The organism is Sorangium sp. So ce385 (genome assembly GCF_051474135.1).
Classification (GTDB): Bacteria; Myxococcota_A; Polyangia; order Polyangiales; family Polyangiaceae; genus Sorangium; species Sorangium cellulosum_D.
In genome coordinates, this window is sequence record NZ_CP150337.1 from 1,842,684 (window position 1) to 2,765,429 (window position 922,746).

The 922,746-nt window shown below is 72.2% G+C and carries 710 protein-coding genes, 2 tRNA genes, 6 pseudogenes and 1 riboswitch (2 of these 719 running past the window's edge); of the genes and pseudogenes, 367 read left to right on the plus strand and 351 right to left on the minus strand.

All coding sequences use genetic code 11. The features are described 5' to 3' along the window. Positions 1 to 258, minus strand: the 5' portion of a protein-coding gene (locus tag WME83_RS06750; protein ID WP_437318423.1) for a TIGR02270 family protein. The gene continues 999 nt to the left of window position 1, outside the view; only the first 258 of its 1,257 coding nucleotides appear in the window; it begins with the start codon at positions 256 to 258; its stop codon lies beyond the left edge, outside the window. Positions 259 to 266: 8 nt separating this feature from the next. Beyond that, positions 267 to 2,429, minus strand: a complete 2,163-nt coding sequence (locus WME83_RS06755) for a type VI secretion system Vgr family protein (protein WP_437318424.1) — start codon at positions 2,427 to 2,429, stop codon at positions 267 to 269. A 139-nt stretch (positions 2,430 to 2,568) separates the two neighbouring features. Here WME83_RS06755 and WME83_RS06760 point away from each other — a divergent pair, with 139 nt between their 5' ends. The 4 genes from WME83_RS06760 to WME83_RS06775 are packed head-to-tail and all read left to right on the plus strand — an operon-like array spanning position 2,569 to position 6,775. Further along, positions 2,569 to 3,591, plus strand: a complete 1,023-nt coding sequence (locus tag WME83_RS06760; protein WP_437318425.1) for a DUF2169 family type VI secretion system accessory protein — start codon at positions 2,569 to 2,571, stop codon at positions 3,589 to 3,591. Next, positions 3,588 to 4,688 carry a 3-oxoacyl-ACP synthase gene (locus WME83_RS06765; RefSeq protein ID WP_437318426.1) on the plus strand — a complete coding sequence of 367 codons (1,101 nt, stop codon included), beginning with the start codon at positions 3,588 to 3,590 and terminating at the stop codon, positions 4,686 to 4,688. The genes WME83_RS06760 and WME83_RS06765 overlap by 4 nt, the downstream gene beginning before the upstream one ends. Further along, positions 4,685 to 6,010, plus strand: coding sequence for a PAAR-like domain-containing protein (locus WME83_RS06770; RefSeq protein ID WP_437318427.1), 1,326 nt, complete (start codon positions 4,685 to 4,687; stop codon positions 6,008 to 6,010). Before WME83_RS06765 ends, WME83_RS06770 begins: the two co-directional genes overlap by 4 nt. Before the next feature lie 3 nt (positions 6,011 to 6,013). Continuing rightward, on the plus strand, positions 6,014 to 6,775 hold the full coding sequence (locus WME83_RS06775) for a hypothetical protein (protein WP_437318428.1): 762 nt from the start codon (positions 6,014 to 6,016) through the stop codon (positions 6,773 to 6,775). A gap of 21 nt (positions 6,776 to 6,796) precedes the next feature. On the opposite strand, the gene lon is transcribed toward WME83_RS06775, so the two are convergent. Further along, on the minus strand, positions 6,797 to 9,208 hold the full coding sequence (gene lon, locus WME83_RS06780; protein WP_437318429.1) for an endopeptidase La: 2,412 nt from the start codon (positions 9,206 to 9,208) through the stop codon (positions 6,797 to 6,799). Between the two features lie 118 nt (positions 9,209 to 9,326). Here lon and WME83_RS06785 point away from each other — a divergent pair, with 118 nt between their 5' ends. Together WME83_RS06785 and WME83_RS06790 are read left to right on the plus strand one after the other, a co-directional pair. Then, a complete protein-coding gene (locus WME83_RS06785; RefSeq protein ID WP_437318430.1) occupies positions 9,327 to 10,310 on the plus strand; it encodes a lysophospholipase in 984 nt (327 codons plus the stop codon). A 16-nt stretch (positions 10,311 to 10,326) separates the two neighbouring features. Then, positions 10,327 to 10,713, plus strand: a complete 387-nt coding sequence (locus tag WME83_RS06790; protein WP_437318431.1) for an NFACT RNA binding domain-containing protein — start codon at positions 10,327 to 10,329, stop codon at positions 10,711 to 10,713. A 91-nt stretch (positions 10,714 to 10,804) separates the two neighbouring features. On the opposite strand, the gene WME83_RS06795 is transcribed toward WME83_RS06790, so the two are convergent. Both WME83_RS06795 and WME83_RS06800 read right to left on the minus strand, forming a co-directional pair. Continuing rightward, positions 10,805 to 11,272, minus strand: coding sequence for a hypothetical protein (locus WME83_RS06795; RefSeq protein WP_437318432.1), 468 nt, complete (start codon positions 11,270 to 11,272; stop codon positions 10,805 to 10,807). An 84-nt stretch (positions 11,273 to 11,356) separates the two neighbouring features. Beyond that, on the minus strand, positions 11,357 to 12,133 hold the full coding sequence (locus tag WME83_RS06800) for an RNA polymerase sigma factor (RefSeq protein ID WP_437318433.1): 777 nt from the start codon (positions 12,131 to 12,133) through the stop codon (positions 11,357 to 11,359). A 616-nt stretch (positions 12,134 to 12,749) separates the two neighbouring features. Here WME83_RS06800 and WME83_RS06805 point away from each other — a divergent pair. Next, on the plus strand, positions 12,750 to 13,961 hold the full coding sequence (locus tag WME83_RS06805; RefSeq protein WP_437318434.1) for a serine hydrolase domain-containing protein: 1,212 nt from the start codon (positions 12,750 to 12,752) through the stop codon (positions 13,959 to 13,961). 613 nt (positions 13,962 to 14,574) lie between these two features. Then, on the plus strand, positions 14,575 to 16,947 hold the full coding sequence (locus WME83_RS06810; RefSeq protein WP_437318435.1) for a LamG-like jellyroll fold domain-containing protein: 2,373 nt from the start codon (positions 14,575 to 14,577) through the stop codon (positions 16,945 to 16,947). Positions 16,948 to 17,047: 100 nt separating this feature from the next. On the opposite strand, the gene WME83_RS06815 is transcribed toward WME83_RS06810, so the two are convergent. The 3 genes from WME83_RS06815 to WME83_RS06825 all read right to left on the minus strand — a co-directional run bounded on the left by WME83_RS06815 (position 17,048) and on the right by WME83_RS06825 (position 19,905). Next, positions 17,048 to 17,533 (minus strand): SRPBCC family protein, encoded by a 486-nt coding sequence (locus tag WME83_RS06815; RefSeq protein ID WP_437318436.1) that lies wholly within the window; start codon positions 17,531 to 17,533, stop codon positions 17,048 to 17,050. After that, positions 17,530 to 17,880, minus strand: coding sequence for an ArsR/SmtB family transcription factor (locus tag WME83_RS06820; protein ID WP_437318437.1), 351 nt, complete (start codon positions 17,878 to 17,880; stop codon positions 17,530 to 17,532). The genes WME83_RS06815 and WME83_RS06820 overlap by 4 nt, the downstream gene beginning before the upstream one ends. Before the next feature lie 174 nt (positions 17,881 to 18,054). After that, entirely contained in the window at positions 18,055 to 19,905 is a 1,851-nt protein-coding gene (locus WME83_RS06825; RefSeq protein ID WP_437318438.1) for a sigma 54-interacting transcriptional regulator, read from the minus strand. Between the two features lie 111 nt (positions 19,906 to 20,016). Here WME83_RS06825 and WME83_RS06830 point away from each other — a divergent pair, with 111 nt between their 5' ends. Beyond that, positions 20,017 to 23,991: a serine/threonine-protein kinase gene (locus WME83_RS06830; protein WP_437318439.1), complete on the plus strand. Its 3,975-nt coding sequence runs from the start codon at positions 20,017 to 20,019 to the stop codon at positions 23,989 to 23,991. Here the strand turns inward: WME83_RS06830 and WME83_RS06835 are convergent. Further along, complete coding sequence (locus WME83_RS06835) at positions 23,984 to 25,657, minus strand: protein kinase domain-containing protein (RefSeq protein WP_437318440.1); 1,674 nt, start codon at positions 25,655 to 25,657, stop codon at positions 23,984 to 23,986. The two genes, WME83_RS06830 and WME83_RS06835, sit on opposite strands and share 8 nt — an antisense overlap. A 204-nt stretch (positions 25,658 to 25,861) precedes the next feature. On the opposite strand from WME83_RS06835, the gene WME83_RS06840 reads away from it, so the two are divergent. The 3 genes from WME83_RS06840 to WME83_RS06850 all read left to right on the plus strand — a co-directional run bounded on the left by WME83_RS06840 (position 25,862) and on the right by WME83_RS06850 (position 29,831). Further along, positions 25,862 to 27,655, plus strand: a complete 1,794-nt coding sequence (locus WME83_RS06840) for an AMP-dependent synthetase/ligase (RefSeq protein ID WP_437318441.1) — start codon at positions 25,862 to 25,864, stop codon at positions 27,653 to 27,655. Between the two features lie 158 nt (positions 27,656 to 27,813). After that, positions 27,814 to 28,788, plus strand: coding sequence for an MbnP family protein (locus tag WME83_RS06845; RefSeq protein ID WP_437318442.1), 975 nt, complete (start codon positions 27,814 to 27,816; stop codon positions 28,786 to 28,788). After that, on the plus strand, positions 28,785 to 29,831 hold the full coding sequence (locus tag WME83_RS06850; RefSeq protein WP_437318443.1) for a cytochrome-c peroxidase: 1,047 nt from the start codon (positions 28,785 to 28,787) through the stop codon (positions 29,829 to 29,831). Before WME83_RS06845 ends, WME83_RS06850 begins: the two co-directional genes overlap by 4 nt. A gap of 45 nt (positions 29,832 to 29,876) precedes the next feature. Here the strand turns inward: WME83_RS06850 and WME83_RS06855 are convergent, their stop codons facing one another. The 4 genes from WME83_RS06855 to WME83_RS06870 all read right to left on the minus strand — a co-directional run bounded on the left by WME83_RS06855 (position 29,877) and on the right by WME83_RS06870 (position 33,892). Then, positions 29,877 to 30,599 carry a glutathione peroxidase gene (locus WME83_RS06855; protein WP_437318444.1) on the minus strand — a complete coding sequence of 241 codons (723 nt, stop codon included), beginning with the start codon at positions 30,597 to 30,599 and terminating at the stop codon, positions 29,877 to 29,879. Positions 30,600 to 30,915: 316 nt separating this feature from the next. Continuing rightward, on the minus strand, positions 30,916 to 32,199 hold the full coding sequence (locus tag WME83_RS06860) for a methylated-DNA--[protein]-cysteine S-methyltransferase (protein WP_437318445.1): 1,284 nt from the start codon (positions 32,197 to 32,199) through the stop codon (positions 30,916 to 30,918). Between the two features lie 42 nt (positions 32,200 to 32,241). Beyond that, complete coding sequence (locus WME83_RS06865; protein WP_437318446.1) at positions 32,242 to 33,084, minus strand: helix-turn-helix domain-containing protein; 843 nt, start codon at positions 33,082 to 33,084, stop codon at positions 32,242 to 32,244. Positions 33,085 to 33,193: 109 nt separating this feature from the next. Next, positions 33,194 to 33,892 carry a class I SAM-dependent methyltransferase gene (locus tag WME83_RS06870; protein ID WP_437318447.1) on the minus strand — a complete coding sequence of 233 codons (699 nt, stop codon included), beginning with the start codon at positions 33,890 to 33,892 and terminating at the stop codon, positions 33,194 to 33,196. Between the two features lie 551 nt (positions 33,893 to 34,443). Here WME83_RS06870 and WME83_RS06875 point away from each other — a divergent pair. After that, the gene (locus tag WME83_RS06875; protein ID WP_437318448.1) at positions 34,444 to 35,562 is read left to right on the plus strand and encodes a hypothetical protein; all 1,119 of its coding nucleotides are present in this window, start codon (positions 34,444 to 34,446) and stop codon (positions 35,560 to 35,562) included. Between the two features lie 3 nt (positions 35,563 to 35,565). On the opposite strand, the gene WME83_RS06880 is transcribed toward WME83_RS06875, so the two are convergent. The 3 genes from WME83_RS06880 to WME83_RS06890 are packed head-to-tail and all read right to left on the minus strand — an operon-like array spanning position 35,566 to position 37,296. Then, positions 35,566 to 36,411 carry a nucleotide-binding enzyme gene (locus WME83_RS06880; protein WP_437318449.1) on the minus strand — a complete coding sequence of 282 codons (846 nt, stop codon included), beginning with the start codon at positions 36,409 to 36,411 and terminating at the stop codon, positions 35,566 to 35,568. Beyond that, a complete protein-coding gene (locus WME83_RS06885; RefSeq protein WP_437318450.1) occupies positions 36,408 to 36,827 on the minus strand; it encodes a sigma factor-like helix-turn-helix DNA-binding protein in 420 nt (139 codons plus the stop codon). The genes WME83_RS06880 and WME83_RS06885 overlap by 4 nt, the downstream gene beginning before the upstream one ends. Then, positions 36,799 to 37,296, minus strand: a complete 498-nt coding sequence (locus tag WME83_RS06890; RefSeq protein WP_437318451.1) for an HD domain-containing protein — start codon at positions 37,294 to 37,296, stop codon at positions 36,799 to 36,801. Before WME83_RS06890 ends, WME83_RS06885 begins: the two co-directional genes overlap by 29 nt. A gap of 276 nt (positions 37,297 to 37,572) precedes the next feature. Between WME83_RS06890 and WME83_RS06895 the strand changes: the two genes are divergently transcribed. Next, positions 37,573 to 38,055, plus strand: a complete 483-nt coding sequence (locus WME83_RS06895; protein ID WP_437318452.1) for a hypothetical protein — start codon at positions 37,573 to 37,575, stop codon at positions 38,053 to 38,055. 28 nt (positions 38,056 to 38,083) lie between these two features. Here the strand turns inward: WME83_RS06895 and WME83_RS06900 are convergent, their stop codons facing one another. The 3 genes from WME83_RS06900 to WME83_RS06910 form a co-directional block, all read right to left on the minus strand. Beyond that, positions 38,084 to 39,247, minus strand: coding sequence for a pyridoxal phosphate-dependent aminotransferase (locus WME83_RS06900; RefSeq protein WP_437318453.1), 1,164 nt, complete (start codon positions 39,245 to 39,247; stop codon positions 38,084 to 38,086). Positions 39,248 to 39,403: 156 nt separating this feature from the next. Further along, the gene (locus WME83_RS06905; protein ID WP_437318454.1) at positions 39,404 to 41,458 is read right to left on the minus strand and encodes a sodium-translocating pyrophosphatase; all 2,055 of its coding nucleotides are present in this window, start codon (positions 41,456 to 41,458) and stop codon (positions 39,404 to 39,406) included. 293 nt (positions 41,459 to 41,751) lie between these two features. Continuing rightward, complete coding sequence (locus WME83_RS06910) at positions 41,752 to 43,209, minus strand: DUF5050 domain-containing protein (protein WP_437318455.1); 1,458 nt, start codon at positions 43,207 to 43,209, stop codon at positions 41,752 to 41,754. Positions 43,210 to 43,781: 572 nt separating this feature from the next. Here WME83_RS06910 and WME83_RS06915 point away from each other — a divergent pair. Next, positions 43,782 to 45,377 (plus strand): glycoside hydrolase family 30 protein, encoded by a 1,596-nt coding sequence (locus tag WME83_RS06915; protein ID WP_437318456.1) that lies wholly within the window; start codon positions 43,782 to 43,784, stop codon positions 45,375 to 45,377. 7 nt (positions 45,378 to 45,384) lie between these two features. On the opposite strand, the gene WME83_RS06920 is transcribed toward WME83_RS06915, so the two are convergent. Further along, positions 45,385 to 46,233 (minus strand): helix-turn-helix transcriptional regulator, encoded by an 849-nt coding sequence (locus WME83_RS06920; RefSeq protein ID WP_437318457.1) that lies wholly within the window; start codon positions 46,231 to 46,233, stop codon positions 45,385 to 45,387. A 90-nt stretch (positions 46,234 to 46,323) separates the two neighbouring features. Here WME83_RS06920 and WME83_RS06925 point away from each other — a divergent pair, with 90 nt between their 5' ends. The 4 genes from WME83_RS06925 (at position 46,324) to WME83_RS06940 (ending at position 49,539) form a co-directional block, all read left to right on the plus strand. Next, positions 46,324 to 47,082, plus strand: a complete 759-nt coding sequence (locus WME83_RS06925) for an MBL fold metallo-hydrolase (RefSeq protein ID WP_437318458.1) — start codon at positions 46,324 to 46,326, stop codon at positions 47,080 to 47,082. A gap of 332 nt (positions 47,083 to 47,414) precedes the next feature. Then, the gene (locus tag WME83_RS06930; RefSeq protein WP_437318459.1) at positions 47,415 to 47,942 is read left to right on the plus strand and encodes a hypothetical protein; all 528 of its coding nucleotides are present in this window, start codon (positions 47,415 to 47,417) and stop codon (positions 47,940 to 47,942) included. A gap of 313 nt (positions 47,943 to 48,255) precedes the next feature. Further along, positions 48,256 to 48,855: a hypothetical protein gene (locus WME83_RS06935; RefSeq protein ID WP_437318460.1), complete on the plus strand. Its 600-nt coding sequence runs from the start codon at positions 48,256 to 48,258 to the stop codon at positions 48,853 to 48,855. A gap of 111 nt (positions 48,856 to 48,966) precedes the next feature. Beyond that, positions 48,967 to 49,539: a DUF3885 domain-containing protein gene (locus WME83_RS06940; protein ID WP_437318461.1), complete on the plus strand. Its 573-nt coding sequence runs from the start codon at positions 48,967 to 48,969 to the stop codon at positions 49,537 to 49,539. A 259-nt stretch (positions 49,540 to 49,798) separates the two neighbouring features. On the opposite strand, the gene WME83_RS06945 is transcribed toward WME83_RS06940, so the two are convergent. After that, positions 49,799 to 52,318, minus strand: a complete 2,520-nt coding sequence (locus tag WME83_RS06945) for a catalase (RefSeq protein WP_437318462.1) — start codon at positions 52,316 to 52,318, stop codon at positions 49,799 to 49,801. Positions 52,319 to 52,968: 650 nt separating this feature from the next. Here WME83_RS06945 and WME83_RS06950 point away from each other — a divergent pair. Further along, positions 52,969 to 54,348 (plus strand): cytochrome P450, encoded by a 1,380-nt coding sequence (locus WME83_RS06950; RefSeq protein WP_437318463.1) that lies wholly within the window; start codon positions 52,969 to 52,971, stop codon positions 54,346 to 54,348. 46 nt (positions 54,349 to 54,394) lie between these two features. Here the strand turns inward: WME83_RS06950 and WME83_RS06955 are convergent, their stop codons facing one another. Next, positions 54,395 to 55,267, minus strand: a complete 873-nt coding sequence (locus WME83_RS06955) for a 3'(2'),5'-bisphosphate nucleotidase CysQ family protein (protein ID WP_437318464.1) — start codon at positions 55,265 to 55,267, stop codon at positions 54,395 to 54,397. A 448-nt stretch (positions 55,268 to 55,715) separates the two neighbouring features. Here WME83_RS06955 and WME83_RS06960 point away from each other — a divergent pair, with 448 nt between their 5' ends. Beyond that, a complete protein-coding gene (locus WME83_RS06960) occupies positions 55,716 to 56,195 on the plus strand; it encodes a hypothetical protein (protein ID WP_437318465.1) in 480 nt (159 codons plus the stop codon). A 494-nt stretch (positions 56,196 to 56,689) separates the two neighbouring features. On the opposite strand, the gene WME83_RS06965 is transcribed toward WME83_RS06960, so the two are convergent. Beyond that, positions 56,690 to 57,310 carry a winged helix-turn-helix transcriptional regulator gene (locus WME83_RS06965; RefSeq protein ID WP_437318466.1) on the minus strand — a complete coding sequence of 207 codons (621 nt, stop codon included), beginning with the start codon at positions 57,308 to 57,310 and terminating at the stop codon, positions 56,690 to 56,692. A gap of 86 nt (positions 57,311 to 57,396) precedes the next feature. On the opposite strand from WME83_RS06965, the gene WME83_RS06970 reads away from it, so the two are divergent. Next, complete coding sequence (locus WME83_RS06970; protein WP_437318467.1) at positions 57,397 to 57,966, plus strand: dihydrofolate reductase family protein; 570 nt, start codon at positions 57,397 to 57,399, stop codon at positions 57,964 to 57,966. A 551-nt stretch (positions 57,967 to 58,517) separates the two neighbouring features. On the opposite strand, the gene WME83_RS06975 is transcribed toward WME83_RS06970, so the two are convergent. Together WME83_RS06975 and WME83_RS06980 are read right to left on the minus strand one after the other, a co-directional pair. Continuing rightward, positions 58,518 to 59,837, minus strand: coding sequence for a peptidylglycine alpha-amidating monooxygenase (locus WME83_RS06975; protein ID WP_437318468.1), 1,320 nt, complete (start codon positions 59,835 to 59,837; stop codon positions 58,518 to 58,520). 956 nt (positions 59,838 to 60,793) lie between these two features. Beyond that, positions 60,794 to 61,261: a hypothetical protein gene (locus tag WME83_RS06980; RefSeq protein ID WP_437318469.1), complete on the minus strand. Its 468-nt coding sequence runs from the start codon at positions 61,259 to 61,261 to the stop codon at positions 60,794 to 60,796. A gap of 364 nt (positions 61,262 to 61,625) precedes the next feature. Here WME83_RS06980 and WME83_RS06985 point away from each other — a divergent pair, with 364 nt between their 5' ends. Beyond that, on the plus strand, positions 61,626 to 61,811 hold the full coding sequence (locus WME83_RS06985; protein WP_437318470.1) for a hypothetical protein: 186 nt from the start codon (positions 61,626 to 61,628) through the stop codon (positions 61,809 to 61,811). On the opposite strand, the gene WME83_RS06990 is transcribed toward WME83_RS06985, so the two are convergent. The 3 genes from WME83_RS06990 to WME83_RS07000 form a co-directional block, all read right to left on the minus strand. After that, entirely contained in the window at positions 61,808 to 62,935 is a 1,128-nt protein-coding gene (locus WME83_RS06990; RefSeq protein WP_437318471.1) for a DUF3500 domain-containing protein, read from the minus strand. The two genes, WME83_RS06985 and WME83_RS06990, sit on opposite strands and share 4 nt — an antisense overlap. A gap of 770 nt (positions 62,936 to 63,705) precedes the next feature. Then, positions 63,706 to 64,536 (minus strand): alpha/beta fold hydrolase, encoded by an 831-nt coding sequence (locus WME83_RS06995; RefSeq protein WP_437318472.1) that lies wholly within the window; start codon positions 64,534 to 64,536, stop codon positions 63,706 to 63,708. A gap of 104 nt (positions 64,537 to 64,640) precedes the next feature. Beyond that, positions 64,641 to 64,931 (minus strand): hypothetical protein, encoded by a 291-nt coding sequence (locus tag WME83_RS07000; RefSeq protein WP_437318473.1) that lies wholly within the window; start codon positions 64,929 to 64,931, stop codon positions 64,641 to 64,643. 53 nt (positions 64,932 to 64,984) lie between these two features. On the opposite strand from WME83_RS07000, the gene WME83_RS07005 reads away from it, so the two are divergent. The 5 genes from WME83_RS07005 to WME83_RS07025 all read left to right on the plus strand — a co-directional run bounded on the left by WME83_RS07005 (position 64,985) and on the right by WME83_RS07025 (position 67,429). Continuing rightward, entirely contained in the window at positions 64,985 to 65,341 is a 357-nt protein-coding gene (locus WME83_RS07005; protein ID WP_437318474.1) for an ArsR/SmtB family transcription factor, read from the plus strand. Then, positions 65,328 to 65,852: an SRPBCC family protein gene (locus WME83_RS07010; RefSeq protein ID WP_437318475.1), complete on the plus strand. Its 525-nt coding sequence runs from the start codon at positions 65,328 to 65,330 to the stop codon at positions 65,850 to 65,852. The genes WME83_RS07005 and WME83_RS07010 overlap by 14 nt, the downstream gene beginning before the upstream one ends. 181 nt (positions 65,853 to 66,033) lie before the next feature. Then, the gene (locus tag WME83_RS07015) at positions 66,034 to 66,159 is read left to right on the plus strand and encodes a hypothetical protein (protein ID WP_437318476.1); all 126 of its coding nucleotides are present in this window, start codon (positions 66,034 to 66,036) and stop codon (positions 66,157 to 66,159) included. A 53-nt stretch (positions 66,160 to 66,212) separates the two neighbouring features. Then, positions 66,213 to 66,695 (plus strand): double zinc ribbon domain-containing protein, encoded by a 483-nt coding sequence (locus WME83_RS07020; RefSeq protein ID WP_437318477.1) that lies wholly within the window; start codon positions 66,213 to 66,215, stop codon positions 66,693 to 66,695. Between the two features lie 344 nt (positions 66,696 to 67,039). Next, entirely contained in the window at positions 67,040 to 67,429 is a 390-nt protein-coding gene (locus WME83_RS07025) for a hypothetical protein (protein WP_437318478.1), read from the plus strand. Between the two features lie 123 nt (positions 67,430 to 67,552). On the opposite strand, the gene WME83_RS07030 is transcribed toward WME83_RS07025, so the two are convergent. Both WME83_RS07030 and WME83_RS07035 read right to left on the minus strand, forming a co-directional pair. Next, positions 67,553 to 71,176, minus strand: a complete 3,624-nt coding sequence (locus WME83_RS07030; protein ID WP_437318479.1) for a serine/threonine-protein kinase — start codon at positions 71,174 to 71,176, stop codon at positions 67,553 to 67,555. A 50-nt stretch (positions 71,177 to 71,226) separates the two neighbouring features. Continuing rightward, the gene (locus WME83_RS07035; protein WP_437318480.1) at positions 71,227 to 72,612 is read right to left on the minus strand and encodes a sigma 54-interacting transcriptional regulator; all 1,386 of its coding nucleotides are present in this window, start codon (positions 72,610 to 72,612) and stop codon (positions 71,227 to 71,229) included. A gap of 102 nt (positions 72,613 to 72,714) precedes the next feature. Between WME83_RS07035 and WME83_RS07040 the strand changes: the two genes are divergently transcribed. From WME83_RS07040 to WME83_RS07085, 10 genes are all read left to right on the plus strand, one after another. Further along, entirely contained in the window at positions 72,715 to 75,720 is a 3,006-nt protein-coding gene (locus WME83_RS07040) for a CHAT domain-containing tetratricopeptide repeat protein (protein WP_437318481.1), read from the plus strand. Positions 75,721 to 75,921: 201 nt separating this feature from the next. Beyond that, positions 75,922 to 76,383: a hypothetical protein gene (locus tag WME83_RS07045; protein WP_437318482.1), complete on the plus strand. Its 462-nt coding sequence runs from the start codon at positions 75,922 to 75,924 to the stop codon at positions 76,381 to 76,383. 84 nt (positions 76,384 to 76,467) lie between these two features. Beyond that, positions 76,468 to 77,142, plus strand: coding sequence for a hypothetical protein (locus tag WME83_RS07050; protein ID WP_437318483.1), 675 nt, complete (start codon positions 76,468 to 76,470; stop codon positions 77,140 to 77,142). Between the two features lie 137 nt (positions 77,143 to 77,279). Further along, the gene (locus WME83_RS07055) at positions 77,280 to 77,732 is read left to right on the plus strand and encodes a M3 family metallopeptidase (RefSeq protein WP_437318484.1); all 453 of its coding nucleotides are present in this window, start codon (positions 77,280 to 77,282) and stop codon (positions 77,730 to 77,732) included. A 135-nt stretch (positions 77,733 to 77,867) separates the two neighbouring features. Beyond that, the gene (locus tag WME83_RS07060; protein WP_437318485.1) at positions 77,868 to 78,566 is read left to right on the plus strand and encodes a hypothetical protein; all 699 of its coding nucleotides are present in this window, start codon (positions 77,868 to 77,870) and stop codon (positions 78,564 to 78,566) included. Beyond that, the gene (locus WME83_RS07065; protein ID WP_437318486.1) at positions 78,563 to 79,315 is read left to right on the plus strand and encodes an N-acetylmuramoyl-L-alanine amidase family protein; all 753 of its coding nucleotides are present in this window, start codon (positions 78,563 to 78,565) and stop codon (positions 79,313 to 79,315) included. The genes WME83_RS07060 and WME83_RS07065 overlap by 4 nt, the downstream gene beginning before the upstream one ends. 85 nt (positions 79,316 to 79,400) lie before the next feature. After that, positions 79,401 to 79,631 (plus strand): hypothetical protein, encoded by a 231-nt coding sequence (locus WME83_RS07070; protein ID WP_437318487.1) that lies wholly within the window; start codon positions 79,401 to 79,403, stop codon positions 79,629 to 79,631. Positions 79,632 to 80,274: 643 nt separating this feature from the next. Beyond that, the gene (gene gdhA / locus WME83_RS07075) at positions 80,275 to 81,624 is read left to right on the plus strand and encodes an NADP-specific glutamate dehydrogenase (RefSeq protein ID WP_437318488.1); all 1,350 of its coding nucleotides are present in this window, start codon (positions 80,275 to 80,277) and stop codon (positions 81,622 to 81,624) included. A gap of 70 nt (positions 81,625 to 81,694) precedes the next feature. Further along, entirely contained in the window at positions 81,695 to 82,807 is a 1,113-nt protein-coding gene (locus WME83_RS07080) for an ABC transporter substrate-binding protein (RefSeq protein ID WP_437318489.1), read from the plus strand. A gap of 1,135 nt (positions 82,808 to 83,942) precedes the next feature. Next, positions 83,943 to 85,085 (plus strand): serpin family protein, encoded by a 1,143-nt coding sequence (locus WME83_RS07085; RefSeq protein WP_437318490.1) that lies wholly within the window; start codon positions 83,943 to 83,945, stop codon positions 85,083 to 85,085. Between the two features lie 107 nt (positions 85,086 to 85,192). Here the strand turns inward: WME83_RS07085 and WME83_RS07090 are convergent, their stop codons facing one another. Next, positions 85,193 to 87,256: a M12 family metallopeptidase gene (locus WME83_RS07090; protein ID WP_437318491.1), complete on the minus strand. Its 2,064-nt coding sequence runs from the start codon at positions 87,254 to 87,256 to the stop codon at positions 85,193 to 85,195. A gap of 378 nt (positions 87,257 to 87,634) precedes the next feature. Then, positions 87,635 to 88,483: an SDR family NAD(P)-dependent oxidoreductase gene (locus WME83_RS07095; protein WP_437318492.1), complete on the minus strand. Its 849-nt coding sequence runs from the start codon at positions 88,481 to 88,483 to the stop codon at positions 87,635 to 87,637. A 368-nt stretch (positions 88,484 to 88,851) separates the two neighbouring features. Here WME83_RS07095 and WME83_RS07100 point away from each other — a divergent pair, with 368 nt between their 5' ends. Further along, the gene (locus WME83_RS07100; protein ID WP_437318493.1) at positions 88,852 to 89,463 is read left to right on the plus strand and encodes an acyl-CoA-like ligand-binding transcription factor; all 612 of its coding nucleotides are present in this window, start codon (positions 88,852 to 88,854) and stop codon (positions 89,461 to 89,463) included. A 75-nt stretch (positions 89,464 to 89,538) separates the two neighbouring features. On the opposite strand, the gene WME83_RS07105 is transcribed toward WME83_RS07100, so the two are convergent. Beyond that, positions 89,539 to 91,053, minus strand: a complete 1,515-nt coding sequence (locus WME83_RS07105; protein ID WP_437318494.1) for an FAD-dependent oxidoreductase — start codon at positions 91,051 to 91,053, stop codon at positions 89,539 to 89,541. A 580-nt stretch (positions 91,054 to 91,633) separates the two neighbouring features. Next, positions 91,634 to 92,593 carry a GlxA family transcriptional regulator gene (locus tag WME83_RS07110; protein WP_437318495.1) on the minus strand — a complete coding sequence of 320 codons (960 nt, stop codon included), beginning with the start codon at positions 92,591 to 92,593 and terminating at the stop codon, positions 91,634 to 91,636. A gap of 296 nt (positions 92,594 to 92,889) precedes the next feature. Between WME83_RS07110 and WME83_RS07115 the strand changes: the two genes are divergently transcribed. Continuing rightward, complete coding sequence (locus tag WME83_RS07115; RefSeq protein ID WP_437318496.1) at positions 92,890 to 93,627, plus strand: DJ-1/PfpI family protein; 738 nt, start codon at positions 92,890 to 92,892, stop codon at positions 93,625 to 93,627. A 45-nt stretch (positions 93,628 to 93,672) separates the two neighbouring features. Here WME83_RS07115 and WME83_RS07120 read toward each other — a convergent pair whose 3' ends face one another. Beyond that, the gene (locus tag WME83_RS07120) at positions 93,673 to 94,389 is read right to left on the minus strand and encodes a haloacid dehalogenase type II (RefSeq protein WP_437318497.1); all 717 of its coding nucleotides are present in this window, start codon (positions 94,387 to 94,389) and stop codon (positions 93,673 to 93,675) included. Positions 94,390 to 94,743: 354 nt separating this feature from the next. Here WME83_RS07120 and WME83_RS07125 point away from each other — a divergent pair, with 354 nt between their 5' ends. Next, on the plus strand, positions 94,744 to 95,658 hold the full coding sequence (locus WME83_RS07125) for a LysR family transcriptional regulator (protein WP_437318498.1): 915 nt from the start codon (positions 94,744 to 94,746) through the stop codon (positions 95,656 to 95,658). Positions 95,659 to 95,670: 12 nt separating this feature from the next. On the opposite strand, the gene WME83_RS07130 is transcribed toward WME83_RS07125, so the two are convergent. Beyond that, the gene (locus WME83_RS07130; RefSeq protein ID WP_437318499.1) at positions 95,671 to 96,198 is read right to left on the minus strand and encodes a hypothetical protein; all 528 of its coding nucleotides are present in this window, start codon (positions 96,196 to 96,198) and stop codon (positions 95,671 to 95,673) included. Between the two features lie 88 nt (positions 96,199 to 96,286). Next, entirely contained in the window at positions 96,287 to 98,173 is a 1,887-nt protein-coding gene (typA, locus tag WME83_RS07135) for a translational GTPase TypA (RefSeq protein WP_020733377.1), read from the minus strand. 169 nt (positions 98,174 to 98,342) lie between these two features. After that, positions 98,343 to 98,550, plus strand: a riboswitch (cobalamin riboswitch). 233 nt (positions 98,551 to 98,783) lie between these two features. Here typA and WME83_RS07140 point away from each other — a divergent pair. Continuing rightward, positions 98,784 to 100,907, plus strand: a complete 2,124-nt coding sequence (locus WME83_RS07140) for a TonB-dependent receptor (RefSeq protein WP_437318500.1) — start codon at positions 98,784 to 98,786, stop codon at positions 100,905 to 100,907. Positions 100,908 to 100,916: 9 nt separating this feature from the next. Further along, positions 100,917 to 101,024 (plus strand): annotated as a pseudogene (locus WME83_RS07145) (hypothetical protein); the annotation flags it as partial. 80 nt (positions 101,025 to 101,104) lie between these two features. On the opposite strand, the gene WME83_RS07150 reads toward WME83_RS07145, so the two are convergent. Further along, positions 101,105 to 102,574 carry an IS4 family transposase gene (locus tag WME83_RS07150; protein ID WP_437314353.1) on the minus strand — a complete coding sequence of 490 codons (1,470 nt, stop codon included), beginning with the start codon at positions 102,572 to 102,574 and terminating at the stop codon, positions 101,105 to 101,107. Between the two features lie 386 nt (positions 102,575 to 102,960). Between WME83_RS07150 and WME83_RS07155 the strand changes: the two genes are divergently transcribed. Next, positions 102,961 to 103,611 (plus strand): DNA-directed RNA polymerase, encoded by a 651-nt coding sequence (locus WME83_RS07155; protein ID WP_437318501.1) that lies wholly within the window; start codon positions 102,961 to 102,963, stop codon positions 103,609 to 103,611. A 4-nt stretch (positions 103,612 to 103,615) separates the two neighbouring features. Here the strand turns inward: WME83_RS07155 and WME83_RS07160 are convergent, their stop codons facing one another. Continuing rightward, positions 103,616 to 104,545, minus strand: a complete 930-nt coding sequence (locus WME83_RS07160) for a MerR family transcriptional regulator (RefSeq protein WP_437318502.1) — start codon at positions 104,543 to 104,545, stop codon at positions 103,616 to 103,618. A gap of 131 nt (positions 104,546 to 104,676) precedes the next feature. On the opposite strand from WME83_RS07160, the gene WME83_RS07165 reads away from it, so the two are divergent. The 8 genes and pseudogenes from WME83_RS07165 (at position 104,677) to WME83_RS07200 (ending at position 118,542) form a co-directional block, all read left to right on the plus strand. Continuing rightward, positions 104,677 to 107,169 carry an ATP-binding protein gene (locus tag WME83_RS07165; protein ID WP_437318503.1) on the plus strand — a complete coding sequence of 831 codons (2,493 nt, stop codon included), beginning with the start codon at positions 104,677 to 104,679 and terminating at the stop codon, positions 107,167 to 107,169. A gap of 205 nt (positions 107,170 to 107,374) precedes the next feature. Further along, positions 107,375 to 109,126 carry a serine/threonine-protein kinase gene (locus tag WME83_RS07170; RefSeq protein WP_080682014.1) on the plus strand — a complete coding sequence of 584 codons (1,752 nt, stop codon included), beginning with the start codon at positions 107,375 to 107,377 and terminating at the stop codon, positions 109,124 to 109,126. A gap of 442 nt (positions 109,127 to 109,568) precedes the next feature. Beyond that, on the plus strand, positions 109,569 to 112,019 hold the full coding sequence (locus tag WME83_RS07175; protein WP_437318504.1) for a sodium-translocating pyrophosphatase: 2,451 nt from the start codon (positions 109,569 to 109,571) through the stop codon (positions 112,017 to 112,019). A gap of 126 nt (positions 112,020 to 112,145) precedes the next feature. Next, the gene (locus tag WME83_RS07180; RefSeq protein ID WP_020733385.1) at positions 112,146 to 112,349 is read left to right on the plus strand and encodes a hypothetical protein; all 204 of its coding nucleotides are present in this window, start codon (positions 112,146 to 112,148) and stop codon (positions 112,347 to 112,349) included. A gap of 212 nt (positions 112,350 to 112,561) precedes the next feature. Then, positions 112,562 to 114,994: an alkaline phosphatase PhoX gene (locus WME83_RS07185; protein WP_437318505.1), complete on the plus strand. Its 2,433-nt coding sequence runs from the start codon at positions 112,562 to 112,564 to the stop codon at positions 114,992 to 114,994. A gap of 35 nt (positions 114,995 to 115,029) precedes the next feature. Next, a complete protein-coding gene (locus tag WME83_RS07190; RefSeq protein WP_437318506.1) occupies positions 115,030 to 116,652 on the plus strand; it encodes a hypothetical protein in 1,623 nt (540 codons plus the stop codon). 19 nt (positions 116,653 to 116,671) lie between these two features. Then, positions 116,672 to 116,752, plus strand: a pseudogene (locus WME83_RS07195) (hypothetical protein); the annotation flags it as partial. 404 nt (positions 116,753 to 117,156) lie between these two features. After that, the gene (locus tag WME83_RS07200; protein ID WP_437318507.1) at positions 117,157 to 118,542 is read left to right on the plus strand and encodes an MATE family efflux transporter; all 1,386 of its coding nucleotides are present in this window, start codon (positions 117,157 to 117,159) and stop codon (positions 118,540 to 118,542) included. Between the two features lie 7 nt (positions 118,543 to 118,549). On the opposite strand, the gene panD is transcribed toward WME83_RS07200, so the two are convergent. From panD to WME83_RS07265, 13 genes are all read right to left on the minus strand, one after another. Further along, a complete protein-coding gene (gene panD, locus WME83_RS07205) occupies positions 118,550 to 119,008 on the minus strand; it encodes an aspartate 1-decarboxylase (protein WP_437318508.1) in 459 nt (152 codons plus the stop codon). A gap of 157 nt (positions 119,009 to 119,165) precedes the next feature. Beyond that, positions 119,166 to 120,377, minus strand: coding sequence for a hypothetical protein (locus tag WME83_RS07210; RefSeq protein ID WP_437318509.1), 1,212 nt, complete (start codon positions 120,375 to 120,377; stop codon positions 119,166 to 119,168). A gap of 556 nt (positions 120,378 to 120,933) precedes the next feature. Next, on the minus strand, positions 120,934 to 121,989 hold the full coding sequence (locus tag WME83_RS07215; protein ID WP_437318510.1) for a metallophosphoesterase: 1,056 nt from the start codon (positions 121,987 to 121,989) through the stop codon (positions 120,934 to 120,936). A gap of 113 nt (positions 121,990 to 122,102) precedes the next feature. Continuing rightward, positions 122,103 to 122,648 (minus strand): DUF1232 domain-containing protein, encoded by a 546-nt coding sequence (locus tag WME83_RS07220; RefSeq protein ID WP_437318511.1) that lies wholly within the window; start codon positions 122,646 to 122,648, stop codon positions 122,103 to 122,105. 223 nt (positions 122,649 to 122,871) lie between these two features. Continuing rightward, on the minus strand, positions 122,872 to 123,681 hold the full coding sequence (locus tag WME83_RS07225; protein WP_437318512.1) for a tachylectin-related carbohydrate-binding protein: 810 nt from the start codon (positions 123,679 to 123,681) through the stop codon (positions 122,872 to 122,874). A 267-nt stretch (positions 123,682 to 123,948) separates the two neighbouring features. Next, entirely contained in the window at positions 123,949 to 125,052 is a 1,104-nt protein-coding gene (locus WME83_RS07230) for a hypothetical protein (protein ID WP_437318513.1), read from the minus strand. A gap of 47 nt (positions 125,053 to 125,099) precedes the next feature. Then, positions 125,100 to 126,176, minus strand: a complete 1,077-nt coding sequence (locus WME83_RS07235; RefSeq protein ID WP_437318514.1) for a dipeptidase — start codon at positions 126,174 to 126,176, stop codon at positions 125,100 to 125,102. Next, on the minus strand, positions 126,173 to 127,597 hold the full coding sequence (locus tag WME83_RS07240) for a serine/threonine-protein kinase (protein ID WP_437318515.1): 1,425 nt from the start codon (positions 127,595 to 127,597) through the stop codon (positions 126,173 to 126,175). Before WME83_RS07240 ends, WME83_RS07235 begins: the two co-directional genes overlap by 4 nt. Before the next feature lie 122 nt (positions 127,598 to 127,719). Further along, complete coding sequence (locus tag WME83_RS07245) at positions 127,720 to 130,380, minus strand: transglycosylase SLT domain-containing protein (RefSeq protein ID WP_437318516.1); 2,661 nt, start codon at positions 130,378 to 130,380, stop codon at positions 127,720 to 127,722. A gap of 66 nt (positions 130,381 to 130,446) precedes the next feature. Beyond that, positions 130,447 to 130,932 carry a hypothetical protein gene (locus tag WME83_RS07250; RefSeq protein WP_437318517.1) on the minus strand — a complete coding sequence of 162 codons (486 nt, stop codon included), beginning with the start codon at positions 130,930 to 130,932 and terminating at the stop codon, positions 130,447 to 130,449. A gap of 232 nt (positions 130,933 to 131,164) precedes the next feature. Next, entirely contained in the window at positions 131,165 to 131,545 is a 381-nt protein-coding gene (locus tag WME83_RS07255; protein ID WP_437318518.1) for a hypothetical protein, read from the minus strand. 478 nt (positions 131,546 to 132,023) lie between these two features. After that, on the minus strand, positions 132,024 to 132,488 hold the full coding sequence (locus WME83_RS07260) for an SRPBCC family protein (protein WP_437318519.1): 465 nt from the start codon (positions 132,486 to 132,488) through the stop codon (positions 132,024 to 132,026). A 171-nt stretch (positions 132,489 to 132,659) separates the two neighbouring features. Beyond that, positions 132,660 to 133,922 carry a SprT-like domain-containing protein gene (locus tag WME83_RS07265; protein ID WP_437318520.1) on the minus strand — a complete coding sequence of 421 codons (1,263 nt, stop codon included), beginning with the start codon at positions 133,920 to 133,922 and terminating at the stop codon, positions 132,660 to 132,662. A 156-nt stretch (positions 133,923 to 134,078) separates the two neighbouring features. Here WME83_RS07265 and WME83_RS07270 point away from each other — a divergent pair, with 156 nt between their 5' ends. Further along, positions 134,079 to 136,121, plus strand: a complete 2,043-nt coding sequence (locus WME83_RS07270) for a sulfatase-like hydrolase/transferase (protein WP_437318521.1) — start codon at positions 134,079 to 134,081, stop codon at positions 136,119 to 136,121. Positions 136,122 to 136,126: 5 nt separating this feature from the next. Further along, positions 136,127 to 138,079: a sulfatase-like hydrolase/transferase gene (locus WME83_RS07275; RefSeq protein WP_437318522.1), complete on the plus strand. Its 1,953-nt coding sequence runs from the start codon at positions 136,127 to 136,129 to the stop codon at positions 138,077 to 138,079. 147 nt (positions 138,080 to 138,226) lie between these two features. Here WME83_RS07275 and WME83_RS07280 read toward each other — a convergent pair whose 3' ends face one another. Both WME83_RS07280 and WME83_RS07285 read right to left on the minus strand, forming a co-directional pair. Continuing rightward, complete coding sequence (locus WME83_RS07280) at positions 138,227 to 138,742, minus strand: DUF1993 domain-containing protein (RefSeq protein ID WP_437318523.1); 516 nt, start codon at positions 138,740 to 138,742, stop codon at positions 138,227 to 138,229. A 209-nt stretch (positions 138,743 to 138,951) separates the two neighbouring features. Further along, a complete protein-coding gene (locus tag WME83_RS07285) occupies positions 138,952 to 142,020 on the minus strand; it encodes a PEP/pyruvate-binding domain-containing protein (protein ID WP_437318524.1) in 3,069 nt (1,022 codons plus the stop codon). 269 nt (positions 142,021 to 142,289) lie between these two features. Here WME83_RS07285 and WME83_RS07290 point away from each other — a divergent pair, with 269 nt between their 5' ends. From WME83_RS07290 to WME83_RS07305, 4 genes are all read left to right on the plus strand, one after another. Next, positions 142,290 to 143,267 carry a YegS/Rv2252/BmrU family lipid kinase gene (locus WME83_RS07290; protein WP_437318525.1) on the plus strand — a complete coding sequence of 326 codons (978 nt, stop codon included), beginning with the start codon at positions 142,290 to 142,292 and terminating at the stop codon, positions 143,265 to 143,267. Positions 143,268 to 143,441: 174 nt separating this feature from the next. Beyond that, positions 143,442 to 144,062 (plus strand): hypothetical protein, encoded by a 621-nt coding sequence (locus tag WME83_RS07295; protein ID WP_437318526.1) that lies wholly within the window; start codon positions 143,442 to 143,444, stop codon positions 144,060 to 144,062. Positions 144,063 to 144,123: 61 nt separating this feature from the next. Then, positions 144,124 to 145,287 carry a formimidoylglutamate deiminase gene (locus WME83_RS07300; RefSeq protein ID WP_437318527.1) on the plus strand — a complete coding sequence of 388 codons (1,164 nt, stop codon included), beginning with the start codon at positions 144,124 to 144,126 and terminating at the stop codon, positions 145,285 to 145,287. A 128-nt stretch (positions 145,288 to 145,415) separates the two neighbouring features. After that, positions 145,416 to 147,341: an ATP-binding protein gene (locus WME83_RS07305; protein ID WP_437318528.1), complete on the plus strand. Its 1,926-nt coding sequence runs from the start codon at positions 145,416 to 145,418 to the stop codon at positions 147,339 to 147,341. 133 nt (positions 147,342 to 147,474) lie between these two features. Here the strand turns inward: WME83_RS07305 and WME83_RS07310 are convergent, their stop codons facing one another. The 9 genes from WME83_RS07310 to WME83_RS07350 all read right to left on the minus strand — a co-directional run bounded on the left by WME83_RS07310 (position 147,475) and on the right by WME83_RS07350 (position 157,546). Continuing rightward, positions 147,475 to 148,302, minus strand: a complete 828-nt coding sequence (locus WME83_RS07310; protein ID WP_437318529.1) for a hypothetical protein — start codon at positions 148,300 to 148,302, stop codon at positions 147,475 to 147,477. Then, positions 148,299 to 149,795 carry a DUF5924 family protein gene (locus WME83_RS07315; protein WP_437318530.1) on the minus strand — a complete coding sequence of 499 codons (1,497 nt, stop codon included), beginning with the start codon at positions 149,793 to 149,795 and terminating at the stop codon, positions 148,299 to 148,301. The genes WME83_RS07310 and WME83_RS07315 overlap by 4 nt, the downstream gene beginning before the upstream one ends. Before the next feature lie 90 nt (positions 149,796 to 149,885). After that, positions 149,886 to 150,638 (minus strand): dienelactone hydrolase family protein, encoded by a 753-nt coding sequence (locus tag WME83_RS07320; RefSeq protein WP_437318531.1) that lies wholly within the window; start codon positions 150,636 to 150,638, stop codon positions 149,886 to 149,888. A gap of 182 nt (positions 150,639 to 150,820) precedes the next feature. Then, positions 150,821 to 151,480, minus strand: coding sequence for a glutathione S-transferase family protein (locus tag WME83_RS07325; protein WP_437318532.1), 660 nt, complete (start codon positions 151,478 to 151,480; stop codon positions 150,821 to 150,823). 256 nt (positions 151,481 to 151,736) lie between these two features. Further along, a complete protein-coding gene (locus WME83_RS07330; protein ID WP_437318533.1) occupies positions 151,737 to 152,423 on the minus strand; it encodes a Vgb family protein in 687 nt (228 codons plus the stop codon). Between the two features lie 180 nt (positions 152,424 to 152,603). Beyond that, entirely contained in the window at positions 152,604 to 154,256 is a 1,653-nt protein-coding gene (locus WME83_RS07335; protein ID WP_437318534.1) for a DNRLRE domain-containing protein, read from the minus strand. 270 nt (positions 154,257 to 154,526) lie between these two features. Further along, the gene (locus WME83_RS07340; protein WP_437318535.1) at positions 154,527 to 155,183 is read right to left on the minus strand and encodes a hypothetical protein; all 657 of its coding nucleotides are present in this window, start codon (positions 155,181 to 155,183) and stop codon (positions 154,527 to 154,529) included. 465 nt (positions 155,184 to 155,648) lie between these two features. Continuing rightward, entirely contained in the window at positions 155,649 to 156,563 is a 915-nt protein-coding gene (locus WME83_RS07345; RefSeq protein WP_437318536.1) for a hypothetical protein, read from the minus strand. After that, complete coding sequence (locus WME83_RS07350; protein ID WP_437318537.1) at positions 156,536 to 157,546, minus strand: ferritin-like domain-containing protein; 1,011 nt, start codon at positions 157,544 to 157,546, stop codon at positions 156,536 to 156,538. Before WME83_RS07350 ends, WME83_RS07345 begins: the two co-directional genes overlap by 28 nt. A gap of 483 nt (positions 157,547 to 158,029) precedes the next feature. On the opposite strand from WME83_RS07350, the gene WME83_RS07355 reads away from it, so the two are divergent. Then, on the plus strand, positions 158,030 to 158,389 hold the full coding sequence (locus tag WME83_RS07355) for a DUF2325 domain-containing protein (protein WP_437318538.1): 360 nt from the start codon (positions 158,030 to 158,032) through the stop codon (positions 158,387 to 158,389). A 338-nt stretch (positions 158,390 to 158,727) separates the two neighbouring features. Beyond that, positions 158,728 to 159,105, plus strand: coding sequence for a DUF2325 domain-containing protein (locus tag WME83_RS07360; protein WP_437318539.1), 378 nt, complete (start codon positions 158,728 to 158,730; stop codon positions 159,103 to 159,105). 122 nt (positions 159,106 to 159,227) lie between these two features. Here the strand turns inward: WME83_RS07360 and WME83_RS07365 are convergent, their stop codons facing one another. Both WME83_RS07365 and WME83_RS07370 read right to left on the minus strand, forming a co-directional pair. Then, the gene (locus WME83_RS07365) at positions 159,228 to 159,446 is read right to left on the minus strand and encodes a hypothetical protein (protein ID WP_437318540.1); all 219 of its coding nucleotides are present in this window, start codon (positions 159,444 to 159,446) and stop codon (positions 159,228 to 159,230) included. A 43-nt stretch (positions 159,447 to 159,489) separates the two neighbouring features. Beyond that, positions 159,490 to 160,074, minus strand: coding sequence for a PH domain-containing protein (locus WME83_RS07370; protein ID WP_437318541.1), 585 nt, complete (start codon positions 160,072 to 160,074; stop codon positions 159,490 to 159,492). Between the two features lie 170 nt (positions 160,075 to 160,244). Here WME83_RS07370 and WME83_RS07375 point away from each other — a divergent pair, with 170 nt between their 5' ends. Continuing rightward, complete coding sequence (locus WME83_RS07375; RefSeq protein ID WP_437318542.1) at positions 160,245 to 160,817, plus strand: hypothetical protein; 573 nt, start codon at positions 160,245 to 160,247, stop codon at positions 160,815 to 160,817. Between the two features lie 46 nt (positions 160,818 to 160,863). Here the strand turns inward: WME83_RS07375 and WME83_RS07380 are convergent, their stop codons facing one another. Continuing rightward, on the minus strand, positions 160,864 to 162,345 hold the full coding sequence (locus WME83_RS07380) for a phytoene desaturase family protein (protein WP_437318543.1): 1,482 nt from the start codon (positions 162,343 to 162,345) through the stop codon (positions 160,864 to 160,866). A 441-nt stretch (positions 162,346 to 162,786) separates the two neighbouring features. Between WME83_RS07380 and WME83_RS07385 the strand changes: the two genes are divergently transcribed. From WME83_RS07385 to WME83_RS07395, 3 genes are read left to right on the plus strand one after another with little or no spacing between them, the layout of a single operon-like run. Continuing rightward, complete coding sequence (locus WME83_RS07385) at positions 162,787 to 164,595, plus strand: sensor histidine kinase (RefSeq protein WP_437318544.1); 1,809 nt, start codon at positions 162,787 to 162,789, stop codon at positions 164,593 to 164,595. Next, positions 164,592 to 165,017: a response regulator gene (locus WME83_RS07390; protein ID WP_437318545.1), complete on the plus strand. Its 426-nt coding sequence runs from the start codon at positions 164,592 to 164,594 to the stop codon at positions 165,015 to 165,017. Before WME83_RS07385 ends, WME83_RS07390 begins: the two co-directional genes overlap by 4 nt. Then, complete coding sequence (locus tag WME83_RS07395; RefSeq protein ID WP_437318546.1) at positions 165,014 to 166,666, plus strand: response regulator; 1,653 nt, start codon at positions 165,014 to 165,016, stop codon at positions 166,664 to 166,666. The genes WME83_RS07390 and WME83_RS07395 overlap by 4 nt, the downstream gene beginning before the upstream one ends. Positions 166,667 to 166,802: 136 nt before the next feature. Here the strand turns inward: WME83_RS07395 and WME83_RS07400 are convergent, their stop codons facing one another. From WME83_RS07400 to WME83_RS07410, 3 genes are read right to left on the minus strand one after another with little or no spacing between them, the layout of a single operon-like run. Beyond that, positions 166,803 to 167,066: a GIY-YIG nuclease family protein gene (locus tag WME83_RS07400; RefSeq protein WP_437318547.1), complete on the minus strand. Its 264-nt coding sequence runs from the start codon at positions 167,064 to 167,066 to the stop codon at positions 166,803 to 166,805. Positions 167,067 to 167,073: 7 nt separating this feature from the next. Then, on the minus strand, positions 167,074 to 169,413 hold the full coding sequence (locus WME83_RS07405; RefSeq protein ID WP_437318548.1) for a tetratricopeptide repeat protein: 2,340 nt from the start codon (positions 169,411 to 169,413) through the stop codon (positions 167,074 to 167,076). 11 nt (positions 169,414 to 169,424) lie between these two features. Next, the gene (locus tag WME83_RS07410) at positions 169,425 to 170,273 is read right to left on the minus strand and encodes an SDR family oxidoreductase (RefSeq protein WP_437318549.1); all 849 of its coding nucleotides are present in this window, start codon (positions 170,271 to 170,273) and stop codon (positions 169,425 to 169,427) included. Between the two features lie 353 nt (positions 170,274 to 170,626). On the opposite strand from WME83_RS07410, the gene WME83_RS07415 reads away from it, so the two are divergent. Continuing rightward, positions 170,627 to 172,444, plus strand: coding sequence for a M23 family metallopeptidase (locus WME83_RS07415; protein WP_437318550.1), 1,818 nt, complete (start codon positions 170,627 to 170,629; stop codon positions 172,442 to 172,444). 37 nt (positions 172,445 to 172,481) lie between these two features. Here the strand turns inward: WME83_RS07415 and WME83_RS07420 are convergent, their stop codons facing one another. Beyond that, positions 172,482 to 173,597, minus strand: a complete 1,116-nt coding sequence (locus WME83_RS07420; RefSeq protein ID WP_437318551.1) for a hypothetical protein — start codon at positions 173,595 to 173,597, stop codon at positions 172,482 to 172,484. Between the two features lie 619 nt (positions 173,598 to 174,216). Here WME83_RS07420 and WME83_RS07425 point away from each other — a divergent pair. Genes WME83_RS07425 through WME83_RS07460 form a run of 8 tightly spaced genes read left to right on the plus strand, consistent with a single transcriptional unit; the run spans position 174,217 to position 194,114 of the window. Then, positions 174,217 to 176,238, plus strand: a complete 2,022-nt coding sequence (locus WME83_RS07425; RefSeq protein ID WP_437318552.1) for a hypothetical protein — start codon at positions 174,217 to 174,219, stop codon at positions 176,236 to 176,238. A gap of 25 nt (positions 176,239 to 176,263) precedes the next feature. Further along, the gene (locus WME83_RS07430; protein WP_437318553.1) at positions 176,264 to 177,454 is read left to right on the plus strand and encodes a hypothetical protein; all 1,191 of its coding nucleotides are present in this window, start codon (positions 176,264 to 176,266) and stop codon (positions 177,452 to 177,454) included. Next, entirely contained in the window at positions 177,451 to 178,836 is a 1,386-nt protein-coding gene (locus tag WME83_RS07435) for a hypothetical protein (RefSeq protein WP_437318554.1), read from the plus strand. Before WME83_RS07430 ends, WME83_RS07435 begins: the two co-directional genes overlap by 4 nt. 29 nt (positions 178,837 to 178,865) lie before the next feature. Then, on the plus strand, positions 178,866 to 182,648 hold the full coding sequence (locus WME83_RS07440) for a hypothetical protein (RefSeq protein ID WP_437318555.1): 3,783 nt from the start codon (positions 178,866 to 178,868) through the stop codon (positions 182,646 to 182,648). A 59-nt stretch (positions 182,649 to 182,707) separates the two neighbouring features. Then, complete coding sequence (locus WME83_RS07445) at positions 182,708 to 184,216, plus strand: hypothetical protein (RefSeq protein ID WP_437318556.1); 1,509 nt, start codon at positions 182,708 to 182,710, stop codon at positions 184,214 to 184,216. Between the two features lie 20 nt (positions 184,217 to 184,236). Next, positions 184,237 to 186,525: a hypothetical protein gene (locus tag WME83_RS07450; protein WP_437318557.1), complete on the plus strand. Its 2,289-nt coding sequence runs from the start codon at positions 184,237 to 184,239 to the stop codon at positions 186,523 to 186,525. 13 nt (positions 186,526 to 186,538) lie between these two features. Next, positions 186,539 to 187,654, plus strand: a complete 1,116-nt coding sequence (locus tag WME83_RS07455) for a hypothetical protein (protein WP_437318558.1) — start codon at positions 186,539 to 186,541, stop codon at positions 187,652 to 187,654. 7 nt (positions 187,655 to 187,661) lie between these two features. Continuing rightward, entirely contained in the window at positions 187,662 to 194,114 is a 6,453-nt protein-coding gene (locus WME83_RS07460) for an RHS repeat-associated core domain-containing protein (protein WP_437318559.1), read from the plus strand. Between the two features lie 393 nt (positions 194,115 to 194,507). Here the strand turns inward: WME83_RS07460 and WME83_RS07465 are convergent, their stop codons facing one another. From WME83_RS07465 to WME83_RS07475, 3 genes are all read right to left on the minus strand, one after another. After that, complete coding sequence (locus WME83_RS07465; protein WP_437318560.1) at positions 194,508 to 197,021, minus strand: TIM-barrel domain-containing protein; 2,514 nt, start codon at positions 197,019 to 197,021, stop codon at positions 194,508 to 194,510. Between the two features lie 260 nt (positions 197,022 to 197,281). Further along, complete coding sequence (locus WME83_RS07470; protein ID WP_437318561.1) at positions 197,282 to 198,091, minus strand: SDR family NAD(P)-dependent oxidoreductase; 810 nt, start codon at positions 198,089 to 198,091, stop codon at positions 197,282 to 197,284. Between the two features lie 180 nt (positions 198,092 to 198,271). Further along, positions 198,272 to 198,592, minus strand: a complete 321-nt coding sequence (locus tag WME83_RS07475; RefSeq protein ID WP_437318562.1) for a hypothetical protein — start codon at positions 198,590 to 198,592, stop codon at positions 198,272 to 198,274. Positions 198,593 to 198,987: 395 nt separating this feature from the next. Between WME83_RS07475 and WME83_RS07480 the strand changes: the two genes are divergently transcribed. Continuing rightward, entirely contained in the window at positions 198,988 to 199,536 is a 549-nt protein-coding gene (locus WME83_RS07480) for a hypothetical protein (protein ID WP_437318563.1), read from the plus strand. Positions 199,537 to 199,677: 141 nt separating this feature from the next. Continuing rightward, entirely contained in the window at positions 199,678 to 202,053 is a 2,376-nt protein-coding gene (locus tag WME83_RS07485; RefSeq protein WP_437318564.1) for a DUF2169 domain-containing protein, read from the plus strand. A 321-nt stretch (positions 202,054 to 202,374) separates the two neighbouring features. Here WME83_RS07485 and WME83_RS07490 read toward each other — a convergent pair whose 3' ends face one another. From WME83_RS07490 to tssI, 5 genes are all read right to left on the minus strand, one after another. Beyond that, entirely contained in the window at positions 202,375 to 203,337 is a 963-nt protein-coding gene (locus WME83_RS07490) for a hypothetical protein (RefSeq protein ID WP_437318565.1), read from the minus strand. Between the two features lie 203 nt (positions 203,338 to 203,540). Next, positions 203,541 to 204,470 carry a DUF4123 domain-containing protein gene (locus tag WME83_RS07495; RefSeq protein ID WP_437318566.1) on the minus strand — a complete coding sequence of 310 codons (930 nt, stop codon included), beginning with the start codon at positions 204,468 to 204,470 and terminating at the stop codon, positions 203,541 to 203,543. Next, complete coding sequence (locus WME83_RS07500; RefSeq protein WP_437318567.1) at positions 204,463 to 204,843, minus strand: PAAR domain-containing protein; 381 nt, start codon at positions 204,841 to 204,843, stop codon at positions 204,463 to 204,465. The genes WME83_RS07495 and WME83_RS07500 overlap by 8 nt, the downstream gene beginning before the upstream one ends. Positions 204,844 to 204,870: 27 nt before the next feature. After that, positions 204,871 to 205,248 carry a hypothetical protein gene (locus WME83_RS07505; protein WP_437318568.1) on the minus strand — a complete coding sequence of 126 codons (378 nt, stop codon included), beginning with the start codon at positions 205,246 to 205,248 and terminating at the stop codon, positions 204,871 to 204,873. 23 nt (positions 205,249 to 205,271) lie between these two features. After that, positions 205,272 to 207,749: a type VI secretion system tip protein TssI/VgrG gene (tssI, locus tag WME83_RS07510; protein ID WP_437318569.1), complete on the minus strand. Its 2,478-nt coding sequence runs from the start codon at positions 207,747 to 207,749 to the stop codon at positions 205,272 to 205,274. 287 nt (positions 207,750 to 208,036) lie between these two features. Here tssI and WME83_RS07515 point away from each other — a divergent pair, with 287 nt between their 5' ends. From WME83_RS07515 to WME83_RS07530, 4 genes are read left to right on the plus strand one after another with little or no spacing between them, the layout of a single operon-like run. After that, a complete protein-coding gene (locus WME83_RS07515) occupies positions 208,037 to 208,813 on the plus strand; it encodes an ABC transporter ATP-binding protein (protein ID WP_437318570.1) in 777 nt (258 codons plus the stop codon). Next, complete coding sequence (locus WME83_RS07520) at positions 208,810 to 209,931, plus strand: efflux RND transporter periplasmic adaptor subunit (RefSeq protein ID WP_437318571.1); 1,122 nt, start codon at positions 208,810 to 208,812, stop codon at positions 209,929 to 209,931. Before WME83_RS07515 ends, WME83_RS07520 begins: the two co-directional genes overlap by 4 nt. Continuing rightward, positions 209,928 to 211,154: an ABC transporter permease gene (locus WME83_RS07525; RefSeq protein WP_437318572.1), complete on the plus strand. Its 1,227-nt coding sequence runs from the start codon at positions 209,928 to 209,930 to the stop codon at positions 211,152 to 211,154. Before WME83_RS07520 ends, WME83_RS07525 begins: the two co-directional genes overlap by 4 nt. Continuing rightward, entirely contained in the window at positions 211,151 to 212,398 is a 1,248-nt protein-coding gene (locus tag WME83_RS07530; protein WP_437318573.1) for an ABC transporter permease, read from the plus strand. Before WME83_RS07525 ends, WME83_RS07530 begins: the two co-directional genes overlap by 4 nt. Positions 212,399 to 212,447: 49 nt before the next feature. Here WME83_RS07530 and WME83_RS07535 read toward each other — a convergent pair whose 3' ends face one another. From WME83_RS07535 to WME83_RS07545, 3 genes are all read right to left on the minus strand, one after another. After that, complete coding sequence (locus WME83_RS07535) at positions 212,448 to 213,734, minus strand: MFS transporter (protein WP_437318574.1); 1,287 nt, start codon at positions 213,732 to 213,734, stop codon at positions 212,448 to 212,450. 274 nt (positions 213,735 to 214,008) lie between these two features. Beyond that, entirely contained in the window at positions 214,009 to 214,407 is a 399-nt protein-coding gene (locus WME83_RS07540; RefSeq protein WP_437318575.1) for a PAS domain-containing protein, read from the minus strand. A gap of 186 nt (positions 214,408 to 214,593) precedes the next feature. Beyond that, the gene (locus WME83_RS07545) at positions 214,594 to 215,064 is read right to left on the minus strand and encodes an N-acetyltransferase family protein (protein ID WP_437318576.1); all 471 of its coding nucleotides are present in this window, start codon (positions 215,062 to 215,064) and stop codon (positions 214,594 to 214,596) included. A 364-nt stretch (positions 215,065 to 215,428) separates the two neighbouring features. Here WME83_RS07545 and WME83_RS07550 point away from each other — a divergent pair, with 364 nt between their 5' ends. Continuing rightward, positions 215,429 to 216,364 (plus strand): NAD-dependent epimerase/dehydratase family protein, encoded by a 936-nt coding sequence (locus WME83_RS07550; RefSeq protein ID WP_437318577.1) that lies wholly within the window; start codon positions 215,429 to 215,431, stop codon positions 216,362 to 216,364. Between the two features lie 134 nt (positions 216,365 to 216,498). Here the strand turns inward: WME83_RS07550 and WME83_RS07555 are convergent, their stop codons facing one another. Continuing rightward, positions 216,499 to 218,406 carry an FG-GAP-like repeat-containing protein gene (locus WME83_RS07555; protein WP_437318578.1) on the minus strand — a complete coding sequence of 636 codons (1,908 nt, stop codon included), beginning with the start codon at positions 218,404 to 218,406 and terminating at the stop codon, positions 216,499 to 216,501. A gap of 549 nt (positions 218,407 to 218,955) precedes the next feature. Here WME83_RS07555 and WME83_RS07560 point away from each other — a divergent pair. The 5 genes from WME83_RS07560 (at position 218,956) to WME83_RS07580 (ending at position 223,538) form a co-directional block, all read left to right on the plus strand. Then, positions 218,956 to 219,639, plus strand: coding sequence for a YqiA/YcfP family alpha/beta fold hydrolase (locus tag WME83_RS07560; RefSeq protein WP_437318579.1), 684 nt, complete (start codon positions 218,956 to 218,958; stop codon positions 219,637 to 219,639). Positions 219,640 to 219,843: 204 nt separating this feature from the next. Next, entirely contained in the window at positions 219,844 to 220,650 is an 807-nt protein-coding gene (locus WME83_RS07565; RefSeq protein WP_437318580.1) for an alpha/beta fold hydrolase, read from the plus strand. Positions 220,651 to 220,928: 278 nt separating this feature from the next. After that, entirely contained in the window at positions 220,929 to 222,119 is a 1,191-nt protein-coding gene (locus WME83_RS07570) for a hypothetical protein (RefSeq protein WP_437318581.1), read from the plus strand. 155 nt (positions 222,120 to 222,274) lie between these two features. Beyond that, a complete protein-coding gene (locus tag WME83_RS07575; RefSeq protein WP_437318582.1) occupies positions 222,275 to 222,802 on the plus strand; it encodes a hypothetical protein in 528 nt (175 codons plus the stop codon). Positions 222,803 to 222,926: 124 nt separating this feature from the next. Further along, positions 222,927 to 223,538, plus strand: coding sequence for an HAD family hydrolase (locus WME83_RS07580; protein WP_437318583.1), 612 nt, complete (start codon positions 222,927 to 222,929; stop codon positions 223,536 to 223,538). Between the two features lie 301 nt (positions 223,539 to 223,839). Here the strand turns inward: WME83_RS07580 and WME83_RS07585 are convergent, their stop codons facing one another. The 5 genes from WME83_RS07585 to WME83_RS07605 form a co-directional block, all read right to left on the minus strand. Next, positions 223,840 to 225,285 carry a thrombospondin type 3 repeat-containing protein gene (locus WME83_RS07585; RefSeq protein ID WP_437318584.1) on the minus strand — a complete coding sequence of 482 codons (1,446 nt, stop codon included), beginning with the start codon at positions 225,283 to 225,285 and terminating at the stop codon, positions 223,840 to 223,842. A gap of 266 nt (positions 225,286 to 225,551) precedes the next feature. Further along, positions 225,552 to 226,745, minus strand: coding sequence for a thrombospondin type 3 repeat-containing protein (locus WME83_RS07590; protein WP_437318585.1), 1,194 nt, complete (start codon positions 226,743 to 226,745; stop codon positions 225,552 to 225,554). 215 nt (positions 226,746 to 226,960) lie between these two features. Further along, positions 226,961 to 228,190 (minus strand): flavin-dependent oxidoreductase, encoded by a 1,230-nt coding sequence (locus WME83_RS07595; RefSeq protein WP_437318586.1) that lies wholly within the window; start codon positions 228,188 to 228,190, stop codon positions 226,961 to 226,963. 116 nt (positions 228,191 to 228,306) lie between these two features. Beyond that, positions 228,307 to 229,242, minus strand: a complete 936-nt coding sequence (locus WME83_RS07600) for a hypothetical protein (protein ID WP_437318587.1) — start codon at positions 229,240 to 229,242, stop codon at positions 228,307 to 228,309. 2 nt (positions 229,243 to 229,244) lie between these two features. Beyond that, the gene (locus WME83_RS07605) at positions 229,245 to 230,678 is read right to left on the minus strand and encodes a vWA domain-containing protein (protein WP_437318588.1); all 1,434 of its coding nucleotides are present in this window, start codon (positions 230,676 to 230,678) and stop codon (positions 229,245 to 229,247) included. 260 nt (positions 230,679 to 230,938) lie between these two features. Here WME83_RS07605 and WME83_RS07610 point away from each other — a divergent pair, with 260 nt between their 5' ends. Continuing rightward, on the plus strand, positions 230,939 to 231,499 hold the full coding sequence (locus WME83_RS07610; RefSeq protein WP_437318589.1) for an AgmX/PglI C-terminal domain-containing protein: 561 nt from the start codon (positions 230,939 to 230,941) through the stop codon (positions 231,497 to 231,499). Between the two features lie 97 nt (positions 231,500 to 231,596). On the opposite strand, the gene WME83_RS07615 is transcribed toward WME83_RS07610, so the two are convergent. Further along, complete coding sequence (locus WME83_RS07615; protein WP_437318590.1) at positions 231,597 to 232,205, minus strand: hypothetical protein; 609 nt, start codon at positions 232,203 to 232,205, stop codon at positions 231,597 to 231,599. 133 nt (positions 232,206 to 232,338) lie between these two features. Here WME83_RS07615 and WME83_RS07620 point away from each other — a divergent pair, with 133 nt between their 5' ends. From WME83_RS07620 to WME83_RS07630, 3 genes are read left to right on the plus strand one after another with little or no spacing between them, the layout of a single operon-like run. Then, positions 232,339 to 233,784 carry a protein kinase domain-containing protein gene (locus WME83_RS07620; RefSeq protein WP_437318591.1) on the plus strand — a complete coding sequence of 482 codons (1,446 nt, stop codon included), beginning with the start codon at positions 232,339 to 232,341 and terminating at the stop codon, positions 233,782 to 233,784. Positions 233,785 to 233,837: 53 nt separating this feature from the next. Beyond that, on the plus strand, positions 233,838 to 234,857 hold the full coding sequence (locus WME83_RS07625; RefSeq protein WP_437318592.1) for a PEGA domain-containing protein: 1,020 nt from the start codon (positions 233,838 to 233,840) through the stop codon (positions 234,855 to 234,857). Further along, positions 234,854 to 236,644 (plus strand): hypothetical protein, encoded by a 1,791-nt coding sequence (locus tag WME83_RS07630; protein ID WP_437318593.1) that lies wholly within the window; start codon positions 234,854 to 234,856, stop codon positions 236,642 to 236,644. The genes WME83_RS07625 and WME83_RS07630 overlap by 4 nt, the downstream gene beginning before the upstream one ends. Here WME83_RS07630 and WME83_RS07635 read toward each other — a convergent pair. The 3 genes from WME83_RS07635 to WME83_RS07645 form a co-directional block, all read right to left on the minus strand. Then, positions 236,574 to 239,036 (minus strand): kelch repeat-containing protein, encoded by a 2,463-nt coding sequence (locus WME83_RS07635; RefSeq protein ID WP_437318594.1) that lies wholly within the window; start codon positions 239,034 to 239,036, stop codon positions 236,574 to 236,576. The two genes, WME83_RS07630 and WME83_RS07635, sit on opposite strands and share 71 nt — an antisense overlap. A gap of 123 nt (positions 239,037 to 239,159) precedes the next feature. Next, positions 239,160 to 240,545, minus strand: coding sequence for a DUF1552 domain-containing protein (locus WME83_RS07640; protein WP_437318595.1), 1,386 nt, complete (start codon positions 240,543 to 240,545; stop codon positions 239,160 to 239,162). Continuing rightward, on the minus strand, positions 240,545 to 242,251 hold the full coding sequence (locus WME83_RS07645; protein WP_437318596.1) for a DUF1592 domain-containing protein: 1,707 nt from the start codon (positions 242,249 to 242,251) through the stop codon (positions 240,545 to 240,547). Before WME83_RS07645 ends, WME83_RS07640 begins: the two co-directional genes overlap by 1 nt. A 342-nt stretch (positions 242,252 to 242,593) precedes the next feature. Between WME83_RS07645 and WME83_RS07650 the strand changes: the two genes are divergently transcribed. The 3 genes from WME83_RS07650 (at position 242,594) to WME83_RS07660 (ending at position 247,075) form a co-directional block, all read left to right on the plus strand. Then, complete coding sequence (locus tag WME83_RS07650; RefSeq protein WP_437318597.1) at positions 242,594 to 243,502, plus strand: hypothetical protein; 909 nt, start codon at positions 242,594 to 242,596, stop codon at positions 243,500 to 243,502. Further along, the gene (locus WME83_RS07655) at positions 243,492 to 245,504 is read left to right on the plus strand and encodes a nucleotide-binding protein (RefSeq protein ID WP_437318598.1); all 2,013 of its coding nucleotides are present in this window, start codon (positions 243,492 to 243,494) and stop codon (positions 245,502 to 245,504) included. The genes WME83_RS07650 and WME83_RS07655 overlap by 11 nt, the downstream gene beginning before the upstream one ends. A gap of 281 nt (positions 245,505 to 245,785) precedes the next feature. Further along, a complete protein-coding gene (locus WME83_RS07660; RefSeq protein WP_437318599.1) occupies positions 245,786 to 247,075 on the plus strand; it encodes a glycosyltransferase family 4 protein in 1,290 nt (429 codons plus the stop codon). A gap of 74 nt (positions 247,076 to 247,149) precedes the next feature. Here the strand turns inward: WME83_RS07660 and WME83_RS07665 are convergent, their stop codons facing one another. Further along, on the minus strand, positions 247,150 to 248,658 hold the full coding sequence (locus WME83_RS07665) for a serine/threonine-protein kinase (RefSeq protein WP_437318600.1): 1,509 nt from the start codon (positions 248,656 to 248,658) through the stop codon (positions 247,150 to 247,152). Positions 248,659 to 248,882: 224 nt separating this feature from the next. Here WME83_RS07665 and WME83_RS07670 point away from each other — a divergent pair, with 224 nt between their 5' ends. The 9 genes from WME83_RS07670 to WME83_RS07710 all read left to right on the plus strand — a co-directional run bounded on the left by WME83_RS07670 (position 248,883) and on the right by WME83_RS07710 (position 260,172). Then, on the plus strand, positions 248,883 to 249,488 hold the full coding sequence (locus WME83_RS07670) for a DNA-3-methyladenine glycosylase I (protein ID WP_437318601.1): 606 nt from the start codon (positions 248,883 to 248,885) through the stop codon (positions 249,486 to 249,488). Further along, positions 249,485 to 249,613 carry a hypothetical protein gene (locus tag WME83_RS07675; protein ID WP_437318602.1) on the plus strand — a complete coding sequence of 43 codons (129 nt, stop codon included), beginning with the start codon at positions 249,485 to 249,487 and terminating at the stop codon, positions 249,611 to 249,613. The genes WME83_RS07670 and WME83_RS07675 overlap by 4 nt, the downstream gene beginning before the upstream one ends. A 6-nt stretch (positions 249,614 to 249,619) precedes the next feature. Beyond that, positions 249,620 to 250,621: a glycosyltransferase family protein gene (locus WME83_RS07680; RefSeq protein ID WP_437318603.1), complete on the plus strand. Its 1,002-nt coding sequence runs from the start codon at positions 249,620 to 249,622 to the stop codon at positions 250,619 to 250,621. Between the two features lie 248 nt (positions 250,622 to 250,869). Beyond that, complete coding sequence (locus WME83_RS07685) at positions 250,870 to 252,459, plus strand: glycosyltransferase (RefSeq protein ID WP_437318604.1); 1,590 nt, start codon at positions 250,870 to 250,872, stop codon at positions 252,457 to 252,459. Positions 252,460 to 252,569: 110 nt separating this feature from the next. Beyond that, positions 252,570 to 255,215, plus strand: coding sequence for an efflux RND transporter permease subunit (locus WME83_RS07690; protein WP_437318605.1), 2,646 nt, complete (start codon positions 252,570 to 252,572; stop codon positions 255,213 to 255,215). Continuing rightward, positions 255,212 to 256,408 carry a glycosyltransferase family 4 protein gene (locus WME83_RS07695; protein ID WP_437318606.1) on the plus strand — a complete coding sequence of 399 codons (1,197 nt, stop codon included), beginning with the start codon at positions 255,212 to 255,214 and terminating at the stop codon, positions 256,406 to 256,408. Before WME83_RS07690 ends, WME83_RS07695 begins: the two co-directional genes overlap by 4 nt. A gap of 117 nt (positions 256,409 to 256,525) precedes the next feature. Next, the gene (locus tag WME83_RS07700) at positions 256,526 to 257,851 is read left to right on the plus strand and encodes a glycosyltransferase (protein ID WP_437318607.1); all 1,326 of its coding nucleotides are present in this window, start codon (positions 256,526 to 256,528) and stop codon (positions 257,849 to 257,851) included. 53 nt (positions 257,852 to 257,904) lie between these two features. Next, positions 257,905 to 259,353 carry a GuaB1 family IMP dehydrogenase-related protein gene (locus WME83_RS07705; RefSeq protein ID WP_437318608.1) on the plus strand — a complete coding sequence of 483 codons (1,449 nt, stop codon included), beginning with the start codon at positions 257,905 to 257,907 and terminating at the stop codon, positions 259,351 to 259,353. Between the two features lie 282 nt (positions 259,354 to 259,635). Next, positions 259,636 to 260,172, plus strand: a complete 537-nt coding sequence (locus tag WME83_RS07710; RefSeq protein WP_437318609.1) for a lysophospholipid acyltransferase family protein — start codon at positions 259,636 to 259,638, stop codon at positions 260,170 to 260,172. A 44-nt stretch (positions 260,173 to 260,216) separates the two neighbouring features. Here WME83_RS07710 and WME83_RS07715 read toward each other — a convergent pair whose 3' ends face one another. Then, positions 260,217 to 260,684 (minus strand): hypothetical protein, encoded by a 468-nt coding sequence (locus WME83_RS07715; protein WP_437318610.1) that lies wholly within the window; start codon positions 260,682 to 260,684, stop codon positions 260,217 to 260,219. 431 nt (positions 260,685 to 261,115) lie between these two features. On the opposite strand from WME83_RS07715, the gene WME83_RS07720 reads away from it, so the two are divergent. From WME83_RS07720 to WME83_RS07730, 3 genes are all read left to right on the plus strand, one after another. Further along, a complete protein-coding gene (locus WME83_RS07720) occupies positions 261,116 to 261,550 on the plus strand; it encodes a hypothetical protein (RefSeq protein ID WP_437318611.1) in 435 nt (144 codons plus the stop codon). A gap of 261 nt (positions 261,551 to 261,811) precedes the next feature. Then, positions 261,812 to 263,923 carry a proprotein convertase P-domain-containing protein gene (locus WME83_RS07725; RefSeq protein ID WP_437318612.1) on the plus strand — a complete coding sequence of 704 codons (2,112 nt, stop codon included), beginning with the start codon at positions 261,812 to 261,814 and terminating at the stop codon, positions 263,921 to 263,923. 471 nt (positions 263,924 to 264,394) lie between these two features. Beyond that, a complete protein-coding gene (locus WME83_RS07730) occupies positions 264,395 to 265,168 on the plus strand; it encodes a ribonuclease HI (RefSeq protein WP_437318613.1) in 774 nt (257 codons plus the stop codon). A gap of 44 nt (positions 265,169 to 265,212) precedes the next feature. Here WME83_RS07730 and WME83_RS07735 read toward each other — a convergent pair whose 3' ends face one another. Continuing rightward, on the minus strand, positions 265,213 to 267,441 hold the full coding sequence (locus tag WME83_RS07735; protein ID WP_437318614.1) for an NADP-dependent isocitrate dehydrogenase: 2,229 nt from the start codon (positions 267,439 to 267,441) through the stop codon (positions 265,213 to 265,215). Positions 267,442 to 267,845: 404 nt separating this feature from the next. Here WME83_RS07735 and WME83_RS07740 point away from each other — a divergent pair, with 404 nt between their 5' ends. Together WME83_RS07740 and WME83_RS07745 are read left to right on the plus strand one after the other, a co-directional pair. Beyond that, a complete protein-coding gene (locus WME83_RS07740; RefSeq protein ID WP_437318615.1) occupies positions 267,846 to 268,862 on the plus strand; it encodes a peptidylprolyl isomerase in 1,017 nt (338 codons plus the stop codon). A 59-nt stretch (positions 268,863 to 268,921) separates the two neighbouring features. After that, complete coding sequence (locus WME83_RS07745; RefSeq protein ID WP_437318616.1) at positions 268,922 to 269,290, plus strand: YkgJ family cysteine cluster protein; 369 nt, start codon at positions 268,922 to 268,924, stop codon at positions 269,288 to 269,290. 17 nt (positions 269,291 to 269,307) lie between these two features. On the opposite strand, the gene WME83_RS07750 is transcribed toward WME83_RS07745, so the two are convergent. Continuing rightward, entirely contained in the window at positions 269,308 to 270,762 is a 1,455-nt protein-coding gene (locus WME83_RS07750; protein WP_437318617.1) for a protein kinase domain-containing protein, read from the minus strand. Next, a complete protein-coding gene (gpmI, locus tag WME83_RS07755) occupies positions 270,763 to 272,394 on the minus strand; it encodes a 2,3-bisphosphoglycerate-independent phosphoglycerate mutase (protein ID WP_437318618.1) in 1,632 nt (543 codons plus the stop codon). It lies immediately after the preceding gene. A gap of 224 nt (positions 272,395 to 272,618) precedes the next feature. On the opposite strand from gpmI, the gene WME83_RS07760 reads away from it, so the two are divergent. The 3 genes from WME83_RS07760 (at position 272,619) to WME83_RS07770 (ending at position 275,847) form a co-directional block, all read left to right on the plus strand. After that, positions 272,619 to 273,041 (plus strand): VOC family protein, encoded by a 423-nt coding sequence (locus WME83_RS07760; protein WP_437318619.1) that lies wholly within the window; start codon positions 272,619 to 272,621, stop codon positions 273,039 to 273,041. A gap of 35 nt (positions 273,042 to 273,076) precedes the next feature. Continuing rightward, positions 273,077 to 273,640, plus strand: coding sequence for a Uma2 family endonuclease (locus WME83_RS07765; protein ID WP_020733487.1), 564 nt, complete (start codon positions 273,077 to 273,079; stop codon positions 273,638 to 273,640). Positions 273,641 to 273,705: 65 nt separating this feature from the next. Further along, complete coding sequence (locus tag WME83_RS07770) at positions 273,706 to 275,847, plus strand: DUF2169 family type VI secretion system accessory protein (protein ID WP_437318620.1); 2,142 nt, start codon at positions 273,706 to 273,708, stop codon at positions 275,845 to 275,847. Positions 275,848 to 275,856: 9 nt separating this feature from the next. Here the strand turns inward: WME83_RS07770 and WME83_RS07775 are convergent, their stop codons facing one another. Continuing rightward, on the minus strand, positions 275,857 to 276,507 hold the full coding sequence (locus tag WME83_RS07775) for a hypothetical protein (protein ID WP_437318621.1): 651 nt from the start codon (positions 276,505 to 276,507) through the stop codon (positions 275,857 to 275,859). A gap of 169 nt (positions 276,508 to 276,676) precedes the next feature. Between WME83_RS07775 and WME83_RS07780 the strand changes: the two genes are divergently transcribed. Beyond that, on the plus strand, positions 276,677 to 277,840 hold the full coding sequence (locus WME83_RS07780; RefSeq protein ID WP_437318622.1) for a DUF2169 domain-containing protein: 1,164 nt from the start codon (positions 276,677 to 276,679) through the stop codon (positions 277,838 to 277,840). 249 nt (positions 277,841 to 278,089) lie between these two features. Here the strand turns inward: WME83_RS07780 and WME83_RS07785 are convergent, their stop codons facing one another. The 5 genes from WME83_RS07785 to WME83_RS07805 all read right to left on the minus strand — a co-directional run bounded on the left by WME83_RS07785 (position 278,090) and on the right by WME83_RS07805 (position 287,337). Next, complete coding sequence (locus WME83_RS07785; protein ID WP_437318623.1) at positions 278,090 to 278,455, minus strand: hypothetical protein; 366 nt, start codon at positions 278,453 to 278,455, stop codon at positions 278,090 to 278,092. A gap of 22 nt (positions 278,456 to 278,477) precedes the next feature. Next, positions 278,478 to 282,608 (minus strand): restriction endonuclease fold toxin, encoded by a 4,131-nt coding sequence (locus tag WME83_RS07790; RefSeq protein ID WP_437318624.1) that lies wholly within the window; start codon positions 282,606 to 282,608, stop codon positions 278,478 to 278,480. Positions 282,609 to 282,626: 18 nt separating this feature from the next. Continuing rightward, positions 282,627 to 283,637: a DUF2169 domain-containing protein gene (locus tag WME83_RS07795; protein WP_437318625.1), complete on the minus strand. Its 1,011-nt coding sequence runs from the start codon at positions 283,635 to 283,637 to the stop codon at positions 282,627 to 282,629. Positions 283,638 to 283,681: 44 nt separating this feature from the next. After that, positions 283,682 to 286,102, minus strand: coding sequence for a type VI secretion system Vgr family protein (locus WME83_RS07800; protein WP_437318626.1), 2,421 nt, complete (start codon positions 286,100 to 286,102; stop codon positions 283,682 to 283,684). A 140-nt stretch (positions 286,103 to 286,242) separates the two neighbouring features. Beyond that, positions 286,243 to 287,337: a DUF1566 domain-containing protein gene (locus tag WME83_RS07805; protein WP_437318627.1), complete on the minus strand. Its 1,095-nt coding sequence runs from the start codon at positions 287,335 to 287,337 to the stop codon at positions 286,243 to 286,245. A 398-nt stretch (positions 287,338 to 287,735) separates the two neighbouring features. Between WME83_RS07805 and WME83_RS07810 the strand changes: the two genes are divergently transcribed. Both WME83_RS07810 and WME83_RS07815 read left to right on the plus strand, forming a co-directional pair. After that, the gene (locus WME83_RS07810) at positions 287,736 to 288,896 is read left to right on the plus strand and encodes a hypothetical protein (RefSeq protein ID WP_437318628.1); all 1,161 of its coding nucleotides are present in this window, start codon (positions 287,736 to 287,738) and stop codon (positions 288,894 to 288,896) included. Between the two features lie 149 nt (positions 288,897 to 289,045). Continuing rightward, positions 289,046 to 290,527, plus strand: coding sequence for a hypothetical protein (locus WME83_RS07815; RefSeq protein WP_437318629.1), 1,482 nt, complete (start codon positions 289,046 to 289,048; stop codon positions 290,525 to 290,527). A 58-nt stretch (positions 290,528 to 290,585) separates the two neighbouring features. Here the strand turns inward: WME83_RS07815 and WME83_RS07820 are convergent, their stop codons facing one another. Continuing rightward, entirely contained in the window at positions 290,586 to 291,449 is an 864-nt protein-coding gene (locus tag WME83_RS07820) for a hypothetical protein (RefSeq protein ID WP_437318630.1), read from the minus strand. 297 nt (positions 291,450 to 291,746) lie between these two features. On the opposite strand from WME83_RS07820, the gene WME83_RS07825 reads away from it, so the two are divergent. Then, the gene (locus tag WME83_RS07825; protein WP_437318631.1) at positions 291,747 to 292,640 is read left to right on the plus strand and encodes a Uma2 family endonuclease; all 894 of its coding nucleotides are present in this window, start codon (positions 291,747 to 291,749) and stop codon (positions 292,638 to 292,640) included. A 40-nt stretch (positions 292,641 to 292,680) separates the two neighbouring features. On the opposite strand, the gene WME83_RS07830 is transcribed toward WME83_RS07825, so the two are convergent. Further along, positions 292,681 to 293,634: a hypothetical protein gene (locus tag WME83_RS07830; protein WP_437318632.1), complete on the minus strand. Its 954-nt coding sequence runs from the start codon at positions 293,632 to 293,634 to the stop codon at positions 292,681 to 292,683. 771 nt (positions 293,635 to 294,405) lie between these two features. Then, positions 294,406 to 297,705 (minus strand): S8 family serine peptidase, encoded by a 3,300-nt coding sequence (locus WME83_RS07835; protein ID WP_437318633.1) that lies wholly within the window; start codon positions 297,703 to 297,705, stop codon positions 294,406 to 294,408. A 401-nt stretch (positions 297,706 to 298,106) separates the two neighbouring features. Between WME83_RS07835 and WME83_RS07840 the strand changes: the two genes are divergently transcribed. Continuing rightward, positions 298,107 to 298,577, plus strand: coding sequence for an NUDIX hydrolase (locus WME83_RS07840; RefSeq protein ID WP_437318634.1), 471 nt, complete (start codon positions 298,107 to 298,109; stop codon positions 298,575 to 298,577). Between the two features lie 99 nt (positions 298,578 to 298,676). On the opposite strand, the gene WME83_RS07845 is transcribed toward WME83_RS07840, so the two are convergent. Both WME83_RS07845 and WME83_RS07850 read right to left on the minus strand, forming a co-directional pair. Then, positions 298,677 to 299,252, minus strand: a complete 576-nt coding sequence (locus WME83_RS07845; RefSeq protein ID WP_437318635.1) for a hypothetical protein — start codon at positions 299,250 to 299,252, stop codon at positions 298,677 to 298,679. A gap of 80 nt (positions 299,253 to 299,332) precedes the next feature. Then, on the minus strand, positions 299,333 to 299,809 hold the full coding sequence (locus tag WME83_RS07850; protein ID WP_437318636.1) for a GNAT family N-acetyltransferase: 477 nt from the start codon (positions 299,807 to 299,809) through the stop codon (positions 299,333 to 299,335). Positions 299,810 to 300,310: 501 nt separating this feature from the next. Here WME83_RS07850 and WME83_RS07855 point away from each other — a divergent pair. Beyond that, positions 300,311 to 301,246, plus strand: a complete 936-nt coding sequence (locus WME83_RS07855) for a hypothetical protein (protein ID WP_437318637.1) — start codon at positions 300,311 to 300,313, stop codon at positions 301,244 to 301,246. A gap of 183 nt (positions 301,247 to 301,429) precedes the next feature. On the opposite strand, the gene mdh is transcribed toward WME83_RS07855, so the two are convergent. Then, positions 301,430 to 302,371, minus strand: coding sequence for a malate dehydrogenase (mdh, locus tag WME83_RS07860; protein ID WP_020733508.1), 942 nt, complete (start codon positions 302,369 to 302,371; stop codon positions 301,430 to 301,432). A gap of 130 nt (positions 302,372 to 302,501) precedes the next feature. Between mdh and WME83_RS07865 the strand changes: the two genes are divergently transcribed. Continuing rightward, positions 302,502 to 303,464, plus strand: coding sequence for a phosphoribosylaminoimidazolesuccinocarboxamide synthase (locus WME83_RS07865; protein WP_437318638.1), 963 nt, complete (start codon positions 302,502 to 302,504; stop codon positions 303,462 to 303,464). A gap of 62 nt (positions 303,465 to 303,526) precedes the next feature. Then, entirely contained in the window at positions 303,527 to 303,775 is a 249-nt protein-coding gene (gene purS, locus WME83_RS07870) for a phosphoribosylformylglycinamidine synthase subunit PurS (RefSeq protein WP_020733510.1), read from the plus strand. A 29-nt stretch (positions 303,776 to 303,804) separates the two neighbouring features. Here the strand turns inward: purS and WME83_RS07875 are convergent, their stop codons facing one another. Together WME83_RS07875 and WME83_RS07880 are read right to left on the minus strand one after the other, a co-directional pair. Continuing rightward, a complete protein-coding gene (locus WME83_RS07875; protein WP_437318639.1) occupies positions 303,805 to 304,719 on the minus strand; it encodes a hypothetical protein in 915 nt (304 codons plus the stop codon). A gap of 164 nt (positions 304,720 to 304,883) precedes the next feature. Then, positions 304,884 to 305,798 (minus strand): hypothetical protein, encoded by a 915-nt coding sequence (locus tag WME83_RS07880; RefSeq protein WP_437318640.1) that lies wholly within the window; start codon positions 305,796 to 305,798, stop codon positions 304,884 to 304,886. Positions 305,799 to 306,096: 298 nt separating this feature from the next. On the opposite strand from WME83_RS07880, the gene WME83_RS07885 reads away from it, so the two are divergent. Continuing rightward, the gene (locus WME83_RS07885; RefSeq protein ID WP_437318641.1) at positions 306,097 to 307,200 is read left to right on the plus strand and encodes a hypothetical protein; all 1,104 of its coding nucleotides are present in this window, start codon (positions 306,097 to 306,099) and stop codon (positions 307,198 to 307,200) included. Between the two features lie 141 nt (positions 307,201 to 307,341). Next, the gene (locus WME83_RS07890; protein ID WP_437318642.1) at positions 307,342 to 309,966 is read left to right on the plus strand and encodes a HEAT repeat domain-containing protein; all 2,625 of its coding nucleotides are present in this window, start codon (positions 307,342 to 307,344) and stop codon (positions 309,964 to 309,966) included. Positions 309,967 to 310,050: 84 nt separating this feature from the next. On the opposite strand, the gene WME83_RS07895 is transcribed toward WME83_RS07890, so the two are convergent. Continuing rightward, the gene (locus WME83_RS07895) at positions 310,051 to 310,683 is read right to left on the minus strand and encodes a hypothetical protein (RefSeq protein WP_437321973.1); all 633 of its coding nucleotides are present in this window, start codon (positions 310,681 to 310,683) and stop codon (positions 310,051 to 310,053) included. After that, positions 310,683 to 311,759: an AAA family ATPase gene (locus WME83_RS07900; protein ID WP_437318643.1), complete on the minus strand. Its 1,077-nt coding sequence runs from the start codon at positions 311,757 to 311,759 to the stop codon at positions 310,683 to 310,685. The genes WME83_RS07895 and WME83_RS07900 overlap by 1 nt, the downstream gene beginning before the upstream one ends. Positions 311,760 to 311,838: 79 nt before the next feature. Between WME83_RS07900 and WME83_RS07905 the strand changes: the two genes are divergently transcribed. Next, positions 311,839 to 312,291, plus strand: coding sequence for a hypothetical protein (locus tag WME83_RS07905; RefSeq protein WP_437318644.1), 453 nt, complete (start codon positions 311,839 to 311,841; stop codon positions 312,289 to 312,291). 60 nt (positions 312,292 to 312,351) lie between these two features. On the opposite strand, the gene boxB is transcribed toward WME83_RS07905, so the two are convergent. Further along, a complete protein-coding gene (gene boxB / locus WME83_RS07910; RefSeq protein ID WP_437318645.1) occupies positions 312,352 to 313,791 on the minus strand; it encodes a benzoyl-CoA 2,3-epoxidase subunit BoxB in 1,440 nt (479 codons plus the stop codon). Then, positions 313,788 to 315,530: a 2,3-epoxybenzoyl-CoA dihydrolase gene (gene boxC / locus WME83_RS07915; RefSeq protein WP_437318646.1), complete on the minus strand. Its 1,743-nt coding sequence runs from the start codon at positions 315,528 to 315,530 to the stop codon at positions 313,788 to 313,790. The genes boxB and boxC overlap by 4 nt, the downstream gene beginning before the upstream one ends. 88 nt (positions 315,531 to 315,618) lie before the next feature. Here boxC and WME83_RS07920 point away from each other — a divergent pair, with 88 nt between their 5' ends. Continuing rightward, a complete protein-coding gene (locus WME83_RS07920; protein WP_437318647.1) occupies positions 315,619 to 316,497 on the plus strand; it encodes a helix-turn-helix transcriptional regulator in 879 nt (292 codons plus the stop codon). A 29-nt stretch (positions 316,498 to 316,526) separates the two neighbouring features. Further along, positions 316,527 to 318,206, plus strand: a complete 1,680-nt coding sequence (locus tag WME83_RS07925; RefSeq protein ID WP_437318648.1) for a glycogen synthase — start codon at positions 316,527 to 316,529, stop codon at positions 318,204 to 318,206. A gap of 85 nt (positions 318,207 to 318,291) precedes the next feature. Here the strand turns inward: WME83_RS07925 and WME83_RS07930 are convergent, their stop codons facing one another. Further along, entirely contained in the window at positions 318,292 to 319,509 is a 1,218-nt protein-coding gene (locus WME83_RS07930) for a DUF3829 domain-containing protein (RefSeq protein ID WP_437318649.1), read from the minus strand. Positions 319,510 to 319,703: 194 nt separating this feature from the next. On the opposite strand from WME83_RS07930, the gene WME83_RS07935 reads away from it, so the two are divergent. The 3 genes from WME83_RS07935 (at position 319,704) to recN (ending at position 325,064) form a co-directional block, all read left to right on the plus strand. Beyond that, the gene (locus tag WME83_RS07935) at positions 319,704 to 320,516 is read left to right on the plus strand and encodes a hypothetical protein (protein ID WP_437318650.1); all 813 of its coding nucleotides are present in this window, start codon (positions 319,704 to 319,706) and stop codon (positions 320,514 to 320,516) included. Between the two features lie 230 nt (positions 320,517 to 320,746). Next, positions 320,747 to 323,332 (plus strand): hypothetical protein, encoded by a 2,586-nt coding sequence (locus tag WME83_RS07940; RefSeq protein ID WP_437318651.1) that lies wholly within the window; start codon positions 320,747 to 320,749, stop codon positions 323,330 to 323,332. 34 nt (positions 323,333 to 323,366) lie between these two features. Then, the gene (gene recN, locus WME83_RS07945) at positions 323,367 to 325,064 is read left to right on the plus strand and encodes a DNA repair protein RecN (protein WP_437318652.1); all 1,698 of its coding nucleotides are present in this window, start codon (positions 323,367 to 323,369) and stop codon (positions 325,062 to 325,064) included. 148 nt (positions 325,065 to 325,212) lie between these two features. On the opposite strand, the gene WME83_RS07950 is transcribed toward recN, so the two are convergent. The 3 genes from WME83_RS07950 to WME83_RS07960 all read right to left on the minus strand — a co-directional run bounded on the left by WME83_RS07950 (position 325,213) and on the right by WME83_RS07960 (position 328,320). Next, positions 325,213 to 326,703: an FAD-dependent thymidylate synthase gene (locus WME83_RS07950; RefSeq protein WP_437318653.1), complete on the minus strand. Its 1,491-nt coding sequence runs from the start codon at positions 326,701 to 326,703 to the stop codon at positions 325,213 to 325,215. Positions 326,704 to 326,911: 208 nt separating this feature from the next. Further along, entirely contained in the window at positions 326,912 to 327,730 is an 819-nt protein-coding gene (map, locus tag WME83_RS07955) for a type I methionyl aminopeptidase (RefSeq protein WP_437318654.1), read from the minus strand. Continuing rightward, a complete protein-coding gene (locus WME83_RS07960) occupies positions 327,727 to 328,320 on the minus strand; it encodes a cobalamin ABC transporter substrate-binding protein (protein ID WP_437318655.1) in 594 nt (197 codons plus the stop codon). Before WME83_RS07960 ends, map begins: the two co-directional genes overlap by 4 nt. A gap of 357 nt (positions 328,321 to 328,677) precedes the next feature. Between WME83_RS07960 and WME83_RS07965 the strand changes: the two genes are divergently transcribed. After that, positions 328,678 to 329,532: a hypothetical protein gene (locus WME83_RS07965; RefSeq protein WP_437318656.1), complete on the plus strand. Its 855-nt coding sequence runs from the start codon at positions 328,678 to 328,680 to the stop codon at positions 329,530 to 329,532. A 237-nt stretch (positions 329,533 to 329,769) separates the two neighbouring features. On the opposite strand, the gene WME83_RS07970 is transcribed toward WME83_RS07965, so the two are convergent. The 10 genes from WME83_RS07970 to WME83_RS08015 all read right to left on the minus strand — a co-directional run bounded on the left by WME83_RS07970 (position 329,770) and on the right by WME83_RS08015 (position 337,390). Next, entirely contained in the window at positions 329,770 to 330,036 is a 267-nt protein-coding gene (locus WME83_RS07970; protein ID WP_437318657.1) for a NifU family protein, read from the minus strand. Between the two features lie 130 nt (positions 330,037 to 330,166). Then, positions 330,167 to 331,003, minus strand: coding sequence for a hypothetical protein (locus tag WME83_RS07975; protein WP_437318658.1), 837 nt, complete (start codon positions 331,001 to 331,003; stop codon positions 330,167 to 330,169). A 98-nt stretch (positions 331,004 to 331,101) separates the two neighbouring features. Continuing rightward, positions 331,102 to 332,532 (minus strand): hypothetical protein, encoded by a 1,431-nt coding sequence (locus WME83_RS07980; protein WP_437318659.1) that lies wholly within the window; start codon positions 332,530 to 332,532, stop codon positions 331,102 to 331,104. Beyond that, the gene (locus WME83_RS07985; RefSeq protein WP_437318660.1) at positions 332,529 to 333,326 is read right to left on the minus strand and encodes a hypothetical protein; all 798 of its coding nucleotides are present in this window, start codon (positions 333,324 to 333,326) and stop codon (positions 332,529 to 332,531) included. Before WME83_RS07985 ends, WME83_RS07980 begins: the two co-directional genes overlap by 4 nt. 88 nt (positions 333,327 to 333,414) lie before the next feature. After that, a complete protein-coding gene (locus tag WME83_RS07990; RefSeq protein ID WP_044987738.1) occupies positions 333,415 to 333,897 on the minus strand; it encodes a hypothetical protein in 483 nt (160 codons plus the stop codon). A gap of 14 nt (positions 333,898 to 333,911) precedes the next feature. After that, positions 333,912 to 334,865, minus strand: a complete 954-nt coding sequence (locus WME83_RS07995) for a DUF4349 domain-containing protein (protein ID WP_437318661.1) — start codon at positions 334,863 to 334,865, stop codon at positions 333,912 to 333,914. 166 nt (positions 334,866 to 335,031) lie between these two features. After that, positions 335,032 to 335,613: a CDP-alcohol phosphatidyltransferase family protein gene (locus tag WME83_RS08000; protein ID WP_437318662.1), complete on the minus strand. Its 582-nt coding sequence runs from the start codon at positions 335,611 to 335,613 to the stop codon at positions 335,032 to 335,034. Between the two features lie 135 nt (positions 335,614 to 335,748). Next, positions 335,749 to 336,183 carry a universal stress protein gene (locus WME83_RS08005; protein ID WP_437318663.1) on the minus strand — a complete coding sequence of 145 codons (435 nt, stop codon included), beginning with the start codon at positions 336,181 to 336,183 and terminating at the stop codon, positions 335,749 to 335,751. Positions 336,184 to 336,548: 365 nt separating this feature from the next. Continuing rightward, the gene (locus WME83_RS08010; RefSeq protein WP_437318664.1) at positions 336,549 to 337,025 is read right to left on the minus strand and encodes a hypothetical protein; all 477 of its coding nucleotides are present in this window, start codon (positions 337,023 to 337,025) and stop codon (positions 336,549 to 336,551) included. A gap of 8 nt (positions 337,026 to 337,033) precedes the next feature. Continuing rightward, the gene (locus WME83_RS08015; protein WP_437318665.1) at positions 337,034 to 337,390 is read right to left on the minus strand and encodes a DUF4398 domain-containing protein; all 357 of its coding nucleotides are present in this window, start codon (positions 337,388 to 337,390) and stop codon (positions 337,034 to 337,036) included. Between the two features lie 1,157 nt (positions 337,391 to 338,547). Between WME83_RS08015 and WME83_RS08020 the strand changes: the two genes are divergently transcribed. The 5 genes from WME83_RS08020 to WME83_RS08040 all read left to right on the plus strand — a co-directional run bounded on the left by WME83_RS08020 (position 338,548) and on the right by WME83_RS08040 (position 345,661). Continuing rightward, positions 338,548 to 339,426: a hypothetical protein gene (locus WME83_RS08020; protein WP_437318666.1), complete on the plus strand. Its 879-nt coding sequence runs from the start codon at positions 338,548 to 338,550 to the stop codon at positions 339,424 to 339,426. 269 nt (positions 339,427 to 339,695) lie between these two features. Beyond that, positions 339,696 to 341,474 (plus strand): protein kinase domain-containing protein, encoded by a 1,779-nt coding sequence (locus tag WME83_RS08025; RefSeq protein ID WP_437318667.1) that lies wholly within the window; start codon positions 339,696 to 339,698, stop codon positions 341,472 to 341,474. Between the two features lie 102 nt (positions 341,475 to 341,576). Continuing rightward, positions 341,577 to 342,569 (plus strand): DUF362 domain-containing protein, encoded by a 993-nt coding sequence (locus tag WME83_RS08030; protein ID WP_437318668.1) that lies wholly within the window; start codon positions 341,577 to 341,579, stop codon positions 342,567 to 342,569. A gap of 4 nt (positions 342,570 to 342,573) precedes the next feature. After that, positions 342,574 to 344,466 (plus strand): 4Fe-4S binding protein, encoded by a 1,893-nt coding sequence (locus WME83_RS08035; RefSeq protein WP_437318669.1) that lies wholly within the window; start codon positions 342,574 to 342,576, stop codon positions 344,464 to 344,466. A gap of 52 nt (positions 344,467 to 344,518) precedes the next feature. Continuing rightward, complete coding sequence (locus WME83_RS08040; RefSeq protein ID WP_437318670.1) at positions 344,519 to 345,661, plus strand: hypothetical protein; 1,143 nt, start codon at positions 344,519 to 344,521, stop codon at positions 345,659 to 345,661. Positions 345,662 to 345,727: 66 nt separating this feature from the next. On the opposite strand, the gene WME83_RS08045 is transcribed toward WME83_RS08040, so the two are convergent. Next, complete coding sequence (locus WME83_RS08045; protein ID WP_437318671.1) at positions 345,728 to 347,461, minus strand: ABC transporter permease; 1,734 nt, start codon at positions 347,459 to 347,461, stop codon at positions 345,728 to 345,730. Between the two features lie 259 nt (positions 347,462 to 347,720). On the opposite strand from WME83_RS08045, the gene WME83_RS08050 reads away from it, so the two are divergent. The 4 genes from WME83_RS08050 (at position 347,721) to WME83_RS08065 (ending at position 353,134) form a co-directional block, all read left to right on the plus strand. Beyond that, on the plus strand, positions 347,721 to 349,631 hold the full coding sequence (locus WME83_RS08050; RefSeq protein WP_437318672.1) for a protein kinase domain-containing protein: 1,911 nt from the start codon (positions 347,721 to 347,723) through the stop codon (positions 349,629 to 349,631). 52 nt (positions 349,632 to 349,683) lie between these two features. Beyond that, positions 349,684 to 351,069, plus strand: a complete 1,386-nt coding sequence (locus tag WME83_RS08055) for a CCA tRNA nucleotidyltransferase (protein WP_437318673.1) — start codon at positions 349,684 to 349,686, stop codon at positions 351,067 to 351,069. A 380-nt stretch (positions 351,070 to 351,449) separates the two neighbouring features. Continuing rightward, positions 351,450 to 352,769, plus strand: coding sequence for a hypothetical protein (locus WME83_RS08060; protein WP_437318674.1), 1,320 nt, complete (start codon positions 351,450 to 351,452; stop codon positions 352,767 to 352,769). A 176-nt stretch (positions 352,770 to 352,945) separates the two neighbouring features. Then, positions 352,946 to 353,134 carry a hypothetical protein gene (locus WME83_RS08065; RefSeq protein WP_437318675.1) on the plus strand — a complete coding sequence of 63 codons (189 nt, stop codon included), beginning with the start codon at positions 352,946 to 352,948 and terminating at the stop codon, positions 353,132 to 353,134. Here the strand turns inward: WME83_RS08065 and WME83_RS08070 are convergent. The 4 genes from WME83_RS08070 to WME83_RS08085 all read right to left on the minus strand — a co-directional run bounded on the left by WME83_RS08070 (position 353,122) and on the right by WME83_RS08085 (position 358,664). Beyond that, positions 353,122 to 354,426, minus strand: coding sequence for a guanine deaminase (locus WME83_RS08070; protein WP_437318676.1), 1,305 nt, complete (start codon positions 354,424 to 354,426; stop codon positions 353,122 to 353,124). The two genes, WME83_RS08065 and WME83_RS08070, sit on opposite strands and share 13 nt — an antisense overlap. After that, positions 354,423 to 355,037, minus strand: coding sequence for an SH3 domain-containing protein (locus WME83_RS08075; RefSeq protein ID WP_437318677.1), 615 nt, complete (start codon positions 355,035 to 355,037; stop codon positions 354,423 to 354,425). Before WME83_RS08075 ends, WME83_RS08070 begins: the two co-directional genes overlap by 4 nt. 90 nt (positions 355,038 to 355,127) lie before the next feature. Continuing rightward, positions 355,128 to 356,219: a formylglycine-generating enzyme family protein gene (locus WME83_RS08080; RefSeq protein ID WP_437318678.1), complete on the minus strand. Its 1,092-nt coding sequence runs from the start codon at positions 356,217 to 356,219 to the stop codon at positions 355,128 to 355,130. 15 nt (positions 356,220 to 356,234) lie between these two features. Then, positions 356,235 to 358,664, minus strand: coding sequence for a sulfatase (locus tag WME83_RS08085; RefSeq protein ID WP_437318679.1), 2,430 nt, complete (start codon positions 358,662 to 358,664; stop codon positions 356,235 to 356,237). Positions 358,665 to 358,915: 251 nt separating this feature from the next. Here WME83_RS08085 and WME83_RS08090 point away from each other — a divergent pair, with 251 nt between their 5' ends. Continuing rightward, positions 358,916 to 359,503, plus strand: a complete 588-nt coding sequence (locus tag WME83_RS08090) for a Uma2 family endonuclease (protein WP_437318680.1) — start codon at positions 358,916 to 358,918, stop codon at positions 359,501 to 359,503. 400 nt (positions 359,504 to 359,903) lie between these two features. On the opposite strand, the gene WME83_RS08095 is transcribed toward WME83_RS08090, so the two are convergent. After that, a complete protein-coding gene (locus WME83_RS08095) occupies positions 359,904 to 360,377 on the minus strand; it encodes a response regulator (RefSeq protein ID WP_437318681.1) in 474 nt (157 codons plus the stop codon). A 285-nt stretch (positions 360,378 to 360,662) separates the two neighbouring features. Continuing rightward, positions 360,663 to 361,070: a tRNA (N6-threonylcarbamoyladenosine(37)-N6)-methyltransferase TrmO gene (tsaA, locus tag WME83_RS08100; protein ID WP_437318682.1), complete on the minus strand. Its 408-nt coding sequence runs from the start codon at positions 361,068 to 361,070 to the stop codon at positions 360,663 to 360,665. An 885-nt stretch (positions 361,071 to 361,955) separates the two neighbouring features. On the opposite strand from tsaA, the gene trpD reads away from it, so the two are divergent. From trpD to WME83_RS08125, 5 genes are all read left to right on the plus strand, one after another. Next, positions 361,956 to 362,999 carry an anthranilate phosphoribosyltransferase gene (gene trpD, locus WME83_RS08105; protein ID WP_437321974.1) on the plus strand — a complete coding sequence of 348 codons (1,044 nt, stop codon included), beginning with the start codon at positions 361,956 to 361,958 and terminating at the stop codon, positions 362,997 to 362,999. After that, the gene (gene trpCF, locus WME83_RS08110; protein WP_437318683.1) at positions 362,992 to 364,512 is read left to right on the plus strand and encodes a bifunctional indole-3-glycerol-phosphate synthase TrpC/phosphoribosylanthranilate isomerase TrpF; all 1,521 of its coding nucleotides are present in this window, start codon (positions 362,992 to 362,994) and stop codon (positions 364,510 to 364,512) included. The genes trpD and trpCF overlap by 8 nt, the downstream gene beginning before the upstream one ends. Positions 364,513 to 364,563: 51 nt before the next feature. Beyond that, complete coding sequence (gene trpB / locus WME83_RS08115; protein ID WP_437318684.1) at positions 364,564 to 365,757, plus strand: tryptophan synthase subunit beta; 1,194 nt, start codon at positions 364,564 to 364,566, stop codon at positions 365,755 to 365,757. Continuing rightward, positions 365,754 to 366,578, plus strand: coding sequence for a tryptophan synthase subunit alpha (trpA, locus tag WME83_RS08120; RefSeq protein ID WP_437318685.1), 825 nt, complete (start codon positions 365,754 to 365,756; stop codon positions 366,576 to 366,578). The genes trpB and trpA overlap by 4 nt, the downstream gene beginning before the upstream one ends. A gap of 158 nt (positions 366,579 to 366,736) precedes the next feature. Beyond that, positions 366,737 to 367,126, plus strand: coding sequence for a hypothetical protein (locus WME83_RS08125; RefSeq protein ID WP_437318686.1), 390 nt, complete (start codon positions 366,737 to 366,739; stop codon positions 367,124 to 367,126). Positions 367,127 to 367,192: 66 nt separating this feature from the next. On the opposite strand, the gene WME83_RS08130 is transcribed toward WME83_RS08125, so the two are convergent. Continuing rightward, positions 367,193 to 370,639, minus strand: a complete 3,447-nt coding sequence (locus WME83_RS08130; protein ID WP_437318687.1) for a POTRA domain-containing protein — start codon at positions 370,637 to 370,639, stop codon at positions 367,193 to 367,195. 422 nt (positions 370,640 to 371,061) lie between these two features. Between WME83_RS08130 and WME83_RS08135 the strand changes: the two genes are divergently transcribed. Next, positions 371,062 to 371,874 carry a phosphate/phosphite/phosphonate ABC transporter substrate-binding protein gene (locus WME83_RS08135; protein ID WP_437318688.1) on the plus strand — a complete coding sequence of 271 codons (813 nt, stop codon included), beginning with the start codon at positions 371,062 to 371,064 and terminating at the stop codon, positions 371,872 to 371,874. Positions 371,875 to 371,891: 17 nt separating this feature from the next. Here the strand turns inward: WME83_RS08135 and WME83_RS08140 are convergent, their stop codons facing one another. From WME83_RS08140 to WME83_RS08155, 4 genes are all read right to left on the minus strand, one after another. Next, positions 371,892 to 376,385 carry a translocation/assembly module TamB domain-containing protein gene (locus WME83_RS08140; RefSeq protein ID WP_437318689.1) on the minus strand — a complete coding sequence of 1,498 codons (4,494 nt, stop codon included), beginning with the start codon at positions 376,383 to 376,385 and terminating at the stop codon, positions 371,892 to 371,894. Positions 376,386 to 376,419: 34 nt separating this feature from the next. After that, positions 376,420 to 377,580, minus strand: a complete 1,161-nt coding sequence (locus tag WME83_RS08145; protein WP_437318690.1) for an endonuclease/exonuclease/phosphatase family protein — start codon at positions 377,578 to 377,580, stop codon at positions 376,420 to 376,422. A gap of 92 nt (positions 377,581 to 377,672) precedes the next feature. Further along, a complete protein-coding gene (gene ettA / locus WME83_RS08150; protein ID WP_437318691.1) occupies positions 377,673 to 379,346 on the minus strand; it encodes an energy-dependent translational throttle protein EttA in 1,674 nt (557 codons plus the stop codon). A gap of 203 nt (positions 379,347 to 379,549) precedes the next feature. Then, complete coding sequence (locus WME83_RS08155) at positions 379,550 to 381,256, minus strand: lipopolysaccharide biosynthesis protein (protein WP_437318692.1); 1,707 nt, start codon at positions 381,254 to 381,256, stop codon at positions 379,550 to 379,552. Positions 381,257 to 381,400: 144 nt separating this feature from the next. On the opposite strand from WME83_RS08155, the gene WME83_RS08160 reads away from it, so the two are divergent. After that, positions 381,401 to 381,476: transfer RNA gene (locus tag WME83_RS08160), tRNA-Asn, on the plus strand. Between the two features lie 494 nt (positions 381,477 to 381,970). Here WME83_RS08160 and WME83_RS08165 read toward each other — a convergent pair. The 10 genes and pseudogenes from WME83_RS08165 to WME83_RS08210 form a co-directional block, all read right to left on the minus strand. Further along, positions 381,971 to 382,540: a S24 family peptidase gene (locus tag WME83_RS08165; RefSeq protein WP_437321975.1), complete on the minus strand. Its 570-nt coding sequence runs from the start codon at positions 382,538 to 382,540 to the stop codon at positions 381,971 to 381,973. Further along, positions 382,514 to 385,522, minus strand: a pseudogene (locus WME83_RS08170) (type I restriction endonuclease subunit R); the annotation flags it as partial. The pseudogene WME83_RS08170 and the gene WME83_RS08165, both read right to left, overlap by 27 nt. Further along, positions 385,519 to 386,326, minus strand: a pseudogene (rhuM, locus tag WME83_RS08175) (RhuM family protein). The pseudogenes rhuM and WME83_RS08170, both read right to left, overlap by 4 nt. Next, the gene (locus tag WME83_RS08180; RefSeq protein ID WP_437318693.1) at positions 386,323 to 387,006 is read right to left on the minus strand and encodes an HNH endonuclease; all 684 of its coding nucleotides are present in this window, start codon (positions 387,004 to 387,006) and stop codon (positions 386,323 to 386,325) included. Before WME83_RS08180 ends, rhuM begins: the two are co-directional and overlap by 4 nt. Further along, positions 386,993 to 388,219, minus strand: coding sequence for an AAA family ATPase (locus WME83_RS08185; protein ID WP_437318694.1), 1,227 nt, complete (start codon positions 388,217 to 388,219; stop codon positions 386,993 to 386,995). The genes WME83_RS08180 and WME83_RS08185 overlap by 14 nt, the downstream gene beginning before the upstream one ends. Next, positions 388,216 to 389,409, minus strand: a complete 1,194-nt coding sequence (locus WME83_RS08190) for a restriction endonuclease subunit S (protein WP_437318695.1) — start codon at positions 389,407 to 389,409, stop codon at positions 388,216 to 388,218. The genes WME83_RS08185 and WME83_RS08190 overlap by 4 nt, the downstream gene beginning before the upstream one ends. Beyond that, positions 389,406 to 391,397 carry a type I restriction-modification system subunit M gene (locus WME83_RS08195; RefSeq protein WP_437318696.1) on the minus strand — a complete coding sequence of 664 codons (1,992 nt, stop codon included), beginning with the start codon at positions 391,395 to 391,397 and terminating at the stop codon, positions 389,406 to 389,408. Before WME83_RS08195 ends, WME83_RS08190 begins: the two co-directional genes overlap by 4 nt. Positions 391,398 to 391,441: 44 nt before the next feature. Next, complete coding sequence (locus WME83_RS08200) at positions 391,442 to 391,645, minus strand: helix-turn-helix domain-containing protein (RefSeq protein WP_437318697.1); 204 nt, start codon at positions 391,643 to 391,645, stop codon at positions 391,442 to 391,444. 77 nt (positions 391,646 to 391,722) lie between these two features. Beyond that, positions 391,723 to 392,190 carry a hypothetical protein gene (locus tag WME83_RS08205; RefSeq protein WP_437318698.1) on the minus strand — a complete coding sequence of 156 codons (468 nt, stop codon included), beginning with the start codon at positions 392,188 to 392,190 and terminating at the stop codon, positions 391,723 to 391,725. Beyond that, positions 392,187 to 392,810, minus strand: a complete 624-nt coding sequence (locus tag WME83_RS08210) for a hypothetical protein (RefSeq protein WP_437318699.1) — start codon at positions 392,808 to 392,810, stop codon at positions 392,187 to 392,189. Before WME83_RS08210 ends, WME83_RS08205 begins: the two co-directional genes overlap by 4 nt. Here WME83_RS08210 and WME83_RS08215 point away from each other — a divergent pair. From WME83_RS08215 to WME83_RS08235, 5 genes are all read left to right on the plus strand, one after another. Then, the gene (locus tag WME83_RS08215) at positions 392,809 to 393,675 is read left to right on the plus strand and encodes a hypothetical protein (RefSeq protein ID WP_437318700.1); all 867 of its coding nucleotides are present in this window, start codon (positions 392,809 to 392,811) and stop codon (positions 393,673 to 393,675) included. The genes WME83_RS08210 and WME83_RS08215 overlap by 2 nt on opposite strands. A gap of 108 nt (positions 393,676 to 393,783) precedes the next feature. Then, positions 393,784 to 394,263 carry an SRPBCC family protein gene (locus WME83_RS08220; protein WP_437318701.1) on the plus strand — a complete coding sequence of 160 codons (480 nt, stop codon included), beginning with the start codon at positions 393,784 to 393,786 and terminating at the stop codon, positions 394,261 to 394,263. Positions 394,264 to 394,506: 243 nt separating this feature from the next. Further along, complete coding sequence (locus tag WME83_RS08225; protein ID WP_437318702.1) at positions 394,507 to 395,430, plus strand: hypothetical protein; 924 nt, start codon at positions 394,507 to 394,509, stop codon at positions 395,428 to 395,430. Between the two features lie 56 nt (positions 395,431 to 395,486). Further along, positions 395,487 to 396,392 carry a hypothetical protein gene (locus WME83_RS08230; protein WP_437318703.1) on the plus strand — a complete coding sequence of 302 codons (906 nt, stop codon included), beginning with the start codon at positions 395,487 to 395,489 and terminating at the stop codon, positions 396,390 to 396,392. A gap of 350 nt (positions 396,393 to 396,742) precedes the next feature. Then, a complete protein-coding gene (locus tag WME83_RS08235; protein ID WP_437318704.1) occupies positions 396,743 to 397,810 on the plus strand; it encodes an alcohol dehydrogenase catalytic domain-containing protein in 1,068 nt (355 codons plus the stop codon). Between the two features lie 12 nt (positions 397,811 to 397,822). Here the strand turns inward: WME83_RS08235 and WME83_RS08240 are convergent, their stop codons facing one another. The 5 genes from WME83_RS08240 to WME83_RS08260 all read right to left on the minus strand — a co-directional run bounded on the left by WME83_RS08240 (position 397,823) and on the right by WME83_RS08260 (position 402,909). Then, on the minus strand, positions 397,823 to 398,749 hold the full coding sequence (locus WME83_RS08240) for a LysR family transcriptional regulator (RefSeq protein ID WP_437318705.1): 927 nt from the start codon (positions 398,747 to 398,749) through the stop codon (positions 397,823 to 397,825). Positions 398,750 to 398,896: 147 nt separating this feature from the next. Next, positions 398,897 to 399,673 (minus strand): hypothetical protein, encoded by a 777-nt coding sequence (locus WME83_RS08245; protein ID WP_437318706.1) that lies wholly within the window; start codon positions 399,671 to 399,673, stop codon positions 398,897 to 398,899. A gap of 19 nt (positions 399,674 to 399,692) precedes the next feature. Then, on the minus strand, positions 399,693 to 399,872 hold the full coding sequence (locus WME83_RS08250) for a hypothetical protein (protein ID WP_437318707.1): 180 nt from the start codon (positions 399,870 to 399,872) through the stop codon (positions 399,693 to 399,695). Positions 399,873 to 399,904: 32 nt separating this feature from the next. Next, positions 399,905 to 401,251, minus strand: coding sequence for a DUF1552 domain-containing protein (locus tag WME83_RS08255; protein ID WP_437321976.1), 1,347 nt, complete (start codon positions 401,249 to 401,251; stop codon positions 399,905 to 399,907). 35 nt (positions 401,252 to 401,286) lie between these two features. Then, the gene (locus WME83_RS08260; RefSeq protein ID WP_437318708.1) at positions 401,287 to 402,909 is read right to left on the minus strand and encodes a DUF1592 domain-containing protein; all 1,623 of its coding nucleotides are present in this window, start codon (positions 402,907 to 402,909) and stop codon (positions 401,287 to 401,289) included. A gap of 820 nt (positions 402,910 to 403,729) precedes the next feature. Between WME83_RS08260 and WME83_RS08265 the strand changes: the two genes are divergently transcribed. Genes WME83_RS08265 through WME83_RS08275 form a run of 3 tightly spaced genes read left to right on the plus strand, consistent with a single transcriptional unit; the run spans position 403,730 to position 406,717 of the window. Further along, entirely contained in the window at positions 403,730 to 404,368 is a 639-nt protein-coding gene (locus WME83_RS08265) for an RNA polymerase sigma factor (protein ID WP_437318709.1), read from the plus strand. Next, positions 404,358 to 405,662, plus strand: a complete 1,305-nt coding sequence (locus WME83_RS08270) for a FecR domain-containing protein (RefSeq protein WP_437318710.1) — start codon at positions 404,358 to 404,360, stop codon at positions 405,660 to 405,662. The genes WME83_RS08265 and WME83_RS08270 overlap by 11 nt, the downstream gene beginning before the upstream one ends. Then, the gene (locus tag WME83_RS08275; protein ID WP_437318711.1) at positions 405,659 to 406,717 is read left to right on the plus strand and encodes a hypothetical protein; all 1,059 of its coding nucleotides are present in this window, start codon (positions 405,659 to 405,661) and stop codon (positions 406,715 to 406,717) included. The genes WME83_RS08270 and WME83_RS08275 overlap by 4 nt, the downstream gene beginning before the upstream one ends. Before the next feature lie 101 nt (positions 406,718 to 406,818). On the opposite strand, the gene WME83_RS08280 is transcribed toward WME83_RS08275, so the two are convergent. Next, positions 406,819 to 408,144 carry an RICIN domain-containing protein gene (locus WME83_RS08280; RefSeq protein WP_437318712.1) on the minus strand — a complete coding sequence of 442 codons (1,326 nt, stop codon included), beginning with the start codon at positions 408,142 to 408,144 and terminating at the stop codon, positions 406,819 to 406,821. 252 nt (positions 408,145 to 408,396) lie between these two features. On the opposite strand from WME83_RS08280, the gene WME83_RS08285 reads away from it, so the two are divergent. After that, on the plus strand, positions 408,397 to 409,866 hold the full coding sequence (locus WME83_RS08285; RefSeq protein ID WP_437318713.1) for an RCC1 domain-containing protein: 1,470 nt from the start codon (positions 408,397 to 408,399) through the stop codon (positions 409,864 to 409,866). 36 nt (positions 409,867 to 409,902) lie between these two features. Here the strand turns inward: WME83_RS08285 and WME83_RS08290 are convergent, their stop codons facing one another. The 3 genes from WME83_RS08290 to WME83_RS08300 form a co-directional block, all read right to left on the minus strand. Then, positions 409,903 to 410,544: a glutathione S-transferase family protein gene (locus tag WME83_RS08290; protein WP_437318714.1), complete on the minus strand. Its 642-nt coding sequence runs from the start codon at positions 410,542 to 410,544 to the stop codon at positions 409,903 to 409,905. A gap of 181 nt (positions 410,545 to 410,725) precedes the next feature. After that, positions 410,726 to 411,508 carry a helix-turn-helix transcriptional regulator gene (locus WME83_RS08295; protein WP_437318715.1) on the minus strand — a complete coding sequence of 261 codons (783 nt, stop codon included), beginning with the start codon at positions 411,506 to 411,508 and terminating at the stop codon, positions 410,726 to 410,728. A gap of 191 nt (positions 411,509 to 411,699) precedes the next feature. Next, the gene (locus WME83_RS08300; protein WP_437318716.1) at positions 411,700 to 412,476 is read right to left on the minus strand and encodes an SDR family NAD(P)-dependent oxidoreductase; all 777 of its coding nucleotides are present in this window, start codon (positions 412,474 to 412,476) and stop codon (positions 411,700 to 411,702) included. Between the two features lie 315 nt (positions 412,477 to 412,791). Here WME83_RS08300 and WME83_RS08305 point away from each other — a divergent pair, with 315 nt between their 5' ends. Beyond that, positions 412,792 to 413,397 carry a Uma2 family endonuclease gene (locus WME83_RS08305; protein WP_437318717.1) on the plus strand — a complete coding sequence of 202 codons (606 nt, stop codon included), beginning with the start codon at positions 412,792 to 412,794 and terminating at the stop codon, positions 413,395 to 413,397. A 78-nt stretch (positions 413,398 to 413,475) separates the two neighbouring features. On the opposite strand, the gene WME83_RS08310 is transcribed toward WME83_RS08305, so the two are convergent. Both WME83_RS08310 and WME83_RS08315 read right to left on the minus strand, forming a co-directional pair. Beyond that, entirely contained in the window at positions 413,476 to 414,681 is a 1,206-nt protein-coding gene (locus WME83_RS08310; RefSeq protein WP_437318718.1) for an alpha/beta hydrolase, read from the minus strand. Positions 414,682 to 414,777: 96 nt separating this feature from the next. Next, the gene (locus tag WME83_RS08315) at positions 414,778 to 415,842 is read right to left on the minus strand and encodes an aldose epimerase family protein (RefSeq protein ID WP_437318719.1); all 1,065 of its coding nucleotides are present in this window, start codon (positions 415,840 to 415,842) and stop codon (positions 414,778 to 414,780) included. Positions 415,843 to 416,477: 635 nt separating this feature from the next. Here WME83_RS08315 and WME83_RS08320 point away from each other — a divergent pair. The 3 genes from WME83_RS08320 to WME83_RS08330 all read left to right on the plus strand — a co-directional run bounded on the left by WME83_RS08320 (position 416,478) and on the right by WME83_RS08330 (position 420,671). Beyond that, the gene (locus WME83_RS08320) at positions 416,478 to 417,200 is read left to right on the plus strand and encodes an RNA polymerase sigma factor (RefSeq protein ID WP_437318720.1); all 723 of its coding nucleotides are present in this window, start codon (positions 416,478 to 416,480) and stop codon (positions 417,198 to 417,200) included. A 239-nt stretch (positions 417,201 to 417,439) separates the two neighbouring features. Further along, positions 417,440 to 419,041 (plus strand): DUF1592 domain-containing protein, encoded by a 1,602-nt coding sequence (locus WME83_RS08325; RefSeq protein ID WP_437318721.1) that lies wholly within the window; start codon positions 417,440 to 417,442, stop codon positions 419,039 to 419,041. 52 nt (positions 419,042 to 419,093) lie between these two features. After that, complete coding sequence (locus WME83_RS08330) at positions 419,094 to 420,671, plus strand: DUF1552 domain-containing protein (protein ID WP_437318722.1); 1,578 nt, start codon at positions 419,094 to 419,096, stop codon at positions 420,669 to 420,671. Positions 420,672 to 420,728: 57 nt separating this feature from the next. On the opposite strand, the gene WME83_RS08335 is transcribed toward WME83_RS08330, so the two are convergent. Further along, entirely contained in the window at positions 420,729 to 421,574 is an 846-nt protein-coding gene (locus tag WME83_RS08335) for an AraC family transcriptional regulator (RefSeq protein ID WP_437318723.1), read from the minus strand. A 150-nt stretch (positions 421,575 to 421,724) separates the two neighbouring features. Between WME83_RS08335 and WME83_RS08340 the strand changes: the two genes are divergently transcribed. Continuing rightward, complete coding sequence (locus WME83_RS08340) at positions 421,725 to 422,423, plus strand: O-methyltransferase (RefSeq protein WP_437318724.1); 699 nt, start codon at positions 421,725 to 421,727, stop codon at positions 422,421 to 422,423. An 88-nt stretch (positions 422,424 to 422,511) separates the two neighbouring features. Here the strand turns inward: WME83_RS08340 and WME83_RS08345 are convergent, their stop codons facing one another. Beyond that, the gene (locus WME83_RS08345; protein WP_437318725.1) at positions 422,512 to 423,255 is read right to left on the minus strand and encodes an SDR family oxidoreductase; all 744 of its coding nucleotides are present in this window, start codon (positions 423,253 to 423,255) and stop codon (positions 422,512 to 422,514) included. 182 nt (positions 423,256 to 423,437) lie between these two features. Here WME83_RS08345 and WME83_RS08350 point away from each other — a divergent pair, with 182 nt between their 5' ends. From WME83_RS08350 to WME83_RS08380, 7 genes are all read left to right on the plus strand, one after another. Continuing rightward, positions 423,438 to 424,334 (plus strand): cupin domain-containing protein, encoded by an 897-nt coding sequence (locus WME83_RS08350; RefSeq protein WP_437318726.1) that lies wholly within the window; start codon positions 423,438 to 423,440, stop codon positions 424,332 to 424,334. Between the two features lie 351 nt (positions 424,335 to 424,685). Next, on the plus strand, positions 424,686 to 424,940 hold the full coding sequence (locus WME83_RS08355; protein WP_437318727.1) for a UPF0175 family protein: 255 nt from the start codon (positions 424,686 to 424,688) through the stop codon (positions 424,938 to 424,940). After that, the gene (locus WME83_RS08360) at positions 424,937 to 425,431 is read left to right on the plus strand and encodes a DUF3368 domain-containing protein (RefSeq protein WP_437318728.1); all 495 of its coding nucleotides are present in this window, start codon (positions 424,937 to 424,939) and stop codon (positions 425,429 to 425,431) included. The genes WME83_RS08355 and WME83_RS08360 overlap by 4 nt, the downstream gene beginning before the upstream one ends. Before the next feature lie 339 nt (positions 425,432 to 425,770). Continuing rightward, entirely contained in the window at positions 425,771 to 426,100 is a 330-nt protein-coding gene (locus WME83_RS08365; protein WP_020733615.1) for an ArsR/SmtB family transcription factor, read from the plus strand. Further along, entirely contained in the window at positions 426,097 to 426,537 is a 441-nt protein-coding gene (locus tag WME83_RS08370) for an SRPBCC family protein (RefSeq protein ID WP_437318729.1), read from the plus strand. Before WME83_RS08365 ends, WME83_RS08370 begins: the two co-directional genes overlap by 4 nt. Then, positions 426,534 to 426,752: a hypothetical protein gene (locus tag WME83_RS08375; protein WP_437318730.1), complete on the plus strand. Its 219-nt coding sequence runs from the start codon at positions 426,534 to 426,536 to the stop codon at positions 426,750 to 426,752. Before WME83_RS08370 ends, WME83_RS08375 begins: the two co-directional genes overlap by 4 nt. A 65-nt stretch (positions 426,753 to 426,817) precedes the next feature. Continuing rightward, positions 426,818 to 429,244, plus strand: a complete 2,427-nt coding sequence (locus tag WME83_RS08380) for an ATP-binding cassette domain-containing protein (RefSeq protein WP_437318731.1) — start codon at positions 426,818 to 426,820, stop codon at positions 429,242 to 429,244. 224 nt (positions 429,245 to 429,468) lie between these two features. Here WME83_RS08380 and WME83_RS08385 read toward each other — a convergent pair whose 3' ends face one another. The 3 genes from WME83_RS08385 to WME83_RS08395 form a co-directional block, all read right to left on the minus strand. Continuing rightward, positions 429,469 to 430,710 (minus strand): pectate lyase family protein, encoded by a 1,242-nt coding sequence (locus tag WME83_RS08385; RefSeq protein WP_437318732.1) that lies wholly within the window; start codon positions 430,708 to 430,710, stop codon positions 429,469 to 429,471. Positions 430,711 to 430,763: 53 nt separating this feature from the next. Next, positions 430,764 to 432,011 carry a pectinesterase family protein gene (locus WME83_RS08390; RefSeq protein ID WP_437318733.1) on the minus strand — a complete coding sequence of 416 codons (1,248 nt, stop codon included), beginning with the start codon at positions 432,009 to 432,011 and terminating at the stop codon, positions 430,764 to 430,766. A 352-nt stretch (positions 432,012 to 432,363) separates the two neighbouring features. Continuing rightward, positions 432,364 to 434,100, minus strand: a complete 1,737-nt coding sequence (locus WME83_RS08395; protein WP_437318734.1) for a hypothetical protein — start codon at positions 434,098 to 434,100, stop codon at positions 432,364 to 432,366. 136 nt (positions 434,101 to 434,236) lie between these two features. On the opposite strand from WME83_RS08395, the gene WME83_RS08400 reads away from it, so the two are divergent. From WME83_RS08400 to WME83_RS08410, 3 genes are read left to right on the plus strand one after another with little or no spacing between them, the layout of a single operon-like run. After that, positions 434,237 to 434,875, plus strand: a complete 639-nt coding sequence (locus WME83_RS08400) for an RNA polymerase sigma factor (RefSeq protein WP_437318735.1) — start codon at positions 434,237 to 434,239, stop codon at positions 434,873 to 434,875. Then, positions 434,872 to 436,125, plus strand: a complete 1,254-nt coding sequence (locus tag WME83_RS08405) for a FecR domain-containing protein (protein WP_437318736.1) — start codon at positions 434,872 to 434,874, stop codon at positions 436,123 to 436,125. The genes WME83_RS08400 and WME83_RS08405 overlap by 4 nt, the downstream gene beginning before the upstream one ends. Before the next feature lie 3 nt (positions 436,126 to 436,128). Beyond that, complete coding sequence (locus tag WME83_RS08410; protein WP_437318737.1) at positions 436,129 to 437,148, plus strand: hypothetical protein; 1,020 nt, start codon at positions 436,129 to 436,131, stop codon at positions 437,146 to 437,148. Here the strand turns inward: WME83_RS08410 and WME83_RS08415 are convergent. The 5 genes from WME83_RS08415 to WME83_RS08435 form a co-directional block, all read right to left on the minus strand. Then, positions 437,126 to 437,962: an ABC transporter ATP-binding protein gene (locus WME83_RS08415; RefSeq protein WP_437318738.1), complete on the minus strand. Its 837-nt coding sequence runs from the start codon at positions 437,960 to 437,962 to the stop codon at positions 437,126 to 437,128. The two genes, WME83_RS08410 and WME83_RS08415, sit on opposite strands and share 23 nt — an antisense overlap. Beyond that, a complete protein-coding gene (locus WME83_RS08420) occupies positions 437,959 to 438,768 on the minus strand; it encodes an ABC transporter permease (RefSeq protein ID WP_437318739.1) in 810 nt (269 codons plus the stop codon). Before WME83_RS08420 ends, WME83_RS08415 begins: the two co-directional genes overlap by 4 nt. Further along, entirely contained in the window at positions 438,765 to 439,595 is an 831-nt protein-coding gene (modA, locus tag WME83_RS08425) for a molybdate ABC transporter substrate-binding protein (RefSeq protein ID WP_437318740.1), read from the minus strand. The genes WME83_RS08420 and modA overlap by 4 nt, the downstream gene beginning before the upstream one ends. Positions 439,596 to 439,633: 38 nt before the next feature. After that, positions 439,634 to 440,740: a substrate-binding domain-containing protein gene (locus tag WME83_RS08430; RefSeq protein WP_437318741.1), complete on the minus strand. Its 1,107-nt coding sequence runs from the start codon at positions 440,738 to 440,740 to the stop codon at positions 439,634 to 439,636. A 179-nt stretch (positions 440,741 to 440,919) separates the two neighbouring features. Then, positions 440,920 to 441,657, minus strand: a complete 738-nt coding sequence (locus WME83_RS08435; RefSeq protein WP_437318742.1) for a helix-turn-helix transcriptional regulator — start codon at positions 441,655 to 441,657, stop codon at positions 440,920 to 440,922. Between the two features lie 42 nt (positions 441,658 to 441,699). Between WME83_RS08435 and WME83_RS08440 the strand changes: the two genes are divergently transcribed. The 3 genes from WME83_RS08440 (at position 441,700) to WME83_RS08450 (ending at position 444,982) form a co-directional block, all read left to right on the plus strand. Next, on the plus strand, positions 441,700 to 442,074 hold the full coding sequence (locus WME83_RS08440) for a hypothetical protein (RefSeq protein WP_437318743.1): 375 nt from the start codon (positions 441,700 to 441,702) through the stop codon (positions 442,072 to 442,074). Continuing rightward, the gene (locus WME83_RS08445; protein WP_437318744.1) at positions 442,067 to 443,179 is read left to right on the plus strand and encodes a DNA alkylation repair protein; all 1,113 of its coding nucleotides are present in this window, start codon (positions 442,067 to 442,069) and stop codon (positions 443,177 to 443,179) included. Before WME83_RS08440 ends, WME83_RS08445 begins: the two co-directional genes overlap by 8 nt. A 375-nt stretch (positions 443,180 to 443,554) precedes the next feature. Beyond that, on the plus strand, positions 443,555 to 444,982 hold the full coding sequence (locus WME83_RS08450; RefSeq protein WP_437318745.1) for a sensor histidine kinase: 1,428 nt from the start codon (positions 443,555 to 443,557) through the stop codon (positions 444,980 to 444,982). A 43-nt stretch (positions 444,983 to 445,025) separates the two neighbouring features. Here the strand turns inward: WME83_RS08450 and WME83_RS08455 are convergent, their stop codons facing one another. Together WME83_RS08455 and WME83_RS08460 are read right to left on the minus strand one after the other, a co-directional pair. Then, complete coding sequence (locus tag WME83_RS08455; RefSeq protein ID WP_437318746.1) at positions 445,026 to 445,568, minus strand: GNAT family N-acetyltransferase; 543 nt, start codon at positions 445,566 to 445,568, stop codon at positions 445,026 to 445,028. After that, the gene (locus WME83_RS08460) at positions 445,565 to 446,971 is read right to left on the minus strand and encodes a hypothetical protein (RefSeq protein ID WP_437318747.1); all 1,407 of its coding nucleotides are present in this window, start codon (positions 446,969 to 446,971) and stop codon (positions 445,565 to 445,567) included. The genes WME83_RS08455 and WME83_RS08460 overlap by 4 nt, the downstream gene beginning before the upstream one ends. A gap of 68 nt (positions 446,972 to 447,039) precedes the next feature. Here WME83_RS08460 and WME83_RS08465 point away from each other — a divergent pair, with 68 nt between their 5' ends. Then, complete coding sequence (locus WME83_RS08465) at positions 447,040 to 448,578, plus strand: PLP-dependent aminotransferase family protein (RefSeq protein WP_437318748.1); 1,539 nt, start codon at positions 447,040 to 447,042, stop codon at positions 448,576 to 448,578. Positions 448,579 to 448,656: 78 nt separating this feature from the next. Here WME83_RS08465 and WME83_RS08470 read toward each other — a convergent pair whose 3' ends face one another. Continuing rightward, positions 448,657 to 449,403 (minus strand): SDR family oxidoreductase, encoded by a 747-nt coding sequence (locus WME83_RS08470; RefSeq protein ID WP_437318749.1) that lies wholly within the window; start codon positions 449,401 to 449,403, stop codon positions 448,657 to 448,659. Between the two features lie 143 nt (positions 449,404 to 449,546). Between WME83_RS08470 and WME83_RS08475 the strand changes: the two genes are divergently transcribed. The 7 genes from WME83_RS08475 to WME83_RS08505 all read left to right on the plus strand — a co-directional run bounded on the left by WME83_RS08475 (position 449,547) and on the right by WME83_RS08505 (position 456,290). After that, positions 449,547 to 450,308, plus strand: a complete 762-nt coding sequence (locus WME83_RS08475; RefSeq protein WP_437318750.1) for a DUF3943 domain-containing protein — start codon at positions 449,547 to 449,549, stop codon at positions 450,306 to 450,308. A 336-nt stretch (positions 450,309 to 450,644) separates the two neighbouring features. Further along, entirely contained in the window at positions 450,645 to 451,310 is a 666-nt protein-coding gene (locus WME83_RS08480; protein WP_437318751.1) for a response regulator, read from the plus strand. Positions 451,311 to 451,683: 373 nt separating this feature from the next. Further along, positions 451,684 to 452,085, plus strand: a complete 402-nt coding sequence (locus WME83_RS08485) for a hypothetical protein (protein WP_437318752.1) — start codon at positions 451,684 to 451,686, stop codon at positions 452,083 to 452,085. An 84-nt stretch (positions 452,086 to 452,169) separates the two neighbouring features. Continuing rightward, positions 452,170 to 453,528, plus strand: a complete 1,359-nt coding sequence (locus tag WME83_RS08490; RefSeq protein ID WP_437318753.1) for a hypothetical protein — start codon at positions 452,170 to 452,172, stop codon at positions 453,526 to 453,528. A 377-nt stretch (positions 453,529 to 453,905) separates the two neighbouring features. Next, a complete protein-coding gene (locus tag WME83_RS08495; RefSeq protein WP_437318754.1) occupies positions 453,906 to 454,448 on the plus strand; it encodes a YkgJ family cysteine cluster protein in 543 nt (180 codons plus the stop codon). Between the two features lie 183 nt (positions 454,449 to 454,631). After that, on the plus strand, positions 454,632 to 455,024 hold the full coding sequence (locus tag WME83_RS08500) for a hypothetical protein (protein WP_437318755.1): 393 nt from the start codon (positions 454,632 to 454,634) through the stop codon (positions 455,022 to 455,024). A 357-nt stretch (positions 455,025 to 455,381) separates the two neighbouring features. Then, positions 455,382 to 456,290 (plus strand): trypsin-like serine peptidase, encoded by a 909-nt coding sequence (locus WME83_RS08505; protein WP_437318756.1) that lies wholly within the window; start codon positions 455,382 to 455,384, stop codon positions 456,288 to 456,290. A 110-nt stretch (positions 456,291 to 456,400) separates the two neighbouring features. Here WME83_RS08505 and WME83_RS08510 read toward each other — a convergent pair whose 3' ends face one another. Then, positions 456,401 to 456,667, minus strand: coding sequence for a hypothetical protein (locus WME83_RS08510; protein WP_437318757.1), 267 nt, complete (start codon positions 456,665 to 456,667; stop codon positions 456,401 to 456,403). Between the two features lie 301 nt (positions 456,668 to 456,968). On the opposite strand from WME83_RS08510, the gene WME83_RS08515 reads away from it, so the two are divergent. Both WME83_RS08515 and WME83_RS08520 read left to right on the plus strand, forming a co-directional pair. Then, a complete protein-coding gene (locus WME83_RS08515) occupies positions 456,969 to 458,459 on the plus strand; it encodes an isochorismatase family protein (protein WP_437318758.1) in 1,491 nt (496 codons plus the stop codon). After that, the gene (locus WME83_RS08520) at positions 458,456 to 459,172 is read left to right on the plus strand and encodes a glutathione S-transferase family protein (protein ID WP_437318759.1); all 717 of its coding nucleotides are present in this window, start codon (positions 458,456 to 458,458) and stop codon (positions 459,170 to 459,172) included. Before WME83_RS08515 ends, WME83_RS08520 begins: the two co-directional genes overlap by 4 nt. Before the next feature lie 43 nt (positions 459,173 to 459,215). Here WME83_RS08520 and WME83_RS08525 read toward each other — a convergent pair whose 3' ends face one another. Together WME83_RS08525 and WME83_RS08530 are read right to left on the minus strand one after the other, a co-directional pair. Beyond that, entirely contained in the window at positions 459,216 to 460,058 is an 843-nt protein-coding gene (locus WME83_RS08525; RefSeq protein WP_437318760.1) for a hypothetical protein, read from the minus strand. Positions 460,059 to 460,460: 402 nt separating this feature from the next. Next, positions 460,461 to 461,405: a hypothetical protein gene (locus WME83_RS08530; protein ID WP_437318761.1), complete on the minus strand. Its 945-nt coding sequence runs from the start codon at positions 461,403 to 461,405 to the stop codon at positions 460,461 to 460,463. A gap of 205 nt (positions 461,406 to 461,610) precedes the next feature. On the opposite strand from WME83_RS08530, the gene WME83_RS08535 reads away from it, so the two are divergent. From WME83_RS08535 to xylA, 3 genes are all read left to right on the plus strand, one after another. Beyond that, complete coding sequence (locus tag WME83_RS08535; RefSeq protein ID WP_437318762.1) at positions 461,611 to 462,366, plus strand: ferritin-like domain-containing protein; 756 nt, start codon at positions 461,611 to 461,613, stop codon at positions 462,364 to 462,366. A gap of 245 nt (positions 462,367 to 462,611) precedes the next feature. Further along, positions 462,612 to 463,715 carry a hypothetical protein gene (locus WME83_RS08540; protein WP_437318763.1) on the plus strand — a complete coding sequence of 368 codons (1,104 nt, stop codon included), beginning with the start codon at positions 462,612 to 462,614 and terminating at the stop codon, positions 463,713 to 463,715. A 510-nt stretch (positions 463,716 to 464,225) separates the two neighbouring features. Continuing rightward, on the plus strand, positions 464,226 to 465,557 hold the full coding sequence (xylA, locus tag WME83_RS08545) for a xylose isomerase (protein ID WP_437318764.1): 1,332 nt from the start codon (positions 464,226 to 464,228) through the stop codon (positions 465,555 to 465,557). 45 nt (positions 465,558 to 465,602) lie between these two features. Here the strand turns inward: xylA and WME83_RS08550 are convergent, their stop codons facing one another. Continuing rightward, positions 465,603 to 467,471 carry a hypothetical protein gene (locus WME83_RS08550; RefSeq protein WP_437318765.1) on the minus strand — a complete coding sequence of 623 codons (1,869 nt, stop codon included), beginning with the start codon at positions 467,469 to 467,471 and terminating at the stop codon, positions 465,603 to 465,605. 366 nt (positions 467,472 to 467,837) lie between these two features. Between WME83_RS08550 and WME83_RS08555 the strand changes: the two genes are divergently transcribed. The 5 genes from WME83_RS08555 to WME83_RS08575 all read left to right on the plus strand — a co-directional run bounded on the left by WME83_RS08555 (position 467,838) and on the right by WME83_RS08575 (position 471,652). Beyond that, positions 467,838 to 468,185: a polyhydroxyalkanoic acid system family protein gene (locus WME83_RS08555; protein WP_437318766.1), complete on the plus strand. Its 348-nt coding sequence runs from the start codon at positions 467,838 to 467,840 to the stop codon at positions 468,183 to 468,185. 12 nt (positions 468,186 to 468,197) lie between these two features. Further along, positions 468,198 to 469,679 carry a DNA topoisomerase IB gene (locus WME83_RS08560; protein ID WP_437318767.1) on the plus strand — a complete coding sequence of 494 codons (1,482 nt, stop codon included), beginning with the start codon at positions 468,198 to 468,200 and terminating at the stop codon, positions 469,677 to 469,679. Between the two features lie 253 nt (positions 469,680 to 469,932). After that, a complete protein-coding gene (locus tag WME83_RS08565) occupies positions 469,933 to 470,439 on the plus strand; it encodes a hypothetical protein (protein ID WP_437318768.1) in 507 nt (168 codons plus the stop codon). Positions 470,440 to 470,893: 454 nt separating this feature from the next. Next, a complete protein-coding gene (locus tag WME83_RS08570; protein ID WP_437318769.1) occupies positions 470,894 to 471,373 on the plus strand; it encodes a DUF2383 domain-containing protein in 480 nt (159 codons plus the stop codon). A 57-nt stretch (positions 471,374 to 471,430) separates the two neighbouring features. Then, positions 471,431 to 471,652 (plus strand): addiction module protein, encoded by a 222-nt coding sequence (locus WME83_RS08575; protein WP_437318770.1) that lies wholly within the window; start codon positions 471,431 to 471,433, stop codon positions 471,650 to 471,652. A gap of 437 nt (positions 471,653 to 472,089) precedes the next feature. Here the strand turns inward: WME83_RS08575 and WME83_RS08580 are convergent, their stop codons facing one another. From WME83_RS08580 to WME83_RS08600, 5 genes are all read right to left on the minus strand, one after another. Continuing rightward, positions 472,090 to 473,256 carry an acyl-CoA dehydrogenase gene (locus tag WME83_RS08580; RefSeq protein ID WP_437318771.1) on the minus strand — a complete coding sequence of 389 codons (1,167 nt, stop codon included), beginning with the start codon at positions 473,254 to 473,256 and terminating at the stop codon, positions 472,090 to 472,092. 252 nt (positions 473,257 to 473,508) lie between these two features. Next, positions 473,509 to 474,642: a class I SAM-dependent methyltransferase gene (locus tag WME83_RS08585; RefSeq protein ID WP_437318772.1), complete on the minus strand. Its 1,134-nt coding sequence runs from the start codon at positions 474,640 to 474,642 to the stop codon at positions 473,509 to 473,511. A gap of 72 nt (positions 474,643 to 474,714) precedes the next feature. Continuing rightward, positions 474,715 to 474,918, minus strand: coding sequence for a hypothetical protein (locus tag WME83_RS08590; RefSeq protein WP_437318773.1), 204 nt, complete (start codon positions 474,916 to 474,918; stop codon positions 474,715 to 474,717). 27 nt (positions 474,919 to 474,945) lie between these two features. Continuing rightward, positions 474,946 to 476,133, minus strand: coding sequence for an iron-containing alcohol dehydrogenase (locus WME83_RS08595; protein WP_437318774.1), 1,188 nt, complete (start codon positions 476,131 to 476,133; stop codon positions 474,946 to 474,948). A gap of 1 nt (position 476,134) precedes the next feature. After that, positions 476,135 to 476,452 (minus strand): putative quinol monooxygenase, encoded by a 318-nt coding sequence (locus WME83_RS08600; protein ID WP_437318775.1) that lies wholly within the window; start codon positions 476,450 to 476,452, stop codon positions 476,135 to 476,137. 308 nt (positions 476,453 to 476,760) lie between these two features. On the opposite strand from WME83_RS08600, the gene WME83_RS08605 reads away from it, so the two are divergent. The 6 genes from WME83_RS08605 (at position 476,761) to WME83_RS08630 (ending at position 484,300) form a co-directional block, all read left to right on the plus strand. Continuing rightward, positions 476,761 to 477,930, plus strand: a complete 1,170-nt coding sequence (locus tag WME83_RS08605; protein WP_437318776.1) for a hypothetical protein — start codon at positions 476,761 to 476,763, stop codon at positions 477,928 to 477,930. A 13-nt stretch (positions 477,931 to 477,943) separates the two neighbouring features. Further along, complete coding sequence (locus WME83_RS08610) at positions 477,944 to 478,615, plus strand: hypothetical protein (protein ID WP_437318777.1); 672 nt, start codon at positions 477,944 to 477,946, stop codon at positions 478,613 to 478,615. Positions 478,616 to 478,833: 218 nt separating this feature from the next. Then, positions 478,834 to 480,753, plus strand: coding sequence for an ATP-binding protein (locus WME83_RS08615; protein ID WP_437321977.1), 1,920 nt, complete (start codon positions 478,834 to 478,836; stop codon positions 480,751 to 480,753). Between the two features lie 268 nt (positions 480,754 to 481,021). After that, complete coding sequence (locus WME83_RS08620; protein ID WP_437318778.1) at positions 481,022 to 481,405, plus strand: response regulator; 384 nt, start codon at positions 481,022 to 481,024, stop codon at positions 481,403 to 481,405. Between the two features lie 389 nt (positions 481,406 to 481,794). Further along, positions 481,795 to 483,090 (plus strand): ABC transporter substrate-binding protein, encoded by a 1,296-nt coding sequence (locus WME83_RS08625; RefSeq protein ID WP_437318779.1) that lies wholly within the window; start codon positions 481,795 to 481,797, stop codon positions 483,088 to 483,090. 79 nt (positions 483,091 to 483,169) lie between these two features. Continuing rightward, entirely contained in the window at positions 483,170 to 484,300 is a 1,131-nt protein-coding gene (locus tag WME83_RS08630; RefSeq protein WP_437318780.1) for a substrate-binding domain-containing protein, read from the plus strand. On the opposite strand, the gene WME83_RS08635 is transcribed toward WME83_RS08630, so the two are convergent. The 8 genes from WME83_RS08635 to WME83_RS08670 all read right to left on the minus strand — a co-directional run bounded on the left by WME83_RS08635 (position 484,294) and on the right by WME83_RS08670 (position 497,297). Beyond that, complete coding sequence (locus WME83_RS08635; RefSeq protein WP_437318781.1) at positions 484,294 to 486,483, minus strand: TonB-dependent receptor plug domain-containing protein; 2,190 nt, start codon at positions 486,481 to 486,483, stop codon at positions 484,294 to 484,296. The genes WME83_RS08630 and WME83_RS08635 overlap by 7 nt on opposite strands. 51 nt (positions 486,484 to 486,534) lie before the next feature. Then, on the minus strand, positions 486,535 to 489,369 hold the full coding sequence (locus WME83_RS08640) for an ATP-binding protein (protein ID WP_437318782.1): 2,835 nt from the start codon (positions 489,367 to 489,369) through the stop codon (positions 486,535 to 486,537). Positions 489,370 to 489,372: 3 nt separating this feature from the next. Further along, positions 489,373 to 489,816 carry a response regulator gene (locus WME83_RS08645; protein WP_437318783.1) on the minus strand — a complete coding sequence of 148 codons (444 nt, stop codon included), beginning with the start codon at positions 489,814 to 489,816 and terminating at the stop codon, positions 489,373 to 489,375. 169 nt (positions 489,817 to 489,985) lie between these two features. Continuing rightward, positions 489,986 to 491,017 carry a hypothetical protein gene (locus WME83_RS08650; RefSeq protein WP_437318784.1) on the minus strand — a complete coding sequence of 344 codons (1,032 nt, stop codon included), beginning with the start codon at positions 491,015 to 491,017 and terminating at the stop codon, positions 489,986 to 489,988. Beyond that, on the minus strand, positions 491,014 to 491,808 hold the full coding sequence (locus WME83_RS08655) for a hypothetical protein (RefSeq protein ID WP_437318785.1): 795 nt from the start codon (positions 491,806 to 491,808) through the stop codon (positions 491,014 to 491,016). The genes WME83_RS08650 and WME83_RS08655 overlap by 4 nt, the downstream gene beginning before the upstream one ends. 798 nt (positions 491,809 to 492,606) lie before the next feature. After that, entirely contained in the window at positions 492,607 to 494,262 is a 1,656-nt protein-coding gene (locus tag WME83_RS08660) for a glycerol-3-phosphate dehydrogenase/oxidase (RefSeq protein WP_437318786.1), read from the minus strand. A 163-nt stretch (positions 494,263 to 494,425) separates the two neighbouring features. After that, the gene (locus WME83_RS08665) at positions 494,426 to 496,465 is read right to left on the minus strand and encodes an ABC transporter ATP-binding protein (protein WP_437318787.1); all 2,040 of its coding nucleotides are present in this window, start codon (positions 496,463 to 496,465) and stop codon (positions 494,426 to 494,428) included. 259 nt (positions 496,466 to 496,724) lie between these two features. After that, a complete protein-coding gene (locus WME83_RS08670; RefSeq protein ID WP_437318788.1) occupies positions 496,725 to 497,297 on the minus strand; it encodes an NAD(P)H-dependent oxidoreductase in 573 nt (190 codons plus the stop codon). A gap of 180 nt (positions 497,298 to 497,477) precedes the next feature. Between WME83_RS08670 and WME83_RS08675 the strand changes: the two genes are divergently transcribed. Beyond that, entirely contained in the window at positions 497,478 to 497,996 is a 519-nt protein-coding gene (locus WME83_RS08675; RefSeq protein ID WP_437318789.1) for a response regulator, read from the plus strand. On the opposite strand, the gene WME83_RS08680 is transcribed toward WME83_RS08675, so the two are convergent. Genes WME83_RS08680 through WME83_RS08690 form a run of 3 tightly spaced genes read right to left on the minus strand, consistent with a single transcriptional unit; the run spans position 497,986 to position 500,859 of the window. Further along, complete coding sequence (locus WME83_RS08680) at positions 497,986 to 499,416, minus strand: hypothetical protein (RefSeq protein ID WP_437318790.1); 1,431 nt, start codon at positions 499,414 to 499,416, stop codon at positions 497,986 to 497,988. The genes WME83_RS08675 and WME83_RS08680 overlap by 11 nt on opposite strands. Then, entirely contained in the window at positions 499,413 to 499,973 is a 561-nt protein-coding gene (locus tag WME83_RS08685) for a hypothetical protein (protein ID WP_437318791.1), read from the minus strand. The genes WME83_RS08680 and WME83_RS08685 overlap by 4 nt, the downstream gene beginning before the upstream one ends. A gap of 58 nt (positions 499,974 to 500,031) precedes the next feature. Beyond that, entirely contained in the window at positions 500,032 to 500,859 is an 828-nt protein-coding gene (locus tag WME83_RS08690; protein WP_437318792.1) for a caspase family protein, read from the minus strand. Positions 500,860 to 501,179: 320 nt separating this feature from the next. Between WME83_RS08690 and WME83_RS08695 the strand changes: the two genes are divergently transcribed. Further along, on the plus strand, positions 501,180 to 502,595 hold the full coding sequence (locus WME83_RS08695; RefSeq protein WP_437318793.1) for a multicopper oxidase family protein: 1,416 nt from the start codon (positions 501,180 to 501,182) through the stop codon (positions 502,593 to 502,595). Positions 502,596 to 502,670: 75 nt separating this feature from the next. Continuing rightward, positions 502,671 to 503,150 (plus strand): N-acetyltransferase family protein, encoded by a 480-nt coding sequence (locus tag WME83_RS08700; RefSeq protein WP_437318794.1) that lies wholly within the window; start codon positions 502,671 to 502,673, stop codon positions 503,148 to 503,150. Positions 503,151 to 503,283: 133 nt separating this feature from the next. Here WME83_RS08700 and WME83_RS08705 read toward each other — a convergent pair whose 3' ends face one another. From WME83_RS08705 to WME83_RS08720, 4 genes are all read right to left on the minus strand, one after another. Then, on the minus strand, positions 503,284 to 504,681 hold the full coding sequence (locus tag WME83_RS08705; protein WP_437318795.1) for an MATE family efflux transporter: 1,398 nt from the start codon (positions 504,679 to 504,681) through the stop codon (positions 503,284 to 503,286). A 68-nt stretch (positions 504,682 to 504,749) separates the two neighbouring features. Continuing rightward, positions 504,750 to 505,469, minus strand: a complete 720-nt coding sequence (locus WME83_RS08710; protein ID WP_437318796.1) for a CPBP family intramembrane glutamic endopeptidase — start codon at positions 505,467 to 505,469, stop codon at positions 504,750 to 504,752. Positions 505,470 to 505,497: 28 nt separating this feature from the next. Next, the gene (locus tag WME83_RS08715) at positions 505,498 to 505,896 is read right to left on the minus strand and encodes a VOC family protein (protein ID WP_437321978.1); all 399 of its coding nucleotides are present in this window, start codon (positions 505,894 to 505,896) and stop codon (positions 505,498 to 505,500) included. A gap of 95 nt (positions 505,897 to 505,991) precedes the next feature. Beyond that, positions 505,992 to 506,987, minus strand: coding sequence for a LysR family transcriptional regulator (locus tag WME83_RS08720; protein WP_437318797.1), 996 nt, complete (start codon positions 506,985 to 506,987; stop codon positions 505,992 to 505,994). Here WME83_RS08720 and WME83_RS08725 point away from each other — a divergent pair. Continuing rightward, positions 506,986 to 507,567, plus strand: a complete 582-nt coding sequence (locus WME83_RS08725; RefSeq protein ID WP_437318798.1) for an arsinothricin resistance N-acetyltransferase ArsN1 family B — start codon at positions 506,986 to 506,988, stop codon at positions 507,565 to 507,567. The genes WME83_RS08720 and WME83_RS08725 overlap by 2 nt on opposite strands. A gap of 28 nt (positions 507,568 to 507,595) precedes the next feature. Here WME83_RS08725 and WME83_RS08730 read toward each other — a convergent pair whose 3' ends face one another. The 3 genes from WME83_RS08730 to WME83_RS08740 all read right to left on the minus strand — a co-directional run bounded on the left by WME83_RS08730 (position 507,596) and on the right by WME83_RS08740 (position 510,519). Next, a complete protein-coding gene (locus tag WME83_RS08730; RefSeq protein ID WP_437318799.1) occupies positions 507,596 to 508,507 on the minus strand; it encodes an SDR family oxidoreductase in 912 nt (303 codons plus the stop codon). An 80-nt stretch (positions 508,508 to 508,587) separates the two neighbouring features. Further along, entirely contained in the window at positions 508,588 to 509,538 is a 951-nt protein-coding gene (locus WME83_RS08735; RefSeq protein WP_437318800.1) for an AraC family transcriptional regulator N-terminal domain-containing protein, read from the minus strand. Positions 509,539 to 509,577: 39 nt separating this feature from the next. After that, complete coding sequence (locus WME83_RS08740) at positions 509,578 to 510,519, minus strand: serine/threonine-protein kinase (protein ID WP_437318801.1); 942 nt, start codon at positions 510,517 to 510,519, stop codon at positions 509,578 to 509,580. 6 nt (positions 510,520 to 510,525) lie between these two features. On the opposite strand from WME83_RS08740, the gene WME83_RS08745 reads away from it, so the two are divergent. Both WME83_RS08745 and WME83_RS08750 read left to right on the plus strand, forming a co-directional pair. Continuing rightward, positions 510,526 to 511,575, plus strand: a complete 1,050-nt coding sequence (locus tag WME83_RS08745) for a lipoyl protein ligase domain-containing protein (RefSeq protein ID WP_437318802.1) — start codon at positions 510,526 to 510,528, stop codon at positions 511,573 to 511,575. Continuing rightward, a complete protein-coding gene (locus WME83_RS08750; RefSeq protein ID WP_437318803.1) occupies positions 511,572 to 512,957 on the plus strand; it encodes a DUF2403 domain-containing lipoprotein in 1,386 nt (461 codons plus the stop codon). The genes WME83_RS08745 and WME83_RS08750 overlap by 4 nt, the downstream gene beginning before the upstream one ends. Before the next feature lie 109 nt (positions 512,958 to 513,066). Here the strand turns inward: WME83_RS08750 and WME83_RS08755 are convergent, their stop codons facing one another. Continuing rightward, the gene (locus WME83_RS08755) at positions 513,067 to 513,453 is read right to left on the minus strand and encodes an aminotransferase class V-fold PLP-dependent enzyme (RefSeq protein WP_437318804.1); all 387 of its coding nucleotides are present in this window, start codon (positions 513,451 to 513,453) and stop codon (positions 513,067 to 513,069) included. A gap of 201 nt (positions 513,454 to 513,654) precedes the next feature. On the opposite strand from WME83_RS08755, the gene ggt reads away from it, so the two are divergent. After that, the gene (gene ggt / locus WME83_RS08760) at positions 513,655 to 515,562 is read left to right on the plus strand and encodes a gamma-glutamyltransferase (protein WP_437318805.1); all 1,908 of its coding nucleotides are present in this window, start codon (positions 513,655 to 513,657) and stop codon (positions 515,560 to 515,562) included. Positions 515,563 to 515,736: 174 nt separating this feature from the next. On the opposite strand, the gene WME83_RS08765 is transcribed toward ggt, so the two are convergent. The 3 genes from WME83_RS08765 to tssC form a co-directional block, all read right to left on the minus strand. Then, positions 515,737 to 516,375: a glutathione S-transferase family protein gene (locus WME83_RS08765; RefSeq protein WP_437318806.1), complete on the minus strand. Its 639-nt coding sequence runs from the start codon at positions 516,373 to 516,375 to the stop codon at positions 515,737 to 515,739. A 26-nt stretch (positions 516,376 to 516,401) separates the two neighbouring features. Further along, on the minus strand, positions 516,402 to 518,516 hold the full coding sequence (locus WME83_RS08770; protein WP_437318807.1) for a M13 family metallopeptidase: 2,115 nt from the start codon (positions 518,514 to 518,516) through the stop codon (positions 516,402 to 516,404). Positions 518,517 to 518,657: 141 nt separating this feature from the next. Next, the gene (gene tssC, locus WME83_RS08775) at positions 518,658 to 520,130 is read right to left on the minus strand and encodes a type VI secretion system contractile sheath large subunit (RefSeq protein ID WP_437318808.1); all 1,473 of its coding nucleotides are present in this window, start codon (positions 520,128 to 520,130) and stop codon (positions 518,658 to 518,660) included. 621 nt (positions 520,131 to 520,751) lie between these two features. On the opposite strand from tssC, the gene WME83_RS08780 reads away from it, so the two are divergent. From WME83_RS08780 to WME83_RS08795, 4 genes are all read left to right on the plus strand, one after another. Further along, the gene (locus WME83_RS08780) at positions 520,752 to 521,012 is read left to right on the plus strand and encodes a hypothetical protein (RefSeq protein WP_437318809.1); all 261 of its coding nucleotides are present in this window, start codon (positions 520,752 to 520,754) and stop codon (positions 521,010 to 521,012) included. 48 nt (positions 521,013 to 521,060) lie between these two features. Next, positions 521,061 to 521,651 carry a hypothetical protein gene (locus WME83_RS08785; protein ID WP_437318810.1) on the plus strand — a complete coding sequence of 197 codons (591 nt, stop codon included), beginning with the start codon at positions 521,061 to 521,063 and terminating at the stop codon, positions 521,649 to 521,651. Between the two features lie 2 nt (positions 521,652 to 521,653). Continuing rightward, positions 521,654 to 523,804, plus strand: coding sequence for a heavy metal translocating P-type ATPase (locus WME83_RS08790; RefSeq protein WP_437318811.1), 2,151 nt, complete (start codon positions 521,654 to 521,656; stop codon positions 523,802 to 523,804). Between the two features lie 99 nt (positions 523,805 to 523,903). Next, on the plus strand, positions 523,904 to 524,470 hold the full coding sequence (locus tag WME83_RS08795; protein WP_437318812.1) for a cytochrome C: 567 nt from the start codon (positions 523,904 to 523,906) through the stop codon (positions 524,468 to 524,470). 21 nt (positions 524,471 to 524,491) lie between these two features. On the opposite strand, the gene WME83_RS08800 is transcribed toward WME83_RS08795, so the two are convergent. Continuing rightward, entirely contained in the window at positions 524,492 to 529,576 is a 5,085-nt protein-coding gene (locus WME83_RS08800; protein ID WP_437318813.1) for a sensor histidine kinase, read from the minus strand. Between the two features lie 557 nt (positions 529,577 to 530,133). Here WME83_RS08800 and WME83_RS08805 point away from each other — a divergent pair. The 4 genes from WME83_RS08805 to WME83_RS08820 all read left to right on the plus strand — a co-directional run bounded on the left by WME83_RS08805 (position 530,134) and on the right by WME83_RS08820 (position 536,671). Continuing rightward, complete coding sequence (locus tag WME83_RS08805; RefSeq protein ID WP_437318814.1) at positions 530,134 to 531,267, plus strand: serine/threonine-protein kinase; 1,134 nt, start codon at positions 530,134 to 530,136, stop codon at positions 531,265 to 531,267. 188 nt (positions 531,268 to 531,455) lie between these two features. Then, positions 531,456 to 532,571, plus strand: coding sequence for a prephenate dehydrogenase/arogenate dehydrogenase family protein (locus tag WME83_RS08810; RefSeq protein WP_437318815.1), 1,116 nt, complete (start codon positions 531,456 to 531,458; stop codon positions 532,569 to 532,571). Positions 532,572 to 533,228: 657 nt separating this feature from the next. Beyond that, complete coding sequence (locus WME83_RS08815) at positions 533,229 to 535,370, plus strand: response regulator (RefSeq protein ID WP_437318816.1); 2,142 nt, start codon at positions 533,229 to 533,231, stop codon at positions 535,368 to 535,370. A 968-nt stretch (positions 535,371 to 536,338) separates the two neighbouring features. Then, positions 536,339 to 536,671: a hypothetical protein gene (locus tag WME83_RS08820; RefSeq protein WP_437318817.1), complete on the plus strand. Its 333-nt coding sequence runs from the start codon at positions 536,339 to 536,341 to the stop codon at positions 536,669 to 536,671. Positions 536,672 to 537,458: 787 nt separating this feature from the next. On the opposite strand, the gene WME83_RS08825 is transcribed toward WME83_RS08820, so the two are convergent. Together WME83_RS08825 and WME83_RS08830 are read right to left on the minus strand one after the other, a co-directional pair. Next, positions 537,459 to 539,993, minus strand: coding sequence for a GAF domain-containing protein (locus tag WME83_RS08825; RefSeq protein ID WP_437318818.1), 2,535 nt, complete (start codon positions 539,991 to 539,993; stop codon positions 537,459 to 537,461). A 226-nt stretch (positions 539,994 to 540,219) separates the two neighbouring features. Next, complete coding sequence (locus WME83_RS08830; RefSeq protein ID WP_437318819.1) at positions 540,220 to 541,464, minus strand: SDR family oxidoreductase; 1,245 nt, start codon at positions 541,462 to 541,464, stop codon at positions 540,220 to 540,222. 165 nt (positions 541,465 to 541,629) lie between these two features. On the opposite strand from WME83_RS08830, the gene WME83_RS08835 reads away from it, so the two are divergent. After that, positions 541,630 to 543,111 (plus strand): hypothetical protein, encoded by a 1,482-nt coding sequence (locus tag WME83_RS08835; RefSeq protein ID WP_437318820.1) that lies wholly within the window; start codon positions 541,630 to 541,632, stop codon positions 543,109 to 543,111. A gap of 310 nt (positions 543,112 to 543,421) precedes the next feature. Here WME83_RS08835 and WME83_RS08840 read toward each other — a convergent pair whose 3' ends face one another. Continuing rightward, complete coding sequence (locus WME83_RS08840; protein WP_437318821.1) at positions 543,422 to 543,907, minus strand: gluconokinase; 486 nt, start codon at positions 543,905 to 543,907, stop codon at positions 543,422 to 543,424. Positions 543,908 to 544,092: 185 nt separating this feature from the next. Between WME83_RS08840 and WME83_RS08845 the strand changes: the two genes are divergently transcribed. Beyond that, entirely contained in the window at positions 544,093 to 545,373 is a 1,281-nt protein-coding gene (locus tag WME83_RS08845) for a serpin family protein (protein ID WP_437318822.1), read from the plus strand. Positions 545,374 to 545,636: 263 nt separating this feature from the next. Here WME83_RS08845 and WME83_RS08850 read toward each other — a convergent pair whose 3' ends face one another. The 4 genes from WME83_RS08850 to WME83_RS08865 form a co-directional block, all read right to left on the minus strand. After that, on the minus strand, positions 545,637 to 546,299 hold the full coding sequence (locus WME83_RS08850) for a methyltransferase family protein (protein WP_437318823.1): 663 nt from the start codon (positions 546,297 to 546,299) through the stop codon (positions 545,637 to 545,639). 161 nt (positions 546,300 to 546,460) lie between these two features. Further along, positions 546,461 to 546,808 carry a Kazal domain-containing protein gene (locus tag WME83_RS08855; protein ID WP_437318824.1) on the minus strand — a complete coding sequence of 116 codons (348 nt, stop codon included), beginning with the start codon at positions 546,806 to 546,808 and terminating at the stop codon, positions 546,461 to 546,463. A 287-nt stretch (positions 546,809 to 547,095) separates the two neighbouring features. After that, positions 547,096 to 547,356, minus strand: a complete 261-nt coding sequence (locus WME83_RS08860; RefSeq protein WP_437318825.1) for a SemiSWEET transporter — start codon at positions 547,354 to 547,356, stop codon at positions 547,096 to 547,098. Between the two features lie 225 nt (positions 547,357 to 547,581). Next, positions 547,582 to 549,039, minus strand: a complete 1,458-nt coding sequence (locus WME83_RS08865; protein ID WP_437318826.1) for a PLP-dependent aminotransferase family protein — start codon at positions 549,037 to 549,039, stop codon at positions 547,582 to 547,584. Positions 549,040 to 549,130: 91 nt separating this feature from the next. Here WME83_RS08865 and WME83_RS08870 point away from each other — a divergent pair, with 91 nt between their 5' ends. Beyond that, positions 549,131 to 550,165: a GNAT family N-acetyltransferase gene (locus WME83_RS08870; RefSeq protein WP_437318827.1), complete on the plus strand. Its 1,035-nt coding sequence runs from the start codon at positions 549,131 to 549,133 to the stop codon at positions 550,163 to 550,165. On the opposite strand, the gene WME83_RS08875 is transcribed toward WME83_RS08870, so the two are convergent. Next, a complete protein-coding gene (locus WME83_RS08875) occupies positions 550,081 to 551,607 on the minus strand; it encodes a PLP-dependent aminotransferase family protein (protein ID WP_437318828.1) in 1,527 nt (508 codons plus the stop codon). The two genes, WME83_RS08870 and WME83_RS08875, sit on opposite strands and share 85 nt — an antisense overlap. Positions 551,608 to 551,675: 68 nt before the next feature. On the opposite strand from WME83_RS08875, the gene WME83_RS08880 reads away from it, so the two are divergent. Both WME83_RS08880 and WME83_RS08885 read left to right on the plus strand, forming a co-directional pair. After that, entirely contained in the window at positions 551,676 to 552,152 is a 477-nt protein-coding gene (locus tag WME83_RS08880) for a carboxymuconolactone decarboxylase family protein (protein WP_437318829.1), read from the plus strand. After that, positions 552,149 to 552,961, plus strand: a complete 813-nt coding sequence (locus WME83_RS08885) for an isocitrate lyase/PEP mutase family protein (protein WP_437318830.1) — start codon at positions 552,149 to 552,151, stop codon at positions 552,959 to 552,961. Before WME83_RS08880 ends, WME83_RS08885 begins: the two co-directional genes overlap by 4 nt. 71 nt (positions 552,962 to 553,032) lie before the next feature. On the opposite strand, the gene WME83_RS08890 is transcribed toward WME83_RS08885, so the two are convergent. Then, positions 553,033 to 553,106: transfer RNA gene (locus WME83_RS08890), tRNA-Arg, on the minus strand. A gap of 219 nt (positions 553,107 to 553,325) precedes the next feature. On the opposite strand from WME83_RS08890, the gene WME83_RS08895 reads away from it, so the two are divergent. Continuing rightward, positions 553,326 to 554,957 carry a L,D-transpeptidase gene (locus WME83_RS08895; RefSeq protein WP_437318831.1) on the plus strand — a complete coding sequence of 544 codons (1,632 nt, stop codon included), beginning with the start codon at positions 553,326 to 553,328 and terminating at the stop codon, positions 554,955 to 554,957. Between the two features lie 16 nt (positions 554,958 to 554,973). Here WME83_RS08895 and fusA read toward each other — a convergent pair whose 3' ends face one another. Then, a complete protein-coding gene (gene fusA / locus WME83_RS08900; protein WP_437318832.1) occupies positions 554,974 to 557,085 on the minus strand; it encodes an elongation factor G in 2,112 nt (703 codons plus the stop codon). A gap of 204 nt (positions 557,086 to 557,289) precedes the next feature. On the opposite strand from fusA, the gene WME83_RS08905 reads away from it, so the two are divergent. The 3 genes from WME83_RS08905 to WME83_RS08915 all read left to right on the plus strand — a co-directional run bounded on the left by WME83_RS08905 (position 557,290) and on the right by WME83_RS08915 (position 561,357). Beyond that, positions 557,290 to 557,628, plus strand: coding sequence for a transcriptional regulator (locus WME83_RS08905; protein ID WP_437318833.1), 339 nt, complete (start codon positions 557,290 to 557,292; stop codon positions 557,626 to 557,628). A 334-nt stretch (positions 557,629 to 557,962) separates the two neighbouring features. Beyond that, positions 557,963 to 559,948, plus strand: coding sequence for a protein kinase domain-containing protein (locus WME83_RS08910; protein ID WP_437318834.1), 1,986 nt, complete (start codon positions 557,963 to 557,965; stop codon positions 559,946 to 559,948). Positions 559,949 to 560,001: 53 nt separating this feature from the next. Continuing rightward, positions 560,002 to 561,357, plus strand: coding sequence for a glycoside hydrolase family 113 (locus WME83_RS08915; RefSeq protein ID WP_437318835.1), 1,356 nt, complete (start codon positions 560,002 to 560,004; stop codon positions 561,355 to 561,357). A 3-nt stretch (positions 561,358 to 561,360) separates the two neighbouring features. On the opposite strand, the gene WME83_RS08920 is transcribed toward WME83_RS08915, so the two are convergent. The 4 genes from WME83_RS08920 to WME83_RS08935 form a co-directional block, all read right to left on the minus strand. Further along, positions 561,361 to 562,773, minus strand: a complete 1,413-nt coding sequence (locus WME83_RS08920; RefSeq protein ID WP_437318836.1) for an ATP-binding protein — start codon at positions 562,771 to 562,773, stop codon at positions 561,361 to 561,363. Positions 562,774 to 562,965: 192 nt separating this feature from the next. Further along, the gene (locus tag WME83_RS08925) at positions 562,966 to 563,673 is read right to left on the minus strand and encodes a TIM barrel protein (RefSeq protein ID WP_437318837.1); all 708 of its coding nucleotides are present in this window, start codon (positions 563,671 to 563,673) and stop codon (positions 562,966 to 562,968) included. 8 nt (positions 563,674 to 563,681) lie between these two features. After that, positions 563,682 to 564,764, minus strand: a complete 1,083-nt coding sequence (locus tag WME83_RS08930; protein WP_437318838.1) for a nucleotidyltransferase domain-containing protein — start codon at positions 564,762 to 564,764, stop codon at positions 563,682 to 563,684. Positions 564,765 to 564,783: 19 nt separating this feature from the next. After that, positions 564,784 to 565,680, minus strand: a complete 897-nt coding sequence (locus WME83_RS08935; RefSeq protein WP_437318839.1) for a hypothetical protein — start codon at positions 565,678 to 565,680, stop codon at positions 564,784 to 564,786. A gap of 328 nt (positions 565,681 to 566,008) precedes the next feature. Between WME83_RS08935 and WME83_RS08940 the strand changes: the two genes are divergently transcribed. Together WME83_RS08940 and WME83_RS08945 are read left to right on the plus strand one after the other, a co-directional pair. Beyond that, positions 566,009 to 567,151 (plus strand): glycosyltransferase family 4 protein, encoded by a 1,143-nt coding sequence (locus tag WME83_RS08940; protein WP_437318840.1) that lies wholly within the window; start codon positions 566,009 to 566,011, stop codon positions 567,149 to 567,151. Between the two features lie 14 nt (positions 567,152 to 567,165). After that, complete coding sequence (locus WME83_RS08945; RefSeq protein ID WP_437318841.1) at positions 567,166 to 568,353, plus strand: glycosyltransferase family 4 protein; 1,188 nt, start codon at positions 567,166 to 567,168, stop codon at positions 568,351 to 568,353. Between the two features lie 54 nt (positions 568,354 to 568,407). Here the strand turns inward: WME83_RS08945 and WME83_RS08950 are convergent, their stop codons facing one another. Then, positions 568,408 to 569,541, minus strand: coding sequence for a hypothetical protein (locus WME83_RS08950; RefSeq protein ID WP_437318842.1), 1,134 nt, complete (start codon positions 569,539 to 569,541; stop codon positions 568,408 to 568,410). Between the two features lie 894 nt (positions 569,542 to 570,435). Between WME83_RS08950 and WME83_RS08955 the strand changes: the two genes are divergently transcribed. Then, on the plus strand, positions 570,436 to 570,570 hold the full coding sequence (locus WME83_RS08955) for a hypothetical protein (RefSeq protein WP_269084122.1): 135 nt from the start codon (positions 570,436 to 570,438) through the stop codon (positions 570,568 to 570,570). 68 nt (positions 570,571 to 570,638) lie between these two features. Beyond that, entirely contained in the window at positions 570,639 to 572,768 is a 2,130-nt protein-coding gene (gene glgX, locus WME83_RS08960; protein ID WP_437318843.1) for a glycogen debranching protein GlgX, read from the plus strand. A 15-nt stretch (positions 572,769 to 572,783) separates the two neighbouring features. Here the strand turns inward: glgX and WME83_RS08965 are convergent, their stop codons facing one another. The 5 genes from WME83_RS08965 to WME83_RS08985 all read right to left on the minus strand — a co-directional run bounded on the left by WME83_RS08965 (position 572,784) and on the right by WME83_RS08985 (position 581,470). Then, positions 572,784 to 574,103, minus strand: a complete 1,320-nt coding sequence (locus WME83_RS08965; RefSeq protein ID WP_437318844.1) for a GNAT family N-acetyltransferase — start codon at positions 574,101 to 574,103, stop codon at positions 572,784 to 572,786. A gap of 10 nt (positions 574,104 to 574,113) precedes the next feature. Then, positions 574,114 to 574,944 carry a serine/threonine-protein kinase gene (locus WME83_RS08970; RefSeq protein ID WP_437318845.1) on the minus strand — a complete coding sequence of 277 codons (831 nt, stop codon included), beginning with the start codon at positions 574,942 to 574,944 and terminating at the stop codon, positions 574,114 to 574,116. Between the two features lie 136 nt (positions 574,945 to 575,080). Then, a complete protein-coding gene (locus WME83_RS08975) occupies positions 575,081 to 576,877 on the minus strand; it encodes a Rieske 2Fe-2S domain-containing protein (protein WP_437318846.1) in 1,797 nt (598 codons plus the stop codon). Between the two features lie 145 nt (positions 576,878 to 577,022). Beyond that, the gene (locus WME83_RS08980) at positions 577,023 to 578,189 is read right to left on the minus strand and encodes an RtcB family protein (RefSeq protein ID WP_437318847.1); all 1,167 of its coding nucleotides are present in this window, start codon (positions 578,187 to 578,189) and stop codon (positions 577,023 to 577,025) included. Positions 578,190 to 578,272: 83 nt separating this feature from the next. Next, complete coding sequence (locus tag WME83_RS08985; protein ID WP_437318848.1) at positions 578,273 to 581,470, minus strand: beta-propeller domain-containing protein; 3,198 nt, start codon at positions 581,468 to 581,470, stop codon at positions 578,273 to 578,275. A 364-nt stretch (positions 581,471 to 581,834) separates the two neighbouring features. Here WME83_RS08985 and WME83_RS08990 point away from each other — a divergent pair, with 364 nt between their 5' ends. From WME83_RS08990 to WME83_RS09000, 3 genes are all read left to right on the plus strand, one after another. Next, positions 581,835 to 583,718: a D-glucuronyl C5-epimerase family protein gene (locus tag WME83_RS08990; protein ID WP_437318849.1), complete on the plus strand. Its 1,884-nt coding sequence runs from the start codon at positions 581,835 to 581,837 to the stop codon at positions 583,716 to 583,718. Between the two features lie 205 nt (positions 583,719 to 583,923). Next, the gene (locus WME83_RS08995) at positions 583,924 to 585,216 is read left to right on the plus strand and encodes an FIST signal transduction protein (protein ID WP_437318850.1); all 1,293 of its coding nucleotides are present in this window, start codon (positions 583,924 to 583,926) and stop codon (positions 585,214 to 585,216) included. 67 nt (positions 585,217 to 585,283) lie between these two features. After that, positions 585,284 to 585,673 (plus strand): tautomerase family protein, encoded by a 390-nt coding sequence (locus WME83_RS09000; RefSeq protein WP_061624068.1) that lies wholly within the window; start codon positions 585,284 to 585,286, stop codon positions 585,671 to 585,673. Between the two features lie 240 nt (positions 585,674 to 585,913). Here WME83_RS09000 and WME83_RS09005 read toward each other — a convergent pair whose 3' ends face one another. Further along, on the minus strand, positions 585,914 to 587,497 hold the full coding sequence (locus tag WME83_RS09005; protein ID WP_437318851.1) for an erythromycin esterase family protein: 1,584 nt from the start codon (positions 587,495 to 587,497) through the stop codon (positions 585,914 to 585,916). A gap of 292 nt (positions 587,498 to 587,789) precedes the next feature. Here WME83_RS09005 and WME83_RS09010 point away from each other — a divergent pair, with 292 nt between their 5' ends. Continuing rightward, positions 587,790 to 589,175, plus strand: a complete 1,386-nt coding sequence (locus WME83_RS09010) for a helix-turn-helix domain-containing protein (RefSeq protein WP_437318852.1) — start codon at positions 587,790 to 587,792, stop codon at positions 589,173 to 589,175. A gap of 49 nt (positions 589,176 to 589,224) precedes the next feature. Here WME83_RS09010 and WME83_RS09015 read toward each other — a convergent pair whose 3' ends face one another. Beyond that, positions 589,225 to 593,160, minus strand: coding sequence for a serine/threonine-protein kinase (locus WME83_RS09015; RefSeq protein ID WP_437318853.1), 3,936 nt, complete (start codon positions 593,158 to 593,160; stop codon positions 589,225 to 589,227). Between the two features lie 396 nt (positions 593,161 to 593,556). Between WME83_RS09015 and WME83_RS09020 the strand changes: the two genes are divergently transcribed. Beyond that, positions 593,557 to 593,991 carry a globin domain-containing protein gene (locus WME83_RS09020; protein WP_437318854.1) on the plus strand — a complete coding sequence of 145 codons (435 nt, stop codon included), beginning with the start codon at positions 593,557 to 593,559 and terminating at the stop codon, positions 593,989 to 593,991. A 25-nt stretch (positions 593,992 to 594,016) separates the two neighbouring features. Here WME83_RS09020 and WME83_RS09025 read toward each other — a convergent pair whose 3' ends face one another. From WME83_RS09025 to WME83_RS09045, 5 genes are all read right to left on the minus strand, one after another. Beyond that, positions 594,017 to 595,534 (minus strand): sigma 54-interacting transcriptional regulator, encoded by a 1,518-nt coding sequence (locus WME83_RS09025; protein ID WP_437318855.1) that lies wholly within the window; start codon positions 595,532 to 595,534, stop codon positions 594,017 to 594,019. A gap of 153 nt (positions 595,535 to 595,687) precedes the next feature. Further along, positions 595,688 to 596,623, minus strand: coding sequence for an alpha/beta fold hydrolase (locus tag WME83_RS09030; RefSeq protein WP_437318856.1), 936 nt, complete (start codon positions 596,621 to 596,623; stop codon positions 595,688 to 595,690). Between the two features lie 10 nt (positions 596,624 to 596,633). After that, on the minus strand, positions 596,634 to 597,719 hold the full coding sequence (locus tag WME83_RS09035) for a catalase family protein (protein WP_437318857.1): 1,086 nt from the start codon (positions 597,717 to 597,719) through the stop codon (positions 596,634 to 596,636). 29 nt (positions 597,720 to 597,748) lie between these two features. Further along, entirely contained in the window at positions 597,749 to 598,873 is a 1,125-nt protein-coding gene (locus WME83_RS09040; protein ID WP_437318858.1) for a hypothetical protein, read from the minus strand. Positions 598,874 to 598,900: 27 nt separating this feature from the next. Continuing rightward, positions 598,901 to 600,724, minus strand: a complete 1,824-nt coding sequence (locus tag WME83_RS09045; RefSeq protein ID WP_437318859.1) for a hypothetical protein — start codon at positions 600,722 to 600,724, stop codon at positions 598,901 to 598,903. Between the two features lie 548 nt (positions 600,725 to 601,272). Between WME83_RS09045 and WME83_RS09050 the strand changes: the two genes are divergently transcribed. Both WME83_RS09050 and WME83_RS09055 read left to right on the plus strand, forming a co-directional pair. After that, a complete protein-coding gene (locus tag WME83_RS09050; protein ID WP_437318860.1) occupies positions 601,273 to 601,752 on the plus strand; it encodes a hypothetical protein in 480 nt (159 codons plus the stop codon). Between the two features lie 121 nt (positions 601,753 to 601,873). Then, positions 601,874 to 602,014 carry a hypothetical protein gene (locus tag WME83_RS09055; protein ID WP_437318861.1) on the plus strand — a complete coding sequence of 47 codons (141 nt, stop codon included), beginning with the start codon at positions 601,874 to 601,876 and terminating at the stop codon, positions 602,012 to 602,014. Between the two features lie 111 nt (positions 602,015 to 602,125). On the opposite strand, the gene WME83_RS09060 is transcribed toward WME83_RS09055, so the two are convergent. From WME83_RS09060 to WME83_RS09075, 4 genes are all read right to left on the minus strand, one after another. After that, positions 602,126 to 603,499, minus strand: a complete 1,374-nt coding sequence (locus WME83_RS09060) for an LLM class flavin-dependent oxidoreductase (protein ID WP_437318862.1) — start codon at positions 603,497 to 603,499, stop codon at positions 602,126 to 602,128. Positions 603,500 to 603,850: 351 nt separating this feature from the next. After that, positions 603,851 to 604,870: an NAD(P)-dependent alcohol dehydrogenase gene (locus tag WME83_RS09065; protein ID WP_437318863.1), complete on the minus strand. Its 1,020-nt coding sequence runs from the start codon at positions 604,868 to 604,870 to the stop codon at positions 603,851 to 603,853. 251 nt (positions 604,871 to 605,121) lie between these two features. Further along, on the minus strand, positions 605,122 to 606,114 hold the full coding sequence (locus WME83_RS09070; RefSeq protein ID WP_437318864.1) for a helix-turn-helix transcriptional regulator: 993 nt from the start codon (positions 606,112 to 606,114) through the stop codon (positions 605,122 to 605,124). A 168-nt stretch (positions 606,115 to 606,282) separates the two neighbouring features. Next, entirely contained in the window at positions 606,283 to 607,362 is a 1,080-nt protein-coding gene (locus WME83_RS09075) for a hypothetical protein (protein WP_437318865.1), read from the minus strand. 516 nt (positions 607,363 to 607,878) lie between these two features. On the opposite strand from WME83_RS09075, the gene WME83_RS09080 reads away from it, so the two are divergent. Genes WME83_RS09080 through WME83_RS09090 form a run of 3 tightly spaced genes read left to right on the plus strand, consistent with a single transcriptional unit; the run spans position 607,879 to position 610,753 of the window. Next, complete coding sequence (locus tag WME83_RS09080; RefSeq protein WP_437318866.1) at positions 607,879 to 608,814, plus strand: ABC transporter ATP-binding protein; 936 nt, start codon at positions 607,879 to 607,881, stop codon at positions 608,812 to 608,814. Then, positions 608,811 to 609,647, plus strand: a complete 837-nt coding sequence (locus WME83_RS09085; RefSeq protein ID WP_437318867.1) for an ABC transporter permease subunit — start codon at positions 608,811 to 608,813, stop codon at positions 609,645 to 609,647. Before WME83_RS09080 ends, WME83_RS09085 begins: the two co-directional genes overlap by 4 nt. Positions 609,648 to 609,652: 5 nt before the next feature. Further along, the gene (locus WME83_RS09090; protein ID WP_437318868.1) at positions 609,653 to 610,753 is read left to right on the plus strand and encodes a hypothetical protein; all 1,101 of its coding nucleotides are present in this window, start codon (positions 609,653 to 609,655) and stop codon (positions 610,751 to 610,753) included. Positions 610,754 to 610,873: 120 nt separating this feature from the next. Here the strand turns inward: WME83_RS09090 and WME83_RS09095 are convergent, their stop codons facing one another. After that, positions 610,874 to 611,431, minus strand: coding sequence for an RBBP9/YdeN family alpha/beta hydrolase (locus WME83_RS09095; RefSeq protein ID WP_437318869.1), 558 nt, complete (start codon positions 611,429 to 611,431; stop codon positions 610,874 to 610,876). Between the two features lie 197 nt (positions 611,432 to 611,628). On the opposite strand from WME83_RS09095, the gene WME83_RS09100 reads away from it, so the two are divergent. From WME83_RS09100 to WME83_RS09160, 13 genes and pseudogenes are all read left to right on the plus strand, one after another. Beyond that, positions 611,629 to 612,171, plus strand: coding sequence for a hypothetical protein (locus tag WME83_RS09100; RefSeq protein WP_437318870.1), 543 nt, complete (start codon positions 611,629 to 611,631; stop codon positions 612,169 to 612,171). Beyond that, complete coding sequence (locus tag WME83_RS09105) at positions 612,168 to 613,118, plus strand: phosphotransferase (RefSeq protein WP_437318871.1); 951 nt, start codon at positions 612,168 to 612,170, stop codon at positions 613,116 to 613,118. Before WME83_RS09100 ends, WME83_RS09105 begins: the two co-directional genes overlap by 4 nt. Positions 613,119 to 613,479: 361 nt before the next feature. After that, a pseudogene (locus tag WME83_RS09110) lies at positions 613,480 to 613,770 on the plus strand (DUF1428 domain-containing protein); the annotation flags it as partial. A 21-nt stretch (positions 613,771 to 613,791) separates the two neighbouring features. Then, the gene (locus WME83_RS09115; RefSeq protein WP_437321979.1) at positions 613,792 to 614,334 is read left to right on the plus strand and encodes a VOC family protein; all 543 of its coding nucleotides are present in this window, start codon (positions 613,792 to 613,794) and stop codon (positions 614,332 to 614,334) included. Between the two features lie 208 nt (positions 614,335 to 614,542). Beyond that, the gene (locus tag WME83_RS09120) at positions 614,543 to 615,439 is read left to right on the plus strand and encodes an STAS domain-containing protein (protein ID WP_437318872.1); all 897 of its coding nucleotides are present in this window, start codon (positions 614,543 to 614,545) and stop codon (positions 615,437 to 615,439) included. Between the two features lie 410 nt (positions 615,440 to 615,849). Then, positions 615,850 to 616,098 (plus strand): hypothetical protein, encoded by a 249-nt coding sequence (locus WME83_RS09125; protein WP_437318873.1) that lies wholly within the window; start codon positions 615,850 to 615,852, stop codon positions 616,096 to 616,098. Positions 616,099 to 616,227: 129 nt separating this feature from the next. Then, positions 616,228 to 617,757, plus strand: a complete 1,530-nt coding sequence (locus tag WME83_RS09130; RefSeq protein ID WP_437318874.1) for an amidohydrolase family protein — start codon at positions 616,228 to 616,230, stop codon at positions 617,755 to 617,757. Positions 617,758 to 618,160: 403 nt separating this feature from the next. Further along, positions 618,161 to 619,444: a hypothetical protein gene (locus tag WME83_RS09135; RefSeq protein WP_437318875.1), complete on the plus strand. Its 1,284-nt coding sequence runs from the start codon at positions 618,161 to 618,163 to the stop codon at positions 619,442 to 619,444. Between the two features lie 41 nt (positions 619,445 to 619,485). Continuing rightward, positions 619,486 to 620,568 carry an ABC transporter substrate-binding protein gene (locus tag WME83_RS09140; RefSeq protein WP_437318876.1) on the plus strand — a complete coding sequence of 361 codons (1,083 nt, stop codon included), beginning with the start codon at positions 619,486 to 619,488 and terminating at the stop codon, positions 620,566 to 620,568. A gap of 49 nt (positions 620,569 to 620,617) precedes the next feature. Continuing rightward, positions 620,618 to 621,478, plus strand: a complete 861-nt coding sequence (locus WME83_RS09145) for an ABC transporter permease (protein WP_437318877.1) — start codon at positions 620,618 to 620,620, stop codon at positions 621,476 to 621,478. Between the two features lie 16 nt (positions 621,479 to 621,494). Continuing rightward, positions 621,495 to 622,277, plus strand: coding sequence for an ABC transporter permease (locus tag WME83_RS09150; protein WP_437318878.1), 783 nt, complete (start codon positions 621,495 to 621,497; stop codon positions 622,275 to 622,277). 20 nt (positions 622,278 to 622,297) lie between these two features. Next, positions 622,298 to 623,053: an ABC transporter ATP-binding protein gene (locus WME83_RS09155; protein ID WP_437318879.1), complete on the plus strand. Its 756-nt coding sequence runs from the start codon at positions 622,298 to 622,300 to the stop codon at positions 623,051 to 623,053. Between the two features lie 130 nt (positions 623,054 to 623,183). Beyond that, positions 623,184 to 624,347, plus strand: coding sequence for a sigma-54 interaction domain-containing protein (locus tag WME83_RS09160; RefSeq protein ID WP_437321980.1), 1,164 nt, complete (start codon positions 623,184 to 623,186; stop codon positions 624,345 to 624,347). Positions 624,348 to 624,498: 151 nt separating this feature from the next. Here the strand turns inward: WME83_RS09160 and WME83_RS09165 are convergent, their stop codons facing one another. Both WME83_RS09165 and WME83_RS09170 read right to left on the minus strand, forming a co-directional pair. Continuing rightward, positions 624,499 to 625,515, minus strand: a complete 1,017-nt coding sequence (locus WME83_RS09165) for a hypothetical protein (RefSeq protein WP_437318880.1) — start codon at positions 625,513 to 625,515, stop codon at positions 624,499 to 624,501. A 267-nt stretch (positions 625,516 to 625,782) separates the two neighbouring features. Continuing rightward, positions 625,783 to 626,241: a thioredoxin family protein gene (locus WME83_RS09170; RefSeq protein WP_437318881.1), complete on the minus strand. Its 459-nt coding sequence runs from the start codon at positions 626,239 to 626,241 to the stop codon at positions 625,783 to 625,785. Between the two features lie 110 nt (positions 626,242 to 626,351). Between WME83_RS09170 and WME83_RS09175 the strand changes: the two genes are divergently transcribed. Beyond that, complete coding sequence (locus tag WME83_RS09175) at positions 626,352 to 626,612, plus strand: hypothetical protein (protein ID WP_437318882.1); 261 nt, start codon at positions 626,352 to 626,354, stop codon at positions 626,610 to 626,612. Between the two features lie 134 nt (positions 626,613 to 626,746). Here WME83_RS09175 and WME83_RS09180 read toward each other — a convergent pair whose 3' ends face one another. Next, positions 626,747 to 627,205 carry an SRPBCC family protein gene (locus WME83_RS09180; protein WP_437318883.1) on the minus strand — a complete coding sequence of 153 codons (459 nt, stop codon included), beginning with the start codon at positions 627,203 to 627,205 and terminating at the stop codon, positions 626,747 to 626,749. A 298-nt stretch (positions 627,206 to 627,503) separates the two neighbouring features. Here WME83_RS09180 and WME83_RS09185 point away from each other — a divergent pair, with 298 nt between their 5' ends. After that, positions 627,504 to 628,787 carry a glycerophosphodiester phosphodiesterase family protein gene (locus WME83_RS09185; RefSeq protein WP_437318884.1) on the plus strand — a complete coding sequence of 428 codons (1,284 nt, stop codon included), beginning with the start codon at positions 627,504 to 627,506 and terminating at the stop codon, positions 628,785 to 628,787. Positions 628,788 to 628,901: 114 nt separating this feature from the next. Beyond that, positions 628,902 to 629,324, plus strand: a complete 423-nt coding sequence (locus tag WME83_RS09190; protein WP_437318885.1) for a DUF1992 domain-containing protein — start codon at positions 628,902 to 628,904, stop codon at positions 629,322 to 629,324. 22 nt (positions 629,325 to 629,346) lie between these two features. Here the strand turns inward: WME83_RS09190 and WME83_RS09195 are convergent, their stop codons facing one another. The 4 genes from WME83_RS09195 to WME83_RS09210 form a co-directional block, all read right to left on the minus strand. Further along, a complete protein-coding gene (locus tag WME83_RS09195; RefSeq protein ID WP_437318886.1) occupies positions 629,347 to 630,150 on the minus strand; it encodes a phosphatase PAP2 family protein in 804 nt (267 codons plus the stop codon). Then, complete coding sequence (locus WME83_RS09200) at positions 630,147 to 631,811, minus strand: M16 family metallopeptidase (protein WP_437318887.1); 1,665 nt, start codon at positions 631,809 to 631,811, stop codon at positions 630,147 to 630,149. The genes WME83_RS09195 and WME83_RS09200 overlap by 4 nt, the downstream gene beginning before the upstream one ends. A gap of 9 nt (positions 631,812 to 631,820) precedes the next feature. After that, entirely contained in the window at positions 631,821 to 633,674 is a 1,854-nt protein-coding gene (locus WME83_RS09205) for a M16 family metallopeptidase (RefSeq protein ID WP_437318888.1), read from the minus strand. A 100-nt stretch (positions 633,675 to 633,774) separates the two neighbouring features. Beyond that, the gene (locus tag WME83_RS09210; RefSeq protein WP_437318889.1) at positions 633,775 to 636,252 is read right to left on the minus strand and encodes a lysyl oxidase family protein; all 2,478 of its coding nucleotides are present in this window, start codon (positions 636,250 to 636,252) and stop codon (positions 633,775 to 633,777) included. Positions 636,253 to 636,572: 320 nt separating this feature from the next. Here WME83_RS09210 and WME83_RS09215 point away from each other — a divergent pair, with 320 nt between their 5' ends. Then, positions 636,573 to 637,358 carry an SDR family NAD(P)-dependent oxidoreductase gene (locus WME83_RS09215; RefSeq protein WP_437318890.1) on the plus strand — a complete coding sequence of 262 codons (786 nt, stop codon included), beginning with the start codon at positions 636,573 to 636,575 and terminating at the stop codon, positions 637,356 to 637,358. Between the two features lie 4 nt (positions 637,359 to 637,362). Here WME83_RS09215 and WME83_RS09220 read toward each other — a convergent pair whose 3' ends face one another. The 3 genes from WME83_RS09220 to WME83_RS09230 form a co-directional block, all read right to left on the minus strand. After that, entirely contained in the window at positions 637,363 to 639,660 is a 2,298-nt protein-coding gene (locus tag WME83_RS09220) for a di-heme oxidoredictase family protein (protein ID WP_437318891.1), read from the minus strand. A 77-nt stretch (positions 639,661 to 639,737) separates the two neighbouring features. Beyond that, complete coding sequence (locus tag WME83_RS09225) at positions 639,738 to 641,321, minus strand: DUF1552 domain-containing protein (RefSeq protein WP_437318892.1); 1,584 nt, start codon at positions 641,319 to 641,321, stop codon at positions 639,738 to 639,740. Between the two features lie 52 nt (positions 641,322 to 641,373). Further along, the gene (locus tag WME83_RS09230; RefSeq protein ID WP_437318893.1) at positions 641,374 to 642,981 is read right to left on the minus strand and encodes a DUF1592 domain-containing protein; all 1,608 of its coding nucleotides are present in this window, start codon (positions 642,979 to 642,981) and stop codon (positions 641,374 to 641,376) included. Positions 642,982 to 643,080: 99 nt separating this feature from the next. Here WME83_RS09230 and WME83_RS09235 point away from each other — a divergent pair, with 99 nt between their 5' ends. Further along, positions 643,081 to 643,998 carry a LamG domain-containing protein gene (locus WME83_RS09235; RefSeq protein WP_437318894.1) on the plus strand — a complete coding sequence of 306 codons (918 nt, stop codon included), beginning with the start codon at positions 643,081 to 643,083 and terminating at the stop codon, positions 643,996 to 643,998. Positions 643,999 to 644,001: 3 nt separating this feature from the next. Here WME83_RS09235 and WME83_RS09240 read toward each other — a convergent pair whose 3' ends face one another. The 4 genes from WME83_RS09240 to WME83_RS09255 are packed head-to-tail and all read right to left on the minus strand — an operon-like array spanning position 644,002 to position 647,745. Beyond that, positions 644,002 to 645,051: a hypothetical protein gene (locus tag WME83_RS09240; RefSeq protein ID WP_437318895.1), complete on the minus strand. Its 1,050-nt coding sequence runs from the start codon at positions 645,049 to 645,051 to the stop codon at positions 644,002 to 644,004. A 9-nt stretch (positions 645,052 to 645,060) separates the two neighbouring features. Next, the gene (locus tag WME83_RS09245; protein ID WP_437318896.1) at positions 645,061 to 646,053 is read right to left on the minus strand and encodes a hypothetical protein; all 993 of its coding nucleotides are present in this window, start codon (positions 646,051 to 646,053) and stop codon (positions 645,061 to 645,063) included. Continuing rightward, positions 646,046 to 646,672: an RNA polymerase sigma factor gene (locus WME83_RS09250; RefSeq protein ID WP_437318897.1), complete on the minus strand. Its 627-nt coding sequence runs from the start codon at positions 646,670 to 646,672 to the stop codon at positions 646,046 to 646,048. Before WME83_RS09250 ends, WME83_RS09245 begins: the two co-directional genes overlap by 8 nt. Continuing rightward, positions 646,669 to 647,745: a glycoside hydrolase family protein gene (locus WME83_RS09255; RefSeq protein WP_437318898.1), complete on the minus strand. Its 1,077-nt coding sequence runs from the start codon at positions 647,743 to 647,745 to the stop codon at positions 646,669 to 646,671. The genes WME83_RS09250 and WME83_RS09255 overlap by 4 nt, the downstream gene beginning before the upstream one ends. A gap of 271 nt (positions 647,746 to 648,016) precedes the next feature. On the opposite strand from WME83_RS09255, the gene WME83_RS09260 reads away from it, so the two are divergent. Then, entirely contained in the window at positions 648,017 to 649,192 is a 1,176-nt protein-coding gene (locus tag WME83_RS09260; RefSeq protein ID WP_437318899.1) for a hypothetical protein, read from the plus strand. Between the two features lie 158 nt (positions 649,193 to 649,350). Beyond that, positions 649,351 to 650,952 (plus strand): PAS domain-containing protein, encoded by a 1,602-nt coding sequence (locus tag WME83_RS09265; protein ID WP_437318900.1) that lies wholly within the window; start codon positions 649,351 to 649,353, stop codon positions 650,950 to 650,952. 61 nt (positions 650,953 to 651,013) lie between these two features. Here the strand turns inward: WME83_RS09265 and WME83_RS09270 are convergent, their stop codons facing one another. Next, positions 651,014 to 651,634: a Uma2 family endonuclease gene (locus tag WME83_RS09270; protein ID WP_437318901.1), complete on the minus strand. Its 621-nt coding sequence runs from the start codon at positions 651,632 to 651,634 to the stop codon at positions 651,014 to 651,016. Between the two features lie 258 nt (positions 651,635 to 651,892). Between WME83_RS09270 and WME83_RS09275 the strand changes: the two genes are divergently transcribed. Then, the gene (locus tag WME83_RS09275) at positions 651,893 to 653,584 is read left to right on the plus strand and encodes a hypothetical protein (protein WP_437318902.1); all 1,692 of its coding nucleotides are present in this window, start codon (positions 651,893 to 651,895) and stop codon (positions 653,582 to 653,584) included. A 105-nt stretch (positions 653,585 to 653,689) separates the two neighbouring features. Here WME83_RS09275 and WME83_RS09280 read toward each other — a convergent pair whose 3' ends face one another. Then, complete coding sequence (locus tag WME83_RS09280; protein WP_437318903.1) at positions 653,690 to 654,520, minus strand: GNAT family N-acetyltransferase; 831 nt, start codon at positions 654,518 to 654,520, stop codon at positions 653,690 to 653,692. A gap of 266 nt (positions 654,521 to 654,786) precedes the next feature. Here WME83_RS09280 and WME83_RS09285 point away from each other — a divergent pair, with 266 nt between their 5' ends. Continuing rightward, on the plus strand, positions 654,787 to 655,410 hold the full coding sequence (locus WME83_RS09285) for a hypothetical protein (RefSeq protein WP_437318904.1): 624 nt from the start codon (positions 654,787 to 654,789) through the stop codon (positions 655,408 to 655,410). Positions 655,411 to 655,492: 82 nt separating this feature from the next. Here the strand turns inward: WME83_RS09285 and WME83_RS09290 are convergent, their stop codons facing one another. Next, complete coding sequence (locus WME83_RS09290) at positions 655,493 to 657,010, minus strand: hypothetical protein (protein WP_437318905.1); 1,518 nt, start codon at positions 657,008 to 657,010, stop codon at positions 655,493 to 655,495. Between the two features lie 449 nt (positions 657,011 to 657,459). On the opposite strand from WME83_RS09290, the gene WME83_RS09295 reads away from it, so the two are divergent. Continuing rightward, complete coding sequence (locus tag WME83_RS09295) at positions 657,460 to 658,500, plus strand: FG-GAP repeat domain-containing protein (RefSeq protein WP_437318906.1); 1,041 nt, start codon at positions 657,460 to 657,462, stop codon at positions 658,498 to 658,500. 47 nt (positions 658,501 to 658,547) lie between these two features. Beyond that, positions 658,548 to 659,615: an FG-GAP repeat domain-containing protein gene (locus WME83_RS09300; RefSeq protein ID WP_437318907.1), complete on the plus strand. Its 1,068-nt coding sequence runs from the start codon at positions 658,548 to 658,550 to the stop codon at positions 659,613 to 659,615. 27 nt (positions 659,616 to 659,642) lie between these two features. Here the strand turns inward: WME83_RS09300 and WME83_RS09305 are convergent, their stop codons facing one another. Then, positions 659,643 to 662,105, minus strand: a complete 2,463-nt coding sequence (locus WME83_RS09305) for a family 43 glycosylhydrolase (protein WP_437318908.1) — start codon at positions 662,103 to 662,105, stop codon at positions 659,643 to 659,645. Between the two features lie 561 nt (positions 662,106 to 662,666). Between WME83_RS09305 and WME83_RS09310 the strand changes: the two genes are divergently transcribed. The 4 genes from WME83_RS09310 to WME83_RS09325 all read left to right on the plus strand — a co-directional run bounded on the left by WME83_RS09310 (position 662,667) and on the right by WME83_RS09325 (position 667,475). Beyond that, entirely contained in the window at positions 662,667 to 663,599 is a 933-nt protein-coding gene (locus tag WME83_RS09310; RefSeq protein ID WP_437318909.1) for an alpha/beta hydrolase family esterase, read from the plus strand. A 126-nt stretch (positions 663,600 to 663,725) separates the two neighbouring features. Beyond that, positions 663,726 to 664,865: an alpha/beta hydrolase family esterase gene (locus WME83_RS09315; RefSeq protein WP_437318910.1), complete on the plus strand. Its 1,140-nt coding sequence runs from the start codon at positions 663,726 to 663,728 to the stop codon at positions 664,863 to 664,865. 96 nt (positions 664,866 to 664,961) lie between these two features. Continuing rightward, on the plus strand, positions 664,962 to 666,200 hold the full coding sequence (locus tag WME83_RS09320; protein ID WP_437318911.1) for a DNA polymerase IV: 1,239 nt from the start codon (positions 664,962 to 664,964) through the stop codon (positions 666,198 to 666,200). Between the two features lie 90 nt (positions 666,201 to 666,290). Further along, complete coding sequence (locus WME83_RS09325; protein WP_437318912.1) at positions 666,291 to 667,475, plus strand: outer membrane protein assembly factor BamB family protein; 1,185 nt, start codon at positions 666,291 to 666,293, stop codon at positions 667,473 to 667,475. Positions 667,476 to 667,502: 27 nt separating this feature from the next. Here the strand turns inward: WME83_RS09325 and WME83_RS09330 are convergent, their stop codons facing one another. Beyond that, complete coding sequence (locus WME83_RS09330; RefSeq protein ID WP_437318913.1) at positions 667,503 to 668,528, minus strand: NADP-dependent oxidoreductase; 1,026 nt, start codon at positions 668,526 to 668,528, stop codon at positions 667,503 to 667,505. A gap of 437 nt (positions 668,529 to 668,965) precedes the next feature. On the opposite strand from WME83_RS09330, the gene WME83_RS09335 reads away from it, so the two are divergent. Further along, complete coding sequence (locus WME83_RS09335) at positions 668,966 to 669,511, plus strand: dihydrofolate reductase family protein (RefSeq protein WP_437318914.1); 546 nt, start codon at positions 668,966 to 668,968, stop codon at positions 669,509 to 669,511. A 156-nt stretch (positions 669,512 to 669,667) separates the two neighbouring features. Further along, positions 669,668 to 670,855, plus strand: coding sequence for an MFS transporter (locus WME83_RS09340; RefSeq protein WP_437318915.1), 1,188 nt, complete (start codon positions 669,668 to 669,670; stop codon positions 670,853 to 670,855). A 39-nt stretch (positions 670,856 to 670,894) separates the two neighbouring features. Here the strand turns inward: WME83_RS09340 and WME83_RS09345 are convergent, their stop codons facing one another. Beyond that, positions 670,895 to 671,392: a hypothetical protein gene (locus WME83_RS09345; protein WP_437318916.1), complete on the minus strand. Its 498-nt coding sequence runs from the start codon at positions 671,390 to 671,392 to the stop codon at positions 670,895 to 670,897. A gap of 171 nt (positions 671,393 to 671,563) precedes the next feature. On the opposite strand from WME83_RS09345, the gene WME83_RS09350 reads away from it, so the two are divergent. The 4 genes from WME83_RS09350 to WME83_RS09365 all read left to right on the plus strand — a co-directional run bounded on the left by WME83_RS09350 (position 671,564) and on the right by WME83_RS09365 (position 675,837). After that, positions 671,564 to 672,034 carry a hypothetical protein gene (locus tag WME83_RS09350; RefSeq protein ID WP_437318917.1) on the plus strand — a complete coding sequence of 157 codons (471 nt, stop codon included), beginning with the start codon at positions 671,564 to 671,566 and terminating at the stop codon, positions 672,032 to 672,034. A 292-nt stretch (positions 672,035 to 672,326) separates the two neighbouring features. Then, on the plus strand, positions 672,327 to 673,505 hold the full coding sequence (locus WME83_RS09355) for a hypothetical protein (RefSeq protein ID WP_437318918.1): 1,179 nt from the start codon (positions 672,327 to 672,329) through the stop codon (positions 673,503 to 673,505). 387 nt (positions 673,506 to 673,892) lie between these two features. Beyond that, a complete protein-coding gene (locus WME83_RS09360; protein WP_437318919.1) occupies positions 673,893 to 674,318 on the plus strand; it encodes a hypothetical protein in 426 nt (141 codons plus the stop codon). 310 nt (positions 674,319 to 674,628) lie between these two features. Further along, a complete protein-coding gene (locus WME83_RS09365) occupies positions 674,629 to 675,837 on the plus strand; it encodes a hypothetical protein (RefSeq protein WP_437318920.1) in 1,209 nt (402 codons plus the stop codon). Between the two features lie 230 nt (positions 675,838 to 676,067). Here the strand turns inward: WME83_RS09365 and WME83_RS09370 are convergent, their stop codons facing one another. After that, positions 676,068 to 676,745 carry a hypothetical protein gene (locus tag WME83_RS09370; RefSeq protein WP_437318921.1) on the minus strand — a complete coding sequence of 226 codons (678 nt, stop codon included), beginning with the start codon at positions 676,743 to 676,745 and terminating at the stop codon, positions 676,068 to 676,070. Between the two features lie 243 nt (positions 676,746 to 676,988). Between WME83_RS09370 and WME83_RS09375 the strand changes: the two genes are divergently transcribed. Then, entirely contained in the window at positions 676,989 to 677,855 is an 867-nt protein-coding gene (locus WME83_RS09375) for a HipA family kinase (RefSeq protein WP_437318922.1), read from the plus strand. Continuing rightward, positions 677,836 to 678,264 (plus strand): DUF3037 domain-containing protein, encoded by a 429-nt coding sequence (locus WME83_RS09380; RefSeq protein ID WP_437318923.1) that lies wholly within the window; start codon positions 677,836 to 677,838, stop codon positions 678,262 to 678,264. The genes WME83_RS09375 and WME83_RS09380 overlap by 20 nt, the downstream gene beginning before the upstream one ends. Before the next feature lie 80 nt (positions 678,265 to 678,344). Here WME83_RS09380 and WME83_RS09385 read toward each other — a convergent pair whose 3' ends face one another. After that, a complete protein-coding gene (locus tag WME83_RS09385) occupies positions 678,345 to 679,268 on the minus strand; it encodes a DUF808 domain-containing protein (protein WP_437318924.1) in 924 nt (307 codons plus the stop codon). Positions 679,269 to 679,614: 346 nt separating this feature from the next. Between WME83_RS09385 and WME83_RS09390 the strand changes: the two genes are divergently transcribed. Next, entirely contained in the window at positions 679,615 to 680,187 is a 573-nt protein-coding gene (locus tag WME83_RS09390) for an NADPH-dependent FMN reductase (RefSeq protein WP_437318925.1), read from the plus strand. 37 nt (positions 680,188 to 680,224) lie between these two features. Here WME83_RS09390 and ylqF read toward each other — a convergent pair whose 3' ends face one another. From ylqF to WME83_RS09415, 5 genes are all read right to left on the minus strand, one after another. Then, entirely contained in the window at positions 680,225 to 681,133 is a 909-nt protein-coding gene (gene ylqF, locus WME83_RS09395) for a ribosome biogenesis GTPase YlqF (RefSeq protein ID WP_437318926.1), read from the minus strand. Between the two features lie 32 nt (positions 681,134 to 681,165). After that, positions 681,166 to 681,888 carry a DsbA family oxidoreductase gene (locus WME83_RS09400; protein ID WP_437318927.1) on the minus strand — a complete coding sequence of 241 codons (723 nt, stop codon included), beginning with the start codon at positions 681,886 to 681,888 and terminating at the stop codon, positions 681,166 to 681,168. A gap of 127 nt (positions 681,889 to 682,015) precedes the next feature. Beyond that, complete coding sequence (locus tag WME83_RS09405; RefSeq protein ID WP_437318928.1) at positions 682,016 to 683,713, minus strand: rhomboid family intramembrane serine protease; 1,698 nt, start codon at positions 683,711 to 683,713, stop codon at positions 682,016 to 682,018. 118 nt (positions 683,714 to 683,831) lie between these two features. Next, entirely contained in the window at positions 683,832 to 685,652 is a 1,821-nt protein-coding gene (locus WME83_RS09410) for a protein kinase domain-containing protein (protein WP_437318929.1), read from the minus strand. A 250-nt stretch (positions 685,653 to 685,902) separates the two neighbouring features. Beyond that, entirely contained in the window at positions 685,903 to 686,676 is a 774-nt protein-coding gene (locus WME83_RS09415) for an endonuclease/exonuclease/phosphatase family protein (RefSeq protein ID WP_437321981.1), read from the minus strand. Between the two features lie 282 nt (positions 686,677 to 686,958). Here WME83_RS09415 and WME83_RS09420 point away from each other — a divergent pair, with 282 nt between their 5' ends. Both WME83_RS09420 and WME83_RS09425 read left to right on the plus strand, forming a co-directional pair. Beyond that, entirely contained in the window at positions 686,959 to 687,393 is a 435-nt protein-coding gene (locus tag WME83_RS09420; protein ID WP_061622845.1) for a GNAT family N-acetyltransferase, read from the plus strand. Positions 687,394 to 687,586: 193 nt separating this feature from the next. Next, a complete protein-coding gene (locus tag WME83_RS09425) occupies positions 687,587 to 688,477 on the plus strand; it encodes an SDR family oxidoreductase (protein ID WP_437318930.1) in 891 nt (296 codons plus the stop codon). A gap of 200 nt (positions 688,478 to 688,677) precedes the next feature. Here WME83_RS09425 and WME83_RS09430 read toward each other — a convergent pair whose 3' ends face one another. Both WME83_RS09430 and WME83_RS09435 read right to left on the minus strand, forming a co-directional pair. Next, a complete protein-coding gene (locus WME83_RS09430) occupies positions 688,678 to 689,598 on the minus strand; it encodes a hypothetical protein (RefSeq protein ID WP_437318931.1) in 921 nt (306 codons plus the stop codon). A gap of 42 nt (positions 689,599 to 689,640) precedes the next feature. After that, positions 689,641 to 690,477, minus strand: coding sequence for a DUF692 domain-containing protein (locus WME83_RS09435; RefSeq protein WP_437318932.1), 837 nt, complete (start codon positions 690,475 to 690,477; stop codon positions 689,641 to 689,643). A gap of 996 nt (positions 690,478 to 691,473) precedes the next feature. Between WME83_RS09435 and WME83_RS09440 the strand changes: the two genes are divergently transcribed. Further along, the gene (locus WME83_RS09440; protein ID WP_437318933.1) at positions 691,474 to 691,944 is read left to right on the plus strand and encodes a hypothetical protein; all 471 of its coding nucleotides are present in this window, start codon (positions 691,474 to 691,476) and stop codon (positions 691,942 to 691,944) included. Positions 691,945 to 691,953: 9 nt separating this feature from the next. Here the strand turns inward: WME83_RS09440 and WME83_RS09445 are convergent, their stop codons facing one another. Both WME83_RS09445 and otsB read right to left on the minus strand, forming a co-directional pair. Next, positions 691,954 to 692,799: a PPK2 family polyphosphate kinase gene (locus WME83_RS09445; protein WP_437318934.1), complete on the minus strand. Its 846-nt coding sequence runs from the start codon at positions 692,797 to 692,799 to the stop codon at positions 691,954 to 691,956. 79 nt (positions 692,800 to 692,878) lie between these two features. Then, complete coding sequence (gene otsB / locus WME83_RS09450; RefSeq protein ID WP_437318935.1) at positions 692,879 to 693,685, minus strand: trehalose-phosphatase; 807 nt, start codon at positions 693,683 to 693,685, stop codon at positions 692,879 to 692,881. Between the two features lie 237 nt (positions 693,686 to 693,922). On the opposite strand from otsB, the gene WME83_RS09455 reads away from it, so the two are divergent. Further along, positions 693,923 to 694,894 carry a D-alanine--D-alanine ligase family protein gene (locus tag WME83_RS09455; protein WP_437318936.1) on the plus strand — a complete coding sequence of 324 codons (972 nt, stop codon included), beginning with the start codon at positions 693,923 to 693,925 and terminating at the stop codon, positions 694,892 to 694,894. On the opposite strand, the gene WME83_RS09460 is transcribed toward WME83_RS09455, so the two are convergent. Further along, positions 694,882 to 695,916, minus strand: a complete 1,035-nt coding sequence (locus WME83_RS09460; protein WP_437318937.1) for a putative zinc-binding metallopeptidase — start codon at positions 695,914 to 695,916, stop codon at positions 694,882 to 694,884. The two genes, WME83_RS09455 and WME83_RS09460, sit on opposite strands and share 13 nt — an antisense overlap. Positions 695,917 to 696,238: 322 nt before the next feature. Here WME83_RS09460 and WME83_RS09465 point away from each other — a divergent pair, with 322 nt between their 5' ends. Both WME83_RS09465 and WME83_RS09470 read left to right on the plus strand, forming a co-directional pair. Then, positions 696,239 to 697,423 carry an MFS transporter gene (locus tag WME83_RS09465; protein WP_437318938.1) on the plus strand — a complete coding sequence of 395 codons (1,185 nt, stop codon included), beginning with the start codon at positions 696,239 to 696,241 and terminating at the stop codon, positions 697,421 to 697,423. A 113-nt stretch (positions 697,424 to 697,536) separates the two neighbouring features. Next, positions 697,537 to 698,601: an ABC transporter substrate-binding protein gene (locus WME83_RS09470; protein WP_437318939.1), complete on the plus strand. Its 1,065-nt coding sequence runs from the start codon at positions 697,537 to 697,539 to the stop codon at positions 698,599 to 698,601. 27 nt (positions 698,602 to 698,628) lie between these two features. On the opposite strand, the gene cynS is transcribed toward WME83_RS09470, so the two are convergent. Beyond that, positions 698,629 to 699,072, minus strand: a complete 444-nt coding sequence (gene cynS / locus WME83_RS09475; RefSeq protein WP_437318940.1) for a cyanase — start codon at positions 699,070 to 699,072, stop codon at positions 698,629 to 698,631. Between the two features lie 45 nt (positions 699,073 to 699,117). Here cynS and WME83_RS09480 point away from each other — a divergent pair, with 45 nt between their 5' ends. Both WME83_RS09480 and WME83_RS09485 read left to right on the plus strand, forming a co-directional pair. Next, the gene (locus WME83_RS09480; RefSeq protein ID WP_437318941.1) at positions 699,118 to 699,246 is read left to right on the plus strand and encodes a hypothetical protein; all 129 of its coding nucleotides are present in this window, start codon (positions 699,118 to 699,120) and stop codon (positions 699,244 to 699,246) included. A gap of 335 nt (positions 699,247 to 699,581) precedes the next feature. Next, a complete protein-coding gene (locus tag WME83_RS09485; protein WP_437318942.1) occupies positions 699,582 to 700,157 on the plus strand; it encodes a hypothetical protein in 576 nt (191 codons plus the stop codon). Between the two features lie 248 nt (positions 700,158 to 700,405). Here the strand turns inward: WME83_RS09485 and WME83_RS09490 are convergent, their stop codons facing one another. Together WME83_RS09490 and WME83_RS09495 are read right to left on the minus strand one after the other, a co-directional pair. After that, on the minus strand, positions 700,406 to 701,656 hold the full coding sequence (locus WME83_RS09490) for an efflux RND transporter periplasmic adaptor subunit (RefSeq protein ID WP_437318943.1): 1,251 nt from the start codon (positions 701,654 to 701,656) through the stop codon (positions 700,406 to 700,408). Then, positions 701,653 to 704,823: an efflux RND transporter permease subunit gene (locus WME83_RS09495; RefSeq protein WP_437318944.1), complete on the minus strand. Its 3,171-nt coding sequence runs from the start codon at positions 704,821 to 704,823 to the stop codon at positions 701,653 to 701,655. Before WME83_RS09495 ends, WME83_RS09490 begins: the two co-directional genes overlap by 4 nt. 126 nt (positions 704,824 to 704,949) lie before the next feature. Here WME83_RS09495 and WME83_RS09500 point away from each other — a divergent pair, with 126 nt between their 5' ends. Further along, positions 704,950 to 705,915 carry a LysR substrate-binding domain-containing protein gene (locus WME83_RS09500; protein ID WP_437318945.1) on the plus strand — a complete coding sequence of 322 codons (966 nt, stop codon included), beginning with the start codon at positions 704,950 to 704,952 and terminating at the stop codon, positions 705,913 to 705,915. Positions 705,916 to 705,930: 15 nt separating this feature from the next. Here WME83_RS09500 and WME83_RS09505 read toward each other — a convergent pair whose 3' ends face one another. The 4 genes from WME83_RS09505 to WME83_RS09520 form a co-directional block, all read right to left on the minus strand. Further along, positions 705,931 to 706,224: a hypothetical protein gene (locus WME83_RS09505; RefSeq protein ID WP_437318946.1), complete on the minus strand. Its 294-nt coding sequence runs from the start codon at positions 706,222 to 706,224 to the stop codon at positions 705,931 to 705,933. 151 nt (positions 706,225 to 706,375) lie between these two features. Next, positions 706,376 to 708,505, minus strand: a complete 2,130-nt coding sequence (locus WME83_RS09510; RefSeq protein WP_437318947.1) for a substrate-binding domain-containing protein — start codon at positions 708,503 to 708,505, stop codon at positions 706,376 to 706,378. Positions 708,506 to 708,769: 264 nt separating this feature from the next. Further along, entirely contained in the window at positions 708,770 to 709,369 is a 600-nt protein-coding gene (locus WME83_RS09515; RefSeq protein WP_437318948.1) for a hypothetical protein, read from the minus strand. A 183-nt stretch (positions 709,370 to 709,552) separates the two neighbouring features. Next, positions 709,553 to 714,580, minus strand: a complete 5,028-nt coding sequence (locus tag WME83_RS09520) for a sigma 54-interacting transcriptional regulator (RefSeq protein ID WP_437318949.1) — start codon at positions 714,578 to 714,580, stop codon at positions 709,553 to 709,555. A gap of 114 nt (positions 714,581 to 714,694) precedes the next feature. Here WME83_RS09520 and WME83_RS09525 point away from each other — a divergent pair, with 114 nt between their 5' ends. The 4 genes from WME83_RS09525 (at position 714,695) to speB (ending at position 719,826) form a co-directional block, all read left to right on the plus strand. Beyond that, positions 714,695 to 715,390, plus strand: a complete 696-nt coding sequence (locus WME83_RS09525) for a hypothetical protein (RefSeq protein WP_437318950.1) — start codon at positions 714,695 to 714,697, stop codon at positions 715,388 to 715,390. A 104-nt stretch (positions 715,391 to 715,494) separates the two neighbouring features. Beyond that, complete coding sequence (locus tag WME83_RS09530; RefSeq protein WP_437318951.1) at positions 715,495 to 716,316, plus strand: hypothetical protein; 822 nt, start codon at positions 715,495 to 715,497, stop codon at positions 716,314 to 716,316. A gap of 287 nt (positions 716,317 to 716,603) precedes the next feature. Continuing rightward, entirely contained in the window at positions 716,604 to 718,715 is a 2,112-nt protein-coding gene (locus tag WME83_RS09535; protein ID WP_437318952.1) for a substrate-binding domain-containing protein, read from the plus strand. 112 nt (positions 718,716 to 718,827) lie between these two features. Then, positions 718,828 to 719,826 carry an agmatinase gene (speB, locus tag WME83_RS09540; protein ID WP_437318953.1) on the plus strand — a complete coding sequence of 333 codons (999 nt, stop codon included), beginning with the start codon at positions 718,828 to 718,830 and terminating at the stop codon, positions 719,824 to 719,826. A 338-nt stretch (positions 719,827 to 720,164) separates the two neighbouring features. Here the strand turns inward: speB and WME83_RS09545 are convergent, their stop codons facing one another. The 5 genes from WME83_RS09545 to nrfH all read right to left on the minus strand — a co-directional run bounded on the left by WME83_RS09545 (position 720,165) and on the right by nrfH (position 725,748). After that, on the minus strand, positions 720,165 to 721,007 hold the full coding sequence (locus tag WME83_RS09545) for an alpha/beta fold hydrolase (RefSeq protein WP_437318954.1): 843 nt from the start codon (positions 721,005 to 721,007) through the stop codon (positions 720,165 to 720,167). Positions 721,008 to 721,149: 142 nt separating this feature from the next. Continuing rightward, positions 721,150 to 722,118: a TIGR03885 family FMN-dependent LLM class oxidoreductase gene (locus tag WME83_RS09550; RefSeq protein WP_437318955.1), complete on the minus strand. Its 969-nt coding sequence runs from the start codon at positions 722,116 to 722,118 to the stop codon at positions 721,150 to 721,152. 120 nt (positions 722,119 to 722,238) lie between these two features. After that, positions 722,239 to 723,555 carry a M28 family metallopeptidase gene (locus WME83_RS09555; RefSeq protein ID WP_437318956.1) on the minus strand — a complete coding sequence of 439 codons (1,317 nt, stop codon included), beginning with the start codon at positions 723,553 to 723,555 and terminating at the stop codon, positions 722,239 to 722,241. Positions 723,556 to 723,708: 153 nt separating this feature from the next. After that, positions 723,709 to 725,175: an ammonia-forming cytochrome c nitrite reductase subunit c552 gene (locus tag WME83_RS09560; protein ID WP_437318957.1), complete on the minus strand. Its 1,467-nt coding sequence runs from the start codon at positions 725,173 to 725,175 to the stop codon at positions 723,709 to 723,711. A 30-nt stretch (positions 725,176 to 725,205) separates the two neighbouring features. Beyond that, positions 725,206 to 725,748: a cytochrome c nitrite reductase small subunit gene (gene nrfH, locus WME83_RS09565; RefSeq protein WP_437318958.1), complete on the minus strand. Its 543-nt coding sequence runs from the start codon at positions 725,746 to 725,748 to the stop codon at positions 725,206 to 725,208. A 173-nt stretch (positions 725,749 to 725,921) separates the two neighbouring features. Between nrfH and WME83_RS09570 the strand changes: the two genes are divergently transcribed. The 5 genes from WME83_RS09570 to WME83_RS09590 all read left to right on the plus strand — a co-directional run bounded on the left by WME83_RS09570 (position 725,922) and on the right by WME83_RS09590 (position 731,464). After that, the gene (locus WME83_RS09570) at positions 725,922 to 726,809 is read left to right on the plus strand and encodes a phytanoyl-CoA dioxygenase family protein (RefSeq protein WP_437318959.1); all 888 of its coding nucleotides are present in this window, start codon (positions 725,922 to 725,924) and stop codon (positions 726,807 to 726,809) included. A gap of 8 nt (positions 726,810 to 726,817) precedes the next feature. Further along, positions 726,818 to 727,945, plus strand: a complete 1,128-nt coding sequence (locus WME83_RS09575; RefSeq protein ID WP_437318960.1) for a hypothetical protein — start codon at positions 726,818 to 726,820, stop codon at positions 727,943 to 727,945. Between the two features lie 13 nt (positions 727,946 to 727,958). Beyond that, positions 727,959 to 729,203 carry an MFS transporter gene (locus WME83_RS09580; RefSeq protein WP_437318961.1) on the plus strand — a complete coding sequence of 415 codons (1,245 nt, stop codon included), beginning with the start codon at positions 727,959 to 727,961 and terminating at the stop codon, positions 729,201 to 729,203. Positions 729,204 to 729,741: 538 nt separating this feature from the next. Beyond that, positions 729,742 to 730,884, plus strand: a complete 1,143-nt coding sequence (locus WME83_RS09585; RefSeq protein ID WP_437318962.1) for a cytochrome P450 — start codon at positions 729,742 to 729,744, stop codon at positions 730,882 to 730,884. Between the two features lie 184 nt (positions 730,885 to 731,068). Then, a complete protein-coding gene (locus WME83_RS09590; protein WP_437318963.1) occupies positions 731,069 to 731,464 on the plus strand; it encodes a hypothetical protein in 396 nt (131 codons plus the stop codon). A 102-nt stretch (positions 731,465 to 731,566) separates the two neighbouring features. Here WME83_RS09590 and WME83_RS09595 read toward each other — a convergent pair whose 3' ends face one another. Next, positions 731,567 to 732,601 (minus strand): cellulose binding domain-containing protein, encoded by a 1,035-nt coding sequence (locus WME83_RS09595; protein WP_437318964.1) that lies wholly within the window; start codon positions 732,599 to 732,601, stop codon positions 731,567 to 731,569. Between the two features lie 757 nt (positions 732,602 to 733,358). Here WME83_RS09595 and WME83_RS09600 point away from each other — a divergent pair. The 3 genes from WME83_RS09600 to WME83_RS09610 are packed head-to-tail and all read left to right on the plus strand — an operon-like array spanning position 733,359 to position 735,348. After that, positions 733,359 to 733,730: a YciI family protein gene (locus tag WME83_RS09600; protein ID WP_437318965.1), complete on the plus strand. Its 372-nt coding sequence runs from the start codon at positions 733,359 to 733,361 to the stop codon at positions 733,728 to 733,730. Continuing rightward, complete coding sequence (locus WME83_RS09605) at positions 733,727 to 734,959, plus strand: RNA polymerase sigma factor (RefSeq protein WP_437318966.1); 1,233 nt, start codon at positions 733,727 to 733,729, stop codon at positions 734,957 to 734,959. The genes WME83_RS09600 and WME83_RS09605 overlap by 4 nt, the downstream gene beginning before the upstream one ends. Beyond that, positions 734,953 to 735,348, plus strand: a complete 396-nt coding sequence (locus WME83_RS09610; RefSeq protein WP_437318967.1) for a GFA family protein — start codon at positions 734,953 to 734,955, stop codon at positions 735,346 to 735,348. The genes WME83_RS09605 and WME83_RS09610 overlap by 7 nt, the downstream gene beginning before the upstream one ends. Positions 735,349 to 735,399: 51 nt before the next feature. Here WME83_RS09610 and WME83_RS09615 read toward each other — a convergent pair whose 3' ends face one another. Then, positions 735,400 to 736,545 (minus strand): peptide-N-glycosidase F-related protein, encoded by a 1,146-nt coding sequence (locus WME83_RS09615; RefSeq protein ID WP_437318968.1) that lies wholly within the window; start codon positions 736,543 to 736,545, stop codon positions 735,400 to 735,402. A 97-nt stretch (positions 736,546 to 736,642) separates the two neighbouring features. Here WME83_RS09615 and WME83_RS09620 point away from each other — a divergent pair, with 97 nt between their 5' ends. Continuing rightward, the gene (locus WME83_RS09620; protein WP_437318969.1) at positions 736,643 to 737,068 is read left to right on the plus strand and encodes a VOC family protein; all 426 of its coding nucleotides are present in this window, start codon (positions 736,643 to 736,645) and stop codon (positions 737,066 to 737,068) included. 22 nt (positions 737,069 to 737,090) lie between these two features. Here the strand turns inward: WME83_RS09620 and WME83_RS09625 are convergent, their stop codons facing one another. The 6 genes from WME83_RS09625 to WME83_RS09650 form a co-directional block, all read right to left on the minus strand. Then, positions 737,091 to 738,182, minus strand: coding sequence for an alpha/beta hydrolase (locus WME83_RS09625; RefSeq protein WP_437318970.1), 1,092 nt, complete (start codon positions 738,180 to 738,182; stop codon positions 737,091 to 737,093). Positions 738,183 to 738,322: 140 nt separating this feature from the next. After that, the gene (locus tag WME83_RS09630) at positions 738,323 to 738,973 is read right to left on the minus strand and encodes a YIP1 family protein (protein WP_437318971.1); all 651 of its coding nucleotides are present in this window, start codon (positions 738,971 to 738,973) and stop codon (positions 738,323 to 738,325) included. Then, positions 738,973 to 739,338 (minus strand): DUF2089 domain-containing protein, encoded by a 366-nt coding sequence (locus WME83_RS09635; protein ID WP_129573969.1) that lies wholly within the window; start codon positions 739,336 to 739,338, stop codon positions 738,973 to 738,975. The genes WME83_RS09630 and WME83_RS09635 overlap by 1 nt, the downstream gene beginning before the upstream one ends. Before the next feature lie 176 nt (positions 739,339 to 739,514). Continuing rightward, positions 739,515 to 740,567 carry a polysaccharide lyase gene (locus tag WME83_RS09640; protein WP_437318972.1) on the minus strand — a complete coding sequence of 351 codons (1,053 nt, stop codon included), beginning with the start codon at positions 740,565 to 740,567 and terminating at the stop codon, positions 739,515 to 739,517. 235 nt (positions 740,568 to 740,802) lie between these two features. After that, positions 740,803 to 741,684 (minus strand): galactose mutarotase, encoded by an 882-nt coding sequence (locus WME83_RS09645; protein WP_437318973.1) that lies wholly within the window; start codon positions 741,682 to 741,684, stop codon positions 740,803 to 740,805. Positions 741,685 to 741,703: 19 nt separating this feature from the next. Further along, positions 741,704 to 741,991 carry a hypothetical protein gene (locus tag WME83_RS09650; protein ID WP_437318974.1) on the minus strand — a complete coding sequence of 96 codons (288 nt, stop codon included), beginning with the start codon at positions 741,989 to 741,991 and terminating at the stop codon, positions 741,704 to 741,706. Between the two features lie 268 nt (positions 741,992 to 742,259). Between WME83_RS09650 and WME83_RS09655 the strand changes: the two genes are divergently transcribed. Further along, complete coding sequence (locus WME83_RS09655; protein ID WP_437318975.1) at positions 742,260 to 742,985, plus strand: Uma2 family endonuclease; 726 nt, start codon at positions 742,260 to 742,262, stop codon at positions 742,983 to 742,985. A gap of 26 nt (positions 742,986 to 743,011) precedes the next feature. Here the strand turns inward: WME83_RS09655 and WME83_RS09660 are convergent, their stop codons facing one another. Next, positions 743,012 to 743,503: an LEA type 2 family protein gene (locus WME83_RS09660; RefSeq protein ID WP_437318976.1), complete on the minus strand. Its 492-nt coding sequence runs from the start codon at positions 743,501 to 743,503 to the stop codon at positions 743,012 to 743,014. A gap of 133 nt (positions 743,504 to 743,636) precedes the next feature. Here WME83_RS09660 and WME83_RS09665 point away from each other — a divergent pair, with 133 nt between their 5' ends. Then, positions 743,637 to 744,620: an alpha/beta fold hydrolase gene (locus WME83_RS09665; protein ID WP_437318977.1), complete on the plus strand. Its 984-nt coding sequence runs from the start codon at positions 743,637 to 743,639 to the stop codon at positions 744,618 to 744,620. A gap of 31 nt (positions 744,621 to 744,651) precedes the next feature. Here WME83_RS09665 and WME83_RS09670 read toward each other — a convergent pair whose 3' ends face one another. After that, positions 744,652 to 746,625: a MutS-related protein gene (locus WME83_RS09670; protein WP_437318978.1), complete on the minus strand. Its 1,974-nt coding sequence runs from the start codon at positions 746,623 to 746,625 to the stop codon at positions 744,652 to 744,654. 117 nt (positions 746,626 to 746,742) lie between these two features. Here WME83_RS09670 and WME83_RS09675 point away from each other — a divergent pair, with 117 nt between their 5' ends. The 9 genes from WME83_RS09675 to WME83_RS09715 all read left to right on the plus strand — a co-directional run bounded on the left by WME83_RS09675 (position 746,743) and on the right by WME83_RS09715 (position 755,477). Beyond that, a complete protein-coding gene (locus WME83_RS09675) occupies positions 746,743 to 747,732 on the plus strand; it encodes a transaldolase (RefSeq protein WP_437318979.1) in 990 nt (329 codons plus the stop codon). 306 nt (positions 747,733 to 748,038) lie between these two features. Continuing rightward, complete coding sequence (locus tag WME83_RS09680) at positions 748,039 to 748,803, plus strand: class I SAM-dependent methyltransferase (RefSeq protein WP_437318980.1); 765 nt, start codon at positions 748,039 to 748,041, stop codon at positions 748,801 to 748,803. A 10-nt stretch (positions 748,804 to 748,813) separates the two neighbouring features. Continuing rightward, on the plus strand, positions 748,814 to 749,662 hold the full coding sequence (locus WME83_RS09685; protein ID WP_437318981.1) for a class I SAM-dependent methyltransferase: 849 nt from the start codon (positions 748,814 to 748,816) through the stop codon (positions 749,660 to 749,662). A 31-nt stretch (positions 749,663 to 749,693) separates the two neighbouring features. Beyond that, the gene (locus WME83_RS09690; RefSeq protein WP_437318982.1) at positions 749,694 to 750,701 is read left to right on the plus strand and encodes a polysaccharide deacetylase family protein; all 1,008 of its coding nucleotides are present in this window, start codon (positions 749,694 to 749,696) and stop codon (positions 750,699 to 750,701) included. Positions 750,702 to 750,845: 144 nt separating this feature from the next. Beyond that, a complete protein-coding gene (locus WME83_RS09695; RefSeq protein WP_437318983.1) occupies positions 750,846 to 751,865 on the plus strand; it encodes a hypothetical protein in 1,020 nt (339 codons plus the stop codon). Between the two features lie 244 nt (positions 751,866 to 752,109). Then, a complete protein-coding gene (locus tag WME83_RS09700; RefSeq protein WP_437318984.1) occupies positions 752,110 to 752,436 on the plus strand; it encodes an acyl carrier protein in 327 nt (108 codons plus the stop codon). Further along, the gene (locus WME83_RS09705) at positions 752,433 to 753,377 is read left to right on the plus strand and encodes an SAM-dependent methyltransferase (RefSeq protein ID WP_437318985.1); all 945 of its coding nucleotides are present in this window, start codon (positions 752,433 to 752,435) and stop codon (positions 753,375 to 753,377) included. Before WME83_RS09700 ends, WME83_RS09705 begins: the two co-directional genes overlap by 4 nt. Beyond that, entirely contained in the window at positions 753,374 to 755,056 is a 1,683-nt protein-coding gene (locus WME83_RS09710) for an AMP-binding protein (protein ID WP_437318986.1), read from the plus strand. Before WME83_RS09705 ends, WME83_RS09710 begins: the two co-directional genes overlap by 4 nt. A gap of 235 nt (positions 755,057 to 755,291) precedes the next feature. Beyond that, on the plus strand, positions 755,292 to 755,477 hold the full coding sequence (locus tag WME83_RS09715) for a hypothetical protein (protein ID WP_437318987.1): 186 nt from the start codon (positions 755,292 to 755,294) through the stop codon (positions 755,475 to 755,477). Positions 755,478 to 755,515: 38 nt separating this feature from the next. On the opposite strand, the gene WME83_RS09720 is transcribed toward WME83_RS09715, so the two are convergent. Together WME83_RS09720 and WME83_RS09725 are read right to left on the minus strand one after the other, a co-directional pair. After that, positions 755,516 to 756,223, minus strand: coding sequence for a hypothetical protein (locus tag WME83_RS09720; protein WP_437318988.1), 708 nt, complete (start codon positions 756,221 to 756,223; stop codon positions 755,516 to 755,518). Positions 756,224 to 756,511: 288 nt separating this feature from the next. Continuing rightward, on the minus strand, positions 756,512 to 757,417 hold the full coding sequence (locus tag WME83_RS09725) for a glycoside hydrolase family 5 protein (RefSeq protein WP_437318989.1): 906 nt from the start codon (positions 757,415 to 757,417) through the stop codon (positions 756,512 to 756,514). Between WME83_RS09725 and WME83_RS09730 the strand changes: the two genes are divergently transcribed. Then, the gene (locus WME83_RS09730) at positions 757,407 to 757,757 is read left to right on the plus strand and encodes a hypothetical protein (RefSeq protein WP_437318990.1); all 351 of its coding nucleotides are present in this window, start codon (positions 757,407 to 757,409) and stop codon (positions 757,755 to 757,757) included. The two genes, WME83_RS09725 and WME83_RS09730, sit on opposite strands and share 11 nt — an antisense overlap. Positions 757,758 to 758,312: 555 nt before the next feature. On the opposite strand, the gene WME83_RS09735 is transcribed toward WME83_RS09730, so the two are convergent. Continuing rightward, positions 758,313 to 759,809, minus strand: coding sequence for a carboxypeptidase regulatory-like domain-containing protein (locus WME83_RS09735; RefSeq protein ID WP_437318991.1), 1,497 nt, complete (start codon positions 759,807 to 759,809; stop codon positions 758,313 to 758,315). A gap of 398 nt (positions 759,810 to 760,207) precedes the next feature. On the opposite strand from WME83_RS09735, the gene WME83_RS09740 reads away from it, so the two are divergent. Both WME83_RS09740 and WME83_RS09745 read left to right on the plus strand, forming a co-directional pair. Continuing rightward, positions 760,208 to 761,593, plus strand: a complete 1,386-nt coding sequence (locus tag WME83_RS09740) for an MATE family efflux transporter (protein WP_437318992.1) — start codon at positions 760,208 to 760,210, stop codon at positions 761,591 to 761,593. Between the two features lie 105 nt (positions 761,594 to 761,698). Further along, positions 761,699 to 762,079, plus strand: coding sequence for a hypothetical protein (locus tag WME83_RS09745; RefSeq protein WP_437318993.1), 381 nt, complete (start codon positions 761,699 to 761,701; stop codon positions 762,077 to 762,079). Positions 762,080 to 762,109: 30 nt separating this feature from the next. Here WME83_RS09745 and WME83_RS09750 read toward each other — a convergent pair whose 3' ends face one another. The 3 genes from WME83_RS09750 to WME83_RS09760 form a co-directional block, all read right to left on the minus strand. After that, entirely contained in the window at positions 762,110 to 762,706 is a 597-nt protein-coding gene (locus tag WME83_RS09750; RefSeq protein ID WP_437318994.1) for a hypothetical protein, read from the minus strand. A gap of 186 nt (positions 762,707 to 762,892) precedes the next feature. Beyond that, entirely contained in the window at positions 762,893 to 764,338 is a 1,446-nt protein-coding gene (locus WME83_RS09755) for a sigma 54-interacting transcriptional regulator (protein ID WP_437318995.1), read from the minus strand. A 54-nt stretch (positions 764,339 to 764,392) separates the two neighbouring features. Beyond that, complete coding sequence (locus WME83_RS09760; protein WP_437318996.1) at positions 764,393 to 764,800, minus strand: Smr/MutS family protein; 408 nt, start codon at positions 764,798 to 764,800, stop codon at positions 764,393 to 764,395. A 122-nt stretch (positions 764,801 to 764,922) separates the two neighbouring features. Here WME83_RS09760 and WME83_RS09765 point away from each other — a divergent pair, with 122 nt between their 5' ends. Beyond that, positions 764,923 to 765,498, plus strand: coding sequence for a PadR family transcriptional regulator (locus WME83_RS09765; protein WP_437318997.1), 576 nt, complete (start codon positions 764,923 to 764,925; stop codon positions 765,496 to 765,498). Next, entirely contained in the window at positions 765,477 to 766,280 is an 804-nt protein-coding gene (locus WME83_RS09770; RefSeq protein WP_437318998.1) for an SDR family NAD(P)-dependent oxidoreductase, read from the plus strand. The genes WME83_RS09765 and WME83_RS09770 overlap by 22 nt, the downstream gene beginning before the upstream one ends. A gap of 60 nt (positions 766,281 to 766,340) precedes the next feature. Here WME83_RS09770 and WME83_RS09775 read toward each other — a convergent pair whose 3' ends face one another. After that, entirely contained in the window at positions 766,341 to 767,555 is a 1,215-nt protein-coding gene (locus tag WME83_RS09775; RefSeq protein ID WP_437318999.1) for an ATP-binding protein, read from the minus strand. A 152-nt stretch (positions 767,556 to 767,707) separates the two neighbouring features. On the opposite strand from WME83_RS09775, the gene ligD reads away from it, so the two are divergent. The 8 genes from ligD to WME83_RS09815 all read left to right on the plus strand — a co-directional run bounded on the left by ligD (position 767,708) and on the right by WME83_RS09815 (position 779,227). After that, positions 767,708 to 770,167: a non-homologous end-joining DNA ligase gene (gene ligD, locus WME83_RS09780; RefSeq protein WP_437319000.1), complete on the plus strand. Its 2,460-nt coding sequence runs from the start codon at positions 767,708 to 767,710 to the stop codon at positions 770,165 to 770,167. Between the two features lie 153 nt (positions 770,168 to 770,320). Beyond that, positions 770,321 to 771,808 carry an MDR family MFS transporter gene (locus WME83_RS09785; protein ID WP_437319001.1) on the plus strand — a complete coding sequence of 496 codons (1,488 nt, stop codon included), beginning with the start codon at positions 770,321 to 770,323 and terminating at the stop codon, positions 771,806 to 771,808. Positions 771,809 to 771,915: 107 nt separating this feature from the next. Beyond that, entirely contained in the window at positions 771,916 to 772,830 is a 915-nt protein-coding gene (locus WME83_RS09790; RefSeq protein WP_437319002.1) for a hypothetical protein, read from the plus strand. Positions 772,831 to 773,091: 261 nt separating this feature from the next. Beyond that, positions 773,092 to 774,324, plus strand: a complete 1,233-nt coding sequence (locus WME83_RS09795; protein ID WP_437319003.1) for an arabinan endo-1,5-alpha-L-arabinosidase — start codon at positions 773,092 to 773,094, stop codon at positions 774,322 to 774,324. A gap of 241 nt (positions 774,325 to 774,565) precedes the next feature. Then, positions 774,566 to 775,228, plus strand: coding sequence for an RNA polymerase sigma factor (locus WME83_RS09800; protein ID WP_437319004.1), 663 nt, complete (start codon positions 774,566 to 774,568; stop codon positions 775,226 to 775,228). Continuing rightward, complete coding sequence (locus WME83_RS09805) at positions 775,225 to 776,292, plus strand: tetratricopeptide repeat protein (protein ID WP_437319005.1); 1,068 nt, start codon at positions 775,225 to 775,227, stop codon at positions 776,290 to 776,292. The genes WME83_RS09800 and WME83_RS09805 overlap by 4 nt, the downstream gene beginning before the upstream one ends. Continuing rightward, complete coding sequence (locus tag WME83_RS09810) at positions 776,289 to 777,467, plus strand: hypothetical protein (RefSeq protein WP_437319006.1); 1,179 nt, start codon at positions 776,289 to 776,291, stop codon at positions 777,465 to 777,467. Before WME83_RS09805 ends, WME83_RS09810 begins: the two co-directional genes overlap by 4 nt. Before the next feature lie 764 nt (positions 777,468 to 778,231). Further along, on the plus strand, positions 778,232 to 779,227 hold the full coding sequence (locus tag WME83_RS09815) for a rhamnogalacturonan acetylesterase (protein ID WP_437319007.1): 996 nt from the start codon (positions 778,232 to 778,234) through the stop codon (positions 779,225 to 779,227). 173 nt (positions 779,228 to 779,400) lie between these two features. Here WME83_RS09815 and WME83_RS09820 read toward each other — a convergent pair whose 3' ends face one another. The 7 genes from WME83_RS09820 to WME83_RS09850 all read right to left on the minus strand — a co-directional run bounded on the left by WME83_RS09820 (position 779,401) and on the right by WME83_RS09850 (position 789,219). Next, positions 779,401 to 781,833 (minus strand): cellulose binding domain-containing protein, encoded by a 2,433-nt coding sequence (locus WME83_RS09820; protein WP_437319008.1) that lies wholly within the window; start codon positions 781,831 to 781,833, stop codon positions 779,401 to 779,403. A gap of 606 nt (positions 781,834 to 782,439) precedes the next feature. After that, positions 782,440 to 783,159 (minus strand): YciI family protein, encoded by a 720-nt coding sequence (locus WME83_RS09825; RefSeq protein WP_437319009.1) that lies wholly within the window; start codon positions 783,157 to 783,159, stop codon positions 782,440 to 782,442. 221 nt (positions 783,160 to 783,380) lie between these two features. After that, entirely contained in the window at positions 783,381 to 784,694 is a 1,314-nt protein-coding gene (gene mgtE, locus WME83_RS09830) for a magnesium transporter (RefSeq protein ID WP_437319010.1), read from the minus strand. Between the two features lie 135 nt (positions 784,695 to 784,829). Then, on the minus strand, positions 784,830 to 785,420 hold the full coding sequence (locus WME83_RS09835; RefSeq protein ID WP_437319011.1) for a GTP-binding protein: 591 nt from the start codon (positions 785,418 to 785,420) through the stop codon (positions 784,830 to 784,832). 325 nt (positions 785,421 to 785,745) lie between these two features. After that, on the minus strand, positions 785,746 to 786,984 hold the full coding sequence (locus WME83_RS09840) for a hypothetical protein (RefSeq protein WP_437319012.1): 1,239 nt from the start codon (positions 786,982 to 786,984) through the stop codon (positions 785,746 to 785,748). 309 nt (positions 786,985 to 787,293) lie between these two features. Continuing rightward, complete coding sequence (locus tag WME83_RS09845; protein ID WP_437319013.1) at positions 787,294 to 788,484, minus strand: cytochrome P450; 1,191 nt, start codon at positions 788,482 to 788,484, stop codon at positions 787,294 to 787,296. Positions 788,485 to 788,757: 273 nt separating this feature from the next. After that, positions 788,758 to 789,219, minus strand: coding sequence for a hypothetical protein (locus WME83_RS09850; RefSeq protein WP_437319014.1), 462 nt, complete (start codon positions 789,217 to 789,219; stop codon positions 788,758 to 788,760). A 1,917-nt stretch (positions 789,220 to 791,136) separates the two neighbouring features. On the opposite strand from WME83_RS09850, the gene WME83_RS09855 reads away from it, so the two are divergent. After that, positions 791,137 to 792,417 (plus strand): serine hydrolase domain-containing protein, encoded by a 1,281-nt coding sequence (locus WME83_RS09855; RefSeq protein WP_437319015.1) that lies wholly within the window; start codon positions 791,137 to 791,139, stop codon positions 792,415 to 792,417. A 27-nt stretch (positions 792,418 to 792,444) separates the two neighbouring features. On the opposite strand, the gene WME83_RS09860 is transcribed toward WME83_RS09855, so the two are convergent. Continuing rightward, positions 792,445 to 794,232, minus strand: coding sequence for an adenylate/guanylate cyclase domain-containing protein (locus WME83_RS09860; protein WP_437319016.1), 1,788 nt, complete (start codon positions 794,230 to 794,232; stop codon positions 792,445 to 792,447). 48 nt (positions 794,233 to 794,280) lie between these two features. Beyond that, positions 794,281 to 796,047: an OmpA family protein gene (locus tag WME83_RS09865; protein WP_437319017.1), complete on the minus strand. Its 1,767-nt coding sequence runs from the start codon at positions 796,045 to 796,047 to the stop codon at positions 794,281 to 794,283. 266 nt (positions 796,048 to 796,313) lie between these two features. On the opposite strand from WME83_RS09865, the gene WME83_RS09870 reads away from it, so the two are divergent. From WME83_RS09870 to WME83_RS09885, 4 genes are all read left to right on the plus strand, one after another. Next, positions 796,314 to 798,590, plus strand: coding sequence for a FecR domain-containing protein (locus WME83_RS09870; RefSeq protein WP_437319018.1), 2,277 nt, complete (start codon positions 796,314 to 796,316; stop codon positions 798,588 to 798,590). Then, a complete protein-coding gene (locus WME83_RS09875) occupies positions 798,587 to 800,101 on the plus strand; it encodes a protein kinase domain-containing protein (protein WP_437319019.1) in 1,515 nt (504 codons plus the stop codon). The genes WME83_RS09870 and WME83_RS09875 overlap by 4 nt, the downstream gene beginning before the upstream one ends. Positions 800,102 to 801,192: 1,091 nt before the next feature. Then, entirely contained in the window at positions 801,193 to 802,713 is a 1,521-nt protein-coding gene (locus tag WME83_RS09880) for an RICIN domain-containing protein (protein WP_437319020.1), read from the plus strand. Positions 802,714 to 802,956: 243 nt separating this feature from the next. Next, on the plus strand, positions 802,957 to 804,378 hold the full coding sequence (locus WME83_RS09885; protein ID WP_437319021.1) for an RICIN domain-containing protein: 1,422 nt from the start codon (positions 802,957 to 802,959) through the stop codon (positions 804,376 to 804,378). A 153-nt stretch (positions 804,379 to 804,531) separates the two neighbouring features. Here WME83_RS09885 and WME83_RS09890 read toward each other — a convergent pair whose 3' ends face one another. Next, positions 804,532 to 805,290 (minus strand): helix-turn-helix domain-containing protein, encoded by a 759-nt coding sequence (locus WME83_RS09890; protein ID WP_437319022.1) that lies wholly within the window; start codon positions 805,288 to 805,290, stop codon positions 804,532 to 804,534. 175 nt (positions 805,291 to 805,465) lie between these two features. Here WME83_RS09890 and WME83_RS09895 point away from each other — a divergent pair, with 175 nt between their 5' ends. The 7 genes from WME83_RS09895 (at position 805,466) to mtnC (ending at position 810,476) form a co-directional block, all read left to right on the plus strand. Continuing rightward, positions 805,466 to 806,221: an SDR family oxidoreductase gene (locus WME83_RS09895; RefSeq protein WP_437319023.1), complete on the plus strand. Its 756-nt coding sequence runs from the start codon at positions 805,466 to 805,468 to the stop codon at positions 806,219 to 806,221. A gap of 175 nt (positions 806,222 to 806,396) precedes the next feature. Then, the gene (locus WME83_RS09900) at positions 806,397 to 806,621 is read left to right on the plus strand and encodes a hypothetical protein (protein WP_437319024.1); all 225 of its coding nucleotides are present in this window, start codon (positions 806,397 to 806,399) and stop codon (positions 806,619 to 806,621) included. 203 nt (positions 806,622 to 806,824) lie between these two features. Further along, complete coding sequence (locus WME83_RS09905) at positions 806,825 to 807,070, plus strand: hypothetical protein (protein WP_437319025.1); 246 nt, start codon at positions 806,825 to 806,827, stop codon at positions 807,068 to 807,070. Between the two features lie 333 nt (positions 807,071 to 807,403). Then, positions 807,404 to 808,468 (plus strand): glycosyltransferase family 2 protein, encoded by a 1,065-nt coding sequence (locus tag WME83_RS09910; RefSeq protein ID WP_437319026.1) that lies wholly within the window; start codon positions 807,404 to 807,406, stop codon positions 808,466 to 808,468. A gap of 114 nt (positions 808,469 to 808,582) precedes the next feature. Then, positions 808,583 to 809,221 (plus strand): methylthioribulose 1-phosphate dehydratase, encoded by a 639-nt coding sequence (locus WME83_RS09915; protein ID WP_437319027.1) that lies wholly within the window; start codon positions 808,583 to 808,585, stop codon positions 809,219 to 809,221. After that, positions 809,218 to 809,760, plus strand: coding sequence for a 1,2-dihydroxy-3-keto-5-methylthiopentene dioxygenase (locus WME83_RS09920; protein ID WP_437319028.1), 543 nt, complete (start codon positions 809,218 to 809,220; stop codon positions 809,758 to 809,760). Before WME83_RS09915 ends, WME83_RS09920 begins: the two co-directional genes overlap by 4 nt. Then, on the plus strand, positions 809,757 to 810,476 hold the full coding sequence (mtnC, locus tag WME83_RS09925; protein ID WP_437319029.1) for an acireductone synthase: 720 nt from the start codon (positions 809,757 to 809,759) through the stop codon (positions 810,474 to 810,476). The genes WME83_RS09920 and mtnC overlap by 4 nt, the downstream gene beginning before the upstream one ends. A gap of 97 nt (positions 810,477 to 810,573) precedes the next feature. Here the strand turns inward: mtnC and WME83_RS09930 are convergent, their stop codons facing one another. Next, positions 810,574 to 810,936: a DUF1330 domain-containing protein gene (locus WME83_RS09930; protein ID WP_437319030.1), complete on the minus strand. Its 363-nt coding sequence runs from the start codon at positions 810,934 to 810,936 to the stop codon at positions 810,574 to 810,576. A gap of 143 nt (positions 810,937 to 811,079) precedes the next feature. On the opposite strand from WME83_RS09930, the gene WME83_RS09935 reads away from it, so the two are divergent. Further along, positions 811,080 to 811,805 (plus strand): LysR family transcriptional regulator, encoded by a 726-nt coding sequence (locus WME83_RS09935; RefSeq protein WP_437319031.1) that lies wholly within the window; start codon positions 811,080 to 811,082, stop codon positions 811,803 to 811,805. 436 nt (positions 811,806 to 812,241) lie between these two features. Beyond that, positions 812,242 to 813,540 carry a S8 family serine peptidase gene (locus WME83_RS09940; protein ID WP_437319032.1) on the plus strand — a complete coding sequence of 433 codons (1,299 nt, stop codon included), beginning with the start codon at positions 812,242 to 812,244 and terminating at the stop codon, positions 813,538 to 813,540. Between the two features lie 1,174 nt (positions 813,541 to 814,714). On the opposite strand, the gene WME83_RS09945 is transcribed toward WME83_RS09940, so the two are convergent. After that, positions 814,715 to 815,212 carry a hypothetical protein gene (locus WME83_RS09945; protein ID WP_437319033.1) on the minus strand — a complete coding sequence of 166 codons (498 nt, stop codon included), beginning with the start codon at positions 815,210 to 815,212 and terminating at the stop codon, positions 814,715 to 814,717. 167 nt (positions 815,213 to 815,379) lie between these two features. Between WME83_RS09945 and WME83_RS09950 the strand changes: the two genes are divergently transcribed. Next, complete coding sequence (locus tag WME83_RS09950) at positions 815,380 to 816,234, plus strand: helix-turn-helix transcriptional regulator (RefSeq protein WP_437319034.1); 855 nt, start codon at positions 815,380 to 815,382, stop codon at positions 816,232 to 816,234. A 56-nt stretch (positions 816,235 to 816,290) separates the two neighbouring features. Here WME83_RS09950 and WME83_RS09955 read toward each other — a convergent pair whose 3' ends face one another. From WME83_RS09955 to WME83_RS09965, 3 genes are all read right to left on the minus strand, one after another. Then, positions 816,291 to 816,986 (minus strand): hypothetical protein, encoded by a 696-nt coding sequence (locus WME83_RS09955; protein ID WP_437319035.1) that lies wholly within the window; start codon positions 816,984 to 816,986, stop codon positions 816,291 to 816,293. A 67-nt stretch (positions 816,987 to 817,053) separates the two neighbouring features. Further along, the gene (locus tag WME83_RS09960; protein ID WP_437319036.1) at positions 817,054 to 818,124 is read right to left on the minus strand and encodes an MBL fold metallo-hydrolase; all 1,071 of its coding nucleotides are present in this window, start codon (positions 818,122 to 818,124) and stop codon (positions 817,054 to 817,056) included. Between the two features lie 157 nt (positions 818,125 to 818,281). After that, positions 818,282 to 819,106, minus strand: coding sequence for a helix-turn-helix transcriptional regulator (locus WME83_RS09965; RefSeq protein ID WP_437319037.1), 825 nt, complete (start codon positions 819,104 to 819,106; stop codon positions 818,282 to 818,284). 102 nt (positions 819,107 to 819,208) lie between these two features. Between WME83_RS09965 and WME83_RS09970 the strand changes: the two genes are divergently transcribed. Further along, a complete protein-coding gene (locus WME83_RS09970) occupies positions 819,209 to 820,102 on the plus strand; it encodes an SDR family oxidoreductase (RefSeq protein WP_437319038.1) in 894 nt (297 codons plus the stop codon). A gap of 248 nt (positions 820,103 to 820,350) precedes the next feature. Here WME83_RS09970 and WME83_RS09975 read toward each other — a convergent pair whose 3' ends face one another. Both WME83_RS09975 and WME83_RS09980 read right to left on the minus strand, forming a co-directional pair. Then, the gene (locus tag WME83_RS09975; RefSeq protein WP_437319039.1) at positions 820,351 to 821,595 is read right to left on the minus strand and encodes a serine/threonine-protein kinase; all 1,245 of its coding nucleotides are present in this window, start codon (positions 821,593 to 821,595) and stop codon (positions 820,351 to 820,353) included. A gap of 313 nt (positions 821,596 to 821,908) precedes the next feature. Beyond that, positions 821,909 to 823,402: a serine/threonine protein kinase gene (locus tag WME83_RS09980; protein ID WP_437319040.1), complete on the minus strand. Its 1,494-nt coding sequence runs from the start codon at positions 823,400 to 823,402 to the stop codon at positions 821,909 to 821,911. A gap of 801 nt (positions 823,403 to 824,203) precedes the next feature. On the opposite strand from WME83_RS09980, the gene WME83_RS09985 reads away from it, so the two are divergent. Beyond that, positions 824,204 to 824,806: a hypothetical protein gene (locus tag WME83_RS09985; protein WP_437319041.1), complete on the plus strand. Its 603-nt coding sequence runs from the start codon at positions 824,204 to 824,206 to the stop codon at positions 824,804 to 824,806. 330 nt (positions 824,807 to 825,136) lie between these two features. On the opposite strand, the gene WME83_RS09990 is transcribed toward WME83_RS09985, so the two are convergent. The 3 genes from WME83_RS09990 to WME83_RS10000 form a co-directional block, all read right to left on the minus strand. Continuing rightward, complete coding sequence (locus tag WME83_RS09990; RefSeq protein WP_437319042.1) at positions 825,137 to 826,564, minus strand: carotenoid oxygenase family protein; 1,428 nt, start codon at positions 826,562 to 826,564, stop codon at positions 825,137 to 825,139. Between the two features lie 25 nt (positions 826,565 to 826,589). Beyond that, a complete protein-coding gene (locus WME83_RS09995) occupies positions 826,590 to 827,630 on the minus strand; it encodes a MerR family transcriptional regulator (RefSeq protein ID WP_437319043.1) in 1,041 nt (346 codons plus the stop codon). A 303-nt stretch (positions 827,631 to 827,933) separates the two neighbouring features. Continuing rightward, a complete protein-coding gene (locus tag WME83_RS10000; protein ID WP_437319044.1) occupies positions 827,934 to 828,668 on the minus strand; it encodes a SanA/YdcF family protein in 735 nt (244 codons plus the stop codon). A gap of 433 nt (positions 828,669 to 829,101) precedes the next feature. On the opposite strand from WME83_RS10000, the gene WME83_RS10005 reads away from it, so the two are divergent. The 4 genes from WME83_RS10005 to WME83_RS10020 all read left to right on the plus strand — a co-directional run bounded on the left by WME83_RS10005 (position 829,102) and on the right by WME83_RS10020 (position 832,357). Further along, the gene (locus tag WME83_RS10005) at positions 829,102 to 829,704 is read left to right on the plus strand and encodes a hypothetical protein (RefSeq protein WP_437319045.1); all 603 of its coding nucleotides are present in this window, start codon (positions 829,102 to 829,104) and stop codon (positions 829,702 to 829,704) included. Between the two features lie 100 nt (positions 829,705 to 829,804). Beyond that, the gene (locus tag WME83_RS10010; RefSeq protein WP_437319046.1) at positions 829,805 to 830,737 is read left to right on the plus strand and encodes a helix-turn-helix transcriptional regulator; all 933 of its coding nucleotides are present in this window, start codon (positions 829,805 to 829,807) and stop codon (positions 830,735 to 830,737) included. 153 nt (positions 830,738 to 830,890) lie between these two features. Next, positions 830,891 to 831,280 carry a nuclear transport factor 2 family protein gene (locus WME83_RS10015; protein WP_437319047.1) on the plus strand — a complete coding sequence of 130 codons (390 nt, stop codon included), beginning with the start codon at positions 830,891 to 830,893 and terminating at the stop codon, positions 831,278 to 831,280. Between the two features lie 222 nt (positions 831,281 to 831,502). Then, positions 831,503 to 832,357 (plus strand): CPBP family intramembrane glutamic endopeptidase, encoded by an 855-nt coding sequence (locus tag WME83_RS10020; RefSeq protein ID WP_437319048.1) that lies wholly within the window; start codon positions 831,503 to 831,505, stop codon positions 832,355 to 832,357. Positions 832,358 to 832,456: 99 nt separating this feature from the next. Here WME83_RS10020 and WME83_RS10025 read toward each other — a convergent pair whose 3' ends face one another. Further along, positions 832,457 to 835,474, minus strand: coding sequence for a fibronectin type III domain-containing protein (locus WME83_RS10025; RefSeq protein WP_437319049.1), 3,018 nt, complete (start codon positions 835,472 to 835,474; stop codon positions 832,457 to 832,459). Positions 835,475 to 836,345: 871 nt separating this feature from the next. On the opposite strand from WME83_RS10025, the gene WME83_RS10030 reads away from it, so the two are divergent. Then, on the plus strand, positions 836,346 to 836,948 hold the full coding sequence (locus WME83_RS10030; protein ID WP_437319050.1) for a hypothetical protein: 603 nt from the start codon (positions 836,346 to 836,348) through the stop codon (positions 836,946 to 836,948). 263 nt (positions 836,949 to 837,211) lie between these two features. Then, complete coding sequence (locus tag WME83_RS10035) at positions 837,212 to 838,087, plus strand: ATP-grasp domain-containing protein (RefSeq protein WP_437319051.1); 876 nt, start codon at positions 837,212 to 837,214, stop codon at positions 838,085 to 838,087. A gap of 142 nt (positions 838,088 to 838,229) precedes the next feature. Here WME83_RS10035 and WME83_RS10040 read toward each other — a convergent pair whose 3' ends face one another. Next, entirely contained in the window at positions 838,230 to 840,167 is a 1,938-nt protein-coding gene (locus WME83_RS10040) for a prolipoprotein diacylglyceryl transferase (protein WP_437319052.1), read from the minus strand. Further along, positions 840,164 to 841,552 (minus strand): hypothetical protein, encoded by a 1,389-nt coding sequence (locus tag WME83_RS10045; protein WP_437319053.1) that lies wholly within the window; start codon positions 841,550 to 841,552, stop codon positions 840,164 to 840,166. The genes WME83_RS10040 and WME83_RS10045 overlap by 4 nt, the downstream gene beginning before the upstream one ends. A gap of 273 nt (positions 841,553 to 841,825) precedes the next feature. Here WME83_RS10045 and WME83_RS10050 point away from each other — a divergent pair, with 273 nt between their 5' ends. Beyond that, on the plus strand, positions 841,826 to 844,819 hold the full coding sequence (locus tag WME83_RS10050) for a ricin-type beta-trefoil lectin domain protein (protein ID WP_437319054.1): 2,994 nt from the start codon (positions 841,826 to 841,828) through the stop codon (positions 844,817 to 844,819). Between the two features lie 138 nt (positions 844,820 to 844,957). Continuing rightward, a complete protein-coding gene (locus tag WME83_RS10055) occupies positions 844,958 to 845,578 on the plus strand; it encodes an RNA polymerase sigma factor (RefSeq protein ID WP_437319055.1) in 621 nt (206 codons plus the stop codon). A gap of 19 nt (positions 845,579 to 845,597) precedes the next feature. Here the strand turns inward: WME83_RS10055 and WME83_RS10060 are convergent, their stop codons facing one another. Next, positions 845,598 to 846,860 (minus strand): NosD domain-containing protein, encoded by a 1,263-nt coding sequence (locus WME83_RS10060; protein WP_437319056.1) that lies wholly within the window; start codon positions 846,858 to 846,860, stop codon positions 845,598 to 845,600. Positions 846,861 to 847,069: 209 nt separating this feature from the next. After that, positions 847,070 to 847,732, minus strand: a complete 663-nt coding sequence (locus tag WME83_RS10065) for a glutathione S-transferase family protein (protein WP_437319057.1) — start codon at positions 847,730 to 847,732, stop codon at positions 847,070 to 847,072. Between the two features lie 99 nt (positions 847,733 to 847,831). Here WME83_RS10065 and WME83_RS10070 point away from each other — a divergent pair, with 99 nt between their 5' ends. Next, entirely contained in the window at positions 847,832 to 849,253 is a 1,422-nt protein-coding gene (locus WME83_RS10070) for an IS701 family transposase (RefSeq protein WP_437313514.1), read from the plus strand. A 160-nt stretch (positions 849,254 to 849,413) separates the two neighbouring features. On the opposite strand, the gene WME83_RS10075 is transcribed toward WME83_RS10070, so the two are convergent. The 4 genes from WME83_RS10075 to WME83_RS10090 form a co-directional block, all read right to left on the minus strand. After that, positions 849,414 to 853,319 carry a protein kinase domain-containing protein gene (locus WME83_RS10075; protein ID WP_437319058.1) on the minus strand — a complete coding sequence of 1,302 codons (3,906 nt, stop codon included), beginning with the start codon at positions 853,317 to 853,319 and terminating at the stop codon, positions 849,414 to 849,416. A 109-nt stretch (positions 853,320 to 853,428) separates the two neighbouring features. Further along, the gene (locus tag WME83_RS10080; protein WP_437319059.1) at positions 853,429 to 856,200 is read right to left on the minus strand and encodes a hypothetical protein; all 2,772 of its coding nucleotides are present in this window, start codon (positions 856,198 to 856,200) and stop codon (positions 853,429 to 853,431) included. A 252-nt stretch (positions 856,201 to 856,452) separates the two neighbouring features. Beyond that, positions 856,453 to 857,796, minus strand: a complete 1,344-nt coding sequence (locus WME83_RS10085; protein ID WP_437319060.1) for a serpin family protein — start codon at positions 857,794 to 857,796, stop codon at positions 856,453 to 856,455. A 222-nt stretch (positions 857,797 to 858,018) separates the two neighbouring features. After that, a complete protein-coding gene (locus WME83_RS10090; RefSeq protein WP_437319061.1) occupies positions 858,019 to 859,431 on the minus strand; it encodes a spondin domain-containing protein in 1,413 nt (470 codons plus the stop codon). 448 nt (positions 859,432 to 859,879) lie between these two features. Here WME83_RS10090 and WME83_RS10095 point away from each other — a divergent pair, with 448 nt between their 5' ends. The 3 genes from WME83_RS10095 to smpB all read left to right on the plus strand — a co-directional run bounded on the left by WME83_RS10095 (position 859,880) and on the right by smpB (position 862,469). Next, a complete protein-coding gene (locus WME83_RS10095) occupies positions 859,880 to 860,833 on the plus strand; it encodes a hypothetical protein (RefSeq protein WP_437319062.1) in 954 nt (317 codons plus the stop codon). Positions 860,834 to 861,222: 389 nt separating this feature from the next. Further along, entirely contained in the window at positions 861,223 to 861,588 is a 366-nt protein-coding gene (locus tag WME83_RS10100; protein WP_437319063.1) for a hypothetical protein, read from the plus strand. Positions 861,589 to 861,980: 392 nt separating this feature from the next. Next, on the plus strand, positions 861,981 to 862,469 hold the full coding sequence (smpB, locus tag WME83_RS10105) for an SsrA-binding protein SmpB (protein ID WP_437319064.1): 489 nt from the start codon (positions 861,981 to 861,983) through the stop codon (positions 862,467 to 862,469). Between the two features lie 280 nt (positions 862,470 to 862,749). On the opposite strand, the gene WME83_RS10110 is transcribed toward smpB, so the two are convergent. Together WME83_RS10110 and WME83_RS10115 are read right to left on the minus strand one after the other, a co-directional pair. Further along, complete coding sequence (locus tag WME83_RS10110; RefSeq protein ID WP_437319065.1) at positions 862,750 to 863,718, minus strand: hypothetical protein; 969 nt, start codon at positions 863,716 to 863,718, stop codon at positions 862,750 to 862,752. Positions 863,719 to 863,909: 191 nt separating this feature from the next. After that, positions 863,910 to 865,259, minus strand: a complete 1,350-nt coding sequence (locus tag WME83_RS10115; RefSeq protein ID WP_437319066.1) for a CotH kinase family protein — start codon at positions 865,257 to 865,259, stop codon at positions 863,910 to 863,912. Positions 865,260 to 866,010: 751 nt separating this feature from the next. Here WME83_RS10115 and WME83_RS10120 point away from each other — a divergent pair. Beyond that, the gene (locus tag WME83_RS10120; protein WP_437319067.1) at positions 866,011 to 867,447 is read left to right on the plus strand and encodes a serine/threonine-protein kinase; all 1,437 of its coding nucleotides are present in this window, start codon (positions 866,011 to 866,013) and stop codon (positions 867,445 to 867,447) included. Between the two features lie 80 nt (positions 867,448 to 867,527). Here the strand turns inward: WME83_RS10120 and WME83_RS10125 are convergent. After that, a pseudogene (locus WME83_RS10125) lies at positions 867,528 to 867,863 on the minus strand (hypothetical protein); the annotation flags it as partial. Here WME83_RS10125 and WME83_RS10130 point away from each other — a divergent pair. From WME83_RS10130 to WME83_RS10145, 4 genes are all read left to right on the plus strand, one after another. Continuing rightward, complete coding sequence (locus WME83_RS10130; protein WP_437319068.1) at positions 867,795 to 867,953, plus strand: hypothetical protein; 159 nt, start codon at positions 867,795 to 867,797, stop codon at positions 867,951 to 867,953. The pseudogene WME83_RS10125 and the gene WME83_RS10130 sit on opposite strands and share 69 nt — an antisense overlap. A gap of 107 nt (positions 867,954 to 868,060) precedes the next feature. Further along, entirely contained in the window at positions 868,061 to 868,426 is a 366-nt protein-coding gene (locus WME83_RS10135) for a hypothetical protein (RefSeq protein ID WP_437319069.1), read from the plus strand. A gap of 23 nt (positions 868,427 to 868,449) precedes the next feature. Then, on the plus strand, positions 868,450 to 868,926 hold the full coding sequence (locus tag WME83_RS10140; RefSeq protein ID WP_437319070.1) for a tyrosine-type recombinase/integrase: 477 nt from the start codon (positions 868,450 to 868,452) through the stop codon (positions 868,924 to 868,926). Between the two features lie 778 nt (positions 868,927 to 869,704). Next, positions 869,705 to 870,547, plus strand: coding sequence for a hypothetical protein (locus WME83_RS10145; RefSeq protein ID WP_437319071.1), 843 nt, complete (start codon positions 869,705 to 869,707; stop codon positions 870,545 to 870,547). A gap of 519 nt (positions 870,548 to 871,066) precedes the next feature. Here the strand turns inward: WME83_RS10145 and WME83_RS10150 are convergent. The 3 genes from WME83_RS10150 to WME83_RS10160 all read right to left on the minus strand — a co-directional run bounded on the left by WME83_RS10150 (position 871,067) and on the right by WME83_RS10160 (position 875,352). Next, complete coding sequence (locus tag WME83_RS10150) at positions 871,067 to 872,647, minus strand: hypothetical protein (RefSeq protein WP_437319072.1); 1,581 nt, start codon at positions 872,645 to 872,647, stop codon at positions 871,067 to 871,069. A 36-nt stretch (positions 872,648 to 872,683) separates the two neighbouring features. Then, positions 872,684 to 874,249, minus strand: coding sequence for a hypothetical protein (locus WME83_RS10155; RefSeq protein WP_437319073.1), 1,566 nt, complete (start codon positions 874,247 to 874,249; stop codon positions 872,684 to 872,686). A gap of 71 nt (positions 874,250 to 874,320) precedes the next feature. Then, complete coding sequence (locus WME83_RS10160; protein WP_437319074.1) at positions 874,321 to 875,352, minus strand: tetratricopeptide repeat protein; 1,032 nt, start codon at positions 875,350 to 875,352, stop codon at positions 874,321 to 874,323. A 489-nt stretch (positions 875,353 to 875,841) separates the two neighbouring features. Here WME83_RS10160 and WME83_RS10165 point away from each other — a divergent pair, with 489 nt between their 5' ends. From WME83_RS10165 to WME83_RS10180, 4 genes are all read left to right on the plus strand, one after another. Beyond that, complete coding sequence (locus tag WME83_RS10165) at positions 875,842 to 876,864, plus strand: RNA polymerase sigma factor (RefSeq protein WP_437319075.1); 1,023 nt, start codon at positions 875,842 to 875,844, stop codon at positions 876,862 to 876,864. A 219-nt stretch (positions 876,865 to 877,083) separates the two neighbouring features. Further along, the gene (locus WME83_RS10170; RefSeq protein WP_437319076.1) at positions 877,084 to 877,899 is read left to right on the plus strand and encodes an RNA polymerase sigma factor; all 816 of its coding nucleotides are present in this window, start codon (positions 877,084 to 877,086) and stop codon (positions 877,897 to 877,899) included. Between the two features lie 606 nt (positions 877,900 to 878,505). Next, the gene (locus tag WME83_RS10175) at positions 878,506 to 879,465 is read left to right on the plus strand and encodes a hypothetical protein (protein WP_437319077.1); all 960 of its coding nucleotides are present in this window, start codon (positions 878,506 to 878,508) and stop codon (positions 879,463 to 879,465) included. Between the two features lie 225 nt (positions 879,466 to 879,690). Further along, positions 879,691 to 880,335: a hypothetical protein gene (locus tag WME83_RS10180; protein WP_437319078.1), complete on the plus strand. Its 645-nt coding sequence runs from the start codon at positions 879,691 to 879,693 to the stop codon at positions 880,333 to 880,335. Positions 880,336 to 880,398: 63 nt separating this feature from the next. On the opposite strand, the gene WME83_RS10185 is transcribed toward WME83_RS10180, so the two are convergent. The 9 genes from WME83_RS10185 to WME83_RS10225 form a co-directional block, all read right to left on the minus strand. After that, positions 880,399 to 886,512 (minus strand): AAA family ATPase, encoded by a 6,114-nt coding sequence (locus WME83_RS10185; protein WP_437319079.1) that lies wholly within the window; start codon positions 886,510 to 886,512, stop codon positions 880,399 to 880,401. Between the two features lie 246 nt (positions 886,513 to 886,758). Continuing rightward, positions 886,759 to 888,276 (minus strand): dihydrolipoamide acetyltransferase family protein, encoded by a 1,518-nt coding sequence (locus WME83_RS10190; RefSeq protein WP_437319080.1) that lies wholly within the window; start codon positions 888,274 to 888,276, stop codon positions 886,759 to 886,761. A gap of 3 nt (positions 888,277 to 888,279) precedes the next feature. Next, complete coding sequence (locus tag WME83_RS10195; RefSeq protein ID WP_437319081.1) at positions 888,280 to 889,254, minus strand: alpha-ketoacid dehydrogenase subunit beta; 975 nt, start codon at positions 889,252 to 889,254, stop codon at positions 888,280 to 888,282. A gap of 168 nt (positions 889,255 to 889,422) precedes the next feature. Continuing rightward, positions 889,423 to 890,613 carry a thiamine pyrophosphate-dependent dehydrogenase E1 component subunit alpha gene (locus tag WME83_RS10200; protein ID WP_437319082.1) on the minus strand — a complete coding sequence of 397 codons (1,191 nt, stop codon included), beginning with the start codon at positions 890,611 to 890,613 and terminating at the stop codon, positions 889,423 to 889,425. Between the two features lie 194 nt (positions 890,614 to 890,807). Continuing rightward, positions 890,808 to 891,296, minus strand: a complete 489-nt coding sequence (locus WME83_RS10205; protein ID WP_437319083.1) for a tellurite resistance TerB family protein — start codon at positions 891,294 to 891,296, stop codon at positions 890,808 to 890,810. Positions 891,297 to 891,517: 221 nt separating this feature from the next. Beyond that, complete coding sequence (lipA, locus tag WME83_RS10210) at positions 891,518 to 892,651, minus strand: lipoyl synthase (RefSeq protein ID WP_437319084.1); 1,134 nt, start codon at positions 892,649 to 892,651, stop codon at positions 891,518 to 891,520. Positions 892,652 to 892,705: 54 nt separating this feature from the next. Next, positions 892,706 to 893,845 (minus strand): S-methyl-5-thioribose-1-phosphate isomerase, encoded by a 1,140-nt coding sequence (gene mtnA, locus WME83_RS10215; RefSeq protein WP_437319085.1) that lies wholly within the window; start codon positions 893,843 to 893,845, stop codon positions 892,706 to 892,708. Then, positions 893,846 to 894,172 (minus strand): hypothetical protein, encoded by a 327-nt coding sequence (locus WME83_RS10220; protein ID WP_437319086.1) that lies wholly within the window; start codon positions 894,170 to 894,172, stop codon positions 893,846 to 893,848. It lies immediately after the preceding gene. A gap of 10 nt (positions 894,173 to 894,182) precedes the next feature. Next, entirely contained in the window at positions 894,183 to 895,022 is an 840-nt protein-coding gene (locus WME83_RS10225) for an SDR family oxidoreductase (RefSeq protein ID WP_437319087.1), read from the minus strand. Positions 895,023 to 895,916: 894 nt separating this feature from the next. Here WME83_RS10225 and WME83_RS10230 point away from each other — a divergent pair. Together WME83_RS10230 and WME83_RS10235 are read left to right on the plus strand one after the other, a co-directional pair. Continuing rightward, on the plus strand, positions 895,917 to 896,942 hold the full coding sequence (locus WME83_RS10230) for a CAP domain-containing protein (RefSeq protein ID WP_437319088.1): 1,026 nt from the start codon (positions 895,917 to 895,919) through the stop codon (positions 896,940 to 896,942). A gap of 449 nt (positions 896,943 to 897,391) precedes the next feature. Next, a complete protein-coding gene (locus WME83_RS10235; RefSeq protein ID WP_437319089.1) occupies positions 897,392 to 898,201 on the plus strand; it encodes an alpha/beta hydrolase in 810 nt (269 codons plus the stop codon). A 704-nt stretch (positions 898,202 to 898,905) separates the two neighbouring features. On the opposite strand, the gene WME83_RS10240 is transcribed toward WME83_RS10235, so the two are convergent. Next, a complete protein-coding gene (locus WME83_RS10240; protein ID WP_437319090.1) occupies positions 898,906 to 899,889 on the minus strand; it encodes a hypothetical protein in 984 nt (327 codons plus the stop codon). Further along, complete coding sequence (locus tag WME83_RS10245) at positions 899,890 to 901,515, minus strand: hypothetical protein (RefSeq protein WP_437319091.1); 1,626 nt, start codon at positions 901,513 to 901,515, stop codon at positions 899,890 to 899,892. It lies immediately after the preceding gene. A gap of 670 nt (positions 901,516 to 902,185) precedes the next feature. Between WME83_RS10245 and rlmN the strand changes: the two genes are divergently transcribed. Beyond that, positions 902,186 to 903,391: a 23S rRNA (adenine(2503)-C(2))-methyltransferase RlmN gene (gene rlmN / locus WME83_RS10250; RefSeq protein WP_437319092.1), complete on the plus strand. Its 1,206-nt coding sequence runs from the start codon at positions 902,186 to 902,188 to the stop codon at positions 903,389 to 903,391. On the opposite strand, the gene WME83_RS10255 is transcribed toward rlmN, so the two are convergent. Then, a complete protein-coding gene (locus tag WME83_RS10255; protein ID WP_437319093.1) occupies positions 903,369 to 904,274 on the minus strand; it encodes a DUF5995 family protein in 906 nt (301 codons plus the stop codon). The two genes, rlmN and WME83_RS10255, sit on opposite strands and share 23 nt — an antisense overlap. A 589-nt stretch (positions 904,275 to 904,863) precedes the next feature. Here WME83_RS10255 and WME83_RS10260 point away from each other — a divergent pair. Next, a complete protein-coding gene (locus tag WME83_RS10260; RefSeq protein ID WP_437319094.1) occupies positions 904,864 to 908,319 on the plus strand; it encodes a nitric oxide synthase oxygenase in 3,456 nt (1,151 codons plus the stop codon). Between the two features lie 83 nt (positions 908,320 to 908,402). Further along, entirely contained in the window at positions 908,403 to 909,368 is a 966-nt protein-coding gene (locus WME83_RS10265) for a serine/threonine-protein kinase (protein WP_437319095.1), read from the plus strand. A 45-nt stretch (positions 909,369 to 909,413) separates the two neighbouring features. Here WME83_RS10265 and WME83_RS10270 read toward each other — a convergent pair whose 3' ends face one another. Further along, entirely contained in the window at positions 909,414 to 909,680 is a 267-nt protein-coding gene (locus tag WME83_RS10270; protein WP_437319096.1) for a CVNH domain-containing protein, read from the minus strand. Positions 909,681 to 910,050: 370 nt separating this feature from the next. On the opposite strand from WME83_RS10270, the gene WME83_RS10275 reads away from it, so the two are divergent. Both WME83_RS10275 and WME83_RS10280 read left to right on the plus strand, forming a co-directional pair. After that, entirely contained in the window at positions 910,051 to 910,368 is a 318-nt protein-coding gene (locus WME83_RS10275) for a GNAT family N-acetyltransferase (protein WP_437321982.1), read from the plus strand. Then, on the plus strand, positions 910,365 to 910,499 hold the full coding sequence (locus WME83_RS10280; protein WP_437319097.1) for a hypothetical protein: 135 nt from the start codon (positions 910,365 to 910,367) through the stop codon (positions 910,497 to 910,499). The genes WME83_RS10275 and WME83_RS10280 overlap by 4 nt, the downstream gene beginning before the upstream one ends. 16 nt (positions 910,500 to 910,515) lie before the next feature. Here WME83_RS10280 and WME83_RS10285 read toward each other — a convergent pair whose 3' ends face one another. From WME83_RS10285 to WME83_RS10295, 3 genes are all read right to left on the minus strand, one after another. Continuing rightward, complete coding sequence (locus tag WME83_RS10285; RefSeq protein ID WP_437319098.1) at positions 910,516 to 911,433, minus strand: hypothetical protein; 918 nt, start codon at positions 911,431 to 911,433, stop codon at positions 910,516 to 910,518. Positions 911,434 to 911,618: 185 nt separating this feature from the next. Then, positions 911,619 to 913,082, minus strand: a complete 1,464-nt coding sequence (locus tag WME83_RS10290; RefSeq protein ID WP_437319099.1) for a UdgX family uracil-DNA binding protein — start codon at positions 913,080 to 913,082, stop codon at positions 911,619 to 911,621. Continuing rightward, the gene (locus WME83_RS10295) at positions 913,079 to 914,326 is read right to left on the minus strand and encodes a putative DNA modification/repair radical SAM protein (RefSeq protein WP_437319100.1); all 1,248 of its coding nucleotides are present in this window, start codon (positions 914,324 to 914,326) and stop codon (positions 913,079 to 913,081) included. Before WME83_RS10295 ends, WME83_RS10290 begins: the two co-directional genes overlap by 4 nt. 101 nt (positions 914,327 to 914,427) lie before the next feature. Here WME83_RS10295 and WME83_RS10300 point away from each other — a divergent pair, with 101 nt between their 5' ends. The 3 genes from WME83_RS10300 to WME83_RS10310 all read left to right on the plus strand — a co-directional run bounded on the left by WME83_RS10300 (position 914,428) and on the right by WME83_RS10310 (position 917,604). Next, a complete protein-coding gene (locus WME83_RS10300) occupies positions 914,428 to 915,555 on the plus strand; it encodes a hypothetical protein (RefSeq protein ID WP_437319101.1) in 1,128 nt (375 codons plus the stop codon). 140 nt (positions 915,556 to 915,695) lie between these two features. Then, positions 915,696 to 916,550, plus strand: a complete 855-nt coding sequence (locus WME83_RS10305; RefSeq protein WP_437319102.1) for a DMT family transporter — start codon at positions 915,696 to 915,698, stop codon at positions 916,548 to 916,550. Between the two features lie 199 nt (positions 916,551 to 916,749). Further along, entirely contained in the window at positions 916,750 to 917,604 is an 855-nt protein-coding gene (locus WME83_RS10310; RefSeq protein WP_437319103.1) for a hypothetical protein, read from the plus strand. A gap of 211 nt (positions 917,605 to 917,815) precedes the next feature. Here WME83_RS10310 and WME83_RS10315 read toward each other — a convergent pair whose 3' ends face one another. Continuing rightward, positions 917,816 to 918,922: a VWA domain-containing protein gene (locus WME83_RS10315; RefSeq protein WP_437319104.1), complete on the minus strand. Its 1,107-nt coding sequence runs from the start codon at positions 918,920 to 918,922 to the stop codon at positions 917,816 to 917,818. Between the two features lie 303 nt (positions 918,923 to 919,225). Here WME83_RS10315 and WME83_RS10320 point away from each other — a divergent pair, with 303 nt between their 5' ends. The 4 genes in view from WME83_RS10320 to WME83_RS10335 are tightly spaced (at most 56 nt apart) and all read left to right on the plus strand, a layout consistent with a single transcriptional unit that may run on beyond the window. After that, complete coding sequence (locus WME83_RS10320) at positions 919,226 to 919,750, plus strand: response regulator (RefSeq protein WP_437319105.1); 525 nt, start codon at positions 919,226 to 919,228, stop codon at positions 919,748 to 919,750. Beyond that, positions 919,750 to 922,008, plus strand: coding sequence for a chemotaxis protein CheA (locus WME83_RS10325; RefSeq protein WP_020734009.1), 2,259 nt, complete (start codon positions 919,750 to 919,752; stop codon positions 922,006 to 922,008). Before WME83_RS10320 ends, WME83_RS10325 begins: the two co-directional genes overlap by 1 nt. Further along, complete coding sequence (locus WME83_RS10330) at positions 922,001 to 922,537, plus strand: chemotaxis protein CheW (protein WP_437319106.1); 537 nt, start codon at positions 922,001 to 922,003, stop codon at positions 922,535 to 922,537. The genes WME83_RS10325 and WME83_RS10330 overlap by 8 nt, the downstream gene beginning before the upstream one ends. 56 nt (positions 922,538 to 922,593) lie before the next feature. Further along, a protein-coding gene (locus tag WME83_RS10335; protein ID WP_044985687.1) for a chemotaxis protein CheW crosses the window boundary here: on the plus strand, positions 922,594 to 922,746 show its 5' end (the start). It continues 339 nt past the right edge of the window; the window shows 153 of its 492 coding nt (coding positions 1-153); the start codon lies at positions 922,594 to 922,596; the stop codon falls past the right edge of the window.

Here is a 922,746-nt window from a genome sequence, read left to right on the forward strand (position 1 = left end):
CCAGCGATGCACCGCCACGACCGCCGCGCCGAACACCTCGCCCCCCTCGGCCTGCTGGAGCAGCGCGCGGCACGCCTCCCAGCCCGCGTCCCCCGCCAGCCTGAGCCCGTCGAGGTGCGCCTCGAGCCGGTCGTCGAGCTCGGCCAGGTCCTCGAGGTCGTAGGCCGCGCTCCGGGCGGCGCGATCCCGGAGGAGCCACAGGAACGCCGCCTGGTCGGCGTGCTCCTCGCACAGCGAGGCTTGCAGGGTCGCGCTCATACTCGCCGTCAGTTCATCCCGATCTTGCCGCCCTTGACGCTCACGTTGCCCGAGGCTTGCACGCTCACGTCGCCGCCGGACTTCACCGCGAGCTTCTGCCCTTCCACCTGGATCGGGCCGTCGGCCTTCACGACGAGCTGCTTTCCCTGCAGCACGAGCTCGCCGCTCTGCTTGATCAGGATCTGCGCGTCGCCGACCTGGATGGTGAGCGCTTTGCCCACGATGATGGCCTTGTTCTCGCCGACCTCGTCCCGCGCGCTCTTGCTGACGGTGACGGTCATGTCCTTGCCGACCGTGATGGCGTAGGCCTCGTCCACGCTCACCGATTTGCTCTTGCCGACGGTCTCGTCGCTCGCCTCGCCGACGGATTCGGTCTTGCTCTTGGCGATCGAGATCGTCGCCGACGCGCCGACCGAGACGCTCTGGCCGCCGCCCACGTCGATCGACTGGTCCTTGCCGACCGACTCGGCGTGGCTGCCCGACACCGCGACGGTCCGGTCGCCGCCGACGTCGAGGCGCTCGTCCTGGCCGATGCTCTCCGTGTGCGTCTTCGTGACCTCGATGGCCTTGTGGCCGCCGACGACCTCGCGCTGATCGTTGTCCACGCGCTTCGTCCGGTCGCGGGTGACGTGGAGCGCCTCGTCGCGGCCGATGTCCTGGGTCCTGTCGTTGCGAACGACGGTGTTCCAGTCCTTCTGGGCGTGGAGGAAGACCTCCTCGGAGCCCTTGCGGTCCTCGAAGCGAAGCTCGTTGTAGCCCTCGCCGCCGGACGAGCTGTTCGATTTGAGGGCGCTCTTCGTCTTCTCGGCGGGCAGCGCGTACGGCGGCACGTTGGCGCCGTGGTAGACGCTGCCGACCACGAGCGGGCGATCCGGGTCGCCCTCGATGAAATCGACCACGACCTCGTGGCCGATGCGCGGCAGGACGACCGCGCCCCACGCGCTGCCGGCCCACATCTGGCTCACCCGGATCCAGCACGAGCTGCGCTCGTCCCGCTTGCCCTGCCGGTCCCAGTGGAACTGCACCTTGATGCGCCCGTGCTCGTCCGTGTAGATCTCCTCGCCCGCGGGGCCGGTGACGATCGCGGTCTGGACGCCCTTGATCGACGGCTTCGGCGTGACGAGCGGCGGGCGGAACGGGACGCCGGCGGGGATGGCCTGGAACCGCGTCTCACAGGGCGGCTTGCCCTCGTTCACCACGGCTTCCATGGCGGGCTCGTGGCCGCTGTGCTCGACGCGGACGAGGAGGTAGGCCTGGTTCACGTCGTCGCGCGGGTGCTCGGCGAGCGAGAACGTGCGCCCGGCGAGCATGCGGGGGCAAGCGGCCTCGCCCTCGGCGATGCGGCGCCTCGCCGCGAGCTCCTCCAGGCGGACGCGCGCGCGCTCGCGGCCCGCGCCCGGCGCGTCGTAATCGCCGGGGTGGTCGTAGATCTCGAGATCGTCGTCGCGCTCGCCCTGCTCGGAGCTCTCCAGCGAGAGCGCCGGCTTCTTGAAATTGTAATCGCGCAGCGTGACCTTGCCGGGCTGGACCTGCTCGGCGTAACGGAACCGGGAGACGTGCTCGCCGCTGATGAGCGCGCCGAGCGGCGGGCGGAACACGAGCGTCGCCTCGCCGTCGATCGGCGGGTGGGCCGAGGGGTCGTCGCAGAGCACGAGCTTGTGCGCGTCCGCGTCGTGATCGAACCAGTAGGCGATGCCCTCTTCCTCCATCAGCCGGCAGGCAAATGCCCAGTCGGTCTCGCGGTACTGCACGCAATACTCGCGGGGCGCGTAGCGCCCCCGGAGCGCGAAGCGGCAGTCGCCCGCGGCGACGCCGGCGGCGCCCAGGACCTTCTTCAGGATGTCGGGGACCGAGAGCTCCTGGAAGATGCGGCTGTCGCGCCGGTGGAGCAGGCGAAAGACGTCGGGCACCAGCACGGCCCTGTAGGTGGTGAGCTTCTTCCCCTCTTCGCCGAGCTCGAAATGGGCGATGATCCCGTGGACGCGGCGGAAGTCCTCGCCGACCCGGAAGCCGAGCGACGCGCGCTTTCCGACCGCGGCGCCGAGGGCGAGATCGCCGGCGAGGCTCACGAGCGTGATATCGAACCGGAAGAGCTCGGAGATCGCCTCCTGCCCCTCGAAATGGACGACCCGGAGATCTCCGCCGACCCCTTCGATCTGGAATGTGTGCACGGATCCCGCTCCTCCCGAGAGGCGAGCGCACGGGAGCGCGCGCGCGCGATCGCCTCGATACTACATGCTCCGCGCTGGGCGGTGTCGAGCTGCTTGTCGCGGGCCAGCGAGTCTGAAACCATCCTCGCTCACCGGCTGGATGCCCGCCCTCGACAACCTCACCCCGCTCGCCGCCGCCGATTTCCCGTCGCTCACGCGCGATGGCGTGGAATGCCTCGTCGTCGTCGCCGCCGGCAGCTTCGTCCTGCCGGCGCCGGGGCGGCCGGCCGCGGGGCCGCTGCGCCTCTGCGACGAGCAGCCCGCGCCGCGCGCGGCCGACGCGTACTGGGGCGAGCCCGGGGCGTCGAGCCTTCGCTATGAATCGGAGGCCGCGTACACGCGCCCGATGACGGACGTGCTGCTCCACGGCCACACGTGGACCGCCGGCGGGAGGCGGGCGACCACGGCCTCGGTCGCGGTCCGGGTGGGCCGGGTCGAGAAGCGGGCGCTGGTCTTCGGCGCGCGCGTCTGGCAGCGGGGCAGGGCGGGGCTCTCCCCCTCGAGCCCGGAGCCCTTCCGGTCGATGCCGCTCCGCTACGAGCAGAGCTTCGGCGGGGCGGCCGCCGGCGCGCACGACGCGCGCAACCCGGTGGGCATGGGCCTCTATGCGAGCGAGCGCGAGGCGCAGGGCCGCCCGTTGCCGTTCATCGAGGACCCCGACGCGCTCATCGAGGGCTGGTCGGACCGGCCTCCGCCGTGCGGCTTCGGCCCGGTGGCCCGGAGCTGGCAGCCGCGCCTCGGGCTCGCGGGCACGTACGACGCGGCGTGGGTCGAGCGGCGCGCCCCGCTCTGGCCTGCCGATTTCGACGAGCGCTTCTTCCAGGCGGCGCCCCGGCGCCTGGCGGCCTCGCCGCACCTCCGCGGCGGCGAGCCCGTCCTCCTCGACGGCGTGTCGCCGGACGGCCCGATCGCGTTCTCGCTGCCCGTGTGCCGGGTGGTCGCGAAGTGCGCCCTCGGGCGGCGCGTGGAGCGGCGGCTCATGGCGCTCGACGCGGTCTACCTGGAGCCGGACGAGCGGCGCGTCTCGCTCGTCTACCGCGCGACGTTCGCGGCCCACGGCGAGCTCGCCGCGCACGAGGTCACCACCGTCCGCCTGCTGGAGCCGTGGGAGAACGCGCCGTGAGCGGCGAGCGCGTCGTGGGCCTCGGGCTGTGCACGCCGATCGGGACGACCGAGGAGATGACGCTCGCGTCGATGCGGGCGGGGCTCGCCCGCTTCGCCGAGGCCGCGGCGCCGGGCGTCGGCGAGCCGGTGCGCGCGTCGCGGCTCTCGACGCTCGATCCCTCGTCCACCCGCACGGAGCGGATGATCGCGCTCGGCCGCGCCGCGCTCGACGGCCTGCGGGAGCGGCTCAAGGCGTCCCCGACCGGGCGGGTGCCGCTTTACCTCGGGCTGCCGGAGCCGTCGCTGGGCGCGCCGGTGGCGCGCGAGTCGCTCCTCGGCGCGCTCCTCTCCGCGCCGCCGGGCCAGGCGGGGGGCGCGCTCGCGCTGGTCGGGGCGTTCGAGGGCGGGCGCGCGGCCTTCTTCGAGGCGCTCTCCGCGGCGCTCGGGGACCTGCGCGCGGGCCGGGTCGGCTCGATGGCGGTGGTGGGCGCGGTCGACTCGCTCTGCGACGCGGACTCGCTCGCGGCGCTCTCGGCGGCGCGGCTGCACCTCTCCCCGCAGAACCGCGACGGGCGCATCCCGGGGGAGGCGGCGGGCTTCGTCGTCGTGGCGCGGCCCGGGGCCGCGGCGGCGATGGGCCTCGAGGCGTTGGGCGTCGTGCTGGGCGTCGCGCTCGGGGCCGAGCCCGCGCCGTTCGCGTCGCGGGTGCCGAGCGCGGCCGACGGGCTCACGGGCGTGTTCCGCGCGCTCCGGGGGGACGAGGCGGCGGGGGCGCGGCGCGTGGACGAGGTGATGAGCTGCCAGCCGGGCGAGTCGTTCTGGGCGACGGAGCTCTCGCGCGCGTACCTGCGCAACGCCGCGTGGATGCCGGAGCCGCTCGCGCTGCGCGCGGCGGGCGAGTGGCTGGGCGACGCGGGCGCGGGCGCCGCGCCGGTGATGCTGGCCGCGGCGCTCCACCGGCGGCGGAGGCGGGCGCCGGCGGCGAGGGCGGCGGGGAACGCGCCGCGCGCGCTCGTGTACGGCAGCGCGGACGGCGCGCGGGGCCGCGGGGGGCGCGTGGGGGCCTGCGTGGTGGAAGGGGCCCTCGGGGGCTCCGGCGGAGGAGAGGGGCGATGAGCAACGTCTTCGCGAACGGCCGGCTGGTCCTGCATCAGGGCGACGGCCTCACGCACGTCGCGGCGCCGCCGGACGTCTGCAAGGTGCCCACGCCGGCCGGCCCGGTGCCCACGCCGTTCGTGAACACGGCGCAGGACGCGATGCTGGCCAAGGGCAGCAAGCAGACGAGCATCGCGGGCAACCCCGTGGCCCTCGCGAGCTCGGAGCTCAGCACGAGCGCGGGCGACGAGCCGGGGACGGCGGGGGGCGTCATCTCGTCGAAGATCAAGGGCAAGCTGACCTGGGGCGGGTCGAGCATGGATGTGAAGGTGGAGGGCAAGGGCGTGGCCCGGTTCCTCGACCCGACCCTGCAGAACGGCAACACGTTCAACACGGCGTTCATCTCGAACGGGCAGACGGGGCTGGCCTATGGCGACGACGCGGCGTGCGGGGTGTGCGACAAGCCGGTCGACAGCCACCGGGTTCACGAGACGGGCGAGGTGGTGGCGACCCTGCTCGACCTCTTCAAGGAGCTCCGGGACAGGTTCCTCGTGCAAGAGGAGCGCCTGCGCAGGTATCTCGACCTCCTGGAGCAACGGCGGGCGGAGCGGGCCGTGTTCGAGCTCAAGATCGATAAGGAGAGCGCGAACTTGGAGGAGCTGGAGCAGGGCGTGGCATCTGCGAAGGCGAATCTCGACAAGGCGAGCAAGGAGCACAAGGCCAAGCTCGGCAGCGACTACAACGACGCCAAAAAGAAGGCCATGGCGAAGGAGAACGAGATCAAGGCCATCCGGCGAGATATGGATGTCGCGACCCAGGCCTTCACGCAGGAGCTCCGCGCGATCAACGACGAGCTCGGGGCGATGCGCCCTGTCCTCGGCGCGAGCGAGGGGACCGGCACGTATACCAAGCCCTATATGATCGGGGCGTGCATCTGTAAGTGCGTCCAGAACCCCAAGAGGCTCGCGGCCGCCTCCGGCGAGGTCACGCCCGGCTTCCGCGACGCCGTGGACGCCACCGGGACGTTCGCGCTCGTCGACGGCTTCACGCAGAGCGAACGGCAGAAGAGCGCCCTCGAGACGATGAACCGGAATGTCTGGGACTGCGCCGCTCCCAAGCTCCTCCAGGCAGGAGGCGCGGGCGGACACAAGGTCAAGACCCTGTCGGAGAAGTGGTACTCGCCCCTCGGCAAGGCCGTCAAGGTCACGTACACGAAGACGAAAGACGGAGAGAGCTCGAGGGGACTGGAGAAGTTCCAGCACGGAGAGTCGGTGCCTTCGTGCGAGACCTGCCAGCAGCTCACCCCGGAGATGCTCTGTGACAACCAAGCGGAGTGCCCCTGAGCCATGGAAGAGCTCCTCGCGCTGCTCGACCGCTACGCGCCGGGGTACCGCGGCCGGATCCAGGGCGTCTACGGCTGGCGGCTCGACGAGCTCGAGGAGCGCTTCGGCCGCCCTTGCCCGGGCTTCTACCGAGCCTTCGCGGCGGCGATGGGCGCCGAGGGCGGGCCGCTCCTCGAGGACCTTCACGAATACCATCCTTCCAAGATCGCAGAGCTCTACGAGCTTGCCCCGTGGATGCCGCCGCGCCGCTTCCTCTACGTCTTCGGCGACGCTTCCCCGGACGGGCACCATTACTTCCTCGATCTCGACGCCCCGTCCGAGGCCGAGGACTGCCAGGTGGTCCGCTTTCCGTTCGGCGAGCAGACGTGGAAGACGCGCCTCACCCGGCGGTTCGTGAGCCTCCGGGAGATGCTGTTCGTGCTGGCGATGAGGAATGTCCACCTCCCGACCTTCCCTCACCGCGCCGAGCACCTCGCCGCGGACGGGCCGGCGGGCGCGCCTCCGCGCGCCGAGGACGCGGCCGTGGTCTTCGAGCGGCTGGGGTTCACGCGGCTCCCGTACCCGCGGCGCTGCCTCCTGTTCGAGCGGCAGGACGCGGCCATCCTGCTCTACCGGCGGCCGGACGACCCGGGCTTCTCCATCCGCGTGGGGATGCGCGACGCCGGGCAGCTGCGGAGCTTCCAGGCCATCGTCGAGGACTCCGCCGGGTTGACCGAGTGGCGGGGGGCCGCGTCCGTCAACGCCGGCAGCGCCGACGGCCGCTGAGGCCGTCCCGGAGCGCGCGCCTCAGGACGCCCGCGCGTGCGGCATCTCCTCCGGCGCCTCCAGGCGGATCGGCCGGAGCCGCAGGCACACCGCGATCGCCTCGTCGAGCGTGCTCACCAGGGTGAACTCCAGCGAGCGCCGCACCTCCGCCGGCAGATCGTCGAGATCCGCCTCGTTGTCCGCCGGGATCAGGATCTCGAAGATCCCCGCCCGGTGGGCCCCCAGCACCTTCTCCTTGAGGCCCCCGATCGGCAGGACCGTGCCGCGCAGCGTGATCTCCCCGGTCATCGCGATGTCGCTCCGCACCGGCCTGCCCGACAGGGCGCTCACCAGCGCCACCGCGATCGTCACGCCCGCGCTCGGGCCGTCCTTGGGCACCGCCCCCGCCGGAACGTGGATGTGCACGTCGCGCCGCAGCAGCCGATCGAGCGGCACCCCGAGCTCCGCCGCGTGCGCGCGCGCGTAGCTCAGCGCCGCGCGGCCGCTCTCCTTCATGACCTCGCCGAGCTGCCCCGTCAGGACGAAATCGCCCTTGCCGGGCATCACGCTCGCCTCGACGTGCATGATGTCGCCACCCAGCTGCGTGTAATACATGCCGGTCGCGACGCCCGGCAGATCGTGCTGCAGCCTCCGCTCCAGGCGCATCTTCGCGCGACCGAGCAAATCCTTCACGTCCTCTCCCGCGCTCACCACGGCCCGCTCGATCTCGCCGCCCGCGATCCTGCGCGCGGCCTTTCTCGCCAGGGCGCCGAGCGTCCGTTCGAGCTGACGCACGCCCGCCTCGCGCGTGTAGCCGCTGATGATCTCGCCGAGCGCCGCGCCCGTCACGCGCAGCTGATCCTCGCTCAGCCCGCACTCCCGCCGCTGCCGGGGGAGCAGGTACCTCCGGGCGATCTCGTGCTTCTCCTGCTCCGTGTATCCGGCGAACAGCGCGGTCTCCATCCGGTCGAACAGCGGCGCGGGGATCGTCTCCCGGAAGTTCGCCGTGCAGATGAACAGCACCTCGGACAGGTCGAACGGCAGGCCGAGGTAGTGATCGACGAAGCCCTCGTTCTGCGCCGGATCGAGCACCTCCAGCAGCGCCGCGCCCGGATCGCCCTGGAACGAGGCGCCGAGCTTGTCGACCTCGTCGAGGACGATCACGGGGTTCTTCGAGCCCACGCGCTTGATCCCCTGGAGGATGCGGCCCGGCATCGCGCCCACGTAGGTGCGACGATGTCCCCGGATGTCCGCCTCGTCGCGCGCCCCGCCCAGCGAGACGCGGACGTACTTGCGCCCGAGCGCCCGCGCGATCGACTCCGCGATGGACGTCTTGCCGGTCCCGGGCGGACCGAGGAAGAGCAGGATCGGGCCGCGGGAGACCGCCCGGCTCCGCTCGCCCTCGCCCCGCGCCTGCTCGACGCGCAGCTTGCGGACCGCCAGGAACTCGAGCACCCGGTCCTTCACGTCGCCGAGGCCGTGGTGATCCTCGTCGAGGATCGCCCGGGCCCGATCGAGATCGACGTGGTCGTCGGTGCGCTGGCTCCAGGGCAGATCGGCCACCCACTCGAGCCAGGTCATCAGCACCTGCGCCTCGGGCGATGTCTCCCGTCCCATGCGCTTGAGCCGCGAGAGGTCGCGCCGGGCCTCCTGCAGGACGTCGACCGGGAGGCCCGCCCGCTGCAGCTTGTGCTCCAGACGTGCCGCGGCGTTCTCGTCGTCCTCCTCGCCGAGCTCCTTCTGGATCGCGCGCAGCTGCTCGCGCAGGTAGAGCTCCCGCTGCCGCTCGCCGAGCTCCTCCTCGACGGTCGTCCGGATCTTCTCCTGGGTCTCCACGATCCCGATCTGCCGGTAGAGGTGCAGCGCGAGGCTGCGCATCCGCTCTTCCGTCGAGAGGATCTCGAGCAGCGCCTGCTTCTCGGGGGTCGGGAGGTCCAGGTAGAAGGCGATGTGGTTCACGAGCTCGGCGGGCCCGTACATGCTGCCGACGAACTGCTTGAGCACGTCCTCGGGCGCGCCGCGGTGACGGCCGTACTCGACGGCGCGCTCGCGCACCTCGCGGGCGAGCGCCTCCAGGGCGCTGTCCTCCTCTGGACGGAGGGGGAGATCGGCCAGCTCGATGACCGGGGCGCGGATCACGCCGTCGACCTCGGTGTAGCGGGGCGCGGCCGCTCGCCGCTCGCAGTACAGCACGAGCTGGAGGCCTGAGCCGAACCGCTGCACCTGGGTGATGCGGGCGATCACGCCGATCGAGAAGAGGCCGCCCGTGGTGGGCTCCTCGGCGGCGTCGCGCTGGGCGACCGCGAAGATGCGCTTGTCTTCTCCCTCCATCCGGAGGGCGGCCTCCACCGCGCGGAGCGTCTTCAGCCGTCCGACCGTGATGGGCGTCGCTATCCCAGGGAAGAGCACGGTGTCGCGCAACGACAGCACGGGCAACGATCGGCGCTCGGGCATGGCCGCGTCGTCGTGCGAACCTCATGCCACGGAGGACCGTACCGAAAAGTCCTTTCGGCGCGGAAGCATCGAGAATCGTGGTCAGTCGCGCGCGGAGCGGTGGTAGGGTCCTCTCCCGATGCCCGCGGACACCTTCACGTTTCAGGCGGACGACGGTCGAGAGCTCTTCGTGTACCGCTGGCTCCCGGACGACGGGGCGCGGGGCATCTTCCACATCGCCCACGGCATGTCCGAGCACGCGGGCCGCTACGCGCGGCTCGCGCACGCGCTCTCTGCCGCCGGGTGGGCCGTCTACGCGAACGACCACCGCGGCCACGGCAGGACGGCGCGCGAGCGCGGCGAGCTCGGCTTCTTCGCGAGCCAGGGCGGCTTCCAGCGCGTCGTGCGCGATCTCGCGGCGCTCATCGCCCGCGAGCGGGAGGAGCACCCGGGCCTGCCGGTCGTGCTCTTCGGCCACAGCATGGGCTCCTCGCTCGTGCAGGAGTACCTGATCGAGCGCGGCGGCTCGATCCAGGGCGCGGTGCTCTCGGGCTCCTCGGGCAAGCCGAGCCCGCTCGTCGACGCGGGCCGGCTCCTCGCGCGCGCGGAGCGGCGGCGCCTGGGCGAGCGGGGCAAGAGCCAGCTGCTCCAGTCGATGAGCTTCGACAGCTTCAACAAGCTGTTCGCGCCGGCGCGCACGCCCTTCGACTGGCTCTCTCGCGATCGCGCCGAGGTCGACGGGTACATGGCCGACCCCCATTGCGGCTTCCCCGCGACGGTCTCGCTGTGGATCGACCTGCTCGACGCGCTGGTGGAGATCGCGCGGCCCGAGCGGCAGGCGCGGATCCCGAAGGAGCTGCCGGTCTACGTCTTCTCCGGCTCGCGCGACCCGGTCGGCGGCCCGCTCCGGGGCGTGACGCAGATGATCGAGGCGTACCGCGCCGCCGGCCTCCGCCGGGTGACGCAGCGGATCTACCCCGGCGGGCGCCACGAGATGCTGAACGAGATCAACCGCGAGGAGGTCGTGCGGGACCTGCTCGCGTGGCTCGACGCCGAGGTGAAGACCGAGGCGCCGGCGCCCGCGCGGCCCGCGCGGCCGAGCGCCGGCGCCGCGGCCGGCTGACGGCGGGGGGCAGGGGATGGGCAGCAAGGGGCGGCCGTACCGCACGCTCACGTTCGACGGCTTCGAGGTGCTCGTCGGCCGCGGCGACGACGACAACGACGCGCTCACCTTCGAGATCGCCGAGCCGCACGACCTCTGGCTGCACGTGGCCGGCGGCACGCCGGGCAGCCACGTGATCGTGCGCAACCCGGGGCGCGCGGAGGTCCCGCGCGAGGTGGTCGAGCGCGCCGCCGCGGCGGCCGCGTGGTACTCGAAGGCGCGGGGCGCGGCCAAGGTGGAGGTCCACGTCTGCCGCGTCGCCGACGTGAGCAAGCCGCGCGGCGCCCCGGCCGGGCTCGTGCAGCTCGCGCGGTGGAAGAGCGTGCGCGTGCGGCCGGAGATCCCGGGGCGCGAGCCGGGGTGAGCCGGGCGGCGGCGGGCCGGCCGCCGCGCCGCGCGGGGCTGGGGCGGCGCGCCGGCCGCCGCCGGCCGACGCGCCTGCCCCGGATCGCCGATCACTGCTCGCCCGCGAGCACGCACGCGCCGGCCTGGCAGGAGGCGGTGAGGCCGAGACAGGGCCAGACCGCACACGCCACCTCGCCTTCCACGCACTTGGGCTCGACCTCGCCCGACGGGGCGGCGCTGCAGGTGCAGTCCCCGCAATAGCTGGCGACGAGGCTGCAGTCGTCGTCGGTCTGGCACTCCGGCGGCGGGGCGGCCACGCACACGGGACTCCCGTTCTGCGCTTCGCAGACGAAGCCGTCCTTGCAGCGGACGGAAGCGCAGGCGTCGCGGCCTTTCACGGGTCCCACGAGCGCGTCGGCCTGCTCGGAGAGCGCCGCCGCCTCGCCGAGATCGAGGTCGTCCGCGGGCGGGGCGCCGCACGCGGGGAGGAGCGCCGCGAGCGCTGTCACCGCGACGCGCGTCGAGAACGAGACGAGGTTTCCCTGAACCGAGCGCAACACTGCCTTTTGAAGAGACATGAGATCTTCTTCCTTCCTTCGATGCGAGGCGCGCTGCCGCTCCCGCCCCCGCGGGGCCCGGCGCCTCCTCGCTGTCGGTGAGGTTTAGGAGCGATGCTCCACGCGGCTGACATCCAATGCCGACTTCTTCCTGGTTCGCTGCCCCGTCGGGGCGCGGCCCGCGGTTCGTGGCGCGCCGTGGGATCGCGCTGAATCGAGCGATGTCCCGCGCTCGTCGGCCGCCATCGCCCTGCGCCGTCCTCCGGGCGCGCTCCGCCCGCCCCCGGCGGCGAGCTCCGCGAGCCGCCGCTTGAGGCGGCTGCTCCAGGCCTGCACCGCGGCGGTGCTCATCCCCGTCCGCGCGCACACCGCGGCGATGGGCTCCTCCTCGATGAGGAGCGCCTCGAACAGCTCCCGCCCGAGGGGGCTGAGCTCCGCGCGGAGCAGGCCGAGGGGGCGCTCCAGCGCGTCGCGGGCGAGCACCCGCGCCTCCGGATCGTCGTCGGACCGCGCGCCCTCCTCCGGCGCGTCGTCGAGCGGCAGCGCCGCGGCCTCCGGGTGCCGCCGCCAGCGGCGGAGGGCCGCGGCCACGCGCTGGTCGGCGATGAGGCCCACCCAGTTGGCGAGGCTCAGCCCGCGGGCCGGATCCCAGGCGCGGAGCGCCCGGCTGCCGTCGCGGAACAGCTCGACGAACACGTCTTGCACGAGGTCGTCCATGCGGTCGTCCACCCCGCCCGCGGCGCGGGCAAAGCGCCGGTGGAGCGCCCGGCCGACGCGCGCGTGGATCACCGGCGTGAGCGCGGCGATCACGGATCGGAGCGACTGGATCTCTCCGCCGAGCGCGGAGGTGAGAACGGATGTCGTCAGCGGGGTGTCGGGCAAGCAGATCTCCTTGGGGCTGCCGGCGGGGAGCGTCCTCTCCTCGCTCGTCTCGCCGCTCGCAGGCCGTCCTCGCCTGCGCCCGCGCGCGTGCGCGCGAGCAAGGAAGGAAGGCGAAATGCGGTGAGGCGAGGGGCCGAAGAGGCGAACGTGACCCGCGCGACGCCCTGATGCGTCATCGGTGGCTCGAGCGTCCGGCGAGGAGCTCGGGCCCTGGCGTCCTAGCAGCCTGCGTGCCTGAGCCGTCGCCGTGGGCGCGGCGCGCTCTCCCGGGCGGGACGCGCCCTCCGGGTGGGCTCGTGCAACTCTTGCACGACCGGGCCATGTAACTCTTGCCTGATCCCGGTAGCTCTTGCACCCGGCGGAGCGCTGGGGGCCAACGTCACGTGGGCCCCATCCAGGGTGGGCGACGGCCGCGGAGCGGCCTGCCGTGAACACGTCCCCTTCGATGCGTGATTATGAGACCGCGGCGATTCGACCTTGACATCTCGAGTCGTTCTGCTTTCCCTCCCTCCTCGACCTGGGCGTCTCCACGCGCTCCGGGAGCTCGGCGCCCGCGCGGGCGCCGCCTGAGGTGACGGCGCGTGAGGACCTCGGACACGGACGGCGGAAGCAGGCGATGAGCACCGGCGGGCTCTCCAGGGCGCGGCTCGGCCGCATGCGCGACGTCATGAGCGGCCACGTCGAGCGCGGCGCCGCGCCGGGGCTCGTCACGCTGATCTGCCGGCGGGGCGAGGTGCACGTCGACGCCATCGGCGTGAAGGCGGTCGGCGGCGGCGACCCGATGCGGCGCGACACGATCTTCCGCATCACGTCGATGACCAAGCCGGTCACCGCCGTGGCCGCGATGATCCTGGTCGAGGAGTGCAAGCTGCGGCTCGACGAGCCGGTGGATCGGCTGCTGCCCGAGCTCTCGGGCCGCAGGGTCCTCCAGCGGATCGACGGGCCGCTCGACGAGACCGTGGCCGCGAGCCGGCCGATCACCGTGCGCGATCTGCTGACGTTCCGCATGGGGTTCGGCATGATCCTGGGGCCGCCGGACGGCACGCCGATCCAGAGGGCCGTGCGCGAGCAGCAGCTCGCGTGCCTGGGGCCGCCGAAGCCGTCGACGCCGCACGCGCCGGACGAGTGGATCCGCCGGCTCGGGGCGCTGCCGCTGATGCACCAGCCGGGCGAGCGGTGGATGTACAACACCGGGTCCTACGTGCTGGGCGTGCTGATCGCGCGCGCCGCGGGCCAGCCGCTGGAGGCGTTCTTCCGCGAGCGCATCTTCGAGCCGCTCGGCATGAAGGACACCGGCTTCAGCGTGCCGGCGGACAAGCTCGATCGGCTCGCGACCAGCTACTGGGCCAGCGCCGCGACCGGGGCGCTCGACCTGCACGACGGCGTCGCCGACAGCCAGTGGAGCCGCCCGCCCGTGTTCCCGGACGGCAGCGCGGGGCTCGTCTCGACGGTCGACGACTACCTGGCGTTCGGCCAGATGCTGCTGAACCAGGGCAAGCACGGGCGCGAGCGCATCCTGTCGCGGCCCTCGGTCGAGGCGATGACGACCGACCAGCTGACGCCCGAGCAGAAGGCGGCGTCCGGGTTCTTCCCCGGCTACTGGGACAGCCGCGGCTGGGGGTTTGGCGTATCGATCGTCACCCGGCGCGACGACGTGACGGCGAGCCCCGGCCGGTACGGCTGGGACGGCGGTTACGGCACGTCCTGGAGCTCGGATCCCAGGGAGGATCTGGTCGCCATCCTCATGACCCAGCGCGCGGGATTCCCGCTCTCGTCGCCGGTCTATCTCGACTTCTGGACCTCGGTCTACCAGGCGATCGACGACTGACGCGCTGTCCTCCCCGGGCGCGAGGCCGTCCGGCGGCGTGTCGATCGCGCCGAAAATCCCGCCGAGACCGGCGTTGGCCGCGTCGGGGCCCGGACCCCCGGCCAGGCGGCCCGGCTTGCCCTGCGGACCGGGCCGCCCGGCCGCCGCCGCGCGGCGCCCACCTCCGCCGCCGGCGCGGCGACGGCGGAGAGACGCCATCCCCGGGCGATGCCCCGCCCGCGCCCGCCGCGGGCGCTGCCCGGAAGATGAATTGATTGCATGAGCCACATGATGGCGATGAGTTGCGAGGTGACCTTTTCGCGACTAGACATGGGCTCGCCGGACTGGGGATATGTAAAGATACGTTAAGGATGTCAGGTTCTTGCTTCAGGCGTGCTGAAGCATTGAATTGATCAGCTCCGCTCGCTAAGGAATCGACCATCGTCGGTCGCCTGGAGCGCGAGCTGCCAGGTGGAAGCGCTCGATGCCAGCGCGGCCGTGGCGTGCCTTCGAGGCCACGGCTCGCGCGAGCGCCAAAACCCGAACAGCCCGGTCGAGTCAGACGGACACCCGCTGCAGCGCTCCGCGCTCGGTCGGCGCCCGTGCGGTCAACTCTCACCCAACGAGAACGTCAATGCGGAACCTCTCTTTCGGCTTCGCCCATCCACTTGCGACCAAAACCAGCGCGGCTGCGGTCCTCGCCCTCGTCGCCCTGGGCGCCGCCGCGTGCGGAAGCCATGATGTCGGCGAAGGCTCATCCGATGATGCGGAGCTCGCGCTCGATCAGGCCGACGAGCCGATCGGCGCGGCGATCGCGCCGCTCTCGGCGCCCCGGTCGGCGGTCGGCTTCTGGCGGTTCGACGATTGTGACAGCTCGACGACAGAGCTGTCCGACGCGTCGGGCAATGGCTCGACGGCCAGCCGCTCGGCCAGCGCGGCCTGCGCGCAGGGCAAGAGCGGCCTCGGTATCTCCTTCGACGACAGCAACGACAGCGTCACGATCGCCGACGATCCCCGCTTCACGTTCGGGCAGAACCTCGCGGTCGCCGCGTGGGTCAACCCCACCTCGGTGTCGGGGTCGACGGTGCGGACGATCGCGCAGGAGCGGAACAACAGCGGATCGAGCTTCTCGCTCGTCGTCCAGAACAGCGAGGCGAGGTTCGCCGTCACCCTGGCCAACGGGCGGACGGTCACCTCCCGCGCCCCGATCCAGGCCAACGTGTGGACGCACGTCGCGGGCATCTACGACGGCAGCCGCGTGCGGCTCTTCCTCAACGGCCAGCAGGCCGCCCAGACCAGCGCCACGGGCGCGATCCGCGATATCAACGCGCCCATCCAGATCGGCAACAACCCGCAGCGGCAGCGCTTCGCGGGCCTCATCGACGAGGTCTGGCTCTCCGCCAACCCGTTGACCGACGCCGAGCTCGCCCAGCTCACCTGCATCAGGCACCCCGCCACGGTCGTCGTCACGCCGGAGAGCAGCGGCCCCGTCGCCCCGGGCACGCCTGTGACGTACCAGGTCGCGGTCACCAACAACGATACGCAGGAGTGCAGCCCCCGGGATTTCGGCCTCAACCTCTTCGGCCGGCCGGGGATCTTCTCCACCGTGAACCCCGGGAGCATCCACGGCGTCGGGCCCGGGACCACGGCGACGTTCCCGGTCACCGTGACCGGCACCCTGGCCGTGGACCCGGGCGTCCATCAGCTCCGGTACGAAGTGATCAACCCCGACTCGCCCGATTCCTTCTTCGTCGCGTCAGGGAACCTCACCTACGAGATGGTCGCGCCGGCGGGTTGCTTCGTCCGGACGGGCCGCGAGATCTTCGTGAAAGACCTCAGCGTGATCGAAGATCCCATTCGCACCACGTTCAACGGGCCGGCCGGCGATCCCCGGACGGGCGCGTGGACGTTCGCGCGGCTCATGGAGGACATGGCGCCCACGCCGGCCGACGCGCCGGCCATGGTCGAGCAGATGTTCGAGACCTGGCTGACCGATCAGGCCGTGAACGGCTTCACGGTGCCGGCGCGCCCGTCCATTCAACAGGTCGTGCTCGACGAGTGGCCGAGGAGCCCTGACGGGTCGCTCGACCTCCGGCAGGCGCCGCTGATGCTGCTCGGCATCGTCAACCGCATCGACGTGCGCAACCTGGCCGAGGGGCACGCGGGCGAGGGGCGGTTCGTGTTCGGCGTCTTCAGCCAGGGCTTCGCGCAGCAGTTCACCCTCATCCTGGAGTACAAGCTCCCCGCGTCGACCGAGGCCGACGTGCTCGACTGGGCGAACGCGTGGCACGCGCTCGGCAGCCTGCCGTTCCCGTCCGAGGAGTACAACGCCGCCCTCCAGGCGGTCACCACGCGCTTCGCGGGCCGGAACGCCGCGCCCGGCAGGCCGAACGGGAGCGCGCTCGGGCAGCTCCGCACCAACGAGATCGCGCTCGCGAACCCGTGGGAGCTGCGCGAGTTCGTCCTCTCGCCGCAGACGGGCTTCCTGCGCCCGGCGACCGTCAAGCTGACGCCGGACATCGGCTTCGACGGCTCGGCCACGCTCGCGGCCTACGTGAACCAGAACGAGGCCGCGATCCTCCTGGAGCAGCACACGGTGCCCGACACGTTCCAGGGGAGCCCGTTCCTCGCCGGCTCGTCGTTGAACAACCTCACGGCGTGGATGGCCCCTGGCATCCTCAACAACGAGGCGCGGCACAAGTTCTCGCTCAACACCTGCAACGGGTGCCACGGGCTGGCCGAGACCGGGACGCCGTTCCTGCACGTGAATGTGAGGGCGCCCGGGAACGAGGGGACGCTGTCCGGCTTCATGACCGGCATCGAGGTCGCCGATCCCGTGACCGGCGCGCCGCGCACGCTGAACGATCTCGCGCGCCGCAACCAGGATCTGAGGGCGCTGGTCTGCGAGCCGGTCCCGGGCTTCGCAGCCGCCGCGACCGCGGAGCGGGCCGGCGCGGCGACGAGCCGCTCGGCGTTCATCCGCCGCGGCATCGGGCGCGTTCACTGAGCCGCGGCAGCCCGGGCGGGCGCGGCCGAGTCGCCGCGCTCGCCCGGGCGGCGGCCGCGGAAACGCCGCGGGGGCCTCGGGGCGCCCCGCGAGGAAACCCTCACTTCGTGTAGCGCTTGTCGAGCTTCCCGAGCTGGCTCGTGAAGCCGGCCCTCTGCATCTCCGTGAAGTGCGCGTCGTGCATCGCGTGGAGCGTCACGGCCATGTGCGCGCCGTGCGCCAGCGGGGTGAAGAGGACATCGATGTTGCTCTCGTACGCCTCGACGCCCGGGAGAAAGTCGATGACGCTCGTGATGGTGAGGGCCTTGTGGGGCGAGAAGGCGCTGAAGCGGGCGCGCACCTCGTGGGACGTCGGCTGCCCGCCGCGCTTCATGGCCTCGATCATCTTCGGGGCGTCGGCGATCATCGTGTAATGGAGGAGCCCGTCCTCCTTCGGTTCGAGCGCGTGGACCTCGACCCGGAACCCCTCCGGACCCCACCAGGACTCGAATCCTTCCTTGGTCGCCCAGAGCTCCCAGAGCTCGGAGACCGAGGCCGGATAGGTGCGTTCGATGAGGATGGTGGCTTTTTCGGCTGTCGCGTTCATTCACTTCGTCCTTTCTTGGGCCCGCTGTTTCGCGCCGTCCGTCGCGCTTCGAGCGCCTGGCCGAACCGATCCAGGCGCTTCTCCCAGAGCGACCGGTAGCGCCCCACCCAGCCGTCGAGCTCTCGGAAAGGCTCCGGGCGCAGCGAATAGAGCCGCCGGGTGCCCTCCGCCCGCACCTCCACGAACCCGGCCTCCCCGAGGATGCGCAGGTGGCGCGAGACGCCGGACTGCTGAATCGAGACGAGCTCGACGAGCTCACCGACCGCGCGCTCGCCGTCGAGCAGCGCCTCCAGGATCAGGCGCCGCGTCGGGTCGGCCAGCACTTCGAACAATTCCGAGCTGGGCATGGGCTAAGAATGCGCTGTGGTGTATATACATGCAAGTAAATATTTGATCGCTTGGCGGGGGGCCTCGTCCCCTCGGCGAGGGCCCTCGAGCGCGGCCCCGCCGGCGGAGCGCCGGAAAGGGCTCCGCTGCCCCGAGACGCGCCAGCGCAGCTCGGAGCCGCGCCCGGCGGCGCGTCACCGCCGGCGCTTCGCCAGCCCGTAGCGGTTCATCTTCAGCACGAAGGTCCGGAGCGGCATGTGGAGCGCCTCCGCCGCCTTCGTCTGCACCCCGCCCACCGCGGCGAGCGCCTCGGCGATGCGCGTGCGCTCGAGCTCCCGCACCTCCTCGGCGAGCGGCCGGAAGCTCCGGCCAGGCCCCCTCGCCGCGGCGCCCGCCGCGGGGGCGGCCGGCGCCACAGAGGGCGGCGCGCTCTCGGCGCGCGGCGGGGCCGGCGCGAGCGGCGCGGGTAGGTGCCCCCGCTCGACGATGCGCGCGCTGACCGTCGCCGCGATGTACTCGATCACGTTCTTCAGCTCGCGCACGTTGCCCGGCCACGCGTGGGTCGCGAAGAGCTCCGTCGCCTCGGTCGACAGGACCATCTCCTCGCGCCCCGCCCGCGCGCACGCGTCGGCCAGGAACGCCCGCGAGAGCGCGAGGATCTCCCGGGGGCGCTCCCGGAGCGGGGGCAAGATCACGGTGGCCGCGCCGAGGCGGTAATAGAGATCCTGCCGGAAGCGGCCCGCCTTCACCTCGCCCTGGAGATCCTTGTGCGTCGCGGCGACCAGGCGGATGTCGACCTCGCGCTCGCGCACGTCGCCCAGCCGGAGGATCTTCTTGGCCTCGATCGCGCGCAGGATCTTCGCCTGCGCGCTCGCCGAGAGCTCGCCGATCTCGTCGAGGAAGACCGTCCCGCCGCTGCCGTGCTCCAGGAGGCCGGGCTTCGGGCCCGCCGCGCCGGAGAACGCGCCGCGCTCGTAGCCGAACAGCTCGCTCTCGACCAGGCTCTCGGGCATCGCGGCGCAGTTGAGCGTGACGAGCGGCCGCTTCGCCCGCGGCGACCACTCGTGCAGCGCGCGCGCCGCGCTCTCCTTGCCGACGCCCGTCTCGCCCGTCACGAGCACCGGGAGGTCCGTCGCCGCGAGGCGCCGGATCAGGTCGAACACGCGCACCGTGGCCGCGTCGGCGAGCACCGTGCGCTGCCCGCCGATCTCCAGCGTGGTCACCGCCTCGGCGGCGGCCGCCGCCTGCCCGGGCAGGGCGACCTCCGCCGCGGCGCGCGCCGACGCGACGAGGGTGTCCGCGTCGCACCCGTCCGCGGGCGCCGTCGCCACGCCGGCCCGCGGCGCCGCGTGCGCCGGCGGGGCGGCGCACGCGGCGCGCGCCGCGTCGAGCAGCCGCTGCGCGACGTGGTCGGCCGCCGCGGCGTCCGCCTCCGGCAGGAGCACGAGCAGCCGGTCGTCGGCCTCGAAGCCCGCGAAATCGGTCACCGCGAGCTCGCGCTCCAGCGCGCCGGCCACGGCGTCGCGCGCGGCGGGCGCCCCGAGCTGGACGGCGATCACCGCCGCGGGCCGGTCGTGGCGCAGCGCCCGGTCGACCTCCGCCTCGATCCTGCGCCGCAGCTCGGTGAGCTCGAGGATCTGCCGGCTCCGCGCGGGGCGGGGGCACCGCATCACCACCACCGTGTCGCCGATCGACACGACGTCGCCCGAGCCGAGCGGCCGCGCGCCGTCGACGGGGACGCCGTTCAGCAGGGTGCCGTTCCGGCTGCCGAGATCCACGAGCTGCGCGCGCCCGTCGAGCAGCACGATCTTCGCGTGCTCCCGCGACGCCGCGGTGTTGCGGAGGCGCACGTCGGCCCGGGGCCCGCGGCCGAGGAGCACCACGCCGCTGCGCGGGAGGCGGAGCACCGACGAGGAGCCCCCCTGCACGACGAGCAGGTACGAGCCGCCCTCGCCGGCCCCGCGGGGCGCGTCATCTGTTCGGGTCGGACCCCAGGACGCCGTGGCCTCGCTCATCCCCTCGCGGTCGAATCTCTCATCCGGCACCAGCGCGCGCAAGGCGAGCGGCGCGCGCCGACGCCCGATTGCACGGGCAGGAACCGCGACACGCCGCGTGGTAGGCTCGCCGCCCGCAGGCCGGGATTGCAGAGCGATTGAATGCAGGGGCCGCTCTCCAGCACAGCGCGATTCACGATCGGCCGCCGCCTCGGCGAGGGCGCGTTCGGCGTCGTCTACGAGGCGCACGACCGCGAGCGAGGCGCGCGCGTCGCATTGAAGTCGCTCCACCGCCTCGACCCCGTCGCGCTCTATCGGTTCAAGCGTGAATTCCGCGCGCTGTCCGAGGTCGTCCACCCGAACCTCGTCGCGCTCCACGAGCTGTTCTCCGAGGAGAACCGGTGGTTTTTCACGATGGACCTCGTCGAGGGCGCCGATTTCCTCTCCGCGGTGCGCGGCCCCTCCGCGCAGCGCGCCCCGGAGCCCAGCGCCTCGATGCGCGCCCCCGCCGGCGGCGATCCGGACGAGACCGCGCCGGTCGTCTCGTCGACGTGGCCCGGGCCGGTCGCCTCCGGCGGCGCCGCGCGCGATCCGGGCGACGCCGCGCGCGATCCGGGCGACGCCGCGCGCGATCCGGGCGACGCCGCGCGCGATCCGGGCGACGCCGCGCGCGATCCGGGCGACGCCGCGCGCGGCCCGGGCGACGCCGCGCGCGATCCGGCCGCCGCCCCGCCGCCGCGCTGGGGGCCGCTCCGGAGCGCGCTCGTCCAGCTCGCCCAGGGCCTCGCGGCGCTCCACGCGGCCGGCAAGCTCCACCGCGACCTGAAGCCGTCGAACGTGCTCGTGACGCGCGAGGGCCGGGTCGTCATCCTCGACTTCGGCCTCGTCACGGAGCTCTCGACGGGCTCGATCGACCAGAGCGGCAGCCACATCGCAGGGACGCCGGCCTACATGGCGCCGGAGCAGGCGAGGCGCGGGACGCTGTCGCCCGCCTGCGACTGGTACGCGGTGGGCGTCATGCTCTACGAGGCGCTCACCGGCCGGCGGCCGTTCGAGGGCGGGGCGCTCGAGGTCATCGTGCAGAAGCAGCGGGACCGGCCGCCCCCGCCGAGCGAGCTGGCGGAGGGGATCCCGGGGGACCTCGACGCGCTCTGCGCCGAGCTCCTGCGGCCCGATCCCGGCGAGCGGCCCCCGGCGCACGAGGTGCTCCGGCGGCTCTCGCCCCCGGACGGCGACGCGGAGGGCCGCGCCCGCGGCGAGGCCGGCGCGCCCGCGCGGCCCCGGGCCCAGAGCAGCGCGACGCCGGCCCCGGGCGCGCCGTTCGTCGGGCGAGAGGGGCACCTCGACGCGCTGCGCGGCGCCTTCGCGCGCGCGAGGGGCGGCCGGGCGACCACCGTGCACATCCACGGCACCTCGGGCGCGGGCAAGACCGCCCTCGTCCGCCGCTTCCTCGACGAGCTCTCGGCCGCGGGCGAGGCGGTCGTCCTCGAAGGCCGCTGCTACGAGCGGGAGTCCGTCCCGTACAAGGCCGTCGACAGCCTCATCGACGCGCTCAGCCGCCACCTCGCGCGCCTCCCCCGCCTGGACGCCGCCGAGCTCATGCCGCGCGACGTGCACGCGGTCGTGCGGCTCTTCCCCGTGCTCGGGCAGGTCGACGCGATCGCCCGGGCGCCGCGGCGCGAGGTCGAGCCCCCGGACGCCCGGGAGCTCCGCCGGCGCGGGTTCGCCGCCCTGCGCGAGATCCTCGCGCGGATCGCGGACCGGCGGCCGCTCGTCCTGTTCATCGACGACCTGCAGTGGGGCGACGCCGACAGCGCCGCGCTCCTCACCGACCTCCTCCGCGAGCCCGACGCGCCCGCGCTGCTCTTGCTCCTCTGCTACCGGAGCGAGGACGCCGCGCGGAGCGAGCTCGTGGCGCGGCTGCTCCCGCCCGACGCGGCCGGCGCGGACGCGGGCGACGTCCGCGCCCTCGCCGTCGGCGCGCTCTCGCCCGAGGAGGGGCGCGCCCTCGCCCTGGCGCTCCTCGGCGGCGGCGACCGGGCCGCCGCGCAGGCCGACGCGATCGCGCAGGAGGCCGAGGGGAACCCGTTCTTCGTGCTCGAGCTCTCGCGCGAGGTCGAGGGGCGCGCCGCGCCCGAGTCGTCGCGCGGCGCCGGCGTCCGGCTCGGGTCGGTGCTCGCGGGCCGCCTCCAGCGCCTGCCCGCGGCGGCGCGGCGCCTGCTCGAGGTGGTCGCCGTGTCGGGCAAGCCGCTCGGCCGCCGCGACGCCCGGGAGGCCGCGGGGCTCACCCCCGACGAGGAGCAGGCCGCGCTCGCGGCGCTCCGGGCCGCGAGCGCGATCCGCACGCGGGGCCAGCGCGACGAGCAGGAGCTCGAGACGTTCCACGACCGCATCCGCGAGGCGGCGCTCGCGCAGCTCGGCGCGGCGGAGCTCGCGGCGGTCCACCTCGGGCTCGCCGCCGTCCTGGAGGCGTCGGGGCGGGCCGAGGCGGACGTGCTCGCGATGCACTTCCGGCGCGGCGGGCGCGCCGACGAGGCGGCGCGCTACGCGGTGAAGGCGGGCGATCGCGCGGCCGAGGCGCTCGCGTTCGATCGCGCCGCGGAGCACTACGCCGCCGCGCTCGAGGCGGCGCCGGCGGGCGCGGCCGACGCGCGCGCGCTCCGGGTCAAGCTCGCCCACGCCCTGCGCAACGCCGGCCGCGGCGCCGAGGCGGCCCGGGCGTACGCCGCCGCGGCCGAGGGCGCGGCGCCGCGGGAGAGCCTCGATCTGCGGCGCTGCGCCGCCGAGCAGCTGCTCGTGAGCGGCCACATCGAGGAGGGCAAGCGCGCGCTCGCGGGCGTGCTCGCCACGGTGGGGATGCGGCTCGCCGAGCGCCGGTGGGCGGTGCTGCTCTCGCTCCTGTTCTGGCGGCTCCTCCTGCGGCTGCGCGGGTTCCGCTTCCGGGAGCGTGACGCGCGCGCGCTGCCAGCCGAGACCCTGACGCGCCTCGACATCTGCTGGTCGGCCTCGGTCGGGCTCGCGATGGCCGACGTCCTCCAGGGCGCCGCGCTCCAGGCGCGGCACCTCTTCCTCGCGCTCCGCGCCGGCGAGCCCTACCGCCTCGCCCGCGCCATCGCCACCGAGATCGGGCACCTCGGCACCGACCACGTCGTGGGGCGCCGCCTCGCGCACCGGCGCTACGCCACGGCCGCGGCGCTCGCGGAGAAGGTCGGCGATCCGTACCTCGTCGCGGTCAACAAGTGCATGCTCGGGGTCGTCGAGTGCCTCTCCGGCCGCTGGGCCGAGGGCCTCGCGCTCTGCCGCGAGGCCGAGGATCTCCTGCGCGCGCGCTGCGCCGGCGTCGCGTGGGAGCTCGGCACGAGCAGCCGGTTCATGATGGTGGCCCACTACCACCGCGGGGAGCTCGACGCGCTCGCCCGGCTCGCGGCCCCGCGCATCGCCGACGCGGACGCGCGCGGCGACCTCTACGCCGCGAGCTTCTTCCGGGTGGGGCTCACGTACATCGTGCCGCTCGCCGCGGACCGGCCGGACGCCGCGCGCGACGAGGTGCTGGGCGCCATGGCGCGGTGGCCGCGCCGCTGGTTCGACCACCTCGACTGCCTGGAGACCGTGGCGCTCGGGCGCATCGATCTCTACGCCGGGGCGCCGCTCGAGGCGCGGCGGCGGATCCGGGACCGCTGGCGCAAGATCGCCTTGTCGTTCCTGCCGAGGTTCCAGTACTACCGCGTATTGATTCATCATTTGCGCGCCTCCGCGGCGCTCGAGGCCGCCGCGCGCGCGGCCTCCGGCGACGCCCGGCTCGCGCGGCGCCTCCTCGGCGAGGCGGAGCGGGACGCGCGGAGGCTCTCGCGCGAGGGCGCGCCGTGGGTCGCGCCGATGGCGACGTCGCTGCGCGCCGCGATCGCGGCGCAGCGGGGCCAGGTCGCCCAGGCGCTCTCGCTCCTCGAGGAGGCGGCGGCGGCGTTCGACGGGTGCGAGATGGCCCTGTTCGCCGCCTGCGCCCGCCGCCGCCGCGGCCAGCTCCTCGGCGGGGAGGAGGGCCGCGCCCTGATCGAGGCGGCGGACGCATGGATGGCGGGCCAGGGCATCCGGAACCCGGCCCGCATCGCGGCGATCTTCGCGCCGGGGTTCAGCTGAGGTCGATCTCGACGGTGTGCACCGCGGCCATCGCCGGCGAGGCGCGGAGCGCCGCGAGCAGCGGGCCGCGCCCCTGCGGATCGCCGCCCTCGGCCCGGTGGGCGACGATCAGCAGGAGCGCCGCCGGGTCGGGCGGGGCCATGATCTCCGCGAGCAACGCGGCGCTGTCCGCGTCGCCCCAGTGGGCGTCGGCGATGAAGACGATCACCGGGCGGCGATCGGAGAGCCGCCCGAGCAGGTCGCGGAGCGCGGCCGACGCGCGCGCCCGGAGCCGCGGCTCGCCCTCGTCGTCGGCGGGGCTCCGCGGCGAGGCGCGCACGGCCGGGACGCGCGCGAGCACGGGGAAGACGCGGGCGAGCGCGGCGGCGCCGCGGGGCATGAGCGCGGCGGCCTGCTCGGGCGGGGCCCGCACGAGGTGGCGGCTGAGCGCGTCGATCGCGCCGTCGAGCGCCTTGAACGGCACCTGCTCGCGCTCGTGGCACCTGCTTTCGAGGACGAGCGCGTCCTCGGCCCAGCCGTCGAGGAAGGCGCGCACGCGGGCGCCCGGCTCCGCCCCGGCGGCGCCCTGGACGAGGACCAGGCACGGCTGCCCCCCGCGCGCCCGCGCGAGCGCGCCGGCGAGCGCGTCGAGCGCCGGCCCGGGAGGCGGGCGCGCCGCGCGCGCGCCGCGGCCGCTCTGCGCCGGGGTCGGGGGCGCCGGGCTGTCCGCCCCGCCGAGGCGCCGGATCACCTCGGGGCCGGAGGGGCGCCGCTCCGGCGCCGTGGACAGGAGATCGGCGGCGAGGCTGGCGAGGTCGTCCGGCGCCCACGGCGCGACGTCCTGGAGCCGGCGGGGCGCGGCGCGTTGCTTCTCGGCGAGGATCTCGAGGGGCGTCCCCGCGAAGGGCGGCTCTCCTGCGAGCGCCTCGAAGAGCATCACGCCGAGGGCGTACCAGTCGGCGCTCGGCGTGACGGCGCGCGCGCTCACCTGCTCCGGCGCCATGTACCGCGGCGTCCCCACGAGCTGCTCGGCGTCGGTCGCGCTCTGCCCGCTGTGCGACAGGCGCGAGGCGATGCCGAAATCGAGCACGACGGCGCGCCCCTCGGGCGTGACGAGCACGTTCGAGGGCTTGAGGTCGCGGTGGACGAGCCGCGCCTCGTGCACGGCGAGGAGCGCCCGGGCGACCTGGACGAGCGACGACCGCACCCGCGCGACGTCGGCGCGCGCCTCCGGGCGGCCGGCGCGGACATCGATCGACGTGGGCGATGCGGGCCAGCGCACGACGGCTTCTTCCTGCGTGGCGTCGAGATCGATTCCCTCGTCCGGGGGCGCCGTGCTCGGGAGATGGGTCTCCGGGGCCGGGGCCGTGGTTGGCGCGGCGCCGCCCGCGGCGTCCTGCCCGCGCACGTAGGTGAGCCAGTCCACGCCGTGGATGAGCTCCATGGTGAAGAGCCACTCGTCTCCGCCGCCGATGAGATCGTGGAGGCGGACCAGGTTGTCGTGCGCGATGTCGGCCAGCGCCCGGAATTCCCGCTTGAAGCGGTACAGCGCCGGCGCGCTCACGCGCGCGAGGGTCTTCAGGGCGACGCGCTCGCCGCGCGCGCGATCGAGCGCCTCGTACACGATCCCGAAGCCGCCTGCCCCGAGCCGCCGGACGATCTGAAAGCGCTCGGGGACATGCGGCATGGAGGCTACGCGAGGTGAGGTCCCTGTGGAGCGACCGTATCAGGTCGTGGCGCTCGGCGGCCAGCGTCGCGCGCGGCCTCCGGAGCCTCCGGCGTTGAACCGGCGCGCCAGCGCGCTTTCGAGGCTGATTGACAATGCCCCGGCGGCTCCCGCATCCTGGGCTCCGATCACCCACCCGAGGCCCCGAGGCCGCAGGAAGATGCCATGAGCACCGTTCTCCACCGTCTGGATCAGTGGGCCAACGAATCCCCGTACGCGCCGGCCCAGCGTTACAAATCCGGGGGCGAGTGGACGACGCTGACGGCGCGAGACCTTCGCGACCGGGTTCACCACCTGGCGCTGTTCCTCGAGTCGAGGGGGTTCGACGCGAGCCAGATCGGCGCGATTCTCTCGTACAACTGCCCGCAATGGGTGCACGTCGATCTCGCGGCGCTGCTCGTCGGGGGCAAGTCGGCGGGGCTCTATCCGAACTCCACGGCGAAGGACATCCACTACATCCTGACGCACACCGAGGCGACGCTGCTCTCGGTGCAGAACCGGGAGTATTTCCAGAAGATCTCCGGCGAGAAGGGCGAATCCGCCGTCCCTGACAGCGTGCGATGGATCCTCGTCTTCGACGGCGACACGTCGATCGCTCCGAAGGCGATCTCGTACGAATCGGCGCTGGCCGAGGGCCGCGCGCTCGCGCAGCGGCCGGGCGCGAAGACGTACGCCGATTACCTGGCGAAGATCGATCCCAAAGCCGGCGCGTTCCTGATCTACACCTCGGGCACGACGGGCAACCCCAAGGGGGCGATGATCTCGCACGACAACCTGGCCTATACGTCCGACATCGTGGCGAAGTACTGGGGCCTGCCGTTCGCGCGCGGCACGATGTTCTCGTTCCTCCCGCTCTGTCATATCGCCGAGAAGCTGCAGAACGTGGGGGTCGGCATCACCCAGCGCTATGCCGTCAATTTCTGCTCGAAGTTCGAGAACGTCTCGGTCGAGCTCCCCGAGGTGCAGCCCACGCTGCTGCTCTGCGTGCCGCGCCTCTGGGAGAAGATGATGGAAGGCGTGATGGCGAAGGTGCGCGGCGGCAAGGGCGCGAAGAAGAAGCTCGCCGAGTGGGCGCTCTCGGTCGGCGCGCGCGTGGCCGAGGCGAAGTATGCGAAGCGGGCGCCGAGCCCGCTCGACGCGTTGCAGCTCAAGCTCGCGGACCGGCTCGTGCTCGGCAAGGTGCGCGCCGCCCTCGGCCTGGGCAAGGCCGAGATGCTGGCCTCGGGCGCGGCGGCGCTCGCGCCGCACATCTCGACGTGGTTCCGCGCGCTCGGCCTCGAGATCCTCGAGGATTTCGGCCAGACCGAGTCGACGGGCGTCATCTGCATGACCGAGCCGGGCGTCGAGAGCGCGGGGACCGTGGGCAAGCCCGTGCCCGGCGTGGAGTTCAAGCTGGCCGACGACGGCGAGATCCTGACGCGCGGCCGGCACGTGTTCGTCGGCTATTACAAGGACGAGGCGGCGACCGCGGCCGCCCTCGAGGATCGCTGGTTGCACACGGGCGACCTCGGCGAGTGGAACGAGCGCGGGCAGCTCAAGATCCGCGGTCGCAAGAAGGAGATCCTCAAGACCTCCGGCGGCAAGATGATCGCGCCGCTGCCCATCGAGGAGAAGCTCAAGGCGGCGGAGATCATCAGTCAGGTGTGCATGGTGGGCGACGGCCGCAAGTACGTCTCGGCGCTGATCACCCTGACCGAGGCGAAGCTCGCCGAGCTGAAGGGCCGTGGCGCCCTGAGCAGCGACGCCGCGATCACGACCCCCGAGGTGGTCGACCAGGTGAAGGCGCACATCGACGCCCTGAACGCGGGGCTCGCGAGCTTCGAGCAGATCAAGAAGTTCACCGTCCTCGGCCGCGAGTTCTCGGTGCAGGACGGCGAGATGACGCCGACGCTCAAGATGAAGCGCAACGTGATCGAGCAGCGCTTCCGCGGCGTGATCGACCAGATGTACGCCGAGTAAACCGAGTAAACCGAGTAGGCCGAGCAGGCCGAGCAGGCCGAGTACGCAGAGCAAGAAAACGCCGCGCCAGGGAGAGGACACATCGCGTCCTCTCGCCAATCCCCGCGATGCGTCACCCGTTCCCGTGGGGTGCGTCCTCGCGTACAATCGAGCCCGCCATGAAATCTCCTCGCTTGTTCGGCTTCATCGGGTTGCTCTTGGGCGTGGCTGCCGCTTGCGGCGCGCCCTCGCCTCAGCAGACGGCCTCCGGGACCGGCGGGGCGGGCGGCAGCGAGCCCGACGGGGCCGGAGGAACGAGCGACACGGGTGGAGCGGCCGGCGACGGCGGCGCGGGCGGCGCGGGCGGCGCGGCCGAGGCCACGTGGCCGGCCGGTTGCGACGAGCTGCCGGCGCCCATCAGGACCGAGGGCGCCATCGTCGAGCTCGCGTTCGAGCTCGTCCTCGGCGGCGAGCCGTTCGTGTTCGGCGAGCCGAACGCCGCGCCGGACGGCAGCACCGTCACGCCGCTCAACGCCCGCTTCTACGTCTCGCACGCGGCGCTGATCCAGGCGGGCGGCGAGCTCGTGCCCGTCGATATCGTCGGCCCGGACGGCGCCCCCGCCCCTCACGGGGTTTACTTCTACAACGCCGAGGACCCGGGCTCGGCCACGCTCCGGCTGCGCGCTCCGGCTGGCAGCTATGAAGGCGTCAGCTTCGTCTGGGGCTTGCACCAGGCCTGCAATGTCTCCCAGCCCGCGCAGAACGTCGCGCCCCTCTCGGAGGCCTCCCAGATGACGTGGCCGCACACCGGCTATCTCTGGCTGCGCTACGAGGGCAGGGTGGATCCGCCGGCCGGAGGTGATCCCGTCGATCCGGACGAAGGGGCGGTCCCGCCGGCGGTCCACATGGGCGGCAACCTCGTCATGGATCTCGTCCCCAGGGTCGAGGTACGAGGCGCCGTGTCCGTGCCCGAGAGCGGCTCGACGGGCAAGGTCGTCCGGGTCGCCATGGACGAGGTCTTCGAGGGCGCCACGGCGGACGTCGACTTGACCGGGTTCATGGGGCCGCCCGGGCCCGTGGGCGACGAGCTCCTCGCGGGTGAGCGCCTGCGGCGCAGCCTTCCCGACCTGACGGTGTTCGCCTTCGCTCCGTGACGCCGCGCTCGAGCCGTGGCGGGGCCGTCGGCCTGGCGGCGCTGCTCCTTGCGGGCGGATGCGGCGGCGACGGGCCGGCGGGCTCCGGACCTTCGCCGCCGCTCGTCACGGACGCCATCCCCGCCGGGTTTCCGGCGCGCGCCGCGGCGGCCAGAGCGCCGGCCGAAAACGCGCTCACCGAGGCGAGGGCCCAGCTCGGCAAGCGGCTCTTCTTCGACACGCGCCTCTCTCGCACCGGCGAGGTGGCGTGCGCGAGCTGCCACCGCCAGGAGCACGCCTTCGCCGAACCGGACCCCGTCTCCCGGGGGGTCGACGGCCGCCTGGGGCAGCGGAACGCGCCCGCGCTGGTGAACCTGGCCTGGGGCGAGAGCTTCCTGTGGGACGGCCGCGCGGCCACCCTGGAAGAGCAGGCGGGGATGCCCATCGAGCACCCCGACGAGATGGGTCTATCGCTCGCCGAGGCCGTCGCCCGTGTCGCCGGCGATGACGTCTATGTGAAGGCGTTCGCGGATGCCTATGGCGGCCCGCCCGGTGAGGAGTCCTTGCGCCAGGCCATCGCCAGCTTCGTCCGTTCGATCGTCAGCGCCGACAGCCCTTACGACCGGCACCTGCGCGGGGACGACACGAGCTTCGGAGACGCCGAGCGCCGCGGCGAGGCGCTGTTCCTGACCGAGCGGGCTGGCTGCTTCCATTGCCACCCGGCCGGAAGGCTCACCAACGAAGGCTTCTTCAACAACGGCACCTACCTCGACGGCGGCGACGTCGGGCGCCAAAGGATCACCGGACGGACGGGCGACCTCGGGAAATTCAAGGTGCCCGGTCTGCGGAACATCGCGGCGAGCGCCCCCTACATGCACGATGGATCGCTGGCCACGCTGGAGGCGGTGGTCGACCATTACGATCGCGGCGGTCTGGGCCATGTCTCCACCGATCCGCAGATCGAGGAGCTGGGGCTCTCGCCGGACGAGAAGGCCGATCTGGCGGCGTTCCTGCGGTCGCTGACCGATCCCGCCTTCCTCGACGATCCGCGGTACCGCCCCTGAGCGAGAAAGAGAGACCTGGCCACGAGGAGCCAGGTCTCCGTCACATCAGGCCTTCGCGAAGTACGCCTCGAGCTCGTCGGCCCCGCCGATGTACTTCCCGTCGATGAAGACCTGCGGCGTCGACGACTTCCCGCTCACCGCCCGCAGCCGGCGCGGCGAGGCCGCCACCTCCTCGTACGCGAGGCCCCGCTCCTCCAGGAGCCGCTTCGCCTTCGCGCAGTAGCCACACCCCGGCTTCGTGAACATCAGCACGTCGTTCGGCGCCTTCGACGACGGATCCAGGTGCTTCAGCATCGTGTCCGCGTCCGACACCTCGAAGGGATCGCCCTCCTTCTCGGGCTCGATGAACATCTTCTTGATGACGCCATCCTCGACCAGCATCGAGTAGCGCCACGAGCGCTTGCCGAACCCGAGGCTCGCCTTATCGACGAGCATCCCCATCTTCTCGGTGAACTCCCCGTTCCCGTCGGGCAGGAACAGGACCTTGTCCGCCTGCTGCGCCTTGCACCACTCATCCATCACGAACGCGTCGTTCACCGAGATGCACGCGATCGTGTCGACCCCGCGCCGCTTGAACTCTGCCGCGAGCTCGTTGTAGCGCGGCACATGGCTGCTCGAGCAGGTGGGCGTGAAGGCGCCCGGCAGCGCGAACACCACCACCTTCTTGCCCGCGAACACGTCCTTGGTGGTCACGTCCTTCCACTGACCGTCGACACGCGTGCGAAACGTGACATCCGGAACGCGCTGCCCTTCGAGGTTCTTCAGCATGACTGTCGTGCTCCTCCAGTGCTCTTCTGGGCGCCGTCGGGACGGCGACCTTTGTCCAACGTCGTGCGGCGCTCCACGCGGCGCTCTCGCCCTGTGGCCGGCGAGAACTTAACCCCGCGCATCGACGCCGGCCAGCCGTTGCGCGTGCTCCGGAGGTCGTGCGCGCGGCCGCGCGCGATGCGGCACAGCCCGCTGTGGCGTTTCTGCAGCTGCCAGCGTCAGAGCGTGCCTGACAGGCGACCCCCACCGCAGGCCGCGCGTCCAGGCCAGGGCCGGCCGACAGCCGCGGAGCCCCGGCCGCCGCGGGAGCGCGACGTCAGTCTTTCCGCGGCAGCTCCGCCGCGCGCCACAGGTACCAGCTCGCCACCGTGCGGTACGGCTTCCAGCGCGCCCCGCGCCGCTCGAGGTCCTTGCGCCCCGGCAGGTCGCGCTGCTTGAACGCGATCGCGAAACCTTTGCGGATGCCGTAGTCGTCCACGGGCAGCACGTCGGGGCGGCCGAGCCGGAACATGAGGAGCATCTCCGCCGTCCAGCGGCCGATGCCGCGCACTTGCGTGAGGCGCTCGATGATCGCCTCGTCGTCCATGCCGTGGACCTCGGCGAGCGTGGGGAGCTCGCCGTTTTGCGTCCTCCGCGCGAGGTCGCGCAGCGCGAGCAGCTTCGCGCGCGAGAGGCCGGCGGCGCGGAGCTGCTCGTCCGAGGCGCGCAGGACCTGCTCGGGCGTGAAGCCCTCGTGCGCCGGGGGGAAGAGCGCGCGCACGCGCGCGAAGATGGTCGCCGCGGCCTTGCCGGTGAGCTGCTGGTAGACGATCGACTCCGCGAGCGCGAGGAAGAGGCTCGACGTCCGGTCGAGCCGCATGCCGAACGGCCCGACCCGATCGATGAGCCGCCCGAGGGCCGCGTCGGACGCGCGCAGCCGCTCGACGGCGGCGGCCGGATCGAAGCCGTACGCGCCGCCGCCAGCGGCCTGAGGCGCGCTGGCCGCCGCGCCGTCGGCCTGAGGGTGAGGCGCACTGGCCGCCGCGCCGTCGGCCTGAGGGTGAGGCGCGCTGGCCGCCGCGCCGTCGGCCCGGGGCGCGCAGGCTGCCAGCGCGCGCTCGATCTCGAGGAGGCGGAGCTTGGTCGTGACGCCGCCGTCGGCGGAGAAGCCGCCGACCTTGCCGCCGGCCGCGAGCACGCGGTGGCACGGCACGAGGATCGCGAACGGGTTGCGCCCGAGCGCCTGCCCCACGGCGCGCGCCGCGCCGATCGACCCGAGCCGCGCCGCGATGTCGCCGTAGGTCAGCGTGGCGCCCGGCGGGATGGCGCGCGCGACCTCGTAGACGCGGCGGTGGAACGGCGGCACGCGCTCCATATCGAGCGGGACGCCGGACAGATCGCTCGCCTCGCCGCGGAGGAGCGCGGCGATGCCGTCGATGGCGCGCTGCACGTCGGGCGGGGGCGGCGCCTCGAGCGCGCCCGGCATGCGCTCCAGCAGGCGCGCGCGCGTGCCGTCCTCGCGCCCCTCCGGGAGCTGCAAGAGGGCGACGCCGCGCGCGCCCCACGCGATGCCGCACCGGCCGATCGCCGTATCGAAGAGGAGGAAACCGTGTGCCGTCATGAGGGCTCGGCGCGGGCCGAGCGCCCGCGTCCGGCGGCCATCCTAGGAGCGGCCGGCGAGCCGGTCTTGGAAGATCTTGCGATCCCCGCGCGCCGCCCGGCGGAAGCCGCGGGGGGAGACGCCGGCGGCGCGGTGGAAGGTGCGGACGAAGTTGGAGAGGTCGCCGAACCCGACGTCGAGCGCGATGTCGGTGATCGACCGGGCGCTGTCGGCCAGGAGGCGCGCCGCGCGGCGCAGGCGGGCGCGGACGAGGTACTGGTGCGGGGTCACGCCGACCACGCGCGCGAACAGCCGCAGGAAGTGGAACGGGCTGAGCCCGACCTCGCGCGCGGCGCCCTCGAGATCGATCGGCTCGTGCGCGTGCTCGTCGAGCCAGATCGCCGCCTCCACGGCGCGGCGGCGGTCGCGCGCGTGCGCCTCGGGCGGCGGCTGCTCCCGCCCGGAGGCGACCTCGACGAAGCGGGCGGCGAAGAGCATTCCCGCCTCGTCGACGCCGATGTCGCTCCTGCCGTCGGCGGCCGCCTGGGCGAGCTCGCCGAGCACCATCAGCTCGGGCAGCGGCGGCACGCCGCCGGTCCGGAAGGCCGCGGCCGGGGCGCCGAGCGCCTCGAGCAGCGGCGGCGCGAGGTGGATGGACAGGCACTCGTCGCCGCGGACGTGCTCGTGCGTGCACATGTACTCGTCGCCGGGGTGGCCGATGAGGAGCGACCCGGCCACGAGCTCGAACGACTCCCCCCGGACGCGGTAACCGAAGCTGCCCTTGCGCACGTAGGAGACCGAGAAGCCGCGGTGCTGCTCGACGAACGGCGCGTCGGCGGGGCCGGCGTTGCACCGGTAGTCGAGCACCGAGATGGCCCCGCGCTCCAGCACCGTCGTGACCAGCATGCCCCGCCGACTGTACCCGCGGCGGAGGGGCGGAGCAACGCGCGCCCCGGGCCGCCTCGCGCGGCCGAGGCGGCGCTCGTCGATCGCGTCGCGCGCGCCCGCGCGCCGCTCAGGCCTGCGGGGCGTCGGCGCGCTTGTGGCCCCTGACCGTCGTGATCGGCAGGATCGCGGTGCCGATCCGGTCGATCTCGGCCACGTCGCAGAACCCGGCGCCGGTGAGCACCGCGGGGAGCCGGTCCGCGAGGTTGTCGTCGAAGCGGCGCGCGAGGGCGTCGTCGTGGCGGTGCGCGATGCGGCCGAACCAGCGGAGCGCCCGCATGGCCGCCCGGCCCGGCGCGTTGCGCGGCGACCCGAAGTCGGCGAGGAGCAGCGCGCCGCCCGGGCGGAGCACGCGGAGCATCTCCTCCGCCGTGCGCCGTTTGTCGTCGGCGGCGAGGTGGTGGAACATGAGGCTCGACACCACGCGATCGAAGGTCCCGTCCGCATACGGCAGCGCCCAGGCCATGGCCCGCTCGAAGCGCACGCCCGCGCCGGCGCGCGCGGCCTTGTCGCGGGCGAGGGCGAGGACCTCGGCGTCGCCGTCGACCGCGTGCACCTCCACCCCGGGGTGGCGCTGCTGCGCGAGCACCGCGAGCGTGCCGGTGCCACAGCCCACGTCGAGCACCCGCTGGCCGGGGGCCAGCTCCAGGTTCGCGACGAGCTGGCTCCGGAAGGCCTCCTCGCGGAAGAGCAGCCGGATCGCGGGGTCGTAGAAGCGCGTCAGGGCGGCGGGGCCGAGGGCGTGGACGTATCGAGCGTTCGTCTGCATGGCGTCTCCTCGTTGGGGGTCTCGCCGGGGGACGACGCACTGGCCGCGAGCTCATTACACCTGGCTCGCTCCGAAATGAGCCGGCCAGCGGGCCGCGCCGGGGTCGGCCTGTCCTGCCGGCGACGATCGGCGGCGTCCCAAAGCGCCGGGAGGAGGGAGGGCAGGGGAGAAAAATCTGGTCGTGTTGTAACTGTTCTCCAGGGCACCTGCGCATCCTCGGGAGCATGGCGGCAGCGCCGATCGGCGGCGGTGCTCCGAGGAGGCGAGATTGAACCGCCGAGGCGGCAAGGACGGCAAGGAGACAAGAGACAAGAAGGGACGACTTCGGTTCTCCTGGCGCCCTCGGCGGCTCGGCGGTGACCTCTTCTGGAGCGCCGGCGCGGCCGAGCGCGCCAGGTGTCCTCTCGTCCATGCCGCTGATCCTGAGTTTGTCTTAAGGCTCTTCCCGAGGAAGAGCACGGGAGATCACGGGCGCAGAGAGAGCCGGCCAGAAGGCCCGCTGGAGCAAACTCCCGTGTTGCTGGGAGCGGGGGTGTCGCTATAGTCGCTCCATGCAATCGACGGTCGACTCCACGGCTGAGCTCGAGCCCCTCGACGAGATCGGCGACGCCTGGTCCATCGCGCAGCCCGGGCTGCGCGCCCGCGCGATCCGCGAGCGAGCGCCGCTCCTGCGCGCGCGCCTCCAGGCCTCTCGGCCGGTGGTCTCGGTGCGGACCTTCGATACGATGCAGCTCGCTTACCCGACCCGCTATGCGTTCTGGGGAGCGGCGATCCTGCCGTCGCCGTTCGCCATCATGACACAGCGGGTGTTCCTGGTTCAGTTCGAGCGAGCCGGCCAGCTGAAGAACCTGCTGTTCAACCCGACGGATCCCCAGGGCGCGCTGCGGGCGCCGTACCTGGAGCGGCTGCGCGCGCGCCATCCGGTGATGTCGCACCTCAGCACGCGCGTCTTCGCGCCGCTCACCTCGCAGCTCCGGAGCGCCGGCATCGCGCCGGAGGACATCGATTACATCGCCTACGACCATTTCCACCTCCAGGACCTGCGCAAGCACCTCGGCACGAAGGGGAGCCCGGCGCCCGTCACCTTCCCGTCGGCGCAGCTCATCGCCCAGCGGCGGGAGTGGGACGCCTGGGATGCGCTTCACCCGCTGCAGTCGGCCTTCTACGTGGAGGACGGCAAGCGCGACGTGCTCGAGAACCGCGTTCGCCTCATCGACGGCGACGTCCTCCTGGGCGACGGCGTGATGCTGGTGCGGACGCCGGGGCACAGCACCGGCAACCAGACGCTCTTCTTCAAGACGGAGCGGGGCATCTTCGGCGTCAGCGAGAACGGGGTCGCGGCGGACAACTGGTCGCCGCTCGAGAGCCGCCTGCCGGGCGTGGCGGCGCGGTGCAAGGACCAGCGCCTCGAGGTCCTGCTCAACCTCGATACGCCCGAGTCCGGCGCCGATCAGTACTCCTCGATGCTCCTCGAGCGCGCCGTCGTGGATCCGGTCCCGGAGCGGCCCGGGTTCGTTCAGATGGTGACCGGCTTCGAGGTGACCCGCTCGGCGCTGGCCCCCGGGGTGAGCCCGACTCACCATTTCGGCGGGCTGAGCGTGGGCTCGCTCCGTCCCAAGCCGGCGCGGGCCGCGCGTGCGCCCGCGCCGGCCCACGAAGCCCGGCCGTGATCGTCAGGCCATCCCCTCGAAGCCGGGCAGCGGATCGTACGCCTGCTCGGGGTCGTCCTCCTCGCCGGGCTCGGCCCAGGCCGGCGCGTCGTCGGTTCCGGTGCCGCCGCCGGTGTCGCTGAGCAACCCGTCGAACGGCCCCGGCAGCGGCTCGTCCTCGTCGGCCTCGAGCAGCGCGTCCATCCCCTCCACCTCGCCGGTCGCGAGGTAGCGCTCCCACGCCGTCGGGTGGTCCCGGGCGCAGAGCGCCGAGAGCGCGGCGATGCCCAGGCGCACGATCGGCTTCCCGTCGGTGCTGCTGCGGGGCCGCGCCCTCAGCTCGCGCGGGGCGTACACCGTGAGCTCGAGGGGCGCCACGTCCGCCACGTGATAGTGCACGTACTCCCGGAGCTCTCCGCCCTTCTGGATCGTCACGCGCTCGCGCTCGAAGGTCCAGCCGAGCGCCCGCACGTGCCGCTCCAGCGCCTCTTCGTCGGCGGGGAACACGTGCAGATCGACGTCGCTGCCGCGGCGGATATGGCCGGTGGAGACCGAGCCGATCAGCCGGGGCGAGAACGGCGCGAGCGCGCGCATGGCCTCCAGCGCCACGATGCGCAGCGCGAACAGCCGGCGCGTGCGCTGGCTCCCCTCGGCGCGCTCGGCGAAGAGGAGCAGCGCCTCGCGGATCTCCCCGTTCGAGGGCAGGTCCGCGGGCCGGTACCGCGCCCGCCGCCCCTCGATCTGGCCGAGGATCCGCTTCGCGGCCATGCGCTTGGCGGTGAAGTACTGGTCCACGCCCTCCTCGTACATGAGGCGCGCGGCCTCGGCGGCGATGCGGGTCCGCAGCCCGCCGGATCGCTCGGCGCTCATCGGCTCACCCGCGCCGCGCGCGCTGCCGGCGCTGCCGCCGCGCCGCGCGCTGCCGGCGCCGCGGCGAGCGCCGGCCCGAGGGCCTGCCGCAGCCGGAGCATCGCGCCGCCGACCAGGCGGCCGCCCCGCGGCGCCCCGAACAGGCGCTTCTGCACGACCTGCTGCGCCACCCCGAGACGGCGCGCGATCTCGCCCTGCGACAGCCCGTCGAAAAAGTAGGCCTCGACGACCTCGCGCTGCTTCGCCGTCAGCGCGGTCTCGACCGCATCCCGCACCGCGGCGCAGAGCCGGTCTCGGCCCGGCGACCCGGCCTCGTCGCCCCAGAGCCGGCGATCGTCGCCCCAGCGATCCACGTCGCCGCAGAGGACCTCCCGGCGCGCCTTGCGCTCACGCGAGCGGCTCCTTTCGCAGATCATGGGCGGGGGCGGGCTCGCCGCCGGTCGAGAGCAGGGAGAGGTCCGCGCCGTCGAGCAGGAGCTCCACGGCGGCCTCGGGGCTCAGCACGGACGCGGCCGGCGAGCGGCCGCCGAGGTCCCACCGGCGGAGCCGCGCGAGGTCGGCGAGGGCGCTCGTGCGCCGGAGGCGCCGCTTCGTCGGGCCGGGCGCGCGCAAGAGGTGCAGGTGGTGCCGCACGAGCCAGACCACCCGCGGGCAGACGAGCTCCGCGAGCACGTCGGCGCCCTCCTCGGCGTGATCGGCGGAGGCGAACGCCTTGCCGACGTCGTGGAGCAGGGCCGCGGCCCAGAGCGAGCGATCCGCGGTCTCGCGGCGGGCCAGGTCGAAGACCTGCAGGGAGTGGAAGAGCGCGTCGCCCTCGGGGTGCCAGCGCGGATCCTGCGGCACGCGGTCGAGGGCGATGAGGAGATCGAGGAGGTCCTGGTGCATCGGGGGAGGGCGGTTGGGCCGCCCGCGGGGCGCGGGCGAGCGGTGCCCTTCACCCTGGGGCGCGGCCACACCCACCGGGAGCCGCGCTGGCCGGGGCAGGGGAAGCATAGCGCGGCGCGCGCCGCGCGGGGCGAGGCGGCGCGGTAGACTGATCCCATGACCAACTCGCCCTGTCCCGCTCGCACGGGGCCGCGATCTCCTGGGCGCGGCCGACCGCGCTCCCTCGGCGCAGCGCTCGCGCGCGCGGCCGGCGTCCTCGGCCTGTGCGCGCTTCCGATGTGCGATTCGCTCGACAACATCGACGTGGAGGTCGGCGCCACGGCGGTCGTCCCGGCGGGCACGATCCTCGACGACGTCGTCGGCTTGCTGGATTTCGACGCCTTCCAGCGGATCGACCTCTCGGCGGAGTTCGAGAACCAGGGTGTCACCAAGGACGACGTCGACGAGGTGCACCTCGTCCACTTCACGCTGCGGGTCGAGAGCCCGGCCGACGGGAGCTTCGATTTCCTGCGCTCCGCGTCGTTCTTCGCCGAGGCCGAAGGGCAGCCGCGGGTGCTCATCGCGAAGCTGGACGAGGTCCCTCCCGGGGCGCGCGAGCTGTCGATGGACGTGATCGAGGGCGTGGATCTCAAGCCCTATGTCGTGGCGCCGAGCATGCGGATCACGACCGAGGCCCGCGTGAGCGGCCGTCCCGACGAGGAGACGACCGTCGCCGCGGACGTGCTGCTCGACGTCGATGTCTCCGTGCCCGGCTGCTGACGCCGCGCCGTCCTAGGCTCTCCGTCGGTCACCGCGCGCGCTGCCAGGCGACGATCCGCGTCACCGCCTCGTCGACCTGCTCGACCGGCGCCGCGAAGGACAGCCGGACATACCGCGCGCCGTCGACCCCGTCGAAGTCCGTGCCCGGCGTGAGCGCCACGCCCGTGTCGGCGAGCAGCCGCTCGCACCACGCGACCGAGTCGTCCGTGCCGACGTCGGCGTACAGGTAGAAGGCGCCGTCGGGCGGGGCGACCTTCCAGCCGAGCTCGGGCAGCCGCCGCAGCAGCAGGTCGCGCGCGGCCGCGTAGCCCTCCACCAGCCGGTCCGCCTCGGCGTACGCCTCCGGGGTCAGGGCCGCGAGCGCCGCGTGCTGCGCCAGCGCGGGCGGGCACAGCGCGAGGTTCCCCGCCAGCGCGTCGACCGGTGCGACGAGCTTCGGCGGGAGCACGAGCCACCCCAGGCGCCACCCCGTCATGGCCCAGTACTTCGAGAAGCTCGAGACGACCACGGCGCCCGCGTCGCCGTAGCGCGCCGCCGTCGCCTGGCGCCCGGCCCACGCGCCGTACGTGAGCCCGTGATAGATCTCGTCGCTCACGAGCCGGACGTCATGCTCCGCGCACCAGCGCGCGATCGCGTCGAGCTCCGCGGCGTCGATCATCGTGCCCGTCGGGTTCGCCGGGCTCGCCAGGATCAGGCCGTCGAGCTCTCCGCCGTCGTGCGCGGCCATGAGCTGCGCCGTGGTCGGCTGGAAGCGGCTCTCCGGGCCGCACGGCAGCTCGACCGCCTCCACCCCGAGGGAGCGGAGGATGTTCCGGTACGCCGGGTAGCCCGGGCGCGCGAGCGCCACGCGATCGCCCGGCTCGAACGCCGCGAGGAACGCGAGCAGGAACCCGCCCGACGACCCGGTGGTGAGGGCGACGCGCGACGGGTCGAGGTCGACGCCGTACCAGCGGCCGTAGTGCTCCGCGAGCGCGAGCCGCAGCGCCGGGATGCCGAGCGCCTCGGTGTACCCGAGGTCGCCGTCCGCGAGGAGCGCGGCCGCCCGCGCGCGCACGACGGCGGGCGCCCCGGAGCCCGGCTGGCCCGCGCACAGGCTGATCACCGGCTCGCCCGCCGCGCGCCGCGCGTTGGCGGCGGCGAGCACCTCCATGACCGCGAACGGCGGCACCTGCGAGCGGCGGCTGATCCTCATGAGACCTATCGAGTCGGGGCGATGAGGTTTACGCCATCATCCCGAGCGGCTCAACGGCCAATTGCAGCGCTTTCGTGATGTCGTCGGCCGAGGAGATTCGGCCCGTGAGGCGGGGCGAGGACGACGCGGATCGGCGCGTCGCGAGGGCGCGTCCGCTCAGGCGATGAGCGGGGCGATGAGGAGCGACACGACGCCCATCACCTTGATGAGGATCGAGATGCCGGGGCCGGACGTGTCCTTGAAGGGGTCGCCGACGGTGTCGCCGACGACGGCGGCCTTGTGGGCGTCGGAGCCCTTCGCGTGGCCGTCGAGGCCGCCCTTCTCGATGTGCTTCTTCGCGTTGTCCCAGGCGCCGCCGCCGTTCGCCATCATCAGCGAGAGCACCGCGCCGACGACGAGCGCGCCGGCCAGCGTGCCCGCGAGGACCTCGGGGCCGGCCACGAAGCCGACGACGACCGGCGCGAGCACCGCGATGGCGCCGGGCGCGATCATCTCGCGGATGGCGGCCGACGTGGCGATGTCGACGATGACCTTCGGCTGCGGGTCGACGCCCGGCTTGCCCTCGAGCAGGCCGGGGATCTCGCGGAACTGACGGCGGATCTCCTCGACGATCGAGCCGGCCGCGCGGCCGACGGCGGTCATCGTCAGGGCGCCGACGAGGCAGGGGAGGAGGGCGCCGAAGAGGAGCCCCATGAGGACCTTCGCGTCCGTCAGGTAGAGCACGAGCTCCGGGAGCCCCTTGGCGCGGCGGACCGCGTCGACCTCCATGTTGAAGGCGGCGAATAGCGCGACGACGGTGAGCACCGCCGAGCCGATCGCGAAGCCCTTGCCGACGGCCGCGGTGGTGTTGCCGACCGCGTCGAGCTCGTCGGTGATCGCGCGGACCTCCTTGCCGAGGCCGGCCATCTCGGAGATGCCGCCGCCGTTGTCGGCGATCGGGCCGTACGCGTCGACGGTCATGACGATCGCGGTGCCCGCGAGCATGCCGACCGCGGCGAGCGCGATGCCGTAGAGGCCGAGGTAGTGGTTCGAGATCCAGCCCACGGCGACGAGGGTCACGAGCGGGATCGCGACGCTCTCGAGGCCGACCGCGATGCCGCGGATGACGTTGGTGCCGGGGCCGGTGAGCGAGCTCTGGGCCACCTTGTGGATGGGGCCCATCGACGTGTAGTAGTCGGTCACGAGGCCGACGATGGCGCCGCCCGCCGCGCCGGCCGCGAGGGTGACGACGGCGCCGGAGCTGAAGCCGAGCCCCGGGAGGATGACGGCCGCCGCGAGCACGACCAGGAACGGCGGGACGATGAGCGCGAGGCGCAGCACCCGGGCCGGGGGCAGGTTCTTGAGCGCGCGCGTGATGAAGATGCCGACGACCGAGACCGCGAGGCCGATCGTCGCGAGGAGCAGCGGCAGCGACACGGCCATGGCGCGGAGCTCCACCTCGCTCGCCGACGGCGCGAGCTGCTGCAGCTTGGCGATCGGCATCGTGAGGCCGAGCGCGATCGCGGCGACGACCGCGGCCACGTAGCTCTCGTAGATGTCGGCGCCCATGCCCGCGATGTCGCCGACGTTGTCGCCGACGTTGTCGGCGATGACGCCCGGGTTGCGCGGGTCGTCCTCGGGGATGTTCGCCTCGACCTTGCCGACGATGTCGGCGCCGACGTCGGCGGCCTTCGTGTAGATGCCGCCGCCGATGCGGGCGAAGAGCGCGATCGAGCTCGCCCCGACCGCGAACGAGTGGACGATGGTCGCGAGGTGCTCGTGGTTGCGGAACAGGGCGTAGATGCCGCCCAGGCCGATGAGGCCGAGCCCCGCGACGCAGAGGCCCATGACGGCGCCGCCGTCGAGCGCGGTGACGAGCGCGGTGGGCTTGCCGTGCGCGCGGGCGGCCTCGGCCGTGCGGACGTTGGCGTACGTCGCGGCCTTCATGCCGAAGAAGCCGGCGATGAGCGACAGGAACGCGCCGGCGGCGAAGGCGCCCGCGGCGAGGAGCCCGAGCGTCGCGGCCAGGAGCGCGAAGACGACGGCGGCGTAGACGGCGAGCACCTTGTACTCGCGCGCGAGGAACGCCATCGCCCCCTCGCGGACGTAGCGCGCGATGCGCGCCATCGTCTCGTTGCCTTCGGGGGCCTTCTTGACACGCACGTAGAAGGTGCGTGCGACCACGAGCGCGACGGCGCCCGTCACGAGCGACTGATACGACAATGCATCCACGGGTGATGGTCCTCTCGCTCGCTCCCGGCCGGAGCGAGCGCCGGCTCCCTCTTCCGTCCATGACGGCGGATCAAGTGGGAAATGGCGGTGCCGCGGTTCCCTGGGCCGCTGTGGGCGAAATCGGGGATGACGTCAGCGGAACGTGGCGTCCGCGACGTCGTCCTGCTGGGTCCCGCGCCGGCTGATCGTGACCGTGATATTGGAATATTACAGATGGATGCGATTCGCGGGGCGCGTACGTCGGGGTCGCCCCTGCGGGCGCGCGCTCGCGGTCGCCGCCCGGACGGGGGCGATCAAGGGGCGTGATAGGACACGACTTGACCCTGGTAGCGATAATCGCCGGCGTTGGACCAGAACACGCCCTGGCCTTCCGGGGCGAGGACGCGCCAGGCGACGGGCTGTCCGAGCGCGAGCACGACGGTCCTGTGGCTCTCGAGGTCGTGCGCGTTGACGCTGCGGTTCCCGCCCGTGTCCGTCGAGAACAGCGTCGAGCCCCGGAGGGCGAGCCCCGCCATCGCGACCCCCTGATAGACCAGGGTCTTCTGCCCGCCGGCGATGCGCGCCTTGAACACGCCGCCGTCGCCGACGTTGGCCCAGTAGACGAACTCCGCGTCCACCGCGATCCCGGCCGGCTCGGCCTCGTCCTCGGCGATGACGGTCACCTCTCCGCCCGACTTCGCCACCTTGTAGACCTTGTTGGTCGCGGCGCCGCCGGTCCAGTAGATGTTCTCCGCGTCCTGCGCGAGGTGCTCGGGGTTTCCGGCGCCTTCCGCGAGGACGACGGGCTCGCCGCCGTCGAGCGGGATCGTGTAGATCTTCTCGCCGAAGCCGTCGCCGAAGTAGAGGGCCGACGCGTCGCCGAGGACGCTCACCACATAGCCGACCTCGACCAGCGTCTCCACCTCCTGGCTCGCCTTGTCGACGCGCCGGAGCGCGGAGGGGATCACCGGATCATCGTCGCCGCCGCTCGCCCAGTACACGTGGGAGTCGTTGACCCACAGCGACTTGGGATCCGGATCGGCGGGGATCATCGCCTCCGCCGCGCCGGTGCCCGGCTTCACGCGGTAGATGAAGCCGTCGTTGTTGTCCCCGGTGGCGGCGTCCTCGGTGCCGCCGCTCGCGAAGTAGAGGAAGGACCCGTCGGCGGCCAGCGCGCTCGGGTAGCGGTGCTGGCTCGCCATCGCGGCCGGCAGGGGCATCCCGGGGTAAACGCTGGAGAGGCGGTCGGTCTCCGTGATGACGCTGTCCTTGGAGACGTCGTGCCGCGCGAGCGGCGCGAAATCGTCCGAGCCCTCCTGCGCGGTGAAGCCATAGGCGCCGAGGACCGTGTCTTCGCCCAGCTCCGCCTTGAGCGCGACGGTGATCGGCAGCGTGAGCGTGATCGGCTTGTCGAACGTCTGGCCCTCCGGGCCGAGGACGTACATGGGCCCCACCGCGCCCTCGGGGGCGTCGTCGACACGCTCGACGGTGATCACCGTCTCCTCGCTCACCGCGCCCGCCGGCACCTCGATCGTGAAGCCGTCCTCCGCGGTGAAGGTCCCGCCCTGCGCGTCGACGGAGAACTGGCCGGACGCCGGCTGCGCGCCGGTGCCCGACGTGTCGCCGCCGCCCGTATCACCGCCGCCGCCCGTATCACCGCCGCCTGTATCGCCCCGGTCCGTACCCTCGTTGCCCTTGTCGGTCCCACCGCACGACGCGCTGCTCAGCGCGGCAGCCGCGCACGCCAACACCAACACCAAGTTCCTTGTCATCGCTTCGCTCCTCCGCGGGCGGCCGTCGCCGCCATGTCAGGGAAGGCCATGGTTCTGCCGAGCTCGCGATCGGCGCTGCTGCGGCATCACCATTGATCCGAGCAACATCGTAGCGCCCCATGCGCCGCTGGCGAGCTGAGCAGGAGCAAGAGACGACATACAGTGTTTGCCCGTCAGGGTTTTCCCAAGCATGCAAGTCGCTGCACCCTTTGCCCGTCAGGGCTAGCCCCATGCGTGCAGTTGCTACAGCCTTTGGCCGTCAGGGGTATCCCATGTGCGCAGCCGCACCGCGCGCCGCCGGCCGCTCATTGGGTCGTCGGGGCGGGGCGACGGTGCCGCGCCGCACAGGCTCGCCGAGACGCACGACTCGGTAAAGGCCCATTGCAATCTTGCGCCCCGAGCGCCACGCCCTCTCTGTCGGAGGCGCTTTTCGGGTGCAAAGGCGCCGCCTGTTCGACGAAACTCCGCTCATGTGCACGTCGTGAGGCCGTGGGGCTCCCGCCCGCGCCTCCCTGAAGTGGCATTGCGCCGTCATGAGCGAGACAGCACTCACCGCAACCGCACGCACCTCCATGAAACTTCAAGCTATCGTCGCGTCGTTCGCCGCGCTCGCCGTGGCCGTGTCGTGCTCCTCCAGCGATCCGAGCCCTTCCGTGGACGCCGCGGCGGGGAGCGGCGGCCAGGGGGGAAGCGGGGGCGGCGCGACCGCGGGCTCGGGGGGCGGATCGACCGTGGGCTCGGGGGGCGGATCGTCGAGCAGCGCCGGCGGCGCCGGGGCCGTGGGCGGGAGCGGGGGCGCACCGAGCGAGCCACGCCCCACGGTGACCGCCGCTCCGGGCACGGAGCTCGTCAGGATCGACACGGACGTGCTCCACCAATCGTTCGAGGGCTGGGGCACGAGCCTGTGCTGGTGGGCCCATCACGTGGGCGGCTGGGAGGAGGCCAAGCGCAATGCGGTCGTCGAAGCGGTCGTCGATCCGGTGAGCGGCCTCGGCTACAACATCTTCCGCTACAACATCGGTGGAGGGGAGAATCCGTCCCACGAGCACATGAAGGAGCACCGCGAGATGCCGGGGTTCCAGGACGCCGACGGGACCTTCCGGTGGGAGAACGACGAGAACCAGCGCGCCATCCTCCTGCGCATCGCGGAGCGCGGGACGGACCTGATCTTCGAGGCGTTCTCCAACTCTCCCCCGTACTGGATGACGAGCAGCGGCTGCGCCTCGGGCAGCAGGAGCGGCGGAGACAACCTCAAGGCCGACCACTACGACGACTTCGCCCACTACCTCACGGAGGTCGTGCGTCATTACAGGGACGAGCACGCGATCACCTTTCGCACGCTGGAGCCGCTGAACGAGCCGTACGCCAACTGGTGGAAATCGGACGGCTCCCAGGAAGGCTGCCACTTCGACCGGGCGAGCCAGGAGAAGATCCTCCGAGAGGTGGCCGCACAGCTCGCCAGCAAGGGCCTCGACGAGACGGTGGTCAGCGCATCGGACGAGAACAGCATGGATGATGCCGTCCGGAACATCGGCGCATTCGGCGTGGAGACGCTCGCCGCTTTCCAGCAGATCAACGTCCACTCCTACGCGGGCAGCCAGCGCAAGGAGCTCCGGCAGCTGGCGACGCGGCTCGGCAAGCGTCTGTGGCAATCGGAGTCGGGACCCCTCGGGCAGAACCTGAGCGACGACACGGACGCGGCGCTGTTCATGGCGGAGCGCATCATCCGGGATCTGCGCGAGCTGAGGCCGGAGGCCTGGGTGGATTGGCAGTCGGGCGACCCGTCGCGCAGCTGGGCGAGCTTCACGCTGAACGACCGCGATCAGTCCTACGCGCCCATCAAGCGCTTTTACATGCATGCCGGCTTCAGCCGTTACATCCGGCCCGGCGCGACCTTCGTCGAGGTCGACAGCGAGGACATGGTGGCCGCGGTCAGCGCCGACGGGCGCGCTCTCACGCTCGTGATCCGCAACGGCGATCGCGGCGCGAGCCGCGGTTATACGCTCGATCTCACGCGGCTCCCCACGGTCGGCCTCGCGGCGGAAGCGCACCGCACCTCGCGCACGGAGGACCTCGCGCGGCTCCCCGACATGGCGATCGAGGACTATCGCTTGGTGGTCACGGTCCCGGCCTTCTCGGTCACCACCCTGGTCATCCCGATGCCTTGACGGGGCATCATCGCCCCGGCCGCGCGTCGCCCGGCCGTCCCTGCGCCGCGCGCCGGTAGGCCGCGGGCGTCGTGGCGAAGTGCCCCCGGAACAGGCGCGTGAAGTGGCTCGTGTCGCGGAAGCCGCAGCGCGCGGCGATCTCGAACACCGCGTCGTCCGGGCGGGCCGCGAGCTCGCTCGCCGCCCGCTCGAGGCGGCGCCGCCGGATGTGCGCGGCCAGCGAGCTGCCGAGCTGCTCTGCCATCGCCCCGTCGAGGTAGCGGCGGCTCACCCCCTGCGCCCGCGCGATGTCCGCCGGCTGGAGCGCCGGGTCGCCGAGGCGCAGCTCGATCTCGGCCAGCGCCCGCTCGACCCGGGTCCGCGAGAGCTCGGGCGCGCGGCCGCACATTCCGATCGCCTCGAGCACCACGCCGACGGCCGCCGCGCAGTCGCGCTCCGACAGCGACGCGCCCTCGCGCAGGATCTGGCGCAGCAGCCCCGCCACGACCCGCTCGCCTGCGTGTTCTTCGCCGCGCGCGACGGCGGTCCGGAGGTCGACCCCGGGGTGCCGCTGCTGCACCACCGAGAGCGGCAGCCGCAGCAGCAGCCGCCGCCCCCGGCTCATCGAGAGCTCGAAGGGGGCGTCCGACTGGACCCAGGCGAACATCCCCTCGCGCAGGAGGGTCCGGCGGCCCCCCTGCGCGATGACCGCCTCGCCCTCGGCCACGGCGACGATCTTGAGCAGCCCCGTGGCCCGCGCGGGCTCGCAGCGGACCTCGAACGGCTCGGCGCCGAGCCAGAGCAGCTCGCCCGGGCCGGTCCGCACCGCGCGCTCGAGCATCGCGTCCGGAGGCGCCGCCAGGTGGGTCAGTTCCATCGTGGACCATCCGCCGCGTCGAATCCGGCCAGGCGCCGCCCGCCACGGCGCCGCACGCTGGGGCCAGACGCTCGGCCCCGGAGGAACATCATGTCTGCCGTCCAGATCATTCGCGTGCCCATTTTACCCTTTCGCATGGTCAACGCGCACCTGCTCGTCGGCGCCGCAGGCTGCGTGCTGGTCGATGCCGGCGTGCCGGAAGCGGCGCCCAAGGTGGGCGAGGCGCTGGCCCGCGCGGGCCGCGGCTGGTCCGACCTGAAGTTGATCGTGGTCACGCACGCCCACGTCGACCACGCCGGGAGCGCCGCCGCGCTGCGCGAGCGGTCCGGAGCGCTCGTCGTCGCCCACGAGGCCGAGGTCGAGCACCTCGACGGGCGCGCCCCGATGACCTTCTGCCCGACCGGCTGGTTCGGTCGCGTGTTCGTCCGGGCCCCGCTCGTGCACGAGCGCTACGCCCCCGTCGCGCCCGACCTCGTGCTGTCCGGCAACGAGACGCTCGACCTGGCTCCCTACGGGGTTGCGGGTCGCGTGCGCCACACGCCCGGGCACACCCGGGGCTCGCTCTCGGTCGTCCTCGAGTCGCGCGAGGCGCTGGTCGGGGATCTTGTCGCCTCGGGGCTGATGCTGGGCGGGCTGGCCCGGCTGGGCCATGCGATCCGGCCCCCCTTCGAGCTGGACCCGCGCGCCGTCGGCGTCGAGCTGGAGCGCCTGGTCGACGAGGGGGTGCAGACCTTCCACCTGGGTCACGGAGGGCCGCTCGGCGCCGGGGAGGTGCGGCGGCACGCCCGCGTGCTGGCCGGCTCCGTCGCGGGCGAGCCCCACCCGCAGCGGATGCTCCAGCCGCGGTGAGCGCGGTCCGACGGCGCGGTGGGCCCTCACGCCCGCGGCTGCGGCGAGCGACGCGGCCGACGCCGGTGCGAGCAGGGGCGTGCGGCAGAGCGCGCGCCTGGGCGCGCTTGTTCGGCTGGCGAACGCGCTCGGCGCGCCACCAGCGGCTCTCCTTCGACCTGCGGAGATGCCGGAGAGCATGCGCGGCCGGCCACTTCTTCGCTTCGGAGCGGCAGGGCATCGAGGGCCCCGCGGAAGATCGCGGCCCATCAGCGAATACGAAGATAGGCCACGGGGCGCCGCGACTCATCAGCATCGACCTCGGCCTGGGCCTCGGGCACGTCGAGCCGCTGGTGCTCGGCCCGGCCGTCGTCCCCGAGATCACCGAGCCGGCCGACGCGGAGGCGGAGACGGAGCTCGCCGTGCTCTCGGCGGTGGCGCACGGCAACGGGCCGAACGGGCTCGCCGTGGTCGAGGCGGCGCTCGTTGCCCTCGGCCGGCTCGACCAGGAGCACGCGATGGTCTACTTTCAGCTCATCTGGAACGCGTTGCGTGAGCCGATGCGGCAGGCTCTGGAGGCGTTGGTCATGGAACGGCAGATCGAAGGCGAGGCGACGTTTCCCCCGTTCGTGCAGAAGCTCATCGATCGCGGCAAGCTCGAGGGCGAGCTCAAGGGCATGCGTGAAGGCGAGCTCAAGGGCATGCGTGAAGGCGAGCTCAAGGGCAAGAGGGATACGCTGTTGCGGCTGCTCGCGCGTGCAGGGATGGGGCTCACCGAGGACGAGAGCGCGCGCATCCGGGCATGCACGGACGTCGCGACCCTCGACCGCTGGATCGATAACGTCCTCGGGGCGAAGACCGCCGCCGAAGTGCTCTCCTGACCGTGGGGGATGCGGCCAACAGGGCGATGGTCCAGACGGGCTTCGCCCGCGGATCATCGCGAGGGCGTTGTGCGCCAAGGGGCATGCACATGGGACACTTCAGCTGCCAGTGTGGCCACGTGTTGAGCGACGTCGGCTGCCCGAACGACAGCATGCGCGTCAACCGCGGCCGAGACATGGACAGCAATGCTCGTCACGTGTGGCGGACGTACCAGCTCTGCGACGTCGAGCGAGGCGGCATGCTTCCCGAGCCCGGTACTCAGGAGTCCGAGGACTTCCATTGCGGTGTTCGCCGGCAGGCGGCGAGGCGCCGATGGTGGTAAGCGGCATCGAGTACCTGGACGAGGGCGCGGAGTTGTTCCCCGACGGCTCGATCCACGACGTGACCCTCGCCCGCGACACCGACATCCAGGGACTTCCGTGCGCCGGCGGCTGCGACGTGGTGTTCTTCCCGAGCGGCCGGCTCCGGCTCGCCTCGCTCTCCCGGCCGGTGGTCATCGGAGGCGTGGCCTGCGCCCCCGGCATCGTATACCTTCACGAGAGCGGCGCTCTTCTGAACGCCACCCTCGCCACCGCCCACGAGTTCACGGGCGTGCCGGTCCCGGCCCGTGCGCGGGTCACGCTCGACGAGGCCGGGCGGCTGCTTGAGCGCTCGCAGCGGCTGGAGGCCGATCAACGGGTCGGTGGGCTCCCGTGCTCCGCCGAGCTTCACGCCTGGGTCTACCCTGATGGCCGTCCGAGCGTCGTGGTGCTCGCCTCGCCATCGATCGTCGGCGGGCGGGAGTACCCGCGTGGGGTCGAGCTGTTCCTCGATGAGGGCGGGCAGGTCCTCGACTGGCGGCAGGTCGACCTCGATTCGGGCCGGCGGTACAAGCAGCGCGTATTCGGAGTCCACGAGGCTCCGTTCGAGTAGGCCGCCGAACCAGGCGCTGCAGCGGACGGCGGCCGCGGTTCTGGCTCTCGGTTTCAACGCCTCGGCGCGCGGCCGCCGCCGCTGAGCTCGACGTTCGGTGCAAGAATGCAGATGTCGCGATTGAGCGAGGTGTGGCGGCGACACCTCGGTGATAGTGAGCCCGTCGCGCACCTCCTCCGTGCTCGCTTCGGCGATCGATGGGTGCGATTCCACGCGCTCCCGGGCTCGAAGCGTTATCCGGATAACGAGGAAGAGATGGCGATAGTCCTCGAGCGCCACAATAGAATCATCGGTTCGTTCGCGGGAGAAGGATGTGAGCTCTCTTTGCTCAATGCTGAATGCTCGCGCTCGGAATTGCCGGGCAAAGGCGAGCTCGCTCATCTATTCCTCGGAGCGCAGGCGTGGCGCTCGGTCGCGATGCACGAGCTGTCAGGAGATTGGGAGGAGCCCACATACTGGCATGTCTTCAGCTCCGTCGTGCCGTGGAGCCGTGGCGCGCTGGATGGCGTGCTCCGCCTTGTGGCGGAGGACCGCGCCGCCAATGTGATGCTGCTGTCGGCACGCGGATGGCTCTACCATCCCTACGATGGCGGCGCAGACGTGATTGCTCCCACTCAAGATGAACGTAGCCTGCTGGCGACCGAATTCTCCGCATGGTTGTCCAATCATCCGCTTGGGCTGTAGAACGCTTGACGAGCCCATGCGGGCGACGTGTGAGGACGCACGCGCATGCTGGGCGGGGGGTTGTTGATACACGCGCGGCGTGCGACCGCATCGGCGTCGTCGCCGAGCCTGAAGACCTGGAGCGCATCCAAGGTGATGTCGACTCCATCGGCACGGGAGCACCCCGCTTCACGAGGTCACCGACGCTGGCGAGGTGAGGTTCGGACGGCGGTATTGCCCGGTGGCGCCGAGGATGTCCTCGGCGCGGGGCGAGCCGGGGTCAGACCGCCGGTGGCTCGGTCTGGCGTTGCCACGCGCGGTGCAGGGCGATCGCCTTGATGAACGCCGGGGCCGCCTCGGCCACCGCGTCGTCGGGCAGGACGAGCAGGCCCGGGTCGTTGTCCGCGGCGGCCTTCACGCCCGCGGCCGCGGCGAGCTGCGCGGCCGACGCGGGCACGAGCAGGGGCTTGCAGTGGCGGTACTGGAGCTGGACGAACTCGACCGCGAGCCCGTCGCGCGCCAGCGCCGCCGCGTTCGCGCCGGTCGGGAGCGCCGCCGCGTCGAAGAGGACGCTCGGGGCGGTCTCGAACGTGACCTCGACCGGCAGCTCGTCGCCCTCGGCGGTGCGCACCACGCCGAGGCGCTCGCCGACGTAGCGGGGCACCGCGCCCGCCGTCAGCAGCGCGTCGTAGAGGGCGCCCGCCGCCGCGCCGCTCACGCCGTCGGCGACGAGGATCGCGATGCGGCGGCCGAGGATGCGGCCGTCGCCCGGCCGGGCGAACAGCGACAGGGGCGGCGACACCGCGACCTCGGGGGTCTCGACGGGCGGCACCACCACCGGGAGCGGCTCGGGGAGCTGCATGCCGAGGTCGGCCGCGACGCGCGCGGCCAGCGCCTCGTCGACGTTCCGCACCATCCGGACCACGCGCTCGCGGATGGCCTGCGTCTGCACGCGCGTCAGCTCGAAGCGGAAGGCGCGCGCGATGTGCTCGCGCTCGATGGGCGTCTGGCTCGCCCAGAAGAGGCGCGCCTGCGTGTAGTGGTCGGCGAACTTCTCGGGCTTGCCGCGCAGCTTCGTCGGCTCGGTCACGGCCTGCTGCGCCAGGAGCCGCTCGGCGACCGAGGCGAAGCCCCGCGCGCCGGCCTGGAAGGGGCAGCCGCCGGCGAGCGAGTTGGGCTCGTAGTTCACGCGGCCGCGGTTGATCGTCTGGCGGTGGAACCCGTCGCGCTGGTTGTTATGGATCTGGGCGACCGGCGTGTTGATCGGGATCTCGTGGAAGTTCGGCCCGCCGAGGCGCGAGAGCTGCGTGTCGAGGTACGAGAAGTTGCGCCCCTGCAGCAGGGGATCGTTCGTGAAGTCGATGCCGGGGACGACGTGCTGCGTGCAGAACGCGACCTGCTCGGTCTCGGCGAAGAAGTTGTCGGGGTTGCGGTTCAGGACGAGCCGGCCGACGGTGCGCAGGGGCACGAGCTCCTCCGGCACGATCTTGGTCGGGTCGAGCACGTCGAAGCTCCACCTCTCCGCCTCTTCCTCGGTGAACGTCTGGATCTGCAAGAGGTACTCGGGGAACGCGCCGCCCTCGATGGCCTCCCAGAGGTCGCGGCGGTGGAAGTCGGGGTCGGCGCCCGCGATCTTCACCGCCTCGTCCCAGTCGAGCGAGTGCGTGCCGAGCACGGGCGTCCAGTGGAATTTGACGAGCGTCGCCTGGCCGGCCTCGTTGACGAGCCGGAAGGTGTGCACGCCGAAGCCCTGCATCGTGCGGTAGCTGCGCGGGATCGCCCGGTCGCTCATCTGCCACATGATGTGGTGCGTCGACTCGGGCATGAGCGAGATGAAGTCCCAGAAGGTGTCGTGCGCGCTCGAGGCCTGCGGCATCTGGTGGTGCGGCTCGGGCTTCACGGCGTGAACCACGTCGGGGAACTTCATCGGGTCCTGGATGAAGAAGACCGGCATGTTGTTGCCGACCAGGTCCCAGTTGCCCTCGTCGGTGTAGAACTTCACGGCGAAGCCGCGCGTGTCGCGCACGGTGTCGGCGCTGCCGCGCTCGCCCGCCACGGTCGAGAAGCGCACGAACACCGGCGTCCGCTTGCCGACCTTCGCGAAGGGCGCGGCCTTGGTGAGCGCGGTGATGTCCTCGGTGCACTCGAAGTAGCCGTGGGCGGCCGAGCCGCGCGCGTGCACCACGCGCTCGGGGATGCGCTCGTGGTCGAAGTGCGTGATCTTCTCGCGCAGGATGAAGTCCTCGAGCAGCGTCGGGCCGCGCAGCCCCGCGCGCAGCGAGTGCTGGTTGTCGCCGACGGGCACGCCCTGGTTCGTCGTCAGCGCCCGGCCGAGCGAGTCGGCCCGGTGCTCCTGCAGCGGCCCCTGGTTCAGGTTCTCGCCGGGCGCCGCCTTGGCGCCGTTCTTCTCGGACTCGTTGCTTTCGGTGATCGTGCTCGCGGTCGCGTCGAGGTTCTCGGGTTTCGCTGTGGCACCTTGCGGCGGCTGTGGCACTTTGCCGCGTAGCGCGTACTCGGCGGGTTTGTTCACGTTCTCGGGGATCGCGGCGACGAGCGCCTCGGTGGCGTCGACCTTTGCGTCGAGGCGGTCTGCGGCCGCGAGGTTGCGCACCCCGGCGTCGTCGCTGCTGGTCCCGCTGCCGAGCGCGGTCGCCGCGCGCTCGAGGAGGCTGCGTTTGGGCCGCGCCGCCCGCGGTTTCGCGGACGGGCCGCCCATCGATTGTTTGGCGCTGCCGGCGCCTTTTTCGGCCGGCGCCGGATCTTTGGATGATGACTTCGCAGGGTCTTTGCGATCGGTCATGAGATGGCCTCCTGGGGGGACCGGGGCTTCAGCAAGGAGCGCACCAACGGTCGAGCTTGGGGCAGGCGTGCGGTCGACCGACGCGCGGCCGGGGCCGTGGCGGCGTTTCGGTTGGCCCGCCGCGGGCTCGCAGGGCGTCGACGTGCCGACGGCCGCGGCGGGCGGCTCACGGAACGAGCGGGGAGGGGAGCGAGCAGGGCGGGAGAGGCCGGAGGTGGTCGTGGCTTGGGTTAAAGCGATCTTCAGCTGGGGCTGATACATCGTTGTCCACCTTCCGTCATCCGTCATCCGTCATCCGTCTCCCGTCTCCCGTCATCCGTCTCCCGTCATCCGTGCTCGTCTTCGTGCGCGTGCGCGTGCGCGTGCGCGCGAACTCTGGGGAATCGCGCACGCGCACGCGCACGCGCACGAAGACGACAGACGAGCACGAGAGACGAGGGACGAGGACGAGGGACGAGGGACGAGGACGAGGGACGAGGGACGAGAGACGAGGGACGAGCACGAGAGACATCCGCATCAACCCCGAATGATAACCACTCTGGCTCGCTCTTCGTCGCTCTGCCCCCCTGGCACCCGGCGCGCGCTCCGCCCCGCGATTCCGGCGCCCAGCCCGCCCCAGCGCGATGCTACAACACGACCCCACCCCCGCCATGACCACCCCCCGCCTCCTCTCCTCCACCGCCCTCCCGCTCCTGCGGGGCCGCAACCCGCTCGCCCGCCGCATCGAGACCCGGCATGGCTTCCCCGTCCTCCCGGGCGGCTTTCCGGTCGTGGGCCACATGCCGGCGATCGCCGTCGACGAGCTCGGCCTGCTCCGCGAGGGCCAGCGCCGCTTCGGCTCCCTCTTCTTCTGGACCCACGGCTTCCAGGCCTGGCAGCTCATCTACGCCTCGAACGAGGCCTTCTCGCTCTTCAAGAGCAAGACCGTCGACTCCTCGTACCTGACCGAAGGCGGGGTCGGCCACCTCTTCGGCCAGACGCTGATGGCCCACGACGGCGCCTCGCACCGCCACATCCGCACCGCGATGAACGGGCCCTTCTCGCCGAAAGGGCTGGACGCCGCGGAGGTCGGCGCGATCGTCGCGACCAGCGTCGAGCGCAAGGTCCGCTCCTGGGTCGGCCGGCGCGACGTCCAGGTGCTGCGCGAGACCCGCGAGCTGGCCCTGGAGGTGATGTTCAAGATCACCGGCGTCGAGGACGACGAGCTCCCCGAGTGGCGCCGCCACTACGAGGATCTGATGCTCCTCGTCCTCAACCTGCCCTTCGACGTGCCGGGCTCGCCGAGGCGCCGCGGCCTGCGCGCCCGCGACTGGCTCGACGCGCGCATCCGCCGGATCCTCGCCGACGTGCGCGCCCGCGGCGAGGCGAAGGGGCTCCTGCCCGCGCTGCTGGAGGCGCGCGACGAGGACGGCGAGCCGCTCTCGGAGCACGATCTGGTGGGCAACATCCGCCTGCTCCTCCTCGCCGGCCACGAGACCTCGGCCTCGACCATGGCCTGGTGCGTCGCCCACCTCGCCGAGAGCCCCGCGATCTGGCGCGCGCTCCGCGAGGAGGCGTCGAGCGCGCCGGATCTCCCCCGCTCGCCCGCGGATCTCCGCCGCTTCCCCTTCGCAGAGGCCGTGTTCCGCGAGGCGCTCCGCCTCCACCCGCCGGTGCCTCACGACGCCCGCCGCGCCGTCGCCGATTTCGAGCTCGAAGGCCGCACCGTCCCCCGAGGGACCAACGTCGCGATCCCGCTGGCCCTGCTCTCGCGCGATCCCCAGCTCTACCCGGATCCGGACAGCTACCGCCCCGAGCGCTGGCTCGGCCGCAAGGAGGCGATCTCGCCGCTCGAGATCGCCCAGTTCGGCGGCGGCGCGCACTTCTGCCTCGGCTATCACCTCGCCTGGATGGAGATCGTCCAGTTCCTCGTCGCGCTCGGGCGGACGCTCCCGGCCTCGGGCCCGAGGCTCCAGGGCGGATTCCCGGCCTCGCGCTACCTCCCGGTGCTCCGCCCCGCGGCGGGCACCCGCGTCCGCTTCGACGGCTGAAGCACCGCCGGGCCCATGCTCGTGAGCCAGGCAGCGCTCGCCGCGCTCAACGCTCGTGGGCGAGCGCCGCGAGGAGCTGCTCGTGCAGGGCGGGAGAGCGGCTGAGGAGCAAGCCGTCATCGAACCGCGGCGTAGGCCGGTTGTAGCGGAGCGGGCGCCCGGCGAGGTCGGTGACCGCGCCGCCGGCCTCCCGGACGATCAGGTCGACGGCGGCGAGGTCCCATTCCCAGGCGCCGAGGCGGCGGCCTCCGGCGGGAATGCCCGCGATCGCGTCGACGGAGCCCGCGCCGGGCAGCAGCGCGCGGGCGCAGAGGTTCCGGGTCTCGACGACGACATCGGCGACGACATCGGCCGCCTCCAGCCTCGACGCGACCCGCCCGAGGCGCGCGAGGTTCTCGGGCGCGCCGAGCCACCCCTTGGTGGCGATGACGGGTCGCCCGGCGCCGACGGAGAAGCGGAGCGGACGGCGCCCTTGCTCCGGCTGCTCGATCCAGGCGCCGCGCCCGGCGACGGCGCTCAGGAGGAGCCCCGCCGTCGGCTGGTAGGACACGGCAGCGACCGGCGCGCCGCCGACGGCGAGCGCGATGAACACGTCGAAATCGCCCGTGCGGGCGACGAACTGCGCGGTCCCGTCGATGGGGTCGACGATCCAGCACCGATCCTTCGCGAGCCGCGCCGGATCGTCCGCGCCCTCCTCGGTCAGGAGGGCGTCGCCGGGGAAGGCCGATGAGAGCGCGGCGCGGATGGCGGCGTCGGAGGCGTAGTCTGCCTGGGTCACCACCGTCCCGTCGGGCTTCTCCGAGACCGCGGCGCGCCCGTAGAGCGCCAGGATCACCTCTCCGGCGGAGCGCGCGGCCGCGGTCGCGACCTCGAGCTCGCGGGCGTACGGCGCGATGGCCGCGTCGCGTGAGCTGGACATGGGCCGACCGGTTAGCGCGTCAGGCCGCCGGCACCAAGCGGGCGATCGGCCATCTCGTGGCGGTTAGTCCCGCCCGCCAGGAGTCCGGCCAGGGAGGCGCCCCCGACCCCCCGGAAAGGCCGCGGCTGCAGCGGTGTGAGACGGATCTACCCTGTGGCGGTGGACAGCATCTGGGCCTTGCGGCGCAGCGCCGAACCGTGAGATCTTCCATGCGGGGAGGTCACAAAGGCGACGATCTGGGCAGATGGTCGTCCTGCAATACGCCGCCCGGGGCTGATCGATGTGACGTGGGTGGATCGCGTCGGGCGCGTAGAGGAGCAGCGTCGGCTCGGGCCCTCCCGAGCCCGGCAGGGCGGGCTGATGCTCATCGGTCTCGAGGTCCATGGTCTGCGCGACGCTGGACGGCGGAGGACGTGCTCAGATGACTGGAGAACCCCGTAAGCACCACATGCAGATGAAGTACCTCCTCGCTCAGATGGCCATTCAGGACCCTGGGCGACTCTTCGCGACCTTCGGGCCAGGCGGCGATGCGGCTCTCCTGAAGGACCTCTGGACCGCGGTGGGCCAGAGCTTGCCCGCCGGAGAGCGTATTTCGAGTGCTGGAGCGAGGACGTGGCATCGGCCCGCTGGCCAGGGACCGGAGGTGTTGGTCCTCGCCCTGCCGCCTGCGATCCACCGAAACGAGGCGTATTTCGTCGGAGCGGCCCGGCTTCCAGGCGGAGCATGCCGGGTATTCTGCCTTGAGCGTACCATCGCGCCCGTCACCGGAGCCGAGGGGACGGTTCTCGCGGAGCTGGCCGCTGAGGGCCGGAGCAACTGGGGACCAGGGAGCGTTCCGCTGATCGAAGAGTTTGCCGAATTGGTCAGCCAGGTCGTCTCCGACGCGTCGGCCAGTCCGTTGACGTTCATCCCGATGCGACTGGGGTAGTGCTGTGCTGGGGTGATCACCTCGTCGCCCGTGATTCCCTCGCCAGGCGCTGATGACAGAGCCCCACAAATACTTGGCTGGTCTAGATCTGACAAAGCTCCCGCCGGAGGCTGGGCCGGTCTTGATCGCCCTGGGCCAATCGCAGCACGGCGAGCCTGTGGATCAGCGCTGTCCGGAGTGCAGTGGCCTGATCTCCGTCGAGCCCAGGGTTCTACCCAATGAATCTGGACCATGCGCTTGGGTCATCTCGTGCTCCTGCGGCAAATGCAACAACACCTTTCGGGGTCTCTAGCCAGATGCAGAACGCCAGGCCAGCGCGCTGCTTGGATCCAGAGCAGATCCAGAGGGCGCGCGCCTGGACCTCCCCGTGGGCGAGGGCGCCCGCTCCCGCCGGCGTTGCGGGTCAGCGACTCCGCGGCGAACAGCGACGAGCCGTTCAGCTTCGACAGCGCGCGAAGCTCGACGCCAGACCGGCGGGTCCCTCGCCGGCGCGCTCAGGCGGGCGCGGGGCGCGCGAACGCGCCGAGAAAGCGCGTCGCGAGGGCGGCGTCGCCGGCGACCTCGACCCCGCGCGGCTCGCGTCCCGCGAAGACGACGGCGCGGAGCGCGCGCGCGGTCGTGGTGATCGTCGCGTCGGGCGCCTCCGGCTCGCCGCGCGCCACCGACAGGGCGCCGCACGCGATCTCGACCGAGAACGGCTCGCCGTCGAGGACGACCGCGAGCCTCCCGCGTGAGAGCGCGCCGGGGTCGAACGTGGTGCGGAGCGCGATCATCAGCGCGCTCGGGCTGAGCTCGCCCTGCGGCAGGGGGACCGCCCGACTCCCCCAGCGGGCCAGCGACACGATCACCGGCTCGAGCTCGCGCCCCCGGGGCGTGAGCTCGTAGACCGTCGCCGCGACGGGCGGCGCGAGCGCGCGCCGCTGCACCACGCCGGCGTCCTCGAGCTCCCGCAGCCGCTGCGACAGCACGTTGGGGCTGGCGGAAGGGAGCCCGGCGCGCAGATCGGTGAAGCGCCGCGGGCCGAGGAGGAGCTCGCGCACGACGAGGAGCGCCCAGCGCTCCCCCACGCGGTCGAGAGCGCGCGCGATCCCGCACGGGTCCTGGTAGCTACGCATGCGTACACGATGGAGTTTGACTTCAGGACCGTCCAGTCCTAATTTAGGACTACGATCTTTCAACGAGGTCGCGCGGGGAGGTTGCGATGAGAAAGCTGACGGTGTTCGAGAACGTCTCGCTGGACGGCTACTTCGTCGATGCGCGGGGCGACATGAGCTGGGCTCACGCGTCCTCCGCGGGGGATCCCGAGTGGGCGCGCTTCTCCGCCGAGAACGCGAAGGGCGGCCGGGGCACGCTGCTCTTCGGCCGCAAGACCTACGAGCTGATGGCGGGCTTCTGGACCACCGAGGCCGCGCGCCAGCAGATGCCCGAGGTCGCCGAGGGCATGGCCCGCCTGGAGAAGCTCGTCGTCTCGCGCACGCTCGAGCAGGTCGGCTGGACGAACGCCTCCCTGCTCCGCGGCGACCTGGTGGAGCGGGTCGCCGCGATGAAGCAGGGCAGCGGCGAGCCGATCCTGGTGATGGGGAGCGGCACGATCGTGGCGCAGCTCGCGCGGGCCGGGCTCATCGACGGCTACACGTTCGTCATCGTGCCGATCCTGCTCGGCGCCGGCCGCACCCTCTTCGAGGGCCTCGACCGCGCCATCGCGCTCCGCCGCGTCTCCGAGCGCACCTTCCAGAACGGCAACATCGTCGCGACGTACGAGCCGAGGTGACGCGCGCCGGAAGGCCCAAAAGCTCGCCGCGCTGGTGCCGCCGCCGCGCCATCCGCTGGTGCGCTGCCACGGTGTGCTCGCGCCGCATGCGAAGCAACGCAGCGTCGTGGTACCGAAGGCGACGGGGAAGGCGTGTAAGGGCGAGCAGCGCGCCGGAGCTGATAGCCGTTTGGACGAGCTCAGCAGGGTACAGCTATACGGTAGGATGCCTTCCGCTTGGTGCTACGTCGCGGTAATCCCAGGCGTTTCAGGCGTGGAAGACCTGCCTGATCGCATAAGGCCCGTTCTGTCGATGAGCTCGTACAGTCGAACTGCACGAGTCAGGAACGGCTCCGAGAATCTTGACTTTGCGGAACGCGTTTGCTTGTCCTATCCGCTCGCTGAAAGCGAAGCGATCGACCCGGCCGTTCGGGGTGGCGCGCGGATCGAAGAGACCCTCGAAGGCGCCCGGCGGCGCGCGCGGTGCTCCTGTTCGCCAGGCTCACGAGCGCTCTCACCGAACGGCGCGCGCCTCCGCTTGGGCACAGGCCGCGCGTCTTGCACGAGCTGGTCTATTTTGTCGTCACACAGGACACGTCTTCCGTCGGAGAAGTCAAGTCCCCCACCTTTGACTCTAGCTCTTGAGACGGATAGTACATCACGAAATTATAACACATCTCATCCTGCGTCCGCTCCCCGAATTCCACGGCACTGTTGCCCGGGTTGTCCCACGCGCAACGCGTCCTCACGGTGTCGCCGCCTCGAAGGATGGTATCGTTATCGTACCAGATCTGGTTGTCGAAGTTCCACGGATCGGCGAGCCCCAGGTTGCTCGGCTCGCTGCCGTCCGTGGGCACCGTGCTGCTCGACAGGTGCTTGCCGAGGACGTGCATGTGCGGCATAACACTGATTACCGAAAGCTCCCCCATATCCCGCGGGAACTGGTAATCGCAGCTCACGTCGAGCGAGCCGTGAGGCGGGATGTTGATGTCTTCTGTGCCGAACGCGAAGATGCCGGCGTCGTTGGGGCGGAGCTCCGTCGTCGTGCAGACGTCGAAGCCGGTGCTGTCTTGCTGCCCGTCGAGGCCCTTGATGTTGCTGTAGTGCACCTGGATTGTGAAGTGTGCCGTGCCTTCCAGCGGGAAGCCCGCCTCTAGCGGCAGCTCCGTGGCCTTGCCGCCGGGCGCCCAGACGGCCAAAAGAGCCCCCATGATGTCGCCCCCATTGCACGGCGTGGGCGTCGAGGGAGACGCCTCATCCGCCTTGAAGAGCAGGATATGGTGTACAATGGTGCTGTTGTCGATGCGGGGCACGACCCCGACGAGGTGTCGTTTCTGGCCGATCTCTACATCGACCCCATAACACATATACTGGTCCTGGACGTCCTTCGGCATGACGTAAGGCGCGGACGGCGCTAGCAGGACATCCGGTGTGCAGCTCAGGGTCGGCGGGTCGATGGTTCCGCCGCCGCCCGGGTCGACGCACGTGTCTTTACCGGCCGGCATGCCGGCGGCGATCCATCGATCGAAGATCGCGAGCTCCGCGGCGGTCAGGCGCTCGGTTGGGGGCGGAGGCATGGGGCGCGCGGTGTCGCGGGCGCGTGCGGCGACGAGCTCGTAGACCTTCTTGTTGGGATCGCTCACCGCGGGCGCGACCAGATCGCTCCGGTCGACCAGCGGGAACGGCGCGCCGAACTTCGGGGACGCCCCGTGACAGGTCTGGCACTTCGTGGAGAGGATCTTGTCGACGTCGCACGGCAGCGCTTCCGCGTTGCCGTTCTCCGGCCCGGAGCCGGATGAGCCGCTGCTGCCCTTCTCGGCGTCGCTGCACGCGACGAACACGAGAGCGGATAGGAAGGACAGCGCCGAGAACAAATAACGACTACGATTCATGCGAGCTCCTCGGGAAAAAGTGCGACCTGAATCGGCGTTCGATGGTATCGAGCGCTGATCTGCAGCTTTTCGGAAGGGCGGTCGAAGACCGAGATACTGAAAAAAAACGCCGTCGAATTGGGTGGAAGAAGAACGCGCGCCGCGAGCTCCCGAGAACAGCGGGAGACTTGGCGCGTGAGAGCACCGGCGACCCAGGTCTACGGACGGGCCGGCGACCTGGCGTCGGTGCTACTTCGGTGAGTGCCCGCCCGCTCTGAGATCGTTCAACGGTGCGCTCACGCGGAAGGTATCGAGGCGCTCGCGCGCCAGGAGGCGCGGTGCCGTCTGGTCAAAGCTCGGCTGCGGACCAGGGTCGCGCGCGGGGATCCATCTACGGGGCGCGCCCGAGCCCGCTACTGAGGCTCAGCGGCGTGCTCGGGCCGAACGCGCCGTGGCGCGCCGCCGTCGTGGTGTACGGCCGCGGAGGCGTTGCGGAGGCGAAGGCAGCCCACGACGCCCCGAAGCGGAAGAGGCGCAAGGGCAAGGAGAAGGAGGACGGCAACGCGGCGGCGATCCTCGTCGATGGGGGCGCGAGGCGTGACGAGGTGCCCGAGGAGGGCGACGTGCCGCGCTCGAGCCCAGGCAGGACCAGCCTCGGCAGCGGCGTGGTGCAGGTCGTCGGCGCGCGTCTCGACTGGGCCCGTTTGCTTCGCCGCGTGTACCTCGAAGATGTCCTCGCCTGCCCTTGTGGCGGTCGGCGTCGGGTGATCGCGCGTGCGATCCCAAAGACCGCCGATCGCGTCGTCTTCTGCATGACACGGGCGGCGGTCGGAGGTTCATCGAGAACCGCCGACCGCATGTCGTCGCTCGCTCCGGGAGATGCCGTGAGATCCTCGCTCGAGCGCCTTCTGGGCCGCGTCGTCCGAGGTCTGCTGCCGATGCCGTAGCCCGCGCGAAGGTCGCGCGGGACGGAGGACTCAATCGCCGACGAGGCTCCAGCTCGGGGTAAGGGTCCCCCCCCTCATCTCGTAGTTAGCGGTGCCGCCACTCGCCTTGTAGGTAAAGTTGTCCCCGGACTCGTGGTTACTCGAGCCCCCCGAGATGTCGGCCGTGACCCAGCAGTTTGCGCCGTCCACGATCCCCAACCCGGTCAGCTCGATGGTCTTGCTAATACCAAAGCCGCCCGCGAAATTGGCCGAATATGGGCTATGCTTCCACGTGCCGTCGGGGTTGACGCAGTTGACCCGGAAAGACATGTTGAACGCGCCCCAGTGCCTCACAGTGACTTTACTATCGCCTTTGTAACTCCTCCAAGCCGAAACAGCGGTCCCGATGCTCGGGCGCTCGTCTCCAGCGGACACGGCGTCCCCCGCGAAGCACCCCGAGACGGCCGCGACGGTGATTGCCGCGAGATGAGCGAGGAGCACGCTGCGCATCGTCTTCATCGTCGTATCCATATTTCTCCCCCTATCCATCAGCAGTGCGCCGGCCGCGACGACGGGTGGTGCCCTCGGCGATGTCCTCGCCTGCCCAATCCGGCCGGCTCCAAGCGAACCATCGAGCCCGGCGCTCGTATGTCCAGCTCGGATCCCTCCTTGCGGCTCTTTTCGTCCTGCGGCGCGGCCGGTCGGGATGGATCCCGGGTCGGTCCCAGACCGCAGCGAACGACGCCTCGTCCGTGCATGCAGGCGCCTCCCTTGGTCCCCCCTGGCATGACCTCCGCTCGCCGAACGCCAGATTCTGCCGCCGCGCGAAGCGCGGTCGGCAGCAGGCGCTTGTTGGGCCGTGGTCGTGGCATCGGAACAGCACTTGCCCGAGACCGGGAAAGAGACGCCTGCGTTCCAGCTCGCCGTCAACTTCCCCCGGGTCGACGTCACCGCCGAGAACGGCCCGATCGAGATCGCCCGCGGCACGCACGTGCTAATCGCTGCTGTTTCCGGCGGCCGCGCGTCATCGACCGGTTTCTCTGGTGGGATTTCTGACGCGAGGAGCTAAGGCCGACCGCGGGCCGGGGCGCCGTGGCCCTCCTGGAGGTGCCGCGCGAGCAGGCTGTCGCCGAAGTCGTCCTGCAGGTCGCGGAACACGGTGTGGATGTGGTCGCCGCCGCGGTTGTCGTATTCGATGAGGTGGGTGGGGCCGTGGATCCGGTAATAATGCGACTGCTTCGGCGAGGCGCTGCCCGCCCAGGCGAAGTGCAGGCGCTCCACGCCGGCGCGCGCGATGCGGTCGAGGTGCCCGTCGGCGATGTCGGCCGGGAAGTTGCGGGCATAGGCCTCCAGGAGGCGCAGCAGCGCGGCGCGCTGGGCCGGGGTCATCTCGGCCGCGGGCAGGCCCTCGACGCTCGCCAGCGCGGCCCGACGGGAGGCCTCGGTCACGAGGTCGGGCGGCGCCGTGGCGGCGATCACGGCGCGCTGGCGCTGCGCGGGGGTGAGGGAGGCCAGGAAGGCGCGGCCGAGATCCTCCTCGGCCGTGAGCACGCGCAGGCCCTTCCGGGGGCCCGAGGGCACCTCGGCCGGGTTGGCGCCCAGGAACGCCGGGGTGGTGGCCACGCCGCCTCCCGCGGAGGTGAAGTTGAGCGAGATGTGGTGTCCCTCGAAGCGAAAGCCCCACGGGGCCTCGGGCCCGGGCTGGCCGAAGAGGGCGAGGTGGTAACGGCCCGGGTCGCGGAACGCCGGGTTGCCCTCGATGCCCCCGAGGATGCCCTCGAGCAGCAGGACGCCCTCCACCTTGCGGTATCCCTCCGGGCTGAGGCCGGCCCGGAGCAGCGCGTGCGCCGCGCCGCGCTCGCCGCCGTCCATGTCGCCGAGCGCGAGGCCGGCGCGGCGGCGCGGGATGTAATGCCAGTCCTCGCGCTCGCGGCTCTGGAACGCGAGCAGCGCCCGGCCGCGCGCCTCGCCGTCGAGGCCGTCCAGGAAGGCGCGCGCGGAGGCCGCGATCGCCGCGGCCGTGGCGCGCCCCGCGGCGCCGCCCGGCGGAGGCGCCGCGCCCGGAGGCCCCGCGGGCGCGGGCGGCGCGGGCAGGGCGGGCAGGGGGCCCGGCTCGGCGGCCTGCTGGGCCGGCGCGGGCGGGCTGCCCGGCGCGGCCGCGGGCTCGCCGGGCGGGGCTTCCTGGGGTCGCATGCTGTTGCAGGAGGTCGTCATCGCCAGCACGAGGGTAGCCGCAATCCGTGAGCCCGGCCCGGACAGGCGGGGGCAGGGCGACCGGAGCGCGCGCGGAGCCGCGCCGGCCCGCGCGATCGTGCCGTCGCCCGGGCTGGCGAGGCGATGTCCCGCTGCGTCCGCGCCCGCGGCGCGCCCGGCGATGCTCCGCATGCGCGTAGCCTACGTCGGCGTGTCGGAAATCCCGCCAGGAATTCCCGGTCGGAGAGGAGCGATCGCCACAAAGCACAACGATTACGTAGGCTTCCGGCCGTTTCGCCGCCGAGGGTGGCTCCGACGTGGCCCAACGCGGGCCCAACGGGCCACCCTCCGCCGCCGCGTCGGCCGCTGTCGAGCGGCCCGCGGCCGAGGGCACGATCCGGCTGGGCGACAAGTCCCGGAACCGGGGCGTGTTGACCGTGGCGAGCAGGACCTTGCGCTCGTGGTCGCTGAGCTGGTTGTGCGGCCTGCTCCTCGGCCCGAGGCGCCGGTCGTCGCCGGTCTCTTGAGCGCGCCAGCGCTGCAGGATGCGGGCGCTCAGCCCCAGCAGCGCGGCGGCCTGGGTCTCGGGCGCCCCTTGGGCGGCGGCTTCGCTCACCAAGCGGACAAACGTCGTCGAATAGGACCTGTTTTTGCCTCGACGCGGTGAACGATGGGCCGAAGCCGGATCCGAGCGGCAGCGGCCTCGGCTGTTACGACACGATGATCGAGCTCCGTTGCGTCATCTGAAAGGCCCTGCCGTCGGAGGAGGCTCAGGCGGCGCGGAGCGCCAGTTCGGCGAAGGCCGCTCGCACAGCCTGGGGATTCTCGATCCAGGGGAAGTGCCCAGCGCCCTCGATAACGCGCTCGATTACGTTGGGCGTCTGGAACCTCGGGTCGCCCCAACCGCCTTGCCAGACAATCCGATCGTCCGAGCCGGCCAATCGAAGGACCGGCATTCGAGTCGGCCACCACGAGGCCCGGTAGACGTGGTCGAAGTTCGCCTCCGACCACGCGACCGCCGCGCTGTTGTAGGGCATCCTCGCGAGGAGCTCGCGTCCCGCCGAAAGCCCGGCCGGGGTGAAGTTCCATTCCGCGGACGCCACCGCAATCGCGGCGATGTTCTCGTCACGCGGATCCGCTTCATAGATCGCAGTCGCCGCCTCGACGTCGGGCAACGGATTCGCCTGGGTCATCTCCACGAAGCGAGGATGCCAGAGGGCGTCCGGCGCGGTGTCCAGAAGCGCCAGGGCCTCGAGGTGCGGCTCCAGGTCGGGCGTCGAAAGCAGATACATGCCGCCGGTCGAATGTCCGGCGAACACGACGTTCGGGAGCGCCCTGGCAGCCTCGGCCACGACCTGGGGCCAGGCATCAAAAGGAATCGCGAGGCTCCCAGGAGGGTCGCGGTTCGAGCCGTCTCCAGGCAGATCGACGAGCCAGGTGGCCCCCGGCACATCCAGGATGTCGGCGAGCCCTTCGAGGCTTTCCGAGCCGATGCCGGGTCCTCCCGGCAGGAACAGCCAGTTGAGGTCTCCTGGGCGGCTCGAGTGACGACGCAGCCGGACGCCCGACGGGGTAAAAAAGAGGTCGGCCATGTCGGCCATGGTTAGCGCAAACGACGCTTCCGGCCAGGCTGCGGAGAGGGTTGGGGACGGAAGGGCCCGGCAGGCGGCGTGGATCGCCCTCAGCAGAGCTCGGCCACGGCACTTCAGGGAGGGGATTCGGGGCACATCCCCCCGTGGCGTCCGCAGTTCCGCCATGGCGTCGCCGTGCAGCATCGCGGCGAGAGGGTCGTCGCCTGCGCACGCCGCCCCGCCCCCCCGCCTTGGGGTGAGCCGCCCGCCCCGCCCGGGTCGGGCAGCGTGCCGCCGACGAGCGTGACGTCGGTCGTCAGCTCGGCCACGACGAACGGCGCCGCCTTGCCGGTCGCCTCCCAGGTGGCGCGCAGCTTGGCGCCGCGGTCGTTCTTGCCCGCGAAAGTCGGCTCGCGACGGAGCACGCGCTCGATCTCCTCTTGCACGACGCCGACGCGCGCGTTACATACTGAACCACATGGTTCAGTATTCGAGTGCCCGCCTCGATGCTTCCTTCGCCGCGCTTTCCGACGCGACCCGGCGCGGCGTTCTGGAGCAGCTCGGACGAGCCGACGCTTCGATCACGGACCTCGCCGAGAAGTTTCACATGACCCTCACGGGCATGAAGAAGCACGTCGGCGTCCTCGAGCGGGCCGGGCTCGTCACCACCGAGAAGGTCGGCCGCGTGCGTACCTGCAAGCTCGGCCCGCGCCAGCTCGACGAAGAGACGGCGTGGATCGAGAGTTACCGCCAGCTCTGGGCCGCACGCTTCGACGAGCTGGACAAGGTCATCGAGGAGCTGAAACGAAAGGAGAACGTCGATGGACGCAAGTAAAGAGAGTGAGCCCAAATTGACGAGTCATCGCACGACGGTGGAACCGAGGTCCGATCGCGAGATCGTCGTCACACGGACCTTCGATGCCCCGGCGCGCATCGTGTTCCAGGCGTGGACCACGCCGGAGCTGTTCAGGCGGTGGTGGATACCGAAGTCGATGCCCGTGCCTCTCCTTTCCTACGAAGCGGATATTCGCGCCGGCGGCAGCTACCGCCTGGTCTTTGGTCACGACGCCGCGCAGCCGATGGCGTTCTTCGGCACGTACCTCGAAGTGACACCGCATTCGCGCATCGTGTGGACGAACGACGAAGCGGGCGACGATGGCGCCGTCACGACCGTGACCCTCGAGGAAAAAGGCGGCAAGACGCTGCAGGTGCTGCACGAGCTCTATCGATCGAAGCAAGCGCGCGACGCCGCCCTGGCCTCGGGCGCGTACAGCGGGATGGGCGAGACGTTCGAGCAGCTCGATGAGCTTCTCGTCACGCTTGGTACGACGGCGCGATCGTCCTGAAGCCATCGCGCGGGAGGGGCGCCGGGGAGCGCGACGAGCGCGGTCCTCCTTCTCGGCGCTGCGCGTTCACGCGGGCGGCGCGAGGCGCACGAGGGCCGCCGCCTCGACACGCGCGCGAAGAGGGCGCGGAGCTCGGGCGGGATTCTCTGCAAATGCACGCGTCGTCACCGCGTTCGTTCGAGTGGATCTCAAGGGCGGCGAGCGCGCGGAGGGCGCGACGTGGCGCTGGGGCTGGACCCCGTACGGGCAGGTCGGTGACGGGACACGCGAGGACCGGCTCGTGGCCGTGGAGATCCTGGTGGCGTGAGTTCGGGCCTTCCTGCCGTTCGCTCCGCGGGAAATCGCCGGTATCCTGTCGGCATGGACTGCCCCGCGTGCGGCCGCTCGAACCCGGAGGCCCATGTCTTCTGCCCGGACTGCGGCGCCCGGCTCCCCCGCGCCGCGAGCGCGCCCGTGGCGGATCCCGTCACCGATCCCCACGCCGCGAGCGCGCCGGCGGAGCGCTCCCTCGAGGAGCGGGTGGGGCGGCTCGAGCGCGAGGTCAAGGCGCTGCTCGAGCGGCGATCCGCGTCGATGCGCGACGAGCTCCGCTGCCCCGCATGCGGCGCGAGGAAGATCCTCCACGCGCCCAAGGTCCTCGACGCGGACGCCGACGGGCGGAGCGAGCTCGCCATCGCGAAGCCGAGCGTCTGGAGCAGCCGGAGGGTCGGCAAGCTCGAGGCGTACATCTGCGCGGGCTGCATGCTGGTCGAGTGGCACGTGAAGGAGCTCGAGGGGCTCGACGAGCACGTGGACGTGTCGGTGCTCGATGGTGAGGCGCCGCGCCAGGGACCGTATCGTTGATCGATCGCGCCCGCCCGCGTTGTGAAGCCATGCAAGGTCGCCCGTGATGGGCGCCTGGACCGCCCGCTTCGCCGACAGGATGAGCTACGTCGCAGCGGGAGGGCGCCTCTCAGGCGCGGGAACCCGCAGGGGCGACGTCGCGGACGCCTCGCTGGCGTGATGCCCCCCGCCTCGCCCGCGGCCTCTCCTCGCGTCGGGGCGGCGGCGCGGGACGCCCGGTGCCCTGTCGGGCGGTGGAATGCCCGTTGCCAGGAGGGTGCCTGGTGCGACACAACGGCGACACCACCCGCGCCGGAGCCCCGGCCGCGGGCAGCCTTCCACCTGCTTATCCGCGGAGAGATCTCATGCGCCGAAGCCTGATCCCGATGCTCCTCTCGTCCCTCGCCCTCGCGGCCGCCGCTTGTTCGAGCGCACCGCCACAGCCCGTCGAGACCCCGACGGGGGCATCGTCCGCCGAGACGCCCGGGAATGCGGGGCCGGAGGCCGCGCAGAACTCCCGCGAGGCCTCCGAGGAGGAGGATCTCTGCTCGGACAAGCAGCCGACAGGCGACCCGCCGGTCTGCCCGCCGGGCTGCATCTGGAGCGGCCCCAAGCAGAAATGCATCCAGGATCGCGGCGTGATCGTCGACCAGCGCCCGGAAGAGCCGGTGCGCGACCCGCGCCCGGCGCCGACGTTCGTCCCGACGCCAGCGCCGACGTCGATCCCGACGCCACCATTGACGCCGTCGAAGTGACCCGCGCGCGCCCCGGGCAGGCCGAGATCGGCGCCGTCCGGCGCGCGGGCGAACGACAGCGCCTGCGACCGTGAGCGCCAGGGGCCGGAGAGGCCGGGCGCCGAGGGCGGCGCGGCCGCGGCCTCACCCCGACGCCGGCGCCGGCTCGGACGGGAGCGTCGGCTCCAACACCCTCCGCGTCGCAGCGACCCACGCGCGCGCCTCGTCCATCAGCCCCAGCGTGAGCGGGCGCAACGTCACGCCCGATCCAGCCGTCTCCGCGATCGCCGCCTCGATGGCCTCGGCCCCGACCTCGCCCCGCCGCGCCACGAAGAGCAGCTCCCAGAGCCGCGCCCCGAGGGCGAGGTCGCGGTCGCCTCGCGCCTCGGCGACCTCGCGGGCCGCCCGGGCGTCGGCGAGCGCCTCGGCGGAGCGGCCGGCCAGGGCCAGGATCTCCGCGCGCCGCAGCAGCGTGAGCGCCTGGCGACGGTCGCGGTGGGCGCGCTGCAGCGCCTCGGCCTCGTCGGCGGCCGAGAGCGCGCCGGCGAGATCGCCGGTGCGGCGGAGCGCGTCCGCGCGCAGCGACAGCGCGCTCGCGCGCAGCGCCGGATCCCCCGCCTCGGCCGCGAGCTCGGCCGTGCGGCCGGCCGTCTCCGCCGCCTCGGCCGCGCGACCGTCCCGCAGCAGGAAGGCGGCGAGGTTCGTGAGCACGAGGCGGAGCTGGCCGCGCATGCCCTCCGCCTCGGCCCGCGCGGCGAGGCGGCCAAGCCGGTCGATCGCGGCGCCGAGCCGGCCGCGCTCCGCCTCGAGCACCGCGAGATCAGCCTCGATGTGCAGCCGGTGCCAGCTCGACCCGAGCGCGGTCGCGATGGTGAGCGCGCGCGTGAGGTCCTCCTCGGCCAGCGCGAGGTCGCGGTGGTTCGAGGCGTAGTTCAGCTCGAAGCGCAGCACGCGCGCCCCGAACTCCAGCGCGGCGCCGGCGCGCGACGCGAGCGCCACCGCCTCGCCCGCGAGCGCGAGGGCCCGCTCCGGCGCGGCGACGCCGGCGAGCGCCATGCGCGCCTCGCAGCGGAGCGCCAGGTCGGGCTGGGCGTCGGCGTCGGCGAGCAGCACCGGATCGTCGTAGCCCTCCTCGCGCAGCCCCCGCGCCACCTCCAGCCGGCAGAGCCGGCGGAGCAGCGACACCGCCGCGCAGCGCGCGGGGAACACCGCCGCGCGCGCGTCGAGCGCGTCGAGCCGCCGCCGGGCCTCCTCGAGCTTCCTGCCGCGCAGGAGGGCGCGCACCGCCTCGATCTCGAAGGCGGCGCGATCGTCCGGGTCCTCGGCGAGCGCGGCGAGGCGGTCGCCGAACTCCACCGCCTCGACGAACAGGCCCGAGGCCAGCGCGGCCTCCATGGCCCGGCGGAGCCAGCGCCGCGCCTCCGGGGCCGCGCCCAGGCGCTCGTAGCCCGTGGCGAGGAACGCGGCGTCCGCGGCGGCGGTGGGGCCGCGCGCGATGGCGTCGAGCAGCGCGCGGTGCAGGCGGCGCAGCCAGGGCCGCGGCCGCGCGAGGTTGAGCACGGCCTGGCGCACCATCTCCTGGGCGAAGCCGTGCCCCTGCCCGTCGCTCGCGGCGACGAGGATGCCCGCATCGACGAGGGCGAGCAACGCGACCTCCAGCGCGTCATCGTCGCTGTCGATCACCTCGGCGAGCACGTCGGCGCCGAGGCCGCCGCCATAGAGCGCGACCGCGGCCAGCGCGCGCAGGGCGAGCCGCCCGGCGCCGCTCGCCGGATCGAGGTAGCCGGCGAGGCGCGCGGACACGAGGTCGGCGACGCCGGGGACGCCGCGGTCGAGGGCGTCCGGCGCCGCGACGTCCCAGACGCCGGCGCGGTGGACGAGCGCGCCCGTCTCGCGCCAGGCGACGAGCGCGTGAACGATGAAGAAGGGCACGCCGCCCGCGCCGCGCACCACCGCGCGCTCGAGCGCGGGCGCGACGGGGAGCGTGGCCTGGGCGAGGCGGGCGGCGTCCTCGTCGCCGAGCGGGCCCAGGGCGACGTGCCGGGCGCCGGGGCGGGTGCGCCCGCGCACCTCGGCGAGCAGGGCGCGCAGCGGCGGCGGAGGGTTCGGCTCGTCGCGCGCGGCCGCGAGGACGAGGAGGCGCGGCGACGCGCCGGGGCGGGCGCTCGCCGCACCTGCGCGCGCGCCGACGCGCTCGAGCACGAGCCGCAGCAGGATGAGGGTGGGCGCGTCGGCCCACTGGAGGTCGTCGATGGCGAGCAGCACCGGCGCCTCGACGCTCGCCCAGAGCAAGGCGTCCTCGACGGCTTCCATCGCGGCGGCCGCGTCCGGCGCGCCCGGGAGCACGCTCGGCGACAGCGCCCGCTCGATGGTGTCCTGCAGCAGGCCGAACGCGGAGGCGGCCTCGGGCGGGAGCGCCTCCAGGGCGCGGAGCAGCGGCCGGAGGGGGCTCTTCCGCTCCGGTGAGCAGGCGGCGCGGAGCACGCGGTCGTCGCCGATGCCGGCGCGCTCGACGGCAGCGGCGAGCAGCCGGGTGCGGCCGATGCCGAGCGGGCCTGTGATCACCGCGGCGCGGACGGCGCCCTCCCGCACCTCCGCGGCGAGGCGGGCGAGCACCTCGAGGGCGTCGCTGCGGCCGACCAGCGCGGCGTGCGGGCAGGGCTCGGGCGGGCCTCCGGCCTCGCTCGTCCGGACAGCGCCCGGCGCGGCGGGGAGGGTGACGTCGTGCGGCAGGTCGGCGGTCGGCAGGTCGCGCCGGGCGGGCTCCGCGCCCGGGGAGCCGCGCCCGACGCGGATCGTCGGCGGCGGGCGGTCGCTCGTGGACAAGGCGAGCGCCCGCTCGAGCTCGCGCGCGACCCACTCGGCGTGGCGCGGGCGCGCGCCGGGATCCGGATCGAGCAGGAGCGCGGTGAGGCGCGCGAGCGGCTCGAGCTCGGGCGCGCCGGGCGGCAAGAGCGCGTCGAGCCGGGGCGGGCGCCGCTGGTCGAGGAGGGCCTCCAGCCCGCCCACCGCGTCGACCGGGAGCATGCCGGTGCACAGGCGGAAGAGCGTGGCGCCGAGGGCGTAGAGGTCGGTGCCGGGCGAGGCGGCGCCCCCGAGGAGCCGCTCCGGCGCCATGTAACCGGGGGAGCCGAAGACCGGCCGATCGGCCGCGCCCGCGGGCACGAGGGAGGGGTCGTCGACGACGATGCCGAAGTCGATGAGCTTGTAGGCGGGGCGCGCCGCGGAGCCTCGGCCTGCGGACGGCGGCTCCGGCGCCGCCGCGCGCTCGACGATGTTGCTCGGCTTGACGTCGTGGTGCACGAGGCCAGCGCCGTGAACGGCGGAGAGCGCCCAGGCGACGGCCAGCGCGGCCTCGGCGGCGTCTCGAGGGCTCAGGCACCCGGCCTGCTCCAGGCGGCGATCGAGGCTGAGGCCGGCGACGTGCTCCATGGCGAGCCCGACCGCGCCCCAGGCGTCGTCGCGGTGCAGGGCGTAGAAGCGGACGATGTTGGGGTGCTCGACCCGGCAGAGGGCGCGCGCCTCGTCGAGGATGGCGTCGCGCCAGGACGCGGCCGCGGGCGAGGCCGGGGCGATGCCGTCCGGCAGGAAGAAGAGCTTGACCGCGGCGTCGCGGAGCTTGCGGCCGTCGTAGATCTCCTCGGCCAGCCACACGGGGGCGAAGCCGCCGCGCCCCAGCTGGCGGATCAGCCGGAAGGGGCCGAGCCAGCGCTCCGCGTCGGGGCGCTGGAGGTAAACGGACGCGGCGGAGGAGGCGGGGGACGGCATCCGGGCCGGGTGCGATGCTAGCGCGAGTCGAGCCGTCCGCGCGGGCGACCCTACCCGGCCGCGTCCCCGCCCTCGCCGCTTCCCTCTGCGTCCCCGCGCAGGCCGTGGCGCTTCATGGCGCGCTGGACGAATTTGCGGTTCACCCGCGCGAGCTCCGCCGCGCGCGACACGTTGCCGCCCGTCTGCCGGAGCGCGGCGTCCAGGTACGCCTTCTCGTACGCCTCGGCCACGCGCTCGCGGCCCGCGAGCAGCGGCTCGTTCAGGTCCACCGCGGGCTCGCCGAGCGCGCGTGAATCGAGCGCGAGCGCCGCCGCGTGCGCCGGACGACCGCCCGCGCCGCCGGCGGCGCCCAGCGAGAGCGCCCGGGCCACCGCGTTGCGCAGCTCGCGGACGTTGCCAGGCCACGAGCGCGACGCGAGCCCCGCCACCACCTCCTCGGAGAGCGGCGGGGGCGAGCCGGAACGGGGGCGCAGCTCCTGCTCGAAGTGGCGCACGAGATGCGGGATGTCGCCCTGCCGCTCGCGGAGCGGCGGCAGCGCGACCTGGATGACCGCGAGGCGGTAGTAGAGATCCTCGCGGAACTTCCCGCGCTCCACCTCGCGGGCGAGGTTCCGGTTCGTGGCGGCGACGATGCGCACGTCGACCCGCCGCGGCACGTTCGCCCCCACCCGCCTCACCTCGCGGCGCTCGAGGGCGCGCAGGAGCTTGGGCTGGAGATCGAGCGGCAGCTCGCCGATCTCGTCGAGGAACAGGGTGCCGCCGTCCGCCGCCTCGAAGGCGCCGGGGCGATCGGCGAACGCGCCCGTGAAGGCGCCCCGCACGTGGCCGAACAGCTCGCTCTCGATCAGGGTGGCGCTCACCGCCGAGCAGTCGAAGACCACGAACGCCCCGCCCTGGCGCGGGCTCTCCTCGTGCACCGCCTCGGCGACGAGCTCCTTGCCCGTGCCGGTCTCGCCCTCGACGAGCACGGTGGCGTCCGTGGCCGCGACCCGCTCCAGCACCGCGAACAGCCGGCGCATGGCCACGCTGCGCCCGAGCATGCCGCCGAAGCGCTCGCGCTGGGAGAGCGGCAGCTCGACGACGTCGCTCAGCATGCGCAGCCGCATCGTGGTGCCGCCGATCGAGATCGCCGCGTCGGGGCGGGCGTAGGCGTCCCGCACCTCCACGCCGTCGACCGCCGTGCCGTTGCGGCTGCCGGCGTCGATCACGCGGATGCGCTCGCCCTCGACGCGCACGACGAGGTGCAGGCGGCTGACCGTGGGGTCCTTGAGGACGAGATCGCATTCCCGCCCGAGGCCGACGCGCGCCTCCGGCCCCGGGAGCTCCGCGACGAGCCCCCGATCCGGACCGTGCACGACCTCGACGCGGATCTTGCGTGAGGGGAGCCTGAACGCGCTGCCGTCGCGCTCCAGCGGCTGGGTGAGCTCCTGTGCCACGGCGTGAGTATAGGCGGGAAGCGCATCCCCCAGCCTGGGGATCGCCCGCGGCCCCCGCGGCCGCGACGCGATCACAGGCAGCGGGTTATCCTCCGCAGCCTCATGGCCAGGACGCGATGGACACCGTGGCTCGCCGGCGCGCTCGCCGCGCTCTGCACGGCGGTGATGGCCCCGGCCCCGGTCGAGGCGCAGTCCCAGCCCCTGTGGGTACCGCCGAGGACGGCGCTGCCGTCGCCCGAGGACGAGCGGCTGGACGGCGCCCTGGACCACGAGCTCTGGGAGATGACGGCGCAGGGGAGGTACTTCGAGGCGCTCTCCGCCGCCGAGCGGCTCCTCGAGCTGCGCCAGCGCGCGCTCGGGCCGGAGCACCCCCAGACCTCGCTCGCCGCGATCTGGGCGGCGAGCCATTACCGGAGGGTCGCGGAGTACCACAAGGCAGCGTCCCTGCTGGAGCGCGTCCTCGCCCTCCTGGAGCGGGATCGCACCCCGGGCGATCTGCTCTTCCCCGAGCTGGGGGCCCTCGCGCTCGTGTACCGCGACATGGGCGACTTCCGGCGCGCGGAAGCGCTCTACCGGCGCCTCCTGGCCGACCACGTGCTGGTCGGGAACAGCGGCGACGACGCGCTCGGCGGGCTGGCGGCCCTGGCCAAGGCCCAGGGGGATCTCGACAGGGCCGCGTTGCTCTACGAGCGCCTCCTCGCGGCACGAGAGAAGGAGAACGCCAAGGACAGGAGCGAAGGGGCGAAGCTCGACGACCACGAGCTCGGCGTGGCGCTGGACAACCTCGCGGAGGTCTACCGGCTCCAGGGAGCCCATCCCCGAGCCGAAGCGCTCTTTCGGCGCGCCGTGGGCATCCTGGAGAGATGGAGCGGCGGGCCGGCGCTCTCCCTGGCCACGTGCCTCGACCACCAGGCGCTCCTCTACCAGGACATGGGGGACGACGCGCGCGCCGAGCCGCTCTTCCTGCGGGCGCTCGCGATCCGTGAGAAGGAGCTCGGGCCGGCGCACCCCGACGTCGCCGAGCCCCTGGCTCACCTCGCCGCGCTGTACCGGGACAGGAAGCTGTACGGCCGCGCCGAAGCGACGTTCCGGCGCGCGCTCTCCCTCCTCCAGCAGGCCCTGGGACCCGAGCACCCGCGCGTCGCCGAGTGCGCGGGCGCCCTCGAGGGGCTCGCCCTCGCCCAGGGCAAGCTGCGGGAGGCCCTGAACCTGCGGCTCGCCGCCGTCTCCGCCGAGGATCGGCACCTCACGCGCCTGCTCACCAGCGGCGCCGAGCGAGAGAAGCGCGCCTTCCTCGGCAGGCTCGAGCCCTCGACGAGCGCGGCGATCTCGCTCCACGCGATCTCCGCCCCGAAGAACGGCGAAGCGGCGGCGCTCGCGCTCACGACCGTCCTCCGCCGCAAGGCGCGCGCCCTCGACGCGACGGCGGACAGCCTGGCCAGCCTGCGCAGGAGCATGACCAGGCAGGATCAGGCCCTGCTCGACCGGCTCGGTGAGATCGACGCCGAGCTGAGCGCCCGCGCGTACCGCGACCCCGCCGGGCAGCGCGCGCGCGTGCAGGCGCTCGAGGAGGAGCGGGAGGGCGTCGAGGCCGAGGTGAGCCGGCGGAGCGCCGCCTTCCGGGCGGAGCAGCGCCCCGTGCTCCTCGCCGAGGTGCAGGCGGCGATCCCGGAGGACGCGGCGCTGATCGAGCTCTTCGCCTACCGGCCCTACCAGCCCCGGGCCACGCAACGCGACCGGCTGGGCGAGCCCCGTTACGTCGCCTACGTTCTTCGACGGAAGGGAGGGCCCGCCTTCGCCGATCTCGGCGAGGTGAAGGCGATCGACGCGGCCGTGGAGGAGCTGCGCCGCGCCCTGTCCGACCCGTCGCGGGACCCCACGCGCCTGGCGCGCGGCCTGGACGCCCAGCTCATGGCCAAGGTGCGCCCGCTCCTTGGCCCGGCCCGGAAGCTCCTGATCAGCCCCGACGGCGCGCTCGGCCTGCTGCCCTTCGGCGCGCTCATCGACGAGGATCAGAGATACCTGCTGGAGCGCTACGAGATCACGTACCTCACCACCGGACGCGATCTCCTCCGGCTCACGGCGCCCGCCGCGCCGGGGCAGGAGCTCGTCGTGATCGCCGATCCGGCCTTCGACGGCGGCGCGCCGGCGCCGCCTCCCGGCAAGGAGCCCTGCAGCTGGGATTGCCAGGCGCCGCGCGGCGTCGACCTGTCGAGGCTCAGGTTCCTGCCGCTCCCGGGCACCGCGAAGGAGGCGGCCGAGGTCGGCGCGAAGCTCACGGGCGCGCGGGTGCTCACGGGCGCGAGCGCGACCGAGGGCGCCGTGAAGGGCCTCGCCAGGCCGCGCATCCTCCACATCGCGACCCACGGCTTCTTCCTGCCCGCGGCCTCTGCGCCGGCGCAGGCGCCTGCCCGCCACGGGCTCGATGCGGTCGCTCGCGCGGCCGTGGCCGCGTCCGTGTCCGAGGTGGACAGCGCCCTCCTGCGCTCGGGGCTGGCGTTCGCGGGCGCGAACCTCCGCGAGAGCGGCGGCGACGACGGCGTGCTGACGGCGGCCGAGGTCTCCGGGCTCGACCTGTCCGGTACGCAGCTCGTCGTGCTCTCCGCGTGCGACACGGGCGTCGGTGAGCCGAGCCATGGCGAGGGGGTGCAAGGGCTCCGCCGCGCGCTGGTCATCGCGGGGGCGGAGACCCAGGTGATGAGCCTCTGGCGCATCGGCGACCAGGCCACGCGCCACCTGATGACGGCCTATTACGACCGGCTGGTCTCCGGGCGAGCGCGCAGCGGCGCGCTGCGGGAGGCCCAGCTGTCGCTGCAGGGGCAACCGGACACCGCGCACCCGTTCTACTGGGCAGCGTTCATCGTGTCCGGGAACGGCGGCCCGCTCCGCGGAGGTCCGCCCCTGAGCGCCGTCCCGAAGCCGCGAACCGACCCGGTGGAGCCGGTGCGGCCAGGACCGAGGGGGTGCGCCTGCGAGGTCCAGGGCGGAGCGGCCGGCGGCGCGCCGCGGCTCGACCTCGCCGCTGGCGTCGCCGCCGGCCTCGCCGCGGCCGCCCGTCGGCGACGCGCCGGCTCGAGGGCGGCGAGGCGCTCCGCGAAAGCCGGCTGAGCCCTGGTGCCCCCGCGCTGTCGCGCCGACGGGGGACGGCGGGGCGCGGGGTGCCCCCGAGCTGTCGCACCGCCCTGCGAATACCGCGGAGATCGGCGGACTGCGCCCTTGGCCCGGCGCGTGCTGAAGAGTTTGGCGAGTCTGTCGAGTCCGGCGTCACGACATTGCGACGGACTCGACAACCATCAAAGGAGATTCGCCATGAACCGTCTCGTGAAAAGCACCCTCGTCGTCGCCTCCGCCCTCGCCCTCGGCGCCATCACGCTGCCCGCCGCGGCCCGCAGCTCCGTCGGTTTCCTCGGGCGCGCCCAGAACCCCGCCGACGCGGGGTGCTTCGGCGAGATCTACGGCAGCACGGTCAACAACTGCAGCACCACGAAGCTCCTGATCATCCCCGTGAGCATGGATCCGGGGCCCTTCAACAACTACTTGAACGCGACCGTCACCGCGTACGCGCCCAACGCGACCGGGCTTGTGCAGTGCGCGTCGTTCGGGATCGACAGGGCGTCGGGGGGATACTGGGGAGGCCAATACCAGAACCTGCCCGCGTTCGGCTCGCGGCAGGACATCGTGCTGCCCGGCGCGTTCTTCTACCCCGACGGCGCGGCCTACGTCGCATGCTACGTCGGCCCCGGCGGGCAGGTGAACCAGGTCCGCTACTGAGATCGACGGCGTGCGCCGCGGGAGCGGGGGGCTCCCGCGGCTTTGCTCGGGCCGGCTGGCCGCGCAATGAAGGGAGTCATGGGCATGAAGCGGATAGGGCAGGTTCTCACCGCGCTCGCGGTGATCGGCGCCGTGACGATGTTCGTCCTCGAGTGGCGGCGCCAAAAGCGCCAGGAGGCCGAGCTCGCGCGCATGCGCGCCGAGGTGGGCGAGCTCTCGCGCGACCTGGAGGAGGCGCGCGGCGGCGCCGCGAGCGCCGAGTCGGTGCGGCGGCTGGAGCGCCGTCTGGAGGCCGCCGCCCGGCCGAACGACGCGCCGCGGCCTGCGTCCGGGGAGGAGGCCGAAACGGCGGGGCAGCCCGACGACGAGGAGGGCGAGAGCCCCGCGCCGGCCGAGCCGCGCCCGGTCGATATGGCCGCGGTGAGCGCGCGAATCCAGGACGTGTTCGCGCAGCAGGGGACCGACGCGCAGTGGACCGCGCGCGCGAGCCAGACGGCGCGCGAGAGGCTGAGCTCGGCCCTCCCCGAGCGATCGTCGCTGCGCACGCTGGAGTGCCGCAGCTCGATGTGCCGCATCGAGACGGAGCACGACGACATGGCGCAGATGCAGCAGTTCATGCAGGAGGCGTTCATGGATCCGCAGAAGAGGCCCTGGAACGGCGGGTTCTTCGCGATGCCCGTGAGCGATCCGGACACCGGCAAGGTGGTGGTCGTGTCCTACCTCGCGCGCGAGGACGAGGAGCTGCCGATGCCGCTGTGACCCGACCGGCGCCGCCCGCCACGTTCGCCGGCGGCGGCGCCGGCGATCGGCGCGAGATCGTGCTCGTGTCCTCCTTCGCGTCGCTCGCCGCCACCGTCGCGGTAGGCTGAGTCGCGGACACGCAGGATCCCGAGCCCGTGGATGTCTCCGAAGAGAATACCGAGAGCGCCGAGCAGGCCATGCTCTCCTTCGGCGAGGCGCTGGAAACGCAGCGGCAGCTCGTCTTCACGACGCTCGATGAGGAGTCCCACACGCGCGCGCCGGGCTTCGACACCACCAAGGTCTTCGAGGAGGTGCAGAACGCGAACGACTCGTTCGTGCACATCAGAGGCACGCACTTCCACTCGAGCTTCGGCCACCTTGTCGGCTACGACGCGGGCTACTACAGCTACCAGTGGGCGCTCGCGCTCTCCCGCGACGTGCTGACGCGCTTCAAGAAGGAGGGGCGCCTCAACCCGACGACCGCGGCGGCGCGGCGGGACGAGGTGCTTTCGAAGGGCGCCGGCGACGACGAGGAGACGATGGTCGAGCGCTTCCTCGGGCGGGCGACCAGCGCCGATCCGTACATCGCCTACATCCGCGAGGAGTGATCCTCACCGCGGGGGGAAGCCTCGACGCGCGGCGTCGTCGAGGTGAATGCGGGCGCGCGCTCCGTCAGGGGAGCGCGCGCTTGACGCCGGGAACGGGCCTGCGTCTCCTGTCCTCGGTCACGGGAAGGAGCGCGCATGTTCGTCGTTCGAGTCGCCCAGCTCAGCGCCTTCGAGAAGGCCTCGCAGGAGGAGTTCGGGGACGAGGTGGCGCGCTCCTGCCGGGCGCTCTCCCCGCACCTCTGCGAGGCGCTCGGGGCCCCTGCCCTGCGCTGCGCGATCCATCAGGCGGTGATCGACGCGGCCGCGCATGGCTTCACCCACCGCGGGCCCGTCCGGCTCTACGTCGAGCTGACGCTCCTCTTCGGGCGCGGGTTCGATACCGATCCTCAATATCCGTGGGCGGCCGAGCAGCTCGCGCGCGATGAGCTCCTCTACCAGCTCCTGCGGGCCGAGGCGCTCTTCGCGAGCGCAAGCGCGTGGCTCGAGCAGGTCCGCCCGCTCGATCCGAAGCGCGCGCGTGAGGCCGCGCTGCGCCTCGCGGCGATCGAGGGCGCGCCTGCGATCGAGCCGGACTCGGCGCTACGGCAGCGCCTCGCGGCCGAGGCGCGATCCGCGATGGTCGAGATCCATCCGGAGAAGTGCGCGCATCTCGGCGGCGAGCTGCTCGATCGCCTCGCCGCGTTCGCCGTCGCGAAGGCCTGGGACGACCACGGGCTCCGGGCGCCGCGCTCCATCCGGCGCGCGGCGCTGCTGATGTTCGCGTTCGGCCATCGCTGCGGCGAGGACCTGTTCCACCCGTGGATCGGCGAGCTGTTCGGAGGAGGTGACGCATGACCGGACTCGCGAGTCCTTCGACCACCTCGGGGGCCGACACGCCCGTGAGCGCGACGACGCAGGCCTGCGGCGTGAAGCGGGTCATCGTCATCGATCCCGGGCACGGCGGCACGCAGGACCTCGACGGCAGCAGCCACAACAATGCGGTCTCCCGATCCGGCGAGCTGGAGAAGAACCTCACGCTCGCCTTCGGCCTGAGCCTGCACGCGCAGCTCCGGACCGCGGAGGTGCAGGCGATCTTCCAAGCGAAGGGCTACTGCGAGGTCGAGGTGCTGATGACGCGGGAGACCGACGTCAACGTCGCCGGCAACGATCGCATCGCCGTGGCGACCAACGCGAAGGCCGACATCTTCCTCAGCATTCATTTCAACGGAAGCGCGGACCGCAGCCTCCGCCAGATCGAATCGTTCTACCGCGCTACCTCGAACCGCTACCAGACGAACGAGGCGGCGGACCGGCAGCTCGCGGCCGTGGTGAACGACGCCACGGCGCAAGGCATGCGCACGTTCGATTCCGGGACGCGCGGGACGGCGTCCCGGCCCGACACCACGACCCACGCGAAGAGCATCCGGGTGCTGCGCGATCCAGGCGTCGGCCTCAGCGGGGCCATGTGCCGGTCGGCGCTGCTCGAGGTGGAGTACATCTCGAATCCTCGGGTCGAGGAGTTGCTGGTGACCGGCGCCAACCGCGTGCGGAACCGGGACACCCTCATGCTCCACGTCGCGAGGGCGCTGGCTCGGGCGTTGTGAGAAGGGGCGTCGATCGCTGCATTGAACTCCGTGGCGAACGCAGAAGCCGACCTGCGCGCGCCCTTCCGAAAAGGCGTCGGCCTGAATGGGTTCGAGCGGAATGGACGTCGTTTCGTCGTGCAGGCTCGGTGTCTCCGGGTTCGTCTGGCAGCCGCAGGGGGCCTACGCGCAGGCGGTGGTCGTGACGGCGACCTTCCGGCTAGAGCCCGGGGAATCGAAGCTGGCGGAGGCGCAGGACGCGCCTAACGACGAAGAGCAGCACTGGAACGACGACGTCGCGCGGAGCCTCTCCGCGGTGAGCGACAAGGTGTCCTAGAAGCCGAGGGCCGACGTGCTGCTGGTGGGGCATGCGTACGCGCCGGGGCAGTAGCCGGTACAATCGTTGATCGCGCAACTCCTAGTGGGCGAGAACGACAAGCCCATCGAGGTCTGGTGCGCTCGCCGAGCGCCGAGAGAAGCAGGCGATGTTCCTTGGCTCGGTCACGATGGCGACGAGCTTCATCCGCCCCTTGCAAGTTGGGCACTCGAGGACATCGATCGTACATGTGCGGCGCAAGAGCTCGGCCCACGGCCGATAGCCGCCACACTTGCGTTTCGGAGCGGCGTCATCGTCCGCCTTCGCAGGCTCTTCTGACTTCGCAGGAGTCCCGACGATGGTCCCCCTTACGTGCTGTCTGCGCCTTGCGCCGCACCGTTCCTCGTTCGCCGGAGCGCTGTGAGCTCAGTTACCGGTCCCCCTTCGCCATGCTCAGCGCGATGCGACGTCAACGGCGAATCGCCACGCCGCGTCAGGGGGCACAAGGCTCCTTCCACGGTCCGCCTCACCTCCTGAAAATTACATCGTATCAACAATTTGGCGCCGATACTACACCGATGGTCGGGCTGCACACTCCGAACCATCCGGGGCGATGGCGACGACGACTGGACCGCGCGCCGCGCCGGTGTATACCCCCCGTGACATGGTGCATTTGGACGAGAAAGTTGAGCCCCTTTTCGCGCAAATCGTTCGCCGCAACCCCGGCGAATCGGAGTTCCACCAGGCGGTCCGTGAGGTCCTGGAGTCCCTCGGCCCGGTGCTCTCGAAGCACCCCGAGCTGACGCGCCAGAAGATCATCGAGCGCATCTGTGAGCCCGAGCGCCAGGTGATCTTCCGCGTGCCGTGGGTCGACGACCGCGGCGAGGTGCAGCTGAACCGCGGCTTCCGTGTGCAGGTGAACAGCGCGCTCGGCCCCTACAAGGGCGGCATCCGCTTCCACCCGACGGTCTACCTCGGGACCATCAAGTTCCTCGGCTTCGAGCAGGTCTTCAAGAACGCGCTCACCGGGATGCCGATCGGCGGCGGCAAGGGCGGCGCGGACTTCGACCCCAAGGGGAAGTCCGATGGCGAGATCATGCGCTTCTGCCAGAGCTTCATGACCGAGCTCCACCGCCACCTCGGCGAGTACACCGACGTGCCGGCGGGCGACATCGGCGTGGGCGAGCGCGAGCTCGGGTACATGTTCGGGCAGTACAAGCGCCTCACGAACCGCTACGAGTCGGGCGTGCTCACCGGCAAGGGCCTCTCGTGGGGCGGCTCGCTGGTGCGCAAGGAGGCGACCGGCTACGGCGCCGTCTACTTCGTCGCCGACATGCTGCGGGTGCGCGGCGAGAAGCTCGCGGACAAGACGTGCGTGGTGTCGGGCTCGGGCAACGTCGCGATCTACGCGATCCAGAAGCTGGAGCAGCTCGGGGCCCGCGTCATCGCGTGCTCGGACTCGAGCGGCTACGTGCACGACCCCGACGGCATCGATCTCGCGCTGCTCAAGCAGGTGAAGGAGGTCGAGCGCGCTCGCATCAGCGAGTACGCGACGCGGCGCGGCCGGCGCTCGCGCTTCGCGCCGGGCGGCAACGTCTGGGAGGTGCCGTGCCAGATCGCGCTCCCCTGCGCGACGCAGAACGAGCTGAACGCGCGCGACGCGGCGACGCTGGTGAAGAACGGCTGCCGCGCCGTCGCCGAGGGCGCGAACATGCCCACCACGCCCGACGGCGTGCGCGTCTTCCTCGAGTCGGGGGTGGCGTTCGGCCCCGGCAAGGCGGCGAACGCCGGCGGCGTGGCGACCTCGGCGCTCGAGATGCAGCAGAACGCGAGCCGCGACTCGTGGTCGTTCGAGCACACCGAAAAGCGGCTCGCCGAGATCATGACGAACATCCATCGCACGTGCTACGACACGGCGGAGGAGCTCGGCGTGTCGGGCAACTATGTGGTGGGCGCGAACGTCGCGGGGTTCCTGCGGGTCGCGCGCGCCATGATCGCGCTCGGCGTGATCTGACGGCTGGCCGCGAGGGAACGGAAACCGCGCACGAGGCGGCCAGACATCGTCCCATGGGAGACGCCAACGCGTGAATACGCCGCTGTCGCCACCTGGAGCGGAGCGGGCTGACGGATCCTCCGTCCAGATCGGCGCGCTCGTTCCGCTCACTCGGCCCGGCTGGGTCGAGGCAGGCCGGCACTTGCTCGCTGGACTCGAGCTGGCCGTTCGTGACGTCAATGACGCCGGCGGGATCGTCGGGAGACCCCTCGAGCTGGTGGTCCGAGACACCGCGGCTGATCCGAAGAGGGCCGCGGCGGCCGTCGATGAGCTGGCTCGCCTGGGCGTGGCTGCCTTGGCGGGGGAGTATCACAGCGTCGTCGCTCGCGCCGCTGCCGCCAGGGCCGACGCCCTCGGCCTGCCGTTCCTCTGCTCGTCAGCGGTCCTCGACGCGCTCACCGACCAGCCGACGGAATGGGTCGCGCGCCTCGCCCCGGCGCAGTCCCACGGCTGGCGGATCTACGCGAATTTCCTCCTTGACGCGGGCCACAGGCGCATCGCCGTAGCAGCCGATTCGAGCGTCTACTGGGCGTCTGGGGTCCGCATTCTGCGGGACTACCTCGCTCCACGCGGCGGCACCGTCATCGAGCTCGACATGCGCGCGCTCGCCCCCGCGGCCGTGTGCGACGAGCTCGTCGACCATCGCGCGACAGCCCTCCTTCTGCTGGTCGGCTACCCGGAGCCGGCGGTGTCGATCGTCACGTCGGTCCGCCGCGACCGGCGCCTCGCCGAGATCATGATGGGTGCTCCGGCCGGGCAACCGGAGTTCGCCGAATGGGCGACGTTGCTGGGCGGCGACGGCGCCGCGATCCCGTTCTTACGCTACCTGCCCGAGCGCCTCAGCCCGCTCGGTGCCCGAGTCGAGGCGGCCCTGCGCGAGCGGCTGGCCGGAGCACCCTCCTTCGTCGCCTTCGAGGGCTACGACACGGTCACCGTCCTCGCCGATGTGCTGCGTTCTCACGGCGCGGACCGGGCGCGCGCCGCCGGATCCTGGGCGCGCGTCGCGGTCGAAGGCACCCGCGGGCAGATCCAGCTCTCCCGCACGCCAGGCGTCAGCGTCTGGCAATGGGCTTGGCCGCCGGTCCAAGTCGTCGATCGAGATCCGGCGGCGCCCGATCGCTTTCGGATCCTTCACGTCGGCTGAGAGCGCGCAGGGGGCCGACGGCCCCAGATCTGAGCTCGCGAGCTGGCCGCGGTGGGTTTTGCGCGGGCTGAGCTGCCCCCGAACTCTGGGCCGCCAGGCGAGCGTGGCCTTTCTCGTTTCGCCGAACAGCGCGCGCAGGCAGCGCACGAGTCAGCCAGGTACAGCAAAACGTTACGACGGCGGCAGCGGGGAGAGGAAAATCAAAGCGCGGTAGCTGCTCCAGGCTCACAGACATGGGTATACGATCCGACCTCACTGGAAAGCGATGGCGATTCCACAGCGTATCCGTGCGCCGAGGTGCCGCCTTCGCGCCACAGCCTGCGGGGTAGTGGTCAAATTTGAACATGAAGGCAGGAAGGCGGGAAGAAAGCATGAATGATCTTCCCGCCTTCCCGCCTTCATGTGGACACTCCCTGGGCAAAGTTGACCACTACCCGACGCGGGCTGGGCAGCGACGGGCGGGGAGCTCGGCGTGGACGCCGCGAGCGAGCGAGAGGGCTTTGCGGGCTGCGTGAGCGGACGGACCGAGGCGAGCCACGGGCTGAGCCAAGCGGCGCTGGTCGAGCCGCTCTCGGAAGGCGGCCCGTTCTCGTCCTCCAGCTGGATACGCGTGGGGGGCGCCAGCGGCGAGACCGTGAACGCGGCCCTGACGATCACCGAAGAGGGGGCGAGAGCCGCGAGAGCTCACGTCCTCTTCCGCGGCCGCCCGGACCACGACGCGCGCCTCTGCGGCCGGGCCGGCGACGCCCCGCGCCGAGGGATCGCGTTGCCCGACCCTCCCCGCAAGGAGGCACCCCGCGAGCTGCGCCACAGTGGGCCAACTCTGCCTCATCGATCGCGGCCGCCGCCGCGCTGCGCCGCTGGCCAGCGGAGCGGCGCCATCCACGGGTGCCCCGGGTCGGCGGGGAGTCGGTGCCACGGGCCGCGACGCGCCTCGCGCCGCCGTGGCATAACACCTGCTCTGCCGGGGCGCATGCGCAAGCTCCAGGTCCTTTCAGCCCTCCTCCCACTCTCCCTGATCTTCGCCGGCTGCGTCTCCGACACAATGGAACCGAATCCACGGTCAGCGTGCAGCGACGGAGGCGCGCCGCCGTGCGTCGCCGCCTCCGACAAAGAGCGGATCCTCGACCCTCAGGTGTCGGACGTCGAGCGCGACGACCTCGCCGACGGCAACACGAGGTTCGCGCTCGACCTCTACCACGAGCTCGGCGCCCAGCCGGGCAACCTCTTCTACTCGCCCTACAGCATCTCGAGCGCGCTGGCGATGACGTACGCAGGGGCCCGCACCGAGACGGAAGAGCAGATGGCGAGCACGCTTCACTTCACGACGCTGTCCCAGGAGCGGCTGCACCCGACGTTCAACGTCCTCAATCGTGTGCTCGAGAGCCGCGGCGAGGGGGCGAGCGGGGCGGGCGGCGGCAAGTTCCAGCTCAACATCGCCAATGCGCTCTGGGGTCAGATCGGCCATCCGTTCCTACCTTCGTTCCTCGACGTGCTCGCGGAGCACTACGGGGCGGGGATGACCCTCCTCGATTTCGCCGGGGCGGCCGAGGCGTCGCGGAAGATCATCAATGACTGGGTGGCCGAGCGCACCGAGGACCGGATCAAGGACCTCCTTCAGCAGAACGATGTCCAGAGCACCACGCGGCTCGTGCTGACGAACGCGATCTATTTCAACGCGGCCTGGAAGTTCCCCTTCGACGAGGACGCGACGGCCCCCGGCGACTTCACGCTGGCGGACGGGTCCAAGGCGTCCGTGCCGATGATGACCAACAAGGCGCCCATGCGGTATCACGAGGACGACGGGTACCAGGCGGTCGAGGTGCCGTACCAGGAAGACCGCCTGTCGATGGTGCTCGTGCTGCCATCGGACCTCGGCGAGTTCGAGGCGGGCTTCGATTTCTCGGCTCTCAGCACCCTCCTCGTCTTCCAGGAGACGCGGGACGTCACCATCACGTTGCCGAAATTCAGGGTGGAGTCGCGGTTCGATCTCATCCCGCCCCTCAAGGAGCTGGGGATGACCGCCCCGTTCTCCAACGCGGATTTCTCGGGCATCGACGGGTCGCGAAACCTGGCCATCAGCGCCGTGGTCCACAAGGCGTTCGTGGACGTGAACGAGGCCGGGACCGAGGCCGCGGCGGCGACGGCGGTGGCGATCGACGAGCGCGCGTCCCCGGCCGCGGCCATCCGCTTCGATCGGCCGTTCGTCTTCTTCATCCGGGACAACGACGCGCGCACGATCCTCTTCGTGGGCCGCGTGGCCGACCCGTCCAGGTAGGAGCTCCGAGCCCGCCGGGGAGCGAGGCCGCTGCCCGCCCCTCGGCGCGCCCCGCCGTGAGCGACGCGGGGGGCGCGGAGGGGCGAGGCGGACGGCGCTCCCGCGCTCTACCAGGTCGCCTGGTGGTAATCGAGGTCCGAGCTGGTCCCGACGGACAGCGTGTAGTCGGAGAACCAGACGTAGACACGCGAGGTGCTGTTCGCGATGTCGATGCCCTTGATCATCGACGCCGACTTGCCAGGCGGCAAGGAGTACGCGGTCGGCGCCTGCACGGCGTCCAGATCCGACGTCGTGCCGATGCTCATCGTGCCATCGTCGTACCAGACATAGACGTTGTCCGACGGGTTGATCGCGATCTCCACGATGTCGGCGATGGTCTTGCCGGGCGGGAGCGAGTAGGCGTACGGGCCGAGGTGCGCGTCGAGATCGCTGCTCGTGCCCGCGCTCACGGTGCCGTCGTCGTACCAGGCGTACACCCAGTCGGTCGACTTCGCGATCGAGAGGGCCACGATGTCGCTCGGGAGCCGGCCGGGCGGGAGCGAGTAGCTGTACGGCGCGTTGAAGTAGTCGAGATCGTAGCTCCTGCCGGCCGCGACCTTCCCGTCCGCATACCAGGTGTACACGCGGTCAGTGCTGGCGATGCCCATCCCGACGATGCTGGCCGGCGTCCTGCCCTCCGGCGGAGAGTAGCCGTACAGCTCCCTGACGGACTGGACGTCGCCTGCGCTCAGGGCGCTCCGCTGGGCGTAGAACACGCTGCCGTCGCTCGCCTTGACCATGGTCGGGAGGTTGGGGTCCGCGGGGAAGGCGAAGGAGCCGTAGAGCATGATGGATCCGAAGTCGAACTCGTCCAGATCGCGCCCGTCATTGCCGCAGTACTTCGTGAAATTGTGCTCTTCGCCCGACAAGATGTTGCCTGAATTGACCGTCACGAACTCGTCACGATCGCATCGGCTCTGCTCGTGCCGGAGCCCCACGGCGTGCCCGATCTCGTGGACGATGTTGCCGAACCCGCACCCCCCCGGGGGCTTGTAGCCCTGCAGCCCGGTCGCCGCGTCCAGATCGACGCTGGTTCCAGAGCTCTTCCTCGCGTCGGTGAACCACGTATAGACGCGATCGTTCGCCGCGATGTCGATCTCGACGATCATGCCCGAGCTCTCTCCGGGCGGCAGCGCGTAGGCGTGGGGCGCCGAGTGCGCGTCGAAGTCCGACGACGTCCCGCTGCTGACGTTCCCGTTCGAGTACCAGACGTAGATGTGGTCCGTCGTCCCCGCGATGCCGATGCCCCGGATGCTGGCGATCGCGTAGCCCGGCGGCAACGAGTACGTCGTCGGCCCCTGGTAATAGGCGAGGTTCCGCGACGTGCCGATCGTGAACTTGCCGTCATCGTACCAGGTATACACGCGGTCGGTCGACGCGATCGACATGGCGACGATGTCGGTCGCCTGATATCCGCTCGGGAGCTCGTACTCATACGAGGCCACGCGCGAGTCGAGATCCGTGCTGGTCCCCACGGAGACGAAGCCGTCGTTGTACCAGGTATACACCCAGTCGCTCGACTTCGCGATGGCGATGCCCACGATATCGGACGGATTTTGCATCTCGGAGAGCTCGATCTTCTGTCTCCCGCCCTTCCTTCCGGCGGGCGAGCGGCACGCGTTCGAAAGGACGAACTCGACGTAGTCGGCCTGGGTCGTGCGGGGGACGAAATCGATGTCCGTGTTCGCTTCCCAGTGGGAGATGGCGCTGTTGACGTTGAGCTGCATGCTCGAGGAGAGATTGCTGTCGATCACGTACGGGATGGTGCGATTGGGCCACCGCAGCTCCCGCAGCATCACTCCAGCTCCTTTCGGCCGCGACTCTAGCTCCTCCGCCGTACCCAGGACGATGTCGCCCTCGTGGACGGCCAGCCCGTCCACCACCTCGTAGTGAAGCTCCTCGGGGCCGTTCCTGCCGTCCACGAGCATCGACCGCTTCTCGCCCTTGCTCTTGGTGTTGAGCTCGGCCGAGATCGACTGGGTGCACGCGAGATCGACGGAGTCGATGGTGCACGCATGCGCCGTGGGGCCGGGGACGTCCGGCCCGGCGTCGCCTCCGCACCCGGCGCCGGCGAGCGCTGCGCCGAGGACGAGCAACGTCGAGCAAGGAAGAGCGCACGTTCTTCTCATCATTTCCTACCTGCTTTCGAGAGACCTGCGTGTCCCGCTCTCGGCGGCTCGCCGCACGACGAGCGAGACTGCGGTCAGCATGCCGTCGACCACCGATCGGCTGGCGGCGCGTCACTACAAGCGACATGCCAGCGCCTCGAGCCGCCACGCGCCGTGAGCTCCGGCGCGTTCAGCGCGAGGATCGACGTCGGCCAGGGCGCGGCGGGGTCGCTCAGGCCTCTTCATGGAGCGGCCGGGGGCGCGCTCTCGGCGTGACATGTCACGCTCTCGCCGTGACATGTCACGCTCGCGGCGTGACATGTCACGCTCGCTCCAGATCCTCGCCAGCGACGCGCCCTCCACGCCCCAGGAGGGCGCCGCCGCCCCGAGGAAGCGGGCGCGTCAGCTGGCGGCGAACTCCCGCTCGTGGATGGAGCGCACCTTCTCCAGCACCCTCGGGCCATGCTCCCGGAACGGGAGATCCATCGCGCGGTCCTTCTTCAAGTGGACGCCCGAGAGCTCCCGGTGCGCGCCGAACGCCCCCTCGTACAGCCGGGAGGCGCCCTGGGTCGGGGGCGGGAAGAAGAGCCTCATCAGCGTCTTCACGAAGAACGGCAGCCCCGACCGCTTCCCCTTCCTCAGCGTGTTGTTGCCCCCTGGATCCACGCTCCGGATCTTGATCCCGTCCTTCTCGAGCAGCGGCGCCACCTCACGCGTCCAGAGGGAGAGCGCGAGCTTGGAGGTCGCGTAAGGGCCGAAGAGCTGCTTGAACGACGCCGGGCGCTCCAGGGCGTCGGGGTCGAAGCGCCTCGTCATGTCGAACGCGCTGGAGGAGGTGTTCACGACCGTCTTCAAGGCCCCCCTCCGCAGCAGGTCCCTGAGCTCCATCGCGATGACGTACGGCGCCACGGTCTGGAGCTCGAAGTGCAGCTCGCGGCCTTGCCTGGAGAAGGTCAGCTCCGGGACGCTGCCGCCGGCGTTGTTGAACAGCACGTCGATCCTCTCTTCGCTCGCCCTGATCGCGCCGAGCGCGCGCCTGAGGCTCTCGAAATCGGACAGATCCGCCCGGTGGACACGGAGCCTGCGGCGCTCGATGCTCTCCCGGATCAGCGCATCGTCCTCGGGGAACCCCGAGCGGTTCAGCGCGATGACCTGAAAGCCCTCCGACAGCAGGCGCCGCGTGAGCTCGAGGCCGATACCGTGGTTTGCGCCCGTGATGAGCGCGATCTTGTCGTGTTCCTTGGTGATCATCGTGGCTCCTGGGAGGGCCGCCTCTCCGCGCGTCCTCCGGCGGACGACGGCCGTGGGCGCGCCGGTCGCCCGAGCCGACCGGCGCGCGTACAACAGAAACGTCGGTGTCCGCAGCAAAGCGGCGTCCGGCGGTGCGCCCGCGCGCGAGGACCCAGGCGCGCGACGATCGCGCCGAGGCATCGGCGCCGCTCCGGGCGCGGCGATGGATGGACTCCGTACCCGTGGACCCGTGGACGCGCGCTCCCTCGCCGGAAATCGCCCGAGATCGCTCGAAGTCGGCGGGGAGCCGCGACAGGGGAAAGAATGTGCTACTGAGTAGCATTTGTCAAGGAGAGGCACCCGGATCCTGCGTGTGGTAGGCTGGCGCCATGACGGAGGGCCAGGCCCCGGGGCTCCGAGAGCGCAAGAAGGAGCGGACGCGCGCGCAGATCATCGAGACCGCGATCGACCTCTTCCTGAAACATGGCTACGAGCAGACGACGCTCGACGAGGTGCTCGGAGCTGTCGAGATCTCGCGGAGGACGTTCTTCCGCTACTTCGAGTCGAAGGAAGACCTGCTCATCGCCTGGATGGACCAGCTCATCGAGGTGGCGTGCGCGTCGATCCGCGCGCGCCCTCGGAGCGAGCCGCCGCTCGTGGCGACCCGCAACGCGGTCCGGGATACCCTCGGCCGGCTCTACGAGGGGAATCTGCCGCGCTTCGTCGCTGTCCAGCAGTTCGTCGCGAAGACGCCGGCGATCCGCGCGAGGCAGAGCGAGCGGCTCGGCCATTGCGCGGAGGCCATCAGCGAGCCGCTGGCCGCGCGCATGGGCCTGGATCCGCAGCGCGACCTCGCGCCGCGGGTGCTGGCGAGCTGCGCGGTCGCCATCATGCAGTGTGCGATCGACGCGTGGCTCGCGCGCGGCGCGACGGAGGATCTCCTCGAGCTCGCCGACGAGGGCTTCCGGGCGCTCGATCGCGAGCACGAGCGCGCCCGGTAGGGCCCGCGCGGCGGCGGCGTCCGGGGCCGACGTCGGCCGTGGACCGGGGGGCCGCCCGAGCGCGAAGGAGGGGGCTCACGCCGCGGAGGGGACAGGCCGCCCGGGCGCCGCCCGCGAGGGACGCAGCAGCCGCGCGAGCCGCGCGGGCAGGAGGCCACGAATCGGCCCGTGGGCGACCTCGCCGGCCGGCAGCCCGAAGCGCTCCAGCAGGGCATTGGCGGCGAGGAAGCCGCTCGCCGTCGCGCGCTCCATCAAGCCGCTCGGGAAAGGGAGCTTCACGTAATCGCCGGCGAGGACCACGGCGGGCACGGGCGTGCGGACGCCGGGGCGGCGCGCGTGGGAGCCCGGGCGAAAGGCCGGGCAGTCGCGCCGGAGGAGGAAGCGCTCGTCGAGGACGCGCGCCGCGGCCGTCTCGGGGTACGCCCGGTGGAGGCTCGAGAGCAGGTCGGCGCGGATCGCGCCCTCGTCCATGGCCTCGGGCAGCGCGTAGCCGTGGAGCTCGACCACGGACCCGCCCGTGGCCCCGGCGATGCGCCGGCTCTCCCCCTCGAAGCGCTCATAGAGCGAGATGTTGTCGAGCAGGCCGAGCCCCGTCGTGCCCGCGAACGGCGCCCGCTCGGGCGCGCACGGGCGATCGAGGAAGAGCCGCCACACGGCGAACGGCGGGGCGACCTCCAGGTTGGCCACGCCGCCCTCCAGCGCGGCGAGCGCGGGCGAGGCGGCGACGAGCCGACGCACCGCCGGGACGGTGACCGCGAGGACGACCCCATCACACGCGAGCCGCTCGCCGGCGCCGAGCCGCACCGCGAAGCGCCCCTCCTCCCGCTCGACGGCCCTGGCCTCGCGCCGGGAGGCGATCGCGACGCCCCGGCTGCGAAGATAACGCTCCATCGGCCGCCACACCGCGGTGCTGAAGGGCTCCTTCACGACGTCGAACACGAGCCCCTCCCGGTTGCCCAGGAAGTAGAAATGGAACATCGCGAGGAGCTCGGCCGCCGAATAGTCGCTGTCCGGATTGAAGAACGAATGCGCGAACACATCGAACAGCATCTGCCGCGCCTCCGGGGCGAGGCGCAGCCCGTCGAGGTATTCCTTCGCGGTCATCGCGTCGAGATCGAGGTACGTTTGCTCCGGATCGAAGGTGAACATCGTGAGCGCGCTCCGCAGGTCGACCCGGAGGAGGTCCGAGAGGCGCACGCTGGGAGAGCGGAGGAGCAGCGCCGCGACGTTGAGCGGCGTGCGCGTGGGGAGGCCGGAGAACGACTCGACCGCGCCGCCGGGGCCGAGCAGCGGATAGTCGGAGAGCGGCGTGAGGAGCGAGAGGTCGGGATCGATGCGCCTGAGCAGCGCCCGCACGTTGGCGTAGTGCCGGAAGAAGGCGTGAAAGCCTCGCTCCATCTCGAAGGCTGTCCCGTCCCGAAGGCGCTCGGTCCACGCCCCGGCGCGGCCCCCGAGGTGCGCCTCGCGCTCGACGAGCGTCACCTCGACGCCCCGCTCGGCGAGGAGCACGGCGGCCGCGGTCCCCGCGAGCCCTCCGCCGATCACGACCACATGGCGCTGGCCCGCACCCCTGCGCGACGTCGACTGCATGTCGTCGGAGCCCCCCGCGGCAGCCTAGGCGATCCGCAGGGCGAGGCAAGGTGCCCAGGGGATCCTCCGGGGGTCGACCGTCCTGGAGATTGATGAGGATCTCGAGGGGTGTCGAGAGGGGCCGTCCGGGGCAAACGAAACCGCGGACGGCCAGACGTCTGACCCATGGATAGCCAGACGCGGGGATCGGCTACTGGGTACAGAGGCAGCGCGTGCAGCCGGACCACCGGCAGACGCCGGTGCCCGGGCCGTCGCATCTGGCGTCGCAATCGCTGTCCTTGACGCACTCCCAACATGCCGCGGGCTGCGCCTCTTCTGCCGCGGGGGCCTCCGTGGCCGCCGCCGCAGGCGCGCCGGCGGCGCACACCCAGAGGCCCACGCCGGAAAGCAAAATCACGGAGGCCAGAGCCCGTCGAACCATCCTCATCATCGTGAGTTCCTTTCGCTCGCGCCTCGCCGGGCAAGGCCCAGAACGAGGAGGCGCTCCGGGCAGCTTATCGATTCGACGCCCCCCGGCCACCGCTATCGTCCAATGAATTGTTAAGAACTATGTTGATCCACCGCGCCCCGCGGCGTCGGCTCACGAGCGCCCGAAGCGCCGCCGGTACTCCTCGGGCGTGACCTGGAGCGTGCGCTGGAATGCGCGCCGCATCCGCTCGTCGGTGCCGAAGCCGCAGTCGCGCGCGAGCTGCTTGATCGACGCTCGCCCCCCCTCCAGACACGAGCGCGCCTGCTCCAGCCGCGCCGCCTCGACGAACTTCGCGGGCGTCGTCTGCAGCGCCCTCGTGAAGGTTCGCGCGAAGTTGCGGGGGCTCATCCCGGCTCTCTCGGCCAGCACCTCGACGCGCAGGTCGGCGTCGAGGTGCCGCAGGGCCCACGCGATCACGCTCCCGAGCGGCCCCGCGGCCGCCTCCTGCGCGCGGAGCGGGCGGCTGAACTGCGACTGTCCGCCAGGGCGCTTGAGGAACACCACCATGCCGCGCGCCACCTCGAGCGCGACGTCGTACCCGAGATCCTCCTCCACCAGCGAGAGCGCGAGATCGATGCTCGCGGTCGTGCCCGCAGAGGTGTAGAGCTTCCCGGACCGCACGAAGATCGCGTCGGGATCGACCTCGATGGCGGGAAACTGGCGCGCGAGCGCGGCCGCCTCGCGCCAGTGGGTGGCGGCGCGGTGCCCCGCGAGCAGCCCCGCGGCGGCGAGGATGAAGGTGCCCGTGCAGACCGCGCCCATGCGCCGCACCTCGGGCGTCGCCGCGCGCAGCCAGCCGAGCAGCCGGGCGTCTCGCATCGCCTCTCGAGGATCGCCCCCCGCGACGAGCACCGTATCGGCGCCGGGGGCCACGTCCTCGAGCGCCTTGTCGGCGACGATCTGCGCCCCGGAGAGCGTCCGGATCACGCCGCCCGACACCGCGGCGATCTCGACGGCGTACGCCGGCGGAGCCCCAGGGCACCTCGCGACGGCGCACGCCGAGGCCAAGGCGAAGACATCGACGGGGCCCATCACGTCGATGGCGCCCGCGCCGTCGTAGGCCACGACCACGATCCTGCGCGTCGGCGCATGCGGGCTCGCGCTCGGCGAGCCTCGCGGAGCGCGCTTCGAGGGACGGGGCCGACTCACGCGACGACGGTACCCGCCGCGCACCCGACCGCAACGACAAAGCACCCGCATTTCCTGCCAGACCGCCCGCCGCGGCGCCGCGCCGCGGGCCGGCTCGCCGCGCGGCGTGCGGCAGAAAATGCAGGTGCTCTGTCCCTCTGCCGTCCCGCGCGGGGCGCATGCTCACGAGCGCCGCTCGCGCCTGCTTCGCGTCCTCGCGAGACCAGAAAGGATTCACGATGAGCGTTCATGACGATGCCTCGTTCACCTTGCCCCTGAGCCTCCCCGTGGAGCGCAAGCTCCAGGTGGCGCTCTTCGTCTGCCCCGGCTTCTTCCTGCCCGACAACATCGGCCTGCAGACGGTGTTCGGGGTCCTGCCCAACGTGGACCTCCACCTCGTGTGGAAGAACAGGGACGAGATCGCGGGCGTCCCGCGCTTCACGACGCGGGCCACCACAGCGTTCAGCGAATGCCCGAAGGCGCTCGACGTCCTCCATGTGCCGGCGGTTCCGCCGCACGTCATGGAGGACAAGGAGTCGCTCGCGTTCCTCGCAGAGTACGGCGGCCGCGCGGCGTGGTTGTCCGGCGTCTGCGCCGGCGCCCTGATGCTGGGCGCCGCGGGCCTGCTCAAGGGTTACCGGGCCACCACGAACTTTCACCTGCACGATCAGCTCGCCTACTACGGCGCGATCCCCACCCAGGGGAACGTGGTGGAAGACCGGAATCGGCTCACCTCAGGGCCGGTGTCCGGCGGGTTCGATCTGGGGCTGCGCCTGATCGGGCGCCTGTGCGGCGACGAGGTCGCCAGGGAGTGCGAGCTGGAGATGGAGTATGCGCCGGAGCCGCCCTACGGCACGGGCAGCCCGGAGCTCGCCGGGCCAGAGCGGACGGCGAGGTCGTTCCAGCGGATGGCGCCGCTGATCGAGGAGACGCGCCAGGTGGGCATCCGCGCCTCCCGGCGGCTGGAGATCGCCTGAGCCGCGCCCCGGGCCGCGCCCCTCCGCCGCCGCGGCCGGCGGCGGTCACGCCCCCGCCGTGACGAACTCGACGAGATCGTTCAGGCTCGCTCCCGCGGCGTCGGCGCTCACGCCGAGCTCCTCGGCCGGCAGGCCCAGGCGGTTGACCCAGAACGTGGGATAGCCGAACCAGCGGGCGCCCGCGGCGTCCCAGCCGGCGAACGGGACGAACAGGATCTCCTCGCGGGCGAGGCCGAGCGCGTCGAGCGCCACCCGGTATGCGCGCGGATCCGGCTTGTAGGTCCGCGCCAGGTCGGTGCTGAGCACGCGATCGAACAGGCCTCCCAGGCCGGAGCGCTCGATCGCGGCGCCGAGCATCCTCGGCGTGAAGTTGGACAGGAACGAGAGCCGGAGGCCCGCGCGCCTCAGCGACGCGAGCGCGGGGAGCGCGTCGGGCCACGCCTTAAGCTCGAGGTACGCCCCGAGGAGCCGCGCCCGCCGCTCCTCGCCGAGATCGAGCCGCAGCGCCCGCTCGGCGAACGCCAGCGCGTCTGCGGTCACCTGCCAGAAATCGGCGTACTCGCGGGCGGCGACCCGGAGCCACGTGTACTCGAATTGACGGGTGCGCCAGGCCTCGCTCAGCAGGGCGCCCTTGCCCGGACAGAGCTCCTCCGCCAGCGCGGCGATCGGCCGCGGATCGAAGATCGGAAAGGCGTCGAAGGCGATGGCCTTGATCTTCCGATCCGGCGCGGGCCCGCGCTCCGCGGCGCACGAGGCGGTCACGGCCGGCGGGGCCGAGCTCAGAAGGCCTGTCGCGGCCGTTCCGGCCACGCGATGGAGAAACGTACGACGACTCGAATGCATGCTGGCCTCGATCGGGTCATCCGACATGAAGTGGGGTAGACGCGCGAGACGCGCGAGACGCGCGAGACGCGCGAGACGCGCGAGACGCGCGCAGCGTCGCGAAGAGAGCTCACGCAGAGAGACGCGAGCGCTGCGCCAGAGACGATCGCGCGAAGGCGTGGAGAGAGCATGCACCCTCCGCCGTTGCCCGGACATCCGCCATCGCCGTATACTCGTCATGCATCTGCGCATGGCGCGGGGCGCTCTCGCGCAGCGGCGCCCCGCGCGAAGACCATGCTCGACTGGGACGATCTGCGCTATTTCCTCGCCGTCGCCCGGCACGGCAGCCTCTCGGCCGCCGCGCGCGCGCTGAAGGTCACCCAGCCGACCGTGGGGCGGCGCATCGACGCGTTCGAGCGGCGCCTCGGGGCGAAGCTCTTCCGGCGCGCGCCGTCGGGGTTCGCGCTCTCGGCCGCGGGCGAGAGCGTGCTCGGCCACGCCGAGCGCATGGAGCAGGGCGCGCTCGCCGCCGAGCGCGCCGCCGCCGGACGCGACGCCGGCCTGACAGGCCACCTCCGCGTCACCGCGTCCGAGTGGCTCGCCGCCCGCGTCCTCGGGCCGCTGCTCGCCCCGTTCCTCGCGCGCCACCCCGGCATCTCCGTCGAGCTCGTCGCGGACGCGCGCTGGCTGAGCCTCCCGCGGCGGGAGGCGGACATCGCCTTTCGCCCCGCCGCGTTCGAGCACCGCGAGGTGTTCCAGCGCGAGGTCGCGCGCATCGGGTTCGGCCTCTACGCGTCGGAGGCGTACCTCGCCGAGCGCGGCCCGCCGGACTTCGACCGGCAGTGCGAGGGCCACGCCCTCGTCACGATGAGCGACGAGCCGCCGGCGGTCGCCGACCTCGCGTGGCTGCGCGCCGTCGCCGCGAAGGCCCGCGTCGCCGCCCGCACCAACGGCCGCGAGGCCCAGGCGACGATGGGGGCCGCCGGGGTCGGGCTCGTCTGCCTGCCGCGCTACCTGGGCGACGCGACGGCGGGCCTGCGCCTGCTCTCGCCGCCGTCGCCGCCGCCCGAGCGCACGCTGTGGCTCGGGGTGCACCGCGACACGCGCGGGGTGCCCCGCGTGAAGGCGCTCGTCGCGTTCGTCACCGACGCCCTCGGGCCGCTGCGAGGCGCCCTCCGGCCGGGCGCGCGGCCGCGCCCGGGCCGGTGACACGCGCCGCCGCTACCGGCCCTCGCTGAGCTGGCAGGCCCGGTGATCTTCGTAGAACGGCGCGCAGTCCACCTGAACGAAGTCGGGGTCGCACGCCGGGTCGCTGGAGGCCATGCACGCGAACAGCGGATCGAGCCACGCCGAGATCTGCTCGCAGCGCGTGACCGACGGGATCTGGACGAGCCCGCCCATGCAGTCGAAGAACGGCGCGGTGAGGTCGTTGCAAGGGCGCGGCGCCGAGAGCAGCTCGTCGCAGGCGTCGCGACAGCCGGGGTCCGGGCAGGCGGTGCCGTCGAAGAGGGCGCAGAAGAAATCGCACGAGGCCCGCGCTCCGCCGCCCGAGCCCGCCGCGCTGGAGCTCGCCGACCGCGGGCCCGCGCCGACGCTCGCGCGCCCGCTCGACGTCGCGCTGGCGCCGGCACCCCCGGAGCCGTCGTCGCCCCCCGGGGAGCCGTCGACCACGACGGCCCCGCCGCAAGCGCTCGACCCCGCGAGGGCGACGAGCGAAGCGAGGAGCGCCGGAAGCAGCGTCGTTCTCATGCCCGGGAGTCTACACCGGTCCCCACCGGCGCGGGCAGGGGCGGGGGGGCGCTCGTCGGGCCGCGCGCTCGCCGGGCGCCCTCGCCGCTCACTCGACGGCTTGCGCCTGCTCGATCGCGTCCTCGCGGCGCTCCCGGCGGTTGCACGCGAGCACCTTCTTGCGGACGCGCACCGCGTCGGGCGTGACCTCGACGAGCTCGTCGCCGTCGATCCACTCCATCGCCGTCTCGATCGTGAGCAGCCGCGGGCTGGCCAGGAGGACGTTCTCGTCCTTGCCGTGGTTGCGCACGTTCGACAGCTTCTTCTCCTTGATCACGTTGACGTCGGTGTCGTTCGGCCGGTTGTGCTCGCCGATGATCATCCCCTCGTAGACCTCGACGCCGGGGACGATGAAGAACATGCCGCGCGGCTGGAGGTGGTGCAGCGCGTACGGGGTCGCCACGCCGGCGCGATCGGCGACGATGGCGCCGGTCGGGCGGCGCATCATCGGGCCGCCCCAGGGCGCCCAGCCGTCGAACATCGTGTTGAGCAGGCCCGTCCCGCGCGTCGCCGTCAGGAACTCGCCCCGGAAGCCGATGAGCCCGCGCGACGGCACCCGGAACTCGAGGCGGGCGCGCCCGAAGCCGGGGTTCGTCATCTTCACCATCCGGCCGCGCCGGGTGCTGAGGCGCTCGGTCACCACGCCGACGTAGGTGTCGGGCACGTCGACGACCACGAGCTCGATCGGCTCCATCACCTCGCCGTTGATCTCGCGCGTCACGACCTCGGGGTTCGAGAGCTGCATCTCGTACCCCTCGCGCCGCATCGTCTCCACGAGGATCGCGAGCTGGAGCTCGCCGCGGCCGAGCACCACGAACGTGTCGGGCACCTCGGTCGGCTCCACCCGGATCGCGAGGTTCTTCATCGCCTCGCGCTCGAGCCGCTCCTTCAGGTGACGGCTCGTCAGGTACTTCGACTGCTTGCTCTTGCCGGCGAACGTCGACGTGTTGACGCCGATCCTCATCTTGATCGTCGGCTCCTCGACGACGATCCGCGGCAGCGCCTCGGGGGTCGCCGGGTCCGCGATCGTGTCGCCGATGGTGACCGACTCGAGCCCCGCGATGGCGATCACCTCGCCCGCGGCGGCGCTCTCGACCGGGACCCGCTTCAGCCCCTCGTAGGCGTAGAGCATCTTCACGTAGCCGCGCGACTGGCCGCCCTCGCCGAGGAGCGCGACGTCGGCGCCGGACCGGGCGGTGCCCCGGACCACGCGGCCGACCGCGAGCCGGCCCACGTAGTCGTCGTGGGTCGTGTTGCAGACGATGACCTGGAGCGGCCCGTCGGGGTCGCCGGAGGGGCCGGGCACGCGCTCGAGGATGGTCTCGAAGAGCGGCTCCAGGTCCTTGGCCTCGTGCTCGAGCTCGCGCTTCGCCTGGCCGAACTTCGCGATCGCGTAGAGCGTCGAGAAGTCCATCTGCGCGTCGCTCGCCTCGAGGTCGCAGAAGAGGTCGAACACCTCGGAGAGCACCTCGTGGGCGCGCGCGTCGCTCCGGTCGATCTTGTTGATGACCACGATGACCGGGAAGCCGCGCTGGAGGCACTTCGAGAGCACGAACCGCGTCTGCGGCAGCGGGCCCTCGGCGGCGTCGACGAGGAGCAGCGCCCCGTCGGCCATCATCAGGGTGCGCTCGACCTCGCCGCCGAAGTCGGAGTGGCCGGGCGTGTCGACGATGTTGATCTTGACCCCGCGGTACCGGATGCTCGTGTTCTTCGCGAGGATGGTGATGCCGCGCTCCCGCTCGAGGTCGTTCGAGTCCATGACGCGCTCGGCCACGACCTCGTTCTCTCGGAAGGCGCCCGACTGGCGGAGCATGTGATCGACGAGGGTCGTCTTCCCGTGGTCGACGTGGGCGACGATGGCGATGTTGCGGAGGTCGTTACGCGGCATATACGGCGGCGGCCGTGTAGCACGCGACCCACGGAGGAGCGAGCCCATCCTCGCCAGAGCCCGAACGTTCGGCCCGCGCGGACGTCGCTCGGCGAGCGCTCGGGTTCACGTGGCGCCGCGCGGGCAGGAGCCCGCGCGATGCGGGCGCGTGGCGACGGACGCGGCGCGGAGCGGGCGAGGTGAGCGGGAGCGATTGACAGCCGGAGGCGCATCCTCGTAGGGTGCGCGCCGCGCTGGTGCCTGGGCGCTCGCTCAGGCTGAATAGGGAACCCGGTGAAATTCCGGGGCTGCCCCGCAGCGGTAAGCGAGAACGACCTCCACGACACGCACTGGCCCGATGAGGGCTGGGAAGCGGTGGACAGTAGGAAGCCGGCCCAGCCGGAGCGCTCGCGAGCCCGAAGACCTGCCCGCGCCCGGCGACGGGGACACATCCGACGCCGGTTCGACCTGGGAGCCTCGAGGGAGGCGGTGAGGTCCGAGCCGGTGCAGCCCTGCGCACGTCCCGGATCCCGAGCCGCCCCCGCGTTGCCTTTCGGTCGCCCGCGGGGGCGAGAGGTCGGTCCAGGGCATCGCGCCGTGGGCGTCCTTTTTCCTCCTCGCGGAGCTCGATGCGAGCGGCCCGGCGCCGCTCCGCGCGATGGCGCGAAGGAGGACATGAATGCTGCGCGAGAACGTCACGAAGGGCCACGGACACCGCCATCGACTCCCTCGGATCGCCGCGCTGGCGATCGTGCTGTCCGCCGCGCGGCCAGCGCGGGCCCAGGGAGAGCCCATCGAGGTCACGGTGCACGCGGAGAAGCCGGGCAGCGAGGCGGCCTCGCGCGTCTCGGTCGGGCACCGCGAGCTCGAGCTCAGGCCGAGGCTCCGGCCGGGCGACCTCCTCGAGTCGGTCCCCGGGCTCTTCGCCGTGCAGCACGCCGGCGGCGGCAAGGCGAACCAGTACTTCCTGCGGGGCTTCGACGCCGACCACGGGACGGACGTCGCGTTCTTCGTCGACGGGGTGCCCGTCAACCTGGTCAGCCACGGCCACGGGCACGGCTTCACCGACCTCTATTTCATGATCCCGGAGCTCGTGATCGGGCTCGACGGTTACAAGGGGCCCTACTACGCGAGCATCGGCGATTTCGGCACGGCCGGCGCCGTCAACCTCCGCTTCGCCGAGAAGCTCGACGAGAGCTCCGCGCAGCTCGGCGTGGGGCAGTACGGCATCCTGCGCGGCCTCGTGATCGCCTCGCCGGAGCTCGGCGACGACTGGCGCGCGGTGGCCGCGGCGGAGGTCTACCGGAACGACGGGCCGTTCCAGAGCCCGGAGCGGCTCGAGCGCTTCAACGTGTTCCTGAGGGCGACGCGCGACCTCGGCAGCACCGGCAAGGTCCAGGCGACGTGGATGTCCTACGGCTCGACCTGGTACGGCTCCGGCCAGATCCCGGCGCGCGCCGTGTGCGGCGAGGGGGAGCAGGGCGGCCTGAACCCGCCGCCCTCCGCCTTCGGGCAGCCGTGCGTCGATCATTTCGGCGCGGTCGATCCGACCGAGGGCGGCTCGACCGCGCGGCACATGGCGTCGGTCTCCGCGTCGACCGCGTGGCGGGACGCCGACCTGAGCGCGATGGCGTACCTCCTGCGCTATCGCTTCACGCTGTACTCGAACTTCACGTTCTTCGCCGAGGATCCGGTCCACGGCGATCAGATCGAGCAGAACGACGACCGCACCGTGCTGGGCGCCGACTTCCGGCTCCGCAAGCAGATCGAGCACCGCGGGGCGAGGTTCACGACGTCGCTCGGCGCGCAGATCCGCGCGGACGCGATCGACAAGTCGCTCCACCACGACGAGGCGCGCGAGCGGCTCGAGGAGCGGGATCGGACCCACGTCGACGAGGGCCAGATCGGCGTGTACGTCGAGCAGGACGCCCGGCTCCGGCGCTGGCTCCGCCTCGTGCTCGGCGTGCGCGGGCAATGGATCGACGTCAACGTGGACGACCTGCGCGAGGACCTCGAGGGGACGGGGAGCAGATCGAGCGGCGCGCGGGGGCAGATGCAGCTGCTGCCGAAGCTCACGGCGGTCGTCTCGCCGGTGGGGGGGCTCGATCTCTTCGCCCACTACGGGCGCGGCTTCCACTCGAACGATGCCCGGGGCGCGGTGCTGGGCCAGGGGGCGGCGACGCTGATCACCCCGGCGAAGGGCTACGAGGTCGGCGCGAGGGTCGCGCCCGTGCGCGGGCTCTCGCTGAGCGCGGCCGGGTTCCTCCTCGACCTCGACTCCGAGCTGGTCTGGAGCGGCGACGCCGGCGAGACCGAGGCGTCGGGGGAGACGCGGCGCTACGGGATCGAGATCGGCGCGCGCTACCGGCTCGGGAGCTGGCTCTTCGCCGACGTGGACGCGACGTTCACCCGCGCGCGCTTCCGCGCGAACGCCGGCAACGGGAGCGCGGTCGCCCTCGCGCCGACGCGGACGCTGACCGCGGGCATCGGGGTGCGCAGGGCGTTCGGCGCGCTCACGCCGTTCGCGGCGCTCCGGGTGAAGGCGATCGGCGCGCGGCCCGCGACCGAGGACGAGGCGCTCACCGCCGAGGGGTTCACGGTGGTCGACGCGAACGCGGGGCTCCGGTGGAGGAACGTCGAGGCGGCCGTGGACATCCAGAACCTCTTCGACGCGACGTGGCGCGAGGTGCAGTTCGCGAGCGACTCGCGGCTGCCGTACGAGCCGGCCGCGGTCACGGGGATCCACTACTCGCCGGGGTGGCCGTTCACGGCGATCGGGCGGGCGACGCTGTACTGGGAGTAGCCAGCGGCGCCCTCCGCCGTCGTTCGTCGCCCAGCGTCTTCGTCTTTCGTCTTTCGTCTCCCGTCTTCCGTCTTCCGTCTTCCGTCTCCCGTCTCCCGTCTCCGGTCTCCGGTCTTCGTGCGCGTGCGCGTGCGCGTGCGCGTACTCGTTCCATTCGAACCATAGCGAGCACGCGCACGCGCACGCCTGAGGATTGATCACATCTTCCCCATAGTTTGGCGGGAAATCTCGGCCGCGGCATTCCAGCCGGCTTCCAACGTCAACAAGGTTTGCATGCCTCGCGCAAGCGTCTGCCATCCGGGCGCACCGTTCTGCTTGAGGTGACCTCCAAGGCCAGCGACGGCATAGAGCGCGTCGCGCACGGTGGCGCCTTCGGTGGGCATCTTCTTGGGCTGAAACTGCCGTAGCAGCGCCGTTTGCGCTGGGTTGAGCACCTCGTCGGCCGGAGCGTTGGGTCGGAGCCGCGACAGCGCGCGCAGCTGCAACATCTGCCAGGCGATCGGGACGAAGAGGGCCAGCGCGTTCGTCAGACTCTCAAAGCTCTCGAGCTGGCGCGTTTCGAAGGAGCAGCCGGTCTTCAGGGCCTTGAAAAACTCCTCGATGAGCCATCGGGCGCGGTAGTGGTCGACCACCGCTGCGATCTGCTCCTTGGTCTGGATCGGCTCGTTGGTGGCCAGCACCCAAGCTACCGGCTCCTGTCCGGCAGGCGCATCGAGCTCCCGCACGACCACGAGGTTTACCCCGAGCTCGTGGGGCATCTGCTCGGACAGGTACGGCGGGCGCCGCAGCGCCAAGCGCGTGGCGCTGATGCCCAACGTCGCCGGCCGAGCGTGGCGGTCGGGATGCGCGCGCCCCTGCCGTGGCGCAGAGCTGGCGCGGCGTTTGGAGAGCGCGACCTCGCGCTCCAGCTTGATGGGCAGCTCGCCCAGCGCCTCGCTCAGTGGCATCAGGCCGATGTCCTCGAGCGGCTCGTCCTGGTCATCCAGCTCCCACACCAGCCGGTCACGCGCAACGCGTACGACGAAGCGCCGGCCTTGTTGGCTCATCGCGCTCAAGAGCGGGTAGGCATCCGCCTCGCGATCCATCACGTGCACCAGCGAGCAGCGACCCTCGACCGTTCGCTCGACCTCCTCCACTTGCCGCGCCCAGCGGGTGGATTCCTTGTCGTCGATGCGCGCGTAGTCGCCGCCGTTCAGCTTTTTCTTGCGCTGCCCGGACCGCGGCGAGCTCGTGCGTGCCCAGCATTCCAGCCCGATCAGACCGAGCGGCAGGTTGACCGCATCCTCGGCCACCGCCAGCGTCGCGTGCGCAAAGAAGCCGCGCGCTTCGCTGCGGCCACGCAGCGGGCCGAGCCCCTTGCGCTCGACCTCGCCGTCGAACTCGAACTCGGTCGTGTCGTGCACCGCACGGACCGTCCTATGCCCGGCCATGCGTTCGACGGTCTGCTCCGCGTGCGCTCTCACGAGCGCACCATACGCGACGCGTTTGTTGCCGAGGAGGCGGTAGAGCCCCTCCAGCTCCGCGTCCGTCTTCATCGCGTCGGGAAGACTATCCCCAGGGGACTCGCTGAGCCGCGTCACGATCCGGCGGACACGCTCGTGAAGGCGAGCATCGCCCAGCTGTACCGCCTGGAACTCATCGGCGATCGACTGTGCCGCCGCTGACAAACCCGAATTTCTCATCTCCTTTCGGACGCTTGGCGCGGACGAAAAGGATCAAGATGTGCGGGATCTTCAGACGCGCACGCGCACGCGCACGCGGAGGCCAGACGAAGGACGAAAGACGAAGGACGAAAGACGAAGGACGGAAGAGGGAAGACGAAGCACGAAAGGAACGAGCCGCTCGGGTCCCTGAGCTGCCTGAGAGGGGATCACCTTTTTCGATCCCATCAAGGGCAGAGACCAACCCCTCGCAGCCAGCGTACGCCGAGGCTCAACGCCCGCTGTAAGCTCCGCCCGGTTCCCCCGTTGCGAGGAGGTGCTCCGCGGCCCGACGCCGCGGCGACCTCACGAGGGCCGCCATGCTGTCCTTCCTCCGCCCGATTGCCGATGCAATGCGTTGTCTTGCGCCCACCGCGCCCCTCCTCGCGTCCCTTGCGCTCCTCCTCCTGGGCTGCGCCCCCCGCCTCGTCCCGTTCACCCACGAGCTCCGCGTCCAGCACGGCCTCTCCGACAGGGACGTGAAGGGCCTCCAGTTCTACGTCTCGCACGAGATCGCGCTGCGCCGCGAGCTCACGGCCGAGAGCTCGCGCATCACGAGCAGCCACACGCTCCTGCTCGTCTCCGGCAAGGTCATCGAGGAGGTCGTCGTCGAGGAGCGCACCCCCGGCGTCGTCGTCGGCGCGCGCGGCGGCGTGCTCTCGGTGAGCTTCGAGCCCGGCACGTCGCTCACGTTCTCCGCAGCCCCCGACCCAGACCCCCCCGCGCCCGCGTCGCCATTCCCCGGGTTCGCGACCCCGCCCGATCCGTTCCCCGGCAACGCCGCGCCGCTCCTCGCGATCCCGAGCGCGGCGGGCGAGGCTGCGACCCTCGGCGGCAACTACTGGCTCGCGGCCGGACCGGGCGGTGAGGTCCGCTACCAGGGCAAGGCGTTCTCGGCGATCGAGGACAGCCTGCGGGCCCACCTCCTCATCGACGCCGACGCGCTCGAGGAGGTCGCCCTGCGCCGCACGGTCCTCCCCGGCGTGCGCCTCTCCGGCCGGTGACTCGTCACGGCGCCGCGAGGTGGTGCTTCATCGCCTCCGTGAGCCAGTCCCACTCCGGCGCCCGCCCCGCCTGGGCGGTCTGTCCGTTCATGATCGCGACGAGCTCCCAGTACCGCGACGCGCGCGGGTCGTGCTTGCGGTACCTGTCGCGCAGCGAGGCGCGGAACGCCTCGTCGGCCGGCTTGCCGGCCGCCGCGGCCAGCCCCGAGACGAACGCCTCGACGATCGGCGCCGCCGCGGCGGACGACGGCGCGACGCCGCGAGCGCCGGCGTCGCGCGCGGCCCGGGCCGCCTCGTCGTTCGCGCGCTTGTAGGCCGCGAGATCGAAGCCCCCGTCCCACGTGCTCGCGGCCGCCGCGCGCATGCCCTCGACGAACGTCGGATCCGACAGGATCCCGGAGAGCTCGATCCACGCGTCGAGCTGCGCGGGCGTGGGCTCGTCCGGCAGCTCCGGCGCGCTCGCCTCGATCATCCCGCGGACCCACTGCTCGTCGATGGGAATCCCGTCCGAAACGCGCGCGAAGAAGCGCTCGACGGTGGCTCTCCTCTGCTCATGCGATAACCGAGTCACGGCGCATAACCTCCCGATTTCCTGCTCGGTAGGCTCCGAGCGCAGCGCGGCGCGGAGCGCGGCGGCCACGCGGCGCAAGGCCGCCATCTGCGCCTCCACCGCGGTGAGGCGCAGCCGGAGCGCGTCGCCCAGCGCCATGTCGCGGGAGAGCACCGCCCGGATCGCCTGCAGCCCCAGCCCCGCCTCGCGCAGGGTGCGGATCAGATCGAGCCGGACGACGTCGCGCTCGGCATAGAGCCGGTAGCCGCTCCGCGACCGCGCCGACGGCGGCAGGAGCCCCTCGTCGGAGTAGAAGCGGAGCGTCTTCACCGGAATCCCCGTCCGGCGCGACAGCGCGCCGATGGTGAGCCGCTCCTTCGCCACGACCCCACCCTGAGGTCTCCAGCGGCTGGAGAGTCAAGCGCCAGCGCCCACCGTCCTCCGCCGGCGCCGCGCCCGCGCCGCCGGCCGCCGTTGCGAAGCCGCGCGCCCTGGGCTTCCATGCCGCCGGCCCCGTGAGCACCCCGCCGCCCCCCAAGCTCCGCGCGCCGCGCACCCCGCGCGCCCGCGCCGAGCTCGTCGCGACCGGCTGGGAGCTGTTCTCGGCCCTCCTGTTCCTCTCCGCCGTCGTCCCCGCGGCCCTCACCACGCCGTGGCCGGCGATCCTCCTGCTCGCCTCGATGGCCCTCTCGGCCGCGCTCTCGGGCGTGCTCGTCCGCCGCGGCGACCGCGGCTTCGCCATCGCCGCGGCGATCCGCACCCTGTCGTGGCCGCTCGCCGTCTCGCCGCTCGCCCTCCTCGGCGCCCCCGCGGCGCCCGCCTCCTGGCCCGGACCGCTCGGGATCGGCCACGCCACGCCGCCGTCGTGGCTCGGCCTCCTGGTCACGGCCGTCGCCTTCGGCGTCATGGCCGGCGGCATGCGCCTCGCCATCTACCGCAGCCTGCTCCACGCCGACGCCGCCGACGGCGGCGCCTCCGAGGCCGCCTCCGCGCGCGCCCTCGCCGCGGCGCTCCGGCCCCGCCTCGCCGAGTCGGCCACGGCCGCCGGCATCGTCGGCGGCCACGTCATGCTGCTCTTCTGCGTCGCGTTCCTCCGCACCCAGAGCCAGGTCGTGTTCCAGGCGTGGTTCGAGGTCGTCCCCCTCCTCGCGCTCTCCGGCACCCTCGGCTTCACCCTCGCCGTACGCCCCGCCACGGGCGCGATCGTCGCCGCCCTCCGGGCCGGCCCGTCCGGCGACCGCGCCCTGCTCGCCCGCGGCCTCGCCCGCGCCGAGCGGCTCCCCGACGTCCTCGCCTCCCTGAACTTCGCGCTCTGGCTCGGGTGCACCGCGATCGGCATCGCCTACGTGCGCCCCGGCGCCACCTTCCGCCCCGGCGCCCCCTTCAGCGCCGCCGACGCGCTCATGCAGCTCGGCTTCGGCGCGCTCTTCGCCTTCGGCGTCTCGTTCTACCAGCGCGCCTGGCACAGGGACTCCGTCGCGCGGGCCGTCGACCTCCTGCGCGCGTGGACCGGCACCCCCGAGCGCGGCGGCGCGCCCCCGACGCCCCTCCGGCGGCGCATGCTCCGCGACTTCGGGCTGCCGCTCCTGTTCACCGGGCTCCTCTCGCTCTTCTCCTCCATCGGCCTCTACCGCGCGCTCGCGACCGGCTCGTCGTTCAACGAGGACTTCAACGCGATCACCGCGCTCTTCGCCTCGTTCTCCCTCCTCGTGCTCGCCGCCCTCGGCGTCGTCGCGCGGGCGGCGCGCGAGCTCTCGCGGCCGATGGCGCAGCTCGCCCGCGCCGCCGACGAGGTCGCGCGCGGCGAGCTCGGCGCCGCCGTGCCGCGGCTGTCCGGGCCGAAGGAGGTCGTGGGCCTCGGCGAGAGCGTCGAGCGCATGCGGCAGGCGCTGTCCCGAACGATCGCCGAGCTCGAGGGCGAGCGCGCCGGCCTCGAGGAGAACGTCGCCGCGCGCACCGCGGAGCTCACGCGCGCCCTCTCCGAGCTGAAGCGGACGCAGGCCGCGCTCATCCAGGGCGAGCGGCTCGCCTCCATCGGCGAGCTCGTCGCCGGCGTCGCGCACGAGATCTATAACCCCCTGAACGCCATCGCCGGCGCCGCCCAGCCGATCGAGGAGCTCGCCGCGGAGCTCCGCGCCGTCCTCGACGCCTACCGCGCCGCCGAGCGCGAGCTCCCGGACGACCGCCGCCGCGCCCTCGAGGCGCTCCGCGAGCAGCTCCAGACCGAGGCGGCGCTCGACGACCTCGTCGGCATCTCCACCCTCGTCCACCGCGCGGTCGAGCGCAGCGTCCGCATCGTCACCAACCTGAAGAGCTTCTCGCGCGTCTCCGGCGAGCCGCTGCCCGTCGACCTGCACGCCGGGCTCGAGGAGACGCTGCTCCTGCTCGGCCCGCGGCTCCGCCAGGCGCGCATCGAGGTGGTCCGGCGCTACGGCGAGCTGCCGCCCGTCACCTGCCGGAGCGGAGAGATCAACCAGGTCTTCATGAACCTCCTCGTCAACGCCATCCAGGCGCTGGAGGAGGCGAGCGCCGCGCCGGCCGCGCCGGCCGGGGCGGAGGAGGCGGAGGGCGCCGGCGGCGCGGCGAAGGGCCCGCCCGGCGCGCCGGTGATCTGCGTCGAGACCTGGGTCGACGAGGACATGGCGGCCGTCGCCATCTCCGACAGCGGCCCCGGCGTGCCGCCCGACCTCGCGCAGCGCATCTTCGATCCGTTCTTCACCACGAAGCCGCGAGGGCAGGGGACCGGCCTCGGGCTCTCCATCTCGACGGACATCGTCCGGCGGCACGGCGGCACGCTCGCCCTCGCCCCCGCGGACGGCCGCGCTGGAGATCTGCGCTGCGGCGCGCCCGCCGGGGCGCGCTTCGTCTGTCGCCTGCCCCTCGATCCTCGCCCGGGGAGCGCCCGCCCGCAAGGCGATGCGCCCCCGCCTGCACGGCCGTCGTCGGACGGCGGACCGGCCCCGCGGACGGCGGAGGCGCGCCCCGCTCCGCGGACAGCGGAGGCTTGAACCAGCGCGCAATCGGCGCCGGTCTCCCACCCCACCTCCACGCGGAGCGCGCTCCAGATTCCTCCGCACCCGACCGCGGCCCCGTAGACCGGCTGTTTCAAACCGGATACGTTCAGCGAGCGATCCGACTCACCGCACAGCGCAATAAGGCCCCTGAGAGACGCGAACGGCTCTCCGGGGAGCGCTGAGGAGAAACGAAGGCACCATGGAGCGCGCGATTCAGCGACCGGCAGGTCCCAAGGCTTCGAGCACCGATCCGTTGATCGGTAAGGTCGTGGCCGGCCGGTACCGGCTCGAGGCACGGCTTGGCGAAGGCGGCATGGGCGTCGTTTACCGCGCCCGTCACGTGCTGATCGACCGGGTCGTCGCCCTGAAGCTCATCCGGCCCGATCTCCGCGGAGAGACCCATCTCCGCGCGTGGATGCTGCGCGAGGCGCGCGCCGCAAACCGCGTTGATCACGCCCACATCATCGATATCCACGACATCGGCGAGACCGAGGAGGGCGAGCTCTACCTCGTCATGGAGTACCTCGTCGGCACGCCGCTCTCGGCGGAGCTCGCGCGCGGCCCGATGCCGATCGCGCGGTCGGTGGACATCCTCGAGCAGATGTGCGCCGCGCTCGCGCGCGCCCACGACCTCGGCGTCGTGCACCGCGATCTCAAGAGCGACAACATCCTGCTCACCCACCGCGGCGGCCGGAAGGACTTCGTCAAGATCCTCGACTTCGGCCTCGCCGCCATCGCGCGCGACCCGCGCCTCGCCCCGAAGGGCGCGGTGTTCGGGACGCCCGAGTACATGTCGCCGGAGCAGGCCCGCGGCGAGGAGGCGACGGCGCAGTCGGACCTCTACGCGCTCGGCGTGCTCTTCTTCGAGATGCTCACCGGGCAGCTCCCCTTCCGCGCGAACGACCGCGACACCCTGCTGGAGATGCAGCGGACCCACGCGCCGCCGCGCCCCCGCTCGATCCGCCCCGACGCGCATTCGCAGGGCGAGGCGATCGTGCTGCGCCTGCTCGAGAAGGACATCCGCAAGCGCTACCGCGACGCCCACCACCTCCAGGAGGAGCTGAAGGCGCTCCAGCGCGGGCTCCCGGCCCACGCGTGGGAGGTCGAGGGCGGGGACGGCGTGCCGGTGCCCCCGCCGCCGCCGCCGCCGCAGAGCGCCGGCGTCATCGAGTGGGCGAGCCGCGCGGCCCTCTTCTCGCGCATGGTCTCCCGCGCCTACCCGTCCGGGCAGGTGCCGCAGGAGGTCCAGAACGGCCTGGCGCAGGCGTGGGACCTCGCCGCGCGCGCCAACAAGCTCGAGGGCGAGGTCGCGAGCCTCACCCGCAAGCTCGAGGCGCTCGAGCGCCGCGGCCGCGCGCTGCGCGCCGAGATCGGCCGCAAGGTCGAGGAGCTCGCGCACGAGGAGTCGCGCGTCATGCGCGAGGCGATGGCCGACGGCGAGGACGTCGAGAAGGTCCGCGTCGAGCTCGCCGCCGCCGAGAAGCTCGCGCTGTCCGCCCGCCAGCTCGCGGACGCGGCGGCCCGCCAGGGCAACCACGATCCGCTCGTCTACGAGCGCGCGGGCGCCGCCGGCGCGACCGCGCAGGCGAAGCGCGAGCAGCTCGGGCGCTACGAGCACAAGAAGAACGCGCGCGAGGCGAACGCGCGCGACCTGCGCCGCCAGATCGACGAGCTCCGCGCCCAGCTCGCCCGCTACGCCGAGGCGCTCGAGGAGGACCTCGCGCAGGGGCGCGAGCGCGTCGCGGCGCGCACGCGCGAGGGGCTCGCCTACGAGAAGTCGTTCAGCGAGGCCTCGAACCTGCTCCTCAGCCACCTCCGCAACAAGCCGGAATGCCGGGACCTCGTGGCGGAGCTCCTCACCTCCCACGCCAGCCCCAACGCGGACTCCGGCTCGGATCAGCGGCTCTCCGGCTCGGACCGGAGGCTGAACAACGCGACCGAGCGCAACTGAACAGGGCTGAACGCGACAATCGGTGAAGGAGCGCGCCAATGCGCGCTCCGCTCCATCCTCCACCGCGATCTCCCCGCGCTCCGCGCCATCCTCCTACGTAATCTCCCTACGTGATCTCCTGACATCGCGGCGCTGACAAGCGCTCTCGTCGTGCGCGCGCATCGCACCCTCTCGACGGCGTCTGCCACACATGGTAGCTAGCGCGCGCCTCGGCGTTCCCGGTCGAGGCGGGGGGCTTGCGAGGAAACTCTCTGGGCGCCCCGCCACCACCGGCCGCTGAGGGACGAGGCTGTGCTGAAGCGTCGGCGTTAGAGCAAGATCCCTCCGGCAGCGCGCCGGTCCTTCCCCTTTACGCAGGCGGCCAACCCCTCGGAACCACGAAGCTGCGGGCGGCGATAGCGCCGTCCCCTGCCTCGGATTTTGCGATGGAGGCACACCGTCCATGAACGTCATCCGGTCTCACAAGGCCTGGCTCGCACCGCTGCTGGCCGGGCTCGCTGCGCTCGCCCTGCTGCTCAGCGGCGGGCTCGCCAGCGCCAGCGAATCTGATCTGGTCCTCCCCGACCTAGGCACCCAGTCGTTCGGTGGCATCGACGGCCGCACGCTCCTCTTCGCGGGCATCGGCGTCTGCGCCCTCGGGTTCGTGTTCGGGCTCGTCATCTTCTCGCAGCTGAACAAGCTCCCCGTGCACCGCGCGATGCGGGAGATCTCGGAGCTCATCTACGAGACCTGCAAGACGTACCTCGTCACGCAGTTCAAGTTCATCCTGGTCCTCGAGGTCCTGATCGGCGCGGTCATGGTCCTCTACTTCGGGGTGCTGCGGCACATGGAGGCCACGAAGGTCGTGGTCATCCTGCTGAGCAGCCTGGTCGGCATCGCCGGCAGCTGCGGCGTCGCGTGGTTCGGCATGCGCATCAACACGTTCGCGAACTCGCGCGCCGCGTTCGCGAGCCTCAAGGGCAAGCCGTTCCCGACGTACGCCATCCCGCTCAAGGCGGGCATGAGCATCGGCGCGGTCCTCATCAGCACCGAGCTCATGCTCATGCTGGTGATCCTGCTCTTCATCCCCGGCGACTACGCCGGTCCGTGCTTCATCGGCTTCGCCATCGGCGAGTCGCTCGGCGCCTCCGCGCTCCGCATCGCGGGCGGCATCTTCACGAAGATCGCCGACATCGGCTCCGACCTCATGAAGATCGTCTTCAACATCAAGGAGGACGACGCGCGCAACCCGGGCGTCATCGCCGACTGCACCGGCGACAACGCCGGCGACTCGGTCGGCCCGAGCGCCGACGGCTTCGAGACCTACGGCGTCACCGGCGTCGCGCTCATCTCGTTCATCCTCCTCGCCGTCCCCGACACGGGCGTCCAGGTCCAGCTGCTCGTCTGGATCTTCGTGATGCGCATCGTGATGGTCCTGGCGAGCATCGGCTCGTACCTGCTCAACGAGGCGATCGCGAAGGCGTCCTACGGCAACGCCGACAAGATGAACTTCGAGGCCCCGCTGACGCGCCTCGTCTGGCTGACCTCGATCGTGTCGGTCGCGCTCACGTACGCCGTCTCGGCGTTCATGATCCCGAACCTCGGCGGCGACACGACGCTCTGGTGGAAGCTGTCGACGATCATCACCTGCGGCACCCTCGCGGGCGCCATCATCCCGGAGATGATCAAGATCTTCACCTCGACCGAGTCGCGCCACGTCCGCGAGGTCGTGACCGCGTCGCGCGAGGGCGGCGCCTCGCTGAACGTGCTGTCGGGCCTGACCGCCGGCAACTTCAGCGCGTACTGGATGGGCCTCGTCCTGGTCGTGCTGATGGGCATCTCGTACTACTTCTCGGCCCAGGGGCTCGAGCGGCTCATGATCGCCGAGAGCGTCTTCGCCTTCGGCCTCGTGGCGTTCGGCTTCCTCGGCATGGGCCCGGTGACCATCGCGGTCGACTCGTACGGCCCGGTGACCGACAACGCGCAGTCGGTCTACGAGCTCTCGCTCATCGAGAACGTCCCGAACGTCGAGGCCGAGCTCAAGAAGGACTTCGGCTTCACCCCGAACTTCGACAAGGCCAAGCACTACCTCGAGGAGAACGACGGCGCGGGCAACACGTTCAAGGCGACGGCGAAGCCGGTGCTCATCGGGACGGCGGTCGTCGGCGCGACGACGCTGATCTTCTCGATCATCGTCGTGCTCACGAACAAGCTGACGACGAACGTGGACAAGCTCTCGCTGCTCCACCCGCCGTTCCTGCTCGGCCTCGTGACGGGCGGCGCGGTCATCTACTGGTTCACCGGCGCGTCGACCCAGGCGGTCTCGACGGGCGCGTACCGCGCGGTCGAGTTCATCAAGGCGAACATCCGCCTCGAGGGCGTGGAGAAGGCCTCGATCACCGACAGCAAGAAGGTCGTCGAGATCTGCACGCAGTACGCGCAGCGGGGGATGTTCAACATCTTCCTCGGCGTCTTCTTCTCGACGCTCGCCTTCGCCTGCCTCGAGCCGTTCTTCTTCATCGGCTACCTCATCAGCATCGCGCTCTTCGGGCTCTACCAGGCGATCTTCATGGCGAACGCCGGCGGCGCCTGGGACAACGCGAAGAAGCTCGTCGAGGTGGAGCTCAAGGAGAAGGGCACGCCGCTCCACGCGGCGACGGTCGTCGGCGACACCGTGGGCGACCCCTTCAAGGACACCTCGTCGGTCGCGATGAACCCCATCATCAAGTTCACGACCCTGTTCGGCCTCCTCGCGGTCGAGCTGGCGATCGAGATCGACCGCACGACGAGCCTCGTGCTCGCGGCCATCTTCTTCGTGCTCTCGACGGTGTTCGTGTACCGCTCCTTCTACGGGATGCGCATCAAGTCGGACGCCGAGAAGACCGCCGCCGTCCGCGCCAACGCCACGGCCTGAGCCGGGCGTCCCTCCTCCCGGGCCCCGCGCCCCCTCTCCCCGCGCGCTGACCTCCCCCGCCGCCCGTCCACGGGCGCGCCGGGGGAGGGTCTTGCACCCAGCGCGGCCGCACTATAGTGACCCCTCATGCGAGCGCTCTGCCCCTCCTGCGGCCTCCATCACGAGGTAGTCCGGGTCCTTGACGACGGGCACGGTGAGCAGCGCAAGGACGTCTACCAGGTCGCGCCGCTCCACGGCTGCGAGCGCACCTGGATCTCCGACAAGGAGCTGCTCGAGGCGCGCGCGCGCTTCGATCAAGACGTCGTCGTTCCCGACGAAGACGACGAGTAGCGCCGCGCCGACGAGGCGCGCGGCGCCTCCGAGGGTGAGCCCGCCCCCCAACGTCCGCCGGGATCTCGCGCTTCGAGCGCCGCGCGGCGGAGCGGGCGCCGCCGCGCCCCGCGAGCCGCGCGATCGCTGACAAGAACTCGTCGCGAGCGTCGCATCGGCGCGCCACGGTGGGCAGGCATCGTCTCCGCCCATTACCCCGCGGAGAAGATGCGATGATGACGAGGCGGACCCTGAGGACGGCGTTGCTCCTGGTGCTCGCGAGCGGCCTTGCCGCGAGCGCGGGCGGTTGTGGTGAGGATGGGAAGCAGGGCCCGCCCGGCAAGGACGGCGCGCCGGGGCTGGATGGAAAGGACGGGCAAGACGGCGAGGACGGCGCGCCGGGCAAGGACGGGGAGGACGGGCAGGACGGGCAGGACGGCGAAGACGGCGCGCCCGGCCAGAACGGCGAGGATGGCGCGCCGGGCGAGGACGGCGCGCCCGGCCAGGACGGCGAGGACGGGGCGCCGGGCCAGGACGGGCCGCCCGGGCCCAAGGGCGAGGACGGCGAGGACGCGGTCCCGTGGACCAGCGCCGCGAGCATCGCGGGCTACGTCAAGGAGCGCGTGGAGATGTTCGCCGCCGGCGCCTTGCCCGCGGGCGAGCAGTTCCCGCTCCACGCGGCCGCGACCGACACCATCCGGACGCTCGCCGGGGTCCGCTCGGACATCGTGGTGACCTGGCGCGATCCGCTGACCTTCAGCGCCGCGCCGGATGCGCCGCGGTTCGGCGCCAACAACGATTACACCGCCTTCTTCGGCGAGGGGTGGTCCGCCGCCGCGGGCAACGCGCCGCAATGGAACGGCTCCGGCAGCGCGGGCTGGCTCTGGGTCAACCACGAGTACGTCTCCGGAAAGAGCCCGACGACCAGCTCCGCGCCGACCGGGCAGCACCTCACGCTGGCGCGGCACCTGAGGAAGCTCGGCGTCCTCGCGAACGACGTCGAGGCGAACGTCTGGGCGCAGGAGGACGTCGACACGTACATCCGCTGGGAGAAGAAGGAGGTCGGCGGCTCCTGGCTCCGCATCGTGCAGGACCCGGCGACCGGCGCGTGGTCGGTGGACCGGAGCGCGCGCGCCGTCCGCTACGACGCGACCAGCAAGACGCTGAGCCGGATCGCGGGGCACGAGCTCTCGGGCCCGGGCAAGGACGACGTGACGGGCGCGCCGCTCCCCGAGGGGATCGTGGCCGGCATCATGGGCGATTGCGCCGGCGGGCAGACGCCCTGGGGCACGGTGATCACCGCCGAGGAGAACGTGCAGGACTACTACGGCGATCTCGAGGCGAGCTGGTCGGGCGACCAGAAGTTCCTCACCGGCCGGGGCTTCGACCCGGGCGCGCCGGTGAGCCCGGCGTTCGAGGCGAGCGCCAGCGCGGAATTCGGGCGCATCTCCGATCCGAACGGCAGGCAGCCCCGCGATCACTACGGGTACCTCACCGAGATCGACCCCGGGAAGCCCGCGGACGAGTACGACGGCAAGACGGCGGCGGGCACGGGCCACAAGAAGTTCGGCTTCATGGGCCGCGCCCGCTGGGAGGCCGCGACGTTCGCCGTCGACGGCGACTGGAAGCTCCTGCCGGGCCAGCCGATCGTGGTCTACGGGACCGACGATCGCCGCGGCGGCCGCATCTACAAGTACGTGACGGCCGGCAGCTACACGGCCGGGATGACGCGGGCGGAGATCCGCGGGCTGCTCGACGAGGGCAAGCTCTATGCGGCGCACCTCGCGGGGCTCGACAACACGACCGGCAACACGCTGCTCGCGACCGGCGCTGCCCCGACCGAGGCGGCCCCCGGCGAGGGGCAGTGGATCGAGCTCTCGGTGGACAGCGCCGCCGTCGCGCCGAACGCGGCCGCGCTCGGCGACGCGACGAGGACCGTCGGCGCCGCGCTGCGCGACGCGAGCTGGAACGGCCTCGGCGGCTTCGCGACCGATTACGACGTGTGGCGCGCGCTGTTCACCGCGAGCAACAAGGTCGGGATCATGGAGCTGAACCGGCCCGAGGACATCGAGTGGAACCCGCGGGACCCGAGCGGCACGCCGCGGGTCTACGTGGCGTTCACCAACCACACGGGGCAGACGGCGCTCGATCAGGGGGGCAAGCTCCACGATCCGGCCACGCACGCGACGACGTCCCCGAAGCGCGCGGACGCCGTGGGCTCGATCTTCGCCCTGGAGGAGGCCGATCCTGCGCACCCGGGCGCGTCGGTCTCGTTCCGGTACTTCGAGGTGTGGCACGGCGCCAAGACGCAGGGCGACTTCGACGCCTCCTGCCCGGACAACCTGCTCCTCGACCGCGAGGGCGGCGTGTGGTTCGGCACGGACGGCAACTTCGGGGTCGCCTCCCACGCGGACGCGTTCTACTACCTCGATCTCGACCCGGCCCACCGCGAGGGCCAGCCGGGCGTGACCCAGGCGAGCTTCGGCAAGGCGTTCCGCGTGGTGGCCCTGCCGAGCGACGCGGAGGCGACCGGCCCGTCGTTCGCGCCCGACATGGGCACGATCTTCATGTCCGTGCAGCACCCCGGCGAGAACGCCTACAGCACCTGGCCGAAGGGCGACGGCGCGCTGTCGAGCGTGATCGCGGTCACCTTCCTGCCGGAGTGATCTCCGTGGGTGCTCGCCGCGAACGCCCGCTGTCCGTGCCCCTGGCCCTCGCGGCGATCGCCGCCGTCCTCGCCGCGGCCGCGCGCTGCGGCGGGGGCGGCTACGATCCGCTCGCCACCGCGGCGGCGCGCGCCGGGCACGCGGGCAACCCGGAGGCGTCGATCCCGCCGATGTGTTACGCGGCGACGGCCGGGGGCGCGAACGGCTGCTGGACGTGCCACACGATCGGGCGCGGCCCGAACACGCTCGCCGATCACGACCTCCAGCGCGCGTACAGCTTCTCGGACGCGGCGCGGAAGAACCCCTGGACCAACCTGCTCGAGGACCTCTCGGCGTCCGCCGCCCGGGTGAGCGACGCGGAGATCCTCGAGTACATCCGGGAGGACAACTACGCGCCGCTGCGGAAGGCGCTCGCCGCGCGCCCGGATTACCCGGGTTACGTGCCGGATCTCGACCTCGAGGCCGGCTTCGACGACGAGGGCTTCGCGCGCGACGGGAGCGGCTTCCGGGCGGTGCGGTACAAGCCGTTCCCGGGGAGCTTCTGGCCCACGAACGGCAGCGCCGGCGACGTGTTCCTCCGGCTGCCGGCCGCGTTTCGCGAGGACGCCTCCGGCGCGCCGTCGCGCGAGGTCTACAAGCTGAACCTCGCGCTGCTCGAGGCGGCGATCGCGTCGCCGTCGCCGCTTCCCGTGGGGGGCGCGGCGCCGCCCGCGGAGGCGCCCGCCGGGCGGGAGGTCGAGCCGGTGAGCGAGCTGCTCGCCGGCTTCGATCTCGACGGCGACGGCGCGCTCGAGCCGGCGGTGACGCGCGTCGTTCGGCTGCCCGCGCGGTACGCCGGCGGGGCGGCCGGCGTCCCGGTTCGCGCGTGGCTCTACCCGCGCGGGGCGGAGCTCTTGCACTCGGTGCGGTACCTCGATCCGGATCGCCCGACGCTGCTGTCGGCGCGGATGAAGGAGCTGCGCTATGCGCGCAAGGTCGAGGCGCCGGACGACTGGGCGATCGCGCGCGCGTACGAGCGCGAGGCGGAGGAGAAGGCGGAGGGGCAGCCGCCGTTCCACGCCGGCGGGCCCGAGGTCGGCCTTCGGAACGCGTTCGGCTGGCAGATCCAGGCGTTCATCGAGGACGAGCAGGGCCGGCTGCGGCTGCAGACGGCGGAGGAGCACCGCGCGTGCATGGGCTGCCATGGCGCCGTGGGCGTCACGGTGGACCACACCTTCTCGCTGGCGCGCAAGGTGCCCGGCGCCGCCGGCTGGCGGCACCAGGACCTGCGCGGGATGCCGGACGTGCCGCAGGCCGGCCACGCGGAGCCGGAGGTGCTGACCTACCTGCGCCGCGCGGGCGGGGCGGACGACTACCGCGGGAACGCGGAGATGCTCGCGCGCTTCTTCCCTGGCGGCGCGCTCGACGAGGCGGAGGTGCGGCGCGGCGCGCCCGGCGGCGATCGCGATCTCGCGTACCTCGTCGCGCCGTCGCGCGAGCGGGCGCTCCTGCTCGACAAGGCCTACCGCGCGCTGGTCCGGGCGCAGCGCTTCGAGGCGGGGCGCGACGTCCTGCTCGGGCCCGCGACGGGGATCCTGCGCGTGGTGGAGGTCGAGTCGACGGGGCTCGCGGAGGCGGAGCGCGTGTACCTCGACGGGCGGGCGCACCTCGCCTGGTGATGGCGAGCGTTTCGCCTGCCGCCTCTCGTCATCTCGTCTTCCGTCTTCCGTCTCCCGTCTCCCGTCTCTCGTCTCCCGTCTCCCGTCTTCCGTCTCCCGTCCTCGTCTCGCGTGCGCGTGCGCGTGCGCGTGCGCGTACTCGCTCCTCCGGCTTGCTTTGAGCTTCCCGAGCCCGTCCTTTCTCTCGACCGCAGGCTCCCTGGCGACTCGCAGACGTGATTCTTCGCGTATTTCGCGCACGCGCACGCGCACGCGCACGGAAGACGGGAGAGGAGAGACGGAAGAGGGAAGAGGGAAGAGGCAAGGGGGAAGACGGGAGACGGGAGACGGGAGACGAGAAACGAAACCCACCAAATCGCGACGGTGAACACCTGCGGCCTCATCTCCGCCCCATCGATTTATCTGCTGGAGATCGTTGATCTTTCCCCTCCTCACCCCACCTCCGGCGGGCGCTCCCACGCCGGCGCGCTAAGGTGGCGCCCCTTCTTCGCCCCCGGTGACCCCGTGAACCCCGCTTCCTCCCCGCTCGCCGCCGACAGCGCGCGGTCCGAGCTGCGCGTGCTCGCGCGCCTCGCGCTGCCGATCGCGGTAGCGCAGGCGGGGCTCGTCGCGATGTCGCTCGTCGACGTGGCGATCGTGGGGCGCGTCTCGGTCAACGAGCTCGCCGTCTGCGCCATGGGCAGGACGATCGTCCACATGTCGAACGCGCTCGGGGTCGGCGTCTCGGCCGCGGTCGAGCCGCTCGCGTCGCAGGCGATCGGCGCCGGCCGACCGGGGCAGGCCTGGGCGGCGCTGCTCGCGACCCTGCGCGCGAGCCTGCTCGTCAGCGTCGTCGCGTTCGGGGCCGCCCTCGCCGTCACCCTCGCGCTCGCGCCCATGGGCGTCGACCCCGCGCTGGTCCCGGGCGTGCGCCGGTACATCCTCGGCCACGCCCTGTGGATCTTCCTGTGGCCCGTCTTCCTCGCCAGCAAGAGCTTCCTCCAGGCCCACGGCGCGACGCGGCCCGCGCTCGTCGGCGTGATCGCGGCGAACCTCGTCAACGTCGTGGCCTGCAACCTGATGGTCCGCGGCGACGAGGCGCTGCGCTGGGTGGGCCTGCCGCCGATCGGCTTGCCGCAGCTCGGCGCGCTCGGCGCGGGGCTCGCCGCGAGCCTCGCCACCGCCGTGCTCTCGTCGATCGTGCTCTGGTCCGCGCGGCGCCGCCGCGGGCCGTCCAGGGAGGAGGGGGCCGTCGTGCCGGTCGCGGTGATCTACCGGCTCGGCATCCCGATCGGGCTGCAGCTGCTCGCCGAGATCGGCGTGTTCGGGATGACGGCGCTGCTCGCCGGCCGGCTCGGCGCCACCGTCGTCTCGGCGCACCAGGTCGCGATCGGGCTCGCCGCCTTCGCGTTCATGGGCGCGGCCGGCGTCGGCGGGGCAACCGCCGTCCGCGTGGGGCACGCCGTCGGCGCGGGCCGATCGCCGCTGCGCCCCGGCCTGCTCGGCCTCCTGCTCGGCGCCGGCGTCATGTGCGTGAGCGCCTCGACGTACGCCGCGTTCCCCCGCGCCCTCATCAGCGCGTTCACCCCGGACGCGCAGGTCATCGCCATCGGCGTCCCGCTGCTCCGCATCGCGGCGCTCTTCCAGCTCTTCGACGGCATCCAGGTGGTCGCCGCCGGGGCGCTGCGCGGCGCGGGCGACGTGCGGTTCCCCTTCTTGACCAACCTCGTGGCCCACTGGGCCTTCGGCCTGCCGCTGTCGATCGGGCTCGCCTTCGGGCTCGACCTCGGCGTCCGCGGCCTCTGGTTCGGGCTCACCGCGGGGCTCATCGCCGTCGCGGGGGTGCTCTCGATGCGCTTCGTCCGGCTGGCCCGCGGGCCGGTGGCGCGGGCGCTGCCGCACGCCGGGTGACGCGCGCTCAGTTCGGCGCGCCCGGAGCGCGGGGCGCCGGCGCCTCGGGCGAGGGGCCCGGCTGGGCCGCGAGCGGCGCCGCCGGCGCGAGCGGCCCCGGCGCCTCGGGCGGCTGGTCGGCGAGCGGCCGGTTCTGCCCGTCGACGCGGAGCACGCGCGGCGCGTGCCGCCGCGCCTCGGCCTCGTCCATGTCCGCGAACGTGGCGATGATGACGAGATCGCCGGGTTGATTGAGGTGCGCCGCGGCGCCGTTGATGCACACGACGCCGGAGCCGCGCGCCCCCGCGAGCGCGTAGGTCGTCAGCCGGGAGCCGCGCGTCACGTTCCAGATGTCGACCGCCTCGTAGGGCAGGATGTCGGCGGCCTCCAGGAGGTCCACGTCGATCGTGACGCTGCCCTCGTAGTGCAGATCCGCGTGGGTCACGGTCGCGCGGTGGATCTTGCTCTTGAACATCCGTCGATTCATGCGTGCTGACCTCTGCTCCTCCCTGCTCGGGCCGGCGCCGCGCGCGCGCAGTTGACCGCGCACCGCGCGCCGCCGGTCCGCGAGCGAGGCACGCGCGGTCACGAGCTCCGCGAGGGCCGCCGGGAAGGACAGCCTTTCTCCTTAGTCCAAGTGGCGGTCAGTCAAGGAACAATCGCTGCCGGAGGAGCCGGCCGCCCGCGAGCTGGACGGCGGCCTGGTCGGGCGGCGCCTCGACGTCGTCGACGTCGACCGCCGGCGACCCGGGCTGGCCGATCACGAAGACGAGCTCGCACGGGCCCGCCGCGGCGTCCCTGAAGAGCGCCTCGCGCGTGCCCGACACGCGCGCGCCGCCGCTGCCGTCGAGCTCGATGTGGACGGGCCACGGGCGCGCCTCCCCGCCCTGCACCAGGAAGGCCCTCACGGCGACCGGCGAGGGCACGCGCGCGTCGGGCGAGAGCGCGATCGTGATCCGGGTGCCCCGGCCGACGCGGCGCGGGACGCTCGGATCGCGATCGCCCTGCTGCGGGCCGTCGCCGAGGGTCGTCGCGATCGTGTAGTCGGGGAGCGGGGCGGCGCCGGGCGCGAACGGCGCAGGGCGCAGCGCGAGCAGCGACACGAGCGCCGCCGACACGACCCAGCCGGCCACGCCCACGGCGGTCCGCACCCGCGCCCCGATCTTCGCCCGAGGAGCGCTCCGCCGCTCGACGACCAGCTCGGGGACCAGCGGCTCCGGGCGCGGCGCCAGGGCGCCGGCGTCCGCCCCGTCCGGCGCGCGCTGGGCCGGCGGCGCCGGCGCCGGGCTCGGGCGCGCGTCGCGGGGCGGCTCCGAGGGCCCAGGGGGCACCGATTCGCCGCCGATCGCGCGGCAGACGGGCGCATCCGTGGTGGACGGCGAGCTCGTCCCGCTGAGCGAGTCGGCGTCGGCGCCGAGCGGCGGCGCGTCCGGCACGTCGCCCGGCTCGTCCGCGTCGCCGTCCCACTCGTGGGGGCTCCGGAAGCGGATCCCGGACTTCCGGTCGACCATCGGGCGCGAGAGCGACGGCGGCGCGGGCGCGTCGCCGCGCGTGTCCCGAGGCTGGCCGCGCGTGTCCCGCAGCTGGGCGATGAGCTGGTCGGAGAGCCGGGCGCGGGTCTCGTCGTCGAGGGGCACCCGCGCCCCGCGCTCCTCGCGCCCCGCGCCCGAGGTGGACGGCGCGGCGCCCGCGGGCTGCGAGGCGTCTGCGGTCTCCGCGGCGTCCGCGGCGTCTCGCTGGGCGCTCCGCGCGTCGTCCGGGCGCGCCTCCTCGCCGAGCTTCCGCCGGCGCGGATCGCCCGGCGGATCCTGCTGCGCGATGCGCTTCAAGGTGCGCAGCAGCTCGTCGTCGTCCATCAGCCGCTCCCCGCGTCGCGCCGCGCTGTACGGCGCTCGGGCGGCCGGCACCGGCGCAGCAGCGCGGGTGCGACACGAGGAGCCGGGAAGGGGAGGCGCTGCTCGCCGGACGCCAGGGGGGGCTCCCCGTTGCTCCGATTCGCCTCGTGGATCAGCGCGAGCGGACGCTCAGGCATCTGATTCCCTTCCCCTGGGGATCGAAGAGCCCCAGTTTGCCATCGACGTTATCCGGTCCGCGCGGCGCCCGTCAATGGAGCAGACGGGCGCCGCGGCGCTTCTCGCGCTTCTCGCGCTGCGCGCGTTGGTCGCGTCGGTTGCGCCGCTCGCGTCGGTCGCGTCGGTCGCGTCGGTCGCGTCGGTTGCGCCGCTCGCGTCAGTCGCGTCGGTCGCGCCGCTTGCGCCGTTCGCGCGATCCGCGTTGGTTGCCCATCCGGCGCGCGCCGCGCGCCGCGCGTTCGTTGCGCCGTTCGCGTCCCACGCGCCTCCTGCTGCGCTCGCTGCAGCCGGCGCGCGAGAACGTGTTGCAACCGGCGATGAGATTTTCTCACGAGAGCGTCTACTTTTTCTCGCCGCTCGCGCTGCTCGCGCCCGTCGCCTCGCCCGTCAAGATCCGCACGGTGTCGCCGGCAATCTCCAGCGCCGCTGGCTTTCCGCCGTAGTGCGCGGCCATGCCGACGTCGATCCGCCAGACCTTGTCGCCGCAGGCCGAGGTGATGCCGTTCTTCTGGACCGTGTGGCCGACGACCATGCGCTTCGCGGACATGGCCGCGAGGGTCTGGTCGAGCGCCGCGCACGGGCTCGAGCCCGGGGTCGGCGCCGGATCGGTGGAGTAGAGGCGCGCCCACACGGGGCTGTCCTCGGCCGCGATCACGGCCGGCGCGGACGGGCTCTTCCCCTCCATCCACGCGCGCACCTCGCGGTTGATCCGCGCGATCCCGTAGCGCGTGTGCGACGGGAGCACGCCGCCGTGCGCGAAGACGGTGTCGCCGACGGCGATGATCACCTCGCGCGCCGCGAGCTTCTTGGCGTAGACGCCGCCGGGGAAGAACGCGGCGGCGCGGGCGCGCGCGGGGGGCGGCACGGGCGCGAGGCGCGGCGACGAGGCGTCGAGCCCGGGCACGTCCTCGAAGTCCTTGAAGCCGCCCTCGGTGACGTAGCGGAAGTCCAGCTGGACGTTCATGACCTCGTGGTTGCCGTTCAGCGCGTACACGGCGCCGCCGGCCGCGCGCGCCTCGACGGCGAGGCGGTCGAACAGGTCGACGATCGCCTGCTCGCCGTCGCCGCGGTCGATCTCGTCGCCCGTCTGGACGAGCACGAGCTTGCCGCCGATCCAGCGATCCGAGCCGTCGATCGCGCCCGCGATCCGCAGGGCCGCGCGCGTGGCCGCGAGGTCGCCGTGGACGTCGCCGATGGCCACCACGCGCTCGGCGGCCGGGTAGGCGTACGAGCGATCGGCGTCGGGCGGCGCCGCGGGCGAGGCGGCGGCGCGGGCGGGCGCGGCCGAGGTGGCGGCGGGCGCGGGCCGCTGCGCCGTCGAGGCGGGGCGATCGGCGTCGCAGCCCGCGGCGAGCAGCGCGGCGAGCAGCGCGGAGAAGCAGGGAGCGGCTGACATCGGACGCGGTCCTCCGGGGGGATGAGCGTTATGTACTACGCGGGGGGTGGGCGCGCCGCGGCGAGGGCGCGCCCGCAGCGGCTCGCCGCGCGGCGGCGCGCCGCCCGGCGCGGTCAGGCCGGGAGCTTGGCGGAGAGGAACGATTTCAGCTTGATCAGGTTCTTCGCGTCGCGGCTGAAGGTCGGGGCGGTGTAGCTCGAGGCCCAGCCGGCGATCTCGTTCATGAACGAGGCGCGGACCTGCTCGTCGCCGAGGATGTCGTCCACGGTCCGGCCGCGCGCGGCGCCCTTCTCCAGCGAGCGCACGTAGCCCTTGAGCCGCGCGTAGTCGCCGCCGAGCAGCTCGGCGATGAGATCCGCGTCGCGCGCGAGCCGCGCGAGGGCCGGCGCCTGGTCGCGCAGCTCCTGGCTCTCGGCCGCGGCGAAGGAGGCCGCGACGCGCAGCACGAAGGCGTCGTCGAGGAAGCCGAGATCCTCGATGCCGTCCGGGATGAGGTCGAGCGACTTGAAGAGGTAGTTCAGGCCGGCCGCGAGCGAGCGGCGCGCCGCCTCCGGGCTGTCCGGCGAGGCGAGCAGGCCGGCCAGGTCCGTGGCGTCGGAGGCGAGGCTGCGCAGCCACTCGGGGAACGTGTCGAGACAGCGGTCGTCGAGATCGGTCATGGGATCCTCCCGGCGGGAGCGGGAGGGTAGTCCGACCGGCGCGGCGCCGTCCATGCCGTCCATGCGGACGACGCCGCGCGGCGCCTGCAGGCGCTCGGCGCGCGGCCGCCGTGAGGCCGCCGGCCATGAGGGGCACGCCCCGCCTCGTGGCGCTCCGTCGAGGACGGGACGCCGAGCTCGTGCTCTTCAGGATCGCCCGGTGAGCCAGGCTCGCGCCAGCGCTTCAGAGGAACGCGTTCCAGCCAGTACCGACCTTCTGCGGACCGGTCCAGTCGACGGCCCCCGTCTGCCAGCCGTTGTGGCGATACCAGTGGAGATCCCCGTTCGGCAGGACGCCGTAGATGACGCCGCGCCCGCCGGAGAAGACGTGCGCGAACGCGTTCCAGACCGTGCCGACCCTCTGCGGGCCGGTCCAGTCGACGGCCCCCGTCTGCCAGCCGTTGTGGCGATACCAGTGGAGATCCCCGTTCGGGAGGATGCCGTAGACGACGCCGCGCCCGCCGGAGAAGACGTGCGTGAACGCGTTCCAGCCATTGCCGACCTTCTGCGGACCGGTCCAGTCGACGGCCCCCGTCTGCCAGCCGTTGTGGCGATACCAGTGGAGATCCCCGTTCGGGAGGACGCCATAGATGACGCCGCGCCCTGCGGAGAAGACGCGCGTGAACCCGTTCCAGCCGGTCCCGACCCGCTGCGCGTCGGCCCAGTCGACGGTCCCGGTTTGCCAGCCGTTGTGGCGATGCCAGCGGAGGTCCCCGTTCGGCAGGATGCCGTAGATCACGCCGTTTTCTCCCGGAAACACGCGCGTGAACGAGCTCCAGCCGGTACCGACGCCCTGCGGGCCGGCCCAGCTCGCCTTCCCCTCTTGCCACCCTCGGTGGAGATACCACTGGAGGCTCCCGTTCTGCCGGGTGCCATAGATGACGCCGTTGCCAGCGGAGAACACGCTCTCCTGGGCGGCGGCGTCCTGGATCGCAGCGAGGGACAAGAGCCCCGCGGCTGCAGCGACCGCCCTGATGAATGCCCTTCGTATCATCGCTTCCCCCCTCGTCTCTCATGAGCTCGGCGCCCCGTCGCGCGCGCTCCGTCCCCGGATCTCATGAAGCCGCATGGCGCGGCGGGAAGCCTCGGTGGTCGGCGCCTGGTCGCAAAGCTGCGGGCGCGAACCGGCGGCCGAGGTGACGGCGAGGATCGGGAACCTGGGCAGCACCGGGCGAGCCGGGAGCCTGGGCGACGCGTGGCGTGGGGGACCGGCGGCGAAGGATCGCCTCCCTGCGCGGAGGCGAGCGCGGCGCGCGCTGGATCAGCCGCCCGTCGCCCCGACCCGCCCCGTGACGCTCGCGCTCGCGCGCACGCTCACCTGGATGCGCACCGACGCGCTCGTCGAGGCCTCGGCCGCGCCGGCGACGCACGCGAGCGCGCGCGCGCCCGCGTCGCCCACGATCCGCGGCAGCGCGGCGCCGACCTGGACCACCGTCTGGGCGTCGCCGAGGAGCCTGCGCCCGAGCGCCACCTCGGCGTGCAGCAGCGCCGGCAGGTTCGCCTGCAGCGTCGCCGCGAGCCGCGCCGCCATCTCGGCGCCGTACGACGCGCGCACCTGGACGAGCGCCGGCGTGCACGCGGCGTAGACGTCGGCGTGCGCGCGGCAGCTCGCCTCGCACTCGGCGTCGGCGCTCGGGGGCCGCACCATCCCGGCGCACTGCGGCGCCTGCCAGGTGCCCTCGCACCGCGCGTGGCAGGTCGCGTCGCAGCCGCCGTCGCACTCGCCGTTGCACAGCCCCACGCAGCGCCCCTGCGCGTCGTAGGCGGAGCACTGCCCCCGGCACTGCCCCGTGCAGCGCCCCTCGCACCGCCCCGCGCAGCGGCCCTGGCAGTAGCCGGAGAGCCGCGCGGGCTCGCACTGCGCCACGATCTGCCCCGGATCCAGCTGGACGTCGCACGCGCCGCTGCAGCGCGCCCCGGCCTGGGCGTTCGCCTGGCAGGCCGGCGGCGTCACCGCCACCTGCACCCCGGCGCCCTGGCGCAGGATGGCGTCGATCGCCGCCGAGACCGGGCCGCAGGCGCCGCTCGCCTGGCCCCCCGCCTCGTCGCGCGGCGCCATCTGCGCGGGCGGGATCCCGAGGTCCGCGCCGATCCGGCGGCAGGCGTCGGCCACCTGCGCCTCGATCGCGGCGGACACGGCGCCCATGTCCTTGGCCGCCTGCACGAACGTCCGCACCTTGGCGTTCGCCCGCGCGTCCGCGGAGAACTGGGCGCCGAGGACGTCGCCCGGCCCGCGCAGCTCGGGGCAGACGGCCTCGCCGACGCCCTCGATGTGGCCGAGCTCCGCGCAGCTCAGGCCCGGGATGCACGCCACGACCGCGAGGGCGAGGAGCCCGCGCAGCGACCGAGCGACTTCCGTGCGCATGCGTGCCCTTACCACGATCGCACCGGCGGCGCGCGGCCGGTCGACGCCTACCTGGGCGGCTGCGCGCCGCTCGCGCCCGCCGGCCGCCAGCCGAGGACGCGCAGCGCGTTCTGCGAGAAGATCTTCACCACGTCCTCGCGCGACATCCCGCGCTGCCGGAGCCGCGCGGCCAGCGCCGGCAGCGCCGACGCGTCGTCGAGCCCCTTCGTCGGGATGATGCCGCCGTCGAAATCCGAGCCGATCGCGACGTGATCGACGCCGGCCACGCGGACCATGTGGTCGACCTGCGCGAGCACGTCGTCGAGGTCCGCCTCGTTCGTGCCGTTCACGAACGGCGCGTGGAAGTTGAGCCCCGCGACCCCGCCGCTCCGCCCGATGAGCCGCAGCTGCTCGTCGGTCAGGTTGCGCGGCCGGTTCGCCACCGCGCGCGCGTTCGAGTGGGTCGCCACGATCGGCGCGCCGTGCGCGGCCGCGATCGGCACGAGGTCCGCGAACGCGGCGTCCGAGAGGTGCGAGACGTCGATGAGCGCGCCCTGCGCGTAGACGCGCTCGCAGAACCGCTTGCCGAGCTCCGTCAGCCCGTACGCGGCCGGCTCGCCGGTCGCCGACGACGAGAGCCGCGTGTTCTTCGCGTGGTTCGGGCTGATGAGCCGCACGCCGCGCGCGATGAACCGGTCGATCTGCGCGATGTCCTCCGCGAACGCGCCGGCCCCCTCGATCGAGAGGAAGGTGCTGATCTTCCCCGGCTCGGCCCGCGCCGCGCCGAGCGGCAGGAGCACCGGGCTCGCGGCGATGATCGCCTCGATCGTCGCGAGGACGGCGCTGGCGTCCTCGATCTGCGGGCCCTCGGGCCGCGCCCGGTCGGGCAGGTAGATCGGCAGCACGATGCCGAGGTAGTTGCCGGCGACGAGCGTGTCGCTGCGGGCGTGGCCCTCGCCCAGGCGAGGGTCGCGCCCCTTGAAGTGGACCTGCCAGGGCACGTCGACGTGCAGGTCGACGACGTGCACGGGGGGCTCGCGGCCGCCGCCGGCGGGCGGGTCGCCGCGCGTGGGCCGCGGCGCGCCCAGCGCGGAGGCGGCGCACGTGACGGCGAGCAGGGCGCGGACGCGGCCTCCGGCGCTCATCCGCTCACCAGCACGCCGAGCGCGAAGCCGACGCCGAGGCACACGAGGCCGATGACCGCGACGAGCCACCAGGCGGCGCCCTCCGGGGGCGACGTGTCGGCGGGGAGGGGGACCTCGACGACCCGCACGTCGTAGTGGCCGCCCGTGAGCGTCGGCACGCCCGTCGGCCGCTGCGCGCTGACGTGGGTCGGCCCGGCGGGCACCGGGGGCGCCGCGAACGCCGCCGTGGGCGCCACCTGCGAGCTCGTCTGGGGCGGCGGCGCGGTCGGGCGCGGCGGGGGCGCCGACTCCGGCCTCGGCACGACCGGCATGCTCGTCGTCGAGCCCGGCCCGTGCGGCGGCGGGGGCAGCTGCGACGGCGGCTGCGGCGCGTACAGCTGCGACGGCGGCTGCGGCGGGTGCAGCTGCGACGGCGGCTGCGGCGGGTGCAGCTGCGGCGCGTGCAGCTGCGGGTGCGGCTGCGCCGGCGGCGGCAGCGAGGGCAGGTGGTGCGGCGGCGGGAGCGACGCCTGCGGATCGGCCCACGCGCCGGGCGTCGCGATGCCGGTGCGGTGCGCGACGGCGCTCAGCGTCTGCGCCATCTCCTCGGCCGTCTGGAAGCGCCCGTTCACGTCCTTGGAGAGGGCGCGCTGGAAGAAGAGGCCCCAGGCGGCGAGGTGCGGCGCGACCTGCTCGATCGGGCGCACCTCCTTGGCGAGCACGGCGGTGAGCCGCGCGAACTCGTTCTCGGCGGGGAACGGCTGCGTCCCGGTGAGCATCTCGTAGAAGATCACGCCGACGCTCCAGAGGTCGGTGCGCGCGTCGACCCCCTGCGCGTTCTTGATCTGCTCGGGGCTCATGTAGCCGGGGGTGCCGAGGAGCGTGCCGGCGCGGGTCTTGAGGCCCATGCCGCCGGCCGCGTCCATCACCTTCGCGATGCCGAAATCGAGCACCTTCACGCGGAAGCCGCCGCGCGGATCGCGCACGAGGAACAGGTTCTCCGGCTTCAGATCGCGGTGGACCACCTTGTGGCTGTGCGCCGCCATGAGGGCCTGGAGCACCTCGTGGATGATCGGCACGGCCTGCTGCGGCGGGATGGGGTTGCCCGTGTCGATGTACGCGGCGAGCGGGACGCCCTGCAGCAGCTCCATGACGAGGTAGGGCGTGCCGTCCTCGGCGCGGGCCGCCTCGAAGACCGAGGCGATGTTCTGGTGGACGAACCCCTTCGTCGCCTCCGCCTCGGCGAAGAAGCGCAGGAGGACCTGCTCTTCCTGCGTGAACTCGGGGTGCAGCACCTTGATCGCGCGCTTGCCCTCGCCGCGCAGCCCGTCGGCCTCGTAGACGGCGCCCATGCCGCCCTCGCCGAGGAGACGCACGATCCGGAAGCGCCCGCTCAGCACGGCGCCCACGAGCTGGTGGGAAGGGCTCGAGGGGTCGACCACGCGCGGACTCTACCAAAGCTTCCGCGCCGCCCGCTCGCCGAAACCTCGGCGCGGAGCGCGCGAGCAGGCCGTCGACGCCGGGCGCCGGGGCGCGGCGAGGGCGCGGCGCGCGCCGGGGCGCGTCAGGGCGCGGCGTTCGCCACGGCCGAGCGCGCCGCCGGGCTCGCGGGCAGCGGGGTGCGCAGGGCCTCGCTCGGCTGATCGCCGGTGTAGAGGAGCTCGTAGACGGCGAGGCTCGCGAGCACGCGCTTCGTGTAGAGCCGCGTCTCCTCGTAGGGGATGCGCTCGACCCACAGGTCGAAGCTCTGCGAGGGGCGCTCCGCGATCCACCGCTTCGGCGCGCCGCCGCCCGCGTTGTAGGCGGGGATCGCGAGCAGCGGGTTGTCCGAGAACTGGCCGCGCAGCACCGAGAGGTAGCGGCAGCCGAGCGCGATGTTGACCTCGGGCCGCTTCAGCGCCTCGGCGCTCGACGGCAGCCCGAGCGGCTTGGCCATGCGCTTCGCGGTCGGCACGATGAGCTGCATGAGCCCGTAGGCCTGCGCGGGCGAGGCCACCTTCGGGTCGAAGGCCGACTCCTCGCGCATGATCGCGTAGGCGAGGGCCTCGGGGATCCCGCTGCGCTTCGCCTCCGCGGTGACGAGGGCGGCGAACGGGCGCGGGTAGGCGAGCTCCCAGGCGCTGCGCCAGCGCCCGGCCGGGTAGTGGTCGACCCAGTCGCCCGCGAGCTCGACGCGGCCGTCGCCCGCCATCGCCGTGCGCAGGATGCTGTACGACTGCGGCAGCGCGCCCGCGCGCGCGAGCAGGAACGCCGAGGCCCACATCACCTCGCGCGGGGCCGTGCGGCTCCCCACGCCGAGCGCGTCGAGCTCGCGGCGCGCGAGCTTCGCCTCCCCCTGGCGCGCGAGCTCGACCGCGCGGGTGAACGCCGGGCGCGCGAACAGGGGGCTCCGGAGCTCGGCGTACGGCGCGCTCGCGTCGCGCTCGAGGGCCGCGGACAGGGCGCGCTGGGCGGCCGCGGGATCGGCGTCGGCGAGCCGGGCGTGGGCGAGCGCCATGTAAAACGAGAGCGGGTAATCGCGGATCACCTGCTCGAGCAGCGCCTTTCCCTTGTCGGGCGAGCCGGTCTCGAGGTGGGCGCGCCCGAGGTAGTAGGGGAACCTGCCGGCGGCGTGGTACGCGCGCTCGTGGGGGAAGCGCGCGAGCCCGAGCTCGAGCGGCCTGACCGCGCCCGCCCAGCTGTCGCGCTCCATCTCGAAGAGCGCGAGCTCGAACAGGCCGTCGGCGACCATGTCGCCCGACGGGTAGTCGTCGGGCATGGCGGTGAGCATCTGGACGAACTGCGCCTGATCGCCGAGCGCGAGCAGGGCGCGCGCGCCGAGGTAGCGCGCGTCGTCCGCGAGCCGGTGATCCGGGTACTCCTTTTCGAGCAGCGCGAAGCGCGCGGCGGCCTCGGCGTGCCGATCGACGCGGAACGACGCGCGCGCGGCGTTGTAGAGCGTCTCGGGCCGCCGGGGGGCGGGCGCGCCTGCGCCTGCGGCCGCGGGCGCCGCGGGGGCGCTCGCTGCGGCGGCGGGGGCGCTCGCTGCGGCGGTCGGGGCGCTCGCTGCGGCGGCCGGGGCGCTCGCTGCGGCGGCCGGGGCGCTCGCGCCTGCGGCCACGGCGGGCGCGCTCGCCGATGCGGCGGCCGCGGGCGCGGCCGGCCCGCAGCGCTCGATCGCCGTACCGTAGATGTCGGCGGCCTCGGCCCGCCGTCGGACGCGCCCGAGCGCCTCGCCGCGCGCGGCGAACGCGTCGCAGGCGAAGGCCGAGGGCGCCTGCGCCTCGGGCAGGGCGATCAGCGCCTCGGTGACGGCGAGCGCCTCCTTGTCCTGGCGCGAGGCGAGCAGGGCGCGCGCGCGGGCGAGCAGGTCGGCGGGGCCCGGGTCGAGGAACGGCTTGCGCCGCGCGAACGGCAGCGTCGACAGGGCCTGCTCCAGGATCTCCTTCGCCTCGCCCGCGCCCGCGCCGCCCGGCGCCTCGTCGAGGACGCGCCGGGCGAGCCGGATCGCCTCCTCGGCGTGGTCTTCTTTCGGATGGCGGAGCAGCGCGCGGGCGAAGCGGAGCGCCTCGGGCACCCACGTCGACGCCGGCCAGCTCCGGGCGAGGTACGCCTGCCAGCGCGCGGCTGCGGCCCCGATGTCGCCCTTCTCGGCGAGCGCATGGGCGACCACGCGATCGAGCTCGTCGGCGATCGCGACGTCCGAGGAGACGGCGCGCGCGCGCTCGATCGCCGCGTCGGGCTGCCCCGCCCTGGCGAGGAGATCGGCCGCCGCGAACCGCGCGTGGTCGGCGAGCGGCCCGCCGGCGGCCGCCGCCGCGTCGTACTCCCTCGCGGCGCCCAGGGGGTCGCCCGCGAGCGCGCGCAGCCGCCCGAGCTGGTAGCGAAACGCCGCCGCGTCCGCGGGCGGCAGCGGCGCGGAGAGCGCCTGGGCCATGGCGGCGGCCGCGCTCGCGTACGCCTCCTCGGCGACGAGCTTCTGCACCGGCGCGAGCCTCGGGTCGTCCAGCACGAGCGTGAGGCGCTCGGGATCGAACACCGGGGCCTCGCCCGGCGTGCCCGGCACGACGGGCCCCGGCGGCGCTGGGGGCGGCGGGGTCGTCGGCTGCGGGCAGAGCGGCGGGCAGGCCGCCGTCCCGCGCTGCGCGGGGGGCGCGCCGGCGCAGGAGGCGCCGAGCGCGGCGGTCAGCGCGAGCGCGGAGGCCAGCGCGAGCGCGGCCCCGGAGCGGGCATCCAGCCTGAACATGCCTGCACCATACTCCGGATCGCGCGGTCGCACAGCGCTCGAGGCCGCGCCGGCGGCCCGCGGCGATCAGGGCGAGGCCGTCACCACGGTGGCGGCGACCGCGGCGAAGCGCAGGAGGTCCTCCGCGCGGGCCACGAGCTCGAGGTTGAAGGTGGTGCCCGCCGTGAGCTCGCCCGAGGCTCCGACCTCCAGCGCGCCGGACGCGGCGTCGGGCGGCAGCGCGAGCGGCGTGTACACGAGCCCGGCGGGAGGTGCGTTGACGATGATCTCGATCGGCTCGTCGAAGCCGTTGAATCGACGGATCGAGAGATCGACGGACGTCAGCCCGTCATAGGGGATGTCGATGGTGGCGGGGACGATGAACAGCGCGAAGTCCGGCGCTGCGGCCATGCCCCCGCCGCCGGCGCTGCCGCCGTCCCCTCCGCCGCCGGCGCTGCCGCCGTCTCCGCCGGCGCCGCTCGTCGTGGTGCTCCCGTGCCCCGCCTGTCCTCCGGCGCCCTCGCCCGCGGGGACGTCGTCGGAGCACCCGAAGGCCGAGAGGGCAATCGTCAACGCCACAACAAAGCTGAAGCTCCGCTGTAAACGCATCGGGTCAAGCCTCATGTCGAAGGGAGCCGTCGTGTTTCCGAGGTGGGATGTCCCCGGGGGGGGCCGCGGCCACGTTATCGCTGCTCTGGCCGGGCCTGCAATCGGGCCGGGCGGCTCGTGGCGGGGTCGCTGGCGCGCCGTCTCGCGAGGCGGCGCGCTGGCGGTTCGGACGAGGCGTGAGAGATGGGGCGGGGTGCTACTGCGTCTCGCAGGCGAGATAGATGCGGATGTTCTCGACCGTGGTGTCCTGGAGCCGGCCGGTCGGGGGCATCGCGCCCTCGTCGATCTCCTCGAAGATCTTCTCCGCGTTCGCGCTGACATACGCCGGATCGTCGACGTTGACGCCCTCGGGCGCGTTGGCGCGGGCAGCCGCCCCCACCTTCGTCGTCGAGTGACAGATGTCGCAGTTGCCCATCAGCGCCTCCATGCCTGCCGCCTGCTCCGCCGCGGAGTCGGGCGGGCACGCGCCGAGCGGTCCTTCTTCGCCTTTCGGGTCGGGGTCATCGCCGCCGCAGCCCTGGAGCGACCCGATGACGAAGGGCGCAAGGCAGAGGAAGAAAATCGTACGAACGGGCATCAAAGCACCTCAACAGCTTGTTAGAGGACAGGGTAGCGAGCCGGGGTCGAGCCTCCAGCCATGCAGGCCAGCCTGGCGCCGCGCGGGGATGGTGCCTGGCGCCGCGCACCGGGTCAACAAAGACGGACGGGCGCGATGCGGGGAAGATGCGATTCCGGTCGGCGCGCGCCGCCGCGCGGGGCCGCGCGGCGGCGCCGGCGCTCGCCGTGCGCCGAGTCGGGGCGCGGCGTCTCCGCTCGGCGCGGCGCGCCATCCCGTCTTGCCATTGAAGCGTCACACCGCGGGCCGCCCACGGCGCGTCCATGCCGTCGATCCCGCCGAGGCGTCATGACGCGCTGCCCTGTGCGCCGGCCCACTCGCCCCCTCCTCGCGGGGGCTCCCGCGCCGCCCCACGACCTCCCCCGTCGAGGGCCGAGCGGCTCGGCGCGCCCTCGTCGCCCCGCCCCGCGCTTCTAGCTCGCCTCCCCGCCCCGCGCTTCTAGCTCGCCCGCCGCCGCTCCAGGTGCGTCTTCATCGCCTTGAGATCCCCGTGCACGGCCTTCTTGAAGCTGCCGATGAACAGCCGCCCGAGCGTCTCCATGAACCACCCCATCCCGGCGATCTCGCCATCCATCCGGAGCAGCGTCCCGGCGCCCTGGGGCTCGAAGACGTAGCGAAAGCGGTATTCCCCGCGCCCCGTCGTGCCCTTCTTCCCGTCGACGAAGAGGTCCAGGATCTTGCCGGGCTCCGCCGCCGTGACCTCGAACAGCTCCGTCGACTCCTTGCCGAACATCTTGCGGGTCTCACGCCACATCGTGCCCTTGCCGGCGGCGTCGCCCGTGAGCCTCTCCGCCCGCACGAAATTCGGCATCCAGTCGCCGAAGGAGTCGATGTCGGTCGCGAGCCGGAAGACGTCCTCGGGCGACGCATCGAATCGCTCTTCAATGGTGAACCGGAGCGGCATCTCGTTCTTCTCCTAGGTTGGCCCGCACACCGGGCCATCGTGCCGGAACCGCTCCATCCCCGTCAACGCGCCCGTCGAGCGCGCAGCGCCGTCCAGATGCGGGCCGCGCGCCGTCGCCGACGTCCGCCCAGGCCGCGCGCGGACCGGGGCGGACGTCGGCGACCGCGGCGCTCAGCGCTTCTTGCCCGGCGGCAGCAGCATGCCCCGCTCGCCGGTCGCCCCCTGCATCGGGCGGTGCAGCACGATCTTCCGTCCCGCCTCGCGCCCGTGCGCGTGCGCCGCCGTCCGCTGGTTGCCCGCGTGACGCAGGTGCTGCACGTGCGGGTGGCGCGTCCGGTAATAGCCGTCCAGGTCGGCGTCCCTCACCCAGACGAGCCCCTGCTCCGCGGACGCCTTCCGCTCCGTGTTCAGCTTCTCGAGGAACCCGAGCATCACGCCGGCCTGGTAGGTCCGACGGTCCTTGTTGCCCTTCACGCCGTGCGTCCGCTTGTGCTCGTTCCACAGCTGCTCGGCCGTGTGGTGCAGGAACGCGTGCACGTAGGCCGCCATCTCGAGGTTCGCCGGCGTCCCGCAGACCTCGAGGACGCTGCCCCGCTTGCCCTCGAGCGGCGCGTAGACCGGCACCCAGATCGCCTCGACGAAGAAATGCTTCCCGAGGATCCCCCCGACGATCCGCTCGCTCTCGCCCACGCGCCCGCTCGGCGCGCCGAGGTGGCGGAAGCCGTACTGCCGCGCGGCGCGCGCCTTCGCGACGTCGAGGTTGTACTTCAGCATCAGCCGCTGCGCGGCGCTCATCGCCGCCTGCGCCTCGTTCGCGTTCGGGCTGTCGGCGAGCGCGAGCAGCCGCGCGATGCGGTCGAGGATCCGGGCGTCCGCGCCGTCCACGCTCCCGTCGCCGCGCGCCGCCCCGCCCGCGTTCGCCGACGGCATCCCGGACGCCGTCGCGTCGATGCCCAGGCGCTCGCACACCTCGCGGAACGCCGGCCCGTGCGCCGCCTCGTCCGTGACGCCCAGCACCTCGTGCACGTACTGGTGCGCCATCTCGTGCTTGAGCACCTCGATCACGACCCCCCACGGCTGCGTCAGCACGAGCGGCCGCGAGATCTCGATCGCGCGCGCCTCGGAGATCCAGCGCCCGAGCCGGCTCGCGGCGTCGGACAGCTCGATCGACGGAGGGCGCAGCTTCCGCCGGAAATGCGTGTAGTTGAGGCTCTGGTACGCCGCCATCAACTCGCGCACGAGCGCCGCCTCCAGCTCGGCGCTGAGCCTCGCCGCCGTCTGGCGCGGCGGCTCGGGCGCCGGCGCGCCGGGGGACGGCCGCGGCTCGGGCGGCGCGTCGGATGCGGGGGACGAAGACGGTTCGGCCGGCGGCGCGGCGGCCTCTCGGGCCTGCTGAGCGCCGCGCAACCCGTTCAGGAAGAGCTGCTCCGCCATGTCGGACGCCTCTCATGGCACGCCTCGGGCGGCTGTCGAAGGGTTTTCTCCGCCCGCCCACCCCCCCGGCCAGCCCGAACCGTCATCGGGGCTCCACCGACCCGCCGCAGAAACGTTCCCGAGTCGCCACGCCCTGGCTACACTCGCGCGCGACCCGTGCACCCGTTCAAGGCGTCGAACGATCCTCCGGCGGCCGATGCCGATGCCGCCAGCCGCTCGTCCCGCGGCCTCGCCCGCGATCTCGGCCCGGATCGCGCGGCGGCGCGCGCGCGGCTGCGTTTGCTCGCCCGCGCCCGGCGCCGCTACGGCCGCCTGTTCCTCGCGCTCCCGCTGCTCCTCGTGGTGCTCGCGGACGTCCGCATCCGCGGCGATCGCCTGCTCGACCTGAGCGCCAAGCACGCGGCCAGCTACCTCGGCGCCATGGTCGAGAGCGCCGCGCTCTGGGGGCTCCTGCTCTTCGCGGCCTCGGCGCGGCGGGGCGCGTCGCGGTGGATCGCGGCCCTGCTCTTCGTGGCGCTCGCGACGCTCTCGCTCGGCGGCCAGCTCTATTTCCACCGCCAGTACGCCACGTACCTCAACCTCGACGCCACGCTCTTCGGGACCTCGCTCTCCGCGAGCCTCTTCGGCCAGCTCCGGGCCGACGGGGAGAACTTCCTCCGCTCGGTCCTCCCGCCGCTCCTGCTCGCGGTCGCGCTCGTCTGGCTCGGCCGGCGGATCGTGCGCCCCGGCCGCACGGCGTGGGCCCGCGCCGCGCGCCTCGCCGCGCCCGCGGGCGTGGTGGCCGCCTTCGTGCTGCCCTGCTCGTACCGCACGGTGCAGGCGTCCACGCCCGACGTCATCTACTTCCACGCGATCGGCGGCCTCATCAAGGAGCTCGTCGGCGTCCAGACCACGGCGCAGGTGCGCCCCGGCCTCCGCACGCCGCCCGCGCTGCCGCCGCTGACCCCGAGGCCCGGCCCGCGGCGCAACGTGCTCTTCATCCTGACCGAGAGCGTGCGCGCCGACGCCACGTGCTCGGCGCCCGCGGCCGCAGGCGCGGCGCCCTCCGGGTGCCCCGGCACGCCGCGCATCGACGCGGCGGTGCCCGGCCGGCTGCCGCTCACGCAGATGCGCTCGAACGCCTCGACGACGGCGATCGGGCTCGCGGTGCTCTGGTCCGGCCTCCAGCCGATCGCCACGCGCGAGGAGCTCCACACCGCGCCGCTCGTCTTCGATTACGCCGACGCCGCCGGCTTCGACGGCGCCTACTGGACGAGCCACCACATGATGTTCGCCAACTCGCGCCTCTACGTGCAGGACCTGCCGGTCTCGCACCAGTGCGGCGCGACCGAGCTCGATCCGCTCGCCGACATCGATCTCGGGGCCGACGACCGGAAGCTGTCGGCGCACGTGCGGTCCGAGCTGCTCTCGCTGCGCGAGCCGTTCCTCGCGGTCGCCCACTTCGGCAACACCCACGTCCCGTACCTCGTCGACCCGGAGGACGCGCCGTTCCAGCCCGCCCTCGAGAGCAAGGCGCCGGACGACAACGAGGCGTACCGCAACTTCTACAGGAACGCCGTCTACCGGCAGGACGCGGCGATCGCCGAGCTCATCAACTTCGTCCGGCGCTCTCCGGTCGGCGAGCGCACGGTGATCGTCTTCACCTCGGATCACGGCGAGGCGTTCCGCGAGCACGGCCAGCTCGGCCACACCGGCTCCATCCTCGAGGAGGAGATCCGGGTGCCCGGCTGGATCGACGCGCCGCCGGGCACGCTGACGGCCGCGGAGGAGTCCGCGCTGCGCGCGGCGCGGGACGAGCTCGTCTTCCACACCGACGTGACGCCGACGTTGCTCGACCTGATGGGCCTGTGGGAGGAGCCGGCGCTCGCGGGCTACCGGGCGGCGATGGTCGGTCGCAGCCTGCTCCGGCCGTCGCCGGGGCCGGCGACGCTGGCGCTCACGAACTGCACCGGGATCTGGGGCTGCGCGTTCAAGAACTGGGGGATGATGCGCGGCAACATGAAGCTCGAATCCCGCGCCTGGGACACCGCCTGGCACTGCTACGACGTGCTCGCCGACCCCGGCGAGCAGCGCGACCTCGGGCCCGCCGCCTGCGGCGACCTGCCCCGGCTCGCCGACGCGATCTACGGCGGCCCCGCCGGCAGCGTCGATGTCCCGGCCCACCTCCGCGGCCTCGCGGCGGCGCCTCGCCGCGACTGATCCGGATGGCGCAGGACCTCGATCGACAGGGCGCCGCGCCCGCCGCTCGCCCGCGCGCCGCGCGCCGGGCCGCGCGCCGCCGGCGCCGCCTCCTCGGCCTCGCCCTGCTCGCGTCGCCGGCGCTCTGGTTCCTCGTCGCCGACGTGCTGCGGCGGGGCCGCCACATGACCACGTTCGATCGGCTCCACGCGGCGGGGTACGCCGCGACCGTCGCCGTGTCGCTGGGGTTCTGGGGCGTCCTGCTCTACGTCGCCTCGGGCCGCCGGGGCGCCCTGCGCGGCGTGACGGGCGGCCTGTTCGTCGCGCTCTTCACGCTCGCGTGCGGCGTCCAGGGCGGCTTCCACGCCCTCTACAACATCTACTGCTCGATCGACTCGCAGATCCACTCCCAGTCGATCCCCTGGTCGATCGTGGGCACGCTCCCGCTCGGGCACCCGCGCGTGATCGCCCACCTCGCCGTCGCGCTCGGGCTCGCCCTTGCGGCGCTCCGGCTCTCCCGCCGGTTCGTGCGCCCGCGGCGGCTCCGGCGGCGCATCGCCGCGGCGCTCGTGCCGCTCGCGCTGATCGGCGTGACGAGGATCCCGGTGAGCTACCGGGTGATCCAGTCGTCGTCCGCCGACATGATCTACTTCCACGGCATCACCGCCGTCGTCAAAGAGCACCTCGGCATCACCGACGACTCGCCGGATCTGCGGGTGCAGCGCCGCGACCCGGAGCGCGTGCCGCCGCTCGCCGCGCGGCCTGCGCGGCCGCGGAACGTCGTGCTCATTCTGCAGGAGAGCCAGCGGGCGGACGTGACGTGCGTCGAGTACGACCCGGACTGCGAGCTGGCGACGCCGTTCTCCAACGCCGCCGCGCCGGCGCGCATGCCGCTCTTGCAGATGCGGGCGCACGACTCGACGACGGCCATCTCCATCTCGAACATCTGGTCCGGCGTCTCCCCGACGGAGAGCCTCGCGGCGCTCAGCTCGGCCCCGCTGCTCTGGGATTACGCGCACGCGGCCGGGTGGGACACGGCGTACTGGACGAGCCAGAACCTCATGTTCGGGAACGCCCGGCTCTATGTGCAGGACATCCCGGTCTCGCACCGGGTCGTGGCGACCCAGCTCGATCCGGGCGCCGACCTCGATTACGGCGCCTATGACCGGCAGCTCACGGATCGCGTGATCGAGGAGTGGGGCGAGCTCGCCGAGCCGTTCTTCGCGGTCGTGCATTACTCGAACATCCATTTCCCGTACGTGAGCGATCCGCTCCATGCGCCCTTTCAGCCCAGCGAGCTGAGCAAGTCGCCCGAGAAGAACGAGCAGTTCAAGAACTACTATCGCAACGTCGTTTACCTGTCGGACATGGCGGTCGGCCGGCTCATCGAGCACATCCGGGGGACGCCGAGCGGCGAGCGCACGGTGATCGTGTACACCTCGGATCATGGCGAGTCGTTCCGGGAGCACTGGCAGCTCGGCCACACGAGCTCGCTGTGGGACGAGGAGATCCTCGTCCCCGCGTGGATCGACGCGCCGGAGGGGACGCTGACCCCGGAGGAGCGGGCGAGCATCGCGGGCGCGCGGGACGAGTTCGTGTGGCACCTCGATCTCGCGCCGACGTTCCTCGATCTGATGGGCCTCTGGGACGAGCCGCGGCTCGCGCCGTTCCGCGGTCGGATGATGGGGCACCCCTTGACGCGGCCGGAGCGCACGGTCGCGCCGGTGCCGCTCACGAACTGCACGTGGGTGTGGGGGTGTTCCTTCCGCAACTGGGGGATGATGCAGGGGCCGCTGAAGATCGAGGCGCGCGAGTGGGACGGCGAGTTCCACTGCTTCAACGTGCTGGAGGATCCGCTCGAGCTGACCAACCTGGGAGAGCAGGCGTGCGCGCCGCTGCCCGATCTCGGGCGCGCGCTCTTCCACGAGATGCCGAACGTGACGCCGCCGGGGAGGCCGAAGGTCGACTGGGGCGGTTGAGCCTGTCGGGCCAGGCCGGGATGGAGTACCGTTCCGCGCCGCCGCTCGGCTGCATGACGGTCTCGCTCGCGTACTGACCCGCTCCAGGAAGGCGAAGCGGCGGCGGCTCTCGCTGGGAGGCTGGTGGGGCGGGCAACGTCGCCGCGGTCACAGGTCGCGGAGGTCGATCGCGCCGATGAAGTCGGTCTTGCCGACGTCGACCCCGTTGTGCCGCAGGATCGAGTACGCCGTGGTGGCGTGGAAGTAGAAGTTGGGTAGCGAGAACTGGAACACGAAGTCCGCCGCCTTCATGCCCTTGCCCGGCAAAAAGAACAGCGGGATCGTGCGCTCTTCGGCGCCCTTCAGCTGCTCCGGCTTCAGCGCCTTCACCTGCTCGAGCGCCTTCCCGATGCTCGCGCGCAGATCCGCGATCGTCTCCTCCTCGGCGTTCTCGCGCGCCGGCGCCTCCTCGCCGGTGAGGAGCGCGGCCAGCCGCACCGGCCAGTGAGCGACGGTCTGGATCTGACGCCGGAGGTTCCACTGGTCGGGCGCGAGGCGCGCGGTGAGGAGATCCTCCGGGTTGAACTTCTTCTGCTCGGCGTAGGCCTGCGCCTTGTCGAGCCAGACCAGCACCTGACCGAGCATGCGAGCCATCTGCGGGAACGAGCTTTCGTAAAGGCTCATGATCTTCTCCTTGTCGACGGTAGCGACCGGCGCCTCTGGTCCATCCGCAGCCCCCGCGCGTCAACCCCCGCGCGCGCCGGCCCCGGTCCACGGCGCACGACAGGCGATCCCGGCGTGAGCGCTCGACGCGCGAGGACGAGTGACGGCCCCGGCGGAGCCCCGGGCGGCCGCGCGGCGCGCCGGGGCTCCGCGGGCCGCCCGCGAGGCGCTCAGTCGATCTGGGTGAACTCGCCCGCCGCGTCGGCGGTCCACATCTGCGGCGGGACCCCCTCGATATCGGAGGTGCGGATGTAGATCCACCGGATGCCCTTGTCCTCCAGCTCGTCGAGGAGCGCCGGGTCCAGGCCGGGCTCGAGCCGGGGCTCGAAGACGAAATCCTCCGAGAAGTTGTGGTGCGCCGGGCGGTACGTCTGCGCGTGGTAGCCCTTGAGCACGATCGGGCTGCTCGTCAGCCCCGTGATGCGCGTCTCCACCCACTTGTAGAGAGGCGCCGTGTACCCGGCCGTCGGGCCCTTCGGGTAAGGCGGCCAGTAGAACGAGGTCTCCACCTGGACGCTGGACGACGCCGACGCGAGCGAGCGCTCCTGGAGCAGCGCGCCCTCCACGGGCGGACCGTCCGCGGGGCAGGCGTCGAGCAGCACCTTCTCCGTCGACACGCTGAGCGGCGTGCCGTCCCAGTCGAGCGACGACACCGGCGTGGCGTACTCGGCGCGGACCTCGAGCCCGAAATCGCGCAGCGCGACGAGCGGCCCCACCGACGGCGGCAGCAGCTCGGGCACGGCCGAGCTGGCGAGCGCGTAGGTGACCGCCGACGCCCCGTCGCCGTCCACGAACACATCCGTGGCCGTCTGGTCGGCGTACGTGTGCGACGCGCCCGGCCACGCCGCGGGGCTCCCCGACAGCGTCGCCACCGATCCGGAAGACAGGTAGTCGAGCGTCGCGTCCTCGAAGAGGGTCGCGCCGAGGGCCTCCGGCGTGAGGAACGCGCTCTTCGGCGAGAGGCGCGCGCGCACCTTGAGCCGGTGGTTCGCGAACACGTCGCCGAACTCGCCCTGGAAGGTGCAGAGCTCCTGCGGCTCGGGGAGCAGGAACGGCGTGAGGGTCGGCGTCGTGCTCGGGACCGAGACCTCGCGCACCTGCTTCACCACGAGCTCCCCGGGCTTCATCTTCTTGAACTCGTAGTCGAGCAGGAACGCCGTCTTGCTCGGGTGCACCTCCCTGAACCGCTCCTCGACCCGGCCGAGCAGGGAGGCGAGCGCGCGGTAGTCCTCCTCCCACTTCATCACGTGATCGCCGAGCGGGACCAGCGTCGAGCCGGCGCGGACTTGCACGTAGGTCTCGCCGAAATCGCTGATCACGCTCACGACCTCCGGCAGCGCTCCCCCTTCCGGGTTGGTGACGGACGTCGCCCCGAGCTGCGTCACGATCTTGATCTCGTCCGAGGGCGGGATCCCGCGCGAGAGCGTGGCGACGCCGTTCGCCATCTCGTCCTCGTCAGGATAGGAGTAGTGCACGAGGACGCCCATCCCGACCTCGGCCTCGTCCACGCCGTACAGGAGCCGGGCGAGGAAGGCGTTGTCGTTGTAGAAGCTCGCGTACACCTTGCGGATCGCGCGGAACACGCCGCGCTCCTCGTCCTCGCCGGCCTCGCAGTGGCTCGGCCCCACCTCGTCGGCGTCCTGGTCGTCGGCCAGGCAGCCGCTGTAGCTGTCGTAAAGGCCCGCGCCCGTGAAGACGGCGCTGTCCTCCACGTTGGTCGAGCTCCGGAACCGGATCTTCCTCGTGGGCGAGAAGTCCGCGATCGCCGCCTCGATCGCCTGCCGCTGCCCCGCGGAGAAGGCGGTGTCCTTGGTGATCCGAGCGCGGATCGCCGCGAGATCGACCTTGAGCGCCTGCATGTCGGGCGGATACGTGTAGCCGCCGAGGCGCTCCGCGATCTCGGCGCGCAGCGTGCTGCCGCCGGGCATGGCCTGATCGAGGAAATCGTCCCAGAGATCGAACGACAGCGCGACCGCGACATCGGAGCTCTCGGGGATGGCGTCCCGCAAGAGGCCGAAGTTCGCGGCCTTGCCGCCGAAGTGGACGATGTCCGCGGGGCCGAGATCCTCGGTGGAGCCCGAGTAGGCCCCGAGCGGCTCCTTGGGCTGGATCCCGAGATCGCCCGGCCGCTTCAGCGAGAGGAGCTGCTCCCGGTCCGCCGGCGCGAGCTTCCCGTCGGCGTCGAAGAGCGCGGCGCGGCACACGACCCCCCACTCCAGCGAGGCGCGCAGCGCGACGTCCTTCCCGTCGAGCGCCTTCGCCTGCTCCGCGGTGGCCGGGTCGCCGATGTACACGAACGGAATGCCGAACGACGTCGCCAGGAGCGCGGTGTGCGCGTTCGGGGTCGACGGCGACAGCGAGATGATGCCCGCCACATAAGGCACCTCCGCGGGGATGGAGTCGGTGAGGAGGATGTCCTCGGCCCGGAGATCGCCGCTCGCGTAGGCCGCGTCGATCATGTCCGGGGGGACGTAGCGGAGCCGGCCCACGGCCCAGCCGGTCGAATAGCACGCGTCGCCGTTCAACCATCGCTCGACCGAGCTCACGGGGAACCCGCTCTCCGCGAAGAACGCGCTGTTCGCCGCGGCCGACTCGGCCTGCTCGTAGGTCGGGAAATAGAAGGGCTTCGTCCCCTCGGGCGCGACGATGCTGTCCTTCACGAGATCCAGGACGACGCGCGCCATCTCGGGATCGTAGGCGTCCTGACGGACAAGCTGGACGCCGTACTCCGGCTCGGTGACCGCGAAGGGCGAGATGAGCACCGCGCCGAGGATGGCCTTCTGTCCCTCCTCGTGGAGCGACACCTGGTCGAACTCGTCCCGCGTCATGCCGACGAACGGGTCGAGCCGCTGCGTGGCGAACTCGGCGTGAAACGGGTACTCGTTGCTGTTCTGGTAATAGACCTTGGTGGGGTCGTGCATGAGCACGGTGAACTTCACCCACGTAGGCCCGTCGTACGACGAGTACGCCGCGAAGGGGTCGAAGGGGAGCTCGATCTGGTTCTTCCAGAACTCGGACGGGGTGATGTCGATCGGGTAGGTCTCGACGGGCCATTCGTAGCCGTCTCCGCCACCCTCGCCGCCGTCACCGCCGTCGCCGCCGTCGCCGCCCGTACCACCTGCTCCGCCGGTGGCATCACCGCCGCCCGCGGCGCCGCTGCCCCCGGAGCCCCCCGAGGAGCCGTCGTCGCACGCGGTGAGCGTGCCTGCGCCGAGGAGCGCCAGCGCAAGGCAAGCCATTCGACCGATTCGTTGAAACCTCATGGGCGACGCGGATGTACAATCGCCGTGCCATCGTCCTGGCAAAAGCGTCTTCGCGCCGCGCGGCGGGGCGTTCCTGTCACGCGCATGGCGCACGCAGGCACAGCCGCCGGGAGCGCGCCCGAGCGGGCGGGCGGCGCGAGGCGGCGGCGCCGCCCTCGGCCTCGCCCGCGTCGGCGCGGCGGCCCGCGGGCTCCGTGACGAATTTTCTTGGGGTTTCAACCGCTTCGGCGTTCTAGGATACGGCGATGACCGAGCGGAGAGCGGCGCTGATCTTCAACCCTGCTGCAGGCCACGCCGGGGATGCGGTCGAGTCGCTCCCTTCGCGGCTCCAGCGCGAGTTCGCGCTGAGCGTCTACGAGACGAGCGCGGACCGCAGCGCCGCCGCGTGCGCCGAGGCGGCGCGCCGCGAGGGCGCCCCCCTGGTCATCGCGGCGGGCGGCGACGGGACGATCTCGAGCGTCGCGTCCGCGCTCCTCGGAACGGACACGTGCCTGGGCATCCTGCCGCTCGGCACGGCGAACTCGATCGCGCTCACGCTGGGCATCCCGGACGACCTGGAGGGGGCCATCGAGGTCCTCGTCCGCGGCGAGCCGACGCGCATCGACGCCGCCCGCGCGAACGGGAGGACCATGATCCTGCTGTCAGCGGTCGGGCTCCACGCCGACACCGTGGGCGAGACCCCGCAGGACGCCAAGCAGCGCTGGGGGGTGCTCGCGTACATCGGCACCGGGCTGAAGAAGCTGATGAGCCTGGAGCCGTTCGGGGTCGAGATCGTGACGGACGACCAGCGGATCCACTGCCGGGCGGTGGCGGTGACGGTCGCGAACATGGCGCCCGCGCGCACGGTGCTGGCGCAGGGGCCGCCGGTCGTGTCGCCGGAGGACGGGCGGCTCGACGTCACCATCGTGTCGGCGACGACGCTGGTCGAGGCGGTCGCGACGGGCCTGCACCTGCTCCGGACCGCGATCGACGGCGAGCCGGCCGAGCGCGACAACGTCGGGTTCCTCGCCGCCCGGCGGGTCCTCATCAGCACCGATCCGCCGCAGCGCGTGCTCATCGACGGCGAGGAGGTCGGGACCACGCCCCTCGTTGTCGAGTGCCTCCCGCGCGCCCTGACGGTCATGGCCGCCCGCCGCGAGGAGGTCCCCGCGCCGCCGCCCGCCGCCGAGGTCGAGGTGAAGCTGGACGGGCTGCCCGAGCTCGAGGTCGAGCCGAAGGCCTGAGGCGGCCGCGCGGCCGGCGCGGCGGCCGTCGCGACGCGCGTGCCCGCCGCGGCGGCGACAGCAGCATTGTGACGCGGAACACGAGGGGGAAGCGACAGCGGCCCTGCGTAAGGAAAGGTGGTTTCGCCGGTGGGGCGGAGCTTGAGCCTGATTCCTTCAAGGGAGCTTGGAAGCATGCGATCGACGTTCTGGGCGGGGGTGGTGGGGGTGTGCCTGGCCTGTGGTCTCTCGGGCCTCGGCTGCGGGGATGACGGGGCTACGGCGCCGGAGGAAGCGACGGTCGGTGAGGGGACCGGCGAGGCCTCGTGCTCGGGGTTCGAACCGTCGGCGGTCGTCGATGCGCTCACGCCCGCGGAGGCCGAGCAGGCGTGCAGGGGATACCGCAAGTGCAGCGCCGACGACGTAGACGTCGAGTACGTGTGCCGCATGATCGGCGTGATGGGCGCGATGTTCGGGGACGATCCCGGGACCGACGACGCCGGGGTGCGGGCGAGGTGCGCCGAGCAGTACGAGGGCTGCATGGCCGACCCGCGACAGGCAGAGCAGCTCGTCGAGCAGGTCGTCGCGGCGCTGGAGGAGGAACCCTGTGTCGCGCCCACGCAGTGCACGGCGACCATCGCGGAGATCGACGCGTGCGCCGCCGCGATGAGCGAGTACTCTCGCAGCGTGCTCCCCGCGTGCAGCGCGCTCACCGTGGCGTGGTACGACCAAGAGCGGGACACCGATGCGGTCATGGAGGCCTGCGGCGAGCTCAGCCTCGGCTGCCTGACGCTCATCACGGTACCGGAGGAGTGACCGGCAGCGCGAGGGCGCCGCGCCTTCCGCCGGCCTCCCTGGCGTGGTAGGTCGAGCGGCGATGAGGCTGACGGCGGGGGCCATCGAGCTGCCGGCGCTGGCGAGCGCCCACTCCCATGCGTTCCAGCGCGGGATGCGCGGGGAGGCGCAGCGGCCGGGGCCGTCGGGGTCGGACGACTTCTGGTCGTGGCGGACCGCCATGTACGCGCTCGCGGCGTCGCTCACGCCCGAGTCCATTCACGCGATCTCGAAGGTGGCCTATCGCGAGCTCCGCGCCGCGGGCGTCCGCACGGTGGGCGAGTTTCATTACGTGCACCACCAGCCGGACGGCGCGCCCTACGCGGATCGCACGGTGCTCGCGGACGCGGTGATCGAGGCCGCGCGCGCGGAGGGCCTCCGGATCGCGCTCCTCCGGGTCGTCTATGCGCGCGCCGGCGCGGGCCGGGCGCCCGAGGGGGCGCAGCGGCGGTTTTCGGACGGCTCGCTCGACGCCGCGCTCGCGGACGTCGAGGCGCTGCGGGCGCGCTACGCGGGCTGCGACGACGTGCGCGTCGGGGTGGCGCCGCACAGCGTCCGCGCCGTGCCCCCGGCGTGGCTCGGCGAGATCGCGCGGTACGCCGCGGAGCGCGGGCTCATGGTGCACATGCACGTGGCCGAGCAGCCGGCCGAGATCGAGGCGTGCCTCGCCGAGACCGGCCGGCGCCCCGTGGAGCTCCTGGCCGAGCGCGGGGTCCTGAGCGAGCGCTTCGTGGCGGTGCACGCGACGCACCTCGCGCCGCACGAGCCGGCGCTCCTCGGCGCGGCGCGGGCGTTCGCGTGCCTGTGCCCGACGACCGAGCGCGACCTCGGCGACGGGCTGCCCGACGTGGGGGCGCTGCGCGGCGCGGGGGTGCGGCTGTGCGTGGGGATCGACAGCCACGTGATCACCGATCCGTTCGAGGACCTGCGGGGGGTCGAGCTCGGCGAGCGGCTGCGGACGGGCAAGCGCGTGACGCTGCGGGGCGAGGGCGAGGGGACGCCGGCCGAGGCGCTCTGGGAGATCGGCTCGCGGCGCGGGGCGGAGGCGTGCGGGTTCGCGGACGCGGGCGGCGGCATCTCGATCCGCCGGGACGCGCCGGCGCTCGCGCTGGTGCGGGAGGAGCGGCTCCTGGATGCGGTGGTGTACAGCGGGAGCCCGGCGATCGTGGAGGGGAACCCGACGACCTCGACCTCGCCTGTGCGTTGACGAGGCGGCGCGACGGTCCGCCGCCGATCCGGGGGTCTCGAGCGGGCTCGGGCTGCGCGGGCGAGCGTGCAACGAGCTCACACGTCACGGTGGTGTGATTTGTGAGGTTCAGGCGTCTCGCCTGCGCCATGGTCGAGAGACGAGACTGGCATCATTGGACGCCTCTGGCAGCGCTGCTGCCGGTCGGCCTCGTCTTGCTCGCGAGCCTCCACGAGATCCAGACCGTCCATCGCCGGAACGTCGCGGCGGCTCTCCAGGCAGTGCTCTCGACGACCCACAAAGGGCTCTTGACATGGGCGCGAAACACGAAGGCTACCGCGCGCTTCTGGGCCGGCGAGCCGAGCCTGCGGCGAGCGGTCGCAGCGCTGATCGAGCAGCGCCGCGACAACGGGTCGCTCCACGACAGCCCGCACCTCCAGGAGCTGCGGCGCGCGCTGGACGGCGTCGTTCAGCAGAATGGATGCCTCGGCTTCGACGTCATCGCGATGGATGGTACCCACATCGCCTCGGATCGCGATGAGCTCATCGCCACCACGACCCTGAGCGCCCGAGACCAGGACACCATCTCCGCGAGCCTGCGAGGCTCCGTCGTCATCGGCGCGCCTTTTCGCATGCGTTCGCCCGCCCTCGGCGAGGTCGTCACCACGCTCCTCGTCGCGGCGCCGGTGCGCGCGCCCACCGAGGGAGGGGAGGTCATCGCGGCGCTCGCCTTCCGCATCGATCCTGGAAAGGAGCTCACGGAGAGCGTCCAGCGCGGGCAGGTCGGCGCAGGAGGGGAGACCTACGCCTTCGACAAGCGTGGGCGAGTCGTCACGGAGCTCAGGTTCTCTCAGAACCTGCGCGACATGGGCCTCCTTCCGGCCGGCGAGCGCTCGATCCTCAACGTGGAGCTGCGCGATCCCGGGGGAGCCGTCTTGTACGGCGTCCCGTACCCCCTGCCCCGAACCGAACAGCCGCTCACACGTATGGCGACCAGCGCCGTCGCGGGGAACGCCGGGATCGACGTCGACGGCTATCGCGATTACCGCGGCATGGACGTCGTCGGCGCGTGGCTGTGGGATCCGGAGCTCAACCTCGGCCTCGCGACCGAGATCGATAGAAGCGAGGCCTACGTCGTGTTTTATACGACGCGCCGCGTGGTCCTCGCTGCGTGTGCCGTGACGCTGCTCGTCGCGTTCGTCATGACGCTCCTCTTGCAACGGCGCGCGGAGGACCTGGCCGCCGGCGTGGAACGGGAGCGAGATCTGCGCAGGGAGCTCGAAGATCGTGTCCGTCGCCTGGAGAGCGCGGAGACGGCGCTCAAGGAGGCCGTCCGTGTCCGCGAGGAGTTTCTGCGGTTCGCCTCGCACGAGCTGCGCACGCCGCTGACGAGCCTGCGGCTCTTGTACGAGCACATGCTGCGCTCGGGATCTCAGCCTGTCGTGCCGACGATGGGCACGAAGGAGCTCGGCCGCTTCTTGAAGGTGTCCTCGCGTGAGCTCGCCCGGATCACGCAGGTCATCAACAACATGTTCGTCGTCGCGAGCTTCTCGAGCGGTCCGCCGGCGTTGAACCTGGAGAGGGCCGATCTCAGCGAGCTCGCGCGCAGGACCATCCGGCAGATGACGGAGCAGCTCGAGGCCGACGGATGTTCCATGGAGCTCCGACTTGGCGGGCCTGTGTTCGGCTATTGGGACCAGTCGCGCATCGAGCAGGTCGTCATGAACCTGTTGTCGAACGCGTCGCGGCACGGGGCTGGACAGCCGATCACGCTGTCGGTGAGCGCGCACGGCGGGGCTGCGGAGATCTGCGTGCACGACCGCGGCGTCGGCCTGACGCCCGAGCAGCAGGACAGGCTCTTCGAGCCCTTTCGATGGAAACCGGATGCGCACGGCGGGCTCGGCGTCGGGCTTTACGTCTGCCGCTTGATCGTGTGGGCGCACGGAGGCGAGATCCTGGTCGAGAGCGAGCCCGGCGCGGGCACGACGCTCCGCGTCCGGCTGCCGCTGCCCCCAGAGGCCGAGCGCGGCGACGTCGCTCCGATGCCGCAGGCGGAGGCGAGCACGACGGAGTAGGAGACGATGGGTGTAAAGAGCGCTCGACGCGCCCCGACGCTGCGTGTGCTCCTGGGCGATGGAGCGCGCGGCGTGGACGAGGTCGGCGCGGCGAAGCCGCGCTCCGGCGCCGGACAGCGCTGACGAGGGGCGCTCACCCCATCGCGCTCATGACGAGCTGCGCCGCCCTCAGGACCACCGCCGCGACCGCCCCCACCTTCCACGCGCGCGAGAGCCACCACTGCGCCTCGCCGCCGTCGACCCACGGCGGGACCCACGCCGGCGGCTCGACCAGATCCGCGACGGTGAGCACCCGCTCCCGCCGCTGCGCCTCGCGGTAGCCGCCCTCGCCGCCGCGGACGTGCTCCTCCGCGCGCACGTACGCGAACAGCCGCGCGCTCCCGCGCTCCGGGAGCAGCGCCCCGCACGCGCCGAGCGCCTCCGGCGTCGCCGGCAGCTGGATCCGCGCGCCGCCCTGCGCGAGCCGGAGCGCGCCCGCGCCGGCCCGCTCGACGCGCGCGCGGACCCAGCCGTCGGGGCGCTCGCCGCGGAGCAGCGCGCGGAGCGGCGTCAGCTCGGGGCTCGGGCCCAGGCGGGGCGCGCGCCGCCCCGGGAAGAGGCGCGCCGCGACGAGCCAGAGCACGATCGGGAACACCGACAGGACCAGGTGCAGATCGGTCGCGCTGGCCACGCCCGCCGCGCCGTCGAGCACCGGGAAGGAGAGCACGCCCGCGGCGGCGAAGGCGCCGACCGCGATCGTCGCGCCGAACCCGCCGACGACGCCGAACGCGACGTTGCCGATCGCGATGACGCCGACGGCGACGTTGCCGATCGCGATGAACCCGCGCGCGACGTTGCCGATCGCGATGAAGCCCGTGACGACGTTGCCGAACACGAGGAACCCGTTCGCCATGTTGCCGGCGTCGACCCACCGCGCGCGCTGCGCGGCGCCGGCCCGGTCGCCCTGGAGCGGCGCCTTCATTCGGTCACCTCGAACGCGGTGCGGCCGACGAGCTGGCCGTCCTCGGTCTCGACATCCACGGTCCAGTGCCCGGCCAGGCGGCGCGGCAGGCTCCCGCCCACGAGCTGCGACTTGAGCCGCACCGCGCCCTCCGGGCCAGGCACCCGCACCGTCTCCTCCGGCGCGCGGAGGATCTCGCGCCCCTCGTGCCGCCAGACGTGGACGAGGCGGTCTCCGTCGCCGCCCGGCACCACCACGTCGGTCACCGCGCGGAGCTCCCGAATCACGGAAAAATGCAGCGATTTCACGGACATAGCCAGGCGGCCGTCCGGGAGCACCGAGGGGCCCACGGCGGCGGAGGACAGGTGCATCGGCACGGGCGGGATGATCTCCCGCGTGCCGTAGGCGAGCCCGACCCCGGCGGCCGACGCGATGACGAGGAACACCAGGCCCATCCGGCTCCAGAGCGCCCCGAACGGCAGGTGAAGCGTGCAGAAGCCGAGCACGGACACGAGGGCGGCGGAGAGCAGCGTGTAGAGCGTCCGGGTGTTGGGGAGGAGCGCGGGGATGACGAGGTTCAGGCAGGCGAACAGCGTCACCCCGTAGAACACCGAGGCGAGCGTCTTCCAGCGCATGAGCACGCGGTCGAAGACGAGATCGAGCGTCGAGAGCACCGCGCAGGCGCCGAGGAGGAGGACGAACCACCGGTTCGGCGCGTCCAGGCTGGCGCTCTTCCAGTAGAACGGGAGGAGGAAGAAGAGCATGCCCTGATAGAGGTTCTTCAGGACATAGGTCATCACGAGGAAGCGCAGCCGGGCGCCCCGCCACGCGGTCGCGAAGTCCTGGCGGGCGCCGGTGCCGAAGAGCCGGAAGAACAGGAGCACGAGCAGCCAGGCGACGCTGACCGAGATCGCGAGGAAGCGCGCGTGCTGGAACCCCTTCTGCGCGAAGGACACCACGAAGGCGCCGAGGCTGAGCGCGTAGGCGGTGTGCAGCCACCAGAGCGTCTTGTGGTGGCGCTTGAAGAAGGCGCGGGCGGCCGACTTGAGGTCCTGAGGCCGGCCCTCCTCCTGCGCCTCGGCGTCGAGGTCGACGAAGGACGGCTTGGGCTCGGCCTTGACCGTCGGCGCGTCGTCTTCCCCGGTGGACTGCGCCGGCCGCGCGGGCATCTTGAGCGTGCGGTCGTCGTGATCCCCGCCCGGGGCGCCGGCCTTGGGCGGCATGCGCAGGGTGACGTCGTCGATGGCGCCACGCTCCCGGCCGCCGGTCGCGGCGGCGGCCGCGGCGCTCCCGGGCGGGCCGCCGGGCGCGCGCGGCGCGGCGCCTTCAGGGGCGCGGCCGGGCTCGTCGCTCGGCATGTACACGATGGTCGGCGCCTCCCCGAAGGCGTCGGGCACGCGCGGCTTCTGGACCACGGTCGTGGCGTTGGAGGACGGCGGCGAGGGCCGCGAGGGCGCGTTCGCGTGGGCCTCGGGGGCCGAGGCGTCGGGGGAGCGCGGCGCGGGCTGTTTCATGGTCCGGGGCGCAGCGTACCCGACGGGTGCTCTGCCATCGAGCGCCTCGGGAGGCATGGGCCCGACGCGGGCCCAGCCGCCGGGCCCGACTCAGCCTGACCGGTGCTCGAGGACCTCCTCGAGGAAGCTCCGCATCGCCGCCCACGATCGTCGGGCGGCCGCGGCGTCGTACTGGATGCCTGCCTGCGGGAGGCTCGCGCCCGGGTAGGTGAAGGCGTGCATCGCGTGGCCGTGGGCGTGGATCTGCCAGTCGGCCTTCGCCTCGGTGAGCTCGCGCGCGAGGGCGAGCACGTCGGCGGGCGGCGCCATCGGGTCTTCCCAGCCGTGGAGCACGAGCACGCTGGCCGTGATGGGCGCCTGCGGTCCCAGGTTCGGCGGGTGCAGCAGCCCGTGGAAGCTCACCACGCCCTTCAGCCCCGGCGGCGCGCTCCGCGCCAGGTCGAGGACGCACAGGCCTCCGAAGCAGTATCCGATGGCCGCGATGCGGTCGGGGTCGGCGAGCGGGTGCCGTCTGGCCGCCGCGAGACCTGCCTCGAGGCGCCGGCGGAGCAGGCCGCGGTCCTCGATGAAGGGCGCCATGAGCCGCGAGTTGTCCTCCATCTCGCCGCCGCGGACGCCCTTGCCGTACAGGTCGAGCGCGAAGCCGACGTAGCCCAGGCCGGCCAGCTCCGCGGCCTTCTCGTGCATGGCCTCGTTCAGCCCTGCCCACGCATGGGCGATGAGCACGCACGGCCGCTTCGCGGCGCTCGAGGCGTCGTGCGCGACGTACGCCTCGCAGACCGTCTCACCCTCGGCGTAATCGAGGCGTTCGGCGTGGATGTGCGGGGATGGCTTGAGCGGCATTGTCCTTGTCCCTTTCGAGCTCGAGCGAGCCAGCGTTCTAGCCCGGAGGCGCCCGTCGCCGCCAGGTCGGGGAGCCCGCGGCCCGCGCCCCGCCGTGGGTAGGTCGCCGGGGCGGCCCGCGGCTCGCCGGGGACCGGCGGGAGCGGGCTCGCGCGCTCCGAGGCCGAGCGCATCGCGCAGCCTCAGGCTGCGACCGGAGCGTTGCGAGCGAAGTCCGCCATCTGCTCGCGCAGGGCCTTTTGGAAGGCCGGCCGCGCCTCACAGCGCTTGACGTAGGCGTCGAGCACGGGATATCCGGCCACCAGGTCTGTGTGCCGGAGGAGCCTCAGCACGGTCGTCATCAGGACGTCGGCCGCGGTGAAGCGATCGACCAGATGGTCGCGCCCGTCGAGCCAGGCGGAGAGCGCGTCCAGCCGGACTTTCACCTCGTCCACGGCGCCGGGGCGCCGCAGCTTCGCCCACGGCTCTTCGCCGTGCAGCACGTCCATCGCGAAGAGGTTCTGGATCGGCGGCTCGACCGTGTTGAGCGCGGCGAACATCCAGGCGACCGTGCTGGCGCGGCCGTGCCGATCGGCGGGCATCAGCGCCTCGGACTCCGCGGCGATGTGATGCACGATGGCGCCCGACTCGAACAGCCACCGACCCTCCGCCTCGAAGGCCGGCACCATCCCGAAGGGGTGCTTCTGACGGTATGCGTGCGAGCTCAGATCCCCGCGATCGATCAGCCTGACCTCATAGGGGAGCCCGGCCTCCTCCAGCGACCAGCGCACGCGCAAGTCGCGAACCAGCCCTTGTGCGAACGGCGGGGCCCAGCGGAATCCCGTGACGGTGATCTCGTTCATTTGGATTCTTTGCCTCTGTGGAGTTGTGTCCCTCGGCGACGGCGCCGAACCTCTGGATGACCTTCGGCCATCCTTCGCTCATGCTCTCGAAGCGCAACATCATCCTTCGGCGCGCAGGGACCGGAATGCACCCGGCGAATCCGGGTGACGCCGTGGACCCTCGGTGGGCGTCCGCGTGACGACGGTCCCTCGAACGACTCGCGGAGCGACGCGCGCCCGCTCGGCCCACGAAGACGTGCCCGTCCTCGACCCCTCTTCAGCGCTGGGCGCGGGCGGCCGGCCTGCGCACGGCGCGCACCTTGCCGCTCGTCCCGCCGCCGCAGAAGAAGAGATCCTTGCCATCGCCTTCGAGCCCCGTCACGGCGACCCCCTCGGGCATCTCCAGGCGCTCCAGCACCTCGCCGCTCGCGGGATCGATCCGCCGGATCTCGCTCTCTTCGCCCTCCTGGGCGCCGTGCCAGAGCTCCCCGTCGACCCACGAGACGCCGGTGACGAACCGATTCGACTCGATGGTCCGGAGGATCGCGCCTGTCGTCGCGTCGATCTGGTGGACCTTGCGCGCCCGGTACTCGCCCACCCAGAGCGTCCCCTCCGCCCACGTCAGGCCCGAGTCGCGCCCTTGCGCAGGCGCGGGGATGCTGCGCACGACGCGCCCCGTCTTCGGGTCCACCTTCTGGATCCGGTCTTCGACGAGCTGCCAGAGGTATTCGCCGTCGAAGGCGGTCCCTGCGTGGGCAGCGACGTCGAGCTCGCGCACGACCTCTCCGCTCGCCGGGTCGATCGCGGCGAGCCTCTCGGTCCTGGCGAACCAGACGTTCTGGCCGTCGTAGGTGACGCCGTGGATGCGCGGCGTGCCCGGGAAGGGGCCGTACTCGCGCACGATCTCCGCGCGCTTCGGGGCCTTGCGCGCGCCCCGGCCCGCCCTGTTCTCCGTGGTCTTCATGCTGGGCTCTCCCTCGCCCGCGCGGCGCGTGCTCGCGCGCCGTCCGCCGGCAACGAGAGGTGTAACGCAGCGGCGGCGCCCCTGGGAGCAACAAGGTTGTCGTGAATCTGGCGAGCGGCGGCGCGAGCGCCGCGACCTCGGCGAGCAGGCGCCGCTCCGACGGCGCGGGCGCGCCGCGCCTTACTGGACCTGGATCGTGAACTCGTCGGCGAGGCGGCCGTCCACGTCCTTGAAGTACGCGGTCGCGCGCTTCGGGTCCCCGTCCACGTTGAAGCGGATGAACAGGGCGCCGTAGTCGGCGGTGCCGGACATCAGCGTTCCGTTCTTCACCCACTTGTTGCTCGCGTAGTACGACGACCACCACGTGTCGTCGTCGTGGCTCGCCGCCTCGTAATCGCGGATCCCCACGCCGCCGAGGCCCGACACGAACACGAAGCTCCGGTTCGGGCCGAGCTCGACCAGGTTGAAGGCGCCCGTCTTGCCGTGGCCGGTCGAGGCGTTGCCGACGTCGGTGAGGGTCAGCGTGCGCGAGTAGGAGTGCTCGTGCCCCGTCGCGACGATCGCGCCGGCGTTCATGCACGCCTGGTAGGCGCTCCAGCCGACCTCGTTCGACTTCCCGCCGACCTGCATGTCGTGCTGGTTCTTGTGCCAGGCGCACACCGACCAGATCGAGCTGTCGCTCGCGAGCGCGTCCTGGATGAAGCTCACCTGATCGGACGCGTTGGCGCCGCAGCTCGAGCGGAGCTCGCTCGTCCCGATGCAGGACTGCACGATGAACAGCCCGCGGAAGTTGCACGTCGCCTTGACGCCGAGCTCGCCCGTGCAGTTCATGTCCGGCACGCGCGCGTGGCGGGCCTGGATATAGCTGGCGTACCCGCTGCTGCCGCCCCACGCGGCGGCGTCGTGGTTGCCGATGATGGCGAAATAAGGATAGTTCGGGCCGAGGATGTTGTTGATCCGGTTCTCCCACGCCGCCGGGTTGTCGGCGTAGTCGAAGTCGCCGTTGTGGATGGTCGCCGCGGCGCCCTCGTCCTCGATGAGCTGGAGCACCGCGTCCGCGTTGCCGTTGTTCCCCTGGTCGCCGATGAAGGCGATGAGGAGCCCCGGATCGGTCGAGCTCCCGGTCCCGCTCGACGCCCCGTAGGTGATCGTGAGCTTGGGCCGCTGCGCCGCGGTGGCGTGCTCCGAGGAGGCGAAGTCGATGCCGTCCGTGTTCGACGAGCTCGCGATGACGATGCCGTTGTTGGACGTCCCGTCGACCCACGCCTGCACGAGCGCCACGCCGGCCGCGTTCAGGGTGATCGTCCTGGAGCCGGCGCTGCCGGTGACGCTGCCCACGAGGTTGCCGCGATCGGTCGAGCCCAGCGCGCCCGCGGTGGCCCACGCCGCCGACGAGGTCGCGTTGTTCCACGTGACCTGCGCCTCGTCCCACGAGCGCTTCACCTCGTAGACGTTGTAGGTGTTCGAGGAGCCGTCGGTGACCTGGAGGGTGATCGACGCCGACTGGACGGTGCTCCCCGCGGGGATGCCGGAGAGGGTCCACTTCAGCAAACAGGACTTGTCCACGCCCGAGCCGTCGTCGCCGTCGGCCTCGCACGTGGTCGCCCCGCCGTAGTTCGTGGTGGCGGCGGCCTGCCGGATCGTCGCGTCGGTCGAGCCCGCGTACGACGAGCTCGGGAGCGACCCCTGCTGGAAGGAGACGGTGGTCAGCGCCTGTTGCGCCTCCGAGATCTCCTCGATGTCGCCCTCAGCTCCGCAGGCGTTGACGACCGCGATCACCGGGAGGGCGGCGCAGAGGACGCCCATCGACAGCCGAGACCAGCTCGCCGCCATTCGCTTGTGTCCGGGTGATTCATCTCGCGCGCGCGAATTCTGCATGAATGCGTGCCTTTCTCTTGTGAATTCGAACTTTGGTGTGAGCGTTGCGCGAGCAAATTACGGGGACGTCGATTGATAAAGCATCAACGTTTTGGTGGTGATTTTGTGTCCTTTCCGTGATGCGACGCAGGCGCCCGAGACGGCATGAGCGCGTGCGCGGCGGGCTGTCCAGCCGTGTGGGGCGTCCTCGCCACGCATGCACGTGGTGCTCGGCGCGGCGGCGTGTCAATAGAGATCTCCGAGACACTGGACGGCGAAGCTGCCCGACTCGCCTCGTGTGCAGGCGGGCGTGCTGGAGCAATCGCCCTCGCGGGGGTCGGCGGCGGCTTCGGACAGGCAGTCGCAGGACGGCTCCGCCATGCAGGTGGTCGGTATCTCCTCACAGGTCCGCCGCGTAGGCATCTTGAAGAGCTCGTCGTGACCATCCTCGACGATCTGGCAGTATTCGGAGATCGCGTCGCAGAAGTAGCTGCCGCACGCGATCGTCCCCGGCGGCGCGGCGCCGCTGCACTCCTCGCCGCTGCCGATGCTCACGCCGGCCCGCGCGGCCTCGCAGGCGTTCGCGTAGACGCTCCCATCGCACGCGCAGACCTCTCGGGGCGTGGCGGTGTCGCACGACGTGGGGCGCGGCTGGCACACACCGTAGTTCCCGGCGACGATGCCTCCCTCGCCGCAGTCGCCCGGCGGGTACACGCAGACCTGGTCCGGGGTGCACGTCGCGCCGCCGCACGGCCCCGGCTCCGGGCTCGCTCCTTCCGGCCCGCACGCCGCGAGCAGCGCGGCGACGGCGGCGGCGCTCGCGAGCGCAAGAGCCCTGCGCCCCCCGTCCGTCGCGCGACGCCGCGCTGGCCGCTGCGCTTCTGTCCTTGCCGGCAGACTCATGTCGATCCCTCCTCTCACGCGATCATCGGCCGAGCGCCGAGAGCGCGTGAGCGTGCACGCGCGAGGCCGGCGTCTCGTCATCCGGATTCGCCGCTGGTCTCGGTGGGTGAGGAGAGGGGGAACTACAGAGGCACAGAGGGCACAGAGGAGGGCAAGAGAAAGAAAGAAGAGACTCTGTATCCTACGTGCCTCTGTGGCGCCCCCCTCACGAGACCAGAGACGAGCCCGGACGACGAGCTGCCAGCGCGGAGCTCGGCTGCATCGGGTACAGCCAATATGGACGGAGAAGGTCGAGAGGACGCCGAGGACGCCAGGAGAGCCGGGAAATTCTTGTTCGTGGCGTCTCGACGGATCGTCTCGTTGCCTTCGGAGCACCGCTATAGAGGAAGCGGCCGATCTCTTGTGCAACAAGTCGGTGTCGGGATCGCGGCGCGGCCTCCGCGCGGCGTGTCCGTCGCGCGCCGGTCACTCGAGGTCGGGCCGGGCGCCTCCCATGCCGATCGCCCACGCCATCGTGTACCGCGCGTTGATCTCGCAGCGGGGGTTCCAGCGCAGGCCCCCGCGCTCGTCTTCCCAGCGGAAGGCGTCGATCCCGAAGGGCCCGAAATAGCCCGCGCCGGCGAGCGCCTCGCCCGCCTCGAGCGCGGCCTCGACGAGCCGCCGGCGCTCGTCGCCGTCGAGGTCGCCGTCGCCGGCGAGCGCGGCGCCGAGGTAGGCCCCGCGGTCGTCGCAGCGCTGGACGCAGGGGGCGCCGAGGCGGACCGCGCCGCCGCGGGCGACGTGGCCGTGCAGCGAGAAGTCGCCGCGGCGTTCGACCCAGGGCTCGACCTGCAGCCCGCTGTCCGGCGAGGCGGGGTCGAGCGACGCGGCCGCCCAGGGCCGCGCGTCGGGCGGCAGGGGGCCGCGGGCGACCCGGCGGCGGCCGCGTCCGGCGAAGCCGAACGGCCGCTTGAGCAGCCAGTGGCCGGTCGGCGTGGGCGCGGCGATCGCGGCCTCGAGCTCGGCCAGGGTGACAACATGGCGCGCGCCGGGCAGCGTCTGGCCGAGATCCGCGCAGAACCTGCGGTGGTTGACGCGGCGCAGCACCTCGAGCGGCGGCGCGTCCGCGAGGGGGACGCCGGCGCGGCCGAGGAGGCGCCGGGCGCGGGGCGTGGGGCACCACGCGCGGCCGACGAGCGCGGTACCGGGCGGCGCTGGCGGCACCAGCGGCGCGGGGAGGTCGGGGCTGAGCACGACGTCGCCGGGGCGCAGCAGCGCCGCGACCCGGCCGGCGAGCTCCGGGGCCCTGCCGGCGACCGCGGCGCGAGGGGTGTACCCCGCGGGGCGGGCGAGCTCCTCGTCGGCGTCGAAGTTCAGGACCCAGGCGCTCGCTCGGTCCATGCGGCCAGCGCGTCGAGGAACGGCTCGGAGAGGCCGGACCGGCTCCGGTCGCGGCGGTTCATCGGCTCGCCGCGCATGAGCAGCGGCGAGAGGGGCGACGGGATGTGGCGGACCCACGTCTCGAAGTCGCCCGGCGGGTGAGGTGGGGTGCCGCCCGGCGGGTGGGGCGAGGCGCCGCCCGGCGGGTGGGGCGAGGCGCCGCCCGGCGCCTGGGTGAAGCGGCGGAACCAGCGGACCCCGAAGCGCACGTGCGGGATCTCTTCGGCGCAGACCCGCTCGGTGAGCGCGGCGCCCTCGTCGTCGCCGATGGCGCGGAAGCGCTCGGCGAAGCGCGCGGTATGGTCGAGGTTGCCCCCCTCGAGGCCCATCCCCATCACCGCCACGAACTGCGCAGGCGACGCGGCGGCGGGCACCCGCGACCAGAACCAGTCGCGCACCGGGAAGTCGCCGAAGCGGTGGCCGATCGCGGCGAGGTAGGCGGCGTAGAGCCGCATGTGGCGCACCTCGTCGAGGGCGATCCGGACGAGGCCGCCGCGGAACGCGCGCGGCGTCTCCGGGAAGGCGAGCAGCGCCCAGGCCATCAGCTCTGCGGCCTGGAGCTCGTGGTGCATGAACGCGTGGAAGAGCTGCGCGCGTCGCGCCGGGTTGCGCAGCGCCTCGGGCCCCGGGCTCTTCGATGCGCGCGCGGAGATGCGCAGCTCGGCGGGCCGGCCCGGGCGAGCGATGCGGCGCGGCGTCGTGGGGTCGGGCTCCCAGACCGACGGCACGGGCGGCGGCTCGAGCTTGTGCGCGAGATCGGTCGCGAGGACGTAATCCCAGGCCCAGCGCTGGACGGTGCCCGGCGGAGGCGGCTCGACGGCGCCCGGCGGAGGCGGCTCGACGGCGCCCGGCGGAGGCGGCTCGACGGTGCCCGGCGGAGGCGGCTCGACGGCGCCCGACGGAGGCAGAGGCGGGGCGCTGGGCGGCGGGGCGGGAGACATCATGGCACGGCAGGGCAGAGCGGCGCTGCTCCCTACCACAGCTCGCGGTCGCCGGCGGGTCGCCGTGGCGTGTGTCCGTGGCGCGCCCGGCGTGCAGATTGTTAGTGTTACAAACTAATCATGTTGCGCCATCTTCCCCGTCGAGCCTGGCCACCGCCCGCGGGTGCCTCGGCCGCGCGCAACCGGGACGGCATGTAGGTCTGTCTCCGTGCTCGTGGGGGGGCCTGCATCGAGGGACGCCCTTGCGGCGCTGCGGAGCTTCGGCGGGCGTTCCCGGTGGTCCCCTGTCTTCCGGATCCTCGCCGGTCGCACCGGCGGGGTGCTGCCGTGAACGGGAATATTCCCCGATGCTCGCGACTGCGGGGCAGCATCCGGTCGTCGCGCGCGCCATGTCACGATGACAGAGGCCTTCGCGATGCGGCGACATTTTGCCGGGGAATAAGGCCCGAACCGCGAGATTTGCGCGGAAATGCCCGCTCGAGGAGCGTGGCTTACGGCTTGCTCCAGGGGGATCGCATGAAGGCGCAGCGGCGTTCCCAGGCGGTCGACAGGAAGCGCGAGGAGCAGACGGTGCTGGTCATCGGGGGCAGCGGCGGCATGTCCAGCCGCTACCGCGATGTGGTCGAGAAGCACGGCTGGTCGCTGCGCCATTACGAGAACCGCGTGCCGCCGGGAGCGCGCCACGGCGTGGGGAGGATCGCGCTCATCGTGATCATGGTGACGATGGTCTCGCACGCGCTGCGCGACCAGATGCAGACCCTCGCGGCGGACGGCGCTCCCGTCGTGTACCTGCGCAGCGCCTCGGTCTCCGCGTTGCGCGCCGCCCTCGAGCAGCGGACCGCCTGACACGACGTCAAGCCGCCGCGGCGAGCAGCGGCCCTCCGCCGCGGAGCCGGCGCCGCGCCTCTCCCCCTGTTCCCATCTCTTCCCCACGAATCCCAGCATGTCTGTTCCGGGCCGTCCCGTGGAGGTCCGTTCCGGGCCGTCCCGTGGAGGTCCGTTCCGGGCCGTCCCGTGGTCGCGGTCGGATTCGATCATGAGGCGGGCGAACAAGAGCCATGCTCTCCCCGCCTCCAGGGGAGCTCTCATGTCACGGTGACAAGGGGCCTTCCGGGGCAACGACAATTTGCCCCGGAATAGAGGCCGATGACGAGGATCCCGCCGAGAATGGCGCGCTGGAGAGCGTGGCTTACGGCTTGCTCCAGGGAGATCGCATGAAGGCGCAGCGGCGTTCCCAGGCGGTCGACAGGAAGCGCGAGGAGCAGACGGTGCTGGTCATCGGGGGCAGCGGCGGCATGTCCAGCCGCTACCGCGATGTGGTCGAGAAGCACGGCTGGTCGCTGCGCCATTACGAGAACCGCGTGCCGCCGGGCGCGCGCCACGGCGCGGGCAAGGTGGCGCTCATCGTGATCATGGTGACGATGGTCTCGCACGCGCTGCGCGATCAGATGCAGACCCTCGCGGCGGACGGCGCCCCCGTCGTGTACCTGCGCAGCGCCTCGGTCTCCGCGCTGCGGGCGGCGATCGAGCAGCGGGCGGCGATCGAGCAGCGGGCAGCCTGACGAGGCACGCCGCGCGCTGGAGAGGGGCGCCGCGCGCTGGAGAGGGGCGCCGCGCGCTGGAGAGGGGCGCCGCGCGCTGGAGAGGGGCGCCGCGCGCTGGAGAGGGGCGCTCCGGGGCGCCTTCAGCGCACGCCGACGAGGCGCTGCATCAGGCGCTGGAACTCGGGAACCGAAAGATCGATGTGCTCGACGACGCGGCCGTAGAGCGTGGCCGTGGGCACGTTGCGGCCGCCGAACTCCCGCTCGAGCTCGGAGAGCTTCCAGAGGATGATGCGCTCGGCGCGCGTCAGGCCGTCGCGCACATCCGGGAGATCGTCGAACGGGGATCGCCTGGGGGACATGGGCGGTCTCCTATCAGGCCTGCGCCGCCGCGCGAAGGTCGCGCTACTGCACGACCCCGAGCACGCGCTGCTGGCGCGCGAGCTCCGCCGCGTTCTTCAGCGCCTCGAACAGCTCACGCGACGCCGGCAGGCCCCGGATCACGAGCTCGGGATCGCTCGCGTCCCGCGTGAACACGCGGATCTCGGCGATGTCGAGCAGCCGCTCCATGAACGTCTGGCGGAGGTCGAGGTCGTGCACCCGCCAGAGCTGGAGGGTCTCGACCCGCCGCGTGAGCAGGCCGGCCTCATAGTCGATCGTGCGGTCGGTGATCTTGTAGCGGAGGCTCTTGCGCTTCCAGTGCAGGATGCCGATCCACACGAGGCCCACCAGCACGAGCGAGAGCACGCTCGCGGCGACGTAGGACCAGAACCACGCCTTCCAGCTCGGCGCCCCCTCGAAGAGGACGCGCGCCCCGCCCGGCGACGCGAGCGCGCCGGGCGCAGGGGAGAGCGCGCCCGGCGCGGGGGCGAGCGGCGCGGCCAGGGCCGTGACAGCCGCGGGCGCTCGTTCTTCGAGCATGCTGCCGCAGAAGCGGCACTTGATCGCGGCGTCCTGGATCTGCTCCGCGCAGAAGGGGCACGGTTTCACGCCGGCGATTGTAGTACGGCGCCCGTCGTCAGGTAACGCGTCGACGACCACGCCGGCCGGTTCTGCGGAGCGCCCGACCGACGCGATTGCATCTGCGCGGGACCCTCGTCAGGATCCGCGGCACCCGGCACGCGACGGGCCTGGCGATGGCCGCCCGGTGGAGCGACTCGATGAGCAACGTCAAGGGCAACGCGCTGGGGGGGTTCAAGAACTTCGTGGCCGCGCAGCACGGCGCTGCCGGCGTGGAGCAGTGGCTGGAAGGCCTGAGCCCGCAGGAAGCCGCGCAGGTCGGCGGCATCATCCTGCCGCACGGCTGGTACCCGGTGGGCGTCTGGAACCGCCTCACCGACCGCTACATGACGCTGTTCGGCGGCGGCCATCCGCAGTGCTTCCGGCCCGTGGCCGCCGCCATCGCCGAGGAGGACCTGCAACGGTTCTTTACCGTGCTGCTCAAGGCCGCGTCCCCCGCCACGGTGCTGCGCAGGTCCGCCTCGCTGTGGGAGCGCTACTTCGACGAGGGCACGATGGAGGCGAGCGAGGTCGCCCCGAAGCGCTTCACGGTCCGCCTCACCGCGTCACGGCTCCCGGACCGCGGCCCCGGGCCGATCACCTGCTCGGTGGGCATCCCGGTCTGGCAGGAGCGGCTCATGTCGCACATGGGCGCCCGTGATGGCCGCTGCCTGCACACCCGCTGCCGCTTCCGCGGTGCCAAGGCCTGCGAGTTCGACGTGTCGTGGGGGTGACCGCGCCGGGAGGGCGCGCTCGCTCGGGCGCCGCCCGTCCGGCGCCTCAGCCGCCGCGCGGCGGCAGCGCGGCGCGGGGCGCCGGCGCGGCGAGGGCGGGCGCCGGCCTCTGGAACACGCGCCGGAGGGCGGCCGCGGCGGCGTGGTAGCCGCACATGCCGTGGACGCCGCCGCCGGGCGGCGTCGAGCTGGAGCAGAGGTAGATCGCGGGGTTGGGCGTCGCGTACGGGTCGAGGCTCGCGACGGGGCGCGCGAAGATCTGGATCCAGTCGTTGGCACCGCCGGCGATGTCGCCGCCGACGTAGTTCTCGTTGTACCGCTGGAAGGCGGCGGGGGTGTGGACGGCGCGCGCGCGCACGAGATCGCGGAAGCCGGGAGCGAAGCGCTCCAGCTGGGCCTCGATGCGCGCCGTCATGTCGACCGTGCAGCCGGGCGGCACGTGGCAGTAGACCCAGGCGGTGTGCTTGCCGGCGGGGGCGCGCGTGCCGTCGAACAGGCTCTGCTGCGCCACGAGGCAGAAGGGGCGCTCCGCGGGCGCGTCGCCGGCGAGCGCCCGCTCCGAGGCCGCCACCTCATCGAGCGCGCCGCCCACGTGCACCGTCGCCGCGCGCGCGGCCGCGGCCGCCTTCCACGGGATGGGGCCGTCGAGGGCGTAGTCGATCTTGAACACGCCGGGGCCGTGGCGGAAGCGCTCGAGGCGGCGCCGGTAGCCCGGCGGGAGCCGGTCGCCCGCGATGCGCGCCATGGCCGCCGGCGTCGTGTCGAAGAGGTAGGCGCGCGCCGCGGGGAGCTCGTCGAGCGACGCGACCGCGCGGCCCGTCTCGATCTCGCCGCCGCGCGCGCGCAGGAGGGCGGCCAGCGCGTCCATGAGCGCCTGCGAGCCGGTGCGCACCATCGGCCAGCCCGCCGCGTGCGCCGCGAGCGCGAGCACGAGGCCGAAGGACGCCGAGAACAGCGCCTCGAGCGGCAGGAACGCGTGCGCCGCGCAGCCGCCGAACAGCCCGCGCGCGGCGTCGCCGCGGAACGTGTCGCGCGCGAGCCCCGCCGCCGAGCGGACGGCGGAGAGGCCGAACCGCGCGAGCAGGAGCGGGTGGCGCGGCGGTAGGCGCAGCGGCGGGCCGAGCAGCTCGGCGAACAGCGCGCCGTCCTGCGCGAGCAGCGGCGCGAACAGGCCGCGCCAGGACGCCGCGTCCTCCTCGCCGAGCGTCTCCGCCATGCGGTCGAGATTGGGATGGAGCAGGGCAGCCCTCCCGTCGGGCAGCGGGTGGGCGAGCGCCGCCTCGGGGTAGATCCAGGCGACGCCGTGCTCCGCGAGCGGCAGCGTGCGAAAGAACGGCGAGATCACCGCCGTGGGGTGGATGGCGGAGCAGACGTCGTGCCGGAAGCCGGGGCCCGTGAGCTCGGCCGTGCGCGCCCCCCCGCCGATGGTGTCGCGCGCCTCGACGACGCGCACCGAGAGGCCGGCCCCGGCCAGCGCGACGGCTGCGGCGAGCCCGTTCGGGCCCGCGCCGATCACGACGACATCCATGACCCGAAGTCCGCGGCCGCCATCGTCGGTCGTGGGCTACCCGATCGCGGCCTGGAGGGGAACGAAAAAGGCCATGGAACGGCCGAGGCGCTCGGGCCGCGCCCCGTCCGGCGCGCGGAGCCCTCCATCATGATGGGATCGGCCATGCGCGTCTCACTCTGGCGCACCGCAGAGATGCTGTCTCATCCATCCTGCGATCCGCAGGAGAACGCCCTGGCGAGCTCACCCGCAGGCCCGCTCACCGCCGGTCGAGCTCGCCATCCCTTGCTCTCCACTCGGGATATCGGCTGAGCCTGCCAGCCGTACCCTGCGCATTCCGTGCGGCTCGCTCGGTGCCAGAGCTCCGGATCCGGTGCTAAACGGTAGGGTCGGCGCGACGCGGGGCCCGGACGGCAGCACCGCGCGCGGCCGGGCGCGCTTGGCGGGAAAACCGACCTTCCGATGACCTCACCGATCTCACGCTCCTGCGCCAGGACGCCCTGGCTGCTCGTCGTCGTCTCCGCCGCTGCGGTGCTCGTGTGCTCGTCGCTCTACTCGTTTCGCAGCTTCTCTCGATCGACCGCGCTCGTGCGCAGGACCGCCGACGTCCAGGTGGAGCTCCAGAGGCTCCTCACCTCCCTGCTCAACGCCGAGACCGGCCAACGCGGCTATCTGCTGAGCGGTGAGGAGGAGTTCCTGGAGCCGTACCACGCCGGCGTTCACGACGCGGAGAGCCGGCTGAGCCGCCTCCGTGAGCTCATGGCCCACGACGGGAGCCGGCTGCGGTCGCTCGTCGATCTGGACGCCCTGACCGATCGGTGGTTTGCGAACCTGGCCAGGCTCATCGAGCTCCGACGGCAAGGGCGGGTGAAGGACGCGCTCGACCTCGAGCGCAGCCGCCTGGGCAAGCAGACCATGGACGAGATCCGCGTCCGCGTCGGCGAGATCCTCGACGCGGAGGAGGCGCTGCTCGCGCGCCGGCGGCGCGCGGCGGACCGGAGCGATCGCGTCACCGTGTTCCTCGTGAGCAGCTCGGGCGCGGCGCTCGGGCTGGCGCTCGCGGTCGGCGCCGCGGCGTGGAGGACGTCGGTGCAACGGCGCCGCTCCGACGCCGAGCGGGACGAGGTGCTCGCGCAGCTGCCCGTGGGCGTCGCGCTCGCAGAGCCCCGGACGGGGGCCATCGTGTACGCCAACCAGAGCATGAAGGGGCTCACGGGCGAGCTCGGCTGGCTCACCGGCCAGGCGTCCGCCGGAGAGCGGCCCGGCGCGCTCCGCCGCGCCGATGGCCAGCTCTACCGGCCCGACGAGCTGCCGCTCTCGCGCGCCCTCCGCGGCGAGGTCGTCCCCGACGAGGAGATGGTGACGACGTCGAGCGGCGGCAGCGAGGTCTGGATGCTGGCGAGCGCCGCGCCCGTGCATGGCCCCGCAGGGCAGGTCCGCTTCGGCGTCGTCGTGGCCAAGGACATCACCGAGAAGAGGCAGGCGGAGCGCGCGCTGGCCCAGGCCAACGAGGCGCTCGCGCGACTCAACGCCGAGCTGGAGACGCGCGTCGCCGACCGGACGACGGCGCTCCAGCAGGCGAACTCGGAGCTGGAGGCGTTCAGCTATTCGGTCTCTCACGATCTCCGCGCCCCGGTGCGCGCGGTGGCCGGCTACTGCCGCATCCTCGACGAGGAGTACGCCGGCGCCTTCGACGAGGAGGGGCGCGACACCCTCGCGCGCGCCCTCGCCGCGGCGCGGCGCATGGGGCAGCTCATCGACGACCTGCTCGCGCTGTCGCGCCTCACCCGGGCGGAGCTCCGCCGCGAGCGGGTCGACCTGAGCGAGCTCGCGCGCGGCGTGATCGGCGAGCTGCGCCACCGCCATCCGACGAGGGACGTCGACGTGCGGATCGACGACGGCCTCGTCGACCTGTGCGATCCGAGGCTCATCCGCGTGGTGCTCGAGAACCTCCTGGGGAACGCGTGGAAATTCACCTCGAAGAGCGCGCGCGCGGAGATAGCGTTCGGCTTGACCCAGCGCGCGGGAGCGGGGCGAGCCTACTTCGTCCGCGACAACGGCGCGGGCTTCGACATGGAGTACGCCGACAAGCTCTTCGGGCCGTTCCAACGGCTCCACGCGGCGTCGGAGTTCGAGGGGACGGGGATCGGCCTGGCGATCGTGCAACGCGTGATCGCGAAGCACGGGGGGCGCGCATGGTTCGACGCCGCGGTCGGGCGCGGCGCGACGCTGTATTTCACGCTCGGCACCTCGAGCTCGGGTGACGCATGAGCCACGGCTCTATCCTCCTCGTGGAAGACGATCCGGACGACGCGCACCTGACCCAGCGCGCGCTCCGCAAGGCCGGCATCACGAGGCCGATCGTCCATGTGTGGGACGGTGAAGCGGCGCTCCGTTACCTGCTCCCGCAGCAGGGCGATCCTCCAGCGCTGCCCGCGGTCGTCCTCCTCGACCTCAAGCTGCCCAAGGTCGACGGCGCGGAGGTGCTGCAGCGCATCCGCACGAGCCCGCGGACGCGGCGCCTGCCGGTCGTCGTCCTGAGCTCCTCGCGGGAGCGGCGCGATCTGGAGCGCTGCTACGATGCCGGCGTGAGCAGCTACATCTGCAAGCCCATGGATATCGAGGACTTCCATGAGGTGGTGCGGAGCCTGGGCCTGTACTGGCTCACGCTCAACGAGGAGCCTCCCACGTGAGCGAGCGCAGGCGTATTCGTGTCCTGATCATCGAAGACTCGGACGACGACGCGCGGCTCGTGCGCGCCGAGCTCCTGCGCGGGGGCTACGCGGGCGATCCCTTCCGGCGCGTGCAGAGCGCAGCAGAGCTCGCCGCCGCGCTCGAGGAGGACTGGGACGTGATCCTCTCCGATTACCGCCTCCCGAGCTTCACCGCGCGGAACGCGCTGGAGATGGTGAAGCAGAGCGGCAGAGACATCCCCTTCATCGTGGTCTCGGGCAGCATCGGCGAGGACATCGCGGTCGAGATGATGAAGGCGGGCGCGCACGACTATTTTCGCAAGGAGAACCTGGTGCGCCTCGTCCCCGCGATCGAGCGGGAGCTGGCCGAGCGACGGCAGCGAGACGCGCGGCGCGCGCTCGAGCGGGAGCGCGACGCGCTGCTCGACAAGGAGCGGAAGGCGCGGGCCGAGGCCGAGGCGGCCAACCGGATCAAGGACGAGTTCCTCGCCACCCTGTCGCATGAGCTGCGGACGCCGCTCAACGCGATCCTGGGCTGGGCGCAGCTCCTCTGCTCGCAGAGCGTCGCGCCCTCGCTCCAGAGGCGAGCCTTCGAGGTGATCGAGCGCAACGCGAGGGCCCAGGCGCAGCTCATCGAGGATCTCCTCGACGTCTCGCACCTCAGCTCCGGCAAGCTCGTGCTGCACGTGAGAGACGTCGAGCTGGGGCCCGTCGTCGAGGCGGCGGTCGACGCCGTCCGCCCCGCCGCGTCGGCGCGGCAGATCGCGCTCCACGTCCACCTCGACCCAGAGACCGGGGCGATCGCCGGCGACCCGCAGCGGCTCCAGCAGGTCGCCTGGAACCTGCTCTCCAACGCGGTCCGATTCACCCCGGCCGGCGGGCGCGTGGAGGTCACGGTGCGGCGCGAGGGCAACACGGCGCAGCTCCAGGTCCGCGACACGGGCAAGGGGATCTCCGCCGGCTTTCTCCCCTATGTCTTCGACCGGTTTCGACAGGAGGACAACAGCATCCGCCGCGTCCACGGGGGCCTGGGGCTCGGGCTGTCGCTCGTGCGCCAGCTCGTGGAGCTGCATGGCGGGACGGTGAGCGCCGAGAGCGGCGGCGAGGGCAACGGGGCGACCTTCACGGTGGCGCTGCCCGTTCGCCAGGCGCCGTCGCGCGACGGCGCGCGAGGTCGGGCGGGGGGCGCGGTGCAGCTCGACGGTGTTCGCGTCCTCGTCGTGGACGACGACGACGACGCGCGCGAGCTCGTGCGCTACATCCTGGAGGATCACGGCGCCGAGGTCGTCCTCGCCGAGTCCGGGGAGGAAGCGCTGCGCGCGCTCCGCGCGTCGCGGCCTCGCCTCCTCCTCAGCGACATCGGGATGCCCGGAATGGACGGATACGAGCTCATCCGGCGCATCCGCGAGCTGCCGGCCGAGGAAGGCGGGGTCGTCCCGGCGATCGCGCTGACGGCCTACGCGAGCGTCGAGGACGCCCGTCGGGCCATGCTGGAGGGCTATCAGATGCACCTTCCGAAGCCGGTCTCGGCGTCGCGCCTCCTGAGCATCGTCGCTGATCTGTCCGGCTGGCGCGTGGAGGCCGAGGGGGACGGCGCCGCGCCCGGTCCGCGCTCCCCCGGCGCCGCGGTGGACCTCGGCGACGAGTAGAACGCCGATCGCGTCGGCCGATCACGTCGATCGCGCGAGGGATGAACCGCCAAGGCGCGAAGGGCGCCAAGAGGTGGTCTTCTTCTTGGCGCCCCTCGCGCCTCGGCGGCCCGAAATCCGCGCGCCTCGAGCGGGCTCAGCCTCGACCGGCCGCCGCCCTCGCGAGCGCCTCTTTCCCCGCGCGCCCGAGCCTCCGGATGGCCGCCTCCCGCCGCAGCGCCTCGCCCTTGTCGGCCGCGGTCTCCACGTGGACCAGCGCGAGCGGCCCCCGGCCGCGCGTGTACCGCGCCCCGCGCCCGGCCGCGTGCTGGGCCAGGCGCGCCTCCACGTCGCGGGCGATGCCCGTGTACAGCGACCCGTCGCCGCAGCGCAGGATGTACACGTGCCAGGCCGCGGTCACGCCTCGGTCACTCCTTCGGCCCCTCGTTGTAGCCGCGCGGCCGGTATTTCGGGTCCACGCCCCCGTGCTTCGCGCCGTTGTCGAGCGTGTCGACCGCGAGGTACGCGAGCCACGTCCCCGGGTGCTCCTCCGCGAGCTGCCGGAGCTCCGCCTCGTGCGCCGCGAGGCGCTGCTCGTCGTGCAAGCACTGCAGCGCGAGCGCGATCAGGCTCAGCTCGTTCGGGCCGAGCTCCATGCCGCGCTGGTAGTGCGGGAAGGCCTCGTCGGCGCGGTGCATGCGGCAGAGCGTGTCGCCCGTGTACACGTGGGCCATCGGCCACGTCGGGGCGAGCTCCACCGCGATCTTGCTCTCGGCGAGCCGGGCCGGGAGGTCGCCGCGGGCGCCCTTCATGACCGAGTAGTTGAGGTGCGCCTTGGCGCTGTTCGGGACGGCCTCCTTCGTCGCCGCCCAGAAGTCGAGATCGTTGCGGTAGTCCATCGCGTGCCGGTAGGCCTGCACGCACTGGAAGCCGAAGAAGAGCGCGAACAGCGCCGGCGTCAGCCACGCCCGCCACGACCAGCGCCGGCGCGGCGCGAGGGTCGAGCCCGCGAGCGCCTCGTGCAGCCACGAGAACGCGACCGCGAGGACCAGCGACGAGCCGATGGCCGGGAAGTACCAGAAGCGCTCGGCGCGCACCGTCGGCAGGACGACCGGGATGTTCGAGTGCGGGAAGTAGCTGACCACGACCCAGGTCAGCCCGATCGCCAGGAGGCACAGCCCCGCGTAGCCGCGGCGCAGCGGCACCCAGGCGCTCCGGTCGGCGGTCGCTGGGCAGGGCAGGGGGCGCCCGCCCTCGACGAGCAGCCCGAGGCCGAGGAGCAGCGCGGGCAGGAACGGCAGCGGCCAGAGCACGAGCGGCAGCGCCCGGAGCAGCGGGACGCGCCCCGCCGGGCGGAGCACGTGCCAGTCGTACGCGGCGAGCGCGGCCGCCGCGCCCGCGAGCAGGGCCCCGGCGAGGAGCAGCGACCACCGCCGCGACGTCGCCGGGCCGCCGTCGACCAGGAAGGCGGCGCGCACCGAGCGCCGCTCGCGCCGCTCGAGGTGCTCGCGGCGGAGGGCCGCGATCCAGAGGGCGAGCGAGCCGAGCGGGGGCAGCGCCATCATCGCGGCGCCGGCGACGCTGCCGAAGAAGACCAGCCGGTCGGGCGTCGGCTCCTGCGGGTACGAGTAGTCGCCGCTGAGCGTCCACGGGAACACGACCTGGGTGAGGCCGCGCCAGTAGACGCGCAGCGCGCCGGCGATCCGGTGCGGGGTGTCCGCGGTGCTGAGCGGGTTGTTGAGCGGATCGCGCGGCAGGGGCGCCTGGTGGAACCAGACGAGCAGGTCGTGCAGCGCGCGCTTCGCGAGCGGCGTCCCTTCGGGGAGCGGCGCCGCGAGCTCGGCCGGCATGGGCGCCGGGAACCAGCGCCGCCGGAGCTCGACGTACAGCACGAACGCCGCGCCCGCGGCGAGCAGCGCGAGGAGCGACCGGACGAGCCGCGCCGGCCGCGTGGGGTGCGTGAGCGGCGCCGCGATCAGGGCGGCGAACGGGATCAGCGGCACGCAGACGAGCGCGCTCTCCTTGGAGAAGAGGCCGAAGAGCACGGCCGCGAACACGCCGAACGGCATCGCCCACGCGGGCAGCGCCAGGGCGGCGAGGGCGGCGATCGCGCCGAGGCCCCCGAGCACGTCGGCGATGCCCACGATGCCGCTCACCGCCTCGGTGAGCACCGCGCAGCCGACGAAGATGAGCCCGACGAGGTAGGCGAGCCCGCGCCTGCGCGTGAGCCAGAACGTGACGCACGTGAGCAGCGCGGCGTTCGCCGCGTGGAAGAGGACGTTGTAAAAGTGGTGGAAGAACGGCTGCTTGGTGACCGCCCAGACGGTGCGCCAGAGGAAGTTGGGCAGCGGGCGGTAGGAGCCGACGCTCCGGTCGGGCGGCAGGCCCCAGAAATCGCGGTGGATGGCGTCGATGAAGCGGAGCCCGCCCTTCGCGTTCACGTACGGGTTGGCGAGGAGCGCCTCCTGCTCGTCGAAGATGTAGTTCGTCGACGGGGCGCGCGTGAAGAGGATGACCGCGATCACGGCGAGCGGCGCGGCCGCGGAGAGGAAGGTCGGGTCGAGCGCGAGGAAGTAGTCGCGCACGCGCCGGGCGACGCGCCCGAGCAGGGTGGTCGGCTCGGGCGGCGGCTGCGCGGACGACGGCGGCGCGGAGGAGGGGGGCGCGGACGGCGGCGGCCCGTACGGCGGCGCCAGGGGGTCGGAGAGCGCGCCGGAGGTGGGCTCCGGTGCGGCCTCGCCGGCGGCGGACGGGGGCGGGTAGGTCACGCCGCGCCCCTTCAGCCTTTGCCGTCCGGCGGAGCGCCCGGCGCGCCCCCCGGCTCGGGGATGGACCAGATGTCGCCCCAGAGCGGCTGGCCGCCGTCGATCCCGTAGACCGCGCCGGTGATGAAGTCGTTCTGGTCGCTCGCGAGGAAGACGATGAGCCTCGAGACCTCCTCCGGGGTGGCGAGGCGCTTGAGCGGGGTGGCGCGCCGCGCGAGCTCGAGGAGCTCGTCGCCGTACTGCGACGTGCCGCTCGAGCGGATGTTGCTGCCGGGGGCGACGGCGTTGATGCGGATGCCGTGCGCCGCCCACTCGACGGCGAGCGACCGGGTGAGGTTCTCGACGCCGGCGCGCGCGGCGCCGGTGTGGGCCATGCCCGGGAAGCCGCGGCTCACCGACGCGGTGACGTTCACGATGCGGCCGCGCCGGGCCGGGAACATCGCCCGCTGCGCGACCTCGCGGGTCATGAAGAAGGTGCCGTTCAGGTTGTTGCGGACGACCGCCTCCCAGCCCTTCGGGGTCATGTCGATGGCCGGGCTCGGGAACTGGCCTCCGGCGTTGTTCACGAGGACGTCGATGCGGCCGAAGCGCCCGAGGACCTGGCCGACGAAGGCGGCGATCTGCTCCGGCTCGCGGATGTCGCAGGGCGCGACGAGCACGTCGGCCTCGGCGACGCCGTCGTCGGCGAGCGCCTTCGCGGCCGCCTCCAGCTTGTCCGGCTTGCGGCCGCAGATCGCGACCTTGGCGCCGAGGTAGGCGAGCTCACGCGCGCACGCGAGGCCGATCCCGCTGCCCCCGCCCGTGACGAGGGCGACCTGATTTCCGAAGAGTCCTCGGGCGAAGATCGAGCGCACCTGGGTCACGCCCCGCGTTTACAACGGGTCAGGGGGCGCCGCCACAAACTGGGCGCCCCGCGGAGCGCGCCTGGCGCCCTGGGCGGTGCAGGCCGCGCGCCCCGGGAGCCCGCTGGCAGGGGGCGCGGGTCCGGTGTCGCACAGGGGTCCTCGCGAGGCGCCCACCGGGCACGGGGGCGCGCGGCGGCGGGGGCGCGCGTCGAGCGCGGCGCAGGCCGCGGCCTCGGGGGGTGCAGGCCGCGGCCTCCAGGTGGTGTAGGCCGCAGCCGGCAGGTCCTCCGCTGCGGCGCCTCGGCCGCGCGCGCGGCGCGGAGAAGCGCGGGGGCGAGCGGGCGGCACGCGACGTGTAATGCGCTTCCGCCATGAACATGCCCCCCCTCTTCTACCGAATCCTCGCCGCGACAACGATCCTCTCGGGCTGCGCCGGTGACGAGCTCACGACGGAGGACGTCGAGAGCGTGAGTGAAGCCTACCGCGTGAACGACCCCGACCTCGCGTGCGGGACGCCCAACACCAACCTCGGCGAGGATCTGAACACGAGCGGCGCGAACGCCGAGCTCCAGGAGTGGGCCGACAGCATCCAGGCGATGCCGAGCTCGGCGACCAAGACCGACCTCTTGAACCGGCTGCTGACGAACGTGCAGGGGCCGGCCACGGCGTTCCCCGACGCCGCGGCCCGGGAGACGTTCCTGCGCAACGTGCGCGCACCGCTGCCCATGACCCTGCCCTACGGCCACCAGAGCTCAGGCAACCAGGTCAGCCTGGGACAGGGCTGGATCTACCACAGCGGCGGCAGCCACCGCGGCCTCGATATCGGGCGCGCCGCCTCCGGCTCGGAGGACCCGAGCTTCGATGTCCTGGCCGTGGCCGACGGCAAGGTCATCGGCGTCTACTTCGACGGTCCTCCCGGCGGGGGCGGCAACACCGTCGTCATCGAGCACACGGGCGAGAACGGGAAGAAGATCTACTCGCTTTACATGCACCTGCGTAACGGCGCGACGAACGACGCGAACGCCGTAAAGAACCTCGACTGCGGCTCCTCGGTGCCGTGCCAGCGCTACAAGCTGGCCGCGAACAAGTCTCCCCTGGCGAAATGGTGGGGCAAGGAGTCGGATACCATCACCGTCACGCCCGGCCAGCTCGTCAAGCGGGGGGCCAAGATCGCGCGGGCGGGGAGCACCATGACCGTGATGGGGACCCTGGACGCGAACGGCGTCTCCTCGGCCGGCTGGGGCAACATGCACCTGCACGTCTACCTCGCCGTCCCCAAGGGCACCACCGCGCCGAACGACAAGATCGCCGTGGAGGTGGACGCCTTCGGCGCGTACCAGAAGGCCGACAGCTGCTATGTCGAGGATCCGCTCGCGGACATCGATCAGCCGACGTATTACTCGCGGCTGTTCGCCCCGTTCCTGCCCGACTTCCACGACCTCGGCTGGAAGCCCTTCACCGACTACCCCGATTACCTGGAGGGGATGAGCTATGCCCCGGCGACGCTCAGCTTCTACAACGAGGGCAGCTTCAAGGTGACGGGCTCGTACCAGTACGCGACGAGCGGCTTTTCCCTGCAGGTCGGCGTCTCCGGCGCCAAGATCGACGATCTCGACGGGGTGAACGAGGCGCAGGTGCCGCGCGAGACCCGGGTCCGCATCGACGGCAGCGGGCTCCCCGTCTACGACTACATCGCCACGCCAAGGAAGTCCGGCGAGCAGACGGCGTTCTGGCATCAGCTGACCCAGGCCCAGCTGGACAGCCAGTACGACGCCTATGTGGGCGACGACGGCTATGGCATCGGCGACTTCTTCCCGTACCGCGTGGCCGGGGTGCAGTTCTATGCCGTGCTGTTCACGACGAGCGCGAGCACGTCGAACTGGCTGACGTACAGCCGGTCGGCGGCGCAGGTCCAGGGCGACATCGCGAGCATCCCCGCGGGGCTGCAGGTCGGCCAGGTGGTCGCCGACACCACGTGGAGCCCGCCGAGGTTCAGCATGCTCGCGGTCCCCGCCTCGGGCTGCGCGCCGCACGCGTACGTGGATGTGTCGACCCTTGTGTACCCGTATTATGCCGCCCAGGAGGCCGCGCTCGGGTACAAGCTGCGCAAGGTGCAGGTGTACAGCGGAGGTTCCAAGTTCAATGCGGTGTTCGGGAAGGCGTCGGGCGCCTGCCACGCGCACCCCTGACGGAGCCCACGGCCGAGGCGTCGATCGGCGCGCTGCCTCAGTTCGTGTCCCACTCGCACGCAGCGATGCCGTCCTCGCCCACCTTGCAGCTCGTGCGCTCCAGGCACGGACGGATCTCGATCCCCATCCGCGGCGTACAGAACCGCTCGGCGGACACGCCTTCCTCGGTGACGACGCAGTCGCCCGTCTCGGGCACGGCCGAGCAGTCGTACGGCGTGGCGTTCGGCCGGAACCAGCAGAGCGGGCGCGCGCCGGGGCCCTCCGCGCAGGCGGCGAACGCGGCGTCCGCCTCGACCGTGGGATCGATCTCGACGAGGCGCGCGTACGGCGGGACGAGACCCGGGATGTCGGCGCCGGGGTTTCGCACCGGGCACAGGGCGCCGGCGAAGATGGTGTCCACGCGGCACTGAGGGCTCTTACCGGTGACGTCGGTGCCCGGCGAAACCACCGTCGAGGGCGTGTCGGTCGAGGCCGCCGCCCTGGCCCAGACCGCGAAGTCGTTGGCGACCGCCGCGATGCGGTAGCAGAGATCGCGCCCGGCGACGCGCGCCCATGCGCCGTCGCAGCGGGCTTTGGTCGCCGCCGACACCCGCGTCCGGTACGCGCTGTTCTCGTCGCTGTCATCGCCCCAGAGCCGGGGAAGGCAGTCCTTCGACGCGAAGTAATCGGCCTGTCCCTCGGCGGCGCTCACCGTGCCGAACTGGCCCCTGTCGAGCCCCTCCACCTGAGCGTGTTGCTCCGCGCCGTCCTTGAACGGGAAGCCGCCGAGCGCGTGGCCCACCTCGTGGCAGCCGATGAACGTCGCGACGTCGCGCGTGAGGCCGGGCCGCTCGATCTCGAACCCCACGACGATGCTCCAGGTGCGGTCCGCGTTGATCTTCAACTTCGTGGCCTCGTCCGCGAGCCGCACGGTGAACCGCGCCTCGTGGGCCTGCGCTTCGGGGGCATACGCTGCCGCGACACCTTCGATGACGAGCTTGGCGTCCGACGCTGATAACGGTTCATCGCCGGCCAGCGGCGCGACCGACGCCTCGACCCCATCCGGATCCTGTCCCAGCGCTGCCGCAGGGGGGCTCGCGCACCCCATCATCGCGCTCGTGGCCGTCGCCGCGGCGAGAAGGGCTCCTGCGCTCCGCACACAAATACCTACCATGATGCTCCTTTCGCCGCGCATGCTGCGCGGAACGGCGGCGCCAGTCGCCGCTCCTGCCGATTCCTCGGTTCCGAGGCCCTCGACGGCCGCGAGACGCCGCTCGCGTTGAGGCTATTCCGTGGGGGATCTCTTTTTTTGATTCACGAAATAACGCTCCCTGGCGACCTTGAGAGACGCAGGCGCAGCGCGCGAGCGCCGCGCCCGCGAGCGCGCTCGACGTCGAGGTGCGGCTGGGCCCTGCGTCGCTGCTCGGCAGCCCTTGTGGATGCCGGCACCCCCGGTCGTCCTTCACGCAAACTGCGCGGCGCCTGATGTGGAGGGCGTTCTCCGCGAGCTTTCAACCCTATCGAGCCGTCACATCTCGAAAGGATCCGCTTCATGCGAAGAGCTTTCGTTCGTGGCCTTCGTCCCCCGGACGATCTTTTTTCTGGTTCACGGAATAACGCACCCCGGGAGGCGTCACAGCTGCGTCATCACACGCCGCCGCGACGGCGGAGGAGCTCGTGATGTCCGGTGTTCTGCGCTCCCACGGGGCCCTGGCGCCCCTCGACCTCGGATCGAGCGCTTCGCGCGGCGCGGGCGTGCCCTCGATGCATGGACAGGGATGAACATGAGAGGAATGAGTTACCATAGCGTACACAGGCTGCTGGGCCGAGAAGGGCTGCTGCTCGCGTGCTGGGCGCTGGGCTGGGTGTCTGGCTGTGCCAGCGAGGCGCCGCCGGAGGCGAGTGAGGCGCACGTGGACACGTCGGCCTGGGCGGCCATCGCCGCGACCGTGACCGAGGTCGTCGTCTACGACAATCCGGACCTCGCAGACGACCTGCCGCGCGAGGTGCCGGTCGTCGTGAGCTTCAAGGACAACAAGCCGAACGTGGCGTTCCAGATCGGCTGCGGCTCGAACTACGGGCCGCTCCTGGACGGCTTCGGGTACCCGCGGACCCTCGATCTCAACCAGGCCGCCTTCTACGACTCGTTCGACGCGATGCAGAGGCGGCTCGAACGCGACGCGGGCGGGCAAGTCCCCATCCATACGCTGCGCTGCGACGCCGATCCCAACGTCACGCGCCAGCAAGTTTTCCAAGTTTACCGGCGCGTCGACGCCGATCTGGGGAAGGGCGAGGCCGAGTACTACCTCCGGCTCCGCGACGACCCCGGGACGATCTACAGCGTCGGCTGCAGCAACCTGCTCTCGGCACTCTCGTGGACGACGGCGGACGGCAGCGACCTCGAACAGGTGAGCATCCCCATCAACCGCGCCGTCCTCCATACCTGGAGGGCGCAGGAGATCGCCGAGCGGGAGATCAACTGCCACTCGAGCACCGGGCGGCCGCTCCCGCGGGCCCGCCGCGATCTCCCGTGGGTGTCGGCCGACTCGCTCGGTTCCTTGCCGGCGGAGCTCTACCTGGTCCGCTTCCCCTTCACCGGGATCTCGTCGCGCGTGACGCCCTACCTGATCACCGGGGGGAAGGGCTACGCGATCAACTGCGGTTCGAACTCAGACATCCTGAAGCAGGCCCTCGGCTTCGACCCCGCCACGACGCTCGAGGAGCTCTCGACGAGCGACCCGCGCTTCACCTCCTCCGATCCTGACCGGCAGCCGCACCTCGGGTGCGCGAGCCAGGTGAAGATCTTCGACACCGCCGACCAGTCGCCCTCATCGCGCCATTTTCAGATCGACGGGAGCAAAGCGCTGGTTCGCTTCACGTGCACGAGCGCGGCGAACCACTTCAGCGCAGGGGCGCCGCCGGCGCAGTCGGTCCCGAGGGCGGCCGTGCCGTATCTCTTCGTCGATCCGAACGCGCCGGCCAGCCGGACGCGGATCCTGGACATCGGGTGCAAGGGCCCCGACCACGCCCGAATGGCGCTGTTGTGGTTCTGGGTGTTCGGGCGATACCCGAACGACGTGGAGCTTCAGCAGACGATCCAGACCTACAAGGAGCTCGAGGGCGCGGGCTTCCCGAGAGGAGACCTCGAGCGCGAGACGCTGGCGTCGCTCACCTTCCGCGTCAACATCGGGGCCTTCAGCGACTCGCCCGAGGTCATCATCAATCGCGCCGTCGGCGATGGGAAGAGGAGCAACCCGCGCCGCACGAACCTGGACGGCGGGGTCGTCTTCAGCGAGGAGCGGGCGTTCTTCATCGCGCAGGCCTACAGCGGTTCGTTCGCCGGCCCGTCGCACGACCTCGGCCTCTACAGGTGGGCGAGAGACCTCGTGACGAACGCGACGCCCGTGTCGCGGGACGAGATGAACGCGAGCTACGACTGGGCCTTCGGGTGCTGGCAGTGGCCGGGCATCGGCGCGTGCCCCGCGGTTGAAGGGATCAAGTGGTGGCTCGGCGAGTTCTACAATCCTGCGAACAAGGACGTCGACTACACACGGCGCAAAATGGAGGCCGAGCACGCGCGCTATCTCAAGTGGTGCTCTGACCGCGCCAACGGCTGCTACTACGAGGTCGAGCAAATCACCCAGCGCGCATGCAACAAGGCCGGCCGCGCGTGGAACACGGGCTGGGCGGACTGGACGGCGACGTTGTTTCGTGAGGAGAAGCTCCCCAGGAGCTTCGCCTCCGTCGTCTGCCTCGTGCAGCACGACGGCGATATCTCGAGGGATCCTGCGAAATGCGTAAGAGACCACACGTGACCGCCCCCCGATCGAGAGTGACACCATGAAGAACCGAGCTCTGAGCATCATCGCCGGCGTCGCTTGCGTCGCCGGCTCGGCCGGCGCCGCGCGCGCCGACGTCGCTCCGCCTCCTGCGTGCAGGGCGGCGGCCTCGGAGGGGCCTGGGTTCACGCAGAACAAGCGCCTCTGCTACGAGACGCTCGCGGCGCGCGGGAGCTACCAGGAGATCGTCGATCTCATCGAGGTGGAGAGCCTCGGGCTCACGCCGCAGGAGCGGTACTTCCTCGGGACGGCCTACTTCGGGCTGTCGAACCGGACCGGCGCCGACAGCCTCCGGTGCCACGCCGCGATCCGCGCCAGCGAGCTGCTCGAGGCGTTCCTGACCGAGCAGCAGGTGCGCTACCGCGAGCAGCACTCGTTCGGCACGTCCGACGACATGAAGTACACGTACCACGCGACCAAGATGATCTCGGCCCTCGAGGCGGTGAAAGGGTGCGAGGAGTCGTCGCACACGCCGGCCAGCCTGGAGCGCTACGGCCGGCGGTACGCGGTGGAGCGCCTGCGGGGGCTCTTCTACAAGACGTCGGGGCCGGACGCGCTCCGCAACCGCTTCGACGCGAAGATGACGCAGCTCGGCGACCAGATGAGGGGGTTCGTGGCGACGGCGTCGAGCGTGGAGACGCGCTTCGGCCTCAACCTGACGGAGATCGACGTGGGGCGGCAATACCTCTTCAAGATCAAGGACCGCATCAATGGCCTCTTCGGAGCCAGCGCGGTCAAGGTCGCAGAGCAGCCCGTCGGGGGTGACGAGTCGTTCCCCAGCTTCGTGTACGACGCGACGTGGAAAGCGCAGATCCTCGGCACGATCGGCGCCAAGGCGACCCGCTTCACGGATCTCCTGCTCCCGGAGAAGCGCGGGGAGATCGCGGTCATCGAGGCCGAGATCATCGGGGCGATCGGCGGCATGTCGATGGAGGATTACGTGAGTCGCAAGGAGCAAACGGTGATTGAGCTCAGGGATCTCTCGACGTCGCTGATCCTGGGTACGAATTTCTGGACGGCGATGGAGGCGCCGGAGCACGCCGGGAAGGCCGCGCTGGACGACGCCCTCGCGAAGCCGAACCGGGACGAGCTCGCGCGGACGGCCGCGCACGTCGACACGCTCTGGCAGGAGGGGATGGCGAGGTACTGCAACCCCTCGAGGCCGGCCTGGTACTGCAGGAGGACGCCGTGAAGAAGCACGCTCTTCGTATCGCCTTGGCCATCGTGCCGCTCTCGGCGCTCGCGTCGCTCGCCTCGCATGCGGCCTCGCTCCCGACCCCGAGCGGCCCCGCGATCGAGGTGCCGTCGTTCGTCGATGTCGACGAGGCGTTTCGCCGGGCGACCGCGGGGCGGCCGCTCGACAGCGCGCTCCTCACCTTCGCCTCGAACGAGCTGCGCCCGCCGACGTCGGGCGGCGGCGGTGGGGGCGGCGGCATCATCGATGAAGACTTCGTGCCGGTCGAGGAGGCCGACGGATCCTCGACGACCGTGCGCCTCCTGCCCATCGCCGGCGTCGCGCCGGCCACGGCGCGCGAGCTCCACCGCCGCGTCGCGCTCCTCGAGCTCCTCATCGGGGCGCTCCGGAGCTACCGCGAGCCGGAGGGCGCTCCGCCGGGCCGGAGCGACGAGGTCCTGCAGATGGCGACCACCGCGCACCTCGAGCTCTTCGTGGCCCACAGCCTCGCGTTCCTCGAAGGGCAGACGCGGGAGGAGAAGTGCCTGTCGTACCAGCGGGCGACCGAGCACGCGCGGTACGTCGGGTTCGCCGCCGACGCCGGCCTCCCCGTGCCGGTCCGCGCCGGCTGGGAGTCGCTCCTCGAGCAGGCCCGGACGTTCTACGCCGGGCCCTTCGCGGGCCAGATCCCGGCGAACCTCTGCTCGATGCGCAAGGCGGTGAGCAAAGCCGAGGTCGAGTCGACGCTCCGCGCCGGCATCGACGAGCGGATACGCTTCCGCGTGGAGGCGGAGATCGACGCGACGTCGCAGAGCCTCGCCGAGAAAGAGCGGCAGTACGCGGCGGTGCTCGGGGCCTCGGGCGTGGAGCTCCCCACGCGCGAGATCTTCCTGTTCAAGAAGACCGTCGAGGACACCGCGACGCTCTACGAGTTCGTGGAGCGGGACACGCTCGGCCTCGAGCGGGCGCCGGCCACGACGCCGCCGGGGCAGTCGCTCCTCTCGCGCCTCCGCGCGAAGCGCGGCGAGATCGACCAGATCCGGAGCAACGCCAGCGCCACCGGGGTCGCCGCCGACGTGACGGCGGCGCGCGCCACGCTCGAGCGTCACGCGGCGCTGCTCGGCGCCGTGGTGGAGACCCTCCGCGAGATCGCGCAGACCCCCGGGCTCGCCTTTGCGACCCAGGAGAGGCTCGGCGTGTGCGCGACGATCCCCGACGCGCTCACGCCGGAGAATTTCGCCGAGTACGCCGGACGCGTCGACGCCTGCCTGACCGAGGCGGCGCGCGCGTACGGCGCGCTCAAGGACGCGGCGGGCGCGAGCGACCCGACCCAGCTGGCCTTCGTCGAGAGAGTCTCGGGGCTCTCGAAGGCTTATATCGGGTACATCAATAGCCTTTAGCCCCACGGCAAAGCTTGTTGGAGCGACGCATGAAACGACTGCTGTCTTCATTGGCCCTTGGTCTCCTGCTGCTGCCTTCACCTGCGCGCGCCCAGGAGATCGAGTGCGTCCCCTCGAACGAGGCCGCGATCCGCGCGGAGGTGGGGCGCCTCGTCTCGGAGCTCAAGATCGCGCAGTACCGCGCGAACATGGCGCTCCTCGAGGGCAGCTTCGGCGAGCTCGAGGCGCTCGTCGGCGCGACGGGGAGCTGCCCCGAGTCCATGACGGTGCGCGTCTGCGACGCGGAGTGCTTTTACCAGCGCGCGAACGTGTATCGCTTCCGCGCCACGGGGCTGCCGCTCCTCGACGCGAAGGGGGGCTCCTCGCCCGACGGTGCGCTGACGAGCCCCGCAGAGCTCCTCGCGCAGGCGACGAAGGGGCTCGAGGTCGTGGAGCAAGGGATCGCGCGCCTCCCGCGGCAGACGAGCTCGGGGACGGGCGAGGAGCAGAAGAACATCGCCTTCAACCGGTACCTCAAGGCGATGGCGCAGCTCCAGGGGCTCAAGGCGAACCTGCTCGTGGCGGCGGGCGACGTCTGGTACCGCGAGGCGTCGGTCGCGCGGCTCGACCACATGAGCTACCTGGTCGGCGAGGCGCTCGGCGACGCGCCCGCGGCGGACGGGGACAAGGGGAGCGAGTACTACAAGGCGGCCACGTATTACGATCAAGCGTTCTGGCTCGTCCTCGAGGCCAAGCACTCGCTCCCGAACCGGGATCTCTTCACCGCCGAGCTCGCGACGCTCTCCACGATCGAGAAGGACGTGACGCTCCGCCTCGACTCGGTGCGCAAAGGCTACCTGTACATCAACATCGATCCCGAGGATTTCCCGCTCGTCAGCATCGAGCGGCTCGGCCAGCAGCTGCGGATGCAGGAGGCCGCGATCGAGCAGCAGGACCAGAACATCCAGAACATCCTCGAGGTGTGGGCGCGGAAATACACCGATCTCCAGAACCAGAAGTTCGACATGGCCAACATGAAGCACTCTCGGGCCATCGAGCTCGAGGTGTACAAGATGGCGCAGCTCCAGGATATGGCCGAGCAGCTCAAGAACGACGTGCAGCAGAAGCTGAGCGCGATCCAGGGCGACATCTCGACGTTCGAGCTCGAGCAGAGGATCCGCGTGCTCGAGCTGGCCTTGAAGCGCGAGACCAAGGAGCTACAGAACCAGATCGTGCTCCTCCGGGGCCAGCGCGAGCAGGATCTCCTCGCGCTCGACCAGGACGCGGTGCGCGAGCAGATCGCCGAGATCCAGTTCAACATCGACATGACGCTCGCCGCCTTCAACTTCGAGATGCAGCGCGACGGCCTCGAGCTGCAGAGCGACGAGCTCTCGAACCGGATCGACGCCGACGACAAGGAGCTCGAGCTCATCGACAACCGCAAGGCCCAGACCGAGCGGCAGATCGCGCTCGAGCAGAAGCGCATCGAGGCCTCCGAGATCATCACGAGCCGGCTCCGGGCCTCGCAGGAGACGGTGTTTCAATCGATGCGCGTCCCGGTCGTGCACCAGATCTGCTCGATCGACGCCGAGCTCGCGTTCTACACCGGGGCGGCGCAAGGGTTCACCGACCCGATCTCCGGCGCCTCGTGCGCGAGCCTGCCGTCCATCGAGGCGCCGAAGCCCGAGCTCCTCGACGAGATCTGCATGGCGCGGAAGGATCTCTCCACCAAGACCAAGGAAGAGATCGAGAAGATCAGGGCGTGCATCGACGGCTCTGGCACGAGCTGCTCCACGAAGGACGAGAACCTGAAGCGGGTCGCGGAGGAGCTCTATAAGCAGAACCTCAAGATCTTCGACCACCAGCGCGAGATGTGGCAAACGACCATCAATCAGATCAACGATCGCATGCGGGCGCTCGACGCCGCGATGGCCGAGCAGAACGGCCTCGATGCGCTGAAGGGGGCTGCGCTCGCGCTCTCGGCCACGGCCGCCGTCCTCGCGGCCATCCCGGACGGCGACACCGGCATCATGGGCATCTTCCCCGTCAAGACGTTCCGCATCGCAGAGGCGGTGGCGGCGTCGGCGAAGGTCCTGGCCGACACGGCCGCTCAGGTCTACGAGTGGCAGTTCGGAGAGCTGCAGTTCGAGCAGATGATCGCGCAGGAGAAGCACGAGCTCAACGTCCGGGTCGAGGAGCTCAGGAGGGAGATCGCGGCCCTCGATATCCACAAGCTCGTCGAGGAGTGGACGAAGAAGCGGGCCCTCGCCGAGATCTCGGTCCAGCTCGCGCAGCTCGACAAGGAGCTCGTGGAGGTCACCGGCGAAGAGGAGATCCAGGCCATCCAGTGCAGGCTCGACCGGGGGGAGATCACGGCGACGGTCGCGAAGCTGCGGGCCGAGCGCGCGGGGCTGGTGGCCGACCTCCAGACCAAGTCGGACGAGTCGGCGCTCGTCGACTTCGACCTCGACGAGCAGGAGAAGGTGCGCGAGCAGTCCCAGATCGAGATCCAGCGGCTCACCCTCGCGCTCGGGGAGCTCGACATCGAGGCGAGCAGGGTCCAGCAGGACAAGCGGAACCTCCTCGCCATGCGGTCGTCGATCGAGGCGCAGATAAGCCGGATCAGCCACTACCAGGGGAGGGTGCACGATCTCGAGGGGCACTACGACGCGGCTCGCCAGGTGCTGAACGACATCCGGGAGAAGATCCGGCAGAACACCATCAACATCTCGGAGGGGCAGATGGCGTTCCTCGCGTCGGTCATCGAGGACGAGCGGGAGGCGACCTTCGCCCAGATCGAGGACCTCCGCCGGCAGATCCGGATGGTGGAAGAGGCGAAGGACCTCGAGCACGAGCTCTTGGCCATCGAGCGGGAGATGCGCGACGCGCTGCTGGCGAGCCGCGCTCACATCATGGGGCTCGTCGAGATGGCGCCCGTGAACGAGGCCGCCGAGGTCCTCTTCTGGGACTTCGAGGACATGCAGGCGGAGCTCACGCGGGGGGCGACCGAGTTCCTCGAGGCCAAGCGGCGTGTCGTCGAGAACGTCAACTTCACCTACAACCTGTACCGGAACCGCTACAACGTGCTGAGCGACTTCGCCGGCGACGTCGGGCACCTGTCGCCGGACAGGACGTTCATCGGGACGGCGACCGAGCTGGATTCGTTCCTCAGCGACTGCGGGACCGTGGGCTCGAGCGAGGTCTGCCGGCCCTCGTCGCTCGCCTGGAGCACCGCGACGATGGCCGGCAGCGTGGCCGAGTTCACGCTGGAGAAGACGAGCGGGCTCGTGTCCGAGCTCCTCGAGAACGGGAGCGTGCGCTTCGAGATATCGCCCTTCGCTCGCTCGCAGGAGGACAGCCGGAACCTCGGCAACTTCGTCCTCTGGGACGAGATGACGATGAACGAGAGCGAGCCGATGCGCCTCGTGCACGTGCTGGCCGGGGTGTCGAGCTCGTCGTGCCGCTCTCAGCAGGTGCAGGTGACGCACCTCGGGTTCGGCACCGTCTTCTCGCGCCTGTCGAAGGACAGCAGCGAGATCGTGCCGAGCCTCCTGGTGAAGCGGCCGGTCACGGCGCTCATCCCGATGTACAGCGGCTTCGACATGGATCTCATGAACGATGAGTACCTCCGCTTCCGCCGCGGCCCGTACACCGCAGAGGGGCTCGAGCGCCGCCTGACCGATGGCCTGATCCAGAACGCGTATCCGTTCGTGGGTCATCCGCTCGTGGGGACGTACGAGCTCACCGTCGACGAGAACCTGGTCCGCTGCCTGAGCGAGGGTGCTCCGTCGTTGAAGCTCGGGTTCATCTTCGTGCGCAAGCCGGTGCGCTGACGTTCGTGCGCAGGCCGGCGAGCGGAAGGGTTTCTCTGAGGACAGAAGGAGTCTGGTCGATGGTTCGACAGGATTTGGCCTCCTACATCCCGCTGGTCGTCGCGGCGGCGTGCGCGACGCTCCCGGCGACGAGGATGGCGGCGGCCCAGGAAGACGAGGAGTGCTTGCGCGACCTCGCGTCGTGCGATCTGCAGGAGCGGAAGACGCACCTCCGGGCGCAGATCTGGTCCGGCTCATGCGAGCCGTCGCAGTGGGACGCGCTCCCGCGGCAGGGTTATCCCATCGAGCTGGTCGGTGGGAGTCCGAAGGTCAAGGTGGGGCCGCGCGCGCCGGTGCACTTCCTGAACGGGGTGTGCGAGGCGCATCGTCCGGACGGCGACGTCGACCACGGCCTCCACGAGCTCGAGAAGGCCGCGACCGTGGGCCTGCTCCCGTCGCAGAGGAACGCGGCGGCGCTGTTCGAGGGGCTCCTCCACTGCCAGAAGCTCGCGCAGCTCGAAGATCGGTACCAGGGCGAGCTCACCACGAGGCTCGCTCCCCGCGAGCAGTTCTGCGCGCACCGGGGCATGGCCAAGGCGAGCTTCACGCGCGTGCGGTGGGAGGGGCTCGAGATGAGCTACGACACGACGGCGTTCAGCCTGACGGGGCACGCCGAGAGCATGGCGCAATGCTATGCGGACTACCTGCACGGAGGGTATGACGCCACGTGCGGTGTCGTGTCGTCGCCCTCGCCGGCGGCCATCGACGCGGCGGCGGAGGCCGCCTCCCGCGACATCCTCGCGGATTACTTCGGCACCGCGACGGAGGACGCCCCTCCCGACGGCAGCGCGATTCCGCCGCTCAAGGCGATGCTGGCGCGCAAGATCGAGATGGCCGACAGCTCGCTCGAGGAATCGGCGGCGCTCGTCGGCGGCCTCGTGAAGAAGAAGGATCTCCTCGTCAGCTCCTACCAGGGGATGGCGTCGATGTTCTGCCTCCCGGGGAGCGAGACCACGGGGCTCTGCTCGGGGCCGCTCCCCTCCGCCGTGGCGCGCCTCCACGAAGGGTACGAGCGCGCGGTGCTGCGGAGCCAGACGATCCTCGACTTCGTCGATCGCTGGGTCAGCGGCCTCTACGAGTACCAGGGCAAGGACGTCCGCGTCGAGCTGCAGAGGAGCCATGAGGGCCTTCGCGACATGCTCGCGCGCGCCGAGGCGCCGGCGATGCCGAACGAGATGACCCTCTTGCAGAAGCTCGATCTCATGAAGCGTGACATGGCGTTCCTCGTCGACCGGAGCGCGGTGGAGAGCGAGATCCTGAGGCGGCAGTGCAGCATTTACTTCTGCGAGATCCGGAACCGCAACCGGACGTTCTTCACGAACGCCTGCAACCAGATCGACGCGGTCGCCGGCCGCCCGGTGAAGGACGTGAACGCGCTCTGCGCGGCCGACGTCGCCGGGACGGTCGTCTCCGGCACGCAGACGGCCGCCGCGCTGTGCGCGAGCGTGGGGCTCCCGTCGTCGTACGCCTCGAACACGGCGATGACCGCGAGGGCCGTCGACACCTGCATGAGCGAGTTTCATCCGTGATCTTTCGTAGCGAGGCCAAGTTGAACACGCGAAGATGGTTGTGGGCGCTCGTCCCGGTCGTTGCGAGCGCGTGCGGAGATGCGGGTGAGCCCGAGATGGCGGTGACGAGCGAGCACGCCCTCCTGGCCGCCAGGCCGACGCTGTTTCGCTACCGCGCGATCGGCGAGGCGGGCTCGGAGATGCGGTATGCCGCCGAGCTGCCGCAGGAGGACGGGACGACGCTCCTGCTCCGCCTGGAGGGGTGCCTCGACGAGCGCGTCGTGCGCGAGCTCTTCGGCGTGAGGCAGAGCGCGATCGCCGAGCGGACCGACGTCGTCTTCGACGCGACGACGCCGATGATCGCGTGTCCGGACCGGATCGCCGCGGACGCGAACGTCTACGCGGAGCCGAGGACGCAGGGCCTGTCGCGCCTCGAGGTCCGGCTGGATGGCGAACCCCCCGAGGCCGGGCCCGGGCGCTATTTCGTCATTCCCAACCGCTGCGGCGGGCTGATGAAGCACCTCGGGATCGCCGAGCGCGCGCGGCGCGCGCCGGCCCCTCCCCTGGGGAGCCCCGGGTGGACGCCCGAGCCGGGCGCCACGCCGATCGAGCTCTCGTGCGCGAACGAGCGCGCGACCGAGCCCTACGACGGCTGGGAGGTCCACTCGGCCTGGTTGCCGAGCGTGGAGTTCCGGTGGATGGTGCTCGTCAAGAAGGGGGATACGTCGTTCTTCGTCGAGTCGCTCGACGGGCGGCCCTACAACGACCTCACCGACGCCGAGCGCGAGAGCGGGCTCGCCGGCCTGAGGAGGCTCCTCGCCGTGCCGAGCTCGTCGGAGTCGACCGACGTCGTCCCGGAAGACGAAGAGATCCGGCCCGACATGCCGTTCTTTGATGTGTGCCTCTCGCGGTGCGGCGCGGCGGACTGGGTCCCGGCGCACAAGGTCCTGAGGGACGGTTACCTCGAGTGCGAGAGCGGGTCGCTCGATCCGACCACCGGCGGGTGCCTGGACGGGGCGCGAAGGGACTATACGGACCGCCTCGAGCTCAACGGGACGACGAGCCGGCGCGCGCCGCTCGGCGGCGTCGTCCTGGATCTGCCCCTCTGCACCGCGGGCGAGACCTGGGAGCGCCATTTCGGCCTCACGGGCCACGACGGCGGCGGAACGTGGCTGACGCGGCTCATCGCGGCTTACAACGCCGGCAAGAGCGAGGGCGCGGCGCCCCCTTCGGTCTCGCTCCCGTGCCTCGTGCCGGACCGCACGTGCTCGGTCACGCTCCGCGAGGGCGCGGACCTGTCGACAACGACCGTCGCCACGTTGACGCGGAGCTGCGCGGTGGACGCCGAGGCCCTGGAGGTCCGCGTGGGCAAGGGCGCCACGTTGAGCCGGCAGCCGTTCACCTTGGACGCGGCGGTGCTCCCCGCGAGGATGCGCAGGGTGCGCATGGTCGGCGTGCCGGAGGGATCGATCATCAGCGTTGCGCAGCCGACCTGCGGCTTCGGCACGGGCGCCCCGTGCACCGAGGCGCAGCCGGCCATCTCGGTGCAGGGGGATCTGACGGTCGATCTCGAGCACCTCCGGCTCGTGTCGCGCCCGCCGACGGGGGGCACCGCGGGCCCGCCGAAGCCGCTCGCGCGCGTGGGCGTGCAGGCGGCGGGCAGCGCTGTGCGAGGGCTCGTCCTTCGGGTCCGCGACGTCGTGATCGGCGGCGACACAGCGCCGGTGTTCTACAAAGGCATCGTGTTCTCGGGAGGCACGCTCGCGCTCCACAGCTCGAGCGTGCGCGCCTTCACCGACGGGGTGTCGGCCGACCGGGCGCGCGTATCCATCGTTTCGTGGCCGGTCGCCGGGGCACATACCATCGAGTCGCTCGCCCAGCCTGGGCTCACGGCGGACGACCTCGTGGATCTCCGGGGGGCGTGGATCGGGGGCTCGGTCGCGAGCTTCCGCGCGCTGACGCTCAGCGCCGACGTGCAGGCCTTCGTCGTCGGGATGCGCGTGTCAGGTCCCATGGCGGTGGCGTGGAGCGACGACCGCGCGACGTGGCCCGAGGATGGTCTCCTCGCGGTCGACAGCACGTTTACGAGCACGCCCGGCTACTTCGATCGCGAGTCGGTCATGCTCTCGGTGACGGGCAGGAGCCAGCTTAACTTCGTGAACACCAGGGTCGCCAACTTCGGGCACGTGCTCCGCTGTCCCTCGCGGCTGTCGGGAGGGACGGCGAGGATCATCTTCGACAGGCCGGAGTTCAGCGAGATCACGTATGGCCTGAGGCAGGGCGCTTGCACCTTCGAATCGGCGACGCTGTGGGATCCCACGGGCGAATAAGGCGAGAAGAACCATGACAAAGAGAGAGAGAATCGGCGCCGCGGCCGCGGCGGTGGGGATCGTGTCTCTTGCGCTGTCGCTCGCGTACCTCGTGCTGCGGCGCGCCGAGGTCGATCGGGGTGTGGATCTCGAGCTCGCGCAGACGGTGAGCGCCGAGTTCGGGGCGCGCGTCGAGGAGCTCTTGAAGCCTTATCTGGAGGGGCACCCGGGCGTGCGCGTGCGCGTGACCTACAGGCCCCTCGCGTCGGAGGGCCTCGCGGGGGCCGGGGGCGCGCACCTCGTCCTGCGTTCCTTCGAGCCCGCGGAGGCGGACAAGGTCGCGCCGCTCTTCGCCGCGGACTACGCGGTGCTCGCCTATGACCGCAGCCGCGTCGCCGAGCCGCCGGCGAGCTTTCCGGATCTCATAGCGCAGGCGCTCTCGATGAAAGCGAAGGGAGAGGTGGCGTACGGCCTCGCGCTGCCCGAGGAGGCCTATCACCTGCTCCCGTTCTTCTCGGACGTCTTCTGGTCCGAGGCGCCGCCCCAGGAGGCAAAGGCGAGCGCGCGGGACGCCTTCGCGCTCCTCGGTGATCTGCGCTTCTCGCGCGGCCTTGCGCCTCATGCGTGCGCGTCGGACTGCGCGGTACGCCTGCTCGTGGAGCGGCAGGCGCCGTTCGCGATCCTCGGCGAGTGGCGGATCCCCGAGCTCCGGCGCGCGCTCGGCGAGGACCTCGGCGTGGCGCCGCTGCCGTCGCTCGCGCGCGGCGGGCCGCCGCTCAGGGGCGTGCGGCGCATGTACGGCGTGGAGCGCGCGCCGGCGCGGAAGGATCGCGAGGCGAGCGCCGCGGACGGCGTTGTCGCCTACCTCCGCGGCGAAGGGCAGAAGCGTGTCTTCGCGGTGCTCGGAAAGCTGCCCTTATCGGAGCCGCCGGGCGCGCAGGGCGGCGTCGCAGAGGCGCCGGCGCCCGAGCAGGCGGAGCAGGAGCGCGCGCTGGGCGCGCCCGCGGTTTCGGTGGATCGCGCGAGCGTGCGCGCCGCGGAGACGGCCCTCGCCCCGGTCTGGATTGATTTTGCCGACGGGCGCATCGGCGCGGAGGGGGCCGCAAGCGCGCTCGTCGACAATGCAGTGGCAATTCGTACGATGGAGTGAATGAAGGATGAAGAGACGAAGATGGTTATGGTCTGGCGGTCTGGCCCTCGTGCTGGCCGCGTGCGGGGGCAACGTGCCCGGGGACGACGTGACGAGCTCCGAGGAGGGGATCGAGCGTGCGGCGTCGTCGGCGGGCGTGTCGCCCAGCGATGTGTCGGCGCTGGCGCCGCGGCCGGGGCTCCGCGTCGCGGTCTCGCCGGAGCGCGGTGAGCTGTCGGCGAGCCTTGCGTTTCCCACCTTGCCGTCGCGCGGGTCGTCCGCAGCGGAGGTCGTGCTGTCGTCCGGGTCGGTGCCGGCGGACTTCTCGGCGGGGTTCGGCGTGGGGTTCAGCCTGAGCGTGCCGTCGATCCAGATGACGACCGACCTGGGCGTGCCGTATCGGGCCCGCGAGTCGGACACGCAGGATACGCTGGCGCGTCTGTCGCTGGGCGCCGAGCGTCTGGTCTGGGTGAAGACGGAGACGGTGAGCGGTAAGAGGAAGATCGAATACCGGCTCGATGCCGCGGAGTCGACCGTTCGGATCTACCGACATATGGACGGCGGGACCGTGGCGATCCGCGGTGGGTCGGGCGCGCTGGAGAGCCTTTCGTTCACCGGGTTCGAGGTGGTGTATCCGGACGGCCGGCGGGAGATCTACAGCGAGGACGCGACCGTGGCGGAGGGGGTGGCGGGCTCGACGTCGTTTTCCCCGACGCGGTGGCCGCTGGTGCACGCCATCTCGCCGACGGGCGACGCGGTGTCGTACGAGTACACGAAGGCGGGCGAGCGGTCGTACCTCAAGAGCGTGCGGTTCGCCGGGGGCCGCTCGGTGTACACGCTGGAGTCGGTGGCGCGGCGCGAAGAGCGGGTGAGCCACCTGATGGGCTATCCGCAGGGGCCGGGGCAGCTGTACACGAAGCTCGTGGCGAGCTTCGACGGCGAGCCGATGTCCACGTGGTGCTTCGTGCACGCGGTGTCCGGCGAGGGCGGCCCGGAGCTCGTGACGCATCCGGATTGTCAGGCGCTGGCGGGCGAAGACTTCGAGCCTGACCGGCAGCGGGTGGCGGCGGCGCTGAGCAGCGAGAGCAAGCTGCTGGGGGTGGTTCGGTTCGGGCGCGGCCAGGGGCCGTTCGATCGGTCGACGCCGGCCGAGCCGCTGATCCGGTTCCGGTACACGGCGTGGGGAGCGGACGACCTGAGCGGCCACGAGCTGGTCTATGACATGGACGTGCCGGACGTGTTCGGCTTCGGTCCGAGCGGTGGCTCGGAGCTGATCGACATCAACTCGGACGGCCTGACGGACATCGTGCGGTATTCGGCGCGCGAGGGGGTGAGCGTGCCGTCGTACAACAGCGGAGATCTCGCGGAGGCGAGTCTGTTCACGCCGAGCGGCACGCCGCTGACCGTGGAGCGGACGATCGGCGGGGTGTCGCGGAGAGACGTGCCGCGGTTCGACGCGGCGGCGCAGGTGACGAGCGTGTTTCTCTCGGGCGACTTCGACGGCGACGGTCGAACGGACCTCGTGCAGGCGACGGCGTCGGGGACGCGAACGGAGCTGGCGCACTATCCGGGCCGCGCGGACCGGGCGCGGCCGTTTGCGGCCGCGGTGAGCTCGAAGGTGCTGGAGGTCGAGCTGGCGCGGTTCGCGCGGGGCCGGACGCAGGCGGTGGACCTGAACGCCGACGGCAAGGCGGACCTGCTCACGACGGTGGCCGGGTCGACGGACAGCACGTGGACGGCGTTCATCAACGTGACGCGGCCGGGCGAGAGCGCGCTGTCGTTCGTGAAGCTGGAGGGGCTGACGTTCCCGTACCGGCAAGGGGCGGGGACGGAGCTCGACAACCCGGCGTATCGGTTCCTTGACGCGAACGGCGACGGGCTGACCGACTTTGCGGTGATCCGGTCGAGCGGGGCCGGGGAGAAGGGCATCTGCGTCTACGAGAACCAGGGGAAGGTGAACGCGGCGTACCCGACAGGCGGGGCGCCGGTGGCGAGGCTGGTGGCGGGAGCGCTCTTGTTCGGGGATCCGAGCGCGAGAGACTCGGTGTGCGCGCAGGGCCGCTTCGTGTCGGTGTCAGGGCTGTCGGCGAGCCAGAACGTCAACGCGATGTGGCTGATGGACGTCAACGGGGACGGGGAGATGGACCTTGTCAACGTGACGGCGGCGGCCAACGAGCTCAGCGTGCGGCTCGGACGAGGAGAGCGGGGCTTTGCCGCCGAGCGGCGCATGCCGCTGGATGAAGGGGTGTCGGTCGATCCGGAGAACAAGTGGAACACCCGGGTCCTGGACATCGACGCGGACGGGCTGGAGGAGATCCTCGTGTACGAGCCGAACGCGGGCGGGGGCCGGCTCAAGGTCATCGACTTCAACCGAGACGGGGTGAAGAACCTGATCGGCCCTGACCTCCTTGCGGAGGCGGAGGAGGGCCCCGGGCTCAGGCACGCGGTGCAGTACGCGACGAGCACGGACGAGCTGATCCGGGATGCGCGGCGCTTCGGCCGGGATGACGCGCGGGTGCGGGCGCTGCCGTCTCCGGCGACGGTGGTGAAGCGGCATCTGACGGCGGTGGGGGACGAGGCGCCGCGGGTGCGGGAGTTTCAGTACCACGCGCCGTACTTCAACGAGCGAGAGCGCGACTTCGCAGGCTTCGGGCAGTGCGAGGAGCTCGATTACGGCGACGACAGCTCGGCGAGCGTGGTTTTCCGGCGCGCTTACCAGGTGGCGTCGGCGGCTGCGCCGGTGAGGCGCTTCTTCGCTGGCAAGCTGGCCACCGAGGAGGTCTTCCACCCGCGGCTGACGAGCGCGCAGGCGGCGCGGATCGCCGCGAGCGCGAGCGCGTGGCCGCGCGGCATCGACGGGGCCTCGCAGACGGCGGAGACGTGGAGCGAGGAGCCCTACGCGGTGGAGGCGCTGCTCGGCGTGCACGAGGAGGCGTGGGCCCTGGTGCCGCCGGCGCCCGGGCCGAGGACGCCGGCGTTCTTGCGGCAGACGAGCTCGCGCGACGCGCAGTGCAGCGGAGCGGCGTCGTGCGCCGAGGCGGCGACGGTGACGCAGACCAACACGTACGACACGGCCTACAACCGGCTCGTGCGCCAGGAGCAGTCGCTGTCCGCGGTCGCCGGGCCGAACGGGACGGAGCTGCCGGCGCGGAGCTACGTGAGCACCTTCACGTACGACGCGGGCTGGGAGGCGCGCGGCGTGCTGACGGCGGTGCGGGAGCGATCGCTGCTCGCGGGGGCGTCGGGGCGGGTGCTGCAGAGGACATCGTATGAATACGGGTCCGACCTTCCGCTGCCGGTGCGGGTGACGCAGCCGATCCTCATCGACGCGGAGGCGCTCGCCGCATTGCCCGCGGCGGTGCGTGCGCCGCTCGTGGCGCCGCGCACCCAGGTGCAGGTGTCACGGTATGACGTTTTCGGCAACGTGGTGGAGACCTCGGACACGCTCGGGCTCGTGGGCACGAACTTCTACGACGCGACCGGCGTCTTGCTGGTCGAGACGCGCAACGCGCTCGGCCACGCCACGCAGTACTGCTACGGCACGACAGGCTGCGCGCTGATCTCGCTCGCCCCGCCGGCCGAGGGCGTCGTCCCGGCGCGGAGCTTCTTGCCCACGCATGTCCGGACGCCGCAGGGCGAGGTGGAGCTCACCGAGTACGACGCCCGCCATCGTCCCATGCATCGGGTGCGCTCCAGCGGCGCCGAGAGACACATCTCCTACCGCGACGCCGGCGCGCAAACCCCCGCGCTGGTTCGCGTCACCGAGCGGCGCACGGCGGAGGACGCGGGGAGCGGGCTTATCGAGCGACTGGCCGGCTTCCGGGCGGACGGGCTCTCCGTCGGCCAAGCGGTGAAGCACGAGGCCGGGGGCGCGCGGGTCGTCGCGTTCAACCGCTATGGGCGCCGGGGCGACGCGATCTTCGACGCGCTCCCGTATTCGACCGCGGTGGATGTCGGCACAGCGTTCGATGGCGGTCGCTTCCCGTCGCCCGAGGGCACCGCGCGCGGCACGGCCGCGGCCTACGACGGGCTCGGGCGCGTCGTGGCCAGCACCGATGCCGCGGGGCTTGTCGCGCGCATCTCCCATCATCCGTGGGGCCAGCGCGTCGAGGAGCAGCGCGGTGGAAGCGATGGGCCCGTCGAGACGCGCCTCAGGGTGGCGCGCGGCGACGAGGTCTACGCGCTCGTCGACGAGCTCGGGCAGGTGCAACGCTACGAGCGCGACGAACGCGGCAGCCTGCGCGCCGTCGCGCCCGCAGGGGCGGGAGCCCCGCGCCGCATGGCGTACGACTCGGCGGGCAACCTCGTGATGACCTCGCTCTCGGGAGGCCTCACCCGCCTGTGGGTCCGCGACACGCGCGGTCGGGCGACGGAGATGCGCACGTGGGATCGGGCGTTCGCTGTGTGGGAGAGCGTCGAGACGACCTTCGACGCGCTCGGCCGCCCGACGGACATCTTCGCGTCCTCCTCGTCGCGCCCGGACGGCTGGGATGAGCGCTCCTTCGTCTACGACGGTCGGGAAGGGGACGCGCAGCGCCCCGAGCTCATCGGGCAGCTCGTCGAGGCGACGACCTCGGATCGGGTCAGCGGGCACCTCGTCCACGATTCCTTCGCGTACGATCGCGACGGGCGGACGATCGCCCGGACGATGTCCCTCGATGCCGGGGACACGCGCCGCGACTACGAGGAGCGCTGGACGTACGGCCTCGACGGGACGGTCGCGTCGTACCGCGATCCGTTCGGCAACACGCTGTCGTTTGCGCGGACGTCCTGGGGCGCGCCGTCGTCGATCGCCTGGTCGGCCGGGGGGCGCGCGGCTGCGCCGCTCATGACGGAGATCACCTATGACCCGCGCGGTCAGCTCGCGAGCTACCGTATCCCCTCCACCCGCCTGCACCGCCAGCTCGGCTATGACCCGAGCTCGGGGCAGCTCACGCACCTCAAGGCGTGCGCGGGCGAAGGGGCGGACCCCTGTGCGCTCGGGCCCCTGCAGGACGTCGCGTATGACCGCCGCGCCGATGGGCGTGTCCTCGCGGCGCGCGAGAGCGCCCCGCGCGCGGCGGCGTCCGGCGCCTCCTCGTACACCTACAGCGCGCGCGGCGAGCTGCTCGGAGCCGTCGTGGCGGGCGTGGCGCACACGTATGCGTATACGCCCGCTGGCCAGGTCGCGTCGTTCGGAGAGGGCGCCGAGGCACGGCCGTTCGTCGTCGAGGCCGGGCGCGATGCGTTGCCGTTGCCCGAAGAGGGCGGTGGTCAGCTCGACAGCTTCGGGCGGCTCACCGCGTTTGGGCGCTTTCGCAACGCCGAGTACGACCCCTGGGGCCGACTCCGGCGCGTCGAGGTCGACGGCGGCCTCTTGGTGTACGGTTACGATTACGCCGGCGAGCGGCTCTCCAGGCGGATGTTCCGCCGCGAGGGAGGTCGCGAGGTGGCTGGGGCGCTCGTGGTCTACCCCACGCCGAGGACGCGTGACGATGGCGTAGAGCGCCAGACCCTCGTCCGCGTCGGAGGCCACCGCGCTGTGGTGCTCGTCAACGAGGCGCGCGTGCTCTCGCTCATCGACGACCAGCTCGGGGTCGTCCAGCGCGTTGTCGACGAGCGCGGCGAGGCGGTGTTCACGGCCGACACGACGCCGTTCGGCGCGCTCGCGCGCGACGTCCAGCCAACCGCTCCGGGCCTCGGCAGCACCGAGCTGGTCCTCGGCTTCACCGGCCAGCTCCGCGATCCAGAGACCGGGCTCGTGCACATGGGGGCGCGCGACTACGTGCCAGCGCTCGCGAGCTTTACGACGCCGGATCCCTTTGCGCTCGGCGAGCCCGAGCTCTGCGCGAGGAGCCCGCTCGAGTGCCACCCCTACGCTTACGCCGGTCACGACCCCGTCAACTTCGTCGACGAGTCGGGCCTCATGATGGGGAGTTCCGCAGGTGGGGGGCAACAGGCGGGGCGGCGGCCTCGCCCGCAGCCCTTGGTCGCCCCCCCTACCCGCGCGCAACATATCGTGCCCGCAGACCTCAGCGCGCCGAAGATCTACACCACAGGACGCCCGGGAAACAGGCGCGAAGGGGTAGAGGTGGAGTCGCTCACGAACATCCATCAGCTGGACTTCAATCAATCTTACGTGTTTGTCGTTACCAGGAACAACGTCGTCCACGTGGCGGCGGTGAATCAGGGCGCCCGCGCGCTGACCAATGCGGGTAATCCACGCCCGATCACCCACGACGATCTGGCGGAGCCGGGCGGCGACAATCGGGGAGTCGCTCAAGCGGGTGGCAGGCTGACTCCGGGAGTGAACTCGGTTTATGGGAACCGTTTCTTTAGAGCGGACCTCGATTCTACGTATTCCAATGGCAGCACGCGCTCGGATGGGCAGCAACTGACCCAGGTCCACCTGGACGCCGTGAGAAATCTCCTCGCAGCCCAGGGCGTCCAAAATCTTCATGACGTCGTCTGGAGAGTGAGGCAGCCAGGGGATACGTATTAGCAGTAGCCGTATTGGCCGTGACGCATCGGATGGAGGCTCGCGGCGCGCCGCGACAACGCCGATCCCGGGCTGCGGGTTGCCATGCGCGACGCGCAGTGCAGCGGAGCGGGGTGCGGAGGCGGCGACGGTGACGCAGACCAACACGTACGACACGGCGTACGACCGGCTCGTGCGCCAGGACCCGCCTGCACCGTCAGATCGACCATGATCCGAGCTCGGGGCAGCTCACCCATCTCCGCGCGTGCGCGGGCGACGGCCCGGCGCCGTGCGATCGTCGGGCCCTGCAGGACGTGACCTTCGACGCCGCGCCCGGCACGCCCGCAATGGCCGCCGGCGCGAACGAACGGGCGCCCCTCGCCCCTCTGCTCACGCTCTCGGGCCACTGGTCCGCGCTCACGGCCGGAGCCGGAGCACGTCCCAGCGGACGCGCCGCGCGGGGCCGCCCTTCGCGGTGAGGGTGACGTCCCCGAGCGCGATCTCCGAGCTCTCGGCGAGCTTCGAGGTGGCGCGGAGGCGCTCCACGTCGCCCTGGCTCGTCGCGAGGAAGCACGACGCGCACGCCTCGATGGTGGCCGCGCTCGCCTCCTCGAGGGCGCCCGGGTTGCCCTGCTCCGCCCCGCGCGACGCCTCCAGCGTGGTGCCGTCGGCGAGCGTCAGGCGCGCCCGCCCGCCAGGCGGGAGCGCCACCAGGACGTCGAGCCGGTCGCTCACCTGCTCGAGCGTCACCACCGACGGGTCGGTCGCGGGCGCCAGCGTGTCGATGCTCGGGTCGAGCAGCGGGAGGATCTGCCCCGAGACGAGCAGGAGCGGCAGCTTCTCGAGCGGCGCCGGGATCACCTGCTCGCGGCCGCCCGCGTAGGCCGTGAGATCGTCGAGATCGACGTACTGGGCGCCGGGCGGCAGCCACGCCTTCCTCGAGGTCTCGCCGCGCCGCACCACCGGCGCCACGTAGAGGGCGGGGCCCAGGTAGTACGCGTCGTCGACGGACCACGCCGCCGGGTCGCGCGGGTGCAGCAGGAACGGGTGCATCGACAGCGGCTTGCCGCTGTTCGCCGCCTCCTCGGCCAGCGTCATGAAATACGGCAGGAGGCGCGTGTGCAGGCGGGCGTACTTCGCATAGACGTCCTGCGTCGCCTGGTCGTTCCAGAGCTTCCATTTCGTCTTCTTCGTGACCGGATTGGAGCACGCGTCCTGTTCCATCATGATCGGCGACGCGGCGCCGAGCTGGACCCACCGGAGGAAGACCTCCTTGTCGTTGGGGGCGCTGGTGATGCACTTGAATCCGGTCATGTCGCTGCCCCAGTAGGGCACGCCCGACATGGACAGGTTGAGCCCGCCGCGCACCGCCGACGGGAGCCCCTGGGTCTCGTCGAAGGTCGCCTCGGCGTCGCCGCCCCAGACCGCGGGCACGAGCGCCTGGGTCCCGCTGTAGCCCGAGCGCACGAAGAAGAGGTAATCGCCGGGGCGCTCCTCCTCGAGGAGCTCGTGCGCCGCGCGCGCCGAGAGGACCGGGAACTCGTTGTGGACCTCGGCGCCGCGGCGGCCGTCGTGGAACACGGCGTCGTGCGCCGTGTACTCGCCGAAATCGTGCATCCAGCCGTCGTAGCCGAGGTCGAGCGTGCGGCGCAGGAGGTCCTTGTACCAGGCCACCGCGTCGGGGTTCGTGAGATCGACCGCGGCCACCGTGAGGAGCTGGCCGGAGATGAAGGTGGTGAGCGAGGGCTCGCCGTCCGGGCCCTTCACGAGGAAGCCATGGTCCTTTGCGTAGGTGTAATCGGCCTCGGCGTTCGGCGCGTTCTCGGCGATGTAGGGGTTGTTGTAGGCCATGACCTTGTAGCCGGCGGCGTGCAGGTCGCTCGTCCACTGCGCGACCTCGGTCTCGACGCCGAGGTGCGAGAGCGCCGGGAGGAAATGGAGGGCGTCGTCGATCCCGGTGATCGGGATCTTGCGCTGGCGCATGAGGAGGTATTCGTCGACCCCGTCGATCATCGCTCCTCGGTTGACGCGCCGTCGCGGGCCGAACACCCACGGCGCGGGCACGGGGGCGCGCCCGGTGTCCTCGGTGTAATCGGCGATCGCCGCGAGCGGCTCGGATCGCACGTAGATGGTGGTGGCGAACGAAGGCGCGTCGACGGCCATCCGCCACGTGTCGCTCGCCTCGCTGCCGAGGTGGACCTCGCTCCGGAACGTGGTGTCGAGGTGGACGCCGTAGCCCTGGCTCGAGAGGAAGAACGGGACGGGGAAATAGGTCATCGACGGGCCGTTCGGATACGGATTGCCCGGCCCTGCGGGCGCGTCTTCGCCCTGGCCGAGGCCGCCCTCCTCGGCCCACGCGTACAGCGATTGGCCCCGGTGATCGACGGTCGCGAAGCGCTCGCCGAGGCCGTAGAAGTGCTCGTCCTGGCCGAGCGCGAACGAGAGGCTCGTCTTGTTCAGCGCGCCGGGCTCCGCCTGGCCTTCGGCCTCGCGGGCGTCGAGCGCGAGGCGGACGCGCGGGCCCTCGAGCGACACGTCGAGCGTCAGGAAGAGCCCATCGCGGGCGAGCTCGAGCGTGGCGCCGTCGCTCCGTTCCGCGCGGACCGTCGCGTGGGCGGCGCGCCGCCAGGGGCCCTCGATGGGCGTGAACTCGTCCCAGCCGGGCAGGAAGCCCGTGCGGTGGACGGCCTCGTCGATCGTGGCCGCCGGGCCGCCGTAGGCGCCGTCTCCGGCCCCCGTCACGGTCGCGAGCACGGTGTTGCCCTCGGCGTCGAGGATGCGCAGCGCGAAGGGCGCGGTGTGGATCTCGACCGCGGCGTCGGGGGACTCGAACCGGAGCAGCCTGTCCTCGGGCCCCGGAGGCGCCGTGGAGCTGCACGCGGGCAGGAGCAGGGCGACGAGGGCGAGGGGCGGAGGGAGCGGCGAACGCATAGGAGATGCCACGATACCAGAGGTCACCACGGTCCGGCGTACACGAGGCCACTCGGAGGCGCGATGACGTGAGCGCTATTCTGCGGAAGACGAGGTGATCTCATGAGTTGGATCACATCGATTTCGAAGCACCGGGTCGGGGGGTGAGGTGCTTCCGCCGAAGGCGGTGTCTTTTGAACCGCCAAGGCGCCAGGGGCGCCAAGAAGATCACGAAGATCTTGGCATCGCCTGTCGACCCGCCGTGGCCGGCGCGCCCCGGATCAGTGCCCCTTGCGCGTCAGCCGGGGCATGACGACGTCCTGGAGCAGCGCGGGCACGGCGCGCTTCATCCGCCACATCCACCGGCCGTCGCGGTGGGGCACCGCGTAGAGGCGGTCGGCGTCGACCGCCTCGATGGCGAGCCGCGCCACGTAATCGGCCTGGACGCCCTTGCGCCCCATGAGCTTGCGGACGGTCTCCCGGGTCGCCTGATCGAACCCGCGTCCGCTCTCGACGATCTTCGTCAGGAAGAAGGTCGGGCAGAGCACCGTCACGCCGGCGCCGTACGGGGCGAGCTCGAGCCGCAGCGTCTCGGAGAGGGCGACGACCCCGGCCTTGGTCACGCAGTACGAGGCGGCGCCGGGCATGGAGAGGAAGCCGGCGGCGGAGGCGACGTTCAGGAAGTGCCCGCTCCTCTGCTCCTTGAAGCGCGGCGCGAACGCGTGGCAGCCGTGGATGACGCCCCAGAGGTTGACGCCCATGACCCACGCCCAGTCCTCGAGGGGGGTCTCACCGACCTCCCCGCCCGCGGACACGCCCGCGTTGTTCACGACGAGATCGACGCCGCCGAGGGCGCGATCGGCCTCGCCCACGAGCGCCGCGACGTCCTCGCTGCGGCTCACGTCGCAGTGGACCGCGTGCGCCTCGCCGCCGGCGCTGGCGACGAGGCGCGCCGTTTCCCGGGAGCCTTCGTCGTCGAGGTCGGCGAGGAGCAGCTTCGCCTGACGGCCCGCGAGCTCGATGGCGAGCGCGCGGCCGAGGCCCGAGGCGGCGCCGGTGATGACGGCGCGGGGGTGCTTGGGGAGGGGCATGGTGCAGGCGCATACCACGGAGGCTCTCCCACGCGCGAGCTTCCGGCGCGCGCTGCGAGCGGGCGCCCGCCACGGATCGTCCCTCGCGCTTCGACCACAAAACAAGGCGCCAAGCACGCCCGAGGAGACCGCGCTCCCCGAGCATCCTTGGCGCCTCGTCGATTCGACCGCTGGATCGCGTCAGGCGCTGCCGCGCGCGCCGCCCTGGCCCGCGCGCCCGCCGCCGCTCAGCCGCTGGCCGAGCAGGTGCTTCGCGCGCTCCGCGAGCCGCAACTCCTCCTGCCGCACCTCGCTGAAGAAGGAGGCGAGCTCCTGATCACCCTGCTTCTGCGCGTCCTGAACGTACTGCGCATAGGTCTCCGCGCCCTGGAGAGCATGGTAGAGCACGCTGACCAGGTTGTAGTCCTTGTCGGGGACAACGCTGCTCTCGCTGCGGCCTTCCTGTAGACCCGAGCCCTGCTGTCCCTGCGCGCCGACTCCCTGCTTCTGCTCGTTCGCCATTCCAACCTCCTCGATTCCCCCCAGCGCGGCCGGGGCAATGCAATCGGGAGGCCGCCCAGCGGAAAGCCTGCCGCGGCGAGGATTCGCGGCTGCGGGCGTGATCGCGCGACGATGCGCGTCGCGTTCCGCCACAGCAGGCGGACGCTCGCGCAGGATTGCACCACTCGGCGATCGCGCCCCTCCCGCTCAGGCCGCCGCGGGCGCGCGCGACGCAGCCTGCGCCGGGGCGCGGCGACACGCTCTGCTCAGCTCGCCCGAAGTGTTCGCCGCGCGGATGGAGCGGGGATGCGGGGGCTCCTCGACGGCGCCCCTGGGACACCGCTGCCGAGGCGACCGGCGTGTCGCTGCGGTTCGAGCGCACGCTCTGGATCGACTCGCTCTTCATGTTTGGCAGCGTGCTCATCCGCGCCGGCGAGCGCGACGAGGTCGTGGCCGCGTCGCTCGAGCGGCAGGTCGCGGCGATGCTGGACGCAGGACCCGGAGACCGGCCTGTGATGGACGAGCATGAACCGGCCCGGCGAGATGTACCTGGAGACGAGCGCCACGGCCCTGTTCGCCGCCGGGCTCGCGCGCCGCTTCCGCCACGCCTTCCTCGCCGCTTCCGCCACGCCTTCCTCGACGCCTCGGTGCGCCCCGCGATCGAGCGCGCCATGGCGTGCGTGCGCTTGCGCATCGAGGACGACGCGTCGAGGCGTCCGGTCGTCCCCGGCATCCCCGGCCCCACGACGGCCGGCCCGCTCGACGACCACGCCGAGGTCGAGCTTGGCGACATTTCGTACGGCGTCGGGCCGTCGCGCTGGCGCTGGTCGAGATGCCGGGGCCGTCGCGGCGATGTCGCGGTCCGCTCACGATCCACCGAAGCGCCGCTGGTGTCCTCCGGCGTGACCCGCACGGTGCTGAGAAATCAGCTGCCCCGATTTCATCATCGAAGCAGTCCAGCGTGAGGTGCGTGTCGATGCACCGCGGTAGACGCACGTCGGGTCGATGGACGCGGCGGAGCGGCGAGATTCGCGCGATGTTGAGCACGTGGCCGGCGCCGGCGCGGCGCGCGGAGAATGGGCGCGCGGTCCTGAGGCTGTGGCAGTATGCTGCTTTCTGGACCGCGCATGGACGTCGTTGCCCTCGGGCCCCTCTGCACCGCCTCGCTCCTCTGGCGCCGCTCTCGCGGCGACTGGGCGCAGACCGTCATCTGCAAGGCCACGTTCAGCCTGCTTCCGGATGTGTCTCCGCTCGCGGGCGAGCAGGAGCGCCCAAACGACAACGACAAGCACTGGGACGGAGATCCTGCACGTAGCCTCCATTCGCCGAGCGATCTCGTCCCGTTTAAGCCTCGTGCCGACGTGCTCCTTGTCGGCAGCGCGTTCGCGCCGCGCAGGGAGCCGGTCCACGCGCTCGTCGCGCGGCTCGCCATCGGGAGCGTCGACAAATCGATCGAGATCTATTGCGATCGAGCCTGGACCGCGGAGGGCAAGCTCCGCGAGGGCCCGCGGTTCAGCTCGATGCCTCTGCGCTACGAGCGCGCTGCAGGGGGTCCGGAGACCTGGAACCCGGTGGGCATGGGTCATCCTGGACGTCTCGACGCCCAGGGCTTGGTGCGGATCCCGAACCTCCAGCCGCGTGGCTTCCGGCTCGGGGATCGGAGCACGCGGATCCCGCCGGTAGGTTTCGGGCCCATCGCGCCGAGCTGGCCTGAGCGTGCGAGGAAGCTCGTCAACCGCACGGTCTGGTCAGAGAGGGACTGGCATCGGCGGCCGATGCCGGAGGATCTCGACACCAGCTGGTTCAATGCGGCTCCCGCAGACCAGCAGATCCAGGTGCTCCGCGGCGACGAGCGCCTTGTCCTCGAGAACCTGCACCGCGAGCATGCGCGGCTCGAGACCGCGCTGGCTGGCCTTCGCGCGCGCGCCTGCGTGGAGCCCGGCGACGGAAGCGAGGCACGCGAGATCCAGATGGTCTGCGACACGCTCTGGATCGACACGGATCGCGCGGTCTACACGCTGACCTGGCGCGGCGTCGTCCCGCTGCAACATCCCGAGCAGCCCGGGAGGGTCCTCGTTGCGACCGTGGAACGCGGGCGTTCGGTCGAATGGGCGGACCTCAAGCGCTACGTGCCCGACGCGATCAAGGACGGCACGGGGACGGTCGATCTGCGGGACGAGTGGGGCGCTCACCGGCTGGAACCGAGGTCGCAGAGCATGGCTGCGCGGAGCGCCGGGCAATCGCCGCTGCCCTTCGCGCGGCCGCCGGCCCCCTCGCAGCCCGAGGCGACATCCCTGCTTCCGCCACCTCCGGTTCCGCCGCCCGGGATGGTGCCGTTGGGCAACGCCGGCCTGGAGGCCTCGGCGGCACGGCTCTCCTGGGGCGAGGCCGCGGTGCTCGGCAAAGCCGTAGCTGCACCGCTCGTGGCGAGCGCACAGGCGGCCGCGCCGGATCTCGGGCCGCTCGAGCCTGTGCTGCCAGCGGCTCCGAAGCCGAAGGCGAAAATAGGCGCCTGGGTGCCTCCGGGGAGCGCGACTGAGAACGGCTCTGAAGCGGCTGCCGGCAGGGGGGGCGGTGCCTCGAAGAGGGAGGCTTCGGGAGGGGAGGGCCGTGCGCCTGCAGCGATCCCCGCGCCTGCGCCCTCGCGCCCGGAGGCGTCCTCGCATGGCGCGGACGTCATCGAGCTGCTCTGGTTCGATCCCGAGCAGGTCGCGCGGATCCGCAAGCACCCAGCCTGGAAGAAGATCATCGCCGACGTCAAGGCGCGCGCCCGCGACGAAGAGGTCAACGACGCGGAGCCACGCGAGAAGCGGCAGGAGGCGAAGGACCGCCGCGACGTGCTTGCCGTGCTCCGCGGTGGCGATCCGGCCGGCGTGGCGGGCCTCGCCGAGGAGCTCGCGGCGGCGATGGAGGACGGCACCTTCGCGCCGCCGCTCGTGCTTGTGGACGGCGCGTTAGAGTTCCCCTTCGACGAGAAGCAGACGCTGGAGGCCACGATGGCGCTCGTCGCGCCCTTCACCGCGGGGGACAAGCGGCTCAAGGAGCAGAGCGACACGATCGGCGAGCTGCTCAAGTCTCCGTGGCTGGAGAAGGGGAGCGCCGGGCTTGAGGGGTACACGACGCGGCTGCGAGAGGCGTTCGTGCAGACCGCGCGGGGGCTGCCGCCGGGGTACCTGGAGGCGCATACCGAGCGGCTGCTCCTGGAGCAGCGGCACTATCAGAAGCGGACGGTGCTGGGGCAGACGTGGATCCGGGCGCTGCTCACGCCCGCGGGGGCAGGGGCAGGCGGGGGAGCCGGGGCGGGGGAGGCGATTCCGACGTACCTGCCGGAGCGGCTCGCGAAGGAGCTGCCGATGTTCCAGCGGTTCAGGACGCGGGCGGTGGTGGAGGTGAGGCTGCAGCTCGACCAGTTCGAGGTGCACCCGAGCGCGCTGCGGGCGGTGGCGTTGGGGCGAGTTGTCGGTAGACCGGCGCGGAGGTGACGCTCTCGGCGTGGTGTGTTAAAGCAGTGTCAGAAATCTGCTCGCTATCGGAAGCAGCCGCCCAATCGGACGAGTTCAATCAAGTCAACGCATACGATTCGATGACAGGCAAGCTACCGCTGACTGCGAGGAGACTGGCGTCGATCTCGTAGTCAAGAACATCGCGGGGATGCGGCGATCAGAATCCCCGTCGACGCCGGTCAGCACATCGCACCGGCAGCGCTTTCTGGTCAATTTTCGGCAGGGATGCAACGACGCGACGTAGCTCCTCACCTGACGACCTTGGCGGCGAGACACAGGGATGAACAGATGCCATACGGATCAGCTTGTCTTCTTTTTCTTCAGCGAAGCGCGCGATATCCATCCGTATCTGCGCGTCTTGGGATCGCGGCCGTCGTGGAAGGTGATGTATCCATATATAAAAACAAGTCTTTGTTTGTGAAGTTTTGATTTATTCTTTCCATCTATTTTCTTAATCTTATATAATGGAACGCTAACTCGATGGGCGAATTTTTTCGAACCCACACACGCAAAAAAACTGGTGCCTACACGTACCGTGTCTGTAGACATTCCGTGTTGCTCTGGCAAGTTGTAACAGAGGTTTACGTATCCATCCCGGCTCAGACGATCGGGCGTTCGGGGAAGGTAGTGGTCGGCCCTGTCGCTACCCTCGTTCAGTTTGCGAGTCGTGTGTAGATTGTTGTACTTCATTTGTCGCGCGGGTTTAATCGTGCTAATGACGTATTCAATAGTGCTGCTGGATAGCGATTTTCGCGGATGACTCCTCGCGGGACTGCGCTCGTAAGCATCAACGCACCTCTTCATGCAGATCACGATGCGCTTCAAAACGAGATAGTCTTTGAAGTATCTCGGCAGGAGTGGAACCCAGCCGGATCGGCCCTTGTTGTCGAGGGGGATTTCTTGGTCTTCGTCTTCGAGTTTTACGTACCATGCATAAACGAATTGGGTCCTCCTGCCTTTATAGGGCATCGTCTTCTGAGTGCCCCAATTGAGTCTCACGATCTTGTCCCTGATGTAGCCGCGTCTCACCTTCGGGGCCGTGTCATTGTTTTTGCTTCCGTTGTTCTTTTTGATCCCATCAAAGAGCGGAACTTTTTGGCCTTGTTTCAGTGGAAATCCCCAGTCATCCTTCTTCTTGCCCTTGGGATTCCTTATTCTGTTCTTGCCGACTCTAAACGGGTCGTGCTGATTTTTGTAATCGGCGGCGGGGAGGTACGAGCTGAGGTTTCCGCCTTTCGCTGGGGCTGCGGCTTTGGGCGTCATTGTGCATCGACATTGCTTTGTGCCGGAACCGGTGACATGTCTCGATGTGATGGATGCCGTGGTCGGGCCCTGTCTTATTACGTAATCCATTGACGAGCTAGGCATGCGTGTCTCTCTGTTTGTTGTTGCTGAGGCGCACCTGCGTGCGCCGGCTTAGTCTTATGCATGGTATCGATTGTGAATGCGATGGGCTCCTCAATGATTTAGCGAAGCTTGTGTTGCGAGTCTTTGGGCTGCGCGGAACCAGCGGCCAGCATGGCTCGACTTCCGGCGCGCTGCAGATGGTGCTCAAGCCGCCGCAACTTCCGTCGCTCATCTGCACCTTCGCGCCGCAGTTCTCTGCGCGCCCAGGGCACCCGTAGGTCGAATCCAGGTTCAAGGACCGACGTAATCATGAGATAACGCTCCAGCCCACGCTCGGACCCGATCCCGTAGCGGCGCGCGCGATCGACTTCCTCGCGGATCATCGTGCGGTTGCCGCGAACCCACGCAGGGAGCTGGGGCGTCATCTCCATTCGATCGATGAATCGTTCCAACAGGCTCTGCGAGAATGAATTCACTTGCGTGTCACGGATCGTCAGCAACTCCCACGGTGCGTCCGGCTGCAGGGTGGGAGCTTCGGCCGACAGCCATTGGAGTACCGTTCCCTCGCACCGCCCCTCCATCAAAAACGCGGACACTGGTCCGAACAAGGCGCTCCGCTCCTCATTCGTCGCGGTGTCGAGAAAAGGTGCGAGTACGCGCGGATCGTAGAAGCGGAAATAGAGCGCTTGCCGGTCCTCTGTCTGTACTACGAGGAAGCGCCGAAGATGCCTACGCAAGTCATCGAAGGGTGCAGCGCACGCAATAAACACGCCCCAACTCTGACCCCATCCCTTCCATACCAGCCGCTCGAACAGCGTCGAACCAGCCGACAAACGGACGAGATAGGGGGCCACCTCGGCCAGTTGCTCACCCCGGCGGCCGTCGTACAGTGACCGGGACCGTTCCTTGGAATCATTTACCAACTTCAAGACGGCCGGATCCCGCGCGGCGTCTAGCATGGCGTAGAGCGGCTCGTGGCGTTGGAGCAACTGCACAAGCTCCTCCTTTGAGGAGAACCCCATCTCATCCCTGTCGATCGTGCTACTCATCGCGCCCCTCCAGCCGGACGCGGACGACCTTCTCGCAGAATGGCGCGCCAGAGCGGGCCGCCTCTCGGAGCAATTCCACCTGCGGGTGTGGGCCGATTAGGACCGTGGTGCAGCCACTCGTAATGTGACCGCCATCAGTCGCGTCCCCTAGCCGGGCGGCGGGGCGCTCCCCGATCAGCACCGTTGGTTCGCCAGTGACAATGACGTCGTAGGCTCCTCCTTCACACCATGCCTTATCGCCGACGCGTGCGGCATTCATTTCGCCGATGAAGACAGTTCGGCTGCCTGCATCGAGGATCTCACCACCCTTATGCGCAACCGGATCGGATTTGTGACATACATGCTTGTCACCGACACGGGCCGCCGCGAGCATCAGTGGATTCTCCGGGACGGCAGTGCATCACGAATCGTCGCCGTCATGAGCACTCTCATCATCATCGTAGTCCTCCTCCCGCTCCCCGTAAAAATCGAACGCCACGCCCCCACGTAACTCCGGTAGCTGACCCGAGTAGATAGTGAGGATCTCTTTGAGTGCGTCCTCTCGCGCCTCGTCCGACCAACTCCCCGGCGGCGCGATCGTGCCCGTGGCGCTGGGCTCGCCGTCCTCGCCGCGGAATATACCGTACTCCACGCCATCCAGGGCGCCCATCCGGAGCGCCACCTTGCAAACCGTATCGCCGCTGTCCTCGAACGCGAGCGTGTAGAACTCCCACGCGCCGAGGTCAGGGAGGCGCTCCGCGATCACCCTGCCGTTTTCGCTGTCTTCGCTCTCCCCCATCTGCCCGCCTTTCCACGCACAACCTACGCAAAGTTGTCGTCGTAGTACTTGAACCCCTTCTTCACCATCTCCTGGTCCTCGACGGGGGCCCCGTACGGATACGTGCCGCCCCACACGCCGTTGCCGGGGTCACCCCACTCCGGCTTCGCGTCGCCGCGCGCTTTCCGGCGCATCCCCGCGTGCCGGAGCAGCGTCCCCTCGGGGAATCCCATCGCCTTCCCCATCACGCCGTAATGGAAATTGCTGAACCCCGCATACCGCTCGCCGAGCCTGCCATAATCCCACTCGCCCCCCGGCTTGGTCATCTCGGCGAACCACGCGGGAGCATCGCGATCGAAGCGAGCATGCTCCTCGGCCTTCTCGATCTCCTCCTCCAGGTCCACCCCGGGCGGGACTTCCACCGAGATCGGCACCCCATCCTCGCCCCGCAACGGCTTGCCGCCCACCTCCGGGTTGATCCGCACGATCGGCCCGCCCTGGATCACCACATCGCCGCCCTCGGACCTCACGACGAGCTTCGACCCGGACTTCAGCGTCAGGTTCACGGTCGCATTCGCCGTGATGTTCGCGTCCGCCTCCAGCGCGATATCGCTCGCCGCCTTCAACAGGATCCCAGCCGCCGCCTCCAGCGTGATGTTGGGCCCCTCGAGGGTGATCGTCGCCTCCCCGGTCGTCCACGCGATCCTCCGGTCGACCATCTCGACCCCGGTCGCCCCGGCTCCGCCCGAGATCGCGACCGCATGTCTCACCCCGACATCCGCCTCATCCACATTCCCGATCATCGCCGTGCGGCTCCCCCCGACGGCGATCGTCTCATTGGCCTTCACCACCTTGTTGCGGTTGTTGCCGATCGTGACCGCCTCATCCACCTTGACCAGCTTCTCGAGGTTCCGCTCGGCCTGCATGTAGACGAGCTCCGCGCCCTTCGCGTCCTCGAACATGATCTCGTTCGAGCCCTCGAGCCCCGGCGAGGAGCTGCTCTTCCAGGTGCTGACCGTCTTGCTTTCGGGCAGCTTGTACGGAACGCGCGCCGTGTTGTTGTACACCCGGCCCACAACGATCGGCTGATCCGGATCGCCCTCAATGAACCCGACCAGCACCTCCTGCCCGACGCGGGGGAGGGCCATCATTCCGTACGCGCCGCCAGCCCAGCCCTGGCTGACGCGGATCCAGCACGAGCTGTGCTCGTCGAAGCGCCCCTCGCGATCCCAGTGGAACTGCACGCGCACGCGGCCGAACTCATCCGTATGGATCTCTTGCCCCTTGGGCCCGACCACCACCGCGCTCTGCACGCTGTGGATCCGCGGCCTCGGCGCCCGGAGCGGCGGGAGGAAAGGCTGGTCGGGTCCGACGAAGACCGCACGGCCAGCGCGCGCCCACTCGCCGTCGTGGGTCCCCTCCATGGACATCTCGACCACGAGCAACCGCTTGTCCGCCGCGAGGTCCGCCCTCGGATGGCCCACCAGCGAGAACGTCTCGCCCGGCAAAAGATCGACATTGGTGCGGAACGTGACCGCGCGCCGCGAGATCCGCTCCTGCCCCAGCGCACGCTCGGCGCGGATCTTCCCGGCTCGTTCGTCGTGGCGCGACGCACCCACGCCATCCGCAACGGGGGTGCTCCCGCCGCGCGCCGCCGTCTCCACCACGAAGGAGCCCGGAAGGTAGTGATACTGCTCGAGCCGCGCCTCCGGCGTCCCGATCGCCGCGCCCGCGAAGAGCTGGTACTCGGGGCTCCTCCGGAAGTCGAAGTCGCGGATGGTGAAGCGGCCAGGACGCACCTGCTGGTTAAGCCGGACCTCGGTGACGAACGGCGCTCCCGCGGCCGTGCTCGGGTCGTCCATGAACGGCACCGTCCTCCGCTCGCCCGACGCGAGCGCGCGCAGATCGTCCGAGAACACGAGCTGCGGCCCGTCCTTTCGCTCCCTTTGTCCGGCGAAGAGGAAGGTAATGCCAGCCTCCTCGCTCAGTCGGCTCACGAAGTCGAGGTCGCTCTCGCCGTACTGGACGCGGTACTCGAGCTTCGGATGCTGGGTGGCATCGACTCGCCAATCGGCCTCGATGTTCCACTCCGCGAGGATCGCCTTGATGATTTCCGGGACGCTCCGGTGCTGGAAGACGCGATAATTGCGGCGCTGCGAGAGCAGCCACAGCGCGGGCACGATCGTCAGCGCGTACGTTGAGAGGCCGTTCGGCTCGACCCGCAGCAGCTCCATCGAGGCGCAGATCCCGTGAAACAGGCGACCGCCCTCGCCGCCGTCGGCATCGAGAACACGATCGCGCATCCTGAAGGACGCACCCTTACCCACGATTCCTTCGAAATCGAGATCCTCGCTCGTAGACCGGGCTTCGATCGACACGGAGAACAACGTGGACAGCGCTTCGCGTACGGCGAAGCGACGCACGGAGAGCGAGTCCTCGCCCGATTCGAAGGAGAGCTCGAGCATGTGAGCCGTAATGCTATGCACAAACGCAACCGGGTGGGAGCCCGGAAATCGCGCCATGCGGGCGCGTTCCGATCGCAGTCCCGCGCGCTCCCTCCGGCTCCTCCTTCGGCGAAGCGAGGGACGGGGGCCTGGCAGGCGTGGCCTCGAGGCGGCCGAGCGTCGCCGCGGTGCGCGGCGGTTGCGTCGCTGCTCCCTCTCGCCTACGTCACGGTGCGTCCGCCGGTGCGGCGGCCTGCGAAGGAAGACAACAAGACCGGCACGACGTAGAAGCTCAGGCGTACGCAGGCGGGCTGAGCTGCCGCGGCCGCTAGGGACGGCCGCGCCGGCCGCCTCCGAGAACCCCCATGTCTCCACTCGTGAAGCTCGCGGCGATCACCAAGGTCTACTGGATGGGCGAGGTGGAGGTGCAGGCGCTCCGCGGTGTCTCCCTGGAGCTCTCCCGGGGCGAGATGGTCGCCATCATGGGCGCCTCGGGGTCGGGCAAATCGACCACGCTGAACGTCATTGGCACGCTCGACCGGCCGACCGCCGGCCGGTACCTGCTCGACGACGAGCCGGTCGAGGAGCTCGACGAGGTCGAGCTCGCGCGGCTCCGCAACCGCAAGATCGGGTTCGTCTTCCAGTCGTTCAACCTCCTGCCGCGCGACAGCGCCCTCGCCAACGTCGAGCTGCCCATGGTCTACGCCGGGGTCCGCCCGGCCGATCGGCGGGAGCGGGCCGCGCGCGCCCTCGAACGCGTCGGGCTCGCGGACCGGTCGCACCACCTGCCGAACCAGCTGTCCGGCGGCCAGCAGCAGCGCGTGGCCATCGCCCGCGCGATCGTCAACGAGCCGCCGCTCCTGCTCGCGGACGAGCCGACCGGCGCGCTCGACTCCGCCACCACCCAGCAGGTCATGGAGCTCTTCTGCGCCCTGCACGCGCAGGGCATGACGGTCATCGTCGTCACCCACGACCCCTCGATCGCCGCCTACGCCACGCGCGTCGTCACGTTCCGCGACGGCGCCATCGTCGAGGACACCGGCCCCCGCGGCCGGCGCGTGGACGTCTCGGCGTCGTCGGTTCCTGGACCGCCATCGTCGGTTCCTGGACGTTCGTCGCCGCCCCCCGGAGGCCCCTCGTGAGCGCCCGCCGGCGGCGGCGCCTCTGGCCGTGGCTCATCGCCGCCCTGGCGCTCGCCGGGGTCGGCGCCGCCGTCGTCGCCAAGGCCGGCGGCGGCCCCCCGCCCATCGACCCGGCGCTCGTCGTGACCGCGAAGCGCGGCGACCTCGCCGTCGAGATCCTCGAGACCGGCCGCATCGAGGCCCGCGAGCAGGTCGAGATCAAATCCAAGGTCGCCGGCCAGGTCGCCGAGGTCCTCGCGGACGAGGGCGCCAGGATCGCCAAGGACCAGCTCCTGCTCGTGCTCGACCCGACCGACAACGCGCGCGAGGTCGCCCGCGCCGAGGCCGAGCTCGCCCGGGCCCGGGCCGCCGCGGCCTTCGCCAAGCGCGTCGTCGAGCGGCGGACCGCCGGCGTCGAGGCCAGCGTCACCACCTCCGAGGACCTCGACCTCGCCAGGCACGAGCTCGCCGAGAAGACCATCGCCGTCCGGCTCGCCGAGGTCGCGCTCAGCGCCGCGCGCGACCAGCTCCGCTACACGAAGATCTACTCGCCCCTCGACGGCACCGTGATCCAGCGCAACATCGAGCCCGGCGAGGTCGTCACCCCAGGGGTCCAGTCGACCTTCGAGGGCAAGGCGCTGCTCACCGTGGCCGACCTCTCGACGCTCGTGGTCAAGGTGGACCTCAACCAGATCGACGTCGCCAAGGTCGCCCCAGGCCAGCCGGCGACCCTGACGCTCGACGCCCTGCCCGGCAAGACGTACGCGGCCAAGGTCACAAAGATCGCGCCCGCCTCGGTGAAGCTCGAGGGGCGCGAGGTCGACGTCTTCCCGGTCGAGGCCGAGCTCTCCCAGGTCGACGGCCTCATCAAACCCGGCATGACCGCCGACGTGCGCATCCGGCTCGAGAGCAGGCCGGGCGTGGTCTCCCTGCCGATCGAGGCCGTCTCCGCCGACGGCGGCAAGCAGCTCGTCACGCGCGTGGTCGACGGGCCCGACGGCGAGCCGACCACCGAGCAGGTCGAGGTCGCGCTCGGCGCGCGCAACGACCGCGAGGTCGAGATCCTGAGCGGCGTCCCGGAGGGGGCCCGCGTGCTCATCAACCCGCCCTCCGCGGCCGAGAACGAGACCAAGATGTGAGGTGGGCCGTCTACCTCGCGATCGCCGCGAAGGCGCTCTCGGCGCACAAGCTGCGGTCGCTCCTCACCGTCCTCAGCATCACCATCGGCGCCTTCGCCATCGTGCTCATGACCTCGCTCGCCGAGGGCGGCCTGCTCACGCTGAGCCGCGGCATCGAGCAGCTCGGCGGGGCGCGGCTCATCCTCATCGCGCCGAAGGAGCCGGTGCGCGCCGAGCGCAAGAAGGCGATGTACGTCACCGGCTTCACCCGCAAGGACCGCGACCAGCTCGCGCGCGGCATCCCCCACGTCGCCGAGCACACCCTCTACGCCATGCTCGGCTCGCGCGACGTCACCTCCGACGAGGGCGCCGAGGACCGCACCGATCTCGTCGCGGCCGACAGCGGCTTCCTCGACGCCTTCCGGATGCCCATCGGCCGCGGCCGCGCCTTCTCCGACGAGGAGGACCGCCGCCGCGCCCGCGTCTGCGTCGCCGGCCCCAAGCTCGCCGCGCGGCTCTGGCGCGGCGACCCGATCGGCCGGTGGGTCACGGTCGGGGCCCTGCGCTGCCGCGTCATCGGCGTCCTGGCCGCGAGCGAGCGGATGGGCGTCAACTTCGGCTTCAGCTGGGACGACCTGCTCGTCGCCCCGATCGACACCGCGGCGGACGTCGAGAAGGACGTGCGCACCTCGGCGCTCCTCGTCCTCAAGACCGACGACGTCCGCAACAACGACCCGGTGAAGCGCATCGTCAACGCGCTCCTCGTCGAGCGCCACCACGGCGTCGACGACTTCACCCTCTACGATTTCAGCAGCATCATGGAGCAGTTCGAGGCGATGTTCGCCACGATGAAGGCGATCGTCGGGCTCATCGCCGGCGTCGCGCTGCTCATCGGCGGCGTGGGCGTGATGAACATGATGCTCGTCAGCGTCTCCGAGCGCGTGCGCGAGATCGGCATCCGCAAGGCGCTCGGGGCGGCGCCGGGCGACATCAGCGCGCAGTTCCTGTGCGAGGCGGCGCTGCTCTCCGGCGCGGGCGGCCTGCTCGGGGTCGCCGGCGGCGCGATCGCGGCCGGGCTCGCCTCGTCGATCATCCGCCGCTTCACGCCGGCGTGGGTCGGCGCGATCTCGACGACGGCGGTGATCGCGGCGCTCGTCGTCTCCTCCGGCGTGGGCGTGCTCTTCGGGTGGCTGCCGGCCCGGCGCGCGGGCCGGCTCGACCCGGTGGCGGCGATGCGGCGATGAGGCTCGCCGACCTCCTCCACTCCACGCGCGCGGTCGTGGCCGACCGCACCCGCGCCGCGCTCACCCTGCTCGGCATCATCATCGGCACCGGCTCGATCGTGCTGCTCGCCTCGCTCCTCGCGGGCGGCGAGGAGGCGCTGCTCCGGGCGAGCCAGCAGGCCGTGGAGGCCGACCTCATCCAGGTCCACCCCGCCGAGGTGAGCGTCAAGGACCGGCGGCGCACCCGGCGCGACCTCTCGCGGGACGACGCCCGCGCGCTCGCCGGGTCGCGCGCCCTCGGCGGCGCCTCGGCCCTGAGCGAGTCGGCGCGCCCCACGGAGGCGCGCGCCGGCCGCAAGAAGAAGCGCGTCACGCTCGTCAGCGCGGCGCCGGCCGCGCCCGCGCTCTACGACCTCGAGCTCGCGGCGGGCCGGTTCCTCGGCGAGGCGGATCTCGCGGCGCGGCGGCGCGTGTGCGTCGTCGGCCACGAGGTCTGGGCCGAGCTCTTCGGCGGCCCTCCCGCGCGGGCCGCGGAGGCCGAGCCGGTCCACATGACGGCCGACGGCCATGTGTGGACGGTGGTCGGCGTGCTCAAGGACCGGCCGATCCTCGGCTCCACGGACGACACGAACATCTGGAACCGCAAGGTCCTCGTCCCGGAGACGACCTACGACGCGCTGTACGCGCCGGCGCACACGACCGGCCGCATCTACGTGCGGCAGGACCCGCTCGCGGCCGTCCGCTCGCCGCTCGCCGCGCTCCGCGGCGTCATCGACGCGACGCTCCTGCGCCGCCACCACGGGGTGAAGAACTTCAAGATCGAGGACAAGGACAGCCACGCCCAGGAGACGCTCGTCCTCGACATCATCAAGATGCTGCTGCTCAGCACCGGCGTCGTCGCGCTGATCGTGGGGGGCATCAACATCATGAACATCATGCTGGTGACCGTGACCGAGCGGACGCGGGAGATCGGCATCCGCCGCGCGGTCGGCGCCTCCCCCCGCGCGATCCTGCTGCAGTTCCTGTGCGAGGCGGCGGCCGTGTCGCTGCTCGGGGGCGCGCTCGGCGTGCTCTCGGGCGTGGGCCTGTCGTGGCTCGCCGGCGCGCTGCTCGCGCAGGTGGTCGGCCGCTGGGCCTTCCACGTGGAGCTCTGGTCGATCGCCCTCGGCCTCGGCCTCTCGGCCACGATCGGCGTGGTGTTCGGCTTCTACCCGGCTTACCGCGCCGCGCGCCTCGATCCGATCGAGGCGCTCCGCGCCGAGTAGCGCTCCGCCCCGGTGAGGCGCGCGCGGCGCCGCGGCCGCGCGCCCGCCCTCACGCCGCGGCGGCGGCCTCCGGCTCCCCGGCCCGGCCTTCGCTCTCCTCGACGTCCCGCTTCGCGTGCGGGAAGCTGTCCATGCGGCTCAGCACGGGGAAGCCGAGGGCCCACAGCGCGGCGACCACGAGGGTGGCGCTGCCGCCGAGGAGGATGGCGGGGAGCAGGCCGAACCAGCCGGCGGTGAGGCCAGACTCGAACTCTCCGAGCTCGTTCGAGGCGCCGATGAACACCGCGTTGACCGCGCTCACCCGCCCGCGGATCGCGTCCGGCGTCTCGAACTGCACGAGGATGTGGCGGATATAGACGCTCACCATGTCGCCCGCGCCGACGAGGAACAGGGCGACGAGCGCGAGGGGGAAGCTCTGCGTCTGCCCGAGGCCGATCGTGGCGAGCCCGAACACCGCGACGCCGCCGAACATCCAGCGCCCGACGTGCCGCGTGATCGGCCGGAAGGCGAGGACGCCCGCGGTGAGCGCGGCGCCGACGGCCGGCGCGGTGCGGAGCATGCCGAGGCCGGTCGGGCCGGCGTGGAGCACGTCGCGCGCGTACGCGGGCAGGAGCGCGACCGCGCCGCCGAACAGCACGGCGAACAGGTCGAGCGAGATCGCGCCGAGCACCGCCGGCCTCGACCCCACGAAGCGCAGCCCCTCCAGCACCGCGTCGAGGGACGCCGGCTCGCTCCGCCTGGCCTGCTGGGTCGCCTGCGCGAAGCCCATGAGCAGGAGGGAGACGAGGAGCAGCGCCGCGACGATCGTGTACACGATCGTCGACCCGGCGAGGTAGAGGAGCCCGCCCAGCGTCGGCCCGACGATGACCGCGACATGGAAGCTCGACGAGCTGAGCGCGACCGCCTTGCCGAAGCTGTCGGCCGGCACGAGGTTCATCAGGATCGCCTGCTGCGCCGGCATCATGAAGGCGCGCGCGCTGCCGAACAGCACCAGCACCGCGAACACGGGCCACACCACCTTGAGGCCCGACAGCGTGAACGCGAGCAGCAGCGCGGAGCAGAAGAGCTCCACCCCGAGGCCGACGGTGATGATGCGGCGCCGGTCGAACCGGTCCGCCGCCTGCCCGGCGACGAGGATCAGGGCGAAGAACGGCGCGAACTGGGCGAGGCCGATGAGGCCGAGATCGAAGACGTCGCCGGTGAGCGCGTAGACCTGCCAGCCGATCGCGACGCTCTGCATCTGCACCGCGATCGCGGAGAGCAGCCTCGACGCGAGGTAGAACGAGAAGCTCCGGTGGCGCAGCACGCCGAGCCCGGTGAGTTGATTGGAGGACATTCGACGCCTGCGGCGACCCTCGATGGGCAGTGTGGGCTCACGCTCGATGAGCAACAGCGCATGTCGCGACCGAGCCCGGGAGCCGCGCCACCGACACCAGCGTGCGCCGCTCCAGCAACACCCGCGCCACGGCGCGCGCGCCGTGGCCCGCGCGCCCGCGCGACCGCGATCGACGCGAGATTCGCGGCCGCTGCTGCCCCGGCAGCAGCCGCTGCTGCTCCGCTGCGCCCCCACGAGCAGCGCCCGAGCCCGCTCTTGCCCCGAGCCCCGCCGCTCAGCCGCGGATGATGACCCAGACCGTGTCGCCCTCTTGACGCGCGGCCGCCTTGTAGAACAGCGAGACGTCGACGTGCCGTGTCTTGTGCGGGAAGTGGAACACGAAGCCGAAGGTGGCGTTGAGCTCGCGCTGCTCCACCCCGACCAGGAACCGACCATAGAACTTCTTGACCCGGCTGCAGGGGGCGATGTCGGTGAAGAAGTTCTTTCCTACGACATCCTCTCGCTTCCGGCGGGCCTGGCGTTCCTCGTAGAGGTTGTAGGAGAGCACCGTGCCCTCGCGGTTCAGTCGGATGATCCCGAAGGGCTGCGCGTCCAGGCCGCGTTCATCCAGGTTGAACACTCCGATGTCGAACTCGAACTCACCACCGGACGCGGACTCCTCCTGCGACTGCATCAGACAACCTCCCGACGTGCGCTGCCCCCGACAGATGCTCGCCATCGTAGGGGGGACGGCAGAGCGCGCCCATCCGGCGCGACCGCATCGTTCCGTCGGGCAGGAGGGGGCCGCCCGGGTCGAGCGGCGCCTGTAGCGGTCCAGCGTCGCTGCACCGGCGGCGGGCCGGGGCGGGCGGCGAGCTCTTCAGCCCTGGGCGAGCCTGGCGAGCGCCTCGCCCGTGAGGCGGTAGACGGTCCAGTCGTCCATGGGCCTGGCGCCGAGCTTCCGGTAGAAGCCGATGGCGGGCTCGTTCCAGTCGAGCACGGACCACTCGAAGCGCCCGCAGCCGCGCTCGACCGCGAGCCTCGCCAGGTGCACGAGGAGGGCCTTGCCGTGGCCTGCTCCGCGGTGCTCGGGGAGCACGAAGAGGTCTTCGAGGTAGATCCCCGGCTTGCCGAGGAAGGTGGAGAAGCTCTGGAAGAAGAGGGCGAAGCCGACCGCGACCCCCTCCGCCTCGGCCAGGACGACCTCCGCCGCGCACCTCGGGCCGAAGAGGTGCGCCTCGAGCTCCTTCTCGTCGAAGACGACCTCGTGCGCGAGCCGCTCGTACTCGGCGAGCATCCGGATGAGGCGGGCGATGGTGGGGACGTCGGCGGCGGTGGCGGAGCGGATCATGGCGTCTCCGGCGCGTCATACCGCATCGTCCTGCCGGAGCGGAAGGGCTGCGCGGCGCCGATCGGGTCACCGGGTCGTCGCGGTCATCGTGCGGCTGTTGTACGTCCGTTGTACGTCCGTTGCGCGCGGCGGTAGCCAGATATCGCACGAAAATAACGACCTCCGGGCGTGGGAGCCGGCTTCGACGTTGGGAAAGGGAGTTGGATAAACCGGAGATGACTCGCCTTTCTCTCCGCCTCTCCCTCACCGATCCTCGCGGTGCGAGCCGCTTGCGTCCACCGCCGCGATCCGTGTAATTTTGCATCACACGGGCAGCGCGCCGGGCCTCGGAGCCCCGCCGGCGCCCCGCATCTCGGGGGGAGAGATGACCACTGGCTCTGACGGCGTGTTCGTGTGCGGCGGCAGCGGCTTTATCGGCTCGAACCTCATCAAGCACCTCACGCGCCCCGGGAGCCCCTGGGGCCCGGTGCGCGGGCTGGTGCGGAGCGCGGAGGGGGCGGCGCGGGTGAGGGCGGCGGGCGGTGAGCCGGTGTTCGGCGATCTCCTCGACGAGGTCGGCGCCTGGCGGGAGGCGGCCGCCCGGGCGGCGTACGTCGTCCACTGCGCTCAGCCGTCGATCGGCAGCCGCCCGTCGGAGCGCTCGGCCATGGATCGCTGCCTCCTCCGCGCGCTCGACGCGCGCCGGCTGCGGCGGGCTCTCGTGGTGTTCGGCTCATCGTATTACGGCCGGACCGAGGAGGGCGGCTCGCTCGACGAGACCGTGCCGACGAGGCGGCCGACCGGCCTTGGCGCCTCCTATGCGCTCGGGGTCCAGGCGCTGCGGAGCCTCGGCCAGGACCTCGACTGGGTCGCGGCCTTCCCGGGCGGCGTCTATGGCCGCGGTACCTGGTTTCTGGAGCACTGCCTTCGCGCGATCCAGACGGCCGAGCCGATCGTCCTGCGCGACCCGCCCGCCATCTGGCCTTATCTTCACATCGAGGATTGCGTGAGGGCGCTCGAGTTCCTGATGGCGGTCGACGGCGCCCGGCTCGACGCGCTCGGCCGCGAGGTCATCGTGGCGGACGACGAGCCCGCCCCGATGAGCCGCTTCGTCGATTACATGAGCGAGGCCATCGGAAAATCGCCGACGGTGAGCCTCTTGTCCGAGGACGCGCTCCGGGAGCTCCTCCCGCCGTTCTATTCCGGGCAGCTCAGCGCGAACATGGTCCACAGGAACACGCGCCTGAAGCGCCTCGGGTTCGAGCTCAAGTACCCTCGCATCCGCGAGGGCATCCGGGCGCTCGATCTGCCGCGGATCTGACGCGCCCGCGCTCGCGGGCGAGCGCTCCCGCGACGGCGGCGCGGCGAGCGTCGCCAGGAGGGAGGCGAGGGGGCAGCGCGCCCGCCGCCGCGTCGGGCGCTGGGGGCAGGCGCGCTGCGGGGGAGGGGCGCGGCTCAGTAGCCGGGGTCGTAGATGGTGGCGGCGACGTTGCTGCAGCTCCAGCCCGATCCCGTGGAGAGGCACACCGGGTAAGAGCTCCAGCCGCGGAACGTCTGGATGATATCGGTCCTCCCGTCGCCGTTGACGTCGGCGGCGACGAACCGCTGCTCGTTCGATCCGGAGTCGTAAATGGTCGCGCCGGGGTTGCTGCACGACCAGCCGCTGCCGGTCGAGAGGCACAGCGGGAGGCTGTGCCAGCCGCGGTAGGCTTGCACGACGTCCGTCCGGCCATCCCCGTTGAAGTCCCCGGTGAGGAACTGCTGCTCGTACGAGCCCGAGTCGTAAATGGTCGCGCCCGGGTTGCTGCACGACCAGCCGCCGCCGGTCGAGAGGCACAGCGGGATGGAGCTCCATTCTCGGTACGTCTGGAGGACGTCGCTCCGCCCGTCGCCGTTGAAATCGCCGACCAGGAACCGCTGCTCCGCGCTGTCCCAATCGTAGATGGTCGCGCCGGGGTTGCTGCACGACCAGCCGCCGCTCCCGTTCGCCAGGCAGAACGGGATGGTCGTCCACTCGCGGAAGGTCTGGATGACGTCGGTCAGGCCGTCGCCGTTGACGTCGCCGGTGAGGAACTGCTGCTCCGGGCTGTCCCAGTCGTAGATGGTCGCGCCGGGGTTGCTGCACGACCAGCCGCTGCTCGTCGACAGGCAGAGGGGGATGCTCGCCCACTTCCGGTACACCTGGATGACGTCGTCGCGGCCATCCGCGTTGAACCGCCCGACCAGGAATCGCTGTTCGGCGGTATCGTCGGGGTGCTCGTGAATCGACGCGGCGGGGTTGCTGCACGACCAGCCGCTGCCGGTCGAGAGGCACCTCGGGATGCTGCTCCACTTGCGGTGGGCCTGGATGACGTCGGCCCGGCCGTTGCCGTCGAAGTCGCCCGTCAGGAACTGCTGCGCGGGGTCGCCCCAGTCGTAGAGCGTGGCCCCCGGGTTCGCGCAGGTGAACGAGCCGCTCGCGTATTTGCAGGTCGGAATGGAGGCCCAGCCCCTCCACAGCTGGAGCATGTCCCGGCGCCCGTCGGCGTCGACGTCGGCGGCCACGAACTGCTGATCCTGCGCCGCCGGATAGCCATAGAAGCGGCGGGCCCCCGCGACGTCGCCCGTGCTCAGGCGGCCTCCGTTGTTCCACTGCGGATTGCAGTAGTTCATCGCGGACATGAGGTCCCAGTCGCCGATCTGCTGATTGCCGTTCGTGCCCTGCGGGGCCTCCGTGCACGTCTCCGGCGTGTCCGGCCGGTTCTGCTCATGAGCGAAGCCCAGCGCGTGGCCGAACTCGTGGACGGCGATCGAGCGGGTGCAGCCCTCGCGGGCGGCGCCCTGGCACCCGCTGAACGGCTGATACTGCTGCCCCTTCGAGTTCGTCGCCCAGAACGTATACCAGAAATTGAGCCTCATGCCGTTCCGCACGTTGTTCAGCTGCGAACCCAGGCCGCTGGTCGCTGGCCACTCGTCTGCGGTCCGGATCCGGATCCCTGAAGACGTGCTGGAGTCGCACTGTCCCCACCCCTCGAAGACGACGCCGGTGGTGGACTCCCACGTGGATTTGACGGCCGAGCGCACCCACTCCTTCTCGGTCGCGTTGCCCGCCGTCTCCCAGCACACCGGGATGCTCGTCGTCGGCCAGACAGCGGTCGACAGGGCATAGAGCGGCGACGTCGCCTCGGACGGCGTCAGCTCGACCCAGTCCGAGGGCTCTGCGACGCACGACGCGATGCCCGACAGCAGGCAGGCGGCCGCGGAGAAGGCCGCGATCCGGCGAAGTGTCCCGGGGCGGCGCGCTGCGCCCGCGGCGCGCCTCTCGCGCGGCGCGCTGCTCTTCATGGCGATCGATGAGCGGACGTGAGTCTTGATCTTTTGCACGGATGAAACTCCTGTGGCGAGGTGTGTTCAGCGCTGCACGAGCGTCGATGTCCGGTCGCAGGCCGGCGCTCGACGGCTCGTTCCTGGTCCGTCGGCGAGGCCTGTCGGGGGCGCGGGGCGCATGGGCCTACGTGAAGGCGCATGTCCCAGCCTCATGGCTGCGCGCTCGACGGCGTCCCTTGCGCCCGCAGTGGCGGGGCAAACGACGCCGCGGACGCGGCACCGCATCTCCGAGAGGCCCTGTTCTGCTTCCCTCCCCGCGCGCAGCATGCAGGGGGGCGTTGCGTTCGGACCGCCCTTTTGCACTCCCTGTGCCCGCGAGGTGGCGTGGATGCGCGCTGGCTGGAAGATCGCAGATTGGCGCGAATGGCCGCGGCATTGCGCGAGCGCGCGGAATTCGTGCGCTGCCGGACGCACCGTGGCGGCGTGGCCTCCGCCTCAGTTTGGCCGGCCATTGGCCCCCATGGCCGGCCGTCGTGGCGTCGCGCTGGCCGAGGGGGCGCGGCTTGCCGCTCGCCGCGCGCTCGTCCTAGGCTATCCCGCACCTCGATGAGCACGACACCGCCCTCCGCCGTCGGCCCGCGCTGGCTCTACCTGCACGGCTTCGCCTCGGGCCCGAGCTCGACCAAGGGCGTCCAGATCGCCGCGCACTACGAGCGGCGCGGGGTCGCCGTCGAGCGGCTCGACCTGCGGGTGCCCTCGTTCGAGCGCTTGCGCCTCCGCGCGATGATCGACGCCGTGAAGCAGGCGCTCGGCGGAGCGCGCGAGCGGGCCGTGGTGATGGGATCGAGCCTCGGGGGCCTCACCGCGTGCCGCGTCGCCGAGGAGGACGCGCGGGTGTGCGCGCTGGTGCTGCTCGCGCCGGCGTTCCGGATCATGGAGCGATGGCGGCGGCGGCTCGGCGAGGAGGCGTTTCGGGCCTGGGAGGAGCGGGGGTGGCTCGAGGTCGACGATTACGCCGAGAAGCGGCGAGCCCGGGTGGATTACGGGTTTGCCCTCGACGCGGCCGAGGTGGATGACCGCTCGGGCGGCTGGCCCGACGTGCGGGTCCCGACGCTGATCGTCCACGGTCGGAACGACGAGGTGGTGGACATCGAGCTCTCGCGGACGTTCGCGGCGGGGAAGCGGCATGTCCGGCTCGTCGAGGTGGACGACGGCCACGAGCTCGTGGCCTCGATTCCGCGCATCCTCCGCGAGGCAGACGAGTTCCTGCGCTGCTTCCTCGAGGGCTGAAGAGCGCGCTCCTCCAAGCCAAGGTGCCCGCGAGAGCTGAACGTCTGCTCAGAGCATCGCGCCGTCCCGTCATCCGCCGGTTCCCTCGTCAGGCGAGTCGCATTGTATGCGCAAAGAGCACAGCTATCAAGAGCGGAGTGCTTCGCTTATCCCTCCGGTGCATCCGGCTGCGGATTGGCCGCGGCCGAGCGATCGGAGGAGCGAATGGAAACTGCGCCGGCCATCGGGCGGACCGCGTCCGTCAACGGCATCGACCTGTACTGCGAGCTTCGCGGCGAGGGGCCGCCGCTCGTGCTGCTCCACGGCTTCACCGGGGTGGGCGGCGACTGGGGCCACGTGTTCGACCTCGGCGAGCTGGCGCGCGATCACCGCGTCATCGTCCCCGATCTGCGCGGGCACGGCCGGTCGACCAACCCGACCGGCGCTCTGACCATCCGCCAGTGCGCCCTCGACGTCTTCGCCCTCCTCGACCACCTCGGGGTGACGACGTTCCGGGCCGTGGGCCTCAGCCTCGGCGCCAAATCCCTGCTGCACCTGGCCACGCAGCAGCCGGGACGCGTAGAATCGATGGTGCTCGTGTCCGCGGCTCCCTACTTCCCCGAGCAGGCCAGGGCGATCATGCGGCAGGTCTCCGACGAGGGCCGATCGGAGGCGGAATGGGAGGAGATGCGGGGCCGCCACAAGCTCGGTGACGCGCAGATCCGGGCGCTGTGGCGCCAGCCGAGGCGCTTCGCCGAGAGCCACGACGACATGAGCTTCACGCCTCCTTACCTGTCGACCATCACCGCGCGGACGATGATCGTGAGCGGCGACAGCGATCCCCTCTATCCCGCCGAGATCGCCCTGGAGATGGTCCGCGCCATCCCGCGCTCCTGCCTGTGGATCGTGCCGAACGGCGGACACGGGCCCATCTTCGGCGCGTGGAAGGAGCCGTTCGCCCGCGCGGCGCTGACCTTCCTGCGCGGCGAGCAAGGCGAGCAGGCGGCCCTCCGCGGCCAGGCCGACCGGTAATCCTTCGACGCGATCCGACACCCGGCGGAGCGCGATTCTGTATCAGCAACTCATCCATGCATCCCGGCGCGCTGGCGCAGCGCAGGAACGCGCGTCCACCCCGGGCATGATCCGCACAGCGCCCCACCCGTGACGCGACGTTCACACCCCGCCTCCGAGGCCGGCCGAACGCCGAGCGTCGCGCCAGGCGCGCGCTTTGCTGAGCCGCGATTTTCATGAAACCCATGAAGGATGGATGGGCGGGTGAGGCGCTGGGCTCGCGGTTGCGGTGGGGTGCCTTGGCGCTGGTTGCCGCGCTCGGAGCGGCTACCTGGACGGGCTGCACGAGCGACGAGGAGGCGCGGCTGCAAGGGCCGCAGAATCCGATCGCGGAGCAGAGCTTCGCGAGCTTGTGGCTGGTGGATGGCTGTGTTGGCGGGGGGAAGGTGAACTTCTGCAGCACGGAGACGGTGGAAGAGGTGCTGGAGCTGGCGATCGACGATCCGTCGGTGTTGCGCTTCGCGGAGGAAGAGGAGGTGCCGAAGGGGCTGCTTTCGGACATGACGCATCCGGTGGTGCAGGGCTTGGCGGCGGGGAGCGCGAACGTGCGCGTGAGGGCCCGCTTCAGCGACGCAGAGCGCGTGGCGGAGCTGAAGGTGGAGGTCGTCGAGGTGGATGCGGTCGCGCTGCCGCCGAGGTGCGCGGAAGCGGAGGCGCCGCTGCGGGTTCCGCCGGGCAAGACGCTGACGTTCGACGTGGTGCCGCACGGCGGGGGCAAGCCGCTGGACGGCGTGTTGCCGGGCCTGGTGCGGGGCGAGGGCGTGCCGTGCTCGGGGATCGACTACTCCTCGCGGATGGCTTGCTCGTGGACCGCGCCGGTCGAGGGGGGCTCGGTCGAGCTCGTTTCGGACGTGCTGCCGGGCTTTCGGGGCCGCCTTCAGAGCTACGGCGCGAACGATGTCGTCGCGGTGCACGCGTTCACGGAGCGCGTCGGGACCAGGGCGCTGGGCCCTGGGACGAGGGTGGGCCCTGGTTGGACGGTGATCCTGCCCACCGCCACCGCCTTGAAGGAGGGGGTACCTTGCGAGTCGTTGCCGGTGCGCGCGGTGACGGCCACGCCGTCCATCTGCACGGGCCCGGACGGAGAGCTCGACTGGGACGCGAGCGATCACCGCGAGGTTTCGATCAAGATCCTCAAGACCGGAACCTGCAAGCTGCAGCTCGGCGCGGCCGGCGCCGCGACGCTGCCCAGCACGGCGGAGTTCGCGATGCGCGTCGTGTCCCAAGCCACCGTCGATCACCTGGCCCGTCCAGAGACGGCGTGCGAGGTGGAAGGCGCGACCACCTGCAAAAACTTCTACAGCTCCATGCGCTGCGAGAACGGCCGCTGGCGCGATCTGGAGTCGTGCGGCTCCGGCGTCTGCGAGCTCGTGGGGCAGGGGGAGGCGGGGTGCACCAGCGCGGAGGGCTGCGCCGTTTGCCGGCCGTAGCGCCAGCGCGCGCCAGCGCATTCGAGGGCGCCGGCGGCTCCCGCGGCCTCGCCCGGCGGGGATCGCCGCCTGTGACGCGGCCGGGATAGCGTCTCCGAGGCTCCACGCGTTCCCCGGGGTCGCGCGCCGCCGGGGCGTGCTAGAAGGGATCGCACATGAGCAGGATCTCCGAGCGCGCGTTTGCCGAGATGGTCGAGGCGGGGTGTCCCGCGTGCGGGGGACGGCAGCTCAACCTGCGCTCGTATGTGGACGGGCTCGTGCCGCTCATGGAGGGCGAGCCCGTCGGCCCGGTCAAGTGGGTCTACAAGGGGGAGATGTTCGTCGACGGGCTGTACGAGGTCGCGTGCGGCGGGTGCCGGCATCTCCTGTTCACGGACGACCGCTGCCCGCGGTGCCACGCCGAAGGCGGCCTCGCGCGCGGGCTCACGACGACCAACGCGTACGCCGTGCCGGAGCGGTGCCCGCGCTGCGAGCACATCGAGGTGCGCTTCATCGCGCTCGTGCCGGCGCGCGTGAAGTACGAGGGAAAGCGCGCGGACAAGGCGCAGACGAGCGTCGAGCTGCACGACCCCGGGTTCCACGGCTATCGCGTCGACTGCAAGGACTGCGGCAAGATCGCCGAGCGCACGGACGCGTGCCCGATCTGCGAGAGCCCCGCGCCGATCCGGGCGCGCTTCAGCTGAACCAGGTGCGAGTCAGGCGGACCGTGCAAAGAACGCCGTCGGAGCCCGTTCCAACCGGCCCCGCCTCGTTCCCCTGCTCCGTGGCGGTAGCAGGGAGAGGACCGATAGGCTAGGGTGGCGACCCATGCCTGGGCTCGTGTTCCCCTCCGGATCGTTCGCTGCCTACCTCTTCGATTGCGATGGGACGATCGCGGACTCGATGCCGATTCACCATCAGGCTTGGCTCGAGGCGCTCGCCCCGCATGGATGTGAGTTCACCGACGAGGACTTCTACGGCTGGGCGGGTATGACGACCGAGCGGATCATCGAGCTCCTGAACCGCAAATACGGGCTACGGATGCCGGTGGCCGAGGTCTTCGAGGCGAAGGAGGCGGCGTACCACCGGCTGGTGCCGGGCGTGCGCGGCGTGCCCGAGGTCGTGACCGCGCTCCGCGACGCTCCCCCGCGCACGAAGCGCGCCGTCGTCTCGGGGAGCCCGCGCGCGTCGGTGGAGAAGACGCTCGAGTTCCTGGGGCTCCGCGGGTACGTCGACGAGATCGTCGCGGCGGAGGACTACGCGCGGCCCAAGCCGGCGCCCGACCCGTTCCTCACGGCGGCAGCGCGCCTGGGCGTCGAGCCGTCGCGCTGCCTGGTCTTCGAGGACGCCGTGCTGGGGATCGAGTCCGCGCGGGCCGCGGGCATGCAGTGGGTCCTCGTCGATCCCCGGGCGCTCCGCGCCGGGCGGCCGGATCCTTGATCCATGCGCGCGCTCGGAGACGGGGCTCTCGGTCGATCGCATATCGGGTCAGAAATCCCGCCAGCGCTCGACGTCCTGGTCGGTGAGGGGCCTTCGTAGGGTCTCTCGGCTGACCGAGCGAACGATCTCTCGCCGCTCGGCCTCGTCAGCGACCAGGGCGACGGTCCACGACGCCCGTCGCTCGGACCATGCGCGCGATGCCTACGAAACACCGCTGCCGCGCTACGTGAAGAAGGCGTTTCATGAATACCTGCGGTGCGGCGGGGAGACTTTCCGAGATGCCTCCCCTGCTGCTGTCGGTCTACCGGGATCGCGAGCGCCGGCGCCGTGCCCCGAGCGCGGCCGCCGCGATCGTGAAGAGCGAAGCGTAGGACGCGCCCCGCGGCGACTCGTGGCCGGTCACGCGGCAGCCGCAGTCGCCTTCATCCTCGCTGCCGCCCGCGCCACCGGTGCCGGTCGTGGCAGCCGTGGTCGTGGATGTCGTGTCGCCGCCGGTGCCCATACCACCGCCGCCCATGCCGCCGGTGCCGCCGGCGTCATTGCCGCCGGCGCCGCCGACGCCCATGCCGCCGGTGCCGCCGGTGTCATTGCCGCCGGCGCCGCCGACGCCCATGCCGCCGGCGCCGCCGGTGCCATCGCCGCCGGTGCCATCGCCGCCCGTGCCGCCGCCCATGCCACCCCCGCCGCCCGCGCCGGACGCGTCGCAGGCGTCGCCGATGCCATTGCCACTGGAGTCCGCCTGGTCGGGGTTCGGCACGGTCGGACAGTTGTCGCAGGCGTCCCCGACGCCGTCGGCATCCCCATCCGACTGCACCCTATTGGCCACGGTCGGGCAGTCGTCGCAGGCGTCGCCAACGCCGTCGGCGTCGGTGTCGATCTGCGCGGTGTTGGACACCGTGAGGCAGTTATCCATGCTGTTGAGGACCGTGTCGAGGTCGATATCGGCGGCGCTCGGCACGGCGCACGCGGTCCAGGTCGTCGACCAGGGCTCGCTGGTCTCGTCGCGGCCGCTGACGCCGTTGCTGCCCGTCATGATCTGGCCGGTCTCCGTGAGGTCCACGCGACACGTGTTGATCGTCGTCGTACCCGTCGACAGGGGTGCGTGCAGCGCGGGGTTGTCCGCCGTATCCGGCAGATACGTCGCGCCGTCGACCGTGACGCCCGTCTTGTTCACCGGGGCCTGGGGCCCCGCCGCCCCATAAAACACGTAATCGACGTCGGTCACGAGGTTCGTCATGCCATCCCAGTAAAACAGAATGACCGGCTCGCTTCCATTGGTGAACCCCCACGCGGTGCCGACCCCGTTCATGACCGGCACGAGCATGTCAGGGACATCGGGGCTCGTCGTGGTCGCGGCGCCCGTCGCGATCTCGTACGTGGGATACATCCCGTATCCGGTGAACGCGCTCGCCACGCCGCAGGAGGTCCTGAAGCACTCGCCGCCGGCGATCGCCACGTACTGGGTCTCGCCCGGCTGAATGACAGCACCGGCGGGGAATCGCACGATGAAGTCGCTGGTGCCGGCGGGCGCCCCAGCGATGACCACGTCGTAATAGGTGTTGTAATCGGCGAGGTAATAATCGGTCAGGACGATCGGCGCGTCTCCGGGGTTCCGGATCGCGACCGACTCGGCCTGTGTCGGGGAGACGACGACCTCCATCAGCAGGAGCTTCTCCGCCGCGGCGTGCGCCGCCGCTGGAAGCAAGACCATCGTGGAGAAGGAGAGAATCGAGGCGAGGCTCTTCATGGGGCGTACCCTACAATGAATCCGGAGAGAGTGAAAGGCACAGGGTGGCGTCAGTCCGAATACCGTCACACAGATTCAGGGCCAGGACCTGGAAACAGCCGAGGATGGCGCCGTTCGTATCCGGCTAGGCGTTGCGCCCGACCGCCTTGTCTCCATTGAGGACGCCGAGACGCGCCACGGCCGCAAGCGCCGATCGAAGCGGTTCGACGGCTACAAGGAACATACCGCGCGGAAAAGGACATGACCCGCGTGCCCACGTCACGCGCTCAGCAGCCCGTGGCCGTGTCGCCCCCGTCGGTGATGCACGTGTCGAATCCGAGATCGCCGTTTGCCGTATCGCCACCCTGACCATCCGCCACGTCGATCGTATCGTTGCCGAGGCCGCCGGACATGATGTCCGTACCCTCGTGATCGATCAGCGTGTCGTCTCCTTTCTGACCGTCGAGGTTGTCGTTGCCGGGCCCGCCGTAGATGGTGTCGTTGCCGTTGTCGAACAGGTACAGCAGGCTGCCCAGGAACGTTTCTCCATAGTTCGAGTCGTTCCCCGCTTCTCCATACAGCGTGTCCTGGCCGTTACCGCCGCCCAGCGTATCGTCGCCGTCCCCGCCGTGCAGCTCGTCGTCACCGTTGCCGCCATCAAGCACGTCGTTGCCCGAGCCCCCGTACAGGGTGTCGCTGCCGTTGTTGCCTTTGATGGTGTCGTTGCCGCCCAGGCCGCAAATCACGTCATTCGAGCTGGTGCCGTTGAGCGTGTCGTTGCCGCTGGTTCCGACGATGGTGCACCCATGCGCATTATTGATGGTCGTCGACTCGCTCTCGGAATTGTCCCCGGGATTCGGATCATTTTCGGTGGCGCTCACCGTGCTGCTTGCGGTGATGGTACCGGTGGCACCAGGCTCCACCGTGATGACGACCGTGGCCTGTCCCGAGGCAGAGAGCGAACCCAGCGCACAGTCGATGGTGGCACCCGTCACCGTGCACGAGCCCTGGGATGCAACGGCAGCAGTCACGGTACCCGTCGCGCCGGAGAGCGTCGTGCTGGCATCGACGTTCGTCGCATCGGCCGTGCCGACGTTGTCGATGGTAAGCGTGTAGCTGTAGCTGTCCCCGAGCGAGGCGGGATCGGCCGAGTCCGTGAGCGCTGCAGTCAGGTCGGGCTCGGCGGCCGTGCAGGGCGCGAGCGTCGTGGACGTGCCATTGGAGTCCGCCTGGTCGGGGTTCGGCACGGTCGGGCAGCTGTCGCAGGCGTCCCCGACGCCGTCGGCGTCGGTGTCGGTCTGCGCGGTGTTGGACACCGTGAGGCAGTTATCCAAGCTGTTGAGGACGGTGTCGAGGTCGATATCGGCGGCGCTGGGCACGGCGCACGCGGTCCAGGTCGTCGACCAGGGCTCGCTGGTCTCGTCGCGGCCGCTGACGCCGTTGCTGCCCATCATGACCTGGCCGGTCTCCGCGAGGTCCACGCGACACGTGTTGATCGTCGTCGTACCCGTCGACAGGGGTGCTCGCACGACGCGCGGGCTCGTCCACCGTCGAGCGATGGCATCTCCATCGCTCGGGATGTCGTCGCCGTGCTCTCGCGCAAACGCTGGTGCTGCGCACGGACGGCGGTTCAGGTGTCGTGGGGCGCGGGCTTGCGCGTGAGCTGGACGAAATGCGCGCGCGCTGGGGGCCCTTGTCAGCGCACTCGGGGCTCCGAGGCGCTCTTCAGGCCGGTCAGCACCCGGTAGCGGGCGGCGATGTCCTCCAGCTCGCCGGGGGCGAAGACGTCCTCGATCCGGTCGAAGCCGTCGGGCGCGCGTGCATAGGCGATCTGCAGGCACTGCTCCGGACCGTCGCGGCGATTGGCCGCGACGATGGCGGCGGTGGCGGGCAGGCGCTCGGCCTCGTAGGCGGCCAGCGCTTCCACCGGATCGGCATGGGCGGCGAGCGCGCGGACCAGGGCGCGGGCGTCCAGGATGGCCTGGCTCGCCCCGTTGGAGCCGTTCGGATACATGGGATGGGCTGCGTCGCCCAGCAGCGTCATGCGCCCCTGGCTCCAGCGCGGCAACGGGTCGCGGTCGACAAGCGGGAACTCGTAGATCGCCTCGGCGCCCCGGACCAGGCCGGGCACATCCAGCCAGCCGAAGCGCCAGGACTCGAACCTGGGCAGGAACTCGGCAGGGTCGCCCGGCCGGTTCCAGTCCTCCCGCCGCAGGCTCCTGGCGACCGCGAGATCGGCGGCCCAGTTGATCCTCTGGAGGCCGTCCGGCCCCGGTGGGGAAATCGGATAGACGACGAACTTCTGGTCCTGATGCCCGGCGATGATCATGCTGGCGCCGGTGAGGAACGGCGGCGCCAGGCTGGTCCCCCGCCACAGGATGTGACCGCCGTAGAGCGGCGGCCCCTCGTCCGGATAGAGGCCGGCGCGCGCCGCCGAGTGGATGCCGTCGGCGCAGATCAGGAGGTCGGCGGGAACCTTCCACGCCGCGCCCGCGCGATCGAGGAAGCGCGCCACGATGCGGCCTCCGCCCTCTTCGTGGTCCACGAGGCGCCGATCGCAGATCACCCGGTCAGGGCCCAGCCGCTCGACGGCGGCGTCGAACAGCACGCCCTGCAGGGCGCCGCGGTGCAGGGAGATCTGCGGCGCGGCATGCCCGGCGAAGCGGCCGCGCGGCTCGCCCCAGATGCGCTGGCCGAAGCGGTTGAAATAGAGCATCTCGCGGGTCGCCACCCCGTGGGCCAACAGGGCCTCGACCAGGCCCAGCTCGCCCAGCACCTCGACGGCGTGGGGCAGGAGGTTGATGCCGACCCCGAGCGGCAGGATGCTGGGCGCCGCCTCGAACACCGTCACCTCATGACCCGAGGCGTGCAGCGAAAGAGCCGCGGCCAGTCCGCCGATCCCACCGCCCGCGACGATGACTTGCATAAGTTCTCCCGTAGACCTGCGGCTCGACGCCGCCGCTCGTTGAAGCCGTCGCCCTCGCGATTGCCGGCACGGCGGCGGCGGAGGGTCATTATCGCGGCCGCCGAGCATTGAAAAGATCAGACCTCCTCGACCATGGTCTTGCTCACCTGCTCGAGCGAGTCGCCCATCGTCTCCACCCCGACGAGCGCCGCGTCGTCCAGGCTCGCCTCCGCGGCCCGGGCGGCGCTCACCGCCGTGTAGGCCCGCGTCAGCGCGGCGACGTGATCGGCGATCCGCGCGTCCACCTTGCCGACCACCGCCTCGGCCGGCGCCCCCGCCGCCCTCGCGCCGGCACGCGCGGCCTCGGCGCCGCCAGCGCCGGCCGGCGGAGGCTCCCCCTCTCGCGCCTCGCGCCCCTGCGCGGCGCGGCCCACCGCGAGCGTGCGCTCGAGCCTCGCCCGCGCCTCGGCGAGGCGCAGCAGCGATGACCAGGTCGCCCGGGCCTGGCGCGCCGCCCGGCGGTCGAGCAGCTCCTCGCCCGCGACCGTCCGGCGGAGCTCTGCGCCCTCGCGGAGCGACGCGCGCGCGGGGCCCGTGATCTCGCCGGCGGCGCCGTCGAGGGCGTGGGCCACGGGGTCGTCGGCGTCGACGAGGAAGGGGAGCGCGACGAGCACCGCGGACACCACGAGCGCGACCCCCCGGAGCCCGAGCGACGCGGCGCCGAAGGCGGCGAGGAGCGAGCCGGCGAGGGCGCCGCCGGCGAGCGCCGCTCCGACGTGCAGCAGGCGGGCGCCCCGGCCCCGGACCCGGACCGAGCGCTCCGCGAAGCAGAGGCCGGCGAGCGCGGCGCCGGCCGCGACCGGGGACGCCGCGTCGGCGAGGCCGAACGCGAGCGCCCCGAGCGCGCCCCCGGCGACGGCGAGCGAGACGATCGCCCCGCTCGCCGCGACGGCGAGGAGGACGGCGGCGGCCACGAGCAGCAGCGACCCCGCGACCGGGCCGAGCCGGAGCGCGAGCGGCGAGAGCCCGAGCGAGAGCGCCGCGGCGGCGACGAAGGCGATCTTGCGCAGCATCGTCAGCGCCTCGACAGGTTGGAGATGTCCTTCTCGACGGCGCGCTTGGCCGCCGCCTTCCCGGCGGTGCTCGACGGCGGCGCGGAGAGGAACTCCTTCTGCGTCGCCTTGTAATCCATCAGCTGCTTCCGGAGCGGGGCCGCCGCGGCGGTCGGCGCGACGGCGGCGACCGCGCTGAGCTCGCTCATGCTCTGATCGATGAGGCGCTGGGCCCGCCCGACGTCGCCCTGCTGGTACGCGTCCGCGGCCTCGATCTGACGGCGGGAGGCGACGACGCTCAGGGCGTCGGCGAGGACGGCGAGGTCCTTGCCCGCCTCGACGGCCTCGGCGGAGGTCGAGCCGGTCAGCGTGAGCCCGGCGATCGGGGCCTGCGCGGCGTCGCCGCCGACCCGGCTCCAGCGGATCTGCCCCTCGATGGTCCGCGACGCCTCGCTGTCCAGCGAGGCCGCGAGCTCGAGGATCACGCGGCGCTCGTCGCCGGAGAAGAGCGAGCCGAGCGCGAGCTCGACCTCGGCGCCGTCGGCGAGGGGCCTCGCGTCGGCCCCGGAGGCGCGGACGAGGCGGACGCCGGCCGGGAGCTTCAGCCGGGCCGACGCGCCCTCGATCGTCGTGGCGGCGGTCTCGCGGAGCTCGCGCTGAAGGAAGGCGGCGAGGGCCGAGGCATCCTTGACGAAGGCGAAGTTGCCGCGGCCCGCCTGGGCGACCGCGCCCATGTACGCCTCGTCGAAATCGAGGCCGATCCCCAGGGACGAGGTGGTGATCCCGCGCCCGGCGCTGTCCCGGGCGACCTCCTCGCTCCGGGCGCGCGTGCCGTCGAGGCCATCGCTCGCCAGGATCACCCGGCGAACGCGGCCTTTGCCGGCGTCGGCGAGGGCGAGCACGCCCTGGGCGAGCGCGGGCGCGATGTTGGTCCCGCCGCTCGACTGGAGGGCCTGGACCCGGGCGATCAGGTCTTCCCGGACGCGGCCGGCGCTGGCGAGCGGCTGGAGGAGCTCGCTGTCGCTCGAATAGCGGACGAAGGCGATCTCGTCGTCGTCGCGCAGATCGCGGAGGAGCTGGACGGCCGATCGCTTGGCCTGCTCGAGCTTCTCGCCGGCCATGGATCCCGAGGTGTCGAGGACGATCACGATCGAGAGCGGCGCGCGCTCCCTGGCCTGCTCGACGGCGTCGGCCTCGAGGATCAGCTCGGCGAACACGCGCTGTTCGCCGCCGCTCAGCACCTTGGTGTGGCTGAGGGCGAAGGTGCCGTGAGCGCCGGGGCCGGTGAAGGCGGCGCTGTTCGAGCCGCTCGAGGCGGCTCCGGCGAGCGCGCTCGCGGGGCGCTGATCGCCGGCGGCGGCGCGGGCGAGGACGAGGCCGCCGGCAGCGAGGACGACGGCGCTGGCGGCGAGGCCGTGGCGGACGCGGGGCGCGCGAAACCAGGTTCGGATCGACATGAGCTTCCTCCCAGGGCTCCGGACGGACGAAGTCCTGGCGCCCGTGGCGCTCTGGGCGTCGCTTCGTCGCCGTCGGGTGGACCCGTCGACGTGCAAGGTCGCGGATCGATCTCGGAGTGCGACCGCGATGGTCTCGAGACCGCGGCGGCCCGCCCGGCGGTGGGCGGCGGGCCGTTCCCCCCGCCGCCGGAACAACAGAAGCGGAGCAGGCCGCTCGGGACTTCTTTGGGGGCAGCTGCCCGTGATACACGATCGGATCGATGCGCCATTTCGTGGTGATCCTCGCGCTGCTGCCGCTCGCCTGCGCTGCGTCGTCGCCGCCGCCTGGGCCGATCATGGTCGATGTGCCGAGCGCCCCGCCCGCGCCGCCGGCCGGTGTATCCCCCGACGCCGCGGCGCCTGCCGCGCCGGCGACGGGCGATCCGCCGGTGCAGCGTGGCCGGCTGGAGCCCGCGGAGATTCAGAAGGTGGTTCGGAGCAGCTTTGGCCTGTTCAGGTCCTGCTACGAGCGCGGGCTGCTCAAGGATCCGAAGCTCTCGGGGAAGGTGGCGACCCGCTTCGTGATCGCTCGTGACGGCTCCGTCTCCCAGGTGGGAGATGGGGGCTCTGATTTGCCGGATCGCGAGGTCGTGCGCTGCGTGAACGAGAGCTTTCTCAAGCTGAAGTTCCCTGAGCCGAAGGGCGGGATCGTGACCGTGGTCTATCCCATCATGCTCAGCCCGGGTGATCCGGCCCCGCCCGGTCCTGCGCCCGCGGGCGCGACGGCCGCGAGCCCGGCGCCCGCCGCGCCGCCGGCGGCGTCGCCCGCAGGCAAGCCCTGACCCGGCCCGCGCCGGAGACGTCGAGACATCGCACGAGAGCGCCGTGCGCCCGATGCCTCCCGGATCCCTTGCCGCGGCCGTCTACCGGATCGCTCCCCTAGCGCGCGGCGCAGCGGGCCGCCACGTACCGGCCGTTCGGGTCCTGGTCGAGGAACAGGCTGCCCACGCCGTCGAGCTCGAAGGTGACCGACGTCGGCTCGATCGCCGTGATGGTGAGCCTGCCGAACCCCACGTCGCCGCCGCCGGTGGCGGCCCCGGTGCTGCTGCAATCCGCGCGAGACGAGGTCCCGTAGATCGTGAAATCGCCGCTCGCCGTGTCCACCTCGCCGACGGCGAGCCTCGACGCAGGCATGCGGAGCTCCAGGTTCCACCAGTCGCCGCAGGGCGAGAACGTGGGGCGCGCTTCGGGATCGCTGCAGGACAGGGCCAGGCTGGCGATGCGGATGGTCACGGTCGCGTCGCCGTAGACGATCGCGCTCACCTCCGGCGAGGGGCTGCCGGAGGTCGTCGGCGGAGGATCGGGCGTCGGCGGAGGATGAGGGGTCGGTGAAGGGCCGACGGCGGCGGTCGTCGTCGAGCCCGCGCCGCCGGCGCCGCCAGCGCCGTCTCCGCCGCCGTCCATGATCACCGCGCCGCCGCACCCGGCGTGGACGAGCAGCGCGAGCGGCCCTACCGCCCAGGAAATGTGTCGAGGGGAGAGCGTCATGGCCGTATCATATCGCCCTCCGACGAGCGCCGTGTCCACAGTTGGCTGTGCGACGGGCTGCTGTGCTACCATCGCGCACGGCAGATTCGTGGTCGCGGCCGCCCTTTGTCAGGGCGCAACGCGGGGAGCTCTCATGAACCCACCTGTCGTCCAAGGAGAGGTGATCGCCGGCAAGTACCGGGTCGATCGCGTCCTGGGCCGCGGCGGCATGGGGATCGTGGTCGCGGCGAGCCACCTGCTCTTGCCGCAGCGGGTCGCGATCAAGCTCCTGCTCAGCGACGAGGGCGAGAGCCCGTCGCTCTCGCAGCGGTTCCTCCGCGAGGCGCGCGCGGTGGTCCGGCTCAAGGGCGAGCACGTGGTGCGGGTGCTCGACGTCGGCGAGCTCGACTCGGGTGTCCCGTACATCGTGATGGAGTATCTGGAGGGCGAAGACCTCTCCGAGGTGCTCCGCGCCCGCGGCCCGCTCGGCGTCCTCGACGCGGTCGACTACGTCCTGCAGGCGTGCGTGGCGATGGCCGAGGCGCACGCCGCGGGCATCGTGCACCGCGATCTCAAGCCGGCGAACCTCTTCCTCGCGACCACGCCCGGCGGGGCGAAGCTCATCAAGGTGCTCGACTTCGGGATCTCGAAGGAGCTGCCGAGCGGCGCCGAGGGCGGCGGCGCGTCGCTGACGCAGACGCGGGAGATGCTCGGCTCGCCCATCTACATGTCGCCGGAGCAGATGCGATCGTCGCGCTCGGTCGACGCCCGCGCCGACATCTGGGCGCTCGGCGCGATCCTCTACCGCCTGCTGGTCGGGCGGCCGCCGTTCGAGGCGATGGCGCTCACCGAGCTCGTCCTGCAGGTCGCGAGCGCGGAGCCGGCGCGGCCCAGCGAGCTCCGGAGCGACATCCCCGCGGGGCTCGAGCGCGTGATCCTCCACTGCCTCCAGAAGGATCCGGCCCACCGCCCGCAGACCGTGGCCGAGCTGGCGCTCGCGCTCGCGCCCTTCGCGCCGGCGGGCGGGCAGGAGCGCGCGGAGCGGGCCGCGCGGATCCTGAGCGCGCCCCCGGAGGCGCCCCGGCCCGCTGCGCCCGCGCCCGCGGTGAAGCTCGAGCTGGACACCACGGCGGCCGCCTGTCCGGATGCGCTGGAGAGCATCCTGCCCACGACGCGGACCGTCGCGCGGCCGGCGCGCCGCAAGACCCTCTCGGTGGTGCTCGGCGCGGTCGCGGCGGCCGCGCTCGCGCTCGTGGTGTCGGGCGCGGTCGCGCTGCGCCGCGGATCGCCGGAGAGGGAGGAGGCGCCGCAGCCGATCGCGGCGGTCGCGCAGGACGCCGACGGGTCGGAGCGCGCGCAGCACGGCGCGGCAGACGGCCCGGCGGGCCCGCCCATCCCGCCGGAGCCCCCGTCTGCAGCGGACGAGCCGGCGGGGGCCGCGCCGCCGCAGCCCTCGGTCTCTCCGGTCTCGCCGGCCGAGGCGGTGCGGCGCACCGCGCTGCCGCAGAAGCGCCGGCGTGAGCCGGCGGTGGCCCCGGCGCCGACGGCGCAGCCGACGCCCGTCCAGCCCACGAATCCCTTCGCGCCCCCCCTCAAATGAGATACGCATGACCGGTCTTTGACCGGCGGCCCCCCTCATCCGACGAGGCACCGATGCGTTCACGTATGCTGGCGAGGCGGCCCGCGGTCGCGATCGCCGTCTTGGCGCTGACCATGGCTGGCGAGGCGGCCGCGCAGCAGACCCCTCCGGCGCCGGCCGCGGCGGCGCCGGAGCCAGCGCCGGCCGCGGGGGCTCCGGCGCCGCTCGCGCAGGTGCTGACCGGCACGGCCAAGGCCGATTACGAGCTCGGGAAGAGCCTCTTCGCTCATGGCGACTACGCCAATGCATTCATCAAGTTCGAGCAGGCCTATGCGCTCTCGAACGACGTGCGTCTCCTCTGGAACATGGTCGTCTGCAAGTCCAACCTGCACCGGTACGCGCACGTGCTCACGCTCGTGGAGCAGCTGAGGCAGGCGGACCGCGGCGTCCTGACCCCGCAGGACTGGGCGACGATGAACGCCCTCGAGCGGAGCGCCGAAGCCCTCGTCGGTCACCTGGCCATCGCGGTGAGCGAGGCGGGCGCGGCGGTGACGATCGACGACGCGCCGGCCGGAAAGACGCCGCTTCCGGACCCGATGATCGTCGACTCCGGGACACGGCGCATCCGCGTCGAGAAGCCGGGCTTCAAGGAGCATGTCCGGGTGGAGAACGTGGTGCCCGGCGCGACGGTGGTCGTGAACGTCCAGCTGGAGCCGCAGGTCCACGCCGGCAGGCTCTCCGTGATCGCGTCGCCGGGCGCCCGCATCGCGCTGGACGGCAAGGTCATGGGTCAGGGGCAGTGGGACGGCGCCGTGCCGAGCGGCCGTCATGCGCTGCGGGTCACGGCGCCCGGCATGACACCCTACGAGTCGGAGATCGTGATCGAGGACGATGAGCTGAGCCGCTTCCGCGTCGGCCTGACGCCGATCGAGAGGTCCAGCGCCCCCCCGGCGTGGGTGTGGGTCGCGGGCGGCGCCCTCGTCGTCGTGGCGGCCGTCACCGGCGGCATCCTCCTGCTCCAGCCCTCGCCGGCGCCGGCGATCGAGGGGACCCTCGGCCCCACGCGTTCCGCCGCGTTCGGAGGCCGCTGGTGAGGCCGCTCTCGTGGTCCGCGGCGGCGTTCGCCGCCGCCCAGGCGGCGTGCTCGGCGCCCGTCACGGGGGAGCTCATGATCGCCGTCCAGACCGACATGGCGATGCCCAAGGACCTCGATCGCTTCCATCTCGAGGTCTTGTCCGGCGGCAATCCCGTCATCGACGATAGCTTCTCGCTCGGCACGGACCCGGAGGACGTGAGTCTGCCCGGAACACAGGGGCTGACGGCCTCCGACGATCCGCGCCTGGAGATCCGCATCACCCTGCGGGGGTTCCTGCGCGAGCGGGTCCGCGTGCTGCACACGGTGGTCACGACCGTCCCCGAGGACCGCGTGGCGACGCTCTGGATGCCGCTTCATTTCCTGTGCAGCGGGGAGGAGGCCGACGCCGAGGAGGCGTGTGGCGCGGACCGGACGTGCGTTGCCGGGACGTGCGTGGACCCCCACGTGAGCGCGGAGCTCCTGCCCGATTACGTGGAGCGCGACGTCCTGCGCCGGGCCTGCTTCGACGTGGCGCGCTGCTTCGGCGGCGCGGACCTGGCCGAGGTCGAGCCGGCGGGGTGCACGATCGCGGCGAGCGACGACGTCAACGTCGCGATCGCGACCGAAGGGGACGGCATCTGCGGCCCTTCCGGGTGCTTCGTGCCGCTCGAGGCGGAGAGCGAGGTCGGCTGGCGGCGCACGCCCGAGGGGCGGATCGCGCTCCCGAAGGCGATCTGCTCGCCCGAGCGGCAGCCTGCGCCCGTCGTGGTCACGTCGCCGGTCACGGCGACCTGCCCTCGCAAGCAGATCGGCGATCCGCTGTGCGCCGTCGACGAGCAGCAGCCTGTCGTCCTGGCAGCGCGGCAGCGGAGCCCGATGTCGCTCGCGGTGAGCGACGAGGCCGTGTTCTGGACCGAGCAGGGCTCGCTGAGCGATGTGACCGGCGCCGTGAAGCGGGTCGCGCGCACCGGCGGCCGGCCGGAGGCGCTCGCCACCGGGCAGGCGGCGCCACGCCAGATCGCGCTCGGCGAGACAGGCCGTGTCTTCTGGACGAACCACGGCATCGGCGAGCGCGAGAGCGCTCTGATGCGGCTGGCCGTCGGCAGCAACGAGCCCGAGCGCTTGCTGGACGAGCCGAGCTTGGAGAGATCGGGCGCTCTGGAGGGGCTCGCGACGAGCGGTGATCGCCTGTTCTGGACGCAGCTCTCCGGGATCCCGGGAGAGCCCGGCAGCGTGGGCCAGATGGAGCCGAGCCGGCGGGTGGCGGAGCCGATCTTCGACGCCGGCAGCTACCCTTACCGCATCGCGGCGGCGGGCAGCGTCGTTTGCTGGACCGACCACGGCGCGGGCGAGGCGGGCGAGGTCCGGTGCTGGGAGGCGGACACGGCCGAGCCGGTGATCGTCGGCGATCGGGAGAGCACACCGTACGGGATCGCGCTCGACGCCGGGGATCCGGTCGAGGTGTTCTGGGTGAACTACCACGGCGGGGAGGTGGTGCGGGGGGCAGCGGACGGGAGCAGGCGCGATGTGCTCGTCAAGGGCTGCGAGGGCCCGTACGGCGTGGCGCTCGACGAGCAGTTCATCTACTGGACGAACCGCGGCGACGGCACCGTGAAGGCGCTGCCCCGCGGCGCTGTGCCCGGCGTCGGCTGCGGCGCAGGCGAGGTGCTCACGCTCGCCGAGGGGCAGCGCAGCCCGGGGGCGATCGCGGCCCGTGCCGGCGCGATCTACTGGGTCAACGAGGGCTCGGCGGGCGAGGCCGACGGCGCCGTCGTGCGGCGCGCGAAGCCGCCGCCGCGGCCGTGAGCAGCGCCGCGGCCGCGCTCGCGTCCGGCGCAGCCGCGCCCGCGACCCTGCAACCGCAGCCTTCGTGGTCCTCGTCGGCGGGAAGCGAGCCTGCGCCGCCCGCGCCGCCCCCGCCGCCCTGCGATGACGACGATGCCTCCGGAACGCCGGCGTGCTCGCAGCGCCCGTTGATGCACACCCCGTCCTCCTCGCACGGCGTCTGATCGATCTTCTGCGGGAATATGCACTTTCCGGTGCTCCGATCGCACGCGCCGTCGGTGTGGCACTCATCCATGGCACCGCAGGTGATCTCCTCGCCGCCGCAGGCCCCCTCCCGGCAGACGTCGCCTCGGGTGCAGAGATTGCCGTCATCGCAGGTCGCGCCGTCGTCGTTCATCTCGACGCAGCTCCCCTCGATGCAGGCGTGACGCGTGCACTCCTTTTCGTCACCGCAGGTCGCCCTGTCGTCGTTCTCGCCGGCGCAGGTGCCCTCGTTGCACACGTCGCGGCTCGTGCATGGGTTCCCATCGTCGCAGTCCTTCATCGTGAGGAGCGTGCAGATGCCGTCGGCGGACCCGCCGGCGCTCACGGAGCAGGCGTCGCAGGCGCCGCGATCACAGGCGGTGTCGCAGCAGAAGCCGTCCACGCAGAACCCGGTCTGGCACTCGCAGCCGGCCTCGCACGCCTCGCCGACCTCGCTCAGGACATACCGCTCCGACGTCGCGAGCGGCGCGCGGGCCGCGCCGTCATCCCAGTATTCCCCGCCGACGATCATCACGGAGCCGTCATCGAGGAGCGTCGCCGTGTGGAACGAGCGAGCCTCGAGGAGCGGCCGCCCGCGGATCCATCCGTTCGTGCTCGGGTCGTAGAGCCACGTGTCGGCGAGGGTGATCATCCCGGTTTTCTGCCCACCTGCGACGAGCACGCAGCCGTTCGGGAGCAGCGTCGCCGAGTGACGGAATCGATTGGAGCTGTCGAAGTCCCCGGCCGCGCTGAACTCGCCCGGGCCCGACGTGGACGGCGTGTAGATCTCTGCTCCGACGGTGTGCCCAGCCACGAGCACGCGCCCGTCCTGGAGCCGCGTTGCCGTGTGCTGGTAGCGCTCGCGCAGCATCCTCGGGCCCGGGGTCCAGGTGTTGGTCGCCGGATCGTACAGCTCGGTGGTCTGTAACCCGGACATATTTCTGTAGCCGCCGGTGACCAGGACCTGGCCTGTCGCGAGCAGCGTGGCCGCGTGCATGGTCCGGGCGATCTCTAGGTCAGGGCCTCTCACGATGGTATCGGTGCCCTTGAAGAAGCGGAAGACGTCGCGGACGGGGGTGTAGTTGTTCAGCTCGGCCGTGCCGCCGACGATCAGGACGTCTCCGGCGGTGCTCGCATGCTCTGCCGGGAGCACGGTCAGCGTGTGCTGGTAGAGCGGCGCGAGGACGCCCAAGGTGGGCGGGGATTCCGGCCCCCAGGTGCTGCTTTCCGGATCGTAAAGCTCGTAGGTGGAGCCCATCGTACCGACGTCGCCGCCGACGGCGAGGACGCGCCCGTCGGCGAGCGCGGTGATCGCGTAGTCGGCGCGCGGCTTCCTCATCTGGCTGCCTGGCGCCGGCGGAGCCGCCCAGGCGTCGTCGGCCGGATCGTAGATCTCGACGGAGCGGAGCGTGTCGCCCCTCATATCTTTTCCTCCGGCGACGAGCAGGCCGGCCCCGATCTCCGCCATTGCGTGACGGCGGCGGCGGCTCCCCAGGCTCCCCGCGGCCACCCACTCCGGGTCGACGAGCACCTGTTCGCGCTCCGCGTCGACGAACAGCTCGATCCGCGCCCCGCGCGCCGCGAGCCGCGCCTCGACCTCGCGCCCGCCGGCCGCGTACGCCGCCGGCGCCGTCACGCGGAGCCGCACCGCCCCTGTCGTGTCGGCGATCTCGATGGCCCCGTCCCGCGCCGCGAGCGCGCCGCCCTGGAGCTCCCATGCGGCCACGGGCGCGTCGCGCTGCACCGCCTCGGCGTCGAGCAGCAGCCACTCCTCGACGCCGTCCGGGATGGCGCTCCAGAACGACGACCCGCCGGCGCGCCTGTAGACCACGGCGCGCTCTGCGAGCATCGCCTCGCCTCCGGCGCCCACCTCGCGGATCCGGAGCGCCGTGTCCCCGTCGAGCTCGAAGAGGATGGCGTCGCTCCCCTCGCGCGGCAGGCGCACCGCGACCCCGCCGCGGCGCGGCCGGTCGGCGCGCTCGATCCCGGCGCCGCTGCGGACGAACCCCGGGCCGACGCTCAGGACGGCCTCGGCGTGGTCCGGGAACGCGCTGCGCAGCGCCTCGTCCGGCTGCCGGTCGGACGAGGCGCAGCCCGCGAGCTGGAGCAGCGCGGCGAGGAGAGCAGGGGTAGCGAGCAGGAGAGGCCGTCTGCGACGCGGGAAGGTCATGGCGGATGAAACAGCAAGGTAGGCGAACCTACCCAGCGTCGCCTAGTAGAGCGCTCCCCAGGCTCGTCCCTGGATCGTCGACGTTCCAGCCCACCCTGAGCCGCGCGGCTCGACGACGGCCCCTCAGCTGGTCAGCCCCGTGAGGGGCCCGGTGCAGTAGTTCGGGTCGCCGAACGACTCGGTGTCGACGCCCATCGCCTGCAGCAGCGAGACCAGCAGGTCGTTGTGCCCGACCTGCTTCGCCTGCGAGACGAAGCGGCCCGTCTTGAAGTGACCGGCGGCGCTCCCGGCGAGCACATAAGGGATGTTCTGGCGCAGGTGATTCCCGTCGGCGTGCTCGTTCGTCCAGAAGATCACCGTGTTGTCGAAGACCGAGCCGTTCCCTTCCGGCATGCTCTTCAGCTTCGTGATGAGATACGCGACCTGCTCGGCGTAGAAGCGGCTGATCTTCGTGAGGCGCTGGCGGTTCACCGGGTCGGCGTAGCCGTTGTGCGCCATCGGGTGGTGGCCCTCGGTGATGTCCGGGCCGAGGAAGCTCAGCACCTTGGTCGTCGCGGAGTTCGTGAACTGGAGGCTCGCGACCCGCGTCAGATCGCAGGCGAGGGCCATCGCCATGAGATCGAGCTGGAGCCTCGTGACCTCGGGCATGCTCGCGACCTTGTCCGGGTCGACGTCCGGCGTCAGCTCCGGCTGCGCGCACGCCGCGGAGGTCGGCGCCACGCCGCGGTCGAGGCGCGACGCGATGTCCTCCACCGACGCGAGGTGCCCCGCGAGCTTCTCCTGATCCGCCGCGCCGAGGCGCCGCTGCAGCCGCTTGTAGTCGGCGGCCACCTTGTCGAGCACCGCCCTGCGCTGCTCGGTCTTCTGGGTCGCCGTCTCGGGCGTGACCGCCAGATCGGAGAAGAGGCGGTCGAACGCGGCGTAAGGGCTGTTCTCCGGCGGCAGCGGCTGCGCCGGGCCGCGGTAGGCGATGCGCGCGCCCACGTTCGCCCCGTAGACGAGCACGCCGAGCTCCAGCGACAGGAACTTGGTCCTCGTGCCGATGTGGTTCGCGATCTCCTGGTCGACCGAGATGCCGTCGGCCCAGCCGCACGACAGCCCGGCGTCGCCGGGGAAATCGCCCTCCTGCATCGGGCGCGCGGTCAGGCACTGCCCCGTGCCCTTCTGGTGCGCGTCCCCCGGCCCCACGAGCGCCGACAGCGCGCTCACGTTGCCGAGGACCAGCAGATCCTCGTTGTGGTCCTTGAGCGGCGCCAGGATGGGCGACAGCTCCTCGCCGTTCTTGAGCTGCGACGACGACGGCCAGAAGTCCGGCGGGACGGTGCCGTTCGGCGTGTAGATGACGACGAAGCGCTTCGGGAACTCGGCCCCGAACGCGGCCCGCCCGGTCTGCTCCGACGCGGGGGCGAGCCGCTTCGAGCAGCCCATCACCTCGAGGAACGGCAGCGCGAGCGCCGCGCCGCCGAGGCCCCGGAGCACGGCGCGGCGGCTGAGTCGGAACGGCTTCATCACGGCTCTCCTTCTGCGCCGCCCTCTGCGGCGCCTGCTGCGCGGATAACGCGCCGGTAGCGGAACGCGTCGGTCTGGGTGAGCGCCACGAGCAGCGCCCGGATGTTGTACCCGGACGCCTCGAACGCCTGCGTCGCCTGCGCCAGGCTGCAGCTGTCCTCGCTCTGCTCGGCGCGGCCGTAGCCGAAGCGGAACCACTGCTTCACCACGCACGCGCGCACCTGCTCGCTCTCCGCGAGCCGGTGCGCGAGCTCGACCGCCCCGTCGAACGGGCCGTCGATGTCGGTCTGCGTGAGCTCGCCGCTCGCGTCGACCGGGATGCCGTTCTCGGCGTCGCGCCAGCGGCCGAGCGCGTCGTAGTGCTCGAAGCCGAACCCGATCGGGTCGAGCAGCGTGTGGCAGCTCTTGCACCCCGGATCCGAGGTGTGCTGGGCGAACTGCTCGCGGGTCGTCTTCGTCGGGTCGACCATGGGCGGCTCCGGGACCACGTCCGGCGGCGGCGGCGGGATCTGGCAGAGCAGGCTCTGGCGCACGAACCGGCCGCGGTGGACCGGCGAGGACCGGTTCGGCTTCGCGTAGAGCGCGAGCAGCCCGGCGTGCGTCACGAAGCCGGCGCGCTGCGACGGATCGAGCTCGACCCGCTCGAACGCGTCGCCCCTCGGGCCGCCCTCGACGCCGTAGAACGCGGCGAGCTCCCGGTTCATCATCGAGTACGGCGCCGTGAACAGCGCGCTCACGCTCGCGTCCTGCTCGAAGATCGCGTGGTCCAGGAACGCCTCGGTCTCGGCCTGGAAGAGCGGCAAGAGCTCGTCTTTGTACTCGGGGTAGAGCTTCGGATCCTTCCCGCCCGCGGCGATCTCGTCGATCTTGGCGAGCCCGAGCCACTGGCGGTGGAAGCTCTTCACGGCCTCGCGCGCCCGCGGGTCCTCCAGCATGCGCCGCGCCTGCGCCTCGATCTCCGCGGCGGTGCCGAGCGCCCCCTGCTCGGCGGCGGCGAAGAGCGCGTCGTCGGGCATCGTGCCCCAGAGCAGGTAGGAGAGCCGCGAGGCGATCTCGTAGGACGTGAGCGGCACGACGTCCGCCTCCACCGGATCCGGCATGCCGAGCTCGACCCGGTAGAGGAAGTGCGGCGATTGCAGCATCGCCTGGAGGACGAGCGCGAGGCCGGTCGACGCGTCGTCGGGCGTGTCCCCGAGGGCGATCCCGCGCCGGAAGAGCGCGACGAAGTCGGCGATCTCGTCCTCGGCGAGGGGCCGCCGGAACGCCCGCTTGCCGAACGACGCGACGAGCGCCGCCACCTCGCCGCGGCACGCCTCGCCCGCCGCGGCCTCGACGCACGCGGGCGCCTCGCGGACGAGCTTGCCCACCGCGCGCGCCGCGACGCCCTCGGCCGCCGTCATGTACTGCTCGGCGAGCAGCGGGCTCACCACGAGCGCCGCCGCCTGGTTGTTGAAGCCGAGCGACTCCTCTTCAGGCACGAAGTCCCTCGCAGGGCGGCTGTCGTCGCCGAGGAGATCGAAGATCGTGTTGTCGTACTCCGCGCGGGTCATCCGGCGGAGCGGCGACTCGCCGGGCTCGATCGCGGTGCACAGCGGGGCCGTCGCCTCGCCGTCGCCGTCGAGCGCGGGCAGATCGCCATACTGACCTGTGCAGGAGGCGAGGAGGAGCAGGCCGATGGGCCAGCGGAGACTTCGTGGTTCAGCCATGATGCCTCGTCAGCGAGCGCGGAGAGGAGCCGACGGCGGGCTCGCGCGCCGCCGTGCCGCGCGCGCCCTCTCGCCATCTTCCAGGGAGCCTATGGCAATCCACTCCTCCAGGATAGGCGCCGCGCGAGGAGGGGGCGAATCAAGTGGGAGCTTGGGGCCGATGCGATCCTCCCATGCGCGCTCGCCTTACCGCGGGCTCGGTTCGCCGCGGTCCGCCGCAGATGACCCCGGATCTCCGCGGGGTGTCGCCGACTCGGTATCTCGAAAGCGACGCTCGACCCGCGACGTGAAGAGCGACTATGCTCGCGCTCGATGCCAACGAGGCGAACGCGCGCCTGTCCTGTGTTTCCCGCGCGATCGCGGCGCCGCGCGCGCCGCTCCCCTGCGATCGCGCTGCTCGGCGCGGCGCTCGCGGCGCTCGCCGCGCCCTCCTCCGCGCGCGCCGCCGAGGCCGCGGCGGCGCTCCGCCCCGAGGCCGCGGAGCGCGACGAGGGGCGCGCGCCACCTGTCGTAAGGGCCGTCGTAAGGGCCGCCGTGGGGACCGAGCTCTTCAGCGCTGGAGTCGATCTCGAGATCGCGGGTCGTACGCTGTCCTATACGGATCTGCTCTCCGAGAACCTCCGCACCTACGAGGTGCTCGGCGTGCCCATGCCGTCCCTCCGAGCCGAGCTGTACCCGCTCGCGCGCAGCGCCTTGCCGGTGCTCCGCGATCTCGGGATCGCCCTCTCGTACGCCCGCGCCGTCGGCCTCGACTCGGAGGGCGCCGGGGGAGCGAGCGTATCGACCTCCTTCAGTCGGCTGTACGCCGGGCTCAAGGGCCGTTACCGCCCGGCCGGGCAGGCGGGTCCGGTCCTGTTCGCGAGCGGCGGACTCTGCTGGACCGACTTCGATGTCGCGCCGACCGGCGACCCGTCGCGCGACGCGGCGGCGGTGTCCTACGTCGCCGTGCGCCTCGGCGCGGACGGCCGCCTCCCGCTCGGCCCGGTCGCGCTGGAGGCCGGCGCGGGCTACCAGGCGCCGCTCTCGATGGGCGCGCTCGCGTCGTATTTCCGCGAGCCCAGCGCCGGCGGCGTCGACCTGCGCGTCGCGGTCGCCGTCCCGTTCGCGCCGGGGCTCGAGGCGCGCGCCGGGGCGTCGTACGCGCGGTTCTTCTATGACTTCGACGCCGAGCCCGGGGACCCGTACATCGCCGGTGGGGCGCTCGATCAGCTCTTCGGCGCTCACCTGGGGGTTGCTTATTATGGGTACTGAGGTGCGCGGAGCGCGCGCGGCGCGCGGCGCGTCCGGCCTCCGCCGCGGGTTCTGGGCGGCGGCCGCGCTCGCCGCGCCGGCCTTGCCGCTGCTCGCGGGGTGTCCCGGCAGGATCGAGGACAGGTCGCGGTTCGAGACGCCCGACGGCCGCCCGCCGGCCGACTGCGCCGACGTGCCCGCGGTGTTCGCCGAGCGCTGCGGCGGCGCGAGCTGCCACGGTCCGGGCGAGCCCGCGGCCGCCCTCGACCTCGTCACGCTCGGCGTCGGCGATCGCGTCGCCGGGCGCCCGGCCCAGAGCTGCGCGGGCGTGCTCGCCGACCCCGACCGGCCGGAGGAGAGCGTGCTCTACGCGAAGCTCATGGACGCGCCGTCCTGCGGCGCGCGCATGCCGCTCGGCGGGGCCCCGTACTCGTCCGAGGAGCTCGCGTGCGTGGCGGCGTGGATCGCGGAGCTCGCGCCGGTCGCGTGCAGCGGCCCCGACTGCGGCTGCCCCGGGTGCGTGTGCGCGCCCGGCGCGGAGGAGGCGTGCTACACCGGCTCGGAGGACACGCGCGGCGTCGGCCGCTGCGCGGACGGCACCCGCACCTGCAACGCCGAGGGCACGTCGTGGGGCCCGTGCACGGGCGAGGTCCTGCCCGCGTTCGACGCGTGCGACACGCCCGAGGACGAGGACTGCGACGGGCGCGCGCCCGCCTGCGAGGAGGTGTGGAGCCGCGCCTTCGGCGACGCGAACGGCCAGTACGCCCGCGCCGTGGCCGTCGACGCGGACAGGAACGTGTTCGTGGCCGGCCAGATGGAGGGCACCGTCGACTTCGGCGGCGGCCCGCTCACGGCCACGGGCGCCGACGCGTACGTGGCGAAGTTCGACAGGTTCGGCACGCACCTCTGGAGCAAGCGCTTCGCGGGCGACGGCAACCAGTTCGCGATGGCGCTCGCGGTCGACCCGACCGGCGCCGTCGTCGTGGCGGGCCGCGTGTTCGGCAGCGTCGACCTCGGCGGCGGCGTGCTCGTGTCGCACGGGGGCGACGACGTGTTCGTCGTCAAGCTCGACGCGGGCGGCGAGCACGTCTGGAGCCGGATGATCGGCGGATCCGGCGCGGATCGCTGCGATCGCGTCGCCGTCGATCCTGCGGGCGACGTCCTCGTGGCGGGCGGCTTCCACGGCGCGGTCGACGTCGACGGCGCCGTGCTCACGAGCGCGGGCCTGCGCGACGCCTTCGTGCTGCGGCTCGCCGCGGGGGACGGCCGCACGCTGCTCGCGCTGCGCGCCGGCGACGAGGGCGACGACTACGCCCACGGGATCGCGGCCGACGCGGACGGCAACCTGCTGGTCGCGGGCCATTTCTCGGGCTCGATCGATCTCGGCGGGGCGCCGCTCGCGAGCGCGGGGCTGTCGGACGTCTTCCTGGCCAAGCTCGGCCCCTCGGGCGACCACCTCTGGAGCGCCCGGTTCGGCGGCGCCGAGGCCGACGAGGCCCACGACGTCGCGGTTCACGAGGCGACGGGCGACGTGGTGCTCACGGGCACGTTCGCGTCGACCATCGACTTCGGCGGCGGGCGGCTGATGAGCGCGGGCGGGCGGGATCTGTACGTCGCCCGGCTCTCCAGCGACGGCGCGCACGTCCTGAGCCGGCGCTTCGGCGACGCGGAGGACCAGCTGCTCACCGACTTCGAGACGGGCGCGCGCGCGAGCGCCGACGTGGACGCCGCCGGCAACATCGTGCTCGCAGGGCCGCTCTTCGGCGCGGCGGACTTCGGCGGCGGGCCGCTGACGAGCCGGGGCAAGACCGATGTTTACCTTGTCAAGCTCGGCCCCGCGGGCGATCACCTGTTCAGCTCGCTGTTCGGGGACGGTCAGACGCAGGTCGGCCTGGATGTCACGGCGGACTCAGGGGCGAGCGTGCTGCTCGCCGGCCGCTTCTACGGAAAGATCAACTTCGGTCACGGGGCGCTCTCGGGCGCGGGCCAGGGCGATGCGTTTCTGACGAAGCTTTCCTTGTAGCCCGGGGTTGTAAAATTGTCGCCCTGACGTACAAACCCGCTGTCTGCTGAACGGTCCCACGCAAGCGACCCCAGCCGGTCCTGTACAAATTTGCCTCGCCTGAGGCAGGCTGGATGCTCGCTTGTTGCTGGCGCCGGCCTCTTGCTGCCATTCCGGCCTCGTTTCCAGCTTCTCCGGGGTGGCATGTTCTCTGCTGACCGTGGCTCGACCGCGCGCGAGCCGCGCACCCCTATTTGGAGGACTCCTGTCGAGCCTGCGGGCGAGTCCGGAGGAGCAGAGGTATGCGCATCCTGCTTATCACCAAGGTCTTCCCGAACGCGATGAACCCCGGCCAGGCGCCGTTCAACCGGCGGCAGTTCGCCGCCCTGTCGCGTTATTGTGACATCGACGTCTTCGCCACCATCCCCTGGTTTCCGGGCGCCTCCAGGTTCTCCAAGTGGTCAATCGCGGACAACGCCCCTCGCGAGGAGGTGATCGAGGGGTTGCCGGTGCGCCACCCGCGGTTCCTGTACCTGCCGAAGGTCGCGCCGTACCTCAACGGCCCGCTCTACGCGGCCTCGATGCTCTTCGAGCTCGCGCGGCACCACCCGGCGCCGGACGTGATCGTCGGATCGTTCGCCTACCCGGACGGCTTCGCCGCGGTGTGCCTGGCGGAGCTGCTCGGCGTGCCGGCCGTCGTCAAGGTGCACGGCTCGGACATCGACGTGCTCTCCCAGCAGCCGGCGGTGCGGCCCGCGCTGGAGTGGGGGCTCCGGCGCGCGACGCGCGTCGTCGCCGTGAGCAAGCAGCTCGCCGAGGGGGTCCACGCGCTCGGCGTCCCGCGCGATCGCATCGATGTCGTCATGAACGGCGTCGATCGCGCCATGTTCCGGCCGCGCGATCGCGGCGAGGCCCGCGCCGCCCTGGGCCGCCCCGCGGACCGCCGGACGCTGCTCTACGTCGGCCATCTGCTCCGCGACAAGGGCGCGCTCGACGCGATCGCCGCCTTCGAGCGGGTCGCCGCGGCGCACCCGGACATCGACCTCGTGCTGGTCGGGAGCGGCGCCGACGAGCAGGCCTGCCGCGCGGCGGCGGAGCGGCTCGGCGACCGCGTCCTCTTGACGGGTCGCCTGCCGCACGACCAGGTGGCGCGCTGGGTCGCCGCCTGCGATGCGCTGGTGCTGCCGAGCCACCACGAGGGCACGCCGAACGTCGTGATCGAGTCGATCGCGTCCGGCCGCCGCGTGGTGGCGACGCGGGTCGGGGGCATCCCCGACGTGCTGAGCAGCCCCGAGCTCGGCGAGCTCGTCTCGCCCGGCGATCTGCGCGCGCTGTCCCAGGCCATGGTGCGCGCGGCGTACGCGCCGTACGACCCCGAGCGGATCGCGGCGATCTCGGGGTGCAAGGGGTGGGACGAGAGCGCCCGCGCCTTCTACAACTCGATCCTCGCCGCGCGGGGCGAGCGGCCGCTGCCGGCGATCGTCGAGAAGCGCCCGGTGCTCCAGCTCGACGGGCAGCCCCCTCCGTCCACGCGCTGGGCGCCGCCGCCCGCCTCGCGGCGGTTCCCCGAGGTCGCGGTCAGCCAGGCCTGATGGAGGCCGCGCGGCGCGGGGTCAGCCAGGCCTGAGAGCCGCGCGGCGCGGGCCCGCCTCCGCGCGGGCCCGCCTCAGGCCACCGGCACGGCCTTGTCCGGCCGAAGGCGCACGGTGGGGCCTGGATCCGGGGGCGGCGGCTCGGCGCGCGGCATCGCGGCGCGCGCGGCCCAGAAGCTCCTCGCGTCCTCCGGCGTCCAGGGCGGCTCCGGCGCGCACGCCTCGAGCGCGGCGAGCAGCTCGCGCGCGCTCTGGTAACGGTCGCCGGGCCGCTTGGCGAGGCACCGCATCACCACCTCTTCCAGCTCCGACGAGATCGGCCACGGCGCGCGCAGCGACGGCGGGATCGGCGGCATCGTCATGTGGGAGTAGACGAGCTTGCCGAAGCTCCGGCCCTCGAACGGGGCCACCCCCGTCAGCAGGTAATAGAGCGTGACCCCGAGCGAGTAGATGTCGCTGCGCGCGTCCACCGCGCCGGCCGAGATCATCTCCGGGGACATGTAGGTCGGCGTCCCCTTGATCACGCCGACGTCCGTCATGCTCGCGTCCCCTTCGAGGGTCACCTGCTTCGCGATCCCGAAGTCGAGCACCTTGAGCACGTCGTGCTCGTCGCCGACGCGCGTGATGTAGAGGTTGTGCGGCTTGATGTCGCGGTGGATGACGCCCGCGTCGTGCGCCTCCGCCAGCGAGAGGCAGATCTGCCGCGCGAAGTGCACGACGCGCGAGGGGGGCATCGGGCCGTGATCGCGCACCAGGGTGGCCAGGTCGGCGCCGGCCAGGTGCTCCATCGCGATGTAGAAGATGCCGTCGCTGCTCGCCCCGAAGTCGAAGATCCGGATGGTGTGCGGCGACGTGAGCCGGCTCGTCGCGCGCGCCTCGCGCTCGAAGCTGCGCACGTCGCCCTCGGACTTGCTCTCGCTGCGGAGCAGCTTCAGCGCCACGTCGCGGCGGAGCGACTCGTCCCACGCGAGCCACACCTCGTTCTGCCCGCCCCGGCCGACCGGCGCCACGAGCCGGTAGCGGCCGAGCTTGCGCGCCTCGTAGACCTGCTGGCGCGCCGACCAGAGGCCGTGGCTCGCCGCCGAGACGAGGATCGCCGTGGCGAGCACGAAGATGTAGTTGCAGGCGAAGACGACGAGCGACCGCGGCGACGTCCACTGCGCCGCGAGCGACGGGTCGAGCGACGCCCCCGCGCCCATGATGATCGGGAAGCTGAGCGCCACGGGGAGCGTCATCCGCAGCGAGCGCGTGAAGTGCGTGGGCAGGATCGTCGCGTCGACGAGCATCACGATCGACAGCCCGTGCATGTAGTTCCAGGTGAGATCCCCGAACTCCAGGGCCATCACCGAGATCAGCCCCCCCGTGCTCCAGACCGCGAACACGTGAGCCGCGTCGAGGAGCTCGGCCGACGTCTGCCCGCGCCGCGCGAGGAGGTAGAGCCAGAGCAGGATGATCTCGCCGAACAGCCGGTAGAGCAGCAGCCGCGCGATCGAGGCGCTCGGGAACACCGCCAGCACGACGAACACGTCGAGCGCCGCGAAGGTGGGCCAGGCCACCAGCGCGGTGGGGAGGCCCCGCGCCATCGCGCGGCGCTCCTCCGTCGAGCTCGGGCCGGAGGGTCCCTGGGATCCCGTCGGATGAGAGCTGCTCGAGGCGTTCATGGTGCGGCGCGGCCCAGGGTGCAGGCCGCATTGGAGCGCTGCGCTGGCGGGGAGTCAAAGCGCACGTCGCCCCCGCGGAGCGGCGCGCGTGATCGCGCAAGATTGCGCGGAATCGCGCGGAGAGGAAGCTGCTACAGTGCCGCGCGATGCCGGAGCGATGCCCGTGGGTGACCGCGGATCCCGAGTATGTCGCCTACCACGACGAGCAGTGGGGCGTGCCGCTGCACGACGACCAGGCGCTCTTCGAGATGCTGATCCTCGAGGGCGCGCAGGCGGGGCTCAGCTGGCTCACCGTGCTGCGCAAGCGCGCGGCGTACCGCGAGGCGTTCGCGGGCTTCGACCCGGCCCGCGTGGCCCGCTTCACGGAAGCGCGCGTGGAGAAGCTCCTCGCGAACCCCGGGATCGTGCGCAACCGGCTCAAGGTCGCGTCGGCCGTCGTCAACGCGCAGCGCTTCCTCGAGGTGCAGCGCGAGCACGGCAGCTTCGACGCGTACCTCTGGGGCTTCGTCGGCGGCGCGCCCGTCGTCAACGCGTTCCGCGCCCCCGCGGAGGTCCCGGCGAAGACGGAGATCTCGGACGCGCTCAGCAAGGACCTCGCGCGCCGCGGCTTCAAGTTCGTCGGCTCGACCATCTGCTATGCGCTCATGCAGGCGACCGGGATGGTCAACGATCACCTCGTGAGCTGCTTCCGGTACGAGCAGGTGAAGGCCATCGCCGGCGGTCGGGCCGGCGCGGGGAAGAAGCGGCGATGAAGCAGGGGAGCGCGCGCGTGGTCCTCGATGGACAGCACGACCGCCGCGACCGGGCGCCGGGCGGCTCCGGCGTCGCGGTGGACGGTCACCCGCGCGATCGCGGCGCCGCGCCGGGCGAGCCCTGAGGGCGCGTGGCGAAGATCGGCTACTACGTCCACGGCCGCGGGCGCGGGCACGCGAGCCGCGCGCTCGCGATCGCGGGAGCCCTCCGCGAGCGCGGCCACGAGCTCAGGATCTACGGCGGCGGCCAGGCGGCGGATCTGCTCGGCGCCCTCCCGGAGCACCGCCTCGTCCGGCCCATCTACCCCGGCCTCGGCGGCGTGATCGAGCTCCCGCGCCGCCTCGCCAGGGAGATCGTCGAGCAGGCGGACTTCCGGCCCGACGCCATCCTGAGCGACGGCGACGTGCCCTCGCTGCTCGCCGCCCGCGCGCTCGGGATCCCCGCGGTCGCGCTCGGCCACGACCTCCTCTTCAAGCGCTGCCGCCTGCCCGAGGAGCTGCCGCGCCTCGCGGTGCTCGCCTGCCGCCGGACCACGTGGGCCGTCACCCGGCGGACCTACGCGGTCGCCGTCCACTTCCTGCCCGCCGAGCCGGCGATGCCGCGCACGGTGGTCGCGCGCCCGGCGCCGCGGCGTCCGCCCGCGGGCGCGGGGCAGGGGATCGAGCCCGGCGCCGTCGTCTGCTACTTCCGCGATCGCAACGCGCGCGCGGCGATCGAGCTCGTCGCGGCCGGCGGGCGGCGCGTGATCGCGTTCGGCGACCCGGACCTCCGCGTGCCCGGCGTGCGGGCGATGCCGTTCGACAGCCGCGACTTCCTCGCCCACCTCGCCGCCGCGTCCGCCGTCGTGGCCTCGGCCGGGAGCAACCTGCTCGCCGAGTGCGTCCTCGCGGGCAAGCCCGTGCTCGCCCTCCACGAAGCGCGCGATCACGAGCAGGCGCTCAACGCGAGCCTGGCCGCGGCCGCGGGGGTCGCCGTCGCGAGCTCGTTCGCGTCGCTCTCGTCGCGCTGCGTGGCGCGCTTCTTCGAGCGCGTCCGCGCAGGCGACTTCGCGCGCGTCGACCTCGCGGGCTCGCTGCCGGACGCGCCCTCGGCCGTGCTCGCCACGCTTGATGAGGCGCGCCGAATGGCCTAGGTGCATCGCCGCGTTCGCACTCACGCGACGATGGCAGGTGGTGAGATAGGCACGAGGTTTGCTAAACGTCCCCGTCGATTCGGAGTGACGAGGGCGAGGAATCGCTGCTGTGGCGAGCAGCAGGCTGCGCTCGCGGGCGCAGGACGACACGGCTGCCAGGAGCGCGACACGAACGTCATATCGCCCGTCGCGCTGCGCGCGCCGGCCGTGGACGAAGGGCTGCGCCGCTTCTCGAAGGAGCAACGAAGATGACCATGGATGCAATTCGGCCGCTGGGTGAGCACCGCATCGATCGCGTACAGCACGAGGCGATCGCGTCGGTGCGCCACACTCCATCGACGGGATCGGCGCGGGGAGGGCATTCCCCCGCCCGGGCGCAGGCGGCTCTTCCTGAAAATCCCTTCGCTGCCCTCTCCGGAGCCAACGGGCGGCCGCTCAAGGTCGCCATCCTCAGCGACTTCACGCGCATTCCTTACGCGAACGGGGCCGTCTTCCAGACGCGGGCCCTGTATCGCGCGCTCAACACCTGTGGTCACCAGGCAACACTGATCGGACCCCGGGATCCGGACGCCTCGGCCGACGAGATGCCCCCCGGCACCATCGCCCTGCCCAGCCTGCCCCTGCGCACCTATCCGGGGGTGCACCTGCCGATGCCCCTGGAGTCCTCCGTGTTCGATCCGATGCGGTGGGATTTCGACATCTGCTTCGCCCAGACCACGACGCTCCTGGTCGAGTTCGGCATCTGGCTGCGCAAGATGCGCGGCATCCCGCTGCTCTGCGTGAACACGACCCACCTCGCGGCCGCGTACGACGTGCTCCTGCCCGAGCGCGTGTCCCGGATCGGCGCGGTCCACACGGTGCTCCACAAGACGCTGCGCGCCCCGATGGAGCGGCTCTTCGTGGATCTCTACAACCAGGGCGACGGGCTCGTCGTGCTGAGCGAGGGCCTGCGCGACTACTGGCGCGAACGGGGGGTGGCGGTGCCCATCCACGTCATCCCGCGGATGGTCCCGGAGGACGTGTTCGATCGCCCGCTCGGCCCCGACCCGTACGCGCCGCTGCTCGAGGAGCGCGGGCTCGACGTGCGCGGCCCGCGCTTCGTCTGCGCCGGGCGCCACACGCGCGAGAAGTCGCAGCACCGCCTGATCCGCATCTTCGCCGAGCACATCGCCCCGCACCACCCGCAGGCGACGCTCACGCTGGTCGGCGATGGGCCCGACAGCGCGGCGTACGCGGCGCTCGCGCGGGAGCTCGGCGTCGCCCGGCGGGTGATCATGACGGGCGAGGTGCCGTACAGCCGCATCTCGGACTACTACCGGCACGCGACCGCCTTCCTGCACGCGTCGCTGAGCGAGACGTTCGGCAACGTGCTCAGCGAGGCGCTCTGGTGCGGCTCCCCGACGGTGGCGTTCGCCGACGGCATGGGCGTGAGCTCGCAGATCCAGAGCGGCTACAACGGCCTGCTGCTCGATCCCGGCCGCGGGGCGCTCGCGGAGGACAGGGCGAACGCCGCGTTCGGCAACGCCGCGCTCGCGCTCGCGCGCGACCCGCAGGCCGCCGCGCGGCTCGGGAGCGCGGCCGCGCAGCGCGCGCGCGAGCGGTCCTCGCCGATCGTGGTGCAGCGGATGCTCGCGAACGCCTTCGTGAACGCGCGCGAGCACGCCCGGGAGGCCGGGATCCGGCCGCTCGTCGAGGGGCCGAAGGCGCTCCAGTGGTGGGAGACTTTCCGGCACTTCCGCTCGTGGGTGGGTTTCACCGGCGGCCTGTTCGCCTTCGGTCACCTGCGCCCGGCCGCGGCGCCGCGGCCGAAGGGCATCCAGCCGTCGTTCTGCGCGTGATTCTGCGCGTGAGGTCCTTCTCGGCATTGGCCGCCGTGCGCGCCTCGCGCGCGTGGTAAGACCGGCCCGGCGCCGCCCTCCGCGCGGCGCCGGCTCGAGGTGTCTTTCGCATGCTCCTCAGGATGATCGGGGTGCTCGTCGACTTCAGCGGGCGACGTCCCTGGCTCGTGATCGGCCTGGCGATCGCCGCCATGGCAGGGCTCTGGGGCTACGCTTCGCGGCTCGAGCTGCGCACGGAGCTCCGGGAGCTCTTGCCGAGCGACAGCCCGGCGTTCATGGCCTACGAGCGCCAGGCCAAGCGCGTGGACGGCGGCGCGCAGCTCATCGTGATCGCCGAGTCGCCGGATCGCGGCGCGAACGAGCGGTTCATCGACGCGCTCTCGGAGCAGCTGGAGGAGCCGCTCCGTCACCACGCCGCGCGCGCGGCCTGCCTCGCGGCGTGCGCCGACGACGCGTGCCGGAGCGCGTGCGGGCCCGCGTCGCTCATCCGCTACGTGGAGACCGGCACCAAGGACGTGCGCCGCTTCTTCGACGAGAACAAGTGGCTCTACGCGGGCGTCCGGGAGCTCGAGCAGGCGGACGAGGCGATCGAGCTCGAGATCGCGCTCCGCAGCGGCCTCATCGACGACCTCGACGCGGGCGAGGGCGGCGGCGCGAGCGAGGGCGGGAGCGGCGGCCAGGCGGCGGGCGCGCCGGCGAAGAAGGGCCTGTCGCTCGACGACACGTGGGCGGAGCTCGATCGGCGGCTGAAGAAGATCGACGAGTTCCCGAGCGGCTACTTCTCCACGCCCGACGGGCGCATGGTCGCGATCCGCATCGTCTCGCGGAGCGCCGGGATGGGCGATCGCAGCGCGGCCAAGCTCCTCGACGAGGTGACCGCGCTCGTCGGGCGGCTTGACCCGGCGAAGTTCCACCCGGCCATGCAGGTCGGGTACGCCGGCGACATCCCGAACGCGATCGCCGAGCAGAAGTCGCTCGTGAGCGAGGCGGTGTGGGCCACGGTCATCGCCCTCGTGCTGATCCTCGGCGGCGTGGCGCTCTATTACCGCTCGCCCTGGTCGCTGATCGTCATCGCCCTGCCCACGGCGTTCGGCGCGAGCGCCGGGTACGCGTTCGCGACGGCGACGTACGGCTACGTGAACACGGTCGGCGCGTTCCTCGGGGCGATCATCGTCGGCAATGGGGTCAACTACCCGATCGTGCTCCTGTCCCGGTACCGCGACTTCCGCGCGCGCGGCATGGCGGCGGACGAGGCGCGGCGCGAGGCGGTCGTCAACGCGTTCCGGGCCGAGCTCGTCGGGGCGTGCGTGGCGGCGATCGCGTACGGCTCGCTCACGATCACGCACTTCCGGGGGTTCAGCCAGTTCGGCACGATCGGCTTCGTCGGGATGCTCATGGTGTGGGCGTCCATCGTGCCGCTCGTGCCGGCCACGCTCGTCGCCATCGAGCGCATCCAGGCGAGGCTCCCGCGCTGGCTGCGCGATCCGCCGCCGCGCGTCTCGGACGAGGGCGCCGCCGGGCCCGGGGCGCGGCAGCTCGCGCGGGTCACGAGGCGCTGGCCGGTCGTGATCCTCGCCGTGGCGCCGCTCATCCTGATCCTCTCGGCGTGGAAGCTCCCCGCGTACGTGAAGGACCCGTGGGAGTACAACTTCGCGCGCCTCGGCTCGAAGAGCTCTCGGGAGAAGGGCGCGGGGAGCTGGTCGCTCAAGGCGTCCGAGGTGTTCGGCGGCAAGATGAACGTCGCGGGCGCGATGATGCTGGCGGACACGCCCGAGCAGGTGCCGGCCATCAAGGCGCAGATCCTGGAGAACGACGCGAAGGACCCGGAGGGCAAGCTCGTGGCCGACGTCGCGACCATCGCGGACGTCCTGCCCGGCTCGCCCGAGGAGCAGCGCCAGAAGATCGAGATCCTGGGGCGGATCCGCGACCGGCTGACCCCGCGCGTGCTGAAATCCCTGTCCCCGGAGGATCGGGAGCGCGTCCAGCAGATGCGGCCGCCGGAGGCCCTGCGCGTGATCACGCCGCACGATCTGCCCGACCTCATCCGGCGGCGGTTCGAGGAGAACAACGGGGTCGTGGGCACGGTGTTCTACGTGAAGTACAAGAACAACGTCTCGTTCTCGAACGGCAAGAACCTCCTCCGGATGGCGAACACGACCGGCAACGTGGTCCTCCCCGACGGGACGCACGTCGTCACGGCGAGCCGGCCGACGGTCTTCGCCGAGATGATCCGGTCGATGGAGCGCGACGGCCCGCTGGCGACGGCGGCGTCGTTCCTGGCCGTCACCTTCGTCGTGGTGCTCGCGACCGGCAGCCTGATGGGCGCGGTCTCGGTGCTGTCGGCTCTGGTGCTCGGCGTGCTCGGGACGGCGGTCGCGATGGCCATGCTCGACGTGAAGATCAACTTCCTGAACTTCATCGCGCTCCCGATCACCTTCGGCATCGGCTGCGAGTACCCGTTCAACGTCTTCGATCGCGCGCGCCTGCTCGGCGGCGACGTGGCGCTCGCGCTGAAGCGCTCGGCCGGGCCGGTGGCGCTCTGCAGCTACACGACCGTGCTGGGCTACGGGTCGCTCGTCTTCGCCGACAACCAGGCGCTGAACTCGTTCGGCTGGGTCGCGGTGAGCGGCGAGGTCGCGTGCGTGGCGAGCGCGCTCCTGTTCCTGCCGGCGCTGCTCCACGTGATGAACCGCTCCGGGGCGCTCAAGCGCGCCTGGAAGGGCGGCCTGCTCTGGAGAGGGAGCCAGCACTCGTGAAGATCCTCGACGTCGCGGAGTTCTTCTCGTCGCGCGGGGGCGGCGTTCGGTCGTACCTCGAGGAGCTCGTGCGCCAGGGGAGCCGGCGCGGCCACGAGGTGGTCGTCGTGGCGCCCGGGCCGCGCGACGAGGTGGTGCCGCTCGAGCAGGGCCGCATCGTGCGGGTGGCCGGCCCGCCGATGCCGTACGACCCGACGTACCACGCCCTCCTCCGGCTCGGCGCGGTCCGCGCGATCATCCGCCGCGAGGCGCCCGACGTGCTGCAGGCGAGCGCGCCGTACACGGCCGCGCTCGTCGCGGCGACCGAGCGCGGGGTCCCGCTCCGCACGTTCGTGTACCACTCCGACCAGATCAGCACGTACGCCGCGCCGCTGCTCGACCGGCTGCGCCCGCGCGCGGTCGCCCGCGCCCTGGAGGGCGCGCTGTTCGCCTGGCCGCGGGCCCTGTCGCGGCGGTTCGACGCGACGATCGCCCCGGGGACGTTCATCGCCGAGCAGCTCCGCGCGCACGGCTGCGAGCGCGTCCACCGCGTCACCTTCGGCGTGCGCCGCGAGTCGTTCGATCCCTCCCGCGCCGACGCCGCGCTGCGGAGGAGCTTGCTCGGGCGGTTCGCGGACGACCCCTCGGCGGCGCTGCTGCTCGTCGCGTGCCGGCTCGCCGTCGAGAAGCGGGTCGCGCTCGTGATCGACGCCGCGCGGGAGCTCGCGGCGCGGCGCCCGGTGGCGCTGGCGGTGCTGGGCGACGGGCCCGAGCGGGCGCGGCTCGAGCGGCGCGCGGCCGGCCTGCCGCAGGTGAGCTTCCTCGGCTTCGCGAAGGACCGCGCCACCTACGCGGCGCTGCTCGCCAGCGCCGACGTGTTCGTCCACGGGGGCGCCGCCGAGACGTTCGGCTTCGTGCTGGGCGAGGCGCTCTGCTCGGGCCTGCCGCTGGTCGTCCCCGCGGCCGGCGCGGCCATGGATTTCGTGAGCCCCGGCGCCGCGGAGGCGTATCCGCCGCGCGCCCCGGCCGCCGAGGTCGCCGCCGCGATCGAGCGGGTGCTGGAGCGCCCCCGGGCCGAGCGCGCCGCGGCGGCCCGCGCCGCGGGCGAGCGGCTGCCCGCGAGCGACGAGCACTTCGACGCGCTCTTCGCGCTGTACGCGGACCTGCTCGGCCGCGGCCAGGGAGGGCGCGCCGGCGGCGGGCGCGGTGGCTGAGCCATCGGAGCGAGTAGTGGTCAAATTTGAACATGAAGGCGGGAAGAAAACCTTCATGATCTTCCCGCCTTCCCGCCTTCATGTGGACTCTCTCTGGGCAAAGTTAGCCACTACCCGATGGAGCCCGCGACCGTGCGCCCGTTCCTGCTGATCTCGCCCTATTTCGCGCCTCAGACGAGCGTGGGCGCGTTCCGCTGGGTGAAGCTCGCGCGGCACCTGCCGCGCCACGGCTTCCGCCCCGTGGTCCTGTCCGCGACCTTCCCCGGAGACGCGCGCGACGACGGGCTCCTCGCGGCGCTGCCGCCCGAGGTGGAGGTCGCCGATGCGTTCCTCGACCCGACCGTGCTCGCCGCGGAGGCCGCGTTCGCCGCCCTGCGCGCGCGCGTGCCGCGCCGGGCGGGGCCCGGGGGCCCGCTCGTGGGGCTCCGCCCGTTCCGGGCGCTCACCGATCGCTGCACCCTGCACGCGCCCCACGCCGCGCGCGTGGCCGTCGCGCTCGCCCGCCGCGCCGGCGCGCAGGCCGTCGTGGTGAGCGCCGGCCCGTTCTCCGCCTGCCCGGTGGGCCTCCACGTGAAGCGCGCGCTCGGCGTGCCGCTCGTCTTCGATCTGCGCGACCCGTGGTCGTTGCACGAGACCGGCCACGGCCCCCCGTCCGGCCTGGCCGAGCGGGCGCGGCGCGCCCTCGTGCCGCGCGTCGAGCGCCGCTGGCTCGCGGGCGCCGACCACGTGATCCTCAACACGAGCAACGCGCTCGAGGCCTACCGCGCGCGCTTCCCCGAGCTCGCGACGAAGTCGTCGTTCGTGCGCAACCACTTCGATCTCGCGCTGTACGCGCCGGCCCCCGCGCCGGAGCCGCCGCGCGCTTTCGTCATCCTCCACCTCGGCACGCTGCGCGAGGAGACCTCGGCCGACGCGATCGGGGCCGCGCTGCGCCGGCTGATCGACCGCGAGCGGCTCGCCCCTGGCGACGTCGTCCTGCGGCAGATCGGCCGGACGTCCGCCTACGATCGCGACCGCTTCGAGCGGCTCGGGCTCACCCCGTACATCGAGATCCTGCCGCCGATCCCGCAGCGCGACGTGATGGCCGAGCTGCGGCGGGCGCACGTGCTGCTCACCCTGGTGGGCCCGCGCGTCGTGCTGCGGATCGCCGCGAAGACCTACGACTACGCCGCGTCGGGCATGCCGATCGTCAGCGCCGCGGCGAACCCCGAGATCGACGAGCTGCTCGCGCACCGGAGCGACAACGCGCGCGTGCCGCCCGACGACGTCGACGGCCTCGCCGCGGCGCTCGCGCGCCACCTCGCGCGCTTCCGCGAGACGGGCGCCCTGCCGGAGCCCGCCCCGCCGCCCCCGGACCTCTCCTCCGAAGCCGCCGCGGCCCGGATCGCCGCCATCCTCGACCGCGTCCTCGCCGACGCGCCCCACGCCGCCGGCAAGCACTAGACTGGCGCGCCGCGCCGCCGTCGCGGCGCCATCACCCTGGATCGGAGCTGTGCATGCGCTTTCTCCACCCCGAGCGTGACGAGTCGCTCGAGCTCGCCCTCGAAGACGTGTTCCTGACCCCCGGGTACTTCGCCGGCGGCTCCCGCCTCGACACCGATCTCCGCCCCACGGACTTCCCCGGCGGCTCGCACCCGATCGTCTCGGCGAACATGAACGCGGTCACCGGCAAGCGGATGGCCGAGACGATGGCCCGCTTCGGCGGCCTCGGCGTGCTCCCGCAGGACATGGATCTCGACACGGTCGAGCGCATCGTCGGCCACATCAAGCGCGCCGACCCGCGGTACGACACGCCGCTCTCGGTCTCGCCGCGGGCGACGCTCCGCGACGTGCACGGCATCATCCGGAAGCGGTCGCACGACATGGTGGTCGTGGTCGACGACGAGCGCCGCCCCATCGGCATCGTCACCCACGCCGACCTGCGCAACCGCGACCAGTACACGCCCGCGTCCGCGCTCATGTCGTCGCGCCTCATCACCATCCCGGCGGGCACGCCGAACCGGACGGCGTTCCTCCTGATGGAGGACGCGCGCGTGAAGGCGGTGCCCGTGCTCGACCAGGAGGGCCGGCTCCACGGCGTGCTGACCCGCGACGACGCCGTGCGCCTGGAGCTGCTCCGGCCGACGCTCGACGCCCGCGGCGAGCTCATGGTCGCGGCGGCGATCGGCATCTCCGCGCAGGCGGCCCAGAGCGCCGCGCGCCTGCTCGAGATCGGCGTCTCCGCGATCGTGCTCGACACCGCGCACGGCCACCAGCGGCGCATGATCGAGGCGATCCGCGCGGTGCGGAGGACGATCGGCGACGCCGTCCCGCTCGTGGCCGGCAACGTCTGCACGGCGGAGGGCACGCGCGACCTCATCGAGGCGGGCGCCGACATCGTGAAGGTGAACGTCGGCCCCGGCGCCATGTGCACGACGCGCATGCAGACCGGCGCCGGCCGGCCGACGTTCTCCTCGGTGCTCGTATGCGCCCGCGAGGCCAGCCGCCAGGGCAAGCGCGTCTGGGCCGACGGCGGCGTCCGCCACCCGCGCGACGTGGCGCTCTACCTCGCCGCCGGCGCCTCGCGCGTCATGGTCGGGACGACCCTCGCCGGCACCTACGAGAGCCCGGGCGACGTGATGGAGGACCGCGAGGGGCTGCTCTACAAGGAGAACTACGGCATGGCGAGCGCCCGCGCCGTCAGCGAGCGCACCGCCGATCTCGACCCGTTCGAGCGCGCCAAGAAGGTCTTCTTCCGCGAGGGCATCTCGACGTCGCGCATCTACATCCACGAGGGCCGCGAGAGCGTCGGCGCCATCCTCATCGAGATGATCACCGGCGTGCAGTCGGCGTGCACCTACGCCGGCGCGGCGAACCTCGACGAGCTCCACGACAAGGCGGTCATCGGCGTGCAGACGCTGGCCGGCTACGGCGAGGGCAAGCCGCACGGGCTAGAGCGGCGATGAGCGGCGGTGAGCGCGCCGCGCGCCGCGCTCCGTCACGGTCGTAGAGGCGCGTAGCGCCGTGCGCGCGCCGCGCTGCGCATGCGAGCGGCGCGCGCGGCCGCGGCGCGGAATGACGGAAGCGTGACGTGACTTCCACCCGGCCCGCGACGAATCTCCGGCTGCTTACCGTCGAGGTCGTCCATGCCGAGCGCCGCTGCCCCACGCATTTCAGCCCCCCGCCGCGCCATTCGCCGGTTCATCGGTCAGACATGGCTGTCCGTATTCGGCTGGCGCGTCGAAGGCGTGACGGATCTGCCGCCGAAGGCGGTGCTGATCGCCTGGCCTCACACCTCGAACTGGGATTTCCCGTTCACGCTCGCGGTGAGCTACGTGCTCGACCTCGAGTTCTCCTGGCTCGGCAAGCACACGCTCTTCGAGCCGCCGTTCGGCTTTTTCTTCCGGTGGCTCGGCGGCATCCCCGTCGACCGCCGCGACCGCAACAACCTCGTCGCGGCCGTGGTCGACGTGCTGAAGCAGCACGACGAGCTCAAGCTGATCATCGCGCCCGAGGGGACGCGCTCGCGCACGAAGCGCTGGAAGACGGGCTTCTATTATGTGGCGCTCGGCGCCGGCGTGCCGATCATCCTCGGATACCTCGATTTCCCCAGGAAGCGCGGCGGGATCCTCCACGTCTTCTACCCGACGGGCGACATCGAGGCCGATATCGCGGCGATTCGCCGTTACTACGAGGGCATCGAGGGAAAGCACGCGAGCCGGATGAGCGAGATCACGCTCGGCCCGCGGAATGTCCCGGCGAACGGGGTCGTGCAGCACCCGTAGTGCGGGTCGGCGCGCGGGTCGTTCGCGCGCCCCGGGGGCGCGCGTCAGCGCAGGGACGGCGCGCGCGCCGACGAGGCGGGCCCCGCCGTGATCCTCGAGGTCAGCACGCCCGCGAGCGCCCACTCGAACGCCGAGCGGTCGGTGTAGACGTTGAAGCGGCCGCCCGTGGCGAGGTTGGCGACCGTGACGCCCATGGCGACGAGCCCCGGCTTCACGAGGACGTGGACCTCCTTCAGCTTCCCGGGGTTCCGCAGGTGCCACGCCGTGAGCTTGGCCCGGACGTCGCTGTCGTAGCCGGCGCCGAGCTCGAAATCGTCGAACACGATCGGGTGCAGGCCCGAGTCGATCAGGGTCTCCAGGTGCCTGACCGCCGGCTCGATCAGATCGAGCGTCGCGTACCCCTCGAAACGCCGCGTCACGACGTCGGACGCGGGCGTGCGGATGTCCAGGACCCCCCGCGAGGTCGACCAGCGATCGCCCCGCGCTCCGAGCCGCGTGTGTGCCAAATCCATCTCGAATTCGAGACTTTAGTCGATAGCCGACGCTTCGCCATGCGATCCGTCCGCGCCGCGCCGCTCGCCGATCCCGGGGGTCGGCCACCGGCGTCGTGCTCGCGGCCGAGCGCCGCCTGCCCGGCGGGCGGGCCCCGCGGTCGCGGTGGGCCGGCGGAGCGCGCGCGGTCCGCGGGGCGCGCGCGGCGCTGGAGCCGCGGGCGAAGCGCGCGCAGCGGCGGAGCGAGGCGGACGCCGGGTCGGAGCCAGGGGCTCCGCGCAGCCGGCCCGCCGGCTCGTCCAGCGCGTCCGGCCGCCGAGATGCATCGGCGAGCGCCGTCGGCGCCGCCGAAAGCGGCTATGATGCCGCCGCGGTTTCGGCCGCCGGCCGGTGCCGGCGGCTCGCGAGGCGTCTTCGCCCGCAGCAGAGCGACGAAGGAGGAGCGACCGAGATGAGAGGATATGTTTCCAAGGTGCTGCGGCTCGCTGTCGTGGCGTTTGCGTGCGCGATGATGGCGGGCTGCGGCGGCCCGCTGCGCTACACGCCGCAGGGCATGGGGAAGGCGCCGGGCGCCGACGCCGTGATCGTGGCCGACGTCAATTTCGACGCGGCCATGACCCGCCTCGACATCAGCGCGAAGAACCTCCCGCCGCCCGAGCGCCTCGATTCGAGCAGCTCCGCCTACGTCGTCTGGGCGCGCCCCGACAGCGACTCGCCCTGGCAGCGGGTCGGCGCGCTCAACTTCGACCCCGATGCCCGCACCGGCAAGCTCAAGGACGTGAGCGTGCCGCTCACCCGGTTCGAGCTCGTCATCAGCCTCGAGCAGAACCCCAATCCCGAATCGCCCTCTTCGGAGCTCGTCTTCAAGCAGGACGTCGAGTACTAGCGATCTCCCTCGGCGGGCGCCGCCTGGCGCCCGCGCGGATCGCGACGGGAGCGGAGCGCCGCGCGGACGCGCCATTCGACGTCCGGGGCGACGTCCGGGGCGACGTCCCTGGATAAGGCCTCTCCTGAGCCGTCTGGCCGCTGGCGTCCTCTCGATTCCATATCAGTCTAGTGCGCTGAAGATCGACCGCGCGAGTCCGTCAGGCTCGGATCGGGCCTCGATGGGACATCGCCGTTCCCGCGAGCCGCGGAGGAGATCGAGGTGCCAGTGCCAGCGGACCTCTTCAGAAGCGCTCCGTTCACGAGGGTCCTGCCGCCGCTCGTCGTCGCCGCTGTCATCACCGCGGCCGGCTGCGATCAGCCCCGGGAGCCGTCGGGCTCGGAGGCCGGCGGCGGCGGGAGCGGCGAGGGCGGCGCGAGCGGAGCGGCCGGCGGAAGCGGCGAGGGCGGCGGGAGCGGCGAGGGCGGGGCGCCGTGCAGCGTGGCCGTGGATTGCCCTGGGGTCGACGGCGCGTGTCAGCGGCGCACCTGCGAGGGCGGCCGGTGCGGCATCGATCCGGCGCCGCGGGGAAAGCCCGTGGCCGAGCAGGTGCCGGGCGACTGCAAGAAGAGCGTCTGCGACGGGCAGGGCGCCGTGATCGAGGTCGAGGACGAGCAGGACGTCTTCTCCGATGGAGACCCGTGTTCGGCCGACGTCTGCGTCGCCGGCGCGCCGGAGAACCCGCCGGCGCCGGCCACGACGGTGTGCGGCGGGGCCGATCCGTCCGGAGGGCGCTACTGCGACGGGAACGGCGCCTGCGTCGAGTGCCTCGCCCCGGGCGATTGCCTGAGCAACGTCTGTGTCGGGAACAGGTGCGTGGCGCCCGACTGCGGCGACGGCGCGACGAACGGGGCGGAGACCGACGTCGACTGCGGGGGCTCCGCGTGCGTGCCGTGCCCGGATGCGGCGGCGTGCCTCGCCGACGCGGACTGCCGGAGCGGGATCTGCAGGGACGGGATCTGCAGGGCGTCCTCGTGCACCGACGGCGCGACGAACGGGGCGGAGACCGACGTCGACTGCGGCGGGTCGGTGTGCCCGCCGTGCGCCACCGGCAAGGCGTGCGCTGCGGACGGCGATTGCCTCGGCGGCAGGTGCTCGGGGACGACGTGCCTCCCGTCGTGCACCGACGTCGCGCGGAACGGCGCGGAGACGGACATCGACTGCGGCGGGCCGGCGTGCGTCGGGTGCGCCGCCGGCATGCGCTGCGCGATCGGGCGCGATTGCCTGAGCCACGTCTGCAGCGCGGCGGGCACGTGCGCGCCGCCCGCGTGCGGCGACGGGGCCGCCAACGCCGCCGGCGAGGCGTGCGACGACGGCAACGCGAGCAACACCGACGCGTGCCTCACGACGTGCCAGGCGGCCTCGTGCGGCGACGGGTTCGTGCAGGCCGGCGTCGAGGCGTGCGATGACGGCAACGCGAGCGACGCCGACGCCTGCCCGGCCGGCTGCGCGGCGGCCGCGTGCGGCGACGGGTTCGTGCGCACCGGCGTCGAGGCGTGCGACGACGGCAACCGGAACGCCGGCGACGGGTGCAGCCCCGGGTGCCTCCGCGAAGGGTGCGGCGACGGCGCGATCCGGTCCGGCGAGGAGTGCGACGACGGCGACGCCGACAGCACCGACGGCTGCCCCATCACGTGCCGCGTCGCGCGGTGCGGCGACGGGTTCGTGCGGGCCGGCGTCGAGGGCTGCGACGACGCCAACACGGCGAGCGGCGATGGATGCAGCGCGACCTGCGTCGTGGAGGCGAGGTACGCGTGCCGGGGCACGCCGAGCGTGTGCACCTACTCGAGCGAGCGCAACTGCGGGGACGCGGAGGACAACGACCTCGACGGCGAGACGGATTGCGACGATCCGGACTGCGCGACCGGCTGCGAGGGTGGCGTGGGCGGCTGCTCGCCGGGGCAGGTGCTGTGGGTGGAGTCGTCCACGGACGTGCCCAAGACGGTCGCGGATCGCGCGGTCGCCGCCAGCGTCGTCCCGGTCGGCGCGAGCGGCGCGGTGCGGCGCGTGACGCTCGAGGTCGATATCGCGCACTCGTTCGACGCGGACGTCGACATCTCGCTCGCGTCTCCGGCGGGGACGACGGTCGATGTCTCGAGCGACAACGGGGGCTCTGGCGACGACTACCGCGGGACCCTCTTCGACATGGGGTGCAGGACCCCGGTCACGGCGGGCGTGGCGCCGTTCCGCGGGTGCTTCCGCCCGGAGGCCTCGTTCACGGCGTTCGTGTCGCGGCCGGCGAGCGGCACGTGGACGCTCCGGGTCGGGGACGACGCCGGGTCCGACTCCGGCACGCTGAACTCGTGGTCCATCGCCCTCTGCATCGAGCGGTGACCACGCCGCGGCGAGCGCATCGATCGGACGCCGCCTCCTCGCCGTGCGGTTCCGGGCGGCGGGGGGCTTTCGCCGGTATCATGACCGCTCGACAAATTAGTTAGGCTTATTAACTATTGCGGCGGACTGACGCGTGGACCGTCTCCACGAAGCCGCTGCTCGCGCGGATCGCCCGCGTGGCTCGCACCGCCTTGCAGCTGCTCGCACCGCCTTGCAACTGCTCGCACCGCCTTGCAATTGCTCGCACCGCCTTGCAACTGCTCGCATCGCCTTGCAACTGCTCGCACCGCCTTGCAACTGCTCGCATCGCCTTACAGCTGCTCGCGGAGGCGCGCATCGGCTGATGGCCGCGCCCCGCCGCGCCGTGCCCCGCCGCGCCGCGCCCGGCCGCGCCCGTCCGGTCCGATCGTCCGCGCTCGGCTGGCCGGGTCTCCCGTACCGCCGGCCCGCGATTCGTGCCAGGGTGCGCGCGTGCCCTGGGTTCGCGCATCGCTTCGAGGTCAAACCGTCTACGCCCGTGCCGATGCCGCCGGCGCCCTGGCCGCGGAGGAAGGGGGTGGCGTCGAGATCCGCTACAAGCCGAACGACGGCCGCAAGTACAAGGCCCGCCCGGACAACCTGACCATCGTCGACCCGAAGGTGCTGCCCGACGACACCTGCGGCCCGGCCGAGGCGGTCGTGAAGGCGCGCGCCGGCGAGCAGCCCGACGGGGCAGGGGGCGCAGGCGCTCCGGCGCCGGCCGGGGGGGCGCGCGGGCAGCGCAAGGCGCCGGCGCGGGGGGCGACCGCCGCGGCGCCAGTCCCGGAGGGGGCCGTCATCGTCTACGCCGACGGCGCGTGCTCGGGGAACCCTGGGCCCGCGGGCCTCGGCGTGGTGATCATCGACGGCGGCCGGCGGATCGAGCGCAGCGAGTACCTCGGCACCGCGACCAACAACATCGCGGAGCTGACGGCCATCCTCCGGTCGCTCGAGGAGGTGGACCAGCCGGAGCGGCCCATCGTCATCCACACCGACAGCCAGTACTCGATCGGCGTGCTCCAGAAGGGGTGGAAGGCCAAGGCGAACGCCGAGCTCATCGCCTCGCTGCGCGACGCGCTCGCGGCGCGGCCGCGGGCGCGCCTCGTTTACGTTCCAGGGCACGCCGGCGTGCTGCTCAACGAGCGCGCCGACGCGCTCGCGCGCGAGGCCGTCCGCGAGCGCGCGTCCCGGCGGACGGTGTACCCCGGCGCTGCCGGCTCTGGCTGAGCGCGCGGCTCAGCCTGAGCGCGTGGCTCAGCTGAGCGCGCGGCTCAGGAGAAGCCGTCGATGGCCGCGTTCAGCGTGGCGCTGGGCCGCATCGCGGCGAACGTCTTCTGATCGTCGAAGTGGTAGTAGCCGCCGAGATCGACGGGTTTCCCCTGCGCGCCGATCAGCTCATCGCTGATCTTGGACTCGTTGTCCGTCAGGGTCTTGGCGAGCTTGCCGAACTTGGCCGCCAGCTCCTTGTCCTCGCTCTGCTTGGCGAGGGACTGCGCCCAGTAGAGCGCGAGGTAGAAGTGGCTGCCGCGGTTGTCGATCTCGCCGACCTTGCGCGCCGGGCTCTTGTTGTTCTCGAGGAACAGGCCGATCGCCGTGTCCAGCGCCTTGGCGAGCACCTTGGCCTTGGCGTTGTCGGTCTTGTTGGCGAGGTCCTCGATCGAGACCTGCAGTGCCAGGAACTCACCGAGCGAGTCCCATCGCAGGTAGTTCTCTTTCTGCAGCTGCTGGACGTGCTTCGGCGCCGAGCCGCCGGCGCCGGTCTCGTAGAGGCCGCCGCCGGCCAAGAGCGGCACGATGGAGAGCATCTTGGCGCTGGTGCCCAGCTCCAGGATCGGGAACAGGTCCGTCAGGTAGTCGCGCAGCACGTTGCCGGTGACGCTGATGGTGTCCTTGCCCTCCTTCATGCGGCCGAGCGTGAACTTCATCGCCTCCACCGGGCTCATGATCGGGAGCTCCAGGCCATTGGTGTCGTGCTCGGGCAGGTAGGCCTTGACCTTGGCGATCAGGTTCTTGTCGTGGGCGCGGTTCTCGTCGAGCCAGAACACCGCCGGGGCGCCCGTGGCGCGCGCGCGGGTGACGGCCAGCTTGACCCAGTCCCTGATCGCGATGTCCTTCGTCTGGCAGGCGCGGAAGATGTCGCCAGCTTCGACCTTCTGCTCCAGCAGGGCGTTGCCGGAGGCGTCGACGACGCGCACCGTGCCGCTCTCGGGGATCTTGAAGGTCTTGTCGTGTGAGCCGTACTCCTCCGCGGCCTGCGCCATGAGCCCCACGTTCGGCGAGCTGCCCATCGTGCGCGGATCGAACGCCCCGTGCTGCTTGTGGAAATCGATCGTGGCCTGGTAGATGCCGGCGTAGGAGCGATCGGGGATCGTGAACTTGGCGTCGTAGAGCTTGCCGTCGGTGCCGTACATCTTGCCGCTGGAGCGGATGGCCGCCGGCATCGAGGCGTCGATGATCACGTCCGAGGGCACGTGCAGGTTGGTGATGCCGCGGTCGGAGTCGACCATGGCCAGCGTCGGGCGCCCTTCGTAGACGGCCTTGATGTCCGCCTCGATCTTCGCTTTCTCGTCTGCCGGCAGGCCCTGGATCTTGGTGTACAGGTCGCCGATGCCGTTGTTCGGGTCGAAGCCGACCTGGGCCAGCGTGGCCGCGTGCTTGTCGAGCGCCTCGGCATAAAACACGCTGACGGCGTGCCCGAAGAGGATCGGGTCGCTGACCTTCATCATCGTGGCCTTGAGATGCAGGGAGAACAGCACACCCTGCCTCTTCGCGTCCTCCACCTGATCGGCGTAGAACGCGCGCAGGGCCTTGGCGCTCATCACGCTGGCGTCGACGACCTCGCCCGCCTGCACCTTGACGCTCGGCTTGAGCACGGTCGTCTTGCCGCCGGCGACGAGCTCGATCTTCAGCTCCTGCGCCTTGTCCACCACGACCGACTTCTCGCTGCCGTAGAAGTCGCCGCCCGACATGTGCGCGACGTGGCTCTTCGAGTCGCGGCTCCACGCGCCCATCGAGTGCGGGTGCTTCTTGGCGTACTCCTTGACGGCGGGCGAGGCGCGGCGATCGCTGTTGCCCTCGCGCAGGACGGGGTTCACGGCGCTGCCGAGCACCTTGGCGTAACGCGCCTTGATCGCCTTCTCCTCCTCCGTCTTCGGCTCGGAGGGGTAATCCGGCACGGCGTAGCCCTGCTGCTGCAGCTCCTTGATGGCGGCCACGAGCTGCGGGATGGAGGCGCTGATGTTGGGCAGCTTGATGATGTTGGCGTTGGGCGTCTTGGCCAGCTCGCCGAGCTCTGCCAGGTGGTCGCCGAGCTTCTGCTTGTCCGTCAGGCGCTCCGGGAAGTTGGCGAGGATGCGGCCCGCCAGGGAGATGTCGCGCGTCTCGACCCGGACCCCGGCGGCCTTCGTGAACGCCTCGACGATCGGGAGAAGCGAATACGTGGCCAAGGCCGGCGCCTCGTCTGTCTTCGTGTAGATGATGGTAGAATTTTGCGTTTCCACTTGTTCCTCGAGGGTTGAAGGGCCGGGATTGTCGGATCGCCCGTGCCTACCCGCGGGCGAGTCGGAGTCACCTGGTGCTGGACAACTTCACTACGCACACCCCCGCATCGCTATCAAGGCCTGCGGGACCGAGCGGGGCCACGCGCGCTCGATGAAGATGAAGGGGACGATGGGGTTGTCCGGTACGACCAGCGTGCCTGCCCGCGACATGGAGATCGGCTGTCCTCGCGCGGGCTTCGGCGAAGGTCGTCATGGCGGCCGCTTACCGCGCCGGGATCGCTGCGGCAACAGGCTGGACAGCCGCCGCGCGGCGCGCTCCCGCGGCGAGGCGCGGCGCGTCACGTCGGGCCGCGCGAGGCCGGAAACGCGTGGAACCGGCCGGGGTCAAATGGTAGAGCCGCGCGATGCGCGCCCCGCTCCGCCTCGCCCTCGCCGGGCTCATCACCGCCGCCGCCCTCGCCTCGCCGCTCGCCCACGCGGTCGTGAGCGAGCGGATCGTCGCGGTCGTCGGCGATCGCGCGATCCTGCTCTCGGATCTGCGGCAGCGGGCCCGCCCCTTCCTCCTGCAGATCCAGGCCCGGGTCCCGCCGGGCCCGCAGCAGGCGGCGGCCGAGTCGCAGATCTTTCGCGAGCTCGTCCAGAAGATGGTGGACGAGGAGCTCGAGAGCCAGGCCGCCGAGAAGGCCAATATCCGCGTCACCTCCGACGAGATCGAGAACGCCTTCCGGAACATCGCCGCCGCGGAGCAGACGACGGTCGAGGAGCTGTTCCGCATGGCGCGGGCGAGCTCCGGGCTCACCGAGCAGGAGTACCGCGACGAGATCCGCCGGCAGATCCTCGAGGGGAAGATGCTGCAGCTCCGGGTGAAGGGCCGGGTGCGCATCACCGAGCAGGACGTGCTGTCCGCTTACGACCGGATGGTGCGCGAGGAGCGCCGGCGGCGCGAGTACCACCCGGCGTGGATCGTCCTGCGCATCCTGCCCGGCTCGAGCGCCGAGGCGATCGAGGAGCGGCGCGCGCTCGCGGCGGCGATCGCCGATCGCGCGCGGCGGGGCGAGGACTTCGCGGCGCTCGCGCGGCAGTTCTCGGACGACACCGCGACCCGCGATCAGGGCGGCGACCTCGGGGTCCGCGCGCCGCAGGGGACGCAGGCCGCGCAGAGCGGCCAGCGCGAGGTGATGGCCCCGGAGCTCGAGGCCGCGCTGATGGCGGTCGAGCCGGGCGGCGTGACCGGGCCGATGCGCGCGGGCGACGCGTTCGTGGTCATGAAGCTCCTCAGCCGCCAGCCGTCGCGCTTCACGACGCTCGAGGCCGCACGGCCGGAGATCCTCCAGCGGCTGCAGGCGGAGATCCTGCAAAAGGCCAAGCAGAAGTGGCTCGACGAGCTGAAGCGCGGGACGCACGTGGAGGTCCGGCTCTGACGGGCGGGGGGGCGAGCGCGGGCGGCCGCGGCGGCGTGGGCGGCCGCGGCGAGGCGGGCGTGCCCGAGTGCACCGCGTGCGGCACCTGCTGCTTCTCGACCTTGCCCGAGTACATCCGGGTCTTCGGGTGCGACTACGACCGCATGGACGATCGCGCGCGGGCGCTCACGCGGTTCATCGGCAACCGCTGCTACATGCGCGTCGAGGACGGCCGCTGCGCCGCGCTCACGCTGGACGCGGAGCGCGGCCGCTTCCTGTGCTCGATCTACGAGGTGCGGCCCGACTGCTGCCGCGCGCTCGAGCGCGGCAGCGGCGCGTGCCTCGGCGAGCTCCACGAGAAGCGGGAGCGGCCGCTGATCGCGCTCGACGCGCTCCGCCGCCGCGCGGCGGGCGAGGGCGGCGCGGGGCAGGGCGGCGGCGCCGCGTAGGCCCGCGCGCCCCGCCGTCAGGGCGAGGCGTCCCTGTCCTCCACCGGCGGCGCGCCCGCGTCGAGCGCGCTGCGGTCGATCCGCATGCTCACGTCGAGCGTGACCGTCTGCCCGGCGGAGACGGTGATCGTGCGCTTCTCCTCGGGCGCGTTCGGGTGGCGGAACGTGACGTAGTGCCGCCCCGCCTGGAGCGGGATCGACCGCGCCATCGGCGTCACGTCGACGAGCTCCCCGTCGACGACGACCTCCGCCCACGGCCTGGCGAGCACCTTCAGGTAGCCGCGCCCCTCCGACGGCGCGCCGGCCTGCCTGGCCTCGGCGCTGGGCGGGCCGACCGCGTCGTGCTCGCGCAGGCCGAGCTCGATGAGCGCGCCGCCCGCGACGACCAGCGCGAAGATGCCGAGGAGCCGGACCGCATCCGGCGCGAGCGACGGCGCGTGGCGCCGCTCGGCGGCCGGGCGGACGGACGGCGCGTGCGCGGGCGGGAGCTCGTCCCCGCCGAGCTTCGCCGCCGCGAGCGCCCTCCCGATGAGCGCCCTCGGCTGCGCCTGACCGCGCTCGGCGAGCTCCTCGGCCAGGGCGTCCGCGACGGCGCGGCCGTTCTCGTAGCGCTGCTCCGGCTCCTTCTCGAGGCACCGGAGCACCACCCGCTCCAGGCCGCGCGACACGTCGAGCACGAGCCCCCGCAGCGGCTGCGGCGGCGCGCTGCGGATGCGGTGCGCGACGGCCCGGCCCTCGGCCCACCGGTCCTCCTCGCGCTCGCGCGGCGGGCGCGACGCGCGGGACGCGGAAGGCACGGCGCCCGCGTCGGCCGGCTCCGGCTTCGGCTCGTCGAACGGGCGCGCGCCGGCGAGCATCTCGAACAGCACCACGCCGAGCGCGAACACGTCGGCCTGCGGCCCGGTCTCCGCCCCGAGGATCTGCTCCGGCGCCATGTAGTCGGGCCGCGCGAACGTGTCGCTGCCCTCGAACGGCTCGGGCAGCGACGGCAGCCGGCCGTCGAACGCCGCGGCGAACTCCAGGATCTTCACGCCGCCGGGCGCCGTGATGACGACGCGCTCCGGGCGCAGCTCGCGGTGCACGACCCCGCGCTCGTGCGCGTGCCCGAGGCCGCGCGCGATCTCCAGCGCGATGGCCGCCGCCGCGCCCTCGTCGAGGCGGCCGGCGCGCGCGCACAGCTCCGCGAGCGTCGGGCCCGAGAGCGGCTCGAGCACCAGCCAGATCCGGTCCTCGTCGCGCTGGAAATCGTGGATGTCGATGATGTTGGGGTGCCGGATGCGGGCGAGGATCTTCGCCTCGCGCTCGAGGCCGGCCGCGAACGCGCTCGCGGCCGACACCGTGGGCTTCAGCGTCTTGATCAGCGCCGCCCGGCCGAGCTCGACATGCTCGGCCCGGTACGTGACCGTGAGCGCCCGCGACGAGACGGCCTCGCGCAGGATGTACGGGCCGAGCTGCCTCTCCGCCGCGCCCACTTAGCGCTGTCGAACGCGGAGCGAGCGCCCCGTCATCGCCGCGGGCTGCGGGATGCCGAGGATCTCGAGCATCGTCGGCGCCACGTCGCAGATGCGGCCGCCCGACCGGAGCACGACGCCAGCGTCGTGCTTGTTCAGGTAATAGAGCGGCACCGGGTTCAGCGTGTGGGCGGTGTGGGGGTTGCCCTGGTCGTCCTTCATCTGCTCGCAGTTGCCGTGGTCCGCGGTGATCATCATCGCGCCGCCGGCCTCGCGCACGGCGTCCGCGATGTCGCCGATCCCCTTGTCGACCGCCTCGACGGCGTGGATGGCGGCCTCGAGGATGCCCGTGTGCCCGACCATGTCCGGGTTCGCGAAGTTCACGAGGATGAAGTCGTACTTCCCGCTCTTGATCGCGGCCACGACCTCGCTCGCGACGCCGGCCGCGCTCATCTCGGGCTTCTTGTCGTAGGTGGCGACGTCGCGCGGGGAGGGCACGAGCTTCCGGTCCTCGCCCGGGAACGTCTCCTCGCGGCCGCCGTTGAAGAAGTACGTGACGTGCGCGTACTTCTCGGTCTCCGCGCACCGGAGCTGCGTGAGCCCGGCGCGGGAGATCACCTCGGGGAACGAGTCGGTCACCTCGTCCTTCGGGAACGCGACCGGCAGCTTCAGGGCCGCGTCGTACTCGGTCATGCAGCTGTAGCAGTGCTCCTGGAAGGCGTAGACCGGCTTGCCGCGATCGGTGAGGAGCTCCTCGACCTCGGGCGGCAGGTTGCGCCGCGTGAGCACCGCCGAGAGCTCGCGCATGCGGTCGGGCCTGAAGTTGACGGCGAGGCCGACCTCCTCCCCGAACCACTCCCAGCGCGCCTCCTTCGAGGCGAAGTCGGCCATGAAGTCGCCCTTGATGCCGCTGTAGTCGCCGATGCGGACGGGCTCGACGAACTCGTCCGTCTTGCCGAGCGCGTACGACTGCTGGATCGCGTCGAACGCCGTGTCGACCCGCGGCGCGTCGCCGCGCACGATCGCCGTGTAGGCCTTCATCACGCGGTCCCAGCGCTTGTCGCGGTCCATGGCGTAGTACCGGCCCGACACGGTGCCGATGACGCCGACGCCCTCGAGCGCCTCCTGGATCTTCTCGACGTAGCCCCACGCGCTCTTCGGCGGCGTGTCGCGCCCGTCGAGGAACGCGTGCAGGACGACGGGCACCTCGTGGAACTTCGCGAGCTTGAACAGCGCCAGGAAGTGATCGAGCGACGAGTGCACGCCGCCGTCCGAGACGAGGCCGAACAGGTGCAGCCGGCACTTGCGGTCCTGCGCGATGCGGAACGCCCGGTCGATGACCTCGTTCGAGCCGAGCTTGTTCTCGGCGATCGCGACGTCGATGCGCGAGATGTCCATCAGCGCGATCCTCCCCGCGCCGAAGTTCAGGTGGCCGACCTCGCTGTTGCCCATCTGCCCCACCGGGAGGCCGACGTCGGGGCCGCTCGTCCCGATCAGCGTCGTCTGCGCGTCGCGCTTGATCGCGTCGAGGTTCGGCGTCTTCGCGAGGGCGATCGCGTTCTGGTCCTTTTCTTCGCGCTCGCCGAATCCGTCGAGGATACAGAGGACGAGCGGGCGGGGGCGCTGACTGGGAGAGGGTGCGGCTTCGGTCATGGCGGCGGAATCTACAACGAAGCCGCGGCGATCGGGGGGGCTGCTCGGGGATTTTCGACCCGCCCCGGGCGCCCCGGCCGGGGCCCCGGGGGCGTCCAGGGGCGGGCGGCGCAGGCCCGCAGGCGGCGCGGAGGGGCCGGCGGGCCGCGCCGGCCCGGCGGCGGGCCTGTCCCGCGACCGCCGCCTCCCCTACGATGGGCGGGCGCCGCAAAGGGAGGCTCTCGATGACCCAGGCCCCGCCGTTCCACCTCGCCTTCCCGGTCTCGGACCTCGAGGCGACCCGCCGCTTCTACGTCGACGTGCTCGGATGCCGCGTCGGCCGCGAGGCCGCCCGGTGGATCGATTTCGACTTCTTCGGCCACCAGATCTCCGCCCACCTCGTCGATGAGCCCGGCGCCGTGCTCCCCACGAACCCGGTCGACGGCAAGGACGTGCCGGTGCGCCACTTCGGCGCCATCCTCGAGTGGCGCGCCTGGCACGCGCTGGTCGAGCGGCTGCGCGGGCTCGGGGTCGCGTTCCTGATCGAGCCGCACATCCGCTTCGTCGGCGAGCCGGGAGAGCAGGCGACGCTCTTCGTCGTCGACCCGAGCGGCCACGCCCTCGAGTTCAAGTCGTTCCAGGACATGCGTCAGATCTTCGCGACGTGAGCCGCTGCGCGCGGCGTGCGTGCTAAGTTCCGACCATGTCCGACGGTCGTCGCGCCACGTACCAGGATGTCCTTGACACGCCCCCCAATCAGGTGGCGGAGATCCTGAACGGCGTCCTCCACGCGACGCCGCGGCCGTCCCTGTCCTGCCGCAACGTCACGTCGGTCCTGGCCGGCGAGCTCTACCTCCCGTTTCGCCGGGGCATCAAGGGGCCCGGCCGCTGGGCGCTCCTGGTCGAGCCCGAGCTGCACCTCGGCACCGATCCGGACATCGTGATCCCCGACATCGCCGCGTGGCGCCGCGACCGGATGCCGCAGATCCCGATGCGGAACGCGGCCATCTTCCTCGCGCCCGACTGGGTGTGCGAGGTGATCTCGCCGTCCACCGAGGCGGTCGACCGCCGCGACAAGATGGAGATCTACGCGCGCGAGCTCGTGACGCACTACTGGCTCATCGATCCGCGGCTCCGGAGCCTGGAGGTCTTCCGCATCGACGGCGGGCGGTTCGCGCGCATGGGCGCGTGGGAGGGCGACGTCACCGTGCGCGCGGCCCCGTTCGACGCCGTGGAGATCGAGCTCGGCGTCCTCTGGCAGGAGTAGCGCCGGCGCGGCGCCGGGCGCATCGCGCGCCGTCACCGGCCGCCCGGGAGCGATAAGCTTCCGGCGTGCGCGTCTCCTCGACCTGCCCGCTCCGCGTCGCGTCCCTCGTCTGGCGGCCCCGCCCCGAGGCCTTCGCGCTCACCGTGGTCTGCAAGGCGACCTTCGCGCTCGAGCCGGGGCGCTCGCGCCTCGCGGCCGCGCAGGAGGCGCCGTGGGAGGCGGACGTCCCGTGGGGCGACGACCCCCGGGCCAGCCTGTGGGCCGCGAGCGATCTCGCGCCGTTCAAGCGCCGCGTGGACGTGCTCGTGGTCGGCCACGCCCACGCGCCCCACGGCGAGCCCGCGGCCTCGCTCGTGGCGCGGCTCGCGATCGGCGCGATCGACAAACGGATCGAGGTGCACGGCCAGCGCGCGTGGACGCCGGGCGGGCAGCTCACGGCGGCCGCGCCGTTCGCCAGGGCGTCGCTCCGGTGGGAGCGCGCGGCGCGCGGGCGCGACGGCTGGAACCCGGTGGGCATCCCCGCGAACGCGGCGCCCGACGCGCGCGGGCTCCGGCCGGCGCCGAGCCTCCTGCCGCCCGGGGCCGAGCTCCGCGGCCCGGCGGAGCCGCTGCCGCCTGCGGGCTTCGGGCCGATCGCGCCGTCGTGGCCCGAGCGGGCCGCGAGGCTGCGCCGGCACGCCGCCACGTTCGGCCACGACGCCTGGGCGGAGCGGCCGCTGCCGGAGGACATCGATCCCGGCTACTTCAACGCGGCGCCGCCCGACCAGCAGCTCGACCAGCTGCCCGCGGGCGAGCGGCTCGTCCTCGCGCACCTGCACCCGCGGCACCCCGAGCTCGCGACCGTGCTGGAGGGCGTGATCCCGCGCGCGTCGCTGCTCCGCGGCGACGCCGAGCCGCAGGAGATGCGGCTGCGCTGCGACACGCTGTGGATCGACGCGGATCGCGGGATCTGCACGCTGACGTGGCGCGGGGCGGTGCCGCTGCGGCACGCGGCCGAGGACGTGACGGTGGTGGTGACCGCGGAGCGGCCGGAGGCCGAGGCCGAGCTGGCGGAGACGCTGATGCCGGCGGTCGCCGCCCGCGCGCCGGAGCGGGGCGACGCCGGCGCGCCCGCGCCCGCGCCCGGCGCGGCGGGCGGGGCTCTGCCGGCGGCGATGGTGAGCACGCTCGTGCCGGATCTGAGCGCGGCGGGCTCCTCCGGCGTGCTGCCGTTCGTTTCGCCGTCGGGGCTGCCCTTCGCGCCGGCGGCGCAGGGCGCGGCCGGGGAGGGGAGCGGCGCGCCCGCGCGGCCCCCGGCGCCGGCGCCGAGCGACCGGCCGTCGGCGCCGCTCCCGCCGGCGCCCGCCGAGCCGCGGCCGAGCGCCGCGACCGGCGCCCTCGACGAGGGGGCGGACACCCTGGCGCCGCGCACGCTGACGCCGGGCACCCTGAGCCCGGGCCTCGTGCCTGTGCCCGCGGAGCCGCTGCCGTTCCAGGCAGGGCGCGCCGCAGCGGCGCCTGTCCCCGACCCGGGCATCGCGCCGCCGCCTCCGCCCCCGCTCTTCGGGCGGCAGTTGCCGAGCCCGCAGCCGCCTCCGCCCCCGCTCTTCGGGCAGCAGTTGCCGAGCTCGCCGCCGCCTCCGCCACTGCTCTTCGGGCAGCGGCTGTCGAGCTCGCCGCCGCCTCCGGCCGCGGCGCAGGCGAACGCACCGCCGCCCTCTGCGCCGCCGAGCTCGGCGGCCGACCCCGCGAAGGAGCCCCCGTCGCCGCTCGCCGCGCCCGCGCCCGCGCCGGAGCCGGCCGTGCGACCCGAGGACGTGCCGGTGGAGCGCTTCGCCGCGATCGCCGCCGAGATCGCCGAGCGGCGCGCGCCGCGGCCGGAGGTGCTGCGCGCGCACGGGCTCGGCGAGCGCGCCTGGGACGCGGTGGAGCGCCGCTTCCGGGCCCTCCTGGACAAGGACGCGCGCGCCGGCGGCCGGCTGCGCGCCGCGCACGACGCCGCCTACGTGGCGGCCGTGGAGGCGTTCCGCGGCCCGATCGCCCTGGAGGAGTACGCCCGGATCGCGGTGGGGCTGGAGCGCGGTGCGGCCGGCGAGGTCCTCGACGCGCTCGCCGTCCAGCGGGCGGCGCTGATGCCGATCGTGCGGGTGTGGACGAAGAAGGCCGCGGGAAACATGGCGCTCTCCGCCGAGCTGATGGCGCTCCTGGAGAAGCTGCGGGCCGAGTGAGCTCGGCGCTCACTCCCCGGGGCGGGAGCGGTCGTCCGGCGCTCGCGGCGCCGCCTCTCCCGCGGCCAGCGCGGCGGGCTGCCCGGGGCCGCCGGCGAGCGCCTGGCGCGCGCGGAACTCCTCCCAGGACAGCGGCATCGGCGGATCCTCGGAGTTGAGCCGCACCCGCTCGCCGACGATGTCGACGTCGTCGTTGGCCCGGATCTCCACGCCGCCGGGCGACGCCTCGACCTTCACCTCGCGCGCCGTCGTGCGCGCGCTCCGGCCGGCCTCGCGCACCGCGCTGCCGCGCACCCGCTCGTGCAGGCTCCCGCCCACCTCGATGGCGGCGTCCTGGGCCGCCTGGATCTGCAGCGTGTCGCACGAGAGCGAGAGCGTCTTCGCGGCGGCGATCTCCAGCGACGCGCCCGCGAGCGACAGCACCGGCCCGTCGTCGGTCATCCGGATGGAGACAAGGATCTGCCCGGCCGCGGCGCGGATCTGGATCCGCTCGCCCGCGCCCTCCTCGGCGATCTCGAGGGAGCGCCCCGAGGCGAGGGGCACCACCCGAGCGGGCGGGGCGAGCTCCGCGCCGGGCGCGGGCGCGAGGGCGCCGGCCTCTTGCGGAGGATCCTGCGGCGAGGGAGCCTGCGGGGGGAGAGGAGCGGGCGCGTCCGTCACGGCCGCATCGTAGCGCAGGGTCGGGCGCCGCGCGCGGGGGAGCCGCGGGCGCGCCGGTCCTCGCCCTTGCGGGCGCGCCGGTCCTCGCCCTTGCGGGCGCGCCGGTCCTCGCCCTTGCGTGCGCGCGTGGGCGGAGATACCCGTCGGACGCGAGCCTGCAAGGAGCCCGATGAGCGCAGAGGCCTCCCCGCGTGTGACCCAGACCGTGCGGTGCGCGAAGAGCCACGACGGCAAGGTGTGGATGGTCTGCGTGGCCAAGCGCACCTACTCCTTCGCGGGCGGCCGGGTGGGGCTCGCGGACGAGCAGGCGCCGGTCGTCATCGACCCCGACATCGAGACCGACCCGCACGACCGCTACCGCACGCTGCGCGACGACATGGACCTGTTTCCGCCGAAGCCGGCCACCGACGTGGTGGTGACCGGCCGGGCGCACGCGCCGGGCAAGGTGCGCGAGCTCATGGTCGGCGTGGCCGCGGGGCGGAGCGCGCGCGTGCTGCGGGTGCTCGGCGAGCGCCGGGTGGAGGTCTCGCTCGAGGGGCAGGTGCGCTTCCCGGATCCGGCGCCGTTCGAGAGCGTGCCGCTGTCGTGGGACCTGGCCTACGGCGGCTACGACGCGTACGCCCACGACGAGCTCGACCCGCCCGAGCGCCGCAAGGGGCGGCGGGTCGAGCCCTCGCCGCGCGAGGAGGGCGTCTTCGCCTACCCGCGGAACAAGGTCGGGCGGGGGTATTTCCTCGACGTGGACCGGGACCGGGCCGACGGCGAGCTCCTGCCGCAGATCGAGGACCCGGGCGACCCGCTCGCGGCGTCGCGCTTCTTCGTGCAGGCGCCGCGGGCGTGGCTCGACGCGCCGGCCTCCGGCGGGCTCGGCTGGGTGGCGCACACCTGGTACCCGCGGATCATGCGGGGGCTCGGCGCCTTCCTGGAGCACGATCCGCCGGCGAAGCCGATCCGGGAGATGGCGTTCGCGGACGGGGCGGACCTCGGGGGGCCGTTCCGGAAGAACGAGGTGCTGCCGCGGTTCGTTCAGGGCGCGGCGCCGGGGCTGGCGACCGAGCGGCTGCGGGGCGACGAGCTCGTGATCCTGAAGTACCTGGTGCAGGGGCAGCCGGAGGTGCAGTTCGCGCTCCCCGGGGAGGCGCCGGCGCTGTCGGTGCGGCCGCCGGGAGCGCCGAAGATCTTCACGCCGGAGGCGGTGCTGCAGACGGTTCGCATCGACGGGGAGCGGCGGACGGTGTCGCTGACGTGGTGCGGGGCGGTCCGGCTCCTCGCGCCGATCGCGGAGGAGCAGCTCGCGGAGACGAAGCTCGGGGTGACGTGGGGGCGGTGGTGAGCCTCCGCGGCTCACGGTCGGACCATCGTTGATGGGAATCTGGCGCGACTCGGCTCTCGACGCGCCTCAGCCCGCCTCGCTCCCAGCGTCTCTCGCGCCCTTGCAGGCAGCCACGGATCGATCTTCCTGAGGGCTCGCGGCTCCATGGTCCCCCCGGCGGGCTCACAGCCTGACATACTTGTCCAGGAGATCGAGCCACCTCGGCATCTCCTCGCTGCACGGGCACAGATCGACGCCGACCCTCACACATCACAGAGCCAGCAGCGGCCCCGCCGGCTCGCAGGTCACCACGTCGTTGTTCACCCTGTAAACGAAATTTCTTTCGCCATCCTCGCCTTGGGCGTGAAAGTACCCCGAGAGACCTAGCCGCAGCTCTGTAAGCTTCGCCAGCACCTCGGAGACCATCTGCAGCCCTTCTTCCGTCACGTCAGCGCCATAGAAGACATAGCGCGTCCAGTTGATGGGCTTACCGGCCCAGCTCCACCCCTCCATGTAGAGCGCCCTCTTGCTCCCGTCGGGCTCGCTCTGCCGGGCCGCGGTGATGCGCTCCGCCACGCAGGAGAACCGATCGGGCTCTATCTCCAACCAGCCGCGCATCGAATAGAAATAGGACATTGCTACTTCCTCCCGCCCCGGATCAGCTCCCTCCGCAGCCGCCCGTGCCTACCCGGACCTCAGCCCTCTTCTCCTCGATATAGCTCCGAACGTCGGCGTGGGGCTCTTGCCTAAACCAGTAGACGGCCTTCTTGCCTTGCTCCTCTGCGAGTCTAACCGTCTCCTTGATCTGCGTCCTCGTCTTCTTGTTCAGGAAGTTGCGCGGGCTGTTGGTCGCCGACGTCGAATCTTTCGCCTGAATGAGCTCCGTCTGATTCACCGAGTCGATCTCTCGACCCTCGATGATTTCCGACTGGCCTCCGCTCAGCGTGCGGACGATCTCCTCCCACGCCTTGCCTGCTTCGCCATGCTCCTTCCCGCTCGTCAGCCCTAGAGGATCGACCTCATTGACGGGCTCACCATCGAATCCGAAGGCGTTCAGCCCGCCTCTCGTACCCAGCGGGTCCGGGCTGCACCACCTCCCTACCTCCGCGTCGAAGTACCGGAACCTCGTATAGCATAGATTCGTCTCCTCGTCCGCGTACTGGCCCATCAGCCGGAACGGCGACGCCACCTCTCGTCCGGCGCCTCCCTGTCGCTCCGGAGCCACGAACGTCTGCGTCAACCGCCCCCAGACGGAGTGCGACGCCGACCACGCCACGCTCCCTCTCGCGTCAAGCAGCTCCTTGGGGACACCAACGTGGTCATTCAGATAGATGAATACCTCTCCCCGCTCGGCCTGGAGCAGCGGCACGAACGTCCCCGGGGCGAAGACGAAGCAGCGCGGTCCATGCCGGTCGTCGACATCCGCCGCAAGAACGTCCCCGTCCCACAAAAACCGGACATCGCGGAGGGGGACGCCGTCCGCGTCGAAGACTTCCTTCCGCAATCGCCGTCCGAAGGCGTCGTACGTGAAGACGACCCTCTCGCCAGAGGGAAGCCGCACCTCGCGCAGCCGGTCCCTGCAGTCCCAGGTGTACGCGGTCCGCCGGTGCTCCGGCGCTCCGCCGGGCTCCTGTTTCCGTATTCGCCGCCCCCGCTCGTCATAGGCATAGCTCGACCGGCCGGTGCGGATGAGCAGGTTTCCCGGCGCGATCTCCCAGTCCCCCGGCTCCTGGTCGAGCGAGCTACCTTCCAGTCCATCCAGCATCTTCGATATCGAGCCCGCTGCGTCATAGTCGAAGGCCTCGCGGTATCTTCCACGTCGCGCCTCAAGGAGCTGTCCGATGGAATCATGGCGGTAGGACGTCACCCCCCAGCGGCCATCCTCCACCTGCTCAACGCGTCCCAGGGGGTCGTACCGCCAGAGTCGCTGCACGGCTGCCGCCGGTGCGCCACCGCCAGGCGCGCGGATGTCGACGCGCTGCTCAATGATCCGATCCATCGCATCGTATTCGCTCCGGATGGAGAAGTGCCCCTCCGCGTCCCCCCTCGCTCTCTCACGACCGAGCGCATCCCGCTCGATGGCTATGATGTGGCCTTCGTGCTCCACCCGGACGAGGTCGTCAAGCACGTCGTAAGCATATCGCGTCGTCGTGCCGTCGGGCATCGCTCGACTGACCCGGCGCCCCCTCGCGTCGTACCCATATCGTATCGTACTTTCGCCCTGCGTCTCCGCCACCAAACGACCGAACGCGTCCCGTTCGAATCGTGTCACGACGCGCTTCCCGTCCTGCTCTACAGCAGCGCCGAGCAGGCGACCCAGGGAGTCGCGGTAGAAGCTGATCGGTCCGTCCGTCGCGTCCTCTCGGACAAGGTTCCCAAGGGGGTCGTGAGAGAACGATCGGAAACTTCCGTCTGGGTAATCAAGCCTGGAAAGACGCCCGCCTGCCGAGTAGCGGTAGCCAAGCACGCGTCCGTCGAAGGTCTTCTCCTCCGTCACCCTTCCAGCGGCGTCGTAGACGAACTCATACGATTCCATCTTCGGGTTGATGATGCATCGAAGCTTCTCCCGGGAAGTGTACTTCAACGACCACGCGCGCCCGTCGGGCTGCTTCAGCTTCGTGAGAACGCCCGTTCCGGCGTACTCCATCTCCGTGACCTGACCGACTGCGTCGACGATGCGGCTCGGGTTGCCGAGCGCGTCGTAAGCGGCCTGCATCACGGTCCGGTCCGGCCGCTGCATGACCAGCGGCTTGCCGAGCCGATCGTACCTCATCGAGGTCACCCGGCCGATGCCGTCCGTCCTGGAGACGGGGCGCCCCAGCCGATCGTAGCCGTACACCGTCCTCGCTCCGCGCGCGTCGATCTCCTCGACGACGCGGTGCCGGCCGTCGACCACGAACGAGGCGAGCACTCCTTCTTCACCCTGGATCGCGCGGAGGTGCCCGCGCTCGTCGTAGCTCAGCGCATAGCGCAGCCTCGATGGATAGGTAATCCCCGTCAGCGAGCCGCGTCCGTCATGCTCGTACCTGGTCGCCAGCGCGTCAGGACCGACGCGCACGACCGGCAAATCATGCTCGAACTCCCACTGGGTCACATTCCCCGCAGGGTCGATCTCCCGGATCTTGTTCCCCCTCGCATCGTATTCGTACCGCGTCGCCTCGCCGGCGCCGTTCGCCTCGGCGAGCACGTACTGGTCCTCGTCCACCTCGCAGGTCCTGAGGACGATCCCGTCCGGCGTCTCCTCGCGCACGACGATCCCGTCCTCGTTCCAATGCAGGATCCGCGGCTCCTCGTTGCCGGTCAGCCACGTGATCCGCTGCTCCAGATCGACCCGGAGCTCGACCGTGTGCAGCCCGCCGTCACCCCACGTCTTCCTGCACCAGCCGGTCTCGGGATCGTAATCATAATAGAAGCTCACGCCGTTCTTCAGCGTGGTCTTCACCATCCGGTGATCCTCGTCGTAGCCGTAATGCTCCGCGTGTCCGAGCGCGTCGGTCGCGCTCGCGAGCTCGCCCATCTTGGTGTAGGCGTAATCGACCCACTGCTCGAGGATGCTCTCGGCCCAGACCTCGAGGCGGGCGATGCGGCCGCCGTGGCTCATCTTGACGCGGACCTCGCGGCCCGCCGTGTCGACGACGCGGTGGAGCCGCTCTCCCGTGTACTCCAGCGTGATCGCGTTGCCGTGGGCGTCCTCGATCGCGCGGAGCCAGGCCCTGCCCTGCGGCGCGGCCGGCGCGAAACGTCGCGTGAGGCGCGATGCATGGCTGTAGACCGAGAAGCCGCCGCCCTGCTCGGCGCGCAGGGTCAGCCGGTCCGGGCGGTGGAACGCGCTCTCTCCCGCGGCGATCCGGGGGAAATAGACGTCGCGCCCCTGCTCGTCCCGGAGCGTGATGCCCGCCTCGTCCGCCTCGATCCATTGCTCGAGGCCGTGCGTCCACCCGCCGCGCCCCAGCGATGTTCGCTCGAGCGCGCGGGCCGACGAATAATGACGCTCCCAGAGGAGCGGGATCGCGCCGGGGAGCGAGAGGTCCACCTTGCGGTCCACGACCGTCCCCGAGGTGGCGTCCACCGGGTGGCCCGTGAAGAAGCACTTCGCGTTCTTCAGCGCCGACGCCGCCTTGCCCTTGAGCGCGCGCGCCCCCTTCCCGAGGGCCTTCCCCGCCTTCCCCATTTGCTTGGTCGCCGCCCGCAGCCCCTTGCCGACGAGGTCCTTCCCTTTCTTGAACAGCGGCTTCAGCACCTTGCCGCCGAATTTCAGCAGCAGCCCGCCCGCGAGCTTGGCCGCCCCCTCGAACAGCAGGTCGAGCACCAGGTCGATCGCCAGCGTCACCGCCCCCATCGCGAAGTCGCCGAAGGTGGGCGTCGTCTGCACCGTCCCCGGGTTGAGCACCAGCGAGGTCGGCCACCGGCCGATGTCCCAGCAGTCCGCGTTGAGCGACACCGGCCCGCCGATCACGCAGCAGGTCGCCTTCTCCCCGCAGATCTCCACCGCGCCCCGCGGCAGCCAGCACTTGTGCGAGCCGAACAGGATGTGGAGCGGCGTCAGCGCGTCCAGCGGATCCGGGATGATCCCGAGGTGCGGCCAGAGGAACTTGGGCTCGTGCTGGTGCGTCACCGAGGGCACACCGTTGAACAGCACCGTCGGCTTCTGCTTGTCCCCCAGGGTGAAGGGGTGCAAGAGCACGAGCTTCAGGAACTTCATCGGCGCCGGCGGGAAGATGTGGAACCCCTGGTGCATCTCCAGGCCCACGATCAGCCAGCCGTTGATGTCGTGGAAGTTGTGCGCCACGTCCGGTCCTCGCCTCCGTCACCCGCGCGGGAAGGCCTCGGTCGCCTCGAGCCGCGCGCGCCGGTGCTCCAACTGCACCAGGCCGTAGCTCACGCTGGCGCGCCAGAGCAGCCGCACCTCGCCGGCCTCGGCGTCGATGTCGACCGCGTCGAGCGCCGGCACGAGCCGCTCGGACGCGCCGCCCACGGCCACCGTCACCGCGACGGGCGGCGCCGGCGCCTCGAACACGAGCGCCTCCCCGCCGGGCCGCATCCCGCCGAGCGCGATCCGCGTGCCGGGCGCGATCGCGTCGAACGTCGTCCGCGGCGCCGCTCGGCTCGCCAGCTTGCTCGCGCCGCTCTGGTCGAACTGCTGATCGTGCCACACGTGCGCCGCGCGCAGGCCGCCCCAGAGCGGGTAGGGGGCGAAGCAGACCGGCTCGGGGCGGTCGTTCCAGCGCCGGATGAGCTGCTCCGGGTGCTCCAGCTGCGGCAGCGGCTGGTCCTGCGCGCGCGCCGCGTCGGTGATGAACCCCTTGCCCTCGAAGTTGTGCGGATACCCGCTCTCGTGCTCCGGGACGAACGCCTCGCCGCCGCCGTCGTCGTCGCCGAGCGACACCACCCGCGCCGGCTCCTGCACGACGCCGCCGTACGCGTTCCGCCAGCTCATCTCGACCCGCTCGAACGCGAGCGGCGCGCTCGGCGCGAGCCCTCCGCCGACCGAGCGCTGCCACACGCGCTGCCCGTACGCCACGATCGCCGCGTCGCGATCGCCCACCCGGAGCACCGCCGTGGCCTCGCGCGCGCGCCCCTCCTTCGGGTAGACGAACCCCGTCGAGCACACCGACGCGACGCTCTTCTGGAGCATCCCGTCGTGCGGATACGGAAGCGTCGGGTCGAGCAGCAGCGGCCGCTGGGCGGCCGCGAGGGCGAGCCGGCCGCCGGCGATCCGGTACGTGATCGCGGCCAGGAAGATCGCCGTCACCCGGTCATCCTGCTCCGCGTTCGGGAGCATCGCCGCGGGCAGCGGCGTGTCGTTCGAGAAGCGCATCGCGGCCGTCGGTCTCGTCAGTTCAGTCGGTTCCGTCAGTTCCGTCAGTTCAGCTTGATGAGCCCCGCCGTCACCTGGACCATGCCGCCCCCGTCCATCTCGATCGGCGAGCCGTTCACGGTGACCTTGCCGCCCTTGATGGCGATCTCGCCGTCCTCGATGACCACCTGGCCGCCCTTGATCAGGATCTGGCCGCCCTTCAGCTCCAGCGTCGAGCCGTTCACGTCGAAGAGCGACGTGTCGACCTTCATCGTGCTCGACGCGTTCACCGCGAGGGTCGTCGACTTGAGCGCCTGCACCCCGTCGGCCTTGATCTCCTGCGACGGCGCCTCGATCTTCTGGCTCGCCGAGGACTTCAGCCCCTGAGGCCCGGTCGCCGCCAGGGTCTGCTCGCCGCCGACGTCGACCTTCTGGTTCGCGGCGACGCTCACCTCGTGGGTGGCCAGGTACGACGTCGTCTGCGCCCCGGTCACGGTCACGCTCTGGGTCCCCGTGACCGTGAGCGTGTCGTTGCCGGTGACGTCGCCGGTGCGGTTGCCGGTGACCTTCTGGTCCTGGTTCCCCGTGATGCTCGCGCTCTGGTTGCCGGTCACGGCGAGGGTCTGGTTCGCCGCGACGGAGATCGTCTGGTTCGCGCCGATGGTCAGGTTCTGGTTCGCGCCGACGGTGGTCGACTCGTTCGCGCCGATGATCTCCGAGTTGTTCCCGCCGACCATCGTGCTGCGGTTCGCGCCGGTCGACTCGTTGCGGTTGCTGCCCACGGACGAGCCGCTGTTCGCCGCCACCTGCTCGCTCCGGTCGTTGCCGACCTCGCTGTTCCAGTTCATCGGCGTGTGCAGCAGGATCTGCTGGCTGCCGGCGGTGTCGTCGAAGCGCAGCTCGTTGTGGGTGCCGCCGCCGGGGCTCGTCATCGTCTTGAAGGTGCTCACGGTCGGCGCGCCGCCCGGCGGGCGGTTCTGGCCGTTGTAGACGCGGCCCACGACGATGGGCCGGTCCGGGTCGCCCTCCTCGAAGTCGACGATCACCTCCACGCCGACGCGCGGGTGGAACACCGCGCCCTCGCCGACGCCGGCGAACACCTGGTTCACGCGCACCCAGCACGAGGACGGCTCCTTCGCGAGCCGCTCGGCGTCCTGGTCCCAGTGGAACTTGACCCGCACGCAGCCGATCTCCGCGCCGGGCGGGCCGCCCACGTGGATCTCCGCGCCCTTCGCGCTCGGCTCTGCGGTGACGAACGCCGTCTGCGTCCCCCGCACGCGCGGCTTCGGCGTGACGCGCGCCGGCCGGAAGCGCGACTCGGCGACGCTCCCGTTCTTGCCGCGCCGCGCGCACTCGAACCGCGCCGTGAACGGCACGCCCTGCAGCGCGAAGCGCCCCGAGAGCTCCGGCGGCAGCGTGCCTTGCTGCTCGCCGCGCGACTCGACGCGGGTCACCAGGTACTCCCCGTCGTACCGCGCCATCGGGTGGTCCAGCGCGAACACGCTGCCTGCGCCGAGCACGCGCGCCGTGCCCTCGGCGACGGCGTAGCTCGCCTCGACGGTCAGCCGATCGAGCTTCGCCTGGGCGAGCGGCCGCCCCTGATCGGGCGTGTCCGGGTAGCGCCCCGGGTACTCGTGGTCGACGAGGTCCTCGCCGTCCTCTTGGCCCGTCGTGGTGACGGCCATGTCGAGCGCGGGCTTCTTCCAGTTGTAGTCGACGAGCGACACCTTCTTGGGCCGGAGGCGCGCCCCGAGCTTCATCGTGGCGATCTCGCGGCCGAGCACCCCCGGGCCGAGCGGGGCGAACGGGGCGAGGCGCGCCCTGCCGCCGTCGGCGTCGGCGAGGACGAGGAGGCACGTCTTGTCGCCGTGCTCGAAGTGGTAGCTGATGCCCTCTTCCTCGAGGAGGCGCGACACGAACGCGAGGTCGCTCTCGTTGTACTGCACGCAGTAGGGCCGCGTGGCCACGTCGTCGATGCGGGAGGGGTCGGTCACCCGCCATGCGTAGAGCTCCCTCGCCGTCTGGAACGTGAGCGCGTCGCCCCCGTCGGGCTCGATCGAGGCGCCGTCGTCGCGGTGCAGCGACGAGTCGCCCTGGAGCACGGCGTCGATGATCTGGCGCGTCGTCTTCTCGAGGAAGATCCGGCAGCGGGTGCGGTGCATCGAGCGCGCGAGCGGCGGCGAGAGCACCACGCGGTAGAGCATGCCGTCGTAGATCGGCGCGAGCTCTTCTGCTTCGGTGATGATGCCGTGCACCACGCGGTAGGCCGGCTCGGAGTGCGTGGTGAGGCGCAGGGTCGCCCGGGTCCCGACGAGCTCTTCGGGGTCCACGACCGGGGCCGGCTCGTGGGCGGCGAGGGTGAGCTCGTAGCGGTACAGGCTCGAGATCGCCTCGCTGCCGCGGAGCTCGACGACCTGCAGGTGTCGCCAGGGCCCAGCTGCTTCCGAGGCGCCCTCCCAGGCGAAGGCGAAATCGACGTCGTTCACGGCGCGGACCTCCCGTTGAAGGTGGGGTCACCCTAACCTGTCCGGGGGCCGGCTGGAACTGGGGGCAAAGTCACGGCGTCGCCGCTCGACGGGCCGACGTGGCCCGAGCGCGGCGACGCCGGGCCCGGCGTGATCGGCGTTCACCCGTCGGAGCGGACGCAGCGCGTGAGCCGCCGATCGCGGACCGAGTGGTCCTGCGATGTGCCGTTCGCGAAGTTGACGAGGATCGCCTTGTCGGCGCTGCCGATGGCGGGCGTCGACGACCAGAAGACGTCGGACGGCGCCGCCGGGAAGGCCTCCGGGTCGATCGCCGGCCCGGAACGTCGATCGTCGACGATCGAGAGCAGCTCCTTCGCGCTCGGCAGCCGCCAGTCCTCCTTGCCCGCGAGGGTGAGCTCCTCGCAGTGGGTGAGCGCGCCGTTCCAGATGAAGCGGGTCAGGGAGGCGTAGCGCTCCCAGACGAGCCCCGTCCGCCGATCGAGCACCCACTCCTCGCCGAACGACAGATCGGGCGACTCGATCCCGCCCTCGCCCCCGACGCACAGCGCACGCGCGCCGGGCATGGCCTTCTGGAAGAACCCCACGGACGCGTCGGCGGCGAGCACGCCCCATGCGTAGTCGGCGTCGTCGGCGACGTCGGTCGCGGACCAGTAGAAGCTGTCCTGGGCGCTCGTGAAGAAGATGTCCGGAAACGCCGTGGTGTGGCCGAAATCCAGGATGGAGACGAGCTCGCGCCGCGTCGGCAGGCGCCACTTCGCGATGCCGCCGAGCTGATCGGCGCTGAGCGTCTCGCAGTGCTCCAGCGTGCCCTGCAGCGTGAACATCCCGTTCTCCGTCACCTTTTCCCACGTGAGCCCGGTCACCGAGTCTTTCACGGTGCCGTCGTCTTCCGTGTAGGAGGGGACCGCGACCTGGTAGTTGCCGTCCTGTCCGAAGAAGGGCTCCGACGGTCCCGGGCATGCCTCGAGCACGATCGTCCCGTCAGAGCAGCGTCTCGTCGGCGAGTCCGGCCACGTCACCGGCACCGTGGGCGTCCCTCCGCCGGCTCCTCCCCCAGCGCCCCCGGAGCCTCCGCCTCCCGATCCTCCATCGCCCTGCGCGCCCGCGGCACCGGAGCTGACGCTCGTCCCGGTCGTGCCGCCGGCGTCTTCTCCGGTCGCGTACTCATCCCAGCGCGCGTCGATGAGCTGGGCGCACCCGAGGACGGCGAAAGCCGCCAGCCCGACCAGAGTCATCGCCGCAGACGTGCTCGCAACCATGCCGCTCGACATGCCGTGGAGCGTCAACCCCATGCGCGCCTGGCGTCAAGAAGCCGGATGGGGCCGCCGCGAGCGGACACGCGCGGCGACTGTGTACAACCCACGCTGGCGCTGCCGCGATGAGTCTTGGGCATCGCTACGCGATCGACCAACGATCAAGGCCGGCCAGGCCAGTTGCTCAACGCTCGGGCCAGTTGCTCGACATCGAGCAGTACCGCGCGCCCGCTGCGCGCCCTGGCAGCGGTGAGGCTTCCACCGTAGCTCCGGCGAGCCGGCGGCGGTCACGGTGTCGACTTTCTTGCCGCGGGAGCGTCGGTGCCGGACGCTCCGGCGCCATGGCTGGCGAGAGGATGGCGGACGCGTTGGCAACGGTGGTGTTGGTCGGACTTGCGGTCTCCGCGGCCGTGGGTTGCGCGCAGGTCATCGGTGCAGACTGGGATGGGTATGCGAGACGCGAGGGCGGCGGAGACAGCACCGGAGGCATGGTCGGGACCGGCGGCAATGCCGGAGCCGCAGGCGCGCAGGGCGACGGCGGCTCCGGGGGTGGCGCGTCGTCAACAGCGGTGTCGGGCGGGGGAGGCGAGGGAGGCGAGGGCGGGTGCGCGGCGTGCAAGGCGGGGGAGTTCTGCACGGCCAGCGAGACGTGCGTGCGCTGCGCCGACCGCGTCGGCGTGCTGTCGTTCGGCGCGCCGATGCCGATCGAGGTCGAGGGGTCGAAGCCCGCGTTCCCGCGCGTGCGCGAGGAGCCCGGCGAGGGCGAGGGCGCGGCGACGCAGCGGCTCGTCTACGTGGCCAGTTTCGGGTCGAGCGACGCGCAGATCGCCACGGCGACCGGGCGGCCCTGGACGGCGGGCGAGGTGGTCGCGAGCGCCGCGGTCAATTCGCCGCAGCCGGAATCGGGCCCGCTCCTCCTGCCCGTCGACGCGCTCTCGCCGCGCGCGGAGTTCCCCCAGGGCTCGCTGCTCTTCGATCGCCTCCTCGCGGGGCCGGGCAACCTGCCGTTGCTGTTCGTCGCGGACCAGCTTGAGGCGAGCCAGGCGGAGACGTTCGACGCGCTCAACCTGGACGCGGGGAGCCACTCGGTGGCGGTGGCCCACGGCGTTCAGCCCTACCGGTACTGGTTCATGAACAAACACCAGGACGGCGGGGAGAGCACGAGCCGGCTCCTCACGATGCTCGCCGACGACGTGGAGGCGCAGGAGCTCGACATCGTCCTGCCCGGCGACTGCCCGGCGCAAGGCGACGACCTGGCGCCGTGGGTGACGCCGGATGGGAGCGTGCTGTTCTTCCAGGCGCCCTACGACGCGCGGGGCGACTGCGCGCATGCGTCGGTGCTGCGGAGCTTCTACGTGCGGCTCGGGGCCGACGGGCTGCCTCTGAGCGGGGAGAAGGCCAAGATGCTGCTGGCGAACCTTGCGCCGGAGATCGCCGTCATGACGCCGTCGCTCTCGCCCGATGAGTGCACGCTCTACGTGGCGTCCGACCTGGACCGGGTGGACCGGACGCAGAGGCTTTATGCCGCGTCGAGGCGCTAGGGCACCGCCGTGTCCAGATGAGGTGTTCCGGGTTTCCGTGGCTTGATTCTTGACGACGAAATGCTCGTGCTGGAGGCTTGTGCCCCATGGCTCACAGAAGCTTGGTGGCTTCGCGTGCGACGGTGACTCTGGTAGGCCTTGCGGCTTCCGTGGCCGCCGGATGCGCGCAGATCATCGGCGCAGAATGGGACGCGTACGGCGGCCCTGGATCGGCGACGGGGGGACAAACAGCCAGTTCCAGTGTCGGGAGCGGCGGGAGCGGCGGGAGCGGCGGCGGGTGCCCGGGCGGCGGCGAGGTGTGCGGCGACACGTGCGTCGACACGAGGACGGACGCGGAGCACTGCGGCGCGTGCGATGTCGTCTGCTCGGCCGTCGGCGGCACGCCGAGCTGCCATGACGGCGTCTGCCAGCCGCCGGCGTGCGAGGAGGACCGCGGCGACTGCGACAAGGATCCCGAGAGCGGCTGCGAGGAGGATCTCCTCACGAGCCTTTCGCACTGCGGCAGCTGCGACAAGCCGTGCAGCGGCCAGTGCGTGCGGGGCGCCTGCGTCGTGCCGAAGCACATCTCGGCCGGCACCGATTACACCTGCGCGGTGCTCAGCGACGGCACGGTCTGGTGCTGGGGCAGGAACACCTGGGGCAACCTCGGCGACGGCACGCAGCAGCAGGATCGGCCGACGCCGCGGCAGGTCGTCGGCCTCGGCGGCGAAGCCGTCACGGTCGCGACGAGCATCTCGTCGGCGCGCTCGCACACCTGCGCGGTGCTGACCGACGGCGCCGTGGCGTGCTGGGGCGCAGGCAGCAGCGGGCAGCTCGGCGACGGCGAGGCGATGAACGCCCTCTCCCCCGTGCGCGCGAAGGACCTCGCGGGCGCGACCCAGGTCGCCGTCGGCGGGAGCCACACCTGCGCGGTCACGACGTCGCACGATCTCTGGTGCTGGGGCGAGGGCAGCTCCGGCCAGCTCGGGTACGGGGACGAGGCCGATCAGTTCGAGCCCACCGTGGTCCTCGACGGCGTGGCCTCGGTGAGCGCCGGCCTGTCGCACACCTGCGCGGGCATGATCGAGCGGATGGGCGAGCGCCTGATGAGCTGCTGGGGGCACAACGAGAGCGGTCAGCTCGGCTCCGGTAATTTCCAGCCGTCGAGCGTCCCGGTGACCATCGCGGGCCTCACGAGCGTCGCGATCGCGGCCGCGGGCGCCTTGCACACGTGCGCCGCGCCGGCGACCGGCGTGGCCTCCTGCTGGGGCGAGGGCGCGCAGTTCCGCCTCGGGACAGGCACCGTGAACATCGAGGCGGCGCCGCGCGAGATCCCGGATCTCGTGGACGTGAGCCGGCTCTCGCTCGGCGCGAAGCACTCCGGCGCGGTGCTGGCCAACGGACAGGTGCTGCTGTGGGGCGACAACACGAAGGGGCAGCTCGGCAACGGGACGCAGGACCCCGCCTTCACCCCGCAGCCGCTCGATCTGACCGACGTGATCGAGCTGGCCCTCGGGGCGGACCACAGCTGCGCGCTCAGGCGCACGGGCGAGATGCTCTGCTGGGGCGATAACCGGAACGGCGAGCTGGGCGACGGGACCAACGAGCCGCGGCTCGTGCCGACGCCCGTCAAGTGGCCGGTGCGGCCGTGAGGGAGGCTTCGCGCATCGCGACCGGCTGCGGGCAGCTGCTCCCGCGCCTCTCCGTGGCTCAGCGGCCCAGCTTCTTCTCGAGCATCTCCCGCACCTTGGGCGGGAGCGAGCGCCGGAACTCCTCCGGCGTGAGCGTGGGGCGGCGCTGTTCGTGCGAACCACCGTCGAGAGGCTGCACGGGCGACAGCATGTCCAGGAGCTCCTCTCGAGAAAGCTGCTCGATCATCTTCTCCATCACCTCCTCGTAGCATCGGCGGGCCAGCTCGTAGTCCTTCAGGACGGTGACGCCCTGCGACTCTTGAAGCGGTCCGACCTGCCGGTGCACGCCAAGCGCGGCCTTTTCGACCGGCTCCAGCGGCGAGAGCTTCTCCGGGGCGGTGACGTACGCCCGGGATAGCGCGTAGAGCGGGAGCTCCGCTGGGCTCCGTTGCCAGGCCTCTCGCGTCACGACGCCATGGAGTGAAAAGCCCCCGACATCGCCACACCACAGGCCGCCTCCGCTCGACCTGAAGGTACCTCCATGACGCTCGACTTGCTCGACAAAGTCTCGCCTGATGCCGTCACACGCGACCATCCGGCAGAGCTCGACCGGATCGAGCAGCCTGTTTCGCAGCATGTAGTGACAGCCATCCGCGAGCAGGTCCAGCACATCCTCTGCCTCGAGATCGCAAGTCGGGCGCTTGTGCAGGATGAGCGTGTGGGGGCGTAGGTGGTCGAAGATGCTGTGGAGCTTGTCTACGGCCCCGGCAGCGTTACCGACGAGGCGCAGGACCACCATGTCTGCCCAGACCGACGCCGCCCCGCTCAGCGAGAGCACCGGGGATAGTTCCCACCCTTTTGGCAAGTAGACTTCGAGAAGGGCAGCCAATCTCGGGGGCCCGGCGGTAATGAGCCTCAACGGAGGCAACTCGGGCTTCGTCATGGCCGGTAGATCTGTAGTCGAACCCGAGAGCGCGGGCCAGAAGAAATGGTGGAATCCCTGCCCGGTGTGCGGGCAAATCATCGCCGATTTTCACACGATAGACGGAGGCGGCGCGTAATACGCAGGCTCGCCTCCTGCGGCGTGCGAGCGTCGTGTCAGCGGGCGACCGTGCCTGGCGGCCCTGACGGTTCCTCAGTAGCCCTCTCCAGGGCTCGTCAGCGCTGCTCCGCGCCGGAGGCGCTCCCGCCGGATCGAAAAACCGACATCATCGCGGGCGCCTCCCCGGAAGAAAGAGGTATGAAACATCCCATGAGCGCGCCGCCCCGTTCCCCCGTGACCGCCGACCAGCTCCGCCCTGGCGATCCGTACGAGCTGTCCGAGGGGCGCCTCGTCGAGTGCCTGCCGACCGGGCGGCGCGGCGGTCGGAGCAACCTGGTGGGCGGCGAGGTGCTGGACACGGATCCCGCGGTCGAGGCCGCCGGCGTGGACATCGGCATCTCGCCGAGGCCGGAGATGCTGCGAGCGCCGGACATCGTGGTGGGGAGCATCCCCGACGAGCCAGGGTGGGCGACGGCCGCGCCGCCGCTCGCGGTCGAGTACGCGGACACGGGCCAGGACGAGGCGGAGCTGCAGAGCAAGATCGAGGAGCTGCTCGCGGCAGGGACGCGCTGGGTCTGGGTGGTGCGGCTGCAGGGGACGCGGCGGGTCGAGGTGCATGAAGCAGCGCCCGACGCACCCGAGCGCAACGCGCCGGCATCCGCGACGCATGGGGCGCCAGCGCCGCTCCCGGCTCGCGCGACGCCTCCGCTGGCGCCCGCCGCGCGAGCGGCAGCGCGCGTCTGGCCGCAGGTGCGGCAGCCGGCGCGCGTCGCGGTTGCCGGCGAGACGCTCGAGGCGCCCGGGGTGCTCCGGAACGCGGTTCCGGTCGAGGCGCTCTACGACCGGAGCGCCGCGCACGAGGCGACCCTGCGCAACCTGCTGCAGCGCAAGGGGTACGACGGTCTCGACGCGGTGCTGGACGAGGGGCGAAAGCAGGGGCGAGCCGCAGGCCTGCGCGCCGCCGTGCGGGACCTGTGTGAGCTGCTCGGCATCACGCTCTCCCCGGATCGCGAGGCGTCGCTCGACGCGATGGACGAGGCCGCGTTAGGCGCTCTGCGCGAGCACCTGAAGCGCGATCGCCGCTGGCCGTGACGATGAACCAGGCCGAACCCCAGGCCGTTTTGCTCCGCTCCTATTTGTAGAACGCCACGTCGTCGATCCAGATGTTGAATGGGGTGTGCGCTCCGAAGCGAAACTGGATGCCCCAGACCTTCGTCGGGTCGACCGCCTCGAACGCCTGGCCCCACCCTGACTGCTTGAGCTCGGAGAAGGCTACCTTGTACTGAGCCCAGCAAGGCGTCAGCGTGACTATCTTGGTGAAATGGTCGTCGCACTGGGTGCAGATGCCGCCTTTGTTCCAGGTCTGCACGTCGACGACGTCCACGAGCACCTTCGTCGAGGAGCCGCTGTCAGCACGGGCGAAGAAGGTGATGCCACGGAACTCGGAGGCGTCGTAGAGGCCCGGATTCGTCTCCGTCTGAGTGCTGTTCAGACGAAAGCCGAAGAGGGCCCCCCAGTTGGTGAACTTGTCGTCCGCCTCGGAATGCGCGGCGGACATGCTGCTGCCGCGCGGTGGGTCGAGGGAGGTCATGAAGAACGTCTCGTTCTTTCCGGGCTCTTGCGTGCCGAGGCCATCGTTCCCCACGAACCAGGCACCTCGCCGGGGGTTCTCGGCGTCGTTCAGGGAGATGATGGTGCCGTCGCCGTCCTCCATGTCGTCGATCGGCGACAGGTCCATGAGCTCGCCCGTCGGCGGCTCTTCTACGCAACCAGCTCCTGCGCCCCCGCCTCCGCCGTCACCGCCCGCGCCGCCGCCCCCGCCTCCGGTCCCCGCGTCTCCGCCCCCGGTCCCCGCGTCTCCGCCTCCGGCGCCCGCGCCTTCGCCTCCCGCGCCCGCGCCTCCCGCGCCCCCGCCGCCGTCGCCTCCCGCCCCTCTGTCTTCACCTCCCGCGCCCGCGCCTCCGCCGTCGCTCCCGAGCCCGTAGATCTTGTCGAAGCCGAAGATCTGGGCACACCCAAGCCCGAGCACCGCAATGGCGCACCCGCCGGACCACCGCGCAAAAGCCAGCATGCTGTTCAGGGTCATGACACCGCTCTCCGAGAAGCATCAACAAGTCACGACGTTGGCGACGCGCACCGCACCGTGGAGCGCCGCGGCCGCGACGCGAGCTGCCGCGGCAACGATCCGAGACAGCGTGTGACGGCACCTTTCCAGGCCAACCCCGTCGAATCGAAGCGGCTCGGCGATGCTGGGCGAGGGTCTCCTACATGAGATGCCGATATAAGGATGATTCCGCCATCGGCTGCGGACAACTCGCTTCCCACGTGTGCCAAAGAAGTATCTCCATCATGCCAAATATCATACGAAGATTTGCGAGACTACCCGTTTCACCTCGAAAGAGCGCGCGGTGGCTCTTCGGTAAGCGCGGCGTCGCGCCGCGATGCGATCGGTAACCGCCGACGAGGTGCGCTCCTGCCGGAATGGAGAAGGAGCGCTAGAAGAGCGAGGCGCGCGGCGCCCGGCGCGCGGCGATCCACGAGACGACGAGACGACGAGACGACGCTCGCCTCCGCGCGCACGAACCCTTCGAGCGCGGGCGCGGCGCACGCGGTATGCTGTGCAGCTTGCGGTCGAGGACTGTCCGGCGCCGGGTGAGCGCCGGATGCGGCGAAGGGGAGGCCGACGTCCTGAAGGCCTCCGTCGATGTACATCGCGGTGAGGTTCTGCCGCGCCACCTCGCGCTCCGTTCACGTGACCTCGGGGCCGCCGAAATCCACGACCTCGAGATTCGGCCGTCCACGGTGCATGACGCTGATCGCGCGCTCCGTGGGCATGGCGACCGTGATGTTGCGGTTATCAGCACACCTGCCAGATCGTCACGGTGCGCGTCGCCGGCGCGGATCGGTTTCCTCCGGAGTCGATCGCCTGGAGCGTGATCCTGTGCGTGTCGCCAAAGCATTCCCCCGAGTACAGCCGCGCGACCACGCTGCTCCCCCTCCCGAGCTCCGCCGGCTGGTCGCTCGTCCGGTCCGTGGTCCACACTAGGCTCTCGCCGCTCAGGGGGCCGTCCTCGATGTCCATCGCCGAGCCGACCAGCGTCACATCCTTGAACCACCTGGATCGCTCGCTGTCGTAGCCGTCCCACGGTTCGAGCTCCAGGTCTCCGGCGGGCGTCACGATGCTGGCGGCGGGCGGGTCGTCCGTGCAGGTCCTCGCGGAGATGAGCACGCTGTCGAGCGGCGTCGGGTCGTCGTAAGCGAGGAGCTCCACGCGAGAGGTCCCCTCCGCGAACGACGTCGTGAGGGACCTGCCCGTCCCGTGGCTCGCGCCGCTCGCGCGCCACCGGATCCGCGCGTCCGGCACGACCACCGAGCCGAACCCCGGATACAGGACCTCGGCCATCAAGGTCATCTCCTCGTTCGCGCAGACCTCCACCGCGCTCGCCGGCTGGGTGATGCGCCCGACCGGCCGCGCCGGCACCGGCGCGGCGGCGGTGACCTTGTAGACGTTGTCTTCGCCCATCGCCGCTCCCACGGCGAACTCGATGCGCTCTCCCGCCTCGGCGACGACGCGGTACGTGCGCCGCGTCGGCGAGGCGCTGACCGCCATCAGCCCGCCCTGGGCGATCGTCACATGACCGTAGGTGGTCGCGTCGGGCATCTCCAGCGTCACCGTGACCTCCTGCGGCACGGCCGGGGAGGCCGGCAATTGCAGCCGGTAGAAGTCGACGTCGGGGGCCGCGGTCATCGCCCGGTCGGCCGGCAAGGTCAGGATGGTCCCGCTGACCGATCGCCCGAAGGATAGCGGCGTCGCCGTCTCGGCGGTGTCGTTCCGCGCGAGGAGCTCGCTGAAGTTCAGCGACGCATCCGAGAACCCCAGGGCGGCCACGTCCGGCACGTCGGCCGCGGCCATGACCGCGGCGAGCGGGTTCACCAGCTTGCGGCGCCGATCGGGCTGGTCGGCGTAGCCGAGCGCCGCGAGCTCGGCGTTGCTGAACGTGTTGTCCGGCGACAGCAAGATCTCCTTGATGCGCGCGACGATCCGGGAGCGCTCCGCCGCGCTCAGGCCCTCGGATCGCGGGTTCAGGCGCCGATTCGCCGCCTGCATGTTGGCGATGACGCCGGCGATGAACGGCGCGGCGGCGCTCGTGCCGCCGAGCTCGCGGCGCACCCGCGGAGCGTCGATGTCGTCGACGCCCTCGGGCGCGAGGTACGCCGTGCGGATGGGGGCCCAGATGTCGACGCGGTCCCCGTAGAACTCCGCGTTGTCGAGCCCCGCGCCGACGGCGCCCGCCACGATCGTCTCGGGGATCATGGCCGGGACGATGCCCCAGCGCTCCGTCCTCGGGTCGCTCAGGTCGACGAGGCCGCGCACGATCGCGGGGAGCGACCCGCGCGACAGCGCGTTGCCGGCGATCGTCACGACGGGGACGCCCGCGGCGGCCGCGCTGCGGACGCCGGCGCTGATCGGGCCCTTCAGGTCGCCGAACGAGAGCGTCGCGACACAGGCCGCGGTGGCGACGGCGGCCGAGCCCAGCGCCGCGGCGCACGCGATCGCGCCGACGATCGGGATCGCGCTGGCCGCCGCGCACGTGGCCGCGGCGGCGGCGTGCGCTCCCGCCATGACGACGCCGCAGATCCCGAGGCGGCCTTCCGGCGCGCAGATGTCGACGTCGGGGCCGAGGTTCGTGAGGATCCGGCACGGATACCCGCCGCTGATGTTCACGACCGAGGCCCCCTGGGACACGGCGAGCTTGACGCCACGCCCGATCTCGAACGCATACGCGGCCGCGTCGTATTTGTAGAGCATCGGGACGGCGACCTGGCCCGCCACGCCCGCCGCGCCGATGCCGTTGTTCACCTTCGCCCCGATCGTCGCGACCACGCCGGTCCCGTGCCACGATCGCTTGCCGAAGAAGCTGTTGCCGACGGTCGGCGGCCCCCACGCGGCTCCGGGCCCGCAGCGGGCGCCGCCGAACCAGCCCGCGGTCATGTCGCACGCGACGACATCGCCGCGGTCCGGCCAGCGGAGATCGTCGGTCGGCGCGAACCCCGTGTCGAGGACGGCGACGTTGATCCGCTCCTCGTCAATCTCCCACAGCGCGTTGAACGCCCACACCGCCGGCACGTTCTCCACGCAAGGCCGGCTCGCGTCCCCCGGCACGCAGGGGAGCGGGCTGCCTCGCGCCGGGGTCATCTTCATCGAGTGCGTGAGGTGCCCTTCCTCCGTCGCCGAGATGACGGGCGCTCCCTGCAGCTGCAAGCGCGGGTTCACCCCCACCAGGTAACCGTCGAGCTGCAGCTTCATGGCGAGCGAGGCGATCTGCAGCGCGCCGGCGTCGCTCGCGTACAGCGGATCGTCTTCCCCGAGCAGCGCCCGCAGCGCGGCCGCGTCCGAGGCCCGCTCGCGGCTCGGGTCGACCTCGACGAGCACCGCGTCGCGGCCCCCCTCCTCGTCGCTCTCGAGCGTCGCCTTGACGCTCCCGCCGGTGTCCCTCAGGAACGCCTCGAGCTCGTCGCGGTCGGCTGGGTAGAGGACGAGCTCCCGCGTCGCGATCTGCACGGGCAGCCCTCCCCTGGGGAGCAGGGTGCCGTTCGGCTTCGCGCCCGCGCGGCCCTCGTCGTCGCTCATGGCGACGCCGGCGTCGACGGTCGGCGCTGCCGCCGCGGGGTCCGCGAGCAAGGCGAAGTCGACGACCACGTCCTCCTCGAGCGCGCCCTGCGGCGCCCGCGTCCTGTCGACGAAGTACTGCGCATAGAACAGCTTTCCTGGCAGCGCGCTGAGCACGCCGTCGTTGAGCGCACCGCCCTCGCCGGCCTGGACGCGGAGGGGGGCCGTCGAGGCGAAGCCGGCGCGCGAGGCGACGAGCTCGAGGAGCTCCACGTCACCCGTCTCCGGCGCCGCGAGGGCGATCGTCAGCGGCCCGGGGCCGAGGTCGACGCCCCCTGGATCGAGCGTCGCCGACACCGCGTCGCCCGCATCGTACACGACGCGGTCGAGGCGCAGCGCGAGCCTCGGCGGCCTCTCGACCGGGGAGAACGTCGCCTCGCTCGGCGGGCTCGGCGCGCCGCCGCGGCGCTCGCCGTCTCCGGAGCTGCAGGCCGCGACGGCCCCGCACGCCAGCAACATCCACCTGAAACACGGGCGCTTGAGCATGGATTCTTCCTCCTCCGGTGAGCTCGGCATTCGCGGAGAGCGCAGAGAGGCGGTGAGGCGTCCGCGAGGGCGACGGGCGTCGACGCGGGCCGGCGCCGCGTCGACATGGCGGTTCCCGCGATGCGCTGTCCGACGCGGCGCTCCGCGCACGGCGTCGAGCCGTGCGCCGATCGCTCCGTCACAGGCGGTAAGAGCAAACGCGGTGCCGCCCGCCCGTGCCTCGATTTCACGGCCGCCGTCTCGAGCGCGACGGCGGCGCCTGGAACCTCGCCTCGCGCAGGACCCTCGTCGAGGGCGAGCGCCTCCGCGGGGCAGCGGCCCGTCTCCGCGCCGTCCTGCGCCGCGGCGCGTCCATCTTAATTCGAGCGGCCCTTCCGGATAAGCTGTCGGCCGGAGCGATCATGTCCCGCACGCCCATTCCGACCTGGTGCTTCGCCGTGGTGCTGGTGAGGCTCCGGCAGCGCTTCCTGCTGGTGCACGAGCGCAAGCACGGCCAGCTCTGGTATCTGCCGGCGGGCCGCGTCGAGCCCGGGGAGACGTTCGCCGAGGCGGCGCGGCGCGAGGCGCTGGAGGAGACGGGCGTCCCGGTGGAGCTGGAGGGCATCCTGCGCATCGAGCACAGCCCGAGCCGCTACGAGTCGCGCTTCCGGGTGATCTTCCTCGCGCGCCCTGCGGACGGCACGCCGCCGAAGAGCCAGCCGGACGAGCACTCGCTCGAGGCGCGGTGGGTCACGCTGAAGGAGCTCCGGGCCTTGCCGCTGCGCGGCCCCGACGCGGAGTCGTACTGCGCCGACGTGCTGGCCGGGGCGCAGGTGTTCCCTTTGTCGCTGCTCGGGGCCGAGGGGGAGCCTCTCCTCGTGGGCGGGCGGTGAGCGGGCGCGCGTCGACGGGCCGCTGAGCCGGCGCACCTTTGCCGCGGCGTCCGCGCTCTTCTGCTGGGGGTCTCCTCGGGGCGGCGCGCCTGCGCCCGATCAGCCGATGTGGCCTGCGGATTTCCACTGCTCGAAGCAGCGCCCGGTGAGCGCCTCGAGCTCGTCGAGGAGCGCGGGCTCTCTCGTTTTGAAGTTGAAGCACGACTTGCCCTGCATGCGCTTCTTGAGCTCCGGGCTGATCCCGCCGAGCAGCTCGGGGTTCGTGTAGACCGGCATGAGGTAGAAGCTCGTGTAGGCCCGTCCTGCCCGCGCCGCGCCGAAGAAGAGCGGCTTTCCGTTCGGCGCCGTCGTGCGCGTGTCGAGGTAGTAGTTGTCGGGCGTGTCGTGCACGACCACGAGATCGCGCGCGTACCGCTGGAGGATGCTCCGCAGCGCCTCGAAGGCGCCGTTGCCGCCGTCGCCGCCCGCGCTTTTCGTGCCCCCTGCGGCGGAGGCGGCCTTGGTCGCACCCGCGGCCTTCGCCTTCGCGGCGCCGGCGGTCTTCGTGGTCTTCGCGGCGCCGGCGGCCTTCGTGGTCTTCGCGGCGCCGGCGGCCTTCGTGGTCTTCGCGGCGCCGGCGGCCTTCGTGCGCTTCGTCGCGCTGGCGATCTTCTTCGTCGTCTTCGTCGTGGCCACGCTCGAACCTCCTGCGCTGAGGGTACACAGCGCGCCGTGCGGCTGCCTATCTGCTCGCGCCGACGGCTCGACCGACGAGCTCACGTGAGCTTCAGCTTCATCCCCTCGTGGCTCGCCACGAAGCCGAGCCGCTCGTAGAACCGGTGCGCCCGCCGCCGCACCTTGGTCGACGTGAGCTGCACGCGGAAGCACCCTCGCCGCCGCGCCTCGTCGATGGCCCATCGCATCATCGCCTCGCCGATCCCGCGGCTGCGCAGGCTCGGATCCACGATCACGTTCTCGACCTGCGCCACCCGCCCCCCGAGGTACGCCACGTGCTGGATGATGGTCAGCTGGAATGCGCCGACGACGCGCCCTTCGAGCTCGGCGACGAGCAGCGCGTTGTTCGGATCCTCCGCGATGGCCGCGAGCGCCTCGCGGTAGCGCGGATCGAGCGGTGGACCGGGGTGATCCGTCTTCAGGATGCCCTCGTCCGGGATCGAGAAGAGCTGGACGACCGCGGGCAGGTCTGCCTCGGCGGCGCGGCGGATGGTGGGTGCGAGCTGCGGCTGGCTCATGCCCGGCATTCTGCCCGATCCCGCGCGGCGCCGGGCGCCGTGCAGCGCCCGCTCGCTCCCGGCGCGCGCGCGAGGCCCCGCCGAGAGGAGCTCGGCGACGCGCCGCATAAAAGCACCTTCGCGGGCAGGCCACCGCGCGCGAGCGTGCGAGCAGGAGAAAGAGCCGGGTTGAATCGAACTACAGGCTCTCTCTCTTCTCTATGTCTCTATGATTCGATTCGTGGCTGTGTGCCGTCTGGACACGAGCGATCAAGCCGTGCAGAGTCATCGCATCACGAATTCATCCGGAGGACAGTGTCGATGCGCGTAGTCAACACAGCCAGCATCCCCGCGATCGAGTCTCTCAAGGCGGATGAGCGTACCCTGCTCGGGCTGTTCAGGGACATTCGGAAACACGAGGAGCTCTCGGCTTTCCTGCCCGAGGCGTGCCGCCTCTCCCTGAGATGGGTGCGCCTCGCTCCGGGTCAGCCGACCAGGCCTCGTCAGCTCCCCGAAAAAGGCATGCTCGTCATCACCGACGGTTCGGGCGAGGTCATCGGAGGCTCGATCCCGAGGGTCCAGGCGGGGGACGTCGTGCTGGTGCCTCCCGACGGGCTTCAGGGGCTCACGGGCGGGGCGCCGGACGGGCTCTCCGCGATATCCATCCACTTCGAGGGAGAGGACGCCCGCTGGGACACGCCGTGCCTGTGCGCGACGGTCGCCCCGGGCGGCGCTCCCTCGGATCGATCGGAGTCTCCTCTGGATCGCCTCGTCGAGGAGAACGAGGCCCACGCGCGGGAGTTCGCCGGCAGCCCCCTCATGCAGCTCATCGGATCCGAGCGCGCGCTCGGCGACGACGTGAAGCGTCGGATGCTCGGCGCGCTCCAGATCTGGTCGAACGCCTTCCAGAAGGTCCTGTGTGCCCGGGTCGTGTTCGAGTCGCACCCCGCCGCGATCAAGATCGCCGAGCGTCATCTGGCCGAGGAGGTCGGTCACAACCAGCGGCTCGCCCGGATGCACGGCCCGTCGTCCTCGCCGTCCTGGGACCGGGGCATCGCCGCGGCGTCGTCCTGGTTCATCGAGCGGATGGGCTCGGCGTCCACCGAGGAGAGGACCGTCCTCATCCACTTCGTCATCGAGCGCTGCGCCGACATCCTCCTCAGCGCGGCCCAGCAGATCTTCCCCGACTCGGACTATTTCGCCACGCACGCCGAGGTGGACGCGGAGCACTTCAGGCTCGGGTACGAGCTCCTGAAGAGCCTCCCCGGCCTGGACATCGCCCCGCTCCGGGGCGCGCTGATCGAGGGCTGGCAGATGATGAACCTGATCTGCCAGCGCATCAGCGACATCGCCGAGCGCGGCTGCGGCGCGGCGCCGGAGCTCCCGGCGCCCGACCTCGTCGCCGGCGACATCCCGCGCGGGCGCGCGGCGCTGTCGATGGCTCCCGCCGCGGAGTGAGCTGCGGAGATCTCGGAGGTGAGGAGAAGATCTGCGGAGCGAGGACAAGAGAGGAGCCACGGAGGCGCAGAGGACACAGAGGGAACAGATGAGAGCTTTTCTCTCATCGATGTCCTTCGTATCGTCTGCGCTCTCCGCGGTCTCTCCTCGTTCGTGAGCCCGTGATCGCCCGTGGACCCGGCGTCAGCTCGCGGCCTTCACCACGTCGGTGATGCCCTGAACGCTCTTCGCGCTCTTCGCGAGCATCTCTTTCTCTTCCGCGGTCAGCGGCAGCTCGACGATCTTCTCGATGCCCTTGCCGCCGATGACGACCGGGACGCCCATGTAGATGTCCTTGTAGCCGTACTCGCCGTCGAGGTACGCCGCGGCCGGGAGCAGCCGCTTCTGGTCGAGCAGGTAGCTCTCGGCCATCACGACGGCGCTCGACGCGGGCGCGTAGTAGGCGCTCGTCCCCATGAGCTGCACGATCTCGCCGCCGCCCTTGCGGGTCCTCGCGATGAGCGCGTCGAGCTTCTCCTTGCTGATGAGCTCGGTCGCGCGCACGCCGTTGATCGTGCACGCCGACGGGATGGGCACCATGTCGTCGCCGTGGCCGCCGAGGACCATCGAGCGCACGTCCTTCACCGACACGTTCGCCTCGCGCGCCAGGAACAGCTGGAAGCGCGCGCTGTCGAGCACGCCCGCCATGCCGAGCACGCGCTCGCGCGGGAAGCCCGTGCGGCGCTTGAACTCGTAGACCATCGCGTCGATCGGGTTCGAGATGACGATCACCAGCGCGTTCGGGCAGTGCTGCTTCGCGCCGTCCGCCACGCTGCGGATGATCGGCAGGTTCGTCGCGACGAGGTCGTCGCGGCTCTGGCCCGGCTTGCGCGGGATGCCGGCCGTGATGATGAGGACGTCGGCGCCGGCGCAGTCGGCCCAGTCCGAGGTCCCCTTGATGGACGCGTCGTAGCCGAGCACGGCGCCGTTCTGCTCGAGGTCGAGCGCCTTGCCTTTCGCGAAGTCGGTCTTCTGGGGGATGTCGAAGAGCACGACGTCCCCGAGCTCCTTGCGCGCGATGAGGGCCGCGAGCTCCCCGCCGATGTTCCCGGCGCCGATGAGGGCGATCTTCTTTCGGTTTGCCATGGGCGGCCCCTTTACCACCCCCCCGGCCGGAGACCAACGGGGGTCCCGGGCGGGGCGCGGGGGGAGGAACTCGGCCGGGGTCTTCGGAAACCTGTCGACTCGGCTCCCGAGGCCGGGTAAGCCGCGCCCCATGGTCACCGAGGACGATCTGCGCACCGCGCTCGGCCGGGTGCTCGAGCGCACCTCGCTCGAGGGCCCCTTCGCCCGCTACGAGGGCAAGGTGCGGGACTGCTACACGACGCCGGACGGCCGGCGCCTGCTCGTCGTCACCGACCGCATCAGCGCCTTCGACCGCGTGCTCGGCACGCTGCCGCTGAAGGGGCAGGTGCTGAACCGGCTCTCCTCGTTCTGGTTCGAGCGCACGCGGGACGTCGCGCCGAACCACATGATCTCCCAGCCCGACCCGAACGTCCTCGAGGCGATCGAGTGCACGCCGCTGCCGGTCGAGATGGTGGTGCGCGCCTACGTGACGGGCGTGACCTCGACCAGCATCTGGACGCACTACGCGCGCGGCGAGCGCGTCTTCTGCGGCCACCGGCTCCCCGACGGCCTCCGCAAGAACGAGCGTCTGCCGCGGCCCATCCTGACGCCGAGCACCAAGGCGCCGAAGGGCGGGCACGACCTCTCCGCCTCGCGCGAGGAGATCCTCGCCCTCGGGACGATCGCGCCGCGCGACTTCGACGCCGCCGCCGAGATGGCGCTCGCGCTCTTCGAGCACGGCGCCCGCTTCTGCGCGGACCAGGGGCTGATCCTCGTCGACACGAAGTACGAGTTCGGCAAGGACCGGAGCGGGAACATCGTCGTCATCGACGAGATCCACACCCCCGACTCGTCGCGCTTCTGGTTCGCCTCGTCCTACGACGAGCGCTTCGCGGCCGGCCAGGACCCGGAGTCGTTCGACAAGGAGTACGTGCGCCGCTGGCTCGCCGCGCGCGGCTTCCAGGGCGACGGGCCGATCCCGCCGATCCCCGACGAGGTCCGGATCGAGGCGTCCCGCCGCTACATCGAGGCGTTCGAGCGGATCACCGGCGCGGCGTTCGTCCCCGACCTCGAGGACCCGGCCGTGCGCATCCCGCGCAACCTGGGAGTGTAGGTGGGCGCGGCCTCGCCCGTGCCCGTGCTAGCGTCGCGAAGAGAGCGCTTGGAGCAAAGCCAGTGAAAGCCGTCGTCACCGTCCGACTGAAGAAAGAGGTCCTCGATCCCCAGGGCGACGCCGTGAAGCGCGCCCTCACCTCGCTCGGGTTTCCGGGCGTGAAGGGCGTGCGCGTGGGCAAGATCATCGAGATCGAGCTCGACCCCTCGCTCGGCAGCGCGCCCGATCTCGAGGCGCGGCTGAAGAAGATGGCGGACGAGATGCTGGCGAACACGGTCATCGAGGACTACGAGGTCACGCTCGCGCCGTAGCCCCGCCGCGGCGCGGCCGCGGGCGGCGCTCACGCCTCGGGCGCGACGAGCTTCTTCGCCCAGAGGATCGCGTCCTTGCGGGCGCGGCCCACGACGAGGTGGCGCGCCAGCACGGCCGAGCGGCGGAAGCCGTTCGCGAGCAGGGCGGCGCACAGCTCCTGGTCGTCGGCGGGGGCGAAGGTGAACGTGCTCACGGCCTTCTCCTCGACGAGGCGCTCGCACAGGGCGCCGATGGCCGCCGTCGTGGCGAGCCGCTCCGACTCGTGGCGCGGCGAGGTGAGGATCTCGAGGAACGAGTTCCCGAAGCACGACTGCATCTCCCACGCCGCGTGGAGGGTGAAGCCGCCCCGCGCGGACAGCGCGTAGCCCGTCCGCACGGCGTCGCGCCCGAACGGCTCGAAGCCCGTGAGCGCCCGCCCGGCCCGCTGCGCCGCCGCGACCGCGCGCCGCAGCTCGGCGGCGCTCGCCGGCGCGATCTTGATCGCGGGCATCGGCCGCCCCTCGCCTTCCCGGAGCAGCCGCCTCGCGCGGGCGATGGTGCGCTCCGCGAGCAGGACCGCCGGCGAGCCCGCCCTGTCCTCGCCCTCGTCGTCGTCGCTCTCCTCGCGGAGCTGCGAGGACATCTGGGACACGACCGCCCCGAGGATCCATGCGTCGCTGCGCTTGTAGAAGCCGGGGATCGAGCCTTCCCGGACGAACCCGAGGCGGGTCCAGGTCGGCACCTCGTCGCGCTCGACCAGGGTGAAGATCTTCTCGACCCCCTCGCGCTTGGCGGCCGACAGGACGAAGTTCCGCTTCGACGGCGTCGGCCCCGCCCGGAAGTCGATGATGCGGAGCGTCCGGTGCCGTCGGTTGACCAGGAGACAGAGCGAAACAGCGTCGTTCCGGAACAGGAGCTCGTCGACACCGCTGCTCGACGTCGAAGACAAGTTTCTCGCGGCCATACCCCTCGTGCTCGGCGCAGGCGTGATGCCTCAGGTCACGCGGTCATTGCAGAATTGCAAATTGCAGATCTGCAATGCCCCCTAGCAGCCGGGGCCCACAGCGTCAACGATGTCGGTGAGGCCGAGGAATCAGGGGAGGGGGAGGGGAGGGGTGACGGGGAAGGTCAGGGGGCAGCGGCGAGCCGGCCCGCGTCGGCGGGCTTGACCCCGAGCGCCACGAGCGCGTCCTTGAGCTTGGAGCGCTGGAGGGAGATGCGGGTCGGCATCCCTCCGGAGATCTTGAAGGTCTCGAGGAAGTTCACCCCGCTGTCGAAGCGGGCGGCGAAGGTGACGCTGTCGTTGTCGACGACGACGGAGATGGGCGCGCGCTCCTGCCCGATGAGGAGGAGCAGGGTCTTGTCGTAGGGCCCGCCTCGCTGGGAGGCGTCGACGAGGACCAGGCCCGGCTCGACGCGCTCGTAGCGGAGCGCGATCCGGCGGGTCTCGGCTTCCATGACGGCGAGCTCGGCGCCGGCCGCGTCGATGGGGGCCCAGAGCGACGGGTCGGAGAGGCCGGACGCGAGGTGCCGGACGATGAGGCCGAAGAGGGCCTGGTCGCGGGGGCGGGCGCGGAGGGCGCGGTCCATGCGGGTGGCCACCGGCCCCGGGACGCCGATGCGGGTGTCGATGGCGCGGGCGTCGTCGTCGCAGCCGGGGTAGGGCTCGACGCCGCCGCGCATCCACTTGGCGCCGCTGGCGAGGCCGTCGAAGTCGACGTGGCAGACGAGGGTGTCGACGCGCCCGGCGCGGGCGACGACCTCGGGGGTGATCATCTCGGGGCAGGCGCCGTGCTCGGCCTTGGTCGACAGGACGAAGCGGGGGTCGCCCGCGAAGCGCGCGTGGTGGGCGCTGTCGTGGTGGTCGACCCAGGCGGCGAGCCGCGGCCCGAGCTCCTGGATGAGGGGGAGCGTGACGGTCTCGAAGCTCTTGCCCCCCGCCTCCGAGGCGAAGGCGATGTCGAGCACGGCGATATTGCCGCGCAGATCGCGGGCGCGGGGGAGCTTGCGGGGGGAGGCGAAGGCGAGGTCGAATCCGTGCATGGCGTCGCTTCCGGGGAGGCGGGCACCGCCCCGCCGGGCTGCCCGGCGCGAGCCGCGTCGGGCGCCTTGCTCCATACACCCGAAATGGCGCAAGCGCTGCGGCGGCGGACCTTTCTCGGGCGGGGCCTGAATGATCCGCTAGGATGATCCGACCAACGGCAGGGATGGCTCGGCGCTCCCGGGCGTTCCAGCAGTGCGCCGCCGCGCAGGAGGCTGGCGGCTCAGGCAGACGCGACAGGAGGGGACCGCGCCCGGGATCGCCGCGAGCGGGGCTGCCCGTGTACGTCGGAGGAAGTGGATGAGAAGCGACGTTCTGGGACTTGGTCTTCTGGCTCTTGGGGGGGTGCTCTGCGGCGCCGGGCTCCCGGGCGCGCCGGCCGTCTCCGAGGCGAGGGCAGAGCCCGCTCAGGTGGCGGTGTCGGCCGCGCAGGCGACGGGCGCGGCGGTGCAGGCGGCGGGGGCGGCCGCGCCGGCGGTGACGGGGCCCGCCTGCAAGCTGAAGGGGACGGCGCCGGTGAGCAAGGGCGCCAAGCTCTACGACGCGCCGAGCGGCGGCCGGACGGTCGCGAACTTCACCGGCGCGCTGGTCCCGATGACGCTGAGCGCGATCCCGGCGGACCCGCCTTCGGGCCGGGCGAGGCTGAGCACGTCGGACAGCGGGCCGGCGCTGCGGATCGACGGCTACGTCGCGCCCTCGGACATCGCGGTCTACACGACGCGCGACGTCCCGGTCATCCAGGGGCACATCTGGATCTCGAGCGCGCAGAAGGTGAAGCTCGTCGCGGCCACGGGCGACTCGCTGCGCGCGGAGCTCTCGATCTCCGGGTCCGAGGGGCAGACGGCGCGGGCCTCGGCCTCGTGCGACGCCTTCTCGCTGCAGCGCAGCGTCCCCGCGAAGATGGAGGTCCCCGGCAGCGCCCGCGGCTACCTGATGAAGACGTCGACGATCGAGCTGTTCGATCGCCCGAACGGCGACGTCATCTTCACGCTGAAGATGCTCGAGGGGACGGCCCAGCTCTTCTGGAGCACCGAGGCGAAGAACGGGTTCGTCCACCTGATGTCGCGGGGGGATCTCACGATCGACGCCTGGGGGCGCCTCAAGGATCTCGAGGCGCTGAAGAAGGGCGAGATGATGGACCAGTACATCCCGCCGACGACCGCGGTGGCCGGCGCGCAGCTCGCGCTCGACAAGGCGCCGCCGATCGTGAAGGCGACGCGGTCGATCCCGGTGCGCGCGCGGCGCGACGAGAAGGAGAAGCCGGTCGGCGAGATCGAGGCCGGCGCGGAGATCTACCTGCTCGAGACGGTGGCGGGCTGGACGAACGTGCTCCCGAAGGCGCTCGGGATGACGCCGCCGGACGAGGGCGGCTTCTGGATCCCCGCCTCCGAGACGCCGAAGTAGCGAGGGCGCGCGGGCCCGCGGCGGAGCGCGGCGGGTCCGACCGGACGACGCGCCGCAGCGCGGTCAGGTTCGCCGCGGCGTCCGGCTCGAGGCGCTCAACTCTCGAGAGCTCGGCCGCCCGAGGCGACTAGGATGGCGCGCATGAGCCGTTCGCCGTTTCGTTCCCGGCGGCCTCGCGTCGGCGCCGTCGTCGGGGTGATCGCAGCCTCCTCGACCCTCCTCGGCAACGCCGCCGCGCAGGTCGCGCCCGTGGTGCTCCCGCCCGCGGCGGGCCAGCAAGCGCTCGCCGTCCGCATCGACCCCGGCGGCATCACCGCCCGCGCCTGCCCCGCTGCGGCCGCGTGCGCGCCCGACGGCGGCAAGGTCCTCACCGTGCCGTCCGATGTCGCGCCGTTGCTCGGCGGCGCGCGCGTCGTGCCGATCACGCTGGCCGACGGCAAGCACCTCGCGAAGATCGAGGCGCCGGCCGCGGGCAAGCCGGCTCCCGCGAGCGCGCCGGGCGCCGCGGGCGGCAGCTGGGCGATGCTGGTCGCCGCGCCGCTCGCCGGGAAGGGGACGGAGCCGATCGTGCTCTGGAGCGGCTGGACCGGCGTCGCGACCGGGGAGCACGGCGAGGGGCGGAGCGACGCGGTGGTCGTGGAGCCGCTCGGCAGCCGCAGCCGCGTGCTCGTCGGGCAGCTGCGCGAGGACGTGACGATCTGCGGGCGGCCGGCGCTGGTCGGCGCGAGCGAGGTCGATCCCCGGACGATGACGCTCCTCAAGGGGGCGAGCTTCCAGAACCTCCCGGCGGAGGAGCGCCGCGCCGCGGGCAAGCTGGTCGCGGAGCGCCGCGAGGCCGACGCGGCGGCGCCCGCCTTCCGGCTGCTGCGCCCGACCGCGGCCTCGAGCGCGGTCGGCAAGCGCTTCGCGGAGATCGCCGACGGCGACCCGAAGACCGCGTGGTCCGAGGGCAAGGCGGGCGCGGGCCGGGGCGAGTTCGTGTCGTTCTCGTCGGCCGACGAGGTCGGGATCACGGGCCTCGGCCTGCGCATCAAGCCGCAGGACGGCGTCGACGGCGGCGCCGCGCCGCGCACGCTCTTCGTGGCGACGCCCGATCGGCTCTTCCAGGTGAGCCTGCCCGAGGACGCGTGGCTCAAGGAGCCCGCCGGCTACGAGGTGAAGCTCCCCGAGGAGATCAGGGCCTCGTGCCTCGCCGTCGTCCTCGACGAGGCGTACGCGCCGCGGGGCGCGGGGGACCGCGGCGCGCCGTCCGCGCCGGAGGTGCGCGTCACGATCGCCGAGGTCACGGCGCGCACCGCGTTCGACGGGCAGGGCTCGGGGGCGCTCGTGGGCGCGCTCGCGGGCGGCGGCGAGCGATCCAGGGCGGCGGCGGCGCTGCTCGCGCGCAGCGGGCCGGAGGCCGTCGAGGCGGCGATCGCCGGTTACGACAAGCTCGACGCGGCGGGCAAGCAGCTCGCTCGCGGCGTGATCGACACGGCGCCGTGCGCGGTGCAGATCCCGTTCTTCACCGCGCGGCTCGCGTCAGGCGCGGCGACCGCCGCGCGGTCTACGTCCGCCGCGCCGGGGCGCGCCCCGCGCGCGGCGGCGGCCGAGCCCGATCCGGAGCTCCACCACGCGCGCGATCGCATCCGCCGCTGCGGGCGCGCGGCCGCGCCGGCGCTCGCGGAGATCGTGAAGGGGGGCGCCGCCACGGCCAAGGTGGCGGCGGCCCGCGAGCTCGCGCTCGTGGCGCCGGCCGAGGCCATCCCGGCGCTGCTCGACGCCCTCGCCGGGGCGCGCGGCGCGACGCGGCGGGATCTCCGGGCTGCGCTCGCGCTGGCGGCGCGGAGCGAGCGGGCCGCGCCCGTGGTCGAGGAGGAGGTGCAGATCGATCGGCTCCGCGCCCGCCCGGAGGGCGCGCAGCTCGATCTGCTGCGCGCGCTCGGGCCGGCGCTCGGGCGCGTGAAGGGCGGCGGCGCGGCGTTCCAGGCGCTCGCCTCGGCGGCGCCCGCGCCCTTCGAGCGGCGCTACCTGCTCCAGGCGCCGGCCGCGGCGCTGGCCCGCGCCGGCGAGGCGCCGGCGGAGGCGTACCTCCGCGCGTCGCTCCGGAAGGACGCGGATCCGCACGTGCGCCTCCGCGCCGCCGAGGTCGCGGCGGAGGTGCCGGCCCTCGCGCCGGATCTGCTCGCGGCGGCCTCCGATGCGGACGTGCGCGTGCGCGAGGCGGCGATCGTGGCGCTCTCGCGCGCGGCCTCCGCCGGCGCGAAGCTGCCGGCCGGCGCGGCCGAGGCGCTCTCGGCGCGGCTCGCCTCCGACCCGTGGACGTTCGTCCGCGGCGGCGCCGCGCTCGCGATCGGCGCGATGCCGGCGACGCCGGCGGGCGACCGGGCGCTCGTCGGGGCGCTCGCCGACCCGTCGCCCGAGGTGCGCCGGCACGCGCTCGACGGCCTCGGCGCGCACCGGGCCACCGCGCACATCGAGGCCGTGCGCGACCGGGCGGAGGACAAGGAGGAGGACGTCGAGGTGCGCGCGCGCGCGATCCTCGCGCTCGGGGCGATGTGCGACGCGAGCTCGGTCGACCTGTGGACGCGGCTCGCGCTGCGGGCGAAGGCGCCGATCGGCGAGCGCGATCAGCGGCTCGGCTCGGCGGCCCTCGCGGCGCTCGGGGCGGTGCACCCGGCCGATCTGCCCGCGCGCCTCAAGCCGCTGCTCGACAAGGACACGCCCCACGGCCTGCGCGAGACGGCGAGGGCCGCGCTCGCCGCGGCGCCGCAGTGCCGCCGGTGAGGCCATCAGGCCGGGGGCACGGCCAAGCTCGCGACCCACGACCCGGGTGATCGGCGTCGCGCGCTCGCCCGCGCGGAGCTCACCTCATCGCGCGCCGCGGCCGGTCCGCCGCGGCAGCACCGCGCGGGCGCGCGCGAGCCACTCCGCGAGCGAAGCGGCGTCCGGGGGCACCGCGTCGAGGTCGGCGTCCTCCGCGACGCGCACCATGGCGGCGCCGTCGCCCGGCATCATGCCTTTCGCCGCGAGCATCGCCTGCGCCCGGAGCGGCGACAGCTCCTCGGTCGCCTTCTCCCCGAGGAGCGCGAGGATCCAGCCCTCGAGCGCCGGCGCGGCCACGCCGCCGATCACCTCGGGCGGCGACGACAGGCTCGACGAGACGCGGCGGATGCCCTCCGCGATCGCCTCGCGACGCGCCGGATCGCGGTCGATGTCGCGGGAGAACGCGAGCACGTCGCACCCGGCCTCCTTCGCGTCGAGGGCCGCGCCGAGCACGTGATGCGTGTCCTCGTGGGCCGCGCCGCGCGCCTGGTACTTCCGGATGCTCTTCCACTCGCGGGCGCCGCCGACGACCCACCCGTTCGGCTGGACGCGCGAGAGCAGCGTGAAGAGCACGCCGGGGTGCTTGTCCGACTGGTAGGCCGGGGCTCCGGCGCGGCTGCCGAGCTCGTTCTCGCCCTCGCCGACGAGGAAGACCCGGGTCCTCTCGAGCGGCTTCATCACGGCCGCGTGCCTCCGCCGAGGAGCGCCGCCTCGTCCGCGCCGTTGGCGTAGCTGAGCCAGAGCTCCCCGAGCGCGTACACCCGCGCCCGGTCCTCGAAGCCCGGCGTGTGCAGGATGCGCGTGGCCCTCATCCCCTGCTCGCCGGCGCGGGTGATGACCGTGACCTCCTCGGGCTGGAGCTCGTTCACGACGAGCGGGCTGTGCGTCGCGAGGAGGACCTGGGTCTTCTCGGAGACGAGCCGCAGCGCGCGCATCACGTCGGCGATGCGCGCGGGGTGGAGCCCGTGCTCGGGCTCCTCGACGAGGAGCAAGGGCGTCGGATCGAGGTGCGGCAGCGCCGCGAACGCGAGGTAGTAGAGCATGCCCTCGCTCATCAGCGCCGCGGGCACGACGGCGCCGCCCTCGAGCTTCACCCCGATGGCCTTCGTGGTGGAGCTCGGGTTGGCGAGGTGGATGCTGCGCACGCTGGGAAAGAGGCGGGTGAGCTCCGCGTTCAGCTCGATGTAGGCCGACAGGTCGCGGCTGATGACGGCGTCGTAGAGGGCCGGCAGGCCGGTGCCGCGCTCGTCGGCGAAGCAGAGCGGATGCCCGTCGGGGATCAGCGGGTGCGGGGCGCGCAGCGCGTCCGGGTCGAAGCGCAGCATCTGCGTGCCGCGCAGGGCCTGGACGATGTCCGGGGCGGGGCGCTCGGGGCTCGGCCCGCCGCTCGCGTCGTCGTCCTCGTCCGCGTCGTCGAGCAACGAGGGGGGCTCCAGGTCCCTGGGGAACGACGTCGAGCGGACCCGCCCCGCGGCGTCGAGCTCCACGCGCCACGTCGTGGTCGCCGCCGACACCTCGAACACGGCGCCGCCGAGCGCCCTGCTCGCCGGGGCGCCGCGCCCGAGCGGGTCCGGCGCCGGCGCCCCGAGCGCCCGCTCGAGCACGGAGGAGAGGGTCCGGAGCGCTCGCAGCACGGTGCTCTTGCCGCTGTCGTTCGGCCCGATGAGCGCGTGCAGCGGCGTGAGCTCCAGGGTCGTATCCTGGACGCAGCCGTAGCCCTGGATGCGGAGCTGCTCGACGTAGGGTCGGTCCATCGAGGTCGACGCCAGCATACCCGCGCGCGCGCCGGCAAGAAACTTGGCCCGTCGTCGCCGGCCCCTCTACGCCGCGGTCATGCGCCGCCTCCCGTCGATCGCGGTCCTCCTCGTCGCGCTGGCCGTGCCCCTGGCCGGCGGCCTCGGCGCGCGGCACGCCAGCGCCAGCGTGGCCTACGCGTCGCCCTACACATTCGAGCAGACCTTCGGCACGGCGCTGCGCCTCGTGCGCGTCGATCTCGGCTTCAAGCTCATCGAGAAGGACGTCGCGAGCGGCTACCTGCTCTTCGAGTACAGGAGCCCGGAGAGCGGCGGCAGGGCGACGCAGGGCGCGATCGAGGTCGTGAACGGCGGCGCCGGCGTGCACGTCGCCGTGCAGCTCCCCGCGATGCCGCAGTACCACGAGCAGGTGCTCCTCGACGCCCTCGTGAAGAAGCTCGCCGCCGAGCACGGCGATCCGCCGAAGAAGGCGCCGCCGCCGCCCGCCGACGCGGGCGCGCCGCCGCCCACCGACGCGGGCGCGGCCCCCTGATGACGTCGTCCCCGCTCCCGCGCAGATCGTAGGCCCTCCTCGAGGGCCGGGCAGCTCGCCCTAGCCGCTGCGCCGCACGTACTCGAAGTCGACGGGCTTGCCCTTGAGCCCCTTCGCCGGCGCGGCGATCCAGTTCGCCATCTGCTTCGGATCGAACACCGGCTTCTCCATCAGGCTCTTCACGTACGCCTCGTCGCTCGCGGTCGGCAGCCACGCGTCGCGCCGGCGCTCCCACTCCTCCTTCGAGAAAGGGTTGCCTTCGACGTCGAAGTGGAGCCCCGCGTAGATCCCCGAGCTCCGGTGGAACCGCCGGCTCGGCAGCCTCAGCCTGAACGGCACGCCCGCCTCCTCGATCACCCGGTTCATCTTGTCGATCCCGCGCTGCGAGTCGCTCACGTACTCGTCGCGCAGCACCTCGTTCATCGCGTTGCGGAGCGGCACCTCCTCGCGCCGCCACCCGGCCACCGCGCCGCCCGCCGCCGCGACGGGGACGTCGATCGGGTATACGCCCTCGATCGCCCGGTGATCCTCGTACGACTCCTCCTTCGCGCGGCCCTTCACGCTCGACGCGAAGAACGACGCCGCGTTCGAGGAGATCTCCCCGCCGAACAGATCGAGCGACAGCGAGTACCAGAGGTTCAGGTACTTCTGCATCGTCGGCAGATCGATGCCGCCCTCGGCGCGCGCGTCCTCGTTCTTGTTGCGCTTCATCAGCTCGCACGTCCGCTGGACGACGCGGAGCAGGCCCGTCTCGCCGACGAACATGTGGTGCGCCTCCTCGGTCAACATGAACCGCGTCGTGCGCGACAGCGGATCGAAGCCGCTCTCCGCGAGCGCGAGCAGCTGGTACTTGCCGTCCCGGTCCGTGAAGTAGGTGAACATGAAGAACGAGAGCCAGTTCGTGCACGGCTCGTTGAAGGCGCCCAGGATCCGCGGCTTGTCCGGGTCGCCGCTCCGCCGCTCCAGGAGCGCCTCCGCCTCTTCCCGGCCGTCGCGGCCGAAGTGGCTGTGCAGGAGGTACACCATCGCCCAGAGGTGCCGCCCCTCCTCGACGTTCACCTGGAACAGGTTCCGCAGGTCGTAGACGCTCGGACAGGTCTGGCCGAGCAGCCGCTGCTGCTCCACGCTCGCCGGCTCCGTGTCCCCCTGCGTCACCACCAGCCGGCGCAGCATGTTCCGGAGCTCCCCGGGCACCTCCTGCCACGCCGGCTCGCCCAGGTGATCGCCGAAGCCGATCTTCCGGCCTTGCACCCGATCCGCGAGGAAGATGCCCCAGCGGTACTCGGGCATCTTCACGTAGTCGAAGTGCGCCCACCCCTCGTGGTCGACGCTGATCGCCGTGCGCAGGTAGATGTCGTCCGCCTGGAAGCCCTCGGGCCCCGTCTCCCGCCACCAGTCGAGGAACTTCGGCTGCCACGCCTCGAGGGCGCGCTGGAGCTTCTTGTCCGACGCGAGGTCGACGTTGTTCGGGATCCGCTCCGAGTTGATGACTGCGCTCACGTCCGCCTCCAGTCGAATTCGGGGCGCTCCGGGCGCCCGTACATGGTCAGCGCGCCCCGCTGGCCCACCGCGTTCGGGCGCTGGAAGATCCAGTTCTGCCAGGCCGACAGCCGGGAGAAGATCTTCGTCTCCATCGTCTCCGGCCCGCAGAAGCGCAGGCTCGCCTCCATCCCGGTGAGCGCGTCGGGCGACAGGCTCACGCGCTCCTCGATCGCGAGCCGCACCTCGTCGTCCCAGTCCATCGCGTCCGGCGCGAAGGTGCAGAGGCCCTCCTCCAGCGCCTCCTCGGCGGACAGGAGGCCCGTCCGCTCCTTCAGCGCGGCCACGCGCTCCGGCGCGCCCAGGAAGCGCGACGCGAGCCGCGTCAGGCCGTTCGACATCGCGAGCGGACCGAAGTTGAGCGGGCCCAGCGCGACCGTCGCGGGAGACGCGCGCGACGCGTCGTCGTCTCCGCCGTCCAGCATGTAGGACCGGTCCGCCGCGAGGGCGAGCTCGAACAGGCTCCCCGCGAAGCACGAGCCCGGCTCGATCAGCGCGAACACGCTGCGGGCCGTGAGGTCGAGCCGCTTGAGCACGCGCCGCATGTGGAGCAGGACCTCCTTGACGAACCAGTCGTCCCGGGCCGCCCACAGCGCCTCGTCCGCCGCCCGCACCGCGTCCGGCGCGCCGGCCGTCCGGAGGAGGACGAGGCCCACCGTGGGGTGGTTGAAGCGGAGGTCGAGGAGCGCGTCGTCGAGCTCGCGGAACGCGCGGAGCGCCCACAGGTCCGCGCCCGCCCGGCGCATCCCGGCGGCGTCCGACGGCCCCTCGCCGTCCGGCCCGAGCACGCGGATCTCCGCCGTCCGCGCGGCGCGGTCGACCTTCAGCGAGACGTGGCGGTAGTCGCAGGTCGACACGCCGCCGTCGTCGGCGCGCCGCGGATCGAGCGGCGTGAGCGTCACCCCGGGCCCCGGCCGGTCCGGCGTCGCCGCCGCGAGCTCCGCGGCGCGCTGGGCCACCGCCTGATCGAAGCGGCTCCTCGGGATCGCGCGATCGACGAGCCCCCACTCCTGCGCGCGCTTGCCGCGCACCCCCTCGGCCAGCGTCGAGAACACGTCCGCGAGGTCGCGCCGCACCTTGCGCTTGTCCACGAGCCGCGTGAGCCCCCCCGTGCCCGGGAGCACGGCGAGCAGCGGCGTCTCCGGGAACGAGACGGCGCTGCTCCCGTCGTCGCAGAGGAAGATCTCCTCGCACGCGAGGGCGAGCTCGTAGCCGCCGCCCGACGCGACGCCGTTCAGCGCCGCGAGGTAATGCTGCCCGCTCTCGGAGCACGCCTCCTCCAGCGCGAGCCGCGTCTCGTTCGTGAACTTGCAGAAGTTGACCTTGAACGCGTGCGACGACGACCCGAGCATGTAGATGTTCGCGCCCACGCAGAAGATCCGCGGCTGCGCGCTGGTCACGACCACCGCCTTCACCTCGGGGTGCTCGAAGCGCAGCCGCTGCACGACGTCCGCGAGCTCGATGTCGACCGCGAGATCGTAGCTGTTCAGCTTCAGCTGGTAGCCGGGCCGCATCGGCGCGTCCTCGTCGACGTCCATCGCGACGCGCGCGATCGCCCCCTCGAACGAGAGCTTCCAGTGCCGGTACCGGCCCGGCTCCGCCTCGAAGCGGACGGGCGAGCCCTCGCCGGATGAGCCCTCTTCCCGGGCTCGGGTCTGCGGCGACGACGCCGCGGAAGGAGAAGAGGTGGTCGCTTCCATACCGACGAGCCCACCATCGCGACGGGCTTCAGTCAAGCAGTATAGTTCTTGATGAACAGGTTCTCATGAAATATAGTGCAGTATCGAGATGCCACCCCGCCAGACATCGCCCCGGGAGCGACCCAAGCAGGGCCCGGAGGCCGCCGCGGACGACGCCGGCGCGTCGCCGATCCTCGCGCACCTGGCCGGGCGGCTCCGGCAGCGGCGCCAGGAGCTCGCGCTCACGCTGCGCGAGCTGGCTGAGCTCGCCGGGGTGAGCGAGCGCTTCCTGGTCCTGCTCGAGAGCGGGCGGGCGAACGTGTCCGTGGTGAAGCTGGAGGACATCGGCCGCGCGCTCGGCACCTCGGCCGCCGCGCTGCTCGCGGAGGGCGAGCTCGCCCCCGAGGAGGCGCAGCGCGGCCCGGCCTCCGGCGAGGCGGGGGCGGGCGGGGTCCTCGTCGCGCTGCTCGGCCTGCGCGGGGCCGGCAAGACCACGATCGGCGGCCGCGCCGCGGCGCGGCTCGGGGTGCCCTTCCTCGAGCTCGACGGGCTCGTGGCCGCGCGCGCGGGGATGAGCCTCGCGGCGCTGTTCGAGATCCACGGAAACGCCTACTACCGCCGCCTGGAGCGCGAGGAGCTCGCGCGGCTCGCCGACGCCCGCGCCCACGGGATCATGGCCACGGGCGGGGGCCTCGTGACCGATCCGGCGACCTTCGAGCGGCTGCGGCGCTGCGCGGTGACGGTCTGGCTGCGGGCGAAGCCCGAGGACCACTGGCTGCGCGTCGTCGAGCAGGGGGACGCGCGCCCCATGGCCAACCGGGCCGACGCCATGAAGGAGCTCCGGGCGCTCTTCCAGGCGCGGCGCGCGCTCTATGAGCAAGCCGACTTCGTGGTGGACACGTCGGCGCTCGGACTCGCCCGCTCTGTCGATCGCGTGGTCAAGATCGCCCGTGAAGCTGGTAGAAGGGACGCGACGCGCTCGCCTTGAGCGGGGGCGCGTTCCCCCCTCCCATGTCCATGCCGCGCATGAAAATTCTCTTCGTGGTGTCCGAATGCGTCCCCTTCAGCAAGACCGGCGGCCTCGCCGACGTGGCGGGCGCGCTGCCGATCGCGCTCGCCGCGGCGGGCCACGACGTGCGCGTCGTGATGCCGGCCTACCGGGGCGCCAAGCGTTACCTCGCCCGCCAGATCGAGCGCGCCGAGCAGCAGGCTCGGGGCAGCGCGGCGGTCGCCGCGCCGGCGGTGGCCGCGGCGGCCGCCGGCCCGTCGGCCGACGTTGCCGAGGTCGCTCCCCCGGCGGAGGCCGCGCCGGCGGCCGCCGCGCCGGCCGACGCGCCGGCGCTCGCCGCTCCGCAGGGCGGGGACGCGCCGGCTCCGGCGGAGCGCTTCATGCCGCGCCGGCTGCCGGAGCCGCTCGGCATCCCGCTCGGCACGGGCGAGGCGTGGACCGCCGTCTGGGAGACGCGCCTCGATCCCGAGACCCCCGGCGCGCCCGCGCCCCGCGCGTACCTGCTCGAGCACGACGTGCTCTACGATCGCGACGGCATCTACGGGGACGCGCACGGCGAGTTCGGCGACAACCTCGCCCGCTACGCGCTCCTGTCGCGCGGCGCGCTGCAGCTGTGCCACGCGCTCGGCTTCTGGCCGGACGTCGTCCACGTCCACGACTGGCAGACCTCCCTGGTCCCGCTCTACCTCAACGTCCTCGAGCACCGATCGCCGCTCGCGCGCGCCGCGTCGGTGCTGACGATCCACAACCTCGGCTACCAGGGGTGGTTCAACAAGCACCAGCTCCCCACGACGGGGCTCGGCTGGGATCAGTTCCACAGGTTCTGCCTGGAGGCGTACGACAGCATCAACCTGCTCAAGGCCGGCATCTACAACGCCACGCTCGTCTCCACGGTCTCGCCCAGGTACGCGCAGGAGATCCAGACGTGGGAGGGCGGCGAGGGGCTCGACGGCGTGCTCCGGGATCGCGGCACCGACGTGATCGGCATCCTCAACGGCATCGACGATTCGATCTGGAACCCCGCGACCGACCCCCACATCGCGGCGACGTACTCGGCCGAGGACCTGAGCGGCAAGCGGCTGTGCAAGGCGGCGCTCCAGCGCGAGATGGGCCTCGAGGAGCGCCCCGACGTCCCGCTCCTCGGGCTCATCAGCCGCCTGGCGACCCAGAAGGGGATCGACATCCTCGCGGGCGCGCTCGACCACATCCTCTCGCTCGACGTCCAGCTCGTGGTCCTCGGCTCCGGCGAGCGCTGGGCCGAGGACCTCTTCTCGCGGATCGCCGGCTCGAGCGACCGCTTCCGCGTCTACGTGGGCATGAACGAGGGGCTCGCCCACCGCATCGAGGCGGGCTCCGACCTCTTCCTCATGCCGTCGCGCTACGAGCCCTGCGGCCTGAACCAGCTCTACAGCCAGCGCTACGGGACGCTGCCGGTCGTGCGCGCCGTCGGCGGCCTCGACGACACGGTCGAGAACAACGTCACGGGCTTCAAGTTCGAGGAGATGTCGTCGATGGCGCTCGGGAACACCGTCGCCTGGGCGGTGCACCTCTACCGCGCCGACCCGGCCTACTTCCGGACGATGCAGCTGCGGGCGATGAAGAAGAACTCCGGCTGGGCGCAGGCGGCGCGGCAGTACGAGGCCCTCTATCGCCTCGCCATCTCCCGCCGCACCGGCCGCCCGTTCTGATCGCGCCCGCGCCCCCGGCGGGGGGCGCGGCGCGATCAGCGGCCGCGGGCGCGCCTCCCTTCCGGGGAGCGCCGCCCGGGGCGCGCTACTCCTTCTCCGGCTCGGCGGCGGGCGCGGCGGGCGCGGCGGGCGCCGCCGGCTGCGCGGCCCCGGCGGCCTCGCGCGTCGCCGCCTGGCCCTTCGCCATGAGCGAGCGCGAGAGCGCCCGGTGCTTCCCCTCGACCACCGACACGAAGCTCGTGACGACCGGCAAGAACAGGGCGGGGGAGGAGATCCCCTGATCGGTCAGCTTCGGCTCGGCCGCCTTCACGTCGCGGATGAAGCCCTCGAGCGCCGGGGTCATGATCTTGGCCCACGGGTCGGTCTGATGGCTCGTGCCGTGGGTCTTGAGCGCCGCCGTCGACGTCTCCACCTTCTGGAGCGCGGTCTTCGCCGCCGCCGGGTCGACGTTCTTGCTGGCGAGGATCACCATGAGCGCGCGCGCGTCCTCGAGGGCCGTGATCGCCGCCTTCTGGCCCTCCTCCGCCTTCGAGAGGTCGGGCAGGTGGGACGAGTGCCACGCCGACACCGCGAGGCCGAGCTTGTCGGAGTGCGCGTCGAGCTTCTGGAAGTCGGCGATGAGCTTCGCGTGGAGCTCCTTGCCCTTCGCGAAGCTGTCCTTCTTGTACTCCTCGCGCTGGTAGTAGTTGGCCGCCGTGGCGATGTTCTTCGCGAGCTCGGTCGCGAACGGCGCGTACTCGGCGAGCGCCGCGTCGACGTCCGGCATGGCCGGCTCCTTGAGGCTGAGGGCGACGGTGCAGGCCCGCGCGTTGCGCTCGTGCGGGGCGCGCGCGCTGAAGTTGAACGGCCGGCGGTCGTCCTTGCCGGGCGGCGTCGGCCCGGCCTTGGCGGAGCCGGCGGCTGCGCTGCCGGACGCCGCGGCCGCGGCCGCGCCGGGCACGGGCGGCTTGGCGGGGAGCAAGCCCTTCGGGGCGTCGCCGGCCTTCGCCTGGTCCTCGGTGCCGAACTTCGGGATCTTCTTCTCGCTGGGCTCGTCCTTGCCGAGGCTCGCGAGGTACGCGTCGCGGGCCTGTTTCAGCGAGAGCGTCCCGAAGTAGCAGACGTCGACGCGGTACTCCTTCATCGACTGCGGGTCGACCTTCGCGATCGGCGACACGGGCGTCCGCAGGTTCTTGCCCTTGTTCGCCGCCGCGGAGCTTGCCGGCTGCTCCGGCTGGGGGGGAGGCGGGTCCTCCTTGCAGCCGGCGACCCCGCTGGCGACGAGCACGAGCGCGATGGAACAGAGAGACCTGACGGAAATCATTCGGTGTGCCTCCTCGGCTGGCGCAGGAACGGGCGCATCATGCCTAAGCCGGCGGCGCTTGCAACACCGGCCATGGGCGGGAACGTGCGCGCTGGTCGGGAAAAACCCGGCTCCAGCCCCAAACACGCGGGCTCTCCGGGTTCTTCCTGGCCTCCGCTGTGGCTGATGGAACGATCCGGGTCTAAGGTCGCCGCGTGAAGCTGCGAAGCCTGACCCTGGACGAGCTCACCATCGACGACGAGCGCTCTTTCCGGCACGTCGCGCTCTACGACGATCTGAAGCAGGTGCTCCGGCGCGACGGGTACCGCTTCCGGGTGCCGGAGGGCGAGGCGAGCTGGGATCGGGTCGTCTTCCTGAACCTGACGTTCTGGAGCCAGAGCGAGCAGGGCGACCTGATCGCCAGCGATCACCTCGCCGCGGACGTGGTCGCGCACGTCGCGTGGCACCACCTCGCCCACCGCGCCCTCACGGCCACGAGCGCCGGCGCTCCGCCCAGCGCGGAGGCGCTCCTGCTCGCCGAGGCCATCGCGAGCGCCTTCGATCTGTACCTCGTCGGGCGCCTCCTCGGGCACGCGCCGAACGCCGAGTTCCTGGCCACGCAGGTGCCGGCGATGGCCGAGGCGGCCGAGGCGGCCGGGCTCTCCGACGACGGCTTCGAGGCGCTCCTGGAGAGCGTGTCCGCGGATCCGGAGCGCGCCTTCGAGGACCTCCGCGCCCTGCTCTTCGACGTGACCACCGCGCTCCTGCCCTGCGATCGCCTGAGCCGCGCGGCCGAGATCCTCTCCGGCTTCGACGCGCACCGCTTCGCCCCGCTCCTCCACCACTACGAGCTGTCGAACTGGATCCTGTCGACGCGCGCTCCCGGGTCGCCGCCCGCCCCCGATCCGGTCGCCCGGGCCGTCGACGCGGCCCTGCGGAGCGCGCCGGTCTCGCTGGCGTGGCTGGAGCAGCGCTGGGTGCGCGCCCCCGCGCCGCTCCCCGTGCGCGCCGGAACACCCTCCGGCTGAGGGCCGAGCCCCGCGAAGGTCCGGGTGACGGGGGAGTCCCGCGGAGCGGAGCGGGCGAGCCCGAGGGCGGCCGCCCCGGTCAATTGCCAAGAAGATTGCGCGCCCAGACGAGCTGCGCGATTCTCTTCATCAAGGTGCAACTCGCCTGCTCTGTCTGCAGGGCTTACGTGGAGATCGGGGTAGGACGCGAGATGCGTCCGTCGCTGCCGTTTGTCTGCAAATCGTGCCGCATGCAGAGCAAGCAGTCGGCGTCCGACCGGGGTGAGCCGCGGTCGTCCCCCTCGGTCGTTCCGAGCTCCGCGAGCGGGCGCGACCGGCGCGAGCCGCCGAGCGATCCGGAGCGGGCGAAGCCGTCGTCCGGGCGCGCGCTCGAGCGGGAGCCCGCGCTGTCCAGCGACCTGCTGGACGCCGAGACGACGCTCCCGGGCGCGGGCATCCAGCGCAGGGCGGCGCCCGCGCGCGACCCGGAGCGGCGCGCGGCGTCGGTGGCGTCGGCGCCCCCCCCGCGGCGGCGAGGGCTCACGCTCGCGGAGCGGATCGCGCAGCAGGAGCTGGAGGACGCGCCGGCGTCGAGCCCGAGGCCGCACGCGCTGGACGCGCTCGACGCGGCGGCGGAGGCCTCGCTCGAGCACGCGGTGGTGACGCCGGACGGCGGGCTGGGGCGGCGCGAGGTCCAGATGCGACCTCGCACGTTCGCCGGCGTCTCCTGGGACGACGCGCGCCGCAGCGTCGCGGCGCCGCCGGCGCCCAGCCGGAGCCCGTCCGCGCTCCCTCCTGCCGACTCCGATCCCGTCTCGATCCAGGACCTCGCGCAGATGCTCTCTCCCGGGGTCGAGCCGCCCTCGCTCTCCTTCGGTGCGGACACCGCCGAGGACGAGCGCGCGAGCCAGCCCGCGCCAGCGCCCGAGGCGCCCCCGAGGCCGCGCACCGTCCCGCGGACGCCGGTCCCGGTCCGCCCGCCGGCGCGGCGCGAGCACCGCATCACGGCCGCGCCGGCGGCGATGCGACCGCGGTCCGCCGCGGCCCCGCGCGCGGGCGCCTCCCCGCGGCCCGTGGCGCCGCCGTCCGAGATGCCGCCGGCGCCGCTGTCCGAGCTGCCCCCGGCGCCGCTGTCGATCGACGAGGGCCGGCCCTCGTCGCACCGCTCGTCGCCCGAGCTCCGCCTCCAGGACGTGCAGGCCATGGCGGCGCTCGCCCCGCAGCCCCTGCCGTCCACGCGCCGCGCCCGGTCGGGCCCGGGCCCCGCGGCGCCCGCCGACGCCTCTCCGGCGGATCTGGCCCTGCTGGGGTCGCTCGCGCCATCGCCGGCCGCGGGCCCGCCGCCGTTCCCGAGCCCCCGGCCGACCGCGGGCCCGCCGCCGCTTCCGAGCCCGACGCCGACCGCGGGCCCGCCGCCGTTCCCGAGCCCGCCGCCGGCCGCCGGCCCGGCGCATGCTGCCGAGGCATCGCGGCGGGAGCGGGGCAGGCCGAGGGCGTCCGGGGCCCAGGGCGCCGCGGAAGGGCTGCGCGAGCAGGGGGGCGACGAGCGTCCCTCGCGCGAGCCGCCGGCGCGCGCGAGCAGCGCCCCCAGGGCGACCGCCCGCTCGGCGGGCGACCGGATCAGCCAGACCGACCTTCGTGGGCGCGCCGGTCGCAAGGAGGACTCGGGCCTGATCGACCTCCGCAGCATGGCGCCGCCGCCCGGCGCGGAGGACGAGGCGCGCCGCAACGAGGACCGGGCCGACGAGGAGATCCTGAGCATCAACGGCGGGCTGTTCGAGGGAGCCGCCGCTGCGCGCAGCTCGTCCCCGTCGTTCCCGGCGCAGCCCGTCGAGCCCGACCTCGTCGCCGTCGAGGGGCATACGTCTGCCGAGGACTCCGGGGAAGAGGCGCCGCCGCGCACCTCGAGCGCCGCCGGCCCTCTCCTGCGCGTTTTCTCGACGCCGGCTGCGCGCCAGTACCTGGCGATCGCCGGCTGGGTGACCGTGGTCTTCATCGTGTTCGGCGCGGCGCTGTACCTGGCGCAGGCCCGTGGCCGCTCGTCCAGCGCCGCGGCGGATCACGCCGCGCCGGCGAGCAGCAGCGGCGCGCTCGCCGCGGCTCCGCCGGAGGCGGCGGCTCCGCCCGAGGTGGCGCCGCCGCCCGCCGCGCCTGCCCCCGCCGATCAGGCCACCGACCGGGAGCCGTCCCTCGACGACGAGCCGGTCGCGGATTCGCCGTCCGCCGCCCCCGGCGTCGCCGTCGAGGCGCCGGCCGCATCCGCCGCGTCCGGCCCGACGGGCGAGCCAGCCGCGCCGCCGCCGTCCGAGCCGGCGCAGGCGGGCATTGCGCCCGGGCCGGCGCCTTTGCCGAGCGCCGCGCCCGCCGCTGCGCCGACGGCCGCTGCGCCGACGGCCGCTGCGCCGACGGCCGCTGCGCCGGCGGCGGTCGCCGGCCCGCAGGCCGGCGAGGGGTCTCAGGCGGCCGAGAGGCCGGCCCGGGCCGCGGCGCCGAGCGCGCCCGAGCGCGCGAAGCCGGCGGCCAAGCAGCCGCCGGCGACCTCGGCGCTCCTGCCGGCGAGAGATGAGCCGGCCCGCTTCGATCAGAGCGCGGCGACGAGCGCGCTCGCGTCCGCGGCCGCCGCCGCCGCCGGGTGCACGGGCGAGGGGCTCACGGGCACGGCCCGCGTGGCCGTCACCTTTGCCCCCTCGGGCAAGACCATGTCGGCCCGCGTGGAAGGGGGCGACCTCGTCGGGACCGCCACCGCCGCGTGCATCGCCGCCGCGTTCCGCAGCGCCACGGTGCCGCCCTTCGAGGGCATCCCGGTCACCGTCATGAAGCAGGTGAAGATCCGCTGACGACGGGCCGAAAGCTTCCTATCCTCCCGCCGCTGTGCTGGTCGCCCTTCGGGTCAAGAACTTCATTCTGATGGATGCCCTCGAGCTCCGGCTCGAGCCTGGCTTCAACGTGCTCACCGGCGAGACGGGCGCGGGCAAGTCGATCGTCGTGGGCGCGCTCTCGCTGGTCCTCGGCGGCCGCGCGAGCGCGGAGCAGGTCCGCCCCGGCGCCGACGAGGCCGAGATCGAGGCGCTCTTCGACGTGCGCAGCTCGGATCGCGCGATGGCGATGCTCGACGCCGCCGGCATCGCGAGCGACGGCGAGCTCGTGATCCGCCGCGTCGTCCAGGCGACCGGCCGCTCGCGCGCCTACCTGAACGGCCGCCTCTGCACCGCGGGCGAGCTCCAGGCGTTCGCCCCGGAGCTCGCCGACGTCGCCTCGCAGCACGAGAGCGTCGCGCTCACCGATCCGTCGACGCACCTCGGCTACCTCGATCGCTTCGGCCGCCTGGTGCCGGCGCGCAGCGAGCTCGCGGCGGACGTCGGCGAGCTCGAGGCGCTCACCGCCCAGCTCAGGGCCGCCCGCGATCTGGAGCGCGGCCGCGGCGAGCGCGAGGCGTTCCTCTCCTTCCAGCTCCAGGCCATCGACGCGCTCTCGCCGCGCCCCGGCGAGCTCGCCGACCTCGCCGCCGAGCGCAACCGGCTCCGCCACGCGGGCCGCCTGCACGACATCACGCGGCGCGCGGCGTCCCGCCTCGATCAAGGGGACGACGCGATGTGCGACGAGCTCGCGCGCCTCGCCTCGGAGCTCCGGGCCGCCGCGGAGATCGATCCCGCGCTCGACGATGTCGCCCGCGCCGTCGACGGCTGCTGGACGGAGCTCAGCGAGGCGGCCCGCCAGATCGCCCGCTACGCCGAGCGCGCGGAGGCCGATCCGGATCGCCTCTCCGAGATCGAGGACCGCATGTACCGCCTCGAGGGCCTGCTCCGGCAGCACGGCCCCACGCTCGACGACGTGCTCGCCGCGCGGGCGCGCCTCGCGGCCGAGCTGGAGCACCTCGCGGGGGTCGAGAGCCACGTCGCGGAGCTCGAGCGGCGGCGCGACGCGCTGCTCGCCGTCGCCGCCGAGCGCGCCCGCAAGCTCTCGGCGAAGCGGCGGAAGGCCGGCGAGAAGCTCGGCGCCGCGATCTCGGCGGAGCTCGCCGACCTCGGCATGGGCGGCGCGCGGGTGGTCGTGGACATCGAGCCGCACGGCGGCGACCGCGCCGAGCTGGTGGTCGACGGCGCCCGCCTCGGCCAGGACGGCATCGACCGCGTCGAGTTCCTCATCTCGCCCAACAAGGGGATCGAGCCTCGCCCGCTGCGCCGCATCGCCTCGGGCGGCGAGCTGTCGCGCGCGCTGCTCGCGCTCAAGCGCGTGCTCGCGGAGTGCGGGCCGGCGGGGCTCTACGTCTTCGACGAGGTCGACAGCGGCGTCGGCGGGGCCGTCGCCGACAAGATCGGGCGCGCGATCGGCGACGTGGCGCGCCACCACCAGGTGCTCTGCATCACGCACCTCGCGCCCATCGCGGCGTTCGCCAGCGCGCACTTCGTGGTCGCCAAGGAGAACGCGGGCGGCATCGCGAAGAGCTCGGTGACGCGCGTCGACAAGAAGGATCGCATCGCCGAGGTGGCGCGCATGCTGTCGGGCGCGAAGGTCACCGGCGCGTCGCTCAGGGCCGCGACGGAGCTCATCGAAGCGGCGCGCCTCTGAGCGGCGGGCACCCGCTTCGGATACGGGCCCACCTCGACGTTTTCGGTGCTCAGCGCACCGGAGTGCGCTTGCGCGCCGAAAACGCCGATCTGGGCCCGTCTCCTGTGCGGGTGACCGCCGCTCTGCGACGGCGTACCCAAGGCGCGGATCAGCTCCGCGCGAGCGCGTAGTCGTTCAGATCGACGCGGATCATGTCCTTGAGCCACGGGTGCACCGTGATGGCGGTGCGGTACAGCCCCTGGGCGATGCGCCGGTAGCTCGTGTGCCCCTGCTTCGCCGAGCGGAGCTCGATCACGTGGAAGAGCTCGCGCAGGTTCAGCGTCCACAGGGTCCTCACGCGGAAGCCGAGCGGCACCGCGTACTGCGCCTCCAGGGGGTAGCGCTCCTCCATCGCGTGCCAGGCGTCGCGCGCGGCGAGCATCGCGTCCTGGTAGGCCTCGGCGTGGCCGAGGTCCGACAGGGCCTGCGGCGTCTCGAAGCCGAGCCGGCAGGTGAGCCGCTGCGTCGCGGGCGTCAGCATCCGGTGGCGCTGCAGGTCGCGGTACGCGCCGTAGTCGAGCATCAGCTCGAAGGTCATCGTCGACGCCTCGAACGCGCGCGGCGGCGCGTCGTACGGGCCGCGCTTCGCGCACGCCGCCTGCGCGATGGCGATGAGCTCAGGCAGCGTCGCCCGGCGGAGCGCGTCGCCGAGGTTGTAGGCGTGCACGCCCGGGTCGCTGCCCTCGTACGCGAGCGCCAGCGCGATGCGCTCCAGCGCGTCCTTGTCGTAGCGCACGAGCCGGACGGGCTGGTTGATCACCATCGTCGCGCTCACGCCCTCCTCCGGCGGCGTGTAGACGCGCTTCATCGCCTCGGCGACGGTGGCTTGCAGCCCCTTCCGGAGCTCGTTCGGCGCGGCGTACTTCACCAGCGTCGGGGTCACGGCGAGCGCCGCCGCGTGCATGTCGCGGGCGACCCTGCGCACCTCCTCGAGCGGGTGCGACAGCATCTTCGTGAGCAGGATCTCGAGCGCCCGCGCGTTCGCGGTGAGGCCGATGTTCGTCCGCGTCCCCGCCGGCAGGAGCCCGCGCAGGAGATCGCACGCCTGCGCGCGCAGCGCGCCCCGGTAGGCCGCGTCCGACATCTTCTCGGGCTTCGGCTCGCGCGCGCTCAGCCGCTCGGTCACCTTCGGCACCAGGTCGAGGTAGGTCGCGAAGAGCCGCTCGCTCGCGGCCCGGTACCTCGCGCCGTGCTCCGGGTCGAGCTCCGGCAGGTCGACGAACGAGTGCTGATCGAAGACGACGTAGCGCGTGCTCTTCTCCGTGTAGGAGCCGAGCCGGAGGTCCTCGATCACCTTGGAGGCGACGATGCTCACGTTCTCGATCGCGAGGTGCACCACGGCGTGCTCTGCGACCGACGCGTGGCCGTAGCCGACGACCCACTTCTCGTGGAAGCTCCGCGCCTTGTCCGACGCGAACGCGAGCCCCCGGTGCGGCCGGTCGTCGGCGCCGGGGGCCACGTCGAGCTCCTCGTCGCCGAGCAGGCGCGCCAGGTTGGTGCGCAGATCGTCGCGGCTGCGCGAGTAGTACGCGAACAGGACGGCGATGACTTCTTCCGGCAGACCCGACAGCGAGAAGACGTCAGCCGTCAGGCTCGACACATACGGCGCGATTCTGGCACGCGACGCTTCGTCCAAGGCCATGCCCTGCTTCTACCCCTAATCCTCGGCCGATCGGTCGAGAAAACTCGGTTTCCAGTCGTCGGCGCCGGCCCACCTCGGCCCTCTGGCCGGGGCCGGCCGGCGCGCGGCGCGCCCTATGTTCTCACGGCGCGGCGCGCCCCACCTTCGCGCCGCGCCGGCGCGCGCCTCAGAGCGCCCGCGCCTCGGAGACGGCGAACGGATCCGGGAAGATCTCGCTGTTCGCGAGCGGCTTGCTCCGCCGGGTCAGCACCTCGCAGCCGGTCCTCGTGACCACGATGGTGTGCTCGAACTGCGCCGACAGCGAGCGGTCGGCCGTCAGCGCGGTCCACTTGTCCTCCTGGATCTCGACCTCGTACGTGCCGAGGTTGATCATCGGCTCGATCGTGAAGCACATGCCGGCGCGGAGCCGGGCGCCGCTGCCGTACTTGCCCACGTGCGAGACCTGCGGCGCCTCGTGGAAGCGCCGCCCGATGCCGTGGCCGACGAAGGCCCTCACCACCGAGCAGCCCTCGGCCTCGGCGAACTCCTGGATGGCTGCCCCGATGTCGCCGAGGCGCGCCCCGTCCCGGACCTGCGCGATGCCGAGCTGCAGGCTGCGCCGCGACACCTCGGTCACGTGCTTGGCCTCCGGCGACGGCTTGCCGATGTAGAAGGTCGCGGACGTGTCCCCGTAGAAGCCGTTGTAGATGGTGGTGACGTCCACGTTGATGATGTCGCCCGGCTCGAGGACGCGGTCGCACGGGATGCCGTGGCAGACCACCTCGTTGATCGAGGTGCAGACGCTCTTCGGGAACCCGTGGTAGTTGAGCGGCGCGGGGTAGCCGCCGCGGCGGATGGTGTCCTCGTGGACGAAGGTGTTGATGTCCTCGGTGGTGATGCCGGCGCGGATCATCTCGCCCACCCCGAGGAGCGTCTCGGCCGCCATCTGGCAGGCCACCCGGAGGGCGTCGACTTCCTTGACCGTCTTGATGCTCACATTGCTCACGGCGCAGACAGCTCCCCGAGGACGACGGCCTCCTTGACGGCCGCGGCGACCTCCGCTGTATCAGGTGAAAGGTGCCAGTGGATCTCCGGCTCGCCGTCCACGCCGGCGAAGCGCCGGATGAAGGCGATGAAGGTGAGCCCTCGGAGCCGCGCGTCGATCGCCTTGGCGATGGCGAACGCGCGGCTCTGCGGGCGGATGTGGAGCTCGAACGTCCGATCCGGCACCCGGGGTGTTGCCAGGGGAGGGTAGCCGACCTGGATCCCGAGGTGATAGGTGCTCTGGTCTCCGATCGAGTCGACGGTCACCGTGCTCACGCGGACCCGCGCGACCACGTCGGCCGTCTGCGCCCTCTCGCGGAGGAACGGGTCGGACCTGGGGGACGGGCCGTCCAGGAAGAAGCCCACGGCGGCGGGCTCGATGTTGTCGTCGAAGACCTCGCGCGCGTGCCCCTCCCACGCGGGCGCCCCGCCCAGCGTGTCGGCGGACGCCGCGGCGCGCTCCTGGTCGGCGACGCAGCCGCCGGCGGGGCCAACGGTCGCCAGCGCGGCGAGCGCGAGGCGAAGCGGAGCAGCACCGGTGGCGGAAATCATCCTTGGGACCGGAGCTCGTAGCACGTCGGCTCGCCCCTGTCAGGACCCCGCACACATCGGCCACAAGCGCTGTTGAGGCCGTTTTTTCCTCGGCGTTCGCCCTGCGCGGCGCGCGGTGCTTCGTGCGCCCAGCGTTGAATCGTCTCGTCGTCCTGTGTTCGTCCTTCACCGGTTTCACGGCTTCCATCGACGGGGCCGAGCCGCCGTCCAACGTCAGCGGGCGGCCCCGGTCGGCGGGGATCCTATTCTCCTGTCCTACCGCAGGTGCTAGCGTTCCCGGGCTTGCCGGGCTGGGTTCCTAACTTTTGCGATTGCAGAGCGCGCAGGGACAGGGCCTGCGCCGGCTGGAGGAAGAACATGAAAGCGAAGAGGCTCCTGGGAGCAGCGTTGGCCGTTGGGCTGGGCCTTGCGGCGATCACGAGCACGACCGTGGTGGCTGCCCAGCCGAAGAGGGGGAAGAGCGGGGCGCCGGCCGCGGCCCCTGCCCGGCCTGCCGAGCCGCCGGCGACGAAGAAGACGATCGCGCTGACCCCTGCCGGCATCGCGTGGGGGATGAGCACCAAGCAGGTCGCGGCGTTGATCGACAAGATGCTCGATGAGGCGTACGTGCCGCGGTACAAGGCGACGTCGCCCGGCGTGAAGATGAAGGCGCTCGACGCCGAGCTCGCCGAGGAGAAGAGCGCGTTCCGCCGCAGCCGCATCGACTTCGGCAAGCTGCCGACGGGCATCGACGCGACGCCGCTCAAGGGCGAGTACACCTACCTCAACAAGGAATCGATGATGACGCTGGCCCGCGCTGACGGCGGGAAGCGTTACTTCTTCTTCATCCAGGACAAGCTCTGGAAGATCATCGATGAGCATGCGCTGGGCGAGGGCAACCCGCGCGGCAAGGACTACCCGTCGGCGGTCATCAAGCTCGCGACGGCGTTCGGGGTGCCTGGCCGCGTGACGCCGCCCGAGCCGGAGAAGGGCCGCTACGTCACCGAGGTCGACTGGAAGGACGCGGCCACGCATTTCCGCGCGATCGAGCGCAGCGAGAGCGAGATCGCCTTCGCCTACGAGGACCTGGTGACGCTGAGCAGCCTCGATTCGCTGCGTCCCAACAAGCCGGTCGACGCGAACGCCATCGACCCCGCCGTCGCCTCCGCCGTCCGCAAGGACGAGCCCCCCCCGGCCCCCCCTCCCACCGAAAAAGCCGGCAAGAAGAAGTAACCCTCCCCGGTCCTCCCCCTCGGAGCCCCTCCCGCGGGCTCCTCCTCCGCCCCCTCTCATCCCCAGAGCCCCGCCCGCGGGCTCCTCCTCCGCCCCCTCCCATCTCCAGAGCCACGCTTGCGGCGGTCGCCCGCACAGGAGACGGGCCCAGATCGGCGTTTTCGGCGCGCAGGCGTACTTCTGTACGCCGAGCACCGAAAACGTCGAGATGGGCCCGTATCCGAAGCGGGCGACCGCCTACGAGACGAGGGAGGCGCCGTCGGGGACGCGCATCCCGTTCGTCACGACGACCCGCGCGGACGGCGCGACCGCGAGCACCGCCGGCTCGATCACCGCGCGCGCGGTGAGCATGGCCCCGGGGCAGCCAGAGCATGCGCCGGCCAGGTGGAGCGTCAGGTGGTCGGGCTCGACCGCCACGATGTAGAGCTCACCGCCGTCGGCTCGGACGAGCGGCGCGATGACCTCGCGGCAGACCTTGAGAAGCTGATCGATGGAAGCCGGCATGGGGGTGAGCTCGCAGCGCGAGCCAGCTGCGAGCCTAGCACGGCAGCGCTCGATCGCGGGAGATCGCCCTGGCCCCGCCGCGCCGGGCGCCTTGGCCGCGGCCCGGAGGGCCCGCGCCCGGCGCTCGCCCTCACAGCGTCGAGACGAGCGCGGCGACGCCGGCGTCCGCGGCGAGCTCCGGCGTGCGCTGCGCCGCGGCGCCGAAGGTGCGCCCGGCGATCTCGACCGTCCCGCTCCACGGGCCCGAGGCGGTCTTCGCCGGAAGGTCGAGCTTCTCGAGCGCCTCGGTGTTGACATCAGGCGTCACCGGCCCGCCGTAGGCCTTCGCGCCCTTCCACGCGAAGACGTAGAGCAGCGGCGTCGACTTCAGGCCGTCGCGCTTGGCGATCTCGGCGATGTCGCGCTTCGCCGCCTCCTGCAGCCGGTACGCGTAGGCGCGGAACGACCAGCCCGTGACGAAGAGGCCCTTGAGCTCGCCGTCGCTCGCCTTGACCGGATGCACCGCGACCCACTGGAGATCGGGGCCGTTCCGGACGCCGCGCATCTCCTGCATCTCCCCGAACGCCTCGACCAGCCCGCTGCCCGGCGCCAGCACCTTCCTGAGCTCCGGGAACGAGGCCAGGACGGACCGGTTGGCGAGCATGTCCGGATCGGCCTCGCTGCGCAGCACCGTGCCGCTCGGATCGGCGAACGAGAAGAAGGTGCCCTTCGCGAACTCGAGCTCCTTCACCGAGGCGCGCGCGCCCGCGATCGCCCGCTGGAGCCCGAGCAGGTTCGCGCCCGGGTCGGTGTCGATCAGCGACGCGAGCTTCTGCGAGCCCGCGGGGAGGCCCGTCCGCACCTGGCCGACGTCCTCCGCCACGACCGGCGCGAGCTTGGCGCAGAGCTCCGCGGCCTGCTTCTGCGACGTCTTGCCGTCCTCCTGACACGCGCTCGCGAGGGCGGCGACCAGCGCACACGTGAGCACGACGGGCTTGTTTTCGCTTCGGGCGAGGGTTGAAGAGCGCATCATCGAGAACGACTCTCCACGGGGAGCGGAGTTCCGTCGGCCGGGACCATCGCTCCTCAAAGGGTTTCCGGGGTTACAAAGACGATCTCGACCCGGGCGTTGCGGCCGCGCTCGCTGCCGCCCGGGTCGACGACCGGGGCCGCGGAGCCCGCGAGGAACGGCGCGATGCGCGGGGCCTGAGGGGCCGCGGCGGCGCTCGCGCCCTGCGCCGGATCGAGGGCGCGGACGACGGCATCGGCCCGCGCGGCCCAGGCGGGCTCTTCCCTGGCGCTGATCTCCCGGTCCGTGTGCACGACCACGGCCACGGGGAACGCGGGGTGCGCGGCGGCGACCCGCGAGAGGTCGCGGAGGCGCGCCTCGCCGGCCTTCGTGAGGGCGTTGCCGGCGAACAGGCCCCGGAGCGTGACCACGATGCCGCGATCGTCGCGGACGGGCGACCAGGTGCCTGCGGCCGAGAGCTCTGCGAGCAGCGCGTCGCCGGCGCCGGGCGCGCGGGTCACCGGCGTGGCGGCGCGGCGGGCGGCGGTCAGCGCGGCGAGGCAGCCTGCCCGCGCGCGGGAGGCCTGGTCGATGGGCGCCGGGATGGCGCGGCCGGCGACGCCCGCCTCCGCGAGATCCGCGTCGAGCTTCTTGATCGCGGCGGTCGCCTCGTCGAGCTGCGCCGCAAGGCTGGCGCTTCCGGGCTGCGCGCCGCCGGGCTGTGCGGCGCCGGGCTGTGCGGTGTTGGGCTGAGCGGCGCTGGGCTGAGCGGCGCTGGGCTGCGCGGCGCCGGCCTGCGCGGCGCCGGCCTGCGCGGTGTTGGGCTGAGCGGCGCCGGGTTGTGCACCGCGGGCCTGCGCGCCGGCGGACAGCGCGGCGCTGGGCTGCGTGCTGCCGGCCTGCGCGCCGTCCGACGGCGCAGCGCTGGACTGCGCGCCGTCGGGCTGCGGATCGCCCGGTGGGGACGCGGTCAGGAGGCGCGCTGCGCCGCACAGCAGGCGGGCCTGGAGCGCGAGCGAGCGCGCTGCGGCGAGGCGCGCCTTCTCGCGATCCGCGTCGGCCTTGCCCGAGGGGACCACGGGCTGCGCGTCGCGGGCGACCTTGATCCGCATGTCTAGCGCGTCGACCTCGGCCGCGACGCGCGCCTGCTCCGCCTCGAGGCCCGCGAGGGACGCCTCGCCGGCCGAGCGCTGCGCCTTCGCCTCGGCCTCGGCCGCCTCGGCCCGGGCCACCCGCGAGATCGCGTGCGCATGCGCGTGCGCGGCGACCGCCTGCTCGCCGAGGATCTGCGCCCCGGCGCGATCCTTCTGGTCGAGCGCGGCGAGCGCGTCGCTGCGGAGCTTCTCCGCCCGGGCGAACGCGCCCGGCGCGTACCGCTTCGACTCGGCGGCGGCCGCCCCGGCGCGGACGTGATCGAGCTCGTCGAGCACCGCGGGCCGCGGGATCGGCGCGCACGCGGCGAGGACCACCCCAGCGACGGCGACGGCTGCGAGGCGGCGCGCGCTCACGGCGTGCTCTCCTTGCCGGCCGGCGCCGCCGCCTTGCCGGCGTCCCGGCTGCCCTTGGCCCCGGCGCCCTGCGCGGCGGCGGGCGCCCGCTCCGCCCGCGGCGTCGCCCCCCTGGCGGCCGCCTTCTTGCCGGCCTCGATCCGCTGCGCTTCCACGTTGGTCGCCGCCTTGGTCGCCTCGCGCGCCTCGGCCTCGATCCGCTCGAGCTCCGCCGCGGCGCGGCCCCGGCGCGCCTGCGTCTCTTCGAGCAGCGCGCGCGCCCGCTCGAGCTTCGTCTCGACCTCGCGCGCCTGCTTCGCCGCCTCTGCCGCCGCTGCCTCCACCGCGGCGGCGCGCAGCACCGACCTCGCCGTCTCGGCCCACTCGAGGGCCACCGCGTCGAGCCGCCGCGCGTTCGTCGCGTCGCCCGCCGCGCGCGCGCCGTGCGCGCGCTGGAGCGCCCGCTTCGCCTGCGCCACCGGCTCGGCCACCACCTTCGCGGCGTTCCTCGCCGGCCGTCCGGCGGCCTTGCCGCCGCCATCGGCCTTGCCGCCGCCTTCGGCCTTGCCGCCGCCATCGGCCTCGTCGCCGGCGGAGGGCGGGGGCGCCGTCGCGACGCGCCCCTCGATCTCACGGAGGATCTGCGCCGCCTTGGCGCCGTCGCCGGGCGGCGGCGCGGGCACCGTGGCGAGCGGCCTCTCTCCTTCGCCGTGCGCCAGGGCCTCGCCGCTGCCCAGCGAGGCCGCGAGGGCGAGGAGCAGCGCTTGGCTCGACCGGCGCCGCCGCGCGTCGCAGAGCATGGGGCGGGAACGCACGTCCGCCAGGTAGCAAACAGGGCTTCCGCGAGCAAGCGCGGCGGCCGCCGGTCGAGAACGCCGCGCGGCCGCCGCGGGCAGCGGCGGATCAATCGGGCAGGAAATTGCGGATGGACCAGTCGATCTGCTGCTGGTGGCGCTCGACCAGCTCCTTCTTGCCGCCTGCCTCGTGGAGGAAGACGTGGTCGTCGTCGACGAAGACGGTGAGGTAGTAAAGGTGCGCCTCCTTGCCCTCGTCGTGCCCGAAGCGCAGCTGGACGCCCGGCAGGCCGCTCCGGCTCTTCACGTCGGCCTTGCCGAGCAGCGCGTAGCCGCCGCCCTCGCGCAGCCGCTTCTCGACCACGCGGGACCAGAAGGCGAGGTCGCCCTCCGGATCGTTCTCGAAGGCGCGGACCCCGAGCACCAGCCCCTCGGCGGTGGTCGCGCGGTACTCGTCGTCGCCGTAGCGATCCCCGAGGTCGACGAAGCCCGGCGGGGTCGCGGGCACGAAGGGCCGGCCGCAGCCGAGCGGCGCCGCGGCGCCGGCGAGCGAGGCGATGAGGACGAAGGCGTGGCGGAGGGAGTGGATCATCGGAAGCGCCCCGGTCACAGGTTGAGGAGCCGCGAGAGGCCGAGCTCGTTGAGCCAGTCGATCGGGAGCCGCGGGCCCGACGGGGTGATGGTCTCGGTCGAGCGCGGCTGGAACGAGACGGTGAGGGTCGAGAACGCGACCCGGTCGCGCAGGAACTTGAGGCGCCCCTCGAGGCGCTCGAGCTCGCTCGTGACGCGCGCGAGCTCGCGCTCCAGCTGGATCGACTCCTCGACCTTCGCGGCCCTCTCGAGGAGCTTCTCCAGGCGGTCGCGCACGACCCGCGCGTTCCGGATGCGGACCCCGAGATCGAGGAACTCCTCGGTGACGTCCTCCGCGACCACGTTGCGCTGGAGGACGTCGCCGAGGCCCTCCAGGCGCTTCAGCGCCTCGTCGAACCGGGCGGCGGGGACGCGGATGGTGATCGCCCGGTCGTCGCGGCGGGCGAGGAAGCCGCCGAGGTCCCGCGCGAGCTCCTCGACCTTGCCGAGCGACGCGCCCACCTCGAACACCGCCATCGCGATCTGCGCCGTGTAGACGAGGAGGGGCGCGGGCGCCGCGCTCGCCTCGGCGGCGCCCTGCTGCGCGCCCTGCGGGCCGGCGGCGGCCGGCGCCGCGCCGGGCTGCGGCGCAGGGCTCGTCGGCGCCGGCCTGCTGGTCGCCGCGGGCTGCGCGGGGCCGGGCGCCGCCCGCCCGGGCGCCGGCGCCGGCGCCGCCTTGGCGAGCGCGACCGAGTTCGTCGACGTGTCGACGTCGATCGCCGACTCCTCGCTGATCCTCACGGCGGACATCTCCATCCCCGTGGTCGGATCCACCGGCGGCGGGGCCGGCGCCTGCGTCGCCGCGTACATCGGGGCGCTCCCGGGGTACATCGACGGGCTCGAGGCGTCGCCCGCCTTGGAGCTGGATGCGCAGGCGACGGGGCCTGCGAGCACGGCAAGGAGAGCCCAGGCGGGCAGCGTTCTTCGCATGGTTCCTCGGAGCGTGGAGCCGGTGACAGGCGCAGAACGCGCTGCCCCGGCCGACCTTACACCACGGCGGGGCGCCCGCGCCGTGCCGCGCGCAACCTCGCCGCGGGGGGGCCGGACAGCTCGGCAGGACCTCCGGCAGCCTGGTGGGCGAGGAGGGCGAGGCGAGCTAGCCGTCCGCGCCCGCCTCCGGCGGGCCCTTCGCCGCTCCGGGAGCGCGCCGGAGCTGGCGCGCCCAGTACGAGACGCCCGCCGCCGCGCCCGCGCCCGCCGCCGCCGCGAGCGCCGCCGGCAGCGCCCCGGGGAGCGCGATCGCGGCGAAGACCGCCCCGAACTGCACCGCCGTGGCGAGCTTGCCGGGGATGTTGGCGCTCGCGGTCGAGAGGCGCGCGCCGCGGAAGCGGCGGCTCACCGCGATCCAGAGCGCGAGCGGCAGCTCGAGGAGCTCGCGGGCGAGCAGCGCCGGGATGCCCCAGAGCGGGAGCGAGCCGCTCTGGAGCAGCGTGGCGACCACGGCCAGCGCGAACACCTTGTCCGCGATCGGATCGACGATCGCCCCCGTGCGGGTCACCTGACCGGAGCGGCGGGCCAGCCAGCCGTCGAGCACGTCGGTGAGCCCCGCGCAGCAGAGGACGGCGAGGGCGAGCGCGGGGCGCGTGGCCACGATCGGGAACAGCGCCGCGAGCGGCAGCCGGGCCAGGCTCATGAGGTTCGGCGGGAGCGCGAGATCGCGTGCAGACAGGGTCGACATGCGAGGAGCTCCATGCGGCGCAGGTGCGCCGCGTACGAGGGTGGTCCTTGCTCACGTCGAGCGCGATCGAGCCCGCCGCGCCCTGGCCGGCGGCAGCGCCGGCCGCCCTAGAGGAGACGCACGCGCGCGGCGCGATCAGCTGGCGACGCGCACGGTGAGCACGGGGACGCTGCTCTTCCGGATCACCTGCTCGGCGACGCTGCCGAGGAACAGGTGCGAGATCCCCCGGCGGCCGTGGGTCCCCATGACGATCATCGCCGCCCGCTGCTCCTCGGCGGCGGCCAGGATCTCGGTCGCGGGATCGCCCTCGCGCAGCGCCGTCTCGAGCCCGCCGGTCCGCGCCGAGAGCTGCTGGACCGCGCGCGACGCGGCGGCGCTCACCTCGGCGTGGAACCCGGGCATCAGCGCCGGCTCCAGCCCGGGGTACGTGTAGACCGGGAGCTGGTAGACGTGCAGCAGCACGACCTTCTGCCCCAGCCTCGCGCCGAGGTCCTTCGCGAGCTCGACGGCCTTCATCGACGCCGCCTCGAAGTCGACGGGGACCAGTATCACGTTCGCGCCTTCCTTCATCGCGCTCTCCTCGCACGCGGGACCGAGCGTCCCTTCGATCGTGGACCTTCGACCGCTGCCCGCCCCCGGGACGCTTTTGCCGCCGGCGGAGGCGTGCCGCGCGCATCTTGGATCCAAAAGCCGGTCAGTCCCAGGAGAAACTGCTCCACCGAGGCGGAGCTGACGCCCGGGGCGGTAAGCCGCGCGCGACGGCGCTCGCCCCGATCTCGGCGGTGGATGCGGGCGGCGCGCGGGCGCAGCGCGCGCGCTGCGCACCGGGCGGCGTGCGGGCGCAGCGCACGGGCGGCGCGCGGGCGCAGCGCACGGGCGGCGCGCGGGCGCAGCGCACGGGGCACGGCGCGGCCGCCGCGCGGGTCGCGGCCGCGTCACCGGGCGGGTTGCTGGGGCCGTGCGCGCGCGCGATCGACGTCCGGCTCGAGGTCGACGTCGTCGGGGAGAGCGGGGGGGAGATCGCGCGCCGCGGGCTCAGGACCGCCGCTCGCGCCTCGAGAGCGGCGCTCTTCGAAGGTCTTCCACGTCTTCCACGTCTGCCGCGCCCGCTCGAGCGCGCTCTGGTTCGCGCGCACGAGCGACGCGAGCAGCGAGCACTGCGCCCGCCGCCGCGCGACGTAGGCGGCGTCGCGCGCCGCGGCGGAGCGCGGGCGCTCGCGCGCCTCGCGCTCGGCGATCGCGAGCGCCTGCTCCGCCCGCTTCAGCTCGGCGACCGCGAGCGGCGAGAGCGGGTTGTCCTGCGCCTGCACGACCGCGGCTCGCGCGGTGACGAGCTCGGGCGGCGGCCCGGCCGCGCCCCGCGCGCAGCCGGCGAGCGAGAGGGCCATCGCGAGCGGAGCTCCGGCGCGCATGCGGCCTCCTACCGCGCCCCCTCGGCGAGCGTGCTCGCCTGGTCCAGCGTGCGCCCCGCGGCGTCGCGCAGCCCCGCCTCCCGCACGATGAGCGTCGAGAGCTCCGCGTCGACCTCGGCCCGCCGCAGCAGCCAGCGGGCGGCTTCCAGGTCGCCCACCGACAGCCGCCGCCTCGCCTGGGCGAGCTCGCTCCGCGCCAGCGCGAGGTGCATGGCCGCGCGCCGGTCCGCGCCCGCGCCCTCCTGCGCTGCTCCGCAGATCGCCGCCTCGGCGCGGGCGAGCTCGGGCGGCGGCGCCGGCGGGCGGATGGCGGCGCACCCGGCGAGCTCCAGAGAGACGATCACGAGCGCGATTCTGGCGAGCATTTGCGTGGATTCCCGATCTCGCGGCGCGCCGGTGGAACCGATGCACCCGACCGATGCACCCGGCCGCGCGCCTGGGATCGTCCTGTGCATCGGGCGCGCCAGCCTGGCCGGAGCGATCCGTGCGCGCCGGGAGCTGCGCCGCGTTTCGCCCGTTCGCGTCCGCCCTGCGCGTTCCAGGGAGCTGCTCGCCTGATGTTCGGCCCGTGTGCCGCTGCTGCACGCGAACGCGCGTGCGGCGCCACCCCAGCGATGCTGCGCCGTGACCCTGAACCCTGCGCGGGGACAACGCACCCACGCACGCAGGAACCGAGGTGCGTGCGCTGCGCAGGTCCTCAGGCGCTCCGGTCGTCGCGCACCTCTTCGATCGGGGGATGGCGGATGGATCACGAGGTCGAACAGGCCGAACGCGTCCTGGGCCGCGGTGGCGGTACGATCCGCCGAGACCGCCGCCGGCGGCTGCATCGCGCGCCCGCCGTTCTCCGCCAGTTTTGTGCTCTTCCGGCCAGGTGACGGCCGCGACCACCTAGGGAGCGTCGCTGTCCCGTCGCGCAAAGGATTGCGTTGTTGCGCATCGAATGACGGCGCCTTCGGCCCCGCGCTCGCCCGCGAGCTTCTCCCGCCGCGAGGCGGCGTCGCGGATTCGACAGCCATCACGGCAAGTTTCCACGATGGCAGCGCGATCGGAGCGACAGCCGCAGCGACGCGTCGCTCGTCGAGGGGCGCCAGGGACACGAGACCTACGGTCCGGGACAACGAGCGCGTCGTCAGGGACAAGCGTGCACATCGAGCGCGACAGGCAGCGTCCTCGCCAGGGACACGGAGCCAGTCGCCAGGGACATGCGGGGAAGCGCCAGGGACATGGCGCCAGTGGCCAGGGACAGGAGGTGCGTCGCCAGGGACACCCCGGCGCGTGTTCGCGCGTCCCTGGCGCGGCGCCGTCCGGGCACGGCGCTTGAATCTCCGTCGCCCTGTCGCGCAGCTTCCGCGTCCCGCGCGCTTCGAACTCCATCCTGGGCTGCTTGCGGGGCGAGAAAGATCGAGAGTTACGCGATCGGGTCCTTGAGAAAAGGGGAGCCCGGCCAGGGCTCTCCGGAATGGATGCCCGGGATGGCGGGGCCGGACGGGATGGCCGGCGCCGCAGCCCAGGGGAGGTCGACATGACGAAGAAGAGCGATATCGAGCGGTGGTCCGACGTCGTGCAGCAGATGAACGCCGCTGATCTTCCGGTGAGCACGGTGCCCTTGCACGTGCTCCTCGGGGAGGCGGTGGACGTGGCGAAGTTCTTCGAGAAGTACTGGAAGACCCAGGTGGACGCCCAGAAGCGGGTGACCCGCCTGGGCCTGGAGTCGGCGGTCCCGAAGGACGGCAAGAAGGGCGACGCGGCGCGCCTCGGGCCGAAGACGGCGGAGGAGATCCTCTCGCTCCAGCGCGCGACGCAGGAGGCGCAGACGCGGTATCTGCTGACCGTCGAGAAGAACAAGAGCCCGCGCGAGCGGGGGAAGTTCCTGCTCGGAGAGATCTGGGCGACGCTGAGCTTCTACTTCGACGACGGCGTCGAGGACGAGCGGGACGAGATGCTCGCCCGGATCGACGCGGCGCACGCGGGGGATCCCGACACGGCGGACGCGCTGGCGAGCGCGCTCCACGACTACGCGACGCTCGGGGAGAAGCACCGCGACGCGCTCGACGGGCTCGGCGGCTTCAAGGCGCAGTACCTGGACGAGGCGCGCGCCGTGGCGGCCGAGCTGCGGAGCCTGCCGGCGCAAACGGAGGCGACCTCCCGGCAGGCGCAGGAGGCCTTGCTGCTCCGCAACAAGCTGGCGGCGCTGCTGGTCGAGCGCATGGGCCTCGTGCGGTCCGCGGCGCGGTTCGTGTTCCGGAGCCAGCCCGAGATCGTGCGCGAGGTGACGAGCGCCTACGAGCGCCGCAAGCGCGCCGCGGCCCGGCGATCCAAGGCGCAGCCGGGCCCGGCGCCCGCGGCGCCTCCGGCCGCAGGGCCCTCGCCGGCGGCGCCGGCCGCGCCCCTCGATGGCTGAGCCGCCGGTGCTCCCAGTCGCCGCCGGTGCCTCCCAGTAGGGGAGCGCCTGCGCCGGCGGGGGCCGTGTAGTACGCTCTCGTCACGAGTGCGCTGCGCCAGCGGACCGCTTCCGTGAGCCGCCCCGCGTCGACGCGGCGCTCCGCGCGCGAGGCGGCGCGCGGCCTTCCGCTTTCGCCAGGCTCCGCGAATAAACTCCCGGCGCCCGCCGTCTCCCGCCTGCCGGCTTTTTTCTCCGCGCTCGCCGCTTCCGCTACCCTGGCAACCGCCGTGCCGCCCGCCGATCCGAGCCTCCGCACCACGATGGTCCACGCGTTCGCCGTCACGGTGGCGGACCCGTCGAGCCTGGTGCGCACCACCTCGCGCGGCGGCACCGACGACCCCGCGACCAGCAGCCGCGGCCCCTCGATCCTCCCCGACGTCGGCCAGATCGTCGGCGGGCTCTACCGGCTCGGGCGCCTCCTCGGGCAGGGCATGTTCGGCAAGGTCTACGTCGCCCAGCGCATCGACGTCCCCGAGCACCAGGTCGCCCTCAAGCTCATGCCCCGCTCGCTGTACGCGATGCGGAACGTGGAGCGCGAGCTCGTCATGCTCGCCACCGTCGGCCACCCGCACGTCGTCCAGCTGAAGGACCACGGCATGAACGCCGACTACGTGTGGCTCACCATGCCCGTCTACGAGGGCGAGACCCTCGCGCAGCGCCTCGAGCGCAGCCCCCTCGGCATGCGCGAGGCGCACGACATCTTCCTGGCCGTCGCGCGCGGGCTCGAGGCGCTCCACACCGCAGGGCTCCGCCACCAGGACGTGAAGCCCGACAACATCTTCCTCGCGAGGTTCGCCGGCCGCGTCCACCCGATCCTGCTCGACCTCGGCGTGGCCGCGGAGCGCGAGGCCTCCTTCTGCGCAGGCACGGCGCTCTACGCCTCGCCCGAGCAGATCCGCGCGCTGAACGGCTTCCCCGGCGTCGTGCCGCTGAGCGAGAAGATGGACACGTACGGGCTCGCCACGACCCTCCTCTACTCGCTCGTCAACCCGAGGGACTTCCCGGGCGAGTCCGCGCAGACCCGCACCGAGCTCGCCGCCTCCCACGACGTCCGCGCCGACAAACCGCTCGCCGACAACGCGCTGCCCGACCTCACCGGGCGCCCGCGCCAGATGTTCCAGGACGCGCTCCGGCGGTGGCTCGCGATCGACCCGAACGAGCGCCCGTCGATGACCCAGCTCGCCGAGGAGCTCGACGTGCTGCTCGAGCCGGAGCGCGAGGCCGAGCGCGAGGCCGAGCGGCTGCGGATCAAGCAGAAGACCTCCTACCTGCGCGTGCGCATCGCGGCCGGCGCGATGACCCTCGTCGGCTGCGCGGTCGTGCTGCTCGGCTTCTCGAAGCGCGAGACCCTGCGGCTCGCCAACGAGCTCGAGCACGCCCGCCAGAAGGGCGCCGAGTCGTTCGACAAGCTCGACACCTGCGTCGCGTCCCACCAGATCGCAGCGTCCGAGGCGAACGCGTGCCGCACCGCCCGCGAGCAGGATCGCGCGGAGTTCAACGAGACGCTCGCCACCCTCCAGAAGAGCGGATCCATGACGGAGGCGGAGCACGCCCGCCAGATCCAGTCGCTGCACGCGACCCAGGCGGTGCGCCTCAAGGCCTGCGAGGACGACGCCGCCGCCGCGCAGAAGACCGCCATGGCGGACCGCGAGCGGCTCGCCGAGGCCGAGAAGGCGCGCGCGGCGATGGCCGCCGAGCGCGACGAGGCCAAGGCGCTCGCCGAGCAGCGCGCCGCCGAGCTCGCCGCCGCGACGCAGCAGCGCGCCGCCTGCGACGCGGAGCGCGCGAGCTGCGCCGCCGAGCGCGACCGCCTGAGGGCCGAGGCGGCCGATCCCTACGACGCGCCGCCCTCGCCGGGGAAGCCGGCGGCGCCCGCCGCGAGCGGCGCGCTGCCGCAGCTGCCGCCGCCGCCGGCGAGCGCGCCCCCCGCGGCGGGCGCGTCCCCGGCGGCGGGCGCGACGGCGACCCCGGCGGCCTCGTCGCCGTCCACCGCCGCTCCTCCCTGATCGCCGGCGCTGGAAGGCGGCCCACGTCGTCGCCGCCAGGCCGCCTCTGCTTGTGGCAGCCGCCCGGGGAGGCTATCCGTAGGGCCAGGGAAGGCGAGGGCCATGGGTGACATCTCTCGACGTGAAGTGCTGCGTCGGCTGGGCGCAGCGGGCCTCGTCCTCGGGGGCGCGGCCGGGGTCGCGGCGGCCCGGTGGGACCGCGGCGGCAGCGCCGCCGCCGCCGCCGAGCGCCAGCAGACGCGCGACTACCGGCTCCGCGACGCGCCCGCGGGGGTGCCCCAGCTCGTCGTCGCCCGCGCCGGCGCCGAGGCGCTCGCCGGGGGCGCGCCGGACCCCGCCGCCCTGGTCCGCAAGGCGGTCGACGCGCTCGGCGGGATGCGCCGCTTCATCTCGCGCGGCGACGTCGTCGTCGTGAAGCCCAACATCGGGTGGGACCGCACGCCCATCCACGCCGCCAACACGAACCCCAAGGTCGTGGCCGAGGTGGTGCGCCTCGCCTACGACGCCGGCGCCAAGAGCGTCATCGTGACCGACGCCTCGTGCAACGAGCCGAACCGCTGCTTCCAGCGCTCCGGCATCTGGAAGGCCGCGTACGACGTCGGCGCCGAGGTCGTCATCCCCGCCGCGCACCGCTTCCGCGGCATGCGCCTGAAGGGCGAGGTGCTCGACGACTGGCCCGTCTACACGCCGCTCGTCAACGCGGACAAGGTCATCAACGTCCCGATCGCGAAGCACCACAACCTGTCGAAGTACACCGCGGCGATGAAGAACTGGTACGGGGCGCTCGGCGGCCGGCGCAACCGCCTCCACCAGAACATCGACGTGTCGATCGCCGACCTCGCGACGTTCATCCAGCCGACGCTCACGATCGTGGACGCCGTCCGCGTCCTCATGCGCAACGGGCCGCAGGGCGGGAACGTCGCCGACGCGAAGGACATGCACACCGTGATCGCGACGACCGACCAGGTCGCCGCCGACGCGTACGGGTGCCAGCTCATCGGCCGCAAGCCCGAGGAGATCCCGTACCTCAAGATGGGCCACGAGCGGGGCCTGGGCACGATGCACTGGCAGAACCTGCGGCTCGCCGAGGTGTAGTATCATGGCAGACTCCGATTCGACGCCGGCCGGGCCGGCGCACCGTCCCCCGGCGGCTGCAGCGGCCGCGGCGCCCGCGAAGGCGAGCCCCCACGGCGCGACGGCGCCCGCGGGGCCGACACGCGAAAAAACCTGGACCGCGCTGCTGCGCAGGGCGGGCGCGATCGTCCGGCCGGGCGCGAAGCGGCGGCCCGGCTCGGGGCTGCCGGCGCGCAAGACGATCCAGGTGCTCGTCTGGGTGCGCCGCGCCGTGCAGGCAGGCTGCCTCGGGCTGTTCCTCTACTTCCTGTTCCAGACCGGCTTCCGCGGCTCGTTCGCCTCGTCCGAGGCGCGCGTCCGCCTGCCGCTGCCCGTCGAGGGGTTCCTCCTCGCCGACCCGTTCGTCGGCGCGATGACCCTGCTCTCGACGCACACCGTCTACCGCGGCCTGCTCTGGTCGCTCGGGATCCTCGCGCTGACGCTCGTCTTCGGGCGCGTGTTCTGCGGCTGGATCTGCCCGTTCGGCACGCTCCACCACTTCTTCGGGTGGATCTTCCCGTCGCGCTACGGCAAGGGCGGCAAGCGCGTCGAGGCGAACAAGACGTACGCGCGGCAGCGGGTGAAGTACTACCTGATGTACGCGTTCCTCGCGGCGAGCGTGGCCGGCAGCGTGATCGGCGGCCTGTTCGATCCGATCTGCGTGGCCGTCCGGGCGATCGGCCTCGCGGTCATCCCGGCGGCGCAGTACGTCGCCAGCGTGGTGACCGGCTCCGCGACCGCGACCGGGAGCCGGCCGGTGCAGGTCGCCGCGGACCACGCGCAGGATTTCCTGGCCGCGAGCGTGTGGCAGACGAAGCAGTTCTACTTCCACCAGGCGTGGTTCGTCGGGATCCTGTTCATCGCGATCCTCTTCATGAACCGCTTCATCCCGCGCTTCTGGTGCCGCGTGCTCTGCCCGCTCGGCGCCTTCCTCGGGGTGTTCGCCCGCTTCGCGCTCTTCGGGATGCAGAAGGATCACGCGAAGTGCACCGACTGCAACCTGTGCCTCGTGCACTGCCAGGGCGCCGACTCGCCCCAGGGCGGGGTGAAGTGGCGGCAGGACGAGTGCCACATGTGCCTCAACTGCGAGAACGCCTGCCCCGAGGACGTCATCAAGTTCCGCTTCCTGCCGAACCGGAAGAGCGCCCTCGTGACGCCCGACACGGGCCGCCGCACCGCCCTCGCGACCGCCGCCGCCGGCGCGGTGATCATCCCGACGGCGCGCATCGCCGACGTGCTCGACGCGAACTACGACCACCGCGTCATCCGGCCGCCGGGCTCGGTCGAGGAGCGCGAGTTCCTCGAGCGCTGCATCCGGTGCGCCGAGTGCATGAAGGTGTGCCCGAACAACGCGATCCACCCGGCGTTCTTCGAGGCGGGGATCGAGGGGATCTGGACGCCGATCGTCATCCCGCGCATCGGGTACTGCGAGCACTCGTGCGTCCTCTGCGGCGACGTGTGCCCGACCGGCGCGATCCAGAAGATCACCGAGGAGCAGAAGATGGGGATCGGCCAGAAGCCGATCTCGATCGGCACCGCGTTCTACGACCAGGGGCGCTGCCTGCCGTGGTCGATGAGCGTGCCGTGCATCGTGTGCGAGGAGTTCTGCCCGACGTCGCCCAAGGCGATCTGGGTCGAGGAGGTCGACATCCCGAAGCGCGAGCCCGTGCCCGCGGAGCACGGCAAGGAGCCGCCGATGAAGATGGTCCACGTGCAGCGCCCGCACGTCGATCCGTCGCTCTGCATCGGCTGCGGCGCGTGCGAGAAGGTCTGCCCGGTGCAGGACAAGCCCGCGGTCTACGTCACCAGCGTCGGCGAGACCCGGTCGAAGACGAACGTCATCCTCCTTGAGGACACGGATTACAACAAGGCATCTTGACCCGGGCGCGCGCCTGCTCCGCGCCCCGGGAACACGGCAGGAGGCAGCTCGGGTGCGCACGCTTCGCTTGTTCGGGATCTTCTCGCTGGCCGCGCTGTGGGGCGCGTCCGGCTGCGGCGAGCCGTTCACGGCGGCCGAGGCGTCGGCCGCGTCGTCGTCGAGCGCGGGGGGCGGCGGGGGCGGCGGCGGCGGCGACGGGGGCGGGGGCGGCGCCGCGACGTCGTCGTCCTCCTCGGCGGGAGGCGGCGGCGAGGGCGGGTGCGCGGCGTGCAAGGCCGGGGAGTTCTGCACGGCCAGCGAGACGTGCGTGCGCTGCGCCGACCGGGTCGGCGCGCTGTCGTTCGGCGCGCCGACGGCGATCGAGGTCGAGGGGTCGAAGCCCGCGTTCCCGCGCGTGCGCGAGGAGCCCGCCGAGGGCGAGGGCACGGCGACGCAGCGGCTCGTCTACGTGGCCACGTTCGGGTCGAGCGACGCGCAGATCGCCACGGCGACCGGGCGGCCCTGGACGGCGGGCGAGGTGGTCGAGAGCCCCGCGGTCAACTCGCCGCAGTCGGAGTCGGGCCCGCTCCTCCTGCCCGTCGACGCGCCCTCGCCGCGCGCGGACTTCCCCCTGGGCTCGCTGCTCTTCGATCGCGTCCTCGCGGGGCCGGGCAGCCTGCCGCTGCTGTTCGTCGCGGACGAGCTCCGGGCGACCCGGGCGGAGACGTTCGACGTGCTCAACCTGGACGGGGGGAGCCACTCGGTGGCGGTGGCCCACGGCGTTCGGCCCTACCGGTACTGGTTCATGAACAAGCACCAGGAGGGCGGGCAGATCACGAGCCGGCTCCTCACGATGCGCGCCGACGACGCGGAGGCGCGGGAGCTCTACATCGTCCTGCCCGGCGACTGCCCGGCGCAGGGCGACGACCTCGCGCCGTGGGTGACGCCCGATGGGAGCCTGCTCTTCTTCCAGGCGCCGTACAGCGCGCGGGGCGACTGCGCGCAGGCGTCGGTGCTGCGGAGCTTCTACGTGCGGCTCGGGGCCGACGGGCTGCCCGTGCCCGGGGAGAAGGCCAAGATGCTGCTGGCGAGCCTCAAGCCGGAGATCGCCGTCATGACGCCGTCGCTCTCGCCCGATGAGTGCACGCTCTACGTCGCGTCCGACCTGGACATGGCCGACCGGCGGCAGCGGCTCTACGCGGCCTCGCGGCGGTAAGACGGCCTCGGCGAGGTGCCCGGCCCTCGGGGGGGAGGGCCGGGGAGCGCGGTCAGGAGGGGGAGATCACTGCGCGCGGAAGCCCTCGGCGGGGCGCAGGCGCCCGGCGTACAGGCTCGGCGCGACGGTGGCCAGGAGGCAGATGAGGATGGCGACATCGCCCGTGATCGCGAACGCCTGCGGGGTCGCGTGCACAGGGAGCCGGGAGATGAAGTAGACCTTCGGGTCGAGCGGGAAGCCGTAGACCAGGAGCCCCTTGCACACCGCCACGCCGAGCAGGAGCCCCAGCGTGGTGCCGGCGAGGCCGATGATCCCACCCTGGTACAGGAAGATGCGCAGGATCTCGGAGTCGGTCGAGCCCATCGCCTTGAGGACCGCGATCTCCTTCTTCTTGTCGAGCACCACCATGATCAGCGTCGCGATCACCGTGAACGCGGCGACCACGATGATGAGCCCCAGCACGACGCTCATGAGGAGCTGCTGGACGACCAGCGCGGTGAAGAGCCCGTGGTTCAGCTCCTCCCAGTCCATCGTGTAGTAAAGCCCGTTGCTGAGGAGGTTCGTGATCTCGCGCGCGATGTTGCTGGCGTTGTCGATGTCATCCACCTTCATCTCGACGCCGGTCACCGTGTCGCCGTGATCGTAAAACGCCTGCGTCTCGTAGAGATCGGCGTACGCCAGCTTGGTGTCGTACTGCTCGAAGCCCGCCTCGAAGAGCGCGATGACCCGGAACTGCTTGGCGACCGGCGGCTTGATGGCGCCGTCCGAGAACGAGAAGCCGATGGTCGGCGAGGTGACGGTGACGCACTCGCCGATGTCGAGGGACAGGTTCTTCGCCAGCCCAGCGCCGATGACGATGCCCGGCAGCTTGGCGACCTTCTCCTTGTCCGCGCAGGGATCCGGATCGACCTCGGGCGGCAGCTCGTCGTCCTCGGGCAGCTTGCTGCCGTAGCCGCCCTCCGGCTCGATCGCCCCCTGGGGGGCCCCCTCGGCGATCGCGAGCTCGGCCTCCTCGGCGCCAGCTTCCTCGGCGATGTCAGGCTCGGCCGGCGGAGCCGCAGGCTCGGCGCCGGCGTCCCGCGCGGCCGCCTTGCGCTCGTCCTCCAGGATGCGCTCCTCGTACGCCTTCAGCAGGTCGAGCTCGCCCGCGTCGGGCTCGAGCGCGCCGCGGGCGCCCTTGTCCAGGAGAGGGACGTCGGGCAAGGACGGCGACGGCGGCGGCGCGCGCTCGGCCGGCTTCGCCCCGGGGCGCCGCAACCCGCTGAGATCGCCGCCCGGGAGGACGTACCGGGGCAGATCGAGCACCGGCATGGCGGCGCCGTCGGCGCCCACACCGAGGCTCCTGGCCGGGTCGACCCCCTTCACGAGCACGTTGGTCGCGGTGGCGTCGCCGTGCGTCAGCATCATGGGGTTGATGCTGAAGGGCGCCGCGCCGATGACGCCCGGCACCTTGGCGACCTGATCCATGACGGATCTGTATTCCCGAAAATCCGTGGAATACTTGATCACCAGGACGTGAGCGTTGACCCCGAGGACCTTGTCGCGGAACTCCGTCCGGAAGCCGCCGGTCACGCTGATCACGGTCGCGAGCGCCGCGACACCGAGCGCGACCCCGAGGATCGCGAACGTGGTGCCGACCGAAACGAACGCCCGCTTCTTGGAGCCGAGGTACTGCAGCGCGACGCGGATGGTGTAGCGCTGCGTCGCGATATCGTAAATCAGCGCGGCGAGAACCAGAAGAACTACGACATTGAGGGCAATCCCGGCCGTGTAGAGCACGACCTTGAGGGGGTAGCTCATCGCGGAGCCCTCCTAGCAGAACGCGGCGCGCGCGGCACGGTGCCCGCTGCGCCGCAGAGGCGCAGCGGCGCGGAGCCGCAGAAGGTAGCGCGGCTGTGCCCCGACGGGGCGGCCTCGCCCCGGCGCGCCATCGGATCGCCCGCGCGGGCTTCTGCGGGCGACGTCCGCAGGCCCTCGCTTCCCGGACCGAACACCTGCTAGGATCCGACCCTGCCGCTGATGCCGGCATGTGGCGTGCACCTCTGCCCGCGAGCCTTTCATGAGCGCCACCAAAAACGAGCACCACACCGCGCGCAGCAGAGTTTTCGAGCAAGAGGCAGGCGCGCTCGATGAGGCACCGGCGTCGCGCCCCACCGGCGCGGCTGGCGGCGCCCGCTCGTCCGGCGTCGGCACCGCGTTCGCGCCCGCCGTGGAGCCCGAGGGCGCGGGCGACGACGTGCCGGTGGACGTCGAGCTCCGGCCCTCGTCGAGGCCCTCCAGGTCGGGCTGGGTCGAGGGGCCGGACAGCGAGATCCCGCCGAGCTTCCGCGCGCCGCCGCCGCTGCGCCAGAAGACGCCGCGGCTCGGACGGCAGAGCGAGCCGGACGCCGACGAGATGAGCGGCAGGACGAGCGCGGCCCCGATCAGCGAGGCGGAGCCCTCCCTGGAGATCCCGCCGCCGGACGAGGTCGAGCCGCGCGAGCGGCGGCCGCCCGGCGCGAAGGATCCGTACATCGGGACGACGTTCGATCACCGGTACAAGATCGAGCGGCTGCTCGGCGAGGGCGGGATGGGGTTCGTCTACCTCGCCCGCCACAAGGTCATCGACAAGCGCGTCGCCGTGAAGGTGCTCCGCGCCGAGCTCGCGCGGGACCGCGAGATCTTCGAGCGCTTCGTGCAGGAGGCCCGCGCGGCGTCGAGCATCGGCAACCCGCACATCGTCGACATCTCCGACTTCGGCGACCTCCCGGACGGCTCCACGTATTTCGTCATGGAGTACCTGGAGGGCGTGAGCCTGGCGCAGCTCATCGACTCGCCGAACGAGCTGCCCATGGACCGCATCTGCCACATCGCGCTGCAGCTGTCCGCGGGCCTCGCCGCCGCGCACGACGCGGGCATCATCCACCGCGACCTCAAGCCGGACAACGTGTTCGTGGTGCCGCGCGGCAGCGATCCGAACTTCGTGAAGATCCTCGACTTCGGGATCGCGAAGGTGTCGACGAGCACGACGACCAAGCTGACGCGCGCCGGGGCGGTGTTCGGGACGCCGCACTACATGTCGCCCGAGCAGGCCGCCGGCGCGCCCATCGATCACCGGACCGACATCTACTCGCTCGGCGTGATGCTCTACGAGCTCGTGAGCCGGCAGCTGCCGTTCAACGCCGACAACTTCATGGGGATCCTGACGCAGCACATGTACAAGGCGCCGGTCCCCATCCGCGCGCTCGTCGGCGGCCCGGATTGCCCGCCCGGGCTCGAGGCGGTGATCCTGAAGTGCCTCTCCAAGAAGCCGGAGTCGCGCTACCAGTCGATGAGCGATCTCCACGACGACCTCGAGCGCGTGAGGAGCGGGGGCGTGCCCGGCGCGGTCGCGGAGATGATGGCGCGCTCGGGCGGCTTCAACGTGCCGCACGACTACTTCAAGACGTCGAAGGTGATCGTCCCGGCGACGCCGCCGTCGCCGCCGCGCTCGCCGTGGCCGCGCTACGTGTGGGTCGCCGGCGCGGCGGCCGCGGTGGGGATCGTGACCGCCATCTTCGTCATCGGCGCGAGCGGGTCCGCGCGGGACACGGCCCCGCAGGCGCAGAAGCCGCCGGTCGAGGCGCCCGCGGCCAAGCCGGCCCCCGAGCCGCCGCCCGCCGTCCAGAAGACGGTGGTCGCGCTGGCCGCCGTGCCGGAGACGGCGGTCGGCTACCGCAACGGCGTGGAGCTGAGGCTGCCCGCGAGCATCGACGTGGAGCAGGGGCAGACGGTCACGATCGACATCCGGGCCGAGGGGTACCACCCCAGCACGGTCGTGCTCGATGGGACGGAGCAGAGCAAGCTCGTGAAGCTCGTCGAGGTCGACGAGAAGGGCGGCGCGAAGGTGAGGCCCGGCGGGACGCCGCGCCCGCCGCCGCAGACGACGGCCAAGCCGCCCAAGGGCTCGGACGTCCGGGACCCCTGGGCGACCCAGAACCAGAAGAAGTGAGCGGCTGCGCGGCGCGGGCCCCGCTCTCCGGGCGCCGTGATAAGCCGCGGGGGTGACCCAGATAGCTCACCTCATCGACCTCGTCCCCGAGGATGTGCTCGGCATCTGTCGCCGCCTCCGCGAGCGCGGCAAGCGCGGCTGGATCGTCGGCGGCTGCGTGCGCGACCTGCTCCGGGGCGAGCCCGCCAAGGACTGGGACGTCGCGACCGACGCGCGGCCGGAGGAGGTCATGGCCGCGTTCCGGAAGGTGATCCCGACCGGGATCCAGCACGGGACCGTGACCGTCATGGTGCGCGGCGTGCCGTACGAGGTCACGACGCTGCGGGGCGACGGGACCTACAGCGACGGGCGGCGGCCGGACCGGGTCGAGTTCGTGGACGACATCACGGCCGATCTCGCGCGGCGGGACTTCACCATGAACGCCATCGCGCTCGATCCGGTCGACGGGCACCTCATCGATCCGTTCGGCGGGCAGCGGGATCTCGAGGCGAAGGTCATCCGCGCGGTGGGGGATCCGGGCGAGCGCTTCGCCGAGGACGGGCTGCGGGTGCTGCGCGCGGCGCGGTTCGCGGCGACCCTGGAGGGGGCGCTCGATCCCGAGACCGAGCGCGCCATGGGCACCGCGCGGTCGCACCAGACGTTCCGCTGCGTGAGCGCGGAGCGGGTGCGCGACGAGTGGCTCAAGGCGATGCGCGCGCGCCGCCCGAGCGTGGCGTTCGAGATCATGCGGCGCACGGAGCTGCTCGGGATCACCTGCCCGGAGATGATGGAGTCGGTCGGGTGCGAGCAGAACCGCTGGCACGCGTACGACGTGTGGGGGCACGCGATGGCCTGCCTCGACGCGTGCAAGCCGGATCCGATCCTCCGCGTGGCGGCGCTGATGCACGACATCGGCAAGCCGAGGACGCGCGAGTTCTCGGACAAGACCCACGACTACACGTTCTACGAGCACGAGCGGGTCGGCGCCGAGATGGCCGAGCCGATCCTGTCGCGGCTGCGCTTCTCCAACGACGAGCGGGCGCGGATCGTGGCGCTCATCCGTCACCACTTGATCTGCTACGACGACTCGTGGACCGACGCCGCGGTGCGGCGGTGGCTGCGGCGGGTGACACCGGCGCTCGCGCCGGATCTCTACGAGATCGGCGTCGCCGACGCGCTCGGCAAGGGGCGCGAGGTGACCGAGGACATCGCGACGATCGGGCGGCTCCGGGCGCGGGTGGAGGCGATGCTCGCCGCGGGCGCGGCGCTGTCGGCCAAGGATCTCGCGGTGAACGGCAGCGTGCTGATGAAGGAGCTCGGCATCGCGCCGAGCAGGCTCGTGGGGGAGATCCTGGAGCGGCTCGTCGAGCTCGTGACCGAGGAGCCCGAGGCGAACACGCCCGAGCGGCTGCTCGCGGCGGCGCGGGAGCTCGTCGCCGCGAAGGGGGCGGGCGCGTAAGGGTCGTCAGGGGGGAGTTGTCGACGAGGCTGCCCGGGCCTGCTCTGGCCTGCTCGGCGCGCGTCGCGTGTGCACGAGGGTGGTATCGACGGGACGCGCGGACCCTCCTTGTCGCGCGTCGCGCCCGTTCACCCGCGCTCGGCCATCTCCTCGCTCCTTAGGGCAGCCTGTCCCAGATCGCGAGTCCATCGGTCGCAGACAAGGTACATGAGCCGACAACGGTGGTCGGTTGTCTACCTGCCGTCAGCCTCGATTATTTCATGCCGATCGCATCCATCCGGACGTGTCTCGTGTAACATCCGTTGCTGCGCACTGTCGCGCCCCCCATTGGGAGGTCCATTTTGAAGCTCTCGACGAAGACGCTTGTTGGGCTGATTGGTTTGGGTTTGCTTGCGGCGGCGGCATCCATCGGTGGATGCTCCGGCGGGGGTGGTGAGGCGAGCTCCGGCAACAACGGCTCTGGCAGCGGCAGCGGCGGCGGGGGCGACGATACGACCGGGAGCGGGATCGGGGACGGCGGCGGGTTCCAGTTCGATGGAGGGACCGGGGACGCGTCGCTCAACGAGGACACCGCGTGTGTCGCGACGAAGCTGCAGGCCGATTACGAGCAGCGGCCTGCCGACATCATCTTCATCATCGACAACTCTGAGAGCATGACGGACGAGATCAACAGCGTCCAGCGGAACATCAACCAGAACTTCGCCTCGATCATCGAGCGGAGCGGCATCGATTACCGCGTCATCATGATCTCGAAGCACGGCAGCTCAGAGCTGGAGCAGTCGGTCTGCATCGAGGCGCCGCTCGGCAGCGGGAGCTGTTCGCCGGTCCCGACGGCCCCGAACACCAACCCGCCGCACTTCTACCAGTACAGCCTGGAGGTCAGCAGCCTCAACTCGCTCTGTCTCGCCATCGACACCCTGAAGGGCGCGACCCCGCCCAAGGGAGAGACCACCTCGCCCGGGTGGTCGCAGTGGCTGCGGCCGGACTCGCTCAAGGTGTTCGTCGAGATCACCGACGACGGCGTCGACTGCTCGACGATCTCGCTCGGCGCGGACCCCGCGAAGACCGACGACGGCGACATCGAGCTCAAAGACGTCGACGACGATGACATGGCGACCTTGGCCGGAGGCACCAAGTCGGCGGAGACCTTCGACGCGGCCCTGATGGCGATCGCGCCCGAGTACTTCGGCACGCCGAGCGCGCGCAACTACATGTTCTTCAGCTTCGTGGGCATCGTGGAGAACACGCCGCCGACCGAGCCCTGGCCGCCGGAGGAGCCCGTCACCTGGGAGCAGTGCCGGCCCGGCTCGGTCGACCCCGGGACGACGTACCAGACGCTCAGCGTGATGACCGGAGGGCTGCGATACCCGATCAACCAGGACGACACCTACGACGCCGTGTTCCAGGCGATCGCCGACAGCGTGATCTCGGGCGCGAAGCTGTCGTGCGAGATCGAGGTGCCCAAGGCGCCAGGCGGGCACTCGATCGATCTGGAGACGGTGCAGATCGAGTTCACGCCGAGCAACGGCGGGCAGAAGCAGACCTTCTCTCAGGTGAAGACCCCCGAGGAGTGCAAGCCGATGTCCTTCTACATCGAAGAGGGCATCATCCGGCTGTGCCCGGACACGTGCGCCATGGCGGTCCAGGACAACACGGCGGGCATGAACCTGCTCTACGGCTGCTCGGTCAACCCCAACTGAAGCGAGGAGGCGCTCCCGAGCGCATCGCGCCGGGAGCGCCGGTCCGAGGCATCGCCCGGCCGGCGAGCGCCGGCGCGGCGGATCGCGGGAGCCGGGCGCACGGGCCTGCTACCCTGCGAAGGCAGATGCGGGTCGATGTGGCGTGCCGTGCTGGCCACGGCGGAAGCGAGGAGCCCGTGGCGTTCACCCTGGGGGAGCGCCGCGTGCGGGTGACCGAGATCCTCGACCGGTGGCCAGGGGGCGATCACCACTACTTCAAGGTGCGCGGGGACGACGGGGCACGGTACATCCTGCGCCGCGATTTCGAGATCCTCGTGTGGGAGCTCGAGGTCTACGAGGCATCCACGGACGCCTACGATGAATGATGAGAGGGAGCTCCGGGGCGGCGGAGGTGGACGGGGCGGCCGCGGACGAAGGCGCGGTGGACCGCGGCGGTCTCGGGGGCGAAGACGAGGTGATTCAGCAGGTCCGCCTCGCCGAGGAGATGCTCGGGGAAACGGACGGCGATGAAGTCGGCTTCCTTGCCGGCCTCGAGGCTGCCGATGACGCGGCCGAGCCCGATGGCGTCGGCCGTGCCCTGCGTGGCCATGACGAAGAGCGCGGACGGGAGGAGGCGGTCGCCCAGGCAGAGGGCATTGTCGAAGGCGCTCGACATGCTGCGGCGCATGTCGAAGCTGCGCCCGGCGCCGACGTCGCTGCCCAGGCCGACCGAGACCGCGCGGGCGCGCGCGTCGCCGAGGCGCATGCGGCCGCTGCCCAGGAAGAAGTTCGAGTCGGGGCAGTGGACGACCGACGAGCGGGTCTCGGCGAGGCGGTCCCACTCGCGCGGCGTGAGGTGGATGCCGTGCGCGAGCAAGGCGCGCCCGGTGAGCAGGCCGACGCGGTCGTAGACGTCGATGTAATCGCGCGCCCACGGGTGCTCGCGCAGCGTGGCCTCGCCCTCGGCGGGCGTCTCGGCGACGTGCGTCTGCACGAGGAGGTCGTGATCGTGCGCGAGGAGCGCGGCCGCCTCCATCAGCCCGCGCGAGCACGACAGCGCGAAGCGAGGGGTGATCGCGAACTCGAGCAGCCCGCCGCCCGCGCCGTGCCAGCGCTGCACGAGCTCCCGGGCCATCGCGATCGCGTCGTCGCGAGGGACGCAGAGCGCCTCGGGGCAGTTCTGGTCCATGAGCGTGAGGCCAGCGATGCCGCGCAGGCCAGCGCGCGAGAGGGCGTCGAAGAGCTGGTCGGTCGCGCCGGCGCACGAGCTGGAGAAGGCCACGCACGTCGTCGTGCCCGACGCGATGAGGCGCGCCGTGAACTCGCCCGCGACGAGCGCGGCATAGCCGTCGTCGCGGAAGCGCGCCTCCTCGGGGAAGACCGACCGCTCCAGCCAGTCGAGCAGCGAGCCGCTGGCGCTGCCGATGATGCGCGTCTGCGGGAAATGGACGTGCGCGTCGATGAAGCCCGGCATCAACACCGACGGCCGCAAGTCCAGCACCGGCCCGCGGAAGGCGCCCGGGGCGAACGGCGCTGCCTCCACGATCCGACCGTCGCTGCCGACCACGAGCAACGCGTCGTCCAGGTAACGGAGCCGATGGCCGTTGGACGAGCCGGCGAGCGGGGTGAGCAGGCGACCGCGGTAGGCGCGCGGCGACTCCGGCGGCCGCGCGCTCATCGGATGGCGATCTCGCTCCGGCGCGCCCAGCCCATGACCATGTTGCCCCCGTCGTGCTTCATGACGAGCGCCCACGCGCCCGACTCGCGCATGACCATCACCAGCTCCCCCGCGGCGACGGCGCCGATGCGGGCGCCGTCCGCCCGCGGCTCCTCGAGCAGCGTGATGCTGCGCGCGGCGATGCCCGCCTGGAGGCGCGCGGGCGCGTCCGGATCGTCCTCCTCGTCGCCGCCGGCAGGGCCGTCGTCGTGCGGCGACCGCGGCTCGTCGGCGCCAGGGTCGTCATCGAAGGGGAAGCGGGCGCGGGCCTGCGCGCGACCCGCCGCCGGGGAGCGCCCCTCCAGGAGGTGCGCGAACCGGCCGGCGCTCTGCACCGGCGAGCGATCGTCGGCGAGGGCGCGCAGCACGATCGGCGCCGTCGGGAGCGCCGCGACGGCGGTGGCGGCGAAGAGCGCGAGCCCGGTCAGCCGATCGAGCCGGCGCGCGCGCGGCGGCGCGGGCGCGGCGCCCGGCGGCGGCTCCGCCCGGGCGGCGAGGCGCGTGCCGGCGTGCGCGGCGCGCACGTCGCGGGAGCCGGGAGAGGCACCCTGTCCGGCGGGGGAATCGTCCATCAGCGCAGAGGATACGCGCTGCGGCCAGCGCGGTCGACTGCGCGGCGGCGCGCGACGCCGCGGCCGAGGATCCGCCGGCCGGCGAGCGCGTCAGCGGAGCTCGCGCGGCAGCGGGGCGGCGGCAGGGTCGCCCGAGGCGGCGCGGTCGGCCGGCGCGGCGCCCGCGGCGCCCGGGTCCGCGCAGCAGCGGAAGCCCTGCTGGTAAAACATGTGGTTCTCGTCGTGCGAGCGGGTCGAGGGGCGGCAGCGCGTGCGGACCGGGCCCCAGTAGCCGCCCTTCAGGATGGAGGGGCGCTCGCCTTCGCGGACGGAACGGGTCCACTCGTCGATGTTGCCGGTCATGTCGTAGACGCCGAAGGGGCTCCGGCAGCGGGGCTGGACGCCGGACGGCATCCCCTGCCAGAGCCGATCCATCTCGGCCATGGCGGCAGGGCCGCCCCGCGGGCGCAGCGCGGTCTCGATGAACGCGCGCCACGGCTGGTCGACGACGCACGCTTCCGGGTCGCGGACGTAACCGTACGGGTAGGGGCGCGCCTCCTCACCTTCGCAGGCGAAGGTCCACTCGGCCTCGTCGCAGAGGCGCTTGCCCTCCTCGGCGCAGAGCTCGCCCGCCTCGTAGAACGAGACGAGGATGAACGGATAGACACCCTTCTGGTTGGGGTACTCGTAGCGATCGATGCAGAAATGCATCGGCTTCGTGTCGAGATTGCTCGACATCGCGAGCCACGTTTCGCGATCGAACTCCGCGCACCGTTCCGGGTAATCCCGGCTGATCCAGTGTTTGCAGGTCGTCCGCTGCATCTCGTCGATGGAGCGCAGGTCGCCCTGGGCCTTCGGCGTGGGGTCGAGCTTCATGAGGCCGGAGACCTCGACCATGCCCGTCGGACAGACGCCGCGGTTGCCCTCGAGCTGGTCGGTGGCCTCGCGCGACTCGGCGGGGGACGACGCGATCTGCCAGTGGCGGTCGCGCACGAGGCGCCACTCGAACCGGAGCCGGCGCGGCAGCGCGCCCGTGATCGCGCCCGTGGCGAGCGTCGGCGGCACGGCCGGCGCCTCGGCGAGCCGCAGCACGAGCAGCGCGAGGCCGGCGACGCCCAGCGCGAAGCCGGCGGCGACGGCAGCGCGCAGCGCCCTCGCGCGGGGGGGCGCGGGCTTCCGCGGCGAGTGGGCGTACCTGTGCATGCTCCCTCGCGTAGATTACTGCGCGGGGGACTCGAAGGCAGACAACTTTTCACGAAGCCGCGCCACGTCGCCCTCGCGCTCCTCGGACAGGTCGCGGGTCTCGCGGGGATCGCTCTCGAGATCGAACAGGAGCATCCGGTCGCGCTTCTTGCGCTTGAGGACGAGGAGCTTGAGGTGACCGTCGACGACCGCCGCGCGGCGGGCGGTGCGGGCGAACACCGGTCCGCGGGGCGCGCGGTCCGCGCCGGCGGCGATGGCGGCGAGGGAGCCGCCCTCGACGGCCGCGGCGTCCGCGCCGCCGAGATCGAGGACGGTGGGCGCGATGTCGATCGTGCTCACCGGGTGCGGGTAGCGGCCGGGCGCGGCGCCGGGGAGGGCGACGACGAGGGGGACGCGGATCGCCTCCTCGTAGAGCTCGACCCCGTGGCCGACGGAGGCGTGCTCGCCGAGGCCCTCGCCCTGCGCGCCGTGGACGATGATCGCGGTGCGGCCGGCGCGGGGGCCGCTGGCCACGGCGTCGAGCAGGGCGCCGAGCTGCCGGTCGACGTAGGCGATCTCGCCGTCGTAGGCGGCCGTCCTGCCGGCGCCGAAGCGGATGCCGGGGTGGCTGAGGTAGCGCTCGTGGGCGTCGAAGAGGTGGAGCCAGAGGAAGACCGGCTGGGCGCGCTGGGCGTAGCCGTCGAGGAGCTCGATGGCCTTCTTGACGGCGAGGTGGCCGGTCGCCTCGCGCTCGGGGTGGGCCTCGCCGTAGACGGTCTCGAAGCGGTCGAACCCCTGGTCGAAGCCGCGCTCCTGGCTGATCCACGTGAACGAGCTGACCGCGGCGGTGAGGTAGCCGGCGCGCTTCATGCGCTCGGCGAGGGTGTCGTTCTCGGGCAGCAGCGTCGGCCACGCACGGCGGTCGCGCGCCGCCCGGTTGAGGCGGCGGCCGGTGACGAGGGGCGCGATGGCCCGCTGCGTCTCGCTCGAGGCGGCATAGGCGCGCTCGAACAGCACGCCGCGGGCCGCGAGCTGGGCGAGCCGCGGGCTCGTGTCGCGGGCGTAGCCGTACGCCGACGTGTGGTCGGCGCGCACCGTGTCGAGGGTGACGAGGAGGATGTCGGGGCGCCCCGGCGCGGACGTCGCGGCGGCGGCGGGGGCCGCGGTGGCGGTGGCGGGGGCTGCGGTGGCGGTGGCGGGGGCCGCGGCGGCGGTGGCGGCCACCACGGCGGCGGCGGGGGCGGTGGTCCTGGTCAGGACGGCCGGGACGACCGCGCCGCCATCGTCGCGCGCCGCGGGCGCGGCGGCGGCGCGCGCCGGCGCGGCGGGAGCGGCCGGCGGGGCGCTGGCAGGGGCAGGGAGGCCCGCGACCGCCCGGGCGGGCCGGGAGGCGTCGCCCTGGGCCGCAGCGCCGCAACCCTGGTCGATGCCGTCGCCCGGGATGTCCGGCGCGCCGTGGTACCGCGTGGGGTCGCCCTCGTCGCAGTCGAGGCCGCCGAAGTGCGCGCCCATCCCGTCGCCGTCGCGGTCGGTCCACCGCTCGAGCGCGCCGAAGAGGGTGGCCGCGAGGCCGCCGCCGGCGCGGACGGCCTGGCCGAGCGCGGGGAACGACTCGACCCGGGCGGTCGCGGTCATGAGGACCAGGGCGGCGAGCGGGACGCCTGCGAGGCCGGCGACGCGGCCGACCGCGGCGCTGAGGTCGACGCTGGAGACGAGCGCGGTCGCCACGAGCGCGATGGCGCCGTCGACGATGGCGGCGCGCACGGCGGCGCCGGCGTCGCCGGCGGTGCTGCCGGCGAAGGCGGCGAGCGGCGCGAAGGCGGCGACGAGGGGGAGGGCGCCGATGGCGGCGCCGGCGACGGCGAGGATCCACGGCTTCACGCCGCGGGCGGCGAGGCGGTCGCCGAGCGCGACGAGGCGCTGGGTGAGGAGCGCCGCGGCGGCGACGCCGGCGAGGCCGAGGACGCCGAAGGTCGCGCCGGCGAGGCCGCGGTGGTGGGTCGTCGCCTTGAGGAGGGCGGCGAGCGCGGCGAGCACGGGCACGGCGACGCCGATCCACAGCGCGACGCGGAGGACCGCGAGGCGCTCGCCGCCCGCGCCGACGATGCCGCGGAAGCCGCGGCCGGCGGCGCGCGAGAGGATGATCGCGAGCGTGACGAGCGGGAGCAGGACCGCGGTGCCGACGAGGAGCCCGTCGAGGAACGACGCGCCGGCGCGGGCGGTGCGCAGCGCGGTCGGGACCGCGGAGAGCGACGCGACGCCGAGGCCGAGCACGCAGGCCTCGCCGAGGCGGGTGGTCCAGGCGCTGCGGCGCGGCGGCGGGGGGGCGGACCGCGCCGGCGGGGGGGCGGACCGCGCCGGCGGCGCGCTCGGGCGGGCGGGCGGGCCGCTCGGGGATCGCGGCGGGACGCTGTCGTGGGCGCCGGCGGCGCTCGGCGGCGGGGGACCTGGTTCGGCGGTGATCATGGGCACACTGGGGGGAGGGCCGCGCGGGCGCCTCGCGAGGGCCTGTCGCGCCTGGCCGCGAGGTCGTGCGCCCTGCAGAACGGGGGCCTACCATCGGTGCACGGAACCGGAAAGTATCCTGCGGGAGCGGATGGGCTGGGGGCGGCGGGGAGGGGCGCGCTAGAGCGTCGCGCCGGGGCCCGCGCGGCGCCGGGCGCAGGCGCGCAGGCGCGCTGGCGGGCTGCGGGCAGCTGCGGCACCATGGCGGAGCCGTGCCGCTCCCTGCGCGCAAGCTCGCCACGATCGCGGACCTGCTGGCCATCCCCGAGGCGCAGCGGTTTCACGAGATCGTCGACGGCGAGCTCGTCCCGAAGGCGATGCCCTCGCCGAAGCACGGCGGGGCCCAGGCGTCGCTCGCCGGGATGGTGTTCCGACCCTACAACCGTCGGCCGGGAGGGCGCTGGCCCGGAGGGTGGTGGTTCGCCACCGAGGTCGAGGTGGAGCTCGAGGAGCACGAAGTCTACCGTCCGGACGTGGGGGGCTGGCGGCGCGAGCGGCTCCCCGAGCTGCCCGAGAAGACGCCGATCCTGGTGCGTCCCGACTGGGTCGGCGAGGTGCTGAGCGCATCGAACGCGCGCAACGATGTCGTGAAGAAGCAGCGCACGTACCACCGATGCCAGGTGCCCCATTGCTGGATCGTGGATCCCATGAACGAGGTGCTCACCGTGCTTCGCTGGACGGAGGGCGGGTATCTGAACGTGCTCACGGCGGAGCGGGGCGAGCGGGTCAGGGCAGAGCCGTTCGACGCGATCGCGTGGCCCGTCGGCGTGCTCTTCGGGGACGACCCGGACGAGGAGTAGCTCGGCCGTCGGGTCGGGCGCTTCGACGAGGCAGGGAGCGGGGCGCTCAACCCGGGTCGGGGCGCTCAACCCGGGTCGGGGACCTCAACCTGGGTCGGGGCGCTCAACCCGGGTCGGGGCGCTCAACCCGGGTCGGGAGCTCAACCCGGGTCGGGGCGCTCAACCCGGGTCGGGGCGCTCAACCCGGGTCGGGGACCTCAACCCGGGTCGGGGCGCTCAACCCGGGTCGGGACCTCAACCCGGGTCGGGGCGCTCAACCCGGGTCGGGGCGCTCAACCCGGGTCGGGACCTCAACCCGGGTCGGGACCTCAACCCGGGTCGGGGACCTCAACCCGGGTCGGGACCTCAACCCGGGTCGGGACCTCAACCCGGGTCGGGACCTCAACCCGGGTCGGGGACCTCAACCCGGGTCGTCCGGCGCCGGCCGCGCCGCGATCACCCGGCTCATCACCCCGCGCAGCGCGTCGAGGTCGAACGGTTTGTCGAGCACCGCGGCGGCGCCGAGGGAGCGCGCCAGCGCGTGGGTGGAGCTCTCGCCGAAGGCGGTGATCAGGACGATGGGCGGCCGGCGCCGCACCGCGGACAGGCCCGCGAGCACCTCCATGCCCGTGAAGCACGGCATCTGGATGTCGCTGACGATCGCGTCCACGTGCGCAGGCGGATCCCGGCCAGAGAACCAGGGGAGGAGGTAATCGAGGAGCTCCAGGCCGTTCTTCGCCTCGACGACCTCGAAGCCGTCACACTTCAACGTGGACGCCAGCAGCGCCCGCATCTCGTCGTCATCCTCGGCCACGAGCACCCGGCAGCCCGCGCCGTACCGGTCGGCGGGCGGAGGGGGCGGCGGATCGCCGACCCACGGGTCGATGAGGCTCATGCACAGCTCCTTCCGCCAGCCATCCCGTGCCGACGAGGCCGGCGAGCACGCGCACTGCACGTCGTATGCCTCGTGCCGTCAGGGCCCAGGAGCCGGCCTGACCAGGGGAGTTTTGCCCCACCCGGGGAGGTTCGGGACGCCCTGCGTGGACCGGCCGTCACGGTCGACGCGACGGAGCCGACGGCGCCGGTCGATCGCGGGCGCCGGGCGGCAAGCTCGCGGCTCTCGACGCTCGCGCCCAGCTGGAGGTCGATCGGGCACGAGGTGCGTTCGACGTGCGGCCCCTCACTTCAGGACCGGCTTGATGTCGACGACCGGCGTTCCGTCGATGGCCTCGATGGGCCCGACGCGGAGGCGGTCGCCTTCGATGGCGCGCACGACGACGGGGTGGAGGCCGAGCGGGTTCGGTCGGTCCGGCGATCGCGTCGCGAAGACGCCTGTGAGCGGGTTGCTCGGGTCAGAGCGCGGGTGGACCTGGAGGACGTCGCGGCGCGCCTCGTGAAGCCACGTGATGAGGAGGATCTCGTCGCCGGCGACGAGCCCTTTCAGCGCCTCCGCCGCCCACGAATGCACCTCGACCCAGGCATCGGGCGCGCCCTCCGAGCCCTGCCTGGGCGCCTCGGCGCGGCCCTTGAGCGCGGACCGGATCACGCCGATCGGACGCAATCGAGCTTCGACGGACGCCGCTTCCATCGCCACGGTGCTCATGTCCCAGGGAGGGAAGCGAGGCGGCTCGAGGATGTCAATCCGAATCGGCCAACCGCAACGGTGTCGACCATCGAGCTGCGTAGTCGCTTTGAAGAGACCGAGCGTGTTTCGGTCGTCTCGGTGGTTCGCCGGTCTGTGTTCGATGGATCCCGACGAGCGTTGTATCTGCTCGATGGGCACGTGCGAATGGCGTCGGCGCTTCCCGTCTTCTGCGCGCGTGATGGGGCGACGTCGCGTCATCGCCCGTTCATCATCACCGCGCCGTGCAGCGCTGCTGCGCGACGACCGCCTCGTGAGCAGGCCTCGGCCACCGCGGCGCCGTGAAACGCGCGCATCCACCACGTCCCCGACGGGAGCTGTCTCGCGCGCCCGCGCCGGACCCCACGGACGTCCGTCGCGCCGCTGGGTATACAGAGCGCGCGCGGGAAGGCAGCAGCCCGGCGGGAGACGGGCGGGTCGACAGACAAGACCGGCAGAACCAGCGAAGCGGAAACCGCCGCGAACCCGCTTGACCCCCCGCGCGACCGCAAGCTATGTTCCCCGCATGCCCAGCGCGCTCGCCGCGTCCTCCGCTCGCTCCGGCTCCGAGGCCTTCGTCCTCGGCGCAGCCCGGCCGCGCGGGGCCGCCCACGTGAGCTCGCGCGGGGCCGGGCTGCGCTGGTGGCGCTGGTGTTGTACCAAGGCGGGCCCTAGCGACGGGTAACGCGCCTCCCTCCGGGGAGGCCGACCTGAAGAAAGAAGAAAGAGGGCCCGCCGAACAACGGTGGGCCTTTTCGTTTTTGTCCGCTATGCAGGGCGCCGCCGTCCGACGCTCGAATCCCGAGGAGCAGTGTCTGCCGGAACGACCGTGAACATGAGGAGCGAAGCATGATGCATGCAGTGATCGACGCGCTCTGCGCGGGGGTGGACCTCTCCGCCGAGCAGGCGGAGGCGCTGTTTCGCGACGCGTTCGCGGGAGCGCTGAGCGAGATCGAGCTCTCCGCGCTGCTGGTCGCGCTCAAGGCGAAGGGCGAGACACCCGTCGAGGTCGCGGGCGCCGCGCGCGCGCTCCGGGGTGCCGCGGCGCCGTTCGCGCGGCCGGCCTACGCGTACGCCGACTGCTGCGGCACCGGCGGAGATGGGCAGTGCACCGTCAACGTGTCGACCGCCGTGGCGTTCGTGGCCGCCGAAGGCGGGCTGCCGGTGGCCAAGCACGGCAACCGCTCGGTCTCGTCCCAGTGCGGCTCGGCCGACGTCCTCGAGGCGCTCGGCGCCCGGCTCGACCCGCCGGCCGAGGTCTCGCGCCGCGCGCTCGACGAGGTCGGCTTCTGCTTCCTCTTCGCGCCGCAGTACCACGCGGGCATGCGCCACGCGATGCCGGTGCGCCGCGCCCTCAAGGTGCGCACGATCATGAACCTGCTCGGCCCCCTCGTGAACCCGAGCGCGCCGCCGATCCAGGTGATGGGCATCTACGACCCGGAGCTCGTCGGCCACGCCGCCCGCACGCTCGGGATGCTCGGCTGTCAGGCCGCGCTCGTCGTGCACGGCGGAGGCCTCGACGAGATCGCCCTGCACGCGCCGACCCGCGCGGCGCGGCTCCGCGACGGGGTCGTCGAGGAGCTCACGATCGACCCGGCGGACGCCGGGGTCTCGCCCGCGCCGCCCGAGGCGCTCCGGGGCGCCGGCCCGGCGGAGAACGCGGCGTGGCTCCGCGACCTGCTCGCCGGCCGCGGCGAGCGGGCGCACCGCGAGGCCGTCGCCATCAACGCGGGGGCGCTGCTCTGGATCGGCGGGCGCGCCGACAGCCTGCGCGAAGGGACGGCCTCCGCGCTCGAGGCGCTGAGCTCGGGCCGCGCGGCCGAGCGGCTCGCGCGCTTCGTGGCGCTGAGCCGGGAGGCGTCTCAAGAAGCGCGCAAGGAGGCGAATCATGGCTGAACAAGGCAATGTGCTCGCGCGCATCGTGGAGCGGAAGCGGGCGGACGTGGCAGAGCGCGAGCGGCGCACCCCGCTCGCCAACCTCAGGGCGAACGCCCCGCCCACCTCGCGGAGCCTCCGGCGCGCGCTCTCCGCGCCGGGGGCGCGGTTCATCCTGGAGTGCAAGAAGGCCTCCCCGTCCGAGGGCCTGATCCGGCCGGACTTCGACCCGCACGCCGTCGCCGCCGCCTACTACGGCGTCGCGGACGCGGTGAGCGTGCTGACCGATGAGCCCTTCTTCCAGGGCAGCTTCGAGATCCTCCAGGCCGTGCGCGCGGTCCTGGACGTCCCGATCCTCTGCAAGGACTTCGTCGTGAGCCCCTACCAGGTGGTCGAGGCGCGGGCGCACGGCGCGGACGCGATCCTGCTCATGTTGTCGGTGCTCGACGACGCGACCGCGCTCCTCTGTCTGGGCGCCGCCGAGGCGCTCGGCATGGACTGCCTCGTCGAGGTCCACGACGAGGCGGAGCTCGACCGCGCGCTCGCGCTGCCCGCGCCCGTGATCGGGATCAACAACCGCGATCTCAAGACGCTCAAGGTCGATCTCGCCGTCTCGGAGCGGCTCGCCCCGCGCGTGCCGCGCGACCGGATCGTCATCGCCGAGTCGGGCGTCGAGTCGCGCGCTCACGTGGAGCGGCTCGCGCCCTCGGTCGATGGATTCCTCGTCGGCACCTCGCTCATGCGCAGCCCCGACATCGCCGACGCCGCGCGCGCGCTGGTGAACGGCAGGGTGAAGGTCTGCGGCCTGACCCGGCCCGGGGACGCGCGCGAGGTGGAGCGGCTCGGGGCCCGCTTCGGCGGCCTCATCTTCGCCGAGGCCTCGCCGCGGCGGGTGACGCGCGAGCAGGCCGAGATCGCGATCGCCACCGCCGCGGGGCTGCCGTTCGTCGGCGTCTTCCTGAATCAACCCGCGGACTTCGTCGCCGATACGGCGCGCGCGCTCGGGCTCCGCGCCGTGCAGCTGCACGGCGACGAGGACGCCGCGTACGTCGAGGGGGTGCGGCGCGCGCTCCCGGAGGGGTGCGAGGTCTGGAAGGTGGTCCCGATGGCGCCGGCCGGCGAGGCGGCGGGCGCCGCGGGCGCGGCCGGTCAGCCGGGCGCCGCGGGCGCGGCGGGTCAGCCGGGCGCCGCCGGCGCATCCGGCGCGGGCGCCGAGGTCGAGCGCCGCGCCGATCGGCTCGTCTTCGACACGCGCACGGCCGAGGCGCGCGGCGGCACCGGGCGGACGTTCGCGTGGAGCGCGCTCGAGGGCCACCCGGCGCGGGGCCGGAGCCTGCTCGCGGGCGGGCTCAACCCGGACAACATCGCCGCGGCGCGCCGGGTGGGGACCTGGGCGCTCGACGTGAGCTCGGGCGTCGAGCGCGCGCCCGGCGAGAAGTGCGCCGAGCGGCTCGCGCGGCTGTTCGACGCCGCGCGCGGCCCCTCGCGCCACGACCCTGCGCCCGCGGCCCCGGCGGACCGCGCGTCTCCCTGAACCCCATCTTCCACAACGCACCACGCACCATCGACGATCGAGGCAATCACCATGCAGCAAAGCGGCCGCTTTGGCGCCTTCGGCGGCGCCTATGTCCCGGAGATCCTCGTGCCCGCGCTCGAGCAGCTCGAGCGCGCGTACCTGGAGGCGCGCGGCGATCCGTCGTTCGCGGCGGAGTTCAACGCCTTGCTGACGACCTACGCCGGGCGCCCGACGCCGCTGACCCTGTGCCGCAACCTGACCGGCGACCCGCGGGTGAAGGTGTACCTCAAGCGCGAGGACCTGCTCCACGGCGGCGCGCACAAGACGAACCAGGCGCTCGGCCAGGGGCTGCTCGCGCGGCGCATGGGCAAGCGGCGGCTGATCGCCGAGACCGGGGCCGGCCAGCACGGCGTGGCGACCGCGATGATCGGCGCCCTGCTCGGGATGCCCACGCGCATCTACATGGGCGCGAAGGACGTCGAGCGGCAGCGGCTCAACGTCTTCCGGATGCGCCTCATGGGGGCGGAGGTGGTGCCGGTGAGCTCGGGCACGCAGACGCTGAAGGACGCCCTCAACGAGGCGCTGCGCTACTGGACCGAGAGCTACGAGGACACGCACTACCTGATCGGGACGGTCGCCGGGCCGCACCCGTTCCCCACCATCGTGCGCGACTTCCAGTGGGTGATCGGCCGCGAGGCCCGCGCCCAGATCCTGGAGGTCGAGGGGCGCCTGCCCGACGCGGTGGTCGCGTGCGTGGGCGGCGGCAGCAACGCGATGGGGATCTTCTCGGAGTTCATCCCGGACAAGGGCGTGGCGCTCGTGGGCGTCGAGCCCGCCGGCCACGGCCTGTCGACCGACAAGCACGGCGCGACGCTGCTCAAGGGCCGGCCGGGCGTGCTGCACGGGTCGGAGACCTACATCCTCCAGGACGAGCACGGGCAGGTCGCCGAGACGCACTCCGTGTCGGCGGGCCTCGATTATCCCGGCGTCGGGCCGGAGCACGCGCACCTCATGACGTCGGGCCGGGCGACGTACGTGGCGGCGACCGACGACGAGGCGCTCGACGCGTTCCAGCGGCTCGCGCGCAGCGAGGGCATCATCCCGGCGTTCGAGTCGGCGCACGCGATCGCGCACGCGCTGAAGATGGCGGCGGAGGCGGCGCAGGCAGGGCGAGAGGCGGTGCTCGTCGTGAACCTGTCGGGCCGCGGAGACAAGGACATGGAGCAGGCCCAAAAGCTGCTCGATCCCGGGAGGTCGGCATGAGTCGGGTGGCGGTGAAGACGCGCTACGATGGCGCATTCGAGCGGCTGCGGCAGCGGGGCGAGGGGGCGTTCATCCCCTTCCTGATGCTCGGGGATCCCGACCTCGCGACGAGCGCGCGGCTGCTCCGCGCGGCGGTGGAGGGCGGCGCGGACGCGATCGAGGTCGGGATCCCGTTCTCGGATCCGATCGCGGACGGCCCGACGGTCCAGGCCGCCGCCGTGCGGGCGCTCGCGGCCGGGGTGCGGCCGCCCGACTGCATCGAGCTGCTCTCGCGGTTCCGGGCGGAGGCGCCGGAGGTGCCGGTCGGCATCCTGACGTACGCGAACCTGGTGAAGCACCGCGACCTCAAGGGCTTCTATGCGTCGGTGGCCGCGGCCGGGGTCGACAGCGTGCTCGTCGCCGACGTGCCGGTGAGGGAGTCGGAGCCCTACGTCGCGGCGGCGCGCGCGGTGGGCGTGGCGCCGGTGCTGATCGCGCCGCTCAACGCCTCGGAGTCGACGCTGGAGCTGCTCGCGGAGCGGTCCGCCGCGTACACCTACTGCGTCACGCGCAAGGGCGTGACGGGGGCGGACGAGCAGCTGCGCCTCAGCCACGGGTCGCTCTTCGAGACGCTGCGTCGGTTCGGCGCGCCGCCCGCGATCCTCGGGTTCGGCATCTCGAAGCCCGAGCACGTGCGCGACGCCCTCTCCGCTGGCGCGTTCGGCGTGGTCAGCGGGTCCGCGGTCGTGCAGCGGGTCGCGGCGAACCTCGGCGATCCGGAGGCGGCCGCGCGCGCCGTCGCGAGCTTCGTCCGCGAGATGAAGGCGGCCACGGCGCGCTGACCCTCGGTCGGGTCGAGCCCGGTGGTCGAGCCAGGGTCCGCCGCGCGGCTCGCCGCGGGGCGGGCCCTGCTCCCTGCAGCGGCCGCGCGGTTCGCTGCACGTCGCTTCCGCGCCATGGCGGCCAGCTCCAGGATGGCCGTCGCGCCCAGGAGATCGCCATGCGGCTCACCGCGAACACGACTGCCTTCCTCGCCGCGGCGGCCATCGGCGCCGCGGCGGCGCACCTCGAGGCCGCCGTCGCCCTGCTGGCAGCGCCGGACGCCGACCGAGCCCCTGCGACCGCGTCCTTTCACCTCACGGCCGGCCCCGTGTCGATCGCGCTCCACGCGGCCGCGCTGGGCGGCCACGGCGACGCGTGGCCGGCGGGCACGCCGGCGTGCGCCCACCTGGCCATCGGCGTGGCGATCCCGGCCCTCGGCCTGCGCGCCGTCCACCGCCTGAGCTACGCCGCGCCGGCGCGCAGCGGCGACCGCGCGGCGATCCGCCTCGTGGAGGTGCTCACCGGGGGGCGCGTCCGCGCGTGGCTCTCGTGGCAGGCGGCGAGCTGACCTGACGGGCGCGCGGCGCCGCCTGTCAGAAGAGCCCCACGGAGACGTCGCGCGCGACGCCGCCTGTCAGAAGAGCCCCACGGAGAAGTGGAGGGCGCCGTCGATCTCGTTGAGCTCTTCGCGCGGGTCCAGGTTGAAGCCGTAGTCGAAGGCCAGGGGGCCGATCGGCGTATTCACCCGCAGGCCGGCGCCGAGCCCGTAGCGGAGCCGCCGCGGATCGAGGTTCACGTTCTCCCGCAGGATCCAGAGGTTGCCCGCGTCGAGGAAGAACCCGAGCTGGAGCAGATCGGTCAGCGGAACGCGCAGCTCGACGCGCGGATTCACCATCACCGTTCCGCCGCGGGGGATATCGGTGGTCGAGACCTCTTGCTCTGCCAGCACCTTCGTCGCGTCCTCGGGGTACAGCGACTCGGCCAGGTGCGAGCGGAGCGAGTCGACGCCGCCCAGGAAGAACAGGCGGTCGGGGTACGTGCCGCTGTTGGCCACGAGCGGCTGGATGTAGCCGCCCGACAGGCTCATCGCGAGGACGGGCCCCCGGCGCGCGAGCGGGATGTAGCCCGACACGCGGCCCGTGAACCGCAGGAAATGGCTCTCCTGGAAGCGCGACGGGGACTCGTCCGAGGCGAACACGTCGAACGCGTCGACGTGCTCGACCCCGCCGGAGAGCAGGAATCCCCGGGTCGCGGCGAAGGGGGTGTCGCGCGTGTCCCAGGACGCGTCGATCCGCTGCGCCAGGGCGATCGTGCGGCCCTCGGGCATCTTCAGCTGAACGAGGATATCCCGCTTCTCGGTGCCCTCGGCGCCCTGGAAGAAGCCGACGTCGTTCAGCTCGGTCGAGACGGCGAGCTGCGTCGTCACGGCGCGCCGCGGGCGGTAGGTGAGCGCGGGGATGAGCGCCTGCTTCGTGAAGCCGAAGTCGAGCTGGTTGTCGCGCACGTCGATGCCCGACAGGGACAGGCTGACGAGCGGGCCGAGGCCGATGTCCGGGAGCGTGACCGAGATCGTGTTGCGTCGCTCCAGCTGATCGTCGTCGTCGAGCTCGTGGTAGTGGCGGCGCGCCGCCGGGTCCACGACCATGAACTCGAACAGGTAGCTGAGCTGGACGCGCATCGTGAGGCCGATGGCGAGGCCCCCGATGTTGCGGTGTCCGTACTCGAAGGCGAAGCGCACGCCCTCGCCGGTCGAGAAGCCGATCTGCGGGTTCAGGTACTGCGGCAGCTGCTCGACCACGTGGATGATGACGCGCTTGTTCTTCTGCGGGACCTCCGGGTCCTCCAGCGAGATGGACACGCTGGAGAAGGGGCCGAGCGTGGCGATGCGCTCCTCGCTCAGGCGGGCCTGCGACTGCCGGAACGGCGCGCCCTCGCGGAGCAGCACGCGGCGGAGGATCAGCTGCTCGTCGGTCCGGACGGCGCCCTTGACGACGATGCCGGTGACCATCACCCGATCCCGCTCCGACACGATGAACCGCGCGCGGGCGCGCGTGCGGTCGGGCGAGGGCTCGATGGCCGTGCGGACCTCGGCGAACGCGTACCCGAGGTCGCGGTAGGCATCGAGGATGCGCAGCCGCGCGGCGTCGAGGTCGAGCGTCGAGAGCGGCTGGCCGACCTTCAGGTCCGCGACCTCGCTGAGCCAGCGCTCGCTGAACGGCCGCTCCTCGGCGCAGAAATTCCGATCCCGCTCGCCCAGGCCGGGCTGGCCGCAGAAGCCCTTGTTCCCCTCGAAGGCGAGATCGTAGAGCCGCGTCTGCGGACCGGGGTGGACCGGGATGCGGAGCGTCACCTCGGGGGCGCACGCGATGTGCCGCGCCGGGTCGGGCCGGCAGGTGAGGGCGGCGGGGACGGGCGGCTCGGGGAGGGGGAGGCCCAGCGCGTCGGTGCGGCACTGGGCCGTGACGCGCTCGGTGACCGGCTCGGGGATGCAGGCGCCCGGCTTCGATCTACGCGAGCAGGTGGCGCGGAGCACCGAGACCGGACCGACGACGGCGTTCAGGTAGCCCTTGCTGAAGTAGAGGTCGCGCAGGTGCTTGAGGGCGCGCTCGTAGGTCTCCTGCGCGTACGTCATCGCCGGGATGAGCTCGACCGGCTTGGCCCGGCCGCCAGCGCCGCGGGTCGGGCCGAACAGGTCCGAGATGCCGCGCGGGTCGGGCATCGAGAAGGCGTCGGCGCCGGGCAGGTCCTCCTCGAGGAAGCTCTCGATCTCGCGGCCGAGGTCGTCGGGGCCGAGGTCGCCGGTGAGGCAGGGGAAGACGCGCTTCGTGACGCGCACCTGCTCGTGCTCGCGGATGGTGAAGGTCAGGTAGCGGACCGGATCGTCCGGCTTGCCGCCGAGCGACGGGGTGACCTTGGCGTCGAGGAAGCCGCGGGCGACGTAGAACGCGGTGAGCCGGTCGGCGAGATCGTCCGGCTTCGTCTCGGTGGTCTCGCCGAGGCCGAGCGCGTCCTCGAGCGCGTCGTTGTCGAAGGCGCGGTTGCCGTCGAAGGCGGGGACGATGCGCGCGCCCGGGTTGAGGTAGACGTAGAGGTAGTTGTTCGGGCCCACCGCGAGGACGCGGTGGGAGACCTCGGCGTCGTGAAAGCCGCTCCGGCGGAGGAGCTCGGTCATCTCGCGGTCGGCCTCGGCGAGGGCGGGCTCGTCGACGCGGGCGCCGACGCCGAGGCCGTAGCGCTCCTTGAGCGAGCCGAGCTCCCGGTGCGCGCGCGGGTCGGCGACGAAGACGCGCTGGGAGACGACGCGCGGGGCGCCGGCCTCGATGTCGAGGGCGAGGACGATCTGCGACCGATCGTCGGTGTCGACGGCGCGGACCGTGACCGCGGCCGCGGGGTAGCCGTGCTGCGCGTAGAACGCGCGGACGCGGGGGCCGATCTCGGCGAGCGCGGCGGCGGTGATCTCGCCGTTCTCGGCGATGCCGGCGGCCTCGAGGGTGTCCTGCCGATCGAGCGCGCCGCCGGCGATCTGGATGGTGGCGATGAGCCGGCGCGGAACGACGACGATCCGGAGCGCGGCGCCGTCCGGCAGGAGGTAGGCCTCGGCCGACGCGCGGGCGAAGTTGCCGGAGGCGAGCAGCTCGCGCATGGCGCGGCGCGCGGCGTCGTGGCTGAGCGGCTCCCCGAGCTCGACGCTGGTGACCGGCGAGACGATCACCCAGCGGTCGCCCAGCGCGGCGACGTCGATGCGGACGATCGGCTTGCCGACGAGCTCTCCGAGGGCGAGCGGCTGCTGGATCGACGGCACGTCGACGGCCTCGGTGCCGGCGCCGCCCGGGGGCTCGGCGCGCTCCGCGGGGCTGGGCTGACCCGGGTTGACCTGACCCGGGTTGGGGTTCGGCTGGGCCGGGTCGACCTGACCGGGGTTGACCCGACCGGGGTTGGGGCTCGGCTGGGCCGGGTCGACCTGACCGGGGTTGGGGCTGCTGGCCCGACCCGGGTTGGGGTTGGGGTTGACCCGACCCGGGTTGACCGGAACCTGGTTCGAGCCGCCGGCGTCCTCCTCGTCCACCTGGGCCACGCGCACGGGCGCCTCTTCGGCGCGCGCAGGGGCGGCGACCACACCGAGCGGCAAAAGGCCGAACGCCAGGGGAATGAGGACGGAGCGAAAGCGAGCCATCAGGCGCGGAGCGCCGGGGCACGAAAACGAAATGAACCGCCGCCGGCGTGCACGAGGAGCGCAGCGTAGCCCGGTTGGGCCGCGTTTTGGCAAGAGGCCGCCCGCGCGTCGACGTCGCCGGCGCGCCCTGCGCCTGCGCCGCCCCCGCGCGCCCGCCCCCCTCCGCCCGTCGCCGCGCCCCGTTCGCGCCCCGACACGGGGCGCGCGAGCTCCAGCGCCGCGGAGGCCGAGGCCCGACCGGATCGACGCCTCGAGGCGCCGATGTGCGAGACGCGGGGCTCTCGACGGGCGGACCTCGTGCTAGCGTCGCCGCCCGTGCGAGGCACCGGATGAAGGACCTGGCGATGCTGGTCGGCGCCGTGGCGCACGACCTCAAGGTGGTGACGCTGTGGGAGAGCCTGCGCGAGCACTTCCGAGAACATGGAATCCTGATTGATTTCGCGCTCTTCTCTACCTACGAGCGCCAGGTCGAGTCGCTGATCCGCGGGCACATCGACGTCGCCTGGAACAGCGCCATCTCCCACGTGCGGGTGAAGCGGCACACCGAGGGCCGCTCCCGCTCGCTCGCCATGCGCGAGGTCGACCGCGACTTCCACAGCAAGCTCCTCGTCCGCCGCGACGCCGCGGTCGGCGCGCTCAGCGACCTCGAGGGCAAGGTGCTCGCGGTGGGGAGCGCCGACTCCGCGCACGCGCGCATCCTGCCGCTCCACTTCCTCCGGCAGGCGGGGGTGGCCGTCGACAAGATCCAGCTCATGCCGTTCGAGGTGGACCTCGGCAAGCACGGGGACACCGCGACGAGCGAGGTCCAGGCGCTCGCGGCGCTGCACGAGGGCAAGGCGCAGGCGGCCGCGGTCGGCGACGCGGTGTGGCTCGCCGAGCAGGCGAACGGCCACATCGACCTCCGCCGGGTCGACGTCCTCTGGACGACGCCGGCCTACGACTTCGCCATGTTCGACGCGCTGCCGGCGCTGCCCGAGGCGAAGGCCGAGGCGTTCCAGCGCGCGCTGCTCGGCATGACCTGGAAGAACCCGAAGCACCGGCGCATCTTCGAGCTCATGGGCCACAAGCAGTGGGTGTCCGGCCGCGACGACCGGTACGGCGCGCTCGACGCGGCCACCGCGGCGCTCGCCGCGGCCACCTGACGGCCGCCGCCCGGGCGTCACTCGAACTCGAGCCGCCACCGGAGGTCGGCGCCCAGGTTGCCGACGGGCGAGCTCGAGGCGTCGTTCGCGTTGTCGTAGGACCCCTGCACGCTCATGCGGTCGCTGAGCTTCACCTCGACGCCCGCGCGCACCTGGCTGCCCTGCGAGAGCCCCGTCGTGACGTTGGCCCGCACCGCGTCCGTGATGCGCTTGCCCAGGGTCACCGTCGGCTCCGGCGCGCCGTTCTTCGACGAGTAGCCGGTGCCGAACCGGAACTCGTCGATGATGGGGACGATGGTCTTCACCGCCTTGTCCGCGCCGGTCAGCGACGAGAGCGCCTCGAGGCCCACCGTCTCGCCGAGCGACGACACGACCCCCTGGTTGAGCTCGGCGCGCGTCATCCCCAGCGTCAGGAGCAGGACGATGTCCTCCTGGCTGAGCGGCGGATCGCTCGTCAGGTTGAGCTGCAGGTTGTCGGCGTCGCCCTGCGCGTGCAGCTTGATGCGCCAGTGCCCGCTGGCGTTCGCGCCGGCGCCGATGCCCGCGCTCGTGGCCGCCGGCGCCTCCGCGCCGGCGGCCGGGTCCGCCGCGGAGCTGCTCATCGCCGTGTAGCGGCGGTACTCGCTCTCGGCGCGCACGTCGACCTTCGGGGCGATGCGGAACGGGTCCTCGAAGCGGACGTAGCCCTCCCGCACGTTGAACTCGGTGCTCCGCAGCATGAGCTTCGAGTCGGGCAGGATGCGCAGCGACCCGCGCGCGCCGAAGCGCTGGTTCGTGCCCGAGAGCTCGAGCCCCGTGGGCGAGACCTCGAGCCGCATGTCCGCGAGATCGTTCGAGAAGTGGAGCGGATTCGGCGAGAGCACGACCACGTTGAACCGGACCGCGTCGGCGGCGGGGTCGTAGGTCTGCACCGTCGTCCGCTGGCGGCCCGTGAGGTCGCCGAGGTCCATGCTCATCAGGATCGGGCGCGTGTAGTTGAACGACGTGAGCGTGATCCTGCCCTCGACGTGCGGGAGGTTCTTCTCGCCCGACCCGTCGTCCTCGACGCCGGGCTGGAAGCGCGCCACGAGGTTCGCGTTCGCGGTGAGGTTCACCCCGTCGGCGACCGGCAGCTTCACGCCGGTCGCCACGATCGAGGCCGTCGCCATGCCGAGGTTCAGGCCCCGCACCGGCATGTTCCCGACCGCGCTCACCGTGCCCGTGCCGACCCGCGCGGTCGCCCGCGTGAGCCGCACCAGGTCGTCGTCGATCGCGATCTCCACGTCGATGTCGTCGAGCGACACCGGCAGCCCCACGACGTCGAGCTCCCCCTCCTTGAGCGTCGCCGAGCCCGCGTAGCGCAGCCCCTGGAGGGGACCCGTGATCCGGACGTCGGCCTGCACCGTCCCCCGCGCGTGCCGGATCTGCGGGATGTCGGCGCTGAGCCGCGAAAGCTTCGTCGGGCTGACCCGGATCCCGACGTCGAGGTCCGGCGCGGTGAACACCCGCTTCACCTCGCCGGACGCGGTGAACGCGGCCGACAGGCGCGAGGCCGTGTGCGCCTCCATGTGGAGCTCCGGCACCGTGAGCGCGTTGCCCGCGAGGCGGATCGGCCCGCTCGGGGCCGTGAGGTGGACCCCCTGGCCCTCCCGCTCGAGCTTCAGCGCGCCGACGGTCAGCGTGAGCGCCGCCTGCTTCGGATCCGCGAGCGGGAGCCGCTCGATGTCGAGCGACGCCGTCAGCGTCCCCTTCGGCGTCGCCGCCGAGAACGCGACGCCCGGGATCAGGTTCGCGAGCGTGCCGAGGTCGAGCGCGTCCATGCGCACCCTGCCGTCCACGATCTTGCGCTGCTGGCGCGTGACGCGGACCCCCTCCAGCGCGACCTGCCCGCCGAAGAGCGAGCCGTTCGCGACGAAGGAGCCGTCGGGGAGGTCGCGCTCGAACTCCACGGGGTCGAACGGCGCGCCGATCGGGTTGCCGCAGATCGGCGTCCTGCCGAGGACCTTGGGCGGCTTGTCCTGGGGCACGATCGTGAGCTCGACGCGCGACGGGGGCAGGCTCGCGTGCGAGCGCCGGATGCCGATGCGCGAGACGTGGACGTCCGCGAAGCCGGCCATCCTGCTCACGGTGCCGCCCAGGCTGGCGACGAGGGACACCGAGCCGTCGAACAGCGAGCCCGCCGGCCCGAGCGCGTCGATGCGCGTGAGCGGGAGGCCGCTCGCGATGACGCTCCCCTTCAGCGCGCCGCCGTGCGCGATCGACACGCTCGCCAGCACCGAGCCCGTGCCCTTGCGCAGCGACGCCGAGCGGACGTCGAGCCGCATCCCGTCGCCGCCGGCGGCCTGATCGTCCCAGATCAGGTTGACGTCGACCTCGCCCTCGTCGAAGCGCTCCTCGAGCAGCTCGATGCCGCTGAGGCGCATCCCGGCGCTCACGGCGAGGTAGCCGCCGCCGCAGCGGTCCTCGGGGCCGCCGAGCGCGAAGTGGGCCCGCGCCGTCCCGCTCGCGGTCGCCTTGTAGGCGACGAACCGCGGATCCTTCTCGAGGCGGAGGATCTCGAGGAGGTCGCGCGCGGCGAGGTGCGGCGCCTCGCGCGTGTCCACGGCCGCGTCCACGACCACGATCCCCCCGGAGCTGTCGAGCGGGCGGCCCTTCGGCAGGTTGCCCGCCGGGTCGAAGTCGACCTTGAGCGAGGGGACCCGCATGCGGCTCGCCCCGTGCCGCACCCGCGCGTTCTCGAGCGTCACGGCGAGCGGCTCGAACGCGACCGGCGAGGGCTCGAGGTCGCCGATGGGGAACCCGGCGAACACGAACTTCTCAATGCCGACCTCGCCCTTGAGCTTCGGGTGCGCGTAGGAGCCGTGCATCGAGGCGCTCAGCGACGCGACGCCGGCGAGCTCGAGCGCGGCGAGCGGCGAGACCTCGGCGAGGTCCACGCGCGAGCCCGGGTGGACCTCGACCCCGAGCTGGTCGTTGAAGCCGAGCGAGACGGTGGCCCGGAGGTGCGAGCTCGGCGTGTCGACCGAGAAGCCGGAGAGCACGACGGCGTTCGGCCGCACCTGGAACGAGCCGCGGACCGAGCCCTCCTTCACGCCCATCAGGCGCTGGCGGGCCGGGTCCTTGGTCGGGCGATCGAAGATGTCGAAGCCGCGCGTCTGCACGGCGAGCGGGCCCTCGAGGGAGAGCGGGACCAGCGTGCCGCCGAAGCGATCGAACCGGCCCTCGCGCAGCGTCCAGGCGACGTGCGCCTGCGGGTGCACGCCGAGGTCGCGCAGGAGGCCGGGCAGCTCGATGTTGGCGAGGTCGATCGGCCCCGCGTGGAGCGGCACGCCCTTCTCGAACGGCTTGACCTCCGCGCTGGAGATCTTGAGCGTGCCGTCGGCCCAGGCGATGTCGGCGTCGGAGAGCTGCACGGCGTCGGGGGTCGTCGAGAGCTTGCCCGAGAGGCGCGTCACGAAGACCCTGCCGTCGAGGCCCGGCTGGTCGAGCGCGAGCGTCCCCTTCACGCGCGGCAGCGCGAGGCCGAGCGGCGCGGCCGCCGCGTCGTACTCGGCGTCCACGTCGATCGCGACCGAGCCCGTCGCGGGCGGCAGGTCGATGAAGCGGTGCACGATCGGCACCGGCAGGCGCGCCCGCACGCGGCCCTCGATCCGGTGGGGCATGCCGCCGCCGAGGCCGACGGCGCGGAGGGCGCCGAGCTCGAGCTCCACCCGGCGCCAGTCGTTGCTCTGGAGCCCGCACGGCGGCGCGGTGCCGGGATCCGGATCGAAGTCGGCGGCGCCCTCCAGGATGAGCCGGCGGACGAGCGCGCGGTCCGGCTCGACGCTGATGCGCGTGTCGAAGCGGCAGATCACGTCCTCGTCGACGCTGTCCTCCTCGGCCTCGCGGCCGGGCGCGGGGTGCGTGTGCACGACCGAGACGAAGCCGGAGCGCATCGCGATCTCGAACGCGCCCGACGGCTCGGCGGAGACGTCGACGTCGACCTCGCGGGCCTGGACGCGGACGTTGTCGATCGTCAGGTCGACCCGCGCGTCGGTGATGGCCACCGACGAGAGCGGCGCGCGATCGAGCCCGCCGCCGCCGCTGCTCTTGCCGGTGTCGGGGAGCTTGAAGTTGCGGAGCTCCCCGTCCTTCAGGACGGCGCGGACGCGCGGCCCGATGATCTCGACGTCGCCCGCGTCGATGCGCCCAGCGAGCAGCGAGAACAGGCGCGGGCGGATCGCCACGCGCTCCAGCTCGAGGAACGGCGCGCCGCCGTCCGAGGAGTCGACGACGAGGCGGTTCAGGCCGACCATCAGCGGCCAGGCCTGGACGCGCACGTCGTAGCGGGCGGTGATGCCGAGCTTGCTCTCCAGCAGCGCGGCCGTCTCGAAGGCCGCCCAGGCCCGCACCGTCTCGGTCCGCACGAGGAAGCCGACCGCGAGCGGGATCGCCCCGATCACCGCGAACACGACGCACAGCACGCGCACGGCGAGGCGCCCCCAGTCCCTGCGGGCTCTCGGCGGGGAGCCCTTTCTCCTCGTGCCGTGCATCGGGGCGCAGCTTAGCTGATGCGCGGTCGAACGCTTACGTGGGCGGGGTGATCCTGTATCCGGAAAAGATTGGCGCGTGGTCGCTCGCGCCCTCGATCGACGGCCCGTGGGGGATCCGGATCGAGCGCGGGTCGAGCATCCGCCAGAGCAGCGGGTGGACCATCTGGTGGTCGATGAGCTCTAGCTGTCCGCGGAAGTCATACGTCCACTGGTCCGCGGGCGGCGCCGCGGCCGCGGCGTCCTCGAACGCGCCCGGGCCGGCGCCGGCGACGGCCTGGACCGGGGGGGAGCCTGGCACGTCGTTGAAGTCGCCGAGGACGGCGATCGCGGCGGTGGGGTGCTCCGCGGCGAGCGCGTCGGCGATGGCGCGGGCGCGCTGCGCCTCGGCGAGGCGCCGGTCGGGGTCGTCGGGCGCCGCCTTGGCCTTGAAGTGGACCCCCAGCAGGATGACCTTGCGGCCGCCGCGGGAGAGGTGGAGCTCGAGGCAGTCGCGGGTGAACGTGTAGACGGGCCCCGATGTTCCGCGCAGCGTGAAGCGGTCGTCCCGGTGCGAGACGACCTTATCGAAGGGGATCTTCGACAGCGCGCCGACGTCGATCCCGCGCGGATCGTACGCCTCGACGAGCGCGGCGTGGGGGTACGCCCCGCCGAGCTCGATGCGGTTCAGGTCCTGGAGGACGCTGAGGTGCTCGACCTCCTGGAGCACCGCCACGTCGGGATCGAGCGCCGCGAGCACCGCCGCGATCGCCTCGCGCTTCTCGCGGTACTCCGCGGCGCTGAGCACGATCTCGGCGTCGCCCGCGGTGTCGTCCTTGTCGTTGAAGAAGTCTTTGGTGTTCCACGTAACGATCGAGAGCGGCGTGGCGTCCGGCGGCGGGTCGACCGGCCCGCCGCCGGAGGCCGCGCCGCCGGCGCCGTGGCCGTCCGAGCCGCCGGCGCCGTGGCCGTCCGAGCCGCCGGCGCCCTGGCCGCCGGCGCCGTGGCCGTCCGAGCCGCCCGCGCCGCTCGCGCCCCCGCTGCCGGCGCCGCCCGCGCCGCCCTCTCCCGCGGCCTCGCCACCGCCCGCGTGCGACGAGGTCACCGCGAACGGCGAGCGGGTCTCGGCGGCGTCCCGGCAGCCGGCCACGGTCGTCGTCGCGACCGCGGCGGCCACGCCGAGCCATGCGCACCACGCGCCGACGGAGCTCCGGACCATGGGAGGGAAAGAGCTACTGCGGGCGCCCGCGCCGCGCCAGCTCGGGAACGTGCTCCGAGGGGGGAACGCGGGCGGCCGTGCTCTGCGCCACGTCAGCTCGCGGTGAGCTTGCGGTAGCGGATCTTGCGGGGCTCGGCGGCGTCGGCGCCGAGGCGGCGCTTCAGGTCGGCCTCGTAGTCGGCGTAGTTGCCCTCGAACCAGACGACCTTGCTGTCGCCCTCGAAGGCGAGGATGTGGGTCGCGATCCGGTCGAGGAACCAGCGATCGTGGCTGATCACCACGGCGCAGCCGGCGAAGCTGAGCAGCGCTTCCTCGAGCGAGCGGAGCGTGTCGACGTCGAGGTCGTTCGTGGGCTCGTCGAGCAGGAGGACGTTGCCGCCGCGGCGGAGGAGCTTGGCGAGGTGGAGGCGGTTGCGCTCGCCGCCGGACAGGTCGCGGACCTTCTTCTGCTGGTCGCTGCCGGCGAAGTTGAAGCTCGCGACGTAGGCGCGCGAGTTGACCTCGCGCTTGCCGACGACCAGGCGGTCCTCGCCGCCGGAGATCTCCTGCCAGACGCTGTTGTTCGGGTTGAGGGCGTCGCGCGACTGGTCGACGTACGCGAGCTCCACGGTCTCGCCGATCCGGAGCGCGCCGCCGTCGGGCTGCTCCTGGCCCATGATCATGCGGAAGAGCGTGGTCTTGCCGGCGCCGTTCGGGCCGATGACGCCGACGATGCCGCCGCGCGGGAGCGAGAAGGTGAGGTCGTCGATGAGGACGCGATCGCCGAAGCCCTTGCGGAGGTGGTCGGCCTCGACGACCACGTTCCCGAGGCGCTTGCCGGCGGGGATGGCGATCTCGTTCTCCTCGACCTTCTTCGACTTGTCCTCGGCGAGGAGCGACTCGTAGGCGGCGAGGCGGGCCTTGCTCTTGGCCTGGCGGGCGCGCGGGGCCATGCGCACCCACTCGAGCTCGCGCTCGAGGGTGCGCTTGCGCGCGCTCTCCTGCTTCTGCTCGAGCTCGAGGCGCTTCTTCTTCTGCTCGAGCCAGCCGGTGTAGTTGCCCTCGTAGGGGATGCCGGCGCCGCGGTCGAGCTCGAGGATCCAGCCGGCGACGTTGTCGAGGAAGTACCGGTCGTGGGTGACGGCGACGACGGTGCCGGGGTACTCGTGGAGGAAGCGCTCGAGCCAGGCGACGCTCTCGGCGTCGAGGTGGTTGGTCGGCTCGTCGAGGAGCAGGATGTCCGGCTTCTCGAGGAGGAGCCTGCAGAGGGCGACGCGCCGGCGCTCGCCGCCGGAGAGCTTGGTGACGTCGGCGTCGGGCGGGGGCAGCCGGAGGGCGTCCATGGCGCGCTCGACGACGCGGTCGATCTCCCAGCCGTTCGCGGCCTCGATCTTGTCCTGGAGGGCGGCGTACTCCTCGAGGAGCGCCTCCATGTCGGGGGGCGACTCGCCGAGCTTGGCGCCGATTTCTTCGAAGCGCTGGACGAGGGAGCGGACGTCGTGGACGGCCATCTCGACGTGCTCTTGCACGGTCTTGCCGGCCTCGAGCTGGGGTTCCTGGGGGAGGTAGCCGATGCGGATGCCGTCGGCGGGCTTGGCCTCGCCGAGGTAGTCCTTGTCGACGCCCGCCATGATGCGGAGCAGGGTGCTCTTTCCGGCGCCGTTCGCGCCGAGGACGCCGATCTTCGCGCCCGGGTAGAAGGAGAGCCACAGGCCCTTGAGCACCTCCTTGTTCGGGGGGTGCACCTTCCGGACATCCTGCATCGTGAAGATGAATTGAGGCGCCACGGTATCTCCTGCGTGTGCGAGCCCGGCGGGCAGAGGGGAGCGGGGATGGGCGCGCGCCGGGTCGACCGCGCGTCGACCGAGCGGGCTCCGGCCGCGTTCGGGATCGGGGAGACCCGCGTATGCGAGATTGCCGGCTGTCGGTCAAGAGGCGTCGACGGCGGGCGTGGGGAGCGGTGCTGGCGGGGCGGCGATCGCCGCTCGGGTCACGCCGGGCGGCCTCTGCGGCCGAACGCTTGCCGCAGGACGGCGAGGTCGTCCCGGCCGACCTCGCGCGTGGCGACGAGGAGGGCGAGGTAGACGAGCGCGACGGCGATCGCCTCGCCGAGCACCGCGATCTTGCCGAGCCACGGCAGCCGCGCGCCGACGGCGATCGCGACGGCGAGCGCGACGCCCACGCGGAGCGCCGTCGCGACGGGGACGAAGCCGCCGGCGGCGCGGTGGAGCAGGGCGCCGGCGACGACCGCGGACGTGGCGAGGGCGAGCGAGGTGGCGGTCGCGGAGCTCACGAGCATGTCGGGGCCGAACGCGGCGCGAGGGACGGCGACGGAGCAGCCGACGGCGACGAGGAGGACCGTGGCGGCGGTGAGCGCGGCGGCGACGCGCTCGCGGTGGAGGCTGGTGAGCGCGGCCGAGGCGACGCCGAGGATGGCGAAGGCGCCCATGCCGAGGGAGAGGACGCGGAGGGTGTCGCCGCCGCGGCTCCAGATCTCGACGGGGAAGGCGAAGCGCAGGACGTGGGGCGCGAGGCCCGAGATGGGGGCGACGAGGAGGCCGGTGAGCAGGAACGAGAGGCGGACGCCGGTCATGGCGTAGCGGCGGACCGCGGCGCGATCGTTCTCGGCGTGCGCGCGGGCGAGCATGGGGAAGAGGATGAAGGTGACGGAGAGGAGCAGCTGGTAGGGGAGGAACGCGAACAGCTGCGCGCCGCGGTAGACGCCGATGAGGTCGTCGGCGGCCTTGGCGCCGAGGGCGAGGTGGTTCGTGGCCTGGCCGAGGAAGCGGCGCAGGAGGAAGAAGTCGGTCTGGAGCAGGAAGTTGAGGAAGGTCTGCGAGACGGCGAGGGGCAGGAGGAAGACGAGGTGCTCGCGGATCGAGGGGCCGGCGCTGCCGGGGCGGCCGAAGCCGGTCTTGAGGGCCGCGAGGGGGACGATGATGGCGGCGGCGGTGACGAAGCCGGCGATGGCGCCGAGGACGCCGCTCTGGCCGGCGCGGAGGAAGAGGAGGGCGCCGGCGGCGACGCTGGCGGTGCGGAGGGCGCCGTAGCCGATGTCGAAGCCGGCCTGGGTGAGGAACCGCCGCTGGCCGTTGAGGGCGCCGACGAGCGGGGCGTAGAGGCCGTAGAGGAGGACGATGGCGGCGGCGAGGCGGAGCGGGCCGGCGACGTGCGGGGCCTCGGAGAAGTCGGCGATGGCGCCGGCGAGGAGGGCGAAGGCCGAGGAGACGGCGATGGCGAGGACGGCGTGGAGGGCGAGGGTGCGGCGGAAGGCCTCGGCGGCGTCGCGGTCGGCGACGCTGGAGACGGCGCGGGAGACGCCCTGGATGCCGGTGGCGACGATGACGTTGTTGACGACGCCGACGCCGGCGAAGACGACGGAGACGGCGCCGTAGCCGTCGGTGCCGAGCAGGCGGGGGAGGATGAGCTGCTGGACGAAGCCGAAGACGATGAAGGAGACCTTGGCGCCAGCGATGGCGAGGCCGCCGCGGCCGGCGGAGCGGGCGGTGGAGGGGGTGGGGGTGGGAGGTGGAGAGGGGGCGGAGGGGCGCGCAGCGGCAGGCGGGGCCGAGGAAGGCGCGGTAGGGGCCGGGGCGGCCTGCGCGAGGGCCGGGGGGACCTGCGAGGGGTCCGGAGGGGCCTGCGAGGCGGCGGGGGCTTCGGGCGGCGGCGGGAGGGGCTCGGCGGCGCGCGGCACGGCGGCGTTGTCGCAGAAGCACGCCAGGCGGGCAATCTCGCGGGAGCGGGCGAGCTTACCTGCCCGTCACCAAAGTGAAGCGCCGTGCGGATTCGCTTGACGGGAAGGGCTGGCCGACTATTCTCGCGCCCGTCTCCGACGCATTCCAGCTTAGCTCAGTCGGTAGAGCAGGCGGCTGTTAACCGCCGGGTCGCTGGTTCGAGTCCAGCAGCTGGAGCCACTTCTTCCTCCTCCTGAACTTCGCATCGAGGCGCAGTTAACGGAGCCCCCCAGGTACAAGCCTCGGGGGCTTCGTCTTTTCTCCCCTGATGTCCCGAGGGTTTGCGCGTCGGCGCGCATCGTCCGCGCCGGGACGGCGTTCGCGCAGAGAACGTCGCGGGCGTGAAGACGGGCGCGTCGAGCGCGTGCGGAACGGCGTTCGCGCTCTCTTCTCGTGCCCACGGGGAGAGAGAAGCCGAGATGCGGTTAACAGCCGACCCTCGTTCTCCGGGACGGTGACCGGGCGATCAACAGTCCCACCCGGGGCGGGACTGTTGATCATCGGGGCGCTGTCCGGCGCCACCGCGCATCCGGCGCCCACGTTGGCGCGTGGCGCGACGGACCAACGACCAACCCGTCGCCCTGTTGCAGCCGCGCTTTGTTGGGGCTGCCCTGACAGGCGGGTGCAGGATCTCGACGAGCGACCAAGTGAGCTCTCCCGGAAGTAACACTCCTTCAGCTCCCGATGACGGGCGGCGTCAGGCCGAGCACCTCGACGAGTTCCGCGATCACCTGGACCGCATCCTCTCCGACGTCCTCGAGCACGATGGGCGCGTAGGCAGGATTGGTGGGCCTCAGCGTGATCTTCGTGTGTCGCCACGAGTCGCCGGCGCGGGCCTTCTCGCTCTCGTAGCGCTTCACCGTGTAGCGATGCCCTGTCTCGGGGTCGGTGGCGTCGCGAAGCTGGGCGAGCACGGTGCGTCCTTGCCGGGAACCGGTGACCGGGGCGGCGAAGAGGCAGTACGAGCCGTCCTCGATGCCAGGCTCCATCGAGCGGCCGACGACCTGCGCGACGAACATTCCGGGGCGTAGCCGCTCACCGTCCACCTCGACCCACTCGAAGTCGTCGTCGGCGACATGCTGCGGGTCGCTGAACGCGCCGGCCGCCACTTTGAGCGGCACGAGCGGCACGCACTTCACGTACCGGTCCTTCGCAGTTCCTGCGACCAGCCGCAGCTTCGGCCGGGCCGCACCCTGCGACCAGCCCTCATTGACGCGAAGGCGGCGGTACGCCTCCTCTGCCATCCAGGTCGTCACGACCTTCTGAAAGGGGACGTCGTTCATGAACCGAACGAAGATGTCCTCGTTCTGGTCCATGCGATCGACGAAGAGCCGCTCGAGCACGTTCTTGAAGAGCAGCTCGAACTTGTCGCCCGGGTTCACCGCAGCCGCGCGACGCAAGCCGTCGTCGCCCAGCGCGGCCTCAACGATCTGATCGAAGAAGAGCTGATCGGCTTGGTTGAAGTCGGTCCCGAAGCGCTCATTGACGACGTCAATCAGCTGCGAGAGCGGAACCGGCTGCTCGCGCAGCACGCCGCTTCCCACCTCGGCCGGTCCGTCGAGCTTTCGCGCCTCGCCGTCCTTGAGCGTGATTGACCCCTCGCTGATCTTCTGCAGACGGTAGTACTCGAGCTTGACCTCATCATCGAACTGATAGCCCGCTCCGCTGGCGCGACGCGGAAGCTTGGTCATGAGATGGCGCACGAACACGTAGAGGCGCTCAAGGTCCGAGTCCTGGTACGGGATCACCTGGCTGAGGAAGCCGTACAGGTTCTGGAACGCCTGGAGCTTGCCGCGCCAGAGCTCGGCCTCGTCGGGGCTTTCCTCGGAGCGCGCCTTGAAGCGAGCGACTGCTGGGTCGAGCGCCGCGTTCATCGCCTGGTGGTCGAGGGCGCTCTGCTTCTGCTTGGGCTTGAAGTACACATCGCTGAACCGCGCGATCTCCTCGTCGAGGTAGATGCCCTCCCCGTCGAGCTCGCCCTTGATGGCGTAGAGGCGTGCCGGGTCGACCTCGTCACCGATCTCCGCGCCCTCGTAGTAGGTCTTGAACGCCTCGCGGATCTCGTCGCGGTCGTTCACGAAGTCGAGGACGAAGGTGTCCTCCTTGAGCGGGTGGATGCGGTTAAGTCGCGAGAGCGTCTGCACCGCCTGAATGCCGGCGAGCCGCTTGTCGACGTAGATCGTGTGGAGGAGCGGCTGATCGAAGCCGGTCTGGTACTTCTCCGCGACAAGAAGCACCTGGTACTCAGGCGAGGCGAACCGCTCGGGCAGCTCCTTCTCGCGGAGCCCGCCATTCATCGCCTCCTCGGTGTACGAGACGTCGGCGAGCTTGTCGTCCTGCACGGTGCCGGAGAATGCCACGAGTGACTTGATCGGGTAGCCCTTTTCCTTGATGTACTTGTCGAAGCTCTGCTTGTAGCGAACGGCCTCGAGACGTGAGCCGGTCACCACCATCGCCTTCGCGCGCCCGCCGATCTTGTGGCGCGTCACCGCGTGGAAGTGCTCGACCATCACCTCGGTCTTCTGGGCGATGTTGTGCGGATGCAGCTTGAGGAAGCGTGCCAGCGCGCGAGCCGCCTTCTTGCGCTCGACGTTCGGATCGTCCTCGCACGACTTCAGGAGACGGAAGTACGTCGCGTACGTCGTGTAGCTCTTGAGCACGTCGAGGATGAAGCCCTCCTCGATCGCCTGGCGCATGGTGTAGCGGTGCGCGGGCTTTCCGCTGCGCCCGAATACCGCGAGCGTCTTGTGCTTGGGCGTGGCGGTGAACGCAAAGAAGCTCAGGTTCGCCTGGCGGCCGCGCTTGGCCATGCTGCGGAACAGCTCCTCGAGATCCCCCCGACCTTCCTCGGCGGCGAGCCTCTGCGCCTCCTTGCGGAGCGCCTCGCCACCGAGCACTTCCTTCAAATCCGTCGCGGTCTCGCCGCCCTGGGAGCTGTGGGCCTCGTCGATGACGACCGCGCAGCGTCGCGTCTGCAAGGTGCCGGAGGCAGTCTCGCCGCGCTCCTCGGCCATCTTGAGCAACTGGCGTGAGACGAACGGGAACTTTTGCAGCGTCGTGATGATGATCGGAACGGCACTCTCGAGCGCCTCGGCGAGCTGGCGCGAGCTCTCGTCGATCTTCTGCACGACGCCGCGCTTGTGCTCGAACTGGTAGATGTTGTCCTGGAGCTGCTGGTCGAGGACCACGCGATCGGTGACGACGATGACGCTGTCGAAGACGCGCCGGTTGCTTTCGTCGTGCAGCGACGCGAGCCGGTGCGTGAGCCAGGCGATCGTGTTGCTCTTGCCGCTACCGGCCGAGTGCTCGATGAGGTAGTTGTGCCCCGGGCCTTCCGTGCGGGCAGACTCCACAAGGAAGCGAACCGCCTGGAGCTGGTGGTAGCGAGGGAAGACCATCTGCTCGGTCTTCACCTTGCGACCATGGTCGTCACGCTTCTCGTCGACCTGCAGGTGGAGGAAGCGCGCGAGCAGATCGAGCAAGCTGTCCCGCGCGAGCACCTCTTCCCAGAGGTAGGCGGTGGGGTAGCTTCGGCCTTGCGGATCGACAGGGTTGCCCGCGCCGCCGCCGTCGCCTTTGTTGAACGGCAAGAAGTGGGTGGCGTTGCCCGCGAGGCGCGTCGTCATGAGCACCGCGTCGGTGTCGACGGCAAAGTGCACGAGCGTGCGCTTCTTGAACTCGAAGATGGTCTCGTGCTGATCGCGGTCCTGCTTGTACTGCCGTCGCGCGTCCTCGACCGTCTGCCCGGTCATCGCGTTCTTCAGCTCGAGCGTCGCGATGGGGATGCCGTTCACGCTGAGCGTGACGTCGAGCGACTTCTCCGAGCGAGTCGAGAAACGTAGCTGGCGGGTGAGGCCGAGACGGTTCTTCGCGTAGCGCTCCTCGAGCTCCGGGTTCAGCTCATGCGCCGCCTTGAAGTAGGCGACGAAGAGCGTGCGCCCGTAGCACTTGAAGCCGTGACGCAGCGTCGCGAGCGAGCCGTTCGCATCCATCCACTTGCAGAGGTCGGTGAGGATCTGATCGCCTGTCTTCAGCCCGTGCAGCGCTTCGAGCTTCGCCCACTCCTTGGGCTGCGTGTCCTTGATGAAGTCGAGGACCACGGATGGGAAGATGGCGCGCTCGCGGTCGAAGCTATCGCGCGAGATGGCGACGTAGCCGTGCCCGAGAAGGTGCTGCTCGATGACCGTCTCGAACGCGGCCTCGGAGTGGCGGGGCGTGCTCGTCATGGCTCCTCCTTCCTCTTGCGGGGGCGCTTCAACTCGATGCGCGTCACTTCAGCCTCGAAGTCGCTCTCGAACTCGCGGTCCTGCCGCACGCGGAACTTGTCGTACTGCTCTTCGGCGAGGCGCTTGGCCAACTCCGCGGAGACCTTGCCGGCGTTCGCGAGCACCTCGTACTCGTTGAACCGCAGGAACGCGTCGAGCTTCGCGACCCAGTCCGCCATCTTCATCGGGATCTGGCGCGCGGCCTGGTTCTCGGCATAGTCGAGATACATCGACACAATGCGCTCGAACTCCTTGCTTGTAGATGTCGGTGATCTTCAGGTAGAACCGCCGCTCGCTGGCGCGGATCTCACGGATCCGCTCGAGCAGCTCGTCGAAGTAGTCCTTGCCGAAGCGCTTGTTCAGCTTGAGCCGCTCGTCGTCGAGGACGAATCCCTTGACGATGAACTCGCGCAGGGTCTGGGTCGCCCAGATGCGAAACTGGGTGGCCTGCGTGCTGTTGACCCGGTAGCCGACCGAGATGATCGCATCGAGGTTGTAGAACTCGATCTCGCGACTAACCTCGCGATTTCCCTCGCGTTGAACTCTCCAAATTCTTCGGAGAGTTGCCTCCGGCGTCAGCTCCCCCGAGGCGTAGCCCTCCTTCAGGTGATAGCTGACCATGCGGACGTCGACGCCGAACAGCTCGGCCACGCGTCGCTGGTCGAGCCAGAAGGTTTTGGCCTCGTAGAGCACCTCGACGCGCACAACGTCATCCGCCGTGCGGTAGAGGATCAGATCTCCTTCCTGCGGGGTCTGGTCCGTCACAGTTGCCCTCCGGGTCGCGCTTGGAGGTTCCCGTTAGCGTCGAAGCTGTTCGAGCAGGTGCCCACGAACGCCGCGCACAGTCGTGACCGCATGTTTCGGTCGACCGCGAAGACGGTCCACCAGATTGAAAACAGCCCGGTTGCGAGGGCGGTGTCCACGATCTGCTCGCGCAGCTCCACCGTGTCGTTCTGAGAGAGTCTGCGGAGTGCGTCGTTCGCCTTGCGCCAGGTTTCGAATCGCTTGAGCCATCGCAGGTCGCTCCGTGTCGGAGGAATTGCCCCTCCAGGAACGCGATCGAGTCCGACGAGTGCTGCGGATGCCTGAGCCTTTGCGCGAACTGGCGTCGCGAGCGTGGAATGCGGTGCGACCACCCCGCCCGTGCGGTACTCGAACGCTCGAAGCGTGTTGTCGCTATCGGGCCAGAGGTAGTCGGCGACGGTGACCAGTGTGTCGCCCTTGCAGGAGTTGCAGTTCACGCACGCGAGCAGGAAGTTCGACCACGTCAGCGCCAGTGCGGGAACAAGCGACTTCGGCTGCACGTGCTCGACGGCGAGGTTCGTCGCGATGTAGCGCTCGCAGTAGCTGCAATAGCGCCCAAGCCGCTGTTCGAGATCGGGCAGCGCCGCGGCGTAGTTCGCATATGTCGCGACGGGGGCTGTGCCCTTGTCAACCGGGCGCATCGTCGCCCCCCGTTCGAGCAGCGCGCTCCAGCTTCAGTTGCGCTTGGTAGGCGGGGTCGTCACTGAAACGCACGGCAAGTTCGGCAAGTCGCTCTTCTGTCTCCTGCGCCTGGTCGGGCGCTTCGCGCAATAGCCGGTAGTACTCCTCAGCGGCCTTCATCATCTCGAGGTAGCGCTCGCTCTTCTGCGGCACCTCGACCCCCATCACGTGCTCGGCGATGTCCTCGACGCTGCGGTTCGCATACTCACCGAATTCCTCGGGGTCGAGCGTGATCAGCTCTCCAGGTCGAAGCGACTGGATGATGAAGGGCGAGTGCGTCGTCGCGATGAACTGGATGTTCGGGAAGTTGGCGCGCAGCTTCTCGACGACCTCTCGCTGCCAGCGTGGGTGGAGATGAAGCTCCAACTCATCGATGAGAACGACGCCATGGCCTGCAAGAGGGTTTGCCAACTCCGGGTTCGCCAGCGCGAGGCGGCGCACGAGATCGCCGAGCATAGCGATGAAGGCACGCTCGCCGTCGGAGAGCTGCTGCAGTGAGATGCGCGCACCAGCTTTCTCTACCGTCAGCCGCAGTGGATCCTCTTCGACCGCGACATCAGCAAAGCCGTCGAGGAAATTGCTCAGCACTCGGTTAAACGCAACCAACTCGGCGCTCTGCTGCCGGACCCACAGCCGGTAGCGAGCCATGAAGTCGCGGTAGTCGACCATGCGGTTGGACAGCGCGCCGTGATGGGCGAGGCGCTGGCCCGTCGGCAGGTCCATCGGCAGGGTTCGAGGCAGTCGGTACCCTGCGCGATCGGTGGTGAAATAGACGGCCACCGGGGCCTGGTCGTCTTCGCGCGTGGGGTCACCGTAGTTCTTTCGAATCTGCTCACGCACCGCGCTCGCGAGGCCGTGCGCTCGCACGCGTTGCGAGTTGGGACTGAAGGCGACGTCGTACCTCACCGGGATGCCGGCGCAGGACACCAGCATCGCGAGCGCGGCTTCCGCCTGGCCTGCGTGAACGTCGTTCGCCGAAATCGTCCGCCCGCTGCCGGCACTGAGCGAGAGGGCGCGGAGGAGACGCGCAAGCAGGAGTGCCAGACCGTTGAGCAACGAACTCTTCCCGCGCCCGTTGATTCCGGCGATCACGGTGAAGCGCTCCGACAACTGGAAGCGCCGCTCGCCCGCGAACCCACGAAAGTTCGTAACCGTGAGCTCGCGGACCTTCATGCCGCCGCCCGCACGTCGAGCTGGCCGGTTACCGCGGCCGCGATGAGCGCGGAGCGGCGCTCCCTAAGCAGCGCGATGGTGCGCTCGGTCGCGGTCCGCACAGCGTCGAGCTTGGCAGTCTCGCGCGCGATGTGCTCGACGATGGCGTGCTGCTCGTCCTGAGGCGGCACCGGGAGGTACACCTCGAAGAAGCCCTCGGGGTAGAGGCGAAGGCGCGAGGACCAGACACCCTTCGAGAAACGCGTCACCTCTTGGGCGAACACGGGGAGGCGGACGAGCGCATCGATATAGGCGGGTGTGAGGCGCGGGCCGGGCTCGTAGACGTTGTAGGCGGGGCTGACGATGCCCTTCACGGGAGCGATGCCCATCGCGCCCATCCACGCCCAGAGTGTGTTAATCACGAGGTCACCGGGCTCGCAGAGCTTGTAGCCCTCGTTCGTCTCGGCCTCGAACATGTTGACGTCCTTCTCGGACCGAGGCGTGACGCCTGTGAGGTGCGAGACGGTGAGCATCTCCTCTTCACCGGTCTCCGAGCGCACGTCGCGCTCGCGGAAGAGCCAGCGCGCGCGTTCGGTCTCCCAATGCGCCGGGATCTCTCCCAGCCACGGCACGCCCGAGTCGCGTAGCTTCATCTTCGGGTCGAGCCCGCGCGTAACCGCCGTGGCGATGATGGCCTTGCGCTTCTCGGCAAGCAGGTCAAGCAAGCGCTGCTTGGCTGCTAGCAGTCCGTCAATACGGCGCGTCTCGCGTCCAAGTAATGCCGCGATTCGCCGTTGTTGCTCCCGCCCAGGGAGCGCCACGGGAATCGTGTGGATATCGTTTCGGTCTACTCCCGGAACTGCCGACTTGCCAGCATGCACATGAAATAGCGGCGCCAGAAACTCGAGCAGGTAGCGTAGGTATTCCGGGTAATTGTCGTGAAGGTCGATGCTGTACAGAGCAGTGTTCAGAGGCCAGTACGGCGTCGACACCAGGTGAAACTCCCCAATCGTGCCGTAGCGACCAGTTACGATCCCCGGGGGAGCGGCGCAGGACTCCTTGTGCCAACCTGTGATGCCACCGCCCGCGTAGACAGGCACTGGCCCCTCTTCCCGCGCATCATCGGGTAGGTCGTGCCCGCGCTGAAACGTCACGGCCCACTTGAGCTGCTTGCGCATCCAGCAGTCCGGTGCTGCGTGGAAGTCCGTCACGTGGTCACCTCGCGGAGCAACCGAACGACATCATCCTCAGCACGCTTGAGGTCCGCGTCGATCTCCGCGAGCGCTCTCGGCGGCGTGAACACGTAGAAGTACCGGTTGAAGTTGATCTCGTAGCCGACCTTGTCCTTGCTCCGATCCATCCAAGCGTCGGGCACGTGCGGCTTCACCTCGCACTCGAAGTAGGCGTCGACGTCCTCCTTGAGCGGCACGTTCTCGAAATCGCGCAGGTCGGCGTCAGCTTCGAAGACCGAGCCACGACCACTCGCCGGCACGGGCTCGGCCTTGGCGTCGCGCTGCGTGAACACCGAGCGAAACAGCTTCTGCTCGGCCGCCTTCCAGCGGCTGCCGCGCTTCTTCAGGAGCGCCTCGATCTCGTCCCACGTCGCCGGCCAGTCCAGGCGCGGCTCGCGGCCGAGCGCGTTGTCGATGGCCTGCACGTCGTCGAGCAGGTGCGGACAAGCATCGAGAAAGCGCGCCTTGCCATCCGTCGTCATGTGGTAGCTAAGACGCAGCGGGCGCTCGATGGCGGCGCGCGTGTACCCGAAGTCAGCGTTGTCGAAGATCTTCGAGCGCGGGCCCTCCTCGAATTTGCCGTACAGACGCACGATATCGTCGATCTGTGCGACCGTCATGTGCCGGCGCTTGTCGCCGAGGCTGCGCTTGCTGTCTTCGCTGCCGCCCGCCGTCCAGACGTCGCGCGCGTCGAGGAGCTGGACCTTGCCCTTGCGCCGCTTCTCCTTGCGGTTCGTGACGACCCAGACGTAGGTGCCGATGCCCGTGTTGTAGAACATCGACTCCGGCAGCGCGACGATGGCCTCGAGCCAGTCGTTCTCGAGGAGCCATCTGCGGATCTCGCTCTCGCCCGAGCCCGCGCCGCCCGTGAACATAGGCGAGCCGGAGAAAACGATCGCGAGCCGCGAGCCCGCCTTGTGTTCCTTCGGCTTCACGTCCTCGCGCTTGCTCCACATGTGCTGCAGGAACAGCAGTGCGCCGTCGTTCACGCGCGGAAGGCCGGCGCCGAAACGGCCGTCGAAGCCGCGCTTCTCGTGCTCCTTCTGGATCTCCTTCTGCTGCTTCTTCCAGTCGACGCCGAAGGGCGGGTTGCTGAGGAAGTAGTCGAAGGTATCGGCCGGGAACTGGTCCTCGGTGAAGATGTCGCCGAAGCGGACGTTGTCGCCGCCGCCGTTGTGACTCACCTCCTTCATGAGCATGTCGGAGGCCGCCGTAGCGAAGGCGCGCTTGTTGTAGTCCTGCCCGTAGGCATAGAGCTTCGCCTCGGTGTTGTGCTCGCGCAGGTAGCGCTGCGCCTCGGCCAGCATGCCGCCCGTGCCGCACGCCGGGTCGAGCAACTTGCGCACGGTGCCGGCCGTCGCGAGCAGCTTGTCGTCGTGGATGAAGAGCAGGTTGACCATGAGGCGGATCACTTCGCGGGGCGTGAAGTGATCACCGGCCGTCTCGTTCGCGAGCTCGTTGAAGCGGCGGATGAGGTTCTCGAAGATCAGCCCCATCTGCTCGTTCGGCACGTTCGACGGGTGGAGTTCCACGTCGGCGAACTTCGAGACCACGAGGTAGAGGATGTTCGCCTCGTGCATCTTCTCGACCTCGGCCTCGAACTCGAAGTACTCGAAGACGCGCTGGACGTTCGCCGAGAAGCCCTTGATGTAGCTGACCAGGTGCTTGTTGATGTTGTCCGGGTCGCCCTTGAGCTTCGCGAAGTCGAGCGGCGAATGGTTGTGAAAGCGTTGGCCCGCGACCTTGTTCAGCGTGGTGTCGAGCGCGTCGCCCGCGAGCTTGCCGCCCTTGTGCTTCTCGTGCGCGGCGACGACCTTGGCCTTCGTCTCGGCGAGGACGCAGTCAAAGCGACGAAGCACCGTCATCGGCAGCATCACGCGCTCATATTGCGGCGGGCGGTAGGGGCCGCGCAGGAGGTCGGCGATCTGCCAGATGAGGTTCGCGAAGGAGTTGTGATCAGAGGCCATGTTCGCCGTCCGTCGAGCGAGCGCGTGCGCAAGTGGATGAAGCCCTAGCCGTCATCGCGCCCGTGCTCGGGCCGCAGCGCGACCTTTTGCTGCTCGATCCACGCGTCGATGTCGTCGCGCTTGAACGGCCACTGCCCGCGCACCTTGAAGGCAGGGAGTTCGCCCTTCTGGGCCATCGTGTAGACGCTTTTCTCCGCGACCTTCAGCAACTGGGCGATCCCGGGCAGTGTGAGAATCTCGTCCGGCATTGGGACCAGGCTCCACCTGGGCAGCGGTTGGCAGAGATTGCCAGCCGCGGCCAGGGTACACTAGGGACCGCGGGGGCTCAACGTTCTCGGGCAGTCGTGCTTCTCGTGTCCGCTCGCCACGCCGCCCGCTGCTCGGCCCACGTCCCCGCGTGAGCCACCGCCCGGAGGGCCCGCTCTGCCATCGGCTCGACGCCGTCCACCGCCTCGAGCTCGAGCACTTCGAGCTGCAGGTCCGGCGCGAGCAGGGTCAGGTCGAGGAGCTGCGTCACCCGCGCCCGCGTCAGCCCCAGCTTCCGCGCCACAGCAGCCCGGTCGGCGACGGCGCCTCGGTCGATGGGCGCCTGCAGGTGGTGCGCGAGGGCGAGCTGCTGGGCGACCTTCACGGGCCGGCGCACGGGCTCCGGCTTCGCGGGCGGCGGCGTCTCGGCGAGCGTGACGCTCCGGCTTTTCCGGCGGAAGAGCGGCTTCTCGATGACGCGGAACTCGTCGCCCTCGGCGTCCGTGTTCTTCCTCGCGCTCTCCTCTCTGTTCTCGGCGCCCCTCACGCGACCTCCTTCGCGCTGGCTGCTGCGTCGAATTTTACCAGCTCGACTCGGCACACCCCGGTCTCCTCGTCGACGCTGACCCTGGCGACGAGCGCGCGCAGCAGGCGGCCCTGGTTCTCGGGCGTCATGTCGCTCCACACCTTGCTGAAGTTGCGGAGCGCACCGACGAACCACTCCCGCTGGCTCTCCAGCAGCTCGAGATTCTCGGCGTTATCCTCGAGCGCGCGGAGCTTGCTCTCGGCGTCGTCGAGCCGGGCGGCCTCGAGGCGCAGCTTCGCCTCGACGAGCTTGCGCGCGCGACCGTCGAGCCGCATCACCTCCTCGGTCAGCTTCGATGCGGCGGCGGATGTATCTGCGATGTGCGCCGACAGGGCCCTGCGCACCTCGCCGAAGGTCGTGCGCCCCTTCGCGACGCGCGCGGCTAGCTTGGCCTGGATGCGCTCGGCCAACGTGCCGTCGGTGGTCGCCTCCATGAAGCGCTCGACCACGAAGTCCTCGATGGCGCGCGCAAGCAGCGGCCGCGCGGAGCACCTGTCCGCGCCGTACTTGTCGCCCATCGAGCATCTATAGAATCTGTACGTCTTCCCGATCTTTTTCGTGGGAGGGGTCAACGTCATCATGGCAAAGCAAGCAACGGACTTCGATCGCTGGGTCAAGGTCGCCGCCAAGTCGGAGCGGACCGACAACCCGCTGAACATCCCGTACGACATCGCCGTGCGCGAGGCGGTCGCCGCCGCGGCGTTCGTGAAGAAGTACTGGGAGCCCGACGGCGATCGCCCGGGCCTCAAGCGGGTCAAGAACCGCCTGCCCGCCTCGAGCAGCGAGGAGCTGCTCTCCCTCGTGCACGCCGTGCAGGAGGCGCAGACGCGGCTGCTGCTCATCGTCGATCCGGCCGTGGCCGATCTCGGCGAGCGCGCCCGGTTCGTCGTCGATGAGCTCGAGTCGGCGCTCGAGTTCCTGCTCGACGACGACGTCGACGAGCCCGCCGACGCGCAGCTCGCGCGCATCAAGGAGTTCCACGCGCAGGACGGCCAGCGCTCGAGCGCCCTCTCGCAGGCGCTCCGCGACTACGCGGGGCTCGCGGAGTCGCTCAAGGACCGCCTTGTCGAGGCGGACGAGGCGTTCGACGTGCGCGTGATCGCCGAGGCCAGGAAGCTCGCGGAGGACCTGCAACGGCGAGCGCTGGAGGCGGCCCCCGAAGCCGGCGCCTCGGCCGCCGCGACCACGATCCGCAACCAGTTGCTGCGCCTCATGGTCGAGCGGGTGGGCGCCATCCGGAAGGCCGCGGCCCACGTGTTCCGGCGCCACCCCGAGATCGCCCGCGAGGTGACGAGCGCCTACGAGCGGCGCCGGCGCGCGGCGGCGCGGCGCGAGAAGGCCCGCAAGGCCGCCGAGGCCGGACAGGCCAACGGCAAGCCGGCGGAGACCAACGGCAAGCCGGCCGCGGCGCCCGCGCCTGCGACCCCCGCGCCCACGACCGCCTGAACATCGGCCGGCGGGCGGCGGCTTCAACGCCCATTATGCCGTAGGGTGACGCACGTCGGCAGACTCTCCGCTCTGGCCAGAGAACCGCTGGCGCGATAGCTTGTCCGGGTGCGAAATCCAGCCGCCAGAGGTCGAACGGATACCGCGTCGCTCGTCGTCGCAGCCCGACCCGACGCGGTCTACCGTGCCTTCGTTGATCCCGACGCGCTCATCATGTGGCTCCCGCCCGAGAGCATGACCGGTCGCGTCCTCGACTACGACTTCCGCGAGGGCGGTCGCTACCGCATCGAGCTGACCTACGAGGAGGCAGCGCCCTCCGGTGGGGGCAAGACCACAGGGCGGACCGACGTCAGCACCGGGCGCTTCCTCTCGCTGGAGCCGGGCAAGCGCATCGTCCAGTCGGTCGAGTTCGAGTCGTCGGACGCTTCGTTCGCGGGCGAGATGGTGATGACGTGGTCGTTCGAACCGCTGGCCGCAGGGACCCGCATCACCATCACCGCGGAGAACGTCCCGCCCGGCATCAGCCAGGCCGACCACGACGCCGGGCTTCGATCGTCCCTGGAGAATCTCGCGCGCTACCTGGGGTGACGCCTGCCTCTCGCGCGGAGCGACCGGGCCGCCGCGGCGCGGAGGCTTGGAGGGCCCCTCTCCCCGGCGCTCCGCGATTATGCGGGGCTAGCGGAGCCGCTCAAGGACCGCCTGGCTCGTCGCGGAGGTGGCATTCGACGGCGTACGGATTGTCGAACCGGGTCATGACGCCGCAGGCCATGCCCAACATCGCCCAGGTGTTCACAATCCAGAACGTGCCCGTGTTCCGCTGACAGACCGCCCATGCGACCTCCCCTGCCTCTGCACCTGTTTTCCCCTCGCGCTCAGCAGTTCCTCCTCTCCGCGGAGCGCGACGACATCGCACGCGATCGCGAGAGCGTCTCCCGCCGACTGGCCGAGTGCCATCGGCCGCTGTTCGCTGCGGCCATCGATTTCGAGCACCTCTACGGCGGGCTGTCGTGGGGCGAGGACACCCTCGGGATCTACGATGACGAACCGATGCGCGACGAGAACGACCCGCTCGACCTCGACGGCACGATGGTGCCGATCGGCAGCGAGGGGGTCTGCGGCCTGTTCATGAACGAGGCGGGAGAGGTGATCACCCAGCCTAACGTCAAGAGCGCCTCGATCGAGAAATACATCGAGCAACGCGCATTGCTCTCGGCCGCGGAGGCGCATCGCGCGTACCGGGTCAAGGTCCACCCCGCGACGGGTGACGCCCTCGCGGCGTCGCTCGGTCTCACCCTCGTCTCCGAGGCGACGGACGCGTATCAGGCCTACTTCGCTTCGTGCGGCGTGCTCCTGCGCCACTACCGGCAGCCGGAGGTGTACGAGGCGCGCGCGGACCTCGTGCTCGCCCCCTCGCTCGAGCACGTCGCGGCGATCCTGGAGTCGGCTGCCCACGTGGTCGGATCGCCCCGCGTGAGCGTCCATCGCGTGGGGGCGACGGTGGTGCGCCTGTCCGCCGATGAAGAGTCGAGCATCCCTCCTACGGGCTCGTGGAGCGCCGCCCCCGATGCCGTCCGTTTTGAGTACGGCGACGAGGACGACCACCACGATGGTTCCGTCTGGCTCATCGGCGCGCGCGGTTCGCGACGGATCGAGCAGTACCAGACGACCGCCGAAGGACGGCTGCTCAGCTGGACCACCTACGAGGAGGGGAAGGCGACCCTGCGGCTCCCGTCCGGAGCGCCGGCGAGCTCCTGACGGGAGCCGCAACGGGCGCAGCGCATGCGGCAGCAGCGCCGCCGGGAGCGACACAGATGAGCAAGGCACGCCGGCACAGCGACCGTCCGATCCGGCTCACCGACAGCGCGCCCAGGCGGCTGAGCCCGCACGCGGTCGAGGTCTTCCAGGCGCTCGACCTCCGCCGCGACCCCGAGCACACCACGTCGCCCGATGCGCTGCGGGCCCTGCTGGAAGCGCGCGGGCTGCCCGCCTACGAGGCCGCGCTCGAGCTCGAGGTCCTCGCCGGGGGCGCGCCGCTCCCGCCGGACAAGCGGCTCGGCGTGTTCGCCTCGCTGAAGGCGCTCGAAGGCCGGCGGCCGCTCGGGCCGGAGAGCCTGCCGCGCGCGGGAGGCAAGGTGCTGCTGCCGGTCGTGGCGAAGGGGTACCCCTCACTCTGGATCGGCGAGGGCGGCACAGTATACCTGGTCGACACCGAGGCCACTGGCGTGGCGCCGGCGTTCGACGGGCCGGCGCAGTACCTCGAGGCGCTCGCCATCGAGCTGGAGACGGAGCCGTGGCCGCCCGAGCCGGAGCGACTGCAGTGGCACCACATCAGCGTTGCCGGCCTGGTCGGCGCCGCGCTCGCCGAGGTCTTCTCCGCGCCGCCGTTCGCCCCGGCTTCGGGAGCGCACGGGGCCGCGTGGCTGCGCGAGCACCTCCACATCGTGGAGCAGAACACCCCGGGCTTCTTCGTTGGCACCCGGGTCACGACCACTGACGCCGACGAGGCCGTCGCCGCCCTGGAGGCGGCGCTCTCCACGAACCTGCAGGTGCGCTGGTCGGGGCCCCAGCGGCGGCCGCGCGCGGGGCAGCGGCCTGTCCTGTCGTTCACGTTCGCGATGGGGCAGAGCGCGCCCGACCGGGAGGCAGCGGTGTGGGGCGCGCCCGGCGACTACCGCATCGCCTCGCGGAGCGTCGGCGAGCCGTGGCCGTTCCGGTGAGAGCGTCATCCCTCCTCCGCAGGCAGCCTGCGGGCTGAGGCGCTCGCTCCACGCTCGCTCCAGCGCCCCGCGCGCGGGCGCACCGGCGCTCCGTCCATTGATGCGCCGCCGGTATCAATCGGCGCGCCCCGCGTATTGGCGCGCGCGCGCCGACCGGTCCATACGACGCCACCGTCGTTCGAAACCCAAGGCACCGCCCGCCCGGCGAGCACGCCGCGACGAGCACGCCGGCGGGGCGCTGCCCGCGCGGCGCTGCCTGCGCGGCGCGCCTCCGCCCGCGCCGAGGCTCGAGGACGTCACGCGAACCCGCGGCCCGCGAGAGCGGCCCCATGACAGCAAAGGATGCGTCCATGAAAGCTGCCGTATTGAAGGCGTTTGGCTCCCCCCTCGCCATCGAGACCTTGCCGGACCCGACCCTGGGCACGGGGGAGGTCATCGTCGATGTCGTGGCCGCCCCTGTGGTCTCCTACGCGAACGAGGCCTTCAGCGGCGCGCGGAACTACCTGCTGGATCTGCCGCTGGCGCCGGGAATCGGCGCGGTCGGCCGGGTGCGCGCCGTCGGACCGGACGCGACGCGCCTCGCCCCCGGCGACTGGGTTTTCTGCGACCCGACCGTGCGCTCGCGCGACGACGCCGTGTCTCCCGACGTCCTGCTCCAAGGATGGACCGCGGCGGGCGAAGGTGGCCTGCGGCTGCAAGCGCACTTCCGCCATGGATCTTTCGCCGAGCAGATCAAGGTTCCGACCGAGAACGCGGTCCCCATCGGCGCGATCGACGCGGCGGACGCCGCGCGATGGTGCGCGCTGAACGTGCTGCTCGTGCCGTATGGCGGGCTCCTCGCGGCGAACCTGCAGGCGGGGGAGACCGTCCTGATCAGCGGCGCCACCGGGAGCTTCGGCAGCGCCGGCGTCGCGGTCGCCCTGGCGATGGGGGCGGGCTGCGTCATCGCGCCCGGCCGGAACGAAGCGGCGCTGGCGGCGCTGGCCCGCCGTTTCGGTCCGCGCGTCCGCACCGTGAAGCTCCTCGGCAGCGAGGAGGACGACCGGAGCCGCATGCTGAGGGCGGCGCCGGGCCCGATCGACCGCGTGCTCGACCTGCTGCCGCCCTCGGCGCCCGCGGCCGCGGTGCGCGCCGCCGCGCTGACGGTGCGGCCGCACGGGACCATCGTGCTGATGGGAGGCGTCGCGGCCGGGCTGGAGCTGCCTTATCGGCACCTCATGCGCAACTGCATCACGCTGCGCGGCCAGTGGATGTTCCCACGCGAGGCCGCCGTCCGCCTGGTGGGGCTCATCCGGTCCGGTGTCCTGACGCTCGACCCGTTCGACTTCGCGGAGTTCAGCCTGGATCGCGCGAACGAGGCCGTCGCGCACGCCGCCGCCCACGCCGGTCCCTTCAAGATGACCGTGCTCCGCCCGTGACCTGATGCCGTCTCACGCGAGCTCCGCGGCGTCGCCTCGGAGGCTCGACGCGACCTCCACGGCGAGCCGCACGAAGCGCGCGACCTCCTTCGAACGACAGGTGTCCGGCCACGCCACGTACAGCGTGCTCGCCGAGATCCCGGCCATCCTCACGTACTTCACGTCGCGGCGCGCGTAGAGCGAGGCGCTGGAGGCGGGGACGAACGCGACGCCCTGGCCCAGCGCCACGGCCTCGAGGAGCTGGCTCGCGTCGCGGACGACCGGGCCGCGAGGTGCGTCGTCGGCCCTGTCGGCCGCGGCGCGGTACGCGGCGAGCTCCGCGCTGGCCGCAGGCCACACCGGCACGGGATCGCGCGCCAAATCCGCGCGGCGGAGCACGCGCCTGCCCGCGAGCGGGTGCGTCGCGGCGAGCGCGACGCAGCGGGGCTCCGTGAACAGGGGCTCGGCGTCGATGCCCGGCGCGGTGATGGGGCCTCGCAAGAACGCGACATCGGCGCGGCCGTCCGCGAGCATGGCGGCTTGCTCCCCCCAGCCGCTGACGAGCACCTCGAGGCGCACCTGCGACCCTGAGCGCTCGTGATGATCGACGAGCCGGCGCAGCAGGCGCCCGCCGTTCCCTGGCTTGAGCGCGACGGCCAGGTGGCCGCGAGGCTGCCCCGCGCGCGCCGTGCGGCGCGCCGCGGCCGCCACCGCGTCGAGGACGTGGCGCGCTTGATCGAGCAGGACGATCCCCGCCGGGGTGAGCGACACCTGGCGCGTCGTCCGGTTCAGGAGCCGCGTCCGCAGCTTGCCCTCGAGCTGCGCGATCGCCCGCGAGAGCGGAGGCTGGGCGATGCCCAGGCGCTCGGCGGCGCGACGGAAGCTCCGCTCCTCGGCCACGGCGATGAAGCGCCGAAGCTCGGCGGGATCGAGATCGAGCTCCACGGACACGATGGACATCGTACCCCGGCCGCCTCCGCGCGCAACGGCGGTGGGGCTCGCGCGGCCTGGGGCGGTCGTGGCTTTCCAGCTCACGCGCTCGGCGCGGAGGCGGGCTGGGGCTTCATCTCACTTCGGCCGGCGGAGCTCATCCTGCGCGGCGCACGGTCAGGGCTGCGCCGCCTCGACCGACAGCACGTCGAGCTGGATGAACTGACCGATGAAAGGCTCGGGCGCCGGGGGGATGCCGTCCACGACGAGGTGCTTGAAGTTGGCGATCTCGACGGCGTTTTGACCGTCGCCGATGAACGTCACGGTGGCTCCACCCCGAATCGGGATGGTCTTCGTGTGGTCGATGATGAACGTGTCGTGACCCACGTTGGGGTTATCGTTGAGATAGTAGACCTCGGGCGGATCGGAGACAGCGAAGCTGTAGATGTTGTACGTCGGGTTGGTGGGCGAACCGCCGACGCGGAAGTGCATGCCGTCGGATGTGCCGCCCTGGTACGTCATCGGCTCGACGACGCCGCGCAGCCGGACAGTCACCTGGTAGGTCGTGTCGGGCGAGCCGCCGAACGTCCTGGTCTCGTCGACCCGCGCGGACGTCGAGCACTCGTCACGGTTGCCTGGATCCTGGTCGCACGGCAGCTCCCAGCGAAAGCCGTCGATGCTGGCGGCCGCGGCGCGCGGGTCCTCGCCGCCGCTGCCGCCGGCTCCGCCGCTGCCGCCGGCCCCGCCGCTGCCGCCGGCCCCGCCGCTGCCGCCGGCCCCGCCGCTGCCGCCGGTCCCGCCGGAGCTCGCGCTGCTGGAGGCGCTCGTGCTGGCGCCCGTCGCGGCTTCCCCGCCCGAGCCCCCAGCGCCCGTCGCGCTGGAAGTCGCCTGGCCGTTCGCGGGCGGGTCGGCCTCGGAGCCGCAGGCAAGAAGGACCATCGTCACAGGGATCACGAGCAGAGAGATTCTCATTTCACACCAGTCCGGCGAGAACGCCGGGATAGAAGTCGGGACCGTCGAGCTTCGTCTCGTCGATGTCGAACCAGCGGGCGTCCCGCTGCCGGATCCCCCCGCCCAGCGCGCGCCGGCGTCGCCTTGCAACGCCGGCGAGGCTGCCGGTGCGACCGGTCACGAACGAGGAACGGGGACCCATGGCGCACGGTGCGCCGCGCCGCGTTCGAATGGCTAGGTCAGGTTGGTGAGCGGCCCGGTGCAGTCCCGCGGGTCGCCGAACGTAGTCCGGGTGTCGCCGAACAGGTTCAAGATCGAGACGAGCAGGTTGTTGTGCGGGAGGTTCGGGTAGCGGAGCCAGCGTCCGGTGCGCAGGCCTCCGCCGCCGCCGGCCAGCAGGAACGGCATGTCGTTCTTCTTGTGCGACGGCGGATCCGACAGCTCGGAGCCGAAGAAGACGACGCTCTCGTCGAGCAGCGAGTGCCCGCCCATGTCGATCTTCTCCATCTCCTGCAGGAGATAGAGGTGCTGCTTCGAGTACCAGGTGCAGATGGCCTCGCACTCGTTCGGCCTGAAGCCGCCGTCGTGCTGGTAGAAATGGTGGTGCTCGGTCAGGTTGAGCCAGGGGAAGGTGTGCTTCGCCTCGGTGTCGCTCCACTGCAGGGTGCCGACCCCGGTGATGTCGCAGGCGAACGCCATCACCATCATGTCCGTCAAGAGCTTGCCGACCTTCGGGATCGCCGCGTCGGTCGAGGTGTCCTTGACCTTGCCGTCGTTGTCCGCATTGAGCCCCGTGCGCGGGTTGTAGTCGGACGTGTCGACCCGCGTCGGCACCTTGCACGCGCTCGTCTCGACCGGGAGGTTGCTGAGGCTCCGCTCGATCTCGCGGATCTTCGTCAGGTGCTGGTCGATCTTCTGCTTGTCGGCGGCGCCGAGCTGCGAGGACAGCGTGGCGTAGCGCCGGTCGAGGAAGTCGAGGATCGATTGCTTCCGCGCGAGGCGACGGGCGGCGTCGTTGCCGTCGTTCGGGTTCAGCGTGCCGAAGAGCTCGGTGAAGATCTCCACCGGATCGAGGCGCGGCGGGATCGGCTTGTGCGGCGCGTCGTTCTCGAAATTCGCGGCGTTCATCGGCGACAGCAGGCCGTGAGACTTGCCCGTGGCCCAGCGCAACGCGATCTGGATGCTGGCCTTCGCCTTCTGACCGGCGGAGATCCGGGCGGCGATCACCTGATCGATGGACGGCCCCTGCCCGTAGCCGCCGTTGTTGGAGCCCTCCTGCGACGTGCCCGTGAGCCAGGCGATGATCCCGGCCTGGTGCTGCTCGCCGCGCGCGCTCTTCATGTCGAGTCCGTCGACGACGATCAGCCGGTTCTGCACCGGCGCGAGCGGCGCCAGGATGGGGCTCAGGGTGAAGCTCGTCTCCGAGCCGGTCGGCCTCCAGCGGTTCAGCACGGTGCCGCCGGGCGTGTAGACGGCGAGGAAGCGCTTGGCGGGGGCGGGGGCCGCGTGCGCCGGGCGCTCGGTGCCCATGATCTCCAGCCAGGGGAGCGAGACCGCGATGGCGCCGGCGCCCCGCAGCATGGCACGTCGGCTCAAACGAAATTTCGACATGACCTTCACTCCTGTCCCGAAGCCAAATAGTGGAAAGCGTCCGTCTGTGTGAGATCGATCAGGAGCTGTTTCACGTTGTACCCCGACGCCTTGAAGGCGGTCGTGACAGCCTCTTCGGTGCACAGGTCCTCTTTGCGCAGGGTGAGGCCGTAGGCGAACTCGCTCCAGCGCTTGGCGAAGCAGTCCTGCACCTCTTCCGACGCGGCGAGCTTCTGCACCAGCTCGATCGGCCCGCTCACGTCCCCCAGCGTCCCCGGGACCGTGCCGCTCGGATCGATCACGACGTCGTTCTCGGTGGTGCGGTACAGCCCGACCGCGTCGTAGTTCTCGAACGCGAAGCCGACCGGATCCATGAACTGGTGGCACCCCGCGCACGCCTTGTCCTGGCTGTGCCGGCTGAAGCGCTCCCGCGCCGTCTTGCCGGAGTACGGATCCGGCGGCTTCACCTGCTCCAGGATGTCGCCGGTGGGGAGCGGGATCTGGATGCACATGAGCTTCTGCAGCACGAACGAGCCGCGGGTCACGGGGTTCGTGTGGTTCGAGTGCGTCGTTCCGGCCATCATGCCCGCCTGGGTGAGGAGCCCGAGGCGCTGGGTCGTGTCGAGCTCTACCTTCTGGAACTCGTCGCCCGTCACGCCGGAGACGCCGTAGAACGCCGCGAGCTGCTCGTTCATGAACGAGTACGGGGCCGTCAAGATGGACGGCCATGTCCCGCCCCCCTCGAAGATCTCGTGCTCGATGAGCCGCTGTGTCTCCTCGCGCATCAGCGAGCCGATGGTGCGAGAGAAGGTCGGGAACGCCTCCGCGTTCCGCTCGAGATCCGCGAGGCTGCTGATGGGGAGCAGGTTGTCGAAGAAGAACCGGATGGTGGGCCGGGACCGGCGATCCTCGAGCATGCGCTCGGCGTGTGCGCGCACGCCTTCCTTCGTCGAGAGCTCACCTGCCTGCGCGGCCGTGCGCAGATCCTCGTCGGGCATCGTGCCCCAGAGCAGGTACGAGAGCCGCGTCGCCATCTCGTCGCCCGTGGGCCGGCGGAGCTCGGGGCGCTCGGGGTCGGGCATGCCGCGCTCGATGCGGTAGAGGAAGTCCGGCGATTGCAGCAGCGCCTCGATCACCGTCGCGACGCCGGTCGCGAACGTCGCGTCGGTCCGGCCGACCCTGTACAGCGCGAGGAGCTCGTTCGCCTCGCCGTCGGCGAGCGGCCTGCGGTACGCGATCGGGGCGAGCTTCTCGATGATCGTGAGCGCGCACGCCTCCTCGTCCGCCGCCCCCACGTTGCTCGCGCACGGGGCGAGCTTCGCGAGCGCCTCCGGGCTGGCGGTCGCGCGCTGGGCGACGCCCTCCGCGACGGTGCTCAGCTGCTCGGCCAGCAGGCTCGAGACCGACAGCGTGTCCGCGTCGTTGCCGAAGCCGTTCCCGACATCCTCGCTGGGCAGCGAAAAGGCGGGGTTGGTCGTGTCGCCCAGGAGATCGCGGACGGTGTTGTTGTACTCGACGCGCGTGAGCCGCCGCAGCGGCGCTCGGCCGGGGTACACGACGCCTTCCTTGCACGCGAGCGGCGCCCCGGTGGTGGGATCCTTGACGTCGGGCTCGGTGCCGGGCTCGTCGCCGGAACCTGAACCACCCACGTTTCCGATACAGCCGCTGGCCAGGAGCAACGCGGCCAGGATCGCCGACCGAGAGCCTCGGAAAGGACGCGCCTGCTCGTGATGTGAGGACCTGGACATCGTTGTCGCTCCTCGCCCGGTCCGGGCATGCTGAAGTTCTCTCATCGAACCACAGGCTTTCTTCACAAGAGGATCAGAGGATCACCGCGCAGGCCCCACCAGCGGGGCTCACGGCGAAGCAGGGACGACCGGGATCGTTCTGGCCGATCCGTGTTCCCTCGATGGACATGACGAATCGAACCTCGGGACGTGCTGCCATCCGGCGGGCGCACCCTCGCCGACCTGCCGCCGCCGGACTCGCGCGTCCCGCCCGTGGTGGCGGACCGATCGTGAGGACGAAGCGATCAGGAAGCGTAAGTGGAGCGCCCACCATGCAGTAGCGGATCGCCCTCGGACCGGCTCACCACGTGAGCGAATAGCGCTGAGGTGAAGTTTTCCTGTCGAAGCGTGCGCGTGCGCGTCGCGCCGGTGGGCGAGCTCACCGTAGGCCGCCGGCTCATCCACCTGCCCGCGCGGGGTGAGCCGTTTCGGCGTGGCTTCGCTACTGCCTGATATGCGCTTCGCCAGCCCGGCCTGGGAGCCGGCCGCACCCCGTGGGGTCTTTCCGGCGTGGGGTGGTGTCGCCGCGGCTGGCAGCCACGCAATCCACACCGGCGGACACCGCTGCGACGGCCTCCGGGCGTGTGCGACGAGCTCCTTGCAACGGAGACATGGGCTCGATACCGTGGCTCCCCCGCGCGGCCGCTGTGCGGGGATCATGAGCCCCCGGAGCGATGCCGTCGTGCGCAGAGCCAGCGTTGCCATCGCTCCTCCGGAAGCCGAGCGGGGCGGCCCGGACGACCGCGCGCTGGTGCGCGCGCTCGTGGCGGGGGAGCCGTGGGCGGCGGCGGCGGTGTGGAACCGGCACGCGCCGAAGGTGTTCCGGATCGTGGCGCGGGTGCTCGGGCCGGGCGCCGACGCCGAGGACCTCACCCAGGACGTGTTCGTCAGCGTCTTCTCCAAGGTGCCCGGGCTGAGGGATCCGGACGCGCTCGGGAGCTTCATCGTGTCGGTCACCCTCCGGATGCTCAAGTGGGAGCTCCGGCGGCGGCGCGTGCGGCGGATCCTCCACCTCTCGGAGAGCGCGGAGCTCGCGGAGCTCCCGGAGCAGGCGGTGGAGCCGGTGGACAGCGAGGCGCGCGAGGCGCTCGGGCGCCTCTACGCGATCCTCGACACGCTGAACGCGGACGACCGGACCGTGTTCGTGCTCCGGCACATGGAGGGCATGAGCCTGCCGGAGATCGCGGAGGCGGCCGGTGTGTCGCTGGCCACGGTGAAGCGACGGCTCAGCCGGGCCACGGAGCTCGTGTCGTCGCGCGTGGAGCTCGACGCGTCCCTCGCCGACTACTGCAAGAAAGGGACGGCGCGAGATGAACCGTGACGTGGTGAAAGAGCCGGAGCTGAGCGCGAACGCCGCGCGCGTCGTCGGGCTCGCGCGCCGGTCGCTCGGCGAGATGTCCCACCAGCAGCGGACGCGAGGGCTGCTCCGCGTCGCGGAGCGGACGGCGTCGCGCCGGGCGCTCCGGCTCTCGCCCTTCGGGGCGGTCGCGCTCTCGGTCGCCGTGGCGGCCGCGGGCTTCGTCGCCGTCGAGCGGTGGCAACGCGGGGCGCCCTCCGAGCTCCTGTCCTACGAGGTGGAGGGGGGCGTCGCCGCGCAGGACGGCTCGCTCCAGGCCGGCGCGGCGAGCCGGCCGAAGCTCCGGTTCTCCGACGGCACCGAGGTGGAGCTCGCCGAGGGCGCGCGCGCGCATGTCGCGTCGGTGACCGGGCAGGGCGCCCGGGTCGCGCTCGACCGGGGCGAGGTCCACGCGCACGTGGTCCATAAGTCGGGGACGCAGTGGCTGTTCGACGCGGGGCCGTTCGTGGTGACCGTGACCGGGACGGCCTTCGCGCTCGCCTGGGCGCCGGAGGACGAGCGCCTCGATCTGCGGCTCGAGAACGGCGCCGTCACCGTCAACGGGCCGCCGTCCGGCGAGCCGATCGCCATGCGCGCCGGGCAGTGGCTCACCGTGCGGCTGCGCACCGGCGAGGTGCTCCTGCGCGAGCTCGGCGCGCAGAAGGGCGCGGAGGCGGCGCCGAGCTCCGCCCCGCCGCCGGAGGGCGGCGCCGAGCTCCCCGGCGCGCCGCCCGAGCGCGGCGCCGAGCTCCCCGGCGCGCCGCCGGTGGGCGAGCCGCCCGCGGCCCCGCGCGCCGAGGCGGCGGCCGCGCCGAAGCGCGACTGGGCCGGGCAGCTCGCGGCCGGGCAGCTCGACGCCATCGTCGACGAGGCGCAGCGCCGCGGGCTCGACCAGACCCTCGCGGAGTCCAGCAGCGCCGAGCTCTCGGCGCTCGCGGACGCGGCGCGCTACACGCGGCGGGGCGACGTCGCGCGGCGGGCGCTGCTCGCGCAGCGCCGGCGCTTCCCCGCGACCCAGCGCGCCCGGGAGGCGGCCTTCCTGCTCGGCCGCCTCGCCGAGACCCAGGAGGGAGGCGCTGCGGCGCTCCCGTGGTTCGAGACGTACCTCAAGGAAGCGCCGCAAGGGGCCTATGCCTCCGAGGCGCTCGGGCGCAAGATGGAGATCGTGCGGCGGCTCCACGGCGATGCGCAAGCCGAGATCGTCGCCCGGGAGTACCTGCGCCGGTTCCCGGGCGGAACCTACGCCCAGGCAGCGCGGACCCTCGCTCGGACGCCGTGAGGTTCGCGCGGGCGAAGGCGCTCTCCGGGGCCCTCGCGCTCCTCCTCTCCGCCGCGAGCCCCGCGGCGTCGGCGGCGCCCGCGCGCGTGGTCCTCGTGCGGCCCAGCGCCGCCGACCCGTCGATCTCCGAGGCGCTGATCCGCATCCACGGGGAGCTCGTCGCCGATGGCTTCGACGTGGAGCTGCTCGGTACGCAGTCGGCCTCCGCCCCCCGGCCGGCGATGGACGACGCCGGGCAGGTGGCCGGCTCCGCGGCCCTGATCGGGCTGTTCCTGGCGCCGGACGGTCAGGCGGCCGAGCTCTGGGTGGTCGACCCGCGCACGAACAGGAGGCTCGTGCGCCGGATCGACACGCGCGGCGAGGCGCCGGAGCACATCGCCGAGGTGCTCGCGGTGCGCGCCGTCGAGCTGCTCCGCGCGAGCCTGCTCGAGCTCCTGGTGTCCTCGCGGCGCTCCGCGGCGCCCGCCGCCGCGCCGCCCCCGAGCGAGGTGAGCCCGCAGGCGCCTCGACGGGCAGAGCGGCCGCTCGACCCGCCGCGCCGGACGATGTGGGGCGTCGAGCTGGGGGGCGGGCTGCTCGTGAGCCCGGGCGGCATCGCCCCGGCGCTGCTCGGGGTCGCGCGCCTGCGCGTCGCGCCGCTCGCGCCGATCGAGGCGCGCCTCTCGCTCGCCGGGCTCGGAACGGCGCCGCGCGTCGCCGGGCCGCAGGGCAGCGCGACCGTGCAGCAGCGGTTCGGGCTCGTCGAGCTCGCGGCGCTCCCCTGGCCCGAGCTCCGCTTGCGCCCGAGGTTCTCGGCCGGCCTCGGGGTGCTCCACGTGGCCGTCGACGGCGAGGCGTCGTGGCCGTACCGGGGGGTCCACAGCGCGCGATGGGCGTTCGCCGCGGACGCCGGCGCCGGCGTCGAGCTCGGGATCGTGCGCCGGCTCGACGTCGTCGTCGAGGCGCACGCGCTCGTCGCGCACCCGTACCCGGTGGTCCGAATCGTCGAGACCGAGGCGGCGCGCGTCGCGCGCCCGGCGCTGCTCGGCAGCCTCAGCCTCGTGGGGTGGCTGTGATCCGGAGGACGAGCGGCGCCGCCCCGCGCGCCTGGCGGTCGATGTTCATCGACGGTCGATGTCGCTGAGCAGGATGGTTGCCTGCGAAGAGGCGCCGGGCGTCACGGGCCCGTGCCGCCGGTGCCGCCGGTGCCGCCGGTGCCCGTGTCGGTTTCGAGCGGGGTCAGCTTGAACTGCTGGCTGGCGCCGCCGTTGGAAGCCCTCTGGACGAGGGCGGTACCGTTGGCGGGCGGGGAGCCGTAAGCGTCGATGACCTTGCCGCTGAGGCGCGACGTGATGCGGACGGCACCGCCGCCTGCCTCGATGACGGACCATTGCTGGTTGGGGTTGTCGTGGCAGGTGTACTGGACGATGGCGGCGCCGTCGGCGGTCGACGCGCTGCGGACGTCGACGCACTTGTCGCTGTGGACGTTGCGGATCCGGTAATACCCGCCGTCCACCGCCTCGAAGCGGAACTGCTGGTTCATGCCGCCGTTGCAATTCCAGAGCTGCAGGACGACATCGTCGGCCGTGACGACGGCGGCGTCGACGTCCACGCAGAGCCCGCTCTGGACGCCGACCAGGGTGTAGGTGGTGTCCGTCGAGATGTCCGCCTCGACCTCCGCCGGGACGGCGTGCTGGAAGAGCTCGGCGACCTCCGCCGGGGCGAGCGCTCGGCTGTAAATCGCGATGTCGTCGACGTCCCCGACCAGGAGCCGACCCTCCTGCGGCCATCGGCCGACGTAGAGGCTGGTGGTGCCGGGCGAGATCGTCTTCTCGATGGGCACGGTGCTGTGGAGCCGCCCGTCGATGTAGAGGCTCATGGTGAGCGCCTCGCCGTCGACGACCCCGACGGCGTGCGTCCACCGCTGGAGCTCCAGGCAGAGACATAGGATGGCGTGGTCGTCGGAGACCTCGGGCCCCTTCCAGAACCCGAAGTGGATGCCTGGCGCCTCGCCGTCGTAGTCGATGTCGAGCGCCCATCCGCCGGCGTTCTCGGTGCTGATCACGGTCCTCAGCGTGTCGTCGGCGGGGGGCTGGTCGGTCAGCGCGCGAACCCACGCCGAGACGGTCCAGCTCGAGGTGGCGTTCGGGAAATCGCCCACCGTCATGAACTCGCCCTCGTCGAAGTGCAGCGCGTCCCCGAACCGGCCGTCCTTCACCCACGTGCCGCCGGTGAGCTCGCCGTGGCGCCGGTTGCCGGACCTGTCGGTCACGACCGTCCCTTCGCCCTCGTCGAACGGCCAGTACGCGACAAGGTCCTGCGTCAGCGTCGTCGTCGTCGCCGGCGCGACGGCGTCGAGCGGCGCCTTCTCGCAGGCCGCGAGCCCGAGCGACGCGACCGCGGCCACCCAGCGGCGCGCCGCGCGGCCATGAGGCGCCGCCGCGGAGCCCGGCGTCGCGGCCGGACCCCGGCGCGGGCGCCGCGTGTTCGAGCGCGTCATCATCAGATCTTCACGCATAGCAGGCGACAGGACAGAGCGTAAAGCCCGCCTGTCGGGCTCGACAGGGGGAGCGCGGAGGCGCCCGCGTGGCGCCGTCGCCCTCGGGCACGACGTTCGCTCGGTAGGTGCGTGCCGCAGCGCCCCTGAGGCCCTCCGGGAAAGCGAGGACACCGGCGATCGAGCCCGACTGGACTTCTCGTCCTCCGTCCGGTAAGGCTGCGTAAGGGACGCTGGGGGTTTGGCCGGATGCTTGAGATGAAGACGAACACCCAGACGCGACCGAACTTCTGCTCCCTTCTCGTCATCGCCGCCACCCTCGCTGCGGGGGCGGGATGCTCCGCTCCCGACCGGCATTTCACGGACAGCGGCGCGGGTGGCGGAACCGGCGGCGGTCCGATGGATGCGCAGGGCGGCGGAGGCGCCGGCGCGTCCGGCGGGGGCGACGGCGCGTCCGGCGGGGGCGACGGCGGAGGCGGCGGGGGCGCGTCCGGCGGTGGGGGCGGTGGGGATCCTGGATGCCAGATCCCGCCGGACAGCCCCACGCTCGCCGACGCCATCATGGTGGCTGCGGGCGACAGCCATACGTGTGCGATCCGGCAGGACGGCTCTCTCTACTGCTGGGGGGACAACTCGTTCGGCCAGCTGGGTGTCCCGCAGGCGATGGCGGTCTCCTCGAGCACGCCGGTGAGAGTGCTCTTCCCCGCGTCGCTCGGCACGGCGACGATCACGCAGATCGCGTTGACCGAGCGGTCGACCTTCGCGATCGACAGCCAGCTCCGACTCTGGGCCTGGGGAAACAACGAGACCGGGATCCTGGCCAACGGCTCCAAGGACGCGATGGCCCACGACACCCCGGCGATCGTCAAGGATGGTACGGCCCCGTTGCTCGTGCGCAAGATCGCGCCAGCGTGGTACTCGGCGTGCGCGCTCACCTCGACCAGCAGCATTTACTGCTGGGGGGCCAACCTGTTCTCGAGCCTCGGGCCGGACGCGAGCGGCGAGGAGAGCCTCGTCCCGGTGAAGGCGTTCAACTTCACCGCGACGGCCGGTCCGAAGGCCGTCCTCGCGCGGGGCATCGGCTCGATAGGCACCTGCTTCTCGACGGGGGTCGCGGAGGAAGGGCTGCGTTGCTGGGGCGCGATCGGCGGCGGTTATATCCTCACGAACACCTCCGCCAGCTCCGAGGGCGGCGTCAACTACAGCGCGCACATGCCGCTCATCGAGGCGGGAGCGACGCTGCCCTTGTCCGAGATCTCCTACGGCACGAACTTCGGCTGCGCGCGCGACGACGTGGGAGGCCTCTTCTGCTGGGGGACGAACAACAGCTCGGGTCAGCACGGCGCCGAGGCTCCCCCGGCCGGGACGGCGGCTGCGATCCCGGGGGTCTGGGGTCCGATGTCCACCGGCTACGTCTTCGTCTGCGCGATCGACGACCAAAGGCGGCTCCGCTGCCGGGGCAGCAACGAGCAAGGGCAGCTCGGTCGCAGCACGCCGATGATGGGCGACCATGCGCGCATGGAACCCGTCGTGCTCGGCGACGGCACCGCGCTCTCCGAGGTCGTCGCGGTGAGCGCCGGCTTCTTCCACACGTGCGCGATCGTCGAGGGGGCGTGCGGCCCCACGGGCCCTGGCCAGGTCCTCTGCTGGGGCAGAGGCACCCTGGGTCAGCTCGGCGACGGCGCCGGGACGAGCTCCGCGGTCCCCGTCGAGGTGAAGGCGCCCTGAGGCGAGAATCCGCGGTGAACGGGCGTCGACCCGGGCTCAGGTGAGCACGGGAGTCAGGTCCGGGTCGCCTTTGGCCATCGCCCGCCGGTACGCGGGCCGCGCGCCGATGCGCTGTAGATAGGCGCGTATGTTGGGGTAAGGCGCGAGATCCACCGGATGGAAGAGCCGCATCGTGGTGAGCGAGAAGACGCTCATGATGTCGGCTGCGGTGAATTCGCTCCCCGCGAGATAATCGTTTTGCCCCAGTCGCGCTTCGATCAGCGCGAGCACCTGGTCGAGTCGCCCCTGCACCGACGCCTGGACCGGATGGTCCGGCGCCAGCCCGCACCGCCCCACGATCATCGAGCGGAGCATCACCGGCTGGAGGTTGCCGTTGGCGAAATGAAACCAATAGAGATAGGAGGCGAAATCGGGGTGGTCCGGCCCATGTCGCAGACGGCCGCGACCGTACCGGACGAGGATGAGCTCGACGATCGCGGCCGACTCGGCCAGCAGCATCCCGTCGACCTCGATGAGCGGGGCCGCGCCGAGCGGATGCAGCGCCTTCAGCTCCGGCGGCGACAGGCGCGTGACGGGATCGCGCGTGTACTTCTCGAGATCGTAGGGAACGCCGAGCTCTTCACAAAGCCAGAGGATACGCTCCGATTGGGAGCGGCCGAGGTGATGGATCTTCAGCATGGATCCTTCCTTGCGTGCTGCACCCCGGTGCCGTCGCGGTCGCGACGACGGCGCAGCAGGTGATCGCATGAATCGAGTTCATGCCCCTGAACAGTAGCGCCGCCGGGTCGCCCCGGAACCGCAATCGCCCGCTCGGACGCCGCAACCCGCCGCGCGACACCCCCGGGCGAAGGGGCGATGGCTAGCGCCGGCGGCGCAGCTCCGAAGGCAGCACGCCGAATCGATCCCGAAAGCGCTCCGCGAACCGAGAGGGCGAGTCGTAGCCGGATTGCTCGGCGACGACGGCGAGCGGCCGCTCGGTCGTCCACAGGAGCATGAGCGCGTGATCCATCCGGATCTCGAGCAGCAGCTGCTGGAACCCCGTGCCCTCGCGGCGCAGGTGACGCTGCAGCGTGTCGTCGCTCATCCCCAGTTGCCGGGCGACCTCCGGCAATCGCCACGGGTGGGCGGGGCGCTCGCCGAGCATTCGCTTCAGCCGGACACGAAGATCGGAAGCCGCGACGAAGGGGTCGATGCCTGCCTCGCCGAGCCATGCGACGAGCTCGAGGAGGCGCGAGCGCTGGACGGCCGCTGGCAGGCCTCGTTCGAACGCCTCCAGGCAACGGGTCAACGCCGCGTCGAGCTCTTCGTGCTCGGCCACGCGGAGCTTGCGGACCTGCTGGTGCTCGCGCGCCTCCGCGCGAGGCGGCAGGTAGCGCGCGAGCTCGAACGACAGAATGACGCCTTCCGCCTCGTAGGCTCCCTGCGCCGGTACATTGCGCACGTCGACCCGGGTGCCCGCGGGCAAGTAGAGCAGCTCGCCCGGCCGCGCCGCGAGGGACTCGTTCGCGCGGCGGAGCTGCTTCTGACCCTGTAGAACGCGCACGATCGCCGGAGAGCCCCACTCGACGTCCGCGAAGAGGAGATCCGTCTCCGTCTGCCTCACGCGCAGCGGCAGCCCGTGGGCGACCCTCGCCTCGGCCACGCGCGGCCGTGCGAGCCGTCCTCCGGTGTTCGCGTCCGTCGATCGCGCTCGTGACCGCGTCATCGGCGCTGGACGGTAGCACATGCCTCCCGTTGCGCGCCTCGACCTCGTCGTGAGCGCGTGTTGCTCCCCAGCGTCACGCCGGGCAGAGCGCGTGCTGGCCGGTCGCCGGTCGGCCGGCGCACCGGCGCTCAATCGCCTGGCTGGATGGCGACGGAGTATCCGCCGTCGGCCATCACAATGGAGCCGACCATGAAGCTCGCCTTGTCGGACGCCAGGAACGCGACGACCTCGGCGATCTCCTCGGGCGCGGCCGCGCGACGGATGGGGGCGCCTTTGCCGTGATCGCGCAAGAACTCGCGGCCGTCGGGCCGGATGTCGTTGAGCAGGTTGGTGACCACGTCGCCCGACCCGACGGCGTTGACGCGGACGCCATGGTCGATGGCCTCCAGGGCCAGGACCCGCGTCAGCTGCGCCAGCGCGCCCTTCGACGCCGCATAGGCGGCGATCTGCGGGAACCCGAAGAAGCACGCGTACGAGCCGATGTTGACGATCGCCCCGCGCTTGTTCGGGATCATCGCCCGCAGCGCCTCGCGCGAGTGCAGGAACACCCCGGTGATGTTCACGTTCATGATCGCATTCCAGTCGTCCAGCGACATGTCGATCACGAGCTTGTTGATGATGCGCGCGGCATTGTTGACGAGGATGTCCAGCTTTCCGAAGCGCTCGATGGCGAGCTCGACCACGCGCTTGGCCGTCTCTTCCTGGGCGACATCCCCGACGAACGGCACGATGCGGCCGTCACCGCGGGGTAGCTCATGGACCGCCGGGCTGATGTCCTCGGCCACGACCGCGGCGCCGCGCGCCTTCAGCAAGAGCGCCGTGGCCCGACCGATGCCGCTCGCCGCGCCGGTGACGATCGCGACCCTACCTTCGAGATCTCGCTGCAAGTCTTCGGTCTTGCTCATGTTCCTCTCCCGAGAGCGTTGTGGGGGTGCTCCCCAATGCCTCCTGGTGGCGTCCAGGCGAGAGCGCAAGCCCCCTTGCCAGGGGCCCTGACCTCCTCGAGAGCGTCTTCCGAGCTCCACCCGATTCGCGCTGCGCCCACGCCCGCGGAGCAATGCACGGTCCCGCTCGATGATTGGCGAGCGCGGCAAGCAATGGTGGCGGGTGAGGCGCCCCGCGGGGCGCCGTGCGTGCCGTTTGCCGCCCTCGAGGCCGTGGGCAGAACGGGCACCATGTCGCACCAGGCGCCCCCCCGAGGGATTTGCTATCCTCGAGGCATGCCTGCATCCGCGCCGAAGGCTGCCCGCCCCGCGACCTTGGAGGATCTCCTCGCGATCCCGGACGAGGAGCGGCGCCACGAGCTCATCGAGGGCAGCATCGTCGAGAAGGGGGCCGCCACCGGCGAGCACGGGGCCGTGCAGCGCAAGCTCTCCGCCTACGTCGACCCCTACGATCAGCGGCCTGGCGGGCGCAGGCCCGGGGGTTGGTGGTTCGCCACCGAGGTCGATGTCTACTTCGACGCCGCGAACACCGTCCGCCCGGACGTGGTCGGCTGGCGGCGAGACCGCGTCCCGGAGCGCCCGCGCGGTATCCCGATCATGGTGCGCCCCGATTGGATCTGCGAGATCCTCTCGACGAACAAGCGGAACGATCTCATCAGGAAGAAGCGCGTCTATCACCGGCAGCAGGTTCCGCACTATTGGATCATCGACCCCGAGGAGGAGACCCTGGCCGTCTACCGCTGGACGCAGGAAGGCTACGTCGAGATCCTCGCCGCCGAGCGCGGCGAGCTGGTCCGGGCCGAGCCGTTCGAGGCGACCCCGCTGCAGGTCGGGTTGCTCTTCGGCGACGACGAAGACGACGAGCCCGTGCGGGAGCCCTAGTACAGCGCTCCCCAAGCTCCGCACGCGCTCGTAGACCGCACAGCCTGCGGGGCCCAGCATGTGCTGGACCAGCATGCGTCAATCGACCGGATAGCCCCGCCACATCCAGCGCAGCGTGTCGGGGAGCGTCTGCCTGATCACGCTCCCTTCGCAGTGGCCGGCGCCCTTCGCGTAGACGAAGCGGTAATGATACCCCTTCTCCTTGAGGATCGCCGCCACGCGCTGGTTCGCCATCACCCAGTTGTGGTGGCTGGCCTCATCCCTGGTGCTGCCGAGGTCGTTCTCGCCGACCTGCAGGAAGATGCGCAGCGGCTTGCGCGGGCTCTCCCGGATGAGCCCCTCCGTGTACTCCCAGGCGCCGTCGGGATACTCGGCCTCGGTGGGCGCGCGGGGGTTCTGCTGGTCGACGAACGTGCCGGAGTAGGTGACGATCTTGCGGTAGGTGTCGTGGCCGAACCAGCCCATGGTCAGCGCCGCCGCCCCGCCCGAGCTGCATCCGTACGTGGCGCGGCCGTCCGGATTGCTCGTGAACTTCAGGTTGGGGTACGCCGCGCGGACGGCCTGGTCGTTCTTGACCGCCTCGAGGAGCTCCGTATCGACGAACCTCTGGTAGGCGTCCGACATGGTGTCGTATTCGAGCCCTCGCTCGCTGCCGTACGAGTCGCCCCCTCCGCTCGCGGCGAAGATGGCGATGACGCTCGGGAAACGGTCGTTCGGGTCCGCGACGAGGTTGTTGATCGTGTTGATGATCTCGTTCCTGTCGCGCGCGTCCTGGACGACCATGAACGGCGCCTCCGCCCCGTCGACGTACGTCGCGGGGATCGCGACCTCCACGCGGCGGTTGAAGTCCCCCTTGGCGTTGTCGTTCAAGGTCGGATCGTGGCCGGTGAAGATTTCGCTCTCCCGGGATGACAGGGTAAACGCGAACGTCCGACCCTGGGGAACGCCATCGATCCTCTTGATCTCCGGGGCGTCCTGGTAGCTGGGCCCGATCTCGAAATCGCCGTCGCCTTCGGTGCCGACCGGATCGACCGTCCCGCCCTGTCCTCCGCCGCCGTTCGGGTCCGGATCGTCCGTGCCGCCCGTGCCCGAGGTGCTGCCGCTGCTGCTCGAAGAGCTGCTGCTGCTGCTGCTCGAAGAGCTGCTGCTGCCGCTGCTCGAAGAGCTGCTGCTTCCTTTTCCACCGCTGCCGCCCGACCCGCCGGCGTCGCCGTCGTCGGACCCGCAAGCAGCGATCGAAAGCGCGACGAAGAGCGAGATACGGCATGTGCTCGAGCGGGTCATGGATCCTCCTTGCGCCGGTCGGCGGACGTGAAGCCGATCGCGACGTTCGCGTGAGCGCGCAGGCGCCGCCGGGCAGCGCGGGCGACCGCCGGCGAGCTACTCGGTGGTGAACCGGAAGACGACCGTCTGCGCGTAGCGCTGGCCGGGCTTGAGGATGACCTCGTTCTTCCAGGCCGGGACGTTGATCGAGTTCGGGAACTTCTGCGGCTCGAGGCACAGGCCGCTGTACTGGTCGTAGACCGCGCCGCCCTTGCCCTTGATCGACCCGTCGAGGTAGTTGCCGGTATAGAACTGGATCCCCGGCTGATCGGCCTCGACCGTCAGCACCCGACCGGTCTTCGGATCCTTGACCCGAGCCGCCTCGCGGAGCTTGTGCGGGTCGCCGCGGACGACGAAGTTGTGGTCGTATCCGACCGGCTTGCCGCCCACGGCCTTCAGGTCCCTGCCGATCGGCTTGGCGGCGGTGAAGTCGAGCGGCGTCCCCTTCACCGGCTTGATCTGGCCCGAGGGGATGTCGGTGGCGTCCGGCGGGGTGTAGCTGTCGGCGTGCAGCGTCAGCTCCTGGTCGGCGACGGAGCCCGAGCCGTGCCCTCCCAGGTTCCAGTAGCTGTGGTGCGCCATGTTGACGATCGTTGTCTTGTCGGCCGTTGCCGACATCTCGACCGTGAGCTCGTTGTCGTTGGTGAGCGTGTAGGTCGCGGTCGCGTTGACCGTGCCGGGGTAGCCTTCTTCCCCGTCCTTCGATACGTACGTGAGCTTGATGGACGGGCCGCGCGGCGTCTCGGTCGCTTCCGCGTCCCAGACGACCTTGTCCCAGCCCTTCTTGCCGCCGTGCAGCGTGTGGGCGCCGTTGTTCGCGGACAGCTTGTAGGTCTTGCCATCGAGCTGGAACTGCGCGTTCTTGATGCGATTGGCCACGCGGCCGACCGTCGCCCCGAAGTACGGGCTGCTCTTCAGGTACCCGTCGAGGTTGTCGTGGCCGAGGACGACGTCGCCCATCTTCCCCGTCCTGTCGGGGACGTGGAGCTCGGTCACCGTCGCGCCGTAGGTCATCACCTTCGCGACGAGGCCGTTCGCGTTCGTCAGCGTGTAGAGGAGCACCTCTTTGCCATCGGCGTTGCCGAAGGGCGCCTTGGAGACGGAAGCGGGCTTTGCGTTCACGGCTTCACCACCAGGTGACTCGGATTTGGCGGCCGGGGCCGCTGGAGGGGCGCCCGTCGCTTGGGCCGCCGCCGGCGCAGGCGATGCTGCCGCAGGGGGCGTGTCGGCGGTCTGCGCGCCGCCGCATGCGCCGGCGATGCACGCCGTCATCGTCAATCCGAACCACGATCTCGTCCTACCCATCGCCATTCTGTTCCCTCCGTCAGGATTGGCTCACCTGGATCGACTCCACACGGAGCGTGCCCAGCGCGGGCGAGCCCCCGCGAGCTCGCCATGGCTTGCGTCTACCACACCCGAGCGGAGTCAGTGCAGAGACCGAGCCCGGTGCCAAGGACCAAGAGTCCGATGCGCACGACGGCCACCCGGGACAAAGCGGAAGGATCCCCGAGACGTTATTGTGAGCGTTAACATTATCCATGTCAACTCAGGCGAGCCTCGACCCCGAAATTGGAATCCACATCGAACAATACCGTGGCCCTGCGCCCGTCCTCTTGACGCGCCGCTCCGGAGGAGACTTGCCAGCCATCCGATGTCTCGCGCCTGGCCGCCGATGGACAGATCCTCGTTGACATGAAATATGTGAGCGTTCACAATATATGGGTTCCTGCTTCGACTTTGCCCTGAGGGGGGTCGTCATGCATACCGGCACCTTCGCCATCGGGATCGAGCTCGGCTCCGACCCCGAGAGGGTTGCATTCATACCGAGGGTGCGCGTGAAGGCTGCCCAGCACGCGAACGCCCGCGCGGCGGTCGCGCCGTCGACGGCTCCGCCCGCCGACGCGGTCTCCGCCGTCCCCGACGACGCCGTACAGGGCGCGCCGCTCGACTTCGTCAAGGTGTACCGCAAGCTCTTTCCCCTCGTCGGGCGGACCGTGCGCCGCCTCGGCGTGGACGCATCGGCGCACGAGGACGTGTGCCAGGAGGTGTTCGTCGTCGTGCACCGTCGGCTCCCGGAGTTCCGGGGCCGCTCCTCGTTGAAGACGTGGGTCTTCGGGATCGTGGTCAACGTCGTGCAGGCGCACCGGAGGTCGCTGCGCCGCCAGAGCCCGGCCCACCGCGGGACAGGAGAGATCGTGGATCCCGAGGAGCTCGCGGCGCCGAGCTGCCTCAGCCCCGACGAGGCGATGACGAGGGCGGAGACCGCGCGCGTGCTGCACGACCTCCTGGCGTCGCTCGATGAGGAGAAGCGCGTGGTGCTCCTCCTCGCCGAGCTGGAAGAGATGCCGGCGGCGGAGATCGCGCAGGGGCTCGGGGTGAACATCAACACCGTGTATGCGCGCCTGCGGGCCGCTCGACAGGCGTTCTCCGACGCGGTGCACCGCCACCACGCCAGGAGCCGAGGAGGCGCCCATGGCTGATCGGGGAGCCGGCGAGCCGTCGATCCCGAACGCTCTGCGCGACGCGGACGCGCCGGCGCCCCACGCCCGGGCCGCCCGAGGAGCAACACCATCAACGTAGTCTTCTGCGCACAGGGCACGGCCTGATCTTCGCGCGGCCTCGAGGTCGATTTGATCACGAAATTCGAGCGCACCGGTCACTAGGGGGGAATAGCCGATTTCACACGCGGGAGCCGATGATGACGTTCAGATTGGAGCGAGTGTTCGCGCGTCCCTGGCTCGCCGCCGGGGGATGCCTCCTGAGCATCTCGTGCACTGGCACCCTCGGGAGCGATAGCGCTCCGGAGCAGGGCGACGGCGATCCGGAGCAGGACGCCGCCCTCGCTGTCGACGGGATGCCTCTGCACCATATGACAGCCTCGGAGTACAATTCGACGGTCGCCCACCTCCTGGGAACGCGCCTGAGGCCCGCGGACGGCTTCCCGGCCTTCGGCGCGAAGGGCTACGACGCGAACGTGAGCGCGCTCTCGAACCTCTCGCAGGTCCTGGTCCAGGGGTATTACGACGCCGCCAGGACCCTCGCCGAGGACGCGTTCGCGAACGAGGCGCAGCGCGCGAAGATCCTCGTGTGCGACCCGGCGCAGGGCGCGGGCGACGGGTGCGCGCGCGAGATCATCGAGCGCTTCGGGCTGCGCGCGTTCCGGCGCCCGCTCGAGGCGGCGGAGGTCGAGCGGTACGCGGCGCAGTACGCCCACGCGCGGACCACCCTCGAGATGTCCCCCGTCCAGGCGGTGCAGCACGTCGTCCGGACCCTGCTGACGTCGCCGCATTTCCTCCTCCGGATCGAGCTGGGCCCCGACTCGGCGAGATCGGCGGGCGCCCTCAACGGCTACGAGGTCGCGTCGCGCCTCTCGTACCTGCTCTGGAGCTCGCTCCCGGACGAGGAGCTCTTCGACGCGGCGGAGGCCGATCAGCTGGCCACCGAGGACGAGCTCCGAGAGCAGGTGGACCGCATGCTGGCCGACCCGAAGAGCGCCGCCTTCTTCCAGAACTTCTTCGGGCAGTGGCTCGGCACGCGCACGCTCCCCAGCCACAACGCCGACGCGACCCGGTTCCCGCTCTGGAACGACGAGGTGAAGGGCGCGATGCTCGACCAGGCCAACGCCTACTTCGCCGAGTTCACGACCGGCGGGCGGCCCTGGTCCGAGTTCCTCACGGCGCCCCACCCGGAGAGCCGGCTCGTCGAGCCGCTCACCGCGAACGACCCCGAGGGCGTGCGCCGGGGGTTCCTCACGCTCCCGGCGTTCCTGACGCTGTCGTCCCGCGCCGACAGGACCTCTCCCACGTCCCGCGCGAAGACGATCCTGGAGCAGTTCTTCTGCGTGCCCCTGGTGCCGCCCGCCAACGTGGACATCCCGGAGCTCGGCGACGCGGGCGGGGACGAGGGCCCCGTCGAAAATGTACGCCAGGCGCTCGAGAAGCACCGCGCGTCGCCCGACTGCGCGAGCTGCCACGACGTGCTCGACCCGATCGGGCTGAGCCTGGAGAACTTCGATCCGATCGGCGCCTACCGGACCGCGTACCCGAACGGCGACCCGGTCGACGCGACGGGGGTGTACGAGGGCGTGGCGTTCGAGGACATCGCCGGCCTCGTGCCGGCGCTCGTCGAGGGCGCCCGGTCGGGGGCGTGCCCCTCGGAGCAGCTCTTCAGCTATGCCCTGCGCCGGCGCCCGAGCGGCGACGACAGGACCAGGCTCAAGGAGATCGCCGAGCGCTGGGGCGGGGGGACGGTCGCGGATCTGGTGAAGCAGGTGGTGACCAGCGATGCGTTCCGCCTTCGAGGGAAGGGCAAGGCGCGGTGAGGCCGCGCGCGTTGTTGCTGCACGAGACGAGGCACGAAGGAGCGATGCGCACATGAAACGCTGGATCACACGCAGGAACCTGTTGCGCGGCGCGGGCGTCTGTCTGGCGCTGCCGTGGCTCGAGAGCCTCGCGCCGCGCGGGGCGCGCGCGGGGGAGCCCGGCACCCCGAAGCGCTTCCTGCTCTGCACCTTCCCGAACGGGGCGCCCCATCACTGGTGGGAGACGGCCCCGGCGTTCGGAAAGACGTTGAAGGGCGCCGACTTCAAGCTGCCGAGGGTGCTCGAGCACTTCGCGCCGGTGAAGTCGAAGATGCTCATGATAAGCCGCCTCGGCAACTACACGTGGAGCACGGAGCAGCACCCCTACATCGAGCCTTCCCACTCGCGCCTCGGCGCGGCGCTCTCGACCTGCGTGGACGCCGATCAGCTGGGGAGGGAGGCGCGCCAGGACCTCGGCGAGTGGGTGGGCAACGGCGTCTCGGTCGACCAGCTCATCGTCCAGAAGGCAGGCCCGGAGCAGGCGACCCGCATCCCGTCGCTGCAGACGGGGCTCGGGGTCAAGCCCGGCTTCTTCGACCAGCGCAGCTACGCTTACAATCAGGTCGTCTCCTGGAAGAGCCCGCGCGAGCCGCTGAAGCGCTCGGTCAACCCGAAGGCGGTGTTCGACGCGCTCGTCGCCGCGGGCGTGGGGGCCGGCGTGCCAGGGCAGAGCGACGAGGAGGCCAGGATCGAGGCGGAGCGCCGCGCGGCGACCGAGAAGAGCGTCATCGACGGCGTGCTCGCGGACGCGAACTCGCTCATGAACCGGGTCGGCTCCGAGGATCGCAAGATCGTCCAGCAATACCTGGACTCGCTGCGCGAGATCGAGAAGAACGCGACCCGCGTCCAGGAGACGATGACGCCGGGGCAAGGGAGCCTCGGCTGCAGCCCGATCGGCCAGCCCGGCGTGGTCCCCGAGCCGCCGGGCCAGGCGGAGGGGCTCAACGAGAACGACAACACGGGAGCCGGCCCGTACAAGCACGAAGATCACGCGAAGGTCATGATCGACCTCATCGTCATGGCCATTCAATGCGACGTGACGCGCGTGATCACCCACATGCTCGACGACATGCGCTCCGAGTTCGAGTATCGGTGCATCCCGGAGGACGTCCGCGCCAAGGTGGGGCTCGCGTACAGGAGAGAGAGCAGCCTGCACTACCACTCCTCCCAGCACGCCGCCGGCAACCTGGACAAGGCGACCCAGAACGGCCAGTACAAGATCATCACGCAGAGCAACCTCGACTACGCGGCGATCAACTGCTGGCTCAACCAGAAGAGCGCGGAGCTCGCGCAGCGGCTGGACGCGATCCCCGAGGGCGACGGCACGGTGCTCGATCACTGCGTCATGGTGCACATGAGCGAGATGCGCTCGCACGATCACGACGGGTACGACCTGCCCATCGTGCTCCTCGGCGGCGACGGCGTCTTCTTGAACGACGCGCACGTCGCCTACGGCGCCCTCGGCAGCGATCGCCAGCTCCGCGATCTGTGGTTCACCATCATGAACCAGTACTACGGCCTGGGCGTCTCGTCCTTCGGCGAGGATCGCCGCGGCGCCCCGAACGCGTTGCTCGAGGAGATCCTGCGGTAGCGCGGCGACTCCCGTCTCGGAGCGCCCGCCTCCGGGCCGCCCCATCCCGGCTTCCGCTCAAGCCGGCGTGGCCAGGCGGCCCGCCATGTACCGCGCGGGCGACGTCCCGAGCGCTTTGCGAAACATGGTCACGAAGCTGCTCGCGCTCTCGTAGCCGAGGTCCAGCGCCACGCTTTGCACGGTCGCGCCGCGGGAGAGCTTCTGGATGGCGAGGATGATGTGGAGCTGCTGGCGCCAGCGGCCGAAGCTCAAGCCCGTCTCCTCGACCAGGAGACGGTTCAAGGTGCGCTCGCCGACGCCGATCCGCTTCGCCCACGCCTGCGTCGTCGCGCCGTTCGCCGGATCGGCGGTCATCGCGTCCACCAATCGACGGAGCCGCGGATCGGTCGGCATCGGCAGGCGATGCTTCTCGACGGAGACGGTCGCGAGCTCGTCGAGGAGCACGCTCACCAGGCGCGCGTCCGGCCCTTCGAGGTCGTAGAGCGCGGGGCGCGTCGCCAGGCGCAGCAACAGCTCGCGGAGGAGCGGCGTCACCGACACCGCGCAGCAATCCCGCGGGAGGTTCGGCGCCGCGCCGGGCTCGACGAAGACGCTGTAGCCCTCGAGCGGCGCCCGCGCGCGGATCCGATGCGTCACCGAGGCGGGGATCCACAGCGCCGATTGCGGCGGCACGATCCAGAGGGCGCTCGACCCTTCGCAGACCATCTCTCCGCGCACCAGGTACATGAGCTGCGATTCGCGGTGCGCGTGAGGCTCGCTCTCGAGCCCGCCGCTCGCCATGCTGAGCCCGATCGCGTTCACCGGCCGCGGGACCTCGGTCTTCCAGCGCCCGCGCGCCTCGAGCGCGAAACGGGTCGCGAGCGACTCGAGCGACGCCGCCGCGCCCCGGGGCTCGTTCGCCACCTGGACGTCTCCGCGGATCGTCCAGCCCGTCGGATGCGCAATCCGTGTCGCCCCCGCGCTCCGCCGCTTCGCTGCCATGGCCGGTTCGAACAACAATTTGTCTTGATTGCGCAATGCGGTCAAGGCGCCGGTTGCTTAGGCTCTCCTCCCATGAAATCCGATCCCTTCGCCATCCTGCCCGACGGGCGGGTGCGCGCCGTGCTGCGGCGCCTCCACGACGACGCCGACCGGCAGGTGCCGGGCGTCCTGCTCCACCTCCTGCCGAAGCTGCCGCGGATGCTCCTCGGCCGCCGCATCGACGTTCCGGGCACGGAGCGCGACTTCGCCGACAAGTACCTCGCGATCGGGAGCGACCAGGGCGCCTTCTGCTACCTGACGGCGCGGGCGCTCCGCGCCACAACGATCGTCGAGTTCGGCACCTCCTTTGGGGTATCGACACTGTGGCTGGCGGCGGCGGTGCGCGACAACGGCGGCGGCCGCGTCATCGGCACCGAGCTCGTGCCGGAGAAGGCGCGGCGCGCGCAGGCGAACCTGGAGGAGGCGGGGCTCGCGTCGTTCGCCGAGATCCGCGTGGGGGACGCGACGGAGACGCTGCGGGCGGACCTCGGCGAGGTGGACTTCATGCTCAACGATGGGTTTCCCCTGCGCGCCCTCGACGTGCTGAAGCTCGTCGCCCCGGCCCTGCGTCCGGGCGCCGTGGTGGTGACCGACAACGTCGGCGTCTTCAGGGCCGACTACCGAGACTACGTCGCCTACGTGCGCGATCCGCGCCACGGCTTCGCGTCGATGACGGTGCCCTTCCGCTCGGGCACCGAGTACTCGGTCCGGCAGCCGGCGCACCCGGGCTGACCGGCCAGCGGCAGCCCCGAGGAGGCGCGCGCGACGGCGGCGTCCTGTTCGCGGCTCGCGACGGCGCCTCGCGCCCCGTCGATGCTGCTCATGTCGACCGAGCCAGCGCCACCGCGTCGGGGCCGGCCGGGAAACGGAGCTTCCCCGTCGCGTCGTTCGCGGCGCGCCACACCACCTCGGCCACGTCGGACTCCCTCGTCACCGCGGAGGGCTGCCCGAGAGAGGCGAAGATGCGCTGCGCGAAAGGCGCGTACGGCTCGGGGATCAGCCCCTGCATGCGGGCCCCCCCGTTGCTCGTGAAGCTCGTGCTCGGGCCATAGCCCGGCTCGACCAGCTTCACCCGCACATCGAGCTCCTCGAGCTCGAACGCGAGCGACGCGGTGAACCCTTCGATGGCCATCTTGCTCGCCGTATACACGGCCACGAGCGGCATGGGCGCCAGCGTCGCGCTCGATGTCACGTTCACGATCACCCCCGACCTGCGCGCGCGGAGCTGGGGCAGCACGGCCTGCGTCATCGCCATCACGCCGAAGGTGTTGGTCTCGAACACCTCGCGCACCGTGGTCATCGGCGTGACCTCGAAGGCGCCGAAGAGCCCGATGCCCGCGTTGTTGACGAGCACGTCGATGGGCCCGCTCGCCTCGATCGCGGCCGCGATGCTCTCAGGCTTCGTCACGTCGAGCGCGACCACGCGCAGCCGGTCCGATCGGGGCAAGACGTCCTCGCGCGGCGTTCGCATGGTGGCGACCACGTTCCAGCCCTGCGCGTGGAAGTGGCGCGCCGTCTCGAGACCATAGCCAGAAGAGCAGCCAGTAATGAGCACCGTTTTCATCGCGTTACCTCCCAGCTCGTCGCCTCTTCGGGGCGTGCGGTCGTTGTTGTGCGAGATCGATTCATTGTGTTCACATCGACTTCTTTGCCGCGGCGCGCGCGGCGTTCATGGGGGTAAAGTAGTCGCGGCACGCCGGACGATCTATCGTGCACAGTCCGTATTTCGTTTGCTAGAGTCCGGACGTGAACGACCCGCTCTCGGAGGTCATCGCGCTGCTCCAGCCGCGCGCCGTGTTCTCGAAGGTCATCAGCGGAGCCGGCCGCTGGGGGGTTCGCTACTCGGACTTTGGCCAGCCGAGCTTCTCTGCCGTGCTCGAGGGCCGCTGCCGTCTCGCTGTCGACGGTCAGCGCGCCGTCACGCTCGAGGCAGGTGATTTCGTGCTCCTGCCGGCAACGCCGGGCTTCACGCTGTCGGGCTTCGAGCCGGTGAGGCCGGAGCGCGTCGACCCCAAGGTCACGCCCGCGCCGACGGGCGAGGTCCGCCACGGCACGCGCGGCGGACGCCCCGACGCGCGGCTGCTCGGCGGGTATTTCGTCTTCGACGCGCCGGACGCAGCCCTCATGGTGTCGCTGCTGCCGGCGCTGGTGCATGTGCGGGGTGTCGAGCGGCTCTCGGTGCTGGTGCGGCTCGTCGGCGAGGAGTCGAACGAGCAGAAGGCGGGCCGCGACCTCGTGCTCACGCGGCTCGTGGAGGTGATGCTCATCGAGGCGCTGCGGTCGACGTCAGGCGACGACGCGCCTCCGGGGCTCCTGCGCGGGCTCGCCGATGCGCGGCTCGCGCCGGCGATACGGCAGATGCACGGCCAGCTCTCGCGCTCGTGGACGGTGGCCGAGCTCGCGAAGACGGCGGCGCTCTCGCGCTCGACGTTCTTCGAGCGCTTCACCCGCGCCGTGGGCCTGCCGCCGATGGAATACCTGCTCGCCTTGCGCATGGCCGTGGCGAGGGATCTGCTCCGCCGCCACGACCTCGGGATCGCCGAGGTCGCCGAGCGCGTCGGCTACGGCTCGGCGAGCACCTTCAGCACGGCGTTCAGCCGGCACGTGGGCCAGCCTCCGAGCCGCTACGCGCGCGCCGGCTAGAACGTCGCGTCGAGCGAGGCTTCGCTGCCGACCCCTTCGGTGCCACGACGAGGGCGCGGAGGGACCGCCGTTGGCTCTTGAGGTCCGGGGACATCCGAGGGGGCCATGTGGGGCGAGGCGGGGAGGCGGATGGTCGTCCCGCTCCGCCCGCTCCCTCCGCCGTGGCGTACGTCCTGGCCGCGTGCGTGTTCGGGCGAGCGCAACGCTGCATGCTGACGAGGCCGTCTTCCGCAGTTTACGAACGTGACCATGCCAGCGCGGCAGCCCGGCGTGCCGCTGTGGCATCGCGGGGCTGGCCGGCGGCTGCGAGCCAGCCTCGACACGGGGCACCTTCGGCGATACCTGAGAGACATGACCATCGTCGCCCTGACAGTACCCGACGACCTCTGCGCAGCGCTCCAGGTGCCCGCCGAGCGGCTGGCGTCCGAGATCGCCTTCGCCGCTGCGGTTCGGCTCTACGAGGAGGGGCGTGTGTCGCTGGCCAAGGCCGCCGAGATCGCGTGCGTGGAGCGCTTTCGCTTCGCCGCGCGGCTCGCGGAGGCCGGCATCTCGACCGCCGCGTTCGACCCGGCCGACGTAGATGCTGCCAAGACGGCGGCAGGATGACGCATCCCATCGCGGTGATCAGCGACACGGGGCCGCTGAGTTACCTGCACCGACTCGGGCGCCTCGACGTTCTGCAACAGCTCTATCGGCACCTGCTCGTTCCACCCGCCGTCGTGGCAGAGCTCAATACGGGGCTTCGCCTGGGCAGGGACCTGCCCGACGTGACCACCCTGGGTTGGATCGAGCTAAGATCGCCCCCGGCTCACGCGCTGCAGGGGATCGACGGCCTTGGCGCCGGGGAAACCGAAGGCATCGCGCTCTCGCGGTCGCTCCCTGGGTCGCTCGTCCTCCTGGACGACGGCTACGCGCGAAAGATCGCAGCATCCCTGGGCCTGCACATCACCGGAACGGTTGGCGTGCTCTTGGCCGCAAAGGAGCGCGGGCTCGTCGACAGGATCGGCCCGGAGCTGGAGCGCCTGCAAACGTTCGGGTTTCGTCTGGCCGCGCCTGTCTGGCGTGCGGTGCTGGAGCGAGCAGGAGAGACGGACTGACGAGGGCGCCGGAGCGGACCCGCGCTGGTGGGGTCCGAGGTCCGTTGGGCCCGAGGTCCCCGATGATTCCCCTCGCGGCTGGCGTCGTACTCGACACCCTGGCGCCCCTCGGTGTGCCGTAGCTCACGCGGATGGGTCGCTCTCGGGGAGCATGCGCCGTTGGTGAAGGCGAGGAAGTCGTCGGCGGGGGCGACGCTGGTGTCCATCCCGTCGACGTCGACCGGGCCTGCGACGTGCTGCCCGACGAGGAGCGCGAGGACCACGACCCCTGCTCCGCCGGTCCCGGGCGGCCCGGTCCGCGCGCTTGACAATCCATAAGCGTCGGCTTATAGGTTCAGCATGCAGCGCGCGGCCGCGGCCGAAGACAAGATCTTCCAGGCGCTGGCCGACCCCAGCCGCCGGGCGATCTTCGAGTCGCTCACGCGCGGCGAAGCGGCGGTGAAGGACCTCACGGCGCGCTTCGACATCTCGCAGCCGGCGGTCTCGCAGCACCTCGCCACGCTGAAGGACGCCGGCCTGGTGAACGCCCGGCGCGAAGGGCGCTGCGTCTACTACCGGGTGGAGCCGCGCGGGATGAAGCCGCTCATCGACTGGATCGCACACTACCGCGCCTTCTGGACAGACCGCATCGATCGCCTCGAAGCCCTGCTGGAGAAAATGGACGAATGAGCCTCATCGACAAGACAGCCCCGTCGCAAACCGAATCCATCTCCTTCGAATTCGATCTGCGCCATTCGCCGGAGAAGGTGTGGCGCGCGCTCACCGACCCCGAGCTGCTCGCGGAGTGGCTCCTGCCCGCCGTCGGGTTCAAGCTCGATCCCGGGGCCGCGTTCACGTTCAAGACGCAGCCTTACCCCGGGTGGGACGGCACCGTGGACTGTCGCATCCTCGAGATCGAGGCGCACAGGAAGATCAGCTACACGTGGAGCGTCCCTTTCCTCGACACCGTCGTGACGTTCACGCTCACGCCCACGGCGTCGGGCACCCGCCTGTCGCTCGAGCAATCGGGCTTCAAGCCGGATCAGAAGCAGAACTTCGGCGGCGCGCGCTACGGTTGGAAGATGATGGGCGGAAAGCTCGTCGAGCTGCTCGCGAGGCTCCCGTGAACAAACTGGTTCGAGAGAGCCACCGCTGGGTGTCCATCGCCTTCACGGTGGCCGTTATCGCCAACTTCGTCGCCCTGGCCTCCGGACAGGGGCAGCCTCCCGCCTGGGTGACCTACTCGCCGCTGCTCCCGCTCGCCTTGCTCCTGTTCACCGGTCTGTACCTGTTCGTGCTGCCGTATGCCGCCAGGTGGCGCAGCGGGCGGCGCGCCGACTGAGCGGGCGGCCGGCCGGGGGGGATCTCTTCACACACCGTCGAACATCCATGACAGGATCGCGAAACATGACCGCCTCCAGCCAGCACGCCGCAGACCGCCACGACCTGATCCGCGTCCAGGGCGCCAGGGAGAACAACCTGAAAGACGTCAGCGTCGAGATCCCCAAGCGGCGGCTGACCGTGTTCACCGGCGTCTCGGGATCGGGCAAGTCGTCGCTGGTGTTCGGCACCATCGCCGCGGAGTCGCAGCGGCTGATCAACGAGACCTACAGCGCGTTCGTGCAAGGGTTCATGCCGACGCTGGCCCGGCCCGAGGTCGACGTCCTGGAAGGGCTGACGACGGCGATCATCGTCGACCAGGAGCGGATGGGCGCCAACGTCCGGTCGACGGTCGGCACGGCCACCGACGCCAACGCCATGCTGCGCATCCTCTTCAGCCGGCTCGGGAAGCCGCGCATCGGGTCGCCCAACGCCTTCTCGTTCAACGTCCCCTCGGTCCGCGGCGCCGGGCAGATCGTGGTCGAGAAGGCCGGCGGGAAGAAGACCGAGGCGCGCACGTTCGAGGTCAACGGCGGCATGTGCCCGCGATGCGAGGGCATGGGATCGGTCAGCGACATCGACCTGTCCCAGCTGTACGACGACAAGAAGTCGCTCAACGAGGGCGCGGTCACGATCCCCGGCTACAGCATGGAAGGCTGGTACGGCCGCATCTTCAGGGGCTGCGGCTTCTTCGACCCGGACAAGCCGATCCGCAAGTTCAGCAAGAAGGAGCTGCACGACCTGCTCCACAAGGAGCCGACCAAGATCAAGGTCGACGGCATCAACCTCACCTATGCAGGGCTGATCCCGTCGATCCAGAAGTCGTACCTGTCCAAGGACGTCGACGCGCTGCAACCCCACATCCGGGCGTTCGTGGACCGCGCGGTCACCTTCACCACCTGTCCCGAGTGCGGCGGCACCCGGCTCAACGAGGCCGCCCGGTCCTCCAAGATCAAGGGGATCAACATCGCCGACGCCTGCGCGATGCAGATCAGCGACCTCGCCGCGTGGGTGCGCGGCCTGGACGAGCCGTCCGTCGCGCCGCTCCTGGCGACGCTGCGGGAGACGCTCGACTCGTTCGTGGAGATCGGGCTTGGCTACCTCAGCCTCGACCGGCCGTCGGGCACGCTGTCGGGCGGTGAGGCGCAGCGCACCAAGATGATCCGCCACCTCGGGTCGTCGCTCACCGACGTGACCTACGTCTTCGACGAGCCGACGGCCGGGCTGCACCCCCACGACATCCAGCGGATGAACGACCTGCTGCGGCGGCTGCGCGACAAGGGCAACACCGTCCTCGTGGTCGAGCACAAGCCGGAGGTGATCGCCATCGCCGACCACGTCGTCGATCTCGGCCCCGGCGCCGGCACCGCCGGCGGCAAGGTGGTCTTCGAGGGCACCGTCGACGCGCTGCGGGCCAGCGGCACGCTCACCGGCCGCCACCTGAACGACCGGGCCTCCCTGAAGCCGTCGGTGCGGAAGCCGTCGGGGGTGATCAAGGTGCGCGGCGCCCGCACGCACAACCTGCAGAACGTCAACGTCGACATCCCGCTCGGCGTGCTGGTGGTGGTGACCGGCGTGGCCGGGTCGGGCAAGAGCTCGCTGATCCACGGCTCGGTGTGCGGCCGGGAAGGGGTGGTGTCGGTCGACCAGACCCCGATCCGCGGCTCGCGGCGGAGCAACCCGGCGACGTACACCGACATGCTGGAGCCGATCCGCAAGGCGTTCGCGAAGGCCAACGGCGTGAAGCCGGCCCTGTTCAGCGCCAACTCCGAGGGCGCCTGTCCGACCTGCAACGGCGCCGGGGTGATCTACACCGACCTGGCGATGATGGCCGGCGTCGCCACGGTCTGCGAGGAGTGCGAGGGCCGGCGGTTCCAGGCGTCGGTGCTGGAGTACCGGCTCGGCGGGCTCAACATCGCCGAGGTGCTCGACCTGTCGGTCGACGACGCGGCCCGCTTCTTCGGCGCCGGCGAGGCGCGTACGCCGGCCGCGCACGCGATCCTGGAGCGCATGGCCGACGTGGGGCTCGGCTACCTCCGGCTCGGCCAGCCGCTCACCACGCTGTCGGGCGGCGAGCGGCAGCGGCTCAAGCTCGCGACGCACATGGGCGAAGACGGCGGCGTCTACGTGCTCGACGAGCCGACCACCGGGCTGCACCTGGCCGACCTCGAGCAGCTGCTCGGGCTCTTGGACCGACTCGTCGACTCCGGCAAGTCGGTCATCGTGATCGAGCACAACCAGGCCGTGATGGCGCACGCCGACTGGATCATCGACCTCGGGCCGGGCGCGGGCCACGACGGCGGTCGGATCGTGTTCGAAGGCACCCCGGCCGACCTGGTGGCGGCCAAGTCGACGCTGACCGGCGAGCACCTGGCGGCATTCGTCGGCGGCCGTCCGAAGGCTGCCTCAGGGGGTGCGCCCGAGCCGCCTCGGGCTCGTCGTCAGAGGGCGTGACCGCCGTCGCCGGCTGTCAGCGATCCCCGACCGCGATAAGCTCATTCCGTGATCTCCGCCGTCCCCGCCTTCTTCCGGCTCCGCTGAGCAGGACAGCGCGTCCCCCGATCGGAGCCCGGATCGCGGCCGACAACGCCCTGCACGCCGGAGAAGGGCCTGGAGCGCGGCGGTCGAGCCGCTTCCCCCGAGGGTTGGTCCCCCTGCCGCGTCGCGCTCCCGGCGGCTCAAAGGCCGAGCTCGGGTCTCGGACCCGCGCACCTGGTGAGCAGGGCCTCGACCTGGTCGGCGGGATCGAGGGAGTACTCGTAGAAGTCGCTCGGATCGAAGAAGGAAACCGTGGAGCCGCTCGACTCCTTGTCCCCCGAGGTGGAACGGTAGATGTTCCCCGCGGCGACCAGCGTGCCGTCGTCATAATAATGCGGGCGATTCACCGTGTCGAACACGCTGTTCTCGAGCACCATGTTGGTGCCGCCGCGCGCGTAGTTGCCGTAGGAGTCGATGCGCTGGAGCCAGTTGTTGTAGAGGTGGGCGCGGAGCACGTTGTCCGTGCTGGGGTTCCGCTGGTTCAGATCGCGGAGCCAGTTGTGGTGGATGGTCATCTGCGCGGTGAGGTTCTCCGTCCAGCCGATCCCGAACGCCTTGTTGTGATCGCTCAAGATGCTCCAGGACACGGTCAAGTACGAGGTGTCCTTGCGGCTGTCGATCATGCCGTCGCCGATGTGGTGAAAGTGGCAGTGATCGATCCAGACGTGGTGGGCCGTGTCCATCTGGACGCCGTCGAAGTCCTGCGTCTTCCCTTCCCAGTCTCCTTCGACGAAGGTGTCCCCGATGGTCAGGTTCCGCAGGATGACGTTGTGCACCCCGCTCCCCAGGAAGAAACCCCCCTGGGAGATCTCGGCCGTGGCGCCCACGCCCACGATGGTCTTGTTCGATGCGACCGAGATCTCCTTGCCCTTGGGGGACATCGCGATCTTGCCCTGGACCCGGATCACATAGGGCTCGGCCGCGCCGGCGTACTTCTCGAGATCGGCCTGCGTCGTCACCGTGACCGTCTCTCCGTCTCGTCCGCCGTAGGTCCCGTCTTGGCCCTCGCCGCTCACGCTGGCAAAGCCCTCCAGGGTCAGGGGACAACCCTCGCTGTCGACCGCGCCGCCCGCGCCTCCGGCTCCGTCGCCGCCCGCTCCCCCCGAACCCGCGCCCGGCTCGCCGCCGCCCGCTCCCCCCGAGGTGCTCGCCGATCCGCCGCCTCCCGTGCCTCCGGGGCTCGGATCTCCACCCGCGACCGAGCTTCCGGCGGCCGAGCTCTCTCCGCTCGCCGCACCTCCCGTCGTCGCGCCCGTGCTCCCGCTCCCCCCTGCCAGCGAGTCGATGCCTCCCGGGCCGTCGGGCGCTGAAGTCCCGCAGGCGAGGGCGAGGCCGAGAGGGGCGAGCGCGAGGAGGAAGGGGGCGAAGAGGTTCTGCTTCATCGCTCTTTGAGCTTTCTTGGGTCTTGCGTGACAGGGGTTGACGAGAGGCGCTCTCAGTCCGCGAACGTGGGCCTCCAGGGCGCGAGGATGCCCTCGACCGTGTAGCTCGCAGCCTCGGCCGCGCTGAGCTGCCTGGACTCGGGGGCTCGCTCGCTCGGCTTCGCGCCAGGGCCCGTGGTCATGTGCTCGGCGAAGCGCGCGGTCGCGAGCGTGTTGTCGCCCATGCGGACCCAGCCCTGGGGCGCGATGTGCGCGCCGAGCTCGGTCCCGAGGTAGGCGGTCGCTCCGTACGGCCTCCAGTTGCGACCGAGGGCGACCGAGCCGGACCTGACCGAGCCGGCCGCCGTGGCCCGTCCTCCGAGGAACACGATCCCGAAAGGGATCGATTCGTCCGTGCTCGGCGCCGTGATCGCCGTCCCGCCCGCGGCGTTGTGCATCGTGCAGTTCTCGAAGACGGCCGTGGCCCCCCCGAAGATGAAGTCGACGCTGCCCTCGATGTAACAGTCCCTGAAGTACTGCGTTCCGTTCTTCACGTAGAGCGTGTCCTGGTAACCGAGGGCCCGGCAGCGACGGAGCTGCACGCGATTTCCGGAGACGAGGAGAGCGACGGCCTGCACGCCTGGGCCCGTGCTGTTGGCGAAGGTGATGTTCTCGACCGAGACATCGCTCGCGGAGATATTGACGCTGAAGCTCCCCGAGGTGCCCAGCGTGCCCCCTGCGCCGTTCGAGGTGCTGGCGCTGTCGCCGTAGGTGAGCACGGTCGTCTCCGCCTGACCAGCCCGGCCGCAGAGCGTCAGGTGGGGGCGGTCGACGACGAGCTTCTCGGTGTAGGTCCCAGGGGCGATGCGGATCACGGTGGGCGTCGTGTTCGACCTGGCGACGCTGTTGATCGCGGCTTGAACCGAGGTGAAATCCCCCGAGCCATCCCGGTTCACCTCGACGAGCGGCCCACCTGTCACGCTGTTGCAGTCGGACGCGCCGCTGCCGCCGCCCGAGCCACCTGCGCCTGAACCGCCGCCCCCATCGCCGCCCGTCCCCGCGCTGCCGCCCGTCCCGCTCGCAGGGCCGCGGCACAGGCAAAAGTCGGACTGGTGCCCCGAGTCGCACGGCACGGCCGGGAGCGCCTCGTTGGCACCGCAGCTGCCCTCGAGGTTCTCGTAGGCGGCCTCGCAGGCGAGGCCTGCGGCTCCGCACGCCGCCGTGCAGCCGCTCCCGTTCTGGAAGACGGCGCCGCAGAAATCCTCGCCCGAGGTGCAAAGCTCGAAGCCGGCCTCTTCGATCGGGGAACAATCGACGGGCACGCCGGCGCTCGCGCCGGTGCCAGCGCCTCCCGAGCCGCCGGGCGACACCGCGCCTCCGCTCCCCGTCGTGCCGCTCGATGGCCCGCCGGATGCGGTCGTGCCGCTCGACGGCCCGCCGGATGCGGCGGACGAGCCGCCTCCGGCCGCGGAGGTCAGAGGGGCGGCGTCCTGCTCGCTCGAACAGGCGAACGAGCCAAAGAGAGCGAGACGGCCCGCGCAGATCCACGCGACCGCCCCGAGCGAAGGATGATGGAAGTTTCGACTGCCGCCGGAATGGCGGAAGAGCGCGCTGAAGGGCAACACGACGGGTGGTTGTTCGAGGGAGGTCGGACCCGTCAAAAAAAGGCGGGCGTCACTCGCGCGCGAGCGGCAGCGCCCAGGGCCCTCCCGCGCCGGCGCGAGAGAGCACCTGGGGAAAGGCATCGCTCGCCCGCTCGGGCGCGTAGTCGTAGGGGGGCGTGAAGACGTCATCGGCTGGCTCCTCGCCCCCGCCGCCCAGGTGAACGCCGCTCCCGTCGCGGTAGAGGTTCGAGCCAGGGACGGCCAGGAGGAGCCCGAGGCCCGTCGCGTCGCTGCAGCTCGAGCGCCGCGTCGCTGCCTCGACGTTCTCGAACACGCTCGCCTCGAGCAGCACCTGCCCCTCGCACGAAGCGCCGACCGCCCACTCCGAGATGTTCGAGAACACGTTGTTGAACAGGTGGACGCGCGCCAGGGAGCCGACCGCGAGGGGGGCGCGCGTCCTCGCTTCATCGAAGCGACAGTGGTGCATCGTCACCTCGGAGTCGGTGATCGTGGAGGCCCAGCGCTCGCGGCCGCCGCACTCGGCCTCGTTGCTCCCGTCGAAGTGGACATACGAGACGGTGACCGCGCTCGTTCCGGCGAGGATGTCGGTAAAGGCGTCGCTGATCCACTTGACGGTCGTGTGATCGATCCAGACCCTGGAGGGGTGTGTCAGCGTGAACGCATCGCCCGCTTCGAGCAGGCCGGCGTTCAGATCGTAGAGGGCGAGGTTGCGGATGATGACGTTCTGGCTCTCGTCGAGGGCCATGGTCACACCCGGCAGCGCCGCGCCGCGTCCGAGCCCGACCAGCGTCTTGTTCGAGCCGAAGCGGAGGATGCGATCGTCCCGCGTCGCGCCGACGAGCGGGCTCGCGCAGGTCGCATCCCCGGTGAGGACCTGATAAAACGTCTTCTCGGCATCCTCCGAGCAGGCGCTCGGGCACACCTCGATGTCCGCGACGTCCGATCCCTTGCGGCGGAAATCGTGGATGCCTTCGGCGAGCAAGAGCACCGCCGGCGCGTCGGAGCCGGCGAGCCTCTCGAGATCGGCCCAGCTCGAGACGAGCACGGGCGTCGCGCCTGCGCCGCCGGTGGTGCCCTCGCCGAAGCCGACCGGCTCGACCCGTATCACCTTCCGGAGGGCGATGGGCCCCCTCGTCCCGGGCGCCGGCCCGATCCAGCGAGCCGTCGTGTTCGATGGAAAGGAACCCCCGGGATCGCAGCCCGGCAGATCTCCAGCGCTCCCCAGGTCGCGCGCCGCCGTCCAGCCGCTGTCGTCGTAGCCAGGCGCCGTCCAGTCTCCTTCCGGCGCCGTGCTCAGCTTCCAGTCGCTGCCGCTCCCGTAGCTGCGCTCGAGCTCGTCGAGCTGGACGAGCGCCGCGGGGGTCCCCGCTGCGGCATGGACGCTCACGGCGATCACGTTGTCGCCCGGGAGCAAGGAGAGGGACACGAAGCGCGGAGCGCGGGCCGATTCGCTCACGGCGATGAGGGCGCCGTTCCAGTAGACGCGGAAGGTATCGCGCGCCGTGATGGAGAGACCGGGGCCCTCGAGCGCACCATAGCTCTCGCTGACGAGCGGCGAGCGCGCGAGCTCCTCTCCTTCCCCGAAGGCGGCGCCCGGAGGGAGCTCGTCGTCGGGCGAATCTCCCTCGCAAGCGAGGTCCGCGAGGGAAGGAGAGCTGCCGCCGAGGCCCGCGTCCCCGGGGAGCCGCGTGGCCGTCTGGATGAGCTGGTCCTCACAGGAAAACCCCCAGGCCGCGGCCGAGAGCGCGACGGCTCCGAGGACCCAGGTGCTGCGGGAGAGGCGCATATCGAACACGGCAAAGCTGGGGGGCCATGCCGTGGAGCGCAAGCACAATGCTCGGAGTTTCCTGCGTCGATCCCGCGGGCCGGCAGCGGGCGAATTTTTCTGGCGGGTCAAGACGCCCCCAAGTAACTAGGAGGGAGTGGCTCACCCCACGCGCTCCGTCTCACCGCCGCCGGTGCCCACCTTGGCCCGCTTTCCCGCCGAGAAGCGGTCGGACGCGAGCCTGGTCGCCGGCGCGGCCGCAGGAGAGCGCGAGGCCATGGCCGTCATCTGGGATCGGTACTCCGGCCTCGTGCGAGGTGTGCTCTATGGCGCCCTCGGCCCCGATACGAGCCTCGAAGATCTGGTGCAGGAGGTCTTCCTGTCCCTGATCCAGGGCGCCGCGCGCATCCAGGACGGGCAGGCCCTCCGTGGCTATCTCGCGACCATCGCGGCGCGGCAGGCGGCGCTCGAGATCCGGAAGCGCAAGATACGCCGCTGGGTGGGCCTCTCCCCGAGCGGGGAGCTCCCCGAGCGCGCCCTCGAGCGCGTCGACTTCGAGCATCGCGAGGTGCTCCGCGCTCTCTACCGCGTGCTCGACAGGCTGAGCACGCGCCGGCGCATGGCCTTCGTGCTGCGCCACGTCCAAGGCCTCGACATGCTCGAGACGGCCGCGGCCCTCGGCGTGTCCGAATCGACGTTACGCCGGGAGCTCGAGGGCGCGCGCGAGCTCTTGCGAAAGGCGTGTGAGCCAGCCCTCCAGGAGTTTTTGTCTCAGCGTGAAGGACTCTGGCCATGAGCGACCCCGGACGACAGCTCGATCCCGTTGCGGAGCTCCTGCAGCGCGCCGCTCGGCTGAGCGAGACAGAGCGCATCGAGGCGCGCGCCGCCTTCCTGCGCCGCGTCGACGAGGAGCAGGCTCGCGCGAGCAAGCCGCGGGCGGTCGTGCGCTGGGCTGCGCCGCTCGCCCTCGCCGGGAGCGTGTTGCTCGCTCTCTCCCTCTGGCTGCCGGAGCGAAGCCTCGACTACGTCGTTGAAGGGGCGGAGGACGAGAGCGGCTATGTGCGCGTGCCCGTCGATCACCCGGCCGCGATCACCTTCTCCGATCGGACGCAGATCCGGGCGGCGGCAGGGGCGCGGCTCCGCATCGACGAGATCAAGAACGAGAGCGGCGCCCGCATCTCGGTCGAGCGCGGCCGAGTCGACGCCGAGATCATGCGCACCGGGCACAGCGATTGGCGCTTCGTGGCGGGTCCCTTCGTGGTCCGCGTCACGGGCACGCGCTTCGAGCTCCACTGGGACGCCGACCGCGAGCGGCTCGAGGTGATCCTGCACGAGGGGTCGGTCGAGGTGGAGGGCTACGCCGGTTTCGGCGCCGTGAGCGTGCGCGCGGGGCAGCGCTTCGTGGGGGACGCGTCGGCGAGGACGCTCCTCGTCAGCGACACCGCGGCGCACGGCCCCGAGCCCGCGCCTCCCGCCGCGCAGGGAGAGGGAGCCGAGGTCGCGCCGGCGCCGCCGGAGCCCGCGAGCTCTCCGGAGCCGAGCTCCTCCGAAGATCCGGCGCCCCTGGCCGCCCCGCCGAGCGGCAAACCGTCCTGGACCAAGCTCGTTTCTCAGGGCGAGTTCCGGCGCGTCGTCCAGGAGGCCGCGGCGCGGGGCGAGCAGGCCTGTCTCGCCTCCTGTGACGCCGCCGATCTGAACGCCCTGGCCGACGCCGCTCGCTACGTGGGGCAGGGCGAGCTCGCCGAGCAGGCCCTGCTGGCCCTGCGCTCGCGCTACGCGAAGGCCGCGGGGAGCCGTGCAGCCTTCTTGCTCGGGCGCCTGCACGAGGGCCGCGGCGCCGCCGCGCGCGCCAGGACCTGGTACGAGACGGCGCTCCGCGAGGCGCCGAGCGGCCCCTTCGCCGCGGAAGCGCTCGCGGGAAAGATGCGCACGGTCCAGATCCTCGAGGGGCCCACCGCGGCGCGCGCGGTGGCGCAGGAGTACCTGCGCCTCTTTCCGAGCGGGGTCCACGCCAAGACGGCCCGACAGCTCGCCGCGCAGCCCTGATCCATGGTCCAGCGGGCGCGAACGCTCCTCGTCCTGCTGCTGCTGCTCGTCTGCCCCCGAGCGGCCTGGGCGCAGCGGGTGCTCGTCGTGCGGCCGCCCCCGCGTGACGCCACGCTCATCGAGGCCTTCGGACGGCTCTGCGCCGAGCTCGAGCTGCAGTCCTTCGAGGTGATCGCGCTCGGGAGCGCCGCGCGCCCTCCCGGGGCCGAGGAGCTCGAGCGAAAGGCGCAGGAGAGCGAGGCCTTCGCGGCTGTCGCGCTGAGCCGCGATGGCAGCGGCACGGCCGCCGAGGTGTGCATCGTGGATCGCGTGACCGGGAAGACGACCACGCGCAGGCTCCTCATCGACCCTTCGAGCGATGGCCCGATGCTCCTCGCCGTGCGCGCCGTCGATCTGCTGCGCGCAAGCCTCCTCGAGCTCGGCTCGGGGAAAGCTCCCGCTCGGGACGTGCTCGGCGTCGAGGCCCAGCCGCCCGCCCCCGAGGTGCTCCGCTTTTCCCAGGAGCCTCCCCGCTTCCACGTGCGCACCGGAGGGCTCGTCCTCTTCACGCCTCCGATCGGCGGCGGCGCGGGGGCGCAGATCGGGGCGCACGTTCGCGTCGACGAGCGCCTCCGTCTCGGCCTGCTCCTCGGCGGCCCCCTCTTCGGCGCCGAGTTCCGTGGAGCAGGCGGCGCTGCCCAGGTGCGCCAGGAGCTCGCGCTCCTCCGGGCCAGCTGGAACCTCGCGCGCGCAGCTGCCGGTCCTCACTGGGAATGGGGGCCGCTCCTCGGCATCGGCGCCTATCACCTCCAGGCCACCGGCGACGTCGCGTTGCCGCTCGTGGGGCGCAGCGAGGGATCTCTCTTCTTTGCCGCCGATGTGGGGCTGAGCGCCCAGTTCTTCTTTCTTCCGAGCGTGAGCCTCGGCTTCGAGCTCACCTGTCTCGCGCTCCTGCCGCGCCCCGTCATCGCCGTCGACGAGGCGCGCTCCGGTCCCCTCATCGCTCACGCCCTGGGCGCGCTCAGCCTGGGCGTCGCGTTTTGACGGAGCGGCGCGCGGGCGGCAGCTCGTTCTCCGAGGTCGGACGCGGCTCAGGGCATCGACCGGGCTCCTCGCCCCCGCCGCGCGCCGACGCGACGAGCTCCTCCACGAAGCGCGACGCCGGCCGGGCCGCCAGCTCCTCCCACGTCCCGGCCTGCGTCACGCGCCCCGCCTCGAGCACGGCGATGCGCCGCCCGAGGAGCCGCGCGTCGGCCGCGTCGTGCGTGACGACGATCGTCGGGAGGGCGAGCGCCTCCAGGTACCCCGCAAGGAACGCCCGCACCTCGCGGCGGGAATGGACGTCGAGCGCGGCCAGCGGCTCGTCGAGCAGCAGCGCCCGCGGGCCCACGGAGAGCGCGCGCGCGAGCGCCACGCGCTGCTTCTCGCCCCCGGAGAGCGCCTCGGTCCGGCGGTCCGCGTGCTCGGCGATGCCGAGGTCGTGCAGCGCCGCGTCCACCCGCGCGCCGACGGACGCGCCCCTCCGGCGCGAGGGATCGCTCCTCACCGCGAACGCGACGTTCTCCCGGACGCTGAGGTGTGGAAACAGCGCGTAGTCCTGCGGCACGTAGCCGATCCCGCGCCGCTCGACCGGCACGTCGACGCCGGCGGCCGTGTCGAGGAGCACCGCGCCCCCGATCTCCACCCGCCCCCGGTCCACGGGGAGCACGCCGAGCAAGAGCGAGAGCAGGCTCGTCTTCCCCGCGCCGTTGGGCCCCACGAGGGCCAGCGTCCCCGCTCCGGTCTCGATCTCCGCGTCGATGCGCAGGCGCCCGACCCGCGCCGTCACGCGGGCGCGCAGCCCGTCCGCGCCGGTCACGGCGCCGCCTCGCCGCGCCCGGCGGAGCGCCGCGCCGCGGCCCGCACGAACAGGAGCAGCGCGAACGCCACCGCGACCAGGACCATCGACAGCGCCTGCGCCGCGCGCAGGTCCGACTCGAGCGCCGTGTAGATGGCGAGCGGCAGCGTCTGCGTCCGGCCTTGCAGGTTCCCGGCGAACATGAGCGTCGCGCCGAACTCGCCGAGGGAGCGGGCCCAGCTCATCGCCGCCCCCGCGACGAGCCCCGGGGCCGAGAGCGGCAGCGCCACGCGAAAGAACACCCGGAGCGGCGACGCGCCGAACGTCCGCGCGACGACCACGAGCTTCGGGTCGACCCGCCGGAACGCGCTCGTCGCCGCCTGCACGAAGAACGGCGCCGAGACGAACACCTCGGCCATGACGACGGCCGCGGTCGTGAACGTCACCGACCACCCCTCCGGGTACAGCCAGCCGGCGAGGAGCCCGCGCCGCCCGAAGGCGAGCAGCATCGCGACCCCGGCGACCGCGGGCGGGATCACGATGGGCAGCTGCACCGCCGTCTCGACCGCGCGCGCGAGGCGCCCGCGCGCGCGCGCGAGCGTCCAGGCGAGCGGCGTCCCGAGGACCACCACGAGGGCGAGGCTGGCCGCGGTGGTGACGAGGCTCAGGCGCAGCGCGGGCCACACGAGGGGGTGGCGGAGCCCCTGCTCGACGTCCGCCGCCGTGGCCGTCACGAACAGCGCCAGGATCGGGACGGCCAGGAACGCCACGAGGACCGCGCCGATCGCGGCCAGGGCGCCCTGCTCGGCGCGGAGGCGCGCGCTCACGGGCCCGATCCGCCCGCGGACGGCGCGAGGAACCCGGCGCGCCGCAGCGCGCTCTGCCCGGCCTCCGAGCGCGCGAGGTCGACCCAGGCGCGCGCGAGCCCGGGGTGCGCGGCGCCGGCCACGACCGCGATCGGGTACGCGGCGATGACGTTGACCTCGGGCGGGATCGCCACGACGGTCACGCCGTCCTGCGCCGCCTGCGCGTCGGTCCGGTAGACCACGCCGACCTGCGCCTCCCCGAGGCGCACCTTGGTGAGCACCTGGCGCACGTTGAGCTCGCGCGAGGCGACCCTGGCCTCGACGCGCGCGCGGAAGTCCGCGCCCAGGGACGCGGACGCGCGGTCGAGGATCTGCAGCGTGTAGCGGCCGATCGGGACCTCCGGGGCGCCGATGACGATGCGGGCCGCGCCGGGGAGGTCGGCGAGCCCCCGGATCGCGCCGGCGCTCTCGCGCGCGACGACGAGGACGGGCTCGTTGCGCGCGAAGACGACCGGGCCCACGGCGCGCCCGGATTTCACGAGCTCGTCCATATGGCGCTGATCGGCCGAGGCGAACACGTCGGCCGCGGCGCCGTGCTCGAGCTGCGTGCGGAGCTCCTGCGTGCCGGCGAAGTTGAACGTGATCTCGACGCCGGGGTGAGCCGCCTTGAAGTCCTCGCCCATCGCGGTGAACACGTCCCGGAGGGAAGCCGCGGCGAAGACGGCGAGCCTGTCCTCGCGCGGGGCCGGCGGAGGCGCCGAGCGCTCGCAGCCGACGAGGGCGACGAGGCACGCCGCGACGACCAGGCGCGGCGAGGCGCGCAGCAGCCGCCTTCGAGCGAGGCTCATCCGCGAGGCTCCCGGGGGCCGCCGCCCCGCGCGCGCCGTCATGCCGCCCGCACCTCCGCGACCCGCTCGCCCGCCGGGCGGACGTCGTAGCCGAGGACCGACAGCTCGCGGCGGAACGCGCCCGAGACGAGCACGTCGAGCAGGCGCTGGAGCCGCGCGTCGGCGAGCGACGCGCGCGGGATCGCGAGGTCGTAGCGCTCCTCGGCCAGGGCGACGAAGCCGAGCCCGAACGCCATCGCCGCGTCGCGCGTGGCGACGCCGGTGTCCGCCGCGCCCATGGCCACGGCGCGCGCGACGTCGAGGTGGCCGGCGGCCCGGAGCGGCGGCCTGCGCGCGAGCTCGATCGGCAGCCCGTGACCGCGCACCTCGCGCTCGAGGAGCCGCTGGGCGCCCGCGCCCGCCTCGCGCCCGACGAGGCGCAGGCCGGGGCGGCCGAGATCGACCGCGCCGCGGATCCGGGCCGCGTCCTCGCGGCGGACCACGAGGCCCGCCTCCCAGCGCGCGAGCGTGATGAGGGCGATCGGCTCGGCGTGCCCGAGCTTGCGGACGTCGGCGACGTTCGCCTCGCCGGTGCGCGCGTCGACGAGGTGGACGCCCGCGACGTGGGCGCGCTGCCTGCCGAGCGCCTGGAGGGCCGCGGTGCTCGACCGGGGGAACCAGAGGAACCGCCCCGGCCCCGGCCGCGTGTTGAGCCGATCGGCGAGCAGCCCGAGGCCCGCCGCGCAGCCCATCACGACGACGTTGTCCTCGACCTCGGCCAGCGCCCGGAGGGGCTCGACGTCCGCCTTCCCGCGCCGCTCGCCGGTCACGATGCCGTCCGCCGCCGTCCGCGCCGCGTCGTGGTCGAGCGGGTAGGCGACCCAGCGGCCCGCGATGCGCGCCACCGCGGCGCGGCCCGACGCCGCCGGCGCGTCGAGCTCGGCGGCGATGGCGGCCGCCGCGCCCGGCGCGCCGAAGAGGTCCTCGACTTGGCCGTCGAGGGCGCGCGCGATGCGCAGCGCGACGTCGACCGCCGGCGTCGCGCGGCCCGCCTCGATGGCGCCCACGCTCTGCCGCGTGAGCCCGGCGCGCTCGGCGAGCGCCATCTGCGACAGCCCGCGCGCCTCGCGCCGCTCGCGGACCCGGTTGGCGGCTCGGTCGGCCATGGCGCGTATGCTTTACACCGAGGAATGTATGCTTGTCACCGCCTTCGCGCGCGAGCGCCCCGGCGCCCGAGCCATCCCGCTCGGCCGCCCGCGCAGGAGCGTCATGGCGCGTCGGCTCGTGCGGGACCGTCGAGCGGGCGTGAGCGCGCGCGCCGCTCGCCGCGAGCGTCCGCCGACGCTCAGGGATGGTCGCCGAGGAGCGGTCGCCACGCGCACTCCTTCGGCAAGAGAGCCCAGATGACGTCGGCGTTCGGGCGAAACCCGATCTCCCGCAGCACGCGGGGCCTCGAGATGCGGTCCATCCTGAACATTCGCGGCTCGTTCTTCCCCGTGTCCAGGGCGAGCACGTACCAGACAGGGCTCTGGACCAGGAGCCCGTGCGGCTCCACGCGCCTCCTCGACGGCTTCCCCTCGCGGTCGCGGTAGTCGAACGCGAGACCGACACCCGAGGAGAACGACGCCTCGAACAGCCTCACGAGCTCCGCGGGAGGCGCCCCGGCGCCGGCGATCACGGGCGCGCTCGCCGGCTCGCCGACGATGACCCTGCGGCAGAGGGCGCGCAGCTCTCGCGCTCGTTCAGGAGGGAGGCTGCCGAGGAGCTTGGCCAGCGCGGAGCTGGCGGCGCTGCTCCACGGGAGATCGCTCGCGGCCTGAGACAGGCGCGCGGCGAGCCAGAGCGTCACGATCTCGGCGACCGAGAGGTGCACGGCGGTGACGCCCCGGCCCGCGTCGAGCCGGATCCCCCCGCCGGGGCCGGCCTCGCCCTCCACGTTGAGGCCGCGCTCCCTCAGCGTCGCGAGATCCCTGCGCACCGTGCGGGCGCTGACCCCGAGCGCGGCGGCCAGCTCGCCGACGGTCGTCGTTCCCCGCGCGCGCAGCAGATCGGAGAGCTCCATGACGCGGAGGGCGCGCGACATATGGTGACAGAATCTGTCAGGGTTACACGCTAGTCAACGCGCATGTCCAACCCAATGAAGACATGGCCGGTCGGCCTCGGCGTCGGCGCGCTCGCCGGAGCGGCCGACATCTCCCTGATCGTCGCGGTGGACCCGGCGGCGACGCGATGGGTCCTCGTGGAGTCGTTCCTGTTCTGGACCGTCGCGGGCTGGGTGGTCGTGGCCTCCGAGTCCGGGCTCGGCCGCTACGGACACGGCATCCTCGTGACGATGCTGCTCAACCTGCCGTGGTACGTCCTCCTCGGGCCTGCCGCTGGCCAGCCCGCGCACGTGCCGCCCCTGCTCCTGATGAGCGTCGTGTTCGGCGCGGCGTTCGGCTGGGCGCGCGGGCGCGCCCTCGCGAGCGCGGCGCCCTCGCCGGCGGGGGCCCATGGCTGACAGGCTGAAGGACCTCTTCGACGAGCGGGCCGTCCGCTCGATCGCCCGCGACCTTCGCGCGGCCCATCCAGGCTTCGACGAGCGCGCCTTCGCCCGCGGCTGCCTGGCCGGCCTCGCCGACCTCGGGCTCACGGGCCGCGCCGCCCACATCGCGGACGTCATGCACCAGCACCTGCCGCAGCCGTTTCCGAGGGCGGCGCGGGTGATCGTCACCTCCCTCGGGCCCGAGCTGCCTCGGAGCGACGCGTTCGGCCTCGAGCCGCTGCGGTACATGCCGCACGTGTTCTACGTCGCGAAGCGCGGGCTCGATCACTTCGAGGACGCGATGACCGCTCAATACGAGCTGACGAAGCGGTTCTCGGCGGAGTTCAGCATCCGCTCGTTCCTGACGAGACACCCTGACGCGACGGCCCGAAGGCTCCGCGCGTGGGCCGCCGACCCGAACGTGCATGTGCGGCGGCTGGTCTCCGAGGGGACGCGTCCACGGTTGCCGTGGGCCCCGCGGCTCCGCGCCTTCCAGCGGGACCCAGGCCCGGTCATCGACCTGCTCGAGCTCCTCAAGGACGATCCCGAGCGATACGTGCAGCGCTCCGTCGCCAACAACATCAATGACATCAGCAAAGACCACCCGGCCATCGCGGCGAGCCTCTGCCGGCGGTGGCTCGACGATGCGCCGCCCGGGCGACGGTGGATCGTGCGCCACGCGCTCCGATCGCTCGTGAAGAAGGGAGATCGGGGCGCGCTCGAGGCGCTCGGCTTCGGAGAGGAGCCGAGCGTCGAGATCGCGGCGGCGTCTCTCTCCCCACGATCGGTGAAGCTCGGCGGAGCGCTCCGCTTCGCGTTCGAGATCGCGTCGACGGCCCCGCGCGGCCAGGAGCTGCTCGTCGACTGTGCCGTGCATTTCGTCAAGGCGAACGGCGCGACGCGGCCGAAGGTCTTCAAGCTGCGGAAGCTCGCCCTGCCGCCCGCGGGTCGAGCCGAGATCTCTGGCAAGGTCTCGTTCGAGGAGATGACCACCCGCCGCCACTATCCGGGCCTCCACCGCATCGATGTGCTGATCAACGGCGTGGCGCGCCCGCTCGGGCAGTTCGAGGTCATCCGGTAACAGGGCGCTCGAGCGCGCCCTCGTCGATGAGACCCGCCTCGCCCTGGAGCCGCACGCGACGGCCCGAGGCCGGGCAGGCTCATCGTCCCTGCCCGGCGAGCTCCCCCGCGCGCCAGGGCCGCTCCCGCTGGGTCGGACCCGCACAGAGCCTCAAAGAACATGCATGCTTCCCGGATTCTCGCGCTGCTCCCGGCGGCCTGCCGTGCTCCGGCGCGACGCCGGCGCGCCGGGGCCGCCCTGGGCGCGGCTCCGGGGGCAGCTTGCTCCCCGCGCCGTCCGGCCTAGCTTTTGAGAGGGGCCCAGCCATGAAGGAGCGATTGCCCTCTCGATCCGCTGGCCCGCTGGTCCCGTCGAGAGCAGGGAGGAACTTCGGTCATGCCGACGCGGACGCGCTTCGAGGCCACGGCGAGGAGGGGCTACGCCATCCTGACCCTGCTCCTGGCGATCGGCATGGCGTTCTCCATTCGACGGTTCTCGTCCGTGGCGGACGCTCAGATCCAGTGGCTGAGCGCGCAAGAGCGCAACATCACCCTCGTGGAGCGGCTCCGGTGGACCACCGAGCTCATCGTGTCTCACGGCAGGGGCTACCTCGTCTCCGGAAATCGAGAGCTCCTCGACGAGGCCGAGGACGCCAAGGCGCGCTTTCGCGAGAACATCCGCGCGCTCCGCGCCCAGCCGCTCAGCCCGACGGCTCTCCAGCTGCTCGCGGACCTCGAGGCGGAAGCCGCGCGCTTCTTCCTGCTTCAGAGAGAGCTGCTCGTCGCCCGGGAGCGGACCGACGACGCGGGCCTCATCGCGCGCCGCTTCGACGCGGAGCTGCGGCCGCTTCGCCGAGAGCTCTATCGCTCCATCGAGCGCCTCGTCGAACACAAGGAGTTTGCCATCGAGGCCGCCTATGCCGGTGAGCGGGCGGAGCGAGCCGAGCTCGTGCTGCGCCTGTACGGCCTGCTGGTCCTCTTGGCGTCGGCCGGCCTCGGGATCGCGTGGTACTTCACGAGGCGCCTCGGCAACCTGTACCACCAGGTGCGGGAGGCGCGCGAGGCCGCGCGCCGGGCGGTGACGGCCCGCGACGAGCTCATGGGCATCGTGGCCCACGACCTGCGCAACCCGCTCAGCGCCATCACGTTGAAGGCCGCGCGGCTGCGGAGGGCGGCCGGCTCCGAGCAGGTACGGCAGCAGGCGGAGTCGATCGAGAACGTCGCCAAGCGCATGGAGCAGCTCATCCGGACCATGCTCGACGCGGCGACCCTGGAAGCCAGCAAGTTCTCGGTGACGCCCGCGCCGTGCGCCGTCGACGATCTCCTGCGCGAGACCCTGGAGCTGTTCGGGCCGCTCGCCGAATCCAAGCGGGTCCGGCTCGAGCAGAGCGTGAGCGCGCCCGGGCTCGTGATCTTCGCGGAGCGGGGGCGCGTGCTCCAGGTGCTGTCGAACCTCGTCGGCAACGCGCTGAAGTTCACGCCTCAGGGCGGCCGCGTGATCCTCTCGGTCGACCGGGACAGCGAGGCGGCCCGCTTCGGCGTCGTCGATTCGGGGCCGGGGATCCCCCGCGAGGACCTCACGAGCATCTTCGAGCGGTTCTGGAAGGTCGAGGCGTCCGGGGAGAGGGGCACCGGGCTCGGGCTCTACATCGCCAAGGGGATCGTCGACGCGCACGGAGGCCGCATCTGGGCGGAGAGCGAGGTCGGGCGCGGCACCCGGTTCTACGTCACGCTCCCGCTCGCCGATCCCGCCGCGCACCGGGCGCCCGCCGCGGAGGAGGCGCCCGCGCTGTCCGCGGAGGGCGACCCTCGCGCAGGCGGGTGAGGCGCCCGCCGGGACGCGAGCCCCGCCCGGGGCGCCCTGCGCGTCACCGCCGCTCGCCGGCCGGCGCCTCCTCCCGGACCCGCGCGTAGAGCAGCACGTCGCCCACCCGCCCGTCCTTCACCACGTGCCGGCGCATCCGCGCCTCGAACGCGTAACCCGCCTTCTCGAGCACGCGCACCGACGCGCGGTTCCAGTCGAAGATCCCCGCCTGGATGCGCTCGAGGCCGAGCTGCTCCAAGCCCGCCCGCGTCAGCGCGATCACCGCCTCGGTGGCCAGCCCGCGGCCCCAGTAGGCCGCGCCGAGCCAGTAGCCGAGCTCGGCGGTGCAGCGGTGCACGTCGTCGAAGCGCTCGAGCCCGATCGCGCCGGCCGCCTCCCCGTCCACCACGATCGCCAGGGCCTCGGCGGGCTGCGCGCGCGAGGCGCACAGCGCCACCCAGCCCTCGGCGTCGGCGCGCGTGTACGGGTGCGGAAAGCGATCCCGGACGTTCGCCCAGATGCGGCGGTCGTTCGCGTTCTTCACGAGCGCGTCCACGTCGGCCGCGGTCCAGGGACGGAGCGTGAGAGAGGGGGTCTCGATGATCATGGAGTCGGTTCCTCCGGTCGAGCCTCGCCGGCTCGGGGGGTGGGTCGAGCCTCGGCTCGGGGCGTGGACCGATCGAACAGCTTCACGACCATCTCGGTCCCGATGCCGGTCGCGATCATCCGCTCGCGGCGGTTCGAGAGCAGCGCGCCGAGCCACGGCACCGCGCCCCCGTCCCCGAGCGAGAGCTCGAGGCCGTCGTCCCGCCGGACGACGAGCTGGACGAACGGCCCGGCGTAGTAGCCGAGCCCCTGCAACCGCGCGAGATCGTAGACGATCTCGACCTCCGGCCGCGCGCGCGCGAGCGGCTCGCCCACCTCGGCCACCCAGCGCTCGGCGCGCGCGAGGGGCTCCGGGCCGAGGCCGAGCGACCGCACCGCGCCCACGTAGTCCGCCGCGGCGCGCGGCAGATCCACGGAGGCGTCGCGCAGGGCCGCCTCGGACGACCCCGGCTCGTGCGCCTTCGCCCGCTGCGCCAGCGCGTCCGCGTCGAGGCCGCGCGCGCCGAGGCACGCCCGGACCACGGCCGTGTCGGAGAGGACCACGCGCAGGCCCGCCGCGCGGAAGCCGGCCGCGGGCAGCGCGCGGATGAGGTCGGCCCACACGAGGAGGTGCTCGAGCAGGGCGCGCCGCTCGCACGCGTCGTCCTCGCTCCGGCCCGGCGAGCGCGCCGCGGTCACGAGGGCGAACAGGCGGAAGTGCGGCGTGAAGCCGGGGTGCTTCGTGGGCTGCATGCGCAGCACGCGCTGGCTCGCGCAGAGGCGCAGCGGCTCGCCGCCCCGGGTCTCGCGCCGGCGCCGCGCCGCGTGCAGCGCGAGCCCGGTGGTCGGGTCGGCGGCGACCTCGGCGAAGCGCACCGTGGCGAGCACGTTGTTCGGCTCGACGCCCGCGCACGCCGTGGCGCCGAGCGGGCCGACCGGCGCGAGATCCACCGCCTCGAAGCCCTCCGCCGCCGCGTACGCCGCTGCGTCGAAGGCGTGGATGCGCCGGGCGTCCGCGGCCGACGCGTGGGTCATGGGCGCCCGCTCGGCGTGGTCCAGCACCTCGGCGAAGCTCCGCCGCAGCGCGCGCTGGCGCAGGCAATGGAGCAGCAGCGTGGTCAGCTCGTTGCCCGGCAGGCCCTCCGCGAGCAGCCGATCGAGCGGCTGGCCGGCGTGCGCCTCGGCGGCGCGGCGAGCGATGCGCGACGACAGCTCGCCCGTCCTGCCGCCTTCGGGCGCCTGCGGCCGGTGAGGCGCCTGCGGCCGGTGAGGCGCCTGCGGCCGGTGAGGCGCCTGCGGCCGGTGAGGCGCCTGCGGCCGGTGAGGCGCCTGCGGCCGGTGACTGACGGCCTGCTCCTCTCGCGCGGCGGCCGGGGTCGTGACGTCGTCGGTGGTCAGCGTCAGCGTCGGCGTCGGCGTCGGCATGGCGGGCTCCTCGTCGACACCGTGACCCGGATCTGGCACCCTGGAAAGTGCCACGGCGGCCGGTTTCGATGGTGCCAGCGCCCCCAAGCTCCCACGCCCCCCACGCCTTCCTCCGCCTGGAGCGCGGCGGGCCGGCGACGCTGGCCGCCCAGCTGGTCGAGCAGCTGCGGCGCGCCGTGCTCGAGGGCGTCCTCCAGCCCGACCACCTGCTCCCGTCGTCGCGCGAGCTCGCGCGGGAGCTCGGCGTGTCGCGCAACACCGTCGCCGCGGCGTACGAGGCGCTGGCCGCGGACGGCACGGTCCTGGTCCGCGCGCGCCGGGCGCCGGTCGTGGCGCACGTGCCGGTGCGCGCGGGGGGGCAGGGCGCCGCCCGGGCCCAGCCCGCGGCGGCCCCGCCGCGGCTGTCGCGCAGCGCGCGGCGCCTCGCGGCGGTGGTGCCTCCCGACCGGCTCGACGCGCTCCTCGGCGGCCGGCCGCGCTCGCGCCCGTTCGGCGTCGGCCTGCCGGATCTCGAGCTGCTCCCGTGGCGCATCTTCGAGCGGTGCCTCGCGCGCCGCTTCCGCTCGATGTCGGCCGAGGGCGCGCTCCACCACGATCCGCGGGGCGCGCTGCTGCTCCGGCGCGCGGTGCTCCACCACGCCGCGGTGGCCCGCGGCGTGCGCGCGACGGTCGACCAGGTCTTCATCACGGAGGGCTCGCAGGGCGCGCTGGACCTCTGCTGCCGCGCGCTGCTCGACCCGGGCGACGCCGCGTGGGTGGAGGCGTCGGGCCCGCTCGCCCTGCGCGCGGCGGTGCGCATGGCGGGCGCCCGGCCGATCGCGATCCCGGTCGACGACGAGGGGCTGCGGGTGCACGTCGGGGCGCGCCGGGCGCCGCGCGCGCGGGTCGCGTTCGTGTCGCCGGCCTCCGCGTTCCCCTCGGGCGCGCGGCTCACGCTGCCGCGGCGCATCGAGCTCCTGTCGTGGGCCGGCGGGGCGGGGGCGGTGGTCGTCGAGATCGACTACGAGGGCGAGCTGCGGTTCGACGGCTCGCCGTTGCCGTCGCTGCTCGGCCTCGACGTCGAGGGCGTGAACGACCGCGTGATCCACGTGGGGTCGTTCAGCCGCTCGCTGTTCCCGGGCCTGCGCCTCGGCTTCATGATCGTGCCGCCGGCGCTGGTGCGCGCGGTGGCCCTCGTGCGGGCGGCGTCGACGCGGTCGCCGCCGTACCTGCTGCAGGCCGCGCTCGCCGACTTCATCGACGAGGGGCATTTCGCGCGCCACCTGCGGAAGCTGAAGCAGGCGACGCGGCGCCGCCGCGACTTCTTGCTCGCGGAGCTCGGGCGCGCGCTGCCGGGCGCGGTGCGGGTGCGCGCGCCCGCGGGCGGCGCGGTGCTGACGCTGGACCTGCCCGAGGGCTCGGACGACGTGGCCATCGTGACGGCGCTCGCGGCGCGGGGCGTGGACGCGCTGCCGCTCTCGCGCGGCGCGGCGGGGCGCGCCAGGGCGTCGCGCGCGCCGGGGCTGATCCTGGGGTTCGGCGCGCACGCGGAGCCCGCGCTGAGCGAGGCGGCGCGGACGCTCGCGGCGGTGGTGGGCGAGGCGATCGGGGCGGGCGGGCGGCGGTGAGGGGAGGGCGGTCGGGTGGGGAGGGCGGTCGGGTGGGGAGGGCGGTCGGGCGGGGGGAGGGCGGCGGACCGGAGCGGCTCAGCGGCCGCCGGCGACGTCGAGGAGGGTGCCGGTGCAGTAGGAGGACTCGCTCGAGGCGAGCCACAGGATGGCGTGCGCGACCTCCTCGGGGGTGCCGGCGCGGCCGAGCGGCAGGCTCGCCTGGAGCCGCTCGACGCGCCCTGGATCGCCGCCGCTCGCGTGGATGTCGGTGGCGATGATCCCGGGCCGCACGGCGTTGACCCGGATGCCCTCCGCGGCGACCTCCCTGGCGAGGCCGATCGTGAGCGTGTCGACGGCGGCCTTCGAGGCTGCGTAATCGATGTACTCGCCCGGGGAGCCGAGCTGCGACGCCCTCGACGAGACGTTCACGATGGCGCCTCCCGCGCCGCCGCGGCGCGTGGACATGCGCCGGACCGCCTCGCGCGCGCACAGGAAGCTGCCGACGACGTTGGTGGCGAGGATGCGCTGCACGCGCGCCGCGGTCATGTCCTCGAGGCGCGCCTGCCGGTCGAGCACGCCGGCGTTGTTCACGAGCGCCGTGACCGGGCCGAGGGCGGCGTCGACGGTCTGGAACAGGCGCACGACGTCGTCTTCGGCGCTCACGTCGGCGGCGATCGCGACGGCGGCGCCGCCGCGGCCGCGGATCTCGTCGACGACCCTGGCGGCGGCGTCCTCGTCGCGCAGGTAGCTCACGGCGACGGCGTAGCCGCGCTGCGCGGCGAGCAGCGCGGTGGCGGCGCCGATCCCGCGGCTGCCGCCCGTGACGATCATGATCCCGGCCATGGCGGGGGAGGTTAGCGCGGGTCGGCGGCGAGGACGGCGCGTCGCCGGGTCGCCGGCGAGAGCGGCGCGTCGCCGGGGTCGCCGGCGCGCTAGACTCGCGCCGCGCCGCCGTGCTCCTCGCGCGCGCCGCGCTCGCTGTCTTGATGGCTTCGATCCGCCTCCACGCCGCCGCTGTCCTCGCCGTCCTCTCGTCGTCCGCCTGCGCCGGCCCAGGCACGACGGCGCGGCCGTCGGCTCCGCCGGCGACGGCACCGCCGGTCGATTCGGCCGCTCCGCAGGCGCCCTCGGTCGCGCCGCCGGCCGGCGCGGCTGCCCCTCCGCGGCGCGCGCCTCGGGCCGGCGCGACCGGGGCGCGGCCTGGCGCCGTCGCGGCCGGGAGCGCGGAGCCCGCCTGGGCGCCGCCGATCCTGCACACGCTGGCCGTGTTCACGGTGACCCGCAGCGTGGAGGCGGTGCTGTGGCCCGACCCGTTCGCCGACTTCCGCCTGGAGCGCTGGGGGTACCACTACGGCGAGGCGTTCACGAAGCCGCCGCTCTTCGACGCCGATCAGCCCGCGTTTCGGTGGGATCACGACCCGTGGCCGATCAACGTGATCGGCCACGGCCTGCTCGGGAGCGAGATCTACTTCAGGGCGCGGAGCTGCCGGTTCGGCGTGCCGGCCGCGGTCGCCTTCGCCATCGCCGGCACCCACCTCTGGGAGTACGGCTACGAGGCCAACGGCGTCCGCCCCTCGGCGCTCGATCTCGTCTACACGCCGCTCGCCGGGGCGCTCCTCGGGGAGCTCCGCTATGCGACGTGGCGCGCGGCGGCGGGGATCGAGAGCGCGCCGGCGCGCGTGCTCGTGCGCGCGCTCGTGGATCCGTTCGGTGAGATCGAGCGGGGCGCGGGGGTGTTCGACTGCTAGCACCGAACGCACCCGCGGTGCCTCTTGCATTTGCCAGAGGCTTCCATCGTCAACCTTGAAAGCCCGAGGACCGAGGAAGACAAGCCACAGAGGGCACGGAGAAGAAGGTGGGAAAGAGTGCTTTTCCTTCTCTCTCCTCTGTGTCCTCTGTGCCTCTGTGGTTCAATTTCTCTTCGAAGACGTGGGCCCGCACGCCGACGGTATCGTCGTGCGAAGAGCCACTCCCTGGCCATCGACGCGGCGAAATCGTCTCGCCGCGGACCGGCGCTTGCTGGTGGAAAATTCGACTGCAGCTCGTGTAGCATGTGACAAGCGCAGGGCGCATCGAGGCAGTGCATGGAACATATACCGAAGCTCGTAGAAGGTCTTGCGACGCTGCTCTGGCCGATCGTCGCACTGTTCGTCGTCGTGCGGTTTCAGCCGGTCCTCGCGGAGCTGATCCAGTCCGCGAAGTCGCGCCGGTTCACCGTCAAGGTGGCCGGCAACGAATTGACGATGGAGGAGGTTCGGGAGCAACAGAGCAGCCTCCTCGCCGAGCTTCAAGAGCGGTTGACCGCTGTTGAACGTCAGCTGAAGGCAACAGAGGTAGCGCACGCAGATGGCGTGAATGACATCGCGCCGCCGCCTCGCAAGAAGACGGGGGCGATCCTTTGGGTCGATGACAATCCGCGCAACAACAGCCTCCTCGCGGAAATGTTGATGCGCAAAGGAAAGAAGGTGGACGTCGCGACGTCCACGGACAGAGGGCTCGAGCTGTTGTCCCGGTGTGCGTATGACGTCGTCATCACCGACATGAGTCGTCTCGAACAAGGCCGATATGTCGAAGATGCCGGGCTTGTCCTTACGAGGGCGATTCGAAGTAAGAACGAGGACATCCCTGTTGTTGTCTTCTGCAGCGAGGCGAAGGCCCAGAAGTACCACAAGGAAGCCCTCGCCGCAGGGGCCAAGGTGATTACGACCTCCAGCGTTGACCTCCTCGGAGCGGTGGAGCAGTTGTCGTAGCGAAGCCTCTGGTCGATGCACAGTCGGCCGATCGGATCGTAGTGCTCGATCTGGCGCCGGAGGCTGCCGCTGTGATGGAGCGCGACGACATCAGGGCCGGCGCCGTCGATGCAGTGAACGAGCCCGCACCCGATCGGCGGTGGGGCACGGCGGCGCCCTCGTCCGCACGGTCGACGACGGCGCCGCGTGGGAAGTGCCGAGAGCGGGAGCGCCCACATCGGGCACCCCGTTCGAGGTGCGCGGGAGCGGAGCCGAGATGTGGGCGCTGGGAGAGGACGTCCTGCTGCGCCGGCGCCCTGGCGACACGCACCTTCCCGCGGCGCCGCCGCGCGGCCCTTGACTTCGGGCCCGCCTTGCGACCTCCTGGTCTCTCATGAGCGATCCGAGCGAGCGCCACCCGGTGCGCGTGATCCCCGTCGACGACTACCGCCTGACGGTGGAGCGCAGCGATCACGGCTCGTGCATCCGGCTCGTCGATCGCGCCGGCGCGGAGCCGCTGCGGATCGAGCTGCGGCCCGAGGGGCCGGTGCTGGTCCTCGGCAGCGGCCTCTCGATCGCCGTGGCCGGCGATCTGCAGTTCGCGGCCGAGCGCGTGGCCATCCACGCCCGCGAGGGCATCGAGCTGAACAGCGGCGGCGACACGGTGCTGCGCAGCGAGGGCGACCTCGTCAGCGAGGCGCGCGAGCAGCGGCTCAGCGCCCGGCGCGGCGACGTGCGGGTCGAGGCCAACGACGACGTGAAGCTGCTCGGCGAGCGCATCCGGCTCAACTGCTGAAACGGCCGCCCAGCCGAGCCCGCTGCGCCCCGGCAGCGCGGCGGGCCTGGCCGGCGCGCCCGCCACCCTCGGAGGAGCATCGGCGTGAGCGACGTCAACAACCTCATCGCGGGAGGCTTGAAGCGCCGGCCCTGGATCGGCGTCGCGCTCGGGCTGATCGCCGGCGTCACGCTCTGTGTGCTCTCGGTCCGGGCGTGGCAGCGGGTGGCGGCGTTCGGGGACGCGCCGGTGCGGCTCCGCGCGGCGGAGGCGCTGCGCCGCGCCCGGACGGAGGCTGTGTGGGTGGAGCTGACCGACGCGCAGTTCTCGTGCGAAGGGAGCGTGGAGCTCGCAGGCACGCGGTACGGTCGTCTGCTCGCGCCCTCGCTCGGCGAGGTCGTGGCCCTGGTGAGCGCGGACGGGCCGCTCTGCCCGCCGCCCGGCCAGCCGCTCACGGGCGCCTTTGACACGCTGACGGGCCGACAGCGCTCCTTGCTGGTGGACCGGGGGCTGCCCGAGGCGGCCGACGAGGACGCGCTCGTGCTGTCGCTCAGGGACGGTCCGCGCAAGGCGCGCGTCGATGCCTGGACCTTGCTCGGCCTCGCCGCGATGTGCTTCGCGATCGGGTTTTTGGGCTTCGTCATCCGCCGCGCCGACGCGCAAGCCGCGCGGCGGGCCGCGGCCGCCCTGCCGCTCGCGGAGCTCCGGCGGCGCCTCGACCGGGGCACGCTGCGTCTCCGGCCGCGCTCTCTCCTGATCGCCCTCGCGACCGTGGTCCTCCTGGCGCCGCTCAACGGCGCGCTGATGGCGATCGCCGGCGTGGGCGCGGTCCAGATCGCGCGCGACGTGCTCACGCAGCCGGGCCGCTGGGCCGCCGCGGAGCCGGTCGCCGTCGACGGCCTCGTCTCGGTGGCGCCTCACGGCCACACCGCCTGGACCGACGACTATCTCACCGATGTGGTCGTGAGCTTCCGCGCCGACGGCGAGGAGCAGGAGGTGAGCTATCTGGTCGCCTGGGCGCCGGGGGTGTCGCCGGACATCGAGGTACGGAGGCGCGGAGGCGAGCTCATGACGAGCGCGGAGCCCGCCCTGAGGACACCGCGGCTGCTGATCGCGGCGGGGAGCGCGGGGTTCGCCGCCGTCCTGCTGGTGCTGGGCGTCAAGCTGGTGAGCGAGACCTGGTCGAAGCTCCGCGCGCTGCGCCGCGCTGCGAGCTCCCCCGAGGTCGTGCTGCTCCCGTTGCGCGACCTCCGGGAGAAGCGCCACAACGGCGTCGTCGTTGGATGGGAATGCGAAACCCTGAACGCGCAGGGGGAGGTGCGCCGCGAGGAGTTCGCTTATCGCGAGCCTCCCGCGCTCGACGACGCCGGGGCGCACGCGCTCGCCGTCCGCCCGCGCGGCGCGCCCGGCGCCGAGCCGATCGTGGTGGCCACGGATGGCTACCCGTTCCGCATCGATCCCTGAAGCAGGGGTGAGGTCGGCCGAGCGCGCTGCCTCGGTCCCGTCCGGCGCTCCTGGGCGGCGGGGCCGGGGCGATCGTGCGCTCTCCTGGCCGCGCCAGGGACAGGGGATCGCCCGCCCAGGTGTCCCCGGCGCATCCTCCCGCGTCCCTGCCAGCGGCCTCGGTGTCCCTGGCCCGCTCGCTCGTGTCCCTGGCGCCGGCGTCCATGTCCCTGGCGGCAGCTCCTCGGTCGTGTCCGGCCTGGCCCATGTCCCAGCCGGCGCGGTCGCTGTCCCAGCCGGCGCGGTCGCTGTCCCAGCCGGCGCGGTCGCTGTCCCTGCCGGACGATTCCCTGTCCCTGGCGGGGGCGCCGGGGGGCTCGGGTGCTAGAACCCGGCGCGTGACTCCCCGGCCGCTCGATCGCCTCCGCGAGCTCTTCGCCAAGGTCGACGCGTTCTTCGCGAACGCGAGCGCGCGCCACGGCGGGCGGATGGCGTGCGCGACGGGGTGCAGCGACTGCTGCCGGCGGCGGTTCTCGGTGACGTCGATCGAGGCCGACGCCCTCCGCGAGGCGCTCGCGGCGCTCCCCGAGGCCGATCGCGCGGCGCTCGCGGGCCGCGCGCGAGCGGGCGATCCCGGCGTGTGCCCGGCGCTCGACGGGGAGGGGAGGTGCGCGCTCTACGCGGCGCGGCCGCTCATCTGCCGCACGCACGGCCTGCCCATCCGGTTCACGCCGGCCGGCGGGCGCGCGCTGCCGGTCATCGACGCCTGCCCGAAGAACTTCGTGGGAGAGGACCTCCACGCCATCGAGGCGTCGTCGGTGCTGGACCAGACGACGCTCTCGACGGTGCTGGCCGCCCTCGACATGGCGCACGCCGACGCGGCCGGGCGGCCGCGCGGGCAGCGCGCCGCCATCGCGTCGGTGCTCTCGGGCGAGGGCTGACGCGCTCCCGGCGCGCCACGTCATGCTCGCCTCTCCCAACGCCGGTCAGGCGCGATCGTCGACGACCGTCGACGAAGAGCAGGGGGCGGAGTGGCTACGACGCCGAGCACGTTGAAATTCGGCGAAAGTCGATGGGTTCGCAGGAAAGCGCCGGGGGTCGTTCCTTGTTGCCCGGCTCGCCTTGTGCTCCGCTGGGAAGCGCATGGCGGGCAGGGCGCCCTCGCGACGAGCGCCGCCACCGGGTCGACGAGCGCCGGCACCGGCGCTGGAACGGCGTGGACGCCCTGTGAAGAGCGCCTGTCCCAGGAGGACTGCGACGCTCAGACATCGGACGATGACGTCCAACTCTGCTCCTGGGAGCTCGTGTCCGTGAGCCCCGACGGCGCGTCCTGCGACGCCCTGACCGAGGAGCACCGCTGCCTGGCGATACCGCGCGGCGGCCCCGGCGGATGCCCCGGAAGCGTGGAGTGCGGGCAGGAGGACGGCCTGCCGCTCCTGGTTCGCGAGGTCGGCGGGACGGGCGCCGACGGGACGCTCACGGAGGGCCCCTCCTCCGGCGCGTGCGCGTGCCGCTAGAACACCGACGTTGATCGACCACATCCGGGCACGCTGGCACGCTGGCACGCTGGCACCGGGTGGCACCGCGGCAGCAACGGCAGCTCGACGGCGCCGCGCGTGGACAGCAGCGAAAGGAGCGACGGCGGCGGGGATACGGCGCCGGCACGGGGCGCAGGCGCCGGCGAGGGCGGCGCTTCGAGAGGAGCGCGTGGCGCGCAGAGGAACCTCCTTCGAGCGGAAGCTCCTTCGAGCAACGCCAGAAGAATGATCCAGTGACGCCCCTCGAACCGCAGCGCTCCTGAGCTGGCGCGCTCGTTGCAATCTCTCTTGAGCGCTGCTCTTCATCTGATTCGACTGAAAATGAGGCGACGAGTGATGAACAACGAGAATTCGAGAGGCTGTCGCGAGATGGGCGGACTTCGGTTCGCATGGGTTCGCGCGGGCGCAGGCAGCGCGCTGCTCGCTCTGGCGACGGCGGCGTGCGGCGTCGCAGACCCGAGCGACGGCATCTCCGACGAGCCGGTCGAGACCAGCGGGGAGGCGATCCGCGCCGGCACGGAGGGCGGCGGAGTCGGCGTCGTCGAGATCGGAGGCTGCACGGGCACGCTGATCGGTGAGCACATGATCCTCACCGCGGCCCACTGCTTTGACGACGATCTCGGCACGGCGCTGACGGGCCTGGTGAGGACCAAGGTCTCCTATGCGGACACCGGGACGACCTGGAGATGCATGACAGGCGCTCCCTCGAACGGGAAATGCGATACGGACCGCGACGTCTACGTGAGGCGCTTGCAGCACGGATGGGCGTCGGGCTCCGACCTGGCCGCCGTGTTCACCAAGGACAAGGGCGGCTCCTTCAGCAACGTGACCATCAACGACGCCGCCATCGGAGTCTATGCAGGGAACCTGAGCTCTTCGGAGTCCTATACGTTCTACGGGCGAGGCTATTATCACTACAATGGCACAGGGGCGGGAGTCATGCGCTACATGCACGACTCGTTGAACTACCTGGCGAGTGACTACTTCCTCACGGACGCCGACGAGATCCGGATTTGCAGGGGCGACTCGGGCGGCCCGTATTTCCGTGGAAACGGCAACTGGGTGTTCGGCGTGCAGTCCAACGCGGATCTGTCGTCTGAATGCGCCCAGGTCGGCGAAGAAGTGCGGGGCACGCGGCTGACCCCGACCCGGATCAGCAACATCAATAACTGGCGCGCCCTCGAAGGGCTCCCGGCGTGTACGACGCTGTCGAATACGATCACTGACCGCTGGATCTGTGATTGAGTGACCCCTGATCCCGGCGGCGACTGGAGGAGTTGCTCGACGCCAGCCCGCAAGACGTCGGCCGGGCACGGCCAGCGTGGACGCGCGAACTGCTCAGGGGGCGTGATCGCTCACGCCTCCGTCAGGAACGTCATGTGGGGCAGCTTGGCGCTCGGGTCGTCCCGGTGGATCTCGGCGTGGACCCTGCTGATGAGCTGCTTGCAGTGGCTCAGGTCGTCGACCCGCAGGAGGAACAGGATGTCGCTGGGATCGTCGTCGTTCGTCCAGACGTGCTCCAGGTGCATCCCCTGTTCAGCGTGGCTGGCCGCGTCGGCCGCCAGCTGCTGCTTGACGTCCTCGAGCGTGGCGCCGGTGAGCCTTGCCAGTATGTGAGCCATGTTCAGACCTCTTCAGGGTGGTGAGCCAAAGGCGCGCCGCACGGGGCCGTGCGGCCAGGCGCGGGGGGTTCGATCGGGATCCCTCGTGGGTGTAGCCGAACTGGGAGTCCGGCGGGGGCGCTTTTTCTCGAATCGCATCGCACCCTGATGAGGCCGCACGCGCCGACGCGAGCTGCCCTCCAGGGAGAGCGCCGGTGGCTTCACCGAGCCTCCGCGCGCCGACGCGGCCGGCTCGGGATCGCGTCGCGCGCCGGGGCGCTTGGTCGACCGACCGAGGAGGTGATACCAGGAGGTCAAGGACGTGAGAGAGCGGCCACACCCCAACGACCCGGCGCGCACGGCGTTGCTCGTCATCGACATGCAGAACGACTTCCTCGCGGAGGGGGGCGCGTTCTCGAAGCGGCACTGCGATCCGCATCAGCTCGCCCAGAGCGTGGCCTGGCTGGTGCGCGCCGCGCGCGCGCAGGGGCGCGCCGTGGTGTGGGTGACCTCGGCCTACGGCGAGCTCGACGCGGCACCGGACGCGCTCCGCGGGCAGACCCACACCGACGGCGCGTGCTGCGCCCGCGGCACGTGGGGCGCCGAGCTGTTCCCCGCGCTCGCCCCGGTGCGCGCCGAGCGCCCGGCGGGGGCCGCGGACTTGCACGTCGAGAAGCGCTGGTATTCGGCCTTCCGCGACACCGACCTGCGCGCCAGGCTCGACGAGGCGGGCGTGACCGCGGTGATCCTGTGCGGCGTCGCGACCAACGTGTGCGTCCTCGCCGCCGCCCGCGACGCGCGCCGGCTCGGCTTCGAGGTCGAGGTCCTCGAGGACGCGACCGCGGCGAGCACCGCGGGCAAGCACGCCGCGGCGCTGCGCGAGATCGAGGGCCTGGGCGGCCGGCGCCGCCGCTGGGCCGACGTGCTCTCGGACGGGCCCGGGCCGGTGTGCGTCGCCGGCATCGGCGCGGGCGGGACGGCGCTGTGGTGCGGCGCCCTCGACGAGCGCCTCGCGGGCGGCGCGGGCGCGTTCGAGGCCGTCGAGCGCGAGGTCGCGTGGACCACGATGCTCCACCGCGGCGGGGAGGTGCCGCGCCTCGTCGCGATCCAGGGCGAGCGCGCGCCCGACGGCGCCGTGCCGCTCTACCGCCACCCCGTCGACGAGCAGCCCGAGCTCGGCGCCTTCACCCCCGCCGTCGACAGCATCCGCAGGGAGGTCGAGCGCCGCGTCGGGCACCCGCTCAACCACTGCTTGCTCCAGCTCTACCGCACGGGGCGCGACTGGATCAGCGAGCACTCCGACAAGACGCTCGACCTCGTGCGCCCGTCGTTCATCGTGAACGTCTCGCTCGGACGACGGCGCACCATGGTGCTCCGGCCCAAGCGCGCCGGCGAAGGGGGTGCCGTCCAGAAGGTCCCTTTGCCGCACGGCTCGCTGCTCGTCATGGACCTGGAGACCAACCGCCGCTTCTATCACGCCATCCGGCAGGAGGGCGACGGGGAGGGCGACGACCAGGCGTCGCGGATCTCGCTCACCTTCCGGCATATCGGCACGTTTCACGATCCGGCGACCGGGGCTGTCTGGGGCGTCGGCGCGCCCACCGCGGATCGCGCCGAGGCCGAGGCGCGCGCCCGGGCCCGGGCCGCGCTCGCCGAGCCGGAGCGGGAGGCGGCGGAGCGCGCCGAGGCAGAGCGGATGCTCCAGCTCTTCCGCGCCGAGAACATCGACGCTGCCTTCGACGCCGCCGCGTACCGCGCGGGCTTCGAGGCGCTCAACTTCCGCACGCTGCAGGGGCCCGGAGGCGACCGATGAGCGCGCAGCGGGCGGTGTATTTCGTGAACGGCTCGATCTCGAGCTGGCGCGTGCTCCTCGCCGTTCGCGAGAAGGGCCTCGCCTTCGAGCCCCGCCGCCTGCGCGTGATGCGGGAGCCCCGCGAGACGCGCGCCGCGGAGTTCCTGGCCCTCAATCCGCGCGGCCAGGCCCCGGTGCTCGTCGAGCCCGACGGCACCGTCATGAACGAGTCGCTGGCGATCCTCACGTACCTGGAGATGCGGTATCCCGACCCGCCGCTCCTCCCGCCGCCCGCCGAGCCCGGCGCGCTCGCCCGCGCGCTCGCCTGGGCGCAGGAGTCCGAGGCCACCGCGTGCGTCTATGACCCGCTGGAGAGCCTCTTCGAGGCCGGCCCGGACGCCCTGTCGCCGGACCGGCGAGCGGCCATCGCGGGCGCGCTCTCGGGCGTGGAGCGGGAGCTCGCGCTGTGGGAGGCGCGGGCCCGGAGGACACGGTTCATCGCGTCGGACGCCTTCACGCTCGCCGACTGCGCGTTCTACCCCGTGCTCGCCTACATGCAGCGGCGCGGGCTGTCGCTCGCCGGCCATCCCGCGCTCGACGCCTACGAGCGCCGCGTGCGGGGCCGCCCCTCGGCGGTCGCCTCGTATCCGGAAGGCTGGTCCCACGACGTGGCGCGCCCCGATCTGTTCGCAAAGGCGCGGGCGCTCGCCGCTCCGGGCGTCTCCGGGAGCTGACGCGCGCAGGGCTCGGCCCGCGCCCCGAGCGCGGGGCGGGCGCTCAGGGCGCGGGCGCGGCGCTGACGATGTACTCGACCGCGAGGCCGAAGTTGCAGCCGCCGCTGATGTCATAGTTCTTGAGATAGCGCTCGTTGGTGACGGTCAGCCCGCCGACCTCGGCGCTCTCGCCGTTCGCGATCGAGACGGCGGGCTCGTCCTCGGCCTCCACGGTCATCGCGAACTCCTCGTAGCCGCACCACCCATCCTCGCTGTAACAGGCGGGCTCGCCCTGGGCGATGGAGAGGCCGATGGGATCGTTCTCGCCCACGGCGACCACGAGCTCCCCGTCGCGCTCGACGCGGACTCGGGTGACGTGCTCTCGCCAATCCGTCGCTTCAGCATAGGAGTAGTCGACGTCGAGGGCGTCGCCGACGGCGACGGCGCTCGCCGCGAAGCCCGGGACCGTGAAGCCCAGGGTCCGCGCCTTCCCGTCCTCGTCGGCGAGGTCGATCATGACCTCGGGCGCGGCGCGTCCGATCGCGCTCCAGCCGAGCGCGCAGGGCTCGTCCGGGGCGGGCGGGCGCACGGCCGTCACCGTGCCGGAGAACGCGAGGGTCCACGGCACGCTCGCGTCCTCCCGTACCGGGAGGTCGACGTCGGCGCACGCGAAGACCCTGGGCTCGTGCGCCTCACAGGCAGGTCCGCCGCCGGTGCCGCCGGTGCCGCCGGTGCCGGCGCCGGTGCCGCCGGTGCCGCCAGTGCCGCCAGTGCCGCCGGTGCCGCCAGTGCCGCCGGTGCCGCCGGTGCCGCCGGTGCCGGCGCCGGTGCCGCCGGTGCCGGAGCTCGTGCCGCCACCGGGGTTGATCTCGACGCTGCACGCGGCGAGGCTGACGAGGAATGTCATGAGGGAGGCAAGGAGAGGCAAGCTGGTTCGATGGTGCATCCCTTCACCGGCAGCACACCGTGTGCCAATCCGGGCACTGTGCCGCTGACGCTGGTCTTTTCCTTGCGATTCAGCAGGGATGACTGGCCCGAAGGTCCACGAACGGCCGAGGTTGGCCGGGTCCTCACTGTGCCATCTTGAGCAACTCGGCGCGTCCGCGGGTGGTGGCCGGATTTGAACATGAAGGCGGGAAGGCGGGAAGAAAAGATCATGATCTTCCCGCCTTCATGTGAATCACTCCGGGGGCAAGTTGGGCCGCCACCCGTCCGCGAAGGTGGATCATGCGCCAGACGCCAGCCGACGCCGGACCCCCTGGTCACGCGCGGCGTCCTCGTGGGCGACGGGGCGGTGCGGGGCGGGCGCTCAGGGCGTGGACGTGGCGCTGACGACGTACTCGGCCGAGAGGCCGAAGTTGCAGTCTCCGGTGAGGTCGTAGTTCCTGAAATAGCGATGATTGGTGACGGTCAGCGCGCCGACCTCGGCGCTCTCTCCGGTCGGGATCGAGACCGCGGGCCCGTCGCCGGCCGACACGGACATCCCGAGCCTCGCGTAACCGCACATGTCATCCTCCTCGCGGTAGCACTCACGCTCGCCGTCGCGGAGGGTGAGCCCGAGGGGCTCGTTCTCTCCCACGCCGACGACGAGCGCTCCGTCTCGCTCGAGGCGAATGCGGGTGCGCGATTCCAGGTCCCAATCCACGAACCGGGAGGCGAAGAAGTCGACGTCGAGCGCGTCGCCCACAGCGACGGCGCCGGACGAGAAGCCCGGGACCGCGAAGCCCACGGTGAGCGCATTCCCGGCCTCGTCCGCGAGGTCGATCATGACCTCGGGCGTGCCGTGTGCGATCTTTGTCCATCGACGCGTGCACGGCTCGTCCGGGCCGGGTGGGCGTACGGCCGTCACCGTGCCGGAGAACGCGAACGTGCGAGGAGAGCTCGAGGGATCCACCTCTGGGAGGTCGAGGTCGGCGCACGCGAAGACGTCCGTCGTGTACGGATAACAGCTAGGCCCGCCGCCGGTGCCGCCGGTGCCGCCGGTGCCGCCAATGCCGCCGGTGCCGCCGATGCCGCCAATGCCGCCGGTGCCACCGGTGCCACCGGTGCCACCGGTGCCACCAATGCCGCCGGTGCCACCAATGCCGCCGGTGCCGCCAATGCCACCGGTGCCCCCGGTGCCGCCAATGCCGCCGGTACCGCCGGTGTCGCCGATACCGCCGATGCCACCTGTGCCACTGCCGCCGGCGCCGCCGGTGCCGCCGCCGTCGATGATCTCGACGTTGCATGCGGCGAGGGTGACGAGGAACGTCATGAGGGAGACGAGGAGAGGTAAGCTCGTTCGATGGTGCATCTCTTCGTCAGCAGCACATGATGTGCCAGCCGAGCACTGTGCCGTGGCGCTGGTCCTTTCTTTGCCATGTGGGCTCGATGGGCCCGGAAGCAGCGCGAATCGCCGACGTTCACCAGGCCCCAGTTGTGCCATCCTGTGCAACCCGAGACCCCCGCGAAGGTAGATCATGCGCCCGACGCCGACCGACTCCGCCATCGATTTCGCCGCCCTCGATCCGGGCGCGCTGCCGCCCGCGCTCGTCGAGCAGGCGCGCCTCGTCTGGGCCGACCGTGTCCGCACCGAGTACCAGTCCATCCAGATCGCGACGCGCTTCCTCGGCGAGGCCCTCGCGGCGGGCGAGCCGCTCGACGTCTCCCGCGCCGTCGCGGAGACCATCGACGAGGAGATCCGCCACGCCGAGCTGTGCGGCCGCATGTGCGCGGCGCTCGGGGGCCGCGCGCCCGCGCCGCGCGACGTCGCCGCGCCGCTCGCGGACCTGCGCGAGGTCCCGCTTGATGAGCGCGTGCTCGCGAGCGCCATCTCGCTCTTCCTGATCGCCGAGGCGTTCTCGGTCGGCTACCTCCTGGATCTCGAGGCCCGCGCCGATCACCCGGTCACGCGCGCCGTGCTCGCCGCGATCGCGGGCGACGAGGCCGAGCACGAGGCCTTCGGCCCCGAGCTCGTCGCGCGCAAGCTCCGCGATCTCCCGTCGGCGAAGCGGGCCGCGTGGCGCGGGTTCACGGGCCGGCTCGTGCGCGGGCACCTCGATCGCGCCGAGCAGGTCCTCGCGCGCGTCCCGGCGGAGGACCGGTCGCTCGACCGCTGGCCCGAGCCCGAGCGGGCGACGCTCGGGCTCCTCGGCGAGGTCCGGCTCGCGCTGCTCTGCCAGCGAACCTACAAGGAGCGGCTCGCGCCGGCGCTGGAGAAGCTCGGGCTCGGCTGAGAAGGCGGCGCCTCGCCGTGGGGCCTGCCGGCCCTCGCTGAGGGGAGATTCTGCGCCGTCACGAGCCGTGGGCGCCGTCCACCGCGCGCTGTTCTGCCGCTCGCAGCTCTGGCGACGGTCCGCGCGGAAGGCGGTGTCGCGATCGGGGCGCGGCTGGGTCGCTGGTACGCCGCGTGTATTCGCCGGTGCGAGGAAGTGTCCTGAGGCGATGGCCGTAGACGGCGGCAGGTGAGGTGAACATGGTCATGTCGATGCAGCAGACCGCAGCAGCGGCTGCGGGCGCCGTGATGGTGGCGCTTGCGCTCTTGGGGTGCGGGTCCGATGGGGGTGATCCGCAGGGCGGAACGGGCGGGGACGCGGGCGCTGGAGGCGCGCAAGGGGAAGGCGGGAGCGCGGACGGGGGCGGCGGCGCCGGCGCGCAGGGCGGAGGCGGGCCGTGGGAATGCGTGACCCTCGACCTCAAGCCCGGCGAGGTCGGCCCTGGCGGCGTCGTGGCGCTGTTTCGCGACGACGATCTCAATTGGATCGAGTCCGTCGAAGGGAGCGCGCTCTCGGGGGAGTACGTGTACTTCGACGCGGACTACCAGCTCCTGCGCGTGCCGGCCGCCGGCGGCCCCGCGGAGACGCTCGGGCCCTTGCCCAGCGGACGGCACGCCATGGTCGGCGACACCCTCGTCTGGACCGAAGAGGTGAGCTCGCAACGCAACGTGCGCCTGCTCGCCGCGCCGGCGACGAACCTGAGCGCCTCGACCGTGCTCGCGGAGGACATCCTCCCTCCTCGCATGCTCGCGCTCGACGCCACGAACGCCTACTACGATCAGGGCGACCCGCAGGCGATCTGGAAGGTCGCGCTGGCCGGCGGCGGCGCCCCCGAGGTGCTGGTGCCGAGCGGCCACCCGCTCGGCATGATCAGCCACGACGGCGCGCTCTACTGGCTCGACTTCCAGACGACTCGGCTCGAGCGGGTGCCGCGCGAAGGCGGCACCCGTGAGCCGCTCGCCGACGTGTTCTTCGGCGGGCCGATGGCGGCGGCGGGCGAGAGCGTCTTCTGGACCGACCACAGCCTCCACACGGTCAACCGGTGGCGCGACGGCGCAGCCGCCATCGATGTCCTCCACGACATCGAAAGGGTCCCGAACGCGGACCCCACGCCCTCCGCCATCGCCGTGAGCGGTGATACGGTCTACTGGCTTCAAGGCTTTGGCTGCGTCGAGCTGTGGCAGGTGAAGACGGACGGCACGGGCGCTCGGAGGACAGCGTCCGGCTTCTTCCTCGCCGATGGGCTCGCGGTCGACGAGAGCCACGTCTTCGTGGTGGCGGACGACGCGGTTTACCGCGTCGACCGCTGACCCCCGGCGTCATTCACCAGGTCTCCGCCTCGCGCTGGCCCGGCTCCGAGGCGCATCTGTCTTACACTGCGCTCCATCGGGGGCCGCCTGCGTCGTTCCTGCGGCGGGCGGGCGCCGGCGCGGCTGGCCGCTCGCCGTGGAGGTGTGCGGGGCTACAGGAGCACCGGAATCGTTTGGCGCGGCGGCTGCGGCTCCCGGCTCAGCTGGCTTCGGTCAACGGCAGAGACGCCGGCGCCGACCCTAGCCACCGACCCGTCACCATGTTATTGCTAGCCGGAATTCCACCACGCGTGCAATTGACGCGCGTCGGCGGTTCGCCTGGCGTGAACCTGGCGTGAGGAGAGTCGAAGCCACAAGAAGCGCACGTGCTTGAAAGGCCCAACCTGGGCGTGGCGAACCTGACTCCCCCTGGCCCCGAGGTCAGCGCCCTTGGGCTCACCTCGCGGGCCCCGCCGCCGAGAGCCCCCTCCGAACGAAGGCACACGCAAACCACGAGCTGGAGATCCGGTCATGACCGTTGTAATTGGAGACAAAGAGTATTTCCCCGGTGTCGGCAAGATCCCCTACGAGGGGCCCGAGTCCGACAACCCCCTCGCCTTCAAGTGGTACGACGCGAATCGCGTCGTCGCCGGCAAGGCGATGAAGGATCACTTCAAGTTTGCGGTGTGTTACTGGCACACGTTCTGTGGTCGTGGGCACGACCCGTTCGGTCCGGGGACGATCAATTTCCCCTGGGACGAGGGCAAGGACGCGCTGGCCCGCGCTCGCATGAAGATGGACGCGAGCTTCGAGTTCATCACCAAGCTCGGCGCGACGCACTACTGCTTCCATGACATCGACCTCGTGGAAGAGGGCGACAGCCGCGCCGAGACGTCGCGCCGCCTCCAGAGCGTCGTCGAGTACGCCAAGCAGAAGCAGGCGCAGTCGGGGATCAAGCTCCTGTGGGGCACGGCGAACCTGTTCTCCAACCCGCGCTACATGAACGGCGCCTCCACGAACCCGGATTTCGCCGTGGTGGCCTACGCCGGCGCCCAGCTCAAGGACGCGCTCGACGCCACCATCGCGCTGAACGGCGAGAACTACGTGTTCTGGGGCGGCCGCGAGGGCTACATGAGCCTGCTGAACACGGACATGAAGCGCGAGAAGGACCACTTCGCCCGCTTCCTGACCCTGGCGCGCGACTACGCGCGCTCGCGCGGCTTCAAGGGCACCTTCTTCATCGAGCCGAAGCCCATGGAGCCCTCCAAGCACCAGTACGACTTCGACGCCGAGACCGTGATCGGGTTTTTGCGTCAGCACGGCCTGGACAAGGACTTCAAGCTCAACCTGGAGACGAACCACGCGACGCTCGCCGGCCACACCATGGAGCACGAGATGCAGGTGGCCGCGGACGCCGGCATGCTCGGCAGCATCGACGCGAACCGCGGCGACTACCAGAACGCGTGGGACACCGACCAGTTCCCCTACAACATCAACGAGACCGTGGAGATGATGCTCATCCTGCTCCGCAGCGGTGGCTTCCAGGGCGGCGGCGTGAACTTCGACGCCAAGCGCCGCCGCAACTCGACGGATCTGATCGACACCTTCCACGGCCACATCGGCGGCATGGACGTGTTCGCCCGCGCGCTCATCATCGCCGACGACCTGATCCGCAAGTCGCCGCTCGAGTCGATGCGCAAGGCCCGTTACGCGTCGTTCGACAACGGCAAGGGCGCGGACTTCGAGCAGGGGAAGCTCACGCTGGAGCAGCTCGCCGAGATCGGCAACGCCGGCGGCGAGGTCAAGCTCACGAGCGGTCAGCAAGAGCTGTACGAGAACATCGTCAATCGCTACATCCGCTGAGCCGGGCGATCGAGGGGACGACGGCCGGGCGACGCCGCGGCGCGCTCACCGGCCCAGCGCGGCCATCTTCTCGTTCACCCAGTCGTCCCCCACCAGCGGGTGCACGCCCGCCCCGTCCCGCTCGAGGTCGATCCCCACCGAGAGCAGGCCGCTCTTCACGAGGAACGCGCCGAGCGGCTCCTGCCCGTCCGACTTGGTGAGCCGCCCGCGGATGGCGAGGTTGCCGCCCTGCGCCTCCAGCAGCCTGAAATCGACGCCGCTCTCCTTGCGCCTCACCGTCGCCGAGGCCTTGAGCCCCTCCATGGTGAGGAGCCCCGCGGCCCACCCGGGGATGGCGTCCTCGGCGTCGAGCAGCGCCACCGCGGGCCGCGCGTCCTTGCACTCGAGCCGGATCGCCGCCTCCATCAGGCCGCGCCCCACCTTCGCGTCGTCGACGTCGATGCGCGCCCACCAGCCGGGCAGCGCCTCGCCCTCGTGCTCGATCGCGAGGTCCTCGATCTCGATGCGGCTCTTCCCGAGCTTCGCCGTCGGGCCGAGGAGGTTCGCCGCATCGATCGCCACGCGCGCCTTGATGTCGCCCTTCACCCGCGTCTCCTTCCACGCGAGCGCCCCTTGCTTGAGGAGGAGGCTCAGCGACCCCGTCCCCCGGCCCAGCGGGTCGACCTCGAGGCTGCTCCGCGCGAACGCGGCGCCGCCCGTGAACCGCGGCGCGTCCGGCCCGGCGTCGTCCGGGTTGAGCCAGCGCAGGTCCGGGATCGCCGCGGCGACGACATCCACCTTCGACGAGAACCCCGGCGGGAGCCGCATGAGGTGGAGCTCCGGCGCGTCGAAGGCGGCGCTGGCCCGCTCCACCACGATGGGCGGCAGCCCCTTGCCCGGGCGCTCGAGCGTCGCGCGGGGCACCGCCACCGCGAGGCGCGCCTGCCCGCGCTCGTCGACGCGGAGATCCACATTCGCCGCCACGGCCGCCCGGAGCGACCCGGCGGAGGCCGCGAGGTGGCTCGTGCCGTACGAGAGGGAGCTGCCCGGCTCGACGTTGCCCCGGTTCACGACGAGGTTCGCCCGGAGCTCTCCGCTCCCGTCCTCGATCCGCGGCTCGGCGTCCTCGCCGGTGAAGAAGTGGATGAAATCGAGCCCAGGCAGCTGGGCGTCGAGGCGCACGCGCGCCCAGGTGGTGTCGAAGACGTCGAGCCCCTCGATGTCCCGCGGATCGAACGTGTTCATCGTGATGTCGAGGTCGGCGTCGACCCGCGCGACGACGCGATCGGCGAGGTGGACCTCGCCCGAACGGAGCTCCAGCGCCACGGGCCCGACGCGGACCGAGCGGAGCGGCTTGTAGTAGAACCCCCCGCGCACGCGGCCGCCGCCCGCGTACCGGACCTGCTGGATCCAGACCTCCTTGAGCGTCGTGTCCACGCGCTCCAGGTGCACGGTCCAGAGGTTGTAACCCTCGTCCGAGTTCTCGAGATCGCGCCTCGGCGGCAGCTCCGGCTTGAGCGGAGGGTTCGTGAACTCCGGGATGGGGGGGAGCGCCTGGATGTGCGGCGCCTCCAGATCGCGCTCGCTCGTGGGATCCACGAGCAGCCGCATGCGGAAGGTGAAGCCCTCGGCGCGGATGTCCTCCGCATGGAACTTCTTCCGGAAGAGATCGGTCAGGTGGATGTCCGCCTCCACCTCGTCGAGCAGCACCGCCCACTCCAGCGTGCTGTCGGCCCCGCTGAGCCGCAGTTCCTTCACGTGCACGACGCCCGGCCAGAGGCTCCAGGCCGACCCGTAGAACAGCGATGCGTCGGTCGGGTTGTAGCTGACGAGCCTCGCCACGAGCTTCGTGCTCAGCATGACGTTGCCGATGACGACGTAGCCGAGCCAGAGCGCGATCGGCAGGATCAACATCACCTTCAGCGCCTTGCTCATGCGCGGCCCGAGCCACCCTCTGAGGCCACGCGAAGACGTCACGGCGAAAGCTCCCGGCATGAACGGGCGGAACGCACGCGCCGTGCCGCCGAGCTGGCCCGCATCGCGGCCGGCAGGCGCTGGGCTCGCCGTAGCGATCTGCCCCGCGTGTGGCGGAGGTCGCCACGCGCGGCGCGCGAAAGTGCGCGATCTTGCCCGGATTTCCCGAGAAATGCTCTGTTCGCGGCGGTCGCCCCCGCCGGACCCGGCGGGCACCCCGATTGCTAACCCCGAGCGCCAACGCCGACCCTGGCGACCGCTGCGCTGCCGAGCCTGTCGCACGTCAGCCTCCGCTGGAGCCGAGCTCCAGCCAACCCCGAGGTCATCATGAAGCACACGGTCCATCACGACCTGAACGATGAAGAAGCCAAGAACGCCGTCCTGAGGGCGATGGAGCGGTATCGCGAGCGGTACGCGGAGTACGCGCCCTCGATGCTCTGGAGCGACGAGCGGCGGGCGGATCTCGGCCTGTGCTTCAAGGGGTTCCAGGTCGCGGGGCGGCTCGAGCTCCGGCCCAAGACCGTCGATGTCGAGATCGAGGTGCCGCTGCCGCTGCGCATGTTCAAGCGGATGGCGATCGCCGCGATCGACGCGGAGGTGCGGCGGTACATCGACGAGGCGCACCGCGAGCGGTCGCGGCGCGCTCATGGCGCGGCCCTGGGGGGAGCTGTCTGAGCGAGCCGCGCCATGCCGAGCGCCAGCACCAAGACCCCCCGAACCAGGCGCCGCCCGCGGAGCACGCCGCGCCGCGAGCGGCGCTCCGCCCCGAGCGGCGCCGTCGTCCGGCGCCGCGTCCGCCTGTCGGTCGAGACCGTCGAGACGGTCGAGCTCGCGCGCACCGCGGGCGAGCTCGCGGCGGCCGCGCCGCTCACCCCGTCGCCGGTCGAGTCCGCGAAATCGGCCGGGCTCCGGTACGTGAACGACGGCGAGCCGGGCATCTCCCGCCGGAAGGTGGGCAAGGGCTTCAAGTTCCTCGACCCCGAGGGTCGCCTCATCAAGGACGAGGCGACCCTCCAGCGGATCCGGCGCCTCGCGATCCCGCCCGCGTGGACCGGGGTGTGGATCTGCGAGAGCGAGCGCGGGCACATCCAGGCCACGGGCCGCGACGCGCGCGGCCGGAAGCAGTACCGGTATCACCCGCGCTGGCGCGAGGTCCGCGACGAGACGAAGTACGATCGCATGCTCGCGTTCGGCTCGGCGCTCCCGGCGATCCGCGCGGCGGTGGAGCGCGACCTCGCGCTGCCGGGGCTCCCGCGCGAGAAGGTGCTGGCGACCGTGGTGCGCCTGCTCGACGAGACGTCGATCCGCATCGGGAACGACGAGTATGCGCGCGACAACAACTCGTACGGTCTGACCACGCTCCACGACGAGCACGTCGAGATCAAGGGCGATCTCATCAAATTCCACTTCCGTGGCAAGAGCGGCAAGGAGCACGAGCTGACGGTGCGGGACCGGCGGCTCGCGCGCACCGTGAAGCGCTGCCAGGACGTGCCCGGCCACGAGCTGTTCCAGTACATCGACGGCGAGGGCCACCGGCAGCGCATCCACTCCGACGACGTGAACGAGTACCTGCGCTCGCTCGCGGGGCAGGAGTTCACGGCGAAGGACTTCCGCACCTGGACCGGCACGGTGCTGTGCGCGTCGTTCTTCTGCGAGATGGAGGTCGCCACCTCGGCCCGCCAGATGAAGAAGTGCGTGGCGCAGGTGATCGACATGGTGTCCGCCCGTCTCGGCAACACGCGCGCGGTCTGCCAGCGCTGTTATGTCCACCCCGCCGTGATCCGCGCCTACACCGAGGGGGCCTTGCAGGCCTTGCTGGAGGCGGAAGAGGCGGTGACGGACGAGGCGATCGCGGCGCTCCGGCCCGAGGAGGCCACGATGCTCCGGATCGTCCGCGGGTTCAGCGAGCGCGACGCGGTGCCGCTCGCCACCCAGCTCCGCGAGAGCGTGCGCGCGGTCAAGGCGCGGCGCGCCGGCAAGGCGCCGCGGGCCGACGAGGCGCGGCGAGCGGACAGGAGCGCGAAGCGTCCGAAGAGCGCGGCGCGCTCGAAGAGCGCAGCGCGCCCGAAGAGCGCGGCGCGACCGGACCGCGCAGCGCGTCCGAAGAGCCGCGTGAAGCGCCCGAAGAGCGCGAAGCGCGCGAGCGGGCAGCGGCGCGCCGCGGCCTGACCCGTCCCTGGTAGAACCCTAGCTCCCGCGCTCGTTGCGCCCGGCGCCGCGCCGCCGCGGGCAGCCGACGAGAGCGCCGTGTCCCTCCGTCACAGCGTGGCCATCTCGCCGGGGCATTGTGCCCCGGGCGCGGGGCGTTCTGCCGTCGATTTGTGAGCGGCTACGCAGACATCGCGCGATGGACGCGCCCGGTACGTTTCGTGTTCTGCGAAGGAGAAGCGAACGACGAGGACCCTCAGCCAAGGAGACATGCATGGCGAGCCAGAGGTTGGTCACCGAGATGGTGCGGACACGTGTGGAGGCCGAGGACGCCATCCGGCGTATCCTCGACCACGGACACTCGCGCAAGGACATCTGCGTCATCGTGAGCGAGGCCGCCCGCCGCCAGCACTTCTCGCGTTCGCGCGTGCAGGGCGCGGCCGTGCACGGCAATGCGCTCAGCTCGATCCTCGCCGCGGCGGGCGCGGGGCTCGTGGTGCCGGGGCTGCGGCTCGCGGTGGCCGGCCCCATCGCGGTGAAGCTCGACGACGCGAGCTCCGCCGGCGCGACGTCCAGCCTGAGCAGCGTGCTCGTCGACGCCGGCGTCCCGGAGCAGCGCGCGCCGGAGGTCGAGCGGCGCCTCAAGGAGGGGGCGATGCTCATCGGCGTGCTCGCGCGCGACGACGCGGACGCCGCGGCCGTGCAGGCGATCCTGCGCGGCGTCGGCGCCGGGGAGTCGTGCGGCACCAGCAAGGGCGCGCGCGTCTTCGCGACCCTCTGACGCCGCGCTCGGCCGCGCCGGCCGCGCCGGCCGCCGTGGCAACGCCCCCCACCGAGCGCCGCCAGGGCGCCAAGGACGCCAGGAGAGCCCAGAGCGTACCTCTCGCTTCTCTCCTGGCGTCCCTGGCGCCTTGGCGGCTCGAGCTCTCCTCGTCCTCTCCTCGTCGTCTCCCCCACCAGAACGCCTCGCTCCCGCGATGAGCCCGCTGCCGCACGAGCGGGAATCAGTACGGGTGGAACGGGGTTTGAATAGAATCCAGAGAGCTCAACCGAGGCCGCCCCGGTCTGAGACGTGGATTACCCCTGACGCAACGATGCCGTACGCTCTCTGCGGCGAGGTCGAACATCGGCGGTCTCGCATACGGTTCTCGCGCGGACGTAGGTCGCGCCGGCTGCTGCTCGGGAGGTAGGGAGGAGACGAATCGGCGTTCACCAGCAACCTCAGGAGAGTACCCATGGAACCGATCGCATTCGCAGACGAGAGCGTGGGCCTCGACGGCCTGATCGATGATGATTCGATCGAGCAGCTCAAATCGTTCTGCCGGGGCGAGATGTCCGCGGTGGAGACCTACCGTCAGGCGATCGCCGCCGCGCGCGAGGACTGGATGGTGCAGCAGCTTCGGGTCAACCTGGCGTCGCACGAGGCGCGGGTGCAGATGCTGCGCCGGCGGATCGAGGAGCTCGGGGGCGACCCGCCGTCGAGCTCCGGGCCATGGGGCGCGTTCGCCAAGGTGGTCGAGCGGACCGCGGTGGCGCTCGGCCACAAGACGGCGCTCTCGGTGCTGGCGGAGGGCGAGGATCACGGCCTGAAGGACTACCGGAACGACCTCGAGGAGCTCGACTGTGAGTCGCACGTCCTGGTGCGCGACGTGATCCTGCCGCAGCAGGTGTCGACGCTCCGGTCGCTGGCCGACCTCAAGCGCCAGCTGCCGTGACGCGGCCGGGCCCGGCGGATTGTTCCGGCAGGCGCGTCATGCGATACTTCCCGACGTATGGCCAAGGCTGCCCTGGACATCGCCCGACTGAGCCGCGACGAGCAGCTCGACCTCCTCGACGAGCTCTGGGCTCGCCTCGGGCGAGACCCTGACGCGTTCCCTCTCGGCGACGCGCAGCGCGTCGAGCTCGATCGGCGCCTTGACGAGCTTGAGACCGACGGTCCGATTGGGCTCACGTGGGACGAGGTCGTCGCCCAGGCGCGCGCACGGTCACGGTGATAACGTCGTGGTCTTCGTCGCGTGCTTTGACACGCGGCGAAGAACCGAGTTCTAGATCGGTTTTCGGCCGCGGCCGATACACCGTGCGTCGTCCCTCGTCCCTGTCTCTCGTCCCCGTCTTCCGTCTTCCGTCTTCCGTCTTCCGTGCTCGTCCTTCGTGCGCGTGCGCGTGCGCGTGCGCGATTCCCCGGAGTCAGCGCGCACGCGCACGCAGACGCGCACGGAGACGAGAGACGAGAGACGAGAGACGAGAGACGAGAGACGAGAGACGAGAGACGAGAGACGAGAGACGAGAGACGAGAGACGAGAGACGAGAGACGAGAGACGAGAGACGAGAGACGGGGACGAGAGGCGTCTGCATCGAACCCGAGTGAAAACCGCTTTAGAAGCGGAGGCGCTGAGGTCGGCGCTGGCGCTCGCGGGGAGAGCTCCCCCGCTCAGCCCTTCACGTCGTACTCCGCCTGGAGCAGCTTCGCGATCGTCGACAGCTGCATGTTCGACGTCCCCTCGTAGATCTTCCCGATCTTCGCGTCGCGGTAGAGCTTCTCGACCGGATAGTCCTTGGTGAACCCGACGCCGCCCATGAACTCGATGGACAACGACGCCGCCCGCTCGGCCACCTCGGACGCGAACAGCTTGGCCATCGCGGCCTCCTTCACGAACGGCTGACCCGCGTCCTTGAGCCGCGCGGCGTTGTAGACGAGGAGGCGCGCGGCCTCGATCTCCATGGCCACGCGCGCATACTGGAACTGCACGCCCTGGAAGCTCGCGATCGACTGGCCGAACTGCTTCCGCTCGCCCATGTAGCGCATCGCGTGCTCGAACGCCCCGGCGGCCAGGCCGAGCATCTGCGCGCCGATGCCGATCCGACCCTCGTTCAACGTCTCGATCGCGATCTTGTAGCCCTTGCCGACCTCGCCGAGCACGTTGCCCTCCGGCACCTCGCAGTCCTCGAGGACGAGCTCGCACGTGCTGGAGGCGCGGATACCGAGCTTGTTCTCCTTCTTGCCCACCGAGAACCCAGGGGACGTCCGCTCAACCACGAAGGCCGTGATGCCCTTGTACCCCTTCGACGGGTCGACGCTGGCGAACACGAGGAACAGCGAGCTCTCGTTCGCGTTCGTGATCCACAGCTTGCGGCCGTTCAGCACCCAGCGGTCGCCCTTGCGCTCGGCCCGGGCCGCGAGCGCGAACGCGTCCGAGCCGGAGCCCGCCTCGCTCAGCGCGTACGAGCCGACCCACTCCCGGCTCAGCCGCGGGAGATACCGCTCCTTCTGCGCGTCGCTGCCCCAGCGGAGGAGCGCGTTGGCCACGAGCGTGTTCTGCACGTCGATGAGCACGCTGACGCTCGGGTCGACCACGGCGAGCGCCTCGACCGCCAGGATCGCGTTGAAGAAGCTCGCGCCGGAGCCCCCGTACGACTCCGGGATCTCGATGCCCATGAGGCCGAGATCGAACAGCGGAGGGAGCAGATCGCGGTCGAGCGCGCCCTGCTCGTCCATCGCCGCCGCGCGCGGCGCGACGCGCTTCCGGGCGAAATCAAGCACCGAGTCGCGGAAGAGGCGCTCCTCGTCGGAGAGCTGGGTGAGCGGAGGTTGGGACACGACGGTTTCTCCTTGTGGGTCCATGGCGCGGCGCGGCGGAGGCGACCGCGGCGCCCACTATGCACCGCGAGGACCGCAGGCGAAAGCCGTTCGAGCGCGCCCGCCGCGCCCGCGGCGCCCTCCGCCGCGGGCCGGCTCATCCGTCGTATCGCTCCTCGCCGGAGGCCCGATCGTCCAGGCTGCTACGCGCTCTCCCCGGTCCCGGGCGCCGCGCGCGCTCCGCTGGGGGCGCGCCGCGCGGCGCGCCAGGGCTCACGCGCGCTTGCCGGCGGGCGCGTCGCGCCGGCGGCACCGGAGCAGCGTGTGGGCGAGGCCGAGGTGGTCGATCTCCGCGTCGACGGTGAGCCCGGCCTCCTCGATGCAGCGCTTGATGTCGGCGGCGCTGTACATGCGGCTGTTCCCGTTCGCGAGGCACGTGAAATACAGGGAAGAGCCGTGCAGGCAGTGGACCGCCACCTCGTTTTCCTGGCGATCCCAGAACGTGTCGAGGATCCAGAGCTCCGTCTCCTCCCCCATGGCGGCGCGCGCCCGCCGGAGGATCTGGGTGATGTCCGCCTCGGAGAAGCACACGAGGAACTGGCTCATCCAGATGGCGTCGAACCCCGTCGGGAACGCCTGCCCGTGATCGAGGAAGTCGATGGGCGTGCCCATGACGCGGCCGAGCAGGCCGTGCTGCTCCACGTTGACGCGCGCGTCCTCGAGCTGGCCCGGCAGGTCCAGGATCGTGACCCGCACGTCGGGGTCGTGCGTGCAACACTGGATCGCCCACCGGCCGGTGTTGCCGCCGATGTCGAGGAGCGTCTTCGGCCGCCGCTCGAACACGATGGGCAGCGCCTTCGGGAACGCCGAGTCGGAGTAGAGGTGATCGAAGGCGAACCAGCTCTCCCTCACCTTCGGCGGGAGCTCCGGGAGCGCCTCGTAGACCGTCGGCCAATCGCCGAAGACCTTCAGGCCCGCCGGCTTGCCGCCCTCGATCGCCTCGTCGAGAAAGCGCATGCCCTCGTAACAGACGTCATGGATGAAATCCATGTTGATACGGGTCATCCGGTCGTTCTCGACGATGAGCCCGACCCGCGTGATCGCGTAGCGCTCTTCACCTTCGCGCCCCCCTCGCCCGCCTCGCAGCTCTCCGTTGCCGCCGGCGAGCTCCACCAGGTCGAAGCTCAGGCTCGCCTCCAGCAAGGTCTTGGCCGCATAGGCCGAGAGACCGGTGTCCTGGGCCACCTCCGCCGCCGTCCGGCCGCCCTTGCCGGCGCGCTGGAGCGCCCTGAGCACGCCGCGGTTTCTCATGACCCGCGCCACCTGGAACATGACGGGCGCGAACGCGATGCGCTGGGCGGCGAGCATGGCGTCGAGGGTGGGATTCGGGGCGGGATCGTTCTTCATCGAGCTCCGGTCGTCGGGGATTGGGGAGGGCGAGGCTAGCGAGCGCCCTCGCGCTGGAGGAGGAGGGCGAGGCTAGCGAGCGCGCTCGCGCTGGAGGAGCAGGGCGAAGCCGCCGAGGCCCGTGAGCAGCGCGCACTCCGCCCGGCCCTCGTCGGCGAGCGAGATCCCCATCACGCCGCAGGCCAGGCCGAAGGCGAGGGTCGCGACGCCGAGCCGCCTCTCATCGGTCGGCCGGGCAGACGGAGAGGACGGTCGCGTGCGGTAGGGGCTTGCCACCCCGGGATGATACCACCGTCCCCGACGTCACAAGGACGCCGCGGCGATGTCGGTCAGCTCTTCGTCGGTGAGGGGGAGCGGGTTCGCCTTCATGCTGCTCGCCGCCCGGGCCTTCTGCACCAGCGCCGGGAGGTCCGCCTCGCTCACGCCGTAGCGCCGCAGGCCCGGGATCGCGAGGTCGCGGCAGAGCTCGCGGACCCAGGCGATCCCCTCCTCGGCGGCGGCCCCGGCCCGCCCGGTGACGAGCGCGGCGAGCTCGTCGAAGCGCGGCAGCGCCGGGTGCGCCGGGGCGCGGCCGCGCAGCGCCCGCAGGTTCACCTCGAGGACGGCCGGCAGGAGCGCGGCGCACACGGCGCCGTGCGGCGCGTCGAACGTGCCCCCCACCGGCGCGGCGAAGCCGTGGACCGCCCCGAGGCCGGCGTTCGCAAGGCAGAGGCCGCCGAGCAGGCTGGCCACGGCGAGGTCGTCCCGGGCCGGCGCGTCCGCGCCCTCGAGGACCGCGCGGCGGAGCGAGCGCGCCGAGCGGCGGATGCCCTCGCGCGCGAGGCCGTCGGTGAGCGGGTTGCTGCGGATCGACAGGAGCGGCTCGATGAGCTGCGAGAGCGCGTCGAGCCCGCTCGAGGCGAGCACCTCGGGCGGCGCGCCCGCGAGCAGGTCGGGGTCGATCACCGCGAGGCGCGGCAGCATGTGCGGGCTGCGCAGGCTCGCCTTCACGCCGGCCTCCCGCGACGCGAGCACCGCGTTGCGCGTCACCTCCGAGCCGGTGCCCGCGGTCGTCGGGATCGCCACGAACGGCGCGGAAGGCCGGGAGAGCGCCTGCCCCCGGCCGATGACCTCGAGGTAGTCGAGCGGGTCGCCGCCGTTCGCGAGGAGCGCGGCGATCGCCTTGCCGGCGTCGACCGCGCTGCCGCCGCCCAGGGCCACGACGACGTCGCACCGCTCGGCCGCGGCCCTCGCCGTGCCCTCGCGCGCGATCTCCACGGTGGGCTCGCCCGCGACGGCGAAGGTCACGGCGGCGATCTTCGCCTCGGCGAGCGCGGCGAGGAGCGGCGCGGCGCGGCCCGGGCGCTGCCCGGTGACGACGAGCGCCCGCGTCCCGCCGAGGCCCCGCACGGCCGCGGGCACCTCGGCGAGCTTGCCCGCGCCGAAGACGATGCGCGTGGCGGTGGCGAACTCGAAGGCGAGCTCGGAAGGCGCGGAAGGCGGAGGCGCCACGTCAATACCCCGCGTCGTCCGGGAAGACATTGACGTATTTCCGGCTGGTCCGCGGCTCGGCCATCATGTCGGCGACGGTGTCCCGCCACCGCTTGTAATGCTCCGTTTCCTTGTGCGCGGCCGGCGCCTCCTTGGTCCTGTAGACCTCGACGAGCACGAAGCGCGCGGGATCCTCGATGTCCTGGACGACGTCGAACCGGGCGATCCCCGGCTCCTTGACGCTCTCGCGCGCGTTGTCGAGCGTCGCCTGGCGGAAGGCGCCTACGTGCTCGGGTTTGACATGCACATGGACATGCACGATGAACAGGCTGCTCTGCATGCGCGCAATCTAGCTCGGTCGCGCTGCCGCAGGAACCCGGCTCGTGACGCGCGGGCGCGCGGGGCCTCTCGGCGTCACCTGGCCTGGCCGCGCCGCGCCCGCGCGCGGCCCGCGCGACCGCGTGAGGCCCCCGCGCCCCCGTGAGGCCCGCGCGCGCCGCCCCGCCTCGCGCGCCATCGGCAGAGCGCCTTCGCCCCCTGCGTCCACTCCCGACTTGGCCCGGCCGGCTACGGCGTTACGATCCCCGTGAATCGGCGGGTGGCCGGCAGGTGTCGAGTCCATCTGCGCCGCGAGCGAGGAAGGTCGATATGGCGGATCCGACCACGGAGAGCCCGCAGCCCGACGCTGCGCGCTCCATCGCGCTGGACTCCATCGAGTTCGTGTCCGATCACGGTCTCCTGAAGGGCTGCGAAGGAGGGACCGGCTGGCAGAACGCAGGGGAGCCGTGCCCCGAGCCCGAGTGGACGCCGGAGCGGTCCGTCCCGGTGTCGATCTCGATGGGCCGGACCGTCGTCATCCGGCTCGGGCTCTCGCCGAGCGGCGGCGCGTCCGCGGCGCCGGTCGAGATCCGCGGCGTCGGGCCGGCGGGGATCACCTTCGAGAGCGCGGGGCCCGCCGCCTTCGGCTCGCCCGTCGAGCTCTCGTCCTCGCGAAAGATCGAGAGGAGGATCCAGAAGCTCAACCTCAACCTGAGCTGGTCGGCGGGCGGAGGAGCCACGCTGTCGCCCGGTCGCACCTCGAACGTCGTTTATGTCACGATGGGCAGACCGCTGACCGACAGGCAGGAGGTCTGGCAGGAAGACGGGGTGACCCTGAAGCGGATGGACAGGGCGGTCTCCTGGGTCGCGCCGCTCAACACCCTCGATCCACACGAGATCGTCGCGTCGATCATGGCCCGATTCCCGACGTACACGCTGGTGCCGAGCCCCAGGGTGCCCCGGGAGTACCACCACCCGACGTACCTGAACGACCAGGGCGGGGCCTGGGCGATGACCGATTACGTGGAGGAGACGGGCGAGTGTCAGGCGATCGTCCGCCTCCTCCGCGGCATGCTGCGCCAGCTCGGGATCCCCGGGCGGACCCGGATCCTCGTGGTCTGGGGCGATCCCAACGTGGGCGGCGGGCGCAAGACGCTGTCGGCCGATCTGGAGGAGCAGCCGTGGGCGGGGCTCGACACGACGCAGGTCGTGGGGGGCCGCGTGTGGCGCGCGGCGCTCATCGACGGCCCGGTCGAGGAGGGGAAAACGTACCCCGCCTCCCATACGCGCCTCCCCGACGGGACGCTCAGCCCCGGGCTCAACCGGTACGAGGCGTGCCTCGAGTTCGCGCACCGCGGCGTGACGCGGTACTACGCGGGCGGCGCCGGGGTGTTCGACAGCGTGGAGCCGATCCTGGGCGTCTTCTGGGGGCTCATCTGGTTCAGCTCGGCGCCGAACGAGGGGTTCCGCGTCGAGAAGATCGTGGCGACATACCGATAGTCCGGAGGTCTCGATGAACGCGCAGGAATGTCTCACGCAGGAGGTGGACGCGAAGGTCGCGACGTGGCTCTCGGCCGTGTCGCGCGTGCCGCCGGGCGGCTTCACGCCGGTCGCGCGGTTCGACGACGTGCCGGCCCAGGCGCGCGCCGACTCGCTCTACTGGTGCGATTCCATCTTCAGGAGCGAGCTCAACCCGCACAACGAGGCGGTGGGGGCGCGCCACGCGCTCCACGCCGCCACGGACGACACGCCCGATCTGCTCCGTCACGAGTACACCGCGGGCGGGCTCGGGCTCACCGTCACCGAGGGGCGCAATTTCGTGCTCGTCCAGGTCGACCGCGCGAGCGTCGATATCCTCGCTCTGTGCGGCACGGACCGCGCCGCCGCGGCGCGCCGTGTGGCCGAGGCGATCTTCAACACGGGCATCGAGTCGGACACGGTGGGCGTCCCCATGAACTCCGGCCCGGTGGGCTGCCCCGGCGACATGCCCGAGCTCGAGGAGGGGGTGACGGTCGCGAGCAATCCGGCCGTGGATCCGGAGCGGCTCGCCTGCTGGAAAGACCGCACGGAGTGCGGTGTTCAGGGCGGGAGGCTCTATTTCCTCTGCTACAAGAAGTCGTCGCAGCGCGCGGGGTTCGCCAACCCTTGGCAATGGTTCGACGACCAGCGGACCGGGGTCGGGTGACGCAGGGAGAGGCGTGAGGCGGCGGAGGAGAGCGAGGTAGGGGAGGGGAAGCGGGGCGGCGGGGGAGCAGGAGGAGGAGAGGGGGAGGAAAGGAAGGAGGGGGGAGGAAAGGAAGGAGGGGGGCATAGGCGAGAGCAGGAGCGCGCTGCGCCGGTATTGCGTCTGCGCGCCGCGCGCGGGATGTTGCGCGGGTGGCGGGAGCACAGCAGCCCAGGGTGTTGATCTTCCCAGGCGGCTCCGCGGGCGCGGCGCAGGCGCTCGCGGCCGCCCGCGGCTACGTCGCGGCTGTGGCCCGGGACATCGAGGCCGGCCTGGACCTCCTGGCGACCCAGCCGTTCGACGTGGCCGTGATCGGGGCGGAGGGGCCGCTCCGCGAGGCGCTCGCGCTCTGCCGGCGGCTGCGCGCGGCGCCGGGCGGAGATCGCGTGGCCGTGGTCGCCGTCACCGGGAGCGCCGGCGCGGCCACGGCGCTGCTCGAGGCGGGCGCGACGGTCGTGGCGGACGCGAGCGAGCCGTCGATCGCGATCCAGCTCGACGTGGCGGTGTGGTGGACGCGGCGGCCGTCGGCGCACGTGGCCGGCCGGGCGCCGGCGGAGCGCGCGCTGCTCGAGCGCGCGGCGCGCTCCTTCCGCGACGCGTCCACCGAGGTGATCGGCCTGTTCGTGTGGGACGCGGCGGGGGGCATCCTCGACGCGAACGACGCGTTCCTCGGCATGATCGGCTACGCGCGCGAGGACGTCGAGGCGGGCCGCCTGAACTGGGTGGCGATCACGCCGCCCGAGCTCCGCGACGCGGACCAGCGCGCGCTCTCGGAGGTCCTGAAGCACGGGATCTGCCCGCCGTTCGAGAAGGAGTTCCTCGCCCGCGACGGGCGGCGCCTGCCCGTGCTCATCGCCCCCGCCCTGGTCGAGGGGTCCCGCGATCGCGGCGTCTGCTTCATCGTCGACATGACGGCGCGCAAGGCCGCCGAGGACGCGCTCCGCGCGAGCGAGGAGCGCATGCGGCTCGTCGTGCGCGCCACGAGCGACGCCTTCTGGGACTGGGACCTCTCGTCGGGGCGCGTCACCGGGAGCGAGCGCATGCGCAGCTTCTACGGCACGGGCGGCGCCGACATCGAGGAGGACGCGGTGTGGTGGTTCGAGCGCGTCCACCCCGACGATCGCGACCGCGTGATGAACGGGCTCCGGCGCGCGATGGAGGGGAGCGGCGGCACGTTCGAGCTCTGGTACCGGTGCGTGCTCGCGGACGGCAGCTACGCCGACGTCCACGACCGGGGCATCGTCATGCGCGACGCGTGCGGCAGGGCGTACCGGATGCTCGGCGCCGTGTCCGACGTCACCGAGCGCCGGCAGCTGGAGGCGCGGCTCCTGCTCGCCGACCGCATGGCCTCGCTCGGCACGCTCGCGGCCGGGGTGGCGCACGAGATCAACAACCCCCTCGCGTACATGGTCGCGAACGTCGATTTCGCGCGCAAGGAGCTCCGCCAGAAGGGCGCCGCCGCGCGCATCGACGCGCTCCTGTCGGCGCTCGACGAGGCCGCGGAGGGCGGCGCGCGCGTCCGGCACATCGTGAGCGGCCTGAAGACGTTCTCGCGCGCCGACGACGGCGAGCTCGGCCCGGTCGAGGTCGATCGCGTGATCCAGCTCGTGCTGCGGATGGCGCAGCAGCAGATCCGGAGCAAGGCGCGGCTCGTCGTGGAGCTCGGCGCCGTGCCGCCCGTCCACGCGAACGAGGCGCAGCTCGGGCAGGTCATCCTGAACCTGCTCGTGAACGCCGCCCAGGCGCTGCCGGACGGGAAGGAGGCGGAGAACGAGATCCGGATCACCGCCGCGCCCGCGCCGCCCGGCCGCGTGCGCATCGAGGTGCGCGACACCGGGCCGGGGATCGCGCCCGAGCTCCGGAGCCGCATCTTCGACCCGTTCTTCACGACGAAGCCGATCGGGGAGGGGACGGGGCTCGGCCTCGCGATCTGCCACGGCATCGTGACGAGCTTCCGGGGCGAGATCGCGGTGGAGAGCGAGGTCGGCAAGGGCGCGTGCTTCCGCGTGCTCCTGCCCGCGTGGCGCGCGGACGCCGGCGAGGATCGCGACGGCGCGCCGGGCGACGGCGACGAGGTCCCCGAGGAGGCCGCGCAGTAGCGTGGCGCGCCGTCCTCGACGGAGAGGCGTCGACGGAGAGGGGCGAGGCCTCGCCCGTCGAGGCCTCTCCGTCGAGGACCTCGCGCCGGGCTCGTGCGGGCTGCGCGCCGCTTCGTGGGACTGTCCGCTTGCGGCGGCGGTTGCGCGCGCTCAAGGTGCTTCACGGGCCCCATGAACGCTCGATCGGTCAGGGCCGCAGCTGGGCTGCCCGGCGGAGCAGCGGGAAGGGAGCGCGCCGCGCGGCGCGGTCCGGTGGTGAGGTTCGAGGATGATCGAGAAAACGGGCCGCATCCTGGTCGTCGAGGACGATCTGGACATCAGGAGCATCCTGTCGCAGCTCCTCGCGTTCGAGGGCTATCAGGTCGAGGAGGCGGCGGACGGCGCCGAGGCGCTCGCGATGCTGCGCAAGGACGGGCCACCCGCGCTGATCCTGCTCGATCTGATGATGCCGATCATGGATGGATGGCAGCTCCGCGCCGAGCTCCAGCGCGATCCTGCGCTCTCGTCGGTCCCGGTGGTCATCGTGTCCGCCGACGTGCGGGCCGAGCAGGAGGCGTCGCGGCTCTGCGCCGCGGGGCTCCTGAAGAAGCCGCTCCAGATCGAGCCCCTGCTCGAGCTGGTCCACCGCATCTGCGGCGCGCCGGCGCGGTGAGCCGGGCGGGCCGGGACGCCGTGTCGGCGGATCGCATCCGTCGTTGACGCTCACCCCGCTCGCTCGTCGCTGCGCGCCCCTCGCCTCGGCCCTCATGGGTTCGTCCGTCCGCGCGCATGCGCTCACCTCTCGGCCTGAACACCGCGCTCGACGGACAGAGATCGCGTCAGGTGAGCAACGGTATTGGTCGGTGTGTGTTCTGTATCGCATCAGCGCGTGAGTCGTCGTTCCAGGATTCGTCGCTTGTGCTCATGTGCCCTTGACAGAACGGAGCTCGATGTGATGGCGTATCCCGCGGGGGAAGAATGTACCTTCGGATGCCTGCCACGCCGCATCGCCTCCGCCGAGCCGGCGTGCGCGTCGCCCCTCGCCGACGAAGCACGCGCTGGGTGGAGATCGGGCTCTCGGTGGGAGTCGCGTCCCTGCTCTCCGCCTCGTGCGCGCCGGAGGAGCCCGGTCGGCCCGAGGATGCGATCGTCCTCGGGGCGCTACTGCCCTTCTCCGGCAGCGAGTCGGCCATCGGCCGCAACCTCGAGCAAGCGATGTTGCTCGCGGTCCAGGACCTGAACGCCGCGGGGGGGCTCGACGGGCGGCCGTTCCACCTCCGGAGCCGAGACAGCCACTCCAGCTCGGAGCGCGGGTTCGATCAGCTGCTCCACCTGCTCTACACGGATGAGGTCGATTACCTGATCGGGCCAGAAGAGAACTCGCTCGCCACCAAGAGCGTGCAGGAGGTGAAGCTGGCCGACGCGTTTCAAATGCTGCCGGGCTATGCCGCGCCCCCCGTCGCGCGCAGCGAGGCGGACGGGGGCTGGATGCGGCTCGCCCCTTCCTCGTTCCACGTCGGCTGCACGCTGGCGCGCATCGCCTTCGACGACGGCGTCTCCACCGTCAACACCCTGGCCGCGTGGGACGACTACAACACCAGCGTCAGCAGCGAGTTCACGACCCACTTCGCGGCGCTCGGGGGGAGGAGCCTCGCCTCGGTGACGTTCAGGCCGGGCCAGCAGACGTATGCGAGCAAGATCGAGTCCGCCTTCGGCGCGAAGGCAGGCCGGACGCTCCTGGCCGCGTATCCCCGCACCGGCTCGACCATCGTGACCGAATGGACCGTCTTCGGGCGCCCGGGCACCTGGTTCCTCGGTCCCGCGCTGCGCACCGAGGTGCTCCTCGCCAACATCCCGACAGGCACTCTCGACGGACACGTCGGGGTGTCGCCGTCGCTCAGCCTGCGGAGCGAGTGCCGCGCGACGGCCGAGAACCAGGGGGCGCTCGACTGCGCGACCGGGAACGCCGATGCCTTCATCGGCCACTTCTCCAGCGGGTGGGGCGGCGAGGCGCCGCTGCCCGCGGCGCACTTCTATTACGACGGCGTCGTCCTCATCGCGATGGGCCTCGTGTACGCCCAGGCGAAGACCGGGGAGGTCCCGACCTCGGGGCACGCGCTGCACGAGATCATCCGCGAGCTCAACGACCCGGCCCACGAGGCGGCCTCGTGGCGCGACCTCCCGGCGGCGATGACCAAGCTCCGCGCGGGCATCCCGCTCCGCTACGTCGGCGCAGCCGCCGAGTACGAGTTCGATAAATACGGGGCGAACAGGCATTACTTCATGCAGCTGTGGACCGTCGACGGCGACGCCTTCGTCGATCTCGACCCCGTCCCCGTCGGCTGCTTCCCCGGGTGACGGGCCCGCTGCCCGATCAGAGCTTCACGTAAGGATTCCGCGCATGACCGGATGAACCACGGACCGCAAAGGGGGTCTCATGAACAGGATTGGACGACGCTGGTGGGCGGCCTTCGGGCTCGCGTTGATGACGGCGGCATGTGGATCGGGCGACACCACCGGCGAGGGCGAGGAAGCCGCGCCCATCAAGCGCGCGCCGACGCCCGAGAGCGAGTTCACCGCGATGGAGATCGAGGCGACGCTCGACGCGCTCGTCGCCGAGATCAACGAGGGCGCCGTCGAGCCGATGCAGATGGCGATCCTGCTGAAGTCCCTGGGCGGGTTCTTCACGCCGATCACCACGGGGGCGAACCGGGCCATGAGCGAGCTCGGGGTCACGGGGAACGTGGTCGGGCCCAGCGGAGCGGGGGGCACTCAGCAGCAGAGGGCGGAGGCCCAGAATGAGCAGATTGGACAGGCGGTGACGGACGGCGCCGAAGGGATCGGTATCTCGCCCTTCGGCGATGCCATCGCGGCCGGCATCGACGCGGCCGTCGCCGACGGGGTTCCTGTGGTGACGCTCGACACCGACGCCAAGGGCTCGAAGCGCTCCATCTATGTCGGGACCATCAGCGAGGCGGCCGGTGAGACGGCAGGAACGACCCTGCGCGATCTGCTGCCCGGGACGCCGGGGACGGTGGTGATCCACGGCAACGTCGACCCGTCCTGGCTCGACGGGCTGAACCGAATGCAGAGCGCCCGGGGCGTCCTCGAGAAGGCCGGTTACAAGGTCGTTGTGCGTCAAGTCACCTGGGGCCCGAACGGGGAGGCCGATGACGTCGCGGAGATGAGGACCTTCATCGAGACCGCTGACCCGCCCGTCGTGGGGCTGCTCGGCCTGCACGACATCTCGTACCGGTGCGCGATGGCCGCGGAGGCCGCGGGCCGGACGGACCTCCCGGTCGTCGCCTTCGACTACGACCTCAAGACCGTCGAGTACATGCGTCAGGGGCTCATCAGCGCGACGCACACCCAGCGGCAGTACTACGCGGGGTACCTCGTGCCCTACATCCTCTACGGCATCAGGACCATCGGCCTCGATGCGACCAAGAAGGCCCTCGCCCCGCAGATGTTGGACGACAGCCGGCTCGACGTCGGCCTGGACGTGGTGCTGTCGACCAAGGTCGACGAGTACAACCTCTTCCTCGACTCGCTCGGCGCGACTCAGTAGCGGTGACGTAGCTCGAGGAAGACCTCGCGCGGCGAGAGCGGGTACTCGAAGCCCGAGAACCCGGGGTCCGGACCGGTGGCGCCGAGCAGGTTCTTGGCGCGGAGCGCCACCGTCGTCTCGTGACCCGGAATCACCCACAGGTTGCGCGCCACCAGGCTGGCGTTCCACAGGAGATACGGCGGCAGGTCGAAGCTGCGGCCGTTCTCCAGGATGCTCGCGTCCGCGGCGCGACGCGGGCCGACGACGATCCCCTGCGTCGAGAGCTCCAGCGGCAGGGAGCTCGGCGACGGCAGCTTCACGTACGCGCCGGCCCGGGCGACCCAGGTCGGGTAAGCGACCATCGCCGGACCGACCAGCTCGGCCTGATAGCCCACCTGGCCGGAGTCCCGGGTCGAGTGGACCGTCTCGAACGACGCGTAGCCGCCGAGGTCGTCGCCGCGCCGCACCTCGGCGCGCGTCGCCCAGAAAACGGACGTCTGGCTGGCGAGGTTCTCGGCCGTCTGGTTGATGCCCCGCGGGACGAACTCTGCCTTGTCGTTCAGGCGGCTGTAGGACACGCTCGTGCTCGCCGAGGCCCAGGCGGTCGGCCGCCATGTCACCTCGGCGTCCACGGTGTGGATGCGCTGAGGCTTGAGATCCACGTTCCCGATCACGTCGCCCGGGACGAGGGGCTCGGCGTAGAGCAGATACGGGGAAGGCGCCTTGAAGGCGCTGCCGTACAAGAGCTTCGCCACGACCGTCTTCCCGAGGTGCGACGTCGCCCCGAAGCGGCCGGTCATCTGATTGCCGTATTTGCTGTGGCGATCGTAGCGGAAGCCGCCGGTCAGCTTCAGCCAGGGATCCAGCACCTTGAGGTTGGCGCTGAGCAGCGCCCCGACGTCGACCAGCTCGGCCGAGAGCCGCTCCCGCTCCGGCGAGCCGAACGCCTCGCCCGTGAGCTTGCTGATCCGGCGGAAGGACGGCAGGTCCTCTTTGTCGTAGATGGACTCGAGGTTCAAGATCACGTTGAACCGGTCCCACGGAACCCACCGGAGCTCGACGCTGGCGTCGACGCCGCGGTAGGCCATGCGCCGCTCGATGTAGTACCAGCCGCCGGCGACGTCCACGCGGTCGCCCGGCAGGACGCCGCCCTGGAAGTACATGCCCTGCACCGCGAACGCGAGCTCTCGGTTCAGCTGGAAGAGCCCGTCGAGCGCCACGCGGCGCTGCTGCAGGCTGATCACGGTGCCGGCCTCGCGCCCGAAGGCGTCCGTTCCGCCGGTGAGCTGCGCCCATTGCGCGAAATCGCCGCCGCGCCGGAAGCCGGACCAGTACGCGCTCAGCGCGAGGTGGTGGCCGCGGCTCGGATCGCGGAACGCGATGCGCGAGCCGACCACCCCGGAGAGGCGCTCGAGGTTCTGGGCGTCGATGCGCCCGTCGTTGTACGTCGGGACGCGGGGGGCGGGGGACTGGTGAGGCATCTCCAGGCCGCTCCGATCGTCGAGCTCACCCGCGGCCGAGATCATCATGTCGAAGCGGCCGCTGCTCCAGCCCCCCACCACGTCGAGGCGGCCGCTCGGGTGATCCTTCGTCACGCCGGCGTGCACCGTGCCGTCGACGAAGGGGATGTCCTCCGGCGACAGCGTGATGACGTTGACGACGCCGAGGAACGCGTCCGCGCCGTAGAGCGCCGACGCCGGGCCGCGCACGACCTCGATCTGCTTGATGGCCGACAGCGGGATCAGCTCGGTGCCCAGCCAGTTGCCGCTGGTGGTCCGGAACGCCACCGACCGACCGTCGATCATCACCTTGATCCCGCCGCTCTCGGCGCCGAGCCCGCCCGTCATCCCCTGCACGCCGGCGTTCGGCAGGATGTGGTCGTCCACCAGGTAAAAGCCGATGACGTGCTGGAGCGCCTCGCCGACGCTCTTGTACCCCCAGCGCCGGATCTCCTCGGCGGTGATCGCCGTCACGAGCGCGGGCGCGTCGTCGAGGGTCTCCAGCGTCTTGCTGGCGGTGGACACCTCGACGTCGAGCAGCCGCAAGAGGTCGACGCCCTCGAGCGCGTCGTTGCGCTGCGCTTCCCCCGCGGACCTCGGCTCTCCCGGCGCGGTCGCGGCCGTCGGCTGAGCCCACGCGGCGCTCGGCGCCGCGGCGAGCGCCAGGGCAACAATCCACTTGGTATCGAGCGAGGCAAAGGTCATGCGGGTACGCTTCGTTCTGAGCCTGCTGCCATGGTGGAATCGGGCCAATCGTCAGCTCGCCTTGGCGGTGGCGGCGAGCTCCTGCCTCAGGGCGACGCTGACAGAATCGAACTCCTGCCGTAGCCGCGAGAGGTCACCCCTCCGCGGCAGATCGCCCTCGCGGGCGGCGAGCTGGATCTTCTCCGCCAGCTCGGCGACGCGCGCCGCGCCGATCGACAGCATGCTGCCTTTCAGCTTGTGCGCGCTCGCCATCACCTCTTTGGTCATGGCCTCCTTGAAGGCCGACTCCAGGCTGTCGAGCTGACCCGGCACGTTCTTGAGGACGAGCTCGATCAGCTTCCGCGACCGCGGGACCTCGGGGTCGAGGACGGGCAGGACCGCCGACGGCCTGTCGGCCTCGGGGAGCTGCGGGCCCGGCTCCGGCTCGTCCCGGTTCAGCACCACGTGCCGCCACAAGGTCTTCTGCAGCGACTGAGGTCGCACCGGCTTGGCCAGGTAGTCGTCCATCCCGGCGGCGAGCACCCGGTCCCGCTCGCCCACGAGGGCGTGCGCCGTCAGCGCGATGATCACCGTGTGGCGCCCGATCCCGCTCTCCCATTCGCGGATCTTCTGGGTGGCGGTGTACCCGTCCATGACCGGCATCTGGCAGTCCATGAGGACGGCGACGTACTGCTTTTGCTTGACGCACTCGAGCGCTTCCAGGCCGTTGCTGGCGGTCTCCACGCGCAGGCCCAGCTGCTCCACCTGCTCCATCGCGACGTAACGGTTGATCTCGTTGTCGTCGACGACCAAGACGGGGAGCTTGCTCGCGATCCGGCCCGGCTCCACGCCGGGCTTGCTGACGGGCGCGGCCGCGGCGCCCGTCAGCGCGCTCTGCAGCGTGTTGTAGAGCTCGGAGACGCGGAGCGGCTTGGGGAGCTGCGTGACGACGCTGGACTCCAGCCCGCTCAGCGCCACGCTCGAGCCCATGTGGTAGAGCGCCACGATCGGCAAACGGTGGAGCCCCGGCACCGACTGGACGGTCCGGACGAACTGCTCGAGGCCGAAATCGTCCATCTGGGCGCCGACGACGGCGGCGCTGAACGGCCGCTGCTCGAGCAGCCCGAGCTCCAGCCGGTTGATCGCGTCTCTCCCGGAGGTCGTGGCCTCGGCGTCGAAGCCCCAGGCCACGAGGTGCTCCACGACGACGTCGCGCCAGCTCTTGCTGATCTCCACGACGAGCGCGCGGCGCCCGCTCGCCCACTCGGCCGACCGGATCTGCTCGGCCCCCGACGTGACCCCGACCTTGATCGTGAACCAGAACCGGCTGCCCTGCCCCGGCGTGCTGTCGACGCCGATCTCGCCGCCCATGGCCTCCACCAGGTGCTTGCTGATCGCGAGGCCCAGGCCGGTGCCGCCGTGCTTGCGGACCAGCGAGCCGTCCACCTGCGTGAAGGCGGAGAAGAGCTTCTTCTGGTCGTCGGCGGCGATGCCGGGGCCCGTGTCCACGACGGCGACCTTGACCATCGCGGAGGCCTTGTCCTGCTGCGGCGTGCTCGCGTCGATCAGCACCTCTCCGCGCTCGGTGAACTTGATCGCGTTGCCGACCAGGTTCGTGAGCACCTGGCGGAACCGGTCGGGGTCGCCCACGACGCCGGTGGGGACGCGGCGCTCCACGCGGTACACGAGCTCGATGCCCTTCTCGTGCGCCTGGCTCGCCATCAGCTCCGCGACCTCCTGCACCACGAGGCGCAGGTCGTAGGACACGTGCTGCGCCACGTACTTGCCGGCCTCGAGCTTCGAGAAGTCGAGGACGTCGTTGATGATCGCCATCAGCGTGTTCGCGGAGGCGTCGACGGTCTCCACGTAACGCCGCATCTTGCCGTCGAGCGCCTGGCTCTGCATGAGCCGGATGACCCCGAGGATGCCGTTCATCGGCGTCCGGATCTCGTGGCTCATGTTGGCGAGGAACTCGCTCTTCAGCCGCGACGCCTCGAGGGCCTGCTCGGTCTTGACGCGCAGCTCATCGAAGGCCTGCTCGTTGGCCTCGACCATGCTGTTGAACGCGGCGCCGAGCAGCTCGAGCTCGTCGCCGCTCGAGATCTGCACGCGCTCCCAGCTCTTCCGCGCCGTGCCGGTCGACTCGGCGAGCGGCGCGTTCGAGCGGAGCCCGGTGGCGATGGCCCCCGCGGCCGAGCGCAGCGCGAGCAGCGGCTCCGTGATGTGGACCGCGACGCGCTTGACGAGGAAATAGCTCGCCGCGACGCAGCCGAGGATCAGCGCCACGATCAGGCCGAGCGTGGTCGCGAGCCGGCTCCTCGCGACCTCGCGGGCGTGGGCCATCCGCTCGGCGACGCTCTTCGTGCTGATGCCGTAGATCACGGTCCCGGCCTGGGTCCCCTCGGAGACGACCGGGGCCGAGACCTCGAGGACGTCCACCCCGCCCATGGGGTTCGCCCGCCGCTTCAGCGCCGGCCGGGGCTGGTGCTCCGTGCTGATGCCGAGCGCCTGCAGCTCCTTCGCCGTGAGGGCCGGCGCGTCCTTCGCGGCGCTCGCGGGGCCGAGCCCGCTCGCGGCCCAGACGCGGCTCTCCGAGTCGATGAACAGGCCATACGCGATGTCGCTGTTCTCCGACACCGTCTGGTAGATGAGCGCCTTGACGTCCCCGAACAGGTTGTCCGCCACCAGGCTGCGCAGCGCCAGCGACTGATTGAAGCCGAGCAGGCGCGCCTTCTCCTCGAGGCTGGCGAGGAGCTCCTGCTCGCGCGTGGCCTGGACCTCGCGATCCGTGGAGTAGATGAGGGCGCCGCTCGACAGGAGCGTGGCGCCGCCGAGGAGCAGGAGCGCGCCGAGGATCAGGCGCAGCAGCTTGTTACGGAGCGAGCCGTGGGCGTTCGAGGTGGGCATGACTCAGCGTGGACGCCGCGACGAGGCGGGCGGGGGCACGGAGACGGTCGTCACCGACGAGGTCGCGCCGCTCTTCGCGGCGCGCGCGGCCACCGCGCGCTCGACCGCGGGCGCCAGGGCGACGTGCAGCTTGGATTTCGAGACGATGCCGTCGGCGCCGACCTTCTCGCCGATCGCGCTCAGCTGCTCGACGTCGCAGCCGGAGACGAGGATGATCCCGAGGTTCGAGAGGTGCGCGTTCTCCCGGAGCAGCTTGGCCAGCTTGTCGCCGTTGATGGTCGGCATGTTGATGTCGAGCGCGACCACGGTGATGCCGTCCCGCTTGATGACCGACGTCGCGCCGATGGGCGTGGCCAGCTCGGAGACGACGTAGCCAGCCCTGACGAGGACGTTGCACATCGCCTCGCGGGCGATCTCGTCGTCGTCGATCACGAGCACCCGGATCACGAGCGCAGCCTCCGGGGCAGACGCATCACCGCGCGACGCCCCCGCCGCGGAGAGGCCAGAGAGGCCCAGCGATGACCTTGGAGGGCGCGAGCCGACCCGCAGCTTCGGGGACCTGTGTGCATTTGAATAGGCAACGGCATGGCGTCTCCAGTCCCCCTCCGAACCGCGGTTATCGACCGACGAGAAAGTCAACCTTTCCGAACTGGCTGGAATCGAGGCCGAAGCGCCGTGCGAGCCGCACGTCGACCAGGCGCTTCACGGAGATGGGCAGGCGGACGTCCGACGCCCGGAGCTTCCAGTCCGCGTCCCCGAGCTCGTAGAGGAGATCCGCCGCCTGCAGCGTGAGCGCCTGCGTATCGGGGATGGCCGCGAACGTCCCGAACTCCGCGTGCTCGTTCACGAGCGAGCGCACCGCCACGACCACCGGCGCGCCGAGCCGATCCACGTACGGCAGCCAGACGTCGGTGAGGAACGTCGGGCTCAACAGACCATTATCGTTCGGCAACCAGATCGCGTCAACCTCGGCGCGCTGGAGTCTCACCAGCGCGGCGCGGAGGTCCTGGACGCGCGGCTTGTTCGAGAGCTCTTGCTTTACGAACGCGAGCTTCTCCACCTGCATCAACGATTCTTGCCGGGCGATGTGGCTGGCGAAGCCCTGGCGGTACACGACGCCGACCTGGCGGACGTCGAGGCCCAGCGTGCGAAGCCCCACCATGGCCGTGACCGCCGGCACCTCGTACGAGATCGCCACCGAGTTGGGGACGGTGCGCTGGAGCTCCTCGGCGAAGGACGCCATCAGGATCAGCGAGACCGGCGGTGTCGGGGTGGTGCGCACCCAGCTGCGGTACAGGAGCACCGTCGAATTGTTGACCAGCACCACGGCGCGCGGGCGATCCCTCGAGACGATCCGCCCCACGGCCTCGGGGCTCGACTCCTCGATGCGCAGCGGGGATATGGTGACACGGTATTCGTCGGAGAGCTCGACGCGGAGCGACTTCAGCATGTCCTCGAGCTGCGAGTCCGCGGGAGCGATGATGGAGATGACGGGCTTGCCGTCCGGAGGCGGCGCCTCGGAGAGCGGGGCCGGATCTCTCGCGGCCTGGGGGGACGGGCCCGGCGAGCAGCTCAGGGGCAAGAGGAGCCCGAGCAGGGTGGAGGCTCGCCAGAGCGAGCGCGTACCGCGCGGACGCGTCGATCTCATCGCCATTCGTCCACCCCCAGATCCGCCAGCACGTGCTTCGGGAGCCTCCGGATCGCGCCCTCGATCGATTGACGCTCGCTCAGGAACGTGACCGCCACAAGCCCGACCTTGGCGGTCGAGAGACTCAGGATGGTGAAGCTCATCTTGCTCTTGGACTCGAAATCGGCGCGGAACCGCTCCGGCAGGAGCACCGCGTCGGCCGTTTGAAACTGGAGCAGCTGCAGCAGATCTTCGATCTTCGTGACGCGCTGGACCTCCGGCGCGTCGTTCACGCCGAGCAGGCCGGCGACGAACCTCGGGAGCGACTTTCGCTCGACCAGGTCCACCATGCCGTACCGGAAGGAGGAGAGCATGTCCCTGGCCAGCAATTTCGTCGAGACCAGGAGGTATTGCTCTGCGTCGCTCCCCGCCCTCAGGCCCTGGAGGTCGACGGCCCGGTTGAGCGACGTCAGGACCGGCCTGGGCGACAGCGCCGCGTTCGGCGGGCTGACCTCGAGCGCCGTCTTGAAATCGCTCAGCTTGCCGAACACCGTCACGTCGACGCCGGGCATCGCGTCCTCGATCTTCTGCTCGAGCGCCCGAGCGCGAAGCGGCGTGACGGCATAGACATAGAGCGTGGCCTCGGGGCCGGCCGTCAGCGGCGAGCTGAGCAGCAGGAGACAGCTCCCGAGGAGCAGCGCCGCGGCGAGCAGCGCCGCCGGCGCGCGCGGGGGCTGGACGGCCCGGCGTGGGCGGAGCCATGCCCCGGCCAGCCGGGCGCGAGCGGCGAGGAGCTCGGCGATGCGGCGCAATGTCCCCGGCCGGACCGGCGCCGCCAGAGGGTCGTTTGGCCGCGCACGAGGCGGACTCCAACGGTGCGCGATCCGCGCTGGGGATGCGAGCTGCTCCAAGGCCCGCTCGACCGCTGATCGCGGTCCCCGTGTGGAACGCCTGCGACTCCTTTCCACCCGCTTCATCCCCTCCTGGTCATCGTAAGAGGACAGCGTAACCGACGATGAACCCTCCCTGTCAAGCGCCCCAGAGGAGGCGATCGTGTCAAGCGCGGAGAAGCCGCGAACGCATGATCCGAACGAGCTTGGCGAACGGCGGGCCTCGGAGAGGGGAACAACACACTCGCGGCCGCTGCCGCGCAAAACTAGCGCCACAGTGATCCCGGCCGGCGTCGCCGCTTACGCGCGGCACACGGGTGCGCGCGCGACGCGTGCTGCTGTCTCACGACCGGATGTCGCGCGCCTGTCGCCCGCGCGCGCAGCCCACTCCTCGCTTGTAGATGTGTCGCGCCGCACCGCGTCTCGGGGCCTTCCTGCGGGGTGGAGTCTGGCGCTGGCGATCCGGATCTCCGCAGCACATCGTGCCTCGCTGACCTACATGTGGAGCGATGAGGCACGGAATGGCAGATGACTTCCGCTCGTCACGCGCTGCTCGTGCGAAGGGTGGGTACGCCCGCGCCCTCCGTCGCCGGGAGGGAACCCGGCGCTCGAACTGCCACGCTCGCCGGAGCAGCGCGGCCCGGTGGGGGCTTCGTTCAACGGACGGCGGGGGATCGCCGCGCGCCGCGCCGAGGAGCGCGGCCCGCCCGAGGCGCGGCGCTACCTGACCGGCTGCGCCGCGAGGGGCGCCTCCCCCTCCGCGCGCTCGCGGGCGCCGTGCTGCTCCTGGAAGTACTCCGAGAGCCGCCGATCGGCGTCTTCCCCGAAGAGGATCCGGCACGCCTCGCGGAGGCCGGGCGAGCTCGCGAGCTCGCCCGCGCGGACGAGGAGCGAGATCTTCGTGCGCCGCCGCAGGAAGTCCTCGAGCTTCACGATCATCTCGTGCCGCGCGGCGTGCGCGATCTCGCACCGCACGTCCTCCGCGCCCTCGATCAGCGCCTCGGCCATCCTCGGGTCGCGCCGGATCTCCTCGAGCAGCTCGCGCGCCGCGGCGCCGTACCGGCGCCACAGCCGCGCGCTGAGCTTCTCCGCGGCGCGCGGCGGCGTCAGCGCGTCGAGATCGAGGAGGCGCGCCGTTTGGAAGAACTCGTGACGAACCTCCGCGGCCGGCTCGCCGTACCAGCGCTGCGCCGGGCGGGGCAGCGCGACGCCGAGCTCCTCTGCGGCGGCGCAGATCTCCTCGCCCACGTTGATGCAGTCGGTGAGCTTGCCGCCGAAGATGCTCACGTGGGCCTGCGCGCGGTCGACCTCGATGGCGTGCTTGCGCGAGAGCTGCAGCCAGTCCTCGCCGCCGCCGCCGTCCGCGACCGCGAGCGGGCGCACCCCGCAGCGCTCGGCGATGACGTCCGCCTCGGTGAGGGGCCGCGGCAGGTTGAGGCGCTTGTTGATGTTCGACAGCACGAAGCGCCGATCCTCGGGCGTCACCGCGGCATGAGGGCTCTCGACGCGGGTGTCGGTCGTGCCGATGCACGTCCTCGGGCCCATCGGGATCACGAAGAACAGCCGGCCGTCGTCGGCGAAGAACGTCAGCACCCGGCGGCTCGGGGTGAGCCGATCCACGATGAGGTGGATGCCCTTCGAGAAGATGTGCCTGTGGCTCGTCCGCTGGCCGGTGAGCGCGTTGTGCGCGTCGACGAACGGCCCGCAGGCGTTCACGAGCACGCGCGAGCGGATGGCGAGCTCCCGCCCCGTCACGACGTCGCGGGCGCGTGTGAGCCACGCGTCCCCCTCGCGCCGCGCGCCGAGCGACTCGACGTAGTTGGCCGCCCGCGCGCCGTGATCGAGCGCGGCGCGGACGAAGCCCCAGACGAACCGCGCGTCGTTGTCGACGAGGTACGCGTCGGAGTACTCGAATCCTCCGTCGCAGCCGTCCAGGTTGATGATGGGCTCCTCCCGGGCCATGACCCGGCGGGAGAGCAGGCGGGGGATCTTCGTGAAGAAGCTGCCGATGATCCAGTAGAGCCAGGTGCCGAGGAAGAGCTTGAAGAGGCCGTGGCGGAACCCCCGCTCGTGCGCGGTATAAAAACGGATCTCCTGCACCGTCGACGGGTAGCTCCTGAGCAGGAGGTTCCTCGACTTGCAGAGCTTCCGCACGAGCGGAAACTCGAAGCTCTCCATGTACTTGATGCCGCCCCAGGCGAGGTTCGACGACTCCTGGCTCGTGAACCCGGCGAAGTCGCCGCGGTCGATCAGCGCGACCGTGGCCCCCTTCGCGGCGAGGGCCGCGGCGGCGACGGCGCCGTTGATCCCGGCGCCGAGGACGAGGACGTCGAAGGTCCCGCGGCTCAAGCTGTCGATGTTCGTGGCCCGCAGCATCGATGGCGACCCGGCGTGAGGCGCGGCTCTCGCGCCACGGGAGCTCTATCACGTCTCCGTGGCTCCGGGGGCGGCGGGCGGGCCGAAAAGCGCCGCTCGCGGTGTCACGCCGCGCGCGGCGCGGACATCGGGGGCGCGCGCCGCGATGCCGCTCCGCCCCGCCTCAGCCCATCAGCCCATCGGCCCACAGGCCGTCGTCGCCGTGGAGCGCGTCGGGCGACGTCGCCGGGAGGGCGCGGCGCGGGCCGCTCTTCGGACCGACGGCGTGGCCGGTGTGCAGGTGCTGCCACCGCGCCATCTTGGTGTAGACGCCGCCCCGACGCAGGAGCTCCGCGTGCGCGCCGCGCTCGACGATGCGGCCGCGCTCCAGCACGAAGATCTGATCGCAGTCGACGATCGTGCTCAGGCGGTGGCTCATGAGGAGGATCGTCCGCTGGCCCTTCAGCGCGCGGAGCGCCTCGCCGATGGTCCGCTCGTGCTCGGCGTCGAGCCCGTCGGTCGGCTCGTCGATCACGAGGATGGGCGCGTCGGTCAGCAGCGCGCGCGCGATGGCGATGCGCTGCCGCTGGCCGGCCGACAGGTTGAGCCCGCCGTCCGCGATCTGCGTCCCGTAGCCGTCCGGCAGCGCCTCGATGAAGCCCGCCGCGCCCGCCATCTCGGCCGCCCTCCGGATCTCGTCGTCGGTCGCGAAGGGGCGGCCGTAGGCGATGTTCTCGGCGATCGTGGCCGGCAGGAGGATGCTGTCCTGGAGGACGAGGGCGATGTGCCGGCGCAGGTCGGCCACGCGGATCGCGCGCGTGTCGATGCCGTCGAGCCTCAGCGCGCCGCGCGTCGGGTTGTGGAAGCGCGGCAGCAGGCTGAGCAGCGTCGTCTTGCCGGCGCCGACCGAGCCCACGAACGCGACCATCTGCCCCGGCCGGATCGTCGCGTCGACCCCGCGCAGCACCGGGTGGCCCGGGCGGTACTCGAACCCGACCCCGTCGAGCGAGAGCACGCGCGGCTCGGTCGGCAGCGACGCCGCGTCGTGCTCGTCGACCACCGCCTGATCGCGGTCCAGCACCTCGAAGACGCGCTGGGCGCCCGCGACGCCGCCCTGCACCGCGGCGCCGGCGCCGGTCAGCTTGCAGAGCGGATCGTAGAGCATGCCGAGGTAGCCGAGGAACGCCGTGAGCGCGCCCAGCGTCATGCCGGAGTCGACCGCGCCGCTGCGCGCCTCGACGACGAGGTAGCCGCCATAGCCGAGCACCAGGGCGCCGCCGAGCCCGAGGATCGAGCCCACGGTGAGCAAGTGGCCGAGCTCGTCGTGGTGAAGCCTGAGCCACGCCTTCACGCTGTTGCGCAGCGTCGCGTGGAAGCGCGCCTCCTCGTCCGCCTCGCGGCCGAACGCCTGGACGAGGCCGATCGAGGCCATCGAGCGCTGCACGGACGTCGTGAGCTCGCTCTCGACCTCCTTCGCCTCGGTGCACCTCTTGTGCAGCGCGCGCCCGAACCGCTGGTTCGTGAGCAGGAGCGGCGGCACGACCGCGAGCGCGAGCAGCGTGAGCGTCAGGCTGCGCGAGGCCATGATGCAGATCATCACCGCGAGCGTCAGCGCGCTCCCCATCACCGCGACGGCCACGTTGAGGATCCCGTGGAACCCGGCGGCGTCCTGGTTGAGCCGGTAGAGGGCGTCCCCCTGCGGCTGCGCCCGGTGATAGCCGATGTGGAGCGCCTGGAGCTTCCTGTACACGTCGCAGCGCACGCGCGTGAGCCCGCCGTAGCCGATGCGGAAGTTGAGCAGGGCGCGGCCCATGCCGACGAACTCCTGCGCGACGCGGAGGACGAGCGTCATCGCCGCGAGCCCGAGGACGCGGCCGAGCAGGCTGTCCGGGAGCGGCGCGAGCAGGAGGCGGTGGACGACGTCCTCGTTGCGCGGCCCGCTCGAGATGAGATCCACGATCACGGCGACGGGCCACACCTGGAGGAGGCTGATCGCGATGGAGACGCAGACCAGGAGGGAGAGCGCGCCGATGCGCGCCCACTCCTCCTTGAAATAGGCGCCCACGCGGAGGAAGAAGCGGAGCCGAGCCCCGCCGGCCGCCGAGCGGCTCGGCGCGGCGCGCCGCCGCTCTGCGGCCATCGCCGGCGAACGCCTCGACGACCCGATCCTGCCTTCGCGCCGCGGCGAAGGGTGATAGTCCTTGCGGTGAGCTTGTGCGCTCATGGTTCGCTGAGCTCTCTCCTGTCTACGGCTGAGGTGGCCGCCGGCGGCCCGGGCTCGGGCCCCGCCTGACGGTCCATCGGTTCCGACCGGTAGCGAGGTATCGGCGCAGATGTAACAGCCCCTCGCGGCCGCGCTCACGGCAATGTGCAGGAGAGGAGCAGAGCTCCTGCTGATTTGCTGCGCGGTTGTCCGGGACTCCAGGGCTCGCCGCGGCGGCGTGGTCACGGCACAGGCCGGCGGCGCGGCCGTCGCGCCGCGCTCACCTGCGCGTCTGTTGTCCGGTCAGCGCGAGGCGGCGGCCGAGCGCGCGCGCCAGCGTGAGATCGAGCTCGCCCGAGCTCGCCCGGGGCGAGCCGCCGCGCCGGGCGGTCGTGTCCGCGGGCTCCATCGCCGCGCGGGCGGGGGGCTGGACCAGGACTCCATGGTTGAGGAGGGAGACGACCATCGACTGGAGAGCCGCGCGCTGCGCCCCCGCGATCGGCGAGGGCGAGCAGAACACGGACGCCACCTTGCCGGCGAGATCGCCCGAGAGCTGCCTCGCTCCGTCGAGGAAGCGGCGGAGCTCCGCGCTCATCGTGCCGTAGCGCGCGGGCGAGCCGAGGGCGATGCCGTCGGCCCAGAGGAGGTCGTCGCGGCGCGCCACCGGGACGCAGGCGAGGTGTTCCCGGGTGGCACGGATCCGCTCACTCGTCCTCCAGCGCTCCTGCGGCGCGAGGTCGGCGATCTGCCGGAGCCGCACGGTCGCTCCGGTCTGCTCGGCGCCCTCGGCGACCGCGGCGGCGAGCGCGGCCGTGTCGCCATGAAGGGAATAGAAGATCACGGCCACGTTCATGGGGCCGCGACCATGCAGCGCGCGTACCGCGATCGTCGCGCCGGCGCGCGCCGCGCCGCTCCTGACGAGCTCGCTGCGCGCAGGGGCGTGAGCGGTTCGTCGCGGGCGATCCGTCCGCGCGCCGTGCGCCGCGGCGCGATTCAAATTGCGCGCTGTGGGGGAAAGCTTTATGGGGCCTCCATGGTCGCGAACGGACCGCGCTCGGGCGATAACGACGATGCCCCGCGCGATCCGGAGCGGGGCGACGGCGGCGTGGCCGCGGGCGACCCGCCCGCGGCCACGCGCGCCCCTGGGCGCGGCGCCGCGGCGGGCGGCCCCGCGCGATCGCGGGCGATCCTCGTCATCGAAGACGACCAGGGCGTCATCGACGCGCTCGTGGGTGTCCTGTCGGACGAGGGTTACGAGGTGATGACGGCCAGGAACGGCGCCGAGGCGCTGGCCGCGCTCCGCGACGCGCCGGCGCCGGCGGTCATCGTCCTCGATCTGATGATGCCGATGATGGACGGGTATGCCTTTCGCGCGGAGCAGCTGCGCATTCCGGCGATCGCCGACATCCCGGTCGTCGTGCTCACGGCGGGTGCGGCGCCGCGCGCGGCCGAGCTCGGGCCCGTCGACATCCTGAAGAAGCCCGTGAACCTCGCCGCGCTGCTCGACGCAGTGGGGCGGTACGTCGGACGCCGGGGCGAGCTCAGCGCGTGAGCGCGCTCGCGAAGCTGGTCGTGGCGGTCGTCGCGGTGTTCACGATGTCGAGGGTCAGCGTGGCGCCGAAGTAGAAACGAGGAGCGTACCGGCGCACGGGCGAGACGGACTCTCCGACCGGCAGGATCATGTCCTCCGCGTGGCCGGCGGGGAGGTACTCCTGCTGGACGAAGGCCAGGCCGGCGTTGAAGCTGAGGCCCGCCACGGGCTCGATCACGCCGCCGAAGAAGATGCGGTCGAAGGGCTCGCCGAGGTCGAGGTCCACGCCGGCCTGCACCCCGAGCAGGTCGCCCAGCGTCGCCGCCAGCCGCATGTCCTGGAACGACGAGATGACGCCGCGGCGCCGGCCCCCGGGAAAGACGTTGAGCACGATCGAGGGATTGACGCTCCAGTCCTCCTGGACCGAGAGGCGGCGCTCGCCGCCGGCGCCGGGGAGCGTGGTCTGGACGACGCGCCGCGACCCGTCCATCACGAGCGGGAAGAGGACGCCGAACTCGAGGTAGTACTGCCCCTGGTCGATGGGCACGGCATACGACTCGTCGATCGCGCTCTCGGGTCCGTCGCCCGCGAGCTCGTAGCGGATCTTCAGCGACGTGATCGACGTGTCCTCGGGGACCTCCGCGGTCTGCTCCGCGAGGAGCTCGAGCCTCGCGGGAGCCCGGGCGGCCGACGCCGGATCGTCGAAGCGGCGATCCGGCGAGCGGATGAAGCTCACCGAGAGCTTGAGCTTGTCCTTGAGCGCTGCCTCGCCGAACACGCGTACGATCAGCCTGTCTCCAGGCGATAGAGCGCCGGCGAGCGAGTAGACATCAGGCGCCAGGCCGTCACAGAGCGGCTCGCCGGATCTGGCGTCGATGCAGAAGGCGCCGGGTGCCTTGCAGGAGCTCGTGCAGATCTGCTGGATCTCCTGGCGCTGCGCCGTCAGCGGATCCGCGCCGCCGCCGGGGGCGGCAGGCGGCGCCGGGATCTTCGAGAGTTCCTTGCCTGCCTGGTCCCTCGCCGTGACGTAATCGCAGTGTTCGGCGATGGCCTTGACCGCCGCGGCCTTCTTCTCGGCGTCCGTGCCTGCAGCGCTCGACGCGGTCTTGCGGCTCGCGAGGAACGCGTCGCTCTTGGTCTTCGCCAGGGTCACCGCGGTCGTCACGCTGGCGCTCGGGGCGGCGGAGCCGCGTTTCTGGAGAGCGGATATCTCGTTCAGGACCTCCCCTTCGATGTTGAGCAACACGCCGCTCAGCTTCTCGGCGCACGTCTTGTCATCGGCGCCGCTGCATAGCTGGTCGACATCCCTGCACGCGCCGTCCGCACGAGCGACGCGGGGCGTGAGGAGAATCGCGCAGATGGCCGCCGCGACGCGCGCGATCCGCATCCACGGCGCATCTTGATTTGACTTGAGGAGCGCGCGCTCCCGCTTCCCATTCACGGTTCGTCTCCTCCTGTGCTGCCGCCATCGCCGCCATCGCCGCCGGTGCCGCCGCCGCCCTCGCCCGTGCCGCCGGTTCCGCCGCCGCCCTCGCCCGCGCCGCCCGCGCCTCCCCCGCCGTCACCGGAGGGGCTCTGCCGCACGTTCGTGATCGGCAGGAGCCGGCTCGCGAGCAGCGGCCCCGAGCACGCCGGGGCGTCGTCGCCGCTGCCAGGCCCGAGGAGATCGACGTACAGCTCGCATTCGACATCGTCCGGTATCACGAGGAAGAACCGCGGCTCGCCGGGCGGGGGCGCGGGGATGCACGACGGCTGTTGCGCGGCTCCGCCGGGCGCGTCCGTCGATAGATCGAGCTTCCCCGCGATCGTCTTCAGGCGCAGGTAGGCGCCCCCTCGTTGCTGGACGAGCACGCTGGTGCCCAGCGCTGGCGAGCCCGGCTGCTCCGCGGCCGGCGCGACGATGAGATATCTCTCCACCTCCGGGTCCGCGGGGCACCCGGACGAAGAGAGCGCGGCGAGCATGATGAGCCCGAGCGGCCACCTGTGTCGGTTGGTCATGATGGTTCGTCTCCTGACGATTCGCTCGCGTGAGCGCGCAAGAATGCCATGCTCCCGCTCATGGCCAGAAGAGCGGCGCCGCCTCGCGCTCGCGCGGCGTCACGAGCACGGCATCCTGGGCGTACCCGGCGCGGTTCATGGCGCGCGTCGCGCTGTCGACGATCCGCGCGAGGGAGGTCGTCAGCCCTCCGGGCTGCTCGAGCTCCCGGACGAGGTGATAGGTGAGCGCCCCGTGGACCCGGCCGCCCAGCGGGCCTTCGTACGCGCGCTGCCCCTCGGCGCAGGCGCCGATGAAGACGACGGGGAGCTCGCCCATCGCCCTGCGCATCCGGCGCTCCGCGCGTCGCCGATCGTTCGCCCGCGCGCTCCGGGGCTCGGGCGCCGCGGCGGCGCTCCAGCCGCGAGCGGTCCTGTTCTCGGCCGCCGGCGGTCCTCCCCGCGCCGACGCCGGGGGCATCCCGCCAGCGTGGCAGGAGTCGCAGGTCCACACGACGTGCGCGCCCCTGGGCAGGGTGGAGAACAGCGCGGTGAGCTCGTCGTCGAGGATCGCCGTCGAGCTCGTCCTGTCGAAGCCGAGCGCGCAGAGCACCTCGTCGAGCCGATCGAGCTCGCCGGCGTCGTCCGGCGTGTCGAGCTGGTCGCCGTGGCCGCTGAAGTGGAAGAGGAGCTGATCCCGCGGCTCGGCGCCGCGCACGAGCCACTGGAGCCTCTCCAGGATGGCCGACTTGGTACCTGCCATCTGGGTGGCAGAGACGATCTCCGTGTCGACGCTGAAGCCACACCGGTCTCTGAGAAACTCGCTCATCAACGCGACGTCGTTCACGGGACCGGCCAGCGGATTGCCTGCGTAGTCGTCGATGCCGACGAGCACGGCGCGCTTCTTCATTCGGTGCTCCATTCTGTCATGCCCGGTGAAACAAATGAGAGGCCGACAGCGTACTATCGCGCCCTACTTCGGCGCCTGTCCAGACAAAAGCGCGAGCGTGGTCGAGCGGCACGAGGCGTGTCCTCCGGGGCTCGCGGGCGGGCCGGCGTGCGCCGCGCCGGCGTTCGCGGGCGGGCCGGCGTGCACCGCGCCGGCGTTCGCGGGCGGGCCGGCGTGCGCCGCGCCGGCGTTCGCGGGCGGGCCGGCGTGCGCCGCGCCGCCGAGCCGCCCGCGAACGCGCGGGTCCTCGCCCGTTCGCGTGGTAAAGTCGGCCCCGCGACATGCCGTACGAGCGCCGTCTCTTCCTTTTCCTGAGCCCTTTGCTCGCCGCCGCCGGATGTGCGGCCGATCGCCCGTCTCAGCCCGAGGGGTGGGACAGCGCGGTGGCGCTGCGGCCGGCGCTCGATCGCGACGCCAGGCCGGAGGTGGTCGAGGTCGATCTGACCGCGCGCGTCGAGGAGGTCGAGATCGTGCCCGGCAAGCGGACGCCCACCTGGACGTATGACGGCGGACTGCCCGGCCCGCTGCTCCGCGCCAGGGTGGGAGATCGCGTGATCGTGAATTTCCGCAACGAGCTCCCGGCGCCCACGACGATTCACTGGCACGGCGTGCGCGTGCTGGCGGAGATGGACGGCGCGCCCGGGCACAGCCAGCCCGAGACGCCGCCGGGCGGCAGCTTCACCTACGACTTCATCGTCCCCGACGCGGGGCTCTACTGGTATCACCCGCACGTCGACTCCGCCGTCCAGGCGGGGAATGGCCTCTACGGCCCGCTGCTCGTCGAGGACCCGGGCGAGCCTGCGGGGCTCGGCGACGAGCTCGTCCTCGTGCTCAGCGACATCAGCCTGCGCGACGACGGCACGCTCGAGGACCCGCAGGTGGGCGGCAACCTCGGCACGCTGTTCGGGCGCGAGGGCGACCTCTTGCTCGTGAACGGGCGGGTGAACCCGGTGATCGAGGCGCGCGCCGGGCTCAGGCAGCGGTGGCGCATCGTCAATGCGGCCAAGTCCCGTTATTACCAGCTCATGATCGCCGATCACCGGTTCACCCGGATCGGCGGCGACGGCGGGCTCCTCGAGCACCCCGTCGCGACGGACAGGATCCTGCTCACCCCCGGCGAGCGCGCCGACGTGCTGATCGTGCCGCGCGGCGCGCCGGGCTCGACGCTCCCGGTGCGCTGGGTGCCTTACGACCGCGGTTATGGCGCGACGTTCGGGAGGGCCGAGGTCGAGGCGTTCCGCCTCCGCCTCGCGGCCGAGCCCGCGGCCGAGGACGCGCCGCGCCCCGAGGTGGGGAGGGACATCCCGGCGCTCGACACGGCGGCGGCGACGCGCGTCGATCTGAAGCTCACGCTGCAGGAGAGCCCGGACGGCGTGGAGATGGGCATCAACGGCGTGCCCTCCTGGAAGGCGGAGCCGCTCGTGGCAGCGGTGGGCGAGACCTCGGTGTGGACCGTGGAGAACACGTTCGATTTCGATCACCCGTTCCACCTGCACGGCTTCTTCTTCCAGGTGCTCGGCGCGGACGGGAAGCCGGTGCGGCCGCTGGAGTGGAAGGACACGGTGAACGTGCCTGTCGACGGGGCGGCGCGCTTCGCGGTCCGTTACGACAACCGGCCTGGGATGTGGATGTTCCATTGCCATATCCTCGACCACGCCGAGGCCGGCATGATGGGGATGTTGCACGTCATTCCGTGACGGCGCAGGGGCCGATGGGCTCCTCCGTCCGGGGCGCTGTGGGCCTGCCGCGCCATCTGGTGGTAACCTGGCGTCATGCCGGATCTGCCCATCTCTCTGCGGCCGCTCGAGGTCGCGGAGCTCGAAGCCTTCGTCGATCTCGTGGTCTGCTCGTACGCGGAGCAGCGCGCGAGCGCCGTGGACGCGCGGACGGAGGACGAGCAGCGCAACGCGCGCTCCCAGATCGAGGCGTTCCTGCCGCAGGGGCTCGCCACCCCCGACCACCACATCTATGCGGTGCTGGAGGGCAGCGCCGTGGTCGGCCACCTCTGGATCGGCATGACCAGCGCGGACGGGTTTCGCAGCGCGTTCCTCTACGATATCCACCTTCGCGAGGACGCCCGCGGCCGGGGGATCGGGCGCCGGGTCATGGCCCTCGCCGAGGAGGTCGCCCGCGGCCTGGGCGCGCGGGACATCGAGCTGCACGTCTTCGCGCAGAACGCGCCGGCGCGGGGGCTCTACGAGTCGCTCGGCTACCGGATCACGAGCATCAGCATGAGAAAGCACCTCGGCTGAAGTCCGCGTCGCGCCGCCCGAGCGCGTGATCCGCGCGATTCGGGGGTTGCAGGACACGACAGCGCGCGGATCGATGGCAGGATCGAGATGGCGGACATCGCGTTCCAGAGGGGTGAACGGCAGGCGGCTCCCCTCAGGCGACCCGCGCCGCGCCGGCGGCGCCGGCCCCGACGCGGACGATCTTGCCCCCCGTGAGGCGCCGGAGCCGGACGACGAGGAGCACCGAGTTCGTCACGAGCCCTGTCGTGAGCCCCCACCAGAGCCCTGTTGCGCCGAGGCTCAGCGCGAAGCCGAACAGGAGCGTGAGCGGGAAGCCGACAAGCCAGTGAGATGCGATGTTGGCGAGGAACGGAAACCGCACGTCCCCCGCGCCGCGCAGCGCCCCGGCCGCGACCACCTGGACGCCGTCGAAGAGCTGGAACAGCGCGGCCACATAGAGCAGCTGGACGCCGATGTTCAGCACCTCGGCGTCCGACGTGAACAGGCCGACGAGCCTGCGCGGGGCCAGCGCGAACAGGAGGGCGCCGCACGTCATGACGGCCGTGCCGAGGGCGAGCCCGAGCAGCGCGGATCGCCGCGGAGGGGCGCCGGCGCCGATGGCGTGGCCGACGCGCACCGACGTGGCGCCCGCGACGCCGAGCGCGCCCATGAAGGTGAAGCTCGCGAGCCCGAGGGCGATCTGGTGCGCCGAGACGGTGGGGGCGCCGAGGCGCCCCACGATCATCCCGAGGACCGCGAAGGCGCCGCTGCCGACGAGCAGGTGCAGCCCGATGGGCACGCCGAGGCGGAAGACCGCCCCGGTCGCGACGCGCTCGCACAGCGGCGCGGGCCGGCGCAGCCGCGCGGCGCGGAGGACGACGGCGGCGAGGACGAGGCTGCCGGCGCTCGTCGCGAGCCCGGCGCCGAGGGCGCCGAGGCGCGGCAGCCCGATCGGCGGGAGGTGCAGCCACGCGAGCATGTCGTCGCCGCGGACGAGCAGCCCGCACAGCGCCGCGTTGACGACGTTGGCGGCGATGGAGGCGACCAGCGCGGGCCGCGTCTCGCCGTGGGCCTGCAGGAACGTCCTGTACGCGAGGTGCGCGAGGAACGGGAAGAACCCGGGAGCGTGCCCGAGCAGGTACGCGCGCACGCCCGGGATGAGCGCGGCCTCGACGCCGATCGGCTCGAGCAGCAGCGTCGCGGCGAACGAGAGCGCGACGCTCGGCAGCGAGAGGAGCGCGCAGGCGCGGAGCGTCGACCGCAGCGCCGCCCACGCGTGCGCGGGCTGGCCGGCGCCGATCGCCTGGGACGCGAGCGGCTCGAGGGCGAACGCGACGCCCATCCCGAACGAGGTCACCGCGAACATGATGGAGCGAGCGATGCCGATGGCCGCGAGATCCTGGACCGAGGCGCGGCCGATGATCGCCGTGTCGACGAGGCCCATGGACACGAGGCCGAGCTGAGCGAGGGTGATCGGCAGCGCGAGCCGGGCCAGCGTGCGCAGCTCGGCGCCAGCGTCGGCGCCGGAGGGCGCGAGCGAAGCACGGCTCATGCTGGCTCCATGAGGGCCGCCGCTTATCCCCGGGTCCCCGCTGCGTCAACGCGCCGCGGGGCGCCGCTTCAAGCGAACCGCAGCGCGAGCATCCCGATCAGGTTGATGCCCGCGTGCGCCACGACGCACGGCCACACGTTGTCCCGTCGCACCGCGAGCGCCCCGAGCGCCAGGCCGATGGCGAAGGTCTGCACGACGCCGAGCGTGGCTTGATAGAAGTGGCCGATCGCGAACAGGGCCGACGTCAGCACGACGGCGCCGGCGGCGGCGGCGGGGTCATGGGGGTTCGGGGACAGGGCGGCGCGCAGGCGCGAGAGGAAGAAGCCGCGGAAGACCAGCTCTTCGTACGTGCCGGTGAAGAGCGCGAGCGGGAGGATGAGCGCCCGCGGAAGCTCGGAGAAGCCGCTGAGCGCGGCGGTCTTCTCGGCGGCGAGCTGCTCCGGGGAGGCGCCCGCTGCCAGCCCATAGACGACTGTCCCCGCGCCGGCGAGCAGGTAGCTGGCGATCAGCCCGAACAGGCCCCAGCCGAGCACGGCGGCCGGCGCCTCGCGCCGGAAGCCGAGCGTGGCCCAGCGCTCCCGGAACACGGCGAGCATGACGGCGACGCTGCCGAGCAAGATGCCGCCGCCGGCGGCGACGCTCTGGGCGATGTCGCGCGGTGAGGGGGCCTGGGCGGCGGGGCGCGTCGCCTCGCCGAGCGCGAGGAGCGCCAGCAGTACGGCGGCGACGACCAGGGCTTGCAGCGCTGCCCTGGCGCGGCGCGTGTCGGGGCGGGTGGGGCCGGACATGGCAGGAGCCAGGCGAGCCCGTCGCGGGCTAAGGCGCCGCTGAGCCGCGCTCCATGAAGAGCGCCTCCATGTTGTTGCCGTCCGGGTCGAGCACGAACGCAGCGTAGTAGCCGGGCGGATACCCTTCCGCGGTATCGCGCAGCCCAGGCGGGCCGTTGTCGGTGCCGCCCGACCTCAACGCCGCCGCATGAAAGGCGTCGACCTCCGCCCGGCTGCGCGCCGCGAAAGCGGTGTGGTTCCGTGTGCTGTGGGGGTGAAACCTGTCGATCCAGAACGCCGGATGGTCGACGCCGTAACCCACGGCATCGGCGCCGGTGTCCTCCGGCAGCTGCATGACCCGACGATAACCGAGCGCGCCGAGCACGGCGTCGTAGAACGCTGCCGAACGGGCGACGTCGGAGACGCCGATTCCGGTGTGGTGGATGATCATGAGGGTACGCCGTCGTGCTTAGCGCCACGCGACGTATTTCGTCAATCCTCGGGCCGCCACGAGCGGGGAGCGCACGGGGGCCGCGCGGCCGCTCACCCGCGCAGGATGCCGAGCGCCCGGGCCTGCTCGCGCAGGGCGGCGATCACGGCGGCGGTCGGCGGCGCCGGCGGCGCGGGCCGGCGGCCGCGCACGAGCGCCAGGGTGCGCGTGAGCGGCGCGAGATCGTGCACGGGCACGGCGACCAGCCTTCGCTCGGCGAGGTCGTCGGCGATGTACGTGGTCGGGAAGAAGCCGACGGCGGCGCCGCGCATGACGAGGTACCGCGCGGTCTCCATCGGCACATCCATCGACACCCCGGCGCGCTCCGCGAGCCGGGTGACCTCGGGGTGATGCGTGCGCCACCAGCGCAGGCGCAGGAACGGGCGCCCGAGGCGCGCGACGTCGTCGCGATCGACGCGGCGGCGGCGGGCGAGCGGGTGGCCCGGCGCGACCGAGAGCACGATCGGCTCGCGCAGGAGGAACAGGCGGGTCAGGTCGGCAGCGCCGGTGTCGAGGCACGGCCACACGACGACGCCGAGCTCGACGAGGCCATCGAACAGCATGGCGAGCACGCCCTCGTGGTCGGCCGAGCGCACCAGCCAATCGAGCGACGGGTGCGCGGCGGCCACGGTCGCGAGCGCGGGGCCGACCAGCCCGGCGGCCACGGAGCCGAGCGAGGCGAGCGTCACGCGGCCGCGCTGTCCGGTGCGCGAGAGCCGCGCGGCCTCGAGGCCCTCGGCGAGCACCTCGGTCGCGCGGCGCGCGAACGGGAGGAACCCCTCGCCGAGCGGCGTCAGGGCGACGCGCCGGCCGCGCGTGAACAGCGCGCCGCCGACCTCGGCCTCGAGCGCGCCGATGCGCGCGCTCACCGCCGGCTGGCCGATGCCCAGCGTCCGCGCGGCGCGGGTGAAGCTGCCCTCGCGCACGACGCGCAGGAAGGCGGTCAGCTGGCCGACGTCCACGGAGGCGCTCCCATCGATGATGTCGATGCGAACCATTGCTTCGATTGCATTGAAGCATGGTAGCGCCGCCGTTAGGTTCACCGCCATGGACACCGTACGAATGGCCCACGCCGGCGACGCCGCGGCGATCGCGGCGATCTACGCCCCGAGCGTCTCGGGGCCGATCTCGTTCGAGCTGGAGGCGCCGACCGCGGACGAGATGGCGGCGCGCATCGCGGGCGTGCTCGCCCACGCGCCGTGGCTGGTCCTCGAGCGCGACGGCGCGGTGGTCGGCTACGCCTATGGCGCGCGCCACCGCGAGCGAGCGGCATACCGGTGGTCGGTCGACACGAGTGTGTACATCGACGCCGCTCACCACCGCACCGGGGTCGGCCGCGCGCTCTACCGCGCGCTGCTGGAGCTCCTGCGCCTGCAGGGCTTCTACGTCGCCCACGCGGGCGTCACGCTGCCGAACCCGGCCAGCGTCGGCCTCCACGAGGCGCTCGGCTTCGAGCCGGTCGGCGTCTACCGCGACGTCGGCTGGAAGCAGGGCGCGTGGCGCGACGTCGGCTGGTGGCGGCTCGCCCTGCGCGCGCCCGACGGCGCGCCCGCGCCGCCGCGGACGCCGGCGGAGATGGCAGGGCACCCGGCGTGGGCGGCGATCCTCGGGCCCAGAGCGGTGGCGTGAGGTCGGGCATGGCGGGCGCGGACAGCGCTCAGCGCGCTGCCCCTCGTCCGTTGTCGATCCAGCTGGAGATCTCCTTCCGCGGCTCCCCTTCGAGCTCGAGCAGCTCCCTCAACCTCGACGCGAAGGACACGGGCGGTCGCCCGAGGACCGCCCCCAGGAGCGGATCCACGCGGGACGCCTCGCCTGCCTCCAGCGCTGGATACGTCGATGCCCAGAACCTCGCGACATCTCCGTTCGCGCCGTTCCGCCGCACGAACTCGTCCTGGCTCACCCGCGAGAACCGTATCTCGCGGCCGAGGATGGACGAGATGAGCGCGGTCGTCTGCTCCAGCGTGTACGCCTTTGGCCCGACGAGGGCTATCGTCTCATCGTCGTATCCGCCGCCTGCGACGATCCTCGCCGTCGCCTCTCCGAGGTCGTCCCTCGCGGCCCAGGCGATCCCCCCGTCGCCGGGCACGACCACCTCGTCGTGCCCGGCGCCGAAGAAGCCGAGGAAGACGGGGAAGCTCTCCATGTAGACGCCTTCTCGGAGGATCGTGTAGGTGACCCCGCGCGATCTCAGGTAGGCCTCCGTGTCGAGGTGCGCCCTCATCACGGCTGCCTTGCTCTCTGGCCCGAAGGCGAGAGAGGTGTAGTAGACATGCCTCACCCCCGCCTTCACCGCTGCGTCGATCGCGTTCTTGTGCGAGGTGATCCGCAGGTCGTCGGAGAAGGACGGATGAGAGACGATCAGCAGCTTGTCTCCACCGCGAAACGCGTCTTCCAGGGATCTGGGGTCGGTATAGTCTCCCGACCTCACCTGCACTCCCGCCTTCTCGAGCGCTGCGCGAGCCCGGCGGTTGTGCAAGGAGACGATGATCTCGGAGGGGGGGACCAGCGTGAGGATGTGCTTGAGGACGGACGAGCCGAGGTGCCCCGTGGCGCCGGTGAGGATGATCATGGCGGGAGTCTATGGTCGCGCCCGGGGGTGGGGCAGGGCGAGAGCTGCGCTTCTCTTGCCGGATCCTGCGGTCCGGCGCCTTACGGCTTCCGGAAGCGCTCCGCGTAATTGCCCGGCGCGGCGCCGAAGCGGCGCTTGAAGTCGCGGGTGAAGTGCGAGGCGCTCTCGTACCCGGCGCGCTGCGCCGCCTCGCTCGCGCGCAGGCCCGAGAGCAGGAGGGCGCGCGCATGCTGGAGGCGCAGCTGCTTCAGGTAGCGCATCGGAGAGACGCGGGCGACGGCGCGGAATCGATGCGCGAAATGCGACGTGCTCATGGCGACGTGCCGCGCCACCTCCTCCACGGACAGCGGCCGCTCGACGTTCGCGCGGAGGAAGCGCATCGCCGCCTGGATCTTGTCCGCGTCGCGGTCGCGCCCCACGGCGCCTCGAACCATCGCGGCGGCCTCCGAGCGGAGCAGGCGAAAGACGAGCTCCTCGAACGCCAGGGGCGCGACGATCCGGCGCTCCACCGGGTCGCGGATCGCGCGGAGCAGCCGGACGACGGCGTCCTCGATCGGCGTGTCGAGGTCCGAGACGACGGCGGGAGCCGCCTCGGCCGCAGGCCCGGCGTCCGCGTCGGCCAGCGCGAGCAGCATCCTGGCGATCGCGTCCGGCGGAATCTCGAGGCTCATGGCGAGGTACGGAGAGGCGCTGTCGACCTCCGTTATCGCCTCTTCGAACGCCGCGTCCCTCGCCACGACGGCATAGCGCGAGGCGTCGACCTCGAGCTCGACCTCGTCGAACCGCGCGGTCGTCCTGCCTTGACCAACCACGGTGAGCGCCGGACCGAGGGCATGCAGGATTTGACAGGTCGTCGGGCGCGATGCGCGGACGAACCTCAGGCCGGGAAACGCCGCGTCCGTGCAGCCTTCCGCTTCCGCGTAGCAGGCGATGAGCGCCGAGCGCTCGCCGGCCGGCGCCGCACGGAGGCCGCCTGCGGTAGACGCGCCCTCGGCCCCGTGCCGGAGCCGAGCGTTGGATCTTCGCAGCATGCTGCCAGCGTACCCCGCGCCGCGCAGCTCACCAGGGCGCTACGCCCGCCCCCTCGCCGCCGCCGCCGTCGCATACGGCGGCTCGCGCCCGGTGCGCACCGCGGCGAGGTCGCCCCGCATCGTCCGCGCGTCGGGGTACCGCTCCTGCTTGAGGAAGGCGAGGGCGCGGTCCACCACGGCGCACAGGCCCGGCGGCGCCGTGGGGGCGTGCTGCGCGAGCGGTGGCGCCTTCTCGGTCGCGACGGCGATGAGCAGGCGCGCCTCGTCCAGGTTGCCGTGGATCGTGCGCCCCGCGAGCAGGCGGAACATCGTCGCGCCGAGGCCGAACAGGTCGGTCCGGCCGTCGATCTCGCGGATGAGGCCCAGGGCCTGCTCCGGCGCCATGTAATCGTCGGTGCCGATCGACACGCCGGTGCTCGTCTTCGTCATCTCGGGCACGCCCGCGACGTCCTCGAGCAGCGGGTCGAGCACGCGCGCGAGGCCGAAATCGAGCACCCGCAAGCGCCCGTCGTTGCCGATGTGCAGGTTCTCGGGCTTGAGATCGCGGTGAACGATGCCGTGCTCGTGCGCCACGATCAGCACGTCGAGGACGCGCTCGGCGAGCGCGATCACCTGGCCGACGGGGAGCGTCCCGTGCCGGACCATGCGGTCGAACACGGTCTCTCCCTCGAGCATCTCCATGGCCATGTAGACCACGCCGTCGTCGGTGGCCCCGGACTCCAGCACCTGGGGGAGCCCCTCGCAGAGCGGCGCCACGGCGGCCAGCGCGTTCCCGATCGGCCCCTCGCGCAGGAACCGCTTGCGCACCTCGTCGATGCTGGCGAGCTCGGCGTGCAGGACCTTGACCGCCGCCACGCACCCGTCGGCGCGGCGGCCGAAGAAGACGCTCGCCATGCCGCCGACCCCAAGGACGCGCTCCACCGCCCACGGGCCGATCCGCGTGCCGACGCGCTGCTCTGCCAGCTCCTCTTCGGTCAACATGGGGCGATGGTAACACCGGCGCCGCCCCGCGGGGCCATGCGCTCCCTCCCGCCCGCCCATCGCCCCCTCGCGGGCGCGCTCGCGCTCGGCCCGGCGCTGCTCGAGCGCGCCCGCGCGGCGCCGGAGGGCCCATGGCTCGCCGCGAGCCTCGTCGACGGCCCCGCCGTGGTGCTCGGGGCGCTGCAGCGCGCCGCGCGCGTGGTCGACCTCGCGGCCTGCGCGGCGCGCGGCGTGCCGGTCGTGCGGCGCGCCACGACCGGCACCGCCGCCTTCCTCGGCGGGCGCGGCGTCGTCTGGACCCTGGCGTTGCCGCACGTGGCCGCGCTCGCGCCCGACGCCACGGCCCGGACGCTCCTCAACCGCAACGTGCGCGGCTTCCTCAAGGGCTTCGCCCGCGCCGGCGCGCCCGCGCACTACGGCGGGCGCGAGTGGATCGCGCTGCAGCACCGCCCCGCCGCGCTGCTCGGCGTCGAGGCCGCGCGGGACGGCGCGGTCCTCATCGAGGTCTTCGCCGGCCACGACGCGCCGCTCGCGGTCCCCGCGGAGCTCGCGGCGCCCGACGAGCGCGCCGTCGACCGCTGGCTGGGCAAGGCGCCGGCGGCGCTGGCCGAGGTCCTCCCGGCGCGGAGCTCGCTCGAGGCGCTCGCGCAGGCCGTGGTCGAGGCGGTCGCCCTCCGCGCGGCGCTCCCGCTCGTCGACGGCGGCGAGGCGCCGGAGCTCGCCGAAGGGCCCTTCCTGCCCATCACCGCGCCCGACGATCCGGCGCCGCCGGGCGCCGGCGCCGCCGTGGTCGCGCGCGTGCCCATCGGCTGGATCGAGGCCGCGGCGCTCGGCGAGGCGCCGGCGCAGGCATGGCTCGGCGGCGACGTCCTCACGGGGCGCTGGCTCCTGGAGGAGCTCGGCCGCGGCGAGGCCGCTGCGCCCCTGGACGCCGGGACCGCGCCGCTCGAGGGGGCGAGCGCCTCCGACCTCCGCGCGCTCGCGCAGCGCGCGCTTTCGGCGGGAGCGGCTGTTCGCGATGATCGAGGTCCTGGGGGGCACGGAGGCAGCGCATGAAGAGGCGAGTCGAACGGGATCTCTTCGGGACGGCGGCCGCGCTCGGGCTCGCCCTGGCGGCGGCCGGTTGCGGGGGCGGAGGCGGGACGCCGGGCGGGAGCGGCGGCGCTCACGGCGAGAACGGCGGCACCGGAGCCGCCGCGGGGACCGGAGCCGCCGCGGGGACCGGCGGAGCTGGCGCGGGGACCGGAGGAGCCGGCGCAGGGAGCGGGGGAGCGCCGGGCGGAGATCCCTATCCGACGGAGAATGTCGGCCCGGTGACCCGCGGAGGAACGATGACGTTCCAGAACATCGGCGCGCCCGGCTACTGGGGTCGCCGCATCGAGGCGGAGCCGGGCGACCCGCGCTGCGACGTCGAATCGACGACGCTCAACTTCTCCTGGGGCGACGAGTTCTGCTGCCGTACGCGCCACGAGGTCACCAGCGCGTCGCTCTCGCCCTTCAACGAGCAGATGACCCTCATCTTGCGAGGGCCGCTCCGCGCCAAGCAGCTCGCCGTCTACCAGCCCGGAGGCGCCGGCGATCGCTGGGTGCGCCGCTCGTTCTGGGATCGCCGCGCGCCGCAGGCGCTCACGGATCTCAAGCTCACCGGGCCGGACGGCGCGGGCGCGTTCACCGGCGATCTGGGCAATGCATGCCACTGGTATGCGATGCGCGACGCGCCTTTCCCCTGCGGGCCGGGCAGCGATCCGTACTGCCCCGCCGGCGGGCCCGACGTGAGCTACCACGGCTGGGAGGGCTCGAAGCTCGTGGTGCTGCTCGCGTCGATGCCCTACGCGGACGATCCGGCGCTCGCGCCGCTCAGCTGCGCCGACGGCCCGAGCGACGGCTGGACCGACGCGCCGTGGGTCGGGTTCTCGGCGTCGGAGCTGATGCGCGACGGCTGGGGCAAGTATCACCCGTGCCATTGCTATGCGAACACCGACCCCGGCGTGGGGGACGGCTGCGGGGAGATCAACGTCTTCGAGACGGTGTCCGAGGCCGAAGGGCTCGAGTACGGCAACCGGGAACTCCTCAGCACCGGGCTCCGCTCGTACCAGGTCGGCCACCTGGGCGGGAGCGTCTGCGGCAAGCAGCGCTGCGACGTCGCGTCGTTCCCCGACACCGCAGATCTGCTGGACGCCTGCGGACAGGCCGCGCTCGACGCCGGCGCCGTCCTCGACGCCGAGGACCCGGGCGGAGGCTGCCCGGTGTGGCGGCGTCCCCTCGACGACCGGTTCTTCTTCATCCTGCTCGACGAGGCGAAGCGCACGGTCCAGGTGGGCATCGTGCACCCCGCGGCGATCCCGGCGAGCGCCTCGGAGATCTTCCCCGGTTTGCCGGAAGAGGTGAGTCAGGCGTCGATGGATCGGCTCGCCGCGCTGCGGCTCCCCGAGCGCTGAGGGGCGCGCAGGCGCCCGAGCGCAGGCCGGCGGGGGATATCGGCAATCCCTCGCCGGGCCGCGCCGGCCCGGGCAAAGCACGGTGACGTCCGTCGGGGCGCTGCCGGCCTCAGGTCGGCCACTGGCACGGCGCCAGGTGGCTCGCCAGGAGCCCGTGCATGGCGCCGGCCGTGCCCCCGGCGAGGAGCCCGGCCAGCGCAGGGCGGGGGCGCGGATCCGGCTCGGGGACGTACCGCCCGGCGTCGAGGCGATAACGAGCGCGGGGACCCCGGACGACGAGATCGGATATCGCGCCGAGGAATCGATCGATGTCCGCCCTGCGGGTGCCGACGCCGAAGCTCACGCGCACCGCGCCGGGCACCGCCGCGCCTCCCGGCGCCTCGGGCGCGCGCGCCCCGGCGAGCGCGCTCATGAGCGGGTGCGCGCAGAACGAGCCGTCGCGGACGCCGATGCCGTGCTCGGCGCTCAGCGCGGCGGCGACCGGCCTGCGCGACATCGCGGCGGTCCGCTCGATCGTGGGCCGGCCGCGGGCGCTCGCGGGCCGGCCGTGGGCACCGGTACGGCGATTGCATTGCGATTTCCGGGAGACGGCGAGCTCCACATCGCAGCTCCTGAACAGACCCTCACGGCCGCTGTCGCCGCGTGAGGCAGGACGCCCCAGCGCGCCCCGCGCCCGGCGCTCATCGCGAGAGAAGCCATGAAGAACACAACTCCCCTCGTCGGCCTCGTCCTCCTCTGCGCCGCCTGCAGCCCGAACGAAAAGGTCGCTCCGGTCGGCGCCGGCGGTGCCGATCGGGGCGACGCGGGCGCGGTGCCGGACGCATCAGGGGGCGGCGCCGAGGGAGATCTCTTCGCGCAGCTCCCGAAGATCGCGCCGACGGCGACCGGGCAGCGCGGGGCGGCGGCGACGGTCGATCTCCGCGGCACGCTGGCCGCCATCGAGGTCCTGAAGCGAGGCGGCAACGCCGTCGACGCCGCGGTCGCCGCGGCGGGCGTGCTGGGCGTGACCGATCCGTTCTCCTGCGGCATCGGCGGCGGCGGCTTCATGCTCATCTACCTCGCCGACGGGGACGAGGTGATTGCCCTCGATCACCGCGAGACGGCGCCGTCGCGGCTCGAGGCGCGGCTCTATTACGAAGACGGCGCCCCCGTGCCGTTCGACGAGCTCGTCACCAGCGGCCTGTCGGTCGGCGTTCCCGGCACCGTGCGGGGCTGGAGCGACGCGCTCCGCCGCTATGGCACCCTCGGGCTCGGGGACGCGCTCCAGCGGGCCATCCAGGTCGCGGAGGCGGGGTTCGACGTCGACGAGACCTTCTTCGATCAGACCCAGCGGAACCTCTCGCGCTTCCAGGCGATCGCGAGCACGAAGGCGCTCTTTCTGGGGCCCGACGCAAAGCCGTGGCCCGTCGGCACCCTCTTCAAGAACCCGGACCTCGCCGCCACCTACCGCCTCATCGCCGAGGGGGGAGAGAAGGCCTTCTATGAAGGACAGGTCGCCGCGGCCATCGTCGCCGCGGTGAAAGAGCCGCCGGTCGAGCCCGGGAGCGCGCTCGACGTCCGCGCCGGGGTGCTCGAGCTCTCCGACCTCCGGGGCTACGAGACCCGCGTCCGCCCGGCGCTCTCGACCACGTACCGGGATTACACCATCTACGGCGTCGGCCTCCCGAGCAGCGGCGGGATCGCGGTCGCAGAGGCGCTCAACCTGCTCGAGGGCTACGACATGGCGACCCTCACGCAGGTCGAGGTGCTCCACCGCTACCTCGGCGCCTCTCGGCTCGCGTTCGCCGATCGCGGCGCCTTCCTCGGCGATCCCGAGTTCGTGGACGCCCCCGTGAAGGGGCTGCTCTCGAAGGACTACGCCGATTCACGGCGCGCCCTGATCGACCTCGCGGCGGCGCCTTCCGCCGCGGCGGAGCCGGGCGACCCCTACGCGTTCCAGCGCGATCCGAGCCCCGCGCCGGGCCGCGCCCGGGCGGCGAAGGGCGGGAGCGCTGGCCCGAAGGACGCGGACGACAACGAGACCACCCACATCACCGTCAGCGACGCCGCCGGCAACATCGTGTCCTATACGTGCACCATCGAGTACGAGGGCGGCAATGGGATCGTGGTCCCCGGCCATGGCTTCTTGCTGAACAACGAGCTCACCGACTTCACCATCCCGCCCGACCCGAGCTCGCCGCACCCCAACGTGGCCGAGCCGGGCAAGCGCCCGCGCAGCAGCATGAGCCCGACGATCGTCCTCAAGGACGGGAAGCCCGCGCTCGCGCTCGGCTCTCCGGGCGGGTCCACGATCATCACCACGGTGCTGCAGATCCTCGTGAATCACATCGACCTCGGCCTCCCCATCGACGAGGCGCTCTCGGCGCCGCGCCTCTCGCAGCGCAACTCCGGCGACGGAGCGACCGACGCGGAGACGGCGTTCCTGAGCGCCCCCGAGGCCGAGGGGCTCGCGTCCCTGGGCCACGCCCTCGCCGACGCGGCCACGCTGGGCGGTGAGATCGGCGCGGCCACCGCCCTCCGCTTCCACGGCAATGGCACCGTGACCGCGGTCGCCGAGCCGGTCCGGCGTCACGGCGGGAGCGCGATGGTCGAGCAGCCGCGGTAGGCGCGGCCTGCTGAAGGCTCGGTAGAACGTCGGCGATGCTGCGCGCTCGGCCTCGGTGGCCGACGCCGCGGCGCTGGCAGGAGCCGTCGGATCGACGGAGGGCCATCGCCAGGACCGGCTGCTGACGGAGCAACAGGCGATCCGTAGGGGTGTTGCTCCAGCAGCAGTCGCGCGTCAGGAGGCCTTCACGGCCACGTGGAGGGGCTGGACCACCGCCGCGAACGCCGGGAGCGCCTCGCACCGGGCCGCGTGCGCGGCCAGCGCCGGCCGCCTCGCCGCGTCGGCGATGGCCGGGTGCGCCTCGCCGAGGAAGCGCAGCGCGCAGCCGACCGCGATGTCGGCGTGGCTGAAGGCGCCGAGCCAGAAGTCGCCGCCCCGGGCGGCGCGCTCCCGCTCCAGGAGATCGAGCGTCTCCTCGATCTGCGCGACGCACCGGTCGACCCAGACCGGGCTGCGGCGGTCGCTCGCGCGCAGCACGTGCTCGTAGAGCAGGCTCACCGCCTTGTCGGCGAGGCCCGTGGCGAGCGCGCAGACCCGCAGCCCGGCGCGGCGCGCCTCGCCCGAGCGCGGCAGCAGCGCGCGATCGGGCCCCACCAGGTCGTCGAGGGCGTCGAGGATCGCCGCGCTCTCGACGAGCGACTCCCCGCTGTCCGTCACGAGCACGGGCACGCGCCGGAGCGGGTTGTACTTCGCGATGGACTCCGCGTCGGCCCACACCGACCACGGGCGGTGCTCGTACGCGAGCCCGTAATGCTGGAGCGCCACGGCGACGCGGCGCACGAACGGCGAGTCGTACTGGCCAATCAGGATCATCGTTCCTCCTCTCTCCAAGGACGCGGCTACCAGACCGAGCACATCTTCGCCGGCCGCATCGGCGTGCCGGGCGCGCACTTGAACGCCTCGGCGAACTGCGGCAGGTTCGCGAGCGGCCCGTTCACGCGGAACCGCGGCGGCGAGTGCGGGTTCACCTGCACCATCAGCCGGAGCGCCTCGTCGCGCATCTTGCCGCACCACGCCTGCCCGTGCGCCAGGAAGAACTGCTGATCTTCGGTGAACCCGCCCGCGACCGTCTGCTCCGCCGCGCCCTTGCGCATCGTGCGGTACGCCATGAACGCGAGCTTGAGGCCCCCGAGATCCGCGATGTTCTCGCCCAGCGTCAGCTTGCCGTTCAGCTTCACCCCCGGCAGCGCCTCGTAGCCCGAGTACTGCGCCTCGACGCACTCGGTCTTCGCCTTGAACGCCGCGGCGATCTCCTTCGACCACCAGTCCTCCAGGTTGCCCTTCTGGTCGAACTGCGAGCCCTCGTCGTCGAACCCGTGCGTGAGCTCGTGCCCGACCACCATGCCGATGCCGCCGAGGTTCACCGCCACGCCCGACTTCACGCTGTAAAACGGCGGCTGCAGGATGCCGGCGGGGAAGACCATGTGGTTGCGCTGCGGATCGTAATAGGCGTTCACCGAGGGCGGGCTCATCTGCCACTCGTCGCGATCGACCGGCTTGTCGATCTTCCCGAGCTCCCACCGCGTGTGGAAGGCGCGCGCCGCCAGCGCGTTCTTCGCGTACGACTTGGGATCGACCTCGAAATCGTACGTCCGCCACTTGTCGGGATACCCGATGAGGTACGCCATCGCGCCGAGCTTGGCGAGCGCGCGCTGCCGCGTGCCCTCATCCATCCAGTCGAGCGCCCGCACCTCGCGGCCGAACGCCTCGCTGATCTGGCGCACCATCGCCTCGGCCGCGGGCTTGCTCTCGCCGGAGAAGCTCGTCTTGACGAACGGCTGCGCGACCAGCTCGCCGAGCGCGTTGTCGGTCGCGTCGACGCAGCGCTTCCAGCGCGGCCGGACCTCCTTTTGCCCGGTGAACGCCGCTTGCAGCGTGAAGCTCTCGTCGACGAACGCCTTGGACAGCGCGGGCGCGAGGGAGCGCACCACGTGCCACGCCAGGTAATTCTGCCACGCGGCGGGCTTCGCCGACTTGAGCAGCCGCGAGAGCCCCTCGAAGAACCGGACGGAGGTCACGTTCACCTCCTTGATGTCCGGGCGGCCGAGGCCCTGGAAGTACGCGTCCCAGGGGAAATCCGGCGCCGCCTTCGCGAGCGCCGCCCGATCCATCTTGTTGTACAGGCCCTTCGGGTCCCGCCGCTCGACCCGCGTCTTCGAGATCTTCGCGAGCTCGGTCTCGATCTGCACCACGTCGAGCGCCGCCGCCTTCGCCGCGGCCTCCTGGGCCCCGGCGAGCCGCATCATCCGCGCGACGTGCTCTTCGTAGGTCTTGCGGAGCGCCTTCGACTTGTCGTCCTCGTTCAGGTAGTAGTCGCGGTCCGGCAGGCCGAGCCCGTTCTGGTCGAGCTGGGCGATGACGCGCGTCGCGTCCTTCATGTCCTGCGCAGAGGCGATGTCGAACAGCGCCCAGATGCGGCGGCTGTGGAGCTCGGTGACGAGCGCCCCGACGCTCTTCGGGTCGCGCACCCGCCGCGCCTTGGCGAGGAGATCCGCGATCGGCTTCGCGCCGGCGGCTTCGATCGCGGCCTCGTCGACGCACGCGCCGTAGTAGGCCCCGATCTTCTTGCTCACCGGATCCCGGTCGCCGGCCTGCGCCGCCTCCTCGAGGATGCGCCGGAGCTCCGCCTCGTTGCGCTGCTCGATCTCGTTGAAGCTCCGCATCCACATGGCCTCGTCGCCCGGGATCTCCGTCTTGGCCAGCCATCCGCCGCAGGCGAACTGATAGAAGTCCTCGCAGGGGTTGGCCGAGCGGTCGAGCGCGGCCTCGTCGAGCCCGACGCTCTCGAGCTTCGTCTCGACGATCGGGAGGCCCTGCGGCACAGGCGGGGGGGCCGCCGCCTTCACGGCCGAGGGGGGCGGCGGCGGCGGGCCCGCGGCCGGGCCGCAGGCCGGCAGCGCAGAGAGGGCCAGGGTGATCGCGAGGGGGGCTGCGAGCGGTCGTTGCGTGCGCATGCGGCGCTCTACCACGAACAGCGCGCTGCGCGGACAGGCACGAACCGCGCGCTGCGCGGACAGGACCGCCGGCCGCGCGGCGCCCGCGACGCAGGCCGGCCCATCACCGCCTCGGCCGCCGTCGTCCGAGGCGCGGGCGCCTCACTCCCGGTCGAGCTTCCCCATCAGGCTCAGGGTGAAGTACGCCCCCATGTACTTGAGGTGCGGGCGCACCTCGAGGTGCACCCGGTACCAGCCCGCGCTCCCCTCCACCTCGGTCACCGTGGTCCGCGCCCTGCGGAGCGGCCTGCGCGAGCGCACGGCGGGCGACACGACATCCATGTCCGCGACGTACTGGCTCAGCCAGCTGTTCAGCTCGCGCTCGAGATCGCCGCGCTCCTTCCACGTGCCGATCTGTTCCCGCTGCATCACCTTGAGGTAGTGGGCGAGCCGGCTGACGAGGAGCACGTAGGGCAGCTGCGTGCCGAGCCGGTAATTGACCTCCGCGGCGCGCCCCTCCTCGCTCTGCCCGAAGAACTTCGGCTTCTGCACCGAGTTCGCGGAGAAGAAGCAGGCGTTGTCCGTGTCCTTGCGGAACGTGAGGCCGATGAAGCCCTCCTCGCTGAGCTCGAACTCGCGGCGCTCGGTCAGCATGATCTCGGTCGGGATCTTCGTCTGGATGGCGCCGAGCGCCTCGTACTCGTGGAGCGTGAGCCCCTCGACCGTGCCGCCCGACTGCGGGCCGATGATGTGCAGGCACCAGCGGTGGCGCGCGAAGCTCTCGGCGAGCCGGGTCGCCATCGCGTAGGTGGGCGCGCCCCACAGATACGCCGCGTGGTTGCCGACGACGTCCTCCTCGTAGGAGAACGCCCGGACCGGGACGGTGCTCGCCCCGTAAGGCAGGCGCAGGAGGAAGCGGGGGAGGAGCAGGCCCACGTAGCGGGCGTCCTCGGACTCGCGGAACGAGGTGTATTTCACGTACTGCGGCCCCTCGAAGAGCGCCTTGATGTCGCCGAGGTGCGGCACCTTCCGGTAGTCCGCGAGCCCGAAGAACTGCGGGCCCGCGACGGCGAGGAAGGGCGCGTGCGCCATCGTCGCGACCGCCGCGCACTTCTGGAGGAGCGCGATGTCCTGGGGCCCGGGGCCGAACTCGTAGTTCGAGATGACCGCCGCGAACGGCTTGCCGCCGAAGGAGCCGAACTCCGACGAATAGACGATCTTGTAAAGGCCGCTCCTCACGATCTCGGACGAGTCCTCGAAATCCGCGAGCAGGTCGTCCTTCGAGCAGTTGAGGACCTCGATCCGGATGTTCTCGCGGAAGTCGATGCGATCGACCGCGAACTTGAGGCCGCGCCACGCGGCCTCCAGCCGCTGGAACACCGGGTGGTGCAGGATCTCGTCGATCTGGCGCGACAGCCGCTGGTCGAGCTCGGCGATCCACAGGTCGATGAGGGCGTTGTCGAGCGCCGGGCCGGCGTCCGGCCGGCCGGCCACCCTGTCGAGCGCGGCCTCCACGCCGCGCTTCACGTCCTGGTAGGCCTCGTTGGCCGGGGGGATCCCCGCCTCCGCCAGGATCTCCTCGAGCAGAGAGCCGCCGCTCTCCGTCGCCGGCTCTTCGTGCTGCCCCGCTTGCATGTCCAAAATTTACCACGGTCGCTCGCCGGCTGGAAGCGACGGACACGCCGGCGTCCGCGGCCGGCGCGGCGCGGTCCCGTGCGCGCCTCGCCCCATCTGCCCGCGCCGATCCCGCGCTGACGCGACGGCGCGGCGGCGCGCCTCGGACGCCCGCGCGCGGCCGTATGGAACCGTGCGGAACAGCGCAGAACAGCGCGGAACATCACAGAACAGCGCGTGAGAGCGCAGGGCGCTCCGTCAGCACGCAAGTCAGGTCTCGATTGGACATGAAATGTACATGGCGAGCGAGAGACTACAGTGTTACAAATCATGCGTGGGTGCTCTCACGGAAGTCGCGGAAGCAGTGATCTTCGCTCGAAGGCGCCCTCCCAAAATCCCGGATCCGGCGCCGCCGCCCGCGCGACGTCGCCCGTCCTGGCCGTGGCCGCGCGGCGCCGACATCGCGCGTCGCTAGCGTCCCGAACAGCCAAGAACACCAGGGATCAGCCGCAGGAGCACGGAGGGACAGAGCGCTTCTTCTGTCTCTCTTCGTGTCCTCTGCGCCTCTGTGGCTCCAATGCTCTGTCTTTCAGCGGCGCCGGCGCGCGCCGCCGGTCGTGGATTTCGAGGAGAGGAGGGGGGATGGAACGCCTCGGGCTCGGCATCATCATCGGCGTGGGACTCGCCAGTTTGACCAGGATCACCCGGCCGACCGTCAAGAGGGCCGTGCGGTTCGGCTTCGTCGCCGCCGACGCGCTCAAGAGCGCGCTCGGCGAGGGCAGGGAGCGGCTCGCCGACCTCGTCGCCGAGGTGAGGGAGGAGATGGCCCGGCAAGAGCAGCGCGCCGGCGTGGGCGGCGCGCGGGCGCCCGCGCGCGCCGAGATCGAGCCGCCCGCGGCCTGACGAGAGGGGTGTTCCGGTGACCCGGCCCGGCCGGCCGGGAGGTGAGCCATGCCGAGCGATCGAGGGGTCTTCATCATCCACAGGGTTCTCGGGCGCGTGCGCCTCGGCGTCCCCGCGCTGCGCGGGGACCCGTCGAGGGCGGAAGAGATCGCGGAGGCGGCGCGCGCCTGCCCGAGCGTCGTCGACGCGCGGGCGAGCGCGTGGGCCGGGAGCCTCACGGTCGAGCACGAGCCCGACATCCCGCTGGAGACCGTCCTCTCCGAGCTCGCGAGCATCCCGGAGCTCGCGGACTGCGGCTGTCACCCGATCGACGCGCTCTCGCCCCCGCCGCCGCGCTGCGCGGCGCCCGCCGAGCCGCCGAGCCCCGGCCGGACGGCGCGCCTCGTCGTCCAGGCCGCGGACCGGCTGAACGCGGCGTCGCAGGCCGTCCCGCCGCCGCAGGTCGACCTCAAGCTCCTGGTGCCCGCGGTCCTCGTCGGCTCCGGGGTGCTCCAGGTGCTGCTGCGGCGCTCCCCGGGCATGCCCCACTGGATCACGCTCATCAAGTACGGGGTCGACGCCTTCGTGGTGCTGAACCACGCCCGCATCCAGGGCTTCCTCGCGGGCTCGGGCGCGCCGGCCGGCGGCGAGGCGGGGTGACCATGGCGGCGCTCCTGTCGAGCGGGACCAGCGCGGTCTCGGTCGTCCACGCGATCCCCGGCAGGGTCCGCCTGCGGCTGCCGCGGATCGGGCGGGACGAGGCGTTCGGCCCGCTGCTCCAGGCGGGGCTCGCCGCCGTGCCGGGGGTCCTGTCCGTGCGCATCGCCGAGGGCGCGTCGAGCGCCGTCGTCGAGCACGACCCGCGGCTCGTCGACGTCGGCGCCATCGTGTGCGCCGCGGCCGCGGCCTCCGCCGCGCCGGCCCCGCGGGGGGCGCTGCGCGCCGCGCGCGACGCCAGGAAGGCGCGCCGCGCGTCGGCCCTGGCGAAGCGCCCGCTCTACCTCTCGAGCGCCGGCATGCTCTTCTCGCTCGGCTTCGTCTCGCCGCTCCTCGCATACCCGTTCATCGCGGCGACGTGCGCGCCCATCTTCAAGCGGGCGTGGGACTCGGTCGTACGGCAGCGCAAGCTCAACGTCGACCTGCTCGACAGCCTGGCGATCGCCTCGGCCGTCGCGACCGGCGACGCCGTCAACGCGGCCGGCATCATCTGGCTCGTCACGCTCGGCGACCACATCCGCGACCTCACCCAGGCGCGCGCCCGGCGCGCGATCCGCGGCCTGCTCGGCTACCAGCAGGACCTCGCGTGGGTGGTGCGCGGCGACGCGAAGGTGCAGGTCCCGGTGGCCGAGCTCGCCGTGGGGGACGTCGTCGTCATCTACACGGGCTCGGTGATCCCGGTCGACGGGACGGTCACGGACGGCGAGGGGCTCGTCGACCAGCAGACGCTGACCGGCGAGTCGATGCCGGTGCTCAAGGGCCCCGGCGACCGCTGCTTCGCGGCGACCGTCATCAGGGACGGCAAGCTGTACGTGCGCGCCGAGCGCGTCGGCGGCGACACGACCGCCGCGAGCACCGCGCGGCTCATCGAGAACGCGCCCGCGCTGGAGACGCGCGCGCAGAACTACGCGGAGGTGGTGGCGGACCGGCTCGTCCCGCCGGCGCTCGCGTGCTCGGCGGTCGTGCTCGCGGCGACGCGGGATCTCGGCCGCGTGTCCGCCATCCTGACCATCGACTTCGGCACCGGCCCGCGCGTCTCGGCCCCGACCACGGTGCTCGCCTCGATGAACGCCGCGGCGCGGCGCGGCATCCTCATCAAGGGGGGCGCGTACATCGAGAAGCTCGCGCGGGTGTCGACCGTGGTGTTCGACAAGACCGGCACGCTGACCTCCGGCGTGCCCGAGGTGACCGACTTCCTCGTCCACGACGGCCTGTCCGAGCGCGAGTCGGCGACGCTCGCCGCCGCGGTGTCCGCGCGGCAGACGCACCCCGTCTCGCAGGCCGTGCTCCGCCTCGCCGAGGCGTGGCGGCTGTCGATCCCGGACCGGGAGGAGTCCCGCTACCTCGTCGGCCGGGGCGTGCAGGCCAGGGTCTTCGGCAAGGTCGTCCAGCTCGGCAGCCCGCGCTTCATCGAGGAGCTCGGCGTCCCGTGCCGCGCCGAGGCCGGCGCGCGGCAGGCGCTCGAGGCGACGGCGAAGTCGCTCCTCTTCCTCGCCGTCGACGGGCGGCACGTCGCCACGCTCGCCTACCGCGACGCGATCCGGGCCGAGAGCCGCGCGACCATCCGGAGCCTGCGCGAGCGCGGGATCGACGACATCGTCATGCTGACGGGCGACAGCCGCGAGGTGGCCCGGCAGGTCTCGCTCGAGCTCGGCATCACGCGGTACTTCGCGGAGATGCTGCCCGAGGACAAGGCGGAGATCACGCGGCGGCTGACGCAGGAGGGCCGCACGGTCGCGGTCGTGGGGGATGGCATCAACGACTCCCCGGCGCTCTCGTACGCCGACATCGGCATCAGCGTGTCCGCGGGCGCGGAGATCGCCCGGGAGACGGCGGGCGTGGTCCTCGTGGAGGACGACCTGTCGAAGCTCGTCGAGGCGATCGACATCTCGCGCGGCGCGATGCGCATCATCCACCAGAACTTCTCGATGATCCTCGCCGCGAACGCGGTCGCGTACGCGCTGTCGATCCCGGGGCTCCTCAACCCGGTCGCGGCGACGCTCATGAACAACGGCTCCGCGGTCCTCGCCTGCGTGAACGGCCTCCGTCCGCTCATGGCGGTGCCGCGCAGGGCGGCCCGCGCGGGCGGCCGGTGAGCCGGCGCGGCGCGCGGGGTCGGGCGGCGGCGGGCGCGCTCCGCCCCGCACGGCGCCGCGGCCGGGTATGCGCGCTGCACGGCGGATGAAATGGCCGGGATGGAGAGCAAAATGCGCGCTGGATCGAGGTCCTCCGCCGCGTGGCCGCGCGCGGCGCGCCGGGCTGTGCGCGGGCTGCCGGGCGCGGCGCTGGCGGCGGTGATCGGCTGTGCCGACTGTGCTCAGCCGCCCGCCTCGCCGCACGTGGCGGCCGCGAGCCCGGAGGAGGCGGGCCGGTACCTGATCCTCGTGGGCGGCTGCAACGACTGCCACACGCCGGGCTGGGATCGATCGAGCGGCAGGCTCCCGGCCTCGGAGTGGCTGACGGGCAGCGACGTCGGCTACCGCGGTCCGTGGGGGACGAGCTACGCGGAGAACCTCCGGCTCTCCGTCCAGGACCTCAGCGAGGCCGACTGGGTGAGGATGTTCCGCGCGGCCGCCGGGCGCCCGCCGATGCCCTGGCTCAACTACGCCACCATGCACGAGCGCGACCTCGTGGCGATGTACCGCTTCATCCGGAGCCTCGGCGCGAAGGGCGCCCGCGCGCCGCGGGCGGTGCCGCCGGGAGAGGAGCCGGAGACGCCGTACATCCTCATGGTCCCCCAGCCGCCGGCGCGCAGGCCGTAGCGGTCCCCGGGCCGGCGCGCGTCAGGGGCGCAGGCCGCCGAGCGACGCCGGCGCCGTCCGGCTCGCGGCCGGCGGCTCGCAGGGCAGCTCCACCGTGAAGCGCGCGCCCTCGCCCTGGCGGCTGTCGACGCGCACGGCGCCGCCGAGCGCCTCCACGATGCTCTTCACGACGTGGAGCCCGAGCCCGAGCCCCCCGAAGTGGCGGCTCGACACCGCGCGCTCGAACCGCTCGAACACGTGGGGGATGCGCCCGGCCGGGATCCCGATGCCCTGATCCTGCACCGCGAGCTCCGCCGCGCCGCCCTTCCGCGCCACGGTGATCTCGATCGGCTTGCCCGCGCCGAACTTGAGGGCGTTGTCGAGCAGGTTCGACACCACCTGCTCCAGCCGGCTCCGGTCCCACACGCCCACGACCGACGGCTCGGCGCGCACGCTCACGGGCGAGCCCGACTGCGCGACGCGCTCGCCGAGCCGCTCCACGACCTCGTCCACGACCTCCGCCAGGTCGACCGGCTCGACGTGCAGCTCCAGCCGGCCGGTGTGGAGCTGCGAGACGTCCAGGAGATCGTCGATCAGCCGGGTGAGCCGTTGCACCTGCCGATCCATCCTGTGCAGGGCGCGCCCGAGGCGATCGTCGGGCGCGTGGCCGCTCCGCCGGAGCAGCGCCTGGAGGCCGAGGCGCAGGGACGTGACGGGCGTGCGGAGCTCGTGCGAGGCGACGCTGAGGAAGTCGTCGCGCACGCGGACCGCGTGCTGCGCCTCGCGGTAGAGGCGGGCGTTCTCCAGGGCGATCGCGATCTGGCCCGAGAGGAGCTCCAGCACGTGGACGCGGTCGCGCGTGAAGGCCTGCGTGGTGAGGTCGTTCTCGAGGTAGACCACCCCGAGCCGCGCCTCGTTCCGCCGGATGGGCAGGACCAGGACCGACCTCGATCCGCGATCGGAGAAGTGGGGATCGCGCTCCGGCTCGCTGGCCGCGTCGTCGAGCACGAGGATCTCCTGCGCCCTGAGCGCGTGCTCGACGACCCGCCGCGGGACCTCGCGCGACCGGGAGAGCGGCGTGCGCTCGATGGAGACCGGCGCCGCGACGCACCCCAGGGCCCGGACGAAGAGCTCCCCTTCTTCCTCGAGCACGAGCGCCCCGCGCTGCGCGCCGGCGGCCTCCAGGCAGACGCCGAGGAGCCGCTCGAGCAGCCGATCGAGCACGATCTCTCCGGAGAGCGTCTCGGCGGCCTTGAGCAGGCTGAGCGCGTCGAGGGCGACCGCCGGCAGCCGCTCCTCGGCGAGCTCGGGCTCCTCGCAGGGCCCGCCGAGCGTGAACTCGTCCGCGAGCGCGCGCGCCTTCTCCGAGGCCCCCCACCGCGCGAACCCCTGCCGCGCGGCGCGCAGGTACATGGCCGCGATCCGCGTCCGGCCGAGCCCGTGATAAAAGCGCCCGGCGAGCTCGTTGCCGAGCGCCGCCAGGTGGACGAACCCCGCGCGGGTCGCCGCGTCCACGGCCTCGTCGTACCGCGCGCCGGCGACCTCGACGTCGCGCGTGACGCGGGCGACCTCCGCGTCGACCAGGAGGCGCCTCGGGCGGAAGTTCTCGGCGCAGCCCGACTCCCACATCCGCAGGACCCGCTGGAGCTCGGCCACGCGCGCGAGCCGCGCGGCCCTGTCCTGCGCGTCGGCCGCGTCGCACCGCCCGAGCAGCGTGAGCGCGGAGAACATCGCGTGCTGGCACTCGGGGATGTACCCGGCGAGGAAGTGCATGAACGGGATCGCCGCCTCGGCGTGCGCGTCGGCGCGGGCCACGTCCCGGTACACGTACGCGGCCTGGAGCCGCAGGATGTGGTACACGCACCGCGCCGGCGGCTCTCGCTGCGCCGCCTCGAGGAAGGCCCGCTCGTCGAACTCGGCGTCGTCGACCGCGCCTCGCCTCCGCGTCAGCCCCTTGAGGCACCGGATGGTCTGCCGGTAGGCGAGCTGGTAGAGCAGCGTGGACTTGTTGCCGGTCTGGCGGCTGAACGCGAGCGCGTCGTTCACGTCGACGAGCACGCGATCGAGCTCCACCCCGGCGGCGAACGAGTGCTCCACGAGCCCCGTGCGGGCGAAGGAGGCGAAGCGGAGCTCGCCGGACGACACGCCCAGGGCGATGATCTCGCGGAACTGCGCCGCGCTCGAGGCGACCGGCGCGATCCACGGGTGCACGAACTCGTTGACCATGTACAGGGCGATCGTCTCCTGGCCGCGGTCCTCGAACCTCCGCGCGAGCTCCACCGCGACGTGGCCGAAGCCCTGGGCGCTCCGGAGCTCGCCCTCGGCCGCCAGGAGCATCGCGTACGCGGCGTAGGGGAGGATCGACTCGCACGAGTTGCCGTGCTCCAGCGCGAGGCGGACGCCGAGCGAGGTGAGGAGCAGCAGCCGCTTCCGGTCCGCGAACCAGGCGGGGGCCAGCATCCCGGCGAGGAGCTTCATGTGGGCCCGCTCCTCCGGCCTGGCCGCGCGCGGCAGATCGACGAGCGACTCGGGCGAGCGCGCCCCGAGGCGCTCGCGGATGGCCCGCCGCTGCGCCGCGATCGCCTCGTCGAGCTCCAGATCCGCCGCGGGGAGCTCGACCCCGAAGCCCGCGCGCAGCGCGTCGGTCCCCCAGCCGAGCGCCAGCTCGTGCTCGCCGGTGATGGTCGCGCTCATGATCCGGAGCGCTTCCAGATCGACCCTCTCGGGGATCGACGCCGCGTGGAGGAGCCCCTCCTCCACGAGCGCGCGCGCCGTGGCGTGCTGATCGGTCAGCGCGGCGCACTCCGCCGCGTCGCGGAGGAGCGCGAACCAGAGCGCGTAGCACGAGCGAGGGGCGTCCTCCGGCAGCAGGCGGAGGCCGCTGCGGAAGTACGCGAGCGCCGGGCCGTAGGCCGCGGCGCGGCGCGCCTCGAGGCCGGCGCGGTGGTTCAGCCCCGCGAGGCGGCCGCGCTGCTCCGCGTCGATCGGCGCGGGGCCGAGGTTCAGCTGGTCCACGGCGTCGAACAGCGCGCCGCCCGCCCCGTCGCCGGCGGAGGCCTCGAGCAGGAAGCGGCCGATCTCGACGTGCAGCTGCTTCCGCCGCGGCTCCGGCGCGAGCTCGTAGGCGGCCTGCTGGACGCGATCGTGGGCGAACCGGACCGCGAGCTCCGCGCCGCGCTCGCGCGCGCTGTCCGGCAGGAGGAGGCCCTCGCGCAGCGGCTGGCCGAGCGGCGCGAGCGCCCCGTCGATGGACCGGCCCGACACCGCCGCGATGATCCTGAGCTCCGCGCGCTTGCCGATGCACGCCGCGATCTGCAGGAGCTCCTGCGCGTCCTCGGGCAGCTTGCGGACGGACTCCGCCATCAGCTGCACCACGTTGTCGGTGGCCCCGACCCGCTCGATCCGGCCGAGATCCCACGTCCACGTCGAGCGGCCCGCGTCGTAGACGAGCAGCCGCTTCTCCTGGAGCGATCGGAGGAGCGGGCGGATGAAGAAGGGGTTGCCGGCGGTCTTGGCGAGGATGAGCTCCGCGAGCGGCCGCGCCCGCTCCGGCTCGCAGCGGAGCGCGCCGGCGAGCAGCGCGACGATCGCCTCGGCGTCGAGCGGGCCGAGCGGCAGGTGGGTGATCGGGATCTGGGCTCGCCGGAGCTCCTCCAGCGCGCCCTGGAGCGGGTGCGTGAGGCCGACTTCCCTCGGCCGGTACGCCGCGATCAGCAGCACGTGCCGGCTGCCTGGATCCGTGGCCAGGGCGCGCAGGACGCGGAGCGACGCGGCGTCCGTCCACTGGAGATCGTCGAAGAGGATCGCGAGCGGCGGCCGCTGGCTGGCCACGGCGCGCATGAAGTCCTGGATCGCGAGCAGGAAGCGGCTCTCCGCGCGCATCGGATCCGCGGCGGGCGGCTCGGGCGCAGCGGCGAGGAGCTCGGCGAGCTCCGGGCAGAGCTCGGCGAGGGCGCGGCAGGGCGCGCTCGCCGCTTCCCTGAGCGCTGCGCGGCTGTCCTCCGGCTCGGCGCGGAGCGCGGCCGCGAGGGCGCGGAGCGCCTCCTTCATCGAGGCGTAGGGCACGTTGGCGGCGCGCAGATCGAACTTGCCCTCGATGAAACGCCCGCCCCGCTCGGCGACCGCGCCCCCGAGCGCCCTGACGAGGGCGGTCTTCCCGATGCCCGCCTCTCCGGTCACCAGCGCGAGCTCCGTCCGGCCCTCCGCGGCGCGGGCGAGCGCGCCGTGCAGCGCGGCGAGCTCTCGCTCGCGGCCGAACAGGCGCTCGGGCAGCGGGAGCCGCCGCGCGAGGTCGAGGCGGTCGAGCTCGAACGGCGCAACGTCGCCCGTGGCGAGCCATCGCCGCCGCGCCTCGCGCAGGTCCTGGGCGAGGCTCTCGGCGCTCTGGTACCGCAGCTCCGGCATCTTGGCGAGGAGCCGCTGCACGATCTCGGAGAGCGCCGCCGGCACGTAGGGGCTCACCGCGTGCGCGGGCACGGGGCTCCTCGCCATGTGGGCGTGCACGAGGGCGAGCGGATCGAGCTCCTGGAACGGCGGCGCGCCGATGAGCATGGCGTAGAAGGTCGCGCCCAGCGCGTACAGGTCCGAGCGCGCGTCGACGAACCGGCCCGTGCGCCCGAGCTGCTCAGGGGACAGGAAGGGGAGCGCCCTCAGCTTCTCGAGATCGACGGCGCCGGGCGCGCTCGTGAGCTCCGCGGCGTCGGCGAGATGGACGAGGGTGACCTGCCCGTCCGCGCCGAGGACGACGCGGCTCGGGGCGATCGCTCGGTGGACGACGCCGCCCGCGTGGATGCGCGCGCAGACGTCGGCGAGCGCGACGGCGACGTGGAAGAACGCGTCGAGCTCGAGCGGCCCTCGGCCGATCCGCCGCTCGAGATCCTCGGGGCCTGCGTCCTCGAGGAGGAGCGCGGGCGCGCTCTCCGGGCCCTCCAGGCCGAGCGGCCGAGCGATCCCCGGCACGTCGAGCCGGCGCAGGAAGGCGTGCTCGCGCAGCAGGACAGCCGCGGCGCCCGGCGCCGGAGGGGTCCCGCGGACGGTTTTCTGCACCACCGTCGTGCCGGCGAACGTGAGCCTGCGGAGCTGAAATCGGCCGCAGCGGTGAATCTCGGTCGTTTCCGCCCGAGCCATACGCGTCCCCCCTCGCGCACTTCACGGGAGCATGAGACCGGGTGCGTGTGTGCGCTAGCCGAGAGGCCTCGGGCCTCACGACGCCGCGGGAACATCGGTCCACTTTTCCTCTTCGGCTTCAGCCCTCTTCGGCCTTTCGGGCCGGGCGGGGAGCCACGCGGCCCCCTCGGCCCTCGGCCCATCGATGCGCGGTCGGCCGACCGCCGGGCTCAGCGCTGGCCGGGCGCAGCGCTGGATCGAGCGCCGAGAGATCGCTCGTCCGGCGGTCCTCTGCCGACGCGCGGCGCGCGAGACCCCGGCGCACCTCTGGCGCCTTTGGGCACCCTTGGCGCCTTTTGGATCGAACGCCGTGGAACGCGCGCTCGATGTATTCGGTCCGGTCCCTCGCGGCGCGCGCTTGCTCGCGCTGCTCCGCGCGGCGCGCTGGGCAGCGCTTCCGGGCGAGCGCGCAGGCTGCTCGACCGCGATCAATGCAGCGAGCGAAGGTGCTAGAATGAAGCTGCGCATGTCCGGGGTGGGCCGCTGCCCCGCGCCGGTGCGCGCAGCGGGGAGCTTCGATGAACGCACCTGTGGTCGCAGGGGACGTGATCGCCGAGAAGTACCGGGTGGACCGGGTCCTGGGCAGGGGCGGGAAAGGGGTGTTGGTCGGCGCCAGCCACCTCGTCCAGCCCGAGCGGGTCGCGATCAAGCTCCTGGTCGGCGAGCCGAGCCCTGCGCTCGTGGAGCGGTTCCTCCGGGAGGCGCGCGCGGCGGTGCGGCTCAGGGGCGAGCACGTCGCGCGGGTGCTCGACGTCGGCCAGCTCGACTCGGGCGTCCCGTACCTGGTCATGGAGCACCTCGACGGCCGCGATCTCGCCGAGCTGCTCCGCGCTCGCGGCCAGCTCGAGATCTCGGAGGCCATCGATTACGTGCTGCAGGCCTGCGTGGCGATGGCCGAGGCGCACGCCGCGGGCATCGTGCACGGCAACCTCGATCCGGCGAACCTGTTCCTCACCACGGCCCCCGGCGGGGCGACGCTCCTCAAGGTGCTCGACGTCGGCATCTCGGCGGAGCCGTCCTCCGCGGGCGACGGCGGCGCGGCGGCGCAGGCGCAGGAGGGGCTCGGCGTTCCCCTCTACCTGGCGCCGGAGCAGCTGCAGCCGTCGCGCCCTGTCGATGCGCGCGCCGACATCTGGTCGCTCGGCGCGATCCTCTACCGGCTCCTGACGGGGCAGCCGCCCTTCGAGGCGCGCACGCACGCCGATCTCGCGCTGCGCGTCGCGAGCGCGGAGCCGGCGCTCCCGAGCGCGCTCCGGCCCGACATTCCCCCCGCGGTCGAGCGCGTGCTCCTCGGCTGCCTCGCGAAGGACCCGGCGCGGCGGCCCGCGAACGTGGCCGAGCTGGCGATCGCGCTCGCCCCTCACGCGCCGGTGGGCAGCCAGGATTACGCGCAGCGCGCCGCGCGCATCCTCGGCGCGACGCTGCCGCCGCGCCCCCGCGCCTCGCTCCCGACGATCGGGCTCGGGCTCAACGCGAAGCAGCGCCCCGCGCCGCGCCTGCTGCAGGGCGCCGAGCCGGGCGCGCCGGCGCTCTCGCGGGCCTTCCAGCAGGAGACGCCTTACCTGGGGAGACCCACGGCGCGCCTCGCGCTCCTCGCGGCCGTCGCGTCGCTGCTCGCGATCCTCGGCGTGGCCGCGGCGCAGCTCAAGTGAGCCTGCGCCGATCGCGCCGCCGCGACCGTCGAGGATCGCCGCCGGAGCTCGCCCGCGGCGTCGGCGCGGGGCGGGCAGCGAGGAGCCGGGCGGGCCGCCCCGTCGACGCCGGGCGCCCGAGCCGGACCTCGCGGCCGCGCCGAGAAAACGTGGCGTCGGCCTAGACCGGCTGTCGTAGTATCCGCCGCATGCCGCATTCTCTCCCACAGTCCGAGGGCGGTTCCGCTCCGCCCCGGCGCATCGGCACGGTCGCATTCCTCGGGTATGGCCGCTTCGGCGCGGCGCTCGGGTCGCTGCTGGGCGACGCGGGGATCGCGGTGCGCGCGCTCGACCCCGGCGCCGAGATCCACGGCGCCGCGCGGGCCGGCTCGCTCCCGGAGCTCGTGGAGGGCGCGGACCTGGTCCTCGTCGCCGTCCCGGTGCCGGCGATGCGCGAGGCGTTCGTCTCGCTGCGGCCGCACCTCGCGCCGGAGCAGGTCGTGGCCGACGTGGGCAGCGTGAAGACCGTGCCGGCGCGCGCCATGGCCGAGGTGCTCGGCGCCGAGCGGCCCTGGGTGGCGACGCACCCCCTCTTCGGCCCGGCGAGCCTCGCCCGCGGCGAGCGCCCGCTGCGCGTCGTCGTCTGCCCGAACCCGGCCCACCCGGACGCGGTGCGCCAGGTCGCCGCGCTGTTCGAGCGGATCGGGTGTCAGGTGCTGGAGCAGGCCCCGGAGGAGCACGACCGGGTGATGGCCTTCACGCACGCGCTCGCGTTCTTCATCGCGAAGGGCATGCTCGACGCCGGCGTGCCGGCCGGCGCGCCGTACGCGCCGCCCTCGTTCCAGGGCATCGCGCACACGATCGAGACGGTGCGCGTCGACGCCGGGCACCTGTTCGCGGCGCTGCACCGCGAGAACCCCTTCGCGGGCGAGGCGCGCCGCCGGCTCATCAACGCGCTCCTCGCCGTCGATCGCAGCCTCGACATCCCGACCGAGGACGCCGCGCCCGAGGACCTCGCCGCGCTCTCGATCCCGGATCTCGGCTCGCTCTCCCCCGAGCTCCGCGAGACGCGGGAGCTCATCGACGAGCTGGATCTCGAGCTCGTCGAGCTGCTCGCGCGCCGCTCCGAGCTCGTCCAGCGCGCCGCCCGCGCCAAGGCCACGATCGGCGCCGCGGTCCGTGATCCCTTGCGCGAAGCGCGCCTCATGGAGTCGCGCCGCCGCCGCGCCGCCGAGCTCGGCCTGGACGCCGACGGGGTCGCCGAGGTGTTCGAGGTGATCCTCCGGCACTCGCGTTCCTTGCAGGAGCGGCGCTCTTCCACCTAGCCAGTCTGCGCGTCAATTTCGCCTCTCGTGGTTCGGTCGTGTTTCGCGCGGGTTTCCTTCGGGGTCTCTCCCGATTCGCGATCTCCCTCACGGCCTTTCGGAACCTCTCGGGACTTCGCGGAAGGGAAGCGCTCCTTCCGGGGCGCCGCGAAATCCTCTTTCCACGCCGCCGCACTTCGGTGTAGGGTCCGTGTGCGGGGAACATGCAGCAGCATCGGGAGCCCCCTTATTGTCACTGCAGGCCAGCCCTGGGTCGCGGGTACGACAGCGCCTAGATTACGATACGGGCTCGTCAGTGCAGTTCAGGGAGGGCTGGAATGGATCAACGGAGCGGCCATACGCGGGAGGCCGAGCGTTCCGGGGCCGGTCGCGCCGGGAGCGCGGTCCGCGCGCGCTCGACCGCCGCCGGCGGTGCCTCCCGGCGCGCGGGCAGCGGCGCCGGCGGCCGCCCGGTTGAGACGCAGCGCGGCTCCGTCCTCGGCCGCGGCGTCGCGCTGCGCCGCTCGGACCACATCGTCTCCATGGGCCTCCTCGATCGGAACCCTGGAGCAGGCGCGGCTGGCGCCGCCCGAAAGCGGTGGACACAGAAGAGTTCCTGAGGATGCTGCCAGGCTGGCCGCGGCGCTGACGCCGGGCAGGAGGGCAAGGAGACGCGGGATGAGGGCAGAAGTAGGCAGGGTCAACATCCTCGTCGTTGACGACAGGCCTGAGCAGCTGCTCTCCCTGGAGGCTGTCCTCGCTCCGCTCGGCGAGAACGTCATCAAGGCGTCGTCCGGCAGGGAGGCGCTCCGCTGCCTCCTGCAGGAGGAGTTCGCGGTCGTCCTCCTCGACATCAACATGCCGGAGATAGACGGTTTCGAGACCGCGACGCTCATCCGCAAGCGGCGGAGCACGCTGCACACTCCGATCATCTTCCTGACGGCGCACAACGATCGCGTCTATGTCGAGCGCAGCTATTCGCTCGGGGCGGTCGATTACATCATGACCCCGTTCGCCCCCGAGGTCCTCCGCACCAAGGTGTCTGTCTTCGTCGATCTCTTCAAGAAGACACAGAAGATCAAGCTCCAGGCGGAGTCGCTGCGCGCCCACGCCGAGCAGCTCCAGCGGCTCAACCGCGCCGCGCTCACGATCAACTCGGCCCTGTCGCTCGACGCCATGGTCGCGGCGATCACGGAGGCGGCGCGCGACGTCGGCGGCGCCCATCACGCCATGACGCTCGTGAAGCTGGAGAGGCCCGGCGAGCGGGCGCGGACCGCGGTGTCGCTCTCGGAGCGGTACGCCACGTTCCAGCAGGAGGCGCCGCCCTCCATCGCCGGCAAGCTATGCGCCTACGTGTGCGGCAGGAACCGGCCGCTCCGGATGACGCAGCTGGAGCTCTCGCAGCACCCGGAGTGGCTGGACGACGGCGGGCAGAGGCCGCCGCCGCGGGGGTACCTCGCCGTGCCGCTCACCGCGGCCGACGGGCAGAACATCGGGATCATCCAGCTCTCGGACCGGCACGACGGCGAGTTCTCCGACGACGACGAGACGGTCCTCGTGCAGCTCGCCCAGCTCGCGTCCATCGCCATCCAGAACTGCGTGCACGCCGAGGCGCGCGAGGCGAACCGCCTGAAGGACGAGTTCCTCGCCACGCTCTCCCACGAGCTGCGCAGCCCGCTCAACGCGATCCTCGGCTGGACGCACCTCCTGCGCAGCGAGCCGTTCGACGAGCAGCGGGTGTCGCACGGCCTCGATGTGATCGAGCGCAACGTGGCCGCGCAGACGAAGCTCATCGAGGATCTCCTCGACGTCTCCCGGGTCACGACGGGCAAGCTGCGCATCAGCGCGGCGCCCATGGCGCTCGCGCCCGTCGTGGAGATCGCCATCGACGCGATCCGTCCGGCCGCCGAGGCGAAGGGGCTCACGATCGACGTCTCGCTCGACCCCCTCGTCGAGGTGAACGGCGACGCGGATCGGCTGCAGCAGGTCGTCTCGAACCTCACGTCCAACGCCCTCAAGTTCACGCGCCCCGGGGACCACATCCTCGTCTCGCTCCGGCGGGCCGGCGCCTATGCGGAGCTCACGGTGCGCGACACGGGCGAGGGGATCGCGCCGGATTTCCTGCCCTTCGTCTTCGAGCGGTTCCGCCAGGCCGACAGCACGAGCCGCAGGACGCACGCGGGGCTCGGCATCGGGCTGTCGCTCGTGCGGCACATCGTCGAGGCCCACAGCGGCTCGGTCGTGGCCGAGAGCCCTGGGCTGCAGAAGGGGTCGACGTTCGTGGTCCGGCTCCCGCTCCTCGGGGTCGAGCGCAGCTCGCTGGCGACGCCGGCGAAGGAGGGGCGCTCGCGCTCGTTCTCGCCACCGGAGGCCGCCTCCGATCTCGGCGGGCTCCACGTCTTGCTCGTCGAGGACGACGCGGACGCCAGGGAGCTCCTCCAGGAGGTGCTCTCGCAGCACCGCGCCGAGGTGACGGCCGTGGCCTCGGCCAGCGAGGCGCTCGCCGCGTTCTGCGAAGCTCGCCCGCACGTGCTCGTGAGCGACATCGCCATGGCGGGCGAGGATGGCTACGAGCTCATCCGCACCATCCGGCAGCGCCCGCCGCACGCCGGCGGCGATTTGCCCGCGCTGGCGCTGACGGCGTATGCTCGCAAGGAGGATCAGAAACGCGCGCTCGACGCCGGCTTCCACATGCACGCCACGAAGCCGATCGAGCCGGCCGCCCTCGTGGCCGCCGTGGCGAGCCTCGCGGCCAGAGCCCGCGCCGGCGAGCTCGCCTGCCCCTGGGAGCGAGGCTCTGGCGACGAGATCAACCCGTGACGGGCGAAGGGAGCGGAGGGCAGCCGGGCGATCTCCCGCTCTGCCGTTCGGCCGGGGGCGCGCCGTGCGGTGAGCGAGCGTCATTGGTCAGGAGCGCCGTCGCGCCCCTCGCGCTCGCACACGATGCCTGATTCGGAGGCCGCGCCCGAGCGAGCTCGAGCGGGATCGATATCGAGTCTCGTCCGGCGCGCCGGCGCTCATGAGCCGGACAGAGGCGCTCGTCAGGCCAGTCCCGCAGACTCCCCTCCGTAATTTCCCGGACCGCTTCACCTGAGCGGCCTCATCACACGGCCATCCAGGAGGCGGGCAGAACGTCACGACGGCTGCCGCGTCCGGCGCCTGGCTGCCTGAGCCTCCGCGGGCGTCCATCGACAGCGACCACGGGCATGGAGCCCCGAGGCGTGACGAGGGTAGGCCTGGGACTTGCAGCTCACGCCGCGCAACATGTCCCCCTGGGCCAGACGCGGAGCCAGCCCCAACGCGGGGAGCCGGACCAAGCGCAGCGCGCGACCGCGGTCGCGCGCTGCGCGCCGGCGGTGCTCTTTCACGTCGAGCACGCGCGCGCGAGCACGCATGGGCTCAAGGGGCTTCACCTCTGGAGGTTTATCCGTTATAGCAGATGCCGCGTCGAGCGCAGTCGCTCTTCATACTTCACATTCGCTCGAGCACACATCGGCGAATGTGCTTGACCGGCGGGTGCTCGCGGTGGGCCGCGCACATGCAACGATGATGCAGTGAGACAAAAAGCTTGCGTAATCCAGTATGGTGGCCTATCATCCACAATAACGGAATCACCATGTAGCCGACACCGAACCATTGCAGGTGAGAGCGCTCGTGCGGCTTGCGAGCGCACATTCGCGCGATTTTCGGCGTGAATTGAGTTGCCGTGGCGGTGTGGAGCGGTGATCGGCGCGTGGCTGTGCCGCGCGATTCTTTGGGGGGGAACAACCCAAGGGAGAGAACGATACATGAAAGCTTCGATGAGCATCTTTGCGAGCGCGCTGCTGCTTGGCGCTACGATGATGATTGGCGCCGGATGCGGCGATGACGAGGATCCCGGCACCAGCACGACGACCAGCACGACGACCAGCTCGGCGACGACCGGCACCGGCGGCAACGGCGGCGAGGGTGGCGAGGGTGGCGGCACCGGCGGCGAAGGCGGCGAGGGTGGCGGCACCGGCGGCGAAGGCGGCGAGGGTGGCGGCGAGGGCGGCGAGGGTGGCGGCACCGGCGGCGAGGGTGGCGGCACCGGCGGCGAGGGTGGCGCTGGTGAGGGCGGCGCCGGCGGCGAAGGCGCCTGAGCCGAGCGCGCCCTTGATGCGTTTCCCCCTCCCGACCCGCAATGCGGAGGGAGGGGGAGCGATCCCATCGTAGCTCGCAGGGGATCACGGGAAGGCAGGGAGACGGAAGACGCTTTGCGTCCTCCCTCCTTCCCGTGAGATCCGGAGCACCTTCATCTCAGCTCATGGACCTTCCGGCGCCGGTTCATCCGGTCTGGAGGGTCTCTGCGTCTTTCGCCCTCTGCGCTGGTTTCTGCGCGGCGCTGCCGCGCTGCCACGCGCCCTTCGCGCTGCCGCGCGCCGCTTTCGCGTCGCCGCGCGCCGCTTTCGCGTCGCCGCGCGCCTCCGCGCTCCCACGCGTCTCGGACGGAGCCCCGGCGGGCAGCTCCCAAGCTATGCATCATTTGCGGCCGCCCTGAATCCGGCGTCATGGGTTCGTGCCGAGATCTCCATCGCATCGAGCCGGCGATGCGCTGCCTCGGTTCAATCCCGGGGCATGGTCGCCGCGCAGCGGAGGCCAATGGCGGAGTCCGCCGCGGAGACGGTAGGCCCGAGAAGCGGGTGTTCGTCGCGCGGCGCAGAGGAGGGCCGATGTCTGGAAGACCGCTGTCCGACCCCGGTCGAGCGCGCTCCTCCGGCCTTGCCGGAGGGAGCGCTCTCAGGCGAGTTCGGCGGGCCCGCGCCGCGCGACGAACACCCTTCATCGAGCCCGGCGCTTCGGCGCCACCGTGGAGCGGCGCTTCGGCGCCACCGTGGAGCGGCGCTTCGGCGCCACCGTGGAGCGGCGCACCCGCGCCGCGCCGTGGAGCTACCGTGCGTCGCTGCAGCGTCTCAGCTCGCTCCAGGGGCTCTCCGCGTCGCGGTTGCAGGCGCGGAGCTCCTCCGTGAGGCGAGCGACCTCTGCCGCGAGCGCCTCGTTGCATCGCCGGAGATCGCTCGCGGCGCTCTGCACCTCGCGGTGGCGCAGCGCGTTGTTCACGGCCACCGCCGCCTGCGACGCGAGCAGCCCGCAGGGCTCGAGCTGCCCCGCGCGGAACGCCCCGGCGCCCGCGTCGCTCTCCGCGTAGAGCACCCCCGTGAGGCGGCCCTGGTGCGTCATGGCGAGGCACAGGATCGACCGCGGACCGGCCTCGAGCAGGTAGGGATCCTGCGCGAACCGCTCGTCCGCCGCCGCGCTCGCCAGCACGACCGGCTGCTGCGTCTGCGCGACGTGCTGGATGACGCCCGCGGCGAGATCCGACGCGCAGTCGAGCGGCATCGCAGCGTCGAGCCGCACCGCATCGTCTGAGGCGAGCTCGGCCTCCACGCCCAGCGCGCCGTCGCGCGCGAGGAGCAGCACGGCGCGCCGCGCCCCGGTGATCTCGCGCAGCACCCGGAGGAGCCGCTCGAAGAGCCGCTCGAGGACGAGCTCCCCGTGGAGGGCGCGCGAGGCGCGGAGGATGGCGAGCGCATCGAGCGTGGGACGTTGCGTGCTCGCCGGGGGAGCGGCCTCCGGCGGCCGGCTCGCTTGCCCGAAGAGCGTCGTGCGCGCCACGAGGTGTGGGTACTTCCGAGACAGCTGTCGCACTTTGGCCGTCGCACCCCAGCGCAGGTACGCCTCGTGGGCGTCGGTCATGTAGACGTGGGCGATCCGCTCCCTCCCGCTCGCCAGGTGGAACTTCGCGCAGAGCTCGCTGGCGAGCGCCTCGTCGCGGACGAACCCGTTCACCTTCGCCGCCTCGATCGCCTGATCGTAGAGCTTCATCGCCGCGAGCTCCTCGCCGGCCGCGCGCGCGGACTCCGCGCGGACGAGGAGGTGCTTGTGCCGGTAGTTGTCCGGGCATCGCTCCGCCCACTCCGCGAGCCGATCCCGGTAGCTCGGCACGGACACGGGGGTCAGCTGCCGGCCGCGCGACAGCGCGGGCGAGAGCAGCGTGAGGCAGGTGTAGAAGAACACCTCGATCGCGAGGTGATCGTCGACGCGGCCCTGCATCTTCGCCTCGGCGAGCGAGCCCATGCGCAGCGCTCCCTCGTAGTCCTCGACCAGGAAGCAGACCTGCTGGCGCAGCGCGTAATGGATGAGCGCGACGGCGCTGTAGGCCGGCGCCGAGATCTTCTCCTCGTACGCCGCGGCCGCCTCGTCGACGACGGGCTCTGGCGCGCGCGACGCGCCGACCGGCGCCGTCGTGCTCATCAGGTCGTCGAGCGCGCGGCGCACCCCCGTGAGCGCCGCCAGCGCGAGCTCATCGCGGCCGCGCTGCACCAGCGCGAGGGACTCGTCGACCTCGGCCCGCACGGACGCGCACTCGTCGCCGAGCCCGAGGCGAACCAGGGCGGTATGGACGCACGTCTGCGCCACGTAGGAGGGATCGCCCGCCCGGAGCCCGGCCTCGTGGGCTTCCTTGAAGAGATCGAGGCTCGAGAGCAGGTGCTTGGTGAAGACGCTGATGTGCGCCCCGAGCACGAGGCGCAGCCGGCACGAGAGCTCGTCCTGTCCGGCCCTCTCGTTCATCTCGAGCGCGAGCTCGCCGACCTCGTAGGCCTCGTCGTAGCGGCGGAGCACCCGCGCGGCCATCCAGGCGTAGGCCATGTAGCCGTACGGGGAAGCGCCGCCGTGGCCGTGCTCCAGCGAGAGGTTGACCTGCTTGGCCGCGATGAACGTGCAGAGCGGCGGGCAGAGCAGCGCGGCGGGCATCGTCAGCGCCATGAGGAGCCGGAGCGCCGCGCGGACCCGGGCGTCCGACGTCTCGGGCTCGTCGAGCAGGTCCCTGAGCCGGCGCGTGCCGAGCGCGGCGCGCGCCGCCGCGAGCTCGGCGTCCGCGGCCGCCTTCCGCGGCGGCCCGTCCTCGGGGAGGGGGACGCCGAGCATCGCGAGCGCCGTCTTCCCGAGCGCGATCGCCTCCTCCAGCCGGCCTTGCGCGGCGCACACGGCGATGCGCAGCTCGTACGCCCGGGCGCGCTCCAGGTCCGAGCGCGCCTCCGCCGCGAGCACGTCGAGCAGCGACCCCGCGCGCTCGAGCTGTCCGCCGACGTACGCGCACTCGGCCGCCTCCGCGTGCAGCGAGAACGCGAGCTCGGGGTCCTCCTTGAAGCTCCCGTCCGGCAGCGCCGACAGCCCCGCCTCGAAGAAGCCGGCCGCCTCGGAGGGCGCGCCCTGCTCCTTCGCCTTGCGGCCCGCCGCCAGGCTCATCGCGGCGAGCTCCGCGCGCTCGTGCGGCTCGACGAGCGGCGGCGCGAGGGCGCCGAGATCCCAGGAAGCGGCGTCGGGGCGCGCGTCCCGGCGCTTCAGGTACGCCTCGACATCGACCTTCATTACCTGCGCGCCCGGATAGCGCTCGTCAGCCGATTTGCAGAGGAGCTTCATCGCCATCTCCGAGGCGATCGCGGAGGGGCGCCGGCAGCGGGGTCGGAGGTGCCGGCGTGGGTGTCCGCGCGGTGGCCCCTTCGGTCGCTGGGAGCTCCGTCGTGATCGTAGATGGATAGGGGGTCATGGAGGGGGCCATCGTCGCCCGCGACAGCGGGCTCCTCCAGCGGCGCGACGTCCGCCGGAGCCGTGCGTCAGCATTCTACCCCAAGTGGGCAGGGGTGCGCTACTGTGGCAGTGTGCCGGCTTTTCTGGGCTGCGTTCGCCACGCGCGCAGGAGCTCGGCCTCGCGCTCCGGTGAGAGCCCTGCCCGCGGCTTGGCTTGCCGCTCCGGCGGAAGAGTCTTCCACCACGACAAAGTGTCCTTGACCGTTTCCTGGACGGGCCGGAACGTGAGCCCTGCTTTGCGCGCGCGCTCGGTGCTGCGCAGGTGAAAGGCCTGGGTCTCGCCCTCTGCGGGGGCCCAGATCGGCAGGTCGACCGGCTCGCCGCCCGGCTTCTCGAGGAACTTCGCGCTCACCCAGGTGAAGCGCGCGTTTGCGCCGCTGCCGAGCGCGGCCTTGCACGCGTCGAGCAGCCCGCCCATCGTGAGCGGCTCGCCGGGCCCGGTCGCGTTGAAGATGCCAGTCGTCCGGGCCTCCACGACGGCGACGAGCCACGCGGCGAGATCGCGGACATCGATGATCTGGATCGGGTCGAGCGGCGTGCCCGGGGCGAGGACCTCTCCGCCCCGCTCGACGCGAACGGGCCAGTACGTGAACCGGTCGGTGGGGTCTTCGGGCCCCACGATGAACCCGGGGCGGACCCTCGTGACCCGGCCGGGCATCGCCGCCTCGGCGGCCTGCTCGCAGAGCGCCTTGAGAGGGCCGTAGTTCTCGAAGTCCTTGCCCATCGTCTCGACGGTGGGGTCCGCCATCGTCGCGACCGGGGCCGTCTCGTCGGCCCCCGGGGTCGTGTGGCTCGCGTAGGCGGAGAGGCTCGAGATGAACACGTAGTGCTGCACGTTCGGGGCGAGCAGCTCCGCGGACGCCTTGACGATGCGCGGCACGTACCCCGAGTTGTCGATGACGGCGTCCCACGCGCGGCCGGCGAGGGCCTTGAGCCCATCGCCCTTGTTCGGATCCCGATCGCCGTGCAGCTTCTCGATATCGGGGAAGAGGTGCGGCCGCGTCTTGCCGCGGTTGAAGAGGGTGACGGTATAGCCGCGCGCCTTCGCCGCCTCGACCACGGCCGGCCCGAGGAAGCCTGTTCCGCCGAGGATGAGGAGCGTCTTCTTCCCGGAGCTCCCGGAGGACACGGTCGGCTGCGGCGACGCCGGCGGGGCGGGCGCCCGCGCCTGGCCGCCGCCTGGAACGGGCCCGGCGCCGGCCGGAGCGGCCGGGCTGGGCCTCGGCGCCGAGGAGCAGCCGAGCGCAGCCATCGAGCCCGCCGCGGCGGTGAGCGTGAGGAAGTGGCGGCGTGAAGAGGGCATGAAGCGGTTCTATCCGATCGCGCCCTCCCGTCCCAGATGAGTTCGCGCGCCGCGATAGAGGATGAGATTTTCGTACTTCCAAGAACTTTGAAATGGAATGGTCATGGTCCACATCCTGCAGTGTTTCCAGTCTGCCCGCGTCGAGGCGGGCGAGGAGAATGCGGTATGCGGTCTGTCTTGGGGGCGCTGGGCGCGCTCTGCGGCGTCATCTGTGGAGCTGGGTGTGTCTCGGGGGCTGGGGGCGGCGCGGCGGAGGGCGAGCCGGGGCGCGACGGCGTGGATCCGATCGGGGCGAACGCGGAGCACAGATCGCCCGCAGGAATGTGCGGGACGGGGGCAGCGGATCCCGGCGGTGTGTGTCAGGGCGCCGCGGCCCCGCGCGGCGGCAGCATGTCCGGCGCGGGGGGGCCGGGCGCGGCCGCTCGGGCCGAGCCGGGCTGCCGGCGGCGGCCGTTCAGCCGGCAGTTCCCCGCCACGGGCGCGACGTTGCGCGGCTTCGCCATCGACACGGCGGGCAACGCGCTGCTCGCCGGCGCCCTCGAGGGCGGCGCGACCTTCGGCGACACCCGGCTGGAGAGCGCGGGCGCGGCGGACGTCTTCGTGGCGAAGCTCGACGCGTGCGGCAATCCGATCTGGGCCAAGCGGTTCGGCGACGCCGCGGCGCAGGGGGCCATCGACGTGGCCGCGGGCAAGGGGGGGCACGCGTTCGTGCTCGGCGAGTTCACCGGCGCGCTCGAGCTCGGGGCGCACCACCTCACGGCGGCGTCGCCCTGGGGCGCCGATCTGTTCCTCGCGAAGCTCGGCTCGAACGGCGCGACCCGCTGGGCCGTGCAGATCAGCGCCGAGGAGGACTCCATCCTGTCCGGCACGGCGCTCGCGGCGGATGTCGACGACGGCGGCGCGCTCGTGCTCGGCAGGCTCGAGGGGACGGCGAAGGTCGCCGGCGTGCGGATCGAGCGGCGGGCGATCGGCGCCTTCGTCGTCCGGCTCGACGCTTCGGGTCGCGTCGCGTGGGTCAGCCTGCCGCCGAGCGGCGCGGACAGCGAGGAGATCGGCATCGAGGTCGACGACGACGGCAACGCGCTCATCGCGAGCCAGGACGGGCGCGGCACGGCGACGTTCGTGACCAAGCTCGACGACGACGGACGGCTCGAGTGGCACAAGCGGTTCCGCGGCTCGTCGGATCAGCTGGAGATGGCGTTCGATCTCGCCGTGGATCCGGACGGCGCCGCGCTGCTCTCCGGCAGCGGCGTCTTCGGCGAGCCCGAGCTGCCGGGCGGCCCGCGGCCGTTCGTGGCCAAGCTCGACGACGACGGCGACGTGCTCTGGGTGAAGCGCTTCGACGCGCAGAGCCCCCGCCAGGTCACGGCGAGCGAGGAGAGCGTGGTGCTGGCCGGCGATGCGCTGTGCGAGGCGGAGGAGCCGACGTCGTGCAGCGCGTGGGCGGCCGGGCTGAGCCCGAGCGGGGAGGAGGAGGCGTGGACCCAGCGCATCGGCCCCGACGTCCGCATCGTCGGGCTGGAGCTGGACCCGTGGGAGAAGCCGGTGCTCGCCGGGGGGTTCCAGGGCACGATCGAGCTGGGGCGCGACGAGCTCTCCAGCGAGCAGGGCGCGCTCTTCGTGGCCCGGCTGTCCGAGTCGGACTGACCGCGCGGCAGTGCTCGAAATTGAACATGAAGGCGGGAAGGCGGGAAGAAAAGACCAATGATCTTCCTGTCTTCCCGCTTTCATGGGAACTCTCTCCGGGCAGATTTGAGCACCACCGACCGCGCCCGGCGCGCCGGGCCTCTCGCTCGGCGGTGTCCTCGGCCCCTCCGCGCGCCCTGACCCCGCGCAGGCGCTGCTGCCTCCCGCAGGCAGCTGCTGCCTCCTGCACGCAGCTGCTACCTCCCGCAGGCGCCGCGGCGTCGCGCAGGCGCTGCGGCGTCGCGCAGGCGCTGCGCGGGGCGGGCCCGGCTCACAGGCCGAGCGCGCGGCGGACGGCGGCGGCGATCTCCTCGGGGGTGCCGTCGATGTCGACGCGGAGCGCGTCCTCCGGCGGCTCCAGCGCGGCGAGCTGCGTCGCCAGGAGGCCGGGCGGCATGAAGTGATCCGTCCGCGCCGCGAGGCGCGCGGCGATCAGCGCGGGATCGCCGGTCAGGTGCACGAGGCGCATCCGCGCCGGGTCGACGAGCAGCTGCGCGCGGTAAGCGGCCTTGAGCGCCGAGCAGGCGATCACGGCGTCGCGCCCCGCGTCCAGGAGCTGGCGGATGCGCGCCGCGAGCGCGGCGAGCCACGGCGCGCGATCCCGGTCGTCGAGCGGCTTGCCGGAGCGCATCTTCTCGACGTTGGCGGCGGGGTGGAGGTCGTCGGCGTCGAGGAACTCCCACCCGAGGTCGCGCGCGAGGCGCACCCCCACCGTGGTCTTTCCGGCGCCGCTCACGCCCATCACGACCACGATCACGGGCGCCGCGCCCCTCCGGCGGCTCTCTCTCGGGCTCTCCGCATGGTGGGTCGCATCCTATCATGCGCGGCGCCGTGCCCTGCACGCCTGCCGGCGCTCGAACCCCGGCAGGCCGGCACGCCCCCTGCTCTGCCGGGCGCATGCGTAGGCCTCCGATCTCCGCGATCCTGTTGCCATTTTCCCTGATGTCCGCCGGCTGCACCTCCGACGGCGCCGCGGCGGCGAAGCCCTCACCGCAGCCCTCGGCCTCCGGCTGCACCGATCCGGACACCGCGGGCTGCGTCATCGCCTCGGACAAGCCGCGGATCCGCGAGCCCGACGTGCCCCAGGCCGACGCCAAGGAGCTCGTCTCCGGCAACACGGCGTTCGCGCTCGAGCTCTACCGTCAGGTCGGCGCCGCGCCGGGCAACCTCTTCTGCTCGCCGTACAGCGTGTCGAGCGCGCTGGCGATGACGTACGCCGGCGCCCGCGGCGAAACGGCGGAGCAGATGGCGCGCGCGCTGCGCTTCACCCTGCCCGAGGAGCGGCTTCATCCGGCGTTCAACGCGCTCGACCTGGCGCTCGCGCGCCGCGGCGAGGGCGCCGAGGGGCAGGACGGCGAGGGGTTCCGGCTCAAGGTGGCCAACGCGCTCTGGGGACAGGTCGGCTCCTCGTTCGCGCCGTCGTTCCTCGACGTGCTCGCCGAGAGCTACGGGGCCGGGCTGCGCGTCGTCGACTTCGCCCAGGCGCCCGAGGAGGCGCGCGGGATCATCAACGGCTGGGTGGCCGAGCGCACCGAGGACCGGATCAAGGACATCCTGCCCGAGGGCGCCATCCAGCCCGCGACGCGGCTCGTGCTGACGAACGCCATCTACTTCAACGCAGCATGGCAGTTTCCGTTCGAGGAGGAGGCGACCGCCAACGGCGATTTCACGCTGGCGGACGGCTCCACCGTCTCGGTGCCGATGATGACCGGCAACGCGCAGGTCCGCTATGGCGAGGGCGACGGCTACGAGGCGCTGGAGATGCCCTATGACGGCGGCGAGCTGTCGATGGTGCTCGTGCTCCCGTCGGAGCTCGGGGGCTTCGAGGCGGGGCTCGACCGGGAGCGGCTCGATGGAGTCCTCGCCTCGCTCGGGTCGCGGAGCGTCACGATGACGCTGCCGAGGTTCAAGTTCGCGTCGACCCTCGATCTCGTCCAGCCGCTCGCGGAGCTGGGGATGCCCATCGCCTTCTCCGGCCTCGCGGATTTCTCGGGGATGAACGGGCAAGGCGGCCTCTTCATCAGCGGCGTGCTCCACAAGGCCTTCGTCTCCGTGAACGAGGCGGGTACCGAGGCGGCGGCGGCGACGGGGGTGGTCATCGGCGAGACGTCGGCGCCCGAGCCCGCGACCATCCATTTCGACCATCCGTTCCTCTTCTTCATCCGGGATCACGCGACCGGCGCAATCCTGTTCGTCGGCCGGGTGGCGAATCCGTCCGGTTGAGCCGCCGAGCCCGCCGCGCCTCCGGTCGCGGCGGCAGGGGGCGTCGATTTCGACGCTGAGCTCGTCGGGGCATTTCTCCTCTCCGACGACGGAGGGCCGCGCGCCGAGGAACGCGCGCTGCGCCCGCCGTGCTGTGTCATCGAGGCGGCATGATCGCGGAGCTCCCGACCGCCGCCCTCGATGCGGCGTGCCTGCGACGCGCGTGGCATTTTGCCGCGCGACGCCGCCGGGGGCGAAGCGGCGCGCGGGCGCGTCGTCGCTCGTCAGTAGACGCGGGGGATGAGCCGCGCGGAGGTCCGGCGCGCGTAATCATCGTATTCGGGGAAGGTGTCGCGCAGCACGCGCTCCTCGTACCCCATGCGGATGACCTGCAAGACGAGCTCGACCGTGTAGAGCACGAGCGCGGCGATCGATGGATAGAGCACGATCACGCCGGCGCCCTGGATCACCGTCGCGAGGTAGACCGGATGTCGCACCAGCCGGTATGGGCCGCCCGTGACGAGGCGGCGCGCCTCGGGCATGACGCTGAACGACTTGCCCAGCCAGCCGAGGCTGACCAGGGCGAGCGCAAGCCCCGCGACGAGGAGCAGCGTCCCCGTCATCTGGCGGCCGGGCGTCGGCGCAACCTTGGGCAGCCACGCGAGGCTCGCCGGCAGCAGGCCGGCGGCGAGCGCGGTGATGCGCGGCACGACGCCGCTCAGCTTGCGCACCGGGCGGAGGCGAACCAGCGTGAGCGCCGCGACGAGCAAGAGATACGCCTCGGTGGCGAGGAGCGCGGCGAGCGTCGTCCCGTACGTGAGCCCCGCGGGCCCGCGCGAGAGAAACAGGTGAACGTAGATATCCCGCCCGACGAACAGGGCGTTATAGAGCATCAGGACGGCGAGCGGCAGCCGCATCGCGAGGTCGTAGAGCACCGCGCCATTCATTGTATTCCCCCTTACATTGGATGGTGAGAGGGGGCGCGGGCGCGGTCAAGCCGGCGCGGCCTGGTGCCAACTCGGAACCGTCATCGATTCACTGCGGGCGCAGCGCACCTCTGCGGCGGCGAGCCGGGGACGTATGCGTCGCGGGTGGAGGGGAGCTCGGCTCATCCATCGGTCGGGGCGCCGTCGCACTCGCCCATCGCCTGGACGGCGACGCCGGCCATCGCGGCCAGACAGGCATTCGCGTAAGTCCGGTCGTCGCAGCCGCAGACGGGCATGTTCTCCTCCGTGCAGGACGCAGGTCGCTCCTCGCAGACGCCTGCCGCGTCGGCCCAGCCGCACCTGTCATCGAGCGCGTAGCTGCAATAGAGCCCCGTGGCGCAGACGGGCGCGGGGCCGTGGGTGAAGCCGCCGCAGCTCTCCCCGGCCTCGGCGATCGGCGCCTCGTCGGACGCACCGCAGCCCAGCGCCGCGAGCGCGAGGAGCACGCTCAGCCCGTACAATCGTCTCATGGATCACCCTCTCAGGATCAAGGCAGCCCACGGCGCGGCGATCGAGGCGCGAGAGCCGATCTCTCGCCCCAGCGCGCCGAGCACGACATGGTCCGCTGGGGATCGGCGCCCTCGTCCCGCTGCTGGGACTGGCAACGCCGTAGGACGCGGGAAATGCCGTGTCAAGCGAGGCTCGGAAAGGCCGGCTTCGGCGAGAGGACCGGAGAGGCCCAGCGCGCGCCGCGGGGGCGGAGTGGGTTTGGCTGGGCGAGGCGGCGAGCGGGATCGCCGCGCGGGAGGGGGGCGGCTCAGCCGTACCGGAGCTTGAGGACGAACACGGTGCCCGAGAGGACGAACGTGATCGCGTTGGCGATGATGATCGGCACGTCCCCGGTGAGCAGGCCGTAAACGAGCCACAGGCCGACGCCGGTCACGAAGGCCGCGTACATGCCGACCGAGATCGAGCGCGTGTCGTGTGTGCGCAGCGTGCGGAGCACCTGCGGGAGAAAGGAGACCGTGGTGAGGGTCGCCGCGACGAGCCCCAGCGCGGTCACTACTTCTGGATTCATCGGGTGGTGTTTGTCCCTTCGGTTCGCCCCCGCTGCTTCGCCCCCGCTGCATAGAGTAGCTTTCCCCGGAGAGACAGGGAGAGACGGCGGTTTTGTGGACGTGCCGCCGTCGACCGGAGGTGCGAGCCGCCCCCCGGACCGCGGACACCCGCGCTCTCCAGCCTCTGCCGCGTTCGCCGCGGCGTCGGGCGCCGGGGCGCTCTGGCCGGCTGTCCGCCTGGCCGATCAGAGCGCCTGGGCCATCCTCTCCACCGCCTCGCGGATCTCTCGCTCGTCCAGCGCCGCGAACCCGAGCCGCAGGAAGGGGCGTCTCTTGCCGTCGAACGCGAACCGCCGCCCCGCCGAGAACGCGACCTTCCGCGCGAGCGAGCGCTCGGCCCAGGCGTCCGCGTCGATCGCGGCGTCCACCTTGGACCACAGGGCCATCCCGCCGACCGGCACGCGGAAGTCGAGCGCGTCGCCCAGCCGGGCGCGCAGCGACGCGACGAGGAGATCGCGCCGCGCCCGGTAAATGCGCCGCGCGCGCTGCGCGTGGCGCTGCACCTCGCCGTCCTCGAGCAGCTCGGCGACGGCGCGCTCCACCGCGTGGTCGCCCTGCCGGTCGACGAAGGTGCGGTGCAGGGAGAGCCGCTCGATCAGGGGCTCGGGCGCGACCACGAAGCCGAGCCGGAGCCCGGGGGCGAGGATCTTCGACAGGGTGCCGATGTAGACGACGACGCCGGCCGTGGCCGCGCTGGCGAGCGGCAGCACCGGGCGGCCGTCGTAGTGGAACTCGTGATCGTAGTCGTCCTCGAGGATCGCGATCCGGCGGCTGCGGCAGAGCTCGAGGAGCGCGATCCGCCTGCCGGGCGCGAGCACCGCGGTCGTGGGGTACTGGTGGTGCGGGGTGACGTAGACGGCGCGGAGTCGCTCGCGATCGGCGAGCTCCGCGAGCGCGTCGACCGAGAGGCCCGCGGCGTCGACCGGCAGCGGGACGAGCCGCGCGCCGGCGAGGCGGAGCGCCTCCCACGCGGGGCGGTAGCCGTACGACTCGACGGCCACCGCGTCGCCCGGCGCGAGCAGCGCGCGCGCGACGAGGTCGAGCGCCATCTGGCTGCCGCGCGTGACGAGCACCGACTCCGGGCCGGCGGCGAGGCCGCGCACCGCCGAGAGCATCGCGGCGAGGGCGGCGCGGAGGCGGGCGTGGCCGCGCGGATCGGCGTAATCGAGCAGCCGCGTCGGCTCGGCGCGGAGCGCGCGGCGGTAGGCGCGCGCGAGCGCCGCGGTCGGGACGAGGCGCATGTCGGGGAGGCCGCCGCTCATCCGGAGCGTGCCCTCGGGGGCGAGGGGCATGGGCCGGAGCGAGGTCGCGCCGAGGTCGAAGCCGAGCTTCGCCGGCACCTCGGCCCGGACCGCCGCGCGCCGGGCGAAGCGCCGGGGCGCGGGCGCCGGCAGCTCGGCCGAGACGAAGGTGCCGCGCGCGGCGCTGGCCTCGATCCACCCCTCGGCGGCGAGCTCGCGGTACGCGGCGAGGACGGTGTTGCGGTGGACCGACAGGGAGCGCGCGAGCGCGCGGCTGCCCGGGAGCTCGTCGCCGGCGCGGAGCCGGCCGCGTCGGATGTCGTCGGCGAGGGCGCGCGCGATCTGCAGGAAGATCGGCTGCGACGCGGCGGGATCGACGGCGAGCGAGAGCTCCCAGGGCACGCCGGCTGGTCTAGCAGAAATCGACGGACCGGATCTTTTGGACGTACCAGCCGCGCGGCACGCTCCGGCCATGCGCAGGGAGGACGTTCGCATGGAGCGCGCGGAGGCCGAGGATCTCCTCGGGCGCGCGGAGGTGGTGCACGTGGCCTCGACGACGGCGGAGGGCGAGCCGCTCTTGCGGGCGGCGCAGGGCGTCGTGGTCCGGGGGTCGATCGCGTTCCACGGCGCGCCCGCGGGCGAGGAGATCGAGGCCGTCGGCCGGGCGGCGGTGGTGTCGTGCGAGCAGATCGTCGCCTCGATCCCGAGCAGCTTCGCCGATCCAGCGCGCGCCTGCCCGCCGACGGCGCTCTACCGGAGCGCGCGGGCGCACGGGGTGATCGAGCGCGTGGACGATCCGGACCGCAAGGCCGAGGTGCTGGAGGCGATGACGCGGAAGTACCAGCCCGAGGCCGGGGACGCGCCGCCCGGCGCCCGGAGCCCGCTCGACCGCGAGGCGATCGACGGGATCCTCGTGCTCGCGGTCCCGCTCGAGCGGCTCGACGGCAAGGCGGCGCTCGCGCAGCACCGCGCGCCGGAGGAGCGGGCGCGCCTCCTCACGAAGCTCTGGGAGCGGGGATCGCCGGGCGATCCCGATGCGATCGAGCTCGTGCGCGGCGCGAGCCCGGACACGCCGGTGCCCGAGTTCCTCCGGGCGCCGGCGGGCTGCGCGCTCGCGTGCGCGCTCGGGCCGCGCGACGTGGGCGCGGCCGTCGATCTGCTGGAGGGCGCCTACTGGAACCAGGGCGTGCCGCGCGAGCTGATCGCGCGGGCGCTGCTCGGCTCGTCGGCGTGGGTGGGCGCGCGCGACGCCGCGGGCCGGCTCGTGGCGACGGCGCGGGCGGTGAGCGACGGGAGCAAGCGCGCGTGGATGTTCGATGTGATGGTCGCCCCTTCGCTGCGGGGCCTCGGCGTGGGCGAGGCGGTGGTGCGCCTGCTGCTCGCGCACCCGGCGGTCCGCGGCGCGCGCCACGTCCACCTGGGCACGCAGGACGCGCACACGTTCTACGCGCGGTTCGGGTTCCGTAACCGCGCGGACCTGCCGCCGCTGCCGTTCACGTCGACGGAGATGGTCCTCGCCAGGGGGTGAGGCCGGGGCGGCGGCGAGGGCGCGATGGCCTGCGCGAGGCGGAGCACGGCCTTCTGCGCGCGCGAGGCGGGCAGCGCGGCGAACCCGAGCAGCAGCCCGTCGCGCCGCCCCTCCTCCGGGTCGGACCGATAGAAGCTCGACAGGGCCCCAGGCGCGAGGCCCAGCTGGCTCGCGCGCTCGACCACCTCTCCGTCTCGGGCGCCGGTCAGGCGCGCGATCAGGTGCAGGCCGCCCGTCCCCTCCTCGATCTGGAGCTGCGGCGAGGAGAGCTCCTCGAGCGCGCGAGACAGCGCGCCGTGCCGCTCTGCATAGAGCGCGCGCATGCGCCGCACGTGGCGCGCGAAGTGCCCCTCGCCGAGGAAGTCGGCGGCGGCGCGCTGCACGGCGAGCAGCGGGGCGGGGTGCAGCAGGCTGGCCACGCGGGCGAGCGCGTCGCGCGCGCCGTCCGGAACGACGAGGAAGCCGAGGCGCAGCGCGGGGAACATCGATTTGCTGAAGGTCCCCGCGTAGATCACCCGGCCCTGATCATCGAGGCTCTTGAGGGCGGGCAGCGGCGCCGAGGCGCGCTGGAACTCGCCGTCGTAGTCGTCCTCGATGATCCACGCGTCGGCGCCGCGCGCCCAGGCCAGGAGGGCGAGCCTGCGCGGCAGCGAGAGCGCCACGCCGAGCGGCATCTGGTGGCTCGGCGTCACGAACACGAACCGGGCGCGCGGCGCGAGCGCGGCGCCGCGGGCGACGTCGAGCCCCTCGGCGTCCACCGGCACGGCCGCGAGCCGCAGCCCGGCGAGCTCCAGCGCGGCCCGCGCCCGGTGGTAGCCGGGCTCCTCGAACCACGCCCCGTCTCCCGGCCGCGCGAGCGCGCGGGCGAGCAGGCCGAGCGCGCCGTGGTAGCCCCCGGTGATCATCACCTGCTCCGCGCGCGCGACGACGCCGCGCGAGACCGCGAGGTGCGCGGCGATCGCTTCGCGCAGGGCGCGGTCGCCGCACGGGTCGGAGCCGGCGAGATCGCCGGCGCGGGCGCGCCGCGCGTGCCTGCCGAGCAGCCGCGACCAGGTGGCGACGGGGAACGCGTCGACCGCGGGGACGCCGATCTGGAAGGGGCGGAGCGCCGCGCGGGCGCGAGGCTCCTCTCGCCGCGGCTCCGGCGGGGCCGCGGGGGCGAAGGCGGCGGCGATGGGGAGCGGGGTCGTGACGAACGTGCCGGCCGCGCCGCGCGCCACGAGGAACCCCTCGACCGAGAGGCGCGCGTACGCGGCGTCCACGGTCCCCCGCGAGACGCCCGCCTCGAGCGCCATGGCGCGCGCCGAGGGGAGCCGCGCGCCCGAGGCGAGCGCGCCGGAGAGGATGGCCTGGCGGATCCGGTCGTAGAGCTGCGCTTGCAGCGTACCGGCGCTCCGCGGCCGCCGGCGCGCCGGGGAGAGCCTGGCGCCGCGGCGGATCACGATGGCCCACTCGTTTTCGCGGTTCTTGGCACTGTCGCTGGGCCATCATGAACCTATCCTGACGGGCCATGGCAACCGAAACTTCCCGGCTCGACTACGCGGGGTTCCAGCGCCTCGCCCCCGAGACCGATCGCGCGCTGCGCGCGATCTCGGCCGTCACGAAGCAGAGCGCCCTCGGCGCGGAGCTCATCCAGCTCGTCAAGGTGCGCGCCTCGCTGGTGAACCGCTGCTCGTTCTGCCTCGCGATGCACCGGCGCGAGGCCCGGAGGCTCGGGATCTCGGGCGAGCGGCTCGAGGCGCTCGCCCGCTGGCGCGAGAGCCAATGCTTCACGCCGCCGGAGCGGGCGGCGCTCGCCTGGACCGACGCGCTGACGCAGCTCTCGGACGGCGGCGTGCCCGACGCGGTGTACCGCGAGGTGTCGAGCGCCTTCTCCGACGCCGACCTCGCGGCGCTCACGTCGGTGGTGGCGACGATCAACGCCTGGAACCGCATCGCCGTGGCCTATGGGTTCCCGGCGGCGCTCGACGCGGAGGGCGGCGAATGAGCCAGCCGCACGCCTGCGCGGCGCGCTTCCGGGCGCTGCACGCGCCGGGACAGCTCCTCGTCCTGCTCAACGCGTGGGACGCCGTGAGCGCCCGCATGGCCGAGGCCGCCGGGGGCGCCGCGGTCGCGACCAGCAGCGCCGCGGTGGCCTGGGCGCACGGCGCGGCCGACGGCGAGCGCCTGCCGTTCGACCGGCTGCTCGCCTCGACCCGCGACATCCTCCGCGCCGTGCGCGTCCCGGTGAGCGTCGATCTAGAGCGAGGCTACGCCGCGAGCGCCGAGGGCGTCGCCGACGCCGTGTGCCGCCTCGCGGAGGCCGGCGTGGCGGGCGTGAACCTCGAGGACGGCGCCGAGCCGCCCGAGGCGCTGGCCTCGAAGCTGCTCGCGGCGCGGGCGGCGCTCCAGCGCGCCGGGCTGGACCTGTTCCTGAACGCGCGCACCGACGTGCTCCTGCGCGGCGCGCCCTCGTCCCCCGCGGCCCTCGACGAGGTGGTGCGCCGCGCCAGGCGCTACGTCGACGCGGGCTGCGACGGCGTCTTCGTGCCGGGCCTCGCGGCGGCCGAGGGGCTCTCGCGCGTCGCCGCGGAGGTGCAGGCGCCGCTCAACGTGTGGGCCTCGCCGGCGCTGCCGCCCGTCGAGCAGCTCCGAGCCCTCGGCGTGCGCCGGGTGAGCGTCGGGCCGCGCCTCGCCCTGACGGCGCTCTCGGCCGCGAGGCAGGACGCGGCGCAGCTGCTCGCCGGCCGGTGGACGCCGCCGCCGTTGCACGATGCGCCGCTGACGTACGCCGAGCTCAACGCGTGGTTCGCGTGAGCGCCTCGCGGAGCGGCGCTTCGCCGCACTCCGGGCGCGATCCCGAGGTCCCGGGATCATCGACAACCCAGCGCGCCACAGTGGATTCGAACCACTGGCCTTCGGCTCCGGAGGCCGACGCTCTATCCAGCTGAGCTAGTGGCGCATGCTCGCGGGGTTCGCGAGGGCCCGGAACCTACCCAACGCCGGGCTCCAGCGCAACCCCATTCCAGCATCATCGCGCACTGCCCGCCGTCGCCTCCGAGCATCGCCCGCGGTGGGCGCCGCCGCAGGAGCGCCCCTGGGGCCCGGTTGCCCGCGCTTCGGGCCGATCGGGGAGCGCCAAAACTTGGCCACCCGCCCGTCTGTCCGGCATCCCCGGGGCATGGACGCCCGACAGCGAAGCTCTGCGATCCCGGCCCTTGCGCGCGGCTTCTCCCCGCCGGCCCTTGCGCTCGCCGCCCTCGCCCTGCCGGTCCTCTCGGCCTGCAGCGGCGGGGAGAACGCCACGCCCGAGGGCATCATCAGCCTCTCCGCGGGCGCGGCCCAGACGTCCGCCGAGAACGACCCCGCCACCCTCCCGCGCGTCGACGGGCCCCGCATCGGCGCCGTGCAGATGGTCGCGCCCATCTACGAGAAGGCGGACCGCCGCTCCGCCAAGCTCGGCTACCTCCGCGCGGGCGGGACGGCGCCCCGCGGGGAGAAGCCCGTGTCGTTCGACGACTGCCAGGGCGGCTACTACCGCGTGCTGCCCGCCGGGTACATGTGCGCGGACAGCGACGCCACGATCGACATGAAGCACCCGATCCTCCGGGCGCTCACGCGGCGGCCCGACCTGTCCAAGCCGATGCCGTACCCGTACGCGTTCGTCAGGGCCATCGCGCCGAACTACTACCGGATGCCGTCGACGAAGGAGCAGCTCCAGTACGAGATGAGCCTGGAGCGGCACCTCCGCAGCTACAAGAAGCTCAAGAAGAAGTGGGACGAGATCAAGGTCGGCGCCAACGACGTGCCGCTCGACGCGCAGGGCAACGCGACCGGCGACCCGCCCGCCGAGCCGCCCGAGCTCGGCGACAGCGAGCTCTACGGCGGCAACGGCGACGACGAGATCCCCTGGTTCTTCAAGGGCGGGCGGCAGATCCCGAACATCTCGTCGTTCAAGGTCCCGGGCTACGCGATCATCACGAACCGGATCGCGCGCAAGGCGGGGCTCGCCCTCATCGACACCTTCATGGGCGACGGCGGGCGGCGCTTCGCGATGACCACCGACGCGCGGCTCGTGCCCACGTCGAAGCTCAAGCCCGCCCGCGGCTCCACGTTCCACGGCGTCGACATGACCAAGGGGTGGGAGCTGCCCCTCGCGTTCGTCCACCGGCAGGACGCGAAGCGCTACGACATCTCGGGCGGCGAGATGGAAAAGGCGGGCGAGCTGCCCTGGCACACCGCCGTGCAGCTCACGGGGCGATCGAGGAAGGTGGGCGGCGCGCGCCTCGTCGAGGCGAAGGACGGGACGTGGGTGCGCGACTCCGACGTCGCCATCGCGGTGAAGCCCTCGGAGCTGCCGTCGTTCGCGCAGGGGGACGTGAAGTGGATCGACATCTCGATCCTCAGCCAGACGCTCATCCTCTACGAGGGCAAGCGGCCCGTCTACGCGACCGCGGCGGCGACGGGGCGCGACGGGCTCGGCGACCCCAAGAAGACCTTCTCGACCGTGCGCGGGACGTTCCGGATCCGCGACAAGCACATCACGACGACGATGGACGCGCACGAGGTCGACAACAAGTTCGAGCTCCGCGACGTGCCGTGGGTGCAGTACTTCGAGGCGGGCTACGCGATCCACGCGGCGCCGTGGCACGACGACTACGGCAAGCCGCGCAGCCACGGGTGCATCAACCTCTCGCCGATCGACGCGCGCCGGGTGTTCCTCTGGACCGATCCGCCGGTGCCCGACGGGTGGCACGGGGTCAGCGCGGGGAAGGCCACGGGGGAGGGGACCATCGTCCACATCCACCCGTAGCCCGGGCGTCGCCCCGTCAATCCTCGTCGGCCTCGACCTTGAAGCCGCTCTCCTTGATCACCTTCTCCTGCACCGCCGGCGGGCAGACCTCCAGGTGCTCGACGCTCATCGTGAACGTGCCCTTGCCCTGGGTCATGCTCTTCAGCTTCGACTCGTACTCGAGCACCTCGGCCAGCGGGACGAACGCGTTCACGATCGTCTGATCCTCGACCGAGTCCGTGCCGATGATCCTCCCGCGGCGGCTGTTGATGTCGCCGATGATGTCGCCCATGTTCGCGCTCGGCACCGTCACCGAGAGCCGCACGATGGGCTCGAGCAGCACCGGCGCGCACTGCGCGGCGGCGAGCTTGAACGCCTTGCTGCCCGCCATCTGGAAGGCCGCGTCCGACGAGTCGACGTCGTGGTACTTGCCGTCGAAGAGCCGCACCTTGACGTCGACCATCGGGTAGCCGGCCAGGACGCCCTTCGACATCGCCTTGACGATGCCCTTCTCGACCGAGGGGATGAACTGCCGCGGCACGGCGCCGCCCACGACCGCGTCCTCGAAGACGAAGCCGCCGCCGCGCGGCAGCGGCTCCATGTCGATGTAACAGACGCCGAACTGGCCATGGCCGCCGGTCTGCTTCTTGTGCTTGCCCTCGACGTTCGTGGCCTTCCGCGAGATCGTCTCCTTGTAGGCGATGTGCGGCGGGCCGAGCCGGCAGTCGATCCCGACGCGCCGGCGGATGCGCTCCACCGTGATCTCCAGGTGCAGGGCGCCGAGGCCCGAGACGACGAGCTCGCGGGTCGACGCGTCCTGGTGCACGCTGAGCCCCGGGTCCTCCTCGGTCAGCCGGTAGAGGGCGTTGCCGACCTTGTCCTCGCCGCCCTTCGCGTCGAACCTCACGCCGCGCGAGAAGAGGGCCGGCGGCAGCTCCGGCGCGCTGAAGAGGAACGCGTGCTTCTCGTCGCAGAGCGTGTGCCCGCTCAGCGTGGCCTTCAGCTTGTGCAGCGCGACGATGTCGCCGGCGCGCGCCTCCTCCACCTGCTTGTGGTCCTTGCCGACCACGGCGTGGATCTTCCCGAGGCGCTCCGCGCTGCCCGTGCTCGCGTTGAGCAGCGTGGCGTCGGGCCGGAGCGCGCCGGAGAGCACGCGCGCGAACGAGGTGCGGCCGGCGTGCGGATCGATCGACGTCTTGAAGACGAACGCCGCCGCCGGCGCGTCCGCCGACGGCGGCCGCTCCGCGGCCTGCGGCGCGGCGCCGGGCTTGCCGCTCGGGACGACGCCGGCCCACGCCGGGTGCTCGGTCGGCGGGGGCACGAGCTCGACGATGCCGTCGAGCAGCGCGGCGGCGCCGCTCGGGCGGACCCCGGAGGCGAAGTAGACCGGGACCAGCGCCCCCCGGCGGACCGCGGCGCGGAGCCCCTGATCGAGCTCCTGCTGCGTGAGGTCGCCCTCGGTCAGGTACCGCTCGGTGAGCTCGTCGTCGCTGCCGGCGACGTCGTCGACGAGCTTCCCCCGGGCCTTCTCGACCGCCCCCGCGACGTCGGCCGGCACGGCAGCGCCCCCGGCCCCGGCGGGCGCCTCGGGTTTGTCGAGCCAGGCCTTCTTCGTCCGGATCGCCACGACCCCCCGGTACTGGAGCCCCTCGCCGATGCGCTCCTCCATGACCGCGAGCGGCGCCTTGAGGCGCGCGCGGACCTCGGCGATCACCTCGTCGGGTCGCGCGTTCTCGGCGTCGACCTTGGTGACGACGATCATGCACGGCAGCTTCGCCTCCCTCACCCACCCGAAGACACGCTCGGTGATCGGCTGTACGCCGTCCTTGCCGCTCACGACGAGGATGGCCGCGTCGACCGCGGCGAGCGCGAGCCGCGTCTCGGCGAGGAAGCTCCCCTCTCCGGGCGTGTCGACGACGTTGATCTTCTTCCCGCCCCAGGAGAGGTGCGCGACGCTCGCCTCGAACGAGCAAACGTGCTCTTTTTCCTCGGCGGTATCGTCGAGGACACTCGACTTGTCGTCCACCTTGCCGAGCTTGGCCGTCGCCTTACCGACGTACAGCATGGCCTCGGCGAGCGATGTCTTCCCAGCCCCCTTGTGTCCGATGATTGCAACGTTCCTGATGTCCCCTGCCTCAGTCGTTGTCATTCCTCGTTCGTATCAATCCCCGTGGAGATCGAGAAGGCCGCCACGCGATTTTTGGGGTGCTTTCCGCGGCGCAGCAGGACAGCGGAGACGGGCATCGAGTCGCTCACCCGAGCTCTGCCGCGACGCGCTGCGGCGTGCTCGATCGAACAGCGGTTGTCCGGCGCTGCCTGAGCGGATCGCGCGCCCGGGATCCCCTCGCGCGACATGAGCGCTCTCCGCCTCGCAATCCAGATGCTGCTCGGCATCGCGCTGCCGCTCGCGCTGCAGCGGTGGGATCGGCGGCGGCTCACGCCCGAGCAGCGCGCCGCTTGCTGGAACGGAGCGACCTGGGGCGCCGCGCTCTACGCGTTCGGGCCGCTGTCCATGCTCGGGTGGTGCTGGGTCACGCGCGGCGTTCAGCACGGGCGGCCGGAGGCCCGCGGGCGGCGGCGCCTTCGCGCGGTGAAGGCGCTCGGGCTCGGCGCGGCGTCCGCCGCGGCGCTCGTCCTCGTCCTGGCCGGCGTCGACACCCTGGTGGCGCTCGCGCTCGGGCTCCCGCCGTGAGCCGCGTGGACGGCCGGAGCGCAGGCCCGCGCGCCCCGCGCGGCGCGGCGCCGGACTGCATGGCACGGACGGCGCATCGCTGGGCTGCATGGCTGGGAATGTCTGGATGGCGAAGGGCGATGGATCGGCTGCATTCGCGGCAGCGATGGATGGAGGCGGGCCGGCCGGCCGGCCAGCTGGCCGGCCAGCCGGCTGCGCACAGAACGGACATCCCTCTGTCGTCGTGGTCGGTAGACGACACGTCATGGACGCGTTGCTGCACTCTGGATCTGCTATTCAGAGGACAGGTTTCGACCCGGTTCGCGGAGAGCGCGGACCCCACCGAGGCAGTGCGTTGACGTCGCTGAAGGCCGGAGGAGAGGATCGCGCGGCCGCGCAGGAGTGGACCGACGCCGAGCGTGCGCCTCGGGCGGCCGAGGCTCCCGCGGGGGGCCAGGAGGTCGTCGCCGGCAGGTACGCGGTGGAGACCCGGCTCGGCGTCGGCGGGGTCGGCGCGGTCCACCTCGCGATCGATCGCGCGTCGGGCCAGCGCGTCGCGCTCAAGCGCGTCGACCCCAGGATCGCCGAGAACCGGCACGCCGTCGACCGGCTGCTCCGGGGCGCTCGCGCCGCGCGCGCGCTCTCGGGCAGGCACGTCGCGCGGGTCCTCGACGTCGGGGCCGCGGGCGGCGCGCCGTTCGTCGTCAGCGAGTACCTGGAGGGCTCCGATCTCGCGAGCTACCTGCAGCGCCGCGGTCCGCTGCGGGCCAGGGAGGCGGTGAAGTACCTCCTCCAGATCTGCGAGGCCGTGGCCGAGGCGCACGGCGTCGGGCTCCTCCACCGCGACCTCAAGCCCGAGAACGTGTTCCTCAGCTTCGGCGACGGCGCGCCGAGCGTGAAGGTGCTCGACTTCGGCGTGTCGGCCGTGGCGTGCGGCGTCGAGAGCGAGGGCCCGAACGCCGCCTCGGGCGCCATGCGGACGTCGCTGCTCTACATGGCGCCGGAGCAGATGCGGTCGGCGGGCGGCATCGACGAGCGCGCCGACATCTGGTCGATCGGCGCGGTGGCCTACGCGCTCCTCTGCGGGACGAGCCCGTTCGAGGCGCGGACCGAGCTCGAGATCTGCAACAAGGTCCTGAACGATCCGCCCGCGCCGTTCCCGCCGCGGTTCGAGCCGGCCGAGCTCGGGGAGCTCGTGCTGCGCTGCCTCGACAAGGACCCGGAGGCGCGCCCCTCGGACGTCGCGAAGCTCGCGTTCGCGCTCGCGCGCTTCGGGGGCGAGGGCGCGGAGGACGCGGCCGAGCGCGTGTGGGAGGCGCTCCGGGCGGAGGACGAGACGCTCCGCATGGCGACCCCGGCTCCCGCGGCCGTCGAGGACGAGTGGGAGGCCGACACGCTGGCCGATCTGCCGATGATGTCGCCCGACGATCTCATGGGCGACCTCGAGACCACGGCCAGGTGGGAGGCGCCCGGAGGCGTCCGCCACGGCGAGATCACGCTGGTATCGCACGCGGGCGCTTCGTGGGACGGCGGCGAGCAGCTGCGGCCGAGCCGCACGCCGCCCCCGGTCCTGACGGTGAGCCCGCCGGAGCTCCCCGCCGACCTGCGGGGCCGGGCAGGGCAGCGCCCGGCAGGCGGAACGCCCGTTCCGCTCGACCGCGAGGTCGCGCATCGCGTCACCGCCGACCCGGCGCTGCGCGTCACGCCGGCCGAGGCGCGCGCGCCGGCCGAGACGGAGCGGCTCACGGTCGTGCGCGGCGGGCCGTCACCGTGGCCGCGCCGGCTCGCGATCGCGCTCGCGGTGCTCGGGATGGCCGCGGGGGTCGGCGGCGTATGGCTCGTGCAGACGGGCGCGCTCGGCGGGGATGAGAGCGCCGCGCTCGCGTCGAAGGGGGTGGGGAAGCGCGCGGCCCAGGAGGCGCGCTCCGCCGCGGCGAGGCGGCCGGTCGCGGCCGTGCCTGCCGCGACCGCGGCGTCGGACGAGCCGGCGGCGCCGGGGCCGGACGCCGAGAGCGCTCCGGGCCGGGACGGCGAAGCGCTGCAGGCCGTGCCGCCGGGCGGGCTCCGGTACCAGCCGCAGCGGCCCGACGTGATCTACGACGAGGTCGAGCGCGAGCGGCGGCGGCGCGAGAAGATGGAGCGCGAGCAGCGGTGGCGCGAGGGGACCGAGCGCGCGCGGCAGGAGCGCGACGCGCTGCTGCGCGCGCGGCAGCCCTCGGAGGCGGCGACCGCGCCGCGGCCGGGGGAGGGGGCGACCGCGCCGCAGCCGGGGACGGCCGCGCCGCAGCCGGCCGAGCAGGGCCAGGGCGGGCCGCGGCCCCAGGAGGCCGACGGCGGCTGACGTCCGCGGTACTGCGAGCCGCCCGCCTGGTATAAGGCGTCCCCGTGCCAGCGATGAGTCGAGAAGTACGCGCGCTCGCCGGCGCCGCGGGCGCCGCCCTCGCCGTGTCGGCGGCCGCCTGCGGCGCTGCGCGGCCCGCGAGCGCCGCGCCCAGGATCGCGCAGGAGGCACCGCGGAGCGCGGCGGAGGCGCCGCCGGCCGCGCCGGGGGCGCTGCGCGTCGCGCCTGGGGTGCCGCGCGTCGCGCCGGGGGCGCTGCGGTTCGCGCCGGGGGCGCCGCGGATCCCGCCGGAGCGCCTTCCGTACGGCGCGACGGGGTGGGCCGAGTCGGGCTGGGGCGGCGTGCGCGGCGTGACGATCGGGCCGATCGAGAACCTCCGGCACCCGGGCCGCGGCTACGGGACCGCGGCGAGCGGGCGAGCGATGGACGAGGCGGCGGCGATGGGCGCGACCTGGGTCAGCCTGACGCCGTTCGGCCGCGTGTGGGACGGCAAGGGCACCGGCGTCGATCTCGTCTTCGAGGCGCCGTTCGAGGAGAACCGGCGCAACGTGCTCGCGGCGATCGCGCAGGCGCACGCGCGCGGGCTCAAGGTGCTGCTCGTCCCGCACCTCTGGGTCGAGAGCGGCGAGTGGCGGGCGCTGATCGACCCGGGGGACGACGCGGGCTGGGCGCGCTGGGCCGAGTCGTACCGCCGGTTCCTGCTCACCTGGGCGGAGGTCGCGCGCGAGGGCGGCGCCGAGATGCTCAGCGTGGGCGTCGAGCTGCGGAGCTGGGTGACGACGTCGCGGGCGGCGAGCTTCCTGCCGATCATCGAGGCGGTGCGCCGCGTCTACCCGGGGCTGCTCACCTACTCGGCGAACTGGGACGACGTCGAGCACACGCTGATCTTCGACGCGCTCGACCTCATCGGCATCAACGCGTTCTATCCGCTCGCGGAGCGCGAGGGCGCGTCGTTCGAGGAGCTCCTGCGCGGCGGGCGCAAGGTGGCGGCCGGGGTGGACGCGGTGGCGCGCGCGTGGGGCAAGCCGGTCCTGCTCACCGAGATCGGCTACACCACGCGGCGCGATCCCGCCGTGCGCCCGTGGGAGTGGCCCGACCGCATGAAGGACGTGGTCGTCGATCAGCGCTCGCAGGCCGAGGCCTACGCCGCGGTGATGGCGCCGTTCCTCGACGCGCGCACCTGCGCCGGCTTCTTCGTCTGGCGGCTCTACGCCGACCCGGACGACGTCTCGCAGGAGGCCGAGTGGGGGTTCTCGCCGAGGGGCAAGCTCGCGGAGCTCGTGCTGCGCGACGCCTTCTCCACCCGCTGGGCCGTCGACGGCCCCTGGCTCCCCGGCGAGGCGCTCGGCAGGCACCGCGCGCGCACCCCCGGCGTCTTCGGCTGGGAGCTCGATCCCGACGAGCCCTAGGGATTAGGACGGCAGGCGCAGGGTGAACGTCGAGCCCTCGCCGGCGGCGCTCGTCACGTCGATGCGCCCGCCGTGCGCCTCGGCGATGCGGCGCGCGGCCCACAGGCCGAGGCCGACGCCCGGGGCCACGCAGCGCGACGACGGCGCGCGCCAGTAGCGCTCGAACAGCCGCCGCTGGTCCTCGGCCGCGATGCCGACGCCCTGGTCGGCGACCGCGATCGTGACCTCGGCGCCCTCGCGCGCGACGGCGACCAGCACGGCGCCGCCCTCCGGCGAGTACTTGATGGCGTTCGCGACCAGGTTGTTGAGCACCTGCTCGATCCTGACCGGATCGCAGCGCAGCGGGACCGCCTCGTCGGGCAGCGACAGCCTGATCTCGTGCGCGGTCGCCGTCGGCCGGTAGAGCTCGACGACCTCGCGGGCGATCTCGCACGCGTCCCGGATCTCGTGGCGCAGCTCGATCTCGCCGCCCTCGATCCGCGCGATGTCCATGAGGTCCGTGAGCATGTGATCGCAGCGCGCGGCCTCCTTCCCGATGCGGGCGAGCATCGGCCTGAGCCGCTCCTCGGGCGGCAGGGGCCGATCCGGCCGGAGGCGGTCGACGGTGAGCTTCAGCGCGGCGAGCGGGTTGCGCAGATCGTGCGCCACGCTCGCGAGGAGCCCGAGCTGCCTCCGGCGCTGCTCGGCCAGCGCCTCGGCCATCTCGTTGAACGCGACGGCGATCTCGCGCAGCTCGTCGAGCCCGCCCTGCGGCGCGCGGGCGTCGAGCGCGCCAGCCCCGTAGCGGTCGATCGCGGCGCGGATCGCGAGCAGCGGGCGATAGACTCGCCCGCTCATCTGCCACAGCGCGAGCAGCACCCCGGTGAGCAGCATCGCGGCGGCCCCGAGGCTCACGGTCTCCGAGAGCCGGTTCACCGCGTCGACGCGCCCCCGGGCGATCCGCGCCTCCTCGAGCTTCGCGGCGAGCAGCCGCTCGAGCGTGACGAAGGCCCGATCGACCTCCTCGGGGAGCCCGCCGTCCGCGCGGGCGGCCAGCGGCGCCGCCCCGTCCGTCAGCGCGCGCGCGGCGAGGTAGCGCTCGAGCTCCCGCTCGGTCGCCTTGAAGACGTCCGCGCTGTCCACGGTGACGGGGTTTTCGCGGAGGTCCTCGATCCACCGCTTCACCTCGCGCCCGGCGGCGTCGCGCGCGCGGGCGTGCTCGGGGAGCTGGGTCAGCGCGACCCGGGCGCTCTCGCGCTCGTACGAGAGGAGGTGGACCTCCAGCTCCATGATGGACCGCACCTCTCGGACCAGGTTGAAGAGGCACGCGACCTCGCGGTCCATGTACGTGGTGCTGAGCGTGAGCCCGCTCGCCGTCAGCAGCGCGAGGGCGGCGAGCCATGCGGTGCTCGCGGCCGCGAGCGTCTTCAGCTTCATCGTGGTCCCCCCGATCCGGCCCTGGGCGCGCCGAGAACGCGCGGAGCGTAGCGCCTCGCTCGCCCCCAGACCGTCCGTTGGGCGCCGCGACGCCCCCGAAGCCGCTCGTCGAGGCTGCGAGGCCAGGGCTCGCCAGGATCGATGCCGGCGACCGGCGAAACCGGCGCGCCGGCGCCGCCGGCGCTTCCGGGATCAGGCGGGCGTCTTTTCCAACCCGTCCGGGATCGTCAGCGCCGCCCTCGCGATGGCCATCTGCCGCTCCAGCTCCTCTGACGACGCCGGCGTCTCCAGGATCAGCGCCGCGTCGCCCGGGACGTGGGCGGCGACCCGCTGGAACGCGTGCGCCGCGCTCTGGCTCAGGGCGTCGTGGCGGCTGCCCGAGTTCACCTCGCTCACGTGGAGCTGCTTCAGCCGCGTCCTGTGCGCCTTCACCAGGAAGTGCGCCTCCGTCATCGTGCGATCGACCTGGTGCGCGTGGCCGATATCGAAGCAGAACGACGCGTCCGGCAGCGCGTCGAAGAACGGCCGGAGCTCGTCCACCGTGCGGCCTGTCCGCTTTCGCTTGTCCATGTTCTCGAGCGCGAGCAGGCCGCCGAGCTGCCGGAAGGCGCCGAGGTCGTGGACGGTGTCGGGGTGGAGGACGATGAGCCAGCCCAGCGCGGCCACCTCCGCCATGGCGTCGGCGACGACGCGCTCCTCCGCCGCGTCGAAGCGGCTCGGGGCGTGGAATGACACGTAGCGATACCGCGACAGGTCCAGGGAGCCGAGCAGCCGGAGCAGCGGCTTGAGCTCCGAGATGCGCAGCGCGGAGAGCTCCACCGCGGTCGCGGAGCTCCCTTCCAGCATCGAGAGCGCCCGCTCGACGTCGCTGAGCGCGAGCGCGCCTGTCGAGTAGCCCATGGGTCGCATCAGAACACCCCGTACGTCTGGATGAGCTTGCGGAGCTCCGGGTCCTCCTCGAAGAAGAGCCGGTCGAGCCCGCGCTGGAACTCGCGCCCGATGTCGCGCACCCGCTTGAACGTCGGGTCGTGGCCGAGCTGCTCGTCGAGCGGCAGCTGCTTCAGCCGGCCCCGCTCCTCCTCGTTCGACAGGAGCTCGAGGAACGCGTCGTAGCTGTCGAACAGCGTCCGCGCCGTCTCCGCCGAGACCGCGGGCCGGAGCAGCACCTCGGCGAGGCTCTCCAGCGGCGTCACCCGGATGCGCTCGCGCAGGAAGCGCACGAGCGCGGGCGTCGAGATCCGGTCGCCGTCGTCGGCCCACGTCGCCCGGTCCTTGCCGAACAGCTCGAAGCCGAAGCAGGTGATGAGCCCGCTCACGAAGATCAGCTTGCGCGACATCCGGAGCTTCGCGTTGCGGAGCGCCCAGCCCGAGCTGCGCTCCCGCTGCTTGTAGACGAAGTCGACGGCGACGGTGCGCCAGTACCGGACGATGTCGTTCAACAGGAACATCGGGATGATCTCGCGCTTGCTGCCGTAGTGCAGCCCGCGGTCGTCCTCCACGTAGCGCGAGAGCACGAGCCTGAGCACGCGCTCGTGGGCGTCCGGCTTGCCGATCGCGAGCGACTCCAGGAGCAGCAGGATGCGCTGGGTCGTGTTCTTGTTCGTGTCCTCCTGCCCGCCGATCTGGTGGAGGATCGGGTGGCTGAAGGCCACGTTGCCGAACACGCCCGTCGGGCCCGGCTCATGGAACTTCGCCTCCTTCAGGATCTTCGTGATGGCCTGAACCTGGCTGAAGTGCCCCTCGTCGGCCTGACCGTCGATGAGCAGCGTCCAGTCGAGATCGCTGCCGGTCGTGTACTCGCCCCGGGCGAGCGAGCCGAAGACCACCGCGCTCGTGTCGCACGGGATCTGCTCGCGGAGCAGCGCCGCGAGGCGCGCCCGGGTCTCCGCCGAGAGCCGCGCGGCCGCCTCGATGCTCGGCCACGACCGCCCCGCCTTCTCGCCGATCCGCTCGATGGCGCTCCGCGGCGCCCCGCCTTCCTCTCGTGTCATCGATCGCACCCGCCGCGCCTCACGCCCCGCCGTCGCCCGGGAGGGAGAGCCCGAACCACCGATTCACGAGGTCATGGTGCTCCGCGAGCTGCTCGCGGTAGCGGGGCGCGCCCTCGATCGCGGCCCGCTCGAAATCGACCCAGTAGAGGGCGCCCGTCTTCTCGCCGATGAGCACGTTGCCGAGCTTGACGTCGAGCGGCGCGACGCCGCGCGCGTTCATCGCCCGGACGATCTCCTCGATGCGGCCGCGGTAGGCCTCGCCGCCGCCGCTCGCGAACGCCTCGATCTCGCGCCGATCGCGGTCCGGATCGAACAGCTGCCCGAGCGGCGCGAGGTCGATGTCGAGGACCTTCTGCCCGCGCGCGGCGACCTGATGTTGCAGCGTCTGGCCGCGCACGTAGTCGACGAACAGGGTGCGCGTGGTGAGGTGGAGATCGCGAATCCTCGGCACGCTGGGGAGATCGCGCAGGCGGAGGAGCGCGGCCGCCTCGTTGTAGAAGAAGAGCCCGAGCAGCGAGGAGAGGTGCGCGCTCGCGGGCGCGTTCCGCGGCTGGCCGATAAAGCGCTTGCGGACGCAGACGTAGCCGCGGCGCAGGACGACGTGCAGCCGGTACCGCAGGCGCGGCATCTTCTCGCTCCGGCGGTTGAAGAAGGGGACGTCGGCCGGGTGGAGCGCGAAGGCGAAGCCGTCCTGATCGAGCTCGGCGAGCACCCTGTCCCCGGGGCCGAGCTCGGCGACCGACGGGATGTCGCTCGGGGTGACGGCGTCGGGCACCGGGAGCGGGTTCTCGTCGAGCCGGCGCGCGAGGAGCGCCTTGACGGTCTCGAGCCGCACGGCGAGCAGCCTCGCCGCGGCGCTCATGCCTGGCACGCGGCGCAGGCCTTCGTCCAGGGCGCGCCGAAGTTCAGGGTTCATGCCCGTCTAGTAGCCGCTTCCGCTCGCCAAATCAAAAGTGCGGTGACGGCGAGGCGAGGTGGTAGGATGACCCCGCGATCCGGGGCGCCCTCTGGGCAAGAACGAGCAAGAACGAGCACGAACGAGCAGCGACGAGCACGAACGAGCAGCGGCGAACGCGACTCGTCGCGACCGCGCGTGACTCGGCGCGACTCGGCGCGACTCGTCGCGACCGCGCGCCAAACGTCACGAACGCAGTCGCCCCGGCGAGGCGTGTTGGCAACGTGGGTGACGGCGCGCGATGCGGTTTGCGCTTCAACAGGAGACCCGATTCGGGTAGCAACCCTACATGGGGACTTCGACGCTGCGGATCGTCCATGTCGTGAGCAGCCTGAACGGCGGAGGCATGGAGCATTTCGTGCTGCGCCTCGCCGAGGCGCAGCGGCGCCACGGCCACGACGCCTCCATCCTCGCCCTGCGCGGCGGGCCACTCGCGGATCTGGCGCGGCAGCGGGCGCTGCCGGCCACCGTGCTCGGCGGGCGCCTGCCCGCGCGCGCGGCGCACGCGGCGCTGACCTTCGCGCGCGCGCGTCCGCACGTCATTCACGCGCACAACCCCACTGCGCTCCACTACGCCACGGTCGGCAAGCTCCTCACGCGGGCGCGGCTCGTCTTCACCGATCACGCCCAGACGCGCGGGATCATCCGCGTTCCTTCGCGCTTCGAGTGGCGGGCGACGGACGCCGTCGTCGGATGTTCGCAGGACACGGCCGACAAGAGCGGCGCCGTGGGCATCGCCGGCAACATCTCTGTCATTCACAACGGGATCGACATCGCCCCGGCGCGGCGGACGCGCGCGGAGGTGCGCGCCGAGCTCGGCCTCGGCGCCGACCCAGCGCCCGCGGCATCGCCCGAGCCCGCGGAGTCGCCGGAGCCCGCGGGCCCGTCCGGCGGCGCGTTCGTCGGGATCATGCCGGCCGCGTTCCACCCGGTGAAGGCGCATGACGTGCTGCTCCGGGCGCTCGCGCGGCTGCGGGACCGCGGCGTCGCGGTCACCGTCCTCATCGTGGGGGACGGGGACGAGCGCGACCGCATCCACGGGCTCGCGAGGGAGCTCGGGATCCACGGCAAGGAGGCGCGCTTCCTCGGGTTCCGCAAGGACGTGCCCGATCTGCTCCTCGCCGCCGACTTCTTCGTGCTGCCCTCGCGCGACGAGGGGTTGCCGCTCGCGGTGCTCGAGGCCATGGCGCGCAGCCTGCCTGTCGTGGTGACGCCGGTCGGCGGCGTCCCGGAGGTGGTGCGGAGCGAGGAGCACGGACTGCTCGTCCCGGTGGACGACCCCGACGCGCTCGCGGCCGCGATCGAGCGGCTCGCGCGCGATCCCGCGCTGCGGCGGCGGCTCGGCGAGGCGGGGCACGCGCGGGTCCGCGACGACTTCTCGTTCGAGAAGATGACGCGCAAGTACGAGCAGCTCTATCTCGGCCTCGGGTGACGGGCGAGCGCGCGATGAAGGTCCTCGTCTTCACCCACCATTACCCCTCCATGCGGCTGCCGACGATGGCGCCGTACAGCTATCACACGTACCGGGCGCTCGCGCGCCGCTGCGAGCTCAGGCTCGTGGCCCCGACGCCCTGGTGGACGCGCGTGCGCGGGGCGTCGCGGGAGCTCATCGGCGGCACGCGCGAGTCGCACACCGGCATCGACGCGCTGTTCCCCACCTACTGGTCGATCCCGGGGCAGCCGCGCCTGCACGCGCGCGCGATCCGCGCGTCGCTCGGGCGCACGATGGCCGGGCTCCGGCGCGAGTTCCCCTACGACGTGATCCTGGCCGCCTGGGCCTATCCCGACACGGTCGCCGCGGACGTGTTCGCGCGGGAGGCGGGGGTGCCGCTCGTCACGACGGTGCTCGGCAGCGACATCAACGAGCAGCCGAGGGACGCCGTGCTGCGGGCGCAGATCGCGCCGGCGCTCCAGCGCTGCGCCCGCGTCGTGGCGGTGAGCGGGGCGCTCGGCGAGCGCCTCGTGGAGCTCGGGGTGCCGCGGGAGCGCGTCGTTGTGCAGCTCAACGCGGTCGACGGCGCGCGGTTCTCGATCCGGGACCGGGTCGAGCCGCGGCAGCGCCTCGGTCTGCCGGTGGACGCGAAGGTGGTGCTCTACGCGGGCTATCACGTGCCCGAGAAGGGCGTCGACGTGCTCGTGGAGGCGATGGCGCGCCTCGCCGAGGCGGGCCGCCGCGACGTGCACCTCATGATGGTCGGCGGCGGCGAGCTGCTCGAGCCGCTGCGCGCGCGGGTGCGCGCGCTCGGCCTCGCGGACCGGGCGCGGCTGTACGGCTGGGCGCTGCCCGCGGAGATCCCGGAGTACATGGCGGCGTGCGACGTGTTCTGCCTGCCGAGCCGCCGCGAGGGCTGCCCGAACGTCGTGCTGGAGGCGCTCGCCTCGGGCCGCCCCGTCGTCGCGACGCGGGTGGGCGGCGTGCCGGAGCTCGTGTGCGAGGGGCCGGGAGGCAACGGCCTGCTCGTCCCCGCAGGCGATCCGCAGGCGCTCGGGCACGCGCTGGTCCGCGCGCTGGACATGGCGTGGGATCCGGAGGCGCTGCGGGGCAGCGTGGGGGCGCTCTCGTGGGACGTCGTGGGGGATCGTTATTACGCGCTCCTCGAGGAGGTGCTCCGGGAGCGGCGCGGCGCGGGCTGAGGCTCTGTCGAGCCCCCTCCCACGGGGCCCCCGGAGGCCGGATCTCCCCGCGCGTCAGCTCGCGCAGGGCGGCGGCTTCAGCCGGTAATCCCGGTAGTCCCCGGGATTGCCCGTCTTGCCATCGAGCGCCGCGATCGCGATGTTGTACATCTCGCGCGCGGTCACGTAGTGGAGCACCCACTCCTTACCATCGTTGTACCGGGTCGTGAGCTCCCGGTGCAGCGCGTGGCTCCCCGCGCCGAGCAGCGACTCCGCCTGATCCTCGGGCGCCCCGTGCGTGTACACCTTGACGAACACCCACTCGGGCCGCCCCTCGATGTGGATGTTCTGATCCACCCACGTCTTCACCCGGTCCGGCGTCGGCGGATCGACCGCCTGGAGCGCGCCGTACTCCATCCGCACCCGCACCCGGTTCCCCCGGCGCGTCAGCGCGAGCGCGAGCGGACCCTCGATCATCAGGATCCGGTCCTCCAGCACCTCGCCGACCTTGGCCCGGGCGCCCACGGCGTGGGCCTTCCGGCGCGCCAGGTTGCCGGTGGGCCAGTAGATCTGGTTCACGATGCCGTGCTGCGACTCGTCAGGGGCCGACGGGAACGTGTAGTCGGCATAGCAGCCGGTCTCGAACAGGAGCGGGAGCTCCGCGTCGACTCCGCAGTTCCGCGAGTCCCGCCCGGAGTTCGCCAGACACCAGTTGCCGTGGATGAACCCGTATCGCATGCGCCCGTCCGCGTCGCGCGAGAAGTGCCCGTGCTTCCCCAGGATCCCCAGGTACCTGAGGATGTCCGCGCGCAGGTTCTCCTCCGTGTCGTTGTGGTGGTGCAGGTGCAGCTCCACCTCGCCGAAGCCGCGGCGCGTGAGATCCGCCAGCGCGTCGAGCCACCCGGGCGTGTACTGCTCCCCCGGGAAGAAGAAGCTGTGGCGCGGGTGCCGGCCGTCCGCGTCGCGGTAGGCGCCGGCCATCTCGGGATATCGCTCCGACCACGCCCTCACCCGCGCGTCGCCGACCTCCGGCGTGGCGTTCTCCCACCCCGGCTCCCAGTGGTCGCAGACCGCGAAGAGGAGGTGTCGCGGGCCGATCGGACGCGGACTGCGGGCGTTCTCGATCCTCTGGCGGGCGTAGCCGCCGAGCCAGTTGTGGAGGTTCTTGTTCTTGAGATACTGGAGCTTCGCCTGGAGTGTTCCGATCATGAGCTTTCTCGACCGCGGCGCGTTGGACCGGCGGCCGCCGCGGCGGACCGGAGTCTAACCTGGCCCCCCTGGGCGCTGCTACAGCCGCCTCGTTCGTCCACGCCGCGGCCGAGACGGCCTCTCCCGATGTGCGCGATCGGCCCCCGGGCGCGCCCGCGGCGCGCGAGCGCTTCGCACAGGATCTCGCGCCGCGCTCCCGGCGCTCGAGTCAAGATGAATCAGGGCGAAGAGCACTGAAACGACGAACGGAGCGGCCGGAACGGAGCGGCCGAGGCGCGCCGCGGCCCATCGGCGCGACTCCTGCGCAGCGGCCAGCGGCGGTGGCTGTCGAGCCGCCGCGCCTGCCACGGTACCCGGCCGCGGACCCGCGCCGGACCCGATCACCCAGCCCCCGCCGGGCGGGGACGAGCGCCCCCGGCACGCCCGCTCGCTCGTCCCATACAGCCTCACCACCGGGGGCGCGCAGGCGGCATGAAGCCGAATCTCCTGTCCCGGCAGAGGTCCCACGGCCGTCCAGGACGTCCGTTGTCGGGACCTTACCCTCAAGGGCGCGCAATGTGCTTACAATTTTGGCATCTGGCTGTCCGGGGCACCGATGGCAGACGCTGGGGGAGACAATTCGCCCCATGTGTGGCGGTTTTGTTCCCCAAGCGCCACCTTGAAGCGGCCGGCTGTTGTGTCCGCGGTGAGCGCACACACGGAAGTGTTGCTGGCATGATGCCTGCTCTCCGTGGTAGCTGACTGTAGGCATCACCGATATCGAAGGAGCCAGGCATGATTTCAACCCCGATGACGCCGACCGAAGAACTGGTCCCCCTCCCGCAGCGGAGGGCCTCCCTCGAGTCATCAGCTTCCATCGCTGAGGCGTGCGAGCTAGCCCGGCGGCTCGCGGACATGATCGAGCGCCTCAGGTTCTGCACCCCGGAGGGCGACCAGGCCCAGACCCTCCGCATCGCCGAGGGGATGGCGCGGAGCGTGGCGGACGCCGTGACCGACGTCATGCACAGCCGCCGCAGCCACGTGGCCTAGCCCAGCGAACACACGCGCACCGCAACAAGGCCGAGACGGGGGGGCCCACTCCCGGCCTGGAGAACAGCATGAACCAGAAGCGCAAGGGATTGCGACCCGGGGATCCTTACCCGCTCGGCGCGACATGGGACGGCGTTGGAACGCAGTTCGCGCTGTTCTCGGAGAACGCCGAAGCGGTCGAGCTGTGCCTCGTCGACGACGAGGGGAACGAGCAGCGCCTTCCGATGCGCCACCGCACCTCGCTGGTGTGGCACGTCTACGTGCCCGACGTGGGACCGGGGCAGAAGTACGGCTATCGCGTGCACGGCCCGTGGGCGCCCGAGCGAGGGCTGCGCTTCAACCCCCGGGCGCGCCTGCTCGATCCCTACGCCAAGGCGCTCGCGTCGCGCGTCCGGTGGGACGCCAACGCGTTCGCCCACCGCAGCGGCGAGCCGGACGGCGATCTCGTGATGGCCGACGGCGAGGCGCTCGGCGCCCCGCTCGGCGTCGTCATCGACCCCTCCTTCGACTGGAGCGGCGACCGGCGCCCGTACGTCCCGTTCCACCGCAGCGTCATCTACGAGGCCCACGTCCGCGGCCTGACGATGCTGCACCCGGAGGTCCCGGAAGAACTCCGCGGCACCTACCTGGGCATCGCCCACCCGGCCATCATCGGGTACCTGCGGTACCTCGGCATCACCGCCATCGAGCTCTTGCCGGTGCACGCCTTCGTGCACGAGAAGTTCCTGCTCGACAAGGGGCTCCGGAACTACTGGGGCTACCACTCGATAGGCTTCTTCGCTCCGGACGTCGACTACCGCGCGGGCGCCGAGGTGGCGTCCGAGGTCCGGCAGTTCAAGGAGATGGTGAAGGCGCTCCACGCCGCCGGCATCGAGGTCATCCTCGACGTCGTCTACAACCACACGGCCGAGGGCAACCACCTCGGCCCGACGCTGAGCCTGCGCGGCATCGACAACCCGACCTATTACCGGCTCGTCCCCGGCAACGAGCGCTACTATTTCGACTACACGGGCACGGGCAACACCCTCAACGTGCGCCACCCGCAGACGCTCCAGCTGATCATGGACTCGCTGCGGTACTGGGTCCTCGACATGCACGTGGACGGGTTCCGGTTCGACCTGGCGGCGGCGCTGGCGCGCGGCCTCCACGACGTCGAGCAGCTCTCGAGCTTCTTCACGATCATCCACCAGGACCCGGTGCTCAGCCAGGTGAAGCTCATCGCCGAGCCCTGGGACGTCGGCCCCGGCGGCTACCAGGTGGGCAACTTCCCGGTGCGCTGGGCGGAGTGGAACGGCCGCTACCGGGACACGCTGCGCGACTTCTGGCGCGGCGCCGGCGAGGTCGCCTCCGATCTCGGGTTCCGGCTCACGGGGAGCAGCGACCTCTACGAGAACAGCGGGCGCAAGCCGTACACGAGCATCAACTTCGTCACGGCCCACGACGGCTTCACCCTGGCGGACCTCGTCTCGTACAACCACAAGCACAACGAGGCGAACGGGGAGGGCAACTGCGACGGCGCGGACGACAACCGCTCGTGGAACTGCGGCGCCGAGGGGCCGACCGACGACCCCGAGATCCTCCGGCTGCGCGCGCGCCAGATGCGGAACATCATGGCGTCTCTCCTCTTCTCGCAGGGCACGCCGATGATCCTCCACGGCGACGAGCGCGGGCGCACGCAGGAGGGGAACAACAACGGGTACTGCCAGGACAGCCCGCTCACCTGGCAGCCGTGGACCTGGGACGAGCCGTCGCGCGCGCTCCTGGAGTTCACGCGCAAGTGCCTCCGCATCCGGCACGAGCACCCCGCGCTCCGGCGCTCGACGTTCTTCAAGGGGCGCCCGATCCGCGGCGGCAAGGCGTACGATATCCAGTGGTATCGCCCCGACGGGGAGCTGATGACCGACGAGGACTGGTCGAACCCGTGCACGAAGTGCCTCGGGGTGTTCCTGTCCGGCGAGGGGCTGGACGACGTGGACGAGGCCGGAGATCGGCTGGTCGACGACGACTTCGTCCTGATGCTCAACGCCTCGGAGTGCGACCTGACGTTCCTGCTCCCCTTCGACGACGATCCCAGGCCGTGGCAGCTCCTCGTCGACACGCAGGACGACGCGGCCACCGAGACGCGCAAGGGCGGGGAGCAGACGGCGCTGATCGCGCGCTCGCTCAAGCTCTTCCTCCGGAACCGGCGCGGCACCTGAGCGGCGCGCCGCGCTTCAGAATCCGTTGTAGGCGCCGAGGAACAGGGGGGGGCCGGCGAACGCCGCGTCGAGGAGCGCGGCCGCCTTGGCGCTGCCCACCACGAAGCCCTGGCTCAGGAGGTCGCGCGCCGACGTGGCGCCGAAATAGATCTGCGTGAGCCGCTCGATGGATAACGAGAGGCGGTCGCCCGCCGTGCTGCCGGGCGCCGTCTGGACGCCGCGGGCCGCGAAGGTGACGTCGAAGGCGCGCGGCGCGTCGGTGAACACGGGGTCCTCGACGTCGAGGCCGATGGCCCCGCGGACGCCGTGCTTCCGCGGCGACGGGTGCAGCGCGAGCGCGGCGGCGACGTCGACGATGCGCCCCATCGCGCCGGCCGCCGTCAGGCCGAGGACGTTGCGGCGGTGCGCCATGTGCACGGGCGGGCACAGGCCGGGGTGCCGGGACGCCGTCTCGTACACCGTCGGCTCGTCGCGGATGCCCGGCTCGTCGAGCAGCGGCGCGCCGTAGCCGCGGGGCAGCACCAGCTCCACGACCTCATACTGATCGCCGAGCGCGCCGAGGAAGCCGAGGAGCCCGCGGTACGCGCCCGACGTCGGCGCGCGGAGCTCGCGGACGAGCAGCTGCTGGACGCCGTAAGAGCCGCCCTCCGGGACATCGAAGAGCAAGTAGCCGGCGATCGCCTTGGAGCCCGGATCGACGTAGACCGCGCCGCTCGGGGAGCGCTTGAATACGCGCACGTCCCACCAGTAGTCGCTCCGCGAGAGCTGCCCCGTGGTGTCGGCCCGCGCGAGGTCGTAGGCCTGCTTGATGAGCGGCTCGTCCCGCGGGCGGGAGAAGGCCCGCACGTGGCGCCGCAGCACGGAGTCCGGGAGCCGGTCGGGCGAGGTGCGCACGACGTCCCGGAGCTCGCACACGCCGAAGCCGAACCTGCGGTAGAACGAGAGCCGGAAGGGGTGGAGCAGCGTGAGCGCCTCGCCGCGGCGGCGCATGCGGCGGAGGCTCTCGCGGACGAGCCGATCCGCGATGCCCCGGCGGCGGAACTCCGGGAGCACCGCCACGGACGCGAGGCCCTGGAAGGGGACGTCCGCGCCCGCGAAGCTCATCGTCAGGTCGAGCGAGGAGACGTGCCCGACGAGCTGGCCGTCGGTCTCCGCGACGATCACGTTGTCGAGGGCGAGGTGCGCGTGCTCGGTGAAATACCGCAGCCACGCCTCCGGATCGCCCGCCTGGAACGCGCGGTAGGCGACCGTGGCGAGCGTGCCCTCCTCGCCCTTGCGGGCGCTGCGAAACACGAGCTCGTGGTTGGAACGGCTCGGGATGCGGGCGCGCGCCATGGCGGCTAGGCTAGCCCGCTTCGGGGGGCGCGCCCACAGGGCTCGGCGGCCCGGCGGCCATGGCCCGGTGCAGCGCGTCCGCCATCTCCTCGGCCGAGCCGAAGCGGCCGGTCGGATCGCGGGACAGCGCCCTGACGAACCACGCGTCGAGGGCAGGCGTGACGTCGGCGGAGCGCTCGCTCGGGAGCGGGAAGATGCCGATACGGATGGCGCCCAGCAGCGCCTCGAGCCCCTTCTGCTCGAACGGCGGCGCGCCGATGAGCGCCTGGTACGCCATGACGGCCACGGACCAGAGGTCCGAGCGGCCATCGACCTTCTTCGGGTTGAAGAACTGTTCCGGGCTCATGTAGACGAGGTTGCCGACGACCGCGCCCGTGGCCGTCAGCGTCGTCCCGTCGGGGTCGACATCCCCCCTGGCCACGCCGAAATCGAGCAGCTTGACGGAGGTGCTCCCGCCGTCGTCGGCGAGGAAGACGTGCTCCGGCGTGATGTCCCGGTGAATGATCCCGAGCCTGTGCGCCGCGGTGAGCGCCTTGCAGAGCTGCGAGACCAGGGAGACCGTCTCCTGCAGGGACAGGCGACCGGAGCGCGCGAGCCGGTCGGACAGCTCCTCACCGCGCAGCAGCTCCATGACGATGTACGGGAGGCCGCCGCTGGCGACGCCGTGCTCGTAGACCTCGGCCACGTGAGGGCTCTTGATCCTCGCCATGAGCGCGCCCTCGCGGTGGAACCGGGCGACCGCGATCGGGTCGGTCGCGAGCGACGCAGAGATGAACTTGACGGCGACGTCCCTGCCGAGCCCGAGATGGTGCGCCGTCCAGATGCTGCCGATCCCCCCCATCCTGAGGAGGCTGACCAGCGTAAGGTGCGGCGCTACGTGGGACCCAGGCTCAAGCCGCATAGACGATCAGTATGCATGATGGTCCCTAGTCTGGCCACCTGACGGAGCCGCGGATCCGCGCGCGGCGCCGCGCGGCTCAATACAGCCCCTCGGGTGGACGACCATCGGACATGAACTTCTTCGCCACGGCCGCGAGCCGGCGCGCGTGGAGCTCCCGCCGGACGGGCACCACGTAGGTGAGCAGCGCCTCGAGGTACGCGCCGTCGGGCTGCGGATCGGACGACTCGAGCCGCATGAGCGCCTCGAGCGTCTTCACGGCGTGCGCGGTGAAGATCGGCCTCACGGCGGCGTCGAGCGCGGCGAACGGCGCGAGCTCCGCGAAGGCGCGGAGGCGTCCGCCGGCGTCGAGCTCGCGCGCGATCGCGAGCGCCCCGCCGACGTCGCGCGCCTCCGCCGCCTGGAGCAGCGTGCCGCCGGGCGCGGGCGTGGTCGACGCGGGCGGCGCGGCGGCGTCCGCGTCGCGGAGCTTGCCGACGAAGCCGGCGGCGAGCACGGCGAGCTGCGCGGCCTCGCGCGGGGGGGCCTCGCGCCCGAGCGCGGCCGCCGCCTCCGCGAAGGTGACGGCGTGGGTGACGTCGAGCACCCCGACCTCGGCGTCGAGGCGCTGCTCCCAGGCCGAGTCGAAGCGCGCGAGGCGGACGGCCGCGGCGTGGCCGATCGCGACGAGCAGCGCGAGCGGGCCGGCGCCGCGCGCGAGCCAGCGCACGGTCGCCTCCACGGCCGGCCGCTCTCCGGCGAGCACCTCCGCCTCGAAGGCGGCGCGCTCCGCCGGGTCGAGCGGCGCGGCGCCGGCGGCGGCCGGGCCGGCGCCGCTCGAGCTCGCGGGCTCCGCGGCGGCCTCGGCGCCGGGCAGAGGCAGCTCGGCGAGGCGCGCGAGCGCGGCGCGCGTGGCGGCGAAGGGGGGCAGGCTCGTGTCGGCGGTGGCCCAGGCGAGCTGCACCGTCGAGGCGGCGAGGACCTCGTCGGCCGCGGACGAGAACCGCTCGGCCAGCTCGAGCGCCTTCGCGAGGAAGATCGCGCCGTGCCCGTAGTCGTAGAGGTGCTGCGCGACGAAGGGCAGGAGCGCCCGGCGCGCGCCGGCGGCGCCGCGGACCTCGACCAGCTCGCGCATCCGCGCCTCGGCCTCGTCGCGCCGCTCCGCCGCGAGCGCCTCGCTCACCTTCTCCGGCTCGTCGAGCTCGAACTCGACGATGCGCGCGAGCGGCGAGCGGGCCGTCGCCCTGCCGGCGCCCTTGCCGCGCGGGCCGAGCCGGGCCGACGCCTCGCCGATCGCGTGGGCGGCGACCACGAACGCCTCCTCGGCGGGGACCCAGCCGCGCTCGACCCAGGCGCAGAGATCCGAGAGCAGCGCGAGGCCGTGATCGAAGCCGTACTCGGCGCGCTCGGCCCCGTCCTTGGCGAGCACCTCGAACGCGAGGTGGAGGCTGCCGAGGCCGGTCTCCATGCGGTGGAGCCCGAGCGCGCCCAGCCGGAGGCCGTCGCGCAGGGCGCGCGCCGGGTCGTCGCGGAGGACCGCCTCGCGCAGGCTGGCGACGAGGCGCCGCACCTCGGAAGCGGTGTCGACGGCCCGGTTGAGCAGCACGCGGCCGCCGTCGATGCGGGTGGCGTAGCGCCGCACCGGCTCGCCGCCGAACGTGCAGGCGCCCGAGGCGACGTCGAACTTCCAGTTGTGCCACGCGCACGTCAGCACGCCGCCGCGCAGCGCGCCCTGGGAGAGCGGGTAGCCCTGGTGAGGGCAACGATCGTCGAGCGCGTGGACCTCGCCGCCCCGGAGGACGCAGGCGAAGCGCCGCCCCGCGTCGTCCTTGCGGAGCACGGGCTCCTCCGCCGGAAATTCGGAGACGGGGCCCAGATCGATCCAGTCCGACTTCATGACTTCCCTGCGCTGCGGCGCGCGGCACGTCCGATCGCGGCGTGCGTCGCGCCTGCGACGCGCATGGTAGCCGAGAGCAGGGCGGGAAGGGACCGCGAACCCCGGGCGCGCCTCGCGGCGACGCGGCAGGGCCCGCGCCGGTCGGTCAACCCTTCACGCACAGGACCTGCCGGAGCTCCGCGACGATCTCCACGAGATCGCGCTGGTCCTCCATGACGCGCTCGATCGGCTTGTAGGCGGAGGGGATCTCGTCGAGGACGCCGCCGTCCTTGCGGCACTCGACGCCGGCCGTCTGCGCGGCCAGGTCCTTCGTGGTGAAGCGCCGCTTCGCCTCGCCGCGGCTCATCTTGCGGCCCGCGCCGTGCGACGCGCTCTCGAACGCCTCGGGGTTGCCGAGGCCGCGGACGATGTAGGAGCGCGTGCCCATCGAGCCGGGGATGATGCCGAGCTCGCCCTTGCCGGCGCGGATCGCGCCCTTGCGCGTCACGAGCACCTCTTCACCGAAATGGATCTCTTCTGCCACGTAATTGTGATGGCAATAGATGGCTTCCTGGATCTCGAGCTGCGGGAAGTGCCGCCGGAGGACGCCCTCGGCGAGGTGGAACATGGCCTCGCGGTTCGTGCGGGCGTAGCGCTGCGCCCAGAAGAGGTCGTGCCGATAGGCCTTCATCTCCGGCGTGCCGGCGAGGAACACCGCGAGCTCGCGGTCGGGCAGGTCGCGGTTGTGGGCGAGCTTCTTCGCCGTGGCGATGTGGATCTCGGCGAGCTCTTTGCCGATGTTGCGCGAGCCGGAGTGGAGCATCAGCCACACGCCGCCGTCTGTGTCGAGGCAGAGCTCGATGAAGTGGTTGCCGCCGCCGAGCGTGCCGAGCTGACAGCGCGCCCTCGTGAACAGCCCCTTCACCTTCGGGGTCAGGCTCGCGAACTCGTCCCAGAGCGGCAGGCCCGCGAACCCCTTGAGCGGCGTGTCGTGGGCGGCGAACCCGACGGGGATCGCCCGCTCGAGGTCGCTCCGGATCCGCTTGAGGTCGTCGGGCAGGTCGGCCGCGGTGAGGTTCGTGCGGAGCGCGCCCATGCCGCAGCCGATGTCGACGCCGACGGCGGCGGGGGCGACCGCGTCCCGCATCGCGATGACCGAGCCGACGGTCGCGCCCTTGCCGAAGTGGACGTCGGGCATCGCGGCGACGTGGTGGAACACCCAGGGCAGGGCGCTGATGTTGCGCAGCTGCTCCAGCGCGACCGGCTCGACCTCCTCCGGCCGGGTCCACAGCTTGATGTCCACGTTCTTGCCCTTGATCTGCGCCGGTCCCATCCGGGAAGCGTAGCGCGCGGCGCGCCGGGCGGCGAAGGGACGGAGGGCGGGGCAGGGGAGGCGCGCGCCGCCTCCCTCGCGGATCACGGCAGGAGGTTCGAGGCGTCGAGGTCGAGCTGGTGGATGCCGTACCGATCCGCGGCGACCAGGACCTCGTCGCGCGCCCGATCGAGCAGCACGCGGGGGAGCCGCGCGCCGTGGAAGAACGCCTGCGCCACGGGGCTCCGCGGGTCGTCGTAGTCGACCATCAGCGTGCCGCCGTACACGTTGAAGAACGCGCGGCGCTCGGCGGAGACGGGCATGAGCGTCATCCACGTGGCCACGGGCGTCTCCGAGAGGACGTCAAACCCGGGCGACGAGCTCGTGTCGCTGGCCCTCAGGATCGCGAAGCTGCCGGACCCGTCGCCGTAGCGCCATCGCCAGTACGTCGGCCAGCTCCGCTCGCCGTACGTCACGAGCGCCCTCTGGTGCTGATCGATGAGGATGGTGTCGCCGAGCGCCTTGCCGGTGAGCTCCTGGTAGTTGTTGAGGTGCGCGAGCCCGCCGTGCAGCGTCGATTTCGCGAGCGCCGGCTCGATGAAGGAGGGCCCCCACACCCGATCGCGCGTGAACACCTTCGCGCCGCGGATCGCGAGGGCCTCGCCGGGGATGTTGATCGCCGGGCCGAGGGCGGGCGCCCTCGGGTGGGACAGGTCGACGCGCCGGAGGAAATAGCGCGCGTGGGGGCGCGGGTCGTGGGGCACGGCGGCCGGCAGCTTGACGGAGACGTAGACGTCGCCCGCGTGCGACAGCGAGCTCACGGCGTCCTCGTCGGCCGGCAGCGCGAGGGGCGGCGCCAGGGTCGGATGATCCGGGTCCGAGAGGTCGACCACGTGGACGCTCATCTGCCGGATCCGGCGGACCAGGTCGCCAGCGTAACAATACGACTCGATCAGCCCGCCGAGCGCGGCCGCGTCGAGGACCGGCGCGCAGGCATCCTCGGCCCCGAGGCGCGTCGTGCACGCGGCGAACCCGCCCGCGCAGTACTCCGGCCCGCCGTCGCGCGACTGGCAGGTGCGCTGCCCCGTATAGTACGTGCAGCCGTCGAGTCCCGTGCAGGCGTTGTCGCCGTGAGCGTACGCGACGTGCGACGCGCACTCCTCGCCCGGGCCGAGATCGGACCAGGAGTCGGTCTTGCGCGTGAACGTGAGCGACCTGTTCGTGACGTGGACCCTCGTCGGCTGGTCATCGTCGCCATCGTAAGAAGCGCCGTAGGTCGGGGGCAGGGCCGTCGTGACGAGCTGGCCCGCCGCCCGCGGCCTTCGTGGGTCCGAGACATCGACGACGCTGATCGTGGTCTCGTGGTCCGGCCAGCGCACGTACCGGGAGGTCACGACGGCGAGCAGGTCGTCGCCGACCTTGTAGTAGCTCGCGTCGGGCGCGACCGGGATGGTCGCGAGCGGCGCCGCCATGCCGGCGTCGTCGTCCGCGGAGATGACCTCCGCCAGGGCCATCTCGTCGGGCTCGCGATGCCAGGCGTCCTGCTCGGGGTTGCGGATGCGCACGCGGTGATCGCCGTACGCGAAGATCGCGTTGTAGGGCGGCGCGAGGTCGAGCGCGCCGAGCTTCTCCGGGGCGTCGAGATCGCGCTGATCGTGGAGGCTGAGCTGCGTCTCGGACACGTTCGCCGCGGTGCTCGGGTCGACGCGGAACGAGCGGCGCACGGGGGAGGCGTGGCGCATCACCCCGCGGCGGGTCAGGGTCGCGCCCGAGAACGTGAAGATCTGCACGCCGGACGCGTACTTCCACGCGCCGCTCGCCGTGTCGTAACCGGTGAACGGCAGCAGCACGAGGCCCGTCTCGGTCTCGCCGGTCGGCGCCTCCACGCTCACGGCGCCGTCGAGCACGGTGAACGCGCGGTGATCCCAGCTGGCCTCCGACCAGCTCCAGCCGCCGTCGTCCCCGCTCACCTCGGCGCGCGCGAGCATCGGGCTCGGGTTCTCCAGGTCGGTGATGTCGTACAGGCTGGCCGCGAGCCTGCGCGTCCCGCCCTCGTCGTTCACGCCGATCCCGATGAGGCGGGTCGCGCCGAGCACCGGGCGGAAGAAGTCGTTCCAGCCGGAGACGATGAACTCGCTCTTCTCTTCGATGTCGCCGTCGGGATCGATCGAGAACGCGTGGAAGGGGTCCACGCGGAGGTAGGTGACGGCGAACGCCCGGTCGTCGAGGAAGACGGCGCCGAAGAGCGCCTGTCCGTCGCCGAAGTCCTCCTCGTCGATCGGCGTGAGGTCGTCCGGGTCCGAGGCGTCCCACGTCTGCAGGTGGCTCGCCCCGCCGCCCCACTGCGGGCCGGAGAAGACGCGCAGCATGTCGTCGCGGAAGTCCATGTGGAACTGCGAGCGCACATAGCCGTCCACGGTGACGGTATCGCGGAGCGCCATGGAACCGTCGGCGCTCGAGATGTCGACGAGCGACACCCGGCTGTTCTCGTCGTCCCAGCCCTCGGGCCCCCGCGCCACGAGCAGGACGTCTCCCTCGCCGTGGATGTCCGTCACGTACCCGCCGAGATCGAGCTGGCTGCGCTCCACGAGCCCGCCCTCCGTCACCTCGAAGCTCTTGACCACAGCCTCGTTGTGCCACTCGTACTGATCGTTCCCGAGATCCGTCCACCCCCAGTTGGTGCTGGCCACATAAAGGGCGTCCCGGGTGGCGCCGTTCGCATAACGGCTCGTCTGGATGGTTCCGGGTACATCGAATCGTGACAGGAGCTCGGGCGCGTTCCGGTTGGTGAGCTCGATGAGCAGGACCGCCCCGCCAGCGCGGCGATCCAGGATGAGGCTGCCCGGGGTGGCGCGGAGCCCGACCCAGTCGTTCAGCAGCACGATCGCGCGGTCGCCATCGACGTACATCTCGACGGGCGTCCCGGCGACCGGCATCTGGCCGACCACCGCCGGGCTCCCCGGATCATGGATGTCGATGACCTGCAGGCCCCGGTACCTGTTGAGGTTCAGGAGATGCCCGTCCCCGAGGACCCGGTAGATGTCGCCCTCCTCGAGCTCGGTTTCCCCCTCTTCTTCCTCTTCTTCCTCTTCTTCCTCTTCTTCTTCTCCTTCTTCCTCTTCCCCGTAAAACATCGTGGGCAGATCGTCCGCCGACACGAACGACGTGCTCCCGCCGAGGCGCTCGACGGCTTCGGCCGGATCCTCCGCGGCCGCTCCGGCCGCGCATCCCGGACCGATCGCGAGGAGGGCCGCCCCGAGCCACGATGTCAACGCTGTATGGCGTTGTATCAAGAAGTGCATCCCGCCACCCGGCTCCTTTCGTCTCAGGCCCGATGAGGGCACGAAACCCATGTAGTTCGCCGTCTCCGCGCCATCGGCGCAAGCGATGAATCACCCAGAAACATCTAGGAGCCTCGCTGTCGCGCGGCCGTCACAGGCGGTAGTGGGCTCGCCGCGCGCACGACACGCGCGGCGGCGCGTACACGCGGCGCCGATGTGAGCATCGAGTCGCGGCGACGGGCGGCGAGCGCCCGACTCCGGGGTGCGGCGGTCCCCGTTCGGCCTTGCGGGGCCTCGGGGTTCTTGGTACGCGTCGATATCGCTGCTTCCGGGGACCTCGTCCATGCCGTCTTCACGCGCTCTCTCCGTCGCAACCCTTTTGGCCGTGGCCGCCGTGTCCTCCGCGCTCGGGATCGGTTGCGATGGCCGCAAGCCCGCCGAGGAGGCCGCGGCCGGGAAGCCCGACGCCGCCGCGCCGGCCGCGGCGACCGGCGCCCCGGCGGTCCGGAAGGTCGCCGCGACCCAGAGCGACGACCGCTTCGCTGCCCAGATCGCGGCGAATCTGCCCCGGGTGCCCGACCCGGCGATCCAGGTCCTGGAGGGCGGCGGCGCCGGCGCCGAGCTCGACAATGACACCTTCCGCGATCGCACCGTCGCCTTCGTCCGCCAGGTGGCCGCGGGCGGCGACAAGGTGACGTGCGATCTGTCCCTGTCGTCCAAACGGCCCTTCCGCGCCGTCGTGATGGGGTTTCAGGAAGGGACGCAGATCGCCCGCGGGGAAGCGTCGGACGCGGGGCTCTGCGTCGCGCTGAAGGAGGCCGCGCGGCGGGCCGTGGCCGCGGCGGGGGGCGCGCGCGAGGCGCTCGCCGGCGCGCGGCTCGTCGTGGAGCTGCCGGATCATCACGAGTCGATGATCGAGAGCGTCGAGCGCAAGGGGAAGGGCCTCGAGCTCACCCAGGGGCTCGTGCCGGTCCGCGCCCTCGACAAGGCCCTCCTCGCGAAGCGCATCGAGGACGGCAAAGGCTATCTCTTGCGCGTCATCGATCCGGCGCACAAGGGGGTTCACAAGTACTATCACGCGCCCGCCGACCGGTTCGAGGACGAGCTCCACACGATTTACACCGCGTCCACGGCGCTGACGTTGCTGAAGCTGCACGCCTACAAGCCCGACCCGCGCCTGCTCCGCACGGCGACCGAGGCCGCCGGCTTCATGATGGGCATGCAGAGCCACGAGACGCACGATCGGACGGCCGGCGCGTTCTTCTACGCGTTCGAGCTGGAGCGCAAGCGCCCCGAGCGCCGGCTGGTCGTCGGCACGGCGTCGAAGTCGATCTTCACGCTGATCGAGCTCTACAACGTCACGAAGGAGAAGAAGTACCTGGAGTCCGCCGTCATCGCGGCCGAATGGCTGATCTCGATGCAACGGCCGGACGGCAGCGTGCGCTCGGCCCTGGTCGGGCAAGAGGGCGGCGCGTGGAAGGTCCAGGGGAAGGAGTCGACGCTCTACACGGGACAGGTCCTCTCCGCGCTGTCGCGCACCTACCGGGCCACGAACAACAAGAAGTACCTCGACGCCGCGGCCCAGACCGCCGACTTCCTGCTCGCCAGGATCGCCAAGAAGGGCTGCTTCCTCGGCGACGAGTACAGGAAGCCCAACCCGATCTCGAGCTCGTGGGCGGTGCAGTCGCTGCTCGACTTCGCCAAGGCGAGCGGCGATCCGCGCGTCGAGCAGACCGTGTTCCGCTGCGCCGACGACCTCGTGAAGCGGCAGTGGCGCAGGCCCGAGGACGCCTACCGCTACGGCCGCTGGCAGCGGTCGCTCTCGAGCAGCGGGAGCGGGTGGCTCGCCGAGGTGATGTCGGAGGTCCATCACCACTGCCGAACGAAGTCCATGCCGGGCTGCGACCGGTACAAGGACGCGGTGGTCGCGGCGATCCGGCAGATCTTGCAATACACCTACGGGCCCGAGAACTCCTTCATGGTGAAGAACCCGAAGGCGGCCGCCGGCGGGGTGTTCTGGAGCGTGCGGGACCGCTACGTGCGCACCGACTCGGTGTGCCACGCGATGAACGCGTACCTCAACATGTTCGGCGAGCTCGGCGACGGGCCGCTGCTGACGCTCCCCGAGCGGCCCCTCGCCGAGCGGATGGCGCTCGCCGCGGAGGCGCCGGGCGCGGCGGACGCCGGGGTCGCCGAGGAGGACGGCGAGGAGAGCGACGAGGCCGCAGCGGGGCAGTCCGGGCCCAAGGGCGACGATCCCGAGGAATGAGCGTGCGCGCCGGCAGACCGGCGGCGCTCTGGACCGCGCGCCTCGACCGCGCGGCGCTTCATCGGGCTCAGCGCTGGAGACCGTGTGGGCGAGCCTGCGGGCGCGCCGCGCCAGCGATGGAAACCGGGCGAGCCCGGCGCGGGGTGGTGTATAGGGATCCTGCGCGATCGACCCGACCGGGGGCGCCGCAGGAGGTCCAGATCCGATGAGCAACGACGACGTGGACAGCGGGACCGGCGCGGCGTCCGGCGCCAATGAGGCTCTGCGGGCGGGCCGCGCGGGCGCGGAAGGGGCGGCGGGGACGATGAAGATGGCCTCTGCGTCCTCGACGGCGGGCTCGACGGGCGTCGCGTTCGCCGAGGCCCTGGCCGCGCTCCGCGCGGGCCTCGGCGGCGAGCCGGATCATCTCTTCCTGAGCTACACCGAGGGCCACGATCTCGCCGAGCTCGCGCGCGCCACGGCGGCGCTCCCGCCGTCGGTGCGGGTCCACGGGTCGAGCTCCTGCCTCTCGGTGATGACCGCCGCCGGGGTCCACGGCGCGCCGGGCGCCGGCCTGGCGCTGTTCGGCGTCGCGGACGCGCGGGGCGCCTACGGCGCAGCCGCCGAGCCGATCGGGGAGTCGCCGCGCGCCGCGGCCGCCCGCGCGGCGCGCCGCGCGATGGAGGACGCCGACCGGGCGGGCAAGCCGCCGGCGCTGTTCTGGCTGACCGCGCCGCTCGGGGTGGAGGAGCAGGTCCTCTGCGGGATCGAGGACGCGGTCGGGGCCGACGTGCCGGTGTTCGGCGGCACTTCCGGGGCGAACTCGCTCGACGGGGTGCTCTCGCAGCTCGGGCGCGGGCAGGCGCACCGCGACGCGGTGCTGCTGTCGGCGTTGTACCCGTCGGGCGAGATCGCCTATGCGTTCGGCTCCGGCTACACGCCGACCGAGCACCGGGGCTGGGTCACGCGCTCGGAGGGGCGGCGGGTGCCCGAGATCGACGGGCAGCCGGCGGCGGAGGTCTACAACCGCTGGACCGGCGGCAGGTTCGCCGCGCAGCTCGGCGGCGGTTCCATCGCGGCGGAGAGCGCGCTCAGCCCGCTCGGCCGGCCTTCCGGCTGGGCCGGTAAGGCCCCCCAGTTCCTGCTCATCCACCCGAACGCGGTGGACCAGGACAACGCGCTGACGTTCGGCGTGCACATCCGCGAGGGCGACGAGCTCGTGCTCATGAAGGGGTCGAGAGAGGGCCTGCTCGATCGCATCACGGCCGTGGCCGGCGCCGCGCTGGAGTCCGCGCGGCCTTCGTTCCAGCCGCAGGGCGCGCTGGTGATCTTCTGCGCCGGGTGCATGCTCGCGGTGCGCGACGACCTCGAGCGCGTCGTCCAGGGGATGAGCGCCGCGCTGGGGCCGACGCCGTTCCTCGGCAGGTTCACGTTCGGGGAGCAGGGGTGCTTCGTCCGCGGCAAGAACCAGCACGCGAACCTGTCGATCGCCGTGGTCCTGTTCGGGCAGCCGGCGTAATCGGCATGACCGCCGTAGATGGAGCCGTGGCGGACTGCGGCGATAGCGCCGCTCCAGGAGTGATTCGATGTCTCAGGTGAAGATTTACGGGATCAAGGACCGGCTCAACCCGGTGAAGGAGAAGCTGTCGCGGGTGATCCACGCCTGCGTCATGGAGGCGCTGGGGATGCCGCAGGACAAGCGGGCGCACCGCTTCTTCCCGATGGAGCGCGAGGACATGCTGGCGCCGGGCGGGCGCACCGACGCTTATACGATCATCGAGATCTCGATGATGACCGGGCGCACCGTGGAGACGAAGAAGAAGCTCGTGCGGCTCCTGTTCGACAGGATCCGGGACGAGGTCGGCATCGATCACCAGGACATCGAGATCTGCATCTCGGAGTCGCCGCCCCACGACTGGGGGTTCCGCGGCATGCACGGGGACGAGGTCAAGCTGAACTACAAGGTCAACGTCTAGGGCGGTTCTCGGCTGGGACTGAGACACCGTCCTCCGTCTTTCGTTCTCCGTTCCCGCCTCCCGTCTCCCGTCTCCCGTCTCCCGTCTCCCGTCTTCCGTCTCCCGTCTTCGTGCGCGTGCGCGTGCGCGTGCGCGCTGATTCCGGGGAATCGCGCACGCGCACGCGCACGCGCACGGAAGAGCGAAGACGGAAGACGGAAGACGGGAGACGGGGGACGGAAGACGGGGACGAGAGACGCGTCATCTTCCGGGGTCGTACGGCCGCGATGGGCTGACCCCGCCGACGAAGAAGACGCCGTCGAAGGCGGCGAGCGGGCTGAATTTCTGGAAGGCGCCCTGCCAGCGGTTGTCGATGTCGTCCTCCAGCCACGCGCGCGCCTCGCCCGAGGCGCCGCGCAGGTCGATCAGGAGCGCGCCGGTGGAGCGCGCCGCCGCGGCCTCCGAGAGGGCCTTTTCCAGGCACCGATCGCACCGGCTCGTGGGGATGAAGTCGGACGGCCACTGCTCCGGCGGGACCGGCGCTCCCGTCGGATCGAGGATCGTATCCATCGTCCCCGCGATGAGGACGTACTCCTCCCCGAAGCGCTCCGCGATGAACTCGCCCGCGCCCCTGGCGCCCGCCTTGCCGATGACGACGTCCCCCACGCGGGCTTCGACCTGGGTCTTCAGCAGGTGATAGTTGTGGGCGTAGACCATCGTCTTGCCGTGGCGCGACTGCACCCAGGCGAGATTCTCGGCGAGCGCGCGCTCGCGCGTCTCTCTCCCCTTGAAGTACACCTTGTAGGCCTCGATGTCGTCCGCCTGCATGAGGTGGCGCGGGTCGATCGTGAGCTCCGGCTCGCGGTCCTGGTAGATCGCCTCGAGGACCCTGATGTTCTCGTCGAAGTCGACGATCGCCGGATAGGCCTGCCTCGACCTGAGGTCCCGGACCATCTGCCCGGCCAGCCGGGCGGCGTGCGCGGCCCACGCGTGCTCCTCGGCCGAGCTCGCGCTCGTGTACGCCGCCTCGTTCGCCGCGAGGCGCTCGCTCAGCCGCGCGATGCCCTCCTCGAGCGCGGCCTGCTCGCCCTCGCCGAGCTGCTCGAAGCTGACCGAGGTGAAGCCGTCGAGGTAGTTGCCCGGGATGCGATCCTCGCCGAGGCTCGCATAGTGCTGGCGCACGCGCTCGGTGACCTCGTTCGCCCTCTCGGCCAGCGCCAGGAGCTCGCTGAGCTCCGCCTCGGCGTAGGCGGGGTCCACGCTCGCGAGGTAAGGCTCGAGGAGCCTCAACGCGATCACCGGGGCGTCGCCGTCCGCGGTGAGGTCCATCCCGTAATAATGAACGATCGCGGCAGGGTCTCGCTGGCGCGCGTTGTACGCCCTCATCCACTCGAGCAGGCCGCGGACCTCCTCGAACAGCCCGGAGCCATGGGTGAACCCCGCGGCCATGGCGCTCTCGACGGCGACGCCCGGGTCTCCCTGGACGTACCGCTCGGCCAGCCGCCCTTCGATGATCCCGGACTCCAGGACGATCGCGCGGAAGCCCTTGTTCTCGACCAGGTACTTGAGGAGCCGGATCCGCATCTGGTTGAACTCGTGGAGGGCATGGGCGCTCTCCCCGAGGCCCACGACGCTCGCCGCGCCGAGGAGGTCGCCGAAGGCCTCCATGTCGGCGTCGTCCTCCACCGGCTCCGTGGTCTCGATGGGTCTGGCCTCGCGGATCGCCCAGGCCGTGCCTTCGGCGGGCGGCGCGAGCGGGTCGCCCGTGGGCTCCCGCGGGGCCGAAGAGCATCCGGCCAGCGCGAGCGCGCCGAGGAGAGCAGCGAGGGGTCTGATGGGGTGCATGAGGCGGGTCTCCTTCCGTGTGTGTTCTCCGCGCCGACCCGGGGCGACGCGCGGCGGCGCCGGCGCGGGTCGGCCGGGCAGCGCGTCGCGCCTGGTGGGCGCTCCCTGCCTCTGCGCCCCGGCGGGGCGGGGAGCGCCCGGTCCGATGAGACCGGACCCGAATTTCCCGGGGCGCAGCGTCCCGCCTCATGAGGTCAGACCCGGGTCGCGCCGCGCGCCTCGCCCCGCCGGGGCCGCGGGCGCTCCGGAGGCGGCATGAGGCCGGCCGGCCGAGGTGCTAGGACCCCGCTCGATGCGGCTCTCGAGCTGGTTCGACGTGGTGTACCTGCTCGGAACGGCGCAGGGGCTGCTCACGTTCGCCCTGCTGTGGGCGCGCCGGCAGAACCGGACGGCCAACCGGATCCTCGCCTTTCCGATCGCCGCCATCGCGGCCTCGTGCGCCTATGTGCTCTACCTGCGGTCGGGCGCCTTCCGGAGCGATCCCCGATGGCTCCTCGCCATCGACACGCTGCCCGCGCTCTACGGCCCGCTCTTCTACCTGTATGCGCGCGCGCTCACGTCGCGGCCGAGGCGCTGGGGGCCCCAGCTCCTCCACCTCGTCCCGTTTGCTCTGTATACACTCTACGACATCCCTCGTTTTCTCCTGCCGGGCGAGGAGAAGCTCGCGCTGATGGCGCGCGAGGCCCGCGGGGAGCTCGCCTGGGATCAGGCGCTCTGGCAGTGGGGGGTGGAGCTCCAGGGCCTCGGCTACCTCGTGGCGGCGCTCTGGGCCGTGCGCCGCTACCGCGCCGCGGTGGCGGGCGAGTTCTCGAACGCCGACCGGATCAACCTCCGCTGGTTGCAGCGGCTCCTGGGATCGTTGCTCGTCCTCTGGCTCGGGTCGATGTTCGCGCGGATCAGCCCCGTTCCCGTGCTGGGCTATCTGCACACCGCGCTGATGGTCCTCGTCTACGTCATCGCCTACAGGGGCGCGTCCGAGCCGCAGGTCGCCCCGGCGCTGGGCGACGGCCCCGAGACGAGGGCCTCGGCCGCCGCGGCGAGCGCGGCGGAGGCGCACGAGCCCTCGCGGGGCGAGGGGCCGGCGCCCGCGGCGACGTCGCCCATGACGGCGCCGGGCCGCGAGCCCGAGCCGGCGACCGACGTTCCGGGCGCGCCGGGCGGGGCGGAGCCCGCGCCGGCCGCCGCGAGGAGCGCCGGGGCGCGGCCGGCGATCAAGTACCAGAAGACACGGCTCAAGGAGGGCCAGGTGGCGCGGATCGCGTCGCAGCTCGTCGCCCTGTTCGAGCGCGAGAGGCCGTACCGGGACCCCGATCTCACGCTCTCGGCGCTCGCGCAGCGCCTCGGCGTGCCGCCCTACCACCTGTCTCAGGTCTTGAACGACCGGTTCGGGAAGAGCTTCCACGACGTCGTGAACCTCGCCCGCGTCGAGGAGCTCAAGCGGCGGCTGCTCGATCGCGACCTGCCGGCGGAGAAGATCCTCGCGCTGGGGCTCGACTGCGGCTTCAGCTCCAAGTCGACGCTCAACGCCAACTTCAAGAAGCACACGGGGCTCACCCCCACCCAGTTCCGCGACCGCGAGCTGGCGCGCCGCGGAGCAGCGCAAGGCGCGCCTCCTGGCGCTCCCCCGGAGGTCTCCCGCGCCGCCCTGGCGGTCGATCACCACCGGCTCGGTCGCTGATCGCCGCGCGCCCGCGCCACCGCCCTCGCCGCCGCGCCGCGGCGGCGGCTCACGCCGTCCGCTCGCGCGCGTGGGGCTCGGCCGGCCGCTCGACGTCGCGCCCGAGCCACGCGCGCGCGAGCTCCCTCACCCGCGCGTTCGCCGGCACCTGCTCCATGTAGCGGAGCCGCGCGGCCGCGTCGGGGATCTTCCGGGCGCGCTCCTCGACCGCGCGCAGCGCCTGCTCGATCGCGGCCCGCGCGCGCGCCGCGTCCCCGCCGGCGAGGTGCGCCTCGCTGACCGCGAGGCGCAGCGGGATCTCGCTGTACCCCAGCGAGCCGCCGAGCGCCGCGAGGCAGCTCAGCCCCTCCTCCGAGGCCTGCCGCGCGGCCTCGGCGCGCCCCTCGCGGAGCAGCGCCTGGATGAGCGTCCGGTAGACCAGAGGCCGGTAGAACCGGTCTCGCTGCAGGACCGCGAGCGCCTTCTCCGCCGCCTCGCGCGCCTCCGGGAAGCGGCCCCGCGCCACGAGGACCCGCGCCAGCGCGCCGTGCGCCGGCCCCACGGTCGCCTCCATGGCGCCGATCTTGATGAGCTGGTTCGCCAGGTCCGTGATCTCGTCCAGCTGCTCCGGCGCGCAGCACTCCGAGAGGAGGATCAGCAGCCACACACGGACGCTGGAGACCGTGAAAGCGTCGTTGATGCGCAGCGTGCGCTCCAGCGACTCCCGCAGCTTGCGCTCCGCCTCGGCGTGCTCGCCGAGCTCCGCCATCGAGAGCGCGGTCGAGCTCGCCGCGAACTCGCGCCAGCGCCAGGGGCTCACCTCGAAGAAGACCTCCTCCGCGCGCCGCGCGTCCTCGTACGCCTGCCAGGGATCGTCCCCGAGGAGCCGCAGGAACGTGGAGCGGCTGTAGTGCAGCTGCGCGTGCGCGAGCTTCTCGCTCTCGGGCACGCGGGTCGCGAGCTGCTCCAGGCGCGCCAGGAGGCTCCGCGAGAGATCGCGCATGCCCCAGTGGCTCAGGGCCGTGATCGCCGTCGCCACGGGCATGCAGCACGCCGCCTCGCCCCCGGGCTCGGGCTCGCTGCTCATGATCGCGTTCACGAGGGGCTCCAGGTCGTCCGCCAGGCCGAGGTGGCCCGTCATCACCACCAGCCGGCCCACCGCCCGGCTCCAGGCGACGCTCCCCCGCGGCAAGAGCGACAGGGCCTCTTTGCCGATCTCCAGGCCCACGTGCCAGTCCTCGCGCAGGAAGCAGACGTCGAGCTTCATCCCGAGCAGCCGGCCCAGGATGTCGCCGCGCGGCCCGCAGGCGATGCCGCGCTCGACGCGCGAGAGCATGCCGTCGTAATCGTTGCTCCGGTACGACTGCTCGGCCGCGCGCAGGTAATACAGCGCGGCGCGCTCGAGATCCCCGCCGAGGTGCGCGTGCTCGGCCAGCACCATGGGGTCCGCCTCCCCCGCCTGCTCCAGGTGCGCCCCGGCGAGCTGGTGGCCGAGCCGCCGATCCTCGGCCGCGAGGAGGCCGTACGCGGCGTCGCGCACGAGGACGTGGCGAAACCGGTACTCCGTGTCGCCGGGGAACCGGCTGCTCCACTGCACCTCCACCATCTCGGAGCGGACCAGGCTCTCCAGCCATCGATCCGCCCCGTCGCCGCCGGCCGCCGGGCGCTCTTGCCCGAGCATGGCGAGCACGCCGCTGCGCCAGAACGTCTGCCCGAACACGCTCGCGCTGCAGAGCACCTTGCGCGCCTCCGGCTCGAGGCACGACAGCCTGGCCTGGAGCATCGCCAGCACCGTCGCGGGCTGCCCCTCGGTCTTGCCCTCGACCACCGCGCGGATCAGCTCCTCCAGGAACAGCGCGTTGCCCGCGGCCTGGTCGACGATGCGCGCCACCAGGCTGGGCGGGACCTCGGCGCCGAGCACCGCGATCACCAGCCGCTCGGCCGCCTTCCTGGTCAGGCCGGCGAGCGGGACCCGGTGCACGACCCGCCCCTGCCACAGCTTCGGGAACACGTCGTGCACCTCGCGGCGCGCGAAGGCCAGCACGAAGAAGGCGCGCTCGCGCAGCTCGAGCAGGGCGGCGTCCACGAGCTTGACCGTGGCCGCGTCGCCCCAGTGCAGATCCTCCAGCACGAGGAGGCAAGGGCGCGCCGCGGCCTCGGCGCTCAGCAGATCCAGGAAGGCGCGGCGGATCTGCTCGCTCATGATCTTCGGATCGCTGCGCGCGGCGCTCAGCGAGGCGCTCGGCCGCTCCACCGCGATGCCGCACAAGGCCGCGATGAACTCGCTCACCCGCTCGACGTCGGCCGGCGGGACGCGCTGGCCGACGCGCCCGCGGATCTTGGCCTCCTGCGCCGCGGGCGGATCCCCGGCCTGCACGTCGCAGAGGCGGCGGAGCGCCTCGCCGAGCAGGGCGTGGGGCGAGCCGGCGCTCATCGGCGCGCCGCTCGCGAACAGCACCTCGAGGCCGGGCGACCGGGCGCGGAGGCGCCGGAGCAGCTCGTGCCGCAGGCGCGATTTGCCCATGCCGGGCGCGCCGATCACGAGCGCTCCGGACGGCGTCGCCTCCTCGATGCACCCGTCGATCGCGCCGAGCAGCATCGAGAGCTCCTGCTCGCGGCCGACGCAGGGCGTCGGGCGGCCGAGCAGCGGGCGCGACTCGTCGACGCTCGCGCGCTCGCCGGTCAAGGCCAGCTGCCCGCCCATCGTCGTGATCAGGAAGCGCGGCTCGAGCAGCCTCGAGCTCAGCTCGTCCAGCCAGATCCCCGGCTCGAGCGCCGCGCCCTCCGGGTCGGGCTCGGCGGTCACCGTCGGCTCCGCGCCGGCGCGCAGGAGCGCCACCGCCCGGTCGATCGCCTCTCCGGCGGGCACCCCGCCGTGGAGCAGCCCGCGGCCGGTGGTCAGCGCGATGCGGGCCTCGGGCCAGTGCTGCTGCACCTCGAGGGCGCAGCGGGCGGCCGTCGAGACCTGATCCACCGCGCTGCTCGCCGGCGACACGATGACGATCAGCGAGCCGTCCGCCAGCCACTCGGCGCGGCCGCCGAGGCGCGCGAGCCGGAAGCGCAGGGCGTCGCGCGTCGGGCGGGCCCAGGTCTGGGCCGTGGCGGGCGGCAGCGTCTCGCTGGGATTGCCGGAGGTCGGCACGGCGAGGACGACGCTGAGCAGCTGCATCGCCTCGCCGGTGAGCGCCCGGGGCGTCGGCGGCGCCGCGAGCACCGGCGCCGGCGCCTCGTCGCTCTCCTCCGGCAGCGTCAGGGCGGCGAGCTGCTCGCGGAGCGCCGCGGCGTCGCGGGGGCGCCGGAGCGGATCCTTGTCGAGCATGCGCGCGAGCAGCTCCGCCAGCGCGGGCGGCGTGTCGGGGCGCAGCGAGACGACCGGCGGGACGTCGTCGAACAGGATCTTCGCGAGCACGCCCACCAGATCGCGGCCGGCGAACAGGTGCTTGCCGGTCAGGCACTCGAACAGGACGCACCCGAGGGCGAAGATGTCGGCGGTCGGCCCGAGCTCGCGGTCGCCCCGCGCTTGCTCGGGCGCCATGTAGCCGGGGGTGCCGACGAAGCGCCCGGTCCCCGTGAGCGTCATGCCGGCCGCCGCCCAGCGCGCGATGCCGAAATCGAGCACCGTGACGCCGTCGACGCGCTCGTCGCGCAAAAACAGGTTGCTCGGCTTGATGTCGCGGTGGACCACGCCCCGGCCGTGGGCGACGGCGAGCGCGTCGGCGACCCGCGTGAGCAGCGTCACGCACTCGGAGATGCGCAGCGGCCCGCGGTCGAGGCGCTCGCCGAGGTCCTTCCCCGACAGCCACTCCATCGCGAGATAAGGCCGACCGTCGTGGGCCTTTCCGTGCGCCAGGTACGCGACGATGGCCGGGTGCTCGAGATCGGCCAGGAATTGCGCCTCCCGCAGGAAACGCTCGGTCTCCTCCGAGCGCGCGGCGTCGGCGTGCAGCAGCTTGAGGGCCACCGGCGCGCCCGTCGTCACGTCCCGGGCGCGAAATACCTCCCCCATGCCGCCCCGCCTGGCCAGCGTTTCGATGAGGAACCGACCCGCAACCAGAGAACCTTCGAGGAACGACACGGATCGAGCCCTCCACCACCACGGCCGCGCCGAGCGCGCGGAGTGACCGCCCGGTGCGCCTGCGAGGATACCCAACTGGACAGCCCGGCGGATCGGTCTTTGCCTTGTTGCTGGGGCCGGCATTGCACTACAGCGAGCGGCGTGTTGGTGGACGTACTTGCGTCCAGGTGTGCACGTGGAGGCGTGCGCGCACACGCCCTAGGGCGTGCGCGCACGGCGTGAGGGCCGCGGCCGGACCGGCGCGCCGCGCGCGTCGGCGGATGCTTCGCGGCACGAACGATGCTGATCGCGGGGTCGATGCTCACCCCGACGGAAGGGCGTTCCTTCATGTCACCCCAGGATGCCGAGTTGCTGCGCGACAGCTTCGAGCTCGTCGTGCAGCGTGATCACGAGTTTCCTCGCCTCGTGTATCGGTCCCTGTTCGAGCGGTACCCGCAGGCGAGGCGGCTCTTCACCCGCAACAGCCCCGGGGCGCAGGGCACGATGTTCGAGCGGGCGCTCATGGCGGTGCTCGACCACCTCGAGGACGACGTCTGGCTCTCCGAGAAGCTCGCGCGGCTCGGCGCCCAGCACGCGGCCTACGGCGTGACCCCGGAGATGTACGAGGGGTTCGGCGAGGCGCTCGTCGCGGCGCTGTCCGAGGTGAGCGCCGCGGACTGGACCGAGGCGCACCGGGACGCGTGGACCCGCGCCTACCGCGCCATCGTCTCCCGGATGCGCGCGGGCGAGCGCGCGCCCGCCCGGGTCGCGCCGGGCGCGTGAGGCGGGCGCCGCCGCCCGCGCCGGCTCAGCCCTCGCTCGCCTCTTCGTCCGGCCCGGCGATGCCGTGGCGCTTCATGAGCCGGTAGAGGGCGAAGCGGTTCTTCAGCCCGAGGAGGCGCGCCGCGGTCGTCACGCTGCCCTGCGCCTCGGCGAGCGCGGCCTCGATCTCGGCGCGCCCGAGCGAGCCGGAGTCGGACGGCTGGGGCGGGATCGACTTGCCTGGATCGGTCTTGGGGCCGGCCCGGGGATCCGTCTTGGGGTCGCCCGTGTCCGGGCGGAGCACCGCGCAGAGATCGGGCGTGAGGGCGAGGAAATTGTCGTGGCTCGACCCGAGGGCGATCCACATGAGCCGCTCCAGCTCGCGCAGGTGGTGCGTGTAGGGGTGGCGGAGCAGCGCCTCGATGAGCGCCGGCGCGATCCGCGGCTCGGCGAGCCGCTCGCCGCGGCGCTCGAAGAAGCGCTCGGTCAGCTCCGGGCTCTCCCGCGCGGCCGTGGCGAGCAGGTGCCGCAGGAGCAGCGGGATGTCCTCGCGGCGATCGGGCAGGCCGGGGACGCTCACGGTGATGAGGAACCGCGCGAGGAAGTCGTGCTTCAGCGACTCGAGGGGGCGGTTCGTCGCCGCGATGACGCGCAGATCCGAGCGGCGCACGCGCGACTCGCCGAGCCGCTGGTACTCGCCGTCGCGGTCGAGCACCCGCAGCAGGTGGGCCTGCAGGTGCGGCGGGAGCTCGCCGATCTCGTCGAGGAAGAGGGTGCCGCCGTCCGCCTCGCCGATGAGCCCGGGGCGCTCGGGGCTGCCGACGTTGGGGTAGCCCTTGGCCGTCCCGAACAGCTCGGCGTCGACCAGCCCCTCGGGGAAGGTGGCGGCGTTGCGCGCGACGAACACGCCCGCGCGGCGGCGGGAGAGCGCGTGGATGGCGCGCGCGGCGAGCTCTTTCCCGGCGCCGCTCTCGCCGCGCACGAGCACGTGGTTGCCGGACTGCGCCGCGAACGCGAGGGCGCCGCGCAGCGCCCACACCACCGGGCTCTCCCCGACGATCCCGTGGGCGTCGGCGTCGCCGAACGAGAACCGCGGCGCCTCCTTGAGCGCCTGGATCACCTCGAGGCTCCACCGCCGCCGCACCACGAACAGCACGAGGGCGTTGTGCAGGGTGAGCGTGTCGCCGGCCTTCACGAGGCCCTGCGTCGCGGGCGCGCCGTTGATGAGCAGGGGGCAGCGCCCGATCGAGCGGACGGCGAGCAGCCCGTCCTCGGTGGGCGTGAGCTCGAGCTGGAGGCGCGAGATCCGCGGCCCCTCGAGCGGAGGCATCATGGCCCAGCCCACCGGCCGCTGACGGTGGAAGGCGAGGCGCGGCGCGCTGTCCTGGGACTGCGGCCCGCCGCGGCCGAGCACGCAGCGCCCGTCGACGAGCGCCGCCTCTCCGACGCGGTGCGGCTCTTCGCGCGACCAGGCGATGACCAGGTGGAAGAACTCCGGGGGCGGCTCCAGGTCGTTCCGGCCCCACAGGAGGCTTCGATCGGTCAGGGTCGTCGTGGACGTCACGGAGGAGATTCCGGAGCGTGATTTTATCACGGGAGGCCGACACGGACATCGGTAACGTTCCGCGCCCGCGCCAGGCCCATCCTTACTGCGCGGGCAGCCGCGGCCGTGGAGGCCGTGCCTGGGCGGTGCGCGCAGGGTGGCCGGATCTATGAATCAGGCCGGCTTCGCCCGCGGATGGCCGCCAGGTCGCTCGCGCGCGAGGAAGCCGCGGATCGCCGCGTTGACGATCTCGGGCTCCTCGTGGACGATCCAGTGGGTCGCCTCGGGCACGCGCATCACCCTCAGATCGGGGACGTAGAGCTCGATCCCGGCGAGGTTGCTCGCCGGCAAGAGGTACGGATCGCGCTCGCCCCAGATCACGAGGACAGGCACGGAGACGGTGAGCGAGCGGAGCCCTCGGGTGAGGTTGCTCCCCCCGACGGGCTGGCCCGGGCCCGGAGGCCCGATCTGCGCTGCACGGTAGGTGTTGAGCCCCCCCGTCATCGCGCCCGGCTGCGCGAACGCCTCCAGGTAGACACGGACGTCCGCTTCGCTGAAATATCCCTGCGACAGCCCTGGCTCGAGGAAGATCTTCCTCAGAAAGCCGTAGTCGTTCTGGGAGAGGTGCTCCTCCGCGGACCGGCTCCGGAAGAGGTGCATGTACTGGCTCGCGGCCTGCTGCGCTCGGTCCTCCCGCAGCGCCCGATCGAAGCACGCAGGGTGAGACATGTTGATGGCGACGAGCTTCTCGACGCGCTCCGGGTGGCGGAGCGCCACGGCCCAGGCCACGACCGCGCCCACGTCGTGGCCGACCAGCACGGCCTTCTCCTCGCCGAGGTGCTCGATCAGCGCCGCGATGTCCGCGGCGAGGAGGTCGATGCCGTAGGCGTCCACGGCCGACGGCTTCGACGACAGGTTGTAGCCGCGCTGGTCCAGGGCCACCGCGCGGTGGTGGCGGCCGAAATCGAAGAGCTGCCGTTTCCAGGCGTACCAGAGCTCGGGGAAGCCGTGGATGAACAGGATGAGCTTGCCAGCGCCCCTGGACGCATAATGGAGGCGGACGCCGTTCACGTCGGCATGAGCATGGGTGATGTCGTTCCTGGGCAGCATGGCGATGACCTCACCCGAATCCGAGCCGCGCCGGCTCTGCGCTCGACGGCGCGCGCGCCCGCCCGGCGCGCGGCGCCGCCGGCTCCTCGCGGCGAGCCCCGTTCCTCTCGTGGCGGAGCTTCGAGATCGCCTCGTAGACCGCGCGCCGGGCGCGGTTCAGCCCGCCGAGCGGCCGGTGCGCCGGCAGCGCGTGCCAGGGCGTGAACGAGAGGTTCTCCTCGAACTCCGCCTGTCCCGGGAGGTCGAGGCGCTGCGCCGGGATGATCATCGTCGCGACCTTGGTGAACGGCGCCAGATCCTCGCTCCAGCGGATCGTCGGATCCTCGATCGGCGTCTTCGTCGGGTGGGCCTGGAGCTGCACGAGGAAGTCGAACATCCAGTCTCCCTGCTCGAGCTGCCGCGCCACCGCCTGCTTGAGCGCGTCGTCGCCCGGCTCGACGTCGACCCCGGGCGCGCCGCAGGGCCGGGGGACCACGCAGAACTTCATCGCCCGCTCGCCGAGCCGGAACGGCGTCTGGCTGAAGTACCGGGCGTGCAGCGGGTTCTTCACCGGCTTGAGCACGACGGAGAGGTAGTTCATGAGCTCGCGCAGCCGGAGGCGGGGCGGGCGGAGCGAGCAGAAATACGAGAGGGGTTTGCCCGCGCTCATGGCGGACATGAGCTCGAGGTAGTCCGCGACGTTCCGCGAGAAGAACACGTCCGTGTTCCCCATCAGGAAATCCTGCGTCGTCGCGTCCTTCTCGCCGTCGAGGATCTTCTCCCCCTCGACGCCGAGCAGCTTGATCGCCATGCAGCGGGAGTCGCGCTTCATGTCGGACTGGACGCGCGAGGAGGTCGACGAGAGCCGGACCCACGCCGGGTAGACGCGCGGCTCCCGGAAGACGCCGTGCCGGAGCTCGCGGGGCAAGCCCTCGTCGACGATGAAGTGGGCCCTCACGCAGCCGTGCGACTTCGGGTGCACCCCGCGGAGCGCGGGCGAGGCGCCCGAGGGGTACGCTTGCTCGTAATTGCGCCTCATGATCTCGATGATCTGGCGGATGCTGTCTTCCTCGCCGGGCGGCGGGTACTCCTCGTGGAGCTTGAGCGTCGTGTTCATGACCAAGATCCTCGATGTCGTTGGTGGGCTCAGGAAGGTTTGGCGACGGCGCGCTCGCGCGCGGGGAGCGGCAGGGCGGTGCTGGCGACCTTCACGCCGGACGCGCTCTCCAGGCGCTTCCGGTGCTGCACCTCGTTGCGCATCTGGATGAGCCGAGCGAACGTGGTGACCCAGAACGGCGCTCCCAGGGAGAGCAACCCGCACGAGAAGGCGAGCCCGGCCAGCCAGAACAGCGTGTCCTGGAGGAGCTCCAGCGAGGTCGGCGGGGGCGCGAGGACGTCGTGGCGGTACGCGCGGAACCGCTGGACGATCCAGCTCTGCTGCCAGCCGACGCCGAGGTTCGCCTCGTCGAGGAGGGTCGCCGTCTTCTGTATCTCGAGGCCGAGCTCCTCGAGCGTGGCGTCGGGGAGCTCGTCCGGCGCGCCGGCCGGGCGCTCGCCCAGGCGCGCCGCGGTGGTCGTCACGGCGTCCGCGTGGGCGGCGACCTGCGCGCGCGCGGCGCCGCTCTGGTGGAGCCGCGCGAGCACCTGGAAGCCGTCGAAGTTGAAGAGGATGACCACCATCATCGAGACGAGGAGCGTCAGCCGCCGCACGCGCATCTTGAACGTCTGCGACGCCGTGCCCTCGAGCGTGGGGAACCAGCGGCGCACGTACGTGGAGAACTGCTCCAGCGTCGCGTAGCGCTTCGGCGCGCTGGGGCCGCCCTGGCCGCAGCTCACCCAGCGGCTGGGCAAGAGGAGCTCGCGCCCGTCCCCGTCGGCCGGCGCCGAGGCGCCGGTGGCGATGCTGATCAGGTCCTCGACGTCGATGTACTCGACGAGGCCCGCGAGCCGCCCGGGGTCCGAGCCGTACGCGAGCTTCGCGCTGCGCGCGTGCAGGACCGGATCGGAGAGCACCTCGTGCACGAAGCGCATCTCGCAGGCCTCGTTCCTTTCGAGCGCGCCTTGCGCCGGGAGCCCGGTCGCCGGATCGACGACGTCGGGGTCCTTGTGGAACGCGCGGAAGCCGTGCATGAGCGACCGCAGCATGTGGACGAGGACGCCGGAACGGTAGCGCCCGACGTTGACGATCACCTGCACGACCGCGCTCACGAACAGGCTCGCAGTGAGCATGATCATGGCGAAGGCCAGCGCGGTTTCCAAGAGGGGGATCATGACTCTGCTCCTTTTGGTCCGGTTCGATCAAAGGGTCTTGAGATAGTCGATGAGGGCCTCGCGGTCCTCCGGCGGGAGGTCGGTGCCGTACGTGTGCCCCTCGTTGCCGTTGCCCGGGATCGGCTTGCCGTTGTCGTCGACGGTGCGGTAGAGGAAGAGCGCGCGCTCGCCCTCCATCGGCTCGGTCGACACCCACCCGACGTTGCGCTGGTCGAAGCGCCGGTCGCCGCGGTAGAACTGCTTCGGCCGGAACTCCCGCGCCTTCTCCGGAGCGAGCTTGCCGCGGGGCGCCGGCGGCTTGAGCAGGTCGGCCAGCGTGGGCACGGAGCCGTTGTGGAGGTAGGGGGCGCGCGCCCAGATCCCGTCGAGCGGGCCGGCGAGGTACTCGCCCGCCTCCCTGACCGGCCGGAACGCGTCCTTCTCCCAGAGCAGGCGCCGCTCGCCGTACGCGTTGAGCGCGTCCGCGGCCGGCTTCATGAACGCCTTGGAGCGCTCCGCGTCGGTCCCCGTGTCGACGCGATCCATGTAGAGGCTGCCCTCGACCTCTTCGATCGTGCGCCCCTCCGGGTCGTAGAGCCCGTGGCACGAGGCGCAATGCTCGGTGAAGACCGCGAGGCCGCGCTCCACCCGCTCGGCCTCGGGCGCCGTGAAGGGGTATTTCGGCGCCGGGAGGTCGCGGTCGAGCCAGCGCCCGATCGCGTCGATGGTGGGCTTGTTGAGCGACATCGGGACGGCGCCGACGCCGATGGCCGAGCCGCGATTGCGCGCCTTGGAGCTCATCGTGTTGCCGTCGACGTGGTGCCACTCGCGGATCTCGGCGCGCTGGTTCCACAGCGAGGGGAAGTCGATCTGGGCCGCGGAGCCGTCGTCGGGCGCCTTGAGGACCTCGAACTTGACCGCGTTGAAGGGGTCGATGCGCCCCGGGCCGTTGTCGGCCCGGAGGTCCATCCAGTCGAACGCCCCGGAGCTCCCCCGCTTCTTCAGCTCGACGAGGAGGATCCGGTAGAGCGCCTGCTCGCGGGCGGTGAGCGGGGCGGCCCCTTCCTCGGCGAGCGCGGCGTTGATCTCCTGGATGAGCCGATCGCCGGTCATGCGCTCGTCCTGGAAGGCGCGCGCGAAGAAGCGCTTGAACCCCTGCAGGTCGGCGGTGTGGTTCGGCATCCCGTCGACGTAGACCGGCTCGCCGCGCTCGTTCAGGTACTCGCCGCGGTGACAGCCCGAGCAGTTGATGGCGACGCGCTTCAGCGCGAAGCGGGTGCGCAGGAGCGGGATGTTCAGGGTGGAGTCGGCCAGAAAGAGCCCGCGGCCCACCGGTCGAGACGCGTAATAGGCGGCGTCGTCGGCGCCGAAGCCGAAGCGATCGTAGCCGCGCCCCTTGAACTCGTCGTCGAAGATCTTCGGCATGACGCGGAAGATCCAGTAGGGGACGCCGCCGCCGAACTCGGTGCCCGTGGCGCCGTAACGGAAGCGCCACACGATGTCCTCGGGGTCGATCTCCTCCACGCCTTGCGCGAGCTGCTCCTTCGGAATGGCTTCTTCCGAAGGGAGGCGGAGGTCGACCGCGACCGTCGCGTCGAGCTGCCCTGGCCGGAAGACAAGGACGGTGAGCAGCACGAGGAAGGTGACGAGCGGGATGCAGAAGGCGGTTTGGCTCGTGCTCAGCCAGCCCGCGGCGCCCGTGACGAACTGCCGGATCCAGGCGCCGTACTTGCCGGCGCCGCGGGGCGCGACGTCGATCTCCCCCGGCTGCGGGGGGGAGCTGTCGATCAGGGTGCGGGACACCTGTTCGTACTGCCGGAGGGTCAGGGGGGACATGCTGCTCGGAATCATGCGATCGTCGTCGGTGGGCATCGCGGTGCTCTCCTTGGCAGCGCGGGGCGAGCGCGGCTTCGGTCCTGCGGGGACCGCGCCGGGCGGCACGCCTCGGCCAGCAGGGGGCGCGGCGCCACGGGTGCGCCACGCTGCGTCGTCTGCTTCGCCCCAAGCACGGCGTGGGCCACCCCATCTGTCGGCGAAAATGTCGGGGTTTGCTGGGGAATCCGGGGGGTGCGAGCGCACGGAGCGCACGTGCACGCACGCACGGACCCGCACGGTGCTCTGTCCAGAGGGCCGCCGGAGAGGGTGCGTCGTCGGCATGAGTGTCAGCGGGCGCACTCTCCGCCTCGGTCGGCGTGCCCCGATCGCCCTCGTCCTCCTCCGTCGTGGACTCCAGCCCTCGTCCGAGGCGCGCCGCGCCCTCGCCGAGCGTCGCCCGCGGCTCCGGGGAGCGGCGCTGGCGGCGCGCCGCGCGGCCGGGCCAGCGTCAGGGCACCGGCCCCCCTGGGAGCACGAAACCAGCGTCAACGACGCCGGGGTGCCGGCGAAGAAGAGCGTGACCCCGCAGAACGACGGAGGCGCTGATGGTTCATCGATTCGTGTCAGGGCTTGGTTCTCTCCTCCTCACCGCGCTCGATCCCTCGGCCGGCGTGGGCTTCGCGGCGACCCTGCCGGCGATGGCCAGCGTGGCGCAGCCGGCGCAGGCGTCGGTCATCGAGCTCGCCGGTGGGGACCCGCAGCCTGGAGATCCCCAGTGCGGCGCGTGCGCCGCGTACGTCTTGGAGGAGCAGGCGCTCTATGTGTTCTTCAAGGCGGTAGGCGCCGCGCCTCGCCTGCGCCTCGATCTCTATTCGTCGAACCACCAGCTCGTCGGCACCTACGCGCTCAAGCCGACCGCGGGCTACGGCATCGGCAGGATAGCGTACGCCGTCCCCGGGGGCCCCGCGCGTGACGTGGTCCAACGGGGCGTCATGCGCTGGAACGGCGAGCAGCCCGGCGTCGTTTATCAGATCAGCGTCGCCATCCAGAGCTCGTGGCGGGGCTGGGGCTCCCTGGACGACTAGGCATGAGATGGATCCGTCAATCGCGACATCGATGTTGCTCTCGCGGCGGCGGGCCGTGTGTCATCTCTCTGCGTCGGCGGCGGAGCGCCGCGCGCACCGCCGACAGGAGGAGAAGAGCCCCATGTGCCCTGCGTGCCTCGCGTCCATCGGAGTGGTCCTCGCCAAGGCGGCATCGGCCGGCGCCGTGACCGCGTTCGTCGTCAAGAAGCTCCGGAACAGGAAGAACGCCGGCGTCACCGCCTCCGCGGGAGGGCGCCGATGAGCTGCGCCAAGGTCGCTCCGCGGCAGGAGCGGCTGGCAGCGCGCTCGCGCTGCCGCGGCCTGAGCTGAACTGAGCTGAAGCGCGCTCGCCGGTCGTCCGGCGGGCGCGCGCTCAGCGCGCCGCGGCGGCGGCGGCCAGGCCGCCGGCCGCCCGGCGCGCCGCAAACCGGTTCTCCGGCCGGGGGAGCCCGTAGTGGTCCCGCAGCGTCGTGCCCTCGTACTCGGCGCGGAACAGGCCGCGCCGGCGCAGGAGGGGCACCACGTGCTCGACGAACGCCTCCAGGCCGGAGGGGAGCAGCGGCGGCATCACGTTGAAGCCGTCCGCCGCTCCGTGCGTGAACCACTCCTCGATCGTGTCCGCGACCTGCTCCGGCGTGCCGGTGAACGTGCGGTGTCCGCGGCCGCCCCCGAGGCGCGAGAGCAGCTGTCGCACGGTGAGGTTTTCCCGCCGCGCGAGGTCGGTGACGAGCGCGAAGCGGCTCTGCATCCCCCGCACCGCCTTCACGTCGCCCACGGGGGGCAGCGGCCTGTCCAGGTCCGCCTCGGTCAGCTCGACGCCGATCAGGCCGGACAGCTGCTTCAGGCCGTAGGCGGGCACCTGGAGCTCCGCGAGCTCGCCCTCGCGCCGCCGGGCCTCCTCCTCGGTGCCGCCGAGGATCGGCACTATCCCCGGCAGGATCTTCACGAGGGCCGGGTTCCGCCCGAACGCGGCGACCCGCCGCTTGAGGTCCGCATAAAACGCTTGCCCCTCGGCCAGGGTCTGCTGCGCCGTGAACACCGCCTCGGCGTACTGGGCGGCGAACTCCCTGCCGTCCTCCGAGGAGCCTGCCTGCACGAGGAGCGGGTGGCCCTGCGGCGTGCGCGGCACGTTGAGCGGGCCGCGCACGCGGAAGAACCGGCCCTCGTGGTCGATGCGGTGGATCTTGTCGCCGTCCGCGAAGCGCCCTGTCGCCTTGTCGCCGATCAGGAAGTCGTCTTCCCAGCTGTCCCACAGCTTGAGGCACACGTCGACGAACTCGGCCGCGCGCTCGTACCGGTGCCGGTGCTCCGGCACCTCGTCGAGGCCGAAGTTCTGGGCCGCGTCGCTGCCCGCCGTGGTGACGATGTTCCACCCGGCCCGGCCCCCGCTGATGTGGTCTATCGTGGCGAAGCGGCGGGCCAGGTTGTAGGGCTCGTTGTACGTGGTCGAGGCCGTCGCCACGAGCCCGATCCGCTCGGTCACCGCGGCCAGCGCCGGCAGCAGCGCCGTCGGGTCGAGCCGACCCACGGGCCGGTACCGGATGTCGCCCTGCAGCGCCGGGCCGTCGCCGAAGAAGATCGAGTCGAACGTCCCGCGCTCGGCCACGCGGGCAAGGTGCTTGTAGTGCGCCACGTCCCACGTGCCGGTCGGGTGGCTCTCCGGGAACCGCCACGCCGACTCGTGGTGTCCTATCGTCATCAGGAACGCGTTGAGATGCAGCTTGCCGGGTCGGTGGGGCACGGTCACGGGAGACTCCTTGTCAGGCTCGGGGGACGCGCGGGCGTCGAGCGGGGGGGGGGCCGCGGCCGACGATGCCTGAGGCGAGCGACGGGCGCGGGCGTGGTCGGCGAAGAACGAGCAACCGCCATGCCGCAGCTCCGCGCGCGGCACGGCGATTGCCGTCGGTCGGCGCGCGCCCGCTGGCAGGCGGTGCCGAGCTGTCGTCAGCCCGGAGCGCTGCTGGTGCGCTGCTGCCTCAGCAACAACCCGGGGCGATCCGCTGCTCCGGCGCGAGCACGAGGTGCGTCATGGCCTCCTCACCGCCCTGGCCGGCGGGCTCTGTCGAAAGCGCCGGAGACCGCTCCGGCGCCGAGGGCTTCATGCGCGGGGCAGCTCGCAAGCAGCCGTACGGGGTGGCCCGCCCACCGTGAGCACGACGTTTCCCCGCTTGTGCCCTGCCTCGACATACCGATGCGCCTGGGCGGCTTCGGCCAATGGATAGGATCGGTCGATCACCGCGGTGAGCTCTCCGGCCTCGATCAGGTCTCGCAGGTACGCGAGGTCGTCCGACGTCCAGTGGAAATTGGAGGCTCCGCCGAGGATGCGCTTCCCTCCCACGAGGGACGTCCAGAGCATCCCCACGATCTCCCGGAGGCCGAACACGGTCACCAGATAACGGCCCCTGGGGCGAAGGCAGCCCTCGACCTGGGCCATCGACGTCGTGCCGACGGTATCGAAGACGACGTCGTAGGCCTGGCCGCTCCTGGTGAAGTCTTGCCGCGTGTAGTCGATGACCTCGTCCGCGCCCAGGGACGCGACGAGGGCCAGGTTTCGTCCGCTGCACACCCCCGTGACCCGCGCGCCGAGGGCCTTGGCGAGCTGTACGGCCGCCGTACCGACCGCCCCCGAGGCGCCATGGACGAGGACGTCCTCTCCGGCCTTCAGCTTGGCCATGTTCCTCAGGTACACGAGCGCGGTCAACGCCCCGTTGGGGATGGATGCCGCCTCTTCGTAGCTCATGTTGCTCGGCTTGGCGGCCATGACCGCGCGCTCGGGGACGCATTTGTACTCGGCGTGGGCGCCCAGGCCGACCCCGGTATAGCCAAAGACGGGATCCCCCTTGCGATAGCGGGTGACGTCGCTCCCCACGGCCTCGACCTCTCCCGCGAACTCCATGCCCAAGATCGGCTTCCTTGGCCGCCGGAACCCGAAGAGCATGCCGACCGGGAGCCAGAGCAGCGGCGGATGCTTGAACGCCCTCATCTTCGGATCCTCGGCGGTCACCGTGGTCGCGTGGATGCGGACGAGCACTTCACGGTTCCCGGGAGCGGGCTTGTCCACCTCGGCGAGCCTCAGGACCTCCGGGGGACCGTACGCGGTGAAGACGATGGCTTTCATCGGGGTGGCCTTTCGGTCGGGGGGCGCGGCCGGGCACGGGCGCGCCGCGGCCGAGCCGGGCGTGCGCCATGCCGCTGCGCCGTTTCTCTGCACCATGGCGCCGCTCTCGTGGGCGGCCGCTCCAGGACGGAGCATCTCTGCTCCTGGCCGGCGGCTTCGGTGCGACGCGCGCGGCGGGGTCGCGCGCCCCACGCGCTCGCAGCGACGGCAGCTCGGGCGCGAGGGAGGCGCGGGACCTCCGCCGGGCAGCGCTAGGTGACCTGCGACGGAGGGACGCCGAACCGCTCGCGAAACGCGGCCGCGAACTTGCTCGGATTGGCGTAGCCCACCCGCGCCGCCACCTCGCTCACGCTGTACCGTCGCTGCCGCAGGAGGCGGTGGGCCTCGTCCAGGCGCCGGTCGCGAAGGTAACCGTAGACGGTGTCTCCGAAGAGCGCGCGGAACCCGGCCTTGAGCTTCGCCTCGTTCAGCCCTGCCAGCCGCGCCAGATCGGGCAAGCGCGGCGGGTCGTCCATGCGGGCGAGCACGATCTGCCGGGCTCGCTCCAGGCGATCGACGTCGTGCGTCGAGAGCACCGACGACGCCGCGCGTTCGCTCTCCTCGAGGCGGTCCACCATCACGGCCAAGAGCTCGAGGCCCTTCGCTTCGAGGTAGAGCTGGCGCGAGGCGCCCCGGGCATCGCAGTGGACGAGCTCGTCGATCAGCTGGAACAGCGCAGGCACGACGGGCTGGGCGTCGCTCGGATAGGCGCGCGGGCTGGCCAGCACCCGCTCCACCGCGGCGGGCAGGACCTTCGTGCCGAGCAGCTCGCTCAGCCGCGCGCGGTCGATCTCGAGCGAGAGTTGCTCGTGATCCCGGTCGACCGCGCGGTCATCGAAATCGAACCGCAGGCGCACGGGTCGCTTGATCTGGCTGACGTGGAACGTGCCCCCGTCGAGGCGGTGGAGCTCCCCCGCGCTGGTCGTGAGCCGAGGCCCAGGCCCTCGCACCACGACGAACTTGAGCCGCGAGGCCCCATGGTCGAGCGCCAAAGACCACGGGCGCTCCCACCGGAGCTTCGTGACCGTCAGCCCGATCCCCGAGCGCAGCGCGGTGGACCGGGTGAACCCCGCGCGGTCCTCGATGTCCCAGCGCATCTGTCGCTCGACGGGGCTGAGCGCCTCGACCGCCGTGGCGCCGTTCAAGACCCGATCCGCGAACCGATCGAGGTCCGCGTCGCTGCCGTCGAGGGTCACCGCGCCCATGCCGCGCAGCCTATCACGGGCCCTACGGCCGGTTGCCTGTCGGTCGGTGCGGTCCTCCGCACCGACGGTGGCCAACGGCGGCCAGCGCAGGGCGCGCTCGGGGCGTCGACTCCTGCATTTGCTGATGGCGCTCAGCCCACGGATGCTGCTCTGGGGCGAGATCGAGGCTCAGCCCGAGCGAGCGCGCCTCGCGAGCACCGCGCCGGCGATCTCGGCCTCCGGCTCGACGTCCGCGTCGTCGGGCGGCTCGACCCAGGGGTGGGTGAGGCGCTCGGGGCGCACCTGCGGCACGGACGGCCGCGGGCCCGCGGTGGCCTGGCGCGCCTCCTCGGCCGCGATCTCCAGCAGGCTCTCGCGGCTGATGCTCACCAGCTCGACGCGCAACGCCTCGGGCATCGAGCCGGGGCGCGGCGGCTGCAGCAGCTCGGCCTCGATCGCCGCCAGGGTCTCGTGGCCCACCGACGCCATGCCCACCCGGATCTCGGGCGCCGACGACAGCGCCCCGCCGAGCTCCCGCGCGACGGCGGCGTGGCTCTCGCGGCCGAGCGCCGCCTCGCCGATGCGGAGCTCCGGCGACGACGCCGCGGGCGCGGGCGGACATGAGGCGCGCGGCGGGGGCGCGTCGCGGAGCACCACCGGGCGCGCGAGCGAGCGGGGCGGCCCGCCGTTGGCCAGGAGGACCAGGCCCGCGACGGCGCTGCGCCTGGCCGGCGGCGACGGCGGCGCGGCGCGCTTCGCGGGCGACGGCTCGCGGACGGCCGCGACCGCGCGGGTGGACGGCGGCGGCTCGCGGACCTCGACGACCGGGCGGCGCGCGGAGGCGGGCGGCGCCTCCCCGCGCGGGCGCGACCGGGTGCGCCGCTGCCCCTTGTGGACCGGCCGCGACGCCGCCGCGGCCGCCTCGTCGACGGCGCGCAGGCCGTGCTCGAGCGCGGGCCACACGCCCTGGCGGTCCGCCCACGTGGGCATGACCACGCAGAGGATCACCTCGCCGGCCACGCCGAAGTACACGTCGATGGGCGCCGCGCCCCCGTACGGGACCAGGTCCTCGCGCGGCAGCTCCACATGACCGAGCCGGCCCTGGCCCCCGAGGCCCAGCGCTGCCTCCACGATCCGCCTGCGGCCCTCCTCGGACATGTCGCGCGGCGCTCGCCGGGTGACGAGCCTCCCCCGCCGGGTGATCACGAAGGCGAAGTCCGCGCCCGCAGCCACGTAAGTCCGGTCCGAGATCTCGTCGAGATTCGCCACATTCGCATCCTACACGATCCCGGGCGGCTGCGTCCGACAATCGTGTCTATCCGGGTCGATCGTGTCCCACACAAGCGAGAATCGAGGACGCTGGTTGGAAGATTGCCAGTAGGGTGCAATCGTGCGCTGCGCTGCCCTGCTGAGCCGCCATGGTGGATTCCATCACGCGAAAGGGAACCGTTCTTTTCATTGGCTGTGCGGCGCGGCGTCGGGTCGCGCTCGGAATCGAGGTCCTCTCCCATCACAGCGCTGTCCAAGGCATCGACTTCTGGGGTTGTATCGAGGGCACCACCTCCACGTACTACGCTCTCCGGTACCAGGAAGGCGTCGTGCGGCCATGACCTGCGGATGGACTTCTTCGGTCGCAGCGAGTGACCCCCGAAGGCCGTACGGCGCGGCCAGACAGCGCGATTCTTCCGCGCCAATCGGCACGGCGCGCACCGGATGGCCGGCCCTGGCGGCGCAGGCGAGCGCCCGACCCCTGCGGCTCCCGCCCGCGTCGGCTATGCTCCCGCCGTGCTCGCCATCGAAGCCGCCGCGCTCCGCAAGACCTACGCGGGCCTCTTCCGGCGGGAGGGCCACCAGGCCCTGGCCGGCCTCGATCTCGTCATTCCCCGCGGCGCCGCGTTCGGCCTCCTCGGCCCGAACGGCGCCGGCAAGACCACCTTCATCAAGACCCTGCTCGGCGTCGTCCGCCCCACCTCCGGCGTCGTCCGCGTCCTCGGCGGCGCCCCCGACGACCGCGCCGTCCGCGCCCGCATCGGCTACCTCCCCGAGCGCCTCCACCTCCCGCACGCCTTCACGCCGGTCGCCTTCCTCGCCAGCGTCGCCCGGCTCAAGCGCCTCTCGATGACCGAGGCCGCGCTCCTCCGCGACCTCGCCCGCGTCGGCCTCCGCGACAGCGCAGAGCGCCGCATCGGCGGCTTCTCCAAGGGGATGAAGCAGCGCCTCGGCCTCGCCGCAGCCCTGCTCGGCGCGCCCGACCTGCTCGTCCTCGACGAGCCCACCGACGGCATCGACCCCCTCGGCCGCGCCGAGATCCGCCGCATCCTGACCGAGGAGCGCGCCCGCGGCGCCACCCTCTTCCTCAACTCCCACCTGCTCTCCGAGACCGAGCGCGTCTGCGACCGCATCGGCATCCTCGCCGGCGGCCGCCTCGTCCGCGAGGGCGCCCTCGAGGCCCTCTGCGGCAGCGCCACGCGCTACCGCGCCCGCTTCGCGCCCGGCTGCGACCCGGCCGCGCTCGCCCCGCTCGGCTTCGTCGCGCGCGACGCCGACGGCGCCTTCACCTGCGACGCCGGGAGCCCCGAGGACCTCAACGCCCTGCTCGACGGCGCCCGCGCCCGGGGCGCCCTGCTCATCGAGCTCGCCCGCGACATGCGCGACCTCGAGGACGTCCTCGCCGAGGCCCTCGGCGCGCAGGGCAGGCCGAGCTCCGGAGCGCCGTCGTGACGACCGTCCTCGCCGTCGCGCTCGACCTCGTCCGCGAGGCCGCCTCGCGCCGGTGGTTCCTCGCCCTCGGCGCCGGCATCACGCTCCTGCTCGGCGTCGCCGGCCTCACCCTGCGCATGGACGTCGTCGACGGCGCCCTCGCCGCCACGCGCCTCTTCGGCCAGGTCGTCCCCACCGACATCCGGTCCGTCGACGTCGCCCTCCGGCCCATCTTCCGGGCGGCGGCGTACGTCATCTTCTACGGCGGGCTCGGCTTCGGCGTCCTCGCCTGCGCCGACTTCGCCCCGAGCCTGCTCGCGCCCGGCCGCATCGAGCACCTCCTCGCGCTCCCCGTCCAGCGCTGGGAGCTGCTCGCCGGCACCTTCCTCGGCGTGCTCGCCCTCGCCTTCGCCGGCGCGCTCTACGGCGCGGGCGGCTTCACGCTCCTGCTCGCCGTGAAGACCGGCGTCTGGACGCTGCGCCCCGTCCTCGCCGCCTTCCTCGCGAGCGTCACCTTCGCCGCCCTCTACGGCGCCATGCTCGCCGTCGCCGTGTTCGCGCGCAGCGCCGCGCTCTCCGCCGCGACGGGCGGCGCCCTCTTCGTCGCGGGCATCGTCGCCGGCTACCGCGAGCGCCTCTCGACCTTCTTCGAGGCCGGCGCCCCCCGCGCGCTCTTCCGCGCCGTCACCGCGCTCCTGCCGCGCGTCTCCACGCTGGCCGACACCTCCGCCGAGCTCGCCGCCTCGGCGCCCGTCGCGGCGCTCGATCTCGCGAGCCAGCTCGCGGGGATCGCCGTCTTCGGCCTCGCCGCGGTCGCCTTCGGCATCTGGGGATTCGAACAGAAGGATTTTTGAGCTCCATGCGCCACCGAGCCTGGCTCCTCGCTGCGGTCCTCCTCCTCGGCCTCGCCGCGTGGCTCATGTCGCGCGGCGACGTCGAGGCGACGCCCCCGAAGAAGGCGCGCGTGGAGTTCCCGCGCGGCCCGCGGGAGCCCGAGCTCGAGCGCAGCCTGCGCCGCCGCACGCTGCCGTCGCCGGTGCTCGACCCGAGCGCGGCGCCGAGGCCCTCGCGCGACCCGCTGCTGACGGCGCTGCCCACGGACAGGGCCACGTCGGCCGTCGTCTTCGAGGCGAGCGCCATCAAGGAGTCGCCGGCCGGCAAGCTCTGGCTCGACTGCATGCTCGCGAAGCTCGAGATGGATAGCTTCGACGATCTCGAGGACGAGTTCGGGATTGACGTGCTCGAGGACATCGACCGGATCGCGGCGACGTCGGGGCCCCTCGTGGTGGTGTCGGGCCAGTTCCCGTCGGCGCGCTTCGATTCCCTGCGGGGGAGCCGCCGCGCGTACGGCGCGCGGGGGGCGCTGTTCGAGGACGAGGAAGGGCCCTCGCCGGTGTTCGGCCGCTGGGGCGACGGCCTCCTGCTCGTCGGCAGGGACGCCGAGGCGGTCGAGGCCGCGATCGACAGGCTGGAGGACAAGGTGGCGCCTGCGCCGCCGGTGATCCCCGAGTGGGCGAGCTATGGAGATGCGTACGGGGTGCTCTCGGCCGACGACGTGGCGGAGCTCCTCGAGGGGAGCGCGCCGGACATCGCCGAGCGGCTGCGCGGCGCGGTGGGCCAGGTGGAGCTGCACGTCGACGCCTCGGAGGACGTCGCGATCGTGGCCGACGTGACGGGGCCCGTGGCGGCCGACGTGGACGATCTCGGCAAGACGCTCGGGACCGCGCTCTCGCTGGCCCGGCTGAAGGCGCAGTCGGACGGGGAGGAGCAGCTCGTCGAGCTGCTCGACCTGGCGCGGGTGAGCCCGCGCAACGGGCGCTTCTCGATGGATCTCGCGCTGCCGCTGCCGATGATCCAGAAGGCGATGGGCCGCTGCGTGGAGCGCCGGAGGGGCGGCGGGGCGCCAGGCGAGGAGGGGACGGGAGAGACGAGGGGAGGGGAGGGCGGAGAGGCGCGGTGACCGCCCGCCAGCGCCCGTCTGGCCGCAATCCGCTAGATCGGATGAATTGCTTGAGTCCGAGGCGAGCCGCGCCTAGGCGCGACGGCGCGTAGACAAGGCGGCTCGTCAGCCATCGCCGCGTCAGGGGTGAAACACCCGTGAGACGGGCTCGCCGATCAGCGCGGCGAGGATCCGCTCGCCGTCGGGCCATGGCCCGAAGCCAGCGTCGGTGTTGATGTGCCCGCACGGCCCAGCGTGGATCAGCTCGCTCCCCCAGGCGCGCGCGAAGGCCTCGGCTCGCTCCGGGGTGCAGTAGGGATCGTTCGCGCTCGCGACGACCGCCGAGCGGAACGGGAGCCTGACGCTGGGCAAAGGGTGGAACGTCGACGCGTCGCGCGGATGGCTCGGAGACTCGGTGTCGGCCGGCGCGACGAGCAGCGCGGCGCGCACGGGCCGCGCGCCCGAGGCCGCCCAGTGGACCACCGTGCTCACACCGCAGCTGTGCGCGATCAGCACCGGAGGGGCGGCGCTGCCGGCGACCGCACGATCGAGCGCCTCCACCCACGCGCGCCGGTCGGGATGATCCCAGTCGGGCATCTCCACGCGGCGCGCGCAAGGGAGCTTCTGCTCCCAGAGCGTCTGCCAGTGGCGAGGCCCCGAGCCGGAATACCCAGGAACCATGAGCAGCGGCGGCATCATGCGAATATCTTCCACCTGGCGCGCCCGGGCGCGAAGCGCTATCGTCGTCGTTCTGGGTGCGCAGGGGCGCCCTCCCCGCCGGAAAGAAGCCTTTCACCCTGCAACGCGACGATCGCGGGTCACCTCGCACCGTCATGAGCACGTCGAGATCCTCGGGCCGAGGGAGCGGGCAGCGGCTGATTCGAGAGGAGACGTCCATGATCGATCCCGTTCGCGAGCTGAAGATCCGCGCCGAGCTGCTGCACAAGCGGCTCGCGTCGAACGACGCGAAGGCGCGCTCGCGCCTGCGCGCGCTGCCCGAGCTGGTGCGCGCCGACGAGGCCGCGCTCGCCGCGGCCGTTCCCGGCATCCGCCGCAAGCATTGCCTCGCCGTGGTCGCGCGCGAGTGCGGCTTCTCGAGCTGGGAGCGCGCGCGCCTCGCCCTCGCGGGAGAGCCCGGCGCGCCCGAGCTCGGGACCTTGCTGTACGGCCGGGATGGCGGCGTGCTGCACCACTGGTTCGCGACCTACGACGAGGCGCGTGCCCACCTCGAGGCGCTGCCGCAGGCGCCGCGCAGCTATCTCCTCGCGTACAAGCGCCACTTCTTCGTCGCCGATCGCGCGTTCGTCGCGTCGCTCGGGCTCGATCCCGACGACCCGGACTGGCGGGCGATCGGATGGGACTGGGCGCGGCCCGCCGACCTCGCCGCGCGGAGCCGCCTCTACGCGAAGCGGCTCGCCGCGACGCGGGGGGCGGCATGAGCGCCCCGGCGCTGCACCCGGACCTCGCCGCCGCGATCGAGGCCGCGTTCCCCGGGCGCCCGGTGACCGACGTGACGCCGCTGTCCGGCGGGTTCTCCGGCGCCACGCTGCTCGCGTTCGCGGTCGACGGCGCGCCGTACGTCGCGAAGCGCTGCGCGCCCGATCCAAGCGATCCGGGGCGCTTCGCGCGCGAGACCGCGTGCATGCGCGCCGCCTCCGAGCGCGGCGTCGCCCCGCGCCTGCGCCACGCGGACGCGCGGGCGGGCGTCACGATCATGGACCGCATCGCCGGTGCGCCGCTCCGCCCGGCGCGCGACCCGGCGCTGCTCGGGCGGGTCGCGGCGACGTTGCGGCGGCTCCACGACGGTCCGCCGTTTCCGCGCGGCCCGTCGCGCATGGACTTCCTGCGCTCCCTCGACGCGCAGTGCGCCGCGCTCGCGGGCGTGGGCCTCCCGGCGGAGCTCGTCCGCACCGCCGGCGAGCTCGAGCGGGCGAGCGGGCCCCACGCGCACGCGGCCCCGTGCCACCGCGACGTCAACCCGAACAACGTGCTCGTCGCGGCCGACCGCGTGTACCTCGTCGACTGGACCACCGCGGGCGCCGGCGATCCGTTCGTCGATCTCGCGCAGCTCGGCGTGTTCGCCTATCCGCGGCCCGAGCAGCGCGAGGCCCTCCTCGAGGCGTACCTCGGGCGGCCCCTGGGCGACGACGACCGCGCGCGGGCGCGCGTGGCGCGCGCCATCGCCCTCGCCTACTACGCGGCGGGCTTCTTCGTCGCGGCAGCGCGCCGCGGCGGGCCGCCCGCGGACGAGGAGCCCCGCCCGCTCGCGGAGGTCCTCGCCGCGTTCGGCGCCGCGCCGGAGCGCACCCACCCGGGCACGGTCGCCGCCGCCCTCCTGCGCGAGATGCGCCGGGAAGCGCAGGACGTCTCGCGCGGTCGGCCGTGACGTCTCGCTGAAGGCACGGGCGCGGCCGCCCCGCGGCGTTCGCGGTCGTCTCGACGCTGCGCCGCGCTGAAGCGGCGGCGCGTCGGCGCCAGCTCGACACGACCCGGCAGCGGCGCGGCAGGACAGGGAGGCTCGAAGAGGAGATCGGGAGTCGCCCCTCTCCGAGGGGCGCGCAGGATGCATTCCGAATGCGCGTCTCGCATTCTCCCTCTGCGGGCCGTCGATCGCCGCCGTCGGGCTATTGGCCGCGATCGGCTCGGCGGACCCCGAAGCGATCGATTCTCATCCATGGTCGAGCCCGCCGTTCGTCTGGACCCGCCGTGCTTGACGCCCTAAACGGCAGGTCTGCATAATCGCGTCCATGAGCTACATCGACGGTTTCGTGACTCCGGTGCCCACGGGCAAAAAGGAAGCTTATCGCGAGGTCTGCGCGCAAGCCGCGCAGGTCTTCCAGGAGTATGGTGCGACGCGCGTCGTCGAGTGCTGGGGCGACGACGTCCCCGATGGCAAGATCACCGACTTCAAGGGCGCGGTGAAGGCCGAGGCGGGCGAGACCATCGTGTTCTCCTGGATCGTGTGGCCCTCGAAGGAGGTGCGCGACCAGGCGAGCGTGAAGATGAGGGACGATCCGCGCATGCAGATGACGGAAGCGCCGCCGTTCGACCCCAAGCGCATGATCTGGGGCGGGTTCGCGGTCCTCTTCGACTCGGGCGGCGAGGAGCGCAAAGCGGGCACCCGGGTCCAGAAGATCACGCCGCACCTCTGGTATGCGAAGGAGGCGGAGGAGGCGGCCCGGTTCTACGCGTCGATCTTCCCCGACTCCCGGGTGGACCGCGTGACCCCGCTGCCGAGCGACACGCCGGGCGGCCCCGCCGGCTCGGTCAAGGTCGTCGAGTTCACGCTGTGCGGTCAGCCCTTCATGGCCATCAGCGCCGGCCCGCTCGACCCGTTCAACCACTCCATCTCGTTCGTGGTGAGCTGTGACGACCAGGCCGAGGTGGATCGTTATTGGAACGCGCTGCTCGAGGGCGGCTCCGCCGAGCAGTGCGGCTGGCTCAAGGACAGGTTCGGCGTGTGCTGGCAGATCGTGCCGACCGTCCTCGGGGACCTCATGGCCGACCCGGATCCCCAGAAGGCGCGCCGCGTCTCCGAGGCGATGCTCAAGATGGTGAAGCTGGACATCGCCGGCCTCAAGGCCGCACACGAAGCGCGCTGAGCGCCGGCGCAGGGCCTACAGCCAGCAGCTCGGTCCGACCGGAGGCGAGCAGCTGCCCGAGCGAGGCGTCGTGGCGGTCCGTCCCGCACCGGGCACGTCCCGGCGATGGCGCGCACCTCCCCGCGCCGGCAGCACACGTGCGGCGCCGCTTCGGTCGCCGCCGGTCCTCCTTCTTTGATATAAGTCCAGGACAGAACCAGGGGTCCGGATGTCCTGTGACGTGAATTACAACGATGTCGCTGCCGAGAACGAGCGCCTGAGGCAGCGCATCCGGGAGCTCGAGCATGCCGAGGAGGAGCGGGCTCGCCTCCAGGAGGCGTTGCGCCGGAGCGAGGAGCATGTGCGCCTCTTCGTCACCTACACACCGGCAGCGTTCGCCATGTTCGATCGTGACATGCGCTACGTCATGGCCAGTCAACGTTACCGGGCGGAGTTCGGCCTGGGCGACCAAGAGCTCGTCGGCCGGAGCCACTATGAGATCTTCCCCGACGTCCCCGAGCACTGGAAGGCGATCCACAAGCGCTGTCTCGCGGGGGCCTCGGAAGGGAATGATGAGGAGCCCTTCCCGCGGAGCGACGGGCACGTCGAATGGGGGATGTGGAAGATCTTCCCGTGGTACGCACCGAACGGCGAGATCGGCGGGATCATGCTGTTCACGGAGGTGATCACCAAGCGAAAGCAGCTCGAGGACCAGCTCCGGATGCAGGCGAAGACGCTCCTGGAGCTGTCGGCGCCCATCGTGCCCATCAGCCAGGGTGTCCTCGTGCTGCCGCTCGTGGGCGCGCTGGACACGGCGCGGGCGGAGCAGATGATGGAGAACCTGCTGGGCAAGGTGGTCGAGCGGCAGGCGCGGGTGGCGATCATCGACGTCACGGGCGTGCCGCACATCGACACGGCGTCGGCGAACGCCCTCCTGCAGGTCGCGCGGGCGGTCCGACTGCTCGGGGCGCAGGTCGTCCTGACGGGCATCCGACCCGAGGTGTCCCAGGCGATCGTCAGCCTCGACATCGACCTCTCCGGCATCGTGACCCGCCGCGACCTGCAGAGCGGCATCGCGTTCGCGACCGCGACGAACCAGCCGGCCGCGCCGCCGTCCCCGCGATGACGCACCCCGCTCGGGGGCTGCTGCTGGAGCAGCACCCCCGCAGCACACGCCTGCTGCTCCAGCAGCACGGGGTCATCCGGTATAACGGATCCGCGTCTTTCGGAGCGGACATAAGCCTGGTACGCGGCGTGCAAAACGGAAGCAACAGCGGAGCAACGCTCGTCGATCTGCTCTTCTGACCGGGTGCGCCGCGCGCGTTGTGACCCGCTGATCTTCCTTCGCCATCGGGAGGCGTCGGGCTCTTCAGGCCCTCTCTGTCTTTCCCCCGGGACGGCGCTCAGGAGAGAGCGGTCGCGCTCGCGACGCGGAGCGCTTCGGTCGGCTTCCGCCCGGCCTGCCCTGCTGGGGCCGGCGGCGGTTTGGTCCGCCCAATGCAATGCGTCAGGGCGAGCGTTCACGTGAAGACAGCCATGAAAGACCCCGTGATCGCGCTCGATGCGATCCCATCGATCCTCGCCAGCACGACCGTGACGAACGCCCATCCAGGCGCGCCGGCCGTCGTGCGGCGCCGCGCCGCGACGAGCGCTGCCATCGGCGCGCCGGCGCAGGCGCGCTCCTCCCTCCGGCGCTCGCCGCAGGCAGCGCCCCGCCGGGTCGGCGCTCACGTCGAGCGATGGACGGCCACGCGCTGTCCGAGCGCCGCGCTCGCGGCGCTCTAGCTCGAAGGCCTCTCACGTTCTCAGCACAGGAGCGGTCGCCCCTCGGCGCGCCGCCTCATGCGCCTTGATCGCGGCTGCCCCCGCGCCGGAAGCGAGCGCGCGGCACGGCCGCACCCTGGAGACATCGTCATGAGCATCTCATCCTCTCATCTCTCGCTGAAAGACGGCAAGAAGACCTCCCGCTCGCGCGCGGTGCGAGACAAGCTCGATTACCCGGTCATCGACACCGATCTGCACACGATCGAGTTCGCCCCGATCCTCGAGGATTACATCGCGAAGTACGGCGGCGCGAAGTACGTCGACGAGTTCCGCCAGGCGATCAACCGGGGCTTCGGCTACCTGAGCAACGAGTGGTACGATCTCACCCCCGAGCAGCGCGCCGCGCAGCGCTCGGTCCGCCCGCCGTGGTGGGCCCTGCCGACGAAGAACACGCTCGACCTCGCCACGGTGTCGCTGCCCAGGCTCCTGCACGAGCGGCTCGGCGAGTCGGGGACGGACTACGCGGTCCTGTTCCCGAACGTCTCCACGTTCGCCACCCACGTCGGCAAGGAGGATCTGCGCCGGGTGCTCATCCGCGCGGTGAACGCCTATCACGCCGACGTGTACCGGCCGTACGCCGACCGCCTCACGCCGGTCGCCGCGATCCCGCTGCACACGCCGGAGGAGGGGGTCGAGGAGCTCGAGTTCGCGGTGCGCGAGCTCGGCCTCAAGGTCGCGCTCATCCCGGGCAACCTCCGCCGGCCGATCCGGGCGGTGGCCGAGAAGTACCCGTCCCGCCACCATCCGGACGTCGCGCGGCACGCGAACTGGCTCGACACGTTCGGCGTGGACAGCGAATACAACTACGACCCGTTCTGGGCCAAGGCGGTCGAGCTCAAGACCGTGCTGACCACCCACTCTGCCGGTATGGGGTGGACCAGCCGCAGCTCGTTCTCGAACTACATGTACAACCACATCGGCCACTTCGCCTCCGCCTCCGAGGCGCTCGCGAAGTCGCTGTTCTTCAGCGGCGTGACCCGGCGGTTCCCCGATCTCCGCGTCGGCTTCCTCGAGGGCGGGGCGGCGTGGGGCGCGACGCTCTTCGCCGATCTCGTCGGTCACTGGGAGAAGCGCAACGGCCGGGCCGTCCAGAACTACAACCCTGACCTGATCGACGCGAAGCTGCTCTACGCGCTGTACCAGCAGTACGGCGGGCAGGAGGTCGAGGCGCGGCTCGGCGACATCAACGCCGTCCTCGGGGGGGCGCTCGGCGTGTCGAACAACTCGCGCCGCCAGCCGCAGGACCCGGCCGCGCTCGACGACTTCGCGGCGGCGGGCATCGAGCGGATCGAGGACATCCGCGATCGGTACGTGCCGAACTTCTACTTCGGCTCGGAGGCGGACGACCCGACGATCGCGTACGCGTTCAACACGAAGGTCAACCCGCTCGGCGTGCAGCTCAACGCCTTCTGGGCGTCGGACAGCGGGCACTGGGACGTGCCGGATCTGACCGAGGTCCTCGCCGACACCTGGAGCCTCGTCGAGCGCGGGGCGCTCACGGAGGCGAACTTCCGCGATCTCGTGTTCACCCATCCTTACAACTTCTTCGCCGGCAAGAACCCCGGCTTCTTCGCAGGGACCGCGGTCGAGCAGAAGCTGCCGAAGAGCAAGGCGGCCTGACGGCGATGCGCAGCGCGGGGCTGACGGAAGCAGCCCCGCGCGGCGGTGATGACGAATCTAACGAACCTCTTTGGATCCATTCATGCGTCTGCTTGAACGTTCAAGAACAGCTTTCCCCACGATCCTCGCGACGGCCATCGCCCTTTGCGCGACCGAGGCGAGCGCCCAGAACCCGCCCGGCAGAGCCCAGGGGGAGCGACCCGCGGCGCCAGCGGGCGCGGCCCCGGCGCCAGCGGGCGCGGCCCCGGCGCCAGCGGGCGCGGCCCAAGCGCCAGCGGGCGCGGCCCCGACGCCAGCGGGCGCGGCCCCAGCGCCAGCGGGCGCGGCCCCAGCCGCGACACCGGGCGCCGCCGCGCCGGGCGCCGCCGCTGCGGCGCCTGCGGCCCCCGGCGCAGCCCCGGGCGTGCCGTCCCCGGTCTCGGCGCCCGCGGGGGACGCGGCCGCGGAGACCTTCGTCGAGCCCGATCCCAACGCCGTCACGCGGGACGACCTGCAAGGGCTCGTCACCGACCTCGAGAACTTCAAGTTCCAGTGGCAGCGCGAGCGCGATCTCCACACCGCCATCTCCACGCGCTCCCTCACCATCGGCGGCGTCGTCCAGACGCGCATCGGGTGGTCGGAGCAGCCGGTGACCACGGCGACCTCGAACGATCGCAAGGTGACGTTCGACACGGGCGCCGCGCTCCTCTCGTTCAACGGCATCCTCTACAAGGACTACGAGGAAGGGCGCAACCTCACCTACTCCCTCCGCTTCGGCGCGTCGCCCCAGCAGGCGAGCAACAACAGCTTCCTCAACCTGCTGGACGCGCAGCTGTCGTACTCCGTGCTCCCCACCCTCGCCCCCGAGGACTGGGTCTTGCAAATCACCCTCGGACAGCAGCTCTTGCCGTTCGGGCTGGAGGTGCCGGCGAGCGAGGAGCTCAAGCCCGTCATCACCAACGCGCAGTTCACGACGCGGCTCGGGCTCAACCGGCGCGAGCTCGGCCTCATCGTCCGCGGCGACATCCTGCCGCAGGTGGACTACGGCTACAACTACCGGGCGCCCATCCTCGCCTACGCCGTGGGCCTCGTCAACGGGAGCGGCCCGAACACGCCCGACGACAACAGCGAGAAGGACATCATCGGCCGCCTCGCGTTCACCGTGCCGTCCGACTACAACTCCATTCTCCGGCAGATCACGCTGGGCGGCAGCGTGTACATCGGCTGGCAGAACACGTTCCTCAAGGACGAGAAGAAGACGCTGTCCGGAAAGGGCGCGAAGCGCAGGTACGGCGGCGATATCTACTACAACCACTACCCGATCGGCGTCACCTACGAGTTCATCTACGGCCAGGACGACGTCACGCTCGGGACGACGCTGGAGGACCCCCAGAAGACGAGGCTCTCGAGCCTGTCGCACGTGGCGACGTTCTTCTACAACTGGGGTGAGCAGTTCCTGAGGGGGTACCGGAACCAGGGTCGATACGACGACTGGTGGCCGAAGACCTACCAGCCGTTCATCCGCGTCGACCTCTTCGACCCGAGCACCGAGGTGCTCGAGAACCGGGTCGACGTCTACACCCTCGGCTTCAACGTCTTCTTCGCGGAGACGACGAAGTTCCAGCTCAACTTCAACCGACGGGACGACCGCACGAACAAAGAAGGGGCGCAGCACGAGCTGCTCGCCCAGCTGCAAGGCGGCTTCTGACGCGTCCCGCGGCGCGCAGCCATGGATTCGGAGAGGAAAGCATGAGACGAGCACTTATCATTCTACAGATCTTCATCGCGGCGCTCTTGACCTTCTCGTCGCACGCGGCCCGGGCGGACGCGCCGCGCGTCATCCGCGTCGCGTTCGCCGGCGTGGGCATCGGCAACCGCCCCTTCGTGGGCGGCAGCAGCCTCAGCGTGGTGCACGCGCGCGGGCTCCTCGAGGAGGAGTTCAAGAAGGACAACATCAAGATCGAGTGGTCCTTCTTCAAGGGCGCCGGCCCCGCCGTCAACGAGGCGTACGCGAACAACCTCCTCGACTTCGCGCTCCAGGGAGACCTGCCGTCGAGCATCGGCAGGGCAGGGGGGCTCAAGACGAAGCTGCTCGCGGGCGTGTCGACGCGCCAGCACACGTACCTGGCCGTCCCCTCCGACTCGCCGATCTCGTCGCTCGCCGACCTCAAGGGGAAGAAGGTCGCCCTCTTCAAGGGCACGAACCTCCAGCTGGCCGTCAACAAGATCCTCGCGGGGAGCGGGCTGTCGGAGCGCGACCTCCGGATCCTCAACATGGATAACGCGACCGCCAAGGCGGCCCTGGCCACGAGGGACATCGACGCCGCCTTCGGCGGATACGACCTCCTCACGCTCCAGGACCAGGGGATCGCGAAGATCGTCTACACGACGAAGAACGACTCGCCGGCCTACCTGCGCCACGCTCACCTGATCGTCACCGAGGAGTTCGCGAACAAGTACCCGGACGTGACCAAGCGCGTCGTGAAGGTGGTCGTGCAGGCCGCCCACTGGATCGCGCAGAACGAGGCCAACCCGGCGCCGATCTACCAGCTCTGGTCCAAGTCGGGGACGCCCTACGCGAACTTCAAGGCGGACCAGACGGGCGACTCGCTCAAGGTGCGCGCGAGCCCGCTGTTCGACGAGTTCCTGATCTCCCGCTACAAGGCGGCTGCCGCCGACGCGAAGCGCTTCGGCCTCATCAGGAGCACGTTCGACGTCGATTCGTGGATCGACCTGCGGTTCCTGAACGCCGCGCTCAAGGAGCTGAACCTCGAGGGCTACTGGCCCGAGTTCGACGCGAACGGGAAGGTCAAGCACCCCGGAAGGCAATGAGAGGAGCGCGCGCGGCACGGCGCACGGCCACGATCGAAAGGCAACCAAGATGACGCAGCAGGGAATCCAAGAAAGCCAGCCCCAGGCCGCCTACAAGCTCGCGGCGCCCGAGGTGGCGCTGCCCGCGGGCGGCGCCGCGCGGCTCCTGTCCCGGCGGGTGGGCAACGTCGCCGTCGGGCTCATCTTCCCGGCGGCGCTCCTCCTCGCGTGGAGCTTCGCCTCGCAGCGCGAGCTGATCCCGCCGCAGATCCTGCCGGCGCCGGGGCTCGTCTTCCAGACGCTGACCGAGCTCGCGAGCTCGGGAGATCTGCACACGAACATCGCCATCAGCCTCGGGCGCGTCTTCGGCGGCTTCGCCGTGGGCGGCGCGGCCGGCCTGCTGCTCGGCGTCGCCATGGGGCTCTCGCGGCGGATCGAGGACTACGTGCACCCGCTCTTCAAGGCGCTCGCGCAGGTCCCCGTGCTCGCGTGGCTGCCGCTGTTCATGATGGTGGTGGGCATCGGCGAGTCGCTGAAGCTGATCCTCATCGCGCAGGCGAGCCTCATCCCTGTCGCGCTCAACACGCTCCAGGGCATCAAGAACGTCCCTCGATCCTACATCGAGGTCGCCCGGGTCTTCCGGTTCAGCAACGTCCAGCTGCTCCGGAAGGTCGTGCTCCCCTCCGCGGTCCCGTCGATCGCGGTCGGCATCCGGTACGGCCTCACGCAAGCGTGGCTGTCGCTCGTGACGGTCGAGCTCCTCGCCTCCTCCGAGGGCGTCGGGTTCTTGATCGTCTGGGGCCGCCAGCTCTTCCAGCTCGACGTGGTGCTCGCGGCGATCCTCGTCGTCGGCGTCCTCGGGCTCGTCCTCGACAAGGGGCTCGAGAAGATCGAGGCCCGCCTCCTCCGCTGGCGGCGCGCCGCCCTGTGACACCGAGGTCCGAACGATGAGCGCCATCACGCAAGCTCTGGTCCAGCCGCGGCTGCGGCGCGGCCTGGTCCTGCCCATCTTCGTCGTGTTCGCCTGGATCGTGGTCTGCCGCTACGAGCTCGCCAACACGCGCATCCTCGTCCCGCCGCTCGCGGTGTGGGAGGCCGCGAAGGCCCAGCACGAGAGCGGGGAGCTGTGGGCCCACCTCCGGGCCAGCCTGGGCCGGGATCTCCTCGGCTTCGCGCTCGGGACGCTGGCGGGCACGGCGGTCGGCGGCCTCCTCGCGCTCTCGCGCACCGCCGACAGGCTGTTCTCGCCGAGCTTCCACGCCGCGAAGCAGGTCGCGCTGTTCGCGTGGATCCCGCTCATGTCGGTGTGGCTCGGCGTGGGCGAGCAGGCGAAGGTCGCCTTCATCGCGCTCTCCGCCTTCTATCCGGTCGTCGTGAACACCTACGAGGGCGTGCGGAGCGTCGGTGTCGAGCACATCGAGGTGGCGCGCGTGCTCCGCTTCTCGCGCTGGCAGGTCGTCCGCAAGGTCGTCCTGCCGTCCGCCGCGCCGTCGCTCTTCGCGGGCGTCCACCAGGCGCTCATCTATGCGTGGCTCGGCACCCTCGGGGCCGAGTACCTGCTCGAGCCCGCGCCGGGCATCGGCAGCCTGATGGTCGACGGGCGCGAGCGCTTCGCGATGGACGTCGTGCTGGTCGGGCTGATCGTGTCCGGCGTCGTGGGCTTCGGCCTGAACCTCTTGGCCACGGCCGCGGAGGAGCGCCTGCTCCGCTGGCGCGTCCGCGGCGTGTGAACATCTTCGAGGAGGAATCCATGAGCTCGCCTGGCGTCATCAACATCCGCGATGTGAACAAGAAGTACGTGGTCAAGGACGAGTCCCTGCAGGTGCTCCAGGGGATCGGGTTGACCATCCACCCCGGCGAGTTCATCAGCGTCGTGGGCACGAGCGGTTGCGGCAAGTCCACGCTCCTCCGGCTGCTCGTCGGGCTGGACACCGAGTACGAGGGCGACATCCTCGTCGGCGGCGCGCGCGTCCAGGGGACGAGCCTCGACCGGGGCATCGTCTTCCAGGAGCACCGGCTCTTCCCCTGGCTCACCATCGAGCAGAACGTCGCGCTCGGGCTCGAGAACTCGGCGTGGACGCGGGCCGAGAAGGCCCGCGCGGTCGATGATCACCTCGAGCTCGTGGGCCTGTCGGCGTTCAAGCGGGCCTACCCGCACCAGCTCTCCGGCGGGATGGCGCAACGGGCGGCGATCGCGCGCGGGCTGGTCAACCGGCCGGGGCTCCTGCTCCTCGACGAGCCGTTCGGCGCGCTCGACGCGCTGACCCGCACGAAGCTGCAGCAGGAGCTCCAGCGCATCTGGCAAGAGGAGAAGATCACCATGATCCTCGTCACGCACGACGTCGAGGAGGCCGTGTTCCTCGGCGATCGGGTCGTGGTGCTCGAGCCGAGGCCCGGGCGGATCAAGCGCGTCGTCCCCGTCGGCGTGCCGCGCCCCCGGTCGCGCACCGATCACGACATCAAGGCGCTCACCGACGAGGTGCGCGGCTACCTCCTCGAGGCGTAGCTCGAGCGGCCCCGGGTCCGTCCGGGGCCCCCGGTAAGGCTGCGCCGGAGAAAGATCTCTGGCGCACGCCAGGGTCGTCCGTTATAATGGACGGAACATCCGCTATCATGGTGAGTAAAGCCCGATGACGATGCCGTTGCTCACGCTTCCCAACCCGAGCTCGCTGGCTCTTTCTCTGCGCGCGAAGGCGCTGGTCTTCGAGGATCCCCGGTCGCAGGCGCTCCTCGACCGGATCCGTCAGATCGCGCCCAGCGACGCGACGTTGCTCGTGACCGGGGAGACCGGCACGGGCAAGGAGCTCGTGGCGCGTCACATCCACGCGCTCAGCCACCGGCGGGGCCGGCCCTTCGTGGCGGTCAACTGCGGTGCCTGGTCGGAGTCGCTGGTCGAGAGCGAGCTGTTCGGCCACGAGAAGGGCGCCTTCACCGGGGCGACGACCTCGAAGGCCGGGTGGTTCGAGGCCGCGGACGGCGGCACCCTGTTCCTCGACGAGATCGGGGATCTGTCGCTGCCGCTCCAGGTGAAGCTGCTCCGCGTGCTGCAGGAGCGCGAGGTGGTGCGGCTCGGCTCGCGCCAGCCGATCCCGATCGACGTGCGCCTCATCGCGGCGACCAACGTGAACCTGGAGGAGGCGGTGATCGCGCGGAAATTCCGCGAGGATCTCTTCTACCGGCTCAACGTGGCGACGCTCTCGCTCCCGCCGCTGCGCGAGCGGCCGGGCGACATCCTGCCGCTGGCGCGGTTTTTCCTCGATCTGTACGCGCAGCGGCTCGGCTCGGCGCCGGCCGCGCTCTCGGCGGAGGCGACGGCGCGGCTCCTGGAGCACCCGTGGCCCGGGAACATCCGGGAGCTCGAGAACGCGATGCACCACGCGCTCCTGGTCTGCAGGGGGCATGAGGTCACGCCGGCGGATCTGCGCCTCACGGCGCTCCAGCCGAAGGCGGGGACGAGCCCTCCGCCGTCGGATCGGGCGGGCGCCGAGGCCGTGTCCCAGGTGCGGCCGACGCCGCAGGCGACGTCGCTGGAGGGCGCGCTGCTCGCGCTGTTCGAGCAGAACCTGCCGAACCTGCACGAGCAGATCGAGGAGACGATCATCCGGACGGCGTACCGCTATTGCGATCGCAATCAGCTCCAGACGGCGAGGCTGCTCGGTATCAGCAGGAACATCGTGCGCGCCCGGCTCGCGCAGTTCGGCGAGCTGGCGCGCTACCGCGCGGTGCGCGGCGGGGCGGCGGGCGCGGCGTTCGGGCGAGGGGAGCCGAGCACGTCGTCGCGCGCGCCAGGGACGAGCTAGGGAGCGCGTCGCTCGGCGGCGGCGCGCCTGCTCGGGGAAGCGGGGCGCGTCCGCTCGGCGGCGGGGCGCGTCCGCTCGGGGAGGCGGGTGCGGTCGCGCAGCTGCTTGGATCGGCTGAGGCGCCTCCGGCGCGGTTCGCGTCCGGCGTGGTTCAGGAGCGCGACGCGGGGGACGGTCGGGAGCGAGCCGGCGTGCGGGGGCGAGCCCGCGCGCTCTGGGTCCTCGTCCCGAGGGCCTCGCGCACGGTCGTCGCGGTGGCGGCCTGCGCGATCCACCGGTCGAGCTTCGCTGCGTCGGCGCAGGCCCGGATGCGCGCTTCGTCGTCCTGCGAGGGCGAGAGCCCGCGCGCCCGCAGCAGGGTGAGCAGCGCGTCTTGGCGGCCCTCGGCCCGGCCCTTGGCCTCGCCCTCGGCCCGGCCCTTGGCCTCGCCCTCGGCCCGGCCCTTGGCCTCGCCCTCGGCCCGGCCCTTCTTCCGCCCCTGCGCTTCGAGGAAGAGGCGCAGCTTCCTGGCGGCGGGGGTTTCCGGGATCTTGTCGGGGTTCATCGAGGCCTCCCTGAGGAGCTCCAGCATCCGCTCGCTGAGCACGGAGAGGATCGCACGCTGCTGGGCCCGTCGCAACGCGCGCGGCAGCCGCTCGGTCAGCTCGAACGCCCGCTCGACGACGGCGCGCGCCCCGGGCCCATGGCGGTGCTGCATGGCCCACGCCGCGAAGAGCGCGAGCTCCGGGTGGCGCTCGTCGAGCAGCGCCTTGCCCTCGTCGGCGCCGAGGTGGAGCACGACCGGCCTGAGCTGGAGCTCGGTCCCGAGGCGCGTGCGAACGCACGCGACGCGCTCGGCCCAGCGGGCGACGGCGCGGCGCGCGGTGATGACGATCACGTCGCCCAGCGCGCCGGTCTGGCTGAAGAGCAGGCTGGCCGCGAGGGGCCACCGCCTCCGCTTGGCCGGGTCGACGCCGCGCTGCAGCTCGACCAGGACCCAGCGGCGCCGGCCGCCCTGAAGCACGAGATCGAGCCGCAGCTCCGCGGGCTTCACGAAGCGGAGCGTGGCGTCGGCCGGCTTGAGGCTGCGCGGGAGCTTCACGCCGGTGAGCTTGGAGACGAGCGCGCCGAGCAACCCCGGTTGCTCACGCAATGCGACGATCAGGACCTCGTGCGGTGTGCTCGGCACGCGCCGTGACTACGCCGAGAGGGCGGTCGCCGGCCAAGTTCTGTTCGCCCACCCGCGCTCACACCATTGCGGCGCATCGGGGCCACGCAGAAACCGAAATGGGCGCGTCGAGCAGAGCGGAATCAACGGGCCCTCACCGCCGCGATTGCTTCACCGCCGCGCGGCGCCCGCTAGGCGGAGAGCGCGCCGGTGGTGTCCACCCGGCGCGCTGCGTGTCCCGCGTCTCTCGACGAACGGCCCCGCTCCCGTCCGGCGCGCCGCGCGGGCTCATGCGTGGCTTGCGCGCGAGGAGGGCTGTCCGGTCTGGCTCGCGATCCAGCGCTCCAGATCGGCGCGCGAGGTCACGCCGCTGCGGCGATCGAGCTCTCGCCCTCCGTGGAAGAGCACGAAGGTCGGCACCCCCTGAATGCGCCGGCGCCCGGCCTCCACCGGATCGGCGTCGGTGTCGAGCTTGAGGACCAGCACCGTGCCCGCGTTCCTGCGGCCCAGCTCGTCGAGGGCCGGCGCCACGACCCGGCACGGGCCGCACCACGTGGCCCAGTAATCGACGAGGACGGGGACGGGAGAGCTCGCAATCGCCTGCTCGAGCGCGGCCCCGTCCACCGGCTGCGGAGCGCCCGTCGTGTCGAGATGCGCCTTGCAGCGGCCACAGAGGGGTCGATCCTTGATCCGCTGGTCCGCGACCCGGTTCATCGAGCCGCAGTGGCCGCAACGGTAGATAGCCATGCTCCTCCTCCTTGCCGTCGCCGCGTGACGCGGCATTGCGAGGAACTTGGGGCTGGCGGCCGTCTTCGCAACCAGGGGCTTTACAGTCAGCGATCGGGCTCCAGGGTGACATGATGAAACCCACGAACCAGCACGCAGGACCGAGCAAACAGGCTGAGCAGCAGATCGGCAGCGAACAGCAGGAGCCGGGGGCGCCGACGCGGCAGCTCGACGACGAGACGACGCAGGGATCGAGCGACGTCGAGAAGATCGCTCGCCAGCAGGGCGCCTCGCAGCGGGGATACACGGCGGACGGACCGCACGAAGACCGGCCGGCGCAGTTCGATCCGGCGCACCCCGGGGGGCGGCCCGAGGGCGATCCGCGTCGCTGACGCAGGGCAGGGGCTGCGGTCCCCGCGCGTCGCAGGGGCTGCGGTCCCCGCGCGTCGCAGGGGCTGCGGTCCCCGCGCGCGGCGCGACGGGGCGCGCCCGACGATGGCCGCCGCGGCGGCTGGAGGCGGAGGAGCTACTGCGGCGGGGCCTCGCAGGCCCGCCGCGTGACCTCGTGCCGGTAGTCGAACATCCGCTCCAGCTTGCGCCGGACGAAGCGGCCGCCGCCGAGCCGGCCGAGGGCCCCGAGCGGGAGCTCGTACTCCACGTGGTCGGTGAGATAGCAGCCGCCTGAGCCGTCGGGGTCCATGCGGTGGGTGTGGACCCAGCGCTTGAAGGGGCCGCTGCGCTGCGTGTCCTGGAACATCCTGCCCTGCTCGTACCGGGTGTGCTCCGCGACCCAGCGCACCGGGACGGGGCCGACGCGCGATTCAAGGACCACGCGCGCGCCGACGAGGATGCCGCCAGTCTTCTCCAGGACGCGCGCCTTCTCCCAGGGGGGCGTGAGCCGCTCCAGCGCGTCGGGCTCCTCGTGGAAGGCGAAGACCCGCTCGGGGGGCGCGGCGATGCGCGTGCGCTTCTCGAAGATGGGCATGGCGCGAGCATGGATCGCGGCCCGCCGGCGCGCCCGCGCCGCCTCCGCCCGCGCGCTGACCGAGCGCGTTCTCCCTCGGGCTCGGCGCGCGCTCGGAGGCGCGACGCGACCCACGGGGGCCTGCGCGCCCGGATGCCGTCCGCGCTCGCGTGCCGCCCTCGATCGCCTCCCGCCCTCCGGAAGCGACGGCACGCGGGAGAGGGCGGAGATGTCGCCTCCTTGTTTCGCGCAAGACACATTCGCACAGGAGCATGCGCGGAACGTCCGAGCTTCAATCCATTCACAGAGGGAGTGCTCCATGATCCAGAAGAGCGCCAGAATTGGCACCGCCTTGGCGCTTATCGCGCTGCCCGTCGTTGCGACGAGCGCTTGCTCCGGCGATGAGTCGCTGCAGCCCGCGCGCCGGCCGGAATCTCCGGCCGAAGAGGCCGCGCCGCAGGGCGTGCAGCTCGGCCCGCGGCCGTACTACCTGGTCGAGGACATGGACGACGGGGAGCTGAAGGAGCAGCTGATGGCGTGCTCCGAGGGGCCCTTCGAGCGCACCGATTTCTCGATCGGCCATCGCGGCGCGTGCATGCAGTTCCCCGAGCACACGAGGGAGTCGTACGAGGCGGCCGCTCGCATGGGCGCCGGCATCGTGGAGTGCGATGTGACCTTCACCAAGGATCGCCAGCTGGTGTGCCGTCACGCGCAGTGCGATCTCCACACGACGACGAACATCCTCGCGATCCCGGAGCTCGCCGAGAAGTGCTCGGAGCCGTTCGTCCCGGCCGACGCGGAGGCCGGCACGCCTGCGTCGGCGAAGTGCTGCACGAGCGACATCACGCTCGCCGAGCTCAAGCAGCTCTGCGGCAAGATGGACTCGGCGAACCCGGACGCCGCCACGGTCGAGGAGTACATGGCGTCGACGCCGGACTTCCGCACGGACCTGTACGCCACCTGCGGCACGCTGCTCACGCACGCCGAGAGCATCGAGCTCTTCTCGAGCCTGGGCGTGAAGTTCACGCCCGAGCTCAAGGCCCCGGAGGTGGAGATGCCGTACGAGGGCGACTACGCGCAACAGGACTACGCGCAGCAGCTGATCGACGAGTACAAGGCGGCCGGCGTCGACCCGAAGAGCGTGTTCGCGCAGTCGTTCAGCCTCGACGACGTGCTCTACTGGCTCGAGGAAGAGCCGGAGTTCGGCGCGCAGGCCGTGTACCTCGACAGCCGCGTCGACACGGCCGAGGGCTACGAGACGGCCGTCTCCGGGATGGAGAGCCTCGCGGCGCAGGGCGTGAAGATCGTCGCGCCGCCCCTGTTCGCGCTCGTGACGCTCGACGGCGACGGGGAGATCGTGCCCTCGGAGTACGCCGAGGCCGCCAAGGCCGCGGGCCTCGACATCATCACGTGGACGCTCGAGCGCTCGGGTCCTCTGGCGAGCGGCGGCGACTACTATTACCAGTCGGTCTCGGAGGGGATCGACAACGACGGCGACACCATGGTGATGCTCGACGTGCTCGCGCGCGACGTGGGCGTCCGCGGCGTCTTCTCCGACTGGCCAGCCACCGTGACGTACTACGCGAACTGCATGGGCCTCTGAGGCGCCGGGGATGGCCAAGGTCGAGAGCGTCCCCTAGAGAAGCGGCGCGGGGCGCGCGGCGCGCGGTTCCCCGGGGCCGGCGGCGACCGGCCATCGGACGGAGAGGACGGCAGCATGGCGTTCAGAGGGCTGGATCAGCTGGTCGAATCGCGCATCCAGGGCGCGATCGCGCGCGGAGAGCTCGACCGGCTCCCGGGGCAGGGCAAGCCGCTCAAGGAGGACGACCTCAGCGGGCTGAGCCGCGACGAGCGGATGGAGGTCCTGCTCGCGCGGTGCGCGGGGAGCGCGCCCGAGGAGGTGCAGCTCCTGCGGGAGATCGCCGAGCTGCGCGAGGCGGTCGCGCGCGCCCCCGCGGGGCCGGCGCGGCAGAAGCTCGCGCAGACGCTGGCGGACCGGACGCTGCGCCTCACCCTGCTGTTCGAGGCCTCGGGCAAGCACGTCCTGGTCAGCCTGCTCGACGGCGCGGCGCGGGCCGGCGCGAAGCTCGCTGCGGGGGCCGGCCCCGAGCCGCGACCTCGGCGCAGCCGGGAGCGGTGACGGCCCGGCCGGCGTCGCTCGATCAGAACGTCCAGGACCAGGTGAACGCGGCGGGCTCCGGCGTCGGCTCGGGCAGCGGACCTGGCGCATACGGCGCCTTGCTCGGCGCGATCGGGTGGATGGCCGCGATCGCGAAGCCCGTCACGTGGCCCAGGATCATGCCGGCGCCGACGTCCTGCCACGAGTGCGCGCCCGAGCCGATCCGCAGCGCCATCGTCACCACGGTGGCCGCCTCGGCGATGGCCAGCGCGCCGAGGCGCGGCGCGGCGTCGCCGGTCGTGCGCAGCGCGAGGTTGAGCCGCGCGCCCGCGATGGCGGCGACCGGGGTGGTGTGGCCCGACGGGAAGGCGTCGAAGTCGAGGTCGGTGTCCCCGCATCGATCGGTACGCCACGAGCGCGGCCGGCACCGGCCCGACAGGCGCTTGATCACGCTCGAGAGGCCGGTCGACAGCGCCGCGGCCTCGACCTCGATCAGCGACGTCCTGAGCGCCCGCGAGAAGGGGCGGCGGACGCCGGCGCCCGCGAGGTAGCCGCCCTCGAGGGCGTACCCGCTGCCGAGGACGAGCATCGTGCCCACGGCGGCGCCGGTGATGTCGCTGACGAGGCCGATGGTCTCGTTGCGCTCCTCGCTGGAGGCGGCGCCCCACGTCGAGCGGCGCTGGGGGAGCAGGTACGCCCCGAGCGAGGCCGTGCAGACAGCGGCGACGGCCACCTCGCCGCCCGGCGTCCCGAACGCCCAGTCGGGCGCCGCCGGGCCTGCCTGCGCGGCGGCCGTCGTGCACCACGCCAGCGCGCACGCGAAGGCGAGCGGCGCCGCGGCCCTCACGGCTTCTTCGCTGCGGGGGGAGCTGCCGGCTGCGCCGCGGGCTTGCCGGCCTGAGGCGCCGCGGGCTTGCCGGCCTGAGGCGCCGCGGGGGCCGCGGGCTTGCCGGCCTGGGACGCCGCAGGCTTGCCGGCCGCCGGCGGCCCGCCCGTCGCGGCCGGCGCCTTCTGGACGACGACCTCGCCGAGCTGCAGCGCCGAGAGCTGCTCTCCGACGGCGCCGGCGTCGCCCACCAGCACGACCCGGAGCTGCTCGGGCACGAGGTACTTCTGCGCCACCTGCTGCACGTCCGCGGGCGTGATCCGCTGGATCCGCGCGGGCCGCGTCGCGAACTCGTCGAGCGGCAGATCGTAGACCGCGAGGCTCGCGACCGTCGACGCGGTCGCGCCCGCGGTCTCGAAGCGGGCCGGCAGCTGGCGGATGAGGTTCGCCTTGGCGTCCGCGAGCTCCTCGATCGTGACCGGCTCCCTCCGCATCCGCTCGATCTCCGCGAGGATCTCCTTCACGGCGGGGCCGGTGTTCTCCCGCACGACGGCGCCGCCCGCCGAGAACGGGCCCGCCCCGTGGCGCATGTCGAAGCCGGAGCGCGCGCCGTAGGTGTAGGCGTGCTTCTCGCGCAGGTTCAGGTTGAGCCGGCTCGAGAACTGCCCGCCGAGGAGGGTGTTCATCACGAGGAGCGCGTCGTAGTCCTTGGTCGCGCGCGGCACGCCCGGCAGCGTCACCGTCACCGACGACTGCGTGAGGCCGGGCCGATCGACGATCACGACGCGCGGCGCGCCCGCCGCGAGCGCCGGCGGCTCGGCGGGGAGCTCCGCCTTCGCCGGCACGGGCGGCGCGCCGAGCGGGCCCTTCCAGGCGCCGAAGACCCGCTCCACCTCCTTCACCGCGTCGGCCTTGGTGATGTTCCCGGCGATGGCGACGGTCGTCAGCTCCGGCCGGAACTGCGCGGCGTGGAACCGCGCGAGGGCGCCGGCCGTGATCTTCTTCAGCGCCGCCTCGGTGCCGATCAGCGGCGCGCTGTACGGGTGAGCTCCGGGGTAGAGGACCAGCCCCTGGGCGATGGAGAGGAGCGACGCGGGCCGGTCGTTCAGCTCGGCGAGCTGGGTGATGCGGCGCGAACGCTCGCGCTCGATCTCGGCCGGCGCGAACGCCGGGTTCATGTACGCGTCGCCGAGCAGCGTGAGCATCTCGCCGAAGTGCGGCGTCAAGCTCTGGCCCTGCACGCCGCCGCCGTCGAAGTTGACCCCGGACCCGTAGTTCGCGCCGAGCTTGCCGAGCGCGTCGCTGAACTGGAGCGCGGAGCGGGTCTTGGTGCCCTGCGTGAGCATCGCCCCCGCGAACGCGCCGACGCCCGGCTCGGCCTGGTCGGCGCCCCGGACGGTGGTCACGTCCACCGCGACGATCGGCAGCTCGTGCCGCTCCACGACGAGGACGCGGATCCCGTTCGCGAGCTTCGCCTCCTCGATCCGGGGCGGCACGAAGACCACCTCCGGCCCGGCGGGCGGCGGCGAGCGGCGGAAGGCGTCCGCGGGCGCGGGGGGCTGCGCCGCGGCGGTGGGCGACGCGGGCGGCGCCTTGGCGGTCGCGGCGGGCGGCGCCGGCGGGTTCGAGGCGCAGGCGGCGAGCGCCGCGGCGGCGAGCGAGACGGAGAGGATTCGTTTCATGCGCATGGCTCAACCCCCCTTCGGCGCGGCCGTGCCGGCCGCGGGCTTGTCGACGGCGGGCTTGTCGCCCGCGGGCTTCTTGATGGCCGGCGCGGGCTCGGGCCGGTCGGCCGCCGGCGCTGCAGGCGCCGCGGGCGCCGCCGCCGCGGGCTTCGCGCCCGCCGGCGCAGCGGCCGCGGGCGCCGCCGCGGGCGTCGCGCCCGCCGGCGTCGCGGCCACCGGCGCTGCCGCCGCGGTGGGCTTCACGAGGCGCCCGGCCTTCGGGGCGCCCGGCTTCGGCGTGACGAGCGCGATCACGCGCCTGCCCTGCGGCAGGAGATCCGCGGCCGCCTTCTGCAGGTCGGCGGCCGCGACCTGCTCGTACCTGGCCACGTCCTTCGGGAAGTACCCCGGATCGCCGGCGAGCTGGTTGTAGTTGTTGATGGCGTTCGCGCGGGTGGTCACCTGCTCCATGCTGAAGATCAGGTCCGAGAGCAGCTTCGCCCGGGCCCGGACGTGCTCGTCCTGCGTCGGCGGCGCCTTGCGCAGCTTCTCGAGCTCGGCGTCGATCAGCTTCAGCGCCTGCTCGGGCGACTTGCCCTTCTTCAGCGTGGCCGTGATCTGGAACGTGCTGGCGAGCTGGCTCGACTGCTGGGCCGCGAACACGTCCTGCGCGATCTGGAGATCGTAGACGAGCTTCTTGTAGAGCCGGCTCGTCTTGCCCGAGGCGAGGACGTTGGCGACGAGGTCGAGCTCCGCGTCGCCGGGCGCGAACATCGGCGGCGTCACCCAGCTGATCGTCACGCGGGGCAGCTCCACGTCCGCCTCGATCTCGAGGCGCTTCTCGGTCGCGAGATCGCCGGGGTCGGGCTTCGTCACGACGGGCGGCGGGGCGCCCTTCGCGATCGGACCGAAGTACCTATCGACGAGCTCCTTCGCCCGGGCGCGATCGATGTCGCCCGCCACGACGAGGGTCGCGTTGTTCGGCACGTAGAACGTCTTGAAGAAGGCCCGGACGTCCTCCATCCGCGCGGCGTCGAGGTCCTCGGGCGTGCCGATGGTCAGCAGGTGGTAGGGGTGGCTCTCCGGGAACATGGCCGCGCGGAGGAACTGCGGCACGAGGCCGTAGGGCGCGTTCTCGTAGTTCTGGCGGCGCTCGTTCTTCACGACGTTGCGCTGGCTCGCGAACGTCTCGTCGTTCGCGTGATCGAGCAGCCACCCCATCCGGTCGCTCTCCAGCCAGAGCGCGAGCCCGAGCTCGTTGGCCGGGACGGTCTCGAAGTAGTTCGTGCGGTCGGCGTTGGTCGTCCCGTTGCGATCGCTCGCGCCGGCCCGCTCCAGGTACTTGAAGAACATGTCCTCGCCGACGTGCTTCGAGCCCTGGAACATGATGTGCTCGAAGAGGTGGGCGAAGCCGTTCTTCCCCTTCGGCTCGTCCTTGGAGCCGACGTGGTACCAGACGTTGACGGCGACGACGGGCGTGCGGCGATCCTCGTGCAGGATCACCTCGAGCCCGTTCTCCAGCGTGAACTTCTCGACCGGGATCATGACGCTCACGCTGGTCGTGGCCGGCGTCGCCCCTGCCGGCGCCGGCGCGGCCGGCCTGGCCCCGGGCGTGGCCGTGGCGGGCTTCGCCGCCGTCGCGGGCTGCGCGGTCGCGGGCTTCGCCGCGGTCGCGGGCTGCGCCGCCGCGGCCGGCTTTGTCGCGGGCTGCGCCGTCGCGGGCTGCGCGGCCGTCGCGGGCTGCGCCGCCGCGGCCGGGGGCGCCGCGGCGGGGGGCGCGGCGTAGGCGGGCAACGTCAGGCCGAGCGCGGCGACGAGCGCGCTGGACAGGGACGAGAGCGCCCGGAGGCGCCTCCGTTCGGACGGATGGTTGGCTCGCATGGGCGCGGTTCTAGCGCAGATCGCCCGAGGCCGAGCGCAACTTCGCTCGTGGAGCGCGAGGAGCGCCGCCGCGCGGGTCACGCCCGGCGGCGCGCTCCGGTCACAAGAACTGCGTGACGAACAGCTGGTACGGCCCGAAATCCACCGGCGTGCGTCCGCTCACGGTGATGGAGCCGAGGCCCCCTCCCGAGCGCATCCCGAAGATCGAGGCATTGGCCCCGTCCGGCGCGCCCGTGCACGCCCCGAGCGCGCTGGAGCACTGGACATTGACCGGATTGCAGGCGTCGTCCGCGGTCTTCAGCGTCATCGGGAAGTCCGCCAGGCCGCACGACGACACAAGGATGGGGACCCCCGGGCATACGGGGACATAGTACGGCTGCTCGGGGCTGCTCGGGCCGCACACGGCCGCGGGCGGGATCGGCGTCCCGGTGGTGTCGCCGCTGAAGAGCCCGCTGCCCGCGATCACCCCGGCGCCTTCGCCGAGGCACGTCGGGCGCTCGAACCGGAGGCGCACCAGGCCGGAGTCCCCGGGCCTCATGGCCTTGACCACCACCGTGTAGGCGCCGGCCGGGAGCTTCGCCGCGAAGTGCGCCCCCAGCATGGAGGGGCCGCAGCTCCGGGCTGCGCAGCCGACCGGGGCGCCGCCGCACCCGTCGCCCTCGAGCACCGCGAGCGCCGTGTCGATCTCGGATTCCAGGGTCCCGAGGTAGACGACCTGCTCGGACGGCAGCGTGAACCGGAAGAACACCTCGCCCCCCTCGCCGCCGCACGAAAGGGCCACGTCCGACGTGTTCTCCGCGGTGATCCGCGCGGCGTAATCCATCGACGCCGCGAGCTCCCCCGGCGTCTCGCAGCTGTCGGCGCCCGGGATCGGCGCGCAGCCGTCGTCGGGGACGCCGTTGCAGTTCTCGTCGACCTCGTTGCCGCACACCTCGGGGAGCGGCACGACGCACCCCGCGCCCCCGCAGCCGTTGTCGGGGACGCCGTCGCAGTCCTGGTCCACGAGGTCCCCGCAGATCTCCGGCTCGGGCACGCACGCCGTGTACGCCGGGACGTGGACGGGCACCTCGACCACGTTGTTCTCGATCGACTGCTCGGCGACCGCGCCGGTCGGGTTGACGGCGACGCGGAGGATGTAATCGCCCTCGGGCACGTCCGTCACGTCGACCCACTGGCACGGAACACCGACGTCGTAGATGTCGGCCCACCCCGCGCTCAGGAAGTTGCACCCATTGCCCCCCGAGGTCGGGAAGCCCGGCGTCGCCGGGGACTCGGGATCGAGCGGAGCCATGTCCGTCAGGCAGAACGCCTGCTTGTGGCCCTGCGCGACGACCTCGCCGTTCGCGTCGATCAGCCGGTAATCGGTGAACTCCCTGAAATGGAAGTGCCCGTGGCACTGCGCGTACTCGAAGAGCGGGTTGTCGAACTCGGGGCCCGGGTCGAGGTGGCCGGGGCCTGCGTTCTCGATGCGCCCCTCGAACTGGAGGAGGTGCCGCCTGCCGGGGCCCGCGATGCACCCTTCCACGATCTCGCAGGCGTCCGCGGGGAACGTCTGGTACGAGAACTGGACCGTGTCGACGATGCGCTCCTTGTTCGGGCGCAGGTCGGGCACCATGCAGACCCCGTCCACGCACGCGTGGCCGCTCGGGCAGCACGCGCTGCCGCACATCGCGCCGTCGCAGGCGGGGTAGTCGACGGGGAGGACGATCGTGTTGTTGTCGAACCTCGCCTCCGCGATCGCCCTGTTCGGGTTGACGGTGATCTCGAGCTCGTAGAGCCCGGCCGGCACGCCGGTCACGTCGACGGCGTTGCACGCGACGGTGCCGGGCTGGTCGACGCGCTCTCCGGGGCCGAGGCCCTGCGCGCTGCAGCTGTACTGGCCGCCCTGCATCGCGACGCAGCGCGCGTCGAGCTCGGCCTCGGCGACCGCGGCCTCGCCCTGCTTGAGGCGCGCGCGGAAGAAGCGCGGGACGACGTAGCTATCCTCGCAGAAATTCGGCTCGAACACGGCGCTCTCCGAGGGCGCGCCGAGGTCGAGCGGCACGTCGCCGGCGTTCCTGAGCGAGACGTTGAAGCGCAGGAGCGCCCGCCGCCCGCTCGCGCCGACGCAGCCGTGCATCAGCTCGCACGCGTCCTCGCCCACGGTGATCGCGGCGAACGTGACGGGCTCTCCGCGCTGCGCGGGCTCGAGCACGAGGTCCGCCGCCGCGCAGCCGCCGTCCACGCACGCGGCGCCGGGGCTGCAGCACGCCGCGTCGCCGCAGGCGCGCGCCTCGTCGCACGCGGCCGTGCAGCCCGACGGCTCGCCCTCCGCGTCGATCTCGCACCGCGTGCCCTCGGGGCACACGAGGTCCGATCCGGCGCACCGGACGCCTCCTTCGTCCCCGCCGGCGCCGCCGCCGCCGGTGCTCCCGGCGCCGCCGTCACCGCCGCCGCTGCCGCCTGCTCCGCTCCCGCCCTCTCCCGAGCTGGCGCCTCCTCCCGTGCCCGAGGGCGGATCGGCCCGACCGTCGTCGCCGCAGGCGGCCACCGCGACGACGAAGGATCCCGTGAGCAACGCGCTGATCAGCTTCTTCATGTTCACCCGGTGAGGTTCGGCGAGCGGGCGGCGTCGTGTCGCCGGTGCGCGCATTGAAGCAAGGCCCGCATGGTAGGCGCGCGCGCGGTCGAAAGCAGCACGCGCGCAGCGGCGCATGATGCCGACCGGCGCCGAGGAGAGGTCCCTCGATGTCCGGCGTGCTGCGAGCGGCGCGGGCGCGGTGCGACATGGGCGTCGCGGCGTCGCGGTGCGCACCTCGCGCCGCGACGTGCGAGGCGCGCCGCGCCTCGGCCGACGCCGGGGGGCGAGGGACAGCGTATTTTCCTCAGCTCACCCGAGGAACGTATACTCTCGCCGACATGGCTCCTGTCGTCGTCATCACCGGTGCATCCAGCGGAATCGGTCGGGCGCTCGCGTTCTCCTGGGCGAAGCGCGGGGCGAGCGTGGTGCTCAGCGCGCGCGGGCGCGAGGCGCTCGATCGCGTCGTCGAGGAGGTGCGCGCGGCGGGCGGCGACGCCCTCGCCGTGGCCGGCGACGTGACCGCCGAGGAGGACCGCAAGGCGCTCTGCGAGCGGACGCTCGACACGTACGGCCGGCTCGACGTGCTCGTGAACAACGCCGGGCGCGGCTACTACGCGCCGTCGCTCGAGATCGACCCCGCCGAGCTCGAGGCGATCTACCGGCTCAACGTCGTCGCGCCCGTGCGCCTCGCGCAGCTCGCGATCGAGCCCCTCTCGGCCGCGCAGGGGACGATCGTCATGGTCTCCTCGATCGCGGGGCTCGTCGCCGCGCCGCGGATGGGCGCGTACGCCTCGTCGAAGTTCGCGCTGGAGGCGCTCTCGATGTCGCTCCGCGCGGAGCTCGCGTCGCGGGGCGTGCGCGTGCTCGTGGTGCGCCCGGGCCCGGTCGCGACCCCGTTCCACGCGAACGCCGTGGTGACCGACGACAACGTCGGCTACCGCCCGCCGGGCCACAATCCGCAGAGCCCCGAGGAGGTCGCCGAGGGGATCGTGCGCGCCGTCGAGGCGCGACGGGACGTCTGGGAGACGAGCCTCTTCGTGAAGACGGCGAGCCTCGCCGCCCGCGTGGCGCCCGGCCCGATGCGCTGGATCTCGAAGCAGATGGCGCGCCGCTCGGGGCTCTGAGCGCTCAGAGCGAGCGGAGGAAGGCGACGACGGCGTCGCGGTCTTCCCTGGGGAGCGCCACGAAGCGCTGCTTCGCGGCGTCCGCCTCGCCGCCGTGCCACAGGATCGCCTCGACGACGTCCCGCGCGCGGCCGTCGTGCAGGAGCTGGCTGTGGCCGTTCACCGCCTCGAGCAGCCCGATGCCCCAGAGCGGCGGCGTCCGCCACTCGCGCGGCCCCGCCAGGGCTTCGCTCGTCGACGTGTCCGCGAGCGCCTCGCCCATGTCGTGCAGGAGCAGATCGCTGTAGGGGTGGATGATCTGATCGCGCAGCTCGACGAACGGGTGATGGCTGCCCGTCTTCATCGAGGGGACATGGCAGCTCGCGCACCCTGCCTGGCTGAACAGCACCTCGCCGCGCTGGACCGCCGGGTCCGCCGTGTCGCGGCGCGGCGGCACGCCGAGCACGCGCATGTAGGCCGCCATCCGGTCGAGATCCTCGTCGGAGAGCTCCGGCGCCCCGCTCGCGCCGGCCCGGCAGCCCGCCTGCTCCTCGCCGCACTCCTCGACCGGGAACAGGCTCGTCGTCACGCCCATGTCCGCGACAAGCGCGTCGGCGACCTGGTGGGGCACGCTCACCTTGCCCGCCTTCCAGCCGAAGCGCCCCAGCCGCAGCGCCCCCGAGACCGGATCCGGGATCAGGTTCGGACGGCCCGAGATGCCGTCCTGGTTGCAGTCCATCCCGTCCGCGCGCTCGAGCACCGCTTCCTCCGCGATCGCCTCGAGGAGGCCCATGCCCACGACCGGCCGGGCGACGCGGACCGAGTAGCGCGCGATCTGCCCCGCGGAGAGCCCGTCGAAGCGGAACGTGGGCCGGCGCAGGACATACGGCGTGCCGTCGGGGAGCTGCCCGGGCTCCTCCGCGTAGGCCACGGTGGCCGTGCCCTCGCCGGGGCTCCCGTCGGGCCCCTTGTCCTGCAGCTGCCGGCCGTACATCGGGTCTGCCGTGGGCTTGCCGTCCGCGCTCGCCCCGGCGCCGAACAGCTTCACGACGGCGGTCTCCATCGCCTCGCCGGGCTCGGGCGGGGCGCCGCGACCGTTGTGGAGGTGACAGCCCGCGCACGTGGTCTGGTTCGAGAGCGGCCCCGCCTTGCCCGCGTGCTCGTCGAAGACGGGATTGCCGCCCTCGGTGTGCTCGCCGGTCGCGAAGTCCGTGTGGAACAGGCGGCGCCCCTCGAGGAAGCGCTGGATCGAGCCCTCCTGGATGTTCAGCGCCATCTGCTCGTAATAGAGGTGGGGCTCCGCGTAGATGTACGGGATCGTCCCGTCTCCGCCCGACAGGGCGGCGTCGTTCGGCGCGTCGAACGGCGTCAGCTCGCCGCTGCCGACGCGGTAGCGGAACGTGTCGCTGTAATAGCTGGTCCTCCCCTCGACGGTCGCCGGGTCGAGGAACACCCCGAACTCGAACTCGAGCAGATCGCCCTCGCGGATCTCCCTGCCTTCCCTGGCGTTGCGATCCACGACGAACTCCCAGTGGGTGCTCGTGATGCGGTCCATGCCGTTGTTCGAATGGAACACGTTGCCGTCGCCCGTGTACCAGCAGCGGAAGTTGATCACCTGGGTGTCCGACGCCTTGGCGTTCGGGAGCCAGGTGAACTTGACCGTGCTGCCGCCCGCCGGGATCGCGTCCTCGACGATGAACTTGTAGCTGCGGTTCTCGAAATAGCGCGGCTGGAACGGGCTGAACTCCTCCTCTCGCTCGTGGCGGCCGCGCACGCGCCCCGCCGCCTCGAGCGTGATCGTCCCGTCCGCGGCCGTCGTGGTGATCGCCTTGCCGCCCGCGGCCGCGGGGAACAGGGGGGCGATCTGGCCGCTCACGCCGGAGCATTCGCCGGGGTCGACCTCGCCGCCGGGGCAGGTCGCCGCGGGCGGCGCACCCGAGGAGAAATAGGCGTAGATGGCCTCGATATCGGCCGACGTGATCGCCTGCTCGCCGAAGCCCGGCATGCGGCCTTTGCCGGTGCGCACCTGCGCCGTGAACGCCTCCAGGGAGCCGTCGAAGGCGAACAGATCGGGAAACCCGCCGCTCGTCCCGCCGTGGGCGCTGTGGCACCCGCCGCAATTGAGGGCGAACGCCCGCGGCAGCGCCGGCCCGCCCTCCGCCTCCACGCACGGCGCAGGAGGGGGATCGCCCCCGCCCGCGCCGTCCGGCGGCGCGCCCCCGCCGCCCGGCGGGGGAGACGCCGGCGACGGGTCGCCCGAGCACCCGAGCCCTGCTGCGCAGGCCGCGAGCAGCCCGAGCGCGACGTGGAGACCCCGAGACAATGGCCGACGTGAGCGGCGTTCGATCATCGCGCTACCCTCCGACGTAAACCCACCCAGAAAAACCGCGATTCCCCGCGTTACCGCAGGATCTCCTCGAGCAGCCGGTTCGGCTCGCCGCGGCGATCATCGCCGAACGACGCGACGCCCAGGCCGTAGTACTGGTTCATGATGGTGAACCACAGATCGCGGAGCTGGCGATCATTGCCGAGCGCGTCGTAGGCGACGTGCGCGTCGTTCAGGAAGACGCCGTCGCCGCCCAAGAGGACGATGGGCAGATCGTACGCGTCGTGATCGTGCGTACGCATCTCGCTCATGTACATCATCACGCAGTGGTCGAGCACCGTCCCGTCGCCCTCGGGGATCGCGTCGAGCCGCTGCGCGAGCTGCGCCGTCTTCTGGCCGAGCCAGCAGTTGATCGCCGCGAAATCGAGGTTGCTCTCCTCGACGACCGCGTAGCGGCCGCCCTCGTTCGTGCTGCCCAGGTTGCCCGGGCCGTGCTGGCAGGAGTGATAATGGAGGCTGCTGCCCTCCCGGTACTCGAGGCCCACCTTCGCGCGGACGTCCGCCGGGATGCACCGGTACTCGAACTCGGAGCGCGCGTCGTCGAGCATGTGGGTGACGACGCGGGTCACGTCGCATTGAATGGCCATGACGATGAGATCGATCATGACGTTCGCGTGATCGTCGTGCTTGTACTCGCCGGCCTCCGTGCTGTCGTTCTCGTTGAGCCCCTCCTGCTGTCCGGGCGGCTCTGGGACGACGCCGGGCTCGCGGATCGGGCTGCAGCCGAGGCTCCCTTGCCCCGGGGTCATCGTCGACTGGACGCGGGTCACGTTCTTCTCGATCGCGCGCAGCGAGTCCAGGTATTGCTGGACGATCTTGCGATCGTCCGAGCCGACCCGGCTCATGAGCGAGTTCGCGTCCGCGAGCACGGCGTCGATGACGCTCTTCTCGGTCGCCGCGCGGCGCTCCGCCTCGATCCTGGCCTGCTCGTCGGTCTGGCCGGGCACGGGCGCCGCGGGCGCCGCGCCCGCGCTGACGAGCGCGTCGAACACCGCCTTCGGGTTGACCGAGCGCTTGAGCGGCTCGCGCGGGCTCTTCCAGGAGACGGCCTGATTGTAGGCGTAGCTGCGCCCGTCGAAGAAGCCGGGCTTCACCCCGAGCCCCGTTTGCAGCGACGGGATGCGGGTCGCCTGCTCCGGGCCGGCCTTCTGGACGATGAGCTGGTCGACCGAGACGCCGTTGCCCACCCACTCGCCGAGGTCCTGCCCCGCGTCTCTCCCCAGCTGATCGGCGTCGACGCAGGTCGACAGCGCGGCGGCGCAGCGCGAATGGGACGGTTCTATGAACGGGTTCTGCTCCTTGCTCCAGGTGTAGTTGCCGAGGCGGCTTATCATGAGCATCTTCGACTTCACCGGCGCGAAGTGCTCGAGCACCCTCGGCAGCTTGAAATCGGCGCCCTTCAGCGTCTTGCCGAACGCGGGCGCCGTCTCCCACCAGTGGTGGGGCGCCCCGTTCGGGAAGGTGCAGAGCACGAAGCGCTTCGGCGTGCCGGGCTCCCCCGCGCGCGCCCGGCGCGGCGCGAGGCTCTCGAGAAACGGCAGCGCCAGGCAGACGCCCGCGCCGCGCAACAGGTTCCTGCGTGTCATCAAGCGTTTCATGTGCGCATCGCTCCTTCGTGACCGGTGTCCTTCGGCAAACGCGCCCGCGGCCTCACTGCGCCTCGCCCTTGCCTCCGCGGAGGCGGAAGGCGTCGCTGGTCACCACGTGCTTCACGAGATCCGCGAGCGTGCCGCTGTCCCAGCGCGCGGCGATCTCCCTGAACGTGGACGTGTCCGCGCCGGTCGGGCGCCGGCGCAGGGCATAGGTGAAGAGCTGCTCGGAGGGGCAGACCCCGAGCTGGGGGTCTGCCTGGAGCTTCGGCAGGAGGCCGGAGAAGTCCTGGAACTCCGTGTCCTCGAGCTTGCCTGTCGCGTCGATCGGATCGCCGTTCGGGTACTCGGTCCGGTAGGCGCCGATCGCGTCGAAGTTCTCGAGGCTCAGCCCGATGGGGTCGAGCAGGTCGTGGCAGCTCGCGCAGTCGGGCGACTCGCGGTGCTTCTCGAGCTTCGCGCGGACGTTGTCGACCGCGCCCGATCCGCTGCCCGGGGCGTCGAGCTCGGGGATGTCCACGTTGGCGGGCGGCGCGAGGGGCACGCAGAAGAGCTGCGCCAGGATCGTCTTCGCGCGGGACGTGGGCGAGGTGCGATCCGCGCGCGACGACAGCGTGAGGAACGCGGGGAGCGTGAGGAAGCCCCCGCGGACGCCCTCGGGGTCGCTCGCGGTGAGCGGCTCGAGCAGCGAATTCGCCGGGTGGGGCGCCGTGAGGAACTCGGACCACGGGCGCTCGCCGGTGGTGAATTCGGCGAAGTAGGCGTTCGCCTGATCGACCATCGCGCCCTTCACCTCGTCGTTCCAGAGCGGGAACAGGGACGCGTCGACGTTGTGGCTGGGGAGCGTGCGCGTGCCGAGCCACTGGCCGAAGAAGTTCTGGAAGAAGGCGGCGGTCTTCGGGTCGCCCAGCATCCGGTCCACCTGCTGCCGGAGCTCGTCCTCGGTGGCCAGGCGATCGCCCGCCGCCGCGTCGAAGAGCTCCTCGTCCGGGAGCGAGCTCCAGAGCAGGTACGAGAGGCGCGAGGCGATCTCGTAGCCGTTGAGGGCGCCCGGCGATCGCTCCGAATCGGGGCCCGCCTCGACCCGCAGGAGGAAATGCGGCGATGTCAGCAGGGTCCGGACGACGTGCTGCAGCGCCTCGACCGGCGACATCTCGAGGGTGCTCATCGCGTCCGCGTACTGCGCCGCGTACCGCTCGACCTCCGCCGCCTCGAGCGGGCGCCGGAAGGCGCGCAGCCCGAAGCGCTCGATGATCTCGCGCGCGCACCCGTCGCCCGCGCCCTGCGCCGGGTCGCACACGAGGATCTTCGCGCGCTGCGCCTCGTTCGAGAACGCGTCCTCGGCGAGCGTCTTGGCGGCGTCGTAATACCCCTGGACCAGGACCTGGGACAGGTTCGACAGCGCGCTGACGCTCGCGTCGAAGCCCTTGGCGCCGAAGGCCGGGAAGCCGTCCGCGGGCCTCAGGCGCGTTCCCAGGAGGTGGGCGACGGTGTTGTTGTACTCCGACGCCGTCATGTGGTGCAAAGGCATGCCGCCTGGCGCGGCGGAGGAGGCGTCTTGCTCCGGGGCGTCCTCGCCCCCGAGGATGCCAGTGCACGAGATGCTCAGGAGACACCCCCCGGCAGCGAGCCAGGGGCGCGCGAACACCCGGTCAAGTCTGAAGGTCATCGTCGTCTCCCGCGTGTGGAATCGGCAGATACCCCCTCGTGGCCGGAGCGCGCTGCGTTCGTGATCAAATCGACAGCACAGGCGCGCTAGGATCAGGCCGTGCTCTGTGCGCAGAAGACTACGGTGATGGTGTTGCTCCTCGGGCTGTCCGGGTGCGGAGCGGACGTGGAGATCGCGGTGGGTCGCATGAACCCGGCGCCCCCGGCGAGCGGCGGTGAGGCGGGCAGCGGCGGGGAAGGGGGCAGCGGCGGTGAGGCGGGCAGCGGTGGGGAAGGGGGCAGCGGCGGTGAGGCGGGCAGCGGCGGGGAAGGGGGTGTTGGTACGACTCCGTGTGATGCGCTGCCATCTCCCACACATCGGTACACGTTCGACGGTGTGGGAGCGGTCGTCGCCGATGCCGTCGGCGGTGCCGACGGCGAGATCCTCGGCGGCGCGAGCCTCGATGGCGGAGGGGGGCTCACCCTCGACGGCGAGGACGATTATGTCGATTTGCCCTCGGGGCTCCTCTCGGGCCTGCGCGATGTCACCGTCATGGCCTGGGTCGCCCGGGACGGTGGAGGCGCCTACCTGCGCATCATCGACTTCGGCCTCGGCAGCGGGGGCGAAGATCCCGTCGAGGGCGACGGGAGCGTGGGAGAGTCCTACCTGGTCATCACCCCGTCGACGGGCTTCGACCCGCGGGGGGTCGCCGCGCTCGCGAGCGACAGCGGCGCGGCGGGCGAGGTGGCGATCCCCACCGCGCCGACGCTCGACGACGGCGAGATCCATCAGGTCGCCGTCGTCTTCGACGGCGCGGCCGCGTCCCTCGCCCTCTACCTGGATGGCGCGCTCCTCGGCAGCGCGCCGGTCGGCTTTCCGCTCTCGGCGATCCAGGACGTGAACAACTGGCTCGGGCGGTCCCAGTTCGATCAGGACCCGTACTTCGGAGGGCGCTACGACGAGCTGCGCATCTACGGCGAGGCGCTGGCCGGCTGCGCGATCGAGGCCGCGTGGACCGCCGGTCCGGATCGGCCGTGACGCTCAGAAGGCCAGCGCGAGGCCGAGGCGGGCGCTGAGACCTGCGGCCGGGGGGCGATAGACGGTCCCCTCGAGGTTCTCCACGACGAAGCGGGGGCGCTGCAGCGGGACGAGGGCGTGCAGCGCCCCCTCGACCTTCAGCGGAGCGGCGACGCGCCACTCGATCAGCGTCCCGAGGCCGGCCGCGAAGATCGGCGCCGTGCGGGTGAAGGCCTCGTCGACGTCGCGCCCCCGGGCGAGGAGCCAGTGCTGGCGGCCGAGCGCGCAGACGTACACGCCGAGGGGACGGCCGAGGGCGCGCGCGCACGCGTCGGCCTCGAGGAACCAGAGCCGGAACTCGGCGCCCGCGTTCAGCCCGGCGATGCGGCCGGAGCTCGACGGCACCACGCCGGCCGCCGCGTCCGCGCGGAGCCAGCCGACGCGGATCCCGCCGCCCGCGGCGACCCCGACGCCGATCGCCGGGACGAGCGCCTGCTCGACCTGCGCGCCCAGCCAGAGCGCCCCCTCCACGCCGCGCTCGTCCGGCGGCGGCCGGCTCGCGGCGGGCGGCGGCCGGCTCGCCGCAGGCGGCGGGCTCCGCGGCGCGCGGCCCCGCGCGGGCGGCGGCGGGCGCGGCGCGGCCGCTCCGTCGCCGCCGCTCGCCGGAGGTTGCGCCGGCTGCGCGGCGGCGTTCCGCGCGGCCGCGTCGGGGTCGATCGACATCGCCACGATCAGCGCCGCCGCCCGCGCCATGGCCGCGCAGTCGTCGCCGTGGATCGCGCGCTCGCCGGGCACCGGCGCGCGGATGCGCAGATCGAGCCGGAGGCGCGCGCCGCCCTGGCGGGCGACGGCGATCTCGACCGCGATCGGCTGGCGCTGCGCCGACGTTCCCAGCAGCCGGTCGATCTCGCTCCGGACCTCGTCGGCCGGCGGGCACCCGTCCGGCGCTTCCCAGCGCAGATCGATGGTGCGCGCCTCGGCGGACGCCGCGCGCGCGCGGGCAGGCAGCAGCCCCGCCGCGACGATCAGCGCCTGCAGGGCCGACGGGGCCCAGGCCGCTCTTGAGACGTGCACCCGCGCACTCTACTCCTCCTGCCCGCACGCGGCGCGCACGCGCGTCGCGAGCGGCGAGCCCGGGCTCTGCGCCAGGAGCTTCGCCGCGATCGCCCTGCCGGCCGCCGCGCGGCCGGAGCGGCAGAGCGCGATCGCGCGCGAGGCCTCGCGCTCGGTCGAGAGCACGCCCCTCGGGTAGCGGCTCCCGTGCTCGTTCAGCTTCGAGAGCGCCTGCGCGAACTGGCCCGCCTGCAGCGCCTGCTGCGCGTCGCGCAGCAGCGCGATCTCGGCGTCGAGCCCCTCGCCGCCCGGCCTCGCGGCGGCCGCGGCCGGCGCCGGCGCGCGTGCCGCCGGCCCGCGCGACGCGACCGCGGCGCCGGCCTGGGCGGGGGCGCTGGCCGCGGGCGCGGCGCTGGCCTCGGCGGGGCCGCTGGCCGGGGGAAGGGCGTTCACCCCGGCGGAGGCGCTGGCCTGCGCGGCGGCCCCGCTCTCGGCGGAGGCGCTCTCTTCGGCAGGGGCGCTGGCCTCGGCGGGCGGGCGCGCCTCGTCGCCCGGCGCGCCGGAGGGCGCTCCGGCGCGCGGCGCTCCGGGCGTCGGGGCCGCGAGCCTCGGCGCTTCCGCCGCGTGCGGCGCGGGCGCCTCGACCGACGCCGGGAGGTAGAGCGCTGCGCCCGTCGCGAGGCCCACGATCAGCGTCGCGAGCCCGATCTTCAGCGGGGCGCCGAGCAGCGTGACGGCCGCCCCCTTCGCGACCGCCGCGCTCGCGCCCGCGGCGGCGGAGCCGACCGCGTGCGCCGCCGCCGCGCCGCTCGCGGCGCTTCCGGCCCCGGCGCTCACCGAGCCGACCGCGCCGGCCCCCGCGGCGCTCTTGGCGCTCGCGGTCACGGCCGTGGCCGCCGCCCCGGCGAGGCCGAGCCTCGCCCACACGGCCGCGCGCATCCGCCGCCGATCGTCGTCGGTCGGCTCGTCCTCGTCGCGGAGGGCGTTCAGGAGCGCCCGCTCCCCAGGCCCCAGCTCATCCATCGCGGCCTCCTCGGATCCTGGCGTGGTGGCGGCGCACCGCGTCGGAAAATGCCTGTCGGGCGGCCCTCAGCCGCGCATATACGGTGTTGATGTTCACGCCGATACCCTGAGCGATCTCCGTCGCCGGCATCTCTTCCAGCTCGGCGAGGAGGAGCACCACGCGCTTCTCCTCGTCGAGCGACGCAAGGAGGTCGTGCGCCACGCGCGCGGCCTCCGCCCTCGTCATGGCCTCGTCGGGGCTGAGGTTGCTCGGCCCCGCGAGCAGCTCCGGATCCACCGTCTCTCCCGTCCCGCGGTGGGCGGGGCTCTTGCGGCGCAGCGATCTCCGGTGCGTCTGCACGACGTTGACCACGATCCCGAAGACCCACGTCTTCAGCGACGAGCGGCCCCGGAACTCCGGGAGCCGCCGGTGCACGACCACGAACACCTCCTGGCACACGTCCTCGTGCGCGGAGGCGTCCACGCCGAGGCGGCGCACGGTCCGCCAGACGAAGGGGAACATCTCCTCGTACACCTCCGCGAAGTCGAGCGGCGCGCCCTGGAGGCTGGCCGCGGCGACGGCGGAGACCGCGCCGGCGGGCGGCGGGGTCGACGGAGCGACCGCCGCGCGGGCGGTCACTGGCTGCACCTCTCCGCGTGGGGCAGGGAGACGTAGAGCTCGCCGAGCGCGGTGAGCTCCCCGCTCGCGCCGAGCAGGTCCACGTTGGGGATCGCGTCGGTCCGCCCGGAAAACCAGGCGTAGCGGAAGACGTCGGGGTCCGATTCGAGGAGGGGCACCGCTTCTCGCATGTACGCCGCCTGGGCTTCGGGCGACCGATCCGCGCCGTCTCCGCACGAGAACTCGGTCAGCCAGATCGGGCGCCGGTAGCGTTTGAGCTCGCCGAGGTACCACTCGAGCGCCGGCCTGTCGCAAGCGTACCAGTGCGCCGCGATGAAATCGACGCGGCAGCCTTCGCACGCGGCGAAGAAGGCGTCGAGGTACGCGAACGGATCGGTCTCGTGGCAGCCGCCGCCGCAGAAGTTCACGGCCGGCGAGACGAGCTTCAGCCCCTTCTCGTCGGCGATCTCCTCGAGGTCTGGCCACAGAGCCGCGGCCTCGGCGGCGGAGAGGTTGGCCTGAGCGAAGAAGTTCGGCTCGTTGAACGCGAGCAGGTACTTCGCCCCGCTCGGGATCGCCGCCTTGACCTGGTCGGCGTCGAAGCGGCCGCCCCAGACCATCGGTACGAAGTCGACGCCCAGGTCGACGTAGGCGCCTCCCCGGAGCGCCTCGTCGGGGACGGTCGCCCAGTTGTACCACCAGCCGACGCTGGCCGAGAGGGCCGAGAGGTCGGCGACCGAGTGGTAGCCGTACCCGATGCCCCGCTTGCACGGGCGCCCCGCGGCCGCTCCGCCGCCGTCGCCCGCGCTGCCGCCGTCGCCCGCGCTGCCGCCGTCGCCGTTGCTCCCGCCGTCGCCCGCGCTGCCGCCTGTGCCGGCGCTGCCGCCTGTGCCGGCGCTGCCGCCTGTGCCGGCGCTGCCGCCGTCGCCGCCGCCCGCGCTGGCGCTGTCCCCCGCACCGGCGCCGTGCCCTGCCGCGCTGCCGGTGCTGCCCGGGCCCACGAGGCCTGCGCCGCCATCGCCCGCGCCGGTCGCTGCTGGGACGTTTCCTGCGCCACCCTCGCCGTTCGCGTCCTGGTGGAAAGATTCCCCCACGCAGGCGACGGACAGGAGGATCCCGAGCAGAGGGCTGATGCCGCACAGAAGGGCTTTGGGGTCTCGACGCATGGCTCGAGGGGGCTGGTGGCCGGAGCCGCCGCGTTCCGTGATGAAAAGTGGAGGGATGGGGATGTGGGGCTCATCGGGCGGCGATCCGTGGGCTGGCGTTTCTGGGCGTACGGGGGGATCATCACGGCTGCGCACCACGGCCGACAGCTCGCACCTCCGCGCGCTTGACGGCTGCGAGGAGCGCGCCGAGGAAAACCGGATGACACCCCCTCGCTGGCTTGCCGCGCTTGCGGCGCTCACCCTTCCTTTGGCGGTCTCGGCGACGGCCCTGACCCAGGACGCCGCTCCCCTCCCGCCGCCGCCTCCTCCTCCGGAACCGCTCCCGTCTGCCTCCGCGCAACCAGCGCCGCCGCCGCCTGCGCCCACGCCGTCGCCGTCGCCGTCCCCGCCGCCGGTCCCGCCGGCGCCGGCGCCGCCGCCTGCGCCTGCGCCCACGCCGATCCCGTCGCCGTCGCCGCCGCCGGTCCCGCCCGCGCCGGCGCCGCCGCCCGCAGCGCCGGCGCCGCCTCCGGTCGCGCCCGCGCTGCCTCCGCCGGTCGCGCCCGCGCCGCCGGTCGCGCCCACGCCTCCATATTCGCCGACACCGCCGTACTCGCCCGCGCCGCCGTACTCGCCCGCGCCGCCGGTGGGACCCGCGCCCGCGCCGCCGCCGGTCGCGCCCGCGCCGCCGCCGCCCGTCGCGCCCGCGCCACCGGCCGCCCCGCGTCCGCCCCGGAGCCAGCCGGCGCGTCCGAGCGCTGCGCCGCCCCCGGTGGCGGGCCCGGTGACCGTGGACGAGCCGGAGCCTTCACCGGCCGAGCCGGAGGAGAAGGAGCAGGACAAGGAGCCCGGCGACAAGGAGCCCGAGGACGAGGACCGGGACGGCGTCCGGCTCCGGTATGGCAGCACGCTCGGCGGCGGGATCATCAAGGCGCCGACGGGCACCGGCGGCGTCTTCGCGTGGACCGGCCGGCTCGGCCTCCAGATCAATCACCTGTTCGGGATCTACTACCAGAACACCCCCATGCTGACGCTCACCCCCGAGAGCACCGACAACAGCGCGGGGTTCGACGCCGGGTTCATCGATTACAACTCGCTCCTCGCGAGCTTCACCTTGTTTCATGTCCTCGACTTCGGCGCGGGCCCATCCATGGACTACGTGGCCGTCGCGAGCTGCGGCGCGACGCTCGCGGGCCTCGAGTCGGGCGCCGGCTGCGCCAGCACCTCGGACTGGTACTTCGGCGCGCACGCGCGGGGCGCCCTCATCCTCGGCGGCCTGTCCGGCGACGGGCCGCGGCGCAGCGGGTTCGCCCTGGCCGCCGAGCTCCACCCGGTGTTCATGCCCGAGGCCACGACCTTCACCTTCACGCTGGGGCTCGGCGGAGAGTGGTATTGACGAGCGCGAGCCCCGCTCGCTAGCCGCCGTCTCTCAGGCCCGTCGCCGATTCAGGGAGTGCGCAACCCCAAGAACGGCGCGATGATGCGCCCCGGACGACCATCCAGGCGAGAGGGCCGCGCTCGGCCCTCGCACGGCGCGCGACGGGAGTGGGCTTGGTGCAGACGGCAGCTGGCGACCCTGAAGAGATCTTGTGCATCGATCCGCGGCCGCTGATCGAGGCCCTGGACGACCCCGCGCTCGTCATCGACGCGCGGGGCGCCATCCGGTGCAAGAACGAGCCGCTCGAGCGGCTCCTCGCGGGTCCGGGGGCGCCGATCCTGCCGCTGTCGCCGGAGGGCGATCGCGTGCTCTTGCCTCCGTCCCCCGCGGCCGTCGACCTCGCCCGGATCCAGGCGCTCCTCTCGGGCGAGATCGACCGCGCCGAGATCGAGCTGCCGGGCGACGGCTCCGGCGCGCCGCGCTGGGCGCTCCGCGGGCTCTCCTGCTCGATCGGCGGCGGCCGCTGCGCGCTGCTCCGCCTCATCGACCTGGACGAGCGCCGCGCCCGGGAGCACCAGCGCCGCTGCGCGCAGGTGATCGCGTCGATGCAGCTCGGCTGCACGTTCCTCACCCTCGACGACCCGGCGGATGACCGGTCGCTCCGGTACATCTACAGGAACCCCGCCGCCGAGCGGATCTCGAGCAGGCCCACGGCGGCGATCGTCGGCCATACCATGGACGAGAGCGTCCCCAGCCTGCGCCGGGTCGGCCTTCCGCAGCGCTACGCGGAGCAGATCCGCAGCGGCCGCGCCGCCGAGACCGAGGTGGTCTTGCCCGCGGAGGAGGGCTCGCGCGCCTTCACGACGTGGTCGTTCCCCCTGGGCGAGCGGTGCCTCGCCGTGCTCTACGAGGACGTCACCCAGCGCCGGGCGACCGAGGCGTCGCTCGAGGGCACGCGCGTCCTCCTCGACGCCATCATCGACAACCTGCCGCTCCTGCTCTTCGTCAAGGAGGCCGCGGAGCTGCGCTACGTGCGGGTGAACCGGAGCTTCGAGGAGTTCCACGGCCACGCGCCGGGAGAGCTGATCGGCAAGCGCGTCAGCGACTACTTGCCGGAGGAGCTGGCGGCGAAGATCGACGCCGATAGCCGCGCCGTCCTCGCGGGGGGCGTGCCGGTCGAGATGCCCGAGATCCACGTCTCCTCGTCGCGCCTCGGGCCCCGCATCGGCCACGCCCGCTGGATCCCCATGGAGGCCGCCGGGGGAAAGGGCCGTTATCTCCTCGGGATCATCGAGGACATCACCGAGCGCAAGAAGATCGAGGACGCCAAGCGCCACGAGGCGATCCTCCTCGAGACCCAGCGGCGGCTCCTCGAGCTGATCCAGGAGCTCTCGACGCCGAGCATCCCCATCCACCCGGGCATCCTCGTCGTCCCGCTCGTCGGCCAGATGGATAGCTCCCGCGGCGCTCAGCTGATGGAGTCGCTCGTCCGCGCGGTCGAGCGGCACCAGGCCGAGTTCGTGATCATCGATATCACCGGCGTCACCTCGGTGGACACCGCGGTGGCGAGCCACCTGCTCCAGGCGACGCGCGCCGCGCAGCTCCTCGGGGCCGAGTGCAGCGTCGTCGGCGCTTCGCCCGGCGTCGCGCGCACCGTCATCGATCTCGGCATCGAGCTCGGCCAGCTCTCCACGCACCGGGACCTTCAGGCCGGGTTCCGGTACGCGCTGGCGCGGAAGGGGTATGCGATCAAGCCGCGCGCGGCGCGGAGGGCCTGAGGCGCGGACTGGTCCGCGCGCGGCTCGCGGGCCCGCCTCCGCGGTGATTACGGCGCCTGCCTCACCGCAGCGCCGCGCGCAGCGCGCGGACGGCCTGGCTCTGCGTCGGCTGCTCGAGGAAACCCGCGAGCCACGCGGGGTCGAGCTCGGGAAGGAACGCGCTCCGCGCGCGGGGCTCATACCGCCCGTCCGAGAGCGCAAAGACGCGGAGGCCCTCCTCGCGATCCCACATCCAGACCTCCGGGACGCCGAGCCCTCGATAGATCTCGAGCTTGTCGAGACCTCCGTGCGTCCAGACGACCTCGATGGCCAGGTCCGGAACCTCCTTGTTCGTCTCGCCGACGATGTAGCACTCGTCCGGCTCGGCCCCGCGCTCCTTCGGCGCGTTGCGGAGCGTCCACGCGCCGTATCCGCTGAGCTCGATGCCGCGCTCGTCGCAATAGGCCTCGAGGAGCCGCGCGATGGTCGTTTTGACGCCCTCGTGACTGCGAGACGGGCTCATCAGCTCGATCGCTCCGTTCAGGTAGTACATGCGCACGCCGGCCCGGTCCCCTCGTACGGCGAGGAGGATCTCGTAATCCTTCCACGTCATGCCGTGGAGGATGACGTGCTGGTCGCTCTCCTCGTGACGGGGCCGCGGTCGCTCGGCCTCGGATACGGCGTGCGTCGGGACAGACTGCATGCGCAAGAAGATACTCGACGATGGAGCCGGCGGCGAGCCGCGCCATGCCGCCCTGCGGCTCCGTCGACGCGCGCGGCCGGGCGTCAGCGCTTCCCTTCGAGCGCGTGGATGGCGGGCCGGTCGCTCTCCCGATCGTCACCTTGCGCCCCGCCCCGGCCGCCGCGGTGATATCCACGACCGCGCACCGCTCGGGTCCCGACGGCCGCCCGCCGGCCCTCGGCGAAACCTTTGCGGATCGCCCGTGTCCAAGGAGACGTGATGCGCTCGACCCCCCGCCCGATCTTCTCCGCCCTCGCCGCCGCGATGGGGCTCTCCCTCGCGGCCTGCGCCGCGGCTCCTCCGCCCGCGGCGCACGCGCCCGTCCCGCCGGGCGACGCCCGCGCGGCGACCCCGCCGCCGCCTCCGCTCCCCGAGCAGGAGGCCTTCGCCGTCCACGGCACGCTCAAGGACGAGTTCCTGCCGCTCCTCAAGCAGGCGCCGTTCGACCCGAAGGCCGCGCTGGTCCCCCCGGTGCCGGCCGGGGTGCCCGCCCCGCCGGCCGCCTGCGCGGCGTTCGCGCGGCGCGCGCCCGTCGCGCCCGCGCGGCCCTGCGGCGATGTCGGGGGCGCCCTCGACGCGCTCGACGCCGCGCTCGCCGAGGAGGACGCCGCGAAGCGCGACGCGCGGCTCGCGGGGGTCGAGGCGTGCGCGGGCCTCGAGGCGGGGCTCGCGCGCGCGCTCCGGGCCGAGCTCGCGCCGGCCGCGTGCGGCGACGCCATCGCCGTGCCGTACCTCGAGGCGCCGCCCGCCACGCTCAAGGGCGACCTCTACCAGGTGCTGCTCGGCCTCACGCTCTCCGCCCGGCTCGCGCGCACCGCGACCGAGCCGCCCGCGCTGCGGCCGCCCTACGACGTCCAGCGCGTCGTCGCGTTCACCAAGGGGCCGCTCTTCACGTGGGTGACCGACCAGGCCCGCGCGATCGAGGATCTCGGGCGGCTCGGGATCGAGCTGCCGTTCTACGCCAAGGGCATCGTCGCCGTGGAGTCCGGGCGGGCCGACATGCGGCTCGTCGAGGCGGTCAGGTCGGCGCCGCTGCCCGACGCCATGCGGAAGGACGCGGAGCTCAGCAACGTGTACTACGGCGAGCTCGACCAGCTGCTGGAGCCCTGGAAGAGCCGCGGCCGCGACGCCGCGCTGGTCGGCCTGCGCGAGCTCTCGTCGGTCGGCGTGATCCGCGACGACCGCGTCGACGGGGCGCGCGCGATGCTCTCGCGCCTCTACGGCGGCCGCCGCGTCGACGCGCTCGACGCGCTGGAGCTGCCGCCGCTCCCGGCGGCCGCGCCCGCGTCGGCCGTCGAGCGGCTCGCGGCCCGGCTGCCGACGTATTACGCGGGCCGCCTGATCCCGGCCGAGACGGCGGCGCGGCCCGAGCTCCTGCGCGTCCTGGTCGGCCGCGGCGTCCCGCTGCAGCACCGCGCGGCGCTGCGCGCTGCCGAGCTCTCGCCCGAGGCGCGGCAGCTCTACGCGCGGGCGCGGATCGAGCTCGGCCGGCTGTACTGGCGCGCCGTGGACTTCGACCAGGCGACGGCGCTGCTCTCCGCGTGGCCCGACGGCGCCGCGCGCCCGCCCGAGGCGACGATGCTGCTCGCGCTCGCCCTCGGCCTGCGCAACGGCCCCGAGGACGCGGCGCTCATGATGCGGCGGGCGCCGCTCACCGGGCTCGGCCTGGGCGATCTCGCGGCGCTCGACTGGGTGGCCCGCGCGAAGCCGGCCTCGCCGTACGCGGGCATCGCGGCGTACGACGCGGCGCTGATCAAGCAGATCGCGGCGCCGCAGGGCGCGGATCCGAGCTACTGGGCCGACGTGGCCGCGCGCTTCCGCGAGGCGCAGGCGCTCCTCGCGGGTCCGCTCGCGAAGGCGGCGGAGGAGCGGGCGCGGGCCGCGGAGGAGATCGGGCGGGCGCCGCGCTGAGGCGGGGGCGCCGAGGCGCAGGCGTCGAGGTGCGGGCGGCTGCGCCGCGGGCGTCGAGGCGCGGGCGCTGCCCCGCGCGGAGGAGAGGACCCCGGCGGGCTGCCCTCAGGGGGCGGCCTCGCCGCGCGGCTTGTACTCCGTGATCTGGCCGGTCGCGACGAAGCCTACCTGGGCGTAGAGGCCCAGCCCGTCGGCCGATGCCTGGAGGATGGCCAGCCGGAGCCCGGCCGCGCGCGCGTCGAACAGCGGGCGCAGCGTCAGCGCGCGGCCGATCCCCCGCCGCCGGTGCGACGGGAGGGTCGAGATGTTGTACAGGCCGGCGACGCCGCCGCCCACGGCGAGCTCCGAGGTCGCCACGGGCGTGTCGTCGAGGTAGCCGACGTAGAGCCATAGCGGCGCGTCGTCCGACAGGAGCGCCGGGGCGGCGATCTCGTAGAACTGCGCCACGTAGGGATCGGGCGGGGTCCAGTTGGCCGCGAGGAGGCGCGCGAAGTCGCGCAGCTGCGCCGGGGTCCTGACGCGCGCGATCTCGAGGCCGCGCGGCGGCGCGGGATCGGCGGGGACCGCGTGGAGATCGGCGGCCATGGCGACCTCCGACTCGGCGGCCTCGAGGCCCGCGGCGCGGAGGAGATCGCCGAGGTTCTCCGGCTCGTCCGCGGGGCCGACCCACCACGAGAAGGGGCGGCCGGCGCGGCGGAAGTGGTCGATGGCCTGCGCCACGCGGGCCTCTGCCGTCGCGGCGTCGAGGCGGGCGCGGAGGACGAAGTTGAAGGTGTCGCAGGGGAGCCCGGAGTCGACGAGGACGAGGCCGGCGTCGCGCGCGACGTGGGCGCCGGGGAGATGCTGCTGCGCCCAGCTCGAGTGGACGGCCAGGTTGTCGTCCGCGGCCGCCGCGAGCTGCTTCGCCGGGATGCCGGCAAGCGAGGTCAGGGTCATGGGGGGGCCTTCATGACACGAAACGACGGGGCTGTGCCATGTCGCGCTGGGTCTCTGCGGCGCCCTGGAGCGGAGCCGGTTCCCGACCGGCCAGCGCGCCGAGCATGGCCGCTCCTCGAAGGAGCTCATGACGGCGGCGCGCGTGTCTCGTCCGTGCACGACATCCTCTTCGATGGGGGAGAGGAGCCCGTATCCAGGAGGCGTGTGCCAGCCGTGCCCACGTCCAGCCGGCCCGGCGAGTGCTGCGCGGGGGCAGAGGGGGCGCAATGAGCGGCACGAACGTGGTTCGCCTGGAACATGCGAAGCGCCGGCGCGGCGGCGATCCGCCGGTGTCGGAGGTCTCCGGCGTGGTGCTCGTCGACAACATCGCCCACGACAAGCAGGTGCTCATCCATTATCGGGACGCCGCCGGAGAATGGCGCGTCGCCCCGGCCAGGTACGACTCCGCGCCGCCGTGGGGCTCTCCCGAGCGGTGGGTGTTCTCCGGGATCTTCTATCCTGCCGACTACCCCGAGCCGGCGCGGTTTGCGATTCAGGTCGTCGCCGCCGGGCGCGAGCACTGGGACAACAACGGACAGCACGATTACCTGCTCGATCGCGACGGGATCGTGTTCGGCGACGCGCCGCGCTTCGGCGTCGATCGTCTCCAGCGCATCGTCGAGTTCGTGGGCTGGCGATACCACATGGACGTGATAGGGATCCAGGAGGCCATGCCGATCGCCGGGCGGGGCCACGTCTTGCGGTACAAGGTCACGATCGGGCGGAGCGTGGGACCGGGCCGTTACGCCCATGCGCGCTGCGTGGGCATCGCTATCCGCGGGTCGGACGTCAGCGTCCTGGGTTATACGGAGTGCGAGTCCATTCCTGCGGTCGAGCTGATCAAACCTTGACAGGGCGCCTCGGGCCGGCGCGCGCCACGGCGCTGGCCGGCCCGCGAGGCGCGCCGAGCGCGCGAGCTCCCGGCGGCGGATCTCAGGGGGAACCGCCGGCGCCGCCTGTGCCGCCGGTGGCTCCCGCCCCACCGGTAGCTCCCGCGCCGCCGGTGCCCGCATCGCCGCCTGCGCCGCCGGCGCCAGGGCCGCCACCGGTGGCACCCGCGCCCGCATCGCCGCCTGCGCCGCCAGCGCCCAACTCTCCGCCTGCACCCGTAGCGCCGCCCGAGCCCGTAGCGCCGCCCGCGCCCGTAGCGCCGCCCGCGCCCGTAGCGCCGCCCGCGCCCGTATCGCCGCTGGCGCCGCCGTCGCCATTGCCTCCAGGGCCGTTGCCGCCCGCGCCGCCCGTCGGAGGATCCAGGATCGGGCCCGGGTTCAGCACACCCCCGCCCATCGCGGCGAGGTCATAGACGCGGTACGTCGCGAAGTAGACCCCCACCGGCTTGAGCACGACGCCGGAGCCGATCACGACGCCTCCTGCCGGACCGATTCCCAGGTTCCAGCCGCCGACGCTGACGATATCCCAGGTGATCTTCTGGAACACGGGATAGGCGGAGATGCGCGCGTACGCCGCCGTCGGGACGAAGTAGACCGAGCTCGCCTGAAGCGTGACGTTCTGGCTCACGCTGAACCCAACCGCCGCGGAGATGTCCGAGAGCGTCGGCGCGCAGCCGCCTGGTATGCCCAGCATAGCGCCGTTCAAGGGCGCCTCGCTGCTCGGCATGTTCGACGAGGGCTGACCGTTGGAGGGCGCGCCGTTTCCCGGCATGTTCGACGAGGGCTGGCCGTTCCAGGGGGCGCCGTTGCCCGGCATATTCCACGAGGGCTGGCCGTTCCAGGGGGCGCCGTTGCCCGGCATGTTCCACGAGGGCTGGTCATTCCAGGGGGCGCCGTTGCCCGGCATGTCCCACGAGGGCTGGCCGTTCCAGGGCGCGCCGTTTCCCGGCATGTCCCACGAGGGCTGGCCGTTCCAGGGCGCGCCGTTGCCCGGCATGTTCCACGAGGGCTGGTCATTCGAGGGCATGCAGCCGCCCGGCATCCACCACGCAGGCTGGCAGTCCTCGGGGGAGCGGCTGCCCGGCGCGCCTGGCGCTCCAGGACCGAGCGGTGCGCCCGGCGCGGAGGAGGTGCCAGGCGCGCCCGGCGGGAACAGCGTGCCAGGTACGCCCGGCAGCTCGTTGAGGGGAGGAAATCCCGGGATGCCCAGCGCGCCCGGCGCGGGCTGGTTGCCCGCGGACGGGAAGGTGCCCGTGGCGGTCCCCTCGATGCTCACGGTGGGCTCGACGCTCGACGACACGGCGAGCTCGAGCGTCCGCGGGCCGAACCCCTCCGACACGCTGAGCAGGTGGGCGGCATCCTCCCAGTGATACGTCTCCGGGAGCACCGTCACATTCGCGATGATCAGGCCGTGACAGAGGGCCTGGCGCGCCTCGCCGGTGCCGGCGCGCTCGCCGCCGCCGTCCGCGGGCCCCGGCGCCTCGCGCGGGCCCACGCAGGTGAGGGATGGAACGAGCGTCACCGCCATCGCGAGCGCAATCTTTACGTCGGGTGCAAACATCCTTGAACCTCGGGGTGCCGTGAGAACCGCAATGAGCCGAGCTACCCAGGCGTGGAGAGCTCCAGAGAGCGATCGCCTCCGCGGCGCTCCTGCGCCGCGCGAGGCCGCTCCTCCGGAGACCGGTGTTCACGGCGCAGACGCCGGCTCACGGAGCGCCGCGTGGGGCCGGATCCCTGGAGAGCGAACCGCTCGATGAGCACAGGAGGCCTATGCGACCATTTGCCATGCAAGAAGCGGGGAATGCCGGGTCGAGCTCGCATGTGGGCGCCGCCCCGAGATCCCGCGCATGCGCGGAGTTCGATGGACCGTCGCTTGCCGCCTCCCCGCCCGCGTGACCGGCGCGCTCACGGGGGCCAGGCCGGCGCCGCGAGAGCCCGAGCCATGACCGCGCACGAGGTGCGAGCGAGACGAGCATGAGAGAGCCTGCTGCTGTCGTGAGGGCCGCTATCGTGGCCTGTGCGATCCTCACCCCCATCGCCTGCGCGCAAACCGTCGATCCGCAGCGCGAGGCGCCTCCCGACGGGGGCTCCGGGGCGACCCTCGGCGCCGCGGTGCAGCGGGCCAACGGAGGTGGATGGCTGATCACCCAGGCGCTCGACTTCAACGCCGACGGTATGGCCGACGTGCTCTGGAACGAGCCCGAGCGGAGCCTCGTCGCCATATGGTTGATGGAGGGGAACCGGCTGCTCGCGCCCGGGCCGTTCATCCCGGGGCCGGTCGGCGACGGCTGGTTCGCCAAGACGAGCGACTTCAACGCCGACGGCATGGGGGACGTGCTCTTTCGCCACGAAGAACAGGGGGCGATGGCGGTATGGCTGATGGACGGAAGCCAGCTGCTCGCGCCGGGGCCGATCCTCCCGGGGCCGGGGGGCAGCGGCTGGTTCGCCAGGGCGATCGACTACAACGCCGACAACATGGCGGACGTGCTCTGGAGCCACGCGGAACGGAGCATCATGGCCGTGTGGCTGATGGAAGGCACACGTTTGCTCACGCCGGGGCCGTTCATCCCCGGGCCTCTCGGCGACGGCTGGGACGTCGCCGCCGTGGGGGACTTCAACGCCGACGGCATGGCGGACGCCGTCTGGCGCCATGTCGAGCAGAACCTGATCGCGGTGTGGCTGATGGAAGGCACTCACCTGCTCGCGCCAGGGCCGCTGATCCCGGGGCCTCTCGGCGATGGCTGGGTCATCGCCTGGGGCGCCGACTTCAACGGCGATGGCATGGCGGACGTGCTCTGGAACAACGCCGAGCAGAACCTGATGGCGGTGTGGCTGATGGACGGCAGCCAGCTGCTCGCGCCGGGGCCGTTCATCCCCGGGCCCGTCGGCGACCGCTGGGTGGCGCGCACCGCGGCCGACGTCAACCTCGACGGCATGGCCGACGTGGTCTGGCAGCGGGGCGAGGCGAGCGAGATGGCGGTGTGGCTGATGGAGGGGAGCCAGCTGCTCGCGCCGGGGCCGGTGATCCCCGGGCCCTACGACGGCGGCTGAGCGCGACGCATGCGCCGGTGACAGAAGGGGTGCGTATGCGAGGCCTCATGAGGGTGCTGGAGCGTCTGGGTGCCGCCTCTGGGGTCCTCGTCGCGCTGGGCTGCGCGCAGGGCGCCGGCCAGCGAGACCGGGGGCCGCGCGCCCTGGAGCCCTCGGGAGCGTCGCTCGGCGCCGCGGCTCAGCGCGCGAACGGCAGCGCATGGAAGGCCGTGCAGGCCGCCGACTTCAACCTCGATGGCATGTCCGACGTGCTCTGGGGCGACGAAGAGCAGAACCTGGTGGCGGTGTGGCTGATGGAGGGAACTCGGCTGCTCGCGCCAGGCCCAGCCATCGCGGGGCCGCTCGGCGACGGCTGGGTCGCCGTCGCGGCGGCTGACTTCAACCAAGACGGCATGGCGGACGTGCTGTGGAACAACCACGAGCTGAACCTGGCGGCGGTGTGGCTGATGGAGGGAACTCGGCTGCTCGCGCCGGGCCCATTCATCCCGGGGCCGATCGGCGACGGCTGGGTCGTGCCCTCGGCGGCCGACTTCAACCACGACGGCATGGCGGACGTGCTGTGGAACAACCCCGAGCAGAACCTGATGGCGGTGTGGCTGATGGAGGGAACTCGGCTGCTCGCGCCGGGCCCGTCCATCCCGGGGCCGATCGGCGACGGCTGGGTCGTCGTCCCGAACCTGACCGACCACGGCCGCGACAGCATGGCCGATGTGGTCTGGAACAACCCCGAACAGAACCTGATGGCGATCTGGTTGATGGAAGGAAGCCACCTGCTCGCGCCCGGGCCGCTCATCCCCGGTCCGGCCGGCGACGGCTGGAAGGCGCTCGCGGTCGGCGACGCCAACTTCGACGGGATGGGGGATGTCGTCTGGGACCATCAGGAGCAGAACCTGACGGCGGTGTGGTTGATGGATGGAAGTCAGCTGCTCGCGCCGGGGCCGGCGATCCCGGGGCCGGCCGGCGATGGATGGGTCGTCGTCGCGGCGAACGACTTCAACGGCGACGGCGAGGCGGACGTGCTCTGGACGAACCCCGAGCAGGGGCTCTCGGCCATCTGGCTGATGGACGGGAGCCGGCTGCTCGCGCCGGGGCCGTCGATCCCGGGACCCCCGTGACGTGATCGTTGTTCTAGCGCCGCGCCGTCACTTGGCCGGCACGAATCGCAGGGACGCGAGGCGCACCAGCTCGCCCGCGCCGCCGGTCACCTTCAGATACACCTCGTGGGTGCCCTCGGTGGGCTTCACGTCGCACGTGGTGGTCTCCCACTTGTCCCAGTCGCCCGTGTCGGGGATGTTGCAGGTGCCGATGGCCGAGCCGCCGGCCAGCGGATCGATCCAGACCTCCACGGCGCCGCCTTGGCCGGCGCTCGAGGCCTTCAGCTCGATCGCGTTCGCGTGGACGCCGCCGCTGCCCAGGTCGACGCTGCCGTACATGGCCCAGTCGCCGTTCTCCAGCCCGTCCAGCACCGGACCCGCCTTCTTGCTCGACGCGACGCTGGCGCCCGACTGCTGGTTCGCCTCCGCGGCCGGGATCCAGGTGAACCCGTCCCGGTACGTGAACAGATCGAAGTCGGCGCGCTTGTTGGTCGCGAACATGCCAGCCTGGTTGCCGATCCAGGTGTGGGCCATGGCGTAGAAGTTGTCGAGCGTGGAGATGTCGATCTCGTCGCCCACCTGCGTCCACTCGAGCCGATCGGCGCTGAACCAGCCCGTGGCCTTGTGGCCGGTGCGGACCAGCTTCAGCCAGATCGTATCGCCTTCGGGCGCCGGGGCCGATGCGCCCACCACGACGGGCTCATCGAGCTCGGTGTACGCGCCCCCCTCCTCGGCCGGCGGCTTCACCGAGCGCGAGCGGAAGGAGAACCGGATCCGGTCTTTCTTGTCCTCCATGACCCGCGCCACGGAGACCTCCAGGATGGCCGGGAGCATGAAGCCCTCTCCGCTGGCCATCCACGTCGGCGCCGCGATCACCTGCTCGTCCTCCCAGTAGCCGTTGCCCACGTGGAGGCCGGCCGCGTCGCCGTTCGCCTTGGGCTTGAACTGCAGCTTCACCGTCATGCTGCTGGAGTGCAGGGCGTCCTTTTGCACCACCCGCGTGGTCGCCCCGGCGCCCGGCTCGATCCGCAGCCAGCCGGCGCGCTCGGTCACCGAGTACTTGTCCTCCGACCTTCCGTAGGTGGTCCAGGCCGGGTTGATCGTCTCCGACGAGAACTCGTCGTTCACGGGCACGAGGAAGGGCACGTCGCTCGGCGGCAGCTTGGGCGCCGTCAGATCGCGCACCTCGCTCGGGAACTTCGGGACCGGGATCGTCTCCCCATCCACCTGCTGCTCGTCCCAGGTCACCTGCAGGAGCAGCCCTTCGCGGCCGAGCCCCTGCCACTCGCCGTTCTTCCAGTCCTGGGTGCCCACCCCGGTGCAGTCGTAGGAGTGGGCGAGCGCCCACCAGGTGCCGTCCTCGAGCTCGATCGGAGCGGTGGCGTGCTGCAAGCCGGCGTACGGCTCCTTGCCGGTCAGCACATAGCCCAGCCAGTGCCAGTCCTCGGCGGTGCTGCCGACCAGCTTCTTCGACGCCCAGGCGTGCAGCTGGCCGCCGCAGGCCGTGTGCGTCGACACGAAGTAGTAGTACCAGTCGCCCCGCTTGGCCATCGTCGGCCCCTCGGTCCACTTGCTCCAGTCAGGATTGGTGAAGTCCCCGCAGCCCCCGGTCGCCTGGTCCCAGTTGACGAAGCTCATGTCGATCGTCGACTCCGGCAGCAGCATCCCGGTCTCGGGATCGATCTCCGTGAGGAGGTTGATGCCGAAGTCGTTCGGGTGCTCGGCGTCCCATTTGCACAGGCCGTTCTTGATGACCATGAAGGTCTTGCCGCTCTCGGGATCGACGAACACCGAGTTGTCGGAGCCGGTATTGCGCTCGTACGCGATCTCGCTCCCCGGCGGCGTGTAGGGGAAGATATCGACCTTCTTGGGCTCCGACCACGGGCCCTCGAGGCTCTTCGCCGAGGAGAAATGCTGCGTGGCGCCGATCGCGTAGTAGACCCGGTACACATCGCCGGCCTTGACGATGAAGCCGCCCCACGTGCCCTTGCCAGGGCCGGTCTGCTCGTCCAGCGCGGCCGCGGTCGAAGAGACCACCCGGGTCACGCGCTCCCAGCGCACGAGATCCGTCGAGCGCAGGATCTCGAACGCGGGCATCGTGTGGAAGCTCGACCCGACCACGTAGAAGGTGTCGCCCTCCCGGTAGAGGTTCAAGTCGGGGTGATCGCCGGGCAGCACCGGGTTCTGGTACGTCGTCGGGCTGAACGCAGCGCCGAACGTGGCCGTCAGCGTCTCGCCCGTGCCCATCGTGAACGTCGCCGGGTTGTCCAGCCCTGTATCGGCGCCGCTCCAGCCCAGGAAGTTCTGTCCCGGAGCGGGCGTCGCGGTGACGGTGATCACGGTGCCCGGCGCGTGCAGGTAGGTCCCGGGCGGCGGGTCGGTCGTCCCGTCGCCCGTCGCCTCGATCGTGAGCGGATACGAGAGGGGCGTTACATGCTCGTCGATTCCGCAGGAGACGGGTAGGGCGCCGATGAGGAACACCGCCGTCATGGAAAAGATAGGTGTCTTCATTGTTGTCATGTCCTAATTCTGCGCTGAGCCGATTCGTGCTGGGGAACGCCTTGCGTCGCCCCGGCAGGATGAGGTCGCGGTCGGGTGTGAACGCTCACACTGTAGATGTTTGTAGATGTTAATGGGATTGCCGCCGGAGTGGAAGTCCGATCTCCGCGGCGCGCCGTGCACCCCCCATCACCGACGAGATGCCGGTCGGGCGTCCGGCCACCGGGTCGCGACCGCGATCCGGCGCCCGCTCGCTTGACGCGCCGCTCCGGAGGAGCCCCGCCAGCTTTGTTTGCCCCTCGGGATCGAGGATACCCACCGTCCCACCGACAAGTATTGACATGGGAGATGTGAGCGCTCACAATGGCCCGCCTCACGCTGAGGACGCGCTTCGTGGAACGCTGCCAGCGAGGGGCGATGCCGCCCCTGGGTATTCAAATGACCAACAAATCTGCTCTCGCTCAAATCACACGATGCGCGGCGCTGGTCGCCTCTTTCGCTCTCTCGGCGTGCAGCGGTGACGACACGGGCTCGTCGGGGGAAGACCCTCAAGCCGGAACGAGCGGGTCCACCGTGTCAGGCAGCGGCGGTGGCGCCACGACCGGCGGCGGCACCACGACCGGCGCCGGCGCCGGCAGCGCGTCCGCGGGGGGAGCGGGCGGCGAGGGAGGGACGGGCGGGAGCGGCGGCTCGCCAGGAGACGGCGGCTCGGGCGGCTCGATGGACGGCAAGGTCCCCCCGCGGCCGAGCGCCGGCTGCAACAAGGCGAACCCGCAGACGGGCAGCGCGCAGAGCCCGCTCAGCGTCTCGAATCACCAGTACTACGTGAAGCTGCCGACCGGCTACGACGCCAGCAAGCCGTATCCGACGATGATCATGTTCAACCCGACGAACAACCCGATCAGCTGGGCAGAGCAGAACGCGGGCTTCGAGGCGACCGGCCCCAAGGAGGCCTGGATCCGCGTTTACCCGCATCCGGCCAACTCGAACTCGGGCTGGGGGGCGAACGACGTCTCCTTCTTCGAGCCGTTCTACGAAGAGATCACGAACAACTTCTGCATCGACGAGGCCCGCGTGTTCGCGGCGGGCGAGAGCTCGGGCGGCGACTTCTCGAGCATCCTGGGCTGCGAGCACGCGGACAAGCTGCGCGCGGTGGGCCCGTGCGCCACCAAGAACGTACGGGACTATCCGCTCGACGCCGGCACCCGACGGTGCACCGGACAGGTCACGGCGGTCGTCATCCACGGAGCCAACGACTCGGTGGTCGGGACGGAGAACGGCCCGAAGACGCGCGACTTCTATACCGCGCTGAACCACTGCGAAGCGAGCACGATGCCGGTCGAAGGGTACACGGACGAGCGCTCGAACTGTGTCCTGTACCAAGGCTGCGACCAGGACTATCCGGTCTACTGGTGCCAGCACAAAGACCCGAACTACAACGGCACCAACCACGGTTGGCCCGCGTTCGCGCCCAAGTTCCTCTGGAGCCTGTTCTCGACGTACTGAGAACCCTGACCGGCCCGGCGCGCCCGGCGCACGATGTCTGCATCAACCAGCCGTGGGATCGCGGCGGACGACCCGTGATCGTCCGGGCCCCGGCGATCCGCAGTCCGTTAGAGAGGTGGTGTCTCGATGAGTCGATCTGCACTGGGCGTGAGCTTTCTTTTCACCGTGGGCGTGGCGATGGGGCTGTCCGCGTGCTCGTCGGAGTCGGATCCCGTCGATCCCGGCCCTTCTGGGTCGTCCAGCGCCTCCACGGGCGCCGGCTCCACCACGGGAGGGACGTCCTCGGGGGCGACGTCCTCGGGAGCGACGTCCTCGGGAGCGACGTCCGTGGGAGCGACGTCGGGCGGAGGAGACGGGGGGAGCGGGGGCGCGGGCACCTCCAGCGGCACGGGCGGCGAGTCGGCCGGCGGCGGCGGCTCGGGCGGCGCCGCCCCCGCCGGGTCGGTGGGCTGCGGCAAGGAGGCGACGCGCCCCGACCCTCGCGCGCAGCAGACGTTGATGGTCGGCGGCGTGACGCGCTACTTCCTGATGTACGTGCCGGAGAACTACGACCCGAGCAAGCCGCTGCCGCTGGTCTTCGGCATCCACGGCCTGAACATGAACAACGTGTGGGCCGCACACGACGGCAGCGGGTTCCAGCTCATCCAGGAGACCGACGACCAGGCGCTGCTCATCTACCCGCAGGGGCTGCCGGCGAACGGGCGGTCCACGCCGCCGAGCACCCAGTCGCAGTGGGGCGACGCGGACTCGAACTGGGGCGGTCCGCCGCCGAACGCCAATCGTGCGCGCCTCGACGCCGACCTCGCGTTCTTCGATGCCATGATCGAGCACGCCAAGTCGAACTTCTGCGTCGATACGAAGCGCGTCTTCGCGGTCGGGTTCAGCCAGGGTGGCTTCATGACGAACACGCTCGGCTGCGAGCGCTCTTCCGTGTTCCGCGGTCTCGCGCCGGTCGCCGGGTGGGGCCCCAATGGATCCCAGCCCAACTGCAGCGACGCGAGCGCCGCGCACGCGCTGATCCAGACGCAAGGCGACACCGACGGGACCGTGACCCCCGCGCTGGGACAGTCCACCCGCGACTTCTGGCGCGGCCGGAACGGCTGCGAGGCGACCTCGATGCCGTCGGCGACCTTCGGCAACGGGTGCGTCGAGTACCAGGGCTGCAACGAGGGTCTGCCGCTCGTGTACTGCACGCACCCCGGCGGCCACTCCGTGCCGTCCGGCGCGGGCGGGCGAGCCTGGCGCTTCTTCCAGTCGCTCGAGTGAGCCGGCGCGGCCGCCCGGGAGATCGCCCGGGCAGGCCCCGGCGCGTCGCGGCCGGTTGATCCCGGCGCGCTCCCGGGGTGCGATCGCTCCCCCGCGATGCGCCAGATCCTCCACATCGACATGGACGCGTTCTTCGCGTCGGTCGAGCAGCTCGACGACCCGTCGCTGCGGGGCCGCCCGGTCCTCGTCGGCGGCGCCTCGCGGCGGGGCGTCGTCGCGGCGGCCTCCTACGAGGCGCGCCCCTCCGGCGCCCGCTCGGCGATGCCGATGGCCGAGGCGATCCGCCGCTGCCCGCAGGCGGTCGTCGTGCCCCCGCGGCACGCCCGCTACGCCGAGGTGAGCGCGCAGGTCTTCGCGATCTTCCGCCGCTTCACCCCGCTCGTCGAGGGGCTGTCGCTCGACGAGGCCTTCCTCGACGTGACCGCGAGCCGCGCGCTCTTCGGCGACGGCGCCGCGATCGCGGCGCAGATCAAGCGCGCCATCCAGGGCGAGCTCGGGCTCACCGCCTCGGCCGGGGTCGCGCCGTGCAAGTTCGCCGCGAAGATCGCGAGCGATCTGCGGAAGCCCGACGGCCTCGTCGTGGTGCCCGACGACGTCGCCGCGTTCCTCGCGCCGCTGCCGCTCGAGCGCATGTGGGGCGTGGGCCCGCGCGCCGCCGAGCGCCTCCGGGCGGCGGGGCTCGCGACCATCGGCGACCTCGCGCGCTGCCCGGCGCCGCGCCTCGCCGAGCTCCTCGGCCCGGCGTGGGGCGAGCACGTGCGCCTCCTCGCGGCCGGCGTCGACGACCGCGCGGTGGTCCCGGGCCGCGTCGCGGAGTCGATCGGCGCGGAGGAGACGGTCGAGGAAGATCTCCGGGGCAGGGAGCCGATCGAGCCGTGGTTGCTCGAGCTGTCGGGCCGCGTGGCGCGGCGCCTGCTCAAGGCGGGCCTGTCCTGCCGCGCGGTGGCGGTGAAGCTCAAGTACTCGGATTTCACGCGGAGCACGCGCCAGACGAAGCTGCCCGAGCCGGTGGCGGACACGGACTCGATCTACGCCGCTGCGCGGGGGCTGCTCTCGCGGTTCGACCTGTCGAGGCCGGTGCGGCTCGTCGGCGTCGCCGCGGGCGATCTGACGAGCGAGACCGCCGGCTCGACCCTGAGCCTGTTCCCGGTCGCCTCCGAGCGCCGCCGGCGGCTCGAGGGCGTCGTGGCCGAGGTGGCCGAGCGCTTCGGCGGGAAGGGGCTCACGCGCGCGGCCCTCCTGGAGCGCGGGCCGCCGGGCCAGCGCGGGCCGGGCGCGGGCTCGGGCGGGCGCGGGGGCGCGCGGGAGAGCGGGGGCGCGCGGGAGAAGAAATAGGCCGCGGAGCTCGTGTAGAGTGGAACGATGGCAAGGATCGTCGACCCCCGATGCCCGCGATGCGGCGCCCCGCTGCCGGTTCAGCCGGGGATGGACTTCGTCTCCTGCCAGTACTGCGGCGCGCGGTCGCTGATCGATCGCGGCAGAAAGCCGACCACCGCGCCGGTCCCGCAGGGCATGCACGTGGTCCGGGTCGCGCCGCCGTCCGCCAACATCGCGGTGTTCGCCGTGATGGGGGCGGTCGTCGCCACGGCCCTGGCCGGCGGGGTCGCCGCCTTCGTCACGCAGCGCGCGCCGGGGGCGTCCGGGGCGCGGCCCGTCCTCGGCATCGGGCCCAGCATGCAGTTCAAGGACCGGCCGATGCTCGCCGACGTCAACGGCGACGGGGCGCCGGATGTGATCGGCAAGAGCGGCGTCCCGGCCGGGGAGGAGTGGATCGCCGCCTTCGACGGGCGCGACGGCAAGCAGCTGTGGAAGACGGCGGCCCTGGCCAAGGACGCGGCCGGCCACGAGGCGCGGCGCGCCGTGGTCTTCGATCGGGTGATCTCGATCGACGGCCTGGGCAGGGCGCAGGCGTACGATCTGCGCACCGGGGCGCCCTCGTGGTCGGCGTCGCTCGGCGAGAAGCCGAAGCGGGTGTGTCAGGGCGACGGCGCGATCGTCGTCGAGACGGTCGACGACGCAAAGCACGGCCTGGAGCCGGCGAGCGGAAGGCGGCGCGAGCTCGCGAAGGGCGCGGCGTGCAAGCCGGTCCAGAGCTCGACGGCGGACGAGGCGCCCGGCTATCGGCTCGTCGGCTGGTCCGACTTCGACGACCTCGGGCTCCCCGAGCTGCACGCGATCGAGGGCATGTCGGCGCACCACGCGCTCGTCCCGAGCGGCCCCGGGCCGCGGTTCATGCTCGGCCGTCGCAGCAAGGGCAGCCAGGTCAGGATGGTGGCCGCGGTCGACAAGAAGAAGGTGCTCTGGAAGGACGTGGTGCCCGGCGTCGATCCGCTCACCACGAGGGCGATGGGGACCGAGGAGGCGGCTTACGAGGGCGGGCTCCTGGTCGTCCCTTACGACATGAACGATCACAGCCAGGGGACGCGCCTCGCCTGCTTCGACGGCGCCACCGGCAAGCGGCTGTGGGACGTGCAGGTCCACAAGAAATCGCAGGTCTCGTCCGGGATCTCGGTGTCGGCGAACGACGTCTTCTTCGCCACGTGGACGGCGGTCTACGTGATCTCGCTGAAGACTGGCCAGCTCAGGTACGTGATCGGGACCGAGTTCTAGCTCGGCCGGCGCTCGCTCGAGCCGCGCTCACGGATCGGCGACCTTGAGGAGCTGCTTGCCCGTGTTCGCGCTGGTGAACAGGCGGTTCAGCGTCGCGGGCGCCTTCTCGAGGCCCTCCTGCACGTCCACGCGATTCTTGATCTTGCCCGAGCTCACCCAGCCGGCGAGGTCGGAGATCGCCTCGTTCATCTGGCCGAGGAAGTCGGTGACGATGAACCCTTCCATCCGGCCGCGCCGCATCAGCAGGTTGATGTAGTTCTTCGGGCCGGGCGGCTGCTCAGACTCGGTGTAATCGCCGATGGCGCCGCAGAGCACGACGCGCCCGCGCATCGCGAGCTCTGCGAGCGCCGCGTCCAGGATCGCGCCGCCCACGTTGTCGAAGTAGACGTCGATGCCGGAGGGGCAGAGCTCCCGGAGCCGGGCGGCGACGTCCTCGGATCGGTAGTCGATGGCGGCGTCGAAGCCGAGCTCCCCCGTGATCCACGCGCACTTCTCGGGGCCGCCCGCGATCCCGATCGCGCGGCAGCCCTTCGCCTTCGCGATCTGACCCGCCATCATCCCGGTCGCGCCGGCGGCGCCCGAGACGACGACGGTCTCCCCCTCCTTGACGCGGCCGATGTGGAGTAGACCGAAGTAGGCGGTCAGCCCGGTGACGCCGAAGACGCTGAGCGCGAGCTCGGGCGGTATGCCGGGCGGCAGCTTCGAGGCCGGGAGCAGATCTCGCTTTCCGGCCGTCAAGAGCGCGTAGTCCTGCCAGCCGAGGAGGCCCTGGACGAGGTCGCCCGGCGCGAAGTCGGGGCTGTTCGAGCGCACGACCTTGCCGACGCCGCCGGCGCGGACGACGTCGCCGATCGGGACCGCCGGCATGTACGAGTCGCGAGCGAGCCATATCCGCTGCGTGGGATCGACCGACAGGTAAAGTGTACGGACAAGGATGTCCCCGTCCGCCTTCGGCTCCGGGATGGGCTCCTCCCTGAACGTGAAATCGCTGTCTTTGAGCAGGCCGGCAGGACGCGAGGCAAGGCGCCAGCACCGGTTCACATCGCTCCTCATGGCTGTCTTCTCCTTCATGTGCCGAAGACGCTACCAGCGCATCACCAGCAGGGCAACGGGGGGTCCTCGAGGCGACCAACCGTGGTCGAGGCCGCGCCATGCGTCGTGCGCTGGCGCACGGACGCTCTCCTACGTTGGGGGCGCGACGGAGCTCGGGCGCGAAGCGAGCGAGCGCGCGAATCGTCGGGGCTCGGACCGCTAGGCAAGCGAGCGGGTGCATGCTAGGGTCGCCGGCGACGCCTGACACGCGTCCACCATGGTCGCTCCTCGCTGAAGCCATCTCTCTGTCGCACAGCCGTCCGCGGCGAGCCGTCCGTCGCCCTCTTCGCGGCGATGGATCGGCGTCCAAGGTGCCGTGAGGGCGCTGCCACGTGAGCGCCCGCGGACGAACGCGCTCGTCCGCGCTGCAGGTTGGTTCCGAGAACGAGGAGGATCGAATGAGAAAGATTGTTTACGACGTCGCGGTGTCGCTCGACGGTTTCATCTCGCACGAGGACGGCTCGGTCGACGGTTTCCTGATGGAGGGAGAGCACGTCGCCGAGTACGTCGAGCGCCTGAAGGGCTATGGCACCGTCCTCATGGGCAAGAGGACGTACGAGTGGGGTTATCCCTTCGGGCTCGTCCCGGGCAAGCGGGCGTACCCGCACATGGAGCACTACATCTTCTCGCGGACGCTGCGCTTCGACGAGGGGGCCGAGGTCCAGGTCGTCGATCGCGACGAGGTCGCCGTCGTCGAGGGGCTGAAGGCGTCTCCCGGCGCGGATATCTACCTTTGCGGGGGCGGCGCCTTCGCCGGCTTCCTCCTGGATCACGCGCTCATCGACCAGCTCGTCCTCAAGCTGAATCCCATCGTCCTCGGCCACGGGGTCCGGCTCTTCGGCGGCAGCACCAGGAAGGTCGCTCTGGCGCTGGTCGGCTCGAAGCCGTACGCGAACAGCGCGCAGCTCCTGAGGTACGACGTGAAATACGGCCGCGCGGCATAACGCGGTCCGCGCGGTCCCGCGACGTCGGAGGCCCGGGCCCATTCTCTGGTGCTGATACGATCCGCGCAGGCGCGAGGTGCCACGCCCCCGCGCCGCGCGGCGCACTCCCGCCTCGCGCGGCGCGCCTCGGTGCCGTAAGCTCGCCCCCCTCCCGTCATGTCGTCCGTCCAGCGGAACCCCTGGCTCATCTGCGCCTACTACGGCGTGCATTCGTTGATGTTCCCGGCGGCCATCTTCCCGCTGTTCTGGACCAGGGACATCGGCATGAGCGTGGCCACGATGATGAGCGTGCAGGCCGCGTTCAACCTGAGCATCGCGCTCTTCGAGTTCCCCTCCGGCTACATCGCCGACCGCCTCGGCCATCGACGCGCCCTCGTGCTCGGCTCCTCCAGCATCCTGCTCGGCTGGTCCCTCTACGCGATCGCGCCCGCGCTCTGGTCGGTGATCCTCGCCGAGCTCGTGCTCGGCGTCGGGTTCTCGCTCATCTCGGGCGCCGACTCCGCGCTGCTCTACGACTCGCTCCGCGAGCAGGGCAAAGAGCACGAGTTCGCCCGCTGGTACGGCCGCATGCGCTCCATCGCCCAGATCGCCTCGGGCGGCGGCGCCCTCGTCGCCGGCTTCCTGTACGCGCGCTGGTCTCGCCTGCCGTTCGTGATCGAGGTCGCGGCGTGGGTGATCGCCCTCGGCATCGCCCTGCGGTTCGGCGAGACCCAGCGCGCCCAGCCCAAGGTCGAGGATCACCTCGGCCGCATGCGCTCCATCGTGCGCGACGCGCTGCTCGAGCGCGCGGACCTCCGCGCGGTGCTGCTGCTCGGCGTCGCGCTCGCGCTCGCGTCGTATCTGCCCACCTGGCTCATGGCCCTGTACGCCACCGAGTCCGGCGCCAAGGTCACGTGGATAGGCCCCATGTGGTCCGTCGCCAGCTTCACCACCGCGCTCGGCGCGATGGTGAGCGAGCGCGTCGGCCGCCGCCTCGGCATGACGGGGACGCTGCTCGCGTGCGTCGCCCTGGTGGCGGCCGGGTACCTCGGCCTCGCGATCTCCCATCACGCGCTCGGGTTCGCGTTCTACTTCCTGCTCACGCTCGTGCGCGGCCTCCACATGCCGCTGCTCCACCACGAAGAGCAGCGGCTCGCGCCCGACAGCGACCGCGCGAGCTGCGTCTCGCTCCGCAGCTTCCTGTTCCGCTTCGCCTTCGTGCTGCTCGCGCCCGTCGTCGGGATGGGCGTCGATCGCTATGGTCACCGCCCCGTGCTGTGGGTCTCCGGCGCGCTCATGGCGGCGCTCACCGTCGCGGCGTTCTGCCTGTTCCGCGCCCGCGCGGCGCGCCCGCAGCCGTCGTGAGCGGGGCAGGGCCCGCGCCGCCCCGCGCCCGGGCGCGGATCAAGCCGACTTGGCGACCCGGAGGCGCATCCGGTGCCGCAGCTCCTGGACCGCGCCGACGACCGCCGCCGGCTCGAGCGGCATCGCGCCCGCGGCCACGCGCGTCGACAGGAACGCCGCCGAATCGACCACGCTCCCGCTGAGCCGGAACGGCACGGGCGTCTTGGCCAGCATCATGAGCCCGGTCGCCACGCTGCGCACGGCGGACCCGAAGAAGCCCTGCCCCTCGCACGCGACCGACACGCCGCCCACCGCGCCGGGATACTCATCGAAGACCTGCACGATGATCTTCCGGATGTCCGGCGGCGGCAGCGGGGTGCCGGGCTCGATGACGGCGAGGTGGCCGATTCCCCACCCGAAGCGCGCGATACCGGCCTTCATCTCTCGATAGAACGTGTGGGCCTCGGCGACGCCGTTCCCTCGCCACACGGCGACATAGAGCCGGTCGACCCAGCCCGCGGCGCAGATCTCGTTGACCAGCCGGACCTCCAGGGTCATTGCCGCCAAGGTTAACCAGCTCGCTCGCCGGGGTGCAAGGCCCGGTCGTGCTCGCGTCGCGCAATGATCGCGCGGCGACCGCCGGCCGGCGCTGGGCTGGTAGGGTGGAATACTCAGAATGCACGGCGCGACGGCATGAGGCGCGCGCGCCGGAGTGCTACGGCGTCGGTCATGAAGAACGTCGCGCGCGAGGAAGAGGCGGACCGGTTCATCAAGCTCGTCGGCGCCGAGTCCTGGGAGGTCGTGCACGGGATCCTGGAGCGGCAGTTCGCGGTCCTCCATAACCGCGCGCAGGTGCTCATCGGCCTCTGCGGCATCGTCATCACCACGACCGGCTTCTCGGGGCGCCTCATCGCCGGCACCAGCCGCGCCGCGCAGGGGCTGATCATCGCCGGCGTGGCGACCGTGCTGCTCTCCGCGACCCTGATCGTCTGGGGGGTCCAGCACATCCGCTGGCTCACCCAGCAGCCCGGCCACGACATGCGCGGGTGGCTCCTCGTCTCGCTCGCCTACCGCGACCGCAAGACCACCATCTACCGCGTCGCCATCGCGTTCCTGCTGGTGGGCCTCTCGTTCTATGTCATCGCCATCGCCATGATGCTACTCGACCCCACCGCGGCGCCCTCCTCGGGCGGGCGCTGAACGGCGCGCCGCGCTCCAGGCTCGACTCCGCAGGTGGTCTGATGTGGCCGCTGCCCCCGCAGCGGAGCCAGCGTCGAGGATTGCGAACGCGCTGTGTTCTCGACGACGGATTGGGCCGTCCGTGCTGTTGAGAAAGCCTCCGGCACCGGATACGCTCGCCGGGTGTGGGGCTGGCTCGGAGGAGCTCGGGTGCGGTGATGACCGCGGAGGAGCTCGGGTGCGGTGATGGCCGCGAAGGCGAACGGCGGCTTCGCCGCGCAGCCTCGTAGGATCAAGGCAAGGAGGGGCTTGAATGAGAACCGTTCATTCTTTGGCGGTCACCGGTTTGCTGGTCGGTGCGTTCGCCGCGACGGGTTGCGGCGATGACGGCTCGGGCGGCGGCGGCGCCGGCGGGAGCTCCTCGAGCGGCAGCACGTCGTCGACGTTGACCGGCGGGAACGGCAGCTCGACGGGCACGGGGGCTTCCGGCGGCGCCGGTGGAGAGGGCGGCGGCGGGACCGTCGACCCGGGCGAGAGCTGCTCTGGTTGCGCGCGGCTCTCCGTGCCGTTCACGAGCGCGGGGGAAGCGACGCAGTTCTTCATCGGGTTCGACGAGGCGATCGACCTGACGGGCGCCGTCGTCACGTTCCGCGTGAAGGCCCACACAGGCACCAACGGCGGCGTGCAGCCGTTCGTGCAAAACGGGGCTGAGCTCTTCTGGGCGAACGTCGGATATACATGGAATCCGGTCGCCGGCCTGGGAGAGTGGGCGGACCTCACGATCGATGTCGACGCCTTGGCCCCGGCGTCTCCCTTCTTCGACCGCACCCAGGTCAAGCTGCTCGGGCTTCAGATCACGGCGGGCAACACGGGGCCCTGGGCCAACCCGACCGTCATCTATGTCGATTCCATCACCGTCACGAAGGGCGGGAGCACGATGGCCGCGCGCGGCGCCTGGGGCACGCGCGACGAGTTCGGCGAGGGCGGCGCGGGCGGCGTCGGCGGCGCGAGCGGCGTCGGCGGCGCGGGCGGCGAAGGCGGCACGGCCGGCACCGGCGGCGAAGGCGGCGCTGCGAGCGGCGAGGGCGGCGCGGGCGGCACGGCCGGCACTGGTGGCGCGGGCGGCGAAGGCGGCACGGCCGGCATCGGCGGCGCGGGCGGCGAAGGCGGCACGGCCGGCATCGGCGGCGCGGGCGGCGAAGGCGGCACGGCCGGCACCGGCGGAGCGGGCGGCGAAGGCGGCACGGCCGGCACCGGCGGCGAAGGCGGCGTCGGCGAAGGCGGCGCTGGCGCTGCGGGCGGCGCGGGCGGCGAAGGCGGCGTCGGCGAAGGCGGCATGGGCGGCGAAGGCGGCACGGGCGGCGAAGGCGGCAGCAGCGGAGAGGTGATTCACGTGGTCGGTCCGTACGAGTTCACGACCAGCGTGGAGCCGATGGTGATCGGCGATTACATGCCCGTGGAAGGATCGACGCTGCTCCACCTCGCCGACTGAGCCCGGGCCAGCCCCGCGGCGTCCGCTGCTCCTCACCAGGGAAGCGCGCGAGGCGCGCTCAAGCATCGATCCGTTGGATCGGGTGACTCCCTCGCGCCATCGACCGGATCTCCTTCCAGCCGAATCCCATTCTCGCCGGGCGGCCTCGAGCGGGCGCTGCGCCTCGACGCGCGCGCTGGGGCGAAATGCGCCACGCGCGCGCCGCGCGGCGGCCGCGAAGGCGCAGCGGCGCGCGGCGCCGCGCGCGGCTCCCGGCGGCACGGTGCGTGCTTTGACGCGGGAGGACCGAGGAACTGACGAACCAAGATGACGGAACTACCGTGAGCCGCCCCCGCGCAGCGGGAGGCTTCGGTCTCCGCGAGGGTGATTGCCATGCACGATACCGCGTTGGATGCTGTCGAGAACGATCGTGAGGCGCGCCGCCAGGGCGATGTGCCGTTGCCCGCGGGCGTCCCTCCGCACGCCTCCGGCCTCGCCAAGGCCGCCGCCGGGGCCCTCGCGGGGGCAGCGGCGGGCGCGGCGGTGGGCGCGATCGCTGGCCCGCCCGGGGCCGTCGCCGGCTCGGTGATCGGCACGCTCGTCGGTACGGTCGCGGAGGTCGTCGTCTCGCGCGATCGGGAGCGTGAGGCGCAGCGGGACGCCGCGCTCGACGAGGAGCTCGGCGTGGTCGGCGGGGACATCGGCGCGGCGCCGCCCGGCCAGCCCGCCGCCCAGCGCGGCGCCTTCTCCGCGCCGACCGCCGGGCTCGCCGGGGCCGTCGACGTCGGGGCCGGCCCGGCCGGCGGTCCGATGCAGAACGTCGAGCAGGCCTGAGCGCTCGTCGCCCCCGGCGCCGACGACCGCGCGCCCCGCTGCGTCCGGTCCGTGCTCCTGGCTTGTTTTTGTGCGCCGGTGCTCGGGTGATCTCCCGCGCCGGTGGCGCGGCCGACGATCGAGGCCCGTTCGGCACGCCGAGCGCTGCGGTTCGGAAATGTCCACATACGCCGTTGAGAAAATTCCGACTTCGGGATAACGTCGCGCCCGCGCGGCGGGTTCGGAGCGAGCTCGGGTACGGCCAGAGCAGGTACGGAGAACAGCGATCTCAGCCGCGTGGCCCCTCATGGGTATAGATAGAGAGGATGCGATGAGATCAGTTCTTTCTTTGGCGATGTGTGGATTGCTGTTCGGCGCGTTCGCCATCACGGGCTGCGGCGACGATGGCGACGGCGGCAACGGCGGCGCCGGCGGGGGCACCTCGTCCAGCACGAGCACGTCGGCGAGCTCGACGAGCGGGAGCTCGACCACCACGGGGTCCGGCGGCGAGGGCGGCGAGGGCGGCCAAGGCGGCGAGGGCGGCCAGGGCGGCGAGGGCGGCCAAGGCGGCGAGGGCGGCGAGGGCGGCCAGGGCGGCACGAACGAAGGCGGCGGGGGCGCCGCTCCGGACATCGGTCCTGGTCCGGACGAGAGCTGCTCGGGTTGCGCTCGGCTGGCCGTGCCGCTCACCGAGGCGAGCTCGGGCACGCTGTTCCAGTTCGACTTCCCGGGGCTCGTCGACCTGACCGGCGCGACGGTCACGTACCGCGTGAAGGCTCACGCCGCCACCGGCGGAGGCGTGCAGACGTACGTACAGAACGGGGGAGCCCAGGGCTGGGTCGGCGTCCCCTGGGCGTGGACGAACCTGAGCGAGCTGGGCGACTGGACGGAGCTCACCATCGACGTCGATGCCGCCGCCGCCGTTGAAGGGGCCGAGGCGTTCGACAAGACCCAGGTGCAGCGCATCGGCATCAAGGTCGATGCAGGCGCCACGGGGCCCTGGGCCAACCCGACCGTGGTCTATGTCGACTCCATCACCGTCACGAGGCCCGTCGGCACGGGCGGTGAGGGCGGCGCCGGCGGCGGCACGGGCGGCGCCGGCGGCACGAGCGGTGAGGGCGGCGCCGGCGGCGTCGGCGGCACGAGCGGTGAGGGCGGCGCCGGCGGCACGAGCGGCGACGGTGGCGCCGGCGGCATCGGCGGCACGAGCGGCGAGGGCGGCGCCGGCGGCACGAGCGGCGACGGCGGCGCCGGCGGCATCGGCGGCACGAGCGGCGAGGGCGGCGCCGGCGGCACGACCGGCGACGGTGGCGCTGGCGGCATCGGCGGCACGAGCGGCGAGGGCGGCGCTGGCGGCACGACCGGCGACGGTGGCGCCGGCGGCGTCGGTGGCACGAGCGGCGAGGGCGGCGCCGGCGGCGCGAGCGGCGAGGTCGTTCACGTGATCGGTCCGTTCGATTTCTCGACCGATCTGCAGGGATTCCTGCTCGGCGACTACCTGCCCGTGACGGGCTCGCGGCTGGATCACCTCCCCGAGTGAGCCAGGAGGGCCTGCGGCGTCCGCTCCCGCGCTCCTGCGCGGAGCGGGCGCCCGGCCCGCCTTATCGATCCTCGCGGGCGCGCGCTCCGGCGCGACCCGGCTCCACCGAGCTCCTCCGTTTCACGTAACTGATGTGACCGATGTGACCGACGTGACTGCGCCCCAGCTGTCGGGTGCAGGCCGCGGCGTCGTCTTGCGAGCGAGAGGCGGCCTGCCCGCAGCGAGCGCTCTCAGATTTCGCACGTGCCGAGCGCGTCCCTGCAAACCCCATCGACGCAATAGCCAGCGCAGTCGGTGTCGGCGGTGCAGCTCTTCCGCGCGCACTGGCCCGCATCGGGATCGCACGTGAAGTCGACCGGGCAATCCTCGTCGGAGGCGCAGGTGCTCGGGACGCAGCGCTGGCCCTCGTCGCAGGCGCTGCCCGCCGGGCAATCCGCGTCCGCGGCGCACGGCGCTATGCAGACACCCGGCCCCTGCGGCGCGCACTGGAAGCAGCGCTGGTCGCCCTGGCAGGCGCCCTCGAAGCACAGCGGGAAGACGTTGTTTCCCGCGTTGAAGCACGGATCCGCAAAGGAGATGCACTCGCCGTTCGGGAGCGGCGGGCTGCACTCCGCGCTGCTGCGGCACGCTGTCGGTGTGTCGTTGCCCCCATCTCCGCCGTTCGCGCCGGCGCCGCCATCTCCGCCGTTCGCGCCGGCGCCGCCATCTCCGCCGTTCGCGCCGGCGCCGCCATCTCCGCCGTTCGCGCCGGCGCCGCCATCTCCGCCGTTCGCGCCGGCGCCGCCATCTCCGCCGTTCGCGCCGGCGCCGGGGCTTGTGCCACCTGTGCCAGGTTCGTCGTCCGCACAGCTCGAGGCGGCGAGGACGGCAGGGAGGACGAGCGCGATGAGCCAGATGCGTGAATTCATGAGATCCCTTTCTTCTGGCCGCCCTCCGCGCCCCGGGCTTGCCCGCCGTCGCGCGGGGCGACCGCGGCGGCTCGGCAAGGCTCATGCCGGTACACCGCTGCTGCGGAGATCGCCGCGCCAGCGGAGGCCAGCCGCAGCCGTTCGCCGAACGAGGGCGCGACGCGCTGGCACAGAGCGCCGAGATGTCGTCAACTACCGCCGCCTGGCCCGAGGGGCGCTGTCCGCCGCGACGCCAAGGTCCGTATGATCCGAACCGTCCACACGACCCGCTACGTGACCCCGCTCCGCGAGGGCGGGTCGCTGCCGGCCCTCGTCGAAGCCGACGACGATGGCCTCTACGTGCTGAAGTTCCGCGGCGCCGGCCAGGGACCGAAGGCGCTCATCGCCGAGCTCGTCGCGGGGGAGATCGGGCGCGCGCTCGGCCTGCCCGTGCCGGAGATCGTCTTCATGGAGCTCGATCCGGAGTTCGGGCGCGCCGAGCCGGACCCGGAGCTCTCGGACCTGCTCTCGGCGAGCGCCGGCCTGAACCTCGCGCTCGACTACCTGCCCGGGTCGCTCGCGTTCCAGCCGCTCGTCGGCCCCGAGCTCGACCCGGCGCTCGCGTCGGCCGTCGTCTGGTTCGACGCCTTCGTGAGCAACGTCGACCGGACCCCCAAGAACCCGAACCTGCTCCTGTGGCACCGCCGCCTCTGGCTCATCGACCACGGCGCGGCGCTCTACGTCCACCACGCCTGGACCGACACCACCGATCCGCTCGCCGACGCGCCCGACCGGTTCCCCCTCATCAAGAACCACGCGCTGCTCCCGTTCGCCCGCGACATCGCCGCCGCCGACGCCGCGCTCAGCGCCCGGCTCACGCCCGCGCGGATCGCGGAGATCGTCGCCGCGATCCCGGACGCGTGGCTTGTCGAGCCGGAGCCGCCGGTCCGGCTGGTCGGAGAGCGGCGCGCGTCGGCGTTCTACAGCCTCGCCGAGGGTGACGCTCCGGCGCCCTCCGCCGCGCCGAGCGTCGAAGCGCGGCGCGCCAAGTACGCCGCGTACCTCACCCACCGCCTCGCGTCGCCGCGGGGCTTCGTCCAGGAGGCGCTCGATGCCCGCACCCGGCGATAGCCCGCCCCGCGCGCGCGACGCCGCGGGCGCCTTCGACTACGCCGTGCTGCGCGTCGTCCCGCGCGTGGAGCGCGGCGAGCGCGTCAACGTCGGGGTGGTCGTCTTCTGCCGCGCGCAGGGCTTCCTCGAGGCGCGGAGCGAGCCCGACGAGCGGCGCCTGCTCGCCCTCTGGCCCGCGCTCGACCTCGAGGCGGTCCGCCGCCACCTCGACTTCATCCGCCGCGTCTGCGCCGGCGATCCGGCGTGCGGGTACGTCGCCGGGCTCCCCCAGGCCGAGCGCTTCGGCTGGGTGGTGTCCCCGGCCAGCACCATCGTCCAGCCCTCGCGCGTCCACGCCGGCCTCGGCGCCGACCCGGCCGCGGCCCTCGAACGGCTGCTCGCGGCCCTGGTGCGGCCGGCACAGGGCTGATCCGCGCGCCGCGTGTTCCCCGCGCGGCGCGTGCTTCCCCCGCCGCGGCGCGGGGAGCCGGTCCATCGCGCGGGGCGCGCTCAGGGCGCGTGCGCGTCGCGGCCGAGCGCCCGCTTCACCGCGGTCACGACGCCCAGCACCACCGCGCCCGCCACGACGCCGACCACGGCGTTGGCCAGCGACGGCACCACCGCGCCGAGCACGGGGCCGACGCCGCGGGTCATGTCCTCGATGTGGTGGTGGAGCCACGGCACGCCGTGCGTCAAGATGCCGCCGCCGACCAGGAACATCGCCGCGGTGCCGGCGATGGACAGGCCCTTCATCAGCCAGGGCGCCGCCTTCAGGATGCCGCGGCCGAGCGACTGCTGGAATGCGTCGCCCTGGCGGCTCAGGTGGAGGCCCGCGTCGTCGAGCTTGACGATGCCGGCGACGAGGCCATAGACGCCGACCGTCATGATCAGGGCGATGCCGGTCAGCACGGCGACCTGCGTGCCGAACTTCGTGTCCGCCACGGTGCCCAGGGTGATCGCGATGATCTCGGCCGACAGGATGAAATCGGTGCGCACCGCGCCCTTGATCTTCTCCTTCTCGAACTCGACGAGGTCGATCTTCGGGTCGGTGATCGCGTGCACGAGCTCGGCGTGGCGGGCCTCCTCTTCGTGCTCGGTGTGCAGCAGCTTGTGCGCGACCTTCTCGAACCCCTCGTAGCAGAGGAAGGCGCCGCCGATCATCAGCAGGGGGGTGATGGCCACGGGCACCAGGGCGCTGATCGCCAGCGCCGCCGGCACCAGGATGGCCTTGTTGATCAGCGAGCCCTTGGCCACGGCCAGCACGACCGGCAGCTCGCGGTCGGCGGTGACGCCGGTCACCTGCTGGGCGTTCAGCGCCAGGTCGTCGCCCAGCACGCCGGCCGTCTTCTTGGCGGCCACCTTGGTCAGCACGGCCACGTCGTCCAGCACGGTGGCGATGTCGTCGATCAGGGCGAGCAGGCTGCTTCCGGCCATGGAGTGAGGTTCCTCGTCGGGTGGATGGGGTGAGCGGCGCGGCGGCGGCGCCGAGCGGCGGCCGTCGCGGCGGGCATGGTAGCGGCGCCGGCGGTCGCCGGTCGAAGATCCTGGCCGTTCACGTCGACCGGCGAGCCTACCACGCGCGGCTTTCCCCGGGCGACGCTCCGCGCACGCGCCGGTCACCGCCACGTCGCCCCGCCGCCCGGTCCGTGAACGGCGCCGCCCGACCGCGAGGGCGCGCCTGGACGACGGATTGGACACTGTCCAACGGGTTGGAGGGTCAGCTGACGCAATGGACACCCCAGCTTACCCTGAGGGCATGTCCTTGGCTGGAGGAGCCATCATGAAGATAGGCGTTTTGCTTGGCAGCACGCGGGTCGGGAGGCAATCGCACAAGGTCGCGCTGTACCTGGAAAAGGCGCTCAAGGAGCGGGGCGTCGCGGCGGATCTGATCGACCTGGCCGACGACCCGCTGCCGATCCTGGAGGGGCACTCCGCCCGGAGCGCGCAGGTGGAGGCGCGGGTGCAGGCCCTGAGCGCGCGCCTCCGCGCGGCGGACGGGCTCGTGTTCGTGACGCCGGAGTACCACGGGAGCTTCTCGGGCGTGCTGAAGAACGCGCTCGACTACTTCTGGGAGGAGTTCAACCGGAAGCCGATCGGCGTGGCCGCGGTCTCCGCGGGGAAGCTCGGCGGCATCAACGCGTCGACCCAGCTGCAGCACGTCGTGCTGAGCCTCGGGGCCTTCGCGATGCCCACGAAGCTGCTCGTCTCGGAGGTCCACAACGCGTTCGACGAGTCGCTCCAGGTGAAGAGCGAGCCGATCGTGAAGGCGACCGAGCGGTTCCTGGACGAGTATCTCTGGTTCGCCAGCGCCATCGTCCAGGCGAAGCAGGTCGCGGCGGAGCGGGCGGCGTAGCGCGGCGCCGCGGTTGAAGAGCGCGCCGCGCCGCCGCTCAGGCGCTCTCTTCGATCCCCGAGGGCAACTCCAGCCCCGGCGGCTCTTCCAGGCTGATGCGCCCGAGGCGCCCGGCGCGGAAGTCGTGGACCAGGATGTCCGACGCCTTGTGCAGGTCCACCGCCCCGCCGCTCCGCAGGCAGCCGCGGCGGCGGCCGATCTCCTCGATCAGCGCGGGGGCCGTCTCCGGCAGCTCCTTCAGCTTGTAGCGGGCGACGAGGAGCTCGGGATAGCGCCGCAGGAAATACCCCGCCGCGAAGAGGGCGACGCTCTGGTAGTCCATGGCCGTGTCCGGGATCGCCCCGCCCACGGCCAGGCGGAACGAGGCCGCCTCGTCGTCGATCTTCGGCCACAGGATGCCCGGGTTGTCCGAGATGGCCATGCCGCTCTTCAAGGTGACGAGCTGCTGGCTCTTGGTGACCGCGGGCTCGTCGCCGACCTTGGCCACCTTGCGCTCCATGAGCGTGTTGATGAGCGTCGACTTGCCGACGTTGGGGATCCCCACGATCATCGCCCGCACCACCTTGCCCGGGCCGTTCTTGGGGGGTACGAGGCGCTTGCAGAGCTCCGGGATCCGGCGCCGCGCCTCGGACGACTGGGTCGCGGAGAGCGCGATCGCGAGCACCTTGCCCCCCGGCGTCGCCTCGCGCGACGCCTCACCGGGCGCCGGGTGCTCCGCCTCCAGGTGGCGCAGCCACGCCGTCGTGACGGCCGGATCCGCCAGATCGCTCTTGTTCAGCACCTTGATGCACGGCTTCTGGCCGCGCAGCTCGGCCACGACGGGGTTCTCGCTGGCCTGCGGCATGCGGGCGTCGAGCACCTCGATGATGACGTCCTGCGACGGCATCGACTCGGCGATCAGGCGCCGAGCCTTGGTCATGTGGCCGGGATACCATTGAATCGCCATCCGCCGCGGAGCTCTCTATCACGCCCGGCGGCTCACGCGCACCCGTCCGGGCCGCAGGCCGCCCCCTCGGCGAGCATCGGGTCGGACGCGTCGGGCTCGCCGGCCGCCTCGTCCCACGTCCGCTGGAGCACGCCGAGGAGCGCCTCCGCCGGCTGCGCGCCGGAGACGCCGTACCGCCCGCCGAAGGCGAAGAAGGGGACGCCCGTGACGCCGATCGCCCGCGCCTCGGCCTCGTCGGCCCGCACCTCGGCCGCGAAGGCGTCGCCCGCGAGCGCCTCGCGGACCTCGGCCGGGTCGAGCCCCGCCTCGCCGGCGAGGCGCGCGAGCACCTCCGGCTCGCCGATCGCCTCGCCCTCGGTCATGTAGGCCCGGAGGAGCCGCTCCTTCACCGCGCCCTGCGCGCCGCGCTCGGCCGCGAGGTGCAGCACGCGGTGCGCGTCGAAGGTGTTGCCGGGCCGGACCTTCTCGAAGCGGAAGTCGAGCCCGTCCGCCGCGGCCACCTCGGTCATCTGCCGGATCATCGCCTCGGCCTTGGCGACCGACGCGCCGTACTTCCTCGCGAGCCGCTCGGCGTACGACACCTCCGCGCCGAGGACGCGCTTCGCCGCGGGGTCCAGCTCGAACGCGCGCCAGACGACCTCGACGGCATCCCGGTGCGGGAACCTGGCGAGCGCGGCCTCGAGCCGGCGCTTGCCGACGTAGCACCACGGGCACGCGATGTCGGACCAGACGTCGACACGGAGCTTCTTCGTCATGGCGAGCAAGGTAGGTCGCCGCGGCGCGTCCGGCCAGGCGCGTTCGTCGTGGGCGCGGAGGGCGAGGGGAGGCCCCCGTCGGGTCGTCCGCTCGCCGCGGACGCCGCCGGCCCCGGGTCGCCGCGCCTCATTGGAGCGCGATCGTCGCCGCCACCTTGTCCTCGATCCCGGCCCAGGACGCCGGCCGGTTCATCGTCGAGTAGGCCTGGAGGACCACCTCCCGGCTCCCGAGCACGACGATGTAGCTCACCATCTGCACGCCGTTCTTGAGCTCGTTCCTGACGCTCACCGCGGGGCGCCCGCCCAGGTCGACGCGCGCCGCCGGGCCCTTCTTGACGGTGTTCGCCGGCCGGTGCTCGTCGAGCGCCTTGCGCTCCTGCTCGAGGAGCTCGCCCACCTGATCGGGCGGCACCTCGCCGTCCAGCGGGAAGACGGCGATCTGGAACATGAGCGGCGTCTGGGGCAGCCGCCCGTACGTGTGGAAGGGGATGCCGTTCAGGTCCTCCACGGCCGTGACCGTCGCGAGCGTCTCCGGCAGCTCGAGCGCGACGCCCGTGTCCGCGACCGCGACGCGCGTCAGCGCCGGCGGCTCGCCGAGCGCCCACGGGCGGCCGGCGACGAGCGCCACCGCCACGGACGCCGCCATCGCCGCGGCCGCGAGGGCGGCCGCCGCCGTGAGGAGGGGGCGCGGCCTCGGCTCCGCGTCCGCGGCGCGCGCGCGCTGCTCGACCGGCAGGAGGCCGCGGGGCAGGACCGAGACGACGAGCGCGAAGCCGACGACGCCGCCGCCGAGGTGCGCGAGCAGGTCGACGCCGGGCTGGAAGCTGTAGACGAGGTTCAGCCCCAGCGGCCACCACGCGCGGCTGCGCATCTGCGCGATCATCGCCGGGGGCAGGAGCCCGTGGGGCCGCAGCGCGATGCCGATGCCCGCCATCATGAGGCCCCAGATCGCGCCCGACGCGCCGACGCTCCACCGCTCCTCCAGCATCGCGCTCGCGACCGAGCCGCCCAGCGCCGACGCCGCGTAGAGCAGGAGAAACCGCCGCGGGCCGAGGAGCGCCTCGAGCATCGGGCCGAACGACCAGAGCGCCAGCATGTTGACGAACAGGTGGATCGGGTCGGCGTGCAGGAAGGCCGACGCGAGGAGCCGGTAGAGCTCGCCGCGGCGCACCGCCTCGCCGCTGTTGGCGCCCATGCGCCAGAGCGCCGCCTCGTGGGTGCCCGAGCCGAAGAGGTAGCTCACGGCGAGGAGCGCGGCGCACGCGATCACGAGCGTCGTCGTGACGCCGCGGCTGCCCGTCAGCCTGTCGACGATCGCGCGCTCCTGCTGCGCCAGCGCCTGCCCCTCCTCGAGCGCCCGGGCGATGCCGTCGGGGCCGAGCGGGCCCACGTCGGCGAGGCGCCCGTAGGCCCCGTCGAGGGCCGGCAGGGCGGGCCCCTTCACGCGCGCGAGCGCGCCCGCCGCGTCGAGGTGGTGGAAGCCCATCCGCACGGGCTGCACGAGCGGCGCCGCCTTGGCGAGCGCGGCCCGGCCGGCGGCGGCGCCGCCGCCCACCACGACGAAGTGCGCGGGCGGCCCGCCGGGGCGCACCGCCTTCACCAGGGGCTCGATCCGGGCGCGGATCTCGTCGGCCGAGGCGTCGTCGGCCGCCCTGACGAGCAGGAGCCGGAGGGGCGCCGCCGCGGAGACGAGCTCCGCCACGTCCGCGTCGCAGCGGAGGAGCACGAAGGCGTCCGGCCCGCGGAGCAGCGCCGCGAGCAGGCGGTCGCGCCGATCCACCGTCTCGTCCGCGAACGCGCCGTCCATGCTCGGCTGCTCCACCACGCTCTCTCCTCCTCCTGCGATCGATCGCGCGGAGAGCGTAGCGGAAAGGCGGCGCGCGCTGGGTCGCGAAGCGCGCCCGGCGCGCGGAGCCGCGCGCCCTGGGCCGCGGCGCCCGGGCTCACCGCAGGGAGGTCGACGCGGCCCGCGCCCCGTGCGCCGCCGCGTCGCGGCGGAGCGCCTCGGTGACGGCCGGCAGCTCCCTGAGCCAGTCGAGCCTCGGGCGGTTGCGCATGAGCCAGGCGAAGGCGTCCTTCATGGCGCTGAACACCTCGTAACGGAGCCGCGTGCGGCTCAGCAGGATGAACTCGATGGCCACGTTGCGCATGAGCGACGCCCGGAAGCCGTGGTCTTCGAGCACGAGCGCGGCGCACATCCCGTGGGCCGCGAGCTCCCTCGAGAGCTCCGCCAGCGAGCTCCGGACCTCCGGCCCCGCCGGCATGCTGTGCTCCTCGAGGATGACCAGCGTCGCCTGGAGCTGGCCGCCGTGCTCGCGCAGGACGCGGCGGACCCCGCGCACCGCCGCTTCCGTGGTGCGCCCGCGCCAGATCTGGAAGAGGACGCCGTTCCAGGTGGCGATGCAGTGAGCGTCGTCCAGCGCATGGACGAGCGGCCGCTCAGTCCCGCCGCCGCCTAGGCCGCGCGGCGGCGCGGCGCTCCCGGGCGCCCGGGGCTCGACAGGCGTCGGCGGCGGGACGGAGCTCGCGCTCCTCGGCCGCAGCGCGTCTGCCCGCAGCGCGTCTGCCCGCAGCGCGTCTGCCCGCAGCGCGTCTGCCCGCTGCGCCTCCAGGCGCGGCGCTCCCGCGGCGCGGGGCTCGCCGGGCGCCGCCGCGGGGCCCTCGCCGCCGCCGCGGCGATCGCCCGTCGCCCCGCCTTCGGCCGCCTCCGCGGTCCGCTCGTCGCGGTCCCGGAGGCCGGGGAACGTGATCGTGCTGCCGTAGGCGTCGACCGGCGCGGGCCTCTCCTCGGCCCCGACGTCGGCGGCGGACGCCGCCGGCGGCGAGGACGACCCGCGGCGCCGCGCCTCCGCGGCGAGGGACGCCGCGGCCCCCGCCGGCGCGTCGAGCGCGGCGTCGAGGAGGCGATCGAGGGCGGGCCACATGGGGGCGGCGCTCGTGAACCGGGCGAACGGGTCGCGCTCGACGCAGCGGGAGAACCAGACGTCGAACCCGGCGGGGAGGGGCGGCAGCCCGAGCTCGGCCGCGCGCCGGCTCGCGGCGGGGATGGGCTCGATCAGGACCTCGCGCAGCAGCGCCGGGAGCTCCCGGCCCCGCCAGAAGCGCTGGCCCGCGAGCGCGAAGAACGCGACGAGCCCGTACGCCCAGACGTCGCTCTGAGGGAGCGCCGCGTAGCTCACGTGGGCCTGCTCGGGGGCCATCCAGAGCGGCGTGCCCAAGGCGCCCGTCGTCGAGGTGCGCGCGTCGGCGATGACCTTGGCGATGCCGAAGTCGAGGAGCTTGACCCGCGGCGCGGCGCCGCCTTCGGCCGCTTCCAGGAAGACGTTCTCGGGCTTGAGATCGCGGTGGACGATGCCCGCGTCGTGCGCGGCCTCGAGCGCGCGCCCGAGCTGCTCGAGGACGCGGCGCGCCTCGGCGATCGGGAGCGGGCCGCTCTGCTCGACGCGCGCCGAGAGGGTCTCGCCGTGGAGCAGCTCCATCGCGAGGTAGGGCAGGCCCGACGCCGCGTCGACGCCGGCGATGAGCACCTCGACGATGTGCGGCGACCCGATGAGCCCAGGCGCCCGCGCCTCCCGCTCGAAGCGGCGGCGCTCCTCGGGGTCGGTGGCGCGCACCGGGTGCATGACCTTCACGGCGCGCTCGCGCGCAGTGCTGTGCTGGCGGCAAAGATACACGCTGCCCATGCCGCCCGAGCCCAGGGGGCGCACGACCTCGAAATCGCCCCCGATGAGGGTGCCAGCGTGCAGGCCGTAGGGTGAATCCATGGCGCGGGCCGAAGTGATGGCCTAGCGGACCGCTCCGGGTCTGTCACGCGAGGCCGGGTCGATTCAACCTCGCCGGCGGCTCGTCTCGCGCCGGCCACGGCGAGCATTCCTGTGATCTTGCAGTGGTGTTGTTCGGATTCAATCGGGTCGCACGGGCGCGCGGTGAGCAGGTCCGCGCCCTGCTCGAACCGTGCTCCGCTCTTGCCGCGCGCGGACGCGAGGGCGCGTGGATCGCGCGCGCCCGGCGGCGTCAGTCGATCTCGGCGACGACCGCGTGGTGGTCGGACGCGGCGCCGACGTCGACGACGTCGGCGAGCGCGAGCCGGCCGGAGAGACGCGGTGAGAGCAGCACGTAGTCGGTCCGCGTCTCGACCTGCGCGCCGGCGCGGCCGCGCAGCGCGGTGGCCCAGCGCGGGGAGCGCGGCCGGAGGCGCAGCGCGTCGGTCCAGCCGAACGCCTCGAGGGTGTCCATCGTGTCGAACCGCGGCGGGCTCCCGTACTTCTCGATGCCGGCGGCCGCGAGGCGCGCGTCGAGGTCCGCGGGGTAGGGGTCGCGGCGCGAGATCGCGTTGAGGTCGCCAGCGAGCGCCCAGAGGCCCGCGGCGAACCGGGCGGGCGGCACGAGCGAGAGCAGCCAGCGCGCCTCGGCGAGCCGGCGGTCCTCGCTGCCGGCGTTGAGGTGGGTGCCGAGCACGAGCAGCGGCTCGCCGGCGAGCTCGAGCTCGAGCTCGACGAGGCAGTGGGCCAGCACCTCGGGCGCGTGCACGCGCGCCTTCACGAGCGGCGCCCGGCTGACCACGGCCACGTGGTTCCGCCGGCCGCTCGGCCGCGGGTTGGCGCTCCCGAGCACGGCGTGCCGCTCGCCCGGCGGCGCGCCGAGCGCCTCGGCGACGGCCCGGAGCCGGGCGCCGTCCTCCCAGCCGACGCACTCCTGGAGGACGAGCAGGTCCGGGCGCGCGGCGGCGACGATCGTGAGGATCGCCTCGAAGCGATCCTCGCCGCCGGAGAGGATGTTGAAGGTCATGATCTTCACGGTGGGATCAGGCTAGCTCGTCCGAGCAGAGCAGCTCCAGCGCGTGCTGAATCCGGTGGACGCGGCGCCCGTGACAGCGCACGAATCCGGCACGGCCGGGCGCGGGGCCGCGCCTCGGCTCGCAGGATTGACGGATGGGACGATGAGCACCGAGCAACGAAGCCTCCTTGGGGCAGCGCAGCGCGCCGCCCTCGCCATCATCGCCGGGGCGGCCGCCGCGGCGCGCGCGGGCCTTACGGGCCGGGCTCCCTCCGCGGCCCTGGAGAGCGCCTGATGGCCGGCGAGATCCTCCCGATCCGCAGCGACTCGCCGCTCTACGTCGGCGCGCTCCGCCTGCGGTACGAGGTCTTCGTCGTCGAGCAGGCCGTGCCCGCGGACATCGAGGTCGACGAGCTCGACGAGGGCGCGCAGCATTTCGTGGTCCTGGACGGCGACGAGGTCGTCGCGACGATGCGGATCGTGCCGTACGGGGACGCGCTCAAGGTCGGCCGCGTCGCCGTCAGGAAGGATCTCCGCGGCACCGGCCTCGGACGGCGGCTGCTCGAGGAGGCGATCCGCGTCGCCGCCGCGCAGGGCGCGCGCGCGCTGGTCTTGAACGCCCAGGTCGCCGCCGCGCCGTTCTATCGCAAGCTCGGCTTCGTCGAGGAGGGGCCGATCTTCGACGAGGCCGGCATTCCGCACACCCGGATGGTCAGGCGGATGACCTGAGCCCGCTGTAGATTCGCAGCGGGCGTGCGCGGCGCGCCCCCGGAGCCGCCGTGACACGCGCCCGTTCGCCGGCAGATCGCGCGATCCTTGACGTCGACGCCGACATGCTGGCAAGCCTGGTGTCGCTGCGCGGCCGCGCGGGCGAGGGGTGGGGCGCTCCCGGGCGCCGCGCTCGAAAGGAACGGGTGACCCGATGACTGTGCAGCGGATCCTCCTCGCCGGCGCCACGGGCGCGGTCGGCTCCGAGCTCTTGCGCCTGCTCCGCGGCCGGGATCACTTCGTGCGCACGCTCTCTCGCACCGAGGGCAACGCCGCGGGCATCCGCGGCCTCGCCTCGGAGGTCGTCGTCGCCGACGCGGCGGAGCCCGGGGCCGTGACCGGCGCGCTCGATGGCGTCGATGCGGTCGTGTCCTGTCTCGGCGCGAACGTCTCGATGACGCTGCGCGAGCGCAGGAGCTATTACGACGTCGACGTGGTGGCGAACACGCACCTGCTCGAGGCGGCGAAGCGGGCCGGGGTGAAGCGCTTCGTCTACCTCTCCGCGCACCCTGGCCCCGGCTATGCCCACACCCGCTATCTGGCGGCCCATCTCCAGATGGAGGAGCGCATTCGCGCCTCCGGCCTCTCGTTCTCGTTCGTGCGCCCGACGGGCGTCTACTCCGCGCTGAACGACATGATCGCGATGGCCCGCGCCGGCGTGGGCGCGGTGCCCGGCGACGGCCTCGCGAGGACCAACCCGGTGCACCCCGCGGACGTCGCCGAGGCGCTCGCCGAGGTGCTCGCCGGGGGGCCTGACGTGGTGCCCGTGGGCGGTCCCGACGTCATGACGCGCGACGAGGTGATGCGCCTGGCGTTCGACGCTGTCGGCAAGAAGGGGCTCATCGTGCACGTCCCCGCGGGGGTGCTCCGGTCCACGAGCGTGCTGCTCGAGGGCATCCATCCGCGGCTGTCGGATCTGCTGGAGTTCGTGGCGGCGGTCATGACGTCCGACTCGCTCGCGCCCGCGCGCGGGACTCGGCCGCTGCGCGCCTGGTTCGAGGCGCTCGCAGGCGCGCCGGCTAGCCCGCGGCGAAGCGAGGGCTAGCCGAGAGATCGTCGAGCATCTCGCGACGCCGCGGGCCAGATGCCCTGCTGGCCTGCATTTCCTCGACCGGCCTCGGAGACCGCTCTAGCGCATCGATCAGCTCGAAACGCCCGAGAATGAAGAGATTGGAACCACAGAGGGCACAGAGGAGAGAGAAGAAATAGGAATTTTTATTTCTCTCCCCTCTGCGCCTCTGTGGTTCATTTTCTCGGGGTTTCAATCCGTTCGATCGTCACGAAGTTCAGTGCGTAGAGCTTCTGCAGCGCTCGGCAGCAATCTCGCTCGGCGGCGGCCCGCGCGGCGGGATCGGCCTCGGGGTCGAGCATCTCCGCGAGGATCTCCCGGGTAGGCTTTCCGCCGCCGGCGCGGTCGAGGAACGCCTTGATGAGCCGCCCGACGCGCGCCTTCTGGACGCGATCGGCCACCGCGATCCTCCCGAACAGGATCAGCGTCGTCGCCGGCTCCGGATCGAGCGGCGCCTTGCCGTCGACGAGCGCCTGGATGAACGGCAAGACGTCGCACGAGAACTCGTGCAGCTCGACGTGCCGGCCCGCGCGCACGGCGCCGTCGAGCAGCGCCTCCTCGGTGACGCTCGGCCTCGACGCGTTCCGCGACCTGAAATCGTCCGCGCTCTCGGCGCTCGCGGCGTCGGACCACAGCACGAACTCGGCGCGCTCGCAGCGCATCACGTCGGCGAGGTAGGGGATGTCGAGCTCCCCTCGTTCGAGTTGCCGCTCGACGAGCTCGGCGAACCAGAGGGCGTCGCGAAACGCGCGAATCAGGCGTTCGGACTTGATCGGGCGGTAGGTCGCGACGAGGCTCCGCTGCACCTTCGACAGCGCCCTGCGGCGCCGGAGCAGCGCGAACGTGGCGGGGAAGTACGTCTCGACGAGGGAGAAGCGCTTGACGCTCAGCGACCCCGAGATCCAGCGCAGCCGGTCCTTGTCGAGGGACTGGAGCGCGGACATCTGCCCGGCGCTCAGCGCGTTCTCTTCGGCGAAGCGCGCCGGGTCGTCGTAAAACCGCTCGAGCGCCTGAGGATCGGTGAGCAGCCGCGCGAACGCCGTCTGAAACGCTGACTGGTCCGTATCCATCGCCCGCCCCTCCGTCACGTCATTCATCGCACGTTCCATCGTCCACCCTGCGGCTCAGCGAGCATCGCCTCACGCCCAGACGGCCCTCGCGTGCTCGACCTCTTCCAGGACATCGTCGAATTTGTCCGGCGGATTCGCGTCGCGCTCGATGAGGATGCCGCGCACGGGCGCCCTCCGGCAGAGATAATCGAGCAGGTCCCAGACCTCGGGGTGCCTGTCGACCGGGTCGCTGTGCGTGTCGATCCACATCCCGTCTTCGTAAGCTCCGCCGGCCAGGTGGACTTGCACGACGCGCTCGAGCGGGATGCGGTCGATGAACTCATACGGATCATAGTGGAGATTCTGGGCGTTGATGTACAGGTTCGTGAGATCGAGCAAGATGCCGCAATCGGCGTCGTTCACGACCTTGCTGATGAAGTCCGCCTCCGTCATGGTGCCCCCGGGGATCTCCAGGTAATAGGCGATGTTCTCGAGGAGCAACGGGACGCCGAGCATGTCCTGGAACTGCCGCGCCTTGGCCGCGCAGCGCGCCGCGGCGGGCTCGGAGAACGCGATCGGCGTGAGCTGGCCAAGCTCGATCTGGGAGACCTGCGTGAAGCAGAGGTGATCGCTGTACCAGGGGGCGCGGACCGCCTTCGCGAGGCGCGCGACGTCACGGCAATAGTCCATGTCGAGCGGCGCGTCGGTGCCGATGGATAGCTCGAGGCCATGGGGCGCGATGGGGATACGCTGGCTCAGCTCCATGGCGCGCGCGACCCGCCCCTGGGTCCGGTAGATGTAATGGTCCGCGCAGATCTCGATCCAGTCGATACGATCGCGGTGTTGCTCGATCCCGCGCACGAACCAGGGCCGGTAGGCGAGCCCAACGCCGATGCGCGGGAGGTCGAATCTCGGCTTCACACTCATGAGCAGCTCCTCGCGCGCAGGGAAAAGGAGGCGCCCAGGCAGCGCAGCGAGCGCTGCCTGGGCGCCGGCGGCGGGGGGCGCGCCCCCCCGCCGCTCATGTCATTCGTCGCTCAAGCGGCCGTAGCAGCATCGGCAACACAGCGAGACCTCCCGCACCTCCAGTTCGATGGGGTCGTCAGGGATGAGCATCTCCAAATCGAATCCACTGGTATCCGTATTCATCGTATTGGCTCCTCCATCCGAGGCAGGTCGATCTCCTCGGTCACGGACAGGTCGGCAGGCGCCTCGTGCGGACCGAGGCCCGCCGCGTCGCACCCACCGGCTCTCCGCCCGCGCCGATGCCCAATCAATAGCCGTGCCGCTGGAGGATCGGCGTGCCAGGCGTGCGTGCAGGGCCGCGAGGATGCGCCCGGCTCCGTGCCTCACGCATGGCGATGGCGGCGGTGAAACGGCCGGGGAACGACCTGGGTCGACCGAGCTCACCGGTGGACTTCGCAGGAGAGCACAGGGGCGGAGGTGGCGGACCGCCGTGACCAGCTCGCTCGTTCGAGTCCCGCCGAGGAGGGCAACGTCTTGCTTGGGAATGCAAAATCCCGCAGCTGAAGGCAGAGCCTTGCTGAGGGAGGCTCGCTGAGCGCGGTCGCCGCGGCGACCTCGGAGACGCGCGCGCGTGCGTCAGCCGCCCCCCGGGCTGCGCGAGCGCCGAGCGCGGCCGCTGCTGCCGGGAGCGCCGCCGCGCCGCGGGAGACGGAGCGCCGTACGTCATCGGCGCTCGGGGTCAGCCGCGCGTGCCGGGCGAGCCCGGCAGATCCCTCCGCAGACCCGCAGGCGGCTGGTTCACGGCCCGTCGCGAGGGGGCTGCTCGGCTCGCCACCGCCCAGCGCCGCGCATCCCGCCCGCGCCCCGGGCCGCCAACTTCCCTGACGTGGCCTGATCCGACGTCTACACTGGCGCGGTGGGCCGGTTCCGCGCGTGCGCGGGGCCGGGCGGTGTCCCATGAAAAAGCAGAGAATCGAGGACCAGAGCTGGCTTTACGTCGACTACCGCGGCGTGATGCGGAGCTACGAGCTCGGCAAGGGCCTGATGCTCTACGTCTGTCGCGGTCTCCAGGTCGGAGAGTTCGCGCCCCACGTCATCGCGGACGGCGAGCGGCAGATCCAGCAATTCCAGCGGTGCATCTACATGGTGGACGCGCTCGATTCGCCCAGGATGGACACCGATTTTCGCGACCAGATGACCGAGTGGCTGAAGAAGAACTGCCCGCGCGCCGAGGCCCACCTGCTGATCCGGTCCAGGCTCTTGCAGATGGCCGTCAACGTCGCAAACCTCCTGATCGGCGCGAGCATGACGCACGCCTATTCCGACGTCGCGGCCTGGGAGGGCGTGGGCCGGCGCACGATACCGTGGTTCAGGCGCCGGCCGCTCGTGGTCCCCGACGACGTGGGCGAGCCCCGCGCGTCGTCCTGAGCTGCCCGCTCACCCCTTGTGCCGCACGCCCTTCGATCGGCGGTACTCCTCGAGCTCCTCGCGGCCTTCCTTCCCGTTCCGCTCGAGCGTCTTCAGCCAGTCGTCGCGGTATTCCCGCATCGCCTCGGCCACGGCCTCGGCGACGACCAGGTTTCTGTACCATTTGGCGTCGGCCGGGACGATGCACCAGGGCGCGTACCGCGAGGAGCAGCGCCGGAAGACGTCCTCGTAGGCCTCCGTGTACTCGTCCCAGACCTCCCGCTCCTTCCAGTCGTTCACGTTGAGCTTCCAGGCGGTCGATGGGTTCTCCTCGCGCTCCAGGAGCCGCTTTTCCTGCTCCTTCTTGCTGATGTGCAAGAAGAACTTGATCACGATGGTCCCGTGCTCGGCGAGCAGCTCCTCGAAATCGTTGATGTGGTCGTAGCGCTCGCCCCACAGCGATTTGGGCGCCAGGTCGTGCACGCGCACGACGAGCACGTCCTCGTAATGAGAGCGGTTGAAGATGGCGAACTCCCCAGCGCGCGGCGCGTGCCGGTGAATCCGCCACAGGAAATCGTGCTCCCGCTCCTCCTTCGTCGGCACGCCGAACGAGCTCACGCTCACGCCGCGCGGGTTCAGCGCGCCGACGACGTTCTTGATCGCGCCGTCCTTGCCGGCCGCGTCGCGGCCCTGGAGCACGATGAGCACGCTGTGCGTCCGCGCGCCCCACATGAGCTCCTGAAGCTCGAGCAGCTCCTTGCCGAGCTCGTGGAGCCGCTCGGCCGCCTCCTGCTTCGTCGCGTCGCGGGGCGGGTCGGTCGAGACGTCCTCGAGGCGAAACTTCGAATCGGGCTTCGTGAGTCGCGTGATGGGCATGCCCGCGAGCGTACACGATCCGGTCCGGGCGCCTCCCCTGGAGCGACGCCGCCGGGCGGCGCGGCCGCGCGGCCGCCCCTCACGCCGGGCGCAGCGCCGCGCTCGCCAGGCCGCCGCGCCGCACCGCGAGCGCCTCGAGCAGCGCGATCCACGCCCCGGGGTCGCCGAGCGTCAGGTCGGGCTCGACCCCGGCGTCCGGACGCTCGGCGGAGGCGATGTACACCCCCACGCCCCCGTTCGCCCGCGCGTAGGCGATCGCCGGCTCGTCGGTCGTGTCGTCGCCCGCGTAGACCACGAGCGTCCCCGGCGGCAGCCGCGCCAGCAGGAAGGCCAGGGCGCCGCCCTTGTCGTGCGCGGCGTCCCTGGCCTCGTGGATGCTGCGCCCCCGCATGACCACGAGCCCCTTCCGCCGCGCCGCGCCCGACCACGCCTCGATCGCGTCGAACGCCGCCGGCCGATCCTCCGCCGAGACGAGCCGCCAGTGGAGCGCGATCGAGCACCGCTTGCGCTGGACCCAGAACGCGGGGACGCGCCGCGCGATCTCGTCCGCGTCCCGCTCCAGCGCGTCGAGCGCCTCGGCCGGCGCCTCCGCCTCGTACACGAGCGCCCCGCCCGGCGCCGCGATCTCGGCCCCGTGCTCGCCGACGCGCCACGCCGCCCCGAGCGCCGCCGTGCGCGTCGCGACGTCGTGGATCGTCCTGCCCGACACGATCGCCACCGTCGTCCCCGGCGCGCCGGAGAGCGCCCGGAGCGCCTCGATGGCGCCCCGCTCCGCGACCGCCCCGCCCGACACCGCGGCGATCTCGGAGATGGTCCCGTCGAAGTCCGTCGCGAGGAGCAACGACGGCGCTGCCGCCGCGCGCTCGATGAGCTGGCTCACGTCCATGCTGCTCAAGATTCTACCGTGACCAGGCCCCGGTGAGGATCTGCAAGCTGCAGAGGCCGGCAGAGCCTCCGCTCCAGAGCGGCAAATCGCCCCTCTGCGACGTTGCGCCACGGCGGTGAGGCGCCGGCGAGGGGCGGTTTCCCCTCGTTCTCCCCGCAGATCGAGCCTGGCTCGCTTCATGCTCATACGTCGAGCGTCGAGTGCGTCGGGTGCGTCGACGCGGCGCCGAGCCATACCATGAACATCGTCGTGCTCACGTACATCGAGGCCCCGGACCAGAAGCCGGATGTTGTTGTCGAGCAGGTCGTCCGGGCGCTCAGGAACGGCGGACACGAGGTGTCCGTCATCGCCGAGCACGGCGACGTCGCGCGGCTCGTCTCCGCCCTCTCGCGCGCCCGCCCCGATCTCGTCTTCAACCTCATGGAGATGTTCGGCGACAACGTGCTCGGCGACGTCTCCGTGGTCGGGCTGCTCGACATGCTCGGCCTCCGCTACACGGGCTCCGGCCCCGCGGAGCTCTCGCTCGCGCAGGACAAAGGCCTCTCCAAGAAGATCCTCGCCTTCGAGGGCATCCTCTACCCGAGGTTCGCCGTCTTCTCCAAGGACGCGGATTTCGAGACCGGGGGCAACCTGCACATGCCCCTGTTCGTCAAGCCGCTCCGCATGGACGCCTCGATCGGCATCGACAGGAACGGCCTCGTCCACGACGCCCGATCCCTCATGAAGCGGGTCCTCGCCATCCACGAGGAGTGCGACGACTCGGCCCTCGCCGAGGAGTTCATCGAGGGGCGGGAGCTCTACGTGGGGATCCTCGGCAACGCGCAGCCCACGGCGCTCCCGCCGATCGAGATCGATTTCACCGGCTTCCCGTCGGGGCGGCCGCACATCCTCGATCAGAAGGCGAAGTTCGATGAGCAGAGCGCCGAGTACAAGGGCACGAAGGCCGTGGTCGCCGAGCTCTCCGACGAGCTCCGGGCGAGGCTCCAGAAGGTCTCGCTCGACGCCTACCGGGCGCTCCGCGTGAAGGACTACGGCCGGGTCGATCTCCGGCTCACCGAGGCCGGCGACATCTACGTGATCGAGGTCAACGCGAGCTGCTACCTCGAGGCCTCGGGGGAGTTCGCCATGGCCGCCGCCGCGGCCGGCGTCGGGTACGACGCGCTCGTCCAGCGGATCGTCGACCTCGCGATGCAGCGCTACGCGAAGTAGCTGCCGGTGCGCACGTGGTTCATCGCGAGCGCCGTGACGAGCGCCGCGAAGGCGATCACCGCCGTCCGCTCGTTCGCGGCGCGGTACGCGAGCCCGAGCTCGCCCGCGCGGCCGGCGAGGTGGCGCACGAGCGGCCGCGTCGCCTCGGGGAAATGGCCGGTCGAGCGGTAGACGCTGGCGACGAGCTCCCGCTCCATGTCCAGGATGAGCGCCGCGGCCGGCCGCTCCGCGCCCGCCTCGTCCGGCGCGTCGAGCTCGTCGAAGATCGCCCGCAGCGCGCCGTCGAAGCCGCGCGGCAGCTCGCCGTCGCCGGGGAGCGCCGCGCCGTAATACTCGTCGAGCGACGTGCCGAGCTCGGCGACGTCCTCGTCGAGCGCGTCGTCGGTCACGACCGGGTCGAGGTCGCGCAGCGCGGCCATGGCGCGATCGCAGTACTCCAGCTTGGCGAGCGCCTCGGGCCAGTCGGCGTACTCGACCCGCCACGCGCGCCCGGGCGTCATCCAGACGGCGAACGTCTCTGCCCAGTCCTCGTCCGGGTGCTTCTGCGCGTACCAGCCGGGCAGGTGCACGACATGCCGGCGGCTGAACGGGATCGGCCTGTAGCCCTCGTGGTAAGGCGCGTCGATCGGGCCGAATCGCTCCACCCACTCCGGCTCGCCGTACAGGCGATAGGCGTAATTGACGACGTGCCCCATCTCGTGGCGCAGATAACGCAGGCAATCCGCCCGGGAGACGCCCTCGACGTGCCCTGTGCGCGCGCCGTGGAGCGCCGTCAGGTCGGGCCTCGCCAGGTAGAACGGGATGCCGATCGCGATCGTGTTGAACGGGACTCCCCACTCCGTGGAGAGGTAGAAGCGCGGGCGGACCCGGCGGATCCCGGCGAGCTCGAGCTCCGCCGTGAACTCCGCGATGATCGCCTCGAGGCGCGTCCCCGCGATGGTGAGGCCGAGATCCCGGAGCGGCACCGGCCCGAGGGCGGGCTCGTGAAACGTGGGCTCGGTGGGGGGAGCGGCGGCGGCCATGGCGCCAGCATACTGCCGCGCCGGCGCAGGCGCTCGCCGTCGCGGGCGGCCGATCGGGCGCAAGGCCGCGCGTCGCGCCGGCGGCGTGGTCCTGCTTGCGCCGGAGCAGCGGATCACCACCGGTTGCTGCCGGGGCAGCAGCGCGCGCGCGGGCGGCCTCGCCGAGCGGCGCGCGGCGGCGCGGCACGGGCGTTGCTGACCAGCGTGGCACCGCGGACACGCGGCGACGGCTGCTGATCGCTGGCGCGGATCGACAGGCCTGATTCGAGCCGTCCACGAGGTCAAGCTGCGTTCCTTCATCGACAAGAACCGCTTTCTTCTGGTGTTCGCGGCGCTGTCCTCGGTCATGGGCATCAGCGTCGGCGTCGCCAAGGTGACCACGACGCTCTACGCGCTGGATCTCGAGGCGAACGAGGCGCTGCTCGGGCTCATCGCCGGGTCGCAGAGCGTCGGGGTGCTGCTCATGAGCATCCCGATCGGGCTCCTCGTCGATCACCTCGGGCCCTCGCGGCTGTTCGTGCTGGGGAGCCTCGTGGCGGGGACCATCTACATCGCCTTGCCGGCGGTCCCGTCTCCGGTGTTCCTGCTGGTCTGCACGACGGCGATCAGCTTCTTCATGCCGCTGCGCTTCGTCTCGCTGAGCACCGTGTTCATGCAGCAGCTCGAGACGGTGGGTGAGGGCAAGGCCGGCTGGTACCGCGGCACCCATATGGTCGGCATGTTCCTGCTGGGCCCCATGCTCGCGGCCACGCTCACCAAGGCCCTTGGCTTCCCGGGCACCTACTGGCTCATCGGGGGCAGCTTCCTCGTCACGGTCTTCATGTCGCCGATCGTCTTCGGCCGTTATGCGGCGCGCTCCACCCCCCGGAGGGAGCTCCGCCTCTCCGGCGTCCGGTCCGATCTCGGCCTGCTCGCGCAGGACGTCGAGCTGCGCGGCGTGTGCATGATCGAGTTCGCGGCCCAGTCGGTCAATTCGTTCTTCATGTTCTTCATCATCCCGATCGGCGTCGCCGTCGCCGGCCTGACGGCGGCCGAGGCCTCGGGGCTGCTCGCGTGGCAGGGCGTGACCTACATCTTCGCGCTGTTCTCGCTGGGCGGCCTGGTCGGCCGGGTCGGGCACGAGCGCATCTACCTCGCGAGCCTCGTCCTCGTCCCGATCGCGCTGCTCTTGCTCGGCCTCTCGGGCGAGCTGAGCCTGCTCCGCGCCGGCGGCCTGATCCTCGGCCTCGGGCTCGGCCTCTTGCAGATCGCGAACCTCACCCGCATCGCCCGCATCGGCGCGCGCGTGGGGCGGGGGAAGGTGGCCGGCTTGCACGCCCTCGTGGGCCCGTCGGGAGGCCTGTTCGGCAGCACCGTGGGCGGCCTCGTGGGCAAGAGCCTCGGCCTCCAGTCGATGTTCCTGCTCCTGTCCGTGCTCTTCGGCGTGCTCCTCGCGCTGGCGCGCAGGACGTCGAGCGCGGTGGTCGCGGTGCACCCCGACCCGACCGAGCCGGCGGCCGCCGAGTGAGCGCAAGAAGCGTCAGCCGAGAAGCACGGCGCGCGCCGTCGACGATGTCCCCCGAGGAGAGGGGCGATCCAGATCACGCGCCGACCGACGGCGCACACAGAGGCCTTGCACCCATGCGCGAACTCGAACCGCCTGCTCCGTTCACCGCCACCCGCCGCGCGTTCGTGGCGGCGCTCTCTGCCGCGCTCTCGCTCGCGGCCTGCTCGAAGGTCGAGCCGGGCGGCGGTCAGGGCGACAGGGCCGCCGGCGACTACGAGGTGCTGGAGCTGCGCCATCAGGGGTTCGCCGGCGTGGTCTCGGTGCCCGAGCTGGCAGAGGACCTCGGGTACCTCGCCCCGCTCAAGCTCAGCTACGTCGGCAACACCATCAGCGGGCCGCAGGACATCCAGACGGTGGTCACCGGCGACACGGATTACGGGCAGGCGTTCAACGGCGCGGTGATCAAGCTGATCGCCGCCGGGGCGCCGCTCCGGGCGGTGGTGGGCGGCTACGGGGTCGACGCGAAGCGCTGGAGCGGCTTCTACGTGACCGAGGACAGCGCCATCCGGTCCCCGCGCGACCTCCTGGGCAAGAAGGTCGCGATGAACACGCTGGGCGCGCACCACGAGTTCATGCTGAAGGAGTACCTGGCGCGAAACGGGCTGACGAGCGCCGAGATCGCGCAGGTCACGCTGGTGGTGCTGCCGCCGGTGAGCGCGGAGCAGGCGCTCCGGCAGAAGCAGGTCGACGTCGCGGTCCTCGGCGACATCCTGCGCGACAAGGCGCTCGAGCGCGGCGGCATCCGGGCGCTGTTCTCGGATTACGAGCTGTTCGGCGAGTTCACCGCCGGCAGCTACGTGCTGAGAAAGCGCTTCCTCGAGGAGAGCCCGAACAGCGCCCGCAAGTTCGTGGAGGCCGTGGCGCGCGCCGTCGAGTGGGCGCGGAGCACCCCGCGCGAGGAGGTGGTGGCGCGCCTCACGCGCATCATCGAGCGGCGGGGCCGCAACGAGGACGCGTCGGCGGTGAAGTACTGGACCAGCATGGGCGTCGCCGGCAAGGGGGGGCTGCTGTCGTCCAAGGAATACCAGGTCTGGATCGACTGGCTGGTGAAGGACGGCGAGCTGAAGCCGGGCCAGATCAAGGCCGAGGACCTGTACACAAACCAGCTCAACCCGTTCGCGACGACGCCGGTCCAGTGACGGCGCCGCCCCGGCGCGCCCCTGCCGCTACCACTTGCGGTAGGGGAGGAACTTGCCGTTCATCACCACGCGCACGCGGTCGCCCTTGGCGTCGGGCACCTTGTCGATGCTCATCTCGAAGTCGATGGCGCTCATGATGCCGTCGCCCATCTTCTCGTGGATCAGCTCCTTCAGCGTCGTGCCGTACACCTGCACGATCTCGTGGAAGCGGTAGATCAGCGGGTCGGTCGGCGGGTTCGGGCCGAGGGAGCCCTTCGACGGCGGCACCTGGAGCAGGAGCACCTCCTCCTGGCTGAGGCCGAGCAGGTTGCCGGCCGCGGCCGCCTCGTCGGCGCTCATGCATTGCTGCCCGAGCAGCGCCGAGGTGGTCCACACCTCGCTGCGCCCCACCGCCTCGGCCAGCTGCTTCCAGGTCAGCTTGCGCTCCAGCTTCGCTGCGACGATCTGCTCCACCAGGTCCATGCGCGTCATGGCGCCACGGTACGCGGGGGCAGGTTTCGTGGAGCTCTCGGGAGCGTGAACTTCCGGAGCGCCGCGGCGTTCGGGGGCGGCTATCTCGCGCTCATCGCGGCGGCGATGCCCGCCTGCAAGGTGCTGTGGGTGGTTATGCCGCGTAGGGGCACGCCGCGCTGCGCCAGGACGTGAGCCGACGTGAGTCATCGACGGTCGACTCCGGCGGCCATCACGCGGGCCCCGAGGCACTTCACCGCCCCGCCACATCGGGTGAAGTGAGAGGGGAGACGTGAGAGGTGAGACATGAGACGTGATTGACGCGCGGGCTCGCGTCCGTCTCCGCTCGACGGATAAGGCCGCATTTGCTAGGCTGCTTCAATTGGCCGGTGAGCGCTGTGAGCGCTCGCGAGCGCGAGGGCCATGCGAGACCGGAGTGCGCACGTGACGCCGCAGGCGCCGCGACGGCGCACGAATCGCCATCTCCCGATTGTAAAGAGAGGTGACTTACCATGAGAATTGCCACGAGCTTGTCGACTTTCTTCGCGGGCTGCCTGGCCACACTGCTCTGTACGGGCAGCGCGGCCGCGGCCGAGGGCCCGCTCGGCGACGACGTCGGCGTGGCGTCCAGCACGAGCTGCGACGACGAGAGCATCTTCCTGTTCCAGAGCATCGGACAGGATCAGTATCTGAGCTACCAGCGGGTGCTGATCGACGCGCCCATCAGCGAGGTCTGGCCCGTGCTCCGCGACATCGAGTGGTTCGTGGAGGCGGTCCTGCCCGACGTGGCGCCGACGTTCCTGTGGCTGAACGGCGGGGGCCCGGAGACGATCCCCTCGGAGTACCAGTTCACCTCGGGGGGCGTCACGCTCCACGAGGAGATCATCTACCGCTCCGAGGCGCACCACCAGATCCTCGTCCGCCTCCTGGATCCGGCGTTCGGCATGGAGCAGTACTACGCGCTCGGGGATCTCACCCAGTGCGGCGATCAGACGGTGCTGGAGTACACCCGGTATCTCGAGCTCGCGCCCGGCACGGACACCGAGTTCTTCAGGGTGCTGTTCACGCAGGAGTTCATCGACATCCCGGCGTATTTCGAAGATTAGCCCCCAGCGCGCCCGCCGCGCTTCTTGCATTCACCAGAGGCGCCCGTCGTCAGCCTAGAAAGCCAGAGAACGAGAGAACATAAACCACGGAGGCACAGAGGCACAGAGGCACAGAGGAGGAGAAAGAGCTCTTTCTTTTTCTCTCCTCTGTGCCCTCTGTGCCTCTGTGTTAAATTTCTTCTCCTCTGGGAGCTTTCGGCGCTAGCGCCGGCAGCCAAAGCGGCCCCGACCGCCGGGGCGGCGGCCGGTCACTTGAGGACCTCGACCGCCATCCCGTCGGTCAGCTCCGCGCTCGCGAGCTTCACGATCCGCTCGCTCCCGTCGAGCCCCGTCGACACGTGGATCGTCGCGCCCGTGTCGCGCTCGACCGTGATGGGCGCGAAGCGGATCTTGCCCCCGGCATCCACGACGGCCACGCGGAGCCCCTTGGCGTCGTTGTAGAGCGCCGTCGCCGGGATCTCGAGCACGCGGTGCGGCGTGGGCAAGGTCAGCGCGACCTCGGCGTACATGCCCGCGAGGAGCCGCCCGTCGGGGTTCGGCACCCGCACCTCCGTGTTCATCGTCCGCGTCGCCGCGTCGAGCGCGCCGGCCGTGCGCGCGATCGTGCCCTGGAACGGCTGCCCCGCGAACTCGCGCACCGTGACCTTCGCCGGCGCGTCGACCCGCACGCTGGGCGCCACGTCCTGCGGGACGCCCACGAAGACGCGCACCGGGTCGGTCGCCGCGATCCGGAACAGCGGCGTCCCGTTGCCCGCCGTGACCAGCGCCCCGCGGTCGATCGTCCGCGAGGTGACCGTCCCCGCGAACGGCGCGGCGATCTTCGCGAACTTCTTGAGGTCCAGGATGCGCTGGATGTTCGCCTGCTGCGCGGTGATCGCCGCCTGGGCCACGGTGACGCTCGCCTCGGCGACGTGCGCCTGGCCCTGCCGCTGCTCGAGCTCCTCCTGCGGCGCCACGCCCGCGGGGACGAGCTGCTGGTAGCGCTGCACGCTCGACCGCGACAGGTCGCGGTTCGCCTGGGCCTGCACGAGGCCGGCGTTCGCCTGCACGAGCTGCGCGCGCGCCTGCGCGAGCTCCTGATCGAGCTCGGGCGTGTCGATCTCGGCGAGGACCTGCCCCTCCTCGACCTTGTCGCCGATATCGGCGCTCCACTTCCGCACGTAGCCGCTCACGCGCGGGTAGACGACCGTCTCCTCGAGCGGCTGGATGCTCCCCGGCAGGACGAGCGCCCGGTCGCTCGACACCGGCTGCGGCGAGACGACCACGACGCGCGGCGCGGCGCCCTCGGCGGCCCGCGCGCCCTCCTCGAGCGCGGCGCGGGCGCTCCGGCGGGGCAGGTACGCCGCGGCGAACGCCGCCCCGAGCGCGACGGCGAGGCCCACGCCGAGGGCGATGCCGCGCGTCCGCGTCATCGCGGCGGGCGGCGGCAGATCGAAGCCGAGATCGTCGGCGGGAGGGCCCGGGGGCGGGGTCTGGGCGGGGCGTTCGGGGGAGCTCATAGGTCCTCGGCGAGCGGGTCTCTGGCCGGAGCCTTGCTCCGGAGGAGGCTGTACATCACCGGCACGAAGAAGAGCGTGCTCAGCGTGGCGACGAGCAGGCCGCCGATGACGGCGCGGCCCAGGGGGGCGTTCTGCTCGCCGCCCTCGCCGAGGCCGATCGACATCGGCAGCATGCCGAAGATCATCGCGAGCGCGGTCATGAGCACCGGCCGGAGGCGCGTCATGCCGGCGGCGAGCGCCGCGGTCGGGGCGTCGCGGCCCAGCTTGCGCTGGTCGTTCGCGAACGTCACGACGAGGATGCTGTTCGCCGTGGCGACGCCGACGCACATGATCGAGCCCATGAGCGCGGGCACGCTCAGCGTCGTGTGCGTCACGAAGAGCATCCACGCGATGCCGGCCACCGCGCCGGGGAGCGCCATCAGGATGATGAGCGGGTCGAGCCACGACTGGAAGTTCACGACCATCAGCAGGTACACGAGCACGACCGCGAAGAGCAGCCCGTAGCCGAGGCCGGTGAACGAGGAGTCCATGCTCTCCGCCTGCCCCTTGACGGTCACCTTCGTCCCGCGCGGCAGCTCGGGCCTGAGCTCGTCGATGACGCGCGAGACCGCGCCCGCGACCGAGCCGAGGTCGGTCCCGTCGACGTTCGCCTGCACGTCGAAGGTCCGCGCGACGTTGTAGTGCGTGATGTTCGCCGGCCCGGTCGAGCGCGCGAGCGACGCGACGTTCGACAGGAGCTGCGGGCGGCCGTCGCCGGTCGACAGCGGCGTCGCGTTCAGGTCGTCGATCGACCCGATCGCGTACTGGGGCGTCTGCACGGCGACGAGGTACTGCACGCCGCGCTTGTCGAGCCAGTAGGTCGGCGACGTCTGCCCGCTCGACGAGAGCGAGACGAGGACGTCGCTCGCCACGTCGCGCTGGCTGAGCCCCATCTGGTCGGCCATGGTGCGGTCGACGTTGATGCGGAGCTGCGGCCGCGCCGGCACCTGCGCGAGGTGCACGTCCACCGCGCCGGGGATCCGCTCCATGCGGTCCGCGATCCGCCGCGCCACCGCGTAGGTCTCGTCCTCCTTGCCGATCGGGCCCACGACCTGGACGTTGATGGGCGCCGCGAGGCCGAAGTTCAGGACCTGCGTCGAGATGTCGGGGGCGAGGAAGAAGAACGTCGTGTCGGGGTACGCCGCGTTCAGCTTCTCGCGGAGCTTGCGCACGTAGCCGGCGGTCGGCTGGTGGTGCTCCTCGAGCGCGATGAAGATCTGCCCGTCGGCCGACGAGATCTGCGCGCCCTCGCTCAGCGACAGGTTGATGCCGCTCGCCGGGATCCCGATGGTGTCGAGCATCGTGCGGATCTCGGCTGGCGGGATCACCTCGCGGATGGTCTCCTGGATCTGCGCGAAGTGGCGCTCGCTCTCCTCGAGGCGGGTGCCCGGCGCGCCGCGCACGTGGAGCTTGATGAGCCCGGCGTCGACGCTCGGGAAGAAGTCGCGGCCGAGCAGCGGGATCAGCGCGACGGAGGCGGCGACGAAGGCGAGGAACGCGCCCACGAACGCGGCGCGGTGCGCGAGCGCCCAGGCGAGCCAGCCCCCGTAGGCCGCCCGCAGCCGGTCGAAGGCGCGGTTGAACGCGGCGAAGACGCGCCCGAAGACGCTCTTCGTATTGCCGTGCTGCCCGTGCGCGTGCTCCGCGGCCTCGCGCTCGAGCAGGAGGCGCACGAGGGTCGGGACGAGCGTCCGCGACAGGAAATACGACATGAGCATAGCGAAGACGACCGCCATGGCCATCGGCACGAAGAGCGACTTCGCGGCGCCGGTGATGAACACCACCGGCACGAAGACGATGCAGATGCAGAGCGTCGAGACGAGCGCCGGGACGGCGATCTCCTGCGCGCCGTCGATGATCGCGCGGATGAAGGGCTTCCGCTGCCCGAGGTTCCTGTGGATGTTCTCGATGGCCACGGTCGCGTCGTCGACAAGGATGCCGACCGCGAGCGCCATCCCGCCGAGCGTCATCACGTTGAGCGTATGGCCGAGGGCGCTGAGCGCGATGATCGAGACGAGGATCGAGAGCGGGATGCTGATGACGACGATGAGCGTGCTGCGCCAGCTCCCGAGGAACAGGAGGATCATGAGCGCGGTGAGCCCGGCGGCGATGAGCGCCTCGTGCACGACCCCGTCGACCGCCGCGCGGACGAACACCGACTGATCGAAGAGCAGCGAGACCTTGAGCTCCTTCGGGAGCTTCTCCAGCGTGCTCGGCAGCATCGCGTGGATGCGCGACGTGACGTCGAGGGTGCTCGCGCTCCCGTTCTTGAGGATGCTGAGGAGCACGCTGCGCTTGCCCTCGACGTGCACCATGTTCGTCTGCGGCGCGTTCCCGTCGCGGACGCTCGCGACGTCGCGGAGGTAGACGGTCCTCCCGTTTACGGTCCTGAGCGGCAGCTTGCCGAGCTCCTCGAACGCCTCGGGGCTGCTGTTCATGATGACGGGGTACTCGTTCTCCCCCATCTTCGCCGTGCCGGAGGGCAGGATGACGTTCTGCAGGCCGAGGGCGGCGTTCACGTCGCGCGGCGACAGCCCCCACGCGAAGAGGCGCTGCGGGTCGATGTCGACCATGATCTGGCGCTGCTTGCCGCCGTAGGGGTACGGGATCTGCGTGCCCCGGATCGTGGCGATGTCGGCGCGGATGAAGTTGACCGCGTAATCGAAGAGCTGCTGCTCGCTCAGCGACTCGCTCTCCAGCGCGGCCTGCAGGATGGGCACGCTGGAGGCGCTGTAACGGATGACGAGCGGCGGGCTGATGCCGGGCGGCATCATGCGGATGGCGGTCTGCGAGACCGCCGTCACCTGCGCGGTGGCGGCCTCGATGCTGGCGCCCGGCTGGAGGAAGATCTTGATGATCGAGATGCCGGTGAGCGACTGGCTCTCGATGTGCTCGATGTCGTTGACTGTGGTCGTCAGGAAGCGCTCGTAGTTGTTGACGATGCGCTTCTCCATCTCCTCGGGGGGGAGGCCGCCGTAGTTGAAGATGACGGACAGGACCGGGATGTCGATGTCGGGGAAGATGTCCGTCGGCATCCGGGTGATGGTGAACACGCCCAGGATGACGATGAGCATCGACATCACGATGAACGTGTACGTGCGTTGCAGCGCGATCCGGACGAGCCACATGGGCGGCCAATTCCCGTCCCCCTCCCGGGCGCCCCGGACGGGGCCGCCGGAGGGCAGGCTCCGCATTTAGGGTGCCCCTGACGTTCGTCCAATCTATTATTTCGTATCAGACGATACCTTCAAGGTATGGACCTGCGCCACCTCCGGTACTTCACGGCCGTCGCCGAGGAGCGGCATTTCGGCCGCGCGGCGCAGCGGCTCGGCATCGCCCAGCCCCCGCTGAGCCGGCAGATCCAGGATCTCGAGTCCGAGCTCGGGTTCTCGCTCTTCGACAGGTCGCGGCGTCGCGTCGAGCTGACGCCCGCGGGCGCGGTCTTCCTGGCCCACGTGCGGCGGGTCTTCGACGCGCTCGACCTCGCGGTGCACGAGGCCAGGCGCGCGAGCGTCGGCGAGACCGGGCGCCTCGTGGTCGGGTACCTGTCGTCGCTCGCCTACAGCGGCATCACCGAGCTGGTCCGCGCCTTTCGCACCGATTTCCCGTCGGTGGAGCTCGCGCTGCGCGAGATGCCGCCGCAGGAGCAGATCGAGGCGCTCAAGGACGGGCGCATCGACGTCGGCTTCGTGAGGGCGCCGCTCAACGACCCGCGGCTCGCCTCCGAGTGCGTCCGGCGCGAGCCGCTCCTCGTCGCCCTGCCGGCGGATCACCCGCTCGCCGGGCGCAGGCGCATCGCGCTGGAGCTCCTGTCGCGCGAGCCGTTCGTCGTGTTCCCGCGCCAGCGCGGGTCGGCCTTCTTCGACCTCGTGGTGGGGCTGTGCCGCGAGGCCGGCTTCACGCCGCGCATCGTGCAGGAGGCGCTGCACCTCGACATCCTGAGCCTCGTGGCGGCGGGCTTCGGCGTCTCGATCCTGCCGGAATCCATCAAGAACATCCGGCGCGGGGGGCTCGCGCTGCGGCCGATCGTGGGCGCGCCGGTCACGGACCTCCTGCTCGCGTGGCGGGCCGACGACGCCTCGCCCACGCTCGGGCAGTTCCTCGCGTTCGTGCGGCGCGTGGGCGTCAGCAAGAGCAAGCCGCGCGCGGCGCGCCGCGCTCCCGGCGAAGACGAGCGCGACCCCGGGGCCCGCGGGGCGGGGCCGGGCGTGGAGGGGTAGAGGAGCGGCGGGGCCTCAATCGTATTGGGAGCAGCGCTCGACCTTCTGCTCGAACGAGTCGCACACTTCCAAGCACACGTCGACGGCGCGCCGGCAACAGCCGGCCTCGGTGCACTGCCCAGCGACCGCGGCGAACCCGCCGTTGCACCGGACCATCCAGCGAGGGCAATCCTCGACGGTGTTGCACCCGATGGGCTCCTCGTCGCACTCGTCGCCTCCGCACCCGCTGGTGCTGGTGACGAGCACGCCGACGTGCATCGCGACGGCCGCGAACGCCGTCGCGGCGGACAGACGGACCAGGGTCGACATGGCTTCCTCTTCCTCCCGCGCGCAGCGTCGTCCACGCGGCGCGATCAGGTCAACGGCAATGTGGACCCATGCAGGGCGAGGTCGGTCCAATCTCGCGCTGGCGACCCTTTCCGGGGAGCGCCCGCTTTTGCCGGGCCCTGCCGGCGGCGGCTCAGGCGCGGGGCAGCCGCGGCCCGATGAGCGGCTGTCGCCTGCGGCGCAGCGACGAGAGCGCGCTGCCGAGGGTCGGGTAAAGCGTCATCCCCGCGAGGTCGATGCCGAGGTGGGTGAACTCCTGCGCGACCTGCGGCCGCATCCCCACGACGATGACCTCGGCGCCGAGCAGGACGGCGGCGCGGGCCGTCTTCGTCAGCGACGCCGCGACCTGCGTGTCGGCGAAGGGCACGCCGGTGATATCCATCAGCAACACCTCGGCTTCCTGGCGGCTGAGCTCCGCGAGCACCACCTCGAGCACGTGGGTCGCGCGCTCCGGATCGATGGCCCCGACGAGCGGCACGAGCAGCACCCCCTTGTCGAGCGGGATGACCGGGCACCCGAGCCGGCGCACGGCGTCGGCGAGGGCGCGCTCGCGCTCGTAGGCGGCGCGCGATCGCTTCTCCTGCTCGATCAGCGATTCGATCATCGAGGCGCGCTCGAACGCCGCGGTCAGCATCGCGACCCACATGTCCATGTCCCGGTGATCCAGCCCGAGCGGGCTGCTCACCGGAGCGCAGATGGCCAGGACGCCGCGGTCCTCGCCCTGGCTGCGGAGCGGGATGAGCCGGAGGACGTGATCGCCGTCGTACTGAACGGCCGCAGGCAGCCAGTCGCCGCGCGGGAACTCCGCCGCCGCGACGCGCGTGCCCGCCGCCGGCGCGGCGGCCTCCACGCCGGGGCAGGAGCTCTCGACGATCCGCAGCGTCGGCCCCTCGTCTCCCGGCTCTTCCCACACGGCGAGGCAGCCCCAGCTCATCTGCACCGCGGAGAGCCAGCTCAGCTTGCTCCCGCCGTTGTCCGCGTGCTCCAAGAGCGTCTCCCGGACAACGAGGTTGATGTCGAGGAGGCTGTTCAGGTAATCGGCGCGGGCCGTCTCGATCGCCACCCGGCCGTGCATCATGTCGTGGCGCGCCCTCCGGATGTACGCCGTGACGCGCCGCTGGGCCGCGGCGTCCTCCGCGCCGCGGAGCATGGACTGGCCCGCTTGCTCCAGGCGGTCGATCATGGCGAGGAGCAGATCGATATGGGGCATCTGCTCCGCGGCCTCGCGCCACGCCCGCTCCAGCGCCGCCGGCGCGGGGCCGGGCCTCCCCTGGGCGGCCGCCTCGAGCCCGCGGACCACCTCCGTCACCCCGGGCCACGACTCCGTCGGCGGCGCGCTCCGGTCGGGCGCCGACGAGAAGGTCGCGAGGGCGACCAGCTCCCGGGCGAGCGCGTCGGCCTGGTCCGCAGCGCCGTCGGCGGGCGCGGGCGCGTCGCGCTCGGCCGGCGCGGGCGAGCAGCCGCAGGAGCGGCGCACGACCAGGAGCGTCGGCGCGATGTGCCCCGCGCTCGGGACATCCCGCCCGGCGAGGCGATCGATGAGCAGCTGGGCGGCCGTCCTGCCGATCCAGTCGAACCGCTGGCGGACCGTGGTCAGGGGCGGCGAGGCGTACCGGGCCGCCTCGATGTCGTCGAACCCGACGAGGGCGAGGTCCTCGGGGACGCGGAGGCCTGCCTCGGCGAGCGCGTCGAGGATCCCGAGCGCCCCCTGGTCGGTGGCCATGAACATCGCCGTGCAGGGCACGCCCGATTCGAAGAGGCGTTGCGCGGCGAACCGCCCGCCGGCACGCTCGTTGTTCGGGAGCTCGAAGACGAGGGCGGGATCGAACGGAATCCCGCCCTCGTCGAGCGCGTCCCGGTAGGCCTGGAGGCGCTGCCGGATATCCTCATGCGCCATGTGGCCCGCGAAGGCGATCCGCCTGTGCCCGTGATCGAGGAGGTGGCGCACGGCCGCGAGGGCGCCGCCGTGGTTGTCGGGCAGGACGTACGGGCAGCGCCCGTCGCCCGAGCGCGCGCTGAGGGTCACCACCGGCCGGCCGTCGTCGAGGAAGAGCTCGATGTCCGCCGGCTCGATCAGGGCGATCCACCCGTCGATCTTGTCGCGCGCGAGCTTGAGCCTGTGAACGTCTCGCGGCGGCGATTTGACGGCGATCACGCGATATCCAGAGTGCCCTGCCGCCGACTGGATACCTCCGAGCACCTCGCAGAAATACGTCCCCCAGATGTCGTGGCACGTGAGGCCGATGGCTCTATCGAGCGACATGGTGGCAGAATCCTCGGTGGTCCAGAGCTCCGGCATGCCGCCGCGTCGCTGTCATCAACAGAACCGTGTAGCATGGAACGCGCGCGTTCTGACGCCCGGCGGCGCGCGCGGTCGGAGCGCGGCAGTTCGTCAGCTTACCGGTAAACTTACCGGTTCACCGATCTCGGAAGGTGCAGTGTGCCGTCGCGCCGACGTCGTCGAGAGGACGGCGAGCGCCGGGCGAGCTCTCATGCGCTCTGCCCCGCGGCGCGCGGCGGCCGGGGCTCAGGCGCCGTGCGGCGACCGTTGCTCGGGGTCGCCCGTGAACGGGAATGCCTGCTGCTCTAGGGGCACCCGCCCTTTGCGCTTCGGCCGGCGCTGCGGCGCCTCGGGCTCGGCCGGCGCTGCTTCGACCGGCTCGGCGCAGCGCGCGCAGAGCGCCGGCGGAGCGTCGTCCAGCTCCGGCGCGGCGGCGGGCTCGGGCGGCGGCGGCTCCGGCGCGGCGGCGGGCTGCGGGGGCGCGGGCGGCTCCGGCTCCGCCCGCTCGATCTCGGCGCGGCCGCGCGCGTGCTCGGCGGTGACCAGGGCCCGGAGGGCGCGGGCGGCGGCGCGGTGCTCGGCGGCGGCCCGGCGCAGGCGCGCCACGAGCTCGAGCGCCGCGCGCGTCGGCGCGTGGAAGCGGGCGCGCTCGCGGTGCGCGCAGCCGTCGTGCGCGCCGCCGCTGCTGCCGCAATCGACGCAGATCCGATCGAGCGACGGCGGCCCCCCCGCGGCGGAGAACGCCTCGTCCGCCGCGGTGTCGTCGGGCGGGATCGCGTCGACGGGTTCCTCGTCGAGCGGCAGGTCTTCGACGACGACGGCGGCGGCGGCCTTGCGGGAGCGCATGCCTGTCGGCTAGCAGATGAATGAACGGATGTACAGTGCCCAGCTCGCTGTCGTCTGGCGCGACGCGCGCGGCGGGCTCGAAGGAGCCGTCGGCGCGAGCGCGGTCGCGACGAGCGACTCGAGCCTGGGGGCTCATGGTGGTGCGAACCCGGGTTCGGTTCGCCATCGCTCGCGCTCCAGCGCTCACCCCTTCCGCAAGAGCCCGTACCGGGCGAGCTTCCGGTACAGCGTCGTCCTCGGGATCGCGAGGCTCCGGGACACCTCGCACACGTTCCAGCGGGCGAGATCGAGCGCGGCGCGGATCCGCTCCGCCTCGGCGCCGCGGTAGTCCGCGCGCGACCGGGACCGCGGCGCGGGCGCCGCCGCCGGCAGCTGGATGTCGGCGGGGCCGATCTCCGGGCCCGGCGCGAGCACGCACGCGCGCGAGAGGACGTTCTCGAGCTGCCGCACGTTGCCGGGCCAGCCGTACGACATGAGCCGCCGGAGCGCGCCCCGCGACAGCCGGAAGGCCGGGCGGCCCTGGCGCGCCGAGAGCTTCTCGACGATCGCCTGCGCGATCGCCGGGATGTCGTCCGGGCGCTCCCGGAGCGGCGGCAGGCGGATCTCGATGACGCTGACCCGGTAGTAGAGATCCTCGCGAAAGCGCCCCTGCGCGACCTCCTCCCGCAGATCCCGGTTCGTCGCGCAGACCACCCGCACGTCGGCGACGGCGACGCTCCGGTCCGACCCCACCGGGCGGATCGAGCGCTCCTGGAGCGCGCGGAGCAGCTTCGCCTGCACGCCGACCGGCATCTCCCCGAGCTCGTCGAGGAACAGCGTGCCGCCCCGCGCCGACAGGAACAGGCCGCCGTGGTCCCGGACGGCGCCGGTGAAGGCGCCCTTCACGTGGCCGAAGAGCTCCGACTCGAGCAGCGCCTCGGGCAGCGCGGCGCAGTTGACCGCCACGAACGGCCCGCCCCGCCGGGGCCCGCCCGCGTGGATGGCGCGCGCGACGAGCTCCTTGCCGGTGCCGCTCTCGCCCGTCACCGTCACGGTCACGTCGCTCTCCGCCACGCGCTCGCAGAGCGCGAGCACGGCGCGCATCGGGGCGCTCCTCCCCGCGATCTCCGGGAAGTCGCGGCGCGCGTCCGCGCGGGTCCGCTCGAGCTCGTGCGAGAGCCGCTCGATCTCGTCCGCCTGCGAGCGCATGAGCTCCGCGACCCGGCGCTGCTCCTCCTCGAGGGCCCGGGTGCGCTCCCTGAGCTCGGCCATCAGCCGGCCGTTGTGCAGCGCGACCGCGATCTGGTCCGCGAAGGCGCCGAGCAGATCCGCGTCGCCCTCCGCGAACTTGCCGCGCTGGAACCGGTTGTCGAGGTAGACGGCGCCGAGCACCGCGCCGTGCGCGCGGATCGGCACGCACACGATCGACCGGAGCCGCAGGGCGTGCACCGACGCGCTCCCGTGAAACCGCGCGTCGGCCAGCGCGTCGACCGTGAGCACCGCCTCGCCGCGCTCGACCACCCGCTTGGCGATCCCGTGGCTGAACTTGAGCTGGCTCTTGCCGACGCGCTCGCGATCGAGGTTCCGCGCGACCGCGACCTCGAGCCTGACCTTCTCTTGCCCTCCGGGCGAATCCGGCGAATCGCGTGGATCGCGCGGATTGCGTGAGGGCGACGTGAGGATCACGAACCCCCGCTCGGCGCCGGTCAGCTCGATGGCCGCGTCCATGGCGAGGCGGAGCACCTCCTCGGCGTCGAGCGTCGAGCTCAGGCGCCGGTTGATCTCGAGGAGCTTCATCACGAGCTCCATGCGGGCCGCCGGCCGCGCGGGACCGCCGCGGAGCGCGGCCCGCCGGGGGTGCCGCCAGAAGACCTCGGCGAGCTCCGCCGGGAGCGTGCTCCCGATGCGCTCCCAGCACTCGATCGCGGCCGTGCGGTGCCGCTCGGCCAGCGCCGTGGCCGACCTCTGGCGGAGCACCTCGGCGGACACCTCCTCGTGCTTCGCGTGGAGCTCGAGCTGCGCGACCTGCGCCACGAGGCCCGCGCCCCGCTGCACCTGCTCCAGGGCCGCGCCCGGGTCGCCGAGGGAGAGCGCGAGCTCCGCGCCCGCCGTCGCGTGGCGCAGCGCGAGGTCCGCCGCGTCGATCTCCCGGAGCAGCGCCGCGGCCTCGGCCAGCCGGGCGCCGGCCGCGGCGCTGTCGCGCGCCGCGAGCGCGACCTCGGCGGCGTGCAGGGTCGCCTCGCACGCCTCGCGCTTCGAGCCGCGCGCCGCGTGGCCCGCGCGGGCCTCGTCGAGCAGCCGCGCCGCCTCGCCGAGCGCGCCGCGCGCCGCCGCGATCTCCGCGGCGAGCCCGAGCGCCGCCGCGGCGATCTCCTCGGGGACCTTCGCGCCCTCGGGCGCGCGCAGGCGCGCGAGGCCGAGCTCGGCCCGGTCGAGCAGGCCGACGTCCGCGTGGATCTTGGCCAGGTTGAAGCGCAGGGTGGCCTCGGTCCGCTCCTTGGCGAAGGCGATCGCCGCCCGCAGCCCGCGCTCGTAGCAGCGCAGCGCCGCGCCCCAGTCGCCGAGCTGGTGCCGCGCCGTCCCCAGGTTCAGCGCGGCGGTCGCGAGCAGGTCGCCGAGGCCCTCCGCCTCGGCCAGGTCGAGCGCCGCCTGGAACCCGCGCGCCGCGAGGGCCGCGTCCCCGGCGCGGTAGGCGTGGAGCGCGTGGTAGCTGAGCGTGCGGGCGCGGGCGCGGGGCGAGTCCGACGCGGGCCGCAGCGCGACGGCGCGCGCGAGGCTCTGGAGGGCGCCCTGCTGGTCGCCGAGGTAGCCGAGCGCGAGGCCCAGCGTCTCGGCGAGCTCCGCCGCGGCCGAGGCGTCGGCGCGGGCCGCCGCGAGGTCGCCTTCGCCGTCGGCCGCCGCGCTCGCGCCTTCGCCGTCGGCCGCCGCGCCCGCGCCTTCGCCGTCGGCCGCCGCGAGCGCGCCCTGCGCCTCGCGCCGGGCCTCGTCGTAGCGGCCGAGGCGCAGCAGGCAGCGCGCCGAGAGGCTCGCGAGCCGCCCGCCCGCGGGCCCGGGCGAGAGCGCCCGCGCGCGCTCGAGCTGCCCGAGCGCCCGCTCGACCTTGCCGAGCTTCTCGTAGCAGCGCGCCGCCCGGTACGAGAGCTCGGCGACGACGTCGCGCGGCGGCCGCGCGCGCCTCGCCCGGGCGAGCAGCGACAGCGCGCGCCTCGGATCGCCGGCCGCCTCGAGCGCGGACGCGGCGGCCACGAGCGTCCGCGGCGCCGGCTGCACCGCGCAGGCGGCGTCCGCCGCGCGCATCCAGGCGCGCGGCGCCCACTCGAACATCGGCTCGGACGCGGCGAGCGCCCGCCGCGCGGCCTCGTGGTCGCCCGCGAAGACGAGCGCCCTCGCCCGGTCCGCGGCGCGCTGGCTGCGGGGCGCCGGGGCGAGCGCCGCCTCGTCCGAGCCGGCGAGGTGGGCCGCCATCGCCGCCGCGACCTCGCGCACGACCCGCGCGTCGAGCGCGGGCAGGAGCGCCCGCGCCTGCCCGGGCTGGCCGAGGCGGAACCCCTCGCCATCGAGCCGCGCGAGCCCCGCCGCCTCGAGCGCGTCGAGGGCCGCGCGCCCCACGCCGAGCGCCGCGGCGGCCTCGGGCCCGAGCGGATCCGCCACGGCGAGCGCGGCGAGGGCGCGCGCCTCCTCGGGGGCGAGCGCGGCCGCGCGCCGGCGAAAGAGCGCCGGCGTGGTCATCGTGGTCACGAAGCGATCGAGCTCCGCCTCGCTCAGGCTGCGCTGCCCGAGCGCGGCGCAGAGCTCCTTGAGCGCGCGCGGGCGGCCGCCGCTCGCGCGGAGGAGATCCGACACGCGCGCCGCCGTGGCCAGGGGCGCCGTCCACACCCGGACCGCCGCCTCGCCGAGGGGGCCGAGCGGGAGCTCGACGACCGCGCCGCCGCCCACGTCGAGCCGCTCGGCGGAGGCGATGAGCCAGAGGAGGGCGTCGGTCGGCGCGGACGATCGCACGAGCGCCTCGAGCAGCGCCCGGTCGTGCGGCCGCAGGCGATCGGCGTCGTCGATGGCGAGCACGAGCGGCCGGTGCGGCGCGTCGCTCGCGAGCGGGCCGCGCGGCGCGCGCGGGGCGTCGGGGGCGCGCGGGCTCTCGGGGGCGCGCGGGGCGCCACCGGGCCGCCCGCGCCCCGCCGCGAGCTCGCCGCGGGCGGCGAGCAGCGCGTCGACGCCGGCCGGGAGCGCGGCGCGGCCGAGCGCGCGGAGCAGCAGCGCGCGGAGCGGATCCTCGCCGCGGGGCGCGCCCTCGACGACCGGCGCGCTGAGCTGCGCGCGCCACTTGAGCTCGCGGAACAGCCGCGACTTGCCGGCGCCCTCCTCGCCCGTGATCACCACGGCGCGCGGCCCGCGCTCGCCGCGGAGCAGCGCCGCGAGCGCCGCGCCGAACGCCTCGACCTCGCGCTCGCGGCCGACGATCTCGCCCGGCTCGCTCACGACGGCGGGCGCGCGCCGCGGCGCGCCGCCGGCGGAGAGGGCCTCCAGCACCTCGTCGACGCCGGAGGGCCGGCTGGCCGGATCCTCCGCGGTGAGCCGCTCGGCGAGGCGGCGCAGGGCGGCGGGCGGCGCCCCGGCGAGGAGCGGGAACAGGGCCTCGAGCGTCCGACCCACGGCGAAGAGATCCGAGCGCGCGCTCGGCGGGGCCCCCCGGAGGAGCTCGGGCGCGAAGAACCGCGCCGTGCCCGAGAGGTCCCCCGCCTCGGCGCGCATCCTCCGCGCCGCGCTGAGATCGATGAGCACGCCCGCGCCGTCGTCCCGCACGAGGACGTTCTCGGGCTTGAAGTCGCCGTGGACGATGCCCGCGCCGTGGAGCCACCCGAGCGCGTCGAGCGCGTCGCGCAGGACGGGCAGGGCCGCGTGAAGGGCGCGCCCCCGCGCGTGCTCGGCGAGCGTCCGGCCCCGGATGAGCTCCGTCGTGGCGTACGTGAGCGGCGCGCCGCCGCACGTCGTCCGGGCGAAGTCGTACGCGCGCGGCAGGCGCGGGTGAGCGCACGCCGAGAGCAGCGAGAACTCCCGCCGGAACGCCTCGGCCGCGCCCGCGGAGTCGAAGCGCAGCGCCTTCAGCGCGACGTCGCGCTCGAAGAGCCGATCGCGCGCCTCGACCACCGATCCGAGCCCGCCGCGCCCGAGCGCGCGCACGACCTCGTAGCGGCCGTCGACCACGGCGCCTGGCGCAAGGCCACCCTGTACCATCGGTACATCATGGTACAGAATGGTACAGACAGGGAGCCGCGATGCCCGCGAAACGCCGCGGAGCGCGCTGGCACGGCGGTTGAACAGGACACCGTTCGACAGGATGGTGTCCTGATGCGGTGGCTCGCGGTTCTTCTCGTTGCTTGCGTCGCCGGGTGCGGGGTGAACCCCATCCCGGAGCCGCCCTCCGCGCCTGCGCTCGCGGGGGACGTGGTCGGTGCGATGTGCGACGAGTGCGACGGCGCGCTGATGGATGTCACCGGCGGGCCCGGGAGCGTGAAGGGCGCCGATCTCGTCTGGGTGGTGAACCTCGACCGGCCCGTGGCGCCCGTGGTCGCGCCGGTCGCGGAGGATGGGAGCTTCGCGCTCCAGATCGACGCCATCCGGGGGCACGAGCTGCGCCTCCAGGCGCGGCGCGGCGCGGCCCGCTCCGCGCCGGCGGACCTCGTCGCCCGGAACGGCGTCCTCGAGCCCGCGCCCCGCCCGCTCGCCGACTGCTTCCGGGTCGAGCCGGAGCTCGCCCTGCCCGAGACCGCCGTCGGCGCCGTGTCCACCCGGACCCTCCCGCTCGTGCACACCTGCGCCGCGCCGCTCGCGATCGACGCGATCGCCCTGCGCGCGCCGGCGCCCGGTTACCTCCTCGAGGGCGCGACCGCGCCGGTGGTCCTCGAGGCCGGGGAGGAGGCCGACCTCAGCGTGGTGCTGCAGCCGGTCGAGGACGAGACGCGCGAGGAGGTGTTGCTGATCGAGGTGTCTTCACCGGAGGTCTCCCGGAGGGCGGTGACGCTCTTCGTCAGCGACGCTCCTTGAGCCGGCTTCAACGCTCATCTCCTCCGGGGGGCCCGAGGCGGGCCTCGAAGGGGAGGAGCATCTCCACGGACCCAATCCTCTCGAAGAAAGATACGGAGACGAACATGCGAGCCTATGCCTTGTTGTTCCTTGCGGCCTCTTCGATCGTCGGACAGCTCGGGTGCGGCCCCTCGCCGGGCGGCGGCGGGAGCTGCCCTGATCCGGGGGATCCCGACGTCCATTACGTGTCTCGCGATCCCGAGGAGTGCAAGCTCATCGACTTCGCCTGCTCGCCGCCGGAGGAGTACTTCGGCGGCGAGTGCGGGTGCGGCTGTATCGGCCCCGAGCCGGGGGTCTGCCCGGACCCGAGCGATCCGGGCGTCCGCTACGTTTCTCACGATCCGGTGGAGTGCACGCTCATCGACTTCGCCTGCTCGCCGCCGGAGGAGTACTTCGGCGGCGAGTGCGGGTGCGGCTGCATCGGCCCCGGGCCCGAGGCCTGCCCGGACCCGAGCGATCCGGGCGTCCGCTATGTCTCTCACGATCCGGTGGAGTGCACGCTCATCGACTTCGCCTGCTCGCCGCCGGAGGAGTACTTCGGCGGCGAGTGCGGGTGCGGCTGCATCGACCCCGAGCCGGAGGCCTGCCCGGACCCGAGCGAGCCGGGCGTCCGCTACGTGTCGCACGACATCGAGGAGTGCCACCTCATCGACTTCATCTGCGCGGAGGGACAGTCGCTCTTTTACAACGAGTGCGGGTGCGGCTGCGTCAGCCCCGAGACGGTCGTCTGTCCGGAGCCGGGCACCACGAACGTCTTCTATGTCTCTCACGATCCGGAAGAATGCATGCTCCTCGACTTCGCGTGCTCGCCGCCGGAGAGGCTCTTCACCAACGCGTGCGGGTGCGGCTGCATCGGCCCGGAGCTCCCTGTCGGCCACGCCCCCTGAGGCGTGAGAGCGCGCTCCGCCGCGACGAGCTCCTCCGCCCGGTCTCGCGCCCTGCGTGGGGCTCCCCACAAACAACGAGCCTCGGCCGGCGTGCGTCGGCGCGTCGCGGAGGAGCCGCGGTGATATCCACCGCTCTCGTAGGGCCGTCCACGATGTTCTACATGCGCGCACGGGGGAGGACCGCGCCGGAACGAGGGGGCCCTGTCGCCGGCGTCGAAGTTGCCCAATCATTTCGTCGAGGTCGGTGATACGCTCTCCCGCTGGATGCGGGGGAGGACACGACCGGGATGAGCATGAGGCCTGTCGACCAGCGCACACGGAACGTGATCGGGCTCGCGTCGGTCTTCTTCGACAACTCCTTCAACGCCATGGTGTTCGCCGGCATGCACCGCGCGGCGCGGGAGCGCGGCTACGAGCTCCTCATGATCTACGGGGCTCCTGCGGCGGTCCGAGCGCGCGGGCTGGGCCTCGACCGGGTGGTCGGCTGGATCTCGATGTACACCATCGACGGCCTCGAGGAGCTGCTCTCCGACGGGAAGCCGGCCGTCATCTTCTGCGCGCCCCCGTTCGGCCCGGGGTACCCGATGGTCCGGGCGGAGAACCACGACTCGATTCACCGGCTCGTCGATCACCTCGTCGGCCTCGGCCATCGCCGGATCGCCTACATCGGCAAATCGACATCGGACGACTTCGTCGAGCGGGGCAAGGCGTTCGATGAGGCGATGAGGGCGCGCGGGCTCTCGGCGGAGCTCAACCTGCTCTCCGAGTTCCACGAGTGCACCATGTTCTACACCGAGCGCCGATTGCGGGAGTTCCTCGAGCGCGACGGCAAGTTCTGCACCGCGCTCGTGGCGGGGAACGACGAGATGGCGATGGGCGCCATCCACGCGATCCAGGCGCACGGCTACCGCGTGCCCGAGGACATCGCCGTGGTGGGGTTCGACGACGTCAGCGTCGCCCAGCACTGCGATCCGCCGCTCACCACGATGCGGCAGGACCCCGCGCTGCTCGGGAGGATCGCCGTCGAGCGGATCGTCGACCTCATCCACGGCATCCCGCCGCCGGAGCCCGTGACCCGCGGCTCGGCCGAGCTGGTGGTGCGGCGCTCGTGCGGCAGCGCCGCGTGGGACGCCGCGCCGCCCGCGCTGGAGCTCGACGACGCGGGCGGCGACTGGCAGCGCGGGCTGTCCCGGCAGCTGAGCCGCCTGGTCGAGGGGCCGGCGCCGTCGCCGCGCTTCCTGGTCTGGCCCGAGGCCGAGGTGATCGCGCGCGGCCTCGGCGCGGCGCTCGCCGGGGGGGAGCTTCCGGACGTGGGGACGCTCGAGCGCGCCTTCGCCCCCGCGGTCGCGCACAGCGGCAGGATCGAGGTCCTCCTCGCGGCGGTGACGCTGGTCGAGGAGGCCGTCGCGCGCCAGCTCGCCGGCGCGCCGGATCCGGGCGCGGCGCGGCGAGCGCAGGCCTTCCTCGGCCGCGTGCGCCTCGCGCAGCAGCGGGCCGTCGTGGCGTCGGAGCGGAGCAGCGTGCAGAGCCTCGAGCGGCTGATCCGCGCCAACATGGAGATGAGCAGGCTCCTCGCCTCGAAGCAGGCGCGGGCCGACGAGCGCCTCGCGTGGCTGCGGCAGACCTCCGTGCGCGTCGGGTGCCTCGCGCTCTGGGCCGACGACCCGGGCCCGGGCGGGCGAGAGGTCGTCATCGACAGCGTGCACACCAGCGATCCCGGCGTGGCCGCGCTCGCGGGGCGCCGGTTCCCGGCCGGCCAGTTTCCGCCGCCCGAGCTGCTCGACGCCGCGAAGCCCGACGAGGCGGGCGGCCATTGCGTGATGATCCCGATCGCGACCGCGCGGCGCGACTGGGGCACGCTGGTGCTCGGCGGGCTGCACACCGAGAGCTTCGCGGACAACCTCCAGCCGCTGGCCATGTGGGTGTCGCTCCTCGTCGCGACGTTCGAGCGCCACGAAATGGAGACCGCGCTGCAGGAGGAGCGCGACATGCTGGCCGCCGCCTTCGAGCGCGAGCGCGCGCTCGCGAGCACGGTGCGGGAGCTCGGCTGTCCCGTCATCCCCCTCTTGCCCGGGGTGCTGCTCATCTCGCTGATCGGCGCCATCGACGCGGCGAGGGCGCAGCAGATCCTCGAGGCCGTGCTCGCGGGCGTCGCGCGGGAGCGCGCGCGCTGGGTGCTGCTCGACCTGACCGGCGTGCCGCTCGTCGACGAGGCGACCGCGGCGGCCCTGGTGCAGACGGCGCAGGCCACACGGCTGCTCGGAGCCCGCGTGAGCCTCGTCGGCGTGGGGCCCACGATGGCGCAGCGCATGGTCAGCCTCGGTATCGAGCTGCGCGACATCGCCATCTTCCAGTCGCTCGCCGCCGCGATCCGCCAGCTCACCCGGGCGGGAGGGTGACCGGGCGGACGGGGTCGTGCCGCCGGGCGCCGCCGGCGAAGACGCCGTGTTTTGCCGCGCGCCGCATGGTATCTCTCGGCGATGGTCCCTCGGGGGGTGAGAGCGGGTGGAGATGGGGAATAGCATGCGCGGCGATCATGCATTCACGGCCGAGGGCCTCGTCGGCGCGTCGTTCGAGCTGACCTTCGCGGGCGCGCTGTCGTTCCTGCGCCGGAAGTACTCGCGCGATCTGACGGGCGTGGACGTCGCGGTGACGGGGCTGCCGCTCGACACGGCGACGACGAACCGGCCCGGCGCGCGCTTCGGCCCGCGCGCCGTGCGGGAGGCGTCGGCCCTGCTCTCGTTCGAAGGCCGCCCTTACGGCGCCGCGGTCAGCCCGCTCGATCAGCTGGCGATCGTCGATTACGGCGACTGCCAGTGGGATTTCGGCAGGCCGCTCGAGGTGCCTTCGGCGATCGAGGCGCACATCGCGGGGATCCTCCGCGCCGGGGCCGCGCCGCTGTCGATCGGCGGCGACCACTTCGTCACGCTCCCCGCGCTGAGGGCGGTCGCCAAGCAGCACGGCACGCTCTCGCTGATCCACTTCGACGCCCACTCCGACACGTGGAGCGTCGGCGACGACGACGGGAGGATCGATCACGGCACGATGTTCCTCCACGCCGCGCGAGAGGGCATCGTCGATCCGGCCCGCTCGGCGCAGATCGGGATTCGCACCTTCAATCCGGACACGCACGGCTTCCAGATCCTCGACGCGCCCTGGGTGCACCGGAACGGCGCCGCGGCCGTGGTCCAGCGCGTCCGGGAGCTGGTCGAGGGGCGCAAGGTCTATGTCACGTTCGACGTGGACTGCCTCGATCCCAGCTTCGCGCCGGGCACCGGCACGCCCGTTTGCGGTGGGCTCAGCACCGCGACCGCCATCGAGATCCTGCGCGGGTTGGCGGGCGTGGACCTCGTCGGCGCGGACGTCGTCGAGGTCGCGCCCGCCTACGACACCGCGGGGATCACCGCGCTCGCCGGGGCGACCATCGCTTACGAGCACCTCGTCCTCTACGCGAGCCGGCCGGGCGCCCCCGCGGCGCGCGCCCGCACCGACGCGTCACGCGCCCGGTAGCGCCGTGGGGTCGCGCCCTCTCCGGGAGCCGCCGAGCTGCCAGGTTTGCAAGCGCCGATCTCAGGAGTGAAAGACAGCGAGCGCCGTCCGCGAGCAGGATCCCGCGAAATGCGCATGGACGGACCTGGCCCGCATCCTGCTAGTGTGGACAGAGCAGAGCGCCTGTGACGGCTTCCCCCCCCCGCCGTCGAGCAGGCGCTCTGTTTTTTTGCCCTGCCGGACGATGGCAGTCGATCGAGCAGGAAGGCGGGGAGGTGGGAGGAACGAGCGACGACCTCCCGCCTCCCCGGCCATCGAGGGGAGCTGTCTCCTGGCGCGCGCGATCGCGCCCGGGTCGCTCAGGTCGCGCTCAGGAACTCTCGGATCGCCGCGAGCGCTTCCGCGCCCGCGTCAGCGAGCACGGCGTGCCCGGCGTGGGGGAAATGCCTCGCCTGGACGAGCTCCCCGGGCAGCGCCGCCACGAGCTCGCGCGCGTCCGCGCTCGTCGCGAACGGGTCGAGATCGCCGGACAGCACGAGGGTAGGGCAGCGGACGCGCGCGAGATCCGCGCGCAGGTCGTAGGTCTGCATCTCGCCCCCGACGAAGTAGCCGCCGACGTCGAGGTGGATGACGGCGCCCTGGAGCGCTCCTTCCTCCGCCGGCGTCTGGCGGTAGAGCGGGAAGCATACGCGGATGTAGTCGTGGAAATTGGGCATCGGGTCCGCGAAGAACCGCCGGGCGATGTCCGCCGCCCGCGCGCCCCCGAGCCGCTCGAACACCGGCAGCATGCGATCGAGGCGCAGCTTCGCGGTCGTGCTCGTCAGGATGAGCTTGCCGGGGTGATCGGGATATCGCGTTGCGTACGCCTGGGCCACCATGCCGCCGAACGAGTTTCCCAGCACCACGGGCCGCTGGATCTCCAGCGCGTCGCAGAACGCCCGCACGTCGTCCGCCCACGTCGCGAGGTTCCACCGCTCGGGCCCGCTGCGATCGCTGCGCCCGCAGCCGCGGTGGTCGAGGTAGACGACCTGCGCCACGTCGGCGAGCGCGGCGCCGAGGGGCCGGAACTCGGTGTGATCGACGCCCGGCCCGCCGTGCAGCAGGATCACTGTGGGGCGCTCGCGCATCACGGGCCCGTCGGGGACGAGCTTCGTCCCTTCCACCTCGAAGAACAGCCGGACGTCGCCTGCCTGGACTCTCATCGTGATCCACTGAAATCACAGATGGGCGCGCGATTCCAGCGCCGCGCGCCGGGCAGATCCGCGCCACGTGAGGCAGATCGCCCCGTGTCGCGCCGGCGGGAGCGGCCCGCCGCTGCGTCGTGAGGCTGAGCTCGCCGCGCCGTTACCTGGACAAGGCCGGGAGCACGCGCTCGCCGAAGGCGTCGATGAAGGCCTGTTGATTCAGGGCCACGTTGTGCACGTAGATCGTGTCGAAGCCGAGCTCCGCGTCCTCGCGCAGCCACGCGGCGTGCCGGGCGGCGTCGGAGGAGACGCGCACCTGCGCGGCCACGTCCTCGGGCCGCACGAAGGAGGCCGCCGCGTCGAAGTGCTCGGGCGCCATCAGGCTCGCGAGGAGCCTCGGCGGGAGCACGTTGGTCCGCCACTGCTCGTGGGCCTCGCGCAGCGCGGTCCCCTCGTCGGCGTCGTAGGCGATCTTCGTTTGCAGCACCATGGGCTTGCCCTCGCCGCCGCCCTCGCGGAAGCGGCGCACCACCTCGCGGAGCTGCTCCTTCTCCTGCGAGACGGTGATCAGCCCGTCGGCCCACCGGCCCACCCGCGCCGCGGTGGCCGGCGAGATCGCCGCGCCGAGGAGGAGCGGCGGCGCCGCTGGCCGCGTGTAGAGCTTCGCGCCCTCCACGACGACGCGGCCCCGGTGCGTCACGGTCTCGCCCCGCCACAGGGCGCGGAGGATCTCGGCGCACTCCTCCAGGCGCGCGGTCCGCTCGGCGTGATCGGGCCACTTCTCCCCGGTGATATGCTCGTTCAGCGCCTCCCCGCTCCCGATGGAGAGCCAGAAGCGGCCCGGGTACATCTCGGCCAGCGTGGCGGCCGCCTGCGCGATCACCGCCGGGTGGTAGCGGTATCCGGGGGCGCACACCGTCCCGAACGACAGCGACGTGGCCTGGAGCGCCGCGCCGAGCCACGCCCACGCAAAGCCGCTCTCTCCCTGCTTCTCACTCCATGGGTGGAAGTGATCCGAGCACATGGCCGCCGCGAACCCGGCCTGTTCGGCGTGGCGCACGTGCCGGAGCAGGGCCGAGGGGGCGAGCTGTTCGTGGGAGGCGTGATAGCCGATCGCGAGCTTCCGCATGGGTCCGCTGGGCTCCTTGTCGCGCGCCGGTGCCGGCCGTGAGCGGAGGTGACCAGCAATCGGCGCGCCAGGGGCCGGCGGCGACGTGGGGTCGCTCGTCCGCCGCGCGGTGGTCGCGGGTCACTCGATCAGGAGATCGGCGGCGGCGAGCGCGACGGCCTGGGTCAGCCGCCGCATGTAGTCCCAGTTGAGCTGAGCTACCGTGTCGCAGCGCGCGTGGTAGCAGGGGTTGCCGTCGTCGCCGAAGAAGTTCTGCGACACGGCCACGGAAGGCGTGCCATAGCGCCAGAACGCCGCGTGATCGCTGCGGTTCGTGCACGCGTCGACCCGGGCCAGGCCGAGCTCACCGCGGGTCGCGGCCGCCTCGACCAGGGCGGCCAGCTCGGACGACGTGTTCTCGTTGCAGTGGATGGCGTGATAGGCCCCGTCGTCGTCGGAGTCGTATCCGGTCATCTCGAGATCCAGGACGCCGACCACCTGGTCGAGCTGGCCGTTCTGGTCGAGCATGCGCGCGTAGGCCTTCGAGCCGAGGAGGCCGGTCTCTTCTTCATCGAAGGCGACGACGCGGAGGCCGATGCTCAGGCGCGCGTCCTTGAGCGCGCGGGCGATGGCGAGCGACGACACGACGCCGGAGCCGTCGTCGTCGGCGCCGGCGTTGCTGACCGAGTCGTAGTGGGCCGAGAGGATGAGGACGCGCGACGGATCGGCCCCGGGCTTGTCCGCCGTCACGTTGACCCCCTGGCTCCAGCCGCTTCGATAGGGGTGCTCTTGCACGGCGAACCCCAGCGCCTCGTACTGCTGGCGCAGCCAGGCGCGGGCCAGGGATCGCCCGCTCTCGGAGCCGCGCTCGCGGAGGGTGACCGTCCGGCCGCCGAGGGTCACGGGCACGGCGCCGGAGAGCTCTTTGAGCCGCGCCTCGAGGAACTCGGCGTCGATGCGGACGTCGGCGGCGTCGCCCTCGAGCGCCGCGCGCCTCCCGGCCGGCGCGGGGGCTGCCTGTCGGCCGCGCGCGCCCGACAGGACCACTTCGGTCTCGGCGATCGGCTCGGTGTGGTAGCGGTGCGAGCCGAGCCAGCCGTGGGGCTCGTGGCCAGCGGGGATGGCGACCACGGCGATCCCGCCGACGCGCGCGCGTTCGCCCGGCAGGGGCGCGGCGGGCAGGGGCCCTTCGACGAGGTGCAGCGACGACTCGTGATCTCGCGTCAGCGGGGCGCTCTGCCAGGCGCCGGGGGCGGCGGCGCGGGTGACGACGACCTGGCCAGTCTCCGTCGCGAGCCGGTTGAGGAACGTGCTGACGGTGTCCTTCTCCACGTGCGAGACGTGGATCGTCTCCGCTGCCGGCGCGCCCGGATCTCCGGACGCGCACGACGCCGAGATCAGCGCAAAGACAGCACATCCAGCGGCGGCGGCGCTCGAGCGGTGGCGGCGTGTTGCCATGGCGTCTTCCCCTTTCGGGGCCACCCTACGGATCTCATCCGAAAGTTCCAAGAACTATCTCGCGATGAGACCTTCATTTGAATCGGGTCGAGTCAAATGCAGGGAGGGACACAGGAACGCTCCGCCGCAGCTGCGGAGTCACGGCCCAGCTCGTCAGTTCGCAGGGGGCTCGACGAGGCCGCTCGGCGGATCGGGATGTCCCGCCGCCCCGGCCGGGGCGCCGTCGCGCAGCGCGAGCTGACCGCGGCGGCAGGTGTCGATGGCGGACGCCAGGATCCGCATCGCCTCCTGGGGCGCGTGGAACCCGGACGAGTTCTCGGCCTCGGCGAAGTCGACGAAGAACTGGCACTTCCGCTGCGCCGCGCGCGCCTCCGCGAGCGCCTCGTCCGCCGCGCCCGCCTCCATCGCGCGCCGGATGTCGCCGATCAGCGCGGTCACGGCGTCCATCGCGCGATCGCGCGTCTCGGCGTGGCGCCCCTGGATCGTCTCCACGCGCTGCCGGAGCTCGTCCTCGGGCCACTTGTGGCACGTCTGGCACGCCCGGTTGATGTTGAGGAGCGGGCTCTGGATGTGGTGATCGCTGACCTTCGCCGCCCCCACCCGCTGGTACGGCATGTGGCAGTCCGCGCAGGCGACGCCGGAGCGGGCGTGCACCCCCTGATTCCACATCTCGAATTCCGGGTGCTGCGCCTTCAGCACCTTCGCGCCCGACTCCGCGTGCGTCCAGTCCGCGTGGCCCGTCTCCTCGTAATAGGCGTAGATCTCGTCGACCTTGATGCCCTTCGCCCACGGATACACGAGGCGCTTCTCCGGACCCTTGAAGTAATACTCCACGTGGCACTGGCCGCAGACGTACGAGCGCATCTCCTGGCGCGTGGCCATCGTGTTGACGTCGTAGCCCTGCTCGCCCATCGACGCCTTGAGCGCGCGGATGCCCTCGAGGAACCCGGGCCGCGTCACCCGGAGCTGCATCGACTCCGGATCGTGGCAATCGATGCACGACACCGGGTGCGTCACGAGCTTGCGCGCCTCGGGGAACGGCATCTGGTTCATCGCCTCCCACCCGCGCATGAGGTCGCCCCCGCCGAGCTTCTTGTACGGCACGTACACGGACGCGTGGCAATGGATGCAGGTGCCCGGCTGCTTCGTCGCGATCTGCCGCTCGGTGTACACCTGATCCTCGAGCATGTAAGCGTGCCCGCGCTCCTCGCGGAAGTCCCGCGCGAAGGCGTATCCGGCCCACATCGTCTTCAGCCGCCCGTCCTCCTCGAGCTTCGACTGCGCGACCACGCTGCGCGGATCGGCCTCGGTCGGCGTGCGCGGCACGGCCTCGCTCCCGCCGTAGCGCGTCCGCTTCTGGTCGACCGTCCGCCGGTAGCCGTCGTACTGGACGGGGAAGTTCTTCCCCCAGACCGCGGGGTCCTCTATCGTGTCGTCGAGCTCGACGACGCGATAGAACGGGCTCTTCGCCTCCTGCTTGTGCTCGAAGATGTTCACGAGCAGCGCCGCGGTCCCCGCGCTCGCGGCCGCCGCCACGATCGTGATGAGCGGCAGGTAGCGCTGGAACGCCGGCTTCTTCGCGCTCTCGGTCGTGGATCCTTCGTCCTTGGGCTCCGTCATCGTCTCCATCCCTCGAGCGGCGGGCGCGCCTCAGTGCAGGTGGCCCACCGATTCATGGCAGCGCACGCACGAGAGCCGGGGGGCGCCGCCGTGCTCGCTGTCGATCGCATGCACGACGTCGCCGTGGCACCCGCGACAGGCCTCCTCCGTGATGCGCAGATTGCCGGGCTTGATCCGGATCGGGTCCGGGAAGCGGCCCGTGGTGAAGGCGAAGGAGTGCCAGAAACCGTTCGACGCCTTCGTGGCATACTTGCCCAGGAACGTGTGGGGCGCGTGGCAGTCGTTGCATCCTGCCACGGCGCGGTGGCTGGAGCGCTGCCATCCATCGAACTGCTCGTTCATGATGTGGCAGTTGGCGCACGCCGAAGGGTCGTTCTGCAGGTACGAGGCTCCCTTCGCGTAGACGAACGTGTAGCCGCCGAGCCCGATCGCCGCGCCGAGCGCGACGCAGAGCGCGAGCGGCAAGCCCCACGAGAGGATGCCGCGCGCGCGGCGCGCGCCCCCGCGGACGGGGATTTTCGGCGATTCACCGCGCTGTTGCTCCTCGGTCACGGTCCCCGGCGGATCGCTCATCGGTCGCGGCGCCGGTTTGCAAGGCAGGTGCCACCGCGCCGGCAGGGCGGTGGTCGACAAGCCATGTGACGAACCTGCAAACCGTGCGCCGAGGCGCAGATTCCGCGCCGGGGCGGGACGGCTGTTCCCGCCGCGGCCCGGCTGCGCTAGTGACGGGGAAGGAGACGCCCCCCATGGACACCGCGCGCGCCCCGCAGCCTGCCGCCGCCTCGCGCGAGCCGCAGCCCGCCGCCGGGCTCCCTCCGGCGAACCGCCGAATCCGGCTCCCGGACTTCACGCTCGGCGGCGCGCTCACGGCCGAGCAGCGAGACTTCCTCGACACCCACGGATTCATCCGCTTCCGGGGCTTCGCCGGCCAGGGCGCGGTGCGCTCGCTCGTCGAGGAGGTCGAGGCCATCGATCGCCGGCTCGTCGGGGAGGGCAGGACGCACATCAACGGCGTCCCGCTGATCCTCGGCACGAGGAAGGACGGGTCGCGCTACATCCAGCGCATGGTGTTCGCGTCGCTCTTCGGCGAGCGCCTGCGCGCGTTTTTGCGCGATCCTCGCTTCGGCGCCATCCTCGATGTGGCCGGGCCCGGCTACCGGATCGCCGAGCGGGAGCGCGACGGGCTCGTGATCAACCATTATCGCCGCGAGGAGGGCTCGACGTACCAGCGCCTCGGCTGGCACACCGACAGCCTGCGCGACGTGTTCTATCTCGAGCGGCCGCGCCGCTACCTCAACGTCGGCTTCTATCTCGACGACTCCCCCCTCTCGAAGGGCGGCGTGCGGCTGATCCCCTCGTCGCATCACCAGGGCCTCTTCCAGATGGTCACCCGCAAGGCGTATTTCCTCGACCACCGGCCCGACCCGGACGAGTACGCGCTCGAGGCTGAGGCGGGAGATCTCACCATCCACGACGGCCGGATCTGGCACCGCGTCGCGCAGGCCACGGCCGCGGGCGACGCGAGCCAGCGGCGCGTGATGTACCTGCCGCTCATGTGCGGCCCGCTCAAGGAGAAGCACGAGAACAGCCCCACGCCGCTGTATTTCCGGTTGAAGCGGCTCGCGGGGTACTGAGCGCCTCGATGTCGATCGCGATCGAGGAGGCGAAGAGCGCCGCGGATCTCGCCGACATCCTCGATCTGCCGCTGCGCCTCCACGCGGCCGATCCGGGCTACGTGCCGCCCCTCCGCCCGCTCGTCCTCCGGCGGCTCGACCCCGAGAACCCCTTCTTCCGCGAGGCGAGCCTCCGCCTGTTCCGGGCGCGGCGCGGGCGCGAGACGGTCGGGAGCATCTCGCTCCTCGTCGACGGGCGCCACGACCGCCACAGCGGCGAGCGCACGGCGTTCTTCGGCTTCTTCGAGTGCGAGCGCGACCCCGAGGCGGCGCGGGCGCTCTTCGGCGCGGTGAGCGAGCGCGCGCGGGCGCTCGGCGCGACGTCGCTGCGGGGCCCGCGCAACGTGACGCGGGTGGAGGACATCGGGCTGCTCATCGAAGGATACGGCTCCCGGCCGCCGATGCTCGCCGGCCATCACCCGCCGTACTATCGCGAGCTCGTCGAGGCCGAGGGGTTCTCGAAGCGCTACGACATGCTCGCCTACGACACCCCGCTCTTCGACGCCGCGGGGCGCCGCCGGGAGCTCCCCGAGGCCCTGCGCCGGAAGGCCGCGGCGGTGAGCATCCCTGGCCTCGAGGTGCGCCGCGCGGCGGTCCATCGCATCTCGCGCGACATGGAGATCGCCCACGCGGTCTTCACCGAGGCGTACCGCGGCGTGCCGGAGGTCGTCCCCATGTCGCGCGCCGAGTTCGTGAACCTGGGGCGCGCGTTCGCGCTGCTCTCGAACCCGCGCCTCCTGCAGATCGCGACCGTGCGCGGCGAGCCCGCGGCGTTCGCGGTGTGCTTCCCCGACCTGAACGAGGCGCTCGCGGCGGCGCGCGGGCGGCTCCTGCCGCTCGGGTGGGCGCGCGCCGCCTGGGCGCTCCGCCGCGTCCGGACGGCGAGCTTCAAGCTGATTGGCGTGGTGCCGGCGTTCCGGTCGACGGGCCTGTACGCGCTGCTCGTGCAGCACGTGGTGGACGGCCTGCGGGCGGCCGGGTACGAGCGGCTCGAGGCCTCGTTGATCCACGAGGACAACGCGCCGATGCGGCACATCGTGGAGTCGGCCGGGTGCGCCGTCTACCGGCGCTACCGCGTCTATGAGGGCCCGCTCTGAGGGAAGAGGTGATATGACGACAGCTGCCCCGCAACGGAAGACGCCGTTCACGCCCTACCAGCGGCGGCTGTTCTGGTTCCTCAGCGTGGCCTCGTTCTTCGAGGGCTACGACTACCTGGCGCTCACGCAGATCTTGCCGAACATCGGCGCGGAGATGGGCCTCGCGGCCCGCCACGAGGGCTTGCTCGTCGGCTTCATCAACGCGGGGACGATGATCGCGTACCTGCTCGTGCGCAAGGCGGACGAGTGGGGCCGGCGGCGGGTGCTCACGATCACGATCCTGGGCTACACGCTCTTCTCCGTGCTCACGGGGTTTGCGCCGAACGTCTATGTCTTTGCCGTCTTCCAGCTCCTCGCGCGCATCTTCCTCCTCGGCGAGTGGGCGGTCAGCATGGTGTACGCGGCCGAGGAGTACCCGAGCGACCGGCGCGGCATGGTGATCGGCGTCATCCAGGCGTTCTCGAGCCTGGGCTCCATCGTGTGCGCCGGGGTGGTGCCGCTGCTCCTCTCGACCTCGTACGGCTGGCGCAGCGTCTATTTCGTCGGCGGGCTCCCGCTCCTCGTCATGGCGGTGGCCCGGCGCGGGCTGCGCGAGACGGCGCGGTTCGAGCAGGCGGCCGCCGCGCGGGGGGCGGAGGGCGCGCAGCCGTTCATGCGCATCTGGCGCTCGCCGTACCGCGGGCGGATGCTGCAGCTCGCGCTCATCTGGGGGCTGACGTACGTGTGCACGCAGAACGCGGTGACGTTCTGGAAGACGTTCGCGCTCCGGGAGCGCGGGTTCACCGACGCCGAGGTGGGGGCCAGCATCACGTTTGCCGCGCTGGTCTCGATGCCGCTCATCTTCGTCTCGGGCAAGCTGCTCGACGTGCTGGGCCGCCGCGCGGGCGCGGTGATCATCTATCTGCTGGCGGCGGTCGGGGTGCTCGGCGCCTACTCGCTCGGCTCGCGCGCCGGGCTCACGGTCGCGCTGGTCTTCGCCATCTTCGGCGCGAGCGGCGTGCTGCCCGTGCTCAACGCGTACAACGCCGAGCTCTTCCCGACGCACCTCCGGGGCGACGCGCTCGCCTGGTCCAACAACCTGCTCGGCCGGATCGGCTACATCCTCTCTCCGGTCGGCGTGGGCGTCGCCGCAGAGCGGATGGGCTGGGGACCCGCGGTGTCCGCCACGGCGATCTTCCCGGTGATCGCGCTGGCGCTCATCCTGTGGCTCCTGCCCGAGACGCGCGGCAAGGAGCTCGAGGAGACGGCGCGGGTGTAGCCGCGACCGAGGAGTACGCCGCTCCGGGAGCGCGGCCGCAGGGTCGTCGCCGGCGACTACCCCCACTGGACGCCGTCGCCCATCCGCGTCCGGGACATCAACAGCCAATACAGCGTGATCTCTCTCTTCGCCGCGCTGCCGGTGGGAGGGGGGAGCGACGACATCGCCTGGAACACTCGTTCGAGGCCAACCAGGCCCTCGGGCACCTCGCATCACGAGCGGCGTAGGGCTTCCTCACAACGACACACATTGTCTTCCGTCGTGCTGCCGCGACGAGGGGACGCCGGCCCCATCGCCTCGTCGGCGTGCGCACGCTCGAATGAGCTATTGCGTGCAAGACGTATTTCATGGCAAACGTGTGGTGTGCCGTAGTAACGAGGCGTACGAGCTTGGTCGCTGTGGGGGGAGGACCATCGACCCGCTGGCAGCCCAGGGCGTGCCTCGCTGGACCGGCGAACCGGAGGCAGCCGCGATGAGTCCCTTTCTTGATGTGTTGGCGCCAGATCTACGTGCGAATCCGCATCCCTATTATGCCGAGATGCGGCGAACGAGCCCGGTTTGCCAGGTCGATCCCGGCGGCATGTGGGCGGTGACCCGGTATGAGGACGTGCTCTTCGTGATGAAGAACCCGGGGCTCTTCTCCTCCGAGGGCTTCAAGGTGGCGTGGCAGCCTCCCTGGGTCGGCTACAACCCGTTCGCCAACTCGATGCTCGCCATGGACCCGCCGGCGCACACGCGGCTGCGCGGCTTGATCCACCGCGCGTTCGGGGCTGCCACCGTGGCGCGGATCGAGCCGCGCCTCCGCGCCGTCGCGTTGGAGCTCACGAACCGGCTCGTGGAGGAGGCCGATTTCGTCGAGGCCTTCGGGCACCCGCTGCCGGCCTTTGCCATCGGCGAGATCCTCGGCCTCGATCACGCGCTCCACGCCAAGTTCAAGCGCTGGGCCGACGACATCGTGTCGATCACGCCCGAGCTCCCGAGCCCCGAGGACGCCGAGCGCGTGCGGACGACCCTCGCGGAGCTGACCGGGTACCTGATGGAGGTCATCGCGAAGCGGCGCCGCGCGCCGGTCGACGACACGGTGAGCGATCTCGTCCGCGCCGAGCTCGACGGGCAGCGGCTGACGGACGCCGAGATCGTCGAGTTCCTGGTCACGCTCCTCATCGGCGGGCTGGAGACCACGACGCATCTCCTCAGCAATTCGCTGCTGTTCCTCGCGGATCACCCGGACATGATGGAGCGGCTGCACGCCGAGCCCGGCCTGATCTCCCTCTTCGTCGAGGAGATGCTCCGCTACGATGGCCCGGTCCAGACGCTCCCCCGGATCGCCACCGCGGACGTCGTGCTCTCCGGGGTGACCGTGCCGCGCGGCGCGCTGGTGCTCCCGATCATGGCCTCGGCCAACCGGGACGAGGCGCGGTTCAAGGATCCGGATCGGTTCGACCTGCACCGTGGCTCGCAGGGAGGTCTCCATTTCGGGCACGGCGTGCACTTCTGCATCGGCGCGGCGCTGGCCCGCATGGAGGCGCGGGTGGCGCTGGAGGCGGTGATCGCGCGCTTCGAGCGGGTCGAGCGCGTTCCTGGCGAGGTCCGCTACAACCGCACGCTGACGGTCCGCGGCCCGATCGCGTTGCCGCTCCGGTTCAGCCCCGCCCGGCGGACGGGCGAGCAGGTGCGCTAGATCGGCTGGCGGCGCGGGTAGGGCGATGACGGGCGACGGCGCTGCTGCGCACCCAGCGTCGCTCGCGCCGCGGTCGTCGGGGGCACGGCGGTGGGAGCGGCGGGCCGGCCGAGCGGCGATGGGGGGGTTGACGTCGGCGATACGGGTGCCTGATTCGGTTAGAGTGGTCGGATAGGAGGAGCTCTTGATCCACTTGGACGAGCGATGGGTCACCATCTCCTGGGAGGCCGACATCCAGGCGGTGCTGCTCGAGTGGAAGGGGTTCGCTGACAGCAAGGAGCTGCGTTCGTCGCTCGATGCTGCGATCGATCTCGCCCACAGGAAGAAGGCGACCCGCTGCCTCGGGGACTGCCGCCGCGCCGGGCCCACCTCGCAGGACGATCAGCGGTGGGCGAACGAGAGCTGGCTTCCGCGGGTGGCCGCGCACGGGGTTCGCCGGATCGCCTACGTGCTGCCGCGCTCGGCCGTCGCGCGCATGTCGTTGACGCGGGCCCTCGCCAGGTTCGACGGCCACGAGCTCGTTCAGGCGCAGTTCGACGACATCGACGAGGCCCGCGCCTGGCTCATCGCTGCGAGCTGAGCGCCGCGGCGGCCTGACCCAGGTTGAGCCGGCGTCGACCCAGGTTGAGTCGACGCCGACCAGGTTGGGGTAGCGGCGGGGCGCTCCTCGGCTGAGCAGCGCTCAGGGCTCGGGGGCGCCCGCGCAGATCCAGTCGTTGATCGTCTTGAGCTCGGCCTCGGGCAGCGACGAGCCCGGGGGCATGCTGCTCTCGTCAGGATCGCACAGGCCCACGTCCTTCAGCTTGTTCATCAGGTAGCTGCTGCTCGGCATGAACGGCACGACGAGCGCCTTTTCGCTGGAGCACGAGCCGGCGTCCTGATTGACCAGCGCGCCGACCGCCGCGCTCGCGCGGAGGTCGAGCCCGGCGGCCGGCGAGGTGGGATTGCCGTGACAGAACTGGTTCGCGCAGCTCTTCACCAGGATGGGCTCCACATCGGCGAAGGTCGCGGTGTCCGGGCCGCACGCCGGATCCACCGGCGGTGCGCCGCCGGTGCCCGCGGTGGTGGAGCCGCCGCCAGCGCCGCCCTCGCCGCCGGCGCCCGTGGTGGTCGTGGTGGTCGTGGTGGTGGAGCCGCCGCCCTCGCCGCCGGTGCCCGTGGTGGTCGTCGTGGTCGTGGCGCCGCCCTCGCCGCCGGTGCCCGTGGTGGTCGTGGTGGTGGAGCCGCCGCCCTCGCCGCCGGCGCCCGTGGTGGTCGTGGCGCCGCCCTCGCCGCCGGTGCCCGCGGTGGTCGTGCCGCCGCCAGCGCCGCCCTCGCCGCCGCTGCCGCCGACCCCCGCGCCGCCGCCCGAGCCAACGCTGCTGCTCACGGAGGTGCTCGTGCTGGTGTCCGAGCCTCCGGTGCCGTCGACCGATACGAGCGTGGGCCTGCCGGTGCCGCTCCCGCAGAACCCCCACATGGTCGAGGCGCCCGGAGCCAGCTTCCCGTTGTAGGACTCGTTGACGGCCCTCAGCTGCCCGTCCGACGGCGTGATGCGCGTGTTCCACGCGTGGTTCAGCGTCGAGCCGTTGAGCCCGATGACCATCCCCCAGGAGGTCGTCGCGCTGCTGCCCGTGTTCTTGATCGTCACGCTCGCGCAGTACCCGCTCTTCCAGTCCGACGGCACGGTGATCTCCGCCGTCATCGTGCCATCCGGGCTCACGAGCGCGGAGTCCAACGTACCACTGTTCTCATCGCCGCTCGATCCAGCGCCGCAGGCGAGCAGGCTGCATGCAAGCGAAGCGGAGATGTAGCCAAGTAAGCGATTCGTACGCATTAAGTTCTCCATGTCAGAACGGCGGTGTTACGGGGTTCTGCTCAAGATGAATAAGTGAATCAAAGACGCCCCGTGAGATCCGCCGTTTCCTGGTTTGAGTTCGTGATTCCCTGCCAGCGATCTCTTGATCACGGATGGGCTCGCCGGTCAATCCCCGGCCGCGACGGCATTGTAGTCGTCGGCGCGCATCACGCACAAAGATTCTCTGCATAAGACCGGTTCAAACATGAATTGATGTCGGAACGGCTCAGGCACGCTCCTTTGCAATTTGCAAGCATCGCGCCGGATCGCCCTCAGGCGATCCCCGACTCGTACCGGGCTCCGATCAGGCACGCTCTTTTGCAATTGCAAGCGTCGCGCCGGCGCTCTCTCTCCGCCGATACCCGCCCTGTGCCGGGCTCCGCAGAAGCCGCCCGCGCACCGCGATCGCCGGGCCGAACCACGGATGCGGGCGCCGCCCGGCGCGACGGCGGCCGTGGCGCGGACGGCCGGGCCCGGTCGACCGCAGAGGCCGCCGGCCGCGGGCGCCGGCCCGAGGCGGCCCGTGGTACAAAAAAAGAACAGCGCTCGTGCGATCGATGTCGATCGGAGGGCGCGCCGGACAACCATGGGCTGGACGACGCACGATCCACCAAGACAGCCCAGAGCCGGAGGTCCCATGAAGTACGTATGTCTCGTACATTTCGCGCCTGAAGCGCTGAGCTCGTTGAGCGACGAGGAGAAGCGCACGCTGGATGCTCGCTCCCTCGCGTACGACGAGGAGCTGGCCGCCGGCGGTCACCTCGTGGCCGCGGAAGCGCTCCAGTCGCCCGACAGCGCCGTGCTGGTCAAGGTTCGGGCCGGCAAGCTCTCGACGACGGATGGCCCCTTCGCCGAGACGAAGGAGCAGCTTGGCGGCTTCATCCTCATCGATGCGCGCGACCTGAACGAGGCAATCCGCATCGCGTCGGGCATCCCGCTCGCCGCGCTGGGGACGATCGAGGTGCGCCCCATCTACGAGATCCCGACGCCGGAGAGCGCGAGCTCATGATCGACTTCGGGGCGCTGTACCGCACGGAGTCGCGCCGCGTGCTCGCGACGCTGATCCGCCTGCTCGGGGATTTCGACCTCGCCGAGGAAGCGCTGCACGACGCTTTCCTCGCCGCCGCCGAGCAGTGGCCGCGCGACGGGCTGCCGCACCACCCGCGGGCCTGGCTGGTCGGGGCCGGCCGGCTCTCGGCCCTTGCCCGCCTGCGCCGGCGCGCGCGGTTCGATCGCCTGCAGGGAGAGCTCGCGCGCCAGATGGAGGAATCGATGCAGAGCGAGCTCGATACCGACGCTCCGGCGATCGACGACGATCGTTTGCGGCTCGTGTTCACCTGCTGCCACCCCTCGCTCGGCGCCGATGCCCAGATCGCCGTCACCTTGCGCGAGGTGTGCGGGCTCGCGACCGAGGAGATCGCGTCGGCATTCCTCGTCAAGCCGGCGACGATCGCGCAGCGCATCGTGCGCACGAAGCGGAAGATCCGCGAGGAGGCGATCCCGTACGAGATCCCGGGGGCGGCAGAGCTCCCCGAGCGGCTGGACGTCGTCCTGCACGTCATCTATCTCGTGTTCAACGAGGGCTATGCGGCGTCGTCGGGGGCGCGCCTGACCCGCGGCGATCTGTGCGCCGAGGCGATCGATCTCGCGCGCTTGCTCGCCGAGCTCCTGCCCGAGCCGGACGTGCTCGGGCTCTTGGCCTTGCTGCTCTTGCACGACGCGCGCCGCGAGGCGCGCGCCTCGAGCACGGGCGATGTGGTGTTGCTCGCCGACCAGGATCGAACGCGCTGGAATCGCGCGCAGATCGAGGAGGGGCTCGGTCTGCTGCGCCGCGCCTGGGCCCGCCCTCCCGTCGGGACGTACACGCTGCAAGCCGCCATTGCGGCCGAGCACGCCCGCGCGCCGGACAGCGCCTCGACGGACTGGGGCCAGATCGTCCGCCTGTACGATCTGCTGCTGATCGCCGAACGGACGCCCGTCGTCGAGCTCAACCGGGCGGCAGCCATCAGCCAGCACCGCGGCCCTGAAGCGGGCCTCGCGCTCATGGACGCGCTCCTCGAGCGCGGCGAGCTCCGCGATTACCGGTTCCTGCATTCGGCGCGCGCGGATCTCTTGCGAACGCTCGGCCGCCGCGACGCCGCCCGCGCGGCGTACCGTCGCGCGCTCGAGCTCACGACGCAGGAGCCGGAGCGGCGCTTCCTGGAGCGGCGATCGAGAGAGGTGGAGGAGTCATGCTGACGGGCAGCTGCTATTGCGGCCTCGTGCGCTTCGAGGTCGACGATGCGTTCGACTACGCCTTCTATTGCCATTGCTCGAGGTGCCGGCGGCGCACCGGCGCCGCCTGCTCCGCCATCGGCGGGATCGCGATCGACAAGGTCAACATCTCCGCGGGTCGCGAGCACCTCTTGAAGGTCGACGAGTCCGAGGAGGGGTATCGCGGCCTCTGCGATCGGTGCTTCTCGCCGCTGTACGACACGGTCCGCGGCAACACGTTCGCTCACGTGCAGCTCGGCGCGCTCTCTGAGGCGCCGACGCGACGGCCGGATCACCACATCTACGTCGGCTCGAAGGCGGCGTGGCATCGCATCACCGATGGCCTCCCCCAGTTCGAGGAGCTGCCGCCGTAGCGCGGCGGAGCGCGCGAGAGGCCCGCGCGAGGGGCGCGACCCGCGCGGCCGCTACTCGCCGAAGGCGAAGTACGTCGCCGAGACCCTCCACGCGCCGCCCTCCGCGACCGTCGAGATCGCCCACGACAGCGTGTGCTGCCCGGGTATCCGCAGCGCGTCGGCGTCCCACGTGAACGGCGGCGACTCGCTCCCTGGGCACCAGTTCGCCCGCGGCGCCCGCACGCTCTCGATCGCTCCGCACGGGTTCTCCAGGCAGTAATCGAACCCGCCGTCCTCCGGCCCGTAGTGCGCGATCGTGCAGAGCGCCCCGCAGTCGTTCCGCCACGGCCTGATGCGGGCAAGCTCGCCCCCGTCCACGAAAAGGGTGTGGATCCTCCTGCAGAACTCCTCGGCCGGTCCGATGCACCCCGACCCGGACTCGCCGCCGCCGTGGCCCGTGATCCGGTACTCCACGCGCGAGCTCACCGTCCCTTCCGGCACCTCCACGGCGAGCGGCCCCGGCCCGTCCGCGGTCGTCTGCGACCCGTTGAACAGCGGGACCACCGCCAGCACCTTCCTCGGCGCCGGCCCGGGCACCGCCTCGACCACGGCGCTCACGTTCCACCCGCCGTTCGAGCCGCTCACCTGACCGCTCCCGTCGGACCATGTCGGGATCACCACCCGCAGCCGGTGCTTGCCCGCGGGGAGCCCGTTCGCCACGTCCGTGATGTCCACCTCCAGGCGCAGCGGCCCCCCGAACGGCGTGATCGCGCGGACGAGCTCGATGCCGGGCGGATCCACCGCAGGATCGACGGGATCGTCCAGGGAGAGCTCGAAGTTCCGATCGAACGCGTCGCAGTCCGCGGGCCAGCTCTGGCCCTCCGGGGGCGGATTGTCCTCCCACGCCTCGAAGGGATAACACGTGCTCTCCAGCTCCACGACGAGCCTGACGCGCGCGAACGGCCCGTCGCGCAGATCGATGTCCGCGTTCGCCTGCTGGAAGTTCGGCTGGCCCGCGTCGCTCGTGATCCGGACCTTCTCGAACGCCGTGATCGTGTAGGCCGGCGCGGGAGAGGGCTCCTGCTCCTCGCCGCCTCCACCGCCGGCCCCGCCGGCGCCGGGCTGCGCTTCGCCGGGCGCGCGCGCCGCGTCGTCGCTGCAGCCGGAGCCCCCCACGACGACGGCGAGACCGAGCGCCCCGGCGAGGGCGCGTCGCATGCAACGTGAACCCGACATGAGATCCTCCGGGTCATGCCTGATGGCGAGATCCCACGGTAGCCTGGGCGGGGCCCGCCGCGGTAGCCTCCTCCTCCTCATGGCATTCCATGTCGATCACGTCGTCCTGTGGGTCGAGGACCCGCTCCGCGCGCTCGAGTTTTATACCCGGGTGGTCGGCCTCACCAGCGTCCGCGCCGAGGAGTTCCGGGCGGGGCAGGCGCCGTTTCCGAGCGTCCGCCTCTCCGAGGCGTCGATCCTCGACCTGATGCCCGTCTCCATCACCGAGTTCGTCCGGAAGGCCACCGGCGAGACGGTGCCGTCCGCCGCCGGGAGGCCCATCAATCACGTCTGCTTCGCGATGGATCGCGACGAGTTCGACGCCCTGGCCGCCCGGCTCGGCGCGGCGCGCGTGGCGATGCACACGGCGAACGACCCGTCGTTCGGCGCGCGGGGCGCCTCCGTGCACTGGTTCTACTTCCAGGATCCGGACGGAAACATGCTCGAAGCGCGTTATTACCCGTAGCCGGGCCATCGGGCGCGCGGCGTCACTCCGCGCGGAGGAACGCGCCGATCTCCTCGAGCACGCGCGGCACCACAGGCAGGCTCGGATCGGTGTACGCCGCTCGCTGCGACGCCGTCGAGAGCGTCGCCTCCTTGAGCGTGTGGCTCATCCCCTCGATCAGGACGAGCTTGGCGTCCGGCCGCGCGCCGGCGAGCCGCTCGGCCTCCTGCACCCCGACCTGGATATCGGCCGTCCCTTGCAGCAGGAGGACCGGCGCCTTCACGGCCGCGAGCTCGACCGCGGGATCGTGCTTCATCCACGAGATGATGTACGGCTGCACGCTCGGGCGAAACAGGCTCAGGAACAGCTCCGTTTGCGGGACATCCTCCACGAGCTCGCCCGCCTCGAGCCGGCCCAGGATCTCGTACGCTCTCTCGCGATCCTCGTCCGGCAGGCCGGCGAGCTGATCGCGCAGCACCTCGCCGATGGGCCGGCCCGCGCCGGCGATCGAGACGTAGCCGTCGACCTCGATCGCCTGGGCGGCCAACATGGCGAGCAGCGAGCCCTCGCTGTGCCCGATCACCGCGACCGTCGCGAACCGCCGATCGCCGCGGAGCGCCTTCACCCACAGGACCGCGTCGTCGGCGCCCATCTCGAAGCGCATCTCCTGCTCGCTGCGGGGCGCCGCGGAGGCGCTCCCGCCGATGCCGGCCTTGTCGTAGCGGATCGACGCGATCCCCCGGTCCCGGAGCCCCTCCGCGAGGAGCCGGTACGTGTCCGCGGCGACGCCCGCGGCGGCCTGGTTGCCGTCCCGATCGGTCGGCCCGGAGCCGGGGAGGATCACCACCGAGGGGAACGGCCCGCACCCGGCCGGCACCTCGAGCGTGCCCTCGAGGGTGCCGTAGGCGTTCTCCACGGTGAGATCGGCGCTGGTCGCCGCCTCCGGACACGGCGGCGTGTCCGGCGCCGGGGGCGGCTCCGTCCCGTCCGGGAGAGCGCCGTCGCCGCCGGCGGACGACGGGCCCGCTCCGGCGCCGCAACCCACGCCGAAGGGCGACCCCGCGAGCGCGACCGCACACGAGAGGACGAACGCGGCGCGGCGCGCCGGGACCAGGAGATTCGAACGCAGCGACATGACGATCCTCCGAAGAAGCAGGGGAGATGCCAGCACAGGAGAACACCGACGCCGCCGGGCGCACCGGTGCGCCCTCGCGGCCGGGCGAGCGTCGCCGAGCGCGCCGCGTGAACCGGCGGCGCGCCGCGGACCTGATGGATTCAGCCGAGGGGCGCGAGCGCGACCTTCGAGACGATCTCCGCGACGAGCACGAGGCCGATGAGACCTGCGATCAGCGGGGCGCCCCGCAGGCCGGAGGCGTTCTTGAAGCCCCGGGTCAGGAGCGTCAGGAACCACGCGAGGCACAGCGCGGCCAGGACGGCGAAGGCGGCCACCGCGGGCGTGAGCGCGGGCCCGCCCGCCGGCGGCGCGGGGGCGAGCAGGCCGAGCACGACCGCCGCGAGCGCGAGCGGCGCGCGCGAGAGCCCGGTCACGCCGAGGAAATCGACGAACCGCACGCGGCACCGCAGGAGCCGCGCGTACGCCCAGAAGAGCAGGGCGGGCAGGGGCCACACGACGACCTGCTCGAGGAGCGCCGTCGTGATCGGGACGACCTCGGGCGCCATGTGCAGGTCGAGGAAGCCGTCGAAGCGGACGCCGAGGCGCGTGATGACGACGCTCAGCGCGGCGACCGCGAGCCCTGCCACGGCCGCGACCTCCCCGCCGAAGCGCTCGAACGGGTCCAGCGCCAGCCGCCATCCGGTCCGGGGAGGCCGCGGCGACATCGTCGCCAGGAGCCGCTCGCCTTCCGCGGGCTCGATCACGTGGTCGCGCACGAGCGCGCGCACCCTCTCGTCGGGCGTGATCCTCATCAGAGTCCCACCTTTCTCAGCGCCTCCTCCGCCTCCTTCGCGGAGAGGCGCCCGTGCTCGAGCGCATCCAGGATCTCGTGCCGGCGCTTCTGAACGCCCTGCTCCAGCGCATCCAGCCGGCCGATGATCTCGTCGAGCCGGTTGCGCACCGTCGGGTAGCTGATCTGAAGGAGCTGCGACATCGCCTTCAAGCTCCCCGACGAGCGCACGAAGGCGGTCACGAAGGCGAGATCGTCCGGCGACAGCTGGAGCAGCGCCGGGATCTCGAACTGGCCGTCCAGGTTGGTTCCGCAGGCCTGGCAGCCGAGCCGCGTCGCGCGCAGCTCGCCGTCACAGCTCGGGCAGCGAACGACAAATCTTGCCACGGGACGAAGCTAGTATCGTCCGCGGATCAACAATGTCAACGTTCGGTTCAACAAAATTGATCGTGAAATCAATTTTGTGAGGAGCGGCCGAGCGCATGGACCGCGCGGCGCCGCTCGTGCCTGGGCCAGGCGCGGCGCCGCTCGCGCAGCGCCCGAGCGGCGCCGCTCGCGACGGCTCAGCGCCGCGCGCGCCGCCGCGCGAACGCGAGCGCGATGCCGAGCCCGGCGAGGGCCAGCGGCGTGGGGGCCGCGGGCGAGCCGGCGGCGCGGCAGCTGCAGCCGCCCTCGTCACCCTCCTCGTCGGTTCCCTCGTCCGCGCCGCCGGTCCCCGCGCCGGTGGTGCCGGCGCCGGAGGTCGCGGCCGAGGACGTCGATGTGACCGAGCCGCTCGCGGCCCCGCCGCCCGCGCCGCCGCTGCCGCTCGTCGCGCTGCCAGAGCCGCCCGCGCCGCCCGCGCCGCCGGTGTTGTCGCCCCCGCCGGTTCCTCCGCCGCCCGCGCCCCCGGCGCCGCCTTCCCCGGACGAGGGGAGCTCGGGGCGCACGTCCTCGAGGGTGTCCCCCTCCACGGCGTCATCGAGGATGAGGATGGGGCTGTCCGTGAACTCGGACGGGTTGCGCAGCAGGCCGAGCTGCGTGAAGTGCGGGTTGCCGTCGGCGAGGGTCTGCGCCTGGCCGGCGGTGACGACCTGCTCGCCGTCGAACCACACGTCCACCGAGCCCTGGCTCGGGTTCGTCGACCACTTGATGTGCAGCGCGATGCGGTGCCACACGCCGGGCGTCACCGCGCCGTTCGCCTGCCAGTGCACCTTGTTTGCCGGCTTGCGGGTGGCGAAGCTGATGTTCTGTCCCACGACCTCGAAGGACATCATCTGATTGTAGCTCCCGTCGGACTCCCAGTATCCGATCTGCGTCGGAGGGTCCGCCGCGAGCGCCTCGGGGAGGTAGAAGCTCCAGGCGAAATACGTCTGGGCGCCCTCGGCCGTGCGCCCGGCGGCCGGCTTGTGGTTCAGCTCGACCCGCTTGATGCCGTTGGACCAGCGGGCGTCGTTGGTGAGCTGGATTTGCCCGGCCCGCGTCCCCTGCAGGACAGGCGACGTCACCACCGAGATGTGCTCGCCGTTGAGCGAGGTGTTCCACTGGGACAGGTCGCCCGTCTCGAAGTCTCCGGTCCAGACCGGCGCCGCCGAAGCGCCCGTCGCGACGGTCGCGACCAGCGCGGCGGCGGGCAAGGCGGAGAGCAGGAATCGCGGCCGCCGCCCGAGCAGCGCTCGGCAGCGGAGAAAAAGGCTACGATGTGCGGTAAGGTGGGTGCTGGAAGTCATGGGCTGGATTCCATGCCGTTTCCAGCCCGCCGTCAACCGCGAAGCAGGCAATCGAACGGCAATCGAACGGCAATCGAACACGGCCCGTGCGCTCCTCGCTTCAGCCCTCGTGTCGCGGGGCCCGCCTCGCGCGCGCTGCGCCTCAGGCAGAGATTTCGATCCACAGCGCCTGCGTCTCTCGCGACGGCAGGTGGATCAGGCGCTCTCCGGTGTTGAGGGCGTCGCCGGGGCAGGTCCAGGGCTCGAGACACACGAAGTCCTTGCCTTGCAAGGTCCACACGACCCAGTGGGTGAACTCGGGCGAGCCGCGGACGGCGATGCGCGCGGCCCGAGGGCCCCCGATCGAGAGCGCGCTCTCGGTGGCGCCGTGGTCGAGCAGGTGGAGGTCGACCTCGGGCCGGGTCAGGTCGAAGCCGGAGAAGGGCACCTCCTGCTTGGTGGTGTTGTCGAACGCGCGCGTCGCCCGCGTCTCGATCGAGGTCCGGGGCTTGTCGGCCTGGGAGACGGCGAAGTAGGGGTGGAACCCGAACCCGAAGGGCATCGGCGGCGCGCCCGCGCCGGTCTCGTTGGTCACGCGGATGTCGATCCGGAGCGACCGGCCGCGCAGCGTGTAGGTGAGCTCGGCGCGGAAGTCCCAGGGGTACTGCGCGCGCGTCGCCTCGCTCGAGCGCAGGGCGAGCCGCGCGTAGGCGCCGCCGGGCGCGGCGGTCCCGTGGTCGTTGAGCGACCAGGGCAGGGTGCGCGCGAAGCCGTGCTGCCGCATCTGGCCCTGCGCGCCCGAGGACGACCAGGCGTCGCCGGCGAGCTTGCCCGGGGAAGGGAAGAGCACGGGGTTGCCGCCGCGCACGTTGGCGCTGCGATCCTCGAAGGTGGCGCGGTCGAGGTAGAGCAGCTCGCGCCCGCCGAGGGTCAGCTCGGTCAGGATCCCGCCGCGGGCCGGGGCGAGCACGGCGCGGCTCGAGGCGTCGCCGTCGACGAGCTCCACCGCGGGGATCGCACCTTCGATCTGCTTCACGCTGAACATGACGCCTCCGTTCTCTCCATCACCTGCGCAGCCACTCGAGCAGCCCGACGAGCAGCGCGAGCGCCGCGATCGGCAGCGCGATCCACCCGAGGACCATCCCCCAGCCCCGGCGGAGCGAGCGGCCGCCGCGATCCTCGCACGCGAGGCAGATCGCCCAGACCCGCGCGCCGCCCTCGGTGAGCACGCAGCAGTCGCCGCACACGGGCGCACGGCAGCGCGCGCACGGCCCCGCCGCCTCGGCGCCGCAGCGCCCGCAGCGCGCGACGGGCCCGCCGCCGCCGTCGTGGAAGATCAGGCCGCCGGACATGGGGAGTCGCTACCCGGCGGCGAGCGAGCGCTCGCCGAGCGACCGCGAGCACGGGCAGCAGATGGACTCGTCGACGGGCACGGGCGCCTCCTCCGCGGCGATTCTGCAAGCTTTGCGGGCCCGAGACAACAGAGCGCCGCGTTCTCCGCACGAAGGGCGCGTCGCCGACGTAAGCCGACGTAACCCGACGCAAGCCGAGCGCGTCCGGCGTCGAGCCGCCTTCGGCTGCAGCCTTCCGGGAAGCTGGTAAGATCGCGCCGAGGAAGCCATGCCGTACGCCAGCGAGACCTCGCTCGTCCCGATCGCGCCGCCCGGAGAGGACGAACTCCCCCACGACGACGGTGAGCCCATGGAGAGCGATCGCCACCGCAAGCAGATGCTGCTGCTCATCGAGTCGCTGGATCTCTTCTGGAAGGATCGCGACGACGTCTACGTCAGCGGCAACATGGCCATCTACTTCAGCGAGCTCCAGACCATGAAGAACGACTTCCGCGGGCCGGACGTCTTCGTGGTGCTCGATACGGTGCGCCGCGACAGGAAGTCCTGGGTCGTGTGGCAAGAGAACGGCAGGACGCCGGACCTGGTCATCGAGCTCCTGTCGGAGAGCACGGAGTCGGTCGACCGCGGCGAGAAGATGCGCATCTACGCGAAGGTGCTGCGCGTGCCGGAGTACTTCCTGTTCGATCCGATGAAGAACCTGCTGGAAGGGTACGCGATCGACGTCGGCTCGCGCGCGTACAGGCCCATGGACGCGAGCGCGGGCGGCGAGCTGGTCAGTCAGCAGCTCGGGTTGCGCCTCGGGGTACGGGACGGCTCGTACCTGGGGAGCGAAGGGAAATGGCTTAGATGGCTCGACGCCGAAGGGCGAGCGCTCCCCACGGCGGAGGAGCAGGCCCGCGCGGCGGAGGAGCAGGCCCGCGCGGCGGAGGAGCGAGCGCAGGCGCTCGCGGAAAAGCTCGCGGCTTACGAGAAGCGCTTCGGACCGCTCACCTGAAGCCCTCGCACCCGGGACGGCCACCCCTAGCGCAAGCCGGGGAGCGGCAGGCCCGGCAGCGAGTTCCCGATCACCGTGACGAGCTGCTCCTGGGTGAGCGTCCCCGCCAGGCGGAACGGCACGTCCACGTTGAGCGTCTCCCCGCCGATCGCGACGGTGCCGTTCACCTGGTACGGGACACCCCGGCCCTGCGCCGCGAGCGCGGCGATGCTGGTGAGATCCTGCCACTTCACCGAGAGCGGCGCCTCGATCCGCGTCCACTGCTTCGACGGCAGCTTGAGCGGCGTGGGCACGGTGACCGTGCCGACGTCGATCTTGCCGTCGAGCAGCACGGTCGCCTTCAGCGAGCGCGTCGAGAGATCGACGCTGTTCGGGTTGTACGCCTGGATCTGGACCCGCAGATCGATGCCCTGGGCGGTGACGGCGGTCACCGCGGCGACCTCGGGCTTGAGCGTCGGCGGCTCGGGGCGCGAGCACGCGACCAGGGAGAGGGCGGCAGCGAGGAGCAACGATCGCACGGCGGAGATGTGGCGCGGATCTCGTTGGCGCTCAACGGAAATCGGGCCCGCGCGCGGCGGGGCTGCTCTCCGCCGCGCGCGCGCCCGCGCTTCCGTCCGCGCGGAGACCCTCGCGATCTGCTATGCCCGGCGGATGGGCATCCTCCCGCTCGCCGAGCGCCTCGCCAAGAAGGCGCTGAACCGCTCCGGGGTGCAGAGCCGCTGGGTCGACACGTCGGTCTGCCGCCTGCACCTCTACGATGCTCCCGGCACCGGCTCGCTCCCGACCGTGGTCCTGCTCCACGGCATCGGCTCGTCGGCGCTCCCGTACGCGCCCGTGCTCCAGCGGCTGCGGCGGCACGCCCGCCGCGTCGTCGCCGCGGAGGCGCCGGGCCACGGGTGGAGCGCGGCGCCGGCGTCGGCGTTCACGCCGGAGTGCCTCACCACCGCCATGAACGAGCTGCTCGACCGCGAGCTCGACGCGCCGGCCATCGTCGTCGGCAACTCCCTCGGCGGCGCGGTCGCGGTGAGCTACGCGCTGAGCTCGCCGGACCGCGTGCGCGCGCTGGTGCTCGCGTCGCCGGCCGGCGCGTGCATGGAGCAGGCCGAGCTCGCGGAGCTGCTCGGCAACTTCAAGCTGCGGTCGCGGGCCGACGCGCACGCGTTCTTCGCGCGGCTCTACCACCGCGTCCCGTGGTTCACCCCGCTGGTCGCCGGCGACATCGTGCGGATGTTCGCGCGCGAGACCATCGTCTCCTTCACGAGCTCGGCCCGGTGCGAGCACGCGTTCACGCCCGAGCAGCTGCAGTCCCTGTCGATGCCGATCCTGCTGATCTGGGGCCGCTCGGACCGCCTCATGCCGGGCGGCAACCTCGAGTACTACCGGCGGCACCTCCCGCCGCACGCGGAGATCGAGGAGCCCGAGGGCGTCGGCCACTGCCCGCACGTCGACGACCCGCGCCGTTTCGCCGAGCGGATCGCCGCGTTCGCGCGGGCGGTGACCTCGAAGGGCGCGGGCGCGCCCGCGGCGGCGGCCGCGTCACCGCCGCCGGCCGCGTCACCGCCGCCGACCGCGTCGGGCGCCGTGGGGGAGCGCGCCGTGACGCTCGATCAGGGCACGGGTCAGGCCGCGTCGTAGCGAGCCGATCCACCGGGACGGCGCGTCGCGCTCATTCCGGCGCCGCCGCCCTCTCCGACGCGGGCGGCGGCGGTGACGCGGCCGCCGCCGGCCCGCGCTCGCCCTCCGAGAAGTCGAGGTCGATCCCCACGATCTTCATGAGCCGCAGCGCGTTCGCGCTCGTCACGACGCCGGGCTTCAGCGTGTAGTCGAAGGTCATCCGGTCATCGACCACGAGCTCCTCGAAGTGCATGTTGCGCACGCGGCCCGAGGTCTCCTGCTCCAGCACGGAGAGCCCCATGTCGTGGGACGACACCGCGCCGATGGCCCCCCGCTCGACGAGGTGCCTCACCACCGCCCTGGCCCCGATCTGGCGCTCCCGCGCGTTCGTGCCGTGGAGGATCTCGTCGAGCAGGAACAGCACCGGCTCGCCGCGGTCCACGCCGTCGACGACGCGCTTGAGGCGGGTCAGCTCGGCGTAGAAGTGCGAGACGCCCTGCTCGAGCGAGTCCTTGATCCGCATGCTCGTCCGGACGCGGACCGGCGACAGCGACAGCGACGACGCGCACACCGGCGCGCCCGCGAGGGCGAGCACCGCGTTCACCCCGACCGCGCGCAGCAGCGTGCTCTTGCCCGACATGTTCGAGCCCGTCACGAGCAGCGCGGCGCCCGCGCCCTCCAGCGAGACGTCGTTCGTCACCCGGCGGCCGCGCGGCAAGAGCGGGTGGCCGAGCCCCATCGCCGCGAAGCGCGGCTCCCCCGCGCTCACCTCGGGGTAGGCGTAGTCGGGGTTCTCGTGCGCGAACGTCGCGAGGCTCGCGAGCGCCTCGACGTGCCCGAGCGTCCGCATCCACGCCTTCACGTGCCGGCCCGCGCGCAGCTTCCACCGCTCCAGGGCGAGCGCGCACCACACGTCCCAGAGCAGGAAGAGGTCGGCGACGAGGTGGATGAGCCCGCTGTGGCGCAGATCCGAGTAGCCCACCCGGGTCTCGAGCGCCGTCATCTCGCGCGAGGCGAGCGCGCCCGAGGGGCCGGCGAGCTCGGCCTTGAGCTCGTTCAGGAGCGCCGACGAGAACGCCTGCTGCTCGATGCGCGCGAGGAGCGGCCGGTACCGCGCGAACGGCGCCTCGCGCGACGAGGCGGCGGCGAGGATCGGCTCGATCGCGGGCCGCAGGAGGAGCAGCACGAGGAGCTGGGCCCCGAACGGAAGGAGCCACGCGTGGCGGAGCAGCCCGAGCTGCTCCGCCGGGACGATCTGCGGCGCGGCGAGCAGCGCGAGCGTCAGCGGCACGAGCACCTTCGCCGCGGTCAGCAGCGCGCTCGCCGGCAGGCCGCCGGCGCGCGCCTCGGCGCCGAGCAGCGCCGGGGGCGCCTCGGCCCACGCGATGAGCGGCCCGGCCTCGCGCCCGCGCGCCCCCGCCTGCATGCCCACGACGGCGAGATCCTCCCGGAACGCGCCGAGGCCGGCGAGCTCGCGCACCGCCTCCTGCCGCGCCGCCACGGCGGGCGCCGGGGAGGGCTCGGTGAGCCAGGCCGCGAGCGTGGCCTCGCCCTCGCCCGTCTGGGCCACGTCGAGCAGCTGGAACAGCGACGCCTGCCCGAAGACGTCGAGATCGCCCGCGTAGTCGTGGTCGGGCGCGGCGAAGCGCTCGCCCCGCTCGGGGAAGTCGGCGAAGTCGCCGGCGACGCGCCGCTTGCCGCGCACGTAGAGGCCGATGCGCTGCTCGAGCTCCGTCATCCGGGTGACGAGGCGCGCGTGCGCCACGAGCAGCCCGAGGAACACCGCGGTCACCGCGCCGGCGGCGTACGCGACCCACCGGGGCACGTCGCCGAAGAGCGCGTACCCCCCGGCCACGACCGCGGCCACGAACGAGACCCCGCGCAGCAGCGAGAACGTCCTCGACCGGCGATCGAGCGCGCCGGCCTCGGCGCGCAGGACGGCCAGGCGATCGTCGTAGGCGGACAGGACGCGCTGCGCGACGGCGTCGGGGGGCGGCTGCGCGACGGCGTTGGGGGGCGGCTCCACGGGGCGCTGTCCATAGGCCACCGCGGGCCGTGCATCCAGCGGCAGCGGAGGCCCTTCGCACGAAGGCCACGAAAGCTTTGGAGCGTCCTGCCTGGCTGCTCGTACTACAATGGCGCCATGGACCAGAACCTGCTGGAGCGCCTCAAGGCGTACACCGTCGTGGTCGCCGACACCGGCGACATCAACTCGATCGAGAAATTCCGCCCGCAAGACGCGACGACGAACCCGTCGCTCATCACCGCGGCCGCCCAGATGCCCGAGTACACCGACATCGTGAGCGGCGCGCTCGCGTGGGCCCAGAAGGAGGCGGGCCAGAGCAAGGAGCCGGGCGACGCCGTGAGCCTCGCGTTCGACCGGCTCGCCGTCGATTTCGGCTTGCGCATCCTGAAGATCATCCCCGGCCGCGTCTCGACCGAGGTCGACGCGCGCCTCTCCTACGACACCCAGGCGACGATCGAGAAGGGCCGGCGCATCATCCGCCTCTACGAGGAGGCCGGCGTCTCGCGCGAGCGCGTGCTCATCAAGATCGCCTCGACGTGGGAGGGCATCCGCGCGGCGGAGGTCCTCGAGAAGGAGGGCATCCACTGCAACCTCACGCTGCTCTTCGGGCTGCACCAGGCGATCGCGTGCGCCGAGGCGGGCGTGACGCTCATCTCGCCGTTCGTCGGCCGCATCCTCGACTGGTACCTGAAGGACACGGGCCGCGCGAGCTACGCGCCCGCCGAGGACCCGGGCGTCGTCTCGGTCACGAAGATCTACAACTACTACAAGAAGCACGGCTACAAGACCGAGGTGATGGGCGCGAGCTTCCGCAACATCGACGAGATCAAGGAGCTCGCCGGCTGCGATCTCCTGACGATCTCGCCGAAGCTGCTCGCCGAGCTCGCCGCCGCGCGCGGCGACCTGCCGAGGAAGCTCGACCCGGACGCGGCGCGCGCCATGCACGTCGAGAAGATCACGATGGATGAGGCGACGTTCCGCGCGATGCACGGCGCCGACCGGATGGCGAGCGACAAGCTCAGCGAGGGGATCGACGGCTTCGCGAAGGCGCTCGCCCAGCTCGAGGTCCTGCTCCGCGAGCGCCTGCAGAAGGTGGCGGCCTCCTAGCGCCGGCGGCGCGGGCGCGGCCCGCGGGGCAGAACGCCGGGGAAAAACGCCTCGGCGCCCCGCGCGCCGCGACGCCGGCCCGGGCGCCCGACGGCCCGGAGGCGCAGGGCGAAGCCGGAGGGCCGGCTTGCGTGCGGGCCTTCGCGTCTTCTAGGATTCGTGGCGCTGGATGGCACGCGGATCGCATTCAACCAACCCGACCAGCTCGACCAACGCGACCAGCCGCGGTGTGGCGGGTCGAATGCGATCCTCCGGGGAGGCTCTCCGTGGAGCCGCCCCCTCCGTCATGGCAACGAGGAGGCGACGTTGAAGCTCACGTCACAGGAGTACTGGGAGAACCATTGGAAGCTCAACGCCGCCGCCGAGGACATGGGCGGCGGGTGCGAGCTCTACGACGACATCGCTCCCTTCTTGCCGCGCGGAGAGGGTTTGTCGTTCCTCGAGATCGGGTGTGCGCCGGGCCGCATCCTCGCCGACTTCTGCGGGCGCCTCGGCTACGCCGCCCACGGCCTCGACTTCGCCTGCGACCCGGCCGTCGTCGAGCAGGAGCTCACGAAGCGCGGCGTCAAGGTCGGCAAGATCGAGAAGGGGGACTTCTTCTCCTGGAAGCCCGAGGAAAAATTCGATATTGTAGCTTCCTTCGGGTTCATCGAGCACTTCGATGACGCGGGGTCGGTGGTGGATCGGCACTTCGAGCTGGTGAAGCCGGGAGGCACCGTTGTCGTGGCCATGCCGAACTTTGCCGGCGGGCAGAAGGCGCTCCACTGGCTGTTCGACCGCAAGAACCTGAACGGCCACAACACCCGCATCATGAACCTGCCGTTCCTCGAGGCCGCGGCCCGCCGCAACGGCGCCGAGATCGTCCAGGCCCGTTACACGGGCGGCCACTTCGATTTCTGGCTGGACGACGAGGCGCCTCTCTTGGCGCGGCGTGTCGTCTGGAAGCTCGTCGCGCCGCTCCGGGCGATCGCCAGCCGGGTGGTCCCTGGCGAGACGAACCCCTGGTTTTCCCCCTACCTGTTCGCCATCTACAGGGCGCCCACGCAGACGGGGGGCACGCCTGACGCTTGAGCCTTTCCCGATGAGCGAGCCCAGCCCGAACGTCACCTCGCCGCCAGCTGTCCGGGACGCCGACGCCGACCGCCGCTTCCGCGAGTGCGCCCAGCGCCACGGCTGGGATCCGGACGACGTCTTCGTGGGGGGCTATGTCGCCTGGGAGTGGCGGCACAGCCGCCACGCCTACGACGACCTCTTCACGTCGGTCCGCGGCAAGAAGGTGCTCGAGTTCGGCTGCCACCTGGGCGGGACGGCGATCGTCCTCGCGACGCTCGGCGCCGACGTGACAGCGATCGACGTCGACCCCACGTACGTCGAGCTGACCCAGCTGAACGTCGAGCGCCACGGGATGTCCGACAAGGTGCGCGTCCTTCACGTCCCCGACACGACCTCGCTTCCGTTCGCGGACGAGGAGTTCGAGCTCGTCTCCTGCAACAGCGTGCTCGAGTATGTCCCGCCCGAGCGCCTGCCCGCCGTCCAGCGCGAGATCGACCGGGTGCTCGCGCCGTGGGGGTTCGTCGTGATCCTGGGCACCAGCAACCGCCTCTGGCCGGTCGAGCTCCACAGCCGCCGCCCGCTGATGAACTACGTGCCTCGCCCGCTGCACCCCTTGTTTCCGGGCCCGTCGGTCTACAGCGTATTTCCCTGGCAGCTCCGGCGCGGGTTCGGCGATTATGCGGACATCTCGCAGCAGGATCGGGGCCGGCTGATCGTCGACTTGAAGGCCAAGATGGGCATGTCCGGGCCGCGGCTCCTGGCCTTCTCCGCGGCGAACCGGCTGCTCGGTCCGCTGGGGATGCACGTGGGCTTCGTTGCCCCGACGATCACGATGGTTCTTCAGAAGCGCGGTGAGGGAGGAGCAGGCGATGGCTGACGGCAGGACGCGGGTATATATTACCGTGGACGTGGAGTGCGCCGAAGAGCGCATCACGGGCGACAGCAAATCTCCCGCGATGGGCTACGACCTCCGCATCTGGGGCCGCTTCGTCAACCAGCGCGACCCGCTCGGCATCGAGCTCATCATGCGCGAGCTCGAGGCGCACGGTCAGCGCGGGACGTTCTTCGTCGAGGCGATCGGCTCGTACAGCTTCGGGATGGACGGCCTCACGAACGTGTGCCAGGCGCTGCACAGCCGGGGCCACGACGTGCAGCTGCACGTGCACCCGGTGCAGCGGCGCGCGGACTGGCACACGCGGGGCGAGGCCCGCGTCTCGGACGACATCGCCGACTACCCGGTCGAGGAGCAGGCGCGGCTGCTCCTCGAGGGGCGCGACCTGCTCGTGCGCGCGGGCGTCCCGGCGAGCGAGCTGCTCGGCTACCGCGCCGGCAACTTCGGCGCGAACAACGACACCTGGCGGGCGATGAAGCTCGCGGGGCTCGTGCTGAGCAGCAACTACAACCCCTGCTACTTCAACAAGAACTGCAAGATGCAGTATCCCGGCGCGCGGCTCGGCCTCTTCGAGACGCCCGAGAAGGGGGTGTACGAGCTGCCGGTCACGAACTTCATCGAGCCGACGAAGCGCTTCAGGCACCTCCAGATCACGGCGGTGACGCTCGACGAGATCAAGCATTGCCTCCTCCGCTACCGCGCCCTCGGGGTCAAGGAGGTCACGCTGGTGACCCACTCGTTCGAGTTCTACTTCCTCGACTCGGCGGAGGCGCGCCGCGGCTATCCGAACCGGCTCAACGTGGATCGGCTCCGCGGGCTCTGCCGCTTCCTCAAGGAGAACTCGAGGGATTTCGAGGTCGACACCGTGGGCGCCCTCGCGCGCCGGCTCGCGGACGCGTCGCCGGAGGCCGACGAGAGCGAGCCGCCGTCGCTGCAGTTCCCTCACTCCAATGCCATCCACCATGCGCGCCGCGTCGTCGAGCAGGCGTACAAGCGCGTCGCGCAGCGGTTCACGTTCGGCTAGCCCCGCCCGCGGGCGGCCGAGGGGCGCCCCACCGGACAGCGAGGGCGCCCCGGCGTGGGGCGGCCCCGGCGAAGCCCGGCCGGCGCCTCGGCGCGCGCCCGCGTCGGACGCCCTCCGGCGGCGCTCCGGTGCTAAGGAGCGCGCATGCGGCTCATCGGACAGATCCACGTTTCGCTCAAGGGCAGCATCATCCAGCGCGACCCCACGCTCTGGGAGAAGCTGAAGCGCGGCCTCGGCGCCAAGCTGGACCTCGACACGGATCGCATGCGCGTCGAGCTGGAGGCGACCGCCGTGGTCGATCAGGTGCGGCGGGCGCTCGTCCAGCTCGGGGTCGGCAACGCGCTCTCGCTGGTCATCGACGACACCGTCATCTTCCAGGACACCGACGGGAAGCCGGACGACCTCCCCGATCTCGTCCTCGCGCTGTCCGAGCATTCGTCCGTGTTCGGGCGCGGCTTCACCGAGCTCAAGTTCGCCGCCGAGCACGAGGAGGCGGGGCTGCACCTCGTGATCGAGGCGCGCGCCCGCGCCGAGCACGCCGAGGGCGAGCCGGCGGGGATCGTGTCCGTCGGCGGGCGGCTGCGCGATCTCGAGCCGCGCGCCGGCGAGGCCGCGGAGGACTACCGCCGCCGCGTCGAGCCCCTCGCGAAGGACCCCGCGCTGTTCGAGACGGCGCGGCTGCAGTTCGAGTCCTTCGTCGGGCGCCTCGAGGGCGCCCTCAAGGCGTCGATGCCGGAGGCGCGCGTGGAGCAGCGCCACGCCGAGGCGCGCGTCGTGCACGCGCCCTCGGGCGACGGCGCGGCCGCCGGGCCGCAGCCGGCGAGCCCCACGCACCCGGGCTACGACCCGTTCATGGTCTATTACCCTCCGAGCCCGCTCAGCGTGATGCTGGACGTGATGCTCATCTCCTCGTTCATGCACATGCTCTCGCCTCCCCACGTGCTCTTCGTGAGCCCGGCGGGCATGCCGCTCGGCACCGCGCAGGAGGCCGCGGCGAATCCCGATCTCTTGAACGACGCCGATCGCGGGGACGACGGCGCGGGCGACGAGGGCGCGGGCGACGAGGGGGACGGGCCGGACGACGGCGATCCGTGGGGCGATGACGGCGGCGGGCTCGACGACGGCGGCGGCGATCTCGGCGACTTCGGCGATTTCGGCGATTGAGCCGCTCGCGCCGGATCCGCGGGCGCGGCCGCCGGCGTCCTGAGCCGCGCGCCACGCCCGTCGCGCGCTGGCGCCGGCGCGCCGCCATCGCGCCGCCAAGCGGGCGAGCGCGCTCGTCCGGCCATGGACGGCGAATGGCGATCATGGTACGGCCCAGTCCGGCCGTGACCGGCGCTGGCATGGAGGTCCACTCGCGCCGGCGCATTGAAGGTCGCGCGCGCCCAACCCTGGACTGGAGAGCGCGATGAAGAAGAGCGAGGCGGCGCTGGGTAAGCAGCCGCAGGCGGCGAGCGGGGGAGATCCGGAGATCGCCCGCGAGGTCCGCACCATCATTGCAGAGCGATGTGGGATGAGCGTCGATGCCGTGACTCCCGATCTGTCGCTCGAGAACGGCCTCGGCGTGGATTCGCTGGCGCTCATCGAGGTCAACGTCGCATTGGAGGAGCGATTCCAGATCGTGGCGCCCGATTTCGCGGCGCCGGATCAGGCGCAGATCAGCACGGTCGGCGACGTGATCGCCTTCGTCGAGGCGCAGCTCGCGGCGCGGGGCGGCCGGGGAGGGGCGTCGTGATCTCCCCGCGCACGCGCGCCGAGCGCGAGGCCGCCGCCCGGTCGCCCGAGGAGCAGCGGGAGCACGAGCGGCGGGAGGTCGCCGCCCATTACCAGAACGACCCGGAGATCTTCTCCATGGTCCTCGACAGCCGCCTCGCCTATGCGACGGGCATCTTCCTCGATCCCGGGGAGAGCCTCGAGGCGGCGCAGGAGCGCAAGTACGACTGGGTCCGCCGCGAGCTCGACATCCACCCCGGCGAGCGCGTCCTCGACGTGGGGTGCGGCTGGGGCTCGAACCTCATCTATCTCGCCGAGCGCACCGGCGGGAGCTTCCGGGGCGTCACGCTGAGCGACAAGCAGCGGCAGGAGGCGCTCCGCCGCGCCGACCGGGCGGGCGTCGCCTCGCGGGTCCGCATCGACCTCGCCCATATCGAGGACGTCGACCTCGAGCCCGAGTCGCTCGACGCGGTGCTCTTCGTGGGCAGCATCGTGCACATGCACAACCGCGAGCGGATCCACCAGAAGATCGCCGCCGCTCTGCGCCCGGGCGGCAGGCTGCTCATCTCCGACTGCTACTTCCCGGCGCGCGCCCGCGGCGACCGGGAGAGCTCCGCCACGCAGTACATCTTCGTCCAGGCGCTCGGCTACTGCCGCCTGATCTCGCTCGCGGAGGAGCTCGGGATGATCGAGCAGGCCGGCCTCGATGTCCGGCGCGTCGAGGACCTCACGAGCTCGTACGTGCACACGGTCGCCCGGTGGATCGACAACGTGCGCGCGAACCGCGCCCGGATCGACGCGCGCGCGCCCGGCTTCTCGCGGCTGCTCCAGACGTACATGACCGTGGGCCGGCTCTCGTTCGCGCGCCGCACCGCGCTCGAGTACATGATCGTGGCGACGAAGGGCGGCGGCCGCGAGCGCCTCGGCGTCGCGCCCTCTCCCGAGCCGGGGCGCGCGCCGTGAGCGCCGCGAAGGGTGGAGTCGCCGCGCGGACGGTCGCGGGCCTGCTCCGGGCGCGGGCCGAGGCCACGCCGGATCGGTTCGGCTTCTACCACAAGCAGCACGGCGAGTTCGTCGGCTGGACGTGGGCGGAGTACTGGCGCCGCGCGCGCGCGGCGGCGTCGGGGCTCATCGAGGCGGGCGTGCGCCCGGGCGACCGCGTGCTCATGCTCGTGACGGACGTCGAGGTGGCGGTGCCGTGCCTCTTCGGCGTCTGGGTGCTCGGCGCGGTGCCGATCCAGGTCGGGGTGCCGTACCGGCTCACGGACGTGGCGGCGTTCCTCGGCGAGCTCCGGCGGACGGCGGCCCGGGTCGGCGCGCGCGCGCTCGTGGTCTCGTCGGCGCTGCTCGGCTTCGCGCAGGGCGAGGGCGGCGCGGAGGGCCTCACCCAGCTCGCCGCCGAGCCGCTGCTCGACGCGCCGCTCGACGCCTCGCTGCCCGATCCGGACCGCGCGCCCGGCCCCGCGCTCATCCAGCTCACGAGCGGCAGCACCGGGCACCCGCGCGGCGTGGTCATCCCGCACGAGCGGCTCATGCTGCACCTTGACGCGATGAGCCAGCGGCTCCCGGTGCGCGGCGAGGGCGCCGGGGGCGTGTCGTGGCTGCCGCTCCACCACGACATGGGGCTCGTCGGCGGGCTGCTGTTCCCGCTCTTCAACGACTTCCCCGTGCACATGCTCTCGCCGCTCGAGTTCCGGACGCGGCCGTTCTCGTGGCTCGCGGAGATGTCGCGCATCCGGGGCGTCATCTCGCTCGGGCCGCCGAGCGCCTACGCCATCTGCGTCGGGCTCGCCCGCCGCGCCGTCGAGGCGGGCCTCGACCTCGGCGCGTGGCGGTGCGCGATGGTCGGCGCCGAGCCGATCGCCCCCGCCTTGCTCCGCCGCTTCGCCGAGGCGTTCGCGCCCTGCGGCTTCCGCCTCGAGGCGTTCTTCCCGGTCTACGGGCTCGCCGAGGCGACGGTCGCCGTGACCTTCCCCGATCTGCTCGCCGCGCCGCGCGTGCTCACGGTGGATCGCGGCCTGCTCGAGCGCGAGGGCCGCGTCGAGGAGGCCGCGCCGGGGCCTCTGTCGCTGGAGCTCGTCGGCGTCGGCAGGCCCATCCCCCACACGGAGATCCGCGTCGTGGACGCCGGGCGCAGCCCCGTCCCGGAGCGCACCGTCGGGGAGATCGAGGTGCGCTCGGAGACCGTGATGGAGGGGTATTTCAACGAGCCCGAGGCGACCGCCGAGGCGCTCGTGGACGGCTGGCTGCGCACGGGGGATCTCGGGTTCCTCGATCGCGGGACGCTGTTCGTCACCGGCAGGAAGAAGGAGGTGATCATCAAGGGCGGGCACACGATGATCCCCGCGGTGATCGAGGAGATCGCGTCCCGGGTGGACGGCATCCGGGCCGGGTGCGTGGTCGCGGTGGGGCTCTACCTCGAGGAGCGCCAGACCGAGGCCGTCTACGTGGTCGCCGAGACGCGCGCCGAGGCCTCCGAGCACGCCGGCCTCACCGAGCGCGTGCGCGAGGCGCTGCGGGCGAACGGGGTCACGGTCGACCAGGTCGTCCTGCTCCCGCCGGGCGAGCTGCCCAAGACGACGAGCGGCAAGCTGCGGCGCCGCGAGGTCGCCGAGCGGCTGCGCGCGGCGGGGCCTCGCTGAAGGGCGCCGGCCCCCGTGGGGGCCTAGGGTCGGACTCGGGGGGACGCCCGCAGCGCGCATCCGTGCTTCCGGGTCGAACTGCCGGTCTGCCGTTCAACCGTCTTCCAGAGATCTTTTCCGTTCGCCTCAACGATGGACAGACTCGTCGCGGCGCGGCCGATTTCGCGGGCGCTGCAGCGCTGCGCGCGATAGATCCCGGAGCCGCTCTCCGGAGCACAACCGAACGGGACCGTCCATGTTGCGTCGCCCGACAGAACACGCCTCCACCTGTCCTGCCCCGCTTTCGCCCGAGGCGCGCGCGTGGGAGCTCGAGCAGCTCCGGGCGCTCGGCCTCGAGGACGGCGACTGGAGCTCGCACGACCAGTGCCCCTTCTGTGCGGGGCGGCCCCTGTCCTCGGAGAAGGCGCCGAAGCGCGCGTGAGCGATGCGGGGAGACGCGCGCTCTCCGCTCGCTGAGGGTCAGGGCAGAGCGATGCGCACCGTCTCCTGGTGATCCTCGTCCGCGCTGCAGCACGGCTGGCCGCCGCCGCAGCCGAGCGACTGTAGATCGAGACAAACGCAGTCCGCGATGCCGTGCTCGCACCTGCCGCGGTGCTCCGCGACGGGCGCGCACCGGTAGGTGGTCCCGGACTCGGGCGTGCCCCCGACGACGGCGACGCAGACCTCGACGTTTCGCCTGCACTCGAGATCGCCGCACGCGAACGTGCCCACGGCGCATACCTCGGGGTCGGCCCTGGCCTGGCCGGTCGTCCACAGCTTGCATTGGGCCTCGATGTCCTCCAGGACCTCGCCGTTGCACAGGCAGGCTGGGCCGGCCGTGCCATCGCAGCTGAAGCCGCTCTCGCACGACCCCGTGACCTCTTCTCCGCAGGCGTGCAGGGGGATGATGCACACGCCCCCCGGGCAGTCCGCCCGCTCGGAGCATTCGCCGCCGCTGCCCCGTCCTCCGTCGCCGCCTTGTCCGTCGCTGGTCCCGCCGTCGCCGCCTTGCCCGCCGTCGCCGCCTTGCCCGCCGTCGCCGCCTTGCCCGCCGTCGCCGAGCCCGCCGGCGCCGCCCCGCCCGCCAGCGCCGCCGGGCCCGCCGCCGTCGGTCGAGCCGTCACCGCCGCTGTCGCTGCATCCTGCGATCGCCCCGAGCGCCAGCACGAGCGATATCCATCGAAGCATATCCACCTCCACGTTCGCTCCATTGCACCATTGCACCGTCGCACCGTTGCACCGTTGCACCGTTGCACCATTGCACGGCGCGAACCAGCGAACGATCCTGCGGGCTCGTCGGGCTCTCGGCGGCGGAGCCGGGCCGGGATGGGCCGCGCCGGTGGCACACATCGTCACAGCGATCCTGACGTGTGACCCTTCCGCGGCGACGCCGGGCAGTGGTCAACGTTGCCCAGAGAGAGGGCGCGGGGGCTCGATCGGGTCCAGGTCACCGGGGCGAGCGCCCCGGGGCGCGGATCACTCCGCGATCTTCGCCTTCACCCACTTGCCCGACTCGGTGAGGTCGTTGTCGGTCCAGTTGCCCATGGTGTTCGCCCGGGGCTTCAGCGCGGAGCACGCCTCGTCCTTGTCGCCCAGCGACCAGTTGGCCCAGCTGATGTTGTGCGCGTCGAGGAAGTTGAGCCAGGTCCCCGACTCGCCGAGATCGAGCGCGCCGTCGCCGCTGGCGTCGCACGTCCCCCACTCGGTCACGAACAGCGCCAGGCCCTTGTCCATCGCGCGCTGAGCCTTCTCGCGCAGCGCGTTCTTGTGCGTCGCGGCGTAGAAGTGCAGGGTGTACGCCACGTTGGGGTCGTTGATGCGGTTGTCCGCGGCGACGTCCGCGTCCTGCGACCAGTTCGGCGAGCCGACGATGACGAGGTTGTTCGCGCCCTGGCCGCGGATCTCGCCGATCACCGCCTCGGCATACGACTTCACGGTCTGCCAGTTGTGCGTGTTGAGCGGCTCGTTGAAGACCTCGAAGATCACGTTGGGCACGTTCTTGTAGGTCTGCGCCACCTCGCGGAAGTAGCTCCTCGCCTGATCGAGGTGGTTGTTCGCGTTGTGATCGTGCCAGTCGAGGATCACGTAGATGCCCTTCCCGATCGCCGCGTCGGCGATGGCCTTCGCCTTGGCCTTCTGGCCGCCCGCGTCTTCGAGGTAGCCGCCTTCGTTCTCGATGCCCATCGCCGCGCGGACGACGGTCGCCTTCCAGTTGTCGGCGATCGAGTTGACGACGTTCGCGTTGTAGTAGTTGCTCCACTGGCTCCAGAACAGGCTCATGCCCTTGAGCTGGACCGGGACCCCGTGCTCACCGACGATGTTGCCGTCCTTGACCCGGAGCAGGCCGTGGCGCTCGACCGGCGTTCCTTCCGTGGGCACCATCCCGGTGCCCGTGCTCGTCGTCGACGACGAGGTCGCCCCGGGCCCCGTCGTGGTGGAGCTGACCGAGGTCGTCGAGCTGACCGAGGTCGTCGAGCTGACCGAGGTCGTCGAGCTGGCCGAGGTCGTCGAGCTGGCCGAGGTCGTCGTTCCCCCGCCGCCGGCGCCGCCGGCGCCGCCGGTGCCGTCATCCGTCGACGCGTCGCCGCAGCCGATCAGCGCGGCTGCTTGCAAGGCGACCGCCGCGAGGCCGAATGACCACTTCGACCCGCCAAGCACACCGCGAAACGAAACGCTCTTCATCATGTCCTCCAAGGGAAGTGACCGTATGGCGCGGCATTAAAAGGGCAGCTCAGCGCCGTGGCAAGCCCTCGATGCGGTAAAAGTAAATAGACGAAACTAAGGCTGGGCATGTGGGCCCGAAAACCGTGCTGCCGGGTGGAGCGCCCGTGGCGGGGCGCCCGTCAGCCACCGGGGAGGGTTGAGGCGGCGCCATCACGGGCGTTGATTTGCCCGAGCTGTGGTGTGCAAGCAACTGAAAATTTGCGCAAGACGCATGCCAGTCCGCTGGACCGGCGAATCGAGCGGTGTCGCCGTGCGTCCGTGGCCCGCGCGAGCCTTCTTTCCCTCCGCTTTCCCTCTTTCCCTCGGCTTTCCCTCGAGGAGCTGCGCAGGCTACGGCGCTCCCCTCGGTGGTCGGGCGACCACCCTGGTCAACCGCCCATCCATGCGCAGAGCGTCAATATCGCTCATGAAATTGAGGACGAACGCGCCCCGGATGTCAAGCCTCGAGCGCGCCTGTCGTGGCGCTCTGTGCCGTCCTGGTCCACCCGCCGACCGGTGCCAACATTGACCACTGAGCTCCTCGCCGCGACGGCGAGCGCGCCGTCACCTCGGGTCACCTCGGGACAGGCACCGGCGGGGGCTCGTCGTCCGGCGTGATGCACGCCGACAGGTCGAACAGCATGAAGAGCAGCGCCTTCTCCTGGGCCGTCAGCTCGTGGATCTCCCCGTCGCGGTCCTCGCACCCGCTCGGGAACGGCGCCCCGGCCACGTCGGTCGCCGCCACGTGGATGTCCGTGTACACGAACCGGCCGCACTGCTGTTCTTCCGGGGCGCCGATCGGCGTGTTGAACGTGAAGTACTTGACCCCCGCCCGCGCATCGAAGGCCGGATCGGCGTCGTTGTAGAGCCACCGCGTCGCGATCTCCTCGTTCACCGCGTCGACCCAGTGCTGCGGATCGTCGATCTCGATCCGCCCCGGCACGGTCGACGCCCCCACGCGGACGAGCCAGTCCCGGAGCGCCGCGCCCTTCGGAAACGTGGTGTCCACCAGCACGGGGAGCCCGTCGTCGGGGTCGCTGCCCTCGTCCCAGTCCGCCGTCTCGGGGAACCGCTCCGGCCCGAGCCGCAGCCAGGTGTTGTGCCAGTGCGACGCGAACACGCGACCTCCCGCCGACGCGTAGTCGAACATCGCCCGCAGCGCCGCCTCGGGCTTGTCGGCCACGAACGCCGACCCCTCGCACGACAGGATCACCATGTCGTATTGCTGCAGGTTGTCGAGCGAGCCCCAGAACTCCCGCGCAGGGGAGAAGGCCGCCCCGCCGTTCAGCCCGTCGCGGTACCGGCTCGTCGCGCTGTCCCCCTCGATGGCGCGCCCGGCGAACAGGTTCACCCGCCCGTCGCCCGTCTCCGGCGTGAACTCCGACGCGTCGATACCCATCTTGTAGAGCAGGCACTCCAGCACGTCCGCGCCGCCGGTCGTCAGCGCGATCTTCGGGAGATGGCCCTCCGACGTGTTGCGCGGCAGCCGGACCTCCCCGTCCACGGTCGGGTTGTCGACGCACGCCTCGACCTTCGGCAGCGTGATCCGGCGCCGCCATTTGCCGAGCTGGACGACGAGCGGGATGTCCTCGCCGACCGGCACGTCCTCCAGCACGAACCGCCCCTCCGTGTCCGTCAGCGCGAGCGCGATGGGGTCTCCGGAGAGCGTCACGTTGCACGGCTCGCAGCTCGCCCCGTCGGCGATCGGATCAAGCTCCCTGTTCGGGACGTACACGACGACGTTGTACAGCGGGAGCTCGCCCGCGGGCGTATACACGGTGCCGCTCACCGTGGTCGTGCCGCCGCCCGAACAGGCGATCTTCTGGCACTCGAGCCCCTCGCATCCGCCGCTCCCGCCGGTGGATACGCCGCTCCCGGCCGGGAACGGGTCGCCCCCGAGGCCGCTCCCTGCGCCCTGGTCCGCGCCCCCGCCCCCGCCGCCGCCGGCGCCGGCGCCGGCGGCGCTCGCGCTCACCCCGCTCGGATCGCCGCAAGAGCACCCGGCCGCCACGGCCGGCGCCACGGCCGCCGCGGCCAGGAGCCATCCGGCGATGTCACGCAGCTTCACCATTCGAACCCCTCCGGGCGCGGCGGGGCGAGGGCGCCCAGCTCCGCTCATTCCGAGGGTAATCGAGGCGAGGGCCAGCCGGGAAGGGATTACCCGGCAAGAAGGCGAGCGGCGACACGTCTCGCCGTCTCCCCTCGATCTCGTCCTCTCTCGCGTACGTCGCCGCGAGAGCGCGGCGACGCAGCGCCCGGCGTCTCCGGCGCCGATCGACCGGTGCGACCCGAGCGGACCGTGAGGAGACAGGCGACAGCGGACCCAGCCGCCTTCGCGCGGATCACAGCGCCGCGGCGGCCGGCGTTCGACAGCGCGGCGGCCGGCGCTCGACAGCGCGGCGGCCGCCGCTCCGTCCAGCCGTGTTCCGTCATGGCGAGAGGCAGCCCGGCAGAGTAGGATGCGGCGCCTTGCAATCGGTCATTCCTGCTCCGTCTCTTCCTCGCCCCCGCCTGCTCGAGATCACCTGGCCCATCTTCAGCGAGCACCTCTTGCACATGCTCGTCGGGGTGTTCGGCGTCTGGCTGGTCAGCCGCCTGTCCGACGAGGCCGCCGCGGCGTACGGGCTCTCCAACCAGATCATGTTGACCTTCATGATCACCTTTCGCTTCGTCAGCGTCGGCGCGAGCGTGGTGGTCACTCAGTGCCTCGGCGCGCGCGACCTCGCCGGCGCGGAGCGGGTCGCGCGGGCGTCGCTCGCGGCCAGCATGTGGCTCGGCCTCGCCAGCTGCGCGGTCATCGCGATCGGCGCGAGGCCCCTGCTCGAGCTGATGCGCCTGCCGCCGTCCCTGTTCCCGATCGCGCAGCCTTACCTGATGGCGGTCGGCGTGATGCTGGCGTTCGACGCGATGAATTTCTCGATGGGCTCGGTGCTGCGCGCCCACACGTACGGCCGCGACACGCTGCGCCTCATCATCGTCATGTACGTCGTGCAGCTCTCGCTCAGCCTGCCGCTCATGTTCGGTGTCGGCGCGTGGCCGGGGCTCGGCATGAACGGGCTCGCGATCGCCGCGGTGATCGCGCGCGCGTGCTCCTTCTGGATGCACCGGCAGCTGTGGATCGCGCGCCTCGGCGTCCGCCCGACCTTCGAGGACTTCTGGCGCATTCGCCGCGAGCAGCTCCGCGAGGTGCTGCACATCGGCCTGCCGGGGGCGGGCGAGAACGTGGTCTATCGCATCAGCTTCATGATGATCCTCGCCATGGTCGCCGACATGGGGCAGACGGCGCTCACCACGCATACGTACACGATGCAGATCGTGCACTTCCTGCTCCTGTTCGGCATGGCGATCGGCTTCGGGACCGAGATCGTGGTCGGGCACCACATCGGCGCGGGCGAGCTGCACGGCGCCGATCGCCAGGTGCGCGGCGGCCTGGCGGTCGGGTTCGGCGTGTGCGTCACCCTGGTGCTCGCCACCGCGCTGCTCGGCCCCCACCTGCTCGGCCTGTTCACGAGCGATCCGGAGGTGATCGCCACCGGCTCCAAGCTGCTCTGGCTCACCCTGCTGGTCGAGCCGGGCCGCACGCTCAACCTCGTCGTGATCAACGGCCTTCGCGCCGCCGGCGACGCGCGCTTTCCGGTCGGGTTCGGCGTCTTCTCGATGTTCGCCGTGGCCGTCGGTCTGTCGTGGCTGCTCGGCGTCCGCCTCGGCTGGGGGCTCGCCGGCGTCTGGGTGGCCTACGCCGCGGACGAGTGGGTCCGCGGGCTCGCCATGTCCGCGCGCTGGCACTTCCGTGGCTGGGTGCCTCACGCGCGGCGCACCCTCCGCCGCGTGCGGCTCAACAGCCGCCCGGCGTGAGCGCCGGTCGCCCCACGCCTCGCGCCCTCTCCGCCCACGCCCCGCCCGTCTCCGCGCCGAAGGTGGCATGTCCATTGCTGCACCTCGCCGCAAAGGAGACACGCCATGGCGCAAGACGAGCGCACGAAGGAAGGACGAGCGCCCGAGATCCCCGCCGCGAGCCCGCCCGGCTACGGCGGCCTCTCGGAGGGGACCGTGGGCGACCCGAGCGCAGCAGGGCAGAAAGGAGCGCCGGCGCAGCCCGCAGCGGCGCCCGAGGGGCGTGAGGGCGCCGCGGACGGGCGCGAGCAGGCGGCCGGCGGCCAGGACGTCGAGGAGGGCGACGCGTCGCCGGGGCCCGTGGATACGCCGCGCGGGGGCGGGTCGAGCAACGAGGCGATCCCCGGCGTGTTCGACGCGAGCAAGCCGCTGAACCCGGAGTCGAGCGCCGAGCACAAGAGCAGCTGGCCCGACGAGGGCGCGACCGGCGAAGCAGGCGCCGGATAGCGGGCGCCGGCGGAAGGTGGGAAAAGGCGACTACCCTGTTGCCAAACCCACCTTCTCGGTCACCGCCATGCAGAGCGCGGCCACGCCGCGCCTCGGCACGGTGACGAGCTTGCCGCCAAACGCGTCGCGCCGGTCGGTGTAGAGCTTCGAGACCTTGTGCGAGAGGATGGTCGAGCTCCAGACCGCGACGACGTCGGCCCAGCGGAGATCGGCGTCGGCCTTCGCCGCGTTGCGGTGCCCCTCGCCGTCCACGATGCGGATGTCGACCTCGCCCGCGAGCAGCCGGCGCAGGTCCTCGGCCGTGCCCGGCCCCCCGCCGACCACGAGCAGCCGCCGGAGCCCCCGCGTGCGGAACGCCTCGATCATCGCGAGCGCCGCCCGCTTGTTCGCAGAGCTGCCGCACATGTCGCAAACTGCGTCGGTCCCGATCTCCACCGCGCGGACCCCCGCCTTCGCGGGGAGCTTCATGCAGTCGGCGCAGCGCCGCTCGACCGGCTCCTGCGCCGGGGCGGGCTCCGGCGACCGGGCGAGCGCCTCCTGCGCGCGCTCCGCGATCTCCGCGGGGAGGAAGTCCGCCGGGTGACGGACTTCCGCCGCGGGCGCGTTCTCCGCGAGCCAGACGAGCATCTCTGTTTCAGAAATGTTTAGGGATTTTGCGAGGTTGCGCACACGGACGGGTCGCGCCATTGCGCCGCGACTGTGACATGGGCGAGGCGGCGGCGCCCTCTCCTATCGCAAGGACGGGCGCAAGATCGCGCGCGGCCCCGCGCGGCCCCGCGCGGCCGCGCACGGCCCGATGGCGCGCGGCGCCCTTCAGTCGAGGGCGGCGGCGCGGCGCAGCCCGTGGCGCTGGAGGAGGCGGTGGAGGTACATCCGGTCGAGCCCCGCCTTGCGCGCGGCGCGGCTCACGTTGCCGTTCGACCACTCGAGCAGGGCGGCGAGGTAGTCCCGCTCGAACCTGTCGATGATGGCCTCCTTCGCCTCCTTGAAGGGCATCTCGATGTTCGCGGCGGGCAGGTCGTGCGCGCCGCCCGACGGCGCGGCGCCCTGGGACCCGGAGCCCGGCGGCCCGGAGCCCGGGGGCGCGGAGCTCTGCTCGGACGGCGCCGCCGCCCCCATGGCGGCGCCCTCGCCGAGCACCACGCGGCGCTCGACGTAGTTCCTCAGCTCTCGCACGTTGCCGGGCCAGTCGTAGCGCTTCATGTCCTCGATGACGTCGGGCGGGAAGAGGTGCACCTTGTCGACGGCGCCGAGCTCGTTGAGAAAGCAGTGGACGAGGAGGCCGATGTCCTCTTTGCGCTCCCGGAGCGGCGGGACGCGCACGGTGAGCACCGAGAGGCGGTAATAGAGGTCCTCGCGGAATCGGCCGCTGTTCACCTCGCGCTCGAGGCGCCGGTTCGTGGCGGCGATCACCCGGATATCGACCTTGCGCACCCGGCTCTCGCCGAGCCGGCGCACCTCGCGCGAGGCGAGGGCGCGGAGCAGCTTGGGCTGCATCTCCAGCGGCAGCTCGCCGATCTCGTCGAGGAAGACGGTGCCGCCGTCGGCCTCCTCGAAGGCGCCGGCGCGGTCGCGCGAGGCGCCCGTGAAGGAGCCGCGCACGTGGCCGAACAGCTCGCTCTCGATGAGGCTCGGCGAGATGGCGCCGCAGTCGACGATGACGAGCGGCTTGTGGGCGCGGGCGCCGCGCTGGACGAGCTCGGTGGCGATGACCTCCTTGCCCGTGCCGTTCTCGCCCTCGATGAGCACGTCGGGCGCGCTCTTCGCCACGCGCTCGAGGACGGGGAAGAGGCGCCGCATGGGGACCGACACGCCCTGGAGCGCGCCGAAGCTGACGGCGCGCGCGAGCTCGGTCTCGGCGACGGCGGCGGCGTCGCGGATGCGCACGACCGACTCGCCGAGATCGATGCGACACTCGGGCAGGAGGGCGTCGGCGTCCCGGACGCGGACGCCCCCGAGGTAGGTCCCGTTGAGCGAGCCGACGTCCGTCAGCCGGAACGTCGTCTTCACGCGCTCGAGGATGCAGTGGAAGCGCGAGACGGCGCGGTCGGCGAGGACGAGATCGTTGCTCGGGTGGGAGCCGATGCGGATGAAGTCGCCGTCGAGCACCATCGTCCGGCTCGCGGGCTTGCCCGCCTCGCGCTCGACGCAGAGCTCGAGGCGGGGCACCGCGAGCACCTCGGCCTTCATGCGGGGCTCGGTGGCGGCCGCGATGCTGGTCGGGCTCGGGTCGTCGGGCGTGGCGGGGGGACGCGACATGCGCGCCATCTTACGCGGGAGCCTCTGGCCGTTCCAGGTGGCCCTGCGGGCGGCTCACGGCGCGGCGTCGCTGCCCGCGGCCTTGAGCCACACGACGGTCGCGCCCCACCCGCCGCGCGAGGCCGGCGCGTCGCGGAAGCCCTCGACCGCGGGGTGGCGCGCGAGGACGCCCCGCACGACGCGGCGCTGCACGCCCTTGCCGCGGCCGTGGATGACCCGCACCTCGCGGAAGCCGCGCCGCTGCGCCTCGTGGAGGTACTCCTCGACGACCGAGGCGACGTCGCGCGGGGCGAACGTGTGCAGGTCGATCGCGTCCTCGATCGGCATGACCACGACGTCGTCGGGGCCGGGCGGCTCGGGCTCCGGCGGCTCGGGCGGGCCGGCGGCGCCGTCGAGGTCGGGGGACGCGGGCGCCCGGGGCGCGGGCGCGCGACCGAGCCAGGCGAGGAGTCGGCGGAGCATCCGCGCGGTGTAGCCGAGCCCGCGGCGGCCGCCACCGGGCGGCGCGCGGGCGCGCCAGAGCGGCCCGCGCGTCCATAAATCACATTGCACATATGACACTCGTGGCTTATGTTGGGTGTGTCATGTCACTCCGCGGCGCCCTCCTCGGCTTCCTCTCGCTCGAGCCGACGAGCGGCTACACGCTGAAGCAGCGGTTCGACGGGTCGGTGCGCTCGTTCTGGTCCGTGACCCAGAGCCAGATTTACCGGGAGCTGCACGCGATGGAGCGCGAGGGGCTCGTCGAGGTCACGACGATGCCCGGGGACGGCAAGCCCGACCGGAAGGTGTACTCGCTCATGGAGCCCGGCCGAGCGGCGCTCAAGGGGTGGCTCGAGGAGCCGCTCGAGCCTCTGGTGCTGCGGCACCCGCTCTTGCTCAAGCTGGTGTTCGCGGCGCAGGTGCCGCCGAAGAAGCTCGACGACCTCCTGGCGAGGTACGCCCGGGAGCTCGAGGCGACGAAGAGCGATTACGAGGGGAGGTTGGGGGACGAACGGATCTTCGCGCTCGCGCGATCGTCGCGCGAGCGCGACCTGTGGCGGCTGAGCATCGAGCACGGGCTCGCGTGGTGCGACGCGGAGCTCGGGTGGATCGAGCGCGCCCGCGGCGAGCTCTCGGCGGAGCGAGGAGGACAGAGGCGATGGAACCGAAAGGCAAAGTGATCGTGGTGACGGGCGCTTCCTCGGGCATCGGGCTCGCGAGCGCGAGGGCGCTCGCCCGCGAGGGCGCGCGCGTGGTCCTGGCCGCGCGGTCGACGGCCAGGCTGTCGGCGGAGGCCGACCGCATCGGCCGCGAGGGGGGGAGCGCCATGGCCGTCGAGATGGATGTCACCTCCGACGCCTCGGTCGGGGCGGCGGTGGCGTCGATCCTGGAGCGGCTCGGCCGGATCGATGTCGTCATCAACAACGCCGGCAACGGCGGCAAGATGTCGCTCTGGGAGTCGACGGACGGGGCGTTCACGCGCGCGATGTTCGACGTGCACGTGTTCGGGATGGAGCGCGTCACGCGGGCGGTCCTGCCGGCGATGCTGGCGCAGGGCTCGGGCACGGTCGTGAACATCGCCTCGACGGTGGCGTGGGTGCCCATGCCGGCCGCGGCGGCGTACTCCGCGGCGAAGGCTGCGGTGGTCGCGTTCTCCGAGTCGCTGCGCGGCGAGCTCGAGGGGCGCGGCGTCCGGGTGACCGTGTTCGCTCCCCCGCACACGAGCACCGCCGCCGGCAACGACTGGCCGCTGGAGGGGCCGCAGATCTTCGCGCCCGAGTGGGTGGCGGAGCAGCTCGTCGAGACGCTCCGCCGGGACCGGCGCAGCTTCCTCGCGGGCGCGTCCAACCGCAGCCTGCTCGTGCTCCAGCGGATCGCGCCCGGCCTCGCGGCGCGCATCATGAAGGACATCGGGCTGCGCGCCGGGGCGAAGAGCGCCGCCACGCGCCGCGCAGCCGCCTAGGCCAGCGCAGAGCGCGGTCGGGCGAGGCGGCCGCGACGCGCGTGCGGCCTCTCCTCCCGGTCACCCTTCTCTCGCGTGCTCCGGGGGTCCGCTCACGATCAAGCTCAGCCGGAACGTCGCGCCTTCGCCGGCGGGAGAGTTCACGGTCAACGTGGCCCCGTGGGCGGCGGCGATCCGGCTGACCAGGTAGAGCCCGAGGCCGATCCCCGGCGTCTTCCCGCCGGTGACGAAGCGGTCGAAGATCCTCGGGAGGAGCTCCGGCGGTACGCCGGAGCCGTGGTCGATCACATCGATGTGGGCGCGCTCCTTTCCCTCGCGCAGATCGCTGCTGAGCTTGATGAGGACCCACTTCCCCCGGGGCGAGTGCTTGATCGCGTTGCTGACGAGGTTGTCCAGCGCCTGCCGGATGCGCGCCTTGTCCGCCACGACGACGAGCTCCGGCGGGCCCTCGACGCGGACCTCGACGCTCGGGGAGCCGAGCGCCCTGGCGGTGTCCCGCGCCAGCGCCACCAGATCCACGGGCGCCGGCGCGATCTCGAACAGCCCCTGCTCGAGGCGCCCGACGTCCAGCAGGTCCGAGACGAGCTGGCCGAGCCGATCGACCGCGTCGCTCGCCCGGTCGAGGTCGCGCAGGTCGTCGTCCCGGCCGGCGATCTCCGCGCGCCGGTGGAGCAGGTCGATGCGGTTCATGAGCGGGCCGAGGTGGTTCCGCAGGTCGTGCGCCACGACCGTGATCAGCTCCTCGGCGGCCTGGCGCCGGCCCTGCGCGACGGCGGCCGTGGTGACCTGCTCGACCAGCTCCGCCCGGTGCGTCAGGGCGCCGATCCAGTGCGACACCGCGCCCAGGAAGCGGAGATCTTCCTCGGTGAAGAACTCCGGCCGGGCGGACTGCGCGGAGACGACCCCTCGCCGCTCGCCCTCGACGACGAGCGGGACCGCGATGTGCGACCGGACCCCGAGGTCGTGGACCACGCCCGGGAGCTCGCCGGGCGTCTCGTCCGCGCGCGAGGTGATGTAGGGATCGCCGGTCGTGAAGACGTGGGCGACCGAGCCGCCGTTGGCCACCGCCTGGACATCGAGGCCGAGCGACTGCTGGAGCCGGCCCATCGGCGTGTTGCTCGTCCCGGCGGCGCACAGCGTCTTCCTGCTCGGATCGAAGAGGAAGACGTCGATTTTTTCGGCGTCGAGCGCGCTCCCGAGGAGCTCACTCGCCTGGTTCAGCGATTGCCGGAGGTCGGCCGCGGGGAGCTCGAGCAGCCGCCCGAGGGTCGCCATCAACCTACCCTCCTTCGAAGGGGGTTCCATTCCGGACATGCTCCTTGTTTTCTCCGTCGACCGCTCGAATGCGCGTCCGAGGTATGGCCGGGGCCTCCGGCGTCCTCAGCAGCTCGGCTGCAGCGGGTGCAGCCCTCTGCTAACCCTAGCGCATGGGACTGCGCGAGTACTGGCGTAAACGCGACTTCTCCATCACACCCGAGCCGCGGGGACAAGAGGCCACCGCCGCGCCCGCCGAGGGCGAGGAGCGGACCTTCCTCATCCAGAAGCACGCCGCCTCGCACCTGCATTACGATTTCCGCCTTGAGCTCGAGGGCGTCCTCAAGAGCTGGTCGGTGCCGAAGGGGCCGAGCCTCGACCCCGAGGTCAAGCGGCTCGCCATGCACACCGAGGATCACCCGCTCGAGTACGGCGACTTCGAGGGCATCATCCCGCGAGGGCAGTACGGGGGTGGGACAGTGCTCCTGTGGGACCGGGGCACGTGGGTGCCGCTCGAGAACCCGCACAAGGGATATCACGCCGGAAAGCTGAAGTTCCTCCTGCGGGGCGAGAAGCTCCGCGGCGGCTTCACCCTCGTGAAGACCCGCGGGCGGGACGACGACGAGGGGAGGAGCTGGCTGCTCATCAAGGAGAACGACGCGGAGGCGCGCGCGACGAAGGAGTACAGCGTCGTGGACGCCCGACCCGAGAGCGTGGCGAGCGGGCGGCAGCTCGAGGAGATCGCCGCGGCCAAGGACCGGGTGTGGCGCTCGAACCGGGCCGAGAAGGAGACCAAGAACAAGAAGGCGGCGGCCGGCGGGCGCGGGGCGCGGGGCGACGGCGGCTTGGCGCGCGTCGCGGGGCGGGTGGAGGGCGCGCGTGAGGCGGCGATGCCGCAGGAGGTGCGGCCGCAGCTGCCCGAGCGGCTCCCGGCGAGCAAGGCGAAGGGCAAGCCGAGGGGGGCGCCGGAGGGCGAGGGGTGGCTCCACGAGATCCAGGTCGACGGCCGCCGGATCATGGCCTGGGTCGAGGACGGGCGCGTGCGGCTCGTGGACGAGAAGGGGAAGGAGCAGAAGGGCCGTTTCGAGCACATCGCCGCGGCGATCGCGGGGCTCGGGTTGACGAGCGCGCTGCTCGACGGCGAGGTGGCGGTGCTCCGGCGCGACGGCACCACGGCCCCGCCGCCGTCCAGCGCCAAGGCCGCGCCCCGGGAGGGCGAGGTTGTCTACTTCGTCTTCGATCTCCTGTACCTGGAGGGCCACGATCTCATGGGGTCGCCGCTCTCGGCGCGGAAGCGGGCGCTGGAGCGGCTGCTCCGCGACGCGAGCAAGGGCGGGGGCGCCCTGCGCTACGGCGATCACGTCGAGGGGTCGTGGGAGGAGGTCGTCCAGAAGGGGTGCCAGCTGTCGCTGAAGGGGATCGTGTCCAAGCGGATCGACGCGCCTTACGTGCCCGGCCGCGGTCCGGGCTGGGTCCGCGTGTCGTGCAGCAGCGCGCCGGCCGGGGAGAAGGGGGAGAAGGGGAAGGCGGCGGCGCCCAAGGCGAGCGAGCGCGCGGCGCCCAAGGCGAGCGAGCGCGCGGCGGCGGGGGCGAGCAAGCGCGCGGCGGCGGGGGCGAGCGGGCGCGCGGCGGCGGGGGCGAGCGGGCGCGCGGCGCGGGGCGCGAACAAGCGCGCGGCGCCCAGGAAGAGCGCCGGGGCGCGCTCGCGGCAGGCGCAGGACGCGGAGGACGGCGACGGCGCCTCGGTCGCGGGGGTGCGCCTGTCGCACCCGGACCGGGTGCTGTACCCGGCGCAGGGGATCACGAAGCGCGAGCTCGCGCTTTACTACGCGTCGGTCGCCGGCTGGATGGTGCCGCAGGTGAAGGGCAGGCCGCTCACGCTGGTGCGCTGTCCCGAGGGCGCGGAGAGCGAGTGCGTCTTCATGAAGCACGCGAAGGTGTGGGGGCCGTCCGCGCTCCGGCGCGTGACGATCCAGGAGAAGACGAAGGCGGGCGAGTACCTCGTCGCGGACTCGGCCGAAGCCCTGGTGTCGCTCGCGCAGATGGGGATCCTGGAGATCCACACGTGGAACTCGACGACATCGCGGCTGGAGAAGCCGGATCGGGTGGTGTTCGACCTCGACCCGGATCCCTCGGTGGCCTGGGAGCGCGTGATCGCGGCCGCCCTCCTGATCAGGGAGCGCCTCGCCGAGCTCGGCCTCGAGAGCTTCGTGAAGACGACGGGCGGGAAGGGGTTCCACATCGTGGTGCCGCTCACGCCGTCGAGCGGGTGGGACGAGTGCCTCGCGTTCACGAAGGCGCTGGCGGGGGACATCGCGCGGCGCGATCCGAAGGGGTACACGATCGCGGTGTCGAAGGCGCAGCGGAAGGGGAAGATCTTCATCGACTACCTGCGCAACACGAGGGGCGCGACGTCGGTGGCCGCGTACTCGACGCGCGCCCGGCCGGGGGCGCCGGTGTCCGCACCGCTCTCCTGGGATGAGCTCGGCCCCGAGATGCGCTCGGACCGATTCACCCTCAGGAGCCTGCCCGAGCGCCTGGCGTCGTTGCGGGGCGACCCGTGGGCCGGCTACGGGGAGGTCCGACAGAAGATCACGGCCGCGATGCGGCGAGCGCTGCGCATGCCGGCGTAGGCAGGCGGGCGCTCCGCGCAGCGCGCCGCCGCCGCCGGCGCGGCCGCCGCGCGCCCTCGCGGCGCGACGCGCGCCCCGCGGCTCGACGAGCGGCGCCGCGCGGTGTCACGCTTGCCGCGCCGGCTCGTCCACACCACATCTCCAACCACCTGCATGGCTTCAGAACGCAAGACCCACCGCGCCCTCACCGTCGTCGGGCTGATCCTCTCCCTCGCCATGGCCGCCCTCGAATCGACGGTGGTGGCCACCGCGATGCCCACCGTGATCGGCGATCTCGGCGGCATTCACCAGTACGCCTGGGTCACCACCGCCTACCTGCTCACCTCGTCGGTGCTGGTGCCCATCTGCGGCAAGCTCTCGGACATCTACGGCCGCAAGCCGGTGATGCTGTTCGGCATCGCCGTGTTCCTGATCGGCTCGATCGCGAGCGGCGCGGCGCGGTCGATGCCGCAGCTCATCGCCTTCCGCGCGCTCCAGGGGGCCGGCGCCGGGGCCATGCAGCCGATGGCGATGACCATCTCGGGCGACATCTTCGATCTCAACGAGCGCGCGCGCATCCAGGGCGTCTTCGGGGCTGCCTGGGGGCTCTTCGGCATCATCGGCCCGATGGTGGGGGGGCTCATCGTGCACTACTTCTCGTGGCGCTGGGTCTTCTACATGAACATCCCGTTCGGCATCGCGTCCGTCGCGCTCGTGGCGAGCGCGTTCCACGAGCGGATCGACAAGCGGCCTCACGCCCTCGACTTCCTCGGCGCGGCGCTCCTGTCCGCCGGCGTGGTCGCGCTGCTCCTCGCCACGGGGAGGCTCGGCGGGGGGACGACGCTGTTCGCCTCGATCGCGGCGGTGGTGCTGTTCGCCGTGTTCTTCGCCGTCGAGCGCCGGGCCCCCGAGCCGATGATCCCGCTGCCGCTCTTCCGGCGGCCGGTGATGCTCACCTCCAACGTGACCGGCGCGATCCTGGGCGGCGCGATGATGGGCACCATCACGTTCGTGCCGCTCTTCGTGCAGGGCGTGCTCCGCGGCACGCCGACGGAGGCCGGGAGCGCGATCGCGCCGATGCTGATCGGCTGGCCCGTCGCGAGCGCGATCGGCGGGCGGCTCATCCCGCGCGTCGGGTTCCGCCCGCTCATCTGGGCCGGCCTCGGCTTCACCGCGGCGGCGGGGCTCGCGCTCGCGATCGGCGGGGCGCACGACACGCCGCTGATGCTCCGCGCGACGACGCTCGTCTTCGGCGTGGGCATGGGGCTGTCCAACGTCGCGCTGCTCATCGCGGTGCAGAGCAGCGTCGCCTGGGATCAGCGCGGGATCGCCACGGCGAGCACGATGTTCTCCCGGCTGCTCGGCGGCGTGGTGGCGGTCGGCGTCATGGGCGGCGTGCTCACGGCTGAGCTCGCGAAGGACCCGACCATCCCCGCGGACGCCGCGAGCCGGCTCCTCACGGCGGAGGGGGCGCGGGGGCTCGATCCGTCGGTCTTGCAGCACCTCGGGGAGGCGCTCACGTCGGGCATCACGACGGTGTTCTGGATCATCGCCGCCATGGGCCTGATCGGCTTCGTGGTGGCGCTGTGGTTCCCCCATGTGCCCCTCCAGGCGGCGGACGACAAGGCCGTTGCACCGCCGAGCGAGGCGGGGATCGGGTGAGTCCCCGCGAGGGGGAGCTCGTCGCGCGGCGCGGCGACGGGCCGAGCTCGCCCATGGTGAAGGGGGGAGTAGGGGAAGAGCGGGGTTCCGGTCGTGCGCGGAGGTCGATGAGAGGGGTTCGGGGGATTGCGGGGGCGGCGGGGCTGTGGCTCGCGATCGGAGGGGCGGGGTGCGAGGACCATCACGTCGTGATCGGCGCGCTCTCGCCGGGGGAGGGTGGAGGCGGCGCGGGCGCGCCAGAGCTTCCGAGGTTCGAGGCGCCGACGGCGATGGCGGAGCTCAACAGCAGCGAAAGGGAAGAGGACCCGACCCTCACGGACGATCTGCTCGAGATCTATTTCATGTCCGATCGCGGGGGGAACCGGGACATCTGGACGTCGCGGCGCGCAGGGGTGGGCTCGCCCTGGGACGCGCCGCACGCCGTGGAGAACATCAACCTGGCCGAGAGCATCGAGGATACCCCCTGCGTCTCCGGGGATGGGCTGCGGATCTGGTTCTACAGCAGGCGCGAGCCGGAGGGCATCTGGCTCGCCGAGCGCGCCAGCCGGGACGACCCGTGGGGGACGCCGGCGTACGTGGACGCCCTCGCCGTCGAGGGCGCCACGGTGATCGGCGCTCACGTCGATCCACCAGAGCTCCACCTCGTGACCGGCGTCACGCCCGCGGACGCGGAGACGTACCTCGCGATCGCGTCGCGCGAACGCCCGGAGGACGACTGGAGCGCGCTCGTCCCGCTCGCCGGGCTGGACGGCCCAGGCGACGAGGGCGGCCCGTTTCTGTTCGATGACGGCAAGCAGATCCTGTTCCGCTCGAGCCGCCAGGGAGGGGGAGACCTGTTCTGGGCACGGCGGGCAAGCGCCGACGCGGCGTTCGAGGAGGCAGCGCCGCTCGAGGAGCCGGTGAACCTCCCCGAGGAGCGCGACACCGATCCGCACCTCTCACCGGACGGCTCCGTCCTGTTCTTCGCGTCGACGCGGACCGGCGTGGCCGACATCTACGAAGCCCACCGCGTCGCGCCATGACCCCGCGAGCTCAGGCCCCGCGCATCGCGGAGACGGCCCCGTAGCGATCGCGGCGCACACGGGCGGCGCTGGAGGAGCCGCGCGCACAGGCGACCCCTGTGCGGCACACGCGCGCGACCGCGTGGAGCCGTGGTGTCCTTTCTTGATGCAAGTTTGCTGCTGTAATGAAATGCTCTGAGCTGACCGCGAGAAATTCGAGCGACCGGTGATTGATCGCGAGCGCTCCGATCCACGTGGGAAATGAGGAAGGATGGGCTCTCGATGACCTTCGTGTCTGCGCGCGCGTGGGGCCTGCTCAGCGTCATCGCGTCGCTCCATTGCAGCTCGGAGCCGCCCGGCCCGGGGGCCGGCTCCGGTGGTCAGGACAGCGGCACGGCCGGCGCCACCACCTCCGCGACGACCGCCTCCGCCTCATCGACCAGCGGCGCGGGGGGTGACGCCGGCGCGACGGCCGGCGTGGGCGGCGCCGGGGGCGCGGGAGGGACCGGCGGCGCAGAGGCGACCGGCGGCGCGGGGGCGACCGGCGGCGCGGGGGGGACCGGCGGCGGCGAGGTCGGCGACCGGTGCGCAGAAGCGATCCTCGACCCGGCGAGCCCGCCCGAGGCGCTGCGTCTGTCCGGAAACCTGGGGACCCACGACCCGGTGGTCATCAAGGCCGGCGACCGATATCACCTGTTCCAGACGGGGGACAGGCTCCCCATGAAGGTCTCCACGAACCTCGTCGACTGGCAGGATGCCGGTCGGGTGTTCGACGCGAAGCCCGCCTGGCTGAGCAACAAGGTGCCAGGCGTGGACCACCTCTGGGCGCCCGATATCTCCCGCTTCGGGGACAGCTACCATCTGTATTACTCCGCCTCCACGTTCGGCAGCAACAAGTCGTGCATCGGGCACGCGACGAAGGTGTCGCTCGACACCCGGGAGCCCTGGGCGGACCGCGGCGCCGCCATCTGCTCGAACGACGGGACGCGGGACGACTGGAACGCGATCGACCCCAACGTCGCCATCGACGAGGAGGGGACGCCGTGGCTCGTCTTCGGGAGCTTCTGGAGCGGCATCAAGATGGTGAAGCTCACCGCGTCGGGGGAGCGGGCCGACGCGGAGCTCCACGCGCTCGCCTCGCGCCCCGACGCCGGCGGGGCGCTCGAGGCGCCGTTCATCGTCCGGCGCTGCGGATTCTACTACCTGTTCGTCTCGTTCGACGCGTGCTGCCGCGGCACGGACAGCACGTACAACATCGCCGTCGGCCGCTCGACGAGCATCACCGGACCGTACGTGGACAAGGAGGGCAGGGAGATGAGGTCCGGCGGCGGCACCCTCCTCGTCCAGGGCGACGCACGATGGCGGGGGCCCGGACACAACGCGGTCGTGTTCGACGGCGGCCGGGCGTACAACCTCTATCACGCTTACGACGTCCAGGCGAACGGCGCCCCCACGCTGCGGATCTCCGAGCTGGCATGGGACAGCGACGGTTGGCCGCGCTCCGGAGGGCCGTGACGTGAGAGCCGCGTTCGCCACGCGAGCACGGCGGTTTGCCTGGAGCAGCGGTGGAACTCCCAGCGTCGGTGCTCTCCTCGCCGCCAGCGCCGACATCCCGTTTCCGTTCGGCGGGTGAGGGGGGCAGCAGGGCCGTGTGCAGCCCCCGCGCGCCGCTCGTCCCGAGCAGCTCCCGAGCGTCACCGCCGGGCTGCGGGGTTCCGGCGCTCCCGGCGCTCTCGGTGTGCCTTGACCCGGTGTTATGGCCTCGTGCATCGTCTACAACGTGCGAAAGCCCGCGACCGATCTCCCCACGCCGCCGGAGGGAGCACCTCCGCGGGCGGACGACCTGCTCGGGCTCGCTCGGGCCGCGGCGGCGCGCGACCCCGCGGCCATCCGCACGCTCATCACCGAGCTCGGCGGGGCCATGCTGCGGAGCGTGAGGAAGGTGCTCGGCCCTCATCACCCCGACGTCGAGGATGTAACCCAGGAGGCCGTGCTCGCGCTGCTCCAGGCCCTGCCCTCCTTCCGCGCCGAGTGCACCGTGCTCCATTTCGCGAGCCGCATCGCGGTGATGACCGCGCTCGGCGCGCGCCGGCGCCTCCGCGTGCGCGAGCGCTTCGACGAGCCGGACGCGCCGATCGAGGTCGCGCCCGACGAGAGCGGCGCGTCGCCGTTCGCCGAGACGGTCTCGAGCCGGCGGCGCGAGATGGTGCTCGAGGTCCTCGACAGGATGCCGGAGTCGACCGCGGAGGCGCTCGCCCTCCACTTCGTGCTCGGCTACACGGTCGACGAGATCGCGGCGCTGGCCCGCGTCTCCCCGAACACGGTGTGGAGCCGCCTCCGGCTCGGCAAGGAGGCGCTGCGGCGCGCGCTCGCCAACAACGCGAAGCTGGCCGAGCTCTTCCGCGGGAGGGAATCATGAGCGCGGACTGCCGGAGCGAGCTCCTCACGCGGGTGCGCCGCGGCGTCGCGACCGAGCCCGACCGGCTCGCCTTCGACGCCCACCTCGGCTCGTGCGAGTCGTGCCGGATCACCTGGGAGCTCGCGCAGGATTTCGATTCCGTGGGCGCGGCGGAGCCGGGGGACGCGGAGCTACTCGCGCGCATCGCGAACGCCGCGATCGGCGGGGTCGCGATCGATCTGCGGCGCCAGGGCGCGGCGATGTGGCCCTCGGGCGTGGGCCGCGAGGGCGCGGCGGTGTGGCGCGCGAGCGCGGAGGTGCGCCCCGACAACGATGTCCGGCGCGGCGACGGCGATGCGCGGCCGGAGGGCGTCCTCGGGGGGCGGCGCGGGGCCGGTTGGCGGCGCGGCGTCTGGCTCTCTGCCGCGGCGGCCGTGCTCGCCTGCGGCGTGGCCGTCGCCGCCACGGCGCTCGTCGGCCCGCGCCCGGAGGCAACGCCGCGGCCGAGCGCCCGCGCGATCGAGCCCGCGGTGCGCGCGGCGGTGTCCCGTCCGCGCGCGGCGGCGCTCCCCGAGGCCGCTCCGCCTGCGGGCGAGCGCGCGGCGGCCGTCGCGCCGCCGGCGGCGCTGCCGGAGGTCGCGGCGCGGGGGCCGAGGCCGCGCGACGCGGCGCGGGGGCCGAGCGCGGCAGCGCCGTCCTCCGCGGCGGCGACGGCGGAGCAGCTCTTCCGGGAGGCCAACGAGGCGCGGCGCGCCGGGAGCTCCCAGCGCGCCATCGAGCTCTATCGCTCGCTCCAGAAGAGCTTCGCGACGTCGCCGGAGGCCACGCTCTCGCTCGTGTCGCTGGGCAGCCTGCTCCTCAACACCGGCTCGCCCGGGGCGGCGCTCGCGCAGTTCGACCGGTACCTCGGCGTGGCCGGCTCGCGGCCGCTCTCGGTCGAGGCGCTCTACGGCCGCGGGCGCGCCTTGCGGGCGCTCGGCCGCTCCGCCGACGAGGCCCAGAACTGGCGGCGCCTGCTCCGGGAGCACCCGGGCTCGCCGTACGTCGAGCACGCGCGCCGCCGTCTCGCCGAGCTCGGAGGGTGATCACGCGGCGGGCGATCGCGCAGCGCGGGGCGTTCTGTCTCGCGGTCGCCGCGGCCGCGGCGCTCTCCCCGGCGAGCGCCCTGGCGCGCGACGGGACGGCGGTGGCGTCCGGATCGCCGGGGGCGGCGGAGCCCGGGGCGGCGGAGCCCGGGGCGCCGGTGTCCGGAGCGCCGGTCGTGGAGATCGTGCTCACGGGCGCTGCGGATCACCTCGGCGCGATCCGGACGGCGCTCGAATCCCAGGCGCTCTCCGCGTTCGCGGTCCGCTTCCGGATCGCGCCGCGGTTCGACGCGGCGGCGCTCTTCGCGACGCGAGCCTCGTCCGGCGTGACCCTCTCGTGCTGGATCGACGTGAGCGATCCGCGCCGCGCGGCGCTCTACTTCACGGATCCCGTGGCCGATCGCTTCCTGGTGCGCTCGATCGAGCTCTCGGGCCGCTTCGACGAGCTCGATCGCGAGTCCGTGGCGCAGGTCGTGGAGCTGTCGCTGCGGTCGCTGCGCGTGGATGCGCGCGCCTCGCTGGATCGGGAGCAGGCGCGCGCGCTCATCCTCCGCCAGACGGCGCCTCCCGAGGTTCCCGCCGAGACGCCGGCCGCCGCGGCGGCGCCGGCGCCGGCGCCGCCGCGGCGCGCCCTGGAGCTCGGGTTGTTCTACGGGGTGACAACGCATTCCGCCGAGGTGGGTCTGACGCACGGTCCCGGGGTGCGCGTGGCGCTCGGCGGGGGCTGGGGCCGACACCGGGTCGCCCTCGACGCGCGCTTTCAGTACCAGTTCGAGCGGCGTTACGAGGAGCCGCGCATCGGCCTCGATCTCCGGACGATCGCGCTCCGGGCGGACGTCTGCTGGCTATATCCGGTGGCCACGGGCGTGATGCCGATCGAGCTCGGGGTGCGTCTCGGTGCGGGCGTCGATCATGTGGACGCGGCGCCGAGGCCGGGCAGCGCGGGGGCGTCGGGGTACGTGCCTGCGGAGGCGAGCGCCTCGAACGCGTTCGTGCTGGTGGCCGGCCCGGTGGCGAAGCTGCCGCTGAGCCGGGATCTCCGGGTGTTCACGGAGCTCTTCGTCGAGCTCGATCCCGCGCGCGTCCGCTACGACCTGTCGCTTGCTCAGGGGACCGAGACCGTCCTTGCGCGCTACCGGCTGCGGCCCGGCGTGATCTTCGGCGTCGAGCTCTGACGGCCGCTCACGCCGGCGGGCGAGCCGGGCGAGCGGACCGTGGTTGCGGTGGGGTTGGTCGGACCCGACCGTGGTTGGGGGTGGGCCGAGCCGACCGTGGTTGGGGTTGGGCCGACCCGACCGGGGTTGAGGTGGCCGGTGGTTGAGGCGGCCGACCCGACCGTGGTTGGGGTTGGGCCGACCCGACCGGGGTTGAGGTGGCTGGCCGCCCCGACCGTGGTTGGGGGGGCCGACCCGACCGTCGTTGAGGTGGCCGGTGGTTGAGGTGGCCGACCCGACCGGGGTTGAGATGGCTGTTTCATTCACGGTGCAATATTGTGCTCTGAAGCTGGGTTGAGCTGCCCCGACCGGGGTTGAGGTCACCGAGGTTGGGCTGACGGACCGGGGTTGAGGTCACCGAGGTTGGGCTGACCCGGGTTGGGCTGACCCGAGGTTGGGCTGACCCGACCGGGGTTGAGATCTGCGGAGACCTGCGACGCTACCAATGTGCAATTTTGCATCCTGGTGGAACAGTTTCGGTTCTCACAAGAACTCCGGCCTACTCATGATTGATCGCGCCCGCTTCGGCCCACGTGGAGAGCACAGCGGTGCCTGGCGGCGCTTCGCACCATTTCGACCATGCGACCCTGCTTCTCACCGCTTACCTCGCCCCTCGCGCGCCTCCCCGCTGCGCATCCGCGGTCGGTCGGCTACCCCCTCTGTCTTCCCGCCGTCCGCACCGAGGCGCGCTTCCTCCATCCATCGTTTTCCTGCAGGAGCTTCACATGCGAACGCGCCCCCTCTTCCTGACCGTCGTGCTTCCTCTCCTCCTCGCCGGCCTCGCGTCCGGCGGCTGCGACCCAGCCGAGGCCGACGACCCGCCCCCTGCGCAGGCGCAGAGCGGTAGCGGCGCGGGCGACGCGAGCAGCGCCACCGGAGCCAGCGTCACGGGCGCCAGCGTCTCGGGCGCCGGCGGCTCGGGCGGCGGCAGCGCAGGCACCGGCGGCTCGGGCACCGGCGGCTCGGGCGCCGGCGCCGCCGGAGGGCCCACGAGCGCCTCAGGCGGCTCTGAAGGTGGCGGCGGGAGCGCCGCGCTGCCGGACGTCTCGGTTTACATCGCCGGAGACTCGACCGTTCAGACGTACGTGAACAGCCCCATTCACCAGGCGGGCTGGGGCCAGATGCTCGGAGAGTTCTTCGACGCGCGCGTGCACATCGAGAACCGGGCCATCGGCGGCCGCACCGCGCGCCGGTTCATCGACGAGGACCGTCTGGCCGACATCCTCGTCGACATCCAGCGCGGCGATTACTTGCTGGTGCAGTTCGGCACCAACGACAGCAACAGGAACGCGACCTACGAGCACGACGGCGCCACGATTCCCTACTACCTCGACCCCGCGACGGACTTCAAATCGTACCTCGAGCAGTACATCACGGGCGCGCAGGCGCGCGATGCCATCCCGGTGCTCGTCACCCCGCCCCCGCGGCGATCGTGCACCGGGGACAGCCACGAATTCGGCAACGGCTTGGCAGCGTATGCCAAGGCCATGCGGGAGCTCGGGGGCGAGCTCGACGTGCCCGTCATCGATCTCAACGAGAAGACCCTCGCCCATCTGAACTCGATCGGGTGCGTGGCGGCGGGCGAGGACTTCTTCCTCGTCCGGGCCGATGGCTCGGTCGACGGCACCCACTTCAACGAGACCGGCGCCCGCACCATGGCGGGCTTCGTCGCCGACGGCACCGCGGACGCCGGCCTGCTGCTCGCGCAGTACCGGAACTGAGATCCCGGCCCGCAGCTCCGGCGCCCCCGGCCCGCAGCTCCCGTGCCCCGACGCTTCATGCGGCCGGCCGCCCGCGCGGCGCCCGACCGCTCGACGTCACGCCCTCGCGCGCTGGCGGGCAGGCCGCGCCGCGGCCTCGCGCGGGGCGACCTGCCCGCCGCGCGCGGTCGGCGTCACCTGACGTGAATGTCCGGCTTGGGGGGCGCCGCCATCCCGCCGCCGATATGGAAGCTCGGGTGAGGCGGCTGGTTGTAGGCGGTCTGCTCCGAGGTGATCTGCATGCGGTACTGCGGATCGTGCATCAACGTGTAGATCCGCCGCGTCGTCACGCTCGTCGTCGTGTACAGCCGCAGCGCGGCGTCGTTGGACTCGCGCCACACGATCTCTTCCCGCCAGTCGCCGAGCAGGTCGGCCGTGAGCGCCGGCGTCGACTTCGTGCCGTTGTTCGAGGCGCACTGGCTGCAGCTGAGCAGCGAGCCTCCGCCGTACTTGGTGATCGACGTATTGTTCTGCAGCTCGCGCAGCTCGTCCGCGTCCCACCAGATCAGGAAGTTCGCCGAGGCAGGCTGGCTCCCGACGCTCGACCCGCTCGTGGCGGACAGGAGCCCTCCCGTCGAGTTGGTCCACATCTCGGCGCCGGCGTTGCTCGCGAGCACGTCGCCCGCCACGCCGCGGCCGGTGTCGGCGCCCGTGACCGGCCCCTGCCGGAGGACCGCGCAGGTGTTCGCGTCGTGGATGTCGTAGGTCGGCTTGCTGCCGTCCTCGTGGGGCATGAACACCTCGAGCCCCGGACGCGAGAGGACGAAGTCGCTCACGTGCAGCGCGTCGCCGTGCCCGAAGTTCGTCGAGCACTTCCGGGTGCCGTTGCTGTCGATCGTGGAGGCGCCGTAAATCACCTCCTGCGCGCCGTCGGCGTCGACGTCGGCCACCGCCATCGAGTGGGCGCCTTGGCCCGTGTAGGCGGTGTTCGCGTTGCTGTCGGCCTTCCAGATCTGGGTCAGGCTGCCGTCGCGGAAGCTCCAGGCGGTGATCGTGGCGCGCGTGTAATAGCCGCGGGCCATCAGGATCGCCGGCCGGCCGCTCGCCTCCTGTCCTCTCCCGAGGTCGCTCACGAATCCGGCGCTCGCGAGGAACCGATCGACCCGGTTGCCGTACGAGTCTCCCCAGGACGAGACCGTCCCGCGGGGCACGTCGAACGCCACGGTCGCGAGCTCTGCGCCGTCGGGCCCGCCGAACACGGTCAGGTACTCGGGGCCGCTGAGCACGTACCCCGCGGCGTTCCTGTGGTCCGCCGCGTCGTCGTCGGAGGCGGCGGGCCCTCGGCGCAGGTACGCGCCCGTCCCGTCGCGCGTGCCTGGAGCGGTCTTCACGGCGACCTCCGCTTTCCCGTCGCCGTCGAAGTCGTACACCACGAACTGCGTGTAGTGCGCGCCTGCCCGGATGTTCCTCCCGAGGTCGATGCGCCACAGCCGCCGCCCGTCGAGCTTGTAGGCGTCGAGGTACACGGGCCCGGTGCAGCCGGCCTGGGAGTTGTCCTTGGCGTTCGACGGATCCCACTTCAGGATGATCTCGTATTGCCCGTCGCCGTCCACGTCTCCGGTGCTCGCGTCGTTGGCGGAGTACGAGTAACTCTCGCCCGCGTTGTCGCACTTCGAGGGCGTCGTCCCGTTGGCGGGCTTTTCGAGCGGTATGCGGAGGTAGTTCTGGCCCCAGGTGGCGGCGGTGGGCGAGGCTGCCTGAGCGGCGCCGCCGACGACCGCCCGGATGGAGTACGTCGACGAGGTGGTGCCGGCGGTGTCGAGGTAATTGGTGCTGTTGGTGACGTTCGCGATGCGCGTGCCGTTCCGGTAAACGTCGTACGAGATGGCGTTCGGGTTCGCCGGGTCGTATTCGTAACCGAACATCCTCCATCCGACGTAAACGCCGTTGGAAACCTTGACGGCGACCACGCCGCGATCGAGGTCCTCCATCTGGTAGTGACCGCTCGGCGCGGAGCCGCCGGAGCCGCCGCTGCCGCCAGAGCCGCCGCTGCCGCCGGAGCCGCCGGAGCCGCCTGCGCCACTGCTGGCGCTGCTGCTGCTGGCGCCGGAGCCTCCGCTGCCGCCTGCGCCACTGCTGGCGCTGCTGCTGGCGCTGCTGCTGCTGGCGCTGCTGCTGCTGGCGCTGCTGCCGGAGCCGCCTGCCGTCACGCTCGCGAGCGCCGGGCGCTGCGTGGAACCGCTCGCCGTGGCGCAGAAGCCAAAGCTCGTCGATGCACCGGGGGCCAGGCTCGCGTTGTGGCTCTTCGGCGTGGCGACGAGCTGCGACCCGCTCTGGAGCGCGTCGGCGTTCCAGGCGTTCGCCAGGGCGGAGCCGTTCATGGCGATGGCGATCCGCCAGGTCGTCGTCGCCGCCGTTCCCGTGTTCTGGATCGCGACGTCGGCGCAGTACCCGTTCCCCCAGTCCGACGCGTACGTCAGCGTCGCGGTCAGCCCGTCGCCCGTCAGCGGCTGCTCCGAGGCCTCTTGTTGCTCGAGCCCTCCTTCAGGCCCGTACGCCTCATCCATGACACACGCCCCGAGGAGCACGAGGGCGGTGGCCGTCGCTGCAGATAAGCAAGCTCGCATGGAAAAATCCTTTCATAACGCGCGGCGCACGCGGCGATCCGCGAAAGGTCCTCGCTCGCCGGGGCCGGCGAATCATTCGACCGGAGCCCCTGGCGATCGAGGAACAAGGAGCGACCCTGCATGTTGCTCCGGCACCTAGGACTCAATCACCAGAGTCTCAAAAAAACGTGCGCTTTCGGTAAATCGGAGTTTTTGCGGCGCACGAGAACGCCTCGGGCTCCCGCTGAAGCCCGACGGCGGCGCGGCCGTGAACCCCGACCTTGTCGGTGGTCTCTCGACATCCCCCGCGAGCCTGGCGCGGGCAACCGAGCGAGCTCCTCCACCAGGATCCTTGTCGCTGCCGGCCGGGGCACGGCTCCGGATGCGTGGCTCCTCCGAGGAACCCGCGCTTCGCAGCTCACGCGCCGGCGGCGTGCAGGGCTCGATCTGTCCACAGAAAATCCACAGTATGTGGACAGATGTGCAGTGGCCGTGGAGGCGGGCGCGGCTGGAGGCGCTCGGCGGTGCAGGCCTGCGCGCGCTGGCTCGGCGGGAGCTCGCCGTCTTCCAGGCATGGGCCCAGGTACGCGTCGTAGCACGCGCCCGCGTCGTTCGGGACGCGGTTCGTCAGGACAGCGCGCGGATGTCCATCTCGATGGTGCCCACGACGTCCGCATAGCGGAGCGCCAGGTCCTTGGCGTCGTCCAGCGACGGCACATCGACGATGACGTAGCCGCCGATCAGCTCCTTGGATTCGGCGAACGGCCCGTCGATCACCGTGCGTTTGCCGCCGGCCGACACGATACGAGCGCCCTTCGCGGTCGGCTGCAGCCCCTGGGCCGCGAGCAGCACGCCGGCCCGGGTCATCTCCTCGATGAGGCGACCCATCTCCGCCACCAGTTTCGGCGCGGGCGGCGCCCCGGTGTCGGCCGCGTCGTGGCAGTGGACCGCCATGTACCGCGTCGTCGTGAGCCCCTCGGGCTTCGGCGCCACGCCGAGATCCCACGCCTCGGTCACGGGCCGGATGTCGATGTCCACGTCGCCGATCAGCTCCGCGAAGCGCGTCACCCAGCCGATCGCCTCGTCGAGCGACGCGACGCGGAGGATCGCGAAGCCGGCCGGCACCGCGCTCGCCGCCCCGAAGGGCCCCCGGGTGACGGTACGCCGGCCGCCGGCGAACCGGAGGCGAACACCCAGGGAGCTCGGGCGGAGCCCCTCGCCGTCGCGCAGCACCCCCGTCTTCGCGAGATCACCGACCAGCTGCCCCACACGCGCGATGAACTCAGGGCTCGGCAGCGCGCCGGCTTCCGTCTGCGCGTCGGTCCTGTGCATGATCATGAAACGCATGTCCACGTTCTCCTAGGTGCTGGGTCGACAGGAAACCGGGGATCCTCGCCGCGAGCAACCCCGGCGCTCGGCAGGGCGACGAACGAGGGCGAGCCGGATCGACACGGCGGCGCATTTTTTTTGCACGCCCCCGCGGGGTCGCGCTCGGGCGCGCTGGCCTTGCCCGACGAGCCGCGCCTCTCTCGCTCCGCGAGCGCGCGGGCCGCGCCGGGGGCCGAGCATCACAGCAGGGTGCCCCGGAGGACGATCTGCGCGACGTTGAAGTAGATGACGAGACCCGAGACATCGACGAGGGTCGCGACGAACGGCGCGGAGGCGCTGGCCGGGTCGAAGCCCAGCCGGCGGATCGCGAAGGGCAGCATCGAGCCCGCGAGCGTTCCCCAGGTGACGATGCCGACAAGGCTGACCGCGACGGTGGCGGCCACCTCGCGGTAGTGCTCCCCGTACGTGTGGAAGATGGCCTGCCACACGAGGATCCGGACGAGACCGATCGTGGCGAGGATGACGCCGAGCGACAGCCCGGCGGTGAGCTCGCGTCGGACGATGCGCCACCAGTCCTTGATCGTCACCTCGCCGAGCGCCATTGCGCGGATGATCAACGTCGTCGCCTGGGACCCGGAGTTGCCGCCGCTCGAGATGATGAGCGGCACGAAGAGCGCGAGCACGACCGCCCTCGCGATCTCCTCCTCGTAATGCCCCATGGCGCTCGCGGTGAGCATCTCGCCGAGGAAGAGCGCCGAGAGCCAGCCGCCGCGCTTCTTCACCATGGCCAGCATGCTGGTCTGCATGTACGGCGTGTCGAGCGCCTCCATGCCGCCGAGCTTCTGGATGTCCTCGGTGGCCGCCTGCTGCACGACGTCGACGATGTCGTCGACCGTCACGATTCCCTTCATCCGGCCCTCGGCGTCGACGACCGGGAGCGCGTTGAGATCGTGGTGCGCGATGACGCGCGCGACCGCCTCCTGGTCCAGCGTGTCGGGCACCGAGATGACGTCCCGGCGCATGACCTCGGACACCGGCTTGTCACCCGGCGCGACGAAGAGGTCCCTGAAGGACACCACGCCCAGCAGCCGCTGCTCCTGGTCGAGCACGTACGCGTAATAGATCGTCTCGAGCTTCTCCTGGGCCTGTCGCTGCAGGTACCGGATGGCCTCGCCGACCATCATGTCGGGCCGCAGGCGCGCGAACCGCGGGCTCATCAGGCCGCCGGCCGCGTCCTCGGCGTACGCCATGAGCGCCGTCACCTCGCGCCGCGTCGGCTCGTCGAGCATCTCGAGGAACGAGGCGCGGTCGTGCGGCGGAACGAGCTGGATCACGTCCGCCGCGTCGTCGGGCGCGAGGAGCCGCATCCAGAGCTGCCGCTCACCGCTCTTCATCGCGAGCAGGATGGCCGCCTGCTCCTGCCCGGACAGGCTCAGGAAGAAGCTGTGGACCTCGCCCCGGTCGATGTGCTCGAAGCTCTCGACGCGCTCCGCGGGGGACAGGACCGCCCAGATCTCGCGGAGCTCGGCGGCGGTGAGACGGTCGTCAGGCATGGCTCGCCTCCACGACGAGGGGTTGTTGGGAAAGGGGGGATGACGAGGAGGTCGAGGCGCAGGCGCCGGCCTCGACGCCACGCGAGGATACGGCGTCGTGCCCTCGTGCACGAGCCCACCTGCGCGCGGAGAGCCTCAGCGGCGCCCGCGATCCATCTCCTTGAGGGCGAGCTTCGCGATCGCCCGCAGGGTGTCGAACACGCCGCGGCCGCTCGCCGCCGCGGCCTCGAACTCGGGCGCTCCGCCCGGGTTGAGGAGCGCGCGGAGCTCCGCGACGTCGGCGATCCCCTCGAGATCCCGCTTGTTGTACTGGATCACGAGCGGCAGCCGCCCGGGCGAGCGGCCCTCCTCGGCGAGGTTGTCCCAGAGGTCGGCCATCGACTCCAGGTTCGCGTCGAGCCGGGCGCGCTGCGAGTCCGCCACGAACACGACGCCATCCATTCCCTTCAGGATCAGCTTCCGGCTCGCTCGATAGAAGATCTGGCCCGGCACGGTGTAGAGCTGAAGGCGCGTCCGGAAGCCCGCAAGGCCCCCGAGATCGAGCGGCAGAAAATCGAAGAACAGCGTGCGATCGCTCTCCGTCTTCAACGAGATGAGCCGCCCCTTGGCGCTCGGCACCGTCCGATCGTACACGTACTGAAGGTTCGTCGTCTTCCCGCAGAGCCCGGGCCCGTAATAGACGATCTTGCAGTAGATCTCCCGGGTCGCATAGTTGATGAACGACATCGGCGTGCTCCTCACAGAGTCGACGTTCGAGGGGAGGCAAGGCCGGTCCCCGCATTGGAAGCGAAGGCGATCGGCCGCGATCGCATGGAAAGCGAAGGCAGCGGCCGACCACCGCACGGGGAGAGGAGGCGACCGCCCGTCCTCGCGATGGAAGGAAGGCAGTCGGCCCCCGCCGTCGAGGGGAGGGCGACGCCCGCTCCCCCTCCGAATCCCCGCATCGAGCGCGGCGCGCGCTACGTCACGCGCCGCGCGCTACGTCACGCGCCGCCGGCCGCGAGCCGCTGTGTCGCCGCCGGCGCGGCGAGCGGCGCCGCGCCGGCGGCGCTCAGCTGGACGCGTCGGCGATCGCGTGGAGCGCGGCCACGAACCCCTCGAGGGAGGCGTCGCGCGCGTCGCTGTGCTTCACGAGCCGCTCGTTCACCGCGATGAGCTCCGCGACGTCGGGGCTCGCGCCCGGGACCCGCCGGAGCTCGTGGACGGCGCGGCTCACCCGCGACGGCGGGTCGAGGCACGCGAGCGCCGACAGCGCCGCCGCCGCGCCTTCCTGGTGGCCCGCCGCGAGCGCCTCGCGCGCCATCCCGAGCAGGACCAGCGCGAAGGCGACCTGGATCGCCTCCAGGAAGCCGCGCGAGACCTCCTTGCCGCCCTGGCCGGCCTCGCTCCACGCGAGCGTCACGAGCTCGCCTATCTCCGAGAAGGCGCGTCGCGACATCAGCGCAGAGAGCGTCTCCAGACCGTGCTTGTCCCAGGCGGCCCGCGTCGTCAGCTGGCGCGCGAGCCAGGGGAGCACGGCATACGCGTCGCCCCCCGCCCGGATCGACCCGAGCGCGATATCGAGCAGGGCGGCCCGCGCCACGCCGTGCGCCTCCAGCCAGACGAGCAGGTTCGCCCGCTCCGACCCCCGCGGCGTCCGCCGCGCCTTCTCGAGGATCGCGTCCCGGAGCACGGCAGGAAAACGGCGGATATGGGCGCTCCAGTCCTCGTCGGAGCCGCGCGCGCGCTCCATCGCCAGCGCGGCCAGCGCGCCGTCGTCGAGCGACAGCAACCCCGCCCGCCGCGCCGCGAGGATCTTCGCGACCGGCAGATCGCGCAGCGCGGGGCGCTCGGCGAGGCCGTCGAGCTCGTCGCCGTCGAGGAGCGGCTCACTGCGGACCTTCGGCGAGAGGACGAACTCCGAAGGCCACTGGACGGGCTCGCGCCGGCAGCGCGCGAGCACGCGCTCGTAGATCGCCGCCGGGACCTTGCCGCGCACGAGATCCGAGAGCTCGATCCACTCCTCCTCAGCGAGCGTGAGCCGCGGGACGCCCAGCACCTCGTGCTGGAAATGCGCCGGATCGCGGATCGCGAGCCGGGCGAGCTGCTGGATCACCGGCCCGCTGAAGCCGCTCTCGCACCGCGCCCTCCAGCGCAGGAGATCGGATGTCCCGAGCTCCTCGATGTGCTCGGACAAGAAGGCATGATCGTCCGGCTCGAGCACCGGCTGGCGGAGCACATGAAAGAAGGCGACGGGACGGGCACGGCCCCGATGCGCGCGCACCAGGGCGTCGATTTCCGCCTTTCGCATGGCGCGACCTCGTCATCCCCGGCCTGTGCGGCTCGGGGACGTCTTTGCGTCTATCGTCGCCTGGCGCTTGCGCGGCCCGTCATGACTCGGCGGTCGGTGGAATGACGGATCCTGTTCCGGACCGGTGTGGCCAGGATAGCGCGAGCGCGACCTCTGTCAAGATGGCAGGCGCGGCAGGGCCCTTTGCCGCGGCCGGGGAGAGCGGGTGACGCGCCCTGCGCCTCCCGGCGCGTTGGTTACATGCGCGCGCGCCTCCTTGCGCGCTGGTTACGTGCGCGCGCCTCCTTGCGCGCTGTCACTCGGCGCGCCTCACGCCGGTCCGGCGACGAACCGCAGCGGCAAGGCGACCGGGCCGCGCACGGTGAGGGTGCGGTTGTAGACGATCTCCCCGGGGCCGCGCTCGATCCGGGCGAAGCGCGCGATCAGCGCTTCCAGCGCCGCGCGGGCCTCCATGCGGGCCAGCGCCGCGCCGATGCAGAAGTGGATGCCGTGCCCGAACTGGAGCCCTCCGTGAGAGCCGCGGTGCAGGTCGAACCGGTCCGGCTCGGGGTACTGCCGCTCGTCGCGGTTGGCCGAGGCGACGAGCGCGAGCACGAGCGCCCCGGGCGGCAGCGTCGCCCCGGCGAGCTCCACCTCCCGGGTCGTCAGCCGGGGCACGGACTGGCTCGGACCGTCGTACCGGAGCACCTCTTCGAGGAAGAGCGGCACGAGATCGGGCGCGTCGCGCAGGCGCCGCAGCATCTCCGGATGATCGGCGAGGAAGAGGAGGGCATTGCCGAGCAGGTGGGTTGTCGTCTCCAGCCCGCCGAGCAGGAGCAAGACGAGGAAGTCGACGATCTCGGTGTCCGTCAGCGCCTGTCCGTCGGCCTCGGCGCGGATCAGGTCGGTCACGGTGTCGTCCGCCGGGGCGCGGCGGCGCGCCGCGACGACGTCGCTCAGGTACCCCGTCAGCTCGGCGATCGTCGTCCGGACGCGCTCGGCGTGCGCGGGGGGCTCCGGGCCGGGCGTGACCGAGAGGATGTCGTCGGCCCAGCGCTTGAAGTGCCGGCGGAGCCCGTGGTCGAGCCCGAGCACCTCCCCGATGACGAAGGCCGGGAGCGGCATCGCGAGCGCGTCGATGACGTCGAGCTCTCCGGCGAGGCCGCTCGCGAGCTCCTCGGCGACGGCGCGGACGCGCGGCGCGAGCCGGGCCACGGTGCGCGCCCCGAACGCCCGGTGGATGAGCCCGCGCAAGCGCGTGTGCGCCGGCGGATCCAGGGCGAGCATCGAGTTGGCGAGCGGGTTGTACCCCACCCAGGGCGGCTGCCACGCCGCCTTAAAGCCGTGCGACGAGAAGAGCTCCGGGTTCTTGAGGACGAAGAGCACGTCCTCGTACCGGCTCACGGCCCACATTCCGCCGGGCTCGACCTGGCAGACCGGCGCCGCGCGGCGCAGCTCGGCGTACCAGGGATACGGGTTCGCGCGAAACGCGGGCGAGAGCACGTCCATCCGATGATGCATCGCGGTTGCCTCCCGGGCCCCTCGGCCGGGCAGCGCGCTCGAGGACCGAGGGCGGCGCGGGCGAGCGGACCACGGGGGCACCCCAGAGCACCCCGGAGGCCAGGCCGCGATCGCCGGGTTTTGGGGCGGTCGCGCGGGACGGAGCGCCGCGCAGCCGGTCAAGATGACCGGGTAGTCGGTCATCTTGACCGAGCCAAGCCCGGGAGGCGGCCGACCTCCCGGGCTTCGTTCTCTGCTGTCGTCAGCGCTCCGCCCGCGTCCGCGCGGTCAGAGCTACTTGACGAACACGAGCAGCTTCTTGATGCCGTTGACGTCGAAGACCTTGACGCCGACGACATCGCTGACATCGACGTCGTTGTTGCTGAGGACGTCGCCGACCTTGATCCCGTTGGCGACGTCGACGTCCTCCAGCACGTTCTGAAGGTTGAGGAGCTGGAGCTTCACGAGCAGGTTGTTCAGCGAGTTCTCCACGACATCGATCTCGGAGCCGTTGAGGATGTCGGTGAGGTACACGATCTTGATGCTGTCGATGTCGACGACCTCGTCATTCAGGTCCAGGACGTCCGTGACCTGGATCAGGATCTTGTCGATCAGGTCGGTCACGGTGACAAGACCGTAGATCGGGAGGTCCTGCTTGACCGGCGTGTCATACGACGCCAGCGCGGGGGCCGACAGGCTGAGGGCAACGAGAGCAGCGCCAACACCAGAGAGCACGCGAGACTTGATCGACTTCATGTTCGTTTATCCTCTTGGAAACAGGTTTTTTTTGTTTGGTTGAGCGTTCAACGAACGCATGAACACCGGTTCGTCATGAGCCAGTCACGAGTCCCAAGGATCGATCGCGCGCTCGGGCGGCCCCGTCCGTCGGGTGCGCGTCCGCTTGGATCGATCTCGACCTGTGGTCGCCAGCCGGCGCTCTCGCGCCGGTCTCGATGCAGCCATGTTGTACCGAGCGGGCTTCTATCAAGGAGCCCTCCCGCGCGGCGCGCTGCTGCGAACAGCCCTGCGCGCCGCGAAATCAAGGTTCGCTCATGCCGTCCCGGAGCTCATGCGCCCCACTTGCAGAGCCATTCGGCCCTCGCGTTGGAGCATATTCACGGTTGATGCCAACGTCAGAGTCGGTGTCGGGACAGCAGAATCATGAAAGAGTTCAGTGGCCCTGTCGTCCGGGCGACAAAGGTGCCTCACTGGGGCTGTGACAATGAGACAAGACACAACAGGCTACGTGGAGCCGCGTGGGCTCTCTGCCGTAGTGCGCTTCTGCCGTTGTCTATCTCGAGCTCATATGATATTGATTTAGGTTTGCCCGCGCAAGGGATGGGGCGGTGCGTCGATGCTGCCCGGCCGCGGGGGTGGTCAGTTTTATACCGCCTCCACCCGTCCCGTCATCCGGTGGCGAGCTCATCCAGGGTGACGACGCCCGCGCCGCGCCGAGCGCGCGTCGTGCGGCGCGACCGGCTTTCGCCGAGAAATCGGGCGGTAACCGCGCGAAGGGCGGACTGAGCGGTCGTCTCGAGGTCCGCCAGGAGCGGTAGCCGGACCCTCCTCTGCGGTCGTGTCTCCGCGGGTGCCGCATGCTGGGGCCTGCAGGCGCATGCCCGGGCCCGCAGGTGCATGCCAGTGCCCGCAGGTGCATGCGGCGGCCCGCAGGTGCATGCCGTGGCCCGCAGGTGCATGCCAGTGCCCGCAGGTGCATGCCAGTGCCCGCAGGTGCATGCCGGGGCCCGCAGGTGCCTGCCCCGGCCCGCAGGTGCCTGCCCCGGCCCGCAGGTGCATGCCGGGGCATGCAGGCTCGACCGCGGAGCACCGGCGGTCGCCGGTGCGGCTCGATCCTGGCGCACCGCCGGCCCGGGGAGCCGCCCTGGCGCACCGCCGGCCCGGGAGCCGCGCGCTCGGTGCGCGCGGGCCACCCGCCCGTCCCGAGGTGGGAAACCACCCGCCCGTCCCGAGGTCGGAAACGACAGAGAGTATCGCGGCGCCCGGCGGCGTCGCGACAGGGAAGCTACGTCGGTATCCTGCTATCGCGTCGAATCCGTAATGCTGCTCTCTAAACGATCCACTCGACCTACGAGAGCTGTTTGGCAGGCGACAAATCGGAACCGGCGAATGGGCGGCAGATGGGGTAGCGGGCAGATCGTGGGGCTGCCCTCGACTCAGCTCGCGTGGAGGCGTCCTCTCGCGCTGGCCGCCTGACGTCGTTGGGCGCACCTCGAGAGGCGCCGTCCTCGTCGATCCAGCCGCTCGGGCGCGCCGCCCGGAGGCGCGGCCGCGCCCGTGGAGCTACGCCCGAATGCGGTGTCCGCCCTCGCCTCGAAGCGCGGTCGAAAACGTGCTGTGCATTCGTCCACGCTCGTCCAGGGGCGTCCTGGATGTCGCGGGGAGCGCACATCGGCTTGCGTCATCCCGCAATCGATTGCGCTTCGATTGCCGCCGTGCCAACCCAAATGGCAGAGACGCGCCCAGCCGCTCGGCTGAAAAGGCAGCGAGATAGTCGGTCTCGTCGGCGATGCAGCAGGAGGGGAAGAAAACACGCAACGCTGGCGTGCAACTTGCGACTCCTCGCGACAGACGCCCACGTTGAATGCGCCCGGCGCTGCCGAGGCGACACCGTGGAACCATTCGTTCCTCATGAAACCAAGGTTGGGAAGAGCCATGATCGATCAACGACGAGCGTTCAACCGCAGGCACTTCTTGCAAGGGATGACCCAGCTCGCCGCGGTGGCCGCCGCGGCGCCCGCGCTCGGCTCGGACCCGTGGAGAGGCACCCCCTGCACCACGCTCACCCCGGGGCGGCCCGAGGACGTGAGCATGAGCTCCGAACGGCTCGAGGACGTGTTCGCACGGATACAACGCCGGGTGAGGGACGGTCTGTTCCCCGGCGCCACGGCGCTGGTCGCGCGGCACGGGGTCGTCGTCGGACACCGGGCCTTCGGCAGCAAGGTCGCCGGCGCCGACGAGCCGGTGACGCTCGATACGATCTTCGACCTGCAATCGATGACCAAGGTGCTCTCGACGGCCGCGTCGGCGCTCGCCCTCGTGCAGGAGGGGGTGATCCAGCTGAGCGATCCGGTGGCCAGCTACCTGCCGGAGTTCGCCGCCAACGGAAAGGGGGGCATCTCCGTCTACGACATGCTCCGTTACTCGGCCGGTCTGCCGATGGACAACCAGTTCCTGGACGAGCCGGACGACGAGACCGTGTGGCGCCTCATGGCCGAGACGCCGCTCGAGTACCCGACAGGCACGTCGGTGCTTTACAGCGATCTCACGTACCGCCTCCTCGGGCGCATGATCGAGGCCGCAGCGGGGGACGATCTGGACGCCGTCGCGCGCGCCCGCGTCTGGGAGCCGCTCGGCATGAACGACACGATGTACAACCCGCCCCCGGCGCTCCTCGAGCGCATCGCGGCCACGGGGTACTCGCCCCTCCGGGGCTACGTCGTCCGCGGCGAGGTACAGGACGAGCAGGACTTCGCGCTGGGCGGCATCACCGGGTGTGACGGCGTCTTCTCCACGGCGATGGACATCGCGGTGTTCTGCCAGATGATCATGAACGGCGGCGCCTACGGGGGCGCCGAGGTCCTGCGGCCCGACCTCGTGCGAAAGATGAAGAAGAACAACACGCCCCAGGTGACGGCGGCGGCGACCGACACCTCGCCCATCAACAACCTGCTCCTCACCCCGAAGGGCCTCGGCTGGGAGCTCTGGACGAGGCGCTTCTCGAACGGCGGCATGCGCCTGTCGCCGCGCGCGTACGGCAAGGCGGGCGGCGCCGGGACGTTCGTGTGGGTCGACCCGGATCTCCAGATCATCGGCGTCCTGCTGACCAACCACGGCCTGCCGCAGCCGTTCGACGAGATCGGCTGGAACCGGATGCTCGACAATATCGGCTGCGCCGAGTTCTTCGACGGCATCATCAACGCGGTGCACGGCTGAGCGCCCCGCGGGCGCGCCGGGCGATCGTCAGTCCGGGTCGAGCGCGTAGACGGTCGTGGTCGTCTTGCGCCCGGTGAGGTTGCGCTCGCCCAGCGCGCGCAGGAGGAAGGCGTCGCCGGCGAGGGACCGGGTCGCCTCCGAGACCAGCACCTGGTTCGGCGCCGCGATCGCCTCGAGCCGCGAGGCGACGTTCACCACGTCGCCGATCACCGTGTACTCCATCCGCTTGTCGGAGCCGACGTTGCCGACGATCGCCTCTCCGGAGTTCACGCCGATGCCGAGGCGGACCTCGACGTCGTATCGCTCGCGCCACTCCTCGTTCGCCGTCTCGAGGAAGCGCATCATGTCCTCCGCGGCCGCGAGCGCGCGCCGCGCGTGATCGGCCTGCGCGAGCGGGGCGCCCCAGACGGCCATGACGCAGTCGCCGATGAACTTGTCGACCGTGCCCCCGTGCCGGAACACGATCTCGGTGAGCATCGAGAAGAGCTCGTTGAGGAGGGCGACCATGCGCTCGGCGTCGCGCGACTCGGCGAGCGGCGTGAAGCCGACAACGTCGGCGAAGAGCACCGACACCGCCGCCCGCTTGCCGCCGAGCGCGAGCGGGTGCTCGCCCCGCACGATCGCGTCGACGACGGCCTTGTCCATGAACCGGCCGAGATCGCCGCGGAGCTTCGCCTCCCGCGCGATCTCGGCCTCCCCCTGCTCGAGATCCGCGGCCATGCGGCCGAGCGAGGCGGCGAGCTCGCCGATCTCGTCGCGCCGCCCTCGGAGCCCGTCGCCGAGCGCGATCTCGCGCCAGCGCCGGGCGCCGATGAGCCGCGCCTGCGCGACGAGGTGGAGGACCGGGCGCGTCACGTGGCGGGCGGTGAAGACCGCGAGGACGAGCGCGAGGGCGAGCGCGCCCGCGGCGACCCCGAGGCCGCGGCGCCGCATCTCGTCGAGCGCGGCGAAGGCCACCGGCTCCGGGCGCCAGATCGCGACCGCCCAGCCGAGGTCGGGGAGCGTCTCGATGGCGCCGATCATCCGCTGGCCGCCCTCGTCGTGCGGGCCGAGCACGCTGATCTTGTCGGTCCACACCGCGCCCGGCGGGAGCTTGCCCCAGAGCGGCAGGGCCGAGACGTCGGCGCCCGGCGCCGCGCCCGGCACGCCGAACGCCGCGATCGCCCGGCGATCGTGGCCCGCGATGAGCAGGCGCACCTCGCGGCCGCCGAAGCGGCGCGCGGCGATCGCCGCGAGATCGCGCCCGAGCGCGTCGAGCGCCACCTCCGCGACCACGTAGCCGGCAGGGCCGGCCGCGGAAGGCGGCGCCGCGCCGGCCGCACCCACGTCTCCCGGAGACCGCACGCGGGCCACGAGCAGGCCCCGCGCCGGACCGACCACGCCGAAGCCGACCCCGCGCTCGTCCGCGAGCCGGCGCAGCGCGGCCGGCGCCGCGGGGACGTCGGCGCCGGACGAGGCCTTGCGGATCACGGTGCCGATCCCCGCGGCGGGCACCTCGAGCCGCACCGCGTCGACCAGCGCGCGCGTCGCGACCAGGGCGCGCACCGACGCGACCGCATCCTCGTCCCGGATCGCGCCGCCCGCGGCATGACCGAAGATGGCCGCCGCCGCGACGACGTCGCTCTCGACGTCCCGGACGAGCTGGATCGAGACCGAGGCCACCTCGGAGAGGATCGCCGCCTGCAAGGCCTCCTCGGACGTCCGCACGGCGCGCCGGTTCACGTCCGCGAGGAGCGTCACGGCGACGGCCACGGGGCCGAGCGCGATCCCGGCGAACAGCGCGATCGCCTTCGCCTTGAGCGAGAGCGCCCTCACGCGGCGCCCCCGGCGCGCGCCCGGCGGCGCGCCCGGCCGCGCGCCGGGTCACTCAAGGGGGCCGTCCTTCCAGCCGGCCGCGCCCTCGTCCGTGCGCTTGCGGATCTGGAACTCCACCCGGCGGTTCCTGGCCCGGCCGTCGGCGGTGCGGTTGTCGGCGATGGGCCGGCGCGCGCCGAAGCCGCGCGCCTCGAGGCGGCGGGCGTCGATGCCGTGCGCGGTCAGCCACGCGACCACGGCGAGCGCGCGGCGCTGCGAGAGCCGCAGGTTCGCCTGGTCGGCGCCCTGGTTGTCGGTGTGGCCGTCGACCGCGACCCGGGCGATCTCGGGGTGCTCCTCGAGGACCGCCGCGACCTCGCCGAGCAGCTCGAAGCTCTCCGGCTCGATCTCGGCCCTGCCGGTCGGGAACTGGACCTGCTGCAGGATGACGATCTGCGAGCCCTCGATGCGCACCGCGAACGGGCAGCCGTGCGTCGCGCGGTCCTCGCTCGGCTTGCCGCGCTCGTAGGGGCACGCGTCCGCCGCGTTGGGGATGCCGTCGCCGTCCGTGTCCGCAGGGCAGCCGTGCCGCGACGTCGGCCGGGCCCCCGCGCCCCCGGGCGCGCCGTCGGCCGCGGCGCTGCTCACCCCCGGCTCGTCCGGGCAGCGATCGTCGACGTCGTAGATCCCGTCGTCGTCCCGATCCGGCGGGCAACCGCGCCGGAACGCCTGCCGGGCCCCCGCCGCCGCGGCCGGCGGGCGCGCCTCGCCGATGACCCGGGGGCACGCGTCCTCCGCGTCGGGGACCGAGTCCCCGTCGAGATCGGCGACCGGCGCCGGCGCCCGCGCGGCGCCGCGGCCGCCGCCCGCGCCCGCAGGCGCGCCCGCGGGGGCCCGAGGCGCGGCCGAGGACGGCGCCGGCACGACGTCCGCGGCGACGCCGAGCGCCGCGAAGAAGCGCGCCTTGGGCGTGCCGGGCAGCCGCCCGAAGCCGGGGCCGGCGCCCGCGTCCACCGTGAGCGGGCCGAGCGACCAGCGCGCGGTGAGCAGCAGCTCCGCCCCGGCGCGCCCCGGCACCCGGAGCGCCGACGCCTCGCCGGCGGCCGCCCACACGGAGAGCTCCGACCCGAGCTGCAGCGGGCCTTTGCGGACGCCGGCGCCCGCGGCGAAGAAGACCTCGCTCCCCGTGAGGCTGTCCGCCGAGGCCGGCTGAAACCGGCCCCCCGCCGAGGCCGACCAGCGAAAGCCCGGGTGCTCCGCCCCCACGATCACCCTCGGCGCGTAGCGCGCGGCGCCCGCGCCGGCGAAGGCCGACGCGTCGCCGGTCGGCAGCCAGACCGAGAGCCCGAGCGCCGCCGCCGGCCAGAGCCCCTCCTGGGGCAGGAGCGTCACCCGGCCGCCCACCTGGAGATCGGCGAGCGCGGCGCCGCCGCCGGGCGCCGTGACGCGGACGTCCGCCAGCGCGCCGGACGCGCCGCCCTGATCCAGCACGAACGGCGCGTCGAGGTCGAGCTTGACCCGCCCGAAGAGCTCCACGCTCGCGAGCGCGTGCAGGATTGCCTGGCGGTCCACCCACGCGACCGCGCCGGCGGGCGCCGTCCCGCGCAGGCTGAGCGGTTGATGAGAATAGGAAAACAGCAGTCCGACCGCCGGCCGGAGCTCGCCCGATACGCCGGCAGAAGGGACAGTGGTTAGCCCGTCGCCCGCGGGCGCGGGAGCGAGCCTGTCGAGCGCGGTGGCCTCCTGCGCCGCGGCCGGCATGGAAGCCGAGGCGGCCGCGACGAGCAGCGGGGAGGCCAGGAGGGGCGCGATGGCGCGCGCCGACCAAAACGCCATCGGTCTGCTCGTATCCCATTGCCTGGTCTCTTGCAACGCCGATCTCGATCCGGTAGCGTGCCGCGGGCGTGGCATCGTCAAGTGGCCAGTCCGTCGCTATCGCGGTGCTCCTCGGCTGCGCCAGCCACGTTGGTTTCGTCGGCGCGGCGAGCGCCAAAGAGCCCACGCCGGGATATCCAGAGGCGGTCATCCAATGGGGCGTGCAGCGCGGAGAGACGTGCGACCACATCGCAGAGGTCCTCTACGGCTCGTCCAGGCATGTTGGGTTGATCCAGCGATATAACCGCGTCGCGTGCGGCCCGGGCACGGCGCTCGCGGAGGGCCTCACGCTGGTGCTCCCCGCCGAGGTGACGTCCATCCCCGACGCGAAGATCCGGTCGATGCACCCGGACGTGCGCGCGCGGGCGGCGGGCGGCGGGTGGGCGCCCGCGGCGCCGGGGATGCCCCTCGTCGCGAACTCGAGCGTCAACACGCTCGATGAGGGGCGGGCAGACATCGAGTTTGTGGATCGGACTCGCGTGCTGCTCGCGCCCAATACGCTCGTCGTCATCTACGGTACGGCGAGCCGAACGCGGGTATCGAAGACGCCGCCCGCGGCCGTGGAGCTCGCGGACGGCGAGGTGAAGGCCGCGCTCGCCGCGCTGCGCGGCCAGTCGGTCGAGGTCGCCGCGGGCGGCGGCGGCCGGGTGAGCGCGTCGTCGCGGGACACCGTGGTGCAGCGGCGCGGGGAGCGGACGACGGTCGCCGTGTTCGACGGCAAGGCGGGGGTCAGCTCGGGCGGCGTCTCCGTCGTGGTCCCGAAGGACCATGGCACCCGCTTCTCGGACAGGGCGCCGCCCGCGCGCCCGCGGCCGCTGCCGCCGCCGCCCGAGTGGACGACCGCGGACGCCGCGCCGATCGCGCTCGCCCCGGCGGGGCTCGGCGTGCTGTCGGCGTCGTGGAAGCCGGCGCCCGGGGCGGCCGGCTACCGCGTCGAGGTCGCGCGCGACCCGGAGCTCAACGACCTCGTCGTCCGCGAGGAGGTGAAGCCGGACGTCGTGTCCTTCCGCGCGGAGAAGATGCCGGCCGGCGCCTATTTCCTCCGGGTCCGGGTCATCGATCGGGAGGAGTACCTGGGCGTCGGCGCGGTGCGCCGGTTCCACCTCGTCGCCGCGCGGGTCTCCGGGGGCGTCGCCCCGGCGGCGCGGGAGATCACCGCGAACCCGTACGGGATCGTCGAGCTCACGCCGTCGCCCGCGCTCGAGCTCTCGCTCGACGACGGGCCGTTCGGCCCCATCCCCGAGCGCATCGACCTCCTCCAGCGCGCCCCGCGCGCGCTGCGGCTGCGCGAGCGGGGCAGCGCCGCGGCGGAGCGCCGGCCCGACGCGGTGACGTCGCTCCCGGTCCGGTACACGGCGGTGGGCGCGTCGATCCAGGCGGCGCGGGTGGCGACCGCGGGCGGGCAGGCGCTCGAGGCCCGGGTGGCGCTCGACGGGGTCGCGGGGGTCGACGTCGCGCGGCGGGTGGCGCCGCGGATCGTCGCCCACCTGCCGGGCGGGGTGCGCTCCGCCGCGCTGACCGGCGGCGGGCAGGGCGGCGCGCTGACCGCGCGGATCCCGCTGCCCCCGGAGTCGACGCGCCCCGGCGAGCCGCTGCGCGTCCGGCTCGACGTCGCGGACGGCCGCGGCGGCGTGCTCGGCACGAGCGACGTCGAGCTGCCGTCCGCGCCGGGGCCGGCGCGCGCGGTGCTGCCGCCGCCGCCGGCCGCGCCCGTGCTGGGCGCGTACCTCCCGCTCCTGCCGGTGACCGCGGCGGCGGACGCGCTCTGGCTCGGGCCCACGCCGCCCGCCGTGGTGGCCGTGGGCGCGGCCGCGGTGCGCGCCGGCGGCGGCTGGGTCGCGGCGGGGCAGGTGCGCGCGAGCGGCGCCGTCGGGCCGCTGGGGCTCGACGCCGCGCTGCGCTCGAACCCCGCCGGCGACGGCGAGGGGGCGGGCAGCGCCGGCTGGCTCGGCGCGCGCTTCCGGGCCGTGCGCCTCGATCGCTCGGCGCTCGAGCTCGGCCCCACGCTCCGCCTGGGCGTGCCCCTGGCCGACGGGGGCCCGCCGGTCCGCATCGAGCCCGGGGTCGCGCTCGGCGGCGCGGCGGGCCGGCTCACGTGGGTGGTCGACGCGGGCCTCCGCATCCGCGCGGGGGGCGGCGGGGAGGGCGCGGCGGGCGGCGAGGGCGGCACGGCGGGCGGCGAGGGCGGCGCGGCGGGCGCCGAGGGCGGCGCAGCGGGCGCCGAGGGCGTCGGCGCGCCGGCCGCGCCGCCGTCGCAGGGCTTCCTGCTGGCGGGCGCGGCGGCCGACGCGGCGCCGTGGCTCCGGCTGCACGGCGCGCTGGATCTGCACCTCGTCCACCGCGACGACGGGGCGAACGACGTGCTCGGCGGGCTGTCGGCGGGCGCGGAGGCGGGCGGCGCGCTGTTCGGGGCGCTGTCCGTGCGGGTGAGCCCGTGGCGCGAGGCGGGCGAGGGCCCGGTGACGGCGCAGATCGCGGTGGGCTTCCGCGAGGCGCCGCCGTGAGCGGCGGCGACGGCGCGCGCAGGCCGCCGGACGGGGAGCCCGACCGCACCGTGCTGAAGGGCGCGCGCGCGCCGGACACCCAGCTGGCGCCCGACCCGCACCAGCGCACCGGCCGCCTGGCCGGCGCGGAGACGCTCCCCTCGGACGTGCCGGAGGCCGGCCCGCCGCAGCGCGCCGGCGTCGGGCGGGTCCTCGGCGGCAAGTACAACCTCGTGCGGCTGCTCGGCGCGGGCGGGATGGGGGAGGTCTACGAGGCGGAGCACGTCCTGCTCGGCGTCCCGGTCGCGGTCAAGACGATGCACCCGCACATCGCGCTGCTCCCGGAGAGCCGGCGGCGGTTCTTCCGCGAGGCGCGCGCCGCCTCGCGCCTCGTGCACCGCAACGTGGTCAAGGTGCTCGACCTCGGGGGCGACGAGGACGACGAGGGCGGGCAGGTCTACCTCGTGATGGAGCTGCTCAAGGGGCAGTCGCTCGCCGCGCGGCTCCGGGCGTCGCGCGAGCTCATGGACCTCGCGGAGGTGGCGGAGATCTTCGGGGACATCCTCGACGGCGTGGGCGCCGCGCACGCGTGCGGCATCGTGCACCGCGATCTCAAGCCGGAGAACGTGCTGCTGGCCGAGCAGGACGGGCAGCGCGTCGCCAAGGTCGTCGACTTCGGCCTGGCGCACCTCGACGACCCGCTCGACGCCGGCCCGACGCTCACCTCGAACGACATGGTCGCGGGCACGCCCGAGTACATGAGCCCCGAGCAGTGCCGCTCGCTGGCCGTGGGCCCGAGCACCGATCTCTACGCGTGCGGCTGTATCCTTACCGTGCTCTTGCAGGGGTCGCCGCCGTTCACCGGTCTTCCGGCGATCGAGCTCATGGCGATGCACATGTTCTCGATCCCGCCGCCGCTGGCTCGACCGCCCGGGGCGCCGCCGGTCCCGCCGCTCCTGGAGCGGCTCCGGCTGGACCTCCTGGCGAAGCTGCCCGAGCGGCGGCCGGAGAGCGCCGCGGCGGCGCGGGCGCGGCTCGACGAGGCGATGTCGCGGGAGGCGGAGGCGCGCCGGCTGCCCGAGCGCAAGGCGGACGTGCCGCTCGGGGAGCGGGGCGAGCGCGCGCCGCCGTGGCCGGCTGGCGAGACGGCGCGGCTCGCGCCCGTCCCGGAGCACGCCGTCGGGCTGATCCGGCTCGCGCCGGCGGGCCAGGGGCTCAGCGAGGCGTGCGAGATCGGGCTCGACGCGCAGCGGATCCACCTCACCGAGGTGGCCGACGCCGCCGCGCTCGTCGCGTCGGGGCTCGGGGTGGCCGTGATCGACGCGGGCGCGGACGTGGAGGCGGCGTGCGCGCTGCTCGAGGCGCTCGGCCGCGCGGCGCCCGGCGTGCGGGCCGTCGTGTGCGCGGCGGGGCTCTCCTCGGACCGGATGAACGCCCTCGTCGCGGCGGGCGCCGCGGACGTGGTGCGCTACCCGGTCGCGCCGGACGTGCTGTCGCGCAAGATCGCGCGGGTCGTGCGCCGGGGGCGCTAGCGCGCCGCTCATGCCGAAATTCGGCAAAGAATCGATTCATGGCGAAGTGGGCCGCAAGGGCGCAAGGGCGCAAGGGGCGCGGGGTGGAGCAGAATAAAATTCCATCTCTGTCCCCTTGTGCCTTTTGCACCCTTGCGGTCTCTCCTCTTGCAGCATGGTCCCGCGATTGCCCATGCCGAGTGGCCGGGGCCCACGCGGAGCGCGGAGGCAGGGGCGAGTTGGATGGCGTGCCGGGCTCAGCAAGCGAGCGCGCTGGCTGGGTGAATTTGTGAATGCTCACAGCAGCGCGTACCTCGCTCGCCGAGCGGCGGGCTGGTCGATCGACGTTGACATCCGGTATGTGAACGCTCACAGTGTCGAGCGGTCGTCATGCTTTTGCTTCGTTCCGGATGGGCCGTCATGCGCATCCAGGAGACGGTCATGAAGTAGCGAGCGGTCATGTCGCTCGCGGCTGGGATCGCGGTCCTGGCCAGCGGCGACCCTCGTTGCAGCAACGATCCCAGCGGTGGCGGGACCCCGGTGCCGTGGCAGCGGCGGGAACCCCGGAAGCGACCCGACATCTCCCGTTCAGCAGCAGGCCTCTCCCGGGGGCCGCACGATGAACATCAGGTCGTGTCGTACGGCAACGTCAGCCGTCCATCTCACGCCAGCTTTTCGAGCGAGCTCGCATGCCGAGCGCGGTCGGCGCGGCCGCTGATCGCAGGCGATCTTCAACGAGATCCGCACGAGATTCGCACGAGCTTCGCGCGCCTGGCGCGCCGGGCGATCGCGCCCGTCGAGGACTCGGCCCCATGTCGGCGTCGAGTTGCCATCATGACTCCGCATCTGAGCTTATCGCACCTTTGTGAGGATCAGGCCCGCTCGCGATGCACAATCGGCTTGACGGGCATGCCAGCTCGGAACAATAGATACCCTCATCGTGTTGCCTGGCGCACGCGATATGAACTTATCCACTCTGCGCGGCAATGGCCAGCGCGGCGGCCCGCTCGGGAGCCTTGGGCGCGCGGCGAGCGACCTCGACCCACGCGAGGGCACCGCTGAGCAGTGAGAAGATTCCAGTTTCACTTACTTAAGAGGACGAGGAGAAATAGATGAGGTTCGGAACCAGGCAGAGCTTGCTTGCGGCGGCGGCGGGCGTCCTCGCCGTGTCGTGCGTCGTCGGTCCCGAGGGGGCGTACGACGCCGAGATCGAGGAGAACGGCTCACTCGAGGGCGCCATCACGGTCGATACGAACGCGGTCTACACGATCGTCGGCGTCCAGAGTGGAAAATGCGTGCAGGTGGCTGGCGGCAGCACCGCGGATGCGGCGGCCATCCAGATCGCCAGCTGCAACGGCTCGACGCGGCAACAGTTCCGCATGGAATCGGCGGGTGGCGGCTACTATCGCATCCGCAACGTCAACAGCAACCGCTGCATGGACGTCACGGGCGCCTCCACCGGCGACGGCGCCGCCGTCCAGCAATACTCCTGCTGGACCGGGCAAAACCAGCAGTGGTCGTTCACGGACGTCGCCAGCGGCGTCGTGCGCATCACCGCGCGCCACAGCGGCAAGTCCCTGGACGTCTACGGCCGCGGCACCGCGGACGGCACCGCCGTGATCCAATGGGCGTCGAACGGCGGCACCAATCAGCAATTCCGACTCACGCCCGTGGGCTCGGGAACCGGCGGCTCCAGCAGCTCCAGCAGCTCCAGCAGCTCCAGCGGTACCGGCGGCACCGGCGGTACCGGCGGTACCGGTGGCAGCGGCGGCTCCGGCGGCGGCGGCGGCTCCGGTGGCGGGGGCGGCACCGGCGGTACGTGCACCGCGTCACGACCGGCGGGTCGAAACGTGTCGGGGAGCGGCCCTCATCAGGTGGTCGTCGAGACGAATGCAGACCCGGGCATCAACCAGGGCACCATCTTCCGTCCGGCGGATCTCAGCGGAAACACCAAGTATCCGATCTTCGTCTGGGGGCAGGGCGGATGCTCGCGAGACGGGCTCGCGAATCAAGCGGCCATGGCCGAAATCGCCTCGCATGGCTACTTCGTGGTGGCGGACGGGACGCCGGGAAACACGCTGCCCAACCGCGACCTCGGGAGCGGAGGCGACGTGCTGCGCGGCTACGTCGACTGGGTGATCGCCCAGAATGAGAAGCCTTGCAGCGCCTACTACCAGAAAATCGAGACCACGAAGGTCGCCGCGAACGGCTTCTCCTGCGGCGGCTTGATGGCGGCGGGGACCGCTGCAGACCCCAGGATGACGACCTGGGGACACACGAGCAGCGGCTCTTTCTCGGCGAATCAGTCGTTCTACAACTCGATTCATACACCCGTGCTGATCGTCACCGGCACCGCGGACAGCCTGGGCGCGAACCAGAACGGCGCGAGGGACTTCCAGAACATCGCCGCCCTCGGTGATATCCCGGTCATGATGTTCGCCAAGGTCGGCGCGGATCACGGGGGCGATCTGTGGGCCCGGAACGGCGGCGAGTTCACTCAGGTCAACCTGGCGTGGCTCAACTGGTGGCTCAAGGGCGACGAATCGGCCACCGGCAAGGGCATGCTCGTCGGCCCGAACTGCCGCTTCTGCAACGACAGGACCTGGCAGATCTCTTCTGCCAATCTGCCCTAGAGTGGCTCCGCGCTCAAACCGCCTTGCTCCGAGGAGCAGGGCGGTTTGACCGACCCTGGCGCGCGCAGAGCGAACCTATCCACCCTGCGCGCGTCTCCACATTCATCCGCAGCGGCAGTGGCCGGCGCGGCGGCCCGCTCGGGGGCCTTGAGCACGCGGCGAGCGACCCCGACCCACGCGAGGGCAGCGTCGAGCAGGGAGAAGACGGCAGTTTCACTCACTTGACAGGACGAGGAGGACAAGATGAGGTTCGGAACCAAGCAGGGCTTGATTGCGGCGGCGACGGGCGTCCTCGCCGTGTCGTGCGTCGTCGGCCCCGACGGGGCGTACGACGCCGAGATCGAGGAGAACGGCTCGCTCGAGGGCGCCATCACGGTCGATACGAACGCGGTCTACACGATCGTCGGCGTCCAGAGCGGGAAATGCGTGCAGGTGGCCGGCGGCAGCACCGCGGATGGAGCGGCCATCCAGATCGCCAGCTGCAACGGCTCGACGCGGCAACAGTTCCGCATGGAATCGGCGGGCGGCGGCTACTATCGCATCCGCAACGTCAACAGCAACCGCTGCATGGACGTCACGGGCGCCTCCACCGGCGACGGCGCCACCGTCCAGCAATACTCCTGCTGGACCGGGCAAAACCAGCAATGGTCGTTCACGGACGTCGCCAGCGGCGTCGTGCGCATCACCGCGCGCCACAGCGGCAAGTCCCTGGACGTCTACGGCCGCGGCACCGCGGACGGCACCGCCGTGATCCAATGGGCGTCGAACGGCGGCACCAATCAGCAATTCCGACTCACGCCCGTGGGCTCGGGAACCGGCAGCACCAGCAGCTCCAGCAGCTCCAGCGGCACCGGCGGCACCGGCGGTACCGGCGGCAGCGGTGGCAGCGGCGGCTCCGGCGGCGGCGGCGGCTCCGGTGGCGGCGGCAGCACCGGCGGCACGCGCAGCGCCGGCTGTGGCATTCCCACCTCCCTCGCCAGCGGTAACCGCACCATCAACGTCAACGGCACCACGCGCCAGTACGTGCTCGACATTCCGGCGAACTACGACCCGAACAAGGCGTATCGGCTGGTGTTCGGCTGGCACTGGCGCGGCGGATCGGCCAATGACGTCGTGAACAACGGGTACTATGGGCTCAAGGCGCTGGCGAACGGCAGCGCGATCTTCGTCTCGCCGAACGGCATCGACAACGGCTGGGCCAACACGAACGGGCGCGACATCGCCTTCGCCCGCGCCATGGTCGATCACCTCAAAGCCAACCTGTGCGTCGACACGAGCCGCGTCTTCTCGACCGGGTGGAGCTTCGGGGGGATGATGTCGAACGCGCTCGGCTGTGACATGCCCGATGTCTTCCGGGCCATCGCGCCGATGTCCGGCGCCCTCTACAGCGGCTGCAACCAGTCCAACACCCAGCCCGTCGCCGTCTGGATGTCGCACGGCGTGTCCGACAGCGTCGTCCCCATCTCGGCCGGGAGGGCGGCGCTCGACGTCTTCGTGCGCAAGAACGGCTGCAGCACCGAGACGAGCCCCGTGGGCCCCAGCTCGTGCGTGGCCTATCAAGGGTGCCGGGATGGATACCCGGTGCACCGCTGCGAGTTTGCCGGTGACCACCAGCAGCCGAGCTTCGCGAGCTCGGCGATCTGGAACTTCTTCTCGCAGTTCTGACCTCGCGCCCCGCCGACCGAACGATCGCAGAGCGGCGGTCACCCGCACAGGAGACGGGCCCAGATCGGCGTTTTCGGCGCGCAAGCGCACTCCAGTGCGCTGAGCACCGAAAACGTCGAGATGGGCCCGTATCCGAAGCGGGTGACCGCCGCTCTAGGCGCTGCGCGCGTACTGGCCGGGCGTCGTGCCGACGATGCGCCGGAAGTGCCGGTTGAGCTGGCTCTGGTCGTAGAGGCCGACCTGCGGGGCGACGTCGCGCGGCTTCACGCCGGCGGCGAGCATCTCCTTCGCGCGCATGATCCGCAGCCGCGTCAGGTACGCGTACGGAGACATGCCGACCTGCGCGCGAAACGCGCGGCTCAGGTGGTACTTGTCGAGGCCGGCGTGCGCGGCGAGGTCGTCGAGCGTCACCGGCTCGGCGAGCCGCTCTCGCAGGAGCTCGATCGCGCGGCGCACCGGTCGCGTGTGCTCGCGCTGCGCGTCGCCGAGCGCCGCGAGCGCGGCGATCGCCTCGGCGACCGCGGCCTCGATCTCGAGGCGATCGGCGCCGGCGCGCACCGCGTGATGCAGGCGGTGGAACGCCGCGCCCCGCGCGTCATCAGCGGCGAGCTGTGTATGGACGTAGACCTTGCCGATCGCGCTCTCGACCATCTGCGCCGAGAGCGTGACGCACTGGCCCGTGCCCGGGCCGTCGCGCGAGACGTCGCGGTGCACGTCGCCGGGCTGCAGGATCTGCAGCGAGCCCGGGCCACAGCTCCACACCTTCCCGCGGCTCCACCACTCCGAGCGCCCGGCCTCGATGCGACCGATCGCGTACGTTTCCTTCATGCCGGCGTAGAGCTCGTCGGTCGACCAGCGCGTGGCGCGCACGCCGGGCACGGGGACAGGGAGGAGGTCGGCACGGGTCGTCACGCCCCCATTCTACGACCGCCGCGCCCCCTCGGCTTGGGCATTCTTGGCCGCCGGCTTGGGCGTTCTTGGCCGCCGGGTTGGGCGTCCTTGGCCGCCGGCTTGGGCGTTCTTGGCGCCCTCTCGACCGGCCAAGAATCGCCAAGGCAGCGCTCGCGGAGGTCGCTATCCAGGGGACATGAACGACAAACCCGTCGCCCTCGTCACGGGGGCCAACAAAGGTATCGGCCACGCGATCGCGAAGGAGCTCGCGGCGCGCGGCCACACGGTGCTCATCGGCGCGCGCGACCTCGCGCGCGGCGAGGCCGCGGCGAAGCAGATCGCGGGCGATGCGCGCGCGATCGCGATCGACGTCACGAACGCCGACTCGATCGCGGCCGCCGCAGCGCGGATCCGCCGCGAGCTCGGCCGGCTCGACGTCCTCGTCAACAACGCTGGCATCGCCAAGGGCAGCGCGCAGAGCGGGGTCACGGTCGAGGAGATCTCCCGGAGCGGGAGGCCGAGCGTGGCCTCGCTCGCCGACGTGCGCGAGGTGTTCGAGACCAACGTGTTCGGCGTGATCGCCGTGACCCAGGCGATGCTGCCGCTCCTCCGAGAGGCGCCTGCCGGGCGGATCGTCAACGTGTCGAGCAGCCTCGGCTCGCTGACCGTGATGAGCGATCCCGCCACGCCGTACCGCGGCGTCGGCGGCGTCGCGTACAGCCCGTCGAAGACCGCGCTCAACGCGGTGACGATCGCGTTCGCGCACGAGCTCGCCGGCACCCCGATCAAGGTCAACGCGGTGTGCCCCGGCTACGTCGCGACCGATCTCAACAACCACAGCGGGACGCGCACCGTCGCCGAAGGCGCGCGCCAGCCGGTGCGGCTCGCGCTGCTCGGCCCCGACGGACCGACTGGCACCTTCTCGGACGACGCAGGGCCGATCCCCTGGTAAGGCGCTCACGGGGCGGGCGGCGGGAGCCACCCGGCCGCTGCGACGTCCAAGGCGGGAGGACTGCGACGGGCGTACGCGCTCAGGGGGGCGTCTGCCGGCCGGCCTCGGGAGCCACGCTCGCTCGCTATCATCGGGGATCAACACCGTGGTACAGTGGGTCAGGAGCCCGACGCCGATGCAGGATCGCCGAGACGAACGAACAGGGCCTGTCCCCTCCGACGCCGAGAAGAGCTGGGATCAGCGGATACTCGAAAGAGTCCCCTCCGGCGTTGATACATCGCTCATCGCCGAGAACCTGCGCTTGACGCCCACCGAGAGAGTCGAGCGGATGCGGAAGGCGCTGGAGTTCATCGAGGAAGCGAAGGCAGCCCATGGTCACCGACTTTCGGCGCGTCGTTGAAGCGCTCGTCGGTGAGCATGTCGATTCGTGATCATCGGCGGGCTCGCGCTGGTAATAAGGCTCGAGCCGCACGACGAATGACATCGGTATGTGCTACGCGCGCGCGTTAGGACTTGCGGCGCCTCGCGCGATCCCTGGCTACGTTCCATCCTACGCTTCGCGGGTTTCCTCCCGAGTTGCCCTTCTTCTGGGATGAGCAAACGTTGTGGAGCGGGCTCAACTTCACGCTGAGCACGGATATCGGAGCCATAGACCTGCTGGGCGATGTGCCCGGAGTGGGTAGCTTCGACGACGTTGTGAAGGGGTCGGAGGAAATCCAGCTCTACGGCTCCGCGGTTCGAATCCTGGGGCTGGACGCCCTGGAGCGCGCCAAGCGCGCGGCCGGTCGCGCCAAAGATCTGCTCGACCTCGGTGAGATCGCTGCGATCCGCGCGCGCCGATCCCCCTGACACCGACCGACATCGACCTGCGAGAACGAAGCGACAGCCGGCTACCGCAACCTGGGTCGGGTCCCCCCGGCGTCGGGCCGCGCGTCCTCGGCACGGCCGCTCTCCCCTCGCTCGGTCTCGCGAGCGGGCAGCTCGGCAAGAGCCCGCCCGCCGGTGTGCAGCCCAGGCCCAGTGGCCTGCTCACCCGTGATCCCGGCCCTCCCCGCGTGGTGCAGTTTGGTCCGGTCGGCCCCGCGGCTCACCCTGGCCTCGCGCTTGTATCCGCTCCTCGCGTCGTCCAGCGTCGGGTCGGTTGGACCCGCGAGAGACCCGGGGGAGCTCATGGATTCATCGGTGAGCGCGCCGCTCTGCGGCCGCCTCTCGCTGCGCCCGCTCGCCGAGCGGCCGCGGTGCAGCATCGTCATTCCCTGTTACAACGAGGAGCGCTACATCGAGGACGTCCTCCGCTGCGCCCTGAAGCAGCGTTATCCTCCCGAGCTCCTCGAGATCTTCGTGGTCGACGGCGGCTCGAGCGACAGCACACGGGAGATCGTCGGCCGCATCGCGGCGGAGGAGCCGCGGGTGACGCTCCTCCACAACCCCGCCCGGATCCAGGCCGCGGCGATGAACATCGGCATTCGCCGCGCGCGAGGCGACGTGATCGTCCGGATGGACGCGCACGCCGATTACGCGGAAGACTACGTGGCCGCGTCGGTCGCCGCGCTCCGCAGGACCGGCGCGCTCAACGCGGGCGGCGCCGCGCGGCCGCGCTACCGCAACCGCTTTCAGCGGGCGCTCTGCGCGGCGCTCTCGAGCCCGCTCGGCGTGGGCGGCTCGGCCTACCGCGACCCCTCGCGCGAGGGCTTCGTCGAGTCGGTCTTCAACGGGGCTTTCCGGCGCGAGGCGTTCGAGATCGCCGGCCTCTACGACCCGGACGCGATCACCAACGAGGACGCCGAGCTCAACCAGCGCATCATCGAGGCCGGCGGCGCCGTCTACCTGTCCCGGGAGATCGTCGCGTACTACTACCCGCGATCGTCCCTGCCGTCGCTCGCGCGGCAGTACTTCGCCTATGGCAAGGGGCGCGCCCGCACCCTGCTCCGCCGCCGGAGGCTCCTGTCGCTCCGGCCGATGCTGCCGTTCTTCCTGGTGACCGCCGCCGCGCTGCTCGCCCTCGCCTCCGCCCTGCTGCCGTCCGTCCGACCCGCGCTCGCGCTCGCGTCGCTCGCGTACGCCGCGCTCGTGATCGCGGCGTCGCTCCGGCTCTCGCGGAGCGCCTCGCCCGGCGATTTCCCCTTGCTCTGCGCCATCTTCCCCACGATGCACGCGGCGCACGGGCTCGGGTTCTGGGCCGGCCTGCTCCGCGGCGCGCGCGAACGCGCTGGACGGCGCGCGGAGGGCCGCCTGCCGACGTCGTGACGCGCGAGGGCGCGCGGGGGCAGCCGCGCGCCGAGCGCGGCTGTCCCGGACTCCGCGGCTCGGGCCGCCGGGGGGCGCGTTGATCGGCCGGGCTCGCTTTGGTATGGTCGCGCGGTGAGCGCGCGCGGGACGTCGTTGACCTCGTTCTCCTCGGTCGCAGCCGAGCTCATCGAGCTGTCCCGCTGGTGCTACGAGCGCGGCTGGACGCCGGCCACGAGCGGCAACTTCTCCGCCCGGCTCGGCGAAGGCGCCATCGCGATCACCGCGTCCGGGCGGCCGAAGGGCGCGCTCGGCCCGTCGGACATCGTGGTCGTCAACGCGGACGGCCGCCTGGTCGGGCCGTCCGCCAGCCGCCCGTCGGCCGAGACGGCGCTGCACTGCCAGCTCTACCGGCGCTCCACCGCCATCGGCGCCGTCGCGCACACCCACTCGCGGGCCGCGACGGTGCTCTCGCGCCGGTGCGCGCAGGAGGGATACGTGACCCTCGCGGGCTACGAGGTGGCGAAGGCGCTCTCCGGGGTGACGACGCACGACCGCACGGTGCTCCTCCCCGTCTTCGTCAACACGCAGGACATCCGGAAGCTGGCCGAGGACGTCGAGGCGTTCATGTCGGCGCACCCGCCGGTGCACGGCTACCTCATCGCCGGCCACGGGCTCTACACCTGGGGTGCGGACATCGCGGACACGATCCGCCACATCGAGGCGCTCGAGTTCATGCTCGACTGCGCGCTGCTGGAAGGGAGCATCTCATGAGCCTACTGCGGGTGTACCGGGAGAGCGATCCGACGAAGGCCGAGGAATACACGACGTTGGAGGACATCGCCCGCGTCGCCGCCGCGTCGCAGATCCGCTTCGAGCGCTGGTCCGCCGAGCGCCCGCTGCCGCCCGCGGCGTCGCCGGAGCAGGTGCTCGAGGCGTACGCCGGCCCGGTGAAGCAGCTCTCCGAGGCGTGCGGGTTCGTCACGGCGGACGTGATCTCGGTCTCCCCGAGCACGCCGAACCACGCGGAGATCCGGCGGAAGTTCCTGGACGAGCACATCCACACCGAGGACGAGGCGCGCTTCTTCGTCGAGGGGCGCGGGCTGTTCTGCATCCATCAGGGGGAGCGCGTGCTCTCGTTCCTGGTCGAGAAGGGCGACCTCATCAGCGTTCCTGCCGGGACGCGGCACTGGTTCGACATGGGGCCTGCGCCGTCGTTCACCTGCATCCGGTGGTTCTCCGATCCGAAGGGGTGGGTCGCCGAGCACACCGGCTCGGACATCGCGTCGCGCTTCCCGAGGCTCGCGGCGTGAGCGCGGCGTCGATCCCCGCGCGCGCGGTGCTGGTCGACATCGAGGGGACCACGACGGACGTGCGCTTCGTCCACGAGACGCTGTTCTCGGTGGCGCGCCGGGACCTGGCCGCGTACGTGTCGGCGCACGCCGGGAGCCCCGAGGTCGAGGCGGCCCGGAGCGCGGTCGCGCGCGAGCGGGGCGCCCCCGCGCAGGCGGTGAGCGACGGCGAGCTCGCGGCGGCGCTGCGCGCGTGGATCGACGAGGACCGCAAGGAGACGGCGCTGAAGGCGCTGCAGGGGAAGATCTGGCGCAGCGCCTACGCGTCGGGCGGGCTGCGGAGCCACGTGTACGCGGACGTGGCGCCGGCGCTGCGGCGGTGGCGGGAGCTCGGGGCGACGCTCGCGGTGTTCAGCTCCGGGTCGGTCGAGGCGCAGAAGCTCCTGTTCCAGCACACGACGTCCGGGGACCTGACAGGGCTCTTCACGGCGTTCTTCGATACGACGACCGGGCCGAAGCGGGAGGCGGGCGCTTACCAGCGGATCGCGGAGGCGCTCGGGGTTCAGCCGGGAGAGGTGCTGTTCCTGTCCGACGTGACGGCGGAGCTCGACGCGGCGGCGGCGGCGGGGATGCGCACGGTGCAGCTGCTGCGGCCGGGGACGGCGCGGGAGCCGGGGAGCCGGCACGCGGCGGCGGAGCGGTTCGACGAGATCGCGGTGGAGCCGGGGCAACCGTAGGCTGAGCCGACTGCAGCGGAGCCAGCGGGGGAGGGCGTGCGGCGCGGGCGGGGGGCGGCGGGGCGCGCTGAGGCGCTTCGAGGCGCGGAGCGCTGCTTCAGCCGAGCGGGTGGGTCGGCTGGAGCACGGCTTCGCTGAGCGCGGAGAGGCGCACGGGGTCGGCGCGGTGGTACTCCGGGTCGGCGATCATGTCCGTGAACGCCCTTCGCGAGGGATACCGGACGAGGGCGACGCAGTCCCAGGACTGGCCGGACTCCGCGCAGAGCGCCGTCTTGCCGTCGCCCGCGTAGAGGATCTCGCCGCCGTGGCGGGCGAGGACGGGGCGCGCGAGCGCGATGTACTCGAAATAGCGCTCGCGGCCGCCGTCGGGGCGGAAGCGGAGGAGGTTCAGCATGACGACGGGCTTGCCGTCGTCGTCGCGGAGAAAGCGCTCGAGGTCGGAGGGGGTGATAGCGATCATCTACTTCAGCCTTTCCGTTGGGATATCCGTGAACATGACGATGCTCTTGATGCGGTGTCTCGCGTCGCACTCGACGTCGTCGTGGCCGCTGAAGCCGGCGTTCCCCTTGCGGCGCGCCGCGAGCGCGCGCATCGTCGCGCGGCATGGCCGCGAGCGACTTCGAGGTGTCCGTGCCGCAGCTGCGGTGCTTCCTCGCGGTCGTGGACGCGGGCTCGGTCGCCGAGGCCGGGCGCAGGCTCGAGATGTCCGCCGCGAGCGTCTCGAAGGCGATCACGCGGCTCGAGGACGGCGCCGGCGTGAGGCTCCTCCATCGCTCGACGCATGCCATCGCCCTCACCGACGCCGGCGAGGCGCTGCTCGAGCCCGCGCGCGAGGCCGTGCGCGCGGCGGAGGCCTTCGCCGAGACGGCCGCGCACGCGTCCGCGCGCGGCGACGGCGGGATGGTGCGGCTCACGGCGGCGGCCGGCATGGTCCGGCACGTCATCGCGCCGCTCGTGGGCGAGCTCGCGCGCGTGCATCCGGACATCCGGGTCGACATCCGCGTCACGAGCCGGGTGCTCGACCTCGCCGAGGGCGACCGCGAGCCCGACGAGCGCGACGTGTGCCGACTGCGTCCGCTCGTCGGGTACCGGTGGCGCCGCGATCCTCGGCGGAAACATGGGCTGGCGCACCGCGGGCGGCGGCGGCTCGAACACCACGGCCGGGAAGGGGCCGGTCGGGAGGGGTTGGCCGTCCGGCGGCAAGAGCTCCGCGGGCAGGTGCGATCGGTCGCGGAGGGCGGCGGCATCGCAAATCGCTCGTCTGTGTGCCGCAATTCCTGTCACGGCGCCGAGAGAGGCCGCAGGAGCTCTGGACGCGCACGGTCGTAGCCCATTGCACCGCGTATGCCGCTCGGCGGGGGGCCCGGTCCGGCACCGCGGCCAGCATGCGTGTGATCCGCGGGCAACATACGTGTGATCCGCGGGCAGCAAACGTGTGATCCGCGCGCAACACGCGTGCAGGTCATCGAGCCTGGGAGCGCCCAGGGCCGCACCCGCAAGGCCGCCGCCTTGCCGGGCAGTCGCGCGCCCGAGGTCCCGTCGGTTGGTACACCGGCCAGGCAGCTTCCCTCAGCACGGTCCGAAGCGCACAGGGGAGACTTGGACGCGCGAGCGAACGTTCTGACGGGCTCGCCTCGCCCCGTTAAACGTCGTCGGATCCGGGGTGACGGACACTGGCGCGCCACTTGCTCTACCGGCGACCAAGCTGATGAGAGCCAGCTCAGGTCGTCAGCTCAACAATTTTACTCGACGAAGAATTGTAACCATGAAGACTACACGATACATCAGAATTGTAGCTGCGATCTCCCTTGTCGTGTCTGTTGTCGGTTGCGGCCCAGATCCGGACGAGACGGAGGCGGACATCGACCTAGACGAGGCTGTTCAGGGTGAGACCTTCGACGCGGTGAAGCCACTTCCCGTCACCTTCGCGGCCAGCGACATCCCGCCTCACAAACCAGACGTCAACGTGGGTATCGTATATCGCCCGATTCCCGATCACTATCTTGTGGCGATGAACGACGGGCATGACCCTGAGGAGTTCGCTCGGCGCCACGGAGCTATTCCTGACTATGTGTCCCGCTCGGCGGTCGTCGGCTTCGCAGCTACGCTCACCAAAGCTCAGGTGGAGCGACTCCGGCAGGATGCGGCGGTCAAGTACATCGAACAGGACCAGGAAGGAGGCATCGAGGCTACACAATCGCTGCCGTTCGGCCAGCCTTGGGGGCTTGATCGCATAGATCAGAGGTCACCCCTGCTGTCGTGGAGCTACATCTATTATACCACGGCATCGAACGTCCAAGCCTATATCATCGACACCGGCATTCAAGTCAACCATCCCGAGTTCGGAGGTCGGGCGGGTAACTCGGTCGATCTTACCGGCGCAATCGGGCCAGCAGCCAATATTGATTGCAATGGACATGGTACCGCCGTGGCTGGCATCGTTGGGTCGGCTACCTATGGGGTGGCAAAGGGAGTCATGCTGCGGAGCGTACGCGTATCGGGGTGCGATGGCACTGTCACGGCCGCCAAGCTGGTCGAGGGGATGAACTGGGTCAGAAATAACGCGGTGAAGCCTGCGGTTGTAAACATCTCGATCGGCGTCCCAAAGTTGAAGTGGGTGAATGACACCGCCCAGCAACTGGCTGACTCGGGGATCTTCGTCGCCGTGTCAGCCGGCAACGACGGCCGGGACGCATGCACCGTATCACCCGCGAGCGCGCCCAACGTGTTCACGGCAGCGGCGTCGAATTATTTGGACGGGCACGGAGAGTGGTTCGACGCGGAGAAGTCAGCGTGGGAGTCGTCCAATCATGGCCCATGCGTAGATGGCTATGCGCCGGGGGTAGAGATTATGACAACCTGTAATGGTGGCCAGACTTGCATGGCCTCCGGAACGTCGATGGCAGCTCCCTATGTCACGGGGCTGGCCGCCATGTACAAGGCAACACTCGGGGATCGCAGTTCGTCCACGATCGCCAACTTCATCAATAACGGCGCGACGACCAGCGTGATCGCGAATGAGCCAGTCGGGACGCCGGATCGGTTGATATATAGTCCATTCTAGTCCACCAAGCGAGACCCCCGGCTCTGCCATGGAGGCAGAGAAGACATGCACATCGACCAGCCCAACCTGTGGACCTGCGCCGCCATCTTCAGGTGGCTACTAGAGCCGCTCGTGAGCGGCCCCAAATCAGCCACTTTGAGCGGCCCCGATCTCGAAAAGGGGCCGATGCCGTGGCCAGGGCGCGTCCTCGAGACATTCTGCGCCACCATCCCCGGCGCGCAACGACAGCTGGCCGAGAGTACCGGGTTGGTTCCGAGGAACTTGGAGCGGTTGCTGAAGAGCGACCCCCCGATCACGCCCGCCCTCGCGAGGCAGCTGGAGGCCTCAACGGACACGCCTGCTCGGCATTGGGAGTTCCTCTGGCGCCTGCATGATGACTATCGAACAGACGCGGAGGAGACGCTGCTGATCCAGCTCGGCGAGCCCGTTACCAGGCGCGAGAGCTCGGCGCATGCGCCGGCCGCGCCGGCCTCGACCTCGGCGCGGCCGGGTCCAGCAGCGGTCCTCGACCGCGCGCCCGATGTCCCGCCGCCTGTGGTGGCGATCTTTCCCCACGGCCCACTCGCTCGCGTGCCTACGCATCGCCGGCCACGTCGCCGCGCCCATTGCAAGGCTCGCTTCCGGCTGGGCGGGCTTCTCCCTTCGCCGGGCGGGGCTCACGCCCACCGGACGATGAACCGAATTTCATGAGATCATCGCAACTCTCACTCCTCTCGGACCAGCCTTGCCTGGTCGCACTGTTGATGCACCCGTCGCGCAGCTTCGTCGGTAATGAGCGCGTCCGCGCGAACTGGAGCGCCTGCTGGCCCGCGTGCCGGGCCTCCGAGCGCAGATTCAGCGCGCCGTCTTCGACGCGGAGTCCGGTCAGACCTCGTCAGAGTGGGAGATGATCGGTACGACGACCGACGGTGAGCCGATCACCTTCCGTGGCGTGGTGATCTCCACCGCGCGCGACGGCAAGCTGGCGTGGAACGGCTTCTACCTGGATGAGGTCGTCGACCGCTGACGGCAGCGCCCGATCTTCTTCCGCGTCCAGGCCGTGTGGCCGATGCGCGTCGTGGTTGTGCGGTGATGTCAACCGAACGCTGCGGCGAGCGGGCACTTGCCTTCGCAAAGGCGTTTGACCCCCTCTCCATACGGTGCCGAATCTCCCGAGCTCTGACGCGCGGCTGCGTCACGCGCGCCGCTGGCCGCCGTTCTGCCAGGCGATGAGCGCGAACCAGACCATCATCAAGATCGACGCCGGCGCCAGCACCGTCGGGGGCAAGAAGGGCGAGACGAAGCTGTAGGCGAAGAGCAAGGCGCCGGCGGGGACGCCGACGAGCTTCACCGGCAGCGAGGCGGCGCGCGACGCCGTCACGATCCAGATGCCGGCGAAGATGTGAGCGCCGAGCCGCACCGGATCGGCGACGGCGCGGGGCACGTCGTTGATCGCCAGCACGCCGGTGGTCACGTCGAGGAACAGCCAGCCGTAGCCGGCCATCCGCGCCCACTCCGGCGCGCGCAGGCTCGGGACCAGCGCGAAGACCGCGAGGTGGAAGGCGATCCCCGGGTACTCGGGCCAACGCGCGCCGGGGGCGACGGCGAAGCTGACGATGACGGGGGCGAAGCACAAGAACGCGGCGCTGGCGGCGACGCGCGGCGAGCAGGGGGCGGCGGACGATTCGTTCATGCGTGGGCTCCTCGCTATCGAGCGCGAGCATGCGGCGCGACCGCGGCGTCGTCTTGGGCTTCCTTGCGCCAACGTCGGCGCGCGCGATCGATAGCCAGCGTCGCTCTCGAGCGTCCGCGCGCAAAGTTCGGCGAGCGCGGCCGCCGGCGTCGGTTTACTCTCGGAGGATGCCGAGAGACGCCGCGCCCGTGCGCACCGAGCTGCGCGCCTACGCCGACGTGCCCGGGGTGCGCTCGCTGCTCGTCGACGCCGACGAGCGGCTGTGGTGCGCGGTCAAGGAGACGTACGCGGTGGCGCTGATCCACCGCGGGCGCGCGGAGTTCTGGTCGCGCCGCGGCGCCGTGGCCAGCGCGCCGGGCGACCTGCACCTCGACGCGCCGACGAGCGTGCACAGAGACCTGCGGCGCGACGGGCCGGCGCGCTTCCAGATCGTGAATTTCGACGTGGCGCTGGTGCGCGAGCAGGCCGAGCGCCGCGGCCTGCGGCCGAGCCTGGCGCTGCGGGTGCCGCGGCTCGAGCGGCGCCATCCCGATCGCCGGCCGTTGCTCGCCCTCCACCGGGCGTACCGCGGGCGGCCCGACCCGCTCACGCGGCAGGTCGTCGTGGCCGAGGCGCTCGACGCGCTGGTGCGCCAGCTCGACGGCGCCGACGCGCGGCCACACGCCAGCGTGGCGCGCGGCCGCCTCGGGCGCGCCGTCGAGCTCATCCACGCGCGCCTCGGCGAGGCCCTGTCGCTCGACGAGCTGGCGGCGGCGGCCGGCCTCGATCGCTTCCAGCTGTGCCGTGCGTTTCGCGCCGAGCACGGGATCCCGCCGTACACCTACGTGCTGCGCGTGCGCATCGCGCGCGCGTACGCGTGGCTGGCGGCGGGCAGGCCGGTGAGCGAGGTGGCGAGCGCGCTCGGCTTCTGCGATCAGAGCCAGCTGCACGGCCATTTCCGGCGCGCCTTCGGGATCACGCCCGGCGCCTTCGCCCGCGTCGCCCGCCGTGGCTGCGCGCCGCTCGCGGTGGTCGAGCGATAGGCCACGCGCCGCCTCGCGGAGATCGAGCGATGCTGGTGTGCCAGTCGGCGTCCCCCTCAGTCCAACCCCGCCCTGCCGGGAGTCCAGTAGGTCTTCGTCTTGATGCTCCGCACGCCGGCGCGGCGCAGGGCATCACGTACGCCGACGACGAGCTCGGAGCCGCCCGTCAGCGCGACGACGGCGCCGGGTGAGGTCGAGAGGCTGGCCTTGACGGCGTCGACCGTGGCGGCGGTGTCCCCGCGCGCCACGACGTTGATTTGGCGGAGGCCAACGGACTCGGCTGCTGCCCGGACGTCAGAGGCGGCCTCCGACTGGATGACGGGGTGGACCAGCCCCGGCCTCTCCGCCGCGAACGCGGCAGCGACCGCGACGCTGGTCTCATCGCCGACGAGCACCACCGGTCCCGCGTCGAGCGAAAGCGAGCGCTGAGGGCCCACGAACGGCAGCTCGTCGCCCGGCCGAGCGCTCGACATCCAGCGCGCACCGGGCCCGCCAGCGTGCATCCATCCGAGCAGCACCATGCCGTCCGGCGAGGAGATCGGCGTGTACGTCCGCATGTCGTCGGAGGGCAGCAGCAACTGGACCTTTGCGCCAGCGGAGAACCCCTGCACGTCGCTCCGCAGGCCTAGCCGCTGGAAGCCGCCGAAGGCTTGCACGGATACGACGGCAGCGCGCTTGAGCGCCACGCCGGAAAACAAGCGAACGATTTTACCTTTGACCGATGACATCGTTTGTCTCCTCAGCTCCAGCATCTGCGGCTCTTTCTGAACGCCGCCTCACGTCCGCGGTCTCGCCGACGGCCAGCCCCGGCACGTTCGCTCATCGTGTCTCCAGGCCTCGTCCCACATCCGGCCCTGGGACGCCGAACTCGAAGCTCTCGCCGTTCATCGCCGCGACGAAGCTCGCCTCCGGCACACCCGCTGTCCGCAGCGCGATCATCAGCTCCCCTGCGGGCTGGAACCGGCCTTCGTCGGAGAGATCGAAGGTCCCCCAGTGGATGCCGATCGAGTGTTCCGCGCCGAGCTCCCGGTGGGCGCGCACGGCGTCGGCGGGATCCATGTGGATATTCTGCATGAACCAGCGGGGTTTGTACGCGCCGATCGGAAGGATCGCGACGGTGGGGGCGCCGAGCCTTCGCTTGATCTCGGCGAAGTGCGGGGCGAACGCGGTGTCGCCCGCGAAGAAGACCGACCCGGACGGGCCCTTCAGCACGAAGCCGCCCCAGAGCACGACATTTCGGTCGCCGAGGCCGCGCTGCGACCCGTGGCGCGCTGGCGTCATCGTCACGGTGACGCCGCTGCTGCCGACGGGCGCCGACTGCCACCAGTCGAGGTCCACGCCGCTGCCGACGTCGTGCTCCGCCAGCATGGCCGCCGAGCCGAGGCCGGCGAAGACGGGCATGCCGAACCGCTCCTCGAGCGCGTCCAACGTCACGACGTCGCAATGATCGTAGTGCGAGTGGCTGACCAGCACGGCGTCGATCCTCGGAAGATCCTCGAAGCGGACGCCAGGGGCGGCATGGCGCGATTGGCCGACGAACGAGACGGGGCCGACGCGCGTCGACCAGACCGGGTCGGTGAGGACCGAGATGCCGTCCATCTGCACGAGCACCGTCGCGTGGTTCACGAAGGTGATACGGATGCCCGCGTCAACGCGAGCGGGCGGCCGGCTGGGCACGACCGGAGGCGCCTCGCTCCACGGGATCGCCACGCTCGAGGACAGCCAGCGGAGGACGTCCCCCGCGCCAGGCTGCGACACCCTGGGAACGTTATGGAACTCGTGGCCGTCGAAGTGCCCCGTACGCGGGCCGTTGTAGCCCGGTGCCCCGAAGCAGCCCGTGATGCCCACGGTGACCCAGAGCGCGATGGCGGCTCTCTCTCCATTCGTCATCGGTTCCTCCTCACGACTCGATGGGTAGTGACGGTAGAGGGGGCCGCCGCCCGCCGCCCGCGCGATCCCCTCGGGCGAGGCAGCAGGGTCGCGCGCGAACGCATCTACCGTCCATCGCGGCATGGGGGAGCCCGGCTCGGCCGACGGAGCGCGCCGCTCATTCGGCGTGGGCGGCGGCGAGCGCCCGGATGCGGGCCGCGTCGTCGGCCGAGAGGGGCGTGTAGACCAGCATGGCGAGGTCCGGCCGGCCATCGACCGCGAACGCCGAAAATTCGAGCGCGATCTCCCCGAGCACAGGGTGGCGTAGGCGCTTCACGCCCTCGCAGGCGCTGTGGACCTCGCTGTCGCGCCACATCCTGGCGAAATCGGGGCTCTTCGCGCAGAGCTCGTCCACCAGCGGCTGCACGGTCGCAGCCGCCCCGGCGCGGGCGGCGTCGCCCCGGAACACGCCGACGACGAACCGCGCGGCGCTCTCCCAGTCGAAATCGGCCGCGCGCGTCCGGGGATCGAGGAAGATCAGGCGGAGCACGTTGCGCTCCGCCGACGGCAGCGCGCCATAGTCGGTGAGCACGGCGGCCGCCGCCTGGTTCCAGGCGACCACGTCCCAGGTCGCGGTGCGGATCATGGCGGGGCAGGCGTCCAGCGCGTCGAGCACGCGCTGCAGCCGCGGCGTCACCCCGCCCGATGGCTTGTAGCGGACCTCCGGCGGCCGGCCGAGCCCGAGCAGGAACAGGTGCTCGCGCTCCACCTCGGTCAGCATCAGCGCCTTGGCCAGCCGGTCGAGCGCCTGGGCGGAGGGCGCGCCGCCGCGGCCCTGCTCCAGCCAGCTGTACCAGGTGGCGCTGATCCGGGCGCGCTGCGCCACCTCCTCGCGCCGAAGCCCGCGCGTGCGCCGCCGGCCGCTGGCATAGCCGAGAGCCGCCGGATCGAGCCGGGTGCGGAGTTCGCGGAGGTAGGCGCCGAGCGAGCCGTTGCCGGGCATAGGGGTCCAGCCTGTTGAGGGTTATACCTGGATAAGCTCTCGACTTTTACCCCGAAGACGCGCGCCCAACAATGGCCGGCGAACCGTTCAGGAGGTCGTGCGATGCGCGTGTTTGTAACGGGCTCCACCGGGTGGGTGGGCAGCGTGGTGGTGGACGAGCTGCTGGGCGCCGGGCACCAGGTGCTCGGCCTCTCGCGGTCGGAGGAGAAAGCGGCGGGGCTCGCCGCGAAGGGCGCGGACGTGCTGCGCGGCACCCTCGACGACCTCGACAGGCTCGCCGAGGCGGCTGGCAACGCCGATGCGGTGATTCACCTCGCCTTCAACCACGACTTCTCGAAGTTCGCCGAGAGCAGCGAGCAGGACCGGCGCGCGATCGAGGCGATGGGCGAGGCGCTGGTCGGGACGGGCAAGCCAATCCTCGTCACCACGGGGTTGGCGCTGATCGCCCCCGGCCGGGTCGCGACGGAGGCGGACATGCCGCCGCTCTCCGATCCCAGCTTTCCCAGGAAGACCGAGGCGGCGGCGGCCGCGCTCGCCGAGCGCGGCGTGCGGGTCGGCACCGTCCGGCTCGCGCCCACGGTGCACGGGATCGGCGACAACGTCTTCATGGCGATCCTGGCGAGGCTCGCGCGCGAGAAGGGCGTGTCGGCCTACCTCGGCGACGGCGCCAACCGCTGGCCCGCGGTGCACGTGTCGGACGCGGGTCGGCTCTATCGCTTGGCGCTGGAGGCGGGGGCGCCGGCCCGCGTTTATCATGCGAACGCGGAGGAGGGGATCGCGTTCCGCGCGATCGCCGAGGCGATCGGCCGCGCGCTCGACCTGCCGGTCGAGCCGCGCCCGCGCGAGCATTTCGGCTGGTTCGCCGATTTCGCCGCGGCCGACGCGCCCGCGTCGAGCGCCCGCACGCGCGAGCTAACCGGCTGGGAGCCCACCGGGCCGACCCTGCTCGCCGACCTCGCCCAGCCGGCCTATTTTGCCGGGCTGGGTCAGCTCTAGCCGGGAGCGCGCGCCGGCTCCGCGACGGTCGGTCCGCCTCGCGAGCCGCCCGGTGATCCTGCTGCGGGCGCCGACGAGCCCGCGGGCGGCGCCGCGGCTCGACGCGGCTCGACGCGGCCCGCGCTCGCCTCGTGGCGCCGGGGAGTCGACGGCGCGCTTCGTCCGACTCGTGCTCCGAAATCGTCCGTTCATGCGCGCCAGCGGCGCTCGCGAGCCTGCTCCCTCGATGTGGCCCTGTCGAGTCTCTGTCAGCTGAGCAGGATGGCGATCGAGAAGGCGACGCTGAGCAAGAGCGACACGACGATGGACGCGATGAGCCACGGCCGCATCGCCGGCGAGGTCCACCTGGACGCGAGCGATGTCGCGCTCGTCGGGTGCCCCGGAGCTCCGGGGTGCATCGTGACGGTCGGATCGAGCTGCTTCGGCGCGCCCTCCATCGCCGCGATGGCCCCGTCGATGGCCGCGAGCACGCTGGTGGCCGTCGGATAGCGCTGGGTCGGGTCTCGCTGGACGAGCCGCATCACGATCGCCTCCACTTCGGGGCGGATACCTAACCGCGGAGCACGCTGGCGGAGCGGGGGCGCGTCCTCGAGGAGCCGCCTGCGGAAGGAAGACTGGCCGTCGCTCGCGTCGAACGGGCTTCTCCCGGACAGCATTTCGTACAAGATGATTCCAAGCGCATAAAGATCTGCGCGAGCATCGACCGCATCCATGCCGCGCACGGCCTCCGGCGCGAGATAACTGAGCGTGCCGAGGACCTGGTCGGCAGCGGTGAGGTCCTGGCCTTTGCGCGCGGCCTCGCGGCTCTCGGTGGACAGGAGCTCTACGTTCACCTTGGCGAGGCCGAAATCGATGAGCTTCACCTGATCGCGGGCGCCGAGAAGAATGTTCTGCGGCTTCACGTCGCGGTGCACGATCCCCTTCGCGTGCACCGCCTCCAGCGCAGACGCGATCTGCCTCGCGATGTGGAGCGCGCGGCGCGCGGGGAGCGGCGCCGAGGCGATCACGTCCTGGAGCGGGGTGCCCTCGACGTACTCGAGGACGAGAAAATGCGACCGATCCGCGAGCCGACCGAAGTCGCTTGCCGAGACCACGTTCGGATGCTGGATATGCGCCCCCGCGATCGCCTCGCGCTCGAACCGCGCCACGATCTGGGGGAGGTTCCGGGCGCTCGGCTGGAGGACTTTGATCGCGACCTGCTTGCGGAGGTGCACCTGCTCGCCGCGGTACACGGCTCCCATGCCGCCCTGCCCGAGGAGCTCATGGACGCGGTACCGCTCCGAGATCAAGCTCCCGATCAGCGCTGGGGCTTTGTCGTCCGAGCGCACCAACGTGGGCGCGTCGTCCGACCACGGCCGTGCCGCAGTCTCGATTTCTTCCCCGAGCGCCGAGCTTGAGAGCTCGACGACGGATGCGTCGCGTTGTTGTCCGAGCATCGGCACCGTGACGTCGTCGGTGCTTGAGCGCCCCCTGGGTGGGATGATCCCCGGCATGCCGAGGAGTGTACACGCACAAAGGTGCTGAGAGCGGAGGAACCGCACCGCCGTCCGAGCGGACATCCCGCTCAATCCACCCACCGCACGGAAGAGCTGTGCAGCTCCGCGATGTTCGTCGGCTCGGCTCCGTCCACCGACATCAGCCTACAAGGGTGACCTCAGCGCATCGAGCCGTAGCTCGCCGGTCGCCGCCCGCCCCGCCCCGAAGGCGCGATGAGGACATCGAGGGCGGGCGATCGGGGGAGTTGGGCGGCGGCGTGCTCCTCGGCAGCCGACACGGTACAAAAGAAGGCCGCCGCGTCTCACAGAGCTATTCCCATTGGAGCTCGGAGGGGTGGTAGGCTTTAAGTCCATCAATCGGAATGGGTCCATCGGGGGTGCCGCTGCACACTTTGACGCCCTCGTCGTTCGTGCGGACCGGGTAGGCATACTTCAACTTCGACGTGACGCAAAATGGATATTTGCCGTCTTTGATGAGGAGGCGATACTTGCTATTGGGGGCGGGCCTGCGCGCCGATGAGGGCCCAGCGGTCGACGGGGGCGTGCTGGTAGCCGAGGATGGCGTGCTGGCCGTCGAGGATGGCGTGCTGGTACTGGAGGACGTCGCCATCGCGCGAGAGCTGCCGCGCGCCTCGTCCTCTTGAGATGTTCGAGCGTCCGCGCTCTCACGAGCTTCTTCGGTGGAGTCTCGCGAGCGAACAACGAAGAAGGCAGCGGCGAGGCAAGCGGTGATAGCAAAAGAGCCGATCACCGCAATCATCAATAATGGCGAGCTCGAGCCCGCTTGTGGGCTGGTCGCAGCAGATTGAGGCGGCACGGATACGATCATTGGTGCCTGCATCGCTCGGCCGGGCGCAGGAGCAGCCATCGTCGGGTCGTCGACGCTGATCGCAGACGACACGTCGGCTCGGATCGACACTGGGGCTGGCGCGTGAGGGGGAGCATGGGCGGCCAAAAATCGCTCGATGTCCTCACGCATGGCCCGGGCCGTCGGATAGCGGCGCGACGAATCGAAGGCGAGCGCGCGATCGACGATGGCGCAAACCTCTGGGCTGACAGAGGGGGCAAGGGTGCGCAGGGCCGGCGCAGGCTGCGTCGCCATCTTGATGAGGAGCTCGCTCTCCGTGGAGCCCTCGTGGACATGGCGCCTTGTCAGGACCCGAAACATCGTCGCGCCAACGGCGAAGATGTCGGCCCGCCCATCGATCTGGCCACCCGCGATCTGCTCGGGCGACATGTAAGGTATAGTCCCGAGCATCGAGCCGATGCGTGTGCGAACATTGGATCCGCCCTGTTTCATCCGAGCGATCCCGAAGTCGAGGACCTTGACGCCGCCTGAAGACGTCAAAAACAGGTTGTCAGGTTTGATGTCTCGATGAACGATGCCGAGCCCATGCGCGACGTCGAGCACTTCGAGCACGGTTGAGACGACGCGGAGCAGCTCGCGCTCCTCGATGCCGCCGGAGCGGTGGGCGCGCTTGCCGAGCGATTCACCGTCGAGCAACTCCATCACCAGGAACGGCGAGCCATCTTCGCTCGTATCGATGTCGAGGACATTGACGGCTGCGGGGTGACCGAGCTGGTTCACCGCGAGCGCCTCTTGCTCGAACCTGGCTCGAAGCTCCTTGGAGACCGCGATTTCCGGATGGAGGATTTTGATCGCGCAGCGCCGGCCGATCCTGTGTGTCGCCTCGTAAACCGCGGCCATCCCGCCGACGCCGATGAGCGAATCGATGCGCCACTTGCCCCGGAGGACCGTTCCGATGCGTGCTGTACAGTGTGCTAGCTGGGGATCATCACTCATGAGGTTCAGGCTCCGATGTGTACCGGATGCGAACTCGGTAAAACATCCCCGCTGAGCCCGGCGGGGGCTCGACGATACCATGAGACGTTCTGCACCGGCAATGGAGCTTACGTGAGAGCCCTTCCCCTTCCACTCGCCCTGGCCGCGGCGAGTCGCCCCGTCTCCCGATCGTGGACGAGCGGCATCGTGCCGCGCACGGCGCCGGCCGTGACGGGCTCCCGTGGAGAGGGGGCGCGCCGTCGCGCTCCACGCTCACGGCGACCGCGGCGCCGGACCCCGGCTTGGTCGGCTTGCTCTCCGAGGCTCCGGCGAAGACCTCGTCGCGCTGGCCGCTGGCACACGCGACGCCACCGCGGCGCGCCACGGCGAGCGCGGCGCGAGCACGCCGGACGGGCGGCCGTACGCGCTCGACGTGTCGATCGCGCCTGAGCCGGCGCCGCCGCCCGCCAGGCCGCGCGGGCCCGCGCTCCGGCGAGCTCCGATCTCCCCCTGACGGCTCCCCCCTGGAGGGCGGCGCCTCCAGGCCGAGGGGGCGCGCCCTCAGCGCGCCGGCGCGGGCGCGGACCGCCCGGGCCGCGGAGCGCGCGAAGGCGCGAAAATGCCGGCGTGCGCGCGGCCGAGCGCCGGGATCGGGGAGTGGCACGCTTCCTGTTTATAGGCGTTGCGTGACGCTCGGCGCGGTCCAAGCGGCGAGCAGGGCGACCCGGGCGACGGATGGACTCGACCCGTCGCACCCGCGGCGGACTGCCCGCGCGTCAGAACACGTGTCGTTCAATTAAATACCGGAAAGAGAGCTCAATCATGAAGCGTGCAATGATCCTCCTCGCCTCGTCCCTCGTGTCCTCGTTCGCGCTCGTGGGCTGCGTCGCCGACGCGACCGACCTCGACGCGGAGCTGGCCGGCCTGGAGGAGGTCGAAGAGACCTCGCAGGCGCTGTGCGTCGCCCCGCCGACGGCCGACCAGACCGCGGCCCAGTCGAACTCGAGCGACGTCGGCAGCTTCACGATCCGCGAGTCGCCGGACAACACCTACTACAGCAGCAAGGGCAACTACGTCGTCGAGGTCACGAACGTGAAGAACGCGTTCGCGTCGACCCAGACGGCGATGGCGTACAGCGTCAACGCCGGCAAGTCGAAGAGCGTCTGCGAGCACACGACGACGACGGCGACGCTGTACGGGTTCGACGAGGTGGAGGGCTGCTGGGTGCAGATCGGCGCGACGAAGAGCAAGACCGGCGTGTACTACCCGGGCGGCGGCTTCATCCAGCCGAGCTGCGATGACGTCGTGAGCTGGTCGATCCCGAAGACGGTGACCAAGGTCCGCATCCAGGGCAAGTCGGTGCTCCAGACGACGTTCGGCCCGGCCGGTCAGAAGATCGCGGAAGGCACGAGCTGGAGCCACTGATCCAGGTTCTGGTCTGCGCCCGGGGCGCCGGCGTGGGAGGTGCGCCTCCACGAGGTGGATCTCGTCGCGACGGCGAGCGATGGTCGACGGGAGCTCGAGCGCCTCGGGGAGGCGCTGAAGGCTGGCATGGGCCGAACGCCCGAAGAGGCTACGGCGTGAGCCACGCCGGCGCCGAGGCTGGTGCGCGGGCCGCCCTGCGCGGCCGGGGCGCTCGCCTCCGCGCGGGGCGCGAGCGGCGCGCCGTCGCGCTCCACGCTCCCGGGTACCGCAGCGCCGGACTCCGGCTTCGGCGCGCGGGGAGGCGCTGCGCGGATGGCATCCCGAACCGCGTTACACGCTGGACCGCCAGGTGCCGTGGAACCCGAATGGCACGCGGTGCGGCAAGCGGGCGACCGCGACGGGTCCAGCGGAAAGGCGCATGGCATCGAACACCAGCAAGTCGCTGCGCGTCTCCTGTTCACGCCAGGCCACGGCGAGCAGCCAGCCGTCGCCCTCGGCCGCGCCCTCCGCGCGCGGCACGAACACCGGCTCGGACACCACGTCGCCGCGCGGCAGCGTGTGAATGCTGCGTTCGCCGGTGTCGAAGTCGAACCGGGCGAGGCTGTCGTAGAGCACGCTCTCCGAGTCGCCTCTAGCGCGGGAGGTCGCATGGCAGGTGTAGAAGCCGTAGCGGTTGCGCCGCCCCGTGTAGCGCTCGTCGATGCGTGGAAACTCCGCCACGAGATCGTCGAGGTAGTCACGCCGGAACCCGGCGCCTGCATCCGCCAGGTGGAAGGTCCAGCGGCACAGGCGCGCGGCCGTCGCCTCGGGGTCGCCGGGGCGGCCCTCGGCGTCGGGCAGGCCGGGCGCGGTCTCCGACTGCATGACGTAGGCCACGATGGTGTCGCCGTCGTCCCAGGCATTCATCACATGGAACACGTGGCAGGCGTCGGTGTCGAACCAGCGCAGCGCGTCGGCCGCTTTCCCGCGCTGCATCACGCCGACGTGGGTCCGCAAGCTCGCATCCCAGGCCAGCAGCGGCTTGCCGCGCATGGCGCGTTCCACGCTGAGCGTCAGCGGCGTGACGGGAAAGAGCACATGCCCGCGCGTCACCATGAAGTCGTGCACCATGCTGGCATACGGCGCCGTGAACGACTGGAGCTGCGTGACCTCGCAGCGCGCGTCCATCACGCCATAGAGCATGCTCGGCGAGCAGGGGCCGTCGGGCGAGTACGCGAAGAAGTGCAGCTCGCCGCGCTCGGGGTCGATCTTGGGGTGCGCGGTGCAGCGCGAGGTCACGCGGCCGCCGAAGCTCTGGTGCCCCTGGGAAGCCAGCGTGCGGGGGTCGAGCTCGAAGGGCTGATGCGACTCTTCGAGCGCGAACAGCCGATCGCCGTGCCACAGCATGCTGGTGTTGGCCGTGCCGCCGTTGCGGCCCTGCGCCAGCGGGTCGCTGGTGGCGGGGTTCCCGAAGGTGCCGAAGAGCGCGCGCCCGGCTTCGTGCTCGAGCTGCCACTTCGGCGTGCGCGCCCAGCGGTTGCGGTACGACACCTTGCCGGCGCCGATGTGGAACGCATGCACCATGCCGTCGCCGGAGAACCAGTGATAGTCGTCGTCGCGCGGCGCGTACTGCGGGTTCGGGCCGACACGGTACAGGCTCCCTTCCAGCCCGGGCGGCAGGGTGCCCTCGATCTCGAGCGCCGCGATGTCGTGCTCCTCGCGGAGCGGCGCGTAGTTGCCGGTAAAGAAATGAGGATTCTTCTGCGTTCTTGCGTTCACGTGAGGCCTTCGGGATTCAATTCATTCAGGAAGTCGGTGTGGCGTCGAGTTGCGCGATGGCTCGCCCGACATAGTCGATCAGCGTCGCGTCGATGCCGGAGCCTACGCGCAGGGCCGGGTCGTGGCGGAATGCGGCTTGCAGCTTCGCGTCCAGCGCGGCGTCCCCGCCGGCCTTGGCCAGCGACAGCGCCTGCCAACGCAGCGCGAGAGCGCGCACGGCTGCGCCATCGGCAGGCGCGTCTGCCGCCATCTGTCGCCGAAGCTCGGCGATGAGCGGCGGCCATGCGTCGGTCTGCGCAACATAGTGCTGGCGCAGCGTGGCCATGTCGGCGGCGCTGCAGTAGGGCGCGTAGAGCTGAAGACGCGCGAAGGCCATCGCATGTGAGATGTACCGGATGCCGGCGCGGTCCACGCCGGTCAGCGCGTGGAGCGCCGGCTCGTTCCAGTGCATGGCGTAGAGCTTCATCAGCAGGCCTTCGTCGCCGCCGGCTTCTTCGAGCAGCAGCTCGATCCAACGTCGCGCGAGCGCCTGTGCCTGCGGGCTCTCGGGCGACGCGCCGGCCGCGACCAGCTTGTGCAGCCACGCCGACAAGCCGGCGCGCTCGGGCGCCACGGCGTCGGTGAAACCGTCGCGCTGCGCTTTGAGCGTGCGCTGTTCGTCGTCGCTGAAGTACTTCGAGCCCGCGACCATGCTCTCGAGCGCCACGAGCCAGTCGTCGATGCCGGGCTCTTCGTTGGCCTGCAGTTGACCCTGCACGGCGAGCAGGTGGGTGCGCAACGCGGACGCTCGCAGGATTTCGCGGTCGAGCTGCGCCACCTGCCGGGCCACCACCTCCGAGAGCCCGCCAGCCGCGTTGTCGAGCAAGTCTTTGATGTCAGCCAACGACAGGTCGAGGCGCCGCAGCGCCTGGATGCGGTACAGCCGGGCGAGGTCTCTCCGGTCGTACAGGCGGTAGCCACCCATGGACCTCCCGGACGGCGCCAGCAGGCCAATCTCGTCGTAGTGCCGCAAGGCCCGCACGGTCAGCCCGGTGCGCCGGGCAAGCTCGCCAATCCTCAGCAACATGCCTTCCCTCTCGAGTGGAAGGCAGCCTAGACCCTGCCGCTGCGAGAGGGTCAAGCGGTTTTCCCTGGGGTCGGCGGTCGTCGTCGTTCAGGCCCACGACCAGACCGACCAGCAGGCGCTGTCTGCTGGCGAAGTGCGCAGCCTCGCTGGCCCGGGCCCGGATCGGCGCCGAACGCCGCTCACCGCTCATGTCGGCGCGTGTGCGTGCAGGGGCCGGCGATGGCGCGACCGAGCAGGACGGCAGGGCTCAACGGGCCATCAAGCCAGCTTCTGGAGGGCGCGTCGTCGGACGCGCGGCGCGCCTCATCGAACGACGAGCCCGCGCGTCCACGCGTCGTGGGAAGCGCTCGCGTCGCCCTGGATGGGCACCGGCGGCCCGAGGAAACGCGGCCCGCGGCCTGACCAGGTGTCGATGAGCGTCAGCGCCGTGGCGAGGAGCTCGCGCCGCGCGTCGCGGTCGGCGTTCGCGTAGACGCGCCGGTCGGCGGCGTAGCCCACCGCGGGGAAGCCCGCCGCGCGCGCCAGGTACAGGGCGCGCGGCAGGTGAAAGCCCTGGGTGCACACGACCGCATCGCGCACGCCGAAGACGCGCGCGGCGCGCTGCATCGTGTCCAGCGTGCGCAGGCCCGCATGGTCCAGGAACACGTCCTCGGAAGGCACGCCCCGGCTGACGAGCCACGCGCGCATGGCGTTGGGCTCGTCGTACCCGACGCGCCCGTGGTCCCCGGAGACCAGGACGCGCCGCACCTTGCCGGCGCGGTACAGATCGAGGGCCGCGGCGAGCCGATCTTCGAGGACCGCCGACGGCGTTCCGTCCGGCCACACGAGCGCGCCCGGGACGATGGCCACCTCGCCCCGCGGTACGGCGTCGAGCGCGCGGTAGATGCGCGCCGACCGGAGGACCCAGAGGCGCGCGCCGGTCAGGGCAGCGCCCCCGACGAGCAGCAGCAACACCAGGGTCGCGAGCGCGCGGTAGGCGAGCCGTCGAGGGGTCGACGCGCCGAGGCGAGGCCGGGCCGGGCGAGGCTTCGGGAGCACGCCCGGGTCAACGCGCCGTCCGGCGCTCGTATTCTGGCGCGGTGTCCCTCGCGCCCCGAGCGCCGGCGCCGCCGCCCGCCGTCCCACACCGGCCTGCGCGCCGGCGCGCTCCGATCTCCCCCTGACGACTCCGCGCTGGAGGGCGGCGCCTCCAGGCTGAGGGGGCGCGCCCTCAGCGCGCCCGCGCGGGCGCGGGCCGCCCGGGCCGCGGAGCGCGCGAAGGCGCGAAAATGCCGACGTGCGCGCGGCCGAGCGCCGGGATCGGGGAGTGGCACGCTTCCTGTTTAAAGGCGTTGCGTGACGCTCGGCGCGGTCCAAGCGGCGAGCGGGGCGACCCGGGCAATCGATGGACTCGACTCGTCGCACCCGCGGCGGACCGCCCGCGCGTCAGATCACGTGTCGTTCAACTAAATACCCGAAAGAGAGCTCAACCATGAAGCGTGCAATGACCCTCCTCGCCTCGTCCCTCGTGTCCTCGTTCGCGCTCGTGGGCTGCGTCGCCGACGCGACCGACCTCGACGCGGAGCTGGCCGGCCTGGAGGAGGTCGAAGAGACCTCGCAGGCGCTGTGCGTCGCCCCGCCGACGGCCGACCAGACCGCGGCCCAGTCGAACTCGAGCGACGTCGGCAGCTTCACGATCCGCGAGTCGCCGGACAACACCTACTACAGCAGCAAGGGCAACTACGTCGTCGAGGTCACGAACGTGAAGAACGCGTTCGCGTCGACCCAGACGGCGATGGCGTACAGCGTCAACGCCGGCAAGTCGAAGAGCGTCTGCGAGCACACGACGACGACGGCGACGCTCTACGGCTTCGACGAGGTCGAGGGCTGCTGGGTGCAGATCGGCGCGACGAAGAGCAAGACGGGCGTGTACTACCCGGGCGGCGGCTTCATCCAGCCGAGCTGCGATGACGTCGTGAGCTGGTCGATCCCGAAGACGGTCACCAAGGTCCGCATCCAGGGCAAGTCGGTGCTCCAGACGACGTTCGGCCCGGCCGGTCAGAAGATCGCGGAAGGCACGAGCTGGAGCCACTGATCCAGCGCGAGGGGCGGGGGAGCGCGCGTCGCGCGCATGTGCCACACTCGGGCGCGAGCGCGCGCGGCCGTCCACCCGCCTGTCGCTGCGCCCACACGCCGTGTCGCAGAACGTCAGCCTGCAGCTGCTCCACCTCGCGCAGCGCGTCCGCGCGCGCGACGCGCACGTCGCGCGCGCGCCCGACCCCGCCCTGCAGGCCCTCAGCCCCGCGGCGCCGCTGCGGGCGCTCGTCGCGGAGCGCGCGCGCGTCGGTGGGCTCGGCGCCGTCTTCGCGCTGGGCGACGGGCTCGACGCGTTGACCTTCTCGCCGACGCTCTACCTGCTCGAGAGCGCCGCGAGCGTGGCGCAGCTCGCGCATCGCTGGAGCGCGCTCGAGCGCGCGTGGGGCGTGCGCCACCAGACGCGGTTCGCGCTCGACGGCGCCGGCGCCCTGCAGCTCGCGGCGCAGCCGTACGCCGGCGAGCTCGCCCCCGCGAGCCAGACCGTGATGATCACCGGGGTGCTCGCCGCGCTGCTGCGCCGAATGGGCCACGGCGAGCTCGTCGTCGCGGCGCGCGCCGCGCGCGGACCGTGGCGCGATCTCGCCTGCGACGCCCGCTGGCTCGGGCCCGCGTCGCTCGCCGAGCCGCCGCTCGCGCTCCGCCTCGCGTGGTCGCGCCGGACCGCGCCGGCGCCGTCCGCGCGCCAGACGCTGCACTCACCGAGCGCCGCGGACGACCCGGTCGCCGCCACGCTCGCGGCGATCGCGCGCGAGCCGCACGCGCCGTGGACGCCGCAGGGCCTCGCGCACGCCACGCGCCAGTCGGTCCGCACGCTGCAACGCCGGCTCGCGGCGCACGGCACCACGGCCTCGGCGCTCGCGCGCCGCGTGCGCATGCGCGACGCCACCGTCGCGATCGCCGGCTCGCTTCGGCCGCTCACCGAGATCGCGCACGCGTACGGGTTCAGCGACGCGGCCCACCTGGCGCGCGAGTTCCGCGCCGCGTCGGGCATGCCGCCGAGCGCGTACCGCGCGGTCGCGCGCACGCGCTAGCGCGCGCCCACGGCGCGGCGCGCGCGCGGCAGCGGACGATTGGCGCCGACGATTGGCGCGCAGATTCAAGCCCGCCGCGCGCCCCGCTGCGAGGGTGAGCACGCACCGGCGAGCGGCCCTGCCCCCCGGTGCAGAAAGGCACGCCCCCTCCGTATGAACCCCGAACGCAACAAGCAGATGCTGCTCGAGCTGTACGACGCCGTGGTCGGCAGGGACTGGGACGCCGTCCGCGCGCTGTTGACCGCCGACTTCGTCGACCACAACCCCGACGCGCGCGCCGCGCCGGGGGCGAACGGCTGCGAGGCCTTCATCGCCTATTTCCGCGACGGCGAGACGCCGCTTGACGGCGCGCAGGTCGAGATCCAGCGCATGATCGCCGACGCCGACTACGCCGTGGTGCACTACAAGCTCGTGAACCCGCGGCGGCCGCGCGGCGTCGCGGTGGTCGACATCTTCCGCGTCGCCGACGGGCGCTTCTGCGAGCACTGGGACGTGCTGCAGGACATCCCGGCCGACGCGCCGAACCCCCGCGCCATGTTCTGAGCGCGCCGCCTCGCACCCACGGCGGCGCGCGCCTACCCCTCGCCGAGCCGACAGCCGGTCACCCATCGGCGCACGACACCTCACGCCGTGCGCGGCGACCGGGCGCGTCGGTAAAAGAAGCGCGATCGTGGGCACGGGGAGGTGTGGAGCGGCGAACGGATGTGGTACTTCGGAGGGCGGCGCGCAGAGGGTTTCCGGGAGCCCTTCGACCAAGGAAGACAAATGAGCACCGCCACCGCTGACCCAGCGCCCCGCCCTTCGCTGGGCAAGCGCCTCCTCGCAAACACCTTCGTCCGCATCCTGCTCGCGGTGCTCGCCTCCATCGGCAGCATGGCGCTGCTGCTCATGCTGTCCGAGATCGTGCCCAGACCCCTGCGCGTGGTGTGGCCAACGCTGCTGGCCGCGGCCGCATGCATGGCAGGCTACCGCTTCTACGTGCGCAGGGTGGAGAAGCGCGAGCCGCTCGAAGCTGCCGGGCCGCGCATCCTGCCGGAGCTGGGCATGGGCATCGGCGTCGGCGCGGCGCTGGCGGTCGGCGTGGCCGGCTCGTTGCTGCTGTGTGGCGCCCTGCAGGTGCAGGGCCTGGGTGACTGGCGCGCCATCTTCAAGCCGCTGCCGGAGCAGATCATGGTCGCGACCTTCGAGGAGCTCGTGTTCCGCGCCATCCTGTTCCGCATCGTCGAGCAGCGGTGGGGGTTCCGCATCGCCGTGACAGCGAACGTTCTGCTGTTTGCGCTTGCCCACCTGCCGAACCAGAACGTGAGCGTCCTCGCGATTCTGGCCACGGCATCGGCCGGCGCCGGCCTGCTCGGCGTCTACCTGCTCACCCGCCGCGTATGGATCGCCATGGGCATGCACTTCGCCTGGAACTACCTGTTCGATGCGATGATGTCCGTGCCCGTCTCCGGCCACGCGGCGCGCGGCTGGATTCAGGTGACACCGGCCGGTCCGGCGTGGCTGAGCGGCGGTGCTTACGGCGTCGAGGGGTCGGTCGTCACGCTGATCGCGTGGACCGCTGCCGCCATCGCGCTGTTCCGTGTGGCGCGCCAGCGCCCAGCCAACGTGCTCCCGCGCTGATCCTCGACATCGCGCGACGTCGGGCGGGTCCCATGCAATGGGAGCTCTACGGAAGATGACGCTCCCACCGCTCGGGCGCGCTTCCTCGACCGGGGGAGATCAGAAGGTCGAGAAATACGCCCACGGCTGGTTGCCGGCGCTGGCCTGCATGCAGTAGCCGCCGTTTCGCTCGGCCGGCAAGGTGACGTTGGCGCCGTTGCAGGTCACGAGCACGCCGTTGATGCGGAACGTCCGCCCCGCGGCGAAGTTGCCGCAGTTGAGCCCTTGCAGGTTCACGGTGGTCTCGTGGCAGGTGGCCGCGGTGCCGAGGTTGCCCGAGTGGTAGCTCTGCGTCGAGAACACGACGGGGCTCGAGCAGAGGCCGCCGCAAGGAGTGCCGCCGCCGGGATCGCCGCACACGTTCGACGTGCCGCCGCCGCCGCAGGTCTCGGGAGCCGTGCAGCTTCCGCACGAGCTCACGCTCCGCGGCGCGCCGCAGTTGTCGACGTCGCTCAAGCTGCCGCACTCGGCGCCGAGGCGCGCGCAGAACTGGGCGTCGCTCTCCGGGGTGCAGGTCCCGTCCGTCACCTCGAAGACGAGCTCGACGGTATCGAAGAGGCCATCCTGATCCGTGACCCGCACGACGGCCGTGCTCAGCCCGGCGGAGGGGGGCGTGCCGCTCAGCGTGCCGTCGCTCGCCACCGTGAGCCAGCTCGCGCCGCTCTGCTTGGAGTACGTCAGCGTATCGCCGAGGTCCGGATCGCTCGCCGTCCCGGCGAGCGTCTGCCCGGACAGCGCCACGTTGACCGTGGCGCTCCGCGTGATCGGATCGAGCGTGAAGCCGGGCGCGCGATTGCCGAGGTAGAGCGCCGAGACGCCGGGGAACTCGGTCTGCGCCTTGGCGAGCTCGAGCTCGAGCTGCGGAGTCCAGCGGAAGGCGAGCCGGGCCTCGTCCTCGAGGTCCACCCCCGCGGCGCCCGCGCAGAAGTGGATGAACTCGCCGAGGTTGAGCGGGCGATTGCCGTACGTGCTGTTGATCGTGGGCAGGTGCTCGGCGAGGAGCTGGAAGAACCTGGACAGGAACCGGCTGCCCTTGTGGTCCGCGTCCGTGTTGCCGAACTCGCCAGCATAGAGCGGATAGTACCAGTCGCGGAACCAGTAAACGCCGAATCCATCGGTGTGGGACACGTTGTCCGCGTAGATCACCGGCGCGAGGTTCGGGGAGATCGTGGTCAGGTTCAGGAACACGTCGTAGCCGAAGATCTCGGCCCACTTGCTGTCACCCCAGGCATTGAAGGCGGGCGAGCCCGCGATGCCGTTGTTGTTGCTCTCGACGATGTGCCCCATCTCGTGGATCAGCGACTGCACGACCCAGCCGTAGTCCGGCACCGACCAATCGCTGCTCACGGTGAAGATGATGTTTCGATAGGAGGCGGCGCTGTCCGAGGCGTACACGACTCCACCGACGTTGTAGGCCAGGGTGCCGGGAACCTCACCCGGAGCGTTGTCCTGGTTTCCGATCATGTGAAGGATCGGGTCGACCATGCTGCCGTAGGTGTCCTTCGCGTAGCCCCAGGCTTCGCTGACGATCGGGGCCACCCAGGTGGCGCCGGACGGGTTCGGGACGTACTGGTCGAAGTACGCGGCGAGGTTCGCGTCCGAGTAGGCCAAGGTGACCGTGCGGTTGTGGCCGTCGTACCAGCCGTTCTCCACGAACGACGCGGGCGGCGTGTTCGCGGTGGTGGTCGCGCTCACGGGGCCGACCTTGATCGAGCTGCCCGCCGCGTTCTGCGCGCTCACGCGGAAATAGTAGGTCTGGTTCGGCGCCAGGCCGGTGGCGCGGAACTCGGTGCTGCCGGCGCCGGTCGTCCCGACCACGAGACCGGAGGTGAAGCTCGAGTTCGTGGCTCGCTCCACGCGGTAGGACGCTTCGGGGTTGAGCTGCCCGGCGTTGTCCGTCCAGGTGACGCGGATCTGATTGCCCGACAGGGCCTGCGCGTTCACGCTGTCCGGCGCGGCCGGCGCGGCGAGGGAGGCGCTGCTCGTGCCGAAGAGCCGCCACTCTGCGAGCTGCGTGTCACCGGCGCCGTGGTTGTCCTGGATGTGCAGGCGGTATCGGTTGAACTCCAGCCGCTCGGGGTTGCAGGAATACGTGCGCGCGCTGTGGCGGTTCGTGAACGACTGGTCGGTTCGCGTGTCGAGCACGGTCCAGCTCGTGCCGTCGTTCGAGCCTTCGAGCGTCCAGTCCTTCGGATCGCGGTTCGGGAAATCGTTGGCGGACGTCAGGCTGTAGCTGGTGACCACGGAGCTCGGCGTCTCGAGCCGGATCCAGGTGCTGGAGTTCGGCTCGTAGTACTTCGAGAACGGATTGTTGTCCGTGACCTTCGTGACATCCTCGCCGGCGACCCCGTTTCCAGGGTGCTGCTCGACGGGCGCGGACGAGGAGAGCGCGGTGATGTCCTGGAGCACGGCGACTCCCGCCGTCGTGGCGCGCGCGGAGACCTCGGACGGGAACCCGCGCAGCGCGCCGTTCACCGCCTGCACCTGATAGAGATAACTCGTGCCTGGAGCCAGGTTCGTGTCGGTGTAGCTGGTGGAGCTCGTGAAGACCTCCGTGGTGCCGCTGCCGTCGTCGTTCACGCGCTGGACGTAGTAGCCGGAGGCGTTCGCGGCGGGCGTCCAGGTCAGCGTGACGGCGTCGGAGTCCACGCTCGGCGCGGCGAGCACCGGAGTGCCGGGCATGGTGCCTGCGGCCAGCGAGCCGCCGACGCGCAGCTCGGCGAGCTGCAGCGCGTTGCCGCCGCCGAGGTTCTGGCTGATGTTCAAGCGATAGTAAAGGTACGCATTCGAGTTCGAAAAGGTGAAGGACCGGGTCTGGTGCCGCGAGGTGAAGGACTGGTTCGTCCTCGTGTCGAGCACGACCCAGCTCAGGCCATCGATGGATCCCTCGAAGGTCCAGCTGCTCGGATCGCGGTCCGGGAAGTCGTTGGCCGAGGTGATGTCGTACGAAACGATGATCGACGGAGCCTGCATCCGGTACTGGATCCACTCCGTGCGGTGGGGCATGAAGAGCTTGGTGTTGACGTCGCCGTCGTGCACCTTGTCGATGCCCTCGACCCCCGGGGGATTTCCCCGCATGTCGCTGACGTCGGCCGTGGACGCCGGGGTCAGATCCGTGCCAGTGAGGGCCGCTCGTTGCGACGCGATCGCCTCGTCGGAGTCGGGCGAATCGAAAGATACGCAGGCGGGAAGGAAGAAGAGCGGGAGCCAGAGACGCGCGCGTGTACGGTGTTGCCGCATTGCCGATTGACCTCGTCAGGGATGAAGCGAAACGGATCGGGAAACGACGCAAACGAAGGGGCGCCGTTTCGGGGAGATGGAAAGCATACAATTCGAGGGCGTCAAGGACGAACCTGCACGCTCGCTTCAGGTGACTGATGATTTCTTATGCCATCTGCTGCCTCCTGGGAGATGACATCAGAGCGACCATCGAGTTACGCATTCCCGGCGGCGTGAGCTGGATCGACCCGCCGATGCTGCCCCGCACCACCCACAGCACCGTCTTCGCCCGGGGTAGCCGCCGCCGGCGTTGCGTGGGTGCTCGCCCCCCCGCCGACGAGGTGCGTCAGCCCTGAGCGCCGGTGCCGCCGCCCGCCGTCCTACACCGGCCTGCGCGCCGGCGCGCTCCGATCTCCCCCTGACGACTCCGCGCTGGAGGGCGGCGCCTCCAGGCCGAGGGGGCGCGCCCTCAGCGCGCCGGCGCGGGCGCGGACCGCCCGGGCCGCGGAGCGCGCGAAGGCGCGAAAATGCCGACGTGCGCGCGGCCGAGCGCCGGGATCGGGGAGTGGCACGCTTCCTGTTTAAAGGCGTTGCGTGACGCTCGGCGCGGTCCAAGCGGCGAGCGGGGCGACCCGGGCGACGGATGGACTCGACCCGTCGCACCCGCGGCGGACCGCCCGCGCGTCAGAACACGTGATGTCCAATTAAATACCGGAAAGAGAGCTCAATCATGAAGCGTGCACTGATCCTCCTCGCCTCGTCCCTCGTGTCCTCGTTCGCGCTCGTGGGCTGCGTCGCCGACGCGACCGACCTCGACGCGGAGCTGGCCGGCCTGGAGGAGGTCGAAGAGACCTCGCAGGCGCTGTGCGTCGCCCCGCCGACGGCCGACCAGACCGCGGCCCAGTCGAACTCGAGCGACGTCGGCAGCTTCACCCTCCGCGAGTCGCCGGACAACACCTACTACAGCAGCAAGGGCAACTACGTCGTCGAGGTCACGAACGTGAAGAACGCGTTCGCGTCGACCCAGACGGCGATGGCGTACAGCGTCAACGCCGGCAAGTCGAAGAGCGTCTGCGAGCACACGACGACGACGGCGACGCTGTACGGGTTCGACGAGGTCGAGGGCTGCTGGGTGCAGATCGGCGCGACGAAGAGCAAGACGGGCGTGTACTACCCGGGCGGCGGCTTCATCCAGCCGAGCTGCGATGACGTCGTGAGCTGGTCGATCCCGAAGACGGTGACCAAGGTCCGTATCCAGGGCAAGTCGGTGCTCCAGACGACGTTCGGCCCGGCCGGTCAGAAGATCGCCGAAGGCACGAGCTGGAGCCACTGATCCAGCGCGAGGGGCGGGGGAGCGCGCGGCCTCCTGCCACCGGCACGCGCGCCTGCGCGCTCGCTCCGGTGATGAGCCGGCGACCGTTCCGGCCTGAACGGCGGCGCGACGCGCGGGCGGGAGATCCGGCTTTCGTCCCCCGTTGAGCCTATCCTCTCGCAAACGCTCGATCCTTGCAAGACTGGTTCTTCGCGAACACGGGTCCACCTTGTCGGCCCGCCGCGCGGCCCGGATCCACGCGCGGCGCCAGCCTGGAGGACTCCATGAGCGACGTCACCATCCTCTTCGGAAGACCCCATGTCCCTCAGCTCGCCGATGATCGCTTCGAAATCGACGTGCTGGCCGCCGAGGAGCTCGGCATCGAGTCGTACGCGATCCCTCTCGACCCCGTCGTGAATGGCGAGCCGGAGCGCGCCTTGCGCCGGCTGCCGAAGCCCCGGTACCGGACTTGGCTCTACCGGGGGTGGATGTTGAGCGAGGAGGAATACACCGGCCTGTACGAGGCCCTGCAGGACCGCGGCGAGGAGCTCGTCGTCGATCCCGAGAGCTTCGCCGAGGCGATGTACATGCCGAGCTACGTCCCGCTGCTCGGCGCTCGAACGGCGCCCACGCGGTGGACCGAAGGTGAAGACATCCGGGAAGCGTGGGAGGTGGCCCTGGAGCTCGGGCCGCCGCCGTGGGTGGTCAAGGACCACGTGAAATCCGTCAAGGAGCTCTGGCATCGTGCGTGTTTCGTGCCCGAGGGCGCCACGTACGACGATTTCGCCGAGATCTGCGAGAAGGTCCTGGAGCTCCGCGGCGACCGGTTCGAGCGGGGGTTCGTCGTGAGAAAATACCTCGATCTCGCGACGTTGCCCGGCTGGGCGCCCGGCCAGCGTCGCGTGACCGACGAGCACCGGCTCGTGTTCTGGGAGGGGCGGCTGGTGGCGCACGCGCCGTACTACGACGTGGACGCGACGCTCGAGCATCCGGGGCAATTCGCCCATCTCGGGCAGGTCATCGGCTCCCCTTTCTTCACGGCCGACGTGGCCCGGCTCGAGCGCGGTGGGTACACGGTGATCGAAATCAACGACGGCGGCTGCTCGGTCTTCCCCGAGCAGATGGATCCGCGCGACGTCTATCGGGCGATGCTGGGCTGAGCCCCCGGGCTGCACGCGGCCGCGCGTCCCCCCCACGCGCCGCCGACACCCCCGGGCGGCGCGGCCACCGAGCGACCCGACTGGTGACAGCGGGCTCGATCAGGGCCTCTCGATCAGCGCCCGAACGCTCCGGCGAAACCCATCACAAGAGGCCGGCGCCGACCCAGAGCCCGGGCTCGTAGGCCACGAGCGCATCCACGTCGCTCGAGGCGAGCAAGAGAAAATCCACCGGCGAGACACCGACGAACAGGTGCGGCGTGATCGGGAGCTGGATCCCCCACGCGAAGCGGCCGCCGAAGGCGCCGACGCTCTCGAAGTACGGTGAGTCGAAGAAGATGCGGTAATAGCCCGGCGTGATCCCGACCGACATCTCGAGATGCGAGCCGACGCCCATCACGAGCCGGAGCGGCACGCCGGCCGCAACCTGGTTGACGTCGGTGGTCGAGACGCTCCGGAGCTCGACGCCGATCTCGAAGCGGCGCGTCTCGCTCAGGCGCAGGCGCGCGAGCACGTCGAGATCCACGGACATCCCATCCTTGACCGCGAAGCGCGCCGGAACGAAGTAGCCGGAGATCCCGAGCGAGAGCGCCATCCGGCGCGCGTTGGCCTCCGCCTGGGGGCCTGTCCCGGGCTGCTCGGCCGCGGGCTCCGGAGGCGCTTCCGGCGCGCGCCCGGACGGCCGCGCGGCGGCCGCGGCCGAGGGCGGGGGAGACGCGGGGTACGCGCCTGCCGGGGGCGGCGCGGACGGGTAGGGCGGGGGAGGCCCGCCGGCCGGAGGCGGAGGGTACGGATGCGGCGCGGGGTACGCGCCTGCCGGAGGCGGCGAGTACGGGTAGGGCGCGGGATATCCGCCCGCTGGAGGCGGCGGGTACGGATACGGCGCGGGGTACGCGCCTGCCGGAGGCGGCGGGTACGGATAGGGCGCGGGATAGCCGCCAGCCGGAGGTGGCGGGTACGGATAGGGCGCGGGATAGCCGCCAGCCGGAGGGGGCGCGTACGGGTAGGGCGCGGGATACCCGCCGGCCGGAGGCGGCGGATACGGATAGGGCGCCGGAGCCGGCGGCGCCGCCGGAGCGCGCGGCGGCGGCGCAGCGGGCGGCGGCGCAGCGGGCGGCGCCGAGCTCGCCGCCGCGGGCTTCGCCGCCGGGGGCGGCTCGGAGCGCGCCGGCTGCGCCGCGGCCTCCCGCGCCGGCTGCGCCGCGGCCTCCCCCGCGGCCAGGCTCAGGGAAGCGAGCGCCATCAGCGCGGGGGCCGCGGCGGCGCCGCCGCGAGGGCCGCGGGCGCGGCGCGCGCGCAGGACGGCCGCCGCGAGGCCCAAGAGGAGCGCCAGCGAGACGAGCTGGGCGGTGCTCAGCCCGCCGTACACGCCGCGCCCCGCATCCCCGCGGAGGAGCTCGACGAAGAACCGGCCGGCGGCGTAGAGCGCGAGCCAGGTCCCGAAGGCGCGGCCGTCCCGGTGCCCCCGGGCGAGCCAGAGGGCGGCGACCGCGCTCGCCAGCAGCCCGAGCGCGGCCTCGTAGAGCTGCGTCGGGTGCACGGGCAGGCTCGGCGCCCCGAGGGGCACCCAGCCGGCGGCGACGTGGTCCGCCGCCGCGGGGCTGCCCGCGGGAAACCGGACGCCCAGCGCGCCCGCCGTGACGCGGCCGTAGTCGCACCCGGCGAGGAAGCACCCGGTCCGCACGCTGGCGTACGTGATCCCGAGCCCGGGCACGAGCCGGTCGAGGAACGGCAGCACCGGCGCGCCCCGGCGGAGCAGGACCAGGCCGGCGACGGCGACGCCCGCGAGGAGCCCCCCGTACGCGGCCCGGCCAGCGTGGAGCACCGGACCCCACGCGCCGCGCGCGAGCGCCTCGGGCACGGCGCGCAGCGCCTCGAAGGCATAGCCGCCGAGGAGCGCGGCGACGTAGCCCCACAGGAGCGCGCGACCCTCGACCCCGACGTCGCCGCGGTCCCGGCGCACCAGCCAGAAGAACGCCGTCGCCCCGAGGAGCCCCGCGACGGCGACCATCACCGCGTAGGTCGGCGCGAGCCACGGCGGCAGGCCGTGACGCTCCAGCCAGAGCATCAGCGCCCGGCTCACGCCCCCCTCCGGATGCGCAGCAGCATGTAGCCCGCGGGCACGAGCAGCCAGAACGCGGCGCCGAGGGGCACGGGCGCGCCCGGGCGGCCCCCCCCGCGCCCGCCGGCGCTCAGCCGGCAGCTCGTGCCCGAGCCGCTGCCCGCCGTCGGATCGCCGTCCTTGCAGCTCTGGTTGCAATCGCGGCAGTTCTGGTTGCAATCGCTGCAGTTCTGGTTGCAGTCGCTGCAGTTCTCGTTGCAGCCCGCGATGTCCTCGTTGCAGCCGGCGCAGCCGCCGCCGCAGGTGCCGCAGTCGCCGTCGCCCGACGAGCCGCCCGGCGCGCCGATGGGGACGCCGGCCGGCGAGGTCGGCTCGCCGTACTGGAGGCAGCGGTCGAGCACGGCCATGCACCCCGCGTCCGCGGCGAAGGCGAGCGCGCCGTCGCGGCCTTCGATCGGCAGCGCGGCGCACGCGCCGCTGCCCGCGGCGAGGACGCACTCCTTCACCCCCTCGATGCTCATCAGCGCGAGCACGCAGAGCGCCTCGGCGTTCATCGCGCCGGCGTTGACCCACGCGCACTCCGCCTGCGCGTCGGCGAAGCGCGGATCCGTGCGCTCGTGCTCGCATCGCCCGGCCTGGGCGCAGGTGCACACGTCCCGCACGCCGGCGGCGCACTCCGCGACCGACCCCGGGAGGTGATACGGGTTGGCGCGCACCGACTGCGGCTCGCTCCGGGGGAGCTCGGGCAGCGCGACGCCGCCCTGGGGGTCGGCGAGCGCGGGCGCGTCCGAGGGCGAGAGGGCGCTCAGCGCGACGAGCCACGCGGCGTTGACGTAGACCGCTTGATCCTGGGCGACCACGCCCGCCGGCAGCCCGGTGACGCGGATGAGCTCGCGCGCGCCCGCGCGCCGCGCGAGGTCCGCCACGATCGCGCCGGCCCGGCCGCCGAGCGCCGCGTCCTCGAGCCCCGCGGTCTCCGGCGACGCCGGCTGGCCCGCGAGGACGGGCCGCGCGGGCGGCCGCTCGGACCCGCGCTCCGCCGCGAGGGAGCGGAGCACGAACCCCTCGGCGGACGGCTCGAGCGCGCCGAGGACGATCGCGTCCTTCCCGAGCTCCTCCCGCGCCGCGTCCGCGCTGCGGACCAGCGCCGGGGCGCTCGCGATCTCCGCGTCGAGGATCGGCGTCTCCTCCCCCTGCTTGCGGTGCGCCTCCTCGAGCCGCGCCGCGACGTCGTGGAGGGCCTCCTCGGGCAAGGCCGCGAGGACCTCCGGCGCGGCGCTCAGCGCGTCGCGCAGCGGCAGGTCGTCGTAGGGCGGCGTCTCCGCGCTGCACGCGCCCAGCGCGGCGGTCGCGAGCAGCACGGCGGCACGGCGGATCGCGCTCTCGATGACGACGTTCGTTGGCATGCCCCCCTCGCGCTCCCCGGAGCGCGCGGACCCGGACTGGACACGTCGCGCTCGGCGGGCGCGGGCGCATCGCCGGTGAGGACGCCGCCGCGAGGAGATACGACGAGCGTGCCAGAAGGAGCGGCGTCGGCCAAGGCCCATGCGGGGGAGCGCCAGTGAGGGAGCTCGCCCATGCCCTCGCCGGCATGTCGAATTTCGGTTCACACCCGCGCCGGCGCGGGTCTGCCACGGGGAACGCCGGCGGAGGGCCGGCCTCACCCGAGGAGCAGAGCCATGACTCGCATCCATCCGAGAGCACACCTGTGGACCAAGGCGGCGCGGGCCCTGACGGCGCTGGGCGGCCTGCTGGCCGCGACGGCGGCCCCGGCCAGCGCGCGCGCCGAGATCCTCGCGTACGACGAGCACGACGGGGAGGTGGGCGGCGCCGTCGGCTGGGCCGACGACTGGCCCTTCGCGCGGGAGGGCGGCGAGCTCGCGCAGACCGCCGGCTACGTTCGCCGCCGGTTCGCGGTCCCGCTGTCGGCCGCGCACGCCACCCGGTGGATCGCCGTCACCGGCCGCATGGCCGCGCCCCCGGTCGGCTACGCGTACCACGTGCCCATGGGCGTCAGCTCCTGGACGACCGCCCACCAGCACCACGGCCTCCATTTCGACACCTCGAGCCCCGCGGGCCTGCTCGTCGACGGCGCCGGCCCGACGAGCGGCATCGCCGCGACCACGCAGCAAACGTGGCTCGCGCGGTACGTGTTCGGCCCCGCCAACGCGAACGGCCGGTACAGCGCCACCGTGAGCATCTGGGCCGGATCCGGCGCCGGTCGCCGCATCGACCCCGGGGCGTCGCCGGCCGTCGTCCGCACGCTCGCCGACACCACGCTGGACAGCCTCTATTCCGGGCAGAGCGGCGCTCAGGACCTCTTCTTCGTGGAGCGCGAGAGCGTCGCCACCACGGCCAGGGAGGCGCTCGCCGCGCCCGAGCGCGATCTCTACGTGGTCGCGCACCAGGACGACGATCTGCTCTTCATGAACCCCGACATCGCGGATTCGATCCACGCGGGGAACTCCGTGGAGACGGTCTATGTCACCGCGGGCCTCGGCGGCAATTGCCTGGACGTGATGGGCGAGCGGGAGGCGGGGATGAAGGCCGCGTACGCGGCGATGGCCGGCCTCGCCAACAGCTGGAGCTGCGCCGAGGCCGCGGTGCTGGGCAAGGATCTCGTGCGCTGCGCGCTCGACGGGAGCGCCGGCCGCGTCGGGCTCGTGTTCCTGCGGCTCCCCTCGTCCCCGGACACGGCGCTCCTGAGCGACCTCTGGAGCGGGGGCACGCCGACCTTGACGCGCGTCGACCGCACCGGCGACGAATGCGACTACAAATGCGCCACCGACGACCCCGCCGACGACGCGTGCGACGACCCCGATGACGAGATCCCCGCCGACGAGCCCCCCGTCGACTACACCCGCGAGGAGCTCATCGACGTCCTCGCTCGCCTGATGTCCGATTTCCGCGCGAGCCGCGTCGGCACGCTGAACAGCGATCATGGCCACGCCGGCGACCACATCGATCACTACTACTCGTCGCTGTTCGCGTTCGCCGCGCAGCAGGCCTACGCCGCGGGGCACGCGCTCCAGACCTACCGGGGCTACGACATATCGAACGAGCAGGCGAACGTCTCCGACGAGGAGTTCGACATCACCTGGGACGCGTTCCGGTGGTATGCGCAATGCGACCGATTCACCTGCACGGACATGAGCGCGTGCGGCACCGGGACCACCTGCGACCCGGACAAGCAGGACTATCGCGCCTGGGCGCGCCGCCGGTACGCGGCCTCGGCGATCGCGGGCGTCTCGGGCCGCCTCGGCGCGCTCGGGGGCAAATGCCTCGCGGCCGCGGGCACGTCGAGCGGCGCGCCCGTGGTCCTCGCCGATTGCTCCATGGCCGCGGCGCAGCAGTGGACCGTCGGCGAGGACCGCATCGGCGGCCCCGGCGGCCGCTGCCTCGGCGTCGCCGGCGGCAGCGCGTCGAGCGGCGCGCCCGTGGTGCTCGAGAGCTGCGCCGGCACGCAAGGCCAGGCGTGGACGATGCTGGACGGCGGGCAGATCCGCGGCCTCGAGGGGAGGTGCCTCGCGGTCGCCGGCGGCAACGCCGCGAACGGCACGCCCGTGCAGATGGTCGACTGCAATGGCGCCGACGCGCAGCGGTTCGCGATCCAGCTCTCGGCGCCCACCCGCTGGTCGTACGGCAACGATTTCTCGGACGCCCAGATCGGCACGAGCCAGGCCTACACGCGCACGGTCCGGCTCGGCGACGTGGACGGCGACGGCAAGGCCGACGCGTGCGTGCGGCGCGCCGACGGCGTGTATTGCGCGCGCAGCAACGGCGCGGGCGGGTTCCTCCGCGCGCAGCGGTACACGACGGAGTTCTCCGACGCGAACGGCTGGCAGCCCGCGCGCTACGGCAACACGATCCAGCTCGCCGACATCGACGGCGACGGGAAGGCCGACATCTGCGGCCGCGGCATCTGGGGCATCCGCTGCCAGGTCGCGAACGCCGCCGGCGACGCGTTCGTGACCTCCGGCGACGGCTGGTGGACGTACAGCTTCTCCGACGCCGAGGGGTCCGGCGACGCGCCGAGCTACTACCGCTCGATCCACCTCGCCGACGTGGACGCCGACGGCTACGCCGACGTGTGCGGCCGCGGCGCCGACGGCCTGCGCTGCGCGATCAACACGACCGCCGGGAGCTTCGGGTCGGCGGCGCTCTGGCTCGCCGAGATGTCCGACGCGAACGGCTGGCTCCCCGAGCCGTACGGCGCCACGATCCAGCTCGGCGACATCGACGGCGACGGCGCGGCGGACGCCTGCGGCCGCGGGCCGTCCGGCGTGGTGTGCGCGGTGGCGAGCGCCTCCGGCGCCGGGTTCGTGCGGCCGCACGTCTGGTCGTACAGCCGCGGGGGCGCGCCGGATTACGGGGACGGGTCGGAGTTCGACGCGGCGCCGAGCCACTGGGGGAGCCTCGGCCTCGGCGACGTCGACGGCGACGGCGACGCCGACCTCTGCGGCCGCGGCGCCTCCGGCGCGCTGTGCGCCCTGTCGAACCGCCTCGGCTTCGGCGCCGCGCGCCCCGCGTCGATCGGCGCCTTCGGCGATGCCCAGGGGTGGCTCCCCGCGCGGTACGGCGCGACGGTGCAGCCCGGCGACGTCGACGGCGACGGCCGCGCCGACCTGTGCGGCCGCGCGTCGGACGGCCTCTGGTGCGCGCTCGCGCCGTGAAGCGGCGACGGCGGTCGGGCCGCGCGTTCCGGCGCCGCGTCGATCCTCTCTCCACGGCGTGGACCTGCGGCGCCGCCGCGGGACGGCGGGATCGCCGACCGCGGGACGTCGGCGGACGGTGATATCCTCGGCGCCACGATGTCCCTCGACCGAGAGCACCTCGAGCGCGAGGTCCGCGAGCGCTGCGAGAGCGGCGCCGTCGCGCGGGCCGCCGAGCTCGCCGTCCGCGGCTACGGGCCCGAGATCCTCGGCTTCCTGACCGCGCTCCTCCGCCGCGAGGAGGACCCCGACGACGTCTTCTCGCTGTGGTGCGAGCGCATCCTGCGCGGGCTGCCGACCTTCGCGTGGGAGTGCTCGCTCCGCACCTTCGCGTACACGATCGCGCGGAACGCGGCGAAGAACCACGCCCGCGACAGGCGCGCCCGCGAGCGGCGCGTGCGCCCCTCGCTCGGGACGACGGAGCTGAGCGCGATCGAGCAGCAGGTGCGCACCGAGACGCGGCCCTACCTGCGCACCGACGCGAAGGACAAACTCATGGAGCTGCGCGAGGCGCTGCCGCCGGACGATCGGATGTTGCTCGTGCTGCGCCTCGACAAGGGGCTGGAGTGGAAGGACGTGGCGCGGGTGATGCTCGGCGAAGACGCGGTGGACGAGGCCGCGCTGAAGCGGGAGGCGCAGCGGCTGCGCAAGCGCTTCCAGATCGTGAAGGACCAGCTCGTCGAGGCGGGCCGGCGCGCGGGGCTGCTCGGCGAGGGGTGATTCGCTCCGCCCGCGGGCGCTACCACGCGCCGAGCGCGCCGCCGTGGGCGCCCGCGGCGATGCGCTCGGCGCCGTCCTCGCCGAGGCAGCCGGCCGTCAGCGCCGGCGAGCCGGCGCTCAGGTCGAAGTCGCCCGCGAGCAGGTCCGCGAAGATCGGGTCAGCCTCGATGTTCCCGTCCTGACCGGGCACGATCACGTTGCCGAGCCGCTCGTTCCCGAAGAGCACGTTGCACCGCACGCGCCCGCGCTGCACGTGCTCCTGCTCGAGCGCGGCGCCGTTCGCGAGGATCACGTTGTTGAGGACGTCGAGCTCCGCGGCGTCCGCGACGATCGCGTGAGCGCGGTTGTCGTAGAACACGTTCTGGGCGACGACCGCGTGATCCTGCAGGTGACTCCCCACGAAGCCATGCTCGTTGTGGAGGAACACGTTGTTGCGGACCACGGCGAGCGCGTGGAAGTAGAGCATCACGCCGACCTCGTTGCCCTCGATGATGTTCTGCGTGAGGAGCAGCGACGGACGCGCGCAGTCTTCCCAGTTCTCCCCGCTGTGGCCGTCCGCGTAGACGGCCGCGGCGTACCAGTTGCCCGAGCAGCCCAGCACGTCGCGCGAGCAGTCCCCCGCCGATCCCACGTTCCGCAGCGTGAAGCCCCGGACGACGGCGTTCTGGGCGCCGGTGTAGTCGATGAGGTTCTCGCTCAGCCCCTGGCCGTCGAGCACCGTCGTCGTCGCGCCCGCGCCGACCAGCTTCACGCCCGAGCGCAGGCGGAGGTGCTCACGGTACTCCCCCGGCTGGACGAAGACGGTATCGCCGTACGCCGCGGCGTCGATGGCCCCCTGGATGCTCGGGTAGGCGTCCGGCACCACGAGCACGCGCTCCTCGCCCGGGCTCGGGAGCGAGCACCCCGCCGTGCCCGTGCTCGCGTCCAGCACCTCGCCGCCCTCGTCGAGCGCCACCGCGGACGCGAGCGCCGCGCCGTCGGTGGCCAGCGTGATGAGCGGGCCCGTCGCGCTCTCGACGTCCAGCACCGCCGGGGCGTCCGAGGTCACGACCAGGCTGTCGACGGTCACGCGCGCGCCGCCGGGCACGCGGAGCCGCAGCGCGGAGGACGCGCCCTGCGCCGATCCATCGGCGCCGCCCGGCGCGTCGTCCGGCCTGCTCGCCCCGCCAGGCGGCTCGGGGGTCGAGGGCCCCTGGAGATCTGCTCCTGTCGAGACCTCTGTCCCACACGCGACGATCCACACCGTGGCGCAGAGCGCTCCGAAGCGAGAGATGGTGTTCATGGCGGTGAGCTCGGCAAACGCCGTGCCGTTCCGCTGAAGACGCCATGCCGTTCCGCTGAAGAAGAGAGCGACGGGTTCGGCCGCGATCCAGGAGCGCCGTGTGCCATGCTGAGCCACGCGCCGGGCGACGCTGACAGCCGTCGTGAGCGCGGCGGCCCGCTGCTTTCCCGGAGGCCCCGGGCGCTTCGGCGCGCGACCACCGCGGGCGGCTAACGCTTCGATCCGGCGGCGTCGAAGCGCGGAACCTCGGGGAGCTCCGGGGCGTCGAGCCCCGCGAACGGATCGCGCCAGGCGTCGAGCCGCCACAGGCGCGCGTGCCAGGCCGCGACGTGCGGGTAGTCCGAGAGCGGCAGCCCGGCGAGATCCGCGAACGGGAGCACCGACGCCATCCGAAAGTCCGCATACGAAACCGCGCTCCCGACGAGCCAGTCCCTGCCGCTCAGGACCTGATCGAGCAGCGTCGCCGCTTCGGCGAACCCCGAGAGCCCCTCCGCCACGAGGTCGTCGCGGATGGGACCGAGCCCGTAGCGCTGCTTCGTCACGCGCTCGAAGTGGACCTTGTCGCACGCGGCGATGAAGTTGTGCGTGCCCCAGCTCAACCAGCGGATCATCTCCGGTTGTGCGGCGCCCGTGCGCCAGAAGTCCGAGCCCGTGAGCTGCGAGAGGCGGCACGCGATCGCGTCCGTCTCCCAGAGCGACTGGTCCCCCTCGACCAGGATCGGCACGCGCAGGTTCGGGTTCAGCGCGCGAAACTTCTCCTGCTGTGACGGGTCGAGAGGCGCCGCGTGGACGTATTCCACGGGTGCCTGGAGGTGGCGCGCCACGGCGACGGCGACCCGTGGATTCAAGTTCCGGCTGAAGTAGAGTTTCATGGAGCCAACCTGTTGAAGTGGGCTGACGTTCTACCTCTTCGGCGCTCTAGTACTACAGCCGCACCTCGACATCGCTCGGGTTGGATCCAGGATCGGCCCATGGATCCGCGGGCAAGCGAGCTGCCAGCAGCGGCCGCGTGGGACGCGCTGGCAGCAGATTTCGAGGCATTTCACGCGCGATTCGCGACGCTGTTCGCGCGCAGCGAGCCGCGCGAGCAGGCGATCAAGTACGTGCGCTCGCTGATGGGGCCGGCGGCAAGGCGGAACGGTTGGCAGCTGGCCGAGGCCATCGGAGATCCGACGCCCGATCGCGTGCAGCGGCTGCTGTACAGTGCGGACTGGAGCGCGGATGCGGCACGCGATCTGCTGATGGACTTCACGATCGAGCAGTTCGGCGACCCGCAGGGCATCGGTGTACTGGACGAAACGGGCTTCCTCAAGAAAGGCACCAAGTCCGTCGGCGTGGCGCGGCAATACAGCGGGACGGCAGGCAAGATCGAGAACTGCCAGATCGGTGTGTTCCTCAGCTACACCAGCCCACGTGGGCATGTGATCCTTGATCGTCGTCTTTACTTGCCAGAATCGTGGTGCAGCGATCCGGAGCGGAGGCAGGACGCTCACGTTCCGGAGGATGTCGCGTTCCGGACCAAGCCGCAGCTGGCGATGCAGATGCTCCATGGCGCCTGGCAGCGTGGTGTACCGATGGCGTGGGTCACCGGCGATGAAGTCTACGGAGACGATCCCGTGCTTCGCGACGGCATCGCCGCGCAGGGCCATCGGTATGTTCTCGCCGTCATCTCGAGCACGCCGGTATGGCCCCGGCGACCCGCGGTCGCGGAGCCCCCTACCGAGCGCGAACACCCTCGTGGCCCGCGCCGCACGCGCACTCGTCTTGCACCGGGCGCGCCGCACGCCTCCACCGTGGCCAAGGTGGCGGCGCAGTGGTCGCCGAAGCAATGGCATCGCCTTGCCGTCCATCAAGGCGAGAAGGGGCCCATCGAGTACGACTGGGCCCGCGCGCGCGTCGTCGACAGCCGTCGGCGCTTGCCCGCCGACGAGCTCTGGCTCCTGGCCCGCCGCTCTGTCTCGAAGCCGTCGGAAGTGGCCTACTACCTGTCCAACGCCGGAGCCGCCACGCCGTTGGCAACGCTCGCGCACGTGGCTTCCACGCGCTACACGATCGAGCAGTGCTTCGAGGAAGCGAAGGATGACGTCGGCCTCGACCACTACGAGGTCCGCTCGTGGCCAAGCTGGCATCGGTACATCACGCTCGGGATGATGGCCCTGGCGTGGTTGGCTTCCGTGCGCGCGAAGCTTCCCGCGGAGGGCGCCTTCCCGTATGCCCCGGCCATGAACCCCGAGCTCGTGCCCAAAACGGCGCGCCCGAGGCTGGGGAAGAACGTCGAGCGCATGCAGAAGACGGCGCTTGACACGTCGGGGAAAAAAAGCCCACGGCGCCCGCAGAAAGCGACGGTCCGTCGACGCTGGCGCCCTGGAGCATTCCCGAAGTCCGCCGCCTGATGGAGCTGGTGCTTCCGCTGCCCGCCCATTCGCCCGAGTTCCGCTGGGCATGGTCGAGGTGGCGGCGCCGAAAGCGCGCCCAGGCTCGCGCCTGTTGCTACCGGCGCCGCCGCAACCGGCCGCGCGCCCGCGCCCGGGCTCCCTAACCGCGGCTGTAGTACTAGCCCGCCAGCGTGGCGGCGAAGCGCGTGGGGCGCCGCACGCCGCGGGCCTCCATCCACGCGTCCGCCGCGGCGACGAGCGCGCGCCCCTCGTCGCCGCCGAGCCAGATCCCCCGCGCGCGGCGCGCGGCGGCCGCCAGGAGGGCGGCGCCCAGCCGGTCGAGCGCGGCCTCGGCGCCTCGCATGCGCTCGGCGGCCTCGGCCGCGCGGCCGCGCTGCGCGGCGACGCTGGCCCGGATCATCGCGGCGACGGGCGGGCCCCAGAAGACGTCGCGCCGGTCGAGCGCGCGCGCGTCGGCGAGGGCGAGGGCCCGTAAGGCGACCGCCCGCGCGCCGCCGCGCGCGGCGACCGCGAGGGACGCGAGGGCGCGCAGGTAGTGGAGCTCGCCCCGCACCAGCGGGATCGCGACCATGCCGGAGCCGAGGAGCGGCGGCGTCGCCGCCAGGACGAAGCGCAGCGCCGCGGCCGCGTCGCCCTCGTAGAGCGCGATCCGCCCGCGGGCGAGGACCTCGCGGAAGTGCTGGACGTGGTAGCCGGCGCGCGACCAGCGCTCCATGGCGGCGTCCACCGTGGCGCGCGCCGAGGCCGGCCGATCGGCGGCGAGGTCGAGCTGGTACGCGCCGTTGAGGCGGATCATCGTCTCGCGGTAGCGGTCGCCGCGCTCGCGCGCCTCGGCGAGGAGATCGGCCGTGATCGCGGCGAGGCCGGGGATCTTGCCCTGGAGCCAGAGCACCGTCGCCAGGAGCGCGTGCGCGAAGCTCCCGCCGCTCCCGCTCTCGCCGCCGTGCGCCCCGAGCGCCGCGCTGCTCCGCCCGAGGAGCACCTCGGCGCGCTCGAGCTCTCCGCGGGCGAACGCGGCCACGCCCTCGGCCAGCAGGTGGAAATGGCGCGCCTCCGGGCGCGGCGAGCGCGCGGCCACCCGCTCGAGGAGCGCCAGCAAGGCGGCGGCGCGCCGGCCGCCGTCGCGCTGGCCGCGGAGCGCGGCGTGGATCGTCTCGAGGGTGAGCGCCCGCGCGAGGCGGTGCGGCTCGCCGGCGTCGAGCGCGAGGAGCAGGTGCCTCGCCGCGAACGGCGCGCTCTGCACGGGCGCCGTCACGGCCAGGTTCGCGGCCGCGTGGCAGGCGTCCATGGCGAGCAGGTCGCGGCCCGGGATCTCGCGCTCGGCGCGCTCGCGGAACGCGAGGCCGCGGGCCCACAGCCGCGCGCGCAGGGCGGCCGCCTGCGCGAGCGCCTCGAGCGTCGACGCCGGCCTGGAGAGCCCGAGCTCGGCCAGGACGCCGTCGAGCACCGACAGCCCTTCGTCCACGTACCCGCCCGCGAAGAGCAGCTGCATCGCCTGCAGCCGGTGGGAGAGCGCCTCGCGCTGCGGCTCGCGCGACGCGAGATCGAGGTACGCCTCCGCCGCCTCGCGCGACCGGCCGCCGCTCGCCAGCGCGGCGGCGAGCGCGAGGCGGGCGCCGCGGGCGACCGCGGCGTCGCGCGCGCCGAGCTCGAGCGCCTCGCGCGCGAAGCGCGCCGCCCGATCGAAGGCGAGGGCCGCCTGCGCCTGCGCGGCCGCCTCGACGGCGCAGGCCGCGGCCTCCGCGTCGAGCCCGGCCCCGCGGAGGTGGTGCACGAGCAGCGACGGCTCGGCGCCGCCCTGGCCCGCCAGCGCCCGCGCGAGGCGCAGGTGGTGCTCGCGGCGGCGCGCACGCGGCAGCGCGGCGAGCACCGCCTCGCCGACGCGATCGTGGTACGGCAGGAGCTCCTCGCGCTCGTGCGCCTCCCGCACGCGCACGACCTGCGCGGCGACGAGCCGCGAGAGCGCCTCGGGCTCGTCCAGCGCCTCGCCCTCCGCCTCCGCCGCGCGCGCCGCGGTCCGCCGCGCGATCGGCTGCCCCGCCACCGCGACCACCTCGATCAGCCGCCGCGCCGGCGCGGGGAGCCGCTCGACGCGCGCCGCGAGCAGCGCGGACAGGTCGTGCGCGGCGCCGCCGAGATCGCCGCTCTCGGCCGCGAACCGCGAGAGCTCGGTGATGAAGAGCGGGCTGTGGTGGGCCTCCGCCGCGATCCGCGCCGCCGCGCCGCCGGGCGCGCCCGCGCCCGCGAGCAGCGCGCCCGCGAGCGCCGCGGCGTCGGCGGGGGGCAGCTCGCCGACGTCGATCTCGTGCACGCGCACGTCCGCCGCGAGACCTTCGCGCAGCGCCGCGAGCAACGCGCGGAGGACGGGGCTCGTCTCGGCCTCCTCCGCGCGGTACGAGGCGACGAAGAGCAGCGGCGGCGCCGCGGGAGGGCGCATCAGCTCGACGAGCAGCGCGACGCTGTCGAGGTCGCCCCACTGGAGATCGTCGACCGCGAGCACCAGCGCGCGCGCCCGGCCGAGGCGCGCGCACAGCTCGCGCAGCGCGGCGAACGCCCGGCGCCTGCGCTCCGCGTCGTCCGGCGCCGCGCCCTCCTGCGGCGCGGCCGCCGCGATCGCCGGCACCTCCCGCAGCACCGGGAAGGCGCGCCCGAGCTCGACGACGTCGTCGGGCAGCCACGCGGCGAGGTCCTCCGGCGCCGCGCGGGCGAGGAGGCGGCCTAGCTCGTCGACGACGCCGTCGAGCGCCTTGTACGGCACCGACTCCTGCTGAAAGCAGCGCCCCGCGAGCGGGACCGCGCCGGGCCCGCCGCCCGCCGACTCCAGGAACCGCTGCAAGAGCGCGCTCTTTCCGATGCCCGACGATCCGCGGAGCAGCGCGACCACCGTGCGCCCCGCGCGCGACTCGTCGAGGGCCGCGTGGAGCCGCCCGAGCTCGGCCGCACGGCCCACGAACGGGGCCGCCGGCGCCGGGCGCCGCGCGATCGGCGCGCCGGCGGCCTGGCCGAGGAGCCGCGCCGCGACCTCGCGGGCCGTGGGTCGGAGGGCGGGATGGTGCGCCAGGAGCTCGCGGCAGAGGCGGTCGAGATCCTCGGGCGCGGCCGGCGCCGCCGGTCCCGACGCCGCGTCGCCTGGCGCGGGCAGCGGCCCCGGCGCGGGCGCGGGCGCGGCGCCGCCTTGCGCGGGCAGCGGCCCCGGCGCGGGCGCGGTGTCGCCTGGCGCGGGCAGGCGGCCGGTGAGCGCCTGGTGGAGCATCACGCCGACGGCGTACATGTCGGCGGCCGGCCCGACCGCGAGCCCCGCGGCCTGCTCCGGCGCCATGTACCTCGGCGTCCCCGCCCGCACGGGCGCCGTGGGGGCGTTGAGATCGGCGACGAGCCCGAAGTCGAGGACCTTCACGGCGCCGGCCGCGTCGACCATCACGTTCGACGGCTTGATGTCGCGGTGGAGCTTGCCCGCGTCGTGCAGGAAGGCGAGCCCCTCGGCGATCTCCCGGAAGGCCGCGCGCAGGCGCGCCTCGTCGGGCCCTCCCGCGCCGCGCACGTGCGTGAGCACGTCCGCGCCCGAGACGAGCTCCATGGTGAAGAACCAGCGCGCGTCGTCCCGGTGCAGCTCGTAGAGCCGGACGAGGCGCGGGTGGACGATCCCGGCCAGCGCGCGAAACTCCTGCTTGAACAGGGCGATGGCCCTCCCGTCCGGGCGCCGCAGCACCTTGAGCGCGACGAGCGCGCCGCGCTTCCGGTCGAACGCCTCGTACACGGTGCCGAACCCGCCGCTCCCGAGGCGCCGGCGGAGCGCGAAGCGCGGCGGATCTTCGCCGGCGGCGAGGAAGGCGCCGCTCTCGTCGGCGTCGATGGGGGCGGCGGGGACGACCTCGGGCACGCGGGCGATCTGGCGGAGGAACGCGAGGGACGGCGAGGAAGCGGTGGAGCCGTCGCCGGAGAGGCTGTCGGCGTCGGCGGTGGCGCCGGCGGACGGCGCGGCGTCGACAGTCACGCCGGAGGATGGCTGGGGATCGACCGTGACGCCGGGGGACGGCTCGGATCGGTGGTCTTCAGCGGACAAGCAGGGGCTCCTGGGGAAGGAGCATACCGCGGGCGCGCTTCACGATGCAGACGCCACCGGCGCGAGCGCGGGCGTGAGGAGGCGGTCTCGCCGCCTCACGCCGGACCCCTCACCAGGCCTGGTGCCAGACCTGATCGCGGTCGGCCACCACGCCGGCGCTCGAGCCATAGAGGACGTTGACGTGGCCGTCGTTGTCGTCGCCGCCGCGAGCGATGTCCTCGCCGGGGGCGCCGATGGCCAGGTCGGCCTTGCCGTCGCCGTCGAAGTCGCCGGAGGCCAGCGCGTAGCCGAAGCGGTCGTCGTCCTCCATGCTGCCCTCCACGCCCGGGCTGTCCTGCGTGTACGCCGGGTCGCCGAGGGTCGACAGGCCCGCGGCGGTGCCGCGGAAGAGGTGCGTCACCCCGGCGTCGTCGTGACCGTCGATGTCCTCGTGCGGCGCGCCGACCGCCAGGTCGGCCCTGCCGTCGCCGTCGAAGTCCCCCGACGCGAGGGCCCAGCCGAAGTGATCGCCGTCCGCGACGCTGCTGCCCACGTTCGGGCTGTCCTGGCTCAGCAGCGGATCCCCTGCGGCGGCGAGGCCCGACGCGGTGCCGCGGAAGACGTGCACCACGCCGCCGCCGCCGTGCCCGGCGAAATCCTCGTGCGGCACGCCGACCGCGAGGTCGGCCTTGCCGTCGCCGTCGAAATCGCCCGAGGCGAGCGCGTAGCCGAAGTGATCGCCGTCCTGCGCGGTCTCGGCGACGTTCGGGCTGTCCTGGTGGAACATCGGATCGCCGACGGCCGACAGGCCCGCCGCCGTACCGCGGAAGACGTGCACCGCGCCGGCGCCGCCGTGCCCGGCGAGATCCTCGTAGGGCTCGCCGATCGCCAGGTCGTCGAAGCCGTCGCCGTTGAAGTTGCCGGCGGCCAGCGACCAGCCGAAGCGATCCCCTTCCTCGACGCTGCCGGGCACGTTCGGGCTGTTCTCGTGGAACATCGGATCACCGACGGCCGACAGGCCCGCCGCCGTACCGCGGAAGACGTGCACCGCGCCGCCGTCGTCGTGACCGTCCACGTCCTCGTCGGGCGCGCCGATCGCCAGGTCGGCGTAGCCGTCGCCGTTGAAGTCGCCGGCGGCCAGGGACCAGCCGAAGTGATCGCCGCCCTCGACGCCGCCGGCCACGTTCGGGCTGTCCTGGTCCCAGCCTTGATTGCCGGCGCTCGTGAGCCCGGACGGAGAGCCGTAGAGGATGTAGACCGAGCCGGCGTCGTCGTCGCCGCCGATGTCCTCGCCGGGCGCGCCGATCGCGAGATCGTCGAAGCCGTCGTTGTTGAAGTCGCCGGCCACCAGGGCATAGCCGAAGCGATCGTCGTTCTCGGCGCTGCCCACCACGCCCGGCGAGTCCTGGTGCCACAGCTGGTCTCCGCCGCTCGTCAGCCCGAGGATCGATCCGTAAATCACGTTCACGGCGCCGGCGTCGTCCGCGCCGTTGATGTCCTCGTAGGGCGCGCCCACGGCCAGGTCGGCGTAGCCGTCTCCGTTGAAGTCCGCCGTGGCCAACGCCCGGCCGAAGTGATCGTCCTTTTCGGCGTTGTCCTCGGTGTGGCCGTCGGTGATCCGCTGCGCCGGCACCACCACGCAGCTGTTGCCCGGCGTGCCGTCGGGCTGGGTGCCCCCCGGGCAAGGGTTGATGGGGTAGGGGTGCTCCGACTTCGCGCTGACGTCGGCGCAGTTGCCCACGCCGTAATGGTCGCAGTCCGAGGTCGTGTGCGCCGTGACCTGCACGGGGACGCCGCCCTCGCTGTGAACGGCGCTCACATCCATGCTGTCGCCGTCGAACTGGACGAGCAGGAAGTAGCTGAACGTCGCGGAGCCGGTGTAAAAACACGGGATCTGGACGTCGTTCACGGCGATGTTCTTCCTGTAGCCGGCCCGATAGTGGATGTGCCCCGAGAAGATGCCGAGGATGTTGTATTCGAAGCCGGTGATGGCGCCGATGAACTCCTCGTCCGTGGTCGGCATGTCTTCGCCGAAATCGTGCATGTTGATGACGGCGCGCTGCCCCTCGCCCACCGCGTCGGCGAGCTGGTTCCGGAGGAAGTCGATCGATTTCGAGATGTGGAAGTCGGGCTCCTCGTAGGTGGGGTGATTGTGGAGCTGGATGAAGCGGATCCCGTTCTTCACGAACGAGTAGGCCACGCTGCCCGGATCGTACGCCTCGAGCTGGCCGCGGTGTTTCTTGATCCAGCGCTCCATCCACCGCCGCGACTCGTTCCCGCAGTAGTTCGATCCCTCGTCGATCATCCGGTCGCACGCGGCGCACCCCTTATCGCAATCGCAGGCGCCCACGAGCTCGCACAGATCGCAGCCGGCGCTCGCCGCGCAATTGCCGCAGGCCACGGCGATGTCCTGCGCCGAGGCGCCGCAGTCGTCGTGCACGTTGCTCCCGTAGTCGTGGTTCCCCAGCCCCGGGAAGACGTCGACCAGGAGGTCGCCTTCATACTGATCCTCGTACGCGGCCCACTGGTCGGGGCGGGCGAACGAGGTCAGATCGCCGTTGACGACCACCGCGCTGGGCGCGCTGTAGCCGGGGGGCGTCGCGCCCTTGACGAGGGCGTTGATCGCCTTGACCTGATCCCGGTTGGTCTTGTTGCCCAGGGCCTTGATGTCCGCCGACGAGAGCTGGGCCTCCGCGGCGTCCTCGCCCACGAGGTCGTCCTCGCTCCACCAGAATTGCGGATCGGAGGCGATGACGACCGAGAACGGCGCCACGGCCTGGAGCGGCGCGGGGGCCTCGGCGAGCGGGGCGGGCGGCTCGACGTCGGCCGCGTCGCACGCGGCGAGGCCCATGGCGGTGCCCAGGGTGGTGATGGACAGGAGGATCGGCGCTGCGCGTCTCATACGGGTCTCCTTTCGGGTGTCGATGAGGCAGACCCGGCCCACGGAGGATGTGACGGACCCGATGCTCAGGGAGGCGGTGCGGCCGCGCCCCGGGGGCCGCGCCCCGAGGATTGAGCCGCGGGCCCCGCGCCGGCGGGGGCGCGGGCCGGTCGAGCGGCGCGCGCTGGTGGAGCAGTGATGGCGGCGGTTCGCCCTCGCAGGCGCCCGGCGCCTGACGCCTGGACGCAGCCGGAGGGAGCGGGGCCCTTCGGCTCAGCTCGCGCTGGGGTCGGCGACGCGGCCGACGAACAGGATGCTGCCCGTCGCGTTGTCGCGGATGAGGAACAGGAAGGGATTCACGAGCGCGAGCGACGCCGGCACGGGCGCCGACTCGTCGCCGACGATGACCGCGGTCGCGGCCGCCGCCTCGGTGCCGGCCTCGTTCACGCCGACGAACGCCTTGTGGAGGACGTCCTGGATGTAGGGCTGTCCCTTGGCGTTGATGCCGGTGAAGTCCGCGGCCCCGGGCGTGAACGCGATCTCCATCCCCATCGCCTCCAGCGTCTCCTTGAGGCTCAGCTCGTACTCGAACTTGAACTTGGGCATCGTGGTCTCGACCAGGTGCTCGCTCATCGCGCCGACGATGCCGTCGACCTTCGCCGCGTCGAGCGACGCCTCGAACGCGTCGAGCGTGCCCTTGGCCGGCAGGACGATCACCATCGACAGCTCGTCCCCGTCGTACGGCATCGCGACGGCCTGGTAGCCGTCGCCCTCGGCGTACGGCATCTCCAGGTTGGCGTGCATCAGGGGCACCGTCACCTCGGTTCCATCGGCCTTCTCGAACGGCCCGTCCGCCGTCGCGGTGGGCTCGAAGGGGGTGCGCCACGCCGCGTTGAAGTAGATGGCGTTCGTGAGGACCAGCACCGTCTCGGGGGTGATCGCGTCGACGGGCACCAGCTTCTCGATCTTGCCCTCGGTCCGGTCGCTGACCCAACCGTTGATGAGATCGACCGCTTCCTGCTTGTGGCCCAGGAAGTCCACGACGCGCATCCCGGCGCCGTAGTTCAGCGCGAGCGTGTCCAGGAAGGGCGCCTCGAACCCGTAGCCGATCTGCCCCCAGAGCGCGTTCACGACGTTGAGGCGGAAGCCCTCTCCGTCGGCGCCCTGGGCGCCCTGACCGCGGCTCTCGAGCTCCTGGTCGATCCAGTTGAACGCCGGGTGGAGCTTGTCCTGCCCGAGGTCGAAGCGCAGCGTGCCGGCCATGGCCGTCTCGGTCTCGCCCTTCGCGCCGGCCCACGTCATCGCGAGCGCCGTCGAGATGCTGTAGGGCGAGTAGAAGACGTTGCCGGGCTCCTGGCGGAGCTCCTGGTAGAGGTCGAGCGCGAACGCGGAGTTGCCCGAGACGAGCGCGGTCTTGTCCTCCGGAGGCACGTCCGGGGTCGAGATGCGCTGTTTGTCCGAGGCGACCACGCACCCGGGCTTGTCGCCGTCGCGGCACCCCTCGCCCCCGGGTTCGGGGGTCGGTTCCGGGTTGGGCTCGGTGGACGCCTCGCATCCGAGGATCGCGGCCAGAGACAGGGCGAAGAGCGGAGCGCAGGTTCGGAGGGTTCGCATCATGCGCCCCGCCCAGCATCGGCCGTGCCGCGCCGGCCCGCGATCGCGGGCTCGTGGGTTTCCGGGGCGATGCGCGCGGGGCGACCGGGCCGCTGCGCTCCGGGCTCTTCCGCTCCCTGACATCCGGAGAAGCGCTGGCCCGTTCTGGCACAGGGTGCTTCGCCCGGGTCGCCGAGCGCTGCCGCGTCGAGCGTCGCGTCGGCGGGGCCGAGGCTCGCGCTCCCGCTACCGCGCCGGGGTGATGGTCACCTTCAGCATCTGGCTCGACGCGGGATACAGATACCCGTCGTCGACGGGGCGCACCTGGCCTTTGGGATCGTCGGCGCCCCTCTGCGGCCCGGCCTGGCGCGGCGCCTGGTCGGGGCCCACGCCGGGCCACTGGTTGGCCTCCGTGCCCGCGTCCCAGATCGTGACCTGGTCGGAGACATCGCCGCTCACCGGCTCGCCGCTCGCGTCGAACAGCGCGATCCCCTGCTCGCTCGGCGCGAAGAACAGATCGTTCGATTGCCCCAGCATCGACGCGAAGCTAAGCCGCTCGCCGGGCCGCGCGGTCACCGTGAAGCTGAGCTTCGCGCCGGGCAGCAGCGGCCCTGGCATCGAGGCGCCCACGGGCGTGTCGTAGACCAGCACCGACGAGATCCCGCTCTCGCCCCCGACCTCGGCCTCCAGCGACGCCGCGAGCGCGGCCGGATTCCCGTCCTCGGCCAGCATCTCGAGACCCTTGCCCCGGTCCGCCTCGCCCGACCTGAACAGGGGCGCTCCGGACCCGTGCACCACCGCGACGCCCGGCGCCGCCGGCGAGGTCAGCCCCGCGCGGGGCATGGCCCCCTCGTGCAGCATCCTCGGGTTCCCGTCCTCGGCCTGCGCCTCCAGCCCGTTGTCGGGGTACGCCTGTCCGACCGTGAACAGCGGGTTCTCCGTCGTGTGCACCACGAAGAGCCCCGGCGACAGCGGCACGGCGGCCGGCTCCCCGCCCTCGGGCATCAGCGTCCCCACCTCCGACCTGTTGGTGATCCGGATCGTGAACTCATTGCCCGGCTCCGGCGTCACCGTCACCTGGATGACCTCCTCGACCGGCGGGTAGGAATAGCCATCCTGGACCAGCCGTACCGTGTTGTCCGGGTCCGGAGCGCCCGTGTTCGGGCCGCTCTGCCGGGGCGCCTGGTTCGGCCCGGCGCCCGGCTCCTCGTTGGCCTCGGTGCCCGCGTCCCACAGGAGGACCTGGTCGGTCACGTCCCCGCTCACCGGTTTGCCCGCGTCGTCGTAGAGCGCGATCCCGGCGCCGTCGGGCGCATAGAACAGATCGTTCGATTGACCGAACATCGTCGTGAACGACAGCCTGTCGCCCGGCAGGGCGCCGACGCGGAACTCGAAGCTCTTCTCGGGGAAGAGCGGCCCGGGCATGCTCTCGCCCACGGGCGTGTCGAACACGCCGGCCACCCGGTAATCCCGCGCGGGCGTCACGTTCTCGAGGGTCACCTCGAAGCTCGTGACCGCATCTCCGCCAGCGGATCCGCCGGCGCCTTCCCCGCCCATGCCACCGGCGCCGGTGGTATCGCCGCCTTCGCCGTCGCTGCACGCAGCGGCGAGGGTGAGGACGAGGGGCAGGGCCGACAGCGCGCGATTCCGAATCTTCATGAACATCCTCCAGAAGCGGTGATTGAGGTGACGCGACCTGGATCGCCCCGCCGCGGTAAGGCGCGTGGCAGCGGGCGCTCCTCCAGCAGCACGCCGACGAGACCGGAGCGGCCGCGGGCGCCCGTAGGGCGCCCGCCTCGGCCTTCGATGGCCCGTGGCGCGTCGTTCGATGGTGCTACGTGATGGGGGGCGGGTCGGTTTCGCGATCTTCGCGCGCGCCTGCTCGATCGTGCTCGGGAGCCGGTTTTCGGCGCGGCCGGCGGCCGCCGGCGCGCTCGCCTCGCTGCCCCTGGGGGCCAAGGCCACGTCGTGGCCGTCGCGAGGGCACCGTGGCGTGGGGCGTGGTCGCCGCCAGGTCCGCCATGGCGCCGCCACCCCTGAGCTGGCCCTCTCCTCGGGTTTTCCCGTCGTTTCGCGCCGGCATGGGGCGTGCTCGAGGCCGGCCGTCATGCCGACGCTCGAGCACAACGCCCTCGTCGAGATGTTCCGCGACCAGCCGGCGCTCGCGCCCCGCTTGCTCGCGACGCTCTTCCACGTCGAGGTGCCGCCGCACGCCTCCGCCGCGGTGGTCGAGTCGTCGCTCGATCAGCTCATCCCCGTGGAGTTCCGCGCCGACCTGGTGCTCGAGCTTCGAGACGCGAGCGGCACGCTCGTGCTGGCGATCGTCATCGAGGTCCAGCGCGAGACGGATCCCAACAAGAAGTTCTCGTGGCCGACGTATGTCACGGTCGTGCGCGCCAAGAGGCGCTGCCGCACGGTCGTGCTCGTGGTCGCGCCGGACGCCGGCGTGGCTGCCTGGGCGGCGGAGAGCATCGACCTCGGCCTGGGCCTCGGCCACGTCGCACCGCTGGTGCTCGGCCCGGCCGTCGTCCCCGAGATCACCGATCCGGCCGACGCGGAGGCGGAGACGGAACTCGCCGTGCTCTCGGCGGTGGCGCACGGCAACGGGCCGAACGGGCTCGCCGTGGTCGAGGCGGCGCTCGCTGCCCTTGGCCGGCTCGACCAGCAGCACGCGATGGTCTACTTTCAGCTCATCTGGAACGCGTTGCGTGAGCCGATGCGGCAGGCTCTGGAGGCGTTGGTCATGGAACGGCAGATCGAAGGCGAGGCGACGTTTCCCCCGTTCGTGCAGAAGCTCATCGAGCGCGGCAAGCTCGAGGGCATGCGTGAGGGCAAGATCGAGGGCATGCGTGAGGGCATCCGTGAGGGCGAGCTCAAGGGCATGCGTGAGGGCGAGCTCAAGGGCAAGAGGGATACGCTGTTGCGTCTGCTCGCGCGTGCAGGGATCGTGCTCACCGAGGACGAGAGCGCGCGCATCCAGGCATGCACGGACGTCGCGAGCCTCGACCGCTGGATCGATAACGTCCTTGGGGCGAAGACCGCCGCCGACGTGCTCTCCTGACGGTCGACGGGGGCGGTCCAGCACGGCGATGAACCAGACTGGCTTCGCCCGCTGATGATCGCCAGGATGTTGGGCGAACGGACTCAAGGGCTGCACCGTGACGACTGAACAGGCCTATGACGCCGGACGCGACGCTGCGAAGCGCGGTGCGCCGCTTGCCGGGTTTCCCCTTGACGACGAGCTCTACGCGGCGTGGCTCCGTGGCTTTCGCGAGCATCAGACGTTCGATCCGTCCTGCGAGCATTGCGCTGGAACGGGCAGTCGGAGGGCCGACAGACTGCGCCAGGGGCCATATTGCGAGGCCCTGCTCGTCTGCAACTGCAACGTGCCTGCACGGTGTCCATGACGTCCTGCCGTGCACCTTGGCTGAGAAAGCCTGGAGGTCCGCTGTGCGCAAGGTGGTGACGCTCGACGAGCTCGACGACTTTCTCGTTTCGGCCGCCCGCGGCACCACCACAGCGGAAGCCGCGGTGGCGTGGGGGCATGACCACGAGCCTGCACCCGCTGATCCTTGGCTCCTCCCCGACTCCGAGGCCGACGCCGTATTTCTCGCCGCGTTTCAACAGATGATGAGCACGTACTCCGAGCCCGACTACGTCGGAGAAGCGAGCCGTGCCTGCGACTATCGACGAGCGTTGCTGATTGAGGGATCGCCTCTCGCCGTGTGGGAGTATGATCACTACCAGATCGCTCTTCGGGTCTGCGCGAGGGCCGAGCGGTACGCGGAGGTCATCGCGAGCGTTCACCACCCATAGCCCCAGAGCCCAAGATGCCGCGCAACGAGCCGCTGGTGCCGACCGCGCTTCGCGCGGCGGCGGTGGGGCGGTCCGTGACGCGGCCGCGGGGGCAACGAGGATCGCCAAGCGGGGCAGCAAGCGCACCGGCATCGTCGCCCGGTCGGCCCTGCCTCGGCGCGGCGCCTTCAACCGATGGGCGATTCGTCCGTCCTTCCTCAACCCGATGCGCTCGAGCGCGAAGGGCGGGCCGCGCCATCGCGGACGAGGCGCGCGCGTCGCTCGTCGTGGCCGGCGTCGGCGCGCACCGCACAGCGCACATCGAAGCCGTTGCAGCTCGCCGAGAAGCGCGGCGGGGGGCTCGCGCGGCCTCGCGGTCGGGGGGCACGGCAGCGTCGTGCTACGATCCCTCCGTGCCGAAGGAGAAGGCCAGGCCGGGCGAGGTCCTCATCGCGCGCAACAAGCGCGCAGGCTTCGATTACGATCTCGGTGACCGGTTCGAGGCGGGGATCGTCCTCAAGGGGAGCGAGGTGAAGATGCTCCGCGACGGCAAGGCCGACTTGACCGACTCGTTCTGCACGGTCCTGCGGGGCGAGGCGTTCTTGCACGGCGTGAGCATCGCCGCGATGGCCGGCGCCGCCTTCGGGCACCTGCCGAAGGGCGCGCGCAAGCTCCTGCTCCACCGGCGCGAGATCGAGCGCATCGACCATTCGATCGCCCGTGAGGGGATGACCGCCGTCGCTACCCGGCTCTACTTCAAGAGCGGCTTCGCCAAGGTCGAGATCGCGCTGGCGAGGGGGAAGAAGATCTACGACAAGCGCGAGGCCATCAAGACGCAAGACGCCGAGCGCGAGGCGCGCGCCGTGGTGGTGCACGGGCAGCGACGGTACGGGCGCGCGTGACGCTCCGACGAGCTCCGCCCGGCGTCCGGTTCACCCCCGTTTCCGTCGACACCCCCGACGAACATCAGGGGGTAGGGATGGGACGGAGACAGAGGAGGACGGCCTAACCACCGGGCTTCTCCCGCGGCGCGCAACGCCGCCGGCGGCAGGCCCCGCGACGCCCGGGGAGACGGGGCGCTCCAGGCCGCTCGACCCGCCGACGAGCCTGGCCGTGATTTCGACCTTGCCTGGCCGTGATTTCGACCTTGATCGAGGGCGCGTCTCCCCGCTGGGCATCGCTTCAGTTCGGGACCGGCACGAACTCCATGCATGCATCCCGGATCGCCGTGAGGGCGTTCGTGAGACCGTCCTCGAGGCGTCCTTCGCACAGATCCCAGAAGAAGCCGCGCTCGTCGGCGGTGAACGTGTCCGCGATCGCCTGCAGGGTGTCGGCCTGCTCCGCGCTCCCGTAGGCCCCCTCGCAGGCGCTCCGCCCGCCGATGCCGAGGAACACGACGTTCTTGGCGTCACCCTTCGCGGCGACGATCCGATCGTGCAGCGCTTGCGGCGGCTGGGACGGCACGGGCTGCTCGTCCTCGTCGGTGATCGCCACCACCACCAGCAATGCGTCCTGGCGGAGGAAGCCCGCGTTGTCGCCGGTCGAGAACGGCGCCTCCAGCGAGGCGGCGATCGCGGACACCGGCTGCTCGTCGTCGTCCTCGCCGCTGCACTGGGCGTCGCCCGAGTAGATATCTGCGGCGCACCCGAACTCGCCCGTGATGTTTGTGCTCGAGCTATCCATCCACGGCTCTCCGCTCTGGAACGAGCAGTCTTCCGTGGAGGCGCCGCGTGCATGGAAATTCGCGGGAAGGGGGCAGGCGTCCAGCACGGCCGCGCGGAAGTCCGTGAGGCCCTCGATGTCGAGCAGCGCCCGCGCGAAGGCCGGGAACACGATTTCCCTCAGCGATTCCTTCTCTTCGTGCATGCTCCTGGAGTTGTCGACGGCGAACACGACATCGATGTGCTCGCAACCCGTGCTGCCCTCGCCGTGGCTCCCTATCCCGCCGTTCGCTCCGCCGACGCCGGCGCCGAGGATGCCGCCTCCCCGCCCGAAGGCGTCGCCGCCCTGCCCCGAGGCTCCCCCGCCGGTGAATCCGCCGCCCGAGGCGCCAGGCGAGCCGATGTCCTGGCCGCTCCCCGAGTCCCCGCCGCACCCGGCGAGACCCATCGTTCCTGCGCAGAGCGCCGCGCACCATGCCCTGAGCTCCATGCTGTACTCCTTCTCCTTCGGGCACCGTGCCGTTCCCACTCGTAGCACGGTTCAATAAACATCGATTCTCGAATACTCACGACAAATCGCGCGGTGCGCTGGCGCCGGCGGCTCGCGAGGCCTGCCAGGTCGGCGGGCGCGCGTTGAGCTGCGCAGCGTTGGGGCGGGGGGAGAGCCGCGTGACCCCGCGCTCACTCGAGTTGTTGCTGTAGCTCCGGGAGGCGCCTTTGCCACCAGGCGCTCAGGGTGGAAACCGCGTCGGCGGCGCCGTCGGCGAGGGCGGGGTCGGCGTCGATGGCCGCAGCGGCGACGCTGAGGACGCGGTTGAGCTCGGCCTGCACGAAGGACGCGGTGAGCTTTTCGTCGAGGATTTGCTGGACGATGGCGAGGTAGTCCGCCTCCCAGTGGCTGAAGAACGCGTCGGTGAAGGCGGTGGTGCCGCCGGGCACGCTGTCGTTGATGATGTCCACCGAAGCCGACATGGTGGTGTCGAGATCCCAGGGGATGTAGGTGCGCTTCCCGTCGATGGAATCGTAATGGTAGTAGTTGTTGTCCTTGTAGAGCAGGCCGTCCGTGTTGCCGATGATGGCGTTGACGGCGCCCAGGCGATGCATCTGCGGGATGTCGGCGCGCGTGGGTAGCTGCTCGGCCAGCGTGGCGTCGTCAGGGCTGGCACAGCCGCCCTTCTGCAGGAAGCAGTACCAGGCCTCGTGCGGATTCTCGACGCCGTCGTTCTCGTGCGTCTTCAAGCCGTCGCCGTCGCCGCCGGACTTCTTGTAGAGCCAGCCGCCGTTTTCTCCCAGCCGATCCTGAAGGAAACGTTTGTCGACCTGTTCGACATGTACGTACACCATCGCCGGGCCGCCGTTGACGCTGATCTTGGCCAGCGCGCTGCGGCTGGCCATGACGCCCGCTGCGCGCATGAAGCGCCAGCCAAGATACTCCGCGATCACGTCGCGCGGCGTGGCATCGTCCTGATCGGAGCCGGAGCTCGTGCCGTTGTCGAACCCCAGCTTCTTCAAGCCGTAGAAGGATTGCCCGGCGACCGTAGCATCCAGCTCGACCTTGAGGCCCACCTTCGTGGCGCCTCCCGAGCGCTTGCGCTCGATGGCGACTTGCATGGGCGCACCGCCGTTGCAGCTGAATTCCCCGGGGAGGGAGAGCGAGAACGTGGTGTCGGCGAGGATGGCGGCGTAATCGTCGGGCGCCATCGTGATGGCGTACTCCAGCACCTGATCGGGGTTGAACACGCCGGAGCAGCCGGTGTCCGTGTCCAGCGAGGATGTGCCGCCGCCACCGATGCCCGTGCCGCCACCGACGCCCGTGCCGCCACCGACGCCCGTGCCGCCGCCGTTGCCCGTGCCGGCACCGTCGCCCGTACCGGCGCCGTTGCCGCCGCTGCCGGCACCGCTGTCGCCGCCGCCATCGATGCTCGTGCCAGCACCGCTGCCGCCGCTGTCGGCATCACTGCCGCTGCTGCCGCAACCGACCATGGCGACGCTCGACGCCGCCATCATGATGAAGCCAAAGAATCGCTCCATTCCATACCTCCTTCGAAGACGCTTCCCGATGTTGCTGTAGCGGGTGTCGACCAATGTCACACCGCTGATGCTGCTGGTGCATGGCAGGGGAGGGGACGGCGCGTCCCGGTCGACCCCAAGGGACCGCCTCCGCCCCGGGACGGCTCACAGGAGCGAACGGAGACGATCCGTGAGCCGTCTCGGACCCCTGCCGGTCCTTTGTTTGACGGAGAGCTGTGCCCACCCGCATCGAAGCCGCCGCGCCGCGGCGCGGCCCGGCAACCTCGCAGCGTCCCGTCGAGGAGGCCGCTGTGGCAACCCGTGTGCTCTGGCCAAGACGACTCGGCCAAGCGTCAGTCGGAACCTATTGAAGTCTGTCGCCGTCGCGGAATCCCGAAGGGATCAAAGCGCGATGAAGAAGATCGTCCTCCGGCGAGCGCCCGTACCGCCCTGGCCGCCGCGCTCGCGTGTGATTCCGACGGAAACACCATCGCGGTCGTCCACCACGGCCCGGCGAACACCTCAGCCGACGCCATCAAGATTACGTTCCGACCTGGGCGAGGTCGCCGCCAACAGGCGCCGATGCACCACCCTTGCGCACATGATGGTGAATCCGGAGACTCCCGAGCGCGGCGCTTGCACCGTTCCTGATTCCGGTTTCGCCCTCGCGGTGGTACCGTAGCAGACATGCCCCGGTCTCGGTGGCCAGGAGCGTTGTCGCATCCGCGCGTCAACGAGCCTGGACACGGCGACGGAACGGAGGGTACCGCTCGTGTGGCAAGCATCGGCTTCCGTTGGACAATCTGACGCCAATCCACCGATCAGCGCGCGCGCCGCTGCGGCACGCTCCGGCCGCTCCGGCGACGCCGGCCCCGCCTCTTCCGCAGCCGGACGGGGCGACGTCGCGCAGGACCCGCGGCGCAATCAGGTCGTCGCCGGGCGATACAAGCTCCTGCGGCTGATCGGACGCGGCGCCATGGGCGAGGTGTGGCTCGCGCACGACAGGGCCCTGCGGATCGACGTCGCGCTCAAGCTCCTCACGGTCCAGCGCGAGAGCCAGGCGGGCACCGCGCTGGAGCGCTTCCGGTTCGAGGCCCAGGTCGCGGCGCAGCTGGCGCAGAAGACGGACCACGTCGTCGCCGTGCGCGACGTCGGGAGCGATCCGGACGTGGGTCCGTACCTCGTCATGGGCTACGTTCGAGGCCGGTCCCTGAGGCAGCTCATGCAGGAGCGGGGGCCGATGTCCCCGGCGGAGCTCGCCCCGCTCCTCGGCCAGATCGGCGAGGCCCTCTCCGTCGCGCACGGCCTCGGCATCGTGCACCGCGACGTCAAGCCGACGAACGTGCTGCTCGAGGAGGAGCGCGACGGCGAGGTGCGCGCCAAGGTCGCGGACTTCGGCATCGCCAAGTGGATCCGGAAGGACCTGCCCGCCGATTTTCCCCGTCGCACCGCCGACGGCGTGGTGCTGGGCACGCCGGCGTACCTGAGCCCGGAGCACGCATGCGACGGGGACACGACCGCGCACTCGGACATGTGGGCGCTCGCGGTCGTCTCGTACGAGGGGCTCACGGGCCAGCTGCCCTTCCCGGGCCAGACCATGAGCGACGTGCTCGCCTCGATCCTGGCCAGCGCGCAGCCGCCGCGGTCGTCGCTGTGTCCGGGGGCGCCGCCGGCGCTCTCGGGCTGGTTCGCGCGCGCCTTCGCGCTGGATCCGACGGAGCGGTTCCCCTCGATCGAGGCCATGGTCGCCGCCTACGAGGCCGCGGTCGGCCCGTCGGCGGCGCCGGCGCGCGCCGAGCCCGCGCGCCGGGGCAAGCTGGGCCTGACGGCCGGCCTCGTCGTGGCGCTCGGCGTCGTGCTGTCGACCGGTGCGCTGTGGGCGCAGGTCCAGGTCCCCGGCGCTCTGCGGGCGGCGAGCGTCGACGCGCGCGCCGGGGCCGTCGTCCGCGCGGCGCAGGCGCGCATCGCCGCCCAGGCGAGCCCGCGCAGGGCCGCGCGATCGGGGGACGCCGCGACGGCGGGGGGCGCCGCCTCGGCGCCCGAGGAGGCCTCCGCGGCCGCGGCCGCGCCGCGCCCCCTCGCCGCGCAGGCCGCGCGCCCGGTCGACCCCCGCCCGGCGCCGCGGAGCGCGCGCGCTCCCCGCGGCGACCGCGCGCCGGGCGCGAGGAGCGCGCCGACCGAACGCGATCTGCTCAGGACGCGCCACTGAGCGGTTGGTTGTTGCCTGGGCGCCGCGGCGCCTGTTGCCTGGGCTCCGCGGCGCGAGCACCCGAAAAGGCGCCCTGGAGCTCAGGTCATCTCGAGGAACAGCCGCCTTCGAAACCGAGCTCGAAGCGCAGAAGCTCGCCGCGTACCGCGACGAGGAGGACGAGCAACTCGCTCGGACCGAGTTCCGCGAGCACCGAGCTCACCCGGAACCAGAGGCCGAGGAGCAAGCTCTCGTGCGCCTTGATGGGCGGCGAGGAGCCTCAGCGCGTCCGGAGCGCTCACGTCGATGCCAATCGCGCAGACCGCGTGCTCGCGCGCGCCGCTCACGTCCACGCGCCGGAGGAGCACGTGCCCCATGAGGACGAGCGCGTCGGCGTGCTCAGGCTCGACCTCCAGCGCGGCGCGCGCCCAGCGCTCGGCATCGTCGACGCGGCCGCGCGCGAGGTGCGCATCGCCGAGGGTGACGAGCGTCGCGACGTTTTCCGGGGGACCAGCTCGAGCGCCTGAGTCAGGAGCTCGACGGCGCGATCGTCACGATCAGGGTACCGCTCGACGGCGGCGAGGCGGCGGAGGGGCGCGGAGTCTGATGGAGCGAGGCCACGGGCCGTGGCGACATGTTCCCGCGCCTCGCTCGGCCTCTGGTGCGCGAGCAGGACGCGGCCGAGGACCAGGTGCGTGAGCGGCGCCTCGGGGGAGAGCCGGCGCGCCGTCTGCGCCTCGATGAGCGCCACCCCGAGCCGCTGCAGCCGCAAGAGAGCCACGACGAGCAGCGCGTAGCGCGCGGCTCGTCCGGATCGAGCGTGAGCGCCCGACGGAATCCGTCGATCGCGGCCGGGAGTTGCCCGCGATCGAGCGCGCTCACCGATTTCACCCGAGCGAAGCGCCCCGAGCGCCTCTCCGAGGTGCTCATCCCGACCGAGGTGAGCGACGTCCTGGATCGCATGGCCGGCGTCCCGCGACGCATGGCCGCCCGCCTCTAGGGCGCCGGCCTCCGTCTGCTTGAATGCGCCGAGCTCCGCCTGGAGACCTTGGCCTCGAGCGCCGCGAGATCCTCGTTCGCGACGGCAAGGGCAGGAAGGATCGAATCACGATGCTGCCGCTCCGCCAGGTCCCCCCGCTCCGCGATCACCTCACCGCCATGTGCGCCCAGCACGCCTCCGATGTCGCGGCCGGCGCCGGCTGGGTGGCTCTCCTCGACGCCATGGACCGCAGGTATCCGAACGCCGGCCGGCAATGGCCCTGGCAACGGGTCTTCCCCGCGATGCGCCCCTATCGCGACAGGGAGACGGGGCAGCTCTGGCGGGATCCTCTGCACGAGACGATGCTCCGGCGCGCGATGCGAGAGGCTGCCCTCCCCGCGGGGGCATCTAGGCGAGCGAGCTCTCACAGCCTGCGACACTCCTCCGCGCCACACCTGCTGGACGCCGGCTACGACATCCGCACGATCCAGGAGCGCCTCGGCCAGGCCTCCGCGACGTGAGCACGACGAGGATCGACACCCACGTGCTGAACCGAGGCGGCCTGGCCGTCCGCAGCCTCCTCGACGGTCCGTTCGGCCCGAAGTTGTGAACGGACGGGTATGGGTCCAGCAACCTCCCGATGAGGCGGCCGCGCCGTGTCACCTAGGCGCGATGCGGCACGACGCCTCCGGCTGCGCGCATCCGCCGCGCCCCTCTAGGCGTCGCGGCGTCCCAGAAAGCGGCGGCTGCTGCTGGTGTTAGACGGATCTACCCTATATGGCGCTGGATAGCGGTTGGGCCTTGCGGCCCAGAGCCGATCCGTGAGATTTTCCGTGGGGGGAGGTTAGAAAAGGCGACGATCTCGACAGACCTGGTCCGGCGGCTTCGGTTGACCGAGCGACTGGTAGTTAAGAGGACGGCTCATGCTCGCGATGCCGCTGAGGCATGAGCCGCGCGCCCGTGCGAGCATCACGCGGAAGCTGCCACCGAAACCATGCCGGGCGCAGTTGGGCAGGCAGTGTCAGTGTGGAGATTGCCGCGGAAAGAGGCCGCCTGGGCAGGGCATACACCGCATGGGCCGCCGCGCACCCAAGCATGGATGGTAGACGGCTGCTGCCATCGCTGGAGCATGTCGCGCGATGGGCTCGGAGAACGTTATGGCGGCGGCGGAACGATTTTTCTCGGTGGAGCTACGAAGTTGATGAAACATGCGCGGGCCGCCGAACGAGTCGCTGCTGCCGACGGTCGCTACGCGCCCGCGGTAGAACGGCAGACGTTGTGCAGGCGTGAGAGGTAAAAATGAGAAAATTGCCCCCGGATGAGTACTCGGCAGAGAACGAAAGCAACATCGAAGAGGTCTGTGATATGTGGCGATGGCTCCTTGCGACCCGCGACAGCGCCGCGAACTACTTGGAGACAGAGACAGAGACCAACTTGGTTGCTTATCATGCCGCCCGGAAGCAGTTGGATGAGATTAACGCTCTTCTTCTCACCTACGCGAAGGAATCGCGTGGGCTCTCGCCAATTCGTACACTCTATCGACAGAATCGCGACGTAGCGTTGATGATGGCAGACGAGGGTGTGCGATTTCTCTTGACTAGAGTGCACCGGCAGGGGCCTCGGGGGATCGTTACTAAGTATCGCAACTTCGCGGCTTTCGGCCGTCTTGCGGATTCCTATCCGACGAAACTCTATCTGCGCTACATCGGCTGTGATATGAGTCGCCTGTTCGAGTTGGTTCACAGTAATGCTGTCGTGGAGATGTACGCCACGAAGGGGCCCTCCAAGGCGTCGGCTCTTCTGCTGGGGCAGATTCGAAACGTATCCGCACGAACGGTGGAACGGGGCATCCGCGCCGCATTTGATCGGCTCGCAGAGCAGGCGGCCCGCGAGGACGGGGAGCAGATTGATAGCATCGGCACCGCCGCCGTGATGGTCCTCGCCAGCGGCGGCGTCATCCCGGGCGACCGGCGCGATCCCCTCCCTGTGATGTATGGTCCACCTCCGGGCGAAGACACGGAGGATGTTTCCGCGGCCAAGAAAGCACGACGCCCTACTCCGTCGGCCGGCGTCGCTCGGCGACATAATGTGGCGACCGTGACGCCGACGTGCGCTCAACCTGCACCGAGTAAGGCCAGGTAGCCCGATGACGAACGAACGATCATCTTGTCGTTTTTGCTCTTTTTTGCGTCGCCGGAGGACGTCGCGCTCGGATTGGCGCCACGATCTGGCAAGGATGACGCCCAGCTGATCGTCGCGTTCGCCTGGATCGTTGCTACTGTTTCTCCAACCACGACTTCAGGAGGCAGTAGTGCCGATGCCGGTTCTTCTCGAGGTTCTGTTCAAAGCTGGTCCGCTGGGGCTTCTTGCGACCGTTCTCGCGATGGTCGTCTTGAAGGGTCGCATCTCGATCGAATATCCTCGTCCTCGCGCCCGACGGTCGAGGACCCGTCCGGTCGAGAGGCTCAATTCCAGGGACACCGAGCGGTAGCCAACGCATTCGGAGCGAGCAGCGACTCACCACCACAGCTGCATTGGGACGTTGGGTTGGCGAAGGCGTTTCGATGGCGTACGCGAGGCGAAATTAAGCCTGGCGCGCTCGTCCACCCCTGCTTCCGTTCGGGCAAGGGGAGCGGTCACGGGCGGCAATCCTGCGCGGACCTACGGCGCGAAGCGCATCGTCTCGGCAGCAAAGCCGTCGCTGCCTCGGTTCGCCTTGTCGCGCGTCTCGTCGATCACATCCGCGATGCCTCCCAGGCCCCCTGGGCCGATCTCGAAGGTGACGCGCTCCAGCGTGAGCTGCTCGTCATCAGCATACGCGATACCGATCGATGGCCCCCCGGAGCCCCCGCCGCCGTAGCCGCCCGTGCCGCCCCAGCCGCCGTAGCCTCCTCGGCAGGCATATTCGCCGCCCAGCTCCGGCGCCTGCCCCGGCGGGCCTCCTTGCACGCCCTGCCCGCCGCGTCGGCCTCGGCCTCCCATGCCTCCGGCACCGCCCGGGCCCGTAATGACGCGCGTTTCCCGCAGGGTCAGCTTGCTGCCCGGATGGGCGAAGATCGCGATGCTCGCGCCGCCCGCGTCGCCGCCGTAGCCGCCCTTGCCGCCGCAGCCGCCGCCGCCGCCCGAGCCGCCCGACGCACCGCCCAGCGCCGCGTTGCCGCAGGCGCTCCGGCCACCCGGCGCGCCGCCGCCCCCGCCGCCCCCCTGGCCGGGCCTTCCCGTGCCGCCCTGGCGGCCGGGCACGCCTTCCCATCCGGCCTCGGTGAGGCGTCCACCCTGGCCGGCTACACCGGGCTCGCCCGGCGCGCCGTCTCCCCCACGGCGGCCGTCCTCGCACGGGGCGCCGTCCTTCGCACCCGCGCCGCCCAGGCCTATGTCCCTGGAGTTCGGGGCCGGCAGCGGCTTGCCGTCCTCGGCATCGCCACCGCGGTCCGGGGTCCCGTCGCCCCCTTTGCCGCCCGTCGACACCATGTCGCCGCACACGGTCGTCACGGCGGGCGCGCCGGCCACGGTCGCTGCCGAGCAAGCGTCCCGGCCGATCGCTCCGATCTCTCCGTACGCTGGCTGCGGATCAACATAGACCGCATTCTCGCCGTGCTTGCCTCCGCCGCCCCTGTCCGCCTCGATGACGCTCCGAAGCACCTCCACGACCGCGCCCGGCTCGAGCCTCATCGCGATCGAGGAACGATCCGGCTGCAATCTGCGCTCGTGTTTCACGTGCATGTCCACGATCGTCGATACGCCGTCGGTGGCCCCCTCGCCGTCGTCCTGCGCTGCCACCACGGTGATCGGGGGACCCCCCTCGTCGGGTGAATAGAGGATCGCCGGCTTGTTGGTTATCCCTTCCGTGTAGTAGCGCCATCTCGCCCAGCAAGCGAACCCGCCCCACAGATCGATGCCGGAGGGCAACGTGATGCCCTCGGCGTAAGAGTCGGGACAGGCGAACACCCGCCCGCGAGCACGCGGCGCGAGCGCGACCGCACGGGCGAGCGTCTTCACCGGTTTCTCCATCGTGCCGGGATTGCTGTCGTCTCCAAACGATCGGCTCGCGAACACCCCGCACCCGGCCTGCACGCGCAGCGCGGCGAGGCCCTCGAGACACTCCTCCTCCGAGGGAGCGGCCGCGGGCTCTGGGTCGCATGCGCTGCCCTCCGCGCACGATGGGGCGAACGGCTCCGTCCCGCATCCCAGGGCGGCCGGAGAGGACAGCAGCACGATCCATGCAGCGGCTGTGATCTTCATGATCCTCTCTCCCTGATCATTCCCGTGCGAGCGGCCTCATTGGGGCGGCACAATCAGCTCGGGGAACTCCCAGAGAACGGCGGTCTGGCCGCTCTCCCCTTTGGCGTTGTCGTCGTTCGGATCGCCGCCGACTCCCCCGGCACCGGGGGCTCCCCAAGTCCAGTCGGCGCTCTCCGTGAGGTAAACGCTGCTGTCCACGAGCGCGACGGTGACGGAAACGCCCCCGAGCCCTCCGGCGCCATGACCGCCTTGGCCTCCGGCGCCGCCGACCCCGCCCCCGCATGCAAAGTAGGCCGTGCCTGGGATAGCTCCACGGGCGCCTCCGGGCCGGCCTCGCCCCCCCTCTTGTCCCCGCCCTCCGTTGCCGCCGCGACCCCCGTCGCCGGTGATGATGACGGTCTTGTCCACCATGACGTGGGCGTGCAGGGCGATGATGCCGAAGCTGCCGCCTCCGTAGCCGCCGCCCTGGCCGCCACGCCCCCCGCAGCCGCCGCCCCCACCGGAGCCACCGGACGGTCCGCCTTGCGGATCCTCGGCGCGGCACTGTGCGTTTGGTCCAACACCACCCCCGCCGCCGCCCCCCTGGCCGATCCCCCCGGTATGGCCGTCCTGTCCCGAGAAGCCCTGCCAGCCGCGTGCGCTGATGCTTCCGTACTTGAGCCGCTCGTCCAATCCCGTCCCGCCGCCGACCCCGTTCGCGCCGGGCGCTCCGTCTCCGCCGCTCTCGCCGGGCGTACAGCCCATGGCCCCGCCCTTTCCGCCCTCACCGTCGTGTATCGCGCCAGCCCCTGGTGCCGGTGCGCCTGACTTGCCGTCGCCGCCCGCAGCGACGTCGCCCTCGCCGCCCGCGCCGCCGACGGACGTCGTGCCGTCCTCGCACACGGTCACCGCCGATGGCGCGCCCTCGGTCCAGTCCGTCAGGCACCCCGGCGCGCCTGGATGGCCGGGCGCCCCATCCGGCGCCCGCCAGGGCTCGCCCTGGGGAGCGCTCTCCCCGTCCGTCCCATCCGCGCCGTTCCCCGCCAGGATCTCGCTCGAAACCACCTCCACCGCCGCGCCCTCGCCCACGATCATCCCGATGGCCGACCCGCTGGGCCGGACCGCATCCGCCGCCGCGAGCCGCACCCCGAACACCAGCGACGTCAAGCTCTCCTGGCGCGCCTCCACCGTGAGCGGCACCCGCCCCGGCTCGGGCGCGATCCCGGTGAAGCTCTCCCCGCCGCCCCAGGTCCACGCCTCCGCGCCGCAGTCCCGCCCGCCCCAGATCGCGACTCCCGACGGCAGCACGACCGCCTCCTCGAAGTCCTCCGCGCACGCGTACACCCGCCGCGTCCCCCCGGGCTCCGCCGCCTTCTCCACCGCGCGCCGCAGCGTCCTCACGGGCGCCTCCCTCGTCCCGTCGCTCGCGTCGTCCCCGTGCCGCGCGACGAACACCCCGCACCCGTCCTTGGCCGGGCTCGTCGCAGGATCGCCGTCGCACGGCGACGCCGGCAGCGACGGAGGCGCCTCGCCGGGGAGCGGCGCGCAGCTGTACGTCGTCGCGCAGTCCTCGGCATAACACCCGGCGCCCCCCAGAGCGCTTCCGCAGCCGAGCGCGATCACCGCGATCCAACGCAGTGTTCCTCGACCTCGGCGACCTCGCCCCCGGCGCATCCCCATCGCCCCTCTTCGCCTCACCACGCGCCTTGAAGCACGAGCCCGGCCTGCGTTCCCGTCGCGCTCGGCGCCACCCGGACGCCTCCGCGGGCCGGTGCCTCGTCGAGGATCCACCCCTCCGCGAGGAACGACGCCGCCGTCGCGATCCCGAACACCGCCCCCGTCGCCAGCGCCACCTTGCCGAGCGTGGCGAACAGATCCCGCTCCGCCACGTCGTCGCGGATCTCCGCGCACGCCGAGGGCGCGTTCGGCCACCAGCACGTCGACGACGTCCAGCCTTGCCGGCGCAACACGACGTCGCGCTCGGCGAGGTTGTCGTCGACCACATCGGCCCGCAGCAGGAACACCGTACCGGCCGCCACCGCGGCCGTCGCCAGCGCCGCGCCCCCGATCCGCAGCTCCGTCAGGGGCACTGCGGGCCGCGCCGCCGGAGGCGGCGATGGAGCCGCCGGCCGCGCCGCGCCAGCGCTGGCCGCCTCCGGCGCCCGTGCGCCGCGCTCCGGCGCCCGAGCCAGCTTCAGCGCCAGCGAGATGTCCTTGCCTGCCTGCCCCTCGAACGCGCTCACCGCCTCGGCGTGTCCATCGAGCCGGGCCCGCACCGTGTGGTGCCCCGGCGCCAGGAACAGCTCGTAGGTCGGCGCCGGGCGCCCCAGCGCTTTGCCGTCGACGGACACCTCGGCGTCGGGCGGATTGACACCCAGGTAGACGGTCACCACGCGGCGCTCCGCCTGGAGCAGGCCGGCTTCCGCCCGTTCCCGGAGCGCGCGGCGGAGCCCGTCGCGGTGCCTCAAGCTCTGCGCCAGGTGGTCCGCCGCGTCGCGGTACCTGCCCAGCGCGAGCTCGCACAGGCCGAGCTCCGCGGCGATCTCGGCGCGTTCCGCGTCGGTCGTCCACGCCGCCTCAGCCGCCTTGAGGGCCTCCTCGTACGCCGCCTCGGCCTCGACCCACCGTCCGGCGTCGCGCGCCTGCCGGGCGAGGCGCAGCGGGTTCGCCGTCGTCGATGCCGCGTGCGTGCCCGAGAGCGCCTGGGGCTCACGCGCACGCGCCACGCCCTCCTGCGCCGCGACGACGCCAAAGAAAACGCACGTCACGAAGGCGCAGCGCGCGTGCCACACCGCTCGGTGGATACTCCTTCGCGTGTGCCCATGTCAACGAGCTGGGCTCCGGAAGCGCTGGGTGTTCTCGTCGTCGATGGCGTTCGAGACGGCCAGAGTCGTCACCGGATCAACGAGTGAAAGAGAACCGGAGCACCGATGAAGTAATGCCGTGATTTCACCGTGGGGACGAGAGGTCGGAGGCCGGAGTGGGGGAGGGGACCACGGCGGAGCTGGGCAACGGCTCAGCTCCGCCGGCGGGCTGGATCTGCAAGGAGGACATCTCGCCGGGCCTGTGTCCCGCCTCGTCGCCATCGTGTTCCGTGGTGCCGCCTGTCCCACCCCCTTTCGCGGGCTCGGTCGATTTTTGGACCGTCGGGCCGGGCTCGGATCGTCTGGTGGGTCGTGGACCGAGCAACGCCGACCTGCCCTCTATCCGCTCGCGTGAGATCGCTCGCCAGCTACGTCGGGGTGCCCGCGCGGGATCTCGACGACGTCATGCAAGACGCGATGGTGCGGCTGTGGGAGAAGCGAGAGCAGGCGCGCTCGGCCGGGAACCCGAGCGCCTTTCGCGACAGCGTCGTCCTGAACGCGGCCCGCGATCACCGGCGGGCGGCGCGCAGGCACGAGGAGGTGCTCACGGGCCTCGACGAGGCGGCGCTCTGTGACGAGCGAAAGAGCCCCGAGGAGCACGCCATCGCGCGTCAGGAGGCGGCGCTGGTGCGGCAGCTCATCGAGCAGATCGGCGAGCGGGGCCGCGGAGTCTTCATCGCGTGCGAGCTCCTGGAGCGGCCGATCGCCGACGTCGCACGAGAGCTGGAGATCCCGTTGGAGACCGCGCGAAGTCGCCTGCGCCGGGCCTGGCAGGAGTTCGAGGAGGCGGCCGCCCGCTGGGAGGCGAGGCAGCGGGGCCGCGGCGCCCGGCGGCTGCGTGCCGTGCTGTTCGCGCCCTGGCTCCTGGAGCGGCGCTCCTTTCGGCGAGGTGGTTCCGCGCGCTGGGTGGCGCCGGGCTTCGCCATCGCGTGCGCGGCGGCGCTCGGCACGCTGGTCGCGGGCCCGAGGGAGCCCGTCGAGCCGCTCCGCACGTCCATGGCCGCCGCGGTCTCCCGGAGCACGCGCGTGCCGGCGACCGCGCAGGCCGGGCGGGATCCCGCCGAGCCGGCGCGCGTGGGCCAGGCGCTGGACGGCGCGGAGACGGCGCCTCCGGCGCTGGCTGCAGCGGTGGCGGCCACTGCCGCCCTCGCCATGCCAGTAGGCCCCGCCGTGCCGACAGGCCGGCCCGCGGCGCGGCGCCCGGCGATCAGCGCACGCGAGCGAGATCTGGTCGCCCGCGCACGGACGGCCGTGGCGGCCGGTGATGTCGCGTCCCTGGTGGAGGCGCGACGCATGCTGGAGGAGCACGGGCGGAGGTTCCCGCGGGGCCGCATGGCGCGCGAGCGCGAAGCGTTGCTGGAGCAGATCCGATGAGGAGCGCGCAGCGGGCCATCGCCGAGCGCGAGGCGGCGCTCGTGCCGAAGGCGGCGCTCGACGTGCCGTGGTGCGTGGTCGCCGCGTTGGGGGATTGAGCGCCCCCTGAGCGGGCGTCGGTCGGCGCGCGGCGCCTGCTCAGGCCTGCTCAGGAGATGTCGTGTCTGCGCGCGGACGAGGGTTCGCGCGGAGCATTCACGTTTCACTCGGAGGCGAGCCATGGATCTCCAGGTGCTGCCCGCGCGGGGTGCGGCCGTTCATCGTGTCGGAGCAGGCATGTTGGGTGAGGCGTCGGCCGCGGTGGCGCGACACGCCCGGACGGCTCGCCCGAGCGCGCCCGGCGCGCGGGGCGTCGCGGCGCGGGCGGCGGGACGGTCGAGATCTCGGCAGAACGAGGAGAAGCGCGCGGCAACCCGCGACCGGGCGGACGCGTTTCACGATCTCTTTCGTGCCGAGACGGCTCGGCGCGTTTACCGGTGGCTCGGGAAGCTCCGCGTGCCCGAGCGCGATCGTGGCGATCTGAGCCAGGATGTCTTTCTGGCGGCCATCCTGAGCTTTGGCAGCTACGACCCTTCGCGTGGCGAGATCGCGCGGTGGCTGAACGGCATTGCGGTGAACGTCGCTTCGCATTACCACGCGAAGGCTTCTCAACGGAACGAGATCCTCACGGATCCCGCAGCGCTGTGCGAGGCCGGCGGCAGCGCGACGGCGATCGAGCGTCTGCTCGCGGCGGAGCGGCGGGGCCTGCTGAGATCACTCGTCCTGGAGTTGCCGTTCGAGCTGCGCTCGGTGCTTGTCCAGCACGACCTCTATGAGATCTCCATGAGGGACATCGCCGAGACGCGAGGAATACCCGTCAGCACGGTGTACAAATGGCGCAGCAGAGCGCTCCACGGCGCGCGGGAAGCGCTCGCGAGGCGCATCGCCGCGGAGGAGGAGCGCTGCGCGAGGTCCGGTCGCGCAACCGGAACCGGTTGCCGGCAGGCAGCTGAGCAGCCCTCGCGTAACCGGAACCCGTTACGGGCAGGCAGCTGAGCAGCCCTCGCGGAACCGGAACCGGTTGCCGGCAGGCAGCTCGGCAGCCCTCGCGGAACCGGAAGCGGTTGCCGGCAGGCAGCTGAGCAGCCCCGCGGAACCGGAAGCGGTTGCCGGCCGGCAGCTGGGCAACCCCCCGTAACCGCAAGCGGTTACGGGCAAGCAGCTGGGCAACGCCGCGGAACCGGACCCGGTTAGGGGGAGGCAGCTCGGCAGCCTCGCGGAACCGGATCCGGTTAGGGGCAGGCAGCTCGGCAGCCCTCGCCCGAACGGGTCTGCCCGATCCATGACCCTCGACCTCCAGCCCCCGAACGGCGCCGGCCCCGCAAGATGCCAGGGGCGCGCGCGGCGGCAGGGCGGCCCCTCCCGTCGGCCCGTGCAGGCACGCCACCTATGCTGGAACATTACGACACCATCCGTGGCGCAACATTACGACACTGAGAAGCACGCGTCCGGAATTGACAGCAAGATGAGGGTGACTATCCCTGGCCGGACCGTCCGGCGCGCGCCGGGCGGTCACATCGCGTCCAGCACGGGGGTGGGGGAGCATGGCGTATCTCTTCTTCCGCCTCTCGGCGGCGCACATCGACGAGAGGTAATTCCCTCATGGCCAGACCGTTCTCGAACAAGAAAAAGCCAGCTCCCAAGAAGCCCGCGGCCCCGACCCAGGCGGCGACGGCGTTCAACAAGACCCTCCCCGAGATCGAGGCGCTGAGCGCGGATCGGCTCATCGCCGTCAACCTCGACATTCCGCGCGTGGTCTCCCAGGTGCTGGGCGTGCTGCCTGGTCTCCTCGCGCTCCGCCCCGATGTCGCCGAGCAGCTGCAGAAGCACGATGTCGCGCTGCTCGATCGGCTCGAGACGTACGCGCTCGCCGCCTGGTACGCGCACCTCGTATGGCTGTCCAGCGGAGGCACCGAGAGCGCGCTGAAGCCGCTCGTCGAAGAGGCGGTCCCGCTTCGCGAGAACCTCTTGAGCGACGCCGAGGCGCTCGCCCGCCGCGGCCTGCTCGATGCGGAGACGGTCGCGGAGATCCGCGCAGGGCAAGGCCACATCGACACGGCCAACGACCTCGTCGCGCTCTCGGCGCTGTTCAGCGGGAGCTGGTCGGAGATCGCCGGCAAGACGGCGGCGACCGAGGAGGAGGTCAACCGCGCCGGCGAGCTCGGGCCGCAGCTCCTGGCCGCGCTCGGCGTGAGGGAGCACGGCAAGGGGCCCGGGCCGACTGAGGCCGCGGACACGAGGGCGCGCGCGTTCGCGCTGCTCGTGCACGCCTACGATCAGACCCGCCGCGCGATCGCCTACCTCCGCTGGAACGAGGGAGATGCCGACACGATCGCGCCGTCCCTGTACAAGGGCCGCGGTGGTCGCGCGGCGTCGTCGAGCGACGACGCCGGGGCGCCGCAGGACGCCGCTCCGGCCGGCCCGACGGCGCCGGCATCGGCTGCGCCTCCGGTGGCGCCGCCGGCCACGGCGGCGCCGGCGACGCCGACGGCGTCCGGCGCTGCGCCGCCCGGCGCGGCGGTGTCCGGCGCAGCGTCCAACGGCGCGCCGCCGGTCGCCTAATCCCCCGCCCGGAGGCCCGCCGCAGACGGTGTCCCTGCGCACCGCGCGGCGGGATCCGTTATCCTGGCCCCCGGTGGGGATCCATGAAGCGGTCGTTCCCGAGAGGGGCAGTGGGATGACCGCCGAGGCGACCACGGAACCGCCGCCTTCGGTGGACAGCAGACGACGCACGCACCCCGCCTGCGGGCGATGGGTCGAGGCAGAGGCGATCTCCGATTGCTCGAGGTGAGGACACCTGGTTCTTCGGCGTCGGACGAGGCGGAGGTGCAGGCCGTCTACGCCCAGATCGTGTGCCGGGAGCTCTGGGACGAGCGGTCCGCGGGGAAAGGGCACGAGCCTGGTGTGGTCGAGGCCGAGGCGATCCTTCGCCGGTACCTGGAGGCGACCGAGGAGGGGCTGGGCCCGCTGAAGGACGCGGGGCGTCGCCTCCTGGAAGAGCACCTGATCGATCCGGCGGGGAACCGGAAGCCGCTGACGGAGAAGGCGGCGCGCCTCGTGCTGCCGGCCGGGGACGCGACCGAGGTGCTGGAGCGGCTGGAGCGGGCCGGTGTGCTGCGCGCGGAGGAGCGCCAGGGGAATCGGCTGTTCGAGCTCGGGCACGACTGGCTCGCGAAGAAGGTCTTCGAGCGGAGGCAAGCTCGGGAGGAAGAGCAGAGGCTGGCCAGAGAGCGCGCGAAGCGGCGGAGGCTCGTGGCCATCGCGGCGGCGCTGGGGGTGGCGGCGGTGGTGATGGTGGGTGTCGTCATCTGGGCCCTCGGGCAGCGGGATGCCGCGTTCAAGGCCGAAAGCGTCGCACGGGCGGCTCAGCAAAGACGCGGCCGCGCAGGCTACGCGGGCACGTACGGCTTCGTTGACGGCCGGCGCTCGTGAGCTTGCCGCGACAGGTCAACGTGCTTCAGCGGTGCCGCGGAGTCGTCGACCCGGCCTACCCGACTAGGCCGGCGCGGCGCCGGGCTCGTCCGCCTCCGGCGGGTTCAGCGGGAGCTCCACCACGAACGCCGCGCCCGCGCCCGGCTTGCTCTCCACCCGGATGGAGCCGCCGTGCGACGCCACGATCGAGCGCACGATGTACAGCCCGAGGCCGAGGCCGCCGAAGTTGCGCACCGACACCGCGCGCTCGAAGCGCTCGAAGATCCTGCCCTGATCGGCCTCCGCGATCCCGATCCCCTCGTCCCGGACGACCAGCTGCGCGCGATCGGCCTGCCGCCGCACGCCGACGAAGATCGGTTTACCTGCGCCGTACTTCATTGCGTTCGATAGGAGGTTGATGACGACTTGCTCCAGGCGAGCCGGATCCCAGCACCCGACCACGGGCTCGTCCAGATCGAGCTGCGTCCGGCAGTGGGACGCCGCGAGCTGCGGCCGCATCCGCTCGACGACGTCGCACGCCAGCGCCGCCAGATCGACCGGCGCGCGCGCGAGCGCCAGCCGCTTGGCGTTCATCCTCGTGACGTCGAGCAGCTCGTCGACCAAGCGCCCGAGCCGCAACGTCTGACGGCAGAGCACCTGGAGCATCCCCTCGATCCGCTCCGGCGGGACGTCCGCGAGCGAGCGGCGGCGCAGCAGGCGTTCGACCGTCTGGACCTGCATCTGCAGCGAGGTCAGCGGGGTCTTGAGCTCGTGAGACGCGACGAGGAGGAAGTCGTCCCGTCGCTGGATCGCCTCCTGGGCCTCGGTATACAGACGGGCGTTGTCGAGCACGAGCGCCGCGCGGCGCCCCAGCTCCTCGGCCAGCCGCAGGTCGGCGGGGCCATATCGGCGCTCGGGCGCGGTCGCCAGCAACGTCATGACGCCGAGGTACCGGTCGCGCGCGAGCAGCGGAACCCGCAGGAACGAATGGACGCCGAGCCGCTCCCAGAGAGCCCTGGCCCGCGGGTCGAGCGCATGCGCCTGCTGCAGCAGCGGCGTTGCGCGGCCTGAGTCTCCCTCGGATCCAGCCGGCGACGCCTCCGCCAGAGCGCGCAGCGCGTCCCTCAGCGCTGTCAAATGCTCGCCGGGAACTCCTGCGACAGCCGTCGGACCCGGCGTCCTGTCCTCCAAGAGCACCTCGATGACGCACTGATCCGAGAGCTCGGGCGCCGGGAGCTGCGCCACGCTCTCGAAGGTCGCGCCGTAGCCCAGCATCATCAGCTTGCGGCTCGCTTCGGCCAGGAAGCGCTCGGCCTGCTCGGCCCGCTTGCGCTCGGTGATGTCGGTGGAGATGCCGCCGACCGCGCGGGGCGCGTGCCCCTCGCCGAGAGGGAACTTGACCGACAGGAAGGTGTGCGGCCCGCCCTGAAGCGGCACCTCCTCCTCCCACTCCATCGGCGCGCCCGCCTCGAGCACCTTCCGGTCGTGCTCGCGGATCATCTCGGCGACGGGAGCAGGGAAGAGCTCGGCGTCGGTCTTCCCGACGAGCTGCTCGCTCGGCAGGCCCAGGGAGGTGCCCACATGCCGGTTGGCGAGCAGATATCGACCCTCGTGATCCTTGACGTAGACGCTCGCCGCCGAGTTGTCGACGATGGCCTGGAGGATCTCCTGGTTGGCCTTCAGCGCCTGTTCCGCCCGCCGCCGCTCGGCGTTCTCCTGCTCCAGCTCGGCGTAGAGCATCGCGTTCTCCAGCGAGATCGCCGACTGCGAGGCGAGCAGCTCGATGACGCTGAGCCGGCCGGGGGTGAAGGCGCCGGTGACGAGGTTGTTCTCCAGGTAGAGCAGGCCGATCTGCCGGGCCTGCCGCACGATCGGGAGGCACAGCACCGATCGCGGGCGCTTGCGCCGGAAATACTCGTCCTCCATGAAGGGGTGCCGGGCGGCGGCGTCGTCGAGCAGCACGCGCTCGTGGCTCCGGCGAACGTAGTTGAGGACGGACTGCGGCAGCGCAGCCGACCGCGCCTCGCCCGCACCGAGCAGCCGTACCGCGCCCCCGGGCGCGTCGATCGCCGCCGCGGTCGACAGGCGGTCCTCCCGGAGCAGGAGCACATGCCCCTCCTCGGCGCCCGCGTGCTCGACCATGGTGCGCAGCAGCGTCTCGAGCAGCCGCGGGAGCTTGAGCTCACCGGAGATGCTCTGCGAAGCCTTGACCACCGGCAGGACGTCGAACTGCTCGGCCCGCACGGCGAAGGTGATGGTGGGGGCGATCGGCTTGCGCGGGGCGAGGTGGGGATAACGCTGATCGAGCTGCTCCACCTTGGCGTGAGCGCCCCACGTGAAGTAGGCAGCGCGTGCCTTTCGCAGGTAGCTGTCGGCGGGCGTGGTGAGGCCGCGCGCGCGCCAGAACTCCGCGGCGAGCTCGCAGGCGATCGCCTCGTGCTGGACGAAGCCGGCCTCCCGCGCCGATGTGATGGCCTGCTCGTAAAGCCGGCTGGCCTCCGGCTCGTGCCCCCGGAGCCGGGCGATCTCGGCGCGGACCAGAGCGTGCTTGTGGAGGAAGTTGTCGGGGCCGCTCCTGGCCCACTCGCCGAGCTGCCGCTCGCAGTCGAGGAGCCCCTCGGGGAGCGCCCCCAGCGGGGACGGCTGCGCCTCGTGCGCCTCGTGCGCCTCGTGCGCTTCGTCGAAGAGGGTCGCGAGCGCGAGCGCGAGATAGTAGAAGCTGTCGGCGACGACCGCGTGCGGCACGACCCTCGGGGGGTGCTCGGCGATCGCGCGGGTCGCCGCCGCCAGCGCCTCTCGGGGAGAGCCGAGCACGAAGAGCGCCTGCGCCTTCAAGCTGTAATAGAAGTCGCGAGCGGCCTCCAGCTGCCCAGCCTCCTCCAGCTGCGCCTCGAAGGCCGGCGGATCCAGCTCGGACCCGTCCAGCATCGAGAAGCGGACCGGCCTCCCGCGCAGCGTCTGGATCATGGCGTGGCCGCCGAGGAGGGCGTTGTGCGCAAACGTGTAACCGACCCTGTGCACGAAACCGAGGCGCTCCTTTACCTCGTGAAGCACGTCCTCCAGCGGCTCGCCAGAGAGCAGCGGGAACAGCGCGGCCCAGATGCAGTTGGTGCACGCCATGTTCAGGTCACCGGACTCGACCGCGGCGCTGAAGCCGTCGCGCGTGTACGGATACGTCTCTCTGTAGTGGCGTGTCCAGAAGACGACATGGTGTCCGAAGAGGACGACCACCGCCGATTTCGTGGTCAGGAGGCCGCTCCCTTCCGCCAGGTCCTGGCCAAGCCTGCCGAACAGGTAAGCCTCCTGATATCGCCCGAACCTCGAGCTGATCACCATCGCGAAGGCGGCGTACGCGACAGCGGAGTGCTCGGTGTTGCCGTGGCGCAGGCTGAGCTTGACCATGCGCATGACGACGAGATTGTACAGGTTCGGGTCCACGAAGAACGCAGGGAGGGACACGCTCTGCAGGACGCCCATCGTCATCTTGAGCTCCGGGTGCGTCATGGGGGGCAGATGGATCAGGTCCTCGATGGCGCGATCGCCCAGGGCCTGCCAGACGCTCTCGGTCTCCTTCTCAATCTGTGCGTCGGTGGGGTGGAGCGGCAGATCAACGTCGCACGCGCGGAGGCACGAGAGCCCGATCTCCACCGCGCGGGCGTATTGCCCGCGGGTGACATTCAGCGCGACGACAAGCGCGGCGGCGGCGGCCGTCTCGTGCCGAGTCCTCGCGCGATCCATGAGCTCTTCCAGGCGCTGCTCGGCTTCCTCGAAGCTGCCGGTGATGTACGCGATGTGCGCGCGCTCGAAGGTCAGGCCATAGGTCAGCTCGTGCCGCGCCTCCCACGAGGCCGGCGCGAGCAGCGAGAGGCCCGCGGCGAAGAGCGCGGCGGCGGATTGGAAGGCCGCGGCCGCCTTGGCCTTCCTGCCGGCGCGGAGGTTCAGCTCCGCGACCTCGTCCCGCTCCGCCTGGGAACGTAGCAGCGCGGCGCCGCGGTTGAGGTGGCCGACGACGTCGAAGAGCGCGTCGTCGCGCTCCGCCGCGCGTTGTGCCGAGAGGAGCAGCCGCCCGATCCCCAGGTGCATCTCGGCGAGCTGTCCCGCCGGGATGAGCGAGTAAGCGGCTTGCTGCACCCGGTCATGGAGGAATCGATAGCCAGAGCCCCGGCGGAGCAGCAGCCCCTCCCGCACGGCCTCCTCGAGCGCATCGCGGAGCTCCGCCGCAGGACGGCCCGCGACGATCGCGAGGGGGTCGAGGTCCACGCTGCTGCCGAGGCACGCGGCGAGCTTGAGCGCGTCCCGCGTCGGGACCGAGAGCCGCATCAGCTTGCCCGCCATCAGCTCGACGACGTTGTCGGTGAGCCCCTTGTCGCGGATCGCGGCGATGTCCCACCGCCACCTGCCCTCCTCCGCGTCGAAGGCGATGAGCCCCTCCTGGTGCAGCGCGAGCAGGAACTGGAGCACGAAGAAGGGGTTGCCGCCCGTCTTCTCGTGGACGAGCCGCGCGAGCGGCTCGACCTGCTCTGCGGGCGCGTGCGGCGCGTGGACCGTCTCGGCCACGAGCGCCCCGACGTGGGCGGCGGAGAGCGGCGCGAGGACGAGCTCGGACACGGCGGCGCCGCGCTTGCGCGCCTCGGCCAGCGTGAGCCGCAGCGGGTGCGCGGGGCCGACCTCGTTGTCGCGGTACGCGCCGATCAGCAGCAGGTGCTCGGGCCCGGCGTAGGTGGCGAGCTGCTCGAGCAACTGGAGGCTGGCCGCGTCGGCCCACTGCAGATCGTCGAGGAAGAGCGCCATGGGGTGCTCCTTCCGGGCGCACGCGGCGACGACGCGCTGGAGGGTCGCGTGCAGCCGGCTCTGGGCCTCGGTGGGCGGAAGCTCGGGCACGGGCGGCTGCGGGCCGAGGAGCAGCCCGAGCTCGGGGAGCACATCGGCGAGCAGCCTGCCGCTTTCACCGAGGGCCTCCCGGAAACGCTGTCTCCAGCGCTCTACCTGCTCCTCGCTCGCGCCGAGGATCTCCTGCAGAAGTGCGCGGAACGCCTGAAGGAAAGCGCGGTAGGGGACGTCCCTCGCGGTTTGATCGAACTTGCCGGAGAGGAAGAACCCCCGCTCCCTCACGATCGGCCGGTGCAGCTCGGCGACGAGCGACGACTTGCCGATGCCCGCATAGCCCGACACGAGCACCAGCTCTGGCCGGCCCTGCGTCACCACCCGCTCGAACACGGCGAGCAGCGCCTCCACCTCGCGCTCGCGCCCGTACAGCCGTTGCGGCACCTGGAACCGGTCGGAGACGTCGCGCTGACCGAGCGCGAAGGGCGGAATGGCGCCGCTCGCCCGCCACCTTGCGAAGCACTCGTCCAGATCGTGCCGCAGGCCGGCCGCGCTCTGGTAACGCTCCTCGGCGGCCTTGGAGAGCAGCTTGAGCACGACCTCCGACAGGAGCGGGGGAATCGACGAGACGAGCGCGTGCGGCGGGACCGGCTTCTGGGCGATGTGGCAATAGACCCACTCGACGGGATCGCTGGCCCGGAACGGCAGAGCGCCCGTCAGCATCTCGTAGAAGGTGACGCCCAGGGAGTACAGATCGGTCCGCTCGTCGACCCAGCGGTTCATCCGGCCTGTCTGCTCCGGGGCCATGTACGCCAGGGTCCCCTCGATGAGCCCGACGTGCTCGAGATGCTGGAGCTCGCGGGGTATCTGGGACGCAATCCCCAGGTCGGTGATCTTCACCTCGCCGGTGGCGGGGTGGAGGAGCACGTTCTGAGGCTTGATGTCCTTGTGAACGACGCCGTGCCGATGCACCGCGGCGAGCGCCTCGGCCAGGCCGGCGGCGAGGGGGAAGAAGCGCTCGAGCGGCATCGGCCCGTCCAGGAGCCGATCGAGCGACACGCCGCCGAAATCCTCCAGGACCAGCGCCGGCTGATCGCCGAGCATCTCGAGCGCATAGGGCTTGACGATCGCCGTGCTCTCGAGCGCCCGAGCAACCTCGTACTCGTGACGCAGCCGCTCGCGGGCACGGGGGCTCGCGTGTTCGCGCCGGAGGACCTTGAGCACCACGGGAAGGCCGTCGCCCTCACGCACACCCCGGTAAAGAAGGGTGTCTGAACCCTCGTAGAGGACCTCGATGATGGCGTAACGGGACGACGCACCGTGACTGGAGAAGACGGGAATGGTGGTGTCCGCAGGAGCCCTGCTACGGGTCATCGCGACGCATGCTGCCATGGTCGGCGCGCATCGCCCATCGCTTCGAGCGGGCGACGCGCCGGACATCGTCCGTCCTCCGCGAACCAGCGCGCGCCGCGCCCCACACCGGCGCCACCCTGTCGGTGACATCGTGAGAGGACTCGTCGAAGAAGCTGCCGACCAGGTGGGCTCGCGAGCAGGCGAGACAGGCAGCGCGCAGGCGAGCCCACCAGGTGGGCTCGCGAGCGTGGCGAGGCGGGGATGCGCTCAGCTCATCTCGAGGAACAGCCGATCGGGATCCTCCAGATACCCGATGATCTCGTAGGCGAACGCCGCCCCCACGTGACCATCGATGATCCGGTGATCGAACGACAGCGACAGCAGCATCACCTCGCCGATCACGATCTGCCCGTCGCGCACCACCGGCTTCTGCTTCATCTGGTGGATCCCGAGGATCGCCACCTCGGGGAAGTTCAGGATCGGCGTCGCGAACAGCCCGCCTTGCTGGCCGAGCGACGTGATCGTGAACGTCGAGCCGCCGAGATCCTCGGGCTTCACCCGCCCGGCCTTCGTGTCCTCGCCGAGCCGCGCGATCTCCTGCGCGATCTCGAGGACGCTCCGGCGATCCGCGTTGCGCACGACAGGCACGATGAGCCCGGCCTCGGTCGCTGACGCGATGCCGATATGGTAGCTCTTCCGGACGACGATCTCCTGCGCGGCCTCGTCGAAGGTGCTGTTCAGCGTCGGGTGCTTCTTGAGCGCGGCGACGACGGCCTTCACGAAGAAGGGCAGGAACGTGAGCTTGACGCCCGCCTTCTCGGCCAGCGGGCGCAGGCGCGCGCGGCGCTCCTTCAGCGCGGAGACGTCGCACTCCTCGACGAAGGTGAAGTGCGCCGCCGTGTGCTTCGACCGCGTCATCCCCTCGAAGATCCGCTTGCGCACGCCGCGCAGCGGGATGCGCTCGTCGCCCGGCGCCGCCGGCAGCCCGCGGCCGCGCTCGCCCTCGGGCCGGGCCGCCACGCGCACCGGCGGCTCGTCCAGCAGCTCGGCCTCCACGGCCGCCGCGCCCGCCGCCCGCTCCGCCGCGCCCGCCACGCCCGCCGGCCGCCTCGGCGCCACCTCGGACAGCGCCGGGGCCGTCACGGGCGCCACCTCGGCCGCCTCGGGCGCCTCCAGCGCCCGCACGTCGTCCTTCGTCACGCGGCCCCCCGGGCCGGTCGGCGGCACGCGCCGCAGGTCGACCCCGAGGTCGCGCGCCAGCTTGCGCGTCGCCGGCGTCGCGAGCGGCTTCTCGTTGAAGTAGGCCGCCGCGCCCGCGCCCGCGCTGCCGTTCGCCCACGCGGGCCGCGCCGGCACCATCAGGTTCATCCCCGGGAGGTCTTCCCGGATGTCGCCGACCGCCGTCGCCGCAGGCTCGGCAGGGCCGGTCTTCGCGGCGGACTGACGCATCCCCGCGCCAGACGAGGGAGACGAGGGCGACGGCGCCGCAGGCCGCTCGTGCGCCCCCGCGCCGGGCGGCGCCGGCGACGCGGCGGCGGACCGGTCGTCGAGGTCGAACACCACGAGCACCGAGTGGACCGGGACCACCCCGCCCACCTCGCCCCGCGTCTCCACGATCCGACCCGAGCGCGGCGACGTGATCGTCACCGTCGCCTTGTCGGTCATCACCTCGACCATCGGCTGGTCCTCGACGACCACGTCGCCCGGCGACACCAGCCAGCTGACGATCTCCCCCTCCGTGACGCCCTCGCCGATGTCCGGAAGCCTGAACTCGTACTTGCCCATGCGTCAGTACCTCGCCGTCTCCAGGATCGCCGGAAGGATACGATGCGAGAGCGGGAGGTACTCGTTCTCGAGGGTGTAAGGGAAGGGGGTGTCGAAGCCCGTGACCCGGAGCGGCGGCGCCTCCAGGTGGAGGAACGCCTTCTCGTTGACCAGCGCGACGATCTCGGCCCCGAATCCGCAGGTCTTCGGCGCCTCGTGCACCACGATGAACCGGCCCGTCCGCTTCACCGACTCGATCACCGTGTCGATGTCGAGCGGCCACAGCGTGCGCAGGTCGATCACCTCGCACTCGATGCCCTGCGCGGCCGCCTGGTTCGCCGCGTCGAGCGCCTCGTAGAGCATCGCGCCCCAGACCACCAGCGTCACGTGCCAGCCCGGCCGGACCACCTTCGCCTGGCCGAGCGGGACCGTGTAGTCGCCCTCGGGGACGTCCCCCTTCGCCGCGCGGTAGATGCGCTTCGGCTCGAAGAACAGCACCGGATCGGGATCCCGGATCGACGAGAGCAAGAGCCCCTTCGCGTCGGCCGGGTTCGACGGGCACACGACCTTCAGGCCCGCCACGTGGATGAACTGCGCCTCGGGCGACTGCGAGTGGTAGTGCCCGCCGCGGATGCCGCCGCCCACCGGCGTGCGGATGACGAGCTTCGACGGGTACTCGCCGCCCGAGCGGTAGCGGTACTTCGCCAGCTCGGACACGATCTGGTCGTACGCGGGATAGATGAAATCGGCGAACTGGATCTCCGGGATCGGCACGAGCCCGTAGAGCGCCATCCCGATCGCCGTCCCCACGATGCCGCCCTCCGAGAGCGGCGTGTCGATCACCCGGTCGTCCCCGAACTCGTCGAACAGGCCCTGGGTAACGCGGAACACCCCCCCGACCTTGCCGACATCCTCGCCGAGCACGACGACCCGCGCGTCCCGCCGCATCTCGTGGCGTAGCGCGTCGTTGATCGCCTGGACCATGTTCATCTGAGGCATGCTCTTCGTCTCCGTCTCTCGGCCAGAAGGTGGGAATGCAACCTCACGGGCGCCCCCGCTCCCCTGGGGACCCCGTCGATCGCGGGCGGCGGCGCCACCCCGGCCATCGGCGCCGCCCGGCGAGCCGCCCCGCCGACCGCGCCGTCGTCCACGCCGCGCCCGCACGCGCTAGTGGCCGCCGTGGCCCTTGGGCCTCGGGCCCGCCTTGAGCTGCTCCCGCTGCTCGACCAGGTGCCAGGGCGGCTCCGCATAGACGTCCTCGAACATCGAGTCGAGCGACGGCGGCGGCACCTTCTCCGAGACCGCGATGCACGCCTTGATCTCCGCGTCGACCGCCGCCTCGATCTCGCGATCCTGCGCCTCGGTCCAGCCCTGGGTGCGCTCGAGGTGCCGCCGCAGCCGCGCGAGCGGATCGAGCCGGCGCCACGGGTCGAGCCACGCGTCGGGGCGGTACGCCTTGGGGTCGTCGCTCGTCGAGTGGCCCGACAGGCGGTACGTCATCGCCTCGATGAGCGTCGGGCCCTCGCCGCGCGCGGCGCGCGCGATCGCGTCGCGCGTCACCTTCACGACGGCGAACAGGTCGTTGCCGTCGACCCGCACCCCGGGGACGCCGTACGCGACGCCCTTGCACGCGAACGTGTTGCTCGACGTCTGGCGCTCGGTCGGCACGCTGATCGCCCAGCCGTTGTTGCGGCAGAAGAAGACGACCGGCACCTTGAACACGCCCGCGAAGTTGAGGCCGCTGTGGAAGTCCGACGAGCTGGTCGCGCCGTCGCCGAAGTAGACGAGCGCGGCGAGCTCGTCGCGCTTCAGCTTCGCGGCCCACGCGAAGCCCACGGCCTGCGTGATCTGCGTGCCGATGGGCGAGCTCACCGAGCCGAAGTGCCCCTCGCGGTAGGTGTAGTGGTCCGGCATCTGCCGCCCCTTCACCGTGTCGTTCGCGTTGCCGAACATGTTGTCGATGTACCGCTGGAGCGGCAGCCCCCGCCAGAGCGCGGCGCTGAACTCGCGGTAGCACGGGAACACCCAGTCCTGAGGCCGCGTCGCGTAGACGCTGCCCACGACCGCCGCCTCCTCGCCGAGCGAGCCGATGTGGAACCCGATGCGGCCCTGCCGCTGCAGCGCCACGAGGCGCTCGTCGAGGTGGCGCACGCGCACCATGAACTTGTAGATGGCGCTCACCTCCGACGGGTCGAGCTTCGGATCGTGCGCGGGATCGAGCGAGCCGTCGTCGCGCAGGACCTTGATCACGTCGTCGGCACACGTGTCGAGCGGGTGCCGGGCGACGGCAGCCTGCGGCTCCAGGCTTGCCCCTGAGACGTTCGGCGGGCGGTCGGTGGAGTACGTCGCGGTGCTCATCGGCTCGCGTGGACACTAATCAAAGGCGCTGCCCGAGACCAGTGCCGAGACGCGGCGTTCGCTCATTCGCTTTACGCGCGACGTTGACTCGTCGCAGCGATCGCGCCGCCGGATTGACTCGCCGCGGCGATCACGGGCCCGCGCGCGGCCTCGCCGCACGTCGCACGCCGCACGCCGCGGTGTCGATGTCCCGGCTAGACGTTCCCGGGCTCGGCCGCCTGCGAGAGCGCCTCGTCCACCGCGGCCGCGTCGAGCTTGAACCCGCGCGCGAGCTGCTCGAGCACGCCGCGCTCGTGCAAGCTCACGCCGCCGGAGGCCTGCGCCATGAACGCCGCCACGCGGAGCACCTCGCGCTGATGCTCGGTCCGCCCGATCGTGCGGGAGACCATGGCGACGCGCTTCTCCATCCCGTCCTCGGCGAGCATCTCGCCGAGGTCGGCGAGCAGCGCCTCGAGCTGCTTTTCGTGGACGAGGTTCTGGCATGCGTCCACGACGATCGCCTGGAAGCGCTTGCGCTCCTCCTCGTCGAAGTGGCCGTCGGCGTTCGCGACGAGGAACGCGGCCTCGATGATCGTCTCGAAGAGCGCCACGGCGGCCGGATCGAAGCCGGTGGGCATCGTGATGTCCTCGATCGGGGGTCGCGCGCTGTAGGCCCTCGCCGCCTGGGCGAGGATGGAAGCCACGCGCGCGCGGGGCGTCTCCGCGCCGAGGCGTGACGCGCCGGGAGCGATGCCGCCCGGAGCGATGCCGCGGGGGCGCCTGTCGATGGGAGCGGACATCGTGGTCTTTGACCCTCCTGCCGCCTTCAACGCTCGGCCAATCCCCGGGGAGCGTCAAGGCCTTGCATCGGCCGCCGCAGCGCGCGGCGAATCCGTTCAGTTTCTCGTCCGACCCGGCGCGCGCCCTAGCGGCGGACGAGGGACGCTGCAGGGACGAGCCGCGCGGCGGGCGCCGACGCCGGAGCGCCGAGCGGGCGGGGCTCGTCGTCGGGCGCGAGCTCCGCCTCGATCCGGGCGGCCTCGCGGCGCGCCACGGCGAGCCGCTCCTCGAGGAGCGCCTCGACGTGCGCGCCCGCGGGGGCCTCGCCCGCCGGGGCGCCGTCCTGCGGCGCCGACGGGCGGCGGTCGACGAGGCTGCGGACGAAGACCTCCGCGGCCTTGTAGCTCGATCGCACGAGCGGCGCGCTGGCGGCGTAGAGGAAGCCCATCTCGAGCGCCGCCCGCTCGAACGCGGCGAACGTGTCGGGCTCGACGAAGCGCTGCACGGGCGCGTGCTTCGAGGACGGGCGGAGGTACTGGCCGATGGTCACGATGTCGACCCCCGCCTCGCGCAGGTCGCGCAGCGCCTCCAGCACCTCGTCGTCGGTCTCGCCGATGCCGACCATGATCGAGCTCTTCGTGAGCCGCCGCGGGGCCGGCGCGCCGCGCCCCTCCGCGTCCGCGGCGAGGCGCCGCTGCCGGTCCTTCGCGCGCCGCAGCACGGCGAGCGACTGGTCGTAGCTCGACCGGACGTCGCGGATGACGCGGGTGATGCGGCGGACGACCTCGACGTTGTGGGCGAAGACGTCGGGCCCGGCGTCGACGACGGTGTCGACGGCGCTCATGTGGCCCTGGAAGTCGCCGACCAGGGTCTCGATGAGCAGGTCGGGGCGGAGCGCGTGCAGGCGGCTCACCGTGCGGGCGACGTGGTCGGCGCCGCCGTCGAGCAGGTCGTCGCGGTTGACCATCGTCATCACGACGTACTGGAGCGAGAGCCGGGCGATGGCGCGGGCCACGTGCTCGGGCTCGCGCACGTCGACCGCGCCGCGCGGATCGCCGGTCGTGACCGCGCAGAAGCGGCAGCCGCGCGTGCACACGTCGCCGAGGAGCATCACCGTCGCGGTCCCCTCGCGCCAGCACTCGCCGACGTTCGGGCAGCGCGCCTCCTCGCAGACCGTGTGGAGATCGAGCTTGCGGAACGTCTCCTTGAGGTGGTGGTAGGTGTCGCCTCCGGGAGCGCGGACCTTGAGCCATTCAGGCTTGGGCGAGAACTGCGCCATCAGGGGTGTCCTTAGCCCATGCGGCGCGTGCGCGCGAGGGGGAGGCGGCCGGGGTCAGGCGCCCGGCGGCACGGAGCGGCTGATCTCGCGCGTCGTCAGCTTGCCGCGCTCGGTGAAGATGGCGGTGACGAGCTCCGCGGGGGTGACGTCGAAGGCCGGGTGGCGGACGGGCACCCCGGGCGGGACCACGCGGCGGCCGCCGACGACGGCGACCTCGTCGCGGGTCCGCTCCTCGATCGGGATCGACGCGCCGGTGTCGGTCGCGAGGTCGATCGTGCTCCACGGGGCGGCCACGTAGAACGGGACGCCGTGGTGGCGCGAGAGGCAGGCGAGGCCGTAGGTGCCGATCTTGTTGGCGACGTCGCCGTTCCGCGCGATGCGGTCGGCCCCGACGACCACGGCGCCGATCTCGCCCTTCTGCATGAACCACGCGGCCATCGAGTCGGAGATCACCTCGACGGGGATGCCGTCGCGCTGGAGCTCCCAGGCGGTGAGGCGCGCGCCCTGGAGGTAGGGGCGGGTCTCGCACGCGAGCACGCGGATGTTCTTGCCGTCGGCGACGGCGGCGCGGATGACCCCGAGCGCCGTGCCGTAGCCGCCGGTCGCGAGCGCGCCGGCGTTGCAGTGGGTGAGGACCGTGCCCGACTCGGGCAGGCGCGCGGCGCCGGCGCGGGCCATCTGGTGGCAGGCGGCGACGTCCTCCCGGTGGATCTCGCGCGCGAGCGCGGCGAGCTCCCGCGCCCGCTCCTCGCCGCGGCGCCCCGCGTGCTCCAGGGCCATGGCGAGGGCGCGCCGCACCGCCCACCCGAGGTTCACGGCGGTGGGCCGGGCGGAGGCGAGGTGCTCCCCCGCCGCGCGCAGGGCGGCGACGTAGCCGGAGGCGATCTCGCTCCGGGCGGCGCGCGCGGCGAGGGCCATGCCGTACGCGGCGGCGATGCCGATCGCCGGGGCGCCGCGGACCACCATGGTCCGGATGGCCTCGGCGACGCCCGCGGCGTCGGTCGCGGTGACGTAGCGCTCGCGCTCGGGCAGGTCGCGCTGCTCGAGGAGGAACACGCGGTCGTCGCCCTGCGCGAGCTCGACGGCCGAGTAGTCCGCGCCGGAGATGGCTTCGGCCGGCGCCCACGGCGGCGCGGGCCGCGCGCCGTCGCCTGCCTGCTGCGACCTCTGTTCTGCTTCGAAGCTCGTGCTCATTCAGCGCCTCCCGTTCGAGCGTGACGGTTCCCCCTGCGATCCTGCGTCCGTCCCCGAGCCCTCGGCGCTCACGGCGAGCCGGCCGCGGATCTCCTCGGCGACGGTCGCGAAGTCCTCGGCCGCCTCGGCCTTGCGGCCCGCGAGGTAGGCGCGGAGCGCGTCGGCGGCGAGCAGCGCGAGGCTCGCGTTGATCCCGCGCGCGGTGAGCGCGGCGATCACGTCGCCGTTCTTGAGCAGCGTCTCGAGGTCGTCGAAGACCGCGGCGACCTCGGGCCCGGGATCGATGCCGCCGCCGGGGCGGGTCTTCTCGTCGTCGTCGCGGCTCACGCGTCGCGCCTCATTTCTTGGTGGTGGTCGCCTTGGGGATCGCGCTGAAGGGGAAGTGCGGCGGCTCCACGCCGGGCACGCACTGGTACTTCGAGAAGTCGGTGACGCCCTCCTCGCGGAGCAGGGCCTCGTCGATCCACGCCTTGCCGGGGCGGGCCGACGGCTCGCGCGCGAGCAGCGCCAAGGTCGCGTCGGCGATGATGTCCGCCTTGCGCCAGAGCTCCGGGCCGCCGAGGCCGAAGTTCATGGTCGCGTAGCTCTCGATCGCGGTCGCGGGCCAGAGGGCGTGGGCGGTGACGTTGTGCTCGGCGTACTCGCCGGCGATCGCGTTGGCGATCATCGTCATGCCGAACTTCGAGACCGCATAGGCGCCGTGGTGGGCGCAGGCCTCGGGCTCGACGGGGGGCGACATCATGACGATGTGGCCGTATTTCTGCGCGATCATGTGGGGGAGGACGGCCTGCGAGAGGGCGAACGACGCGCGCACGTTGATGCCCATGATGAGGTCGAACTTCTTCATGGGCGTGTCCACGACGTCGGCCCACCAGAGCGCGCCCGCGTTGTTGACGAGCGCGTCGACGCGCCCGAAGCGCTCGACGGCCGCGGCGACGGCGGCCTTGCAGGCCTCGTCGTCGCGCACGTCGAGCTTGACGGGCAGCGCGCGGCGGCCGAGCTGCTCGACCTCGCGGGCGACGTCGAGGATCGTGCCTGGCAGGCGCGGGTTCTCGGCGACCTCCGTCTTCGCGGCGACGACGATGTCCGCGCCCTCCCGCGCGCAGGCGAGGGCGACGGCCCGACCGATCCCGCGGGAAGCTCCGGTGATGAAGACAACGCGGTCCTTGAGTCGCATGGAGGGCGGTCATAGCACAGGACCCGGCGAGGGTGCGGGCCCGCGGCGCGCGATCTCGTGATCGCGTGATCGTGGCCGTCCGCCACGCCACGCCACGCCGCGCCACACGCGCGGTCGCGCGTGGCACGAGGCGCAAGGACAGGCTCTGCCGTGGACGGGAGCAGGCGAGGGCTGCGAGGGGCGCAGGGGCGACGCGGCGATGATCCGCCGGGAGCCCCGGATGTCAGCGAGCTTTCACCGCACGACGCGCAGCTCGCCCCGGACGAGCGCTCCGGGCGGTCGAGGCGGGCCGCGGGAATGAGGGCTGTGGCGGCCGAGCGACGCTGGCGGCGCCCGGCTCGGCCCAGCGCGCGGACGGGCGACGGGGCCGCGCGCGGACCGGGAAAGGCCGCTTCGGTCGAGCGTCGACCGCTGGAGGGGCCCTGTCCAGCAGGTCAGTCGTGGTCTCGCTGACACGGTGTTGCCGGCATCGACGGATCGCTGGTCTCGGTCTCCTCTCGGAGCACGAACACCTACCCTTCGGCTCAAGGGAGATGGGGTGTCCTGCTGGCGCCCTGTCGCGCACCGCCCTCGAGTGAAGAAATCCTGTCTCATGGAGCCTTGTGAGGGTCGGTTTCACGCGCCGTGAAAAGGTTCAGTGATTCGGCGGTAAATCATGCATATGGGAGTGTTTCGTATCTGGACATGCCAGCGGTCAGGTGACACCGTGGTGTGAGCGAACTGAAGGGAGGCGCTGCGCTGCGCGGGATCGCGCTGGGCGCTACTCCGCCCCCTGAACAACGCTGTACTGGGGTGGCCCGCCATGGCGCCGTGTGCCCCGGCGTACCTGCCGGCGCGAGCCGCGGGGCCGGGGCGGGCCGAGCTCAGACGGGCTTAATCACAAGGAGCATGCATATGAGCGCTTTGCACCGGACGCTTGTCCTCGCCTTCATCGCTGGCTGTTCTGCCGTCGGTTGTCTCGCATCGACCGAGGTCGATCACGAGCCGTCCGGCGAGGCGTCCGAGCCGGTCGAGGGGGCGGTCTGCGATACCGCTCCGGAGGGCTCGGACATCGCGCTCGCCTGTCCGGCCGGCGAGGTGATCACGGCGGTCGAGTTCGCGAGCTACGGCACGCCGCGGGGGGTCTGCGGCAGCTACCGCGCGACCTCGTGCAACGCGCCGACGTCGAAGGCGGTGGTGGAGCGCGCGTGCCTCGGGCAGTCGAGCTGCACCGTGCGGGCGAACAACGCGACCTTCGGCGATCCGTGCCGGAGGACCACGAAGCGGATGTACGTTCAGGTCGCGTGCGCCCCCGCGGACGGCGGCTCGACGGGCACGGGCACGGGCGGCTCGACGGGCACAGGCGCGGGCACGGGCGGCTCGACGGGGGAGGGCGGCTCGACGGGTACAGGCGGCTCGACGGGCGTGGGCGGCTCGACGGGTACAGGCGGCTCGACGGGTGAAGGCGGCTCGACGGGTACGGGCGGCGAGACGTGCGGCGGCGCCGGGCCCAGCACCACGCCGCTCGATGCCGAGGAGCAGGCGTTCCTGTCCATCATCAACCAGTACCGCGCGCAGAACGGCCTCGGGGCGCTCTCGGCGTGCACCGCGCTGAGCCGCGCCGCCCAGGGGCACAGCGAGGACATGCGCGATCACAACTACTTCGATCACGCGAGCCAGGATGGCCGGACGCCGTGGGATCGCGCGGCCAACGCCTGTTATGCGTCCGCCGGCAGGACCGCCATGGCCGAGAACATCGCCGCCGGCAACTCGGCGGCGCAGGCGACGTTCACCCAGTGGAAGAACTCGGACGGCCACAACAAGAACATGCTCGGGTCGTCCTTCAAGGTCATCGGCATCGGGCGGGCGACCGGAGGCGGGACCTACGGGTCCTACTGGACCACGATGTTCGGCGGCGCGTCGGACGCGAGCTGCAACTAGCGCCGAGCACCCGTGATGCCGCGCACGTGCGCGGCCGCTGACGGCGCGGAGCAGCCTGTCACGCATGAGGCGTTCTGCCACGGCGGCGCGGCGCGATCCGGGCTGACGAGGGCCCGGTCCGCGCCGCGCGCCGCGGCCGGTACGCCGCGAACGCGGGGCGGCCTGGCGATTGCTTCACCCTGGGAGCGGCGGAACGGACCTCCGCGCAGGCGAAGCATCGCGAACGACAGCAGGACTCGGCCGTCCAGGGGCCTGGCTCGCGCAGCTCGGCGAGCGCGCGCCCTCAGGGGTTCTGATCGATGTGGGGAGCAGGTACCCCACGCGGATCGGAAGGCAGCTCCCAGGAAGGCGGGAAGTCGGAAGCAGATCCAGGACTTCCCGTCTTCCTGGGGACGGGCGGCGTCCTCGGGGGCGATCGGGCTGCGCGGGTCCACCGTCTGGAAGAGCCCATGGCGGAACACATCATCTATCTCCTCGGTCCGTATCGAATTCCCGGCTTTCAGGGGGAGCGCAACGTCCGTGTCTATCTGCCCAGCGAGGGGGCGCGCGCCGCGCCGTCGCCGGTGCTCTTCCTGTTCGATGGGCAGAACGTCTTTCACGACGATCCCTCCTACAGCGGCGGCTGGCACCTGCACGAGGCGGTGCGCGATCTCTCGGATCGAGGCCAGGTGGCGCCGGTCCTCGTGGGGATCGATCACGGCGGGAGCGAGCGGCTGACCGAGCTGTCGCCGTTCCCGGGCGACGGCAGCGAGGGGAGGCTCGACGACTTCCTCGGCTGGATCGCGTCCGAGATCGTGCCGGCGGTGCGGGAGCGCTTCCCGGTGCGGCGCGACGCGGCCGGCACGGCGATCGGCGGCTCGTCGATGGGGGGCCTCGCGGCGCTCTACGCGCATTTCCGCCGCCCCGACGTGCTCGGGGCCGCGCTCTGCATGTCGCCGTCGCTCTGGTTCGCGGAGCGGAAGATCTTCGACGTCATCGCGTCGCAGCCCGTCCCTCCGGGCTCGCGGCTGTACGTCGACGCCGGCGCGCAGGAGGACGGGGGCTCGGTGCTGCGCGACGCCGCGCGGCTCGTGGAGCACCTGCGCGAGCGGGGCTACGGCGAGTCGAACCTGCTCTTCTGCCCGGACGAGGGCGGGACGCACTCCGAGGACGCGTGGCGCCGGCGCGCGCCGGGGGCGCTGCAGTTCCTGTTCGCCGAGGCCACCGGGGAGCGGCAGGGGGGCGCCGGGGAGGCGGAGGGGTCGCAGCAGGCGGCTTGAGGGGCATGGCGTGCGCCGGTCGGCGCCACGGACGGCCCGGGCCGGGTGACGCAGCACGCTCCTCGCGGCGACGCGCGATCGCCTGCGAGGATTCTCGATCGTCCTGCTCACGCGCGGGAAGGCCGTTCCACGCGGAGGTCGGGCCGGACGGCCTGCTCGTGCAACTCAGGCGCTTTCCGGACCGTGCTGCCCGGTGTGCCTCGGCTGATGCGGTCGGCTACTAGGACGCCGAACGGGTTGAAACCCCGAGAAAAGGAGCCACGGAGGCACAGAGGAAGAGAGGAGGGTGAGCTCTGAATCCTTTCTTCATCCCTCTATGCCCTGTGCGTCTCTGTGGCCCCAATCTCTTCATTCTCGAGCGTTTTGAGCCGATCGGTGCTCTGTTGTTGCCAAGGACAGCGGGTCAGGGGATCGGTGCGTCCGCTGAGGAGAGCGCGAGTCCGAATGGGAGTCGCCGGAGGCGTCGAGATCGATTGATGCTGCCCCTCGTGATGCTCACGGCCAATCAACGATGCTAGAACGGAAGGAGCTGGCTGGGCATCCATGGCAACAGTCTCTCTGGTGAATATACGGTTGCCCCAGGAATCCCGATGCGTTGTCGCCTTCGTGGATCATGCATGAAAAAGCCGCGACGAGCGGCCTAGCGTCGACGGATCAGCCGTCTCGGGCGACGACCTCTCCCATTCGCAGCCCCCCACGCCCCGCTACCGCCGCCCCTTGCTCCGCTTGCGCGTCCCCTGGACGATGCGCGACGGGTCGCGCGGCGGCGGGGCGGTCGCCGAGAGCGCCGCGGCGAGCCGGTCGGTCTCCGCCTCCGAGAACGACCCCTTCCGGAGCGCCGCGATCGCCTGCCCCACGACGTCGCGCGACTCCGGGCGCTCCGCCTGCGTCTTCTCCTCCAGCCAGCGCACCACCTCGGGGAAGCGCCCCGCGAGGATGGCGATCTGCGCGGGCATCCCCTGCCGCAGGAGGCGCAGCCCCTGCAGCCGCTCGTCGGCGCGCGGCGAGCGGTCCGAGATCGCGAACGCCTCCTCGAGCCGCGCGACCACCTCCGCGCCCGCCGAGAGCCCCGCGAGCAGCGTGCGCTCCGCGAGCGCCTCGAGCGCCACGTGCGCCTGCAGGTAGCCGTCGGTCCAGGACGAGAGCTCGCCGACCGCCGCGTCGCCGCGCGCCGCGATGACGGCGCGGAGCGCCGCCACGACCCCGTCGCGCACGACGCGCCGCGGATCCTCGGCCAGCTGCCCGAGCTCGCCCAGCGGATCGAGCCCGCCCCGGCCGCCCCGCGCGCGCGGCGGCCGCCCCGACCTGGCCGCGCCCTCCGCCTGCGCGCCCTGCGCCGCGACCGCCGCGAGCGCCTGCGCCGCCACGATGAGCGCGTACTCCTCGGCGCTCGAGCAGAGCGCCCGCACGAGGCGCTCGGCCGGCGCGCCGCGATCCGCGATCGCCGCGCCGACCGCGCGCGCGAGATCCAGGTTCACGCGCGGCAACGGGGCGTTCGGGCCGAGATCGGGCCCGGGCGCGCGCCCCCCGCCGCGCCGGGCAGGGAGCCCGGAGCTGCGATCGAGCAGCGCGAGCAGCTCGGCCGGGTCGCCGAGCTGCACGGCGCGCTCGATCGCCGCGTCGATTTTCGGGTTGCGCAGCGCGCCGGGCGGCGTCGCGCCCCGGCGCTGATCCGACGTATCGGCCATTCAGAACCCCAGGGAGAGGCCGACCTCCGGAGAGAGGACGGCGGTCACGGCAGGAAAGGTGAGGCTCGCGCGGAGCGCGAGGTTCAGCGATACGGCCTCGAGCGGCGCATAGGCGACGCCCGCGCCGAGCGACGCGAACCCCTGGCCCGCTTGCCGGGTCGCGGCGAGCGTCTGCTGGCGCTCCTCGACCCTGCCGCTCCGGCCGGGCCTCGTGCACGGGCTCGTGATGTCGGCAGGATCCGCCCCGCACGCGGCCGCGTCCTCGAGGACCTCCACGTCGACCTCGGCGTCGACCTGCGCGACCCCGGCCGCGGCGAGCACGAACGGGCGGGCGCCGAGCTGCTCGAACGGCCGCGCCATGAGGAAGTACTGGGCCCGCGCCTCGAGGTGGAGCGGCAGGAACGAGGCGCCGCCGCCCGTCGTGCCGCCGGCCGCGAAGCCGACGCGGCCGCCGACCGTGAGGTTGTCGAGGACCAGCCGGTCGTAGGCGAGCGCCACCCGCGACGTCGCGAGCGCGAAGCCGAGGTTCACGTCGTTCGCGACGCCCGCCATCGGCGCGCCGTCGTACCGGGTCCCGTCGCCGCGCAGGCAGACGAAGTTGCCGCGCTCCTGCGACGCGAGGGAGCACACCTCCCGGCCGGAGAGCAGCGCGACGTCGGGAGAGAAGGTGAGCCCGACCCAGTTCCTCGAGACGCTGGGCGCGACCTCCGCGGGGCGCCTGGCGACGCACGCGCCGCGCTCGCAGGCGAGCCCCCGGCTGCACTGCCGGGCGTCGATGCACTGCCGCGGCCGCTCCCGCTCCGGGGCCGCGCACATCCCCGGCGGCGCATGGCCGGGCCAGCGGGGCGGCGCCGACTCGATGCGGGCCTTGATCTCCGTGGAGAGCGGCGCGTCGCGCGCGCCGGCGCTCGCGAGGATCGCGCCGTCCTCGTCGACGGCCGCGACGTGATAGCGGAGCGTCCCCTCCGCGGAGGTCGCGGCGCACGGCACGTTGATCCCGAACCCCTGGCCGCGCAGCTTCTTCATGACGAGCGGGCGGTACTCGCGCTCGCCGGGCGCCTGGTACCAGAGCGTCACCTGCTTCACGCTGGGCAGCAGCTCGGCCTGGACCTCGACATAGATCGGGACGGGCGTGCGGATGCGCTGCTCGAGAGGAGGCGCGATCTGGAGCTGCGGCCCGGCCGCCGCGGGCGCCGCGACGCCGGTCGCGGCCCGCGCCTGCTCGAACGCGAACGAGACCTCCGGCGTCGCGAGATCCGGGCTCGGCTTCGCCGACGGATCGATGCGCAGGGCGTCCGCGAACGCGTCGCGCGCGTCCCCCAGCTCTTTTCTGCCCTGGGCGAGCACGGAGCCGAGCGCGATGAACAGCCTCGCCTTCATCGCGGGCGAGCACTCCGACGCGCCGCAGGCGTCGATGGCGGCCCGCAGCTTGCGCTCCGCCTGCTCGAACCGGGTCTCGAGGTAGTCGACCCCCATCGCCTCGTTCAGGGCCGCCTCCGCCTGCGCATCCCGGGGAGGCGCTTGCGCGGCCGCCGCGCCCGCGACGAGCCACCCGGAGAGCCCCCCCGCCACGATCGCGAGCAGCGCGCGCGGCACGCGGAGAACGGAGCCGTTGCGTACGCGCATCGGCCCGCAACGTAGCCCACCGGTGTGGCCGCGAGCGCTACAAAAACTCCGGGGCAGGCGTACCGCCCAGCCGGCCTCCGCGGCCCGGCGGGCGCAGCACGGACAAATAATCCACAGGTTGTTCCCAGCTTGTGGAATACCCAGACGGGGTCCCTGAGACCTTGTGGGAAGCTGCCCGGGTCCTGCGCCGCTCGCGGGGCGGCAGCTCCTCCAAGCGCCGGCGCCGGCCAATGCCAGTCCGGGCATGGACGCGCCGCCCACACCGATGCCACCGATGTTTTTCTGCGATCTCGGGCACTCCGCGGCCCGACGCGCCGCAGAACTTCCGGGCGCTAAACTCCCTCCTCCGGGCTCGATCTGCAACCCAAAAATCACGCTTCTGAGCCGCGTTTGAAAGCCCAACCGCTTGTCCACAGCTTGGCCACCCGATGACCCCAGACAGGGGCCGGATTTCGTCCCCGCTGCGGGAAGCGAAGGGGATGGCCGGGTCCGGTTGGCGGGTCTTCCTTGACAACCGCGTGACGACCTGCGGCGGCGGACCCGCCGGCCGCTGGGCCTCGCCGGGGTGCTCGGCCCTCCGGCGGCCGTCCGGGCGCGGGCGCCGCGCCGGGCGCGGGGGCGGCGATCGCAGGGCCGCGCGGCCACGCGCGCGGCGTGCTAGCTGGTGCGCATGCGCGTTCCGGAAATCCCCGAACAGAGCGCGCCGGCCCTCCGCGCCGGCGATCCGCCGGCGCCGGCGCCCGTCCCGGCGCGACCGCTGATCCGGAGGAGCGCGCGCGTCCCACGTTGGCGCGCGCGGCTCGCCGACCACGACGCAGACTCGCTCGCGGAGCTCCTCCGCAAGGCCGGCGGCACGGCGTCCGCGGCGCGCGCGGTCGCCGGCAAGGTGGTGCGCCACGCGTTCGGCGCGGAGCCGGGCGCGGCGCCGGCGTGGGACGCGGCCGCGCTCGCCGCCCTGGGCGTCGGCGCGTGGGCGCACGAGGCGCTGCTCGCGCTCGATCCCGGCCTGTCGCTCGAGGTCGCCGAGCGCGCGCCGTCCGGGGACGACACGCTCCGGCTGGTCCTGCGCGCGCGCGACGGCGCGCTCATCGAGTCGGTGCTCATCCCCGGGCCGGCCCGCACCACGCTCTGCGTCTCGAGCCAGGTCGGCTGCGCCCGGGCCTGCGCGTTCTGCGAGACGGGGCGGCTCGGGCTCGCGCGCCAGCTCGCCGCCGGCGAGATCGTCGATCAGGTCCGGATCGCGCTCGCGCTCGCGGAAGGACAAGCGCGCCGCGGCGCGCCGCTCCGGAACCTCGTCTTCATGGGCATGGGCGAGCCGTTCGACAACCTCGGCGAGGTGCTCAAGGCCATCCGCCTGCTCACCGACCCGCGCGCGTTCCGGTTCGCGCCGTCGCACGTGACCGTGAGCACCGTCGGGGTCGCGGACAAGATCGAGGCGTTCTTCCGCGAGGCGCGGGCGGAGCTCGCCGTCAGCCTCAACGCCCCGGACGACGCGCGCCGGCAGGCGATCATGCCGGTCAACGCGCGCTTCTCGATGGCGGCGCTGAAGGAGGCGCTCGCGCGATCGCTGCCGCCCGGCCGGCGCGTGCTGTTCGAATACGTGCTCTTCGATCGGTTCAACGACGCCCCGGACGACGCGGACCTCCTCGCCGCGTACGTCGCCGGGCTCCGGTGCCGCGTGAACGTCATCCCCTGCAACCCCGGCCCGGATCCGGCGCTGCGCCCGCCGTCCGCGGAGCGGCTCGACGCGTTCGTGGCGCGGCTGTCCGGCCACGGCGTGACGACGCTGGTGCGGCGGCCGCGGGGGCGCGACGTGGGCGGCGCCTGCGGCCAGCTCGCGGGGATGGCCCGCGTCAGGCAGCCAGCGCCAGCTTGAGGGCGGCGCTCCGGACGAACGGCGCGCCCAGCCGCAGCGCCCCGTTGCCCGCCGCGAACGTGCGGGCGACCTTCCCGGAGTGCTGGTTCATCCGGACGATCACCGCGCGCTTGGCCATCGCGTCGGCCGTCTCGACCGTGTCGAGCAAGGACAGCAGGTCGCTCCAGACCCGGTCGCGCCAGCCCTTGAGCATGAAGAGCACGACGCTGGACACGGTGCGCTGCACGTCCTTGGTAAAGGTCGCGATCCGGGCGAGCGGGCAGCCATAACGCTCGCTCAGGATCGCGAAGATTTCCGGCATCGCCGCGGCGAGAATTTCATTCACAAGATCGTGGTCGTGCCGGTAGCGGCTGAGAAGGCGGGCGTCCTGCGCTGCGCCGTGCTGGACGATGTTCCGGTAGAGCCCGAGGGCCAGGTCGTAGTTGATGTGCGCATTGATGCCGAGCAGCGCATGCACCGCCGCCGCCGTCCCGTCGGTGCGGCTGCACTGGAAGGCGACGTCCCACGCCTCGACGTCCGTCGAGCGCCCGTCCAGCGACGCAGCGAGCGCCGCCAGGTAGTACTCGCAGAAGATCCCGGCGAGGCGCGAGATCCACGCGGGCTCGAGGAACCTCCGATCCGTGCCGTCGACGACCGCCTCCTTCACGCGGCGCGTGATCACGGCGTAGACGTCGGGGAACACCGCCCGGGGGTCGTTCCGCTCGCGCAGCCGCGCCGCGACCGTCTCCAGCGCCACCAGCGCTTCCGCGACGTTCGCCGGCTTCAGCGTCACCCCCTGCAGGATGGCGTGACGCGCGGCGGAGTCCGCGGGACGGCACGCGGCAGCGGACCGCGTCTGCTTGCTCACCATCGCCAGGGGCCGGTCGGAAGTAAGGGTCTTCATGGCTGCGCTGAGCGAGCGAATTCAAGGATCGTGCCCGTATGTCCGGTTCGCAGTCGTACACCGTGGTGAGGTGTGATGAGCCGCGCCGGGCGGAGCTCGAGCGCGCGCCACCGCGGCAGGCGCGCTCGTCCGCCGCGCCCCTCCTCGCGTGATTTCCCGCGAATCCAGCGGCGTTCGTCGGTCCGAAACCCCGGGCGAGCTCGCGGGGCCGACGGCGGTGGTCCGCGGCTATCGGAAGCAGGATCGACGCGCGGTGGTCACAGGGGCGCCATCTGCCGACACGGTGAGAGCGCTGACCAGCGCGCCAAAGTGCCCCATGGGGCAGATTGTTACGCGCGGACGGATTCCCTTCACTCAAAATGCGGGACGCCCTGACGCGCCGCATGTTTTGGCGACTTGACGCCACAGTGTGCGACGCGTCGAGCTGACGTTTCGCGTCGACGCGCCGGGACGACGTTTCGCCCGCGGCCCGCCAGGCGATGCGCCGTATCCTGGCGGGCGCGATCGCGCGCCTGCGCGCATCCATCGACATCGACCGGCGCGCGGAAGGGCGAGCATCGCTCCTCCGCGGCTGCCCCTGCCGAGCACCATGAGCTTCCTCAAAATCGTCTGCTCCGAGCCGAAGAACGACCTCGCCTCCTTCCTCCAGTCCCTGCCGATCGAGCCCGCGGAGCCGGTCGTCGCGCTCGTGCTGAGCACCGCGGACCTCGCCTACCCGCACGTCGCCGCGCGGACGTTCGTCGCGTCGGCCAAGGAGGTGGGCGCGTCGCACCTGCTCTGGGTGGCGCCCTACGTTCCTCCCTCGAGCCGGCTGGGGCAGCAGATCCGCGACGCTGAGGCGTTCGTGCGCGCCTCCGGCCACCGGGTGACGGCCGTGTGGCACGGGCCGTTGCTCAGCGCGCTCAACCTGTGGCGCGAGGACATCCGGCTCCGTCGCACGCTGCCGCTGCCGCTCGGAAACGGCGCGCTGCCCTGGGTGGCGCCGGCCGACGTGGCCCGCATGGCGATCCGCGCGCTCGAGCAGCCCGGCGTCGAGGCGCCGGTCGTCCGCGGCCCCGCCGCGTGCTCCGGCGCCGAGGTGGCGGCCGCGCTCTCCCGCGCCGTCCGGGCCGCCCTCGCCAGCGAGCGCTTCGCGTGGCGCAGGTTCGAGGAGATCGATCGCGACAACAACCGCGCGCTCAGCGAGGACGAGCTCCTGCCCTACCTCACCGGGCTCGGGATCCCGGCCGACGAGGCGCGGGCGCTGCTCGTGGCCGCGGACACGACCGGGGACGGGACCCTCGATTTCGAGGAGTTCACCGCCGGGTTGCGGGGGCCGCTCGACAACCTGGTCCAGCAGCTGCTCCGCGAGGACACCTTCGAGATCCGGTACGTCGACACGCCGGCGGACGAGGCCGTCGCCGCGCTGGTCCAGGCGGGCCTGCGGCGGGCGGCGGCCGAGGCGCTGATCGAGGGCTGGGCGAGCGTGGCCGCCGAAGGGATCCCCGAGGGGCCCGACGAGGCCTGGCTCGAGCTCCCGCCCGCGAGCGTCGACGCGTGGGCCGAGCGGCACGCGCTCGACTACGTCAACGTCCACCTGCTCCCCGGGCAGGGGCTCCTCTCGCAGCGCGAGGCGGTCGTCGAGGACGGCGCCGCGATGGGGGCGCTGGCCGGCAAGCAGGCCGCCGTCTCGTCGATCGTGGACGGCGGCGGCCGGATCCTCACGCTCTTCCGCGCGCTCGACGGGAGCGGCGTCTCGGCGCGGTGGGGCGACGCGCCCGCCGAGAGCCTCCGGTGGGTGACGTGCGGGGACCGCGACAGGCGCCGCGCGCTGCTCGTGTCGAGCGGGCAGCTCGCGGGGCTGCACGTGGAGGGCGCGTGGCAGGGCCTCCCCTCCGCGATGCGGCAGCTCATGGCGCGCGCCCCGCTGCCCGGCTGGCAGCTCGCGACGTTCCGGGAGCTCGGCGAGCTGAAGCTCGAGCAGTCCGCGGCGCTGTACGAGCCGAACGAGGTCGTGTGCAACTGCGCCGGGGTCAAGCGGGGGCAGATCACGGGGCTCATCGAGGGCGGGTGCGCGACGGTGGCCGAGCTGTCGGAGCGGACGCGGGCGGGCCAGATCTGCGGCGGCTGCGTCCCGGCGATCGAGGAGATGTTCGGCGGGTCGAGCCTGGTGCAGGCCGAGGTGAAGGGCGCGCGGGAGCTCGCCCCCGGGATCTTCCAGATCGCCCTGTCGCCGGTCGGCGGCGCGCCGGCGGCGTCCGTGCCCGGGCAGCACGTGGTCGTGCAGGGCTACCTCGATCGGCGCTGGGTGGCGCGCGCGTACACGCTCTCGGCGCCGGCGCGCGCGGGCGGCGACTACGAGATCACGGTGAAGCGCGAGGAGCTCGGGGTCTTCTCCCGGTGGCTGTGCGAGCGCGCCGCGGCCTCGCTGCTGCGCGCCTCGGCGCCGCGGGGCAGCTTCGTCCTTCCGGCGCCGCCGGTGGAGCGGGTGGTGTTCCTCGCGGGCGGGATCGGCGTCACGCCGGCGATGGCGATGCTGCGGGCGCTCGACGGGAGGGCGGACCGCCCCGAGGCGCGGGCGTTCCTGCTGGACTGGTCGGCGTCGCGCGCCGCCGACTTCCTCTACTTCGAGGAGGAGCTGCGCGCGATCGCCGGCCGCACGCCCGGCGTCGCGCTCCGCCTGCGCGCGACGCAGGTGGAGGGGCGGCTCTCCGGGGAGGACGTGGCCGAGCTGTACCCGTACCGGCCGGGCTCGCGGGCGCTCGTGTGCGGGCCCGAGGGCTTCATGCGCGACGCGCACGAGCACCTGCGCGCGGCGGGCTGGCCGGCGGACGCCATCCAGCGGGAGCTGTTCACCTCGAACGTCGACGCCGCGGGCACGATCCGGCAGGCGCCGCTCCGGCGGGCCGGCGCGGTTCGTGGGGCCGGCGGGGTCTGCCCGGTCGAGCACGGGTCGTTTCAGCTGACCCCGACGGCGCCCGCGGCGGCGCTGACCGAGGCCGAGGCGTTTCTGCGCCAGTGCTACGCGGAGCTCGGCGTGCCGTCGGCCGTGGAGGAGCGCTGGCAGGAGGTGCGCGCGAGCCTGGAGAAGCACGGGACCTACGCGCACCTCCCCGACGAGCTCGCCTACGGGGCGCGGCTGGCGTGGCGCAACAGCTCGCGGTGCATCGGGCGCTTCTTCTGGTCGACGCTCCACGTGCGCGACCTGCGGCACCTGAAGACGGAGGAGGAGATCTTCCAGGCGCTTGTCGAGCACCTCGATCTGGCGACGAACGGGGGCGACATCCGGGCGACCATGTCGGTGTTCCGGCCGGGGGAGCCGCGGATCCGCATCTGGAACGGGCAGCTCGTCCGCTACGCGGGCTACCGGCTCCCGGACGGGGGCATCCTGGGCGATCCGGCGAACGTGGAGCTGACGGACCAGGCGCTCGCGCTGGGGTGGCCGGGCGGGGAGCGGACGCGGTTCGATCTGCTGCCGCTGATCATTCAGATCGGCGACGCGCGGCCGCGGTGGTTCGAGCTGCCGCGGGAGCGGGTGCTCGAGGTGCCGATCGAGCACCCGCGGCACGCGTGGTTCGCCGAGCTCGGGCTGAAGTGGCACGCGCTGCCGGCGGTCTGCAACATGGCCCTCGATCTCGGCGGGATCCACTACAGGGCGGCGCCGTTCAACGGCTTCTACATGGGGACCGAGATCGGCGCGCGCAACCTGAGCGACGTGACGCGGTACAACCAGCTGCCGCTGATCGCGGATCGCCTCGGGCTGGACCGGTCGCGCAGCGACACGCTGTGGCAGGACGCCGCGCTGGTCGAGCTGAACATCGCGGTGCTGCACTCGTTCCGGCAGGCGAAGGTGCGGATGCTCGACCACCACACGCTCTCCGAGTACTTCAAGAAGTTCGAGCAGCAGGAGCGGCAATGCGAGCGCCCGGTCTACGCGGACTGGTCGTGGATCGTGCCGCCGATGTCGGCGTCGACCATGGCGGTGTTCCACACCAACATGGAGAACAAGATCCTGAAGCCGAACTATCTTTATCAGGACGATCCGTGGAAGGAGCGGAAGGGGTAGCTCGGGGCGGGATCGGGCGTGTTTCGCGGTGCCGGCGGGGTTTCCCGATCGGGCCGGCGGCGGTCTGGTAACCTCCGCGCGCGATGATGGACGACGAGGAGCTCGCGGCGCAGCGCATCGGCACGCGGATCGGCACCTGGCGGGTGGAGCGCGTGCTCGGGGGCGGCGGGATGGCGAGCGTCTTCCTCGGCCGGCGCGCGGACGGCCAGGTCGCGGCGGTGAAGGTCCTGCACCCTTCGCTGAGCCAGATCGAGGAGCTGCGGAAGCGCTTCCTGCGCGAGGGCCCGATCGGCAGCGCCCTGGCCGCGGTCGGCCCGCTCTGCGAGGGGCTGCCGCTCGTGCTGGAGTCGGGCATCGCGGACGACGGGGCCGCCTACCTGGCGATGGAGGTGCTCGAGGGCGAGACGGTCTTCGACCGCATGGCCCGGACGGGGACGCTCCCGGTGGGCCAGGTGCTGGCGCTGGCGGAGCGGGTCCTCGACGTGCTCGTCGTGGCGCACGCGCACGGCGTGGTCCACCGGGACATCAAGCCCGAGAACCTGCACGTCGGGAACGACGGGCGGGTGAAGGTGCTCGATTTCGGGATCGCGCGCGTGCTCGATCCGTTGCCGTTCGGGATGGGGGAGCTGCCGGAGAAGACGGCCACGAGGACGGGGGTGGCGCTCGGCACGAGCGAGTACATGGCGCCCGAGCAGGCGACGGGGATGGTCCGCGAGATCGACGGTCGGACCGACGTGTTCGGCCTGGGCGCCACGATGTTCCGGCTGCTCTCCGGCCGCGCGATCCACGGCGACGTGGCCGACGCGCGCCTGCTCATCGCCGCGGCGACGGAGCGGGTGCCGTCGCTCGCGCTGTGTGCGCCGGGCGTGCCCTCCGAGGTGTGCGACGTCGTGGATCGCGCCCTCGCGTTCCACAAGGTCGAGCGTTATCCCGACGCGGCGACGATGCGCGCCGACGTCCGCGCGGTGCGGGCGGGCCGCCTGCCGCCGTACGTGGTGGCCGTGGAGGAGGGCCGGATCCCGGCGGGGGCCCCGCTCCCCCGCCGCTGAGGGCGCCTGCCGCGCGGCGGGCGCCCTGTCCGGCCGCGGCGCGGGTCAGCGGCGGCCGCAGCGGAGGTGGCCGTTGTCGTTCTCGATGTCTCCGCGGCACCGCCGGAAGTCGACCATGCGCGTCCTTTGGTAGTGCCCCCTCCGGTCCTTGCACATCGCGTGCAGCGTGCCTCGGTTCACCCGGACGTCCCTGCACGTCCTGAGATAGGAGCCCTCCGGCGGCCGTCGTTGCGCTTGTGCCATATCGCTGCTGGACAGCACGGCAGACAACGAGAGCGCGCCGAGGACCAGCGCGACGAGCGAATTCTTCATGATTCCCCCCTTGGTGCACCGCCTTCGGAGCGATGCTCGGGGATCTCATGGGGCGGGCGCTTGGAAGGCGCAATCCTGCTGGAACGGCGAGGGATCGAGGTGCGAACGTGAAGAATTGAGCCACAGAGGCACAGAGGAGAGGGGGAGAAAGGGGGAGGGAAAGAGCAGAGGGGAGAGAGGAATGCCAGACCTCTGTTCCTTTATTTCTGTGCCCTCTGTGCCTCAATTCTCTCTTCGTCTGTCTGGTCGTCGAGCCGTTCTCGCCGCGTCGGGGTCGTGATATGCGGGGATCGGTCGAAGGGGGCAAGACATCGCGACATCGCGCAGATCCTGGTCGGAGCCGGGCCTCCGCGCGCAGCTCGTGGCGCTCATGGACGCGGTGTTCCCCGGCATCGCGCAGGTCATCGACCGGGCGCGCGCGCTGGGCGCCGCCTGGGAGGACGTGACCACGCCGTTCGTCGCCTCGGCGGAGGGCGGGCCCGTGAGCCAGGTCAGCGTGATGCGCTTTGCCATGGTGCTGGACGGGACACCGACGGACGTGGGCTGCCTCCACGCGGTCTGCACCCACCCGGCGCACCGGAGGCGGGGATATTACGCGTCCGCCCTGCGGGCCGCGCTCGCGTTCTGCGACGAGCGGCGCGGGTGCGGCGCGTGGAGCTCTTCGCGTGCCCGGACGCGCTCGGCATGACGGCGGCGGCGGAGCCGCACGCGTTCGTGGATGGCGACGACGCCCTCGGCGGCGCGGGGGCGGTGCGGCTCATGGTGCGCGGGCCCTTCCCGGAAGGGCCGCTCATGCTGCCGCGGCCGTTCCGGTGCTGAGCGCCGGCGGCGGCGCTCAGCGCAGGGCCTGAGATGCGCTGGGCGCGGTGAGCGCCTGCGCGTGCCACCGCTCCAGCGTTGCGAGGTCGGCGCAGGCGTCAATGCGCGCCGCATCCTCCGGGGTGAGCTCGAGCTGCCGGTGTGCGAGCACGCGGCGCAGGGCCGCGCGCGCCTCGTCGAGGCGACCCTCGAGGCGGCCTTCGAGGCGACCCTCGTCGACCAGACGCTGCTTCATCTTGGGATTGGCCGAGAGCAGGACTTCCAGGATGCGGTCCTGGCGCGCGTCGATCTCAGGGTCGCCGGTCCTGGCGAACCGCCACAGGAGCTCCTCACGGGCCGTCGTCGACATGGGCAGGTACTGTAGCATGGACAGCACCCATTCAAGCGGCCGGCGCGGTGCCACCCAGCGGGCAAACTGGTCGAGCGGCTGCCCAGAGCGGGCGACCAGGAACGGCACCAGCTCGTCGCACAGCGGCAGCTCGTTCGCCGCCACCCACACGAAGCAGCGCCCCAGCGGCTCCACGAAGTAGCAGCCAGGAGCAAAGCGCACCGGATGGCGCGCCTGCCTCAGCCACTCCGGAACGTGCGGAGCCGCCAGCCAGAGCGGCGTTTCGCCCGGCCAGGACGGAGATCGCTCCTCGACGCGCTGCACCTGCCTGGCCTGCCGGCGAAGCAGGGCCCGCTCCACCGCGCTCATGTCCAGGTGGTCCCCCGCGAGCTTCAGCTCCATGACGATTTCCTCGTATGCCTGCGCGGCCGGCCACGGCGCCGGCAAATGCGCGAGGAGCCCCGGGCGGCGAATCACGAGCAGGCCGTCAGCCTGCACCTTCTCCAGCCTGATCTCGATCGGATCTCGCCACATCACCGCTCCATCCGTGACCCGCTCGGTCTCTTCGGCAAACGTCCGCTTCGCGAACAGGTCCGGCTGACCCATCGTAGGCCGGGCGGTAGCAGACCGTGAGCGCCGCAGCCAGCGTCATCTGCAGAAGGTATTGCCACGGGACAGTGCTTCAGAACGAAGCACGGCGAAGCGTGCAATCCTCGAACGAAAACGACGCCGTCCCCGTAAGTCGTCTGGCAGGCGCGCCGCCGACATCCCTCTCGACGCCCGCAGCGCCCTTATCCGCTCCCGTGCGCTCCGCCCGCGACCAAGCTCGCCGCCGTCACGAGATCCGCCTGGAAATGCGCCCGCGCCGCCGCCCGGGCCGCCTCGTCGGGCATGCGCAGCAGCGCCGCCGGGTGATACGTCGCCATCCACGCCTCGGCCCACGGCGTCTTGAAGACCTGCCCGCGGCTCTGCGTGATGCTGAATCGCCCGCCGAGGAACGAGCGCGCCGCCGTCGCGCCGAGACACACGATCACGCGCGGCCGCACCGCCTCGACCTCCGCCTGAAGCCAGGCGCGACAGGCCTGGATCTCCGGGCCCACCGGCTTCGCGTGCAACCGGCGCTCGCCGCGCGGCTCCCACTTGAAGTGCTTCACCGCGTTGGTCACGTAGATGCCGCCCCGCGACAGGCCCGCTCCGGAGAGCGCTTCGTCGAGCACACGACCCGCAGGGCCGACGAACGGCCGCCCGCAGAGGTCCTCCTCGTCGCCCGGCTGCTCCCCCACGAGCATCAGCGCCGCGCCCGCCGGACCCTCGCCGAACACCGTCTGCGTCGCCCGCTCGCACAGCGCGCACGCCCGGCAGGACGCCGCCGCCTCGCGCAGCACCGGGAGATCGCGCGCGCCGGGCACGTACGCCGCCGCCGCGCTCGCCGCCCCGCTGCGGCCCGCCTGCATCGCGTCGACGCGCGACGCCGCGTCCCGCACGAGCTCGCTCATCACCGACGTCTCGGGCAGCGTGCTCCAGTGCTTCGCCGGCATCTCCGCGCGCATCGCCCGGAGGTTCACCCGCGCCGGGTTGTAGATCGCCCGGTAATACGTGCGAAACAGCTCCTCGAGCTCGTCCTCGCGCGGCGCCGCGTCGCGCGGAAGCCCCGGTCCATAGCGGAGCTCGGCGCCGTCCCAGTGCGCCGACTCGTCCGGCGTCAGGATCGACCACGCCATCGACGGGAAGCGCCGCCCGAAGAACGGCGCGGCGAGGCGTACGATCCGGTGATCCGGGCGGTACCATGCCACGTAGCGCTCGCCGCCGCCCGCGTCCTCGACCCGCCGGAAGCGGACGAACGCGTGCATCTTGTGGACGTCGCGCCGCACCGCCTGCTCCAGGGCGCGCAGCCTCGCCACATCGGGATCGGCGGCGACGTCGAGCAGGTAGGGCTCGCCGTGGGTCAGCCGGAACAGCGCGCGGTAGAGCAGCGCGAACCGCCCGGGATCGCGATGGCAGGCGGCGGCGCTCGCGAGGCTCATGAACGCGGCCGGGACGCGCGGCGCCGGTGCGGACGGCGCGCCCGGCGCCGGGGAGGACGGAGCGCCCGCGGCCGGCGCGGGGAGCGCGGGGCGCGCCGTGTCGAAGAGGACGCCCTGGCCCTCCACCACGTCTTCCCAGAAGACGTCCTCCGGCGCCGCATGGCGGGCGAGCAGCGCGCGGGCGGCGTCGCGGAAGGCCTCGAACGTCGGCGGGATCGGCGCGCGGATCACAGCTCCCCGGAGCGCGCCACCTCGCGCGCCTCGAACAGCCCGAGCTGCGCCGGCGGGCGCACCCGCGCCGCGAGCCCGGCCCGATCGAGATCCCGCGCGGCGCTGCGGTGCTCGTCGGCCGTGACCAGGAACGGCGCCGCGCGGGCGACCGGGACGCGGAGCCGGGCGAGGTCGGCCATCCGCACGGCCCGGTGGCGGCGCATCGCGAGCACGCGCTTCACCGTCCGCACCCCGAGCCCGGGCACGCGGAGGAGCGCCTCCCGGGGCGCGGTGTTCACGTCGACCGGGAAGAACTCGCGGTGCGCGATCGCCCAAGCGAGCTTCGGATCCATCGTCAGATCCAGGTTCGGCGAGGCCGCGCTCAGGAGCTCGCCCGCGGAGAAGCCGTAGAACCGGATCAGCCAGTCCGCCTCGTACAGCCGGTGCTCGCGCGCGAGCGGCGGGGACTCGGCCGGGAGCCGGGCGTCGGCGTGCGGGATCGGGCTGAACGCCGAGTAATAGACGCGCCGGAGCCCGTGCGCCGTGTACAGCCGCGAGGCGGTGGCGAGGATCTCCTTGTCGCTCGTCGGCGTCGCCCCCACGATCATCTGCGTGCTGTGCCCCGCGGGCGCGAACGCGGGCCTGCGCGGGCTCGGGTCGTCGCGCGCCTCGGCGATCTTCGCGTGGATCTCCGCCATGGCAGCCTCGATGGCCGGCATCGTCTTCTCGGGCGCGAGCGCCGCGAGGTCCCGCTGCGTCGGCAGCTCGACGTTGACGCTGAGGCGATCGGCGTACCGCCCCGCCACGTCGAGGAGCTCGGGAGAGACGCCCGGCGCCGCCTTCAGGTGGATGTAGCCGCCGAACCGGTGCTCCTCGCGCAGCGACCGGGCGACGGCCACGAGCTGCTCCATCGTATAATCGGGGCTCTTGAGGACTCCCGAGCTCAGGAACAGCCCTTCGATGTAGTTCCGCCGGTAGAAATCGAGGGTGAGCGCGACCACCTCTTTGGGCGAGAAGCTCGCGCGCTCGACGTCGCTGGACAGGCGATTCACGCAATACTGGCAATCGTAGATGCAGACGTTCGTCAGCAGGATCTTGAGCAGCGACACGCAGCGGCCGTCCGGCGTGTAGCTGTGGCAGATGCCCATGCCCTCCGTGCTACCGATCCCCTGCGGCAGGGCGGGGCGGCTGGAGCCGCTGCTGGCGCACGAGGCATCGTATTTGGCGGCGTCCGCGAGGATCGCGAGCTTGCGCTTGAGCTCCATGAACCGAATCAACCTTGGGTGTTCTGTGCGCCTTGGCAAGGCCCGCAGGGCAGCGCCGCGGACCGCCTCGTCGCCGGATGAGGCGTGATGAGCGGTGGCGAATGGATGGGCCTGCTCGTCTGAGCTCGCCCGCCTTGCTGAGCCTGTGTTACGCCGGAGGGGTGCGCGCCTCGTTCCCGATCTCGATCACCCTGTCGGTCACGTCGGCCGTCGCCGGCCTGAGCAGCGCCAGCTGCGCCGACGATACCGCCCCCGCGGCGGGCAGCTCGCCGGGAACAGGCAGCCTCGGCGCTAGCAGCGTCGGTCCCGGCGGCGGCGACCTCGGCGGCGGTCCCGGCGGCGGCGGCGCCTCCGGAGCCTCGTCCGGGTCGCTCGACGCCGGGGCGTCCAGCTCGGCCGGCGCGGGGGGAGGGGAGGCGGGCCAGCTCGACAGGTTCGGGATCGCGATGCTGCGGCCCACGCTGCCCTCCGGCAAGGCGTGGTTCTCGACCTGGGACAACGGGGCCGCGCGCACGTTTACAGGCGTCGACCCGGCCGACGCCTGGTTCGACGCCGACCACGGCGACGCCTCGTATGACACCGACGGTCAGGGCATCCTCAAGATCAGCGGCAGGGTTCCACGGATGTACGTGCACGACCCCGCCCTCGAAGACCAGTGGCGGGACGTCGAGGTGACGATGTATTTCCTGCGCGCCGACGACGACGGGACACCTTATGGAGGGCTCGTCGCCATGGCGCGCACCAACCACGGCACGATCGGCGACGAGGACGTCGACAAGTGCGACACGCGCGGGATCGCCGCGCGCATGCGCTACGACGGCAAGATCGATGTCGAGAAGGAGACGAATCACCCCGCCTCGACGGCCATCCGCAGCAGGACGTACTGGGAGGGCGGCATGCCGGAGCAGGTCTGGATCGGGTACAAGCAGCTCGTCTATGACCTCCCGAACGGCGATGTGAAGCAGGAGCTCTGGATCGATGAGACCGACGGCGCGAACGGCGGCACCTGGGTGAAGATCCTCGAGCACGTCGACCAGGGGACCGACTTCGGCGCGGGGGGCGAGCCCTGCCAGCAAGGCATCGATCCCGCGATGAGGCTCACCCGGGAGCCGACCCGCCCGGGCTCGGAGACGGGAAAGCCCAACATCACCGTGTATTTCCGGAGCGACGGCGTGCAGGCCGACGGGCTCCTCTACAAGAAGGGCAGCGTCCGCGAGATCGTGCCCTGAGCTGCTCCCGGCTTGCTGCCGGGCGCCCCCCGCGGAGGCCCTCTGCCGCAGCGCGCGGCCGGTGGCGCGGGCGGCGCTCGCGACGCCGCCGGCCTGAGCATCCGGCCGATGGTTCGGGTAGGCTCGGCGCCCTCGTTCTCATGGTCCGTTCTCGACTGATGATCCTCGCCGCCGCGGTCCTCTGGTCCACCGGAGGGGCCGCCATCAAGCTGATCTCCCTCGACGGGTGGCAGATCATCTCGGGCCGCGCGCTCATCGCGGCGCTGACCTTGGGCCTGGTCATGCCGGGGGCGCGCCGCTGGCCGTCGCGGCACGCGCTCGGCGCCGCGGCGCTCTACGCCGTCACGATGGTGCTGTTCGTGCTGGCCACCAAGCTGACGACGGCGGCGAACGCGATCTTCCTGCAGTCGACCTCGCCCGTGTACGTCCTCCTGCTCAGCCCCCGGCTGCTCGGGGAGCGACCCTCTCGCAACGAGAAGCTCGCCGTCCCCGTGTTCCTCCTGGGCCTCGGGCTCTTCTTCGTGGACCAGCTCTCGGCGGGACAGCTGCTCGGCAATGCCCTGGCGCTCCTCTCCGGGCTCGCGTGCGGGTTGTGCCTTATGAGCTTCCGTGCGTTCCCGGACGACCACGCCGCGGTGCTCGTCTCGGGCAACCTCCTCGCGTGCCTCTGCGCGCTCCCGATGGCGCTGGTCGGCGCCGCCCGCCCGGGGCTGGTCGACCTCGGGCTGCTGATGTTCCTGGGCGCGGTCCAGATCGGCCTGTCGTACGCCCTGTTCAGCCGCGGCGTGCGCCACACGCCGGCGGTCGAGGCCTCGCTGCTGGCGCTGGTGGAGCCGGTGCTCAACCCCATCTGGGCGCTCCTCTTCGTCGGGGAGCGCCCCGGGTTTTGGTCGACCGTGGGCGGCGCCATCATCCTCGGCGCGACCGTGTGGAGGACCCTGCAGGTGGCCCGCGCCGCGCCCCCGCGGGCGCCGCTGCCGAGCTCACCGGCGTGATCCCCGGCCGGAGGGCGAGGATCTCGATGAAATGAGGCCGGCCGGACGGCGCAGGCGCGCCTCGAGCGCGAGGTGACGACGTTCTCCTGCGCGCCGGCGACGACAGGGCGGCGCCAGAATCCTGCGCGACGCCGGGATGGCGCGAAATGGTAATCCGACGAGCCTTCACGAGGGGCGCGGCTTCGCCGATCCTGATGCGATGAACCTACGCCTTCTTTCAGCTTTGACCTTTGCGATCGCGCTTCCTGCATCCGGGTGTTCGGACGCCGGCACCGATCCCGGCGACTCCGGCGCCGGCGCCGGTCACGGGGGCGCCGGCGGCGACGACGAGGGCGGTCCCGGGGAGATCGCCGGCGGCGGCGGGGGGAACGGGCTCTCGAGCGCGGTGAGCGTGATCATCACGGCCGACAACGCGTATGGCTTCGGCTACGGGACCGGCGACGAGCTCCTGAGCTATTTCGGAGGCATCGAGAACAACCTCGCCGACGAGATCTTCTCCTGTCCCATCGGCCACGGGCCCGAGTCGTACACCGTGCCGGCGGAGTCCGCGAACGCCGGGCACTACCTCTACATCATCACGTACGCCGACAAGCTCACGACACAGGGCGTGATCGGCCAGTTCTTTCGCGAGGGGGCAGAGCCCGTCTTCACCGGCAACGGCGGGTGGGAGGTCTGCGCGACGGGCGAGGACTACGACCTCGGCTCGCACGGGCCGACGCTGGAGACCATCAACCAGCAACTCGCGAACTGCAACCGCGGCGACCTCGACCCGCAGACGAGCAGCGCCGGCTGGGTGACGACCGAGGCGTCCGCGCACGGCCACGTCGTGTTCGGAGAGCCGAACGACACCGCCCGCGAGATCCCGGAGCCCGGCAACGAGTTTCCCATCGTCTGCGGCATCGACGAGGAGGCTCGGTGGATGTGGTACGAGTGGGAGCCGGACCGCAGCACCGGCAGCCCGTTCCTGTGGCCCAGCGCCAGCGCCGGCAACGTCACCAAGGACTTCTTGATCTTCCGCCTCGGCGCCGAGCTCATCCCCGAGGTGCCGCGCTAGCGGCGCTCGGTGAGCCCATCGTGCCAGCGCCCGCCTTCCGGGGTCGCGTTCGCGCTGTGCGTGAAGGGGGCTCCGCGCGACCTCGCCCCGGAGGTGGGGCGCGTGGCGGAGAAGAGGGAGGCGCGCGCCTCGCTCGAGGATCAGGCCCGCCGGACGGCGCAGGCCGCCGCGGGCGCCGCGCCGCGGCCGTGGAGGGCGGCCGCGACGCCCGTCACTTCGCCTCGACCTTCACGTTGGCGTTCGCCTTGAAGCTCGCCTTCGCGCCCGCGCCCCCGTTTCCATCGTCCACGGGCGTGGTCGCCTTCAGATCGAACGACGGCGGCGTGTTCGGGTCGCACTCCGGCGGCGGGCCGAAGCCGTCGGCGTTGAACTTCCACGCGACCGACCCCGAGGCCGACGGATCCTTCCGGATCGCCTTGATCTCGACCTCGTGCTCCCCCGCGCGCGCCGGCGTGCAGTACGAGAGCAGGTAGAAGCGCTTCATGTGCGCCTCGATCTTCGCCGCGATCTTGTCGAACGACTCCTTGACCTTGGCCTGGTCCGCCGCGAGCTCGGTCCCGTCGCGCCCGATCTCGTCGAGCCGCGCCTTCTCGATCTCGGCGCCGACGCCGACGACGAAGATCTGGTAGGTCTCGTAGTCTTCCTTGTCGAGCTCCTTGAGCATGTCCTCGCGGCTCACGCGGTTCGCGCGATCCGTGCCGTCGGAGAAGACGACGAGCGTGCCGAACTTGAGCGGCCGCCGGTCCTTGTCGAGCTGCTTCTTGAGCTCCCGGATGCCCTCGACCACGCCGCCGTGGAGGTTCGTCGACGTGTCCTTGGGCTTGTAGGTCCGGAGCCCCTCAAGCCCGCCCTGGACCGAGCCCTGCGCCTCGGTGAACGGGACGACGGAGTGGATCTTTGCCTCGCCGTCGAACGCGTAGACGCCGACCTTCTGGCTCTTGCCGACCCGATCGCTGAACGACTGCGCGGCGTCGACGAGGGCGTCGGCCTGGCCGGACTCGGTGATGCTGCCGCTCATGTCGACGAGCAGCATCGTGTACATGACCGCCGCGACCTCGGGGTTCTGGATGGTCTGCTTGCTCTCGAACGTCGAGACGAGGTCGCCGTCCTCGTAGATCTCGAAGTCGCTGGCCGTGAGGCCGCCCACCGGCTCGTCATCGCCGGCGTCGACGCTGAAGAACACCCAGACGTTGTTCGGCTTCTTCTGGGCGGAGTTGATCCGGGTGACCCGCAGCCCGCCGCCGCAGGCCACGCTCGAGAGCGCGAACAGGGCGGCGAGCAGGATCCGGAACGCTGGAGAACAAAGGAGGATTTTCACGCGCGCGATTAGCGCGCATCGGACGCCGCGCTGTCAATTCGCTGCCGCAGCCCGGCGGCCGGCGCGACGGCCGGGCGCGGCCGCGCCGCGGGCAGGGCGGCGCTTTCCCTCGCCGGAGGCCCCCCGGAGGAGCCGGCCCCGCGCGGCCGCCCCGCCGGTCCGCGCCGGGAGCGCTCGCGCCGGTTTACACCGGGAAGGAGTCCGCCGTACATAGCCGGCGCGCCGCCGGAGCGCGCGCGCGCCGCCGCCGGACCGTCAGCGAGTTGCTCCTCCCCGGCGGATTTCCGTTACCCTGTCGCCGACATGGCACGCATCCTGATCGTCGAGGACTCGCCGGCAATGCGAGCGTACGTACGCTCGACGCTCGAGGACTGCGTGCTCGGGCTCGCGGGCGACGTCGACATCGTCGAGGCGATGAACGGCTTCGACGCGCTCCGGCTCCTGCCGCGCGGCGCCTTCGACCTCGTCATCACCGACATCAACATGCCCGACATCAACGGGCTCGAGCTCATCCGCTTCGTCCGGCAGAGCGACCGCTACCGCCGCGTCGGCATCCTCATCATCTCGACCCAGGCGGCCGAGCGTGACATCCAGCGCGGGCTCCGCCTCGGCGCCGACCGCTTCCTCCCCAAGCCGTTCACGCCCGAGGCCCTGCGCGACGCGGTGGTCGCCTGCCTCGACGGGCGCGCCCAGCTCGCCGAGCCCGACGCCCCGCCGCCGGCCGATCGCGAGGGCGGCGCCGACGACGGCGGAGCCCCGCCCGCCCGCGCCCCGGAGCCGGTGACCCGCACGAAGCAGCCCGGCTCCGGCGAGGAAGGCGGCGGCTGATGGTCGACAGCGGCGATCGAGCGCGAGAAGAGTTCTTCTCGGAAGCGCAGGAGATCGTCGAGGGGCTCGGGCGCGACCTCCTCGCGCTCGACGAGGCGGTGCGCACCAACAAGGTCGACCCCGACGTCATCAACGACGTCTTCCGCGCCGTGCACACCCTGAAGGGGCTCGCCGGGCTCTTCGGCGCGACCCGGATGGCCACGCTGTCGCACGAGCTCGAGGAGCTGCTCGACAACCTGCGCCTCGGCCGCATCGAGATCAGCGCGTCGGTCCTCGACCTCCTGTTCCGCAGCGTCGAGCTCTACGGGCGCATCCTCCAGAACGAGAAGGACGGGCGCGACGCGCCCATGCCCGAGGTCGACGACCTCCTGCGCCAGCTCCACCAGGACGCCGGCCCGAGCGCGGCCGGCCTCCCGGACGACAACTACGACCTCGATCCGGGGCTGCTCTCCGTGCTCACCGAGTACGAGGAGCACCGGCTGCGCACGAACATCGCGAGCGGGATGACCCTGTTCCGGCTCCGCGTGCAGTTCCACCTCGCCACGATCGACCAGGCCCTCGACGACCTGAAGATCACCGCGAAGCCGTACGGCGAGATCATCACCTACCTGCCGACCGGCGCGGGCGCGGACCAGGACTCGATCGAGCTCGACATCCTGATGGCCTCGCGCGCGCCGCTCGAGGAGCTCCAGCGCGCCCTGCACCAGGCCGGCGCCGCGGTCGAGGAGATCCCGCGGCGCAACAACAACGGGCACGGCCGCGTCGCCCCGCCGGGCATGCCGTCGATGTCCGCGGCGCTGCGCGGCGGCGCGCCGACGGGCGTGTCGCGGGCGGTCGACCTGACCGGCTCGATGCAGGCGAGCCCGCCGTCGAGCGCGCGCGGCGGCCGCAAGGGGGAGCTCAGCTCCATCCGCTCGGTCGCCCAGACGGTGCGGGTCGACATCCACAAGCTCGACCGGCTGATGAACATCGTCGGCGAGCTCGCCCTCGTCCGATCGGCGCTCGGCCGCCTCGTCGAGCGGCTGCGCGCGGCGCCGACCGAGCGCGAGCTGTCCCTCGACCTCCACCGGCTCCAGCGCACGTTCGACCGGCACCTCGCCGCCATGCAGGCGGGCATCCTCGAGGTCCGGATGGTCCCGCTCGGGCAGGTCTTCGACAAGCTCGCCCGCGTCGTGCGCCAGATCAGCCGCGACGCCGACAAGCTCGTGAACCTCGTCATCACGGGCGCCGAGACCGAGGTCGACAAGCTCATCGTCGAGGAGCTCAGCGACCCGCTCATGCACATGATGCGCAACGCCATCGACCACGGCATCGAGTCGAAGAGCATGCGCGAGGCGGTGGGCAAGCCGGCGGTCGGCACGATCGCGCTGAACGCCTTCCAGAAGGGCAACCACGTCGTCATCGAGATCGAGGACGACGGCAAGGGCATCGACGTCGACAAGCTGCTCGACGCCGCCCTGCGCCGCGGGGTGATGACCCCGGAGGACGCGCGCACCACGAGCTACCGCGAGGTCCTGAACCTCATCTTCCAGCCGGGCATCTCGACGAAGACCGACGTGAGCGAGATCTCGGGGCGCGGCGTCGGGATGGACGTCGTGAAGACGAACATCAGCAAGCTCGGCGGCGTCATCGACGTGCACAGCGAGCCCGGCATCGGCACCAAGATGACGGTGACGCTGCCGATCACGCTGGCGATCATCAGCGCGCTCATCGTCCGGGTCGCCGACCGGCTCTTCGCGATCCCGCTCACGAACGTGCAGGAGGCGGTCGCGCTCGACGAGAGCACGGTGCGCCAGATCGACGGCCGCGAGATGATCACGCTGCGCAACAGCACGCTCCAGCTCTGCTACCTCGCGCGGCTCTTCGGCCTGAACGAGGAGGAGGAGCTCAGCGCGCGCATCGCCGGCCTGCTCGGCGGGGCGCGCGGCGGCTCGGCGGCGCGGGCCGCCGTGTCCGGCGGGCGCCGCGGCGACGGCCGCGCGACGCTCGGGCTGCAGGGGGGCAGCAAGCGCAAGTACATCGTGGTCGCGTCGGTCGGCGCGCGCCGGCTCGGGCTCGTCGTGAGCACGCTCATCGGTCAGCAGGACGTCGTCATCAAGGCGCTCGGCCCGTCGCTCTCGTCGGTGCGCGGCTTCTCCGGCGCCACGGAGCTCGGCGACCAGCGCATCGCGCTCGTCCTCGACGCCCCTGCGCTCATCGAGGAGATCCTCCACGGCGGCGACAGGCAGCGCAACGATCCGCGGAGCACCCATGGCTAACCTCTCCCGAAGGCCCGCCCGGATACCCGTCTCGAAGAGGAACCCGCGCGCGCAGGCGAGCGGCCCGCGGACCGAGTACCTCGCGTTCACGCTCGCCGGCGACACCTACGCCGCGCCCGTCTCGCTCGTGCGCGAGATCCTGAAGCCGCCCCCGCTCACGCCGGTGCCGCGCGCGCCGGACTCGACGATGGGCATCGTCAGCGTGCGCGGGCAGCTCGTGACCGTCATCGATCTGCGGCGGCGGATGCGGCTGCACGAGGGCGCGCCGCAGCGGCGGGCGCGCATCCTGCTCGTCGACTCGGCGAACGGCGAGACGCTCGGCCTCTTCGTCGACGAGGTCCAGCAGGTCTACCGGCTCGCCGACGCCGAGATCGAGCACGCCGCGACGGCGCTCGGGGGCGACGTCGCGGGCTACATCGCCGGCATCGCCCGGCCCATGCACGGGGCGAGCGCGTCGGACGGCACCCAGGGCGAGGCGCAGCCGCGCGTCATCATCCTGCTCGACCTGCAGGCCATACTCGCGTCCTAACGGACGAATCGTCCGCGCCCGGGCGGCTCGTAGAGCCCGGGCGCTCGGAGGCTCAGATGCCGTTGACTGGAGAGCGCAGCCGTCCCGACCCGCACAAGAGCCTCGTCGGCTTTGTGGTCGGCGACGTGCACTACGCGATCGACATCACGCGGGTGCGCGAGATCGTGAATCCGCTCGAGGTGACCACCCTGCCGCACACGCCCCCGGAG

Coding starts and splice junctions, on each gene's coding strand:
- WME83_RS06760 (WP_437318425.1), top strand. CDS start 2,569: ATGCCCGCCCTCGACAACCTCACCCCGCTCGCCGCCGCCGATTTCCCG.
- WME83_RS06770 (WP_437318427.1), top strand. CDS start 4,685: ATGAGCAACGTCTTCGCGAACGGCCGGCTGGTCCTGCATCAGGGCGAC.
- WME83_RS06775 (WP_437318428.1), top strand. CDS start 6,014: ATGGAAGAGCTCCTCGCGCTGCTCGACCGCTACGCGCCGGGGTACCGC.
- lon (WP_437318429.1), bottom strand. CDS start 9,208: ATGCCCGAGCGCCGATCGTTGCCCGTGCTGTCGTTGCGCGACACCGTG.
- WME83_RS06785 (WP_437318430.1), top strand. CDS start 9,327: ATGCCCGCGGACACCTTCACGTTTCAGGCGGACGACGGTCGAGAGCTC.
- WME83_RS06790 (WP_437318431.1), top strand. CDS start 10,327: ATGGGCAGCAAGGGGCGGCCGTACCGCACGCTCACGTTCGACGGCTTC.
- WME83_RS06795 (WP_437318432.1), bottom strand. CDS start 11,272: ATGTCTCTTCAAAAGGCAGTGTTGCGCTCGGTTCAGGGAAACCTCGTC.
- WME83_RS06805 (WP_437318434.1), top strand. CDS start 12,750: ATGAGCACCGGCGGGCTCTCCAGGGCGCGGCTCGGCCGCATGCGCGAC.
- WME83_RS06810 (WP_437318435.1), top strand. CDS start 14,575: ATGCGGAACCTCTCTTTCGGCTTCGCCCATCCACTTGCGACCAAAACC.
- WME83_RS06815 (WP_437318436.1), bottom strand. CDS start 17,533: ATGAACGCGACAGCCGAAAAAGCCACCATCCTCATCGAACGCACCTAT.
- WME83_RS06820 (WP_437318437.1), bottom strand. CDS start 17,880: ATGCCCAGCTCGGAATTGTTCGAAGTGCTGGCCGACCCGACGCGGCGC.
- WME83_RS06830 (WP_437318439.1), top strand. CDS start 20,017: ATGCAGGGGCCGCTCTCCAGCACAGCGCGATTCACGATCGGCCGCCGC.
- WME83_RS06835 (WP_437318440.1), bottom strand. CDS start 25,657: ATGCCGCATGTCCCCGAGCGCTTTCAGATCGTCCGGCGGCTCGGGGCA.
- WME83_RS06840 (WP_437318441.1), top strand. CDS start 25,862: ATGAGCACCGTTCTCCACCGTCTGGATCAGTGGGCCAACGAATCCCCG.
- WME83_RS06845 (WP_437318442.1), top strand. CDS start 27,814: ATGAAATCTCCTCGCTTGTTCGGCTTCATCGGGTTGCTCTTGGGCGTG.
- WME83_RS06855 (WP_437318444.1), bottom strand. CDS start 30,599: ATGCTGAAGAACCTCGAAGGGCAGCGCGTTCCGGATGTCACGTTTCGC.
- WME83_RS06860 (WP_437318445.1), bottom strand. CDS start 32,199: ATGACGGCACACGGTTTCCTCCTCTTCGATACGGCGATCGGCCGGTGC.
- WME83_RS06865 (WP_437318446.1), bottom strand. CDS start 33,084: ATGCTGGTCACGACGGTGCTGGAGCGCGGGGCCATCTCGGTGCTCGAC.
- WME83_RS06870 (WP_437318447.1), bottom strand. CDS start 33,892: ATGCAGACGAACGCTCGATACGTCCACGCCCTCGGCCCCGCCGCCCTG.
- WME83_RS06875 (WP_437318448.1), top strand. CDS start 34,444: ATGCAATCGACGGTCGACTCCACGGCTGAGCTCGAGCCCCTCGACGAG.
- WME83_RS06880 (WP_437318449.1), bottom strand. CDS start 36,411: ATGAGCGCCGAGCGATCCGGCGGGCTGCGGACCCGCATCGCCGCCGAG.
- WME83_RS06885 (WP_437318450.1), bottom strand. CDS start 36,827: ATGATCTGCGAAAGGAGCCGCTCGCGTGAGCGCAAGGCGCGCCGGGAG.
- WME83_RS06890 (WP_437318451.1), bottom strand. CDS start 37,296: ATGCACCAGGACCTCCTCGATCTCCTCATCGCCCTCGACCGCGTGCCG.
- WME83_RS06895 (WP_437318452.1), top strand. CDS start 37,573: ATGTGCGATTCGCTCGACAACATCGACGTGGAGGTCGGCGCCACGGCG.
- WME83_RS06900 (WP_437318453.1), bottom strand. CDS start 39,247: ATGAGGATCAGCCGCCGCTCGCAGGTGCCGCCGTTCGCGGTCATGGAG.
- WME83_RS06910 (WP_437318455.1), bottom strand. CDS start 43,209: ATGACAAGGAACTTGGTGTTGGTGTTGGCGTGCGCGGCTGCCGCGCTG.
- WME83_RS06915 (WP_437318456.1), top strand. CDS start 43,782: ATGAAACTTCAAGCTATCGTCGCGTCGTTCGCCGCGCTCGCCGTGGCC.
- WME83_RS06920 (WP_437318457.1), bottom strand. CDS start 46,233: ATGGAACTGACCCACCTGGCGGCGCCTCCGGACGCGATGCTCGAGCGC.
- WME83_RS06925 (WP_437318458.1), top strand. CDS start 46,324: ATGTCTGCCGTCCAGATCATTCGCGTGCCCATTTTACCCTTTCGCATG.
- WME83_RS06935 (WP_437318460.1), top strand. CDS start 48,256: ATGGTGGTAAGCGGCATCGAGTACCTGGACGAGGGCGCGGAGTTGTTC.
- WME83_RS06940 (WP_437318461.1), top strand. CDS start 48,967: ATGTCGCGATTGAGCGAGGTGTGGCGGCGACACCTCGGTGATAGTGAG.
- WME83_RS06945 (WP_437318462.1), bottom strand. CDS start 52,318: ATGACCGATCGCAAAGACCCTGCGAAGTCATCATCCAAAGATCCGGCG.
- WME83_RS06950 (WP_437318463.1), top strand. CDS start 52,969: ATGACCACCCCCCGCCTCCTCTCCTCCACCGCCCTCCCGCTCCTGCGG.
- WME83_RS06955 (WP_437318464.1), bottom strand. CDS start 55,267: ATGTCCAGCTCACGCGACGCGGCCATCGCGCCGTACGCCCGCGAGCTC.
- WME83_RS06960 (WP_437318465.1), top strand. CDS start 55,716: ATGCAGATGAAGTACCTCCTCGCTCAGATGGCCATTCAGGACCCTGGG.
- WME83_RS06965 (WP_437318466.1), bottom strand. CDS start 57,310: ATGCGTAGCTACCAGGACCCGTGCGGGATCGCGCGCGCTCTCGACCGC.
- WME83_RS06970 (WP_437318467.1), top strand. CDS start 57,397: ATGAGAAAGCTGACGGTGTTCGAGAACGTCTCGCTGGACGGCTACTTC.
- WME83_RS06975 (WP_437318468.1), bottom strand. CDS start 59,837: ATGAATCGTAGTCGTTATTTGTTCTCGGCGCTGTCCTTCCTATCCGCT.
- WME83_RS06980 (WP_437318469.1), bottom strand. CDS start 61,261: ATGAAGACGATGCGCAGCGTGCTCCTCGCTCATCTCGCGGCAATCACC.
- WME83_RS06990 (WP_437318471.1), bottom strand. CDS start 62,935: ATGCGACCCCAGGAAGCCCCGCCCGGCGAGCCCGCGGCCGCGCCGGGC.
- WME83_RS06995 (WP_437318472.1), bottom strand. CDS start 64,536: ATGGCCGACATGGCCGACCTCTTTTTTACCCCGTCGGGCGTCCGGCTG.
- WME83_RS07005 (WP_437318474.1), top strand. CDS start 64,985: ATGGTTCAGTATTCGAGTGCCCGCCTCGATGCTTCCTTCGCCGCGCTT.
- WME83_RS07010 (WP_437318475.1), top strand. CDS start 65,328: ATGGACGCAAGTAAAGAGAGTGAGCCCAAATTGACGAGTCATCGCACG.
- WME83_RS07020 (WP_437318477.1), top strand. CDS start 66,213: ATGGACTGCCCCGCGTGCGGCCGCTCGAACCCGGAGGCCCATGTCTTC.
- WME83_RS07025 (WP_437318478.1), top strand. CDS start 67,040: ATGCGCCGAAGCCTGATCCCGATGCTCCTCTCGTCCCTCGCCCTCGCG.
- WME83_RS07030 (WP_437318479.1), bottom strand. CDS start 71,176: ATGCCGTCCCCCGCCTCCTCCGCCGCGTCCGTTTACCTCCAGCGCCCC.
- WME83_RS07040 (WP_437318481.1), top strand. CDS start 72,715: ATGGCCAGGACGCGATGGACACCGTGGCTCGCCGGCGCGCTCGCCGCG.
- WME83_RS07045 (WP_437318482.1), top strand. CDS start 75,922: ATGAACCGTCTCGTGAAAAGCACCCTCGTCGTCGCCTCCGCCCTCGCC.
- WME83_RS07050 (WP_437318483.1), top strand. CDS start 76,468: ATGAAGCGGATAGGGCAGGTTCTCACCGCGCTCGCGGTGATCGGCGCC.
- WME83_RS07060 (WP_437318485.1), top strand. CDS start 77,868: ATGTTCGTCGTTCGAGTCGCCCAGCTCAGCGCCTTCGAGAAGGCCTCG.
- WME83_RS07065 (WP_437318486.1), top strand. CDS start 78,563: ATGACCGGACTCGCGAGTCCTTCGACCACCTCGGGGGCCGACACGCCC.
- WME83_RS07070 (WP_437318487.1), top strand. CDS start 79,401: ATGGGTTCGAGCGGAATGGACGTCGTTTCGTCGTGCAGGCTCGGTGTC.
- gdhA (WP_437318488.1), top strand. CDS start 80,275: ATGGTGCATTTGGACGAGAAAGTTGAGCCCCTTTTCGCGCAAATCGTT.
- WME83_RS07090 (WP_437318491.1), bottom strand. CDS start 87,256: ATGATGAGAAGAACGTGCGCTCTTCCTTGCTCGACGTTGCTCGTCCTC.
- WME83_RS07095 (WP_437318492.1), bottom strand. CDS start 88,483: ATGATCACCAAGGAACACGACAAGATCGCGCTCATCACGGGCGCAAAC.
- WME83_RS07100 (WP_437318493.1), top strand. CDS start 88,852: ATGACGGAGGGCCAGGCCCCGGGGCTCCGAGAGCGCAAGAAGGAGCGG.
- WME83_RS07105 (WP_437318494.1), bottom strand. CDS start 91,053: ATGCAGTCGACGTCGCGCAGGGGTGCGGGCCAGCGCCATGTGGTCGTG.
- WME83_RS07115 (WP_437318496.1), top strand. CDS start 92,890: ATGAGCGTTCATGACGATGCCTCGTTCACCTTGCCCCTGAGCCTCCCC.
- WME83_RS07125 (WP_437318498.1), top strand. CDS start 94,744: ATGCTCGACTGGGACGATCTGCGCTATTTCCTCGCCGTCGCCCGGCAC.
- WME83_RS07130 (WP_437318499.1), bottom strand. CDS start 96,198: ATGAGAACGACGCTGCTTCCGGCGCTCCTCGCTTCGCTCGTCGCCCTC.
- typA (WP_020733377.1), bottom strand. CDS start 98,173: ATGGGCTCGCTCCTCCGTGGGTCGCGTGCTACACGGCCGCCGCCGTAT.
- WME83_RS07140 (WP_437318500.1), top strand. CDS start 98,784: ATGCTGCGCGAGAACGTCACGAAGGGCCACGGACACCGCCATCGACTC.
- WME83_RS07155 (WP_437318501.1), top strand. CDS start 102,961: ATGCGTTGTCTTGCGCCCACCGCGCCCCTCCTCGCGTCCCTTGCGCTC.
- WME83_RS07170 (WP_080682014.1), top strand. CDS start 107,375: ATGGAGCGCGCGATTCAGCGACCGGCAGGTCCCAAGGCTTCGAGCACC.
- WME83_RS07175 (WP_437318504.1), top strand. CDS start 109,569: ATGAACGTCATCCGGTCTCACAAGGCCTGGCTCGCACCGCTGCTGGCC.
- WME83_RS07180 (WP_020733385.1), top strand. CDS start 112,146: ATGCGAGCGCTCTGCCCCTCCTGCGGCCTCCATCACGAGGTAGTCCGG.
- WME83_RS07185 (WP_437318505.1), top strand. CDS start 112,562: ATGATGACGAGGCGGACCCTGAGGACGGCGTTGCTCCTGGTGCTCGCG.
- panD (WP_437318508.1), bottom strand. CDS start 119,008: ATGAATCGACGGATGTTCAAGAGCAAGATCCACCGCGCGACCGTGACC.
- WME83_RS07210 (WP_437318509.1), bottom strand. CDS start 120,377: ATGGACGACGACGAGCTGCTGCGCACCTTGAAGCGCATCGCGCAGCAG.
- WME83_RS07215 (WP_437318510.1), bottom strand. CDS start 121,989: ATGTCAGCCGCTCCCTGCTTCTCCGCGCTGCTCGCCGCGCTGCTCGCC.
- WME83_RS07220 (WP_437318511.1), bottom strand. CDS start 122,648: ATGACCGATCTCGACGACCGCTGTCTCGACACGTTCCCCGAGTGGCTG.
- WME83_RS07225 (WP_437318512.1), bottom strand. CDS start 123,681: ATGATACGAAGGGCATTCATCAGGGCGGTCGCTGCAGCCGCGGGGCTC.
- WME83_RS07230 (WP_437318513.1), bottom strand. CDS start 125,052: ATGCGCACGGAAGTCGCTCGGTCGCTGCGCGGGCTCCTCGCCCTCGCG.
- WME83_RS07235 (WP_437318514.1), bottom strand. CDS start 126,176: ATGAGCGCCGGAGGCCGCGTCCGCGCCCTGCTCGCCGTCACGTGCGCC.
- WME83_RS07245 (WP_437318516.1), bottom strand. CDS start 130,380: ATGTTCAGGCTGGATGCCCGCTCCGGGGCCGCGCTCGCGCTGGCCTCC.
- WME83_RS07255 (WP_437318518.1), bottom strand. CDS start 131,545: ATGCCCGTTCGTACGATTTTCTTCCTCTGCCTTGCGCCCTTCGTCATC.
- WME83_RS07260 (WP_437318519.1), bottom strand. CDS start 132,488: ATGCCGCTCCGGTTCACCATTGAAGAGCGATTCGATGCGTCGCCCGAG.
- WME83_RS07265 (WP_437318520.1), bottom strand. CDS start 133,922: ATGGCGGAGCAGCTCTTCCTGAACGGGTTGCGCGGCGCTCAGCAGGCC.
- WME83_RS07275 (WP_437318522.1), top strand. CDS start 136,127: ATGGCGCAGGACCTCGATCGACAGGGCGCCGCGCCCGCCGCTCGCCCG.
- WME83_RS07280 (WP_437318523.1), bottom strand. CDS start 138,742: ATGAGCCTTTACGAAAGCTCGTTCCCGCAGATGGCTCGCATGCTCGGT.
- WME83_RS07285 (WP_437318524.1), bottom strand. CDS start 142,020: ATGGCTTGCCTTGCGCTGGCGCTCCTCGGCGCAGGCACGCTCACCGCG.
- WME83_RS07290 (WP_437318525.1), top strand. CDS start 142,290: ATGACCGAGCGGAGAGCGGCGCTGATCTTCAACCCTGCTGCAGGCCAC.
- WME83_RS07295 (WP_437318526.1), top strand. CDS start 143,442: ATGCGATCGACGTTCTGGGCGGGGGTGGTGGGGGTGTGCCTGGCCTGT.
- WME83_RS07300 (WP_437318527.1), top strand. CDS start 144,124: ATGAGGCTGACGGCGGGGGCCATCGAGCTGCCGGCGCTGGCGAGCGCC.
- WME83_RS07305 (WP_437318528.1), top strand. CDS start 145,416: ATGGTCGAGAGACGAGACTGGCATCATTGGACGCCTCTGGCAGCGCTG.
- WME83_RS07310 (WP_437318529.1), bottom strand. CDS start 148,302: ATGAAGGCGCCGCTCCAGGGCGACCGGGCCGGCGCCGCGCAGCGCGCG.
- WME83_RS07315 (WP_437318530.1), bottom strand. CDS start 149,795: ATGAAACAGCCCGCGCCGCGCTCCCCCGACGCCTCGGCCCCCGAGGCC.
- WME83_RS07320 (WP_437318531.1), bottom strand. CDS start 150,638: ATGCCGCTCAAGCCATCCCCGCACATCCACGCCGAACGCCTCGATTAC.
- WME83_RS07325 (WP_437318532.1), bottom strand. CDS start 151,480: ATGAACGAGATCACCGTCACGGGATTCCGCTGGGCCCCGCCGTTCGCA.
- WME83_RS07330 (WP_437318533.1), bottom strand. CDS start 152,423: ATGAAGACCACGGAGAACAGGGCGGGCCGGGGCGCGCGCAAGGCCCCG.
- WME83_RS07335 (WP_437318534.1), bottom strand. CDS start 154,256: ATGGCGGCGAGCTGGTCTCGGCTGTCGATGGGCGTCCTCTGCGCCGCC.
- WME83_RS07340 (WP_437318535.1), bottom strand. CDS start 155,183: ATGAGTCTGCCGGCAAGGACAGAAGCGCAGCGGCCAGCGCGGCGTCGC.
- WME83_RS07345 (WP_437318536.1), bottom strand. CDS start 156,563: ATGGACCGAGCGAGCGCCTGGGTCCTGAACTTCGACGCCGACGAGGAG.
- WME83_RS07350 (WP_437318537.1), bottom strand. CDS start 157,546: ATGATGTCTCCCGCCCCGCCGCCCAGCGCCCCGCCTCTGCCTCCGTCG.
- WME83_RS07365 (WP_437318540.1), bottom strand. CDS start 159,446: ATGTCCCCCAGGCGATCCCCGTTCGACGATCTCCCGGATGTGCGCGAC.
- WME83_RS07375 (WP_437318542.1), top strand. CDS start 160,245: ATGAGCAACGTCAAGGGCAACGCGCTGGGGGGGTTCAAGAACTTCGTG.
- WME83_RS07380 (WP_437318543.1), bottom strand. CDS start 162,345: ATGGATGTCGTCGTGATCGGCGCGGGCCCGAACGGGCTCGCCGCAGCC.
- WME83_RS07385 (WP_437318544.1), top strand. CDS start 162,787: ATGACCTCACCGATCTCACGCTCCTGCGCCAGGACGCCCTGGCTGCTC.
- WME83_RS07390 (WP_437318545.1), top strand. CDS start 164,592: ATGAGCCACGGCTCTATCCTCCTCGTGGAAGACGATCCGGACGACGCG.
- WME83_RS07415 (WP_437318550.1), top strand. CDS start 170,627: ATGAACATGCCCCCCCTCTTCTACCGAATCCTCGCCGCGACAACGATC.
- WME83_RS07420 (WP_437318551.1), bottom strand. CDS start 173,597: ATGGTAGGTATTTGTGTGCGGAGCGCAGGAGCCCTTCTCGCCGCGGCG.
- WME83_RS07425 (WP_437318552.1), top strand. CDS start 174,217: ATGAGTTACCATAGCGTACACAGGCTGCTGGGCCGAGAAGGGCTGCTG.
- WME83_RS07430 (WP_437318553.1), top strand. CDS start 176,264: ATGAAGAACCGAGCTCTGAGCATCATCGCCGGCGTCGCTTGCGTCGCC.
- WME83_RS07440 (WP_437318555.1), top strand. CDS start 178,866: ATGAAACGACTGCTGTCTTCATTGGCCCTTGGTCTCCTGCTGCTGCCT.
- WME83_RS07445 (WP_437318556.1), top strand. CDS start 182,708: ATGGTTCGACAGGATTTGGCCTCCTACATCCCGCTGGTCGTCGCGGCG.
- WME83_RS07455 (WP_437318558.1), top strand. CDS start 186,539: ATGACAAAGAGAGAGAGAATCGGCGCCGCGGCCGCGGCGGTGGGGATC.
- WME83_RS07460 (WP_437318559.1), top strand. CDS start 187,662: ATGAAGAGACGAAGATGGTTATGGTCTGGCGGTCTGGCCCTCGTGCTG.
- WME83_RS07465 (WP_437318560.1), bottom strand. CDS start 197,021: ATGCGTTCGCCGCTCCCTCCGCCCCTCGCCCTCGTCGCCCTGCTCCTG.
- WME83_RS07470 (WP_437318561.1), bottom strand. CDS start 198,091: ATGCCCCTCCCCAAGCACCCCCGCGCCGTCATCACCGGCGCCGCCTCG.
- WME83_RS07475 (WP_437318562.1), bottom strand. CDS start 198,592: ATGGCGAACGAGCAGAAGCAGGGAGTCGGCGCGCAGGGACAGCAGGGC.
- WME83_RS07485 (WP_437318564.1), top strand. CDS start 199,678: ATGCTGCTTTCTGGACCGCGCATGGACGTCGTTGCCCTCGGGCCCCTC.
- WME83_RS07490 (WP_437318565.1), bottom strand. CDS start 203,337: ATGACGCCCAAAGCCGCAGCCCCAGCGAAAGGCGGAAACCTCAGCTCG.
- WME83_RS07495 (WP_437318566.1), bottom strand. CDS start 204,470: ATGAGTAGCACGATCGACAGGGATGAGATGGGGTTCTCCTCAAAGGAG.
- WME83_RS07500 (WP_437318567.1), bottom strand. CDS start 204,843: ATGCTCGCGGCGGCCCGTGTCGGTGACAAGCATGTATGTCACAAATCC.
- WME83_RS07505 (WP_437318568.1), bottom strand. CDS start 205,248: ATGGGGGAGAGCGAAGACAGCGAAAACGGCAGGGTGATCGCGGAGCGC.
- tssI (WP_437318569.1), bottom strand. CDS start 207,749: ATGGCGCGATTTCCGGGCTCCCACCCGGTTGCGTTTGTGCATAGCATT.
- WME83_RS07515 (WP_437318570.1), top strand. CDS start 208,037: ATGTCTCCACTCGTGAAGCTCGCGGCGATCACCAAGGTCTACTGGATG.
- WME83_RS07530 (WP_437318573.1), top strand. CDS start 211,151: ATGAGGCTCGCCGACCTCCTCCACTCCACGCGCGCGGTCGTGGCCGAC.
- WME83_RS07535 (WP_437318574.1), bottom strand. CDS start 213,734: ATGTCCTCCAATCAACTCACCGGGCTCGGCGTGCTGCGCCACCGGAGC.
- WME83_RS07540 (WP_437318575.1), bottom strand. CDS start 214,407: ATGCAGTCGCAGGAGGAGTCCGCGTCCGGTGGTGAGTTCGAGTTCGAC.
- WME83_RS07545 (WP_437318576.1), bottom strand. CDS start 215,064: ATGATCCGCTCCGCCACCGCCGCCGACGTCCCCACCATCGCCCGCCTC.
- WME83_RS07550 (WP_437318577.1), top strand. CDS start 215,429: ATGACCACTGGCTCTGACGGCGTGTTCGTGTGCGGCGGCAGCGGCTTT.
- WME83_RS07560 (WP_437318579.1), top strand. CDS start 218,956: ATGAGCACGACACCGCCCTCCGCCGTCGGCCCGCGCTGGCTCTACCTG.
- WME83_RS07565 (WP_437318580.1), top strand. CDS start 219,844: ATGGAAACTGCGCCGGCCATCGGGCGGACCGCGTCCGTCAACGGCATC.
- WME83_RS07575 (WP_437318582.1), top strand. CDS start 222,275: ATGAGCAGGATCTCCGAGCGCGCGTTTGCCGAGATGGTCGAGGCGGGG.
- WME83_RS07580 (WP_437318583.1), top strand. CDS start 222,927: ATGCCTGGGCTCGTGTTCCCCTCCGGATCGTTCGCTGCCTACCTCTTC.
- WME83_RS07585 (WP_437318584.1), bottom strand. CDS start 225,285: ATGAAGAGCCTCGCCTCGATTCTCTCCTTCTCCACGATGGTCTTGCTT.
- WME83_RS07595 (WP_437318586.1), bottom strand. CDS start 228,190: ATGCAAGTCATCGTCGCGGGCGGTGGGATCGGCGGACTGGCCGCGGCT.
- WME83_RS07600 (WP_437318587.1), bottom strand. CDS start 229,242: ATGCTGCGCAAGATCGCCTTCGTCGCCGCCGCGGCGCTCTCGCTCGGG.
- WME83_RS07605 (WP_437318588.1), bottom strand. CDS start 230,678: ATGTCGATCCGAACCTGGTTTCGCGCGCCCCGCGTCCGCCACGGCCTC.
- WME83_RS07610 (WP_437318589.1), top strand. CDS start 230,939: ATGCGCCATTTCGTGGTGATCCTCGCGCTGCTGCCGCTCGCCTGCGCT.
- WME83_RS07615 (WP_437318590.1), bottom strand. CDS start 232,205: ATGACGCTCTCCCCTCGACACATTTCCTGGGCGGTAGGGCCGCTCGCG.
- WME83_RS07620 (WP_437318591.1), top strand. CDS start 232,339: ATGAACCCACCTGTCGTCCAAGGAGAGGTGATCGCCGGCAAGTACCGG.
- WME83_RS07625 (WP_437318592.1), top strand. CDS start 233,838: ATGCGTTCACGTATGCTGGCGAGGCGGCCCGCGGTCGCGATCGCCGTC.
- WME83_RS07635 (WP_437318594.1), bottom strand. CDS start 239,036: ATGACCTTCCCGCGTCGCAGACGGCCTCTCCTGCTCGCTACCCCTGCT.
- WME83_RS07640 (WP_437318595.1), bottom strand. CDS start 240,545: ATGAAGCCGTTCCGACTCAGCCGCCGCGCCGTGCTCCGGGGCCTCGGC.
- WME83_RS07645 (WP_437318596.1), bottom strand. CDS start 242,251: ATGGCTGAACCACGAAGTCTCCGCTGGCCCATCGGCCTGCTCCTCCTC.
- WME83_RS07655 (WP_437318598.1), top strand. CDS start 243,492: ATGGGTACTGAGGTGCGCGGAGCGCGCGCGGCGCGCGGCGCGTCCGGC.
- WME83_RS07660 (WP_437318599.1), top strand. CDS start 245,786: ATGCGCATCCTGCTTATCACCAAGGTCTTCCCGAACGCGATGAACCCC.
- WME83_RS07665 (WP_437318600.1), bottom strand. CDS start 248,658: ATGGCGCGGGGCCTCCCCACCGCGCTGGTGGCCTGGCCCACCTTCGCG.
- WME83_RS07670 (WP_437318601.1), top strand. CDS start 248,883: ATGCCGGAGCGATGCCCGTGGGTGACCGCGGATCCCGAGTATGTCGCC.
- WME83_RS07675 (WP_437318602.1), top strand. CDS start 249,485: ATGAAGCAGGGGAGCGCGCGCGTGGTCCTCGATGGACAGCACGACCGC.
- WME83_RS07685 (WP_437318604.1), top strand. CDS start 250,870: ATGACCATGGATGCAATTCGGCCGCTGGGTGAGCACCGCATCGATCGC.
- WME83_RS07690 (WP_437318605.1), top strand. CDS start 252,570: ATGCTCCTCAGGATGATCGGGGTGCTCGTCGACTTCAGCGGGCGACGT.
- WME83_RS07700 (WP_437318607.1), top strand. CDS start 256,526: ATGGAGCCCGCGACCGTGCGCCCGTTCCTGCTGATCTCGCCCTATTTC.
- WME83_RS07705 (WP_437318608.1), top strand. CDS start 257,905: ATGCGCTTTCTCCACCCCGAGCGTGACGAGTCGCTCGAGCTCGCCCTC.
- WME83_RS07715 (WP_437318610.1), bottom strand. CDS start 260,684: ATGGATTTGGCACACACGCGGCTCGGAGCGCGGGGCGATCGCTGGTCG.
- WME83_RS07720 (WP_437318611.1), top strand. CDS start 261,116: ATGAGAGGATATGTTTCCAAGGTGCTGCGGCTCGCTGTCGTGGCGTTT.
- WME83_RS07740 (WP_437318615.1), top strand. CDS start 267,846: ATGCGCGCCCCGCTCCGCCTCGCCCTCGCCGGGCTCATCACCGCCGCC.
- gpmI (WP_437318618.1), bottom strand. CDS start 272,394: ATGACCGAAGCCGCACCCTCTCCCAGTCAGCGCCCCCGCCCGCTCGTC.
- WME83_RS07760 (WP_437318619.1), top strand. CDS start 272,619: ATGACCCAGGCCCCGCCGTTCCACCTCGCCTTCCCGGTCTCGGACCTC.
- WME83_RS07765 (WP_020733487.1), top strand. CDS start 273,077: ATGTCCGACGGTCGTCGCGCCACGTACCAGGATGTCCTTGACACGCCC.
- WME83_RS07780 (WP_437318622.1), top strand. CDS start 276,677: ATGAGCGCAGAGGCCTCCCCGCGTGTGACCCAGACCGTGCGGTGCGCG.
- WME83_RS07785 (WP_437318623.1), bottom strand. CDS start 278,455: ATGTCCTATTTCTATTCGATGCGCGGCTGGTTGGAGATAGAGCCCGAT.
- WME83_RS07795 (WP_437318625.1), bottom strand. CDS start 283,637: ATGCGCTTCTCGAACGACACGCCGCTGCCCGCGGCGATGCTCCCGAAC.
- WME83_RS07805 (WP_437318627.1), bottom strand. CDS start 287,337: ATGACTCTGGTCGGGCTGGCGGCTTTCGCCGTCCTCGGGTGCGCCCAG.
- WME83_RS07820 (WP_437318630.1), bottom strand. CDS start 291,449: ATGACGAAGCCCGAGTTGCCTCCGTTGAGGCTCATTACCGCCGGGCCC.
- WME83_RS07825 (WP_437318631.1), top strand. CDS start 291,747: ATGAAACATCCCATGAGCGCGCCGCCCCGTTCCCCCGTGACCGCCGAC.
- WME83_RS07830 (WP_437318632.1), bottom strand. CDS start 293,634: ATGACCCTGAACAGCATGCTGGCTTTTGCGCGGTGGTCCGGCGGGTGC.
- WME83_RS07835 (WP_437318633.1), bottom strand. CDS start 297,705: ATGCTCAAGCGCCCGTGTTTCAGGTGGATGTTGCTGGCGTGCGGGGCC.
- WME83_RS07840 (WP_437318634.1), top strand. CDS start 298,107: ATGTCCCGCACGCCCATTCCGACCTGGTGCTTCGCCGTGGTGCTGGTG.
- WME83_RS07850 (WP_437318636.1), bottom strand. CDS start 299,809: ATGAGCCAGCCGCAGCTCGCACCCACCATCCGCCGCGCCGCCGAGGCA.
- WME83_RS07855 (WP_437318637.1), top strand. CDS start 300,311: ATGCTCGTCATCACCGACGGTTCGGGCGAGGTCATCGGAGGCTCGATC.
- mdh (WP_020733508.1), bottom strand. CDS start 302,371: ATGGCAAACCGAAAGAAGATCGCCCTCATCGGCGCCGGGAACATCGGC.
- WME83_RS07865 (WP_437318638.1), top strand. CDS start 302,502: ATGGTCACCGAGGACGATCTGCGCACCGCGCTCGGCCGGGTGCTCGAG.
- WME83_RS07875 (WP_437318639.1), bottom strand. CDS start 304,719: ATGGCCGCGAGAAACTTGTCTTCGACGTCGAGCAGCGGTGTCGACGAG.
- WME83_RS07880 (WP_437318640.1), bottom strand. CDS start 305,798: ATGCACGGATTCGACCTCGCCTTCGCCTCCCCCCGCAAGCTCCCCCGC.
- WME83_RS07885 (WP_437318641.1), top strand. CDS start 306,097: ATGAGAAGCGACGTTCTGGGACTTGGTCTTCTGGCTCTTGGGGGGGTG.
- WME83_RS07890 (WP_437318642.1), top strand. CDS start 307,342: ATGAGCCGTTCGCCGTTTCGTTCCCGGCGGCCTCGCGTCGGCGCCGTC.
- WME83_RS07895 (WP_437321973.1), bottom strand. CDS start 310,683: ATGAAGCCGCTCGAGAGGACCCGGGTCTTCCTCGTCGGCGAGGGCGAG.
- WME83_RS07900 (WP_437318643.1), bottom strand. CDS start 311,759: ATGGACCGACCCTACGTCGAGCAGCTCCGCATCCAGGGCTACGGCTGC.
- WME83_RS07905 (WP_437318644.1), top strand. CDS start 311,839: ATGCGCCGCCTCCCGTCGATCGCGGTCCTCCTCGTCGCGCTGGCCGTG.
- boxC (WP_437318646.1), bottom strand. CDS start 315,530: ATGGAAGCGACCACCTCTTCTCCTTCCGCGGCGTCGTCGCCGCAGACC.
- WME83_RS07920 (WP_437318647.1), top strand. CDS start 315,619: ATGCCACCCCGCCAGACATCGCCCCGGGAGCGACCCAAGCAGGGCCCG.
- WME83_RS07925 (WP_437318648.1), top strand. CDS start 316,527: ATGCCGCGCATGAAAATTCTCTTCGTGGTGTCCGAATGCGTCCCCTTC.
- WME83_RS07930 (WP_437318649.1), bottom strand. CDS start 319,509: ATGATTTCCGTCAGGTCTCTCTGTTCCATCGCGCTCGTGCTCGTCGCC.
- WME83_RS07940 (WP_437318651.1), top strand. CDS start 320,747: ATGCAGAGCAAGCAGTCGGCGTCCGACCGGGGTGAGCCGCGGTCGTCC.
- WME83_RS07960 (WP_437318655.1), bottom strand. CDS start 328,320: ATGATTTCCGCCACCGGTGCTGCTCCGCTTCGCCTCGCGCTCGCCGCG.
- WME83_RS07965 (WP_437318656.1), top strand. CDS start 328,678: ATGAAAGCGAAGAGGCTCCTGGGAGCAGCGTTGGCCGTTGGGCTGGGC.
- WME83_RS07970 (WP_437318657.1), bottom strand. CDS start 330,036: ATGCCGGCTTCCATCGATCAGCTTCTCAAGGTCTGCCGCGAGGTCATC.
- WME83_RS07990 (WP_044987738.1), bottom strand. CDS start 333,897: ATGATCCACTCCCTCCGCCACGCCTTCGTCCTCATCGCCTCGCTCGCC.
- WME83_RS07995 (WP_437318661.1), bottom strand. CDS start 334,865: ATGCGAAGAACGCTGCCCGCCTGGGCTCTCCTTGCCGTGCTCGCAGGC.
- WME83_RS08000 (WP_437318662.1), bottom strand. CDS start 335,613: ATGTCGACCCTGTCTGCACGCGATCTCGCGCTCCCGCCGAACCTCATG.
- WME83_RS08005 (WP_437318663.1), bottom strand. CDS start 336,183: ATGAAGGAAGGCGCGAACGTGATACTGGTCCCCGTCGACTTCGAGGCG.
- WME83_RS08010 (WP_437318664.1), bottom strand. CDS start 337,025: ATGCGCGCCGGAGCTCCGCTCGCGATGGCCCTCTCGCTCGCCGGCTGC.
- WME83_RS08015 (WP_437318665.1), bottom strand. CDS start 337,390: ATGCTCGCCAGAATCGCGCTCGTGATCGTCTCTCTGGAGCTCGCCGGG.
- WME83_RS08020 (WP_437318666.1), top strand. CDS start 338,548: ATGACGAAGAAGAGCGATATCGAGCGGTGGTCCGACGTCGTGCAGCAG.
- WME83_RS08030 (WP_437318668.1), top strand. CDS start 341,577: ATGGGTGACATCTCTCGACGTGAAGTGCTGCGTCGGCTGGGCGCAGCG.
- WME83_RS08035 (WP_437318669.1), top strand. CDS start 342,574: ATGGCAGACTCCGATTCGACGCCGGCCGGGCCGGCGCACCGTCCCCCG.
- WME83_RS08045 (WP_437318671.1), bottom strand. CDS start 347,461: ATGAGCTACCCCCTCAAGGTCGTGCTCTACACGGCCGGGATTGCCCTC.
- WME83_RS08050 (WP_437318672.1), top strand. CDS start 347,721: ATGAGCGCCACCAAAAACGAGCACCACACCGCGCGCAGCAGAGTTTTC.
- WME83_RS08070 (WP_437318676.1), bottom strand. CDS start 354,426: ATGAGCGCGCGGCCGCCGGAGTCGCCGCGCGCCTACCGCGGTCGCCTG.
- WME83_RS08075 (WP_437318677.1), bottom strand. CDS start 355,037: ATGGACGATTCCCCCGCCGGACAGGGTGCCTCTCCCGGCTCCCGCGAC.
- WME83_RS08080 (WP_437318678.1), bottom strand. CDS start 356,219: ATGCACAGGTACGCCCACTCGCCGCGGAAGCCCGCGCCCCCCCGCGCG.
- WME83_RS08085 (WP_437318679.1), bottom strand. CDS start 358,664: ATGATCACCGCCGAACCAGGTCCCCCGCCGCCGAGCGCCGCCGGCGCC.
- WME83_RS08095 (WP_437318681.1), bottom strand. CDS start 360,377: ATGAGCCTCATCGACCCGTGGGTCGGCGATCCGCCGCCCCCTCCGCCC.
- tsaA (WP_437318682.1), bottom strand. CDS start 361,070: ATGGAAGCGGCGTCCGTCGAAGCTCGATTGCGTCCGATCGGCGTGATC.
- trpD (WP_437321974.1), top strand. CDS start 361,956: ATGCATGCAGTGATCGACGCGCTCTGCGCGGGGGTGGACCTCTCCGCC.
- trpCF (WP_437318683.1), top strand. CDS start 362,992: ATGGCTGAACAAGGCAATGTGCTCGCGCGCATCGTGGAGCGGAAGCGG.
- trpB (WP_437318684.1), top strand. CDS start 364,564: ATGCAGCAAAGCGGCCGCTTTGGCGCCTTCGGCGGCGCCTATGTCCCG.
- trpA (WP_437318685.1), top strand. CDS start 365,754: ATGAGTCGGGTGGCGGTGAAGACGCGCTACGATGGCGCATTCGAGCGG.
- WME83_RS08125 (WP_437318686.1), top strand. CDS start 366,737: ATGCGGCTCACCGCGAACACGACTGCCTTCCTCGCCGCGGCGGCCATC.
- WME83_RS08135 (WP_437318688.1), top strand. CDS start 371,062: ATGAAGGACCTGGCGATGCTGGTCGGCGCCGTGGCGCACGACCTCAAG.
- WME83_RS08140 (WP_437318689.1), bottom strand. CDS start 376,385: ATGCACGGCACGAGGAGAAAGGGCTCCCCGCCGAGAGCCCGCAGGGAC.
- WME83_RS08145 (WP_437318690.1), bottom strand. CDS start 377,580: ATGGTCCGGAGCTCCGTCGGCGCGTGGTGCGCATGGCTCGGCGTGGCC.
- WME83_RS08165 (WP_437321975.1), bottom strand. CDS start 382,540: ATGGCAGAGGAGGCGTACCGCCGCCTTCGCGTCAATGAGGGCTGGTCG.
- WME83_RS08180 (WP_437318693.1), bottom strand. CDS start 387,006: ATGCGCCCGGTTGACAAGGGCACAGCCCCCGTCGCGACATATGCGAAC.
- WME83_RS08185 (WP_437318694.1), bottom strand. CDS start 388,219: ATGAAGGTCCGCGAGCTCACGGTTACGAACTTTCGTGGGTTCGCGGGC.
- WME83_RS08195 (WP_437318696.1), bottom strand. CDS start 391,397: ATGGCCTCTGATCACAACTCCTTCGCGAACCTCATCTGGCAGATCGCC.
- WME83_RS08200 (WP_437318697.1), bottom strand. CDS start 391,645: ATGCCGGACGAGATTCTCACACTGCCCGGGATCGCCCAGTTGCTGAAG.
- WME83_RS08215 (WP_437318700.1), top strand. CDS start 392,809: ATGGCAAAGCAAGCAACGGACTTCGATCGCTGGGTCAAGGTCGCCGCC.
- WME83_RS08210 (WP_437318699.1), bottom strand. CDS start 392,810: ATGATGACGTTGACCCCTCCCACGAAAAAGATCGGGAAGACGTACAGA.
- WME83_RS08225 (WP_437318702.1), top strand. CDS start 394,507: ATGCGACCTCCCCTGCCTCTGCACCTGTTTTCCCCTCGCGCTCAGCAG.
- WME83_RS08230 (WP_437318703.1), top strand. CDS start 395,487: ATGAGCAAGGCACGCCGGCACAGCGACCGTCCGATCCGGCTCACCGAC.
- WME83_RS08235 (WP_437318704.1), top strand. CDS start 396,743: ATGAAAGCTGCCGTATTGAAGGCGTTTGGCTCCCCCCTCGCCATCGAG.
- WME83_RS08240 (WP_437318705.1), bottom strand. CDS start 398,749: ATGTCCATCGTGTCCGTGGAGCTCGATCTCGATCCCGCCGAGCTTCGG.
- WME83_RS08250 (WP_437318707.1), bottom strand. CDS start 399,872: ATGGGTCCCCGTTCCTCGTTCGTGACCGGTCGCACCGGCAGCCTCGCC.
- WME83_RS08255 (WP_437321976.1), bottom strand. CDS start 401,251: ATGCTGCGGGGCGCCGGCGCCATCGCGGTCTCGCTCCCCTGGCTGGAG.
- WME83_RS08270 (WP_437318710.1), top strand. CDS start 404,358: ATGAACCGTGACGTGGTGAAAGAGCCGGAGCTGAGCGCGAACGCCGCG.
- WME83_RS08280 (WP_437318712.1), bottom strand. CDS start 408,144: ATGATGACGCGCTCGAACACGCGGCGCCCGCGCCGGGGTCCGGCCGCG.
- WME83_RS08285 (WP_437318713.1), top strand. CDS start 408,397: ATGAAGACGAACACCCAGACGCGACCGAACTTCTGCTCCCTTCTCGTC.
- WME83_RS08290 (WP_437318714.1), bottom strand. CDS start 410,544: ATGCTGAAGATCCATCACCTCGGCCGCTCCCAATCGGAGCGTATCCTC.
- WME83_RS08300 (WP_437318716.1), bottom strand. CDS start 412,476: ATGAGCAAGACCGAAGACTTGCAGCGAGATCTCGAAGGTAGGGTCGCG.
- WME83_RS08305 (WP_437318717.1), top strand. CDS start 412,792: ATGCCTGCATCCGCGCCGAAGGCTGCCCGCCCCGCGACCTTGGAGGAT.
- WME83_RS08310 (WP_437318718.1), bottom strand. CDS start 414,681: ATGACCCGCTCGAGCACATGCCGTATCTCGCTCTTCGTCGCGCTTTCG.
- WME83_RS08320 (WP_437318720.1), top strand. CDS start 416,478: ATGCATACCGGCACCTTCGCCATCGGGATCGAGCTCGGCTCCGACCCC.
- WME83_RS08330 (WP_437318722.1), top strand. CDS start 419,094: ATGAAACGCTGGATCACACGCAGGAACCTGTTGCGCGGCGCGGGCGTC.
- WME83_RS08340 (WP_437318724.1), top strand. CDS start 421,725: ATGAAATCCGATCCCTTCGCCATCCTGCCCGACGGGCGGGTGCGCGCC.
- WME83_RS08345 (WP_437318725.1), bottom strand. CDS start 423,255: ATGAAAACGGTGCTCATTACTGGCTGCTCTTCTGGCTATGGTCTCGAG.
- WME83_RS08355 (WP_437318727.1), top strand. CDS start 424,686: ATGACCATCGTCGCCCTGACAGTACCCGACGACCTCTGCGCAGCGCTC.
- WME83_RS08360 (WP_437318728.1), top strand. CDS start 424,937: ATGACGCATCCCATCGCGGTGATCAGCGACACGGGGCCGCTGAGTTAC.
- WME83_RS08365 (WP_020733615.1), top strand. CDS start 425,771: ATGCAGCGCGCGGCCGCGGCCGAAGACAAGATCTTCCAGGCGCTGGCC.
- WME83_RS08370 (WP_437318729.1), top strand. CDS start 426,097: ATGAGCCTCATCGACAAGACAGCCCCGTCGCAAACCGAATCCATCTCC.
- WME83_RS08380 (WP_437318731.1), top strand. CDS start 426,818: ATGACCGCCTCCAGCCAGCACGCCGCAGACCGCCACGACCTGATCCGC.
- WME83_RS08385 (WP_437318732.1), bottom strand. CDS start 430,710: ATGAAGCAGAACCTCTTCGCCCCCTTCCTCCTCGCGCTCGCCCCTCTC.
- WME83_RS08395 (WP_437318734.1), bottom strand. CDS start 434,100: ATGCGCCTCTCCCGCAGCACCTGGGTCCTCGGAGCCGTCGCGCTCTCG.
- WME83_RS08405 (WP_437318736.1), top strand. CDS start 434,872: ATGAGCGACCCCGGACGACAGCTCGATCCCGTTGCGGAGCTCCTGCAG.
- WME83_RS08410 (WP_437318737.1), top strand. CDS start 436,129: ATGGTCCAGCGGGCGCGAACGCTCCTCGTCCTGCTGCTGCTGCTCGTC.
- modA (WP_437318740.1), bottom strand. CDS start 439,595: ATGAGCCTCGCTCGAAGGCGGCTGCTGCGCGCCTCGCCGCGCCTGGTC.
- WME83_RS08430 (WP_437318741.1), bottom strand. CDS start 440,740: ATGGCCGACCGAGCCGCCAACCGGGTCCGCGAGCGGCGCGAGGCGCGC.
- WME83_RS08435 (WP_437318742.1), bottom strand. CDS start 441,657: ATGTCGCGCGCCCTCCGCGTCATGGAGCTCTCCGATCTGCTGCGCGCG.
- WME83_RS08440 (WP_437318743.1), top strand. CDS start 441,700: ATGTCCAACCCAATGAAGACATGGCCGGTCGGCCTCGGCGTCGGCGCG.
- WME83_RS08445 (WP_437318744.1), top strand. CDS start 442,067: ATGGCTGACAGGCTGAAGGACCTCTTCGACGAGCGGGCCGTCCGCTCG.
- WME83_RS08450 (WP_437318745.1), top strand. CDS start 443,555: ATGCCGACGCGGACGCGCTTCGAGGCCACGGCGAGGAGGGGCTACGCC.
- WME83_RS08455 (WP_437318746.1), bottom strand. CDS start 445,568: ATGATCATCGAGACCCCCTCTCTCACGCTCCGTCCCTGGACCGCGGCC.
- WME83_RS08460 (WP_437318747.1), bottom strand. CDS start 446,971: ATGCCGACGCCGACGCCGACGCTGACGCTGACCACCGACGACGTCACG.
- WME83_RS08465 (WP_437318748.1), top strand. CDS start 447,040: ATGGTGCCAGCGCCCCCAAGCTCCCACGCCCCCCACGCCTTCCTCCGC.
- WME83_RS08470 (WP_437318749.1), bottom strand. CDS start 449,403: ATGGCCGGGATCATGATCGTCACGGGCGGCAGCCGCGGGATCGGCGCC.
- WME83_RS08475 (WP_437318750.1), top strand. CDS start 449,547: ATGGCTTCGATCCGCCTCCACGCCGCCGCTGTCCTCGCCGTCCTCTCG.
- WME83_RS08480 (WP_437318751.1), top strand. CDS start 450,645: ATGGAACATATACCGAAGCTCGTAGAAGGTCTTGCGACGCTGCTCTGG.
- WME83_RS08485 (WP_437318752.1), top strand. CDS start 451,684: ATGAGCGATCCGAGCGAGCGCCACCCGGTGCGCGTGATCCCCGTCGAC.
- WME83_RS08505 (WP_437318756.1), top strand. CDS start 455,382: ATGAACAACGAGAATTCGAGAGGCTGTCGCGAGATGGGCGGACTTCGG.
- WME83_RS08510 (WP_437318757.1), bottom strand. CDS start 456,667: ATGGCTCACATACTGGCAAGGCTCACCGGCGCCACGCTCGAGGACGTC.
- WME83_RS08520 (WP_437318759.1), top strand. CDS start 458,456: ATGAGCGCGCAGCGGGCGGTGTATTTCGTGAACGGCTCGATCTCGAGC.
- WME83_RS08525 (WP_437318760.1), bottom strand. CDS start 460,058: ATGACATTCCTCGTCAGCCTCGCCGCGTGCAGCGTCGAGATCAACCCC.
- WME83_RS08530 (WP_437318761.1), bottom strand. CDS start 461,405: ATGACGTTCCTCGTCACCCTCGCCGCATGCAACGTCGAGATCATCGAC.
- WME83_RS08535 (WP_437318762.1), top strand. CDS start 461,611: ATGCGCCCGACGCCGACCGACTCCGCCATCGATTTCGCCGCCCTCGAT.
- WME83_RS08540 (WP_437318763.1), top strand. CDS start 462,612: ATGTCGATGCAGCAGACCGCAGCAGCGGCTGCGGGCGCCGTGATGGTG.
- xylA (WP_437318764.1), top strand. CDS start 464,226: ATGACCGTTGTAATTGGAGACAAAGAGTATTTCCCCGGTGTCGGCAAG.
- WME83_RS08550 (WP_437318765.1), bottom strand. CDS start 467,471: ATGAGCAAGGCGCTGAAGGTGATGTTGATCCTGCCGATCGCGCTCTGG.
- WME83_RS08555 (WP_437318766.1), top strand. CDS start 467,838: ATGAAGCACACGGTCCATCACGACCTGAACGATGAAGAAGCCAAGAAC.
- WME83_RS08560 (WP_437318767.1), top strand. CDS start 468,198: ATGCCGAGCGCCAGCACCAAGACCCCCCGAACCAGGCGCCGCCCGCGG.
- WME83_RS08565 (WP_437318768.1), top strand. CDS start 469,933: ATGGCGAGCCAGAGGTTGGTCACCGAGATGGTGCGGACACGTGTGGAG.
- WME83_RS08570 (WP_437318769.1), top strand. CDS start 470,894: ATGGAACCGATCGCATTCGCAGACGAGAGCGTGGGCCTCGACGGCCTG.
- WME83_RS08575 (WP_437318770.1), top strand. CDS start 471,431: ATGGCCAAGGCTGCCCTGGACATCGCCCGACTGAGCCGCGACGAGCAG.
- WME83_RS08585 (WP_437318772.1), bottom strand. CDS start 474,642: ATGAAGAACGATCCCGCCCCGAATCCCACCCTCGACGCCATGCTCGCC.
- WME83_RS08600 (WP_437318775.1), bottom strand. CDS start 476,452: ATGCAGAGCAGCCTGTTCATCGTGCATGTCCATGTGCATGTCAAACCC.
- WME83_RS08605 (WP_437318776.1), top strand. CDS start 476,761: ATGGCGGATCCGACCACGGAGAGCCCGCAGCCCGACGCTGCGCGCTCC.
- WME83_RS08610 (WP_437318777.1), top strand. CDS start 477,944: ATGAACGCGCAGGAATGTCTCACGCAGGAGGTGGACGCGAAGGTCGCG.
- WME83_RS08620 (WP_437318778.1), top strand. CDS start 481,022: ATGATCGAGAAAACGGGCCGCATCCTGGTCGTCGAGGACGATCTGGAC.
- WME83_RS08630 (WP_437318780.1), top strand. CDS start 483,170: ATGAACAGGATTGGACGACGCTGGTGGGCGGCCTTCGGGCTCGCGTTG.
- WME83_RS08635 (WP_437318781.1), bottom strand. CDS start 486,483: ATGACCTTTGCCTCGCTCGATACCAAGTGGATTGTTGCCCTGGCGCTC.
- WME83_RS08640 (WP_437318782.1), bottom strand. CDS start 489,369: ATGCCCACCTCGAACGCCCACGGCTCGCTCCGTAACAAGCTGCTGCGC.
- WME83_RS08650 (WP_437318784.1), bottom strand. CDS start 491,017: ATGAGATCGACGCGTCCGCGCGGTACGCGCTCGCTCTGGCGAGCCTCC.
- WME83_RS08660 (WP_437318786.1), bottom strand. CDS start 494,262: ATGCTGCGGGCCACGAACATCGACAGCTTGAGCCGCGGGACCTTCGAC.
- WME83_RS08665 (WP_437318787.1), bottom strand. CDS start 496,465: ATGAGCGCACAAGCTCACCGCAAGGACTATCACCCTTCGCCGCGGCGC.
- WME83_RS08670 (WP_437318788.1), bottom strand. CDS start 497,297: ATGAACGTGGCCGTGATCTTCTATTCCCTTCATGGCGACACGGCCGCG.
- WME83_RS08675 (WP_437318789.1), top strand. CDS start 497,478: ATGGTCGCGAACGGACCGCGCTCGGGCGATAACGACGATGCCCCGCGC.
- WME83_RS08685 (WP_437318791.1), bottom strand. CDS start 499,973: ATGACCAACCGACACAGGTGGCCGCTCGGGCTCATCATGCTCGCCGCG.
- WME83_RS08690 (WP_437318792.1), bottom strand. CDS start 500,859: ATGAAGAAGCGCGCCGTGCTCGTCGGCATCGACGACTACGCAGGCAAT.
- WME83_RS08695 (WP_437318793.1), top strand. CDS start 501,180: ATGCCGTACGAGCGCCGTCTCTTCCTTTTCCTGAGCCCTTTGCTCGCC.
- WME83_RS08700 (WP_437318794.1), top strand. CDS start 502,671: ATGCCGGATCTGCCCATCTCTCTGCGGCCGCTCGAGGTCGCGGAGCTC.
- WME83_RS08705 (WP_437318795.1), bottom strand. CDS start 504,681: ATGAGCCGTGCTTCGCTCGCGCCCTCCGGCGCCGACGCTGGCGCCGAG.
- WME83_RS08710 (WP_437318796.1), bottom strand. CDS start 505,469: ATGTCCGGCCCCACCCGCCCCGACACGCGCCGCGCCAGGGCAGCGCTG.
- WME83_RS08725 (WP_437318798.1), top strand. CDS start 506,986: ATGGACACCGTACGAATGGCCCACGCCGGCGACGCCGCGGCGATCGCG.
- WME83_RS08720 (WP_437318797.1), bottom strand. CDS start 506,987: ATGGCGGTGAACCTAACGGCGGCGCTACCATGCTTCAATGCAATCGAA.
- WME83_RS08730 (WP_437318799.1), bottom strand. CDS start 508,507: ATGATCATCCTCACCGGCGCCACGGGGCACCTCGGCTCGTCCGTCCTC.
- WME83_RS08735 (WP_437318800.1), bottom strand. CDS start 509,538: ATGCTGCGAAGATCCAACGCTCGGCTCCGGCACGGGGCCGAGGGCGCG.
- WME83_RS08740 (WP_437318801.1), bottom strand. CDS start 510,519: ATGTTGACCGAAGAGGAGCTGGCAGAGCAGCGCGTCGGCACGCGGATC.
- WME83_RS08745 (WP_437318802.1), top strand. CDS start 510,526: ATGGTAACACCGGCGCCGCCCCGCGGGGCCATGCGCTCCCTCCCGCCC.
- WME83_RS08750 (WP_437318803.1), top strand. CDS start 511,572: ATGAAGAGGCGAGTCGAACGGGATCTCTTCGGGACGGCGGCCGCGCTC.
- WME83_RS08755 (WP_437318804.1), bottom strand. CDS start 513,453: ATGTCGCGCAGGCCGGTCGCCGCCGCGCTGAGCGCCGAGCACGGCATC.
- ggt (WP_437318805.1), top strand. CDS start 513,655: ATGAAGAACACAACTCCCCTCGTCGGCCTCGTCCTCCTCTGCGCCGCC.
- WME83_RS08765 (WP_437318806.1), bottom strand. CDS start 516,375: ATGATCCTGATTGGCCAGTACGACTCGCCGTTCGTGCGCCGCGTCGCC.
- WME83_RS08770 (WP_437318807.1), bottom strand. CDS start 518,516: ATGCGCACGCAACGACCGCTCGCAGCCCCCCTCGCGATCACCCTGGCC.
- tssC (WP_437318808.1), bottom strand. CDS start 520,130: ATGCAAGCGGGGCAGCACGAAGAGCCGGCGACGGAGAGCGGCGGCTCT.
- WME83_RS08780 (WP_437318809.1), top strand. CDS start 520,752: ATGGAACGCCTCGGGCTCGGCATCATCATCGGCGTGGGACTCGCCAGT.
- WME83_RS08785 (WP_437318810.1), top strand. CDS start 521,061: ATGCCGAGCGATCGAGGGGTCTTCATCATCCACAGGGTTCTCGGGCGC.
- WME83_RS08790 (WP_437318811.1), top strand. CDS start 521,654: ATGGCGGCGCTCCTGTCGAGCGGGACCAGCGCGGTCTCGGTCGTCCAC.
- WME83_RS08795 (WP_437318812.1), top strand. CDS start 523,904: ATGGAGAGCAAAATGCGCGCTGGATCGAGGTCCTCCGCCGCGTGGCCG.
- WME83_RS08800 (WP_437318813.1), bottom strand. CDS start 529,576: ATGGCTCGGGCGGAAACGACCGAGATTCACCGCTGCGGCCGATTTCAG.
- WME83_RS08805 (WP_437318814.1), top strand. CDS start 530,134: ATGAACGCACCTGTGGTCGCAGGGGACGTGATCGCCGAGAAGTACCGG.
- WME83_RS08810 (WP_437318815.1), top strand. CDS start 531,456: ATGCCGCATTCTCTCCCACAGTCCGAGGGCGGTTCCGCTCCGCCCCGG.
- WME83_RS08815 (WP_437318816.1), top strand. CDS start 533,229: ATGAGGGCAGAAGTAGGCAGGGTCAACATCCTCGTCGTTGACGACAGG.
- WME83_RS08820 (WP_437318817.1), top strand. CDS start 536,339: ATGAAAGCTTCGATGAGCATCTTTGCGAGCGCGCTGCTGCTTGGCGCT.
- WME83_RS08825 (WP_437318818.1), bottom strand. CDS start 539,993: ATGAAGCTCCTCTGCAAATCGGCTGACGAGCGCTATCCGGGCGCGCAG.
- WME83_RS08830 (WP_437318819.1), bottom strand. CDS start 541,464: ATGCCCTCTTCACGCCGCCACTTCCTCACGCTCACCGCCGCGGCGGGC.
- WME83_RS08835 (WP_437318820.1), top strand. CDS start 541,630: ATGCGGTCTGTCTTGGGGGCGCTGGGCGCGCTCTGCGGCGTCATCTGT.
- WME83_RS08845 (WP_437318822.1), top strand. CDS start 544,093: ATGTCCGCCGGCTGCACCTCCGACGGCGCCGCGGCGGCGAAGCCCTCA.
- WME83_RS08850 (WP_437318823.1), bottom strand. CDS start 546,299: ATGAATGGCGCGGTGCTCTACGACCTCGCGATGCGGCTGCCGCTCGCC.
- WME83_RS08855 (WP_437318824.1), bottom strand. CDS start 546,808: ATGAGACGATTGTACGGGCTGAGCGTGCTCCTCGCGCTCGCGGCGCTG.
- WME83_RS08860 (WP_437318825.1), bottom strand. CDS start 547,356: ATGAATCCAGAAGTAGTGACCGCGCTGGGGCTCGTCGCGGCGACCCTC.
- WME83_RS08870 (WP_437318827.1), top strand. CDS start 549,131: ATGGAGCGCGCGGAGGCCGAGGATCTCCTCGGGCGCGCGGAGGTGGTG.
- WME83_RS08880 (WP_437318829.1), top strand. CDS start 551,676: ATGGCAACCGAAACTTCCCGGCTCGACTACGCGGGGTTCCAGCGCCTC.
- WME83_RS08885 (WP_437318830.1), top strand. CDS start 552,149: ATGAGCCAGCCGCACGCCTGCGCGGCGCGCTTCCGGGCGCTGCACGCG.
- WME83_RS08895 (WP_437318831.1), top strand. CDS start 553,326: ATGGACGCCCGACAGCGAAGCTCTGCGATCCCGGCCCTTGCGCGCGGC.
- fusA (WP_437318832.1), bottom strand. CDS start 557,085: ATGACAACGACTGAGGCAGGGGACATCAGGAACGTTGCAATCATCGGA.
- WME83_RS08905 (WP_437318833.1), top strand. CDS start 557,290: ATGAGCGCTCTCCGCCTCGCAATCCAGATGCTGCTCGGCATCGCGCTG.
- WME83_RS08915 (WP_437318835.1), top strand. CDS start 560,002: ATGAGTCGAGAAGTACGCGCGCTCGCCGGCGCCGCGGGCGCCGCCCTC.
- WME83_RS08920 (WP_437318836.1), bottom strand. CDS start 562,773: ATGAAGCTGAAGACGCTCGCGGCCGCGAGCACCGCATGGCTCGCCGCC.
- WME83_RS08925 (WP_437318837.1), bottom strand. CDS start 563,673: ATGGGCTACTCGACAGGCGCGCTCGCGCTCAGCGACGTCGAGCGGGCG.
- WME83_RS08930 (WP_437318838.1), bottom strand. CDS start 564,764: ATGACACGAGAGGAAGGCGGGGCGCCGCGGAGCGCCATCGAGCGGATC.
- WME83_RS08935 (WP_437318839.1), bottom strand. CDS start 565,680: ATGAACCCTGAACTTCGGCGCGCCCTGGACGAAGGCCTGCGCCGCGTG.
- WME83_RS08940 (WP_437318840.1), top strand. CDS start 566,009: ATGGGGACTTCGACGCTGCGGATCGTCCATGTCGTGAGCAGCCTGAAC.
- WME83_RS08945 (WP_437318841.1), top strand. CDS start 567,166: ATGAAGGTCCTCGTCTTCACCCACCATTACCCCTCCATGCGGCTGCCG.
- WME83_RS08950 (WP_437318842.1), bottom strand. CDS start 569,541: ATGATCGGAACACTCCAGGCGAAGCTCCAGTATCTCAAGAACAAGAAC.
- WME83_RS08955 (WP_269084122.1), top strand. CDS start 570,436: ATGATCGAGCGCCTCAGGTTCTGCACCCCGGAGGGCGACCAGGCCCAG.
- glgX (WP_437318843.1), top strand. CDS start 570,639: ATGAACCAGAAGCGCAAGGGATTGCGACCCGGGGATCCTTACCCGCTC.
- WME83_RS08965 (WP_437318844.1), bottom strand. CDS start 574,103: ATGGCGCGCGCCCGCATCCCGAGCCGTTCCAACCACGAGCTCGTGTTT.
- WME83_RS08970 (WP_437318845.1), bottom strand. CDS start 574,944: ATGGGGGGGATCGGCAGCATCTGGACGGCGCACCATCTCGGGCTCGGC.
- WME83_RS08975 (WP_437318846.1), bottom strand. CDS start 576,877: ATGAAGTCGGACTGGATCGATCTGGGCCCCGTCTCCGAATTTCCGGCG.
- WME83_RS08980 (WP_437318847.1), bottom strand. CDS start 578,189: ATGGGACCGGCGCAGATCAAGGGCAAGAACGTGGACATCAAGCTGTGG.
- WME83_RS08985 (WP_437318848.1), bottom strand. CDS start 581,470: ATGCACTTCTTGATACAACGCCATACAGCGTTGACATCGTGGCTCGGG.
- WME83_RS08995 (WP_437318850.1), top strand. CDS start 583,924: ATGAGCAACGACGACGTGGACAGCGGGACCGGCGCGGCGTCCGGCGCC.
- WME83_RS09000 (WP_061624068.1), top strand. CDS start 585,284: ATGTCTCAGGTGAAGATTTACGGGATCAAGGACCGGCTCAACCCGGTG.
- WME83_RS09005 (WP_437318851.1), bottom strand. CDS start 587,497: ATGCACCCCATCAGACCCCTCGCTGCTCTCCTCGGCGCGCTCGCGCTG.
- WME83_RS09010 (WP_437318852.1), top strand. CDS start 587,790: ATGCGGCTCTCGAGCTGGTTCGACGTGGTGTACCTGCTCGGAACGGCG.
- WME83_RS09015 (WP_437318853.1), bottom strand. CDS start 593,160: ATGGGGGAGGTATTTCGCGCCCGGGACGTGACGACGGGCGCGCCGGTG.
- WME83_RS09020 (WP_437318854.1), top strand. CDS start 593,557: ATGTCACCCCAGGATGCCGAGTTGCTGCGCGACAGCTTCGAGCTCGTC.
- WME83_RS09030 (WP_437318856.1), bottom strand. CDS start 596,623: ATGCTGCCCAGGAACGACATCACCCATGCTCATGCCGACGTGAACGGC.
- WME83_RS09035 (WP_437318857.1), bottom strand. CDS start 597,719: ATGAACACGACGCTCAAGCTCCACGAGGAGTACCCGCCGCCCGGCGAG.
- WME83_RS09040 (WP_437318858.1), bottom strand. CDS start 598,873: ATGATCCCCCTCTTGGAAACCGCGCTGGCCTTCGCCATGATCATGCTC.
- WME83_RS09045 (WP_437318859.1), bottom strand. CDS start 600,724: ATGCCCACCGACGACGATCGCATGATTCCGAGCAGCATGTCCCCCCTG.
- WME83_RS09050 (WP_437318860.1), top strand. CDS start 601,273: ATGGTTCATCGATTCGTGTCAGGGCTTGGTTCTCTCCTCCTCACCGCG.
- WME83_RS09055 (WP_437318861.1), top strand. CDS start 601,874: ATGTGCCCTGCGTGCCTCGCGTCCATCGGAGTGGTCCTCGCCAAGGCG.
- WME83_RS09065 (WP_437318863.1), bottom strand. CDS start 604,870: ATGAAAGCCATCGTCTTCACCGCGTACGGTCCCCCGGAGGTCCTGAGG.
- WME83_RS09070 (WP_437318864.1), bottom strand. CDS start 606,114: ATGGGCGCGGTGACCCTCGACGGCAGCGACGCGGACCTCGATCGGTTC.
- WME83_RS09090 (WP_437318868.1), top strand. CDS start 609,653: ATGCGCCACCGAGCCTGGCTCCTCGCTGCGGTCCTCCTCCTCGGCCTC.
- WME83_RS09095 (WP_437318869.1), bottom strand. CDS start 611,431: ATGATGCCGCCGCTGCTCATGGTTCCTGGGTATTCCGGCTCGGGGCCT.
- WME83_RS09100 (WP_437318870.1), top strand. CDS start 611,629: ATGATCGATCCCGTTCGCGAGCTGAAGATCCGCGCCGAGCTGCTGCAC.
- WME83_RS09105 (WP_437318871.1), top strand. CDS start 612,168: ATGAGCGCCCCGGCGCTGCACCCGGACCTCGCCGCCGCGATCGAGGCC.
- WME83_RS09115 (WP_437321979.1), top strand. CDS start 613,792: ATGATCTGGGGCGGGTTCGCGGTCCTCTTCGACTCGGGCGGCGAGGAG.
- WME83_RS09120 (WP_437318872.1), top strand. CDS start 614,543: ATGTCCTGTGACGTGAATTACAACGATGTCGCTGCCGAGAACGAGCGC.
- WME83_RS09125 (WP_437318873.1), top strand. CDS start 615,850: ATGAAAGACCCCGTGATCGCGCTCGATGCGATCCCATCGATCCTCGCC.
- WME83_RS09130 (WP_437318874.1), top strand. CDS start 616,228: ATGAGCATCTCATCCTCTCATCTCTCGCTGAAAGACGGCAAGAAGACC.
- WME83_RS09140 (WP_437318876.1), top strand. CDS start 619,486: ATGAGACGAGCACTTATCATTCTACAGATCTTCATCGCGGCGCTCTTG.
- WME83_RS09145 (WP_437318877.1), top strand. CDS start 620,618: ATGACGCAGCAGGGAATCCAAGAAAGCCAGCCCCAGGCCGCCTACAAG.
- WME83_RS09150 (WP_437318878.1), top strand. CDS start 621,495: ATGAGCGCCATCACGCAAGCTCTGGTCCAGCCGCGGCTGCGGCGCGGC.
- WME83_RS09155 (WP_437318879.1), top strand. CDS start 622,298: ATGAGCTCGCCTGGCGTCATCAACATCCGCGATGTGAACAAGAAGTAC.
- WME83_RS09160 (WP_437321980.1), top strand. CDS start 623,184: ATGCCGTTGCTCACGCTTCCCAACCCGAGCTCGCTGGCTCTTTCTCTG.
- WME83_RS09170 (WP_437318881.1), bottom strand. CDS start 626,241: ATGGCTATCTACCGTTGCGGCCACTGCGGCTCGATGAACCGGGTCGCG.
- WME83_RS09175 (WP_437318882.1), top strand. CDS start 626,352: ATGATGAAACCCACGAACCAGCACGCAGGACCGAGCAAACAGGCTGAG.
- WME83_RS09180 (WP_437318883.1), bottom strand. CDS start 627,205: ATGCCCATCTTCGAGAAGCGCACGCGCATCGCCGCGCCCCCCGAGCGG.
- WME83_RS09185 (WP_437318884.1), top strand. CDS start 627,504: ATGATCCAGAAGAGCGCCAGAATTGGCACCGCCTTGGCGCTTATCGCG.
- WME83_RS09190 (WP_437318885.1), top strand. CDS start 628,902: ATGGCGTTCAGAGGGCTGGATCAGCTGGTCGAATCGCGCATCCAGGGC.
- WME83_RS09200 (WP_437318887.1), bottom strand. CDS start 631,811: ATGAAACGAATCCTCTCCGTCTCGCTCGCCGCCGCGGCGCTCGCCGCC.
- WME83_RS09205 (WP_437318888.1), bottom strand. CDS start 633,674: ATGCGAGCCAACCATCCGTCCGAACGGAGGCGCCTCCGGGCGCTCTCG.
- WME83_RS09210 (WP_437318889.1), bottom strand. CDS start 636,252: ATGAAGAAGCTGATCAGCGCGTTGCTCACGGGATCCTTCGTCGTCGCG.
- WME83_RS09215 (WP_437318890.1), top strand. CDS start 636,573: ATGGCTCCTGTCGTCGTCATCACCGGTGCATCCAGCGGAATCGGTCGG.
- WME83_RS09225 (WP_437318892.1), bottom strand. CDS start 641,321: ATGAAACGCTTGATGACACGCAGGAACCTGTTGCGCGGCGCGGGCGTC.
- WME83_RS09230 (WP_437318893.1), bottom strand. CDS start 642,981: ATGACCTTCAGACTTGACCGGGTGTTCGCGCGCCCCTGGCTCGCTGCC.
- WME83_RS09245 (WP_437318896.1), bottom strand. CDS start 646,053: ATGGATGAGCTGGGGCCTGGGGAGCGGGCGCTCCTGAACGCCCTCCGC.
- WME83_RS09260 (WP_437318899.1), top strand. CDS start 648,017: ATGACACCCCCTCGCTGGCTTGCCGCGCTTGCGGCGCTCACCCTTCCT.
- WME83_RS09270 (WP_437318901.1), bottom strand. CDS start 651,634: ATGCAGTCTGTCCCGACGCACGCCGTATCCGAGGCCGAGCGACCGCGG.
- WME83_RS09275 (WP_437318902.1), top strand. CDS start 651,893: ATGCGCTCGACCCCCCGCCCGATCTTCTCCGCCCTCGCCGCCGCGATG.
- WME83_RS09280 (WP_437318903.1), bottom strand. CDS start 654,520: ATGACCCTGACCTCGCTTGCCGGCATCCCGGCGAAGCAGCTCGCGGCG.
- WME83_RS09285 (WP_437318904.1), top strand. CDS start 654,787: ATGAGCGGCACGAACGTGGTTCGCCTGGAACATGCGAAGCGCCGGCGC.
- WME83_RS09290 (WP_437318905.1), bottom strand. CDS start 657,010: ATGTTTGCACCCGACGTAAAGATTGCGCTCGCGATGGCGGTGACGCTC.
- WME83_RS09300 (WP_437318907.1), top strand. CDS start 658,548: ATGAGGGTGCTGGAGCGTCTGGGTGCCGCCTCTGGGGTCCTCGTCGCG.
- WME83_RS09305 (WP_437318908.1), bottom strand. CDS start 662,105: ATGAAGACACCTATCTTTTCCATGACGGCGGTGTTCCTCATCGGCGCC.
- WME83_RS09315 (WP_437318910.1), top strand. CDS start 663,726: ATGAGTCGATCTGCACTGGGCGTGAGCTTTCTTTTCACCGTGGGCGTG.
- WME83_RS09320 (WP_437318911.1), top strand. CDS start 664,962: ATGCGCCAGATCCTCCACATCGACATGGACGCGTTCTTCGCGTCGGTC.
- WME83_RS09325 (WP_437318912.1), top strand. CDS start 666,291: ATGGACTTCGTCTCCTGCCAGTACTGCGGCGCGCGGTCGCTGATCGAT.
- WME83_RS09330 (WP_437318913.1), bottom strand. CDS start 668,528: ATGAGGAGCGATGTGAACCGGTGCTGGCGCCTTGCCTCGCGTCCTGCC.
- WME83_RS09335 (WP_437318914.1), top strand. CDS start 668,966: ATGAGAAAGATTGTTTACGACGTCGCGGTGTCGCTCGACGGTTTCATC.
- WME83_RS09340 (WP_437318915.1), top strand. CDS start 669,668: ATGTCGTCCGTCCAGCGGAACCCCTGGCTCATCTGCGCCTACTACGGC.
- WME83_RS09345 (WP_437318916.1), bottom strand. CDS start 671,392: ATGACCCTGGAGGTCCGGCTGGTCAACGAGATCTGCGCCGCGGGCTGG.
- WME83_RS09350 (WP_437318917.1), top strand. CDS start 671,564: ATGAAGAACGTCGCGCGCGAGGAAGAGGCGGACCGGTTCATCAAGCTC.
- WME83_RS09355 (WP_437318918.1), top strand. CDS start 672,327: ATGAGAACCGTTCATTCTTTGGCGGTCACCGGTTTGCTGGTCGGTGCG.
- WME83_RS09365 (WP_437318920.1), top strand. CDS start 674,629: ATGAGATCAGTTCTTTCTTTGGCGATGTGTGGATTGCTGTTCGGCGCG.
- WME83_RS09370 (WP_437318921.1), bottom strand. CDS start 676,745: ATGAATTCACGCATCTGGCTCATCGCGCTCGTCCTCCCTGCCGTCCTC.
- WME83_RS09375 (WP_437318922.1), top strand. CDS start 676,989: ATGATCCGAACCGTCCACACGACCCGCTACGTGACCCCGCTCCGCGAG.
- WME83_RS09380 (WP_437318923.1), top strand. CDS start 677,836: ATGCCCGCACCCGGCGATAGCCCGCCCCGCGCGCGCGACGCCGCGGGC.
- WME83_RS09385 (WP_437318924.1), bottom strand. CDS start 679,268: ATGGCCGGAAGCAGCCTGCTCGCCCTGATCGACGACATCGCCACCGTG.
- WME83_RS09390 (WP_437318925.1), top strand. CDS start 679,615: ATGAAGATAGGCGTTTTGCTTGGCAGCACGCGGGTCGGGAGGCAATCG.
- ylqF (WP_437318926.1), bottom strand. CDS start 681,133: ATGGCGATTCAATGGTATCCCGGCCACATGACCAAGGCTCGGCGCCTG.
- WME83_RS09400 (WP_437318927.1), bottom strand. CDS start 681,888: ATGACGAAGAAGCTCCGTGTCGACGTCTGGTCCGACATCGCGTGCCCG.
- WME83_RS09410 (WP_437318929.1), bottom strand. CDS start 685,652: ATGGATTCACCCTACGGCCTGCACGCTGGCACCCTCATCGGGGGCGAT.
- WME83_RS09415 (WP_437321981.1), bottom strand. CDS start 686,676: ATGACCTTCAACATCCTCTCCGGCGGCGAGGATCGCTTCGAGGCGATC.
- WME83_RS09420 (WP_061622845.1), top strand. CDS start 686,959: ATGGCCGGCGAGATCCTCCCGATCCGCAGCGACTCGCCGCTCTACGTC.
- WME83_RS09425 (WP_437318930.1), top strand. CDS start 687,587: ATGACTGTGCAGCGGATCCTCCTCGCCGGCGCCACGGGCGCGGTCGGC.
- WME83_RS09430 (WP_437318931.1), bottom strand. CDS start 689,598: ATGAATGACGTGACGGAGGGGCGGGCGATGGATACGGACCAGTCAGCG.
- WME83_RS09435 (WP_437318932.1), bottom strand. CDS start 690,477: ATGAGTGTGAAGCCGAGATTCGACCTCCCGCGCATCGGCGTTGGGCTC.
- WME83_RS09440 (WP_437318933.1), top strand. CDS start 691,474: ATGAAAAAGCAGAGAATCGAGGACCAGAGCTGGCTTTACGTCGACTAC.
- WME83_RS09445 (WP_437318934.1), bottom strand. CDS start 692,799: ATGCCCATCACGCGACTCACGAAGCCCGATTCGAAGTTTCGCCTCGAG.
- otsB (WP_437318935.1), bottom strand. CDS start 693,685: ATGGACGTGAGCCAGCTCATCGAGCGCGCGGCGGCAGCGCCGTCGTTG.
- WME83_RS09455 (WP_437318936.1), top strand. CDS start 693,923: ATGAACATCGTCGTGCTCACGTACATCGAGGCCCCGGACCAGAAGCCG.
- WME83_RS09460 (WP_437318937.1), bottom strand. CDS start 695,916: ATGGCCGCCGCCGCTCCCCCCACCGAGCCCACGTTTCACGAGCCCGCC.
- WME83_RS09470 (WP_437318939.1), top strand. CDS start 697,537: ATGCGCGAACTCGAACCGCCTGCTCCGTTCACCGCCACCCGCCGCGCG.
- cynS (WP_437318940.1), bottom strand. CDS start 699,072: ATGACGCGCATGGACCTGGTGGAGCAGATCGTCGCAGCGAAGCTGGAG.
- WME83_RS09490 (WP_437318943.1), bottom strand. CDS start 701,656: ATGAGCTCCCCCGAACGCCCCGCCCAGACCCCGCCCCCGGGCCCTCCC.
- WME83_RS09495 (WP_437318944.1), bottom strand. CDS start 704,823: ATGTGGCTCGTCCGGATCGCGCTGCAACGCACGTACACGTTCATCGTG.
- WME83_RS09500 (WP_437318945.1), top strand. CDS start 704,950: ATGGACCTGCGCCACCTCCGGTACTTCACGGCCGTCGCCGAGGAGCGG.
- WME83_RS09505 (WP_437318946.1), bottom strand. CDS start 706,224: ATGTCGACCCTGGTCCGTCTGTCCGCCGCGACGGCGTTCGCGGCCGTC.
- WME83_RS09510 (WP_437318947.1), bottom strand. CDS start 708,505: ATGTCGCTCGATAGAGCCATCGGCCTCACGTGCCACGACATCTGGGGG.
- WME83_RS09515 (WP_437318948.1), bottom strand. CDS start 709,369: ATGCGCTCCCGCAAGGCCGCCGCCGCCGTCGTCGTCGAAGACCTGCCG.
- WME83_RS09520 (WP_437318949.1), bottom strand. CDS start 714,580: ATGGTACAGGGTGGCCTTGCGCCAGGCGCCGTGGTCGACGGCCGCTAC.
- WME83_RS09525 (WP_437318950.1), top strand. CDS start 714,695: ATGCGGTGGCTCGCGGTTCTTCTCGTTGCTTGCGTCGCCGGGTGCGGG.
- WME83_RS09530 (WP_437318951.1), top strand. CDS start 715,495: ATGCGAGCCTATGCCTTGTTGTTCCTTGCGGCCTCTTCGATCGTCGGA.
- WME83_RS09535 (WP_437318952.1), top strand. CDS start 716,604: ATGAGCATGAGGCCTGTCGACCAGCGCACACGGAACGTGATCGGGCTC.
- speB (WP_437318953.1), top strand. CDS start 718,828: ATGGGGAATAGCATGCGCGGCGATCATGCATTCACGGCCGAGGGCCTC.
- WME83_RS09545 (WP_437318954.1), bottom strand. CDS start 721,007: ATGAGAGTCCAGGCAGGCGACGTCCGGCTGTTCTTCGAGGTGGAAGGG.
- WME83_RS09550 (WP_437318955.1), bottom strand. CDS start 722,118: ATGCGGAAGCTCGCGATCGGCTATCACGCCTCCCACGAACAGCTCGCC.
- WME83_RS09555 (WP_437318956.1), bottom strand. CDS start 723,555: ATGGCAACACGCCGCCACCGCTCGAGCGCCGCCGCCGCTGGATGTGCT.
- WME83_RS09560 (WP_437318957.1), bottom strand. CDS start 725,175: ATGACGGAGCCCAAGGACGAAGGATCCACGACCGAGAGCGCGAAGAAG.
- nrfH (WP_437318958.1), bottom strand. CDS start 725,748: ATGAGCGATCCGCCGGGGACCGTGACCGAGGAGCAACAGCGCGGTGAA.
- WME83_RS09570 (WP_437318959.1), top strand. CDS start 725,922: ATGGACACCGCGCGCGCCCCGCAGCCTGCCGCCGCCTCGCGCGAGCCG.
- WME83_RS09575 (WP_437318960.1), top strand. CDS start 726,818: ATGTCGATCGCGATCGAGGAGGCGAAGAGCGCCGCGGATCTCGCCGAC.
- WME83_RS09580 (WP_437318961.1), top strand. CDS start 727,959: ATGACGACAGCTGCCCCGCAACGGAAGACGCCGTTCACGCCCTACCAG.
- WME83_RS09585 (WP_437318962.1), top strand. CDS start 729,742: ATGCGGCGAACGAGCCCGGTTTGCCAGGTCGATCCCGGCGGCATGTGG.
- WME83_RS09600 (WP_437318965.1), top strand. CDS start 733,359: ATGAAGTACGTATGTCTCGTACATTTCGCGCCTGAAGCGCTGAGCTCG.
- WME83_RS09605 (WP_437318966.1), top strand. CDS start 733,727: ATGATCGACTTCGGGGCGCTGTACCGCACGGAGTCGCGCCGCGTGCTC.
- WME83_RS09610 (WP_437318967.1), top strand. CDS start 734,953: ATGCTGACGGGCAGCTGCTATTGCGGCCTCGTGCGCTTCGAGGTCGAC.
- WME83_RS09615 (WP_437318968.1), bottom strand. CDS start 736,545: ATGCGACGCGCCCTCGCCGGGGCGCTCGGTCTCGCCGTCGTCGTGGGG.
- WME83_RS09620 (WP_437318969.1), top strand. CDS start 736,643: ATGGCATTCCATGTCGATCACGTCGTCCTGTGGGTCGAGGACCCGCTC.
- WME83_RS09625 (WP_437318970.1), bottom strand. CDS start 738,182: ATGTCGCTGCGTTCGAATCTCCTGGTCCCGGCGCGCCGCGCCGCGTTC.
- WME83_RS09630 (WP_437318971.1), bottom strand. CDS start 738,973: ATGAGGATCACGCCCGACGAGAGGGTGCGCGCGCTCGTGCGCGACCAC.
- WME83_RS09645 (WP_437318973.1), bottom strand. CDS start 741,684: ATGTTCAGCGTGAAGCAGATCGAAGGTGCGATCCCCGCGGTGGAGCTC.
- WME83_RS09650 (WP_437318974.1), bottom strand. CDS start 741,991: ATGTCCGGCGGCCTGATCTTCCACGACGGCGGCGGCGGGCCCGTCGCG.
- WME83_RS09655 (WP_437318975.1), top strand. CDS start 742,260: ATGCCGTACGCCAGCGAGACCTCGCTCGTCCCGATCGCGCCGCCCGGA.
- WME83_RS09665 (WP_437318977.1), top strand. CDS start 743,637: ATGGGCATCCTCCCGCTCGCCGAGCGCCTCGCCAAGAAGGCGCTGAAC.
- WME83_RS09675 (WP_437318979.1), top strand. CDS start 746,743: ATGGACCAGAACCTGCTGGAGCGCCTCAAGGCGTACACCGTCGTGGTC.
- WME83_RS09685 (WP_437318981.1), top strand. CDS start 748,814: ATGAGCGAGCCCAGCCCGAACGTCACCTCGCCGCCAGCTGTCCGGGAC.
- WME83_RS09695 (WP_437318983.1), top strand. CDS start 750,846: ATGCGGCTCATCGGACAGATCCACGTTTCGCTCAAGGGCAGCATCATC.
- WME83_RS09700 (WP_437318984.1), top strand. CDS start 752,110: ATGAAGAAGAGCGAGGCGGCGCTGGGTAAGCAGCCGCAGGCGGCGAGC.
- WME83_RS09715 (WP_437318987.1), top strand. CDS start 755,292: ATGTTGCGTCGCCCGACAGAACACGCCTCCACCTGTCCTGCCCCGCTT.
- WME83_RS09720 (WP_437318988.1), bottom strand. CDS start 756,223: ATGCTTCGATGGATATCGCTCGTGCTGGCGCTCGGGGCGATCGCAGGA.
- WME83_RS09725 (WP_437318989.1), bottom strand. CDS start 757,417: ATGGTGCCCACGGAAGGAACGCCGGTCGAGCGCCACGGCCTGCTCCGG.
- WME83_RS09735 (WP_437318991.1), bottom strand. CDS start 759,809: ATGGTGAAGCTGCGTGACATCGCCGGATGGCTCCTGGCCGCGGCGGCC.
- WME83_RS09745 (WP_437318993.1), top strand. CDS start 761,699: ATGGCGCAAGACGAGCGCACGAAGGAAGGACGAGCGCCCGAGATCCCC.
- WME83_RS09750 (WP_437318994.1), bottom strand. CDS start 762,706: ATGCTCGTCTGGCTCGCGGAGAACGCGCCCGCGGCGGAAGTCCGTCAC.
- WME83_RS09755 (WP_437318995.1), bottom strand. CDS start 764,338: ATGTCGCGTCCCCCCGCCACGCCCGACGACCCGAGCCCGACCAGCATC.
- WME83_RS09760 (WP_437318996.1), bottom strand. CDS start 764,800: ATGCTCCGCCGACTCCTCGCCTGGCTCGGTCGCGCGCCCGCGCCCCGG.
- WME83_RS09765 (WP_437318997.1), top strand. CDS start 764,923: ATGTCACTCCGCGGCGCCCTCCTCGGCTTCCTCTCGCTCGAGCCGACG.
- WME83_RS09770 (WP_437318998.1), top strand. CDS start 765,477: ATGGAACCGAAAGGCAAAGTGATCGTGGTGACGGGCGCTTCCTCGGGC.
- WME83_RS09775 (WP_437318999.1), bottom strand. CDS start 767,555: ATGGCGACCCTCGGGCGGCTGCTCGAGCTCCCCGCGGCCGACCTCCGG.
- ligD (WP_437319000.1), top strand. CDS start 767,708: ATGGGACTGCGCGAGTACTGGCGTAAACGCGACTTCTCCATCACACCC.
- WME83_RS09785 (WP_437319001.1), top strand. CDS start 770,321: ATGGCTTCAGAACGCAAGACCCACCGCGCCCTCACCGTCGTCGGGCTG.
- WME83_RS09790 (WP_437319002.1), top strand. CDS start 771,916: ATGAGAGGGGTTCGGGGGATTGCGGGGGCGGCGGGGCTGTGGCTCGCG.
- WME83_RS09795 (WP_437319003.1), top strand. CDS start 773,092: ATGACCTTCGTGTCTGCGCGCGCGTGGGGCCTGCTCAGCGTCATCGCG.
- WME83_RS09800 (WP_437319004.1), top strand. CDS start 774,566: ATGGCCTCGTGCATCGTCTACAACGTGCGAAAGCCCGCGACCGATCTC.
- WME83_RS09805 (WP_437319005.1), top strand. CDS start 775,225: ATGAGCGCGGACTGCCGGAGCGAGCTCCTCACGCGGGTGCGCCGCGGC.
- WME83_RS09815 (WP_437319007.1), top strand. CDS start 778,232: ATGCGAACGCGCCCCCTCTTCCTGACCGTCGTGCTTCCTCTCCTCCTC.
- WME83_RS09820 (WP_437319008.1), bottom strand. CDS start 781,833: ATGCGAGCTTGCTTATCTGCAGCGACGGCCACCGCCCTCGTGCTCCTC.
- WME83_RS09825 (WP_437319009.1), bottom strand. CDS start 783,159: ATGCGTTTCATGATCATGCACAGGACCGACGCGCAGACGGAAGCCGGC.
- mgtE (WP_437319010.1), bottom strand. CDS start 784,694: ATGCCTGACGACCGTCTCACCGCCGCCGAGCTCCGCGAGATCTGGGCG.
- WME83_RS09835 (WP_437319011.1), bottom strand. CDS start 785,420: ATGTCGTTCATCAACTATGCGACCCGGGAGATCTACTGCAAGATCGTC.
- WME83_RS09840 (WP_437319012.1), bottom strand. CDS start 786,984: ATGCGAAAGGCGGAAATCGACGCCCTGGTGCGCGCGCATCGGGGCCGT.
- WME83_RS09845 (WP_437319013.1), bottom strand. CDS start 788,484: ATGCATCATCGGATGGACGTGCTCTCGCCCGCGTTTCGCGCGAACCCG.
- WME83_RS09850 (WP_437319014.1), bottom strand. CDS start 789,219: ATGAAGTCGATCAAGTCTCGCGTGCTCTCTGGTGTTGGCGCTGCTCTC.
- WME83_RS09855 (WP_437319015.1), top strand. CDS start 791,137: ATGATCGATCAACGACGAGCGTTCAACCGCAGGCACTTCTTGCAAGGG.
- WME83_RS09865 (WP_437319017.1), bottom strand. CDS start 796,047: ATGGCGTTTTGGTCGGCGCGCGCCATCGCGCCCCTCCTGGCCTCCCCG.
- WME83_RS09880 (WP_437319020.1), top strand. CDS start 801,193: ATGAGGTTCGGAACCAGGCAGAGCTTGCTTGCGGCGGCGGCGGGCGTC.
- WME83_RS09885 (WP_437319021.1), top strand. CDS start 802,957: ATGAGGTTCGGAACCAAGCAGGGCTTGATTGCGGCGGCGACGGGCGTC.
- WME83_RS09895 (WP_437319023.1), top strand. CDS start 805,466: ATGAACGACAAACCCGTCGCCCTCGTCACGGGGGCCAACAAAGGTATC.
- WME83_RS09900 (WP_437319024.1), top strand. CDS start 806,397: ATGCAGGATCGCCGAGACGAACGAACAGGGCCTGTCCCCTCCGACGCC.
- WME83_RS09920 (WP_437319028.1), top strand. CDS start 809,218: ATGAGCCTACTGCGGGTGTACCGGGAGAGCGATCCGACGAAGGCCGAG.
- WME83_RS09930 (WP_437319030.1), bottom strand. CDS start 810,936: ATGATCGCTATCACCCCCTCCGACCTCGAGCGCTTTCTCCGCGACGAC.
- WME83_RS09935 (WP_437319031.1), top strand. CDS start 811,080: ATGGCCGCGAGCGACTTCGAGGTGTCCGTGCCGCAGCTGCGGTGCTTC.
- WME83_RS09940 (WP_437319032.1), top strand. CDS start 812,242: ATGAAGACTACACGATACATCAGAATTGTAGCTGCGATCTCCCTTGTC.
- WME83_RS09945 (WP_437319033.1), bottom strand. CDS start 815,212: ATGAACGAATCGTCCGCCGCCCCCTGCTCGCCGCGCGTCGCCGCCAGC.
- WME83_RS09950 (WP_437319034.1), top strand. CDS start 815,380: ATGCCGAGAGACGCCGCGCCCGTGCGCACCGAGCTGCGCGCCTACGCC.
- WME83_RS09955 (WP_437319035.1), bottom strand. CDS start 816,986: ATGCTGGAGCTGAGGAGACAAACGATGTCATCGGTCAAAGGTAAAATC.
- WME83_RS09960 (WP_437319036.1), bottom strand. CDS start 818,124: ATGACGAATGGAGAGAGAGCCGCCATCGCGCTCTGGGTCACCGTGGGC.
- WME83_RS09965 (WP_437319037.1), bottom strand. CDS start 819,106: ATGCCCGGCAACGGCTCGCTCGGCGCCTACCTCCGCGAACTCCGCACC.
- WME83_RS09970 (WP_437319038.1), top strand. CDS start 819,209: ATGCGCGTGTTTGTAACGGGCTCCACCGGGTGGGTGGGCAGCGTGGTG.
- WME83_RS09975 (WP_437319039.1), bottom strand. CDS start 821,595: ATGCCGGGGATCATCCCACCCAGGGGGCGCTCAAGCACCGACGACGTC.
- WME83_RS09980 (WP_437319040.1), bottom strand. CDS start 823,402: ATGAGTGATGATCCCCAGCTAGCACACTGTACAGCACGCATCGGAACG.
- WME83_RS09985 (WP_437319041.1), top strand. CDS start 824,204: ATGAAGCGTGCAATGATCCTCCTCGCCTCGTCCCTCGTGTCCTCGTTC.
- WME83_RS09995 (WP_437319043.1), bottom strand. CDS start 827,630: ATGTTGCTGAGGATTGGCGAGCTTGCCCGGCGCACCGGGCTGACCGTG.
- WME83_RS10005 (WP_437319045.1), top strand. CDS start 829,102: ATGAAGCGTGCAATGACCCTCCTCGCCTCGTCCCTCGTGTCCTCGTTC.
- WME83_RS10015 (WP_437319047.1), top strand. CDS start 830,891: ATGAACCCCGAACGCAACAAGCAGATGCTGCTCGAGCTGTACGACGCC.
- WME83_RS10020 (WP_437319048.1), top strand. CDS start 831,503: ATGAGCACCGCCACCGCTGACCCAGCGCCCCGCCCTTCGCTGGGCAAG.
- WME83_RS10025 (WP_437319049.1), bottom strand. CDS start 835,474: ATGCGGGGAAATCCCCCGGGGGTCGAGGGCATCGACAAGGTGCACGAC.
- WME83_RS10030 (WP_437319050.1), top strand. CDS start 836,346: ATGAAGCGTGCACTGATCCTCCTCGCCTCGTCCCTCGTGTCCTCGTTC.
- WME83_RS10035 (WP_437319051.1), top strand. CDS start 837,212: ATGAGCGACGTCACCATCCTCTTCGGAAGACCCCATGTCCCTCAGCTC.
- WME83_RS10045 (WP_437319053.1), bottom strand. CDS start 841,552: ATGCCAACGAACGTCGTCATCGAGAGCGCGATCCGCCGTGCCGCCGTG.
- WME83_RS10050 (WP_437319054.1), top strand. CDS start 841,826: ATGACTCGCATCCATCCGAGAGCACACCTGTGGACCAAGGCGGCGCGG.
- WME83_RS10055 (WP_437319055.1), top strand. CDS start 844,958: ATGTCCCTCGACCGAGAGCACCTCGAGCGCGAGGTCCGCGAGCGCTGC.
- WME83_RS10060 (WP_437319056.1), bottom strand. CDS start 846,860: ATGAACACCATCTCTCGCTTCGGAGCGCTCTGCGCCACGGTGTGGATC.
- WME83_RS10065 (WP_437319057.1), bottom strand. CDS start 847,732: ATGAAACTCTACTTCAGCCGGAACTTGAATCCACGGGTCGCCGTCGCC.
- WME83_RS10070 (WP_437313514.1), top strand. CDS start 847,832: ATGGATCCGCGGGCAAGCGAGCTGCCAGCAGCGGCCGCGTGGGACGCG.
- WME83_RS10080 (WP_437319059.1), bottom strand. CDS start 856,200: ATGAGACGCGCAGCGCCGATCCTCCTGTCCATCACCACCCTGGGCACC.
- WME83_RS10085 (WP_437319060.1), bottom strand. CDS start 857,796: ATGATGCGAACCCTCCGAACCTGCGCTCCGCTCTTCGCCCTGTCTCTG.
- WME83_RS10090 (WP_437319061.1), bottom strand. CDS start 859,431: ATGAAGATTCGGAATCGCGCGCTGTCGGCCCTGCCCCTCGTCCTCACC.
- WME83_RS10095 (WP_437319062.1), top strand. CDS start 859,880: ATGCCGACGCTCGAGCACAACGCCCTCGTCGAGATGTTCCGCGACCAG.
- WME83_RS10110 (WP_437319065.1), bottom strand. CDS start 863,718: ATGGAGCTCAGGGCATGGTGCGCGGCGCTCTGCGCAGGAACGATGGGT.
- WME83_RS10115 (WP_437319066.1), bottom strand. CDS start 865,259: ATGGAGCGATTCTTTGGCTTCATCATGATGGCGGCGTCGAGCGTCGCC.
- WME83_RS10135 (WP_437319069.1), top strand. CDS start 868,061: ATGTTCCCGCGCCTCGCTCGGCCTCTGGTGCGCGAGCAGGACGCGGCC.
- WME83_RS10140 (WP_437319070.1), top strand. CDS start 868,450: ATGCGCCGAGCTCCGCCTGGAGACCTTGGCCTCGAGCGCCGCGAGATC.
- WME83_RS10145 (WP_437319071.1), top strand. CDS start 869,705: ATGAGAAAATTGCCCCCGGATGAGTACTCGGCAGAGAACGAAAGCAAC.
- WME83_RS10150 (WP_437319072.1), bottom strand. CDS start 872,647: ATGAAGATCACAGCCGCTGCATGGATCGTGCTGCTGTCCTCTCCGGCC.
- WME83_RS10170 (WP_437319076.1), top strand. CDS start 877,084: ATGGATCTCCAGGTGCTGCCCGCGCGGGGTGCGGCCGTTCATCGTGTC.
- WME83_RS10175 (WP_437319077.1), top strand. CDS start 878,506: ATGGCCAGACCGTTCTCGAACAAGAAAAAGCCAGCTCCCAAGAAGCCC.
- WME83_RS10185 (WP_437319079.1), bottom strand. CDS start 886,512: ATGACCCGTAGCAGGGCTCCTGCGGACACCACCATTCCCGTCTTCTCC.
- WME83_RS10190 (WP_437319080.1), bottom strand. CDS start 888,276: ATGGGCAAGTACGAGTTCAGGCTTCCGGACATCGGCGAGGGCGTCACG.
- WME83_RS10195 (WP_437319081.1), bottom strand. CDS start 889,254: ATGCCTCAGATGAACATGGTCCAGGCGATCAACGACGCGCTACGCCAC.
- WME83_RS10200 (WP_437319082.1), bottom strand. CDS start 890,613: ATGAGCACCGCGACGTACTCCACCGACCGCCCGCCGAACGTCTCAGGG.
- lipA (WP_437319084.1), bottom strand. CDS start 892,651: ATGGCGCAGTTCTCGCCCAAGCCTGAATGGCTCAAGGTCCGCGCTCCC.
- mtnA (WP_437319085.1), bottom strand. CDS start 893,845: ATGAGCACGAGCTTCGAAGCAGAACAGAGGTCGCAGCAGGCAGGCGAC.
- WME83_RS10225 (WP_437319087.1), bottom strand. CDS start 895,022: ATGCGACTCAAGGACCGCGTTGTCTTCATCACCGGAGCTTCCCGCGGG.
- WME83_RS10230 (WP_437319088.1), top strand. CDS start 895,917: ATGAGCGCTTTGCACCGGACGCTTGTCCTCGCCTTCATCGCTGGCTGT.
- WME83_RS10235 (WP_437319089.1), top strand. CDS start 897,392: ATGGCGGAACACATCATCTATCTCCTCGGTCCGTATCGAATTCCCGGC.
- WME83_RS10240 (WP_437319090.1), bottom strand. CDS start 899,889: ATGGCCGATACGTCGGATCAGCGCCGGGGCGCGACGCCGCCCGGCGCG.
- WME83_RS10245 (WP_437319091.1), bottom strand. CDS start 901,515: ATGCGCGTACGCAACGGCTCCGTTCTCCGCGTGCCGCGCGCGCTGCTC.
- rlmN (WP_437319092.1), top strand. CDS start 902,186: ATGCGCGTTCCGGAAATCCCCGAACAGAGCGCGCCGGCCCTCCGCGCC.
- WME83_RS10255 (WP_437319093.1), bottom strand. CDS start 904,274: ATGAAGACCCTTACTTCCGACCGGCCCCTGGCGATGGTGAGCAAGCAG.
- WME83_RS10260 (WP_437319094.1), top strand. CDS start 904,864: ATGAGCTTCCTCAAAATCGTCTGCTCCGAGCCGAAGAACGACCTCGCC.
- WME83_RS10265 (WP_437319095.1), top strand. CDS start 908,403: ATGATGGACGACGAGGAGCTCGCGGCGCAGCGCATCGGCACGCGGATC.
- WME83_RS10270 (WP_437319096.1), bottom strand. CDS start 909,680: ATGAAGAATTCGCTCGTCGCGCTGGTCCTCGGCGCGCTCTCGTTGTCT.
- WME83_RS10275 (WP_437321982.1), top strand. CDS start 910,051: ATGGACGCGGTGTTCCCCGGCATCGCGCAGGTCATCGACCGGGCGCGC.
- WME83_RS10280 (WP_437319097.1), top strand. CDS start 910,365: ATGACGGCGGCGGCGGAGCCGCACGCGTTCGTGGATGGCGACGACGCC.
- WME83_RS10285 (WP_437319098.1), bottom strand. CDS start 911,433: ATGGGTCAGCCGGACCTGTTCGCGAAGCGGACGTTTGCCGAAGAGACC.
- WME83_RS10295 (WP_437319100.1), bottom strand. CDS start 914,326: ATGGAGCTCAAGCGCAAGCTCGCGATCCTCGCGGACGCCGCCAAATAC.
- WME83_RS10300 (WP_437319101.1), top strand. CDS start 914,428: ATGGATGGGCCTGCTCGTCTGAGCTCGCCCGCCTTGCTGAGCCTGTGT.
- WME83_RS10305 (WP_437319102.1), top strand. CDS start 915,696: ATGGTCCGTTCTCGACTGATGATCCTCGCCGCCGCGGTCCTCTGGTCC.
- WME83_RS10310 (WP_437319103.1), top strand. CDS start 916,750: ATGAACCTACGCCTTCTTTCAGCTTTGACCTTTGCGATCGCGCTTCCT.
- WME83_RS10320 (WP_437319105.1), top strand. CDS start 919,226: ATGGCACGCATCCTGATCGTCGAGGACTCGCCGGCAATGCGAGCGTAC.
- WME83_RS10325 (WP_020734009.1), top strand. CDS start 919,750: ATGGTCGACAGCGGCGATCGAGCGCGAGAAGAGTTCTTCTCGGAAGCG.
- WME83_RS10330 (WP_437319106.1), top strand. CDS start 922,001: ATGGCTAACCTCTCCCGAAGGCCCGCCCGGATACCCGTCTCGAAGAGG.